General features: G+C 41.0%; 764 protein-coding genes, 1 tRNA gene, 1 other RNA gene, 4 pseudogenes and 1 riboswitch (2 of these 771 cut by a window edge). Of the genes and pseudogenes, 425 read left to right on the forward strand and 345 right to left on the reverse strand.

Annotation, left to right across the window (positions count from 1 at the left end):
• A protein-coding gene (locus L0657_RS01285; protein ID WP_235148546.1) for a PIG-L deacetylase family protein crosses the window boundary here: on the forward strand, nucleotides 1–523 show its 3' portion. It extends 221 nt beyond the left edge of the window; 523 of the gene's 744 nt are visible here — the last part of the coding sequence; its start codon lies beyond the left edge, outside the window; its stop codon occupies nucleotides 521–523.
• A gap of 6 nt (nucleotides 524–529) precedes the next feature.
• Nucleotides 530–1126 carry a class I SAM-dependent methyltransferase gene (locus L0657_RS01290; RefSeq protein ID WP_235148550.1) on the forward strand — a complete coding sequence of 199 codons (597 nt, stop codon included), beginning with the start codon at nucleotides 530–532 and terminating at the stop codon, nucleotides 1124–1126.
• Nucleotides 1127–1130: 4 nt separating this feature from the next.
• On the opposite strand, the gene L0657_RS01295 is transcribed toward L0657_RS01290, so the two are convergent.
• Nucleotides 1131–2309 (reverse strand): glycosyltransferase, encoded by a 1179-nt coding sequence (locus tag L0657_RS01295; RefSeq protein WP_235148552.1) that lies wholly within the window; start codon nucleotides 2307–2309, stop codon nucleotides 1131–1133.
• A gap of 199 nt (nucleotides 2310–2508) precedes the next feature.
• Between L0657_RS01295 and L0657_RS01300 the strand changes: the two genes are divergently transcribed.
• From L0657_RS01300 to L0657_RS01355, 12 genes are all read left to right on the forward strand, one after another.
• The gene (locus L0657_RS01300; protein ID WP_235148554.1) at nucleotides 2509–3231 is read left to right on the forward strand and encodes a DUF3891 family protein; all 723 of its coding nucleotides are present in this window, start codon (nucleotides 2509–2511) and stop codon (nucleotides 3229–3231) included.
• A 92-nt stretch (nucleotides 3232–3323) separates the two neighbouring features.
• On the forward strand, nucleotides 3324–3782 hold the full coding sequence (locus tag L0657_RS01305) for a DUF1569 domain-containing protein (protein WP_235148556.1): 459 nt from the start codon (nucleotides 3324–3326) through the stop codon (nucleotides 3780–3782).
• 111 nt (nucleotides 3783–3893) lie between these two features.
• A complete protein-coding gene (locus tag L0657_RS01310) occupies nucleotides 3894–4331 on the forward strand; it encodes an Rrf2 family transcriptional regulator (protein WP_235148558.1) in 438 nt (145 codons plus the stop codon).
• A 235-nt stretch (nucleotides 4332–4566) separates the two neighbouring features.
• Nucleotides 4567–4803: a hypothetical protein gene (locus L0657_RS01315; protein ID WP_235148559.1), complete on the forward strand. Its 237-nt coding sequence runs from the start codon at nucleotides 4567–4569 to the stop codon at nucleotides 4801–4803.
• A gap of 181 nt (nucleotides 4804–4984) precedes the next feature.
• The gene (locus L0657_RS01320; RefSeq protein WP_235148562.1) at nucleotides 4985–5314 is read left to right on the forward strand and encodes a helix-turn-helix transcriptional regulator; all 330 of its coding nucleotides are present in this window, start codon (nucleotides 4985–4987) and stop codon (nucleotides 5312–5314) included.
• Between the two features lie 48 nt (nucleotides 5315–5362).
• The gene (locus L0657_RS01325) at nucleotides 5363–5941 is read left to right on the forward strand and encodes a DUF6428 family protein (protein WP_235148566.1); all 579 of its coding nucleotides are present in this window, start codon (nucleotides 5363–5365) and stop codon (nucleotides 5939–5941) included.
• Nucleotides 5942–6003: 62 nt separating this feature from the next.
• The gene (locus L0657_RS01330) at nucleotides 6004–6501 is read left to right on the forward strand and encodes a GNAT family N-acetyltransferase (RefSeq protein WP_255717725.1); all 498 of its coding nucleotides are present in this window, start codon (nucleotides 6004–6006) and stop codon (nucleotides 6499–6501) included.
• Between the two features lie 182 nt (nucleotides 6502–6683).
• Nucleotides 6684–7097, forward strand: coding sequence for an arsenate reductase ArsC (locus tag L0657_RS01335; protein WP_235148567.1), 414 nt, complete (start codon nucleotides 6684–6686; stop codon nucleotides 7095–7097).
• A gap of 103 nt (nucleotides 7098–7200) precedes the next feature.
• Complete coding sequence (gene arsB, locus L0657_RS01340) at nucleotides 7201–8295, forward strand: ACR3 family arsenite efflux transporter (protein ID WP_235148568.1); 1095 nt, start codon at nucleotides 7201–7203, stop codon at nucleotides 8293–8295.
• Nucleotides 8282–9340 carry an ArsO family NAD(P)H-dependent flavin-containing monooxygenase gene (locus tag L0657_RS01345; RefSeq protein ID WP_235148572.1) on the forward strand — a complete coding sequence of 353 codons (1059 nt, stop codon included), beginning with the start codon at nucleotides 8282–8284 and terminating at the stop codon, nucleotides 9338–9340. The genes arsB and L0657_RS01345 overlap by 14 nt, the downstream gene beginning before the upstream one ends.
• The gene (locus L0657_RS01350) at nucleotides 9340–10116 is read left to right on the forward strand and encodes a metallophosphoesterase (protein ID WP_235148573.1); all 777 of its coding nucleotides are present in this window, start codon (nucleotides 9340–9342) and stop codon (nucleotides 10114–10116) included. Before L0657_RS01345 ends, L0657_RS01350 begins: the two co-directional genes overlap by 1 nt.
• Nucleotides 10113–10862: a metallophosphoesterase gene (locus tag L0657_RS01355; protein WP_235148574.1), complete on the forward strand. Its 750-nt coding sequence runs from the start codon at nucleotides 10113–10115 to the stop codon at nucleotides 10860–10862. The genes L0657_RS01350 and L0657_RS01355 overlap by 4 nt, the downstream gene beginning before the upstream one ends.
• Before the next feature lie 150 nt (nucleotides 10863–11012).
• Here L0657_RS01355 and L0657_RS01360 read toward each other — a convergent pair whose 3' ends face one another.
• The 5 genes from L0657_RS01360 to L0657_RS01380 form a co-directional block, all read right to left on the reverse strand.
• On the reverse strand, nucleotides 11013–11597 hold the full coding sequence (locus L0657_RS01360) for a sugar O-acetyltransferase (protein WP_235148576.1): 585 nt from the start codon (nucleotides 11595–11597) through the stop codon (nucleotides 11013–11015).
• A gap of 1 nt (nucleotide 11598) precedes the next feature.
• Complete coding sequence (locus L0657_RS01365; RefSeq protein WP_235148578.1) at nucleotides 11599–12096, reverse strand: cyclophilin-like fold protein; 498 nt, start codon at nucleotides 12094–12096, stop codon at nucleotides 11599–11601.
• A gap of 16 nt (nucleotides 12097–12112) precedes the next feature.
• Nucleotides 12113–13303 carry an NAD(P)-dependent alcohol dehydrogenase gene (locus tag L0657_RS01370; protein ID WP_235148579.1) on the reverse strand — a complete coding sequence of 397 codons (1191 nt, stop codon included), beginning with the start codon at nucleotides 13301–13303 and terminating at the stop codon, nucleotides 12113–12115.
• An 8-nt stretch (nucleotides 13304–13311) separates the two neighbouring features.
• Complete coding sequence (locus tag L0657_RS01375) at nucleotides 13312–13809, reverse strand: cupin domain-containing protein (protein ID WP_235148581.1); 498 nt, start codon at nucleotides 13807–13809, stop codon at nucleotides 13312–13314.
• Nucleotides 13810–13899: 90 nt separating this feature from the next.
• Nucleotides 13900–14778, reverse strand: a complete 879-nt coding sequence (locus tag L0657_RS01380) for an AraC family transcriptional regulator (protein WP_235148583.1) — start codon at nucleotides 14776–14778, stop codon at nucleotides 13900–13902.
• Between the two features lie 201 nt (nucleotides 14779–14979).
• On the opposite strand from L0657_RS01380, the gene L0657_RS01385 reads away from it, so the two are divergent.
• The gene (locus L0657_RS01385) at nucleotides 14980–15363 is read left to right on the forward strand and encodes a cupin domain-containing protein (protein WP_235148584.1); all 384 of its coding nucleotides are present in this window, start codon (nucleotides 14980–14982) and stop codon (nucleotides 15361–15363) included.
• A gap of 303 nt (nucleotides 15364–15666) precedes the next feature.
• Here the strand turns inward: L0657_RS01385 and L0657_RS01390 are convergent, their stop codons facing one another.
• The 5 genes from L0657_RS01390 to L0657_RS01410 all read right to left on the reverse strand — a co-directional run bounded on the left by L0657_RS01390 (nucleotide 15667) and on the right by L0657_RS01410 (nucleotide 23079).
• Nucleotides 15667–17013 (reverse strand): MFS transporter, encoded by a 1347-nt coding sequence (locus L0657_RS01390; protein WP_235148587.1) that lies wholly within the window; start codon nucleotides 17011–17013, stop codon nucleotides 15667–15669.
• A 27-nt stretch (nucleotides 17014–17040) separates the two neighbouring features.
• Nucleotides 17041–18468, reverse strand: a complete 1428-nt coding sequence (locus L0657_RS01395) for a SusD/RagB family nutrient-binding outer membrane lipoprotein (RefSeq protein WP_235148590.1) — start codon at nucleotides 18466–18468, stop codon at nucleotides 17041–17043.
• A 54-nt stretch (nucleotides 18469–18522) separates the two neighbouring features.
• Nucleotides 18523–21813: a SusC/RagA family TonB-linked outer membrane protein gene (locus tag L0657_RS01400; protein WP_235148596.1), complete on the reverse strand. Its 3291-nt coding sequence runs from the start codon at nucleotides 21811–21813 to the stop codon at nucleotides 18523–18525.
• Between the two features lie 359 nt (nucleotides 21814–22172).
• Entirely contained in the window at nucleotides 22173–22682 is a 510-nt protein-coding gene (locus L0657_RS01405; RefSeq protein ID WP_235148598.1) for an RES family NAD+ phosphorylase, read from the reverse strand.
• On the reverse strand, nucleotides 22675–23079 hold the full coding sequence (locus L0657_RS01410; protein WP_235148600.1) for an antitoxin Xre-like helix-turn-helix domain-containing protein: 405 nt from the start codon (nucleotides 23077–23079) through the stop codon (nucleotides 22675–22677). Before L0657_RS01410 ends, L0657_RS01405 begins: the two co-directional genes overlap by 8 nt.
• 34 nt (nucleotides 23080–23113) lie before the next feature.
• On the opposite strand from L0657_RS01410, the gene L0657_RS01415 reads away from it, so the two are divergent.
• On the forward strand, nucleotides 23114–23485 hold the full coding sequence (locus tag L0657_RS01415) for a DUF3253 domain-containing protein (RefSeq protein ID WP_235148603.1): 372 nt from the start codon (nucleotides 23114–23116) through the stop codon (nucleotides 23483–23485).
• Nucleotides 23486–23533: 48 nt separating this feature from the next.
• Here the strand turns inward: L0657_RS01415 and L0657_RS01420 are convergent, their stop codons facing one another.
• From L0657_RS01420 to L0657_RS01450, 7 genes are all read right to left on the reverse strand, one after another.
• A complete protein-coding gene (locus tag L0657_RS01420) occupies nucleotides 23534–24367 on the reverse strand; it encodes a glycosyltransferase family 2 protein (protein WP_235148605.1) in 834 nt (277 codons plus the stop codon).
• On the reverse strand, nucleotides 24360–25388 hold the full coding sequence (locus L0657_RS01425; RefSeq protein ID WP_235148607.1) for a glycosyltransferase: 1029 nt from the start codon (nucleotides 25386–25388) through the stop codon (nucleotides 24360–24362). The genes L0657_RS01420 and L0657_RS01425 overlap by 8 nt, the downstream gene beginning before the upstream one ends.
• Nucleotides 25385–26446 (reverse strand): glycosyltransferase, encoded by a 1062-nt coding sequence (locus L0657_RS01430; RefSeq protein WP_235148608.1) that lies wholly within the window; start codon nucleotides 26444–26446, stop codon nucleotides 25385–25387. The genes L0657_RS01425 and L0657_RS01430 overlap by 4 nt, the downstream gene beginning before the upstream one ends.
• Nucleotides 26443–27465, reverse strand: coding sequence for a glycosyltransferase (locus L0657_RS01435; RefSeq protein ID WP_235148611.1), 1023 nt, complete (start codon nucleotides 27463–27465; stop codon nucleotides 26443–26445). The genes L0657_RS01430 and L0657_RS01435 overlap by 4 nt, the downstream gene beginning before the upstream one ends.
• Nucleotides 27462–28520 (reverse strand): glycosyltransferase, encoded by a 1059-nt coding sequence (locus L0657_RS01440; protein WP_235148613.1) that lies wholly within the window; start codon nucleotides 28518–28520, stop codon nucleotides 27462–27464. The genes L0657_RS01435 and L0657_RS01440 overlap by 4 nt, the downstream gene beginning before the upstream one ends.
• A gap of 272 nt (nucleotides 28521–28792) precedes the next feature.
• Entirely contained in the window at nucleotides 28793–29116 is a 324-nt protein-coding gene (locus L0657_RS01445; RefSeq protein ID WP_235148615.1) for a nuclear transport factor 2 family protein, read from the reverse strand.
• Between the two features lie 21 nt (nucleotides 29117–29137).
• Nucleotides 29138–29929: an SDR family oxidoreductase gene (locus L0657_RS01450; RefSeq protein WP_235148617.1), complete on the reverse strand. Its 792-nt coding sequence runs from the start codon at nucleotides 29927–29929 to the stop codon at nucleotides 29138–29140.
• 142 nt (nucleotides 29930–30071) lie between these two features.
• Between L0657_RS01450 and L0657_RS01455 the strand changes: the two genes are divergently transcribed.
• From L0657_RS01455 to L0657_RS01465, 4 genes are all read left to right on the forward strand, one after another.
• Nucleotides 30072–30443, forward strand: a complete 372-nt coding sequence (locus tag L0657_RS01455; protein ID WP_235148620.1) for a helix-turn-helix domain-containing protein — start codon at nucleotides 30072–30074, stop codon at nucleotides 30441–30443.
• Nucleotides 30444–30957: 514 nt separating this feature from the next.
• Nucleotides 30958–31089, forward strand: coding sequence for a hypothetical protein (locus L0657_RS27815; RefSeq protein WP_255717726.1), 132 nt, complete (start codon nucleotides 30958–30960; stop codon nucleotides 31087–31089).
• An 81-nt stretch (nucleotides 31090–31170) separates the two neighbouring features.
• On the forward strand, nucleotides 31171–31413 hold the full coding sequence (locus L0657_RS01460; protein WP_235148621.1) for a hypothetical protein: 243 nt from the start codon (nucleotides 31171–31173) through the stop codon (nucleotides 31411–31413).
• Nucleotides 31414–31469: 56 nt separating this feature from the next.
• Complete coding sequence (locus L0657_RS01465; RefSeq protein ID WP_235148622.1) at nucleotides 31470–31664, forward strand: hypothetical protein; 195 nt, start codon at nucleotides 31470–31472, stop codon at nucleotides 31662–31664.
• A 132-nt stretch (nucleotides 31665–31796) separates the two neighbouring features.
• On the opposite strand, the gene L0657_RS01470 is transcribed toward L0657_RS01465, so the two are convergent.
• Nucleotides 31797–31870: transfer RNA gene (locus tag L0657_RS01470), tRNA-Ile, on the reverse strand.
• Nucleotides 31871–31993: 123 nt separating this feature from the next.
• Between L0657_RS01470 and L0657_RS01475 the strand changes: the two genes are divergently transcribed.
• The 4 genes from L0657_RS01475 to lpxA all read left to right on the forward strand — a co-directional run bounded on the left by L0657_RS01475 (nucleotide 31994) and on the right by lpxA (nucleotide 36645).
• On the forward strand, nucleotides 31994–33226 hold the full coding sequence (locus L0657_RS01475; RefSeq protein WP_235148624.1) for an HD domain-containing protein: 1233 nt from the start codon (nucleotides 31994–31996) through the stop codon (nucleotides 33224–33226).
• Between the two features lie 89 nt (nucleotides 33227–33315).
• Entirely contained in the window at nucleotides 33316–34353 is a 1038-nt protein-coding gene (gene lpxD, locus L0657_RS01480) for a UDP-3-O-(3-hydroxymyristoyl)glucosamine N-acyltransferase (protein ID WP_235148626.1), read from the forward strand.
• A 91-nt stretch (nucleotides 34354–34444) separates the two neighbouring features.
• Nucleotides 34445–35836, forward strand: a complete 1392-nt coding sequence (locus L0657_RS01485) for a bifunctional UDP-3-O-[3-hydroxymyristoyl] N-acetylglucosamine deacetylase/3-hydroxyacyl-ACP dehydratase (RefSeq protein ID WP_235148628.1) — start codon at nucleotides 34445–34447, stop codon at nucleotides 35834–35836.
• A complete protein-coding gene (gene lpxA, locus L0657_RS01490; RefSeq protein WP_235148629.1) occupies nucleotides 35833–36645 on the forward strand; it encodes an acyl-ACP--UDP-N-acetylglucosamine O-acyltransferase in 813 nt (270 codons plus the stop codon). The genes L0657_RS01485 and lpxA overlap by 4 nt, the downstream gene beginning before the upstream one ends.
• 62 nt (nucleotides 36646–36707) lie before the next feature.
• Here the strand turns inward: lpxA and L0657_RS01495 are convergent, their stop codons facing one another.
• Genes L0657_RS01495 through tsaD form a run of 3 tightly spaced genes read right to left on the reverse strand, consistent with a single transcriptional unit; the run spans nucleotide 36708 to nucleotide 39397 of the window.
• Nucleotides 36708–37571, reverse strand: coding sequence for a hypothetical protein (locus tag L0657_RS01495; RefSeq protein WP_235148630.1), 864 nt, complete (start codon nucleotides 37569–37571; stop codon nucleotides 36708–36710).
• A 9-nt stretch (nucleotides 37572–37580) separates the two neighbouring features.
• On the reverse strand, nucleotides 37581–38378 hold the full coding sequence (locus tag L0657_RS01500; RefSeq protein WP_235148631.1) for an MOSC domain-containing protein: 798 nt from the start codon (nucleotides 38376–38378) through the stop codon (nucleotides 37581–37583).
• A gap of 20 nt (nucleotides 38379–38398) precedes the next feature.
• Nucleotides 38399–39397, reverse strand: coding sequence for a tRNA (adenosine(37)-N6)-threonylcarbamoyltransferase complex transferase subunit TsaD (tsaD, locus tag L0657_RS01505; RefSeq protein ID WP_235148632.1), 999 nt, complete (start codon nucleotides 39395–39397; stop codon nucleotides 38399–38401).
• A gap of 72 nt (nucleotides 39398–39469) precedes the next feature.
• On the opposite strand from tsaD, the gene L0657_RS01510 reads away from it, so the two are divergent.
• On the forward strand, nucleotides 39470–44053 hold the full coding sequence (locus tag L0657_RS01510) for a translocation/assembly module TamB domain-containing protein (RefSeq protein WP_235148633.1): 4584 nt from the start codon (nucleotides 39470–39472) through the stop codon (nucleotides 44051–44053).
• Here the strand turns inward: L0657_RS01510 and L0657_RS01515 are convergent.
• Together L0657_RS01515 and L0657_RS01520 are read right to left on the reverse strand one after the other, a co-directional pair.
• Nucleotides 44043–44570 carry a thioesterase family protein gene (locus L0657_RS01515; protein ID WP_235148634.1) on the reverse strand — a complete coding sequence of 176 codons (528 nt, stop codon included), beginning with the start codon at nucleotides 44568–44570 and terminating at the stop codon, nucleotides 44043–44045. The genes L0657_RS01510 and L0657_RS01515 overlap by 11 nt on opposite strands.
• A 44-nt stretch (nucleotides 44571–44614) precedes the next feature.
• The gene (locus L0657_RS01520; RefSeq protein ID WP_235148635.1) at nucleotides 44615–45022 is read right to left on the reverse strand and encodes a hypothetical protein; all 408 of its coding nucleotides are present in this window, start codon (nucleotides 45020–45022) and stop codon (nucleotides 44615–44617) included.
• A gap of 413 nt (nucleotides 45023–45435) precedes the next feature.
• Here L0657_RS01520 and pafA point away from each other — a divergent pair, with 413 nt between their 5' ends.
• The 3 genes from pafA (at nucleotide 45436) to L0657_RS01535 (ending at nucleotide 47766) form a co-directional block, all read left to right on the forward strand.
• Complete coding sequence (pafA, locus tag L0657_RS01525) at nucleotides 45436–47094, forward strand: alkaline phosphatase PafA (RefSeq protein WP_310588251.1); 1659 nt, start codon at nucleotides 45436–45438, stop codon at nucleotides 47092–47094.
• 148 nt (nucleotides 47095–47242) lie between these two features.
• Nucleotides 47243–47503 carry a hypothetical protein gene (locus tag L0657_RS01530; RefSeq protein WP_235148636.1) on the forward strand — a complete coding sequence of 87 codons (261 nt, stop codon included), beginning with the start codon at nucleotides 47243–47245 and terminating at the stop codon, nucleotides 47501–47503.
• Complete coding sequence (locus L0657_RS01535; RefSeq protein WP_235148637.1) at nucleotides 47485–47766, forward strand: Txe/YoeB family addiction module toxin; 282 nt, start codon at nucleotides 47485–47487, stop codon at nucleotides 47764–47766. The genes L0657_RS01530 and L0657_RS01535 overlap by 19 nt, the downstream gene beginning before the upstream one ends.
• Before the next feature lies 1 nt (nucleotide 47767).
• Here the strand turns inward: L0657_RS01535 and L0657_RS01540 are convergent, their stop codons facing one another.
• The 3 genes from L0657_RS01540 to L0657_RS01550 all read right to left on the reverse strand — a co-directional run bounded on the left by L0657_RS01540 (nucleotide 47768) and on the right by L0657_RS01550 (nucleotide 50402).
• Complete coding sequence (locus L0657_RS01540; protein ID WP_235148638.1) at nucleotides 47768–48208, reverse strand: NfeD family protein; 441 nt, start codon at nucleotides 48206–48208, stop codon at nucleotides 47768–47770.
• A gap of 2 nt (nucleotides 48209–48210) precedes the next feature.
• Nucleotides 48211–49125 carry an SPFH domain-containing protein gene (locus L0657_RS01545; RefSeq protein ID WP_235148639.1) on the reverse strand — a complete coding sequence of 305 codons (915 nt, stop codon included), beginning with the start codon at nucleotides 49123–49125 and terminating at the stop codon, nucleotides 48211–48213.
• A 119-nt stretch (nucleotides 49126–49244) separates the two neighbouring features.
• On the reverse strand, nucleotides 49245–50402 hold the full coding sequence (locus tag L0657_RS01550; protein ID WP_235148640.1) for an acyl-CoA dehydrogenase family protein: 1158 nt from the start codon (nucleotides 50400–50402) through the stop codon (nucleotides 49245–49247).
• 214 nt (nucleotides 50403–50616) lie between these two features.
• Between L0657_RS01550 and L0657_RS01555 the strand changes: the two genes are divergently transcribed.
• Together L0657_RS01555 and L0657_RS01560 are read left to right on the forward strand one after the other, a co-directional pair.
• The gene (locus L0657_RS01555) at nucleotides 50617–51927 is read left to right on the forward strand and encodes a UDP-glucose/GDP-mannose dehydrogenase family protein (protein ID WP_235148641.1); all 1311 of its coding nucleotides are present in this window, start codon (nucleotides 50617–50619) and stop codon (nucleotides 51925–51927) included.
• A gap of 125 nt (nucleotides 51928–52052) precedes the next feature.
• Nucleotides 52053–53045, forward strand: a complete 993-nt coding sequence (locus L0657_RS01560; protein ID WP_235148642.1) for a UDP-glucuronic acid decarboxylase family protein — start codon at nucleotides 52053–52055, stop codon at nucleotides 53043–53045.
• Between the two features lie 147 nt (nucleotides 53046–53192).
• Here the strand turns inward: L0657_RS01560 and frr are convergent, their stop codons facing one another.
• From frr to dusB, 4 genes are all read right to left on the reverse strand, one after another.
• Entirely contained in the window at nucleotides 53193–53753 is a 561-nt protein-coding gene (gene frr / locus L0657_RS01565) for a ribosome recycling factor (RefSeq protein ID WP_235148643.1), read from the reverse strand.
• A gap of 24 nt (nucleotides 53754–53777) precedes the next feature.
• A complete protein-coding gene (pyrH, locus tag L0657_RS01570) occupies nucleotides 53778–54497 on the reverse strand; it encodes a UMP kinase (protein WP_235148644.1) in 720 nt (239 codons plus the stop codon).
• Between the two features lie 63 nt (nucleotides 54498–54560).
• Nucleotides 54561–55088: a biotin/lipoyl-containing protein gene (locus tag L0657_RS01575; RefSeq protein WP_235148645.1), complete on the reverse strand. Its 528-nt coding sequence runs from the start codon at nucleotides 55086–55088 to the stop codon at nucleotides 54561–54563.
• Nucleotides 55082–56071: a tRNA dihydrouridine synthase DusB gene (gene dusB / locus L0657_RS01580; RefSeq protein WP_235148646.1), complete on the reverse strand. Its 990-nt coding sequence runs from the start codon at nucleotides 56069–56071 to the stop codon at nucleotides 55082–55084. Before dusB ends, L0657_RS01575 begins: the two co-directional genes overlap by 7 nt.
• 121 nt (nucleotides 56072–56192) lie before the next feature.
• Between dusB and L0657_RS01585 the strand changes: the two genes are divergently transcribed.
• The 5 genes from L0657_RS01585 to L0657_RS01605 all read left to right on the forward strand — a co-directional run bounded on the left by L0657_RS01585 (nucleotide 56193) and on the right by L0657_RS01605 (nucleotide 60040).
• On the forward strand, nucleotides 56193–57146 hold the full coding sequence (locus L0657_RS01585) for a CPBP family intramembrane glutamic endopeptidase (protein ID WP_235148647.1): 954 nt from the start codon (nucleotides 56193–56195) through the stop codon (nucleotides 57144–57146).
• Between the two features lie 58 nt (nucleotides 57147–57204).
• On the forward strand, nucleotides 57205–57426 hold the full coding sequence (locus L0657_RS01590; protein ID WP_235148648.1) for a DUF2007 domain-containing protein: 222 nt from the start codon (nucleotides 57205–57207) through the stop codon (nucleotides 57424–57426).
• Complete coding sequence (locus L0657_RS01595; protein ID WP_090339491.1) at nucleotides 57398–58231, forward strand: phosphatidate cytidylyltransferase; 834 nt, start codon at nucleotides 57398–57400, stop codon at nucleotides 58229–58231. The genes L0657_RS01590 and L0657_RS01595 overlap by 29 nt, the downstream gene beginning before the upstream one ends.
• Before the next feature lie 183 nt (nucleotides 58232–58414).
• Entirely contained in the window at nucleotides 58415–59164 is a 750-nt protein-coding gene (locus L0657_RS01600; RefSeq protein ID WP_235148649.1) for a carboxypeptidase-like regulatory domain-containing protein, read from the forward strand.
• Nucleotides 59165–59308: 144 nt separating this feature from the next.
• Nucleotides 59309–60040, forward strand: coding sequence for a carboxypeptidase-like regulatory domain-containing protein (locus L0657_RS01605; protein ID WP_235148650.1), 732 nt, complete (start codon nucleotides 59309–59311; stop codon nucleotides 60038–60040).
• A 9-nt stretch (nucleotides 60041–60049) separates the two neighbouring features.
• Here L0657_RS01605 and L0657_RS01610 read toward each other — a convergent pair whose 3' ends face one another.
• Nucleotides 60050–60859, reverse strand: coding sequence for a UDP-2,3-diacylglucosamine diphosphatase (locus L0657_RS01610; protein ID WP_235148651.1), 810 nt, complete (start codon nucleotides 60857–60859; stop codon nucleotides 60050–60052).
• 167 nt (nucleotides 60860–61026) lie between these two features.
• On the opposite strand from L0657_RS01610, the gene L0657_RS01615 reads away from it, so the two are divergent.
• Together L0657_RS01615 and L0657_RS01620 are read left to right on the forward strand one after the other, a co-directional pair.
• On the forward strand, nucleotides 61027–62397 hold the full coding sequence (locus L0657_RS01615; protein ID WP_235148652.1) for an OmpA family protein: 1371 nt from the start codon (nucleotides 61027–61029) through the stop codon (nucleotides 62395–62397).
• Between the two features lie 57 nt (nucleotides 62398–62454).
• Nucleotides 62455–63189 carry a hypothetical protein gene (locus L0657_RS01620; protein ID WP_235148653.1) on the forward strand — a complete coding sequence of 245 codons (735 nt, stop codon included), beginning with the start codon at nucleotides 62455–62457 and terminating at the stop codon, nucleotides 63187–63189.
• Nucleotides 63190–63201: 12 nt separating this feature from the next.
• On the opposite strand, the gene L0657_RS01625 is transcribed toward L0657_RS01620, so the two are convergent.
• On the reverse strand, nucleotides 63202–63702 hold the full coding sequence (locus L0657_RS01625) for a DUF4494 domain-containing protein (protein ID WP_235150412.1): 501 nt from the start codon (nucleotides 63700–63702) through the stop codon (nucleotides 63202–63204).
• Nucleotides 63703–64078: 376 nt separating this feature from the next.
• On the opposite strand from L0657_RS01625, the gene L0657_RS01630 reads away from it, so the two are divergent.
• The 7 genes from L0657_RS01630 (at nucleotide 64079) to L0657_RS01660 (ending at nucleotide 70678) form a co-directional block, all read left to right on the forward strand.
• Nucleotides 64079–64720, forward strand: coding sequence for a hypothetical protein (locus tag L0657_RS01630; protein WP_235148654.1), 642 nt, complete (start codon nucleotides 64079–64081; stop codon nucleotides 64718–64720).
• A gap of 5 nt (nucleotides 64721–64725) precedes the next feature.
• On the forward strand, nucleotides 64726–65490 hold the full coding sequence (locus L0657_RS01635; RefSeq protein ID WP_235148655.1) for an exodeoxyribonuclease III: 765 nt from the start codon (nucleotides 64726–64728) through the stop codon (nucleotides 65488–65490).
• Nucleotides 65483–65659 (forward strand): hypothetical protein, encoded by a 177-nt coding sequence (locus tag L0657_RS01640; RefSeq protein ID WP_235148656.1) that lies wholly within the window; start codon nucleotides 65483–65485, stop codon nucleotides 65657–65659. Before L0657_RS01635 ends, L0657_RS01640 begins: the two co-directional genes overlap by 8 nt.
• A 53-nt stretch (nucleotides 65660–65712) precedes the next feature.
• Nucleotides 65713–66084, forward strand: coding sequence for a Uma2 family endonuclease (locus L0657_RS01645; protein ID WP_310588270.1), 372 nt, complete (start codon nucleotides 65713–65715; stop codon nucleotides 66082–66084).
• Between the two features lie 36 nt (nucleotides 66085–66120).
• A complete protein-coding gene (locus L0657_RS01650; RefSeq protein WP_255717727.1) occupies nucleotides 66121–66717 on the forward strand; it encodes a pseudouridine synthase in 597 nt (198 codons plus the stop codon).
• Nucleotides 66718–66812: 95 nt separating this feature from the next.
• Nucleotides 66813–69434 (forward strand): DNA mismatch repair protein MutS, encoded by a 2622-nt coding sequence (gene mutS / locus L0657_RS01655; RefSeq protein ID WP_235148659.1) that lies wholly within the window; start codon nucleotides 66813–66815, stop codon nucleotides 69432–69434.
• Nucleotides 69435–69487: 53 nt separating this feature from the next.
• Nucleotides 69488–70678 carry a nucleoside permease gene (locus L0657_RS01660; protein WP_235148660.1) on the forward strand — a complete coding sequence of 397 codons (1191 nt, stop codon included), beginning with the start codon at nucleotides 69488–69490 and terminating at the stop codon, nucleotides 70676–70678.
• Nucleotides 70679–70872: 194 nt separating this feature from the next.
• On the opposite strand, the gene L0657_RS01665 is transcribed toward L0657_RS01660, so the two are convergent.
• The 5 genes from L0657_RS01665 to L0657_RS01685 form a co-directional block, all read right to left on the reverse strand.
• The gene (locus L0657_RS01665) at nucleotides 70873–71394 is read right to left on the reverse strand and encodes an RNA-binding protein (RefSeq protein WP_235148661.1); all 522 of its coding nucleotides are present in this window, start codon (nucleotides 71392–71394) and stop codon (nucleotides 70873–70875) included.
• A gap of 45 nt (nucleotides 71395–71439) precedes the next feature.
• On the reverse strand, nucleotides 71440–72267 hold the full coding sequence (locus L0657_RS01670; RefSeq protein ID WP_235148662.1) for an ATP/GTP-binding protein: 828 nt from the start codon (nucleotides 72265–72267) through the stop codon (nucleotides 71440–71442).
• Nucleotides 72268–72412: 145 nt separating this feature from the next.
• Complete coding sequence (locus tag L0657_RS01675) at nucleotides 72413–75859, reverse strand: DUF1080 domain-containing protein (RefSeq protein WP_235148663.1); 3447 nt, start codon at nucleotides 75857–75859, stop codon at nucleotides 72413–72415.
• 63 nt (nucleotides 75860–75922) lie between these two features.
• A complete protein-coding gene (locus L0657_RS01680; protein WP_235148664.1) occupies nucleotides 75923–77197 on the reverse strand; it encodes a Gfo/Idh/MocA family oxidoreductase in 1275 nt (424 codons plus the stop codon).
• A gap of 271 nt (nucleotides 77198–77468) precedes the next feature.
• Complete coding sequence (locus L0657_RS01685) at nucleotides 77469–79079, reverse strand: aminopeptidase P family protein (RefSeq protein WP_235148665.1); 1611 nt, start codon at nucleotides 79077–79079, stop codon at nucleotides 77469–77471.
• A gap of 188 nt (nucleotides 79080–79267) precedes the next feature.
• Between L0657_RS01685 and L0657_RS01690 the strand changes: the two genes are divergently transcribed.
• Nucleotides 79268–81088, forward strand: coding sequence for an alpha-amylase family glycosyl hydrolase (locus tag L0657_RS01690; RefSeq protein WP_235148666.1), 1821 nt, complete (start codon nucleotides 79268–79270; stop codon nucleotides 81086–81088).
• A gap of 11 nt (nucleotides 81089–81099) precedes the next feature.
• Here the strand turns inward: L0657_RS01690 and L0657_RS01695 are convergent, their stop codons facing one another.
• From L0657_RS01695 to L0657_RS01710, 4 genes are all read right to left on the reverse strand, one after another.
• Nucleotides 81100–82446, reverse strand: a complete 1347-nt coding sequence (locus tag L0657_RS01695; protein ID WP_235148667.1) for a DUF418 domain-containing protein — start codon at nucleotides 82444–82446, stop codon at nucleotides 81100–81102.
• A 288-nt stretch (nucleotides 82447–82734) separates the two neighbouring features.
• Complete coding sequence (locus L0657_RS01700; protein WP_235148668.1) at nucleotides 82735–83733, reverse strand: ScyD/ScyE family protein; 999 nt, start codon at nucleotides 83731–83733, stop codon at nucleotides 82735–82737.
• Nucleotides 83734–83832: 99 nt separating this feature from the next.
• The gene (locus L0657_RS01705; RefSeq protein ID WP_235148669.1) at nucleotides 83833–84705 is read right to left on the reverse strand and encodes a cytochrome c; all 873 of its coding nucleotides are present in this window, start codon (nucleotides 84703–84705) and stop codon (nucleotides 83833–83835) included.
• Between the two features lie 270 nt (nucleotides 84706–84975).
• A complete protein-coding gene (locus L0657_RS01710; RefSeq protein ID WP_235148670.1) occupies nucleotides 84976–86535 on the reverse strand; it encodes an acyl-CoA carboxylase subunit beta in 1560 nt (519 codons plus the stop codon).
• A gap of 34 nt (nucleotides 86536–86569) precedes the next feature.
• Here L0657_RS01710 and porQ point away from each other — a divergent pair, with 34 nt between their 5' ends.
• Complete coding sequence (porQ, locus tag L0657_RS01715) at nucleotides 86570–87670, forward strand: type IX secretion system protein PorQ (RefSeq protein WP_235148671.1); 1101 nt, start codon at nucleotides 86570–86572, stop codon at nucleotides 87668–87670.
• Between the two features lie 4 nt (nucleotides 87671–87674).
• Here the strand turns inward: porQ and L0657_RS01720 are convergent, their stop codons facing one another.
• A complete protein-coding gene (locus L0657_RS01720; RefSeq protein WP_235148672.1) occupies nucleotides 87675–88202 on the reverse strand; it encodes a dihydrofolate reductase family protein in 528 nt (175 codons plus the stop codon).
• Between the two features lie 231 nt (nucleotides 88203–88433).
• Here L0657_RS01720 and L0657_RS01725 point away from each other — a divergent pair, with 231 nt between their 5' ends.
• Both L0657_RS01725 and L0657_RS01730 read left to right on the forward strand, forming a co-directional pair.
• A complete protein-coding gene (locus L0657_RS01725; RefSeq protein WP_235148673.1) occupies nucleotides 88434–89903 on the forward strand; it encodes a hypothetical protein in 1470 nt (489 codons plus the stop codon).
• Nucleotides 89904–89967: 64 nt separating this feature from the next.
• The gene (locus L0657_RS01730; protein ID WP_235148674.1) at nucleotides 89968–91749 is read left to right on the forward strand and encodes a cytochrome-c peroxidase; all 1782 of its coding nucleotides are present in this window, start codon (nucleotides 89968–89970) and stop codon (nucleotides 91747–91749) included.
• A 41-nt stretch (nucleotides 91750–91790) separates the two neighbouring features.
• On the opposite strand, the gene L0657_RS01735 is transcribed toward L0657_RS01730, so the two are convergent.
• The 5 genes from L0657_RS01735 to clpB form a co-directional block, all read right to left on the reverse strand.
• Entirely contained in the window at nucleotides 91791–92093 is a 303-nt protein-coding gene (locus tag L0657_RS01735; RefSeq protein ID WP_235148675.1) for a helix-turn-helix domain-containing protein, read from the reverse strand.
• Nucleotides 92077–92424, reverse strand: coding sequence for a type II toxin-antitoxin system RelE/ParE family toxin (locus L0657_RS01740; RefSeq protein WP_235148676.1), 348 nt, complete (start codon nucleotides 92422–92424; stop codon nucleotides 92077–92079). Before L0657_RS01740 ends, L0657_RS01735 begins: the two co-directional genes overlap by 17 nt.
• A 111-nt stretch (nucleotides 92425–92535) precedes the next feature.
• Complete coding sequence (locus L0657_RS01745) at nucleotides 92536–94038, reverse strand: ATP-binding cassette domain-containing protein (RefSeq protein WP_235148677.1); 1503 nt, start codon at nucleotides 94036–94038, stop codon at nucleotides 92536–92538.
• A gap of 183 nt (nucleotides 94039–94221) precedes the next feature.
• The gene (locus tag L0657_RS01750) at nucleotides 94222–94773 is read right to left on the reverse strand and encodes a type 1 glutamine amidotransferase domain-containing protein (protein ID WP_235148678.1); all 552 of its coding nucleotides are present in this window, start codon (nucleotides 94771–94773) and stop codon (nucleotides 94222–94224) included.
• Nucleotides 94774–95007: 234 nt separating this feature from the next.
• Nucleotides 95008–97614 (reverse strand): ATP-dependent chaperone ClpB, encoded by a 2607-nt coding sequence (gene clpB, locus L0657_RS01755; RefSeq protein WP_235148679.1) that lies wholly within the window; start codon nucleotides 97612–97614, stop codon nucleotides 95008–95010.
• A 228-nt stretch (nucleotides 97615–97842) separates the two neighbouring features.
• Here clpB and L0657_RS01760 point away from each other — a divergent pair, with 228 nt between their 5' ends.
• From L0657_RS01760 to L0657_RS01775, 4 genes are all read left to right on the forward strand, one after another.
• The gene (locus L0657_RS01760) at nucleotides 97843–98550 is read left to right on the forward strand and encodes a glutamine amidotransferase-related protein (RefSeq protein ID WP_235148680.1); all 708 of its coding nucleotides are present in this window, start codon (nucleotides 97843–97845) and stop codon (nucleotides 98548–98550) included.
• An 82-nt stretch (nucleotides 98551–98632) separates the two neighbouring features.
• Nucleotides 98633–99154 carry a phosphoribosyltransferase family protein gene (locus L0657_RS01765; RefSeq protein WP_235148681.1) on the forward strand — a complete coding sequence of 174 codons (522 nt, stop codon included), beginning with the start codon at nucleotides 98633–98635 and terminating at the stop codon, nucleotides 99152–99154.
• Nucleotides 99155–99197: 43 nt separating this feature from the next.
• A complete protein-coding gene (locus tag L0657_RS01770) occupies nucleotides 99198–99431 on the forward strand; it encodes a hypothetical protein (RefSeq protein WP_235148682.1) in 234 nt (77 codons plus the stop codon).
• Nucleotides 99421–99747: a type II toxin-antitoxin system RelE/ParE family toxin gene (locus L0657_RS01775; protein WP_235148683.1), complete on the forward strand. Its 327-nt coding sequence runs from the start codon at nucleotides 99421–99423 to the stop codon at nucleotides 99745–99747. Before L0657_RS01770 ends, L0657_RS01775 begins: the two co-directional genes overlap by 11 nt.
• Before the next feature lie 51 nt (nucleotides 99748–99798).
• On the opposite strand, the gene L0657_RS01780 is transcribed toward L0657_RS01775, so the two are convergent.
• The 3 genes from L0657_RS01780 to L0657_RS01790 all read right to left on the reverse strand — a co-directional run bounded on the left by L0657_RS01780 (nucleotide 99799) and on the right by L0657_RS01790 (nucleotide 105491).
• Nucleotides 99799–102000 (reverse strand): alpha-galactosidase, encoded by a 2202-nt coding sequence (locus tag L0657_RS01780; RefSeq protein ID WP_310588252.1) that lies wholly within the window; start codon nucleotides 101998–102000, stop codon nucleotides 99799–99801.
• Nucleotides 102001–102102: 102 nt separating this feature from the next.
• On the reverse strand, nucleotides 102103–104046 hold the full coding sequence (locus L0657_RS01785; RefSeq protein ID WP_235148684.1) for a KUP/HAK/KT family potassium transporter: 1944 nt from the start codon (nucleotides 104044–104046) through the stop codon (nucleotides 102103–102105).
• 95 nt (nucleotides 104047–104141) lie between these two features.
• Entirely contained in the window at nucleotides 104142–105491 is a 1350-nt protein-coding gene (locus L0657_RS01790) for an Nramp family divalent metal transporter (RefSeq protein ID WP_235148685.1), read from the reverse strand.
• A 149-nt stretch (nucleotides 105492–105640) separates the two neighbouring features.
• Between L0657_RS01790 and L0657_RS01795 the strand changes: the two genes are divergently transcribed.
• From L0657_RS01795 to L0657_RS01845, 11 genes are all read left to right on the forward strand, one after another.
• Nucleotides 105641–106303: a metal-dependent transcriptional regulator gene (locus tag L0657_RS01795; RefSeq protein ID WP_235150414.1), complete on the forward strand. Its 663-nt coding sequence runs from the start codon at nucleotides 105641–105643 to the stop codon at nucleotides 106301–106303.
• 19 nt (nucleotides 106304–106322) lie between these two features.
• Nucleotides 106323–107399, forward strand: coding sequence for an LptF/LptG family permease (locus L0657_RS01800; protein WP_235150415.1), 1077 nt, complete (start codon nucleotides 106323–106325; stop codon nucleotides 107397–107399).
• A gap of 115 nt (nucleotides 107400–107514) precedes the next feature.
• Nucleotides 107515–108465 (forward strand): glycosyltransferase family 2 protein, encoded by a 951-nt coding sequence (locus L0657_RS01805; protein ID WP_235148686.1) that lies wholly within the window; start codon nucleotides 107515–107517, stop codon nucleotides 108463–108465.
• Nucleotides 108458–109873, forward strand: coding sequence for a DUF6056 family protein (locus L0657_RS01810; RefSeq protein ID WP_235148687.1), 1416 nt, complete (start codon nucleotides 108458–108460; stop codon nucleotides 109871–109873). Before L0657_RS01805 ends, L0657_RS01810 begins: the two co-directional genes overlap by 8 nt.
• Nucleotides 109866–111569 carry a hypothetical protein gene (locus tag L0657_RS01815; protein WP_235148688.1) on the forward strand — a complete coding sequence of 568 codons (1704 nt, stop codon included), beginning with the start codon at nucleotides 109866–109868 and terminating at the stop codon, nucleotides 111567–111569. Before L0657_RS01810 ends, L0657_RS01815 begins: the two co-directional genes overlap by 8 nt.
• Nucleotides 111570–111590: 21 nt before the next feature.
• The gene (locus tag L0657_RS01820; RefSeq protein ID WP_235148689.1) at nucleotides 111591–113051 is read left to right on the forward strand and encodes an MBOAT family protein; all 1461 of its coding nucleotides are present in this window, start codon (nucleotides 111591–111593) and stop codon (nucleotides 113049–113051) included.
• A 158-nt stretch (nucleotides 113052–113209) separates the two neighbouring features.
• A complete protein-coding gene (locus tag L0657_RS01825; protein WP_235148690.1) occupies nucleotides 113210–113590 on the forward strand; it encodes a co-chaperone GroES family protein in 381 nt (126 codons plus the stop codon).
• Nucleotides 113591–113662: 72 nt separating this feature from the next.
• Nucleotides 113663–114685 carry an aldo/keto reductase gene (locus tag L0657_RS01830; protein WP_235148691.1) on the forward strand — a complete coding sequence of 341 codons (1023 nt, stop codon included), beginning with the start codon at nucleotides 113663–113665 and terminating at the stop codon, nucleotides 114683–114685.
• Nucleotides 114686–114696: 11 nt separating this feature from the next.
• The gene (locus tag L0657_RS01835) at nucleotides 114697–114852 is read left to right on the forward strand and encodes a hypothetical protein (RefSeq protein ID WP_235148692.1); all 156 of its coding nucleotides are present in this window, start codon (nucleotides 114697–114699) and stop codon (nucleotides 114850–114852) included.
• A gap of 4 nt (nucleotides 114853–114856) precedes the next feature.
• Nucleotides 114857–115243, forward strand: coding sequence for a hypothetical protein (locus tag L0657_RS01840; protein WP_235148693.1), 387 nt, complete (start codon nucleotides 114857–114859; stop codon nucleotides 115241–115243).
• Nucleotides 115244–115288: 45 nt separating this feature from the next.
• Nucleotides 115289–116611: a DEAD/DEAH box helicase gene (locus L0657_RS01845; protein ID WP_235148694.1), complete on the forward strand. Its 1323-nt coding sequence runs from the start codon at nucleotides 115289–115291 to the stop codon at nucleotides 116609–116611.
• A gap of 166 nt (nucleotides 116612–116777) precedes the next feature.
• Here the strand turns inward: L0657_RS01845 and L0657_RS01850 are convergent, their stop codons facing one another.
• Nucleotides 116778–116969: a cold-shock protein gene (locus L0657_RS01850; RefSeq protein WP_090339609.1), complete on the reverse strand. Its 192-nt coding sequence runs from the start codon at nucleotides 116967–116969 to the stop codon at nucleotides 116778–116780.
• A gap of 249 nt (nucleotides 116970–117218) precedes the next feature.
• Between L0657_RS01850 and L0657_RS01855 the strand changes: the two genes are divergently transcribed.
• The 4 genes from L0657_RS01855 (at nucleotide 117219) to L0657_RS01870 (ending at nucleotide 123210) form a co-directional block, all read left to right on the forward strand.
• The gene (locus tag L0657_RS01855; RefSeq protein ID WP_235148695.1) at nucleotides 117219–118208 is read left to right on the forward strand and encodes a YheT family hydrolase; all 990 of its coding nucleotides are present in this window, start codon (nucleotides 117219–117221) and stop codon (nucleotides 118206–118208) included.
• Nucleotides 118209–118493: 285 nt separating this feature from the next.
• A complete protein-coding gene (gene serA, locus L0657_RS01860) occupies nucleotides 118494–120398 on the forward strand; it encodes a phosphoglycerate dehydrogenase (protein WP_235148696.1) in 1905 nt (634 codons plus the stop codon).
• A 134-nt stretch (nucleotides 120399–120532) separates the two neighbouring features.
• A complete protein-coding gene (locus tag L0657_RS01865; RefSeq protein WP_235148697.1) occupies nucleotides 120533–121606 on the forward strand; it encodes an aminotransferase class V-fold PLP-dependent enzyme in 1074 nt (357 codons plus the stop codon).
• Between the two features lie 155 nt (nucleotides 121607–121761).
• Nucleotides 121762–123210, forward strand: coding sequence for a Gfo/Idh/MocA family protein (locus L0657_RS01870; RefSeq protein ID WP_235150416.1), 1449 nt, complete (start codon nucleotides 121762–121764; stop codon nucleotides 123208–123210).
• A 59-nt stretch (nucleotides 123211–123269) separates the two neighbouring features.
• Here L0657_RS01870 and L0657_RS01875 read toward each other — a convergent pair whose 3' ends face one another.
• Nucleotides 123270–123677 (reverse strand): putative toxin-antitoxin system toxin component, PIN family, encoded by a 408-nt coding sequence (locus L0657_RS01875; RefSeq protein ID WP_235148698.1) that lies wholly within the window; start codon nucleotides 123675–123677, stop codon nucleotides 123270–123272.
• Nucleotides 123667–123891, reverse strand: a complete 225-nt coding sequence (locus tag L0657_RS01880; protein WP_235148699.1) for a hypothetical protein — start codon at nucleotides 123889–123891, stop codon at nucleotides 123667–123669. The genes L0657_RS01875 and L0657_RS01880 overlap by 11 nt, the downstream gene beginning before the upstream one ends.
• A gap of 388 nt (nucleotides 123892–124279) precedes the next feature.
• Between L0657_RS01880 and L0657_RS01885 the strand changes: the two genes are divergently transcribed.
• From L0657_RS01885 to L0657_RS01960, 16 genes are all read left to right on the forward strand, one after another.
• Entirely contained in the window at nucleotides 124280–125353 is a 1074-nt protein-coding gene (locus L0657_RS01885; RefSeq protein WP_235148700.1) for a family 43 glycosylhydrolase, read from the forward strand.
• A 123-nt stretch (nucleotides 125354–125476) separates the two neighbouring features.
• Entirely contained in the window at nucleotides 125477–126640 is a 1164-nt protein-coding gene (locus tag L0657_RS01890) for a cellulase family glycosylhydrolase (protein WP_235148701.1), read from the forward strand.
• A gap of 157 nt (nucleotides 126641–126797) precedes the next feature.
• Nucleotides 126798–128360 (forward strand): arylsulfatase, encoded by a 1563-nt coding sequence (locus L0657_RS01895; protein ID WP_235148702.1) that lies wholly within the window; start codon nucleotides 126798–126800, stop codon nucleotides 128358–128360.
• Nucleotides 128361–128756: 396 nt separating this feature from the next.
• Nucleotides 128757–130163, forward strand: coding sequence for a hypothetical protein (locus tag L0657_RS01900; RefSeq protein WP_235148703.1), 1407 nt, complete (start codon nucleotides 128757–128759; stop codon nucleotides 130161–130163).
• 600 nt (nucleotides 130164–130763) lie between these two features.
• Nucleotides 130764–131468, forward strand: a complete 705-nt coding sequence (locus tag L0657_RS01905; protein ID WP_235148704.1) for a hypothetical protein — start codon at nucleotides 130764–130766, stop codon at nucleotides 131466–131468.
• 58 nt (nucleotides 131469–131526) lie between these two features.
• Nucleotides 131527–132624: an Ig-like domain-containing protein gene (locus L0657_RS01910; RefSeq protein WP_235148705.1), complete on the forward strand. Its 1098-nt coding sequence runs from the start codon at nucleotides 131527–131529 to the stop codon at nucleotides 132622–132624.
• Nucleotides 132625–132764: 140 nt separating this feature from the next.
• Nucleotides 132765–134069: a T9SS type A sorting domain-containing protein gene (locus L0657_RS01915; protein WP_235148706.1), complete on the forward strand. Its 1305-nt coding sequence runs from the start codon at nucleotides 132765–132767 to the stop codon at nucleotides 134067–134069.
• 87 nt (nucleotides 134070–134156) lie between these two features.
• The gene (locus tag L0657_RS01920) at nucleotides 134157–134765 is read left to right on the forward strand and encodes an RNA polymerase sigma factor (RefSeq protein WP_235148707.1); all 609 of its coding nucleotides are present in this window, start codon (nucleotides 134157–134159) and stop codon (nucleotides 134763–134765) included.
• Nucleotides 134766–134945: 180 nt separating this feature from the next.
• A complete protein-coding gene (locus tag L0657_RS01925; RefSeq protein WP_235148708.1) occupies nucleotides 134946–136073 on the forward strand; it encodes a FecR family protein in 1128 nt (375 codons plus the stop codon).
• A gap of 207 nt (nucleotides 136074–136280) precedes the next feature.
• Nucleotides 136281–139607 carry a TonB-dependent receptor gene (locus L0657_RS01930; RefSeq protein ID WP_235148709.1) on the forward strand — a complete coding sequence of 1109 codons (3327 nt, stop codon included), beginning with the start codon at nucleotides 136281–136283 and terminating at the stop codon, nucleotides 139605–139607.
• A 24-nt stretch (nucleotides 139608–139631) separates the two neighbouring features.
• Nucleotides 139632–141068: a RagB/SusD family nutrient uptake outer membrane protein gene (locus L0657_RS01935; protein WP_235148710.1), complete on the forward strand. Its 1437-nt coding sequence runs from the start codon at nucleotides 139632–139634 to the stop codon at nucleotides 141066–141068.
• A 181-nt stretch (nucleotides 141069–141249) separates the two neighbouring features.
• Entirely contained in the window at nucleotides 141250–142935 is a 1686-nt protein-coding gene (locus L0657_RS01940) for an FAD-dependent oxidoreductase (RefSeq protein ID WP_235148711.1), read from the forward strand.
• A 173-nt stretch (nucleotides 142936–143108) separates the two neighbouring features.
• Nucleotides 143109–144350, forward strand: a complete 1242-nt coding sequence (locus L0657_RS01945; RefSeq protein WP_235148712.1) for an MFS transporter — start codon at nucleotides 143109–143111, stop codon at nucleotides 144348–144350.
• A gap of 54 nt (nucleotides 144351–144404) precedes the next feature.
• Complete coding sequence (locus L0657_RS01950; protein ID WP_235148713.1) at nucleotides 144405–144941, forward strand: gluconate 2-dehydrogenase subunit 3 family protein; 537 nt, start codon at nucleotides 144405–144407, stop codon at nucleotides 144939–144941.
• 50 nt (nucleotides 144942–144991) lie between these two features.
• Nucleotides 144992–146704, forward strand: coding sequence for a GMC oxidoreductase (locus L0657_RS01955; RefSeq protein ID WP_235148714.1), 1713 nt, complete (start codon nucleotides 144992–144994; stop codon nucleotides 146702–146704).
• A 97-nt stretch (nucleotides 146705–146801) separates the two neighbouring features.
• Nucleotides 146802–147743 (forward strand): Rpn family recombination-promoting nuclease/putative transposase, encoded by a 942-nt coding sequence (locus L0657_RS01960; protein WP_235148715.1) that lies wholly within the window; start codon nucleotides 146802–146804, stop codon nucleotides 147741–147743.
• A 63-nt stretch (nucleotides 147744–147806) separates the two neighbouring features.
• On the opposite strand, the gene L0657_RS01965 is transcribed toward L0657_RS01960, so the two are convergent.
• Nucleotides 147807–147995 carry a hypothetical protein gene (locus L0657_RS01965; protein ID WP_235148716.1) on the reverse strand — a complete coding sequence of 63 codons (189 nt, stop codon included), beginning with the start codon at nucleotides 147993–147995 and terminating at the stop codon, nucleotides 147807–147809.
• A 193-nt stretch (nucleotides 147996–148188) separates the two neighbouring features.
• Between L0657_RS01965 and L0657_RS01970 the strand changes: the two genes are divergently transcribed.
• The 4 genes from L0657_RS01970 to L0657_RS01985 are packed head-to-tail and all read left to right on the forward strand — an operon-like array spanning nucleotide 148189 to nucleotide 154931.
• Complete coding sequence (locus tag L0657_RS01970; RefSeq protein ID WP_235148717.1) at nucleotides 148189–148860, forward strand: RNA polymerase sigma-70 factor; 672 nt, start codon at nucleotides 148189–148191, stop codon at nucleotides 148858–148860.
• A gap of 41 nt (nucleotides 148861–148901) precedes the next feature.
• Complete coding sequence (locus L0657_RS01975) at nucleotides 148902–149909, forward strand: FecR family protein (RefSeq protein WP_235148718.1); 1008 nt, start codon at nucleotides 148902–148904, stop codon at nucleotides 149907–149909.
• Between the two features lie 24 nt (nucleotides 149910–149933).
• Entirely contained in the window at nucleotides 149934–153398 is a 3465-nt protein-coding gene (locus L0657_RS01980; RefSeq protein WP_235148719.1) for a SusC/RagA family TonB-linked outer membrane protein, read from the forward strand.
• Nucleotides 153399–153428: 30 nt separating this feature from the next.
• Nucleotides 153429–154931 (forward strand): RagB/SusD family nutrient uptake outer membrane protein, encoded by a 1503-nt coding sequence (locus L0657_RS01985; RefSeq protein ID WP_235148720.1) that lies wholly within the window; start codon nucleotides 153429–153431, stop codon nucleotides 154929–154931.
• Between the two features lie 79 nt (nucleotides 154932–155010).
• Here the strand turns inward: L0657_RS01985 and xylA are convergent, their stop codons facing one another.
• The 3 genes from xylA to L0657_RS02000 form a co-directional block, all read right to left on the reverse strand.
• Nucleotides 155011–156339 (reverse strand): xylose isomerase, encoded by a 1329-nt coding sequence (gene xylA, locus L0657_RS01990; RefSeq protein ID WP_235148721.1) that lies wholly within the window; start codon nucleotides 156337–156339, stop codon nucleotides 155011–155013.
• A gap of 242 nt (nucleotides 156340–156581) precedes the next feature.
• Nucleotides 156582–158699, reverse strand: a complete 2118-nt coding sequence (locus L0657_RS01995; protein WP_235148722.1) for a SurA N-terminal domain-containing protein — start codon at nucleotides 158697–158699, stop codon at nucleotides 156582–156584.
• 122 nt (nucleotides 158700–158821) lie between these two features.
• A complete protein-coding gene (locus L0657_RS02000; protein WP_235148723.1) occupies nucleotides 158822–159304 on the reverse strand; it encodes a hypothetical protein in 483 nt (160 codons plus the stop codon).
• A 167-nt stretch (nucleotides 159305–159471) separates the two neighbouring features.
• Between L0657_RS02000 and L0657_RS02005 the strand changes: the two genes are divergently transcribed.
• Nucleotides 159472–159774 (forward strand): SCP2 sterol-binding domain-containing protein, encoded by a 303-nt coding sequence (locus tag L0657_RS02005; protein WP_235148724.1) that lies wholly within the window; start codon nucleotides 159472–159474, stop codon nucleotides 159772–159774.
• 87 nt (nucleotides 159775–159861) lie between these two features.
• On the opposite strand, the gene L0657_RS02010 is transcribed toward L0657_RS02005, so the two are convergent.
• Entirely contained in the window at nucleotides 159862–160581 is a 720-nt protein-coding gene (locus L0657_RS02010; RefSeq protein ID WP_235148725.1) for a pyridoxine 5'-phosphate synthase, read from the reverse strand.
• A gap of 233 nt (nucleotides 160582–160814) precedes the next feature.
• Between L0657_RS02010 and L0657_RS02015 the strand changes: the two genes are divergently transcribed.
• From L0657_RS02015 to nadB, 6 genes are all read left to right on the forward strand, one after another.
• Nucleotides 160815–161264: a GatB/YqeY domain-containing protein gene (locus L0657_RS02015; RefSeq protein ID WP_235148726.1), complete on the forward strand. Its 450-nt coding sequence runs from the start codon at nucleotides 160815–160817 to the stop codon at nucleotides 161262–161264.
• Nucleotides 161261–161884, forward strand: a complete 624-nt coding sequence (locus tag L0657_RS02020) for a CvpA family protein (protein ID WP_310588253.1) — start codon at nucleotides 161261–161263, stop codon at nucleotides 161882–161884. The genes L0657_RS02015 and L0657_RS02020 overlap by 4 nt, the downstream gene beginning before the upstream one ends.
• 176 nt (nucleotides 161885–162060) lie before the next feature.
• The gene (gene rlmN / locus L0657_RS02025) at nucleotides 162061–163113 is read left to right on the forward strand and encodes a 23S rRNA (adenine(2503)-C(2))-methyltransferase RlmN (protein ID WP_235148727.1); all 1053 of its coding nucleotides are present in this window, start codon (nucleotides 162061–162063) and stop codon (nucleotides 163111–163113) included.
• 252 nt (nucleotides 163114–163365) lie between these two features.
• Entirely contained in the window at nucleotides 163366–164787 is a 1422-nt protein-coding gene (locus tag L0657_RS02030) for an inorganic phosphate transporter (protein ID WP_235148728.1), read from the forward strand.
• A 309-nt stretch (nucleotides 164788–165096) separates the two neighbouring features.
• Nucleotides 165097–166092 (forward strand): quinolinate synthase NadA, encoded by a 996-nt coding sequence (gene nadA, locus L0657_RS02035; RefSeq protein ID WP_235148729.1) that lies wholly within the window; start codon nucleotides 165097–165099, stop codon nucleotides 166090–166092.
• Nucleotides 166093–166146: 54 nt separating this feature from the next.
• Nucleotides 166147–167727, forward strand: coding sequence for an L-aspartate oxidase (nadB, locus tag L0657_RS02040; protein ID WP_235148730.1), 1581 nt, complete (start codon nucleotides 166147–166149; stop codon nucleotides 167725–167727).
• Nucleotides 167728–167918: 191 nt separating this feature from the next.
• Here nadB and L0657_RS02045 read toward each other — a convergent pair whose 3' ends face one another.
• Nucleotides 167919–169280 (reverse strand): vanadium-dependent haloperoxidase, encoded by a 1362-nt coding sequence (locus L0657_RS02045; protein ID WP_235148731.1) that lies wholly within the window; start codon nucleotides 169278–169280, stop codon nucleotides 167919–167921.
• Between the two features lie 695 nt (nucleotides 169281–169975).
• Between L0657_RS02045 and L0657_RS02050 the strand changes: the two genes are divergently transcribed.
• From L0657_RS02050 to L0657_RS02065, 4 genes are all read left to right on the forward strand, one after another.
• Nucleotides 169976–173200 carry a TonB-dependent receptor gene (locus L0657_RS02050; RefSeq protein WP_235148732.1) on the forward strand — a complete coding sequence of 1075 codons (3225 nt, stop codon included), beginning with the start codon at nucleotides 169976–169978 and terminating at the stop codon, nucleotides 173198–173200.
• A gap of 11 nt (nucleotides 173201–173211) precedes the next feature.
• Nucleotides 173212–175092 carry a RagB/SusD family nutrient uptake outer membrane protein gene (locus L0657_RS02055; protein ID WP_235148733.1) on the forward strand — a complete coding sequence of 627 codons (1881 nt, stop codon included), beginning with the start codon at nucleotides 173212–173214 and terminating at the stop codon, nucleotides 175090–175092.
• A 95-nt stretch (nucleotides 175093–175187) separates the two neighbouring features.
• Complete coding sequence (locus L0657_RS02060) at nucleotides 175188–178586, forward strand: VCBS repeat-containing protein (RefSeq protein ID WP_235148734.1); 3399 nt, start codon at nucleotides 175188–175190, stop codon at nucleotides 178584–178586.
• On the forward strand, nucleotides 178583–179974 hold the full coding sequence (locus L0657_RS02065; RefSeq protein ID WP_235148735.1) for a vanadium-dependent haloperoxidase: 1392 nt from the start codon (nucleotides 178583–178585) through the stop codon (nucleotides 179972–179974). Before L0657_RS02060 ends, L0657_RS02065 begins: the two co-directional genes overlap by 4 nt.
• 87 nt (nucleotides 179975–180061) lie before the next feature.
• Here L0657_RS02065 and L0657_RS02070 read toward each other — a convergent pair whose 3' ends face one another.
• Complete coding sequence (locus tag L0657_RS02070) at nucleotides 180062–180820, reverse strand: patatin-like phospholipase family protein (protein WP_235148736.1); 759 nt, start codon at nucleotides 180818–180820, stop codon at nucleotides 180062–180064.
• A gap of 94 nt (nucleotides 180821–180914) precedes the next feature.
• Between L0657_RS02070 and L0657_RS02075 the strand changes: the two genes are divergently transcribed.
• The gene (locus L0657_RS02075) at nucleotides 180915–181169 is read left to right on the forward strand and encodes a type II toxin-antitoxin system HicA family toxin (protein WP_235148737.1); all 255 of its coding nucleotides are present in this window, start codon (nucleotides 180915–180917) and stop codon (nucleotides 181167–181169) included.
• Nucleotides 181166–181378, forward strand: coding sequence for a type II toxin-antitoxin system HicB family antitoxin (locus tag L0657_RS02080; RefSeq protein ID WP_235148738.1), 213 nt, complete (start codon nucleotides 181166–181168; stop codon nucleotides 181376–181378). The genes L0657_RS02075 and L0657_RS02080 overlap by 4 nt, the downstream gene beginning before the upstream one ends.
• Here the strand turns inward: L0657_RS02080 and L0657_RS02085 are convergent, their stop codons facing one another.
• Nucleotides 181379–182221, reverse strand: a complete 843-nt coding sequence (locus tag L0657_RS02085) for an MBL fold metallo-hydrolase (protein ID WP_235148739.1) — start codon at nucleotides 182219–182221, stop codon at nucleotides 181379–181381.
• A gap of 132 nt (nucleotides 182222–182353) precedes the next feature.
• Here L0657_RS02085 and L0657_RS02090 point away from each other — a divergent pair, with 132 nt between their 5' ends.
• The 4 genes from L0657_RS02090 (at nucleotide 182354) to L0657_RS02105 (ending at nucleotide 188840) form a co-directional block, all read left to right on the forward strand.
• The gene (locus L0657_RS02090) at nucleotides 182354–184678 is read left to right on the forward strand and encodes a GH92 family glycosyl hydrolase (RefSeq protein WP_235148740.1); all 2325 of its coding nucleotides are present in this window, start codon (nucleotides 182354–182356) and stop codon (nucleotides 184676–184678) included.
• A gap of 179 nt (nucleotides 184679–184857) precedes the next feature.
• Nucleotides 184858–186006: an FAD-dependent oxidoreductase gene (locus L0657_RS02095; protein WP_235148741.1), complete on the forward strand. Its 1149-nt coding sequence runs from the start codon at nucleotides 184858–184860 to the stop codon at nucleotides 186004–186006.
• A gap of 1028 nt (nucleotides 186007–187034) precedes the next feature.
• Nucleotides 187035–188051: a low specificity L-threonine aldolase gene (locus L0657_RS02100; protein ID WP_235148742.1), complete on the forward strand. Its 1017-nt coding sequence runs from the start codon at nucleotides 187035–187037 to the stop codon at nucleotides 188049–188051.
• Between the two features lie 198 nt (nucleotides 188052–188249).
• The gene (locus tag L0657_RS02105) at nucleotides 188250–188840 is read left to right on the forward strand and encodes a hypothetical protein (protein WP_235148743.1); all 591 of its coding nucleotides are present in this window, start codon (nucleotides 188250–188252) and stop codon (nucleotides 188838–188840) included.
• Nucleotides 188841–188907: 67 nt separating this feature from the next.
• On the opposite strand, the gene L0657_RS02110 is transcribed toward L0657_RS02105, so the two are convergent.
• The 10 genes from L0657_RS02110 to L0657_RS02155 all read right to left on the reverse strand — a co-directional run bounded on the left by L0657_RS02110 (nucleotide 188908) and on the right by L0657_RS02155 (nucleotide 201171).
• A complete protein-coding gene (locus tag L0657_RS02110; RefSeq protein ID WP_235148744.1) occupies nucleotides 188908–189600 on the reverse strand; it encodes a DUF421 domain-containing protein in 693 nt (230 codons plus the stop codon).
• 33 nt (nucleotides 189601–189633) lie between these two features.
• Entirely contained in the window at nucleotides 189634–190392 is a 759-nt protein-coding gene (locus L0657_RS02115) for a hypothetical protein (protein WP_235148745.1), read from the reverse strand.
• Nucleotides 190393–190651: 259 nt separating this feature from the next.
• Nucleotides 190652–191212: a TetR/AcrR family transcriptional regulator gene (locus L0657_RS02120; protein WP_235148746.1), complete on the reverse strand. Its 561-nt coding sequence runs from the start codon at nucleotides 191210–191212 to the stop codon at nucleotides 190652–190654.
• Between the two features lie 107 nt (nucleotides 191213–191319).
• A complete protein-coding gene (locus L0657_RS02125; protein ID WP_235148747.1) occupies nucleotides 191320–192267 on the reverse strand; it encodes a DUF4249 domain-containing protein in 948 nt (315 codons plus the stop codon).
• 2 nt (nucleotides 192268–192269) lie between these two features.
• Entirely contained in the window at nucleotides 192270–194672 is a 2403-nt protein-coding gene (locus L0657_RS02130; protein ID WP_235148748.1) for a TonB-dependent receptor, read from the reverse strand.
• Nucleotides 194673–194922: 250 nt separating this feature from the next.
• Nucleotides 194923–197007, reverse strand: coding sequence for a M3 family metallopeptidase (locus L0657_RS02135; RefSeq protein WP_235148749.1), 2085 nt, complete (start codon nucleotides 197005–197007; stop codon nucleotides 194923–194925).
• A gap of 36 nt (nucleotides 197008–197043) precedes the next feature.
• Nucleotides 197044–197883: an SMP-30/gluconolactonase/LRE family protein gene (locus tag L0657_RS02140; protein ID WP_235148750.1), complete on the reverse strand. Its 840-nt coding sequence runs from the start codon at nucleotides 197881–197883 to the stop codon at nucleotides 197044–197046.
• A 183-nt stretch (nucleotides 197884–198066) separates the two neighbouring features.
• A complete protein-coding gene (rlmF, locus tag L0657_RS02145; RefSeq protein WP_235148751.1) occupies nucleotides 198067–199035 on the reverse strand; it encodes a 23S rRNA (adenine(1618)-N(6))-methyltransferase RlmF in 969 nt (322 codons plus the stop codon).
• Between the two features lie 14 nt (nucleotides 199036–199049).
• Entirely contained in the window at nucleotides 199050–199838 is a 789-nt protein-coding gene (locus L0657_RS02150; protein ID WP_235148752.1) for a DUF3050 domain-containing protein, read from the reverse strand.
• 217 nt (nucleotides 199839–200055) lie between these two features.
• Nucleotides 200056–201171 (reverse strand): Gfo/Idh/MocA family protein, encoded by a 1116-nt coding sequence (locus L0657_RS02155; protein ID WP_235148753.1) that lies wholly within the window; start codon nucleotides 201169–201171, stop codon nucleotides 200056–200058.
• A gap of 189 nt (nucleotides 201172–201360) precedes the next feature.
• Between L0657_RS02155 and L0657_RS02160 the strand changes: the two genes are divergently transcribed.
• Nucleotides 201361–202305 carry a ring-cleaving dioxygenase gene (locus L0657_RS02160; protein ID WP_235148754.1) on the forward strand — a complete coding sequence of 315 codons (945 nt, stop codon included), beginning with the start codon at nucleotides 201361–201363 and terminating at the stop codon, nucleotides 202303–202305.
• A gap of 68 nt (nucleotides 202306–202373) precedes the next feature.
• Here the strand turns inward: L0657_RS02160 and L0657_RS02165 are convergent, their stop codons facing one another.
• The 12 genes from L0657_RS02165 to L0657_RS02220 form a co-directional block, all read right to left on the reverse strand.
• Nucleotides 202374–202754 (reverse strand): hypothetical protein, encoded by a 381-nt coding sequence (locus L0657_RS02165; protein ID WP_235148755.1) that lies wholly within the window; start codon nucleotides 202752–202754, stop codon nucleotides 202374–202376.
• Nucleotides 202755–202978: 224 nt separating this feature from the next.
• Nucleotides 202979–203362: a hypothetical protein gene (locus tag L0657_RS02170; RefSeq protein WP_235148756.1), complete on the reverse strand. Its 384-nt coding sequence runs from the start codon at nucleotides 203360–203362 to the stop codon at nucleotides 202979–202981.
• A 49-nt stretch (nucleotides 203363–203411) separates the two neighbouring features.
• Entirely contained in the window at nucleotides 203412–203795 is a 384-nt protein-coding gene (locus L0657_RS02175) for a hypothetical protein (protein ID WP_235148757.1), read from the reverse strand.
• A 273-nt stretch (nucleotides 203796–204068) separates the two neighbouring features.
• Nucleotides 204069–204452: a hypothetical protein gene (locus L0657_RS02180; RefSeq protein WP_235148758.1), complete on the reverse strand. Its 384-nt coding sequence runs from the start codon at nucleotides 204450–204452 to the stop codon at nucleotides 204069–204071.
• Nucleotides 204453–204502: 50 nt separating this feature from the next.
• Nucleotides 204503–204886: a hypothetical protein gene (locus L0657_RS02185; protein WP_235148759.1), complete on the reverse strand. Its 384-nt coding sequence runs from the start codon at nucleotides 204884–204886 to the stop codon at nucleotides 204503–204505.
• Nucleotides 204887–205239: 353 nt separating this feature from the next.
• On the reverse strand, nucleotides 205240–206481 hold the full coding sequence (locus L0657_RS02190) for an MFS transporter (protein ID WP_235148760.1): 1242 nt from the start codon (nucleotides 206479–206481) through the stop codon (nucleotides 205240–205242).
• 154 nt (nucleotides 206482–206635) lie between these two features.
• Nucleotides 206636–207406, reverse strand: coding sequence for a 3-ketoacyl-ACP reductase (locus L0657_RS02195; protein ID WP_235148761.1), 771 nt, complete (start codon nucleotides 207404–207406; stop codon nucleotides 206636–206638).
• Between the two features lie 25 nt (nucleotides 207407–207431).
• The gene (locus tag L0657_RS02200) at nucleotides 207432–208577 is read right to left on the reverse strand and encodes a Gfo/Idh/MocA family protein (protein WP_235148762.1); all 1146 of its coding nucleotides are present in this window, start codon (nucleotides 208575–208577) and stop codon (nucleotides 207432–207434) included.
• Nucleotides 208578–208651: 74 nt separating this feature from the next.
• Nucleotides 208652–209470: a sugar phosphate isomerase/epimerase gene (locus L0657_RS02205; RefSeq protein ID WP_235148763.1), complete on the reverse strand. Its 819-nt coding sequence runs from the start codon at nucleotides 209468–209470 to the stop codon at nucleotides 208652–208654.
• Between the two features lie 264 nt (nucleotides 209471–209734).
• Nucleotides 209735–211120, reverse strand: a complete 1386-nt coding sequence (locus tag L0657_RS02210) for a glycoside hydrolase family 88 protein (protein WP_235148764.1) — start codon at nucleotides 211118–211120, stop codon at nucleotides 209735–209737.
• A gap of 92 nt (nucleotides 211121–211212) precedes the next feature.
• Entirely contained in the window at nucleotides 211213–212124 is a 912-nt protein-coding gene (locus L0657_RS02215) for an AraC family transcriptional regulator (protein WP_235148765.1), read from the reverse strand.
• Between the two features lie 9 nt (nucleotides 212125–212133).
• Nucleotides 212134–212691 (reverse strand): DUF4126 domain-containing protein, encoded by a 558-nt coding sequence (locus tag L0657_RS02220; protein ID WP_235148766.1) that lies wholly within the window; start codon nucleotides 212689–212691, stop codon nucleotides 212134–212136.
• 182 nt (nucleotides 212692–212873) lie between these two features.
• Between L0657_RS02220 and L0657_RS02225 the strand changes: the two genes are divergently transcribed.
• The 3 genes from L0657_RS02225 to L0657_RS02235 all read left to right on the forward strand — a co-directional run bounded on the left by L0657_RS02225 (nucleotide 212874) and on the right by L0657_RS02235 (nucleotide 215707).
• Entirely contained in the window at nucleotides 212874–214643 is a 1770-nt protein-coding gene (locus L0657_RS02225) for an ABC transporter ATP-binding protein (RefSeq protein ID WP_235148767.1), read from the forward strand.
• 272 nt (nucleotides 214644–214915) lie between these two features.
• A complete protein-coding gene (locus tag L0657_RS02230; RefSeq protein WP_235148768.1) occupies nucleotides 214916–215107 on the forward strand; it encodes a hypothetical protein in 192 nt (63 codons plus the stop codon).
• Between the two features lie 399 nt (nucleotides 215108–215506).
• The gene (locus tag L0657_RS02235) at nucleotides 215507–215707 is read left to right on the forward strand and encodes a hypothetical protein (RefSeq protein ID WP_235148769.1); all 201 of its coding nucleotides are present in this window, start codon (nucleotides 215507–215509) and stop codon (nucleotides 215705–215707) included.
• Nucleotides 215708–216007: 300 nt separating this feature from the next.
• Here the strand turns inward: L0657_RS02235 and L0657_RS02240 are convergent, their stop codons facing one another.
• The 3 genes from L0657_RS02240 to L0657_RS02250 all read right to left on the reverse strand — a co-directional run bounded on the left by L0657_RS02240 (nucleotide 216008) and on the right by L0657_RS02250 (nucleotide 220674).
• Nucleotides 216008–218527 carry a penicillin-binding protein 1A gene (locus L0657_RS02240; protein ID WP_235148770.1) on the reverse strand — a complete coding sequence of 840 codons (2520 nt, stop codon included), beginning with the start codon at nucleotides 218525–218527 and terminating at the stop codon, nucleotides 216008–216010.
• 121 nt (nucleotides 218528–218648) lie between these two features.
• Nucleotides 218649–219044 (reverse strand): peptide-methionine (R)-S-oxide reductase MsrB, encoded by a 396-nt coding sequence (gene msrB / locus L0657_RS02245; protein ID WP_310588254.1) that lies wholly within the window; start codon nucleotides 219042–219044, stop codon nucleotides 218649–218651.
• 73 nt (nucleotides 219045–219117) lie between these two features.
• Nucleotides 219118–220674, reverse strand: a complete 1557-nt coding sequence (locus L0657_RS02250; protein WP_235148771.1) for a DUF5723 family protein — start codon at nucleotides 220672–220674, stop codon at nucleotides 219118–219120.
• 354 nt (nucleotides 220675–221028) lie between these two features.
• On the opposite strand from L0657_RS02250, the gene L0657_RS02255 reads away from it, so the two are divergent.
• Nucleotides 221029–222459, forward strand: coding sequence for a circularly permuted type 2 ATP-grasp protein (locus L0657_RS02255; RefSeq protein WP_235148772.1), 1431 nt, complete (start codon nucleotides 221029–221031; stop codon nucleotides 222457–222459).
• Between the two features lie 142 nt (nucleotides 222460–222601).
• Nucleotides 222602–223333 carry an esterase family protein gene (locus L0657_RS02260; RefSeq protein ID WP_235148773.1) on the forward strand — a complete coding sequence of 244 codons (732 nt, stop codon included), beginning with the start codon at nucleotides 222602–222604 and terminating at the stop codon, nucleotides 223331–223333.
• A gap of 88 nt (nucleotides 223334–223421) precedes the next feature.
• Here L0657_RS02260 and pheS read toward each other — a convergent pair whose 3' ends face one another.
• Nucleotides 223422–224462 carry a phenylalanine--tRNA ligase subunit alpha gene (pheS, locus tag L0657_RS02265; protein WP_255717729.1) on the reverse strand — a complete coding sequence of 347 codons (1041 nt, stop codon included), beginning with the start codon at nucleotides 224460–224462 and terminating at the stop codon, nucleotides 223422–223424.
• Between the two features lie 399 nt (nucleotides 224463–224861).
• Between pheS and L0657_RS02270 the strand changes: the two genes are divergently transcribed.
• Nucleotides 224862–225260, forward strand: coding sequence for a LytTR family DNA-binding domain-containing protein (locus tag L0657_RS02270; protein WP_235148774.1), 399 nt, complete (start codon nucleotides 224862–224864; stop codon nucleotides 225258–225260).
• 105 nt (nucleotides 225261–225365) lie between these two features.
• Here L0657_RS02270 and L0657_RS02275 read toward each other — a convergent pair whose 3' ends face one another.
• On the reverse strand, nucleotides 225366–226079 hold the full coding sequence (locus tag L0657_RS02275) for a porin family protein (protein WP_235148775.1): 714 nt from the start codon (nucleotides 226077–226079) through the stop codon (nucleotides 225366–225368).
• Nucleotides 226080–226246: 167 nt separating this feature from the next.
• Here L0657_RS02275 and radA point away from each other — a divergent pair, with 167 nt between their 5' ends.
• The gene (gene radA / locus L0657_RS02280; RefSeq protein WP_235150419.1) at nucleotides 226247–227620 is read left to right on the forward strand and encodes a DNA repair protein RadA; all 1374 of its coding nucleotides are present in this window, start codon (nucleotides 226247–226249) and stop codon (nucleotides 227618–227620) included.
• Nucleotides 227621–228008: 388 nt separating this feature from the next.
• Complete coding sequence (locus L0657_RS02285) at nucleotides 228009–228824, forward strand: glycosyltransferase family 2 protein (protein ID WP_235148776.1); 816 nt, start codon at nucleotides 228009–228011, stop codon at nucleotides 228822–228824.
• Here the strand turns inward: L0657_RS02285 and L0657_RS02290 are convergent.
• Genes L0657_RS02290 through L0657_RS02300 form a run of 3 tightly spaced genes read right to left on the reverse strand, consistent with a single transcriptional unit; the run spans nucleotide 228763 to nucleotide 231342 of the window.
• A complete protein-coding gene (locus L0657_RS02290) occupies nucleotides 228763–229908 on the reverse strand; it encodes a hypothetical protein (protein ID WP_235148777.1) in 1146 nt (381 codons plus the stop codon). The two genes, L0657_RS02285 and L0657_RS02290, sit on opposite strands and share 62 nt — an antisense overlap.
• 51 nt (nucleotides 229909–229959) lie before the next feature.
• Nucleotides 229960–230874 (reverse strand): DUF58 domain-containing protein, encoded by a 915-nt coding sequence (locus L0657_RS02295; RefSeq protein ID WP_235148778.1) that lies wholly within the window; start codon nucleotides 230872–230874, stop codon nucleotides 229960–229962.
• Nucleotides 230875–230889: 15 nt separating this feature from the next.
• Entirely contained in the window at nucleotides 230890–231342 is a 453-nt protein-coding gene (locus tag L0657_RS02300; protein ID WP_235148779.1) for a septal ring lytic transglycosylase RlpA family protein, read from the reverse strand.
• Nucleotides 231343–231611: 269 nt separating this feature from the next.
• On the opposite strand from L0657_RS02300, the gene L0657_RS02305 reads away from it, so the two are divergent.
• Both L0657_RS02305 and ychF read left to right on the forward strand, forming a co-directional pair.
• Nucleotides 231612–231932 (forward strand): DUF3276 family protein, encoded by a 321-nt coding sequence (locus L0657_RS02305; protein WP_090335433.1) that lies wholly within the window; start codon nucleotides 231612–231614, stop codon nucleotides 231930–231932.
• Nucleotides 231933–232118: 186 nt separating this feature from the next.
• Nucleotides 232119–233222 carry a redox-regulated ATPase YchF gene (ychF, locus tag L0657_RS02310; protein WP_234648538.1) on the forward strand — a complete coding sequence of 368 codons (1104 nt, stop codon included), beginning with the start codon at nucleotides 232119–232121 and terminating at the stop codon, nucleotides 233220–233222.
• Between the two features lie 74 nt (nucleotides 233223–233296).
• On the opposite strand, the gene L0657_RS02315 is transcribed toward ychF, so the two are convergent.
• Together L0657_RS02315 and L0657_RS02320 are read right to left on the reverse strand one after the other, a co-directional pair.
• Entirely contained in the window at nucleotides 233297–233689 is a 393-nt protein-coding gene (locus L0657_RS02315) for a hypothetical protein (RefSeq protein ID WP_235148780.1), read from the reverse strand.
• Between the two features lie 75 nt (nucleotides 233690–233764).
• Nucleotides 233765–235120 (reverse strand): DUF5103 domain-containing protein, encoded by a 1356-nt coding sequence (locus tag L0657_RS02320; RefSeq protein WP_235148781.1) that lies wholly within the window; start codon nucleotides 235118–235120, stop codon nucleotides 233765–233767.
• Nucleotides 235121–235153: 33 nt separating this feature from the next.
• On the opposite strand from L0657_RS02320, the gene L0657_RS02325 reads away from it, so the two are divergent.
• Entirely contained in the window at nucleotides 235154–235741 is a 588-nt protein-coding gene (locus tag L0657_RS02325; protein WP_235148782.1) for a Uma2 family endonuclease, read from the forward strand.
• Between the two features lie 65 nt (nucleotides 235742–235806).
• Here L0657_RS02325 and L0657_RS02330 read toward each other — a convergent pair whose 3' ends face one another.
• Nucleotides 235807–237756, reverse strand: coding sequence for an ABC-F family ATP-binding cassette domain-containing protein (locus L0657_RS02330; RefSeq protein ID WP_235148783.1), 1950 nt, complete (start codon nucleotides 237754–237756; stop codon nucleotides 235807–235809).
• 234 nt (nucleotides 237757–237990) lie between these two features.
• Here L0657_RS02330 and L0657_RS02335 point away from each other — a divergent pair, with 234 nt between their 5' ends.
• Complete coding sequence (locus tag L0657_RS02335) at nucleotides 237991–238575, forward strand: bifunctional precorrin-2 dehydrogenase/sirohydrochlorin ferrochelatase (protein WP_235148784.1); 585 nt, start codon at nucleotides 237991–237993, stop codon at nucleotides 238573–238575.
• Nucleotides 238576–238584: 9 nt separating this feature from the next.
• Here L0657_RS02335 and L0657_RS02340 read toward each other — a convergent pair whose 3' ends face one another.
• The 6 genes from L0657_RS02340 to cobA form a co-directional block, all read right to left on the reverse strand.
• Nucleotides 238585–239058: a nitrate reductase associated protein gene (locus tag L0657_RS02340; protein WP_235148785.1), complete on the reverse strand. Its 474-nt coding sequence runs from the start codon at nucleotides 239056–239058 to the stop codon at nucleotides 238585–238587.
• Between the two features lie 6 nt (nucleotides 239059–239064).
• A complete protein-coding gene (locus L0657_RS02345) occupies nucleotides 239065–240525 on the reverse strand; it encodes a rubredoxin (RefSeq protein WP_235148786.1) in 1461 nt (486 codons plus the stop codon).
• Nucleotides 240526–240768: 243 nt separating this feature from the next.
• Nucleotides 240769–244326: a nitrate reductase gene (locus tag L0657_RS02350; RefSeq protein WP_235148787.1), complete on the reverse strand. Its 3558-nt coding sequence runs from the start codon at nucleotides 244324–244326 to the stop codon at nucleotides 240769–240771.
• A 24-nt stretch (nucleotides 244327–244350) separates the two neighbouring features.
• Nucleotides 244351–245664 (reverse strand): NarK family nitrate/nitrite MFS transporter, encoded by a 1314-nt coding sequence (locus L0657_RS02355; RefSeq protein ID WP_235148788.1) that lies wholly within the window; start codon nucleotides 245662–245664, stop codon nucleotides 244351–244353.
• A 67-nt stretch (nucleotides 245665–245731) separates the two neighbouring features.
• Nucleotides 245732–247093: an alginate export family protein gene (locus L0657_RS02360; protein WP_235148789.1), complete on the reverse strand. Its 1362-nt coding sequence runs from the start codon at nucleotides 247091–247093 to the stop codon at nucleotides 245732–245734.
• Nucleotides 247094–247324: 231 nt separating this feature from the next.
• Entirely contained in the window at nucleotides 247325–248083 is a 759-nt protein-coding gene (gene cobA, locus L0657_RS02365; protein ID WP_235148790.1) for a uroporphyrinogen-III C-methyltransferase, read from the reverse strand.
• 277 nt (nucleotides 248084–248360) lie between these two features.
• Between cobA and nirB the strand changes: the two genes are divergently transcribed.
• The 9 genes from nirB to L0657_RS02410 all read left to right on the forward strand — a co-directional run bounded on the left by nirB (nucleotide 248361) and on the right by L0657_RS02410 (nucleotide 261317).
• Nucleotides 248361–250877 carry a nitrite reductase large subunit NirB gene (gene nirB, locus L0657_RS02370; RefSeq protein ID WP_235148791.1) on the forward strand — a complete coding sequence of 839 codons (2517 nt, stop codon included), beginning with the start codon at nucleotides 248361–248363 and terminating at the stop codon, nucleotides 250875–250877.
• A 100-nt stretch (nucleotides 250878–250977) separates the two neighbouring features.
• Nucleotides 250978–251331 (forward strand): nitrite reductase small subunit NirD, encoded by a 354-nt coding sequence (gene nirD, locus L0657_RS02375; protein ID WP_235148792.1) that lies wholly within the window; start codon nucleotides 250978–250980, stop codon nucleotides 251329–251331.
• Between the two features lie 6 nt (nucleotides 251332–251337).
• Nucleotides 251338–252765 carry an ATP-binding protein gene (locus L0657_RS02380; protein WP_235148793.1) on the forward strand — a complete coding sequence of 476 codons (1428 nt, stop codon included), beginning with the start codon at nucleotides 251338–251340 and terminating at the stop codon, nucleotides 252763–252765.
• 17 nt (nucleotides 252766–252782) lie between these two features.
• Complete coding sequence (locus L0657_RS02385; RefSeq protein WP_235148794.1) at nucleotides 252783–253460, forward strand: response regulator transcription factor; 678 nt, start codon at nucleotides 252783–252785, stop codon at nucleotides 253458–253460.
• A 282-nt stretch (nucleotides 253461–253742) separates the two neighbouring features.
• The gene (locus L0657_RS02390; protein WP_235148795.1) at nucleotides 253743–257114 is read left to right on the forward strand and encodes a SusC/RagA family TonB-linked outer membrane protein; all 3372 of its coding nucleotides are present in this window, start codon (nucleotides 253743–253745) and stop codon (nucleotides 257112–257114) included.
• A 13-nt stretch (nucleotides 257115–257127) separates the two neighbouring features.
• Nucleotides 257128–258609 (forward strand): RagB/SusD family nutrient uptake outer membrane protein, encoded by a 1482-nt coding sequence (locus L0657_RS02395; protein WP_235148796.1) that lies wholly within the window; start codon nucleotides 257128–257130, stop codon nucleotides 258607–258609.
• Nucleotides 258610–258669: 60 nt separating this feature from the next.
• Nucleotides 258670–259593 (forward strand): putative zinc-binding metallopeptidase, encoded by a 924-nt coding sequence (locus tag L0657_RS02400; RefSeq protein ID WP_235148797.1) that lies wholly within the window; start codon nucleotides 258670–258672, stop codon nucleotides 259591–259593.
• Nucleotides 259594–259619: 26 nt separating this feature from the next.
• On the forward strand, nucleotides 259620–260936 hold the full coding sequence (locus L0657_RS02405) for a DUF4302 domain-containing protein (RefSeq protein ID WP_235148798.1): 1317 nt from the start codon (nucleotides 259620–259622) through the stop codon (nucleotides 260934–260936).
• A 123-nt stretch (nucleotides 260937–261059) separates the two neighbouring features.
• Nucleotides 261060–261317 carry a hypothetical protein gene (locus L0657_RS02410; RefSeq protein ID WP_235148799.1) on the forward strand — a complete coding sequence of 86 codons (258 nt, stop codon included), beginning with the start codon at nucleotides 261060–261062 and terminating at the stop codon, nucleotides 261315–261317.
• Between the two features lie 262 nt (nucleotides 261318–261579).
• On the opposite strand, the gene L0657_RS02415 is transcribed toward L0657_RS02410, so the two are convergent.
• The 5 genes and pseudogenes from L0657_RS02415 to L0657_RS02435 all read right to left on the reverse strand — a co-directional run bounded on the left by L0657_RS02415 (nucleotide 261580) and on the right by L0657_RS02435 (nucleotide 266362).
• Nucleotides 261580–262347, reverse strand: coding sequence for a glycosyltransferase (locus L0657_RS02415; protein WP_235148800.1), 768 nt, complete (start codon nucleotides 262345–262347; stop codon nucleotides 261580–261582).
• A gap of 28 nt (nucleotides 262348–262375) precedes the next feature.
• On the reverse strand, nucleotides 262376–263680 hold the full coding sequence (locus tag L0657_RS02420) for an RNA-binding domain-containing protein (RefSeq protein WP_235148801.1): 1305 nt from the start codon (nucleotides 263678–263680) through the stop codon (nucleotides 262376–262378).
• Between the two features lie 26 nt (nucleotides 263681–263706).
• Nucleotides 263707–264978 carry a glycosyltransferase family 4 protein gene (locus L0657_RS02425; protein WP_235148802.1) on the reverse strand — a complete coding sequence of 424 codons (1272 nt, stop codon included), beginning with the start codon at nucleotides 264976–264978 and terminating at the stop codon, nucleotides 263707–263709.
• Nucleotides 264975–265718 carry a methyltransferase domain-containing protein gene (locus tag L0657_RS02430; protein ID WP_235148803.1) on the reverse strand — a complete coding sequence of 248 codons (744 nt, stop codon included), beginning with the start codon at nucleotides 265716–265718 and terminating at the stop codon, nucleotides 264975–264977. Before L0657_RS02430 ends, L0657_RS02425 begins: the two co-directional genes overlap by 4 nt.
• A 137-nt stretch (nucleotides 265719–265855) precedes the next feature.
• A pseudogene (locus L0657_RS02435) lies at nucleotides 265856–266362 on the reverse strand (ORF6N domain-containing protein).
• A gap of 206 nt (nucleotides 266363–266568) precedes the next feature.
• On the opposite strand from L0657_RS02435, the gene L0657_RS02440 reads away from it, so the two are divergent.
• From L0657_RS02440 to L0657_RS28005, 4 genes are all read left to right on the forward strand, one after another.
• On the forward strand, nucleotides 266569–267837 hold the full coding sequence (locus tag L0657_RS02440) for a nucleotide sugar dehydrogenase (RefSeq protein WP_235148804.1): 1269 nt from the start codon (nucleotides 266569–266571) through the stop codon (nucleotides 267835–267837).
• 180 nt (nucleotides 267838–268017) lie between these two features.
• Nucleotides 268018–269229 carry a glycosyltransferase family 4 protein gene (locus tag L0657_RS02445; protein ID WP_235148805.1) on the forward strand — a complete coding sequence of 404 codons (1212 nt, stop codon included), beginning with the start codon at nucleotides 268018–268020 and terminating at the stop codon, nucleotides 269227–269229.
• 27 nt (nucleotides 269230–269256) lie between these two features.
• Nucleotides 269257–270357: a non-hydrolyzing UDP-N-acetylglucosamine 2-epimerase gene (gene wecB / locus L0657_RS02450; RefSeq protein ID WP_235148806.1), complete on the forward strand. Its 1101-nt coding sequence runs from the start codon at nucleotides 269257–269259 to the stop codon at nucleotides 270355–270357.
• 9 nt (nucleotides 270358–270366) lie between these two features.
• Entirely contained in the window at nucleotides 270367–271866 is a 1500-nt protein-coding gene (locus L0657_RS28005) for a lipopolysaccharide biosynthesis protein (RefSeq protein ID WP_235148807.1), read from the forward strand.
• Nucleotides 271867–271869: 3 nt separating this feature from the next.
• On the opposite strand, the gene L0657_RS02460 is transcribed toward L0657_RS28005, so the two are convergent.
• On the reverse strand, nucleotides 271870–272751 hold the full coding sequence (locus tag L0657_RS02460; RefSeq protein WP_235148808.1) for an FkbM family methyltransferase: 882 nt from the start codon (nucleotides 272749–272751) through the stop codon (nucleotides 271870–271872).
• A 174-nt stretch (nucleotides 272752–272925) separates the two neighbouring features.
• Here L0657_RS02460 and L0657_RS02465 point away from each other — a divergent pair, with 174 nt between their 5' ends.
• Nucleotides 272926–273570: an FkbM family methyltransferase gene (locus tag L0657_RS02465; RefSeq protein ID WP_235148809.1), complete on the forward strand. Its 645-nt coding sequence runs from the start codon at nucleotides 272926–272928 to the stop codon at nucleotides 273568–273570.
• Here L0657_RS02465 and L0657_RS02470 read toward each other — a convergent pair.
• Complete coding sequence (locus tag L0657_RS02470; RefSeq protein WP_235148810.1) at nucleotides 273567–274550, reverse strand: GNAT family N-acetyltransferase; 984 nt, start codon at nucleotides 274548–274550, stop codon at nucleotides 273567–273569. The two genes, L0657_RS02465 and L0657_RS02470, sit on opposite strands and share 4 nt — an antisense overlap.
• 631 nt (nucleotides 274551–275181) lie before the next feature.
• Here L0657_RS02470 and L0657_RS02475 point away from each other — a divergent pair.
• A complete protein-coding gene (locus tag L0657_RS02475; protein WP_235148811.1) occupies nucleotides 275182–275814 on the forward strand; it encodes a response regulator transcription factor in 633 nt (210 codons plus the stop codon).
• A gap of 193 nt (nucleotides 275815–276007) precedes the next feature.
• Nucleotides 276008–276655 (forward strand): response regulator transcription factor, encoded by a 648-nt coding sequence (locus L0657_RS02480; RefSeq protein WP_235148812.1) that lies wholly within the window; start codon nucleotides 276008–276010, stop codon nucleotides 276653–276655.
• Nucleotides 276656–276658: 3 nt separating this feature from the next.
• Here L0657_RS02480 and L0657_RS28010 read toward each other — a convergent pair whose 3' ends face one another.
• Entirely contained in the window at nucleotides 276659–279829 is a 3171-nt protein-coding gene (locus L0657_RS28010) for a HAMP domain-containing sensor histidine kinase (protein WP_235148813.1), read from the reverse strand.
• A 294-nt stretch (nucleotides 279830–280123) separates the two neighbouring features.
• Here L0657_RS28010 and L0657_RS02490 point away from each other — a divergent pair, with 294 nt between their 5' ends.
• From L0657_RS02490 to L0657_RS02500, 3 genes are all read left to right on the forward strand, one after another.
• The gene (locus L0657_RS02490; protein WP_235148814.1) at nucleotides 280124–280654 is read left to right on the forward strand and encodes an RNA methyltransferase; all 531 of its coding nucleotides are present in this window, start codon (nucleotides 280124–280126) and stop codon (nucleotides 280652–280654) included.
• A 150-nt stretch (nucleotides 280655–280804) separates the two neighbouring features.
• Complete coding sequence (locus L0657_RS02495) at nucleotides 280805–281227, forward strand: histone H1/H5 family protein, HCT subfamily (RefSeq protein ID WP_235150442.1); 423 nt, start codon at nucleotides 280805–280807, stop codon at nucleotides 281225–281227.
• Nucleotides 281228–281380: 153 nt separating this feature from the next.
• Nucleotides 281381–283069: a lamin tail domain-containing protein gene (locus L0657_RS02500; protein WP_235148815.1), complete on the forward strand. Its 1689-nt coding sequence runs from the start codon at nucleotides 281381–281383 to the stop codon at nucleotides 283067–283069.
• A gap of 4 nt (nucleotides 283070–283073) precedes the next feature.
• Here the strand turns inward: L0657_RS02500 and pgeF are convergent, their stop codons facing one another.
• Both pgeF and L0657_RS02510 read right to left on the reverse strand, forming a co-directional pair.
• Nucleotides 283074–283853: a peptidoglycan editing factor PgeF gene (pgeF, locus tag L0657_RS02505; protein WP_235148816.1), complete on the reverse strand. Its 780-nt coding sequence runs from the start codon at nucleotides 283851–283853 to the stop codon at nucleotides 283074–283076.
• 101 nt (nucleotides 283854–283954) lie between these two features.
• Nucleotides 283955–284470 carry a DinB family protein gene (locus L0657_RS02510; RefSeq protein ID WP_235148817.1) on the reverse strand — a complete coding sequence of 172 codons (516 nt, stop codon included), beginning with the start codon at nucleotides 284468–284470 and terminating at the stop codon, nucleotides 283955–283957.
• 173 nt (nucleotides 284471–284643) lie between these two features.
• On the opposite strand from L0657_RS02510, the gene L0657_RS02515 reads away from it, so the two are divergent.
• Nucleotides 284644–285876 carry a metallophosphoesterase gene (locus tag L0657_RS02515; protein ID WP_235148818.1) on the forward strand — a complete coding sequence of 411 codons (1233 nt, stop codon included), beginning with the start codon at nucleotides 284644–284646 and terminating at the stop codon, nucleotides 285874–285876.
• Between the two features lie 43 nt (nucleotides 285877–285919).
• Here the strand turns inward: L0657_RS02515 and L0657_RS02520 are convergent, their stop codons facing one another.
• Nucleotides 285920–286108 (reverse strand): hypothetical protein, encoded by a 189-nt coding sequence (locus tag L0657_RS02520; protein ID WP_235148819.1) that lies wholly within the window; start codon nucleotides 286106–286108, stop codon nucleotides 285920–285922.
• Nucleotides 286109–286334: 226 nt separating this feature from the next.
• On the opposite strand from L0657_RS02520, the gene L0657_RS02525 reads away from it, so the two are divergent.
• Nucleotides 286335–287798, forward strand: a complete 1464-nt coding sequence (locus L0657_RS02525) for a gluconokinase (RefSeq protein ID WP_235148820.1) — start codon at nucleotides 286335–286337, stop codon at nucleotides 287796–287798.
• Between the two features lie 69 nt (nucleotides 287799–287867).
• On the opposite strand, the gene L0657_RS02530 is transcribed toward L0657_RS02525, so the two are convergent.
• Nucleotides 287868–288293 (reverse strand): DoxX family protein, encoded by a 426-nt coding sequence (locus L0657_RS02530; RefSeq protein ID WP_235148821.1) that lies wholly within the window; start codon nucleotides 288291–288293, stop codon nucleotides 287868–287870.
• A 76-nt stretch (nucleotides 288294–288369) separates the two neighbouring features.
• The gene (locus L0657_RS02535) at nucleotides 288370–290748 is read right to left on the reverse strand and encodes a TonB-dependent receptor (protein WP_235148822.1); all 2379 of its coding nucleotides are present in this window, start codon (nucleotides 290746–290748) and stop codon (nucleotides 288370–288372) included.
• Between the two features lie 277 nt (nucleotides 290749–291025).
• On the opposite strand from L0657_RS02535, the gene L0657_RS02540 reads away from it, so the two are divergent.
• On the forward strand, nucleotides 291026–291589 hold the full coding sequence (locus tag L0657_RS02540) for a hypothetical protein (RefSeq protein WP_235148823.1): 564 nt from the start codon (nucleotides 291026–291028) through the stop codon (nucleotides 291587–291589).
• Nucleotides 291590–291660: 71 nt separating this feature from the next.
• Here L0657_RS02540 and L0657_RS02545 read toward each other — a convergent pair whose 3' ends face one another.
• From L0657_RS02545 to L0657_RS02560, 4 genes are all read right to left on the reverse strand, one after another.
• The gene (locus tag L0657_RS02545; protein ID WP_235148824.1) at nucleotides 291661–292068 is read right to left on the reverse strand and encodes a cytochrome c; all 408 of its coding nucleotides are present in this window, start codon (nucleotides 292066–292068) and stop codon (nucleotides 291661–291663) included.
• Nucleotides 292069–292142: 74 nt separating this feature from the next.
• Nucleotides 292143–293324: a PQQ-dependent sugar dehydrogenase gene (locus tag L0657_RS02550; protein WP_235148825.1), complete on the reverse strand. Its 1182-nt coding sequence runs from the start codon at nucleotides 293322–293324 to the stop codon at nucleotides 292143–292145.
• 68 nt (nucleotides 293325–293392) lie between these two features.
• Entirely contained in the window at nucleotides 293393–294388 is a 996-nt protein-coding gene (locus L0657_RS02555; RefSeq protein WP_235148826.1) for an aldo/keto reductase, read from the reverse strand.
• Nucleotides 294389–294557: 169 nt separating this feature from the next.
• Nucleotides 294558–296843 carry a GH92 family glycosyl hydrolase gene (locus L0657_RS02560; RefSeq protein ID WP_235148827.1) on the reverse strand — a complete coding sequence of 762 codons (2286 nt, stop codon included), beginning with the start codon at nucleotides 296841–296843 and terminating at the stop codon, nucleotides 294558–294560.
• Nucleotides 296844–297207: 364 nt separating this feature from the next.
• Here L0657_RS02560 and hslU point away from each other — a divergent pair, with 364 nt between their 5' ends.
• Nucleotides 297208–298605, forward strand: a complete 1398-nt coding sequence (gene hslU, locus L0657_RS02565; protein ID WP_235148828.1) for an ATP-dependent protease ATPase subunit HslU — start codon at nucleotides 297208–297210, stop codon at nucleotides 298603–298605.
• 78 nt (nucleotides 298606–298683) lie between these two features.
• Here the strand turns inward: hslU and L0657_RS02570 are convergent, their stop codons facing one another.
• The 3 genes from L0657_RS02570 to fmt all read right to left on the reverse strand — a co-directional run bounded on the left by L0657_RS02570 (nucleotide 298684) and on the right by fmt (nucleotide 301799).
• Complete coding sequence (locus L0657_RS02570) at nucleotides 298684–299661, reverse strand: alpha/beta hydrolase (protein ID WP_235148829.1); 978 nt, start codon at nucleotides 299659–299661, stop codon at nucleotides 298684–298686.
• 351 nt (nucleotides 299662–300012) lie between these two features.
• The gene (locus L0657_RS02575; RefSeq protein ID WP_235148830.1) at nucleotides 300013–300531 is read right to left on the reverse strand and encodes a dihydrofolate reductase; all 519 of its coding nucleotides are present in this window, start codon (nucleotides 300529–300531) and stop codon (nucleotides 300013–300015) included.
• A 347-nt stretch (nucleotides 300532–300878) separates the two neighbouring features.
• The gene (gene fmt, locus L0657_RS02580) at nucleotides 300879–301799 is read right to left on the reverse strand and encodes a methionyl-tRNA formyltransferase (protein WP_235148831.1); all 921 of its coding nucleotides are present in this window, start codon (nucleotides 301797–301799) and stop codon (nucleotides 300879–300881) included.
• Between the two features lie 236 nt (nucleotides 301800–302035).
• Between fmt and greA the strand changes: the two genes are divergently transcribed.
• The 5 genes from greA (at nucleotide 302036) to L0657_RS02605 (ending at nucleotide 306545) form a co-directional block, all read left to right on the forward strand.
• A complete protein-coding gene (greA, locus tag L0657_RS02585; RefSeq protein WP_235148832.1) occupies nucleotides 302036–302518 on the forward strand; it encodes a transcription elongation factor GreA in 483 nt (160 codons plus the stop codon).
• Nucleotides 302519–302652: 134 nt separating this feature from the next.
• Nucleotides 302653–302976: a hypothetical protein gene (locus L0657_RS02590; protein WP_235148833.1), complete on the forward strand. Its 324-nt coding sequence runs from the start codon at nucleotides 302653–302655 to the stop codon at nucleotides 302974–302976.
• Between the two features lie 49 nt (nucleotides 302977–303025).
• Complete coding sequence (locus L0657_RS02595; protein ID WP_235148834.1) at nucleotides 303026–304096, forward strand: M42 family metallopeptidase; 1071 nt, start codon at nucleotides 303026–303028, stop codon at nucleotides 304094–304096.
• A gap of 81 nt (nucleotides 304097–304177) precedes the next feature.
• Nucleotides 304178–305230, forward strand: a complete 1053-nt coding sequence (locus tag L0657_RS02600) for a PA0069 family radical SAM protein (RefSeq protein WP_235148835.1) — start codon at nucleotides 304178–304180, stop codon at nucleotides 305228–305230.
• 49 nt (nucleotides 305231–305279) lie between these two features.
• On the forward strand, nucleotides 305280–306545 hold the full coding sequence (locus L0657_RS02605) for an exo-beta-N-acetylmuramidase NamZ domain-containing protein (RefSeq protein WP_235148836.1): 1266 nt from the start codon (nucleotides 305280–305282) through the stop codon (nucleotides 306543–306545).
• 257 nt (nucleotides 306546–306802) lie between these two features.
• Here the strand turns inward: L0657_RS02605 and L0657_RS02610 are convergent, their stop codons facing one another.
• Nucleotides 306803–307303: a hypothetical protein gene (locus tag L0657_RS02610; protein WP_235148837.1), complete on the reverse strand. Its 501-nt coding sequence runs from the start codon at nucleotides 307301–307303 to the stop codon at nucleotides 306803–306805.
• Nucleotides 307304–307941: 638 nt separating this feature from the next.
• Nucleotides 307942–308286, reverse strand: coding sequence for a hypothetical protein (locus L0657_RS02615; protein ID WP_235148838.1), 345 nt, complete (start codon nucleotides 308284–308286; stop codon nucleotides 307942–307944).
• 222 nt (nucleotides 308287–308508) lie between these two features.
• On the opposite strand from L0657_RS02615, the gene L0657_RS02620 reads away from it, so the two are divergent.
• The 4 genes from L0657_RS02620 to L0657_RS02635 all read left to right on the forward strand — a co-directional run bounded on the left by L0657_RS02620 (nucleotide 308509) and on the right by L0657_RS02635 (nucleotide 313264).
• A complete protein-coding gene (locus L0657_RS02620; protein WP_235148839.1) occupies nucleotides 308509–310662 on the forward strand; it encodes a TonB-dependent receptor in 2154 nt (717 codons plus the stop codon).
• Nucleotides 310663–310703: 41 nt separating this feature from the next.
• Nucleotides 310704–311357, forward strand: coding sequence for a hypothetical protein (locus tag L0657_RS02625; protein WP_235148840.1), 654 nt, complete (start codon nucleotides 310704–310706; stop codon nucleotides 311355–311357).
• Between the two features lie 69 nt (nucleotides 311358–311426).
• Complete coding sequence (locus L0657_RS02630) at nucleotides 311427–312494, forward strand: sensor histidine kinase (protein ID WP_235148841.1); 1068 nt, start codon at nucleotides 311427–311429, stop codon at nucleotides 312492–312494.
• Between the two features lie 14 nt (nucleotides 312495–312508).
• A complete protein-coding gene (locus tag L0657_RS02635) occupies nucleotides 312509–313264 on the forward strand; it encodes a LytTR family DNA-binding domain-containing protein (protein WP_235148842.1) in 756 nt (251 codons plus the stop codon).
• Nucleotides 313265–313269: 5 nt separating this feature from the next.
• Here L0657_RS02635 and L0657_RS02640 read toward each other — a convergent pair whose 3' ends face one another.
• Both L0657_RS02640 and L0657_RS02645 read right to left on the reverse strand, forming a co-directional pair.
• Nucleotides 313270–313644, reverse strand: a complete 375-nt coding sequence (locus L0657_RS02640; protein WP_235148843.1) for a VOC family protein — start codon at nucleotides 313642–313644, stop codon at nucleotides 313270–313272.
• Between the two features lie 156 nt (nucleotides 313645–313800).
• On the reverse strand, nucleotides 313801–314616 hold the full coding sequence (locus L0657_RS02645; protein WP_235148844.1) for a helix-turn-helix domain-containing protein: 816 nt from the start codon (nucleotides 314614–314616) through the stop codon (nucleotides 313801–313803).
• Nucleotides 314617–314819: 203 nt separating this feature from the next.
• Here L0657_RS02645 and acnA point away from each other — a divergent pair, with 203 nt between their 5' ends.
• From acnA to L0657_RS02685, 8 genes are all read left to right on the forward strand, one after another.
• Nucleotides 314820–317573, forward strand: a complete 2754-nt coding sequence (acnA, locus tag L0657_RS02650) for an aconitate hydratase AcnA (RefSeq protein ID WP_235148845.1) — start codon at nucleotides 314820–314822, stop codon at nucleotides 317571–317573.
• A gap of 181 nt (nucleotides 317574–317754) precedes the next feature.
• Entirely contained in the window at nucleotides 317755–318441 is a 687-nt protein-coding gene (gene rpiA / locus L0657_RS02655; protein ID WP_235148846.1) for a ribose-5-phosphate isomerase RpiA, read from the forward strand.
• Between the two features lie 173 nt (nucleotides 318442–318614).
• Entirely contained in the window at nucleotides 318615–319199 is a 585-nt protein-coding gene (locus tag L0657_RS02660; RefSeq protein ID WP_235148847.1) for an RNA polymerase sigma factor, read from the forward strand.
• A gap of 71 nt (nucleotides 319200–319270) precedes the next feature.
• Nucleotides 319271–320290, forward strand: a complete 1020-nt coding sequence (locus L0657_RS02665; RefSeq protein WP_235148848.1) for a FecR family protein — start codon at nucleotides 319271–319273, stop codon at nucleotides 320288–320290.
• Nucleotides 320291–320476: 186 nt separating this feature from the next.
• Nucleotides 320477–324076: a TonB-dependent receptor gene (locus tag L0657_RS02670; RefSeq protein WP_235148849.1), complete on the forward strand. Its 3600-nt coding sequence runs from the start codon at nucleotides 320477–320479 to the stop codon at nucleotides 324074–324076.
• Nucleotides 324077–324100: 24 nt separating this feature from the next.
• Nucleotides 324101–325828, forward strand: a complete 1728-nt coding sequence (locus tag L0657_RS02675) for a RagB/SusD family nutrient uptake outer membrane protein (RefSeq protein WP_235148850.1) — start codon at nucleotides 324101–324103, stop codon at nucleotides 325826–325828.
• 120 nt (nucleotides 325829–325948) lie between these two features.
• Nucleotides 325949–327160, forward strand: a complete 1212-nt coding sequence (locus L0657_RS02680; protein ID WP_235148851.1) for a metallophosphoesterase — start codon at nucleotides 325949–325951, stop codon at nucleotides 327158–327160.
• A gap of 24 nt (nucleotides 327161–327184) precedes the next feature.
• Nucleotides 327185–327985, forward strand: a complete 801-nt coding sequence (locus L0657_RS02685) for an endonuclease/exonuclease/phosphatase family protein (RefSeq protein ID WP_235148852.1) — start codon at nucleotides 327185–327187, stop codon at nucleotides 327983–327985.
• Between the two features lie 92 nt (nucleotides 327986–328077).
• Here the strand turns inward: L0657_RS02685 and L0657_RS02690 are convergent, their stop codons facing one another.
• Nucleotides 328078–328956 (reverse strand): response regulator, encoded by an 879-nt coding sequence (locus tag L0657_RS02690; protein WP_235148853.1) that lies wholly within the window; start codon nucleotides 328954–328956, stop codon nucleotides 328078–328080.
• Between the two features lie 630 nt (nucleotides 328957–329586).
• On the opposite strand from L0657_RS02690, the gene L0657_RS02695 reads away from it, so the two are divergent.
• Nucleotides 329587–329826 carry a hypothetical protein gene (locus tag L0657_RS02695; protein ID WP_235148854.1) on the forward strand — a complete coding sequence of 80 codons (240 nt, stop codon included), beginning with the start codon at nucleotides 329587–329589 and terminating at the stop codon, nucleotides 329824–329826.
• 77 nt (nucleotides 329827–329903) lie between these two features.
• Here L0657_RS02695 and eat read toward each other — a convergent pair whose 3' ends face one another.
• Both eat and L0657_RS02705 read right to left on the reverse strand, forming a co-directional pair.
• The gene (eat, locus tag L0657_RS02700; protein ID WP_235148855.1) at nucleotides 329904–331217 is read right to left on the reverse strand and encodes an ethanolamine permease; all 1314 of its coding nucleotides are present in this window, start codon (nucleotides 331215–331217) and stop codon (nucleotides 329904–329906) included.
• A gap of 76 nt (nucleotides 331218–331293) precedes the next feature.
• Nucleotides 331294–332043 (reverse strand): alkaline phosphatase, encoded by a 750-nt coding sequence (locus tag L0657_RS02705; protein ID WP_235148856.1) that lies wholly within the window; start codon nucleotides 332041–332043, stop codon nucleotides 331294–331296.
• Between the two features lie 307 nt (nucleotides 332044–332350).
• On the opposite strand from L0657_RS02705, the gene L0657_RS02710 reads away from it, so the two are divergent.
• Nucleotides 332351–334048: an amino acid permease gene (locus L0657_RS02710; RefSeq protein WP_235148857.1), complete on the forward strand. Its 1698-nt coding sequence runs from the start codon at nucleotides 332351–332353 to the stop codon at nucleotides 334046–334048.
• Between the two features lie 155 nt (nucleotides 334049–334203).
• Here L0657_RS02710 and L0657_RS02715 read toward each other — a convergent pair whose 3' ends face one another.
• Entirely contained in the window at nucleotides 334204–334632 is a 429-nt protein-coding gene (locus tag L0657_RS02715) for a hypothetical protein (RefSeq protein WP_235148858.1), read from the reverse strand.
• 249 nt (nucleotides 334633–334881) lie between these two features.
• Between L0657_RS02715 and L0657_RS02720 the strand changes: the two genes are divergently transcribed.
• Together L0657_RS02720 and L0657_RS02725 are read left to right on the forward strand one after the other, a co-directional pair.
• Nucleotides 334882–336288, forward strand: coding sequence for a DUF1800 family protein (locus L0657_RS02720; protein ID WP_235148859.1), 1407 nt, complete (start codon nucleotides 334882–334884; stop codon nucleotides 336286–336288).
• Between the two features lie 24 nt (nucleotides 336289–336312).
• A complete protein-coding gene (locus L0657_RS02725) occupies nucleotides 336313–337518 on the forward strand; it encodes a DUF1501 domain-containing protein (RefSeq protein WP_235148860.1) in 1206 nt (401 codons plus the stop codon).
• A 28-nt stretch (nucleotides 337519–337546) separates the two neighbouring features.
• On the opposite strand, the gene L0657_RS02730 is transcribed toward L0657_RS02725, so the two are convergent.
• Nucleotides 337547–338887 carry a PAS domain-containing sensor histidine kinase gene (locus tag L0657_RS02730; RefSeq protein ID WP_235148861.1) on the reverse strand — a complete coding sequence of 447 codons (1341 nt, stop codon included), beginning with the start codon at nucleotides 338885–338887 and terminating at the stop codon, nucleotides 337547–337549.
• A gap of 47 nt (nucleotides 338888–338934) precedes the next feature.
• Entirely contained in the window at nucleotides 338935–339585 is a 651-nt protein-coding gene (hxpB, locus tag L0657_RS02735; RefSeq protein ID WP_235148862.1) for a hexitol phosphatase HxpB, read from the reverse strand.
• Nucleotides 339586–339693: 108 nt separating this feature from the next.
• Nucleotides 339694–339786: riboswitch (TPP riboswitch) on the forward strand.
• Nucleotides 339787–339864: 78 nt separating this feature from the next.
• On the opposite strand from hxpB, the gene thiM reads away from it, so the two are divergent.
• The 5 genes from thiM to L0657_RS02760 all read left to right on the forward strand — a co-directional run bounded on the left by thiM (nucleotide 339865) and on the right by L0657_RS02760 (nucleotide 344326).
• Entirely contained in the window at nucleotides 339865–340656 is a 792-nt protein-coding gene (gene thiM, locus L0657_RS02740; RefSeq protein ID WP_235148863.1) for a hydroxyethylthiazole kinase, read from the forward strand.
• Nucleotides 340657–341587: 931 nt separating this feature from the next.
• Nucleotides 341588–342199 (forward strand): thiamine phosphate synthase, encoded by a 612-nt coding sequence (gene thiE / locus L0657_RS02745; RefSeq protein ID WP_235148864.1) that lies wholly within the window; start codon nucleotides 341588–341590, stop codon nucleotides 342197–342199.
• Nucleotides 342200–343024, forward strand: coding sequence for a bifunctional hydroxymethylpyrimidine kinase/phosphomethylpyrimidine kinase (gene thiD / locus L0657_RS02750; RefSeq protein WP_235148865.1), 825 nt, complete (start codon nucleotides 342200–342202; stop codon nucleotides 343022–343024).
• A 24-nt stretch (nucleotides 343025–343048) separates the two neighbouring features.
• Nucleotides 343049–343699 carry a thiaminase II gene (gene tenA, locus L0657_RS02755; protein ID WP_235148866.1) on the forward strand — a complete coding sequence of 217 codons (651 nt, stop codon included), beginning with the start codon at nucleotides 343049–343051 and terminating at the stop codon, nucleotides 343697–343699.
• Between the two features lie 126 nt (nucleotides 343700–343825).
• The gene (locus L0657_RS02760; RefSeq protein WP_235148867.1) at nucleotides 343826–344326 is read left to right on the forward strand and encodes a pyridoxamine 5'-phosphate oxidase family protein; all 501 of its coding nucleotides are present in this window, start codon (nucleotides 343826–343828) and stop codon (nucleotides 344324–344326) included.
• Nucleotides 344327–344487: 161 nt separating this feature from the next.
• Here L0657_RS02760 and L0657_RS02765 read toward each other — a convergent pair whose 3' ends face one another.
• From L0657_RS02765 to L0657_RS02775, 3 genes are all read right to left on the reverse strand, one after another.
• Entirely contained in the window at nucleotides 344488–345027 is a 540-nt protein-coding gene (locus L0657_RS02765) for a ferritin-like domain-containing protein (protein WP_235148868.1), read from the reverse strand.
• 312 nt (nucleotides 345028–345339) lie between these two features.
• Nucleotides 345340–347289 (reverse strand): glycoside hydrolase family 127 protein, encoded by a 1950-nt coding sequence (locus L0657_RS02770; protein WP_235148869.1) that lies wholly within the window; start codon nucleotides 347287–347289, stop codon nucleotides 345340–345342.
• A gap of 174 nt (nucleotides 347290–347463) precedes the next feature.
• On the reverse strand, nucleotides 347464–348828 hold the full coding sequence (locus tag L0657_RS02775; protein ID WP_235148870.1) for a sigma-54 dependent transcriptional regulator: 1365 nt from the start codon (nucleotides 348826–348828) through the stop codon (nucleotides 347464–347466).
• Nucleotides 348829–349310: 482 nt separating this feature from the next.
• Between L0657_RS02775 and L0657_RS02780 the strand changes: the two genes are divergently transcribed.
• The 12 genes from L0657_RS02780 (at nucleotide 349311) to L0657_RS02835 (ending at nucleotide 367151) form a co-directional block, all read left to right on the forward strand.
• Entirely contained in the window at nucleotides 349311–350561 is a 1251-nt protein-coding gene (locus L0657_RS02780) for an efflux RND transporter periplasmic adaptor subunit (protein ID WP_235150420.1), read from the forward strand.
• 207 nt (nucleotides 350562–350768) lie between these two features.
• Nucleotides 350769–351446, forward strand: coding sequence for an ABC transporter ATP-binding protein (locus L0657_RS02785; RefSeq protein WP_235148871.1), 678 nt, complete (start codon nucleotides 350769–350771; stop codon nucleotides 351444–351446).
• A gap of 191 nt (nucleotides 351447–351637) precedes the next feature.
• A complete protein-coding gene (locus tag L0657_RS02790) occupies nucleotides 351638–354046 on the forward strand; it encodes an ABC transporter permease (RefSeq protein ID WP_235148872.1) in 2409 nt (802 codons plus the stop codon).
• A 176-nt stretch (nucleotides 354047–354222) separates the two neighbouring features.
• Nucleotides 354223–354456 (forward strand): hypothetical protein, encoded by a 234-nt coding sequence (locus L0657_RS02795; RefSeq protein ID WP_235148873.1) that lies wholly within the window; start codon nucleotides 354223–354225, stop codon nucleotides 354454–354456.
• Complete coding sequence (locus L0657_RS02800) at nucleotides 354450–354758, forward strand: type II toxin-antitoxin system RelE/ParE family toxin (RefSeq protein WP_235148874.1); 309 nt, start codon at nucleotides 354450–354452, stop codon at nucleotides 354756–354758. The genes L0657_RS02795 and L0657_RS02800 overlap by 7 nt, the downstream gene beginning before the upstream one ends.
• A 214-nt stretch (nucleotides 354759–354972) precedes the next feature.
• Nucleotides 354973–357354, forward strand: coding sequence for an ABC transporter permease (locus tag L0657_RS02805; protein ID WP_235148875.1), 2382 nt, complete (start codon nucleotides 354973–354975; stop codon nucleotides 357352–357354).
• 11 nt (nucleotides 357355–357365) lie between these two features.
• Nucleotides 357366–357932 carry a hypothetical protein gene (locus L0657_RS02810; protein ID WP_235148876.1) on the forward strand — a complete coding sequence of 189 codons (567 nt, stop codon included), beginning with the start codon at nucleotides 357366–357368 and terminating at the stop codon, nucleotides 357930–357932.
• Between the two features lie 12 nt (nucleotides 357933–357944).
• Nucleotides 357945–360365, forward strand: coding sequence for an ABC transporter permease (locus tag L0657_RS02815; protein WP_235148877.1), 2421 nt, complete (start codon nucleotides 357945–357947; stop codon nucleotides 360363–360365).
• A gap of 61 nt (nucleotides 360366–360426) precedes the next feature.
• Nucleotides 360427–362895, forward strand: coding sequence for an ABC transporter permease (locus L0657_RS02820; protein ID WP_235148878.1), 2469 nt, complete (start codon nucleotides 360427–360429; stop codon nucleotides 362893–362895).
• Between the two features lie 15 nt (nucleotides 362896–362910).
• A complete protein-coding gene (locus tag L0657_RS02825; protein ID WP_235148879.1) occupies nucleotides 362911–365283 on the forward strand; it encodes an ABC transporter permease in 2373 nt (790 codons plus the stop codon).
• A 23-nt stretch (nucleotides 365284–365306) separates the two neighbouring features.
• Complete coding sequence (locus L0657_RS02830) at nucleotides 365307–365600, forward strand: hypothetical protein (RefSeq protein ID WP_235148880.1); 294 nt, start codon at nucleotides 365307–365309, stop codon at nucleotides 365598–365600.
• A 342-nt stretch (nucleotides 365601–365942) separates the two neighbouring features.
• On the forward strand, nucleotides 365943–367151 hold the full coding sequence (locus L0657_RS02835; RefSeq protein WP_235148881.1) for a YncE family protein: 1209 nt from the start codon (nucleotides 365943–365945) through the stop codon (nucleotides 367149–367151).
• Nucleotides 367152–367212: 61 nt separating this feature from the next.
• On the opposite strand, the gene L0657_RS02840 is transcribed toward L0657_RS02835, so the two are convergent.
• The gene (locus tag L0657_RS02840; protein WP_235148882.1) at nucleotides 367213–368139 is read right to left on the reverse strand and encodes a serine hydrolase; all 927 of its coding nucleotides are present in this window, start codon (nucleotides 368137–368139) and stop codon (nucleotides 367213–367215) included.
• A gap of 256 nt (nucleotides 368140–368395) precedes the next feature.
• Here L0657_RS02840 and L0657_RS02845 point away from each other — a divergent pair, with 256 nt between their 5' ends.
• The 12 genes from L0657_RS02845 (at nucleotide 368396) to L0657_RS02900 (ending at nucleotide 389178) form a co-directional block, all read left to right on the forward strand.
• The gene (locus L0657_RS02845) at nucleotides 368396–368965 is read left to right on the forward strand and encodes an RNA polymerase sigma factor (RefSeq protein WP_235148883.1); all 570 of its coding nucleotides are present in this window, start codon (nucleotides 368396–368398) and stop codon (nucleotides 368963–368965) included.
• A gap of 1359 nt (nucleotides 368966–370324) precedes the next feature.
• Entirely contained in the window at nucleotides 370325–372343 is a 2019-nt protein-coding gene (locus L0657_RS02850) for a T9SS type A sorting domain-containing protein (RefSeq protein ID WP_235148884.1), read from the forward strand.
• Nucleotides 372344–372626: 283 nt separating this feature from the next.
• Nucleotides 372627–373967 (forward strand): GH1 family beta-glucosidase, encoded by a 1341-nt coding sequence (locus L0657_RS02855; protein WP_235150421.1) that lies wholly within the window; start codon nucleotides 372627–372629, stop codon nucleotides 373965–373967.
• Between the two features lie 86 nt (nucleotides 373968–374053).
• Nucleotides 374054–374269 (forward strand): Kazal-type serine protease inhibitor, encoded by a 216-nt coding sequence (locus L0657_RS02860; RefSeq protein ID WP_235148885.1) that lies wholly within the window; start codon nucleotides 374054–374056, stop codon nucleotides 374267–374269.
• Between the two features lie 24 nt (nucleotides 374270–374293).
• The gene (locus L0657_RS02865; protein ID WP_235148886.1) at nucleotides 374294–374653 is read left to right on the forward strand and encodes a hypothetical protein; all 360 of its coding nucleotides are present in this window, start codon (nucleotides 374294–374296) and stop codon (nucleotides 374651–374653) included.
• Between the two features lie 211 nt (nucleotides 374654–374864).
• The gene (locus L0657_RS02870; RefSeq protein ID WP_235148887.1) at nucleotides 374865–375902 is read left to right on the forward strand and encodes a hypothetical protein; all 1038 of its coding nucleotides are present in this window, start codon (nucleotides 374865–374867) and stop codon (nucleotides 375900–375902) included.
• Between the two features lie 205 nt (nucleotides 375903–376107).
• Nucleotides 376108–378516 carry an ABC transporter permease gene (locus L0657_RS02875; protein ID WP_235148888.1) on the forward strand — a complete coding sequence of 803 codons (2409 nt, stop codon included), beginning with the start codon at nucleotides 376108–376110 and terminating at the stop codon, nucleotides 378514–378516.
• 213 nt (nucleotides 378517–378729) lie between these two features.
• Complete coding sequence (locus L0657_RS02880) at nucleotides 378730–381183, forward strand: ABC transporter permease (RefSeq protein ID WP_235148889.1); 2454 nt, start codon at nucleotides 378730–378732, stop codon at nucleotides 381181–381183.
• Between the two features lie 36 nt (nucleotides 381184–381219).
• Nucleotides 381220–383646, forward strand: coding sequence for an ABC transporter permease (locus tag L0657_RS02885; RefSeq protein ID WP_235148890.1), 2427 nt, complete (start codon nucleotides 381220–381222; stop codon nucleotides 383644–383646).
• Between the two features lie 10 nt (nucleotides 383647–383656).
• A complete protein-coding gene (locus tag L0657_RS02890; protein ID WP_235148891.1) occupies nucleotides 383657–384328 on the forward strand; it encodes a hypothetical protein in 672 nt (223 codons plus the stop codon).
• Between the two features lie 33 nt (nucleotides 384329–384361).
• Nucleotides 384362–386752 (forward strand): ABC transporter permease, encoded by a 2391-nt coding sequence (locus L0657_RS02895; protein ID WP_235148892.1) that lies wholly within the window; start codon nucleotides 384362–384364, stop codon nucleotides 386750–386752.
• 50 nt (nucleotides 386753–386802) lie between these two features.
• Nucleotides 386803–389178: an ABC transporter permease gene (locus L0657_RS02900; protein WP_235148893.1), complete on the forward strand. Its 2376-nt coding sequence runs from the start codon at nucleotides 386803–386805 to the stop codon at nucleotides 389176–389178.
• Nucleotides 389179–389609: 431 nt separating this feature from the next.
• On the opposite strand, the gene L0657_RS02905 is transcribed toward L0657_RS02900, so the two are convergent.
• Together L0657_RS02905 and L0657_RS02910 are read right to left on the reverse strand one after the other, a co-directional pair.
• Nucleotides 389610–390890 carry a RagB/SusD family nutrient uptake outer membrane protein gene (locus tag L0657_RS02905; protein ID WP_235148894.1) on the reverse strand — a complete coding sequence of 427 codons (1281 nt, stop codon included), beginning with the start codon at nucleotides 390888–390890 and terminating at the stop codon, nucleotides 389610–389612.
• Between the two features lie 23 nt (nucleotides 390891–390913).
• The gene (locus L0657_RS02910) at nucleotides 390914–394087 is read right to left on the reverse strand and encodes a SusC/RagA family TonB-linked outer membrane protein (protein ID WP_235148895.1); all 3174 of its coding nucleotides are present in this window, start codon (nucleotides 394085–394087) and stop codon (nucleotides 390914–390916) included.
• 231 nt (nucleotides 394088–394318) lie between these two features.
• Between L0657_RS02910 and L0657_RS02915 the strand changes: the two genes are divergently transcribed.
• On the forward strand, nucleotides 394319–395065 hold the full coding sequence (locus L0657_RS02915) for a DeoR/GlpR family DNA-binding transcription regulator (protein ID WP_235148896.1): 747 nt from the start codon (nucleotides 394319–394321) through the stop codon (nucleotides 395063–395065).
• A 407-nt stretch (nucleotides 395066–395472) separates the two neighbouring features.
• On the opposite strand, the gene L0657_RS02920 is transcribed toward L0657_RS02915, so the two are convergent.
• Nucleotides 395473–397584 (reverse strand): PQQ-binding-like beta-propeller repeat protein, encoded by a 2112-nt coding sequence (locus tag L0657_RS02920; protein WP_235148897.1) that lies wholly within the window; start codon nucleotides 397582–397584, stop codon nucleotides 395473–395475.
• Nucleotides 397585–397839: 255 nt separating this feature from the next.
• On the opposite strand from L0657_RS02920, the gene L0657_RS02925 reads away from it, so the two are divergent.
• The 9 genes and pseudogenes from L0657_RS02925 (at nucleotide 397840) to L0657_RS02965 (ending at nucleotide 406072) form a co-directional block, all read left to right on the forward strand.
• Nucleotides 397840–399261 (forward strand): alkaline phosphatase, encoded by a 1422-nt coding sequence (locus L0657_RS02925; RefSeq protein WP_235148898.1) that lies wholly within the window; start codon nucleotides 397840–397842, stop codon nucleotides 399259–399261.
• A gap of 215 nt (nucleotides 399262–399476) precedes the next feature.
• Complete coding sequence (locus tag L0657_RS02930) at nucleotides 399477–400139, forward strand: ABC transporter ATP-binding protein (RefSeq protein ID WP_235148899.1); 663 nt, start codon at nucleotides 399477–399479, stop codon at nucleotides 400137–400139.
• A 36-nt stretch (nucleotides 400140–400175) separates the two neighbouring features.
• The gene (locus tag L0657_RS02935) at nucleotides 400176–401486 is read left to right on the forward strand and encodes a TolC family protein (protein ID WP_235148900.1); all 1311 of its coding nucleotides are present in this window, start codon (nucleotides 400176–400178) and stop codon (nucleotides 401484–401486) included.
• 198 nt (nucleotides 401487–401684) lie between these two features.
• Nucleotides 401685–402332: an outer membrane beta-barrel protein gene (locus L0657_RS02940; RefSeq protein ID WP_235148901.1), complete on the forward strand. Its 648-nt coding sequence runs from the start codon at nucleotides 401685–401687 to the stop codon at nucleotides 402330–402332.
• Between the two features lie 9 nt (nucleotides 402333–402341).
• On the forward strand, nucleotides 402342–403031 hold the full coding sequence (locus L0657_RS02945; RefSeq protein WP_235148902.1) for a hypothetical protein: 690 nt from the start codon (nucleotides 402342–402344) through the stop codon (nucleotides 403029–403031).
• 76 nt (nucleotides 403032–403107) lie between these two features.
• Nucleotides 403108–403803, forward strand: coding sequence for a GDSL-type esterase/lipase family protein (locus L0657_RS02950; RefSeq protein WP_235148903.1), 696 nt, complete (start codon nucleotides 403108–403110; stop codon nucleotides 403801–403803).
• 146 nt (nucleotides 403804–403949) lie between these two features.
• A complete protein-coding gene (locus L0657_RS02955; RefSeq protein ID WP_235148904.1) occupies nucleotides 403950–405293 on the forward strand; it encodes an FGGY-family carbohydrate kinase in 1344 nt (447 codons plus the stop codon).
• Nucleotides 405294–405506: 213 nt separating this feature from the next.
• A pseudogene (locus L0657_RS02960) lies at nucleotides 405507–405716 on the forward strand (type II toxin-antitoxin system RelE/ParE family toxin); the annotation flags it as partial.
• 11 nt (nucleotides 405717–405727) lie between these two features.
• Nucleotides 405728–406072 (forward strand): HigA family addiction module antitoxin, encoded by a 345-nt coding sequence (locus L0657_RS02965; protein ID WP_235148906.1) that lies wholly within the window; start codon nucleotides 405728–405730, stop codon nucleotides 406070–406072.
• On the opposite strand, the gene recG is transcribed toward L0657_RS02965, so the two are convergent.
• Nucleotides 406065–408185, reverse strand: a complete 2121-nt coding sequence (recG, locus tag L0657_RS02970) for an ATP-dependent DNA helicase RecG (RefSeq protein ID WP_235148907.1) — start codon at nucleotides 408183–408185, stop codon at nucleotides 406065–406067. The genes L0657_RS02965 and recG overlap by 8 nt on opposite strands.
• A 99-nt stretch (nucleotides 408186–408284) precedes the next feature.
• Here recG and L0657_RS02975 point away from each other — a divergent pair, with 99 nt between their 5' ends.
• On the forward strand, nucleotides 408285–408797 hold the full coding sequence (locus L0657_RS02975) for a DUF2911 domain-containing protein (RefSeq protein ID WP_235148908.1): 513 nt from the start codon (nucleotides 408285–408287) through the stop codon (nucleotides 408795–408797).
• 73 nt (nucleotides 408798–408870) lie between these two features.
• On the opposite strand, the gene L0657_RS02980 is transcribed toward L0657_RS02975, so the two are convergent.
• From L0657_RS02980 to L0657_RS03005, 6 genes are all read right to left on the reverse strand, one after another.
• Entirely contained in the window at nucleotides 408871–409167 is a 297-nt protein-coding gene (locus tag L0657_RS02980) for a transcriptional regulator (RefSeq protein WP_235148909.1), read from the reverse strand.
• Nucleotides 409168–409198: 31 nt separating this feature from the next.
• Complete coding sequence (locus L0657_RS28015) at nucleotides 409199–410326, reverse strand: hypothetical protein (protein WP_310588255.1); 1128 nt, start codon at nucleotides 410324–410326, stop codon at nucleotides 409199–409201.
• Between the two features lie 28 nt (nucleotides 410327–410354).
• Complete coding sequence (locus tag L0657_RS02990; protein ID WP_235148910.1) at nucleotides 410355–410732, reverse strand: diacylglycerol kinase family protein; 378 nt, start codon at nucleotides 410730–410732, stop codon at nucleotides 410355–410357.
• Nucleotides 410707–411390, reverse strand: a complete 684-nt coding sequence (locus L0657_RS02995) for a DUF1361 domain-containing protein (RefSeq protein WP_235148911.1) — start codon at nucleotides 411388–411390, stop codon at nucleotides 410707–410709. The genes L0657_RS02990 and L0657_RS02995 overlap by 26 nt, the downstream gene beginning before the upstream one ends.
• Nucleotides 411391–411579: 189 nt before the next feature.
• Nucleotides 411580–412482 carry an SMP-30/gluconolactonase/LRE family protein gene (locus L0657_RS03000; protein ID WP_235148912.1) on the reverse strand — a complete coding sequence of 301 codons (903 nt, stop codon included), beginning with the start codon at nucleotides 412480–412482 and terminating at the stop codon, nucleotides 411580–411582.
• Nucleotides 412483–412530: 48 nt separating this feature from the next.
• Entirely contained in the window at nucleotides 412531–413181 is a 651-nt protein-coding gene (locus L0657_RS03005) for a thioredoxin family protein (RefSeq protein ID WP_235148913.1), read from the reverse strand.
• Nucleotides 413182–413519: 338 nt separating this feature from the next.
• On the opposite strand from L0657_RS03005, the gene rplU reads away from it, so the two are divergent.
• The 6 genes from rplU (at nucleotide 413520) to L0657_RS03035 (ending at nucleotide 418823) form a co-directional block, all read left to right on the forward strand.
• Nucleotides 413520–413831: a 50S ribosomal protein L21 gene (rplU, locus tag L0657_RS03010; RefSeq protein ID WP_235148914.1), complete on the forward strand. Its 312-nt coding sequence runs from the start codon at nucleotides 413520–413522 to the stop codon at nucleotides 413829–413831.
• Nucleotides 413832–413916: 85 nt separating this feature from the next.
• Nucleotides 413917–414210: a 50S ribosomal protein L27 gene (gene rpmA, locus L0657_RS03015; RefSeq protein ID WP_137340813.1), complete on the forward strand. Its 294-nt coding sequence runs from the start codon at nucleotides 413917–413919 to the stop codon at nucleotides 414208–414210.
• Between the two features lie 161 nt (nucleotides 414211–414371).
• Nucleotides 414372–414968 carry a NifU family protein gene (locus L0657_RS03020; protein WP_235148915.1) on the forward strand — a complete coding sequence of 199 codons (597 nt, stop codon included), beginning with the start codon at nucleotides 414372–414374 and terminating at the stop codon, nucleotides 414966–414968.
• A gap of 208 nt (nucleotides 414969–415176) precedes the next feature.
• Nucleotides 415177–416253, forward strand: a complete 1077-nt coding sequence (locus tag L0657_RS03025; RefSeq protein ID WP_235148916.1) for a hypothetical protein — start codon at nucleotides 415177–415179, stop codon at nucleotides 416251–416253.
• Complete coding sequence (locus L0657_RS03030) at nucleotides 416238–417290, forward strand: ferredoxin--NADP reductase (RefSeq protein WP_235148917.1); 1053 nt, start codon at nucleotides 416238–416240, stop codon at nucleotides 417288–417290. The genes L0657_RS03025 and L0657_RS03030 overlap by 16 nt, the downstream gene beginning before the upstream one ends.
• A gap of 465 nt (nucleotides 417291–417755) precedes the next feature.
• Nucleotides 417756–418823, forward strand: a complete 1068-nt coding sequence (locus L0657_RS03035; RefSeq protein WP_235148918.1) for a substrate-binding domain-containing protein — start codon at nucleotides 417756–417758, stop codon at nucleotides 418821–418823.
• A gap of 69 nt (nucleotides 418824–418892) precedes the next feature.
• Here L0657_RS03035 and L0657_RS03040 read toward each other — a convergent pair whose 3' ends face one another.
• The 3 genes from L0657_RS03040 to rbfA all read right to left on the reverse strand — a co-directional run bounded on the left by L0657_RS03040 (nucleotide 418893) and on the right by rbfA (nucleotide 423207).
• On the reverse strand, nucleotides 418893–421514 hold the full coding sequence (locus L0657_RS03040) for a M1 family aminopeptidase (RefSeq protein ID WP_235148919.1): 2622 nt from the start codon (nucleotides 421512–421514) through the stop codon (nucleotides 418893–418895).
• 61 nt (nucleotides 421515–421575) lie between these two features.
• Nucleotides 421576–422802 (reverse strand): FtsX-like permease family protein, encoded by a 1227-nt coding sequence (locus L0657_RS03045; protein ID WP_235148920.1) that lies wholly within the window; start codon nucleotides 422800–422802, stop codon nucleotides 421576–421578.
• Between the two features lie 18 nt (nucleotides 422803–422820).
• Nucleotides 422821–423207, reverse strand: a complete 387-nt coding sequence (rbfA, locus tag L0657_RS03050; protein ID WP_235148921.1) for a 30S ribosome-binding factor RbfA — start codon at nucleotides 423205–423207, stop codon at nucleotides 422821–422823.
• 188 nt (nucleotides 423208–423395) lie between these two features.
• Between rbfA and L0657_RS03055 the strand changes: the two genes are divergently transcribed.
• The gene (locus L0657_RS03055) at nucleotides 423396–424805 is read left to right on the forward strand and encodes a hypothetical protein (protein ID WP_235148922.1); all 1410 of its coding nucleotides are present in this window, start codon (nucleotides 423396–423398) and stop codon (nucleotides 424803–424805) included.
• Between the two features lie 63 nt (nucleotides 424806–424868).
• Here L0657_RS03055 and rpiB read toward each other — a convergent pair whose 3' ends face one another.
• The gene (rpiB, locus tag L0657_RS03060; RefSeq protein WP_235148923.1) at nucleotides 424869–425300 is read right to left on the reverse strand and encodes a ribose 5-phosphate isomerase B; all 432 of its coding nucleotides are present in this window, start codon (nucleotides 425298–425300) and stop codon (nucleotides 424869–424871) included.
• Between the two features lie 126 nt (nucleotides 425301–425426).
• On the opposite strand from rpiB, the gene L0657_RS03065 reads away from it, so the two are divergent.
• From L0657_RS03065 to L0657_RS03080, 4 genes are all read left to right on the forward strand, one after another.
• A complete protein-coding gene (locus tag L0657_RS03065) occupies nucleotides 425427–426197 on the forward strand; it encodes a TIGR00730 family Rossman fold protein (protein WP_235148924.1) in 771 nt (256 codons plus the stop codon).
• Nucleotides 426197–426760, forward strand: coding sequence for a Crp/Fnr family transcriptional regulator (locus L0657_RS03070; protein ID WP_235148925.1), 564 nt, complete (start codon nucleotides 426197–426199; stop codon nucleotides 426758–426760). The genes L0657_RS03065 and L0657_RS03070 overlap by 1 nt, the downstream gene beginning before the upstream one ends.
• A 165-nt stretch (nucleotides 426761–426925) precedes the next feature.
• Entirely contained in the window at nucleotides 426926–427210 is a 285-nt protein-coding gene (locus L0657_RS03075; RefSeq protein ID WP_235148926.1) for a hypothetical protein, read from the forward strand.
• Nucleotides 427211–427236: 26 nt separating this feature from the next.
• Nucleotides 427237–427956: a sterol desaturase family protein gene (locus L0657_RS03080; protein WP_235148927.1), complete on the forward strand. Its 720-nt coding sequence runs from the start codon at nucleotides 427237–427239 to the stop codon at nucleotides 427954–427956.
• A 418-nt stretch (nucleotides 427957–428374) separates the two neighbouring features.
• Here L0657_RS03080 and L0657_RS03085 read toward each other — a convergent pair whose 3' ends face one another.
• The 3 genes from L0657_RS03085 to L0657_RS03090 are packed head-to-tail and all read right to left on the reverse strand — an operon-like array spanning nucleotide 428375 to nucleotide 429992.
• The gene (locus tag L0657_RS03085; protein WP_235148928.1) at nucleotides 428375–429349 is read right to left on the reverse strand and encodes a helix-hairpin-helix domain-containing protein; all 975 of its coding nucleotides are present in this window, start codon (nucleotides 429347–429349) and stop codon (nucleotides 428375–428377) included.
• A 51-nt stretch (nucleotides 429350–429400) separates the two neighbouring features.
• Nucleotides 429401–429802: a PIN domain nuclease gene (locus L0657_RS28100; protein WP_409014960.1), complete on the reverse strand. Its 402-nt coding sequence runs from the start codon at nucleotides 429800–429802 to the stop codon at nucleotides 429401–429403.
• Complete coding sequence (locus L0657_RS03090) at nucleotides 429786–429992, reverse strand: type II toxin-antitoxin system VapB family antitoxin (protein WP_235148929.1); 207 nt, start codon at nucleotides 429990–429992, stop codon at nucleotides 429786–429788. The genes L0657_RS28100 and L0657_RS03090 overlap by 17 nt, the downstream gene beginning before the upstream one ends.
• 154 nt (nucleotides 429993–430146) lie before the next feature.
• Here L0657_RS03090 and L0657_RS03095 point away from each other — a divergent pair, with 154 nt between their 5' ends.
• Nucleotides 430147–431631, forward strand: coding sequence for a glycine--tRNA ligase (locus L0657_RS03095; RefSeq protein ID WP_235148930.1), 1485 nt, complete (start codon nucleotides 430147–430149; stop codon nucleotides 431629–431631).
• Between the two features lie 78 nt (nucleotides 431632–431709).
• Here L0657_RS03095 and L0657_RS03100 read toward each other — a convergent pair whose 3' ends face one another.
• On the reverse strand, nucleotides 431710–431901 hold the full coding sequence (locus tag L0657_RS03100; protein ID WP_090335282.1) for a cold-shock protein: 192 nt from the start codon (nucleotides 431899–431901) through the stop codon (nucleotides 431710–431712).
• Between the two features lie 191 nt (nucleotides 431902–432092).
• Between L0657_RS03100 and guaA the strand changes: the two genes are divergently transcribed.
• Nucleotides 432093–433622 carry a glutamine-hydrolyzing GMP synthase gene (gene guaA, locus L0657_RS03105; RefSeq protein WP_235148931.1) on the forward strand — a complete coding sequence of 510 codons (1530 nt, stop codon included), beginning with the start codon at nucleotides 432093–432095 and terminating at the stop codon, nucleotides 433620–433622.
• Nucleotides 433623–433710: 88 nt separating this feature from the next.
• Here guaA and L0657_RS03110 read toward each other — a convergent pair whose 3' ends face one another.
• Complete coding sequence (locus tag L0657_RS03110) at nucleotides 433711–433875, reverse strand: DUF1328 family protein (protein WP_138477434.1); 165 nt, start codon at nucleotides 433873–433875, stop codon at nucleotides 433711–433713.
• 319 nt (nucleotides 433876–434194) lie between these two features.
• Between L0657_RS03110 and L0657_RS03115 the strand changes: the two genes are divergently transcribed.
• On the forward strand, nucleotides 434195–436051 hold the full coding sequence (locus L0657_RS03115) for a M1 family metallopeptidase (RefSeq protein WP_235148932.1): 1857 nt from the start codon (nucleotides 434195–434197) through the stop codon (nucleotides 436049–436051).
• Nucleotides 436052–436139: 88 nt separating this feature from the next.
• Here the strand turns inward: L0657_RS03115 and L0657_RS03120 are convergent, their stop codons facing one another.
• The 4 genes from L0657_RS03120 to L0657_RS03135 form a co-directional block, all read right to left on the reverse strand.
• Entirely contained in the window at nucleotides 436140–438713 is a 2574-nt protein-coding gene (locus L0657_RS03120; protein ID WP_235148933.1) for a DUF5686 and carboxypeptidase regulatory-like domain-containing protein, read from the reverse strand.
• A 47-nt stretch (nucleotides 438714–438760) separates the two neighbouring features.
• Nucleotides 438761–439582: an ion transporter gene (locus L0657_RS03125; RefSeq protein WP_235148934.1), complete on the reverse strand. Its 822-nt coding sequence runs from the start codon at nucleotides 439580–439582 to the stop codon at nucleotides 438761–438763.
• 99 nt (nucleotides 439583–439681) lie between these two features.
• Nucleotides 439682–440386: a DsbA family oxidoreductase gene (locus tag L0657_RS03130; RefSeq protein ID WP_235148935.1), complete on the reverse strand. Its 705-nt coding sequence runs from the start codon at nucleotides 440384–440386 to the stop codon at nucleotides 439682–439684.
• Between the two features lie 41 nt (nucleotides 440387–440427).
• Nucleotides 440428–441060, reverse strand: a complete 633-nt coding sequence (locus L0657_RS03135; protein ID WP_235148936.1) for an NAD(P)H-dependent oxidoreductase — start codon at nucleotides 441058–441060, stop codon at nucleotides 440428–440430.
• A 102-nt stretch (nucleotides 441061–441162) separates the two neighbouring features.
• Here L0657_RS03135 and L0657_RS03140 point away from each other — a divergent pair, with 102 nt between their 5' ends.
• On the forward strand, nucleotides 441163–441564 hold the full coding sequence (locus L0657_RS03140) for a helix-turn-helix domain-containing protein (RefSeq protein WP_235148937.1): 402 nt from the start codon (nucleotides 441163–441165) through the stop codon (nucleotides 441562–441564).
• Between the two features lie 91 nt (nucleotides 441565–441655).
• Here L0657_RS03140 and fbaA read toward each other — a convergent pair whose 3' ends face one another.
• Nucleotides 441656–442735 (reverse strand): class II fructose-bisphosphate aldolase, encoded by a 1080-nt coding sequence (gene fbaA, locus L0657_RS03145; protein ID WP_235148938.1) that lies wholly within the window; start codon nucleotides 442733–442735, stop codon nucleotides 441656–441658.
• A 441-nt stretch (nucleotides 442736–443176) separates the two neighbouring features.
• Here fbaA and L0657_RS03150 point away from each other — a divergent pair, with 441 nt between their 5' ends.
• From L0657_RS03150 to L0657_RS03175, 6 genes are all read left to right on the forward strand, one after another.
• Nucleotides 443177–444397 carry a hemolysin family protein gene (locus tag L0657_RS03150; protein WP_235148939.1) on the forward strand — a complete coding sequence of 407 codons (1221 nt, stop codon included), beginning with the start codon at nucleotides 443177–443179 and terminating at the stop codon, nucleotides 444395–444397.
• Between the two features lie 27 nt (nucleotides 444398–444424).
• Nucleotides 444425–445342, forward strand: a complete 918-nt coding sequence (gene bla / locus L0657_RS03155; protein WP_235148940.1) for a class A beta-lactamase, subclass A2 — start codon at nucleotides 444425–444427, stop codon at nucleotides 445340–445342.
• 43 nt (nucleotides 445343–445385) lie between these two features.
• On the forward strand, nucleotides 445386–446006 hold the full coding sequence (locus L0657_RS03160; protein ID WP_235148941.1) for an ABC transporter ATP-binding protein: 621 nt from the start codon (nucleotides 445386–445388) through the stop codon (nucleotides 446004–446006).
• 20 nt (nucleotides 446007–446026) lie between these two features.
• Nucleotides 446027–449482: a gliding motility-associated C-terminal domain-containing protein gene (locus L0657_RS03165; RefSeq protein ID WP_235148942.1), complete on the forward strand. Its 3456-nt coding sequence runs from the start codon at nucleotides 446027–446029 to the stop codon at nucleotides 449480–449482.
• Nucleotides 449483–449568: 86 nt separating this feature from the next.
• The gene (locus tag L0657_RS03170) at nucleotides 449569–450018 is read left to right on the forward strand and encodes a DUF4920 domain-containing protein (protein WP_235148943.1); all 450 of its coding nucleotides are present in this window, start codon (nucleotides 449569–449571) and stop codon (nucleotides 450016–450018) included.
• A gap of 88 nt (nucleotides 450019–450106) precedes the next feature.
• A complete protein-coding gene (locus L0657_RS03175; RefSeq protein ID WP_235148944.1) occupies nucleotides 450107–451876 on the forward strand; it encodes an SGNH/GDSL hydrolase family protein in 1770 nt (589 codons plus the stop codon).
• Between the two features lie 17 nt (nucleotides 451877–451893).
• Here the strand turns inward: L0657_RS03175 and L0657_RS03180 are convergent, their stop codons facing one another.
• The 4 genes from L0657_RS03180 to argS all read right to left on the reverse strand — a co-directional run bounded on the left by L0657_RS03180 (nucleotide 451894) and on the right by argS (nucleotide 455679).
• Complete coding sequence (locus L0657_RS03180; RefSeq protein WP_235148945.1) at nucleotides 451894–452787, reverse strand: 1,4-dihydroxy-2-naphthoate polyprenyltransferase; 894 nt, start codon at nucleotides 452785–452787, stop codon at nucleotides 451894–451896.
• Nucleotides 452788–452804: 17 nt separating this feature from the next.
• Nucleotides 452805–453179 (reverse strand): DUF5618 family protein, encoded by a 375-nt coding sequence (locus tag L0657_RS03185; RefSeq protein WP_235148946.1) that lies wholly within the window; start codon nucleotides 453177–453179, stop codon nucleotides 452805–452807.
• A gap of 34 nt (nucleotides 453180–453213) precedes the next feature.
• Entirely contained in the window at nucleotides 453214–453771 is a 558-nt protein-coding gene (locus tag L0657_RS03190) for a glutathione peroxidase (RefSeq protein WP_235148947.1), read from the reverse strand.
• Between the two features lie 129 nt (nucleotides 453772–453900).
• Nucleotides 453901–455679, reverse strand: coding sequence for an arginine--tRNA ligase (argS, locus tag L0657_RS03195; RefSeq protein ID WP_235148948.1), 1779 nt, complete (start codon nucleotides 455677–455679; stop codon nucleotides 453901–453903).
• Between the two features lie 319 nt (nucleotides 455680–455998).
• Here argS and L0657_RS03200 point away from each other — a divergent pair, with 319 nt between their 5' ends.
• Nucleotides 455999–457555 carry a hypothetical protein gene (locus tag L0657_RS03200; RefSeq protein ID WP_235148949.1) on the forward strand — a complete coding sequence of 519 codons (1557 nt, stop codon included), beginning with the start codon at nucleotides 455999–456001 and terminating at the stop codon, nucleotides 457553–457555.
• A 265-nt stretch (nucleotides 457556–457820) separates the two neighbouring features.
• Here the strand turns inward: L0657_RS03200 and pyrR are convergent, their stop codons facing one another.
• Nucleotides 457821–458360 carry a bifunctional pyr operon transcriptional regulator/uracil phosphoribosyltransferase PyrR gene (gene pyrR, locus L0657_RS03205; RefSeq protein ID WP_235148950.1) on the reverse strand — a complete coding sequence of 180 codons (540 nt, stop codon included), beginning with the start codon at nucleotides 458358–458360 and terminating at the stop codon, nucleotides 457821–457823.
• 260 nt (nucleotides 458361–458620) lie between these two features.
• Between pyrR and pth the strand changes: the two genes are divergently transcribed.
• A complete protein-coding gene (gene pth / locus L0657_RS03210) occupies nucleotides 458621–459181 on the forward strand; it encodes an aminoacyl-tRNA hydrolase (protein ID WP_235148951.1) in 561 nt (186 codons plus the stop codon).
• A gap of 651 nt (nucleotides 459182–459832) precedes the next feature.
• Here the strand turns inward: pth and L0657_RS03215 are convergent.
• A complete protein-coding gene (locus tag L0657_RS03215) occupies nucleotides 459833–461239 on the reverse strand; it encodes an OmpA family protein (protein WP_235148952.1) in 1407 nt (468 codons plus the stop codon).
• Between the two features lie 73 nt (nucleotides 461240–461312).
• Here L0657_RS03215 and L0657_RS03220 point away from each other — a divergent pair, with 73 nt between their 5' ends.
• A complete protein-coding gene (locus L0657_RS03220; protein WP_235148953.1) occupies nucleotides 461313–462203 on the forward strand; it encodes a DMT family transporter in 891 nt (296 codons plus the stop codon).
• Nucleotides 462204–462259: 56 nt separating this feature from the next.
• Here L0657_RS03220 and L0657_RS03225 read toward each other — a convergent pair whose 3' ends face one another.
• The 6 genes from L0657_RS03225 to L0657_RS03250 all read right to left on the reverse strand — a co-directional run bounded on the left by L0657_RS03225 (nucleotide 462260) and on the right by L0657_RS03250 (nucleotide 471211).
• Nucleotides 462260–463048 carry a PhzF family phenazine biosynthesis protein gene (locus tag L0657_RS03225; protein WP_235148954.1) on the reverse strand — a complete coding sequence of 263 codons (789 nt, stop codon included), beginning with the start codon at nucleotides 463046–463048 and terminating at the stop codon, nucleotides 462260–462262.
• A 237-nt stretch (nucleotides 463049–463285) separates the two neighbouring features.
• The gene (gene treA / locus L0657_RS03230; protein WP_235148955.1) at nucleotides 463286–464836 is read right to left on the reverse strand and encodes an alpha,alpha-trehalase TreA; all 1551 of its coding nucleotides are present in this window, start codon (nucleotides 464834–464836) and stop codon (nucleotides 463286–463288) included.
• Between the two features lie 117 nt (nucleotides 464837–464953).
• The gene (locus L0657_RS03235; protein WP_235148956.1) at nucleotides 464954–465895 is read right to left on the reverse strand and encodes a M20/M25/M40 family metallo-hydrolase; all 942 of its coding nucleotides are present in this window, start codon (nucleotides 465893–465895) and stop codon (nucleotides 464954–464956) included.
• Between the two features lie 89 nt (nucleotides 465896–465984).
• Nucleotides 465985–468957 carry a glycoside hydrolase family 3 N-terminal domain-containing protein gene (locus tag L0657_RS03240; protein WP_235148957.1) on the reverse strand — a complete coding sequence of 991 codons (2973 nt, stop codon included), beginning with the start codon at nucleotides 468955–468957 and terminating at the stop codon, nucleotides 465985–465987.
• Nucleotides 468958–469054: 97 nt separating this feature from the next.
• Nucleotides 469055–470242 (reverse strand): chromate efflux transporter, encoded by a 1188-nt coding sequence (gene chrA, locus L0657_RS03245; RefSeq protein ID WP_235148958.1) that lies wholly within the window; start codon nucleotides 470240–470242, stop codon nucleotides 469055–469057.
• 12 nt (nucleotides 470243–470254) lie between these two features.
• On the reverse strand, nucleotides 470255–471211 hold the full coding sequence (locus tag L0657_RS03250; protein ID WP_235148959.1) for an isopenicillin N synthase family oxygenase: 957 nt from the start codon (nucleotides 471209–471211) through the stop codon (nucleotides 470255–470257).
• A 276-nt stretch (nucleotides 471212–471487) separates the two neighbouring features.
• Here L0657_RS03250 and L0657_RS03255 point away from each other — a divergent pair, with 276 nt between their 5' ends.
• From L0657_RS03255 to L0657_RS03265, 3 genes are all read left to right on the forward strand, one after another.
• Nucleotides 471488–472915, forward strand: coding sequence for an MBOAT family protein (locus L0657_RS03255; RefSeq protein WP_235148960.1), 1428 nt, complete (start codon nucleotides 471488–471490; stop codon nucleotides 472913–472915).
• 12 nt (nucleotides 472916–472927) lie between these two features.
• Nucleotides 472928–473962 carry a hypothetical protein gene (locus L0657_RS03260; protein WP_235148961.1) on the forward strand — a complete coding sequence of 345 codons (1035 nt, stop codon included), beginning with the start codon at nucleotides 472928–472930 and terminating at the stop codon, nucleotides 473960–473962.
• A gap of 111 nt (nucleotides 473963–474073) precedes the next feature.
• A complete protein-coding gene (locus L0657_RS03265; protein ID WP_235148962.1) occupies nucleotides 474074–474460 on the forward strand; it encodes a GxxExxY protein in 387 nt (128 codons plus the stop codon).
• A gap of 135 nt (nucleotides 474461–474595) precedes the next feature.
• Here L0657_RS03265 and L0657_RS03270 read toward each other — a convergent pair whose 3' ends face one another.
• The 3 genes from L0657_RS03270 to L0657_RS03280 form a co-directional block, all read right to left on the reverse strand.
• On the reverse strand, nucleotides 474596–475459 hold the full coding sequence (locus L0657_RS03270) for a sugar phosphate isomerase/epimerase (protein ID WP_235148963.1): 864 nt from the start codon (nucleotides 475457–475459) through the stop codon (nucleotides 474596–474598).
• A gap of 110 nt (nucleotides 475460–475569) precedes the next feature.
• Complete coding sequence (locus L0657_RS03275; protein ID WP_235148964.1) at nucleotides 475570–476946, reverse strand: pitrilysin family protein; 1377 nt, start codon at nucleotides 476944–476946, stop codon at nucleotides 475570–475572.
• Between the two features lie 38 nt (nucleotides 476947–476984).
• Nucleotides 476985–478307 (reverse strand): pitrilysin family protein, encoded by a 1323-nt coding sequence (locus tag L0657_RS03280; protein WP_235148965.1) that lies wholly within the window; start codon nucleotides 478305–478307, stop codon nucleotides 476985–476987.
• Between the two features lie 278 nt (nucleotides 478308–478585).
• Here L0657_RS03280 and L0657_RS03285 point away from each other — a divergent pair, with 278 nt between their 5' ends.
• Nucleotides 478586–480205, forward strand: coding sequence for a hypothetical protein (locus L0657_RS03285; protein ID WP_235148966.1), 1620 nt, complete (start codon nucleotides 478586–478588; stop codon nucleotides 480203–480205).
• 59 nt (nucleotides 480206–480264) lie between these two features.
• Here the strand turns inward: L0657_RS03285 and L0657_RS03290 are convergent, their stop codons facing one another.
• Complete coding sequence (locus L0657_RS03290; protein WP_235148967.1) at nucleotides 480265–481953, reverse strand: VRR-NUC domain-containing protein; 1689 nt, start codon at nucleotides 481951–481953, stop codon at nucleotides 480265–480267.
• Between the two features lie 300 nt (nucleotides 481954–482253).
• Between L0657_RS03290 and L0657_RS03295 the strand changes: the two genes are divergently transcribed.
• Nucleotides 482254–483444: a phosphoglycerate kinase gene (locus tag L0657_RS03295; RefSeq protein ID WP_235148968.1), complete on the forward strand. Its 1191-nt coding sequence runs from the start codon at nucleotides 482254–482256 to the stop codon at nucleotides 483442–483444.
• Nucleotides 483445–483705: 261 nt separating this feature from the next.
• Here L0657_RS03295 and L0657_RS03300 read toward each other — a convergent pair whose 3' ends face one another.
• The 3 genes from L0657_RS03300 to L0657_RS03310 all read right to left on the reverse strand — a co-directional run bounded on the left by L0657_RS03300 (nucleotide 483706) and on the right by L0657_RS03310 (nucleotide 488794).
• Nucleotides 483706–486153 carry a TonB-dependent receptor domain-containing protein gene (locus L0657_RS03300; protein WP_235148969.1) on the reverse strand — a complete coding sequence of 816 codons (2448 nt, stop codon included), beginning with the start codon at nucleotides 486151–486153 and terminating at the stop codon, nucleotides 483706–483708.
• A gap of 355 nt (nucleotides 486154–486508) precedes the next feature.
• Nucleotides 486509–486793 carry a helix-turn-helix domain-containing protein gene (locus L0657_RS03305; RefSeq protein WP_235148970.1) on the reverse strand — a complete coding sequence of 95 codons (285 nt, stop codon included), beginning with the start codon at nucleotides 486791–486793 and terminating at the stop codon, nucleotides 486509–486511.
• A 141-nt stretch (nucleotides 486794–486934) separates the two neighbouring features.
• A complete protein-coding gene (locus tag L0657_RS03310; protein WP_235148971.1) occupies nucleotides 486935–488794 on the reverse strand; it encodes a MutS-related protein in 1860 nt (619 codons plus the stop codon).
• 237 nt (nucleotides 488795–489031) lie between these two features.
• Here L0657_RS03310 and L0657_RS03315 point away from each other — a divergent pair, with 237 nt between their 5' ends.
• From L0657_RS03315 to tnpA, 3 genes are all read left to right on the forward strand, one after another.
• Entirely contained in the window at nucleotides 489032–490495 is a 1464-nt protein-coding gene (locus L0657_RS03315; protein WP_235148972.1) for a nicotinate phosphoribosyltransferase, read from the forward strand.
• A gap of 17 nt (nucleotides 490496–490512) precedes the next feature.
• Nucleotides 490513–490758, forward strand: a complete 246-nt coding sequence (locus tag L0657_RS03320) for a DUF3820 family protein (protein ID WP_235148973.1) — start codon at nucleotides 490513–490515, stop codon at nucleotides 490756–490758.
• A gap of 313 nt (nucleotides 490759–491071) precedes the next feature.
• Entirely contained in the window at nucleotides 491072–491509 is a 438-nt protein-coding gene (gene tnpA, locus L0657_RS03325; RefSeq protein WP_235148974.1) for an IS200/IS605 family transposase, read from the forward strand.
• Nucleotides 491510–491867: 358 nt separating this feature from the next.
• Here tnpA and L0657_RS03330 read toward each other — a convergent pair whose 3' ends face one another.
• The 6 genes from L0657_RS03330 to L0657_RS03355 all read right to left on the reverse strand — a co-directional run bounded on the left by L0657_RS03330 (nucleotide 491868) and on the right by L0657_RS03355 (nucleotide 501244).
• Nucleotides 491868–494678 carry a pitrilysin family protein gene (locus L0657_RS03330; RefSeq protein WP_235148975.1) on the reverse strand — a complete coding sequence of 937 codons (2811 nt, stop codon included), beginning with the start codon at nucleotides 494676–494678 and terminating at the stop codon, nucleotides 491868–491870.
• A gap of 174 nt (nucleotides 494679–494852) precedes the next feature.
• Nucleotides 494853–495713 carry a sugar phosphate isomerase/epimerase gene (locus tag L0657_RS03335; protein ID WP_235148976.1) on the reverse strand — a complete coding sequence of 287 codons (861 nt, stop codon included), beginning with the start codon at nucleotides 495711–495713 and terminating at the stop codon, nucleotides 494853–494855.
• A gap of 62 nt (nucleotides 495714–495775) precedes the next feature.
• A complete protein-coding gene (locus L0657_RS03340; protein WP_235148977.1) occupies nucleotides 495776–496489 on the reverse strand; it encodes a lipocalin family protein in 714 nt (237 codons plus the stop codon).
• 188 nt (nucleotides 496490–496677) lie between these two features.
• Complete coding sequence (gene lgt, locus L0657_RS03345; protein ID WP_235148978.1) at nucleotides 496678–497508, reverse strand: prolipoprotein diacylglyceryl transferase; 831 nt, start codon at nucleotides 497506–497508, stop codon at nucleotides 496678–496680.
• A 196-nt stretch (nucleotides 497509–497704) separates the two neighbouring features.
• Nucleotides 497705–498244 carry an RNA polymerase sigma factor gene (locus L0657_RS03350; RefSeq protein ID WP_235148979.1) on the reverse strand — a complete coding sequence of 180 codons (540 nt, stop codon included), beginning with the start codon at nucleotides 498242–498244 and terminating at the stop codon, nucleotides 497705–497707.
• Nucleotides 498245–498280: 36 nt separating this feature from the next.
• On the reverse strand, nucleotides 498281–501244 hold the full coding sequence (locus tag L0657_RS03355) for a DNA polymerase III subunit alpha (protein ID WP_235148980.1): 2964 nt from the start codon (nucleotides 501242–501244) through the stop codon (nucleotides 498281–498283).
• 57 nt (nucleotides 501245–501301) lie between these two features.
• Here L0657_RS03355 and L0657_RS03360 point away from each other — a divergent pair, with 57 nt between their 5' ends.
• From L0657_RS03360 to L0657_RS03370, 3 genes are all read left to right on the forward strand, one after another.
• Nucleotides 501302–501586 (forward strand): type II toxin-antitoxin system RelE/ParE family toxin, encoded by a 285-nt coding sequence (locus L0657_RS03360; protein ID WP_235148981.1) that lies wholly within the window; start codon nucleotides 501302–501304, stop codon nucleotides 501584–501586.
• A 7-nt stretch (nucleotides 501587–501593) separates the two neighbouring features.
• Nucleotides 501594–501893 carry a HigA family addiction module antitoxin gene (locus L0657_RS03365; RefSeq protein ID WP_235148982.1) on the forward strand — a complete coding sequence of 100 codons (300 nt, stop codon included), beginning with the start codon at nucleotides 501594–501596 and terminating at the stop codon, nucleotides 501891–501893.
• A 276-nt stretch (nucleotides 501894–502169) separates the two neighbouring features.
• Complete coding sequence (locus L0657_RS03370) at nucleotides 502170–502397, forward strand: DUF2281 domain-containing protein (RefSeq protein ID WP_235148983.1); 228 nt, start codon at nucleotides 502170–502172, stop codon at nucleotides 502395–502397.
• A gap of 149 nt (nucleotides 502398–502546) precedes the next feature.
• Here L0657_RS03370 and dinB read toward each other — a convergent pair whose 3' ends face one another.
• Nucleotides 502547–503779, reverse strand: a complete 1233-nt coding sequence (gene dinB, locus L0657_RS03375; protein ID WP_235148984.1) for a DNA polymerase IV — start codon at nucleotides 503777–503779, stop codon at nucleotides 502547–502549.
• Nucleotides 503780–503898: 119 nt separating this feature from the next.
• Between dinB and L0657_RS03380 the strand changes: the two genes are divergently transcribed.
• Nucleotides 503899–504675 (forward strand): LexA family transcriptional regulator, encoded by a 777-nt coding sequence (locus L0657_RS03380; RefSeq protein ID WP_235148985.1) that lies wholly within the window; start codon nucleotides 503899–503901, stop codon nucleotides 504673–504675.
• 90 nt (nucleotides 504676–504765) lie between these two features.
• On the opposite strand, the gene L0657_RS03385 is transcribed toward L0657_RS03380, so the two are convergent.
• Entirely contained in the window at nucleotides 504766–506547 is a 1782-nt protein-coding gene (locus L0657_RS03385) for an ABC transporter ATP-binding protein (RefSeq protein WP_235148986.1), read from the reverse strand.
• Nucleotides 506548–506909: 362 nt separating this feature from the next.
• Here L0657_RS03385 and nusB point away from each other — a divergent pair, with 362 nt between their 5' ends.
• The 6 genes from nusB to coaE all read left to right on the forward strand — a co-directional run bounded on the left by nusB (nucleotide 506910) and on the right by coaE (nucleotide 510917).
• Nucleotides 506910–508076: a transcription antitermination factor NusB gene (nusB, locus tag L0657_RS03390; RefSeq protein WP_235148987.1), complete on the forward strand. Its 1167-nt coding sequence runs from the start codon at nucleotides 506910–506912 to the stop codon at nucleotides 508074–508076.
• A gap of 113 nt (nucleotides 508077–508189) precedes the next feature.
• On the forward strand, nucleotides 508190–508492 hold the full coding sequence (locus L0657_RS03395) for a YtxH domain-containing protein (RefSeq protein WP_235148988.1): 303 nt from the start codon (nucleotides 508190–508192) through the stop codon (nucleotides 508490–508492).
• A 14-nt stretch (nucleotides 508493–508506) separates the two neighbouring features.
• On the forward strand, nucleotides 508507–508950 hold the full coding sequence (locus L0657_RS03400) for a DUF1573 domain-containing protein (protein WP_235148989.1): 444 nt from the start codon (nucleotides 508507–508509) through the stop codon (nucleotides 508948–508950).
• Between the two features lie 64 nt (nucleotides 508951–509014).
• Nucleotides 509015–509314: a preprotein translocase subunit YajC gene (gene yajC / locus L0657_RS03405; protein WP_235148990.1), complete on the forward strand. Its 300-nt coding sequence runs from the start codon at nucleotides 509015–509017 to the stop codon at nucleotides 509312–509314.
• Between the two features lie 159 nt (nucleotides 509315–509473).
• Complete coding sequence (locus L0657_RS03410) at nucleotides 509474–510160, forward strand: hypothetical protein (RefSeq protein WP_235148991.1); 687 nt, start codon at nucleotides 509474–509476, stop codon at nucleotides 510158–510160.
• Nucleotides 510161–510320: 160 nt separating this feature from the next.
• A complete protein-coding gene (gene coaE / locus L0657_RS03415) occupies nucleotides 510321–510917 on the forward strand; it encodes a dephospho-CoA kinase (RefSeq protein WP_235148992.1) in 597 nt (198 codons plus the stop codon).
• Between the two features lies 1 nt (nucleotide 510918).
• Here the strand turns inward: coaE and L0657_RS03420 are convergent, their stop codons facing one another.
• From L0657_RS03420 to L0657_RS03430, 3 genes are all read right to left on the reverse strand, one after another.
• Nucleotides 510919–512682, reverse strand: coding sequence for a DNA polymerase III subunit gamma/tau (locus tag L0657_RS03420; RefSeq protein ID WP_235148993.1), 1764 nt, complete (start codon nucleotides 512680–512682; stop codon nucleotides 510919–510921).
• Nucleotides 512683–512717: 35 nt separating this feature from the next.
• Entirely contained in the window at nucleotides 512718–513572 is an 855-nt protein-coding gene (locus L0657_RS03425; RefSeq protein ID WP_235148994.1) for a family 16 glycosylhydrolase, read from the reverse strand.
• A 144-nt stretch (nucleotides 513573–513716) separates the two neighbouring features.
• A complete protein-coding gene (locus tag L0657_RS03430) occupies nucleotides 513717–513857 on the reverse strand; it encodes a hypothetical protein (RefSeq protein ID WP_235148995.1) in 141 nt (46 codons plus the stop codon).
• Between the two features lie 480 nt (nucleotides 513858–514337).
• On the opposite strand from L0657_RS03430, the gene L0657_RS03435 reads away from it, so the two are divergent.
• The 7 genes from L0657_RS03435 to L0657_RS03465 all read left to right on the forward strand — a co-directional run bounded on the left by L0657_RS03435 (nucleotide 514338) and on the right by L0657_RS03465 (nucleotide 524894).
• Nucleotides 514338–515339, forward strand: a complete 1002-nt coding sequence (locus L0657_RS03435; protein WP_235148996.1) for a GSCFA domain-containing protein — start codon at nucleotides 514338–514340, stop codon at nucleotides 515337–515339.
• Between the two features lie 122 nt (nucleotides 515340–515461).
• The gene (locus L0657_RS03440) at nucleotides 515462–516571 is read left to right on the forward strand and encodes an Mrp/NBP35 family ATP-binding protein (protein ID WP_235148997.1); all 1110 of its coding nucleotides are present in this window, start codon (nucleotides 515462–515464) and stop codon (nucleotides 516569–516571) included.
• Nucleotides 516572–516636: 65 nt separating this feature from the next.
• Nucleotides 516637–516894, forward strand: coding sequence for a NifU family protein (locus L0657_RS03445; protein ID WP_235148998.1), 258 nt, complete (start codon nucleotides 516637–516639; stop codon nucleotides 516892–516894).
• A gap of 152 nt (nucleotides 516895–517046) precedes the next feature.
• Nucleotides 517047–518789, forward strand: coding sequence for a D-alanine--D-alanine ligase (locus L0657_RS03450; RefSeq protein ID WP_235148999.1), 1743 nt, complete (start codon nucleotides 517047–517049; stop codon nucleotides 518787–518789).
• A 158-nt stretch (nucleotides 518790–518947) separates the two neighbouring features.
• On the forward strand, nucleotides 518948–521638 hold the full coding sequence (locus tag L0657_RS03455) for an MGH1-like glycoside hydrolase domain-containing protein (protein WP_235149000.1): 2691 nt from the start codon (nucleotides 518948–518950) through the stop codon (nucleotides 521636–521638).
• 152 nt (nucleotides 521639–521790) lie between these two features.
• The gene (locus tag L0657_RS03460) at nucleotides 521791–523554 is read left to right on the forward strand and encodes a phospho-sugar mutase (RefSeq protein WP_235149001.1); all 1764 of its coding nucleotides are present in this window, start codon (nucleotides 521791–521793) and stop codon (nucleotides 523552–523554) included.
• A gap of 242 nt (nucleotides 523555–523796) precedes the next feature.
• Nucleotides 523797–524894 (forward strand): carboxypeptidase-like regulatory domain-containing protein, encoded by a 1098-nt coding sequence (locus L0657_RS03465; protein WP_235149002.1) that lies wholly within the window; start codon nucleotides 523797–523799, stop codon nucleotides 524892–524894.
• Nucleotides 524895–525046: 152 nt separating this feature from the next.
• Here the strand turns inward: L0657_RS03465 and L0657_RS03470 are convergent, their stop codons facing one another.
• From L0657_RS03470 to L0657_RS03495, 6 genes are all read right to left on the reverse strand, one after another.
• Nucleotides 525047–526567: a VCBS repeat-containing protein gene (locus L0657_RS03470; protein ID WP_235149003.1), complete on the reverse strand. Its 1521-nt coding sequence runs from the start codon at nucleotides 526565–526567 to the stop codon at nucleotides 525047–525049.
• Nucleotides 526568–526642: 75 nt separating this feature from the next.
• Nucleotides 526643–528421: a RagB/SusD family nutrient uptake outer membrane protein gene (locus tag L0657_RS03475; protein WP_235149004.1), complete on the reverse strand. Its 1779-nt coding sequence runs from the start codon at nucleotides 528419–528421 to the stop codon at nucleotides 526643–526645.
• A 26-nt stretch (nucleotides 528422–528447) separates the two neighbouring features.
• Complete coding sequence (locus L0657_RS03480; RefSeq protein ID WP_235149005.1) at nucleotides 528448–532017, reverse strand: TonB-dependent receptor; 3570 nt, start codon at nucleotides 532015–532017, stop codon at nucleotides 528448–528450.
• Nucleotides 532018–532233: 216 nt separating this feature from the next.
• Nucleotides 532234–533340 carry a FecR family protein gene (locus L0657_RS03485; protein ID WP_235149006.1) on the reverse strand — a complete coding sequence of 369 codons (1107 nt, stop codon included), beginning with the start codon at nucleotides 533338–533340 and terminating at the stop codon, nucleotides 532234–532236.
• A gap of 94 nt (nucleotides 533341–533434) precedes the next feature.
• Nucleotides 533435–534028 carry an RNA polymerase sigma factor gene (locus L0657_RS03490; RefSeq protein WP_235149007.1) on the reverse strand — a complete coding sequence of 198 codons (594 nt, stop codon included), beginning with the start codon at nucleotides 534026–534028 and terminating at the stop codon, nucleotides 533435–533437.
• A 221-nt stretch (nucleotides 534029–534249) separates the two neighbouring features.
• Nucleotides 534250–535785, reverse strand: a complete 1536-nt coding sequence (locus tag L0657_RS03495; protein WP_235149008.1) for a VCBS repeat-containing protein — start codon at nucleotides 535783–535785, stop codon at nucleotides 534250–534252.
• Between the two features lie 214 nt (nucleotides 535786–535999).
• Between L0657_RS03495 and L0657_RS03500 the strand changes: the two genes are divergently transcribed.
• The 5 genes from L0657_RS03500 (at nucleotide 536000) to L0657_RS03520 (ending at nucleotide 546624) form a co-directional block, all read left to right on the forward strand.
• Nucleotides 536000–539257 carry a SusC/RagA family TonB-linked outer membrane protein gene (locus tag L0657_RS03500; protein ID WP_409014965.1) on the forward strand — a complete coding sequence of 1086 codons (3258 nt, stop codon included), beginning with the start codon at nucleotides 536000–536002 and terminating at the stop codon, nucleotides 539255–539257.
• Between the two features lie 67 nt (nucleotides 539258–539324).
• Nucleotides 539325–541067, forward strand: coding sequence for a RagB/SusD family nutrient uptake outer membrane protein (locus L0657_RS03505; RefSeq protein WP_235149009.1), 1743 nt, complete (start codon nucleotides 539325–539327; stop codon nucleotides 541065–541067).
• 94 nt (nucleotides 541068–541161) lie between these two features.
• On the forward strand, nucleotides 541162–544746 hold the full coding sequence (locus tag L0657_RS03510) for a VCBS repeat-containing protein (RefSeq protein WP_235149010.1): 3585 nt from the start codon (nucleotides 541162–541164) through the stop codon (nucleotides 544744–544746).
• Between the two features lie 729 nt (nucleotides 544747–545475).
• On the forward strand, nucleotides 545476–545841 hold the full coding sequence (locus L0657_RS03515; RefSeq protein ID WP_235149011.1) for a DUF3244 domain-containing protein: 366 nt from the start codon (nucleotides 545476–545478) through the stop codon (nucleotides 545839–545841).
• A gap of 261 nt (nucleotides 545842–546102) precedes the next feature.
• Nucleotides 546103–546624 carry a GNAT family N-acetyltransferase gene (locus L0657_RS03520; RefSeq protein WP_235149012.1) on the forward strand — a complete coding sequence of 174 codons (522 nt, stop codon included), beginning with the start codon at nucleotides 546103–546105 and terminating at the stop codon, nucleotides 546622–546624.
• Nucleotides 546625–546712: 88 nt separating this feature from the next.
• Here the strand turns inward: L0657_RS03520 and L0657_RS03525 are convergent, their stop codons facing one another.
• Nucleotides 546713–547750: a Gfo/Idh/MocA family oxidoreductase gene (locus L0657_RS03525; protein WP_235149013.1), complete on the reverse strand. Its 1038-nt coding sequence runs from the start codon at nucleotides 547748–547750 to the stop codon at nucleotides 546713–546715.
• A gap of 145 nt (nucleotides 547751–547895) precedes the next feature.
• Nucleotides 547896–548852, reverse strand: a complete 957-nt coding sequence (locus L0657_RS03530) for a sugar phosphate isomerase/epimerase family protein (protein ID WP_310588256.1) — start codon at nucleotides 548850–548852, stop codon at nucleotides 547896–547898.
• A 257-nt stretch (nucleotides 548853–549109) separates the two neighbouring features.
• Between L0657_RS03530 and tsaE the strand changes: the two genes are divergently transcribed.
• The 12 genes from tsaE to ppk1 all read left to right on the forward strand — a co-directional run bounded on the left by tsaE (nucleotide 549110) and on the right by ppk1 (nucleotide 571283).
• The gene (tsaE, locus tag L0657_RS03535; protein ID WP_235149014.1) at nucleotides 549110–549547 is read left to right on the forward strand and encodes a tRNA (adenosine(37)-N6)-threonylcarbamoyltransferase complex ATPase subunit type 1 TsaE; all 438 of its coding nucleotides are present in this window, start codon (nucleotides 549110–549112) and stop codon (nucleotides 549545–549547) included.
• A gap of 60 nt (nucleotides 549548–549607) precedes the next feature.
• The gene (locus tag L0657_RS03540; RefSeq protein ID WP_235149015.1) at nucleotides 549608–550834 is read left to right on the forward strand and encodes an alanine dehydrogenase; all 1227 of its coding nucleotides are present in this window, start codon (nucleotides 549608–549610) and stop codon (nucleotides 550832–550834) included.
• A 78-nt stretch (nucleotides 550835–550912) separates the two neighbouring features.
• Nucleotides 550913–551320 carry a hypothetical protein gene (locus L0657_RS03545; protein ID WP_235149016.1) on the forward strand — a complete coding sequence of 136 codons (408 nt, stop codon included), beginning with the start codon at nucleotides 550913–550915 and terminating at the stop codon, nucleotides 551318–551320.
• Between the two features lie 323 nt (nucleotides 551321–551643).
• Nucleotides 551644–554739, forward strand: coding sequence for a SusC/RagA family TonB-linked outer membrane protein (locus L0657_RS03550; RefSeq protein ID WP_235149017.1), 3096 nt, complete (start codon nucleotides 551644–551646; stop codon nucleotides 554737–554739).
• Nucleotides 554740–554747: 8 nt separating this feature from the next.
• A complete protein-coding gene (locus L0657_RS03555) occupies nucleotides 554748–556352 on the forward strand; it encodes a SusD/RagB family nutrient-binding outer membrane lipoprotein (RefSeq protein ID WP_235149018.1) in 1605 nt (534 codons plus the stop codon).
• Nucleotides 556353–556484: 132 nt separating this feature from the next.
• Complete coding sequence (locus tag L0657_RS03560) at nucleotides 556485–559820, forward strand: VCBS repeat-containing protein (RefSeq protein ID WP_235149019.1); 3336 nt, start codon at nucleotides 556485–556487, stop codon at nucleotides 559818–559820.
• The gene (locus tag L0657_RS03565) at nucleotides 559820–561142 is read left to right on the forward strand and encodes a vanadium-dependent haloperoxidase (protein WP_235149020.1); all 1323 of its coding nucleotides are present in this window, start codon (nucleotides 559820–559822) and stop codon (nucleotides 561140–561142) included. The genes L0657_RS03560 and L0657_RS03565 overlap by 1 nt, the downstream gene beginning before the upstream one ends.
• A gap of 176 nt (nucleotides 561143–561318) precedes the next feature.
• Nucleotides 561319–562059, forward strand: coding sequence for a porin family protein (locus tag L0657_RS03570; protein ID WP_235149021.1), 741 nt, complete (start codon nucleotides 561319–561321; stop codon nucleotides 562057–562059).
• Between the two features lie 197 nt (nucleotides 562060–562256).
• Nucleotides 562257–563135, forward strand: coding sequence for a ThuA domain-containing protein (locus tag L0657_RS03575; protein ID WP_409015024.1), 879 nt, complete (start codon nucleotides 562257–562259; stop codon nucleotides 563133–563135).
• A gap of 62 nt (nucleotides 563136–563197) precedes the next feature.
• The gene (locus L0657_RS03580) at nucleotides 563198–566368 is read left to right on the forward strand and encodes a PVC-type heme-binding CxxCH protein (RefSeq protein ID WP_235149023.1); all 3171 of its coding nucleotides are present in this window, start codon (nucleotides 563198–563200) and stop codon (nucleotides 566366–566368) included.
• Between the two features lie 480 nt (nucleotides 566369–566848).
• Entirely contained in the window at nucleotides 566849–568804 is a 1956-nt protein-coding gene (gyrB, locus tag L0657_RS03585; RefSeq protein ID WP_235149024.1) for a DNA topoisomerase (ATP-hydrolyzing) subunit B, read from the forward strand.
• A 172-nt stretch (nucleotides 568805–568976) separates the two neighbouring features.
• A complete protein-coding gene (ppk1, locus tag L0657_RS03590) occupies nucleotides 568977–571283 on the forward strand; it encodes a polyphosphate kinase 1 (protein ID WP_235149025.1) in 2307 nt (768 codons plus the stop codon).
• 60 nt (nucleotides 571284–571343) lie between these two features.
• Here the strand turns inward: ppk1 and L0657_RS03595 are convergent, their stop codons facing one another.
• The 5 genes from L0657_RS03595 to queG form a co-directional block, all read right to left on the reverse strand.
• On the reverse strand, nucleotides 571344–573815 hold the full coding sequence (locus tag L0657_RS03595; protein ID WP_235149026.1) for a bifunctional UDP-N-acetylmuramoyl-tripeptide:D-alanyl-D-alanine ligase/alanine racemase: 2472 nt from the start codon (nucleotides 573813–573815) through the stop codon (nucleotides 571344–571346).
• 104 nt (nucleotides 573816–573919) lie between these two features.
• Nucleotides 573920–574999 (reverse strand): magnesium/cobalt transporter CorA, encoded by a 1080-nt coding sequence (corA, locus tag L0657_RS03600; protein WP_235149027.1) that lies wholly within the window; start codon nucleotides 574997–574999, stop codon nucleotides 573920–573922.
• Between the two features lie 57 nt (nucleotides 575000–575056).
• On the reverse strand, nucleotides 575057–575911 hold the full coding sequence (locus L0657_RS03605) for a universal stress protein (RefSeq protein ID WP_235149028.1): 855 nt from the start codon (nucleotides 575909–575911) through the stop codon (nucleotides 575057–575059).
• Between the two features lie 114 nt (nucleotides 575912–576025).
• A complete protein-coding gene (locus L0657_RS03610; RefSeq protein WP_235149029.1) occupies nucleotides 576026–576439 on the reverse strand; it encodes a DUF1761 domain-containing protein in 414 nt (137 codons plus the stop codon).
• A gap of 73 nt (nucleotides 576440–576512) precedes the next feature.
• Nucleotides 576513–577460 carry a tRNA epoxyqueuosine(34) reductase QueG gene (gene queG, locus L0657_RS03615; protein WP_235149030.1) on the reverse strand — a complete coding sequence of 316 codons (948 nt, stop codon included), beginning with the start codon at nucleotides 577458–577460 and terminating at the stop codon, nucleotides 576513–576515.
• Between the two features lie 148 nt (nucleotides 577461–577608).
• Here queG and L0657_RS03620 point away from each other — a divergent pair, with 148 nt between their 5' ends.
• The 3 genes from L0657_RS03620 (at nucleotide 577609) to L0657_RS03630 (ending at nucleotide 580797) form a co-directional block, all read left to right on the forward strand.
• The gene (locus L0657_RS03620) at nucleotides 577609–578190 is read left to right on the forward strand and encodes a nucleotide exchange factor GrpE (RefSeq protein ID WP_235149031.1); all 582 of its coding nucleotides are present in this window, start codon (nucleotides 577609–577611) and stop codon (nucleotides 578188–578190) included.
• Between the two features lie 100 nt (nucleotides 578191–578290).
• Nucleotides 578291–579463, forward strand: a complete 1173-nt coding sequence (gene dnaJ, locus L0657_RS03625) for a molecular chaperone DnaJ (protein WP_235149032.1) — start codon at nucleotides 578291–578293, stop codon at nucleotides 579461–579463.
• A 140-nt stretch (nucleotides 579464–579603) separates the two neighbouring features.
• The gene (locus tag L0657_RS03630) at nucleotides 579604–580797 is read left to right on the forward strand and encodes an endonuclease/exonuclease/phosphatase family protein (RefSeq protein WP_235149033.1); all 1194 of its coding nucleotides are present in this window, start codon (nucleotides 579604–579606) and stop codon (nucleotides 580795–580797) included.
• Between the two features lie 44 nt (nucleotides 580798–580841).
• Here L0657_RS03630 and L0657_RS03635 read toward each other — a convergent pair whose 3' ends face one another.
• The 6 genes from L0657_RS03635 to L0657_RS03660 form a co-directional block, all read right to left on the reverse strand.
• Nucleotides 580842–581273: a hypothetical protein gene (locus tag L0657_RS03635; RefSeq protein ID WP_235149034.1), complete on the reverse strand. Its 432-nt coding sequence runs from the start codon at nucleotides 581271–581273 to the stop codon at nucleotides 580842–580844.
• Nucleotides 581274–581423: 150 nt separating this feature from the next.
• A complete protein-coding gene (locus L0657_RS03640; RefSeq protein WP_235149035.1) occupies nucleotides 581424–582017 on the reverse strand; it encodes a Crp/Fnr family transcriptional regulator in 594 nt (197 codons plus the stop codon).
• 161 nt (nucleotides 582018–582178) lie between these two features.
• On the reverse strand, nucleotides 582179–585157 hold the full coding sequence (locus L0657_RS03645) for a DUF2723 domain-containing protein (protein WP_235149036.1): 2979 nt from the start codon (nucleotides 585155–585157) through the stop codon (nucleotides 582179–582181).
• Between the two features lie 242 nt (nucleotides 585158–585399).
• Nucleotides 585400–586728, reverse strand: a complete 1329-nt coding sequence (locus L0657_RS03650) for an ABC transporter permease (protein WP_235149037.1) — start codon at nucleotides 586726–586728, stop codon at nucleotides 585400–585402.
• 44 nt (nucleotides 586729–586772) lie between these two features.
• Nucleotides 586773–587687 carry an ABC transporter ATP-binding protein gene (locus L0657_RS03655; protein ID WP_235150424.1) on the reverse strand — a complete coding sequence of 305 codons (915 nt, stop codon included), beginning with the start codon at nucleotides 587685–587687 and terminating at the stop codon, nucleotides 586773–586775.
• A 207-nt stretch (nucleotides 587688–587894) separates the two neighbouring features.
• Nucleotides 587895–588332: a hypothetical protein gene (locus tag L0657_RS03660; protein ID WP_235149038.1), complete on the reverse strand. Its 438-nt coding sequence runs from the start codon at nucleotides 588330–588332 to the stop codon at nucleotides 587895–587897.
• A 205-nt stretch (nucleotides 588333–588537) separates the two neighbouring features.
• On the opposite strand from L0657_RS03660, the gene L0657_RS03665 reads away from it, so the two are divergent.
• The 3 genes from L0657_RS03665 to L0657_RS03675 all read left to right on the forward strand — a co-directional run bounded on the left by L0657_RS03665 (nucleotide 588538) and on the right by L0657_RS03675 (nucleotide 591146).
• Nucleotides 588538–589935 (forward strand): dicarboxylate/amino acid:cation symporter, encoded by a 1398-nt coding sequence (locus L0657_RS03665; protein WP_235149039.1) that lies wholly within the window; start codon nucleotides 588538–588540, stop codon nucleotides 589933–589935.
• A 29-nt stretch (nucleotides 589936–589964) separates the two neighbouring features.
• Entirely contained in the window at nucleotides 589965–590318 is a 354-nt protein-coding gene (locus L0657_RS03670; RefSeq protein ID WP_235149040.1) for an ArsC family reductase, read from the forward strand.
• A 147-nt stretch (nucleotides 590319–590465) separates the two neighbouring features.
• Nucleotides 590466–591146 carry a helix-turn-helix transcriptional regulator gene (locus tag L0657_RS03675; RefSeq protein ID WP_235149041.1) on the forward strand — a complete coding sequence of 227 codons (681 nt, stop codon included), beginning with the start codon at nucleotides 590466–590468 and terminating at the stop codon, nucleotides 591144–591146.
• A 65-nt stretch (nucleotides 591147–591211) separates the two neighbouring features.
• Here the strand turns inward: L0657_RS03675 and L0657_RS03680 are convergent, their stop codons facing one another.
• Complete coding sequence (locus L0657_RS03680; RefSeq protein WP_235149042.1) at nucleotides 591212–591850, reverse strand: hypothetical protein; 639 nt, start codon at nucleotides 591848–591850, stop codon at nucleotides 591212–591214.
• Between the two features lie 37 nt (nucleotides 591851–591887).
• Entirely contained in the window at nucleotides 591888–593108 is a 1221-nt protein-coding gene (locus tag L0657_RS03685) for a THUMP-like domain-containing protein (protein WP_235149043.1), read from the reverse strand.
• Nucleotides 593109–593355: 247 nt separating this feature from the next.
• On the opposite strand from L0657_RS03685, the gene acs reads away from it, so the two are divergent.
• Entirely contained in the window at nucleotides 593356–595245 is a 1890-nt protein-coding gene (gene acs, locus L0657_RS03690) for an acetate--CoA ligase (protein ID WP_235149044.1), read from the forward strand.
• Between the two features lie 52 nt (nucleotides 595246–595297).
• On the opposite strand, the gene L0657_RS03695 is transcribed toward acs, so the two are convergent.
• The 7 genes from L0657_RS03695 to L0657_RS03725 all read right to left on the reverse strand — a co-directional run bounded on the left by L0657_RS03695 (nucleotide 595298) and on the right by L0657_RS03725 (nucleotide 599588).
• Nucleotides 595298–595435 carry a FeoB-associated Cys-rich membrane protein gene (locus L0657_RS03695; protein WP_235149045.1) on the reverse strand — a complete coding sequence of 46 codons (138 nt, stop codon included), beginning with the start codon at nucleotides 595433–595435 and terminating at the stop codon, nucleotides 595298–595300.
• Nucleotides 595436–595452: 17 nt separating this feature from the next.
• A complete protein-coding gene (locus L0657_RS03700; RefSeq protein ID WP_235149046.1) occupies nucleotides 595453–595989 on the reverse strand; it encodes a YfiT family bacillithiol transferase in 537 nt (178 codons plus the stop codon).
• A gap of 63 nt (nucleotides 595990–596052) precedes the next feature.
• Nucleotides 596053–596844, reverse strand: coding sequence for an inositol monophosphatase family protein (locus L0657_RS03705; RefSeq protein WP_235149047.1), 792 nt, complete (start codon nucleotides 596842–596844; stop codon nucleotides 596053–596055).
• Nucleotides 596845–596851: 7 nt separating this feature from the next.
• Nucleotides 596852–598063: a DUF4105 domain-containing protein gene (locus L0657_RS03710; RefSeq protein WP_235149048.1), complete on the reverse strand. Its 1212-nt coding sequence runs from the start codon at nucleotides 598061–598063 to the stop codon at nucleotides 596852–596854.
• 40 nt (nucleotides 598064–598103) lie between these two features.
• Nucleotides 598104–598811, reverse strand: a complete 708-nt coding sequence (gene rsmI, locus L0657_RS03715; protein WP_235149049.1) for a 16S rRNA (cytidine(1402)-2'-O)-methyltransferase — start codon at nucleotides 598809–598811, stop codon at nucleotides 598104–598106.
• A 75-nt stretch (nucleotides 598812–598886) separates the two neighbouring features.
• A complete protein-coding gene (locus L0657_RS03720) occupies nucleotides 598887–599129 on the reverse strand; it encodes a 4a-hydroxytetrahydrobiopterin dehydratase (protein WP_235149050.1) in 243 nt (80 codons plus the stop codon).
• A 27-nt stretch (nucleotides 599130–599156) separates the two neighbouring features.
• On the reverse strand, nucleotides 599157–599588 hold the full coding sequence (locus tag L0657_RS03725) for a hypothetical protein (RefSeq protein WP_235149051.1): 432 nt from the start codon (nucleotides 599586–599588) through the stop codon (nucleotides 599157–599159).
• Nucleotides 599589–599757: 169 nt separating this feature from the next.
• On the opposite strand from L0657_RS03725, the gene L0657_RS03730 reads away from it, so the two are divergent.
• Genes L0657_RS03730 through L0657_RS03740 form a run of 3 tightly spaced genes read left to right on the forward strand, consistent with a single transcriptional unit; the run spans nucleotide 599758 to nucleotide 601680 of the window.
• The gene (locus L0657_RS03730; protein ID WP_235149052.1) at nucleotides 599758–600186 is read left to right on the forward strand and encodes an OsmC family protein; all 429 of its coding nucleotides are present in this window, start codon (nucleotides 599758–599760) and stop codon (nucleotides 600184–600186) included.
• Between the two features lie 49 nt (nucleotides 600187–600235).
• Entirely contained in the window at nucleotides 600236–601057 is an 822-nt protein-coding gene (locus L0657_RS03735) for a thymidylate synthase (RefSeq protein WP_235149053.1), read from the forward strand.
• Nucleotides 601058–601068: 11 nt separating this feature from the next.
• Nucleotides 601069–601680 (forward strand): trimeric intracellular cation channel family protein, encoded by a 612-nt coding sequence (locus L0657_RS03740; RefSeq protein ID WP_235149054.1) that lies wholly within the window; start codon nucleotides 601069–601071, stop codon nucleotides 601678–601680.
• A 73-nt stretch (nucleotides 601681–601753) separates the two neighbouring features.
• On the opposite strand, the gene L0657_RS03745 is transcribed toward L0657_RS03740, so the two are convergent.
• Nucleotides 601754–602650 carry a DUF2911 domain-containing protein gene (locus L0657_RS03745; RefSeq protein ID WP_235149055.1) on the reverse strand — a complete coding sequence of 299 codons (897 nt, stop codon included), beginning with the start codon at nucleotides 602648–602650 and terminating at the stop codon, nucleotides 601754–601756.
• Between the two features lie 75 nt (nucleotides 602651–602725).
• On the opposite strand from L0657_RS03745, the gene L0657_RS03750 reads away from it, so the two are divergent.
• The gene (locus L0657_RS03750) at nucleotides 602726–603271 is read left to right on the forward strand and encodes an NUDIX hydrolase (RefSeq protein WP_235149056.1); all 546 of its coding nucleotides are present in this window, start codon (nucleotides 602726–602728) and stop codon (nucleotides 603269–603271) included.
• A gap of 867 nt (nucleotides 603272–604138) precedes the next feature.
• On the opposite strand, the gene L0657_RS03755 is transcribed toward L0657_RS03750, so the two are convergent.
• The 5 genes from L0657_RS03755 to L0657_RS03775 all read right to left on the reverse strand — a co-directional run bounded on the left by L0657_RS03755 (nucleotide 604139) and on the right by L0657_RS03775 (nucleotide 610183).
• Nucleotides 604139–605803, reverse strand: coding sequence for a S8 family serine peptidase (locus L0657_RS03755; protein ID WP_235149057.1), 1665 nt, complete (start codon nucleotides 605801–605803; stop codon nucleotides 604139–604141).
• A gap of 74 nt (nucleotides 605804–605877) precedes the next feature.
• On the reverse strand, nucleotides 605878–607467 hold the full coding sequence (locus tag L0657_RS03760; protein WP_235149058.1) for an FMN-binding glutamate synthase family protein: 1590 nt from the start codon (nucleotides 607465–607467) through the stop codon (nucleotides 605878–605880).
• 77 nt (nucleotides 607468–607544) lie between these two features.
• Nucleotides 607545–608789 carry a 3-phosphoshikimate 1-carboxyvinyltransferase gene (locus L0657_RS03765; protein WP_235149059.1) on the reverse strand — a complete coding sequence of 415 codons (1245 nt, stop codon included), beginning with the start codon at nucleotides 608787–608789 and terminating at the stop codon, nucleotides 607545–607547.
• Between the two features lie 66 nt (nucleotides 608790–608855).
• Nucleotides 608856–609470 carry a hypothetical protein gene (locus L0657_RS03770; RefSeq protein ID WP_235149060.1) on the reverse strand — a complete coding sequence of 205 codons (615 nt, stop codon included), beginning with the start codon at nucleotides 609468–609470 and terminating at the stop codon, nucleotides 608856–608858.
• 86 nt (nucleotides 609471–609556) lie between these two features.
• Complete coding sequence (locus L0657_RS03775) at nucleotides 609557–610183, reverse strand: DUF502 domain-containing protein (protein WP_235149061.1); 627 nt, start codon at nucleotides 610181–610183, stop codon at nucleotides 609557–609559.
• 265 nt (nucleotides 610184–610448) lie between these two features.
• Here L0657_RS03775 and L0657_RS03780 point away from each other — a divergent pair, with 265 nt between their 5' ends.
• The 11 genes from L0657_RS03780 to L0657_RS03830 all read left to right on the forward strand — a co-directional run bounded on the left by L0657_RS03780 (nucleotide 610449) and on the right by L0657_RS03830 (nucleotide 623469).
• Entirely contained in the window at nucleotides 610449–611531 is a 1083-nt protein-coding gene (locus L0657_RS03780) for an Ldh family oxidoreductase (RefSeq protein ID WP_235149062.1), read from the forward strand.
• A gap of 73 nt (nucleotides 611532–611604) precedes the next feature.
• Complete coding sequence (mltG, locus tag L0657_RS03785) at nucleotides 611605–612642, forward strand: endolytic transglycosylase MltG (protein WP_235149063.1); 1038 nt, start codon at nucleotides 611605–611607, stop codon at nucleotides 612640–612642.
• 30 nt (nucleotides 612643–612672) lie between these two features.
• A complete protein-coding gene (locus L0657_RS03790) occupies nucleotides 612673–613089 on the forward strand; it encodes a thioesterase family protein (RefSeq protein WP_235149064.1) in 417 nt (138 codons plus the stop codon).
• An 11-nt stretch (nucleotides 613090–613100) separates the two neighbouring features.
• A complete protein-coding gene (locus L0657_RS03795) occupies nucleotides 613101–614024 on the forward strand; it encodes a YihY/virulence factor BrkB family protein (protein WP_235149065.1) in 924 nt (307 codons plus the stop codon).
• A gap of 124 nt (nucleotides 614025–614148) precedes the next feature.
• Nucleotides 614149–615144 (forward strand): glycosyltransferase, encoded by a 996-nt coding sequence (locus L0657_RS03800; RefSeq protein ID WP_235149066.1) that lies wholly within the window; start codon nucleotides 614149–614151, stop codon nucleotides 615142–615144.
• Between the two features lie 28 nt (nucleotides 615145–615172).
• Nucleotides 615173–615799 carry an L-threonylcarbamoyladenylate synthase gene (locus L0657_RS03805; protein ID WP_235149067.1) on the forward strand — a complete coding sequence of 209 codons (627 nt, stop codon included), beginning with the start codon at nucleotides 615173–615175 and terminating at the stop codon, nucleotides 615797–615799.
• 99 nt (nucleotides 615800–615898) lie between these two features.
• Nucleotides 615899–616558 (forward strand): WbqC family protein, encoded by a 660-nt coding sequence (locus L0657_RS03810; RefSeq protein ID WP_235149068.1) that lies wholly within the window; start codon nucleotides 615899–615901, stop codon nucleotides 616556–616558.
• 69 nt (nucleotides 616559–616627) lie between these two features.
• A complete protein-coding gene (locus L0657_RS03815; protein WP_235149069.1) occupies nucleotides 616628–619171 on the forward strand; it encodes an ATP-dependent Clp protease ATP-binding subunit in 2544 nt (847 codons plus the stop codon).
• A gap of 308 nt (nucleotides 619172–619479) precedes the next feature.
• On the forward strand, nucleotides 619480–620709 hold the full coding sequence (locus tag L0657_RS03820; protein WP_235149070.1) for an OmpA family protein: 1230 nt from the start codon (nucleotides 619480–619482) through the stop codon (nucleotides 620707–620709).
• Nucleotides 620710–620866: 157 nt separating this feature from the next.
• The gene (locus L0657_RS03825) at nucleotides 620867–622546 is read left to right on the forward strand and encodes an alpha/beta hydrolase-fold protein (protein ID WP_235149071.1); all 1680 of its coding nucleotides are present in this window, start codon (nucleotides 620867–620869) and stop codon (nucleotides 622544–622546) included.
• Nucleotides 622547–622578: 32 nt separating this feature from the next.
• The gene (locus L0657_RS03830; protein WP_235149072.1) at nucleotides 622579–623469 is read left to right on the forward strand and encodes a sugar phosphate isomerase/epimerase; all 891 of its coding nucleotides are present in this window, start codon (nucleotides 622579–622581) and stop codon (nucleotides 623467–623469) included.
• 79 nt (nucleotides 623470–623548) lie between these two features.
• Here the strand turns inward: L0657_RS03830 and atpH are convergent, their stop codons facing one another.
• The 5 genes from atpH to L0657_RS03855 all read right to left on the reverse strand — a co-directional run bounded on the left by atpH (nucleotide 623549) and on the right by L0657_RS03855 (nucleotide 626983).
• Nucleotides 623549–624085, reverse strand: a complete 537-nt coding sequence (gene atpH, locus L0657_RS03835) for an ATP synthase F1 subunit delta (RefSeq protein ID WP_235149073.1) — start codon at nucleotides 624083–624085, stop codon at nucleotides 623549–623551.
• Nucleotides 624086–624135: 50 nt separating this feature from the next.
• Nucleotides 624136–624630: a F0F1 ATP synthase subunit B gene (atpF, locus tag L0657_RS03840; RefSeq protein WP_235149074.1), complete on the reverse strand. Its 495-nt coding sequence runs from the start codon at nucleotides 624628–624630 to the stop codon at nucleotides 624136–624138.
• A gap of 186 nt (nucleotides 624631–624816) precedes the next feature.
• On the reverse strand, nucleotides 624817–625080 hold the full coding sequence (gene atpE / locus L0657_RS03845; protein WP_090335138.1) for an ATP synthase F0 subunit C: 264 nt from the start codon (nucleotides 625078–625080) through the stop codon (nucleotides 624817–624819).
• 46 nt (nucleotides 625081–625126) lie between these two features.
• The gene (gene atpB, locus L0657_RS03850; protein WP_235149075.1) at nucleotides 625127–626221 is read right to left on the reverse strand and encodes a F0F1 ATP synthase subunit A; all 1095 of its coding nucleotides are present in this window, start codon (nucleotides 626219–626221) and stop codon (nucleotides 625127–625129) included.
• A gap of 441 nt (nucleotides 626222–626662) precedes the next feature.
• Nucleotides 626663–626983, reverse strand: a complete 321-nt coding sequence (locus L0657_RS03855) for an AtpZ/AtpI family protein (RefSeq protein WP_235149076.1) — start codon at nucleotides 626981–626983, stop codon at nucleotides 626663–626665.
• An 81-nt stretch (nucleotides 626984–627064) separates the two neighbouring features.
• On the opposite strand from L0657_RS03855, the gene L0657_RS03860 reads away from it, so the two are divergent.
• The 5 genes from L0657_RS03860 to uvrC all read left to right on the forward strand — a co-directional run bounded on the left by L0657_RS03860 (nucleotide 627065) and on the right by uvrC (nucleotide 637056).
• On the forward strand, nucleotides 627065–629269 hold the full coding sequence (locus L0657_RS03860; protein ID WP_235149077.1) for a tetratricopeptide repeat protein: 2205 nt from the start codon (nucleotides 627065–627067) through the stop codon (nucleotides 629267–629269).
• 74 nt (nucleotides 629270–629343) lie between these two features.
• Nucleotides 629344–631641, forward strand: a complete 2298-nt coding sequence (locus L0657_RS03865) for a transglycosylase domain-containing protein (protein WP_235149078.1) — start codon at nucleotides 629344–629346, stop codon at nucleotides 631639–631641.
• A gap of 27 nt (nucleotides 631642–631668) precedes the next feature.
• Nucleotides 631669–633945: a penicillin-binding protein 1A gene (locus tag L0657_RS03870; protein WP_235149079.1), complete on the forward strand. Its 2277-nt coding sequence runs from the start codon at nucleotides 631669–631671 to the stop codon at nucleotides 633943–633945.
• A 110-nt stretch (nucleotides 633946–634055) separates the two neighbouring features.
• The gene (locus L0657_RS03875) at nucleotides 634056–635195 is read left to right on the forward strand and encodes a glycerate kinase (protein ID WP_235149080.1); all 1140 of its coding nucleotides are present in this window, start codon (nucleotides 634056–634058) and stop codon (nucleotides 635193–635195) included.
• Nucleotides 635196–635241: 46 nt separating this feature from the next.
• Nucleotides 635242–637056: an excinuclease ABC subunit UvrC gene (uvrC, locus tag L0657_RS03880; RefSeq protein ID WP_235149081.1), complete on the forward strand. Its 1815-nt coding sequence runs from the start codon at nucleotides 635242–635244 to the stop codon at nucleotides 637054–637056.
• A gap of 70 nt (nucleotides 637057–637126) precedes the next feature.
• Here the strand turns inward: uvrC and L0657_RS03885 are convergent, their stop codons facing one another.
• Nucleotides 637127–638353 carry an NAD(P)/FAD-dependent oxidoreductase gene (locus L0657_RS03885; protein WP_235149082.1) on the reverse strand — a complete coding sequence of 409 codons (1227 nt, stop codon included), beginning with the start codon at nucleotides 638351–638353 and terminating at the stop codon, nucleotides 637127–637129.
• Between the two features lie 127 nt (nucleotides 638354–638480).
• Here L0657_RS03885 and L0657_RS03890 point away from each other — a divergent pair, with 127 nt between their 5' ends.
• The 6 genes from L0657_RS03890 (at nucleotide 638481) to L0657_RS03915 (ending at nucleotide 643949) form a co-directional block, all read left to right on the forward strand.
• Entirely contained in the window at nucleotides 638481–639533 is a 1053-nt protein-coding gene (locus tag L0657_RS03890; protein ID WP_235149083.1) for a saccharopine dehydrogenase C-terminal domain-containing protein, read from the forward strand.
• Between the two features lie 19 nt (nucleotides 639534–639552).
• Complete coding sequence (locus L0657_RS03895; RefSeq protein WP_235149084.1) at nucleotides 639553–641091, forward strand: aldehyde dehydrogenase family protein; 1539 nt, start codon at nucleotides 639553–639555, stop codon at nucleotides 641089–641091.
• A 66-nt stretch (nucleotides 641092–641157) separates the two neighbouring features.
• The gene (locus tag L0657_RS03900) at nucleotides 641158–641424 is read left to right on the forward strand and encodes a PqqD family protein (RefSeq protein ID WP_235149085.1); all 267 of its coding nucleotides are present in this window, start codon (nucleotides 641158–641160) and stop codon (nucleotides 641422–641424) included.
• Nucleotides 641425–641431: 7 nt separating this feature from the next.
• Complete coding sequence (locus tag L0657_RS03905; protein ID WP_235149086.1) at nucleotides 641432–641869, forward strand: lasso peptide biosynthesis B2 protein; 438 nt, start codon at nucleotides 641432–641434, stop codon at nucleotides 641867–641869.
• Between the two features lie 18 nt (nucleotides 641870–641887).
• Nucleotides 641888–642817 (forward strand): serine kinase, encoded by a 930-nt coding sequence (locus L0657_RS03910; RefSeq protein WP_235149087.1) that lies wholly within the window; start codon nucleotides 641888–641890, stop codon nucleotides 642815–642817.
• On the forward strand, nucleotides 642807–643949 hold the full coding sequence (locus L0657_RS03915) for a nucleotidyltransferase family protein (protein ID WP_235149088.1): 1143 nt from the start codon (nucleotides 642807–642809) through the stop codon (nucleotides 643947–643949). Before L0657_RS03910 ends, L0657_RS03915 begins: the two co-directional genes overlap by 11 nt.
• On the opposite strand, the gene L0657_RS03920 is transcribed toward L0657_RS03915, so the two are convergent.
• The 3 genes from L0657_RS03920 to rsfS all read right to left on the reverse strand — a co-directional run bounded on the left by L0657_RS03920 (nucleotide 643946) and on the right by rsfS (nucleotide 647505).
• Nucleotides 643946–644887 (reverse strand): aldose 1-epimerase, encoded by a 942-nt coding sequence (locus tag L0657_RS03920; protein WP_235149089.1) that lies wholly within the window; start codon nucleotides 644885–644887, stop codon nucleotides 643946–643948. The two genes, L0657_RS03915 and L0657_RS03920, sit on opposite strands and share 4 nt — an antisense overlap.
• Nucleotides 644888–644994: 107 nt before the next feature.
• On the reverse strand, nucleotides 644995–647049 hold the full coding sequence (gene ftsH / locus L0657_RS03925) for an ATP-dependent zinc metalloprotease FtsH (RefSeq protein WP_235149090.1): 2055 nt from the start codon (nucleotides 647047–647049) through the stop codon (nucleotides 644995–644997).
• 72 nt (nucleotides 647050–647121) lie between these two features.
• On the reverse strand, nucleotides 647122–647505 hold the full coding sequence (gene rsfS, locus L0657_RS03930) for a ribosome silencing factor (RefSeq protein ID WP_235149091.1): 384 nt from the start codon (nucleotides 647503–647505) through the stop codon (nucleotides 647122–647124).
• Between the two features lie 47 nt (nucleotides 647506–647552).
• Between rsfS and L0657_RS03935 the strand changes: the two genes are divergently transcribed.
• The gene (locus L0657_RS03935) at nucleotides 647553–648320 is read left to right on the forward strand and encodes a biotin--[acetyl-CoA-carboxylase] ligase (RefSeq protein ID WP_235149092.1); all 768 of its coding nucleotides are present in this window, start codon (nucleotides 647553–647555) and stop codon (nucleotides 648318–648320) included.
• Here L0657_RS03935 and L0657_RS03940 read toward each other — a convergent pair.
• Together L0657_RS03940 and L0657_RS03945 are read right to left on the reverse strand one after the other, a co-directional pair.
• Nucleotides 648317–648664 (reverse strand): transmembrane 220 family protein, encoded by a 348-nt coding sequence (locus tag L0657_RS03940; RefSeq protein WP_235149093.1) that lies wholly within the window; start codon nucleotides 648662–648664, stop codon nucleotides 648317–648319. The two genes, L0657_RS03935 and L0657_RS03940, sit on opposite strands and share 4 nt — an antisense overlap.
• 79 nt (nucleotides 648665–648743) lie before the next feature.
• Nucleotides 648744–649445: a tetratricopeptide repeat protein gene (locus L0657_RS03945; RefSeq protein ID WP_235149094.1), complete on the reverse strand. Its 702-nt coding sequence runs from the start codon at nucleotides 649443–649445 to the stop codon at nucleotides 648744–648746.
• A 281-nt stretch (nucleotides 649446–649726) separates the two neighbouring features.
• Here L0657_RS03945 and fsa point away from each other — a divergent pair, with 281 nt between their 5' ends.
• Both fsa and L0657_RS03955 read left to right on the forward strand, forming a co-directional pair.
• Nucleotides 649727–650383, forward strand: a complete 657-nt coding sequence (fsa, locus tag L0657_RS03950) for a fructose-6-phosphate aldolase (RefSeq protein WP_235149095.1) — start codon at nucleotides 649727–649729, stop codon at nucleotides 650381–650383.
• A gap of 92 nt (nucleotides 650384–650475) precedes the next feature.
• Complete coding sequence (locus L0657_RS03955) at nucleotides 650476–651153, forward strand: cell division ATP-binding protein FtsE (protein ID WP_235149096.1); 678 nt, start codon at nucleotides 650476–650478, stop codon at nucleotides 651151–651153.
• A 78-nt stretch (nucleotides 651154–651231) separates the two neighbouring features.
• Here L0657_RS03955 and L0657_RS03960 read toward each other — a convergent pair whose 3' ends face one another.
• Both L0657_RS03960 and kdsB read right to left on the reverse strand, forming a co-directional pair.
• Complete coding sequence (locus L0657_RS03960) at nucleotides 651232–652797, reverse strand: bifunctional response regulator/alkaline phosphatase family protein (protein ID WP_235149097.1); 1566 nt, start codon at nucleotides 652795–652797, stop codon at nucleotides 651232–651234.
• Between the two features lie 159 nt (nucleotides 652798–652956).
• A complete protein-coding gene (kdsB, locus tag L0657_RS03965; RefSeq protein ID WP_235149098.1) occupies nucleotides 652957–653697 on the reverse strand; it encodes a 3-deoxy-manno-octulosonate cytidylyltransferase in 741 nt (246 codons plus the stop codon).
• 56 nt (nucleotides 653698–653753) lie between these two features.
• On the opposite strand from kdsB, the gene L0657_RS03970 reads away from it, so the two are divergent.
• The 3 genes from L0657_RS03970 (at nucleotide 653754) to L0657_RS03980 (ending at nucleotide 656626) form a co-directional block, all read left to right on the forward strand.
• A complete protein-coding gene (locus L0657_RS03970; protein ID WP_235149099.1) occupies nucleotides 653754–654545 on the forward strand; it encodes a DUF4905 domain-containing protein in 792 nt (263 codons plus the stop codon).
• On the forward strand, nucleotides 654546–655517 hold the full coding sequence (locus tag L0657_RS03975; RefSeq protein ID WP_235149100.1) for a LysM peptidoglycan-binding domain-containing protein: 972 nt from the start codon (nucleotides 654546–654548) through the stop codon (nucleotides 655515–655517). It begins immediately after the preceding gene.
• A 290-nt stretch (nucleotides 655518–655807) separates the two neighbouring features.
• A complete protein-coding gene (locus L0657_RS03980; RefSeq protein WP_235149101.1) occupies nucleotides 655808–656626 on the forward strand; it encodes a TIGR02757 family protein in 819 nt (272 codons plus the stop codon).
• Nucleotides 656627–658500: 1874 nt separating this feature from the next.
• On the opposite strand, the gene L0657_RS03985 is transcribed toward L0657_RS03980, so the two are convergent.
• The 4 genes from L0657_RS03985 to L0657_RS04000 form a co-directional block, all read right to left on the reverse strand.
• A complete protein-coding gene (locus L0657_RS03985) occupies nucleotides 658501–661872 on the reverse strand; it encodes a ThuA domain-containing protein (protein WP_235149102.1) in 3372 nt (1123 codons plus the stop codon).
• A gap of 194 nt (nucleotides 661873–662066) precedes the next feature.
• Nucleotides 662067–663119 (reverse strand): sugar phosphate isomerase/epimerase, encoded by a 1053-nt coding sequence (locus tag L0657_RS03990; protein WP_235149103.1) that lies wholly within the window; start codon nucleotides 663117–663119, stop codon nucleotides 662067–662069.
• A gap of 89 nt (nucleotides 663120–663208) precedes the next feature.
• Nucleotides 663209–664354 carry a Gfo/Idh/MocA family protein gene (locus tag L0657_RS03995; protein WP_235149104.1) on the reverse strand — a complete coding sequence of 382 codons (1146 nt, stop codon included), beginning with the start codon at nucleotides 664352–664354 and terminating at the stop codon, nucleotides 663209–663211.
• Between the two features lie 110 nt (nucleotides 664355–664464).
• Complete coding sequence (locus L0657_RS04000; RefSeq protein WP_235150425.1) at nucleotides 664465–665595, reverse strand: Gfo/Idh/MocA family protein; 1131 nt, start codon at nucleotides 665593–665595, stop codon at nucleotides 664465–664467.
• A gap of 243 nt (nucleotides 665596–665838) precedes the next feature.
• Here L0657_RS04000 and L0657_RS04005 point away from each other — a divergent pair, with 243 nt between their 5' ends.
• Entirely contained in the window at nucleotides 665839–667092 is a 1254-nt protein-coding gene (locus L0657_RS04005; protein WP_235149105.1) for a sugar MFS transporter, read from the forward strand.
• A 108-nt stretch (nucleotides 667093–667200) separates the two neighbouring features.
• Here L0657_RS04005 and L0657_RS04010 read toward each other — a convergent pair whose 3' ends face one another.
• Together L0657_RS04010 and L0657_RS04015 are read right to left on the reverse strand one after the other, a co-directional pair.
• Nucleotides 667201–669609, reverse strand: coding sequence for an endonuclease MutS2 (locus tag L0657_RS04010; protein ID WP_235149106.1), 2409 nt, complete (start codon nucleotides 669607–669609; stop codon nucleotides 667201–667203).
• A gap of 65 nt (nucleotides 669610–669674) precedes the next feature.
• Nucleotides 669675–670196 carry a hypothetical protein gene (locus L0657_RS04015; RefSeq protein ID WP_235149107.1) on the reverse strand — a complete coding sequence of 174 codons (522 nt, stop codon included), beginning with the start codon at nucleotides 670194–670196 and terminating at the stop codon, nucleotides 669675–669677.
• Nucleotides 670197–670432: 236 nt separating this feature from the next.
• On the opposite strand from L0657_RS04015, the gene L0657_RS04020 reads away from it, so the two are divergent.
• Nucleotides 670433–670729 (forward strand): iron-sulfur cluster assembly accessory protein, encoded by a 297-nt coding sequence (locus L0657_RS04020; protein ID WP_235149108.1) that lies wholly within the window; start codon nucleotides 670433–670435, stop codon nucleotides 670727–670729.
• Between the two features lie 25 nt (nucleotides 670730–670754).
• On the opposite strand, the gene L0657_RS04025 is transcribed toward L0657_RS04020, so the two are convergent.
• Nucleotides 670755–671327 carry an HNH endonuclease gene (locus L0657_RS04025; protein WP_235149109.1) on the reverse strand — a complete coding sequence of 191 codons (573 nt, stop codon included), beginning with the start codon at nucleotides 671325–671327 and terminating at the stop codon, nucleotides 670755–670757.
• A 142-nt stretch (nucleotides 671328–671469) separates the two neighbouring features.
• Here L0657_RS04025 and L0657_RS04030 point away from each other — a divergent pair, with 142 nt between their 5' ends.
• Nucleotides 671470–671829 carry a CoA-binding protein gene (locus L0657_RS04030; protein ID WP_235149110.1) on the forward strand — a complete coding sequence of 120 codons (360 nt, stop codon included), beginning with the start codon at nucleotides 671470–671472 and terminating at the stop codon, nucleotides 671827–671829.
• Between the two features lie 125 nt (nucleotides 671830–671954).
• Here L0657_RS04030 and L0657_RS04035 read toward each other — a convergent pair whose 3' ends face one another.
• The 7 genes from L0657_RS04035 to L0657_RS04065 form a co-directional block, all read right to left on the reverse strand.
• On the reverse strand, nucleotides 671955–672956 hold the full coding sequence (locus L0657_RS04035; RefSeq protein ID WP_235149111.1) for a 3-oxoacyl-ACP synthase III family protein: 1002 nt from the start codon (nucleotides 672954–672956) through the stop codon (nucleotides 671955–671957).
• A gap of 149 nt (nucleotides 672957–673105) precedes the next feature.
• The gene (pssA, locus tag L0657_RS04040) at nucleotides 673106–673810 is read right to left on the reverse strand and encodes a CDP-diacylglycerol--serine O-phosphatidyltransferase (RefSeq protein WP_235149112.1); all 705 of its coding nucleotides are present in this window, start codon (nucleotides 673808–673810) and stop codon (nucleotides 673106–673108) included.
• 84 nt (nucleotides 673811–673894) lie between these two features.
• The gene (locus tag L0657_RS04045; RefSeq protein ID WP_235149113.1) at nucleotides 673895–674533 is read right to left on the reverse strand and encodes an MBL fold metallo-hydrolase; all 639 of its coding nucleotides are present in this window, start codon (nucleotides 674531–674533) and stop codon (nucleotides 673895–673897) included.
• Nucleotides 674534–674610: 77 nt separating this feature from the next.
• On the reverse strand, nucleotides 674611–675309 hold the full coding sequence (locus tag L0657_RS04050) for a hypothetical protein (protein ID WP_235149114.1): 699 nt from the start codon (nucleotides 675307–675309) through the stop codon (nucleotides 674611–674613).
• A 24-nt stretch (nucleotides 675310–675333) separates the two neighbouring features.
• On the reverse strand, nucleotides 675334–676029 hold the full coding sequence (locus L0657_RS04055) for a hypothetical protein (protein WP_235149115.1): 696 nt from the start codon (nucleotides 676027–676029) through the stop codon (nucleotides 675334–675336).
• Between the two features lie 53 nt (nucleotides 676030–676082).
• Nucleotides 676083–676799, reverse strand: coding sequence for a hypothetical protein (locus L0657_RS04060; protein WP_235149116.1), 717 nt, complete (start codon nucleotides 676797–676799; stop codon nucleotides 676083–676085).
• Nucleotides 676800–676942: 143 nt separating this feature from the next.
• A complete protein-coding gene (locus L0657_RS04065; RefSeq protein WP_235149117.1) occupies nucleotides 676943–677647 on the reverse strand; it encodes an SAM-dependent methyltransferase in 705 nt (234 codons plus the stop codon).
• 205 nt (nucleotides 677648–677852) lie between these two features.
• Between L0657_RS04065 and L0657_RS04070 the strand changes: the two genes are divergently transcribed.
• The gene (locus L0657_RS04070) at nucleotides 677853–678281 is read left to right on the forward strand and encodes a hypothetical protein (RefSeq protein ID WP_235149118.1); all 429 of its coding nucleotides are present in this window, start codon (nucleotides 677853–677855) and stop codon (nucleotides 678279–678281) included.
• Nucleotides 678282–678409: 128 nt separating this feature from the next.
• Here L0657_RS04070 and L0657_RS04075 read toward each other — a convergent pair whose 3' ends face one another.
• Nucleotides 678410–679180 (reverse strand): alpha/beta fold hydrolase, encoded by a 771-nt coding sequence (locus L0657_RS04075; RefSeq protein ID WP_235149119.1) that lies wholly within the window; start codon nucleotides 679178–679180, stop codon nucleotides 678410–678412.
• Nucleotides 679181–679557: 377 nt separating this feature from the next.
• Here L0657_RS04075 and L0657_RS04080 point away from each other — a divergent pair, with 377 nt between their 5' ends.
• Entirely contained in the window at nucleotides 679558–682842 is a 3285-nt protein-coding gene (locus L0657_RS04080) for a carboxypeptidase regulatory-like domain-containing protein (protein ID WP_235149120.1), read from the forward strand.
• A 320-nt stretch (nucleotides 682843–683162) separates the two neighbouring features.
• Complete coding sequence (locus L0657_RS04085) at nucleotides 683163–686516, forward strand: carboxypeptidase regulatory-like domain-containing protein (RefSeq protein ID WP_235149121.1); 3354 nt, start codon at nucleotides 683163–683165, stop codon at nucleotides 686514–686516.
• Nucleotides 686517–686592: 76 nt separating this feature from the next.
• On the opposite strand, the gene L0657_RS04090 is transcribed toward L0657_RS04085, so the two are convergent.
• Both L0657_RS04090 and L0657_RS04095 read right to left on the reverse strand, forming a co-directional pair.
• Nucleotides 686593–687492: a glycerophosphodiester phosphodiesterase family protein gene (locus L0657_RS04090; protein WP_235149122.1), complete on the reverse strand. Its 900-nt coding sequence runs from the start codon at nucleotides 687490–687492 to the stop codon at nucleotides 686593–686595.
• Nucleotides 687493–687520: 28 nt separating this feature from the next.
• Nucleotides 687521–688429: a patatin-like phospholipase family protein gene (locus L0657_RS04095; protein ID WP_235149123.1), complete on the reverse strand. Its 909-nt coding sequence runs from the start codon at nucleotides 688427–688429 to the stop codon at nucleotides 687521–687523.
• A gap of 325 nt (nucleotides 688430–688754) precedes the next feature.
• On the opposite strand from L0657_RS04095, the gene L0657_RS04100 reads away from it, so the two are divergent.
• Nucleotides 688755–689729, forward strand: a complete 975-nt coding sequence (locus L0657_RS04100) for a polyprenyl synthetase family protein (RefSeq protein ID WP_235149124.1) — start codon at nucleotides 688755–688757, stop codon at nucleotides 689727–689729.
• A gap of 175 nt (nucleotides 689730–689904) precedes the next feature.
• Nucleotides 689905–691284 carry a leucine-rich repeat domain-containing protein gene (locus tag L0657_RS04105; protein WP_235149125.1) on the forward strand — a complete coding sequence of 460 codons (1380 nt, stop codon included), beginning with the start codon at nucleotides 689905–689907 and terminating at the stop codon, nucleotides 691282–691284.
• Nucleotides 691285–691389: 105 nt separating this feature from the next.
• Here the strand turns inward: L0657_RS04105 and L0657_RS04110 are convergent, their stop codons facing one another.
• Complete coding sequence (locus L0657_RS04110) at nucleotides 691390–693507, reverse strand: DUF5916 domain-containing protein (protein WP_235149126.1); 2118 nt, start codon at nucleotides 693505–693507, stop codon at nucleotides 691390–691392.
• Between the two features lie 95 nt (nucleotides 693508–693602).
• On the reverse strand, nucleotides 693603–693920 hold the full coding sequence (locus L0657_RS04115) for a DUF3817 domain-containing protein (protein WP_235149127.1): 318 nt from the start codon (nucleotides 693918–693920) through the stop codon (nucleotides 693603–693605).
• Nucleotides 693921–694166: 246 nt separating this feature from the next.
• Here L0657_RS04115 and L0657_RS04120 point away from each other — a divergent pair, with 246 nt between their 5' ends.
• Nucleotides 694167–696764, forward strand: a complete 2598-nt coding sequence (locus L0657_RS04120) for a TonB-dependent receptor domain-containing protein (protein ID WP_235149128.1) — start codon at nucleotides 694167–694169, stop codon at nucleotides 696762–696764.
• A 3-nt stretch (nucleotides 696765–696767) separates the two neighbouring features.
• Complete coding sequence (locus L0657_RS04125; RefSeq protein WP_235149129.1) at nucleotides 696768–697184, forward strand: hypothetical protein; 417 nt, start codon at nucleotides 696768–696770, stop codon at nucleotides 697182–697184.
• A gap of 71 nt (nucleotides 697185–697255) precedes the next feature.
• Here the strand turns inward: L0657_RS04125 and ccsA (L0657_RS04130) are convergent, their stop codons facing one another.
• The 6 genes from ccsA (L0657_RS04130) to L0657_RS04155 all read right to left on the reverse strand — a co-directional run bounded on the left by ccsA (L0657_RS04130) (nucleotide 697256) and on the right by L0657_RS04155 (nucleotide 702143).
• Entirely contained in the window at nucleotides 697256–699850 is a 2595-nt protein-coding gene (gene ccsA / locus L0657_RS04130) for a cytochrome c biogenesis protein CcsA (protein WP_235149130.1), read from the reverse strand.
• Nucleotides 699847–700281: a cytochrome c maturation protein CcmE gene (locus tag L0657_RS04135; RefSeq protein WP_235149131.1), complete on the reverse strand. Its 435-nt coding sequence runs from the start codon at nucleotides 700279–700281 to the stop codon at nucleotides 699847–699849. Before L0657_RS04135 ends, ccsA (L0657_RS04130) begins: the two co-directional genes overlap by 4 nt.
• A gap of 5 nt (nucleotides 700282–700286) precedes the next feature.
• Nucleotides 700287–700484, reverse strand: coding sequence for a CcmD family protein (locus tag L0657_RS04140; RefSeq protein WP_255717736.1), 198 nt, complete (start codon nucleotides 700482–700484; stop codon nucleotides 700287–700289).
• Between the two features lie 59 nt (nucleotides 700485–700543).
• Nucleotides 700544–701242, reverse strand: a complete 699-nt coding sequence (ccsA, locus tag L0657_RS04145) for a cytochrome c biogenesis protein CcsA (RefSeq protein ID WP_235149133.1) — start codon at nucleotides 701240–701242, stop codon at nucleotides 700544–700546.
• A 95-nt stretch (nucleotides 701243–701337) separates the two neighbouring features.
• A complete protein-coding gene (locus tag L0657_RS04150; protein ID WP_235149134.1) occupies nucleotides 701338–702000 on the reverse strand; it encodes a heme exporter protein CcmB in 663 nt (220 codons plus the stop codon).
• Nucleotides 701997–702143, reverse strand: a complete 147-nt coding sequence (locus L0657_RS04155; protein WP_235149135.1) for a hypothetical protein — start codon at nucleotides 702141–702143, stop codon at nucleotides 701997–701999. Before L0657_RS04155 ends, L0657_RS04150 begins: the two co-directional genes overlap by 4 nt.
• A gap of 101 nt (nucleotides 702144–702244) precedes the next feature.
• On the opposite strand from L0657_RS04155, the gene L0657_RS04160 reads away from it, so the two are divergent.
• The gene (locus L0657_RS04160) at nucleotides 702245–702472 is read left to right on the forward strand and encodes a FeoA family protein (protein ID WP_090335077.1); all 228 of its coding nucleotides are present in this window, start codon (nucleotides 702245–702247) and stop codon (nucleotides 702470–702472) included.
• Nucleotides 702473–702502: 30 nt separating this feature from the next.
• On the forward strand, nucleotides 702503–704635 hold the full coding sequence (gene feoB, locus L0657_RS04165) for a ferrous iron transport protein B (RefSeq protein WP_235149136.1): 2133 nt from the start codon (nucleotides 702503–702505) through the stop codon (nucleotides 704633–704635).
• A 149-nt stretch (nucleotides 704636–704784) separates the two neighbouring features.
• On the opposite strand, the gene L0657_RS04170 is transcribed toward feoB, so the two are convergent.
• On the reverse strand, nucleotides 704785–706266 hold the full coding sequence (locus tag L0657_RS04170; protein WP_235149137.1) for an NAD(P)H-hydrate dehydratase: 1482 nt from the start codon (nucleotides 706264–706266) through the stop codon (nucleotides 704785–704787).
• A gap of 238 nt (nucleotides 706267–706504) precedes the next feature.
• Between L0657_RS04170 and rplS the strand changes: the two genes are divergently transcribed.
• Together rplS and dapF are read left to right on the forward strand one after the other, a co-directional pair.
• Nucleotides 706505–706870 carry a 50S ribosomal protein L19 gene (gene rplS, locus L0657_RS04175; protein ID WP_137340618.1) on the forward strand — a complete coding sequence of 122 codons (366 nt, stop codon included), beginning with the start codon at nucleotides 706505–706507 and terminating at the stop codon, nucleotides 706868–706870.
• 170 nt (nucleotides 706871–707040) lie between these two features.
• Nucleotides 707041–707820, forward strand: coding sequence for a diaminopimelate epimerase (gene dapF / locus L0657_RS04180; protein WP_235149138.1), 780 nt, complete (start codon nucleotides 707041–707043; stop codon nucleotides 707818–707820).
• An 8-nt stretch (nucleotides 707821–707828) separates the two neighbouring features.
• Here dapF and L0657_RS04185 read toward each other — a convergent pair whose 3' ends face one another.
• From L0657_RS04185 to L0657_RS04195, 3 genes are all read right to left on the reverse strand, one after another.
• Entirely contained in the window at nucleotides 707829–708134 is a 306-nt protein-coding gene (locus L0657_RS04185) for a rhodanese-like domain-containing protein (RefSeq protein ID WP_235149139.1), read from the reverse strand.
• Nucleotides 708135–708152: 18 nt separating this feature from the next.
• Nucleotides 708153–709295: a DEAD/DEAH box helicase gene (locus L0657_RS04190; RefSeq protein WP_310588258.1), complete on the reverse strand. Its 1143-nt coding sequence runs from the start codon at nucleotides 709293–709295 to the stop codon at nucleotides 708153–708155.
• A gap of 219 nt (nucleotides 709296–709514) precedes the next feature.
• The gene (locus L0657_RS04195; protein WP_235149140.1) at nucleotides 709515–709967 is read right to left on the reverse strand and encodes a cupin domain-containing protein; all 453 of its coding nucleotides are present in this window, start codon (nucleotides 709965–709967) and stop codon (nucleotides 709515–709517) included.
• A 114-nt stretch (nucleotides 709968–710081) separates the two neighbouring features.
• Between L0657_RS04195 and L0657_RS04200 the strand changes: the two genes are divergently transcribed.
• The 3 genes from L0657_RS04200 (at nucleotide 710082) to L0657_RS04210 (ending at nucleotide 713171) form a co-directional block, all read left to right on the forward strand.
• Complete coding sequence (locus L0657_RS04200; RefSeq protein ID WP_235149141.1) at nucleotides 710082–710624, forward strand: DUF1697 domain-containing protein; 543 nt, start codon at nucleotides 710082–710084, stop codon at nucleotides 710622–710624.
• Nucleotides 710625–710745: 121 nt separating this feature from the next.
• Nucleotides 710746–711156, forward strand: a complete 411-nt coding sequence (locus L0657_RS04205) for a Dabb family protein (protein WP_235149142.1) — start codon at nucleotides 710746–710748, stop codon at nucleotides 711154–711156.
• A 326-nt stretch (nucleotides 711157–711482) separates the two neighbouring features.
• Entirely contained in the window at nucleotides 711483–713171 is a 1689-nt protein-coding gene (locus tag L0657_RS04210; RefSeq protein WP_235150426.1) for a glycoside hydrolase family 9 protein, read from the forward strand.
• Nucleotides 713172–713247: 76 nt separating this feature from the next.
• On the opposite strand, the gene L0657_RS04215 is transcribed toward L0657_RS04210, so the two are convergent.
• The gene (locus tag L0657_RS04215; protein ID WP_235149143.1) at nucleotides 713248–713451 is read right to left on the reverse strand and encodes a hypothetical protein; all 204 of its coding nucleotides are present in this window, start codon (nucleotides 713449–713451) and stop codon (nucleotides 713248–713250) included.
• 255 nt (nucleotides 713452–713706) lie between these two features.
• Between L0657_RS04215 and L0657_RS04220 the strand changes: the two genes are divergently transcribed.
• From L0657_RS04220 to L0657_RS04235, 4 genes are all read left to right on the forward strand, one after another.
• A complete protein-coding gene (locus L0657_RS04220) occupies nucleotides 713707–715065 on the forward strand; it encodes an acyl-CoA dehydrogenase family protein (protein WP_235149144.1) in 1359 nt (452 codons plus the stop codon).
• 74 nt (nucleotides 715066–715139) lie between these two features.
• A complete protein-coding gene (locus L0657_RS04225; RefSeq protein WP_235149145.1) occupies nucleotides 715140–715526 on the forward strand; it encodes a hypothetical protein in 387 nt (128 codons plus the stop codon).
• A 119-nt stretch (nucleotides 715527–715645) separates the two neighbouring features.
• Nucleotides 715646–716305: an oxidoreductase gene (locus L0657_RS04230; RefSeq protein WP_235149146.1), complete on the forward strand. Its 660-nt coding sequence runs from the start codon at nucleotides 715646–715648 to the stop codon at nucleotides 716303–716305.
• A 10-nt stretch (nucleotides 716306–716315) separates the two neighbouring features.
• Nucleotides 716316–716756, forward strand: coding sequence for a GNAT family N-acetyltransferase (locus tag L0657_RS04235; RefSeq protein ID WP_235149147.1), 441 nt, complete (start codon nucleotides 716316–716318; stop codon nucleotides 716754–716756).
• 75 nt (nucleotides 716757–716831) lie between these two features.
• Here the strand turns inward: L0657_RS04235 and L0657_RS04240 are convergent, their stop codons facing one another.
• Nucleotides 716832–717230, reverse strand: coding sequence for a hypothetical protein (locus tag L0657_RS04240; RefSeq protein WP_235149148.1), 399 nt, complete (start codon nucleotides 717228–717230; stop codon nucleotides 716832–716834).
• A gap of 306 nt (nucleotides 717231–717536) precedes the next feature.
• Nucleotides 717537–718268 (reverse strand): 1-acyl-sn-glycerol-3-phosphate acyltransferase, encoded by a 732-nt coding sequence (locus L0657_RS04245; RefSeq protein WP_235149149.1) that lies wholly within the window; start codon nucleotides 718266–718268, stop codon nucleotides 717537–717539.
• A gap of 139 nt (nucleotides 718269–718407) precedes the next feature.
• Here L0657_RS04245 and L0657_RS04250 point away from each other — a divergent pair, with 139 nt between their 5' ends.
• Nucleotides 718408–719394 carry an acyl-ACP desaturase gene (locus L0657_RS04250; RefSeq protein WP_235149150.1) on the forward strand — a complete coding sequence of 329 codons (987 nt, stop codon included), beginning with the start codon at nucleotides 718408–718410 and terminating at the stop codon, nucleotides 719392–719394.
• Between the two features lie 65 nt (nucleotides 719395–719459).
• Here the strand turns inward: L0657_RS04250 and L0657_RS04255 are convergent, their stop codons facing one another.
• The 3 genes from L0657_RS04255 to L0657_RS04265 all read right to left on the reverse strand — a co-directional run bounded on the left by L0657_RS04255 (nucleotide 719460) and on the right by L0657_RS04265 (nucleotide 723077).
• A complete protein-coding gene (locus tag L0657_RS04255) occupies nucleotides 719460–720224 on the reverse strand; it encodes an SGNH/GDSL hydrolase family protein (protein WP_235149151.1) in 765 nt (254 codons plus the stop codon).
• An 85-nt stretch (nucleotides 720225–720309) separates the two neighbouring features.
• Nucleotides 720310–721152: an endonuclease/exonuclease/phosphatase family protein gene (locus tag L0657_RS04260; protein ID WP_235149152.1), complete on the reverse strand. Its 843-nt coding sequence runs from the start codon at nucleotides 721150–721152 to the stop codon at nucleotides 720310–720312.
• 86 nt (nucleotides 721153–721238) lie between these two features.
• Entirely contained in the window at nucleotides 721239–723077 is a 1839-nt protein-coding gene (locus L0657_RS04265) for an alkaline phosphatase (protein ID WP_235149153.1), read from the reverse strand.
• A 246-nt stretch (nucleotides 723078–723323) separates the two neighbouring features.
• On the opposite strand from L0657_RS04265, the gene L0657_RS04270 reads away from it, so the two are divergent.
• The 4 genes from L0657_RS04270 to L0657_RS04285 all read left to right on the forward strand — a co-directional run bounded on the left by L0657_RS04270 (nucleotide 723324) and on the right by L0657_RS04285 (nucleotide 728202).
• Nucleotides 723324–724034, forward strand: coding sequence for an NrtR DNA-binding winged helix domain-containing protein (locus tag L0657_RS04270; protein ID WP_235149154.1), 711 nt, complete (start codon nucleotides 723324–723326; stop codon nucleotides 724032–724034).
• 243 nt (nucleotides 724035–724277) lie between these two features.
• Nucleotides 724278–725948: a ribulokinase gene (locus L0657_RS04275; protein WP_235149155.1), complete on the forward strand. Its 1671-nt coding sequence runs from the start codon at nucleotides 724278–724280 to the stop codon at nucleotides 725946–725948.
• A 40-nt stretch (nucleotides 725949–725988) separates the two neighbouring features.
• Complete coding sequence (gene araA, locus L0657_RS04280) at nucleotides 725989–727479, forward strand: L-arabinose isomerase (protein ID WP_235149156.1); 1491 nt, start codon at nucleotides 725989–725991, stop codon at nucleotides 727477–727479.
• A 24-nt stretch (nucleotides 727480–727503) separates the two neighbouring features.
• A complete protein-coding gene (locus tag L0657_RS04285) occupies nucleotides 727504–728202 on the forward strand; it encodes an L-ribulose-5-phosphate 4-epimerase (protein WP_235149157.1) in 699 nt (232 codons plus the stop codon).
• Between the two features lie 83 nt (nucleotides 728203–728285).
• Here the strand turns inward: L0657_RS04285 and L0657_RS27835 are convergent, their stop codons facing one another.
• From L0657_RS27835 to L0657_RS04315, 7 genes are all read right to left on the reverse strand, one after another.
• Nucleotides 728286–728420, reverse strand: coding sequence for a hypothetical protein (locus tag L0657_RS27835; protein WP_255717737.1), 135 nt, complete (start codon nucleotides 728418–728420; stop codon nucleotides 728286–728288).
• A 158-nt stretch (nucleotides 728421–728578) separates the two neighbouring features.
• On the reverse strand, nucleotides 728579–728782 hold the full coding sequence (locus L0657_RS04290) for a hypothetical protein (protein WP_235149158.1): 204 nt from the start codon (nucleotides 728780–728782) through the stop codon (nucleotides 728579–728581).
• A 277-nt stretch (nucleotides 728783–729059) separates the two neighbouring features.
• Nucleotides 729060–729449, reverse strand: coding sequence for a two-component system response regulator (locus L0657_RS04295; RefSeq protein ID WP_235149159.1), 390 nt, complete (start codon nucleotides 729447–729449; stop codon nucleotides 729060–729062).
• Nucleotides 729450–729454: 5 nt separating this feature from the next.
• Nucleotides 729455–730546, reverse strand: a complete 1092-nt coding sequence (locus tag L0657_RS04300) for a hybrid sensor histidine kinase/response regulator (protein WP_235149160.1) — start codon at nucleotides 730544–730546, stop codon at nucleotides 729455–729457.
• 3 nt (nucleotides 730547–730549) lie between these two features.
• Nucleotides 730550–732706: a 7TM diverse intracellular signaling domain-containing protein gene (locus tag L0657_RS04305; protein WP_235149161.1), complete on the reverse strand. Its 2157-nt coding sequence runs from the start codon at nucleotides 732704–732706 to the stop codon at nucleotides 730550–730552.
• A gap of 11 nt (nucleotides 732707–732717) precedes the next feature.
• A complete protein-coding gene (locus L0657_RS04310; protein WP_235149162.1) occupies nucleotides 732718–733404 on the reverse strand; it encodes a hypothetical protein in 687 nt (228 codons plus the stop codon).
• On the reverse strand, nucleotides 733404–735701 hold the full coding sequence (locus L0657_RS04315; protein ID WP_235149163.1) for an Rv1355c family protein: 2298 nt from the start codon (nucleotides 735699–735701) through the stop codon (nucleotides 733404–733406). The genes L0657_RS04310 and L0657_RS04315 overlap by 1 nt, the downstream gene beginning before the upstream one ends.
• A 377-nt stretch (nucleotides 735702–736078) precedes the next feature.
• Here L0657_RS04315 and L0657_RS04320 point away from each other — a divergent pair, with 377 nt between their 5' ends.
• Nucleotides 736079–736546: a response regulator gene (locus tag L0657_RS04320; protein WP_235149164.1), complete on the forward strand. Its 468-nt coding sequence runs from the start codon at nucleotides 736079–736081 to the stop codon at nucleotides 736544–736546.
• Nucleotides 736547–736592: 46 nt separating this feature from the next.
• Here L0657_RS04320 and L0657_RS04325 read toward each other — a convergent pair whose 3' ends face one another.
• Nucleotides 736593–736760, reverse strand: a complete 168-nt coding sequence (locus L0657_RS04325; RefSeq protein ID WP_235149165.1) for a hypothetical protein — start codon at nucleotides 736758–736760, stop codon at nucleotides 736593–736595.
• A 93-nt stretch (nucleotides 736761–736853) separates the two neighbouring features.
• Here L0657_RS04325 and L0657_RS04330 point away from each other — a divergent pair, with 93 nt between their 5' ends.
• Entirely contained in the window at nucleotides 736854–737132 is a 279-nt protein-coding gene (locus L0657_RS04330) for a hypothetical protein (protein ID WP_235149166.1), read from the forward strand.
• A gap of 62 nt (nucleotides 737133–737194) precedes the next feature.
• On the opposite strand, the gene namA is transcribed toward L0657_RS04330, so the two are convergent.
• Complete coding sequence (gene namA, locus L0657_RS04335; RefSeq protein ID WP_235149167.1) at nucleotides 737195–738259, reverse strand: NADPH dehydrogenase NamA; 1065 nt, start codon at nucleotides 738257–738259, stop codon at nucleotides 737195–737197.
• 177 nt (nucleotides 738260–738436) lie between these two features.
• Between namA and L0657_RS04340 the strand changes: the two genes are divergently transcribed.
• Entirely contained in the window at nucleotides 738437–740578 is a 2142-nt protein-coding gene (locus tag L0657_RS04340; protein ID WP_235149168.1) for a right-handed parallel beta-helix repeat-containing protein, read from the forward strand.
• Between the two features lie 64 nt (nucleotides 740579–740642).
• On the opposite strand, the gene L0657_RS04345 is transcribed toward L0657_RS04340, so the two are convergent.
• Both L0657_RS04345 and L0657_RS04350 read right to left on the reverse strand, forming a co-directional pair.
• Entirely contained in the window at nucleotides 740643–741500 is an 858-nt protein-coding gene (locus tag L0657_RS04345) for a dienelactone hydrolase family protein (protein WP_235149169.1), read from the reverse strand.
• Nucleotides 741501–741546: 46 nt separating this feature from the next.
• Complete coding sequence (locus L0657_RS04350; RefSeq protein ID WP_235149170.1) at nucleotides 741547–743820, reverse strand: cation:proton antiporter; 2274 nt, start codon at nucleotides 743818–743820, stop codon at nucleotides 741547–741549.
• A 343-nt stretch (nucleotides 743821–744163) separates the two neighbouring features.
• Here L0657_RS04350 and L0657_RS04355 point away from each other — a divergent pair, with 343 nt between their 5' ends.
• Both L0657_RS04355 and L0657_RS04360 read left to right on the forward strand, forming a co-directional pair.
• Nucleotides 744164–744781: a biliverdin-producing heme oxygenase gene (locus L0657_RS04355; protein WP_235149171.1), complete on the forward strand. Its 618-nt coding sequence runs from the start codon at nucleotides 744164–744166 to the stop codon at nucleotides 744779–744781.
• Between the two features lies 1 nt (nucleotide 744782).
• A complete protein-coding gene (locus L0657_RS04360) occupies nucleotides 744783–747083 on the forward strand; it encodes an ATP-binding protein (RefSeq protein WP_235149172.1) in 2301 nt (766 codons plus the stop codon).
• Between the two features lie 10 nt (nucleotides 747084–747093).
• Here L0657_RS04360 and L0657_RS04365 read toward each other — a convergent pair whose 3' ends face one another.
• Genes L0657_RS04365 through L0657_RS04375 form a run of 3 tightly spaced genes read right to left on the reverse strand, consistent with a single transcriptional unit; the run spans nucleotide 747094 to nucleotide 749154 of the window.
• Complete coding sequence (locus L0657_RS04365; protein WP_235149173.1) at nucleotides 747094–747816, reverse strand: LytTR family DNA-binding domain-containing protein; 723 nt, start codon at nucleotides 747814–747816, stop codon at nucleotides 747094–747096.
• Nucleotides 747782–748552, reverse strand: a complete 771-nt coding sequence (locus L0657_RS04370) for a sensor histidine kinase (protein ID WP_235149174.1) — start codon at nucleotides 748550–748552, stop codon at nucleotides 747782–747784. The genes L0657_RS04365 and L0657_RS04370 overlap by 35 nt, the downstream gene beginning before the upstream one ends.
• Nucleotides 748553–748566: 14 nt before the next feature.
• Entirely contained in the window at nucleotides 748567–749154 is a 588-nt protein-coding gene (locus L0657_RS04375; RefSeq protein WP_235149175.1) for a hypothetical protein, read from the reverse strand.
• A gap of 169 nt (nucleotides 749155–749323) precedes the next feature.
• Here L0657_RS04375 and L0657_RS04380 point away from each other — a divergent pair, with 169 nt between their 5' ends.
• Together L0657_RS04380 and L0657_RS04385 are read left to right on the forward strand one after the other, a co-directional pair.
• On the forward strand, nucleotides 749324–749656 hold the full coding sequence (locus L0657_RS04380; RefSeq protein ID WP_235149176.1) for a MerR family transcriptional regulator: 333 nt from the start codon (nucleotides 749324–749326) through the stop codon (nucleotides 749654–749656).
• A gap of 13 nt (nucleotides 749657–749669) precedes the next feature.
• The gene (locus tag L0657_RS04385) at nucleotides 749670–750899 is read left to right on the forward strand and encodes a M20/M25/M40 family metallo-hydrolase (RefSeq protein WP_235149177.1); all 1230 of its coding nucleotides are present in this window, start codon (nucleotides 749670–749672) and stop codon (nucleotides 750897–750899) included.
• A 108-nt stretch (nucleotides 750900–751007) separates the two neighbouring features.
• Here the strand turns inward: L0657_RS04385 and L0657_RS04390 are convergent, their stop codons facing one another.
• A complete protein-coding gene (locus L0657_RS04390; RefSeq protein WP_235149178.1) occupies nucleotides 751008–751520 on the reverse strand; it encodes a metallophosphoesterase in 513 nt (170 codons plus the stop codon).
• Nucleotides 751521–751857: 337 nt separating this feature from the next.
• On the opposite strand from L0657_RS04390, the gene L0657_RS04395 reads away from it, so the two are divergent.
• The 12 genes from L0657_RS04395 to L0657_RS04450 all read left to right on the forward strand — a co-directional run bounded on the left by L0657_RS04395 (nucleotide 751858) and on the right by L0657_RS04450 (nucleotide 766117).
• Complete coding sequence (locus L0657_RS04395) at nucleotides 751858–754662, forward strand: outer membrane beta-barrel family protein (RefSeq protein WP_310588259.1); 2805 nt, start codon at nucleotides 751858–751860, stop codon at nucleotides 754660–754662.
• A gap of 45 nt (nucleotides 754663–754707) precedes the next feature.
• Nucleotides 754708–755442, forward strand: a complete 735-nt coding sequence (locus L0657_RS04400; protein ID WP_235149179.1) for a GLPGLI family protein — start codon at nucleotides 754708–754710, stop codon at nucleotides 755440–755442.
• Nucleotides 755443–755749: 307 nt separating this feature from the next.
• Nucleotides 755750–756637 carry an OmpA family protein gene (locus L0657_RS04405; protein ID WP_235149180.1) on the forward strand — a complete coding sequence of 296 codons (888 nt, stop codon included), beginning with the start codon at nucleotides 755750–755752 and terminating at the stop codon, nucleotides 756635–756637.
• Between the two features lie 115 nt (nucleotides 756638–756752).
• Entirely contained in the window at nucleotides 756753–758048 is a 1296-nt protein-coding gene (locus L0657_RS04410; RefSeq protein WP_235149181.1) for a serine hydrolase, read from the forward strand.
• Nucleotides 758049–758088: 40 nt separating this feature from the next.
• Nucleotides 758089–759042, forward strand: a complete 954-nt coding sequence (locus L0657_RS04415) for a threonine/serine dehydratase (RefSeq protein WP_235149182.1) — start codon at nucleotides 758089–758091, stop codon at nucleotides 759040–759042.
• Nucleotides 759043–759184: 142 nt separating this feature from the next.
• Nucleotides 759185–759661 (forward strand): hypothetical protein, encoded by a 477-nt coding sequence (locus tag L0657_RS04420; protein WP_235149183.1) that lies wholly within the window; start codon nucleotides 759185–759187, stop codon nucleotides 759659–759661.
• A 99-nt stretch (nucleotides 759662–759760) separates the two neighbouring features.
• A complete protein-coding gene (locus L0657_RS04425; protein ID WP_235149184.1) occupies nucleotides 759761–760105 on the forward strand; it encodes a DUF4174 domain-containing protein in 345 nt (114 codons plus the stop codon).
• A 131-nt stretch (nucleotides 760106–760236) separates the two neighbouring features.
• Nucleotides 760237–763809 carry a histidine kinase gene (locus L0657_RS04430; protein ID WP_235149185.1) on the forward strand — a complete coding sequence of 1191 codons (3573 nt, stop codon included), beginning with the start codon at nucleotides 760237–760239 and terminating at the stop codon, nucleotides 763807–763809.
• Nucleotides 763810–763820: 11 nt separating this feature from the next.
• Nucleotides 763821–764570, forward strand: a complete 750-nt coding sequence (locus tag L0657_RS04435) for a LytTR family DNA-binding domain-containing protein (RefSeq protein ID WP_235149186.1) — start codon at nucleotides 763821–763823, stop codon at nucleotides 764568–764570.
• A 95-nt stretch (nucleotides 764571–764665) separates the two neighbouring features.
• Nucleotides 764666–765037, forward strand: coding sequence for a DUF3592 domain-containing protein (locus L0657_RS04440; protein ID WP_235149187.1), 372 nt, complete (start codon nucleotides 764666–764668; stop codon nucleotides 765035–765037).
• 120 nt (nucleotides 765038–765157) lie between these two features.
• Nucleotides 765158–765895 (forward strand): glycosyltransferase family 2 protein, encoded by a 738-nt coding sequence (locus tag L0657_RS04445; protein ID WP_235149188.1) that lies wholly within the window; start codon nucleotides 765158–765160, stop codon nucleotides 765893–765895.
• Nucleotides 765896–765919: 24 nt separating this feature from the next.
• Nucleotides 765920–766117, forward strand: coding sequence for a hypothetical protein (locus L0657_RS04450; RefSeq protein ID WP_235149189.1), 198 nt, complete (start codon nucleotides 765920–765922; stop codon nucleotides 766115–766117).
• A 4-nt stretch (nucleotides 766118–766121) separates the two neighbouring features.
• Here the strand turns inward: L0657_RS04450 and L0657_RS04455 are convergent, their stop codons facing one another.
• The 3 genes from L0657_RS04455 to lpxK all read right to left on the reverse strand — a co-directional run bounded on the left by L0657_RS04455 (nucleotide 766122) and on the right by lpxK (nucleotide 772216).
• Nucleotides 766122–769034: a PD-(D/E)XK nuclease family protein gene (locus L0657_RS04455; protein WP_235149190.1), complete on the reverse strand. Its 2913-nt coding sequence runs from the start codon at nucleotides 769032–769034 to the stop codon at nucleotides 766122–766124.
• Between the two features lie 149 nt (nucleotides 769035–769183).
• Nucleotides 769184–771082, reverse strand: coding sequence for a putative porin (locus tag L0657_RS04460; protein ID WP_235149191.1), 1899 nt, complete (start codon nucleotides 771080–771082; stop codon nucleotides 769184–769186).
• Between the two features lie 90 nt (nucleotides 771083–771172).
• Nucleotides 771173–772216 (reverse strand): tetraacyldisaccharide 4'-kinase, encoded by a 1044-nt coding sequence (gene lpxK / locus L0657_RS04465; protein WP_235149192.1) that lies wholly within the window; start codon nucleotides 772214–772216, stop codon nucleotides 771173–771175.
• Between the two features lie 67 nt (nucleotides 772217–772283).
• Here lpxK and menC point away from each other — a divergent pair, with 67 nt between their 5' ends.
• Nucleotides 772284–773381 carry an o-succinylbenzoate synthase gene (gene menC / locus L0657_RS04470; RefSeq protein WP_235149193.1) on the forward strand — a complete coding sequence of 366 codons (1098 nt, stop codon included), beginning with the start codon at nucleotides 772284–772286 and terminating at the stop codon, nucleotides 773379–773381.
• A gap of 6 nt (nucleotides 773382–773387) precedes the next feature.
• On the opposite strand, the gene hemF is transcribed toward menC, so the two are convergent.
• Together hemF and L0657_RS04480 are read right to left on the reverse strand one after the other, a co-directional pair.
• Nucleotides 773388–774305: an oxygen-dependent coproporphyrinogen oxidase gene (gene hemF / locus L0657_RS04475; RefSeq protein ID WP_235149194.1), complete on the reverse strand. Its 918-nt coding sequence runs from the start codon at nucleotides 774303–774305 to the stop codon at nucleotides 773388–773390.
• A 104-nt stretch (nucleotides 774306–774409) separates the two neighbouring features.
• On the reverse strand, nucleotides 774410–775567 hold the full coding sequence (locus tag L0657_RS04480) for a C40 family peptidase (RefSeq protein ID WP_235149195.1): 1158 nt from the start codon (nucleotides 775565–775567) through the stop codon (nucleotides 774410–774412).
• Between the two features lie 376 nt (nucleotides 775568–775943).
• Here L0657_RS04480 and ssrA point away from each other — a divergent pair.
• Nucleotides 775944–776316: a transfer-messenger RNA gene (ssrA, locus tag L0657_RS04485) on the forward strand.
• A 244-nt stretch (nucleotides 776317–776560) separates the two neighbouring features.
• Nucleotides 776561–777784 (forward strand): site-specific integrase, encoded by a 1224-nt coding sequence (locus L0657_RS04490; RefSeq protein ID WP_235149196.1) that lies wholly within the window; start codon nucleotides 776561–776563, stop codon nucleotides 777782–777784.
• Between the two features lie 932 nt (nucleotides 777785–778716).
• On the opposite strand, the gene L0657_RS04495 is transcribed toward L0657_RS04490, so the two are convergent.
• A complete protein-coding gene (locus tag L0657_RS04495; RefSeq protein WP_235149197.1) occupies nucleotides 778717–779079 on the reverse strand; it encodes a hypothetical protein in 363 nt (120 codons plus the stop codon).
• A gap of 618 nt (nucleotides 779080–779697) precedes the next feature.
• Between L0657_RS04495 and L0657_RS04500 the strand changes: the two genes are divergently transcribed.
• From L0657_RS04500 to L0657_RS04510, 4 genes are read left to right on the forward strand one after another with little or no spacing between them, the layout of a single operon-like run.
• A complete protein-coding gene (locus L0657_RS04500) occupies nucleotides 779698–782046 on the forward strand; it encodes a TonB-dependent receptor (protein ID WP_235149198.1) in 2349 nt (782 codons plus the stop codon).
• A gap of 5 nt (nucleotides 782047–782051) precedes the next feature.
• Nucleotides 782052–782180, forward strand: a complete 129-nt coding sequence (locus tag L0657_RS28105; RefSeq protein ID WP_409014983.1) for a PepSY domain-containing protein — start codon at nucleotides 782052–782054, stop codon at nucleotides 782178–782180.
• A 45-nt stretch (nucleotides 782181–782225) separates the two neighbouring features.
• A complete protein-coding gene (locus L0657_RS04505; protein ID WP_235149199.1) occupies nucleotides 782226–782588 on the forward strand; it encodes a PepSY domain-containing protein in 363 nt (120 codons plus the stop codon).
• The gene (locus L0657_RS04510) at nucleotides 782569–783204 is read left to right on the forward strand and encodes a PepSY domain-containing protein (RefSeq protein WP_235149200.1); all 636 of its coding nucleotides are present in this window, start codon (nucleotides 782569–782571) and stop codon (nucleotides 783202–783204) included. The genes L0657_RS04505 and L0657_RS04510 overlap by 20 nt, the downstream gene beginning before the upstream one ends.
• Before the next feature lie 115 nt (nucleotides 783205–783319).
• Here the strand turns inward: L0657_RS04510 and L0657_RS04515 are convergent, their stop codons facing one another.
• From L0657_RS04515 to L0657_RS04560, 11 genes and pseudogenes are all read right to left on the reverse strand, one after another.
• Complete coding sequence (locus L0657_RS04515) at nucleotides 783320–784015, reverse strand: hypothetical protein (protein ID WP_235149201.1); 696 nt, start codon at nucleotides 784013–784015, stop codon at nucleotides 783320–783322.
• Between the two features lie 171 nt (nucleotides 784016–784186).
• Nucleotides 784187–784843 (reverse strand): hypothetical protein, encoded by a 657-nt coding sequence (locus tag L0657_RS04520; RefSeq protein ID WP_235149202.1) that lies wholly within the window; start codon nucleotides 784841–784843, stop codon nucleotides 784187–784189.
• 81 nt (nucleotides 784844–784924) lie between these two features.
• Nucleotides 784925–785470 carry a Crp/Fnr family transcriptional regulator gene (locus L0657_RS04525; protein WP_235149203.1) on the reverse strand — a complete coding sequence of 182 codons (546 nt, stop codon included), beginning with the start codon at nucleotides 785468–785470 and terminating at the stop codon, nucleotides 784925–784927.
• A gap of 71 nt (nucleotides 785471–785541) precedes the next feature.
• Complete coding sequence (locus tag L0657_RS04530; protein WP_235149204.1) at nucleotides 785542–785910, reverse strand: glyoxalase; 369 nt, start codon at nucleotides 785908–785910, stop codon at nucleotides 785542–785544.
• Between the two features lie 185 nt (nucleotides 785911–786095).
• Nucleotides 786096–786377, reverse strand: a complete 282-nt coding sequence (locus L0657_RS28110) for a DNA alkylation repair protein (RefSeq protein WP_409014984.1) — start codon at nucleotides 786375–786377, stop codon at nucleotides 786096–786098.
• A complete protein-coding gene (locus L0657_RS04535; RefSeq protein WP_235149205.1) occupies nucleotides 786332–786475 on the reverse strand; it encodes a hypothetical protein in 144 nt (47 codons plus the stop codon). The genes L0657_RS28110 and L0657_RS04535 overlap by 46 nt, the downstream gene beginning before the upstream one ends.
• A 249-nt stretch (nucleotides 786476–786724) precedes the next feature.
• Nucleotides 786725–787636, reverse strand: coding sequence for an AraC family transcriptional regulator (locus L0657_RS04540; protein WP_235149206.1), 912 nt, complete (start codon nucleotides 787634–787636; stop codon nucleotides 786725–786727).
• Nucleotides 787637–787650: 14 nt separating this feature from the next.
• Nucleotides 787651–788457 (reverse strand): annotated as a pseudogene (locus L0657_RS04545) (SDR family NAD(P)-dependent oxidoreductase).
• 246 nt (nucleotides 788458–788703) lie between these two features.
• On the reverse strand, nucleotides 788704–789219 hold the full coding sequence (locus tag L0657_RS04550; protein ID WP_235149207.1) for a hypothetical protein: 516 nt from the start codon (nucleotides 789217–789219) through the stop codon (nucleotides 788704–788706).
• Complete coding sequence (locus L0657_RS04555; RefSeq protein ID WP_235149208.1) at nucleotides 789216–789695, reverse strand: RNA polymerase sigma factor; 480 nt, start codon at nucleotides 789693–789695, stop codon at nucleotides 789216–789218. Before L0657_RS04555 ends, L0657_RS04550 begins: the two co-directional genes overlap by 4 nt.
• A gap of 1 nt (nucleotide 789696) precedes the next feature.
• Nucleotides 789697–791091, reverse strand: coding sequence for a serine hydrolase (locus tag L0657_RS04560; protein WP_235149209.1), 1395 nt, complete (start codon nucleotides 791089–791091; stop codon nucleotides 789697–789699).
• 222 nt (nucleotides 791092–791313) lie between these two features.
• Here L0657_RS04560 and L0657_RS04565 point away from each other — a divergent pair, with 222 nt between their 5' ends.
• Entirely contained in the window at nucleotides 791314–791490 is a 177-nt protein-coding gene (locus L0657_RS04565) for a hypothetical protein (RefSeq protein ID WP_235149210.1), read from the forward strand.
• Nucleotides 791491–791707: 217 nt separating this feature from the next.
• On the opposite strand, the gene L0657_RS04570 is transcribed toward L0657_RS04565, so the two are convergent.
• The 6 genes from L0657_RS04570 to L0657_RS04590 all read right to left on the reverse strand — a co-directional run bounded on the left by L0657_RS04570 (nucleotide 791708) and on the right by L0657_RS04590 (nucleotide 797155).
• Entirely contained in the window at nucleotides 791708–792502 is a 795-nt protein-coding gene (locus tag L0657_RS04570) for an MFS transporter (RefSeq protein WP_255717739.1), read from the reverse strand.
• Between the two features lie 32 nt (nucleotides 792503–792534).
• Entirely contained in the window at nucleotides 792535–792918 is a 384-nt protein-coding gene (locus tag L0657_RS27840; RefSeq protein ID WP_255717740.1) for an MFS transporter, read from the reverse strand.
• A 65-nt stretch (nucleotides 792919–792983) separates the two neighbouring features.
• A complete protein-coding gene (locus L0657_RS04575; protein WP_235149211.1) occupies nucleotides 792984–793508 on the reverse strand; it encodes a DinB family protein in 525 nt (174 codons plus the stop codon).
• Between the two features lie 159 nt (nucleotides 793509–793667).
• Nucleotides 793668–794771 carry an acyltransferase gene (locus L0657_RS04580; RefSeq protein WP_310588271.1) on the reverse strand — a complete coding sequence of 368 codons (1104 nt, stop codon included), beginning with the start codon at nucleotides 794769–794771 and terminating at the stop codon, nucleotides 793668–793670.
• 224 nt (nucleotides 794772–794995) lie between these two features.
• A complete protein-coding gene (locus L0657_RS04585; RefSeq protein ID WP_235149213.1) occupies nucleotides 794996–796165 on the reverse strand; it encodes a sensor histidine kinase in 1170 nt (389 codons plus the stop codon).
• Nucleotides 796166–796390: 225 nt separating this feature from the next.
• On the reverse strand, nucleotides 796391–797155 hold the full coding sequence (locus L0657_RS04590; RefSeq protein WP_235149214.1) for a LytTR family DNA-binding domain-containing protein: 765 nt from the start codon (nucleotides 797153–797155) through the stop codon (nucleotides 796391–796393).
• A gap of 110 nt (nucleotides 797156–797265) precedes the next feature.
• Here L0657_RS04590 and L0657_RS04595 point away from each other — a divergent pair, with 110 nt between their 5' ends.
• Nucleotides 797266–798381, forward strand: a complete 1116-nt coding sequence (locus tag L0657_RS04595) for a S41 family peptidase (RefSeq protein WP_235149215.1) — start codon at nucleotides 797266–797268, stop codon at nucleotides 798379–798381.
• A 183-nt stretch (nucleotides 798382–798564) separates the two neighbouring features.
• Entirely contained in the window at nucleotides 798565–799698 is a 1134-nt protein-coding gene (locus tag L0657_RS04600; RefSeq protein WP_235149216.1) for an amidohydrolase family protein, read from the forward strand.
• Between the two features lie 183 nt (nucleotides 799699–799881).
• Here L0657_RS04600 and L0657_RS04605 read toward each other — a convergent pair whose 3' ends face one another.
• Nucleotides 799882–800157, reverse strand: coding sequence for a hypothetical protein (locus L0657_RS04605; protein WP_235149217.1), 276 nt, complete (start codon nucleotides 800155–800157; stop codon nucleotides 799882–799884).
• Between the two features lie 646 nt (nucleotides 800158–800803).
• Nucleotides 800804–801397 (reverse strand): Crp/Fnr family transcriptional regulator, encoded by a 594-nt coding sequence (locus tag L0657_RS04610; protein WP_235149218.1) that lies wholly within the window; start codon nucleotides 801395–801397, stop codon nucleotides 800804–800806.
• Between the two features lie 390 nt (nucleotides 801398–801787).
• Here L0657_RS04610 and L0657_RS04615 point away from each other — a divergent pair, with 390 nt between their 5' ends.
• Genes L0657_RS04615 through L0657_RS04630 form a run of 4 tightly spaced genes read left to right on the forward strand, consistent with a single transcriptional unit; the run spans nucleotide 801788 to nucleotide 806834 of the window.
• Nucleotides 801788–802795, forward strand: coding sequence for a T9SS type A sorting domain-containing protein (locus L0657_RS04615; RefSeq protein ID WP_235149219.1), 1008 nt, complete (start codon nucleotides 801788–801790; stop codon nucleotides 802793–802795).
• A 4-nt stretch (nucleotides 802796–802799) separates the two neighbouring features.
• Nucleotides 802800–804203, forward strand: coding sequence for a triacylglycerol lipase (locus tag L0657_RS04620; protein WP_235149220.1), 1404 nt, complete (start codon nucleotides 802800–802802; stop codon nucleotides 804201–804203).
• 8 nt (nucleotides 804204–804211) lie between these two features.
• A complete protein-coding gene (locus L0657_RS04625; RefSeq protein WP_235149221.1) occupies nucleotides 804212–805492 on the forward strand; it encodes a PQQ-binding-like beta-propeller repeat protein in 1281 nt (426 codons plus the stop codon).
• A 37-nt stretch (nucleotides 805493–805529) separates the two neighbouring features.
• Nucleotides 805530–806834 (forward strand): PQQ-binding-like beta-propeller repeat protein, encoded by a 1305-nt coding sequence (locus tag L0657_RS04630; protein WP_235149222.1) that lies wholly within the window; start codon nucleotides 805530–805532, stop codon nucleotides 806832–806834.
• 433 nt (nucleotides 806835–807267) lie between these two features.
• On the opposite strand, the gene L0657_RS04635 is transcribed toward L0657_RS04630, so the two are convergent.
• Entirely contained in the window at nucleotides 807268–807963 is a 696-nt protein-coding gene (locus tag L0657_RS04635) for a hypothetical protein (protein WP_235149223.1), read from the reverse strand.
• A 294-nt stretch (nucleotides 807964–808257) separates the two neighbouring features.
• Between L0657_RS04635 and L0657_RS28115 the strand changes: the two genes are divergently transcribed.
• The 4 genes and pseudogenes from L0657_RS28115 to L0657_RS28125 form a co-directional block, all read left to right on the forward strand.
• Nucleotides 808258–808413, forward strand: a complete 156-nt coding sequence (locus L0657_RS28115) for a DUF4928 family protein (protein WP_409014985.1) — start codon at nucleotides 808258–808260, stop codon at nucleotides 808411–808413.
• Nucleotides 808388–808756 (forward strand): IS3 family transposase, encoded by a 369-nt coding sequence (locus L0657_RS04640; protein WP_409014987.1) that lies wholly within the window; start codon nucleotides 808388–808390, stop codon nucleotides 808754–808756. Before L0657_RS28115 ends, L0657_RS04640 begins: the two co-directional genes overlap by 26 nt.
• A gap of 77 nt (nucleotides 808757–808833) precedes the next feature.
• A complete protein-coding gene (locus tag L0657_RS28120; protein WP_409014988.1) occupies nucleotides 808834–809052 on the forward strand; it encodes a DDE-type integrase/transposase/recombinase in 219 nt (72 codons plus the stop codon).
• Between the two features lie 36 nt (nucleotides 809053–809088).
• Nucleotides 809089–809229: pseudogene (locus L0657_RS28125) on the forward strand (integrase core domain-containing protein); the annotation flags it as partial.
• 67 nt (nucleotides 809230–809296) lie between these two features.
• Here the strand turns inward: L0657_RS28125 and L0657_RS04645 are convergent.
• From L0657_RS04645 to L0657_RS04670, 6 genes are read right to left on the reverse strand one after another with little or no spacing between them, the layout of a single operon-like run.
• Complete coding sequence (locus L0657_RS04645; protein ID WP_235149225.1) at nucleotides 809297–810079, reverse strand: DNA-formamidopyrimidine glycosylase family protein; 783 nt, start codon at nucleotides 810077–810079, stop codon at nucleotides 809297–809299.
• Nucleotides 810072–810506, reverse strand: a complete 435-nt coding sequence (locus L0657_RS04650) for a hypothetical protein (RefSeq protein WP_235149226.1) — start codon at nucleotides 810504–810506, stop codon at nucleotides 810072–810074. Before L0657_RS04650 ends, L0657_RS04645 begins: the two co-directional genes overlap by 8 nt.
• Nucleotides 810478–810936 carry a hypothetical protein gene (locus L0657_RS04655; protein ID WP_235149227.1) on the reverse strand — a complete coding sequence of 153 codons (459 nt, stop codon included), beginning with the start codon at nucleotides 810934–810936 and terminating at the stop codon, nucleotides 810478–810480. The genes L0657_RS04650 and L0657_RS04655 overlap by 29 nt, the downstream gene beginning before the upstream one ends.
• A 2-nt stretch (nucleotides 810937–810938) precedes the next feature.
• Nucleotides 810939–811676 carry an SOS response-associated peptidase gene (locus L0657_RS04660; protein WP_235149228.1) on the reverse strand — a complete coding sequence of 246 codons (738 nt, stop codon included), beginning with the start codon at nucleotides 811674–811676 and terminating at the stop codon, nucleotides 810939–810941.
• Nucleotide 811677: 1 nt separating this feature from the next.
• Nucleotides 811678–812940 carry a Y-family DNA polymerase gene (locus tag L0657_RS04665; protein WP_235149229.1) on the reverse strand — a complete coding sequence of 421 codons (1263 nt, stop codon included), beginning with the start codon at nucleotides 812938–812940 and terminating at the stop codon, nucleotides 811678–811680.
• A gap of 1 nt (nucleotide 812941) precedes the next feature.
• The gene (locus L0657_RS04670) at nucleotides 812942–813388 is read right to left on the reverse strand and encodes a LexA family transcriptional regulator (protein ID WP_235149230.1); all 447 of its coding nucleotides are present in this window, start codon (nucleotides 813386–813388) and stop codon (nucleotides 812942–812944) included.
• A gap of 300 nt (nucleotides 813389–813688) precedes the next feature.
• On the opposite strand from L0657_RS04670, the gene L0657_RS28130 reads away from it, so the two are divergent.
• The 22 genes from L0657_RS28130 to L0657_RS04775 all read left to right on the forward strand — a co-directional run bounded on the left by L0657_RS28130 (nucleotide 813689) and on the right by L0657_RS04775 (nucleotide 845972).
• On the forward strand, nucleotides 813689–813919 hold the full coding sequence (locus tag L0657_RS28130) for a DUF6965 family protein (RefSeq protein ID WP_409014989.1): 231 nt from the start codon (nucleotides 813689–813691) through the stop codon (nucleotides 813917–813919).
• Between the two features lie 209 nt (nucleotides 813920–814128).
• Nucleotides 814129–814530 carry a hypothetical protein gene (locus tag L0657_RS04675; RefSeq protein ID WP_235149231.1) on the forward strand — a complete coding sequence of 134 codons (402 nt, stop codon included), beginning with the start codon at nucleotides 814129–814131 and terminating at the stop codon, nucleotides 814528–814530.
• A gap of 1174 nt (nucleotides 814531–815704) precedes the next feature.
• Nucleotides 815705–816097, forward strand: a complete 393-nt coding sequence (locus L0657_RS04680) for a plasmid mobilization protein (RefSeq protein WP_235149232.1) — start codon at nucleotides 815705–815707, stop codon at nucleotides 816095–816097.
• Nucleotides 816082–817380 (forward strand): relaxase/mobilization nuclease domain-containing protein, encoded by a 1299-nt coding sequence (locus L0657_RS04685; protein WP_235149233.1) that lies wholly within the window; start codon nucleotides 816082–816084, stop codon nucleotides 817378–817380. Before L0657_RS04680 ends, L0657_RS04685 begins: the two co-directional genes overlap by 16 nt.
• Before the next feature lie 13 nt (nucleotides 817381–817393).
• Nucleotides 817394–819382: a conjugal transfer protein MobC gene (gene mobC, locus L0657_RS04690; protein WP_235149234.1), complete on the forward strand. Its 1989-nt coding sequence runs from the start codon at nucleotides 817394–817396 to the stop codon at nucleotides 819380–819382.
• Nucleotides 819383–820406: 1024 nt separating this feature from the next.
• On the forward strand, nucleotides 820407–820985 hold the full coding sequence (locus tag L0657_RS04695) for an RNA polymerase sigma factor (RefSeq protein ID WP_235149236.1): 579 nt from the start codon (nucleotides 820407–820409) through the stop codon (nucleotides 820983–820985).
• 135 nt (nucleotides 820986–821120) lie between these two features.
• The gene (locus L0657_RS04700; RefSeq protein WP_235149237.1) at nucleotides 821121–822206 is read left to right on the forward strand and encodes a FecR family protein; all 1086 of its coding nucleotides are present in this window, start codon (nucleotides 821121–821123) and stop codon (nucleotides 822204–822206) included.
• A 168-nt stretch (nucleotides 822207–822374) separates the two neighbouring features.
• Nucleotides 822375–825986: a TonB-dependent receptor gene (locus L0657_RS04705; RefSeq protein WP_235149238.1), complete on the forward strand. Its 3612-nt coding sequence runs from the start codon at nucleotides 822375–822377 to the stop codon at nucleotides 825984–825986.
• Nucleotides 825987–826008: 22 nt separating this feature from the next.
• A complete protein-coding gene (locus tag L0657_RS04710) occupies nucleotides 826009–827721 on the forward strand; it encodes a RagB/SusD family nutrient uptake outer membrane protein (protein ID WP_235149239.1) in 1713 nt (570 codons plus the stop codon).
• A gap of 287 nt (nucleotides 827722–828008) precedes the next feature.
• Nucleotides 828009–829958 (forward strand): glycoside hydrolase family 97 protein, encoded by a 1950-nt coding sequence (locus L0657_RS04715; protein WP_235149241.1) that lies wholly within the window; start codon nucleotides 828009–828011, stop codon nucleotides 829956–829958.
• A gap of 60 nt (nucleotides 829959–830018) precedes the next feature.
• Nucleotides 830019–831215, forward strand: coding sequence for a glycoside hydrolase family 88 protein (locus L0657_RS04720; RefSeq protein WP_235149243.1), 1197 nt, complete (start codon nucleotides 830019–830021; stop codon nucleotides 831213–831215).
• A 69-nt stretch (nucleotides 831216–831284) separates the two neighbouring features.
• The gene (locus tag L0657_RS04725) at nucleotides 831285–834047 is read left to right on the forward strand and encodes a heparinase II/III-family protein (protein ID WP_235149247.1); all 2763 of its coding nucleotides are present in this window, start codon (nucleotides 831285–831287) and stop codon (nucleotides 834045–834047) included.
• A 67-nt stretch (nucleotides 834048–834114) separates the two neighbouring features.
• On the forward strand, nucleotides 834115–835716 hold the full coding sequence (locus tag L0657_RS04730; RefSeq protein ID WP_235149249.1) for a hypothetical protein: 1602 nt from the start codon (nucleotides 834115–834117) through the stop codon (nucleotides 835714–835716).
• Entirely contained in the window at nucleotides 835713–836771 is a 1059-nt protein-coding gene (locus tag L0657_RS04735; RefSeq protein WP_235149250.1) for a serine hydrolase, read from the forward strand. Before L0657_RS04730 ends, L0657_RS04735 begins: the two co-directional genes overlap by 4 nt.
• 1033 nt (nucleotides 836772–837804) lie before the next feature.
• Nucleotides 837805–838788 (forward strand): AraC family transcriptional regulator, encoded by a 984-nt coding sequence (locus tag L0657_RS04740; RefSeq protein WP_235149252.1) that lies wholly within the window; start codon nucleotides 837805–837807, stop codon nucleotides 838786–838788.
• Between the two features lie 118 nt (nucleotides 838789–838906).
• Nucleotides 838907–839926, forward strand: coding sequence for an alkene reductase (locus tag L0657_RS04745; protein WP_235149254.1), 1020 nt, complete (start codon nucleotides 838907–838909; stop codon nucleotides 839924–839926).
• A 53-nt stretch (nucleotides 839927–839979) separates the two neighbouring features.
• Nucleotides 839980–840903: an NADP-dependent oxidoreductase gene (locus tag L0657_RS04750; protein WP_235149258.1), complete on the forward strand. Its 924-nt coding sequence runs from the start codon at nucleotides 839980–839982 to the stop codon at nucleotides 840901–840903.
• Nucleotides 840904–840931: 28 nt separating this feature from the next.
• The gene (locus tag L0657_RS04755; protein WP_235149260.1) at nucleotides 840932–841849 is read left to right on the forward strand and encodes an NAD(P)H-binding protein; all 918 of its coding nucleotides are present in this window, start codon (nucleotides 840932–840934) and stop codon (nucleotides 841847–841849) included.
• A gap of 63 nt (nucleotides 841850–841912) precedes the next feature.
• Nucleotides 841913–842992 carry an alkene reductase gene (locus tag L0657_RS04760; RefSeq protein WP_235149261.1) on the forward strand — a complete coding sequence of 360 codons (1080 nt, stop codon included), beginning with the start codon at nucleotides 841913–841915 and terminating at the stop codon, nucleotides 842990–842992.
• Between the two features lie 139 nt (nucleotides 842993–843131).
• Entirely contained in the window at nucleotides 843132–843488 is a 357-nt protein-coding gene (locus tag L0657_RS04765; RefSeq protein ID WP_235149262.1) for an MmcQ/YjbR family DNA-binding protein, read from the forward strand.
• 1073 nt (nucleotides 843489–844561) lie between these two features.
• Entirely contained in the window at nucleotides 844562–845146 is a 585-nt protein-coding gene (locus L0657_RS04770) for a TetR/AcrR family transcriptional regulator (protein WP_235149263.1), read from the forward strand.
• Between the two features lie 85 nt (nucleotides 845147–845231).
• The gene (locus L0657_RS04775; RefSeq protein WP_235149266.1) at nucleotides 845232–845972 is read left to right on the forward strand and encodes a 3-oxoacyl-ACP reductase family protein; all 741 of its coding nucleotides are present in this window, start codon (nucleotides 845232–845234) and stop codon (nucleotides 845970–845972) included.
• Between the two features lie 264 nt (nucleotides 845973–846236).
• On the opposite strand, the gene L0657_RS04780 is transcribed toward L0657_RS04775, so the two are convergent.
• Both L0657_RS04780 and L0657_RS04785 read right to left on the reverse strand, forming a co-directional pair.
• Entirely contained in the window at nucleotides 846237–846995 is a 759-nt protein-coding gene (locus tag L0657_RS04780; RefSeq protein ID WP_235149268.1) for a carboxymuconolactone decarboxylase family protein, read from the reverse strand.
• A 111-nt stretch (nucleotides 846996–847106) separates the two neighbouring features.
• Nucleotides 847107–848006, reverse strand: coding sequence for an AraC family transcriptional regulator (locus L0657_RS04785; RefSeq protein ID WP_235149270.1), 900 nt, complete (start codon nucleotides 848004–848006; stop codon nucleotides 847107–847109).
• Nucleotides 848007–848166: 160 nt separating this feature from the next.
• On the opposite strand from L0657_RS04785, the gene L0657_RS04790 reads away from it, so the two are divergent.
• The 6 genes from L0657_RS04790 (at nucleotide 848167) to L0657_RS04815 (ending at nucleotide 855914) form a co-directional block, all read left to right on the forward strand.
• The gene (locus tag L0657_RS04790) at nucleotides 848167–849069 is read left to right on the forward strand and encodes an MBL fold metallo-hydrolase (RefSeq protein ID WP_235149272.1); all 903 of its coding nucleotides are present in this window, start codon (nucleotides 848167–848169) and stop codon (nucleotides 849067–849069) included.
• Nucleotides 849070–849103: 34 nt separating this feature from the next.
• The gene (paoA, locus tag L0657_RS04795; RefSeq protein ID WP_409014991.1) at nucleotides 849104–849757 is read left to right on the forward strand and encodes an aldehyde dehydrogenase iron-sulfur subunit PaoA; all 654 of its coding nucleotides are present in this window, start codon (nucleotides 849104–849106) and stop codon (nucleotides 849755–849757) included.
• 46 nt (nucleotides 849758–849803) lie between these two features.
• Nucleotides 849804–850751: a xanthine dehydrogenase family protein subunit M gene (locus L0657_RS04800; RefSeq protein WP_235149274.1), complete on the forward strand. Its 948-nt coding sequence runs from the start codon at nucleotides 849804–849806 to the stop codon at nucleotides 850749–850751.
• Between the two features lies 1 nt (nucleotide 850752).
• Nucleotides 850753–852954 carry an aldehyde oxidoreductase molybdenum-binding subunit PaoC gene (gene paoC / locus L0657_RS04805; RefSeq protein WP_235149275.1) on the forward strand — a complete coding sequence of 734 codons (2202 nt, stop codon included), beginning with the start codon at nucleotides 850753–850755 and terminating at the stop codon, nucleotides 852952–852954.
• Nucleotides 852955–853051: 97 nt separating this feature from the next.
• On the forward strand, nucleotides 853052–854935 hold the full coding sequence (locus tag L0657_RS04810) for a pyrroloquinoline quinone-dependent dehydrogenase (protein ID WP_235149276.1): 1884 nt from the start codon (nucleotides 853052–853054) through the stop codon (nucleotides 854933–854935).
• Nucleotides 854936–854969: 34 nt separating this feature from the next.
• Nucleotides 854970–855914 carry an SMP-30/gluconolactonase/LRE family protein gene (locus tag L0657_RS04815; protein WP_235149277.1) on the forward strand — a complete coding sequence of 315 codons (945 nt, stop codon included), beginning with the start codon at nucleotides 854970–854972 and terminating at the stop codon, nucleotides 855912–855914.
• Nucleotides 855915–856155: 241 nt separating this feature from the next.
• On the opposite strand, the gene L0657_RS04820 is transcribed toward L0657_RS04815, so the two are convergent.
• From L0657_RS04820 to L0657_RS04830, 3 genes are all read right to left on the reverse strand, one after another.
• Complete coding sequence (locus tag L0657_RS04820) at nucleotides 856156–856476, reverse strand: 2Fe-2S iron-sulfur cluster-binding protein (protein WP_235149278.1); 321 nt, start codon at nucleotides 856474–856476, stop codon at nucleotides 856156–856158.
• Between the two features lies 1 nt (nucleotide 856477).
• The gene (locus L0657_RS04825) at nucleotides 856478–857482 is read right to left on the reverse strand and encodes an NAD(P)/FAD-dependent oxidoreductase (protein ID WP_235149279.1); all 1005 of its coding nucleotides are present in this window, start codon (nucleotides 857480–857482) and stop codon (nucleotides 856478–856480) included.
• An 88-nt stretch (nucleotides 857483–857570) separates the two neighbouring features.
• The gene (locus L0657_RS04830; RefSeq protein WP_235149280.1) at nucleotides 857571–858479 is read right to left on the reverse strand and encodes a LysR substrate-binding domain-containing protein; all 909 of its coding nucleotides are present in this window, start codon (nucleotides 858477–858479) and stop codon (nucleotides 857571–857573) included.
• A 1054-nt stretch (nucleotides 858480–859533) separates the two neighbouring features.
• Between L0657_RS04830 and L0657_RS04835 the strand changes: the two genes are divergently transcribed.
• From L0657_RS04835 to L0657_RS04850, 4 genes are all read left to right on the forward strand, one after another.
• Nucleotides 859534–860763 (forward strand): site-specific integrase, encoded by a 1230-nt coding sequence (locus tag L0657_RS04835; protein WP_255717741.1) that lies wholly within the window; start codon nucleotides 859534–859536, stop codon nucleotides 860761–860763.
• Between the two features lie 491 nt (nucleotides 860764–861254).
• The gene (locus L0657_RS04840; protein WP_235149282.1) at nucleotides 861255–861458 is read left to right on the forward strand and encodes a hypothetical protein; all 204 of its coding nucleotides are present in this window, start codon (nucleotides 861255–861257) and stop codon (nucleotides 861456–861458) included.
• 689 nt (nucleotides 861459–862147) lie between these two features.
• On the forward strand, nucleotides 862148–862588 hold the full coding sequence (locus L0657_RS04845) for a hypothetical protein (protein ID WP_235149283.1): 441 nt from the start codon (nucleotides 862148–862150) through the stop codon (nucleotides 862586–862588).
• Between the two features lie 175 nt (nucleotides 862589–862763).
• Nucleotides 862764–863093, forward strand: a complete 330-nt coding sequence (locus L0657_RS04850) for a YegP family protein (RefSeq protein WP_235149284.1) — start codon at nucleotides 862764–862766, stop codon at nucleotides 863091–863093.
• Nucleotides 863094–863445: 352 nt separating this feature from the next.
• Here L0657_RS04850 and L0657_RS04855 read toward each other — a convergent pair whose 3' ends face one another.
• Nucleotides 863446–864141, reverse strand: a complete 696-nt coding sequence (locus L0657_RS04855; protein ID WP_235149285.1) for a hypothetical protein — start codon at nucleotides 864139–864141, stop codon at nucleotides 863446–863448.
• 165 nt (nucleotides 864142–864306) lie between these two features.
• On the opposite strand from L0657_RS04855, the gene L0657_RS04860 reads away from it, so the two are divergent.
• On the forward strand, nucleotides 864307–864660 hold the full coding sequence (locus tag L0657_RS04860) for a hypothetical protein (RefSeq protein ID WP_235149286.1): 354 nt from the start codon (nucleotides 864307–864309) through the stop codon (nucleotides 864658–864660).
• 340 nt (nucleotides 864661–865000) lie between these two features.
• On the opposite strand, the gene L0657_RS04865 is transcribed toward L0657_RS04860, so the two are convergent.
• Genes L0657_RS04865 through L0657_RS04875 form a run of 3 tightly spaced genes read right to left on the reverse strand, consistent with a single transcriptional unit; the run spans nucleotide 865001 to nucleotide 866329 of the window.
• Nucleotides 865001–865243 (reverse strand): DUF6965 family protein, encoded by a 243-nt coding sequence (locus L0657_RS04865; RefSeq protein ID WP_235149287.1) that lies wholly within the window; start codon nucleotides 865241–865243, stop codon nucleotides 865001–865003.
• A 21-nt stretch (nucleotides 865244–865264) separates the two neighbouring features.
• On the reverse strand, nucleotides 865265–865513 hold the full coding sequence (locus L0657_RS04870) for a hypothetical protein (RefSeq protein ID WP_235149288.1): 249 nt from the start codon (nucleotides 865511–865513) through the stop codon (nucleotides 865265–865267).
• 12 nt (nucleotides 865514–865525) lie between these two features.
• Nucleotides 865526–866329 (reverse strand): helix-turn-helix domain-containing protein, encoded by an 804-nt coding sequence (locus L0657_RS04875; RefSeq protein ID WP_235149289.1) that lies wholly within the window; start codon nucleotides 866327–866329, stop codon nucleotides 865526–865528.
• Between the two features lie 94 nt (nucleotides 866330–866423).
• Here L0657_RS04875 and L0657_RS04880 point away from each other — a divergent pair, with 94 nt between their 5' ends.
• The 5 genes from L0657_RS04880 to L0657_RS04900 all read left to right on the forward strand — a co-directional run bounded on the left by L0657_RS04880 (nucleotide 866424) and on the right by L0657_RS04900 (nucleotide 874544).
• Nucleotides 866424–869378: a PHP domain-containing protein gene (locus L0657_RS04880; RefSeq protein WP_235149290.1), complete on the forward strand. Its 2955-nt coding sequence runs from the start codon at nucleotides 866424–866426 to the stop codon at nucleotides 869376–869378.
• A gap of 433 nt (nucleotides 869379–869811) precedes the next feature.
• Nucleotides 869812–872613: an ATP-binding protein gene (locus L0657_RS04885; protein WP_235149291.1), complete on the forward strand. Its 2802-nt coding sequence runs from the start codon at nucleotides 869812–869814 to the stop codon at nucleotides 872611–872613.
• A gap of 129 nt (nucleotides 872614–872742) precedes the next feature.
• Complete coding sequence (locus L0657_RS04890) at nucleotides 872743–873126, forward strand: hypothetical protein (RefSeq protein ID WP_235149292.1); 384 nt, start codon at nucleotides 872743–872745, stop codon at nucleotides 873124–873126.
• A gap of 16 nt (nucleotides 873127–873142) precedes the next feature.
• Complete coding sequence (locus L0657_RS04895; protein WP_235149293.1) at nucleotides 873143–874084, forward strand: cytochrome-c peroxidase; 942 nt, start codon at nucleotides 873143–873145, stop codon at nucleotides 874082–874084.
• A gap of 94 nt (nucleotides 874085–874178) precedes the next feature.
• Complete coding sequence (locus L0657_RS04900; protein WP_235149294.1) at nucleotides 874179–874544, forward strand: hypothetical protein; 366 nt, start codon at nucleotides 874179–874181, stop codon at nucleotides 874542–874544.
• A gap of 194 nt (nucleotides 874545–874738) precedes the next feature.
• On the opposite strand, the gene L0657_RS04905 is transcribed toward L0657_RS04900, so the two are convergent.
• The gene (locus L0657_RS04905; RefSeq protein ID WP_235149295.1) at nucleotides 874739–875008 is read right to left on the reverse strand and encodes a hypothetical protein; all 270 of its coding nucleotides are present in this window, start codon (nucleotides 875006–875008) and stop codon (nucleotides 874739–874741) included.
• 54 nt (nucleotides 875009–875062) lie between these two features.
• Here L0657_RS04905 and L0657_RS04910 point away from each other — a divergent pair, with 54 nt between their 5' ends.
• The 5 genes from L0657_RS04910 (at nucleotide 875063) to L0657_RS04930 (ending at nucleotide 880883) form a co-directional block, all read left to right on the forward strand.
• Complete coding sequence (locus tag L0657_RS04910) at nucleotides 875063–877471, forward strand: T9SS type A sorting domain-containing protein (protein ID WP_235149296.1); 2409 nt, start codon at nucleotides 875063–875065, stop codon at nucleotides 877469–877471.
• A gap of 459 nt (nucleotides 877472–877930) precedes the next feature.
• Nucleotides 877931–878758 (forward strand): helix-turn-helix domain-containing protein, encoded by an 828-nt coding sequence (locus L0657_RS04915; protein WP_235149297.1) that lies wholly within the window; start codon nucleotides 877931–877933, stop codon nucleotides 878756–878758.
• A 64-nt stretch (nucleotides 878759–878822) separates the two neighbouring features.
• Nucleotides 878823–879734: a hypothetical protein gene (locus L0657_RS04920; RefSeq protein ID WP_235149298.1), complete on the forward strand. Its 912-nt coding sequence runs from the start codon at nucleotides 878823–878825 to the stop codon at nucleotides 879732–879734.
• 163 nt (nucleotides 879735–879897) lie between these two features.
• Nucleotides 879898–880317, forward strand: coding sequence for a VOC family protein (locus L0657_RS04925; RefSeq protein WP_235149299.1), 420 nt, complete (start codon nucleotides 879898–879900; stop codon nucleotides 880315–880317).
• 104 nt (nucleotides 880318–880421) lie between these two features.
• Nucleotides 880422–880883, forward strand: a complete 462-nt coding sequence (locus tag L0657_RS04930) for a VOC family protein (protein ID WP_235149300.1) — start codon at nucleotides 880422–880424, stop codon at nucleotides 880881–880883.
• A gap of 169 nt (nucleotides 880884–881052) precedes the next feature.
• Here L0657_RS04930 and L0657_RS04935 read toward each other — a convergent pair whose 3' ends face one another.
• Both L0657_RS04935 and L0657_RS04940 read right to left on the reverse strand, forming a co-directional pair.
• The gene (locus L0657_RS04935) at nucleotides 881053–881973 is read right to left on the reverse strand and encodes an AraC family transcriptional regulator (RefSeq protein WP_235149301.1); all 921 of its coding nucleotides are present in this window, start codon (nucleotides 881971–881973) and stop codon (nucleotides 881053–881055) included.
• A 69-nt stretch (nucleotides 881974–882042) separates the two neighbouring features.
• Entirely contained in the window at nucleotides 882043–882894 is an 852-nt protein-coding gene (locus L0657_RS04940) for an SDR family NAD(P)-dependent oxidoreductase (RefSeq protein WP_235149302.1), read from the reverse strand.
• 1415 nt (nucleotides 882895–884309) lie between these two features.
• Here L0657_RS04940 and L0657_RS04945 point away from each other — a divergent pair.
• Nucleotides 884310–884714, forward strand: coding sequence for a single-stranded DNA-binding protein (locus tag L0657_RS04945; protein ID WP_235149303.1), 405 nt, complete (start codon nucleotides 884310–884312; stop codon nucleotides 884712–884714).
• A gap of 36 nt (nucleotides 884715–884750) precedes the next feature.
• Nucleotides 884751–885818: a DUF932 domain-containing protein gene (locus L0657_RS04950; protein ID WP_235149304.1), complete on the forward strand. Its 1068-nt coding sequence runs from the start codon at nucleotides 884751–884753 to the stop codon at nucleotides 885816–885818.
• 596 nt (nucleotides 885819–886414) lie between these two features.
• On the opposite strand, the gene L0657_RS04955 is transcribed toward L0657_RS04950, so the two are convergent.
• Nucleotides 886415–887185, reverse strand: a complete 771-nt coding sequence (locus L0657_RS04955) for a LytTR family DNA-binding domain-containing protein (protein WP_235149305.1) — start codon at nucleotides 887183–887185, stop codon at nucleotides 886415–886417.
• An 86-nt stretch (nucleotides 887186–887271) separates the two neighbouring features.
• Nucleotides 887272–890394 carry a lantibiotic dehydratase gene (locus tag L0657_RS04960; protein ID WP_235149306.1) on the reverse strand — a complete coding sequence of 1041 codons (3123 nt, stop codon included), beginning with the start codon at nucleotides 890392–890394 and terminating at the stop codon, nucleotides 887272–887274.
• A 352-nt stretch (nucleotides 890395–890746) separates the two neighbouring features.
• Between L0657_RS04960 and L0657_RS04965 the strand changes: the two genes are divergently transcribed.
• Complete coding sequence (locus L0657_RS04965; RefSeq protein ID WP_235149307.1) at nucleotides 890747–891220, forward strand: JAB domain-containing protein; 474 nt, start codon at nucleotides 890747–890749, stop codon at nucleotides 891218–891220.
• Between the two features lie 75 nt (nucleotides 891221–891295).
• On the opposite strand, the gene L0657_RS04970 is transcribed toward L0657_RS04965, so the two are convergent.
• Complete coding sequence (locus L0657_RS04970; RefSeq protein ID WP_235149308.1) at nucleotides 891296–891583, reverse strand: hypothetical protein; 288 nt, start codon at nucleotides 891581–891583, stop codon at nucleotides 891296–891298.
• 467 nt (nucleotides 891584–892050) lie between these two features.
• Here L0657_RS04970 and L0657_RS04975 point away from each other — a divergent pair, with 467 nt between their 5' ends.
• Genes L0657_RS04975 through mobC (L0657_RS04985) form a run of 3 tightly spaced genes read left to right on the forward strand, consistent with a single transcriptional unit; the run spans nucleotide 892051 to nucleotide 895728 of the window.
• Complete coding sequence (locus L0657_RS04975) at nucleotides 892051–892443, forward strand: plasmid mobilization protein (RefSeq protein WP_235149309.1); 393 nt, start codon at nucleotides 892051–892053, stop codon at nucleotides 892441–892443.
• Entirely contained in the window at nucleotides 892428–893726 is a 1299-nt protein-coding gene (locus L0657_RS04980; RefSeq protein ID WP_235149310.1) for a relaxase/mobilization nuclease domain-containing protein, read from the forward strand. Before L0657_RS04975 ends, L0657_RS04980 begins: the two co-directional genes overlap by 16 nt.
• 13 nt (nucleotides 893727–893739) lie before the next feature.
• Nucleotides 893740–895728 carry a conjugal transfer protein MobC gene (gene mobC, locus L0657_RS04985; RefSeq protein WP_235149311.1) on the forward strand — a complete coding sequence of 663 codons (1989 nt, stop codon included), beginning with the start codon at nucleotides 893740–893742 and terminating at the stop codon, nucleotides 895726–895728.
• Between the two features lie 1112 nt (nucleotides 895729–896840).
• Here the strand turns inward: mobC (L0657_RS04985) and L0657_RS04990 are convergent.
• From L0657_RS04990 to L0657_RS05010, 5 genes are all read right to left on the reverse strand, one after another.
• A complete protein-coding gene (locus L0657_RS04990; protein WP_235149312.1) occupies nucleotides 896841–897263 on the reverse strand; it encodes a response regulator in 423 nt (140 codons plus the stop codon).
• 613 nt (nucleotides 897264–897876) lie between these two features.
• The gene (locus L0657_RS04995) at nucleotides 897877–898458 is read right to left on the reverse strand and encodes a hypothetical protein (protein WP_235149313.1); all 582 of its coding nucleotides are present in this window, start codon (nucleotides 898456–898458) and stop codon (nucleotides 897877–897879) included.
• 240 nt (nucleotides 898459–898698) lie between these two features.
• The gene (locus tag L0657_RS05000; protein ID WP_235149314.1) at nucleotides 898699–898917 is read right to left on the reverse strand and encodes a hypothetical protein; all 219 of its coding nucleotides are present in this window, start codon (nucleotides 898915–898917) and stop codon (nucleotides 898699–898701) included.
• Nucleotides 898904–899080: a hypothetical protein gene (locus tag L0657_RS05005; RefSeq protein ID WP_235149315.1), complete on the reverse strand. Its 177-nt coding sequence runs from the start codon at nucleotides 899078–899080 to the stop codon at nucleotides 898904–898906. The genes L0657_RS05000 and L0657_RS05005 overlap by 14 nt, the downstream gene beginning before the upstream one ends.
• An 82-nt stretch (nucleotides 899081–899162) precedes the next feature.
• Nucleotides 899163–899405 (reverse strand): hypothetical protein, encoded by a 243-nt coding sequence (locus L0657_RS05010; protein ID WP_235149316.1) that lies wholly within the window; start codon nucleotides 899403–899405, stop codon nucleotides 899163–899165.
• Nucleotides 899406–899552: 147 nt separating this feature from the next.
• Here L0657_RS05010 and L0657_RS05015 point away from each other — a divergent pair, with 147 nt between their 5' ends.
• The 4 genes from L0657_RS05015 to L0657_RS05030 all read left to right on the forward strand — a co-directional run bounded on the left by L0657_RS05015 (nucleotide 899553) and on the right by L0657_RS05030 (nucleotide 902777).
• Complete coding sequence (locus tag L0657_RS05015; RefSeq protein WP_310588273.1) at nucleotides 899553–899813, forward strand: recombinase family protein; 261 nt, start codon at nucleotides 899553–899555, stop codon at nucleotides 899811–899813.
• A gap of 892 nt (nucleotides 899814–900705) precedes the next feature.
• Entirely contained in the window at nucleotides 900706–900990 is a 285-nt protein-coding gene (locus tag L0657_RS05020) for a hypothetical protein (RefSeq protein WP_235149318.1), read from the forward strand.
• A 63-nt stretch (nucleotides 900991–901053) separates the two neighbouring features.
• The gene (locus tag L0657_RS28020) at nucleotides 901054–901839 is read left to right on the forward strand and encodes an AraC family transcriptional regulator (RefSeq protein ID WP_235149319.1); all 786 of its coding nucleotides are present in this window, start codon (nucleotides 901054–901056) and stop codon (nucleotides 901837–901839) included.
• 101 nt (nucleotides 901840–901940) lie between these two features.
• On the forward strand, nucleotides 901941–902777 hold the full coding sequence (locus tag L0657_RS05030; protein ID WP_235149320.1) for an acyl-CoA thioester hydrolase/BAAT C-terminal domain-containing protein: 837 nt from the start codon (nucleotides 901941–901943) through the stop codon (nucleotides 902775–902777).
• Nucleotides 902778–903154: 377 nt separating this feature from the next.
• Here the strand turns inward: L0657_RS05030 and L0657_RS05035 are convergent, their stop codons facing one another.
• From L0657_RS05035 to L0657_RS05065, 7 genes are all read right to left on the reverse strand, one after another.
• Nucleotides 903155–904486, reverse strand: a complete 1332-nt coding sequence (locus tag L0657_RS05035; RefSeq protein ID WP_235149321.1) for a hypothetical protein — start codon at nucleotides 904484–904486, stop codon at nucleotides 903155–903157.
• Nucleotides 904487–904553: 67 nt separating this feature from the next.
• A complete protein-coding gene (locus L0657_RS05040; protein ID WP_235149322.1) occupies nucleotides 904554–906587 on the reverse strand; it encodes a fibronectin type III domain-containing protein in 2034 nt (677 codons plus the stop codon).
• A gap of 1 nt (nucleotide 906588) precedes the next feature.
• A complete protein-coding gene (locus tag L0657_RS05045) occupies nucleotides 906589–912453 on the reverse strand; it encodes a carboxypeptidase regulatory-like domain-containing protein (RefSeq protein WP_235149323.1) in 5865 nt (1954 codons plus the stop codon).
• Nucleotides 912454–912457: 4 nt separating this feature from the next.
• Complete coding sequence (locus L0657_RS05050) at nucleotides 912458–914143, reverse strand: hypothetical protein (protein WP_235149324.1); 1686 nt, start codon at nucleotides 914141–914143, stop codon at nucleotides 912458–912460.
• Nucleotides 914144–915546: 1403 nt separating this feature from the next.
• Nucleotides 915547–916272 (reverse strand): LytTR family DNA-binding domain-containing protein, encoded by a 726-nt coding sequence (locus L0657_RS05055; protein ID WP_235149325.1) that lies wholly within the window; start codon nucleotides 916270–916272, stop codon nucleotides 915547–915549.
• Nucleotides 916273–916342: 70 nt separating this feature from the next.
• On the reverse strand, nucleotides 916343–916903 hold the full coding sequence (locus tag L0657_RS05060) for a cupin domain-containing protein (RefSeq protein ID WP_235149326.1): 561 nt from the start codon (nucleotides 916901–916903) through the stop codon (nucleotides 916343–916345).
• A gap of 74 nt (nucleotides 916904–916977) precedes the next feature.
• Nucleotides 916978–917646, reverse strand: coding sequence for a hypothetical protein (locus L0657_RS05065; protein WP_235149327.1), 669 nt, complete (start codon nucleotides 917644–917646; stop codon nucleotides 916978–916980).
• Between the two features lie 420 nt (nucleotides 917647–918066).
• Here L0657_RS05065 and L0657_RS05070 point away from each other — a divergent pair, with 420 nt between their 5' ends.
• The 3 genes from L0657_RS05070 to L0657_RS05080 form a co-directional block, all read left to right on the forward strand.
• Entirely contained in the window at nucleotides 918067–920256 is a 2190-nt protein-coding gene (locus L0657_RS05070) for a tetratricopeptide repeat protein (protein ID WP_235149328.1), read from the forward strand.
• 1016 nt (nucleotides 920257–921272) lie between these two features.
• Complete coding sequence (locus L0657_RS05075) at nucleotides 921273–922079, forward strand: helix-turn-helix domain-containing protein (protein WP_235149329.1); 807 nt, start codon at nucleotides 921273–921275, stop codon at nucleotides 922077–922079.
• Between the two features lie 214 nt (nucleotides 922080–922293).
• On the forward strand, nucleotides 922294–922746 hold the 5' portion of the coding sequence (locus L0657_RS05080; RefSeq protein ID WP_235149330.1) for a hypothetical protein. The gene runs 309 nt beyond the window's last position; only the first 453 of its 762 coding nucleotides appear in the window; it begins with the start codon at nucleotides 922294–922296; the stop codon falls past the right edge of the window.

A 922746-nucleotide genomic window follows, 5' to 3' on the forward strand; every position in this document is an offset into this window, starting at 1 on the left:
ATCAAAGCTGAGAGAATTACGTGAAAAGGAAGCTGAAAATGCAGTTCTAACACTTGGCGGGGATAAGGAATGTATCGAATTTTTAAGAATAAAGGATCGGAGCGTTCCTTATCCTGACGATGCCGGTTTCGCGGAAATTGTAGAAAAACTTGTAAAAATTATTACTGATATAAAGCCTGAAACGATTTTTATTCCGTGGCAAAACGATCCTCATCCGGATCATAAAGCAACCTGGGAAATTATTTCAGAAGTAAAAAAACATTTGAAATTCAACCGTAGAATTCTGGAATATCCAATATGGCTGTGGGAGCTGGGAAATCCGGAAGATGTAGCGGTGATTGATCGGATGCGAAAATTTGCGGTTAATATTGAGGAAACGTTACCATTAAAAATTCAGGCGCTTCTGGCCCATGAATCTCAGGTAACACGGCTGATTGATGATGATCCGGAAGGTTTTATGCTATCACCGGAAGTGATCGCTCACTTTAATATACCAACAGAAGTATTTTTTGAATCAAAATAAGCAACTATGAATAAGCAAGGGAAATCTCTTGATGCTGAGTTTTTTAATAAAATGTACGAACAAAATCAAGATCCCTGGGATTTTGAGAATAGTCCATATGAAAGGGAAAAATACCAGGCAACGCTGGATGCTATTCCGAAAGATAAATATAATAACGTTTTTGAAATTGGCTGTTCCAACGGCATTCTGAGTGAGAAGCTTGCGAAATTCTGTAAGAATTTGTTGGCTGTTGATGCGAGTTCAATAGCTGTTAAAAATGCGCAAGAACGTTTGGCGGATTACGAGTTTGTGAAAGTTCAGGAAATGACAGTTCCTGAAAATTTTCCCCAGGAAAAGTTCGATTTGATACTTTTTTCTGAAATTGGTTATTTTCTGGGTATGGAAGATTTGATCGAAACCAAAGATAAAATGATTGATGCACTATTACCAAATGGTCATTTACTCATTGTTCACTGGACTCCGTTTGTTGAGGAATTTCCACTGACCGGCGATGAAGTCCATGATCTATTTATGGAATCTGTCGGATCCGAATCTGGTACTTTGCGACATCTTCATGGGAGATTTGAAAGCCAGTATCGTCTGGATTTATTTGAAAAGAATTGATCTTTCAATTCTTTTCAAATTCCAGAATTTTGGCCTTTAATTGTGGAATAACTTCAACGACGTCCATTTTTTGCCATTTTTCTGACCATACGCCATGGGTCAGCTCGTCTTCAAGAGTTTCCCAGAACATACCAAAATAATTCGTTTCCGCTACAAGATGAGCTAACCAATGCTGATCCAATTCAAGGATTTCAGATGCGGTTGAAAGTAGGGGAGATGCTTTTTTTTGCTCATCATCCTGTAACCAGTACTGACGTAAAAGTTTTCGTGCTTCAAGTTTTCTGAACAAGGCTTCGGCCGGCTCGACTAAAACCGGGTCATGGGCTTCATTCATTTCACCCCATTGCTTCAATTGTATAGAAAAACCAAAATCTACCCGTCCCTGAATTCGTGTTGAAGTGATCACTTTGACTAAAGGACTCAAACGGATCTTCGCATCGATACATTTCAAGGCTTTATGAAACGCCATATCTTCCAAAAATGGAATCACGGGGAGTCTTCCTGAAAGATCGTATATTGAACATGTAACGGCAAAACTTGCTCCGAAACATTGATAGTGCCTCGGCCAGGGATCATTATCCTGAGGATCAAGAAGCGTTTCAATCCGCGAAACCAGATGTTTATAGGTAACGTCTCTTAAATAATAAACTCTGGCAACAGTGTTTTCCGGGCGGGTAAGAATCCTGCCGCCTACCACATCGTTCCCTTTTTTTATTTCTTCAATTGTATTGAATACCCAGTTCTTATCCACTTCTGTATCACCATCCGTGCTGGCGATAATTCCGTCGGGCTTGCCCAGTTCTTCAAAGCGATTATAAGCAGCATCCATTAAAAGTCTGCGTACAGTGCCTATATGCGCGACGTCCCGGGCAAGCTTAATTTCTTCTATAAACAAATTAAAATTAGGATATCTTTTTTTATACCTGCGTGCATAATCAGCTGACGCGTCAGAGCAATTATTAGCAAGCAGCAAAACTTCATATTGGTCATAAGAAATCTTCTTACCCATATTATCGTGTTGCTTGCGCAACGCGTCCAGCGTTTTTGGTAAGTTGTCCAGTTCGTTCCTCACAGGAAGAATGACCGACAATTTCAGATTGGGTGCAGGTGATATGGCATTGAATAAATCAGAAGCCGAAACTTGAACAACCTCGGCAGTTTCTTCCAAAGAAGTTTGTACCATCTTTATTTGAACAATTAAATGAAATGCAGCATTTTACATACCGCAGTGATGAGCAATGCAATTAAAAACTGTGCCAAATGAACATATTTCGGAGTCAATATCGAATTCATTTTAAGGATCATCAGTTTGCTATCGAACGGAGATTGAAAGGGCATACTTTTTGTTCCTGAGTGTTCTGATTTTAAAATTTCTTCATAACATGATTGTTAATTACAAAGAAGACGGCTGGCAAATTATTTCTCAAAGAGCGCACGGATTATTGGCTGGTGAGATTTGCTTTAACTGGAAGAGAAAGGCACGTCCAGAACGCTGGTTCGAAACGATTATCGCTGCAACGGAACATGACGATGTTTTTAACGAATTTGAAGATGGCGAAGTGGTATTGAATGAAAACGGTGGCCCTGTCAATTTTAAAATGAGATCGTTCGAAAAGGACAAATGTGATCGTCTGGTCCGTCAGGCTCTGTCGAAAAGTCGATTTATTGCCTTACTCATTTCCCATCATATTCAATTTTTGCACGCGGATTCAGAGGATAGAGATGCTGTAAAATATTGCAGGAATTTACTTAAATCAGATAAGGTTTGGCGTGATGAGATCGTTGTAACAGAAGAGGAAATTCAAAAGGCATATGCTATCATTGAATGGTGCGACGCATTTTCACTTTTGATCTGTCAGCAATTAATTCAGCCTGAAAATAGGAAAATAGAGATCAGTAGAGGTCCTGACGACCTTTGTTATCAGCTTCATGCTCGACAGGAAAATGTGCTTTGCGTTGATCCATGGCCGTTCGAGACGAGTCAGTTCGAAGTCCATTATGAGTCGCGGACGCTCAGACAATTGAAATTTGAAAGTGATCAGGAGTTCAGAGAAATTTTAATGAAAACACCAGTTGAAATAAATACCTTTCAATTGATCAAATAAGAAAATTAGGTTATTTTTGGTTAAGTGTATGAAGTTATTTTTTAGCAATATTTTTTGACTAAATTGTATTTTCAACTAAATCAAAGCTAAGTATGCCTCTCCCTGATATTTTCTGTAAAGCCGTTTCCCGCGAAGTGATTAACCGGATTGAGAAGTTAGATAGTCAGCGGCAACCACTCTGGGGAAAAATGAATGCTGCTCAAATGCTCGCCCATTGCTGTGTTTCATATGAATATGTTTATGAAGATAAACACAAACCACCCGGGCTGGTGATGAAACTTATTCTCAAAATGTTTGTAAAGAATCAGGTTGTAAGCGAAAAGCCGTATTCCAAAAACACAAGAACCGCACCTGATTTCATTATTTCTGATGAGCGGGATTTTCAAAACGAAAAACAAAGGCTGATCGGATATATCTTAAAAACCCAGGAATTGGGGAAAATGCATTTTAAAGGAAAAGAATCCCATTCTTTCGGGAAGCTGAGCTGCACTGAATGGAATAACATGTTTTACAAACATCTTGATCACCATCTTACTCAGTTTGGGGTATAGGCAGCTGATTTCCGAGAATATGTAATCCTAAAAAAGCCTGATTAGATAAAAGATAAAAAACTCTTTATTTTAAGTTTGGAATAACTAATTTTGTATCTAAATAAATACAGAATGGTTTTTTCGAAGACATGTGAATACGCGATCAGGGCGGTGATCTACATCGCTCAGAAATCCGAGGATGGGACTAAAGTTGGTATCAAAGAGATTTCAGCTGGTATTGATTCGCCTGTGCATTTTATTGCGAAAATTTTACAGGATCTGAGCAAAAGGGAAATCGTGCAATCTTCAAAGGGACCTAATGGAGGATTTTACATAGACAAAAATTCGAGAAAAAAAACGCTCGGAGATGTTGTAACAGCCATTGATGGCGATAAGTTATTCATCGGTTGCGGTCTTGGACTGAAAAATTGTTCAGAAACGAAACCTTGCCCACTTCACACTGAGTTCAAAAATATCCGTGAAAAAATTAAAGTAACACTCCATTCTGCTGCCATAGGAGATTTTAATGAAAGCCTGAATGCGGGTTTAAGTTTTATTAAGGAGAGGTAATGTTGAGCCAGAAATACGAGAATTTTTTCTGATCATCAGGCAATAGGTTAATAATCAAATTTCACACCGTCTGTCTTGAATTTCGATAAATATCTTTTCGCAATCGGAAATAATTTAACTAAATTATGTAGATTGAAAGAAATTTTTGGATATTTATACCATATAGATTGGCTTAATTAACGATCAATCTCATAAAATATCATTTCAACATTTACCAGAAAATAATCTTAAACTTATGGGGAAAGGCAAGGATTTATTCGGAAAATACAACGATTTAGGAAAAGAAAAAGGAGTTGGAAGTGAAGAATATAATTACTCCTGTGTTCTGTTTCAGGCACTATTGATGCTGGGTGAAAGAAAAGTTTTTGAACTCCTGGAAGAGGCAGATGCAACCGGCAAAAAATTATCTTTGGAATATGAAGCCCAGACAAGCGACGGTGAAGTGATGCCGAGTGAGGTGATCCTGGTTTGAGAAAGATTTTTAATGAAGTATTACTTATGCACTGCTTTTTTATGTAAATCCAGCATCCTTCATTTATAGTCCACAATTCATTCGTCAACTCCATTTCTTCGGAAGTTTTCAGAAGCATATTTTTTTTATTTAATATCTATCGTATTATTGCAATAAGAAAATAAGGTTTTACCTTTGAATTATGGGAGTTACAAAGACACAGGTTTTCACGGATAAACAAAACCGCATCGCTGATTTAGCAAAAGCGCTTGCACATCCTGCGCGCATCGCGATCATTCAGCATTTATTGAAAGAGAAATCATGTGTTTGTGGTGATCTGGTGGAGGTCTTGCCGCTCGCACAGGCGACAGTTTCACAACATTTGAAGGAACTCAAAAATATTGGTATCCTTCATGGTGAGATCAATCCTCCTCGGGTTTGTTATTGTATCAATGAAACGGTCTGGCAGGAAGCTAAGGCAATTTTTGGAGAGATTTTCGAATCGGAAGTCGCACCGAATTGTTGCAATTAATTAGATTTTGGAATAAATTTTTTATATTATATTTATCGTAACATAGCAATGAATAATTTGAGTCCATTGAACTGGCAGGCATTTAAAAATATGCTTTTAGAAAATGCTGAGCAGGTACTTCAATTCGAGTATGCTGAGGGGATATTTGTGGATGCTTCGTATCACATTACCGAAATCAAGCAGGCACCTATTGTTTCGGTGGATTGTGGCGGGGTAATGAATAGCTGGACAGAAATTATCGTACAACTTTGGGAGCCGTCCGTGTCGGAGAAAGACCGCGCGATGAAGGTCAGCAAAGCACTATCCATTGTGAATCTGGTTGAAAAATCACTTCCACTTAATCCTCTTGGCATAGTTAAAATCGAATTTGGTAATTCCAAGTTTGATACCCGCCAGATGTACCCGTCAGAATTTGTTTCAGAAGGTGACAGCTTCACCGTGAGACTGGCGGCGGACTATACACAATGCAAAGCCATTACAAGAGGAGAAAGTTGCGGAACGACGCCAACGGGTGAAGCGTGCTGCACGCCTGCTGAAAATACAGTCGCACCAGTAAAACAAACGCTTGTATTGGAAACCATTGGTGCAGAAAATCAAAGCTGTACACCCGGCGGTGGTTGTTGTTAATAGCTTTTAGCAATTAGCTAATCAATAGTAGTCATAGATGAGATCTTCAAATACTTATTTTTATGATATCAATACGCAGTCTGGAGGCTGATGATTGGGCCGCAGTCCGTGAGATTTATGCAGAAGGTATTGCTACGGGACAGGCTACTTTGGAAACAAGTCCTCCGGAATGGGACGTTTGGGACAAATCTCATACACGGGAATTACGGTATGTCGCACTGAATGACGATAATGAAGTTATTGGCTGGACCGCCCTTACGCCTGTTTCCGGCAGATGCGTTTATGCAGGTGTAGCCGAAGTAAGTGTATATGTAGGAAGCAGATTCAGAGGACAAAAGATTGGTGATATGCTTTTGAAACACTTAATCAGACAAAGCGAAATGACTGGTTACTGGACTTTACAGGCTGGAATATTCCCGGAAAACCTGGCGAGTATGAGTCTTCATACCCGGAACGGTTTCAGGCTCATCGGATTTCGGGAAAACATTGGAAAAATGAACGGAGTCTGGCGAAGTGTTAATCTTCTGGAAAGAAGAAGCAAGGTTGTGGGAATGGATTGAGTACGGTGTAGGTTACACGGAGGACCATAGAGTCAAAAAGGAGATTCACAGAGTTTTAAGAAGAATGGATGCCGGTTCGTACAAAGATTTATGGGAGTTAGACGAGGTTACTAGAGATAAAAAACTCTGTGTAACTCTTTTTATCCTCTGTAAGGCTCTGTGTAACCAATTAACCAAAAACTATGAAAAAAATATTAGTGCTCTGCACCGGCAATAGCTGCCGCAGCCAGATAGCAGAAGGATATCTCGGAAAATTTGCCGGCGATAAAGCCGTTGTTTATAGTGCGGGGGTTGAAACACATGGTGTCAATCCGAAAGCCATAACAATCATGGCTGAGGACGGGATTGACATTTCGAATCATTCTTCAAACAATATAGAAGAATACACAGATATCGACTTTGATTTTGTGATCACCGTTTGTGACAATGCCAAAGAGCGCTGTCCGTATTTTCCTACGAATGCAAAGAAATTCCATCACAATTTCCCGGATCCAGCCAAAGCTGTCGGTAGCGATGAAGAGGTTGAAGAGGAATTTCGGGCTGTCAGGGAAATGATTAAGGAATATAGTGAAGATTTTGTGAAGACAAATCTTTAATAATTCTGCGTCTGGGCTGGATGTTATTTAAATCGAATTTATGAAAAACTGCGGATATCGACCAGCCAGCGAGCTATCCGCGAAAAGCTAATAGCTTAAACTTATGTCTGCTACAAATTGTGCCCCAGCGGCCAACCGAAAGAAACTCAGCTTTCTGGACCGCTATTTAACTTTATGGATTTTCATCGCCATGGCCATTGGTGTGGGACTTGGCAATTTTGTGCCATCGATACCTGCTTACATCAATACTTTTTCAAGTGGTACGACAAACATACCGCTGGCGATCGGGCTGATCTTAATGATGTATCCGCCACTTGCCAAAGTGAAGTACAATAAAATGGGCGAGGTGTTCCGCAATACAAAAGTGATGACGGTTTCGCTGATGCTGAACTGGATTATCGGGCCAGTGCTGATGTTTATTCTCGCTATTATATTTCTTCCAAACCATCCTGAATACATGATCGGGCTTATCCTGATTGGCCTTGCCCGCTGTATCGCCATGGTGCTGGTGTGGAATGAGCTTGCAGAAGGAAGTCGGGAGTATGCTGCCGGACTGGTGGCGTTAAACAGTGTTTTCCAGGTTTTGTTGTATAGTTTTTATGCTTACTTTTTCATAACTGTCCTTCCTCCTTTGGTTGGTTTGAAAGGTCTGGATGTGGATATAACCATCGCTGAAATTGCAGTGAGTGTTGGTATTTATCTGGGTATTCCATTCGCTGCCGGCGTGCTGAGCCGCGTTGGGCTGACAGCACTAAAAGGTGAGCAGTGGTATGAACAAAAATTTATTCCTTTCATCTCACCAATTACGTTGGTGGCGTTGTTATCAACAATTATTTTAATGTTTTCACTGAAAGGTGAGCTCATAATACAATTGCCCGGCGACGTGCTTCTGATCGCAATTCCGCTTGTGATCTATTTTGTTATCATGTTTCTGGTCAGCTTTTTTGTGGCAAAAGCGCAGGGAGCTGATTATTCACAAAACGCATCCATTGCCTTTACAGCATCGGGTAACAATTTTGAGCTGGCGATCGCGGTTGCGATTGGCGTGTTTGGTATCAATTCAGGCCAGGCTTTTGTGGGTGTGATCGGGCCACTCGTGGAAGTACCTGCTTTGATTGCACTCGTTAACGTAGCATTTTGGTTACGCGACAAATACTATAAGACTGACACTGTTCCTGCACAACATGGAAATGTATGATCTGATTGTGATCGGAGGCGGGCAGAGTGCTTTGGCCTGCGCATACTTCCTCCGCCGTGCCGGTTTGAAATATATTATCCTTGATGACCAGCCGCAGGGCGGTGGAGCCTGGCAGCACACATGGGATTCGCTGACCTTGTTTTCGCCAGCCGAGTACAGCTCGCTGCCTGGCTGGATGATGCCCAAGTCTGAAAACGAATTTCCTTCAAAACTGGAAGTCCTGGATTATCTAAGTGCCTATCAGGAACGTTATCAAATCCGGATACAACATGGTGTGAAAGTGACAGACGTTCAAAAAAACGGAACTGTTTTCACGGTGATTTCTGACCAGGGCGAATATCAGAGTCGGGCTGTGATTTCGGCAACCGGCACTTTTCAAAATCTGTTCATACCTGAAGTGCCAGGAAAAGATCTTTTCAAAGGACATCAGCTGCACTCTGCACAGTACAAAAACGCGGAGCCTTTTAAAGATAAAAATGTACTCATTGTGGGCGCAGGAAACTCCGGCGCGCAGATACTGGCAGAAGTTTCCAAAGTGGCTAAAACAGTCTGGGCGGCACAAAATACTCCGGAATATTTGCCTGATGATGTGGATGGCCGAGTACTTTTTGATGTAGCATCCGCCAAATACAATGCGATGAAGGAAGGTAAGGAGTTTGTCCCTTCACAATACAATATAGGAAACGTGGTCATGGTGCCGACCGTGAAAGAAGCCCGCTCACGTGGTGTTCTCGAAACCCGGGAAACTTTTAAGGAGATTTATGAAAATGGGGTTGTTTGGCAGGACGACAGCCGACAGCCTTTTGATGCGATAATCTGGTGTACGGGATTTGGGTTCGCAACCGGTCATCTGAGAGGCCTGGGTATTTTGCAGGAAAAGGGAAAAACGGATTGCGAAGGCACCAGGTCCGTAGATGTAGAAGGTCTCTGGCTTGTAGGTTACGGAAGTTTTACCGGCTTTGCGTCGGCTACTTTAATCGGTGTCGGCCGTTCTGCACGTCAGACGGTCAGTGAAATAGTTGAATATTTAAAAATACAGAAATAATGAAAATTGCTTTATTTTCAGACATTCATGCCAATTTGCCTGCCTTAGAGGCCTTTTTTAAAGATGTTGAAAGCCGTGACACCGACGCGATTTATTGTCTGGGTGACCTGGTGGGTTACAACATCTGGCCTAACGAGGTTGTTGATGAGATCAGAAAACGGGGTATACCGACCATTGCCGGAAACTACGATTTTGGTATTGGCCGAAGCAGCGATGACTGCGGATGTGCTTATAAGACGGACGACGAAAAGGCAAATGGCAAGGTTTCAATTTCCTTCACCAACGAGATTATGAAGGAGGAGCAAAGAGCCTACCTGCTGACCTTGCCTGCTCATATTCGTTTGGAATTTCAATTGAATGATCAACCGCTTTCTGTGCTTCTCGTACATGGCAGCCCGCGCCGGATCAATGAATATTTGTTCGAAGATCGTGATGAAAAAAGTATGCTGCGGATCATGGAGCAGGCTAATGCCGATGTGATGCTGTTTGGCCATACACACAAACCCTATCTCCGGATTCTGGATTCTGTGCAAGACGACGGCAGTAATCATTTCCGTCATGCGATCAATATTGGTTCGGTTGGTAAACCAAAAGACGGGGATCCGCGAGGCGGATATGTGATTTTGCATATCAATCAGGATGCATCCGTTTCAGATAAAGAAAGTATCGCGGTAGAATTTGTCCGGTTTGAATATGATGTTGAAAAGGCAGCCAAAGCGGTGGAGGATTGTATTCTTCCCAATGCCTACGCCGAATCCTTACGTATCGCCAAATGAGAATAGCACTGTTATCTGATATCCACGCCAATCTGCCTGCTTTCGAAGCTGTGCTCGAAGATTTGGAAAAACAAAAACCAGATGCCGTTTATTGCCTGGGTGATCTTGTGGGTTATAATGTCTGGCCCAACCAGGTGATCGGTCTGATCCGCAGCCATGGCATTGCTACCATTGCCGGAAATCATGATCTGAAAGTGGCAAAAATACTTCCTTCACAGGATGAATGCAGCACTGAAAAAAGCAGTGAATACGCTTACAAGCTCGTGGGCAATAAAGAGCGGGAATATCTTTTGACGCTGCCGAGACATTTAAAACTTGAATTTCAGTTAAATGACGATTCACTGAATATGCTATTGGTGCATGGCAGTCCGCGCAGTATCAATGAATACCTGCTGGAAGAATTGCCAGAGGACTATATGTCTGAAATGCTTAAAGAATTTAAAACTGATATTTTGTGTTTCGGTCATTCGCATAAACCGTATCACCGCATTATTAATTCTGGTGAAAACGGGGCAGATCATTTCCATCATTTGATCAATACAGGTTCGGTTGGAAAGCCAAAAGACGGTGATGTAAGGGCATGTTACGTAATACTGACGATCGATGCTTCGGCAAGTACGAAAACCAGGTATGGCATTCAGGTGGACTTCATCCGGGTAAAATACGATGTGGAAAAAGCAGCGCAGGCGGTGGAACTAAGCTTATTACCTTATGCTTTTGCAGATAATTTAAGAGGAGCATACTGATTAGGGCAGTCTGGAATTTTGTAAGAATCTAATTTACCGGCGCAATCTGTTTTAATTTTCAATTTGACAGACGCCAGTCCAATTATTTAAATGACGCTATTTCGAAACTTTTAATAACGTTGTGAGAGAGGGGGTTCACGTATGTCTTGATCAATAATCAAAGTTGGTTTTTATCACTTTGGCAGGTATACCTGCCACAATCGTATTTGCCGGCACATCGCGGCTGACTACTGCGCCCGCAGCAACTACCCCATTTTCGCCGATCGTTACACCAGGCAAAATCGTTGCCCCTGCGCCGATCCACGCATTTTGTCTTATAATAACGGGTTTTAAAATAAGCGCTTTTCTATCTGCCGTATCAGTCGGATGGTTCTCGGAAGTAATATTTACCCGCGGGCCGATCTGCACGTCGTCTTCAATATAGATTCCACCGATGTCCAGAAAGGAACATGCATGATTTATAAACACGTTTTTGCCCAAACGGATAAACCGGCCAAAGTTTGTATGAAAAGGAGGGAAAATGGTCGTTGACTGATCAATGGGAATGCCAATAATTTCACTCAATCTTTGCCGCATGTCGTCCATATCTGTCGCATTCGCATTCATCTCTACACAAAGCTGAATGGTCTTTGCAACTGCCTTTGTAAAGTCTTCATAGCCTTGATCGTCCTTTCGAATCACCTCGCCTGATCGCATCCTTTTAAAAATGGCTGGCTCTTTTTCCTGATCATTCATATCAATTTGTTTTATCCAAAGAAAACAACACAGTAACGTTTCCAGAGCCAAGCGCTGCTTTTAACCCGGAAACGTCGTCGATTTTTGCAATACGTGTGTAGGTATAAGATGTAGAAAATGTCTCATAGAACAGCACCAGCGTGTTTGAAGTGTAGAGTATGATATCGCCATTTTCGATTCTGCCCGGATTTGAAGGATTGCTGGGAAGGTTACCGGAAAATCGGTAGTATTTTTCATTTGCATTCAGTTCATCCATGGAAATGGTCAGCGGCAATCTTGCCTTGAATGCAGTAACTGTCGCGTTGTTTGCCAGTGTCGCAGAAAACGTTTTTTCGCCGATCTGTAAAATCAAGCGATTAACTGTGGTATCTGGCGTTTTAATATCTTCCTGTGCTCTACTTTTTATTGTCTCTACCGTTTCCATATCATCGTTTTTACATGCCATAAAGGCAACAACTACGAGTGTAAGTTGTATTAAAATGATCCATGTATTTTTCATCACATTTGATTGTTTATCAGATCGTAGCAGCATCGATTACAAATCTGTAACGCGCCTTTTTGTCGATTACTTTTTTCCAGGCTTCATTCACGTCAGCCGCTTTAATAATCTGAATTTGAGGAAATATTTTGTGATCGGCGCAATACTGTACAACTTCCTGGGTCTGTGGAATACCGCCAATGAGTGAAGCATTAAAATTGACGCGGGTATTGGCCAGGCCGATGTTGCTTAACGTAAGATTGAATCCTTCTGGCATTCCGACTTGCGTATAAAAACCATTGATTTTCACAACCGAAGCATAAGAAGCAACATCGTACTGTACCGGAATCGTAGCGATCATGTAATCAAGCAAGCCTTTGTATGTTTTTAATTTAGCCAGATCGTCAACCACAATCACTTCTTTTGCACCAAAAGAAAGTATTTCCTTCACTTTGTCCGGAGAAGTTGTAAAGGCATATACTTCGGCGCCTTTGGATACAGCCAGCTTCACAGCCAAATGTCCGAGCCCGCCGATACCTGCAACACCAAATTTGTCCCCCTTTTTTATTGACGCTTTCATCAAAGGAGAATAAGTCGTAATGCCCGCACATAACAAAGGTGCAGCCTGTTCCAGGCTGATATGGTCAGGAATATGAATAGCAAAATGCTCCCTGACCACAATATTATTAGAATAACCTCCCTGTGTTATGCCCGTCGGAGCAGATTTTTCAGGGTTTCCGTAGGTGAACAGCGTTTTACCATTGTCGCAAAACTGCTCGTCGCCTTTTTTGCAGCTCTCGCAGTCCATGCAGCTGTCTACCATACAACCAACACCGGCCCGATCACCAACTTTAAATTTGGTAACATTTTTTCCAATGGCAGTAACGATCCCGGCAATTTCGTGGCCTGGTACCTGCGGATATATTTGTTTGCCCCAGTCACCTTTCATTTGATGAATATCCGAATGACAAATGCTGGCAAATTTGATATCAATCAGAATATCGTCATCACCAACTGGCCTGCGTTCAAATTCCCAGAGACTCAATTTTCCTGACGCGTCCTTGGCCGCATATCCTTTTGACTTGATATTATTAGCTGCTGAACTTTTGAACGTTTGAGAAAAAAGCCTGGTTTGCGCAGCCATCGTCAAACCACCGCCGGCCATTACTGTTTGCAAAATAAATTTTCTTCTGGATTGACCTGATTTGTTATGATTATATTTTTCCATATCAATGTTTAGTTTTGATTATTATATTCCTCTTCGGTCACAGGTTGCAACCATTTTACGATTCCTTTTTCTGTGTTGGGGAGAATATAAAGCTGCTGCATGCCGGTCTTCGGACTGGCACCATGCCAATGGACGACATTGGGTGGGCAAGTGACAACGTCACCTTTTTTGAGGTCTCTCCTTGGTTCACCCTTAATCTGGTGATAGCCGATGCCGTCTGTGATCACTAAAATTTGCCCGGCCGGGTGCGAATGCCAGTTGCTCCTTGCTTTTGGTTCAAAGTATACATTGCCAATCACCGTGGAAAGCGTTGTATCACTGGGTACCATATCATAATTCCAGGCTTTGCCAGTGAAATGGTCAGCAGGACCAAGTTTGCCTTTGGGGAAAATGCCGAGACTTACATCAGGATTCGTTTCGCTTTTTTGAGCGATTCCGGGAGCTGCGATTGACACCAGTACAGCGATCAAAAGTGCATGTGTCAGGTAATTGTTAAAACTTTTCATTAGCATAAATATTTTAATAAAATCCTATGACAAAATTACCCGTCCGAAAGGCCGGACGGGTAATGACAATCAAACCAATAGTTAAGAATTTCAAACTTCCTGGATACGCAATGCTTTGGGATTCGTCCCGGTTATCCTCTTAAAAAAATTATTGAAGTAAGTGGGATATTCAAATCCTAACGCATAAGCAATTTCGGAAATGTTCCAATCCGTATGTTGCAGCAGTGCCTTGGCTTCTGTGATAATGCGCTCTGTGATATGAGTTGTTGTCGGTTTTCCTGTAATTTGTTTTACAGCCCGGTTGAGATAATTAATATGCAGGTTCAAGTTTAGGGCATAGTCCTGGGCAGTTTTGAGCTGCAAGGGACGGTCGGCGCTTTCGATTGGGAACTGCCTTTCCAAAAGTTCTAAAAATACAGACGTGATACGCGCGGCAGCATTTTTTTGCTCATTGTAATTTTGGGAAGGTTGCAGCTTTAATGCTTCGTGTATGATCAGGTTAATGTAGTTGCGCATCAGGTCGTCCTTAAAGTTGTAATCCTGTTTTTGCTCTTCTATCATCCTCTGAAACAGCGTATTTAGAAAATTTCGCTGCTGCTCAGATATTTGCAGAATAGGCGTTCCGCCAATTTTAAATAATGGAGATTGTTGCAAGCTTTCACTGCGCTCAGCGATGTTTAAGAATTCTTCGGAAAACAGGCAGGTGTATCCGACGTAGCTGGTGGACAGCGTTTCCCAGGAATAAGGAATATGCGGATTTCCAAAAAACAAAACAGTACCTTCGGTTTCAAAACTTCTGTCTGAATAATGGATTTTACTATTTCCTGTCGTCAGGCAGATCTTATAAAAATCCTTCCGGCTATAAATGCGGGTCGCGTTGCCATCCTGTTCAATTTGGAACACATTGAATCCCTTCAACTTCAAATCGTTGTTGAAATCAGAAACCGGGCGTTGTTTTATATTTTCCATTGTACAAATTAAGAATTCTACAACATTTCGAAATAATATAGTCTAAGATAACTATTTGAAACAAAGTACGCTAAACTCATTCTTTTAGTAGTTAGTTAGTTTGAAATTCTTAACAGATGGTTTGAAAATCTTTACTTTTAGGCTTTTTTCAGTCTGATCTTTGTTGTGTTTATTCTAACTTTAAAACCAATCATTAAAATTATGCATATTACAAAAATAGGAAGCCAACCATCAGCCAAAGGGCCGGAAGACTGGTTTACAGGAGAAGTGAGAATTGATCCTCTTTTCAATGCAAACGAGGCCAGACGCGGTGCCGCATCCCTCGTCACATTCGAACCTGGGGCAAGGACAGCGTGGCATACACACCCACTTGGTCAAACACTGATCGTGACGGCAGGTTCCGGCTGGGTTCAGCGATGGGGCGGCGAAATTGAAAATATTTTTCCAGGTGACGTGATATGGTTTGAACCTAACGAGAAACACTGGCACGGCGCAACTTCAACAAACGGCATGTCGCACATCGTGATTCATGAAAACCTGGACGGAAAAGTTGTGGATTGGATGGAAAAGGTTACCGACTTGTAGTGAAGCATGGCTAATATGGTATTTTTGAAACCGGGCTTTGGAAATATTCGAATAGATTTTAAAAGCAGTTAGTTTAAGTCATCATATATTAATCCATTCTTTTCCCAATATCACCAACGGCTCGTCGAAAGTAACTGTTTAAGCATCAATCCGGTGTGGTCCGCCCTGAAATTTAAGCATCTAAAAAAAAGAAAGACTTATAACAACAGCTATGCACAGTTGAAATCACGGACCACGGAACTTTGGCACATGGCGACGCTGGAAGCATAATCCTTAAATTCGTCAGCCTGTGCTCAGTCCTTTTCAAAAATTGGGTAACAGGCTATTCATTTTATCTGCGGGCTCCACTTCTTCAAAATTTGTAATTTGGGTTGTCAGTTTTTGAATATTAATAACATACATAATCAGCCATGCAAAGGCAAGAAGGACCACAAAAAGAAAAAACGTCAAATCCCAACTAAAATTTTCCTTCATAGGTCCGATCAGTGTCGCGCCTGCCATCGAGCCCAGCGAGCCGAGTGTCATGTAAAAAGTAAACTGACTGGCGGATACTTTTTTCGAGCAGCATTGCATGGCGATGGCGTAGACACCAATCTTTGCAAATGCATTCAGCCATCTGTAAGTAATTATAAATCCGTATAGAAACGTGCTGTTTTCCCACAATGTTTTCGATAAAATCAGGGTGCTGGTTATTACCATAATCAAGAAAAAATAAATTCCGATCATGCGCTTTTTCCCAAACCTTTCAATTAAATAACCGCCTATTAACAGTCCTGCAATGCCACCGATCAAATCTGCTGTGGCAAATGCCTGTGAATATAATGTGTTTGTCCAACCAGTAATTTTTACAGCAAAAAGTGGAAGCAGTGTTTCAAAATAATTGTAAGAACCCATGGAAACAAACATTAATGCGGCAACCAGCATGGAATCCCTTAACCGAAAAAGACTATATAGAGATTTTAAAATGATTGACCAGTTCGTCACCTGCAACGTCTGATTTTGAATCGAAGCATTTCCCGCAGTCCACGGCAGGATTTTCTCTTCCGGCTGTTCCCTTAACAAAATCGGTACAAACGTCATTAACCCAATCATGGCAGAAATGGCGAGAATGGCTGCCGTAAAACCATGCACATTCAATATCCAGCTTCCAATAGCGAGGGCCAGCGAACTTCCAATCATTCTGGCTCCACCCATGAATCCGTTTGCGCGAGCCTGCTGATGATCTTCCAGCACATCCACAGCCATACCGTCGGTGGCCGCATCCTGCAAAGCGCCGCAAAAAGAAGCTACAAATGCTGCTATATTTAATATGTCCAGGTTTTGAAGCGGCTCTGGCACAAAGGCTAATGCAACAAAGCTCGCAGTTAGGCCCAGCTGCGCACCTATGACCCACGGTCGCTTTCTGCCCATGGGTAAATAAGCGTAACGATCCATCAATGGCGCTGCCACAAACTTGAATGTCCACGGAAGCGAACACGCTACAGCAAAAGCACCAATCTCTGTCGGCGTTTTTCCTTGCATGGCCAGCCAGGCCGGAATGCCTACGAAAAGCATACCCATATGCAGGCCTTCTGCAAAATACAAAGCAATAAAATTGGCATATCGCAAATTTGTATTTTCAGACAGCGCTGGAATTTTGGTGCTATTCATAGGGCGTGAATCGAATTGCCAATCATTTTAAAAAATAGGAACATTGGTAAATTGGTCGGGTAGGGGAGCAGGGACATTCGGGTTCGTGGCAATTTCACTTTGCGGGTAAATAAATCTTTGCGGTTTGCGGTTACCTACATATAGCGGAATAGGTAATTGCACAACAGGAATTGCTTTTGCGAGGCGACGGTAATCGTTAAATGCTTCATATTGCATTAAAAAAATGATGTAGCGCTGGGCGATGATTTCATAGAGCATTGCCTCTTGAATTGTCGCTTTTCTGGTCGGGTTAGCAATTCCTGTTGCTGCAAAATCACTTAATGAATAAGGCTCGTATTTTCGTCCGGCAGTTGGCAATGTTGCGCCGTGAAAATAACCACTTGCAAGCGCAACCCGGACTGCATTCAATGAAATAAGTGCCTCGTTTGTAACATTCTTCCTAGCTTGTGCTTCTGCAATGATAAGCTCATTTTCATAGTAAGTCAAAATCGGATGGAATGCATTAGCCATAAATGCGCCGTCGGTTGTATTCGCGTCCAGACTTCCCGTAGCGACGATTCCCGTTTTGAAATAATGATTATATAGTGCAGTTTCATCCGTTTTGCTGTTGGGCGACGCAATACGTGATTGCATGAGTTTGGGCAAATAAGCGCCGTCAAAACCAGTGTCACCAGCCCGGTTCACCCGGAAAAAATCATAGTTCTGATTTTGGTCAACGCCCAGGCTAGTGCCATGAGGGATCAGCATATCTGCCGTTTGCGTTTTGATGCCTTTCGCTGCGCTGGCAATGGCATTGTCATATTCCGCAGTGTGCAAATACAATCTGGCTTTCAATGTATTGGCGGCTGCTTTCCATTTGTTGACATCGCCTTTATATAGAAAATCCTGCTGCGTAAACGCGAGCCCGGCCGGGGCAGAGAGGTTCAGGATCCCATTGTCCAATGTTACTTGAAGCGCTTTGTAAACGTCGGCTTGTTTGTCAAAAACCGGCGTAGGGAAATTTGTTTCATCAAATGCCTGGCTGTACGGGACGTCTCCATATAAAGAAGTCGCTTTTGCGATCACCAAGGCTTCCAAAACCTGACCGACGCCTTTGGTCCATTTATCCCCAACCGCATCTGCTTTCACCTGGATCAGTCTGGCCTGACTGGCGACCGGATACAGCACATTCCAGCTGAAACTCTGGGAAGAGACAATATATTGACCAAAACCCTGATGTGCCCTGGACAGCCCAGCCAGCTCGCCAGCCCACATGGAAGCAATGCGCACATCCGTATCTTCGTGCAGCATCGACACGCCCAGCATCGTACCGGCCAGCAGCGTGGGGATGTTGACATCTGTCACTGCATTAGGATTACTCTGAATGTCCGGCTGGTCAAAACTTTGCTCGCAGCTTATCAAAAACTGCATCGTCAATAGTGCAATCCCAATCTTTTTTGAAAATATATTTTTCATTTTGATTTCTAAATTTTTGATTCTCAATCTGTCTTTTGAATGTTGAGAAACTTTTTAATATATGACCCGCACGCTGAAAAGTATCGACTTTGTGTTTGGATTCGTAAACCAATCCTGCCCGCGCGACAAGCCCGCTCCGGAAATATTCACTTCCGGATCGGTGCCAGTATATTTCGTCCAGAGTACCAGATTGCGGCCGGTAATGCTAAAATCAACGTTCGATAGATGTGTCAATCGGCGGAATGCTGGACTTTTCAAACTATACGAAAGCGTTATTTCCCGCAGACGCGACACGCTGCCATCTTCTACAAACTGCTTGTAAGAAGCAGAGGTAGAAGCCGTTCCGCGACCTTGCCACCAAGCTTGATTTATCGCAACGGGGCCGCCTCCAAAATCTTTAATTTGGCCCTGAAAGGCAGTTCCTTCTGCAATGGTGTTTCCATTCACGTCTTTGAGACCGCCAGCAGGAGCGACCACCGTGTGTCCCTGGTCGGCGTGTGTGCCAAAGTTGTAAAGCGATCCGCGCGTCCCGTTAAAGAAATCGTTTCCTGCAACGCGGTCGAACAATACGAAAAGGGATAAATTTTTGTATGCAAATGTGCTTCCCAAGCCGCCGCGCCATTTTGGATTAGGGTCGCCAATGATCTCGTTCTGAGTGCCAGCCTGCGGGAAACCATTTGCATCAAGTGCATAGGATCCGGATTCATTTTTCAGAAAATCAGTGGAGTAAAATATGCCGAATGGCTGACCAGGAATCAGCGAAGAATTCTGCATATAACTGTCCGGCAATGTGTAAACAGAAGCGCCAGCGAGCGAAACCACATTGCTGCGGTTTAATGAAAAATTAGCTGACAAATTCCAGTTAAAATCACCTTTTGAAATGACATTGGCACTTGCGTCCAGTTCAAGTCCTTTGTTGGAAAGCTCGGCTGCATTCACATTTCGAATGGTGTAGCCGGTACCGCTGGGAACATTTAATGCGAGGATCACATCCTTCGTACGGTTGCTATAACCTGTGGCTGAAAATGTGATTTTATTGTTTAAAAAGCGCAAATCTACACCAATTTCAGACTCCGATTTCCGTTCCGGGCTGAGGAAATTGTTTCCTGCGCTGGTGCTTCGAACATAGCCCCCGCCATACAAAGCGCTGGCTGAGTTTAGTCCGCGCGTGAATGTATCTCCGTAAGATGCTGGCCCAAAGGTTGTGAAGTTTTGATAAGGCTGCGGCTGGATTCCAACTTGTCCCCATGTTAAGCGCAGTTTACCAAAGCTTAAAACATCACTATTCTCCAATGGACCTAACCTGGAAAACTGCCACGCTAATGCGGCTGAGGGAAAAAAGAAGCTGTTTTTTGTTCTGGAACCAAATGTAGAAGCGCTTTCATTCCGGCCAGTTAATGTCAGGAAAAACATATTATATGCCTGCAATTCGGCTTGTGCGTAGTAGGCATAAGTGCGGATCAAGGAATTATAGTTGTTGGCTGTCAGGTTGGAATTTTGTGCATTAGTCAGGATATCCGGCGCCGTAGGAACGATGAGGTTGCTGATAGCACCAGCAAGTGTGGCGCGTCTGCGGCTGTTATAATTGACTCCAAGCAAAAAGGAACCACTAAACCGGTTATTGAATGTGGTGTTCGCAACAGCAAAAACATCGGTATTAAACTGCTTTTCAGAGATCCAGTTTTTAGATAAAAAACCATTTGGATAAAGTGCTGAATTTCTGCTGAAACGCTCCAAACGGTTATCCGTAAAATTGTCGACGCCCGTTCTCCCCGTAATATTCAGCCAGGAAACAGGGGTAATGTCCAATTGCAAAGTCCCGATCAGCCGGTCTACATCGCTGGTGTTTTTATTATTGCTAATGTTCCAAAGTGGGTTTGAATAAATCGTGCTCAGATCTTTGCCCAGTGGATTTCGGTAAGAAACATGCGCGTCATTGAAAACCTGTCCTGCCGGATTAGTGAATGTTCCTGTGGATTTGCTGTTGTCAAAATCAGGCGGCGTACGAAGTCCGCCCAGCATAATACCATCTACATTATCACCTTCCTGAACCCTGGAAGACTGTACTTTGGTATAACCCACATTGGCAGAAGCCCGCAGCCACGTTGTAAACTGACTCCCCACATTCACCCGCGCAGTATTGCGTTTGTAGTTGCTGAAAGCCTTAATAACCCCGTCCTGATTCAGATTGGAATAACTCACCAGAAATGTTGATTTGTTATCACCGCCACTAATATTTAAACTGTTATCAGTGAAATGTCCGGTTTGAAATACATCCTTGGTATGATCAAAAGTACTCTGATCATTCTTGCCGCCATGCGGGTTGGATGCCGTTCCGGGTGCAATAGCGTAGCGATTGCTGCCGTCAGGAAACATTACAACGCCCTGATAACCTGCCGCAGCGGGATCGGTAATGTAAGTGTCCTGTCCACCGGAGCGATCCGAAATAAGGTCGCCAAAACTGTTCCTGTTTCCCTGCTGATAAAGTCCGCCTAGACCCTGTCCGTAAGTACGCTGCAATGCAGGCATTTTATTTACACGATCAAAGGACACCGTGGATTTGAAGGTAATATTAACTTTCCCATTCGTGTTCTGACCTTTTTTAGTTGTGATCACGATCACACCGTTCGCAGCACGTGTTCCCCACAAGGCGGCAGCCGAAGCCCCTTTCAAAACTTCCATCCGCTCAATGTCCTCGGGGTTAATGTCGTTGATCCGCGATTGCTGGATGATCCCATTGTTAGCGGCCGTTCCTGCATTGTCGCTCGAATTGCTAACAGGCACGCCATCAATGATAAAAAGCGGTTGCGCATTGCCATTAATTGTGTTCTGTCCCCGGATTTGAATGTAAGCACCAGCACCAGGATCTCCACCGTTGCGGGTAATCAACAAGCCGGAAGTTTTACCGCTTAGTCCTGTCAGTAAGCTCGTTTCTCCACTTCTTACGATCGCTTTTCCTTCCAAGGTCGATACAGAAGAAGCAAATTTGTCGCGTTCTCCTTTGATACCCAAAGCAGTGATGATCACTTCATTCAATTCCTCAGAATTTGTACTTAATGAAATGTTAATGATACTGCGGCCAGAGATCGGCTCTTCCACAGTTTGCATACCGATTGCAGAAAAGACAAGCGTGGTTGCGTTAGAGGGGACACTAATTTTAAATGACCCATCTGCATCGGAAATGGTTCCTATAGTAGTTCCTTTTACTTGAATGGTAACTCCGGGTAGTGTTTCATTCGATTCGCCTGTCTTAACTGTGCCACTTAACAGGCTGTTTTTCTGCGCTTGAAGCGGAAGGTTGAAACAAAGTAATAGCTGGAAAAAAATGAGTAATTTTCTATTCATAAAATTGAGTGAACCAGTAACAGATAAGTAAGAAGTGCAGTTGAAATAGTGGTATGGGAAGAACCAGGTTGTGTTTTTACACAATTGACAAAATTCCATAACATGTTTAAATGTTAAAAAACTATGCCTGAAAAGCAGGAAAAGAAATAAATAAAAAATATTTAATGTGGTGGGAATGGCTGATTCAGATCACGCCGGATTTAAATCACAAAAGGACAGAAAAGTAAATTATGATTGGATAACTTGCCAAGTTTTATTTGCTATTCAATTATTTCATTACGTGCGCCCAGCAGTGAACGTTGGAACAACTGCGGAATTAAAATATACTTCGAAGCCTGGTTAAAATAATTCAATTGTTCTTATGCATTTCTGACGTTCCATAGTCGGAGATCTATATTAAAAGCGTTGGTGCTCAAAATTTCGATTTCTGAATAGTCTTTATGAAGGGGATGAAGCAGAAAATTATATGACTCGGCAACTACGGCTGATGGTACCATGAGTGCCATTACATCCGGATCTCTAAGCCATTTTTCCAGTAGCTGATGATTTTCATAATAAGTAGCTGGGTCCCGCCACTTAGGTGATAATTTTTCAACCGATTTTGGTACGGATGGAAAAGTCAATGTGATTAAAAATAGCCTGGGAAGGTCTTGGTATGGCAGGGCAGGTAAGTGTACCAGTTGTTCCAGCAATGCTAATTCAGGACTTGCAGAGGTATAAAGAATGCCAATGCCGGCAGGGTTCCACCGGCCACCATATCGGCGTGCTCCTTCGGTCGATAAGGGTGTATCCAGGAAGCGCTCTTTTACCAAACGATAGGCTATCGTTTTTTTAGCAGCCGTCGGATGTGAAACAACATGCTCAGGCATAAATGCCGTGTTCAATACGCCCTAAAACATTATGCACCATTCCAAAGCCGGTTGTGGTATCCAGCAGAGTAAGCGGAGCTTGTTGATGCAGTTCTGATAAAGGTATCCTTAGCCAGCGTCCAAGTACATCAGCCCGCCCGTCGAATACATCCAGTCCATGAACCAAAAGTTGTTCCAGCAGCAGCAGCCGTTCAGACGAATTATTGTCTAACAGCGCATCGGGACGAAGACGGTGCAGAGTCCTTTCTGACAAATTAAGGATAGGGGCCATTTCTTTGTCGGTTAAGCCTATTTTACCAGCAACTTCATCCGCTTTGCCGCGTTCAACACCGGATCTCGCTTGCTGTATGACTTCGAAGCTGTCTCGTGAAAAACCCGTTTCTAAGATTAAATCCATGTCCTTAACGTTTTGTCATAAATATAACTGTCATTTGGCACTGATACAAACAATGAGGGTATATATTTTTTTGACGCTTGTATTCGTAGATGGATTAATTTTAGCAGTAGATTTCGATATTGTTTTAGCATTTCCTCCACCCTATTCAGTTAGAATACACATGGAACATTATGAGAAAATAGCAACAACCATCCTGGCTACTGTCACTGATCGTGGCGCTGAGAAAAGTGCCTGTCCTTCTGAAATTGCACGCATGCTATTTCCTGACGACTGGCGTGCACATATGAAAGATGTACGCGAGGTAGCAATTGATTTGCATAACCAAGGTAGCGTAGTAATAACACAAAAAGGAACTCCTGTTGATGTTAAGGATATAAAAGGGCCCGTCCGTATTAAGATTATCTAATAATAGCAGTATGTATATCTGGCGGCATATCACAGACAGTCATACAAATCAATACGGATAGGGCGAAACACTGTTTTTTATCTGGCTATCCGTAGGTTTTTGAATGACGGAGATGTTGTATGCCTGATCAATATTTATTAAGCCGAGTTCTGCAAATGCTTTCAACCAGCGCTGCATGGGCAAAACACCCCATTTCTGATGATACCTCGTCGCGTTCTCAATAATCGAAAGAAAGTGGTTTACCGGCGGATCGTACTTATCGTGATATTGGTGTAATACGTGGTCGTTTATAAACATCAGCTTCACGGCCGCCTTATGAAACATCATTGCAAAATCTGTATCCTCTGCTCCATACCCTATAAAGGATTCATCAAAGCCTCCAATTTTTTCAAACGTTTGCTTTTGAATAGCAAATATTAAAGACCAGAAAAGCAAATGTTCTACCGGCTGGCCGGCTGGTATGCGCTTCCGGGATGGGTGAGTCACTGCTTTATGTTTAAGATCACCATAATTTCCTGCTTCTGGCAATACCGGCAGATACAAAGGATAAGCAGTAATTATATTGGCCGAGTCCAAAACCATCAGCAAATTTGCAAACAGGGTCGGTGATACAATGCAGTCAACATCTATAAATATGACATTGTCTGTTTTTGCAGCGGCTATCCCCAGATTCCGCGCCGCCGCCAATGGAAGCTCATGAATTTCATTAATTAAATGGGTATTCACATTCAAACCATCAGGTGTTGTAAGTCCGTTCAGGTTGTCCATACAAACAACTTGAATATCGTAGGGATGAATCGTCGATGCTTTTACAGACTCAAGAAGATTGGCTAATTGCTTCCGCCTTCCCTTAATAATCGTTACAATACTGAATTCAGACATACCAGTTTTTCATTTTTTGAGCTATTTCTTCAGGTGCGGACGCATTCACCAGATTTTTGTAAGAAGGAGTAAATATCTTCGCTTTTTGCAGAACATTTTGCCACTGCTCAGCGCTGAAAGTTTCCTGCGCCAGCAGCGCAATATTTTGATTACCTAACACATTTGCATGTACTACTTGCTCATCATATGGCCTGGGTTCCGGAAGCAGGATCAATCGTTTATTAAGCGACAAAAGTTCCGCAATCGTATTTTGACCAGCTGCGGAAATGACCACTTCTCCAACAATAGCTTCCCTGATGTCTTTAACCGGGCCGAGCAGTTTGCAGTTTTTATTTAAATCATAATTTCGCTTATTACCGATAATGGTAAACTGTATATTTTGATCTTGCGTGATATTTTTAAGTACCGCTTCATCGATGTTATCATAGCCTAATATGATGGTTACATTGTCAATATCTGAAAGGTTGTTGGGGTTAAACACCTCCCAGGCATACTGTGACAAATATCCGCTGTAATATGTTTTGGATGCAAACCGGTAGTTGGCCTGTTCCAGGGTAGAAGGAAAATGAGCTACGATATGATCCGCCAGTTCATGCGCGAAGACCTGTGTCGGATCGTTCATCACATTCCCGGGCAGGTGGACCAAGACGACCGGGACGCCCATGCCCCGAACCATGATGGCCAGCTCAGGAACGCCATCGCAGTAGAACGCTTTTGGTTTATAGCACGCTATTGCCTCAGCCAGCGCTTTCGCTCTCCCTGCTGGCTCGACGGCATACGGAGTAACTTCAAAAGCTTTTGAAAACGTATGCTCCGGTATCTCGTAGTCAACCGGATATTTTGGAGGCAGTTCCAGCACCTGAACGTCGTGCTTTTTATGCAGATACCTGGTTATTTCGTTATTTGTAGTTACCGCGATAACCTCAAAAAACACTGATAATGCCGGGTACAACATATTGAATGTTGCTCTATGGCCATTTCCGTGCGCATGAACAAAATAGAATATTGCTGGCTTCATCATCTCCTAAGATCTTTCGTTATGCGTTCATAGACGTTTACGTAAGCCGCGGAAGTTTTTGTCATATCAAATGTTGCTGCAAAGTCTCTGCATGCTGCCGGATCCGATTTTTTAGAGATTTCTAGCGGCTTTATAAGATCGCGCCAGTCATGGGAATCAACTGCTATGGATACTTTTTCATTTCGCAGCTCCGGAGGTATGGCGGTATTAAAACCTACAACGGATAAACCACTTGCAAGCATTTCCACAGTACTCAGCCCGAAAGGCTCTTCCCAGGTAGCAGTTGCCAAATACGCCGAAGCGCCTGACACAAGTTTACTTAATTGCTGCTGCGTGGCATGGGAAAAGTATTCAATACGTTCGTTTAGCTGAGGCTGAACATGGTCACGGAAGTATGCCTTGTCAAATATGGGGCCGACAATTTTGAGTGGCTGTTTTAAATGATTGGCCAAATTTATAGCGGCTTCAACGTTTTTTTCTTTTGCTATACGCCCGCTCCACAGTAAATATCCGCCTGCATTTCGGACATGCAACTTCCACTTATCAAGTACAATTCCATTTAAAATTACCTCAACATCTTTGCCGAGTGATACCTTCCATTGTTCGCTCATTCGTTTGGAAATACCGACAGGTAATACAGGCGCATGTTTGAGAAAAAATTTATACATCAGTACAAACTTTTCTGTTGGCGGCAGATGCAAGGTAAGTACGCCCGGAATTTTATGCAGCGCGCCGACTGTGTAGATTTCGGGTATAAACGAATTATAGTGGATGACGTCGTAGCGACTCACGTCAAACATTCCGTACTGTAGCGTCTGATAGTGTTGCTGTCCGAGTGGTTCCGGACATGCCCGGTACGAATCATCTTTCATGCTAAGCGGGCTCTCATGAAACTCAATTACCTGAAACAGATTCGTTTCATCCGCGTCTTTTGCGATCACATCGACTGTATGCCCCAGGCGAACCAGTGCATTTGCGTGCTCAACGATGAACGCTTCCGTGCCTCCATTGTATGGCTCACGCAGCGAGATGAATGGTCCGGCAACAATGAGTACGTTCATAGTACTTCCTGGAAATAATTTATATAACGCTCAGCCATCGTTCTCAAAGAAAATATTTCTGCATGACGCCTTACTTTGTCGCTCTCAAGTGGTATCGCTGCTTCGATTGCTTTTGCAAGAGATTTCACGTTTTTTTGCTCAGCAACAACTCCGCTCTCCCTATTGATTATTTCCAGAAAAGCACCACGGTCGAATCCGGCTATCGGCACGCCCGATGACATGGCTTCAATATTGGTGAGGCCGAAGGGCTCTTCCCAGCGAACTGCGTTTACTACCGCGGCTGCTCCTGTCATATGTAACTGTATATCAGTCTGTTTTAAATGACCAAGGTATCTGTCGTTTTCCGTCATGCGGGGGTTGATTTGTTCATCAAAATACCTTTGATCGTCGAGCGGTCCGGCAAACTTTAATGACATATTCATTTCGTGGGCTGCGTCTATCACAATATCCAAACCTTTGGAGTGAACAATTCTTCCAAACCAAAACAGATAGTCCCGACTTGTGCGTACGAGCGGCCACTTATCCAGGTCAACACCGTTATGAATGACAATTGAACCGTTATTCAAATAGGGCCGCCACGTAGCTTCAAATGATTTTGAGGGCGTAATGAAATGAAGATTTTCAGAACCCGAGCAAATCTTAATGACTGCTTTTAATTTGCTGATTGGTGGTGTATGTATTGTCGTCACGACCGGAATCGGAGCTTTTACACCCCATAGTATCGGTAACTCATGCGTCGAATTGTTATGAACAATATCGAAATCATTTTGTTCTATATCTTTAAGGATCGAAAGGTATTCATCGTTTTCATAAATTTCGAAGTATTTGTTTTCCCGATGTTCATCACGGTAGAACCCTTTGACATTTAGTTCGGGATCGCTACCCGCATGTGCATACAAAGTGATATCGTGCCCGAGACGTTTGTACTCTCCACATAATCCGTGGGTAAACGCTTCCAGGCCTCCCCGAAATGGCTCAACAATCGGCAGTCTGGTTTTGGCAATAACAGCAATCTTCATATTGCGGATATAGCTTCCTTACCAATACCTTCTTTCAACAATACTTTTCTATATAGCTTTACGTAGTTCGCAGTCATATTTTGTATGTTCATATTCGAGGCAAAATTTTTACATGTATCTGGCCTGATATCACTACTCATTTTGACCAAATCTACCAAATCCTGCCAACGGAGAGATGCTGTTGTTAATACGCTTTCATGCTCCCAATCCGGCGGAACAGCGGTATTAAAGCCAACGACTGGCACGCCGCTTGCCAGCATCTCAAGGACAGCCAACCCAAACGGCTCCTGCCATGTTGCTGTTGCAAGATATGCAGACGCTTTTTTCGCCAAGCTATTCAGTTCGCGCTGTGTCACGTGGCCGATATACTGAATTTGGTTGTTGAGATGCGGTTTGACCTGTTCATCAAAATAATGTTGGTCAACAATCCTGCCAGCGATCTTCAGTGGCAGCTGCATATGTTTTGCCACTGAAATGGCAGCAGCAACATTTTTTTCTTCGTTGATTCGTGCCGACCACAGCAGATACTCACGGTCACTGGAGCTTTTTGTGGGCCAAAGATTCATGTTTATGCCATTGTTTATGAGCGGTATATCCATATCAAGTGCCTGGTCGTATTGAAGTTTGACCCTTTCCGAAATCGCTACGAATGTAAGATCGCCTTGCTTCGAAAGCTTTTTATATGCTGATATTCGTTTGCTGTCAGCCGGTGAATGTAGGGTCAAAAACGATGTTTTGTTGAAATGAAATCCTTCATTTAGCAGATGCGGGTAAAACATGTTGTAGTGAATGACATCATATGAATCAACATTCAGATTTTTGAACTGACGCTTTTCTTTAAAACGTTTAAAAAAGTTTGTCTTTTCCGAAGAGGATTCAGCAAAGGGGTTTACGAGCATAAATTTAGCGCTCTCTTCCGCCTCATCCGCAACAACATCCACAGCATGCCCTTCATCAACAAGTTGGTTGGCAAAAGAAACTATAAACGCTTCTATACCGCTGTTAAAAGGCTCCTTGAGTGATATACCAGGACCTGACACAAGTAAAATATTCATAAAAAACGGCACAATTCTAAATTACTAAAAATCAATCTTTCATAAAAGCCGACATATAGAAGCTCAATAAGCGTAATGTGTATGGCTTTTAAGTATCATTGACTTATAGCGTATATAAAATGCATGCCGTAATCTATAATCTGCCTTTAAATTTGGTTTTTTGATAGAATATAATGCTTGCACAAGGAAGGGCGCGTATTGCACATAAAATTGAATTTTACCGTCATTGCTGTTATGAGCTAAAAAAACCGGCTAAAATTAGCCATTCTCCCTTATCCTGTGACTTTCAATGACTGTATTAATTCATCTGCAATTTTCATATGATAGGTCAATACAATCGGGCTCCCTTCAAAATTACCCGAAGTTTCTGCTTTTAAAAGGCTTTCATTTTCTTTTTCTTCAAAGCCGACAGGCTTTATGGTAGCACTGTATCGCTCGTTAGAATCCGCTATCCAACGCTCTATTTCTTTTTTCCCGGTGTGCGTTTTTCCTTCATCGAAAACTACGGCTGTTTCAGAAAAACAATTGGCGTATGCAACGCTATCAAAGTTGTTTTGTGTTTCTACTAATTCGGCTACTACCTTCGGTAAGTTCATTTTTTTCGCTTTTTAAGGTGATTAAATAGTTGGTACAGTTCCCCCGTCAATGACATATTCTGTCCCTGTGAGATAGCTCGCTCTTGGCGAAACCAAAAAGCCGACAAATTCAGCCACTTCTTCTGGTTGGGCAGGTCTTCCGAACGGTATTCCACCCAATGCATCCATTACACTTTGTTGCGCTTCTTCCACCGTACTGTTCGCGTTTCTTGCAAGTTCGCCCAGCCAGGCCTCTGATGCTGTGGTATTAATCCAGCCTGGCGAAACAGCCAGGACGCGAACACCCGAAGACGCAACCCCGTTGGATAAGCTTTTACTGTAATTTCTTAGTGCTGCTTTTGCAGCTGCGTAAGGCAAAGTTGAATCGTACAAAGGGAGCTTACCCTGTATTGAAGCTATGTGAATGATCACACCGCTTTTTCGATCAACCATCTGTGGTAAAAATCCTCTGTCCAGCCGAACTGGGGCAAGCAAATTGGCCTGTAGCGTTGATTCCCAATCTTCATCACTCAATACAGCAAATCCACCGGCAGGCGTTGATGACGATCCAAGATTGTTTACCAGAATATCTAGCCGCCCATATGTCGATAGCACTTCACTGACTACTTTTTGTGATCCTTCTGCCTTACTTAAATCGGAAGGAATGAAATGCAATTTGTTGTTTTCTTTTTCTGGTGCGTTTCTTGCGGTAACAATAACCGTTGCACCAGCTTGTAAAAGCCTTTCTGCAATTGCCCTTCCTGCTCCTTTTGTACCTCCTGTTACCAAGGCAATTTTGCCTGATAACTCATTGTTGAAATTAAACTGTTCCATTTTTATTGTCCGACTTTTTAAAATTAACTATAGGACAAAATTGGAGCATAAAAGAAGTTTAGACAAGTACGGTATTACGATTCATATAGGGATAAATTAATCCCCTATTGTGCAAATCGGAACATAGGTTTAATTTTGCAATATGTATGAGAGAAAGATAATACCGAACCTGAATTGTGGACTTGACCTGATCGGTGAAGTACTCTACGGCAAATGGAAAATCCGTTTGCTGTGGTTTATCCACATAGGTCATAAACGCCCAAGCGAATTACAGCGCAAAATCCCGGATGCTTCACGCAGGGTTTTGAATATTCAGCTAAAAGAGTTGGAAGAACACGAACTGGTTACAAGGAAAATTTATCCCGTTGTACCGCCAAAAGTAGAATACAGCCTTACCGAATTTGGTAAGACAGTAATCCCCGTGATTGCCGCATTAGGGCAATGGGGCGATGAACACGAAGACCGTTTGAGGGATGTGATTTTGAAACAAGTTGTTCCATCCTTAAACGAGTGATGACCGAATTCTTTTGGGTAAATATGTATTCGTCATCCGCTTACACGGAATTTCGCCCCCACCAAAGCATTTTAATGGAACAAATGAGGTAAACTGAAATGCCAGAACATAGCAACGGAATGACAACTGTTCGGCTGTTTTATCCCTGCTGATATTGCTTAAAGCATCTGCCAGACGTCCGGGTAATGTGGTATGCCCATTTTTCAAAAGAAATGTTTTTCCTGAGTTAAATAAGAATTGGCTGATTTTGGGAGAAGGAGATATGTTGAATTCTAAGCCACTGCAAAATAATAATGATGTTAAAGAAGGAAATAATATTACGAATGGAGTATAGGTTGTTACCTACGGAAATTTTGTCGTCGTGAAAAGGATAAAGAATAGTCCGGTCGAGGGAGTGGTTGTACTTCATTCCGATAATACAGAAACAGGCGGCAATCTGGATGTGTATTTGCAAGATGTTAGGGAGATTTGGAAAGTTATGAGAATTGTTGAATCACCCGTTAGATAATTTCAAATGAAAAAGATTCTACTCATCAGTGTTTTTGCCTTTATTTTTCAAAGCTGCGCTTCGCCAACGATACTGATTGATAAGTCTGCTTTGGATAGAATACCAAAAGGATCTACGCGTGTTGTGGTGCGAAGCTAACATACGCCGGCAGAAGTATTTTCTATTGTTGCAAAAGATATGGCAAAAAATGGATGCCCAGTAAAATCTGACAAGGAATCAATGCAGATTATTTGCGATGGAAAATCCGTTGAGGGAGGAACGCAATTAAAAGCCATGGCATTTACTGAAGAGGAGGGAGACAGTAGCAAGGTTACTTTCTCGGGCAAATGGGGTTTGGATGCTACCGGCCAAATAGGAATGATGGCATTTAGCGGTATGGGTGGATTGTCCGGACGTAATAAAATAGTTTGGGAGGGCGTCAAAGGAACTAAGAATTGTATCGCGTTTCAGCATTTGGTTTAAGGGCAGAGGCTATACCTGGGGCATGGATTAAATTCACTAAATAAACTTACATGAAAATGGCAGAGGAAATCAAAGAGTTACATGAAGGGATTAATAAGCTCGAAGAAATTATTTTAAATGGTGGTTTCACTATTGACGATCGATTAAAAAAATTAGAGTTTGATCAAAAATACTTCGTGAAGAGACGGGATTTGCAGGGAGAATTGGACAGTCAAGTCATTATTAAGAGCAAAAGGATTGTAGCTTATTAGCCCGAAATTAGTTTCGGGCTTTTCTTTTTTAAAGTCCATATATACTCCTTTGTCATTCCTCAACTACCGGAATCATTGTTAGTTAAAGAAAAAGGACTTAGAAATTTCTTTCTAAGTCCTTGATTTTCAATGTGGGCCCACCTGGAATCGAACCAGGCACCTACTGATTATGAGTCAGTTGCTCTAACCGAATGAGCTATAGGCCCCGCTCTATAAAAGAGTTTGGAGTGCAAAATTAGTCAAAGAGATTAATTCTCCAAATGATTATCATAAGATTTCATTCTTTTCTGCGTTCGTAGTTTACTATTTTTGCAAAAAAAAAGTACGTTTTGAACAAAAGAAAAATAATCAACGACCCGGTTTACGGCTTTATCACGATCTCTTCAGATTTACTTTTCGATCTGGTTGAGCATCCTTACTTCCAACGTTTACGTAGAATAAAACAATTGGGATTAGCTGATCTGGTTTATCCGGGGGCGCTTCATACCCGTTTTCATCACGCGTTGGGTGCTATGCATTTGATGAGCCAGGCTCTTCGCACTTTGCAGGAAAAAGGTCATCTGATATGGGAGCCGGAAATGGAAGCAGCGCAGGCAGCCATTCTCCTGCATGATCTTGGGCACGGTCCCTTTTCCCACGTTTTAGAAAAGGAACTGATGCCGGGCGTGGCACATGAGTCAATCACGCTGGAAATGATGAAACAATTAAACCGTGAAATGGGCGGACGACTGGATATTGCCATTCAAATGTTTGAAGGTGTTTACCCACGGAAATTTTTTCATCAGATGATTTCCAGTCAACTCGATATGGACCGGATGGATTATCTCAACCGCGACAGCTTTTACACAGGCGTGATCGAAGGTTCCATCGGCGCTGACCGTTTGATAAAAATGTTTGAGATTAGTCACGACCAGCTTGTGATTGAAGAGAAAGGATTGCTAAGTATCGAAAATTTTCTTCATGCGCGCAGACTGATGTATTGGCAGGTGTATTTACACAAAACTTTGTTAAGCGCACAGGCAATGCTGACACAAATATTAAAACGCGCAAGAGAGTTATCCGCTCAGGGAGAAAATTTGTTTGCTACACCAGACTTTTCTTTGTTTTTGAAAAATAAATTTTCGCTTTCGGATTTTGAGCAAAACCCCGATTTGTTAAAATCTTTCAACAATCTGGATGATAATGACGTATGGGCTTCTGTTAAGGGATGGACGAAACATCCGGATATCGTACTTTCAACACTATGCAAAGGTTTGCTCGATAGAAATTTATTCAAAATCAGCTTTTTTGATACTGCCCCGGGAGACCAGATTTTGAATCCGCTAAAAGAAAAACTTTTATCGGAAGGGATAAAGGAAAGTGAGTTGTCATACTTTTTAGTAACTGGCGAAACAACGAATTGGGCATATGAAACGGAACAGGATCCCATAAAGGTCAAAATGAAAGGGGGGGCTTTGCTGGATATTGCAGATGCTTCTGATATTCCTACGATCGAAGCACTCACGAAGATTGTCCGCAAGTATTATGTATGTTGGGGTAAAAATGTATCTTTGCGTGGTTAGTTAGGATGTGAATTCTTTCACCTGCAAAGAAGCCTTATCTTGAATTCGCTTTATTATTTACAGAGACGTTACCAGAAATTAGCCGAAATATGAAATTTACTGTCAGCGAGATTGCAAAGATGCTTGATGGAACCACCGTTGGTGATGATACAGTTACAATTGATTCGGCTGCAAAAATTGAAGAAGGGCGGCCTGGTTGTATATCATTTCTGGCCAACAGTAAATACGAATCCTATATCTATACCACACAGTCTTCGGCAGTTATAGTTAACAAAGACTTCACGCCAAAACAAGATATCAGTGCTACATTAATCTATGTAGAAAATGCTTACACGGCCTTTACGATACTTCTTGAAGAATATCAGAAACGTATTGCGACGGGAAAGAGTGGCATAGAGCAACCCAGTTTTATTGGCGAAAATAGTGTGATGGGCGACAACGGTTACCGTGGCGCTTTTTCATACATTGGTCGCAATTGTAAGATTGGAAGTGGTGTTAAGATTTATCCCAACACATACCTTGGTGATTTTGTCGAAATTGGAGATAATACAATAATCCATCCTGGCGTGAGGATTTACGATAAGACCGTTATCGGAGAAAACTGCTGCATTTTTGCCAATACTGTCATCGGTAGTGACGGATTCGGCTTTGCTCCGCAGACAGACGGTTCTTATAAAACGATTCCGCAGCTCGGTAATGTCGTTATAGAAGATAATGTCAGCATTGGATCCAATACTACAATCGACTGTGCGACAATGGGTTCTACAATAATCCGGAAAGGAGTTAAAATTGATAACCTGGTCCAGATTGCTCATAATGTTGAAATTGGACAGAACACCGTAATTGCAGCACAAGCCGGAGTTTCTGGCTCTTCACGTATTGGAGAACAGTGTGTCATAGCGGGCCAGGTAGGCATTTCAGGACATATCTTTTTAGCCAATAATACCAAGATCGGTGCACAGTCAGGTATTGGAAAGTCTATCAAAAAAGAAGGACTTTCTCTTTCAGGCTCACCGGCGAGAGATTTAACAGAACATTTGAGGGCAATGGCTCTTACAAGACGACTGCCTGAACTGGAAGAACGTCTGAAAGAACTTGAACGCAAACGTGAAGTTTCTGAACATTAATTAGAAGAAATTATATAAGTTGAGCGAAAAGCTCATTATTTTGGCGAACAATGCGACGCCCCGCAGCCGTTTAGTAGATTAGGAGAATATAATGAACGAAAAACAACAAACCATAAAGAAGTCCGTATCAGTTACGGGAGTAGGTTTACACACAGGTGTGGTAGCAACGATGACATTCGTTCCTGCTGCGGCCAATCACGGTTACAAGTTTCAACGTGTCGATTTACCAAATCAGCCGATTGTTGATGCAGATGTGGACAATGTTGTAGATCTGTCACGCGGTACAACCATTGAGCAAAACGGAGCACGAATTCATACCGTTGAGCATACTTTGGCTGCGCTGGTTGGATTGCAGATTGATAATGTTCTGATCCAGCTGGATGGGCCTGAGCCGCCGATTATGGATGGAAGCTCAATCAAATTTATCGATGCATTGATAGATGCCGGTATTGAGGAGCAAAATGCTTACCGTAATTATTTCGAAGTTCCGGAATATGTTCATTATAAAAATAAGGAAAATGATATCGAAATGGCCGCTTTGCCATTATCTGATTATCGTTTGACTGTGATGGTTGATTACAATTCAAAGGTGATCAGCAGCCAACACGCTTCTCTTAATGATATTACGCTGTTTAAGGACGATATTGCGAAATGCCGTACATTCGTTTTTCTTCATGAATTGGAATCTTTGTTTAAACAAAATCTGATCAAGGGCGGAGACCTTACAAATGCGATTGTGATCGTAGACCGTGAGGTGAAAGACGGAGAACTGGATCATCTTTCGCAGTTGTTGAATCAACCGAAAGTTAGTGTAGACAAATCAAACGGTATACTGAATAACGTTGATCTGCATTATCCAAACGAGATGGCAAGACATAAACTTCTTGACCTGATCGGTGATCTGGCCCTAATCGGTAGACCTATAAAAGCACAGATTCTTGCGGCCCGCCCGGGGCATGCAGCAAATGTTGCGCTTGCTAAAAAGATTAAGAAACTGATCAAATCGGGTAAGGGAGATATACCCCAATATGACCCAAATAAGGCACCGGTTCTTGACATCAATCAAATCGGGCAACTGCTTTCGCACCGCTATCCTTTCCAGATGATTGATAAAATTATTGCACTGGATGAAAATAGTGTTGTTGGGATTAAGAACGTGACAATCAACGAAGAATATTTTGTTGGTCATTTTCCGGGAAATCCTGTAATGCCTGGTGTTTTACAGCTTGAAGCGATGGCTCAAACGGGTGGTATACTTGTTTTGAGCAGTGTTCCGGATCCTGACAACTACTGGCCATACCTGATCGGTATTGACGCCTGCCGTTTCCGTAAAAATGTTTTCCCTGGCGATACTGTTATTTTCAAATGTGTTTTTACTTCTCCAATGAAACGTGGAATTGTAAAAATGAGCGGTCGTGGATACGTATCCGGGCAGCTGGTGTGTGAAGCAGATATGATCGCAAGTCTAGTAAAGAAAAAATGACACAACAGTTAGCATATATCCATTCTGACGCTAAGATTGCTCCGAATGTAGAAATTGAACCATTCGCCATGATACATGCAGATGTGGAAATAGGCGAAGGAACCTGGATTGGGTCTCATGCAGTAATTAACGCGGGAGCTCGTATCGGCAAAAACTGCCGTATTTTCTCCGGTGCCGTTATTTCCTCAACGCCACAGGATCTTAAATACAACAATGAATACACACTAACAATTATTGGCGACAATACTACGGTTCGGGAATATGCTACGATTAGTCGCGGAACCGAAGAGCATTGGAAAACGGTGGTTGGGTCAGGTTGTCTGATCATGGCTTACGCGCACGTCGCGCATGACTGTCGTGTCGGTAACAATTGCATTATCGGTAACAATGTGCAAATGGCTGGCCACGTTCATGTAGACGACTGGGCTATCGTTAGCGCAATGAGTGCTGTTCATCAATTTGTTAAAATTGGGGCGCATTCCTTTGTGTCCGGCGCTTCTTTGGTTCGTAAGGATGTTCCTCCTTTCACAAAAGCAGCTCGTGAACCGATTTCTTATGCGGGGATCAATTCGGTAGGTTTGCGCCGCCGTGGATACAGCAATGAAAAAATTGTTGATATCCAGAATATTTACCGCTATATATACATGAGAGGCCTTAACAATGCTGAGGCTTTGCAGAAAATTGAATTAGAATTGCCGCCATCCAACGAACGCGATGAGGTTGTCAATTTTATTCGTAATTCAGAAAGAGGAATTATGAAAAGTCCTTTCCAGACCTATGGCACGGGAGATCCTGAAGCTCAGGCTTAAAGGACTATAATATAAAAAGTCAAGGCTTATCTTTTTCTCGCGAAAGGTAAGCCTTTTTCTTGTTACAGCACCAAAAATGGAAGCACCAATATCAGCGTGATCAGAAGCCCTTTGTATTTTTTAGAATTTAAAAATTTCGCTTTTTTAAGAATAAGTGAATGTAAAGCAGACATTCCCAGGAGGATAATAATTAGTCGCTGGGTATATCGGAATTCAGTTTTAAGGCAAATAATTACGCAACCGACGATCACGAGTAACGTAATCCCGTGTAAGATCTGTCTGGTTAGTACAGAGCCCGACCTCGCCGCCAGATTGGATATGTTTGGAGAAGTCATTGCTGTAAAATAAGATGACAATAACAAATTCTGAATGACTATCAGAATAAAAATAACACCCGTATACCTGTGCTCCTTAACCAGGTGTTGATTCTGGAAAAATGTGTTTCCGATTATTGCTGCCGTTAGAATAATGGCGGATAGGGGCTCTCTTAAAATATGAAGCGGACTTCTTTCAGGTAATTTTGAAAAGAGAAAAGTACCAGCTGCCGAAGTCATCATTAGGAAAAGTGCAAGTTTCCACATTTCTCCAGGCAAAAAAAACGCAGTAATACATGCGACAACCAGCGCTCCGACTGTTATTTTAAAAAAAGATATCCGTTCCTTTTGATTGGAAAGAAATTTTTTTGATTCCGCCTTTGCGGGTTTTCGGTTATCCAGAAGTCTGTTTAACGAAGCGATAATAAATACGCCAAGCGCCAGAACGAGTGAAGTTTTTGTATTGAAACTGGCTTTTCCAATAGGTAGTCTACTGAATGCTGCCTGCGAAATTACGGCACCGGCGACCAGGTCTAAGTTGAGCCAATGTATATGGCCCAAACTAAATTTTTTAATTGTTTTGATGATGAAGTTGAGTAAATTTCCTTTCACAAAAAGCTTTTATTCGGTCAATAAGATTTCGTCTCCCTGTTTCACAAGGCCATGATTTTTGGTTACTAAGTTTTGTCCAAAAAGAATTTTATTATTTACTCTGCGATAAGTCGCCAGTGTTTTTAGCGGCTCTTTTCCTTTCACACCCGTTTCCGGATCAATTGTCGTCAACACACAACGTGCGCAAGGTTTTACAATATCAAAAGACAAATCACCGATCTGAAACGACTTCCAGTAATCTTCTGCGAAGGCGCTCGTTCCGGTTACCACGAAGTTTGGGCGAAATCGTTGCATGACGATGGGCTCTTCCAGGCGTGAATTCAGGTCGTCTAGCGATGCCTGAGAAATTAACAGAAACGGGAATCCGTCAGCAAAACTCACATTTTCATTATTTTTTGCATATTTTGGATCAGCTTTACGCTCAGTTTTTTCAGGCATCATGACCAGGCGGACATCCAGTTCAAGTTGTTCACTAAGCCATTTGTCGACATCATCACTAACTGTAACTGCGTCCACAGTATCATCCCAGACTGTCACGGCAATCGGAATTGCACTGACCGGTTCAAATGGAACGCTAATTCTGTTATCAGGTATGAGTTTATTGGAAATCAACAGCGAATTTTCTTCAACAGAAACTTCCAGCATAGCCATTTTCGGAAATTCTCTTTGGGTTATAAAACGGCCAAAAGGATCCGTAATCATCCAGCGACGATCATGTTGGAGACCTTTTTCCTGCACCTGCGCTTCTGAAAGACGAATACCTGCCAAAGATTTTACCGGATAAATCCAGATTTCTGAAAGAACCATTTTTTTGAATTTTTTATATTTTAAAACTCCATTCTTGCCATCGGACTAACTGTCTGGTCGCAGAAATCGTTTTCGAGAAATTTGTAATGAGCGGCCATGGCGATCATCGCCGCATTATCGGTGCAATATTCAAATTCAGGAATATAAACTTTCCAACCCATTTTTTCTCCCAGTTCAATAAGTGAAGTCCGCAATCCAGAATTCGCAGAAACTCCACCTGCAATAGCGATTTCCTTTATACCAGTTTCTTTCGCAGCCTTTTTTAACTTTTTCAAAAGAATATTTACTAGAGTATATTGGATACTAGCACAGATATCTGCAATATTTTCCTGAATAAAATTTGGATTTTCCCGGACCTGTTTCTGTAAAAAATACATGAACGAAGTTTTAATTCCACTAAATGAAAAATCGAGTTCTGGCATTTCCGGCAGCGGAAAACTGTATGCAAGAGGATTTCCGTTTTTGGCGTATTGATCAATAAGCGGTCCGCCCGGATAAGGCAAATCAAGAAGTTTGGCAGTTTTATCAAAAGCTTCACCCACAGCATCGTCTCTGGTCTGACCGATTATCTGCATATCCAGCGGACTATTTATTTTGACGATTTGCGTGTGACCGCCGCTTACTGTTAGGCATAGAAATGGGAATTCAGGTTTTGGATCCTGTATAAAATGAGCAAGTACATGCGCCTGCATATGATTAACTTCGATCAGTGGCAGCCCAAGTCCCAGCGCCATTGATTTTGCAAAGGAAGTGCCAACTAATAAAGCACCTAATAATCCGGGTCCTTTGGTAAAAGCGATGGCATGCAGGTCTTTTTTTGTTACTTTTGCATCTTTCAATGCTTTATCTACCACGGGCAGAATGTGTTGCTGATGCGCTCTTGATGCCAGTTCAGGAACAACACCGCCATATTGTGTGTGAATGAGCTGCGTGGCAACAACATTGGAGTAAATTTTGCCGTTAGATAAAACAGCGGCCGAGGTTTCGTCGCAAGACGACTCTATCGCGAGAATGTTCATGAATTTTGAATAATATTCGCAAAAATAAGCAATTAACAATAAGATACGCAGGAATTTGCTGCGAAGCGATATATGTTAAAATCCCTGAAGGCGATTATCAATGTTCTGGTTGTGCTAATGATTTTCGCGCTTTTAGCGTTGGGGATCGTAACCATTGCTGTTCAATTCCCTTCGGTTCAAACATTTCTGGTTCAATCCGCTACCGCCAGAATTTCAGAGAAAATGGGTTATCCCATTGAGATAACACGGGTTAATATCAAATGGTTTGATGTGGTTTCTCTGGAAGGTGTTTCGGTAAAAGATACAAGCCAGCAGGAAATGATCGACGTTGGGCGGATTGACGTTAACCTGAATATGCAGAATATTATCCAAAATTCTGCAAAGGAGATTCACCTTGACGAAGTTACGCTATATCAACCCGACGTGCATCTGGTTGTTGCTCCTAAAACCGGAGACTTGAACATTGACGGATTTATCAACCGTATCGTCGAACTGACATCCTCCAACAAGCCTCGTCCAGCTAATGCACCTGAAAATAATACACCTTTTACGATTGGTAAGTCGAAAATTGTTGACGGGACTTTCCGTTACGACGACCCGAGACAACTACAGTATAAAAGCCCTAGAGTTTTTGACTATTCACACTTCGAACTGAATAAACTTAATGCAGAACTGAAAGATTTTCTCGCTCAGGGTGATACAATTTCATTTCTAGCCCGCAACATGAAAACTGTCGATAAACAGACGGGTTTGAAAATGCATGATATGGATACCCGGTTTTTGTTCTGCCAAAAGAAAATGGAGTTGAAAGAGCTGAGTGCGAAAATTGGTAATTCTTTCATCAGTGACGACATCACTTTTCATTACAATCGCTCGGGCGACCTTGGCGATTTCAATCATAAAGTTTTTCTCAGAGGCCATTTTACGGATACCCGTATCAACTCCGCAGATCTTGGTTTATTTTCAGAATATGTTGACAAGCTCAACGAAACCTGGAAAGTTTCAGGAAATTTTAACGGTCGCGTAGACGATTTTGAGCTCGCAGGTGCTGATATCAGGTTTGGTCAGGGAAGTCGTTTAATAGGCGATTTAGGTTTTAAAGGATTGCCGGATAATGATCCGCTGATGGATATCAAATTGTCGCTATCCAAAATTTTACCACTGGATCTCGTGCAATATTATCCGGAATGGAAATCGCATGAAACTTTACAGAAGTTCGGAACAACTTTGCTGGATGGCACTTTTAAGGGAACGATTGAAGATTTTGATGTAAAAGCATCTGTCTCTTCCGAACTTGGAAAAGCGGCTGGGGACCTTGTATTCCATATTTCTGACGAAAAAACGACAACGTATTCCGGCGATATTGAGACAACAGATTTTGAAATCGGCAAATTAATCGATCAGCCCGAAACGTGGCAGCGACTTGATTTTTCAGGAACTATTCACGGAAAAGGACTAGACCTCGCGTATGCGTCGACGAATATGGATGCGGTTGTTAGTCGTGTTGGTTTCAAAAATTATGATTACAGGAATATTGCTTTAAAAGGAAATTTGCAGAACCAGTATTTCAATGGATTGGTAAGCTCAAAAGATTCAAATCTGGTAGTTAACCTGGAAGGTGAATTCGATTTATCGAAGCCGAAAAATTCATTTGATCTGCAAGGAATTATTGAAAGAGCAAATCTTCTTCCCTTAGGTTTTACCAAGGAAGCGATCACGCTTCGAACGGAGCTGGATGTAAAGGTTATGGGCAACACAGTTGATGAGCTGGTGGGCGATGCCAAGCTTTTAAATACCTATCTGATCACGTCCAACAAGGAGCGAAATCTGGTGATTGATACATTGCTATTTTCCTCCCGACAAAAACTTGAAAAACGTATTTTAAATCTGGAAAGTGAATTTTTGACTGCAAAAGTTGAAGGTGATTTTGTCCCGACGCAAGCCTGGAAGGATATTAATCAGGTTTTATCTGAGTATCAGCTTTACTTTTTCGAGAACGAATCTGACCGTAATGCTTATTATGTCAAAAAAGAACAAAAGGCGTTGTTGAGAAAATATGAGATTGATTATGAAGTAGAAACAAAAAATATAGGTCAGTTTCTGGCATTTTTAAGTCCGGATGTTTACGTTTCGCATGGCTCGAAAGCGGAGGGGCAATTCAAAATGGACAACACGGCTTTTATCACGCTAACTGCCATTGCTGACACAGCGCGTTACGGAAATAACCAGTTTATAAAATCAGAAGTAGACGTTACCACTTCAAAATTTGTGAATAGTGCAGAAGTACTTGCATCCGTTTTGGTGACTTCCAGTAAGCAGCAAATGAGTGCGCTCGTTCCAACGGAAAAGCTCGAATTGGAAGGTACGTGGGACGTGGACCATATCGATTTTAATGGAGGTATTCGTCAGGTGAGCAGTACCAATCTTGCCAATCTTGCAGGCGAAATTCGCTTTTTACCCGCTGGACTTGATATAAGTTTTAAAAACTCAAAACTGAATTTGCTGGATGAAGAATGGAACATGCCTGTAAATAGTTTGATTTCCATCGTTGGCCGGGATATCACATTCAGTAATCTGGGATTAATTAACGGCAAACAGCGCTTGGCGGTTAATGGCACATTGTCTTCAAATCCGGATCGGACTTTACTTTTTGACATTAAAAACTTCAAATTAGGAACACTGAATCCTGTTTTTAATACCAAGCTTGCAGGAATTATGGATGGTTCGGCAAAAATGCGCGATGCCTATAACAGTGTTGTTTTAGATGCTGATTTCAATATTGAGAGTCTTGGATATGCAAATTACGAGTTTGGCAATTTTGCAGGAACCGGCGAATGGGACCAGTTTGATAGTCAGTTGAAAATTGATGCTGAGTTGAATAAGGATGCCAAAAGGATTTTTAGTTTGGTAGGGTCTTACCGGCCGAAGTTAACGGCAAATACCTTAAATCTGAAAGCGATTTTTAATGATATGGATTTTAAGGCTTTGGAGCCGTTTTCCGAAGAGTTGGTGTCAGATGTGAGTGGAAAAGCACAGGGAACTGTTCAGATAAAAGGTACCTTGAACGCACCTGTTCTCGACGGTTCAATCATGGTAGAGAAAGGCCGGATGAAATTCGATTATCTGCAATCGGTATTTACATTTAGTGATAAAATCAATTTTTCGGAAAGTGAGATAACGGTTAATAATATCACTTTAACAGATCCGGATGGCAATACAGCTTCACTTCGGGGCGGGGTTTTTCATGATGGATTTAAATATTTCAGTTTGGGTTTCAATGCTGATCTCAGGAATTTTAAAATTCTGAATACTGCTTCCAAAGACAACGATATGTTTTACGGAACTGCGTATGTTACCGGCCCGGTCAATGTCTACGGGCCAATTGACAATATGAATATCGAAGCGAATGTGACGAGTAATAAAAATACCAGAATTTATATCCCTTTGGATGGTGCTACAGAAGTTGCTACCCAGGATTATATTCAGTTTGTTAGTCAAATACCAAAAAGGGATAGCACCTCTTCTGATACAGATTCCCAGCAAAGCAAAGTGGCTGGCGGGATTAAAATGAACTTCAACTTCAATCTGACGCCTGACGCAACTTGCGAAATAATTTTCGATCGCCAGACCGGCGATATTATCCGCGCAAACGGAAGCGGGCGATTAAATTTGAATATCGATACCAAAGGCGATTTTACGATGGCCGGGACATATGAAATTGAGAAAGGAGACTACAATTTCACTTTACAAAATATCATTAACAAGAAATTTACCATCAAACCAGGTAGTCGTATTGTTTGGTCTGGAGATCCTTATGGTGCCCAGTTGGATGTTAAAACCGGTTACAGGCAATTGGTTTCGCTTGCAGGTGTACTTCCAAATACTTCAAGTCTGAATAATTCAGAAGCGGCAACCTTATCCCGTCGTTATCCCGTAGAAGTAACGATCGCGCTGTCCGACAGGCTGATGTCGCCACAGATCAAATATGACCTGGAAATACTTGATAATCCTTCATTGAGTAATTTGCGTGGACAGCTTGAAGCGTTCCAAACTAAATTGAAATCAGATGAGCAGGAGCTGAGCCGGCAGGTGAGCAGTTTACTGGTTGTTAATCAATTATTGCCGGAAGCAAATACAACAACAAACCAGAATTTTGTAGGAAATAGTATCAGCGAACTTGTATCTAATCAGATTAGCCGATGGGCATCAACAATTAATGAAAATCTGGAAGTAGGTGTCAGCGGACTTTCATTGGATCAGAATGCATTGAACAACTTGCAGCTGAGATTTTCATACCGATTTCTTAATGACCGTTTCCGTATCACGCGGGATGGCCGGATAAGTTCCGGTGTCACGGGAGCCAACCAGTATGATGCCACCAGTATTTTGGGAGAATGGACGCTGGAATATTGGCTTACGCCAAATGGTTCCGTCCGGGCAAAAGCCTACAACCGAAATATTCAGAATTCGCTTTATTTAAATAGTACGTTGACGACAGGTGGCGTGAGTATGCAGTTCACTCACAGTTTTAACCGATTCAAGGCAATGCCGAAGCCGGTTGAACTGCAAGTGCCGTATGTCATTCCGGTTCCTGATTCTACGCAAAGTGATACCAGTAATAACAAGTTGATTTCAAGAAAAGAACTTATGCGTTAGCTCCTGCCGAAAGCTCATGTTTAATCTGATGAATGCGGTTGTTGAATTCCAGATTCAGAAAATCAATATTAGGAACACAAGTCGCTGCAAGATAATCCGTTACCTCCTGATGATGCGGCACTCTCTTCCCAGTCACAATGCTGATATGTTTTGAAGTTGTCCATAACAGCGTTTTCAGCTCGGTGCGCTGATCGTTCGTCATAAAATATTCCGTGACCATTGTATCCTCATTATAGTGAATAACCCGGGAAGTAATACGCGTCCATTCGCTGATAAGGGCCGGACGGACGTAGGCGATCTGATGTTGGTATACCACCCAACTCGTTTTCAGTTCCCGAAACATGGCTTCAAAACTAAAACCATAAAGCTTTGAAACCTGATCTTCACGGGCATTGAAAAAATATTCGAAATATTTGGAATTGTTCAGGTGCATCAGCGGGTCGCAGTCCTGAAAACGAACAATAACCCGCGATTCAGCCTCAACAGGCATGTTTGAAAGATCGGCAGTAAAAAGCATAAATGTTTGAATATTAAACTTTAAATTGAAAGGTCTATACCAGGTTATTCGCCCCGGTATCTTACTGCCAAACCTTTCATGATATAACCTTCTTTTTTTACTGACGTGTAATATTTATACTGCACATTAATAAGTGCACTAGCCCCGATTTTTTGTGCTTTCATAACAAGTCTTGCTGCAAGAAGTTCTTTTGTATCTGCGTCATTTCCACGATACATCATTTTTTTGTCTTGTGTCTGTCGCGGTGTCAGGGAATCTTCACTACTGATTTCCACCCAGCCAATTTCTGAGTAAGGGCGATCAAGCGATTCATTTTCATACAATACTTCAATAGGATATTTCTTACTTGTTGATATGGGAATACCCGAACTGCAAGAAGCAAGGAATCCGGCAAAAAGAACTAAAATCAGGCTTACTTTCGCACGGGGCGACATTAAAATATTTTTGATCATAATAACAAAACTGAGAATCTTATTTCTGAATTCCCATTAGTTTAAAAAATAATTGAAGATAGCTGTTTCGATTCAATTAACATATACAGAAGTAGACATGATAAATGTGGCAGCCAGTCATTAAATTTCGGTCAATGATTTATCAGCCATTTCATTTTCCCGATTTTAGATCATGAAACTAAATTCGGGTACGGCGAAAAAGGTAATTATTTGTTAAAGCAAATTAGTCCTGAACGACGCTTTGGAAGTATATCTTTGGAAGAATAATGCCGCTGAGATTTTCAAAGGAAATCCGGCAGTAGAATACATTTATGGAAATAATCGAGACTGCGCATCTTAAAATAGCATTAAGACTATGCCCTTTTTTAAATTTTAGTCTACTTTTGACATCAATTAATCAATATTCCTGAAACGTGAAAAAATTAACTTTCTGGGTAATCGGTGTTCTTGCTACATGTTCTGTTGCTGCCCAGACACCAAAAAAAACAGCCACTCTGAATCCGAAAACGATTGCAAGACCGAAATTAGTTGTAGGTATTGTGGTTGACCAAATGCGTTATGATTATCTATATCGCTATTATGATAAATATGTAGAAGGCGGAATCAAGCGGTTTTTGAATGAAGGATTTAATTGCCGGAATAATCATTACAGTTACGCATTAACGGTTACAGCAGCGGGCCACGCTTCGATATATACCGGCTCTATACCTGCAATTAATGGGATTATCGGTAATGAGTGGTACGATCAGATTAATTCCAAAGGTGTTTATTGTGTAGAGGACAGCACGGTGAAAACGGTAGGGAGCAACAATGTAAGCGTAGGGAAAATGTCTCCGCGAAATCTTCTGACAAGCACAGTTACTGATCAATTAAGAATTGCCACCAATTTTCGCTCAAAAACAATCGGTGTCGCAATTAAAGACCGCGGTTCTATTTTGCCAGCCGGACATACCGCCAATGCTTCATACTGGTTTGATTCAAATACAGGAAACTGGGTAACCAGTACTTTCTATATGCAGGAATTGCCGCAGTGGGCAAAGGACTATAATGCAAAGAAAATGCCATCTGAATATATGAAAAAAGGCTGGCAAACATTGAATCCGATTGAAACGTATACACAGAGTACAGCGGACGATATGGCTTGGGAAGGAGTGCTTCCAGGTGTAAAAAAACCTGTTTTCCCTTTTGAACTGGCTGGTTTCGCTGGTGATGCTTTTGGAAGCGTTACGAGTACACCCTGGGGGAACACAATTACGAAGGAAATAGCAATTGAAGCAATCAAAGGCGAAAAGTTAGGAAAGGGTAGCGATACAGATTTTCTTGCGATCAGTTTCTCTTCTCCTGATAAGATCGGGCATATGGCAGGTCCTAACTCAATTGAGCAGGAAGATGATTATTTAAAGCTGGATCGTGATTTTGCAGAACTATTTACATTTCTTGATAGCTGGACAGGGAAAGGGAATTATACCGTTTTTCTAACTGCTGACCACGGTGTGGTGGACGTTCCGGGTTTTGCAAAAGCGCATAACTTACCAGCAGGACTTGCTAACAGAACTGTTTTAGGAGATATCTTAAAGAAGGATTTAAACGAAGCTTTCGGAGAGGGTGTTTATATAGCGAGCTCTGAAAACAATCAATTATATCTTAATCACGCGTTGCTGAAAAAGAAAAAACTTTCCATAAGTCAGGTTTTTGATGTGGTAAGAGAGTCACTTTTACCGGTAGAAGGGATCGCAGATATTATCAATTTGACGGATATGGGCAGGACGCCGTTAAACACTTATCAGCTGGAACTTTACAAAAATAACGTCAATGCGAAGCGGAGCGGGGATATTCAAATTATCACACAGCCGGGATGGTTTTATGGCAGTGCCACAGGAACTTCTCATGGAACGCCTTACAACTACGACACCCACGTTCCATTCGCTATGTTTGGTTGGGGCATTAATAAAGGAGAAACTTTAAGACGTACTTCTGTTTCAGATATTGCATCTACAATCGCTTCCTTGCTGCATATTTTACCTCCAAGCGGAAATGTTGGAAATCCCGTCGAGGAGGCATTGAAGAAATAAATAATCCGTTTTCATAGCAAAGGGCGATTTCGAAATTTTTGAAATCGCCCTTTTGTTATAAAAAATAGTCAATAGGTTTTGACTGTCAATAATTGTTAAAATTGAAGTAAATTTTGTCGTATATTTGTGTACATAAAAAAGTACACAAATGCGTGTTATAACAGCCAGAGAGTTTCGCGAGAAGCAAAAAGATTATCTAAATTTAGCCGAAACTGAAAGGGTTATTATTCATCGAGGCAAAAAAAGAAAATCTGTCCTTCTTATCCCAATCGACGAGGGGACGGAAACAGACATTTTTTTCTCTGACCCTAATATCCTAAATTCTATCAAGGAAGGAATTGAGGATGTCAAAGCGGGAAAGGTTACTACGATCCGTGACCTTAAAAATATATGGGCAGATATTCTATAATTGTGTCTGACAACGCAAAGAAAGATTTAACACTACTTCATAGGTCTGGAAACAAATCACTTGTAAGCCGTATAGAAAGAATATTTGAGGAGCTTGGAGAAAATCCTTTCGAAGGAATCGGAAAACCTGAACAGCTCAAACATAATCTCAACGGATTTTGGTCAAGGAGGCTTGATAAAAAACATAGGTTGGTTTACCAGATTAATAACGAGTCCATAACGGTCATTATCATTGCCGCAAAGGGTCACTATTCAGATAAATAGTCTAAGACTCTTCCACCACTAAAGTAATACCTTCCGTCCGCTGGATTACTACCTTACTTCCAGCTTCAATTGCGTGATGATCAGCGGAAGTTGCACTCCATTCTGCTCCCCGATAGTAAATTTTACCCGAGCCATTTGAAGGTATATCTCTGATAACCATAGCGGTTTCTCCAACAAATTCAGTGTATTCCTGATGTTTACCTCGCCGGGTTTCCATCAGATTTTTTGCATGTCTTCGGAAAATGATAAGTGTCAGTATTGAGATCAGCGAAAAAGCAATAATTTGGTATTCAAGAGTGGGCAACAAGCCAATGGCTGCCAGAAGGGCAGTTATTAAGCCCCCAACTGCGAAAAATACAAAAACCAATGCAACACTTACCAGCTCTGCAACCAGCATCAGCAGTCCGATAATCATCCATATTTGTGGCAACGATAAATCCATAATTATTTCTTTGGTTCGGAAGATTTAACAATAGCCATGGCAGAGGCAACCATTGAGCCCATGTCGGCCAGGTTAGCGGGAAGGATTAAAGTGTTCCCAGCCTTTGCCAGCTTTCCAAATTGTTCAACAAAATTATCTGCCACTTTCAGTTGCACGGCTTCCATGCCACCCTCGTTCTGAATAGCCGCGGCAACCAGCCGGATACTTTCAGCCGTAGCCTCTGCGACCGATCTTAAAGCAGCAGCCTCACCCTCAGCTTCATTGATCTGACGGAGACGCACGCCCTCGGATTCAAGAACTGCTTTCTGTTTCTGACCTTCCGCCACATTAATTGCAGCTTGTTTTTCACCATCAGACTGTAAAATCACCGACCGGCGTTCACGTTCAGCCTGCATTTGTTTTTCCATCGCGATCAATACACTTTGCGGAGGTGTTATATTTTTTATTTCATAACGCAGCACTTTTACACCCCAGCCAATCGCAGCATCATCAATGGACTGAACTACTGCGCGGTTAATGATCATTCGTTCTTCAAAAGTTTTGTCCAGATCAAGTTTACCAATCTCACTACGCATGGTCGTTTGCGCCAATTGAATTACTGCAAAGGTATAATCAGCAATGCCGTAAGCTGCTTTTTTAGGATCAATCACCTGAATGAAGATTACACCATCCATCCGGACCTGCACGTTATCACGGGTGATACAGATTTGTTCCGGAATATCTATTGCAGATTCTTTAAGCGTGTATTTGTAGGCAATGCGATCGAAGAAGGGGATAATGAAATTTATACCAGGTTGTAAAACCCCATAAAACTTGCCAAGTCGTTCCAATATATAAGCAGTCTGCTGAGGCACAACTTTGACCGTCATCAGAATGGTGAGTATTACAAGAACCAACAACACTAACAAAGGAGTCATAAAGGGTTTGATTTTGGTGTAGTACGAAAATAACCCTGTACGTGCGAGATTCCTAAAGATGTATTACCAACGAACAATTAATAAGTCCGTCGGTAATTTTACCTGATGGATGGCACTTCCTAATCTCTTAAAATTTCTTTTGAAATGACCATTTTCTGGATCTCGCTAGTTCCCTCCCCAATCGTACAAAGTTTACTATCGCGGTAAAATTTTTCTACGGGGTAATCTTTAACAAAACCATATCCCCCAAATATCTGAACAGCTTCATTTGCAACTCTGACGGCTGTCTCTGATGAATGGTATTTTGCAACAGAACTTGCCAGCGTCACCTTTTCCCCGCGGTCTTTCATCGATGCGGCATGATAAGTCAATAATGATGATGCCTGGATATCCGTGTACATATCGGCCAATTTAAAAGCGATCGCCTGGAAATCGGAAATAGATTTTCCAAATTGTTTCCGTTCTTTTGAATATGCCAATGCGGCTTCGTATGCTCCAATCGCCGTTCCTACACCGAGAGCCGCGATGGAAATTCTGCCGCCATCCAACACTTTTAAAGATTGAATAAAGCCTTCACCGACATCACCGATCCTAAAACTGTCAGGGATATGGCAGTCCTGAAAAATCAATTCAACAGTTTCAGAAGCCCGCATGCCGAGTTTATTTTCTTTTCGGCCAGCCGTAAACCCAGGAGTTCCTTGTGGTATAATAAATGCGGTTGCGCCATGTTTATCACCTGGCTCACCCGTTCTGGCAATCAGCACAGTTACATCTCCGCTTTTACCATTGGTGATAAAATTTTTCGATCCGTTTATTTTCCATCCGTCTCCATCGATAATGGCGACAGTTTGCATGTTACCTGCGTCAGAACCTGTATTGTGTTCGGTCAGGCCCCATGCGCCTAGCCATTCGCCGGACGCTAATCGGGGTAAATATTCTTTCTTTTGCTCGTCACTGCCGAACATTAAAATATGATTTGTACAGAGAGAATTATGAGCCGCCATGGACAGACCGATAGAAGGATCAACCTTTGAAAGTTCAATGATTGCGGTAACATATTCATCATAACCCAGCCCGGCGCCTCCTAATTCTTCCGGTACCAACATACCCATCAAACCAAGTTCTCCTAGTTTACGAAAGACATCTTTTGGAAAGAATTGCTCTTCATCCCATAAGCTGATATTAGGTTTGATCTCCCGGGCAGCAAAGTCCCGAACAGATTGTTCGATCATTAAGCGGGTATCAGATATTGAATTTTCGACCGGTTGTGTGTTCATGATAGTATTTTGTTGATGAAAGATTTGTTTTGTTCAATTATAAGATGAAATGAACATATTTAATTTACCGATTAAAAACAAATGATCCTAATAAGAGGAGGGATTCATTTAAAAAAATTACTTTTGTTACTGTTGGGGTCCGCCCAGCTTAATAAAGTGCAATTTTCAATTGCTGAAATCTTTTTCATCGCAGCTATATTATTATTAAATTTTTATGAAAATAGCAGTAGTAGGAACCGGTTATGTAGGTTTGGTAACAGGGACTTGTTTTGCCGAAACAGGGAATCAGGTATTTTGTGTGGATATCGACGCTAAGAAAGTTGAGCGTATGTTGAACGGTGATATTCCAATTTACGAGCCAGGACTGGATGTACTTTTTGACCGTAACGTAGCAGAAGGCCGCTTACAATTTACAACAAATCTTGCCGAAGGTATTAAGGATGCAGAAGTTATCTTTTTGGCACTTCCGACACCTCCGGGCGAAGACGGGTCTGCTGATTTGAAATACATCCTGAAAGTGGCTGATGATCTGGGTCACATATTAGAAAAATACGCCGTTATTATTGATAAAAGTACTGTTCCGGTTGGGACTGCTGAGAAAGTACATGCTGCCATTGCTAAAAATGCAAAAGTTGAATTTGATGTAGTTTCAAATCCAGAATTTTTACGTGAAGGTGTTGCCGTTGAAGATTTCATGAAGCCTGATCGCGTTGTGGTTGGAACGACTTCTGAAAAAGCCAAAAAGGTAATGGAAAAACTTTATGCGCCATTGGTGCGTCAGGGGAATCCGGTTATTTTTATGGACGAGCGTTCTGCGGAAATGACTAAATATGCTGCCAACTCTTTCCTTGCCATGAAAATTACTTTCATGAACGAGATCGCAAACCTTTGCGAAAAAGTGGGTGCCAATGTTGATGATATTCGTCGTGGTATAGGAACAGACAGCCGTATTGGCAAGCGTTTCCTATTTGCCGGTATCGGTTATGGTGGAAGCTGTTTCCCGAAAGATGTACAGGCTTTGGCAAAAACGTCGGCAGATTACGACTACGATTTCAGAATTTTGAAGTCTGTTATGGAAGTAAATTACGATCAGAAGAAAAAACTTTTACCGATGGTAAATAATTTCTTTGATAACGATTTAAAAGGAAAAACGATCGCAGTTTGGGGCTTGGCTTTCAAACCTTATACAGATGATATTCGCGAGGCTCCGGCTTTGGAAAATATAGAAGCTTTGCTTGAAGCGGGCGCAATTGTTACCGTTTATGATCCGGAAGCTATGGAAAATGTAAAGGGTGTTCTGGGTGATAAAGTTACTTTCTGTCACACACCTTATGCAGCTTTGGATGATGCAGATGCATTGATGATCTTCACAGAATGGCCGCAGTTCCGTACGCCTGAATTTGAGAAGATGGGAAAATTGTTGAAAAACAAAGTAATTTTCGACGGACGTAACCTTTATGAGCTAAGCACAATGCGCGAAATGGGTTATACTTATTTCAGCATTGGTAGAGAAAAAGTATCATAATTTAAGATTTCGAGATAGAGATTCCGTGAATTAGGTTATGTTTGATACATAAATTGATTCAGGAATCTCAATTTTTTAATATCTCAAATCTCGCAGTATAATCTCAAAATCTAATAATATAATTCATGAAGCGTGTATTAATAACCGGAGCGGCAGGTTTTTTGGGGTCGCATCTTTGTGAGCGATTCTTAAAGGAAGGCATGTATGTTATCGCGATGGACAACCTGATCACAGGTGACTTGCGTAATATTGAGCATCTGATGCCTAATCCTAATTTCGAGTTTAATCATCACGATGTTACAAAATACGTGCATATTCCAGGAGAACTGGATTATATCATGCACTTTGCTTCGCCAGCCAGCCCGATCGATTATTTGAAAATTCCTATCCAGACTTTGAAAGTTGGTGCGATGGGAACTCATAATTTGTTAGGACTTGCTCTCGCTAAAAAAGCACGTTTTATCATCGCTTCTACTTCTGAGGTTTACGGTGACCCGTTGGTTCATCCGCAGACAGAAGAGTATTGGGGACACGTTAACCCGATCGGACCGAGAGGTTGTTATGATGAAGCAAAACGTTACCAGGAAGCGATCACGATGGCTTACCACCGTTATCACGAGGTGGAAACGCGTATCGTTCGTATCTTCAATACTTACGGACCTAGAATGCGATTGAACGACGGACGTGTGTTGCCGGCATTCATCGGACAGGCGTTACGTGGAGAGGATATTACAATCTTTGGAGACGGTTCTCAGACACGGGCATTCTGTTATGTAGATGATCTAGTTGAAGGTATCTACCGCCTGCTTTTGAGCGACTATACTTTGCCAGTGAATATTGGAAATCCTTCGGAAATTACAATTAAAGAGTTTGCAGAGGAAATTATTGCATTAACCGGAACTGATCAAAAAGTAGTTTATAAAGATCTTCCACAAGACGATCCGAAACAACGACAGCCGGATATTACCAAAGCAAGAGAAATTCTTGGATGGGAGCCAAAAGTGTCCCGTGAAGAAGGTTTGAGAATTACTTATGATTATTTCCGCAGCCTGCCGAAAGAAAGATTATATGAAGAATCAAACCACAGAGGTTTCGAAACTTTTAAGAAGGAAGAGTAGGTTTTTGGCTGTCGGCCATCAGTAATCGGCTCTCGGCTAGACGCAGTTAAATAGTTTTATCAGTAATAACAAAAAATCCTGCAGATACTTCTACGGGATTTTTTGTTGTCAAGTTGAAAGCCGACCGCCGAAAGCCGATAGCCAAAATTAGACTTCCATAATCTCCTTTTCCTTGGCAGCCAGTATTTGTTCAACTTTTGATACAAAACTATTTGTAAGCTGCTGAACACGGTCTTCACTTACTTTCACCAAATCCTCGGCCACACCTTCTTTTGTCAATTTCCGAAGCGAATTATTTGCATCCTGACGAATGTTACGGATGTTGATCTTTGCCGTTTCAACCTCGTTTTTCGCGCGTTTTGCAAGCTCACGGCGGCGTTCTTCGTTAAGAGGCGGAACAGAGATGCGGATCATTTCACCATCGTTAGAAGGCGCAAATCCCAGATTCCCGTTACGGATTGCTTTTTCAATATCGTTAATCGTTTTCTTCTCAAAGGGTCTGATCGCGATGGTTCTTGCATCCGGCGTATTGATCGTTGCCACGTTTGACAAAGGTGTCATTGAACCGTAGTATTCGATCTGGAGGCCATCCAGCATTTGAGGAGATGCTTTTCCGGCACGTATTTTTCCTAATTCAATAATTAAGTGCTTGATAGCACCTTCCATTGTGTCCTTGGCGTCTTCCAGATATAATTCTATTTCTTCCATGATTACTTGATGGTATTATTTCTATTAATTTGATATCAAAGTCCCAACTTGCTCACCCATAACAAGATCGTAAAGGTTGCCTGGTTTGTTCATATCAAAAACGATGATCGGGACATTGTTTTCTTTACAAAGCGTAAATGCGGTAAGGTCCATGATTTTAAGATTTTTTGACAAAGCTTCGTCAAAGCTAAGTTGGGTATACTTTGTCGCCAGGGGATCTTTTTCAGGGTCGGCTGTGTAAACCCCATCAACGCGTGTTCCTTTTAAAACAACCTCTGATTCTGATTCAATCGCGCGAAGTCCGGCTGTTGTATCTGTTGTGAAATAGGGATTACCTGTTCCTGCTCCGAAAATTACGATACGTCCTTTTTCAAGGTGACGGACTGCACGGCGACGAATAAGCGGTTCGCAAACCTGCTCCATTTTTATTGCTGACATCAATCTCGTACGCATACCATGTTTTTCAAGAGAACTCTGGATAGCCATTCCGTTGATTACAGTGGCTAACATGCCCATATGGTCGCCTTGAACTCTATCAATACCAGATTTTTCTACTGACGCCCCACGGAAAATATTTCCCCCTCCAATTACGATTGCGATTTGCACACCTGCATCTGCAATTCTTTTGATTTCACTTGAATAGCTATCAAGGATGTTGAAGTCGATAACCTGTGTTTTATCTCCACCGTTGAGCGCTTCTCCGCTAAGTTTGAGAAGGATACGTTTGTATTTTGGTTCGGGCATGATATGTTTGTTGGTGTTTTTTTCTGTAAAAATAAGCGTAGGCGATTCAGATTACCAAGGATTTTATTGAAACTCTATCAATACCTGGTTTTTTTCAACAATTTCCCCTGGAATGATCTTTAAAGTTTTCACAACGCCGTCACCGGAAGACTTGATAATATTCTCCATTTTCATCGCTACCAAAACCAGTAAGGTTTCGCCTTTTCGTACTTCCTGGCCAGGCTCCACAGCAATAGACTGGATAAGTCCGGGCATTGGTGCTCTGAGGTTGTTTATTTTTTTGACGGCCGTAGCCTGCATACCTAGTCCTTCAAGCAGCAGATCAAACTGATCTTTGACAGAGGTTTCGTAAGGCTGCCCGTTGATCAGGAGTTTAAAAGTTTTTTCAGCAACATTTGATTCTACAACTTCAACGTTGAAAGAGCGGTTTTTCCAGATTACGTGATATAAATTTTCGGTAATCCTGACCACATCGCCGTCAAAGATATTATCGCCGATTATCAATTGATCTGCTTTTTGTTTTATTTCAAAAGAGACCCGGTCTGAGACCCTGTCATCATTGGTTTTGCCGCCTACTTTAACTTTTAGCATACTACTTCGCTGAATTCATGAACAACTTCATTTAGTATCTGATCAAGTTCTTCGAAAGTCATACCTTGAACCAGCCGCATGCGAAAGGGTTTAAAATGTTCAAGTCCTTTAAAATAGTTGGTATAGTGCCGTCTCATCTCGAACACGCCTGCAATCGGGCCTTTCCAGCGGATTGAAAATTCTAAATGTCGGCGGCAAACGGCAACGCGCTCCGAAAGGGTAGGAGGGGCAAGTTTCTCTCCGGTTTTAACAAAATGTTTTATTTCGTTAAAAATCCAAGGATTCCCGATTGTCGCTCTTCCGATCATAATTCCATCTACGCCAAAACGGTTTTTATATTCAACCGCTTTTTCCGGAGTATCGACATCGCCGTTTCCAAATATAGGAATGGTGATTCTGGGATTGTCTTTGATTTTAGCAATTAATGTCCAGTCGGCTTCGCCCTTATACATTTGCACACGCGTTCTCCCGTGCACAGAAAGGGCCTGAATGCCAATGTCCTGTAACCTTTCAGCCACTTCCTGAACATTTTTAGTACTCTCATCCCAACCCAGACGGGTTTTTACAGTAACTGGCAAATGTGTTGATTTTACAACCGCATCCGTCATCCGAACCATTTTCGGGATATCTTGCAGCAAAGCAGCTCCCGCACCACGACAGGCAACCTGTTTTACAGGACAACCATAATTTATATCAATCAGATCGGGATTGACTCTCGATGCGATTTCTGAACAGGAGCCCATCGTTTCTACATCACTGCCAAAAAGCTGGATTCCGACTGGTCTTTCATATTCGAAAATATCCAGTTTCTGAACACTTTTAGCTGCATCCCGGATCAATCCCTCGGACGAGACAAATTCGGTATACATCAGATCCGCGCCATTTTCCTTGCAAACAGCCCGAAATGGCGGATCGCTTACGTCCTCCATCGGAGCAAGCAGAAGCGGGAAATCGCCAAGTTCTATTTTGCCTATTTTTACCATTTATTATGGGCCAAGTTTCGATTGGGAACAGATTTTTAAACGTCGTTATTAAACGATTCTTATCTCTCAACAGTCACTCGTTATTTTTAAATTCATAATTAGCTGTAAATTTACACCAATTATGCTTAAAAGTTATTCAAATTTGGTACATACACGAGTGCCCGGTACGTTGGGAGGTTTATTGGTGTTGATTGGTTTCGTGCTTATTGGGATGGCAGTCGGGAATGTACTGGCAATTCTGATCCTTGCTTTGATAACTGGTTCTGATGCTGGAAGTATTACCGGACTGTTAACGACGCTGTTTGCGGAGCCGGAAAATGTTCCGAATGGATGGATCTCGATGATGGTTTTGCAGGGAACTGTTCACTTCTTCTCCTACCTTTTTCCTTCGCTTCTGTATTGGTTTTATATGGAACGAAAAGATCTCGAAGATTTTAATTTCAGACGAAAGCCGGCGCCGACCGTATGGTTTCTGGCGGCAGTCGTCGTTCTGGCTTTTATACCCATCAACAGCCAGTTCATAGAATGGAATTCCAATATGGTTTTTCCCGAATCGTGGTCGGGGCTGGAACAATGGATGCGGGAAAAGGAAGATCAGAATGCGATGCTCACGCAATTTATGACCAACTATCAGGAAATCTGGCAGCTGATTGTTGCCCTCACTGTCGTTGTACTTCTACCTGCTTTGGGTGAAGAGGTGTTGTTTCGTGGGATTATACAACGTAAACTTGCACAGCATTGGGCTAATGTTCATATTGCAATCTGGGTTTCGGCTGCGATTTTCAGTGCCATTCACTTTCAGTTTTACGGGTTTTTGCCACGTATGATACTGGGGGCGCTATTTGGCTATTTATATTATTGGTCAGGACGGCTTTCAGTGGCGATTTTAGCACATTTTGTAAACAACGGATTTGTTCTGGTTATGATGTTTTTATATAACATCAAAGTTTTGGATACCAATATTGAAGAAGTTAAGGTAATGCCGATGACGGCGATTTTAGCTTCTATTGTCCTGACAACTGCTATTCTATTCGAAATCAGAAAATCGGGATCCAAAGAAAAATCTTTGGTTTAAATTTATCACAATTAATCAATACACAGGCGAAGGCATAGAACTTGCAGGGAATAACTTTATGGACGAAAATTGGGGAAAGGTATATACTACCAGACAGATGATCCGGGCGGAAATTGCCAGAGAAATATTGGAGCAAAACGGAATTGCTGCTGTCATTGTCAACAAGCAGGATAGCAGTTATCCGATTTTTGGAGCATGCGAGGTACATGTTCCCATGACAGATTTTGTTCAGGCTCAAACCATCTTAGCGAATGAAGACTCCCTTACAGAATCTGAGTAATCTACAACAGCGGACAATCACCGGGCTCATTGGATTTGTAATAATTCTTGGCTGTATCCTTTACAGTGAGTGGAGTTTTTTATTGTTGTTTTGTACAATCAGTTCGCTGACCCAGCTTGAATTTTACAAGTTATTAGGTCTCGACGGAAACCAGCCTTTGACATATTATGGTACCTTCTGTGGCACAGTTATGATGTTATTGGCGTACCTTATTGAACAGGACCTAGTTTCGTTTGAAAATTATTTCATTATCAGTCCTTTACTGTCGATGATCTTTTTTATTAAACTTTACAAAAAGAATGATCTGAAACCCTTTACAAATATTGGTTTTACTTTTTTAGGGATAATTTACGTTGCGCTGCCTTTTTCATTAATCATAGTAATGGCCATGCGTGGCGGTGTTTACAATTATGAGATTGTATTGGGTAGTTTGCTTTTACTTTGGGCCTCAGACATCGGTGGTTATTTTGCCGGTACTAAATTTGGGAAAAGGAAACTGTTTGAGCGAATTTCTCCCAAAAAATCATGGGAAGGCGCTATGGGAAGCGCGGCATTTGCGGCGGTAATCGCATTTGTCCTGGGGCATTATTTCCGTACCTTCGAACCATGGAAGTGGTATTGTATCGGTGCCATTATTGTCGTGGTTGGTACCTACGGCGACCTGGTCGAATCGCTTTTTAAGCGGAGTATCGCTATTAAAGATTCTGGAAACAGTATTCCCGGGCATGGTGGATTTTTGGACCGTTTCGACGGATTGTTGCTATCAGCGCCTTTTATCGTAACGTTTTTAAAATTGTTTTCCTAAGTCTGAGATAAATCTGAATTGAAGCAATGCTTTCTGTTTTCATACGTTTTTGACTTGGGGGTACGCTTTTTTACAGATTTAGTTGTACGGAATTTTATAAATATTTTGAAGTTGATTTAATCAATACTAACCCTTTGCAGCATTTTAATTTTAGAGTTTAGTGCTGACTAACGATTTGAAAGAATGAAGAAAAGATTTTTAATATATTTTGCGATCCTGGCAAGCGTGCTCTTTGGACAAGAACTTTATGCGCAGGGAGAGCAAAAAGCGATCATTTTTAATGGTACCGTAGTAGGGAGTAAGAGTACAGAAAGATTGCCCGGTGCTTATATTTTTATCCCTAAGGCTGGAAAAGGTACTTTGGCGGATGGTAGAGGCGATTTTACGATTCCTGTATTCCCCGGTGATAGTATAGTATATAGTTACGTAGGTTATAAGAAGCAGTATCATGTAATTCCGAGAAATTATAATGCGGATACGTACTCTGCCATCGTGGCCATGCGTGAGGATGTGACAATGCTTTCAGAAGTTAAAATTTATCCCTACGCAACTGAAGAAGATTTCAAGAAAGCCTTTTTAGCACTTAAACTTCCTGATCAGGCAGATCGTGATGCCTTGGCCCGAAGTACCGATCCAGACTATATCAATCGTATGGCGGCTCAGGTTCCTAATAATGCACAAACGAATTATCGTTATACGATGGATCAGCAGCTTTTTGGCCGTGAATCAGCCGCTGGAAAAGGGTTTGCAACTACATTTCCATTCCTGAATCCATTTGCCTGGGCGAATTTTATCAAGTCGGTTAAAAATGGTGATTTAAAACAAAAAGATTGGCGTAAGGAATTGAACAATGCGCCCCGGGAAAGTATTACCCGTCAGGATATTTTGAAGAAAAATGAAGAATTTGAAAACCCGAAGAAGGAAGAGAAATAATTCTGAAATTTGTTAAAAAAATCTTAAAATCCATCCTTGGCAGGGCTGGATTTTTTTGTTATCGGTTTTTCGAATATAGATTGATTAAGTTTGAAGAAAAGTCCTGTCTACCGAAAATCAGATTATAACCAGCAAACAGAAAAAATGAAAAACTGGGTCTTAAAATATTTCTTCATTTTAATCTGTGTTGTGGCTGCGCACAATCTGTACGCGCAGGGAGAGCAAAAAGCTATTGTTTTTACAGGTGTTGTGGTAGGAGAAAAAACGACGGTCCGCTTGCCGGGAGCTTATATATTTATTCCCAAAGCCGGAACAGGCAGGTTAGCCGGAAATGACGGTTCGTTTACGATCAATGTATTTCCCGGCGATAGTATTGTGTATAGTTATGTTGGCTATAAAAAACAATATCAGGTAATTCCAAGAAGCTACAACGCGGGGACTTACTCCGCCATTATTTCTTTGCACGAAGATGTAATGATGCTTTCTGAAGTTAAAATCTATCCTTATTCATCAGAAGAAGATTTTAAAAGAGCACTTTTAGCCATGAAATTGCCAGATCAGGCAGACCGGGATGCGCTGGCAAAAAGTACCGATGCTGAATATATTAAAAAGATGGCAGCACAGGTTCCTAATAATGCGCAGACTAATTACCGTAATACGATGGATCAGCAGCTGTTTGGACGGGAGTCGGCTGCTGGAAAAAACTTTGCGCCGACCTTTCAATTCCTGAATCCTTTTGCCTGGGCAAAATTTATTAAGTCAGTCAAAAACGGTGATTTAAAACCAAAAGAATGGCGAAAAGAACTGAATGATTCTCCGATGGAAAGCATCAACAAACAGGATGTGTTCAAAAATGATGCGTTCGGAAAACCTTAAAGTTAGGGTCTATTTAAATTGATTCAATTCCATAATTTTACCGTCAAAAGCGGCATAAGCCTGATGCGCTTGCTTAGTCACCCACTCCCCTAAATTAATATATCTGCTCCCCTCGTTTACAGTAAGATCCAGCATCAGATGGCGGTGCCCGAAAATGTAATAATCATGATGTTGCTCTTTTTCCACTTCTTTGCAATACACGAGCAACCATTCGTAATCCTCGCCCATAAACTTTTCCTCACCCTTATTAATATTCGCGATTCTGCTTCGTTTTGACCATTCGTTGGCAATCCAGATACCTACATCCGGATGAACGAACCTAAATACGCCCTGGAAAAATTTATTCTCAAATATTCGTTTCAGGATTTTGTACACATGGTCGCCGGGCCCCAAACCATCGCCATGTCCAACCAGAACTGATTTTTTGTTCCCATAATAATCAGTGATTTCAAAATTGACAGGATTACGGTAGATTGTTGCACCAATTTCATCTTTCAGATACCCAAACATCCACATATCATGGTTACCGGTGAAAAGAATCAACTCAATGCCGCGATCTGATAATTGTGCAAGTTTTCCCAAAAGTCTGGTAAAACCTTTTGGAACCACATGCCCGTATTCAAACCAAAAATCGAAAATGTCGCCAACGAGGAAGATGATCTGAGCATCGTGTTCGATAGATTCAAGCCATTTTACAATTAATCTTTCCCGGTCTCTGCTCTTTTCGACAGAAGGAACGCCAAGGTGGAAATCTGACGAAAAATAGATACGATGGCCCTCGCGTAAGGAGACAGATTTGGTTTCGAAATTGAAATTCATGCGACGTTTAAAAATGCGCTGCAATTTACAATCTTCCGCGTAAATGGCACGACAGATCACTTGGGAATATGGATATACCGATAACTCATTTCGTCTAGAATTAAACAGAGATATTTTGTAATTTTCAAAGTAAAGATTTGCGCCTCAATTTTAAACTGTTGAATATCATGTATAAAAAAATATCAATTTTGGTTGTTTTGACTTGTTGTGCATTGATATCAAAATCACAGATTCGTATCAACCAGCCTTCAAGAGTAGTTGAAAGACAAGCCGAGAACCGTGCAAACCGGAAAGTAGATCAGGCAGTCGACAAAGGATTTGATAAAGTTGAAGAAGGAATTGGAAGTCTATTTAAGAAAAAGGATAAAAAGGCAAATGAGGAGACAAATTCTAAAAAAGTGGAGTCTGCTGATAAAACAAAAACCAGCGATGCTGACAATACCCCGTCGGAATCCAATAGTAACACGTCAGTTACCTCAGGAAAACCTACACTAATATCATACAGTAAATTCGATTTTATTCCAGGAGAAAAAGTGGTTGCAGTGGAAGATTTTTCGCAGGATGCAATTGGTGATTTTCCTGCAAAGTGGAATACCAATTCGTCAGGAGAAGTTGTGACAATTGCCGGGACAGAAGGAAAATGGTTGATGCTTGGTCCTGAGGGTGTATTTTATCCCGAATTTGTAAAGCAGTTGCCTGAAAATTTTACACTGGAATTTAACCTTGCAACCACTTCCGAGTTTAGTTTTTATTCAGGATCGCTTCGAACCGTCATTGCTGAACTGGCTGATCCTGCTAAAACTTTTTCGAACTGGAAATGGTATGATGGAAACAAAGCAAAAGGTCTAGAATTGGGCCTTCATCCGAGTGGGGCGGGCGGTAACCAGGGTTCTGCTTCGTTTGATATTTTTGAAAATCAGGCGGAATCCATCATGAAAAATGACAAAAATATTCCTGCGTTTCGTATTCCTGATCACAATGTTGTAAAGGTTTCCATCTGGCGTCAGAAAACAAGGTTACGTTTATATGTTGATGATTTCAAAGTTTGGGATCTGCCAAGAGCATTCAATCCTGCGACGAATTACAACTTTATTGCTTTCAGTAATCAGGGATATCACAGGGAAGAAGACCGGTTTTACATTTCAAATTTAAGACTGGCAGTTGGAGCGCCAGATACACGAAGCAAACTGATTACCGAAGGGAAATTTTCAACAACCGGGATATTGTTTGATGTAAATTCAGCAACGATCAAGCCGGAATCTTTCGGGGTGCTAAAAGATATTTCAAACGTATTGACTGAAAATTCTGCCGTCAAAGTAAAAATTATAGGTCATACTGACGCAGATGGTGATGACGTTGCCAATTTGTCTTTATCTCAAAAACGCTCGGAATCTGTAAAAGAGGCACTATCGAAAGATTTCGGAATTGATAAATCACGTTTGGAAACAGACGGAAAAGGCGAAAGCCAGCCTGCTACTCCAAATACAACGCCGGAAGGGAAGGCTAATAACCGCCGTGTGGAGTTTGTCAAATTGTAAAGGGATTATGTTTTTCGGCAGTCTCTTTTTAGATTGCAGGCATTAATAATAATTGTTATGCTTAGAAAAATATCCTTATATCTGATTTTTGCTTTTTTGTGCACGGGAAGTCTTGCAATGGCACAAGCGCCTAAAAAACCGGCATTGTCCAGGGCTTCACAATGGAAACCGGAAAAAGGCCAGTACTATTTTACGCACGCCTTGACCTATTCTTACAAGAATAAGGCGGAAAAGAAAGAAGGTGAAGTTGTGATTTACATTGATCCGGTAACCGGGACCATGTGTTTTAAAAAAGAAAACAGTTATGGCGAAACCGGTAAAAACTTCGATTTTATTATCGCTTTCCAGGATGGGAAATACATTTATTGTGGAAGTGATGAAGCCGGGAAGAAGATGAAGATCGTTGAAAAAGTGGAGGAAGTCAAGCCAGATGCAGAGACGGTTACCCAGCAAAAGGAAGATTTCAATACGTATTGTCTGCCGACAGGAAATAAGAGAAAAGATTTCGGCTGGGAGAGCACAGAATATGAATTGTCTTATGCCAGGTCGGAAGAAAAAGATAAACTGTGGCTGACGACAACGCCGTTTGGAATTTATCCTTTATATGGTTTTGAACTGATCGAAAACATTGCCAGCTTACCAGTATCATTCGACTTTACCCACATTTTTGGAGCTCGTCAGTTACTGACTGAAATGAATTCAAAAGATGTTGAGCTCAAACTGAAAAGTTATGAGCCTAATCCTTTTCTGGCAGTTACCCGCGGTTATCCGGAGGTAAAAGTAGGGGATTAGGCTCATTGAAGACTATTGTACCGCCTCTCTTTCCGCCATTACTTCGGAAAGGGGGCGTAAATTTGCAGGGATTTCAACTTCTTCCTCTTCTGCCTGATAGGGGAATACATCAAGAATTGGTGTCAGATTTATGTCTGTTGTTTCGTAAGGGATAAGCATTGTGCGCAAACTTTCTGTAATACGCTGCAACGCCTGATCAATTCCATCTGCGTTGACCAGCATATAATTCACCACCTTTTTCTCTTTTCCACTTTTTTCGTCTACTGAAAAGTAAACCACTTTGGCTTTAAACCACTTTTCTCCGTCTTCATAAGAAAACAAATCTGCCAGACGCATTTTCGAAATAGCCATTACGCTGAAATCACTGGCGCCGGTAACGATCTGTTTGTAAAGCCTGGCTTCCGATTCTGTGTAGGATACCGCATCGACCAGATATGTTTCATTTATTGTTTTAAGACTTCCTGCTTCGTCTTCCTTTTGGTAACGTATTTTGCCTAAATACCAGCTTGCCATTGTAGTCTGTTTTGAATAAAAGTAGTTGTAAAAGTTTGCAAAGGTATGCGCTTGAACCAAGGCATGCAACAAGATTTTTCTCAAAAGTATAATGGGTTGGTGCTGGTATGGTTGCGATTGGTTCTGCGTTTGAGTTGTGTTTTTTATCCGTCCGACGGTAGAAAAAACCGTCGGACGGAGCCGCCGGTCTGATGGCTTTTTCGCCATCTGACGGGTAAGGAAGGTTTCAAGATTTATTAGCTTGTCAGCAGTTTATCAGTCGAAAATCCCTGAATAAGCATTTAATCAAAAAAGTCGTAACAAAAGAATAATGCAGCGCAGGTATGCGCGTTGTAGTTGCTACTGTTTATCTTGCAAGAAAAATTTTAAACACACAATGAAAAAACAAATTTGGGTTATCGCGATTTTGGCTACGGTTGGACTGTTCACGAGCTGTGGTGTAAGTCGTCAGGTTTCTGAGGCGAAAGCTTTTGGAGATTGTAAATACAAAATTGCGTCTGCGGATAGCGTATATCTTGCTGGAATCGACGTTCGTGAATTTAAAAATATTAAAAGTATGGGCGATTTGGATATGGCCCGCTACCCACGACTTGGACTTGCACTTTTGCGGAAAGATGTGCCGCTTGATCTGCGTGTCAATCTGGATATCAATAATCCGACCCGCAAAAAAGCTGCTATTAATCAGATGGAGTACAAAGTTTTGCTTACGGACACAGAAATTTTTAACGGATTTTTAAATCAGAAAATTGAAGTTTATCCGGGTTCAGGAAGTACTCGCGTGCCGGTGAAGTTAAGCGCCAATGTTTATAAGTTGTTGACGAATGATGCAACCAGAGACGAATTTATCAATATGATTTTAGCATTATCAGGCAAATCAGGATCCAAACCGACAAAACTTACTTTGAAAGTAAAACCAACTTTGGACCTGGCCGGAAAACAAATCAATTATCCAGGTTACATAACTTTTGACCAGGATGTTACAAGTGATATGATTTTGGGCATCAATAAAGAAAAATAACAGGCATGCAAATTCTCACTTACAACCTTAACGGAATTCGGGCGGCCTTGAAAAATGGCTTGTTGGAATGGCTGAAAGACAAATCGTTTGATATACTTTGTTTTCAGGAAGTGAAGGCTACGCCTGACGTTGTTGACCTTTCAGGATTCACTGCGTTGGGTTACGAGCTGATTGGTTGGCATGCTGCTGAGAAAAAAGGATATAGTGGTGTCGCAATATTTTCCAAAATCAAACCGGATCTGGTATCTGTTGGTCTAAACTTACCGGTTTATGATAATGAAGGAAGAATTATCCGCGCGGATTTCGGGAACATTACTTTGCTTAACTGTTATTTTCCATCAGGAACCAGCGGAGAAATTCGTCAGGGCGTAAAAATGAGTTTTCTTGAAGATTTTAATAATTGGGTTGATATGCTACGTATTGCCAGACCCAATCTGATAATCTGCGGCGACTATAATATTGCGCATACAGAAAATGACATTCATGATCCGAAGGGAAATAAAAAATCGTCAGGTTTCTTGCCGGAAGAAAGAGAATGGATGACGAAATGGTTTGGCAGCGGATACACTGATGCATTCAGATTCAAAAATCCGGATCTGAAAGAATATTCCTGGTGGACGTATCGCTCAGGAGCACGAGCCAATAACAAAGGCTGGCGCATCGACTATATTTCCGTCGCGGACACACTCAAAGACAGGATCGTCGGGAGCCGGCAGTTTAATGATGCTGTGCATTCAGATCATTGTCCGGTTTGGCTGGAAATTGAATAAGATAAGAGAAATGGATATTTCAACGCCGTTTATTCTCAAAATGGGAAGTTTGATGGATGAAGACAAGTTCTTCACGTTCTGCCAAATTAATGACGCGTTGGAATTAGAGAGAAATTCTGAGGGAGATATTGTTTTTCTCCTTTCCGGGGTTCTTATTTTGGTTGGTTAAATGCTGATATAAGTGCAAAGTTAGCAGCGTAAAATAATCGAACCAGAAAAGGGATTCTTTTCGGATCGTCAACGGGTTTTACGTTACCGAATAAATCTGTGCGCTCTCCCGACATTTCCTGGATTCAAAACGAAAGATGGCAAGCGCTTAATAACGATGAAAAGGAGGTGTTTGCACCAATTTGTCCAGACTTTATTCTAGAAATTCTTTCATTGCCAGAGGAGGCTGCTTATGTTCACGAAAAGATGAAAGAGTATATCGAATGTGGTGCTCAGTTGGGATGGCTGATTGATTATATAAATTCATCGGTTTATATTTATAATTCAGACGGAGGTGTCACTTTTATAGATTCTCTCAAAGTAAAACTATCAGGCGACCCAGTACTGCCGGGTTTTGTACTCGACCTTGAATCGCTTATCAATTAAAATTTGGACAGATATTGTTCGTAATTATCAGAAAATTTGTTTCGTTACTTCCTCATTTACAAACCGTTCGGAATGCTTTCACAGTTTAGTCGTGAAGGCGAACATGCCACATTAGCCGATCTGGATTTTATTTTTCCAAAAGATATTTATCCGGTTGGGCGTCTGGATGCTGACAGTGAAGGTCTGCTTTTACTGACCAATGATAATTACCTCAAAACAAAATTGCTTGAACCAAGAAATCGCCACAAACGGACTTATTATGTTCAGGTGGAAGGTGAGATAACAGAAAATGCTTGTTTAGAATTAGCAGACGGAGTAAAAATTTCGATCAATGGGAAGTCTTATCTGACTTTGCCTGCATCCGCTTCACCCGTTGATGAACCAACTTTGCCTGAGCGTAATCCACCCATTCGTTTTAGAAAGAACATTCCAACTTCCTGGGTATCCATTACGCTGCATGAAGGTAAAAATCGTCAGGTTCGCCGGATGACGGCTGCTGTCGGATTTCCAACTTTACGTCTAGTCCGCTGGGCAATCGGGAAAATTTCATTAGCAGATTTTGAAGGTGGAGGAGCTAAACCAGGGGACGTATGGGAAGTTACGGAAAAGGAAGTCCGGGCCCTCACACTTTGAGCTGAAAACTTACTTGATAAAACAACTATCGGGACTTGCCAAACCGGATAGAAGGGTTAATTTTGTAGTTATCCTGTTTTCAAAATCATTATTAGTTGGCAAAGGAACAAAAAGAAACTCCGCTTAACAAACAGTATAATCAGATAAAAGCCAAGTATCCCGGCGCATTACTTCTGTTTCGGGTTGGCGATTTTTACGAAACATTCGGAGAAGATGCAATTCGTGCATCCAAAATTCTTGGCATCGTATTGACGCGCCGAAATAACGGTGGAGCGCATGAAGAACTTGCTGGTTTTCCACATCATTCGTTAGATAATTATCTTCCAAAACTGGTTCGGGCTGGAGAGCGTGTTGCCATTTGCGACCAGCTTGAAGATCCTTCAACAGCTAAGGGAATTGTAAAACGCGGCGTTACCGAATTGGTTACGCCTGGTGTTTCCATGAATGATAATGTACTGGATACACGCAGAAATAATTATCTGGCTGCCGTTCATGTGGGTTCTGACGATTCGTATGGAATTGCTTTCCTGGATATTTCCACCGGAGAATTTATGACTGCACAAGGCAATGCTGCCTATGTGGACAAAATGCTGCAAGGTTTTACGCCGTCTGAGGTTTTGTTTTGTAAGAAACATAAACAGGAATTTAACCAGCTTTTCGGTGGTAAATTTCATACTTTCCAACTGGAAGACTGGTGTTTTGGATATGATTACGGCTATGAACAGCTAACCACGCATTTCAATACAACGACCTTGAAAGGTTATGGTATTGAAAACCTGACACTCGGTATCATTGCAGCCGGCGTAATTCTTCACTATTTAAAAGAAACAGAGCATAAGGAAGTAAGCCATATTAGCCGTGTGACCAGGCTGGAAGAGGAAAAATATGTCTGGCTTGATCGTTTCACAGTCAGGAATCTTGAACTTGTTTTTCCGCAGCAGGAAGGCGGCGTTCCGTTGATTCAGATTCTGGATCAGACGGTTACACCAATGGGGGCGAGGTTGCTAAGGCGTTGGGTTGTTTTACCATTAAAAGAAAAATTGCCAATCGATGAGCGACTTGATACGGTTGAGTTTTTTCTTCAAAACGACGAATTGCATGAGTCTATAACACAGCATCTCAAACAGATCGGAGATCTGGAACGATTGATTTCAAAGGTGGCGGTTCGGCGGATTAGTCCTCGCGAGATGGTTCAGCTGAAAAAATCATTGAAACAAATTGGTCCGATCAAAGAAATATTGGGTAAAATTGCTTCGACCCATACCAGTTATGCCGTGTTGAGCAAGTATGCAGATCAGCTAAATCTTTGCACGTTTTTGATTGATAAAATTGAAAAGGAGTTGAGAGAAGATGCGCCGCTGCTGATCAACCAGGGTGGAATGATTAAAAGTGGTATTGATGCTGAACTGGATGAATTACACGCAATTTCCCGTGAAGGAAAAGGTTTCCTTTTGAAACTTCAAAATGAGGAAATGGAGCGTACTGGAATTCCGTCTTTGAAAATCGCGTATAACCGGGTTTTTGGCTATTATCTCGAAGTTACCAATTCACATAAAAATAAAGTTCCCGAAGAATGGATACGCAAGCAGACGCTTGTTAACTGTGAACGTTATATCACGCCGGAATTAAAGGAATATGAAGAGAAAATTCTTAACGCTGAGGACAAAATTTCAGCCATTGAATTTCGGATTTTCTCAGCTTTGATTTTAACTGCTGCTGAATATGTTGGCACAATTCAGCAAAATGCTATCGTCATTTCCTCCCTTGATGCACTTGGCTCTTTCGCTTCAATTGCGAAGAAGAATAATTATGTAAAACCGGTTATTAATGACGAAAAAATCCTGGAAATAAAAGACGGCCGTCATGCGGTAATCGAACAGCAATTGCCTTTGGGTGAGAGTTACGTCCCAAATGATGTGTATCTGGATAATGAAACGCAGCAGATTATTATCATTACTGGCCCTAACATGGCAGGTAAATCGGCCTTGCTTCGTCAAACTGCTTTAATCGTTCTGATGGCGCAAATGGGCTGTTATGTTCCTGCGAAAGCGGCAACGATCGGCATTGTTGACAAAATATTCACGAGGGTAGGAGCCAGCGATAACCTGAGCCGTGGAGAAAGTACATTCATGGTCGAAATGACGGAAACAGCTAGTATCCTGAATAATTTAAGTGACCGGAGTCTTGTACTTATGGACGAGATTGGTAGGGGTACGAGCACTTATGACGGCGTTTCCATAGCCTGGGCAATTACGGAATATTTGCATAACCAGCCTTTGGTAAAACCTAAAACACTTTTTGCAACACATTATCACGAATTAAATCAGCTCGCTGACGATTTTCCGCGCATCAAAAACTTCAATGTTGCCGTAAAGGAAGTTGATAACAAAGTGATTTTTCTTCGCAAGTTAAAACCCGGAGGCAGCGCACATAGTTTTGGTATCCATGTGGCACAGATTGCCGGAATGCCTCAGCCGATAGTGTTACGCGCAAGTGAGATTATGCATCACCTTGAAAAAGATCATGTAGCCGAAAAGCACACCAAAAAGATCAAGGAGATGCCAAAAAATAATTTCCAGTTAAGCATTTTTGAACCGACAGATCCAAGGCTCGAACAACTAAAAGAAAGCTTGTCTCTGATCGATGTGAATACGTTATCACCGATTGAAGCGCTTCTGAAATTAAATGAGTTTCAGAAAATGATTCAGAAAAAATAGTACAGGCGGCGTAAGCTGCGACCTTTTTATTTAATAAACTCCTAATCTTTTTTATGAAAAATTTGACGCGTTATCAATTGATGGCCATGATGTTCCTGCTCTATTTTATATGGGGCTCGTGGTATGGCCAGATGAGTAAGTACATGTTTAATGAGTTGGGTGCGACGGGCGTACAAGTGGGTGGAGCATATGCCGCTTTTTCAATTGCGATGATCATTGCCCCATTTTTTGTCGGCATGATTGCGGATCGTTATTTCGCTGCACAGAAAGTTCTCGGTATTTTAAGCCTGGCGGGTGCAGCGTTATTGTACGTGATTACAGGAATTAAGGACGCAGATACATTTTTTTGGGTGATTTTGGCATATTGTGTCACATTTGCTCCAACGATGGCTTTGACAACTTCAATCGCCATGCAACATGTTCAGGATACTGAAAAAGATTTCCCAACCATTCGTGTTATGGGAACGGTTGCCTGGATCGTTGTTTCAAATATTATCGGATATTACGGGTTTGGAGACAGCGTTATGATTTTCAAAATCTCGATGGTGGCTTCGGCAGTGCTTGGTGTTTATTCTTTTTTCCTTCCAAACACGCCTCCAAAACCGAACACAAGCACGTCATTTTCTGATATTTTAGGCCTTGATGCTTTCAAACTTTTCAAGGACCGTTCTTTCGCCATTTTCTTTGTTTCTTCTTTGTTGATCTGTATTCCATTGTCATTTTATTATGCCATGGCAAACCCGTCTTTGACTGATTCAGGTATGACAAATGTTGAAAACAAAATGTCGCTCGGACAGGCTTCGGAAGTAGTTTTCATGTTGCTTATTCCCCTGGCTTTCCGCAAGTTTGGTGTTAAATGGATGTTGGTCGTTGGACTAATTGCCTGGATCGTCCGTTTCATCGGATTTGGTTATGGTGACGCGAGCAGTGAATGGTTACTTTACATGGCCATTATTCTTCATGGTGTTTGTTATGACTTTTTCTTCGTAACTGGTCAGATTTATACGGATAGCAAAGCAGGGGAAAAATATCGTTCGTCGGCTCAGGGACTTATTACCATCGCGACTTATGGTATTGGTATGGGCATTGGTTCATGGATCGCGGGTATTGTCGCAGATACTTACACGGTAAATGGTGTTAAAGACTGGACAAGCATCTGGATGGTTCCGGCAGGTATTGCTGCAGTGGTTCTCGTTTTATTTGTCTTGTTCTTTAAGGATAATAAGGTGAAGGCTGAGAGTTGATTTCAGGTTTTACGCAAAGCAGAAAAGTTTAAAAAGTGAAGGTCGCAAAGTTTTATTTGCGGCCTTTTTGTCTGTTCCGAATTGATTGCTCTAATTTAATTTGTAGTTTTTACAACAAAAAAGTCATCAAGTTGGAAACCTGATGACTTTTTTCGATTATTTATATTTTTCGTCAATTTTAAATCAACAATTTCTTACCAATCGTCTCTGTCTCTCGAATCACCTCTTTTCGATCCGCCACCTTTTTTATAGTCTCCGTCTCTTCCGCCACGCCCGTAGTCAGATTTTGGTTTTCCACCATATCCGCCGCTTCCTCCTCCGTAACCACCACCGCTGTTTCCACCACCGCTATAACCTCCACCGGCTGGCTTGTTTCTTCCGAAATTTGCACTTCTGTCACTTCCACTTGTGCTGCCGCCGCCGCTGCTTCCACTTCCACCACTACTTGGTCTTGGCTGATCTCCCGGGGTTCTTTCTTTTTTCTGCGATTCGTTAACTACTAATGGTCTGCCGTACATTTCGACCCCATTCAACTCACTTATGGCTAGTTTAGCCTGTTCCTCATCAGGCATTTCTACAAACCCAAACCCCTTGCTTTGACGTGTAATTTTGTCAATAATAATTTTTGCGGAGCTTACTTCACCAAATTTCTCAAAAGCTTCACGCAACTCGCTTTCTTTTAACTTAAAAGAAAGACTCCCAACAAAAATGTCCATAGAAATGCCTGTTTTTTTAATTTTGTTTTGTTCTGTTAAATATATTTATTTTAACTGATATGCTACTACACTATTTTTGAAAAATGTTGGGACATAGACAATCTTTTTAACCAAATCGTATCCAATATCTGCTGTATTGCTGGTTTGAGGTCTTGTATCAAGAATCAATTCTTTCGATCCTTCTTTAACATAATAGACTGCACCAGCCCAGCAAGACACGATGTATTCTCCCGGTTTTACCTGTTCAATGCCGTCCGTACTTTTTTCCAGTCCGTCAACTATGGTTGTTGGTTTTTTGTTAGCGTCCAGTCTGATCAGCGCGCCGCTATCCAAAATCAGCAAGTCTGAACCAACTGCAAGCAAACCATTCGGACGGGTCAGTGTTTCATAGTAAGTAGAAACAACTCCGTCTTTCAACAAATGCACTTTATGCAGATCTGAATCTGACACGTAAATATTTCCTTTGGAATCAATTGTCAGATCATTCAGGAATTTTGATCCTTCTACCGGATATTTTTTTAAGATTTTACCAGTTTTAAAATCAATTTCGACGATGTCAGTCACGTCGGCCACATAAAATTTTGAACCGAGTTTGCCCATCCCTTTGGGCGCATGCAGACCTGTCACCCAATTCAAATTGACTATTTTTCCATCAAGTCCAACTTTTCCAATCGCACCTTTGCCATCTTTCTCACCAGCTTTTCCATCAATTTGAGCCACATACAACATTTTGTCACTGGCACTATAAAATACAGATTCTGGAACCGGAATTGTTGCTTCCGTTGCCCAGATTTCTGTTAACGAGCTTTGCCCCTGAGTAGCCAATGCGGTGGCAGATAATACTGCTGCGAATAGAATGTTCTTGGTTTTCATATACTTTTGCAGAATTTGCTTTTTATTTAAATTAAGGATTGATACCAGTATATCATAAAATTGTTATACCAAAACTAAATAAAAAAACAATAAAAAAGTCCGGACGGAAGCGACCGGACTTTTTTAAATTTTCTTCAAAAGTATATCACTTTTTCTTTTTTGCTTTTTTCTTACCTGCAACAGGCTCTTCGGCAGTTTTTGCTAAATCTTTGATACGGATGTTTCTGAACTTAACAGGAGAACCGTGCCCAAGAAATCCGATATAACCCGAAGTGTTTTTTAGTCCCGGATGATCACGGTGGTCGGCGGTACCATTTTTACTGGCTTCCGCAAGGTCACCCTCAGTGATAACTGTTCCGTTTAAAGTCACTTTAATTTTCGAGCCTTTTAAATAAATTTCTTCGTAATTCCATTCACCAAGCGGTTTCAGGTAACCACGTTTTGCAGGAATAATTCCGTAAGCCGAACCATGATACTGATACTCTTTCAGATTTTTATAGATGTCTGCATCATTATCCAAAATCTGGATTTCCGTACCGACATAGGCAGCATCACCTTCCATCGGTGTACGAATTCCCAACCCGTTGTTTGCACCCGGCGTAAGCTGGAACTCGAAACGGAAAATGAAGTCGCTGTATTGATCTTTTGAATACAAATTACCCTTTCCACCACCTTTTGGATCCAAAACCATTTCCCCGTTTTGGCTGGTGTAATCCGTGGTATTTCCAGTCCATTCGTGCATATTGGTACCATCAAACAAAACTTTGTAACCTTCTTTCTTCTCTTCATCGGAAAGTACAAAAGGTTCAGGACGAGGTATTTCACGAACAAAAATATCGCGGTAATAAACAATGTTTCCGTGCGCCTGTAATTCCAGTTGTTCTTTTACAAAAATCGGTAAGTTACGATCCCAGTAATTTTCAAGAATTACATTATCAACCACGCGTTCGCCGTTCAACTCAACAGTTACTCTGTCGCCAATCATGGTAATGTGAAAATTATTCCAGTCACCAATCGCGTTATCTGCCAGTTTGGTTGGGTTTTTAGGATTTTTTGCGTTGTTATACAAACCGCCCGAACCTACCTGCGCGCCAACTTCTACACGTGAAGTATCCCAGATTTGAACCTGAGGAGTTCCGCGAAGATAAATTCCCGCATCACCTTTCGACTCAATTTTCCAATCTACATACATTTCAAAATCACCGTATTGTTTTACCGTACACAGGTTATCGCCATGACCAGAAAATACAAGTTCCCCGTTTTTCGCTGCCCAACCGGTTTTCATCACTTCATCTGCTTTTTTCTGTTTGAAAGCCAGAGAATCAGCACTCATTTTTCCACGAGCGATCGGATTTTCCACCAAACCTTTCCAGCCCGTCAAGTCTTTTCCATTGAAAAGGGATACGAAACCCTCACCGGCAGGCATTTCAGCTAAGTGCTTACGGATCGATTCTTTTTGGTATTCAGCATCCTGTCCTTTCAGTACCGAAGATGTTTTTGTCAACAAAGAACGAACGTCTTCCCCTGTGAAATTTTTATTTGCCAGGGCGATATTCATGACGGCCATCGCAGATGCCTGTTGGACAGCACCTGATTCGTCCAGATATTTTCCGGCGAGAAGCAGCGCATTAAAAGTTTTATACCTTACGAGCTCTTTCAAGATCAATTCTTTTTGAGCATCCGTTTTTGCAATGTCCATGGCATTGTGAAGCATCAGAACTTTGTTAACCGGTGTTTTTGTCGATTTGGAAACACCTGCAACGTAACCCGTCAGCGCAAGATTGAAATCTTCCGCATCAGCTGACTTTTTAGCTATGGCCAAAAGTTCATTGGCCGCACTGGCATCTGTCCAGTTTGAAAGCGCGGATATGGCTGCCTTTTTCGAAACAGCATCCCCTGAATTATAAGAGGAAACAACAGAACTTAAAGCCTTATTTCCACCAATACTTACTAGTACTGCAAGATATCGCGATTGTTTGTCAGCAGGAGAAGCGGTTATTTGTTTTAGTATAACATCACTTTGTGCCATTGCATTTCCAGAACCTTTAACGCCTGTAATAATCCCTTTCTGAACCGCTGCAATTTCTTCCGTACTGTTTACAGAATTTAAAAATGTAAATAAGAGAGGAAGATCGTTAGATGTCGCCAATGATTTCAAGGCATTGAATGCTGCTGTGTTGACTTGCGGATTAGCATTGTTCAGGAGCGCAGTGACTACATTCATTTTTGAACTTGCCGCTCTAGCCGCCAATACATCAATGACAGCTGGCTGCGCCGTGACCGGCAAAGCTGGCAATGCCGTAGCAAGCTGATCAACAACAGTATTTCCCTTTAAAGTAAGAAGCGTATTTTTTACAGCCTGGATTTCGGCAGCGGTACCTTTTTTCAAGATCGGAATCAGAGCAGGCAGGCTGCTTTCCCCACCAATTTTTCCGGCAGACCAGATTGCAGCCATTTTCACTTTTGCATCTTTCGAAGCCAGTGATTTGGTAATGGCTGGCAACGCATCTTTGGATTCAGCACGGCCGAGCATATAAATAATTTCAGCCTGAACTTCCGGTTTCGCTTTTTTCATCGCATTAAGCCAGGGCGTTGTTCCATCCGCCATGGTATATTTCTGACCAAGTTTCAAAGCTGCTGCACGATATTCCGGATCGGTACTTTCCATAGCCTTCACCAACACCGGAACACTTTCACGTTTTTTGCTGTCTGCATAAATTTTCAAAGCAGCAGAACGGGTATTGGTTTGTTTAATATCAACCAATGAATTGATAAGCGAAAGCGCGGCCTTGTCAGCAATCGGTGCATTGCCTGTTAAAGACAAACGTGACAAATAGTTTAGATACACAGCGGTCGAGTTAGCTTCATCGTACAAGTAATTTGCCTTGTTTGCCGCAGCTGCCAAAATCGCCTCCGATGAAGGAACACCGATTTCAGAAAGTGCAAACAAACTTACTTTACGAAGATTTAAATCATCACTAACCGCCGTTTTTTCAATCGCCGGGGCAGCTTCCTCGTAGAGACTTCCACCCAATGCCTCGGTAATTGAAATCTGAGGATTACCTTTTGCGCTGGCTAAACTTTGCAGCAACGCTTTTCCAGCTGTTTCTGATCCTATTCTTGCCAGCGTTCTTGCCGCCGGTCCTGATAATTTTTCGTCAGTCAGGAAAGTTGCCAGCGTAGGCACTGCTTCATCTTTACCAATTGTCTGCAACTGATAAATTAGAAATTGCTTGCTTTCCGGCGCCTCTACTTTTGACAGTGCTTCCACATAGGCATCAGCCGCTGTTTTGCGCAAGGCCTCTTTTCCAGCCTGGGCAGAATAATAAGTAAAACCACCCAAAGCATACTGCACTTTGCTGTCGTCACCTTTTCCTGGCGCGGCAAGCATCGTCGCGATTTGGACCAAACCTGGTTTTCCAAGTTCAGCCAGTTCGTCCATGCTTTTCTTCAATTGTAAAGCATTATCAGCCGGAAGTTGCGCTAATAAATCTGCAATCCGGGTTGATGTTGTTCTGTTTTTATCAAGCTGAGCCATTGCACCCGTATTCAACATACCGGTTGCGAGCAGCGCATATATAATTTTTTTCATGATTTATTTTAAATGAATGAAACGCTGTAATTTTCTTGTTTTGAGATATTTACAGCCAGATATTTACATAGTCCAAGGACCGCGCATCGGTTGGTCGATCAAACGGTTTGCGCCTTCATCGTCAATAAATTCCTGTTTTACAGGATCGAATTTCAATGACCGGCCCAAACGAAGTGCGATTAAACCCATGTTGACCAACGTACATGAACGGTGTCCGTTTTCTTCATTTAACGCAAATTTCTGACGATTTTTAACCGCTTCGACAAAGTCGGTAACCTGTGGTTCAGGATCAGGGAAAGCAGCTAGTTTCTTTTCAAGATCAGGAATATCTGACCGGAAATTTGGATATAGTTTTCCTTTTGGCCCTTCGATATAAGCTACATTTTCATCTTTTGCTTCGCCGTCCAGTACAATCTGACAGCCATCTGCGTAGGTATAGGTAATGCGTCTCCAGGTTCCTACCGCTTCGGTATGCTGCTGTGGAGCATCCACTTCCACGCTTACCGGGCTTGTATCATCTTTGCCGAGGACATATTGGATCGGGTCAATATAATGTTGTCCCATATCACCCAATCCGCCGCCATCATAATCCCAGTAACCACGGAAAGTCTGGTGGACACGGTGTGCGCTGTACGGCTTGTAAGGCGCAGGCCCTAGCCACATTTCGTAGTCAAGCTCCGCAGGCACGGGCTGAGGTTCGTTGACGGTTTTTCCTACCCAGTAAAATTTCCAGTCAAAACCGGTATGCTTGCTCACCGTTACTTTTAACGGCCAGCCCAGCATACCACTCTGAACTAATTTTTTTATAGGTTTCACGGTTGTCTTCATACCATAAAAATTATCCTCAAAACGGAACCAGGTATTAAGTCTGAAAATTCTTCCGTGTTGCTGAACTGCTTCCACCAAACGTTTTCCCTCACCGATGGTACGGGTCATTGGTTTTTCGCACCATACATCCTTTCCGGCACGTGCTGCATCTGCCGCAATGATCCCGTGCCAATGAGGCGGTGTTGCCACGTGCACAATATCAACTTCCGGCAATTGGATTAATTCACGGTAGTCAGAGAAGGTTTTTACACCTTTTTCCACCATTCCGGCGGCTTTTTCCAAATGGGTTTTATCAACATCACAAAGTGCTACAACCTTTGTTCCGGCATAGGGAATGTGGCCACGGCCCATGGAACCTACCCCCACGATGGCTTTGGTAAGCTGGTCACTTGGAGCAATAAAACCTTTGCCCAGTACGTGGCGGGGTACAATGGAAAATGTGGCGAGCGTCGCCAGTGAACCTTTAATAAAGTTACGCCTGGACGAAGAGGAGCCTATCTTTTCTTTCATTAGTTAAGGGGTAATTTAGGAAATGTAACAGTTTAGGATCGTAAATAAATTTATTAAATACGCGTGAAATTATAACATTATTTAGAATGGAGCAAAACGCAAACAGGTTATTGTAGATAATATTTTAAACATACACGAAATCCGGCAATTCTTTCGCGAAAATGTTTAGCTATTGTTTTTCAGCATCTTAAACCTGGATATGGCAGAATATTATAAAAGCTGCAATCGGTTACGATTACAGCTTTTAGATGATTTTTATCAATATTGATAATTACTTCTCCATATCAATCTTCAACGCATCGGTGAAACTTTTTTGTGCCGACATCTTTTCAATATCTTCTGATCTTCTCGGCGCCTGGACCGACAGATTCTCAAAACCATCTTTTTTGATCAACACATCATCCTCGATCCGCACTGCAATTCCCCACCACTTTTTGTCGCAATCGCTGTTTTCAGGAATATAAATACCAGGCTCAACGGTGATGATCATATTTTCAAAAAGCTTATTGTATATACCCTTGTCATGCACATCCAGGCCGAGAAAATGGGAACAGCCATGCGGATAATAAAGGCGGTTCTGTTTTTCGTCCTTCAAAATGCCAAGTTTTACCAATCCATTAGTCACAACATCACGTGCGGTTTTTTCAATTTCCTGGAAAGTTGTTCCTTCTCTGCAAATTTTGAAAACGGCCTCCTGGGCTTCATAAACAATATCATAGATCTGTTTTTGTTCAGCAGTAAATTTTCCGTTCGCTGGAAAAGTTCTGGTCACGTCAGCAGAATAGCCGTGATATTCAGCACCCACATCCATCAAAACCATTTTATTTCCCAGATTTGTTGCGTTGTTTTCAATGTAATGAAGGACGCAGCCATTCGCCCCCGCACCCACAATCGAAGGATACCCGACATATTCCGCGCCCAATTTTTTATGAATAAATTCCTGAACGCCCTGCAATTCCAGTTCAGACATACCAGGCTTCACAGCCTTCATTGCTTCATTATGTGCCAGTGCAGAAATTGTGATCGATTTTCGCATAAGCGCGAGTTCCTCCGCTGTCTTAATCTGCCTCAGCTGTTTGGTATATAAAGCAAACAATGCAGGATCCCATTTTGAAGCGCCCATTTCTTTTAAAAGTGCTATGGCTTCGGTCGAATCTTTCAGAGCGACTACTTTTTTTATGAATGGATTATTTCTGTATTGCTCACTTCCGTCCGACAAATTTTTATAATACTGCGTTAACCTTGGAATAGAATTGAGCAGCATTGGATATTGTGAAACTGACATGATATCTGCCATCACCTCACCGTCAAAATCTTCCGGCATCGCTGATTTTTTCTTAAAAATTTTTACAAGATCATGAATATCATCTGTCTGTGTTATTTTGTCAGAAATGTCCTGAGGAAATTCGAAAATGACTTTGTCAAATTTTGAAAGGTCCGGGACATACCGCTCAAAATCTTCTGAATTGTATACATGAGAAAATCCCATCGCTTTGACGCCCTCAATACCCAATCGTTTGCCGGTCCATTGCTCCCGTTGCGCATTTTTCTTTTGGACAAAAAATAATTCGTTGTAAGATTGATTGGCAGAATCTTTCTGTGCGTCTTTAAAAATCAACATGACAGAACTAGGTTCAGTATATCCGCTGAAATAATAGAGATCCGGATTTGCGTGGTATTTGTAATCTACGTCATTGGAAAAATTCCGGGTTGGAAAGGCAAAAACGGCCATGACCGAATTCTCAGGAAGCATTTTTCTTAGCGCGTCGCGGCGTCCTTTATGAAATTCTTTGCTCAGGTAGTCAGTTGGTACGTGCAACTGCGCTAAACAGTTCGCTGCGACGATACAAAAAAGTGATAATGAAAGTAATGCTTTTGTCATGATTTTTCTGGCTGATACTTATCTGAATTTTTTCGGTAAAGTAAGTGTAATCAATTGTTTTACAAAATGTTGTAATTTTAGTTTGCCTGAATTTATTGCATTCTAAATGTAGAATCCGAAAGTAGTCAAATGTTTTCTTTTTTCCTTTTTTAACGACTAAATGACTGCACTTAAAAAGTTACAGGAACATGGGAAATTTTAAATCTTTACAGGAAATCGATTTTAAAAATCTTATTCGGCCAGCCTATTTTCCTTCTCCGCAGGCCTGGGAAGATCAGGTATTGTATTTCTTGCTCCTGGACCGGTTTTCGGACGGAAAGGAAAAAGATTTTATTGACAACGATGGCACTATTTTTCCATCGGGTACTACGCCGTCATATCTTCCGGAACATTTCGAGAATGCGGTTAGAACAGACGAAGAAGCGAAAAAATGGAATGAGGCAGGGAATAAATTTGTTGGCGGTACTTTAAAAGGTTTGGAAAGTAAAATCGGATATCTGAAACGGCTTGGGATCTCTGCAATCTGGATAAGTCCGGTTTTCAAACAGGTTAAGTCACAGGAAACTTTTCACGGATACGGCATACAGGATTTTCTGGAAATTGAGCCTCGTTTTGGCACTACTCAGGATTTGATTGATGTTGTCAAAACGGCTCACGAAAATGGGATTTACGTGATTCTGGATATTATTTTAAATCATTCCGGTGATGTTTTTGGCTATGTGAATGGTCAGCCAAATTATGAAAATGGAAGAATTTTTCCAGTTCAGGGTTTTCGTGACGCTGCAGGTACTGCAAATCTTCCGTTTTCGGTTTTGGATGAAGATCAATTTCCTGATGCAGGTATATGGCCTTTGGAGCTTCAAACGACCGAGACTTTTACCAAAAAGGGAAAAATAATTCATTGGGACGACAGCCCGGAATTTCTGGAAGGTGATTTTGAATCATTGAAAGATATTCACCAGGGAAAAGGTAACACGGATGACTTCCGTCCTTCCCCGGCATTGATCGCCATCACGAAAGCATACAAATACTGGATTGCCGTCGTCGATATTGACGGGTTCAGGATTGATACGGTAAAACACATGGAAACCGGCGCGACACGTTATTTTGCTTCGGTGATCAAAGAATTTACAATGGCTATCGGAAAGGAAAATTTTTATCTGATCGGAGAAATAACCGGAGGGAGGACTCGTGCTTTTGATACGTTGGAAATAACAGGTTTGGACGCGGCTCTGGGCATCGACGATATACCCGACAAGATGGAATATATGGTGAAAGGTTATCGAAATCCATCTGAATATTTTGGCTTGTTCAGGAATTCGGAGCTCGTGCACAAAGAGTCGCATATCTGGTTTCGAAATAAGGTCGTCACTCTTTTTGATGATCATGATCAGGTTCGAAAGGGTAATAATAAAGCGCGATATTGTGCGAATGACGCCGGCTCGGATTCTCTGATCGCTGTAATCGGATTAAATCTCACTTCGCTCGGAATTCCATGTCTATATTATGGGACTGAACAAGCTTTTGATGGCGAAGGCGGAAATGACCGTTATATCCGTGAAACGATGTTTGGTGGAGACTTTGGCGCTTTTAGAAGTAAAAGCGTACATTTTTTCAAGGAAAATAATAAGTGGTTTCCGGAAATTTCGAAGATTATCAAGGTAAGAAACCAGCACATTCCTTTGCGAAGAGGTCGTCAGTATTTAAGGCAAATATCAGGAAATGGTACCGAATTTGGTTTTCCGGGTTTATTTGGCGGCAGAATGAAATCAATCGTTGCTTGGTCAAGGATTTTCAATGATCAGGAAATTCTCTGTGCGTTTAATACAGATCCGGAACATGAAACGGTCGCATATGTAACCATTGACAACACGCTGCACGTCATTGATACGAAATTGAATTGTTTATATGCATCCGGTCCAAGTCCTTCTGTGATAAATGTTGAAGCGAGAAATGGCAAAGCAGTCCGCCTTACCATTCCTCCCTCAGGCTTTGTAATTTATGGATAGGATGAGCCGGTTTAGACCGGCTTTTTCATAGGTTGTAATTTCCAGTAGGTAAGGCTTCTCCATAACCATTCCAGCGGGCCAAAATAAAAATTTCGTAACCATATCGGGCTGATAATTAATTGGAAAATCCAGATTGCGAAGACTACAAAAAATATCTGATAATATTCGAAAGTCGCAAATTTGTTTAACCCATAACCGTAGAAAAACAGCGTGCAAATCAAGGAATGCGTAATGTAATTGGTAAAAGCCATCTGACCGACGGCTGCCAGTCGGTTAAGGAAACTTTTAATATATCCGGATTTGTATAAAATCAGAATAACTGAAACGTGGGCCATGACCAGAAATATTCGCTGCGCAGGATAAATCAGGTCGATCCACACAATCGGATGACTGTCCATATGCGCCAGACTTGTAGCCATGTTTGGGAAGTTATAAAACGCATAGTATGAGTCATACAAAACCAGCGGCAACCCGATGCCATAACCAACAAGTGCAACTTTTAAATACTGTTTTCGAGACCATTTACATGTCAGGAAACCCCATTTGAACAAGGCAATTCCCAACAGCATAAGTGCAAGCGGATCGGAAATCTGGTATAAAAAATACGTGGTCTGTCCTTTCCAAGCCTCTTTTCGAATTTTGGCTGCAACGGTTTTATAATCCGATTTCATGATCCGGGTGTTTTCTGCTGCATCCTGTTTGTTTGGAATAAATTCTTTTTCTATTTCCCGCCAATCTGTCAAGACTTTTTGCTGAGCCGCTGTCAGTGTTTTTCCCGCTTTTTTATCGGCGGTCACTGCAATATAATCCAGCCGTTTTGTCCTTATTTCCTGATAAAACTGCGTACTTGTGAAAAAGCCGATAATTGCCACGATCGGAACGCCCCAAACAAGATATTTGGGCGCAGCATTCCTGAAAAGAAACGCGATCATACCAATTAGACCATAAGAGTATAAGATGTCTCCGTCCCAAAGAATAATGTGCGCATGAATTAATCCAAAAATGACCAGCCACGCCATTCTCCTGTAAAAAAGCAAGGTAGCTGACGTTCCGGTTTTTTCCTTTTTTGAAATAAACAGAAGAATGCCTGCACCGAAAACCATAGAAAATAACGCTCTCATTTTTCCCTCAAAAAAGACAATAATCACTGTTCTGACCCAGAAGTTGATATCTTCCGGATTGCTTCTGAAAGTCTCTGAATAATAATTTGGCATTGAGAAACCCGGAATATTCATCAGTAGAATCCCAAGAAGCGCTATACCTCTCAAAACATCGACTGACTGAATGCGGTCAGTTTCGGAAACAGGCGCCAGTATAGGAGCGGAATTCGTAACCTCAGCAGTAGTAGTACTTTCCATTTTGTCAAAATTTAGGCTGAAAATGAAAAACTATAAGGAATGGCTAATGAATTTAGTGATATAAGACATTAAATGTCAGTTATTTAAGCTCATTTTATTTAGCGGTAACGAACAGTTTGGCGTATTGTCCAACAGAAAATTTCGGATGAGACTCTTGAAAATGAAATCAAGTAATATTTAAAGGAGCTGGTGGCGAGCAGGATTAACGAATCAACATATACGTAACTTAAAATAGCAAAGCGAAGCTTGGAAGACTTCGCTTTGTTGTTGACCATATGAAAAGAAATTTTAATATGACAGTTTGTAGACTTTTCCTAATGCCGTCGATACAGCAACATAAGATTTGTCTCCAATTCTTTCCAGATCAGTCGGCATCATTAGTCCGTCCAGAATAGTTCCGCCGTTTGCGTTTGAAATTTTACCTGAAAATGGTGTAAAACCGCCGGGCAGTGCGAATTTGGCCAAAGAAAGAACCAGAGGCTGATAGGAGGCAGTCAAAACAATGTCGACAACAGTTGTGAATCCGCCTTTGTAAACTGAAATATTTCCTGCTTTGTCAATCTGTTGAATGGTCGAAATGCCTTCAATAAAAGGAAATCCGCTTAAAGATGAAACAAGAAATTTATTTCCATCATACACGATACTCGTTGGTACAAAGTCAATTGGGCCGTTTGGTCCGGTATATGGAGGTAATTCTGCAAAAATGCTGAGCGCTTTATTGGTGTTTCTCCTTACGATTGCATTTGCTGCTGCATCTGTCATATACAGATCGCCGTTTGGCCCCCAGGTCAGGTTATAAATATTGGATTCGTGTTTGTGAATTTTGAAACTGGAACCTAAAACAAACAAATTAATTGTTTCGTAAGGTAAAGTTGCAGCAAGTATCGGATCGGTAACACCAGGTTTGAAGTTGGATATATCAGCAATAAAAAGTTTCCCCAGAACGCCATGCAGAATGTAAAGTTTTCCATCTTTATAAGTCAGGTGCGTAAGTCCGCTTGGTGTACCTTCGGGGTTGATAACCGAAAGAAATCCTGTAATGGCAGGCCATACTTTTCCGTCAGGGGTAATCACCGAAACTCTACCCGTATTTCCATCCCCATCTCCTTGCTCAGTCACCCAGAGATAGCCGTTAGAACTTTGTGTAATCCCGATCGGTGCTATCAGCCCACTGGCAAATTCTTCCGATTTAAAACTCTGCGGATCCTCGATGATATCGTGGTCTACACAACCAGCTGTAAAAACCAATAATAGAAGCGCAATTCTTAATAGAAATGAAGTTTTCATAATGTTGAATTTTAAACGGTGTTGATATGGAGATTATTATGCGATATTAATGAACTGCAAGGTTGGATTATAGGAATATTTAATATTGTTATTATTCGGTTAAGGTAATCCATGGAGGTATGAATAAATGGCATTTAATTCCTGATCGGTGTAGGTTAAATGTCTCCAAGGCATCGCGTCACTCAGCATTTTTCCTTCGGGAGTTTTTCCGGTTCGGATGGTTGTCGCAAATGCATCGGGCGTCCATTTTCCGAGATTTCCAGTTGAACTAATATCAGGTACCGGAGGCTCGTTTGGTCCATGCGGAGCTGCTCCTTTTAGTGTCGGGCTGTGGCAACCGGTACAGGTTATTGCCAGATATTCGCCATATTCAGGTGTTGCAGATGGAGCCACATCGTCGACATAAACAGCATTGTGGTTAATTTTTTCTGCCGGAAATAATGGAAATTCATCAAGAAATGTCAGCACACGACCTAACGGTTTTAATGATTTTTCATGGCCCACTTTGTCAACCGGAGGCTTCGATTTTACGAAGCTGATCAAAGAAGCCATGTCCTTATTCGATATGTGATATATTTCATGAGAAGGCATAAACCAGAGCGATCTGCCGTCTTTTCCCAGGCCATGGCGAAGTGCCCGGATCCAGTCTTTTTCGGTATAATCAATGCCGCCTTTTCCGGAAGTGATATTGGAACTATATAAAATTCCGATAGGAGAATTTTCGTCAGCAAATGCCATCCCGCCCGACAAATCTTCGCCATGGCAGCCGATGCAGCCACGAATTTCAGCAATGTGTTTTCCTTTGATAATCGAAGAACTATCGTTGGGAACGGCTATATTTTGAAGTTTTACATCATAGATTTTAGCCGCTCGAGATTCTGTGTTGAAATAGACATAGGCGTAGAAGGCGGACAGAATCAACGCTAAACTCCCCACGACAATTCCAGTCCATTTAAGAATTTTACTTAACATATAGAAAAAATTACTGGTGAATATTCGGGCAAAAGACTACCACTCCATTCTCGATGGATTATCTGAATGGTCGACGCTGGGAAGCATGTTGATGATATGACGCAAAACTAACAGCTCTGCAATAATCAGACAAGGAATACTGATTTAATGGAAGCTTGTTTTTAGTTAACGGTTACAAAAGTGGATTTGTGGGCAAGTTTGACACAAAGATGCTCAGGTAAGGCTGAGAGCAGCCCTACCCGGAATCGTGAAGATATTGACAATCAATGCTTAGAGCGGAATGTTTCCGTGCTTTTTCCTTGGAAGTGTTGCTACTTTATTTTCCAGCATACTGAAAGTACGTATCAGTTTTTCCCGCGTTTGTTCAGGATAAATCACTTCGTCGACGTAGCCGCGGTGCGCTGCCCGGTATGGATTTGCAAATTTTTTAGTATACTCATCTACTTTTTCTGCGAGCTTTTCTGCCGGATTTTCGGCCTCCGCAATTTCTCTTTTGAAGATGATCTCAGCCGCTCCGCTAGCGCCCATCACCGCGATTTCAGCAGTGGGCCATGCGAAATTCATATCGGCACCGATGTGTTTTGAGTTCATCACGTCATAAGCGCCGCCGTATGCTTTTCGGGTAATAACGGTGACGCGGGGAACGGTTGCTTCGCAAAACGCATATAACAATTTTGCACCATTCGTGATAATGCCATTCCATTCCTGATCTGTTCCAGGCAAAAATCCCGGGACATCTTCAAGCACCAGCAGCGGAATATTGAAACAATCACAAAAGCGAACAAATCGCGCAGCTTTTTGACTCGCGTTTATATCCAGCACTCCCGCCAGAACAGCCGGTTGGTTAGCAACAATGCCAATACTTCTTCCAGCAATTCTTGCAAAACCAACGACAATATTTTCTGCGAAGTTTTTATGTACTTCGAAAAAAGTATCCGTATCTGTAATTTCTTCTACCACCTCACGAATGTCATAAGGCTGATTCGGGTTTTCCGGAATGATCGTATTTAAAGCTGGACGCGATTCGCTGGCTGGCTGGTAGGGAAGTCGCGGTGCATCATCTTCGCAGTTTTGCGGGAGATAACTCAGTAGTTTTTTGATATATAATATACATTCAACTTCATTTGCAGCGACGAAATGGGTCACCCCGGATTTTGTCGCATGCGTCATTGCTCCTCCTAATTCTTCGGAAGTCACGTCTTCATGCGTTACAGTTTTAACCACATTGGGACCGGTGACAAACATATAACTGCTGTTTTCCACCATCAAAATAAAATCCGTAATGGCAGGAGAATAAACAGCACCGCCAGCACATGGGCCCATAACGGCCGAGATCTGAGGGATAACTCCGGATGCCAGCGTGTTTTTATAAAAAATATCAGCATAACCTGCCAGAGAAAGGACCCCTTCCTGAATTCTGGCTCCTCCTGAATCATTCAACCCGATAACCGGCGCTCCGTTTTTCATCGCAAGATCCATGATTTTACAGATTTTTTCAGCATGTGTTTCAGAAAGGGAGCCACCAAAAACCGTGAAATCCTGAGCAAAAACATAAACCAATCTGCCATTCAATGTACCATATCCGGTCACCACGCCATCGCCGAGATAATGTTCTTTATCCATGCCGAAATCACGGCTTCTGTGCATTACAAACTTTCCGATCTCCTCAAAAGAATTTTCGTCCAGCAGGATAGAAACCCTTTCTCTCGCTGTAAGTTTTCCTTTGGCATGTTGGGTTGCAATCCGTTTTTCTCCGCCTCCAAGGTCAGCTTCTGCATTTTTTTTATCTAAAAGGTCTTTTTTCGAAGTCGCTGCGAATCTTGATTCCATATAATACGGACGATATGGTTACATTTGTTTTAAAATGATTCCTAAATATAATGTCATTTTAACAGATTCAGGAAATTTTTGCATTTCTATGAGGCAGATCGGTACCGGCTTTATTTTTTTGACCCTTTTTATTTTTCTTTTTAAAGGAGAAATAAAAGCGCAAACGACCGGTGGAAGAAGCGGCCTTAATTTTTTACAGCTGCCTGCACAGGCAAAAAGTACAGCACTGGGCGCAAATCACATGACCATCGCCGGGAACGATCCTGCTTTATTTTTACAAAATCCAGCCTTACTGGATTCGACAAAAGAAGATCAGGTTTCATTGAATCTGATGCCTTATCTGGCTGATACTAAATTTATAAACCTGGCGTATGCCAACGCTTTAAAACGCACAAACGGAACCTGGGCGGTCGGTTTGCAATATCTCAACTATGGAAATATTACCGAGACGGATGCGGCCGGCAATATTATTGGAGAATTCAGGGCAGCAGATTATGGCGTGTCAGCCGGATATGGCCAGACAATCGGAGCATTTACGTTGGGAGCTAGCGTGAAATTTGTCGGTTCTTCAATTGATTCCTACCATGTCCGGGGAATGGCTTTTGACTGGGGCGGCGTTTTTAAACATCCGCGGGAGGATTTTACAGTAGGTTTTGTAGCCAAAAACTTCGGTTTTTTGAAGCAAAATTTTAACGGCGCCAATACGCCGATTTTACCATTGGATCTGAGAGTAGGATTGACGTTTAAGCCGAAATATATGCCGATCAGGTTTTCCGGAACCATTCACCATTTGAACCGTTTTGATATGGTTTACAATGACCCGAACCTGTTTTTTACTTACGATATCAACGGTTTGAGAATTCCCCGGAAAGTGGGTGTTGCTGAAAAACTGGCCCGTCACGTTTCGCTAGGAGCTGAATTGTTACTGCATAAGAATTTTAGAATACTATTAGGTTACGATCACCTTCGCCGGCAGGAATTACGGCTGAACGAGGCAGGCGGACTTGCCGGATTTTCCTTCGGAGTATGGCTGCGCGTTAAACGGTTCGAGATCAGTTATGGCCGGGCGCAATACACGCCCGGTTTTGGAAGCAGTTCTTTGTCTCTTGTTATGAATTTGAAAAAGCAGGATTAAAAATTTAAGCCTTTTGATACCAAACCTGAATAAGTCCCGACTTAAAAGTTTCAGATCTGACAAATTTCAACGGTAATTCAGGACGATTATCTTGAAATAGCCTGATACCATCGCCAAGTAAAACAGGGATAATGGAGATACAAAATTCGTCAATCAAATTATCTTTAAGAAGCAGATTGACAACTTCCGCGCCACCGTCAACAAAGATATTTTTGCCTTGCTGTTCTTTTAATTTCAGGACCAGGGTTTTCACGTCTTCTGTATAAAACTGAATATTTCCTATTGCAGGTTTCGGTGTTCTGGTGATAATGTAACTTTCTTTATCGCTGTGCGGAAAATCAAATCCCATCGACAATACTTTGTCATAAGTTTTTCGTCCAACAATAACGGTATCAACTGTTTCAATAAATTGAGCATAACCATAATCTTCACCTTCCTGTTCAACCACAGAAAGAAAATCAAGATTGTCGTCTGGCGATGCGATATAGCCGTCGAGGCTGGTTGCGATGTATAATATTACTTTTCTTTCCATGCTAATTATATTAATTGAATGACAAAATAAGTCACTGGACTTTTAAACCAAAAAGCTGAATTTAGTTTTTGAACAAAACAGTTATTAAACGAAACTTCCCAGGGGGAAGCTTTGAGCAGGAGCAAATTTAGAATAGATTGATTATCAATAGCCTTGTTCACAATTGCTTAATACTCAGGTAAAACTGGCATAATGACAAAGGGGTAGTTTTGTTCAAAAAAACTGCTCACCATGAACAACAATTACCTTTTCAACAGAAAAGCGGCTTTGGCTGTTTTTTTAAGTGGTGCCATGGCACTGAATGCATGTACGGATCACAATCAGGAGCCGGATAATACTGCGAAATTGGTTGACAGGTCTGTCAATCCTTCACTTGTAAAAGCGCTTCCGGGTTTTGAAAATCTGAAAATCACGACGTTGATTAGTTCGGACGACGTTCTTCCAGAATCTCCCGGTTTTATTTATGGTGCTCAGCCAGATGGTGGTGCATTCGTGAAAAACCCAAATGGCGAAGGATTTATTATGATCAACAATCATGAAATTCATCAGTCAGTTTCACGTGTATTTCTTGATAAGGATATCAAACCTGTGAAAGGGGAGTATATCGTTGATTACGAAGGCGGACAGTGGCGCTTGTGTTCTGCAACTTTGGCTACACCACAAGAACATGGATTTGGTCCTTTGTTTTTGACTGCTGGTGAGAGTGGTGCAGAATCTATGACACATGCGATCGACATATTCGCTCCTGCGGATAAAAAGAATAAATCAAGAACAGTAAGTGCTTTCGGAAAATGGAGTGCTGAAAATGCAGTTCCGCTTCCAAAGGATGCGTTTCCTGGAAAAACTGTGATTATCATTGGTGAAGATGATACAAATGGTCAGTTGGTAGCCTATGTTACTGAAACGGTAGGAGATTTGTTGACAGGTAAATTATATGCGCTTCGTCGTGCTGGAAACAACCCAAGTCCTGTTGAGACAGATATGACAAAAGGTATAAGCTACGATGTTGAATTTGTACCATTTGATGATGTAAAAACGAGTACTGGCGCTCAATTGCAAGCACAAACGGTTGCAAAAAAGATGATCCAGTTTGCCCGTGTTGAAGATATCGATTACCGCAAAGGCGGAAACGGTGTTGGGAGAGAAATTTATTTCACTGCAACAGGTGTGAGCGAAGCGGATAAGGTGACGCCGGTAACTGGTAAAAATATGTGGGGACGCGTTTATCAATTGAAATTTGATGCGGCTGATCCATTGAAAGGGAAATTGGAAATCGTTATGGATGGAGCAGATCGTCCGGGAAATTTCATTGTAAATCCTGATAACATCTGTGTGACAAAAGACTACGTTTATGTGCAGGAAGATGGTGATTCATTCTACAAAATGAACGATCACGATGGTACGATCTGGCAGTACAACATCCTGACGAAGGAAAGCAAAGCGATGCTTCAGATGGATCACCGCAGATCTGATGCAACTTTCAATGCAAAATACAATTCAGTTAATAGTAATTCATTGAGCTCTTGGGAGTACGGTGCTATGATCGATATTTCTGACGTAGTAGGAATTCCTGAAACTTTCATGATCAACCTTCACCCGCATACATGGCAGGATGCAAAATATCTTAGCGCTGACGGAAGCGGGTTATCATCTAACAGAGAAGGTGGACAAACCGTAATCGTTAGAGGTATTAAGCAATAATTTTTTTTGAAAATAATGTGTAGAAGGTCTTTTTCGAAAGGCCTTCTACACTTTTTATATCACTATGAACAAAATATTTCCTTCCGTTATCATCCTGTTTTTTGCGGTAATTATTTTTTCATGTCAGCCAGATAAAACGCCGACAGAAAAAGTATACCAGTATTTCAAATCCGATGTTGAAGAATTCGTGAAGCTGAATGATCATTTTTTGAATTCAGTGAAAGAAAAAAAGAGTAAGGAAGTTTTGCAAAAAGAGTTTTTGAGACTTCGGTTACAATTCAAAAAAGCCGAAGCGTTTGCAGAATATTTTACGCCTTCAACCGTCAGACTTGTGAATGGTGCGCCGCTGGATGAAATCGAAGAAGAGGAAAATGCTGTTTTTGAACCTGGTGGATTACAGGTAATTGAAGAATTAATTTATACGGACGAAACCCTGGATGAAGAAGAATTAATCAGGCAGGTCCGTAAAATGCAAATGAATGCCAAGCGTATTCTTTCGCTTTGGACAGACATTCAGATAACTGATTCTCATGTGTTTGATGCCTTGCGTCTGGAATTATTTCGCATGATTACGTTAGGTATTTCAGGATTTGACACGCCCGGGTCTGGCAATGCATTATCGGAAAGTGAAGAGGTTTTGGTTTCTTTTCAAAAATATATCAAAGCATACAAAGCGCTTTTGCCTGAGTATGCTTCGTTGTATAATGGTGCTGAATCAGCAATTGTTTTTATTAGAAAAAATAAGGATTTTAATAAATTTGACCGCGCTGCTTTTATCGTTGATTATATAAATCCATTGACAAAATCTCTGAAAATAAATCAGGATCTGGCTTCAATTCCTTTTATCAATGACCGCAGATTATTGCGGTCCGATATCGCAACTTTGTTTGATGCAAAGGCTTTTGATGCAGATGCACTCTTGTCCAATACTGATTTTAATTCTACGGTAGACAGAGTTGCCCTCGGGGAAAAGCTTTTCTATGATGGCCGGATTTCCGGAAATGGAAAAACCAACTGTGGTAGTTGTCATCAGCCTGCTCTTGCTTATACCGATGGGCTAAAAACAAGTCGGGGTATACAAAAATCAATAGCCCGAAATGCTCCGACGATTACTTATGCAGCATTGCAACAGGCATTTTTTTATGATTTGAGATCTCCCTCTCTAGAAGATCAGGCAGTGGATGTGATTCACAACAAAGAAGAAATGCACGGGTCATTACAATCCGTTTCAAAACTGGTTGGGTCTGATGAAGATTATCAGCGTTTATTTAAAAAAGCATATCCGGAATTGGATAGCATTCAACCTGTTTACATCCAGAATGCGTTAGCTACGTTTGTACGTTCACTGAGTCCTTTTTCTTCACCTTTTGACCAATATATGCGAGGTGATAAAAAAGCGTTAACGGATAATCAGGTTGCAGGTTTTAATATATTCATGGGAAAAGCAAAGTGCGGAACCTGTCATTTTATGCCATTATTTAACGGAACCGTACCTCCGGGATATCAAAAAACGGAATCAGAGGTACTGGGTGTAACGGTCAACGCGGATTGGAAACAGGCAAAACTCGACAATGATAAAGGAAGAGGAATTCACGATCAGTTTCCACAATGGAAAAATTCTTTCAAGACCAGTTCGTTGAGAAACATCGCAAAAACGGCACCATATATGCATAACGGTGTTTACACAAGTTTGCAGGAAGTGGTGGAATTTTACAACGAAGGAGGCGGTGCAGGTCTCGGACTGGATGTTCCAAATCAAACGCTGGCTCCGGATAAATTAAATTTATCTCAGCAGGAAATTGAGCTGGTTATTGATTTTATGGAAGGGTTGACGGATGGGAAGTAGTGTCAATACAAACTTAGGTTAAAATATTGAAAAACAAATCATTAAAGCTTGATCGATAGTTGTAACGAGCCGCCAAGCCCAACTTCAATGATTTTTTGCAAGGTTGAAATTCTAACCTCCTTTACATTGTTTTCAATTTTGGAAATATACGATTTTGTCGTACCAACTTTTTCGGCAAGTTGTTCCTGTGTCATACCTTTTTCCAGGCGTGCTTCTTGAATCAATACACCAACTTTAAATGCCTCGTAACCAGATTCTAAATTATCTCTTTTAGGAGTACCGGATTTCCCGTAGTGCTGATCTTTAAATTGGTCCAGCGTCGAAAGGTTATTTTTCGTTTTCATATTCCTGTTTGATTTTTAAAGCCTTTAATATTTCTCCTTTGGGCGTTTTTTGTGTCTTTTTCTGGAAACCATTGGCTAGAACAATCAATTTGCCGCGGTCGAAAAAGCAGAAAATTCTAAAAATATCGTTGGATTGCTGAACCCTGACTTCGAATAATCCATCTGTATTTTCAAAATGCTTTAAATTAGTCTTAGGAATAGTATGAAGTTCTTCAATCAAGTTTAAGGTCCAGATAATTTTATCCTGAACTTTCGTATTTTGTTTTAGAAAGAATGCCCGGAAATGATCCTTGTAAAATACAACGGTACGACGTTTTTGTTTTTCTGCCACAACAAAGATAGAAAAAGTTGCCCGAAAGTGAAACAATCTACCAATAATAAATTGGCAGGCTATCTCTATGACTCTCAGCTTTCCTTAAAGTAACTTCTTACAGATCAGTATTTAACTATCCTCCAAAACCTCACCTTTTTCCAACTTCAAAAACCTGGTAACGCAAGATGGAATCTCGTTCAAATAATGCGAAACGTAGATTAAAGTTCTTTCCTGTGTCTTGCAAATGGCATCAACAACGGATTTGAAATATTCGATTGAAACGGTATCCAGTCCCTGGCAAGGTTCGTCAAGGATTAAAAGCGGAGGATTTTTGACTAAGGCTCTGGCTAGTAAAACCAGACGCTGCTCTCCTTTGGAAAGCTGAGAAAAATCCTTTTCAATAAGTGGATGCACGTGTAATAACTCAGCAACTTCATGTACACGAGCTATCTGAATATAAGTCAGTTTTTTGAAAAATATTCCTGTCGCGTCAAAAAAGCCTGATGCGATGGTTTTGAAAACTGTGGTGTTTTTCGGGAAGTATAAGTGTAACTCGGGAGAAACATGCCCGATTTTTTGTTTGATATCCCAAATAGAAGCGCCAATTCCGCCGCGTTTTTTATCAAACAAATCAAAGTCATTAGCAAAACGCTGCGGATTATCTGCGGTAATAATACTCAATAAAGTTGATTTTCCAGAACCATTCGCGCCCGACAAAGCCCACTTTTCACCTTTACGGATTTTCCAACTAATGCCTTTTAATATTTGGTCCTTATTGTATTTTACTTTGATGTTCCGAAGATCAATGGCTGTCTCAAAATCAACAAAATTTGGTAAACCAAAGCTTTCGAGTTTTTCGGGATCAGGTTGGGGAAAGGCCTCGATATCTGGAGTTCCGATTTTAAAAGAACCAATTGATGATATTTTTTCAATACTGCCGTGGCTCATTTCCAGCACTTGCGTCACGCATGGAGGGATTTGTGTCGCAATTGTTGCGATGATTATTGTTACGCCGGATTTAGCCAGTTCGTCTAAGGCGCTTCTTAAAACTTCCCGTGAAAGAACGTCCAGACCAGCAAAAGGATTATCCAGAATCAATATTTCCGGATGTTTCAACAGCGATTTTGCCAACAGCATTCTCCGGGTTTCACCATTTGAAAGTGTGACAAAAGGATGGTCAAGCAGATTTTTAATGGACAACAATTCACTCACTTTTTCCAGTTGTACATTATCAATTTTTGATGGTTCCAGATGGACAGAATTCTCATTAACCGTCCCGACCGGTTTTAGTTGATCTGTCAAAATTGCTCTGACACTTGGCGCGCGTTCGGCTTCGTAAGAATGAAAACGTTGCTGGTAGTATTCCGCTCCCGCGCTGACAATCCGGTTAAATGAATAATCGTTCGGAACAAACTCGATCGCGTCGCGTATCGGTTTATCAAATCCATACTGCAACTTTCCTTTCCAGACCGGCCATTTTCCAGCAATGACATCAAGCAAAGTTGTTTTTCCGGAGCCGTTAGGACCAATAATTGCCCACTGCTCTCCTTTTTGTATTTCCCAGCTAATTCCGTTTAATACAGTCGTATCATATTTTCTAACAGAAACATCATCAAGTTTTATCAAAGCCATATCAAATTACGCAGTCATTACCATTCAAAACGAAGCCACCGGCTGATTGAAATTACATCCGGCAAAGATTGTTAAGTTTGATCGGAATCAAAAGGCGATTTGGGTATAAAAAAACTGCGCATGAAACTCAATCGAAATTGAATATCATGCGCAGTGGCAATATGTTTTGCCTTATTATTAGTTTTATTGATGAAGTTCAAGATTGAATTCTTTCATCATCTGTTTGATAAAAGAAGGAAGGTCATCTGTTTTTCTGCTTGTTATCAGACCATTATCTGTTACCACAACTTTGTCAATCCAAATTGCTCCTGAATTTTCCAGATCAATTCTAATGGCTGAATTGGAAGTTAAAGTTCTTCCCAGCACGACATCAGCATCAATCAGGATCTGAGGACCGTGACAAATGGCTGCAACCGGTTTGTGGTTTTTGAAAAATGAACGGACAAACTGAACCGCTTTTGGGTTTGTACGAAGTGCATCTAGATTCATAACGCCACCAGGCAAAACCAGCGCATCGTAATAATCTGCCCTGGCAATATCCAAAGGAACATCCACTTTATGAATTTCTCCCCAATCTACATGATTCCAACCTTTAACCGTATCCTTGTTTGGAGAGATGATATGGGTTGTCGCACCATTGTTTTTCAATGTCTCACGTGGGCAGGTCATTTGTACCTGCTCAAATCCGTCCGCTACTAAAATAGCAACCTTCATTACATTTGATGTCGAGTCCATACTGGGGATTATTTTGAATTATAACTGGAAATTTTTTAACTAAAATAATAATTACAAAAAATATGCCAACTGAAAAACAAATTCGAGAGAAATAGAAAAGCTAGTCTTTGGAGGCGAGTTAACTACATGATTATAACGTGATTTTGTATGTTTAAATTACAAATAATTTGTGGTAAAAAAAATGGGTAAGCAGAAATTTTTCTGCTTACCCATCCGTACTAATTTTACTATTAACTAAATCTCTACGCTTCCAACATTTTCAAAAATCAAATCGCCATCTGCATTCAGCTCCATCATAATGACAGAATCTTTCGCCACCTGACCACTTAAAATACCTTTTGAAAGCTCGTTAAGTATTTTTCTCTGCAATACCCGTTTCAAAGGACGAGCACCGAATGCCGGATCAAATCCTTCCTCACCGAGTTTTGTCAATGCCTCGTCTGTGGAGTCCAGTGTCACGCCTTGTTCCATAAGCATTTTCTGGATTCCTTTGAACTGGATATCCACGATTTTACGGATATTTTTCATTGAAAGTGGTTCAAACAATACGATCTCGTCAATCCTGTTCAAAAATTCCGGGCGAACTGATGCTTTCAACAAATCCAAAACTTCCTTCTTCGCTTCTTCAACGATCAAGGTATGATTCCATCCTTCGTCTTCCGCAAATTTCTCTTGAATAATATGGCTTCCGATGTTAGAAGTCATGATGATGATCGTGTTTTTGAAATTCGCCACACGGCCTTTATTATCAGTCAAACGACCTTCATCCAGTACCTGCAAAAGTATATTCCAGACGTCTGGATGCGCTTTTTCGATCTCATCCAATAAAATTACGCTGTAAGGTTTGCGACGAACGGCTTCTGTTAGTTGCCCACCCTCATCATAACCAACATAACCCGGAGGCGCTCCAACCAGACGACTTACGGCATGACGTTCCTGATATTCGCTCATATCAATCCGGACCATCGAATTTTCATCGTTGAATAAATATTCAGCCAGGGTTTTTGCCAGCTCAGTCTTACCAACTCCCGTCGGTCCAAGGAATAGAAAACTTCCAAGTGGACGCTTTGAATCCTGTAAGCCCGCGCGGCTACGGCGCACTGCATCCGAAACCAGCGTGATCGCTTCTTCCTGACCAGCGACACGTTGGTGCAGATGAGCTTCCAGATTCAACAATTTCTCCTTATCACTTTGCAGCATTTTGCTGACAGGAATTCCGGTCCATTTCGCCACAACTTCTGCAATTTCTTCCGGTGTCACTTCTTCCTGCATCAGGCTTTCGGCATTTTCGGATGCCTGCAATTCTTCCAGGCGCTTGTTCACTTCCGGAATCCGGCCATATCTGATTTCAGCAACTTTTCCAAAGTCCCCGGAACGTTCTGCCTGCTCAGCTTCCAAACGCAGCTGTTCAGTTTGCTCTTTCAAAGAACGTACTTCATTCACTTTGCCTTTTTCATTTTCCCAAAGCGCTTTCAGACTATTGCGTTTTTCACTCAGGTCGGCAATTTCTTTGTTTAAAATCGTTTCTTTTTCTTTGTTATTTTCACGGCGAATGGCTTCACGCTCGATTTCCAGCTGCATCACTTTGCGATTCAACTCATCCAATTCTTCAGGAACGCTATCCATTTCCAGACGAAGTTTTGAAGCAGCTTCGTCCATTAAGTCGATTGCTTTATCAGGAAGAAAACGGTCGCTGATATAACGCGTCGATAGCTCAACGGCAGCAATAACAGCATCATCCTGGATTCTGACACCATGGTGCAATTCATATTTTTCTTTGATACCACGCAAAATACTGATGGCGTCAGGAATGGTAGGCTCATCCACCATTACAGCCTGGAAACGACGTTCCAGCGCCTTATCCTTTTCCATATATTTCTGATATTCTTTCAGCGTCGTTGCACCGATCGCATGCAGCTCTCCGCGGGCAAGTGCCGGTTTTAGCAAGTTTGCAGCATCCATAGCACCTTCACCGCCTCCACCTGCACCGATCAAAGTGTGAATCTCGTCAATAAACAATACGATTTCACCCTCAGAATCAGTCACTTCTTTGATCACCGCTTTCAGGCGTTCTTCAAATTCACCTTTATATTTTGCACCTGCGATCAGCAAGCCCATATCAAGAGATGCGATAATTTTAGATTTCAGGTTTTCCGGAACATCGCCCTGCACAATTCTCTGCGCAAGTCCTTCTACTATTGCTGTTTTACCAACGCCTGGTTCTCCCAGAAGAATCGGATTGTTTTTGGTACGGCGGCTTAATATCTGTAAAACCCGTCTGATTTCTTCATCTCTGCCAATTACAGGATCGATTTTTCCTGCTTTGGCGAGCTCATTCAGGTTTTTGCTGTATCGTTCCAGAGAACGATATTTTGCTTCTGCGTTTTGATCTTTCACGGGATTATTTTTACCTCTAAGTTCTTTGATGGCGTTAATAAGCTCTTTTTCCTTAAACCCAACTTCTTTCATCATGGTTGCTGTGGAATCTTTTCCACTCAAAATCCCTAACAAAAGAAGCTCTATACTAATAAATTCGTCTCCGAATTCTTTCAGATAATTCTGCGCTTTGGCAGTGGCAACGGCCAGGTCATTTCCCAAAAATGACTGGCTCGATCCGGTCACTTTCGGATAACTGTCAAGTATTTTTTGCAGACGGTTATTTAAAACATCTGCACTTATATTTAGTTGATTCAGAATAAACTGCGACGTATTTGGATCCTCTTCCAAGATGGATTTCACCACATGCCCCGTTTCAATAGCCTGTTGCTGATTGCCCTGGGCCATTTGCGCTGCATGTTGGATAATCTCCTGCGCCTTGATGGTATATTGGTTAAAGTTCATGGCGGTGTTTAGTTGAATTAAGTGATATACTCTTTTTCTCAAACAGTGTGCCGGAGCAACAAATCGGAAATTATGGCGTGTTTTTGTTTGAATTGAATGGATATACGTCAAAACGTCAGGTATTTAAGGGTTAAGTTTGAATATGCGGCGGTAAAAAATTTCAGTTCATATTATTTTGATGAAAAGGTTACTGTTTTAGATATTGCGTTAAATTTCAAGCAGGATTAAATGAAAATCGGCCTTTTAGAATGTGACCACGTGCGGGAAGAATTACTCCCGATTGCGGGAGATTACCGGCAAATGTTTCCGGCTTTGTTTGCATCCGCAGCACCTGATTGGGAGTTTATCTTTTTCGATGTCTGCAATGGTCATTTTCCTAATTCCGTCGATGCCTGTGATGCTTACATCTGTACAGGATCTAAGTCATCGGTATATGATAATGATCCCTGGATTCACCAGTTAAAAACTTTTGTACAGAATTTATATCAGTCTGATAAAACTTTTATAGGTATTTGTTTTGGACATCAGATGCTGGGCGAGGCGCTTGGCGGAAAGGTTCAGAAATCTGATGTTGGCTGGTGTGTCGGCGTTCATCCTTTTGAAATGCTAGCTTTTGAAAGCTGGATGAATCCGCCGCTATCTAATTTTAATCTGTTGATGATGTGCCAGGATCAGGTTTTGGCACTTCCATCCAACAGTACTTTATTAGGACAAACTCCGGATTGTCCTGTTGCCATGTTCAGGGTGGGGGATAAGATGCTGGGTATCCAGGCGCATCCGGAATTTCCCAAATTGTATAACAAAGCGTTAATGGAATTGCGCGTGGAACGGATAGGTGAGCGTAAAGTCGAGTTCGGAATTATGAGCCTGGAACTGCCAACTGCCGAAAAAAGCATTGCAGAATGGATCGTTAATTTTGTCCGGGCAAATAAATAATGGTAAAACATCCAAATTTCTTTTGTTGTCTTCCAGGATTGTAGGATTTTTACAAAAGAATAAGTTTTGAACCGATAGTCACATGACAGATAATAATATAACCACACACCGTCAAATATTGACTTCGCTGCAAACGCGGCAGAAAATTCGCCGGATTGCATTTGAAATATACGAGCAGAATTTCGAAGAAAAGGAGATTATTCTGGCGGGAATAGTGGGTGAAGGGTATGAATTTGCCAAAGTGCTGACGCAGGAATTAAAATCGATTTCTCCGCTGGAAGTCAAATTGATCGAATTGCGGTTTGATAAAACGACTAATCAGCAAAGTGAAATTCATTTTGACGATGAATCTGTGCAGGTCGAAAATCAGGTTGTTGTAGTCGTAGATGACGTTTTAAATACGGGTCGGACACTCGCTTTTGCACTTGAACCATTTCTAAAAGTTCAGATGAAGAAGGTTCAGGTCGCTGTGATCGTGGACAGGGAGCATCACAAATTTCCTATTTCTGCTGATTATGTAGGGTATTCATTAAGTACCACGATCAGTGAAAGGGTAGAAGTGATTTTGAGCCGCAGTGCGGATGAAGGGGTTTACTTAAAGTAGGTGTCGCTTTTAGTTAGAGTTTATATACTTAGCTGATTAAATTATGAGAGTTCAGGTGATACAGGACAGTAAAGGAAAAGCGACTGGGGTTTTTATTCCAATTAATGAATGGGATAAGTTGAAAAAGCAATATGAAGAGCTGGCCAATATGGAGGATGAAGAACTGTCAAAAATGCAGCTTTTGGAAGAAATTAAGCAGGCCTTGATCGAGCTGAAATTAGTAGGACAAGGAAAAGTTAAGGCCCGTCCCATACAAGCCCTGCTAGATGAGTTATAAAATATTTTCAATTTCACTTTTTGATAAGCAAGCAAAGAGACTTGCAAAAAAATATCCTTCGCTAAAACAAGACTTGTCAGACTTAATATTGGAACTTGCAGAAAAACCCAATATAGGTAAACCGCTGGGAAATAATTTTTATAAAGTCCGGTTGGCAATAAATTCAAAGGGAAAGGGTAAATCTGGCGGAGCAAGGGTCATCACATATATCCAAATAGTCGACTCAACTATCTTTCTTACCTCAATATATGACAAGTCGGAAAAGAGTAGTATTACCAGCAAAGAACTGGATCAAATTTTTAAATTGTTAAATTAAGCGTCTACTTTTTCAATCACTTAATTGTAGACGCTTAAAGTATTAACGGCACTACTCGACCGCCTTAATTTCAACAATCACACTCGTTCTTCTGGCATTTACAGTGGGGTTAAAACCGACAGTCATCAAATATTCTCCTGAATAAATCTGTTCTTCATTCAACGAAGTTTTGGTTTCAGGATATAAATTTAGCTCCTTCACTTTATATTTTTTCGCCGGATCCAGGCCTTGCAATCTAAATGGAGTGTCAGAACCAGCGCCATAACGGTTACTTACCAGGTAAGAGAAAAGAATTGCCCTATCCTTCTTTTTTGTGTTAAACATCAATGCAGAATACTCATTTTTCTTTGGATCAACCAAACGGTATAAGTCGCCATGCCAGACAACATCTTTAATGGCATTATAAGTGGCAACCGACTGCTGACTGAATTTTAGGTCTTTCTCATTCAAATGGCTTACCACAATATCATAACCCAATTTTCCCATCATGGCCACGTCCGTGCGAAATTTTAACGGCTGTTTCCCCCAATCCGTAACATGAGCACTTTGCGTGAGAGCAGGGAAAAAATAAGAATATTCCCATTGCATGAAAATTCTTTCCATTGGATCGGTATTATCACTTGGCCAGAATTCTGTAAAATATTTAAGCGCTTCATAATCGACGCGACCGCCGCCGCCGGAGCATAACATCATTGGGATTTTGGGATATTTAGCCCGCATTTTTTCCAAAACTTTGTAGAGCCCTTTCACATAATCAACATAAAGCTGAGATTGTTTTTGTTTGCTTTTTTCAAGGTAAGCGGAGTAAGCATTATAGGTGATCGCATTACAGTCCCATTTTATATAAGCAATATCCGGGTTTTCTGTAAAAAGTTTATCAAGAACGCCGTAAACAAAATCCTGAACTTCGGGGTTGGAAAGATCCAGCGGCAGCTGGTTTCGCATGTAATGCTCCGGTCTTTGCGGCTGTTTGATCACCCAATCCGGATGTTTTTCGTATAACTCACTCTTAGGATTGACCATTTCCGGCTCAACCCAAATCCCGAATTTTATTCCGGTTTTTTGCGCCTCTTTCACCAAATAACCAATTCCATGAGGAAGTTTTTTGACGTTTTCCTGCCAGTCGCCTAAGCCGGTTTTGTCGTTGTTGCGTGGATATTTGTTAGCAAACCAGCCATCATCCAATAAAAACAGATCAACACCCAGTTTTTTTCCATCTTTGAAAAGTTCTGAAATCTTTTCTTCGTTAAAATCAAAATATGTGGCTTCCCAGTTGTTTAGCAGTGTCAATCTTGAACCTTCGCCATCCAGAATTCTATATTTTCTAGCCCAGTTATGCAGATTTCTGCTCGCTTCACCTTTTCCATTTTCTGAAAAAGTATAAATGAAAGACGGCGTTTTAAATTCTTGTTTTGAAGTCAGCGGATATTCGGACGCGAAAGAATTTATTCCTGCGATAAGGCGGAGGTTATGGTGCGAGTCCACTTCGAAATCCATCCGGAAATTCCCCGACCAGGCTAGTGTACCCAGCAACACTTTTCCTTCGGTTTCCGTAGCAGGTTTGTCGAATGATAAGGAGAAACTTGGCGGCTGAAACAGGTTCGCGCGTGTCCCTAGTTTTGAATCAAGCACACGGATTCCGGCAGTTAGCAATTCTTCTTCCGGGTTCATTTCTTTCGCCCAGCTTCCGTTGTAATGTGTCAGATAATAATCTTTGGCAACAAAATACAGATTTGCAGAAGCATATTTTTGAAGTAGTACCGGGTTCTTTTCCTGGCTTTTAATGACACTCCACTGCTCGACTACGTTTTCAGAGGCGTAAATTTTGTAAAATAACGTTACCTCAACAGGATAGACCGGATCTTTTAAAACGATGCTGGTAACGCTGACATTGCTGTCCTGCTTTGTCGTAGTATGACTTACGTAAACCAAATCCAGAGACCTGTTCCCATCTCCGTGCGTTAGCTGCAAAGCAGGTTCCGACACACTCCAACTTCCAGATGGTGTATATGCTGAATTGTAAATACCGGCATTCTCATCACGTTGACGGCTTTGCAATGGGATGGCTTTATATTCAGAAGACTGACTCAGTTTTTTACCGAAATAGATTATTTCCAGATGATTTTCATAATCAGTTTGAAGTATGAGTGCATTCTGGTTTGTTTCTATTGGGATAATTACCGGTGCGATTTGAGCAAAAGCTCCGATTCCTGAGATTGAGAAAAGCAGGCAGAGGAAAATATTTTTAAACACAATTTTTGAAGATTAGTAATGGAAACACATGAAAAAATAAAAGGATCAATAACCGCTTTCATACTGAGCGATATTGATCCTTTTCAATGTTTTATATTTAATCTAGCTGTAAACCCTTCTCAGTTTTACATTTTCAACCGGGCGAATGATCAGCGGTACTTTTTCTATTTTAACAGAACTACTGTCAAGACCGAACCATTTATCTTCCGGCGTGGTAAAATCTTTCACGAAGAAATACGCTTTCATAATCATTTGCTCGAAAAAAGGCAGATCATTTTCGAAAGAAAGAAAGCGTTCAAGTACTACGAAACGGAAATCACCCGTCACATTCTGGCGGCTTAATGATTCGTATCGACTGGTTATATCCACTTCTTTATTCATTACCATATCTTCAACCACTTTTCGGAAAAAGAGGTTAATGCGCTGTTCCACGCGGAATCCAAGTTTGAAATTTACCTTGATCACCGTTTCATCGTCGTCAATGGTGTTCACCTTGTATTCCATTGTGTACGGATCATCAGTAGTATCCACGTGTATAAACCAGTAAATATCAGCACGTTTTGGCCGTTTCTGAAAGATCGAATAAATTACTTTCGTCTCAATCTCTGAAACACGTGAAGCATTGGTCATGAAAACCAGATGAGTCGTGTATTTTGGAATACTAATATCCCGGCTCAACTCGCGCAATGCCGGCAGGTATGATGCCAGTTTTGTGTATTCTGTCAAACGTAATTTGATATAAAAAGCTCTTAACCAAACGGTCATTAACCCTGCGACCAAAACCCCAATCATAATCGTAAACCAGCCACCGTGTGTAAATTTCAAAAGATTGGCGCCCAGGAAAAGTCCTTCTATTGACAAGTACAGAAGCATGAATCCTATAACAATCCAGAGATTTACCCTTTTAAGATAAAGGTAATAAGAGAAAAGAATTGTTGTCATGATCATGGTCAGTGTGATCGCCAAACCATAGGCAGCTTCCATGTGTGAGGATTCTTTGAAATAAAACACAACCACCATACAGCCAAGCCATAACAGCCAGTTTACGCTTGGAACGTACAGCTGTCCCTTTTGATCACTTGGATAAACCAACCTTACTTTTGGCCAGAAATTCAAACGGATTGCTTCAGAAATTAGGGTAAAAGATCCTGATATCAACGCCTGGCTGGCAATAATGGCGGCCGATGTGGCGATGGTAATCCCTGGTAAAAGCCACCAATCAGGCATTACCTCATAAAATGGTTTACGATCCTGAAGCATATTACCGATTTCAGAAAGTAACCAGGCACCTTGTCCAAAATAATTCAGAACAAGACAGATTTTCACAAAGATCCAGCTGATGCGGATATTTGCGCGACCGCAGTGTCCAAGATCTGTATAAAGTGCTTCTGCTCCCGTAGTACAAAGAAAAACGGCTCCCAGCATCCAGAATCCACCCGGATGTTTGGTTAGCAGTTCGTATCCATAGACAGGATTTAATGCTTTGAAAATTTCCGGATGCTCCAAAATCTGGTATAATCCAAGAACACCTAGCATCGAAAACCAGGTAATCATAATCGGCCCGAAAGCACGTCCAACTATTTTTGTACCGAAGGCCTGGATCAGGAAAATCAGTGTCAGGATCGCGATAACGATCGGGATTGTCTGGATATTTGGATAAAGTATCCGAAGGCCTTCAACAGCTGACGAAACTGAAATGGGCGGAGTAATAATTCCATCCGCGAGCAGCGTACTTCCACCAATAATGGCCGGAACTGTGAGCCAGCGTGCGTGTTTTCTCACCAAAGCATAAAGTGCAAATATTCCGCCTTCACCCCGGTTATCAGCTCTCAGGATTAAAATCACATATTTTACAGTCGTTTGTAGTGTTAATGTCCAAACGATACAGGAGAGTGAACCGTAGACGATTTCTTCGGTAATTACCTCTTTGCCAATGATTGCCTGCATTACATAAAGCGGCGATGTACCTATGTCTCCATAAATAATTCCGAACGCAATAAGAATACCGGCAGCAGAGATTTTGTCAAAATTGTGTTTGGATTCCATTCATTTCTTTTCTTAAAATCGGCGAAAGTTAGGAAACCGCAGGCAAAGTAGGTACTTGTATACTGAAAATTTAATTTATGATTAGTTACCTATGCTTAAAAAAGTGTTCTGATTAGCAGGTAACCGTTTAATAATATGATAATTAGCGTTACAATCCAGCTGATTATGGTGACTGCTTTTGAATTAGCAAAATTTCCCATAATGGATTTGTTTGCAGTAAAAAACACAAGTGGGACAACCGCGAAACTTAATTGAAGCGACAAAATAACCTGGCTGAAAACCAGTAGTTCTGCCGTTCCTTTTTCACCATAAAGTGTAGCTACGATCAATGCAGGGACAATCGCAATTCCTCGGGTAATCATCCTCCGAAGCCAAGGTTTCAAACGAATATTCAAAAATCCTTCCATAACAATTTGCCCGGCGAGCGTCCCTGTTAGTGTTGAACTTTGGCCTGAAGCAAGTAATGCCAAGGCAAAGAAAACACCGGCCAGACTTACACCAAGTACAGGATCTAGCAAATGGTAAGCATCTGTAATATCGGCAACTTCCCGATGTCCGTTATTATGAAAGGCAGCAGCAGCAAGAATTAAAATTGATGCATTGATAAAAAATGCCAGTCCAAGAGAAAGAGTTGAATCAATGGTAGCAAATTTTATGGCACTGCGTTTTCCAGCATCGTCACGTTTGAAATTACGGGTTTGCACAATACTGGAATGAAGGTAAAGGTTATGCGGCATTACCGTTGCGCCAAGAATCCCGATGGCGATGTATAACATGCCCGGGTTAGTAACGATTTCCATTTTTGGTAACAATCCGCCAACAATGCCTGCAACCGAAGGCTGGGAAACGATCATTTCATACATGAAACTTACCAAAATAACGCCCATTAATCCTCCGACAATACTCTCAATAATGCGGAAACCCCTTTTTTGAAAGTATAGAACAAGTAAGACATCAAGTGCGGTTAATAAAATCCCGACCGGCAAAGGCAACCCGAACAATAAATTTAATGCAATGGCTGACCCAATTACTTCCGCAAGGTCGGTAGCTGCGATGGCGATTTCCGAAAGGAACCACAATACCATAGACACGGGTTTTGAATAATAATCCCGGCAGGCTTGTGCGAGATCCCGACCGGCTGCAATGCCCAGTTTTAGCGACAAATGCTGTAACAACATCGCAAACAAATTGGAAATCAAAATGACGGTAAGTAAGGTGTAACCAAAACGGGAGCCGCCTTCAATATCCGTCGCCCAGTTGCCCGGATCGATATATCCAACCGCAACCATAAGCCCGGGACCAGTAAAAGCCAATAACTTTTTCCAGAAACCTGCGTCCTCTGGCACGTTTATAGAAGAGTGGACTTCCGATAAAGAAGCAAGTTTATCGGTATCGTCCGTTATATTTTTAAGCAAGGAATCTTTCGCAATTAGATTGTCAAACATTTTTCGAATGTCTAAAATAAACAATTTGGTTTATTGAAAACAAAGATATTGAAAACTTTAAATAATTTTTAGATCAATCTAAATTTTTTTAAATCCGATTAGTAAATTGTACTTTTGCTGATATATTGAGGTTTTGGAATAAATTGATGATGCAGAACTCCTTCACAGAAGAAAATTATTTGAAGATTATTCATGCTCTTTCAGGGCGTGAGGGGCTGGAAGTGAGCACAAACGCTTTGGCTGAAAGCACTTCTACGCGTGCTGCATCCGTGACTGATATGTTGCGGAAGCTGGCTGAGAAAGGATTGATACATTATAAAAAGTATCAGGGTGTGAGATTGACGGAAGCCGGCGAGAAAGTGGCTATCAATGTGATAAGAAAACACAGATTGTGGGAAGTTTTTCTTGTTGAAAAACTGGGGTTTGGCTGGGATGAAGTGCATGATATCGCCGAAGAGCTTGAACATATTCCTTCCGATCATTTGGTGGAACGTTTGGACGCATTCTTAGGTCATCCGCGTTTCGATCCGCATGGTGACCCGATTCCGGATGCGAAAGGGAATTTAACAGAACCTGATTATCTGGTTTTGACTGACGTCCAGATTGGAGAGAAAGTGCGAATGATGGGCGTACTCGATCATGCTCCTTCGTTTCTTCAGCATTTGGACCGGGCCGGAATTACGCTGGGTTCGGTAATAGAAATAACAGAAATTAACGAATATGATAAGTCTGCATCTGTACAGATTAATGAAAACCATACGTTGTTTATAAGTCTTGAGGTTTCCAAAAATTTATTAGTACAACGCCGATGAGACTTGCCAAGCCATGAGATTGAAAATATTAGATCGTTACCTGATCAAGAATTTCCTGATTACTTATTTTTTCGTTGCTTTTGTGATCGTGCTGATCATTTGTATGATCGACTATACCGAAAAGGTTGACGATTTTCTTGAAAAAAAGGCGCCTTTAAACGAAATTCTGGTTGATTACTATCTCAATCTGATACCTTACTGGATAAATTATATCAGCCCGCTGATGGTATTTATCGCAACCGTTTTCTTCACTTCGCGGATTGCAGCAAGGACTGAAATTGTAGCAATGCTGAGCAGCGGTATAAGTTTCGGAAGAATTCTTCTCCCGTACCTTGTCGGTGCGACGATCCTCGGTTGTGTTACTTTTGTTCAGGTTGGATGGATTTTACCCAAGGCGAATAAGATCAGAAACACTTTCGAAAAAACGTATGTGAAAGCTGAATTCACGTTTGGAGGCCGTAACGTGCATATTACCATTGCACCTGATGTTTACGCATATCTGGAAAGTTATAACAACGCCACGAAGACAGGGAATAAATTCACCATGGAAACAATCAAGGGTAATCAGCTTATCCAGAAACTTTCCGCAGATAAGATTGTTTGGCAACCCAAAAAGCAAAAGTGGGCGTTGCAGAATATTCAGGTACGCACAATTGACAGTTTGAGTGAAAAACTGAGTTACCCAAAAGATATTGATACTACAATCAATCTTTTTCCAAAGGATTTTGAAAGTAATTATAACCTTTACGAAACGTTCACGCTTCCGGAACTTAACACCTATATTGACCTCCTGAAAAGCCGTGGCGCCGATGGTTTGGAAGTTTACATGATCGAAAAATATGTACGTTTCACGCAGCCTTTCGCCATTTTAATCCTTACTTCTATCGGTGTAATCGTTTCAGCAAGAAAAAGCAGACGCGGTGTCGGATGGCAAATTGCCCTTGGGTTTATGCTTGCCTTTATATATATCCTGTTTTTTCTTTTGTCAAAAGGAGTCGCAGAGGCGGGGACGGTTAGTACGCTGTTTGCGGTATGGTTGCCCAATATGGTTTTCTCTTTTATCGGGTTACTGCTTTACAAAACATTGCCGCGCTAACGTATCCCAATTGTAAATTTTGGCCGTGGAATCCAGAAAGAATTCTCAAAAATGGCCGGAAACTATTTAATTAACATATTACGACTAATTTTGTCGCGTCAACAAAACACTTAACATGAATCCATCTCGTCTGCTTTTAGTAGTACCATGTTACAACGAGGAAGCGATTTTGAATCTTACCTATTCAACGCTGAAAACCTATTATGCTGGTATTAAAAAACGGGGACTTATTGCTGCGGATAGCAAAATCTGTTTTGTAAATGATGGCAGCCGGGATAAAACCTGGGATATTATTGAAGATTTATGCCAGCAGGACGACACGATTATCGGCGTAAAATTGTCGAGAAATTTCGGCCACCAAAGTGCGATTATGGCTGGCCTTGAAAAACATATAGATAATTTTGATTGCTTCATTACAATTGATGCGGATTTGCAGGATGATATCAATGCAATAACTTCCATGATCGAAAAACACCGCGAAGGAGCCATGGTCGTTTATGGAGTGCGCGGCGACAGAAGTTCAGATAGTTGGTTTAAGCGGTTTTCAGCCGAAGGTTTTTATGTATTGATGCAGAAAATGGGTGTTCCGGTAGTTTTCAATCATGCAGATTTCCGTCTGATGGACCGCCGCGTTCTTCAGGAACTTGGCAATTTTAAGGAGATTAATATGTTTCTGCGGGGCATTGTTCCACTTGTCGGTTTCCGGAACGATAAGGTGATTTACAATCGTCTGGAACGTGTGGCCGGCGAAACTAAATATCCATTAAATAAAATGCTGCTTTTCGCCTGGAATGGGATTACTTCTTTCTCAACTTTCCCGATGCGACTAGTGCTTTATTTTGGCTTTTTCAATTTCATGGTCGCGATGGTGATCGTGGCTTACATATTTTTTTCATTTTTAATTGGACATACCGTTCCGGGTTGGACGTCAACGATGCTTCCGCTTACTTTTTTCAGTGGATCCAATATGATGGCGCTGGGACTGATCGGCGAGTATATCGGTAAAATTTACGAAGAGGTAAAGGGCCGTCCACGTTACATTATTGAAAAAACAGTTAATGAATAGATTTTATAAGAAATACCGCACCGTTGGCAATTCTATAAACATGCTGCTTTTATTAAGCGTGCTCTTGCCTTTGCTTGCACTTTCCTATTTCAACCATCCTTCGCCGGCCGACGATTATTGTTATATTGATACGGTCTTCAAGTATAGCTGGCTGGAAGCTATGAATTTTTACTATTCAGGTTGGACGGGACGCTATTTTGGAATTTTTCTCAACCATTCCAATCCACTTTTATTTCATTCCATTATTGGCTTTAAGGTATTGCCGGTTATATTATTTGCCGGTTTAATTTTTGCATTGTATAATTTATTCAGGCATCTCACACCCACACTTTCCCGCGCCGCCCACCTCGGATTTGCAGGGATCGTCTTTTTTCTTTACATCTTGAAAATGGCGAGTATTGTGGAAGGTTTCTACTGGATGGCATCGTTCGTAACTTACACGGTTCCCAACATCATGACGCTTTTGTGGGTTTCCGTAGTTTTAGACTGGTATCGTCAAGATACGAAAAAAACGCTGCTCGCTGTTTTAGCAAATTTTTTCGTGTTTGCCGTTATCGGATGCAGTGAAACCAACCTGCTCATCATGATTGTGCTGATAGCTGCATTATGCTTTTACCGACTTGTTTTCCATAGGAAGATTGACGGTTTGATGATCAGTATGCTCGTCGTGGCTGCAATATCCTGTTATTTCTTTTTTATGGCGCCCGGCAATCAGGCGCGTCTGGACGGAAATCCGTTAAGCCGGAATTTTACATTTTCGCTGATCTCATCGTTCAAATATCTCGCCGTTTCAAGTTTTAGCTGGATTTTTAAAACGCCACTTCTGATTTTTTCACTGGCCTGGTTAATTGTACTTTCCAAAATATCTGTCGGCGCAAGGAAATATTTTTCAATGCCCGTCTGGTTTGCTGTTTTACTTTATATCGGTGTATTGTCAGCCCAGATTTTTCCATCTTATTATGGAATCGGAATTGATCCTTCGGCCCGGGCAATTAACTGTGTTTATCTTTTTTTTCTGATAGGCTGGTTTTATGTGGTAGGAGTGATTTTTCATTATTGCAACAGAAAATACTCGGGTCAGTTTCCGCTGTCATTTCTTCGATATGGTGTTTTGTATTCGCTGTTAGTCGTATCTATTGCGTTTTCTTTCTTCCGAAGTGCCAATGTGAAAATGATCTATACCGATCTACTGAAAGGAAAGGCTGCTGCATTTAGCAGGGAGACGGAGGAACGGTATGCGCTGATCAAGAATTCAAAAGACGCCATCGTGTATTTGCCACCGATAAAAACACGTCCATTATCACTTTATTTTGACGATATTCAGGAAAACAAGCAGTTTTTGTGGAATAAATGTATGGCGGGATATTTTGGAAAAGAAGCTATAATTATGGTTGATAAACATGAATAATAGTCTCGAAAAAGAAATTCCGCTTCCGGTTCGATATCTTCTCGGTTTATTGCCGTTGGGTGTTATTGTGATATTTTATTATCTCTGCATCCGGTACAGTATCAATATTCCCTGGTTTGATGATATAGAAAACATTCCTTATTTCCTTGTCAACTGGATCGAGGCGCCTTCGCTGATCGAAAAATGGCAGACAATTATTTTTCCAAATAACGAACATCGAGTACTTGCAGCCCGTCTGATTGTTTTAGGACAATATCTGGTCACCAATAAACTGAATTTTAAAAATCTTGCATTTTGCGGAAATCTAAGTGTTCTCGTTTTGTTCGGATTCATCACGTACAGTTATCTGCGGCAAAGCGGAAAATGGTTTCTGGCAGTTCCAATCGCTTTTTTTATTTTCAACTTCCAATCCTACGCAGGTACCTTCATGACAATCATGTCATTGCAGTACCAAATGGTAATTTTGCTTTCCGTTGCGAGTTTATATTTTCTTGCTAAAAGAAGGACGTGGCCATTTTTTCTTGCTATTTTCCTGGCTTATGTCGATACGTTCAGTATGGGAAACGGGATGATGGTATGGCCATCGGGTTTGGTACTTTTATTGTTCCAGGCACGTTGGCGTGACACTTTTATATGGTCAGTTTCCGGTGTGGCTGCTATTTATCTGTATTTCCATGGTTATGATTTTGTTCAGGGAAATGATAAGGCTTTCGATTATATTCTTCAATATCCTTTCCGCACATTCATTGCGTTTTTCACCATGCTCGGCGGAGATTTTGATGTAATTGCCAATGCTGGTTTTTCAAAAAGAATGATCATCCCGACGCTGGCTGGATTTGGTTTATTTACGGTTTTTGTAATCTGGCTCATCGGGATATTGTCCACTTCGCCGTTCTGGGGAAGGTGGATTCCTGAAAATCTCGCGAAACGGTTTAATAACTTACCAAAACTGCAAAACGATAACAACCGCTGGAATGCTTTCTGGCTGGGAACTTTGGTATATGTCCTGATCAGCATGATTCTCGTAGTTGTTTTTCGGACACGTTTTGATCCACATATCATTTTATGGAGCACTTACAAAATGTATCCGGCCGTAATGACCTCGGTAATTTATATTTTGGTTATTCAGTCTTTTACAGGCAGAATAAAACTTCTCGCTTTCGGTTCCTCCCTGGTTGTTTCGATAATTGTCTGGGCTTCAACGCTTTTTAATTATATTCCGATTGTTGAAGAAACTGCTGTGGCAAGAACTGCTTTTGCATTTAATCAAAAAAGAAATGGAATCGGACTGGGAGCTACGAAGAATAATCCTTTTGAAACGATGCTTGCGACGACTTTGCTGAAAGTTGATAAAATGAGAATTTATTCGCTCCCAAAGCCATTGATCCATGCCGATGAAGATAAATTAACGCTGAAAGATTCTGCTTTAACTGCTTCGACCAAGGTTACAGTAAATGAACTGTCTCCCGACGTTTTGAGCATAACGCAGGAAAAATCAGCCGCTGCCGGCGAAAGAAATTATGCAATTCTGGAATCAAAAGATAATCTGTATCTCTTTTCATTTCCATTGAACAACTCCGGAGCGATTGGCCCGAAAGGAACAATCCGGGCCGGAGAATATGAGGTCGGTGTCTGGACCGTATCGAAAGAAGGTACGAAGATTTTTAAAACCGATCAGAAAGTAATTATTCAATAACACTATGCGCGTTCGTTACTGATGCTTTTTAATTCTATACAGTTTCTTGTCTTTTTTATTGTCGTCACGCTGGCTTATTTCAGCCTTTCCTGGCGTGGGCGATGGATTCTTCTGCTTGCAGCGAGCTGTTATTTTTACATGGTTTTCAAACCGGTCTTTATTCTGATCCTGTTTGGAACCATTGTGATCGATTATTATGCCGGAATCTGGATTGCGCAGACACAGGACCAGAAAAGAAAAAAGCTGTTACTGATCATCAGTCTCATTTCAAACGTTGGGATTCTGTGCTTTTTTAAATATTACAATTTCCTCGAAGATTCTGTAAACCAAGTCCTGCAAAGTATAGGTTTCAGGCCAATGGTTCCACATTTGGAAAGGGTTATCCCTCAGCCCATATTGGTGTGGATGGTCGATAAGGCTAATCATATTTTGTTGCCGATCGGATTGTCGTTTCATACTTTTCAGGCGATGAGTTATACCATCGAAGTCTATCGTGGAAATCAGAAACCGGAGAGGCATTTCGGGATTTACGCGCTGTATGTCATGTTTTATCCGCAGCTTGTTGCAGGTCCTATCGAACGTCCGCAAAATATGCTTTTCCAGTTTCATTCTTATTTCAAGTATGATTTTGAAAATGTGAAATCCGGATTGATGCAAATGGCTTTTGGTTTTTTTAAGAAAATCGTCATTTCTGACCGTTTGTCGCAAGTTGTTGATCATGCCTACCTAGTGCCCTCGGAACAGAACGGATTGACGTTGGTTACGGCCATGGTTTTTTATTCTTTTCAGATTTACTGCGATTTTTCCGGTTATTCAGATATCGCGATAGGAGCAGCGCGTGTCATGGGTTTTACTTTGATGGATAATTTCCGTTCACCGTATGAGTCAAAATCTGTGGCTGAATTCTGGGGCAGATGGCATATTTCATTGTCAACCTGGTTTCGGGATTACCTCTATATTCCTCTGGGTGGTAACCGCAAAGGAGAACTGAAAAGATATCGAAACCAGTTTATTGTTTTTCTGGTCAGCGGTTTGTGGCATGGGGCGTCTTGGCAGTTTGTAATTTGGGGCGGTCTGCATGGTTCTTACCAGGTTACAGCAGCGCTGCGGGATAAGTGGTTGAAAAAAGCAGGGATTGTAATTCCTGATAATGCCATAATTCGACTGTTTAATATTCTGGCCACTTTCAGCCTTGTAACCTTGGCCTGGGTATTTTTCAGAAATAATATTACTAAGTCGGTAACGATTCTGAAAAAACTGCCAACTATATCGCTGAGCGATAAAATAAACACGCCGCTGAATCAAGTCGAAATGTGGTTTTGCGTTTTTCTGATCGCTTTTTTATTGATTAAGGAACGTTATTACCAAAACATTCCAACAAAAAATACAGCTGCCTTTTTTGTTCTTTTTATCACCATTGCATTCGCGACATACTTTTTGGGTGTATTTATAACCAATCAGTTTATCTACTTCCAGTTCTGATTCCGGTGATTAAAATGTTTTATTTCCAAAATTAACTTTGGATATAAAACTTGTCGTAAATCAGTTCTGCCATCCTGACAGAAAAATCTGCAAGCACTATTTTTTTAGATATTCTATTACAAAATCAACCATAACGTCGCATCGCGACAGCTTTATATATGTACGAAGTTACATCTGACAACAGATTAAGAAAACTGATTATTGTAGGAGACCGGGTTCTTATCAAACCAAAAAGTCCTACCGATCGAACAAACAGCGGTTTATACCTGCCGCCGACAGTTACTGAAAAAGAACAGGTTCAAAGTGGCTATGTTATCAAAGTTGGTCCTGGTTATCCAATTCCTTCCGCTTCGGAAGATGAGCCATGGAAAGAATCAGAAGAAAAGCTGAAATATATGCCTTTGCAGGCCAAAGAAGGAGATATTGCCATCTATCTGCAACGCAATGCGATTGATCTTGAATATGATGGAGAAAAATATGTCATCGTGCCGCAGGCTTCTATTCTGATGCTTGACCGTTCCGAAGATTTGTTTGAATAATAATTTCCGCCTGCTGAAATAAACCTTAAATTTAAGGATGATTATAGTATTCATTCAAAAACAAACTATTGTATGAAGTATAAGTTTTTAGGAAATACCGGCGTCCTCGTTTCAGAGCTTTGCTTTGGGACAATGACTTTCGGTGGAGATGGATACTGGGAGGCAATCGGAAAGCTTCAGCAGGAAGAAGGAAATGCTTTGGTAAAGACGGCTTTTGACAGCGGCATAAATTTCTTTGATACAGCAAATGTTTATTCGTATGGTAAATCGGAAGAGATACTCGGGAAAGCATTTAAAGATTTGGGTATAAGCAGGAGTGAGGTCGTTGTGGCTACAAAAGCGAGAGGTAGAATGGCTCCTGGTGCAAATCAGATCGGTCTTTCGAGATTGCATATTATGGATTCGGTTGAGGATAGTTTGCGCAGGTTGGGAACGGACCATATCGATTTATTTTATATCCACGGCGTGGACGCTCACACTTCGCTTGAAGAAACCATGCGTGGTTTGGAAGACATTGTGCGTTCAGGAAAAGTCCGGTATCTGGGTGTAAGCAATCACGCAGCCTGGCAGATTATGAAAGCGAATGGAATTGCTGAGAAAAATGGCTGGACGAAATTTGTTGCCTGTCAGCATTATTATTCAATCGCCGGGCGCGATCTGGAACGCGAATTAATCCCCATGATGGAAGACCAGAATCTTGCATTAATGCCATGGAGCCCCTTGGCGGGAGGATTTCTTTCTGGAAAATATACACGGAATAACGAAACTTCTGGTGATAATCGCAGAGACAATTTTGATTTCCCACCCATTGATAAGGAAAAAGCTTACGATATCATCGAAGTAATTCAGCCCATTGCAGAAGCGCACGGCGTGTCTGTTGCGCAAATTGCATTGGCTTGGTTGCTGAATCAGAAAAGTGTGACGAGTGTGATCATTGGAGCTAAAAAGCCAGAGCAATTAAAGGATAATATTGCTGCAACATCAGTCTCCTTATCGCAATCCGATCTTGCGCAGCTTTATGAGATCAGTTTGTTGAATACGGAATATCCGCAATGGATGTTTGAGCGTCAGGGAAGAGACAGAGTTCCGCAATAAATAATAGAATTATGAAAAGTGAAAGCAGCTGGCAATCTGGCTGCTTTCACTTTTTTATCACCACCAAATCCATCAATAATGATTTATTTTTTATGGTCGCTCCTGAATTTGGGAGCACTTATCTGGTTCCTTTTTATATCGTTCAGCGTTTTAAAGACCGTCCGTGAAAATATGGGAATCCTATCAGCGGTGATTTTTATAGTTTGCTGTTTGTCGTTTATTAAGTTCTCAGTGTCGAATAAGCAATCTGAAATGGCAAAAGATCCTGAGGCAAAGGATCAGGTGATCGTAATGCAAAACTTAAAAAATGAGATGTTTTTTAATCTGGATCTGCTGTATGATAATAGCAATGATACTTTGAAAACGGATGGCTCGTACGGCACAACAATAAAATCAGGTTTTGTGATCGGACACGAATGGTTTCCGACACGTACAAAAGTTTTTCTTAAAGATGGATCCAAACACTTCGAGGCTGATGGAATACACGAATGGAGATTTTTAGGACTTACCTTACACAGTGCACCCGAAACCTACACGGGAACGATTGATATCAAATAATTTCTTCTGCACGGAATTGGTCGCGGAACCGAGTACCTTTGTGTTATGTCAAATCAAGAAAATTTAGAAGCCACGCTTTCGGCCTTAGGAATTGCTGCGTTGAATGAAATGCAGCTGGAAGCAAACACCGCCATTCAGGAGAACACGGAAATATTGTTATTATCACCAACAGGTTCAGGCAAAACACTTGCGTTTTTGTTGCCTTTACTATCGATTTTTCAAAAAGATGTAGAGGAAGTACAGGCCATCATCATTGTCCCGACACGTGAATTAGCTTTGCAAATTGAAACGGTCTGGAGGAAAATGTCAACAGGGTGGAAGGTAACATGCTGTTATGGCGGGCACGATATGCAAACGGAGATCAGAAGTTTGAGTGAAGCTCCGGCGCTGATCGTCGGCACGCCTGGCCGACTTATGGATCACATTTTCCGCAAGACTTTTACAACCAGAAAAATTGCCACGCTTATTCTTGACGAATTTGATAAGTCGCTTGAGCTGGGTTTTCAGGACGAGATGACCGAGATCATGGGTAACCTGCGAGGTCTCAAAAAGACGATTCTTGTTTCCGCCACTGCCGGGACAAAAGTGCCGGCTTTCACCCGTGTAAAAAATCCTGTCGAGCTGGATTATATAGAAGATAAAAAGCAAAATAGCAGATTATCGGTTAAACTTGTTTTATCAGAAAAAAAGGACAAAACCGAGAAACTGGTTCAACTTCTGAGTTTTCTGGGTTCGGAATCCACGTTGATTTTCTGTAACCAAAGAGAAAGTGTTGAGAAAATAAGCGCAATCCTGAAAGAGGAAGGTATTGACTGCGCATACTTCCATGGCAAGCTGGAACAGGAACAAAGAGAACGCACACTAATTCGGTTTAGGAATGGTTCTGTCTTGTATCTTGCTGCGACGGATTTGGCTGCCAGAGGTCTTGATATACCTGATATGAAGCATGTTATACATTTTGAACTGCCTATGCGCGGTGATGAGTTTACACATCGCAATGGCCGGACAGCCCGGATGTTATCAGAAGGAACAGCCTATATTTTGTTAAACGCTGACGAGGTTTTGCCAAATTATATCGAGCGAAAACCACCTGTTCTTGATCTTCCTGCTAAATTATCTTTGCCAGCTCCATCGGATTGGACGACGATTTATATCAGTGGAGGTAAAAAGAATAAATTAAACAAAATGGATATTGTTGGTTTTCTTTTGCAAAAAGGGAAACTAGAAAAACAGGATCTTGGTCTAATTGAAGTAAAGGATAATATTTCTTTTGCAGCTGTGAGAAAAACTCAGGTCAAGTCGATGCTTGGACTTATTTCGGACGAAAAAATGAAAGGAAAGAAATTTAAGATTGAGGTTGCGAGATAAAATATAGCAATTATAAAAAAAGCGGCTAATATCCATTCGAGGATGTTAGCCGCTTTTTCGAGTAAATAAATCTGAATTTATCATAGAGATAATAACCAGAGATACCAATGCACAAAAAAAGCCTGCTACTCGGTAACAGGCTTTCCAAATGATATTATGATTAAACTTAGATAACTTTAACGTTAACCGCGTTTAGACCTTTTTTGCCATTTTCTACTTCGTAAGACACTTTGTCATTTTCACGGATATCGTCTTGAAGACCTGAAACGTGAACGAAAATGTCTTGGTCTCCATTAGATGGAGAAATGAAACCAAATCCTTTGGAATCATTGAAAAATTTTACTGTACCTTCTGCCATTAGTATTGTTCTTATATATTTTGAAGACCAAATATACGAACGTCTTTTGGATATGCAAGAATAATGGTGCTAATAATTTAGAAAAATTAAGGACTAATTATCTTGCAAAGAATTTGGTAAGGTGCCAAAACAGTCTCCAAACACAAATAAAGCTCGGTTTTACATAGATTTTTGACAGAAAATATTTTTTCAGTTCTGTAAACATTTCTTCTGTTTCTTTGTTTTCTTTTTGAGTTATCCATCACATGCATGCCCGTTTTAAACAGTAATTCTTACAGTCCTCCGTTTTGGCTTCCCAATGGCCATTTACAAACCATATATCCTGCGCTGTTCAGAATTATAAATGAAGTAAAGTATCAACGTGAACGTATAATAACACCAGATGATGATTTTATTGATCTCGATTGGTCCTTGTCAGACGCAGCTATATATAATAAGGAAGAGAAAAATAAATTGGTAATTCTCTCCCATGGATTGGAGGGTGATACGTCTCGACAGTATATATTGGGAATGGTACGTTTGTTAAATGCGGAAGGGTATGATTGTCTTGCCTGGAATTTTCGCAGTTGCAGTGGTGAAATGAATCAGACGTCAAGATTTTATCACAGTGGCGCTACGGAAGATCTGGATATGGTTGTGCAGCGGGCAATTCGTAAAGGATATAATAATATTCAGCTTGTCGGGTTTAGTCTTGGTGGAAATCTTACGCTGAAATATTTGGGCGAGCAGGGAAATGATATAAATGAAAAAATAAAAAAATCAGTCGTTTTTAGTGTTCCGATGAATTTGAAGGCATGCAGTCTTGCAATAATTAAATCTGAAAACAGAATTTATCAGTCACGGTTTCTTAAAACTTTAAAGCCAAAAGTTGATCTAAAAGCAGTCACTTTTCCAAAAGAGATCAACCCGGCTGATTTCAAATTTGTCAATACCTTATATGATTTCGACCATATATTTACGGCACCGCTGCATGGATTTAATAGTGCTGACCACTATTATGAATCGTGCAGTTCGATGTTTTTTGTGAAGGACATTGCGATTCCTACATTAATCGTAAATGCAGCAAATGATCCGATCGTACCGATTGACAGTCTGCCGGTTGATGTTATTGACAAACTTGATAATGTATTGTTGGAGATAACTTCTTCGGGCGGGCATTGCGGTTTTCGGCCAGCAAAACTTTCCAATGGTATTTACTGGTCAGAATCCAGAGCTCTGGAATTTCTTAGTTTCAAATAGATGTAAATGAATAAATTATGTTAATTCAGCGTTCCTGAAAATACCGATTTTTAACATTGACATAAGGTTTTTATTCCGACCTTTGCCGCGAATTTTAATTGATGATTTTCGGTTTAATAGATCAAACACACATAAAAAAAATATTAAAAAGCGTCAGATGAACATTTTTTTAGGGTCATAGAAAACAGATTCGTAATTTTGTGCAAAAATTGGGATTCAACCAAAAAATATACCGTCTGAACGTTTACATTTTAATTTGATACTTATCCAGTTATCTCCCGCTTCATGCCGACATTAACACTCAATCCCCCGCATATCATTATCGATTTCGACAGTACGTTTACGAAAGTAGAAGGACTTGACGAACTGGCTGCCATCGCTTTAACCGGGCATCCGCAACGCGAAAGAATTGTTCAGGAAATCGTTGACCTGACGAACAAGGGAATGAATGGCGACATGTCTTTTGCAGAAGGACTTCGTCAGCGTATTGACCTTTTGAAAGCCAGCCGCGCCAACATTGAAGAACTGGTTTCTTTCTTGAAAACCAAGGTTTCGGATTCTTTTAAAAGAAACAAACAGTTTTTAACTGAAAATGCGGATCATATTTTTATCGTTTCCAGTGGATTTAAGGAGTTTATCGTTCCCGTTGTAACCGACTTTGGTCTTCGTGCTGATCATGTTTATGCGAATGAATTCCGTTTTGATGAAGAAGGAAATATTATTGGTATCGATGAAGAAAATGTGTTATCGACCGACGGAGGAAAAATTAAATTGCTCGCTTCGCTGAAACTTGAAGGTGATGTGTATGCCATAGGTGACGGGTATACGGATTACCAGATCAAGGAAGCTGGTTTTGCAAACCGTTTCTATGCTTTTACTGAAAATGTTGAGCGTGCGAAAGTTGTTGCTGTGGCCGACCACATTGCTACTTCTTTCGACGACTTTTTATATGATAATAAATTAAGCCGAAGCCAGTCATATCCAAAAAGCAGAATCAAAGTTCTTCTATTGGAAAATGTCCATCCAGTTGCTTTGCGTGCTTTTGAAGAGCAGGGTTTTAATGTTGAATTTGTAAAAGGTGCGCTTGACGAAGATGAACTTTGCGAGCGTATTAAAGACGTATCGATTATAGGTATCCGTTCAAAAACCAACATAACGAAACGTGTTCTTGAAAATGCCAATCGTCTGATGGCAATCGGTGCTTTTTGTATTGGAACAAACCAGATTGATTTGGAAGCTGCTGCTGAGCGCGGAATCGCCGTTTTCAATGCGCCTTACAGTAATACCCGTTCTGTTGTAGAACTTGCTATTGGTGAAATGATTGTTTTGATCCGTAATGTTGTTACGAAAAGCAACCAAATGCATCAGGGAATCTGGGATAAATCTGCGAATGGAAGTTTTGAAGTTCGTGGTAAAAAATTAGGGATGGTAGGTTACGGAAGTATCGGAACTCAGCTTTCTGTTGTGGCTGAGGCTTTGGGTATGGAAGTATATTTTTATGATGGTATCGAAAAACTTTCATTAGGAAATGCACGTAAAGCAAACTCTCTGGAAGAACTTCTTTCGATTGCTGATGTGGTTAGTATGCACGTAGATGGCCGGAAGGAAAATACAAACCTGATCGGAAAACGTGAATTTGATTTGATGAAGGATGGTGTCATTTTTATGAACCTTTCCCGCGGACATGTTGTCGATATCGAAGCTTTGGCTGATGCTGTGAAAAGCGGAAAAGTAGCCGGCGCAAGCGTTGACGTTTTTCCGAAAGAACCAAAAACAAACGATGAGTCTTTTGAAAGTGCATTGCGTGGTTTGCCTAATGTGATCCTGACTCCGCATATTGGAGGAAGCACAGAAGAGGCCCAGGAAAATATCGGGCATTTTGTCCCTTCCAAATTATTGGAATATATGAATAATGGTAGTTCTTATGGAAGCGTTAACTTCCCTGAGGTGCAGTTGCCAAAACTGAAAGACTCTCACCGTTTGTTGCATATTCACGCAAACGTGCCTGGTGTTCTTGCGAAACTGAACAATATCTTCGCGAAAAATAATATCAATATCACAGGGCAGTATTTAAAAACCAGTGAGAAAATTGGTTACGTAATCGTTGATATCGCCAAAGGATATACAGAGGAATTTATTCAGGAAGTGAAAGAAGTGGAAGGTACGATTCGTTTCAGAATGTTGTACTAGGGAAGTGTCAGGGATTGTCAATTATAGTTAGCGCTCGGCGATAATTGACAACCTCTGACAACACCTGACCACAAATGACCATCCCTGACAACGCCTTTCAAGATTAACTGTCCCCATTTATAGCTATATAAAAAATGTCACTAACTTTTTTTACACCAGGCCCGGCACAGCTTTATCCGACATTTGAACAGTATTTGCAGACTTTCGTAAGCGGGCAGTTGGGGTCGATTTCGCATCGGAGCCAGCAATACCGTGACCTGCATAAATTTACAGTGCAGCAGGTTCGGACACTTTTGAATGTTCCGGAAACGCATGCTATTTTGTTCCTTGGATCTGCCTCAGAAGCTTGGGAACGCATTTTATTCAGCTGCGTGGAACTGGAAAGTTTCCATCTTGTGAATGGCTCGTTCTCAAAAAAATTCCATGATTATTCCCAGGGTTTGTGCAAATATGCGCATGTTCAGGAAAAACCTATGGGTGAAGGTTTCAGTGCTTCGGAGGTAATTGTGCCCGAGTATGCTGAGCTGATCTGTGCAACACATAATGAAACAAGTTCAGGCGTTCAAATGCCTGTTTCGGAAATTCATAAGCTGAAACAAAAGTATCCGGACAAGTTAATTGCGGTTGATATTGTGTCTTCAGCGCCTTATCCTGAATTGGATTTTAACCTGATTGATACTGCTTTCTTTTCGGTTCAGAAAGCTTTTGGTCTTCCGGCTGGGCTAGGCGTTTGGATTGTGAATGAAAAATGTCTTCAAAAGGCAGAATATATTCGTCACCAGTATTCCATCGGCGCGCATAACGATTTGCCAACACTTTGGAAGAATGCTCTGAATAATGAAACACCTGCGACTCCGAACGTGATGGGTATTTATTTATTGGGAAAAATTGCCGAAGATTTTAATAAGATCGGTGTAAAAGTAATGCGTAAGGAAACGGAGCAAAAAGCAGAACTTATTTATAAATTCATTGAAAGTACAAGCGGATTTTCTCCTTTTGTTACTGAGAAAAAGTATCGCTCACAAACTGTTGTCGTGGCAAATACAGAGGCTCCATCCGCTGAAATTATCAAGGCCATCAAAGAAAAAGGCATGGTTATTGGCAGCGGTTATGGTAAATATAAAGAATCACAATTACGTATTGCCAATTTCCCGGCGACCTCTTTGGAACAAGTCCAGTCGTTACTTCACGAATTGAAGGCGCTTTAAAAAATTTCTATAACCTATTGCAGGCACGAAATCGATCATCGGTTTTGTGCCTTTTTATTTATTGTTAACAAAAGATAATGGTACTATTTATGTGATGAACAGTATACAAAAGGTCAATACGTACTTTCCTTAACCGAACCTTTAATTTTCACATGATGAAAGATCAGCAAAAAACGCCTGAAGACTCTTCTCGACGGGAATTTATCAAAACATCTTCATTGGCAGCTTCTGCCTTTTTTATTGTGCCGAGGCATGTATTGGGAAAAGGCTTTGTCGCTCCAAGTGACAAGCTGAATATCGCAGGAATAGGTGTAGGAGGGAAAGGAAAAAGCGATCTGGCAAATTTCGCTAAAAGCCCGAACGTTAATATTGTTGCGCTTTGTGACGTTGATGATCGCCAGGCGGTCGTATCAAGAACCAACTTTCCAAACGCCAAATATTATAAGGATTTCAGGGATATGCTGAAAAAAGAAGACAAAGGTATCGACGCCGTCTCAATTTCTACTCCGGATAACACACACGCGGTGGCGACTTTGGCTGCTATGCAGATGGGAAAACACGTTTACACACAAAAACCACTGACCCATGACATTTATGAAGCCCGGATTTTAGGTCAGGCTGCAAAAAAATATAAAGTAATAACCCAGATGGGAAATCAAGGCGGCTCCGGAAACGGTGTGCGCCGGATGAAGGAAATTTATGACTCTGGGGTTATCGGTAAGGTGGACCGGGTTATTTGCTGGACGAACAGACCGGTTTGGCCGCAAGCTGTTCCGACAGACAATGTTGATCCGATTCCAAAGGAACTTGACTTTGATCTGTGGCTTGGTCCCTCGCCAAAAGTAGGTTATAATAAAGCATATCTTCCCTGGAACTGGCGCGGCTGGTGGCCTTATGGAACCGGGGCACTAGGTGATATGGCCTGTCATATTATGGATCCTGTTTACAGAATTCTGCCAATTTTATATCCTGTTTCTGTTGAATGCAGCGTTGCCAATACCTGGACTTTTACGTTGCGGGAAAAAGATCATAACCCGGATTGGACACCTTTTTCGACATCAATTCACCTGGATTATCCAAGAAATGACGGGAAAGGAAATATTAAAGTGAGCTGGTATGACGGAGGTATTTTACCTGAACTTCCTGCTGAATTACAACCGGGAGAAATGTTTGGGAACTCGGATGGCGGCGTTCTTTTTATTGGTAAAAAAGGAAAACTGATGGCCGATTGTTATGGCGCAAATCCGAGATTATTGCCTTTGAAGAAAAACGAGACGCTGAAAGTAAAGGAGACGATCAAACGGGTGCCGAATGAAGATCATTATCTGAACTGGGTCGATGCGTGCATAGCAGGGTATGGAAAAGGTGAAACAAGTTCGCCATTTGAGTATGCTGCTCCATTTACAGAAAGTATACTGATCGGAAATCTGGCGCTGAGAAGTTGGATGTTACGCGACAATCCAACGGCTCTGAAAACAGTTGACAAATATAATGGCCGGAAAAAACTGGAATGGGATGCCGTAAATATGAAAGTAACAAACTACGATCTGGCGAATCAGTTTGTAAAAAGAGAATATAGAGAAGGCTGGGAATTGGTGTTGTAAAAAGTAGAATTTTTTTGATCCGGGAAATCTCAATGGTTGGGGTTTTCCGGATTTTTTGGTTAGAACTTTTCTAAAAATACAGATGCATTAAAAATCGGTATATTCCGGAATGGATGGAGTGAAAGCAGATCAGAATCACCAGTAATAATACAAGCTGCATGACAGGATATGGCTAGTTCCAAAAATATATCATCCTTTGGATCTCGGCATTCTCTAATTACGGTGTCGATCGTTACTTTTTTAAAGCGATTCAGAAAACGTTCCGCAATAATCTCCCGCGTGGAAACAGATATGTATTTATCAAATTTTGGCCTAAAAAGCACATGCTGAAATTCCTGCCATGTGAATTCTGAATATACAATTATTCCTAAACCCTCAGCTTTGATAATTGCTTCGGCATTTTTTGAAAAAGGAGATAATGCTGCGCTGATTAGGGTGTTCGTATCGAATACAAAGTTATCCCTCATTCAGTATTTGTTCTAATATTTCGTCACTGAAACCTTTCTGCTCAGCCTCTAACCTTACTTTTTTTAACAATGGCCATAGAGTGTCTTCTTCTTTTTCAAGAATTATCTTTAACAATTCGTCTACTTCCTTCTCAATGCGCTGTTTAATTTCAGGGTTGGTATAACGCCATTTTTTTGCGGTGTCGTCGTTAACTTCAAATTCTATCCTTTCCATGTGAAAGTCAATTAATTGTGGTTTTAGACAAATATACAAAAAATGGCTCTTTATTTGTTTTCCTGATGGATGTCGTTTTCTAAATCAGCTCAAATTTCTAATTACGAAAATGGAATCTCAATTCATTGCATTATATATAATTCCCACAATGAGTATTGTTTCAAGTATAACTAGCTTTATTCTTATTAAAGGAAAAAAGCCGCAATGAGATCAGTTTTAATATCTTCATTATGGACTAGCGGTTCTGCAAATTACAACACACTTTTAACTTTCCGTTTCCAACAATAAGCTTAAAACGGGAAGTAGGTACAGGTGGAAGTTTGGGACATAGCCGCCCACGGGGAATTTTCAAAATTACCTGGCAGGATTATTATTAGAAGAGGAATTTATGAAAAGATTACAAATAAAAGTACTGACTTTATTCATAGTCATTTCCGGAAATGTTTCTGCGCAAACTGTTGACTTAAAAGAAAAGACGGAAAACGCAAAGACGAGTGTTATCACATATCGTAACCCTGTTTTTGAGCCAATTCTTGCTGACCCGACAGTTGTAAAATCTGATGACGGCTGGTTTTATGCATACGGAACACAAGACAATTGGGGTGATGGGAATCCCGCTCATTTGGTCGCCATCGTTCGTTCCAAAAATCTGGTAGACTGGTCTAACGTAAAAGATGCATTTCTTTCCAAGCCAAACTGGAAGGATAAAGGCGGAATTTGGGCGCCAGATGTAGTAAGAGTAAATGAGAAATACTATATGTATTACGCGTTTTCAACTTGGGGAGATCCTGATCCGGGAATCGGACTCGCAATTGCAGACGGACCAGCCGGGCCTTTTATCGATCAGGGGAAGCTGTTTTCAAGTAAAGAAATAAATGTACCCAATTCTATTGATCCGTTTTATTTTGAAGTTCAGGGTAAAAAATATCTTTTCTGGGGAAGTTTCAGCGATGCGGAGACACAGGGAACTTATGGCATTGAATTATCGAATGACGGAAAATCTGTACCGGATCTGAGCAAAAAAATAAAAATAGCAGCCGGAGATTTCGAAGCGGTTATGATCCATAAACGAGAGGGTTACTACTACTTTTTTGGGTCAAAGGAAAGTTGCTGTGAAGCGGCCGACAGCAAGTACAATGTCCGTGTCGGAAGATCAAAAAATCTTTTTGGGCCTTATATTGATAGAGATGGAAAAGATCTGCGGGAAAGAAAGGCGGGTTCAGTACTTATTCACCGCACTGAAAAAATCGCGGGGCCAGGGCATAATTCCAGATTGATAACAGATTCAAAAGGAAACGACTGGATGTTGTATCACGCAATAGATGTCAAAAATCCAAAGGTGTCTACCGGAGCAAACCGGAGATTTTTAATGCTGGATAAAGTCGGCTGGAAAGATGGATGGCCGGAAATTTTGAATGCAGAACCAAGTATGGATGAGCAGGAAGCTCCTTTTTTCAAATAACACAAGTTTCACGCAAAGTAGGGAAGTTAATATTTAGTTCGCAAAGACAAAACTTAGCGTTCTTTGCACTTGTCTTCCCTTCTTTGCGTGAAAAAAACAAAGCTTAACTTTAAATCTTAATTAATGAAATATTTAAAAACGACAGTCTGGGCCTTACTTATCGGCCTTTCCTTCCAAAACTGCGCAAAAAAAGCTGAGGACAAAAAGGAAGAAACAAGCACAGAAGAGAAAACAGCAGCCAGAGAAATCTGGACGAAAGAGCAGGCGAAAGATTGGTATGGTAAACAGGAATGGATCGTGGGTGCCGATTTTTTACCGAGCACCGCCATCAACCAGCTTGAAATGTTTCAGGAGGCCTCGTTTGACACCGCTACCATAAATAAAGAATTAGGCTGGGCCGAAGGTATCGGGATGAACACGATGCGCGTATACCTGCATGATCTTTTATGGCAGCAGGACTCAACAGGATTCTTAAAGCGTCTGGATACTTTCCTTGCCATTGCCGACAAGCACAAAATTAAACCTGTTTTAGTACTTTTTGATTCTTGCTGGGATCCTTTTCCAAAATTAGGAACGCAGCGCGCACCAAAACCAGGCGTTCATAATTCGGGTTGGGTACAAAGTCCGGGCTACGATGCCTTGAAGGACAGTACGCAGTATCCGCGCCTGGAACGTTATGTAAAAGGAGTTGTTAGAAAATTCGCCGATGATGATCGCGTACTTGCATGGGATATCTGGAATGAACCTGATAATACGAATAACAGTTCTTACGGAAAAGTGGAGCTTCCAAATAAGGTTGATTATGTGTTGCCTTTGATGAAAAAATCTTTTGCCTGGGCAAGAACTGAAAATCCTGAACAGCCTCTGACTGCCGGAATCTGGGCGGGAGACTGGACCTCATACGAAACGTTGAAACCAATTGAAAAGGCAAGTATCGACGAGTCGGATGTGATCTCGTTCCATAATTATGACAGCGCGCAGGAATTTGAAAAACGTATCAAGCAATTGCAGCAATATGATCGTCCGATGATTTGTACGGAGTATATGTCGCGTGGAAACGGAAGTTTTTTTGAAGGATCTTTGCCGATTGCGAAAAAATATAATGTTGGAGCGATCAACTGGGGATTAGTGGATGGGAAATCACAGACGATTTATCCGTGGGACAGCTGGAAGAAAACCTATACCAGCGAACCGTCACTTTGGTTTCATGACATCTTCAGAAAAGACGGAACGCCATACAAACAGGCAGAAGTTGATCTGATTAAAAAACTGACGGCACGTAAGTAATTGATTGGAAAAATAGTCCCGGAACGGTTTCTTAACTGTTCCGGGATTTTTTGTAGAAGATATAAAAGATTTTCCCGCACAGTTTACTATTATATTTGAGAAGAAAAATTAATAGTATACAACAAGAACCCGCGATCAGAAAATAATCCGAAAATTTATGCGTCTCTTTAAAATTAAAATCTATACCCATTCCACAAAATTATTTTTAGCAATAATTATCTTGTTCATTACTTCTCAAATCGCTGTCGGACAAAAGAAAACTTCAAGACCCAACGTAATTTTTATCTATGCTGATGATTTGGGATATGGAGATTTGAGTGCTTATGGTGCAACTAAAATCAGTACTCCAAATATCGACAGACTTGCGAAAGAAGGTTTGAAATTTACCAATGCCCATGCGACTTCCGCCACGTGCACACCTTCCCGGTATGCACTGATGACGGGAAATTACCCCTGGCGAAAAAAAGGAACGGGAGTTTTGCCGGGAAACGCCTCATTGATTGTGCCAACAGATAAAATTACTTTACCTCTGGTTTTTCAAAATGCGGGTTACAAAACCGGTATTGTCGGAAAATGGCATCTGGGTTTGGGAAGTCCCGGGAGAGATATTAATTGGAACAAGCCGTTAAAAGTCGGTCCAAACGAAGTTGGATTTGACTATGCTTATTTCTTTCCGGCAACTTCCGACCGCGTGCCGACAATTTTTATTGAAAATAACGATATTGTCGGTTATGAAAAAGAAGATCCCATTGAAGTCAATTATGTTGAGAAAATAGGGAAGGAACCAACAGGCAAGGAAAATCCAGAGTTATTGAAACTGCAAGCCTCACCGGATCACGGGCATAACAATACGATCGTGAATGGTATTGGAAGGATCGGCTGGATGAGCGGCGGAAAACGAACGCGTTGGGCAGACGAGGAAATTGCGCATGTATTTTTGAGCAAGGCTGAACAGTTTATTGAAGAAAATCAAAAGAACCCGTTCTTCCTTTATTTCTCTTTGAACGACATCCACGTTCCCCGTATGCCAAGTACAGAATTCAAAGGAAAAAGCAAAATGGGGCTTCGAGGTGATGTGATCCTGCAAATGGATTGGACGGTAGGTGAAATTCTTAAAAAACTGGAAGCATTAGGTATGGAAGAAAATACGATGGTCATCTTTTCAAGCGATAATGGTCCTGTGTTGGATGATGGTTATGCCGACAAAGCAGTTGAATTATCAGAAGGACACAAACCAGCCGGCGTACTACGAGGCGGAAAATATAGCTCTTTTGAAGGAGGAAGCCGTGTCCCTTGGCTTGTTCGCTGGGCTGGAACCATTAGGCCAGCTACGGTTTCCAATGCTCTGATTTGCCAGGTTGACTTATTATCATCCTTTGCCCAATTTTTCCAGCAAAAAATTGAGGACACAGAAGCTACCGATAGTTTTGCGATTATGGATGCGCTGATTGGAAAAACCAAGATCGGTCGTGAAAGTATTGTGAAGCAAGGCGGCGCATTATCCTATACAAAAGGAAACTGGAAATACATTGAGCCGAATACAAATCAACCAGTTGATAAATTAACCGGTACTGAGCTAGGCAATAATCCAAAACCTCAGCTTTATGACCTGAGTAAAGACCTCGGTGAAAAAAACAATCTCGCATCTCAATATCCCAATAAGGTAAAGTTAATGGCCGAAGAATTAGAGAGAATAAAAGATGCAGGTGGTAGCAGGTGAATATTAATAAGAAAATAAATCAGATTATAGCCCTGGTAATCGAATAGAAACTATTCTATGTGATGTCTATAATTATCTCAAAACTGAATGTTATTTACGAATTATGTCTATAATTTAATTAGATAGATAAAATATATTTTGTAGTATTGTGTATTTCGTATACTGCTTTTAAATAAAATTTTATCCTAAGAAATTGCATAATTACCTGTAATGTTCAATGAAAGATCGCTTTTAGCTCTGATAAGTGTATTTTTTTGTTTTAACACTTTTGTAGTCGTTTTCATTTTTTCTGTTACGAAAAATTTTTATCGAAATTATTTGCAGCGTAGTAAATTTTCTATAATATTGTAATGAAATAGAAATAGTTCTACTCTTGTAGAAAGTTTGCATTCGCCTATGAAAAAAGCGTTTTACTTAAATTTCTTAGTCTTAGTAATTGGTACACTCCTAAACGTTGCGGTTGCGCAACCTGGTGATGCTGTATATGCAAGTTCTGCGACTGGTGGTGGAGTGGCTCCTGGTCCTGCCATTTTACCAACAGGAACATTTTTGTCGGACAGTGTAAATAACGCAGCGAATGTTGCGGGTAATGTTAAGCCAAATTCCAAAGCTGCTCATTTGTCGGTGAGAAGTACGGCGGGTGTCGCAAGTGCATGGATACAACTTGCCTTTGCCTCGCAGGTGCCTGCAAATTCGACGAGCTATATTAAGATCTCGAACTATACTGGGACCGGAACGATATCGGTTCAGACATATACAAGTGTGTCAGGCACGGGAAGCCCGGTTTCTCCGACACCTGCGGCATACAAGACATACTTTACCAGTGACGGGAATCAATATTTAGCTATTACCCCCAGTGTGGGATATCGGTCAGTGCGGGTTACGCTGGCCTCGGGCACTTTGCTTTCAACAAGTAATGTCGATGTTTATTATGCTTTTTACGGTCCGACTGCTGTAAACGACAGTAATCCATTTCCGTTCAACGTTGCCGATTGCGGCTCTGCAAATGTCAGCACCGTAGGGATTTCCGGATTGTCGGTTGGTTCATTTGGCGTGGCTAATCCTGGAAGTGCGATTGATGGAGACGCAACTGGTTCTGGTTCTTCATTTTATGCAACTGGCTTAACTTTGCTCTCAGGTCATATTTTTCAAACTTTTTATTTTAATGGCCCATCTAATGCCGCTGATGCAGTAAGAATTATATTTTCGAAAAATGGCGCTTTTCTGGCAGCATCATTAGCTTCAAGTGTGAAAATTCAGGGATATAATGGGGCAGATGCAGTCGGGAGCTCCCAACCATTCAGCGCTTTGCTGGACGTAAGTTTATTATCTTCCTTGAATACAAATAACAATAAGGTAACAGCCTATTTCGCTCCCAAGGACGCATCCGGGACTTCGGTAATATTTGACAGAGTTACTGTGGATCTTGATATCGGCTTACTCGGATTGACGCTGGGTGCCAGTGGTTTAAATATTTTCGATGTCCGCCGAGTACCCGATGTACCGGTGACATCAGATAAAACAGTCTGCTCAAATGTTGGTATCGTATCATTATCTGCTCTCGCGAGCCAGACAAATTTGGGATTAGGTTTTATTTACAAATGGTATGATGCAATTCGGGACGGAAGTTTGCTGCAAGAAGCTCAAAACTATACAGTTAGCGGATTGACAACTGCTGGCCAGAATAGAAGTTATTTCGTAGATATTCAAAAAAGCGGGTGTCCAGTTACATCAGCAAGAAATATAGTGAACGTCACGGTCACGGAGGCGCCCATTACACCGCCCATTGCGCTCACCCCCTGACACTGGGATTCTAACAATTAAATTATAAAGCTCTTTAAATAAATATTTCTCACCACTTAATTAATCAATATGAAAAAAGTATACTCCCCAACAGACTAACTGGTCGGTTTGAAATGTCGCCTCAGTGCGCCTGTACCGACATTAGTAAATCCCCAAAGCTTAGAGTGCAAATGTTTTGCTCACCCTATTTTCAAGTGAACTTTTCTATTTTTTGAAGTGAACGTGATTTCAAAAAAGTTAGAACAGGAAAGGTATATCCTGTTTTTTATAGAAGAGAATTAATTAAAGAGCATTTAAATCTTGCTGACGTTTATAGTTGAGCGTTTGAGTTTAATTATGTAATTGTTAGTTTGAAAAGCGTTTTAAACCCTAATGAATCGTCAATTCCTCTAATTAATCAGTGTACAACGTTATGAAAAACAAGTTAAGCTCGGTCTGTCCGGATTTGCCGGATATTGCCTGACTCTAATTCTGCAAATAAAGTGAATATACTGTCACACTGTCGAGCCAATATTGGTTCCGGGAGAGGTATGTTCGCTGATTAAAAAAAACAAACTTCTAGCATCAAAAAATCTAAAAAAAATTTAACACAATCTTTTTATGAAAAAGGTCATTGCTTCTCTTTGCCTAAGCTTCATGTTTGTTGTTGCAGCTTTTTCTGCTTCAAGTGCGGCTGTTATTCCCGGTGGAACATATTATGTGGTTGCCGGAGAATCTTTTTCTCTTACGCCTGGTACCGGATCTGTATACGAATTCAAATGGCTGTTGAATCCTGGCAGTGGCCAGATTCCAATTGATTTGTTAGGGACCACAGGTGGTGCTTTTGTAAGAACTTTCGGTACTGCTACGGATACGCAAGTTGTAAAAAATGTATTACAATTAAGCGTTTTAAGTGAAGCTGCTGGCTGTTTGTCTGACATCATTGAACACACCATTATCGTATTGCCAAAAATTACTATTTCACTGACTGTGCCGCAGGGACAAGATAATTTCTGTTTGAATCAGGTAGTTAATACCAACCTCACCGCCTCCATAACAGCAGTTACCGGCCTTGGCGATTACGGAGTAACTATTTCTTCTGCATTTCTATGGAAAAATGGGGAAACGACGATACCCGGAGAAACTGGAAGTATCTTGGCAGTTACGTCTGCTGGTACTTACAGCGCATTAACAAGTTACATACTCCCAACATCCGGAACCTGGCAAGCAACTGCTTCAAAATTGGTAAACAGCGTCAATTCGCTTTCAAAAGAGATCAGAAACAACCTTCCTGTTCCAACGCTTCCATCGATTACGCTTAACTAATGTGCTTTTTGTTCAATTTGTTTTATTTAGACAGAAAGGATACTTCCTTGTTCTATCCATGAAAATCGTAACCTTACTCATATCAGTTATGCTTGTTTTGCCCATCCTTGCCTTTGCGCAAGGTGGTGCAAAACTGGTATCGATATGTAAGGGAACAACATTGAGGTTAAAAGCGGAATCTTCGGGCGCTTTTAGTTATGAGTGGCTGAAAGATGGAATCATTGTGCCGGGTGAATCAAGTAGCCAGATTGTCGCTTCGGAGGCGGGAAATTATTCAGTCTTTGCGCTAAATGCTGCGGGTTGCAGTTCTGAAATTTCGATAGTGATCCAGCTTTCTTATCATGTGCCCACAGCGGTAGATGACCAAATGTCTGGCAAGACAAATGAGCTTCTGCTTTTGGATGTATTAAAAAACGATCAATCATTATGCGCAGAACTTGATACTGCGACCATCAACGTGAACAGTACTGCTGCCCATGGTGTAATATTTAAAAAGGAAGGTAAGTTTTTGTTCAAACCTGAACGTGATTTTGAAGGCACAGATTCTTTCACTTATGCTGTCAGAGATAAAAGTGGTCAGATTACCAATATTGCTACGGTCACAATCGACCTGTCAGCTTCTCCGCTGCCGGTCCAGTTGATCAGCTTTAATGCTGTAAAAAAAGAGATGACTTCATTTCTTACCTGGGCTACTTCTATGGAAATGAACAGTGATCGGTTTGAAATTGAGCGAAGTCCGGATGCCAGGTCCTGGAATAAACTTGGAGAGGTTTTGGCTGTTTTCGAAAGCAACACAGAGCATAGTTATGACTTCACCGATGAAAATCCGGAATCAGGCTTGAATTATTACCGGCTGAAAATGATTGATCGTGACGGCACTTTTGCTTACAGCCATATCAAATCGGTTTACTTTCCTGAATTTACCTGGGCAAAACTTTTTCCAAACCCGGTTAATGATGTCCTGAATGTAATTTTTAATAATAGAAGAGTAAGAAAAATCCGTTTGATCGATTCTTTCGGCCGCGTAGTGTACGATGGAAAGATTAATTCCAATACTTTAAAATTAGCGATGAAATCGTACGTTCATGGAGTATACTTCATTCACCTTGAACAGGACGATGGAATGGTAAGAGTTTTCAAGATAATGCATGAATAATAGTGAGGATTTGTTTTTATTAATCCCTTTTCGAGTTGGTCTCGGAAAGGGATTTTTGTTTAATAGTAATTTGAATATGTATGTGACGAGTATGTAAATAGCCGTCTTATATGAAGTTGTTACACTATAACATATTGATTATGAACAGAAATTTATTTTTTAGATCAATATGTATCCTTTTGGGTTTCAGTTTGCCAGGGCATCTGCTTCTAGCCCAGACCAACTATATGGAGCAGAATTTTTCTGGCGGCGGTCCGTTTGTCAATGCTAATCCGGATGCCGGCCAGTTTAGCCATCTGATTACTACGAACGCAGCTTCATCAAAATTTGAGTTTGGGCCGGGATATATGGATATGACCAGATTAGTCGCAACCAATGGCGGACTTGTACGGGCGGTTAGGGCGGTCCCATTTTCGCCCAATCCGGAAACTTTATATATCCAGATCACTTTTAGTGTTATGGAAATAAGCGTGGCAGATTTGAATGCTGTTTACTTTTATTCCGGTGAAAATTTTTCAGGAACCAACAGCACTTTTCCTCCTAACACAAATCTGTTCAGCAGATTTACAATCGATTTTTTAGCGTCTTCTTTTGTCGTGCATGACATTCAAACGAACAAGAAAAGCAGTCCTTTACCACTGCAAACGCCTGTGACAATTACCTGGGTTCTCAACAATTCTTCGGACGGACACATTTATCGAAAGCCTGAAAGTTCTGCCAATCCGGATTATAAAGTGATGCCTAAAAAATATGATCTCTGGGTGAATGAGACGTTACTGGTCGATGAGGCTGATGCATATCCGGGAAGTTCTGCCTATTCGATTAACAAGCTTTCGAATTTTGAAATCAGATTCTGGACCGGTGTGGGAAGAGTTCGTTTTGGTAGTCTGAGGATACGGGATATCACGGGAATTCTCCCGTTGCGTCTTGTTTATTTAGATGTTAAAAGGGATAACGGAAAAGCTATGATATCATGGCAAACTGAGCGGCAAAACGGGACTGATTTGTTTGTCGTCAAGAAAAGCAAAAACAAGATGTTTTATGAGATAATAGATTCAGTAAGCGCCGAAACCGGAGGTGATCATATATATTCAATTTATGATCATGAACCTTTTTATGGTACGAATTACTATAAAGTTGAGCAGGTTGATCAGTATGGAAATTTGATTGATTCGAAGGAATTTATTTTTTCATTGGAAACTGAAACCGAACCATTTATATTCCCAAACCCATCTTCGCGTCATCTTATTAGAATCAACACCGGTGGGACAAGTTTCGATTTCCTGAAAATATATGATATTCATGGGCAAGAGATTGACTTCAAAGCTGACTTAAATAATGATATGATTGAAATTAAACCATGCAAGACCATGTTGAGTGAGATATATATTCTTTCTTTTGTTCAAAATGGCAAAGTTGCGTTTCTACGATTTCTCGTCGAATAAGGATAGCTTAGTAGAAATAAATTTATAAAATCTATTGTGATTTGTAGGGTCTATTGTGTTAATTTGGCATCTACATTTTAAATAGCCATGCGCACAATCCCTCATCTACAAGAAATTCCCGATGATAAAGTCATTTGGCAGCGTTTTCTTGCCGGTGAAGCGGATGCTTTTGAGCGTTTGATGACGCTTCATTTTCGTACCTTGTTTCATTATGGAAGCAAATTCTCCAAAGACAAAGAATTTGTGAAGGATAACATTCAGGACTTGTTTCTGGTTTTGTGGGAACGCCGTCAAAATCTTAGCAGCGATATCGTTGTAAAACCTTACATGATGGCCTCTTTGCGTCGTTTGATGCATCGTAATGCAAAGTCAAAGCCGTTGCTGTCGGATTACCCGTTTGAAGATTATAATGGAGATTTTGAAATTGAATTTTCTGTCGAGGAAGAATATATTGAAAATGAGTCCAGTCTGGTCCTTACACAAAAACTTAAAAGGCTTTTAGATGAACTTCCTGAAAGACAAAAGGAAGTGATTTATTTGAAGTTTTTCCAGGAGATGGATCGTGGTCAGATCTCAGAGATTATGAATATCTCTCCGCAAACGGTTTCAAATCTTCTTCAAATTGCAATTAAACAGCTTAAAAGGTATTGGAAAGTTGAGTTTCTAACGCTTCTATTAATTCATTTTTTTGTTTGAGCTTAGTTTATAACCTTGTTCTCTTCCAGTTCCTCATTTTTTACACGCGTTTTAAGTTATTAAAACCGCAGTCAGACATCTCCGAATATTCGATCTATCAACTTTTTTATAAATACTTTAAATTTTAATGGTATCTGATGATTGTTTCTGTCTATCGTATGATAGAAGCATGAAGATTATATGAACCATTATAAAAAATACGGGACTGAAGATTTTGTCTGGGATTCATTTTTCCGCCAGTGGGTACTCGCACCGACCAGAGAAATGGATTTTGCCTGGAGAAATTGGCTTGTTGAAAATCCTGATATGTCTGAAAAAATAAGTCAGGCAAAAATAATTGTGCAGTCTTTACAAGTAAGAGAACAGGAAATATCAAACCTCGAAATTTCCCGGATCGTAAAAGAAACTATTGCCAAAACAAATCCCCTGACTCCTGAATATGCTGAGCTGAAAAACGATCATTTCAGACCTTTTTATAAAAAAATCTGGTTCAAATTTGCTGCTTCCTTTGCTGTTATAATGTTCGTCGGGCTGCTTGCAAAGTCTAGATTAGAAGATGGAAAACCAACTAGCCTTTCAGGAAATTTTACCAAAACGGTTTCGGACAAAGATTTGCTGATTGAAAAAGTCAATAACACGACTTCGCCCTTAATCATCCTGTTGCAAGATAGCAGCAGGATCACGCTAGCTCCTGAGAGTAAGCTTCGTTATGCTGAAAAGTTCTCTGCAACAAAACGAGAAGTGTATCTGACAGGCGAGGCATTTTTTGATATCAGCAAAGATGCCAATCGCCCGTTTTTTGTATATGCAAATGAGTTAGTGACCAAAGTATTAGGTACCAGCTTCACAATCAGAGCTTACAAAACGTCAAAGGAAGTAACGGTGGAAGTGAAAACCGGGAGGGTTTCAGTTTTCACGCAGTTGGATCCGTATAAAAAATCGAAGGAGTCCAATAATGAACTGGACGGTATCGTGCTTTCTCCAAATCAGAAAATTATTTACGCCAGAGACCAGGTCCGCATGGTCAAGACACTTGTGGAAAAACCTGAAATAGTTGTTTCAAAAGCACAAACCCCACAATTTATCTTCGAAGATGTGCCTGCCACAGTGGCTTTCGACTCTATTGGAAAAGCATATGGAATTGACATTTTGTATGACGAAGACATTTTGCGGGATTGCCCGTTAACGGCAATTCTGGAAAATCAGACTTTGCATGAAAAGCTGACCATTATTTGCAAAGCCATTGAGGCCAATTACGAAATACTGGATGGGCAAATTGTGATTCATGGCAAAGGGTGTAAGAATTAAAATCTGAATAGGAAATATCTATCTTCTAACCCTAAAATTCATACCATTTGACATTATCCTGAACCACTATTACCAAATAAAAAAGAGCCGGTAATGTTCCCGCATTACCGGCTCATGAAATCCCCCAAGGTTGTCGCCAGGATACCTCCAAACGGAGGCGGGGATCGTTTTGCCAAAATTTTCAAGCTTAACAAAACAATCAAATCTATGAAAAAACCAGTACAATACCAGCAGGTATTACTTTGGACTATGCGAATAACGGCTACTCAACTCCTCTTTGCCCTGATTTTTATTGGCTCCGGATATGCCTACGAAAGTAGTGGCCAGTCGCTGCTGAGCCAGAAAATTTCTATCAATGCCAGCGGAAGCGAAGTGAAAAAAGTTTTGAATCAATTGGAAAAGCAGGCGGACGTTCGCTTTGTGTTTAGTTCTAAGCTGATCCAATCCGGCAGAAAAGTGAGCGTTAATGCGCAAAATAAACCACTTTATGAAGTTCTTGACGACATTCTTACACCGCTTGGGCTTCAATACGAAATTTCGGGAAAAATAATAATTTTAAAGCGTAATGAGAGTATGCCGGAAACTGCGCCTCCCGTTAAAAACAATGCCCCAAAAAAAAATGTTACTGGAAAAGTACTGGATGAAAGTGGTGCCGGATTGCCGGGTGTGAGTGTTGTTCTGAAAGGCACGCAATCTGGGACCACTACAGATACCAACGGCCAGTTTCAGTTAGAGATAGGTGATGATATAGCATCGAAAGCAGTGCTGGTTTTTAGTTTTGTTGGATTCAAAACACAGGAAATTGTTTTAGGAAACCAGGCGTCGCTGACGATTAATCTCGCTCTGGAAGATAAGTCTTTACAGGAACTGGTAGTTATCGGATACGGGCAGGTTAAGAAAAGTGATCTTACCGGTTCGGTGGCTTCGATCAAGTCGGCTGACCTAAATGCATACCCGGCAACTTCCATGGTGCAATCTCTGGCAGGTAGAGCCGCAGGTGTATATGTTTCTCAAAACACAGGCGCGCCAGGAAGTGCTATCAGCGTTCGGGTGAGAGGTACAAACTCAATTCAGGGTAGTAATGAGCCATTATATGTAGTTGATGGATTTCCTTATTCCGGCAATCCTACTTTATTGAATAATGCAGATATCGAATCTGTGGAAGTGCTTAAAGATGCTTCGGCAACGGCTATCTACGGTTCAAGAGGAGCGAATGGGGTGGTTTTGATAACAACCAAAAGAGGTAAGACAGGAAGGATTAATGTTGAGTATGACGGTTATTATGGTGTTCAGAAAATTCGAAAAAAGCTGGATTTGATGGATGCGACCCAATATGCCCAATTTTATAATGAACAAGCAAGTAACGACGGTCTTGCACCTCACTTCACGCAGGATCAGATTAATGGTTTTGGAAAAGGTACCGATTGGCAGGATCAGGTTTTGCAGACAGCACCTGTACAAAATCACTCTGTCTCGGTGAACGGCGGAAGCGAGAAAACCCGATTCTCGATTTCGGGAAGTAATTTTAATCAGGACGGTATAATTATCGGAAGTAATTACAAACGAAATTCCCTCCGTTTTAATCTGAATTCTGATCTGGGGAAAAGGTTTAAAGTTGATATTAATTCCGTTTTAAGCCGGATTGATTCTGATCGTAAAAATTCTGAAAAAGGTAACCGGGGCGGATCACTTATTTCAGCCATGTTATCGGGTTATCCGACTATTTCTCCTTTAAAAGAAGATGGAACGCTCTCAAATCTTGGTGAGGCCTATTCTTGGGGTTCCAATGCAATTATCAATCCGTTAAACTTTATTAAAGAGCAAACTGAGCATATTCAGTCCAATAAGGTACTTGCAAATGGGGCGATTACTTTTGAGCCAATTCCTGGTCTGGTCTTTAAAACGCTGGGTGGGATTGAAAGTACAGACGACCGTACCAATGGTTACACCACAACCCGTTTTGTGAATTCCAAAGGTTCCGCTTTTATTAACACAACGCGTGTAAGCAGTCTTTTGAGTGAGAACACAGTGAGTTATAACAAAGAGTTGGGAAAACACAACCTTTCAGCGGTTGCAGGATTTACTTATCAGGACTTTACTTCTACTAAGCTAAATACATCCGGAAGCGGTTTTATCAGCAATACGCAGGAAAGTTACGATATAGGCGCCGCAGCTACACAAGGCGTTCCGTTTTCGAATTATGAAAAATGGAGTTTGATGTCATATCTGGGAAGGGTTAATTATACATTTAATAACAGGATTCTTGCTACAATTAGCTTCCGGGCTGATGGTTCCTCGCGTTATAGTGAGGGACAAAAATGGGGTTATTTTCCATCTGCTGCGCTTGCATGGAGATTAGCAGAAGAAGACTTTATTAAGAAAATCCCTTTTATCTCAGACTTGAAAATAAGAGCAGGTTATGGTCGGACCGGGAATACCGCAATTAACCCTTATTTTACTTTGAACCAGCTTGCTTCAAGTCAGGTAGTTTTTGGTGATGCCCTGACGATCGCTTATTCACCTTCTGCAAGACTCGCAGCACCATTAAAATGGGAAACAACCGCACAGACAGATGTGGGAATTGATTTAAGTATTTTAAATAACAGGTTTAGTTTCTCGGCGGATTATTACGTTAAAAACACAAAAGATCTTTTAAATAATGTACAGCTGCCATCCTCACTGGGATATACTTATACAATTCAAAATATTGGTAAAATACAAAACAAGGGATTCGAGTTTTCAGCCAATGCAAAGGTTCTGGAAGGAGCGTTTAAATGGGATTTGTCGGGTAATATTTCCTTTAATAAAAACAAGGTTATAAAGCTTTATGGCGGAAATGATATTTTGGGCGACGCCATTAATATCTCGGTTATTAATGACAATATCAACATTCTTCGTGAAGGGGAAAGCCTTGGCGCTTTTTACGGTTATGTCTCGAAAGGATATGATGACAAGGGACTGGTTGTCTATGAAGACTTTAACAGCAATGGAGTCCGGGATGCCGGTGATAAGAAGATAATTGGAAATCCAAATCCGGATTTCACCTACGGGCTTAATTCAAGTATGAGTTATAAAAACTTCGACTTAGCCATCTTTGTTCAGGGTAGTCAGGGAAATGACATTTTTAATTTGAGCGCGGTTAATCAGACCAATGATTTTGGTCAGGCACTCAATATGCCCAAGGAGGTTTTTGAAAATCATTGGACACCTGAAAATCCTAATGCGAAATATCCTGTTATCAAAACCTCTTCCCAGCCCCAGGTTTCGGATCGTTTCGTTGAAAATGGCTCATTTTTGAGATTCAAGAATATCCAGCTTAGCTATAATGTGCCTGTTTCCAAATTGAATATAAAGTGGATGACACATGCACAAGTTTACGTCAGCACTCAAAATCTATTCACAATTACAAAATATTCCTGGTACGATCCGGAGATTAATTCTTACGGAGGCAGTAATTCGATCTTGCAGGGCATCGATCATTACGTTTATCCGGTAGCAAAAACGACGACCGTAGGAATCAGAGTTGGATTTTAATTTTTACAAGAAAAAGTTAATGATATGAATAAGCTATTGATCTATATATTTTCAGGCTGCCTCATGGTTTCCTGTACCGATTCGCTGGTAGAAAAACCGAAGTCGCTTTCGGCAGAGAATTTTTATAATACCGCTGCCGAAGTGGAGTCTGCTGTAAACGCTATCTACGGCCCTATGCGTGTGGAAAACGGACTTTCTATAAATTATCCTTCTCAGTTGGAAGGACTTGCGGACTATGGAAATTCCCGAGGAAGCCAAACACCTGTGAGTCTTTATCAGGGATTGGACAATACCAATATTAATCGCGTTGGCGTCATCTGGGACAATTTTTATCAGTCTATTCGTAATGCCAATCTTGTGATTGCCAATACGCCGAATGGAACGAGTATCTCCGACACAGACAAAGTAAAATATATTGCTGAGGCGAAATATTTACGCTCGCTATTATACTTTGCGCTTGTCCGGAACTGGTCAGGGGTACCGATCCGGACAGAAGCAAACATGACAGTTGCTGATGTCAAACGTTCCAGTGTTGCCGAAGTTTATGACCTCATTTTAGCAGACGCTTTGGAAGCTGAAAAAGGTCTTCCAGACGTTCCTTCTGCTGTTGGAAAACCTTCAAAATGGGCAGCCAAAACTTTGTTGGCCGAAATTTACATGTATAAGGAAGACTGGAAATCGTCCAGCGCCAAAGCGAAGGAAGTTATCGATTCAGGGAAATTTTCTCTTGTAGCAGTATCGCAGGCAGAGGATTTTCAGAAAATCTACGGACCGGAAGTTGTCAATACGCCTGAGGAAATATTTTATTTTAAATATAACCGTCAGCAAGGTTTTGGTTTAGTAGCCTACGCCCATCGAAAAACCGCAGCATATAACTATTACGGTCCGGGCGGAGTTTATGCGCAATACACGGATTCTGTGTCAAATCCGATTATCAAAAAATGGGATATAAAGGATTTGAGAAAACCGCATATTCTCTACAATGTAGACATTGGTTTGGGACCAAACTCTTGTCTGTTTAGAAAATTCCGTGATCCCAATGCAACCAACGGCGGCGGGAATGATTATCCATGGTATCGCTATGCAGATTTGCTACTGTTTCATGCTGAAAACGATGCCCGCGCCAATGCTGCTCCGACGGCTGAGGCTTTGGAAAGTTTAAATAAGGTTCATCGCAGAGCTTATGGGTATCCCGCACAAACTTCTTCTCCGGTCGACTTTAAATTGGCTGACTTTACATTGACAACTTTTATCGATAAAGTTGTTGAAGAGCGTGGTTTTGAAACCATGTATGAAGGCAAACGGTGGCTGGACTTGAAAAGACTTGGTATCGCAAAGCAAAGAATAAAGGAAGTTAAAAATATAGTTGTAGCGGATAAACACATGTTATGGCCTATTCCTAACTCAGAATTGCTGTATAATAAGGCACTTACTGCGACCGATCAAAATCCGGGATATTAAGCATTATCTAATACATTAAGCCAATTTTGAAAATTGAACTTGCTTTTTGCAGATGTATTTTTAGTTGTTTTATCCTGTTACCGGCTAATAGTTAGGTGCTGACAATACCATAGTTTTTAGCCGGTTGCTGCTATCTTAATTATAATTGATTTTTTTAAATTAAAACCTAATCCCAAGAGTAATGAAACAAATTTTCAGGTTGTTCTTTATAGGTATTTTTGCACTATGTATTTCCTCATTTTCCGGTGGTAAGAAATCGGGCGATACTAATAATAGCGATACAAATAGTCAAAAGTCATACGATGCGGACGTCATCGTTTATGGTGGTACTTCTGCGGCTGTGACAGCTGCCGTTCAAATTCTAAAAGAAGGTAAAACTGTTTTAGTGGTATCGCCTGATAAACATCTGGGCGGTCTTTCTTCTGGCGGACTAGGTTTTACTGATACAGGAAACAAATCGGTGATCGGCGGATTGGCCCGCGAGTTTTACCATCGTGTTTATATGTATTACGACAAGCCGGAAACATGGAAATGGCAAAAGAAAAACGAATATGGAAATAAAGGACAGGGAACACCCGCAATGGATGGAGCCGACAGAACCATGTGGATTTTTGAGCCGCACATCGCAGAACAGGTTTTTGAAGATTTTGTAAAAGAAAACAAAATCAAGATATACAGAGACGAATGGCTGGACCGTAAAAAGGGCGTAGTGAAAAAGGATGGCAAAATAGTTTCTATTAAAACGCTTTCGGGAAAAACATTTACCGGCAAAATGTTCATTGATGCTACTTACGAAGGTGACTTAATGGCTGCTGCGGGCGTTAAATATCATGTTGGCCGCGAAGCCAATAGTGTTTATAACGAAGAGTGGAACGGGATTCAGGCAGGCGTTTTTCAACATGGACATTATTTCAAAAAAAATATAAGTCCGTATAAAATTGAGGGTGACCCAAAAAGCGGATTGCTTCCTTATGTGAATAATGAAAAAGTAGGAAAAAATGGCGAGGGCGACAATAAAATCCAGGCTTATTGTTTCCGTATGTGTTTGTCCGAAAATCCTGATAACCGAATTCCATTTGAAAAACCGGCTGGGTATGATCCATCGAAATATGAATTGTTAGCGCGAGTTTACAAAGCAGGATGGACGGAAACGTTTGACAAATATGATCCGATTCCGAACAAAAAAACAGATACCAATAATCACGGACCATTCAGTACGGATTATATCGGGATGAATTATGACTACCCGGAAGCATCTTACGAAAGGAGAAAAGAGATTATCAAAGATCATGAACTGTATCAGAAAGGTTTGATGTATTATCTTTCCAATGACACCAATGTGCCGACGGAAGTAAGAACAGAAATGCAAAAGTGGGGTTTGCCGAAAGATGAATTTAAGGATAACGGCGGATGGCCACATCAGATTTATGTTAGAGAAGCACGAAGAATGATCGGTCGGGGCGTGATGACAGAAAATGAAACACTTGGTAAAAAAGCAGTTTCCGAATCTGTTGGTATGGGTTCATACTCATTAGACTCACACAATACCCAACGTTACGTAAGAGAAGATGGATTTGTACAAAATGAAGGTGATATTGGTGTTCATGCGAAAACACCGTACAGTATTTCATATTCTTCCATTATTCCTAAAAAGGAAGATTGTCAGAATTTGTTGGTACCGGTATGTATGTCCAGTTCGCATATCGCTTATGGCTCGATCCGGATGGAGCCGGTTTTCATGATTCTTGGGCAAAGCGCAGCGTCAGCGGCGGTACAGGCTATTGATAGAAAAGTGAGTGTCCAGGATGTAAGTTATGAAAAATTAAAAGAGCAATTGTTGAAAGATAAACAGCGGCTGGAATTGTAAAATTTTGCCACAGCGGCAAACTTGCCGTCTTTGGCAAATCAAAAAGTAATGCTTATTTATCAAAACATGATTCTAAGTTTACTTTTGTATCAATTTTACCCTATATAGCCGGATAATAGTCCGGCTATTTTATATAATATTGCAAATAATCCTGAAAATCCTTAAATAACAGAATGGATACCCTGGTTAAAGCCCGTTCAAATTTTTCACATCTTTTCAGCGCACCAGTCATTGTCGCAGCACTCGGATACTTTGTTGACATATATGATTTACTTCTTTTTGGAATTGTTCGTTTACCAAGTCTTGCGTCATTAGGACTTTCCGAAGCGGAGATTTCTTCGACCGGTGCAAGTATCCTGAACTGGCAAATGGCTGGATTATTATTGGGAGGGATTTTATGGGGGATTTTAGGAGATAAAAAGGGAAGATTGTCGGTTCTATTTGGTTCCATTATTACTTATTCACTTGCAAATATCGCCTGTGGGTTTGTCCAGGACCCAACGACCTATAAAATTTTACGGTTCGTTGCAGGCGTTGGTCTGGCGGGGGAACTTGGAGCGGGAATTACTTTGGTATCAGAAATTTTACCAAAACATTTACGTGCCATCGGAACTTCCCTGGTCGCAGGAATAGGGTTGCTTGGAGCTATTGTAGGTTATTTTACAGTTGAATTCTTTGATTGGAGAAATGCTTATTTTATCGGTGGAGGTTTAGGTATTTCCTTGCTTTTGCTTCGCATAGGTGTTTTCGAATCAGGGATTTTTGAGGGTGTGAAAAATCAGAAACATGTAACAAAAGGTAACTTTTTCGCATTGTTTACCAATAAGGACAGATTTTTCAGATATCTGAAATGCATCGGAATCGGGCTGCCAACTTGGTTTGTTATCGGTATTTTAGCAACATTCAGTAATGAATTTGGTAAGGCGCTTGGGATACAAGAATCGATCAGCCCGGGACTTTCCATTATGTGGTGTTACGTAGGACTGTCAGCCGGCGATTTTTTAAGTGGGTTTTTAAGCCACTGGCTGGAATCACGCAAGAAAGCTGTATTTATTATGATGGCTTTTACGTTAATATGCAGCGGAATTTATTTGTATACCGGAATAAAAACGGCCACTTCTTTATATACCGTCGCCACCTTACTCGGATTCGGAATTGGATACTGGGCAATGTTCGTAACGATAGGAGCAGAACAATTTGGTACGAATCTTCGTGCAACGGCGGCGACAACCGTTCCCAATATGGTTCGCGGGATGGTGATTGTTATGACGACATTATTTGCCAGCTTCAAAGATTCATTTTCAGTCATTGATTCCGGGGCGTTGGTAGGCCTAATCTGTTTCGTGATCGGATTTTATTCAATCCTGACAATCCCGGAAACACATGGAAGAGATCTTGATTTTCTGGAAGAGTAGAAAGTTGATCAGCAATAACTTATAGATAATATTAATCGTTGAAAAATAATAAAAATGGAAAGACGGATAGCGCTTAAAAACATGGCTGCGGCGATGGGAGCGATGGTAAGTTTGCCAACTTGGGCCTCGGGATGGAGCAATGTTTCGCTCGGTAAAGCTCAATATACCACAGTTGGACAAGCGGAGGTTTTGAAAGCTATTGTGGAATCAATAATTCCTAAAACGGATACGCCGGGAGCTGGTGAGCTTGGAGTAGCGACTTTTGTGCAGAGAATGATAACGGATTGTTATGATAAAAAAGCACAGGATACTTTCTCGAAGGGAATAGACGCGGTTGAAGCGCAGAGCACCAAAAGTTTCTCGAAATCATTTGCTGACGCCAGCAAAGAGCAGCAGTTGCAGATTTTGAGAGAAATGGAAAAAAGCAGTGACGCTGACCAGAAAGGATTTTTTGGAATGGTGAAAAACCTGACAATCCAGGGTTATATGTCGTCGGAATATGTCATGACTAATCTGACACATTTCGAATTTATACCGGCAAGATATCACGGCTGCGTTCCTGTGAAAAAAGGAATGAGTACAGACAATTAATAGCTGAATTTTTGGCTGACAAGAAGAAATTGAAATAGAAAATACCCAAAATGGCGAATTTTAATATTGATAGTGAGAAAGCCCGTACCTACGATGCCATTGTTATTGGCTCAGGAATCAGCGGAGGATGGTCGGCAAAGGAGCTGACGGAGAGAGGATTGAAAACTTTGGTGTTGGAACGTGGCCGTGATGTGCAGCATATCAAGGATTATCCAACAACCAATATGCAGCCTTGGGAGTTCGATCACAGAGAAAGATTGCCAAAGGCAGTAACGGATGCAAATCCAATTGCAAGCAGATGTTATAATTTCAAGGAATCGTCTCAGCATTTTTTTGTAAAAGATAACGAGCATCCATACATTCAGGAAAAGCCGTTTGACTGGCTTCGCGGTTATCAGGTTGGAGGGAAATCTTTGCTTTGGGCAAGGCAGACACAGCGTTGGAGCCAGTTTGATTTTGATGGACCGGCGAGAGATAAATTTGCTGTTGAATGGCCGATCGGATATAATGATATCGCCCCCTGGTATAGTCACGTCGAAAAATTTGCGGGTATCACCGGAAATAAAGATGGAATTGATACTTTGCCAGATGGCGAATTTCTGAAACCACACGATTTGAATTGTGTGGAAAAATATTTTAAAGAAACGGTTGCAAAACAGTATAAAGACCGCCACATCATCATTGGCCGCGCTGCGCATCTTACGGATCCAAAGCAAATTCATTTGGATCAGGGACGTGCGCAATGCCAGCATCGTGCGATTTGTGAAAGAGGATGTCCGTTTGGAGGATATTTCAGTAGCAATGCGTCAACAATTCCATGGGCGATGAAAACCGGAAATATGACGCTTCGTCCACATTCGGTAGTTCATTCGGTTATTTACGACGACAAAAAGCAAAAGGTAACGGGCGTTCGCGTGATTGACGCTAATACGAAAGAAATGATGGAGTTTTATGCCAACATTATTTTCGTAAATGCCGCGGCCTTAAACACTAATCTCATTCTGATGAACTCGATTTCATCGCGTTTCCCTAATGGTTTGGGAAATGATAGCGGTGTGCTAGGTAAGTATGTTGCTTTCCATAATTATCGCGCCTCTGTTTCTGGTGAATACGAAGGATTTTTAGATTCTACAACTGACGGAAAACGTCCGAATAGCGGATATATCCCTCGTTTTAGAAATGTATATAAGCAGGAAACGGATTTTCTTAGAGGTTACGCCGCAGGTTTTGGCGCAAACCGGATGACCTATTCTGATCGTGGTGATATCGGTGAATCTTTAAAGGCTAGTTTGCTTGATACGAAATATGGCAACTGGAGTGTTGGTTCTCACATGATGGGAGAGACGATTCCGAAAGAAAGCAGTTATGTTGCTTTGGATAAAGAGTTGAAAGATGCGTATGGAATGCCGCTGCTGAAAATCAATGTCGGTTATGATGACAATGATGAAAAGATGATCAAGGATTATATTGAGCAGGTAACAGAAATGTTCACCAATGCAGGTTTCAAAAATATCCGCTCGCATGATGGACACCGTAATCCTGGAAACGATATTCACGAAATGGGCGGTGCTCGTATGGGCAAGGATCCAAAAACTTCTGTCCTCAATAAGTGGAACCAAATGCATGCCGCTAAGAACGTGTTTGTAACGGACGGAGCTTCAATGACCTCAACATCGACACAAAACCCGTCATTGACATACATGGCATTTTCTGCCCGCTCTGTTGACTATGCAGTGAAACAGATGAAAGCCAAGAATTTGTAAAAACTCACAATGGCGGAAATAGGAAGGAAGTCGGGTCTCAAAAACCTGGCTTCCTTTTTTTGTATATTTACAACTCAATCACACACACGAATTTGATATGAGTATTTTTCTAACCGGTCGATTTATCGACCCTTTTACAGACTTTGGCTTTAAGAGATTGTTTGGTTCAGAACCGAACAAGGATTTATTGATTCATTTTTTAAATCAATTGATAGGCGAGGAAAGGCAAATCGTTGATCTGACCTATAATAAAACAGAATATTCGGGGCATTTTCTGGATAGTAGAAAGTCCGTCTTTGATCTGTTATGTACAGGACAAAACGGCGAGCAATTCATTATCGAAATGCAGCGGGTTAAGCAGGAATACTTTAAAGACCGATGTCTTTACTACACCTCAACATTAATCAACGAACAAGCGCCGAAGGGAGCTCCGAAATGGGATTATCAGTTAAAGCCCGTATACCTGATTGGCATTATGGACTTTGCTTTTGACGACTCCACTCCGGATATGTACGTCCATCGCGTTCAGCTCATGAATACCGATTCAAAAGAAATATTCTATGATAAATTGACTTATGTCTATGCGGAAGTTCCCAAATTCTTAAAGCTGGAAGAAGAGCTTACTTCTGAATTAGAAAACTGGTTGTTTCTATTAAAGAATATGAGCAAATTAGATAAAATTCCAGTAATTTTACGAAAACCGATATTTAGCAAATTGTTCGATATTGCAGAAATTAGCAATCTAACCGGAAAAGAAAAAATGGCTTACGATGCGAGTTTAAAGGAAAAATGGGATAATTACAGCACAATGACTTATGCCATCAGTGAGGGTAGGAAAGAAGGTTTGAAGGAAGGTTTGAAAGAGGGAATAAAAGAGGGAATAAAAGAAGGGATTAGGGAAGGTATGAAAGAGGGCGAGAAACATGGTAAACTAGCAGGTCAGAAAGAAATCGCAATGGCGATGAAAAAGAAAGGGATGGAAACGTCGCTTATTCAAGAATTAACCAGCTTGTCAGTAGAAGAAATTGAAAAATTATAATTTGATTTGAAATCATAAAAAAGGAGCTGAATTTTTAAACTCGGCTCCTTTTTTATGTTATTTCTAAATTTCAGAAAGCCATTTTTCCTGTTTTATAAAAAGAAGTAGTATAATAATATCAATAGAAACTCCGGTTAGAGCCAGAACGGCTCCCAGATTTTTGGTCGAAGCAGAATCAAGAATTAGATTCAATCCTGCCAAAATCAATAGTGCTCCCATTAGCAACACAACAATTTTATTTTTCAGTTTCATATCATATTCTGGTTAGATATTTTTTTTGAATTAGACTTTTTGAAAGTGAAAAGTCACTGCGAACTGAATATATTTTTTAACTGTAAACGAATCAATACTCAATTAATATAAATTTTTCCAATTATTTTTCAATTTGACTAAGGGAATAAGAGTGCAATAAAGTCTTTTAATTATTATATAAAGAAAAGACTCAATGCGCGATCCTTTGCTACATGAAGAACCCAAGGCAGGAATCCCTTTTCTGTCACCTTCGATGGACGAAAAACCTCGCTCTCAGGAGGTTGATTCTGCACTATTTTTGAAAGCTACCTTCGAAGAAAATCCGTCAAAAGGGCTGGAACTTCTTTTTCGTAGGTTCTACAAACCTTTATGCAGCCATGCGGTTCGTTTTGTATATTCAAAACAAATTGCAGAAGACCTTGTAAGCGAAGTTTTCTTTCAGTTTTATAGGACAAAGTCTTATCAGAATATTAACTCGTCCTACACCAGTTATCTTTTCCGGGCGGTGCGTAATGAATGTTTTACCTATCTGCGCAGAGAATTTGGCAAAACCGATACGATAGAACTTACCACAGAAAATACTATTTCCGTCTATCAGCAGCAACCTGACGCAGAAATTCATTATAACCATCTTTTTTTGAAAGTTAATGAGGCAATTGGAGAGCTCCCAATGCAATGTCGCCGTGTATTTCTGATGAGTCGTTTTGAGAGCAAGAAGTATCATGAAATTGCCGACGAGCTAAATATTTCGCCTAAAACGGTAGAGGTTCATATCTCAAAAGCATTAAAACACCTTCGGATCGCACTCAACGGGGAATGGATGATGCCTTGCCTTATTTTAGTTCTTAACACCTTCGATTTATAGGGAGATTTTAAACCCGTCTCCTGACTAAAAATTACAACAACATGGATGCACGTATATTGAAAAGTATACTTTTTGAGTATTTGTCGGGAAGGGCAAATCCACTTGAACGGAAGCTTGCAGAAGATTGGATAAAAGATCCTGAAAATTCAGAGACTTTTAATCACTGGCTTTATGAATGGGAGATCCGGTCTCCTCAATTTAATCCGGATCAGGAGCAGGCAATTGCCCGGCTTATGGAAAGAATTCATAATGAAGGTGAACCAGACACAGAGGAATCAGAGCAGAAATCTTTTTCTGAAAATGCGTGGAACCTATTACAAATTAAGCGTTTTGGACTCATAGCCGCTTCAGTTATATTATTGGTTTGCTTTGGCTGGTTTTCGAGAGATACCATTCAATACAAAACTTACGAAACCGGCTATGGCCAAACAACCAGACTTTATTTGGAAGATGGGAGCAGAGTTGCACTAAATGCAAATTCCAGATTGAAGATTCCAAGATTTGGTTTTTATGGGGATGTCAGAACAGTGTCTCTGGATGGAGAAGCAGAATTTTCAATCAGTCATACAATAGATCATAAACGATTTGTCGTAAAAACTTCTGACACTTTTCAAGTCGAAGTGCTTGGTACTCAATTTTCAGTATTTGCCCGGCCAAGGGGAACTAAAGTAGCGCTGAACCATGGAAAAATACGTATCGATTATTCGCAGGGAGAAAATCAGCAACACTTGTTAATGAAGCCAGGCGATTTGGCGACACTTCAAGAAACAGGTGCTGTGCAGCTCATTAGCAATGTTGATACGAAAAGTCTGAGTGCATGGAAAGAACAGCGTTTTGTATTCAATGCTACCTCACTATTAGAAATCCGCAGTTTGATAGAAGAAAACTTTGGAAAAAAAATCAGGATAGCTAATGATCATATTGCCCGTCGGACAATTACCGGAAATTTTAAAACGGAAAATGCAGAAGATCTCCTTAAAACGATTTCCGAGGTTTTGGACCTTGATATCGAGAAACAAGGTGATTCCATTTTGATTACAGATAACTAACTATTTCTAAACTCCCTTTCATTTATGCAATTAACACTATCACGTAAGCACTGGGTGGGAATTGGACTTGCCTTTGCGACACAATTTTCGCAGGCAGCCCAATCTCAGACCATCGCGTTTGTCTCCAAGCTTGAACGTCAGCCGCATGCGGTCAGGCAGGAAATGAAGCTAAAAAATGCGCTGCTGGACCTTCAACGCCATTATGGTGTGGAGATTGTTTTTGAAGATCGGGTTGTGGGGGCGTTGAATATAATTTCTGGCTCGATCGATTTTAACAAAACGTTGGAAAAAAACCTGGAAGTGATTCTTGGTCAGAAAGGATTAAAATACAAAAAAACGCGCAAAAATACTTATGTCATTCTTGAAGAAAAGGAAGCCGTAAAGACCAGCGTGGTAGTGCCTGACGCTAAGTTAGAATCAAGCGCAATCGCCGAAAACACCATCGTCGCATCTAATAATGTGTCAACGAAACACATGGTTACTATTGATAAAGCAATCACCGGTAAAGTTACCGATGAGGGTGGGAGTGGTCTGCCTGGTGTCAGTGTTGTGGTAAAAGGAACGCAGCGTGGAACATCTACAAATGGGGAGGGGGATTTTCAAATTGAAGTTCCTGATGATAATGCAGTTTTGGTATTTAGTTTTGTAGGATACAAAACACAGGAACTGACCGCGGGAGGGCAGTCAAAACTGGCAATTAAACTTTTACCAGACGAAAATGCGCTGGAAGAAGTAGTCGTTGTGGGTTATGGTTCTGTTAGAAAATCAGATTTAACAGGCGCCGTCGGTACCGTTAAAGCAGATGTTTTACAGGAACGCCCGGCTGCGTCACTTAATCAGGGATTGTCCGGAAGAATAACCGGTGTAAATGTTTCGTCAAACTCTGGAAGGCCGGGAGGTAGGGCGAATATCAGGATCAGGGGAGCCAGCTCCATCAGTGTTTCAAATAATCCTCTTTACGTTATTGACGGTGTTATTTTAAATTCTGTTGATCTCCAAAACGGAAGTACACCAATTGATTACATCAACCCAAATGATATCGCTTCCATTGAAGTGCTGAAAGACGCTTCTTCAACAGCGATCTATGGTGCTCGTGGGGCTAATGGCGTTATTTTGGTTACAACAAAACGTGGAACTGCGGATGGTGGCAGAGTAACTTACGATACTGATTTTAGTATCGGTATTGCACCTAAAAAACTGGCAGTGCTTAATTCAAGAGAATTTCTTGCCGTTGAAGATCTTGCCTATGCCAATGCTGCAAAATATGATCCTGTTGGCTGGGCTACTGGTACCAAGTACGTTGACCCGAAAACAAAGCGTACAAACCCTAATTTATTTGATGCGCAAGGAAACCCTCTGTATGACACGGACTGGCAGGATGAGACATTTCAGAAAGCCTTTACCCAAAATCATCAGCTGGGATTTACAGGTGGTAACGAAAAAGGAACTTACGGTGCTTTTGTAAATTATCGTAATGAAAATGGAGTTGTTCGGGATTCATGGCAAAAACGATACTCAGGTCGTTTTGTGTTTGATACGCAGATTAAAAGCTGGCTGAAAGTCGGAGGATCGCTTGGATATACGGATCAGAATGAAAAACAGGTTGATCAGCTTGACGGTGGTGGTATTACTGTTATGCGTCAGGTTCTGGAAGCTTTGCCAATTATTCCTGTCAGATATGCCAATGGAAACTGGGCGAGTAACCGCGATTATCCTGGTATGGAAGGGGGAGACAGTCCTTTAAGAGTTGCGGCGGAAAGGTTGTTCTATTTGAGAACACAGACAATGCTTGGCAACATGTATGCAACAATTCGTCTGGCGGAAGGTCTGGAATTGAAGTCAACAATTGGGACCAATGTGATCAATCAGAGAAGGGATTATTTCGCAGCAAAAGGCTTGCAGTATATTTCGAACAATGGTGACGCATCGGTTATTAACAACAGATACAATTCCTGGCAGTTTGAAAATTACCTGACTTATCACAAAGAATTCAAGACGATACATTCCCTGAACGCAATGGCTGGTTTGTCATGGCAGCACGTTGATCGCTTTGAAAACCAGGCTACGACACAGGGGTTTGATGACACTTATTTTGAGTTTAATAATCTTGGAGCAGGTGCAAGTCCACAGGCACCTTCATCGTTTGGTTCCGCATACGGGTTAAACTCATACTTTGCCCGTTTGAATTATGGCTTAATGAATAAATATCTGGTAACCTTCACCGGACGTCTGGATGGTTCTTCAAAATTTGGTGAGGCCAATCGTTTTGCATTCTTCCCATCGGCAGCTGTGGCATGGCGGGTGACGGAAGAGCAGTTTATGCAGAACATTCCTGCTGTATCAAATCTAAAAATCCGGGCGAGTTATGGTGCAACAGGTAACTCTGAGATTCCTGCATACCGCGCGCTCGCAGGTATGACAAACTACAATGTTATTTTTAACGGAATTCGTAACATTGGAACCGGTATAAGCCGAATGGCCAATCCTAACCTTCAATGGGAAAAAACGCAGCAGGTCGATTTTGGTATTGAGTTAGGATTATTCTCAAACAGAATAAATTTTGAACTTGATCTGTATCGTAGAAAAGTTAACGACATGTTATTGGACGCTCCTCTTCCGCTCAGCAGCGGATATGGCAGTATTTATTCCAATGTTGGAAGTATGCAAAACAAGGGGATAGAATTTGCAATTAATTCTACTAATCTTAAAATTGGAGATTTTGCATGGAATACTACATTCAACATTTCTATAAATAAAAATGAAGTGTTGGCGCTTTCAGGAGGCAGTGATATTTTCTCCGGAAATGGTGTCATTCGCGTTGGAGAACCTGTGGGCTCTTTCTTTGGAAGAAAACATTTAGGAACCTGGAGTACTAACGAAGCTGAGCAGGCAAAAAAATATAATATGCTTCCAGGCGATGTTAAATATCTTGATTTAAATAATGATGGTACGATCAACGATAACGACAGAACGATTATTGGGCAGGGAATTGCTGATGGATTTGGTACTTTCCTGAACACGTTCCAGTTTAAAGGCTGGTCATTAACTGTTGATCTTCAGTACATGTATGGAAATGATGTGCTTGACAGAAGTATCCACTCTGCCGAGGACAGACAGGGTATAGCGAATAGTTATAAAACTGTTATAAATGCCTGGACGGAAACCAATCAAAATACGCCAATTGCGCAGATTCGTCCAATCAACGCCTATTACACGACTAACAATGACAGCCATAAGGTTACGGATGCATCTTTTATAAGAGGACGTAATTTGTTGCTTGCTTACACATTTCCATCGGCGGTTACATCGAAGCTTAAACTCGACCGCCTTAGGGTCTACGGATCGGTTCAGAATTTTTTTGTAGCTACAAAATATTATGGATTTGATCCTGAGGTATCCAATTCGTCATCACCTTTCGATCAGGGGTTAGCGCTTTATGATTATCCAAAACCAAGGATATTTATGCTGGGTCTCAATATTGGTCTGTAATCAACTGTTGACATTTTAACTTAAAAAGTGATGAACCGAATTTCCAAAAAATATAAACTTCTGCTATTGTTAGCAGGTACCATGTACTTCACCAGTTGCTCGGATTTTTTGAATGAATCGGATCCCAGCAGTTTTACGGTAGAGAATTATTTTACTAAGCCGGAGCATGCCCGGAGTTCTGTTAATGCAATTTACGCAAGTATGCGTGACCCCCTTGGCAGCGGTTTTGGCGGCGGGCCATGGATGATGACTGAGTTTGCGACAGGGTTAGCTGCTACGGATTTAGGACAGGCTGTTAATAGTTACTTTATTAAAGATTTAAGAAATACTTCTGATAATAGCTATGGTCAAAACTATTGGGCTTCATACTACCGGGGAATTGGTAACGCTAATCTTTCCATTTCCAAAGTTCCGACCATTTCCATGGACGCTGTGGAATCTAAGAAGCTGATGGGTGAGGCCTATTTCCTGAGAGCTTTTTACTATTTTAACCTGGTTCAGATGTTTGGTAACATACCTTTGATTACTGAACCAACTTCGCTTCAATCGGAGCAATTAAGACCGGCCGCGGCGCCCGTGGAAGATGTTTATAACTTTATTGTGGAAGATCTTAAATTGGCAGAAGCCGCCGGATTGCCATGGACGGACGCAACTGGAAAAGTTAGTACCGGTGCTGTCAAGTCTTTACTTGCAAAGGTTTATCTTACTATGGCAGGTTATCCCTTACAGAAAGGTGCTGAATATTACACTTTGGCAGCTCAGAAAGCGGGAGAGGTGATTGATTCTAAACAATTCCGGTTGTTCACAACATACGACGATCTGCATAACCCTGCCAAGAAAAATGTTGATGAGAATATTTTTATGATCCAATTCCGGACACAAATTCTTCCATCTAACTGGCAGGTGTCCATTATTCCCTACAACAAAAATATCTCCCAGTATTCAGATGAAACGGGAGGGATTTATGCAACAGCAGATTTTGTGAAATCATACGATCCCGCTGACCTTCGTGTAAAAGAAAAACAATTCTTTTTTACAAAATTCACCAACGAAACCAATCGGAATCAGGAAGTGGATTTAGGCGGCTACTTTATCTACAAGCATTTTGACAACGTAGCGCAGACAAGTACTGCAAACAGTGATTTGAACTGGCCAGTGATCCGTTATGCTGATGTTTTGCTGATGTATGCAGAGGCGTCCAATGAGGTAAGCGGACCAACTGCAAAAGCTTATGAGGCAGTGAATGCAACCAGGACGAGAGCACAATTGCCCAACCTTGCCGGCTTGTCAAAAGATCAGTTGCGTGAGGCTGTCTGGAAAGAAAGATGGTATGAACTGTGTTTTGAAAATATCACCTGGTTTGACATGGTTCGGCTTCGCAAAGCTTTTAATGTAACCACAAAACAATTTGATGATTACGTGGGACACAAATTCACCTACGGTCCGGTCGTTACAGCAAGAGAACTTTTGTTTCCCTTACCAACAAGTGAGGTCAGAAATAATACAAATCTGAAACAGAATACAGGATACTAAAAATACTTTTATAACCAAAAAAGCCATTGATTTCGGTCAATGGCTTTTTTGGTTATTTACCTTATTGAGATAACAAGTTCTAGATAAAACGGTTAATCAGATTTTCAAGATATTCTTGTTTTCCTGAAATTATAGCTGGTTCGCCTTTTGCTGCTGCCAGTTCAAAAAGATCTGCCAGACCAAGTTTACCAGTTTCAAATTCAGCACCTTTTCCTGAATCAAAACTTGCATAACGGTCCGTGCGGATTTTGTCATATTCACCATTCTGGATAATATTGTCAGCAATAACCAGAGCTCTTGCAACCACATCAATACCACCGATATGTGCATGGAAAACGTCCGCAACATCCGTTGAGTTACGACGACGTTTTGCATCGAAGTTAATACCACCGCCTTGCAATCCGCCAGCCTGCAAAATTACTAACAATGCTTTTGTCCACTCAGCGATATCGTTAGGGAACTGATCTGTATCCCAACCATTTTGGTAGTCTCCACGGTTCGCATCGATTGAACCCAAAAGTCCTGCATCCGCTGCAACCTGCAACTCATGTTCGAACGTATGTCCTGCCAACGTAGCGTGATTCACTTCAAGGTTCAGGGAGAAATCTGCAAGAAGATCATGCTGGCGAAGGAATCCAATTACCGTTGCAGCATCGTAATCATACTGATGTTTCGTTGGCTCGCAAGGTTTTGGTTCGATAAAGAATTTACCTTTGAAGCCATTTGAACGTGCATACGCCACAGACATTTTAAGCATCTGAGCAAAATGCTCCTGCTCGCGTTTCATGTCTGTATTAAGGAGCGTCATATAACCTTCACGACCTCCCCAGAACACGTAATTTTCTCCGCCCAAAGCGATCGTTGCGTCCAAAGCAATTTTGATCTGTGCCGCAGCGTGAGAAACCACGTCAAAATCCGGGTTGGTTGAGGCACCATTCATATAACGATGGTGACTGAACAAGTTAGCTGTTCCCCAAAGTAATTTAACACCTGAATCTTTTTGCTTTTGCGCAAGATATTGTGTCAAAGTCTGAAGACGTTTTTCATTGCTGCGAACGTCGTCAGTATAATCTACTACGTCAACATCATGGAAACAGTAATAAGGCAATCCAAGTTTTGTGATCAATTCAAATGCAGCATCTGCTTTGTCTTTTGCGCGGTCAACAGCATCTGCTTTTTTATCCCATGGGTAAAATAATGTTTGTCCTCCGAAAGGATCACCACCATTTCCACAGAACGTATGCCAGTAAGCAACAGCAAAACGAAGATGCTCTTTCATGCTTTTACCAGCAACGATACGATTTTCGTCATACCAGCGGTATGCTAACGGGTTTGTCGATTCCGGTCCTTCGTAAGCGATTTTCCCGATTCCTTTAAAATACTCCTCTTCTCCAAGTAGTATGCTCATTGCGGTTTGTGTTAATGGTTTTTAAATGATAAGGTCTAGGTAAAGGGTGTTTACAGATCACAAATTATAAAGCTATTGTTCTCCGGATCATACTTTTTACTGCCTCTTTTTTATTAAGTGTACTATTGACAATTTTTACTGCAATACTATCACTTTTTTTTGAAAAAATTGAAAGCATAATGAAAAAAGGGTTGCGAAATATTTTCGCAACCCTTTTCATGTATTCTGAACGGCTTTTTCTCTTAGAAGAATTTAGCGCGACGATCAACTATTTTAGCATTCTCACGAATTGCTTCGTTCACAAGGTAAGAAGAACGGCTTTCCAACGATTGGGTAAGCTGCGTTTTATTCTGAGTGAAATCGGCAATTTTTGGAGCATCCGTTTTGTTGATCAGCTCCATGATGAACACACCGTTTTCGCCGGTAAATACACCTGTTTTCTGACCAGCTTTCAGGCCAAATACCTTACCTAATGCGATTGGATCAAAACCTGCGCTGGTTAAGAAACCTGTTGCAAGAGAAATATCATTTGCAGTTTCAATCAAAGCACCTGCACCGTATTTTTTAGCTATCGTTTCAAGATCGCCTGTTGCTCCTTTAAGTTTTGCAGTGATCTGCTCAGCTTTCAATTCGTTGCGAACTTTGGTTGTAAGCTCGTCACGGAAGTCGTCCACTTTAACGTTTTCCTGATCTGATTTTCCTGTAAGTACAGCAACGATATATTGTTCCTCTGTTTCAAAAACCTGAGAAACGTTATTGATCTTCGTGTCTTCTTTAAATGCCCAGCGAACAATTTCGCGGCCATTTTGTATCGCATTGATATTCGTAGCGCTTTCAGGAACACGGTTAGCTGTTGCTACAACAAGTCCTTTATTCTTTTTAACAGCTTCGTTAAACTGTTCTTTTGTTTTTACCGAATTAGCAAACTCGTCGGCTTTGCGGTATGCTTCGTCACGTGTAGCCTGGCTTGGAGCAATTGTTTTTCCAATCGCAGCGATACGGTACAACGTATTATTTTTAGTTGCTGTTACCTTGATAATATGGAAGCCAAACTGGCTTTCGATTAATCTCGGGATCAAGCCAGGAGCACTTGCAGAGAAAACCGCATCTTCAAATGGTTTAACCATTGCGCCATTGTTCTGAAAATATCCTAAGTCACCACCACGTTGCGCTGAACCCGGGTCTGCACTTGACGTTGCTGCCAAAGCTTCGAAATTAGCACCAGAACGAATCTGGGCAAGAATTCCTTCTGCACGAACACGAGCCGCAGCCTTAGCTGTGTCTGACTGATTTTCTGCTCTGATAAGAATATGACTTGCTTTTGCAGAAGATACAGTATCCGTACGAGTTCCATCATATTTATAGATGAAGTAAGTATTTCCTTCGCGGTATGGACCGTAAACGCCACCAGGTACGAATGATTTTACAGCTTCTTTTAACTGATCAGACATGTTGGCTAATGACATATTCATCGGCAACGGAATGTCTGAATTCATTTTTGCGTAAGAAGAATCATTTTGTGCCGTAGCAAGTCCACGAGCCAATTCTTTAATTTCATTGTAAAGTGCGGTACTATCGTCTTTCGCTGGCTGAACCGGAAAGCTGACATATTCGATTGAACGTGTATCGGTTCCTTTATATTCTGAGCGGTGAGCACTTAAATAAGTTTCAAGCTGAGAATCAGTTACTTTAATCGTAGTGTCTACGATTGAGAAATAAGGAACATATAAATAACGTGTCGTTGCTTTTGTGTTTTGCGCAACATATTCTTTTTCAGCTTGCGCCTTAGTTATGTAGGTAGACAGCTTCAAAAGGTTTTCGTATTTGCTGCGAATGCGCTCTTCACGAAGACTCGTTTCAAAACTAGTCCATGATTTTTGTTGCTCAACAGGTAACGTCTTTAAGTTTTTCAGGTAGTTAATAACAGCGGATTTATCAAAACGACCAGATGTTGGATCAGAAAACGCCTGAAGAATTGAAGGGCTGATGTGATTTCCCTGCACCATATCCACTAATTCTTCATCTGTAACCGCTAGCCCAAGCTCGTCAAATTGTTTTTTGTAAGCAATGTCAACAATGAATTGATTCCATGCCTGGTCGCGTAATGAAGCTAGTTCATTTTCATTCAAACTGCGGCCCGACTGCGCCTCATAGTTCTGACGAAACCCATCGACCCTGGTCTGAAAGTCTTTGATATTGATTTCTTTACCAGCAATCTCACCAACAGTTTGGTTGTTATTTCCTCCTAAGAAAGAGTTTGGGCCTAAAAGGTCACCACCCACCATAAATAAGATCAAACTGATTGCGATTACTGTGACAGCAACTCCGGATTTCTCTCTGATTTTGTTAATTAAAGCCATTTCTATTTTTGAATTAGACCCGCAAAATAAAATCTTTTCTGCGTGGAATGCAAGAGGGATTTATAATTGATAATTGATATTTGCAAACGAATCACCGAAATATTTGCTGGATTTCCACTATTTTATTCTAAATACTTCAAATTGAAGGCATAAATTATGCACATGATCGAGCTGAAAAATATTCCTGCCAATCCGGTTACTACGCCTAACCAGCCACCAATAACAAGTACCGATCCCAGAAAAGCAACAACCATTCCACCCAGATAGAGGTAAAATCCCAGCTTTTTCAAGTTCCACATTAAATAGGCAGCATATAAAGTAAGTGATTCAAAAATAAGCATGATGACAGCACTTTTCCTGATCATGTCTGGCGTTGTCCGTTGAATTACGGATTCTAGTAAACGATCAACCGTTTTGGTATCTGCTTGTGATGGTTGTTCTTCAAGTTTTTCACGGGCACTTTGAAAAAGCTCGCGCGTCTTGTCGGCCACCACACCCGGATTCCAAAGTCGTTCAGATTGTGTCCATAAGCCGGAAATAGAACTTAAAAAAGTAAGTATGCAAAGCACAGTAAGCACTGTTGGGCGTGGAGTTGGAGCATTCATTGGGCAATAATAAAAATAATGTAATGACAGTTGTCAATATCGGGATGTAAAATTTGTGGATTTCGATGAAAACACCAAAAGCATTTGAATATTCTTATAAGTGAACATACTTTTACAATTATAATTTCAAAATATCAATTTTACATCTAACGGGAGCCTGGTAAATTATGAGCCTACAAATTCTGACTGAACGCGTTACCAGCATGCTGGGCACGGATAGCGGCCTTGACGCAACAGTTAAATTCAAAACAGACGAAGGAAATGTTTTCATAAATAGCAAAGTTGTGCCGAATACTGTGTCTAACGAAGACCTGGATGCAGACTGCACATTTGAAATTTCTACAAAAAATGCTTTGAAATTATTGGACGGCGACCTGAATGCGATGATGGCCTATATGATGGGCAAGCTCAAAATCGACGGAGATATGGGTGTCGCGATGAAAATCGCTGAAACTTTTGGGGGTAAGTAATATCCCGGAAAATGTTTTCGTGAAAAAGGAGTCTGGATTCGAGCGGTAATTCCGCTTGAATCCAGACTCCTTTTTTTATCGCCCAAGTTAAAGCTCCAATTCCCGAAGATACATCTGGATCGTATTTTCTAAACCTAAATATAAGGCATCGGAAATTAATGCATGGCCGATGGAAACTTCATCCATCCAAGGAATACATTGTTTCAGGAAGTGCAGGTTGTCCAGACTTAGGTCATGTCCAGCGTTTAAGCCCAAACCAACTTCTTTTGCTTTCTCTGCCGCCAGAACAAATGGTATAACGGCCTTTTGCCTGTTCTCGAAATAATGCGCTGCGTAAGGTTCTGTATATAATTCAACGCGGTCAGCTCCGCAGATCTTTGCGCCTTCAACCATATCCGGATCAGGATCGACAAATACTGAAACGCGTATGTTTTCTTTCTTAAATTCCTGAATCAGCTCAGTTAAAAGATTTCGGTTTGTGATAGTATCCCAGCCAGCGTTGGAAGTTATCGCGCCAAGAGCGTCCGGCACGAGTGTTACCTGGTCAGGTTTTGTGGCAAGTACCAGATCTATAAATTTTCGCTCCGAGGGATTTCCTTCGATATTGAATTCTGTTGTTACAACTTCTTTTAAATCGTAAACATCCTGATAACGAATATGCCGCTCATCCGGGCGGGGGTGCACAGTAATGCCTTGCGCGCCAAAACGCTCACAATCCAGAGCCACTTTCAGGACATTGGGATTGTCGCCTCCGCGAGAATTCCGAAGTGTAGCTATTTTGTTAATGTTGACGCTGAGACGAGTCATGTTGAAGTTTTTAATGATAGATTGATAGAATGATTGAATTTTGAATGGTAGAATTTTGAATGATAGAATGTGATGCAAAACCCTTGGTTATTCATTCTATCATTCACTCATTCAAAATTCTATCATTGATTCGTGTAACTTTGCGCCTTTAATGACAAATTTAACATTGCTCATTCTAAATTAACTCATTTATTCATTAATATTCTCACATTCAAAATTCATTCATTAAACATATGTCACTAAAAATTCAGGTTGAATCAGGTATTAAAGATGCCATGAGGGCAAAAGATCAGGACACTTTGCGCGCTTTACGTGCAATCAAATCATTGATTTTGCTGGAAGAAACAAAAGGCGGTGCATCAGGAGAATTAACTGCTGACGACGAATTGAAGTTGCTTACAAAAGCTGCAAAACAACGCAGAGAATCAGCAGATATTTACAAAACACAAAATCGCCCCGACCTTTTGGAAAAGGAAGAAGCTGAGCTCGCGATCATCGAGCAGTTTTTGCCAAAACAATTATCAGAAGAAGAAGTTACGGCCAAACTAAAAGAAATTATTTCTCGCGTTGGCGCAACGGGCCCTTCGGATATGGGTAAGGTAATGGGTGCAGCAACGAAGGAACTTGCCGGCCAGGCTGACGGTCGTGTTGTTTCGGCATTAGTAAAGAGTTTGCTCGCATGAAGTTATTGGATATTCTTATCCTGATTCCATTACTTTGGGGAGCTTTACATGGTTACCGTAAGGGTTTGCTTATCGAAATTATCGGCATAGCGGGCCTTGTGGTAGCCATGATCCTCGGTTTTAAATTTCTGGGCCTGGGAATGGAAGTTCTCACGCCTTATTTCAGTGACGGTACCGCAAGAAAAATCCTTCCATATATAGGTTTTTCAGCCGTATTTTTTCCAACCATATTTTTGCTGAACCAATTCGGTTACCGAATCCGGCGTTCGTTGCGTTACTCAATTCTGGGAACCTTCGACAGTTTCGCCGGCGCAATGGTTGGTATTTTTACCTGGGTTTTCGGGATCAGTGTATTTTTCTGGCTTGTCAATACCATCGGTGTGAAAATTCCTGAACACCGTACAAATGATACCTGGCTTTATCCGCTTGTCATTCCGGTCGCTCCCAATGTGATTACAAAAGCACTTACTTTAATGCCGGAAGGCAGTGAACTGATTAAGGACTGGAAATCAGAATATTTGGATGATGAGAAAAAGGATAAAGAAAGTGAAGATGAATATTCTGATGATGAAGGTGAATCAGATAACAAAAAAGATAATTCTGAACGCATAGACGAATGATTTTTCGTAAAACGGTGTTTCTTTTCGATTAACAAATCTTTCATTAACTGGATAAAATAATCGTATGCGGAACATCAATCTGAGGCCGGATAATTCTTTTAAAGATTGATATTCAGTACCTTTGCAGTAAATACGGTTACCTTCAAAATAAGCGGTGACCAATAGTTATAAAAATAATGGTTGAAGTACAAGAAAAGCAGGATATAAGGAAGTTAAGTGTTGATCAGTTGAAAAACTGGATGGCAGAACATGGAGAAAAGGCTTTCCGTGCGAAACAGATCTATGAGTGGATATGGAAAAAATCGGCATCATCTTTTGCTCAAATGACAAACCTGTCCCTGGCAACCAGACAACTCATCGACGAACACTTTGTAATCAATGCGATGACTGTTGCCAAACAACAGCAAAGTAATGATGGTACTGTAAAATCTGCTTTTAAATTATTCGACGGCCATTTGGTGGAAGGTGTTTTAATACCTGCCTCTGACCGTATGACAGCATGCGTGAGCAGCCAGGTGGGTTGTTCACTGACCTGCAAATTCTGCGCGACTGGCTATATGGAGCGTAAGAGAAATCTTGACGCCGCTGAAATTTATGATCAGGTTGTAGCCATTGCACGCCAGGCAGAAGCGAGTTTCAAGGCTCCCCTTACTAATATCGTGTATATGGGTATGGGTGAGCCGCTATTAAACTATACGGCTGTTCTAAAATCAATTGAACATATTACCTCGCCGGAAGGCCTTAATATGTCGCCAAGGCGCATCACAGTTTCGACAGCCGGGATCGCCAAAATGATTAAAAAACTGGGCGACGATGAAGTTCGTTTCCGTCTTGCGCTTTCTTTGCATGCGGCAAATGACGAAAAACGTAACCGTATCATGCCAATTAACGAATCTAATTCGCTTGATAATCTGGCTGAGGCACTTAATTATTTTTATAAGAAAACAGGGAACCGGATTACTTTCGAATATATTGTTTTCAATAACTTCAATGATACTTTGCAGGATGCAAAAGAGCTTTGGGAGTTTACCAAACGTGTACCGGCACGCGTAAACATCATCGAATACAACCCGATCGCCGAAGCAGATTTTACGAATACCGGTGCTGATCGTCTGGATCAATTTGCTGCTTTTCTGGAAGAAAAAGGTGTTTCTGTTCATGTGCGCAGAAGCCGTGGGAAAGACATTGACGCAGCCTGCGGACAGCTTGCCAATAAAGAAGGAAATTGAACATTACACTTTTTCTTGTTAAAATCTGATTTAGTCACCCGATGGTTTTATCAATTAAAACATTGGCTGAATAGAAGCACTTTATTAACGCAAATATGAATTTACTTAACAATTTCTTAACATTGCACTTGTAAAGAATCAGTAGTTTTGCCTCGAAATCATGTTCTTACCTAACCGGAATGCTTGCCGAAACATATCACTTCTGCAACGACCATTAAAGTGAGTTTTATAAAGTAAACTTATACGCTACCTATGTTTGGTCTTGAAACCGACATTTTTCTCCTTCTCGCTTTTAGTCTTTTAGCGGCTTGTGCATTTGAATTTGTAAACGGTTTCCACGATACGGCCAATGCCGTCGCTACCGTAATTTATACGAATTCCCTGAAACCAAATATCGCAGTAATGTGGTCCGGTTTCTGTAACTTTTTAGGTGTTTTTTTTGGTGGAATTGCAGTTGCAATGGGTATTGTAAACCTGCTGCCAGTCGAATTACTGATTGATCAGAATGTCTATCATAGCGTTGCTATGGTTTTTTCTTTGCTTTTCAGTGCGATTATCTGGAACCTTGGAACATGGTGGTTTGGACTTCCGAGTTCCAGTTCACATACTTTGATAGGCTCCATTCTTGGTGTTGGTCTTGCGTTTACGTTTATGCCCGAAAATACACACGGTGCCGGTGTAAACTGGTCAAAAGCACAAGAACTTTTTACCTCTCTTTTAACTTCTCCGATCTTCGGTTTTGCCCTTGCGATCATCATTATGTTCATCCTTCGCCGGGCGCTTTCGAAACCTCTTCGTGACGTTGTGTTCAGTGAACCTCAAAAAAATACGCCGCCGCCGATCTGGATTCGCGCCATTTTGGTTACTACCTGTACCCTTGTAAGTTTCTTTCACGGATCTAATGATGGTCAAAAAGGAGTGGGCCTTGTAATGTTGATCCTGATTGGAATTGTTCCTGCACATTTTGCTCTGGATAACAGTATTAATCCGGTTGAAATGAAAACTGAGCTTGCCAGAATTGACGAGACAATCGGACGTATCGACACCGTCGGACTATCTGCGTCAGATCGTGAACATTGGCATACAATTAAGTCAGAAATCGCTTTACTAACTATCCAGCTGAACAAACCTATGGTTGACAATAAGTTGCCGAAGGAAGTGCGAATGAACGCACGGAAATCGTTGCTTCTGATCAGCCGTAATACGAAAACAATCCTTGAAAACGGAGATGCAAATCTTAATTCTGCTGATACTGAGTTTTTGAAAGGACAGGCAGGAGGCGAAAAAGGGATCAGAAGATTTACAGATTACGCACCTGACTGGGTTATTTTAATGATCTCGCTTTCCCTTGGTTTGGGAACAATGGTAGGTTGGAAAAGAATTGTGGTAACCATCGGTGAGAAAATCGGTAAGCAGCATTTGACTTATGCACAGGGTGCATCTGCTGAATTAGTTGCTGCAAGTACCATTGGTGTCTCATCCTATCTTGGACTTCCGGTGAGTACAACACACGTACTCTCATCCGGTATCGCCGGTTCGATGGTGGCAAGTAAAGGGGTTAAAAACTTACAAGCTGGAACGATCCGGAATATTGTAATCGCCTGGATATTGACGTTGCCTGTGACTATGTTTTTGTCCGGTACGTTATACGCCTTCTTCCGCTGGATACTTTAATGGCTGTTGGCTATTAGGTTTTAGCAATTAGTTTGGTTGATTAACATTTAAATTATCCATCCTAAAATATACTGAAACCGTCTTGTGTTTATTCACGAGACGGTTTCTTCGTTTCTTGTAAATCAGAGTTAAATAGTGAGCAAGTACAACGGGAGAAGTTTTTTATTTTGCCTTAAACCAGATTAAAGAAAATCGTGTTTCTATTTTGGACATAAATCCGGTCAGCTGGATTCTTTGGTTTTGAAAAGTATATTCTCGTAATTCGGACTGGATTTTTATCAATCAACAAAAAGCCAATTATTCACCATAATGACAACCATTGAAGAGCAAGTAGCGCGTTACGGTTTTGTTACTGAAGCGATCGCAGAAGATATTGATTTGATTGCTGAAATTAACCGATTGAAAAAGGAGAAAAATGCGGTCATTCTTGCACATTATTACGTAGATGCAGAAATTCAGGATTTGGCAGATTATATCGGTGACAGTTTAGGTTTATCACAACAGGCTGCCGCAACAGAAGCGGATATGATCATTTTCTGTGGCGTACACTTCATGGGTGAAACCGCCAAAATATTGAGTCCGAACAAAAAAGTAGTTATCCCGGACCTAAATGCTGGTTGTTCGCTCGCTGACTCAGCTCCTGCTGATAAGTTCGCTGAATTTAAAGCACAATATCCTGATCATATCGTAATCAGTTATATCAACTGTTCTGCTGAAATCAAGGCCCTTACTGATATTGTTTGTACTTCGTCCAATGCTTTACAAATTGTAAACAGCCTGCCAAAAGACCAGAAAATTATTTTTGCCCCTGATGCAAATCTTGGAAGATATGTTTCTCAAAAAACAGGCCGGGATATGGTTTTGTGGGATGGCGCATGTATTGTCCACATTGATATTTCCCGTGAAAAACTGGCTGAGCTTCGAAAAGAAAATCCGGATGCTTTGCTGATTGCTCATCCGGAATGTAAGGAAGATATTTTGTTGCAATCAGACTTTGTAAGTTCCACAACAGGGCTTTTGAAGTTTGTTCAGGAATCTGATCATGATAAATTTATTGTGGCAACGGAAGCTGGGATTTTGCATAAAATGAAACAGGCCGTTCCGCATAAAAAACTGATCCCAGCACCTGGCTCCGATAACAATACCTGCGCTTGTTCAGAGTGTCCTTACATGAAAATGAATACGCTGGAAAAAGTTTACAACGCTTTGTATTACGAACAGCCGGAAATTTTTGTTCCTGAAGATATTCGTTTGAAAGCGTTTGAATCGGTGAACAGAATGCTGGAACTAAGTAAAGGAATCTGATTTCTTGCTTATACCTTTTCATTTAAATTAGTGAAATACGTTTATTAATAACTTATGCCTCAGTTTGATTTCCTGATCGTCGGTTCCGGTATTGCCGGACTCAGTTATGCTGCAAAACTGGCACGACACTTTGAAAATACCCAGGAACCTGTTTCCATTGCAGTAATTACGAAAGTGCAAGCCGACGAAACCAACACGAAATATGCACAGGGTGGGATAGCCGTCGTTTGGGATAAATCAGATTCTTTTGAAAAACATATTCATGATACCATGGATGCGGGAGACGGTATCAATAAACCGGATATTGTTGAAATTGTTGTCAAAGAAGCACCTGAGCGTATTCAGGAGTTAATTGACTATGGAACCCGTTTTGACAAAGAACCGGAAGGGAACTATGATCTTGCCAAAGAAGGCGGCCATTCGGATAACCGCATTTTGCATTTCAAAGATATTACCGGGGCAGAAATAGAGCGGGCTTTACTGGAAGAAGTAAAACGGCATAAGAACATTGAAATTTTCACGCATTATTATGCCGTTGAACTTATCACACAGCATCATTTGGGTGAAACTGTTTACCGCTATCGGGAAGATATCAAATGTTTTGGAGCTTATGTTCTGAACCGTGTTTCAGGAAAGGTTGAGAAGTTTCTCGCGAAAACAACAATGCTGGCAACGGGCGGAATTGGTAATATTTATCAAAGCACCACCAATCCAACGATTGCGACCGGCGACGGCATCGCGATGGCCTATCGTGCCAAGGGAATTTGTGATAATATGGAATTTATCCAGTTTCATCCGACAAGTTTTTACCTTCCCGGGAAAAAACCTTCGTTCCTTATTTCTGAGGCAGTTCGCGGTTTTGGAGGTATTTTGAAACGTGCGGACGGAAGTACGTTCATGGAACTCTATGACGACCGGCTTTCACTCGCGCCGCGTGATATTGTCGCGCGAGCCATTGACTCGGAAATGAAGAAGAATGGCGTTGATCACGTTTATCTGGATGTGCGCCATTGCGACTATGAAAAATTCCTTGAACATTTTCCGAATATAACGCAGTATTGCCTCGACGCAGGTGTTGATGTGAGAACGCAAATGATACCTGTTGTCCCGGCCCAGCATTATATGTGTGGTGGAATTCGTGTGAGCGAGTGGGGGAGAACAAATATTAATTTTCTGTATGCAGTTGGAGAATGTGCCTGTACAGGTTTACACGGAGCAAATCGTCTGGCGTCAAATTCTTTGTTAGAGGCAGTCGTATTTGGGCATAGAGCCTATGAAAGTACGCTGGAAGGTTTTGACAAGGCGGTCATCCCGGACAATATTCCCGAGTGGGATGATTCAGGTACGACACATCCGGAAGAAAATGTTTTGGTGACGGAAATGACTCGTGAGTTAAACAGTATTATGTCGAATTACGTGGGTATCGTTCGTACAGACCGCCGTATGAAACGTGCTTACGATCGCTTGGAATTGCTGCATGATGAGCATGAAGAACTATACCGCCAGTCGAAGGTATCCGTTGCCATTTGTGAACTTAGGAATATGATTTCTGTTTCTTATCTGATCATCAAAATGGCGATGGCAAGACGAGAAAATATTGGATTGCATTTTAATGCGGATCATGTGAAAGGTTGATTTGGTGAAATTTGCCAAAAAAAGGCGAAGACTTTCATCGACTAATAATAGTAACCTGTCGTTTCTACCTTCGTTTTTCTTGATCAACCAAATTAGTAACCCAAGGTTTCAACCTTGGGTTTTTTCATGCCGAAATTTGTCAGTCGTTGGCCGTCGCGTATTATTCCGATCAAAGCAATAAACTGAATATATTATTTCGCAGCCGCCGCGACAGCTTTACCCGATTTCCTTGTAATCACCTTATTCAAAACATTTGCCCCGATTTTCTCTCCTAGATGCGTTCCTTCTTCAACGCCATCACGGTAATGAATTCCACCGTATACGCGGCTGATGGATGCATCCCAATACGCATCTTTAAACGACTTGAACGATTTTACACCATGTCCGTATTTTTTTTCAGTCGTATCAGTGAACGCGACATTATCACCAATCAGCTTTGTCAACACAGTTCCGCAAGCAGCTGAAATCGTGCTGTGTCCGCTAACATATTCCGGGAAGGCAGGCGTTTCAAGGAACGGACGCCAGTTTGGATCCCAATTGTTGTTGATTACAGTTTCAGGACGAATCCGTACGGTTCGGTATTTTTCATCCCAGCAAGATACGAAAGCGTCAAACAAGGATAACGCCCCCAAAGTATACACTTCATTGACTTCCATCAGGTTCAGTTTTTTTTCAGAAGTAACATTTTTGATAATCGCGAGCCAATGGCCGGCTGGTGTCATCTTTTTGTTTGCAAACATGGCATGGCCAACCACGTTGGTTACAAATGCATTATCATCCCAAAAGTATGCAGTAGCTTTCTGTTCCTCGGTGAGATTTTTACCCATCTCATACACTTCCATCGTCAGTTTCATAAACGGACTATTCTTGTTTAAATCATATTTTGCCGGAGGGGGACATCTGAACTGCGTCACGGAATCCAGAGAGAAAGTCCTGACCGTATTCCACATCGGTTCACATGCGTCTGCATATGCGGGCGGCGTAGGGACCCATGTGCCTGGTTCATTTGTAACTGTATACCTAAATCCGCGTATTTCTTTATAATGATCCTTCGATGCATGCGCCAGAACATGTTTAGCGACGGTGTCACCATAGGCTATCGATCGTTCATAAACGTCGTCCGGAATACCCATCTCTTCATACTTTTTAAACAGATTTTTCTCATAGCCATCCCACAGATCGCCAGAAAATGTCAGTGTTCGGCCAACCACAGTAAACGCCTTTATACTGGCAAGCGGGAAACAATATTCCACGCCGGTATCTGGTTTTGGAGGAAGCGTGAACTTGTTTATCTGGCCTGCCAGTGATTGAAAATCCTTATGTCCTGGTACCATTGCTTCGTATGCAGCTAGAAAAGAGTAACTGTAAATTCTCGCAGCAACAGGCGGTTTGAATATATCGTGGATAATCACATCCGTCAACTGCGTAGTTGTTTCATGAAAGAGTTTTGGATCCGATGCTTTTGCATTATATTCTTCCGGAGACGACGTTTTCTGGCAGGAAAGGAATGAAGCAAATAATAATATTGGCAGACTTGATTTTATGAATTTCATTTTATTTATAGTAGGGAAAGCAAATTTCTCTGGCGTGTTTAGCGTGTTAAATAGAAGCCTATATTTTGCACGAATATAGCTAAGATATCTTCAAAAATATTTAATAGTTTAGAGAATAAAGATAATAAATGATTGGAATTATATTATATTCTTTTTCGCTGATTTTGAATAGCAACTGTTCTTCTGCTCGCTCCGGGATATAGAACTCGTCAGATATCCCTCTAATTATTCTAAGTTTTATTTGATCTGTTTAGTCAAAAATCACAACATTATTGCAAAAATACAGCTGATATTTTTGTTATTTTTTAAGAATGCATATTGATATAAGAAGAACGCTTTTTTTTGTGAAGTATTTAATATCTTTTTGTACATCCTTATGAGTAGAAGCGGTCATTTGGTACTTATTTTATATGATAATGTAGTTTGTGAATTTAATTGTGTTTCAATAACACAACAAACCCTAGCGACCTTAAAGTTATTGTTAATTTATTTGCACGTATAATTACATTCTTAACCAAAAACAACGATGAATTTGGAACATAAATTTACTTATCTGTAAGACGCAATCTATTTGCTTCGTAGGTCAGGCTCTCGGTAGCGAGACTTTCATAACGCCTCCGTTACGTGTTCAAGCACGGAAGTTCGGTTCTAACTTTTTACCTATTTTTTATTTATCAATTTCTATTTATTAATCTATGAGAATTTCTACTCGATGGACATGTCGTGAAACAGCGCGGTATGCTCTTTCTCTCTTTCTGATTCTCGTTACAGTGGTAGGTGCTTTTGCCCAAAATACTGTAAAGGGTAGTGTAAAGGACGAACAGGGCCAGGGATTACCTGGCGTAAGCGTGGTTGTAAAAGGCACAACCGCTGGAACGGTTACAGACAATGATGGTGCTTACACCGTAAATACACCATCGAACGCGACTTTGGTATTTTCATTTATTGGCTATCTGACGCAGGAAACTGAGGTAGGCAATAAGTCAAATATTGACATTACCTTGAAGAATGATACTAAGGCTTTGGAAGAAGTTGTAGTAGTTGGTTACGGTACTGCCAAAAAAGCAACATTAACAGGTTCGGTCGTTGCTGTTAAAGGTACGGAACTAGAAAAAGCTCCTTCCGCTAACCTTTCCAACACTTTGGGCGGACGACTGCCTGGTGTTTCAACTGTTCAGGCAAGTGGTGAGCCTGGTTATGACGGTTCTGCTATTCGTATTCGTGGTACCAACTCTTTGGGTAACAGTAATGCTTTGATCGTTGTGGATGGTGTACCTAACCGTAGCGGTGGTTTGGATCGTTTGAATCCTGCAGATATCGAAAGTATTTCAGTTTTGAAAGATGCTGCCGCAGCGATCTATGGATCTCGTGCAGGTAATGGTGTAATTTTGATTACTACAAAACGTGGTAAATCAGGTAAACCGCAGTTGTCTTATGATATGAACATTGGTATGGGGCAGCCTGCTATTTTACCAAAGATGTCTAGCGCAGCCGAGTACGCAACAATCCGTAATGAACTTCAAATTTATGATAACCTGCCTTCCGGACAGTGGAATGGGGCTTTGCAAGGTTTCAATACAGCTGGTAACTATACAAGAACTGACACGAAGGATGTTTTAACTGCAACTTTTCAGCCTGATGATATTCAAAAATTCCGTGATGGGAGCGACCCGTTACTCCACCCGAACACCGATTGGTATGGAGAAGTAATCCGTAAATGGTCTCCTCAACAGCGCCATAACGTTCAGTTGATGGGAGGTAGTGAAAATATTAATTACCTGGCTTCACTTGGTTACATTAACCAGGATGGGAACTATGTTAATTCGGCAACGGGATACAAGCAATATGATATGCGTCTCAATCTGGATACAAAAATTAACAAGTATCTAAAAGCCAAAATTGGCATGGCATTGCGCGAAGAGTTCCGTCAGTTCCCTAACGGTGGTGGTGCAGGTGATATTTTTCGTATGCTAATGCGTGGAAAACCTACTGAGATTGCTGTTTGGCCTGACGGAAGACCTGGTCCTGATATTGAAAATGGACAAAATCCTGCTCTTATTACAACTAACCAAACAGGATATAACAATGACAAACGTGACTACATTCAAACGAATGGTACCCTTGAATTTGACGTTCCTGGCGTACCTGGTCTGAAAGTGGTTGGTATGGCGGCGATAGATAAAATGATGCGTCGTCAGAAATCATTTCAAAAGCCTTGGACACTTTATTATTGGGATAAAAAAACATTTGAACCAGATGGTAGTCCATTCTTGACTGGGGCGGTACGTTCAACTTTTAGTGATCCACGTTTGACTGAAAGCTCCTCGCAGGAATTGTCTGTTCAGTTAACTGGACAGGTTTCTTATGAAAAATCTATCGGAGCACATAATTTTAATGTAATGGGAGGTATCCAGCGGGAGAAGGTTGATGCAGATGGATTCTTCGCTTATCGCAGATACTTTATTTCACCGGTAGTAGATCAGCTTTTTGCCGGTGGTACCCCTGAGCAAAACATTGACAACTTTGACCTTTACACCAGGGCTCGACTAAGTTATTTTGGACGTGCAGGTTACAACTATAAAGAGAAATATCTTGCCGAATTTTTGTGGCGTGTAGATGGCTCTTATATTTTTCCTAAACAAGGGCGTTTCGGCTTTTTTCCAGGTGTGTCAGCAGGATGGCGTATCTCTGAGGAAGGTTTCTGGAAAGATAAAATTACTTTCTTGAACAATGTAAAACTTCGCGGATCATGGGGACAAATGGGTGCTGAGCCTTATTTCCTTGGAACTGAAACATTGGCGGAATATCAGTACCTTTCAACAATGGGCTTTGGCCAATATGTTATCAGTGATCAGGTTGTGAAAACATTGTCAGAAACACGTGTTGCCAATGGAGAGTTTACCTGGGAAGTGGCTAACAACTCGAACTTTGGTATTGAAGGAACACTTTTGAATGATAAACTGGCTTTTGAATTTGATTATTTTGTTAATAACCGTTCAAGAATCTTGATTCCAAAAATTGGTTCTACACCTTCAAGCGCAGGTATAGATGGCAAGTTACCACCTCAAAACTTAGGTAAACTACAAAACAAAGGATGGGAATTTAAGGTAAGCTATGATGGTAACATCAATGACCTTACTTACTCTGTTAGTGTAAATGGAGGGTATGCTAAAAACCAGATTAAGTATTGGGATGAAACACCAGGGGCTCCTTCTTATCAGAGAACAACTGGTATGCCATATCAATCATTCCTGGTTTATCAATTTGACGGTTCGTTCAAGGATCAGGCAGAGATCGATGCAAACCCTATTGACTACAGTGAAATTGCAGGAACGCTTTTGCCAGGAGATATGAAATTCAAAGATGTTGGTGGGCCTGAAGGAATTCCAGATGGTAAAATTACTGCTGATGATAGATTGAGGACTGAAAAAGTTCAGCGTCCGTGGTTTACGGGTGGTGCTTCAATTAATTTAGGCTACAAGGCATTTGACTTGTCTATTTTAATGCAAGGTGCAGCTGGTGGTCTTCAGTTAGTTGGCCTAACAGAATCGGGTGACATTGGTAACTATCTTAAATATGATTTTGATCATCGCTGGACGATCGACAATCCTGATACAAGATATCCTCGTTTGACTAATAGAGGCAACAGGTATTATACTAACACAGGGCAGGCTGGCTTCAACAATTATTTCCTTAAAAGCAACAATTACTTGCGTGTTAAGAATATTGAGTTGGGTTACAATCTTCCTTCCGAAGTGGGTTCTAAACTTGGATTAAGCAAGTTCAGACTTTACGTTAACGCGCTGAACCTTATGACATTCTCGAAAATTAAAATTTGGGATCCGGAATCGACAAGTACAAGTGGACAGTACTATCCACAATCTAGAATTATCAATGCAGGTTTACGTGTAGCTTTTTAATGAAAATTAATATGAAATTCAATTATAAAAATCTAGTTGTCATTGCGTTACTGGCTGCCGGCGGAGTGTCATCGTGTAAGACTGACTTCCTGGACGTAGAGCCAATAACTGAAATTGCGAGTGATCGGGTCTGGGAAGACGGAGCTCTTTCTGAGGCATTTGTTACCGGCATTTACGCAGGCCTTCAGCAGGGAGGATTTGCCGAGCAAATGTTAGCTTCCCTTACAGATGAAGCAGTATTTACTCATACCGGGCGTAACATCAATACGATTAATGAGGGGAGTTTAAGTCCTTCAAATCTGGGCTGGGAAGACAATACCTATGCCTGGAGCCCTATGTATACACGTATTCGCGCTACTAATCTTGCGATCGAAAAGTTGGCGACAGCAACGTTTACTAATGAAACGCTTAAAAGCCGTTTACAAGGGGAAGCATACTTTTTGAGAGCATATTACTACCAGCAATTGGTTCGTTATTACGGTGCAGTACCATTGATCAAAAAGACTTACGCGCTGAACGAAGATTATTCTGTGTCTCGTAATACTTATGAGGAATGCGTTAACTCTATTGTTAATGATTTGGACAGCGCAGCTTTGCTTTTGGACGGACAGGCGACTATAACTGGTCGTGCATCATTGACAGCTGCACTTGCTTTAAAATCACGAGTTTTGACCTATGCAGCAAGTGATTTGCATGATGTGCCGACTGCAAAAGCGAAATCTACATTGCTTGCAAGTTATCCAAATCCTGAATTTACAGGATATATTTCTGGTGATCGGACAGCTCGGTGGACTGCTGCGTTAAATGCCTCAAAAGCGGCATTGGATGCCAGCTCTGGAGGTTATAAATTGAATCTTACTGAGCCAGTATCAGCTACGGAAGGGGAAGCGAACTACGTTGCGATGGCTATGGCAGGAGGCAGCGGAGACAAAAACATAGATCCGACAGCATCGACTGAGCTTATTTTTGGTCGTTATTTTACTCCGAGTTTAGCAGAAGGTGCACGTCAGACTGGGTTGAACAATGGCCCGAACGGATACCACAACTGGGCTGGTAATACGCCTATTGGTAATCTTGTTGATGATTATGAAATGATGGACGGTACTAAATTTTCATGGACTAATCCAGTACATAAAGCTGCGCCATATACAAACCGCGATCCACGTTTTTATGCTACCGTATTATATGATGGAGCTGACTGGAAACCTCGCCCTTCTGATGTTATCGATCCTGCAAACCAAATTCAAACAGGTGCTTATGACCTTTTGGATGATAAGAATGCTTTGTTTAACCGTAAGGGACTTGACACCAGAAGCAGTACTGTGGAAGACTGGAATGGTAGTCGTTCAGGATATTATATGCGTAAGTTCATTGATCCGAACCCGGCATTATATGATAATTCGGATCGTCAGAATATCCCATGGCCTTTTATTCGTGTAACCGAGGTTGTTTTCAACTACGTGGAAGCTAACATTGAATTAGGTAAAGAAGCCGAAGCACTTCTTTGGTTAAATAGAATCCGTTTCCGTGCTGGTATGCCTGCTTTAAAAGTAACAGGTGCTGCTTTGAAAGAGGCTTATCGTATGGAACGCCGAATCGAAATGGTATATGAAGAACAACGTTACCATGATGCACGTCGTTGGATGATTGCACCAACTACACTGGGTGAAACCTTAATGTATATTAACGTTGTAGGTACTTTTAAACCCGGTCAGTCGATGAAGGAACCATATCGTTACAATCCTACGGTTTACAATTATACTTATACCCCTGTTGAGGAAAAATCTCACGAGAACCGTACTTGGGTAGATAAAATGTATTTCCGTCCATTTGGTCGTGATGAGATCAACAGAAATGCAAAACTTGTTCAGAACCCTGGTTATGAAAAATAGTTAAGCATTGTTTATATTTATTACCTGAAACTATGCCTGCAATTTACGCAGGCATAGTTTCTTTTTTTAATACATTCAAATTATCTGTTTCTATCATGAAACTAAAAAACGGCTTTCACCCGGCCACCCTTCTTTTCGTTATCATTATAACTATTGCCGGTTGCAGTAAATCAGAAAAATCTGACGAGAAAAAAACAACTGAAACCGGCCCTCAGCTTTTTACTTTGCTTTCAGCGGAAAAAACTAAAATTGATTTCAGTAATACGCTGACTGAGGGTTTAAACACCAACGTCCTGATGTATGAGTATTTTTACAATGGTGGCGGTGTGGCTGTTGGCGATTTAAATGGCGACGGGCTGGATGATATTTATTTTACCGGAAATATGGTTTCAAATAAGCTGTATCTCAATAAGGGAAACATGCAGTTTGAAGATATTACGACAGCTTCCAACGCGGCTGGTCGAGAAGGTCCATGGAAAACCGGCGTTACCATGGCAGACGTTAACGGCGACGGTTTACTGGATATCTACGTTTGTTATTCAGGAAGTTTATCTCCTGAAAAGTTGAAAAATCAGCTTTTCATTAATAAAGGACCAAACGGTTCAGGTGTTCCGCAATTTGAAGAAAAGGCAGAACAATACGGCCTGGCAAATTCGTCTACGAGCACACAGGCAGCTTTTTTTGATTATGACAGAGACGGCGATCTTGATATGTTTTTGTTAAATCATAATCCAAAAGCACTACCAATTTTAGATGAATCATCAACCGCAGAATTTCTTAAAAAGGAAGATTCTTCGGCAGGTGCGCGGCTTTACCGAAATAATATGAAGGGTAATGCGGAGCCGGTTTTTGAAGATGTTACGAAGAAAGCTGGAATCCATAGTTCGGCATTAAGTTATGGATTAGGTATCGGCATTTCGGATGTTAACATGGATGGCTGGCCTGATCTTTACATTTCGAATGATTATTCAGTACCTGATTTTTTATATATCAACAACAAAAACGGAACCTTTACAGATGTGACTGATGCCGGTATCGGGCATACTTCACATTCTTCGATGGGCAACGAAATTGCCGATTTTAACAATGATGGTTTGCCGGACATTTTCACACTTGACATGTTGCCCGAAGACAACCGCAGACAAAAACTTCAGGTTGGACTGGACAATTATGAATTGTTTGATTTCAATGTGAAAGTTGGTTTCCGTTATCAGTATATGCGGAACATGCTTCAATTAAATGAAGGATTGACAGGCGGATCAGTCGGGAAATCGGTTACGCCGATGTTTTCTGAAATCGGTCAAATGTCCGGGGTTTCTAATACGGACTGGAGTTGGGCACCTTTGTTTGCTGACTACGATAATGATGGCTGGAAGGATTTGTTTATAACGAACGGTTATTTGAGGGATTACACTAATATGGATTTCCTGAAATACATGGGCGATCATTTAAAAAGGAAAGAGGGGCAGGTGAGAAGGGAAGACGTATTGGAATTGGTAAATCAAATTCCTTCTTCGAACATTCAGAATTATCTTTTTAGAAATAACAAAGATTTAACTTTTAAAAACGTTGCCGCAGATTGGGGTTTGGGACAGGTTTCTAACAGCGGAGGCGCTGCTTATGCAGATCTGGATAATGACGGTGACCTTGATCTGGTTGTCAATAATATTAACATCTCGGCTTTTATATATCAGAATGAAGGAAGCAAACAATTGAAAAATCATTATCTGAAGCTGAAATTGAAGGGTGAAGGTAAGAACACGATCGGGACGGGCGCAAAAATCACCATTTACCAAAAAGGCGGAAAACAATATCTGGAACAAATGCCGACACGCGGATATCAATCAAGCGTTTCGCCGGTTCTTCATTTTGGTTTGGGTAATTCGGCGATTATAGATTCGTTAAAAATTATATGGCCAGGTGGAAAGCAGGAGAAAATTATCACACCAAAAGCAGATCAGCTGCTTATTTTATTAGAAAAAAATGCAACAGGGAAACAGGTGATACCAACCCCGCATGCGCCATTGGTAAATCTGGTCACATCACCGATAACATATAAAAATCCTGCAAATAAAATCAACGACTTTAAACGCCAGCCGTTGATGGTAAATGCCGTTTCTTTCTCAAATCCAAATCTGACAAAGGGCGACGTGAATGGTGACAAGCTGGAAGATATATATATCGGCGGAGGTTATGGAGAAGCGGGAAAATTATTCTTGCAGCAAAAAAACGGATCATTTATAACCAAACCTGTTACAGCTTTTGAAGCCGACAAACAAAGCGAAGATACCGATGCAGCATTTTTTGACGCCAATGGTGACGGTTTTGTAGATATTTACGTGGCAAGCGGAGGATATGCTAATTTTCTGCCGGAAGATCCATTGTTGCAGGATCGTTTGTATATCAATGATGGCAAAGGAAATTTTACAAAAGCGGCAGATGCTTTACCCAAAATGCTTTTCAGTAAAAGTTGTGTTCGGGTTGCAGATCTGAATGGAGATGGGAAACCTGACCTTTTTGTTGGCGGCAGAGTTATTCCCGGCAGGTATCCCGAAGCGCCAAGAAGTTATATTTTGATCAATAACGGACAAGGCAAATTTACTGACCAGACTGCCTCAATTTGTCCTGAGTTGGAGAAAATTGGTATGGTAACGGATGCTGCCTGGGCAGATATGAACGGCGATAAAAAACCGGATCTGGTTTTGGCAGGAGAATGGATGCCAATAACAGTTTTGGTAAATAGTGCTGGAAAACTGACAAACAAAACGTCCGATTATTTTGATAAGTCATACAGCGGCTGGTGGAATAAAATTCTTGTGGATGATATCAATAGTGATGGGAAACCGGATATTGTTGCCGGCAATATGGGCTTAAATACGCAATGCAAAGCCAGCGACGAAGAGCCGGTTGAGATGGTTTATAAAGATTTTGACGACAACGGTTCAGTTGATCCGATCCTATCATTTTATATTCAGGGAAAGAGCTACCCCTATGTCACACGCGATGAAATGCTCGACCAGATGAGTATCATGAGAACTCGTTTTCAGGATTATAAAAGTTACGCAGATGCGACACTTACAGATATTTTTACCAAAGAGGAGCTGGAAGGTGCTTCCTATTTGAAATCAAATTTTCTGAAAACAGCTTATTTTGAAAGTAATACGGCGGGTAAGTTAAAAGAAAAACAATTACCGCTGGCAGTTCAGTCTTCACCGGTTTATACGATCACAACATACGATTTCGACCAGGACGGCAAGGAGGATTTATTGTTCTGTGGAAACAGCAATCGGGCCCGTCTTCGTTTCGGGAAATATGATGCTAATTACGGCGTTTTATTGAAAGGTGATGGCAAGGGGAATTTTGAATACATACCTCAAAATAAATCTGGTTTTGCATTAAAAGGAGATGTTCGGAGTGTTTTGCCGATTGGAAATACGTTGTTGTTTGGGATCAATCAGCAGGAGCTTAAAGCATATAAAGTGACTAAGAAATGAGAATCCGTTTATACCTCCCCATTTTAATTATTGCATTTTTAATAAGCTGTAACAGGAAAGGTGAAAAATCTCCCGAACTGGATCCAGCGATTATTGGTCAGGTTACCAGGGAAATGACGGATGTTATGGTACACGATGTTACCAATCCGCCATTGGCTGCCCGTTTTTATTCCTATGCATGTCTGGCCGGCTATGAGATAGTTGCGCAAAATGATTCAGCTTATAAAACAATGCACGGGGTTTTAAATGATTTTCCCGTGATCGTGAAACCGGAAGGGCTGACTGAATACTCATACCAATTAAGCGCGGTTTTGGCGATGTTGGAAACTGCAAAAAAAATGCAGCCTTCGGGTGGTTTGATGCTGCAAAAATATCAGGACCGATTGCTGGACTCTTGTAAAACTTTGGGTTTTAGCGAAGAAGTTATTGCTGGTTCCGCGGCTTATGGATTAGGCATCAGCAAGCAAATTTTAAAATATGCGAAAGCTGATAAATACAACCAGATTAGTAATTTTCCGCGTTATGCCCCCACAGAGGTGAAGGGCAGCTGGTATCCGACGCCTCCGGGATATTTTCCTCCCGTTGAACCATATTTTAAAACGGTACGCCCTTTCACGCTCGATTCTTCTTCGCAATTTAAACCAGCTGCGCCTGCACCATTTTCAGAAGATAAAAATTCCGAATTTTATAAAATGATGCTCTCCAATTATCAAACAAAGATAGAAGGAGAAGCAAAGGTCACAGCCGCATTTTGGGATTGCAATCCGTTTGCGCTGGAGAATAAAGGGCACTTACTGGTTGGGATGAAAAAGATTTCCCCGGGAGCGCATTGGATTGGGATAACCGATATTGCCTGCAAACAATCAAAAGCTGATTTATCAAAAACTTTGCTGGTGACTACGTCGGTCGCGATTGGTTTAATGGATGGATTTATGGCCTGCTGGGATGAAAAGTACAGAAGTAACCGGATTCGCCCGGAAACAGTGATTAGAAAATACATCGATCCGAACTGGAAACCATTTTTACAGACACCTCCATTTCCTGAATATCTTAGCGGACATTCGGTAGTTTCATCAGCAGCAGCCATCATTCTGACCCATTATTTTGGTGAAAATTTTGCTTACACAGACACAGTAGAAGAGCGATTTGGGCTGAAAGCGAGAAAGTTTGCATCCTTTAACCATGCTGCAAAAGAGTCAGGCATGTCAAGATTTTATGGAGGAATTCACTTCATGGACGCCGTAGAAAATGGCTGGACACAGGGTGAGCATGTCGGGAACTGGGTAGTAAGTCGGCTGTCGGCTGTCGATAGGCTGTCGACTGTCAATAAGCAGTCGGCTGTCAGCAATCGGCCGTCAGTTTTGGGCAAATCTACTGCAAGTCGATGATTGGTAAATTGTGATAAAAGAAGATAATTATAAGGCTATTAATCTGATTGCTCATCCAGTGAAAGCCGATGGCCGACTGCCGACAGCCTAAAATATAATTTCTTTTTCAGCCAGCAATTTGCGTGTGTATTCGTATCCAATATCGTAAAGCTTTTGTGCTTTTCGGAAATCGAAAGTATTAAAAGTACTTAATTCAGGAGCTTCAATAAGCAGATCGCAGCGGTCGAGGCTGGCCTTGGCTTTGTGCCGCATTGCCATTCGTATACTTCGATATGTAATTTGGTGCATATGCGACGACGGTTTTGAAAAAAGCAGCGGATTACAATGAATACCAATGATGTAATCCGCTTCTTTTTCGACCGGCGCAACAGGCAGATTATTGAAAATTGCACCATCAATTAAGTCACGCCCTTCCCAATGAAGCGGTTTGAATATTCCTGGTAAACAGCACGAGGCCAGCACAACTTTCCCCAATTCTCCTTTTTGAAACGTCACTTCTTCACCAGCGTGAAGATCGGTCGCGGTCACTATTAAAGGTATTTTTAAAGCTTCAAAAGTATTTTCGGGAATGTATTTTTTCAGGATTTCTTCTATTCTGTCAATCTTTAAAAGGCCTCCTGAACTGAACCCAAATCTTAAATAGGAACTGAATCTCGTTTTGAGGATAATTTCAAATATTTCGTCGGCGGTATATCCATAAGCGATCAGCGCACCTACAAATGCGCCGGCACTGGTACCGCTAATGATAGCCGGTTTGACGCCATATTCTTCAAGTGCCTTGATTGCTCCGATATGGGAAATTCCGCGAGCGCCGCCACCTGATAGTACTAGTGCAATTTTTTTCATTTTGTTTGAACTTATAAATTAGTACATGGAGTGGTAAAACTGTTGCATTTCGTTAAATTTGGGACTCACACACTACTTTTTAAAACGTATTTAAATGAGTAAATTTGAAAAGGTTTTACTTAAAATACTATCCGGTTCTTCGGATAATAATTTTAGTTACTTAGAGTTGAGACTTATTTTACTCAATCTTGGATTCACGGAGAGAAGCTCAGGAGGAAGTCATCGAATATTTTTCAGAAACGATATTACTGAAATTTTAAATATTCAACCTAATGGAAGTAAAGCTAAACCTTACCAAGTAAAACAAGTTCGGAATATTATTTTAAAATATAACCTTTCAAAATTATGAACACCAAATACGAATTGATAATGTATTGGAGCGAGGTGGATAATGCTTTTATTGTCGAAGTACCTGAGTTGCCAGGATGCATGGCGGACGGAAATACTCAAATTGAAGCATTGGAAAATGTGCAAATCATAATAGACCAATGGATAGAAACTGCACTGGAATTAGGTAGAGAAGTTCCAATTCCCAAGGGTAAACTGACGTTAGCTTGATTATATAAAATTTACCAAATTCCCTCTTTCCAAAATCTTTACACCTTTCTCAGTTTGTTCAACGATCGCGGCTTCGTATGTTGGGTCGTGTTCAAAAAGTAAAATACATTTCTCTTCAACAGCTTTTTTCAATACATTTTCTTTTTCCTGCATCGTCAATAATGGGCGCACATCATAGCTCATGACCCATGGAAGTGGAAGGTGAAATGAGGATGGTATCAAATCTGCGACATATATTATCTTCTGATTTTTGTAGGAAATAACAGGAAGCATCATTTGTTCCGTATGCCCATCCACATGAATAAATTCAATATTTTCGAAGGGTGAAATACCTTTTTCAATAAATTTCAACTGGCCGGATTCCTGAAGAGGAAGAATATTTTCTTTCAGAAATGAAGCCTTTTCGCGCGGGTTCGGATTGGTTGCCCATTCCCAATGAGATTCATTTGACCAGTAAGTGGCGTTGGAGAAAGTTGGTAAAAGAACAGATCTGTCTGTATTATATTTCACTGCACCACCAACATGGTCGAAGTGCAAATGTGTCAGTAAAACATCCGTAATATCTTCCGGCTTGAAACCAGCATTTTTTATCGACTGGATCAAAGTAGCGTTGCCATGTAAATCATAAAAGCCAAAGAACTTTTCGTCCTGTTTATCACCCAATCCTGTGTCGATGAGTATAAGTTTGTCACCATCTTCAATAAGCAAACACCGCATCGCCCAGGTGCAAAGATTTTTTTCATCCGCCGGATTATGTCTGTTCCATAATGTTTTTGGAACTACGCCAAACATAGCGCCGCCATCAAGTTTGAAATAACCGGTATCGATCGTGTGAAGATTCATAAGGGAAAGAAGATATTTATTCGTCTGACAAGTAGCTTTAAACGTAAAGTTAGTTATTAATGGAGAAGTTAATAATTTCGGCTTCGGATCCATTCCAATAACCCGGCTAATATCAAACATTTGAATTTTATTATGTATTCCAATTCCCGTTTTCTAAAATTATCGGTTGGCTTCCTGACTGGATTTATGATGATTGTTCATTTTTCCATTGCGCAGAAACTACCCATTCAGTATGTGGAAACAAGAATCGGAACCGCGCCTGCCGCGACTGAAAGTGCCAAAATGCATAGTGAGGCGGGAAGTGAATTGAAAGGACAGACGATGCCAGCTGTTGGAACGCCATACGGAATGACGCAATGGACGCCGCAGACGAGGTCAACGGAAACAAAATGTATTGCTCCGTATTATTATGCAGATACGCTTTTTCAGGGTTTTCGGGGAACGCACTGGCTCAACGGTTCCTGTGTTCAGGATTATGGAACTTTGACGGTCATGCCACTTTCAGGTGAGCTTATCGTGAATCCTGAAAAACGAGCATCCAAATTCCGGCATGAAACGGAGATCGCAACACCTGCATATTACAGCGTAACTTTGGACGATTATCAAATCAACGCGGAAGTGACTTCTATGGCCCGCTCGGCGATTTTACGCTTTACCTATCAGGCTGGAAAGGAAAATTTTATCGTGATCGAACCGAATAGCGATGAGGGAGAAGGTTTTGTTGAAGTTTTTCCTGAAAGAGGAGAAATTGTTGGTTATAATCCGGTTCATAGAATTTATCAGGGATCCGGGCAGTCGGCAGGTTTCAGCGGATATTTTGTTTTAAAATTTGATACGCCGTTTACGCAGTATGGTGTGTGGGAGTCTGATACAATTGTGCCGATGGGCAGAACCAGAGCAGGAAAGGGAAAACTTGAAAAATTAGGTGCTTATGTTGGTTTTGGCATCAAAGGAGGCGCTGTCGTTGTTCAAATTGGTACGTCTTTTACAAGTCTGGAAGGCGCGAGAGCCAACCTCAAAAAAGAACAGGCGGGAAAAAGTTTTGATGCCGTACGCCTTTCCACTGAAAATCAATGGAATGAAGCGCTTGGCAAGATAAAAGTTACAGGCAGTGAAAACGATAAAATGCTTTTTTATAGCGCACTTTACCGGACAAAATTATCACCCAGATTATATTCTGATGCAGACGGGCAGTATCCTTCCTTCGCAGGTGGAACGCCTTTGCAAAAATCGGAAGGTTTTGACTACTATTGTGATTACAGCATGTGGGATACCTTTCGTGCGTCCATGCCTTTGAACGTTCTTTTGGAACCGAAAAAATCTGGCGATATGATGCAGTCGCTCGTAAAAAAAGCGGAACAGGGTGGATGGATGCCTATTTTTCCCTGCTGGAATAGTTATACAGCTGCCATGGTCGGTGATCATGTTATGTCGGTTATGGCTGATGCGTATGTTAAAAATGTGAGGAATTTTGATGTAAAATCAGGATACCAGTATTTGCGGAAAAACGCTTTCGACCCTAATGCGGATATCAAAAGTTACGAAGCGGGAAAGGGGAGGAGAGCATTAAGTTCCTATTTGAAATACAACTATATCCCGCTGGAAGATAGCGTATGGCAGGCTTTTCACAAACGCGAACAGGTATCGCGCACATTGGAATATGCCTACGACGACTTTTGTCTTTTTGTTTTGGCGGAAGAATTAGGACATAATGAAGATGCGGCTGTTTTGAGAAAACGCTCGTTGAATTATCAGCACGTAATTGATCCACAAACGGGTTATGCGCGGGGCAGGTATGAAAATGGGAGCTGGATCAGACCATTTGATCCGTTTGAAAAGCGTTCAAGTTTTATTACGGAAGGCTCGCCGGCTCAGTATACCTGGTTTGTGCCACAGGACATTGCTGGTTTGAAAAAGGCTGTTGGCGGAGAAAAGGCGTTTATCAATAAATTAGATACACTTTTTCAGCAGGGATATTATTGGCACGGAAACGAGCCGAATCATCAGATTTCTTATTTATATAATTATGTCGGACAGCCCTGGAAAACGCAGAATCAAGTCCGAAAGATAATCCGGGAAGAATATGATGTTACTCCAGGAGGATTAAGCGGCAACGAGGACGGAGGCCAGATGTCTGCCTGGCTGGCTTTTAGCATGGCCGGACTATATCCTGTGACGCCCGGAACGCCATATTATGTACTTGGTACACCACTTTTCGAAGAAGTTTCTTTTCAGTTTTCAAAAAACAAAAAATTTAAAATCAAGGCGAATGGCGTTTCTGAGCAGGCTAAATATATACAATCGGCCAAATTGAATGGTAAAACTTTCACAAAAACCTATTTGTCACACCAGGAAATAACAGATGGCGGAGAGTTAATTTTAGAAATGGGAACAAAACCGAATGAAAAATGGGGAATCGCGACAACTGATGCGCCTCCATCTTTGACAAAGCAGTAATGATATTGAATTCGTGATGTAATCTATTGCAAAACTGGTATTAAACGATGTTATTATTGTATTAAACAAAATATGATTTTAATTAAATTCTGAAAATTTTCTTTTCTGCCATATAAAATTTGTAATCGAGTGAGGGGTTGATTAATTTTCGTTTGAAATGTCCTATTACTCCCTTTCAAATGAATCGTAGAAACTTTTTTCAAAAAGCTGTTCCCGCCAGTTTGGCTCTTGGTGCCGTTTCAACTTCCTGTGCGCCTAAAACACAACTCACTTATCCCGACAAACATTTCCACATCAGCCGCGGTTACCATCAGATTCCAAAGTTGCGCCTTTCGATGGACCGCATTGTGAAGGAAACGGTAGGTTTGCGGCCTTTTCGGCCTTCCGGACCACGTATTGAATCGGAGCAGTTAGGAAGTAAAACTATTGTGCATAATTACGGTCACGGTGGAAGCGGGTGGTCGCTGTCATGGGGAACTGGAAATATGGCAAGGAAACTGGTATTGGCGACTAACGAGAAAAAAGTTGCGCTGCTTGGTTGCGGAACTGTAGGCATTGCCACGGCCCGTTTGTTACAGGAAAGCGGCTGCGAAGTTACGATCTACACGAAGGATGTTCCGCCAAATATTACCAGTAATCTCGCCACAGGAACCTGGTCGCCGGCTTCGCGCGTTTGCGATGTAAAAGTGGCAAAACCGGAGTTTAAAGCCATCTGGGAAGATGCGACACGCTTTTCTTTCAGACGCTTTCAATTCTTTTTAGGCATGGACGATATTGCTTGCTGGGCGGAAGAATATGGTGTTTTCAAAAAGGAGCCGGTCTATACTCCGGGAGCCGGCGGAGAGGATTTTGAAATTCATGGTTTAATCCCTGAACGTGTAAAATTAACTGCAAAAGAACATCCGTTCAATGCTGATCACGTGACGCGGAGGACGAACCTGATGTTTAATATTCCAACATATTTACGCCATCAATTAACAGATTTCGTCATGTTTGGAGGTAAAGTTAAAATCCAGGAAATCAAATCGCTGGAAGATATCGACGCACTGCCTGAAAAGGTGGTGGTTAATTGCATGGGTTTAGGGGCAAAGCCAGTTTTCAACGATCAGGAACTGACCCCGGTATCCGGACAACTTTCCTGCCTGATTCCGCAAAGTGATGTCAACTACAAACTATATACACAAGGTGCCAATTTTATTTCCAGAAAAGATGGAATTTACATCGGCAGCAACGGTATTGTTGGCAATTGGGATACAACCCCGAGCAAAGAACAAACCGAAAAAACCGTCGGCATCATCCAGAAATTAATGGAAGAAATGCGAGGATAACAACAAAACAAACAACACCCTGAAAGGGTTATTATCTTAGCCCCGGGCATCGCCCGGGGTTTTGGTGTTAACGGGATCGTTAAAATATGCCAAATTCCATTAAAAATGTTGAATGTGATATTTTCATTGTCGCCTACCATTTTTTACTCTCTCAGTCATACATGCAATTTCTCTCTTTAATACATACAATACATTAGCCGTAACAGTATTTTATAACTTCATGAGGCAACTTTGTTTATAGCTAATTTGGTTGCTGATTTCGCGCAAAACGCAAAGGTAAATGCATGCCGCTGAAATTATTCGCGATCTAATTTTAGTTGTCTTGGTGTTAACTTATTTGATGAGTGGGTCACTCTTAGATCTAAAATAAATAGTTATTAAAGCCATTAATTCCAGTATTTTGGTATAAATACAATCATTAAGCCTAGTAATGAATAGATTAAAAACTCCATATAACCGAATCCGCTAAATATTCCGTTAAACCCGGAATAACTATTTGTATTATAGAATCCATTTACATCTGGCTCGCCAAAGATTTCAGATCTATCTTGAAACTCGTTACTAAATGGCCAAAAGCCAAATTCAGATGCACTAGTATTCGCAAATATATTTACGTAGTACCCCTGTTTATTGTCTATTAATTCTCCCTCGATAGGGCCTATATTGCACAATAGGGCGAAAAAACATACGCTAAACCAAATAATTAAAAATCGTCTACTTTTTTTAGAAATCATCTTGTTGTTATGTTGAAAATTGAGATATATACTAGATAATACTGCAAAATTTATAGACTTCGAATGGAAATTCTGGATAGCTTGTTTTATAGAAGTTAAGATAATCCATGCTAACACATAAAAGTTAAAAAAGGTATAGTTCATTCTAACAAAAAAGAAATAGCTCCAAAGATATTTCTTTTCAAAAATATTCAACCTTTCATTCCGACTTGGCTAACTTTAAAATCCAAGTGACAGAAGCTTATAAGATTCTCAATATTTTAATGCTAAATCTTTCTTTAATATTTATTTTCAATGACAATAGATCTTCGAAGCGATACTGTTACCAGGCCGACGAAAGAAATGCAGGAAGTAATGTGGGCCGCGCCGCTAGGTGATGACGTGATGGGCGACGATCCGACGGTAAATGCTTTGCAGGAAAAGGTTGCGAGTTTGTTTGGTATGGAAGCAGCTTTGTTTTGTCCATCGGGAACGATGACGAACCAGCTTGCAATTCGCGTGCATACCCAGCCGGGAAGTGACGTGATCTGCGATAAAAATTCGCATATTTATCTTTACGAAGGTGGAGGGATTATGTTGAATTCCTTCTCTTCCGTGAAATTGTTAGATGGCGACAGAGGAAGAATTAACGCCTCGCAAGTTGCCGACGCGATAAGTCCCGAAGGCGATATTCACGCTACTGTCAGTCGTATGGTGTCGCTGGAAAACACGATGAACAAAGGTGGAGGAAGTTACTATGATTTTAACGAAATACTGCAAATACGCAAAGTTTGCGATCAAAATAACCTTGCATTTCACCTTGATGGTGCCCGTCTTTTCAACGCATTGGTAGAAACCGGAGAATCAACAACCCAGTTCGGTGAAGTGTTTGACAGTATAAGTATTTGTTTATCAAAAGGTTTGGGTTGTCCGATAGGTTCTTTGTTGTTGGGGACAAAAGAATTAATCACAAAAGCAAAACGTTTCCGCAAAGTAATGGGTGGTGGCTGGCGACAAGCAGGATTTCTGGCAGCCGCAGGTATTTACGCTTTGGACAATCATGTCGAACGGCTAAAAGAAGATCACCAGCGGGCTCGCATAATCGCGGATATTTTCCTTCAAAAATCAGAAGTGGAAGAAATTTATCCGGTTGATACAAACATCGTCATTATACGTATTTCATCAGAAATTTCTGCTCCGGAATATGTACGCAATCTGGCTGAGAAAGGAATTTTAGCAGTTACATTTGGGAAAAATCTGGTGCGTTTTGTTACACACCACGATTTTAATGACGATCATTTACAAGAGTTAAGAAATAGATTGTTAAGATAATCTGCAAAAAAGTAGTCGCTCAGGAACTGTGTGCGACTACTTTTTTGCAGCAGATTTTCCGCAATAAATACCACGGCAATATACTTTTATCCTTCCCTGTCTAAAATTTAATTTTCATTTCTGATCAAAGTTTTCTCCAAAGAAGTGGCATTTAGCATGTTCCTGCGTCTATAATGCATCACATTAAAATGACATGTTATGAAAAATTACATTCTAAATTTAGCAGCCACATTATTCATGATTGGAATGGCTCAACTTTCTTTTGCTCAGGATATGTCGGCGGAAAGTTTACTTGATAAGGCAGTATTGGCATCTGAAAAGGGCGATACAACTGCCACAGTCGAGGCATTAACCCAAGGAGCGGCAGCAGTGGAAAATGAAGCAAAAAGCTCTACCGGAAGTTTGAAAGACAAATTATTGACCAAAGCAGGCGATTTGAAATCATTGATTCCGCTAGCGTCTGGTGGCAAACTTCAATCAGGTGTATTAGGAAAGGCCGTTAGCGCAGTGAAAATGTTGATTGGCGCAAACAGGATTAGTAGTTTACTTGGAAAAGGTGAATCCGGATTATTGGGAAATGCATCAAGCCTGACAAGCAATCTTGGTCTTATAAAAGCCGGCTCATCAATCCTTGGGTCAGATTCGCAAAGTAAGCTTGGCGGACTGATTGGCGAAGCGACAAAATCAGTCGGGGCATTGAATAAAAAAGGTGTTGCGGGAAAATTGGCCGCAACTACATCAAATAAATCGCTGAGTAGCATCGTCAGCCTCGTAGGTTCTGCGTTTTAGATAAAATTGATTTTTTTGTATAAACCAAGAGCTGCTTCTCAGGAGCGGCTCTTGATTTATATGACATTTATGCTATTCTTATCGTTTTGATGGACGGGACCCACTCTTCTCTTCCGCATGTATAACAAACCGCAATCCCGGGTTTTTGTTCTGTCGTATTTCCGCAGAAAGAACATGAATGCAAACCTTTTTCTTTTATCGTTTTATCCTTTTTATTGAACGGCTCCGGCAAAATCGGCAGTCCTGGCTTTACCTCATCATCTTCATAATAAAAAATACTTACCTCGCCCGACGATTCCAAATAAGCCTTCCGGACTTGACCAAGATGCTCCACGCTTTTTAATCTGAGCTCAGAAAAAAATTCGTCCTGAGCAAGACTCTCTTTCTTAAATTGTGTGACTGAAAACATACCTTCGTCGATCAGACAAACTGTTTCTCCTTCAATAAACTTTTCGAATTTCTTGTATTTTCCTGTTAGCCAGGTGACCAGCCGATATAGTAAAATGACAGTTAGAAAGACAGTGATTGCAGGAAAAAGGCCTACATCTTCATAAAACATTGGATCCCCTGCCGCTGAACCTAAGGAAATAACGATTACCGTTTCAAAAATAGATAGTTGTTTGACTCCTCGTTTTCCGGCCACCCTGAGAACCAGGAGCAATAGGATGAACATTACAGCCGATCGAAATACTACTTCAAAAAGAAATATACCCGGTAGTTCATTTAGAAGCATGCGCTCCCACTCAAATATTTCTTTCATTTATCTTTGTTTGCCAGTTCTATTTCTGAATAATTATTGTCTCAAATCAAAGGCAACGCCCTTGACTGCTCTTTCTCCTTTAATATCTCTTATCGGCGCCTCAATGTGATATATTTCAAGCGATTTCTTAATTTTATCAATCTTGAAAGCATACATCACTTTTTCAGTTTTTTCGTTACTAAATGTGATACTGTTTGAAATTGGATAAATCTCGCTCACACAGTCGCCGCTGTAACAAAGTGTGTAATTGGTAAACTTTTCCAGCCCGCTTATAGTGCCATCTGCGTTTAAAGTAACATTTTGTGGAGTCTGCTTGTCATCTTTAAAAATTTTGTATTCGCCTGCGATAATCCGCTCATTCAGAGCCGTCACGAAATTGCTTTTAGATTTTTTAAATGTCGAATTTTTAGTTGTTCCGTTCCATGCACTGTCTATCAACGTGATACCTTCATCCTCATTTAAAACGAAAATCATGTCCTCGTCTTTCAGTGCATTAATTATTTTATATTTATTACCTGTTTTTTGGTAGGCAAGTTTGGTTTGCTCAAATCCGTAAAGAACATCCACACTATCAGTCCCATTAAAATCTAATTGGTAACAATAAACCGGAATCAAACCTGGAATTGAATCTGATACTTTGCTGAGGAATGTTCCATTGACGAACTTACCGGTAAGCTTCTGGTTTTCATCCTCTGAATTTCGGTTACATCCCGCCATAAAAAGTGCTGCGAAAGCCGTCAGAGCAGTAAGGAATTTCAAAATATGGGAAGTATTGACCTGTATTTTTTTCATCGTATTGGTTTGAATGGAAGGATTTTAGTGATTGGTAGTCAAGTGTTGAAACGGTCAAATTCTATTTTAAACGTTATAACAATCCACCAAAGTCGTTTCTTAATCAGTCAGATGGATAAAAAAAAAGGACGTTACCTAAAATATAAAGGTAACATCCATGTCATATGATGAAGTGTAATTTTATCTTAAAACTATACTTAAAAATCTGTGCCTCCCTGAAAATATTGCGAGTGTAATTCAATTACCAACCTTCTGCTGTCTATTTGATATATTTCAACTTGAATAAATCCGAAACGACTTGTTTTGCTTTTTCAACCGGCCATTGGTCTTTAAAAAGCTGGCTCTCAGTCATAGCACTTTCAAACAACAGATAAATAATATCGGTATGATCAGCTTTTTCTTCCATTAAAATTTCCTGGAAAAATTCCCGTAGTTGTATTTTATGTTGCTGAATCGACGCCAACAATTTGTTATCGTCAGGTTGGATCTCAGAAAGCATATTAAGAAAACTACATCCTCTGAAATTTTCCTTTTCATTCATAAAAACGAGGAAATCGAAAGCTGCAAGAATTTTCTTTTTTGGCTTTTTTGATTCATCTGTAAAAAGTTTCAGCTGTGAAAACCAGACGTCCTGGCGTGCATTCAGATATTCAATGCCCAGTTCTTCCTTGGATTTATAGTGAAAATATAAACTTGCCTTCGCAACTCCTGCATCGCTTATGATCTGGTTGATGCCCGTTGCACGGTAACCTTGCTTATGAAACAAATGAAGTGCAGTTTCTAATATTCGTTCTTTTGGAAGTATCGGATTGTGTTTCATAGTCATGGGAATTGAATAAACAAACAGACTTGTCTATCTACTTCATAAATTAAGTAATAATATTTGATAATTTATTCTCATAGCTTTTTTTGTTTAATAACGAACATTTAAGGTCGATAAATAACCTGTCGGTTATTGTAAGCTGCAAAACATCCCAAACCTCCCTCTATATTATTGTAAACCAAAACGGGCTCAGCAAAAGGATTGTCGTCTTCGTTCTGTTCCAGCGTTTTATGATAATCGTAATATGATTTTTCAGTATTATTCACCTCAATGATCAAAGCAATTAATTTAGGTTTTTGCTTGGCATAATAGCGGGTTCCGTCGCTTGCAATATACATCAGCGTAGAAGGTAAAAATCCGCGGCCTAGCGGAGAGGTGAAGGAAGTTCCATCAAGATTGATGTCGTTTTGGAAATCGCTCCTTCCATTATCATCGTCCCAACGAAAACTGAAACGTGTTCTTACACGTTTTTCCTCAAAATTCTCCGGTGAGTTTCCTTCAAGGACAGAAAATTCCACATCCATGTTCGCCCTGACCCGGTAATAATTTGTTTCCCCCGAAATATCCTGCCAGGTCATCCGGACAGTTAATGCAGTGTCAAGACCATTACTCCTGTTAATATAAGCTGTGTCGATAACATAAGATTTGATTGTTGCCTGGTTGGCCGGCACCGTACAACTTGCAGTGACAGAGCGCTGTGCATCTGAAACAGACAACTTGTATGTTTCGGATGCAACAATCGCAAATTTTGCCTTGTCAATGCTGTAAAGCTGACTGGTAGAATCGTAAGGGATAACAACTTCTTTTCCGCCACCCGAAATTTTAACAATTGCATTTTTGACAACTGAGTTTCCAGAGCTAGACTCGCCAAAGAGAGGTATTGATTCTGTAACGACCACATTGATCCGTGCAGCCTGGGGTGAAATAAAGGACTGAACAACAAGTTTCGAAGTTGAGCCGGGTAAATCATCAGGCGAAATTTCCGTAACGAGCGTATCGCAGGATGAAAGACCGCTAAGTATCAGAAGAAAAAAGAGAATGTTGTTTTTCATGACTAGAACTTGAAATTATAACTGACCGAGGGCAAAACCGGGAATAAAGAATACCGTTTCAGCGTCGTTTTGGTATTTCCATTCGCTAATTCTTCCTCGGAAATATCGTAGAAAAATGGGTTTCGCCGGTTGTAAGCATTGTACAGACCGATTTCCCAGGTACGCTCATACCTTTTTTTCTTTTTGTGCAGCTGAACGGCCAGGTCGAGTCTGTGAAAGGGTTCGGCACGAAAGCTGTTTTTATCGCCATATTCCGTAACCTGATTGCCGTTCCATGAGGTCGCTGACCTGTTTCCCATGGAAGAAAAACGTGTGAAAAAATTATCGGTAACGCCTGTAAAACTCGCTCTCGGCAAGGTCAGAGCATTTCCTGTTCCATATACCCAGGTCGCAGAAACGGTAATTCGTTTACTGATTTCATAAATGCCAACCACGGATAAATCATGGCGGCGGTCATAACGTGGATAAAAAGTCCGCCCAAAATTCAGCTCGGGAAATTGCCATTTTGTCCAGGAAAGCGTATAACCGATCCATCCGGAAAAACGTCCTGTTTTTTTATGAACCAAAAACTCAGCCCCATAAGACCAGCCTTTTCCGGCAGTAACGTTATCCTCCCAACTTAATTCATTGGCATTTTCTCCACTGATACTCAAAAAAGATGCACCTTCCTTATAATTTAAAATGTTGCCCATTTTCTTGTAATAACCTTCCAAGGTCAACGTCAATGCCGGTTTTTCAAGATCTTTTGCCAGACCGATCGCCACTTGTTTTGATTGCTGCGGGGCAACTTTATCTGTCGTTGGAACCCACAAGTCTGTTGGAAGGCCGAGTCCGGTATTGGAAAGTAAATGGACATACTGGTTCATTTGCGCATAGGAAGCTTTAAATGAAAAATCCCGGGCAAGACGTAAGGCGGCGGAAAAACGAGGTTCGGGTCTGATATAGGTTTTGGTTTCTGTCTGGAAAGAGCTGAGGCGAAATCCCGCGTTCATTTTCAAAGCATCAAAAGGCTGCCAGGTATCTTCTACATAAATTCCGCCCTCTACGGTATTGATCGGAGTAACTGATCTCTCGATAGATTCGTCAATCAAAGAACCTTGCAGCGCCAGAGCTGAGGGAACAAACTTGTGAAATGTAGCTAGCGCTCCAAATTTCACGGTATGTTTTGGAGAAGGATAAAAATCAAGATCCGTCTTCACGCCCCAGTCGCGTATAGTGGAGGTATACTGCAAACTGAATTCATCACGAACGCTTCCATCGGCATTAATATCTTTATTATTGTTGGAAACACCGAAGTCAAAATTGCTGTAAATAAAGGAAGTATTAACAAACAACTTTTGGCTCAACAAATGGTTCCAGCGTAAAGTAGCCGTTTTGTTTCCCCAGTCCAGGCCAGCCCTGGATTCGCCGGTAGGGCTTGTTTCGTTAGCATAAAACTTGTCACGACCGAAGTAGCCACTTAAATATATTTTATCTTTTGCTCCCAGATCGTAATTAATCTTTGCATTGATATCATAAAAATAATAACCCGGCTTGACCTGCTCAACAGCATCGCGCTGATCTCTCGCAATAAGCGGAGCGGCCAAAATATCGATATAAGTTCGCCGGGCCGAAACCAGAAATGAAGATTTTCTTTTAGAAATCGGGCCTTCTAAGGTCAGACGGGAAGAGATAATTCCAATGCCGCCTTCACCATGCAAAGCTTCCTTATTTCCTTCTTTCATATTCATTTCGAGCACGGACGAAAGTCGTCCGCCATAACGTGCAGGAAATCCCCCTTTTGTTAGTTCGACGCTTTTCAGGGCATCACTGTTGAAGATTGAAAAAAAACCAAAAAGGTGATTGGCATTGTAAACCACGGCATCATCCAATATGATCAGATTTTGATCCGGACCGCCGCCTCGAACATATAGTCCGGTTTGCCCCTCTGTTCCTTTTTGCACGCCAGGCATAAGCTGCAAAACCTTCAAAACGTCTTTTTCCCCGAAAAAAGCAGGTAATTTTTTAATCTGCGAGATTGGAATTTCAATCTGGCTCATTTGCGCCGAACGACTGACGTAATCCTCCTGCCGACGGGAAGATATCGTTACTTCATCCAATTGATTGATCGTAGTTAATAAAATGTCCAGCGCAGTATTTTTATTTAAGCTGATTTTTTGCTGTGCTGTTTCGTAGCCTACAAACGAATAAACGACCAGCGCAGAATCGACGGCTGGCAATGTGAGTGAATAAAAACCGTAGGTATTGGTGACGGCGCCGTAGGGAGTGTCGGGAATATAGACATTCACGCCCGGTAATTGTTCGTGACTTCCTTTTTCCCGGACGAAACCACTGATGGTAATACGTTCCTGGGCACTAACTATGGTGAAAGATATTAACAAAAGAAGAGTAAAGATTACACGCATAGTTAGTATTCTGGTTGACTTTTGTAACGCCTTAACGATGAATATAGTATAATAAGATGCAGTGCTATCGGCTATCAGATTATCGCTGTGAATGACATTTTGGACGACCGATAATTAGTGGAGGTAGAGGGTAAAACCGCTTTCCAATATAATTCATGATAGGGTTAAATCAATGCTGGTATCCATCAAAAAAGGTAGCTGCCGGAATAATTCCAACAACTACCTGCAATAATATCATGGTTCCAAAAACTTAAACAGCCTTATCCAAACCCCGGTTTTCAAGCAAATATTTCACTTCCGGTTCCCTTCCGCGGAAGGCTTTGTATAAAGTCATCGGTTCCTCCGTTCCTCCTTTGGAAAGAATATTTGTTCTGAATGATTTGGCGATAATGGGATCGAAAATATTTCCGGCTTCCTTAAATGCTGCAAATGCGTCACTATCCAAAACTTCGGACCAGATGTAACTATAATAACCAGCCGAATATCCACCCGAAAAAATGTGCTGAAAATAAGTACTCCGATACCGGGGAGGAATCTGCGCTATCAGTTCCAACGCTTCCATTTTTTCTTTTTCAAAAGTCGTCGTTTCAACTTTTTGGCCTGCTTGAATCGTGTGATAACTCATATCGAGGAAAGAAGCAGCCAGATATTCTACCGTACCAAATCCCTGGTTGAATTTCGAGGCGTTTTTCATCTTCTCCACCAGCTCGGTTGGTATAACTTCACCGGTTTCGTAATGTTTTGCATAAAATTTCAAAACCTCAGGTTCAAAAGCCCAATGCTCCATTATCTGCGAAGGAAGTTCTACAAAGTCGCGCGGAACGGATGTGCCGGATAACGTTTCATAATGCACTTTTGACAGAAGACCATGAAGCGCATGACCAAATTCGTGGAAAAAAGTTTCAACCTCATCGGCTGTCAGCAAAGCTGGTTGATCATCGGCTGGCTTGGCAAAATTGCAGACATTTGCCACGATCGGAGAGATCTGCTGATCACTTCTAACAGATTGTTTACGATAAGACGTCATCCATGCTCCCCCTCTCTTGGAAGTACGGGAATGAAAATCCATGTAGAAAATTCCGGTATGCGTTCCGTCAGCTTCTTTCACTTCATAAGCGATCACGTCAGGATGATATTTTGGAATATCTTTAATTTCTGAAAAAGTCAGACCGTAAAGTTTTTGAACAACCTGAAAAATTCCGTCCCTGACATTTTCCAGTTTAAAATACGGACGAAGTTCTTCGGCATCGTAGTTATACTTTTCCTTGCGGACTTTATCCGCATAATAAGACCAGTCCCAACCTTCAAGTTTTTCACCTTTTCCTTCCTTATCCATCATCTTTTGCATTTCTTCTGCTTCCAGTTTTGCAACCGGCAAAGCAGCTTTCCAAAGTCGATTCAATAAGTCATAGGCCTGATCCGGCGTTTTGGCCATACTTTCTTCAAGTACAAAATCAGCGTGTGTTTTGTAGCCAAGCAGTTGCGCCCGTTCCGAACGCAAAGTGGCTATGCGGGAAACGATTTCTTTATTATCCCTTTCGTCATCGTTATTACATCGATTGATATAACCTTTGAACATTTTCTCACGTAAAACCCGGTTTTCAGCATATTGCAGGAATGGCATCACACTCGGATTATGCAGTGTAAATTTCCATTTCCCTTCATGTCCTGAATCTTTTGCGGCGTTTGCAGCAGAGGCGATAACCGAAGATGGCAAGCCGGACAAGTCTGTCTGATCTTCAACGATCAGTTCAAAAAGATTGGTTTCGGCAAGCAGATTTTGTCCAAACTGAACCGCCAATACAGAAAGTTCTTTATTTATTTCACGCATTTTCACCTGCTGTTCAGCGTTCAGATTTGCTCCGCTTCTAACAAATGCCTTGTAGGTTTTTTCAAGTAAACGCTTTTGTTCGTGTGATAAATTCAGGCTCTCTTGCTGATCGTTGATTATTTTAATTTTTTCAAATAAATCAGCATTCAGATAAATATCATCTCCATGACCGGATAATTTCGGCGCGATGACTTGTGAAAGTTTCTCGATTTCCGGAGAAGTATTGGCAGACGCCAGGTTGAAAAATACAGAACAAACTCTTGTCAATAAGTCGCCGCTTGTCTCCAAAGCTTCGACCGTATTTTGAAAAGTAGGCGCGTCCTCTCCCGAACAGATTACTGCAATAGCATTTTCCTGCTGCTTCATACCTTCCTCAACCGCCGGCAAAAAATGTTCCGTTTTAATTTTGTCGAAAGGCGGAACCTGAAAAGGTGTTGTATATTCTAAAAAAAACGGATTGATATCAGTTGATGTCAATCCGTCTTCATGTGCTTTTGAAATCATATTGAGGTTAAATGAAAATGTTACTGGTTTCGTTTTTTACTTAACACCTTTCACCCTCATTTTTATTCCATAAACAGCGGTTTCAGATGTAATAAATAGCAGATCGCGGTTTTTGCCACCAAAACAAAGATTGGCAGTCCAGCCTTTACTAATTGGGAAATGCGCGATTTTTTCTCCCAATTTGTCAAAAACAGTAACGCCGTCTCCTGTGAGATATAAATTCCCCTCTTCATCCAGTATCATACCATCCGATCCTTTTGAGACAAAAAGTGTCTTATTGCTCAAAGATCCGTCTTTGTCGATGTCATAAACATAAGTTTTGTCTGCGCCGATATCCGCAACGAAAAGCTTTTTGCCGTCGGCCGTTCCGATAATTCCATTTGGCTTTTTAAGTTTTTCATCAACCCGCGTCAATTTTTTTCCATCTGGCGTCCGATAATAAACATGTTCACCATCCTGCTGCATTTTAGGATCACGTTTCCAATAATCTCTTGGATAAAGCGGATCTGTCAGGTATATGCCGCCTTTTGGATCAATCCATAAGTCGTTCGGGCCGTTCAAAAGTTTGCCATCATAATCCTTCACCAACACGGTCGGATTTCCCTTTTTATCAAAAGACCAAACCTGATTGTCTTCATCAGAGCAGGCAACGAGATTTCCTTTTTTGTCAAAATACATCCCGTTAGCGCGGCCGGCTTTGTCGGAAAAAACACTGAATTTTCCGCTTTCGGCGTCCCAGCGAATTATTTTGTTATTTGGCTGATCTGTGAAAAAGACATTTCCGTCGGTATCAGCAACAGGTCCTTCTGTGAATTTATAGCCATCACCCAGTTTTTCAACCTGAGCTCCGTCCGCAGCGATTGAGTTTTTATCCATGATTTGAGCAGAAACTGTAATTGAAAATAAAATTGAAAAAGTAGCCGTAGCAGCTAAGTTTAAAAAAGCGAGTCGTTTCATGGAATCAGGTGTAAAATTTTGTACCAAATGGTTATGGAATATGATGATAAGCATGAAATCATTGAAATTTAATGATTCCGGGGAATAATTTATCGGTGCCGACTAACGATCAAAGCGCTGTTCTTTCCATTCGGTTTGTCGCGTCTTATCTAAAAAAGTCCAGGCAACGAATCTGCTTATTTTTTGCCCCTGCGACATTTCGACTGTTTTTACATCAACCGCTTTTACGTTTTTCAGTGTAGAATAAACGCCTGGTAACGTTGTTTTTTTGGAAATCAGCGAAGTGAACCACAGGCATTGATCCTGAAATTGAACACTTTCAGATATCATTCTTTTGACAAAATCTTCTTCACCGCCTTCACACCACAGTTCTGCACGCTGCCCTCCAAAATTTAGTATTGGGTTGTTACTTTTCTTCAATCCGAGATTATTATTTTTTCTTTTCGTACCAGCCTGCGCTTCCGCTGCCGAAGCGTGAAATGGCGGATTACACATCGTCAGATCAAATTTTTCGTCTTTTTCGATAATACCATGAAAAATATTTTTGGAAGAAGTTTGCTCCCGGCATTCTATGGCACCTTGGAGTGAAGGGTTATTTTCAATAATTTTTTTGGCAGATTGGACAGAAACCGGATCTATATCAGAACCTACGAAACTCCATCCATATTCTCTGTGACCTATAATTGGATAAACACAATTCGCACCTGTCCCGATATCCAAAACCCTGACAGATTTTCCAACCGGGAATTTCCCTGAATTTACAGAACCCAGCAAATCGGCAAGATAATGAATATAATCTGCCCGTCCGGGTATGGGCGGGCAGAGATAATTGGCAGGGATATCCCAATAAGAAACACCATAAAAATGTTTCAAAAGTGCCTTATTAAGCATTTTTACAGCATCAGGATTCGCAAAATCAATCGATTCGTCTCCATAAGGATTGACGGAAACAAAGCTTGAAAGTTCTGGCAACGCCTGAATCAGCTGTTTGAAATCATATCGGTCTCGATGCAGGTTTCGCTCATGCAGGCTCGTTTTTTCGGTATGGATTTTCTTAGATTTTTGCGCCAATGAAATTTTTCAGATTATTGTAAAACTGATTTTCTACTTTCAATTGCTTCATAAACAGCATCCCAGAGGTCAATTCTTTTTTGCAGGGACTCAATGGTGGCGTCCTGTGCTTCTTTCCAGAAAGTTTCGTTGTCGCCACAAAGATTTGAGGTCATCTGCAAAGCAAGGTTACTGTGATGATCACCGTCAACTTCGATATGTCTTTCGAGATAATATTTGAAAATCGAAACTTCGTTCGGGAAAGTTTTACTGATATCACTGACAATCGAGTGGAACATGTTCGGGATCAGATCCTCCCGCCCAAATGTAAAAGTTGCTGCCTGTAAATAATCTTTGTTGCTACCAATAACTTCAAAAGTAAAATTTACGAAATCCCGCGTCGCTTTTGGAGCGTTTGAACTCTCAAAAGCTTTGTTTAAATCACCATTGGATTGTAATTCAGAAACAAATTTCCGGATCTGGCTGACATCAGCACCGCTTTGCTCCATCGCTTCCAGATACAATTCAAAGTGGCTTTTCAAATCACCGTTCTGATCTATATCAGATTCTTCGCCCAGCACTATTTCATTGATCAAATGCCTTGTTACTGCCGAACCTTTTGGAAACCAAGGCACAGTTGTGCAAGTAAGATTATTTTGTAGTGCTTTTAATAGTGACATGAAATCCCAAACCGCGAAGATGTGAAACTGCATAAACAGACGAAGATCTTCCAGTTCTGTGATTGCCGGATAAACTTTATGGTTTATTATTTGCTGTCTGAGCGGCTCAATGGCCTGTTGTAATTTATTGATATGATCGGACATATGACGAATTGAAATGTAACTTTTTAAGATTAAAAAATAATCGGCAAAGGTACACTATGGCAATTTCCTATCATATATTTTAATGGTTTTATAACACTAACAAGATAGCTGTTCCATATTTGGGAGTAATTTTCAGGCGTTTTTATAATTTCCTCTTTTGCTTTAATTCTCGTAAAAACAAGAAATGCCTGACACTATTGAGTCAGGCATTTCTTAATTATGCTTTATTAATAAAAACTTTCTGACCTCCTTTTCGTATGGATTCATAAACGGCGTCCACAACGATCATGTCTTTCAGCCCTTCCTGCCCGGTCACGTTTGGGTCCGGTTTGTTGTTTAAAATTATATCTGCAATACCATCCATTTGTAAGGTCTGATGCGTTACCACAGGCTGGTTCATCGGTCCAAGATGCGTCCTTCCTTTTATTGGTCCATAACTGAAAGCCGGGCTTAGTTCCACAAAACCCTTATCCCCAATAACATATAACTTTTCGAAATTATTGAAATTGTAGGTTGTGCCGCAGTTTGCAATGACTCCGCTTGGAAAGCCCATTTGAAAAGTGATTGTTTCGTCTACCTCCTTAAATTTGACAGGATCGGTTTTGCTTTCCTGAGCGGTTACCCAAATCGGTTCTTCTCCAGTTGCATAACGTGCGCCGTTAAGCGCATATATGCCAACGTCCATCATTGCACCGCCGCCAGCCAGTGCTTTTTTGAGCCTCCATTGGTTTGGATCGCCACTTTTAAAGCCCATATAATTGTTGACGTGCATAATTTTTCCAAGTTCTCCTGCTTCCCGCATACGGATAAGTTCACAGGTATGCGGCTCAAAGTGCATGCGGTAACCGATGTAAAACTTAACACCCGCTTTTTCACAGGCTGCGATCATTTCACGGGTTTGTTTTGCATTATCGGCGACAGGTTTTTCACAAAGTACATGTTTACCTGCTGCGGCGATTTGTAAAACATGCTTATGATGGAGCGAATTTGGGGTGGTGATATATACAAGGTCAATGTCAGGATTGTTTTTTATATCCGCGACATTTTCATAATTGTAAGTGTTTTTGGCCGGAATATTATATTTCTGTTTCCAGGTATCAATTTTGGAAGGAGTGCCTGAAACTACGCCGACAAGTGTAGCCATTTTGCAGCTTTGCATTGCTTCGGCCACACGGGTTGCATAACTGCCAAGACCCATAAGCGCGACACGCAGCTGTTTTTCTGGACGTACGAACGGTTCCGGAATCACGTTTGCCGCGGCCGGAAGACCGGAAAGTGCTGTCACTCCTAAACCCAGAGAAACCGTTTGAAGAAAATCACGACGAGAATTCATACGAAAACGAAGATTGGTGAAATGTATTAAAAGATATTAAATCAGTGACTTACACTAAAAGTAGAGATTTTACCTGATCTCCTTATGTATCGTAATGAATGTTTTTTATAATATTTTTCGAAAAGGTGAACTAAACTCAATAATTACATGTATATACATTAAATGTAACAACATATAAAATTAAAGATCATGAATAATCTAATCAACGGCTTACACCATATCACTGCGCTTGCCAGTGACGCACAAAGAAATGTGGATTTTTATGTAGGGATTTTAGGGTTGAGGATGGTGAAAAAAACGGTGAACTTTGATGCGCCGGATGTATATCATTTATATTATGGAGATGAAACGGGTACACCAGGCTCCATTGTTACATTTTTTCCTTATGCAGGTCTGGTGCGCGGGCGCAAAGGAGGTGGGCAGCTTACCTATTCCGCATTCTCCATTCCAACAGCTTCGTTAAGTTACTGGATGGATCGTCTGGTTCAGTTTGGCATTCCTTATGCAGGACCTTACAGAAAATTTAACGAAACGTATCTTCGTTTTGAAGATTTCGACGGAATGGGCGTGGAGCTTGTTGCGAATGATCTTGATAAACGTCCGGGTTGGGACAACGGAAAAATTCCAAAAGAATTTTCTATCCGCGGAACCTATACCGTTTCACTGAATGAATTTAAGATTGATCGCACGGTTTCTTTGTTGACCAACGTGATGCAGCACAAACTGGTTGCCGAGGAATCAGGAATATATCGGTTTGAAAGTGGTACTGGCGGACCTGGTTCTTATGTTGATGTACTTGAATCGCCAAAAGATATCCGCGCTTTACAAGGTGCTGGTTCTGTACATCATCTGGCTTTTGCAACAGAAAGTGATGAAACTCAACTGGAAATCCGTGAGCAGTTATTATCAGGAAGTTTTAATCCGACAGAAGTGCTAAACCGGAATTATTTTCATAGCATTTATTACCGTGAACCAGGCGGAATATTATTTGAAATTGCGACAAATCCTCCCGGATTTTCTGTTGATGAAAGTGTTGCAGAATTAGGCTCATCGCTCAAATTACCAGAATGGTTTGAGCCAAGAAGGGAAAAAATAGAGTCTGAGTTACCAGCGATTGTGGCTGAAAGTAAATAACTATTATTTGAAAATGAAAATGGCTTCCAGATCTCAAGAAGCCATTTTTCATTTATGGCTAATAAATATTATTCGATTGTCACCAATCGGTCTCTTTTTTGTTCGGTCAATTTGAATGAGCTTGTTTGCGTGGCGTCTTTTACAATAACTTTGATCTGATATGTTCCAGGTGTAAGCGCATCAACGTTTAGTTGCCGCCCAAATTTTTGACTATCTTTTTCAATGATTTCGCGGTATATCACTTCTCCTGTTTCATTTTTTAAAAGTATGGTAGTTGGAAAGTCAGAACCGGCTTTTTCAACATAAACGTTTATTTTTCCTTTTTTGGTAGAATAAATGCCCGTGCCGAATTGGGTTGATTTTTTGCTTCCGTTTTTATCTACCGCTACGGACGATAAAGGAATTATTAACGCCAGGGCGCATAGAATAAATTGTATTGAAGTTTTCATGAGCTATATTGTTTAACTGGTTGGTAAATAATGAATGGTTGTTTTCTTATAGAAGCTTCAAAAAATTAGTCGTAGCTCTTCCTATCGATGGAAACATTATTCTATTAATTCGTAAATTTTATTTACGATAAGCTTTAAAACCGGAAAGGGCTCCCAAAAACTGGGAGCCCTTTCTTTATCAATATGTCTATTAAAATCTGTTTCTGAAAAAACAGAACCGTATTTTAATTAATCGTCAAAACGCGTTCGGTTTTTTGTTCAAGCAATTTGAAAGTTTTCGATTGTGTTTCGCCATTACTGATGATGTTGATCTCGTAATTACCAGCTTCCAGTTCTTCAAGGTTTAAAATACGTCCGAATTTCTGGTTGGTTTTTTCAATTACTTCCCGGTATACAATTTCACCTTTTTCGTTTTTTAAAAGCAACGTTGTGTTTGCCTCTGCATTTACTTTGTCGACCAGGACGTTGATTTTTCCGGCTTTGCTGGTATAAATTCCGGTACCAAAGCCGGTCGATTTTTTGGTTCCTTTGTCTTCTGCGGAAGCGCTGAAAGCGAAAGAAGTAACAAGTGCAAAGGCACAGATGAAGGTTTTGATTGAATTTTTCATGGTTTATTTATTTAATTTTTATGGCTAATATTTTACTTAAAAAAGGCTGTTACTTGATCTGGATATTACGTTCTGTTTTTTGTTCTGACAATTGGAACGACTTGGTCTGTGTTTCGTTTTTGCTCACGACATTGATTTCATATTGACCGGCGTCCAGTTTTTCAACGTTCAACACACGGCCAAATTTTTGGTTGTCTTTTTGAATCACTTCTCTGTAAACGACATCACCTTTTTCATTTTTGATAAGCAGCGTGGTGTTAGCTTCGGCATCTTGTTTGTCAACAAGGACGTTGATTTTACCTCCCTTATTGATATAGATACCAGTCCCAAAACTGGATGCTTTTTTAACTTCTGTTTCTTTTGCCGAAGCAGCAAATCCGAGAGTAGTAACAAATGCTAAATCGTATGCGAAGGTTTTGATTGAATTTTTCATGGCTAAATATATTTTGTGTTGTTGTTAACTGTTAGTCTTAAATTATGTGTCAAATGTAAGGTGATGGCAGGTACTATGTAATACAAAGTACACGAATGGATGGTTTTTGGTGATAAGGGGTTACCGGGATAAATAATTGAACGGTAATTGGAAGTCTGGTTTTGCTTAAATTTTGTTTTCCTAATAGCAGCAAAAAGGCTTCTGAGATATGCTCAGAAGCCTTTTATTTAAGTTATGGCTAATAGATGAGTTCTGAAAAGACAGAACCGTATTTTAATTAATCGTCAAAACGCGTTCGGTTTTTTGTTCAAGCAATTTGAAAGTTTTCGATTGCGTTTCGCCGTTACTGATGATGTTGATCTCGTAATTACCAGCTTCCAGTTCTTGAAGGTTTAAAACACGTCCGAATTTCTGGTTGGTTTTTTCAATTACTTCCCGGTATACGACTTCACCATTTTCATTTTTTAACAGCAAAGTTGTATTTGCCTCTGCATTTACTTTGTCGACCAGGACATTAATTTTTCCGGCTTTGCTGGTATAAATTCCGGTACCAAATCCGGTAGATTTTTTAGTTCCTTTGTCTTCTGCGGAAGCGTTGAAAGCGAAAGAAGTAACAAGCGCAAAGGCACAGATGAAGGTTTTGATTGAATTTTTCATGGCTTATTTATTTTAATTTTTCTGGCTAATATTTTACTTAAAAAAGGCTGTTACTTGATCTGGATATTACGTTCTGTTTTTTGTTCTGACAATTGGAACGACTTGGTCTGTATTTCGTTTTTGCTCACGACATTGATTTCATATTGACCGGCGTCCAGTTTTTCAACGTTCAACACACGGCCAAATTTTTGGTTGTCTTTTTGAATCACTTCTCTGTAAACAACATCTCCTTTTTCATTTTTGATAAGCAGCGTCGTGTTGGCTTCGGCATCTTGTTTTTCGACAAGGACGTTGATTTTACCTCCTTTATTGATGTAGATTCCTGTTCCAAAACTGGATGCTTTTTTAACTTCTGTTTCTTTTGCAGAAGCAGCAAATCCGAAAGAAGTAACGAATGCTAATGCGTATGCGAAGGTTTTGATTGAATTTTTCATGGCTAAATATATTTTGTGTTATTGTTATCTGTTAGTCTTAAAGTATGTGTCAAATGTAAGGTGATGGCAGGTACTATGTATTACAAAGTACACGAATGGATGGTTTTTGGTGATAAGTGGCAAGAGGATTAAATGAATAAATCAGTACCTAAAAATGTTGCTTTTGAAATTTATCTAACAGATGTTGAATCCGGGAAAAACGTTGCACGTACGTCGCCGTTTTTTCTTAAAAGAATACTTATGGGCGGATTTCCAAAAGTAAAAAGTCACTCAACCGAATGCTTAAAAACAAAAAGCAGTTTCCCGAATTCTCGAAAAACTGCTTTCTTGTTTTATTTGAATATCAATCCTGACTAATCTTTCTCAACGAAATTCATATCCTTTGTGAAGGTTTCTTCTAAAAAGTATAAGGCGATCAGAGCGACTATGCTGGTGCATATCCCCAGCATTAGTCCACTGTTGATAACACCAAGATCCGGTTTAAATTGAACAAATAAGGCTGCAAGCGGGATTGTCGCGCCGCGTACAAAATTTGGGACAGTAGTTGCTACCGTGGCGCGGAGATTTGTGCCGAAAAGTTCTGCGGCGATGGTGATAAATAAAGTCCAATAACCGTTGCAGAAACCCAGGAAGGCGCAAACGATATAAAATGAGAATGCATCTTTTAAAGGAATGAGTAAATAAACAGCCATCATGCAGACTGACAACAAGATAAATAACCCAATAACCTTTTTTCTGCTCTGTAAATACTGGCTCAATAAACCGCTCGCAATATCACCAAAAACCTGTCCTGAAAAAGCAAGCATAACTGCCTTGCCGGCATTCACACCGACAACGCCTTTTGCAGTTCCGAATTCAGGAGAAAATGTGATCAGGATACCCACGACAAACCATATCGGCAGCCCGACTAGAATAGCCATCAGGTATTTTCCGAAGCGTTTACCATTGCCGAGAATCAGCATGATATTTCCCTTGTCGACACTTTTCTCTTTAATTTTTTCGAACATACCTGACTCAAAAACATTGAACCGAAGCACGAGAAGCAATAAACCCATACCGCCTCCTACAAAATAGGAGATCCGCCAGGCAAAAAGATCGGCTACAAAATAAGCAAGAATTGCGCCGAGAACTCCTAAAGTCGCCACCAGGGTCGTTCCATATCCGCGAACTTCCTTTGGCAGAACTTCGGTAACAAGCGTAATTCCCGCGCCTAGCTCGCCTGCTAAACCAACACCTGCGATAAAACGGAGTATAGCATATTGATCTACGGATGTAACAAATCCGTTACCAATATTGGCAAGGGAATACATGATAATTGACCCGAAAAGCACAGAAAGACGTCCCTTTTTATCGGCAATAATTCCCCACAAAACACCGCCGATCAGCATACCTGCCATCTGGTAATTCAGTAACCTTATACCTTGTGTTAAAAGCTGATCATCGACAACATTTAAAGCTTTCAAACTGGGAACCCGAACGACGCTGAACAAAAAAAGATCATACATATCCACCAGATAACCAAGTGCAGCAACGATGACCGGCACCTGCATGAGCTGCGATAACAAAGACGGACGGGATTCTGGAATGACGGACATGGCGGTTTAGGTTTTAGCGTTTAGGCATTAGCTGTTAGCTCGGATCAACGGAATATTTCTATTTCAAAAACATTTTTAAAAGTGATCTGGTAATTCCAAAAGTGTTTAGAGGGGAAGAATGCTAAAAGCTAACCGCTCGTAGCCAACAGCTAAGTCAAAGTCTGTCAATCAGCATTCCGCCATCAACACCGATTACCTGACCGGTCGAGTAGGGGAAATCTCCCCGCGTTAGTGATGCAACAGCTTTTCCCACATCTTCCGGCGTACCCCAGCGTGGTTGCAACGCCATCCCGTTTTCAAAAAGTGTATTGTATTTTTCCTGTACTTTGGAAGTCATATCCGTAGCGATGACGCCCGGTCGGATTTCAAATACCGGGATATTGTATTCAGCCAAACGCACAGCAAATAAAGCACTGGTCATTGCCAGGCCAGCTTTGGAAACACAATACTCGCCGCGGTTAATAGATACGACGGTGGCAGAAATAGATGTTACAAAAATGATCGTTGCTTCAAAAGCATAATTGTTCTGTTTTGTATGTGCCATTTTCTTCGCAACACTTTGCGTAAAGAAAAATGGCCCTTCCAGATTTGTCGTTAATATTTCCTGATAATTTTCCAGCGTCGTTTCCAACAGATCCAAACGGACCCTTGGAGCGATACCGGCATTATTTACGAGTAAATTAATCTGTCCAAAATGGCTATACGCTTTTTCAATAATCGATTCCCGATTCTCAGCTATGGCAATACTTCCCTGACAATAAAGCACTTCTGCGCCTAATCCACGAAGTTCATTTAGCGGTTCAATGACAAATTCTTCGTCACGAACACCGTTTATGGCAAGATTATAACCTTCTTTGCCAAGGGCTTTCGCGATACCAAAACCTATTCCACGGCTTCCGCCAGTAATTAATGCTGTCTTTTTCATGAAAAGCGATATTTGGAAAAGACTTCTATAAATCTTCAATCGTAACCCACTGACGTTTTTCCCAGCTTTCAATTCCTTTTTCAGCCAACTGAACACCACGCGCGCCGGCTTTCAAATCCCAGGGGAAAGGCGTATCGATCACCACGTGTTTCAGGAATAATTCCCATTGTGTTTTGAAGGCATTATCGAAATTTTCCTGTTCCGGTACTTTTGACCAGCCTTCAAAAAATGGAATTGGCTGCGCGATATCGGGATTCCAGACAGGTTTTGGTGTATTTCCATAATGCTGTGTGTAACATTCACGCAAACCGGCAACCGCAGAGCCCTTAGTTCCGTCTACTTGCAAAGTGAGCAGATCGTCACGTCGCACACGAACGGTCCAGGAAGAATTGAACTGAGCGATGACATTATCTTCCAATTCAAACGTGGCATAACACGCATCGTCTGCGGTACATTTATATGGTTTCCCGTTTTCATCAATTCTTTCAGGAATATGGGTCGCACCCAGACAAGAAACTGCTTTTACTTTACCAAAAAGATTGTCCAGCACATACCGCCAGTGGCAAAGCATATCGACAATAATTCCACCGTCATCTTCCTTGCGGTAGTTCCAGGAAGGGCGCTGAGCCGGAACGGTATGCCCTTCAAAAACCCAGTATCCGAATTCGCCACGGACTGAAAGTATTTTTCCGAAAAAGCCATTTTCCATTAATCGCATCAATTTCAGCATACCTGGAAGCCATAATTTATCCTGAACAACACCATTTTTAAGTCCGGCAGCTGTTGCCAGTTCGTATAGTTCCAGTGCTTCTTCTGTGGTGGTTCCTGTCGGTTTTTCGCAATAAATATGTTTCCCTGCCAAAATTGCCTTTTTTACCGCAGGCGCGCGGCGGCCGGTAACCTGTGCGTCAAAATAAATCTGGAAATGCGGATCTGCTAAAACAGAATCCAGGTCTGTTGTAAATTTGTTAATGCCCGATTGTTTTCCAAGTGCTTCCAGCTTTGATGCATTTCTTCCAACCAGGATTGGATCAGGCATAATAACCTCATCGGCTGATATTTTCACACCACCTTGATCGATAATGGCTTTAATCGAACGAAGTAAATGCTGGTTTGTTCCCATCCGGCCAGTTACGCCGTTCATGATAATGCCAATAGTATGAGTTTTCATTTTTTGTAGGTTTTGGCGGTTAGCTTTTGGCAAAATGTAGTTTTTGTATTTTGAGTCAATTATGATAAGCAAGCCTACACGTGTTGTATAAAGGCGTCTGTTATTTCTTTGAGAAAAATATTCTGATCTTTTGCCCAGTGGATATTAGAAAATATCTCGACCTCACAAAAACCATCAAATCCCGTCGCCTCAACCCAACTTCGTATTTTTTTCAGGTTTATACAGCCTTCTCCCATCAATCCACGGTCATTCAAAAGGTCGATTGTATTTACTTTCCAATCGCAAACATGGTAAGCGAAAAGATTTCCATTGGCTCCGCAGCGTGCAATTTCTTTTTCTAAATCCTGGTCCCACCACAAATGATATACATCCACAGCTACACCGACATAGGCAGATTTGAATAATTCCGCCATATCATTAGCCTGCCCGAGCGTGTTGATCGCAGAACGGTCTGCGGCATACATGGGATGTAAAGGTTCGATGGCAAGTTTTACATTAAGCTTTTCTGCCAGCGGCAAAATCGCTTCGATACCTTCGCGTATCTGATTTCTTGAAATGTCCAGAGATTGGTCAGGCGAGGCGCCACAAACCAGCACGATCATCGGAGCTCCCAAAGTTGCGGCTTCTTCGAGCAGTTTTTTATTATGATCAATCGCCTGCGCTCGTCCGGCGCTGCTGGTATGTGGAAAAAAGCCACCCCTGACATAAGAAACAATTTCCAAACCGGCACTGCGAATAATTTCTCCGGCGTGTTTGGGCCCTATACCTTCCGTAGCATTTTGCCAGACACTAATTCCCTTGATTCCCGCAGCCGCATATTTTTCAACCGCCACAGGAAGAGCCCACGGTTTTGTAGTAATGGTATGGATGCAGCAACGATCAAGAGAAAGCATGTTGTTTTAATGTTTAATTGTTAAGGGTTAATTGTTAATGGTTAAGGGTTAATTGTTAATGATTAATTGTTAAGGGTTAATGGGTAACTTTTAGGGATTAATTGTTAATGATCGGGTTGGTAAAGTGTTCATTATGTGGGTTAAGTGTTGATTATTGGAGCTTTGAGAGGGTTTTAACCCTAAGAATTTTTGTTCTTAAAGACAAAGTGTCGCTACTATCATCAATCTTCGAGTCTCCAAACATTAATCCTTAACCATTAACAATTAACCATTGATTGCTCCCAAATACGTATAATAGGGCAGATCCTTATTAATCCTGTGAACATAAAGTGCCACTTCCCGCGCATGATAGTCGCCCCACATACATGATTCGCCGTTTGGCACTTTCTGACCGGCGGGGATATTGTCCCAGCCATTTGGACGGTGATAAACCGAGTGCAGAATTAATCCCTGGTGGGTTGGATCGGTCGATAAATAGGGCTCGTCAAACAAAGTATTTAAGGTGGTCAACCCGGCTTGCCAGTACTTATCGCCTTGTTCAGCCTCATTTTTGTCCTTTAAGTATTTTCCCAATCGGAAAAGTCCCTGCGCCCCGATGGCGGCTGCTGAGCTGTCGATTGGTTCAAAATCGTTATAAGGATCAGAAGTTCGGGTGGTATAATCGCCTAATTTGTAAAGTTCCGGAGCTCCGGTATCCCAGTAAGGAATTCCATCAGAAGCTGTGTTTTCGATATAAAAATCACAGGTAGCTTTGGCTGCCTTCAAGTAAATGTTTTCAATTGTTTCTCGACCGCCGAGCGGTGCCAGTTCTTCATCTGAAAAGTAAGGCAGTGATTCCAGCTGTTCCGCAAAACCCGCCATTGCCCAGGCAAGTCCGCGGGTCCAGGTTGTAAATCCTGAAAAACCCTGCTGTGAATTTGGACAACGGAAATTGCCATCGTTTGTGTTAAACACACTTTCGTGTGCAGTTCGGCCCCACAGATCATAACTATCGCGGCCTTCTCCATAAAAAACAGAATATTTTGCAGTAGCCAGCGAATGATACGTTCCTCGTTCCAGTAAACTGGTTTTTACATCATTTTCGCCCATCAATCCGTGTCCCATCAAATGAGATACCATTAAGGCGCGCACCGAACGAATGGTATCAACAAAAAGCGAATGAGGGCCATTGAAAGAATGGATATAACCCTGTCCGTCCCTGGTTTTCGTCCAGCGTTTTGCTTGAACCGCTCCGGAAATTTTTAAAGCCAGTTCGTAGAAGTCACGCTCCCATTTGTTTTCTTCAATTCTTCCCTCATTCATCAAACGAAGCAAGTTTCCATAAGTACTGACATTGTTAAACCCATGGTCATGAACACCAAAATGATCCACGTGCGAGGACATATAGTCCACCGTGTTTTTTTTTGCTTTTGCCAAAAAGGAATCATCACCGGTCGCATCAAATTGCAAAACCTCTGCGCCATACTGAAAACCCTGCGTCCATTCTGTCCAGCCGCGGGTTGTATATTTTCCGTTAACAGTGAAAACAGGAGAGCCCTTCGTTGTATCGTATTCCTCAGAAATCAGATTAATTTTTTCGGCTGAAAGTTGCCACAACCGGTCAATTTTTGGTTGAAGTGAAGCCGCGGTCAGGTCGTTGCGAATTTCCATGAATAAATATCAAAGTATTGTTTAGCCTTTTTATTTTAGGATAATACAAAGATATATTTCTGAAAATATGTTGACAAGGTACATTTTTGCTATTAAATGGTACTTTTCCGAACATGTTCCCGATATTCATTAGGCGTTAGTCCGGACTTGCGTTTGAAAATTCTTCCAAAATAGGAAGGGTCGTCTATATGGATGTGGTAAGCAATTTCCTTACTGCTGAGATTGGTAAAAACCAGAAGCCTCTTGGCCTCTAAAAGCAGTTTGTCGAGGATATATTCCTGCGTTTGCACGCCCAGAAATCGTTTCACAGTTTTACCTAAATAGTCCGGCGAAACATTCAGTATCGTTGCATACTGCTGGACTTCATGCATTTCCCTGAAATTTTTTTCAACCAACTCTTGAAATCTCCCGACTATTTCGGGTACAGATGAAGCTGATTGTAAGTGTGCATGGGAGACTTTTTGGTTAATAATGGCACATTTCTGTAATAACAGACCCAGATACTGACCAAGCATGTTTTGATCTGGTTCGTTACCCAAATGATCCTCAACCATATTTTCCAGAATGTTATGAAAATAATGTCGTTCCGCCGGCGATAGTTTTAACACTGGCTGGCGTTTGTTAACCTGGAAAAAAGGAAAATTCGACAAAGACGGACTTCCCGGATTGTAAAACGTATAAAAATCTTCTGAAAAAGCGACTATAAACCCCTGGCAAGGGGCGGCAAAAGTAAGCAGGTGAACTTGTCCGGGTGTGACAAAATGCATCCCCGTTCCCTGCATCGTGTAGGAGTGGAAATCAATTTCATGAAAGCCCTGGCCTTCTTCAATAAATAAAATCTCGTAATAAGTATGACGGTGTGGCGTATCGGTGGGAAGCGGAGTGATTGGCAGCGCCTCAGGTATTTGAGACGGAACATCACTGTTTTTAAACCGATAAATTTTAAGTGCCGGAACCTGGCTCTGCGACTTTGGAAGCGAATGAACGGGTATGGCATCGGGCATGAAAGTACGCTATTTTGATTTTTTTAAACTGGCAATCCTTTTGAAAAGCCACAAAACGAGCAGAACTACCAGGACCATTGCAATCAATGGCAAAAAAATAGCCAGACCGGATAAGCTGAACGAAGCAATATTTTCAGCGGTAGATACCACCGGATTTCCCAGTCCTGCTGTTGTCTTGGACGAAAGTAAACGGAGCAGACCCGTACCGACCTGGACAAGTCCGGCTGTTCCGCCACCAACAATAAGCCCCAAACCCCAATGCAACACTGGATTGTCGATCTGGATAAAGGAGGTAGATAGTAATGTTCCGGCAATAACGGCCGCCGGTGTTGCAATGGTGTCGAGCAGATTATCAATAAAAGGGATGTAATAACCGCCAATTTCCGCAATCGATGCTGTAAGTAACAGGAAGAAAGCCGGCCAGGTTGAGAGCCACGCAAAACTCTCGCCCGGCGTTACCCAGCCGCTCATGGCTGCAATATTGGCGACCAGCATAGGCAGGAAAACCCGAAAACCGCTGCTGGCGCTCAAACCCAGTCCAAGACATATACTAAGAAATATTTCCATGATTTTAAGCGTCTAGCGGTGTGAGCTGAATGTCCGGCAGATAAGAAAGTTAGGCAAAAATTTGATTTCTTCGTTTCTTTGGTGACGAATTTAACTTTTTCGTTGTTGATTATTTGTGATACAAAAAAGCCCGTGGAAGTTTATCAACCAATGGCTAATAATTAGAAAACAACCACCAGTCTGTGAACCAGGAAACCAAAAGCGGTCAGATATTTGATCTCCCCACACTTAAACGTTTATACACGTTCGTTCGGCCATACCAGGGTAAGTTTTATTTACTCATCGCGATCATTATGATCAACGCTGTGCTGGCTCCTCTAACGCCGTTATTGATAAAATACACGATTGACAAACCCATTGCGGAAGGAAATTATAATCAGCTGGCGTTAATGTTGGCCGTCATGGTTGTGGTTTTGATCGTTCAGGGTTTTGTGCAGTTCTGGAATACCTACATGGCAGGCTGGCTTGGACAATATATTATCCGTGATATCCGCGTTCAGTTGTATGAAAAGATTATTGGGTTAAGACTTAAATTTTTTGATAACACACCCATCGGACGTTTGGTGACCAGAACGATTTCTGACGTGGAAACGCTTTCCAATGTATTCAGTGATGGTATGGCGGCAATTGCGGGCGACATTTTGCAGCTGGTTCTGATCATCGGAGTAATGTTTTATACCGATTGGAAATTGTCGTTAATCAGTCTTTCGATGATTCCGTTGATGCTGTTTTGTACTTATGTCTTCAAGGAAAAAATCAAAGATGCCTTTAATGAAGTGCGTGCGGCGGTTTCCAATCTGAATTCTTTTGTTCAGGAGCATATTACCGGCATGAGCATCGTGCAGATTTTTAGCAGTGAAGATATTGAGTATAAAAAGTTTGAAGAAATTAATAAGGTGCATCGGGATGCTAACATTCGTTCTATTTTATACTATTCGATTTACTTTCCTGTTGCTGATGTAATTTCTGCGGCGGGTACCGGTCTGGTGGTTTGGTATGGTTCCAAACAGATATTGAATGCAGAAGTTACTTTTGGTACGGTGACAGCATTTGTCATGTTTATTAACCTGTTTTTCAGGCCGATTCGTCAACTTGCTGACCGTTTCAATACTTTGCAAATGGGGATTGTTAGTACCGACAGGATCCTGACGCTTTTGGATAGCAATGAATATACCGCCAATGACGGTGATTTTATACCCGAAAAATTGCGCGGGGAAGTAGAATTTAAAGAGGTCTGGTTTGCTTACAACGATGAAGATTATGTTTTAAAAAATATTAATTTCAAAGTAAATGAGGGCGAGACCATTGCTTTTGTGGGAGCGACTGGCGCAGGAAAATCGTCCATTATCAATTTGCTGAGTCGTTTTTATGATATTAACAAAGGGCAAATTTTCATCGATGGCCGGGAAGTACATGAATTTGAACTGACCGCTTTAAGAAGAAATATAGGTGTTGTTTTGCAGGATGTATTTCTGTTTTCTGATACAATTGAAAACAATATTCGTCTGGGCGATGATACCATCACCCACGAAAAAATTGTGGAAGCGGCCAGGCTGGTCGGCGTTCACGATTTTATCGAACGATTACCTGGTGGGTATACCTACAATGTTATGGAGCGGGGCGCCACATTATCAGTCGGGCAGCGCCAGTTGATTTCATTTGTACGCGCTATGGTTCACGATCCAAAGATTATTGTGTTGGACGAAGCCACGTCATCTGTCGACAGCGAAACCGAGGAACTTATTCAGAAAGCAATTGAAAAATTAATGAAGGGTAGAACGGCGATCGTTATTGCGCACCGTCTGTCCACCATTCAGGAAGCAAATAAAATTATCGTAGTAGATAAAGGTGAAATCAAAGAGGAAGGTACGCACGAGCAACTGCTTGAAAAAGAGGGTTTTTACGCAAATCTGTACCGGATGCAGTATAAGGAGGTTTTGAAGATTGGCTAGGTAATCTCTTTAAAAATAGTAATTGAAACCAACTTGTTTTTGATGTAGAATAAGTTGGTTTTTTGTTGCTAAACTATTTTAATCGAAGTTGGAATAAAGTTTTTTGGAATGTAATTATTTATTTAAAATTGCTTACGCACTGCAAATTGATAGATGCTTGATGTTTTAAAGTTTACGCTATGAGATTGTAATTTGTCAATGAGCAATTTTTGTCTGATACAGATTAGGAGAAAAATCAGGGTCTAATATCCAACAAATGAATTTGAGCAGATATGAGATTTTTAAAATCCAATTTTGGTATTATCGCAATTACCTGTTTAATGGGTTGGATGGCTTTTAGGGAATATAAATTACCAAAAGAGCCAGGTGAAAATCTGTACATATTTTATTTATCAACCGGAGTAATTTTGATTGTCTTGCTCGTGATGATTTATTTCAAACATTACCGTGGAAAAGCAAATTAGCTAATTCATTTTCACAATTATACGAAGAGCTTATGGTTACTAAACCCGCAATCAAAATAATTTCCATATGCCTCTCAGCAGAATCATTTTACCTTTTGTATAAATTACTCTATTTAAATGAAAGTCTTACAAGGCAAGATATTTGCTTGCTGGTAATTATTCATTTTTGGTTTTTAGTTATTACTTTTTTTAAAAAGCAGAAGAGTCATTGAGTGGAGAGGGGGCGAAATAGGTATTGCTCGTTATTTGCTATTTACGAAATAAAACACTCAGATTTATTTTAATCAAAGTTGGAATAAAGTTTTTAAGTATCTGATTATTAGTCGATATTGTTATAATTCTTCAACGTTGTGAATTGCTTAGGATCTTAATCTATTCTAACCTTTTACACACTATCAAATGGGAGTTATTACTGGTAAATTGATTGTCATCATTCTGGTGATTTGTGGTTTTTATTTGTTGTTAGCGGGTCAATCACTATCTGAATTTAGTAAAGCTTTTCACGGCTCTCATCTGGAAGAAGTTGCTCTTGGATTTATTGGCGGACTGGTTACCATTTTTTTGCTTAAAAGAAAACCGCAGCGTAAGGTTGGTAAGTAATGTTTAATTTCAATAATCGTTACTATTCACGGAGCCATCTAACCGCCTCCTTGCAATTTAGCGCTTTTTTATTGTCACAACATTTGCCTTATTCAGGACTATTATAAAGTCGGTTTTCCGATTAGCTGGACTTTGTTTTCTAAAAAGCCTCTGTTTTTCTATGTTTCAATGTCAATCTGTTTTGCAATAGAAGGATGTAAAAAAACATTTCTGATTTTTAAAAGAACTAGATAGTCTACATTATTTCTATAAAACAATAACGGCGAAAAGGATTTCCTTTTCGCCGTTATTGTTTTAAATCTAATTTCGTCTTCCGCCCGTGTCCAATGGTATTGGAGGAGGACCGATCAAAAAGTCGTCATCCGCATTCCTCGTACCTGAGCTGTCACCTTCTATATCCAGAGAATCGCTCCGGCTTGGCTCGTAGTAGGTTGGGCAATTATATTCTTTGTTGATCTTGAAACTCGGTTTCGGGAATGGGCCTGGTTCTATACCAATCGATTTATCCCGGTAAACTTTTTCCAGAAAACTACCTACAATAGGAAGGGCTGTTTTTGCACCTTCTCCAAGATTCGTTGTCCGGAAGTGGATACTGCGATCATCGCCTCCAACCCACGCACCAATAACCAAATCACGCGTGATACACATAAACCAGCCATCCGAATTATTTGAAGTGGTTCCTGTTTTACCGCCGATCTCATTATTATTTTTAGCAACATCGTATCTCCATCTTATAGAACTCGAAGTTCCTCCCGATTCTTCGACACCGCCTTTAAGCATGTGAACCATCAAAAAGGCAGATTCTTCACTAATCGCACGGCGGGATTCTGAGACAAATTCCTCAATAATCTTACCATTACGGTCTTCAATTTTGGTGACCAGAATGGGCTGAGTATAGTTTCCGTTATTGACAAATACGCTGTAAGCCGCTACCATATCATACAAGGAAACGTCAAACGGGCCCAGACCAATAGATGGAACAGGTTTTAAGGGCGTGGTTATCCCCATTTTCTTAGCATAGCGAACAACGTCCGCAGCACCAACGTCTTCCGTTAATTGTGCTGTAACTGAATTGACAGACTGTGCCAGAGCGCGACGAAGCGTCATATTGGAATAGGTAAAATAACCAGTAGAGTTTCTCGGTTTCCATTCTTTTTCAACACCATCTTCCATATATGTTTTTTGGAAAGGTTTGTCCTCAATCTGATCACACGGTGTCATATTGAAACTGGAATCATCGATTGCCGTGGTGTAAACAAACGGTTTAAATGTTGACCCAGGTTGGCGACGGCCCTGTTTTACGTGGTCATATTTAAAGAAATTGTAATCCAGTCCGCCAACCCATGCTTTAATTTGTCCGTTATGCGGATCCATAGCCATCATCCCCGCACGTAAAATACGTTTGTAATAATCAAGTGAATCCATCGAACTCCAGTATTTTTTAATCTGGCCGCTCGTTTTCCAATCATAGACAGTCATCGTGTCTTTTTTAGCCAGATAGTAAGAAACGCTATCCGGATTATTCGGAAATTTCGCCGTCAAGGATTTGTAACGGCTTGTTCTTTTTACGACCGTTTCCAGAAAATTCGGAATTTCTTTGCCTGTCTCATCAATCCATGGATTTTGTTTTCCCCAATGGTCTTCAAAAACACGTTGTAATTGTTTCATACGCTGGGTCATTGCTTCCTCTGCCTTTTCCTGCATACGGGAATCAATGGTCGTATAAATTTTCAAACCGTCCGTATACAGATCGTAGCCATTCTCATCACCCCATTTTTTTACATAATCTACCACCGCATTTTTGAAATAATTGGCATTCCCGTCGTACGGCGTTTCGAACTTAGTTTTCAATTCTATTGGCAACGCACTGATCGAGTCCGCTTGTTTGGCAGTAAGATAGCCATATTTCGCCATCTGGCTGATAACCACATTGCGTCGCTCTGTGGAGCGTTTAATATTTCTTACAGGGTTATAGGTTGTTGTCGCTTTTTGTAAACCAACCAAAACCGCTGCTTCCTGCACATTCAAACTATCCGGCGTTTTGCTGAAATAAGATTTGGCCGCAGTATTGATACCAAAAGTATTGTTACCAAAATCGACGGTATTGAAATACATGGTAAGAATTTCCTGTTTGGTAAAATTTCTTTCCAGTTTAATTGCCGTCAACCATTCCTTCGTTTTATAAATTAAAGTGCTCAGTCCCGGTATTGATCCCAACAATCCGCGCGCATCTCTTTTTCTGGTTTTGAAAAGTTTTTTCGCAAGCTGTTGCGTTACCGTACTTCCACCTCCACGATCCGTCTCACCACTTGCAATCCCAACAGCTACACCCGCCATGGCACGGTAGTCAATTCCTGAGTGCTCATAGAAACGAACGTCTTCAGTGGCGATAAGTGCTTTAACAAGATTTGGCGATATTTTTTCGTAGGGAACAGGTGTTCTGTTTTCTGTATAAAACTTTCCGATCATTAATCCGTCGGAAGTATAAATTTCAGACGACTGGGAAACTTTGGGGTTCTGAAGATCTTCCACACTTGGCATACTTCCCATTAACCAAAGGAAATTGGTTTCTACGCAAAAGATGTAAAAGAAAAATCCTAGAAAACCATATAAAAATAATTTCCAGGTGAACACAACTGGCTTGTAAAAGGCGGAGTTTTTATCCATCCTTTTGTCCCACCAAGCATGGTAAGCTGCCCGTTTTTGGCGAACAGAGTCGAAGTATTGATCCGTTTTTGCTTTACCGACAAAAAAGCCGAAAAGTTTATAGATAATGCTTTTTATAATTGCTTTCAGCTGTGTTCCAATGAATTGAAACATGGCTTTGATTTTATTGTAGAAGGTTTTGATAACTTCCATCAAACGTTAAGGTTCATAAGGGTGTCAAAGATAAGAAAAGCCGGACATATCTTGGTATGTCCGGCTTTATCCGCAGCTAAGGCTATGCCGCTTTGATAAATTTTAGTGCAACGCCATTCATGCAGTAGCGCAGTCCGGTTGGCTTTGGCCCGTCGTTGAAAACGTGGCCCAGATGACCTCCGCATGTCCGGCATACTACTTCGGTGCGGCTCATTCCGTGGCTGTTGTCGACAATTTCTTCCACACTTTGTTCGCCGATCGGAGTGAAGAAACTTGGCCATCCAGATCCTGATTCATATTTTGTTTCAGAGCTGAATAATGGTGTGTCACATGCTGCACATACGTAAGTTCCTTCTTCTTTGTTATCATTTAATGGGCTGGTGAATGGCCTTTCTGTTCCTTTTTCACGCAAAACGAAACATTGCATCCCAGTCAACTCTTTTTGCCACTCTTCTTCTGATTTCGCTATTTCTCTCATTTTTTTAGATTTGAAGTTGAAGCACCGGTTAATTTATAAAAAATAACTGTACTTGCATTAAATGCTGTTAATATTAGAACGAATCGCGTCTACTGAAAATTCGCCTCAACCACGATTTTTCCGCTGGCCAGCATTTATTAGCCAATTCAGGAGGGCGGCGGAACAAACCTGCTGATATGCCAAAATATAAATTAAACGATTTCGGATTGCCAATATTTAGCAGTCCTGTAAGATGGTCAGTACCTAGCCAAAGAGGCCCAGCGCGCATTGCCAGCCCGATGGCAGGAGAGCTATATCTGTTCATGATAGAAACAGGTACCGAAATTTCATACCACTTGTGTTCATAACGTGGCGTTACAGATAACATGGATTCGGCTTTCATTCCCATAGCACCCTGTGGTACCAAATTCTGAACCCATAACGCATTGACATAAACTTTCGGTTGAATGTTGTAATCCACACTTGCCTGAAAAGCCATAGGCAATGTGGAATGGAAATCTGCTGTTTGAGAGCCGGTTACGCCAAAAGCACTGTTAACTGCGTTGAATGCGCCCTCGGAGCCCTGAAGTCTTTGGAAATCATCGTAACGTAAAATACTTCCTGATGTATTAACCTCCTGTTGCAACAGGTAAGTCGGATTGTTAAAATGAACTCTTCCAACATCTGTTAGGGAAACAGCTACCCGATATAAGTATTTATTCTTACTTGCATCATGCATCCGTACGCCTTTTTCAGTGTACGAGTATTTGTTAATATCCGGACGATATTCATAAACTGCTCCAACATCAATTCCCCATCCTCTGCCTGCGGCCATATTCCCTAGTAACCATGAAACATTCGGCCTGAAATTCTGAAAGGCTTCGTCTTTCGTAATTCCGTATTTAACATTGATCTGGTCGCCAACGATTAAATGACGCCGGTTTGCCCAGGCTGGATCAGGTTCAATTGAATAGCTCGAATTTCTCACTTCGGCATTGGCGTTATACAATCCTATAAGTCTCTTGATGGTTATACCAACTTTCAGGAAGTCTGTTTCATTATCTATTACCACTCCACCGACAGTCATTGCCAGTTCTCCCAACGCGTTGACATTAAGTTTTCCGGATTGGTCTGTAAATGTTCCACCTTGTAAACCTGGTTCCCTGGTAGTTTTGCTCAAAAGTCTGGCAAGATTCTCAGTTATTCCCGAACCATTTACATAATACCTGACCCGTGTGGACAATCCCACACCGATCCTATTTTTGAAAAGTCCAAACATGATCGACGGCAATCGTGTATCGCCGCCGGCATTCAGCCACTTATCCCGTCCATTAAGTCGTTCTTTAAGATAGGCTCTGGGGAATAGCACGGCGCCTTTTTCATTTCTATGTTCAGAAGAAACCTGGTTAGTGATCAGACTAAGAAAGGAATATGGTGCATTATACCGAACACCACTGTTTGCAGTGTAAAGTTGTGTTCCAACAACATTGACGTAAACGCTATAACGTGAATCGGCGACAAATGCGGGATTGTGATACAAGGCCTGTGTTCCCGAATAATTGCCCATCGCTATTCCCTGTAGGTGTTGTGAAAAAGCACTATTCGATATTCCCAGTATTATTCCACCAATAAGCAACAAGTTTTTAGACATGTGGTTAAAACGGGAAACCTTGTGTTTCATTATTCCCTCCGCAAAGAAAACATGAAGAGGCCTGACATACAACGATTGTTTATCCAAGGGCAAATAATAATGATGTGTTAATAAACGGGATACATTTTGATGAATAAAATCCATACCCGGAAATCTTATTATCCGTGAAATTTGTATTATTCTTTTTTGTAAGCATTTAAAAATTAAACTATTGACGACTTAAAAGGTTGTATTTTAGAAGAGAAAAAATATGATTTTGCTGATTATCGTGATCGAAACATTTTGCAAATAGAAACATATGCCATATATTGTTCTGTTAATAGTAGAAGTATACTTATTCAAATTTTGTATTGTATGAATTTTTCATTTTCTGGTTACCAAAACGAGGATTTCTTCGATGAGATGTTTACTCCCGATGGACAAATCCGTCCGGGATATGAACACCTAAAAAATAAATTTGAAAACTTAACCAACGAGGACCTCACCAACAGGCAGTTAGCTACTGAGCGTGCATTGCTTTCGATGGGGATAACTTTCAATGTGTATTCGGAAGGTGAAGGAACGGAGCGGATTATGCCGATTGATATCATACCGCGTGTATTGCCGAATGCAGAATGGGAATGGTTGGAAAAAGGATTAAAACAGCGAATTAAAGCGCTGAATATGTTCATTCATGATGTTTATAATGAACAGAATATATTGAACGACGGGGTTGTTCCAAGAGACCTTATTGAATCCAGTAAATGTTTTTTGAAACCCTGCATCGGACTGAATCCTCCCAAAGGGATCTGGTGTCATATTACAGGGACAGATTTAATTAAAGGAGACGACGGGACGTTTATGGTACTCGAAGACAATTTACGTTGTCCGTCAGGAGTTTCTTATATGATCGAAAACAGGGAATTGTCAAAACAAATTTTCCCTGATGTGCTGGCGCGTACCGGTGTGCGTCCTGTATCAGATTATCCGACAAGGCTTTTGCAAATGTTGCAGCATCTTGCAGACCGCCCTAATCCAACCGTTGCGGTTTTGACGCCCGGGATCTATAATTCTGCTTATTTTGAACATTCTTATCTTGCCCAGCAAATGGGTGTGGAGTTGGTAGATGCGCGTGATCTTGTCGTTTCTGACGGTTATGTTAAAATGCGCACAACCAGCGGACTGCAAATTGTTGATGTTATTTACCGTCGTATTGACGATACGTTCCTTGATCCGGAAGCATTTAATCTTGATTCATTAATTGGTATTCCCGGTATTTTTGAGGTTTACAAAAAGGGTCGTGTTGCTTTGGCAAATGCGCCAGGAACAGGTGTTGCGGATGACAAAGTTGTTTATGCTTATGTGCCGCGTATCATTGAATATTACCTGAAAGAGGAAGCGATAATTCCAAATGTAAAAACATATATCTGCCGGGAGCCGGATGATTTCGAATATGTGCTGGCCAACATTCATGATCTTGTAGTAAAAGAAGCGAATGAAGCAGGTGGTTACGGTATGATGATCGGGCCAAAAGCAACAGAGGAAGAACACGAAATTTTCAGACAAAAAATTCGGGATAATCCTCGGAATTACGTTGCCCAGCCAACAATTTCTCTTTCACGGGTACCTTGTATGGTTGATGGACATGCGGAAGGACGCCACGTTGATCTTCGTCCGTATATTTTATATGGTGACGATATTAGTGTTATTCCAGGTGGGCTGACCCGCGTAGCCCTAAGAAAAGGTTCGCTGGTTGTCAATTCTTCGCAAGGCGGCGGAGGTAAGGATACCTGGGTTTTGTACTAAATTTAGAAATAAAAGTTTTAAGTAAAGAATTTCAAAGAAAATAATGCCAGTGTCGGGTTTCCGGGCACTGGCATTAATTTTTTAACGTTGCCATCTTAACAGAACATGTTTCTAACACTCTATCAACTTAAACGGAAACGAAATGCAACGTGAAGTAACTAGCTGGTACAGTCCGTCTCTGAATAAACAAATGGATATTGCCGTGTATGGCCACTATGGATTTGCTTTATTACTAATTCCCACAGCAGCCTCGGATTACCTTGAATATGAGCAGAATGGATTAATAGAGAGTATTGCACCGTACATAAATTCTGGCAAGGTAAAAGTGTATTGCATCAATAGTATCAATGGAGAAAGTTGGTTGAATCCACACATGCATGGTTATGATAAAGCGGTTCGTCATCAGCATTTTAATGACTATGTGATCAGAGAAGTTATACCTTATATTAAAGATACGACGAGTCAGAAAAACGAGATTATAACAGCTGGCGCCTCACTCGGTGCTTTTCATGCTGCCAATTTATTTTTTCGTTATCCCGATTTTATTCACGGTGTAATCGGCATGAGCGGGTGTTATGATCTAAGTGCGTATACAAGTGGTTATTATGATGACAACGTGTATTTTAATTCTCCGATTCATTATCTCTCACAGCTGAAAGCTGAATGGCAATTATCACTATACCGTGAAAGCAGGCATATTCATTTTGTCACGGGATCCGGAGCTTATGAATATCCTGAATGCTCCCGCCAGATTTCTGCTATTTTAAATTCTAAAAATGTTCCTCATGAGCTTGATATCTGGGGAGCAGACATTCCACATGAATGGTCGACTTGGAAGAAAATGTTGCCCTATTATTTGGAAACTCGATTCTAAAAAAATAATTCCGATTTCCGTGCTGCCCAGTAAGTCTGGATATCACCTGGAAATCGGAATTATTTTTTCAATTAATCTATAAGAAGTATTAGGCCCCTTCAAATTGTCTTAAAAAACGGACGTCGTTTTCAGTGAATAATCTTAAATCGCTGATTCCGTAACGTAACATCGTGATACGTTCGATCCCCATACCAAATGCAAATCCTGTAAATTCTTCACTATCAATTCCTGCATTTTCGAGAACGGCCGGATCGACCATACCAGAACCTGCGATTTCTACCCAACCGGTATGTTTGCAAATATTACAACCGACTCCTTTACAAATAAAACAGGTCACATCAATTTCTGCACTTGGTTCTGTAAACGGGAAATATGACGGGCGCAAACGGATCTGAGAATCCTTTCCAAACATTTCCTTTGAGAAATGAAGAAGCGTGTCTTTCAGATCTTTAAAACTTACGTTACGATCGACATACAAACCTTCAACCTGGTGAAATACGCAATGTGCGCGCGCAGAAATTGCTTCATTACGAAATACGCGGCCAGGCATAATTGAGCGGATCGGTGGTTTTTGTCTTTCCATCAAGCGAATCTGCACGTTTGATGTATGTGTTCTTAACAATACGTCATCTTTCACAGCACCTTCTCCTTTTGAAATAAAGAAAGTGTCCTGCATTTCACGCGCAGGGTGATTATCTGCAAAATTTAATGCGCCGAAATTATACCAGTCTGTTTCAATTTCCGGTCCGTAAGAAACATTGAATCCCATCCGTTCGAAAATTTCGATAATCCGACGACGAACAATTGTCAAAGGATGGATGCTTCCCTGAAGATTTGGCGCAACCGGAAGTGTCAGGTCTATCTGGCTTCCTTCATTATTTTCAGTAGCCGTTTCAAGAATCGCAGTAAAATCCTGAAAACGAGTTTGAGCCAGATTTTTTAACGTATTTAATTCCTGACCAACGACGCGGCGGTCTTCTTGTGGAATATTTTTAAGCCCGTCAAACAGTTCGGTAACAACGCCTTTTTTGCTTATATACCGTAAACGAAATGCTTCAAGTTGTTCTTTATTTTCAACCTTGCATAATTCAATTTCTTGGAGTAATTCCTTTACCCGATCAGTAATCATAAATTTTATTGGTTGTAAAGAAACGTAATCAGAATCCAGATTGCTGGCTGCCAACTGCCGTATTCCAGTATTTTCTATTTATTCTAAACCGGCTGTCAAGCGGGTTGGTTCCGGTTGGAAATCTTCTGCAAAGATAGATAAAGTTACGAGGCGTTGCAGGACATTTTTCCAGCTTCGGAAATTTATCCCTGAAAAGAGTCCAAAATAGCCCTTTCGGGTACCAAGTAAAATTACGTGTTTTGGTAAGTTCAGTTACGTCATTTGATGGAGCGGTGCTTTGGTAACCTCTTGTATAACAGAAAATTAGATAAAAATACCCATTTGTGGGTACTTTACTTGTCCAAATATTCCAGTTAAATTTGATTCATAAACAACGTCAGAAAAACCAGCCCCAGCATTATGAAAACATTAGGAACTTTTACTCATCAAACATTATCGGACAACGCCTCCGCCGAAAGGACAGTTAACATTTCTGTTCAGTCTATGGGCAGAACGATTTTTCTCACTCCTGACATTATTACGTTTCTGGAAGGAGAGGGGAATTACACGTTTATCTACACCAATGCAGGTAAGAGATATCTGGTTTCCAAAACTTTAAAATCCCTCGCTGAAATTTTGGCTAACAACTTTATACGCGTTCACAAATCGTACCTGGTTAATTCAAATTTCGTTGTAGAGCGTATGGAAGATGATCGCATGTTGAAAATGTCCTGCGGGAAAGAGGTGATCGTGTCACGGAGAAAAATTAAAGAGATCAGCAACATACTAAATCATACTAACCGTCGCATCAGCGCATAATCCAGCATTCTATTGATAAAAACTTTACTCTATAAATTAGTGGGTTATTCATAAGGACAGCAGCCATCGCAAGATCGATGGCTGCATGTTTTGTTGTGACGCGGCTTACAATAATTTTAGTCCAAGTGTGACCTGCCACGAAGTTATTTTTTGGCGAACCGTTGCATTGCTGCCTTCGATTGGCCGTCCGTTGAGTTTAAAAGTTGCAAGGTCTGTAAACGTTCCTTCTTTCCGGACATCCAGACTAAAGCTTCCCAAATCAAGACCTGCACCAAACTGATATCCTACGACAGCATTAGATAAAGATTTATCCCGGTTTGAAGAATATTGTTTGAAAGCATCGCTGAGTTTCTGATTGTCTCCAACGCGGAAGGAGAATAACGGACCGGCTAAAATACGGATGGGCCCGCCCTTCAAGCCGATCAGGATCGGAACATCGATATTGCTGTATTTAATCTTAACATTCTGCGCTGTTGTTGAGCCGTCAGGAATAATCTGGAATGATCCCCCTTTTGTAGAAACCAGAACTTCGGGTTGCACAAAAATTGTTTTCCCAAAACGCATGTAAACCCCGCCAACCCAGCCGGTCTTGGTATCAAAACTTTGTTTGATATTGTCCTTCACCTCGGAACCGTCATACTTTAAAAATGCATTTCCATTGTCATCGTAACGTGTCGTGAACACATTACCCATTGTCAGTCTTGACAAATTAACCCCTCCCTTCAAACCTATAACAAATCCTTTTGACTGCGCCTGAGCAGAAACTACGGCGGCCAGGAATAAAAGGCTGGTATAAATTGTTGTCTTAATAACGTTCATATTTAAAAATTGTTGATGACGAAAACCGATTGATAACGTCAGGAAATAAAATTCGGTACGTAAACCTACTGTTTTTTGATTTAACGGAAAAAAGGTTTGCATATTTGGCAAATTATAAGAGTGATTTTGTAACCAATCATACGACAACAAACAAAGAAAGAATCCCTATGGCCAAAGCCAAAACAGCATATTTTTGTCAGGAATGCGGATATAATTCTCCCAAGTGGGTGGGCCGGTGTCCTTCCTGCGGCGAGTGGAATACGATGGTGCAGGAAGTGATTGAAAAAGAGGATAAAAAAGCTACCGTCACCTGGAAGTCTGTAAATCTTGCCAGTAAACCCAAGGCGATTGCAGAAATTGAATATGCCAATGAACCGCGAATCGTAACTGACGATGGTGAACTAAATCGGGTTCTTGGTGGAGGGATTGTTAAAGGTTCTCTGGTTTTGATCGGTGGGGAGCCAGGGATTGGTAAGTCAACCTTGATGCTTCAGATCGCATTGACGTTAACCAAGAAAAAAGTTTTATACGTTTCAGGAGAAGAATCGGAGCAGCAGATTAAGATGCGGGCGGAGAGAATGTCTTCGAAAAGCGATAACTGTTTTATTCTTACCGAAACCCATACCGCCAATATTTTCAGGCAAATTGAGGATTTTCAACCTGAGATATTGATTATAGATTCGATTCAAACGATGCACTCGGCCTACATTGAATCAGGAGCGGGAAGTGTTTCGCAGGTGCGGGAATGTACGGCTGAGTTTATGAAGTATGCAAAGGAAACAGGAGTTCCCGTTTTCTTGATTGGGCATATTACCAAAGATGGTTCTCTGGCTGGGCCGAAGGTTTTGGAACATATGGTCGATACGGTCTTGCAATTTGAAGGAGACCGCCATACCACATACCGGATTCTAAGAACTGTCAAAAATCGTTTTGGAAGTACATCTGAGCTAGGGATTTATGAAATGCACGCCGCCGGTTTGAGGCAGGTTAGTAATCCTTCTGAAATTCTTATTTCCCAGCGCGACGAACCAATTAGCGGAATTTCCATTGGATCCATGATGGAAGGAAATCGTCCTCTTTTGATCGAAATTCAATCTTTGGTAAGTGTTTCAACGTATGGAACTCCGCAGCGAAGCGGAACCGGATTTGATGCTAAAAGATTACAAATGCTCCTGGCTGTTTTAGAAAAACGCGGAGGTTTTAGATTAGGTGTTCAGGACGTATTTTTAAATGTAGCCGGCGGATTGCGTGTTGAAGATCCTGCAATTGATCTTTCAGTGGTTGCTTCAATTGTGTCCTCTTATGAAGATTCATTTATAGCACCCTCTGTATGTTTTGCTGCCGAAGTTGGTTTGGGAGGCGAAGTGAGGGCTGTAAACAGAATCGAAAGCAGGATTTCCGAAGCTGCAAAGCTTGGTTTTAAGAAAATTTATATTTCGAAGTATAATGGAAAGGGTTTGGATTTTAAGGATGCTAACATCGAAGTTGTGACGGTAGCTCATTTGGATCAGCTCTTTATGGAATTGTTTTTAAATAAATAAATCTAAAATCTGAAACATTAACAATATTCCAGCGTATACTATTTATGGAGTGTGAAGAGCGTTTATGAGTATCAAGTCGACTACAATTTTTTATAGAGAAAATTGTATTTTAATAAATTTCGATTCGTGATTAATTTACATAAAAGTAGAAATAGTTACTCTTGTGGGGCTAAAAGTCGTATATTGCATATGTGTGATTCAGTATACGTATTACTTGTTAACAACAAAATGGACGCAATTATTTTTAGTAGAGAATTAACGTCCGTTCTTATTTGCAATGTCTAAATGAAAATTAATAGCTGGTAACAGCAAACAAATTTTTGTCTAAACTCAACTCATTGGTGGTTTGAAGTTTCATGCACTGGTGTTAAATAAATTAATCTAAAGTATGGTTTCAATTATAATGCCTTGTTACAATTCACAAAAGTATATTTCGGCTAGTATCGAGTCTGTGTTAGCACAAACGATGGCAGAATGGGAACTTATAATTGTTAACGATGCATCAACAGATGGAACCGAAGAGATAATTGATCATTACTCCGAGCGCGATTCACGAATTAAAGTTTTTCACTTAAAGAAGAATAGCAGTGCTGCTGGTGCAAGAAACATTGGGATTGATAATGCGAAATATTCACATATTGCCTTCCTAGATAGCGATGATCTTTGGCTTCCCGAAAAGTTAAGAAAACAGGTTTCTACAATGGAGGAAAAGAATATGATGTTCTCATTCAGCTCGTATTATGTAATTAATAACGATGGTAAAGTGATGGAATTTCGTAAAGCACCTAATTTTATTACATACGAAAAACTATTGAATCATGGGAACGAGATTGGCTGCCTGACGGTAATGTACAATCGGGAGATGTTTAAAAATTATCGATTTAATGAAAAAATTCGTATTCATGAAGACTATAAAATGTGGCTGGATATGTTTGAAAATATAGATAGAGCCTATGCCATTGAGGAGCCGTTGGCTTTTTACCGTGTTCATGCAGGATCAAAGAATCTTAATAAAATCAGATCGTTTAAGTGGAACTGGCTTTTATGGCGGACATATCAGAAGCAAAGCATACTCTCTTCACTAATGATTTCGTTCAGATGGATAAGTAATAAAATTTTTCAGAAACTTACTGCGAAGAATTTCAATACTTCGAATAATAGTCCATTAACCTATCCGTCAGTCGATCAAAAATCGGTTTACTAAACTCTGCGAATAGCTGTTGAGCATCAGGAGGAAGTAATTCCTGACTTTTACACATTCTTATTTGAAAAGGCGATAGCGCACGCTCGTCGCCATTGAAGCTTGCCCATTCGCAAACCCAATCATATTCCCCGCTGAATTTCTCCTGATTAATCTGTCGCTTTGTGTTAAAATCTACTACACGCATATCAAGCAATCCACTGGAATGTATTGTTTTTCGGGTCTTTGTAAGTTTTGCACTTACCTTATCGTAAAAAGTAATTTTATTTCTATTAACGACTTTTTCACCAATTTTCACACTGTCTTTGCTAACCACCGTTTCCGTATTTTTTTCAATCAACGTTTGTCCCACAACAAAATCATCGAATTGAAGGGTAATAACATGATCTGGTGTCAGTTTGTTATTGGTGGCTTCGTCAGGTGTATAAAACCGGACAAATTTGTTTAGTCTATGGTTGTCTTTCAAAAAGTCATCTATGCGATCCTGAAAATTGGCGTTGCTTAGCTGGTAAGCTTTGGAAGTAACCGCAACCTGCTCTACTACAACCTTGAAAGAGGCAATGCTGTAAGAAGTTTCCAGCCGTTTTTCAATATCATTATAATTGGGATTCAGTTCCTGCACTCTTTCAAAATGCTCATAGGCAATTCTGGCAGCAGAACGTTCACCCTTTGCTAATAATTTGGCTCCTTCCGAATAATGTACTTCTACCAATTTTTGACGCGAATTTCTTTCTTCTTCAAAATAATTTTTTGCGCTTACCAAATACACGCAGGGAGCACATAAATTTACTGCATTATATAATTTATTCAGCTTTTGGTATGAGGACAATAATAGCTCCCATTTTGGCAATTCTGGTTCAGAATCATTTTTAGAAATGTCATCTAAATGTTGAGCTACCGCGCTTGGGAAAGCCTGTTTGAGAATTTCCATGGAAGCGCTGTGCGCAGGGTTACTTTTTAACTTATCAGCAGCTCGAAAAACGGAGTCATCGTAATCACCTCGTTTGAGAGATTTTTTTGCGGAATGACATCCGCTGACCACTGCAAAAAAAGCAAGAAGAATACATAGAGAGGAAAGCTTATTCATAAAAGGGTATGCAAATTGGCTATAAATTCGCACACCAAATTTCAGTAAAAATTATCTCATTTTCGAATGCTTCACTAAATAGGCCATCAAAACCGGATCAAACCCTTTTGCAATATCAGCTTCTATAAAGTCAATTTTATACTGACCGCATTTTAACTTCAATTTTTGATAAAAATCACCGACAAATTTTTGATACGATTCTCTGACCTGATCAGGTTGTACCTTAATTTTTTCCCCGGATTCCAGATCAATAAATTCATAAGGACGGTTTTCAAAATCAAATGATTCTTCCGTTTTTTTATCGGTAACATGAAAAAGAAGTACCTCATGTAAATTGTGCCTTAAATGCTGTAAAGCAGAAAATATCAGATCAGCTTCTTCAATGTTGTCAAACATATCGCTGAAAATGACGACGAGGGAACGTTTGTGAATTTTTTCGGCCAATTGGTGGAGAACCGTGGCAACAGAAGTTTTTTGTAAGGGTCGTGTTTTTTGTAAAAGTCCGTTTAATTCCTGCATGATCTTATGCACATGCGAAGGAGTCGACTTCACTGCCGTCTGTATTTCAATTACATCTGAAAATGTACACAGGCTTACGGCGTCTTTTTGTCTTTGTAATAAATAGGTCAGACTTGCAGCGGCCATCAGGCTAAAAGTCATTTTGCCGTAGTTTTCTTCCGGATAATACATGGAAGAGGAAGTGTCAAGAAGAATATGGCAGCGAAGATTTGTTTCTTCTTCGTAACGTTTGACATACAACCTGTCAGATTTGGCAAAAACTTTCCAGTCAATATTTCTGGTTGATTCGCCGGTGTTATACAACTGATGTTCAGCAAATTCCACAGAAAAACCATGGAAGGGAGATTTGTGAAGTCCGGTAATGAAACCTTCAACCAACTGCTTGGCCAGAAATTCCAGGTTGCCAAACTCTCTAATTTTTGCTAAATCCAGTTGCCTGTTATTCATACAATAAAAAACGAATTAATCTTTTGTACGCATGGAGATAATCTTACCTGCTTTATGATCAACTTCTTCATTGGAATCCAGCATAACCATTCCTTCCATACCAACAATCCGCATAGAAACGCTGGCAACACCACTGGAAATGATTCCTATTAAGCGCGCAGCTTCTTTACTAATATCAACCATCCTGTTTTTGGAATAAGGGCCGCGATCGTTTACCCGCACTATAACTCTCTGATTTGTAGCTGGATTTGTGATTTCCAACATCGTATTAATCGGTAATGTGCGGTGCGCGGCGGAGAGTTCGGTACTATTGTGAATCTCTCCTGATGAGGTTTTTCGCCCGTGAAAGCGTGATGAATAGAATGAAGCGCGACCAACTTCAGTTTTGCCAAGGCTTATCTGTGCTTCTGCATCAGGGAGTGCCGCCAGGGACAAAAATAATAGAATCAGAATCCGAGGATAAGTCATATCTGAGCGTTTAGGTGGAACATAAACAAGGCTCAGAGAGCCTTATCTTTTACCATAATAGCGAGGCAGCTTTGAGCCGCAATCCTGCATATTATTCAAATGTAACGGAATAACCGTAGAAAAGCTTGTGTTGTGTTGATAAAGTGCAACAGAAATCCTAAAAGTTTTAATTTTTCATGGCAAGGTTATTGCTAATATGTGCCCGTTTTTTTGTTCGCAGCAATAAACTTTCTATTTTAGCGTTTGCAAACCTATTAAAACTAAACATAGTGGAAGACAGAGAGCAAATCTACTCCAAAAGGGTCAGGGCGGGAAAACGGACTTACTTCTTCGATGTTCGCTCTACGCGATCCAACGACTATTACCTAACCATTACTGAAAGTCGCCGTCATCCTCAGGGAGAAGGCTTTACGTATGAGAAACATAAGATGTTTTTGTACAAAGAGGACTTTGATAAGTTTGTAGAGGCTTTGAAGGATGCGGTAGATCACGTGAAAACGGAATTGATGCCAGAAGTTGATTTTTCTCAGTATGAGGCCAAAGCGGATGAAGTAGACGCAATCGGCGAGTCAGATTTGAAGTGGGAATAAAAAAAACTTTACTTTTTTAGAAGAGCCTTCGCAAATCATTGACGAAGGCTTTTAGTTTTTCTGTCAGGTAATTGGTAATTTTGCATGAAATTATCAAGGCTTGCTATTTAAGTATGGCCATTTACCATTTTAATATGATGAGCGTAATGGCTTAAAGGCCTTCTCATCTCATTCGTCTTAGTTTTTATGAGCCTTCAATGTGGAATTGTTGGATTACCGAACGTTGGGAAATCCACTTTATTTAATGCTATTTCTACCGGTAAAGCCGAAGCAGCCAACTATCCTTTCTGTACTATCGAACCAAATGTCGGCGTTGTAACGGTGCCGGATGAACGAATTGATGTATTGATCGGATTGGTTAAACCTCAAAAAGTGATACCAACAATCATGGAATTTGTTGATATCGCCGGATTGGTAAAAGGCGCAAGTCAGGGAGCTGGTTTGGGAAATAAATTTCTTGCCAACATCCGTGAAGTTGATGCTATCGTTCACGTGGTTCGTTGTTTTCAGGATGAAAACGTTGTTCACGTTGAAGGAAAGGTGGATCCTGTTTTTGATAAAGAAATCATCGATATCGAATTGCAGTTGAAAGATCTTGAATCGATCGAGAAAAAAATTCAGAAAACTGAAAAAGGTGCAAGAGCGGGTGACGCAAAGGCAAAGGCTGAGCTTGAACTTTTAAAAAAATATAAAGAAACACTGGAAGCCGGTAAAAATGCGCGCAGTCTTGTTGTTTCTGATGCAGATTTGAAAGAAGCTGCCGTTGGTGATTTGAAATTGCTTACCGACAAGCCCGTGCTTTACGTTGCAAACGTGGATGAAGATTCGATGCTTTCGGGTAATGAATATTCTGAAAAATTGAGAGAAGCCGTTGCGCATGAAGGTGCGGATGTGATTATTCTCTGTGCTGCTATCGAATCTCAAATTTCAGAAATCGAAGATGAAGAGGAGCACGAAATGTTCCTTGGAGAATATGGTTTAAAAGAGTCGGGACTTAGTAAATTGATCAAAGCATCTTATGCGCTTTTAAATCTGATTACTTATTTTACTGCTGGTGTGAAAGAAGTGCGTGCCTGGACAATCGTGAAAGGCTGGAAGGCGCCACAAGCTGCCGGTGTAATTCACAGTGATTTTGAAAAAGGATTTATTCGTGCCGAGGTTATTAAACTAGCTGATTATGAGCTGTATAAATCTGAGGCTGGCGTGAAAGAAGTTGGTAAAATGGCAGTGGAAGGAAAAGAATATGTTGTGGCGGACGGTGATATTATGCACTTCCGGTTCAACGTTTAGTTGATATTAAAAAATAAAAAGATCGGGCAGTGTTTCTTAGAAATGCTGCCCGATCTTTTTATTTTGGACCAATTTTATTCGAAAATATTTGATTCATCTTTATGTATCATAGCACGAAATGTATTCGACATATAAATAATGTTATCAATCTGATTTTGTGCTTTGCTTAAAATATGAACACTTAATCCATCATTGATGAGCTTTCCGAACAATTGATAAAGTATGATCAAATCTTCAACATTAACTGAAAAATCTCTCACAATATACATTTGAAACCCCCTGTCTTCTTTCTCAGAAAAATATAAGACCAAGTGAAAATCATTGTCATTGTAAAATGATATTACATGATTCTCCTCAAATTTAACAGGCATTTCCCGGTGATCTACCAGGCAATCAATTATTTCAACTTCATTTTTTGTTAGAAATAGATTAGGGGTTAATGCCCAATCTGACGTAAATTCTTTCATACGTTCAGTTTAGTTAAGTTATCTGGCTGGATTACTGCTTCAATATAAAACTATTTCTACAATAATCGAGCCAACTTATCTTCTTCTATTCCATTCTATTGTTTTATATCCCACCAAAAGATCAGAGCGGCTTGTGGGCGGACGGTGATAAATAAGGATGTCGTAATCATTTTCTGTTGTTCCATAGTTCCCTTCAACGTAGCCATCGTCGACCTTCGGAGGATTTCCTTTAACCACTGTATACTCATAATTAATCACACCCTGTTTGATCAAAATATCTGCCTGATAAGCCTGAGTATCCTGATTGTATTCCATTCGGTTGCGGTCATTGAGCTGCCATAAATTGAAAGCACCATTAACATAAATAGTAGCATCAGGATCTTCAGGAATTTTTAATGTAAAAAGTACAGGCGTATAATCCGCCTCGACACTTCCACGCCCTGATTCTTTTTGATCAACAATATACTGGCCATTTAAATCCTCAATTTGAATGTAACCGTTATCAGCTCGCGACCTGTCTGGTGTGATAGTCAAGCTGGTGTTTTCGCCGGAACGCTCCAAGGCATAAACGCCATAACCTCGTCCTGATAAAGTTCGGCTGTCAAAATATCGAAATTCATTTCCACCCGGAAAAGTATTTTCCAGATCGAAAAAAGTGTATTCCAATATCGAATCAAATGGCCTCACATTGGTTGGTTTAAAACCTGATTTGGCCTGATCAAAACGTAAATTTTTACGGAGAACTACTTTAAGATCCTGTTGGGGCGCAATCAGATTGTAACCTTTGTAATCTATACTAAAATCAATCTGCTGATCCGTGAATTGTTGCGTCACTCCCTGCGAAAAACGTGCCTCGGCTGTGATAGCAACCTTTGCTTCGTAAATCATAAATCTTCTGGTCAGCAGCGTTTTTCTTCCTCTGTCCGATGAAACGACTAGGACATAATTTCCGGATAATTTCAATTTAGGTACTTCGAAACGATAATGCGTATAGGCGACCTTGGTACTGAATGATTGCTCGTAATTGGTCAGAGGATAATCGTTATACTCGTAAGTAAATTCGATATCGTTGAGGTTTGATTTGGTCCAATCAGCGTTGCAATGAATTATTTTAGCACGAAGTCCGGTCATACTGGTAGTCATATCATCAAATTCCAGGACCAACGGAAAGCTGTTCTGAATAGGAATAATTGGTGGGGATATCAACCGTGTTGGGTTTTCTCTATCTTCGGTCCCAGGATAAAGTAATACTGTTTTAATTTCATCTGTGTAGATATAATCTTCCAGACGAACATCAGAACTTTGAGCCTGAGCTTGTAAAAATGAAAAAATGAAAAGTGTAAAAAGTATATAACGCATAAAACGGTTTGAGACAAAAATGTAACTTTTAAACAAAGACAACGTATTAAGGACAACGATGTTTTTTGACATAATTAACTATTTTTGTTGTAGAACCGAAACAATATGACAGCACAACCTCAAAAATATTATTCAGAAGAAGAATATCTGGATATAGAACGCGACGCCGATTATAAAAGTGAATATTATAAAGGTGAGATTTTCGCGATGGGCGGAGCTGGTCATAATCATAACCGGATTGTAGAAAACTTAACGGGTGAATGTTACATTGCCTTTAAAGGAAAGGAATGTCGCACTTATTCCAGCGACCAACGTATTCATATTCCGGAAACGGGACTTTATACTTATCCGGATTTGCTGATCGTTTGTGATAAAAATCAATATCTGGACGATAAAAAAGACACGATACTAAATCCCACGGTCATTATAGAAGTACTTTCTGAAAGTACCGAAGCTTATGATCGCGGACAGAAATTTCATTTTTATCGGAGCATACCTTCTTTGCAGGAGTATGTCCTGATCAATTCCCGGTCATTTGCGGCAGAGGTTTTCCGCAAAAATGAAGACGGCCTTTGGGTTTTGGCTTCGGAAGCTTATCAATTAAAAGATCAGTTGGAGTTTGCCAGTGTTGGCCTGACACTTTCAATGGAAGATATTTATGCGCAGACAGAAGATTTATTAAAGTCGGCTTAAAAGTAAAAGGTCATTTTCGCGCGAAGCTGAAAATGACCTTTAAGATTTTATCAAAGCGAAATTAATTATCCTAATTCTTCAACTTCCATCATGGCATTTTCCCATGATTCGGTTGCTTCATCAAGCTTTTTCTTTACGTCAGCGTAAAACTTGTTCAATTCCGCCAGCTTGGCAGAGTCATTATAAATCGAAGGCTGAGCCAATTTTGTTTCAGTTTCTGACTTTTTGGTTTCAAGATTGCTAATCGTAGCTTCCAGCTCTTCAACCTGTTTCTTCGCCTTTTTTAGCTTTTGTACATCTTCCGGAGAAGTTGATTTATTGTTATTCGGTTTCTGCGTATTTCCATTAACCGCCTGATTGCTCTTCACTTGTGGAGGCGCACTGCTAACCGTTGCTTTTTCACTCACAGCTGACTGCAACCCGCGTTCTTCAATCCATCTTTCATACTCTACATATGTTCCAGGATATTCCTTAATCTGATGATCTTCGATATACCAGATTTTATTGGCAATCGATTCAACGAAATATCTATCGTGAGAAACTACGATGTAACTTCCCTCATATTGCTGCAAAGCCTGGATCAAAATATTGACCGACTGCATGTCCAAATGGTTGGTAGGCTCATCGAGTAACAGGAAATTTGCTTGGGAAAGCAAAACTTTCGCTAGTGCCACACGTGATTTTTCACCCCCTGAAAGTACCTTAATCTTTTTAAATACATCATCACCCGAGAAAAGGAAACAGCCCAAAACCGTACGTAATTCCGTTTCAGTTTTGGTCGAGTTTGCGTATTTAAGTTCTTCTAAAAGATTATGATTAATGTTCAGAGATTCCAGCTGATGCTGTGCGTAGAACGTAAACATAACGTTATGCCCCAATCTTCTTTTTCCATCAATCGGCTCTGTACCCGCAACAACACGCAAAGCCGTAGATTTACCACGACCATTCGCTCCGATCAAAGCAATTTTATCTCCGCGTTCCATCGTGATACTGGTATGGTCCAGAATCACTTTGTCGCCATACGCTTTTGAAGCATCTTCCAGCTGGAAAACATGACGGCCTGGTTGGGTAGTGAACTGGAAACGGAAATGAACTTTTGCATTTTCGTCAACAACCGCATCCACGACATCCATTCTGTCAAGTGCCTTAACACGACTTTGTACTTGCTTGGATTTTGTTGCTTTGGCTTTAAAACGTTCAATGAAACGTTCTGTCTGCTTTATTTTTGCCTGCTGATTTTCAAAAGCCCCGCGCTGAATATCATTACGCAATGCTTTTTCTTCCAGATAATATGAATAATTTCCGGAATATAAATTCAATTTTCCTCCTGAAACCTCAACAATTGTATCAACGGTATTGTCAAGAAATGCCCGGTCGTGAGAAACCACGATCACGGCACCTTCATAACTCTGAACATATTTTTCAACCCACTGAATAGACGGTAAGTCCAAGTGGTTGGTAGGTTCATCGAGCATCAAAAGAGACGGTTTTTGCAAAAGAAGTTTTGCAAGCATTACCCGCATTCTCCATCCCCCTGAAAATAATCTTAAAGGTCTGTGAAGATCATCCGTTACAAAACCAAGTCCTTCCAGAATTGCTTCTGCTTTGGATTGAATGGTATAACCGTCCAATGCATCAAATTCGTCCTGAACTTTCGCAAGTTTGTCTACAAGTTCATCGCGGTAGTTATGCTCCATATCATGCAGGATTTTATCAATCTGCACCTGAAGCTGATTCTGGCGTTCAAATGCCTGCATGGCAACGGCCAAAATTGATTCATCACTTTGGTATGAAAGCAAATCCTGATTCAGGAAACCAATCGTGCAATCTCCTGATTTAGAGATGCGTCCTTCATCCGGCTGGTATTCCCCATCGATCATCCGAAGCAGGGTAGACTTCCCTGTTCCGTTCAACCCGATAAGGCCAATTTTCATTTTTGGCTTAATATGAAGCGACGCGCCATCGTAAAGTGCGCGGTCGCCAAGAAAATAACTGAGGTTCGTAATCGCGATCATGCCGCAAAGGTACGGATAAGATAGAGATTGTAAAAATGCAACTTGTTGGAATAGTTATAAAATCAAATAGTTAATCCGAAATATGACATTATTCTTGTAAATTTGTGTTGGTAAGTTACACAGAGATTCACAGAGGTTAGAAGAGAGCCACAGAGTTTTCTCTTCACAAATAAAAACTCTGTGGCTCTCTTTTTAACTCCGTGGTTCTCTGTGTAATCTTTAACAATCCAGATTTTGAATAACCTATTCCCAATATTCCTGAAACTTGAAAACCTCCATACACTGATTGTTGGTGGGGGATATGTTGGTCTGGAAAAAATTACTGCGGTTTTAGATAATTCGCCAGAAGCAACGGTTACTTTGGTTTCTCCGGAAATAAGGCAGGAAATTCGTGAGATCGCAATTAATAACGAAAGGATTTCCTTGATAGAAAGAAAGTTCGAAGATGGTGATTTGTCGGAAAAAGATCTGGTCATTGTGGCGACGAATGACAAAGAAGAAAATAAGCGAATTAAATCCGTCGCCCGTGCAAGACATATGCTTTGCAACGTCGCCGATACTCCTCCACTTTGTGATTTTTATCTTTCTTCCGTGGTTAAAAAAGGTAGTTTGAAAGTTGCGATTTCAACCAATGGCATGTCGCCAACGCTGGCAAAAAGGCTTAAAGAAGTGTTGACAGAGGCCTTGCCGGATAATCTTGAAACGGCCATGGAGCAATTGAAAGCGGTCAGGGATATGCTAAAAGGCGATTTTGCTTACAAAGTGGATGAGTTGAACCGGATTACTTCTGTATTGGTGGAAAAGTCTGAGATTAAGTAGTAAGGTCGCTTAATGATTCAGTCCAAACTCTTGCATCGCCCTCGGGAAATTCTTTCCTTCATGCCCGGATCTGCTTAATTTTACCAGGGCAAATCTCTGAAGTGTATCAAGTTCAACCCACTGTTTTTGTATCAATCCATGACAATTCCATTCCGCTGCTTTTGTCTGTACTTCTTCCGGAACTTCGTTCAGAATATTCCAGCTATCGTCCACCGAAGCCAGTAAACCTGCTTCATGACCCGTATATTTCCAAACCAGTTTATTTACAAAGTCGCCGTATTGATCAATTTCTGAATTGAGACAACAAGGTAAATACGCCAGTTGTGTTTTTTCTTCAACACTGATCTTTACCCATTCCGGGAGTTTTAATTTAATACCGCAGGTATCGAGTTTGTATCGGACAATCATTGGGATACAACGCAGCGATTCAACAAAATCACTTTCAAATTCGAAGAAAAATGGAGTAATGATTTCAGTTTTCATTTTGATTTAGATCAGGTTAATTGCAGGAAGCTCAATTTCAACGAATTCATCTTTTTCACTACCGCAGGTTGGGCAGGAATATTCTTCCGATAAAGATTCAAAGGCTGTATCTGGTAAGATGTTATTAAGCTCGTCGCCATAGGCGGGATGATAAATCGTCAAGCAATTCAGGCATTGATAGACCAAAACCGTTGCCGATAATTCATCTTTTACTTCATCTTCAACATGAATTATTTCAGCATTTTCGAAGGTCCGGCGATTATTGAATTGTCGGCACAAGCGTTCCAGTTGCCATGGCAGGTGAATCTTGAACAATCCTTTTTGAAACAGGACATGTTTTCTGCTATTGGGATTGAAATTTTCAGTATGATAAATATCGTAAACACTTAGTAAAGAGAGTTGTGAAACGCTGATCACCGATCTTTTTCGTACCAACACAGAGCCAAAAACCTCGGATTTTTTTCGTGTCTGAATCCCGAAGCAAAGTCCAAAAGTTCTCGTGTCATTTTTTTCAATATATCTTATCAAATAATCTTTGAGCCGGGTACCATCAACGGTGTGGTCTTCTGTTTGCCAGGCTAATTCGTTTGCTGCATGGCGGACATTGATATTGTGTTTACCAAGAATATTGCTCCATGAAGCACGGTGTGAATCTTCAATCCCTTTGATAATCAACGATCTCCAAGGTGTTACGCAGATTTCACCAACACGGGTTTTCAGGCATAACAAACACAGGTCAATCAGAAACTCAACCTGAAACAGTTCATCGCGGCGGTATAATCCCAGCCAGGTTCTTGATTCATACCGGTTAAATCCCTCATAGTAAGGAAGTGAAAAAGATGGCAATTCAAGTTCTAGAGTGGCTGGAATTGATATATAATTTGTTTCATTTCTCACCGCTTCATACAAACTTTCCAGGTTCTGGCATCCCTGATGAAGCATGCATTTTTCCAGGATTTTTGCGATCCGTCCAATTTCATTGGTATAAATTAATTCCGGCCAGCGAAAGAGATTGTTGCTTTGTTTTAATCTGATATATAGATACCAGTATTGTGGCTCTGGTGATGAAACAAAGTTTAGATTTCCGGTGAAAAAGGGCGTGAAACTTTGGTTTGAGTCGGAAATATTTATTTTTAACTCAGGCTGATAATCAAAACTGTCCAGAACGGAATGATATTCATTGTTGCCGAGCCATTGTCCGGTTCTGAAAACTTCTTCGCCGCAATAGGAGCTGATGATATTTGGGTGTTTCTCTGTATTGAGTTCGTAGCTGATATTTAATTTTTGAAGATCTTTTTCAATAAAGCGCACCACCTCGTAGTGAACGGTCAATAACAATTGCTGACGCGCTCCAAATCTGACTTTCCGGATACCGGATGACCACGCGACCGTAAGAATATCTTTGAGATATCCTGGCGATACGATGCCTCCGGGGAGATTGATTTTTATGGTGTAATAATCGCGCATGGTTGTTTTGATTTTTAATATTAATTCGATTTGGAATCATGCATCAATTTGTTTTTACGATTAATGACACATCCCGGTTTTGATAGGGCGATGCCCCATCCTAAAATATGTCGCCCTTTCAGGGCTGTGGAATGTTGACCATTATAGCCCTGAAAGGGCGTCATATTTTAGCGTTGGGCGACGCCCATCGGATTTGGGTATGGTCCGCGCTCATCGGATTTACGCGCCGCAACGTCTCGATAATTAAACCGAAACCATCTCCATCCGCTTCAAAATTGCCCGAACCTCAGGCCGGCATGACCCGCAACCCGTTCCGGCGCCTGTTTTCTGACAAAGGTTTTGGAAATCATTACATCCATCACGAATTGCTTTTTCCAGATTTCCTTGTCCGACACTGTTGCAAGAGCAAACCAATTTCCCCTCCATTGGATCCACGCTCTGACTAGCTCTTAACAATTGAAGCCGTTTTTCAGAAAGTTCAGTGCCCTTTGCGATCAAATCCCTGAATTCCAGGAATTCATTTTTGTCACCAATTAAGATAGCACCGACCAACCTGTCCTGATGAACGATACACTTTTTATAATACCTTTTTGATTTATCAATAAAAACAATCTCTTCGTAAGTCGGGTCGTTGGCTGGTGCTTCCGTCATGCCTATACTGCTCATGTGCAGGCCTTCCATTTTCAGGATATTCATGGAAACGCTGCCCTGATAAGGCTGAGAAATATCTCCTGCAATAAAATGAGCGGCGACTTCCGCCTGCTGTTCCGCTGCTAGCGTTATCCCCCACATTTGTCCCCGCCACTCAGCAATTTCTCCTGCCGTAAATATGGATTCGTCCGAGGTTTGCATATAGTCGTTGACAAGAATTCCTCGTTTATTTTCGATTCCTGCCTCACGGGCAAGTTCAATGGTTGGTACCGTTCCAATGGCCAGGACAACCACCTGACACGCTATTTTTCTTCCTGATTTTAATAGTATTCCTTCAACCGTTGTATTTCCGTTATAGGTTGAGACTTCATCGTTAAAGAAAATTTCAATACCGCGGTCTGTCAAATCCTGATATAATAACTCACTCGCCAGAGGGTCCAGCTGTCTTTCCATCAATCGTCCGCTTCTCTGGATAACTGTTACCCGAATGTTCATTTTACGAAAGGAAGCAGCCAGTTCCAGTCCCAAAATCCCGCCACCGACAATCACTGCATGAGCGTCAGACTGATTAACAAAAGGCAAAAGTTTGTCCGCGTCCATCCGCGAACGCATATTGAAAATACCTGGTAATTCCGGAACACCTTTTGGCATAAAAGATCTGCTGCCCATGCCCAGAATCAGTTTGTCGTAGGTATGCTCATTGCCTTCACTATCAGTCAGGATTTTATTTTTCCGGTCAATATGGACAATACTGATTCCTTTGTGAACAACAATATTAGCATTAGAAAACTGATCCTCCCGCAACTTTACAAGCTGCTCCCAGCTTTGTTCACCGCTGATATAATCAGGGAGCAATACCCGGTTATAAAACGGATAAATTTCTTTTGAAAAAACATGGATTTCATCGTCCTGATTCAGCGTGCGATAGGTATTAACAAAACCCAAACCGGCAGAACCTGCACCGATGATAATAATTTTTTCGAAAGGTTTTTTGTATAATATAACTTCAATTGCTGAAAATTTAAAATCCGGCTCCTTCGAACGAGGATCAACCAGCGAATTTGTAAGATTATTAGTCCGCCCTAAATTACTTCCCAGGATTTTTCCCCAGTGCATCGGCAGGAAACATAATCCTTGACGCACGTCTTCGGTTAATTGTGCTTTCACGCGAACTTCTCCGCGACGGCCCTGCACCACGACCAAATTTCCCTCAGTTATATTTCTCGCTTTTGCATCCTTCGGATGAATCTGCAAAAATGGTTGAGGAATATGTTGTTTAAGTTTTGTTACCCGGCCGGTTTTCGTCATCGTATGCCACTGGTCACGGATGCGGCCGGTTGTCAGTACCAGAGGGAAATTATCATCTATTGGTTCAGAAGTATTTTCGTCCGCAATGGCGAAAATTTGAGCTCTTTTGTTAGGGGTGTAGAAATTGTGATCTGTAAAAAGTCGTTTCGTTCCGATTGTTGACGAATCGGTTATTTTGTGATTAATTGTCGTCTCGTTATCAGCTGATTTTTTTGCCGCCAACGGCCACTGAACACTCCGTTTATTTTTGAGCAGATCATAACTTACGCCCGTCACATCAATATTCGTATTCGTAGTAATTTTGACATACTCATCATAAACTTTAGACGAGTTTTTATAATCAAATGCCTCGGAAAAACCCATTTTTTGTGCAAACTTCCAGATGATTTCAGCGTCTGGCAAAGCTTCTCCAGGCGCTTCAAGTGCTTTCGGCAGATAAGTAATCCGCCTTTCCGCATTGGTCATGGTTCCTTCTTTTTCCAGCCAGGCAGCTGCCGGCAAAACCACATCAGCAAAGTGAACGGTATCGGCCAGGCTGGAAACATCCTGAACAACCACAAACCGTGAATTTTTCAACGCTTTTTCCGCCATATTAAGATCCGGCATACTCACGAGTGGATTGGTATTGATAATCCAGATCGCCTTTAACCTATCGTCAGCCAAAGCTTCAAACATTTCCGTGGCAGTAAATCCAGGTTTGTGCGCAATCTTGACCGGACTATCCCAAAATGCCTCCATTTCTTCCCGGTGTATAGCATTGGTCACATCACGATGTGCGGGAAGAATATTGGCCAGTCCGCCCGTTTCGCGGCCGCCCATGGCGTTTGGTTGTCCTGTTAAAGAAAATGGACCGTTACCGGGAGAGCCGATTTTCCCTGTTATTAAGTGCAGATTGATCAGCGAAAGATTTTTATTTACCCCAATCACCGATTGATTTAACCCCATTGTCCATAATGAAAGAAAGCCTTTCGATTCACCAATCCATTCAGAAGCCTGGTAAATATCTTTTGCATCAATTCCGCATATTTCAGCAGCTTCCTCAATTGTTCTTTCAAAAACCTTTTCCTGAAAATTTGAAAATCCGTCGGTGTGATTTTCTATAAAATCCTGGTTGATATATTTTTTTTCAATAAGAATCCGTCCGATAGCATTATTTAAAACGATATCAGTTCCGGGAATTATTCCCAAATGAAGGTCCGACGAGCGGGCTGTATCTGTTTTACGCGGATCTACACAGATGATTTTTACATTCGGATTAGCCGCTTTATGCGCTTCAATTCTTCTCCATAAAATCGGGTGGCACCAGGCCGGATTTGCACCTGTTACATAAAAAACATCTGCTTCTTCAATATCATCATAACAAACCGGAACACAATCTTCGCCCAGTGAAAGTTTATAGCCAACCACCGCAGAACTCATGCAAAGCCGGGAATTGGTATCAATATTATTAGAACCTATAAATCCTTTGATCAGCTTATTGACCAGATAATATTCTTCTGTCAGGCATTGTCCGGAAACATAAAAAGCAACAGAATCAGGGCCAAATTTTTTAATCAGTGTTTTGAAAACAGCCGCAGTTCTGTCCAGCGCTTCGTCCCAGGTAACCCGTTGTAAAGGCATCGAGCGGTTCAGCCGCATTTGCGGATACAGCAACCGGTCCGACTGATCCATCACGGTGTAATGCAAATTCATTCCTTTTGAACAAAGCATACCTTTGCTGGAGGGATGTTCTTTATCTCCCTCCAGGCTCAGTTGGCCGTTAGTTTCCTTTGTCACAACTACGCCGCAACCCACGCCGCAATAGCAACAGGTAGATTTGAAGGTATCAGACGAATTTTTCATAACAGCCAGTTTATTTTTTAGTATCTAAGAATTCGCAGTTTCCAGCGTATTAGATTCGGGTACGGTTGTTCTTATTTTATCAAAATTGACCAAAGCGACAATCGCTGCCACGCAAGCAATCGCAACACCGATGTAGACAAAAGCCTGAGCGTAAGAGATTGAGCTGGACTTGAACAAGAATCCCGCCAATACTGCCCCCACATTTCCGCCTGCGCCCACAATTCCGCTTACTGAGCCGATTGCTTTTTGATTAACAAACGGAACAATGGCATAAGTAACGCCATTCGCCATTTTCAAAAACATAGCGAAACATAACATACTGATTACTGCGATCGTTAAGGTTGAACTTTGCGCGAAAAGTGCGATACCAATTCCTTCCAACGCTAGCAGAAGTGCTAATAAACGTCCCTTACCAAGCATACCATATTTTAAACCCACTTTATCAGCCACAATTCCACCCAAAGCGCGGGCGAATAAATTCATAAAACCGAAGGTTCCGGCAAGGATTCCGGCCACTGCCAGCGTTGCGTTAAAATTTTCAAAAAAGTATAAAGCAGCGATGTTATCAAACGTAATTTCAATACCGAAACAAGCTCCGTATGCAAGGAAAAGTGCCCAGGTTCGTGGGTCTTTCATCGCCATTGTCATGGTACCTTTCACTTTAACGGTCGAGTTTTGAGTCGATTCCGGCAGTTCGTCAAAGTTTCCGGCTGGCGTATCTTTAGTGTAGAAATAATAAACAAAAGCAAAAATAAATAAAGCAATACCCGGTACGATCATCGCCAGACGCCATGCCGATTCAGGTAGATAACCTGCGCCGATAAAACCTGCGAAGATCAAAGGCATAACCATATTGGTAACACCGCCGCCTAAATTTCCCCAGCCCCCAGCCACCGCATTGGCCGTTCCTACAATTTTTTTGTCAAACATGACAGACGTGTGATATTGGGTAACTACAAACGATGCACCGATCACTCCAATTGCTAATCTGAAAAGTAAAAATCCTTCATAGGAGTGAACCAGGCCGACAGTCATAACCGGTATGGAACAGATACCTAACAGTGCAGTGTACGTTTTTCTTGGTCCCCAGGAATCACAAAGTTTTCCAACAGCGATACGGGCAATGATGGTTGCGGCTACGGAAGCAATGATGATATTACCGATTTGTCCTTTGGTTAAACCTAAATCCGTTTTTACAACGGTCATCAGCGGAGCCAGTCCGAACCAGCCGAAAAAGCAAAGGAAAAAAGCCATCCAGGTCAGGTGGAAAGTGCGCATTTGTACGCCTTTCGCGCTGAAAATATTTAATTTTTGTAACGGTTTATTCGACATTTCCATAGTTCAATACGTTTTAAACTTTTGATAATAAGAGTGATGTAGAATTTGAATTTTATATGATAAGAAGTTATTTCAGGAAGTCAGGCTTGATGCTGATCATAAGATATGCCCAATTGGCCATTTTCTTTGGATCGGTTACTCCCTTTACCTGAGCCAGTGAGTTTGTTGGCAAAAAGGTGCAGTATCCTCCCTGAAAACTGATCGTTTTGGTTAAGTTATAGCTTGCGATAATATCCAGTTCTTCTCCAAAATTGCTGCTCAGTTTTTCATCTTTGGCGTCGTTAATCTGCGCAGCACTTGAAAATTGATGCAGATCTGCCTGGATAGAAAGTTTTGGAGATGCTTTGATCGTGCTGGTCAGGTATAGGTCTGAAAGTCCACCCTTCCCGAATCCGTTTGCAGCATAGAAATAATCCATTTGTCCCCAAAACTTATGCGGTGTGCCGTAAAGCGGGTCGAAACTTCTGTTTTTATTACTGCGAGAACCACTGCCGGAAGTATAATCAAATCCTGGTCCCAAACTGATAAACCTGTTCACGTCGTAAATTGCTCTCACCGAATACATATAAGACGATAATCGGACGCCATCTTTATCTTTTCCTTGCTGCAAATAACCGCTGGCTGTAAAATTCCAGTTTTTCCCTAGTTTCGTTTGAATATATGGCCCCAACGTTACCCGGCTGTTTACGCCTTTTTCAAGTGTTTTTGTGCCTGTTGCAGTCAAAGTATATTTCTGAAAATCGTCTTTTAAAATCAAAAATGAGACATTCCCCTGACTTAGCTTTTTACCCAAATAAACGAACTGCATCGACTTATACATCGTGCCTATTCCATTAGTTCCGGCGGCATAACCATTGGGTACGCCATTGTATAAAGTGCCTGTTTTTAACTCACTGTTCTGGTTATACGCAAAGCCTAAATGAGCGGCAAAACCTTTGTTGCCATACTTGATTAATGCCGCATCGTGACGCCGTGCCTGTTGCAGCCAGTCAAGGTTTCCAAGCAACCGGCTGTCGTCATAAAGCAATTCCTGGCGACCGATCTTGATTGAAAACTCTTTTCCAAGTTTGGTCTGATTGGTGTCCACTAAACTAATTTCTCCCCAGGCCTCATGTAACATAAAACCATTTAAATTGGCATTTACGATGCGGTTATTGGTTGAAGCATCCTGTCCCCAAACCCGCACATCCTGTGCAGATATATAAAAATTTGTTCGATAACCTTTGTATCCAACATTCAACCGCGTGCGTTGCGAAGTAAAAAATGCCGGTTTGCTTCCTTTGGAAAGGGGAGAACCCTGACCATCCAAAAGCTCAGAACGTGTGCGAAGCTGACCTGAAATGCTCAACTGAGCCTTTGATTGTGAAGGTAGCAGAAAAGACATGACTAGCGCAACTCCTGTAATCAGGAGGTAGATTTTTGTTTTCATTTGAATCTGTGATAAAATGAAAAAAAGTAACTGTTGCCATGACTATGGCAGAATTCGGTCACAGAGGCAACACCGTACGCTCCGGATACTCAGGAATTTGCTTTATGTTCTTTTTTCCATTTTATTTGGTGCGTTTGTGTGATACATAAACAACATCCCTAGGTTTGAATAGCCCTGTTGGGATAGTACATAAGCCGATTTTGGTGTCCCCACACCGGATCGGCTTTTATTTTAAGAGGCCAGATTGGCGCTCTGCAAATATTCCATCGCATAGGATGGATGCAACCCAACAACCTCCCCAAGCACGATGATTGCCGGCGTGCCCAGTTTATTTTCTTTCACTAATCGTGGCATTTCCCAAACCTGCCCGATCACACTTTTTTCGTCCGCACGCGTTCCGTTCTGGATCACCGCCATCGGTAAATGTCCGCGGCCAAAATATTTATATAAATCACAAATTTCATTCAGTTTATTCATGCCCATCAACACAACAATGGTGGCTTTGGACTGTGCCGCCAACCGCATGTCGTCCGATAGTTCTCCATTTCTGGTCGTTCCGGTAATGACCCAGAAACTTTCACTTACACCGCGACGGGTCACCGGAATCTCCAGGGAAGCCGGAACAGCTATACAGCTTGAAACACCCGGAATTACTTCGCAGATAATATCATGGTCGCGGGCATATTCCATTTCCTCATGACCACGCCCAAATACGAAAGAATCACCGCCTTTCAAACGAACTACATGTCCGCGTTTCCGGGCAAGCTTTACAATCAGTCCATTGATTTCATCCTGAGAAAAAGAGGCTTCACCCACTTTTTTTCCAACATATATTTTCATTGCTGCTTCCGGTGCAAAATCAAGAATTTCAGTGCTGACCAGTTCGTCGTATAAAACGACATCGGCTGTTCTTAAAACTTTGATTCCTTTTAAAGTAATCAGCTCTCCGTTTCCAGGACCTGCTCCCACGAGTGTAAGTTTCGCATCCATCTCTTTTATATATGTCTGGTGAATATTAGAAATATACTATGTATAGTAAATAGTAACTATCGCTATTGTTGGTTCAAAATTAGCATCAATATTTTATAAAACAACACTTTTGCCAAAAATTAAGCATCAATTTTAACTTAAATTAGAATTAAACGTTAGGATTTGTGAAAAACACGCTTTAATTTTGACATGTACTATTAGGTAGGTGAAATAGTTAAATATTTAAAAAGTGCAATAAAACAACAGGGTTATTCAAAATTAATAGTTACTTATAACTATGAAAGCAAACACAAACACGCATATTGTTATCATTGGTAATGGTATGGTTGGCTACAAATTCTGCGAGAAATTGCTGGCCAAGAAAAAAAATGATCAGGAATTCATGCTGACGGTTTTTGGGGAAGAACCTCGTGTGGCTTATGATCGTGTGCATTTGAGTGAATATTTTGCTGGTAAATCTGCGGACGATCTTACGATGGCGAGTAAAGAATGGTATGAAGAAAATAACATCAGACTATTTCTTTCGGACCCGGTGGTTGATATCGACAGAGAAGAAAAATTGGTAAGGTCACATCATGGTCATGTAGTACATTACGACTATCTGATCATGGCAACCGGCTCCGGCGCGTTTGTTCCATCTATTCCCGGTGTGGAAAAAGACGGTGTTTTTGTTTACAGAACAATTGAAGATTTAGAGCTTATCCAGGCATATGCCCGTAAGGCAAAAAGAGGCGCCGTTTTGGGTGGAGGTTTGCTAGGTCTGGAAGCGGCCAAAGCGTTGCTTGATCTTGGTCTTGAAGAGGCGCATGTCGTAGAATTTGCTTCACGCCTGATGCCCAGACAAATTGATGATGCCGGTTCTAAAATCTTGCAAAATCAGCTGGAATCTCTTGGTTTGAATATCCATCTTGCAAAAAGTACGCAGGAAATTGTGGGTAACGATTGTATCAAAGGCATGCAGTTTGTTGATAATACTTTCCTGGATGTGGATATGCTCGTAATTTCTGCCGGTATCCGTCCGCGCGATGAACTCGCAAAAATTGCAGGTTTGGAAACACACCCTCGCGGCGGGATCATTGTCGACAACGGATTAAGAACTTCTGATCCCTATATTTTTGCCATAGGGGAATGTGCTTTGGCGCATCATATGATCTACGGACTTATTGCGCCGGGTTATGAAATGGCAGATGTAGTTGCCAGTGCTTTGACGGGTGTAGACAAAGCGTTTTTGCCTTATGATATGTCTACAAAACTGAAACTTATCGGGACGGATGTAGCAAGTTTTGGAGATCCTTTTATTGAGGAACCAGCCTGTAAAACAATCCGCTACGAAAATAAAGCAAAAGGTATATATAAAAGAATCAACGTTTCGCCGGATGGTAAAGAATTACTGGGTGGAATTCTGGTAGGTGATGCGGAGCAATACAATATGCTTTTACAAACCTGTAAAAATAAAACAATTCTTCCACCAGATTCGGAAGATCTTATTTTAGGTTTGCGAGGCGGAGAAGAGGCAGGTGCCGGGGTGATGAGTTTGCCTGATGACGCCCTGATTTGTTCCTGCGAAGCGATTACAAAAGGAATGCTTTGCCATGAAATTGGTGAAAAAGGCAATAATACGATAGATCTGCTGAAAAAATCCTGCAAAGCCGGTACCGGCTGTGGTGGCTGTGTTCCGCTGGTGAAAGATATTATCCAGGGTGTGATGAAGCAAAATGGGCAGTATATCAAAACAGTTATTTGTGAACATTTTGATCATTCCCGCCAGGAATTATTGGATCTGGTGAAAATGAATGGGTTGAAAACCTATGGTGAAGTATTGAATGAGTTTGGACATGGTGATGGCTGTGAAGTTTGCAAGCCGGTAGTGGCGTCGGTATTAGCCAGTCTTTGGAATGAAAATGTTCTGACAAAAGACCGTGCGCCTATTCAGGATTCCAATGACCGGTATCTGGCTAATATCCAAAAAGGAGGAACCTATTCAGTTGTTCCGAGAATTCCGGGTGGAGAAATTACACCAGATAAATTGATTGTGATCGGACAGGTTGCCAAAAAATATAATTTGTATACGAAAATTACCGGAGGACAAAGGATAGATCTTTTTGGTGCCCACGTCAATGACCTGCCTTTGATCTGGGAAGAATTGATTGATGCTGGTTTTGAAAGCGGTCATGCGTACGGGAAAGCATTAAGAACTGTAAAAAGTTGTGTAGGATCAACCTGGTGCCGATTTGGGGTGCAGGATTCTGTTTCTTTTGCTATTGAAATTGAAGACAGATATAAAGGAATTCGTGCTCCGCATAAATTCAAATCTGCTGTTTCTGGATGTATCCGTGAATGTGCTGAGGCGCAGAGTAAGGATTTTGGCATCATCGCTACTGAAAAAGGATGGAATTTATATGTCTGCGGAAATGGTGGTTCAAAACCCCAGCACGCGCAATTGCTGGCCTCCGATGTTGACAAAGAAACCTGTATAAAACTGATCGATAGATTCCTCATGTTTTATATCAAAACGGCCGATCCATTGACTAGAACAGCCACCTGGCTGAACAAAATGGAAGGTGGATTATCTTACTTAAAAGCAGTTATTGTGGATGACCTTCTGGGATTATCCTTAGCATTTGAAGAAGAAATGCAGACTTTGATCAATAACTACAAATGTGAATGGAAAGAAGTTGTTAACAGTCCGGAATTAAGAAAACGCTACAATCATTTTGTAAACGTCCCTGAAAAAGATCCAACCATAACATTCGAAGAAATGCGCACCCAAAAACGAGCCAAAGAATGGGTCTAGCCAAAAAGGCCTGTAAGGCCGACATATCTTAGCATCGGGCACCGCCCGATGGCGCCGGGGCGTGGATGTTATCAATAAATCATTCCAATAAAAAATCACCATGGAACCAACACATAACACAAAAGACAGAATAATCTGGCACCTTGCCTGCAACGTCAGCGATATCCCCGAAGACGGCGGAGGCTGCGCCTTAATCGAAGGAAAACAAATTGCTATTTTCAACTTTGCCAGAAGAGGCGAGTGGTATGCTACTGACAACCAATGTCCACACCGCCAGCAAATGGCCATAGGCCGCGGAATGATCGGAAGTCAGGGAGATGAGCCCAAGGTTGCCTGCCCGTTTCACAAAAAAACTTTCTCTTTAAAAAGCGGACAATGCCTGACCGATGACGAATATAAAATCAATACCTTTCCCGTGATCGTCAAGGAAAATCAGGTTTATATTGGGTTGTAAATAAAAATGGAAAAACTCGAAAGTCAGGTTGCGGATCGTTTGACAAGATATTACATCGTCGCGCTGACTTTGGTCGCCGTGCTGACAGTCAGCGGACTTTTTTTAGTCAGAAGGACGATCAATAACTTAAATCATGACAGTCGGGTAGTTAATGTGGCCGGTCGCCAGCGCATGTTAAGTCAGCGTTTGACAAAGCTTGCTATTTTACAAACCGAAAAAATTCCAACAAAGGATTCTGTCAAAATCGACTCACTGCTTCATGTCTGGAAAGTAAGCCACGAACAATTGCTTCGCGGACGGATCAAGATGGAAAGTGAATTTGTGGTTTTGAAAAGCGATTCGATCAAAAAAATGTATAAAGATCTGGAACCGGTTTTTCAGACAATGTATAAGAATTTTCTGATTATCGACAGTCAGATAGTTTCGGAAGAGGAAAAGAAAATGGCACTTCAAACGATTCTTTCAACCGAGCCAATATTTCTCAGTCAAATGGAAGCTATTGTTTTTCAGTTTGATAAAGAAAGTTATGGAAGGATCAGGATTTTGGAGCAGATAGAATGGATTCTTGATGTGCTCACTTTACTGGTCCTTCTGGCAGAAGGTATTTTGATTTTCAGGCCCGTTGTAAACACCACACGACGGGTCGTTCGTTTGCTGGCAGCATCGGAAGATGCTGTGCGCGTGGCAAATAAAAAACTGAAAGTAGTTAATAGTCAGCTTATTCGGGCACAGGACGATCTGGTAAGAAGCGAAGAAGAAAAGTATCAGCTGCAACTGGCGGAAGACCGGGTTAGAGCAGCGGCAATAATCGAAGGGCAGGAAGAAGAACGAAAACGTTTCGCACTGGAATTGCACGACGGTATCGGACAAATGCTGACCGGACTGAAACTCCAGGCCGAAAAACTCAAACAAATGCAGTTTGATGATGAGAAACAAAGGCTTCGTTTTGACAAACTTGTAACGTTGATCCAGGATACAATTCACACAACCCGCCAGGTTTCTTTCAATCTTATGCCTTCCGTTTTGAGTGATTTTGGTTTGAGTGCAGCGTTGAATCTGCTTTGCGCGCAAACCTCGGAATTGTCAGGAATAAAAATAAAATATGAGGGTATAAAGGATCGTATCGCACTGGCCCGACCTATGGAAATCGGACTGTATAGAATCGCCCAGGAAGCTTTGAATAACGCGGTTAAACATGCTGAATCGGACAATATAAAGATAAAATTAGAACAAAAAGAGAATCAGATAGTTTTGGAGATTGAGGATGATGGGAAAGGATTTTTAATTAGTAATTTGAAAAATAAAAACGGATCTTTTTTGACACAAAACGGAATTGAAAATATCCGAACGCGTACGCAATTGCTCAACGGTAAAATGGAAATTATATCAAAAGTGGACTCCGGAACCAAACTGGTAATTAATCTTCATGTGTAAATCATAATCCTGGCGAGATGGCAATACGTATACTGGTTGTTGATGATCATTCGGTTGTAAGACAAGGTATTATCACTTTGTTGGAGGACGAGGAAGATATTTTGATAGTCGGCGAGGCATCCGACGGCGATGAAGTGCTGGATAGTGTGGAGGCTTTAAGTCCTGATGTCATTCTGCTGGATCTTACGATGCCCAGAATGTCGGGAATTGAAGCCATCAAAGCACTAGTTCCAGTTTATCCGGAAGTAAAAGTTCTTGTATTCAGTATGCATAACAATCCTGATTACATCTTATCAGCTGTGAAAAGTGGGGCTGCCGGCTACTTGTTAAAAGATACAGGACGTGAAGAAATTCTTAAAGCGGTTCGCAGTGTGGCGGCCGGTGAATTGTATTATCCTCCCAATGCCTCCTCCATCATTATCCGAAATCTTATCACTTCACAAAGAGAACCGGTGGAAGAACCTGAAAATAAACCAATGACCGGTGGGAATTCGGTCTGGAACAAAATGACGCCCCGTGAGCAGCAAATTTTACAATGTCTGACAGAAGGCATGAGCAGTAAAGATATTGCCGAGCATTTTGCAATCAGTTCAAACACTGTGGCGAATCAGCGCGCTAGTATTATGCGGAAGGCGAATGTTAAAAATACCGCTGAATTAATTGGAATGGCTTTGAGAGACCGCCAAAAGGTATAAGTCACTTAAATAAATTAAATATACAGTTATTGTAAATATTTATTTTTTTTACTAAATTTAAGTGTTGCCACCCCTACATATGCTGAATTTGTGTAAGTAAGTCCTTTATTTCGTACAAATTTGGTATTTTGATCGATAAGAAAAATTTTATTGGTCAAAATTATATTATCGGTTTAAAGATACTCCGCCGAAAAATTTCTCGTTTATTATTTTGTTTAGTTGTATAATTGGATTCATTAAAGTCAAGACCTATTTAATAAAGAACTTTACTTTCATTCACGTATGAGGATTTTTTATCGGATCAATGGCTTCCGGCCATTCTTTGCGTTCTTATTAAGTACTTTTTTTTGTGCAGTTTTTACCATCATCTCAACGCAGGTCTCAGCTGCAAATATTGAAGTACGTGGGGTAGTGAAGAGTAAATCCGGCGAACTCCTTATCGGTGCTACGATTCGGGTTAAGGGCGTGGCAAAAGGCACTGTAAGTAACGAACGAGGCGAATTTGTGCTGCCAGATGTCAACGAAACCGCTACGCTGGTCGTGACCATGATCGGTTTTCTTCCGGCAGAAGTACCGGCTGCCAGATCTGTCAGCATAGAGCTTTCCGAAGATGCAGTAGGCCTTCAGGATGTCGTTATCACAGGTTTTCAGCAAATTGACAAAGATAAGTTTACCGGTTCTGCCGTAACTTTAAAAACCGAAGATATTCGTATCGACGGATTGCCGGACGTGAGCCGTATGCTTGAAGGACGTGCTGCCGGGGTTTCTATCCAAAATGTTTCAGGAACATTCGGTGCTGCGCCGAAAATCCGTATCCGTGGCGCCACTTCTCTTAATGGTGATAATAAGCCACTTTGGGTTGTTGACGGAGTTGTTTTAGAAGACATTGTCAATATTTCCAACGATCAGCTATCCAGCGGTGACCCTACAACTTTGCTTGGTTCTGCTGTTGCGGGACTTAACCCAAATGATATCGAATCTTTTGATATCCTGAAAGACGCCGCAGCCGCAGCGTTGTACGGTGCGCGTGCAATGAACGGCGTAATTGTGATCACCACGAAAAAGGGAAAGTCAGGGAAACCTGTTATCAGTTATTCAGGAAATTTCAGTACCCAGCTGAAACCTTCTTACCGGAATTTTAATATTATGAATTCTGCTGAACAGATGTCTGTTTTAGGCGAGTTGGAAAGAAAAGGATATCTGAATTCCAATGTTCTGGATAATCCTGATTATGGAGTTTATGGCAAATATTATAGTTTATTAAACGCAACGGACGACGGTTCTTTTGGTATACCTAATACGCCGCAGGCAAAAAAAGATTTCCTGCTGCGTTATGCAGGTGCCAATACGGACTGGTTTGATGTATTATTCAAAAATAATTTTGTGCAGGAACATTCGCTGAGTGTCTCCTTCGGAACAGATAAATCCCAATCCTATTTTTCTACAAGTTTTCTGAATGACAACGGCTGGACTGTCGTTGATAAGGTGAAACGTTACACGCTTAATTTCAGGAATACCTACAATTTGTCTGACAAACTTACCCTCGGTTTTTCAACGTTGTCGTCGGTCCGTAATCAGCGCGCCCCGGGCTCTCTGACCCGCCAGGCCAATCCGGTTGATGGAACTTATGGCCGAGATTTTGATATTAACCCTTTCAGTTATGCACTAAATACCAGCCGGACGCTTACCGCTTTCGACGAGAATGGCAACCGCGAGTTTTTTAGAAGAAACTTTGCACCATTCAACATACTTTCAGAACTTGAAAATAATTACATAGATCTGGATCTGGTTGATATCCGCTTACAGGCCGATCTGGGTTACAAAATTACGCCTCATATTTCATACGATTTTGTTGGTGCCCTCAGGTATATTAAGACTGGCCAGGAACATCAGATCACCGAGAATTCCAACATGGCCAACGCTTACCGCGCGGCGGGAAATTCTACCATCGCGCTTAAAAATAAATTTTTATACAGAGACCCGGACGATCCTGATGCATATCCGGTGGTCGTTTTGCCAAGAGGTGGTTTTTATAACCGCAATGAGGATGAAATGAGTTTTTACAACGTAAGAAATAATCTGCGTTACAACAAAACTTTTTCAGAAAGACATGCCATTAATGCGCTGGTTGGTCAGGAAATTAAATTTACAAATAGACAAAACGCGAACAATACCGGTTACGGGTATCAATATGACCAGGGCGGAACTCCATTCGTTGATTACCGTATTTTAAAACAAACCATTGAAAGTAATTTTCAGTACTTTGAAATGGAAAAAACGTTCGACCGTTTCGCCGCATTTTATGCGAGTTTAGGTTATACGCTGGATGAAAAATACAACTTCACTGCTTATGCGCGCTATGACGGTTCCAATCGTTTCGGTAAATCTGCCATTGGTCGCTGGTTGCCGACGTGGACAGTAGCCGGTTCGTGGAACCTTGACCGAGAAGAATTTATCAAAAATCTGACATGGGTCAGTTATGCAAAACTTCGGGGAAGTTACGGTCTGACTGCCAGTACCGGCCCTGCAACCAATTCGGCAGTTTTGCTTAAAAGTTTAGTTACAAATCGCCCTTACACGGATGAAAAGGAATCTGCGATCGACCTGGCTTCTCTGGCCAATCTTGAACTTACCTGGGAGAAATTATATAGTGGAAATATCGGTCTGGATCTTGGACTTTTAGGAAATCGATTCAACATTACGGCCGACGTTTATTTGCGAAATAGTTTTGATTTGATTGACAGAATTAAAACTTCCGGCATCGGTGGGCAGACTTATAAAATTGCCAATTATGCGGATATGCAGTCAAAGGGAATTGACCTTTCACTTGAAGCTGTGATTTCTAAAACAAAGGACTGGTCTTGGCGGTCGCGTTTTACAGCGGGGTATGCGCATACAAAAATCACCAGTGTAGATAACCTTCCAACCATTTTTGATATGGTGAAAGCAGAGGGGGCTAATATTCAGGGTTATCCAGTCAGAGGTTTGTTCTCTGTGGATTATCGCGGTCTGAACCCTACAACAGGCGTTCCAACGTTTTTGAATGAAGAAGGAGAAGTTAGCTCAGATGTATATCTTCAGGATTTAAATACAGCTAATTTAAAATATGAAGGACCTGTGGATCCTCCGCTCACAGGAGGTTTGAATAATACTTTCACCTATCGTGAATTTACCTTGAACGTATTTTTAACAGGACAAGCTGGAAATAAAATCCGGCTTAACCCGCTTTACAAAGGGACAGATAACTCTCGCCCATCTTTCAGTGATCTTGATGCCTCTCCGAAAGAATTTAACGACCGATGGGAAATGCCGGGAGATGAAAAAATTACCAATATTCCATCCATTCCTGACATTTTACAGAATCAGTATCTTGCTGGTATTTATCCTTACACAACCTACAATTATTCCAGTCAGCGTGTTGCGAGCGGGAATTTCGTTCGGTTAAAATCTGTGTCGCTTGCTTACCGTTTCCCTTTGACAACAATTCAGAGATTGGGTATGACAGCGGCTTCTATCCAGATTTCGACGATCAATCCGTGGCTTATTTATGCCGATAAAAAGCTGAAAGGGCAGGATCCTGAATTTTTCAATACCGGCGGTGTGGCGCAGCCTATTCAAAAGCAGTTTACGGTAGCGCTTAAATTTACTTTATAACAGATGATCAGATATGAAAACGAAATATATAAATCGAATTTTCTTATTGACACCGTTGCTGGCCTTGCTTGGTTGTAATGATTTTTTATCAACGGAACCAGACAGCACCCGCGCCACGCTTAAAACCCCTGAACAGGTTTCTCAATTACTGACCACAGCTTATCCACAGGGCGGTTATTTAGCTTTCAGTGAAGCCATGAGCGACAATTCTGATGATAAAGGAGTAGGAGAGGACGACCGGGTCAATCGTGGTTCTTATCTTTTTGAGGTAGTTGATGCGCCGGTAGATATTCCGGATTCCCCTGACATGTATTGGGCGAAAGCTTACAAAGCTATTGCAGCGGCAAATCTTGCGTTGCAGGTAATCAGTGAAGCACCCGATCCATCGATTTTTTCAGCGCAAAAGGGAGAAGCGTTGGTTGCAAGAGCCTATGCGCATTTTATGCTTGTGAGCTTTTTTTCGAAATTTTATGATCCTGAAACAGCTTCAACCGATCCGGGAATACCTTATGTGACTGTTCCGGAAGATGTGGTAATCAAGCAATATGAAAGAAGAACGGTTGCCTACGTTTATGAAATGATTGAGAAGGATTTGGTAGAGGGACTGCCCTTGATCAAAGATTTCTCCTACACAGTTCCTAAATACCATTTTAATATTGCCGCAGCCAATGCTTTTGCTTCGCGTTTTTATTTGGTAAAACGTGATTATGCCAAGACGCTTTCTTATGCAAACAGTGTTTATCCATCGGGAGATATTGCTGCAAATTTAAGGCCTTGGAATACTGATTATTTGTCATTAACGCCCGATGGGTTATTTAATCGATACTCGCGAGCGAGCGAACCTGCGAATTTACTACTTGTAGAAACCAGCTCAGTATATGGTCGTTACGTGGCCCAATATCGTTATGGCTTAACTAATGCGAAGTGGAATGAGATCAGCCAGGTCTCTGGATTGACCGGAACTAATGCCAGCTGGGCATATCCAGTATATACGCAGGGAGAAGGCAATTTATTGATTCCAAAATTCACTGAATATTTTGTTAAACAATCGGTCAACGCCGAAATCGGTGATCCTTATGTGATGGTGCCTTTGTTTACAGCCGAGGAAGTTTTGTTCAATCGTGCTGAGGCTAACTTGTATCTGGGAAATGGTACTGCCGCATTGGCAGATATCAATTTATTTATGAGCAAACGTTTGAGAAATTATGATGCCGGTACTCAGGCCGTGACACTTCAAAAAATCCGTAGTTATTATGGTTTGAGTAATTCAACACAGAACAATTCTCTTGGATTGTTAATCTCTATTGCTGATTTACGCCGAATCGAATTTACGCAGGAAGGTATGCGTTGGTTTGATATGCTTCGTTATGGAATTGGTGTTACACATGCAACCCGCAACGGACAGGTGATTACGGTAGATATCGACGATCCTAAAAGATTGCTGCAATTGCCACAGTCGGTTGTTCAGTCGGGTATACAGTTAAATCCAAGATAGATATTTATCAAAATGTTCAAATTCCCCAGGGCTTTTGAACTTGATCTAAATTGAAGAAAAATGAAGATAAAAATAACATTTAGTCCTTTTCTTGCAGCGCTTGCATTGACCTTGCTGTTAGGTTCATGCAAAGAAGATAAGCTTGAAAATGTGGAAGAGATTTCCGGCTTAGGAGGTGAGGTAATCCCGCCAACTGCGATTGATAAATACATCACCGATAGCCTGACAACACCGTATAACATCATTATGAAATACAGGTGGGATCAGTTCGAATTCGGAGATGTCACCAAAACACTCGTTCCTCCAAAAGAGGAGCAGATAGTTCCGGTTACAAGGGCCGTCTTGAATACCTGGATCAAGCCTTATATTGCCCAGGCGGGGAGCGTATTTTTTAATAAATACTCGCCAAAAACATTTATCATGTCAGGCAGCGTACAATACTTGTCAGATGGATCGGTGGTTTTGGGACAGGCGGAAGGAGGAAGGAAAATTGTTTTGTTTGACGTGAATAATTTCCGGGTAAGAGGAATGAGCGGTTATATAGCAGCGCGGGATTCTGCCAATGTAAAACAATCAACCCATACTCTACAGCACGAGTTCGCGCACATTCTACATCAAACGATCCTGTATCCGGTTGAATTTAAGGAGATCGGCAGAGGTTTGTATCAGGGCCAAAACTGGATCAATGTCTCTGATGCTGAGGCGCGCCGGGACGGCTTTATTACGTCCTATGCAAGTTCGGCTTTTGATGAAGATTTTGTAGAGACTGTTGCGACAATGCTTGTTGAAGGCAGGTCCGGATGGGATAAAATGATCAATTCTATTCCGGCCGGTTTTAGTGTGAATGGAACAAGCCAGGCAGATGCTCAGGCAAAATTGAGGCGTAAGGAAGCTCTCGTTGTAAATTATTACAAAACGGCGTGGAATATTGACTTTTATGAATTACAAAAGAAAACCCGTGCTGCTCTGATTCCGTTGTTATAATCACTGTTCGTTCAAAGAAAATCACGATGAAAAATAAATATCTTTCCTATCTGTTATTGGTTTTCATTGCAGGGCTTTGGTCTTGCAGTGATGATAATGATGTTTTTGAACAGACGGCAGACCAGCGCATTAATGAAACAGTTACGGCGTATCAGCAGGAATTAGTAGCAGCGCAATATGGCTGGAAGGCTATCATTTATCCGGCTGGCGGAGGCGTATATAGTTTTTATTTCAAATTCAATGATCAGAACCGGGTAGTGATGTATTCCGATTTCGCCTCCGAATCTGCGGTTACGTCCAAGGAAAGCAGTTACAGGCTCAAAGCGATGCAAACACCTTCGCTGATATTTGACACCTATTCATATCTGCATGTATTGGCCGATCCGGACGGTGATGTGAATGGCGGATTGGATGGCGATGGATTAAGGTCCGATTATGAATTTTCGTTTAATACTGATTCCTTAAATACCGAAAATATAACTTTAACAGGGACAAAGAACCAGAGTAAGCTAATTCTGATAAAAGCGACGCAGGAAGAAGCTGCGGCTTACGGAAACGGCGGTTTGGCGAAAAGCCTTCTATTTTCCAATATTTCGAAGTATTTAACCTACTTCAAACGTGTAACCATCGGTGGCGTTGTTTATGAAATTGCAGTGAATCAGTCGGCGAGGACTGTTACTTTGAACTGGCTTGTCGGAACTACTGTCAATTCATTTACTACCGATTACTATTACAGTTCGACAGGCGTTTCCTTTATCACCCCATTTGTGAACGGTTCACAAACCATTACAGGATTTACGGACCTTACCTGGGATGAGTCAAGGTTATCTCTCGGAATGACTGCCGCCGGGAGTAAAGTAACGGTTGTTGAAGCCGCAAAACCTCTAAAAGTGGATGTTGCAGCGGCAAGGAGATGGTACCAGGCTGCTGCCGATGAGGGTGGATATTGGTTTTCTTGGGATGGTTTTCACGTGAATGGCGTGGACGATGCGTTTAAAGTCAATACCCTGAATTATAATGGAACATCTCCGTATTACTACTATTTTTACTGGCCTCAATTTGGCTCCGGTTACGATGCTTATGGACCAGCGTTTGTAACCGATAATGCGCTTTCACTTTATTATGCAGATGCTCCGAGGACACCGACTTTCGCAACGGACGGAAGGATAATTTTTGTATCCAGCGGTTTATTGGGTGAAGCCTATCCCACAAGCGGACCTGCGGTGGATTCAAAAAATTATCTGTATGATACGAACGGCTTTTACATTATTCAATTGTCTGATAATGCTTACGATATGGTAAGTGCAAAAGATGGTAAAGGTTGGGTTAGCTGGATCAAGTAGTTTTTATTCTTTACATAAAACAGAAAAGATCTTTTGGACTCCAAAAGATCTTTTCTGTTTTATGTGACTTTTTAATGAATTTAGAGTATACAAGGTAATTCTGGTACAATAAATCCCGCTATCATGACAATACGAAATAATCTTGTCTTCTATGGATTGATCTTTCTCCCACTTGCGGCGATGATCACAGCTGCAAAATTTGGCTTTATCACTTCGAATATCTTCGGAGTGTATCTCGCAGTTTATGTATTTCTTTATCATCCCTATATAAGCGGTCTGAGACTTATTTATTTGGATAAACTGACGAGGACGGATTTTTGGAAGATGTTTATTCCGTTTTGGGGAACAAGGTATTTTAAAGTCCTATTTTTGGATTTTTAATGGGTTGAAATTTTAATAAAACGATTCCGACCATAAAAATCTGGCAGTATATGAATTCTGTAAACAAGTTCTTTCAGTATTTAATTTTTACTTCAATTATTATTAAAACGGTGATAGGCTTTTGCGATATTGATAAGGGAATAAATAATTTAATAAATTTCTATTACCGTTTTTGGCTTATCGGGCTCGGGATATCTTTTATAATATGGAATATCTATTTGTGGAAGGTTAAAAAGTAAATAATTTGAAAATCATCTTTTTCCTACCAATATTTTCCATTCTTCCTCGCAAACCAAAATCCCCGCCAGAAAATAATTCCATGATTCCAAAGTGCCGGCACTAATCCAAAGTGTTTCCGAAGTACTGAGAATCGATTGAAAAGTGATTTTTTGTGATTTTGAATGGATAATCCACCCATCAAATACCGGCAAAGGACAAAGTCGAGATATTGCGTTTTCTTAGAATTTTTGAGGCATGAAATTTCCCAGTCAATGTCGGCGCTGAGATTGGTATAATCATATTGCGGGGCAATTTCCTTTTTTGCTATAAAGGATTGGTGACAAACTTTCATCCCCAGTGCAAAATCTTTCCATGTCAGATTTTTGGGTAAATCGTGAGGTGTAAATTTACTTCTCAATCCGACTTCGCTGCCATCTTCACGGACCAGCAAAGCATCGCTGTAATAAATGTCAGCGTTATTTTGAAAAGCAGCAATTAGCTGGCCTAAAATATTTTCATCCTGAACTTCATCACCAGCATTTAAAAACCATAAATATTTGCCTCTCGCGAGATTTAAGCCCTTATTCATTGCATCATAAAGGCCGCGGTCTGGCTCAGAAATCACTTTTGAAATGAAGTCAAACTGACTGGCAATATTTAAAGTTTTGTCTTTTGATCCGCCATCAATGATCAGGTATTCAACCACGGTTTTATCCGCCAGTTTTGCCAGTGCTTTTTCAGCACTTTTGAGCGTTCTGGGCAGGTAGCGTTCCGCGTTGTATGTAATGGTGACGATTGTGAGTAAAGGCATTCGTTTATATTTTTGAATGAGGTCTGAATCATTCGTCTTTTATGATTTCCCAGTAACCACCTTTATCTGGCCCGATCCGGTTTATTATTTTTTGTTCTTTTAATTTTTGTATTTGCCATTCAATACCTCGTCTGCTTAATCCGGTAATTTGTTGAATCGCTTTTGTGGTGATGCGGGAATCGGATTGAATCAAATTAAGAATGATTTCATCGGTTTTCTCCACAGTTTTCTCCACAGTTTGTGTAGAAACAAAAACTCGAAAACCGTGTTGAAAATTTTCAAAAACGGGAGCTTCCAGGCCATAACTCAGAAAAGCGTTTTGAATTCTTTTAATACCTGAACCATATTTTTCAATAACACCTGCTTCTTTAAAAATCGAAGATACCTTTTTATTTCTTGCCTGCGAAGTGTAATCGCCACTGAGTAATTGTTCAATGGAAATTGACTGTGGTAATGGACCTGGATTAAAAAACTCAATATAATTGTCAAAAACTTTAACAGATGAATCACCATAATGCATATAGTCCCGGTGAACGATCATGTTGATAATGATCTCGCGAATTGCATTCAAAGGATATTCCCAACGTTCCTCCCGTTGAGGATTTCCGGTAATGATATATTCTTTATTGATATGTTTTTTAATAAAAGTCAGGACGTCTTCAATCTGAGAAAATAAATCGATTCTGAGTGTTAAGCCGTCTTTTATAAGTGTCGGGGCAGAAAGTCTTCCCAACTCAATAGTCGCTAAGAACACATCATTTTGCGCAAATAATAAATGACAGGCGTTGACAATTTTTGATTCTTTGATCAGTTCAAACTTATACAGAACAGTAAGAGGATCATCCTGCAACGGGCTTTCTTTAAGTAAGTTTGATTTGTCAATAAAAGAGCTTACTTTTTCCAGCGAAATATCGTCCAGTTTATAATCGTTCGTTGCATAACTATCCCAACTCGTATTGAAAGTTTTGAGATGCATATCCGAAATCTCCCCCAAATTTAATTGATGATTGGAATTCTGGACGCGTTTGAAATAACTCCCGCGAAAAGAGACTGTTTTAACAGGAAATTCTTTAATCGAAAGTACGACAAATTCATTTCCATCTATTTCAACTGTTTCAGAATCCGGAATGACAGACGGCTGGGTTTTGTGTTTTATTTCATTGAGCCATTGCTGAACAGTTTCTTCCCGGATCACAAAATTCTTGACGGGTAAACCGTTGTCGTTCAGGCCAGTGAAAATTTGTCCGCCCTTGGTATTGGCAAAGGCTACCAACGTTTCAATTACAGTGTCACTGAAACTGCTTTTATATTCGGTATTTGAGTTTTCAGGCATAGGTAAAAGATATGAAAACTGCATTATCACTTGTTCTTCAACAGTGATTTGTACAGTGTTTCATATTGAGACGCGACAATATTTTCCGCGTAACTTTCCATAACCTTTTCCCGCGCTTTTTGTGAAATCTCGCCATTAGTATTATTCTCTAAAACCCAACGAATTCCCGACGCCAGTGATTCAACAGATTTATATTCAGAAAGATATCCATTGTGTTGATGATCAATCATTTCAGGAATCCCACCTACACTGAAACCAACAGCAGGCGTTCCGCAGGCAAAGGATTCCATAATCGTATTCGGTAAATTTTCTTCCAAGGAAGGCGTAACAAAAACAGAAGCGGCATTGTAAGACAAAACGATCTGTTTTACATCGGACAAATGTCCAAGTTTATGTATCTTAAATGGTAATTGATTTAATACATCATCTTCCGCCTGACCGAAAACTAAAAGCTCAATATTTTCTGAAAAATCAGGGTGTTTGACTTTCAAAAGATTTAAAGCTTCCTGAAAATATGAAAAACCTTTCATTGGCGCATTGACACGCATAGCCGCGAAAAGGATCAAATGTTTATCAGTATGCAAATTTAATTGCTGCCTTGCATCTGTTTTTGATATGGGAGAAAATACGGTGATGTCAATCGGATTGGGGATCGATTCAATTTTAAATCCATTGAGCAAACTGCTGTTTCTGGCTCTTTTTGATAACCACTGACTACAACCAACAGCAGTAAACTGATTTGGCTGATAAGCTGATTTTTTAGAAAGCCAGTCTTTCCTTGAAATATCATTTCCACCCGGATTTTTCAAAAACTTACAGTTTCCGCATTCAATCTGATAGTTTTCGCATTCACCACTATGATGACAGCCACCCGTAAATGGCCACATATCATGGAAAGTCCAGACGACTGGTTTTCCAAGAGCTAATAATTTTCTAATTGAACCAGTTGACAGGAAGCCAAAGTTAACCCAATGTAAATGAATGATATCTGCATTTTGAACAAGCGGATGATCGCTAATGTCAACGCCAACAATGCCCCGATTAAAAAGAAAACGAATTTCTTTGGACCGCTCGTAGGGTAAAAATAAAAGACGTTCAGCGATAAATCTCGCCCAGACAAATTGTTTTTTTAAAGAAGTATTGGCGATCGTTGTAACAGCCGGATTTTCTGTTTTTTTTTCCTGAACCAGAATATCGCCCTTGACAGACGAATGTTTTTCCAACGCCTTTTGAAGTCGGGAACAGGCAATGGCCGCGCCGCCGCTACTGTCGCTGGTATTGATGAAAACTACGTTCATGCACGGGCTGTAATGACGATGTAAGGTGACAAGGCCTTTGTTTCAAAAGGGAAAAATTTGGAAAAAACTTTCAGTATAAACCACGTCGATTTGCGGAAAACACGAACCCAGGCAGGCTGTTTACCCTCGTTTTCAAGCCAAAGCATGAAACGGCCTGAATAATAAACTTCGACATCCTTTAATCCCAGATTTTGACAAATATTCCGAAGATAGACAAGATCCATACTTTCGATGTAATGTTTGTCGTAATTATCGCGGTCAAATGTCTTCTGAAACCAACCGTTTAATCCTTTGAAATTTGGTAATGAAATAAAAAGGATACCGTTTTCGGAAAGGAACTGAGTATGTTTTTGGATAATTTCCGTAGTGTTTTGGAAATGTTCAATCAGGCCGTTTGACATAACCAAATCATATTTTCCAACGGGAGTATAATTGAATAAATCCGCTTCTATCGTCCCGACAGAGCCTTCCTGAATTTGATTGGCTTTTTCAAGATCATGCAGAATTTTCGGATGTATCACAAAATCCAGCAGATCCGTTTTTATTTTTATATTCTTAAACGCCCAAACAGAATAGTAACCAGGAAATCCACCGATTTCAAGCAGGTTTCTGACCCGATTCGTTGTTATCAGTTTTTTCAAAAGAGACAGGAACGGATAATTATCGGGGATGCTAAAAACGAGTCCGGTTTTACTTTCCCAATAGTTCAACCAAAATTCTTTATCCGTCAGGCCATTCATATATTTTAAAAACAGATTATACTTATTCGCAACTTTGCAGAAAGATCAAAGTTACAATTTCATAATTAAGATGTCTTTAAAAATATGACCGAAATAGATTTCTTCAATCTTGAGGTCACAGTTTGTGATCTCAAGATTTATTCATGGCTATTTTTAAATCCTATAGCTTTGCGTTCAGGATTAGGCGGATTTAATAGGAAATTCAATGCTTCATAAATGTCTTTAAATTTCACCTGCATCTCATTTTCCAGGTTTTCAATTCGCTGTTTCAATTCTGTTGAATCCGAATAATATTGCCTGATCATGACAAAGGCTCGCATAATGGTGATGTTTACTTGAAGTGCTTTCTTACTTTTCAGTATGGTTGAAAGCATTGCAACACCTTGCTCTGTAAATGCAAAAGGTAAATATTTGCTGTGTTCTCCTTTACCATTCTCTAAGGTCACAAATTGTGACCTTAGAGAATTATATTCCGCTCTTGTAACTTCGAACATAAAGTCGTCGGGAAATCTATCTCTATTTCTACGGACAGCTTATTTTAAAACTTTCGTTTCAACTTCATACATTTCAGCCAAATCGAAATCCAGCATAACTTTCTGTCCACGAAGCGTGAACACTTTATTTTGTATAGCGATCAGTTCCATAGATTCAGTGTTTGGATTATATTGAATACTGAAAATTGGTTATTAAGTCGCAGCTATTCCCCCATTCTCTAAGATCACAAATTGTGACCTTAGAGAATTTCGGTTCTGCTCATAATTTCACGAACCAAACTTCATAGATTTCCCCAAAATTTCCTGATCATAATTAATATGGCTAGTTTTATGTCCTCGTTTTAAATTTTACCAGAATGTTGTCAGAAATTGCTGCAAGTAAAATTGCAATTATTGGTCTTGGTTATGTTGGTCTGCCGTTGGCGGTGGAATTCAGCCGGAAATATTCAGTGCTTGGTTTTGATATCAATAAGGAACGTGTTGCTGAATTGAAACGCGGATATGACCGAACGCAGGAGATTTCTTCGGAAGATTTACAACGTGTTCAGGATCTGCAATTTTCTGATGAGTTATCTGCATTGGCGACTTGCAATATATTTATCGTGACGGTTCCGACGCCCATTGATAACTACAAAAAGCCAGATCTCGGCCCACTTTTGAAAGCCAGTGATACCGTTGGTAAAGTGTTAAAAAAAGGTGATATCGTCATTTACGAATCCACAGTTTATCCGGGTTGTACAGAAGAAGATTGCGTACCGGTTCTGGAAAAAGTAAGTGGATTGACATTCAATGTTGATTTCTTCTGCGGATATTCTCCAGAACGTATCAATCCGGGCGATAAGGTGAATACACTAACCAAAATCAAAAAAGTTACTTCGGGTTCAACACCGGAAATCGGTGAATTCGTCAATACTTTATACGGAACCATTATCACAGCCGGAACGCATTTGGCATCAAGCATTAAAGTTGCAGAAGCTTCAAAAGCCATCGAAAATGCTCAGCGAGATGTGAATATCTCTTTTGTGAATGAACTCGCGTTGATCTTTGACCGGATGGGAATTGATACTACGGAAGTTCTGGAAGCTGCCGGAACAAAGTGGAATTTCCTGAAATATAAACCCGGTTTGGTAGGCGGACATTGTATTGGTGTTGATCCTTATTATCTGGCTTACAAAGCTGAATCTTTGGGTTATTATCCACAGGTAATTCTTTCCGGACGCCGTGTAAATGATACGATGGGTGTTTTTGTCGCCAACAAACTGGTCAAACTTTTGATCAAAAAAGGACATAAAATTGAAGGCAGCCGTGTTTTGATTTTGGGAATAACATTTAAAGAAAACTGCCCGGATATCAGAAATACGCGTGTTGTCGATGTTTATAAAGAATTAAAAGATTTTGGTATGGAGGTTGATGTGTATGATTCCTGGGCGTCTGCGGAAGAGGTCAAACATGAATATGATATCGCACTTTCAGAAAAGCCAACAGGGAAATATGAAGCGGTTGTACTGGCCGTTGCCCACGATACTTTCAAAGAATTAAATCTCGCAGATTTTACAAATACTAATTCAGTGCTTTTTGATCTGAAATCAACTTTGCCAAAAGATTCGGTTGATTCAAGACTATAATTTAATCCATAACCGGAATCAATTTTGAAGTGATTCCGGTTATTTTGCTTCTCCAATAATTTCAAATTTCCGTCTTTGGCGTTAGCTCAATTGCATTTAAGTAAGCGAAACATTTCTTCCCCTCTTAAAATTGTCTGCGAATGTGTACTTTTGCAGGAATTACCACAAGATTTCTGACGCATGCGTGTTTGTTTTGTTATGGCGGGGTTGCCGCATTATTTTGCCTTGATATTGAATAAAATGGTTTCCGACTACGGAATCGAAGTTATTCTCGTCAAACCAACTCAACAAAGCAAAGCACTAGGTGCCGGCGTGAAGGAAGATAAGTCTGCGGCAAACTTTCAGTTGGTAGAACTTCCCGAGTTTACAACCTGGTATGGAAAGTCATTTTTTGAAAATCTTATCCCGACTTTGCAGGAGATAAAACCGGACATTATCGTGATGTCGTCCTGGCCTTATTTTCTTCAATTGGTACTGAATCCCCCTTTTTATTTCAAACTTAAAAAAATCGGTGCAAAATTAATTTGCCGGGATATTCCGTTTAATACTGCGTATTGGGGGAAAAGTCAGGAGTATTATTATTCAGGTCAAAACATTACCGAAGATCTGGACGCAAATAAAAAGAACTGGAAGGGTGCACTTTATTTCCGGGCTATTACCTGGCTACGAAAATTATATCTTCCGCTGGCCGACGCGCATATCAATTATTATGATGAAGGCCGCGATATCATCGGAAGTTATGGCGTGCCCAAAGAGAAAATATTTATTGCTGCAAATTCTCCGGATACAGATGAATTGCTGGCGGCTTACGAAGAAGTTTTAAGGCAACCTGAAATTTTGCCTGCGAATCCGCATCGTGTTATCCACGTAGGAAGGTTGGTAAAATGGAAGCGCGTCGATATGCTGATCCAGTCGGTTAAAGATCTGAAACGGTTTTTCCCGGATATTGAACTGGTGGTTGTAGGTTTCGGTCCGGAAGAAGAAAATCTTAAAAAGTTGGCTGAAAAACTTGGTGTTTCTGACAATGTAAAATTTGTCGGTGGCGTATATGACGCACTCACGCTGGGTAAATATCTGCATGTTTCGTCAATCTATATGTTAGGCGGAATGGGTGGATTATCCATCAATGATGCCATGTGTTTTGCCAAACCGGTTATCTGTTCGGTTGCGGATGGAACGGAAAGACGTTTGGTGAGAGAAGGATACAATGGTTTTTATTTTGAAAATGGAAATCAGGAAAGTCTGAACCTGAAAATGAAAACGTTGCTTCAGGATCCCGAAAAAATCAGCACCTTTGGTGCAAATTCGTTACGCATAATAAAAGAAGAAATCAATATACACAGTGTGCTGAAAGAATATATGGTTGCTTTCAATTATGTATTGGCGCACTGATCTGTTTAAATTCTGGTTGATTAAAAAATGAAAATCCTGAGTATTGTTGGTGCCCGTCCGAACTTCATGAAAGTGGCTCCGTTGCACCGTGCTTTTTTACAACATCCTGAAATCGAGTCAAAAATCATTCATACCGGTCAGCATTACGATGCCCGTATGTCGGATGTGTTTTTTAATCAGCTGGAATTACCGAAACCGGATTATTTCTTGGGTATCGGTGGCGGTTCGCATACGCAGCAAACGGCCAGGATCATGATCGAGTTTGAGCAGGTAATGCTGGCCGAAAAACCGGATGTTGTGTTAGTTGTTGGTGATGTTAATTCAACAATTGCCTGTGCGATGGTAGCTGTAAAAGAGCATATTCCTGTTGTTCACGTGGAAGCAGGTTTGAGAAGCGGCGACCGTGGAATGCCGGAAGAAATTAACCGGATTATGACGGATTGCATCGCTGACGATCTTTTTGTTACAGAACAGGCAGGTATTGACAACCTCAAAAGAGAAAGCATTCCCAATGAAAAAGTACATTTTGTCGGCAATGTGATGATCGATTCTTTGGTATACTATCGCCAGAAAGCTTTGACTTTGACGCTTGTGCAAGATCTTGGTTTGGAGCCAAAATCTTATGTTTTGATGACAATGCACCGTCCAAGCAATGTGGATTTTCAGGAAGGACTAACCAATATTTTAACAATCATCAAAGAAACTTCAAAAAGTAAAACCGTACTTTTCCCCGTTCATCCTAGAACGCTGAAAAATATGGAAACCTGGGGTTTGCTGGATGAATTGCAAAGTCTTGAAAATGTGATTTTGATGGAACCGCAGGGTTATCTTGAATTTTTACATTTGATGGAAAATGCTGCTTTGATTATCACGGATTCAGGTGGAATTCAGGAAGAAACTACTTATCTGCAAGTGCCTTGTCTGACTTTCCGGGCAAGTACAGAACGCCCGGTAACCGTGGAATTGGGAACTAACATTTTATTAAGTGATCTGGACCCGGTTTCGGTTTCTGAAAAAGTGCAGGATATCCTGGCAGGAAGAGTGAAAGAGGGCGTAATTCCTCCATTCTGGGATGGACATGCCGCTGAACGTATCGCTGAAATATTGATACAAAAATACGCTAAATAGACTTTCAGAGTGGGAATCGTTGTTCGTCAAAGTCTTAAAGCTGGTCTTGGATCGTACATTGGGGTAGGGATTGGTATCGTCAATCAGATGTATGTTTCTACGAAATTTCTTTCCGTAGAGCAGCTTGGACTTTCCCGTTTGCTTTTAGAAAACAGTTTACTTTTTGCGGCTTTTGCTCATTTGGGAACTCCGTTTATTGCCGACAAATTTTTCAGCCTTTTCCGCGACGACGAAGAAGGACATAACGGGATTCTACCATTTTTGCTTTTTCTTCCTTTCATTGGTGGGATTATTTTCGGAATATTTTACCTGATTTTCACACCGGCGATTCATGCATATTTTGCGGAGAATTCGCCGATGCTTTTGAAGTACCATTTTCTGGTAATCCCATTAACGACATTCTGGATTTATATCACAGTTCTGGAAGCCTATTGCCGGAATAATTCAAGGATAGCCGTCCCTAACTTTATTCGGGAAGTTTATCTTAAAATCGCCAATGTACTGCTAATTCTAATGTTTGGTTTTGGCTGGCTGAGTTTTGAAGTGATGCTCTACTTATACGTCGCTTCGTATGGCTTGGCGATTATCATTCTCTTTGGTTATATCAAACAAATCGGGAAACTATACTGGCGTCGTCCAAATAGGAAAATATTGACCAAAAAGCTGGTTCGCCAGATGCTTGGATATGGAAGTTTTACACTTTTAGGTGGACTTGGCGTTAGTCTAATGCTTTTCATCGACAGAACAATGGTTGCTGGTGAAAAAGGTCTGATCAGTGCCGGAATTTTTATCATTGCAACGTATCTGGCTGGAATTATTGAAATTCCGAGAAAAGCGATTGCACAGATTTCTATACCATTAATTTCTGCTGCACTCGTGCAGGGAGATTATGCGCACGTTCGCACGATGAATCAGAAATCAGCATTAAATCAGCTCATTGCTGGCGGTGTGGTATTTTTACTGATCTGGTCAAATATTGATGATATTTTCTTCCTGATACCAAAAGGAGCGACCTATGGAACGGGCAAATATGTGGTCCTTTTTCTTTCTTTAGTCAAGGTTTTTGATATTGCCACGGGCTTGAATACGGAGATAATCATGTATTCGAAGTTTTTCAAATTTTCAACATTATTCATCATTGTATCCGCTGTTATCGGACTTCTGCTGAATATCTGGCTAATACCAATTTATGGAATTCTTGGCGCAGCGATTGCTACTGCTTTGACCACTTTTGTTTATTCAATGGCGCGGATGACCTTTGTTTGGCACAAATTTGGCGTGCTGCCATTTACCAACAAAACGATTCAGGTAGCAATCATTCTTGTTATACTGTACGGTTTGACCTTACTGACGCCGGAGTATCATAAAACCATTCTGTCATCCATGTTCATGATGGCTCTGCGTTCTTCCATTATTCTTTTGCTTTTTATTGTTCTTATTGTCCGATTTAAAATTTCAGAAGAAATAAACGATCTCGTAACCGGTTTGCAGAAAAGGTTTTTGAAATAATTTCTAAATCAAATCATCCCCCAATTTGATTTTTCTTGACGTCTTGATACGATTTTCAACGAAAGCCAGATCACGGATATAAATCGTGTTTTCCGGGTTCGTAGCGGTTATTTTAGTCAGTTTTCTTTCAACAGGGAAATAATTATAAGGTACGAAGCCGAGGCTCAAAAGTTTGTCGTGAATGTAATTCTGGCCGAATTCATATTGATCGGAAAGTCCGTTGGTTTCCATGATAATGATTTTCAGCTCAGGTCTTTCCAGCGTTTTTAAGGCTCCGTTGATGACATTGGCTTCAAAACCTTCCACATCGATTTTTAGTAAATTGATGTTTTTATCAAACAGTAAATTATCCAGCGAATTCACAGGAACTTCCGTAACCGGACCGCCAAAAGTATTATCGTTGATTACATGATTAATAGCATCCAGGGAATTTGAAAAAATCAGTGTTTCTTCTTTATCCCCAACGCCCAGATTATAAAGCTCAGATCTGTCTTGCAGATTATTGTAATTAATATTGCGTTTCAAGTTTGCAAACGTGGATGGAATCGGTTCAAACGACAAAGATTTTGCGCCGGTTATCCCTGATGCCAGAACAGAATAAACACCGATATTGGCTCCCACATCCACAAATGTATCTTCCGGACGCAGGTAATGCATCACAAAAAGCATTTCATTGGTGTCGTATAAGCCAGTGTAAATTTGCAGTTCCGCGCTCGACATTCCCTTATCAACAACCAGCGAAACATGCTCGACAAACGGATAAATCATGGGATGTTTGTGCAGGCGAATGACCAGGCCTCTTTTGAAGAGTGTCATCAATGCTTTTACCTTTCTGTCTTTGTTTAAAGGGTGGCCCAGAACCGTCTTTATCGTTTTTAATTTCATTCTAAAACTGAGGGATTTTGAAATTATTCCCGCTATCAATGCAAATATTAAAATTGAGTGCTAATGTAGTATATTTGCAGCCCCTGTGCAAAATAGAGGTTTCGTAGCAAAGCCGTAAATCTTAATATTTCAGGGTAATAATTGTTATAAATATCTTTCGGAATAAGCGGATACATGGTTAAGTTTTTAAAAAAGCAAAGTTGGGGACTTCTAAATTCAGTTGGTTTTGGCGGAGCCGTTCAGCTATATTTAAAAAGTGCGTTGAAAGAATATGGTTGGTTCAGAAGTTTTCACTCCAAACAATCCGTTGACGCTGCCGGAAATCCGCTTCCCTGGTATACTTATTCATTTATCTTTTTCCTTGAACCAAGAATTAAACCGCATTTTGAAGTTTTCGAGTATGGCTCGGGAAACTCAACACGCTGGTATGGAGCCCGTGTAAAACATATCGCTGCCGTTGAACATGATGCGCAGTGGATCGAGATGATCAAACCAAAACTTCCTGCAAATTCCATCGTTTATTCCCGTCCGCAAGGTGATAGTTATGTAGAAGCGGTTAAAAATGAAGGCAAAAAATACAATATTATCGTTGTTGATGGTCGTAACCGTGTAAAATGTACTGCATTCGCTGCGCAGTATTTAACAGAAGATGGAGTCTTGATTCTGGATAATTCGGAACGTGACTGGTACCAGCCAGCGAAAGATTTTATGACCAATAAAGGTTATAAAAGTATTGATTTCCGTGGAATGCTTCCGATCGTTGGACACGAAAGCTGCTCGACTGTTTTCTATAAGGATGGCAATTGCTTGGGGATTTAATTGTTGAGAACCATGTTATAAGTTATTTTCAACGATTCCTTTCCGCCCATATTTTTCTTAAAACGGATTAACTCCGGCTTTTCATCTCCATGGTTATCTACTGAAATCCCTTGATCCAGTATTGTTATCTGTTCCTTCTGGCAATAATTATAAAGTTCTTCATATAACATCACACCCGGACTGAAACTTCTGTATGACATGAGGTCAGCCATAAGGAAAATATACAATACGCTGCGATTAATCCGAACTGCAACACTTACGGCAACTAGCCGACGCTGATCTCGAACAGTGAATAGTAAAAATTCATTTGGGAATTTTGTAAATAACGTAAGCAAATGACTCTCTGAAATAGATAACGGATAGTTCTTCTCATTAAAAGAATTTTGAATAAAGTTATACAGAGTTACGTGAGGAACATTTTCTTCCTTCATAGCAAAAAATCCCGCTTTTTTGCACTTATTAAGTCTTCGCGATTCCTGCCCTGAAATTGTTTGCGGAAAAAGAGAAGGGCCAACTTCGATGTGTAAATTTCGCTGCATTTTAAAATGCCCGAAACCGGCTGTTATATAAATTTTATTCAAACGCTCGTGAAGCTTTGTATTGTAACACGATGGCCAGTTTGTAATGGTAATGAACTTCTGGTCCTCAACCATTGCCGTGTTTATGACGCATGACAGCAAAAAGTAAAGCGCTTCGTCAGGACAATTTTCATGGCAGTTTATTCCGCCAAAAGATGCCCGGATCGGTGATAAAAATTCGGGCTTATCAGTTCTTTTAAAAAAATGAATTACAGCAAGAATTTCAGGCGTGTCCTTTCGATATAGATGAAAAGAGAATGCCTCTTCCCCTTGCGTTTCAAGATGCCTGGAAGTGTTAAACAGATCAGGCTGAAAAGTATAAAACTCATCAACCGGTAGTTGGGGTAAATAGCGTTTGACCTCAAACAGACCTTCTATCCAGGTATAATACAGGTTTTTCAATTTGAAGTGTGGGTAAGTAATCGTAACAATTTAACTTATCTGACATTGATTTTCACTTACCATTAGATAATATTCTTTGAATTTTTTTGTGACAAAATTCCATCTGTACAGTCAAATAGTTAATGGTTTTCTATTTTAGCATGTAAAACTACTATCAATATTTAATGTAAACTCTTGTATTTTAGTTATTTAAAACAAGTTGGCAAATAGATAAGCAATCTTTCTACCTTATTGTAGATTGAAATTCAAATTTATGTAGGAGTAGCATGATTTTTTTTATCGAATTATCTTTGTAATTTAAAAGTTGAAAAAAATCTTAGGCAAAAAACGATTATCAACACTTTAATCAGCTGTTTTCTAACTAAAATATCTAACTTGTACCTCTAATATAAAATGACGCGGGTTTAATCTTTAGATAGGGATATGTTTTGCCATCAAAATGGCAAACGCAATCTTGAATTCAAGGGTATTTTTATTATAATTTAATTATCTTTTCACAATCTATTAGGAAGTATTTACACCTATTTACCAAGTATTTAGAATTATAGTGACAATTTCGTGTTTTGATTCATAATTAATTCTAACTTTGGCGTAATACTATTTCTAGTGTCATCTAGTATATAAACTTTTCATGAAGCACATACTTATTGCCGAGGATCACGCAGTTGTACGAATCGGAACAAAACACCTCCTAAAATCTCTGATACCGGAATCTCAAATTACGGGCGTCGATACATTTCAGAAAGTGCTTCTGGAATTAGGTAGTCAAAACTTTGACCTACTTATTTTGGATATCAACATCCCAGGCGGGAATAACACGAAAATGATTGAGACAATAAGGATCAAGCGTCCTGAAATTCGCATTCTTATGTTTTCAAGTTATGACGAACAATTATATGGTTTGTTATATCTCCAGGCGGGTGCGGATGGGTATCTTTCAAAAGACGCAGCTGAGGATGAGTTTAAAACTGCTGTTTTAAGCGTACTCGATAACAAAAAGTATATGAGTGCGGATATGCAACAGATCAACATCAACAGGCTTATCAATCCAAAAGAGTTTCTTCCCGATCCAATCGTAAGTCTTTCTCCAAGAGAAAAAGATGTTATGAATCTATTGAAGGAAGGTTTTGGAACTGCAAAAATTGCAGAGAAGCTTAGCTTGCAATTGTCCACGGTGAGTACTTATAAAGCCCGGATCTTCGAAAAGATGGGCGTCAAAAACATTGTTGAATTGATTACTAAGATCAAACTTATCGATAGTTAATATTAATATTATCTGGATTTAGAGGCAGATGCCAGGGTGTTCCTGGCATCTGTTTTTTTTTGCAGATATGTAATAAATTAAGACAATTTATGTAGATATAGTTCTACTTTTTGGTAGAAAATTTTTTAGAACAAGATTAACAACTATTCTGTAATTTTGTTTTCTTCCCGTTTTCAGTAGCGCATAGTATAAAATGAATAGAATCTTAATTGTCGAGGATCATGCGATTGTCCGCATGGGTATTGATTTCTTAATAACAGATATGTTTGCCAGAGTTGAAGTTCAGCAAGCCTCGACTTTTAGCGCCACGCTCGAAATCCTTTCGAAAACAAACTTTGATATGGTTATGCTCGACATAAATATTCCGGGCGGTGAGAATAACCGGATGATTCAGATTGTTCGTAAAATTCAACCAGCAATAAAAATTTTGATTTTTTCCGGATTAGACGAAGAGATTTACGCACTGCACTATCTGAATGCCGGAGCTAATGGCTATCTGTCAAAAGGCGCCTCGGAAGATGATTATAAGGTGGCAATAATGTCTGTCCTGAATGATGGGAAATATGTCAGCAATAAAGTTCAGAGGTTAATGGTTAAGAATATTCTTGATAACAAATACGGTAGCTATAATCCGCTTGAAGATCTTTCCAAACGTGAGCTGGAAGTTATGTATCTTTTGGCGCAGGGGAAATGGACAAAGGAAATTGCCACTATTCTGAATTTAAAAGAGACTACAATAAGTACCTATAAATCCCGCATTTTTGAGAAAATGGAGGTGAGTAACGTTATTGAAATGTTTAGGAAACTGGAATTGTACAAAACGGAAGCACAGGAAAATTAGAGATTACTTTTCTTCCGGGAATATGAGATGAATAAGTGTACCATTTTCGTTCTCAACTAAAATCCTAATGCCCAGCATCATACAGATCTCTTTAACGATCGTTAAACCAAGTCCGCCATACGATTTTGATAACACTTTCGACTTTTCATAAGAGTCTGATTTTGACTCATTATTAAGCCATTGCAAGATTTCATCGGGCATCCCTGGCCCGGAATCAGAAATGATCAGATGCGTATAATCTTGTCGTTTTTCGGTATGCATTTTTATAAAACCTCCCTGGCAGAATTTATTGGCATTATCGACCAGGTTATGAACAATAATACCTAACAGCTGCGGACTCGTATTAACTGTGATACTGCCGTCCACTTCGTTGATAAATTTATTAGAATGCTCATTCAATACACCTTTGAATATTTCCAAGTTTTCACTGAGTGAATGTTTCAGATTCGTTTCTTCCAACAAAATATTGCTGCCATAAACCTGTGTCTTAACATATCCAATCAGATTTTCAAGTAGATGGTGCATATGATCAGCCGTAAATTCAATTGTTTTTCCAAGCTCTGATACGGATTCAAATCTTTCGTTTTTTACCATGAGGTCAATACGTCCCGCAGATTTGGATACAAATTTTAAAGGCGTTTTAATGTCATGTGACATTGAAGCAATTAGCCGGGTTTGGATGTGCATTTGACGCTGCAGCTCTTGTTCAGACTTTTCCAGTGCGCCAAGTGTATGCTCCAATTTTCTGGTGCGTCGTGCAATTTTCAATTCAAGCAGTTGATTTTCCTTTTTGATAATTCTAAGCCTTATTTTTAAAAATATATAAATACCCAAAATTACCAGTAGCAAACAGACAAGCTTAAACCATATCGTTTCATACCATGATGGAGGCACAATAATCGTAATTTTTTTGATCGAATAATTTTCGGCTCCGAAACCGTTTATCTTTTTAATATAAAGTGAATAATTGCCCGTTCCCAAGGAACCCAGGGAAATCGTTGTTTCACTTCCGTCTAGATTTAGCCAATCTGCTTCAATCGGGCTTCTGTTCGTGTTTTTAAGGATGGCATAAGAAATATCAAGATTAGAAAGATCGCCAAAATAAGCCATGGCCAGTTGAATCTTGATCTGTTGAGGATCGACTGGAAAATTTAAGGTGTCATTGGAAATAAAGGTACGAGTCCCCCTAAGTTCGTATCGGTCCAGCAGAATTTTGTTTGTCGGTAATTCCTGACGCGTTTCCTCAGGAATATACCAAACCAAACCATCCAGTGAGGGGAGCGATACATATTTATTGGCCAATCTTATCGCACAGGGCTGACATCCTCCATTGAACTCGTTCGTATAAAATCCCTGTTCCTTGGTATATCGCAAATAGAAAACATCCGCAGCCTGACCCATTTTAGATTTCATAGCGTAATTGAGCAGATCCGTCCTTGCCACTTTAAACAGACCTTTGTTTGTAGTAATCCAAAAGAAATTATTCTTGTCGGCAAAAATACAGTGAGCTCCGGACAGATATTTATTTTTATCAAGCGGAAATTTGGTTAAACCATTTTCACCGTATAAAAATATCCCATCCTCGTAGGTTGAAATCCAAATGTTTTTTTGATTTTTCTTGCCAGGGGATGCATCGATGTATAAGCTCCTGACATAGAGTTTGCCGGTTCCTCTAATTACATCCGTTTTTTTGGATAATATGTCTAAGAGGAAAACACCATGATCGGTCCCTACAACCAATGTTTGTGAATTTTTTTCTAACAAAAACGAAATTCTTGTTAAATCTCCCTTTACAAATAGCTGGGGTTCTGGTCTGGGGTCGGAGAGATTAATCCTGAATAAACCGGATTCACGGGTACCAATCCAGATTGTACCGTCATTTCCTTCATATATGTGATTTATCTCGGTTCCGACGTTCCAGGATCTAACTAATTTGTTTTCTTTGATACGGTAGCAGTAGATGATACCTCCGGATTTACGCCAGACATTTCCTTGTTTATCGGTGAGTATCCCGTAACTATCCGCGGCGTTTTTTTCAGAACTTATGACCGATATTTCTTTGTTGATCGTAGCTGTACCATGTCGGCTCCTACTTAATAAAAATCCTCTTGGAGTTAATACGCTATTGGAATCATAGGCAGTTTGTCCATAAAAAACATTGTCGAGATTGCTTCCAGTAGTTCGTAACGTAATGAAATCTTTGCGCTTTAAAATGAATAATCCTTTGGTGACGCTTCCTAAAAAAAAACGTTGGTTTTGGCTGTCAAAATGAATTGAAGAAATGTTCCTTTCTCCAAAATCGAAGTTTTCGAGCACTAGAACGGTGCTTAATTTATTTTCGGGGGATTCCTTTATTTTATAAAGATTTTTATTAAAATAGACAAAAACCTGGTCTGAAATGTTATTCCAATAAATCTCCGGTTGGTGTTTTTGATCGCTATAAGTCTTGTCTTTTAAAATGTCACCAGTCAATGCAAACTTAATCAATCCGGTACCCGTTATTTTGGTAAGGCTGCGTTCTCCTGTAAAGTGATAGAGATTTTTACCAATCGTAAAGCAGTCCCAATATCTTAGATTTACAAAAGGCAGTTCGAAGTTTTTTTTCCAGTTCGAGTAATATTCAATTTTTTGGTGATGACATATAAAGAAGTTGCCTTTTCCCGACCCTATCGGAATTATGTAATTGTCAGGGTCAGCCCACTCCCGCATATAGTTAGGAGCTCCGTTGGCTAATATGGAGGTTTTTCTTGGATTTCGCATAAAGGGAATCCTGAGAATACTGTTGTTGTAATACTCAGAATCTACCTGAGCTTTTCCGGATTCAATTCGTATAAATTCATAGTTTTCAGCAACAGCATAAAATCTTTTTACTCCACGGGTTTCAGAAATATCCGGCTGCAACATCGAAAACCTGTTATTTGAAATAGGTAGGTTGGATTTAGTAAAGAGATAGAAATTACGCCCGTCAAACCGTACCAATCCGGTTTCAGAAACGATCCATATAAAACCCTCGGAATCTGCACTTATGTTTTTTACAGTGTTTTGCGGCAAGCCATTTTCTTCGGTATAATGCGAAATAGAAAAGTTTGCATCATTTTCAGGCCGCTGACCCAGAGCCAGGCTGGCACATACCAAAAGAAAGTAAGCAACACCAAACGGGATTAAATTTTTCACGACGTAGGGCTTAGAATTTTTAACAGTCAAGTATTCTATACCTAGACGCCAGAATGTTAAATAGGTAACAGGATAGATTAAAAAAATTCTATGTTTATTAAACAAATTCTATTTTAAAAGTAGTAAAAATTTTATCGACAATATTTAATTAATATGATACTCTGACTTTGAATTTTGATATGAGCCCAACACAGCCTGAATTAAGCTGAGCAGCTGGTGAAATTCATTTCAATGTCATAGTAAATCGTCGTACGTTTGTTAGAAACGAATTGTAGAAATTAGAGACAAATATCTATGCGCAAACTTCTTATTGAGGAAATGAACCGGTTGTCGGTAGACGAGTTCAAGGAGTCAGATAAATTTCCATTTGTTATCGTGTTGGATAACATCAGAAGTCTTAATAATGTCGGGTCTTTTTTTAGAACCGCAGATGCATTTCGCGCCAGAAAATTGATCCTATGCGGATATACGCAAAATCCACCACACCGGGAAATCACCAAAAGTGCATTGGGTGCAGAAAATTCAGTAATCTGGGAGAAGGAGGAAAGTACTTTGTTAGCTGTAAAAAAACTCAGAAACGAAGGATATAGAATTTTGTCTGTTGAACAAGCAGAAGGAAGTACATTGCTGCAGAATTTTGAACCAGAGCAAAATGTTCCTTACGCTTTTATATTTGGGAACGAAGTTGAAGGGGTGGCTGACGAAGTAATTGAAGTATCAGACGGGTGCGTTGAGATTCCACAATTTGGCACAAAACATTCTTTTAATGTGTCAGTTTCGGCTGGAATTGTTTTGTGGACCTTTGTAAGTAAAAATTTAACATAAATATAACACCATTTATTTGTTCGTGTCGAATTAATAGACGGTATTTGCAGGTTAAACGATAAGAGCGTATTTTGCTTAATAAAGGTCTGACATCAAGAAAATTAGCGGCTTAGTTCTTCTTATCTTAATTATTTAAATAATTTTCATTATATGAAATCCGCAACAAAAAAACTTAGTTCCGAAATCGCAGAAACATTGGTTGTTAAGCTAGACTCCGTATCGGCCGATTCAAAAAAAATAAAGAAATCGATTGAAAAAGCTGCTGCTAAATTGGCAAAAAAAGTTTCTAAATTCGTAAAAGACGAAGAAAAGAGAAAAATAAAGGAAGCTAAGAGCGCAGAGAAAAAGGCAAAATCTCCTAAGAAGGAGTCGAAAAAAGAGAAAAAGCAGGCTGACAAAAGCGCGAAACTTGCTAATCTTGTAGCTTCGGCCGCTTCTAAGCCTGCTGCGACTCCTCCTGTGAAATCAGCTGCTCCAAAGACTGCGCCTGCGGCAAAAACGCCAGCGAAACCAGCCGTTGCTGCACCGAAAGCAGCCGTTGAAGGTGTTGCTGGAACAGAGGAAAGCAAATAATAAATATTCAGGACACCAATTGTCAGGAAATTAATTCAACTCTTATCGGGGTTGAATTTTTTGTTTTTATCCCTAATAAAAAACCAAAATATCTGGTTACCCACATCAGCTTTTTCCGTATCACCTTTTTAATTACTGAAAAATGATACGGTGATGAGCTCATTCAGGTTGTTATTTTTGGTTACTCTTGCGATGCTTCAAACAATATGTCATGGAAAGAATTATAATGACATCGTTATTAGCGAAATCATGTCTGATCCGAGTCCGGTGGTTGGGTTGCCAGAGATTGAATATATAGAGCTTTACAACCGCTCTGAAAAACCGGTAAACCTTAAAAACTGGACTTTAATTGTTGGCAACAGATCTGCAACATTTCCTGATTCCGTTATCCTGCCAGGTATATTTTACATCGTTTGCGGCCAGGCAGGTTATAAAAGTATAAAAAATTACGACCATGTAATTCCGGTAAGTTCTCTTGCGCTGCCAAATGAAACTGCGACGCTATCTCTATTTAACCGGAGCAAAACTTTAATTTTTTCTATCACTTATAACCTGAAATGGTGGGACGCGGATAAGAGAAATGGAGGTTATGCCATCGAAATGATTGATCTTCAAAATCCTTGTGGAGAAGATGATAATTGGAAAACTTCAATAGATATAAGTGGCGGTACCCCAGGGAAACTAAACAGTGTGAGAGGTAATACCTATGATAACTCTCCTCCCGAAATTGAAAGAATCGATATCATTTCACCAAAAGAGTTGAAGATGGTTTTTAGTGAACAATTAGACAGTATGAATGCTGTTTCCGGTGCGCGGATTGAGGTGGACGGGAGAAGCATTTTGTCTAGAAAACTGGAATTGCCAACATTTAAAAATCTCGTTCTAACACTGGATTCTCCACTTATCGCCGGCATTATCTATTCTGTGTCGATCAGTAATCTGGCGGATTGTTCCGGGAATATTTTAAGAAAAACCGACTTCACCATTGGCCTTCCCAGTAAGGCAGATTCTGGTGACGTGGTATTAAATGAAATTCTGTTTAATCCACCAGAGAATGGCGTTGATTTTGTTGAAATTTATAATACTTCGAACAAATTTATCAGTTTGAAAAACTGGTCGATTGGAAATACAAAAGGTGGGCAGCCTGATGTTTTCAGGACTATCACCACCGAAAATTTTATTCTGGCACCTCTTACTTATCTTGCAATAAATACAGATACGCCACAGACGAAAAATACATATACGTCTGATAAATCCAGAAATTTCTTTGAAATTGATGCATTACCCTCTTTTTCAAATACCTCCGGTGGAGTGATCCTGCGTGATAGTTCAAATGCAATTTTTGATCGTTTTGATTATTCAGAAACGATGCACGATCCGCTCATCAGTGACCCAAAAGGGGTGTCATTGGAAAAAAAAGATATGCTCTTTTCTTCCCAACTGCCGGATAATTGGCATTCGGCAGCTTCGACGTCGGGAAACGCAACACCAGGTTATGCTAATTCGCAAATGAAACCGGAAACTAATGAAAGTATATTTCTTGTGGAGCCGGAAGCATTTATCCCCGGAAATAATGGTGTTAATGATTTTGCCAAAATAGTTTACAAACTGACCACCACGGGCGAAACAGCTACCATAAGGATTTATGATACCGCTGGTCGTTTGATTAAAAATCTTGTGAGAAATCAGCTCATCGGTACTTCTGGTGAAATCCGTTGGGGTGGCACTAATGAAAATGGTAACCTTGTAGATACCGGATATTACCTGATTCTAGTCGATTCTTTTAACGGCAACGGACAAACCAGTCAGTTTAAACTAAAAGTTGTCGTTTTGAAAAAGTAAAATTTTAAGATTGGGTAGACATACCAATTGTAGCCAACAGGCGTCCTGTTAAACCTTTTTCCTTTCTGTAAGAAAAATAATCTTCATTGTTCAATACGGTGGAATAAGGTGAAATCTCTATATTTTCTGATTTCAAGCCAGCTTCAATAAGCTGATCACGATTTGCAGATTTTAAATCGACGAAGAATTTATTTTTCTGGTCATCCCAGCGTTTATAGACTGACTGAAAATTACCTGCGACGTCTTCATCAACCTCAAAGGAACATTCATCAATACAGGTGCCTACAAAAGCCAGACAATCAAATGGATTTGTACCGTACTCCTGTTTAAATAATTCAAGCGTTTTCAAAACAATTTGCAAAACAGTACCTTTCCAGCCGGCATGTATGGCTGCAACAGCCTTTTTTACAGGATCATAGACTAAAATGGGTGTGCAATCTGCAATGGTAACCGACAGCTGAACATCCGGAATATTTGTAATTAAAGCGTCATAACCTTCGAATCGTCCAGGTTCGGTGACGACGAGAATTTCAGCTCCATGCACCTGATGAGACTTGGCGACCTGACGAAGTTCTATCCCGAGAGCCTCAAAAAAGCGCTTATTATTTTCCGCAATATTCTCAGGATTATCGGCAGTCGAGCCGCCAAGATTTAACGAATTATATGGCGAAAGGCTGACGCCGCCATGACGAGTACTTTCTCCAAAAACAAGATTGGGTATACCAGCAAAAATATTGGGAACACGATACAACGGCTTTTTATCTGAATTTGGCTGGTCCTTCACGCTAGAATTTTTAAAAATTACGCTTACTTGTTGAGCTCAAAAATAAAACAACTCCACCATGAATGAACACAGTGGAGTTGTTTTTATTGTTCTTGAAATTTTTAGAACAACATTTCCTGCGGCGGTTTTACGCCTTTCATACGGATATAAACCGTTGTCTGACCGCGGTGATGTGTCTGATGTTCAAAAGCTTTTTCGAACGCAGTACCTGTCTTGGCAGCCTGGCCAAATACTTTGATATCCTTTCCAAGATCTGCGTCCTTGGTGGCTTTTAATGAGCTGATGACAAAATCATAACTCTCCAAAGTTGCTTTCTCAATAGCTGCTTTGGATTGGTCAGCCATTTTCTCAACAGAGCCGGTAAATGGACTTGCTTTGCCCGTTGCAGCTGCTGCAAAAGCAAAGTTTGCGTCGGCAATATGACCCATTTGCTGAGCGAAAGAGCGAATTTCAGGGTTAGGCTTGTAAGCATACCCATCCTCTGGCATCGCATCAAGATAAGCCTTGGTATAGAGTTTTGCTCTTTCCCAGTCAGTAATCATTTTTTCAGTTGTAACCTGAGCGAACAACGCCTGTGTTGTCAGCAACATCAGGGCGGAAAGTAGTAATTTTTTCATCTTGGGCTGGTTTTAAATTAGTTATCAGATTGGAAATTACGGTATACTTAACTTGATTTCAAAATTATAACTGCCAATTTATCCAACGGAACAAAAATGTTGCAGCAGTCAGGCGTATATTGGTCTGATTATTTTGAGAAGTTTTTATTTTAAGAACAAACAGAATAGTATAAATGAAGGAATCAGCCGAAGAGCGAGCAAAAAAATATTTAACCCTCGGGCACAGCGAAGCAGAAAATCATGCCAAAACGCAGCTTGAACTTTACGAAAAACATGTTCAGGATAAGTCGTCAGTCACGCGTGTCATTTCTGAATTTTTCAAAAGAAACCTTATCGGTTTTGCCTGGCATTATCTCAAAAGCCGCTTCGGCAAAAGACATCCTTATCAGGCTTATCCAAGAAATGGCGACAGCGGTGTTTATCCTTTGCAATCTTCCGTTCCAAGCAGAGAAGAGATTACAATTGCTTTGCTTTCAGACTGGGCCAGCGATACCGAAGAATCTGACCGAGTTGCGCATTTGACTGCCCGATATGCGCCTGATTACACAATCCACATGGGTGATATCTATTTTGTAGGTACCCCGAAAGAAATTGAAGAAAACTTCACAGCGCCTTATTCATCCTGGTATTATGGCGCGTCAGGTAGTCTCGCTTTGTCCGGGAATCATGAAATGTACTCAAATGGCAATGCTTATTTCCAACATTTGTTGCCGGCAATGTATGCCCAGGTAGGAGAAACCAGAAAAACGCAACAGGCTGGATTTTTCTGTCTTGAAAATGAACATTGGAGAATAATTGGCATTGATACCGGCTACACTTCCGTGAGCCGTCCGTTTTTAGAAATTATTTCACCACCAGATTGTCATCTACGAAAAGAGCAGGTTGACTGGTTACGGGACGTGGTCAAGCTTGGAGACCCTGCCGACAAAAGAGGGTTGGTTTTCGTCAGTCATCATCCTTATATTTCGGCTTTTCGCGAAGAATATAGCAAGCCTGGTGAACAGATTCGTGAAATTTTGGGTGAGTCTGATCGGCCGGTTATTTGGTTTTGGGGACATGATCACCGTCTGGTAGTTTATAATAAGGCAGTAAACGGAAAAGGACCCGAAGTTTATGGACGTTGCCTTGGACATGGCGGTCTGCCGGTAGAATTAAAAATGCCGGACAGCGTTCAGGATCTTGAAAAAATTCATCTGTATGACAGAAGAGTCAGAACGGAATTGGCTGGTCATCAATTGGGTTATAACGGATTTGTGATGTTGAAACTCAATGAAGATAGACTTGTTGCTGAATATCGGGACCTGGAAGATACCTGTGTCTTGCAGGAGGCGTGGAGCGTAAATAAACAAAATGGCCAACTCGACTGGAACATCGTGAATGTCCTGCCCGAATTGGCCGTTCGTTGATGCTATATTTTTATTCTCAGTTAGCTGAAAATGCTGGCAAAAATCAATGTCCGTCTGCTGAATGATCCGTGTAAAATGCAGCAAAAGTTATTATCAGACCAATAAGTCCAAGAATAAATACGAAAAGATCTCCAAATACCGCAAGGATGATTACCAAAAATATAAATATGGCGATAGAAACTGCAAGAGAAGCTCCTTCTGGTTTGCTATGTACGTGTACGTCGTCAGTCATGGTTTAATGGAAATTTGAAAAGTATTATTTTACTGATGCGAAAATAATAAAAAATAACGAATGGTAGTACGGATTGCCCCAAGAAGCATCGGATTTTTCAAATCATTTAATTACTGATTGCTTTTTGAAAAGAGTATATTGAACATTGTAATGAATAATTTATAGTGTGTAAGACATAATATGATACATTTGTCAGTTAATAAAGTTCAATTCATGCCCCTTCGAAATGTCTTTTATAATCGGATGTGATATAGGTACTACCAATGTTAAAATCACTGCTTTTGACCCGGATTCCGCAAGTATCCTTACTTCGCACAGTGAAGGTTATCAGATGATTCATCCTGAGCCGGACTGGAGTGAGCAGGATCCGGACGAGATTTACGAAGCAGTTTGTAATGCGATCCGCGAAGTCAGCAAGTCTTGCGAATTGCATGGACAGCCCCTGGGAATCTGTTTCAGTTCAGCGATGCATAGTATTTTATGTATTGACAAAAACGGAAAAAACCTGTCTAATCTGATCATTTGGGCCGATAACAGAAGTGCTGACATTGCTGAGAAATTGAAAGCATCTGCCGCCGGAAAAAAGATGTATCAGCATAATGGAACGCCGATTCATGCGATGACGCCATCCTGCAAATTGATCTGGCTAAAAGAAAATCAGAAAGATATTTTTGATAAAACAGACAAGTTTGTCGGTATCAAGGAATATATTATTTTCAAATTAACGGGTCGGTTTGTTATTGATTATTCCATTGCGTCTGCTACCGGACTGTTCAATATCACAGAGAAAAAGTGGGACGAGTGGACTTTGAAGAAAATTGGAATTGATGAGAATAAACTGTCAAAAGCAGTTTCCCCGTATCATATTGAAAAACTACCCGGAAAAAACGACTTTAAACTACCAGCTGGAACTCCTCTGATTATGGGCGCCAGTGACGGCTGTCTGGCGAATTTAGGGAGCGGTGCTATTTCAAAAGGCACAATGGCAATAACCATTGGAACCAGCGGCGCAGCAAGAACCTGCTCTGACGGGCCTATTTTAGATGAAAAGATGCGCACATTTTGCTACATTCTCGACGAGGATACTTATGTTGTAGGAGGGCCGTCCAACAGCGGAGCCGTGGTGTTCGAGTGGATGAAAGATAATTTTTACCCGGAAAGTGACTACAATGAAATATTTGATGCTGCTTCAAAAATAGACCCCGGATCTGATGGACTTTTATTTTTCCCATATCTTTTGGGAGAACGTGCGCCGCTTTGGAGTTCTGCGGTTCGGGGCGGATTTCTAGGTTTGGATATTCAACATACCAAGTCACATTTTGCCAGAGCGGTTATGGAAGGCATCCATCTCAATCTTTATAGTATCGGAAAAATACTGCTTGAAAAACAAAAGGTCAAAAGGATTTTTGCTAACGGAGGTTTTGCGCAAAGCCAGGTTTGGGTTCAGATGCTGGCAGATATTTTTGGGATAGAAGTGGCGCTAAACGATACGGTGGATACAGGAACGGTTGGTGCCGCTATGATGGGATTAAAGGCATTAGGTTTCGCGAAGGAATTATCTGACCTGGATTATTTCACCCCGGTAAGTACAGTTTTTAAACCTGATAAAGAAGTTCACAAACAATATATCGAAGTTTACAATAAGTTTTATACTTCGGTTGAGGGGATTATTATTCACGCAGAAAAATAGTGCGCGACCGTTGCGCACTATTCCTGCATAATGATAAAATCTCCCGATACTGTTACCTGAATAAGTACCTCAAAATCTTTGTTTGGATGAAATAGCGGCATCAAGACTGAATTTTCCAGGCCCAACTAAAAGAATAACGATGTATACCAGTAAGTAAGAAAACCCTCCATAACCTTTGCCAAATACATCACCGTCATGCGCGAGGAAGGTAATCACCATTGCCGTAATAATAAGTGGAATAGTTGCGGCGCGGGTGAAGAGACCAAGAACCAGCAAGGCGGAACAAATCATCTCTGCAAAAATTGCCAATACCAATGAAGTGGCCGGACCAAGTCCCATAAAGTCCATGAAGTCATTCTGTTTTTCACCGAAGGAAACAAACTTCGCATATCCATGTGGAATCATCAAAATCCCAAAACCAAGACGAAGTATAAGCATTGAAATATCGAAGGAGCTTTTTTTGTAAGAAATGTCGAATAGTGGTAAAAATCGCATGAAAGTGGGTTGTTAAATGAATTTTTGTGATTAACCGGGCCGTATTGTTGATCGAATCAATACGGCCCGGTAATGGTTAAAATCTGTACGCAATGCTTAATCTGTAATTTCTTGGCGCCTCAACCTGCCAGCTGTAAGCGGGAATATAGTCATAATATCCACCACTATATAAATACTTGTCGAGAACATTAAATACATTGACAGTAAGCTTGATTTTGTCTTTTTCCCAGAATACGCCACCGTCTAGTTTAAAGTAATCAGGAAGATTAGTGTTCGGATTTGTGACGCTCCAATTTGAGGTTGCTCTGTCGATAAGGTAAGTAAAACCGCCTGAAAATCCTGTCCCTTTTAAAGCGCCATTTTGTATTTTATAAGTTAACCAGCTGTTTGCAGTATGCTTTGCAAAGCCAGGTACCACGTCTCCTTCTGTAATTGAAGTCACACCTTCGGTAACTTTTGTCACCTTTGAATCAGTATAAGCATAATTAGCGACAAGATTTAATCCGGGAAGAATTGTACCCCTCAAATCAAACTCAACTCCCTGCGCTCTTTTTTGTCCCAGAACAACACTCAGGCCGGAATTTGGCGGACTATTTGGATCAGTTGTCAACTCATTATTTTTCAATATCCGATAGAACGAAACCGTAGTGTTCCAGCCTCCGTTTCCCCAATCTTTTTTAATACCAAATTCTGTATTATTTCCGGTTATCGGTTTAACGCTTCCACTTGCCAGACGGCCGGATTGGGGTAAAAATGCCTGGTCGTAAAGTGCATAAATCGAAGTTTGCTTATCAATGGAAGCACTTAACCCGATACGAGGCGAGAAATGTTTTGCCGTTTCCGGCGCACCGCCCCAGGCCGACATGCTTACATAAGTGTAGCGGCCGGCAAGTGTCAGTCTGATTTTATTATCTAAAAATGATATTTCGTCCTGCGCATAGATCCCAGTGTATTTTTGGCTCATATTTCCACCTGCTATTACCGATCTTGCTTCCAGGCTGGTCGTTCTGTCAAATGAAGGGTAGCCGTTTACCGGAATTCCATAGTTAGGAGCGGCAGGATTGAACGCTGCTCCCGTGGTATCCAACGCATGCGATTGGCCCCAATCAGCCATGTAGTCCTTATCGCCAATGTCAATTCCTCCAAGAATTTTATGTTTGATAGCACCGGTGGTGATATTTCCATTTACAAAAGCCTGAGCCAGTGTCATCTCACTTTTCGCATCCCAGATTCCCACTGAACGAATAAGTGTTCCATCCGGATTGACACGCGAAGGCCACAAACTGGATCCGCGCTGTCCATAATTAAAATAGGCTGCCTGGACAGTAAGTTTCCAATCCTCATTAAGCTGGTGCTGCAAGTTTAAAAGTAAACTCTGATCTTTGATTTTAGTAGGTTCGAGTCCGGGAGCCATTGTGGTAAAATCTCGTGGCAACGTGGCATAACCGTTTGGTGAAAAAATGTAGTACGATCCAACATCCGACATCTTGGCATACTGCATGGTATACTCAGCAGTCAGTTTCGTTTTTTCATCTATTTGATAGGAAATAACCGGCGCGACGCTGTAACGGTCATTGAACTCATACGGACGGAAGGAGCCTTTATTTTGCCCGGCCAGATTTAATCTATATAGGAATTTTCCATCCTTGCTCAGTTTTCCATCTAAATCCAGTGTCGCACGGTATAGACCATAACTGCCCATTGTGAAACCTGCTTCTCCCTTTGTTTGTCCGGTCGGCTTTTTAGTGACAACATTATATAAACCGCTAGGATCGCCATTGGCAAGCATAAATCCTGCCGGCCCTTTTACAAATTCGATATGGTCGACAAAACTCATATCTTCGGTCAGCGGCCCCCAGAAAGAGCTTACGACGTTGAACCCGTTTCTGAACGCCTGAATTTGTGAGCCGCGCATGGTGATATTCGCATACAAATCTCCCCAGTGCTCCACCCGTGCAGCGCCGCTGACATTCCGGATGAGTCCGTCGCTCATACTAATGATCTGTTGATCGGAGATTGCTTTGGAAGTGACAACCTGAATATTCTGCGGTGTTTCCTGAATCGGCGTCATCAATCGAAGGCTTGATGAAACTTCGTTCGTTTTGTATTGACTGGCGTCTTTGATAACAACTTCCGACAGCTGATTTGCCGTTTCACTCAAAGTGAAGTTTATTTCAGAAGTCTGTCCTTCAATTACTTCAACTTCTTTTTCCAATGTTTCAAGTCCAACATAACTTGCCAAAACAGTATATGTGCCGACTTTCACTTTATTAATTTCAAAGTTTCCGTTTTCATTGGAAATAGCACCAATCTTAATGCCTCTAATTCCAATGGAAACGTGTTGCGCCGGTTTTCCGTCTGAGGTGTTGACTTGCCCTTTTATACTTCCGGTTTGAGCATGTGAGATACTTGCCGCCAAAAGCACAAAACACGCGATAAAATAAATTCTCTTCATTTCTATTCAATTAACTAATTTGAGTGTAAAATCGCTGATCCAAATAATTCAAATTCGAAAACTGATCACAGTTGAAACTTATCTGATAACCGTTATTATGAATATTATTATTTAGACTTATTGTAAGTAGTGGCAAAAGTAGACATGGATTTCAAAAGGCGCAAGTATTTATTTAGATTGTTTAAAAATAAATACTGCAACATAAATTTGTACCAAATTGAAGGTGACTTGCTACTTAACGTTGAATAAAATGATGTATAAACGAAGATTGGTAAACATGAAGGATAAAAGCGGGAACAGTGTATTTCGATCGGTTTTCACGTTAGTTGTATTGATTTTGATGTTTCTAAGTCTGCCGGCGCACGCACAGAGTTTTGATTTTAACAATGTCGTGTTAATCAAAACCGGTATTTCATCCAGAGGCCTGAAATGGGGAGATGGTACTGTTCGAGACTGTCAGAAAATATTCGGTAAGCCGTCTTCGGTCGAAAATTTTTATTCTGAAATTGACGAGGATACTTTGCAGTTATTGAATTACGGGAAGAATAAGCTGTATTTTGACAAAGGTATTTTTCGGACCTTTGATCTGGTAGACGCTTTCATGAGCGTTGGAGATTCAAAAGGGAACATTTTTAAGATAGGAGATAAGATGAAAACGAAGAATGGTGTCAAAACTTTCTTTGATTTCAAGTTAAACGAAACGCCTGGAAATAGTTGGAATCTGGATTTTGAAACTTCTGCCAATGCCTATTTAAAAAGAAATGGTTTGGTTATGGATTCAGGAATTGGCCTTCTCTTTGATAAGAACGACACACTTTTTTACATTGGAATTTGGGATTAAATTTTGTCTATAACATCAAAAAATCCAGACAATCGTCTGGATTTTTTGATGTTATATGCGTTAGAAATTTCTTATTTTTCCTTAATCGCCTCCACCATCTTTTCCGTTACCATTTTCTTTTCCGAAGAATTGCCCCACGCATTTGAGATGTAATTCATCACGTCCGCAATTTCGTCATTATCTAAGCCGGGCGAAGGCATTTGATTATCGAACGCAACGCCGTTTACAAGAATTTTTCCCTGCAAACCAAACTTGACCGCATGTATCGCCTTTTCAGGTGTTTTGGTTAAATAGTCGGCTTTGGCCAGAGGTGGAAACGTTTCTGGAACACCTTCTCCCGCACCCATGTGACAGGTTATACAGTTTTCAGCGTAAATTCCTTTTCCTCTGGCAATGCTTTTTTCCAGCTCATCATCTTGCTTTGGAAAAACGGCTGAACAGAAAATAACTCCTGAAAGGAGCAGTATTGATGATTTCATGGTGAATAATTGCCTTGATAATAATGAATAAAGGCCATACCAATCAGATTGACAAAGCCTTTAAAATGTTTTAGTTATGCCTTTGGACTAATACGAACGATCTTGCCAGAGTTTTCAAGAACGACATAGATATTTCCGTCCGGTCCCTGACGAACATCACGAACGCGGCCAAGTTTCTCGAAAATAATCTCTCTGCTTAAAACCTTATTACCTTTTACTTTCAGATGCTGCAGGTAAGCAAATTTCAGAGAACCAACGATCAAGTCACCGTTCCAATCTTTAAATTTCGGGTTGGTTACGAAAGTAATTCCACATGGAGCGATTGACGGACGCCAGTAAAGTACAGGTTGTTCTAGTCCTGCACGTGCAGTGTCTTTTGAAATAACACTGTTGTCATAATCAATACCAAAAGTGATTAACGGCCAACCGTAATTTTTTCCTTTTTCAACAATATTCAATTCATCTCCGCCTTGTGGGCCATGCTCGTGTTCCCAGATAACGCCTGTTGTCGGGTGAATAACCATTCCCTGCGGATTGCGGTGTCCGTATGTCCAGATTTCAGGTCTTGCGCCTTCTGTTTTTACAAATGGATTGTCGGTAGGAATTTTTCCGTCTTCATGCAAACGAACCACTTTCCCCTGGTCTTTGCTCAGGTTTTGAGAATTTTCCTTCTGACCACGTTCGCCAAGAGAAAGAAATACATATCCTTTTTTGTCAAAAACAATACGGCCGCCGAAGTGAACATTTGCCTTCACATTTGGTATCGCCTTGAATAATGGCTGAATATCAGTTAATGCGTGGTCTTTTAGTTTCGCGCGGAAAAGTGCGGTGTTAGCTCCACCTTCGTCACCTTCTTCGCCAGCCTGTTTCGGAGAGGAATAACTGATATAAATCCAGCCGTTTTTTGCATAATCAGGATGAAGCACTACGTCAAGCAAACCGCCCTGGCCTTTATACATTACTTCCGGAACACCGGAAATCGGAGTTGGGTCCAAAACGCCATTTTTTACAAGACGTAATTTTCCGCCACGCTCTGTAACCAAAAGCTCACCAGTCGGTAAAAATGCAGTAGCCCAAGGCATTGTCAGGCCTGTGGCAACAGTATCAACTTTTAAATCTGATTCAGCAAAACCGGCTTTTTTCTCTTCGCCAGATACGGAGAAATTATAACTGGAAAGACCGAGAGAAGCGAGTAAAATCAGACTTCCCAGTACCAGCGGGATATTCTTTTTCAATGATAAAAAATTCGTTTTCATAAGTTCAGGATGAGAGACAATTTATTGAATTGGATAATGATCAAAGATAAGCATAACAAATCTGATTTTTATTTTACCAGTTCAAGTGCATCTAACTCTGTTGAAATAAATTTTAATTCTTCCGTAGTCAAATTAATATCCATGGCCTTGGCATTCTGAACAGCCTGTTCAGCATCACGCGCACCGACAAGCGCAATTGTAATTCCCGGTTGCTCAACCGTCCAGCGAATAACGAGCTGTCCCAATGTTGCATTTTTCTCATCGGCCAGTGGCTTGATTTTGTCAAGAAATTCATTGACACGTTTCAGGTTCTCATCCTTATAGAATGAAATATCAGCACGGTGATCATCAGCTCCGAATTTATAACCTGGTTTCATTTTTCCTGTCAGCAATCCACGCTCCAATGGGCTATATGCCAGAATTGATTTGTTGTGTTCGAGGCAATAAGGAACCGCGTCTTTTTCAATATCACGCTTTACCATACTGTAAGGAACCTGGTCTGAAACCAGATTGATGTAGTTGGAAGCCTCGCGCATCAGATTGGCATCATAATTACAAACGCCGGCATGACGAACTTTCCCTTGTTTAATCAACTGAGAGACAGCTTCCATTGTTTCTGCGATCGGCGTTGTTTTATCATTCCAGTGAATTTGGTAAAGATCAATATAGTCTGTACCAAGTCGTCGCAGGCTATCTTCACATTCTTTGACAATGCTGTCTTTGGCAGCATATTTATAAATGTCAATATCCTTTCCGTTGTTGTCTTTGCTATGCATGGCCAGGTCTCCTTTTGCCAAATCCCAGCGCATGCCGAATTTGGTGAGGATTTGAACCTTATCGCGCGGAATATCCTTGATTGCTTCGCCTACAATTTCCTCACTTAATCCCTGTCCGTATATCGGCGCAGTATCGATGGAAGTTACACCCACATCATACGAAGATCGAATCGCTTTAACTGCCTCGCTGCGTTCTGTGCCGCCCCACATCCATCCGCCAGCTGCCCAGGCGCCAAAAGTAACTACCGAAATTTCAAGATCAGAATGTCCAAGTTTTTTATAAAGCATAAAATTAAGTTTTCGTTATATAATCGTTCTAAAACAACTATTCCACAGTGGAGGTTACACAGAGAACCACAGAGCTAGAAAGAGGTACACAGAGTTTTATTTAAAACAATCTCTGCGTACCTCTTCATTTTCTCTGTGGTTCTCTGTGTAACCCCTACCTACCCTAAAACTATTTAGTTAGTGAGAACGGCACAACTTCCGGTTTCACTCCCCAGTCTTTCGACGGTTTGTCGGTCATATCGAATTGAAGCGTTCCGCCGTTTTGGATATCCTTATGTTCAAGATAAACGTTTTGGTAAGATTTGCCATTCATCGTTGCGCCATCCACGTACATGTTTGCAGCACTTGTTTTTGGTGATTCGATTGTGAATTTTTTCCCGTCTTCCATCGTAATTGTTGCCTTTTTGAAAAGCGGAGATCCAATGACATACTGCGTCGTTCCTGGCGTTACAGGATAAAAACCAAGGGAAGAAAATACGTACCAGGCAGACGTTTGTCCGTTGTCCTCGTCGCCGCAGTATCCGTCAGGTGTTGGCTGATATAATTTTTTCATCACCTGACGCAGCCAATATTGCGCTTTTGACGGTGCTCCTGCGTAGTTATACAGGTAAATCATGTGCTGGATCGGCTGGTTACCGTGCGCATAATTACCCATGTTCATGATCTGCATTTCGCGAATTTCATGGATCGGGAAACCATAATAGCTGTCGTCAAAAATCGGAGGCATTGTGAAAACTGAATCCAGTTTCTGAACAAAAGCTTCTCTGCCACCCATCAAACCAACCAGACCTTTTACGTCCTGAAAAACAGACCAGGTGTAATGAATGCTGTTTCCTTCTGTAAACGCGTCTCCCCATTTGAACGGATTGAAAGGTGTCTGGAATTTTCCGTCCTCATTTTTACCACGCATCCATTTTGTTTTCGGATCAAAAAGATTTCTGTAATTCTGGCTTCTTTTCAGATAAAGATCTATTTCAGTCTGAGGTTTTTTCAATTCTTTTGCCAATTGAGAAATGCAAAAATCAGCATAAGCATATTCCAAAGTACGGGCTGCGTTTTCGTTGATTTTAACATCGTAAGGAACGTAACCTAGTTTGTTGTAATAATCATGTCCAAAACGGCCAACTGAACTTACAGGGCCAGCGTTTTCTGTATTTTTAATAATTGCGGAATATAATTTTTCAATATCATAACCACGGATACCTTTTACGTAAGAATCGGTGATCAGCGATGCAGAATTGGAGCCGATCATACAGTCGCGGTGGCCAGGACTTGCCCATTCAGGTAAAAATCCGCTTTCGTCATACGCATTTGCCAAACCTTCCATAATGTGTGCATTCAGCGTCGGATACATTAATGTGAAGTATGGGAAAACCGCACGGAATGTATCCCAGAACCCATTATCCGTAAACATATACCCAGGACGAACCTCGCCATTGTAAGGACTGTAATGAACCACTTTTCCTTTTGCATCATATTCGTAGAACTTTCTTGGGAACAACAACACGCGGTAGAGGCAGGAATAAAAAGTACGGATTTCGTCGATGTTATCGCCTTCAACCGTAATTCTTGAAAGCTCCTGGTTCCAGACCTTACGGCCTTTTTCCTGCGTTTCGTCAAATGTGTCTTTGCCGAGTTCAGTAGTCAGGTTTCTTTCTGCTTGTTCATAACTTATAAAAGAAGACGCCACTTTTAGCCCGATTTTTTCACCCATTTTTGTTTCAAAACGTACCACAGCACCTACGTGGTTCGCATTGATTTCAAGCGTATCTTTTGTGATTTTATACTTGCTCCATGCGGATGAGAATTTGAAAGCTTTGTCAAAAACCAGCACGAAATAATTCTTGAAATTGGCAGGCACACCGCCGCTGTTTTTGGTCGTGTAACCAATGATTTTACGTTCCGAAGGAATCACTTTTACATAAGAACCTCTGTCGAAAGCATCCAGCAAAACGTAAGAACTGTCTGATTTGGGAAACGTAAAACGAAACTGGGCGGCACGTTCAGTCGGTGCAATTTCTGTCGTTACATCATAGTCAGCCAGGTATACTTTGTAATAATTTGGCTTAACAACTTCTGCTTTGTGTGAAAACCAGCTCGCACGGGCGTTTTCTTCAATTTTCAAACTGGTCATGGGCATGATCGAAAACTGTCCGTAATCGTTGATCCAGGGACTTGGCTGGTGGGTTTGTTTGAAACCGCGGATTTTTTCGGCGTCATACATATAACTCCATCCGTCTCCCATTTTTCCGGTTTGCGGCATCCAGAAATTCATGCCCCAGGGCAATGCGATCGCAGGGTAGGTGTTGCCGGATGATAAACTGAACTTGGATTGTGTTCCCATCAGCGGATTAACATAATCAACCAGATTGGTCGTTGTCGGCACAGTTTGAGCGAACAAATTCGCATGTGTCAGCAGGGTAAAAAAAGCGATACAGGAGATAATTTTTTTCATGTCAAGGGAAAATCCTTTTGAGTTTATGGTAGCAAAAAAGCAATAAACACGAGCCGACGCTAAATCCTTTTAGTTTTATTTAAAGTAAGAATTAGTCGTTCTGATTTATTACAAGCTGCCTTTTTCGGACGGCAATTTACTAAAAAGATTTACTCGCGATCATCGTCATGCGTTATTTCCTGTTGGTATCATTTTTTTAACCTTTGGATTGCAGGAAATCTAATTCCGGAAAGAATTTTATAAGCGAAGTTTTAAACTGAAATGTTTAAGCTAATATGGAATATATTAGCAAGAAAACGCTTTTTCCTTCGTTCCAAGCAGATGTTTTGAAATTTATAGTTTAAAGTACCTTGATAATTCCATTATGACCGAACACTTAAATCGCCTTACTCCACGACAAATTGTCTTTGAACTGGATCAGTATATAATCGGACAAAATGACGCAAAACGTAATGTCGCCATTGCTTTGCGGAACAGATGGAGGCGAATGAATAGTCCTGAGGATATTCAAAAAGAAATTATTCCAAACAATATTCTGATGATCGGGGCAACAGGTGTGGGTAAAACTGAAATTGCCCGTCGCCTCGCAAAAATTGCAGATGCTCCATTTGTGAAAGTAGAAGCTTCAAAGTTTACTGAAGTGGGGTATGTAGGCCGAGACGTAGAAAGTATGGTACGCGACCTTGTCGAACAAGCCGTTGGGATGGTGCGTACCCAGAAAAAAGAAGAAGTAAAAATCAAGGCTGAGCAGGCTGTTGAAGATATTATTCTTGATGCGCTTATACCGCCTATCCACGGAAATAATGTTGTGAAACCGCGCCCTGAAAACGCTGAATCGAACGGAGCAATTCCGGAAGATGATAACGAGCTGAACCAGCGTACGCGTGAACGTTTCCGCGATAAAATTCGCAACGGCGATCTGGATGACAGGAAAATTGAAATTGAGGTTCAACAAAACCAGTCACCGAGTGTCGGAATGATTGGTGGCGCTATGGACGATATTTCGATGATGAACATTCAGGAAATGATTGGAAACATGGTTCCCCGTCGTGGCAAAAAGCGGAAAGTAACCGTGGGAGAAGCCAAAAAGCTTTTGCTCGATGAAGAAGCTGGAAAGTTGATCGATATGGATGAGGTGAAGCTGGAAGCGATTCAGAAGGCTGAGAATCTTGGTATTATCTTCATCGATGAAATTGATAAAGTTGCTTCAAGCCGTTCGGGTGGGAGTGGGCCTGACGTAAGCCGTGAAGGTGTGCAGCGCGATTTGCTTCCGATTGTGGAAGGAAGTGCGGTGAACACAAAACACGGTGTCATCAACACAGACCATATTTTATTTATCGCTGCCGGCGCATTTCACGTAGCGAAGCCATCGGATTTGATTCCTGAACTACAGGGACGTTTTCCAATCCGCGTTGAGCTGAACAGTCTGACGGAAAGTGATTTCTACCAGATTTTGAAAACACCAAAAAACGCTTTGACAAAACAGTATGAAGCGATGATGGAAGCAGAGGGTGTTGACCTTCAATTTGAGGATGGCGCTCTTCGTGAAATGGCGCGTATTGCTTTTGAGGTGAATAGCGAAGTTGAAAATATCGGTGCACGTCGTTTGCAAACGGTAATGAGTTTGTTACTCAACGATTTTATGTTTGATATCCCGGACGTAATCGGACCGGATTCCAATATTGTCGTAACGGCTGATATGGTTAATGAAAAATTGGCGCATTTGATCAAAAACAGAGATTTAAGCCAGTTTATTCTGTAAAAAATCTTCGTTCAATAAGAAAATCCCAAACATAATGGCTTGCGTTATGTTTGGGATTTTCTACGTCACGGCATTAAATTATTCTCCCGAGTATAACCATTTCAATGCTTTTGGAAATTCTTTGCCCCAGCATTCTTCGGAATGTTTTCCTGCCGGATTCAAGGATGCTTTGATTTTAACACGACTATATCCGAATCCCTGATTTTTTAACGTTTCCTGCAATTTTTCAATGTTAGGAATCATTTCAGCACCTTCCTGTCCGCCGCCGTACAAATAAATCCGTGTTTCGAAGGGCTCAAAAAAGTGGATTGCATCAAAATATATTTTGCGGGATATCCATAACGATGGTGAGAAAATCATCAGGCGGCCAAAGATATCCGGATACATCAAAGCGGCATACATACTTAATAGACCGCCGACGGAACTGCCACCAATACCTGTATTCAACCGATCCGGAAGTGTCCGGTATGTTGTATCAATATGTTTTTTTAATGTTTCCGTAACGAATTTTAAGAATAAGTTACCAAAGCCTTTTCCCAGGTTTGGATTGTCGTAAGGCGAGAATTCCTGAACCCTTTCATCACCACCATGGTCTATCGCCACGATAATAACGTTGGCTTTGTCTTCGCCCGCCAAAGAGGCCAGGCTTCGGTCAATTTCCCAACTTCCATATCGCGAACCTTCGCCAAAAAGATTTTGCGCGTCAGTCATATACAAAACCGGGTAATGGCGATCTGGTTGGGCATAGTAATCATGCGGTAAAAGAACGTGAACCCGGCGTTCTTTTTTCAATTGAGGTATCTCGAAAGTTTCTGATAAAATCTCAATGATTGGCATTAAATCCAACTTGGTCAATTTATCAAGCTGCCAGCGCGTTACGAAATCTGAGATATTTCCGCTGTTCTTGTCAATATATCGATTGCCGTAAGGCCTGCCATGTCGGTCAAGTTCTACCTGATCCCAGCCTCCCCGGGTATACTTATATTCCAGAGGAAATGGAAATCCAAAATCTGATGGAAACTGGAAAGTGTATTGTCCGGGACCAACCTTTTTCATTTGATAATGAGGAAGGTCTGGCAGCCATTTACAGAAATTTCCCGTTAAAAATATAGGACGGTTATCGGAGTCTGATGTTGTTAACGTTATTGTAAGTATTTCTTGTAACGTATCTATTTCGTTGAGCATTCTAAGAATAACACTTGGGTCGTTATGAAGCGCAAATTTACGATAAATTTGTAACGAGTAATAGCGGAATGAATAGTTTAACGATCATTTGCCGTCGATTCTTGACCAAGTTATATTGAATGGTCAAAACATGCCATGAATGCTGAAAATAATAAACATTTTTTGGCTAGATTATTGAAAATCTGAGGGTTCGGAATAAATTTGAAACGGTTTTTCCCTTTTTTATGCCTTGAAATTACTACCAAAATTTGACTTTTTAGACATATCTACAAAGTCAAAAGAGAAGTCATGTTTTTCGTCTGCTTCATGGTGTATCCGCTCAGATTCCTGCCATAATTCCGGATTTTCTATTTGAAAAAAAGTATCTCCATTCGATTGGGTATGTACCTCTGTGATATGCAATTTGTCACAAATATCCTGAACCTGGCGGTAGATATCTCCTCCGCCAATAACAAATGCCTCCTCAGTTTCAGTTTTTTTTGCCGCCTCAATGGCATCTGCTAAACTATTAACGACGACTGTTCCTTCAAAAGAAAAATTTTTGTCCCGGGTAATAATAATGGATTGTCTTCCCGGAAGCGGTTTCCCAATGGATTCAAAGGTTTTCCGCCCCATGATGATTGGATGGCCAAGGGTAAGTTGTTTGAAGCGTTTCAGATCGTCCGGCAAACGCCAGATAAGCTGATTATTTAAGCCTATAACACCGTTTTCAGAAACAGCGACAATGATTGAAAGAAGCATTTATTGATATTGTTATAACAAAGTTCGTTGGATAAGGTAAGTATTCCGGTGCTCTGCACCTTGAATTCGGGATTGGTTTAAATTGGTTTCTACAAATATTTCGGTGCTCTGCACCTTGGGTTTTTGATTGGTTCAAATTGATTTCTAAAAATACTCCGGTACTCTACGTGTTAGATCAAGGGTTTGGTTGCAATCGTATTCCTGCAAATGTTCTGGTGTTATTCACTTTCGGGGTTAATGGTGCAGAGCACCTAAATATTTGTAGAAACCGGATATATCACAATATTTAAAAGGTGCAGCGCACCCTAATTAATTTCTGCCACTAAACGCAATTCATCATTCGATGACTACAATTTTGCCCCACGCAAAAAATCACCGACCGCCATTTTCTTTTTCCCTTCCAATTGTAAAACTTCAACGGCAATCCAAAAATCTCCTGCCCTGAATTGTAAAAATGTTTTATTATCCGTCCTGAATTCTCCGGGATTTCCCGCTTCGGAATCATCCGTGATACTTGTTTTGAATATTTTGCATGAGAGCCCGTTCAAAGTCGTCCATGCGGCTGGGTATGGTGAAAGTCCCCTCACAAAATTGTGGATTTTTTCAGCTGGTTGCGTCCAATCGATCTCGCAGGTTTCGCGGAAAATTTTGGGTGCCAGTTTTATTTCTTTTGACTCGTCCTGCGCTTCTTGCGGATAATTTCCTTCCTCAATGGCCTGAACAGTTTTTAGCACGAGCTTTCCGCCGAGCTCCATTAATCTTTCATAAACCGAGCCTGCATCGTCTTCCGGAGAAATCGGATCTTTTTCCTGAAAAATTATTTTTCCTGTATCAATTTCTTTTTCAATGAAGAAAGTTGTGACCCCTGATTCTGTCTCACCGTTGATCACCGCCCAGTTAATCGGCGCTGCACCCCGGTATTGAGGCAATAGTGAACCATGCAAATTGAATGTGCCATATTTCGGCATACTCCAGACAATTTCCGGCAACATTCTAAATGCAACTACCACTTGCAAATCTGCATTTAAAGCTTTTAATTGAGCAATAAACTCAGGATTTTTGAGTTTTTCTGGTTGAAGAACCGGGATTCCCTGTTCTTCTGCATATATTTTTACAGGGGAAGACATTTGCTTTTGACCACGTCCGGCAGGTTTATCTGGCACGGTAATTACGGCAATTACATTAGAATTGCTCTCTACCAGACTTCTTAAACTTGGAACAGCAAATTCTGGTGTTCCCATGAAAATGATTCGTAACTTTTCAGGCATGGATTGTGTTGTCTTTTGACTATTTGGCTTGTAACCATTTACAAATATTGCTATTTTTGTCGTTCATATTTAAAACAATGGAAAAGATAAAAAGATATCGCTGTCGAAAAACTCAGGTTTTCTAGTCTTCTACTACGGGTTGAAACGAACTCTTGTAGAACGGTCCTGGAACCGTTCTTTTTTTTTTGCCCAGGCACCAATTTTTATAATCGAAAATATTTAAACATAACTAAGCAATGGCTAAAATTTCATACTATACCGAGGAAGGATTAAATAAGCTGAAACAAGAATTGAATGACATGAAAACCAAAGGCCGTACTGCCATTGCTGCACAAATTGCAGAGGCTCGGGACAAAGGTGATCTAAGTGAAAATGCTGAATATGACGCTGCAAAAGATGCGCAGGGAATGCATGAAATGAAGATTGCCAAGTTGGAGGAAATCATGTCTACGGCTCGTGTTATCGATGAATCATCAATCGATAATTCTCAGGTAGCTATCCTCTCCAAAGTCAGGATCAAAAACCGTAAAAACGGTATGGAAGTGACATATACACTCGTTTCAGAAGAAGAAGCGGATTTGAAAACAGGGAAAATTTCTATTGGCTCACCGATAGGAAAAGGGCTGTTGGGTAAGAAATTAGGTGAAACTGCGGAAATTAAAGTACCGGCAGGAATGATGGAATTCGAGGTTTTGGATATCAGCCGGTTTAGCGAATAGGTTTTGTAATAGCTGAGCTTATTCCTGAAAAAATGAATCAGCTTCGATAAGAAAATGTTGAATTGCTGTATGATTTTTCATATCGCATTTCAACATTTTTTGTTTAACATTGGGTTGGTTTAAGACAAGCGCAAATGAAATTCAAGGGATATTTGATGACATTTTCATTCCTGTGGGTGGAAGGTATGGCGATTTTTCCTTTTGTTTTTTCCAAAACGAAATCACCTGGGAAAGTTCTTATTCACCACGAAATGATTCATTTGCGTCAGCAGCTGGAACTTGGCTTGTTACCTTTTTATATCTGGTATTTTATCGAATACCTGATCCGGCTGCTCCAATATAGGAAACATCACCAGGCTTATTTAAATATTTCTTTTGAGCGAGAAGCTTATGCAAATGAGCGTGATTTTGAATATCTTGAGAATCGAAAATTCTGGGGGTTTCTAAAATATTTATGACAACAAAATTTCCAGTGACAGAGTAATTACACAATTCAATTAAAAAAGTATGACCGAAGAAAGTAAATCGTTTTTATACAAGTATTTAAACAACGCTTCCCCGACAGGTTTTGAAGTATCAGGACAGAAGATCTGGCTGGACTATATCAAACCATATATCGACGAAGAAATTATTGATGTTTATGGAACAGCCGTCGGTGTGATCGGCGGCGGTCAGGATTACAAAGTAGTTATTGAAGCACATTCAGACGAAATTTCTTGGTTTGTAAATTACATTACGGACGACGGATTTATTCACGTTCGTCGCAACGGAGGTTCTGATGCGGCCATTGCTCCGTCCATGCGCGTCAATTTACATACTGCAAAAGGTATCGTAAAAGGCGTTTTTGGCTGGCCTGCCATTCACGTTCGTGAAACCTCAAAGGACCAGGTTCCAAAAGTTCATGACCTTTTTATCGACGTTGGTGCTGCCAAAAAAGAGGAAGTTCTTGAAATGGGAATTCACGTAGGTACAGTGGCTACGTTTGTTGACGGACTGGACGAGTTGAACGAAAAATTCTACGTTGGACGGGCATTGGATAACCGGATGGGCGGTTTTATGATTGCGGAGGTTGCCAGAATGCTGCATGAGAATAATGTTAATCTGCCATTTACGCTCTACATCGTAAACGCTGTTCAAGAAGAAATTGGTTTGCGCGGAGCAGAAATGATTTCCCGTAGATTGAAGCCGGATCTCGCAATTTGTACAGATGTCACGCACGATACGCAGTCGCCGATGTATAACAAAAAAGAGCAGGGAGATTTAAAATGTGGAAACGGGCCTGTGATATGTTACGGGCCGGCAGTGCAAAACAATGTACGTGATTTGTTGATCAATGTCGCGGAGGAGAAAAGTATACCTTTCCAGCGTCAGGCCGTAAGCCGCTCAACTGGGACAGATACGGATGCTTTCGCTTATTCCACAGAAGGAATTGCCTCTGCACTGATTTCTCTGCCTTTGAAATACATGCATACAACGGTTGAAATGGTACATAAAGATGATGTTCAAAACGTGATTCAGCTGATGTACGACGTACTTCTTTCTCTGAAAGGAAATGAAGATTTCAGGTATATAAAGTAGAAACGAGGGACTGACAGGGGCATGGAGACGTCTTATCCATGCCCTTTCATTTGCCCTGCAAACAAAAAAACACTTCATCAAATGGATAACAGGGCGAGAGGCAGAGGAGCGGGAATTAATACAGACAACAAATTTCGAAAGCAGGAAATTGAATATACTTCCGAAGATTGGATGCAATGGGAAGAGCCGGCAACCAATCCTAAAACGCTTTTTATTGAAGAAATTTCTAAATCAATTCTGAGCAAATCTGATAGTCCGGATCTGCGGCACTTCAATTCGATAAATCCTTATCGCGGATGTGAACATGGCTGCATTTACTGTTATGCCAGAAATTCTCATGAGTATTGGGGTTTTTCGGCTGGGCTTGATTTTGAGACAAAAATTGTTGTCAAGAAAAATGCGCCGCAACTTCTCGAAAAACTCTTAAATTCAAAAAGCTGGGAACCACAGACTATTTTCTTTTCAGGAAACACGGATTGTTATCAGCCCGCAGAAAAGATATATCAGTTGACGAGGCAAATGCTGGAAATTTGTCTCAAATACAGAAATCCGGTCAGTGTTCTTACCAAAAATGCACTTATACTGCGCGATCTTGATATCCTTGAAAAACTGGCAAAGCTTAATCTCGTTCATGGCGCAGTGTCAATTACTTCGTTAAATGAAGATTTACGAGGGAAATTAGAACCAAGAACGGTTACGGGAATGCGGCGTTTACAGGTTATAAAAACACTGCACGAGGCTGGCGTAGAAATGGGCGTGATGACCGCGCCTATCATCCCGGGATTGAATGATCATGAAATTCCTTCCATTATTCAGGCGGCAGCAGAAGCGGGGGCAATTTGGGCTGGTTATACGGTTGTCAGGCTCAACGGGGCGATCGGGGAAATATTTAATGAGTGGGTCAACCATCATTTCCCTGACAAGGCGTCGAAGGTTTTAAGCCAGATCAAAGAATGTCACGGCGGGCAGGTAAACGATTCCCGTTTTGGGCTTCGCATGAGTGGTGAAGGTAAATATGCCGAGCATATCAAACAGCTTCACGCACTTGCATGTAGGAAGTATTTTGGTGATAAGGAACGCACAGAATTGGATACATCACTATTTATAAAAGGGGGACAAATGAAATTATTCTAAACAGGATAATTATTTGCCGGACCATCACAATTTCTAAACCTATTAATTCATGAAAAAAACAATTCTTGCTCTGAGCTTTTTTGCCTGCGTTGGTTTAATTACCAATAGTTGTGCAAGCTCTTCAGGAAATAAAAGTCCCTTTTTGGCGACTTCTGATTCGTTAGAAAACAATACTTACCCTGTTGCCAAAACAGTGATTACAGGCGCCGACCAGACTGCTGAATACTTGAAGTATCTGAAAGGTAAGAGGGTCGCAATGGTTGTTAATCAGACATCGATTATTGGGAAAACGCCCAGCGTTGACAGTTTATTGGCTTTGGGAGTGAACATTGTAAAAATATTTGGTCCTGAACATGGTTTCCGCGGAAACGCCAGCAACGGAGCAAAAGTGAGCGACGAAAAAGATCCTAAAACCGGAATTTCTGTCATATCGCTTTATGGAAAATTGAAAAAACCAAGCAAGGAACATTTGGCTGATGTCGATCTGGTAATATTTGATATTCAGGATGTTGGATGTCGTTTTTACACCTATATCAATACGTTGGACCATGTGATGGAATCATGCGCAGAAAATAACAAAGAGCTGATGATTCTTGATCGCCCCAATCCGAATGGTTATGTCATTGACGGTCCGATTCTGGAAGATCATCTTTATTCAGGTATCGGTATGCACAAGATTCCGATTACCCACGGCATGACAATGGGTGAGTTTGCGCAGATGTTGAATGGAGAAAAATGGCTGCCGGGACAGTTGCAATGTAAGCTGAAAATCATCAAAGTGGCTAACTATACACATGATACGCCTTATGAATTACCGGTTTTTCCTTCACCGAACCTGAATAGCCAGCAATCGATTTTGTTATATCCAAGTATTTGCCCTTTTGAAGGAACCATAGTTAGTCAGGGCAGAGGTACTTATATGCCTTTTACGGTTTTGGGTGCTCCATTGTTAAAAGGGAAATACGAGTTTTCATTCATGCCAAAAAGTATCCAGGGTATGAGCGAAACGCCGCTGCATCAAAACCAGGATTGTTATGGCCTGGATTTGCGTAAATATGACGTTTCGTCTTTAAGAAAAAGCAAGCAGATTAATTTAAAATGGCTTATCGAAATGTATAACGCCTATCCGGATAAAGCGCGATTCTTCGATATGTCGCAAAGCAAACAAATGGGAAATTTTGATAAACTGGCTGGAACTGAGAATTTAAAGAAACAGATTATTGCAGGAGTTTCTGAGGAGGAAATCAGGAAAAGCTGGGAGCCAGGTTTGACTGACTACAAAAACATGCGCAAGAAATATCTTTTATATCAGTAAAAAAGCTGATTTATCTTGAAAAACGAAACACCCCTGAGGCACTGTCCCAGGGGTGTTTAACTTTTACTCAACGAGATAAAATATATTACTTACACAATTTCAACCGAAAATTAATTTCTTTTTTAGCATATACGTTTAAGGCGGATTGATTAGATCGATCCGCCTTAAAAAATATTAAAAAGATTTTTGATTCTAATTTATTTGCTGATTATCAGCTTTATATAAATTCAGGTCGTTCGAATTCGTTTTGGCAGATTTTAAAATTTTGCAGTCAGCACTTTGGGATCGCAGCCCACCGCAGCATTATTTACAAAGCCCACACTGACATTTGTAATTTTTGTGGACTTACCTGGCGGTAAATCCTTTTTAATTGTAATTGTCTTGGTCGTCAGCGCTTCCTGAATATCGGAAAGATACTTAAATTCTACGTCCACACTTTTTGCAGCGCGATTTGTTTTATTTTCAATCTCCATGTTATGGATCGCAATTCCACCCACAAGATGCCATTCGTTTTCAATAATTTTAAATTCTTCCTGGAACTTGGTTTTCTCTATTACCTGAGCCAGTTTTGCCGAATCTTTTTCATCTAATACCGTTGTGACGGAACTAACCTCTTTGTCTTTTTTTAAAAAATCAAGCTGATTGTAATAGTAGAGGATATAAATAAATACCAGGACAGGAACAATTGCACTAATCCATTTAAGCCACTCGATTGCTATCTTCTTGAACTTCGAATTTTTACGTTTTCTTGACGGCATTTGTTTTCAATTACGTTGAGAATTGCAAATAAAAGCATCCTTCGTAGTAAGAATACTATAAATCCAGAAAATTTACGCAAAAATTTTTGCAGAGCTATTTTTATTCAGCAAGGAAGCTCTCGCTGAGGGTTACCAGAATTGAAATAAATAATTTCTAGTCTGGCAAGTATCGGAAAATTCGACGAGGATAAGCGACTCAAATTATCAACATGCTAAGCCTACCACCACACATATTCCATGAGGTTATATAGTATGATAAGCAGCAACAATAATCCAAATAAAGAAACAGCAAATCCTTTTTTTTCATCGAACACAGACTGATTTTTCTGTGACTCCTTCATGGTAAACAAAATTGTAGAGGTAATGCTCCAAAGCTATTTTTTCAGAGACTTTTGACTGGTAATCAAAACTAATAATTCGCCGCTACGATTCAGGAAATGTGTGTATCAATGTTGTCTAATGGTGACACAAGGTTAGGTTTTTCTACACAAGGTTACAAACCGTTAACTAAATTAACACAAACAATCTCACGTTGTTGAATAACTTCTAATCTATTGTTATGATGGTGATAGAATTTGGTGTAGTGATATTTCATTTATATCACTACTTAACCTTAATCTGCAAATTCCCTATCCTCTTCACGGCTTCGAATTTTTTCTGGCAGTATCAGGATAGACAACTCCACCGGTCGTTATTGTTCTTTTTCTTTTGCGGACGTAACTTGCCGTAGTATCAATACCAGGTCTTCCCGTACTGCTTCTGCTGCCATCCACAGATCCATTAGAATTCACATTTCCGTTGTCGTTCAAAACCGGAGCATTTTCCTTAACTACGGGATCTTTTTGCAGATCAACACGTTTGGAAGTGTCCATGACCGTAGTTCTTTTTGAGGTTTTCTTTTTGTAAGAATCGCTGGTCTGAGCAAAGGTTATCATTGGCGCGATTATCAATGCGACGGTAAATATCAATCGGGACTTTCTCATAGTTTGCTCGTTTTTGAAATGCAGGACAAGATGAATTCATTGTAGATGTAAATCACTAAAAATATTATTCCATGATTGTTAAAGCAGAGTCGAGAAGTATGTCAAATAATTCAGTAGCCGAATTCTCAACTTCGGCGAAATAAATTTAAACTTCGGTAAGGTCGGATTGTTCTCTGTCGGCGTAATCTTCAAATTTGATCATAATCTAAACAGAAGATCAGAATGAAAACGCTGCTCGTTTCACTAACGCTACTTTTTGTATGTTGCTCCGTTTTTGGTCAAACTACCATATCCGGGAAAATTTCTGATCAAAAAGGCACTGGTATTCCGGGTGCAAATGTTTTTATAAAAGGGACTTATGACGGGGTATCTTCGGATGAAAACGGAAAATTTAATTTTGAAACTGCCGCTGCCAATAAGCAAATAATAACCGTTCAGGCGTTAGGTTTTAAGACGCAGGAAATAGAAATTATTTGCTCGGGCAAGCCGTTAAGTATTCAAATTTCTCTTACTGAAAGTATAGACTTACTTACTGCGGTAACAATCAGTGCAGGCGCCATGGAGGCCAGCGATGTGAAGAAATCTGTGGTTTTAAAGCCAATTGATATTGTTACAACATCAGGAGCGATGGGTGACATCACGGCTGCATTACTTACCCTTCCTGGAACTTCCACAGTTGGAAATGACGGCAGGTTGTTTGTAAGAGGCGGCGACGCTTCCGAAACTTCCATTTTCATTGATGGGCTCCAAGTCGGAAATGCCTATGGCAGCACTGCCGCAAATGTTCCCACTCGGAATCGTTTTAGTCCCAATTTATTCAAGGGTTCCTTTTTTAGTACAGGCGGTTATTCCGTAGAATATGGGCAGGCACTTTCTTCGGCGCTTGCTTTAAATACATTGGATATGCCCCTGAGAAGTCAGGGTGATCTCAGTATTATGTCTTTGGGTGGAGGTTATACACAAACTTTTGTCGGAAAGGAAAATGCTGTTACTGCATCAGCAAATTACTACAATCTTGCACCATACCAATCTCTCATCAGTCAGAAATTTGATTGGGAAAAAAGCCCCGCCAGTTGGGATACAGAGATTGCCATGAAACAAAAATGGGGGAAATCGGGATTTATTAAGGCGTATGCGCACACCGAGGGAAGCTCAATGACGATTTGGCAACCGGTTCCAGGTGAGCCAGGCAGGGGAGATCGAGTTCGGATCAACAATCGATATTCTTACGGAAACCTTTCATTTCGCCAGACTGGAAAAAATGATTGGTCTTTTTACGGGGGGCTGGCATATTCCCATAACCGGGATCTGATCAATTTAAACTATGAGCCAATTCGCCAGATTAACCAGGTGGGACATGCGAAAGTAGTTGCGACAAAAGATTTTAACCCACAGTTTTCACTAAAAAATGGCGTTGAATGGTATCTGAAATCTTTTTCAGAAGAACGGATTGATGACAAGCTAAAACGTGGTTTGCATGATCATCAGCTCAATCATTTTCTCGAAACAGATTATTATTTCAGCAACAGGCTGGTTTTCAGAGGAGGTTTACGCAGCGGATTCAGCACCGTTGCAAAACATTACTGGCTTGATCCTCGCGCATCTCTTGCATATAAGCTTAATAATCAGGGGCAGTTTTCCATTGCCGCCGGTAAGTTCCACCAGCTTCCGGATGAAAAATTGAGAGTGTTGCAAAACGATTTGCAGAATGCAGAAGCAAGTCATTACATAGTTAATTACTTCATTGTCAACAATAACAGGACTTTACGTGCGGAGGCTTTTTATAAAACCTACGAAAATCTGGCTACTTACAGCGGCACTGATCAGGCTCCTGTCAGAATCGCGCAGACTGGTTCCGGTTATGCCAGAGGCGCGGATGTCTTTTACCGGGACAAAAAAACAGTCAGGAATACAGACTTTTGGGTGACTTACAGTTTTGTTGACAGTAAGCGAAAATATTCTGTTTACGAATCGAAAGTGCAGCCATCTTTCGCCCCAAAACACAACGGATCTGTTGTTTTAAAACATTTCGTAAGTCGCCTGAAATCACAGCTTGGAACTTCCTGGTCGTGGAACAGTGGCTACACTTTCAACGATCCCAATCTTCCAGGTGAAATGCAAAGCAAAACAAAGGCGTATAGCGATTTGAGTATCAGCTGGAGTTATTTGCCGAAGCCAAATATGATCCTGCATCTGGCTTGTTCCAACGTGCTGGGAAGAAACAATGTGTTTGGCTACAAATATGCCAGCCAGCCCGATGAAACAGGCTTTTTTGAGAGAACTCAGATAGGACAGGGAGCAACGAGAATGATCTTCGCCGGACTTTTTATTACACTTTCAAAGGATAAAACTGCAAATCAGCTGAATAATCTTTAATGTCAATTTTTTCTTTTTATTAATCTTAATTTCCAGAAATCATGAAAAAATCACTGTTAACAATCATCTTAATCTTTGCCGTTATGGTGTCTGTTTTTGCGCAGGAAACTTCTTACCAAAACGTTATGAAAACTGAAATTGCTAAACTGGATCATGCAGATTCGCTCAATAGATTCCAGCAATCTGCTAATGCATTTTCAAGAATCAGTCAGCTGAATCCGAAGGAATGGCAGCCGTATTACTATGGCGCTCTGGCATACATTTACCAGGGACTAGATGGTGCTTCGTCATTGGAGAAACGCGACGAAGCGTTGGCTAAGGCGGAAGAATTGATCAAAAAAGCCGAGGTAATTTCTCCGGACAACGCTGAGATTATCGCTTTGGAAGGCTTTAAAGTAATGGCAGAAGTAAGTGCGGATCCGGCAAGCAGAGGGCAAACTTTATCGGGAAAGGTAATGCACAATTTCAGTAAAGCCCTGAAAATTGATCCAAAAAATCCGAGAGCGGCTGTATTAATGGCGCAAATGGAGTTTGGTATGGCGAGATTTTTCAATTCCGGAACAGAGAAAGCCTGCGATCTGGTCAAACTAAGTCAGCGTTCTTTTGAAGCTCAAAATGAAGAAACATTAAAAGCTGCCTTGCTGCCAACCTGGGGAAAAAATCTTGCCGATAAATTGTCAAAAGTATGTCAGTGATTCCGGTGAACGTATGATTGATTGGAATTAATCTCTAAAATTACATACTTTAAAAAACAGACGAACAGTATGTCACCTTCTACAAAAGGCTCTAAAAAATTCTGGAATTTTTCTCCTTCCTTTTTCGGAGTGAATATAATTATTGCCGCCGCAATTACTTTCAGTTTCTGTCCGTCTTGTCTTTTGAGTAAGGAAGGTTTGATTCGTTCGATCGATAATTTTGCCAGCTCTTTTTTAGTATCATGCGTTTTAAGTTATGGTGGTTTTCTATTCGAATACTACTTCGACCGAAAAATGCCCTGGATAAAGTATCCCGTTCAGAGATTAATTCTGGAGACTTCCGGATACTTGTTATATGTTTTTATTGCCAGTATCATTTTGTCTTTTCTCTTCGGAACCTTTGTATATGATTCAATTGATCTGAAAAATATTCCCTGGGACGAGCTTATTTCCGACACCATCATACCCTTGAAAATCTCGATTGTAATTTCGGTCATACTTATCAGTCGTTCATTTTTGCTGGAATGGCGGAAGTCGGCGATTGAAGCTGAACAATTGAAAACGCAACAATATGCCCAGCAATATCAAACGTTGAAGGACCAGTTGAATCCACATTTTCTATTTAATTCCCTAAATGTTCTGAGTAATCTGGTATATGAAAATCCGGATACGGCTGTTAAATTTATTCGTCAGCTTTCTAAAATTTATCGATATGTTTTAGAAGTTCAGCAAGAAAAACTAGTCGAACTTTCCGGTGAACTGGAATTTGCTGAAAACTTTCTTTCGCTTCAAAAAATACGTTTTGAAGAAGGCTTGTTATATCGGATCAATCTCGGCGAACAATTAGACTTTTTCCTGCCGCCGCTTTCTTTACAAATGCTTTTAGAAAACGCGATAAAACATAATATCGCCTCGCAGGCAAATCCACTGATTATCGACATATTAATGGAAGAAAATAAATTGGTCGTGAAAAATAATCTGCAATTGAAAAGCAGTTTATCGGAAGAGTCAACGGGAATTGGCCTCTCGAATATTCGCAAAAGATATGAATTGATGAGTAGTAAGCCAATTGAAATAGAAGAATCGCTCACTTCATTTGTGGTAAGATTACCTTTGTTAACTGCAAAGGAATTATAAAAACTGATTTTCAAATGACAAAAATACTGATCATCGAAGACGAAAATCTTGCGGCGAAACGGCTGGTAAAATTGGTAGAAGAAATATTACCAGAATGTGAAATTTTTGGAAATCTTGATACGATCACTTCCGCTGTTGAGTGGCTTAAAAATAATGTTCAGCCAGACCTGATTTTTCTGGATATTCAACTGGCCGACGGGATAAGTTTTGAGATTTTTGAACATGTCAAGGTTACGTCTCCAATCATTTTCTGCACTGCATACGATCAATACGCGATCAAAGCCTTTAAGCTCAACAGCATAGATTATTTATTAAAACCTGTTGATCCTGAGGAATTAAAAAATGCCTTGCATAAATTTCAATCCGGGAGAAAAGCACCCGAGATAACCCTTGATCAAATTAAAACTTTGCTTCAACCTGTTCAGAAAGTATATAAAAACCGTTTTCTTGTAAAAATCGGTGAGCGAATCCAAACCATTGCGATCGAAGAAATTTGCTACTTTTATAGCGAAGACAAGGTCACTTTTTTGATGACAACACAAGGGAAAAAGTTTATTGTCGACTATACGCTGGACGAAGTTGAGACGATGCTGAACCCGGAAAGTTTTTTTAGGTTAAACAGAAAATACATCAGCGCTGTCGACGCGATCAAGGGAGTTTTTACTTACTCAAACAGCCGGCTGAAAATTCAGCTGGATCAGTGTGCTGATCATGATATTCTGATAAGCCGCGAAAAAATGCAGTCTTTCAAAAATTGGTTGGGACAATGACCTTTTTACTGAGGCGAGTATCTGACAATATCAATGCCAATTCCGTTTGGATCTTCAATGGCAAAATGGCGGTCTCCCCACGGCTCATCGCGCAAATCGATCTTTATTTCAATACCCTTCTTTTTAATGTCCGCATAAATCTTGTCCACTTCTTCAACCTCGATCGTGAGATACATGCCTTGACCCTGAAATGGTTTATGGAAAAAATCCTGTTGCGAAGGATGATTTGGAAGTAGAAAACTGATCTCCGAATTGCGATCTGGTGTGTGTAGAAGGAGGTAAAATTCATTTTCAAAGGTTATTCCGAAATTTAAGATCTCTGTATAAAAAGTCTTGCTTTCTTTGAGTTTTTGTGTGATAACACCAGCGTTCAGTTTCATCTTTTTTTGATTTTTAGTGATAGAATTTGTTTGGGAATATGCATTTGCGTAGAAACAAAGGCATAGAGCAGCAGCGAGTATCTGTTTCATTTTATTTGAATTAATAAAACAAAGTTCGCACTTCCAACACGTTGAACATTGTAAAAATCGGACAAGTTATTTCAGGAATGCCTGGCTGGGCGTGATTCCGTAAAAAGTTTTGAAGTCTTTGATAAAATGTGCCTGATCAAAATAACCCATGTCAAAAAAGAGCTTTTCCTGACGTATGGACTGCGCTGTTGGACGGGAATTTAAAAGGCTTTGGAAACGGACAATTTTACTGAATGTTTTGGCAGAGTCGCCGATGTAGAATTCAAAAAGTCGCCGGAGCTGGCGCGGACTCAAACCGGTGTCCAGATCTTTTTCAATGGTTATCGAACCGGAATTTTTAATGATCAAATTAATTGCCCGAAAAAGTCTGTGATCCGCAATTAATTGGCTCTGCGTTTGGATTTTAAGAAAATGCTGATCAAGCTGGTTTTTGATATCCAGTGCATTATTTACAGAATAAAATTTTTGCCGGATGAAAAGGGAGGTGCCGGGTACAATAAGATCTAAATTTTCGAAACGGTCGCTTATTTCCGATGCGTCAATTTTAAATAATTGTGGAAATGCGGCTGGTAAAAAGCGTATCCCAAAATAATTAAATGAGTTTCCAAGCGGAAATTCAGTGAATTTTTTTGAGAATCCCATTACGAAACTCTCCTGTGGGTTATTTAGCTCAAAGAAAATGTCAATGCATCCGTCCGCAACAACCCTGTAATTAAACGGCTCCGAAAGTGCTTGGGTACTTTTTAGATGCCAGTAACAATAAATAAAATTTTGCAATCCGGCTGCCGGTAGAAATTCCTGATACGTGATATTGTCAGCCGATTTTGCAATGGACGGCTGCAAAGGTGTATAAAGATTTCGGATCGATGTCTCGGTTTTCATGATTTCAATTTATGATAAAATGACTGAATTACAATTTTGTTGCGATGATAATGTGTTCATTTTAACCTCTATATACTGAAAATATACATTGACATTGATGATAACTTTTATGTAGATTGCGAAGTAACATCTGAGATCGATAACCTACAATGGTATAGTTATTGGGTCAATTTACATTTTGCATAAATTAAACTTTTTTCACCATGCGTCAGGATTTTCTGGATATAAAAAGATCACTCAATTTAAAAGATAAGTGCCTCGATTTTTACAGTTTGAAAGCGTTGGAGCAGAAGGGAACAAATGTTTCGGCTTTGCCTTTTTGCATACGCGTTTTGCTTGAAAATGTTTTAAGAAATTTCGACGGCAAAGTAATTACTAGGGAACATGTGGAAACGCTGATGAATTGGACACCGGAGCCCAATGATAAAGAGGTTCCGTTTATGCCTGCCAGAGTGTTGATGCAGGATTTTACAGGCGTTCCGGCTATTGTCGACATTGCGTCATTAAGAGCAGAAATGGAAAGGCAGGGAAAGGATTCGTCGAGAATTAATCCGCTGATTCCGGTCGATCTGGTGATTGACCATTCGGTTCAGGTCGATTATTTTGGAAATAAAGATGCTTATGAGAAGAATGTTGAAAAAGAATATGAGCGAAACAGCGAACGTTACCGGTTTTTAAAATGGGCGCAAAAAGCGTTTGATAATTTTTCAGTAGTGCCTCCGGGAATGGGAATTTGCCATCAGGTAAATCTTGAATATCTCTCGCAATGTGTGGTTGAGCGGGACGGTCTGGCTTTTCCGGATTCGCTCGTCGGAACGGATTCACACACGCCTATGGTGAACGGACTTGGCATTGTGGCCTATGGTGTCGGTGGTATCGAGGCGGAAGCGGCGATGCTTGGACAACCCCAGTTTTTTGCCGTTCCGGAAGTGATAGGTTTGAAATTGTCCGGCAAACTACCAGTTGGAACAACTGCTACGGATATGGTTTTGACCATAACCGAACTGCTAAGAAGAACGAAAGTGGTTGGTAAATTCGTCGAGGTTTTTGGAGATGGATTAAGCTCCTTATCGGTTCCTGATCGGGCAACGATTGGAAATATGTCACCGGAATTTGGCTGTACAATCACATTTTTCCCAATTGATGAAAAGACGATCCAGTACCTGGAAAAAAGCAATCGTCCGAAGGAAGTGATTGAGTTAACAGAATTATATGCGAAGGAAAATTTGCTTTGGCGGGAAAATGAAGACGCCATAAATTACAGTCAGGTTGTCGAACTTGATCTGAATTCAATTGTTCCTACGATTTCCGGACCAAGCAGGCCGCAGGATAAGATATTGCTTTCTCAGGCAAAAGATGTGATTACTGATATTTTAGAACAAAAATATTCAAGAAAATATATTCGCTTCGAAGACAGGCCATTAAGTACCTGGGCAGACGAAGGAGGGAACGTTGAGCCAGCTCAGGTCTTGGAAAATGATCAATCGGAAATGCGTTTTGCGGAGGTGGGTTATAATGGAGAAAGATTTTACCTTAATGATGGTCATGTTGTCGTAGCTGCAATTACCAGTTGTACCAATACATCCAATCCCGATGTGATGATCGGCGCTGGTTTACTTGCTAAAAAGGCATTGGCGCGAGGCCTCAATGTGAAGCCCTGGGTTAAAACGAGTCTGGCGCCGGGTTCCAAAGTAGTTACCGATTATCTCAAAGAATCTGGATTGCTGGAAAGTCTGGAAGAGATGAAATTCAATGTTGTTGGTTATGGCTGCACATCCTGCATCGGCAATTCCGGGCCATTGCCGGATCCGATATCCAATGCCATTGTAGACAAAGATCTGATCGTGGCGGCGGCACTTTCCGGCAACAGAAATTTTGAAGCGCGGATACATCCGCAGATAAAAATGAATTTCCTGATGTCGCCATTACTGGTAATCGCTTATGCAATAACCGGCAGGATGGATATAGATATGGAGGAAGAACCTCTTGGATTTGACCAAAGCGGCGAGCCGGTATACTTAAAAGATGTCTGGCCGTCGCAGGAAGAAATTGCTGAGGTTGTTGACCATGTTGTCAAAAGGGAATTTTATCAGAAAAGTTACAGTGAAATTTTTGATGGAAATGATCTTTGGAAAAATTTGTCAGTACCTCAGGATAAGGCATATCAATGGGATCCGGAGTCGACTTATGTTAAGGAAGCTCCGTTTTTTGTAAATATTTCTGCTGAACCGGATATTATTCAACCCATTGCCGATGCCCGCGTACTGCTTATGCTGGGCGATTCTGTAACAACGGACCATATTTCCCCGGCAGGATCATTCAGTAAAATTTCTCCCGCCGGCAAGTATCTGCTTAGCCGCGATATTCCCTATGAAGCGTTTAATTCTTATGGATCGAGAAGAGGGAATGATGAAGTGATGGTGCGTGGTACATTTGCCAATGTCAGAATAAAAAATAAACTGGCTTCGAAGGAAGGCGGATTTACTACCTATTTCCCGACTGGTGAGGAAACGACTGTTTATGACGCTTCTCTTGAATATAAAGCCAACGGAACGCCACTGATTGTCATTGCGGGTAAGGAATACGGGAGCGGTTCATCCCGCGACTGGGCTGCGAAAGGGACGTATTTGCTTGGTATAAAAGCCGTTATCGCAGAAAGTTTTGAACGCATCCACAGAAGTAACCTCGTTGGAATGGGCGTTGTTCCTCTCCAATTTTTTGATGGAGAAACCGCACAGACTATCGGTCTGGATGGCACTGAAAAATTTACGATCAAAGGTTTTAATGATTCCATAAAACCAAATCAGCATCTGGTTGTTTCTGCGGTGGATAAGGGTGGAAACTACAAAACTTTCAGTGTTCGATGCAGGCTGGAAAGCAGAATGGAAATTGACTATTACCGCAACGGAGGTATTCTTCAATATATGCTGAGGCAATTCATAAAAAGTGAAGAATGAGAACGCCCTGAACGTGCGTATATAGCTAGTAGTTTATATTTAAGAATAAGTGACTGGCGTAAATTGCCATCCAGTCAGTCTCAAAAAATCCGGAAGATGAAATTATTATTATGCGTAATAGTTTCATCTTCATTTTTTTAGTTGCCATATTTACGGGCCTCATTTTATACGAAAATTGAAAATGAAAGATTTAGATAATGAAAAGAAACTGGCGGCAAAAGAAGCTGTCAAATATCTTAAAGATAATCAGATTGTTGGCTTAGGATCAGGTTCTTCCGCGACATTCGCTATATTTGAAATAGGGGAGCTTGTAAAAAATGGGTTGAAAATTACGGGCGTTTCGACATCATCAAAATCAGAAGAACTGGCTAATTCGCTTGGTATTCCAACAGTTGATATTTCCTCAGTAAGTTATATTGACGTAACGATTGACGGTGCCGATGAATTTACTTACGATCTTTATTTGATTAAAGGCGGTGGCGCTGCGCTGCTGAAAGAGAAGGTTGTAGCTTCTCTAACGAAAGAGGAAATCATTATAGCGGATTCATCGAAAAAAGTTGAGCTTCTTGGAAAATTTACAATTCCGGTTGAGGTAATCAGGTATGCCGCGAAATATGTGATGAGCCAAATCATTCTGCTTGGAGGAAAAGGAGAAGTCCGGCTTGTTGAAGGAGAAGCGCTTCTGACGGAAGAAGGAAATTATATTATTGATGCAGATTTCGGATTGATCGCTGATCCTGCTTATCTGGCCACGAAGCTTAGTGAAATTGCTGGCGTTGTCGAACATGGACTATTTATAAACCTGGCTTCCAGAGTGATTATGGGAAATAATGACTCGACTGTAACTTTTTCAAAATCTGAGATCTGAAGAAGAACGGGAACATTTAAGGTTTTTCCGGCTTAAATTCTTAATTAAATTTATGTTAAGAAAGTAAAAAAAATAGAAACATTACTTAATCTGAAAACTGATGGGCAGCAATAATATTGACCGAACTTTGCGAAAAAAAGTATAGTAAATCAAAGGACACAGGAATTCAGGTTATGGCAACAGTAAATTTTACCTATTCCGACGAACAACTTCTTTCGCTCATTCAGGAGAATAACGATGAGTCAGCATTCACTATGCTGTATGATCGTTATTTTCGTATTTTATTTAATTATACATACAGCAAAGTCAACGATCAGTTTGCAGCTCAGGAAATTGTCCAGGAATTATTTGTCAGTATCTGGCAGCAAAGCAACAGGAGCAAGGTCAATTCGGGGCGCTCTTATTTGTTTTCTTCGGTTAAAAATCTTATAATATCCTATTACAGAAAGGAATATACCCGGAAATTTCATTATGATCGCTGGCAGATCCAAAGTGAAGATTCAGTCAATCTGACCGATCAGGATATCCTCACTTCTGATCTTCAAATCCGGTACGAAGAAGGACTTCATCTGCTGCCTCCAAAATGCAAGGAAGTTTTTATTCTTAGCAGAAAGGGGAATTCCAATAAGGAAATTGCACTTCAATTATCAATATCTGAAAAAACCGTTGAGCAGCATATCACTAAGGCGCTCAGGGTTTTAAAGGAATATCTGAAAGAGCATTTCGCCTACGCGCTCATTCTCATCAGTTTTTATTAAAATATTTTTTATTATCGACTAAGGGTTGATCTGTCGGCACACGACTTAGGAATTGTAACATTCACTAAGACATGACGCCGGATAATATCTCCCCCCAACTTCTTGACAAATACCTTAACAATCAGTGCACGGACGACGAGCGCGAGCTGGTCGAAAAATGGTTTGCTTCCCTGCGCGGAGAGTCCGATTTTCTGGGTTCGTTACCGGAGAATGAACAACTTCAATTGCAGAACGACACCTTCACTAAAATTCAAAATCAGTTAAACCTGGGTAATGAGCCGGAAGTCAGGAAATTTCCGTTGAGCTGGATCACTTGGCTTGCAGCATCCGTTTTGCTGGTTTTAGGGATTTATTTTACTTATAATCTTAGTAATAAAAAAGAAGTTTCCATCGCAAAACAAATTGAGCGGAAAGGAGCTGAAAATATCATTGAATTTATAAATAGTGAACCCAGGGTTGTCAAACACCAGCTTCCTGACGGCAGTTCTGTCTGGATGCATACAAATTCTGCTATTCGATATCCGAAAGAATTTGATCTGGATAAACGCCTTGTTACATTTTCAGGAGAAGGTTTTTTTGATATTTCCAAAGATAAATCACGTCCTTTTTCCATTCAAAGCGGTGAGATGGTGATCAGGGTTTTGGGTACGAGTTTCAATGTGAAAGCGCCGTCTGAACAAAAGATTTTCCAGATTTCCGTAGTCACTGGCAGAGTTGAAGTATCAGCTCCGGATAAGGAACAAAAGCAGCAATTGGTCGTATTGACACCAAAGCAGGAAGCATTTTTCGAAACCGGATCCAAGCGGTTGGTATTTGTCGCCATGGCTCCACAGATGAAAAAGGAGATTTATGAGCCAGTTACCGTTGTTTTCAACCAAACTCCTTTAAATCAGGTTGTTGACCAACTTGAAAAACGTTTTGATATCAAAATTAAGTTAGCGAATCCTGGCTTGTCATCCTGTCGGGTCAGCGGAGATTTTGAAAAACAATCATTGCCAGGTATTATGGAAATGCTTTGTACCACCCTTGAAGCAAATTACACGATGTCCGGGAAAATAATAACGATCGACGGCTTGCCGTGCAACGAGTGATAAATAAAGAAGTTAACCACAACTAATCCATGAAAGACTGCTACCTGATCCCGCCGTGAAATAACAAAAAACCGGGAGTGTACCACCACCCCCGGCGCAAGCTTATGGCCTATGTTGAATCGTACCACCGAAACAAAAGGCTCATGTATCCAAACAGTGCTTAAACCATCAAGACAAATCAAAATTATGCAAAATTCAGTACGTAACAAGCCCATTAACTGGCAAAAAATAATGCGCATCGGATTGCTACAATGGATATTGGCCGTTTTACTCGCAAATATTAGTTATGCAAGTAAGCTTTCGGCGCAATCAATTTTAAGTAAAGACGTGACGCTTCGGATCAGTAATGTCAGGCTGAATGAAGCCCTGGAACAGATTCAGGCGAAAACAAATACGAAATTTGTATACAGCAGCCGGGTTTCTTTGAAAGAGTTTGTAACAATTGATGTAAAAAATCAGAAACTTTCCAAAGTTTTGGATCAGCTGCTTATGCCGCGTGGGATTCATTACAAGGTGATTAATGAACAAATTGTGCTTGCACGAGAACGTGCGCCGAAAGAAGAAACGGTTATTGAATCTCTTGAAAACAAGTTACAGGTTTATATGACGAATCGGGAAATCCGTATCAAAGGGACGGTGAAATCCGGAGATGATAACGGAACTTTGCCCGGCGTGAGCGTCATCGTCAAAGGCGGAGCTAGCGGGACGACAACCGATAACGACGGCGGTTTCGAACTGACGGTTCCAACAACCGAAAGTATCCTGGTTTTCAGCTTCGTCGGGTACGTATCTCAGGAAGTAACCGTTGGTGGCAGATCAGTCGTGGATGTGACGCTGGCCCCTGATACCAAAGCATTGAACGAACTTGTTGTAGTCGGTTACGGTGTACAAAAAAAGGTTAACCTGACTGGAGCCGTGAGTCAGATTCAGGCGAAAGATCTGGAAAACCGTCCGTTGAACAACATGTCTCAGATACTTCAGGGCATGATCCCAAATCTAAATATAACGTTTTCCACCGGTCGTCCGGGACAGGGCGGGAATTTGAATGTCCGTGGAGAAACCTCCATCAACGGCGGCGGGCCGCTGGTTTTAATCGATGGTATACCTGGCGATATCAACCGTATCAATCCGGGTGATGTGGAATCTGTATCTGTCTTGAAAGATGCTGCTGCATCTGCAATTTACGGAGCGCGTGGTGCTTTTGGCGTAATTCTCGTAACTACGAAAACGGCAAAAAGCGGTAAAACAAGTATTTCATACAGCAATAATTTCGGCTGGTCAACACCAACGGTGAGTACAGATTTTCTTACCAATGGTTATGATTACACGATGCTGAATGACGAAGCTTTCAAAAGAGCGACAGGAAATACCTATACGCGTTATTCTGATGAAGATTATAAAGAGTTGGAAGCGCGCCGTTATGACAAAACCGAGAATCCGGCGCGCCCTTGGACGGTGGTTAAAAATGTGAATGGTAAGGACATTTACAATTATTATGGAAGTTACAATTGGTGGGATACCATGTTCACCATGACAGAGCCATCTCAGCAGCATAATCTGAATTTGTCGGGCGGAACAGAAAAAATCAATTATTTCCTTTCCGGATCTGCTTTTTCGAAAGAGGGGATTATGAAGATTAATACGGATAAATTTAATTCCTATACCTTACGCACAAAGGTGAATGCCCAGCTGACTCCGTGGTTAAAAGTAAGCAACAACACCCAATACTTCGATTCAAAATATAAGTATCCTGGTCTGGAAGGTGGGGCAAATGAAAATTTTGTGGGCATCACGGTACATGCACTGCCTATTTACGCACCGCGAAATCCGGATGGAACGGCGACTTATAATACTTTGAAAAATAATTATTCGATTGGTGATGGGTTGTTCGCCAATCTTTTGAAAGGCGTGGCAGGCGGAGAGAAAAAAGTGCATGAGCTGACAACTATCAACTCTTTGACGATTGATTTTTCCAAAACATGGAATCTTGTTGCCAATCATTCCTATTCCTTTTACATCGCCGACGACTGGTATCGTTCTGCGGTTGCGCAATATTCTATTCAGCCTGGAATTTTGGCCACCGTTCCAAATTATAATACTGACCAGCTCAGAAAAACATTCTGGTTTGATCCGACAAATGTTGTCAATGTATTTTCTTCCTTCAACCAAAGTTTAGGTAAACATTATATCGGAGCAACCGCCGGGATCAACTACGAAACGAAAAAACATCAGCGACTTTTTGGCGCCAGAAAAAATTTGCTCTCTGAAAGCCTGAACGACCTGGACCTTGGAACAGGCGAGCAGCTGGCGACGGGAGATTCTTACCAATATGAATTGTTTGGTGCGTTCTTCCGCCTCAATTATGATTATTTGGGGAAATATCTTTTGGAGGTCAATGGCCGTTATGACGGAACTTCAAGATTTGGAGCTGGTAAAAGGTATGGTTTTTTCCCGTCGATCTCTGCGGGATGGCGCGTTAGCGAGGAGAAATTTTTCGAACCGATCCATGATGTTGTGAATAATTTAAAAATCCGCGCTTCCTATGGAACGCTCGGAAATCAGCTGCCATCCAACACAAACTCTGCCAGTTTTTATCCCTACATCTCAATTATGCCAACCGCTCAGTCGAGCTGGATTAATAATGGACAAAAGCTTTCTTATGTAAATAATCCCAATCCAATTTCGCCTAACCTAACCTGGGAAAAGGCGACTACGTCGAATATTGGTCTGGATATTGATTTGTTGAAAAACCGGTTGAATCTTGCATTTGATGGTTATATCCGTAAAACAACCGATATGCTGATTCCTGGAAAAGTTTTCCCGGCTGTTTACGGAGCCCCGGTTCCTACCCAAAATGCAGGTGATTTGCAGACAAAAGGTTTTGAGCTTTCGATCGCCTGGCACGACCAGGTGAAAGTCGGAAGAAAAGTATTGGCTTACAATGCATCATTCATCGTTTCCGATACCAAATCAAAAATTACCAAATATGACAATCCAAACAAGATTTTGTCCAGCTATTATGAAGGACAAACCATTGGAGATATGTGGGGATATTCGTTGGACGGTTATTTCAAAACAAATGAAGAGGCGCAGGCTTACACTGTTGACCAGTCGCTTGTGAACAAACAACGATTGAGCGCCCCGGGAGACTGGAGTAAATTACAGGCTGGTGATATCAAGTTTGTTGATTCTGACGGAAACGGGAAAATTGACCAGGGCGCAAATACACTTTCGGATCATGGAGATTTAAAAATCATTGGTAATAACAGGGCATGTTTCCGTTATGGACTAAATCTGGGTGCTTCCTGGAATGGCTTCGATTTGTCAACGCTGACACAAGGAATTCTTCGCAGAAACTGGTATCCGGGAAATAACGCAGATAAATTCTGGGGCCCATATTCTCGTCCGTATTATTCTTTTATACCAAAGGACTTCGAAAAAGATGTCTGGACGCCTGAAAATACTAACGCATATTTTCCGGTGCTCAGAGGATATACCGCGCTAAACGGAGGCGGCGATCTGAATGCTCCTAACGATAAATATATCCAAAACGTAGGTTACCTGCGTCTGAAAAACGTCGTGATCGGTTATACTTTCCCGGAAACACTTACAAGAAAAATTAAAATTCCGAAAGCCAGAATTTATGTAAGCGGCGAAAATTTACTGACTTACACGCCACTCAGATCGAAATACATAGATCCTGAACAATTTGATGGAGACGGGACCAATGGCAGAACCTATCCGCTATCTAAAACTTTTTCAGTCGGTCTGAATCTCAATTTCTAAATCGGGAATTAATAAGATATCATTATGAAAAAAATAATTTTAATCATTGCCGTTACCTTCGGTTTGGTAGCGTGTGACCTGGATCAGCTTCCGATGGACGCTATTTCTCCGGAAACATTTTTTAATACCGAAAATGATTTGCTGCTCTATACCAATTCTTTTTACAACGCACTTCCATCAGCAGAAGATGTGTATAATGAAGATGTTGATAATGTGGTAAAAAATAGTCTTCGCGATGAGTTACAAGGAACGCGGGTGGTCCCGACAAGCGGGGGAGGATGGAGCTGGACGACTTTGCGGAATATCAACTATTTCCTGGCCAATTCCGGAAAATGCCCTGACCCGAAAGCGGTGGCAAAATACAATGGTCTTGCCCGCTTTTTCCGCGCCTATTTTTATTTTGGAATGGTAAAACGTTACGGCGACGTTCCCTGGTATTCACAGCCAATTGAAGAAAAAGATGAGGCATCGCTGACCAAAGCGCGGGATCCGCGTGCGATGGTTATGGATTCTGTAATGGCTGATCTGGATTATGCAATTGCCAATCTTGACGCATCCCGTCAGGTAAGTACAATTACAAAATATACGGCACTTGCCTTGAAATCACGGATTGGGTTGTATGAAGGAACATTCCGGAAATATCATCCAGAATTTAAACTTTCAGGATCGGATAAATTCTTGGATGCAGCTATTTCAGCTTCCGAAGATCTGATGAAAAACAGTGGATATACCATTTACAAGGCCACACCTTCAACGGCGTATCTGAAGTTCTTTTCTTCGGATAATGCGATTGTCGATGAAGTGATTCTCGCCAGGGATTTCAGTGATGAATTGCAGGTTTATCATAACCTGAATTATTACACGATGACTGCTTCTTATGGAAAACCAGGTTTGGAAAAAAAACTTGTGAATAGTTATCTGATGGCGGATGGATCCCGGTTTACGGATGTGAAGGGTTACGAAACGATGCAATTTTTTGACGAGGTACAAAACCGTGACCCGCGTTTATCTCAAACAATCCGGACGCCGGGTTATACACGTATCGGCGAAACAGCGCAGCTTGTTCCGGAGTTCGGCGCGACAGTGACTGGTTATCAGCTTATCAAATTTGTATCAACTCCAAAGTGGGACACATTTGGCAAAGACATAACTGATATGCCAATTTTCCGGTATGCCGAAGTTTTATTGAACTATGCAGAAGCGAAAGCAGAAAAAGGAACTTTGACGCAGGATGATCTGGATAAATCGATCAAACTGATTCGCGACCGGGTTGGTATGCCGAATATCAATTTAATAGAAGCAAACAAAAATCCTGATCCTTACCAGGCGCAGCAATATTCGCAGCTTAGCGGCAGTAACGTTGGCGTAATTCTCGAAATCCGCCGCGAGAGAAGAGTGGAACTTGTGATGGAAAATTTCTTCCGTTGGGACGATATTATTCGTTGGAAAGAAGGACAACTATTGACTAAAACCTATAAAGGTATGTATTTTCCAGGCGCAGGAAGTTATGATCTGGACAGAAACGGAAAGGTCGATCTGATCATTTATGAAGGTGAAAAACCATCAGCAACCGGCGCGCAGATACTGAAACTGGGCAGTGAGATATTACTTGAAAATGGAAACAAGGGAGGTAATATTGTTGTCAATGGCCACATCAATAAAAAGTTTAACGAGGCGCGGGATTATCTGTACCCGATCGCAACACAGGAGCTTTTACTAAACCCAAATCTGGTTCAAAATCCTAACTGGTAACGTAGAAAAAGTGAATACCTGGATTTTGAAAAAAATGAAATTCAGGTGTTCACTTAAATAAATTCGATACTTGCCGCTTTTAAATTATACAGAACTGTTATTCCTAAACCCAAAAATATAATGCTTTCAGACAGACGATCATTTTTAGAAAAAATGTCTCAGATCGGGGCGCTTAGTATACTGCCGGGAGCTTCTGCTTTGGCTGCGAATACAGAAGAAAAAAATCATTTTATGGCTGGTCCGTATCTCCAGAATATGGGTTTGGAGGAGGTCACGGTCATGTGGGTAACGAGCAAAAATTGTTTCAGTTGGGTGGAATATGGAGAAGGGAATTATGCGATCAACAAAGCTTTTGCTTACAATAATGGATTAATCGAAGCGAATAACCGGATACATAAAATAACGCTACCCAATCTGAAACCGGGCGTTGGCCATAAGTACAAAATTGTTTCTACGGAAATAACAGGCTTCAAAGGCTCCAAAGTTGAATTTGGAGAAACAATAACCAGCACGATGCTCGGTTTCAAAACTCCTGCGGCTAATGAAGAAGAAGTGAAGTTTGTGGTGTTTAATGACATTCACGATCGTCCGCAAATTATTCCGCAATTGTTGTATCGGCACGGTTACACAGGAAATGTTCGTGATTATGATTTTGTAGTTTTCAACGGAGATTGTTTCGACTGGGTTACGGAAGAGCAGCAATTGATTGATCATCTGATAAAACCGACCACCTATATTTTCTCGAATGAATTTCCTTTTATTCTTACGCAGGGAAATCATGAATGCCGGGGAAGTTTCTCGCGCCATATACCAGCGTATTTTGCTTATCCTGACAATAAATTTTATTATGCTTTCTCGCGTGGCCCTGTCAGATTTGTAATTCTGGATTCTGGTGAGGATAAAAAGGACGACAGTGTTGAATATGGAGGTCTCGCCGCCTTTGACCGTTACCGGGAGATTCAGGCAAAATGGCTTGAAAAGGAAATTGCAAGTGACGAATTTAAAAAGGCAGATTTCCGGGTTGTGCTTATTCATATTTCTCCATACCATTCCGGCGACTGGCATGGTACGCTGCACTGCCAGAAAGTTTTTGGTCCGATCCTGAATAAGGCCAAAATTGATATTCAGATTTCTGGTCATACGCACCGTTACATGACACACCAACCTGATGCGACACATAATTATCCGATCGTTATTGGAGGTGGTCCTATCGAAGGCAACCGGACTTTAATTAAGGTTCGTGCTACGAAAAAGGAGCTAAATCTTAAAATGATCCGCGATGATGGTGAAGTTGTTGGGAAATTTCAACTGGCAAGAAAGACAAGAAATTAATTAAACGAGGATAAATCTGGTATTATGAAAATAGTAATTCAAATTGTGTTTTTTTGTTGGTGCGCGGCTGCTTTCGCGAAAGAGTCTGAAATGACGCCGGATCGCAAAGTCAAGACTCTGAAAGTGATGACTTATAACATCCATCATTGCAATCCACCTTCGGCGGGAGATAAAATTGACGTTGCGGCTATTGCGAAAGTGATCACAACTGAAAAACCTGATTTTGTAGCGCTGCAGGAAGTGGATGTGAACACGGAACGTTCGGGTAAAGGAATTAATCAGGCAAAAGAATTGGCCAGGCTGACTGGTATGAACTACTTCTTCTCAAAGGCAATCGATCACCAGGGTGGAGATTACGGCGTTGCTGTACTATCGCGGTTTCCTATCCTTGATTCAACAAGGTTTATTTTACCAATCGACCCGGTTATCAAAGGTGAAACCAGAACAATTGCTGCAATCACCGTGGAGATTTCAAAAGGGAAAAAGATTATTTTTGCCAGCACTCATCTGGATTTAAAAGAGCAAAACCGTTTAACTCAGGCAGAGCTTATCGTAAACCATTTTGAAAAATCGAAATTGCCGGTGATTTTGGGAGGTGATTTCAATGCACTACCGGATAGTAAAGTAATTCAGTATTTTGATAAGACTTTTACAAGAAGTTGCCAGGAATGTGCATTCACCATCCCCGTTGAAGTGCCAAACCGTACAATTGATTTTATCATGTACAAATCGAACGGACCGTTTGAAAGTTTATCAACCAGGGTTATTGATGAAAAATATGCTTCAGATCATCTTCCGGTTGTGGTTCAATTGAAAGTAAAATAAATGGACTAAGTTAAAATGAAAGGGTTGCAGGAAATTTCCTGACAACCCTTTTTATTGGTAAAGTACCAGTGTCATCTACAACATCAAAACAACTAGGTTGATTTTGGTACCGAGATCATATTGCACCAAAAGTGACAAAGTTTTTTCAGATAGGACATTGATCCATTATAATCTCTGGATTTAGTAAGAAATGCATTAGCGTTGTGTTCATAACATACTTTGATATCGTCAGAACGATCGGAACTGCTGAGTATGATGATGGGCACAGCCGGAAGGTTGTGAAACAAGAAAAAATATCGGATAGAATCAAGCAGGCCGAGGCCTTCATGGCGAGTGGGCAGGTACACATCAAAAATAATTAGTGCCGGAGGTTTTGCGAGATCAAACCATTCTTCTGTCAAAAAATTTAGAGTATCGGTTCTGGTGCAGGTTCGGATAATTTTCAGATCCTGTAAATAAATATTAAAGGCCTGATCCATTGACCTCCACTTTTCATCATCACACTCAACGACCAGTATACTCTTATTTTTAAAGTTGTCCGAAACCGGACTATCATCCCGATCGGAAAAGCTGTTCAAAAAACAAACGTTAATAGCTTCCGCCATTGTTTTGTACTCTGGTTGTGACAATGTTTTTGTAATAAAAGCACTTACACCCTCGTCATACGCTCCCCGGATCAGATGATTGTCGTTACAGGTTGATACCATAACAACAGGAATATTATGTGTTTTGGGATTGGCCTTTAAACTGGAAACAGCTTCGATTCCTCTCGTGCACTGCATACTCATGTCAAATAAAATCAGCGAAGGATTCAGTTTTTCTTCCTGTTTTTCTATAAGATTCAATAACGTTTTGCAGTCAGTAGTTTCGGTAATTCGGATGCCCGGAATGACACTTTCGAATGCTTGTCTTAAAAGAAATAGTTCGTCTTTGTCATCGTCCACAAGATAAATGGTTTTCTCTGTTTCCATGTCAGTGTCAGGTTATGTGTCGGGGTGATTTTGCATCGTAAAATTTATTTGTTCATAACTCAATAGTACGCATTGTAATTCGCATAAAGAGCGTTGCGACCCGCAATTTTCATCAAAACTTATTGAAGTGATTTATTATTAAAAAGTTAAATTTTCTTGACAGCGGTCGGATTTCAAAATAGTCGTACCCGTAACAACTTTTTTTGTGGTAATCGTCAGATTTTTTTTATAACTATCTGATTTTCAATTATTAATTTTATGGTTGAATTTCAAATTATTGTATTTCTTCTCTGATCTAAAATACCATCATACCATAGCTTTGCTGATCTCGTTCAAGCTTCGCGGCAGGCATGAAAACCTTCCAAGCCAAGGCGAAAATCTGATCGCCATTATTTTTATGCTGAAAAAATAATCAGATAATTCATACATAATTTCAGTCGCGATTCTGCATGACTAGTTCGGCTACAACATTGTCCACTTCGCCTACTTTATGATGGGTCAGCACCACGTTCGCTGTTACTTTGACACAATAATTAGCAAAATTCAGACAATGAAAACGAAACTGAACATTTTGATGGGTAAGCTATTGATGGGTATTCAACTGTCCCGGAACATCAGGAACCGGCACCAATGCTGAACAACTTTTTGCCACCGGCTGGTCGGACTAAATTTCCTGCGGAAGCCGCAATCGACGCCGAAGTAGATCTGCTTCAGAAAGGTGAAAAATATTTTTTGCAGGCGCGCCTGAATATCAGCTTGCCAGGTTTGGATCTTGATCAGACTATTGAACTTACAAATAGAGCTTACCAAACCTGCCCTTATTCAAAAGCAACAAGAAGCAATATCGACGTTGAAATTAACGTCATTTGAGAGGAAATTGCATAATTAAAAAGCTACAATGCTGTGATAGGTATGGTGGCTTTTTTATGGTTACGTTTTTTCTAAGATCAATTATTTCGCGTCAAACTATTATGTTTTCCGCTCAAAACAAATATGCCGATTAACACCAAGAGCCCCGCAAAGAACCAAAAACTTAGTACAAGATTATACCAAACAATGGCAACAAGACAGACAACTGATAATATCAAAGCCACCAGCGGAAAATAAGGATAGGCAGGGACGATGAAAGGTCGTTCGAGATTGGGCTCTTTTTTTCGCAAAACAAAAAGAGCTGCCATACTGATGATGTACATCACGACCGCTCCGAGAGCCGCCAAAATGATAACCTGATCTGTCGTTCCCAAACTTAAAGCTACGCAGCCAATAAATCCTCCCGTCAGTAAAGCCCAGTGCGGCGTTTGAAAACGAGAATTTACCTGCCCTAAAAATGTTGGGAGATAACCACTTCTGGAAAGGGCAAAAATTTGCCTTGAATATCCGATAATCGTTCCGTGAAAAGAAGCGATCAATCCAAACAAACCAAGGCTGGCGAACAACTGAGTCCAGCTGTTATCTCTTCCCAAAACAATTCCCAGTGCTGCCGGAAGTGGATAATCAATTGTGCTCAAAACTTTCCAGTGCGCGATTCCACCGGTGAAAATCATTACTGCCAGGGCAAGAATGACCAGCGTCAGAATTCCCAGAATATAACCTTTTGAAATCGTGCGTTTCGGATCTTCCACTTCTTCGGCTACCATTGCAACACCTTCTATCGCCAGATAAAACCAGATTGCGAATGGAAGTGCAGCAAAAACGCCAGACCAACCAAAGGGCATAGGATCAGTGACGAAAGTTTCATAAGAAAAGCTAGGGGCAATAATTCCGACATAAATTAGCAATTCTCCTACGGCAAGCAAAGTGACAACCAATGAAAACAAGGCAGATTCCTTTATGCCCAGCATATTAATTCCGATGAAAATCACATAACATGCAAAAGCGGTTTGCAGGACCGTGATGGATGGATAAAGAAAATGCGTATAACTTCCCAATGCAAAAGCGATGGCGGGAGGTGCTATAAGAAATTCGACTAGCGTTGCGTAACCGGCAATTAACCCGCCCCACCATCCGAATGCGCGATGTGCATAAGCAAAAGGGCCGCCTGCTTGCGGAATCGATGTTGTTAATTCTGTAAAACTGAAAATAAAAGTCACATACATGACTGTCACGAGCAGCGTGGCGATCAAAAATCCTATGGTTCCGGATACGCCCCAGCCGTAATTCCAACCAAAATATTCACCGGAGATAACCAGTCCTACTGCAATTGCCCAAAGATGGATGGGCTTCAAAACTTTTTTAAGAGCAACAACCTGGTCAGTCGACATGCAAGAATGAGTTAAGTAGAATTTTGAATAGTAAGGGCAAAATCTTTAATCAGTCTGTTGCAGCAGGATTTATTTATCAGCGTGGTGCGGTACGAAGATAATCTCCCATTTGAATTACTTTCCCTGTGTCCAGATAATCAACCTGAAGGGCCATCATCGTTTTCCAGGTATTGATGTTGTCAGGAGCGTCCCGGAAGCGAATTTTTTTTCCAAGTCCGTGTGCTTTCTGAACAACTCTTGAAATTGATTTTCTGTCGTTTTTCGGTAACGGACCCTCGCCATTCCAGCCCGTATATTTTTGTAAGGATTGTCCGATGAGTGCTACACGTTCCAGCTGTTCAGGCGTGTAGGCAATATCAGGACTTCCTTCAAATTTGACATAAGAAGGATACTTATCAAATAATTCGGGAGCAGGAATATTTCCGGTAATCACAATTTTAACCGTACAATTTGATTCAGTGAGATTTTTATATTTTTCCAATACTTTAATCAACGCGGGCAGTGTTTCAGAGGCTGGTGTGATCAGGTCAAAAACCAGTTGTAAATAAACATCGTTCTCAACGTAGATCAGACCGCTATTTTTTTCCATTTGTTCAGAAATCGGTTTCAGATACAATTTCTCCAAGGTTCTGCTATCGGAAGCATCTACCTCGTGGTTAACCGCATAAAGCGTTCCGTCTTTCAAAAGCACATCTGTTTCAATAGATCCAAATTGTTGATCAAAAGCTTCGGCAAAAGGACGCAGCTGCCTGCTGTCATTATGCGAATGTGCCTGTGCAGTAGAATAGAATTCAGTCGTTTGCGCCAGCGAATTGTGGAGAAACATGGAAAATACAATGGGCGAAATCAGAGCGCATTTCATAACGAATATATCTTCATGGCCAGAAAGTAGTATGCGTAAATATAAAATAAATTGTGATTAAGAGAACAAGTTAACAATCGGATTTATAGCATTAACGAAGAATCCGGGCGAAATAGGCTGAGTTAGATTGAAGAATATGTAAAAAACAGGAATTATTCCTGAAAATAGGATGATTAAATCAACAAATTTTGGGGATTTAACCTGATGATATGGGAATATCCTTATTTTCGCTCCTACGAACCAAAAAACTCGCAATAATCTCAATAACCGAATGAAAAAAAACGCTTCGCTATTTCGTAAAAAAACAGTCGACCAGATCCTGATGGATGCACATGCGAACGAAAGTGGCGGTTTGGCCAAAATATTAGGCGTGCGCGACTTGGTTTCCCTGGGAATAGCGGCAATTGTTGGGGCCGGAATTTTCAGTACCATTGGTCTGGCGAGTTTCAATGGCGGACCGGCAGTATCACTTTTATTTGTCTTCACAGCTATCGCCTGCGTTTTTACAGCACTTTCTTATGCTCAGTTTGCCAGTACGGTTCCTGTTTCTGGCAGCGCTTACACTTACGCATATGTAGCTTTCGGTGAGTTGTTTGCCTGGATTATTGGCTGGGCATTAATTCTGGAATATGCCGTTTCCAATATGGTTGTTGCCATTTCCTGGTCGAAATATTTTGTCAGTATGCTGGAAGGTTTCGGGATAGTCATTCCCGGTTATCTAACCATTGACCCAGGTTCTGCCGCGGATGCTTTTGCCAAACTTCAGACAAGCGGAATTGCATCTCTGAGTTCAGCTGAAAAACTGGCTGCTCATGCCTATGAAATAGCGCCTGTTGTCGGTGGTTTTCATTTAATTCTTGATCTTCCGGCTGGGCTCATTACCGCGCTGGTAACCAGTCTGGTATACATCGGTATTCGAGAATCTAGAACGGCCAGTAATATTATGGTGGTACTAAAAATCGGCGTGGTGTTGCTTGTCATTTTTGCCGGTGCATTTTATGTGAAACCGGAAAACTGGACCCCGTTTGCTCCAAATGGTGTAAAAGGTGTTTTGAGTGGAGTGGCGGCTGTGTTTTTTGCTTTCATCGGTTTTGACTCGATTTCTACAACGGCGGAAGAGTGTAAAGATCCGCAGCGCGATATGCCGAAAGCGATGATTTATTGCCTGATGATCTGCACCGTTCTATATGTTTTGATTACGCTTGTGTTAACAGGTATGGTCAATTACAAAGAATTAAACGTAAGTGATCCGCTCGCTTTCGTATTCCAAAGAATTGGGCTGGACTTTATGGCAGGTTTAATTTCGGTAAGTTCTGTTATTGCCATCACCAGTGCGTTGCTGGTATACCAATTAGGCCAGCCGAGGATATGGATGACTATGAGCCGTGATGGTTTACTTTGGAAACGTTTTTCGAAAATTCACCCAAAATATCAGACGCCTTCCTTCGCGACCATTGTGACGGGTTTGGTTGTAGGAATTCCTGCTTTGTTTTTCAAGATGGATTTCTTTGTGGACTTAACCAGCGTTGGTACTTTTTTCGCATTTATTCTGGTTTGCGGTGGTGTTCTTTATCTTGATCATTCCGGGATTTCTGCGAGGTCCAAGTTTAAAGTGCCTTATATTAATGGTAAGTTTTTGGTAGGTTTTGGTCTTCTGGCCGCAATTTTGGGGCTGGCTTTCTACGGAGAAGGTGTTATTGACGAGTGGAAAGCACTAACGATGGCTGACGTTTTTGAACACAAACTTTTGACAGTCATTTTCTGGATTGCCTGGATCGTGCTTTCGTTTATGAGTTTTAAATACAATTTCTCAGTTCTTCCTGTAGCCGGTATTCTGACCAATTTATACCTTATGACTGAACTGGGGGCATCCAACTGGTTTATATTTGTAGTCTGGCTGGCAATCGGACTTGTGATATATTTTAGTTACGGTTACAGAAAAAGCAAGTTGGCTGGCAATGAAGATTAACCAGAACGGTTGAAATAAGACTAAAAGTATTAATTAGCAATCTGGCGTTATTGGTGTTCATGAACATCAATAACGCCATTTGTTTAATGAATTGTTCTGAAATGCAAGTCTGTTGTTTATAAATTCGTAATACAAAATGGTTGAGTCTTTAAGACCTAATTATTCTTGATTTCAAGCACCATTGTATAATCCGTTTTAACTTGCTCTGTATCGTTTTTTGGAACCGGTGTTACAGACTTTAAAATGAACTGATAATCATTTCCTGCAAACTTTTCATTGACCGTATCAGCCAGAAAAGCAGAACAATCACCCAGGCACATTTTTATTTTTTTTGATATGCGTCCCTCCGTTGATACGCCTTCCAATAAAAGATCCACAGCTGCATTCCCGGCCACAATACATTGAGCTCCCTCCGGACAACGGCTATCAGACACATCGAAAAAGGTGAGTGTAGATCTTGGCACGTCATTAATCACTATGGTTTCCTTATAACGAATAATTCCTTCCTCTTTTTTGTCAATAGCCGACTTTTGACAAGCAAATGATACAAGACCTGCAAAGAACATGAGGTAAATTTTTTTCATAATATTCCCGATTTTTATTGAAGACTCAGAAAGTATTGTTTGGGTTGTAAAAACGGATTGAAAAAATCTTCGAATCATTTGATCTACGGCTCGCTTTTTAACGATGTTTTTTATTGAAATATTATTACTTAAATACCAAGTCATGATTTAAGCACAATTTGTTACCTGAATTTGAAAGAAATTTTTAACCAGATCGTTTCCATTAAACTTTCGTAAGATCTTCAAGTCTAATAAGAAAATTCGTTTGCTATGAAAGACGCCGTCATCAATAACAGCTTGCTACATCTTTACCGCAGGGCCGGATTTGGGAGTATACCCGAAAAGGACATATCTATTAAGAAGGCAGTGTCAAGACTTTTTCAGGAAAGCGAAACATTTGCACCGATCAAAATTGTGCGTTCTGAATCAGAAAAAACTGAAATGTCTGATGTTATGATACCCGTGAGTGCGGTGGATATGAGAAAAGACAGGATGAGAAAAAATCGTGAAGAAATTCGTGATCTGAATGCAACCTGGATGTCTAAAATGGCCCAAGGAGAAAATGTGTTAAGAGAACAGATGTCTCTTTTCTGGCATGGCCATTTCGCTTGCCGCTCCGCGGATTCAGCCGCAGTAGAAAGTTATCTGAATACGATCAGAAAGAATGCGCTTGGTAATTTTGGAACATTATTGCTGGAAGTTTCCAAAGAGCCCGCTATGCTTCAATTTCTCAACAATCAACAAAACAGAAAAAATAAACCAAATGAAAATTTTGCCCGGGAGGTGATGGAATTGTTCACTTTGGGGAGAGGGAATTATACTGAAATGGATGTGAAAGAAGGAGCCAGAGCTTTCACCGGTTGGGGTTTTGACGGTAAGGGCGAATTTCAGTTCAGAGAAAACCTCCATGATAATAAAACAAAGAAGTTTCTGGGCAAAGAGGGGGATTTTCGGGGAGAAGATATCATAAAAATCTTACTGGAACAGAAACAGACAGCCCGGTTTGTTACTGGAAAAATTTACAGGAGTTTTGTCAGTGAAGTTCCCGATAATCAGCGGATCAATGCACTTGCCGAAGGTTTTTACAAATCCAATTATGATATCAGCCAACTGATGCGTACGATTTTCAGCGCAGATTGGTATTATGAAAATGTATCAAAAGCGATGCTCATAAAGTCTCCGGTTGAGCTGGTTGTCGGGATTCAAAGGACTTTGGGAGGTGCTGAATTCGCGGATAAAGAGCACGTGTTATATATTCAAAAAGTACTTGGCCAGGTATTATTTTATCCGCCAAATGTTGCCGGTTGGCCAGGTGGGCGAAACTGGATTGATAGTTCCAGTTTACTTTTCAGGATGCAGCTGCCATACCTTATGGCCGGCGTGGCTACCCCAAAAGTTAAGGCGAAGGAGAGTGGTGATGTAAATGACCAGACTGTGAAGAAGAAAGGTGAAAATGCAAAAATAAAAGTGGACTGGTCTAAATGGGCAAGCCGGTTTGGGAAAATCTCAGATGAAAAATTGCTCCCTTTTTTATCAGCAGAACTGCTTGCTGTTCAGCCAAAGCCATCGGTCATGACATTAATTAGCGATAAAAATAAAGACATTCCGGATAGAACGGAACGTATCAGAAGGCTCACACTCTCCATCATGAGCTTACCAGAATATCAAATCAGTTAATTCTCTTTTAAGATACTCAACGATATGAAAAGACGTGATTTTATTAAGACATCGGTTTTTGCTACGGCTGGAACCATGTTGATCCCACAATTTTTAAAAGCTCATCAATCAGGAATTGCCAAAGATGCAAACGGAAAAATTCTCGTTGTGATTCAGCTGTCGGGTGGAAACGATGGTTTAAACACTGTAATTCCATATCGAAATGATATATACTACAAGGAGCGGCCGCAAATAGCGATTGAAAAGCAGAAAATTTTAACGCTTAATGACGAGATTGGATTAAATCCTGCCCTGGAATCTTTGCGTAGGTTGTATGACGACGGGAGAGTCAGGATTTTGAATAATGTCGGATATCCCAATCCGGACCGTTCGCATTTTCGATCAATGGATATCTGGCAAACGGCGAGTAATGCAGATGAGTATTTAAGTGCTGGTTGGTTAGGGCGGTACCTCGACGCTTCTTGTTCCGGATGCGATATTAAGCCACATCACATGCTGGAAATTGATGATACGCTGAGTTTGGCCATGAAAGGTGAAAAGGCAAACGGCTTGGCCATGCTTGATCCTCGAAAACTTTACCAGCAAACCAGAAATGGCGTGGCAGGCAGTCTCGCCAAAACCTTTAAGGATCATGCAGATGAGCATAATCAGGTAAGTTATTTATACAAAACATTGGCTGATACGGAATCTAGTGCTGATTATTTATTTGAAAAGGGAAATTTAAAAGGCAGTCAGACTGAATATCCGAATACGGAACTTGGGAAGGGGCTGAAAACAATAGCAGGACTTATTACTTCCGGGGTCGATACGCAGGTTTATTATGTATCGCTTTCCGGGTTTGATACGCACATAGGGCAACGGAACCAGCAAGATCGCTTATTAAAACAATATGCAGATGCCGTCGGTGTTTTTGTTGAAGACATGAAAAAACAAGGGCAGCTGGACAGGACAATGGTGCTGACTTTCAGTGAGTTTGGCCGGCGTGTGAAACAAAATGGAAGTAACGGTACAGATCACGGAACTGCTAACAACGTTTTTTTGATCGGTGGCCCGGCTAGAAGCTCTGTTGTTTATAACGAAGCTCCTAATCTGACGGATCTTGATGGCGGCGATCTAAAATATTCTCTGGACTTCCGGGATTTATATTCTTCCTTACTGAAAGACTGGCTTGGCGCAGATGACGAAGCTATTTTAGGAAAATCGTTTGCAGGTTTGAAAGGTATTGTATAGATAAATTTTAAACAGTGATTCGTCAAAATTATATAACCAAAGAAAAAACGGTTCCTTTTCCTACATCGGAACGGACATTTAGTTGTCCTCCGTGCTGTTGGAGTATTTGGCGGGAAAGGCTTAATCCGATACCTGATCCAGTTTTTTTGGTAGTATAAAAAGGGATGAAAATATTGTCAAGCGCCTCTGGTTCAATACCATCACCATTGTCTTCCACTTCGATAATTGTGAGGCTATCAGTGACATAAGCATTAATGGAAATCATTCGGCTGGCCTGCATCGAGAAAGATTCCGAGGCGTTTTTGATAAGATTAATCAAAACCTGCTGGATTTGGCCGCTGTCTGCTTTTATGGTTAAGGTTTCGGGCTTCACATTCACCTGCCACAAAACACCAACGGCAGTGAGGTCTGTTTGCATCAGTTGAATTACCTCATGCAATAACTCTTTCACATTTAAACTGGCAAAATTAGGTTTAGGCAACGTGGTAAAGTCTCGGTATGCATTCACGAACTGCATCATACCTTTGCTTCTTTTTTCCAACGTTTGCAGTGCTTCCTTCAAATCCCCGACAGCTTCCTGATTGGTTGTGCTTTTTTCTATATCTTCATTGACAATCAGGCGCATAGTCCCGACTAAGGAAACGATCGGTGTCATGGAATTCATGATCTCATGCCGCAAAACACGTGTCAGATTTTGCCAGGATTCAACTTCCTGCTGTTGAAGTTCTGTTTGGATATTTTGTAAAACCACAATGCGAACCCATTTTCCATGCATCTGAATGGCAGCACCTTGCAGCGCAAGCGGCTGGTCGGATGGTGTGCGGTATAATTCACGGACCCCGGAATTCAGATCGGCTAAAAGTTCGTATAATCTCGGATGTTTTTCTTCAAGTTCACTTAAATTGTGAAGACGATAAATCCCCAGCATCCTAAGTGCGGCACTGTTGATAATATTAACCTGTCCTGTTCCATCGAAAGTAATAAGTCCAGTCCCGATATGCTGGACAATCGTATTCAAATATTGCAGACTTGCTTCTTTCTCTGCCCGTGCCTGCCGGAAAGCCTGTAAAACTTCGTTGAACTGCTGGTTAAGTTCCCGAAAGGTTGCGCCCATAGTATTGTCTGCGCGAAAATTGATCGTGAAATCAGAATATCGAACAGATTCCAGAAAATAGATAAGTTTTCTGTTAACCTTGGTGACGTAATTATATAGTGAAGCAGCCTGGGCGAAGACAATAATGGAGCCGAGAATGCATATTAAACCAACATTGGTATGGTAGTTCGTGAGCCAGAACAGACCGATAATCGTGAGGATAATAATGGTTATCCTCACGGCGATCATGATACTGAAATGGCGTAAACCGGTCATTTTGGAAGGTTTTAGGGAAAATTAATTTAGCAAGATCGTTTTTATTATTAAACACCAACAGACAGAATATTAAATTCTTCGAGCGACCTGAGTTTGTAATGCGCAAGATCAAATTTCGGATCATCGTAAACCTCGGCATTCGGAACGCAGATGGTAATCATTTTAGCCGCATGTGCAGAACGTAAACCGGTGAAAGAATCTTCAAAAGCGATACATTCATGTGGTGGAATTCCAAGTTTGGCAGCTGTGGTGATATAAACGGCCGGATGGGGCTTAGTGTGCTGTTCAAGCTCGCCTGAATGCCAGGTTTCAAAATAATCTACAATTTCCAGACGTCTTAAAACCGCCTCTATCAACTCCATTGGAGAGGCCGAGGCAACTGCAAGTTTCAATTTCTGATCATGAAGACTTTTTACCAGCGCCAGCGCGCCTGGCATCGGCTGAGCTTGGGCGATAATATTTCTGGTCGCAATTGTTAAAATTTCCTGCTCTAATTCATCGCGGCTGGGCGTGTTCCAGGGTTGGATACGATAACAGAATTCGAGAAATAATTTTATGGATAAGCCTGTGGTTTGAAGTTTCAGATCATGGGTTAGTTGGAAGTTTACCTTTTGCATCACTTCTGTGGCTGCCTCTGTCCAGATCGGTTCTGAATCAATAAGCAATCCGTCCATGTCAAATATTGCCGCTTTAATCATTTTAAAGAAATAGAAATTGTAAATGTGAGTTAGTAAGATCGAAGAAAGTAGCTAAGAAAAGGACTTTCTGTTTTTAATCATAATCAAAACTACTACATTCGTAATTAAGAATGGCTTTAGGGGTGTCCCAATTTGGACTGAGAAATACCCTTTGAACCTGAAACAGTTCATACTGTCGTAGGAAAAAGCGTTTATACAGAAATTTCCTTTCTGTTATCTCTTTTCGGGAACCCTCTACCTGGCGCCAATTCGGTTTGTTTATTTTCAAATCCCGATAAGATGAATTCCAAAATAGCATCAAATTTGACAGAACTCAGAGCGATATCGCCTCTTGTTCATAACATCACCAATTTTGTCGTGATGAATTTTACTGCCAACGCACTTCTGGCTGTGGGTGCCTCGCCGGTTATGGCGCATGCGGTTGAAGAAGTTGAAGATATGGTTTCGATCGCAGGTGCTTTGGTCGTGAATATTGGGACACTTTCGCCGCTATGGGTGGAAGGAATGAAGAAGGCCATGATTGCTGCCAAAAAATCAGGAAAACCAATAATTCTGGATCCGGTTGGTGCAGGCGCGACACCTTACCGAAATTCCGTTTTATCTGAATTGTTAAACCTGGTGTCACCCACATTGATCCGTGGAAATGGCTCGGAAATTCTCGCTCTCGAAGGAGCCAATGTTCAGACAAAAGGCGTTGACAGTACATCAAGTTCAACGGACAGTCTGGAGGCCGCAAGATCATTAAGTAAAAAATTCGGGTGTGTGGTCAGTGTATCCGGTGCCACAGATATTATCGTCAGCGGAGAAAAAGTAGCCTTTGTAGAAAATGGTGTGCCTCTAATGACCCGGGTTACTGGCATGGGTTGTTCAGCTTCGGCTATCTCTGGTGCCTTTTGTGCCATTCAACCAGATGTCTTTGAAGCGGCTATTTCGGCGGCTGTGACCATGGGCGTTTGCGGTGAAAAAGCATTTGAGAAATCACAGCGGCCTGGTTCGTTCCAGATCGCGTTTTTGGATGCATTGGCAGCAGTTTCGGCAGAGGAAATAGCTCGTTTGGCGGTTGTTAAGTGATTAATTGACGTTTTTCGCAAAGGTTCTGTCACCCCTTCGGGATTTTGTTTTTCGCCTATCCTTCCTTTGTTATAATAATGTCATCCTTTCGGGATTGTTATTGAGTCGAAAATTTCAGGAAGTCAGTGCGTTAAATCAAAAACGAGAATTTGAAACGTGACCTAGATATGTGTCCAAAGATATTCGTAAATGTTCTGTTACCCCGTCGGGGTTTTGTTTTTCGCCTATCCTTCCTTTGTTATAATAATGTCATTCTTTCGGGATTGTTATTGAGTCGAAAATTTCAGGAAGTCAGCGCGTTAAATTAAAAACGGGGTATTTAAAGTTAACTTAGATATGTGTCCAAAGATGTTTCTTAACAATCCAGAAGGGATGAAATTATTATAGAAACCAGGATGACGGTTTTAAGCGAAACCCCGAAGGGGTGACAGAACTCATCCATGTCAATTGGATAATTACCAACATTTATAACAATCCCGAAGTGTGAAATTATTAAAAGAGACCAGAATGACGTTTAAAAAATCGCAGCTCCCGAGTTTGTTTTAGGTGCGTTTTTTGATGCGCAAGCTGCGATCACGATAGAAGAAGTAGTGGATTTGGCGGTTGTTAAGTGATTATGAAATTTTTTCGTAAAAGCTCTGTCACCCCTTCGGGGTTTTTGGTTTCGGTTAAATATGCATTTGCTATAATAATGTCAGCCCTTTGGGATTGTTATCAGCTCGAAAATTTTAGGAAGTCAGCTCGGGAAAACAAAAACGAGAATTTTAAAATATATCGCATAAGTGCGGCAAAGCAAATTTCCTAACAATCCCGAAGGGATGAAATTATTATAGAAACCAGGACGATGATTCTTGACCAAACCCCGAAGGGGTGACAGAACTTTATAAATATCAATCGAATAACGACCAACAATTATTCAAAAAAAGAAAAAATGCAACTATACCTTGTAACGGATGAATCTGCTTGTTTGGGAAGAGATATTTTCTGGGTTGTTGAAGAAGCTGTGAAAGGCGGCGTCACCATTGTCCAGCTCCGTGAAAAATCTTTGGGAACAAGAGCGTTTATCGACAGAGCCAGGCGAATGAAAGAATTACTAGCCCCTTATAATGTGCCTTTGATCATTAATGATCGTATTGATGTCGCGCTTGCCTCAGATGCGGATGGCGTTCATGTTGGGCAAAGTGATATGCCTTATGCCACACTTAAAAACCTTATACCGCAAGGAAAAATCATCGGACTTTCTGCGGAAAAAAGGGAGGATGTTTTCGAAGCGGAAACGATGGAACTTACCTATCTCGCAGTAAGTCCATTGTTTGCAACAGATTCAAAATCAGATCATTCTGAGCCCTGGGGTATGGATGGTTTGAAATGGGTTAAAGCAAATAGTAAACATCCGCTTGTCGTAATTGGCGGATTGAATCCAACAAATACGACCGAAGTTATAAAATACGGAGCCGAAGGTATTGCAGTGATTTCAGCCATTTGCAGTGCTGAATCACCTTTCGAAGCGGCAAAATACTTAAAGTCTTTAATTATCAGGTAAATGAAAAGATATCCAACCGTGTTAACCATCGCCGGATCCGACAGTGGTGGAGGTGCAGGAATTCAGGCAGATTTGAAAACGATTGCTGCTTTGGGCGCTTATGGTACCTCGGCGATCACCGCGCTTACGGCGCAAAATACATTGGGCGTGCGTGGGATTCATGCTGTTCCTTCTGCTTTCTTGAAAAGCCAGTTGGAAGCAGTTTTTGAAGATATAAAAGTCGACGCAGTGAAAATTGGTATGATCAATACCATCGAAGCAGCCCGGATAATCGCAGAAGTACTTGATCGTTTTCAACCAGAATTTGTCGTTTTTGATCCTGTAATGGTTTCCACAAGTGGAGCAAAATTGATTCAGGATGAAACGATAGAGGTGCTTTGGGAGGAATTATTTCCACGCGCTACGATCGTTACGCCAAATCTGGATGAAGCGCAGATTCTTGTAGGTCATAAAATCACAAACGTGGATAAAATGATTGAGGCATCTAAGGAAATGGTCAACCGCGGTTGCCAGGGCGTTCTTTTAAAAGGCGGACATTTGATTGCTCCCAAACTTTTTGATGTATTCCTGCAAAAAAAAGGTGATCCCCGGATTTTTGAAAGTGAATATATTGAAAGTAAAAACGTCCATGGAACAGGTTGTACACTTTCTTCTGCGATCGCTACGTACGCTGCGCTTGGCAATACTTTGTCTGATTCTATTCTGTTGGCAAAGCAATATGTCGCTGGTGCGATTGAAGCTGGGAAAAATATAACGACAGGTTCCGGTTCCGGACCATTAAATCATTCATTTTCGGCACAGGTTATGCACGTCATTTCTATGTGATCGAATACCTTTTCTACTTAATTTATGAAATTCACAGACCATCTTTGGAACGCGGCATTGCCGGTTTTTGATAAAATAATAACACATCCTTTCAATCAGGAAATGATGTCGGGGACATTGCCAGAAGAAAAATTCAAGTTTTATATTTATCAGGATTCACTATATCTGGCCGACTTTGCGAAGGCATTGGCAACTGCGGGAACAAAGGCAAATACCAGTGAGCAATTACTTAAATTTCTGTTATTTGCCCAAAATGCGATCATTGTTGAGCGCGTGCTCCACGAAAGTTACTTTCAGGAATATGCTATCAATATTGATGGCGGAAAAGCGCCGGGATGTTTTGCCTATACGAATTATTTATTGGCTGTCAGTGCTTATGAATCATTCGAAGTGGCGGTGGCTGCATTGCTACCTTGTTTCTGGATTTATAAAAAGGTGGGTGACCATATTTTTGCAAATCAATCGACGCCAAATCCATATCAAAACTGGATTGATGCCTACGCTGGTGAAGAATTTGCAGTATCTGTGAATAACGCGCTGGATATTTGTAATATGCTGGCCGAGCAGGCTTCTGAAACAACCAGGCAAAAAATGACCGAAGCATATATCACAGCTTCCCGCCTGGAATTTGTATTTTGGGATAGTGCATACCGGCTTGAATCGTGGGACGTGTAAATCAATTAACATCTGGTAAAATCTTCCACGTGGAGAATTCTTCAATAGAATCAATATCACTTTTGGAACGGTTATTTTAATTAGGTCAATGAAAAACTATTCATAACAGACTAAATTGAAATAATCATGGAAAAGGATCTTGGCAATAATGAAGCTATAAAAAAACTAAAATCACTGGTTGAAGATATTCGTTTTTGTATGTACACAACTTATGAAAATGGGAAAATCGAGTCCCGACCAATGACAACGCTGGACGTGGATAGTGAAGGTAATGCCTGGTTTTTTACGAGCCGCCAAACTGAGATTGGAAGAGAGACGGACAATGGGGAGTCGGTTACGCTAATTTATTCTCATCCCGGCGATAATACTTATCTAAGTGTTTCAGGAACAGCGTCAATCGTTCACGATGAAGCAAAAAAGGAAGAATTGTGGAGCCCGCTTTCCAAGGCGTGGTTTCCCGAAGGCAAAAATGATCCGAACCTGGTTGTATTGAAGGTTACAACAGATGAGGCGGCATATTGGGACAGCCCATCATCAAAAATGGTTGTTTTCTTTTCAATGGTAAAAGCAGCTGTTACCGGACATCAAACCGATCCGGGAGATCATGGAAAATTGAATCTTGCATAAGTCTATGACTGGAAGTAAGTTGTGAAACATTAAACCGCCATCACTATTCTGTTTGAGAATATTGATGGCGGTTTACTTTTAACAACTTTTAGGCTCAACATAAAAAAACCGCTGATCGTAAATTCTACGATCAGCGGTTTTCTTATGGCCAGGATTCAGAATTATTCCTGGCTAGCTTCTTCGTTGACATAAGCCTCAGCTAAATCTGTCAATTTATGATCTGTGGCTCCCTCTTCGTCCAGTGTGGTTTGAAGGATTTTAGCAACTTCTTCATGACCAAGTGTTCTTGCGATGTTACGAAGTGTACCGTATGATGCAATCTCATAATGCTCTACCTTCTGAGCAGCCATGATCAAACCACAGTCGCGAACCATCGTTCCCTTGTCTGTACTTTCTATAATTTCTTCTCCTTCTTCAAGCAAACCTTCCATTGCAGCACATTTTTTCGCCTGCGCTTTCTCGCCAATCAGACCAAAAATTTCTTCCAGACGTGCTGCATGTTCTGCGGTTTCAGTAGTATGCATTTCAAACGCAGCTTTCAATTCATCCGAAGTTGCCGCTTTTGCCATTTTAGGTAAAGCCTTTGCCAGATGTTTTTCAGCCCAATAAATATCTTTCAATCCGTCAACAAAAAGTTCTGTCAGTTTTTCCTGATCAGCTTCATTAATTTTTTTTGTGGATTTGCTTTTTGCAGTTTTCATAATTGTAATGATTTAATTACTAGTTAATTGTAAGTAGTTGAAGTGTCCAATAATACTGGTAATGTATAAATATCTGTACCAGTAGCAGGATAATTAGGAGAGCTGAATTAGGCTACTTTAATGAAGAGATATATCCCCAATTTTTCAAATATTTTACAGAAAGCGCAACAATGTGCTCATTATCTGACGGCGATTCGGAGGTCAGATATAGTTGGGCATTATAGAATATAAAACAAAGAAAGGCCACAGAATATCAATTCTCTGTGGCCTTTCAAGCTCAATCATTCTATCATTCACTCATTCAAAATTCCATCATTTGTTTTCAAACCAGATGGTCATTTCATTGGCGCCACGGTTTGCCCAGGCGTAGTAAGGAATGAGTGTGGCAGATTTATTTCCAATGGATTTTAAAACGGTTAAACCGCCTAAAAAATCTTTCTGGTATTCTGCGTTAAAATTCTGATCATTGCTGATTGCTATGGAAAGTGCTTTTCCGTCGTTGTCTTTCCCCTCCGCACAATATAGAACCGGACCGCGTTCAATTGCTATTTTACCATTGTTGTTCTTAATTTTTTCATTCGCAAGCACTTTCCTGACTGGCATATCCAATGCAACTGTGACTACATCTCCCGATTTCCACGTACGAGATAATTTTAAATATCCGTTTTCAACAGTAACAGGTGTATTTTTTCCATTGATGGTAACCTGAACCGCCTTGGTTTCCTTATTTTGATAAGTGTACAAATCGCCGGGAATCGCCTGTGCATTTGCCCAGCCAGGAATCCTGATCGATAACGGAAATGCGGAAGTTTGGGAGGGAGTGACAGTGATTTTCACATTTCCATCCCAGGGATAATTTGTCTTCTGGTTGATTTTAACGGATGCATTGTCAAGTTTCAGCTCCGACTCGCTGTCCATAAATAAATTGACGAACACCTCGTTTGCTTTTGTTGCATAGACATAACCAGGAAGTGAAGGCAAAAAGCGGGTAACATTTGTAGGGCAACATGCGCAGCCAAACCACTCATGGCGCGTTGCACCTGTTCCTCTCCCGAAGTCATTAATTCCATTGGAAGCCATGGGATTGACATAGAAAAACTGGTTTCCTGAAATAGACATTCCACCTAAAAATCCGTTATAAAGAACGCGTTCAAAAACATCCATATATTTGGATTCTCCGGTATAAAGGAACATTTTGTGGTTCCAGATCAGGTTGGCAACGGCAGCACAAGTTTCTGCATAGGCGTTATCATTAGGCAAAACATACGCCGCGTCAAAAGCCTCGCCATCCTCTCTTGCACCTACGCCACCTGTAACATATTGTTTTTTGGTAGTCGCGTCTTCCCAGATTTTATGAATTGCATTACTGTAAGAAGGATTGTCTTCAATCGTCAGCATATCCGTGATCGCAGCGTATAAATATTGGGCACGCACGGCATGGCCAACTGCCTCACTTTGTTTTACAACAGGTTTTTGATCCTGAAAATAGGAGGGGCCGAGACGATGTTCATCCAAAAATAAAGGTCGCTTGTCTGAACGCCCACGCATGTCGACAAAGAAATGTGCGAGATCCAGATACTCTTTTTTATTTGTTGTCCGGTATAATTTAAGTAAGGCTATTTCAATTTCTTCATGCCCTGGCACGACGATCATTTGTCCTGGTTTTGGACCAATGGTGCGTACCAAATGATCTGCATTTTTAGTCGCAACATCCAATAACGACTTTTTTCCTGTCGCCTGATAATGTGCAACGGCGGCTTCATAAAGATGCCCCACATTGTAGAGCTCATGGCTGCCGTTCTCGAAAGAGTATCGGGTTGGTCCGGCGATCCAGTCATAAGAACCGGTTGTATCTTTGTTAATTGTCCGGATCGTATACATATATCCATCCGGTTCCTGAGCAGCTGCAAAAAGTGTGATCAGACTATCCAGATATTTATCCAGCTTCGGATCGTAATGATTTTGCAAAGAATATGCAGCGCCTTCGACAACCTTAAAAACATCAGAATCATCAAATCGTGTACCTTGGAAAACGCCTTTTTGTAATCCTCCGGCAACGGCGAAATTATCAATCCGGCCAGTTTCTTCGCATTGATGAAACACATGAGGCAGCATTACATTACGTCCCGTTTCAAGTCTCTCATGCCAGAAACCCTGGCTTAGTTTAACATTTTTTAATGGTACGGATTGGATTGATTTATTTTGGGCAACACTAATTTGCGTTATAAAAAGAAGAAAAATCAGCTGGCAATTCTTTATCATTATTTATGGATTGAAATGAGAAGTTGTTTCTAATAACGATAACAGGGCGTAAAAAATATGCCAGAGGGGGCTTTCGGCTTTCGGCGGTCGGCTTTCAGATCCGGATAGTTAACCTTTGTTATCCCTTACTGATAATCAAACTTGCTCTGGCAGATTGACGACTTTTCTTAATGTTTACAATCCATATTTTTCCATACGTCTATACAAGGCCGCGCGGCTCAATCCTAATTCCCTTGCTGCATCGGTAATATTTCCATTGAAACGTTTCAGCGCCTGAACGATCATATTTTTTTCCATATCTTCCAGATCAAAACCTGTGGCAGTCGTTGGCTGTCCTCCCGAACTTTTCAGGAAAAGATCATCGGGTTGTAAGGTTTTTTCCTGGGATAAAATCACAGCTCTCTCAATCGCATGCTGCAACTCGCGAATATTCCCTGGCCAGTTATATTGCTGCATTTTTTTAATTAATGCGCTGCTGATATCAGTAACCGGGCGGTTGTATTTTTTTCGAAATTGTTTAAGATAAAATTCAGCAAGCGGCGCGATATCTTCCGGACGATCTCGAAGCGGAGGCAGATCAAGCTCAATGGTATTGATCCGGTAAAATAAATCCTGACGAAAGCTTTTGTCGCCCACCATACTTTCAATATTCATATTGGTAGCACAGATAAGCCGCACATCCAGCGGAATTGACTTGTTGGAACCTACACGCGTTACTTTTCTTTCCTGCAAAACCGTTAGTAATTTAGCTTGAAGCGAAAGTGTCAGGTTCCCGATTTCATCCAAAAATATGGTTCCTCCTTTGGCCTCTTCGAAACGGCCGGCGCGATCTTCTTTTGCGTCGGTAAAAGCACCTTTTACATGTCCGAATAGCTCGCTTTCAAAAAGTGAATCACTTAACGCACCCAAATCCACAACGACAAACGGTTTTTCTGAGCGAAGAGAATGTTGATGTAAATGACGCGCCAATTGCGTTTTTCCGGTACCATTTTCGCCTAAAATCAAAACATTAGCATCCGTTGCAGCAACACGTTCAGAAGTTTTTAAAACATGCTGCATCGCTTCACTTTGACCAATAATGGCATCAGATGACGATTTTTCTTTTTTGCTATCCGTTTTTTCTTCTGTTGCGGAAGCTAATTTTTCGCCCTTTTTCTCTTTCAAAACATCCTCGATCGTCGCAACGAGTTTGTCATTTTCCCATGGTTTTAAAACAAAATCAGTAGCTCCTGATTTAATCGCGCGAATGGCCATTTCAATATCGCCATAAGCGGTGATCATGATCACTTTTATAGTTGGATTAATATCCAGAATTCTGTCCAACCAATGAAAACCTTCACGGCCACTATTCACATCACGCGTGAAATTCATGTCCAGAAGAATCAGATCATAGGTATTATTAGTTACCAAAAAAGGAAGTTTTTGCGGATTTTTCTCAATGTCAACCAGTTTTGCGTGGCGTTTTAAAAGAAGTTTTGCTGCACTTAGAACGTCAACATCGTCGTCAATGATCAGTATTTTGGCTTCGGAGAGGAGCATATGAGTAGACTTGGCTAAATAAATTATGGCTAATGTTTTTGCAGCTGAACCGCAACGATAATTAAATCATTAAGCAATATTGCCTATTTTTTGTGTAAATTTTAAGTTTGGAATGCAGGAATTATAATCTTTCAGGTCGATAAACGAGAAGGATATGCAATGAGCGGTCGGCTTTCGGCAATCGGCTGTCAGATTATGGATTTCAGAATTGACCCAAATTGGCTCATTATCCTCATTAATACCTGTTTTTCTGCTTGTCCGAAGCCGAACAAAAGTGTCCGATAACGAACAGGTACGCATATATAAGAAGATTTATTTTTATTGATTATCAGTGAGTTGTGATGTTTTGAAGCTCCTGGCATAAGGATTGGATATAAAAGGGAAACGAGATATTCAAAGATAAAAAATAGCCTGACAATATAATGGAAGTTAAAACACCAGTTTCCGGAAGTAATGGATCAAATTTCACAGGAGGTTCAACGATGGACAGACAGAAACCAAAGAAATTCTGGAACAGCCGCCGTATTGGCATCATCGCAGGAAGCGTTTTGTTGGTTAGTTTTTTGGTATACCAATTTTTCTTTGCGGATACAAGAAGTAAGCTGAACGTTCAGCAGGATAAGCTTACTGTCTCAACTGTGAAACAGGGTGAATTTGATGAATTTATTGTTGTTACCGGCGTTGTACAGCCATTAAAAACAATTCAGCTTGATGCGATCGAAGGTGGTTACGTTACTCAGAAACTTATTGAAGGCGGTAACATGGTAAAGCAGGGCGACGTACTTCTGAAACTGGAAAACCAGAGCTTGAAACTTAGTTTCCTTCAATCTGAAACGGAAGCCAGCCGACTGGTAAATGATCTTCAAAATACACGTCAGCGTTTAAGAGTTGAGCGTTTTTCATTACAGAAAAGTCTGAGTGAGCTGGATTTTCAAATCGATCAGGCCAAAGATGCGCATGACCGTAACATCAAATTATACAAAGACAAGGTTATTCCTGACGCGGAATTTCTCAAAACAAAACGCGAGCTGGAACGTCTGACAAAACAACGTGAAATCGAGATTGAATCGCAGAAATATCAGGAGGAAAATGCTAAAATGCAGATTACCCAGTTGGAAGGAACACTTTCCAATACCAAGAAAAACGTAGATCTGTGGAGACAAACACTTGATAATCTGGTTGTGAAAGCACCGGTTTCAGGTATGCTTTCATCCATGAATGTGGAAGTTGGTTCGAATATTAATCAGGGTCAGAACATTGGACAAATTGATGATTTGAATGGGTTCAAAATGCGTGTGAGCGTTGATGAACATTATATTTCCAGGATCTTCGCCGGATTGCAGGGAAGTATGGATTTCAATGGAAAAGCTTATAATCTGAAAATTATCAAAATATATCCGGAAGTATTGAGCGGGCGATTTGAAGTGGACATGGAGTTTGAAAAAGGCGGGGCTCCCGAATTGATCAAACGCGGACAGTCAGCACCTATACGATTGCAACTTGGACAACCTTCAAAAGCAACCTTACTGCCAGTCGGTGGATTCTTCTCTGAAACTGGTGGAAACTGGGTGTATGTTGTAGGTTCGGACGGTAAACGTGCAGCCAAACGCAAAATCACACTTGGTCGTAAAAATCCTGAATATTTCGAAGTACTTGAAGGATTGCAGCCAGGTGAAAAAGTAATCACAAGTTCGTACGAAAACTTTGGAGACAATGAAGTACTGGAATTTTAGTGTAGCAGTTGGCTTTTAGGGATTAGCTTTTAAGGTTGATAATTGAAACCAGACGCCAGCTCAAACTGATTTTAAAAGATCTCAAAATTCCAAACAGAAAGTCATCAGATTCAAAGATAGTCACGAAATAAATTAACAAGCCAACACGTAAGAAATACCCATAACCAAGCTAAAAGCCAAAAGCTAATAGCAAACAGCCAAAAAAATATGATCAAAATTGACAACTTACAGAAAGTTTTTTCTACGGAAGAAGTAGAAACTACCGCCTTAAACGGTATCGATCTGGAAATTAAAGACGGAGAATTTGTCGCTATCATGGGACCGTCCGGATGCGGAAAATCTACGCTTCTGAATATACTTGGCTTGTTGGATAATCCAAGTGACGGATCGTATGAATTCTATGGCACAGAGGTTGGGAAAATGTCTGAACGCCAGCGTGCTCAGATTCGTAAGGGAAACATCGGTTTTGTATTTCAAAGCTTTAACCTCATTGATGAACTTACGGTTTATGAAAATGTTGAACTTCCTCTGTTATATCTAAAAACACCTCCTGCGGAACGGAAAGAAAAAGTGGAAGCCTCCCTTACCCGCATGAATATGATGCACCGTCGCAACCACTTTCCACAGCAGCTTTCAGGTGGACAGCAGCAACGTACAGCCATAGCCCGTGCAGTAGTAGCCACGCCGAAAACAATACTTGCGGATGAACCGACAGGTAACCTTGACTCAAAAAATGGTGAAGAGGTGATGGCTTTACTAAGTCAGTTAAATGCGGCGGGGACCACAATCATCATGGTGACTCACTCTCCGTATGACGCTGGTTTTGCACATCGTATCGTGAATCTGTTTGATGGTAAGGTAGTTACTGAAAAAATTCACGTTTAGTTAAATAAGAAAATATTTACCGTTTTTCTCCTTCATAAATATGTTTAGTATTTTAATCTTCTGAAATACTAAACACCATTTATAATCATTAGCTGGTAAAAATTTTGATCTGAAAAAGGATTTTCATCTTTCAGATCAAAAATTTTACTTGAAGTGTTTGACGTCCAATCGTTGAAAGCCATACTACTAACATGATCAAGAACTACCTCAAAATCGCCTGGAGAAATCTTTGGAAACATAAGGTTTATTCATTGTTGAATATTCTCGGTCTAGCGACCGGGATAACGGCTTGTATCATCATCATGCTTTTTGTTTTTTATGAAAAAAGCTTTGATGTTATGCACAGCAAGAATATCTACCGGTTGGATGAAGTTCAGAAATATGAGGGAATGGTTGCCCCGCAGAATGTGGCCTTGTCAATGTACCCCATGGGGCCAACGCTTAAAAGTGATTATCCGGAAATCCTGAATTATGCGCGGATAAGTACAATGGGGAAAGTTAAGGTTTGGTATAACGATAAAAGACAGATCTTGAATTCGGGCTATTATGTTGATTCTACATTTTTGCAGATGTTTGATTTTCATTTGTTAAAAGGAGACAAGAATCTGGTATTGCAGAAGCCGAACAGCGTTGTGCTAACAGAAGAAAATGCGCTCAAAATTTTTGGAAAGGAGGATCCTATCGGTAGAAATGTTACGGTTTACGGTGGCGATACCACGACGTTTGTGGTTACAGGTGTGCTCGCAAATGTTCCCAAAACATCACATTTACAGTTTGACGGCTTGTTTTCTTTAAGCACTTTTGCCAAACCTGATCTGATGAATAACTGGGGAGGAAACTGGATGGTAACTTACCTCGAATTGTCAAAAGATGCTGACGTCGCCTCGCTTGAAAAACGTTTCCCTGATTTTTTGAAAAGGAACATGAAAGAAGGCGGCTGGAAGTTTTATGAGCTTTTCCTGCAACCGCTGAGGGAAGTCCATTCCAATTCAACCAACATCACCCACGACTATCAGAATTACCAGAAATTTGATCAGAATTACACCTACGTGTTTTCAGTCATTGCGTTCATCGTTTTGCTGATTGCTTGTATTAATTTTATGAATCTTTCGACGGCACGTTCGGCTGGAAGAGCCAAGGAAATTGGTATCAGAAAAGCAAGCGGATCCGGGCGTTTCCAACTGGGTTTGCAGTTTCTCGGCGAATCTGTTATGTTATGTTTTTTTGCATTGCTGGTCGCTATTCCCTTTGTGTATTTATTGCTGCCATATATAAATGAACTAAGTCAAAGGAAACTGGAATTCTCCATTTTTAGTCAGCCATTATTACTGATCTCATTGCTGGGCGGTGCAATTGTTGTCGGTATCATTTCCGGACTTTATCCCGCGGCTTATCTTTCTTCATTTAACGCTGCAACTGTTTTAAAAGGAACCATGCAGACGGCTGGTAAGAAATTATCATTTCGAAATGTGTTGGTAGTCGGACAGTTTGCCGGTGCTATATTTCTGATGATCGCAACAGTTCTGACGGTCCGCCAGCTGAATTATATGCAAAAGGCGAACATTGGATTCGACCGTGAGCAGGTTGTCACGATTCCGCTAGGTATGGAAGGGAATAAAAACTATCAGGCGTTGAAAGATGCCTTACTGTCAAAAGCTAATATCGTTGCAGTGACCGCTTCCCGACAAAAATTGGGAAATAATATGCACCAGACCGGCGTGAGATTCCATGGAGATGGGCCAGTCCGTGAAATGGCGTCATCCCAGGTTGTTGTTGACAAAGACTATCTGACTTTATATAAAATCCCTCTGGTCGCTGGCCGGAATTTCGCGAAGGAAGGTGATTCCGATAATGGAAAAGCATATATCGTCAATGAAACCATGGCCAAAGAATTGTTGAAGGAAACGCCGGGCAAATCGCTCGATTATTTGATCGGTAAAAATTTCGGTTTTGGCGGAATGGATTCTGTCGGTGTTCTGATAGGTGTTGCCAAAGATTTCAATTTTAATTCGCTTCATCACAAGATAGAAACGCTGTGTATTTTAAATAATAATGATTGGGGATTTGGTGAAATGTCTGTGAAGGTAAACAGCAGCAAGGCTAAGGAAGCCATTGCAGATATCCAGTCAACCTGGAAAGAAATTGCTCCGAACGACGATTTTGAATATGAATTTCTGGACGATCACTTTGCTGAATTATATCGTGCGGACAATACATTAAGCGAAATTGTGGGAATACTGGCCATGCTGGCGATCCTGATTTCCTGTTTAGGATTATTTGGTCTGGCATCCTTTTCAGTGGAGCAGCGTGTGAAAGAAATTGGCGTCCGCAAAGTGTTAGGCGCTAGTGTCGTTCAAATTGTTAACCTGATCTCTCAGGATTTTCTTCGGTTGGTCATCATTGCTTTTGTCATCGCGGCACCGCTGGCCTGGTTCGGAATGAGTAAATGGCTTGAAGATTATGCATACCGGATCGATATTTCCTGGTGGGTTTTCGCGCTCGCCGGCGTTCTTGCCGTTGCTATTGCACTCATGACTGTCAGTTTCCAATCGATAAAAGCTGCCTTGAAAAATCCGGTAAAGTCGCTGCGTAGCGAGTAGGTTGTAGTGGTTAGACGGTTAGCCACTGCTGGCGATTTTCGTAGCTATTTTAACGATAGGTTTTCAAAGCGTAAAACCGCAATGCCGGCTCCGGTGAAGAGTTTGAAGTCTGAGTAGAAAATGTTAAATTCACTAATATTTTGTAAATTTAGTGTTGGAGCTTTAAAATAATCGCGATGCAAACCAAGACAATTGATAACGAAATTGCCCTGTATCTTACATTTCTCGACAAAGACGAAAAGGAATCGATTCTTGGAGTAATCAAATCGTTTCTGAAATCAAAAAATAAGGAAAACGATAGGGTCTCAATTGAGCAATACAACAATGAGCTGGATGAGGCGGTTGAGAGGATTAAAAATGGGGTTCATTTGACTCAAGAGGAGGTTGAAAATCAATCGGGTAAATGGTAGATCATTATAGTGTTGTATGGGATAAAAATGCCTTGGAACATTTATCAGAAATATATCATCACATTTTAAAAGACTCTTATCAAAATGCTCAAAAAGTAAGATTGAAAATTTTGGAACAAACAGCACAGCTAAAAGAGGAGCCGTGGCGTCATAATGCAGATAAACTTAGATTGGATAAGAATCCAGCTTTTCGCGCATTCGAAATATACAGATTTAGGATTACTTATTACATTAATAAAGATGCCAAATCGGTGAGCATATTAAGAGTGCGTAGTACCTGGCAAGAACCGTTGTTGTATTAGTTTTTCAAGTTACATAAAAAAGTACGCAAATGAACAAGGTGTCCGATTTCGGACACCTTGTTTTGGTTTTAACTGAGTTAATAATTTGATTATTAGTATGTTATGCTGAATGATTGGATGTGGTATAATAATTTAATATTTACATTGGACTATTCCCACTTATGTGAAATTACAACAGTATGCGTTGTCATCAATCCCATGAAAGGCTGTAATCATGTTCAAAAACTACATTAAAATTGCTTTTCGCTCACTTTGGAAAAACCGGCTGTTTACCGGGATAAATCTTCTTGGACTTTCTCTTGGGCTGGCAAGCGCGGTAGTCCTAATTTTATTCATCCAAAGAGGATTGACGTTCGATACGTTCCATCAAGAAAGCGACCAGATTTACTTTATCCAGACAGAAGATAAAGACAGCCGATATAACCAGACTGTTTATCCGATTTTAGACCAGTTGCTGAAGACTTATCCTGAAATTAAAAAAGGAACACACATTCAGGGTTGGGGAAATGCATGGATTAACTATAAAGGCAAGGATATCCAAGGAAGTACAAAATATGTCGACAGCTCTTTTTTTGATATTTTTTCTTTTAAGCTCAAATACGGTAACACCGCAACTGCTTTAAAAAACAGGCAATCAATTCTTATCAACAATGATATCGCCATATCGCTTTTTGGTGATATAAACCCGGTCGGACAAATTGTTTCTGTAAATGATACCTTGAATTTCACTGTAACGGGTGTTTTACAAAATTTACCTGATAATTCTTCTATCCAGTTCGACGTATTAATGCCTATCGCAAATCTGGAATCAGACAAGAATTTTCAGGAAAACGCAGACTGGTACAATACCTTCGCAACGGTTTATATCAAACTTGATAAGGGTGCATCGGTCAGTAAGCTTGAAGCAAAATTTCCCGGATTTGTTAAAACGCATTTCGCTGAAGGGGGTAAGGATCGAAAAATTCGTATTGGACCGATAAAAGATTTTATCCATTATCAGAATCCCTTTTTCAAAAATATGATCTATGGAGCAATGACCATCGCTGGTTTCATTTTGCTCATTATTAGTATCAATCTTATCAATTTAAATACGGCAATCGCTTTTACAAGGGCGAAGGAAGTGGCAGTTAGAAAAGTAACAGGTTCTAATCTGCGGCAAATCTTAACCCAGTTCTGGTTTGAATCCGGGATTGTTCTGGTTTCGGCTTTAATACTGTCGATATTTTTTGCAGTTTCTTATCTAATCCCTCAGTTCAACGAGTATCGGCAGGGGCGTATGCAGCTGATGTTGAATTGGGAGCAGGAAAAAGTTACGATTCTGACCCTACTGCTGATTATTGGAATTATAGCTTTTATAGCAGGCACTTATCCTGCCGTTTATCTGAATAAGCTTGATATCCGGGACACTATAAAAGGAAAAATCACAAAGAAAACACAGTCGAGAAGCTGGACCAGGGAGAGTTTGATTGTAATCCAGTTTGCACTTACGATTATTCTTATTTTAGGTGCAATCAGCGTTCGAATGCAGATTGGTTTCATGAGGGGGGCAAACGTCGGTTTTGATAAAGAAAATATCGTCGTCGTCCAGTCGGATATGCAGTATAAAGATGAGAATGCGGCGATGGGGCAGTTTACGGGAATTCTGGATGATTTGAAACAAAATCCTCATATTAAAAGTATAGCGACTTCCGGTGTCGTTCCGACAAAATACTGGAACAATTACAACGTCTACTTTTCCGAATCTGAGCCTGACAAAGAAATTAGGTTAAGACAGGCTGGAACAAGCTCGTCCTATACTAAAACCTACAATATCAGGATGTTGGAAGGCCGGGATTTTTCTGAGGAACTTGATAAAAACGGAGAAAATAATCCGGTTGTTATCAATGAATCCGCCATGAAAGCGCTTGGTTGGAAATCGGCAGTTGGAAAGCGTCTCCGGCCAAAAAGCAATCAAAAAGTATATACCATTGTGGGCGTGATGAAGGATTTTAATTATCAGGAATTAAAAGAACGGATTGAGCCCCTGATTCACTGGTATGAAGGGAAAACAGCCTTGAACAGTTATCTGACAATTAAATTTGATGACAGTAAAAATGCGGCGACGGTACTTGCGGCGCTGGAATCAAAAATGAAAAAGATTCCGGCTAAAAAACCGTTCAAGTTTTTCTATTTATCTGATGAGATCAGCAGGCAGTATAACGATCTGGACGGTATCTGGAAAATGGTGAATTTTGTGACCATTCTTTCGATTGTCATTGCGCTCGCCGGTATTTTTGGACTCATCACATTGGCTGCAAATCAACGCATCAAGGAAGTAGGAATTCGTAAAGTTCTCGGGGCAAGTGTCCGGGAAATCACCATACTGTTGTCACGCGATTTTATCGCCCTTGTTACAATTTCTATTGCGATCGGACTTCCGCTTGCTTATAGTTTTGTTAAAAGTTTTCTACAACGTTATCAGTATCACGTCGATCTCAAATGGTATGTATTCGCTCAGGTTGGTGTTTTCCTACTGTTTCTCACCATACTCACCGTCGGTTTTCAAAGTATCAAAGCAGCGATGATGGATCCGGTAAAATCTTTAAAATCTGAATAACCAATTTAGTCATGAAAAAATATATATTTCTCTTTTTTGCCGTAAGTAACTCTGTTGCATTCGAACAGTCAAAAACAGTTTGTCGGAGTGTTACCAACGATGGAAACGCGCTTTCTATTCACATGAGCGGCAATATCGATGGTGAGGACTTCAATTTTGATCACACTTTTGATATCTCTTCGCTGGATAAAATTGCCAGGCTTGTGTTTAAGGATAAAATTTTGGATTCACTAGACGTGTTCATTGCCGAAATTCCGGAAAAACCTACGTTCCCCAAAGTTTCCAAAGCAGCAAAACCTTCCAAAGCGGATAAATCTGAGGTAGTTGTCAACATGGAAGAAACTGCGACTTCTGATAATCAAATTAAAAATCTTTCGTCAGCTACACAAAAATCTTTTTCGAAAGAGGTTAGATATAATTCTGAATGCGGCGAATTATTTCTGCGGTATAAGTACGAAAAGGGCGGTGAAGAGTATGAATACGAGCGTACAATCAACGCCAAAAATAAATCAAAAAGTGAGCGTATGCACATCATTGAAGAAACAGAAAGAGAGTTAGGTTTGACAACAATACAATAACCAGATTTAGCCATGATACGTAATTATTTCAAAATTGCTTTTCGTAATATCTGGAAGAGCAAAGGTTATGCGGCAATCAATATCGTCGGTCTTTCCGTCGCGTTTTGCATCAGCATTTTTTTGTTTATGACAGTTTATTTCCAGCTGTCTTTCGATAACTTTCACGAAGATGGGGACAGGATTTTCCAAACATATCTGTTTTCGAACGATCCGGGAAAACCGGAACGTTCAGGATCTATGCCAATACCGTTTACCCCGGCCTTGAAAGCGGAGTATCCGGAAATTGAAGCAGCAACAAGATTCATGAACGGAAGTAGTTTGATTGAATACAACGGAAAATATTTCGACAAACAAGTTCAACTCGTTGATGCGGATTTTTTTAAGGTTTTCTCTTTTCCATTATTAGATGGAAACCGGAATTCGGCTTTCAACGGATTGAGCGATATTGTCATTAGTGAAAATATGGCAAAAGCTGTTTTTGGTTCTGAAAATCCAATCGGTAAACAACTTTTGCTTGGAGGAGATGAAAATAAAAAGCCTTACCTGGTGACAGGTATTCTTAAAGATTTTCCTGACAATTCTACGCTCCGGTTTGACGCTTTCATCCGAATAGAAAATCATGAAGGTTATTATCGGGAAGCAAAACGGTGGGACAATATGTCGCATCGGGCTTTTATCAAACTTAAACCTAACACGGACCAGCTGGCTTTTGAAAATCGCATGAAATCTTTCGCGGCTAAATACTTTGCTGGTAATATTGATAAGTTGAAAAAGAAAGGTGCAGAAGCAGATAGTCGCGGTGATCTTTTTGCTATTCGTTTGCAGAAACTTGAGAATCTTCATTTCGATAAGGATATCACTGGCGGTAGTGGTTCGTCCGTTGCAGTTGTATATGCGTTGTTAGGTATTGCATTCTTTATCCTCCTGATTGCCTGTATCAATTTTATAAATCTGACCGTCGCCAGATCGTTCACCCGGGCACGAGAAGTGGGTGTTCGCAAATCTCTCGGCGCGTTGAAAAATCAGCTTTTTGTTCAGATTTGGGGAGAAGCTGCGATGATCTGTTTCGGAGGTTTCATGGCTGGAATATTATTGGCATATCTGCTCCTGCCACAATTTAACGCGACTTTCCAGGGCAAACTTTCGATGGAATACATTTTCCAGCCGGACAGGTTAGCCATTATTGTTACTCTTTTTTTATTGGTAACATTAATTGCCGGAGGTTATCCCGCCTGGCAAATGTCAAAATTTAATGCCGTTGAAGTTCTTAAAGGAAAGATAACGCTGACGCGTCCTGGTATACTAAGGAATTCACTTATCGTAACACAATTTACATTATCAAGTTTATTGATCTGCTGTACGATTATCGCCATTCAGCAGGTTGATCACCTCCGTGCTCAGCCGTTAGGATTTACAAAAGAGCAGGTCATTAGTATTCCGGTTGGGAATAAAGTAAATGGTCAGCAGGTTTTAAAACGTATGCGGAATCTGCTTAACGGAGATCCTAATATTGTCTCTCTATCCGGAAGCACGGTCAATCTGGGCGTTGGAAAAGACAGGAGTACATCGCGTAGTGTTCTTGGATTTACCTATAAAGACCAGGAAATTTCATCTGACTGGCTGCATATCGACTACGATTATCTGAAAACGTTGGGGATAAAGTTATTGGATGGGCGTGAGTTTGATCCTGCTTATCAAACAGACTCCGTCAATCGGGTGATCATCACGGAAAGTATGGCGAAAATGATCGGGGAGAAGGATCCGGTTGGGAAATTTTTCGAAACAGATACGGCCGGAGCAAAATACCAGATTATAGGCCTGGTGCCCGATTTCAACCTTTATTCGTCTAAAAATGACAAAAAACCGGTCACGATGTATCTCTCAAATAATGAACCGATCAGTTATATTTTCGTCCGCGTTACGCCGGCAAGTCTGGTTGGCGCTATGGACAAAATTTCGAGTGTCTGGAAAGAAGTGGCGCCTCAGTCGGAATTTACGGGTACTTTTTTAGATGAAAACACAGATGCCTGGTATAAAGACGAAGAGAAATTTTCTCAGATGTTTAGTTTGGCATCAGGAATAGCCGTTTTGCTTTCCTGTCTCGGTTTGTTTGCAGTTGCTTTAATGGTTATTGAGCAGCGTACAAAAGAAATTGGCGTAAGAAAGGTGCTCGGGGCAAGTATCACCAACATTGTTTACACGCTCTCGCGGGATTTTGTCAAAATGGTTATTTTATCGATCGCCATCGCAACGCCGCTGGCATGGTATGCCATGCAGCAATGGCTGGATAATTATTCCTATCGAATAGAAATAAGTGTTTGGATTTTCATTCTTGTGGGTCTTGCGGCAGTGTTTATTGCATTGGTGACTGTGAGTTTTCAAAGTATAAAAGCTGCGTTGATGAACCCGGTAAAATCTTTAAAATCGGAATAAAGTTACTTGGTTGAATTCTTTTTTTGTGCGGTCTCTTGCCTAACTTCTTAAAGATAAAACGATGATAAGCAATCACATTAAGATAGCAATCCGGAATTTTCGCCGGCAGACTTTTTTCTCGCTTGTGAATGTGACCGGCCTCGGTGTCGGCTTGGCGGCGTGCTGGCTTATTGGGATCTATGTTTATTATGAAAGAAGTTTTGATGAATTTTTGCCTGATGCGGACCGGATATTTTCGGTAACGTTGGATTTTAAAATGGGCGGTGAGGAAGGAAAAACGACAAACACACCGCCACCGCTTGGGCCACGACTGGCAGCCGACTATCCGGAAATCGAGATGACGGCCAGGACATTTAGCCTCGGGAGTGCAATCGTTCGACGCAGCATTTCGGGCAATGAACCGCTGCAATATAATGAAACTACGGCCATCGCGGCGGATACTTCATTTTTGAAATTATTTGCTTTCCCGATGAAGGAAGGTAATTTTTCAGCACTGGATAAGTCCGGCAGTTTGGTATTGACAGAAAAAACTGCTGAAAAATATTTTGGCTCTGTATCACCAATTGGACAAGCTCTTGAAATCAATGGAAACATTTATGCGGTTACGGGCATACTAAAAGATCTTCCCGCAACATCCTCCGTTCAATTTGACTTTTTATTGCCAATGCAAAATTTTCATGTTGTCGAAAATTTTGCCTGGAGCTGGATCTGGCTGCAAGTTGATACCTGGGCTAAATTCCGTGAAAAACCAACGCCGGAAACCCTGGCGGCGCTCGAAGCGAAATTTCCGGATATGGTAAAACGGTATGCCCCGGCGGCATACGAACGGGTAGGACAAGATTTTCTGAAACAGTTGCAAAATGGCGACAGGTTGGATGTCAAGTTAATTCCTCTGAAATCTTTGCACCTGAATGCAGCAGGTTTTTATTCCCGGCTGTCAACGCTTGGAGATAAACAGCAGGTGAATATTTTCGCCATTGTCGGCGGTTTGATACTTCTGCTTGCCTGCGTCAACTTCATGAATCTGTCGACAGCCAGGTCGATCAAACGTACCAGAGAGGTTGGGATCCGGCGTGCATTGGGTTCAAACAAGAATGTTCTGGTCGGGCAGTTTTTGACTGAATCGATTTTGTTTAGTCTGATCGCGATGATTCTGGCTGCCGTATTAACGTCAATAACTTTACCTTTTTTTAATAAACTTACAGGATTAAGATTGGAACTTGAAGATCTTTATTCTTTCAAAATATTGCCTTTTGTTTTACTGCTGCCACTTTTAACTGGTTTGGCCTGCGGTTTATATCCTGCTTTTTATTTTTCAAAATCCAAAACGGTTGATATTTCGAAGATGTCTGGTACCGCCGCTACCGGAGGTCACATGTTTTTGCGTAATGGTTTGGTTGTTTTTCAATTTTCGGTATCTATCGTGCTGATGTTGGGTGCTTTTGTGGTATACCAGCAATTACATTTTGCAACAAAAATTTCTCCCGGTTTGCAGCGTGAAAATGTTTTGATCATAAAAAACGCACGGCATCTGGGAAACACTTTTGGCAAAGAAACTTTTCGTCAGCAATTGTCGCAGATTCCTGCTGTTGTCAGTACTACTTATGCCACTTACCTGCCTTCTCTGGGAAGTTTTGCAGATTATTATGAGCCGGAACAAGGAGATCAAAAACATGCCGTTGTAAAAAGTCTGCTCCTGAGTTCATTTATGACGGACATGAATTTTATTCCGACATTAGGAATAGAAATTATTGCCGGACGCAATTTCTTATCCAATACCAAAAGCGATTCTTCCAGCGTAATTTTGAATGAAGCGGCTGTAAAAGCCATGGGCTGGGAAAATGCTGTTGGGAAATGGATGCGGTATCCGGGGAATAGAAACCAGCGTTTTCAGGTAATTGGTGTGATGAAAAATTTCTATAACGGATCCGTTAAACTGGACATAGAACCGGTTGCGATCTTTAACGAATCTTCCAAAAGTTATCAGACCTGGGATTCAAACGTAGCCATAAGATTATCTCCGGGTTCAGAAAAGTCCGTGATTCAGAAAGTGGAAAAGCTCTGGAAAGCTTCGGTTCCCCAGGCACCTTTTGAACATGATTTTCTGGATTCTTCCTTTTCCCGTCTTTACGTTTCGGAAGCAAAAACGAGTACTGTTCTGGGTGTTTTTACAATCCTTGCCTTGTTTATTGGCTGTCTGGGATTATTCGCCTTGGCCGCGTTTACAGCTGAACAACGCACCAAGGAAATCGGGATACGGAAAGTATTGGGCGCTTCCGTCTTTGGTCTGGTGGGTTTGTTGTCCAGAGATTTTCTCAAACTTGTATTTATCGCCATTATCTTATCAACGCCCCTGGCGTGGTATGCGATGGATAAATGGCTGCAAAATTACGCTTATCGTGTCGATAATTCCTGGAAGATTTTCGCCATTGCAGCGGTAACAGCCATTGTCATTTCTTTGATCACCATAAGTTTTCAAAGTATAAAAGCGGCCCTGGCCAATCCTGTAAAATCCCTTCGTTCAGAATAATAAACCTGACTTCTCATGTTCAAAAACTACCTGAAAATCGCTGCCAGGAATATTTGGAAGCATAAGGATTATTCCTTCATCAACATTGTTGGGCTGGCCATTGGGATGGCAGTTTCGATGCTGATCCTGGTGTTTGTGGTGCATGAATATAGTTTTGACAAGTTTCATGAGAAAGGCATTCGGATATACCGGATTCTTGCCAGGATAGATATGGATGGCAGGCAGATGCAAACGATTAATTTCAATGCGAAACTGGCGCCATACTTAAAGGAATCTTCACCGCAAATAGAAAGTTATGTACGGTTAAAAACACCATATAATAAGGTTACGATCAAAAATCCTGAGAAGCCGGAAAATCTATTTTTTGAACAGAACTTCGTTTTTGCAGACGATGCTTTTTTTAAGGTTTTTTCATTCAAACTGAAAGAACAAAACGGTCATGATTATCTGGTTAAACCTTACACGATGGTCATATCCGAACGGGCCGCCTTGAAATATTTCGGAGCTGAAAATCCAATTGGAAAGACTTTATTATATGAAGGAAAACATTTGTTTGAAATTACCGGTGTTGCGTATAATCCGCCATCCAATTCCACTATAAATTTCGATTTTGTTGCTTCTGTCAATACAATTCCTCAACTGGACGAAAATCAAAAATCCATGTGGGAACACGCCGGGGCCTTTAATACCTACTTGTTACTGGATTCTGAAAACTCGGTTCCACTGGTTGAAAAAAATATAGTTGCAGCCGGAAACAGAACAGGCGCGTTTGACGAACAGTCCGTTTATTCTCTTGAAAAGTTTTCAAACATACATCTTCAAAACGATTTTACGAATACTGGTAACGTACGTTTGATCAACATTTTTGCCGGTATCGCCGCGCTGATTCTCTGCCTGGCACTTTTCAATTACATGAATTTGACCACTGCACGTTCTACGCTTAGAGCCAAAGAAGTTGGTGTTCGGAAAGTCGCAGGAGCGGGGAGGAGCAGTCTCATTAAACAATTTTATACCGAATCAATTCTGGTTTGCTGCCTGGCTTTTTTGCTATCTTTTCTGTTGTTGGAAATGATGCGGCAGCCATTTTATGATTTACTGGACCTGAGAATTGATGCGTCTTTCCTCGTTTCGCCAGGTTTTATTCTTATTCTCTCGGGCGTACTGTTTTTTTGTGCATTTGTTGCAGGAAGTTATCCAGCCTTGGTTTTGTCAGGGTTTTCGCCGATTACAGTTTTGAAAGGTAGGTTCGCGAGTCAGCAAAAAGGAGGCTCACTACGAAAATTCTTTATGGTTTTCCAGTTTTCAGTAACGATCGCATTGATTGTTTGCAGCTTCATTGTTCAACATCAGTTAAGCTTTATGCAAAACAAAAAGCTGGGATTTAATAAAGATCAAATACTTGGAATAACGTTGGGCGGGTCAATAGGAGGAAAATACTTTTCTTTCAAAAACGAGATTGAGGCTTTGGCAGGAGTTGAGGAAGTGGCCGTTTCCAATACAGGTTTGTTCAAAGGGTACAATATGTTTTTTGAGAAAAATGCGGATACTAAAAAAGATATAAGCGTCATTTATTCAGAAGTTGACCCCAACTTTATCAAGACTTTTGGTCTTGCATGGAAGATAAAACCGGAAGGAGTTTCGTGGAAGAATGGACAATCGGTGATATTAAATGAAGTCGCAGTGAGTGAACTCGGGATAAAGGGGAATCCGGTGGGGCAGAAAGTTTTCAACCGGAATGTTGCCGGCATTCTTAAAAACTTTCACTTTACGAATGTACAGGAAAATGTCAAATCCACCGGGCTTTTTATCGTTAATGATACCACAAATCTTTTGGCTGAACCTCAGTCGTCGGCAGTTTTGTTTACGAAGATGGATACCAAAACGAACATCAAAGACAAGGTTGAATCCATAGAAAAAATCTACAAAAAATACGCTGCCGATAAACCTTTCGAATATTATTTCCTGGATGACGCGTTTAATGAGACATTTAAAACCGAAATCAGAATGTCGCGAATGTTTACGGTTTTCACGTCTTTCGCAATTTTTATTGCGTGCATGGGTCTCTTCGGACTTGTCACATTTACGGCAGAAACACGAACCAAAGAAATCGGTATCAGAAAAGTTTTGGGCGCCAGTATCACCAGTGTTGTCGCTTTGATATCAAAAGAATTCTTCAAACTTGTATTCATTTCCATCGTCATTTCAACGCCCGTGGCCTGGTATGCAATGGATAAATGGTTACAGGATTTTGCATACAGGATCAATATTCCCTGGTGGGCCTTTGCGTCAGCGGGAATCTTGATTCTGCTCATCACTTTTGTGACGGTCGGGTTTCAGTCGATCAGAGCTGCAATGATGAATCCTGTTGAGTCACTTAAATCAGACTAGAAACAATTTAAACATCCAATCATATGAGCCATATAGCTATACCGATCCCAACTATTCCAGGAAGACATGAGATCGAAATCGAAGTAACGGTTAATGGATTAAAAGAACAACTTCATTATCGGGTCGAGCTGTTTTATTGGGACAATTGCTCAAATCCAGCGGGGCATCGTGCAGATTGTATCAGCGAAATGCTTGCGCACCAGGATCCTGAATGGGCCGTATATTATATCGGCGCACCAAACGACGAGTATGTCCCGATCACTTTTGTAAAAAAAGAAAGTAGAAGATTTTTGCAGCATAGCAGAGCGATTGCGTAACGGATTGTTATTTTTGGTCAGGGGTTGTAAGGGGTAGTCATTTGTTGTCAGGAATTGTCATTTGTTGTTATGAAAGTGGTCGGGGGTTGTTGGTTTATGCCACAACTTTTGACCACTTTCTATTTTTATCACCCGCTTTCTTACAACTTTTAATTTTTGCCCTGTGCTTCCCACTTACACCCAAAGGTAATTTCCGATTGACAAAGACAATCTCCTGGTAATTTATCATTCTTTTTGAAAGATAATTCCTGATCAAAATTTGAAAATTTTTTCTTGCATCATTGTTGCATATACTTATTGTTGGTATATATTTGCATCATTGTTGCATTTAAAATAATCAGTATGAAAAGGAATTTATTCAAAACGCTGTTAGCCATTTTTATTATTTCTGCTTTCTCTTCCTGTGAAAAAGATGAGGAAGAGGTCGTTGATCCTGTTGAAGAAACTGAATACAAGTTTGTTCGTATTCTTGTCAATGATGAAACGACCAAAGAACTTTCTCTGGTTGATCCGGTGAAACTTACCGTTGAATCCTTTCAGGCTCAATATGCGAAAGCTGCCTTGTATCCAACGCAGGCAGGACGTTTTGGGGCGGTGGTCAGTACTGCCAACAATCTTGTCCAATTATTTGATACAGGTTTCGAAGGGCATGGAGATCATGTGGACATGAAAGGAACTCCGAAGTTTGGCGCTTTAATCGGTGATGGTAACAAGCCAACGCATTTTAAAAGTAAGGGTGACGAAATCATCACGTTCAACGACGGAGACGGAACATTGAGTATCGCCAAAGAGGCTGATTTTCATGTGAATGGAGCGAAAATGAAAACGGTCAATGCAGGCAATGTTGCCCATCATGGGGCGATGACGAAGTTTGACAACGGTACTTATGCAATCACGGTGAAAGACGGTTCAGTTGCCGGGTCGTTGCCAGAACGTGTGAAAATTATTGACGGATCAGGAAAGACACTTTTCGAATCGACTGTCCAGACCAAAGGTATCCATGGAAATGCGAGTGATGGAAAAGTGTCGCTTTTTGGATCTTCCAGCGGCATATTGGTCGTAGAATCAACAGGAAAACAGCATTTGATCGCACATCCTGCCAGTTTCGGGACGGCGTGGTTCGGATCTGTTTTTGAAGCAAAAGGTGCGGGCAAATTTATCGGATATACCGCAGCCGTGGGGGCATACCTGATTGACCCAACAATAGATAAGGTTACACCTGTCATCGAAAGCACGGATTTAATCCAGGTAAAAATGGACTACGCCGGCAATAAGCTGATCGCACTTTTACACAGTGGCGAAGTAAAGGTTTATGATCTGAAAACAAATACCGTGCTGAAAAGCGGAAACATTATACCAGCGACCGTTAAGGATGAAACGCAAAAGCCGCAGATCGAAGCGACTTCAAAGTATCTCTATGTGACGCAGCCAAAAAGTGGTGAGTTATTAAAAATAGACATTAATGACTTTTCGAAAATCGATCGAATTAAAGTCTCAGCTACTCCGTATCGTCTGACAATCTTGGGTATTGAATCCAGTGAGGCTCACTGATTTGATACGGTTTAATAGTTTGAATCCCTGGTTATAAAATTTTGTAATCAGGGATTTTGTATTAAAACCACCATTTTTCATAGTTTTCAACTGGCTTCCATTTGCTTTTTGGCTCAAAGTGATTCCATATTATTTCAGACACTTTTCTGATTAATACATAACCCTCATTACTTCTTTCCCAACGCTCATCCAGCTGATTTTTCGTTGTGATACAAAATACATAATCCCCATGTGGCGCGTGTACCATCACGACCTCAGATTTGGCCTGGTTAACAGCACCACTTTTTGCGCTGGTTTTTATGTTGGATGGGATTTGAGAAAGTGCCTCCCCATCCCAGAACTGCATACCCAGATACCGGTACATCCGCTCACTGGCATCCGCGCTGATTGCCTTTCCTTCCCGGATCATCACCATCAGTTCCGCCATTTCCCTGGGCGTCGTTTGTCCCCATCCATAAGTTGCCTGCGCTTGCTTTCTGCCTGGGGTGCGCGAATTTACACGTGTGTATTCGAATCCATTATTATCCATCCATTGATTAATGGCCGCCCCGCCTCCTGCCAACGCCTGGAGCCATAAACTTCCGGTATTATCGCTAAGGGAAATCATGAGATGGACCACTTTGGGCATCGGAATTTTTGTGCTGTCTTTTAGTGAACCAACAATCCCGTCATCGTATTTTAACGAATCCCGATAAATTAGTGTCTGATCGAATTTTATTTCCCCTTTTTGTATTTTATCAAACAAGCCGACCATAATCGGTATTTTAACCATACTTGCCGTTGGAAATATGGAATCCTGATTGACTGATGCGGTTTTGTTGGTTTTCAGATTCCGAACATATACACCGACATTTCCCTTGAAACCAGCTGTTGCCTTTTCCAGCTTAGCTACAAGCTGACGATCGGTTTTATGAGATGAGTTTGAAAAAGGCTGAGCAAAAATTTGTGCATTAAGGCAAAGGAGTGTGATGATGATAAGTTTTTTCATAGTATTTGGTTCAAGCTGTCAATGTTTCAATTTCTTGTAAATAACAGTAAGCTAGTGAATTAAAAAGGCTTTTTAACTGTGGGCAAGTTTATACATCACTTAGAGATGGTGGTTGTAAGGTTAATTATTTACACAATTAAGTGGGAAATAATTACCCATTATTCAACACTTTTTTTCAGGGAACGTAATTTTTACAAGCGATGCAGTTCGCAGACGCTACCTTACTTTCCACAAAGATTGTTAACGATATCAAAAGATGACAAGGAAATTTACCTATACTGAAAAAGAATTAATTAATTCTTTAAAAAGTAATAATAGAGATGCGTTCGAGTATTTATACGATCACTATGCTCCTGCACTTTACGGGATTATTATGAAAATCGTAAAAGACGAAGAAAAAGCGGCCGATGTCATGCAGGATTCCTTTTTGAAGATTTGGAAAAACATCAGCGCATATAATGTTGATAAAGGTACGCTGTTTACCTGGCTTTTGAATATAGCGCGAAATACCGCAATTGACCGTTTAAGGTTGGATGTAAAGCTTTCCAAAGGCATTAACTGGGAGCAGGTGAAGGAGGCCGATCTTACTAGTGCAGTTATTTTTAATCCGATTCCAGCCACGATTGATATCCGGGCCATTGTTGAAAGATTGCTGCCAGAGAAGAGTATCCTTATCGATCTGGTTTATTTTCAGGGTTATACGCATGAAGAAGTAGCGGCAAAACTCATGCTTCCTCTCGGAACTGTAAAATCAAGAATCCGCAAAGCACTCACAGAGTTGCGGGAGATTTTTGGTGCGAAAGAATATGTTTTAGGAGCTGCCTAAGTTATACCTTATTTTAAAGAATAATTTAATTTCCATAAGTGTAGAATTAGCTAGGTAATCTGCTAGTTGCACAACTTCTTTTTTATCTCCTCACCGGCAAACTATTCCCCCATTCAGCAGCGATCATGTCCCGAAAATACTGGCTAATTTCCGATGTATTAAATTTTTAATTCTTCCGGATTTTTCTTTTTTTGATTGCTGTTCGCTGAATAGTTATTCTTTCTCCAAAAAAATTATAATTTTCGGGCTTATAACTTATCTTTCAGAACATAAAATCGCCTTGTAGTAGTAAATTTTTTTTTTTACAGGTTAAATAGTCACTAATAAGTCGTCCGAAAGTCAGCTAGTTTCTCAGCTATTTTTATAATAAGAAACTATACAATGACTTCTACGACAAGGCGCGAAGATATGGATGATATTTTTCATATCTTCTATGAACCTAAAAATTAACTTTCTTGAAGTATTTAAATTTTTTCGCAATTTTCAATTGATTCGGGAGCATAAAATTTAGCCAGCTGTTAATACTAAAAATCTTCATCTTTCCATTCCTTCCTTAATTTTTTAAAACCACAAGTTTTAATTAACATCTATTTTGAGTGAATAACGTATACTTACTAAGGTTCCATATCCGGATTACCATAGCATGATAAGTCTTCTTAGCTTTCGTGTATACGTTGGATCATTCCAATTGAATAATGTTAAGGCGCCCTTTTTGCATTATTCCGACAATATTTTCCAAGAGCAATCACCAATTTCTATATTTTGTGCGAATTAATTTACTGCATGGCAGGGCAAACGGCATCTAATGTGTGCTGCATATGACTTCTTCGAATTTTTTTGTATTGAACTCTTGTTAGTATAATCTCCGCTATATTGAAATAATGATATTTTTGATAATTGGTTTGATGCCGGTGCTCAGATGTGCAAAGGTATGGTTTCTACATTCCTTTGCTACTATATGTCTATTTTAGGGTGAATTAAAGTGTAGATGTACTTAAAATATTTACGTAGAAGTACTTTAACTTAGGTAGTAGACTTCCTTTTTGGATTTGTACAATATCAATTTAATTATATATTCGGTTTGATATTTAGATAGAAATGTTTTTACATTTGCATCTCTAATAGTCTCATTTTCATCATTCGGAAAGTTAATATCGGTCTTTATAAAGTGTTTTAGATGTCGCTATTTTGGTCCTGGATATCTGAAAATATCAAAGTTATTCGATCAAGTTCGACTCAATAAACGAGCTTAAATGTAGTCGGTTATATAGAACTTTTTTGATGCTGTAAAATGATTCTCTTATTATTCCATTTCAATAATTTTAACTAATTCCTTATTGTTTAAAACTATACAACTACATGAAAACCTTTAAAAACATTGCTGCCTTGTGCATGGCATTGCTATGCACTTCGGGAGCCAGTTCCTTCGCAAATAAAGCGGTAACGAACGCTCATGCTCCGACCACAGATAATTGCAATTGTGATAATAACGTCCTGAAAAACCCAAGTTTTGAAGATAGTAAAACCTTTGATGGCTGGAAGGGTGATGGCGAATGGCAAGTAAGCACGACTTATGATGTATGCGGAAACAGGGCTGTCGCGCTGGATGGTAAAGGGAAAATCTATCAGGATGTGCCTGTTGCTCCTGGGACTAAGGTTGATTTTTCTGTCTATGGTGGAGTTCATGTCAATAAAGATCAGGAGTTCAGATTATTATTTTACAATTCATCAAATGAGAGTCTGGCTGGCGCTGATGGAGAAAATATTGATTTTACTGTTGGGAATGGATCCAGTTTAAGGAAATACTTCCTTAGCGCTGTGGCGCCTGCAGGAACAGCTTACGCACGAGTTGAAGCACGTTCTGTCAAAGGCGGTGATTGGATTAAAATGGACGGAGCTTGCGTTCAACTGACGATACCTGCTCCTGTATGTTGTACGGTAAACAAGTTATCCAACGGAAGTTTTGAAGAATACAAATTGGTAGGAGACAGGAAAGTGCCAAAAGATTGGAACTATTCCAACAATTCAAATTTTTCCTGGGATGGCGCGTTTGCAGTTTGTGGGAAGCAAAGTGGTCTCTTAACTGGTGCTGGTAGCTTTTGGCAAGATGTGGCTATAACAGCAGGTAGTTCTGCAACATTGTCTATCTGGGGTGGTTACCACGAAAAGAATTCGCAAGTATTTAAATTACAGTTCGTTTTATCCAACGGAGATGTTGTAGAAGGTGATTCAAAAGCGCTTACAAAGTCTGTAAGTGATTTGCCAAAAACAAGTAATGTTGGTTTAACGCAATATGATTTGTCAGCAATCGCACCATCAGGAGCTAAATATGTCAGAGTATTTGGAAGTTCTAATGGAAATTATTTGAAGGTTGACGCAGCCTGTTTGACTATATCCGTTCCGGTTTGTGAAACATGTAACGACAACAAAATGACTGACCCGAGTTTTGAAGCTGGAACCAGCGAATGGACTAAAGCTGGCGGTACTTTTGAAACTTCAAATGATTACGTCGTTTGTGGCACTAAATCAGGAAAATTAACTGGTAAATCGACCCTTTCGTTAGAAAAATCAGCTGATCCAGCTGCAACTGTAACTTTCTCTATCTATGCTGGTGTGAGTTCAGTGAACGGACAAAAACTTAGACTGAGATTCTTGAATGCTGATCGTGGAGAGATTTCGAGCAAAGAAACTCCGGTAACGAAAATCTATTCTGCTCCTGCAGTTGGACTGCAAAAGTTCACCGTTTCTGAAAGAGCTCCACAAAATACCAGATTTGTTTCTGTTGAACTTGTGTCAAATGGAGAAACTTTCATCTTTGATCTTGGATGTCTTTCAATTGCGGGTGGAACACCACTTCCGGTTACACTTACCGAATTTGGCGTGAAAAAAGAAGGCATCTCCGCTTCTTTGGTGTGGAAAACTACAATGGAAACAAATTCAAAAGAATTTGAAGTACAGCACAGCTCAAATGGCAAACAGTGGGAAATATTGGGTGTTGTTGCTGCGCAGGGAGAAAGCAGTGTCACAAAATCATATAATTTTTTACACACAACCCCGGCAAATGGAAACAATCTATATCGTTTACGAATGATTGACCAGGATTTGACTTTCGCTTACAGTCGTATCGTTAATGAGAATTTTGTGACGGAAGAATCGGCAGTTCTATATCCGAATCCAAGTTCGAACTTTATGAAATTAAAAACGGTAGAAAAAATTGCGAGCATTCAGATATATGATGTGAAAGGTATCAAAGTAAAAGACTTTTCTCCAAGCGGAACTGACATTGATATCAGCAGTCTGGCCCAGGGAACTTACATCGTAACATTCAAACAGACAAGTGGTCTGGTTACCAAACAAAGAATTCAGGTTGTAAGATAATTGAATAGCGTTATTAGTTTCGAATTCCTTCATCTGTTCTGTACAGGTGAAGGATTTTTTTGTTTAAAATGGTTTCAGAAAATTGCAATTGCATCACGAACCGCATACTTCCAATGTTAAGTTTTTCATAAGATTAACAGATTGTTACCTTTTAGGAAATTATTCGGTTTAGTTTTACGTTGCTAACTTCCTGTATGAATTGTAATTAGTGTGAGTTTTGAAAGAAGTTGATTTTGATAATTTAGATATACTGTCTGATCAGTCCGCCGTTTTCGATGTGAAAATGGATACAATCACGGCCAGTGATTTTGGGGCAGATTTCAGGTGGGGAACGGCAACGGCGGCATTTCAAATCGAAGGCGCAGTGGCTGTGGATGGGCGCGGACCATCTATTTGGGATAAGTTTACCAAACAAAATGGTAAAATCAAAGGCGGTCATCATGCTGAGATTGCATGTGATTTCTATAACCGTTATGAGGACGATCTTGAACTTGTGAAGGAACTTGGTTTTAAAGAATTCAGGTTTTCACTTTCCTGGTCCAGAATTTTGCCTACCGGTACGGGAGAAGTCAATCAAAAAGGAATAGATTTTTACAATCGCGTGATTGACAAGTGCCTTGATCTGGGAATTGAGCCGTGGATTACCCTATATCATTGGGATTTGCCTCAGGCCCTGGAAGACCGAGGAGGTTGGAAAAATCGGGAGATTATCGATTGGTTTTCGGAATATGTAAGACTTTGCGCGACGGAATTTGGTGACAAAGTAAAAAACTGGATTGTTTTAAATGAGCCAACCGCCGTGGCCGGACTGGGGTATACAACCGGAATGCACGCACCTGGAAAAAAAGGTATATTCAATTTTCTGCCGGTTGTGCATCATTTAGCATTATGCAATGCGGAGGGAGGTAGGATTATCCGTAATCTCGTGCATGATGCATATATCGGTACTGCACTTTCCTGTTCTCATGTACAGGCTTTCACCGACAAACCAAAGGACGTACGGGCAGCGCAACGTGCGGATGCCATCATGAACCGTCTGTTTGTCGAACCGGCATTGGGGCTGGGATACCCGACTGACGTTTTCCCGTTTTTAAACAATATCAAAAGATTTACAAAGCCCGGTGATGAAGAAAAACTGGCTTTTGATTTTGATTTTATAGGTCTCCAAAATTATTTTCGGATCATTGTCAAACATTCCTACTTTGCACCGGTATTATGGCTGGAAGAAATTCCTGCAAAAAAAAGAAATGTTCCTTTGACTGTTATGGGCTGGGAAGTCGCACCCGATGGTATGTATGATATTCTCAGGCAGTTTAGCAATTATTCTGGCGTCAAAGAGATTATTATTTCGGAAAATGGAGCGGCATTTGAAGATAATCCGGAAAACGGAAAAGTGGTGGATGAAAGGAGAATCCAGTATTTTGAAGATTACTTGAAGAGCATTCTGAAAGCAAAAAATGAGGGTGTGAAAGTGGCAGGATACCTCGCTTGGTCTTTGCTTGATAATTTTGAATGGGCGGAAGGGTACCATCCAAGATTCGGATTAGTTTATGTCAATTACGAGACCCAGGAAAGAATTGTTAAAGAATCGGGGAAATGGTTTGCGTCATTTTTTAAAAACTAGATTTTTATAAATTTTTTAAGATTAAAAGGTTGGTTTCCAACCTTTTTTTGTTTGGATGCGTCTTGTCTGAAATTAAATTTCCATTTATGAAAAAGATTATCATGTGCTTTTTCTTACTGTCTTTTGGGAGTTGTAATGAAAAAGACGAACTACCGGGATCTGATTGCGTCGGCGAAAAAAAAGATATTGCCTGTTATCAAGTATATATGCCTGTTTGTGGTTGCAATGGCCAGACTTATGGAAACGACTGCGAAGCTAGTGCTGCCGGCGTTAAAAAATATACGGCTGGCGCCTGCAACTAGAATAAATTCTAAACTGCGAAGATTATGAAAATCGGTATCATTTTATTTGGACTATTTGCCTGGATTAGCTGCAATGATGAAAAAGTTGTTCAGAAAGAGGTAGAAGTTATCGAAAGCGAAGGTCAGTGGATCAATATGCTCGCAACAGATGGTTGTGCATGGCATTTTGAAATTCCTTCGGGAGATTCGACGCTTTATTTTTTGCCAAGTGAAAACGGACTTAAAGAGGTTGAAAAGGTGCTGGGTAAGATCGAAAGCAGTTATTCGTTTACGAAAGTTCATATTCGTTACAGTCTGACAGGAAGGAAGCGTGAGGTGCAATGTGGTTGGGGCGCAACTAATTTTTACAATGAGATAGATATATACGAAATTAAGAAAAATTGAAAGTAAGGGTTTTCAATAGTTCAAAAAAAGTGTCCGCTCCTGGACACTTTTTTGTTTTTTAGGATCACTTAAATATTTGATAATAAGCTATTTGTGGAAGTCGAACTATTTTCCAGATACTTAGGATAAAACAATTGAAAAAAAAGATTTAACCTTCACGCAACTTCTATTTATAAAAAAACATCCTGTATCAAACGAACCTTATTAGATCATGAAAAAGACACAATTACTCCCCCTTTTGTTTGCATTATTTATCGCTTTTACTTCCTGTGCACAAAACTCAGACGAGAAACCATACGTCAGCAAAAATTTCTCAGCAGCGGTGTCCAACCTTGTGGTAGAAACTTCGGGCGGATCTATTGAAGTGGCCGGAACACAGGCTAGCGGCGTAAAAGTTGAAATGTATGTGCGTCCAAATAACTGGAACGGGAAAGTAAATCTTAGTAAAGATGAAATAGAAGACAGACTGGAAGATTTCGATATTTTTATTGGTAGCGAAGGAAATAGTATAAAGGCAACGGCTCAGCGTAAAAATAAAACTGGCTGGGATAAAAACAGTGTGTCAATCTCGTTCAAAGTTTATACGCCACGCAGCATTTCAACAAATCTGAGAACAAGCGGAGGAAGTATCCGGATTTCTTCACTCACGGGAGAACAAAATTTCAGGACCAGTGGTGGAAGTCTAAAAGTTTCTGATCTGGTTGGAACGGTCAACGGACAAACTTCGGGCGGAAGCATTGACGTAGAAAAATGCAAGCAGGATATTACCTTACAAACTTCTGGCGGAAGTATCAAAGCCAGTGAATTGAACGGAAAAATAAATCTTCAGACTTCCGGCGGGAGTTTGAGTTTAAATGGCCTGGATGGTGATATTCTTGCGCATACGAGTGGTGGAAGTATCAAAGGTGACGGTATTAAAGGGTCGCTGGATGCTGGAACTTCGGGTGGTTCTGTTCGTTTAGCAGGTCTTTCGGGAAGCGTAAAAGCGCATACCAGCGGCGGAAGCATGGAAGTTGAAATCACGCAAGTGGGCAAGTTTGTCGATCTTTCAACCTCAGCTGGAAGTCTGCGGGTTAATATGCCGATGGACAAAGGAATGGATCTTGATTTGAAGGGGAATAAGGTTACCGTAAGCCTGAAAAACTTTGACGGTCAGGTTGAAAAGGATCGTGTACAAGGAAAAATGAATGGTGGCGGAATTCCTGTAAATCTGCATGCAAGCGGTGGATCTGTAAGTATCAATCAATAAAATATCTTCGTAATCCTCTTGTTATATAAGGCGTTCGTCCTTGAACAAAAGTGTTCGTTATCGGACACTTTTGTTGTTTTAAGGCTATCTAATGATTTGATTATCAGTATGATATTATTTTGGCATAAAATTTACCTTACCAATCTATAGAAGCAACCTGAGGCATTCCCGTGCAGAATTCCTTCACTCCCTAATTCAGTTGGCCATGTTTAACAACTACTTCACAATTGCCTGGCGAAATCTCACGCGTAACAGCTTGTATGCATTTTTGAATGTGGCAGGATTGTCAATCGGGCTTGCTTGTGCTTTGATCGTTTTCTGGTTCATTCGTTTCCAGACTTCATTTGACCATGCTCACAAAAATATCGATCGTATTTACCAGATCACCACGGAATTTCTAACTGACGGGAAAAACTACTCCCGCGGCGTTCCTGCACCGATGTGGAAAGCGTTGGAAGCAGAATTCCCGCAGTACACAGCGAGTATGTGTTTTGAAAAATATAATTCACTTCTTGCTGCGCTGGATAACAATGGGAAAGCAGTCAAAAAGTTTAAAGAGGAGGGGCCGTCACTGGCGTTTGTTCAGCCGGAATATTTCTCAATTTTTGATTCAAACTGGCAGGTTGGTAATCCCAAAAATGCACTTTCAAAACCAAACACCATTGTATTGAGCGAAAAAATGGCTCAAAAATATTTTGGAACTGAAAATCCGATTGGGAAAAGTATCAGGCTCGAAAACGAACTTAACCTGGAAGTGACAGGCATAATCGACAACGTTTCTGAAAATACTGATCTGCCGTATGAATTCTTTGTTTCGTTTCAAACACTCACAGCTAATCCAAAATTCGAATATGGCGGCAGCGGATTGGATAATTGGAGCGGAGTAAATTCTAATACCTATTGTTATCTATTATTGCCGGAAAACGTAAATATTAAAGGTGTTGAAAAGCAAATGTCAGCACTGAACAAAAAATATCACGGAAAAGACTATAAGTTTTATTCCCACCCGCTTATTGCCTTTTCAGAGATGCACCACTCCGAAAATTACAACGGAGCGATGCCGATGAAATGGATCTGGATTATGAGCATAATCGGAATTTTCTTAATTGTTACTGCGTGTTTTAATTTCATAAATATGGCTACGGCGCAGGCATTGCGACGTTCAAAAGAAGTCGGTGTCCGGAAAGCTGTGGGCGGGACCAGAAGCCAGGTTTTTATTCAGTTTATGACGGAAACAGCATTAATTACCTTTGCGGCTCTGGTAATCGGTTTTGTGCTCGCCCTTCTCGTTGTTCCCAATATCAATAACTGGCTTGATCAGCCGGGAACTTGGCCCGTAAATATTAACTGGGCCGACAGTTTCTTATGGATTTTTCTGGCGTCGCTTTTTGTCGGTGTGGTACTTTTAGCAGGATCGTATCCAGGTGGGATTCTCGCAGGCTTTCGGCCGGTACTTGCGTTGAAAGGAAGCATATCCACCCGGGAAATCGGCGGGATTTCTTTACGCCGTGGACTGATTGTATTTCAGTTTGTATTGATTCAGCTTTTGGTGATCTGTACGCTGGTTGTCAACAATCAGGTCGATTTTATGCTTTCTAAATCGGTGGGTTATGAGACAAAAGGGATTGCTGAGGTTACCATTCCCACACCAGCAAAAGTGGACCAGAACACATTTCGTCAGCGTTTAATGGAAATTCCTGGGATTTCGGACGCTTCGTTTTGCTTATTTCTTCCCACTACCAATTCGAATAATAGCACCAATGTTAGGTTTGATACGCGTCAGAAAGATGAATTATGGACCATCAATACCAAAGTAGCGGACAATAACTATGTAAAAACTTTCGGGCTTCAATATGTTGCGGGTGGAAATATTCCTAAGAGTGATACTATACGCGGTTATTTAATTAACGAAAAAGCCGTTGAGCGTTTCGGGTTAAAAAATCCTGCTGATGCAATTGGTAAAAATATTGAAATCGAAGACGTAACAGCTCCCGTTTATGGTGTGCTTAAAAATTGGAATAATACCTCTTTTAAAAATGATGTAAACCCTATTGTAGTTTTTAGCTACAATATTTACAATTATTCTTGCGCCATTAAATTAAACACTGCTAATCTTCACCAGACCATGAAAAGTGTGGAGAAATTATGGAATGAATACTTTCCGGATTACCTCTACGAGCAATCCTTTCTGGATGAAAACATCGCTAAAAATTATGCACTTGAAAACATGATGCTGAAACTAATCAGGATCTTTTCTTTCATAGCAATTTTTATCGGCTGTCTGGGATTATATGGTTTGGTGAAATTTATGGCTTCTCAGAAAACGAAGGAAATTGGCGTTCGCAAAGTTTTAGGGGCAAGTGTTTTTAGCATTATCGGACTTTTCGGAAAAGAAATAACATTGTTGATCGGTGTTGCTTTTGTGATTGCTGCGCCAATTGGCTGGTATGTGATGCATGGCTGGCTTGAAGATTACGAATACCGCATTCCGATCGGCGCCGAAATTATGATTCTTGCCATCACCATTACATTTATTGTGGCAGCAATTACGGCTGGATACGAGTCAATAAAAGCGGCATTGATAAATCCGGTCAAATCGCTAAAATCAGAATAAGCCAGTTCGCAGCGACCCCGTCCGACGGCTTTTTCGCCGTCGGACGGGTAATAAAAGAGGAACTCGCCGTCGGACGGGTAATTAAAGAGAAACTCGCCGTCGCATGAGTAATAAAAGAGCAACTCGCTGTCGAACAGGTAATAAAAGATAAATCTAAAAAAAGCCAGAGTCCCAAATCCTTAAAATCAACTAGCCAGAAAAATCTCAAATAATATGTTTAAAAATTATCTCAAAATAGCCTGGCGGAACCTGCTTTCTAGTAAGCTTTTTTCTGCTATTAACGTATTTGGCCTATCCGTTGGAATGACATGCTGTATGTTGCTTTTGTTGTATATCCTGAGCGAAACATCGTTCGATAAACATCAGGAACATGCCGATGATTTATACCTTCTGCGTAGTGAGAACATCCAGTCGAATGGCGAAAAAATGGATAACCCCAGAGCTCCGGCGCCTTATGCACAGGCTGTGAAGGCAGAATTTCCTGAGGTAGTACAGGTCACCCGGCTTTGGCAGAATTTTCTTGAAAACAAAACCTTACTAAAAACCTCCCAGCCGGGAAAACAGGAAAGGTCGTTTTACGAAACGAAAGGCATTCATGTGGATTCCACTTTCTTCGATGTTTTTACCTATAAGTTCATAGAGGGCGATGCCCAAACTTCGCTGAACGATCCGCATTCCGTGGTTTTATCCGAAGAAGTTGCTCACAAATTATTTGGTGATGAGCCGGCTTTGAACAAAACCATCAGGATTGGTGGCAGATCAGGAAATAATGAAAACTTTAAAGTGACTGGCGTATACCATAACGAAGCTGCCCGCTCTCATATCGACGCAAATTATTTCGTTTCCATTCACTCGGGTTGGGTTGGCGATTATCTGAGACAGTCAGATATCGATTTTACGAACAATAATATGTTCTACACCTATCTCCGACTTAAACCCGGAACCAACGCAGAGAAATTCAGTGCAAAACTCCCTTCTTTCATTGAGAAATATGCCCGAAAAGATTTGAAAATTGCTGGTTTTGAGAAAAAGTTGTTTCTGTTGCCAGTAAAAGATATTCACCTTTTCAGCCTGATCGACCGAATTGTCGGGCCGACAACGAGTACCACTTACCTTTATGTGTTGGCATCGATCGCTTTGTTTACTTTGTTGATTGCCTGCATCAACTTTATGAATCTTGCAACAGCACGTTCCGCAAAACGCGCCGCGGAAGTTGGTATCCGTAAAGTTATGGGAGCCGGAAGAGGCGGTTTAGTCGGTCAATTCCTTGCAGAATCGATGGTTTTAACTTTTCTGGCACTCATTCTCGCCATTGTTTCGGTTGCCATCTTGCTGCCATTTTTTAACCAGCTATCTGACAAATCGCTGAATATTTCTGAGTTGTTCAAGCCCGAAATTGCGGTGGCTTTTATTGCGCTCGCTCTTGTAACGGGACTTTTGTCGGGAAGTTATCCTGCATTTTACCTGTCAGTTTTTAATCCGCTTGATGTCATTAAAGGAAAGTTCGTCAATTCAGTTTCCGCCACTACCTTACGTCGTGGACTGGTCGTTTTTCAATTTGTCATTTCGATAGGCCTGGTTGTGGCGACGATGGTTATTCAGGGACAAATCAAATTTATGAAGGATCAACCCCTTGGTTTTGCGAAGGATCAGCAAATTGTCATTCCTCTCCGCAGCGCCGAAGCAAGAAAGGCATACACGGCTTTAAGAAACGAAATTCTTCAAAACAGCCAGATCTCAGCCGCTTCCGGCACGTCTTATTATCCGGGAATTCTTAATCCAAGTGATATGTCCGTGTTTTTGCCCGGGCAAAGTGTCAATGACGACGGTTTGATAAAAACCAATGGCGTCGCAGCTGATTTCATGAAAACCATGGATTTCAAGCTGGCTGCTGGGAGAATGTTTTCTGCTGATTTTCCCGCAGATACTAATCTTAAAATCGTCGTGAATGAAGCCACGCTTAGGAAGTTTGGTATTCCGTTGGAAAAATCGGTTGGGCAAAAGTTGAATTTTAATATGAATGAAAGCACAATCGGGTCATTGGAAATCATCGGTGTTGTCAAGGATTTTCATTTTGAGGATTTGCACAAGGTCATTCAGCCCTATGCGTTTTTCCTGAATGCTGACAATTTTAATTACATGGTAACGCATGTCAATACCAAAGATGTGGGCAACGTTTTGCCATTCATGGAAGCCAAATGGAAAGAGCTGGTACCGGACGAGCCATTTTCTTACAGTTTTCTGAACGATGATTTTCAAAGCAATTATTCAGCCGACGCACGCACCTCCCGGATCGTCAATTCTTTCACCATTATCTCCATTCTGATTTCTTGTCTGGGATTGTTTGGACTTGCAGCTTTTGCTGCGCAGCAGAGAATTAAGGAGATAGGCGTCCGGAAAGTTTTGGGCGCTTCTGTTACAAGTATTGTCGCTCTGCTTTCCGGCGATTTTATGAAACTGGTAATTATTTCGTTAGTCATCGCAACGCCGCTGACCTGGTATGTGATGTCAAAATGGTTGCAGGATTTCGCTTATAGCATTTCCATCGAATGGTGGATGTTCGCTATCGCCGGGGTCCTTGCCATAGCCATCGCACTGTTAACCGTAAGCTCGCAAGCGATAAAAGCCGCGCTGACTAATCCGGTAAAATCATTGAAATCAGAATAAAAAAATGTGTCTTCTCCCGACTTAACCTAACAGATCATGATCAGGAATTATTTAAAAATTGCTTTCCGGAATTTGTTTCGGAACAAGGTATACAGCTTTATCAACATTGCCGGCCTGGCGATGGGCATTGCGGCGTTTTTGCTAATTCTTGAATATGTAAGTTTTGAAAAAAGTGTAAATCAATTCCATAAGAATCTGCCGGAAATGTACCGTCTGATCAATCTGGATAATAAGGGGAACACCTGGGCGGAAGTGGAACCTGCCTGGGCAACAAAGGCGAAACAGAATTTTAGTGAGATTAAGGATTATTGCCGTTTTGCAGATGACATCGCCAAAGGGATTGTTAAAACAGAAGGTAACAAAGCAGAATCTTTCCGGGAAAATAACATTGGATATGCTGATGGGAATTTCTTCGACTTTTTCAGTTTTCCTGTTTTAAAAGGGGATAAAAAATCACTGAATCAACCTAAAATCGTATTTATTACAAATAAAATTGCGGATAAATATTTTGGCAAAACAGATCCGATTGGCAAAGTACTGACACTTTCCAATCAGTTTGGTACTTTATCCTATTCGGTTGAAGGTGTTTACGAATCGCCCGAGAATTCGGATATTAATCTGGATATGGTATTTTCGTTGAAAACGCTTGAAAATCCGGCAAATCTCAATGGAAATGACTGGGCGAATTTGAATAGCGATGACAATCAGTATATTAACACTTTTCTTTTATTAGATAAAGGAGCAGATTACAAGTCGCTGGAACAAAAACTTTCCAGATTCAGGGAGGAAAATCAGACGGATAAAGACGGCATTCAATTCCGCTTGCAGCCAGCCGCCAATATTCATTTAGCTGAAAATTTAAGTGATACCTATCAAACCTCAGGAAATATCAAATATGTCTACACCCTGGGCGCGATTGCGTTTTTGATTTTATTGATTGCCTGGTTCAATTATATCAATTTATCCACAGCAAATTCGCTGAAACGTGCCAGTGAAGTGGGTGTAAGAAAGGTAATAGGAGCCACGCCGTGGAATCTGGTTGGTCAATTTTTAGGTGAGTCAGCTTTGGTGAATTTTTTGAGTTTCACCGTTGCTATTTTGCTTGTCTATTTACTTCAACCCTTTTTCAATCAATTGATTGGAAAAAATCTTTCACTTCAAGTTCTGGGATATTCGCCGGTTTGGATTATTGGTTTGGGTGTTTTTCTGATCGGAATGCTGGCGTCGGGAGTTTACACGGCTTATGCTCTATCCAATTTTAATCCGGTGAAGGTCCTGAAAGGGAAATTAACAAAAACCTCACAAGGAGCTTTTTTAAGGAAATCGCTTGTTGTTTCTCAATTCAGTATTTCCATTGCTTTGATGCTGGTCACCATCGTGATTTACAGTCAGCTGAAATTTATGCAAAATGAAAATCTGGGGGTGAAAACAAGCCAGCTGCTCGTGATCCGCGGACCGGAGATTGGGAAAGATAGTACATTTAAAGTTCGTAAAGCTGCGTTTTGGAATGAGATCAGTTCGCAAAGTTTTGTAAAAGATTATGCGCTCTCGGGAAGTGTACCTGGCAGCTTTTACAATTTCAATACCTCCGGATTTACGCAGCCTGGCTCCAAAGCCGGTGACGAACTGGCTTCATATGCGTTCACAATCATCGGTGACCGTTATCTGAATGTTTATGATCTGAAACTGAAAGCTGGAAGAAATTTTACGCCGGAGGAAACCAACATAGAATGGAATAAAAACTCAAAGGTGATCATGAATGAAAAAGCCATTCAGCAGCTTGGATTTGAGTCGGCGGAAGATGCTTTGAAAACCAAAATCAAATGGGATGAGCGTTTTCTTGAAATCATTGGTGTCGTGAAAGATTACCATCATACAGGCCTGCAAAAAGCGATTGATCCAATCATTTTTTACCCTCAAAATAGCAGCCAGTATATCACAATCAGTCTGACTGCGGATAATATGCAGGAAAAAATAGCCAGGCTTGAAAAGATCTATAAAAACTATTTTGCAGAAAATCCATTCGAATACTTTTTCGTTGACGAAAACTTCAATAAACAATATACTTCCGAAAAACAGTACAGCCAGATTTTTACAACTGCATCGGTCTGGGCACTTGTGATCGCCTGTCTCGGTTTGTTTGGACTCGCTACATTTACGGTTGAAAATCGTAACAAGGAAATTGGTATCAGAAAAGTGCTTGGCGCCTCAGTCGCCAGTATTATCGCCTTGTTGTCAAAAGATTTTCTGTTGCTGATAATCATCGCAATTCTGATTGCAAGTCCGGTTACTTATTATTTCATGAAAATCTGGTTAAGCGATTTTGCCTACCGGATTGATATTTCCTGGTGGATTTTCGCTGTTGCAGGAGGCATATCCATCTTGATTGCTTTATTTACCATTGTATTTCAGGGGATCAAAGCAGCGCTTGCGAATCCCGTTAAATCTTTAAAGTCCGATTAAAAACCATTGTATGAAAGATTCAAATTTTGTTAAACAATTATCACTTCTCATTTTCTTACATGCCGGATTTGCCCTTCACGCGCAGACCATTTTGAAACCTGACCTGGCCAAACTTTTTAAGTCCGGGTCAATAAAAACCTTTAACCGAACAACATCTTTAACAGAATCAGGAAAAAGGAAAAATGTCATTCATCTGGATGAAAAGCCGGATGCTGGTATCGCCTGGCTGGATGGAATAGCATTTTCAGAAGGAACAATCGAATTTGATTTGAAAGGCAGAAATGTCATGCAGAAAAGTTTTGTTGGTATTGCTTTTCACGGTAATGATGATAAAAGGTATGACGCCATTTATTTCCGGCCATTTAATTTTAAATCGACTGAGACAGAGCGGAAAAATCATTCGGTTCAATACATTTCATTACCGGAAAATGATTGGCCGAAACTAAGAAAAGAACATCCGAACCAATATGAAAAACCGGTAAATCCTGTACCGGAACCTGATGAGTGGTTTCATGTGAAAATTGTGATTGAAAAAAAAGAAGTGAAAGTTTTTGTCGAACAGTCCGAGGAGCCAAGTTTGGTTGTCAGGCAGTTGAGTAACCAGGGAAATGGAAAAATCGGATTTTGGGTTGGAGATCAAGCAAGTGGCGATTTTGCCGATCTCAAAATCAATAAAAAATAAAAGTGTCCTGAAACTTCAAATGATTAGAAAGTCATGCTGAAAAATTATTTCAAAATCGCATATCGAAACTTGCAGCGCAGCAAGGCTTATACCTTCATAAATGTTTGCGGATTGGCGTTGGGGATAACCTGCGCTATTCTGATTTTTATGCTTGTTCGATATCATTTAAGTTTTGATAATTTTCACGCGAAAAGCGACAGGATCTACCGGCTGATCACAGAATTCCATGAGGAAACAATTGTCCAGGAAAATGGTGTCCCGTCTCCGCTTGGAAAAGCTTTTCGAAATGATTTTGCATTTGCGGAGAAAACAGCGAGAGTTGTATCGTATGGCCGACAACTCATTTCGCTGCCGAATTCAAAAGATAATTTAAAATTTGAAGAGAAAGAGGGGTTGGCCTATGCGGAGCCCGGGTTTTTTGACATTATGAATTTTCCTCTTTTGGAAGGTGATAAGAAAACTGTTTTGGCAAACCCGAATTCAGCGATCATTACAGAAAAACTTGCGATTAAATATTTCGGGAAGCCGAACGCCATCGGTAAGACGATCAGGGTCAATAATGGTACGAATTATAAGATCACGGGAATTTTAAAAGATCTTCCTGTTATTACCGACCGTCGGCAGGAAATTTACCTTTCGTATGAAAATCTTAAAGACGAAAATGCCTGGCTCGCCGGGGATAGTTGGGGAGGGGTTTATTCCGGCTCACAATGTTTTGTCTTATTAAAAGAAGGAATCTCACAGAAGATTGTCGAGAAAGCGCTTCCGGCGATTTCTAAAAAATATTACAGTCCCAAAGATGCAGGTACTTTTCAGTTTAAACTGCAACCGTTGTCCGACATTCACTTTAATTCGGAGCTGGGAGGTTATATGGAAAAGAAAAATCTGTGGGCGCTGGCGTTCATTGGTATTTTCTTAATTGTCACCGCCTGTGTAAACTTCATTAATCTTGCCACTGCCCAGGCCCTGAGCCGATCGAAGGAAATCGGGGTGAGAAAGGTTTTAGGTAGCCGGAAATCGCAGCTTTTCTGGCAATTTATTGCTGAAACAGCGGTTATCACAGGCTTTGCTGTGGGCATCGCCCTGATCCTGTGTTACGCCATTTTGCCTTATGTCAATACGCTATTTGAGTCGCAACTGACTATTTCTGTCCTATCAGATATTTCCTTGTTGGCATTTTTGGCTGGCCTGGCGTTAATCGTTACATTCTGTTCTGGTTCATATCCTGGTTTGATCCTGGCAGGTTTTCAGCCAATAGCAGCTTTGAAAGGAAAGCTTTCACAAAAAAATGTCGGAGGTTTTACACTGAGAAGAGGACTGGTGGTGGCGCAGTTTGCCATATCACAAATCCTGATCATTGGGACAATAGTGATCGCAAACCAGATGCGTTTTTCTCAAAAGACGGATCTTGGTTTTAAGAAAGATGCAATCATTATGTTGCCTGTTCCTGATAATAACATTTCAAAAATGAGCACGTTGAGATCAAGAATTTCGCAGCTTCCGGGGGTGGAAAACACGACATTCTGTTTAGCTGGTCCGGCATCAGAGTCAGAAAACAATTCCAAAGTAAAGTTCGACTCGCGACAGGAGGAAGAGTTGTTCTCAATCAATCTGAAATATGCCGATGACCAATATGTTCCGACATTTGGATTGAAAATTGTTGCCGGCCGCAACATTGTTCCGTCGGATACTGTACGGGAATTTCTGGTGAATGAGATGATGGTTAAAAAGCTGAAACTAAAATCATTAGAAGATATCATCGGTAAAAAGCTTAGTGTAGATGGTGGAAAACGATTTGTGACAATTGTTGGTGTGGTCAAAGACTTTCATATCAGTTCGTTCCGTCAGAGCATTGTGCCTGTTGGTATTGTTTCGCGCTATCAGGATTATCAGAATTTTGCGGTGAACATCAATGCGCAAAGCATAAAACCGACACTGGAATCCATTGAGAAGCTTTGGAGCGATACTTACCCGGAATATGTTTATAAATCCGAATTTCTGGATGACCGTATTGCTAAGTTTTATCAGCTGGATAACCTTATGCTGCAATTGATCCAGACTTTTGCCGCCATCGCGATTTTTATTGGTTGTCTGGGATTATATGGTTTGGTCTCGTTCATGGCCACTCAAAAAACGAAAGAAATTGGCGTAAGAAAAGTGCTGGGCGCGAGCATCGGAAACATTATCTGGATTTTTGGAAAGGAATTTGTGCGGTTATTATTGATTGCTTTTGTTGTTGCTTCCCCGTTAGCCTGGTGGGTGATGCGTGGATGGTTGCAGGAGTTTCAGTATAAAGCTGAGTTTGGAATAGGGATTTTTCTCGCTGCTTTGGCAGTGACTCTTTTCATTGCATTGGTAACTGTCGGTTATAGGTCTGTCTCTGCTGCTTTGAGAAATCCTGTGAAGTCGTTAAAATCTGAATAGAGACACCCACTAATTAATTTTCCCATTTATTTAAACAATTTGAAAGCATCATGCTTCGGAATTACTTTATCACTGCTTTCAGATATCTGTGGAAACAAAAGAGCTTTTCATTGATCAATCTTATCGGGCTGACTGCTGGTTTGAGTGTCTGTTATTTTGCTTTATCGTTCGTTGCCTTTGAGCTGAGGCACGACCGTCATCATGAAAATGCCGATCGCATATACCGTTTGGTGACTGACGTGAAAACGCCAAATGGCATTGATTATCTGAGCACGACAGCCCCGATTGCGCCAGCATTGCGGTCTGCTTTTCCGGAAGTGGAAGCAGCCACTCGAATTTTTCTTGACCATTTGATTATTCAAAAAGATAACGAGCAATACGCTGATGAAAAAATTGCATATGCTGATTCGTCGCTGTTTTCTGTCTTCACTTTTCCCCTGATCAGCGGTAACCCTGATAACATTTTGAAAGCTCCTTATTCGATTGTTTTATCAGAAACGAGTGCACATAAATATTTTGGGAATAAAAACCCAGTCGGAGAAACGCTGCTGGTGAATGGAAAAGACCGCGCGGAAATAACTGGTGTGATGAAAGACATGCCTCAAAGTTCACATTTCAAAGTTGATATGCTGGTTTCTTTGTCGACGCTGGGCGAAGAATGGCTGCGAAATTCGAAGCGTTTTTTCTTTTACACTTATATACTTTTACCCAGAAACTATGACGCCTCGAAGCTCGCTGCAAAATTACCGAATTTTGTAAAAACACATATTGATCAGAAACTTGGTGATTATTCGTTGACGATTGAACCTTTGAAAAGTGTATATCTCGACGGGAAACCAAGAGGCTCAAAAGCGGGGACTTCGGTTAGCGGAAACCGGAGCCATATTTATATTTTCTCGTTTGTTGCCGCTTTCGTGCTGTTTATTGCCTGTTTCAATTTTATCAATCTGACCACCGCATTATCAATGCAACGGGCGAAGGAAATTGGCGTGAGGAAAGTTTTAGGTACAACCCGAAAATCACTTATTTTTCAGTTTTTAGTTGAAGCGGTTTCGCTGACAATAACTGCTTTTTTTGCTTCGATGCTGGTTTGCAGTTTGCTGATTCCATTTTTTAATGATCTGACTGGCAAAATCATTAATTCTGGGATTTTTGAAAATCTAAACTATCTCCTTATTCTTTTCACGGCCGCCATTGTTATAGGTTTGCTTTCAGGAATCTATCCTGCATTTTTCCTGTCACGTTTTCAACCGGTAAGCACGCTGAAAGGAGGTTATGTTACGTCCTTAAAAGGTGTGGCTTTTAGAAAGGTGCTGGTAACGACTCAATTTTCAATTTCAATAATTCTGATCGTAGCGACAATCGTGGTTTACCGGCAGCTTCATTTTATGCAAAATCAAGCCCTGGGATTCAAAAAGGATCATAATCTGGTAATCGATTTCCAGTATGACGATAAGGTAATAAGTCATCAGGAGTCAATCAAGGAAAAACTGACAAGAATTCCCGGTGTAACCACGGCCAGTATTTCTTCAAGCATTCCTGGCCGGGCCAACCATCTTTTTCCGACAAAAATTGAAAATGCAGCGAATGAGATCCAGGAATTTCAGTCTGATACTTATTTCGTTGATTATGATTTTATAAAACAATATGGAATTTCAATATTAGCCGGCCGGTCGTTTTTAAAAGCGTTCAGTACAGATTTAAAAGAGGCAATTCTTATCAACGAAACTGCTGTAAAAAGCCTGGGTTTTTCAAATCCAAAAGATGTTTTGGGTAAGAGGTTTTCACAGTTAAACGCTAACGGATTGGTAATCGGCATCATTAAAGATTTTCATTTTCGCTCGTTTCAGGAGAAGGTTCAACCGCTGACCTTGCGTGTCGCGCCTGGGTTTTTTACTTACCTGACCCTGAATATTTCAGGCGAGAATATTCCTGAAAGTATTACCAAACTTGAAAATTCCTGGAAAGGACTGATGCCAGATCTGCCCTTAATATACTTTTTTGCAGATGAGGCCTACAACAATCAATATCGCGATGAGGAACGATTTGGGAAGCTTTTTATATGTTTTGCCACTTTCGCGATCATTATTTCCTGCCTTGGTCTGTTAGGATTATCTGCATTCAGTATCGCCCAACGTACCCGGGAAGTTGGCATCCGGAAGGTTATGGGAGCTTCTACTAGTGGTATCGTTGGATTACTTTCAATAGATTTTATAAAACTCGTCTTCTACGCTATTTTAATTGCAATTCCGGTCGCCTGGTTTCTGATGGAGAAATGGCTTCGGGATTTTGCTTACCGTATCGAAATTCCGTGGTGGGGATTTGTCATTGCGGCATTCATGGCAATAACTATTGCAATACTCACTGTTAGTTTTCAGGCAATTAAAGCTGCTACAATGAACCCCGTCAAGTCATTAAATAATTGATCGCAAAAATATTATATCGGATTCATTATTTGTAGTCAATCTTAGCAAACCGGTTTTCTCTGCATGCGAAACCGAACACAAATGTTCAATATCGCACAGTTTTTGTTATTTATTTATCTTAATAATCTCAAATTCAGATATTTATATCCTGGCATCGGTTTTTTAGGTTTAGAAGTCCATTAGATTTCATTTACGAATCATACTGGATAGGTTGCTAGGTAATTCAATCGTGGTCCGGATAATTATCTGGACCACGATTTCCACCAACGACAACCCATAATCTATTAGCTATGAAAATAAAATTACCTGCGTTTAACGGTCCAAGAAATTAGTAAACCGTCTTAAATCAAAACTGGCGTAAGTCAGAAACAAAAAAAGGCAGAAACGGAAAAGAATTCCGGCTTCTGCCTTTTTTACTTACCACTTAACTTTTAATTGGCTGGATCATCCGGAGTACTGGAGTTGTTCTGGCGTTCATTCGTTGGATAAGGATACCAGTCTCTATTGCGTTCCGATGCCGGACGGCCGAATCGGCGGCTGTCGTCAAGTTTTAAACCTGACATAAACAACTCAATTCCCCGGTTTTTATAAATTTCGGTAAGAACAGAAGTTGCGTCTCTCGCACCTGAATATGCAGGCAATGCCGCTCCGATTCCCCAGACGTCTGTCGTTTTTGTCCTTACCTTATCAAGCTCAGTAACAGCCGCGTCGATTGATCCTTGTCTGGCTAATATTTCAGCCTTGATCAATGTGATCTCACCCGGAAGATAGACCGGAATCTGAGCCGTGTTGGAAGTGAAAAAGCCGGTTCCAAGATTTCTTGTCGGAGCGGCGGTTTGCGTGTAGAAATTAACGCGTTTGTCGCCCGCTTCCGGTTTCAGCGCATCAGGCATTCCCAAAGCCGTATTCACAGGTTCAGTAACATTTCTGTTGCCAAATGAACTGAAGAAAATCGGATTCTGACTAACATCGTCAAAGTTAAACGCCGACTTTTTAGTCAGATCAACCTTGTTGGCCGCGGCAAGTGATTTATCATAATCACCCAGCATCAGGCTGTAACGAGCAATTAAAGCCTGAATCGTATTGGGCATATCGATGCTGTTCGCAACGCGGGTTGTGAAATCGGCAGAAGGTGCGGTTGCAGCAACGGCTGTCGCTGCGGTTTCTAATGTCGCTACGGCTTCTTTTAAAACCTCTTCACGCGTGTTGAAGGCAATGTTGTTCGCAGTTCCGATAGGTGCCTGTTGCCAGAATTCACCTAACGCACCCAAAGACAATGCACGAAAAATAGAGGCGTAAGCCGTTAATCCGCTTCTTAAAGCAGGATCGGCGGCAACCTCAATATTTTTTAGAATAATGTCAGCATTTGATTTTGTCAAATGACTTTGCGCCCACAAATTCGAAATGATCGCATTATTTCCCTGTACATTTCCAGATCCTTTTCCCAATAAGTCCAAATCGGTATTTCCTGCATTCAGTACCAAAAGCTCTTTGGTTGTAAGTCCGTTTGCAGAAATCATGGAATAAGTTACCCCGGCAGGACCTGCCGAATAGCGGTATTGTAAACCGTTGGCCAAAGAAATTAGTCCGTAGACATCGGTTACTACCTGCGTTTCGCTAGCTGAACTTGGGTTAAGAAATTCCTTTTGTTCGCAGGAAGAAACCGTCAGCATCCCGGCTGCAAGCATTGAATATATAAGTGTTTTTTTCATGTCGAAAATTGAATAGAGTGGGATTAGAAACTAGCCGATATTTTAACCTGATAAGTACGAGGAATTGGTACATTACCAAAATCCACACCACGTAATAAATCGCTGTTACCACCTGCGTTTGTCTCAGGATCAAAGCCGTCATAATTGTCCCATGATATCAGGTTACGGCCGGAAAGTGCAACGTTGATGTTACGTACATTTTTGATCACATTTGGCAGCGTGTAAGAAAGGCTGATCTCACGAAGTTTTACAAAAGAAGCGTCATCGATTCTCCATTCCTCCGTATTGTAAATCGAATAAACGTAACCGCGCTGCAATTCTCCTGTTAATTCTCTTTCAGCATAATCCCCGATTCCAACGCCCTGACGTGTCCGGCGATCCGCATTGAATACGTCAACACCCTGAACAGCATCCAGTAAAAAGCGGAATCCGAAGCGTTTGTAAGTCAGATTACTCACAAATGAACCCGTCCATTTTGGGTTAGGATTTCCAATTACTTTTCTAACGGTTGTATTGGTTGAGAATTGTCCGTCATTATTTTTTGGAGAAGCAGTATAGGCAAGCGGATCGGTCGTCGACTGCACACCTTTTTGAGATTGCGGCAAACCTTGCGCTGTCAAAAATTGAGATCCATCTTCATTACGTGCGAAGAAAGTTCCGTAAAATACGCTGGCAGCCTGTCCTTGAACAAGGTAGGATGGAGCGCCGGTTACAGAGTTCAATGCCACAAGCGGACTTCCCAGCTGTGTGATTTTATTACGGTTCTGGCTATAAATTATACTGACATCCCAGGTAAGATCTTTTGTCTGGATTGGCGTATATCCAAGGCTCACTTCGTAACCTTTGTTCTCCATTTCTCCCACATTGTTGATAATGCTCGTTCCGCCAGACGACGGAGCCAATACACGGTTCACAACCAGATCCGTGATTTTTTGAGTATAAGCTGTAAGTCCCAGCGTCAGTTTATTTTTCAGGAAAGTAAAGTCAATACCTCCTTCATTTTCTGTCATAAATTCTGGTCTTACGCGTTCGTTCGCCAGTGTTGAACTTGGCAAAATGGTGTTCTGTCCAAGAAAGGGAACAGAATTAAATTGCCAGAAACGGTCGTAAGTACCAATACCCGTCATGTTCCCCGATTTCCCCCAGGAGTAGCGAAGTTTGGCGGAGTTGATCACTTTTCCAATACCCTTTTCTTCCCAGAAACCTAAGTCGGAAGGGATAAAACTTGCACTGAATTTAGGATAAACCTGATTGGCTTCCGAAGAAGAAAACTTGGAAGAACGATCGCTTCTGACAGCTCCGGTAATAAATGCGAGGTTTTTGTATCCAAAAGTTGCCTGTCCGAATACCCCAAACAAATCCCACTGATCAAGTCCGTAGGTTGCTTTCACGGTCGTGCTCGCCGCTCCGTTCACTGTTTCAAACGAAGGAGCAAGATTTTGTCCGTTGGAAGCTGAAATGTCTGTTTTGCTGTTTTGATAACTTGTACCAGCCGCAACGTTCAGTTTAAAATCTGGTGAAAGTTCGCGCTCGTAGGAAATGTTGATATCGTTGTTGTACAAGAAAGTATTTGCATTCACATTCGCTGCAAAACCTTTCGGGTAACGTTCAGCCGGTAAGCCTGATGAAGTTCCATAAGGATACGGAGGAATCAGGTTTTTTCCCAATTGAGAAAATACGTCGATACCAAAAACCCAGTCAATGTTCAGGCCTTTCAGCGGCGTCAGATTTAGTTGAATATCATTTACCGTCCTGTTAACCGCCTGCGTAAATTTCATTTCTTCGATCGTAGTTAGCGGATTGACACGCGTCGGTTCCACGCCTAACAGATTTCCCTGTGCATCACGTTGTGTGATATCGTAAATATTGTTGGTAATATTAATCGAGTTGATCGGACTGTAAAAAACGTTTCCGTTCGGTTTTTCATTTGAAAAACTATTGTTGTAAGTAAGCCCGGCAGAAAGTTTCGCCCAGCTCGCCAGCCTTTGTTCCAAACGAACACGAAGTCCATAACGCTGAAAGTCGGTTCCTTCGATTATACCCTGATTTTTCATGTACGAAAGCGAAGCATAATATTGCGTTTTCTCATTTCCACCGCTAATCGAAAGCGCGTTATCCGTTCCGTAACCAGTCCTGAAAATCTCATCCTGATAATCATAACGATTTACATCCACAAGATTTGTTGCAAGATTTGCCGTCACACCATCACGGGTAACCGGCGTAGTTGTTACACCTGGATTCGCCGAAATCTGTGCCGCGCTTAATCCTGTGATCGTGCCAAGTCTAAGAGAAGCAAATCCGAATTGTTTTCCATAAGTGCTGATTTTTAATTTCTTACGAAGTTCGTTTACATTTACACTTGTCGAGAAATTGATCTGTGGCGCTCCGCTTTTTCCGCGTTTCGTTGTTATCAAAACTACACCATTGGATGCTCTGGAACCATATTGAGCCGCCGCAGCCGCACCGTTGATAATATTCATCGATTCAATATCTGCCGGGTTGATATCCGACATACGGTTACTTCCAACTACCGCAGATCCAACCTGGTCAGATAAAGCATACTGCGAAACATTGATGGAAGCGTTACTTAAAATGACCCCATCAATAACATACAGTGGATCAGAATTTCCTTGTAATGACTTGATACCGCGTAAACGAATAGTCATCCCGCCGGAAGGATCGCCCGAGTTTTGCGTGATCTGTGCACCTGGGACTTTTCCTTGCAGCGCAGAAAATAAATTGGCAGATCCTGAGTTAGCCAGTTCCTTGGAGCTGATAGAATTGATGGCGTTACCAAGTTGTCTCCGTGTTGTTTTTATGGTTGAACCGGTTACTACAACTTCATCCAGCTGCGCGATTGCCTCTTTAACAGTGACATCAACAACTACCGAAGTCTGATTTCCCAGCGTCACTGCCTGACTTACCGGAGCATAACCGATGGATGAAAAATCCAGCGAATAATTTCCAGGTTTCAAATCAGAATTTAGGGAATAGGTGCCTTCCACGTCCGTGACCGTTCCGACAACTGTGCCTTTAATCAAAACAGATACGCCGGGTACACCCTGGCCGCTTCCGTCAGAAACCTTTCCTTTGATAGCATAGGATTGAGCAAAAGCTTCGAAGGAAATTAACAGTACCACTGCCATTGCGGATACGCACCGCAGGAAGTGTATAGGTAAATAAATCTTTTTTCTCATAAGTGACTTTTTTAGAGGATGACAGAAAAGCTCATAAAAACGCAATGGTCTCGACAAATATCTGCATATGCTTTTCAATTATCAATATGTGGTTTAAATTTTTTTGATAAATTTTTGTTAAAATGCCGTAGATAATTTTTAAAATATACTTTTGTTTAAAATTTTAGACTGCGAATGTCTTTAATTGTAGAATTTATTCTGAAAATACATATGATACAATCTTTGACCTCCATGATGAAGAAAGAGCGGCAGATGCTTATTATGAAGGAGATAAACCTGCATAACCGTGCACTTTCGTCCGATCTAAGTGTTTCTTTGAATGTTTCTGAGGATACGATTCGAAGAGATTTAAACGAGCTGGCGGAGGCGGGTAAACTTGTTAAAGTTCACGGGGGTGCATTATCCAAGTCATACCAGTTTAATTATCCGACTGTTGAGGCATATGCTTCTTCCGCCAAACAGGTCATTGCTCAAAAAGCATCTCAGTTGATCAAAAACGATATGTTTGTAGTGATTGGTGGTGGGACAACTGTCAGCGAACTGATCCGGCATATTCCTCTGGATACTACTGCTACTTTTTTTACAGTCAGTTTGTTAACTGCTTTGCAGTTATGTGATCACTCAAAAGCGACCGTTATATTCATCGGCGGGACCATTGCAAAAACTTCACAAATTAGTTCAGGGGGAGAGGTTATCAGTCGTTTTGCCGATATTCATGCGGATTTGTGCGTGTTAGGTGCAAACGGTATCAGTTTCAATGAAGGAATTACGGACTCAGATATGGAAACGGTACAGGTGAAACGCGCGATGATGAAAGCTTCTAAACAGACGGCAATACTGACCATTTCCGAAAAACTGGATTCAGTTCAGCGCTTAAGAGTTTGCGACCTTGATGAAATAAATTATCTGATAACGGAATTGGCGGCTGATAGCGGAGCGTTGAAAGCTTACAAGCGCGAAAGGTTGACAATTATTTAAAATTTCGTCCATATCAAAATTATTAAATAATAGTTATTGTCGCCCCGATGGGGCTGGTCTGTTCTGAGGCTACTCAAATTTCTACAATACTTTCATCCCTTCTGGATTGTTTCCTGGCAAACGTGGGTTCGTTGATAATTCGCTAGTATTGTCAACGAAAATTACATCAAATACAGGATTGTTCCGGTTGAAACCACGATTAAAAAATCCCGGAGTTATTAAAGGATTATAGAAAACACGATCAGTTGATCTGACCGAAAACCTCGTCGGAATTATTCTGGCTGAATCCACGATTAAAAAATCCCAACGGGATGAAAGTATTATAGCTAATAAGATGAATTGGTCCATCAAAACCCTGAAAGGGTGACATAATACTATTCGGGGATTAAAATCAATTAATAACTAAATCAAGGCAATGCGAATGCCACATAACTATCGCCCTTTTTCGTGCCTAATTTTGTTCCGCCACAGGCAACAACCACGAACTGTTTCCCATTAACTTCATAGGTGCTGGGCGTTGCGAATCCTGCCGCTGGCAACTCCGTTTGCCATAAAAGCTTGCCCGTTTTCTTGTCAAAAGCACGGAACATACCATCTTTTGTCGCAGCTATAAATAATACTCCGCCGGCTGTAACAACCGGTCCGCCATAATTTTCCGTACCTGTCGGAGCTATTCCCTTCGCCGTTAATTCTTTAAATTCTCCCAACGTTTTTTGCCAGACATGTTTTCCGGTGTTAAGATCAATGGCAGTCAAAGTACCCCATGGAGGGCTAATTGCAGGATATCCTTTACTGTCTAGAAATTTATTGTAACCATTGAATTTGTACGGCACCACAGGTGCTTTTTTTCCTTTTTTACTGGTGGCAACTTCCACTTTTTCATCTCCAAAAAGAAAATTTACCAGCGCCTGCTTTTCTTCTCCGGTTATGCTGGTGAAACCAGGCATCATACCCTTTCCACTCGTTATCAGCTTTGAAACAAAATCACGGTCGCGGCGCTGTCCGATGTCAACAAGAGACGGATAACCACTTTTCGGGTTTCCCTTTCTTTCAGGTCCGTGGCATACAACGCAGTTTAAGGTATAAACACGTTGACCGGGACTCAAATGGGAAAGTTCATCTTCTTTTGGTGTAGGGCTCAGACTGGCGAGCCATGGCATCTCATTCGCATTAACATACATAATTCCGTCCGGATCCACAGCAGCGCCGCCCCATTCCGCTCCTCCGTCAAAGCCAGGAAGCAAGAGGGTTGGTGTTTCTCCAAATGGTTGATAAAGTCCTTTTTTTGCTTTACGAAGTATGGATAATAAAGAATCCCGGTTTTCTGCGTGTGGATTTATATCGGTATCGGTCACAGTTTGTCGGGCATAAGGTGCTGGCAAAGTGGGTATCGGCTGCGTTGGCCAGACAATCTCCCCCGGCACATCACTTTTTGGAACAGGAATTTCTTTAATTGGATAAACAGGAATTCCCGTCACCCGGTCAAAAACATAAACGTAACCCAGCTTTGTCACCTGCGCAACGGCATCGATGATCTTATTGTCTTTTTTTATCGTTACAAGATTTGGCGGCGCCGGAATATCTCGGTCCCAAATATCGTGATGAACAAACTGGAAATGCCAGATCCGCTTACCTGTTTTTGCGTTTAATGCTACCAAACTATTTGCAAATAGGTTCTGCCCTGCTCGGTTTCCTCCATAAAAATCAAAGCCAGCCGAACCTGTCGGAACGTAAATGATACCTCGTTTCTTATCGATAGCCATGCCTGCCCAGTTGTTCGCGGCGCCGACTTCTGTATTTTTGTAAACATCTTTTGGCCAGGTATTATATCCAAATTCTCCCGGGTGAGGGATCGTATGAAATGCCCAGGCAAGCTCGCCGGTGATCACATTAAATGCCTGAACATTTCCCGGCGCGGCATCCGGCCCTTCCGAAAGCCGAAGCGGCATCACGATCAGATCGCCATACAAAGCTCCGGGCGTATTGGAAATCACAAATTTATCCTGCGCTGTTGGCCCCAATCCTTTTTTCAAACTGACGCGGCCATCTTCTCCAAAAGATTTGATGGGTTGTCCGGTTAGTGCGTCAAGTGCATACAGCCATGAATCGTATGCGAACATAATCCTGGATTCGTTTCCGCCGCTCCAATAGGTAACGCCTCGATTTGTATTCAATCCGCCACCTTTTCCAACTTTAAATCTCCATTTTTCTTTTCCTGTTGCGGCATCCAGCGCAAAAACCTGATTTGTAGCCGTAACTCCATACAATATTCCTTTGATGATAATCGGGTTACACTGCACCTGTCCGGAATCGAGGGAGTGGAATTCCCAGGCTTTTGTAAGCTGCCCAACATTTGTCGTATTGATCTGATTCAGCGTTGAATAATGATTTCTATCAGCGCCGCCGAGATATTCAGGCCATTCAACATCGGGAGCTTTTTGATTATTTGTGTATGTAAGTTTTGCAGAAATAGAAAATGCCGCGAGTAGTGCAATGGCAGGAATAAATATTTTTTTCATTGAAGAGTTCAGGTGTTATGTTGGAAGTGAAGTTAAGTGAAATGTCTCAAATATGGTAAAATTCAAATAAATTATTGGGTGATAGGTTTAGGCAGTCGTGGGCGCTTAACTTCAACATTTTTACAATTTAATTACATTAAACGGTAAAATTTAACCTAAATACCTAATTTAGCTAATCCTCAATTCATAGTTGAATCTGTATTTTGTGAGTTATAGAAAACCGTAAAATCCGGTTAAAACAGATCAGAAATTGAAATGAAAAGAAGAGATTTTTTTAGAAATTCCTCCCTCACGGTAGTAGCAGGTTCGTTGTTTTCGCCATTTGGTGTTTTTGCCGGAACCGAAGAGTCGAAAATTATCAGAAAAAGCGGTACAACGGCCAAAAATATTATTTTCATGGTCAGCGACGGTATGAGCACCGGCACCTTGAATATGGCCAGCCTTTTGTTACAAAGAAAAGAAGGTCGTCAGAGTCACTGGATGCAAATGTATCTTGATAATAAAGCAAAACGGGCTTTGATGGATACCGCTTCTGCAAATTCTTTTGTTACGGATTCAGCGGCATCTAGTTCTGCCTGGGGCGGGGGCGTTCGTGTTAACAATGGCTCGTTGAACGCAAACCCGGACGGAAGTTTTAACAAACCTATTTTACAAAAATTTAAAGAGGCTGGTAAATCCGTTGGATGCGTAACTTCTGTTCCGATCACGCACGCAACACCTGCCGGCTTTTGTATCAATAACAAATCACGTGGGGATCAGAATGATATCGCGCTGCAGTATCTACCGTTGAAATTCGACGTGATGATGGGTGGGGGACAAGATTATTTCGATCCTGCAAAACGGAAAGACAAGGACGATGTTTATAAAAAGTTTGATGAAGCAGGTTATGTGACTGTAAAAACCAAGAAAGAGTTATTCAATCTTTCTGCTTCGGAAACGAAACCTTTGTTAGGTGTTTTTGCAGATAATGGCTTGCCCTTCGCAGTTGATCACCAGAGCGATGCAACATTGCAGGAGCAAGTTCCGACTTTGGCGGAAATGACGAAACATGCGATTGACAAATTAAAGAAAAATAAAAAAGGCTTCGTGATGCAGGTTGAAGGCGGAAAGGTGGACTGGGCTGCTCATTCCAACGATTCTGCGGGTCTGTTATATGATCAGATCGCTTTTGACGATGCCATTAAAGTTGCTATGGACTTTGCTGAGCAGGATAAGGAAACGCTTGTAATTATTACGACGGATCACGGTAATGCCAATCCAGGATTATTTTCCGGATCTATGACCGAGAAAAATTTCGATTATATACACCATTTTAAACACAGCAACGACTGGGTTTTGAATGGAATAAACAGAAATTCTACTGTTAATCAGGTTATTGAAAGATTAGAGGAGGCGCAGGGATATGCGATCAAACAAGCCGAAGCGGAAAGTTTGTTGAAACATTACACGGTTTTGAATGAGGAAGGTCTTTACAATCCTAAAAAACTTCCGTTCAAAGAACTGGGTCAGATTCAGACCGCCTATACTTCGATTGGCTGGGCTGGTATGGACCACTCCGGAGATTATGTAGAGCTGGCAATGTTCGGTCCGGGAAGTGAGTGGTTGAAACCGTTTGTGAAAAATACCGATCTGCATAATTTTATGCTGGAAGTATCTGAGGTAAAACAAAGGATCTAAAAAACGTTTAGCAAGAAATTACTGACCGTCCGAAACCGTACACTTTTGTACGATTTCGGACGGTTTTTTATTTAGAATATTGCGTAACATATTGATTCACAGAAATAAATATTTCTGGCAAGGCTTTTTGAAAACTAAATAAACAAAAGAGGTTTAGAAACACAGTTCAAATGTCTTTATTCTTGTGAATCAAAACTCTCAAACCAAAATTCATAATGATCAAATTAGAAAAAATATCTAAGCACTATCCGGCTGGTTTCGGCAAAACATACGTGTTGCGCCATATTGATCTTAATATTAAGGAAGGTGAATTCGTCTCCATTATGGGGCCATCAGGATCCGGGAAATCAACTTTGTTGCACATTCTGGGATTGCTGGAAGAACCTTCGGAAGGAGAATATTTATTTCTTGATGAGCCGGTTCAAAAACTGACTGAAAAAAAACGTACAGAATTGCACAGACATCATATTGGATTTGTGTTTCAGGCCTATCACCTGATCGACGAGCTGACTGTTTATGAAAACATCGAAACGCCGTTGCTTTACAAAGGTGTTTCGGGTTCTGAGCGGAAAAGCCGCGTTGCCGAATTGCTTGACCGTTTTAATATGGTGGCAAAAAAGGATCTGTTCCCACATCAGCTTTCTGGCGGACAGCAACAGTTGGTAGGAGTTGCACGTGCCATTGTTCATAATCCAAAGGTCATTTTCGCAGATGAGCCAACCGGGAATCTCCACTCCGAACAAGCGGTCGAGATCATGGAATTGTTTCAAAAACTCAATCAGGAAGATAAAGTAACTATTGTTCAGGTAACACATTCGGAAGCCAACGCGACATATGGAAACCGTGTGGTGCGGCTGAAAGATGGCTGGCTCGCATAAGGTAAGTCACCGTCCTCTATCAATTATCTATTAGCCATGAAAAAAATATTATTATTCCTTTGTCTGCTTCCCGGATTATTGCAAGCGCAAAAAGTGCTGACACTGGCTGAATGTGTCGAACTTTTGTCAAAAAACAATTTGACATACCGGGCTGGAAATCTTCAGGCAGAGGCGGCTCAGGCACAATTAAGACAAACCAAGTCTCAGATTTTCCCTCAGATAAGTCTGGGAGCGAATCATAGCTTGAATTTGGGCCGGAGTATTGACCAGTATACCAATGCGTATATTGATGAGCTTTATAACTATAATTCGATCGGCGCAGGTTTTCAAATGCCTATTTTTCAGGGATTTAAAATTCAGAATCAGATTCGGCAAAATCAGCTTTTGAAAGAATCTGCGATGGAAAATCGTACGGCTGTTTTGAATGCGCAGACAATTCTTCTCTTGCAGGGTTACGTAAATGTGCTAGCTACTAGGGCGTTATATGAATCATTCGTTCAGCAAGTTGAGTCGTCCTTGCAGCAAGTCGACCGGGTTGAAAAGCAGCTGAATGCCGGTGTGGCGGCGCAAAGCACGTTATTTGAAATCAAGGCGCAGCTGGCCAACGACAGATTTGATATGGTTACGGCTTTGAATAATTATAAAACGGCTCGTCTGGCATTATTTCAAAGAATGAATATTGAGCCGGATGATTCGGTTGACTTTGCGGCATTGGATCCAATGGAGATGCCAGCCGATTCGAAAAATGCAGAAGCGGTTTATCAGGATGCTTTGAAACAATTTCCGGAAATAAAGGCTGCGGAATTGAGCAGGAAAAGTTTTACCTATTTGGTGAAATCAATTAAAGCAGACAATTTTCCATCACTTACTTTGGGTGCCAATATCGGTGCATTTTATGCTTCTACAAACCGTAACCTTGATTATTTCAATCAGCTGAATGCGACAAGAAATGGCTCATTAAGTCTTGGTTTGAACATTCCGATTATGGGCCGCTGGGTTACCCGGCCGCGTGTTGAATTTGCAAAAGTTCAGGAGCGTCAGGCGCAAAACCAGTTTGACATTGCCAAACAAATGTTACGTCAATCTGTTGAATTAGCCGTTTTGGATGTAAATAGTACAGCAGACCGTTTTGCCGCTGCGCAGGGACAATCGGAATCTTTGACTGCAAGTTTTGCGGTTGTTGAAAGTAAATTAAATGCCGGTACTGCCAATATTTTTGAATATGCGCTGGCAAAAGCAAATCTTGGAAAAGCCCAGGCGAATGCGATTCAGGCGAGATATGAATACATGATGAAACAGCGTTTATTGCAATTTTACCGCCAGGGTACCTGGATAGGAATTTATTAAACAGAAGAAAATTATCAGCAGGGATTGTGTGAATTAATCCTCTTTAAGAAAGTTAGTTAGGTGAATTTTGGTACGGTAGTATTTAGAGGCGACGTCGTGTTCGCCTCTTTTTTTTACATTTTTTGTTAAAAAAACTAAATAGTTACATCGGTTACTTAATCTTGATTATCTTGTCCGCTGAACCAACTATTTAACGTCATGAAAAAAACTCTTCTTTTCGGAATTGTCAGTTTGCTATGGCTGTCAATTCCTGTCAAAGCACAACTTGAAAAGGGTACGAAGTATCTTGGAGGTACGGTTAATCTTACGGGTGTTCATGGAAAATCATCGGTATCCACTACTACCAAATCAAATCAAGTTAATATCAGTCCTGAGATTCAGCTAGGGAAATTTATTAAAGACAACAGACTGGTAGGCTTGGGTGTCGGTGCAAATCTTAACCTCATTTGGTTTAAAGATAACTCCAACACGGATGACTATAAAAATAAAACAAATTATAACCAGTTCTTCCTGTCGCCATACATACGGCATTATAAATCACTGAATTCAAAGTTTGCCATTTTTCTTAATTCATCAGTTGATCTGTCGTATCTCAGCATAAAATCCCAAACTGATTTTTTAAGCAGTTCAGAAAACGGGTATGGTATTGCATTAAATATTGTCCCGGGTATCTCGTATTGGATTACACCGAGATTTGCATTAGAGTCTGATATTAATCTGCTCAACTTAGGTGTTGGGTATCAGGATTTCCTGAATACAAAAACGGTCTCCTTCAATTCGGCTGTGACAAGTAGCATTCCGAGTTACTTTTCAGTAAGAGCATCCTGGTATTTATCAAAAAAATAAAATACAGCTATGAAAAATATTTTCTATTTAGCGTTTCTGCTAGCTATCGGATTATCGCAATCTGTTCAGGCACAATATACTGGCAAACGATTTCTTACCGGAACTGCCGGAATAAACTTCAATAATACGAACCCTGCGAATGTTCAGGCTACCGCCGGTTATGGGTATAATTTTAGCTTTCAGAAAGGTAAATTCCATAGTGAAACCAAAGCATCGGGGTGGTCTTTATCCAGTAGCATGACTGGCGAAAACAGGGTGTATGAGATATATCGTGGGACGGCTTATAATAGATATGAAAAAAAAGGTATTGATAATATCGAAATTTCTGTCGGCCGCTTCTGGCAATATTATAAACATTTTACCGATAAGTTTGGCATATATGCAGGCCCGAATGTGTCACTTTCTTATGGGCAAAGCCATAAATATGAATTCCTGGGGCAGGATTTACAAGACCGGCATACCAATACTATCAGAGCGGCTTTTGGACTTGGAGCAGGAATCTATTACAGTTTTTCTGAGCGTTGGTGGATTCAAGGTAGTCTTGCATTTTCGAGGCCGATTTACGCAGAATATTCTTTCGGTAACGCCCGGAGCTTAGAGTTTGGAACGCGAAGTGAATCTACTACACTTAGTTACTCAGTCACGCCATCATTTAACTTTCCAAATGTTGGCCTCGGTTTACGATATTTTCTGAAGTAGAATATTTAAATCTTACTATTTACATTAAAATCTTAGTGGATATGCCTTATAAGGTATGTCCACTATTTTGTTTACAATGAAAAAGTATGTTTTTATTTTAGGGTTTTTCTCCATTATTGCGTGCCACAAACCTAATTTTAATGCACTTGACAAACCCTGGGAGCCTGATTATTCGGTCACACGCTCCGAAAGTGCCATTAAAGAATTTGAGAAACAGGATGCGGATAAGATGCCTGCACCGGGAGGGATCGTGCTGGCAGGAAGTTCAACATTTACCAAATGGACGAATGCTGATAAGGATCTTGCTCCTTTACCCATTATAAATCGCGGTTTCGGTGGCTCAACTTTGCCGGAAGTGATTCATTATTCCGATCAGACGATACTTAAATATCACCCTAAAACAGTAGTCATTTATTGTGAAAATGACATGTTTGGCAGCAAACCTAAATCTCCCGAACAGGTGCGCGATGCTTACGTAACACTTACCAAAATGATTCACGACAAAGAGCCGGATGCAAAAATTTATGGTGTATCATTGAAGCCGTCACCATCCCGTTGGAATAAGCGAGAGGATGTAGTGAAGGCAAATAAGCTGATTCAGGATTTTATAAAAAGCGACCGTAATCATGAATATATTGATGTTTGGCCCGTTATGATGAAAAACGGAAGACCGGATGGTACAATATTTTTAGGAGACAGCCTGCATATGAACGAAGAGGGATATCGTCGTTGGACAACAGTTTTAAAGCCGATTCTGGAAAAATCCATGTAGAAAACCGAACTTCCGACATTAAGCTATTCGTTGAATAAGTAAGATTTTAAAAAGTCGGGGTAGGGGTATAGCTTTTAAAGTAAAGTCACTATATTAACCGAAAAAATAGATTTCCGTAGATTAAAAGTGATAGCGCATTTAAAATAATGAAAGTAACGGCGGTTTTTGATATTGGCAGGACCAATAAAAAGTATGTACTTTTTGATGAAAAGTATCAGATTATAGAAGAAGTTACAGAATCACTTCCGGAAACGACGGATGAGGATGGATTTCCAACAGAGAACATTGAACTCCTTACTGAATGGGTTCAGGAACGCTGGGCTGATCTGAAAAATAATCCTAAATATCAAATTCAGGCTGTGAACGCGGCTGCCTATGGCGCAAGCTTGGTGCATTTGGATGCCAGTAACAAACCGGTCACACCGTTATATTCTTATTTAAAACCGCTTCCTGAGTCTTTATTAAATCAATTTTACAGTACTCATGGCGACCCGATGAGAATTGCTCTTCAAACGGGTTCACCACCAATGGGCATGTTAAATTCAGGTATGCAGCTCTACTGGCTGAAATATACCAAACCGGAAGTTTATGCCAAGATTGTTTCTTCACTACATTTGCCGCAATATATTCTGTATCTACTGACTGGCAGAAAAGCAAGTGATTACACGTCAATAGGTTGTCACACAGCACTTTGGAGTTTTGAAATGTGGGATTATCATGACTGGGTGAAGAATGAAGCGATTCAGAAAAAACTTCCTCCTGTGCTTGCATCATCTTCGTTTATTTATCGTGATGGTGAAAAAGCGATTCAGTCAGGATTTGGTTTGCATGATAGCTCTTCTGCATTGGTACCATACCGCATGGCTGTAAAAAAGCCGTTTGTGTTATTATCGACGGGAACTTGGTGTATCAATTTTAATCCGTTTTATTCTAAACCGTTAACTTCTCAGCAGCTCGACCGTGATTGTATGAACTACCTGACTCCGGAAGGAAGCGGGGTAACTACTTCCCGTCTTTTCATGGGCAGAGAACATGATTTTCAGGTAAAACGAATTGCTGAATACTTCCATGTTGATGGTGACTTCTACAAAAAAGTAGCTTTTAACGAAGAAATTTTAAAAGCAGACACGCCGAAATTTTATGCAGCTTGCATGACTGGCAACGGGCCGTTCCCCGAAGCAAATACGATGGAGTGGCAGGTAAGTGCTTTTGCATCTCCGGAAGCGGCATATCACCATTTGTTGAAAGGACTTACAGATATGCTGAGCGTTTCGTTGAACCTGATTGGTATCAACGAAGTACAAGCGATTTATATTGACGGTGGATTTTCGAAAAATGAGATCTTTACCAGACTTGTAGCACGCAATTTCCCTGAGCATAAAGTATATGCAACTGATTTGCCTTACGCCACTTCACTTGGTGCGGCGCTTCATGTTACTCGTCCTCAGTCATTTGAGTTTATAAATGAGATACTGGAAGTTGTAGCTTAGATATTTTTTGTTTTTTTAGGAAGCCTTGGAAGTTTATGACTTTTAAGGCTTTTTATTTTGCATTAAGACAAGAATACTAAACCTACTCTTTTCACCGTATTATCTTATTATGGTGCATTACTTATTGGCTGATTGATCGTCTTAATCTTCAAGAGTTTAGTTGATGATTATTACGCCCCATGATAGAAAGTATTCAGCACATCTAAGCTTTCTCCGAACCTTGTTGAACGTATTAGAGAAATATTATCTTTGTTAGATACAGCGGAAACTGTTGAAGAGCTGGATATTCCGGGATATCGCTTACATAAACTAACAGGAAATCTTAAGGATTTCCATTCTTTAAAGGTAAATGCCAATTACCGGATTATTTTTCGCTTTTTTGAAGGGAATTCTTACGATATTGACTTTATTGATTACCATTAAATACTATCAACATGTTGAAAAGTGGGATGAGTCCTGCACATCCGGGTGCAGTTTTAGGAGGCTTGATTGAAGGCCTAAGAGAGGAGACTGGTAACGCTTATACTATCACTGAAATTGCAGTCGGACTAGGTATAAGTAGAAGAAAACTTGCGCAACTTCTCAACAAAAAATCTAGTATAAGCCCCGAGATTGCAGTTAAGCTGTCGGAGGCATTTGGAACGAGTGCTGACTTATGGATGAATTTACAGAAAAAGTATGATCTGTGGTATGCAGAAAAGAGCGTAAGCAGAGAGGCGGTAAGACATTTTGTTAATATTGATGCGAAAAATCTGCAATCCGCCAAATCAATCAACTAATCCGACTCCAGTTCGTTTCCTCTTTCCGCATGTTATTAATGTGATTCCGAATCGGTGCATTTTCAGGAGATAGTAAATCAGGATCCGTATTTAAAATAGCTTCTGCTGAAATTCTTGCGGCCTTCAAAATTTCCCCATCCTGCGCGAGATTAGCAATCAATAAATCCATCAGTCCGCTTTGCTGCGTTCCGGAAATATCTCCCGGCCCACGAAGCTGCAAATCAACTTCTGCGATTTCAAAGCCATCGTTTGTTCTGCACATGGTTTCGAGCCTGAGTTTTGTTTCCTTACTAATTTTATAATCCGTTATTAAAATACAGTAGGACTGCTCAGCGCCCCGGCCAACACGCCCACGCAGCTGATGAAGCTGTGATAAACCAAAACGTTCAGCATTTTCAACAACCATAACAGAGGCGTTTGGTACATTTACACCCACTTCAATAACTGTGGTTGCCACCATAATTTTTGTTTCGCCTTTTACAAAACGAGCCATTTCAAAATCTTTGTCTTTGGGCTTCATTTTGCCATGCAGTATGCTTAATGGAACATCTGGAAAAGCACGGGAAACACTTTCGTAACCATCCATGAGATCTTTTAAATCCAGTTTTTCGGATTCTTCGATCAGCGGATAAACCATATAAACCTGCCGTCCTTTCGCGATTTCATCTTTCAGAAAACCGAAAACAGACAGGCGGTGCGCGTCATATCGGTGAACGGTTTTAATCGGTTTTCTTCCAGCCGGTAATTCATTGATGGCAGAAATATCAAGATCTCCATAAAGCGTCATCGCAAGCGTTCGCGGTATCGGCGTTGCCGTCATCACCAGCATGTGCGGATTTGTGGATTTATTTTTCGCCCATAATTTGCTTCGTTGCGCCACGCCAAACCTGTGTTGTTCGTCAATAACACAAAGACCAAGATTTTTAAACTGGACAATATCTTCAATCAACGCATGCGTTCCAACGATGATCTGCATGGAGCCGTCCAGGAGCTGTTCATGAATTACTTCCCGGTCTTTCTTTTTTGTTGAACCTGTGAGTTTGCCGATATTCACGCCCAGCAAGTCTGCAAATTGTTTTAAACCCTGGTAATGCTGATCCGTCAGGATTTCCGTCGGCGCCATTAAACAGGCTTGGGCATCATTATCTAATGCCAAAAGCATTGTGATGAAAGCAACAATTGTTTTTCCGGAACCTACATCGCCCTGCAACAGGCGGTTCATTTGCTTGCCCGTTTTTAGATCTTCCCGAATTTCATGCAACACGCGGACCTGCGCTCCCGTTAATTCAAAAGGCAAATGGTTATCATAAAATTCTTTCAGTAATTCCGTTTTGGTAAAAACCAGTCCGGGAAATTCTGTTTTATGAAGAAGCTTGTTTTTGATCAGCCTGAACTGATTGTAAAACAATTCTTCAAATTTTAGTCGTCGCTGAGACTGGTGAAGCCAGGCCTGACTTTGCGGATTATGTAAATTCCACAACGCATCGGCTTTCGTAACCATCCGATATTTCTGGACCAGATTTTCCGGTAAAGTTTCCCGAATATGCGGTCTGGCAATTTCCAGAAGATTGATGATCATTTTGCTGATCGCCTTACTATCAACAAATTTCCTGCGAAGTTTTTCGGTAAGCGGATAAACAGGTTGCCAGTAACCGCCTTTTTCATTGTCCGGCGTCAATAATTCGATCTCCGGATGTGTAATACTCCATTTAGACCCAAACATTACGGGTTTTCCATACACGATATATTCTCCGTTTGGACGAAGATATTTTTCGAAATAATTTATGCTTTGAAACCAAACAAGGTCCATCGTTCCGGTACCGTCAGTAAATTGCCCGACCAGACGTTTTTTGCCTCCTTCACCAACAATTGCCCATTCTCGCAGCCTGCCTTTGATTTGGGCAGCTGGCATAATCTCTGTTAACTGGCTGATCCGATGAAAGATGGTTCTGTCTTCATGACGAAATGGATAATGCTGAAGCAAATCGCCATAATTGAAAATTCCTAATTCCTGATTGAGCAATGCCGCTCTTTGCGGGCCAACGCCTTTGAGGAATTCGATTTTAGTGTCGAAAAAATTGTTACGTACTGGTATTTGTGCTCCGGAACTCATTTTTCAAAAGTACGAAATTTGAACTAAATCGCTTGATTAACAACTTTTGAATTGCGTATTTCGTTAGTCAAAATAACAACCATCATCTTAACCAAATTTATGAAAGCAACATTTTTCACTTTATTCTTAGCATTAGTAGGATTTACGTTTGCATCGGCACAAAAAGCGCCTGACAGTCCAAGAATTACAGCAGAAAGCCAGAATGTTTCTGTTGCTTACGGACAGCCATCAAAACGCGGACGCGTTGTTTTTGGAAAAGAAGGTTCTGAGGGATTAGAAAAATATGGTAAAGTTTGGAGAATCGGAGCGAACAACGCAACCGAGATCACTTTCAAGAAAGACGGAACATTTGCTGGTAAACCTGTAAAAGCTGGTACTTATTCTTTGTTTGCTATTCCTACTGAAAAAGAATGGACGCTTATTCTGAACAGCGAATTAAAGCAATGGGGTGCGTATAAGTATGAAGAAATTAAAGGAAAAGATGTATTGAAAGTTACTGTTCCTGCAAAGACATATCCAACTTCTCAGGAAAAACTTACTTTCACAGTTACAGACAGCAAACTTGATTTTCAATGGGATAAAGCTGGATTCTCAGTTCCGATGAAATTCTAAGCAAGCCATATAAGATAAAAAGCAGAGCCCTCACGCTCTGCTTTTTTTTATGGGTAAACTATGGAATGATCACTCACATATTGGAGCGAATCATATTTTCCAATACTTGCAGGTGATCTGTGAAAGCTTTCTGACCGGCTTCTGTGGCTTTGTACGTGGTATTCGGCTTTCTTCCCAAAAACTGTTTCTGAACAAGAATGTATTCTATTTCTTCCAGGGCTTTCAGGTGAGAAGCGAGGTTTCCATCGGTAAGCTGAAGCAATTCTTTCAATTCATTAAAACTTACCGCATCATTAACCACGAGGACAGACATCAGTCCCAGACGAATTTTGCTTTCAAAAACTTTATTAAATTTCTCTAACCATTCCATCCTGCCTGCAAGTTATGAAGTCATTTTTAAACTACTTGTTGACTTCCATAAAAAGTAGTGCGTCGCGATTTCTTAGCCATACGGCCTGATCACGCTCATTGTTGGCCTGTGCGGTGATGATCGTAGAGGCCAGGCCCGTTCCCAAAGAAACCCAGAAAAACTTTCTTAAAGCATCCCGGTTGCCTGTTATCAAAGAAGCAATTGAACCTGCCGAACCCGCCAGGGATATCACCAACGCAATATTTCTTTTCTTTCTTGAACTTAGATACAATTGCATACCACCCGGAGAAATCATGAACTCTCTTTTGATAGCACTTTGTCCTTTATAAACAATGTTATTTTTGATGAAACTGTTACTACCCTGCAGATAAATAGTTTCTTTGTCATACCACTTTCTAGCCGTACTATCAATCGGAATTGCGATTGGAGTGGAGATCTGCGCCTGGCAAAATGATACTCCGAAAAGAATAAAGAGAATCGTTACGACGCCACCTTTTTTTGATGAATTGACCGCTTTTTCTCCTTCACGGTCGTATTTGTTATACATGGCAAAACCATAAACGATGTGTAATACTCCGAAACCAATTGCCCAGAAAAGCAATGAAAACCCTGTAAAGAAAAGGGCGAGGCAACCGATAATAATTTCAAAAATTCCCATGTAGAAAACTTCCGGCCAGGTGTAGCGGCTTGCGTTAACCAAAGCAAGACCATAAAAAATCAGTGTTGCCGGCAAGACGAGCCAGATATAACCATAGGAAAGCATCGCCAGACAAAATACTCCACCTGTCACCAGTGGGATCAACATACTCAAAACCAACCGGCGGGAGTTTTTATTCCAGACCTGAAAACCTTTTTTCTGGCTTTTTCGAATGGTTAGAAATATACCAAAAGCCAAAGAAAGGAATAAAACAAGGAATCCGTCAAGAAGCAAAAAGCGTATAACCTCACTTTGACTGAGTGCATTGATGTTGTCGTAAGAAGAAAAACTTTGCGTAAACCAGTCCGTCTTTAAACGTACGTAAGCAACCGCTGCACCGATGAGAGCAAAGGCCCCGGCGAATACACCACTTAATCCGCTTAATGACAAAAATTTATTTGACCGCTCCATCAGGTCGCGGATTTCATTCAAGGTATGTAAAGACTCCTGATTTGATGACATGTTTAAATCTGGTTCGGACAGTAAAATATTAATTCAGGCACATCCAAATTTTAGGGAAAAAGATAATAGCTGCTACGATAACTGCTGAAATAGCCAAGATCAAAACACCAGCCGCAGCTACATCCTTGACAATTTTGATAGAAGGGTGGTAATCCGAAGTCACCGTATCAGCAAGTTTTTCAATGGCCGTATTAAATGCTTCTGCCGACCACACCAGGGCGACCTGGATAATGATAATGCACCATTCTGTTACGGAAAGATTAAACCAGAAACCTGCAATAACAATCAGGGCGGCAGCAATTAAATGGATCTTGGCATTGTTTTCCTGTCGGAACAGATCGTACATGCCGACGCCGGCATACCGGAAACTTTTAAGCGCTTTACGAATATTTATGGGTTGACTCATTTCTGTTAAGTTCTGCGAAAATATGGAACGCAAAGTACAACAACATCAGCACGAACGAAAACGTGAAGGTATGTTTTATGGCAAAAGGGTCTTTCATGCTATACAAAATACCACGCGCCAGAGACATAGGTTGCGTAATTATATCCCAACTGTTCCACCGCCCATATCTTCCCAGAAAAACACCAAAGCCACTCAGAAACATAGATCCTGCAACGAAAAACCAGGCAGCTTGTTGATTGAAACGAGAAGTGATTAGCCGGTGTACGATCCTGATTGAGTACAGTCCGGTCAGAAATCCTGAAACAGCAAAAGTGAAAATCATTAATGCGTCGAACCAGATCATATAATCGGGCGTCGCTTTGAGATGTAACAGGTCGGTGATGATATAGGGTGCATTTGGAAAAAATAACAACCAGATACTTAGGTGTATGGCCAGTAGCCAGACGGGTTGAGGTTTTGACAATTCTTTTTGCCAAACCCATTTCATATAGAATAGCGGAATCCAGGCGAGAAATAAATTCCAGGGAAGAAAAGCGAATCCCAAATGTCGTGTCGTCAAAATTCTGAAAAACAGAAGTATCAACGAAGAGGCGGAAACCAGCGCCAGAAGCGCAATCTTGTGATTTCCTTTGAAATAGCGAAGTAGTGTTTCTAGCATCTTAGTTTTATGTAAAGTACTTTGTATTGCAAAGTAAATAGATAAATGTTGACTTACTCACATCTTTAAAGATTATTTATTTTCAACGCCAGTATTTTATCCAAATCCTGATATTGGTAAAAGCGTTAAAACAATAACCCGACCAGGGAAAATATCCTGATCGGGTCATAAAATTAAAAGGCGAAAAAATTATTTTTTAGCTGAAAACTCCTCCATCATCTGCCATTCTCTGCCAGCCGTTGGTGCTTTAAATGTTTCAAGACAGCCGCGGTCTTGTAATGTGATGTAGCAAGTTTTTCCATTTTTCCCTCCGAAACATATATTGGAAACCTTTTTGCCAATAGTAGTAATCGTGTGAAGAATTTTTCCTTCCGGAGACAACACGGCAACCTCGCCTTTTCCATGACGGGCAATGTATAAATTGCCCAGAACATCGCAGCGCATACCGTCCATTCCGCCATCCGCAAAAGTATGGATCAGGCGTTTGTTTGATAATGTTCCGTCCGTTGCCAGATCAAACGCCCAGACATTTCGCTGAACACTTTCATTGACGTACAGAGTTTTTTCATCAGGACTAATATCAATACCATTTGTGGTGCCCATTTTTTCGGCGACAAGCCTGGTTTTTCCTTGTGGAGATACGTGCCAGATTTGTCCTGTTCCTTCTTTCCAGTTCGGGTCCGAGCAGAAAATATTTCCGCTTTTTGTTATGGCCAGGTCATTCGGCTGATTCATACGGGGCTCATTAGCGAAAACCGTAATATTTTTGGTGATAATGTCAACCTTCAAAATATTGTGACCCGTAAAATCCGCTACAAAAAATGTATTCTTATCTGCAAAACGAATGCCGTTTCCGGTGCTTCCTTTTGGTAAGGTCACGAAGAACCCAGATTTCCCTCTTTTGTTCATTTGAGCAATCGTACCATCCCTGGCGAAATTTACAGCATAAACATTTCCTTCGGAGTCAACGGCTGGTCCTTCGCAATTGGCAGTGAATTCGCCTTCCGCCGAAAACTTTTTGCTGTTTTGGGCAAACGAAATAATGCTTAAAAAAAGCAGTAACAGGGATAGGGGATAGGAGAGGTTTTTCATGTGCTAAAACTAAAAAATTACCTGGCTAATGATTCGAATAAATGAAATTTAATTTTTCCATTTAATCGCACATCCAATAGGTTTGGTGGACATGGTCACGACCGGTTTCCCGGAAATCAAATTGCTGACCGCTTCATCCACATAAAATTTACTTGCACCAGCCGGGTCCTGTGGATTATCATCAAGCATACCCATATAACGCACAGTGAACTTGCCATTGCTTTTTGACAAGACATACACCTGCGGCGTACGCGCTGCGCCGAAAGCCTTCGCAATAGCCTGCGATTCATCTGCCAGGTATGGAAAATTATATCCCTTCGAAGATGCACGCTCTTTCATTTTTTCAAATGAGTCGTCCATATGCGTTCCCGGATCGCTGGGATTAATCGCAACAACCGGAAATCCCTGAGACGCATATTTATTATTTAGCGCAATAATGCGATCTTCATAAGCTTTGGCAAAAGGGCAATGATTGCTCGTGAAAACGACAATAATTCCTTTGGAAGCATTGAAATCCGAAAGCGAGATCATTCTCCCATCAACATTTTTCAGGCTAAAATTTCCAACAACATCGCCGATCTGATATCCGCCCGCTTGCAAAATTTCACTTTTACCATCCTTTTTTGAAGGAAGGTGGATAGATGCAAATGAGGCAACGCCTGTAACGGCAATAAGTGAAATCCACAAAATGAGTTTCATCTTTATAAATTTAGTATTCATTCAATGCTCATGACGTTAGAAAATGTAAAAGTAACCGAATGAAATGTTATCTATTGTTAATGAAAATAAAACTATCCCCATCAGTCCTATTCAACGTATTTACGACCTGAAAAGGGTGTAAGATCGAACTACTTCTAGAACGTACGAATTTACCTAATTATTCGGGTTTCCAATAAGCTGCTGTTCTAAATGGGAATACGAAGTCATTTATTTTTCAACAGGACGAAGGAAATTTACTTTAAAGCATTGTGATTCTGTGGATATCTGCATATCTTTACACCTCGTTTTTGAATATCAGTTTATCATAAATTATTATCATGTACGCAATCGTAGAAATCGCAGGTCAGCAATTTAAAGTTGAAAAGGGTCGCGAAATCTTCACGCATAGGCTTGAAGGTGACGTGAACGCTGCTCTTGTGTTTGAAAAAGTCCTACTCGTTGACAACGAAGGCACAGTACAAGTAGGTGTTCCTACAGTAGCAGGTGCTTCTGTAAAAGTTACGATACTTGAACACCTAAAAGGTGAAAAAGTGATCGTCTTCAAAAAGAAGAGACGTAAGGGTTACAAAGTTAAGAATGGTCACCGTCAGTATTTGACTAAGATCAGCATTGACGAAATCGTAGCTTAATTAAAGGCGGTATTCCGCTGCGGCTGGGATTTTAAGGAATTACAGCTTATTCACAATCATCGAAAAAACAAAAAAGTAAGATATCATGGCACATAAGAAAGGTGTAGGTAGCTCAAGAAACGGACGTGAATCAGAAAGCAAGCGTCTTGGTGTTAAATTGTTCGGCGGTGAGCACGCGAAAGCAGGAAATATTCTTGTTCGTCAACGCGGAACAAAACACAATCCAGGTAATAACGTAGGTATCGGTCGTGACCATACTTTGTTTGCTTTGGTTGAAGGACATGTTGTTTTCCGTAAAACACGTCTTAACAAATCTTTCGTTCATATCGAACCTATCGCGGTTGCAGCTGCTCCGGTTGAAGTTGTTGCAGAAGCATAGTATAAAGATTTTCGGCTAAGTCCGTAAGAGATTTCAAAAACCCGCTGGATCAGTCCGGCGGGTTTTTGTTTTTATTCGTATTGGATTAAACCAAAATGTTAAAACCGATGTTCTAAGCACGGATCGAAAGAATTGTCCTATACCAGATATTATTGAATACCATGTTAAAACGTCCCGTATTTGTATATACAGAATTAAGCCCAAACCCCAATTCTATGAAATTCGTTCTGAATTTCGAATTGGTTCCTGAAGGGCTTTCATTTGATTATCCTTCGCTTGCATCGACCATGGAAGAGGGTAGTGGTTCTCCTTTGGCGGGAGATCTTTTTCAGTTTCCTCATGTTAGAAGGGTTTTTATTGCGAGTAATTTCATTACGATTTCAAAAAGCGAGGATATTGAGTGGGAAGAAGTTCTGCGAGATACCAAGCAATTTATAAAAATATATTTTGAAGAAAATCATCCTGTATTTTTCGAAAAAACCATTGAGAAAAATACACTGATCGTTGATTCAAGAGATTCGGATACAATTCAGAAAATTAAAGCCGCACTGGATCAATACGTTCGTCCGGCTGTGGAGTCTGATGGAGGCGCGATCAATTTCCACTCTTTCAACGAAGATACCGGAACAGTTAAGGTTTTGCTTCAGGGATCTTGCAGCGGATGCCCATCTTCTACGCTGACCTTGAAAGCAGGAATCGAAAACCTCTTGACACGCATGGTGCCTGACGTAAAAGAGGTTGTTGCTGAAGGAGTTTAATTATGGCGGTCAGCTGCCAGCAGTCGACTTTTGGCAATAGCACTGATGATATATAGTTGTCAATTGTAAGCAGTTAGCTTTTGCCTACGAGTATCAATGATTTATTTTTTGCCGACAGCCGATGGCTGATGGCCGAAAGCCTTAAAGAAACCCTAGCCAAAACCGGCAGGGTTTTCTTTTTTTGCGACAATTTGTTAGCTTTCCATCAATGACAAACACATTAACGCATTTTATTGGGAAGATTGAAAGTCTGCAATCCAAAGGAGATAAGTACTTTCCCGAAGGTATATTTCCTGCATACCGCGATAACAGGATGATTGGTTATAACCGTCCGGATACGACCATATTTTTCTCTTCAATCATCGCTTTTACTTTACAGTCAATTTCGGGTAAAGCAGACATTGAAACCAGAGAAAAAATTAATACTATTTGTTCAAAAGTTATCCAAAACTATCCAGATTTTCAGAACAAAGATGGTTTAAAAACTTATAACTTTTGGAAAACCAAGCCCTCGAAACATTTTCCCAACGGCCACATTTTTGGTCATTTTGAACATTTCCGGATTCCCGACGATGTTGATGATACGTCTTTCGTATATCTGACATCTAATCCAAATGATGAGGAAATAGTCTGGCTTCATGAAAAACTGAAATTACACGCGAACGGAACAAAACAATGGATCCGGAACACCTATCCAGAGTATAAGCGTTTGCGAGCCTATTCCACATGGTTTGGGAAAAATATGTATATCGAATTCGATGTCTGTGTTTTGACAAACCTTTTATTTTTTGTTTTTAAAAATAAATTGCCGCTGAATCAGCATGATCTGGATAGTTTGATTTACATCAAATCTGTCGTTGAAACCAACCGATACATAGATGTGCCATTTCGCTGTGCGCACCAGTATCCGAGGACGCCACTAATTATTTACCATGTCAGCCGGTTGATCTCGGCTTTTGATCCTGAACAATTAAAATCAATAAAAGAAAAACTGATTTCTGATACGCAGAATTTGTTGTTGACAACTACGAGTCCAATGGACCGGGTTCTGCTATCCATTTCTCTAATCCGCTTAGGAGAAAAAACCGAACGAATCAGTGTGGAAGAATATAGCACGGATGATTTCAAAGGATTTTATTTTTTCATCGCTGGGCTAATGACTGCTTACGAGAACAAATTGCTTTATAAAATTTCCAGCCATCCGATATTTCACATGCAGTGGCTTTGTGAGGCGCATAACTGGACTTTATTGGCAGAATACGAAACTTTATGGATGAGATTATAGACGCAGCAATTTTACTTCGCGTACGTCAGATCGTGGTGGAGGCAAGCGATACCAGAACTTTCGTTTTTGAGAAAACAGATGGTAGCACGTTGCGTTACGAAGCCGGGCAGTTTCTTACTTTTCTGATTGATATGCATGGGCACGAGGTAAGGCGTTCCTATTCGATGAGCTCGGCGCCGGCCGTGGATGATTATCCTGCAATTACGATAAAACGTATCGCAAATGGTGAGATTTCCCGCTTCTGGATTGACTTTGTGCACGAGGGAGATATTTTTACTGCCTTGCCACCCTCGGGACGTTTCACGCTGGAAAAATCAGATGATGCCAGAGACATTGTGTTGATAGGAGCCGGTAGCGGTATCACGCCCTTATTTTCAACTTTAAAACAAACACTGTCAGTTGAATCGAAAAGTCAGGTTACGCTGATATATGCAAACCGCAATGAGCGGTCTACGCTTTTTATGCAGGGAATTTCTGAATGGCAAAGGCAGTTTCCTGACAGACTTCAAGTTATCCATATTCACAGCCAGCCGTCGGACGAATGGAACGGAGTCCGCGGCAGGATCAATAATACCCGTCTTGAACAAATGATCGGCAAGTCGCTGGTTCATGACAGGAAGAAAGCGAAATTTTTTATATGCGGGCCTTTTGAGCTGATGCGCTCTGTCGAAATCACGCTGCACTATATGCATTTTCAAAAAGATCAGATTCGCAGGGAAAATTTTGTGATCCGAAATCCTCCTTCGGAGCCAAGAGTAGAAATTGCACAGGATGTGCGATTAATTTTTAAAGGTAAAAGATATGATTTGCATGTTCCAGGGGATAAAACCATTCTTCAAGCTGCGCTCGATTTCGGGATTCATCTGCCATTTAGCTGCAAAGGTGGGATCTGTGCAACATGTGCTGGAATTTGCAGATCTGGACATGTGCATATGACAATCAACGATGTTTTGACGGAAACAGATCTGAACCAGGGATGGATTCTGACCTGCACAGCTTACCCGCAAGATGAAAATGTGCTGATTGAAATGCTATGATATAAACAAAAACGTGCAGAAGTTGCCTTCTGCACGTCAGGTTCAAGAGTCTAGAACTAGTGGGTATTTTTATAAGAGTTTAGGAATAGTAATACAATCAGAAAATATGTGGTTGAAATAACGTAGTCGTTTCAATTGAACAAATTTTCTTTTTATATTTTTATCTAATGCAAAATTACTTGTAATACGTTACCAAGCAAGAAATTTTCAATAAAAGTGTTCGAACACGCATGATTTTTTCTGGGATGTGTTCGTGCACATACGTTTTTTAAGCATTAGTGGTTAGATTTGTAAATCTAATTAGGAATTATTGAAGACTAAATAATTATTTAAATATTTGTTGAAATTTTATTGTTTTACCAATTGGTAAACCTTTAACTAAGATTTTGACTGGTGATATATTGATTGTATTATTTTTATACAAATGAAAAACCGGGTATATTCCCGTTCGTTAGCGTTGAAACAGTGAAAAAAAAGATTGTTCGAATAAAAGATATTGCCGAACGGGCCGAGACATCCAAAGGAACGGTAGACAGGGTTTTGCATAACCGGGGAAGGGTTGCGGAAGATGTGCGTGAAAGAGTATTAAAGATTATTAAGGAAATGAATTATGAGCCGAATTTTCTGGCTCAATCGTTGAAAACACAACGCACTTATAGTTTTATCGCACTGGTACCCGACCCTAAATCGGATCCATACTGGGAGGCACCGGAACACGGAATTGCGAAGGCAGAAAAAGAACTGAGGCAATATGGTATTTCGATTACGCGCTTTACGTTCGATCCGCATGATGTTAATTCCTTCATAGAAAAAGCGAAACTCGCTAGTAAAGAACATCCAGACGGACTTTTGATTGCTCCTCTTTTTTACAAAGAAGTCCTGCCGTTTTTCAAAGAGTGGGAAGCGTTGAAGATTCCCTATGTGCTCTTCAATACCCAGATCTCAAACATTAATCCACTTTGTTATATCGGTCAGGATTCATATCAGAGCGGATTTCTAGCGGCTAAAATTTTAAGCTTTGGTTTGCCTGAAAAGTGTTCGATGGTAGTTTTACATATCGATGAGGATTTGCCAAACTCTGCTCACCTGATCACGAAGGAACAAGGGTTCAAGGACTATTTTGTCAAGAAGAATCTGACTGATAAATACAGGGTAATTGGCGCGGAGCTGGATTTTGCAGAGAATGATAAATTTGATCAGAACATGGATCAATTATTGCGCAAAGAGCAAAATCTGAGAGCAATTTATGTAACCAATTCCAAAGCTTTTGCGATAGCGCAGTATCTTGAAAAGAAAAAAATAGATCATATAAAACTGGTTGGTTACGATTTGATTCCTCAAAATCTGAACTATTTAAATCTCGAATTGATAGATTTTTTGATCAACCAAAATCCGCTGGGACAAGGATACTGGGGTATTTATCAACTGGCAAATCACCTCGTTTTCAAAAAGGACATTCTGCCGATCAAGTTTTTACCGCTCGATATTATTACCCAGGAAAACCTGGAATATTACCTCGATCCGGAAAAATAATATCGGCTATAAACGAAAAACAGGAACCTGATTGTCAGATTCCCGTTTTTCGTTTACAAAATTTTCGAATCAAAACTCGCCGAATTGCGTATACATTTCTTTAAGCTTAGGCTCCGTTTCTTTCGCACGAATATCTTTTCTGATCGCAGGTACACCTTGAATGTCTGTCAGCAAACCAAGTGCCTGATAAGCTCCAAAACGAACGAAATAAGATGGACTGTTCCTGGCCATTCCTTCAAGCACCGGAATGCTTTGGCGTTGAACATCCTGTTTCGACTTTATCAGATATTTTCCAAAAACCTGCAAGAAATTGTATTTCTCACTCGGCTTCATACGCTTCATTTTTTCTAAAAACCAATCATAACGCTCAGGTTGAGCGAGTCCTGCGTAATAATTCCCAACGGAAGTTACGATGGCGTCATTCGGCGAATCTTCAAATTGCGCGGCCACATCATTTGCGTCAGCAGGCTGCCCGACAAGATATTTATCTAGCGCCACAGAAACAACCTGATAAGAACTATCACTTAATGCCTCACGAAAAACCGGATCATTGTTATTATCTCCAAAAGAAGCCAATGTAATAATTGCTTCCGCTCGCACCTGTGGATGGCGGTCAGAGCGTGCACGGCTTTGAATAATTTTTTCTATATCTGCAAAACCTTCCCCATCATATTCAGCAAAGTTTGAAATAGCCATCTGACGCAATTTCCAGAACGGATCGGTCATCGCTTTTATCAGCACATTCCGGGCTGTTGAATCCTGAAGTTTTCCTTCAAGGGCCGCAAGCGCTTCATATTTTGGTAAAAACTGTTGCGAGTGGTTGTATTGATAAACCAGTTCAGGACGGTCTTTGTCTTGTTCAATGTTGGCCAAAAGCTGAGATTCTGCATCAAAAATAACCAGATCGGGTTTTTTGGCAGATGGAAATTCCAGCGTTTGATTCACTTTGTCAATTACAACATCATAACGGTTTCTTTTACCGCCAGTCCAAACATCTACTTTTAAGGGTAATCTGTAAACCGTAGTTGCCAGCGTGTCCTGTGCCTGCGTCACTTTTAGCTGTACTTTATTTGTCGCAGTAGAATAATCCTGTTTGATTTTCAAGATCGGATGACCCGGGCGTAAGAACCATTGGTCAAAAAACCAGTTTAAATCTTCACCAGTTACTTTTTCAAAAGACATACGCAGATCATTGATTTCTGCCGTGCCCAAAGCATGTGTTTTTAAATAATTTTGGAGAGATTTAAAGAATGCCTCATCTCCGACATATTTCCGCAGCATATGCAAAATTCGGCCTCCTTTCGCATAGGAGTGACTATCGAACATATTCTCTGCGTCTTTATAAAAATACCTGATCAGCGGTACCTGTTTTGTTTCAGCCTCTGTCAGATATTGTTTCAATTCCTGCAAATTCTGCCAGTCTGCTTCATTTTTCCCGATATAATATTCGCTCCACAGATATTCGGAATAATTGGCAAAAGATTCATTCAAAGGAAGTTGTCCCCATTCCTCGGCTGTTACATAATCTCCAAACCAGTGGTGAGCCAGCTCATGAGCAATAACGGCGTCTGAATTTCCGTCCAGTATCGAACGGGCATCTGTTTGAACCCCTTCCTCATGTACCGTAGCCGTTGTGTTTTCCATTGCACCAGCAACAAAATCACGAACTACAATTTGTGCATACTTTTCCCAGGGATATTCCACGCCAAAAATATTGGAAAAAAATGCCATCATTTCGGGAGTTCTGCCAAAAATCGCATGCGCATCTCCGCCGTATTTTGGCTCAACATAATAGCTAAGTTCAAGTCCGTTCGGCATCATATCCGTAGCAATCGCATAGTCGCCGACAGCGAGCATGGCCAGATATGGCGCATGAGGAATTGTTTGTTTCCAATGGTCAGTACGCTGTCCGCTTTGATCAGGTTCCTGAGAAATCAGCAAACCGTTTGACAATGTTTTATAGGTGCTGTCAACCGTGATATAAACATCCTGCGTAAATTTTACATTTGGAGAATCAATTGTCGGAAACCAGCATGAACTTCCTGCGGTTTCACCCTGCGTCCAGATTTGCTTTGGCTTACCTTCTTCCTGCCCGTCTGCGTTGATAAAATACAAACCTTTATCATTTGGATTATCATCCGGCTGGTCTCTTGGTAAGTCGTTTGGCTTCGCAACGTAATCTATTTTTATGTAGAGCGTATCTTTTGAAGTATATTCTTTACCAAGCTTGATCGTTATTTTACGTTTATCGTAAGTGTAATCAAGCTTTTTTAACGTCCGTTTGGTGATATCCTTCGTTGAAGCAGATCCAAAATCATGTAAAGTATCCAGCTGAGAAATTCCTTTTATATCAAATCCCTTCGCATCCAGTTCGATCGTATTTTGTGGATAAAAATGGGGCTTGAACGAAATTACAGCAGAGCCATGAACCTGTTGGCGTAACCAGTCAAACTCAACGTCGAGCCGTGTATGGATAAGGTCATGTTTCAAAGTCCGGGCGGGACGATATGGGCCTTGTTTTGAAATCACGCCGGGATTTCTTCTATACAGCGTATCTATTTGACTATGATGATCTTTTGCATCTACGCTGAAAGCGGCAAACAACAGTGCTATTCCAAAAAATTTGCAGAAACCGTTACGCATCGATACGTTCATTTTCTTTCCGGTCATTCCTGCTTGTGGTTTGGACATAAAATTGAATTTAGTCAAGTGTTTGGTATTAAATCGGATTATTTATTTATGGGCTGTTTTGTTAGACGGCGGATCTCTGGCCAGACAAAGCTGCCCGGCGAGCCGGTATGTACGAAACGGCCAGGGTTATGATAACGATGATGACACCGGTAAAGAATATATCCTGCCATATTAATTTCACAGGATAAGCATCTACCAGTGCTGTCGTCATGCCCATAGACACAAATCCGTAACTTATCTGGAGCCAGCAAATTAGAACTCCAAAAATGATTCCAACAATCGCGCCAGAAAGTGCTACAATCGCTCCTTCGGCAAGAAATATTTTTCTAATTAAAGAAGGCGTTGCACCAAGTGCATAAAGCATCGACACATCTTTCTTCTTTTCAATTGCCAGCATACTAAGTGAAAAGAAGATATTGATGGCTGCTACTAAAATAATAAACGAAAGCGTAACAGATACAAACAACTTTTCAACCCGGATCGCACGAAGGAGATCTGCGTTCATAGCATCCCGGTCGCGAACTGTAAATTTGTTGCCCAGTTTTTCCCTAAGCTCTTTGGCAACCTGTTTTTCCGTAAAACCCGGTGCTGTTTTTATTTCAAGGGAAGAGCGTTGTCCATTGTATTGCAAAAGTGCTTCAACGATCGGAAGCGGAGCAATGACATAATCATCATACCTGCTTTCAATAAAAAAAACGCCGCCCGGACGAATAACTGTTTGGTTAAAAGCTTCCGTGGAGGTAAGGTTCAACGTTTTGGTTCCTGTTCTCGGATACCACAGTTCAAGTGGCGTCAAAATATCTTCAAGAGATATTGTAAGCGCATTTCTGACGCCTTCCGAAATCACGGCAAAAGGTGTTCCGTTGCCTCCGTATAGGTTTAGAGAGCCTTCAATTAATGCAGTGTCCAGCTGGCCTCGTCGGGAGAAAGTACTGTCAACACCTTTGAGTTTAACAATCGTTTGTTGATTTCTGTAACGTGCCAGCGCATTGTCTTCAATTACCTGTGTAATTAATTGAACACCATCCACCGATTTAACCATTTTTAAAACCGAATCTGAAACAGTAAAACGTTTACCTTCCGATGGCGTAACGGTTACGTCAGCATCAAAAGTTTTGAACATTTTACGGTTAAGCTCTTCCATGCCATTAAAGACAGAAAGAACAACGACCATCGCCATCGTTCCTACTGCAACGCCGGCCATAGCAATACGTGCAATCACACTTATGAAACTACGCTTGTTACGGGAAAAAAAATAGCGAATGGCAATTCTATACGAAAGATTCATTGTCAGTTACGCTTGGGATCAGTTCTTCTCTTCTTCTTCGTCGTCCGGTTGTGCAGGCGGAATGACCAAATCTGCAAAAAGAAGATCCATTTTTGCTGCGTATTCAGCAGTATCATCGATATAGAACTGTAAATGAGGTACAATACGCAACTGGTGACGAACGCGTTCAGCCAGTTTTTGTCTGATGAATTTTGTATTTTCCTTAATTGTTTCGAGTAAAAAACCTTTATTTTTATCCGGTAAAAAGCTCAGGTATGCCCGCGCAATCCCTAAATCCGGGGAAACGCGAACTGCCGTAATCGTAACGAACGAGCCGTTTACCAAATGTTGTGCATCTTGTTGAAAAATTTCACCTAAATCCTTCTGGATTTGTCTCCCTACCTTTTGTTGTCTCTTCGATTCCATCTTTTTCTGATTGCAGACTTTGGACGTTTGATTATTTTCAATGAAATATTCAAGCCTTCCGCTATCCTCCTTAACTTCTGCTAACTACTATATTTAATACAAATATCCATACTTATTTTGTTTTTGTAGACCCCTCGGTTGTAATTTCGTGAAAGTATTCATGTCGTCCTATCTAACCATCCAGTTTCTTGCTTAGTTTTTTTCGGGTTAATGCGGCTTATCAGATGATCAGTGTAGTAGTTTTTTTTCTACTGCTGAGGTTGCCGTTCTTTTTTGGAGGAATACCATTATTAATACCGGAATTGAGCTGGATGCTCGTGGGAGAGCAAATGAACCATGGTTTTATGCTTTATCGCGATGTTTGGGACAACGTCAGTCCGTTTTCCGGACTTGCTTACTGGCTCATCGATTCTGTCTTTGGCAGGTCGCAAGGGGTATATCAGCTCATCGCGGCCGGACTTGGAATTATTCAAATTTTGTACTTCAATTACGTTATATTTTCACGGGAAGTTTTTCCGGAACGCACCTACATTCCGGGTGCACTCTACGCTATTTTTCTGAATATCTCATTTGACCTCGGCACACTTTCTCCGATGTTAATGGCCAATACTTTTTTACTATTCGCCTTCGGTTTGATTGTGAAAATTCTGGTTCGAAGGGAAGCAACAAATCAGGTTTTCGAAATGGGACTGTACATTGGCATAGCAACGCTGTTTTATTTGCCAGCTTCTTTGTTCATGGTCTGGGCATTTCTGGCGTTGCTTTTTTATACCGGCGCAACGATACGCCATCATTTATTAGGACTTTTTGGTTCACTTTTTCCTTTGCTGATGGTATTGTTGTTTTTTTATATGAATGATGGAATTGAAAGTTTAAACCGCAACTTGCTGACCTCAGTTTTTCAGGTAAAACAATATAATCTTACCGATTTTTCATCACTTTTAGCCTCTTTGCTCTTGCCGCTCGGTTTTGGGATTTTAGGCTTTATGCGGATTTTTACGACTTTGCGATTCGTGAATTATCAGACGAGGATTCAGCAGGTGATGGCATTGTGGTTTATCGTTTCTGTTTTCACGATTCCTTTGATGCAGTATCTGGCCCCGATGCAGTTTGTCATTTTCATTCCGCCGGCGGCTTTTTTTGCGACGCATTATTTCCAAAGTTTTAAGCGGAAAAGTTTCGGAGATGAATTTCAGTTTATGCTGATGACTGCGGTTATTGTGTTTATCCAGTATCAGGGGACACGTGGAATTTTGCCGGGAATTTCAATGGGGAAACTCGAAAATCTTCGGTCAAAGTCGGCTTCGTTACCGGCAGAAATCAAAAATAAAAGAATACTGGTTTTGGGGCAGCATGCCGGGGAGTATATGGAAAATTATTCTGCAACGCCATATCTGAACTGGGATCTGTCAAGTTACGACCTAAGAAATCTGGACAATTTTGACAGCGTAATCCACGTCTATGATAATTTTAGGAAGGATCCGCCGGATTATGTGATTGATAAGGTCAACATTATGCCCAAACTTCTATCGCGGGTTCCTGCGCTTCAAAGCCAATATAAGCTGAGCCAGTGGAAAGGGATTTATCAAAAAAATTAATAGTAAAAAATAAGACCGGCCATCATCGATGACCGGTCTTATTTTTTGATAGAAACTTATATATTAACAAGCGATTTTGTTCACGCGTGTTTGGTGTCTTCCTCCTTCAAAATCAGTATTTAAAAATGCCTCGATACTCGCGATGGCAGTTTCCAGCGTTATAAACCTGACAGGAATACAGATCACATTGGCATCATTATGCTGACGGGACAATGCCGCAAGTTCGAGATCCCATACCAAAGCGGCACGAATTCCCTGATGTTTGTTTGCGGTGATACACACGCCCTGACCGCTGCCGCAAAGCAGTATCCCTTTTTCAAATTCTTTGTTCTCCACACCGATTGCAACGGGATGCGCAAAATCAGCATAATCGGCAGAATCCGGGCTGTATGTTCCAAAATCCTTCACTTCATAACCATTATTGGTTAGCCAGTTGGTAATTGGTTCTTTGTAAGGGAAACCAGCATGGTCGGAACCGATCGCAATTTTTTTCATTACTTTTTTGTTAATTGTGTCCAGGTGAATAACAATTACGTCTAAGGAATTATTAAATTTTCCAGATTTGTGAGACTGGAAAACAAAGGTAACAGCAAATCAATGAACTAAAATAATTTTAAGAATATGAATGATGAATTAAAGAATGAAAATTCGAAATTAATAGATGTATCGCTTCTTAATGCGGCTGTGCCGGAGGATGAAATTCAGATAAAAGCGGCTTTTGAAGATCGGAACTGGAGTGAAATAAAAAGTGCAGATTCCTGGGTTATATTTAAGGTAATGGCGGAGTTTGTCGAAGGTTTTGATAAGCTCGCGAAAATCGGTCCGTGTGTAACTATTTTTGGCTCGGCCCGCACGAAACCTGATAATCCTTATTATAAAGTGACGGAAGATATAGCAGCGAAACTGGTAAGGCACGGATATGGCGTCGTTACAGGTGGTGGGCCTGGTATTATGGAGGCGGGTAATAAAGGTGCCTTTGAGCAGGGAGGGAAATCGGTCGGTCTGAATATTAAATTGCCTTTTGAGCAACATAGCAATCCTTACATTGACCACGATAAAAATATAAATTTCGACTTTTTCTTTGTCCGAAAAGTAATGTTCGTGAAGTACTCGCAGGGCTTCATCGTCATGCCAGGTGGATTCGGAACTTTGGATGAGCTTTTCGAGGCGATGACCTTAATTCAGACTAAAAAGATCGGACGTTTTCCAATAGTTTTGTTTGGAAGCAGTTATTGGTCAGGTTTACTGGATTGGATCAAAAGCACGATGCTGACCGAAGGAAATATAAATCCTGAGGATATGAAACTTATCAGTGTTGTGGATACGCCGGATGAAGCGGTACATGTGATAGACGAATTCTATTCCAAGTACTTGCTGAAGCCAAACTTCTGATGAATTATTTTATTGATTATCTAAATAAAATAGTCCCGTTGCCGCCAGAAAGCGCGGCGGCAATCAATGCCATAACATTTCATAAACAACTTTCTAAACATACATCGCTCCTTCAAAACGGCGATGTATGCAAAGAATTTTACTTTATTGAAAAGGGCATTGCACGTGTCTTCTATTATAAAGACGGAAAGGAAGTGACTGCATGGTTCGCAGGCGAAAACCAGATTGTCAGCGCGATTGACAGTTTGTTTACCGGAAATGCTTCTTCGTATAACATCGAGGTATTAGAAGATTCTTCGATATGGAGCCTTCAATATAATAAGATCGAACCGGTGTTTGAAAAACATCCGATTGTTGAAAGGCTTGGCCGGTTGCTGATCACTCATAATTATCTTCTGCTTGATGAGCGTATGAAGCTCTTTGCTTTTTGTACTGCTGAGGAGCGGTACGAACGCTTACTGCAACAAATTCCTGATATTCTTCAAAGAGTCAAACTTGGACAGATTGCTTCCTATCTGGGTATTTCACAGGAGCATCTGAGCCGGATTCGGAGGAGGAAGTAGGGGTTGGCTGTTAGGAGTTAGCGTTTAGGCGTTAGTTATTGTGGCCTGTTCTCGAAATTGATCAGGCTTTTTTTGTTTGTTATACGATTTTGATAATTGTCAAAGGAATCTGTTGTGACAATGAGGAAGTTTGAATTGTAAATCTCACAATTCAAACTTCTAAATATGGATACCTCGCTTAGAATTTTTCTGCACATTATTTATTTGATTGCAGGAACCGTGATTGCATACTTTGCAACGCTGTTTATCTCAAATCTTTTATTCCCAGAAACCGGATGTATATCCCTTAAAGGTATTTTCTGGGCAATAATTTATATCGCATTCTTCATCACAACCGGAGCTCAAATTATTTCAGGGAAAGTGGTTACTAGCAAAATGGTTGCTAAAAATTTACTAATCTGCGCTGTTACGCCCTATGCTTTATTGGCGGTTCTATCTGTTTTTAGTTAATCAAGTCACATCTAAAAATTGGAATTATGCTAACGATCATATTCATAGTTTTTGGCCTTTGTTTTATCCTGGAACGAATAATTCCGGGATGGAAGTTGCCGGAAGTGCCGACGTGGACAATCAGAGTTCTGGCCATAAATTTTGTTCAACTGGGCGTTGTTACGCTGGCAGGTTTTACCTGGGAGAAGTGGTTTTCTTCGGTAAGTATTTTCAAATTGTCAAATCATGTCAATGATGTTGCCGGAGGAATGATTGCCTATTTTATCGCAACTTTTATTTTTTACTGGTGGCATAGATGGCGGCATACGATTGATTTTTTATGGACTCATTTTCACCAGATTCATCATAGCCCCCAACGTTTGGAAGTTATCACTTCCTTTTACAAACATCCGTTAGAAATGACGGTTAATTCTCTGATTGGAAGTTTGCTGGTATACACCTTATTAGGATTAAATGTTGAGGCAGGTGGAATTTATACGCTTTGTACCGCGCTAGGTGAATTTTTCTATCATACCAACGTAAAAACGCCTCAATGGGTCGGTTACATTTTCCAACGTCCTGAAATGCACCGAATTCATCATGAATATGAAAAACATACGAATAATTATGGTGATATTGTGTGGTGGGATATGCTGTTCGGTACCTACGAAAACCCGAAAGAGTTTAGAAGTTCCTGCGGTTTTGATAATGAAAAGGAGCAGCGCTTAACAGATATGCTAAAATTTAAAGATGTTCATAAAGAATAATTTCACACACTTTATCCTGAAAAATGATGAATACTTTCGCGCGGATTTGTCTCCTTGTAAGTAATTTGGCTTATCCATTTGTTTCGAGCATCGGTATCAAATTAGTACTACCCAATTTATTTTTTCTACCTGTATGTCTGGTTGAATGCTCGCTGGATGGCAAAATTCTTAGTTTCTTACTTCTTATCACTTGGTGTTATTCTTGGGTGCTGTTGTTAAAAAAGCATGATAAATTATTGCCTGTCTTAATCTGCCAGAGCATATTCATGGTTCATATTACTATTCTGGCTTACAGTGCTATTGTTGCGAGGAGCATTTCTGTTTTGCTAACGGTTAATATGCTTCCAAGTTATATTGTACTCTTCTGCTATCTAGTCGTCAGTTACGAATATTACATATTCAGATTTAAACCCACCTTTCAAAACTCCAAATAGGGCCCGATCTTCTCTATCAATTTTTCATCCAAAACCCGAACTTTTCTCAGGTCATCAATCGATTGGTAAGGTCCGTGCTGGGCTCTGTAATTTATTATGACAGCATTTATTTTCTTATTTCGTAAATACGAGTGTTGCCCCAATTCCTCGGCCGTCGCGGTGTTTATATTGATTTTCTTAACGCCGCTTCGAACTTTTGCATATTTGGTCAGCTCCGATAATGCCAGAGAATCGAGTCCAAAAATTTCAGAGAACTGGCTTGTGGAATGGAAACCGCCAAGACCATCCCTGAATTTTAAAATACGGACGGACAACTTACTGCCGATTCCTTTCAATCTGATAAGCTGTGTGGTATCCGTTATGTTTATATCGAAAGGGGCGATAACAGCTTTTGTGAAAACCCTGGCGTCTTTTGGTAAGGGGTAGTTTTTATAAGATTTGTCAGCATATTTCGGAGGGTAAGGTTTTGTTTCAAACGCCGGAAGTTTGATGTAAGATTCCAGGTTTTTATAAACATCAGAGGGGAAATCATAAATGTGCAGCAGATCTTCTTTTTTTCTGAATTTTCCGCCTTTGGATCTGTATTTATCAATTCTTTTGGCAATGAAGTTTGGTATACCTAGTTCTTGAAGTTGTTCAATTGAAGCCGTATTTGGATCAAAAGAAAATAGACGAACAGGGCGTTCTGGTATTTTATTATATTCCTTTTTTGAATAACTATTTTCTTTTTCAGCTTCACCCGCAACAGCGTCTATCTTTAACTGCGAAACAATGCTGTCCAATTTTTGTGTGTTAACAGGTTCGGATGACACTGGGAAATGCGGTAATATCCATCGTCTGAAAACAAACGGCGTCCAGATCAGGACGAATGACAAGAGTATCAGCAGGAAACCCGCGCGAGCCTGCTTTCTGGATATACCGAAATAATCTTCCAGCTGATCGATGATGCGTCTGAACATAAGTCAAAAGTTTAGGACGTAATTATTAGTCCTGCTTTTGACGCTGAAATATTAAATTGGTTTCCAAATTTTTAACGGGCAGGTCGTCGCGATTTTATCAAAATCTACGTCGTTGTGACATAGTTCGATATCAAAATAGATACAGTATTGAGCAATTAAGCAATCATTCGGTTTGCGAATTGTGATTCCTTGTTTTCGTAAAAGTCTGTATAATTGGGCTGCGCCGGTATATAATTCGAATGTGGGTGCAGGTAATGAGGGTAAATTCTTGAAATGACTTTCTAAAGAATAATATTTCGAATCAATTTTGACTCCTTGAAGTACTTCTTGTACAATCACTCCAATTGTACAAACCTGATCATATTCCAGTGAATAATGAAGAAAATTAGTTCTGAAATCATCAATACCATTGAAATAGGCGATCCAAACAGACGTGTCAAATACTCTGTACATCTTGTATTCTCATGTCATCCAAATTCCCTTCCCATTCAACTTTTCCCCGTAAAGACATTAACTGTTTACGGTGAGTTGCTGCAATGAATTCTTTTAACGCAGATTCGATGATCTGTTTTTTTGTTTTGATTTGAGTAAGCTGCATTGCTTCTTCCATTAAGGAATCATCAATCTCGACATTTGTTCTCATAATTTTCAATTTCGAATACACACAAATATACAAATTTTATACACATGGTTATGCTTTGCCATCAAATTCCCTAATTTTGCCAACTGATTGTAAAAAACGGTAAAAAATACAGTCTGAAAACCTTACGTTTATTAATCAATTGTCTGAATCAATAATGAGCCAATCACCTGCTACCTCTTTACAAGACATTGTAGGGCATGCCAAAGAATACGGATTTGTGTTCCCTTCTTCCGAAATATATGATGGATTACAAGCTGTTTATGACTACGGTCAGAATGGTGTGGAACTGAAAAATAACCTGAAAGCCGTGTGGTGGAAGGCCATGACGCAGCTCAATGATAATATCGTTGGTATCGATGCTTCCATTTTTATGCATCCGCTGACCTGGAAAGCTTCCGGACACGTGGACGGTTTCAGCGATCCGATGATTGACAACAAGGATTCAAAAAAACGATATCGTGCCGATCAGCTTTTGGAGGCAAAAGCGGAACAATATGAAGCAGATGGACAGCCGGAAAAGGCGCAGGCGTTGCTTGCTGAAATGGGACGCTTGCTGAGCGCCGAAAATCTTGAAGCGGTTCGTGAATTGATTATCGCAGAAAATATAAAATGTGCAGTCTCCGGAACTGCTAACTGGACTGAAGTTCGTCAGTTCAATCTGATGTTCAGTACTCAGGTAGGTTCGGTAGCGGAGGATTCAAGTTTGATATATCTTCGTCCGGAAACTGCTCAGGGGATTTTTGTAAATTTCCTGAATGTCCAGAAAAGCGGACGGATGAAGGTTCCTTTTGGAATCGCACAGATTGGAAAGGCGTTCCGTAACGAAATCGTTGCGCGCCAGTTTACTTTCCGTATGCGCGAATTTGAGCAAATGGAAATGCAATTTTTCATTCGCCCTGGTACTGAAATGGATTGGTATAATAAGTGGAAAGAGGCGCGTATGAAATTTCATATTGCAATCGGCTTACCGGCTGACAGCTTGAAATTTCATGACCATGAGAAACTTGCGCATTACGCAAATGCGGCCGTAGATATCGAATACAAATTCCCTTTCGGGTTCCGCGAAATGGAAGGAATTCACTCACGTACTGATTTTGACCTTCGTAACCATCAGGAATTGTCAAGGAAAAAGCTTCAATATTTTGATGCAGATCTTGACGAAAATGGGAAACCATACGGAAATTATATTCCTTACGTTGTAGAAACCTCAGTAGGTGCTGACCGTCTGTTCCTTGCGACATTCTGCAATGCTTATACCAAGGAAACGGTAGGTGAGGGAGATTCTGAAAAAGAACGTACTTATCTGAAACTGCATCCGGCATTGGCTCCTTTCAAAGTTGCTGTTTTGCCTTTGGTTAAGAAAGATGGACTGGCTGAAAAAGCGCAGGCGATCACAAATTCTTTGAAATCTGCTTTCCGTACTACGTATGACGACGGTGCGGCCATTGGAAAACGTTATACCCGTCAGGATTTGATTGGTACTCCATTCTGTGTGGTGGTTGATTATCAGACGATGGAGGATGATACTGTGACAATCCGTCACCGTGATTCGATGGAACAGGAGCGTGTTGCGATCAGCGAGTTGAAAGAGAAAATCGGATATCAGGTTTCAATTGAAAGAATTCTGGAAGCGATCTAATTATTTCACCAGTATTTATAAAATCAAAAAAGGGTTTTCGTTATCGAAAACCCTTTTTTGGTTGATATTAAGTCCTGATTATGCAAGCTTAACATTGACGGCGTTTAGCCCTTTGCGACCCTCCTGAAGATCATAAGTAACTTCGTCGTTTTCGCGTACTTCGTCAACAAGACCTGAGATATGTACGAAATAATCCTGTCCTGTTTCTGCGTCTTTAACAAATCCGTAACCTTTTTCGTCGTTAAAGAATTTAATTGTTCCTTGATTCATAAAAATATTATATTGAAATTATTTTAAACAAATATAATAAGAAGCGTAACTTATTTACAAGAGTTAATAATAAAATAATGAAGTATTTTCTTCGCTAAGCCATAGAGATTTATAATATTTCAACAGTTTTTTTGATATTTTTCTTTCTATCATTGTAAAACTGTACCTTTGCGGTTTATATCGCATTTTCTATGACTGAACAGATTCTTATTCTAGATTTTGGCTCACAATACACGCAATTAATTGCGCGTCGGGTTCGGGAACTCAATGTTTATTGTGAAATCCATCCATACAATAACTTCCCGGAGCTCACTCCGAATATCAAAGGTGTCATCCTTTCAGGTAGCCCCTGTTCCGTAAGAGACGAAAATGCTCCTTATGTAGATCTTGATAAATTCAGAAAAGTGGTTCCTGTTCTTGGCGTATGTTACGGTGCCCAGCTTATGGCGCAATTGATGGGTGGCGAGGTGAGAGCTTCCCAACATCGTGAATATGGAAGAGCTCGTTTGGAAATAGATGATGAAGATTCGTCGCTACTTGCCGGACTTTCTGCAACTTCTCAGGTTTGGATGTCACATGGTGATACGATCGTAACAATTCCTGATAATTTCAATATCATCGCTTCCACTGAATCTGTGAAAGTGGCTGCTTTTAAAATTGCGGAAGAACTTACCTACGGAATCCAGTTTCATCCGGAAGTTACGCACTCAACTGAAGGTAAACAGTTGATGTACAATTTTGTCGCAAAAATTTGCGGTTGTAAGCAGGATTGGACTTCGGAATCATTTGTTGAGCAGACTATCGCAAGCCTGCGTACCAAATTGGGAAATGATCGCGTGGTTATGGCGCTTTCAGGTGGTGTTGATTCAACCGTTGCTGCGACCTTGGTTCACCAGGCAATTGGCGCAAATTTATTCTGCATTTTTGTCGATAACGGATTGTTGAGAAAAGATGAGTATCAGCAGGTACTTGATTCTTATCTCCACATGGGATTGAATATCAAAGGTGTAGATGCAAAAGATCTTTTCTACGGCGCTCTCGAAGGATTATCAGATCCGGAAGCAAAAAGAAAAGCGATCGGTAAAGCATTTATTGATGTTTTTGATCAGGAATCACATTTAATTGAGGATGTTAAATGGCTTGGTCAGGGAACAATTTATCCGGATGTTATCGAATCAGTTTCGGTAAAAGGGCCATCGGCGACAATAAAATCACACCATAATGTGGGTGGTTTGCCTGATTTTATGAAGCTTAAAGTTGTTGAACCGCTGAATACTTTGTTCAAAGATGAAGTACGGGCGGTTGGAAAAAATTTGGGTATCGATCCTGCCATTTTAGGCCGTCACCCATTCCCGGGTCCTGGTCTGGCTATTCGTATTTTGGGAGATATTACACCTGAAAAAGTAGCGATTTTGCAGGAAGTTGATGCCATTTTTATTGGAGGACTGAGAAAATGGAATTTATATAATGAAGTTTGGCAGGCAGGCGTTATGCTCTTACCTGTTAAGAGTGTGGGCGTAATGGGTGATGAGCGCACCTATGAAAGTGTTGTCGCTTTGAGAGCTGTAACTTCAGTGGATGGTATGACGGCTGACTGGGCTCATTTACCTTATGATTTTCTTGCAGAAGTTTCGAACGACATTATCAATAAAGTTAAAGGCGTTAACCGAGTCGTTTATGATATTTCCTCGAAGCCGCCAGCAACTATTGAGTGGGAATAAAGGAAATTTATCGTACGTATATAATAAGTAAAAGCGGGCTGGTTTAGCTCGCTTTTGCTTTTGTATTTTTTCTGATATTTATTATGAATCAGGAACGTCCGACCCCGCGGCTTATCAAACTCAGTACGAATAAAACCAAAAATACAAAGAAAAGTATCTTAGCTATACCAGCAGCACCTGCTGCAATTCCACCAAATCCAAGTACCCCGGCAATGATGGCAACGATCAGAAATATAACTGTCCATTTAAGCATGATTGACAAATAGTTAGTTGATAATAAAGTATAATCTCATTATTACTATTTATATGCCAGGATGTGAATTTCTGAAAATAAAGCACTCAGAGCCTTGAATCGATTTAAATCGGTGTAAAATGTAGATTTAATGTAGAGATTGCTTCCCAATTTTATTCGATAATGGAATGAAAAGTTACATCAATTCCGGTCAAAGGCTAAATTTGACTTATTTAAAGTTAAAATATAAGTTTTAGGCTGATTTGATAAATTAATAAGGCATACTAACGTGTTTGCCTTAATTTGCGTAATATTTAATATGTAATTTTAGTTTTTACGAATGAATAAACTGCTTTTCCTTGTTCTGGCTGCTTTTAGTTGTACAGCCGCATTTGCTCAGTCAGATCGCTGGCAGCAACGTGCTAAATATCAAATGAATGTCGATTTTGATGTAACAACACATCAATACAAAGGCGTACAGAAACTTGTTTACACTAACAATTCTCCTGACACGCTCACCAAAGTATTTTACCATCTTTACTTGAATGCTTTTCAGCCGGGAAGTCAAATGGATGTGCGTTCAAGGACGATCAGTGATCCGGATCCGCGTGTGAAAGACCGTATTTCAAAACTCTCGCCAAGCGAAATTGGCTATGAAAAAATTCTATCCTTAAAGCACAATGGAAAACCGTTGAAGTACGAAGTTGTCGGGACGATACTTGAAGTAACGCTTAACGAAAAAATTCTACCCAAAACGCAGCATACTTTTGATCTGGAATTTGAAGCACAAATGCCAATTCAAATTCGTCGCAATGGACGGAACAACAGCGAGGGCATCGATTATTCCGTCGCGCAATGGTATCCTAAAATGTGTGAATATGATTATGAGGGCTGGCATGCAAATCCTTATATCGCCCGTGAGTTTTATGGTGTCTGGGGAGACTTTGACGTAAAAATTACGCTCGATGCTTCTTACGTGGTTGCTGCAACGGGTTACCTTCAAAACGCTGACAAGATCGGTTACGGTTATTCCAAAAAGGAGGTAAAACACAAGGCAGGTGAAAAATTAACCTGGCATTTCATCGCACCAGAAGTTCACGATTTTATGTGGGCAGCCGATCGTGATTACCAACATGATGTCATTAAAGTGGATGATAATCTCGATCTGCATTTTTTCTATCAAACAGATACTTTGGCAAATGTCTGGAAAGAAATGGAGCCTCTCGCGGTTCGGGCTTTCAAGATCATGAATGACAAATTTGGTCGTTACCCCTACAAACAATATTCGATTATTCAAGGTGGTGATGGCGGTATGGAATACCCAATGGCAACGCTGATTACCGGGCGTCAAAACTTACCTGGTTTATTAGGTGTTGCAGTGCATGAATCAATCCACAGCTGGTTCCAGATGATTTTGGGTACAAATGAATCCAAATATTCGTGGATGGACGAGGGCTTCACAACGTATGCGCAGAATATTGTAATGTCAGAATTATTTCAGTCAAAAACCGATCCACAGCGCGCGACGACGAACAGTTACAGAAATCTTGTAAAATCAGGATTGGAAGAACCTTTGACAACACATGCTGATCATTATAATACAAATCGCGCTTACAGCATCGCCAGTTATTCCAAGGGAGCCGTTTTCTTAAATCAGCTTGGTTACATTATCGGACAGGATAAGCTGGAATCAGGCATGAAACGTTATTTCAATGAGTGGAAATACAAACATCCAAATCCGACGGATCTGAAACGGATAATGGAAAAAGAATCAGGTTTGGAATTGGACTGGTATTGGGAGGATTTTGTCGGAACAACAAAAACTATTGATTATGGAATTAAGGAAATCGTTCCGATTGTTGGGAAAACGGATGTAGTGATCGAGAAAATAGGACAAATGCCGATGCCTCTGGATGTGGTTGTTAGTTACAAGGATGGTACTCAGGAGAATTTCTATATTCCATTGGAAATGATGCGCGGCGAAAAGGCTGAGAAAATGTATTCTAAAACCACATTGTTGTCAGATTGGGGCTGGACATATCCCGAATATACTTTTACAATCGATCGCGTATCTACCGAAATTGACCGCATTGTAATTGATCCAAGCCAGCGTATGGCAGACATTAATCCTGAAAATAATAGTTATCCCTCGTTGCCAAAAGTTGCGCCAAGATTTAAGGGGACAAAAGTTAGATAATTACATCGGCTATCAGCAGTCGGCTTACAGATTCGTGACACTTAGTGCTTACAACATAGAAAGCCGACTGCCGATGGCCGATGTAATTTTATTTTAAATCTGCAAGACTAAATGTCGTTCCAAGCCGGAATTCGACTTTATTAATTTTGTAGCTGTCAAATTGTACAACGGTTTCAATTCTGAAAAAACGCAGGATATGATCTACCCCGTAAACCAATTCACCATAATGGCGGGACGTTGGCGAAAATAAATAATGAAGCTGAACAGTTTCTTTCAGTCCCCTTAGACGAAAAACGGGTAACTGCGTAATCAGAAATCGCTGCATCGACCATAATGCGTGCCCTTCTACAAACCATTGCTGTGTGCTGTGTTCGTAATAAGGCAAACTTCTAAATTGGGTAAGCGGATCTCCCAAACGGAAGAAAGATTCATTTCCCAGGAAATGTCTGAAATCCGGGAAATACATTTCTTTATTACTCAAAAAGCCTCCGCCTTTTACAGAATAACTAACCGTATTTCTGGGGCCAAGATCAATACTTTGTCGAATACCTCCCTGTAAAAAGTCGTAATCAACATCGCCTCCAAAACCTAATCCGGATTTGTAAAGAACACTGAACGACGGTTTTTTACTTCTCAAATATCGCTTCTCACCATTACGCACCAAATACCTGCGCCATGGCCGGATATCGGCGCTTATCTGAAATACCAGCGCATCATGATTCGGAAAACCGGTACTTTCTAACTCATCATTTATTGGCCTGTTTGGTATAAAATTTCTTTCAGGCCAGTTAATTAACGACTTAATATTTTCCATATCAAACAATTCCTGGCGCTGTTCGTATTCCAGGCTGGTATTAAAACTAAAAACATCAAAAATATTGCTGATCGAATACTCTGTTTTTAGAAATTTTGATTGATAAAGTTTCGCCCGGTTTCGTTCGAAAATCAATGTGGAAATGGTGTTTCCAAAAGGTGTGATCGGGTTGTCACGATTGATTTGATTGACCATTTCACCACCAGTGATCATAAAATTAGAGTTCTTATTACCAATATTGGCTTGCAGATTTCCATTAAAACGGTCGCGGCCGGAGGTATATCGCCCGTAAGGCCGAATTGTGAAATAGCTGGATTTACCCCAGCGTTTCTGATATTCCGCAGCAAGATTCAAGGCATAACCTTCAACGGTGTTGTAATAAAAAGCAAGGAAAGGACTTTCTATCCGTAAAAAATTCTGCTTTTTGAATGAATAAGTATTTCCGACCAGAATGTGCTGTATTTTAAAGTTCGTAGAGTCCGGGCGACTATTAAATTTATGGGCATCCTTAATCACTCTGATACTATCCTGCATAGCATAACTCTGAACTTCGGAATTTGTCAACGGAATCGGGCGCAGATTTTCCCAGTAGGTAGTATCTCTTTTATTCGCCATCGTGTCAACGACGATAGAATCTTCACGTACAATTCTGGTGTCTTCGCCCTTATTTTTCCTTTCCTTTTTCAGCTCCTTATCATATTCTTTCGTAAACTTTCGAAGGTTTTTGGTCGAAAACGCTTTCTGTTCCTGAATCATCTTTTCGAGATTCTTCTTACGGTTTTTTTCAGAAACTTCCTCGTCGACCTTTGGATCATTTACAACGATATCTTCTTTCAATCCCGGGTCAACATCCATTTTCTGATAGGTCAGCGAAACCAGATATTTAAATTCTCCCGCGAAACCCAGATAACTTCCTTTAATTCTGAATTGCTGGTTGACAGGAAGCCACACATTTTGGATCGGGTTGAAGATTTGCTTGGCAGATATGTCCAGACCACTATTCGTTGTTTCAAGATCATAACTATGTATTGCCCAGCGTTCGTCGATTATGTACAAGCTGCCGCGAAAAACGCCCTCTCCGTAAGCTCTGGGAATTACTTTTATTTTATTGATAATCTGTCCGCGATCCTCAAAATAGCCTTCGTATTCAAATTTGTAATAGGCAAAAGATTTTGGTGAAAGCGGAGAAATCGTACCCGCAATTTCAGGGCTATACAAGCTGGCTAATATATATTCGTTCGGTGATGGTATACTATTGTCCAGACTATTCCGGGTGGAAATAATATGCTGTTTAAAATTGTTTGGTCGGCGGTATTGAATTTCCGCAACGCTTTCGTTAATGATGGCTTTTCCTTCCTGTACACCCTCTTTTCTAAGTCTTCTCTCAACCAAATACGGGATTTTTGTCGGGAGTGCCGTACTTCTTGAATAAACTTTGGCAGTATATGCCCGAACCTGAAGCTGATGAAATCGCGCTTTCGCAATCGCTTTCCGCATAATTGTATAAGCAGGATCCTCTCTTTTATTGTCAACTTTTACCTCATTAAGATTCAGTGCTTGCTCTTCCAGAACTATATTTAATTCCTGAAATTCATTGCCGACAACAACAGATTTTGTAAGTGTTTTAAAACCAAGGTATTGGAAAATGATCTCGTAAGTTCCTGCTGGTAAGGCAAATTCGTATAATCCTTCATCATTTGCAATTGTTCCTTCGCCGCTTGTTTTCACAACAATCCCGGCATAGGGCAGAGCTTCGCCTGTTTTATTCGAAATACGCCCTTTTATTCCTCCTGCCATTGACGCGGAAATAATGAAAAGTATGAAAAGTGAGCAAAGAATAAGGCGCATAACGTTGATATAGGATACTAGGTTTAAATCAGAATGTAAATCTGGCGTTATTCCTTTAGAGAATGACCACAATTACTGCAAAAATTGGCGTTGGACGGCATTTGTTTCCCACAAGACATACATTCTAACTGGCCAACAGACTTTGCAACTGGCAAAGATCTTGACATCTCAACTGTTACAATGCCTGTTGGAACTGCGATAATTGCATAGCCCATAATCATCACAAGAGACGAAATAACTTGTCCGAGTGGTGTTTGTGGTGTCAGATCACCGTAACCAACGGTCGTGATTGTCACAATTGCCCAGTAGATACTTTGTGGAATGCTGGTAAAACCATTTTCTTCACCTTCCACTACATACATAATCGTGCCTATGATCAAAACCAAGGCGACGATAAATAACATAAACACAGTGATTTTTTGCAAACTGGCAGCCAGCGCACCCTTCAAAACCTGTGCATGATGTACAAAACTACTTAATTTGAGAATCCTGAAAACTCTAAGCAGGCGCAATATCCGGATGGTGATCAGATAATGGCCGGAAGGCATGAAATAGGTGAGGTAAAATGGAATGATCGACAGCAAATCGATGATTCCATAAAAACTTAGCAGGTATTTGAGAGGCTTGGGGTGGCTGTAAATTCGCAGGAAATATTCTATCGTGAAAACGACAGTAAAAAATGTTTCCAGATAAAAAAATTCTGATTCGTAGTTATTACGGATTTTAGGAACACTTTCCAGGCAAACGATCAAAATACTAATCAGGATGAAATAGAGCAGAAAAACGTCAAACAGTCGTCCCCTTCTGGTATTTGCTCCAAAAATAATGATGAAAAGTTTTCCTCGTAAAGAACTACGATTGATGGCCATAACCTACATTTGATATGTAAGCCGGCAATGTAAGAAAAGCCCGGGGATTGCACAAAATACAATGTCCCGGGCTATTATTTATATCATCAGAAATTTGATCTAGCAAACTCCGTCAGTTGTACAACTGTCGCCTTCTGCATAGGTTTGAATAGGGGCCGGATTTTCCTTTTCCCATTCCTGAAAAGACTTTTGAAGGGCTCCCAGAAATGTTTCTGACTGCTGAGCGCCTGATACTGCATACTTTCTGTCTAAAACAAAAAATGGAACACCTCTTGCACCTACCTGCTGCGCCTCATATACATCCTTACGGACTTCCTCGGCAAATTGGTTACTCTCCAAAACACTTTTAACCGCACCGGCATCCAGCCCGATTTTCACACCAAGATCAACAAGTGTATCATGGTCAGCGGTATTTTTTCCTTCCGTGAAATAGGCGTGGAACAATTGTTCTTCTGCCTCATCACCCTTTTTGTTTTTCTTGGCAAACTGGATAAACCGGTGGCTATCGAAGGAATTTGCCAGAACCGCTTTGTCCATGTGATATTCCAGCCCAACTTCCGCAGCAACATTAGTCACGTTGTCAAGCATCTGCGTGGCGTGATCAGTGGTTATGCCTTTTGCTTCAACCAAATATTCGATGATATTCTTGCTCGGATCTGTTTCCATATCAGGATTCAATTGAAAACTTTTCCATTCCACTTCGATTCTGTCTTTCTGTGGAAATTGTTCCAGCGCTTTTTCAAATTTCCTTTTTCCGATGTAACACCAAGGGCACATTACATCACTCCATATTTCAACTTTCATCGTCTTTTAGTTTAGTTTTTGAGGTATGTCACTATCTGATTTTAGATAGTAACAAAAAGCTCTTCTTTTGGTCTTCTTACTTTTTTGGCTTTTGCCAACACGTCATTTTCATCATCACGATAACCTAACGTCATGATAAGAACACTACGCAAATCTTTTTCGTTTAATCCCAAAATTTCATCCAGGCTGTCTGCGTCAAAACCTTCCATCGGTGTGGCATCAATTTGTTCAGAAGCGGCTGCAACGAGTGCATTTCCCAATGCGATATAGGCTTGTCGCGCCGCCCATTGCGCGTTCACTTCTTCGCTGCGTATAAGAATTCCATTTGTCAGTGACGTTTTAAATCCTTCAAGAGAATCTGTGGTAATGCCTCGGGTTTCAGCAATCAGCTTCATATAGTCATCAAGATGCGCGGCGGTAATCTTTTTCCAGGATGCAAAAACAATCAGATGCGAAGCTTCAACAATTTGCGGTTGCATAAATGCGGCTTTCTGGATTTTTTTCTTCATTTCATCATCCTCGATGACGAAGACAGTATAGGGCTGCAAACCGGCAGAAGATGGAGAAAGCTGGATTGCTTTCAAAATCACATCCAGTTTTTCGGCAGGAATTTTTCCGCCTTTCATTCTTTTGGCGGCATAACGCCAATTTAATGTTTCTATGAGGTTATTCATTATAGTCTAAAATTAATTTAATTTGATGATGCAAACTTAAATAAATAAACTATACATTTGTAAGTACTATACAATAGGATAGTGATAAATGTAGAAGGATCGATGGAAGCGAAGCAAGAATGTTTTGTCGAAAAATTAAATCATAGCGATTGTGCAAAAAGTCTATTGCCGGTTCGGGACGCCCTGGACGCGCTCAATGGAAAATGGAAACTTCAGATCGTTATTTCTCTGATGTTTGGAAATAAGCGTTTCACGCAAATTGCGAAGGAGATTCCCAATATTACGGACAAGATGTTATCGAAAGAATTGCGGGATCTGGAAGCACATCAGTTGGTGAAGCGTACTGTCTATGATTCTATCCCGGTAGTAGTGGAATATACATTGACCGAACATGGGAGGTCTTTACGCGATTTGATCGATGTGTTGCGTAGTTGGGGAATCAAGCACAGAAATCAGGTAATGGGGAAGGTCGAGGCCAGCGAGGCCGAAGAAGTTGAAGCTTAAAATATTGATGTCAGTAAAAATAGAAAGAGAGGTTTTGAAGGAGCGATACCCCTTCAAAACCTCTCTTTTTTTGCAACGTAGCAAAATTTAATTATGCCAGACGGTTGATGCAGTTCAAGTCTTCGAAAGCAACTTTCAATCGAGCGATCATGCTTTCTTCTCCTTTACGTAACCATACACGTGGATCGTAATATTTCTTGTTAGGAGAATCAGCGCTTTCAGGATTTCCTAATTGAGACTGAAGATATCCTTCTTTGTCTTTGTAATATTTAAGAATTCCTTCCCAGGTTGACCACTGAACGTCTGTATCGATGTTCATTTTGATCGCACCATATTCGATTGCTTCACGGATTTCTTCACGTGAAGAACCTGATCCACCATGGAATACGAAATTTACAGGAAGGTCACCTGTTCCGAATTTCTCTTTGATAAAGTTCTGAGAATTAAGAAGAATTTTAGGTTCCAATTTCACATTACCTGGTTTGTAAACACCATGTACGTTTCCGAAAGCAGCAGCGATCGTGAAGTTAGGAGAGATTTTACTCAATTCTTCGTAGGCATAAGCAACTTCGTCAGGCTGCGTGTAAAGTTTAGAGCTGTCAACATCGCTGTTATCAACGCCATCTTCTTCTCCACCCGTAACACCTAATTCAATTTCAAGGGTCATGCCAATTTTAGCCATACGCTCGAAATATTTGCTGCATATCTCGATATTTTCTTCGATCGGTTCTTCAGACAAATCAAGCATATGCGAACTGTATAAAGGCTTGCCATATTGGTCAAAGTGACGTTCGCCAGCTTCCAAAAGACCGTCGATCCAGGGAAGAAGTTTTTTTGCGCAATGGTCTGTATGTAAAATTACAGGAATGCCATAGGCTTCAGACATAAGGTGTACGTGCTGAGCGCCTGAGATGCTTCCTGCAATTGCAGCTTTCTGATCTGTATTTGAAAGGCTCTTTCCTGCGTAAAAAATTCCGCCACCATTCGAAAATTGAATAATAACAGGACTGTTTACTGCCGCAGCCGTTTCTAAAACTGCATTCACTGAGTTAGTGCCTACAACGTTAACAGCCGGAAGGGCATAATTATTTTCGTTGGCATGACGGAAAATTTCGCTGATACCTTCACCCGTAATTACACCGGCAGGAAAGCGTTTTGTGGTTTCGCTCATAGTAAAGTAAGATATTTTATCAAGAATAAATTTTACAATTCGGGCATTGCGGCCCGATTGTATAGGAATTCCCGCAAGTTAACGATTTTACAGAAAATGGGCGAGATATGTAATGGATATTATAAGGCAAAAAGACGATTTTTGTCAGTAATCATTTTGAATCATTCTGTGTATATTTGAAAAAAGAATAGAAAATTAATATTGCATGTCTCCAAAATTAACCCGAACCATTCTTCTTGCCGGCACGCTCGGTTTTTTAATTGTATGGGTTCTTGAATTCCGCCGCACCACATTATTTGAAAGTTACTGGCTTTTATTATTAAGTATTACCTGCCTTTTATTTTTTCAATTCAGCCGGTTGAAATCGTCACTCGAAGCCAAAAGGAAATTGGAGAATGAAGAAAATGCTAGAATTTCGAAAACCACCAAAACGATAAAGAAATGAATGTTCTGCTAGTCGGTTTTGCTGTTTTCTTTTTCATTCTTGCCGGTTATTACGGAGCGGTTCGGGCCGTGTTGCTCGACGTTTCCATCGACCGATATTCACTGAGGCATGAAAACGCTGCGGAAATTTTTCAGACGCTTTACTGGCGACGTCTGTTGAGGATGATTCGTCTGGCCGTGGTGGCATTTGGCTGTTTCTATGCAGTCGCATTCGTATTTCCGATTTTACATGATTATCTGGGTTTGGCAGAAGGTTTTACCTTCGCTGTTCTTTTTATATTTCTGGCGGTTTTATGGATTCTTTGTTATACAACATGGGTCCGGATTGGACGTAGCTTTCCGAAAGTTATTGATTTAAATGCTTTTCCTGTACGTTTTGCTGAGTGGGTCATGACGCCGCTTTACTGGTTGGTTGAGCCATTTGTGAAAGAACATGCTTTGTCATATTACCTGCGGGATGAGGCTGCGTCTGCCGATGATCCGGATTTTGACGATCATAGTATCGAAGAACGAATGTTTATCAATGCGCTTGATTTCAAGGATTTACGCATTCGGGATTGTATGATTCCGCGCACAGAAATTTCTGCCGTGAATGTCAATGATACCATTGATGATCTGAAAAAGACTTTTTTAACAAGTGGGCACTCGAAAATTATCGTCTACCGAGAATCGGTCGACGACGTACTTGGTTATTGCCACGCCTTATCACTATTTCGGAAACCGAAAGAAATCAGCAGTATCGTCACACCGATTTTGATTGTTCCGGAAGCGATGCCAGCCAGCGATCTTATGCTTCGTTTTTTGGAAGAAAGAAGAAGTCTTGCTCTGGTAGTTGATGAATTTGGTGGAACTTCCGGATTGGTAAGCGTCGAGGATGTCGTGGAACAGATTTTCGGAGAAATTCAGGATGAATACGATTCAACAGAAGACTGGACGGAGCGAAAAGTTGATGATAATACCTACCTCCTGAGTGCTCGTCACGAAGTTGATTATCTGAACGAAAAATATGGTTGGGAACTTCCCGAAGGTGATTACGATACACTTGCCGGTATGCTCATTCAGTTGCACGGGGATTTACCCGAAGTGAACGATGAAATAGATATGCCTCCATATTCGTTTCAAATAATTTCTATGCAGGATACCCGAATTGAGCTGGTGAAATTGACAAGGATAAGAAATGGAAGTACTCAAACCATAAATGAAACGAGTGAAAATTAACCTATACAACCCTTATTAATTATTCCAATGAATTGCCGTATCCATCTCAAAGTATTTCCATTATTCTTGATGGCCTTGTTTTTGTTGGCGAACAGCCATGTGAGTGCGCAAAAACAGCATGAGATCTTTCGTCAGAAAATAGAAAAAATTCTCCCTCAGGCGAAAGGAACGGTTGGTGTCGCCATCATGGGTTTGGAAGATAGGGAAACTTTTTTGTTCAATGAAGGGCTGAAATATCCGATGCAAAGCGTATATAAATTCCCGCTTGCGATGGCAGTTCTGGATCAGGTTGATAAGGGGAAATTGTCGTTGAATCAGAAAATCCGCATTACGCCAAAGGATCTATTACCCAATACTTGGAGCCCGATCAAGGAAAAATATCCGAAAGGAAATGTTGATCTGAAACTGTCAGAGATTTTGACTTATACGGTTTCTCAAAGTGACAATAACGGCTGTGATATTTTATTCCGGCTGCTGGGAGGAACGAAAAAAGTGGATGCTTATGTCCAAAGTCTCGGCGTGAAAAGTATTGCTATTGCAGCAACAGAAGAAGAAATGCATAAAAATTGGAATGCGCAGTTTACCAACTGGTGTAAGCCAAGGGCGATGTTGCGTTTGCTCGATATCTTTTACAAAGGCAAAGCATTGTCCAAAACGAGCAACGATTTTCTGTGGAAAATCATGACTGAAACAACTTCGGGTCCTAATAAAATCAAAGGAATGTTGCCAAAAAACGCAGTTGTTGCGCATAAAACGGGTTTGTCGGATAGTAAAGATGGGATTATGGCAGCAACAAACGATGCCGGAATTATGACGCTTCCAAATGGTGAGCATGTGGCCATCGTAGTTTTTGTTTCAAATACTCCGGTTGATGAAAAAACTCGGGATGGTGTAATTGCTCAGATCTCCAAGGCAGCCTGGGATTATTATTTAGCAAAAAAATAAAAGGATGAAGTATCATCTTCAATCCTGAATCGAACAGTAAATTGTGCAGATAAAAGTAGAGAATATAGGTAAAAAATTCATTCAGGAATGGATTATCCGGAAGGCAAGTTTTGTACTGGAAGAAGGACAGAAATACGTTTTTGTCGGACCAAACGGAAGTGGTAAATCGACACTTTTACAGTTGATCACCGGTATGACTCCTGCAACAGAAGGTACAATCCTATATATCACCAAAGAAGGGAAAAGTATTGATGTGGACGACTGGTATAAACATCTGGTTATTGCAGCACCGTACCTTGAATTAATCGAAGAATTTACCCTGAGAGAGCTGGTCGATTTTCACAAACAATTCAAACCGCTTAAAAATAATATTTCCAGCTCCGATTTCGAAGATTTTATCCACTTATCGCACGCACGTGGAAAAGTAATCCGCCATTTTTCATCAGGAATGAAACAGCGGGTCAAACTTGGACTGGCATTTATGTCCGATGTTCCAATTATTTTTCTTGATGAACCCACAACAAATTTGGATGTAACCGGTATAAACTGGTATCTTGACAACGTTACAAAAGCGACTGAAAACCAACTTGTTTTGCTAGGTTCAAATGTGAAGCAGGAATATGAATTTTGTGAAAATATCATATCGGTTTCTGCGTTCAAATAAAAACGTATTATCGGCGGGTTATGACAAAAACTATACAATGTCTTTTGATTTTGGTACTGGTTTTTTTGGGATCGATCGTAGAGTCGTCCGGCGCCGGAATGTATTTTGTTCAAAATAAGGGTCAGTGGGATTCAGATATTTTGTTCCGAACCGAAATCCCCGGAGGCTTTTTGTTCCTGAAAAATAATTCGCTGGTCTATTCACTTTATGACGCTTCCCAGGTATCGTCTGCGCATACGAAAGCAACTCCCGCATCTCCTAATGCGAAATTCTCACCGGCGAAGCCAAAAATAATCAATGCCCACGGCGTTGAAGTTTTGTTTGAAAACAGCAATAGCCAAATCAAATACACAACAAAATATCCTGTAAAAACGCGCTTCAATTATTTTTTTGGTGGTTCTGAAACCGCACGTGTTGGCGACGTTGGTGCTTTTCAGGAAGTTATTTACGAAGGAGTATACCAGGGAATTGATCTTCGTATCTACATTTACGATAATACCCTTAAATATGAATTTATTGTTCATCCGCAGGCTGATGCTTCCCAGATCAGGCTGAGGTATGAAGGAGCTAGCAGTGTGGCTGTGAATGAATCTGGACAAACGATCGTGAAAACTTCGGTTGGACAGTTTAAGGAAGCGCAACCTTATTCTTTTCAGGAAATTAACAAAAGAACACAAGATGTTGCTTCCAAAGTCGTCCTGACGGAAAACAACCAGATTGAATTTTCTTTTCCAAAAGGGTATTCCAAATCCGAAACTTTGACGATTGACCCGGAATTAATATTTTCTACCTATTCGGGATCTACGGCTGATAACTGGGGGCACACCGCAACGTATGATGCCGAAGGAAATTTGTATTCGGGCGGAACAGTTTTCGGAGTCGGGTTTCCAGCAACGGTGGGTGCTTACCAGGTTAGATTTTCAGCGCTTGTTGATGTGGGAATTTTAAAATTCAGTCCCGATGGAAGCCAGCTTTTATATGCGACCTATCTCGGAGGAAATAATACAGATGTACCTAATAGTCTGATTGTAAATAGTAAAAATGAATTGTTGATTTTTGGGACAACTTCTTCAAGTAATTTCCCAACCGGTTCAAATGCATTTCAAAAAGTGTTTGGTGGCGGTATTGCTATTGAACCGGTTGGCGGACTGGAACTTTTTAATGGCAGTGATATTTTTGTGTCAAAACTTAGCGGCGACGGAAAACAATTACTCGCCTCAACCTTGGTAGGTGGAAAAGGTAACGACGGAATCAGCGATATTGGACCGGCCACGATAAGAAATTATGGCGATAGTTTTCGGGGTGAAATCGAGCTGGATGATCAGGATAATGTTTTTGTAGTGTCGTCAACGAATTCAGATAATTTTCCGCTTCAAAATGCTGCTCAAAGCCAGCTTGCCGGAATTCAGGATGGTGTTTTGATTAAACTTTCGGCTGATTTGAATGTTTTGCTTTGGGGTACCTATGTCGGCGGGAATGGTTTTGATGCCGCTTTTTCGATAAAATCTGCGAAAAATGGGGATGCTTATGTGACGGGAATTACGCAAAGCTCAAATCTTGCAACAAACAGCACATCGTATCAACCAAAAATAAACGGAACGGAAGACGCTTTTGTAGCGATTTATTCCAACGGCAAATTAAAAATTGCAACTTATTTAGGTACTCCCGCAGCCGATGGAGCTTATCTGCTTGATTTTGACCCAAATGAAAATGTCTTTGTATATGGTTTGACGACTGGTGAATATCCGGTGACCAGGGGTCTGTATAGCAACGCAAAAAGCAACCAGTTTATCCACGCGCTGGACCATAATTTGACCCAATCAATTTTCTCTACAACAATCGGATCAGGGAGAGGGACGCCTGATATCTCTCCGACTGCGTTTCTGGTCAGCGAATGTGGAAATATCTATATCGCGGGCTGGGGTGGCGATGTAAATATACGGACTTCCAGCAATACGGCGAGTAGTACTACACGGCTTCCTGTTACAGAAAATGCCATTCAAACGGTGACGACGGGAAATAATTTCTATATCGCCATCTTAGAAGAAGGAGCGAAGTCGCTTTTGTATGCTACGTATTTTGGGAGTGAAAACCGCCAAGCCGAAGGCGACCATGTTGATGGCGGAACGAGTCGTTTTGATAAAAATGGCGTGATTTATCACGCAACATGTTCGTGCGGAGGAAGTAATTTTCCGGTTACACCACAAGCCTGGTCCAAAACGAACCGGAATGCAAATTGTAATAATGCGGCGTTCAAAATCGATATCGATTTGCTACGGGCAGATTTCGATGTTTATCAGGGCGAAAATAAAAATGTACTGCAAGGTTGCGCGCCGCTTACGCTGGATTTTATCAATGCCAGTGAAGGCGGAGTGGAATATTTCTGGGAGATAAACGGGAATGGGATTTCACGGGAGGAGGATGGTGGAAGTTATACATTTTCTGAGGCTGGTGAATACAAGGTTACATTGAAAGCATATAACAAGTTAAGCTGCAAGCGAATGGATATGGCTGAGAAAATTATCAAGGTAGAAAGTGTTAACGCACAGGTAATCAGCGACACAATTGTATGCGAGAATAAAACGATCAGCCTCTTCGCCAGTGGCGGTACAAAATACAAATGGTCACCGGCTACTGGTTTGGATAATGCCAATATTGCGAATCCAAAAGTCACCATCGATAAGTCTACCGAGTATACCGTTGAGATCAGTACAGAAAGTGGCTGTGCTGTTACAAGGAAAGTGAACGTAAGGGTTGAGGAAAACGCAGATTTTACAGCGATGCAGAATGTTACTTCTTGTGCAGGAAATCTAGTTACTTTAACGGTATCGGGTGAAGCCACAGCATACAACTGGACAGGAGATTCAACGATGAGCGCAACCACTGGGGAATCTATCACCGCAAGTCCATCTCATACGACCATTTATACGATCGAAGGAATGTATGGAAATGGGTGTCGTCCGAGACGACAGATAACTGTGATTATTGATAAAGCGCACGAACCTGCGTTCGAAATTGTAAGATCGGGGGGCGAATGTAACAAACCGGTTAAATATTCGATGTTGAACAAAACCTCTAATGCAGAACGATATGAGTGGAATCTCGGAACGGTTAATGGTTTGAATACGGCAAATGTTGAAGATTACAGTTTTGAAACGCCGGGGAAATATGTTGTGACGCTTACTTCTTATAACGCGGCCGGTTGCGCACTTTCCACGGCAAAAGAATTAAGTGCCGAGCCTCCGCTTATTTTAGCAAACGTGATCACGCCCAACGGCGATGGAAAAAATGACAATTTTGTAGTTCCGGTTTCCGGATCGACGTTGGAAATTTATAATCGTTGGGGGAAAAGTGTTTTCAAATCGGCCAATTACAAAGATGATTGGGGAAAAGGTGTAGCAAATGGGACTTATTTTTATGTTGTCGATACGCCTGGCGGCAATCATTGTAAAGGATGGCTGGAAGTTTTGGAATAATTGGCCTGTTGTGAAATCGGTATTTTGGATCAAATTAATTAGCTTTAATTATAATTAAGGATTTCAATAACTTAACATTTGACACGATGAAGAAATTATTCATATTGATCTTCGCATTGGCATTTTCGTCAGCTTCTTATGCACAGACTACCGCTTATTTTGGAAAAGAAATCAATGATAAGAAAGCGATTGATGCGAAAGTTTTGCCTGAGAAAATGGCGGGAAAAGAAGAATACGCTACAAAGGTTACGGGAACGGTAGAATCTGTTTGTCAGGTAAAAGGCTGCTGGATGAAGGTGAAAATGGATAACGGCGAAACGATGCGTGTGATGTTCAGAGATTATGCGTTTTTTGTTCCAAAGGATATTGCCGGAAAAACCGTTGTTTTTGAAGGTGATGCTCAGTTTAAAACGGTACCTGTTGAACATTTGCAGCATTATGCCAAAGATGCCGGAAAAAGCGATGAGGAAATTGCTAAGATAACTGAACCAAAAAAGGAAATGACGTTTATTGCAGACGGGGTTTTGGTCAAGTAATTGCAAACAAGATTCTCCGAAAGGACTCGATAAGTAAGAACTATATCAATGGACACTTTTGTATCAATACAAAAAGTGTCCATTTTTTATGAAAGCCAGATTTCTATTTTTTATTCTTCTTGTTCTTAATAATTCATATTCTTTCGCCCAGAATACACAATTCACGTGGTGGAATCCGGCAAGCAGCAAATTTCCGGTTATTGAAGGACAGGCCTGGCCCGATGAGGTGAAAAATCGCTATGACCGGTTGCCTGCCCGGGCTGAAAAATTGGTTAGAGAACAGGTTTGGGATCTTTCAAGGCAATCCGCGGGGCTCATGATTCGGTTCAGGGCTAATTCGGGTGAAATCAAAATCAGGTATCAGGTTGGAGGGAAACTGTCACTTCCACATATGCCTTCTACGGGAGTAAGCGGGGTGGATGTATATGCCATTTCAAACGACGGTGAATGGCGTTGGTGCGCCGCTAAATATGCCTTTGGCGACACAATAACTTATAATTTCAAGAACATAGACCCTGTCGATCAGAATCATAAACTGGGCAGAGAATACCGGTTGTTTTTACCTCTATATAACAATATGCAATGGCTGGAAATCGGCGTTCCGGATGGTACCAGATTTGAAGCTTTACCAGTTCGACCGGACAAACCTATTGTGGTATACGGCACTTCCATCGCGCAGGGAGCCTGTGCTTCCCGACCGGGAATGGCGTGGACGTCGATCTTATCAAGAAAAATGGATGATCCTTTAATTAATCTTGGCTTTTCGGGAAACGGTCGTCTGGAAAAAGAAGTGGTTGATATGGTTTCTGAAATCGACGCGAAAATATTCGTTCTGGATTGTCTTCCGAATCTCGTTGCCAGTGTGAAAATTAGTTTGGACGAAGTGAAGGCCAGGATTTTAAATGCTGTACGCGATTTAAGAAAAAAACACAACTTGACTCCGATTTTATTGGCAGAACACGACGGTTATACGGACGAGGCGATCAATTCCGTCAGCCGCAAAAATTATCAGGAAGTTAATGCGGTAATGAAGGAAGCATTTGCGCAGTTGAAATCAGAAGGTATCACAGGCATTTACCTGATTCCCAAAGAAGATTTCAAGCAGGATATTGAAACAACGGTAGATGGCACACACCCAACTGACCTGGGAATGATGCGCTATGCAGAGGCGTATGAGAAACACATCCGGAATATTTTACATGAGCCGACAGGCACTGTCTCGACAACGAAGCCGTGCACGCAACTTCGTGAATTGAATAATTACGACTGGGAGACTCGCCACAGGGAGATATTATCATTAGATAAGACAGAAAAGCCACAAATCGTTGTTATCGGAAATTCTATCACACATTTCTGGGGAGGTATGCCAAAAGGGCCGCGTGCTACCGGCGAGGATTCCTGGAATAAGACCTTTGGGATGACGGGCGTACGTAATATGGGTTATGGCTGGGATCGAATTGAAAACGTGCTTTGGCGGGTATATCACGGGGAACTTGACGGGTACAGTGCCAAAAAGATCTTTGTAAATAGTGGCACAAATAATCTTCAATGGAACAAAGACGGAGAAATTCTTGAAGGATGGAAATTGTTGATCGAAGCGATCAAATTCAGGCAACCTGATGCTGATCTGATGATGGTTGGGATTTATCCGAGAAGGGAACAGGAAGACCGCGTCAGAAAATTAAATGTTGAATTAAAACAGCTGGCAAAAACGATGAATGTAAATTTCGTTGATCCGGGTCTGGTGCTGGCAGCTAAGAATGGAAAAATTGATGAAACGCTGTTTTCAGACGGTTTGCATCCGAATGCGAAGGGATACTTGATTTTAGGAAAAGCTTTTGAACCGTTTGTGAAATAAACGGTTCAAAATTTAACTCATAATATTACGCCAATACCAAAAAGAATGACGAACAATAAAGTTGAAAGCGCCATTTGTTTCAGATAAGGATCAAGTTCACTGGCTTTTTTCAGGCGGGAAACAGCCAGACCATTTTTAATAAATAGCGGAAAACTGAGCAGGAATATCAGACTGGTATAACCCGAGAAGTTCTGGACTGTATAGATCAATATACAGGACATTCCGATTAATAAAATAGCCCAGTGATAAAGCACCGCTTTCTCTCTTCCTAGGCGCACAGGAATAGAATTTTTGCCAGTTGCCCTGTCAGATTCGATATCCCGAATGTTGTTGATATTTAGCACTGCCACGGCAAATAAACCGCAGCTTGTAGCCGGTAACAACAAATCCCAATTCCAGACATGCGTATGCAAATAACTGCTTCCAAGAACGCCAACCCAGCCGAAGAAAATCAGCACTGACAAATCCCCCAGACCAACATATCCGTAAGGACGTTTCCCGGCAGTGTAAGTAATGGCGGCGATGATACAGGCGATCCCTATGCCTAAAAACACCCAGAATGTATTTGCAGGAGCATCTTTCAAAGCGATATACAGCAGCGAAATTCCTGAAATTAATGACAAAATGGAAAATAAAATAATGGCTTTCAACATCGTTGAAGCCGGAATACTTCCTGAATGAACTGCTCTGCGCGGACCTTCCCGAAGTTCGGTATCTTTCCCGTTTACAGCATCGCCATAATCATTAGCAAAGTTGGAAAGTACTTGTAAAAGCGTTGTTGTGAGTATGCTCAACAAAGCAACGGGCCAGCTGAACTGACCCGTTGATGCCGCTAAAAAGCAGCCCATTAATATGCAGGAAAGTGCCAGGGGTAACGTACGTGGCCGGGCAGCTTCTATCCAAGATTTCATTTTACTATCACTTAATATTAAGCCTGGGCTCTTTGTTCAACCCAGGCAATTATTTTTTCTGCATCTTTCAGACCAGCGACTGCTACTTCGGCACTAAGATTTCCATCGTAACTCATCGCCAAGTGTAAAGTGTCATAAGCAGCGAGAAAGGCGGAAAGGATCTTTTTATCCATTTTTGCCAATTCTTCTTTATACCATTCCACACTTTTACGGCCTTTTTTCTTATCACCTAAAATTGAATCCAATGCTACCAATACGCCGGCATAAGCCGTATGGCCAGCCATTTTTACATACTTCCGATCCTGATAATAACCATTTTCTTTTTTGGCTTTTTCGCTCAGGAGATCTTTGGCATTGGTGATATGTCTTTTAGCTTCCAATAACTCTTTCATATAATGTGCGTGATGAAGTTTGTGAACTGATTGATCAGATACCAACAGCTTTCAAAAACTCAGGATCTGTCGGCAAGATTTTTGAAGCGAAGAAATTTGTCAATTCGCCTTTTTCGTTTACTACATATTTGCAGAAATTCCATGTAGGCACCTTGTCATTCCAGCCATTTAATTCTTTGGTAGAAAGCCATTTGTAAATTGGAGCCTGGTCGTCGCCAACAACTGAAACTTTCTCAAACATCGGGAAAGAAACGCCATAAGTTTTTGAACAGAATGTAGCGATTTCTTCACTTGTACCTGGTTCCTGTCCACCAAAGTTGTTAGCAGGGAAACCCAAAACGACCACTTTATCGCCATGCTCTTTATTGAATTTTTCCCAGTCAGCATACTGTTTTGTGTATCCGCATTTCGAGGCTACATTCAGGATAACTACTTTCTTTCCTTTGTACTGGCTCAAATCAACCGTTTTTTCGCCAACAAGTGATTTAACTTTAAAGTCGTACAAAGTTTGTTTTGCAACAATATGTTCGGCCGGTTTCTGCGCAATTTCACTTTTATCAGCAAAAATGCCTGAAATAAGAGAAGTGATCATAATAAAAATTGATTTTAACAAGTTCATAACAAATCGATTTGGTTAAGTAATAGGTTGGAAATTTGATTTACGAAAACTGGCTTTCAAACGATTGAAATTCAGGTATAAAATTAATGTAAAAAAATGCTTTTACATTCTTTCAGGTACATTTATTCCTAATAACCCCAAGCCCTTCTGAATTGTTTCTGCTACGACTTTTGACAACGCCACACGGAAGCTTACAGCGATCGGATCCGGGTCAGCAAAAATGGACACTTCCGCGTAAAACTGGTTATAAACTTTCGCAAGTTCGTACGTATAAAACGAGACAACCGAAGGCGCGAATTCAATCCCTGCCGCCTGCACACGCATCGGGAATTGTGATAAAGTGAAAATTAATTCCCGCTCAACCTGATGCAGCTCGTAATTCGCAGGAGGTAATTTTATCTCAATACCGGATTGTTCTGCTTTTCTCAGAATGGACCGCATCCGGGTATAAGTATACTGAATGAAAGGTCCTGTATGTCCCTGGAAATCAATTGATTCTTCCGGATTGAACAACATTCTCTTCTTTGGGTCAACTTTTAAAAGATAATATTTCAACGCGCCAAGTGCCAAAGTATCATAAAGCTGTGTAGCTTCTTCACTCTCAAAATCATCGATTTTTCCAAGCTCTTGTGTTCTTGCTGCGGCCGTATCGATCATCTGCCTAACAAGGTCATCAGCATCAACAACGGTGCCTTCGCGAGACTTCATTTTTCCCGAAGGCAGATCAACCATTCCATAACTTATGTGATAACAACCGTCGGCATACGAGCGTCCCAGACGTTTTAAAATCGCAAAAAGTACATTAAAATGATAATCCTGCTCATTTCCTACAACCCATAAATAGCGGTCGTTATGGAAATCGCCGTATTTCAATTCAGTAGTACCTAAATCCTGCGTGATGTATACTGAAGTCCCGTCGCCGCGAAGAACCAGTTTCTCATCCAGCCCTTCCTCCGTCAGATTTATCCAAACAGAATTATCTTCTTTTTTGAAGAAAACACCTTTCTGTAAACCTTCTTCAATGATATCTTTTCCGAGCAAATAAGTATTGGATTCATAGTAGGTTTTGTCAAAACTCACACCAATCTGGTTGTAAGTCTGGTTAAATCCTGCGTAAACCCAGGTATTCATTTTTTGCCAAAGTGCCACCGTGTCCGCGTCTCCCTGTTCCCATAACAAAAGAAGTTTTTGAGCTTCAAGAATCCATGGGGCTTTTTTCGCCGCTTCTTCCGCTGTCAACCCGCTTGCTACCAGCTCGTTAATTTGCTTTTTATACTCGATATCAAACTTTACATAATATTTTCCAGCCAGATGATCACCTTTGATACCGGATGATTCAGGCGTTTCTCCGTTCCCCAATTCGCGATATGCCAACATGGATTTACAGATATGAATTCCCCGGTCGTTGACCAGACATGTTTTTACAACATCATATCCGTTAGCCTTTAAAATTCTCGAAAGCGAGTCGCCCAGAAAATTATTTCGTAAATGACCAAGGTGAAGCGGCTTGTTGGTGTTAGGAGACGAGAATTCTACCATTACCGATTTGCCGTTCGCAGGTAATGTTCCAAAATCAGCGTCGGAAGAAATATTTCCAAACAAATTCAGCCAGGTTGTGTCTTTAAGGCTGATATTTAAAAATCCCTGAACAACATTACAGCGGTCAACCACCGTAGAATTTGCTTCAAGATCAGCACCAATAATCTGTCCGATTTCTGCCGGGGCGCGTCTTGTTGCTTTGGTTAATGCGAATGTAACAAACGTGTAAAATCCTTCAAATTCCTTCTTGGTGGGTTGCAGTAATATGTCTTCAACGGTGATGTCAAAATTTTTGTGGACCGCTTTTTGAATGTCTGCTTTCAGTATTGCTTCAATCGTCATGAATATTGTTTTTATTGAATTTCGGAAGTATCAATCAAAAATTAAATAACATTCCTCTAAGTTTTTATTTGATTAAAAATATTTTTACATTAATAGACATTATCAAAAATGCAATTGTAATACCGTTAGTTAATCGCATTCCAGTACCAGCCGGTCATTTATAGTTATATTTTTTCTATAAATGCACGGACTAAAAATTACAGACAATAGCTAATAAGCATGTTATGGAAATCGTGGTAAGCTTTGCTGATTATGTTTTTCTTTTAAATACAAAATTAGGGTAAATATTGAACAGACTTACACCCCGCGACAAGAACTTATGAAGAACCGTTTACTATTTGTGATACAAAGTTGTCTGATCATACAATTTTGCTTCTTTGGACCTTCAAAGGTTCATGCACAATTAGAGCAATCTGATCGTTTGGAAATTCCTACAAATTCGTCTCGCTCTGAGATGTTTGAAGTGTTTACGCTGGGCAACGGCGGACTTTTGGCGCTCGTTCGCGGTGATGCCAGTTTTGGAAATAGAAATGAAAGTTGGGACTTTACGCGTTATGACACGTCGCTAAACCCGGTCTGGCGAGTGAATTACAAGCTAGACTATCGCTATATCCCGGTTATGGCCTATCAGGGAGAGCATTTTGGATACTGGTTATTTGCTCAGCCTGACACGGATCATTTCCTTTTTTTGCAGATGAATTATAACGACGGCGTTATCGAAAGCTATAAAGGGAATTTGCTTTCCGGGATAGACGTACAGCAATTTAAAGTAATTGGAAGCAAAGCAATTGTAGCCGGATACCATCGGTCACGACCTGTCGTTGTCGTTCATTCCTTTTTTGATCAGTCGTCGAAAGTTTTGCCTGGACTGTATGAAAAGAATACGGAACTGAATAATGTCGATATTAATGAACAGGATGGAATAATTAATGTGATCACGTATGCTTACAGAAAGAAAAACTGCGTATTTGAAATCAAGACTTATTCTTATGAAGGCAAATTTCTGAAAAAGACTGCGTTAAGTGATCCACGAAATAGTTTGATCTCAGGTCAAATTGTACCGCTGAACGCTGATGATTCGTACCTAATTGGGAATTATTCTGTTGGCTGCACTCCTTATTCACAGGGTTTGTACATAACCCATATCGCTGATAATGAACCGGAAAAGCCTGAATTTATCGAGTTTTCTGAGTTGCAGAATTTCTTCAATTATATGAAGCCAAAACGTCGCCAGCGGATGATGGACCGGATTGGTAAACGGAAAAGTCTAGGGAAGGAAAACAGATTTAGGTATCGTCTGCTTGTTCATGAACTAATTCAGACTGAAGACGAAATTGTGCTGGTTGCCGAAGTTTATTATCCAAATCAGCGTGCAGGATCCCCGATGATGGTCACAAATGGGGTCACTCGGCCATATAATGCACGTTCATTGGAAGGATTCCGCTATACACATGCGATTGTTTGCGGCTTCGACCGTAATGGAAAGTTCAAGTGGGATAATTGTATTCCGATTAAAGACCTTACAAGTTTTGAATTGCAGGAAATGGTGCAGTTAACGCCCGTCAACGATTATTTTATTCTTGCATATCCGCAGGAAGGTACAATTCACACCGAGGTGATCAACCGGGATAAGGTTGTCGTTGAAACTGAAAAATTCAAGATCAGCGCAAAATCTGAATCGGATAAGGTTATCAATAATGAAAACGCATATCTGGCACCGTGGTATGGGCAATATTTTCTTGCTTACGGGATGCAGCGCGTTGGTCCGTCTTCGATCGGGCAGGGCAGGGATGTTTTTTACATCAACAAACTAACTTACAAAACGGAAAGTATCAATAAGGCAGAAAACAGACAGGGAATGAATGTGCCGCGATGAAGTTAATTGTTAATGGTTAAGGGTTAATTATTAATGGTTAAGGGTTAATTATTAATTATTAATGGTTAATGTGTTTGCGCTGGTAGGGCTCTGAATTAAACTTAATGATTCTTTTAAGTTAATTTAAGTCTCAATTCTTTTCAAAAGAAAGTGAAGATATTGGTTCAGAGTTGCAACTACTCTAATCATTAACCCTGAACAATTAACCCTTGAACATTAACCCTTAACCATTAACCCTTAACCATTAATAATTAACCATTAATAATCAATCTACCATCCAAATATGGTCGGCTTCGAAGCCTTGTTCTTTCCACTCAACCAGAACGCGCTGGCTTTCGAGGGTATTTACTTTCATTCCGAAATAATCCGGTTCGATCGGCAGTTCCCGGTTGTAGCGCCGATCAATTAATACCATAAGTTCAACCATTTTCGGTCGGCCAAAGGCTGTCATAGCATCCAGCGCAGCGCGAACCATTCGGCCACTGGCCAATACGTCGTCAATAAGTATAACCCGCTTTCCTTCGATCAGAAACGGGACATTTGTTTTATTTGGTAATAAGGGAGAATCTCTGCGACGAAAATCGTCACGGTAGAAGGTTGCATCAAGATGTCCTAATGGAATGTTCCTTCCGGTCCTTTCACGCAATTCAGCAACAACACGCTCTGCAAAAAAAATACCCCTGGGCTGCAATCCCATAATCACAGTATTGTCAAAGTCCTGATGATTTTCAATAAGTTCCTGACATAACCTGCTGGTCATAATCTCTAACAGAGGGCTGCTTAAAATAAGTCGTTTGATAGACATGGTAATAATTCGCTGAATTTTAGCCTAAATTAAGCTCACATTTACGAAATCAAAAACTTTTCATATTAATAAGTAGAATATTTGCTGGAAAGAAGATGGCTGGAAGATATCTAATTTCATGATTCGAAAGCTTTAATCTAATTTTGAGCTATAATTATGACAATCCTGTGTTTGACAAAGTAAATGCTGAACACAGGCAATAGTTTTTTCACCCAGGTGAGCCAAAAAAATGTGGTTCATTCAAAATTGAACAAGTAGTAATGAAATATCTGATCGCGGGACTAGGAAATATAGGCCCGGAATATGCATTTACAAGGCACAATATCGGCTTCATGGTTCTGGACAGACTTGCAGCTCAAAACGATTTTAAATTCACTTTCGAAAAATTGGCGTTTGTGGCGGAGTGGAAATATAAAGGCCGTCAATTCTATTTTATTAAGCCAACCACTTTTATGAATTTGAGTGGAAAAGCCATCCGCTATTACATGGATCAGTATAAAATCCCCAAAGAAAACTTGCTGGTTATTGTTGACGAATTGCAATTGCCGTTTGGCACTCTAAGGATTAAGCCGAAAGGAAGCCATGGCGGACACAACGGATTGAGAAATATTGAAGAAATGTTAGGCACATCGGAATATCCCAGACTGCGCTTTGGAATAGGGAATAATTTTTCTCGTGGAAGGCAAGTAGATTACGTCTTAAAACCTTTTTCCAATGAAGAAATGTCAGAAATACAAATATTTTTGGACACAGCCGGAGATATGGTAACGGCGTTTTGTACTTTGGGAATACAATATGCTATGAATAATTACAATCAATGATTGTATTTTTTGAAGAATATATAAATATTTCAAGAATGTAGTTTATTTGGTTAATTTAATTATCGTAAAATATTATTTTTATTGAAATATGATAATCAGTTGTTAATTGTAAATTTTATTAAAAACATTTGCATTTATTCCAAACAATATTCTGTTTTGATCATTATCAATAATTTGTAATATCAAAATTTATGATGACATTTGTATATCAAAACAAGGCAATAAGAATTGAATAAATCCATGAAGCTGAATTAAATATGTATTATATTTGTATTCATATTACGGAGAGAAGATTTTGCCAATGTCTGTTGAAATATTCAATTTGAAACTCTTTTATTCCTGATTGATCTGAAATATAGATTTAATCGTATGTTGGATAAGAAATTTCAATTTGGTGAAACGAAAAAATTGAAGTATTATTGACACTAGTGTGACTTTGTTAAATAAAATGAGTCCAAAGTAGGTAATTCAAACAAGGGACGATTTATAAAAGAAATATTTTTGACCTGAATGGTCTAACACCTGATTATTAGTGATTATTGAAAATAACAAAAGATCATCTACTATCAGTCTGTAATTCAGTCAAATAAAGATAAGAAAAGGTTAAGGGTTTAGGAATAGTCAGTATAAAGCCGTCTTCATGAGATGGCTTTATCTTTTTATAGGCTCAGCCCAAACTTCAACGCGACGGTTTAACCTCCGTAACTCTTCTGATAAATTTTTTTGATTAGGCCGGGTAGAACCATAGCCGACTCCTTGAATACGATCGTCACTTATTCCTTTTCCTCTTAGATAATCTCGCACAACATTGACGCGCTGGTTGGATAAGAGTAAGTTTTTATCAAAATCACCGATGTTATCCGTATGCCCTTTAAGCATAATTTTTAAATCTGTACGTGTTTGAAAATAGGAAATCATAGAATCCAGTTGCGCCTTTGCGGGTAATTCCAGCGTATCATTACTTTGATTAAAAAGTAATGTTAACAAAGGACTATCAAATGTTTCAGGTTTTAGGCTGATCAGTGATTTCACTTCTGTAGACTGCGCAGTAGTTCTTACGGGAATACTTCTGGTTTGAAATCCCGGTGCGTTTACAGATATTTTATATGATTCGTGCGGTTTTAATTGAAAAGTATATCCACCATTTTTCACATTGGTTTTGGCCACAAGAGAATCATTGACTGATTTTCTTACCGATACTTCGGCATTTTCAACTGCATTCAGGTTTTTTCCTTCAAAAACTTTCCCTGATACCCGGACCAATCTGGTATCTAAAACAGGTATTTTTTCATCTTCTACTTTGCTTTCCTCTTTCACCTTTTCAATTTCGGCAACGATCTCTTTTGGAGCGCGGCTTATCGTCTGATAACTTCTGCGTATAAAAACAGGAGTCATAACCCGGTCATATACACGTATCAACGCAACGGAGCCGGCACTTGCTTCATGATTCGCAACCAAGTCATCCTGAAATAAATTCAGAACCTGCTCATTATCAAGAACTCCTTCCGTACCCGGATCTTTAAATTCTACCTTCGACAAACCGTTCACATACATTTTTATGACCTTGGTTTCAAAGTCTCTAGAATAAACGTAGTGAATGTATTGGTTAGCCCTAACCGGTGCTTTTTCACCAATAGCGAAATCGTAGAAGTTCAATTTTCCATCATAAATGTAACTTCCATAATCACTTTTGCGGTTCTTGAAATCAAGTACGCGTTTCCAGCTATCGAGCTCATTCAATTTAAAATAAATCTCCACGGTAAAAGATTTATTTAAAAAACCGTTTGCCTCCTTATTGTTAAATTGTAATCCTGAATTTTTTTCAAACTGATAGACCGTTCTGATGATCTCCGGAACGCCGTTTTCACCACTTCCAGGAACCTTCTCTTTTATAAACTGGCCCGCTTGTCCCAACTGATGTAACGCTGGCCCACCTTTTTCAATAGGCAGCAAGCCATTATTGAAATCATATGTCCACTGGCTTTGCGAAAAAACTGAAAAATAGGAGTGGCTTAGAAGAAGAGCAAAAAGCCACTTTACATTTTTTTTACTAATCATCTTCAAAAATATAAAAAAGACAGGTTGAAGCCGAAACGGTTCTTGTATTTTTGAAACATAATTACTTTTAAGCGTGAAAAATATTTTAATAGGTCTCGTTTTTTCCATTCTATGGGCCTCTGCTTCCGTAGCAACCAAATTTGGAGTCCAGTCTGCATCTCCTTTGATATTAGCAAACGTTCGTTTTTTTATCGCAGGTATACTGCTGTTAGGTTTTTCTTACATTTTTAGCAAAGATGAGGCTTATAAACTTCCAAACCGAAAGGAATTTATGCAGCTTGGTTTATTCGGTTTTTTAAATACAACGCTGTATCTCGGTTTGTATGTAATGGCGATGAAATTTACCGCCGCCGGTATTGGCAGCCTGGCTGTTTCGATAAATCCCTTAATGATTGTTTTATTGTCGGCATGGTGGCTTAGCCGGCGTCCACGGATTGGTGAGTGGATCGGTATTATTTTAGGCATGTTGGGCGTAGGCATTGCAACCTATCCGCTTCTGGACGGAGCAACTACCAAAATTGAAGGTATATTGATACTGCTTGTTAGCATGATTGCCGTTTCGGCGGCCAGTGTATATTATGCGACAATCGAATGGAAATTGCCGAATCTGCTGATCAATGGCTGGCAGGTTACGCTGGGAGGTATATTTTTGCTTCCGTTCACATTAATTTTCGGAGATTTCTCTGTGACAACCTGGGATTTTAGATTCTGGGGATCTGTATTGTGGCTGAGTCTGGCTGTTTCAATAGCCGGATTAATTTGTTGGTTTTATTTGTTAAGAATCGATCCAGTTCGCGCTTCATTATGGCTTTTCCTTTGTCCATTATTTGGCTTCTTTTTCGCCTGGCGGCTCATGGACGAGCAGGTTACCATTTACACCGTCGCCGGAACACTGTTTGTTATTGTCGGATTATATTTTGGACAAAAAGCAAAAATCAGTAGCGGTGTGGCTATAAAAAAATAGTCATTCTCAGGTTTTTAACTCTGAAAATGACTACCCTTTTTATGAAGTTTTAACAATTAATCAGTTTCAATTTGTCCACTTAAATATAAACGCGCCTGGCCTCCGATATTAACGCGTTCACCGTCAATATCACATTTTAGAAAGCCACCACGTTTCGAAAGTTGTTTTGCAGTAAGGTTTGTTTTTTCAAGTTTTTCAGACCAATAAGGAATTAATGTTGTATGTGCCGAACCTGTTACCGGATCCTCATCAACACCTGACTGCGGGGCAAAGAACCGAGATACGAAATCAACATCGTCGCCAGGTGCGGTGACGATAATCCCTCTTGCAGGGATCGTCGAAAGGACGATTATATCAAAATCAAGATCTCGAACTTCCGCTTCTGTATCTAAAACGACCATGTAGTCTGTTTTGCCTTTGTATACTTCCAATATTACCGCATCCCGTAATCCTTCCATCAAGGCCGGAGGCGGCACTGCGATGTGGTACTGGTCAACAGGAAAATTTAATGTCAACCAATTATCCTTGCAAAGTACGGTCAATTCGCCACTCAGAGATTCAAATTTAATAAGATCACCTTCATAACCCTGAATATTGAAAATGACGTAGGCAGAAGCGAGCGTAGCATGTCCGCAAAGCTCGACTTCCAGAAAAGGTGTGAACCATCGAATGTGATACCCATTTTCTGTTGGGACGTAAAATGCGGTTTCTGCAAGATTGTTTTCCGCAGCAATATCTTGCAATGTTTCATTCGGCAACCAATTTTCTAGAGGAACAACCGCAGCTGGGTTGCCAGCAAAAAGCTGATCGGTAAATGCGTCTATTTGATATATATTTAGTTTCATCTATTTTGGGCCAGGGTGTTAATTTATTCCAAGGTATTAATTTTTTTTTCTATAAAACGTAGTCGTGAATGGAATTTTTCAAGAAATTTATTAAAATCTGATTAGGTTCTGATATTATCAATCCAACCATGATCATTTCAGGAATGTCAATTAGTATACGTTTAATTCTATTTCAATAAGCCAAGCCACACTTAAACGAATCTTTTCTCACGAATTGTTCAACAACTTAAATAAACTTTAACGTCTCCTGTTTTTCATACGTAAATAAACGCCGTTGGTCCAGCCAAAGCCCTCCTGGATGTCGTATTCTCCGCCACCAGCTTCAAGGTTCGTATCAGAAACGTTATATTTTTCCATCATTTTTCCCGTTCTCTTGAATTCTTTTTCATTCAAAGACAACCATTCGTCGCTCAGTTCATTGGCAGTTTTATGGAAATTATAATTCCTAAGTCCCTTATAAGTGATCCATTGTAAAGGTGCCCAGCCATTTGGCGCATCCCATTGCTGTCCGGATTTGACCGCAGTGGTTAGCAAACCTCCGGAACGCATGAATTGCAACCTTATGTATTTTCTGACATAATGCGACTGTTGTTTTTTTGCCAGTTTAAAAAACAACGGAAAAGTCCCTGCCAATGTAACAGCTTTTGTAAAATCCATTTTTACGAAATTGTAGTCCATATAATAATTGCGACTTTCGTCCCAAAAATATTTTTCCACCGCCTCGGATCTCATATTTGCTTTACTCTCATAAAGATTGAAATTTTCATAATCTTCATTGAGAAGGTATGCTTCCGCCAGCGTTTTCTCAAGATGATGCATAAGGCAGTTTAAATCGATCGGCAGAATATCCGTCGTCTGGATCGATGAAAAATCATTTTCATCCTGAAACCACCGGCTACTAAAATCCCATCCGGATTCTGCGGCAGCGCGAAGATGGCGATAGACAGATTCCGGAGAAACGTTATGACGCTCCACAGCCTCATCTGCCAATTCAATATCTTCCTTGTAGGCTTCCGGGCGAGGTGTTGATTTGTCATCCCAGTAACGATTTAATAAAACGCCATTTGGCAATCGAACCACGCGGCGATATGCGGTAAAATCTTCCTTTGAAGAGTTCCCTTCATCCATCCAGTAATCATACTCACGCTGCATCTGAGGAAGATATTTTTTTAAAATTTTCTTTCCTTCCATTTCGCTGTAAAGTCGCACCATTAGTGAAAAGAATGGCGGCTGAGAGCGGCTTAAATAATAAGTACGGTTTCCAGTCGGGACATGGCCGAACTCATTGATCAGATATGAAAAGTTGTTGACCATATTTTCGATCAGATCAACCCTGCCGCATTCTTTCAGCCCAAGCATAGTAAAATAACTATCCCAGTAATATATTTCCCGGAATCGTCCACCTGGAACCACGTATGGATGTGGCAAAGGGATCAGCGAGCCTCCTCGCTCCTGGCTTTCCGGCTGACGGGTAAGGTAGGGCCAAAGTTTTCTGATATGCTGTTCGGTTGTTAAATCCGTATCGGGCGTATACTCCACCTTAATTTCAGCTGGAATTTTGAAATGATCATGCACGAATTTATCCAGATTAAATTCAGGATCGTTTTTTTCGTGGTGATACTTTTCTATAATTAAAACAGGATCTTCCAAAGGGATACAATCCGCAAAGGTTTTCGAATCTTTGAAAATATGACTATTTTGAACATCACTAAAAAAGTTGCCAAACAACTCTTCCGGAGATGTGAGAGACTGACCAAATGTAACCGTAGAGGCAATGAATCCGAACAAATCTTATGGAATTTTAAAGTTCAAATTTTATTTAAATCAACGGATGACCGCATATGATAAAGGTACCAATTTACAGTCAAAATAATCGGATCGAATTTATTTCTAAACTTTTTATAATCAGTTTTTTACTTCGGTAAACTTTAATTTTGGCAACATCATTGCACTTTGGATGATCTGAAATTCAATATTTAAAATTCCAGCTTCTGCCTTAAAATCAACCTTTTCAGCGTCGTCAGTTGGTTTGTGATAGTCATCATGCCCTCCGGTATGGAAAAATAAAACCGGAATTTGTTTGGCATAAAATGAGCCGTGATCTGAACCTCCGCTGCCGGCTGCGTCTGTAAAAAATTTAATATCACTTTTTACAGGTTTGAAAATTTCCGGCCACTGATCACTCGTTCCAAAACCACCGATTCCGACACCTCGGTCGGGGTTATATCTGCCGATCATATCCATGTTACACATAAAGCTGATTTTGCTTAACGGCAGGGTGGGATTGTTCACAAAATGTTTCGATCCTAAAAGTCCCAACTCTTCCGCACCGAATGCTATGAAAAGAAAGTTGTAGGGTTCCTTGGTATCGTTACCCGAAAAATAACGTGCCAATTCCAGCAAACCCGCAACGCCAGAAGCATTGTCGTCTGCCCCATTGTGTATTTTTCCCTCAGGATGGTCATCTTTTGAACTTCCCTGGTTTCCTAGTCCCAGATGATCAAAATGCGCACCGATTACAATTGTGAATTCTGCGCCGTTATCCAAGAAGCCGATCACATTCTGAGTTTTGCGTAAACTATCCGGAACAACAACACGCCGGACTTTTGCAATAAATTCCTGCCTGAAACCATCCGTGCCCAAAGGCTTTAATTTATATTTTTTAAATTCTTTTTCGACGTAAGACGCCGCTTTTGCATTTTCCTTACCTCCTGTCCCGCGGCCTTTCATTTTGTCGGAAGCAAGTTTGTATATATGTTTTGAAATAATTTCAGGTGAAGGAGAAATCGTTTGCGCCGAGACATTAATAATCGAGAATAAAAAAAGAGTCGAAAAAAGGTATTTCATTAGCAGTAAAATTGAAGGATGATCAGGCAATGGTAAAATAGAGAGGGAGGCCCCGCAGAACCTCCCTGATTATTTGATTAATAGAAAAATTACTTCTTAATTTTTCTTAGCTCATCGTAAATAACGTCCATGATAGCTGTACGAGTATTAAGCGACGAGACTTTTGGGTTATCTCTTGTCGGATAAACCCGGTTGGAAAGAAAAACATAATTCAGATTTACCGAGGGATCAGCCCATACCATTATACCCGTAAAACCGGTATGACCGAAACTCACCGGGTGTGCATACTTTGGCGCGTTCCCTGTGAATTTAAAAGAAGGCTTATCAAATCCTAAACCGCGGCGACTTCCCATTTCAGGGTATTGATAACGGGTGAATTCGAATAGGGCATCTTTGCTTAACAATTGTTTTCCTCCATAATAACCTTTCTGTAAATACATCTGCCAAACTTTCATGACGTCATTAGCATCTCCAAAAAGTCCTGCATGGCCACTTAATCCACCTAGCAAAGCAGCTGCTTCATCATGAACTTGTCCATGAATTAATGTTTGACGGAAGAAGGTATCACGCTCAGTAGGAACGATCTGATCCAGATTATAAAAACGTCTCGGATTAAAAGTAAGTGAGGTAGCACCCAATTTTTTATAGAAATTGTTTTTAAGATAATCCTCAAATTCTACGCCGGTCAGACTTTTTACGATTTGTGGATAAAGTATGAAGGACAAATCACTATAAACATAACCTTCCTCAGGATTTAATGGTGACTCAGCAATCTCTTTATATAATTTTTTGCCATAATTTTTACGAAGAAAAAGACTGTCGCCTACGACCGAAGTCGGATATTTTGCTGACTGCTTCGTGCTGAAAAGTTTCTTTTTCAAAGTTCCATCCGGATTTTTAACTTCTTTCCAGAACATAATATAAGATTTCAAACGCGCACTATGGGTCAGAATACGTCGCCATGACAAATCTGCTTTGTTTGATTTTTTGAAATCAGGCAGATAATCCTTCATCGTGGCATCCAGGTCAAACTTCTTTTGATCATACAAACTCATCAAGGCAAGGGTTGAAGCTGTAATTTTGGTGACGGACGCCAGGTCATATAAATCGGTCAGTTTCACCGTCGCTAAACCTTCGTAAGTATGTTTTCCATAAGCTTTTCTGAAAAACACTTTTCCATCTTTCGCAAGTTGTACTACACAGCCAGGCGTTGCTTTGGCCGTAATGGCCAGATTTGCAATAGAATCAATCTTGAAAGTTATCAATTTTGAATCCATACCAAGCTCTTCAGGAATGGTATATTTCAAGCGTTCCAAAGCAGGCGTATCGATACCCAGCGCATACGGAAATTTCGCATTGACTGTAACCGGCAGTTTCCCTCTTGCCGGGATTGCTCCAAATATTAATTGCGCAGAAAGATCCTGTGTGAAAGGTGTCAGCTGATAGGCCATAACCAGTGCTTTTGCAGCTTCCGGCGTTGTAATTTTATTTAAAACATAAGGATTTCCAAACACAGAAACGACTGCCTTTTTCGTTGCCATAAGCTCCTGTAACATGGCGCTCATCTGCTCCGTCAATCCATAATTAACGCGCGGCGAAATACTGCTTAAATGCAAACCAACCAATAAAAGGTTATAGTCTTTCACTTTCGCACGAACGGCTTCAATTTGTTGAGGAGTCGCTTTGGCAGGAATGACAAAATGGTCTACTTTGGTATATAACCCGAGTGTGTTTTGGAAAGTTGTTATCGAATCAGCGCCCAGAGATATTGATGCAATTTTTAGCGTATCAAGTTCACGCAGCGGAAGTATGTTGCCATCATTTTTCAAAACGGTCAACGCTTTTTCAGTTAACAACCGGTTTGTTAATTCTGCCGATTTTGGGTTCAGATCTTCATAAAGGTTTGTCAGATCGACAGGTTTGTAATGATTCAAACCAACCCAGGCTTTGGCTTCCAGAACTTTCTTGCAACGAAAATCTATTTCGGCCTGCGAAATCCGGCCTTCCGAGATACTTTTTTTGATTTCTGCAACGGCCTTGGAAACGTCTTCTGTAAATTCCAGAATATCCATTCCTGCTTCCAGTCCCATTGCATCCGCCTTTCCATCTGCAAAATATTTTGTAACGCCCTTCATGTTCATCGCATCAGAATAAATCAAACCCTGATATCCCAGTTTGTTACGAAGAAGGTCTGTAACAATCGGCTTGGATAATGTAGAAGGCAGATTCGGTGTGTTATCCAACGCAGGAATGCTCAAATGCGCGATCATCATTCCCGATAAGCCATTGTTCATAAGGACTTTGAAAGGATACAATTCCAAAGTGTCCAATCTGGTAATATTATGATTGATCAGTGGAAGATCGTAATGAGAATCAACACCTGTATCACCATGTCCCGGGAAATGTTTTGCGCTGGTTAACAGACCGTTATCCTGCATTCCTTTCATATAAGCAACGGCCTTTTCAGCAACTTTATATTTATTTTCTCCAAAAGAACGGAAGCTGATCACCGGATTGTTGGGGTTGTTATTGATATCCGCTACCGGTGCAAAATTGATATGCATTCCAAGCCTTTTGGCTTGCTGCGCCAGCTCTTTTCCCATCTGGTAAATCAAGTCATCATTTCCCTGAATGGCACCCAAAGTCATCTGATATGGATAACGAACCGTGCTGTCGATGCGCATCGCAAGACCGAATTCAGCGTCCATTGCCACTAATAGAGGCACTTTGGAAATTGACTGGTAATAATTTGTAAGCTTTGCCTGAGGTACGGGTCCGCCCTGGAAAAATACTACTCCGCCAATTCTATTTTCTTTGATCAGTTTTTCGATCACGGCGGGATTGCTCGTTTTAGGATCAATTACGGCCCGCTTCACATCCGAAACCGCGGCTACCATAATTAATTGAGAAATCCGCTCGTCGGGAGTTAAGGTGGCAAAAACAGAATCAACCCATTGTCGATTTTTATTTAAAAATTGAGGAGGCGTTGTAGTTTGTGCCTGAACCGTGTGAATCGCAAACAGTAAAAATTGAAATACGAAGAAAATTATAGCTTTTTTCATGAATCGGAATAGAAATAGTATCGAGTTTCCAAAGTTTGGAAAAAAACGGACTTAAACAAAGCTTACTATTTTTAGATGTTCGCTAAGTTTAAACTATTCAGGCGAATGCAAGGCCAAGAAGAAGACCGGCGAGAATTAAAATATAGGATGGGAATTTTGTAAAAAACAGTATAAGTAATGTGCCGGCGACGGTGAGTACAGATTGCCAGTTAGTCGCCATCGGTTCGAACATGGATACCGCGGCAGCTATCGTAAGTCCGCAGCTTGTGGCATGAATTCCATTAAGAGAAGCACGAATCCCACGAAATTTTTTCAGTTGGTCCCAGATCGGATAAGCGAAAAATATGAAGAATGTGCCCGGCAGGAAAATTCCGGCTGTGGCAACAAAGCCGCCAATGATTTGGCCGGTGATACCAAATTCCTGCATCGATAAACTGCCAACATAGGTTGCTATTGAAAAAACAGGTCCGGGAACAACTTGCGTCAGAGCCATTCCGGAAAGGAATTCCTGGTCGGTCAAATAATGTTTAAATTCTACAAATTCGTTATAAAGGATTGGAATTAAAACTTGTCCGCCTCCGAAAACCAGGCTTCCGTTACGATAAAAATTTTCAAACAAACGGACGGGTAGTGATTTTGTGACTGTACCAATTCCCGCAGCTACGATTAAAACAGATATCCAGAAAATAATCGGTCGCCAGGTGATCCGTATCGGCCCACGCTCCATTTTTTCATGCTTTCTGAAATTCAGCGAAGCCGCCACTCCGCCGGAAATAATCAGCAGTGGCGTCATATATGGCGATGGAAATAAATAAGCGAGGATCGTAGAAATGATCAAAAAAGACCAGCCTTGAAAATTATGAATTACTTTACGGGCAATTGCGTAGCCGCCGTGCATCAGAAATGCAACAGCCATTGGCCCTACGAATTTGGTAAAAGACAACGATATTTGCTTCTGTTCAAGCATATGAATACCAATGGCCGCCAGGGTCATCAGCAGCATAGCTGGTAAGGACCACACAAGCAAAGTCAGATAGGCGAGGGGCTGCCCGCCGATTTTCAGACCAATTGCAGTAACAGTTTGTGTCGAACTTGGGCCCGGTAATACCTGGCATAGCGCCTGTAATTCCAGCAATTCCTCTTCTGTGATATATCTGCGCTTTTTTACGAGCCGCTCGATCATCATCATAAGGTGAACCTGTGGACCTCCAAATGCTGTGAACGACAGCAAAAGGATGTCCAGTAGGTAAATGATGTATCGAAATCGCCGAATCGGATGGTTCAAGAGCGTGGGTGATTATTTTTTTAATCCCAATTCACGTAAACGCTCATCCAGAAATTCTCCGGCAGTCATATTTACATACATTTTAGGAAATTCAGTGCTCACGCAGCTTTCCAGACTCGCCAGATTCATATCTGCGCGGGGGTGCATGAAAAATGGAATTGAAAAACGCGAAGTACCCATTTTTTCACGCGGCGGATTGACAACCCGATGAATAGTTGATTTTAATTTATGGTTCGTCAGGCGGTCAAGCATATCGCCAACATTAACGACAATCTGATCAGGAAGCGCTGTAATTGCAATCCACTTACCGTCGCGTCGCAAAACTTCCAGACCTTCCGCACTTGCACCCATGAGTAATGTGATCAGATTGATATCACCATGCGCCGCAGCTCTAACCGCGCCATCAGGTACTAAATCAGGATTTTCAATAGGGAAATAATGAAGCGCACGAAGGATGCTGTCGCCATTTTTTACTTTATCTTCAAAATAATCTTCGGAAAGGCCGAGGTAAACAGCAATAGCGCGAAGCAACGTTTTGCCGGCATTTTCAAAAGTTTTATACACTTCAACAGTATATTGCTCAAATTCAGGAAGCTCTGTCGGAAATACGTTTTTCGCCATATCACCAATCGGTTCAGGCTGACCTACGTGGTAGAATTCCTTTAAATCTGCGACTTTAAAACCTTTGGCAGTTTCCTTTCCTTTTCCAATATAACCCCGTTGTCCAAACAATTCCGGAAACTCGTATTTCTTTTTTTCCGGCTCAGAAAAGGAGAAAAAACGCTGTACGATATCGTAGAGTTTTATTCTTAAATCATCGCTAAGTCCATGATTCTTAATCGCAACAAATCCTATATTGGTAAATGCAGAACCAAGGTCCGCAACAAATTTTGCTTTTTTTTGCGCATCTCCTGAGGTAAAATCTGACAGGTCCAGGGACGGCACTTCTTCTAATAATGCAGGTTCCATAATTCTTTTTTATGCAAAGTATAAAACAATCTGTTGTTCATGCAACTAAATTTCCTGAACATTCAATCCCCTCATACGCTTGACGACCGTAGTTTGTTGAGTATAAATTTATGTCAGGTATGTAAATTCTGGTATTGATAATAGAAATTGTGTTGTTACAAAATGAACGAAGTTCGATTATTTAAGGGATAGCTCTATATTTACGCCTGATTTAATACCGATTTGAGGTCTGATATTCAAATTTGGATTAAACAACAACGTATACTTTAAAAGCAAATGCTCTTTAATTCATTACATTTCTTACTATTTTTTATTTTTGTAACAACCTTTTATTATACCCTTCCCTACAAATTCCGGTGGGTACTCTTGCTCGCAGCGAGTGCCTATTTTTACGCTTCGTTTATTCCGGTTTATCTTGTAATTCTGGGTGTTGTTATTGTCATAGATTATTTCGCGGGAATCTGGATAGAAAATGCCCAAGGTCGAAAGCGGCTGTTTATTTTGATATTAAGTCTCGTTGCGAACGTTGGATTTCTCGCTTTTTTCAAATATTTCGATTTCCTCAACAACAACATTACTTACGCGCTGCAACTTATTGGGCAGAAAAATGAAATGCCGCCTTTAAGAGAAATGTTTCCCGCGCTTATACTGCCGATCGGACTGTCATTTCACACGTTTCAGTCCATGAGTTATACCATTGAAGTCTACCGGGGAAACCAGAAAGCTGAATATAACTTCGGAATTTATTCATTATACGTACTTTTTTACCCGCAACTCGTAGCAGGGCCGATCGAACGTCCTCAAAACGTGTTATGGCAGTTTCGGGAAAAATTCGCTTATGACTGGGAAAATGTTAGAACCGGGCTCACGCTGATTGCCTGGGGAATGTTCAAAAAGGTTGTGATAGCTGACCGACTTGCGCTCGTAACGGATCCAGCCTATGCAGATGTTAAAAATCAAGGTCCGGCGGCTTTGTTGATAGCAACATTTTTCTATTGTTTTCAAATTTACTGTGATTTCTCAGGTTACTCCGACATCGCGATCGGAACGGCGAGAGTTATGGGTTTCAAACTTATGACAAACTTTAATGCACCGTATTTCGCAGAATCCATTTCAGAATTCTGGAAACGGTGGCATATCTCGCTCTCAACGTGGTTTCGTGATTACGTATACATTCCTCTCGGCGGAAATAGAAGATCCAAAAGCAGAGTTTATTTTAACACGATGACTATCTTTCTGCTTAGCGGTTTGTGGCACGGTGCCGACTGGAAATTTATAATCTGGGGTTGTATTCATGGAGTATATCTGATCCTGGCACAAATTTTCAATACGCATGCGATTTTCCGCCCTGATCATGCCGGAAAGGGCGGGCCTCTGCCAGTCAGGATATTTCATATTATCTGGACATTTTTGCTTGTCGCGCTGGCGTGGATATTTTTTCGGGCAAATAGTGTTTCAGAGGCCTTTCAGATCATTGAAAAAATATTCACCTTCTCTGCTTACGAAATCCCTGAACTTGCCATGAACAGCGGCGAATTTATTTTCTCCCTGGCTCTATTGATTCTGCTGATGGTTAAGGATAAATTTTTTGCCAAATATGTTCCGGATACAAAAATGTTCTGGATCTTATTCACTATCACTTGCCTCTGCTGTTATCTGTTTGGGGTTTTTACAAGCAATCAGTTTATCTATTTCCAATTTTAGGCTATGGGATATATGAATAGTTTAGTCCGATATGTCGCACTGTTTGTGTCCGGGATTATTTTCGTGATCAGTTTGTCGCCGGTTTTACAAAGAAAAATCGCTGCCAAAGGCTGGATTCCTGACCAATATCGATTTGGTGATCTGTACAATACTTCAAATCTGAGAAAGTTTAAGGAGCTTGATTATAAAAAAAATGCAACGCTTTTACCGTCGGATAAACCAAAAGTAAAATCGCAGAATGTTGATCTCTATACGATTGGAGATAGTTTCACACCGATGGATACAAGCTTTTACGCAGGACGTAAAAACTTTCACATCTGGTTGGGTGCCTATATTGATACTGTAAAACTCGACACATCAAAAAAGTCAATTCTGGTTATTGAGGTGATTGAAAGAACAATTCAGGAGCGATTGCGAAGTGACTATAAAGCATTGTATTTTGATAAGGGATTTCAGATTGAGGGAAAATTGAGGCCAAAAGCTCCTGAGGAAGCAGCGGAGGAACCGTCGTTCTGGTGGGATAAATTTGGCGATCAGATCAATCAGCGAATAGAATTTTTGCTATTTAATTATGACCCATTCCTGAAATTAAAAGAGTTGAAATCAAAAATCATGTTATCCTGGTTTGACAGGACACATACCGGAGCGATCATTTCCAGAAATCATGAATATCTATTTTACAATATCGAAGCGGACAGGAAAAATGGATTGTCTCCTTTTTATAATATTTCACCCGGATCGGTTGATACGATTGTAAATAACATGAACAACATTCGCGATTATTATAAAGGAGCGGGATTTGATGAGGTGTATTTTTGTTTCGTTCCAAACAAAGTAACGGTTTGCGAAAATGACCGCTTTCCATATAACAACCAAATTTCGAGGATAGAAACACATCCGAAACTTCGAACGCCGATTCTTTCGATACAGGATACAATCCGCAGTCACCCGGAATGGTATCATTTAGGAGACGGGCACTGGACAATAAAAGGTCAGCGTTACTGGTTGAAAACAGTTAACCAGTTGGTAAGGGAGTGGGAGGATTAAAAAGCAGCTACTGACTTATAGAAAAAACTGGAATTTGTTACCATATCAACTGACGCAAGTCTAAACCATTAAAACTTAGTTAAATCTGGGATGTTTTAAATGGTAGCGATTATGGTAACGAAAAAATATCTGGATGATCTGGAATACCAAATTACTGGCGCTTGTATTGATGTCCACAAACATCTTGGTCCTGGGCTTTTGGAAAGTGTATATCAAGAATGTCTTGCGCATGAACTACGTTTAAGACAAATCCTTTTCTCGCCGGAGCATACCATTGATGTTGTCTACAAAGGCTTTCATCTGGATACAGCCCTGCGTGTCGATTTTTTAATTAATAATTGTCTGGTAATGGAAATCAAGGCAGTAGATTCAATCCTGCCGATACACGAAGCACAATTGCTGACTTATATGAAGTTGCTAAAAACTCCGAAAGGACTTTTAATCAATTTCAATTGCACCAACATCATTCAAAATGGCAAAAAACCATACGTAAACTAATTCTACCGTAACCTGCTTTGAATATTTTAGCTTTTTATCTACCGCCTAAGACATTTAAGGAAAGCTAAGAGAAATGGAAAACAAACTTAGATGAAACCTTATATGTCTCAGGTGGTAGAAAAATAGAATGGTAATTTATTCTTTTAAACTTTTGATGTAAGCGATGGTTTGGGGCACTTGTTTCATAAATGATGGGCTTTCATCTTCTATGAAGTAATGTTTGATTCCGGCTTTTTTGGCGGCTTTCAGTACACCGGGGATATCGATTTGACCTGTTCCTAAGGCCACATCATTTTCGACCGGAGTTCCTCCCGACAAGTCTCCTTTAACGCCTTTTCGTAAATCTTTTAGGTGCATCAACTTCCAGCGACTACCGTATTTATCGAGTAGTTTGACAGGATCCTGACCCGGAAAGACAGTCCACAACACATCCATTTCGAAGGATACGTATTCGGGATTAGTGTTTTTGACGATATAATCGAACAGAGTTCCGTCTTCATAAGGGACGAACTCATATCCATGATTATGGTAACAAAGTGTTATACCGTTTTCTTTCAAAATTTTTCCTGCTTTATTAAAATCTGAGACAGCTTTCTTTGCTGTTTCCAAGTTAAAATTTCCTTTTTCATGAGGAATCCAGGCAACCATCACAAAGTTTGCTCCAAGGATTTTCGCGTTGTCGATAGTCTCCTGCGGATTGCTCACCAGCGATTCATATCCCGCGCCAATGGACGGCATTTTGATATTTCTTTTATCCAGTTGCTTTCTCAATTCAGCCGTAGTCATTCCCTTTTGCGGTCCGCCTTCAAGTTCTGTTATACCGAAAGCCTGAATTGAATCAAGTGTAGCTTCAATGCCTTTTGGAAAACTCGAACGGAAAGTATAGGCCTGAGCACCTATTGGTTTGGTATAAAGTGGCTCACCGGATTGTGCGTAGCTGCTGCTTTGAAAGAGTACGAAGGCAATCAGGATATTAGAAAAATTTACGATTTTACTCATATGGTTGAAGTAAGTAGATTAAAATATGACATGTGTTTTGTGCCAGAACGAAAAGAAGCTTTGGCAACAGAAATACTGTATAAAATTGACATTCCTGGTATAGATGCAATTTAATACCCGTCTGCCTTAATTTCCTTTTCAGTTATTTCTCCATATTTTTTCACCTGCTCCTTTATTTCGGAAGCTTTACCCACCATTACAAATTGCAGATTATTTTTCGGGAAATATTGCTGAATGATACTTTTGGCCTGCGCAGTTGTCAAACCATCCACTTTTGCCTGGAAAGTATTGATAAAGTTTTCATCGAAATTATAAATGAACATATCCGTCAATAATCCTGCAAGTGCTCCGGCAGATTCATAATTTGGCGGAAAATCTCCTTTCACATACGATTTTGCGGAGGCTAGCACTTGCTCATCAATACCGGTTTTATGAAGGCTATCAAGAACGCACAGCGCCATATCAATTGCCGGAACCGTTGATGCGTTTTTTGTAAAAGTGCTAACCACAAACGTTCCTGCCATTTTATACCTGCTAAAACGGCTGCTTGCACCATAGGTGAGTCCTGAATTAACACGAAGTGCATCATTAAGCCAAGAGGTAAATCGACCTCCCAAAACGGTGTTCACAACCAAAACAGGAATGTAATCAGGCGAACTATATGGAATTCCTTTTCCGCCAATATAAAATGTGGTCTCGCGGGCATCGTCCTTGTTCACCAGAAGTACGCGGCTTTTTTCAAAATTCATATCTGGCACGGCGCGTTTGATCATTCTCGCTTCTGCTGTTTTCCATCCTCCAAAAAGGGTGCTGATACGCTTCTTCATATCAGCAGTTTTAAAATCACCGACAATTGCAATGGCACCTTTTCCTGTTGTATAATTGGTCTCGTAAAATTTCTTTACATCCTCAACCGAAGTTTTCTCAACAGTCGATTTTGTGCCAGTCGTTGGATTTGCGTATGGATGTTTATCAAAAATAAAACCATTGAAATAATTCCCAATCACGCTGCGAGGGCTTTCCTTTATCTGAGATAATTCCAGCAATGAACGTTGTTTATGCTTCTCAAATTCTGTCGGATCAAAAACAGGATGCATGATTACCTGCTGTAAAACATCAAATAATTTGTCCTGATCTTTTACTGCAAAAGACGAATAAACGCTCGCACCTTCTTTACCCGCAGCCGTCGATAAATTTGCCCCGACAAAATCCGTTATTTCTTCAATCTGAGACTTTGTGTATTTTTTTGTGCCAAACACCAAAGCGTCAGCGGTAAGACTTGCAAGACCATATTGATCGCCGTCGTTTATTGAACCGGCATCAAAAACCGCAGAAAAATTTACCATCGGAACTTCATGTTGTTCCATGAGATAGACAGTAAGTCCATTTTTGAGTTGAAATTTTTCGTATTTCGGTACTTTAAAACTACCCTGCGCAGATGCGGAAAGCGTTGTCAATGCCAGAAGAAAGAATAGTATATTTTTCATGCTTAATTTTTAAAAATCGAAGTTTATAAAAAGAAATTTCAGGCTTTCTTGTCTGGTAAGAGATATCCAACCGTTCTGTTCCTTTCTGTAAAATATTTTGTTGCAACCCTCTTGATATCGTCAATGGTTACCTTCTCGTATAGTTTTGGCGCGTCATACATTTTTTTAAAATCACCAAAGAAAACTTCATAAGTTCCCATGCTGTTTGCCTTCCCGTTAATGGTTTCCATATTCCTGTAAAACTCCATCAGTTTCTGGTTTTTTACTTTTTGCAGCTCATTTTCAGTAACGCCATTTTTAATAACATTATCGATTTGTGCTAGAATCGATTTTTCCAGATCACCTGCTGAGATACTATCTCCTGCAATCGCATACACATTGAATAATCCAGGATCGAAATTTTCACTCATAAAGGTATAAACCTGCGAGGCGATCGTGGTATCCATGACCAGCGATTTTACCAAACGGGAGGAATTGCCTGACGTCAGCAAACTGCTGAACAGATCCAGAGCGTAATAATCCTCGTGACCGGTTTGCGGTGTATGGTAAGACAAAAGGACGTTTGGTGTCGTAATATCTTTATACGTAGTTACGCGACGCTCACCATTTTGTTCAGGTTCAACAGTGCGAATTTTAGGGGGTAAACCTCTCGCGGCAATGGGCGCCATATATTGATCTGCCAGCTTACGGACCTGATCGACCGTAATATCGCCGACCACTACCACCGTCGCATTGTTAGGTGAATAATAGGTTTTAAAATAATTTTCAAGATCGCTTTGCGTCCAGCTTTTGATATCTGATTCAAATCCAATCACAGGAAACATATAGGGATGCTCTTGGAATGCAACTGATTGGACAAGCTCACCCAATAACTGATAATTGCTGTTTTCCAGGCCTGTACTTCTTTCCGATAACACAACGCCGCGCTCGCTTTCCACCATTTTTGGATCGATTGTCAGGTCCGATATTCTGTCTGATTCCAATTTAAAAATTGTCTCCAAAGCATCTTTCTGAAACCAGTCGGTATATACTGTCACGTTCTCGCTCGTGTAAGCATTATTGGAACCACCGCTGGCCTCCATCACGCGGTCAAATTGTTTGGGGCCGTAATTTTTGGAACCATTGAACATCATATGTTCGAAGAAATGAGACAAGCCCGTGATGCCATGCACCTCATTTCTCGAACCAACCTTCCAAAACAAATACATATTGGCATTTGGTATGGAGTGGTCTTCCAGAACCAGGAATTTCATGCCGTTGGCAAGGGTGAATGTTTTAACATCCTCGGATTTGCTTTGCGCATTGGCCATACCAATACCAGCCATCATCGCTGCTCCGAGCAATAGTTTACGTAGCCTCATATAGAAATTTCAAAATTTGTTTTGTAATAATAATCAAAAAACTCAAATGGTAAACTGCAATTTGATGAATGGTAAAGTTTGACTCATTCTGAACTGAGCTTTTGGTAGTTATTTGCAAGTCACTGATAGTTAGTTTTTTATGCAATTTAGTACGTTAAATAAGTTGCAAAAAATAAACTGCGCCAAGATTGTTACTATCACTGTATTTTGACGTCATTAGTGTTAATATACTGACCGACAACAAATATTACTTCCACTTACTCATTAATTATTACTTTATGAAAAAACTATTTTTACTTAAAATGCTCTCCTTCGTGGTCTGCATCCTGATGCATTCCCTGGCTTTCGGTCAAAATAATGCAAACGTAAATTGTCCAAATCCTGCCGGTGGATGTGACACGATTGCGATTGAGCAAAAAATAAGTCCTTGGCGCGTTGGCGGATTTATTGGGCCCGCCGTAGCGTTTTGCGGCAGATGGTCGAGTACCTTTAATTCGGATAAATACAGAGATAAATCTTTGTTCAATGGAATTGGGTTTCACGCAGGTTTGAATGCGGATTATTTCTTCAAAGCAAAAGAAAAGAAACAACTAAAATTTGGCGTAGGTGCGGTTGCCGGTTTGCAAATGTTTTTTTTAAGAAACGACCTGGATGATTTCCTGGGTCGGATCGTTGCGGAATCGGGTTCTACTGGCGCAGTGATAAAAAAAGGTTCTTCCGAGGATAATTATCTGGCAGTCGGTCCTGTTCTGAGTTATGCATTTGGCAAGAAAACGAGATCACCTTTTATCGAAGCATCTGTCCGTGGCGGTCTTTTCAGGACAACGCCTGCGGCGATTTTTGTCTATGACGAGGCGACATCCAATAATATTTATTCTGTCACTGCAACGGATAAGCGCTATCATGCCGGATTTTTGGCTACGTTAGGTCTGTTTTTCCCAAGTAAAAAAGGGCTTTGGTCCTGGGGGGTAGAAGCAGCGGGATTTAGAACGAAAGTTAATTACATATTCCCTGGCGCGACCATTTACAGTTACCAACGTAAACATGGCGGTTTCACAGCCGGACTTGCGTTCCGTCGTAATTTTGTACGTGATATTCCTGTTCCAAAAGCCCCAACTCCACCATTAATTTGCGAAGTACCTGATCTGGAATTAATGATCAATGGTAAGTCAATTAAAGGTATGATTTTCAGTACACTTGATTCTACAAAAGCAGATAGTATCAACATCAGTTGGAAAAGCCGCACGATTTTGGATAGTACAAAAAGTGAAACTTTTACAGCTCGTCTGCATCAGCTAAATGGCGGAATGGATACGGTCATCGCGCAAGTTGTTTGCCAGAAAGAAACAAAGATGGCTTGGCCGGCAGCTTACGTAAATCCGGTTACAGGCCGTCCGGTTGAAGGTCAGTATTATGTTACCGTGCAAAGTCAGCAAATTTCTACCTGCGCATCTTGTATCAGTGAACCTAGCACAACGGGTTTTGCGGTTCAAAGTCCTGACACGGTTAAAATCAAAGTTCCGAGTTGCTTCAAACAATGCTTCCTGGAAGTTTATGCTTATAAAAAGGTTAAAGTTAAACGCGTTAAATACGGTAAATCGCCAACATCTTGCGTAGGCTGTATCTGTCCGGTTGACACGGTTTCGAAAACAATTTCGCAATACCATTTGTTAGGAACTGTTAAAAGAGATGATTGCGACGCATCAAAACTTGATTTGAACAGTGAAATCTCAAACATCAAAATACCAAACTGGGCGACCACGGTATATACTTCGGTTGAAACTGTTGTAGCAGGTGATTGTGAGGGATTAGTGCAAGGCAAAAATAAAATCAATTATTCTGCTCCGGTGAAGAAAGGCAAAGTGAGAATATTCAAAAGAGCGTATCAGAAGAAGTAAAGTTTCTGGGCTAGTAAATAATAAAGGGCTTCGCAAAATCTTGCGAAGCCCTTTATTATTTACTCTTCTTTGATCCATTTCACACGAACTACCCTGCTTTTTATATCGTGGTTGGCAAAAAAATGCAGCCAGTGAAGTTGTCTGGAAGACAAATGATCGGTCGGGGATTTTATTTCAATAAATGAATATTCATTTTCGTCCCAGACTAGCAAATCCGGAAAACCGCGTGTGTTTTCACGAAGATTGTATGCAATTTCCAGCATGACAGCATGAATTTGCTCGGGTGTCAAAAGCGAAATTAACCGAAGCACAGTTTCAAGCATATCCGGATACCAGCTGACCAGCACATTCGTCATCCCAAATTTTTCCTGAAATGTTCTTTCCACAATATTTGAAATGGCTTCCCTCGAATCAGCATCTTGCATTCTCGCCAAAAGCTGCTTTGATCTTTTGAAATAGAAATCCGGAAGGAAAAAATCTGACGGTACCCGTTGCAAGGGATTGTGTATCGCCTTCACGTTTGTGTCGTAAATAATATCCCAGAATAGAAGTCCAAAAAGCGATCGCCACGGCTCATTTTCACTGAAAACTGCTTCGGAACCAAGTTCTTGGTAATATTCAATTGCACCTCTTTCAACTCTGAAACGGTAAGAAATTGGAATGTCGATGCTGCTTGCGTCTTTCAAAGCTTGGGTTGTCCGTTTGACAGCACGTTTCTTTTTATTAACTATTTTTTCGTGAAAATCCTGTGAAAAATAACGTTCATCGGCATTCTGCGGACTCTCGGCAATTTCCTCACAAAGTGCCAGAGCCTCTTCAATTTCTCCAAGGTTGTACAAAAGCCGTACACGCCTTTCGCGCGCTGGTGCATCGTTTGTCAGCTGATAGATCGTCAAAGCCTGTGAAAACATTTTTTTTCGTTCAAGCCAGGCGCTGACACGAAGTATAAAAAGATGGTAGGAGGGGAGTGCTTTTTTGCTCAGGTTTCCGGATACTCCGGTTTGCCAATTCATGAACCAGTCAAAAATTTCTTCGGGAGGCACTGCATTTTTCAATACATCGAAGGTCTCTTTCATCAAAGAAATCATCAGCGTATCGTCGACGTCTTTCCGGGTATCAAATTGAATTGCTAAATGCTCTTCATCAAAAGACTGGAAGCGGACATGTCCCAGGTCCCGCACAACAAATTCAGTCATGTCGGCATACCTGTTTCCAAAAAACAGAAATTTCATCATCATCACTTCCGCCTCAAAACTGACCTTAACAATCGGCTCTGTTTCCTGGATGATCTCACAAATTGCGTCAAACTCATATTCATGCAAAAGCCACCGGATGAGATCTGCCTTACGAATTGATTTCGACGGCATTATTTCCGGTTCCAGAATTTTTGTAAATGCCAGATGTTCAGGTTTTGTGAAAAGATTCATTACCTCTTCAAACCGGTCTTCATGAAGTTCGCAGAGCGCCTGAATAAATTCCCTTTCATGCAGCTCGTTTAGCGCCGCCGATATATCGGTAATTTCGGAGTATTTGAGATTATTAACCCTGAAAAAAGACTTACTTCTGTTGCTGAACCGAATGAACAAACATTGGGCGTCTTCCGAAAGAGAATTGTAGTTATTTAAAAATGCGAGCTCGTTTTCATTTAAAATGGATTCGTACATTTTCCGCACAAATTCCAGTACATAACCGAAGTAATCATGGTAATATTTTGGTGGAAGATCCTTTGGGAATTCGTTAATCTGCACAGTTGTCAATGAAGTATGTTAAGGCTGATCGCCAGTAAACTTTATCCAAATATAACGAGACAACGAATCAAATATTTGTCTGGTCCAATCTTTTCTCAAACGGTTTCGGATTAATGCTCATATTTAATAAAATACACTATAAGAAGGCATAGTTTTTATGTTTTAAATGTCAATTTATGGAAACATAAATAGTATAAATAGGATTTTGACAATACAAACATTGCCCAATTTCGATTAACGTAGTATTTTATATAGAATTGAATTACATTTGTTTCCAATGGAAAATAACTTTTAGAGCCCATGACAACATTAGATTCGTACAATTTTTCCGGCAAAAAAGCCTTGGTTCGTGTTGATTTTAACGTACCGCTTAATGACAAGTTTGAGATCACGGATGATACCCGTATCCGTGCGACCATACCTACCATCAACAAGATTCTTAGTGAAGGAGGATCTGTAATTTTGATGTCCCACCTTGGGCGTCCGAAAGATGGGCCAACGGAAAAATATTCTTTAAAACATTTGGTTAACCCTCTGTCGTTAATTTTAGGAAAAACAGTAAAGTTTGCTGATGATTGTATCGGAGCAAGCGCAACCGAGCTGGCGAAGGATTTACAGCCAGGCGAAGTTTTGCTTTTGGAAAACCTTCGTTTTTACAAAGAAGAAGAAAAAGGAAATGAAGAATTTGCTGAGAAATTGTCTAAACTAGGAGATGTTTGGGTAATGGATGCGTTCGGAACGGCTCACCGTGCGCACGCTTCTACGGCGGTTATCGGTAAGTTTTTCGCTGATAAAGTTTGTGGATATGTAATGCAAGCTGAATTGGATAATGCTGAGCGATTGCTTGAACATTCGGAGCGCCCTTTCACGGCGATCATGGGTGGAGCTAAAATTTCTGATAAAATTTTGATCATCGAGCGTTTGTTGGATAAGGTTGATAATCTGATTATCGGCGGTGGAATGTCATATACATTTACAAAAGCATTAGGTGGAAATATAGGAAAATCACTACTCGAAGCAGATAAGATGGATTTAACACTTGAATTACTTGAAAAAGCAAAACAAAAAGGTGTTAATATATTGTTGCCTATTGATACGGTTATCGCTGATAAATTCAGTAACGACGCAGAGCGTCAAACAGTACCAGCTGCTGAGATTCCGGCAGAATGGGAAGGTTTGGATATCGGTCCTGAATCGATCGAATTGTTTAAGGGCATTATCGCTTCCTCAAAAACAGTTCTTTGGAACGGCCCAATGGGTGTTTTTGAATTCCCGAATTTTGCAATCGGTACCAATGCAATCGCTGAGGCGGTAGTTGCTGCAACAGAAGAAAATGATGCTTTTTCGTTAATCGGTGGTGGTGATTCAGCTTCTGCTGTGAACAATGCAGGTTACGGAGATCGCGTTAGTTACGTTTCGACTGGTGGTGGTGCTTTGCTTGAATATATGGAAGGAAAAGTTTTACCTGGCGTTGCTGCTTTGGAAAAATAAAATATAATAATGGTTAATTGTTAAGGATTAATTGTTAATGATGAAAAAAATGAGAATTAGGTGCTTGTCGCCTGGTTCTCTTTTTTTTGTGTAGGGTGTATGCGTTTTACGTATGCATGGAGTCATCCGCAGTCTGAAAGCTGATAGCCGACTGCCGAAAGCAAAAAAAAGAAATCCATCCCTCAAATGAAGAATGGATTGTCTGAATTATTAACCTAACTAATTTATAAATAAAGTCACGACCTGACCTGTATTTTCTTCTTAACTTCCGCTTTTCACGCGCGACTGGATATCGTCAGAACCGGTGTTGCGTTGTCTTGTTTTCACGTTTTGGTTCCCAAAGCGATAAGTGAATGTAATGCGTGCCTGACGACTCGGCCATGTGCTGTTTACTCTCAAATCAATATCTTCAAACTTAGTTGTACCTCTGAATTTGTTGGTCCAAAATGGATCCTGAACGCTCAAACGAATCGTTGCTTTTTTATCCATTAAGGATTTTTGTAACCCAAGACTAATTGCTCCCTGAGATTTCGATGAAAGAAGTCCGTAAATCGCAGGGCTGTTATACCAGCCTGAAAGTTCTGCTGTCCAGTTTTTAGGTAGCGTAAAAGTGTTATTAACGAATGCGTTGTACGTGAAAATTTTCATATCAAATGGCGCATTCCGGTAAAATGTCTGATAGTGATTATAAGCAGCCGTTACGTTAGTCTGAATATTCCACCATTTTTTGACCGGGATCGGCGCGGAAATTGTCAGACTTATATAGTTCTGATTATCAAGATTTTCTGTTGTCACGTAAGTCTGGTTTTTTTCAGGAACCAGCATGGGAACTTCGTCAGCGATCATGTCTTTTACACGACTGTATGCCAGGGTTGTATTCAAGAAACTTTTGTAAACATGAACCAACTGAAACGAATGCGTATACTGCGGGCGAAGGTTTGGATTCCCTTTCTGGAAAGTGTACGGATCAAGATAATATTCAAACGGGTTAAGCGATTGGTAATTCGGACGGTCGATCCGGTAGCTGTATGACAGGTTTAAGACGTTACTGCTGTCCAGATTTCTTGATACAAAAACACTTGGGAATATGTTCAGATAATTGCGGTCTCTGATACTGTTCAGCGTAACCGAATTCCCGATAGCATGCGTGTGTTCTGCGCGAAGACCAAGCTGGAATTTCGTTTTTGAATTAAACTGTCCGTTATAGTTGGCATATCCTGCGTTAATATTTTCAGTATATTTAAACTGGTTGGTACGCGAAGGATCCAGTTGCCATACATCTCCAAAAGTTTCAAAAATCATATTGTTGTCAGATTTTACATAACTTGATTTCAAACCTGCCTCAAATTTCCCTTTGCCAATTGGCTGCATATAGTCAAGTTTGGCCACGCCGATATTTATCAAAGCGGGCATGTTGTTGCGGACGATATCTGTTTCTCCTGTCGGCGTGCCATTCGGATTGAAATATCTGGTATCCAGAAAATTGTATCCTTTGCTATCGTATTGCACATAATCCACATCAAATGTCAGCTCTTTGCCTTTGTCGTTAAACTGATGTTTAAGGTTAACATTGGCACTGATATTATTCATGTGATTATTTGCGTTCATATCGGTATGATACGTTTGCTGTAAACTCAGGTCATCATTTAATATTTCAGCGTCAGTGGCACGGATCGGGTTTTTCCAGGCATTATAAAATCCTGAAAACAATACTCCGATCGTTGTTTTATCCGTTGCGAAATAATCCATTCCTACACGATAGTTATAATTTCTTGCGCGCCAATCACTTTTTGAGTCCATATTGAATGTCGTCGTTTTTCCTTCATAGGGAATGGCGCGATAAATTACCTGTCTGTTAAAACCTTCTCCTTCAAAAGCGCTTGCTGTTCCAAAAAGACTTACTTTTCCCTTTCTGTTATTTAGTGCAAGCGACCCATTGCCACGTCCGTAACCAGGTGAAGCGATACCGCCGCCGATTGAAAAATTACCGTTTGTTCCGAAGTTTTTATTTTTCTTGAACTTGATATTAATAATACCTGAATTTCCTGCTGCGTCATACTTTGCAGATGGATTAGTGATCAGCTCGATTTTTTCAATGTTATCACTCGGGGTGTTTCGTAATAAATTCACTAATTCAGCCTGAGACAGATATGTTTGCTTGCCATCGATCTGCACAATGACACCATCTTTTCCGCGAAGTTGCAGCTTATCATTTTGTTGATCCACGGTTACACCTGGTGATCGTTCCAAAACTTCGAGCGCAGTGGCACCAGCTGAGACAATGCTGTTTTCAACGTTGATAATCGTCCTGTCTATTTCCTGTTCAATAAAGGGCTTTTTAGCCGTAACAGTCACTTCATTGAGTGCTTGCGACTCGGGTTGTAGCGTGAATGTTGGAAGGTTTATCAATTTGTCAGAAACGGAAAACTTTTTACTGTAAGATTTTTGATAACCGACCATTGAAATCAAGGTCAGATACTCTCCTGCATCAACCTCATCAAAAAGAAATTTTCCGGTTTCGTCAGCAGCAAGTCCCTTGGAGAGCGTGGAGTCTTTTGCTTTGAGAAGCAAAACATTTACAAAAGGAAAGGGCTGGGATTTTTCGTCCAGAATAATACCAGACACTTTTCCTTTTGATGCAGGGGTTTGAGCGAGCACAAAGCTACCGCTCAGTAGCAACGCTACTGTTAGATTAATGAAGAATTTCATGGCTAATAGATGTTATTTTTTCAACGATATCAATCTGGTTTTCAGGAGGTTTATATCCTGTTGCTCACGCTTGAATATCGACTACAATGCAAAGATAAGTACTTGGTATAACATAGAACCTTAGATTACATAAATGGTTGTTTTGGTATATGAACGGAAACCAAGTGACCGGCTTACTTTTCATAGATACAAATAGAAGCAAGAATGTTGCACGAGGAAAGAAAAAAAGTTTAAATGGTAAGAAAGGCAGGATGAAACGGGAGGAAAGGCGTGTAAATCGAAAAAAAAAAGCAGGAAACTTTCTTTTAAGAAAACTTTCCTGCTTTTTGCAATACCAACCACTTATCTCAAATAATCAATTCCTAATCAATTCTCTGTTCGAACTGGCAGAGGTATTTAGTTTTAAAAGATCTTCGCTGGTGCTATTTATAAGTGTTATTACATCAATTTCTAAAATTCCAGCAATCTGGATTAGTCTTTCCAGGGTGATTCTAGTGTAGGCAAGTTCGATTTTGCTATATGCATTTTGAGAAATCCCAAGTTTCATCGCCATGTAATCCTGGGTGTAATCTCTGTATTCTCTTACTTTCCTAATATTTGCTGCCACCGTTTTTATTTTCGTTTCCACCGCAACATCCATAAAGTATCAAAGGTTAATTAAACATCATCACGTATTCTTTTCATATACGGTTTTTAGATGGTGTTCGGATTTATTTCTTTGAATAATATTTAGAAATTATTATGTGATTTGTGTCAGGGAAAAATGGGGCTGTGGAAATATTCAGTCTGGATAAGTTGAATTGATATCTGAAATAATTTTGATACCACATTTTTTCATTAATTCGCTGGCATTAAAGTCTGTACAAATTCCTTTGGTGAGCCGGTAATTAAAGTGGATTTCGTCGTCGGTTATTTCGCTGTTGAAACTGAAATTCTCAACCGCTGGATTGTTTTCTGTCAGATGGGCCAGTTCCAAGTCATGTGTTGATATGATGCCAAATGCGTTCATTTCACTTAGCTGTTTTATCAGAGAAGCACCACCTTTGTATCGATCCTTTGAATTTGTCCCTTTAAACATCTCGTCCAACAGAAAAAATATGGGCTCCTGGCTTTCTATTAGTTTCAGTAATTGCTCGATTCTTTTCAACTCAGCGTAGAATGACGAAATTCCTTCCTCCAAATTATCCTGGGTTCGCATGCTTGTAAAAATCTTCATGTTTGAAACACGTGCCGACCTGGCGCAACAGGGAGCACCCATCAGAGCCAGAACAAGGTTTAATCCGACAGTTCGAAGAAAAGTACTTTTTCCAGCCATATTGGAACCGGTGATCATCGCGAGTTCTCCACGTCCAGCCAAATTGAAATTGTTGCAAATTCTTTTTTCAGTTGCAATCAACGGATGTCCCATTTCAGTAAAGCTGATTGTATACGGTTCATCTTCTATCTCAGGAAAGCAAAAAGATGGATTTGAATAAGCAAAACCAGCTATACTGCAAAGTACCTCAAACTCGCTGACAGCAGTTGCCCAATATTTCAGGTAGCCGCTATTTTTTAGTTTCCATTTTTCAGTCAGGAGAATCCAGCGGATATCCAGCAACCACAAATTGTTGAAAATCGTGTAAAATTCATTCCTGCCAATAGATCGTTTCGTTCCTCGGTTCTGGAAAACTTCAAGGATCTTTTTTAGTTTTTCAATTTCATCGGCAGCCGAATAATTATTCTGAGCAAAGGTGGATTGAACTTCTCTTAAATATTCAGACTCAAACTTTTCTGTCTCAACCTGTGTAATCAGTGAATGGTATCCGCTCAGGATTTGGAGATTCTGGTGTGTACTATCAATAATCTCTTCCGCGATTTTATTAACCTTTTTTAAAAACCGAGCGTTAACAAATAAGCTTACCACGAGTGGAATTACAAATCTGGTCAAGAAATCTTCAAGAAAATACATAAGTCCGTAGATGAAGTAGCCTGCCGAAATGGTTGACAAAATTGACATCACGATACTTGTCCAACGGTATTTCGATTCTTTGTCCAGCAAATCACCTGGTTTCTCTACCCATTCCAAAAGCTTATTATAGTCGCTTTTTGAATTTTCATAGCGCATACCGGCAACTTGAAAATCCTGTCGCCAGTTTAATTTATGAGCAAGTTCTTTGATCGCGCCCTGCCTTTTTAATATAACAGATTTCGTCGCAGGCCGGGATAGCCAATCTGCCAGAAGCTGACGTCCTGATTCGGTTGTTGTTCTATTGATAAGTTGAAAGAGCGAATGAGTCCCAAAAACATCGAAATCTGATGCATACGCATGATCGAGGGAAACGAAGGATTCTCCCATTGGAAGATTTTCGAATTTGTTCGTTAATCTTGCAACCTCGGTTTCATTTATTTTTTTGAGGAAACCTGCTCTCTGTCTCTGTTTATGCAACTTATTGTAATGAGTAATGAGCAATCCAAAACCGATAAAGCACAAAGGAATTACAAAAAAGAGAGGTACCAGGAATCGCTCATTTGCGAGAAAAATTATAGCAATAACAGAACAAACGAAAGCGGCCAACCTGAATGTGGAAAGTCGATTTATCGATTGACTCAGGCTGGTAAGCGTCGAGTCCAGTTCGCGAATGTTTGTTTTGTATGTATTCATTCGAGTTGTATTTTTTTAATTGGAGGTTTACATATCTAAGTCTGGCTGCAATATAATCAAATGTAACTGTGCGGAATATGTGAATTATTGTCGGTTGAATTTTCGCGAGGATGATAAAGTTTGCAGAGAATGTGTGTGTCAATAGTGCTTGCGGCCATAATCATGTGAGCATAGAATTAAGTATTTCCATAATTTTTCAGTAAATAGTCTTTTCTTAGAATAATAAAAAGGCAAGAAATGATCAATCGTTTATATGACACTTCGTTAAGTTTACTGACGGACCTATATCAGCTGACCATGGCCTATGGTTATTGGAAATCCGGGAAAGCAGAACAGGAAGCAGTTTTTAATTTATATTTTAGAAAACATCCTTTTCACGGAGGTTTTACCATTGCCTGCGGGTTGAGCAGTGTGATTGATTATTTGAATGAATACCGGATTGACGAAGAAGATCTTGATTATATCGGATCTCTGTTGGGAAGTGATGGGAAACCTCTTTTTGAAGAAGGGTTTCTGGATTATTTGCGTGACATGGAATTCAAATGCAGTGTTGATGCGATTCCTGAAGGGACAGTTGTTTTTCCAAATGAGCCGCTGTTACGCATTCAGGGTCCCGTTTTGCAATGTCAATTATTGGAAACACCTCTTTTAAACCTAATCAATTTCCAATCACTGATTGCCACAAAGGCTGCCAGAATGCGGTTGGTAGCAAATGATGACGCTCTTCTGGAATTTGGATTAAGGCGCGCGCAAGGTCCGGATGGGGGAATGACAGCAAGTCGCGCAGCCTATATCGGTGGGTTTGATGCGACATCTAATGTCCTCGCAGGTAAACTTTACGGAATTCCGGTGAAGGGTACGCACGCTCATAGTTGGGTGATGTCTTTTGAAAGTGAGCTGGAATCTTTTGAGACTTATGCCTTACACATGCCAAATAACGTCACCTTACTAGTCGATACTTACAATTCGATCCAGGGCGTTGAAAATGCAATTAAAGTTGGAAAACAGCTTCGGGAAAGGGGATATGAGCTTGGAGGAATACGACTGGATTCTGGTGATTTGGCGTATTTGAGTATTGAAGCAAGAAAACTTCTTGACGATGCCGGCTTTGAAAAAACCAATATCGTCGCCAGTAATGATCTGGATGAATATATTATGGATAGTTTAAAAATTCAGGGTGCTAAGATTAATGTTTGGGGAATCGGTACAAAACTGGTAACCGCATTTGATCAGCCCGCACTTGGAGGAGTTTTTAAATTGGCAGCGATCAAAAATGATTCGGGGGAGTGGGATTATAAATTGAAACTTTCCGAACAGGCAATTAAAGTTTCAACTCCCGGAATTCAACAGGTTCGGCGTTTCAGAGACGCAAAAGGGTTTATCTCGGATATGATCTTTAATATTGAAACGCCGCTGATCGGAAAATCTACAATGGTTGATCCTTATGATTTCACCAAAACAAGATCTTTTTCCGATACAATCCAATTCGAAGATCTGCTGGTACCAATTTTTGCAAAAGGCATTTTGATCTATGATTTACCGTCGATTCACGAAACGAAACAGCGCGTGGAACAGCAACTGGAACATTTTCACAGTGGGATCAAACGGTTTGTAAATCCACATACCTATCCCGTTGGTTTAGAACAAGAATTGTTCGATTTAAAAACGGAATTGATAGTGAAATTACGATCAGCGAAGTAATAATAAATCCAGGAAAAATGAGTGATGAAATCCCACAACCCAATACTGAAATTTTGAAAGAATTGATAGTATACCGGATGCCTTTCGGAAAATATAAAAACTGGCTGATTACTGATCTGCCAGTTTCGTATCTGGAATGGTTTGAACGGGAAGGGTTTCCGGCAGGAAAACTCGGTATGTTACTCAGCACAATGTATGAAATCCGGCTGAACGATCTTATGTTTCTGATTGATGGTTTGAAGAAGATGTATCGGAGGGAGTAGGTAGGGATTGACTGAGGAAAGGTATACTCTAAAGCCTCATAGTCATGGATTCGGAATTTTGCTCGTAAAAGTTTATTTTCTAGATCGGCAGGTATACCCAGGGCTTCAGGTTTGGGATCCAAAACTCGTTTTTCAAAAGATTTCTTTTATGTTAGGAAGCTCACTTAACCCGAGGCTTTAGCCTTGGGGGGAGCCTCCACAGATTCTCCGGCTTTAGCCATTTCCATTATTAAATATTTCGTTTTGAAAGAGAAACTTTGAAAGATAAATCCCGTTTAAGCCATAGTGAAATCATCATCAAAACTGCTCAGATATGTCTTATGTCAAAATCTGGATTCACGCTGTTTGGGGAACAAAAAATAGAGAGGCTATTTTAAAGCCTGCCATTTTAAAAAGCATTTGCACTCACATCATCGCAAACGCAAAAGAAAAGGGGATTGTCATAGACAGGATCAATGGACATGACGACCATATTCATGTTTTAATGTTGCTAAATTCTGATCTTGGCATCTCAAAACAAATGCAGTTTCTAAAAGGCGAAAGCTCCAACTGGGCTAACAAAATACGGCTGACCAAGGATAGGCTGTACTGGGCAGACAAATATTTCGCAGCTTCGGTAAGTAATGACAAAGTTGGTATCGTCAGAAAATATATCGACAATCAACAATTGCATCATCAAAAACAGACTTTTGCGGATGAATATCGAATTTTCTTGAATAGCCAGGGATTTTTTGATGAGGACTTTGGCTAAAGCCGGAGATTTATGGAGCCTCCCCCCAAGGCTGAAGCCTTGGGGGGAAACCGCTTACCGATATTAGGATAAGAATTCTTCTTCGCAATAGGCTCTGAATCTTACGCCGAATTCTGTACTTAACAGAGTTAAACCAGCTTACTTTCTTACAAAACTTTTTCGGCCAAGCAATACTTCAAAGTGAAAAAGAGACCAGACGAAGGGATCAATCCTTCTTTCTGGCCTCCTTACTCCATGAGTTTCTACGGCGGTCTCTATATTCCAAGAGTTCGGGATGATCCATCACTAACCCAAGGCTTCAGCCTTGTTTGCAAGAGTCAGCTTCAAAACACTAACCGGGCTTTAGCCCGGCGATTCCTTATTTTTTCTCAGGCATCAAAACCACCTTGATGAAGTTTTCATCATTAAAATACTTACTTGCGGCCGCCTTTGTACTGGCAACTGTTATGGATTTCAAGAGTTTATCTTCCTGAAGAATTTCTTCCAGATTATCATCCTGAAAAGTATTCTCGTCAATGTAGTTAACCCAGAAGTTATTTGTTTTCAGCGCCACTTCCGTTTTACGTCTGGTTTCAGCAACAAACTTTTCAATATCTTTTTGATCCGCACCGTTTTCTTTAATTTTTTTCATTTCGGCAATGCTGCGTGTGACCAACTTGTCGACATTTTCCGGTGCACAGCCAAAACTGATTACGAAACTGTAATGTCCGGTTGGATATTTGTCGACGTCTTCGGAAACCCTCACCCCATAAACTCCACTTTCTTCTTCCCGAAGCGCTTCAATCAATTTGATCTGTAACACCTCCTGCAAAGCTTCGATCTGGATATTGTTTTCAGGACTGTAATCATATTCGCCGCTCGTTACCAAAGTGACCTTGCTTTTAGGTTCAAGACCTTTGTAAATTGTTTTTTCAATTATTCCTTTTGGAGGAAAAATATTAGGGTGCTTGTAGGTATCATCCCGGTCAGTAGACGGTAACCCACCAATATATTTTTCCAGTAGCGGTTTGATTGCATCAACTTTAAATGCTCCCACAAAGGTGAAAACAAAGTCAGAAGCATCAGCAAATCGATTTTTATAAATCTCCACCGCCCGATCAAGGCTAACTTTATCAATACTTTCCGGTGTCAATGGACGACGATCAGGATTATTGCTGGTCAAAACTGCATTCAAAGAATCAGAATACACTTTATCCGGAGTCAAGGTTTTTTGCATATTTTCCAGATATGATTTCTGATTGCTCAGCATTCCGCCTACAACCTCTTTATCCTTACGAGGCTCGGTAAAATAGGCATACATAAGCTGCAAGGTTGTTTCCAGATCCTTGGGGCTGGTACTACCCTCAACACCTTCTTTCAATTCAGTGACATAAGGGCCGCCGCTTACCGTCTTTCCGGCTAAAAACTTTTGAAGTTGCGTCTGGTTATATGGGCCAACGCCACCCGACTGAATCATATAACTAGTGAAAACGCCTGTTTCTCTTTCTCCGGGAAACAATGAAAATCCACCTTTACCTGTTGCTTGAATCAAAATTTCATCGTTCTTAAAATCCGTTGGTTTAAGTAAAACCTTTACACCATTGGATAATATTAACTCCGTGATGCCTAATTTTTCATTTGTTTTTTCAGCGGTGATTTTTCCTGCTTTCGGTTCCGTAACGAGAAGAGGAGAGTCAAGAACGTCATCAACATAAGCAGTTACATTTTTACCAGTTTCTGCAAGCATTGCCCTGATTCTGGCTTCTGTTGGTAAAGCGTCTTTCGCTTTTTCCGGACCCATGATTACCACTGCCCGGTTCTTATCAGTAATGTATTTTTTTGCCAGTCCGTTGACTTCTTCCAGTTTTACACCGTCAATATGTTTTTGTAAAAAGGCATAATATGCCTCAATGCCCATGTAAGGTTTTTGGTGTAAAAAATGATCAAGATATTCGCCAACATAATTTGCGGACTTAGTTTTGTCTTTTTCTTTATACGCCTGCTCGATCGAATTCATGAAATCTTTCTTCGCGCGATCAAGTTCCGGAGCCGTAAATCCGAATTTTTGAACCCGTGCATTTTCTTCAAGGAGAGCGGTTAGAGCAGTTTCAATTGAAGACGGATCTTTTGCAAGTGCAATCGAAGTATATGAATCCAGATTTCCCAAAAAATCACCATAATTACTTGACCCAAACAGGAATGGAGGATTCGCCTTTTGGGTAAGCTCTTGCATACGCTGACCCATCATCGCATTGTACAAGGCCTGGGCAATATTATTACGAACATCCTGTAACGATTTCTCTTTTGAATTTGGCTGTTTGTAAATCAGCTGAATTACGTTTTGCGGATATTCGGGATCGGTTACAATGGCGACATTCGTATTGCCATCCAGAGGAATGTTGTATTCCACTCGTTTTTTAGGATTTGGAGAAACAGGAATTCCTCCAAATTTTTGAGATATCATCGCTTCCACTTTTGCAACGTCAAAATCTCCAACAGCAACAACTGCCATCAAGTCAGGACGGTACCAATCTTTGTAAAAAGATTTGATTGTCTCAGGCTTGAAGGATTTGAGAACACTATCTTTTCCAATCGGCAAACGTTCCGCATAACGGGAATTGTTCAGGATCATTTTCAGATATTTGTCACGCATACGCTGCTGAGCGCCACGCCCCATTCTTGATTCTTCCAAAACAACACCTCTTTCCTTCTCGATTTCAGCCGGATCCAAAAGCGCTCCATGTGCCCAATCATCCAGAACCTGAAGCCCTTTTTCCAGTAAGCCTGCTGAATCTGTCGGGATCGGAAGCATGTATACGGTCTCGTCGAAACCGGTGTAAGCGTTTAAATCTGCACCGAAGCGTACACCGGTTTTCTGAAGAAAATTGACGAGTTCATTTTTTGGGAAATTTGTCGTACCGTTAAAATTCATGTGTTCCATGAAATGGGCCAATCCTTGCTGAGCATCTGTTTCCAACACAGAACCGGCCTTTACAATCAGTCTAAGTTCAGCACGATTTTTCGGCTCAACATTTTTCTTGATATAATAGGTAATGCCATTTTTAAGTTTTCCGGTCTTCACTGATGGATCTAACGGAACTTTCTGCGTGCTTAGACCTTGTGCAGAAGCTGATATGGATGTCGCGGACAGCATACCAAATGCACACAAAATCACGAGGGATTTTTTCATTTTACTTGTATAAAGTTGATAAAATGTATGAGAAACGAAAGATATAGTTATTACCTGCGATTGCAAAGTGCCGCTGGTAAAATATTTTATTCTCAAAAGTGCTCAGGAAAAGAGCAGGGACTGAGAAATGAATAACAATGTAGCGAGCAGTGTCACCGCTCGCTACATTGTAAATTATTGTTGCTGATTATACTTCTCAACCATTTTTTTCATAAAAGCTAAACTTCCCTTCGCCAGATCTTCTGCGTTGTATTTTGAAGGTCTCCACAATGAAGTCGGTCCGACCAGTTCTTTAATTTCCGAGGAGAAATTTTCCAGAACCAGCGCGCCTGAATAATTGATTTTGGCTAAACCTTTAAACAATTCATCCCAATGAACATTGCCTTCGCCCAACATTCCGCGATCACTTTCTGTCATATGCACATGAAAAAGTTTCTGTCCTGCCTGAACAACAGGATCGTAAAAATTTGCTTCCTCAATATTCATGTGGAAGGTATCAAGGTGCAGGCCTATATTTTCGGAGTTGGATTTTTTAATCAATGCAAGTGTTTCGCTGGCGGCTGTGCAGATATAACTTTCATATCGGTTAACTGGCTCGATTCCGATTTTTATCCCAAGCGCTTTTGCATAAGCAGCCACTTCCGTCCAAACCTGACACATGATCACTTCTTCTTCTTTTGTTCTTGGCAAACCGGTAAAAACACCAATTCCGGAATGCAAAACGCCACCTAAAAATTTTACTTCAAGTTCAGCAGTTTTATCCAGTGCGGCCTTTATGAGCGTCGTTGCTTCAAGTGGATGGAAAGGGATATGGCAGCTTTTAGGTAAATTTATGGAGCAAAGCGCTTCAATGTTATGGTCCTTCAACTGCTTTTTTACAGTTGAAGCGTCGAAATCCATAGTAACCGGAAGTAGAATTTCTAATATATCAAATCCGGTTTCTGCGGTTTTTTTTATAGCATAGAGCCCGGAATCCGGTGTCCAGACAGGTGGGATCCAGGATAAAATTGAAGCTCCGAATTTTGGATTTAACATTTGATTTATAATTTTTTTACTTTGTTTTTTACTTTTTACAAATTACCATACCTGGCAATCCGTCACGGGCAATTTACTTTTTTAAATGTAAGTCCTTTCTTAAATTTAAGTTTTGAACGATTGGTGAATTTCATTTTCCCATCGACCTCTTCCACGTCTCCAAATCCTTCAATCAGGTCATTACCTTTTTTTATCATGACAATTTCACGAACTGAATTTTGACCTTCGGAAGCAAAAGTGTAATCTGCAAGGAGCGTGTCACCGATCATTTTACCTTTTACCGTCCCTTTATTTCGATCTTTTTCGAAAAATTGATATTCAAGATTGCCGGTTACAATGCCGTTTGCGGTGTTGATATGGAGGAAAGCTGTATCTTTTTTTCCGGCATAAGAATAACAATCGAAATTTTCAAAATCACTGACTAATTTATCCGGCGTAACAGTCTTTTTGTATGTGGTTTCCTTGCCATTTGTGGCTTTCAAAACCATCAAACTGTCATTTACAGACACAATCTTTAAAGTATCAGTGAATTTATCTGCATCGCGGTTTTTCCCGAAGAGAATCAGGCGGTCACCAAATTTCTCCCACTTTTCATAAGCCTTGTCGGTTAGATTAATTGACGTTGCTGTTCCTTCATCTTTTAGTGTAAAACCGTTTTGATGTTGGGGCTGATCTTCAATCGGTGTCGTCCAGCTTCCCGAGATTGAGCCGGATTCTTTGTTGCATGAAATAAACAGGACGTTTAGGAGAAGTAAACCTGAAAATATCTTTTTCATGAAATTTGTTGATACGTTTTTTTCGGAAAAACTGTTTTGAGTTAACCTTTAACGTTCCAAGTTATAATTCCATTTTGAAGAAGTGATATTAATATTAAATTTTATTTTAAAAAATTTCCATTTATTGTTAAAGCCAGATATGGCATGTTATGAGACAAAATCCTTGTGTGAATCGTTGAAATTTCGAATCAATTTTGAGGGACGATACGTTTGTCCGTGCCGTTTCTAATTGATCTGGAAATTAGCATAAGTCCGAACAGGATAAACGGAATACTTAAAATTTGTCCCATATTAATTGGAAGTGTGCTTTCAAATGTTTCCTGATCAATCTTTAAGAACTCATCAAAAAAACGGAAACAGAAAAGTGATACCAGGAAAATTCCCAGCAACAGTCCATCAGGAATATTGCAAGCCTTTCGTTTCCATATTGAAAACAGCAGGGCGAAAAGTAACAGACAGAATATCGATTCGTAAAGCTGTGCCGGATGTCTCGGAATATTGTCGACGGAAGAAAATATAAATGCCCACGGAACTTCGGTCGGGATACCGATCATTTCCGAGTTCATTAGGTTACCAAATCGAATAAATGCCCCAGCCAGGGCAGCCGTTATTGCCATTCGATCGAGAATGTGCAGGTAGTTTTCCTTGTATTTTTTAGCATAAAAATAGATCGACAGAAAAATCCCGATTCCGCCTCCATGACTTGCCAAACCGGCCAATCCGGTAAATTCAAAATGAGGCGACAAACGAATAGGAAGAATTTCGATCGGATGATGGAAATAATATATCGGGTCGTAAAAAATGATATGTCCAAGCCTGGCACCAGCCAGTGTTCCGATGATGACGTAGGTAGCGAGCTTGTCGAGCTGGATTAAAGTTTTCCCCTCTTTCTTGTATATGTAAAACATAACCTGATATCCGAGAAATACTCCCACGGCCCAACATACTCCATACCATTTCGGGATTTCCAGATCAGGGAAAACGTTGGATCTTACATTCCAAAGTATAAACGATAACATTTATATAGAGCAATTTTGGCAAAACGCGATGATGAAGGAAAAGATTGCAGCATTACGCATTATACGGTCAGTCGCAGAAAACATCGACTTTTTATGGATTTCTATAACATCAAGTATCTCGTTTTCGCAGATTTGGTCTGCGTCGTTCTGCGCTTTAAATTTTTCCCAGGAAGACTGGAAGTTATCTGATTTCATTTTAAAAGACTTTGAAGGTTTCTTTAAGTTTGGTTTTTATCCGATTCATTCGTGTGCTGATATTGGTCGGACTAAGCTTTAATGTTTCAGCGATCTCTTTGTTACTATAACCTTCGAAATGAAGGATCATAATTCCTTTGTCAGTGGCTTCGAGTTGATTGACCAGAAATAATAATTGTTGAATGTCATCACGCTCTTCGGAGTGAAGCACCGCATTATTGTTCAAGTGAATGTCGGAGAGTGACTCATTGACATTATTTTTTCTTTCACTTTTAACTTTTGAGATAATGGTATTTAGGGCAACTCTGTAAATCCATGTACTTATCTTAGATTCACCTCTGAACGTTGGGGATGATTTCCAGAGCTGTAAAATGATATCCTGACGGGCATCTTTTACGTCTTCGTCATCAATATAGTAGAATCTGCAAATGCTGTTGATGATTCCCTGATGCCGCTGAATGACTTGTACAAAGTCGGATTTATTTGTAGAGCTCATCGCTGCTGATTTATTTACAAAACCATTAGTAGAAATTTTAAGCATGAATGTCACAAACACTACGAAAAAAAACTGTTTCTGTTATCGCAAAGCCAGATCCATTCTTAGAATTTGAGTTACTTCTACACTAAGAAACCCAAACTCGTCAATCACTTTCCCGTATATTTTATAAACACCTTTGTTTGAGAAATTGTATTTCGCTGCAACTTCCGGGAAATGAACCGTGTCAATAAAATTCCCTTCCTGATCCAGAAAAGTGCCAAATTGCATCCGTTCACCTTTTGAGGTTCTCGTATTTTTTACTGAAACGAGGTATCCATATTGGATGATATCCTGATTGATATATTGATGCAAATCCCTGGACATGACACTTCTCGACATCGGATTCTTCACCAGGTCAAACGGGCTGCATAGTGGAAAACCTAATAGTTCAATCTGATCATAAGCATCGTCGGTAGGAGAAGTTTCGAATACGGGCAGATCAAAATCCTTTATTTCAATCTGAAACAATTGTTTTTGCGGGACTTTATTGGTCGCCTTATTCATACGAAAATGAGCTTTCCACAAAAGAGTTTTCTTATCAATTTTTGTAAAACGAAAAGCATTGATACGGATCAGGATCGTCAGCTGCTCGATAGAAATGGCAACGCGGTCAAGAAAATTATTCAACGAAGTAAACGGTCCTTCGGCCTGACGTGCTTCCAGGACTTTAACAATTGTTTTTTCTTCAATTTCATTTAAAGACTGCATACCGAGATAAATATCTTTTCCCTCAATCACAGCCTGGGCATAACTGTGATTTACGCAGGGCGCCAGTACCGTTGCACCCATCATTCTCGCTTCATGCACATATAATTCAGGTGCATAAAATCCTCCGCCGTTATTCAAAACCGCAACCATAAATTCCAGTGGATAGTATGCTTTCAGAAATAATGTCTGATAACTTTCCACTGCGTAAGAAGCTGAATGCCCTTTTGCAAAAGCATACCCGGCAAAACTTGCGATCTGCGCCCAGATTTCTTCAGTGATTTTCGGATTATATTTTCTGTCTTTACAATTTTTAAAAAATTTTGATTTCACCTGTTCAAACTCATCCCGGCCACGAAATTTTCCGCTCATACCTCTGCGGATTACATCGGCTTCTCCGAGCGTTAATCCTGCAAAATAGTGCGCAACTTTGATCACGTCTTCCTGATAAACCATGATTCCATAAGTTTCCGGCATCAGGTCAAGCAAAACCGGATGGGCATCTTTGGTCCGATCGTTGTCTTTATGCCGTAAAATATATTCGCGCATCATACCACTTTTGGCAACGCCTGGCCGGATAATCGAACTTGCGGCTACAAGTCCCAGATAATTATCAACTTCGAGCTTTTTCAAAAGCATTCGCATCGCAGGCGACTCCACATAAAAGCAGCCGATGCATTGGGCCTGTTTGATCAGGTCATTAATTTTAGGGTCCTGTTTAAATTTCTTAACGTCGTCAATATCAATTTCCGGAGCATCAGGACGGTTATATTTAATAATTTCCAGCGTTTCCTTGATCTTGGCCAGGCCGCGTTGGCTGAGAATGTCATATTTATTCAGGCCAACATCTTCCGCGATGACCATATCAAACTGTGTCGTCGGGAAACCTTTTGGAGGCAGATCTGTTGCTGAAAAATAATTTATAGGTCGCTGGGAAATCAGAATTCCTCCTGCATGGATACTAAGGTGATTGGGCTGATTATTTTCCTGAAAATATCGTGCGTACTTAATGACAAGCGCAGAAAGCTGATCCAGCTTTTTCGGGTCATACTTCCCATCGCTAAGCGCGTCAATTTCATAAGTTGGCAAGCCGAAAACTTTGCCTAGTTCCCGCACGGCGGCACTATGCTGAAAGGTGCTGTAAGTGCCCAAAAGTGCAGCTTGCCCTTTGGATCCAAACTTTTTAAAAATATAATCGGTAATATCCTCCCGGTCTTTCCAAGAAAAGTCAAGGTCAAAATCGGGAGGATTTTTTCTATGAATGTTGATGAAGCGTTCAAAATAAAGATCAAGTTCGATCGGATCGACGTTGGTGATGCTTAATAGATAAGCGACAATGCTGTTTGCCCCACTTCCGCGGCCGACGTAATAATATCCTTTCTGTCTTGCATAACTCACGATATCATGGTTGACAAGAAAGAAAGGGATGAAATTCTGTTTCTGGATTAAGTCCAGCTCCATAGAAATCCGGTCAAAAATGGGATCATTAACATCGGTCCCGTAGCGATAGCCGAGTGCGTTGTATGTCAGTGAGCGCAGCCTATTGTAATCATCCGCTTCGCTTTCGCCGTAAACTTTCAAATTCTGATGCTGTCTGTCATCACCGAATGTAAAATGGATTTGACATTGGTCCATTAATTTTTCAGTGTTGTATACGATCGAGTCAAAGTTCTTATAGTGGTATTTAAGTGTGGCTGCGGGTATAAATTGTTCCGTCTCGTCCGCCGTTCCAAAGGTTGAGATTTTACTCAGTAATGTATTTTCATCAATCGATCTCAGCAACCGGTGTGCACTGAAATCTTTTTTGTGACGAAAACTAACCGGATGCAGGATGACAAATTTATCTTCCAGATTTGCCAGATGCGAAAACCTGACGCGATTTAGATCTTTAATGGTTATACCAATATATTCGTCTGCCGAAAATTCCGATTTATTTGTTTTAACCAGTTGCTCAAAAGGATAAATAAAAGCAACATTTTCAAGTGGTGGGGCCTGATCCGGGAAGTCCAGCTTTTCGTGCGAATGTTTCGACAAATATGAATTCAGGTTTTGAAACCCGATATTGTTTTTTGCCAAACCAATAAATTGCTGCTGTATTCCATTCCTGAAATCAATTCCCACGATTGGTTTGACATCATACTTCGCAGCAGTACGGATAAAGTTCAGACAGCCGGATGTGTTATTAATATCCGTCAGGGCAATCGAATTATAATTATTTAGCACACACAGTTTGAGCAATTCCTCTTCCGGAATCATTCCGTAGCGAAGGCTGAAATAGGAGTGACAGTTGAGCAACATGGTGTTTTGGGAAATTAAACTTTATACTTACTTTTAACGTTACTAACGCGGATCGATATGATTATTAGTTTTTCTTCAAAAGACACTGAAAAAATATGGCTCGGGGAAAGGGTTGGTAAGCTGTCTCCAGAAATCCAATCAATAGGGAGAAGAAAACTTAGGATGTTGAACAACTCACAAAATTTAAACGATCTCCGTATCCCGCCTTCCAATCTCCTTGAAAAACTATCCGACAATTTGAAAGATTTTTACAGTATCAGGATAAATGATCAATGGCGAATTATTTTTAAATGGCTGGATGGCAATGCATCTGACGTAAGTATTCTGGATTATCATAAATAAAACTGTTATGGAAAAATTAAATAACATTCACCCGGGTGAAATTCTTATGGAAGAATTTCTAAATCCTATGGGAATCACAGCCTACAAACTGGCCAAAGACACGGCTATTCCTCAGACCCGGGTTAGTGAAATCATCAAGGGGCGCAGGAGAATTACGGCTGATACGGCGTTAAGGTTTAGTAAATATTTTGGTACGACGGCTAAGTTTTGGCTTGGTTTGCAAGATGATTTCGATTTAGAAGCGGAGCAACATTTAATTTTTAGTGAGCTAAATAGTATAAAAACTTTGCAAATCAGTGAGGTTTAGTGCTGTTGAAAACTAAGCATTCCTGTGCGCCGGAATAATTGGCGGCTCGCCATTGAATGGTGATGCTGTCTGTCATCACCGAGAATAAAATGAATATGATATTTGTCCATTAATTTTTCAGTATTGTAAACGATCGATCCAAAATTCTTATAGTGGTATTTAAAGGCTGAAATAGAAGTGACAGTTGAGTAACATGGTGTTTTGGGAAATTATACTTTAGTCTTACTTTTAATACTAATGAGCAATAAGGTTATTTCATTTTAAAAATCGATCGCTATGTCAAGAGAAACATTAATAAAAAATACATTGGATAATTTGTCAAAACTGCCGGATCAAAAGATCCGAGAAGTGCCGGATTTTGCAGAATTTCTGTTGAAAAAATCTGATGATCAGCTTTTGACGGAAAGCATTCAACAATTGGCTGGCGAATCCAGGTCTTTTGAGTTTTTAAAAGATGAAGAAGACCTTTATTCGCTTGATGATTTAAAAGAAATCTATAAATGAAAAAGGGCGACATCGTTTTTTGCCATTTCCATTTACCAATCGTTCAGATATAAAAAATAGGCCTGCACTTATTTTAGTTTCTACGGATTTCGATGTTACGGTTGCTTTCATCACTACCCAGACCAAATGGCAGGAGGACAGTGAACAAATCAGGCATTCCTGTGCGCCGGAATAATTGGCGGCTCGCCATTGAATGGATTTCCCATACTTGATATATTCGCAATGCCCAGGGTTGTTCCCCAACTGATGATTGAATTTCCTCGTTTATCAGTTCCATACCGGTTTCTCAAAGAATCCATTGCCTGGTAGAGATTTAATTTTTCTTCTGAATCGTCAAATATATTGATCTGGTAATTGCCTCCTGCCAGATCGCTGAACGTAACACCAACAAGCCTGACCATCATCCTGCGGTTATACAACTGATCAAACAGTTTTTCAACGTTTGGTATCAGCAGGTGATCGGCAGAGGTGTATGGAATTTTCAGTTGTCTTGAAAATGTATTAAAATCCGAGTAACGTATTTTTACAGATACACAGGAGGTCAACTTATCGCCATTCCTGAGCTGATAAGCCAGGTTTTCAGCCATTGCCCTGATCATTTCCCTCATTCTTTTCACGTCCCCCGTATCTTTTCCAAAGGTTCGTTCGTTGGAAATTGACTTACGTTCGTGAAAAGGAATAATCGGTGTTTCATCTCTTCCGTTGGCACGGTTCCAAAGTACTACACCATTTTTTCCAAGCACTTTACTCATCATTTCCATCGGCATTTCCTGAATTGTTCTTACATGTTTGATACCCAGGTTATAAAGTATCTGATTAGTTTTTTCGCCTACCATCGGAATTTTTTTGACGAGCATGGGTGCTAAAAAGCTTTTTTCTGTCCCGAATTCAATTTTTCTCTCATTATCAGGTTTGGCAGTACCGGTGGCTACTTTTGAAACCAGTTTGTTAGCAGAGAGCCCAAACGAAATTGGAAGTCCAGCTTCTTTTTTAATTCGCATGCGCAGTTCCTGCGCCATCTTGTAGGATGATCCTTGAAATCTGTCCATACCGGATAAATCTGCGTAAAATTCATCAATACTTGCTTTCTCAAAAATGGGAACAGCCTCCCGAATAATCTCAGTAACCTCCTTTGAATGCTTGGAGTAAACACCTCCTTCGCCGCGAATCACGGTAGCTTCCGGACAAAGATTTCTGGCCATTTTCATTGGCATTCCTGAATGTACGCCAAAGGCTCGTGTTTCATAACTGCAAGCCGCAACCACACCACGGTCTCCGATTCCACCTACCAGAATCGGTTTTCCTTCCAGACGACTATCAATCTTCCGCTCAACGGAAACAAAAAATGTGTCAAGATCCATATGTAGGATAGTTCGCTCCATATCAATTTGGAATTTTTACTTGTTAATGGATTATTTCCAAAATTATGGATTTAATCCTGAAATAACAATGGAAATATTCCAAAAAATTTATATATTTGGGAAGATTTATAGTTAATCACATGTTTATCAGACATATGCCCATCGAAGAGGAAAGCAGACGTTTCAAACAAATAAGGGAAGAATTAAATCTGACGCAAGCCGCTTTTGCAGAGCAGCTTGGGATAAATGTTACGACGGCCGATATCGAAAGAGGCCGGACAAGAATACCGGGTCAGGTTGTAAAAGAGCTTTTAAAACTTCATCATATCAACCCGCTTTGGCTGTTTGGCGAAAGTCCGCAGAAATACCTGCGTATCGGCGAACCTGTCATGAGCCCGAAAATTATTACAGTTGATAATAGCGGGAAGGAAAATATTATTTTGGTTAGTGCCAAGGCAGCTGCCGGTTATCCGCATAACATTGGTGATGCGAACTGGTTTGAAAGTTTACCGGCTTTCAGTATCCCGTTACCGGAATTTCGGAATGCTTCATTCAGAGGTTTTCAGGTTGATGGGGATAGTATGACGCCGGTTTTACAATCGGATGAATGGATTGTTGGGAAAGCGGTGGAGGGTTGGGATACGATCAAAAACAATCGGATGTATGTCGTGGTCACTGCTGAAAGTATTCTTGTTAAAAAGATTCAGAAGGATGATAAATCTACAATCTTAAATCTGATTTCTATCAATCCAGAATACAATCCGATTCTCGTGGACAGAAGTGAAGTTCGCGAAATTTGGCAGGTCCATAGCAAGTTGACCTTTGATATGGATACCAATTCCAATACCGTCAGTTTGTTTAATCTTCACCAGGAAATGAAGGAACTGAAAGAAGAAGTGAGGAGACTTGTGAAGTAATATTTAAAAACTTTCTATAAAGAGTCAGGGCCGGAGAGAATTATCTCATGGCCCTGTATTTGTAATTATGCTTTGAATTCAGAACAATCTTTAAACTTCTTCTGCCATCAATTGTTTTTCATACAATTCTTTATAAGCACCATTTTTCGCCATCAGTTCTGTATGCGTACCTTGTTCAACGATTTTACCTTCATCGAGAACCACAATTTTATCAGCCAGTTTCGCAGAAGACACCCGGTGAGAAATAATAATGGAAGTGCGCTCATCCATGATCCGTTTCAGGTTTGTGAGAATGATGTTCTCCGTGTTCGTATCAACGGCAGAAAGGCAATCGTCCAGAATTAGAATTTTTGGATCTCGGGCGATTGCGCGGGCAATGGAAAGTCTCTGTTTTTGACCGCCGGATAAAGTGATTCCTCTTTCTCCCAGTCGCGTATTAAAACCTTCCGGGAAATCCTGAATATTACGAAGCAGGTCTGCATCTTTCACTGCAAGCTCAATTCGTTCCTGAGACATATCAATACTCCCAAAACGAACATTATTCGCGATCGAATCAGAAAACAAGAATACATCCTGCGGCACATAACCTAACTGGCGGCGATATTCATGAACGTTGTAATCTTTCAGCGGAATTCCGTCAACCAAAATTTCACCTTCTGTCGGATCATAGAGGCGGCAAAGCAAATGCGCCAGCGTACTTTTTCCCGAACCTGTCGTCCCTAAAATTGCTACACTTTCTCCATGATTAATTTCCAGGTTAAAGTTGTGAATCGCCTGAATTCCCGAGTCAGGATAAATGAAGCCAACGTTCTTAAAGGTAATGATACCGTCAAGTTGCTTCTCAATTTTTTTATCAGAAACGAGCGTATTTTTCACTTCCAGAAATTCGTTAATCCGATTTTGTGAGGAAGCTGCGCGCTGAATCTGACTTGTAGTCCAGCCGAGAGCCATAACGGGCCAGGTCAGCATATTGACATACAGAATGAACTCAGTGATGTTCCCCGGCGTCAGGTTTCCATTTATTATTTCCTTACCTCCCACGAAAATGACCAGAATATTACTAATTCCGATCAGCAAAACGATTACCGGATAAAAGAAAGCGTCTACCTTGGCAAGGCGAAGCGATTTATTTTTAAAATCCTCTGCCTCAGTTTTAAAATTTGTAAAAGAATGTTTTTCCTGAACAAAAGATTTAATCACGCGAATACCCGAAAATGCCTCCTGAACATAAGTTGAAAGTGCCGAAAGCTGTTTCTGGATTTCCTGTGACCGTTTCATCATGATACTGTTCACGATGTAAATACTGACCGAAAGAAGCGGTAGCGGCAAAAGGACATATAACGTGAGTTTTGCATTAACTGTCACCATGTAAGAAATAACCAGAATGAAAAGCACGATCAGGTTGATTCCATACATCAAAGCTGGTCCGACATACATACGGACGTTACTGACATCCTCGGAAATCCGGGCCATTAAATCTCCCGTGTTGTGCGTTCTGAAAAAGCTTGTTGGTAAAGTCTGGTAGTGATTATAAACATCATTTTTTAGCTCATACTCAATATGGCGGGACATCACAATGATGGTCTGTCTGACCAGAAAAAGGAAAATTCCTTTCAGGAGTGCCATCGCCAGAATCATCAAACCGTAAAGCAAAATGGTAAAGGCAAAAGTGTCGTAAAGCTCGGATTGTAAGGTAGAACCGTCAAACAGATAATAGACGTCAAGGGTTTCGCCTACTAAATCGAGGGCATAACGAACCAGCTGCGCCGGAATAATTCCAAAAAGATTAGAAATTATTGTAAAAATTGTTCCTAAAATAAGATACCATTTATACTTCAAGAGGTACTTATTGAGGTACTTAAGTGCTTTCACGTGTTGCTCTGTTTGATTTGGTCTTTACGTTAATCCTCAGTGTTTTATTTGGCTGTTACCCATTTCACACTAAATCGGTTGTCTGCAAAGAAGAAATTACTTTAACTAAATATTTTTCGGAGCTCGTCGTTGACCTGACTTTTACCCGATTTATGTGTGTTTAAATACCAACAGCCAAACGTTTTAAAACGTTGCAAAATTAAAAAGCCTGAGTTTGATTTTTCTATTTCTAAACAAAATAGTCTATTTTTGCGGTCAATTTTAAATATAAACGCGGGGTATTGTAAAAATAAAAACCTTGCTTAACACGCAGATACGTTCTTTGATTTACTGTACCTTTTATCCAATTAGTGTTCCGGCTTATGCTGAATAGAAGATTATTACGAACAAAAGCTGTTCAAGCTCTTTATGCGCGCAAATTAACTGCTGATGCCAACAGATTACTCGCCCTGGATCAGATTGAAGAAGCTTTTGCCCCTGATTTAAATTCCATGGAATTTCAGGATAAGCAAAAATTGACAAACAATAAACATTCAGCGGGAGCGGCGTTAGACGAACTTATCAAAAACGGCGAACTTAAAGAAAACGAAGCATTTAATTCGGATGTAGTAAGAGTTGCCAACAGCGCTTACAAAGCATATAAAAGCCAAACGTTGACGGACGGAGAGAAGATGGTCCGCCGGGTTTTAAATGAAACGGAATCAATTTACGTTGATTTTATCCGGGTTTTGTCCATGTTACTTGAACTTGCCTATCAGGCAAAACTGGATCGTGAACGAAAATATGATGATCCGGAAGCACCTTTTTCTAAAAACGGAGGACTGAATACAAACCGTGTGATTTTGGTTCTTCAGGAAGATAAAACTTTGGAGGAAGAAATAATCAGAAATGGCATCAATTGGAGTAACGACATGAACATGATACGTAAAACCTATCGTGAAGCATTACGCAAGGATGCGACGTATGAAGAATATTGCAATAAAACGGAACATACGCCGGAAGAAGATCAGCTGCTTGTTCAATATATTCTACGCCAGGTAATTCTGAAACACGAAGTTCCCTTGGAATTTCTTGAACAACGTGATCTTTATTGGGTTGACCATAGCGAGCTGATTCGTGGTTTGGCGATCAAAACGCTTAAATCAGCGGATAGTGCGGAGACTTTCGTTTTGTCACCTTTGACAAAAGACTGGGAAGAAGATCGTTTCTTTGTTGAAGAATTGTTCAAACTTGTGATTGAGGAAGGTGATCAGTATGACGGCTATCTCGACGAGCAGCTGAAAAACTGGGAGCTTGACCGTATCGCATTAGTGGACATGATCATTTTGAAAACTGCATTGGCAGAGTTGATCCATTTTCCAGGTATTCCGGTGAAAGTAACAATCAACGAATTTATTGAAATTGCAAAAAGGTACAGCACGCCCAAAAGCGGCAAATTTATTAACGGTGTACTTGACGTACTATCTGTAAAATTGGCTGCACAGGGAATAATCAGAAAGAGTGGACGCGGGTTGATCGATAATAAATAGGCATAGAATTTTTAGGTTGAAGGATAGAGGGGTAACCCGAAAATTTGTTTATTGTAAAAAATTTGACAGCTAACCACCAACAATAGCGGATTAACCGCTAAAACTATAAAGCCATGAGTAAATCCAGCCGTAGTTTAATAGCATTTTTGACAGGGTGCGTAACAGGAGCAGCATTGGGTATCCTGTACGCTCCGGATAAAGGTAATGTTCTTCGCACACAGCTTACTTACCGTTTGTCTAAATACCGTGAAAAATTGCAAGCCGTAATCGAAGATCTGATTGACGGAAAGAACCAGCCTGACAGCTACGCGAGAGCTGAGGGTGAACGTGTAGTAAATGATGCACGTGAAAAAGCAGAGAAACTTCTCGAAGATGTTGATCGTCTGATGGCACAAATTAAAGGTCAGACAAACTGATTTTGACTTAACGTATGAAAAAACTTCTTGCATTCGCATTTCTTTCGGGAGTTGCATTAATGCTTATAAATTGTTCAGGATCTGAAAAGAAAAGTGAAGCGAAAACGGGAGATATTAAACTTCCCGTTTTTGCTTTGACAGACAGTTCGTCTTACGATTTTGGTACGATTCAGGAAGGAGAGGTTGTTGAGCATACATTTAACTTTAAAAATGATGGCCCATATCCGCTGATTCTGAATAACATCACTTCGTCATGCGGATGTACAACGCCGGAATGGCCGCGTGAGCCGATTGCCCCCAATGCAGCTTCAAGTATCAAAGTTCGCTTTAACAGCAAGGGGAAATCGGGGCCACAGGTAAAAACGGTAACAGTTTATGCAAACACAGAGCCTGCTTATTCGGAATTGCGTTTGAGAGGAATTGTTAATGCAGCGCCAAAGGCAGAACCAGCGAAGTGAAAATCTTCAAAGTATCCGGCGGCAATCAGATCTCATTTAATTTTCTAATAACCCTAATTCAATAATGACATTTTCAATTTTATTACAAGCAGCAGGTGGCTCACAGGCCATGATTTATCAGGTCGTAATGTGGGTTGGTATTATAGGGGTATTTTATTTCTTCATGATCCGTCCGCAGCAAAAGAAACAAAAAGATCTTAAAAACCTTTTGAATGCAATTAAAAAGGGTGATCAGGTTGTGACAATTGGTGGAATCCATGCAAGGGTTTATAACGTAGAAGAAACTTTGATCACGCTTGAACTTGATAAAGGCGTAAAGTTAACTGTGGACAAGGCGGCAATTGCCCGTACGATAGCAGAATAATAAATAACATAAGATCGTTATCTATTTGGAAGAATAGTTTACGGTGGTGTCAGGGGTGGCCTAAATATTTAATATTCAGGTTTATACATCAAGCCTGACACCGCTTTTTTTGTTTAAGTACCAACTGTATTTTTAAATATACAATTACAATTACCAGCTGTGAGTAACATTCCATCAGGTCGGAATAAGATAAAAACTTTTTTAGGGTGTCTTCTGGCAGCTACATTTTTCTGGTTGATGAATGTGCTGAACAAGGATGATTATTCCATCAGGCTCAGCTATCCGTTAACAGTAGAGTATGACGCGGCCGCATTCATTCCATTGCAGCCTTTACCAAAAAGAATTTCAGTTAATGTAACAGGTGATGGCTGGAATTTGCTTAGGAAATCCTGGTTGAATTTCAACGCTGCGCCGGTAGTTTACAAAGTTTTGAATCCGACCAAAGCGAGTTTTATTAACTCTACTTCGCTGACAGACCAGATCACTGAGCGTTTTCCGGATGTGAAAGTTAATTATGTAGTTTCCGATACGTTCGAGCTGAGTTTTGAACGGAAAATCAGAAAGATCATTCCGATCAGAATCGACAGTGCCGGAATTGATATGCGCGAGGGTTATGTGATTTCCAGTATCATCAACGTTTCGCCTTCCCTTATTTCCGTTGATGGACCGGTTTCGCTGATCAGAGATTATCCGGATACTATCAAGATCGCCATTCCGACAAGAAAAATACAAAATAATATTGACGAAAGTTTACCCATACCATTGCCAAACACACCCTTGATTGAAGTCAGCCACCGGGATGTGTACGTGAGTTTTGAAGTCGCGCAAATGCTTAATAATGATTAATTGTTAATGATTAAGGGTTAATGTTTGGCGTTTAAATTTCTTGTACAGAAATGTAGATTGATAATCACCGTTATAATCTGATTATTATCCTAATCCTCATTAACAATTAACCCTTAACAATTAACCATTAAAAATTAACCCTTAATCATTAACCATTAAAATGAGAGTTGGCGTTACAGGCGGTATTGGTTCAGGCAAAAGTATTGTTTGCAAATTGTTTGCTTGTCTGGATATACCGGTTTATGACGCTGATACCCGCGCGAAATGGCTTACCAATCATGATACGGAAATTCGTGAAGCAGTGATCCAATTGCTTGGCAGTGAATCTTACACTGAAAATGGAGAATACAATCGTCCCTTTGTTTCTTCACAAGTTTTCAAAAATCCCGATCTTCTAAAAAAACTCAATGAAATAATTCATCCGGCAGTTGGCAGAGATACTGACGAATGGATGAAAATGCATGCAGACGCGCCTTATGTCATTAAGGAAGCGGCAATTATGAACAAGGCTGGAAATAATAACAATCTTGACTTTGTGATTGTGGTGAAAGCATCTGTTGAGCTTCGCCTGAAACGGATTAAAAATCGTGATAGAAGCCGCTCGGAGGAAGAGATTCTTGCCATTATTGAAAGGCAGGTTTCAGACGAAGAACGTGATGCAATTGCAGATTTTACAATCGATAACAATGAAAACGCTGCGCTGATCCCTCAGGTATTAAAGTTGCATCAATTGTTTTTAGAGAAAACTGCGAAATAGCTTAGAAGTCGACGTCCAGTCCCAGTGCTTGTTTCAACTGCAATAGGTAAGGATTTTTCTCTGCCAGATAGTTGAATTTTTCAGCAGGCGTATAGGGTAAACGCTGGACTTCATGTGGCGCGACGCGCGGATTAATTTCTAATCTCGGTGCATTGAAACGGCTTTTCAAAAATCCTAACAATTCATAACGCATTCCCTGGATGGCATCCATTTGCGGATCATTGTCCAGCGCAATCTGAATGGTAAAATCAACCAGTTCAATGGCCCGGTTTAGTGCTATTCCTTCTGTTGTTGAATCTTTTGTCTTTCTTCTGTTTTCAGCAAATTCATGCCAAACCTGCTGCAAGTTTTCTAGCGTTAAATCAAGTATGGCTGCCTTTTGGATTTCCGGTGCAGGCTCATTTTTGACAGTAACCTGTTCCGTTGCATTTCCGTTCTTTTGATCGGGAGTGGGTGGGACCAGCTGAGTTGTACTTCTCAGTTTTGAAGCAGGCCTTGCCGTAACCGGTGCAATTTGCGGAGCAATATTCGGCGCAAATTGGCTGGCTGGCTCCTTTACAGCATTCTCCTGAACCGGTACTTTTGGCTCATTTATTACTGGCTCTGGTTGAGGCTCAACTTTTTTTTTTGCCGTTTCATCAACGGCTGTAAGAGAATTAAGTTGAAGAATATTGGGCAGATTTGCGAGTTTCATGAGGCATAACTCCACATGCAAGCGCTGGTTTTTTGCCGCTTTATAATTGATATCACATTGACTGGCAACGCTTAACGCAGAAAGTAAAAAGCTCATATCTGCATTTCTCGACTGATCGACATATTTTTTTTCTGCCGATTCGGAAACCTGCAAGAGGGAAACCGTGGCTGCATCTTTACAAACCAGAAGATTCCGGAAATGTTCGAGCAAGCCGACGACAAATAAATGTCCGTCAAATCCTTTCCTTAAAATTTCGTCAAATAATACCAGAGAACGCGCCACGCTGGCGGCGGTTAAAGCATCCGTAATTTTGAAATAATAATCATAATCCAGAATATGCAGATTCTCTAAAACAGCTGCATAGGTCAGATGATTATCCGTAGAAAACGTAACATTTAAATCAAACATCGAAAGCGCGTCCCGCAAGCCTCCATCAGCTTTCTGACCGATCAGTTCGAGTGCTTCTTTTTCCGTTTCGATCCCTTCTTTTTTTGCGATATCAGCGAGGTGATATGCAATGTCTTTTGGCTGGATACGGTTGAAATCAAAAATCTGGCAACGGGATAAAATTGTTGGGAGGATTTTATGTTTTTCAGTTGTTGCCAAAATGAAAATGGCATATCCAGGCGGTTCTTCGAGTGTTTTCAAAAAGGCATTAAAGGCAGCCTGAGAAAGCATGTGAACCTCATCAATAATATAGATTTTATATTTCCCGGTCTGAGGCGGATAACGAACCTGGTCGATCAGGTTACGGATATCTTCGACAGAGTTATTAGAAGCAGCATCCAGTTCGTGGACGTTGAAAGAGGCATTATTCTGGAAACTGGCACAGGATTCACATTCGCCGCAGGCTTCTACGTCGTCGCCAAGATTCTGACAATTGATTGTTTTTGCAAGAATACGGGCACAGGTAGTCTTCCCAACACCCCGCGGGCCGCAAAACAGAAAAGCCTGCGCCAGGTGATTGGTACGAATTGCGTTTTTAAGCGTAGTAGTAATATGTGATTGGCCAACTACCGAGTCGAATGTGACCGGGCGATACTTTCTGGCCGAAACAACGAAATGATCCATGTGTGCAAGTTAGCTCCGTGAGCCGGAATTTCAAATTACTTTTTCTCGATCAACGGGTAAACACGGACATAATCAACCTCCAATTTTTGCGGGAAAATGCTGTCATCCACGCCTTTCTGTCCTCCCCAATCACCGCCGACTGCCATATTTAAAATTAGATGAAAAGATTTATCGAAGGGCCATTGTTCCCAGGAATAGCCGGATTCTTTGTTGAACCTGAAATATTCTTTGCCGTCAATACCGACTGACACATAGGCGGGTGTCCATTCGCAAGTGTAGATATGAAAAGCGGTTGAAGCGTCCGTTAGTAAGGTATCGCCGCCTTTGTTTGTTTTCAGGACGTGATTAAATGCTTTCGTGTGTATATTTCCATGAATATGATTCTGGTCAAAACCGACATGCTCCATAATATCAATTTCGCCATTATCCGGCCAGCCTTTATTGCCGTAGTTTTTTTCAGAATTGAGCATCCAAATTGCAGGCCAGGTACCGCGTCCTTGCGGAAGTTTGGCACGGATTTCAAATTTCCCGTAGAGAAAATCTCCTTTTCCTTTCGTGACTAATCTTGCTGAACTATAATTCTGCTTTCCCGATGGTTCTTTTCTGGCCTCGATAATTAAGTTACCATTTTCAACACGTGCATTTTCTGGTTTGTCAGTATAGTTTTCCAGTTCATGATTTCCCCAGCCGTCCCCGCCAAAATCATAACTCCAGTTTTTCGCATCAGGTTTTCCTGAATAATTAAATTCATCCTGCCAGATTGGTGTTGTTGCAAATTCGTATTTCGCCTGGGAAGTTTGTGAGGGCAGAGTTTGGGATTGAGAACAATCAGCAAGACCTATTAGGCAAACTGAGAGAAAACTTAGTTTTAGGAAAAGGATTTTTTGCATAGTTAGGCTTTGTTTTCAGGACGTTTGTTTATCAGCTTCGATAAATCCATTCTCTTCAGAACCGCGTTGACATCATCCAGTTTCTTTTAAACAATCTGTTCTCCGGTAAGTTTCTGTGTAGGTTCGCTTTTCTTAGCTTCCGTATCAGTCCTGATTTGCACTGGGCCTTTTTGGTAATTTTGAAAGATCTATACCTTTTAACATTTCATTCATTCCTTTTAATTTTTTATTAACGATTTGCTCACCGGTTAATTTGACCGGAATATTTCTTTTAATTTTTGCCATGCTTAACAGATTAAATAAAACATTGAAATGAGAATCAGAATAAATAGCTCCTGTGGAGCTTCCTGTTTATAGCAACATAGTTTAAGATTTATTTTTCTTGCTCCATAGGAGCCGCCTAAGATTTCCAGGAAACTCTTAAGGAGTTAGGGAGTTGCTGGAAATTAATATTTTTCTATAATCAGGATGCTCCGAAGGAGCGCGTTGAGGTCGTAAAACAAAATCTTCATAAGCAAATTTACCGATTTATTCAATTGCGATAAATTTAACAATGTATTCATCGCCGATAGCGGGGTTTCTATTCAGGAAAGCCCACATTCAATCATGCTCTCATTCACCAATTCAATCATTATTTTTCAAGCGTGCGTGTATATTTCCCAAATTTAACGTTTATATATCAATTATTGATACCCTCTTCCTCAGCGTGTTTGTGCCGGACTGGCCAATTCTTATTATTTTTGCACGCCCCATAATAAAGATCGAATGAAGCAATTAAAACTAACCACAGAACTCAACGTTACACCCTCGGATTGGAAAATAAATCATCATACAAAGATATTGACTATCGGCTCCTGTTTTGCCGATGTTCTTGGCAATCAGCTGGCTGAGAATAAATTCCAGGTGCTTAATAACCCTTTCGGAACCGTTTTTAACCCATTGTCTATTTCAAAACTGCTCGACTTATCACTGGACGGAAAACCGCCGCATCCGGCACTTTACCACCAGAACGCAGATAAGATCTGGCTTCATCACGACTTCCATTCTTCCTTATGGTCAGACAACCGGATCGATCTTGAAGGAAAACTCAAAGAAAAACAGCAGGTAGTAAATCAATTTCTGAGAGATGCAGATGTACTCGTTATTACGCTTGGAACCGCCTTCGCTCACCGCCACCGGGCAACTAATCTGCTGGTCGGGAATTGTCATAAAGTTCCTTCTGATCAATTTTTGAAAGAACTATTGCATCTTGATCAGATCAATATCGGTTTGGAACATTTGATTTTTAAACTGCAATCAATAAAACGGGATCTTCGGATTATTTTTACTGTTAGTCCGGTGCGGCATACAAAAGATACGCTGACACTAAACCAGGTGAGTAAATCAACTTTGCGATTGGTCTGTCACCGTCTATCTGAAAAATTCCGTCAGGTTGAATATTTCCCGTCTTACGAAATTATGGTGGATGAGCTGCGGGATTATCGCTACTACAAACCCGATCTTATTCATCCAAACAGCGTAGCAGAAGAATATATCTTTACTACTTTTGCAAACGCTTTTATGGACAAGCCTGCTTTGGATTTTATTAAAGACTGGGATAGTGTTCAAAAAATGATGAATCATTTTTCTCATTATGGCTTCACGGCAAGTCAGCTTGCTTTGCTGCAAACACTTCAAAAGAGACTCAGCGAGTTATCGAAGTATGTGGATTTATCAGATGAATTGGCAGAAATAAACCGAAGAATCGATGGATTTCCGGTCATTTGATAAACTCATTGGCTAGAAATCTTGTTGTCTTTAATTAGGAATAATAAATAGAATCAGACGATTTCGGAGCGATCTGAAGTCATATCCAGTAAGTCTCGAAATTCTCGGGCGAAATAGCAACAATGGGCGAATTTACAATAAATAAAGAAAAAGTATTACAGGCTTTGAGCACAGTTCAGGAGCCGGATCTTAAACAGGATCTGGTAACGCTGAACATGATTCAGGATATTGAAATTGGTGTAAATCAGGTGAAGTTTACAGTTGTCTTAACGACACCCGCCTGCCCGTTAAAGGAGTTGATTCGCCGGATGTGCGTTGAAGCGATCCATACGCATCTGAGTCCTGATGTAGAAGTGATTGTTAACCTGACTGCAAATGTGACAAGTATAAGACCGCTCGGAGCTGCGTTAATTCCCGGCGTGAAAAATGTGATTGCTATTTCCTCGGGAAAAGGTGGGGTAGGGAAATCAACGGTTACTGCTAATCTTGCGATGGCTTTGCATCGTTCGGGAGCGTCTGTTGGGATTATTGACGCAGATATTTCCGGTCCGTCCATTCCTTTAATGTTCGGCGCAGAAAATATGCAGCCAACGATTACGCCGAAAAATGGTAAAAACTATATCAATCCGATTCGTCAGTATGGAATTAAAATGATTTCCATCGGATTTTTGACACCGCCGGATAGTGCAGTAGTTTGGCGCGGACCAATGGCAAGCCAGGCGCTAAAACAATTTTTTGGAGATACAGATTGGGGTGATCTTGATTATTTGCTGATTGACCTTCCTCCGGGAACGAGTGATATTCACCTGACTTTGGTTCAAACCGTTCCGGTAACTGGCGCGATCATCGTTACGACACCGCAAAAAGTGGCGTTAGCTGATGCTGTTAAAGGAATGTCGATGTTCAGGCAGCCACAGATCAATGTTCCAATTCTGGGTGTGATAGAAAATATGGCATGGTTTACACCGGAAGAACTTCCTGAAAGTAAATATCATATTTTTGGACAAGGTGGCGGACAATCCTTAGCTGACAAATTTGATGTACCTTTGTTAGGACAAATACCTTTGGTACAAGGCATTCGTGAAGCAGGAGATGAAGGTCGCCCGGCGGTTATGAATGTAAATCCGATTGTAAATGAGGCATTTCGCACAGCCGCAGAAGGATTGGCGCAACAGGTTGCTATCCGTAATGCAACAAAAGAGAAGACACAAATGGTAGAGATCCAGGCATAATCAGCCGCGTTGGATTTGACTTTATCAATAAATTCTTGCATATTACCGAATAGACTTTTTAAATAATGGATTCAAGAGAAAAAACATTAGAATTAATTGAACAGGCGCTGGAAACTGTCCGTCCGTATTTGCATGCAGACGGCGGTGATGTGAAGTTGGTAGAATTAACAGACGATCTTACGGTAAGACTTGAATTAATGGGCTCATGCCAAAGCTGCCCGATGAGTGCAATGACTTTCCGTGCCGGTCTTGAAGAATCGATCCGTAAGGCTGTTCCGCATATCAACCGCGTTGTTGCATCTAACGTGCCGTCATTGGCCTAATCGGCGATTATTTGCCCGAAAATGATATTCAATTTGGCTGGAAACAGCCAAATTGAAATAAATATTTCCTATGCACCATTGGTTGCAATTGATTCATTTTAAATACTCCCTATATTGCAGGTACGTTTTAAAATGCATTAATCAGCGATAATATGCGCATAGGAGTTTTTTTTGGAGGTCCCTCCCGTGAAAGGGAAATTTCGTTTGCAGGTGGGAAAACCGCTTTTGAGTATCTGGATAAATCACTTTTCGAGCCGGTACCTATTTTCGTCGACAGCTTCGGTCGATTTATAAAACTTGAACATTCTTTGATGTATTCGAAGGAAATCAGAGATTTTTATCCTTCAAAAAATAATCACACTGATGACTTCAGTACTTATATAGAGTCTTTTCCACATTTGGCAAAGGAGCCGGTTTCATCAGAGATCGGTTTACTTTTATCGCCAGACCAGTTCAAAGATCATTTTGAGTTTGCATTTCTTGCCATGCATGGTCCGGATTGTGAGGATGGTGCGATCCAGGGTTTGCTGGAATGGTTTAAAATTCCTTACAGTGGTCCGGGATTAATGGGTTCTGCTGTTGGTATTGATAAAATTCTGCAAAATGATATGATCGCGCTGGTCAATAATCAGCAGAAAAAAAGTTGGACACTTCGTTATGAACAATGGATTCCACGCGAATATTCCATACTATTTACAGTTCTGAAAAAACACCTTGGCCTTCCGTTGGTTATCAAAGCACCGCATCAGGGCTCTTCCATCGGCGTTGCGATTGTAAAAGAAGATTCTCTGGAGGCATTCGTGTCGGCGGTTAACCAGTGTTTTTTTCAGGTTGAGCTAGAAAGCAAAACGTGGAAAGCACTTGATGCTGCCGGAAAACATGCGTATGTTCAGCGCATAGCCAACCTGGACGAAGGGATCGGATTTCCACTGGTTGTTAATGCGGATAAAACTGTTTACCATCCGGCCGCCCTTTTAGAGTTACTTAACAATATGTTTGTCGTTCAGGATGATGTTATTGTTTTGAGCAGTGCAAATGCAGAAGATCAGGTTTTGCTCGAAGAGTTTATCGGAGGACAGGAATTTTCATGTGGCTGCATACAATTTGATAATGGCAAGCCGCTTGCATTGCCGCCGAGTGAGGTGATTAAAATGGTTGACGTTTTCGATTTTAATGCAAAATATAAACCGGGAGCTAGCCGTAAAAGAATTCCGGTCGATGCTTCTCTTGAAAAAAATCAGGAAATTCAGAAAGTTATAGCGGAGGTATTCCAGCAACTTGGCATCACCGTTTGCGTGCGTATTGACGGATTTTTGACGCCTGGCGGAACCATCGTCCTGCACGATCCGAACACAATTCCGGGTATGTCGCCAACTTCATTTATTTTTAAACAAATGGCTGAAATCGGTTTGAGTGTAACACAGGCTCTAACCTATTTTATCCGTCAATCCATTCGTGAGAGAATTCGTTTAGGAAAAGATACATGGACTCTGCGGCATTTGCTCGAAGGGCTCGATGCGAAAATTACCACAGCTAAAAATGTTGTGAAACCGGTCAAAGGAATATTATTTGATGCTTCCGACGAACATTATGCATTGGCCAGACAAACTTATGGTCGCCTGAACGCGGAGGGTATTTACAAGCCGGTTCCCGTTTTGCATGGCACCGACGGTAAGTATTATCAGTTGCCTAACCCGTTTATGTTCAAGGAATATATCGTCGATGTTGAAGGATTGATCACACAGGGCAGACATCCTTTATTGACTGAAACCGCAGAAAAAGCGAAGTCGATAACTGATTTTTTTGCTGGTGAAATTGATGCCGAAATACGTGTTTTTAATGACATAGAATCCATAGAATTAATTGAGGATTGGACGGTTATTAAAATCGATTAAGAATATTTTTCACATTTTTAAGGACAAAAAAGAGCTTGACACAAGCTCTTTTTTAGTAAATTTCAATTTCTACACATTTCCTATGCTTTAAAGAAGCTTATATTTAGGATTTGTGAATTTCATATTGAATTTTTTGACCCAGATAATTTGACAGACCAATGGCAAATGGCGCAGAGAAAGTAAGATTAAGCCTACAAAAAGAAAACAAAGGTTGGAAAAAATGGGGCCCATATCTGTCTGAGCGTCAGTGGGGTACTGTGCGTGAGGATTATAGCGGAAATGGTGATGCCTGGAATTATATAACCCACGAGATGGCTTTATCCAAAACATATCGCTGGGGAGAAGATGGAATTGGGGGCTTTTCCGATAACAAACAGCACATCTGTCTCTCCTTCGCATTCTGGAACCATAACGATAAATTTCTAAAAGAGCGGATTTTCGGATTAACAAACCGCGAGTCTAACCATGGCGAGGATGTGAAGGAAATGTACTACTATCTAGATAGTACGCCGACGCATTCGTATACCAAAATGCTCTACAAATATCCTCAGCAGCAATTTCCTTATGACAAACTTCGTCAGGAAAATGGCAAAAGAGGTAAAGAGGATCCGGAGTATGAAATTATGGACACGGGTGTGTTCGATAACAATGAATACTTCGACATTTTCATAGAGCACGCTAAGGCGGATGAGGAAGACATCATGATGAAAGTCACGATCCATAACCGCGGTCCGAAAGATGCACCGATCACCGTGCTGCCAACGATTATGTTCAGGAATACCTGGTCGTGGGGATATGAAGCGTTCAACTACAAACCGATGATGAACGGAATTTCAAACCGTCTGATTGAGGTTACGCATCGTAAACATGGAAAATATAATCTTTATCTGGACGGTGCAGATGAGCTCCTTTTCTGTGAGAACGAATCGAATCTGAAAAAGCTCTATGGAACAGCCAATAATACGGCCTATCCAAAAGACGGAATCAATGATTATATCGTCAGCGGAGGAAAATCTACGACTGTAAATCCGAATAATATTGGCACAAAGGCGTCCGGGAAATTTACAAGAACCATCAAAGCTGGTGAGAGTATCACGCTTCGGATGCGTTATGTAAATCACTCCATTTCCGAGCCTTTTGGTGGATTTGAAGACCTTTTCAGCAAAAGAATCCGTGAGGCAGATGATTTTTATGATGATATACAGAAAGATGTAGCCGATGCAGATCTGCGTTCCATTCAGCGTCAGGCCTATGCCGGGATGTTATGGAGTAAGCAGTTTTACTACTACAATGTGTATGAGTGGCTGAAAGGTGATCCTGCGCAACCGGAACCAAATCAGGGACGAAAGTGGGGACGAAATTCCGGTTGGAAACATTTGTATTCAGCAAACATTATCTCAATGCCGGATAAGTGGGAATATCCCTGGTTTGCTGCCTGGGACCTTGCTTTTCACTGCGTGCCACTTGCCCGGGTTGATGCCGATTTTGCCAAACGGCAACTTGAAATATTACTTCGAGAATATTACATGCACCCGAACGGCCAGATTCCGGCTTATGAATGGAACTTCTCAGACGTAAATCCACCGGTTCATGGCTGGGCAACCTGGAAAGTCTATGAGATTGACCGTGAACAAAATAACGGTGTCGGTGATATTGAATTCCTTGAAAAAATATTCCACAAACTTCTTCTGAACTTTACCTGGTGGGTAAATCAAAAGGATGATACCGGAAATAATATTTTCAGCGGAGGTTTCCTTGGACTTGATAATATTGGTGTATTTGACCGGTCAACACCGATGCCTTTTGGTGGGAAATTGCAGCAGGCTGATGCAACTGGCTGGATGGCGATGTATACGTTGAATATGCTCCGAATTTCAGTTGAAATCGCCTTGGCTCATCCCGTTTACCAGGATATGGCCTCGAAGTTTTTCGAACACTTTCTGCATATTGCCGGTGCGATGGAGTCTATTGGTGGTAAAAATTCGTCGATCAGTTTGTGGGATGAAGAGGATCAGTTTTATTACGACGTAATCCATATCCCGAACGGACAAAGCATATTGCTGAAAGTTCGCTCAATTGTAGGATTGATACCGCTTTTTGCAGTGGAAATTCTTGACCCGCAGAACCTTGACAAAATGCCGGTTTTCAAACGCCGCGTTGAGTGGGTTTTAGCCAACAGACCTGATCTTGCCCGTTTGATATCGCGTTGGTTTGAATCAGGAAAAGGAGAAAATAGATTGCTTTCGATCCTGCGTGGTCACCGGATGAAGATGATCATGAAACGAATGCTGGACGAAAATGAATTTTTGTCAGATTTCGGTGTTCGTGCGCTTTCTAAATATCATAAAGAAAATCCTTATAAATTTTATATCAACGGTGAAGTTTTGCAGGTAGATTATACGCCGGCAGAAGCTTTGACCGATATCATGGGCGGAAATTCCAACTGGCGTGGCCCGATCTGGTTCCCGTTGAATTATCTGATCTTTGATTCACTGATGAAATTTCACGCCTATTATGGTGAGGATTTCCAGATAGAATATCCGACAAATTCCGGAAATCTGGTTACTATTAAAGATGCAGCAATGGCCATTGCCAATCGGTTGATCAATATCTTTAAAAAGGACGCGGACGGAAGACGGGCATTCAACGGCAACGATGAAAAAAGTCAGACAGATCCACATTTCAGTGATCATATTTTATTTTATGAATATTTCCACGGAGACAACGGGAGAGGCTGTGGCGCCAATCATCAGACAGGTTGGACAGGTCTTGTAGCTGAGCTTATTTTGAAAACTTCGCAGGAAAAAATGAAGGAATTAGCAAAAGAAGAAGTGCCGCTAAGTAAGTAATTCCGGCATATTTTTACTTTTATGAGATAATACTCAACCGAGAACGATATTTTTAGTCTTTTTATAATCAAAACCAGTAATATGAGTTTTGATTATAAAAAGACTTATTTTTAAAAAATTAACTGTTTCAGAAAACAATCTTTTAATTAATTATGACCGCACAATTAGATCCTAATGTTTTGGCCAAAGTGAATACGTGGCTTAACGGCGATTACGATATCGACACAAAACAGTCGATTCAGCAATTGATTGACGAAGAGAATGATACTGAACTTACCGACGCATTTTATAAGGATCTTGAATTTGGAACTGGTGGTTTACGTGGATTAATTGGTGTAGGCTCAAACCGGATGAACCGGTATACGGTCGGAACTGCAACGCAGGGTCTGGCAAATTATCTTAACAAAGCTTTTCCAGATCAGGAAATTAAAGTGGCAATTGCCTACGACAGCCGTATAAAATCGGATGAGTTTTCTCAGATCATTGCGGATATATTTTCCGCTAGCGGGATAACAGTATACCTTTTTGAAGCGCTTCGCCCGACACCTGAACTTTCTTTCGCAATTCGTCAACTAGGTTGCCAGAGTGGAGTTGTGGTAACTGCTTCTCATAATCCAAAAGAATATAACGGGTATAAAGCTTACTGGAACGATGGTTCTCAGGTTGTTGCGCCGCATGACTCCAATATAATTGTCGAGGTTAACGCTATCAAATCGATTGACGATATCAAATTTGAAGGTGATCCTTCAAAAATTATCAAAATCGGAGCGGATATCGATGAAAAATATCTTGATCATATTCTTTCACTTTCGATCTCGAAAGATGCGATTGCACGTCAGAAAGATCTTAAAATTGTATATACTCCTTTGCACGGAACAGGCGTAACGCTAGTACCGCCGTTATTGGAGAAAATGGGTTTTGAGTCTGTAACAGTTATTGAAGAACAGGCTGAACCAAATGGTAACGGCCAGTTTCCAACGGTGGTTTACCCAAATCCTGAGGAAAGTGAAGCCATGTCTATGGCGGTAAACAAAGCGAAGGAAATCGATGCTGATCTTGTTTTAGGAACCGATCCTGATGCGGACAGAGTGGGTATCGCTGCGAAAAACCATCATGGGGAAATTCAGCTTTTGAATGGTAATCAGACTGCAAGTGTTTTAATTTATTATTTGCTGAATGCCTGGAAGGATGCTGGAAAATTGACTGGAACTCAGTTTGTCTGCAAGACAATTGTGACGACGGATCTTATCGATAAAATGGCCGCGTCCTACGACGTGAAATGTTATAATACCCTAACCGGTTTCAAATATATCGCTCAGGTAATTCGTGAAAAGGAAGGTATCGAGCAGTTTATTGGTGGTGGTGAGGAAAGTTATGGTTATCTGATCGGAGATGCTGTTCGTGATAAGGATGCAATTGCCTCCTGCGCCATGATCGCTGAGTTAACGGCTTATGCGAAAGACAAAGGTTTGAGCCTTTTTGATATGTTGATTGAAATTTACAAGAAGTTTGGATTCTATTATGAAGGACTTATTTCATTAACGAAAAAAGGTAAAACCGGTGCGGAGGAAATTCAGCAAATGATGGCAGACTTCCGTGCTAACCCGCCAAAAACATTGGCTGGTTCAGACGTTATCCGCATGGATGACTATAAAGCTTTGACCACAACTGATTTCACTACGGGAACTACGACTTCAATTCCTTCCGGGGAAATGGGTATCGAATCGTCAAACGTATTGCAATTCTTTACTGTTGACGGTACCAAATTCACTTGTCGTCCATCAGGAACTGAGCCGAAAATTAAATTCTACGTAGGCGTTCGTGCTGAGCTTGAAGGCAAAGACGAATTTGACAGCGTGTATGCAGGATTGAAAGACAAGGTAAAAGCAATTGGTGAAGAGTTAGGATTGAAATAATTCCTGAATAAGATTGGAATGGGAGCTGTCATTTTTGGCAGCTCTTTTTTATGGCTTATCGTTGATTTTTAAGATGGGTGAAAAAATTTTACGTGACATGAGATTGCAACATACTTCCAACATTATTGGTATCAGGGTGAAGATTCCAAACTCCTCATTTATCTTTGGGAATGAATGCCTCTAACCGCTTAGTTATCCGCGATATAATGTTTCTTAATCGATTTTTCTTCAAGAGGGTATTTTTGACCTTTTTTATTTTTATCTGTGCAGTATCCGTTTCTTTCTCTCAACAAGGCGGTGCAGTTATCCTTACAGGTAAAGTAACAGATGGGAAAACGGGAAGACCGCTTCCATTTGCCAATGTTTTCGTCAATAATTCGACTATCGGAACAAACGCTGACGAAAACGGGAATTATAAACTAACCGGACTTACCATTGGAAATATTGAAATGGCGGTGTCGTTTCTGGGTTATGAAACGATTAAGCAAACTTTAAGATTTGAGCAGCCGGGTATCAAAACCGTGCAATTCAAATTAATTGAAGGTATGCAGCTGACCGGTGTCACGATTTATTCCAAAAAGAATAAAAAGCGTGAAAAACATCTGGCAATCATTACCAGAGAATTGCTTGGAAAAACGCCTTTTGCAAAACAATGCAGAATACTCAATCCGGAAGTTTTGAGGATTTCTCTTGATGATAACCGGCATTTAAGTGCACAAACCACTGCTCCGCTAATCATTGAAAATAATGCATTGGGTTATAAAATTCACCAGGATCTCGACGATTTTGATTATTTCGAAGGACGGGTTTTATATGGCGGAAGCACCCGTTTTGAATTGCTTAAACCCAAAGACGAAGCACAGAAAAAATTGTGGCGTGAAAATCAGAAAATTGCCTACGCCGGTTCGCTGAAACATTTACTTGCCAGTATGGTTGCAGACAGTTTATGGGAGGAAGGATTTAGAGTATACCAGGAAATCCCGGATTCGATGCGCATGTTCAGATCGGTCAGAAGTGTAAACGGCTACAACACGATCGCCAATAATATTCACAACCGGATAGAGCCCATCTTAGGTAATCGATTGATCAAACCGGGAGAATTGATGACGGAACGATTGGTTGTTTCTAAGATGATGCTGGAAGTATTTTATACCAAAAAGAAAGGAAGTTCTCCGTATTCAGATATGCCTTATGCTTACACGCAAATCAAATTTCCTCAAGGATATTGTGTGATCACGCCGCAAGGCTGGGTGGTTATGCCAATGGGTTTCGAAATTGCGGGTTATCTGGGAAATGACCGATATTCAACCTTGCTTCCCGCGGACTGGAAACGAAATTAATGATCAATTGTTAATGATTAATTGTTAATTATCAATGTTGGCTGACTTAAAAGGTTGTTTCGATGTTAATTAACGGGAGTAATTGTCAATTAATCAATAATCATTAACAATTAATCACTAATAATTAACCATTAATAATTAACCATTAATAATTATTCCTTCACCAGTAAAACAAAGGGTAGATAGAGATTCCAGTTGGGTTTGAAATTGTCCTGATTTAAAAAACCTTTGGAATAATTTCCGAGGACGATATCCGTATCGCCATCTCCGTCAAAATCCTCCGCGTCCATACAAATCCAACGTCCGGAATTGCTGATCGGGAGCGCGTGTGGAATAAAATTCGGGAATTTAATCTTATTATTTTGTTCGAAATATAGAAAACTTCCGGATGGATTATGTTGAAAATCTGCAAAGAACGCAATAGTGGCCAGGTCAATATCGCCGTCCTGATCAAAATCTTTGGCAATTACTTTTGTCGCGCCATGAATAGGGTAGAAGTAGGCCTGTTCAAAATTCAACTTACCTCCTTTTAGATCACCTCTGTTAAGAAATATGTATAGTCCATGATATGGTTTTAGAATTCTCGAATAATCGCTGTTGTCGCCTGCGGTGTAAATAATATCCTGTTTTCCATCCTTATTGATGTCGGCTAATTGGAAGCTGCTGGAACCGTAAACAGGCGGAAACCTTAATATATTCTCTGAACTGAATCCACCCTTTTTATCATTTAAAAAAATCCATATCCCTTCGCCTGCATGCGCAAATAAGGCCATAATATCCGGCCAGCCATCTTCGTTAAAATCCCTTGTTATTGCCTGAGTCGCACCTGCAACCTCCCGGATCGGAATTTTCTCAAATGTTTTATCTGATAACTGTTTGACAAGATAAAGTCCGCCTTTGTTGTGTCCAAAGCCACAAACGACATAATCGGCTAATCCGTCTTTGTTAAAATCGGTACTTGTGGTGGAGATTGGGCGAATAAAACCGGAAGAAATGATTTCATCTCCGCCATTGCTATCGGTTTGAAATAAAGCACCGCTCGGAGAATCATAAGCCTTCATCTCACCAATCAGCGTTAAGACCTTATTATTTTCTGCAAAAGAAATATCAACAGCTGGGGAAGAAAGTTTGGTAGAAAAGGAAGATTTTAAATTCTTATCCCATCTTATCAGATCAGGATTTTCGGCGCTGCTTGTGTATATCGCATGCTCTGATTTGTTGATTGCAACCAAAGTTGTGGTCGCGAGTTTTGAAGTGTCTGAATTTGGTATTTTTAATGTAAATCCTGCCCAGTCGGATATCGCCGCAACAGGAGGTTTCACTTGCGAGACTGATACAGGAGCAAGGGAGTCATAAAAGGCAATGATTTTCAGCCAGTCACTGTGCGATATGGTAGATTTTTCATTTTGGAAATATTTGTTTCCCTGCCATACTTCCAGGCCCAATTGTTTCGCCATCGCGGGCAAAACCTGATTCTTCCATGTATCCTTATCAAGCAATTCCGGCTCGACAGGTAGGTGGCAGCTGCTGCAATATTTTTCTGCCAGTTTTTTACCTTCCAGCATTTCTCCGGTTAATTCACGTGCTCCCTTCTCACTTTTAGAATCGCAACCGACCAAAATACCACAAAAGAAGAATGTCAGGCAAGGAAAAAGCAGTAATCTCAGGCGCATTGGAAGAAATATTTTTTCAAGTATAAACAAAAAGAGGCAGTCGTGAAACCGCCCCTTCTTGATGATTAAAATTGGTTACTGATATCCTGGATTTTGTTTCAAAGACGAAACACCATTTCTGGTACTCAAATCGATCTGCGTTTGTGGGATCGGGAAATATTCATTTCTATTTTTAATGAATTTTCCACCACTCACATCCGGCGTGATTTTACTTTCGAAAGCTACATAAGCATTCAACGCTTGTTCCGCGATACCCCAACGTGACAGGTCAAAGAAGCGATGACCTTCCATGGCAAGCTCCACTTTGCGTTCAAAATAAATTGCTTTCAAAGCCCCATCTTTACCTTTTGCGGCAAAGGATCCCGCGGGATATTCAGCGATTTTATAATTACTAGCTGGCGTTGTTGTATAACCTCCCATCGGTTTTGTAGGATCTGCGTAGGTATAAACCCAACTCGCAGGCTTTGCTGCGCGCGCACGCACTTTATTCACATATTCCTGTGCCTTTTCCAAACTTCCGGCCTGCGCCTCAGCTTCCGCAGCCATTAGCAAAACATCAGCAAAACGGATAATTTGAACGTTGATGGCCGTTCCCGGAGCCCATGAATGCTGATCAGAATATTTATCCTGCGTCGCCTGGTAGTACATGTTTTTCTTCGGAGAATATGGGCCTGCATATCCCTGATCACGAATCCAGTCTTGTCCAGGGTGAGTTCCCCAGTCAAGGAAAGGAATGCCGCGACGACCAACTGTCCAGTCAATGCGTGGGTCCAGCGGAACAGAAGCGTCAGGAGTATAAGCTGCGTCAGATTTTACGCCCATGTCATTTTTCAACGTAGTATTATTGTAAGTATCTACCAAAGGAAGTCCGTTTGCATCTGTCTGGAATGAATTTGCCAGGTCAAGACTTGGCTGATAAAACCCACAGCAACGGAACGGAGAGTTGTATGGAAAATTAAGCATACCACCAGTATTTGCGTTATCAATGGTATTCGTTCCATCATTTGCTGCCATTTGAACCGCAAAAACTGATTCAGCAAGATTTTTCTGGGCGGCGTCAAAGTTATCCTGGAACTTTGGCAAAAGATCATATTTCAAACCATTGCTGGTGACGCCAGAACTAATTACCTGATCAAAAACCGTTTTTGCATCAGTAAATTTTTTCTCGTACAAATAAGTTTTCCCCAGATAAGCAGCAGCGGCCCACTTGTTGACGCGACCCACTTCTGACTGAGTTGCCGGAAGGTTATCCATAGCAAATTTGAAATCAGCTTCGATGTTCGGCCAAATGTCTGTATCATTTGTTACCATCGCAGGATCCACCGTTGTTTCATCAACCCATGGAACCATGTTAAACATTTTCTTCAGTTCAAAATAATAATGTCCGCGCAGGAAACGTGCCTGGGCAGTGAAACTTACTTTCTCAGCATCCGTCATACCGGAAGTCACGAGCGGGACAAATTTTAAAACTGTATTAGCCCGGTTAATTCCTTCATAAACAGCTTTCCATTTACTATTAAAAAAACCGTTACTTGGACCATGACTATAAATCATGATCGAGTTTATCCCAGGCTGATCGGCCCCGTCACTTCCCTTTTTTGCATCTCCACCGGCGATGCTACCATAAATCCAGTTGTCTGCCGCTGCATCCCATGCACTAGCTGCACCAACTCCATTTCCGTCGAGGGCGGCATAAGCACCTACCAAAAGGCCATCCACTCCCGCCTTTGTACTTAATTGAGCGTCACTCAAAGCCCCTAATGCTGGTTTATCAAGGAAACTGTCCTGGCAGGCATAGGACATTAATCCGAAGGCAACAACTAACGCTATTTTGGAAAATCTTAATTTTTTCATCTTTTTTCTGTTTAAGGATACAGTAATTAGAATGTCAGATTTAAACCTATCAGGAATTGACGTGTGTTAGGATAAACACCTTCGTCAAGACCAAAGGCAGTAGAACCAGCAACCTGGCTTTGTCCAACTTCCGGATCCGGACCTGAATATTTAGTGATCGTGAACAGATTTGCAGTTTGAACGTAAACACGAAGTCTTTCAATTTTCAGGCTTTGTGTCAAACTTTTAGGCAAGGTGTAACCCAGCTGAGCATTTTTAGCGCGCAGGTACGATCCGTTCTCCACATAGTAAGAGTTTGGAACGTTTGTAGTACTGAAAGAACCTGTGTTTTCCTGAATTGGCGCGGTTGCATTCATGTTCGTTGGAGTCCATGAATCATATAAAGCGGTATTGCTTTTCGCTCCCTGGAAATTGGTATAGAAGTCGTTCCACCATTTCAGGTTATTCCAGATTTCATTGCCTTGTACACCATAGAAGAAAATACCAAAATCAAAGTTTTTATAGTTTGCTCCGATATTTAAACCATAACTGAATTTAGGACTTGGGTTACCAAGGAAAGTACGGTCATCAGAAGTTATAATCCCATCTCCGTTGATATCTGCATAACGGAAACGACCGACTTTAACTTCGTTTTGATAAACTGCGTCAGCGTTCCCTGATATCTCAATAGCGCTGGCATTTGCCTGATCGATTTCCTGCTGAGTATTCCAGAAGCCATCGATCTGGTACCCGAAGAACTGACCGATTGAGTGCCCAACAGCATTACGAATAATGTTACTACCGTTGAACCGGCGACTTTCCTGATCAAAATATGTAGCTCCGTCTGTGATCTTTTTGATCTCGTTGTTATAAGTTGTCAACGTAACTGTCGCATTTAGCTTGAAATCTTTTGTGATATTCTTTTCAGCATAAATCGACATGTCAATTCCCTTATTTGCCATTTTACCAATGTTTACAGCTGGCGCAGTACCTTGTCCAACGGTACCGGCCAATTCAGGAGAGAACAGCAAATCATTGATATTTTTTTGGTAGTAGTCAATGGTTAGGTCCACTGCGCCGTTGAATAAAGTTGCATCGATACCAATGTTTGAGTTGATATTACTTTCCCATTTAGCATTTGGATTTCCAACGCGTGTTCTCTGGAAGCCTTGTACTGTGCTGTTTCCTGTTCCACGGATATCATAAAATGAATTGCTTCTGTTCAGTCCGTATGTTGTGAAAGCATTAGCAGGGTTAACATTGAACTGGTTACCCATAATACCATAACCTCCACGAATTTTAAGATCTGAGATCCAGTCAACACCTTTCATGAAAGCTTCTTCTTTCACTCTCCATCCGGCGCTTACGGCAGGGAACAAACCGAATTGGTTTGTGAAACGTGACGATCCATCACGACGGATTGTAGCGCTTAACAAATAACGATCTTTGAAATTGTAGTCGATCCGTCCGATATAAGAGAATAAGGCGTCCGAATATTTTGCGCTGTAGTTAGTCGGAGTTCCTGACCCGGTTGACAAAATTGTATAGTTTGGGTCAAAAGAAAAGTAGTTCTGAGAAGTACCACCCACTTCACGTCCAGTGCTTGTATAAGCCTCAGTTCCGGCTAACACTTTAATCGAATGAACGTCATTAAATGTATGTTCATAAGACAAAGTGTTTGTCCATGTCCAGTTGAAACCTGTATTTGTGTATTCAGTGTAGGCGTTTGTCGTTACGTTTTCAGCATTTTCCCACTCAGGATAAGCGAATGAATTTCCTCTCTCTGAATAATAATTACCACCGAAGCTTGAGCGGACGACAAAGTCTTTAAGGAAATCAACTTCGGCGAACATATTTCCGAATACACTATTGTTCAATCCAACGTTGTTACGTGCGCGGTCACGAATAGCGACAGGATTTTTCGCATTACCCAGACCACTTCCGAATGAGCCCGCATAATTTCCCTGAACATCATAAACCGGAATGATCGGTTGCATACGATAAGCCATACCAATCGCACCGCCTTCTTCAAGAATTGTAGATCTTGGATTGTTCACCAATGCCAATGCAATGTTTTCGCCAACACGAATGTGCTTGCTTACATTATATTGACTATTTGCACGAACCGTATATCTTTTCAAATAAGTGTTCGTCAGGTTTCCCTGTTGGTTAAAATGGTTGAACGAAAACATGTAACTTCCACCCGTTCCGCCGCCGCTCACCGACAAGTTATGGCTTTGGATCGGAGCATTTTTGAATATTTCGTGGAACCAGTCCGTACCTTGTTTGTTTGCTTTTACGATTCTGTAAAAAGAATCCATATCAGCTTTGTCCGTGTAGTTCGGGTTTACATAATATTTGGAAAGATCAACCGAACCTTCACTCATACCTGTCGGTACGATATAGTCGGGTAAAACCGGTGTTGCTCCGCTTCCGTATTGTGGATCATTAATCGCAACGCCTGAATTTTTTAGCGCCAGAAATTTAAGGTCAGCCATGCCCTGAGATGAAAGCGCGTCATAAACATTTCCTTTCTGAACTGTTTGTGATCCATAATACATGTCATAGCTAACTTTCACTTTTCCTGTACCACGTTTTGTTGTGATAACGACCACACCATTCGAGGCACGAGAACCATAGATAGAAGCAGAACCTGCATCTTTCAAAACCTGCATTGTAGCAACGTCATTCGGATTAAGGTTGTTGATATCCTGCGTTGGTACTCCATCCACAACATAAAGCGGCGTGTTGTTACCAAAGGAGTTGATACCACGGATACGAACCTGCGGAGCCTGGCCCGGCTGACCAGAAGTAAGTACCGTCACACCTGATGCACGTCCTTGCAACTGATTTGAAAGGTTTGAGTTAGCCTGTTCTGTAAGTTCAGCAACTTTTACAACCGAAACTGCACCAGTCAAATCCTTCTTTTTGGCAGTACCATAACCGACAACAACTACTTCGCTCAATAATTTTTCGTCTGTTGTAAGTATAACGTTTGCCGTAGTTTGGCTTGCCGAAACTTCAACATCCTTTGAACTGAAACCAACGAAACTGAATGTCAAAGTTACATTTCCGTCCGGCGCGTCAATCTTATAGGATCCCTCGCCGTCCGTATTTGTTCCTCGTGAGCTGCCTTTCACAATCACAGAAACACCTGGAAGGCCTGCACCGCTTCCATCAGTAACCATACCGGAAATTGATCTTTCAAGTGCCTGGCTTTTGAATTTTTGAGGCGTAAGATCTTCTGTCTGTAATTTAATACGTTTAAGAATAATCTGCTTTCCTGAAACCTCGTAAGATAAATTAAGCGGATTTAAAATCACCTTTAAAACCTCTCCCAGTTGCTGCTGCTGAAGATTTACAGAAATTTTTCTTTCTGCTTTAATCAGGCTTGAACTGTAAAGAAACTTCACTTTTACTTGTTCTTCTATCGTATTAAGCACCTTACGAACGTCCTGATTTTGCATCTGAAGCGTTACGCGGTTATTCAGGATTTCCTGGGCCTCGCTCACACGCGCCATGGAAATAGTCGACAGAAGTGCTGCAATGATGAGTTGAGTACAACTGAATCTCATAATGATCTGCCAATGAGCATAGTTAGGATACAATTTTTTCATAACTTTACTTAAGTTTTGTTTAAATGGAAAAAATGGGCAAAACAAATCCTCCATCCGTTTGGAGCGGATGTAAATCGTGTTGGGGATTAAATTGATCGGGTTGGTGATGGTGCAAACATCATCAACCTTTTTTTATTATTATTAATCAGGTCATAGTGAACAGGTTGGTTAGAAAGGTTAGGTTTAACTGGTAATTTATAGTTTGTGTAAAGTTTTTTATTCCTGATGACACCCTCTGCCGCTAATGACCACACGTGCGTCTACAATTTCAAAATTTGCTTCTATGCCTTTGCATATCAAATCAATTTTGTCGTAAAGGTTTTCATTGGTAAATGATGCAGTTAAAAGACAACTTCCAAAAAGTTCTTCATCATAAACAATATCAATTCCGTAGGTCTGTTCGAGGTTTGCAAAAATTTGTGAGACATTTTTATCCTGAAATTTTAACATAGGAGCTGGCAAAACTGAGGAAGCAATAATTTCAGGTGACTCTACCAATGATTTTTTAATTCTTATCTCTTCTCTGGAAAAAAGAACTTTTTGGTTAGGCGTAATAATGGTACCACCCAGTTCTGCATTAGATTGATTAAGCTTTGCATCCGGATCGTTTCTTGTGAAAACTGAAACTTTTCCGGTTTTAACCTCAACCTCTACTTGTTTTTCACAATCAAATGCCTTTACGATAAAACTTGTGCCTAATACTTTGGTTATCAATTCATTGGAATATACAAAAAATGGGCGGTCAGGGTTTTTGGTAACATCGAAAAATGCCTCTCCGGAAAGATAAATTTCTCTCTTGTTATTTTTTTCAAAATCTTCGCAATAGCTGATACACGACATGGGTTGAAGAACCACCGTGCTGGAATCTGGCAATGTAAAACTCAGGGGTTTGGATGAGTTGTTGGTTTTTTCATTTAGGGGTGATTCTGCAGACGATATTAATTCCTCGTAGGTGATTGATTTATCGTTGTCTGCTGGTTTGATAAGCCAGCCTAATAGCAAAATCAACATAGCAGCTGATGCAATTGATAATGCAGTAGAAGAAGAAAATATCTCGATAGAGAAGAAGCGTTTTTTATTTTTTACCGAGTTGATGTTGAATAATAAATCTTCAACCTTTTGATCAGTGGGAAATTGATTTTCAGAATCCTTTTTAAGTTCAAGCAAAATAGATTTAGCGTTTGAAATCATTTCCGATTTTTCCGGATAACGGATCAAAAAGTCTTTCCAATACAGATCCTTTTCAGGTGCCGGATCATAAATCCATGCCCTAAAATCATTATCTTCAAGAAAGTCAGTTACCTCGTAATGGTAATAACTCATATCGATTGAACTATTCTGTGAAAAAATAAAACTTGACCTCTACACTGAAAGAGAAGGTTAGCTAAATATTTAACTCACTTGAAGGAAGATATTTTTAAAAAAATAAAAATAAACCTGTAAAAAGTAGGGAGATTGTAAGCTGGCGCAGTTTTAGAACGGCACGTTGTAGCAGGTTTCGAACGGATTGTTCATTAATAGAGAGGATTTCGGCAATTTCCTCATGATTAAAATCCTGATAGAATTTTAGCATGAGCACTTCATATTGCCGAACCGGCAAATTTTTTAGCCAGAGATTAAGGTCGTCTTTTTGTTTTTGAAAACTTTCGGCTTCGATCATCTCATACTCTTTGGGAAATGAAACAGGATGGATGCCTTCCTCAACATTCTCCCAACATTGAATATTCTGGAGTTTCCCGGTTTGATGTTTGTGAATGCGGCGCCTAAGCGAACGGAATAGGTAAAACTTCGGAGATTCAACATCCGCAAGCCTAGCCCTGCTTTGCCAAAGGTCGATAAATAGGTCTTGCACCATATCTTCAACCGTCTCTTCGTCCGCGATTAGCTTTTTCCCATAAGCATATAGCACACGCACGTATCTTTGATAGAGTGTCGTAAACGCATCTTCATCACCTCGTTTGAAGGTCTGCCAAAGTAATTTGTCTTCTGTATGTATAGAGTTTGGCGTCAAAAAGTCAGTTAGATTAGATTTTCCAAAAGTATCAAAAATTATTAAAATAGAACAATTTTGGCAGCCCTACTTTGCGGATATTATCATTTTTTTATCGAATATTGATAATTTAATTTAAGTTACAAAATTTAAATAATAAATATAATTTTATATGGAAATTATTTATAAAAGTTATTTTTCGTAAACAGGATGATTGTTTATGGAAGACTATAATATTGGAATTATTTAATTTCATGAATAGTTTTTTTGATGTTATTTTCTAAAATGATGAAAGGCGTATGTGTATCCCAGGTCGGCGCTAAATCTGGTTGGTTCATAAATCCTTTTGAAAAATTTCCGAGAATAATATCCTTGTCGCCGTCGTTGTCGTAATCATTTACGTCCATTGAAATCCATCTGCCGTCTTTACTAACAGGTACCGTACCAGGCTTCAAAAACTGGGTCGATTTATCAGAATCAATGAAATTTTCAAAGTAAAGAAATTTTTGTTCCGGTTTGTTTTTGAAATCGGCAAAGAAAGAAATTGTTGCAATATCCATATCACCATCCAGATCAAAGTCTGCTGCCATTGCTTTGGTACAGCCATTGACAGGATAAAAGGCGGACTGTTCGAAACGCATATTTCCTTTATTCAGGAATATATACAAACCATGATACGGTTTCAGGATTCTTGAATAATCACTATTATCACCGGCGGTGTAAATGATGTCAGGCCTGCCGTCATTATTCATGTCGGCCAACTGAAAACTGCTCGAACCAAATACCGGCGGAAAGCGGATAAGGTTTTTTGTAGTAAACCCACCCTTCCTGTCATTCAGAAACAACCAGATTCCCTCGTCTCCATGTGCGAAAAGGGTGACAATGTCTTTCCACCCGTCACCATTGAAGTCTCCGGTTTCACTTTGTGTTGCTCCTGCTGACGCCCGGATTTCAATATTCTTGAATTTTCCGTTCGTGAGTTGCCTAAGCCAGAATAATCCTCCCCGTGTATGTCCGAAGCTGCAAATAATATAATCCATCAACCCATCACTATTCAAATCCACGGGCCTCGTCTGGATAGGACGTATATAGCTGTCAGATAATTGCCCGGAGGTGACTTTATCACGTTTGCGGTCGAAAATCAAAATTTGGCCAATTGTATTGTCGAGTGCACGCATACCTCCCATGCTGGTAACAATTTTTTGACGTTTGTCAAAAGCGATGTCCACAGCCGCTGTTTCGAGAGGCTCAGATGCAATTTTATCAAGCTTTTGATTCCATTGATACAAGGCAGGTTTATTAAGAGAACTCGTGTAAATATGCTGATCCTCAGGGTTTATTGCAGTCAGTGTCGTTGCCGAAACTTCGGATGAATCTCTTTTTGGTTTCTTAATATCAAAAATGGATATATCCCTGTTTACAGATGATAATTGATGATGCGGTTCCAGTTTTTCCGGCGCCAGTGTTTGATAATAACTGACTATTTTTTGCCAGTCACTACTTGATATTCTTGCCTGTTTTGTATGAAAATAAACGTTTCCCTGTAGCACCTCTATACCCAGCTGTTCAGCCATAGCCGGCAATACGCTTGTAACCCAGGTTGTCTTATCAAGCAAGGAAGGGGACGGCGCGAGATGACAGCCCGAGCAATGTAATTTTACGAGTGGTTTTGCATATTCACCCGGCCTCGCATGACGCGTGTTGCAGTTGAAAAATGTTATTAAAATAATAATAAACAGACAGTTACAAAACACATTCTGAAAAATATTCAGTCTCATGAAGATCGTTGGTTATAGGTACACCAGATTATTTCAAAGCTATAATTTTGTAACCCAAAGTTATATGTAACCTTAAATAGTACAAAAGGTTACACTATTTCGACTTACTATAATACAATTTATTATCTAAATAAAAATATTCCTCTCAATTGCACAATTATATGATTGAATAATAATACATTTGGATCGATATTAATTAACCTAACTAAATTTTATGAAACAAATCTACACGAGCTCCGTCAGGAGTTTAGTCTGCTGTTTCTTTTTATGCTTCTCGACTATGGTCACCATGGCTCAGGAACGGAAAGTAAGCGGCCGTATTACAGATATCGCCGGCTCTGGAATTCCAGGCGCGACAGTCGTAATCAAAGGCACCCAAATGGGAACCAACACCAACAGCGAAGGTCAGTATACTTTAAATGTCCGGTCAGCAACTGACGTACTCGTTATCAGTTTCGTTGGCTATGCAACCAAGGAAGTGCCTGTTGGGAACCAAAGTGTTGTCGATATTAAAATGGACGACGACGTGTCGGCCCTCGAAGAAGTGATCGTTACTGGATACACGGTTGATAGTCGCAGAGAGACCACCGGTGCGGTAGCAACAGTGAAGTCAAAGGATTTGACAGCTTCTCCTTCCGGAAACGTTGAACAACAACTTCAGGGACGTGTTGCCGGCGTAACTGTTATAACGAACGGTCAGCCGGGTACGACCAGCCAGATTCGTGTCCGCGGGTTTGGTGCGTTTGGTGGTAACGAACCTTTGTACATTGTTGACGGTATTCCGACAGGTTCGACGGATTTTTTAAATCCTGACGATATTGAATCTACTACGGTTCTTAAAGATGCAGCGGCTGCTTCTATCTATGGTGCGCGTGCAGCCAATGGGGTTATTGTTTATACCACTAAAAAAGGTACGAAAAAAGCTAAAAAGTTAAGTGTGACTTACGACGGGATGCTTGGATTTACCACGCCCGGAAAAGGACAAAGCATGCTTAATCCGCAGGAACAGGCAGACTGGACCTGGCAAGCGGAGAGAAATAATGCATTTCAAACAGGAGATGCTCCTAATTTTTCAAATATTGCCAGCGGCCAGTACGGCAGCGGTAATACGCCCGTGCTTCCTGATTACATCAACGTAGGAGGAAGAACCGGCGTAATCGGTACGTTAGATCTCGCTGCTGAAAGACTGAAATATAATGTTGACCCAACAAGAGGATCGATTTATCAGGTTGTAAAAGCAAACAAACAAGGAACAGACTGGTATGATGCGATTACCCGTGTAGCACCAATTCAAAGACATTCATTAGGCTTTTCGGGAGGTTCGGAAACGAGCAGGTATTATACAGGTTTCAGCGTTCAGGATCAGAAAGGGATACTTTTAAACAATAGTTTTAAAAGATATGCTTTCCGGGTTAATACAGAGTTTGACGTATTGAAAAATCTGAGGATCGGTCAGAATGCTCAGTTTACTTACCTACAGGTTTTAGGACAAGGCGGTGGAGGAGGTGGTCAGGGTGTAGCTGCTGACGAAAACGATATTCTTTCAGCTTTCCGGATGCCGTCAATTATTCCGGTTTATGATGAGTTTGGTGGATATGCAGGAACAGCAGCAAAAGGTTTTAATAACCCGCGTAACCCGGTAGCAGCCCGGGATGGTCAGGCGAATAACCGCGGGTTTGCCGGACAAGGTTTCGGTAACCTTTATGCTGAACTGGATATTATCCAAGGTTTGACTTTCCGCACAAGCATCGGTGCTCAGTATACCAGTTACAGCAACAGAGGATATAGCAGGCTGCAGTATGAAAACTCTGAAAATAACTCAGCTTTTGGATTCAACGAGGGTGCCGGACATCGTTTGGCATGGACATTGACCAATACTTTGAACTATAAAAAACAACTCGGGTTGCATACAATTGATGTGATCGTTGGTCAGGAAGCGTTGAACACAGGTGCTGGAAAAAATCAGTCATCGTCAGGTTTGAATCCTTTCTCAACGGATATCAATTATATCAATATGACAAACGTGAGCTCAAAAGTTGTTAACAGCGATTATTACAAAGGTGTTAACTTTTACTCACTTTTTGCCCGAGCCAACTATACCTTCAATGACAAATACATTGTTACAGGGGTTGTGCGTAGAGATGGTTCTTCAAGATTCGGTGCAAACAATCGTTATGGTGTATTCCCTGCATTTTCAGCGGCATGGCGTTTGTCTTCGGAAGAATTCATGAAATCAATTCCTTTCATTACAGAGCTTAAAATTCGTGGAGGTTACGGTTTGATGGGGAACTCGAACAACGTGGATCCAAACAACCAGTATAGTTTATACGGAGCGAATATCGCTGAATCTGCATACGATTTGAATGGCACAAATACCAGCGCAATGGAAGGTTATTACCGTACGCGTATCGGTAACGTGAATGCAAAATGGGAAACCAGCGTCACGCAGAATATTGGGATTGATGGAACATTTTTCAAAGGAAAGTTTGATGTGATCCTTGATCTGTGGCAAAAAGACACCAAGGATTTATTGTTCCAGGTGCCGGTTACCGCAACTGCTGGTTACAGAGCATCAGCTCCTTCGGTTAACGTAGCAAAAATGTCAAACAAAGGGATTGACTTGCAGATCATCAACCGTGGCAAACTAAACAAGGATCTGGGATATGAGCTTAACTTTACAGCAGGGGTGCTTAAGAATAATATAGAATCCCTTGCGCCAGGCATTGAATACATCTCTTCCGCAGCTGCTAACCCAGGTTTCAGGGGAATTAATCCAATCAGAAACCAGGTTGGTCAATCTATATCTTCCTTTTTCGGATACCAGGTGGTAGGGCTTTTTGCTGATAAGGCAGAAGTTGACGGAGCAGCTACACAGGACGGTGCGGCTCCGGGGCGCTTCAGATATGCAGATTTGAATAACGATGGTACAATTGATTCGGAGGATAGAACGTATTTGGGTAGTCCGGTACCAAAATTCACAGGCGGTATCAATATCTCATTGAACTATAAAGGCTTTGATGTGGCAACCTATATGTATACTTCTCTTGGAAACAAAATCTTTAACGTCTCCAAATGGTTTACAGATTTTTATCCATCCTTTACCGGTGCAGCTGTAAGTTCAAGAGTAAAAGATTCATGGCTTCCTGACAACAGAAATACGCAAACGCCAATTTTCGAATCAACTTCAAATTTCAGTACGAACACGCAATCAAATTCTTTCTATGTAGAAAATGGTTCTTTCTTTCGTATGCAGAATATTACATTGGGATACACACTTCCAAGCCGTCTTTTGAGCAAGATAAAAATGCAGAAACTTAGATTTTATGCTTCTACAAACAACTTGTTCACAGTCACAAAATACCAGGGACTTGATCCAGGCGTAGGAGGTAACGCAGATACTAACTTCGGTATTGACGTAGGAAATTATCCAATCACAAGAAGTTATACGTTTGGTGTTAATCTTGGATTTTGATAAAACTCAATCAAGACATTATTTCAAAAGTTGATATCAAATAATTGAAATCAAAAATATTATCAAAATGAAAAAAACTAAATCAAAGGGATTATTGCTGGTAGTTTTTGCAATAATGCTGATAGGGTATTCATGTAAGGAAAGTTTCCTGGAAGTACCAGCCACCGGGCAATTGGATGAAGCACAACTTTCCGATAAAAAAGGTTTGGAAGGTGTTTTAGTATCGGTATATGGACAACTAAATGGTCGTTCCAACCGTATGGCCAGCGCAAGTAACTGGGTTTGGGGAAGTATTCGCGGAGGTGATGCCAACAAAGGAACCGATCCTGGGGATTTCAGTGATATTAACCCGATTCAACGGTTTCAATATATTACTACGCAAGGTGTTATTGCTGACAAATGGACTGGTTTGTATGAAGGAGTTGCGCGTGCTAACCTGGTTATGAGATTGATAGGGGTTGCAAAAGAAGATGTGACTGACGCTGACAAATCAAGAATTTCAGCGGAAGCCAGATTTTTAAGAGGTCACTATTATTTTGAACTGAAAAGAGGCTTTAACAATACGCCATACGTAGATGAAACGGTAGATTATGGAACGGGTATCGAAAAAGTATCCAATGATAAGGATCTATGGCCTTTTATCGAGGCTGATCTAAAATTTGCTTACGACAATTTGCCTGAAACACAGGCAGCAGCTGGTCGGGTTAATAAATGGGCAGCCGGAGCTTACCTTGCAAAAGTCTACATGTATCAGAAAAAGTTTGCAGAAGCAAAGGTGCTTTATGATCTGATCATTGCTAACGGACAAACTACGAATGGCAAAAAGTATGCACTTGTTCCACGATTTCAGGATGCATTTAAAGCAAGCAATGACAATAATTCTGAATCAGTTTTTGCCATCCAGGCAGCAGCTAATACAGGTAGCGTAAACAACGCAAACCCGGAATTTGACCTTAACTGGCCATACAATACGGGTCCAAATGGTCCAGGGAACTGTTGTAGCTTTTTTGCTCCAAGTTTTGAATTGGGTAACTCTTTCCGGACGGACGCAACAGGTTTGCCACTTTTGGATGGAACGTACAACAGTGCGGCTAACGAATTGAAAACAGATATGGGACTAAAATCTTCGGACGCATTTACACCAGATGCAGGCCCTGTAGATCCTCGTCTTGATCATTCGATTGGACGTAGAGGAATTCCGTATCTTGACTGGATCGATCACCCAGGTAATGACTGGATTCGTAATCAGCCAAATGCAGGTCCATATACAACCAAAAAATATGCTTATTACAGAACTGATATCGGTAGTTTGCAGGATAACAGTTCATGGACTCCGGGATACACCGCGATCAACGTAAATATTATTCGTTATGCTGACGTATTATTGATGGCAGCTGAGGCAGAGGTTGAAGTTGGATCGCTGGAAAAAGCACGCGAATATGTTAATTTGGTGAGAGCACGCGCATCAAATCCTGCAAGTTTTGTAAAACGTGCATCGGGTGAAAACGCTGCAAATTATGTGATTGACACTTACAAAACAGCATGGGCAAGCAAAGACGCTGCTCGCACAGCAGTGCGTTTCGAAAGAAAGCTTGAACTTTCAGGAGAAGGACACCGGTTTTTTGACTTAGTAAGATGGGGAACAGCAGCCGCTGAAATTAATGCTTATCTGGCTTATGAAAGTAAGAAATTAAGTGGTGCTCTGGGCGGTTCTACATTTACAGCAAATAAGAATGAATATCTTCCTCTTCCACAGGATCAGGTTGACCTTATCGGCAAGGATATTCTTATTCAAAATCCGGGATATTAATTCAAAAGTCCTATCAATAAAATAAAGGAGATGGTGCGTAAGTACCATCTCCTTTTCTTAATTTCAGCTGGTGCTTACTCCGTAAATTTTCTCTATGTCCGTACGATATTTACTCTTGTTATTTTTAGTTATCCCGTTGCTGAATTCCTGTAAAAAAAAGCTGAAAACTTTTACCATGCTGGACAGTGAGGAAACGGGTATAAATTTTTCTAATCGTATCGCAGAAAATGATACGATGAACATTCTTGCCTTTGAATATGTGTACAATGGCGGCGGAGTGGCACTTGGAGATTTTAATAATGATAGCCTGCCAGATATTTACTTTACTGGAAATTCAGTAGATAATAAGCTCTATTTGAATAAAGGAGCCGATGACGACGGTGGTCTCCGGTTTGAAGATGTTACAAAAAAAGCAGGCGTGGCTGCTGAAAATAAATGGTCGTCAGGTGTGGCACTCATCGATATAAACAATGACGGACTATTGGACATTTATGTATGTTCGACAGTGCGTAAAGTTGCGAAAGAAAGAGAAAATCTGCTGTATGTCAACCAGGGAATGGGAGCCGATAAAGTTCCGGTATTCAAAGAAATGGGAAAAGAATATGGAGTTGCTGATACAACACACACGACAAACGCAGCATTTCTGGATTACGACAACGATGGAGATCTGGATTTGTTTCTGGTGGTCAATGAAATGGATGATAATAATTTTCCAAATAAGTTTCACGAAAAAATAATTGACGGATCTTCTAAAAGAACAGACAGACTTTATAGGAACGATTGGGACAAAACACTTGGACATCCGGTTTTTACTAATGTTTCAAAAGACGCAGGAATTCTTATTGAAGGTTATGGTTTGGGGGTAAATGTGACCGACGTTAACCAGGATGGTTGGAAAGATATTTATGTCACCAATGATTATCTGACGAACGATCTTTTGTATATCAATAATGGGAAAGATGCTGCCGGAAAACATCTCGGTTTTACGAATATGGCAGATGCGGCTTTCAAACATACCTCACATTCCGCAATGGGAAATGATGTTGCAGATATCAATAATGATGGCTTACCTGATATCGTAGCCCTGGATATGATGCCAGCGACAAATTTCAGGAAAAAGATGATGACTCCCGCAAGTAGTTATATCACTTACCAAAACTATGAACTGTATCATTACCAGTATCAGGTGGCAAGAAATACCCTTCAGTTGAATCTTGGCAAAACAAAAAAAACGAACAAGAGTCCTGTTTTTAGTGAAATAGGGCTGTTAAGTGGTATTGCTGAAACGGATTGGAGCTGGACGCCGATGGTGACAGATTTTGACAATGACGGTTTGCGTGATATTATTATCACCAATGGTTTTCCAAGAGATATTACCGACATGGATTTTATTGCTTACCGGAATGAGGTGGGGAACGTGATGACCAAAATGATGTTACTGGATTATGTCCCTTCGGTTAAAATAAAAAACTTTGCATATAAAAATAAAGGGAACCTGCGCTTCGAAGATGTTACGGACGACTGGGGTATCGAACTGCCAGGTTTTTCCAACGGAGCAGCGTATGCAGATCTTGATAATGACGGTGACCTCGATTATGTGGTCAATAACATTAATGATTCGGCCGCGGTCTACCGAAATAATTCAATACAATTAAAGCCCGAAGAAAGTAATTATCTGCGGATCAAATTTAAAGGTGAAGGTTACAATGGCAATGGCATAGGGGCTGTTGCGGGAATAAGCTATAATGGAAGTCACAAGCAGTATGCCGAAAATTCACCTTTCAGAGGTTATTTGTCAACTGTGGAACCTGTAACACATTTTGGTTTGGGTAAGGTAAAAACGATTGATAAACTTGTAGTCACCTGGACCGGGGGAAAAACTCAGACCCTCAGAAATGTAAAAGCGAATCAGGTTTTGACGGTTTATGAAAAAAATGCAAAAGAGGAAGCTGAACCTGCAAAAGCTGTTGAGGAGGCACTAATGCAGGATATCACTGAACTTTTAGACGTAAAATACCGACACGAAGAACAAGACAATATTGATTTTAATGTTCAGAAATTATTGCCGCATAAGTTGTCTCAATATGGTCCTGCACTCGCGGTTGGTGACGTAAATGGAGATAAACTTGACGACGTTTTCATTGGCGGGGCAATGTTTCATAAGGGAAGATTTTTATTGCAGCAACCCGACGGAAAATTTGTAAACACCGATTTACTTCCAGGAGCTGACGGCCCTTCGAAAAATGCTGAGGATATGGGCGTTTTGTTGTTTGATGCGGATCTGGACGAAGATCTGGATTTATATATCGTCAGCGGGAGTTATGAAATGCAGGCTAACAGCGACGCTTTGCAGGACAGGTTATATATCAATAATGGAAAGGGACAATTTTCTCAAAATGCCAGTGCCTTACCCAAATTCCTGAAAAGCGGGTCTTGTGTAAAAGCAGCGGACTATGACCGGGATGGCGATCTGGATCTTTTTATCGGTGGAAGGGTTGAGCCCGGGGCATATCCAAAGCCTGTTTCCAGCTATTTACTTCGTAATGATTCTGCTGGTGGACAGGTTAAGTTTACAGACGTTACGAAGTCAATTGCTCCGGAACTCATTAATATTGGTTTGGTCTGTGACGTTCTTTGGACGGACTTTGATAACGACGGCTGGGTCGATTTGCTTGCGGCAGGCGAATGGATGCCGCTGACTTTTTTTAAAAATGTAAAAGGCACATTCAAGAAACATAACTCCGGACTGGAGAACCAGAAAGGGCTTTGGGGAACGTTGGCCACCGGAGATTTTGACAATGATGGCGATATGGATTATCTGGCCGGTAACCTGGGACTTAACTCCTTGAACCGGGCAAGTGATAAGCAACCAATTGGCATTTATGCGAAGGATATAAACAAAGATGGTTTTTTTGACGCGATTCCAACCGTTTTTTATAAAGGGAAAGATGGCAGTTATAAAGAATTTCCATACAATACCCGTGATGAAATGGGCAAACAGATCATTCAGGTTAGGCAGCGTTTTCAGGAATACGGTAAATTTTCAGATGCAGGTATTAAGGATATTTTTAAACCGGATGAGCTGAAAGATGCTTTGATGTTGAAAGCGAACTGGTTAAAAAGCAGTTACGTTGAAAACCTGGGAGGAGGGAAGTTTAAAGTGCACGAATTACCTGTTGAGGCTCAGTTTGCACCGCTTTTTAGCATGGTGACTGAGGATATTGATGGCGATGGAAATCTCGATGTAATGTTATGCGGAAATGATTTTGGTTCCGATGTTTCTGTTGGTAGGTACGACGCGTTCAATGGCCTGATTTTGAAGGGGAATGGGAAAGGTGGGTTTGGTTCGCTTAGTTGTGAAAAAGGTGGGTATATGGTTACCGGTAATGCCAAAGCGATGGTGAAATTGTCTGCTGCCGATGGTAAGTTAATGACGATAACATCTCAGAATAAAGATTCCCTAAGATTTCATCAATCTCGCTCCATGATGAAATCAGTGCCATTACTTGCGACGGAAAATACGGCGATCCTTAAACTGAAAAACGGCAAAATTCGTCGTGAAGAAATAAATTACGGCTCTTCCTTTTTATCTCAATCTGCGCACAAATTACTTTTGCCCGACTACGTTTTGAGTGCAGAAATTATTGATGCAAAAGGTGAGGCGAGAATTGTCAAGTAAAATCTCTATCAAAACAATCAGGGAGATCCATTGATTTCTCTGATTGTTTAAATATATCGCTTCACCAGTTGTTAATCTGACCTAAGCCGATTTCTGATTCTAATCCAAAATTGCGCAGCAGTTCCGTGAGTTCCTACAAATTATTTTTTTTTCATTTCTATAAATCGCAGGGAGCACAACAAATTGCCTGTTTAACTTCCAATCAAATTCACTAAATCCTTGATTAAGGTTTGACATTCTGTCGCTATAAGTTCGCTTGTTCCGCGGATTGTAGGTAAACTTCTGCTTTGGTTTCGCGAAAACTCGCCAATAAGCAATTAAATCATTGGCTAATTAGGAGATATAGTTGCACAATTAAGAATTTAGGTAACTTTTACGTTTTTCCTAAAATAATTATATAAAGCCATAAATAGTACTATTTGTTGGAATAGTACAACATGAGTTAAAGTTGTACTAAAAATACTATTATCAAATATTAAACTACTTGTTGCACTTTTACTATAAGTATATGATTATTCTAATATTAACATAGGACTGTGATATGAACTTTTCAATGTGAAATCTTTCTTATTGACTTGTATTAAGATTGTTATCTACCTTTGACATATCGAAAGCAAGAAAAAAGCCGCTTTCAAAAGATTAGCTTAGAATTAGAATTTAAATTTAACAATATCTGTAAAGTACAATTCTTAACAGAAAGTTTAAACAACATAAAACATTAGAGACATCATGAAAAAAACAATCTTAGCAATCGCAGTTTTGGTGGGAGTATCAACTGCAAGTTTCTCATTCGCTGGTGAAAAAGTTAATAACACTGGTGCTGCTGCAATCGAATTGGTTTCTGCTGACAACCTTACTTTCAGACTGAAACTTGACAGTGTTAAAGAAAAATCTTCTGTAACGATTAAAGACGAAAACGGATCAGTGCTTTACAGCTCTTCAATTCCTAAGTCTGAAAATTATTCAAAAGTATTTGACCTGTCTAACCTTTTGGATGGTAACTACACTTTCATTGTAAACAATGGAACTGAAATCACTGAAAAACCTTTCGTAATTGCTACTGAAACAAAACGTTTAGTAACAGCAGTTAAATAATTCAGAGCTGATCTGATCAGCATAGGGTTATGAAAAATTTCAAAAAAGGAGGATAGCTGGCTATCCTCTTTTTTTGTTTAATAGCCGACAAATTGTTGATTAATGTACACCGGCTTTTGCGATAGAGTTGTAAAAAATAAAGAAGAATCACAATCTAATGCGGAAGGTCGCGACATCATGGATCGGACTACTTGTAATGTTAGAATTGGGCTATATGGATCAACGCACTAATTTGTAGATTTACGTTTTTAAACGTAAGAAATGCAACATTCCATAATAATCCGTCAAGCCTCCATTGCTGATCTGAAAACCGTTCAGATGATCGCCAAAGAAACCTTTTTCGAAACATTTGCAGAAGCAAATACTGAGGCAGATATGCAAATGTATCTGGATAAAAACTTTGGCGAGAACGCGATGAAAGAGGAATTGGATAATCCGTATTCTCTATTTTATATTGCCAGGGAAGGTGAAATACCTGTTGGGTATTTGAAGGTAAATTTAAACGAAGCTCAGACTGAGCTCAAAGACGAAAGCTCCCTCGAAATTGAACGCATCTACGTTAAAAGAGCTTACCACGGCAAAAAGGTGGGTCAGATTTTGTACGAAAAAGCGGTCGATACAGCTATGTTCTACAAGAAAAAATATCTATGGCTCGGCGTTTGGGAAGAAAATCAGAAAGCGATAAAATTTTATCAGAAGAATGGCTTTGTCGCTTTTGATAAGCATATTTTTAAATTCGGCGGGGATGAGCAAATCGATATTATGATGAAAAAAAGCTTGTAATTAACCTAAAAAAGTTGCCGTAGTAAATCAAATTCCCACGGCAACTTTTATAACTCTCTTATGAATTTTATTGAAAATTAATGGTCCGTTAGTACGTCATCACTTGTTTTTCCTGACTGCTACGGAATGCCAGATCGATCACGCGGCAAGTTCTCAGGATTTCTTCTGGTTTTACCGCCAATTCGGCACCTTCTACAATCGCTTCGTAAACATTATCATAAAACGGCATATAATTTCCGGCTTCACTTTCTATGATGCCTGTAAACTCAGGACTCGAAAGTTTTCCCCAGCGATCTTCCGGTTCAACGCCCCAAGGCTCCTGATTTGGCAGAATATTTTTACGTAATGTTTCTTCCTGCACATCAAGGCCACCTTTTATAAACGAACCATTTGTGCCGTGGATCGTGTAACGAAGTAGATTATCATAGACCATCAAGCTCGATTTGAGGATCACAAGTTTGTCCGAATAACCCAGACGAACATCAAAATAATCGTCAATTTCGCTATTAGGCCTAACGGAACTAACAGTTGCCGTAACCGTTTCTGGTGCCCCAAAAAGTACCAAAGCCTGATCCAGCAAATGTGGTCCAAGGTTATAAAGATTTCCGCCTACATCTACTTTTTTCTCTTTCCATGATTCCGTTGGCACCACCGGACGGAATCGGTCATATCGGCATTCGTATTCCACAACGTCGCCCAGTTTTCCTTCTGCAAGTATTTTTTTTATGGTCAGAAAATCAGAATCCCAACGGCGGTTTTGATATGCAGTCAGGATTAATCCTTTTTCCTTTGCAAGGTCGACAAGCTGTTTTGCTTCCTCTTCCGTAGCTGAAAAAGGTTTTTCAATTACTACGTGTTTCCCGTTTTCAAGGGCGTCCATGGCATATTGGAAGTGCGTATCATTGGGCGTACAAATGAACACGACGTCGATAGATTCGTCAGCCAGAAGTTCATCAATGGAACGTGCATTTTCGATCTCGGGATCAAATTCTTGCGCTTCATTTTTACTTCTTTCAACAGCAGTTTTTAGTTTAAAACGCGGGTTTATGGAAAGGAATGGTGCATGGAAATAGCGTCCGGAAAGTCCAAAACCAATAAGGCCGACGTTAAGAATTTTTGAAGACATATGTTAAGGAATAGATAAATGATGAATTTGGACAGGCCGTAAAATGGAGCCGGTTTCAAATTATTATATGTTTACAAAGTTAGCTTTTACCTATACAGAGACAAGAAATTTGGAAAATAACCGGATGTTAAAGTCAAGTTGGATGTCAGGCTTGCTGCCATAATTCCTTCACTTTTTGCAGGTCCCGCTTCATTGCATCAAAAACTACTTTTGGGGCAACCGTGATTTTATCGGCACCCTGATCAGCTCCACCCAGCGGATATTCGAGATGGAGACAAATGGGAGCCTGGATATTGTGGTCTTTCAATAATTTGAAATAGGTTTTAAAATCAACCATCCCTTCGCCAAACGGCATACTTTTCGGAGCCCATTTGCCGTTGCCTTTATCCCACATAAAATCTTTCAGCACAATGGTTTTGATACTTGGCTCGATCAGATTATAGCCCGTCTGCCAGGAAAGTCCGCCTTCTAATGTCGCGTGACGAATGTCGTATTGCGCACCCATGTGGTTAAGGTCAGCTTTTTTCAAAATTTCCCATATTTCAAAAAGCGATGCGCCCACCATTCTTCCTGCATGGTTTTGGTAACAACCCGTTATATTAAGTTTCTTGTTGAGCTGACTTAATCCTGCAATCTTTTCCCGGTATTCGTCCAGCGACTGCGGAATTGTTTTTTGATCATTATACTTATACCAGTTCATCCGGTAATATTTAATACCTTGTGAAGCGGCCGTTTCCAATACTTTTTTATCAATAGCATTATTGGAATCTTCTACCGCAGTCGCCATAAGCAAGGGCGAGAATCCTACTTTTTTCATAGCTTCAACAGCCATCGGTAAATCATTTTCCACACGCTCAGGCAAGACGTGACCTTTCGGACGAACCGTGAGGTCTATTCCATCAAATCCAATTTCTTTTGCCGCTTCCGCCATATCCTTATAATTGAGAAATTGCAGATGTTTAGAAAAAATATTGATTTTAGGAACATCGGCGTTGGCTGCTGATCGCTGCGCAAATCCTTTTTCAGCAACTAAGGGAAGTATGCTTCCTGCAAGCGCAGCATTGACCAGAAATTTTCTGCGGGAAAGTTCTTGTGACATCATTAACGGGTTTAGCAATATAATGAAAATGGTATTTTCGATACTTGCTTTGACGAGAAACGGGAGGCTTGACCCGCAAGTATAGTTATTATTTAAAGAAATAATATGGTAAAAATTAAGCCGCCACTGTCCGCCTGCAATTATAAACTGTTGTGAACAAAAACTTGGCGTTCGGGATTTACATCGCGTACTAAACCAAAATGAAGATTTGTCTTTCATAAATTGTGATTAGTGTATTTTAATTGTAGTATTTTTGTATCATGAATACATTGCCTGTTACAATCCGTTTTCAAGAATTATTCGAATTAGATACTGTTGCAGCTACTTTGCTGCGTATCGGGGAACACGTCCCTGTTTGGTTATTCAACGGTTCTATGGGTGTTGGGAAAACTACATTAATCAAAAAACTTTGTGAGCAGCTGGGCGTAAAGTCGATCGTGCAAAGCCCGACTTTTTCAATCGTTAATGAATACGTCACAGAAAAAGGCCAACCTGTATATCACTTTGATTTTTATCGTATCAAAACTGAATTTGAAGCGCTGGATATTGGCGTTGAAGAATATTTTGATTCAGGCGGATTTTGTTTTGTAGAATGGCCGGAAAAAATCGAATCACTCTGGCCTTATCCTCATATGTTGATCAACCTGAAACTGGACGAAGGCGGCGGGCGGATTTTAGAAATTCACGAAGAGAAATAGACAACAGAAACAGATTAGCACTACTCATTTAAATTGTAATTTAATTTTTTTACCCATTCCATGGCACAGCCTCAAATAACTGGTTTTGAAGAATTGGCGAAACAGTCGGCACTGTATCCGCAGGAGTCATTATTGGCGACCCGAAAAAATCAGAATTCTTTACTTATCGGTTTGCCCCGAGAAGTGTCTTTGCAGGAAAACAGGATCGCCCTCACGCCGGATGCAGTAAGTATACTTGTAAGAAACGGACATGAAGTTTGGGTGGAAAAAAATGCGGGAAAGGGTGCCAATTTTTCAGATCATGATTATAGTGAAGCAGGAGCAAGTATAGTTCCGGGTCCAAAAGAGGTATATCAGGCAAATCTGATACTCAAAGTGGAGCCGCTTGTTGAGGAAGAATTTGAGTATATTAAACCTGGGACAACACTCATTTCGGCGCTTAATTTGCCGACACTTGAAAAAAAATATTTTGAAAGACTCAATAACGCAAAAATAACCGGGATTGGATATGAGCTGATCGGTGATCAGGTTGGGGGGAAACCCATTATCCGGGCAATGGGAGAAATTGCCGGAAGTACCGTTTTGCTCATTGCAGCGGAATACCTCTCAAATCCAAGTGGTGGCAGAGGAATTATTTTAGGTGGAATTACCGGAGTGCCGCCGAGTAAAATTGTAATTCTTGGTGCCGGTACAGTTGCCGAATATGCAACCCGTGCCGCGATCGGTTTTGGAGCAGACGTCAAAATTTTTGACAAACATATTTATCGTTTACAAAGGTTAAAATATTCGATTGGGCAAAATCTTTACACTTCCATTATAGATTCTGATACTTTGGCGGAGGCGATCAGCCGCGCCGATGTGGTTATTGGAACAATGCGTGCCGACAATGGGATGAGTCCGATGGTGGTTACCAAAGAAATGGTTTCTCAAATGAAGCCCGGTTCCGTTATCATTGATGTCAGTATCGATCAGGGCGGGTCGTTTGAGACTTCGAGAATGACAACGCACAAAAACCCGACTTTCAAATATAATGACGTCATTCATTACTGTGTGCCCAATATTCCATCACGCGTGGCCAACACCGCAAGCACGGCTTTAAGTAACGTATTTTTGCCTTTTTTGCTCCAAACCGGAACAATTGGCGGCATCGAGGAAATGATTTATGCAAATCGTTGGTTTATGAAAGGAGTGTATTGCCACAAAGGAACGTTAACAAACTCACACATCGCCAGAAGTTTCAACATGCGTTACAAAGATCTGACGTTGTTGCTGGCAGCAAGAATGTGATTACAAGTAGAATATACAAATAAAATAAAGGTGGAAAGCCAATGCTGAAAGCTGATAGCCGACTGCCGATAGCCAATTATGATTAACAACAGTAATGAAAATTCCCTGATGGACGATGCCAACTCACCTGAGTTGAACCGGAAACTGATGGGGCAGGTATCCCAGGATTTTGTCCGGGTAGCTGATCAATTGAAAGATGCTTCTTACCAAATCAGAAAACGCGGATTTTCTGACAATCCGATATTTGTTATTACCAATGAAGAAGTTGACCTCGGTGTTTTGCTGATCGGCTCAACAGAATTGACGAATCGCTATAATTATCGTGCTTCTTACATGAATGAATTTGTTGAACGAAAGTTGATAGGTGAAGAGTCAGTCCTGCTGTTTCAGGAGAACTACAAAAATGCAGACGAGTACTGCTGTCTATTTGCATTAATCGGTGATTTCTCTGGTTTTATTTTTGTTCCTTATCCGGAGGATAATTAATTACAACAAGAATTTTTTAGAAAAATTTAGAAATTTTTTTGATCGGCCAACTTATCCTAATAAGTTGGCCGATTTTTTTATATCCTCAATTACAGCATCTTATCATATAAGAAGATTGTGCTAAACCGTTTTAAAAGGCCATTTGAGTTTTCAGTTTAGAAAGCCAGTCTTATTAAAATATAATAATAAGCCTTCTAACGAGTAATTAAAATTATTTAATTATTGAAAAAAGTAGGATATTTGTAGAATTACATGAATTGTATAATAAAGTTTTGCAATTCTTAACCGCAACCTATGTATAATACTTAACTAGTGAAGAATTTATGAAAGAAAAATTACTTAGGACCTCTTTAAGAATGTTTATTCTTTTAGGTTTATCCTTTACGTTATCGCCAGTTCTTGCACAGGACAGAACGGTGAAAGGTAAAGTGTTAGATGAAAACGATTCAGGATTGCCAGGTGCATCAGTAACAATTAAAGGTAGTACTGCTGGAACAAACGCTGATGCGAACGGAGATTTTACTTTATCTGGTGTCAGTAGCACTTCTGTGCTTGTTATCTCTTCTATTGGATATGTGAAACAGGAGATTCCTGTTGGAAACCAGACAGATTTTTCTGTGAAGATGGTGGCTGACGTCGCTAATTTACAGGAAGTTGTAGTTACTGCTCTTGGTATTTCAAAGGATGCCCGAAAATTGGGTTATTCCGTGACGACAATTGGCGGAGACCTGATGACTAAGGCCCGTGAAACGAACATTGCTAACTCACTTGCTGGTCGCGTTGCCGGTTTAAATGTTAAAGGAACAAGTGGCGGACCGGGTGGAACTGCGAAGATCCTTATGCGTGGTATGCCTAGTATGAACTCTGGTGGATCGCCATTGGTGGTTATCAATGGAGTACCGATGGACAACACGCAAAGAGGTTCTGCCGGTGAATGGGGTGGAGCTGATGGTGGTGATGGTATTGGTAACCTTAACCCTGACGACGTTGAGACAATGACAGTGCTTAAAGGCCAGGCAGCATCAGCTCTTTTTGGTGCACGCGCTTCAAATGGTGTCATTTTGATTAAAACGAAAGCTGGTAAAAAAGGCGACTTTTCAATTGATTACAACCTAAATTACTCAGCTGATACGCCAAGAGATATGACTGATTTTCAATATGAATACGGTCAGGGTATCGGCGGGCAAAAGCCTACAACGGCTGCTGCTGCGCAGGTTTCTGCAAGAAGAAGCTGGGGAGCAAGATTGGACGGATCACAAGTTATCCAGTTTGACGGAAACCAATATGCTTATTCTGCTCAGAAAGATAACGTAAAGAATTTTTACAGAACCGGCTCTAACTTTACAAACAGTTTATCTGTAACGAAGGGTGGAGAAAACGGATCTTTCCGTCTTTCTGTTGCTAATTTGGATACAAAATCGATTATCGAAAACAGTGGTTTGAAAAGAAAAACTTTCAACCTGACTGCCGATCAGAATATTACTAAAAAGTTGAGCGTGAACGTGATGGCTAACTACGTTATTGAAAACGTTAAAAATAAGCCAATCCTTAGTGACGGTCCGATGAACGCCAACAACGGTATGTTCCTTGCATCAAACATCGACCAGAGAATTCTTGCGCCTGGTTTCGATCCTGTGACTGGAAAAGAAATTGTTTTCAGTGATGACGAATATGTGACTAATCCATATTTTGTTACAAGCCAGTTCGTTAACGACGTAGATCGTAAAAGAATTATCTCTGCATTGTCTACAAAGTATCAGTTTACGAACTGGTTGTATGCTCAGGCACGTGTAGGTTATGATAACGCAAATGACCGTATTTTCAAGGTTACACCTTGGGGAACAGGTTTTTCTAATGCAGGTAGAGGTGGTCTTGACGAGTTGTCAAATGCGCAGCGTACTGAGTTAAACGTTGATGGATTGATTGGTTTTAACAAAACATTCAACAATGACGAGTTCACTGTGGACGCGGTTGCCGGAGCAAACCTAAGAAGAAACCGTTACGAAAAAGTTCAGATCGGTGGTTCTCCTTTTGTACTTCCTTACTTGTATAGCTTCAACAACGTAGTGAATTTCAACAGGGATTATGCTGTTTCAAATACAGAAGTTCAGTCGGCTTATTACAGTGTTGATTTAGGTTATAAAGGAATATTGAATTTGACGACAACTGGTCGTTATGACACTTATTCAACTTTGCCAAGTTCAGCACGTAGTATTTTCACGCCTTCTGTAACGGGTTCATTTATATTCAATGACATCGTCAATGTTCCGAATTTGAGTTTTGGTAAAGTGAGAGCATCGTATGCACGTACAAGTGGTGAGCCATCGACTGCGTATGGAACTGCCATTTACTATGGTGTTGGAAATTCATTTAACACAGTGCCAACAGGTAATTTCAGCGATCAGCTCCCTAACCTGTTCCTTAAACCTTTCACGAAAAGTGAAGTTGAGGTCGGTTTGGACTTGAAATTCTTCGGAAACCGTCTTGGTCTTGATCTTGCATATTACAGCCAGAAAACCAAGAATGAAATTATGCCTGCCAATTACAGTGCTGCAACAGGTTACGTAAAAGGTGTAGTTGGAACGGGTTCTGTGCAAAACCGCGGACTTGAAGTTTTAATAACAGGTACTCCTGTAAAAACATCAAAATTCGACTGGAATGTTTCATTTAACCTTACATCGGTTAGAAATAAAATCCTTCAGACTGACGCTGATAACAACCCTATCACGTTGGGTCAAAACAGAGCTACGCTGGGTAATGCTACAACTGCATTTGTTGTAGGTGAAGCAGGTCCTCAGATCAGAGCGTATGATTACAAATATGCTGCAAATGGTGAGATGATCGTAGATCAGTCAGGTTTGCCGGTAAGAGGAGATCTTATTGATCTTGGAACAGTACTTCCTACTTTATATGGTGGTATAAACAACGAATTTAATGTTGGTGCTTTGAATTTCTCATTCCTTGTTGATTATAACTTCGGAAACAAGATTCTTTCTGCAACTGAAAACTATGCGTACAGAAGAGGATTGCACAAAGCAACACTTGAAGGTCGCGATGGTATTACCACAGGTGTTTCAGAAAGCGGCGCTGCCAACACAGTTCAGGCTTCTGCAGAGGATTATTACACTGCTTTGGCTAACAACGTTACCAAGATCAGTGTTGTGGATGGAGATTATATCAAGCTTCGTCAGCTTACGCTTGGTTACACTATTCCTGCCCGCCTTATTGAAAAGTGGCCTTTGGTACGTGCAGTTAATATTTCATTGGTATCACGTAATCTTTTTTACTTTATGAAAAAGACGACAAACATCGATCCGGAAGCAACCTTCGGTGCCAACCTGACTTATTCAGGTATTGAAGGAACCAGCTTGCCATCGACACGTAATTATGGTATCAATGTGAACTTTAAGTTTAAATGAGACAAACTATGAAAAAGAAACTTTTAATATTATTGCTCCTCACAGGCATGATACCTATGTCATGTACTGATGATTTTGACGAACTAAATACAGATCCTACCAAGGCATCAGGTACTACGTTCGATCCTAATTTGTTATTGCCAAGTATTCAGTGGAAATACGTCAGCGCAACTGCCGGATACAACGGTGCTATTCTCTTCCAAAGCATGTGGGTGCAAATTCTTGCGTCGACATCTTCCGGAGCTGCAAACTATTATTCGAACGCAGACAAATATGTGATTTCTAGCAATACAAATGCGTACCTGGCGAACACCTGGAACACGGATTATAGTGCGGCAAGTTTTGCTTACGAAATGGAGCAGCTTACAAAAGATAAGCCTGCACTTTCAAATTTGATGAATACTGCGATTATCATGCAGGTTCAGTCACTTGCGACAATCTCTGATATCTACGGAGATTTGCCGTATACTGACGCCTTGAAGGCAAAAGATGCGATAACGCTTCCTACTTATGATACACAGGAAAGTACTTACAAGTCTCTATTAACTCGTCTGGATGCAGCAATTACTGGTCTTGATGCTTCAAAACCTTTGGTAACAAATGACGCTTTTGCAAACTACAAAGGTGATGTTGCAAAATGGAAAAAGTACGGTTACTCTCTTATGTTGAAGATGGCCATGCGTTTGGTTAAAGTGGACCTTGCTACGGCAAAGACATACGCTGAAAAGGCAGCTGCCGGTGGCACTTTCACAAGTGTGAGTGATGATGCCTATGTAGTATCTGACGATGCAAATGGTTATACGAACGGAAACGGAGCAGCACTATCAACACCTGCTGACGTGTATCAGGTGAGATGGAGTAAAACAATGATTGACTTTTTGAAGTCGACAAATGATCCTAGATTAGGCGTTGTTGCAGAAGTTCCTGTTGCTGGTTTAGCTGGTAGCCAAAACGTTGCAGCAGGAAGCTCAGATCCTTCAATTCAGATGGGATTGCCAAATGGTTATGACTTGAACGGTGGAGCGACAGACATTTCACGCTCTCCTGGCTACAACGGTGCCTCAGGTTCAGGCGCAGACGTAACCCCGATCGGAAAATATTCTCGCCCCACCGGTGTTTACAGAAGCAGAAGCGCTCCTTTGTTCGTTCAAACATATGCGGAAACTGAGTTGTTACTTGCGGAAGCTGTGACCCGCGGATTCTCTGTTGGTACCACCACGGCAGCTACGCATTATGCAAATGGCGTATCCGCTGGTATCCAGTCATTAGCTCGCTACGGTGCAACTGCTACGATCAGTGCAGCTGTTGCTGATGCTTATGCTGCTGCACATCCATTGGTTGCTGCGGACGCATTAAAACAAATCAACGAACAATACTGGGCTGTAAACGGAACACTATTTAACTTCGTTGAAGCATGGAACAACTGGAAAAGATCAGGTTATCCTGTGCTTACTCCTGTGAATTATGTAGGTAATTTCTCGGGAGGCGTCATTCCAAGAAGACAAGTTTATCCGACAACGGAGGCTACTTTAAATTCTGCTAATTATAATGCAGCTGTCGAAAGAATTCCAGGCGGTGATGTATGGTCTGCTAGAAACTGGTGGGATAAATAATCAAAAAAAACGGAGCAGAGGACTTTAACTCTGCTCCGTTTTTTTAAATAATCAATGCTAACTTCAACAATCTGTTGAAGTTTTTTTAGTTTTTATGATATATCTTTCGTTACATTTTTTACTTCCTTCTTCATGTTGACGAATAGAAAACGCAGTGTTAATATATTTCTTGCTTTATTATTGGGAGCTCATTTTTCCGTTGCACAGGTTCAACAGCCGCTTTTTCAGCTACTGGCTCCCAAGCAGACAAATGTTGATTTCAAGAATGACATCAATGAAGATGAGAGTATGAACGTTATGGCGTATGAGTACTTTTACAATGGTGGTGGCGTAGCAGTTGGAGATCTTAATAATGACGGGTTTGATGATTTGTTTTTTACGTCAAACATGAAATCTAATAAACTATATCTCAATATGACCGGCGAAAAAGGTTCGCCGATTAAATTTAAAGACATAACAAGCTCAGCCGGAAAAGGATTGGAAGGGCGAAAGGGCGGTTGGAAAACAGGCGCGACGATGGCCGATGTCAATGGTGACGGTCTTCTGGATATTCACGTCTGTTATTCGGGAAAGGTTGACGACGAAACGAGAAAAAATCAATTGTTCATCAATCAGGGTATCCAGAACGGAACCGTGAAATTTCTTGAACTGGCGAAAGAATATGGACTGGATAATGTCAGTTATAGCACACAGGCAACTTTTTTTGACTACGACAATGATGGCGATCTGGACATGTTCCTGCTGAATCATAGTGTCAAAAAAATTGATAACATGGAATTGGCCAAATTCAGAAAGGAAACTGATGAATTGGCTGGAAATAAACTTTTTGAAAATAGAAATAACAAGTTTGTTGAGGTAACCAAACAGGCTGGCATTTATCAATATCCATTAACTTTTGGTCTCGGCGTAGCCATTGCCGATATCAATCTGGATGGTTTGCAGGATATTTATGTGACCAACGATTACAACGAGCCGGATTATTTATACATAAACAACGGAAACGGTACTTTCAGCGAAGAAACCGAAATGTGTTTTCGCCATCTTGCCCAATTTTCCATGGGGCTTGATATCGCAGATTTCAACAATGATGGTTTGCCGGATATTATGTCGCTGGATATGTTGCCGGAAGATAACAAGCGTCAGAAATTGCTTCAATTGCAGGAAAATTATGAATCGTTTGAGCTAATGATGAAACAAAATCTGAACCGGCAGTATATGCGAAATATGCTTCAATTGAATAACGGAGACGGCACGTTCAGTGAAATCGCGCAGATTTCAGGCGTATCGAATACCGATTGGAGCTGGTGTCCGCTTCTGGCAGATTTTGATAATGACGGTTACAAAGACCTATTTGTCAGTAATGGTTATCTAAGAGATTATACAAATAAAGATTTTTTAAAATACTGGGGCGATTACAAAGTGCGGCAGGCTGTTAATAAGGAGCCTTTTTTATTGATGGACCTTATCAAGGCCATGCCATCAACAAAACTTGCAAACTACATTTTTAAAAATAACAAAGACCTGACATTTACAAAAATGCAGGATGTCTGGGGACTGAATAATCCGTCCATTTCCAGCGGTGCAGTATATGCCGATCTGGATAACGACGGCGACCTGGATCTGGTTGTTAGTAATATCAATGAGCCCGCCTTTATTTATCAGAATATGGGGCAGGAGCAGTCGAAGAGTAGTTATTTACAGGTTAAATTAATCCAGCCGGATGGGAATAAAAATGCGGTAGGGGCGAAAGTTTTTCTTTTTTCAAAAGGGAAACAGCAGTATCAGGAGGTTAATCCCAACAGGGGATATTTGTCATGCCTGCCATTAAAACTTAATTTTGGTTTAGATCAGGATAAACAGGTTGATACGGTAAAAATCGTCTGGCCGGATCAGAAGGAGCAGTGGCTCACCAACGTTTCAGCAAATCAGTTATTGCTTGTTGAAAAGCAATCGGGGAAATTGAAAAATGCAAAAACAGATCAGAAGAAGGTTAAGACAATATTAAGCAAAGCGCCAAGTCCATTGACGTATCAGCATGAGGGTTTCAACGAAAATGATTTCAAGCGCCAGCCGTTAATGCTTTCCATGTACTCGCAAACCGGACCAGTGGTGGCCAGCGGAGACGTAAACAAAGATGGTCTGGACGATATTTATATCAGTGGCGATCAGAACAAGCAGGGCAAAATTTGGTTGCAGGATAACAAGGGAGCTTTCTCCGAAATGCCTGGTTTTTCAATCGGGGATGAAAATGTTTCCGCTAATTCTGCCGCACTGTTTTTTGATGCAAATGGTGATGGTTTTGACGATCTATATATTGCAAAAGGAGGTTATTCACTTTTCGAGCCCAACACATTTTCTTTACAGGACGAAATTTATCTGAGCGATGGCAAGGGTAAACTGAATCTGGCGGTTTTATCTGTACCGAATATGAAAGCCAGCAGCAAATCCTGTGTACGCGCCTGTGATTATGACGGTGACGGTGATATGGATTTGTTTGTAGGTGGTCGCGTAATTCCAGGAAGATATCCGGAAACGCCGACTTCATTTTTGCTGACAAATAATGGAAAGGGAGAATTTTCCATCACCCAGGTTCCATTTTCGAAAGTCGGTATGGTGACCGATGCGCAGTGGGCCGATATGGATAATGATGGCAGAAAGGACCTGGTCATTTGTGGTGAATTTATGCCGGTAAAAATTTTCGGGAATACAAAAGAAGGTTTTGTTGATAAAACACTTCAATATTTTCCTGAGGAGGAATCAGGTTTTTGGTCGTCACTTTTGGTCGAGGATCTTGACGGCGATGGGAATAAGGATATTGTTGCCGGCAATTTCGGGACAAACTCACAGATCAAGGTTTCGCATACGGAGCCGGGTGAACTTTATTTTGCTGATTTTGATAACAACGGTTCGATTGACCCATTTTTCACTTTTTACGTTCAGGGAAAATCTTATCCATTCGTGAGTCGCGATGAGCTTAATGATCAGATTTATCCAATGCGGAAAAAATTTGCATTTTATAAAGATTACGCAAATGCGGGCATGACTGAAATTTTTGCGCCTGAGGTTTTGAATAAGTCAGAAAAACTTACTTTTAACGAAGCCCGTTCAGTCTGTTTTATGAATAAAAACGGAAAATTTGAAAAAGAGATCTTGCCAATTCAGGCTCAGTTTGCCCCGGTAACTTCGATCTCCTATCAGGATTTTGACCGCGATGGAAAGAAGGATCTAATACTTCTTGGTAACAAGTCTGATAATCGTTTGAAGCTTGGGAGTATGGATGCAAATTATGGCTGTTATTTGAAAGGAAATGGCAAAGGCCAGTTCACTTATGTAGGTCAGCCGCAGTCCGGATTGTCAGTGGTTGGTGATGTGAAATCGGTTATAGAAATTAAAATTAAAAAAGACCCATACCTCGTGATTGGAGCATTTAACAAACCGCTTCAATTTTATCAAATAGAAAAAAAGTAATGAAAAAATTTTTTCTGATAAGTTTATTTATAAGTCATTTAGTAACTGCTCAAAAATCAAAAAAGGAGCTGGATCGATTTTTACAGCCTGCTGTTTTCTCACTTACCATGGTTATGATCCACGACGTGGTAAACCCGCCTGCCGCTAGTCGATTTTATACTTATTGCTTACTTGGCGCACAGGAAATTGTTGCTCAAAACAATAAGGAAATTGTCTCGCCATCGGCTTATACGAAAGAGTTGGGGAAAATTGAAATTGAAACAAAAACAGGATACGATTACAAGATTGCCGCGTTATATTGTATCCTTGAAACCGGACGCATTATTTTGCCTTCGGGTTATATGCTTGAAGAGGATCAGAAAAAAATGCTGGCAGATTTAAAAAAAGAAGGTTATTCCGATCAGACAATCGGTCAATCTGTTGCCGTTGCACAGGATGTTGCGAAAAAAATAATCGCATTTTCAAGCAAGGATAATTATTCAACATTAAGTACCAGACTTCGTTACCGCCCTTTAAAAGGTGATGCATATTGGTTTCCGACGCCTCCCGGTTATATCGAAGGCATAGAGCCACATTGGAAAACAATCCGTCCGATGATGATTGATTCATGCGGACAGTTCAAGCCAAAACCTCCCGTTGCTTTTAGCAAGGACAGCACAAGCGAATTTTATAAACTGGCCTATGAGGTTTATGACGCAGGAAACAAATTAAATGAAGGCACACGCTTTATTGCTTCCTACTGGGATTGTAATCCCTTTGCGATAAATACCTCAGGGCACATGGCCATTGGTTTCAAAAAGATTAGTCCTGGCGGTCACTGGATGAATATTACCAGCATTGCGACAACAAAGGCGAAAGTAGATCTGGATCACGGAATTATGATTCATTCCATCGTTGCGGCTACGTTAATGGATGCGTTTATCAGTTGCTGGGATGAGAAATACAGAAGCAGTCGGATCAGGCCGGAGACGGTCATTAACCGCTATATTGATCCTCGCTGGCAGCCGCTTTTGCAAACGCCGCCCTTCCCGGAATATACCAGCGGGCATAGTGTGATTTCGACTGCGGTTGCTGAAACCCTCACGTATTTTCTTGGTGACAAATTTTCTTTTACTGACAATACCGAAGTTATTTTTGACTTGCCAACGAGAGATTTTCAATCATTCCGTCAGGCAGCAGAAGAAGCAGCGATTTCCAGATTATATGGTGGAATTCATTATCGTGACGCCATTGTCAATGGTCAGGAACAAGGGAAAAATATTGGTGAATTTATCGTGCAGAGGGTAAAATTAGCGGGTGTTAAACCTATGGTTTTAAGATAAATACTATGGCCAAGTATTTCAATTTGTCGGAAAGAATCATAGTTGGCTAAAAGAAAACTGAGAAACAGATATGATGTACAAAGATCGTCATAGAGTTTAAGTTGTATCTTTGAGGCCGCTTGGAATTGTCATAACTTTGCCGGAGGCGTTCGGATTACAATTGAGTTTTAATATCAATGAATAAGTTTTTAACGGTTAGCGTCTTTCTGGTTTTAATTGTTTCAGGTGTTTTGAGAGCACAGGATACCACTGGTGTCGCGACAGAAAATCCTGCGGTTACAACACAGAACTCACCTGTTTCTGAAAATGATTCTACTAAAATTAAAATTCGACTTGCTTTTAACAGAAAATGGGCTTTTGGATTTAATGGTGGATATAGTTATCGTTTGCCAAACAAAGGCGCCAGGACCAATCAGCCTTATTCAAAATATCTCCGGAATCTAAAATCCGGTTATTCGCTTGGTGCTGATTTTCATCGGTTTACTTGGCCGCAAGTCGGATTGGGTTTAAAATACAATATCTTCAAAAGCCAGGGAGATTTTGATAATAAAAATGGCGATGATATCACCATTCAGTTTGTTGGTCCTTCGGCCGTTTACCAATATCCTTTCAAAAACAATACGACTTCTGTCCTCGCGGGTTTTGCTTTGGGCTATCAATCGTATATCAACAAGGGCATTTCGGACGGAAATGATTTTACAAATAAAGCTAATGCCATGGGTTGGGCCGTATCAGTAGGTTTGGAACAAAAACTCAGCAATCATTTTGCTTTAAACATTTCCGGTGCCTGTTATCTCGGGACAGCATATAAATTCAAAAGAGAAGCTGGCGGAGTTACTGAAACCATAAACCTCTCCAAAGAGAAGTTTGAAGATTTATCGCGAGTTGAATTAACGCTCGGTCTCAAATTTTTCTAATAGATCATTCGTTTTGTTTTATGAAAAAGTAAGGGAAAAGTAGGATAATTTAGTCTTACTTTTGAAACCTTGGCGAAGGAAGTTAAAAACAGACTTTCAATCGGTAGATTGACCTGTGTCGCGACTTACCAAGCTAAGCCTTTTAAACTTTTCTTTCATAAGATTTCCATTTTTCAACAATGGATGCAAATCGCAAAATGATGTTAAAACCTAACCTGTTCCTATTCCTCTGTGCAGTATTTTGCTGCCTGCTAACTTCACCAACAACCATTTCTGCTCAGTCTGCGAAATCTAAAAAGCCACTGGTTGTGTTCGTAACGGGCGATCATGAGTACAGCGGCGAAGAGACGCTTGCAATAATCGCAGCCGAACTTGAAAAAAATTATGGTATGCGTACCATCGTTTTGAAAGCTTCTCCAGATTACAATTCCGAGAAAAATATTCCTGGCCTGGAAGCTTTGAAAGATGCCGACCTGGCTGTTTTTTATCTCCGTTGGCGGCAATTGCCCAAGGAACAGCTCGCTCATATTGATGCCTATCTTAAATCGGGAAAACCGGTAATGGGCTTCCGTACAACAACCCATGCCTTCAATTATCCAAAAGGAGACGAGAATGAAAAATGGAATGCTTTCGGAGAATTTGCTTTAAATTCTCCTCCCGGCTGGGGCGGAAAAGCGGCTCACACGCATTATGGACACAAAAGCAGCACTGATGTTTCTGTAATTCCTGAACAGTCAAAAAATCCTATACTCACGGGCGTTTCGCCAAAATTTCATGTTCGTTCATGGTTATACCGGGTTCTTCCGGATTATCCTACCAAAGGTTCGACTTGGTTGTTGATGGGCAAATCAGTTGATCCTGATAAACAGGACGTTGAAAATCCTGTTGCGTGGACGGGCACCAATTCCTTCGGCGGCAAAGTTTTCATGACCACCCTTGGGCATCCGGACGACTTTAAACTGGAACCTTTTCAGCGTCTGATTATCAATGCAATTCACTGGGAATTAGGACAGAAAGTACCTAAAACCTGGAAGGGCAAAATGGATATCCAGGTTCCTTACAGAGAGGCAAAATAAGCTGAGATACCACTTCAAGCCATAGTATATTCCTAAACCATGAATAAATTATCATTACGAAAATGACTAAACCCGCAAAAAGAGGCATCAATGGATTGTTTATCGTATTTGGATTAATTGTCATTGCTTTCAGTGCTTTTCAGTTCAGCGAGCCCGATTCGCTGAAACTCAAAAAAAACTCCCGAATTATCCTGCTGGGAGGAAACCTAGGGTCGAGGATGATGAACTACGGACATTTTGAAACTGAGATGCAGGTTCGATATCCCGACAGTCTGCTTTATATCAGAAATATGTGCGACGGTGGCGACACGCCTGGATTTCGTCCACATGCCAGCAGAAATTTACCCTGGGCATTTCCGGGAGCTGAAAAATTTCAGACAGAATATGCTAAAAATTCAAACAGTGAAGGTCATTTCGAATCTCCGGATGAATGGATTACGAGGCTGAAAACAGATATCATCATTGCCTTTTTTGGATATAGCGAATCGTTTCAGGGAAAAGAAGGATTGGCCAACTACAAAGCTGAGCTTGATGCATTTATCAAACATACGTTAAGTCAAAAGTACAATGGCGTCACGCCGCCTCAGTTAGCCATCGTTTCACCGATAGCGTTTGAAGATTTGTCAGCAAAATTTGATCTTCCAAACGGGAAGAAGGAAAACGAAAATCTTTCCCTCTATGCAAAGGCAATGAAGGAAGTTGCCGATCAAAATAAGGTGCTTTTCGTAGACGCATTTACGCCTTCACAGAAATGGTATGCTGAAAGTAAAGCTGATCTGACAATTGACGGATCGCAGCTAAATGAGGAAGGTTATAAAAAACTGGCTCTTTTACTTTCTGATAAGGTTTTTGGAAAAGCTTTGCCGAAAGCAGAGGCGAACCGAAACCTGGTTCACGATGCTGTTCTTGAAAAAAACTGGATGTGGCATAACGATTATAAAATTCCAAACGGTGTGCATGTTTACGGTCGCCGTTATAATCCGTTCGGACAGGATAATTATCCGGCGGAAATTAACAAAATCCGTGAGCTGACCGCCATTCGCGATCAGGCTGTCTGGCTTGCTGCTTCAAAAGGAGAAAAGCTGGATTTGGCTGCCGCTGATAAAAATACTTCGCCTTTGCCGCAGGTTAAAACGAATTATAATCCGGAGAAAAACGGAAGTCTGGAATATCTGTATGGCGAGGATGCATTGAAAAAACTGAAAGTGCCGGAAGGATATAAAATCGAGCTTTTTGCATCAGAAGAACAATTTCCTGATTTAGCAAAACCGATGCAAATGTCTTTTGATAACAAAGGAAGGCTTTGGGTTTCCACGATGCCTAGTTACCCGCATTACAAGCCGGGAGACTCAAAACCAAACGATAAAATTATCATTTTTGAAGATACAAACGGAGACGGAAAGGCAGATAAACAAACTGTTTTCGCTGACGGATTACATCTTCCATTGGGTTTTGAGATAGCAAAAGAAGGTGTTTACGTTTCCCAGGGAACCAATCTTAAAATCTTGATGGATACTAATGGTGATGGTAAGGCAGACAAAAGTGAAATTTTGTTAAGCGGTTTTGATGATCATGATACCCATCATAACAGCCATGCTTTTACGGTGGATCCGTCGGGTGCAATTTATTCTGGTGAAGGTGTTTTTCTTCATACGAATATTGAAACTTCGTACGGAACGGTGCGGGCAACAAACGGTGGATTTTACAGATATGCACCGCAGCTTAAAAAACTTGAACGCACGGCTCAGCTTTCCATCCCAAACCCCTGGGGTATAGCGTTCGATGATTGGGGGCAGCCATTTTTTGCAGAAACTTCCAGTCCGGATGTTCGTTGGATGATGCCGGGGTCTGTATTGCCTAGATATGGCGAATATACCCATAAGTCCGCGCAGCTGGTCGAAGAAGCACATCGCGTCCGCCCGACTTCCGGATTGGAATTTGTGTCAAGCCGCCATTTTCCGGATGATATTCAGGGAGATTTTCTGATCAATAATACCATTGGTTTTTTAGGTATGAAAGAACATACGCTGACAGATGACGGAACCGGATATGCAAGTAAACATCGTGCCGATCTTGTTGTCAGCGAAGACAGAAATTTCCGGCCTGTTGATATGGAATTCGCGCCAGACGGCTCTCTCTACCTGATCGACTGGCACAATATCCTGATCGGGCATATGCAGCATAACGCACGTGACCCTTTGAGGGATCATTCACACGGAAGAATCTACCGGATTACTTATCTTTCAAGGCCGTTGGTAAAACCCGCAAAAGTAGATGGGGCAAGTATCGAAGAACTTTTTGAAAATCTTAAATTGCCAGAGTATCGCACCCGATACAGAACACGTCGCGAGTTGCGGGGAAGGGATGTAAATCAGGTTTTAACAAAACTGAATACCTGGGTTGCCAGTCTGGATAAAAATGATCCGCGTTATGAGCATCATTTACTGGAAGGTTTGTGGGTGAGCTGGGGTATGGATAAAGTGGATCAAAAACTTTTGAAACAGGTACTTAAAGCAAAAGATTACCATGCGAGAGCGGCTGCGGTTAATGTAGTGCGTTACACGGGGCATCAGGTTCCCGATCAGGCAGCTTTGTTGATGCAGGCGGCGAAGGATGAAAACAGCCGTGTCAGGCTTGCGGCAATTGTGGCAGCGTCCTGGATCGGAAAGGAAAAAGGATTGCCGATTCTGGAGGAAGCTAAGAAAAAGCCATTGGACGACTGGTCTATTCACGCATACGAAACGGCAGTTGCACATTTAAATGGTGTCGGTGTAAAAAAGGAAAAAGAGGTGATTGTAAAATCGACACTTAAAGGAAAAGAACTCGAACTTTTTAATACAGGTAAAGGCATATATGCCAAGGAAGGTTACTGCACCACGTGCCATCAGCCTGACGGTAAGGGATTAACTGCTTCGGGTTTCCCTCCTTTAACTGCCAATAAGTGGGTTTTAGGTAGTGAAGATCGTCTGATAAAACTGGCTTTAAAAGGACTATTGGGACCGATCGAAGTAAGTGGCAAAAAGTATCCGGGACAAGTTCCGATGACACCATTTGGCGGACTTTTGAACGATGAGGAAATGGCAGCAGTGTTGACTTATGTCCGGAATTCCTTTGGAAATCAGGGCTCTGCAATTCTTCCGGAACGCGTTAAAAAGGTAAGAGCAGCAACGGAAAGTAAGCAGGATTTTTACTCTCCGGATCAATTGCTGAAAGAACATCCTATGGAAAAATAACAATATAGGTTTTATACAAAAAACGCGGTTGTCTGATCATTTCAGACAGCCGCGTTTTTTTGTATTTATCTGAATGTTATTCAAAAGCTATGGGATTAAATATATCTGGGGAATTTCGTAAATCAGCAATTCAAATCTCGACTTGTCCAAAGTCCAGGAATATCAGGCGACCGGTATGCAATTATAATTATTGATCTTATTTTATTCTTTTTCCCATGAAAAAGCCGGATTATGCCGATTGGAATAATAATTCAGTGTTGGAATGTTATTTTTAATTTTCATAAAAATGGGTGGTATTACAGAATTGGAAATCGACTGATTATTAGCTCTTTGTATATTAAAAATCAGATAATCAAAAAAGAGGTAAAGTACAGGAATCTATCTTCAAACGAAGTAGGAAAAAAGGCAGGAAAAGCGTATCTTTGTATGTTTAAAAAGCCCCTGGATGGGCACTTTTTATCGTAGAGTAAAACAATTAATATGGCAAACGAAACAGTGAGTGAAGTAAATAATTATTCAGCCGATAATATCCAGGTTCTTGAAGGTTTAGAGGCCGTACGTAAACGTCCGGCCATGTACATTGGTGATACTGGTTTTAAGGGGGTTCACCATTTAATTTGGGAAGTAGTTGATAACTCCATTGATGAGGCAATGGCCGGCTACTGTGACACCATCAACGTTACGATAGAAGAAGATAATTCCATTACCGTTCAGGATAATGGCCGGGGTATTCCTACCGGGCTCATGGCGAAAGAGAAAAAATCTGCACTTGAAGTCGTTTTGACTGTACTTCACGCGGGTGGTAAGTTTGATAAAGATACTTATAAAGTTTCTGGTGGTTTGCACGGTGTCGGGGTGTCCTGCGTTAATGCGCTTTCCATCCATTTACGCGTAGAAATTCACAGAGAAGGCAAAATATTCGAACAGGAATATAGCGAAGGGAAACCTTTGTATCCTGTACGTGTGATCGGTGATTCGGAAAAAACGGGAACGTTTATCCATTTTAAACCAGATGATACGATTTTTACGGTTACTGAATATAAATACGAGACTGTTGCGACACGTCTTCGCGAATTGTCCTTTTTGAATAAGGGTATTCGTATTACACTTGAAGATAAGCGTGAGCAGGATGAAAACGGCGTTAACCGTGGCGAAGAATTTCATTCAGAAATTGGTTTAAATGAGTTCGTTCTTTACCTGGAAGGAACACGTCAGGCATTGATTCCTGAGCCGATCTACATGGAAAATACCAAAGGAACGGTCCCGGTTGAAATTGCGATGATGTATAATACTTCATACGGTGAAAATGTTTTTTCTTATGTGAATAACATCAACACGGTTGAAGGTGGTACACACGTTCAGGGTTTCCGGGCAGCTTTGACCAGAACGTTGAAAAATTACGCCGACAAACAGGGTGTACTTGCCAAAGAGAAAATAGAGATTAGTGGTGATGACTTTCGTGAGGGACTAACTGCGGTTATTTCGGTGAAAGTGGCTGAACCTCAGTTCGAAGGACAGACAAAAACTAAATTAGGTAACTCTGAGGTAGTTAGTGTGGTTAGTCAGGTTGTGGCTGAAATGCTTGACACTTATCTTGCCGAGCATCCAAAGGAAGCAAGAACGATCATTGAAAAAGTAATTCTTGCCGCAAAAGCACGTATCGCTGCGAAGAAAGCACGTGAGTTGGTGCAGCGTAAGAATATTTTGACAGGTACAGGTTTGCCAGGTAAACTATCCGACTGTTCTGAGACTGATCCTGCGATTTGTGAATTGTATCTTGTCGAAGGAGACTCGGCTGGTGGAACTGCCAAGCAAGGCCGTAACCGCGCATTTCAGGCGATTTTGCCTTTGAGAGGTAAAATTCTTAATGTTGAAAAAGCACAGGAATATCGTATTTACGAAAACGAAGAGATCAAAAATATGTTCACCGCCATGGGTGTGCAGATCGGAAAAGATGGAGACGAAAGAGCGTTGAACATTGACAAACTTCGTTACCATAAGATCGTGATCATGACGGATGCGGATATTGACGGTAGTCACATTCGTACGCTGATCCTTACTTTCTTTTTCCGTTACATGAAGATTTTGATCGACAACGGTTATATCTACATTGCGCAGCCACCTTTGTATTTGGTTAAAAAGGGGAAAGAGGAAAGATATTGCTGGACGGAACAACAACGCGAAGAAGCTGTTAAGGCTGTTGGTAATGGCCGTGAGGATTTGGTGAATATCCAGCGTTATAAAGGTTTGGGAGAAATGAATGCCGAACAATTGTGGAGCACAACCATGAACCCGGACGGAAGAAGTTTGAAACAAGTATCGATAGAATCAGCAGCAGAGGCGGATCACTTATTTTCTATGTTGATGGGAGATGAAGTAGGACCTCGACGCGATTTCATCGAGAAGAATGCTAAATATGCTCGTGTAGACGTGTAACAGTCAGCTCTCGTCGCGAGTTAGAGAAAAACGGATGGCTGACTATGTTCAGTCGTCCGTTTTTTTTGAGAAAGAATTAACAAAAACTTCATCATACTAAAAACAATACATAATTAGATTCGTTGCATTTTGGGACACACGAATAGCGCGGATTGTTTAAATTCATTACCTTATGCCTGATCATACCGACCCGATAACCAATAGCGAAAAAAGAGGAAGACTTTCTGGTCTGTTTTCATTTTTTAAAAACCCAAAAGAAACAACCATGGACGACACAAAGCTTGTAAGTCCTACTGAAAAGGTGAATTCCCTGGTTCAGCAGAGCGATTTTATCAGTCGTGACCTTAGCTGGCTCAAATTCAACGACCGGGTATTGGATCAGGCGCAAAATGAGGAAAGAAATTTATTCGACCGATTAAAGTTTCTGGCAATAACCTCCTCTAATCTCGATGAGTTTTTGTCGATCCGTCTGGGTAGTTTGTATAACTATCTTGACTACGGAAAGGAGCGTGTAGATTATTCAGGATTGAGAGAAATTCCATTCAGGAAAATGCTCATGAAAGAGCTGCACGAATTTGTCCGTTTGCAGAACGCTTGTTATACCGATCAACTTCAACCTCTTTTCGCTCAACACGGTTTTCGTGTTGTTGGTATGGAGGATATGGTTGGAGAGGAGAAAGCGGAAATCGAGCAGTATTTTGAGCGAACGGTTTATCCGATGTTGACGCCTATGTTGTTCGACTATACACATGCTTTCCCTGTTTTGCTTGCGAAAGTTCTGGTGTTGGGCGTGATAACGCAGGTAAAGGGTACTTCCTCCGAAGAAGATAGGAAATTGTCTTTTGTTCAGCTTCCGCTTAATCTTCCTCGTTTTTATGTGATTGAGCGCGATAATGAGATTCTTTTTCTGCCTATTGAAAAAATAGTCAGAGCGCATATTTACAAATTATATCGCAACGTCGATATCGTCTCGACCAACCTATTCAGAATCATCAGAAACGGAGATTTTTCTCTGGAAGAAAGTGATGATATGGAATCTGATTTCATCGACGAGATTAAGCAGAAAATTAAGAACCGTCGCCTGGGTCGCGTCGTCAGCGTTGCAATTGAACCGGATACAAACCCCGATCTTTTTAATTTAATAAAAAAGAGATGGGAAATTGACGACTATAATGTTTTTAAAGTTGAAGGACTGATTGATTACACCTCGCTTTGGGCCATTGTCAAACATCCTGAATTTAAGGATCAGATTCCCCCGATACATCCGCCAGTACCACCGCTAGGATTGGAAAGAGAAAGAATTCCTGATGTTTTTGAGGCGATGAAAGAAAGAGATATTCTTTTACATCATCCATATAACAATTTTGAACCAGTGCTTCAGTTGCTGGAACAAGCCGCTGATGATCCGAAAGTACTCTCGATTAAGTTAACGATTTACCGTCTCGCGAAAAATTCCCGTGTTACAGATGCCTTGTTGCGTGCTGCCGAAAACGGGAAACACGTAGCAGTTCTGTTCGAAGTAAAGGCGAGATTCGATGAAGAAAATAACATTCGTGAAGCGCAGCGTCTGCAAAAAGCTGGCTGTTTTGTGATATACGGTATTGGTCAGTTGAAAACGCATACCAAGTTGCTGCTTATCGTTCGTAACGAAGGAAATCGCGTGTTACGTTATGCGCATTTATCAAGCGGTAACTACAATGAGGATACTTCGAGGTTATATACTGATACCGGTTTGCTGACTACAAACGAAGAATATACCCAGGATATTTCTGAGTTTTTCAATGTTATTACCGGTCATTCCAGCCCGACAGAGTATCAGAATCTGATCACAGCGCCGCGTTATATGCGGAATAAACTAATTGAGTTAATTCGTAAGGAGGCTGAAAATGCGAAAGCAGGCTTGCCTTGTGGAATTTGTATCAAAATAAATTCGCTGGAAGACAAGGAGACAATTCAGGAACTTTACACGGCTTCACAAGCTGGCGTGCCTGTTCGGCTGATCGTGCGTGGGATGTGTTGCCTGCGTCCTCGAAGAAAGGGGTTGAGCGAAAATATTTCAGTTCGTTCTTTGGTAGGAGATTTTCTTGAACACTCCAGAATATTCTATTTTCATCAGAACGGTGACCCGCTTGTTTACGGTGGCAGCGCAGATGCGATGGTTCGTAGTTTTGACCGTCGTATTGAATCGCTTTTCAAATTGGTTGATATTCGTGTCAAACAGGAGGCCATTCACATTTTGTATTTCAGTTTATTGGATAATGTGAATGCCTATGAAATGCAGGAAGATGGTACTTACATCAAATGCCTGGAACCAGATGAAGCGCCTTTGAATATCCACAAGGCATTTTTTGATGTGACGCTGGAAGATGTTTTGAAAGTAAAACTTTTTGTGCCGGATCAAAAGCCGGCTGATACGATTGTTGAGGATTTAGCAAGACAGCAACAGTCCGCAGAATCCGAACAGCAGATTTGTGAATAAAAAATATTGATATTAAACAAAAGCCGCTCAGATTTTAATTTGAGCGGCTTTTGTTTTTTATTATTCTTTAAAAAATACCCTTTTAACTCTTTCTCCGATACCTGTCAATATTTCATAAGGTATAGTTCCGATCCGACTTGACAGATCAGTGATTGGAACTTCATTGCCAAAGATAATCACTTCATCGCCTTCTTCTACTATTGCTCTGGTTACATCGATCATCGTCATGTCCATGCAGACATTACCAATCGTCGCACATAAAGTCCCGTTAACATAAACTTGGCCGATTCCGTTTCCTAATCCCCGGTCATATCCGTCTGCATAACCAATCGCCAATGTTGCGATGGCAGAATCATGACTAACCAAACCTCGTCTGCTGTAACCCACAGTTTCACCGGCGGAAAGATATTTTATCTGGGAAACAACCGTTTTTAATGTTCCTACGGGCTGTAAGAAATGTTGTTGTTGTCCTGTCGCCTCAACTCCATATAAGCCAATTCCCAGTCGAACCATATCCAGTTTAAAATCAGGGAAACGTACAATTCCGGCAGAATTTAAGATATGTTTAGTTACCTTATAACCCAAAGCCTCCTCAATTTTCGAAGCGCCTTTGATAAATCTTTCATATTGCAAAAGAGAGAAATTGTTGTGAATTCCCTCATCTGCGCCAACCAGATGACTAAAAACCGTGGAAACTTTTATAGAAGGATTAGAAGAAAGCTTCTGACATAACCAATCATAATCATCTTCGACAAATCCAAGTCTGTGCATGCCGGTGTCCAGTTTCAAATGAACAGGAGGAATCTCTGACGAATTATTTTTTCGATTGACAAACTCAATCCAATCTGTCAGTATTCGTTTGCTGTATATTTCCGGTTCAAGATGATATTGCAAAAGCGTATCGAATGTGGGTGCCGTAGAATTCATCACCATAATAGGTAACGTAATTCCGCTCTGCCGCAAAGAAACACCTTCATCCGCATAGGCAACGCCGAGATAATCAACACGATGATATTGCAGTAAATTGGCTACTTCTGAACTTCCGCTTCCATAGGCGAAAGCTTTAACCATCACCATTATCTTTGTATCCGAACCGATTTTCGACCGGTAAAAATTTAGGTTGTGGGTCAATGCGTCAAGATTTATTTCAAGAACTGTTCCGTGCAATTTTTGTTGAATACGATGGACGATTTTTTCAAATGAAAACGTCCTGGCACCTTTTACTAATACCAGACTATCGGTCAATGAGCTGAAGGGAAATGCTTTAAGAAAAGCATCGGTGTCTTTGTAAAACTTAGTTTCAGAAATATCAAATTGATTAACCTGCAGGCTGATTTCCGGGCCGATGCCAATAAGGCGGTCAATCTTTTTCTCTCGCAATAATTGGGCAATGATGCCATACAATTCTGCTGGTGCTTGTCCGGATTGTAATACGTCAGAAAGGATAACGGTTCTGTGACTACGCTGTTCCTGTTGTGATAAAAAGTTGAGCGCCATCGTTAATCCTTGCAGGTCATTGTTGTAGGTATCATCAATGACGTAACAATTATTAATTCCTTCTTTCAATTCCAAACGCATCGAGACGGGGCGCAATGTCAGTATCCTTTTTTGAATAACCGATGGCATCAGGCCGAAGTCGAGTAAAAAGACGATACAATGTGTCAGGTTCTCAAGAGAAGCGTCGTCCCGGAAAACGGTTTCAAATTGGAGGTTTCCAAAAATGCCATCGAGTTTTATGATGGTATTGTCCTTGTGAGATTCAAATGTAACGTTGATATCTGCGTCTGCCTGGCTTCCCCATGTAATTGTTTTCAGGAAGGGGTTAACCGGACGAAGGATTAATTGAATTTCTTCATCAACCTCCGTATAATCCTTGCAATAGATTAATGATTTGACTTTTGTAAAAAGACGAAGCTTTTCTGTAATTTTTTGTTTGCGGCTACGAAATCCATCATCATGCGCAGAACCGATATTTGTAAAAATTCCGACTGTCGGATTGATAACCGGCTGCAGATATTCCATCTCATGCGCACGGGAGACTCCTGCTTCAAAAATGGCAAACGTATGTTCTTTCTTCAAATTCCACACAGAAAGCGGAACACCGATTTGCGAATTATAACTTTTAGGACTTGCAACGACACGTTGGTCAGGTGCAATTAATTGCGCCAGCCATTCCTTCACAATCGTTTTCCCGTTACTTCCGACAATTCCCAAAACAGGTATTGAAAAATGGCTGCGATGCTCAGTACCGATTTTTTGCAGCGCACGAATGCTTGAAACGACAACCCAAACGGTCGCATTTTTCCAGGACTTGATATCTTTACGCAGCTTGTCATTCACCGAAGCTTCTTCTACAACAAATTCCCTTACTCCTTTTCGATAAAGCTCTTTTAAATACTGGTGACCATCGTGTCGCTCACCTTTGATGGCAAAGAATATGCTTTGTTCGGGGAAAGAAAGCTGGCGGCTATCAGTTAACAGGTAAGTCGCTGTTGTTTGTACGGATGTGGTGGTATTTTCAGTCAGAGTCATTCCAATGGTATTTGCAAAGCGCAAAGGTATTAAAGAATGATGTTTTTGTACGGTATTTTTATATAATTTGAGCGGCTGGTAAATTGATTAAGAACAGACCGGTTTTACATCCATTTTTTTGCCTTAAAATATAAAATCATACCTACGGTAACAATCGCCATTACGCCCCAGGTGTAATAGTATCCATTTGGATTTTTTAACTCTGGCATATTGTCAAAGTTCATTCCGTAAACACCAACGATGAAGGTTAAAGGCATGAAAATAGCCGAAAAAATGGTCAGCGTTTTCATCACAGCATTCATGCGGTTGCTGATTGTTGAAAGATGGACATCAGCCAAACTGGCCAGAAGTTCCCGGTAAGAATCCACCGTATCCAGCGCCTGCATGGTATGATCGTATAAATCACGATAGTATGGAACGACTTCCTTACTTATCAAAGAATTGTCTTCACGAATTAGTTGGTTAATCATATCACGAAGTGGCCAGATTGCCCTTCTCACGAAAGTGAGTTCTCTTTTTAAAGCATATAAGTCGTTCAGAGATTCTCTTTTTGAACCGCTGATGATACTTTCTTCGACCAGATCAAGCTTTTCTCCAAACTTTTCAAGCACAAGAAAATAGTTATCCACGATCACATCCATGAGTGCAAAAGCAAGATAATCTGTCCCATTTCGACGTGTTTTTCCGACAGATGCATTTAGACGATCAATTACCGGGCTGAAAATATCATTCGACCTTTCTTCCTGAAACGAGATAAGATAATTTTTCCCGGCAACGAAACTTACATGTTCAGAAGAAATCTCCAGAGGCTCTTCTGAATCTACATGAAGCATTTTTAGGGTCAAAAATATATAGCCAGTATCATAAACTTCCAGTTTCGGCTTATGTTCTGTATTGACAATGTCTTCAAGAATCAGTGGATGGAGGTTATATAAGTTTCCAATTTTGCCGACCAATGCCGTTTCATGAATTCCATCAACATCCAACCAGGTAATATGTGGTTCTATATTTGGATTCGCCGCACATTCTGCAAGACTCGTGACAGCTTCATTTTTATAGAATTTCTCACTGTATTGAATTTTTCGAATCTTGGTTTTTAACTCATTTTCAGGCCCGATGTATGTTAAAGTACCTGGTGACGTTAATAAATTCTCCCGTTTTGGACGATGCTTTCGTTTCGACATTCTGTTACAATGAGACGATATTACCTGGATGGATTGATAGTTTGGTCTTTGACCAGATTATTCGCGAAGGTGATAAATTAATAAAGGAACGTGGGTGTCCACAACCAGTTTTTTTGTCACACTTGGATTAATAAGAAATTCTTCAATGAATGAGCGTTCTCTCGTTGACATAATCAGCAGGTCTGCATTAACTTCGTCGCAATAATCTTCAATTCCGTCAAGCACACTGTCCGCCTTTCTATAAACAACTTCATCTTCGCCAATAATAAATTCTCCCTTAATATCATCAAGATACTGATTATCAGGTTGGATATCTGGCTGAGAATCTGCACTTACTTTCAGCAATGTTAGTTTGCTTCCCAAATGATTCATCAAAATAAATACTTCGCGGAGAATGTCATTTTCTGCATATTCAAATTGCGTTGCATAAACGACCTTGCTAAATCTTTTCGGTTCAGCCTGCGGAGGAATAATCATTACCGGGCAGGGAGAATGAAGCGCAATGTTGGTAGCAGAACTACCAATTAATTTATCCAGAAATCCACCTGTTCCTGTTCTTCCTGTTACAACCAAACTGGGTTTATATTCTTCAATTGCATCTTCCACCGCAGACTGAACGCCACCAACTGCCCAAATTCCTTCCGCTTTGTACCCTTCCGCTACAACATTAGCGACATATCCATCCAGCTGGTGACGGAAATTTGCTTCCAGGTCATCGCCTATGTAAGAATAATCCGGTGAACCGATTCCTGGTAAAACACTTCCAGGCATTACGCTAACATCCGGAATATATGGCTGATAGGCATGCAAGATCAACAGTTCAGTATTTTCTTTGTCCGCCATAATTTTTGCTGCGGCCAAAGCGCGTTCAGCATTTTCTGAAAAGTCGATGGGAATCAGGATCCGGTTCATAATAGTTTGGTTTCGTGGAGTATATAAGTTGAGTCCAATATACTTTAATTGTGATTATAACGTATTAAATAAACGTAAAGAATAGTGCCAGAGAAGTATGATCTTGCGTAACAACTATTCGTATTTACGCCAAAAACCCAGAATGAACCCTGTTGCGCTATACACAACTACACTTACCCCACCATCGATCAGCGACAGTTCAATAGGTCTCATCGAAAACATATCTTTAACAATAGTTTCGAAAAGGACAAATACGGTTCCGAAAAGCAAACCGATAAGAAATCCGATATAACCTGATTTAACGGGAATTTTCGTGAAAACCCAACCGACTGTATAAGCCATGAAGGAAGTCGAGACGATACTTGATAGGTATGGAATTGGGCTGACGGAAGATGGCATGGGTTGTTTGGCCAAACCATTTAATAAGGACCACTCCTCGGAAAAAATGTAATACCATAAAGCAGGAATGATTTGTCCAATTACCACACAAACCAACACAGCCCAAAGATTGACGGATTGTTTTCTCATATCAGAGTTGTTATTCAGTCATCAAACTGGAAATTTAAAGCCGCTGATTATTGGAGAAGAATCAGAAGCTCTCTTATTGTAACGGTTTAAGAAAGTCAATATTTCTTTTCAAACCGTCATACTTCGTTCGCTTGAGTGGCGAGCGCCTGAATAGTTCTCGGAAAACTTCTTCAGTTATTTCCTCCCAGTCATTCCTTTTGAAGCCGGCTAGTTCCTGAGGCAGAGCGAAGTCCGAAATTTTTGTAGGCTGGGAAAAACGGTTCCAGGGACAAACATCCTGGCAAATATCGCAGCCGAAAATCCAGTTATTAAATTTCCCTTTGGCCTCTTCCGGGATTGCATCTTTTAATTCGATTGTATAATAACTGATGCATTTACTTCCATCAACCACATACGGTTCAGTAATTGCATCGGTCGGGCAGGCGTCAATACAACGCGTACAAGTCCCGCAATAATCTTTAACGGCCCCATCGTATGCTAATTTTAAATCACAGATAATTTCTCCGATAAAGAAAAAACTACCCATATCCCGGTTGAGTAAATTGGAATGACGGCCGACCCATCCCAAACCACTTTTTGCCGCCCATGCTTTGTCCATCACAGGGGCCGAGTCAACAAAAATTCTACCGTTCACTTCGCCAATTTCTTCCTGAATCGCTTCCAGTAATAGTTGAAGTTTTTCTTTCAGCACGAAATGATAATCCTTTCCATAAGCATATTTGGAAAGTTTGAGGTCTTCGGCTTCTTCCGGAAGCCTTTCGGAAGGATAATAATTCAATAAAACGGAAATGACACATTCTGCACCGTCGACTAGTTTTCTTGGGTCGAGCCGTTTATCAAAATGGTTTGCCATATAACCCATCGCACCATGATGATTTTGGTTTAGCCAGTTTTCCAGTCTCGGAGCTTCCTTTTCAAGAAATTCAGCTTTGGATATACCACAATAATCGAAACCAATTTCAGCTGCTTTCGATTTAATAAACTGGCTCCTTTCCGCGCGTATGAGTTCTTCCGTAGTCATGTTGCAAAGTTACGAAATGCAGTCGGAATGTCATCTTGTCAGTTTTTTTCGTGCTGGCAAAGTAATTTAGTATACTTCGGTACATGAAATTTCATGAAAGTGCAGGAAAACTATGCCGAAAAATACAGAAGACAACATATAAAAGGACATGGAAAACCAAATAAATGAGGATGCCAATTCAGTAAATACTGACAATGTGGAAAACGAAGAAAAAAAAGTTGCAGAAAATGGCCTTCCAATGGACAATGCTGGCGAAGTAATCGGAGAAATTGAAGAAGTTGATCCGTCAGAAGCGCATAAAACGGAGGTTGCAGAGCTGAAAGATAAATATATGCGACTGTATGCTGATTTTGAAAATTTTCGCAGACGCACTGCAAAAGAAAAACTGGAAATGATCTCGGGTGCAAGTGCTGATCTTATAAAAGCAGTATTGCCAATCGTTGATGATTTCGAACGCGCAAAAGTTTCATTCGATTCTTCCACTGAAATCGAAGCTTTGAAAGAAGGTGTTGATTTGATCTATACCAAATTATACAAAACACTTGAATCAAAAGGATTGAAGCCCATGCAGTCAAAAGGTGAGGTTTTCGATGCAGAACTTCACGAATCCATCGCTCAGTTTCCTGCTCCTACGGAAGATTTGAAAGGAAAGGTAATTGACGAAATTGAAAAAGGATATTTTCTAAATGAAAAAGTGATTCGCTACGCCAAGGTAATTGTTGGCGCCTGATCATATCAAATAAATAATGGTAATGTATGCTCTAACTGACATCCATTATTGAATTTTTACTGCGGTAAAGACTGCATACATTACTCATTGAAAAATTAAAATGGCAAAGAAAAGAGATTTTTACGAAGTTCTCGGCGTTGATCGTGGCGCTTCTGCAGACGATATCAAGAAGGCTTATCGCAAGCTTGCGATTAAGTTTCATCCGGATAAAAACCCTGACGATCCAACGGCGGAAGATAAATTCAAAGAAGCTGCGGAGGCTTACAGCATTTTGAGCGACGAGAATAAGCGTCAGCGTTATGACCAGTTTGGTCATGCTGGTGTTGGCGGTGCCGCGGGCGGAGCTGGCGCAGGAGGTTTCGGCGGCGGCGGTTTTTCTATGGATGACATATTCTCGCAGTTCGGCGATATTTTCGGAGGCGGCGAAAGTCCTTTCGGTGATATTTTCGGCCGTGGCGGCGGTGGCGGTGGCCGTAGAGTACGTCGTGGTTCTGATTTGAGAATTAAGCTTAAACTTAATCTTGAAGAAGTCGCAAACGGTGTTGAGAAAAAAATTAAGGTAAAACGGCATGTCAGTTGTAACACTTGCGGAGGAAACGGCGCAAAACATGGTACAGCACTGACAACTTGTACGGGCTGTAACGGAACGGGGCAGGTGCGTAAAGTCGTAAGTACGATGTTGGGACAAATGGTTTCCACAACAACTTGCCCTACTTGTAACGGCGACGGAAAAATTATCAGCGAGCGTTGTGATGCGTGTGCGGGTGAGGGACGTTTATTACAAGATGATTTAATTACTTTGAATATTCCTGGCGGTGTTGCGGAAGGTATGCAGCTATCAATGTCAGGCAAAGGCAACGTGCCTTCACGAGGTGGCGTCGCCGGGGATTTGCTGATCGTGATCGAAGAGGAAGAAGATCTGAACCTGAAACGTGACGGAAACAATGTTGTATTTGATATGCACATGAGTTTTGTCGATGCAGCGTTAGGTACTTCGACTGAGATTCCTACAATTGACGGTAAGGCGAGAATAACCATTGAACCAGGTACGCAGGCAGGAAAAATTCTTCGTTTGAAAGGAAAAGGTATTAAAGATTTGAATGGTTACGGTAAAGGTGATCAGCTGGTGCATATCAGCGTGTGGACGCCTCAGCAGTTAACTTCTGATGAGCGCGAAACGCTTGAATCGCTTCGTAATTCTCCAAACTTTCAGCCAAAACCTGGTAAGAACGAAAAAGGATTTTTTGATAAAATGAAAGATTTCTTTCATTGATCTGTTTTGAAGGAAGAAATATAGAAACGAGCCGGTCAGTCATGATTCGGCTCGTTTTATTTTTAATGTAAATGTAACGTCACATTTGAAAAATAGTCACTATGTGATTTTACCTTTGCGGGTAGATTTAATTTAAAATTATGACTTATAAAACTTTAAAGGCAGCTGCGATATGTCTCGCTATGCTTTGTTCAGGAATGCAAACTGAGGCACAAAACAAACCAACGGAATTGACCTTCGCGACTTATAATGTGAGTATGGAGGCTGAGAATTATGTTAAAAAAGGGACAGCGGGAATTTCCGAGAAAGTCTTAATTGGTGAACTGGCATCAGGAAATAACACTCAGATAAAAAACATCGCCAAAATTATTCAGACGGTAAGGCCGGATGTGATTTTGCTGAATGAGTTTGATTATATCAAAGATCCAAAGCAGGGCGTTTTGCAATTTATTAAAGGATATCTTGAAAAAGGGCAGGGTGGAGCCAAGGGAATTGAGTATCCATACTATTATTATGGAACATCAAATACCGGACAGCCAAGTCCGTATGACCTGGATAACGATGGCGTAGCAAGTAAAACCGGTGCGGATGCCTGGGGATTTGGTTTATATCCGGGACAGTATGCTATGGTATTGATTTCAAGATATCCGATTGATCTGGCCAATGTCAGGACATTTCAGAATTTCAAATGGAAAGATATGCCGGGTGCTTTGAAAACAGTCAAGGCGGATGGAAGCGACTGGTATACTGCTGACGCCTGGGCTTCTTTTCCGCTCTCGTCAAAATCGCATTGGGATGTTCCGGTTAAAGTTGGTAATAAAACAATCCATTTTCTTGCAAGCCATCCGACGCCACCGTCATTTGATGGTGCCGAAGACCGCAATGGAAAAAGAAATCATGACGAGATCAGGTTCTGGAAAGACTATATCAGCGATGCAGGCAACGAATATATTTATGACGACAAGGGGAAAAAAGGAGGTTTGCCTGCCAATTCTTCTTTTGTAATTCTCGGCGACCAGAATGCTTCGCCTGTTGAAGGAAATGCGGTATCCGAAGGAATTAAAGCACTTCTGGCGAGTCCGAAAGTAAATAGTGAAAATGCTCCTGAAAGTAAAGGTGGAGCAGGGCATTCGCCAAATAACCCGTTTGCTAAAAATCATACGGCCTTCTGGCGAATGAGAGCTGACTATGTGCTGCCATCACGTTCAGGATTTAAGATTATGGATAGTGGCGTTTTCTGGCCTGCAAAAGGTGAGCCGATGGCTGAACTTGTTGAAAAAAGAGAATCCAGTTCGGACCACCGATTGGTATGGATCAAGGTTATGTTTGAATAAATTTAAATCTTAATAAAAAAGGAGAAGCGACCGCTTCTCCTTTTTTATTGAACGACAACGACCGAATCTTCTTTTATTTCGAGATTATAGATGTGGTCAGAATCTTCGTCTTTCGAGCTGCTAAATTTTCCGAAAGTCCTGTCCCATTTCTTCCTTGAACCAATGGCTACGAGCCGATACATTCCATTCGCAGCAGAATTTTTAGTAATGTCGTACGTCAGCCTGACCGCAAGATTTTCTGGAATATTGGTCAGGAAAACTGAATCAACAATTGTGCTCGAAGAAGTATCACCGTTTACAATAAATACAGTTAAGCGACTTATTTTATCTGTGGATTTATTGGTAACTAAATATTGTACGTCAGCTACGGCTGGCTCAGTTTCACTACAAGATTGAGACACAGTGAAAATAAATAAGAGCGTAAACAGACAATATAATTTTGGTAAAATATTTCCATTCTTGTTGGGGGTAATCATAACTTTAAGAGTAAGTTTTCAGTCGAACCCAAAGCTAGTAACAAGTTGTAGTATTTTATTATAGAATTTATTCTATAATATTAATTCTATTAAAATTTCAGGATAAAATTTTATTGATTGTTTTTTTATTACAAATATGATCAATAGATTTTACTGCATCACTTTCGTGCGTTTTTCGGAATCCACTTTTTTTCTGACTCTAAAAAAAGTCGCCAGGTTCATGCGCAAATAACTTGCTACATGCTGGTCTGCAATGAAGTTCTGAATGTGACTGTATTCCCGTTCAAATTTTTGGTATAATTCGTCTTCCGTGAGCATGTAAAGAGCCTGCATCCGTTTTTCCAGCCTGATAAGCCTTCTTTCCATAATCTCCTGATACACTTTTTCCATATCGGGATAATGAAGTATTAGTGATCTGAAATTCTTTTTAGATATACTGTACAAAACCACATTAGTGCATGTTTCAACGTAATCTATCGAAGGTTGATCGTAAATGAAATTTGAAGAAGTCATGATACAGTCGCCGATGGTATCGAAACCATTGGTCCATTCCTGTCCAATACGGCTGTAATAATTACGGGTGATACCTTCGCCAATAAAATGAACCATTTCCTGCGGCTTGTCAGGAGAGATTAATATAGTCTTGTCGGAATGTTCGGTGGTAATTAATTTTGAGAGAACAGCTTCATATGTTCGCTCACTTATGATGTTGTAGTTACAGAGTAACGAGAATATTTTGTGCATACGTCGGCCTGAAAATTAGCTTTTTCAAGAAATACCGATTACTGATTCTCATACCGTTGAGCCTAAAAGTAGTTATTTTTGCAGACAAAAAGTAGAAAAACTTTCGATTATAACAAAAGAGGGCTGATTTACAGCCCTCTTTTGTTATTCAGCGGTTATTTTTATTGGGCACCGTTCCCATACATGTTGAAAGCGGCAAGATGTTTCTGGAAAATTGCCTCGTATTTTTTCGCGGCAACTTCCTGCTTCGCTTCACGACATTCATGGACAATCGTTTGCAAAATGTAAAGATCAACCTGGCTGTCGCGACGTTTCGTCGTCGGATTTTCTTTGGACCATGTCAAGTTTTCATCTGAGCGGGAAGCCATCGTTTCAGCAATTTCAAGCGCTTTTTTGTTTTCTCCTAAATCGAATAATGTTCCGATAAAATTAGAAGAAATTTGATCATATGGAATACTCTTATCAGGCATCACGGCCAAAGCCCTATTCATTGCTTTTTTAGCTTCTTCAATTTTTCCATCGGCAATCAACTGACCAGTTAAACGAAGGAAAGCGATACGGGCAGTAAAAATCGGAGAACCAAGATAAGTGTTGTCGTAATAAGTATTCGGGTTATCCAGATCTCTCCAGAACATTTTAGTCATCAGATTATTATACATCACTGTGGAGTTGACATAACCATCCGTAGCACCTGGCACTTTTACAGGAAGCAAACGGTAGGCATATCCTTCCAGCTGCATATATTCTTTCAGGTTAAGGTAGCTTGAACCACCCAAAGTTGAAGAGAAATAGATCGGGCGCTTCCAGTCATTGGTTGCGATCATATCCAGCATCATCAGATCTGATTTGTACAAATCACCTTTACCAACCGTCCAGCTAATCGAATCGCTCAAATAAGGAAGAAGGTCGCTCTTGATAATGTTCATCTTTTTGATCGCTTCTGTATCAACAGGCAGGAATAAAACAGAAGATGGCAGGATAGAAGTCATGTCGCCGCTTGTCAACGGTACCTGAATCGCCTTATTTTCCTGCTTAACAAGACCCATATATTCCTTCAAATTAATTCCGTCCTTTACACTTGGAATTTCGTAGAAAGGAACAATATCATTTTTACCAAAAGCATAATTGTTTTTATCCAGTGAAATCGGAAGTGCTTCTGACAAATACGTTTTACGTTTCATCTGATCGATGTACCAGTCAGTACCAAGCAAGCTCAGGTTACAAACACGAACGTCAGTTCTGAATCCTTCCACTTCCTGAACATACCAGAGAGGGAATGTATCATTATCACCGCCTGTGAAAAGAATTGCATTCGGCGCGCAGGAATTAAGCAGGTTTTTAGCGAAATCCACTGAGTGATAACGATGATTTCTATTGTGATTGTCCCAGCCTTTCGCTCCCATGATAAGCGGAACAATCAAACTCAGACCTGTCGCAACGCCGGCACGTGTCACTGCACTTTTGACAAACTTATTCAAACCGTCAGCCAAAGCAATTACACCAAATCCGATCCACATACAGAAAATGTAAAACGATCCTACATAGATGTAATCACGCTCGCGAGGTTCGGTTGGTGGCGAATTAAGATAAATTACAAGGGCAACACCCGTAAGGAAGAACAGCAAGCCCAGGACCAGTAAGTCGCGCTGACGACGGAAATACATTACCACAATTCCAAAAAGACCCAAAATGAATGGGAGCATGAAAAAGTTGTCATGCGCTTTGTTATTTTCAATAATTGACGGGAATTTCGTAAACGCATCCCATGGAAGCAGGTTTCCTGCACCTTCTTCGTCACTTTCACGGCCAACGAAGTTCCAAAGGAAATAACGCCAGTACATATGCCCGATCTGATAGGAGAACATGAAATGCAGGTTATTACCCATCGTTGGTTTTTGGCCTTCTGCCAAACCTGTCATTTGCTGATAAAGCTGCGGATGGCCTCCCTGCGTACTGTACATACGAGGCAAAAGCATGCTGCTTCCCGGCTCATATTCATATTCCGGACGGTAATCATAAATTGTATATTTTCCATCCTGTTTGCGATACATCGGCGCACCACGTTTTTGATTGATCGGACGGGAAACGAAGGATGGACCAAAAAGCAAAGGACGGCTTCCGTATTGCTCTCTTTTTAGATAAGATACAAAACTTAAAACGTCGTTTGGATTATTTTCATTGATTGGAGGATTGTATTCGGCACGTACTAAAACCATCAGGTAACATGCATAACCAACCAAAATAAAGGCAAGAGAAAGGAGCCCTGTGTTCAAAAGAACCTTTGCTTTTTTCTGAGAATAAATAATTCCCCAGACCAACGAGCCGAGGAAAAGAATAATAAAAAATATTACACCGGATTTGAATGGAAGTCCAAGACTGTTGACAAAGAATATTTCAAACTTTCCTGCCATACTCGGCAAACCCGGAATAATACCCGAGTTGATAATCGCGAGAATTACAAGACCGCCAACAAAGGCGACAATACCTCCTAAGGCCGTTGGTTTTGGATATTTTTTGAAATAATAAACAAGAGCAAGCGCAGGTATCGTAACAAGGTTAAGCAAATGGACACCAATTGACAAACCTACCAGATAAGCCGTGAAAATCAACCAGCGGTTTTCGGCAGCAGGATCTTCGATTCTTTCCCATTTGAAAACAGCCCAGATAACGATCGCTGTAAAGAATGATGACATTCCATAAACCTCAGCCTCAACAGCTGAAAACCAGAATGAATCGGACCAGGTATAAGCCAGCGCGCCAACAACGCCTGAACCCATCAACAGGATAATGTCACCTTGGGTCAACTCTTCATCATTTTTGCCGATCAGTTTACGAGAAAGTAAAGTGATTGTCCAGAAAAGAAAAAGAATCGTAAATGCACTGCTTAAAACCGAAACCATATTCACCCAGTAGGCAACATTGGTAACATCGCCAAAAGCAAACATTGAGAATAATCTTCCGATCAAAAGGAAAAATGGAGCTCCCGGAGGGTGAGGTACCTGTAATTTAAATGCGCAGGCAATAAATTCGCCGCAATCCCAAAAGCTGGCCGTTCGTTCAACGGTGAGGGCGTATGTTAGAAATGCAATTGCGAAAACAATCCAACCCGTAAGGTTGTTGGAACGGTTGAAACGGGTCATTATAATAATTTATGGTTATAAGTTTACAGTAAGTTCCAAAAGTGAAGACGGACAAAAACGGCCGCAATACTCCAAAAAATAGCTGCATATTTAATCGGTGCCTCAAAATTAGCAAAATAACCTCAACGGCAAGGGTTAGGCACTCTTAAAAAGTGTTAAACAAAATACCTCCGACAGCTTTTGACCATAAAATTATAGCCGGTGCGTGTCGGAGGCATATGAATGGGGAAATTATTGTATTGTTAAACTTTATAAAATATCCATTTGGCGAGCTCTTTGTAAGTTACTTTTTTTCCATACATCAAAATTCCTACCCGATAAATTCTGGAAGCGACCCAGATTGTTCCGATAAAACCGAGCACTAGCAATACCATGGAAAGCGCGATCTGCCAGGCTGGTACACCAAAAGGAATTCGCACCATCATGATGATCGGCGAGGTAAACGGAATCATGGATGTCCAGAATGCCAGAGTTCCGTCAGGATCTCTAAGTACGAACTGTGCGAAAACAAAGGAGAAAATAATTGGTAGTGTGATGGGGAGCATAAATTGCTGGGTATCCGCATCATTATCCACAGCGGCGCCGACTGCTCCAAAAAGTGCGCTGTAAAATAAATATCCTCCCAGATAGTAAAACAAAAAACATCCAATAATGAGGGGAATGTTAAGACTATTAACTGCTCCCAGAACTTCCGCAACCGGATTATCCACGCTTCCGCCCGGCATATTAGATGCTGGCATACCATTCTGCATTTTGCTCATTTCATGCTGAATCTGCTGAGAGTCTTCCGGCATTTTCGACTTTAACACCGTAGTAGCAAGAGCTGTTAAAGACACGGTCAGGAAAATCCATAATACAAATTGCGTCAGACCAACCAGCGCGACGCCGATGATTTTGCCCATCATTAACTGATATGGTTTCACGGAAGAAATAATCACCTCGACAATCCGGCTCGTTTTTTCCTCAGTCACGCCACGCATTACCTGCGTTCCATAAATGAATACCGACATGTATATGAGAAATGCACAAATTCCGCCTATAATTGTTGCGGCTCCTGAACTGCTTGTTTTTTCACCTTCATCGCTAAGGCTGATGGTTTCTGAACTCACATTGACCCTGGAATCTTCCAGAATTTTGTGCGTTATGCCAGCCTGGGAAAGTTTAATATTTTCTATTTCTTTTTCAATGACCTTTTCAATTTCCGATTTCAGGTCCATGCTCACGTTTTTCGCAGCATAAATGCGAACGCTTTTTGGAGATGCAATCACATTCGCCGGAATATACACGAGCGCATTGGCCTGACCATCCTTAAACTGAGCTTTGGCGGAATCGATTGAGCCTTTTACGTAAGAAAATTTCAGTGATTCGGAATCTTTAAATTCATTGGTGAAAAGTCCGCTTTCATCAACAACCTGTACGGTTTTGCTGTCAACAGAACTGACAGCCATCCAGATAACCAAAGCGTAACCGCCCACAAAAAGCACGGGAGCAAGAATTGTCATAATTAAAAATGACTTTTTCTTAACCCTGACCATGTATTCTCTTTGAATTACAAGTAATATATTTCGCATGTTTTTAATTTTAGAGAGTAGTTGAAGTGGCGAACGTGGCCGGTTTAAGCTTCCGGAATTTCGTTAACCGCACGCATGAAGATGTCGCTCATGGTTGGAATGTTTTCGCCGAAAGCACGAATTTCTATTTTCGGTAAGAGATCAGTCAAAAGTTCGTTTGATGTCACCGAAGCTGGCAGATGAATATTAGTTCGCAGATAATCATTTTCCAGCAAAGTCGTATTTTCAAGCTGATACTTATGTTCAAACGTGTTTAGCTCACCGCGATATTCAACAAAAAATGTATTGGTCTTAAATTGTTCTTTAATAACTTGTTTAGGCCCGTCAAGTACTTTTTTAGCTCTGTGAATCAACGCGATGTTGTCGCAAAGTTCTTCAACAGTTTCCATTCTGTGCGTTGAAAAAATGATTGTGCTGCCTTTTTGTTTCAATTCCAAAATCTCATCACGAATCAGATTGGCGTTTATCGGGTCAAAACCAGAGAACGGTTCATCCAGAATGATCAGCGCTGGCTCATGCAGGACGGTTGAAACGAACTGCACCTTTTGCTGCATACCTTTTGAAAGATCCGAAACGCTTTTGTCCCACCAGGTTTTGATGTCAAATTTAACAAACCAGATTTTCAGTTTTTCCATCGCCTCGCTTTTGCTGAGGCCTTTCAGTTGTGCCAGATAAAGGAGCTGTTCGCCCACTTTCATCTTTTTGTACAATCCGCGTTCTTCGGGAAGATATCCGATTTTAGATATATGTTTCGGACCTAACGGTTCTCCATCAAAGAAAACCTGACCGGAATCGGGCCCGGTTATCTGGTTGATAATCCGGATCAAAGATGTTTTTCCCGCTCCGTTCGGGCCGAGAAGCCCGAAGATGCAGCCTTTTGGAATATTGATACTAACATCATCCAGAGCACGATGATTTGAGTAATCCTTCGTAATGTTTTGTACTTCAATAATATTCATTCTTGTATAGGGTAATGGCCTGAACTGCGAATTATCCGCAATTTCTGATGAAGATAGCCAGACTATTTTAATCTGCGTTCCAAAGATGCAAAGTATCGCAGCCTTTACAAAAGCAGAAACTGACAAATGTACGATTATGCGGATTAGTGGTAAAAAGAAAGAGTAAGCAGAATTTTCCGCTTACTCTTTAAACCTAAACAGGTGTTTTTACAAAATATATTTTTCCCTGATTTGAAATAAAACCCAAAATCCGATTAATCCGCTGATAATGGCGGAGAGAAGTGCAAGTTGGACAAGGCTGGATATCAAGCTTAACAGCAATGCGTAATACATAAGATTCCATCCGGCTTTTTTTCGTGCGCGAAGCGGGGTGAAAGCCATCAGATACATAACCGCTATGATAGTTGCAATAAATAATGAGATGTACATCATAAAACCACTGCCGTAAGCGACAACTCCGATACCGATAGCCGCAGTGCCGATACCAAAAGCGGTCAGAAGCCCGAATAACATAAAAATAGCTATAAAGAGTATCAGGTACGGGCCATATTTTACAAGAAATTCTTTAATGTCGTCTGGAAAAGGAGGGAATTTGCCTAGAAAGATTGGTTCTAATTCATTTTCGAGAATAAGTTTGGGACCCATTAAAAGAGGATGTTTAAGAAGTAGATAAACAATTGATTATTTTTAGAAAGCTAAAAAAAATAATACAAATATTCAATTAAATCGTCCAATGTATAGAATTAATTTTGCGAAATGATGAATTTGTAAACAACTTTAATGCTAGCGTTTATCCGAATTTAGCTAAGTTTACCAATCCAAACTGTTACGTCATCTCCAAAATTCTTTTATGAAGAACAAAATTACTATTGTAAATCTGGCTCTTATCACGATTGCTGCGCTTGCCACAGTACTTAATGCCTATCAGATTATTTCAATTTCAACAGACATTTTAGTAGGGCTTCGGTGGACAGCGATAGCAGGACTGATCGTTTTGGCAGTTATTAAAAGAAATTTAACGACTTCCATTCTTATTTCCATGGTTGTCGGAACAGAAATCGGATATGATTTTCCTGAAATTGGAACTGGTCTTCACTTTCTGAGACAAATTTTCCTGCAAATGATCAAAACGGTAATCGCGCCGCTCCTTTTTGCAACGCTGGTAACAGGTATTGCAGGTCATTCAGACTTGAAACAGGTGGGGCGAATGGGTTGGAAATCGCTCGTATATTTTGAAGTTGTCACCACATTTGCGCTTTTAATCGGTTTGTTTTTCGCTAACTGGTTCAAACCGGGTGCCGGAATTATTCCTCCTGCAAACCTGAACGCGGCCCTTCCAAAAGTTGCTGACCAAACCTGGCAAGACATTATTGTCCATTCATTTCCTGAAAATATAGCCAAATCCATTTACCACGGGGAAGTTCTTCAGGTAGTAGTTTTTAGTGTGCTTTTTGGAATAAGTTTGGCTTTGATTCCGGCTGTTAAGAAAGAGAAATTTGTTGCGGGAATCGAAACACTGGCGGAAGTGATGTTCAAATTCACAAAGATCATCATGCTTTTTGCTCCGATCGGTGTGGGTGCTGCTATTGCTGAGACAGTCGGCCACATGGGTATTGATGTATTAAGAAATCTGGCATTGATGCTTGCAACACTTTACTGTGCACTTGCTGCCTTTATCTTGTTGGTTTTCGTTCCGATCATGTTATTTGCCCGTATCCCGATTATTAAATTTGTTAAAAATATTTTTGAACCGGTTTCAATTGCTTTTGCCACGACGAGCTCGGAATCTGCTTTGCCGAAAGCAATGGAAAAAATGGAGAAATTTGGAGTGCCGCGTCAAATTGTTTCCTTCGTTATGCCGACCGGATATAGTTTCAATCTGGATGGATCCACGCTTTATCTTTCTTTGGCCACTGTATTCGTCGCGCAAGCTACCGGAACAGAAATGTCAGTAGGACAGCAGCTTTCCATGGTTTTCTTATTGATGTTAACCAGTAAAGGCGTAGCCGGTATCCCTCGTGCGACATTGGTAATCTTACTTGGAGCGATTGCAAATTTCGGAATGCCAGAGTGGCCGGTGTTGCTTTTGATGGGTATTGACGAGCTTATGGATATGGCGCGTACTTCTACGAACGTAACCGGAAATTGCCTTGCTACGGCTGTGATTGCGCGTTGGGAAGGCGAACTTGACGATGAGAAAATGCAGTTGTCAGATAAGGTGGTAGAAGAAGAAGTAATCGCTGCCTGATTTTGACTATTAACTGAACAAAAAAAAACATGTTTACCGTATACGGAATTCCAAACTGCAACACTGTTAAAAAAGCAAGAACCTGGCTTGACGAGAAGGGTATTTCTTATACCTTTCATGATTACAAAAAGAAAGGGATCAGTACTGAGAAGATCAACAGCTGGTTTCAAAATTATTCCTGGGAGAAACTGGTTAATAAGGCTGGAACTACCTGGAAACAATTGTCTGACGAAGAAAAGGCAGCTGTGATCGATGAAAAGTCAGCTGTGGATCTGATGATTACAAAAAATTCTGTGATCAAAAGACCTCTTGTTGAAGATGCTTCTGGTAAGGCAGTAGCGCTTGGTTTTTCAGAAAAAGAATATGAAGAAATTTTCTTATAGGTAACTAAAAGTTATAAAGTTATTGCTCTGGCGGACGGCATTATTGCTGTTCGCTAATTTTTTGCGATAAAATCATAAGGAGCTGAGGAAATGATAGTATAATTTGTAATATATTTCTTTACTATGTAACCTTAACCTCCCTAACAAATGCTGCTTGAAAATTCATTTGAACGCCTGATTGCAGAGCGTGTGAAAGCCATTGATGCAATAGCCTCCCAACTTCCGGTCATTGTTATCATTCAAAAAATTGCAGATTTTTCGGTATTGTATATGTCTCCGAAAGGGCTTGACTTACTTGGTATGACGCTGTTGGAGTTACAGGAAATAAAGGCAGAATATCAACATCGATTTTTCAATATAGAGGACTCAGAGGAGTACTGGCCAAAATTCAGGAGCTTATTGCTTGAAAATAATATGGATCAAAATCTTTCTTATTTACAGCAGGTAAAACATAAAGATCGTGTAGATTGGGCCTGGTATATCAGCGCTACAAGAATTTTCTTGCAAGACGAAACAGGAGCTCCGTTTTTAATGATTACAACGGCGACGGCAATTGATGACATGAAACACATGCCCTCCAAGGCTGAGCGGCTTTTGAAAGAAAATAATTTTCTCAGAAATAACTATCAAAAGTTTTCTATGCTGGGTAAAAGAGAAAAGGAAATTTTAAAAATGGTATCGCTGGGATATAGCTCTCCGGAAATTGGAGATAGATTACATATTGCCTCTGCAACAGTAGACGCTCACAGGAAAAATATTAAACGAAAACTGGCAATTAGTTCCTATTACGACTTTGCGGAATATGCCAGGGCTTTTGATCTGATATAGTTTTACAAGCCAAAAAATGAGTGAGCCCGTTGCCAGCCTCACTCTATAAAAGATGTCAGAGATATTTATTTAACACGGCTCCGCGCAGCTTCCAAAGTTTTTTGTTTATTCTGCAAGTCAATCAACGAATTATCAGCTTCCAGCTTTTTCTTTTCCAACTCAGCGCGCATTTCGATCAGTTTTCTTTCTGTTTTTTCTATTTCTTTTGCAGTGTTCTCGTTATCCTTGGTCTGTTTTTGATAATTTTTTTCGGACGATGTGAAAATTTCATCAGCCACACGTGCTTCTTCACGAACACCTGCATAATCCGAAAAATCTTTTAAAATACTTTCTGCATTTTTATAAGAATCATCCGAGGCATTAGTAACATATTGTCCATTGACGTAAAGAGCCAGAAATACCTGCGAAAGATCTTTTCCTGAATTAATCTGGCTTGTAAGCTGAACCGGCGCATTTGATACGGACGGAATGGATGCTTTTTCAATACTGTAAATTCCGCGTTTGCTCTTCACCTTACCAAATCTGTCGAGATAACTTTCCCAATACTTGCTGAGATATTTTTCAGGGATATTCTGGTTCAGATTTAAACCGAAATATTCCTGCTTATCAATCGTTTGTTTGCCCGGAGAAATGGTTTGGGCCCTTAATGAAATTGTTGTCAATAACAGCGCAACAGCCATGATTGAACGAATTCGAAGTTTCATTTTCTCAAAAATTTAAAGTCAAAAATTGAATGGACATTTATAGTTTTTTTGTTACAACTACTGTCTTTTTCTGATTAAAAAGTGTTGTAGCAAAGAGGTAGATATTACCACCTTCTTTAAGACGCCACTTTTTTCTCAGGTCATCAATTTTTGCAGGAAAATTTCTAAGGGTCAGATTTGCTTTATTGTCGGTAACATAAGTATTGATTTCTTTCGCGTCTGGTTTAGAAACGCCAATTATTTCAAATATCCGGCCGGGAAAATCGGAGACAAGTTTGTCGGAAGTATACAAATGGCTGTGAACCGCGAGTTTTTTTACCCCGAAAAGAGCACCGAGATACTTGAAAGCACCTGCTTTTAAAACAGCTGGATGAGGTTCATATAAATAGGCAAGCGGTTCGCAGAGCTCAATCTCTGCTTCCCGCTCCTGTTTTCTGGTAAAGGCAACGCTGCTAATAACCTTACCCTCAGCATTAATGATCTGTGATTTTATAACCAGGTCCTCTTGCCCGAAATTTTTATCAATATTGAATAGTAATTCTTTACACTCATGGTCGTAGCCCATGACATGTATCTCTTTCACAAATTTTAATTCCTGCGCCGCCAGGTCAATATCGAGCAGCGGTGAGGTTTTTAATAAAATGTTAGACGTATGCTCAAATAGAGTGGGTAAGTGAAATTTAATATCGGGCGTGCAGTCTGATAATAAAACCACCTTTTGTCTGTTGGCATCTCTGCGCGCCGGATCTGCGTAAATCCAGTCAACTTTATCGAATGTATTTGAAAGCGAAGCGATTGAGTCCTGATTATGGACTGAAATGCCTTTTGCATTTAGTAAATTAAAATTATAAAATGCTGTCTTCGCAACCTCTTCCTGCTGTTCGAAATAATGCGTTTCTTCGAAATTTTTGCTCAGATAAAAAGAATCAACGCCCATTCCGCCAGTGATATCAACAAGCGTTTTTCCGGAAATAATGGATGATTTATATTTGGCAGTTGCCTCCGAAGAGCATTGTTCAACGGATAATGCCGGCGGAAAAATCAGCTTGTCAACGGCTGACCATTCCGGTAATTTTTTAGAAGCTTTTTGGCGCGAGAGAATTTGGGCGGCTAGTTTTTTTACATCCAGTTCTTTAAACTGAGCTGATTTCAATACCAGTTTGGTTACGTCTTCATGCTTGTATTTTTGTATAAAATCAAGTTCAGCTTCACTGAAACCAATATTGGGTATGTTATTGTTCAATAAATTCTCGTCCATTAGCGCCTGCATTAACAGGTATTAAATCCTGTTTTAATACCGAAAGTACTCTTTTTTTATTTATAAAAATTCCTCTTGAAAGTTGTCATTACCCAGATTCCTTTGAACCAGAGGGATATATGCTGGTTCTACACTTTTCCATAAAAATCGGTCAAATGATTCAGTTTTGTTTTAAGTTGGACGAACCAAATGAAAATTATAAATTGTCGGTTATTATAGCAATTTCCTAAGTTAACCTTTTTAAATCATGAGAATTAAGACCTTTGAAGAGTATCAGGTTGCCTACCAGCAAAGTGTGGACGATCCCGAAGGTTATTGGGCCGAAGTCGGTCAGCAATTTCAATGGCGCAAACCTTGGAAAAAAGTTTTAAGCGGTGATTTCTCCGAAGCAAGCATAAAATGGTTTGAAGGCGGTGAGTTGAACATTACCGAAAATGCGCTGGATCGGCACCTTGCTGAGAAAGGCGATCAGCCTGCTATTATCTGGGAACCGAACGATCCGGATGATCAGGCTGTAACCATAACTTACCACGTTTTATATGACCGCGTCTGCCGTTTTGCCAATGTTTTAAAGAAACACGGGGTGAAAAAAGGTGACAGGGTATGTATCTATCTGCCAATGGTTCCGGAGCTTACCATTGCAGTTCTTGCGTGTGCACGTATCGGAGCGGTTCATTCAGTCGTTTTTGGTGGTTTTTCTGCAAAATCAATCGCAGATCGTATCAATGACGCAGAGTGTAAAATGGTTATTACATCAGACGGCGCTTTCCGCGGACCGAAGGTGATACCAATGAAAGAAACAGTGGACAATGCGCTTGATCTTTGTAAAACGGTGAAAAATGTGATCGTCATGACACGGACACGGACACCGGTTTCCATGCTGAAAGGACGCGATTTGTGGTGGGAAGAAGAGGAGAAAACGGTCGATTCGGTTTGTCCCGCTGAGCCGATGGATGCAGAGGATACACTTTTTATTTTATATACTTCCGGGTCTACCGGAAAACCAAAAGGGGTGGTACATACGATCGGTGGGTATATGGTTTTCGCAACTTATACTTTTGCTAATGTTTTCCAGTATGAGCCGGGAGAAATTCATTTTTGTACGGCCGACATTGGCTGGATTACCGGACATAGTTATATCGTTTACGGACCACTTTGTTATGGCGCCACATCTTTGATTTTTGAAGGTGTTCCAACTTATCCGGATGCTGGCCGTTTCTGGCAGATTGTTGCAAAACACAAAGTGAATATTTTATATACTGCTCCGACTGCGATTCGTTCGCTGATGAGTTTTGGATTATCTTACGTGAAAGATAATGATCTGTCATCCCTGAAAAAACTTGGATCTGTCGGGGAGCCGATTAACGAGGAGGCATGGCATTGGTTTAAAAATAATATTGGAAAAGGTCTCTGTCCGCTGGTGGATACCTGGTGGCAGACGGAAACTGGTGGGATTATGATCTCGTCAATGGCTGGTGTAACTCCCGAAAGACCTACATACGCGACTTTACCTTTACCAGGTATTCAGCCTGTTTTGGTTGATGAAAAGGGTGAAATTATTGAGGGTAACGATGTCAGCGGAAATCTTTGTATTAAATTCCCATGGCCGGGAATTATCAGAACTACCTACGGAGATCATGAGCGTTGCAAGCAGACATATTTTTCAACCTATCCCGGAATGTATTTTACGGGTGACGGATGTTTGCGCGATGAAAACGGAAATTACCGAATCACTGGCCGTGTGGATGACGTCATGAATGTTTCCGGACACCGGATTGGCACTGCGGAAGTTGAAAATGCCATCAATATGCACCTTGGTGTTGTTGAATCAGCCGTTGTTGGTTATCCGCATGAGATAAAAGGGCAGGGGATTTATGCATATATTATCACAGAAAACAGACCTGATGATCCTGAAATGATGCGCAAGGATATTGCTGCAACTGTGTCTAGATTGATTGGGCCAATCGCCAAACCGGATAAAATTCAGTTTGTTGCAGGTTTGCCAAAAACACGGTCCGGGAAAATTATGCGTCGTATTTTGAGAAAAGTTGCAGAAGGAGAAATGGGCAGTTTGGGAGATACTTCGACTTTACTGGATCCTAATGTTGTTGAAGAAATCAAAGCAGGCGCTTTGTAAACTATAAATGGCAGATTATTTGGGAGTTTTACTCTGAATAATCTGCCATACTTTAAGCTGTTTTTTTGTCGGTACTGCACCCGCAGCCTTTGCCGCATCCGTTGCTGCTATCGAACGATTTCCAGATTTTCCATCCTACATAGCCCGCTGCACCAAGAAAAAGTACGAAAATAATCAATTGCTGTATCATGTTTTAAAAACAGATATTTAGGACCAATTGTTCCGTGCCGCCAACTGGAAAGCATGCTGATAATGATGCTCGCTATGCCATGCGTAATTGGCAATAACCGCATCCAGGCGGTTAACGCTTTGGTTGGCCGGGTGCACGTAAGTCCGCGCAAGATCGTCATCACTTAATGAGTTCAGCAATAATACCCAGCGCAAATGAATATAGCGCATCAGCTGCAATGACAATTCCACAGGTGCCTCTTTTGCATCCGGCAGTTCAGCCCAAAGTGCTTCCTCATAGGGTTTAATTGTTGGATTGTCTTCCGTTAACGCCAGTCGAAATCTAGTATATGCGTTCATGTGGCTATCCGCAACATGATGGACGAGTTGACGAACGGTCCAGCCATCAGGCCGGTATGGCGTATTGTATTTATCATTGTCCCAACCGCCCAAAAGATTAATAAATTTTGATGGCAAAGCACTGATAATCTGGATATTAGTTTTTATTTCTGCTGGTGTATAGCTTTCCTTGGGTGTAAATCGGCCGATCGGAAAACGTAATTGTTCAAGTTCCATGGTTAATATCATTTTGTAGTAAAAACGAGCCTCGAAACTGGGCTCCTTAAAAATAAACACAAATTAGAAATTCTCTTTAATCGTGGCGACCAGCTCGGCGTGTCCGCCAGCTGCTGCAATAATGTCACCGCCAAAAAGATAATTGTCTCCTCCGTTAAAATCGGTTACTGTTCCGCCGGCTTCTTTGATCAGTAGAACACCTGCGGCCATATCCCAGGAATTGAGATTATATTCATAAAACCCGTCAAAACGTCCTGCCGCAACATACGCCAGATCTACCGCCGCGGCACCCATTCTTCTGATACCATGCGTTTTTTGCATAAGCAGTTCAAGAATGTACATATAGCGTTTTTGCTTTTCAAATTTATAATAAGGAAACCCGGTCGCGATCAGACTTTCCTGTAAAGATGCAACCTTTGAAACGTGTATTCTGGTGCCATTACACCAGGCACCACCGTCTTTCCATCCATAAAAAATTTCATCAAGGCTTGGTTCATGAATTACGCCAGCGAGCAATTCCTTGCCTTTTGCAAGTCCGACACTGACGCAGTATACCGGAATTCCATGAATGAAATTTGTGGTGCCATCCAGCGGGTCAATGATCCAGTTGAGCGCTTCCGGATCTGGTTCAATTCCGGTTGTTCCTTCCTCTGTGATAAAACTGGCTTCGGGTAATAACTTGCTTAATCCGGCAACCAGCATCCTTTCTGCTTCCTTATCCACGTAGGAAACAAGATTGTTTAATTCTTTATATTCAATTTTTTCTCGTGAAAAAGATTTGGCTTCACGTTGAATAAACGCGGACGCCTGTCTAACAATTTCAATGGTCTCTCTTGTGAGCAATTCCAGATCCATGCGTGTACTATCCTTTTTGCGGGATTTTAGAAAGTGAATTATTCATGTAATAAATCCTGATAATGATGATAAGCAATATCGGAATTACTACCAAATTATGTTTTACCAAATTAGCGGTCGCTGCCATAACCAGCACAGCATAAAAGATTAGCACAAACTGAAACCATGCTGGTTTTTTATTTTCTGAAATATACCAAATGAGCGGCAACCAAAACGGAAATGCCCAAAGTATGTCGTAATTCCAGGTTGTCACACCATGATTTGTCCCAAACCAAAGCAGTAAAATCAGCCAGCCGACCAAGCCAACAATAGTAAAAAGAATTTTATCGAATGTAAAGTTGACCTGTTCTTTTTTTGTCTGATAATAGGTATAAGCTAAAACCAATACAGCCAACGCCCAGAAGAAAACCATCGGCGTGAGCCATTCTTTCTCGGTCACTGGGGCGGCAACAAACAGATCTCTTGTCGAAGCTACAAGCGGCACGAGCTGATCGCCCACCTTTATTTTAGAATCGTCGAAAGCACTGCTCAAATTATCAGGCAAAAAAGTCGCTTGGGCTGGCGTGGCAATGTCGTCCGACGGTGCTCCGATTGCAAGGTCCATCCCAAAATCTGACCATGGTTTTTGCTTGTATGCATACTTGTCGATCCACTGGCGGAAGCTGAGTGTATCTTTGGTATATCCGGGAAATTGCAAACTATCGCCCACGGCAGCTTTCAGGACGTCAACCATCCTGGTTGAGCAATTGTCGTAGAAAAATTTGTATTGATATTTTCTGTTTTGCGGCAAATAATTTGTTTCAAGAACATTATATAATTTCTGTTTCTGACTCGGCGACAGATTTAAAACCTGCTCCTTGATCGAACGGTTTTCCTCCTGCCAATAGGGAGCCTGCTGTGTCAACGGAGCGACGGAAAGTGTATAGGGCAGAGTTCCTCTCAAAAATTTCACATAAAAATTTCCCTCCTTAAAACTGAAAGTTCCATAATTATATGCATTATCCAGGCCCGTGACAGGATCGTAAATCCATAATACGCTGTGGCCAAATCCTGAATACAATTCTTGCCCGGGACCGATCGTGACCAAGCTGATTTTAGCCTGAGGGCTCAGCGCACCAAATTGTGCAAAGGATTTTTCGCTCGAAAAAGTGAGCGCAAAAAAAAGTACAAGACAAAAGGCTGTCTTTTTTAACAAAGCAGCAGCGGAATGGAAGGTCATCCGATCGTAATTTTTAATAGAGGGTTTCAAATTTTCTATATTAGTTTTCATCGTCGTAATCGGAAGATTTTTTCTTCTCATCAGGTTTTCCACCGACAATAATCACAATTTCACCTTTCACTGTTTTTTCTGAAAAATAGGCTATTATTTCTTGAACCGTTCCTCTGACAGTTTCCTCATAAATCTTAGTAAGTTCGCGGCTTACACAGGCCTGTCTGTCGGGTCCGAAATATTCTGAAAACTGTTGCAAGGCTTTTAGCAAACGGTGCGGAGACTCGTAAAATATCATCGTCCTGTCTTCATTCACAAGATTTTGCAAACGTGTTTGTCTTCCTTTTTTATGTGGTAAAAATCCTTCAAAAGTAAACCGGTCGCTCGGTAATCCTGAATTAACCAAAGCCGGAACGAAAGCAGTCGGACCGGGTAAACACTCGACAGTGACACCATATTTGATACATTCCCTTACCAACAAAAAACCCGGATCAGATACCGCTGGCGTTCCCGCATCAGAAACAAGCGCCATCGTTTCACCTTTCAGCATTCTTTCGATGATTCGTGTAATACTTTGGTGCTCATTATGAATATGATAGCTGTGCATTGGCTTGCTGATGCCAAGATGTTTCAGCAAAGAACCAGAAGTTCTGGTATCTTCTGCCAATACGACATCAACACTTTTTAACACATTGATTGCACGAAGTGTAATATCTTCAAGGTTGCCAATTGGCGTAGGTACTATGTAAAGTTTCATTTAATGTTTTTTGTTATAATTCGACTGTGTCGACAGACTTTTCCATCCGACAGTCAGGGATCGGGACAAAAAGCTTTAAGCCATATCGGCGTAAATCGCATCTATTGATTCTGCCAGATGTTTGTCTTTATCCGTTACTTTATCTCCTGCATCATGCGTTGAAAGCTCAAATTCAACCTTATTATAAGCATTTGACCACCAGGGATGATGATCCAGACGATCTGCAACACCTGCTACTTTTGTCATGAATGCAAAAGCAGCGTTAAAATCTTTAAAAACGAAAGTACGTTTTAATTTATCATCTTCTTCTTTCCACATGGTTTAGTAGTTTGTTTCGATAAGTATTTACTTTTTAAAAACCCGGTATTCAACGTGCTCGTCAGGGAAATTCGCTTTTACGCAGTCAGTAGTTTCAATAAAATATAGGCTACGGTCCCTGAAATATCCATTCCCGGTCATTTTGGTAGCACCGCAGTCATCTTCGCCAGCTCCGCGGTCATAAGTAAAATTCAATCCGGTCAGATCTATACTGAAATAATGAGCAAAAGGACGGATTTCCGTCACTGTATATTTTGTTTCAGTATTTTTCTCAATATTAATTAATACCGAAACAGAATCGGTCAGAGATTTATTAAAGGTTTTATATCCTTCATAAGATCCTGTTAAACCATTATTTACCAGTCCATTATCAATTTCTGGTGCCGCCTGATCTTTATCACTTTTGCAGTTAAAAGCGAATAGTAAAACGAAAAGCAGAATAATATTTGTTCTATGCATGAGTAGTAAAATCATTAAGTGAACGAATATACTAGCTTAAATGCTCATTTTAAATTTTTGCAGGAAATAGCCGTTTCGGCTGCAATCAAGTATATTTGAACTTTTAAGTTGTAATATCCGTCAGATCAATATAATCTGATTAAGCAACAGAGAATCAATTAAAATTATTATGAAAGTAGAACTGGTTCGCGTGAATGATGCATTTCATTTTGAAGGCACAGGATCATCAGAAGTGAAAGTACATACCGATGGATCTCCTGAAATCGGAGGGCATAATCTGGGTGTAAGGCCGATGGAGTTGCTGCTCATGGGTTTGGCAAGCTGCAGCGCCATTGATGTCGTTTTGATTCTTAAAAAGCAGAAGCAGGACATCACTGATTTTCGCGTGACGGCAGAGGGCGATCGCGTGCAGGAGGAAGATACGAAGAGAAGTCCTTTCCGCAATATTCACCTCATTTTCAAATTTGCAGGAAACGATCTGGACGAGAAAAAGATTGACCGCGCTATCGCATTGTCTATGGAAAAGTACTGCTCAGCTACCGCACAGCTTGAACCGCTGGCAAAAATTACGCATAGCGTTGAAATTGCGACGGTATAATTAACAGATAAAAAACACCGGAAGGGTTTTTCCGGACAATATTTAAAACATGCAGCAATACCACGATTTACTTCGTCATATTCTTGAAAACGGAGTTCGTAAAACGGACCGCACCGGAACGGGCACGATCAGTGTCTTTGGTTATCAAATGCGCTTCAATCTGAAAGATGGTTTTCCGCTTGTTACTACCAAAAAAGTGCATACGAAGTCGATCATCTATGAACTGTTATGGTTTTTGAAAGGTGATACCAATATCAAATATTTGAAAGACAACGGTGTTTCTATCTGGGACGAATGGGCCGACGAGCGCGGTGATCTAGGTCCTGTTTATGGAAAACAATGGAGAAGCTGGGAAGGCGCGAACGGGAAATCTTTTGACCAATTGAAAGAAATCCTAAACCTTTTAAAAAACAGCCCTGATTCGCGTAGAATCATCGTTTCTGCCTGGAATCCTTCGGAGCTTTCGATGATGAAACTTCAACCTTGTCACGCCTTATTCCAGTTTTATGTAGCTCCTCCAGATTTGGAAGCAGGAGAAACAAAAGGGAAGTTGTCTTGTCAACTGTATCAGCGGAGTGCAGATGTATTTTTAGGCGTTCCGTTTAACATTGCAAGTTACGCGCTATTGACAATGATGATCGCACAGGAATGCGATCTTGATCTGGGCGATTTTGTCTGGACCGGAGGGGATACGCATATCTATGTGAACCATTTGGAACAGGTAGAATTGCAGCTCAGCCGCGAATTTCGCTCATTGCCTCAGATGGTGCTTAACCCTGAGGTAAAAAGTGTTTTTGATTTTGAATTTGAGGATTTCTCTCTGGAAAACTACAATCCATGGCCGGGTATCAAAGCACCTGTTGCCGTTTAAAGGATTAGAAAATGAGTATCCAGTATATTTTAGAGATCATCGGAACATTTGCATTTGCCATTTCCGGCGCTCTTTCAGTAAAAGATCAGCAGCACCAGGATTGGTTCGGAGCCAGTTTTACTGCGTTTCTGTGTTCCATTGGAGGAGGAACCATGCGTGACGTTTTGCTGGGAAGTTATCCTTTGGTCTGGATTAGTGATATAACCATTCTTTATGCCATTTTGGCAGGGGTCATTACCACATTTGTTTTTTACAAATACCTGATCGGACTACGCAGAACGCTTTTTTTATTCGATACTTTTGGAATTGCCCTTTTCACTATTGTCGGTACCGAAAAGGCATTGCATCTTGGTGTCCGACCTGAAATTGCGGCTATTATGGGGGTTTTTACAGCCATTATGGGCGGGGTTGTCAGGGATATGATGAATAATGAAATTCCTATTATTTACAGAAAAGAAGTTTACGCCACCGCCTGCCTGGCCGGCGCAATTTGTTATCTGGTCCTGGATAAAATAGGAGCGGAGCGGAACACAGCATTTATCGCAGCCTCTCTGGTCATTATCCTGATCAGGATTTTAGCAGTTCGTTATCAATGGTCGGTACCAAAATTCTTTCGTTCCTGAATTTTATTAAATAATACTAAAAAAAACGCTCGATTCCGAAAAGAACCGAGCGTTTTTGGTATTTAACTAAATCTTATTTTTTCTTCTTTTTTCCTTTGACTGCCGGCGTTGCAGGAAGTTTGCCCTGCATATCCGTTATGGCTTTCTCAATTTGGGTTCTATAAAAATTGTAAGCGCCATCTGGTGCTGCCGCACCAACTGTCAATGCTTTTTGAGCCAACGGCAAAGCCGCTGCTGTTCTTCCCAAGCGATCCAGGATTTGCGCTTTTGTCCAAAGATTTGACCAGGTTTCTTTAAACCCGATTGCTTTGTCTGTGAGAGCAAGTGCTTTTGGCAGATCCTGATTTTTAGATAACAAATAACCAGCCGCGCTTTGAAGTGTCTGAATATCTTCCGGTTTGTCCTGAACGGCTCTGTCTAACGAAGCCAAAGTTAATTGATGTGTGGAAACAGAAATTTTAACAGGCACTTTCACAGCCGCCCAATCGATGTTCAAAGTCGCTGAACTATCTGATAAATTGGAAAAATTAATTTCAAAAGATTCCTTAAACTCGCCGGCCAATGGGGAAACATCAACGCGTGCTACGTCTTCGCTTTCCTTGTATGTTTCTGAACTGCTGTTCACGTCTTTATTCAGGATAACTACCCATTTAGCTTTGTCAGGGATAGAATATAAGGCATATTTTCCAGCGGGTACCTTTTTATCACCAAACGTAAAATCAGTTGAAGATTCGAATGTCGTTGCTTGATTTGCACCAGTGCGCCAGATTTTTCCGGTCGGGGCAAGGGGGGAATTTTCTGCAAAAACGCTTCTTCCTTTGATACCGGGACGAGAATATTTAACTGTAAAATCAGTAATCCCAGTTGCCTGAACGATGCTTGCGCCGGGACTTGCCTGAGGTGTGCGTTGCGCCACGGATGCGGTTGCGACGATAACTGCAAACGAGAAGGATAATAAATACTTTTTCATTTTAATAATGCTCTTTGTTTATTGAACTGTTAAACTTGTGGTGAAATTAGAATGAAATAATCAGATAGCCTATTAATGAAACGAAGCAATTTACTTTCCCTATTAAACGCCTATACGCCAATCGATTCCGAAGAGCAGGAAATGTATCTGGAAACCCTGAAATTTGTGAACGCAAATCCGGATTGTTTCGAAAGAACCCTGCAAATTGGTCATGTCACAGCTTCCGGCTGGATTGTCTCGCCAGATAGAAATCAGGTTTTATTAATGCATCATCGCAAACTGGACCGCTGGTTTCAGCCAGGCGGCCATTGCGACGGAGATCCCGATGTGCTTCATGTAGCTTCGAAAGAAGTGGAAGAAGAGACTGGAGTTACCAAATTTACCCTGGCTCAGGAAGGGGTTTTTGATGTGGATGTTCATTTAATTCCGGCAAATTCAAAAGATCCGGCACACTACCATTACGATATCCGTTTCTTTTTTGAAGCTAATCCCGAAGATGAACTCGTCATTAATATTGAATCAAAAGATGTTCGCTGGATACCGATCGATGAGGTTGAAAAGTATAACAATTCAGAGTCGCTGATGCGAATGGTGAGGAAGACGGTTTCTGGAAAAGATTAATTTTAATATCACACTTCTTATGTTACTCATAGTTTTTCGGATCAGTAAAATTCACTCCGGTATGAAGATTCCAATCCGGTATGAAAATCCTGAAAGGATGACAGTATTATAGAAAATGGTGCGAAATTGACTAAGTCAAACCCTGAAAGGGTGACATCGTTTGTACGTTATACAAATCGCAAGTCTTTTTTATGGTACAATCAGTTTTTCAGACCAGTAAAATTCACTCCGGTATGACAATCTTAAACTGGTATGACAATCCTGAAAGGATGATAGTATTATAGAAAATGTTACAGGATTGACCAAATCAAACCCTGAAAGGGTGACATCCTTTGTACGTTAGGCAAATCACAATTCTTTTTTACCGCACAATCAGTTTTTCGAAATAGTAAATGTTCACTCTGGTATGACAATTCTAATCCGGTATGACAATCCTGAAAGGATGATAGTATTATAGAAAATGGCAGGAAATTGACTAAGTCAAACCCTGAAAGGGTGACATCGTTTGTACGTTAGGCAAATCACAATTCTTTTTTACCGCACAATCAGTTTTTCGAAATAGTAAATGTTCACTCTGGTATGACAATTCTAATCCGGTATGACAATCCTGAAAGGATGATAGTATTATAGAAAATGGCAGGAAATTGACTAAGTCAAACCCTGAAAGGGTGACATCGTTTGTACGTTAGGCAAATCACAATTCTTTTTTACCGCACAATCAGTTTTTCGAAATAGTAAATGTTCACTCTGGTATGACAATTCTAATCCGGTATGACAATCCTGAAAGGATGATAGTATTATAGAAAATGTTGCAAAATTGACTAAATTAAACCCTGAAAGGGTGACATCGTCGGCGCATTATGCAATTTACTGCTTAATAAATTTCAATGTCCGGCTTTGATTCAGTACATCAACTTTTATCAGATACAATCCTGCGTTCAAGCTACTTGTCTGAATCGGCTGGGTTTTACTCAAAATTACCTGATTTGTAGAGAAAGTTTTTCCGCTTTGTGAAATAATGCTGATTGTCGATTTTTTTCCTATCAGGGCAGGGGGGAAGGTTAGGGAAATATCCTGTTCAACCGGGTTCGGAGAAAGAACAACAGCATCGATTGCCTCCGGTTCTGTTCCCAGGACAACACCGTTTTTAAGTATTTCTTCCGCCATTGCGGCATTGGGAACACCATATCCCAGAAAGTTATCCGGATTTGCTGCCATATGTCCAGACTTTTTTAAAGCCTGGAATATTTCCTGAGCAGTAAGATTTGGAAAAGCCTGCCATAATATGGTAGCCAACCCTGCAATCAATGGAGCAGAATAGGAAGTTCCATTTCCGGTTGTTACGTTACCAGTTCCTGTGCTATTGCCTAACACCGTACCGGAACCTACGGCTGATACATCCGGTTTCTGCTGTCCAATCGCATTCGGTCCGATGGAGCTGAATGCAGCATAACTTTTATCTAATGTCGTAGCGCCAACGCTTAAAACAGAATCAACATCAGCAGGAGCAGAAATGTATTTCCAAGCCTTGTTTCCTTCGTTCCCGGCAGAGTTAACGACCAGCATCCCTTTTCTGGTTGCGATTCTGGCGGCACGAGAAATAATGGTGGTCTTTCCATCCATATTTTGATAGGTATAATTGTACGCTGATGTATTGAATTCTCCTTCGAAGGTATTGTAACCCAAAGAGGAATTGATCACATCCACTCCGACACTGTCTGCACGCTCAGCCGCCAGAAGCCAGGTTACCTCTTCATATGGCGTTTCCATGAAAACATTTTCCGTTCTGTATAAAACAAAATTTGCCTTAAAGGCGGCACCGATCATGGTGCCTGGCTGGTTCGCCGCGATGATCGACAGCACATTTAATCCATGTGAATCGTCATCGTAAACATTGCTGTTGCGGCTGATAAAATCATGAGTATCCAAAACCCTGTTTTCGTCAAAAAGCGGTTTTAAATATTCCAACTCATTTGCGCGGTTAAATCCTGCATCAAACACAGCGACCAGCATATTTTCTCCTTGAAAACCCTCCTGATGCAAATGTTCCGCGCCCATCAAAGTCAGCTGCTCGCGCATCCGTCCGTAATCCAGGTCGGCAGTTGTTCGTGTTGTGGCTTCGATATCGCCAATTCGTAATCCCGCAGAAGGCGTGGTAAGGTTGGCAAGTGCATGATTTTGCTCAATGCCTTTATAAAAAGCAAGATTTTGAATGGTGGCCAGTTGACTTGCAGATGCTTCGACCAACGTGCCGTTAAACCATCGGGATGAATAAATTACCGTAGCGCCGGTTTGTTTGATTGCTGTTACATAAGCCGGATTAACTGGAAAATCATTTTCTGTTACAGCAATGTTTTGCTTGTTCCGTCTTGCGATAGCTTTGGCAGAAAGAAACTCGGTTGGCCTGGTGATGGAATATGGGGAAGCAGTTTTATCCTTAAATAAAACCAGATATCTCGGATTGGTTTGCGCCTGACTGAATTCTGACAGGAGAAGTAATAAACAAGCAAACAGTAAAAATTTGATTTTCATTTTCCAAAGCTATTTATTGAGAAGCACCTCCTTCCCTAAAACATACGTTTAAAACAAGAAAAGCGTTGCCCAATTTAAGCAATAGTTTTTACCAGTTCATTCTTTCCTCCCAAATTAGAACAATCAAGCAGTTCCTGAATATTTTTGAAAGGGACAGGTGTTTTCAGATAACCGTAATTATCTGCCAACGCAAGAGTTCTGTTGTTATCACCCATAGAAATATCAATGTCGTTCATGCCAAACTGACAAGGATGTTCGTAACCGGCAGCATTTGTTATCTCAATAATTTCTTTGGCTAATGTTTTCATATAGTTATGAAAACGCTCACTTTTTAGTGCAGGATCAATCCCTGATTCCAGCCATTTATTATTGGTGGTAATTCCTGTTGGACAACGATTGGTATGGCAAATTTGGGCCTGAATGCAACCAATCGACATCATCGCTTCACGGGCTACGTTGATCACGTCTGCTCCCATGCAAAATGCCATAACAGCCTGAGCCGGAAGTCCCAGTTTTCCAGAGGCGATAAAAGTAATTTTATCTGTTAAATTCCTTTTCTGGAATATTTTGTAAATGGTGCTGAAACCATAAACCCAGGGCAGTGCCACATGATCAGCAAAAGACGGTGGAGCGGCACCGGTACCTCCTTCACCACCATCTACGGTTATGAAGTCAGGACCTTTTCCTGTTTCTACCATGATGTCCGCGAGTTGGTCCCACATATCCGTTTTCCCGATCGCAGCTTTTATACCAATAGGCAAACCAGTTGCTTCGGCCATTGCTTCAATAAAATCAACCATACTTTTTACATCAGAAAAAGCACTATGGTACGGTGGCGAAACGACATCTTCCCCCATTGGAACGTGGCGAATGGCAGCAATTTCGGCTGTTATTTTACTTCCCGGCAAAACACCGCCTTTTCCCGGCTTGGCTCCTTGCGAAAGTTTCAATTCGATCATTCTGACAAACGGATTTTCCTGTGTCATTCGGACAAGTTTTTCCATTACGAAATTTCCTTGTTCATCACGTACACCGAAATATGACGTACCCATATTGAAAACAATATCAGCGCCGAATTTGTGGTATGGTGAAAGCCCGCCTTCGCCGGTATTGTGGTAATTTCCGAATTGCAAAGAGCCCTTGTTCATCGATTCGATCGCTCTGGCCGACAATGATCCATAACTCATTGCACTAATATTGACCACCGAATGAGGCCGATATGGGCGTTTTCGTTTGTGATATGCACCGATAACTTTCGCACAGGGAATGGTATAATGATCCGGATCTTTTCCATTCATGGCATGATGAGGATGATCCAATGGCAACTGATGCGGCAACATGGCTGGTTTGATAAAGACAAAACCGGCTTCATTCATATCCTGATCCGAACCAAAACCCTGATAGTTATTTTCCTTTTTTGAAGAAGCGTAAATCCATGAACGCTGGCGGCGGTTAAATGGCAATTCTTCTCTGTTGTTCGCAACAATATACTGTCTCAATTCCGGTCCGATCTGCTCGATCATATACCGGAAATGTCCTAAGATGGGAAAGTTATGCTGGATTGTATGCTTTTTCTGAAGGATATCGCGAAGCGCAAAAATCAAAATAGCAACAACAATGTAAGCCCAGATGGGGATATTCGAAAGAAAAGCTAGAACAGTCATGTCAGGATAGTGTTGCGGATTAAGGGGGTGGGGACGTCAGCTGCAAAAGTTGACGCAGCTGAACGGCCCCTTCAAGGTCAGGATAGTTGCATTTCTTCCCAAGTGGTTACCGTTGCCAGATCTTTCCAGTATCCCGGATACGATTTGACAACTACGCCTGGTTCTTCAATAATAATGTCCTGAACCATTCCGACAGCTGCGAACGCAAGCGCCATACGGTGATCATCATAAGTAAAAATTGATGGAGTCGAAGTTGGTTCCCATTCAGCTTTACGAACTACTTCATATTTATGGTCCTTCTCAACTTCATTAAGTTCAGCACCCAGTTTTTTCAATTCTTCCTGAAGAGCAAAAACCCGGTCTGTTTCTTTTATTTTTAAACTTTCAATACCTGTTAAAGTCAGGTGAATATTTTTTACTGCACAACATACTGCAACCGTTTGAGCCAGATCGGGGCAGTCTGTGAAATCCCAGGCGATTGATTCCGCAGCAGGAATTTTTCTCAATAAAACACCACGTTCAGTATAAGTGCTTTCCACACCAAGCTGAGCCATGATATCCACAATTGCACTATCTCCTTGCAACGAGTTTTGTTTTAATCCAAGCAATTCTACTTCGGCATCAGCTGCCAGCGCAACAATGCTATACCAGTAACTGGCACCAGACCAGTCTGACTCGATGGCGTAGGGTTGGGGCTGATAAGCACTTGGTTCCACTTTTAATACATTCGCTTCCCAGTCAGCTGAATATTTGATACCAAAATGCTCCATTTGTTTTAACGTCATTTCAATATACGGACGGGATCCAACTTCTCCTTCAAGGTTAATTGTCAAACCTTCAGGAAGAGACGGAGCGATCAGAAGCAGTGCAGAAATATACTGACTGCTCACGTCGCCACGAATATTTAATTTATTTTCTCCTGAATAATTAAATCCTTTTAACTGCATCGGAGGATATCCCGTGACATTCTGATATTCAATTTCAGCGCCCAAAATATGCAAAGCATCAACCAGAATTCCAATCGGCCTTTCGCACATACGCGGCGTTCCGGTCATCAGTTTTTGCTGATTTGTTACCGTAAAGTAAGCAGTAAGAAAACGCATCGTCGTTCCCGCATCGATTACGTCTGCAACTGCATCTTCCGATTGTAGTAAACGAAGCATTGTTTGAGAATCACGTGCCTCAGAAATATTTGAAAGATCACACTGAAAACCTGTCAACGCATTGATGATCAGGGCACGATTGCATTCACTTTTTGATGCGGCCAACTTAATTTCGGCACGAATTGCTTTTTGGGGTGGATGTACTAAAATGGATTTCACAGTATCAATTATTTCAGAATTATATCTTTGAACAAGCAGAAGAAGACCTTGGAAATGCCTAAAAATTTAATAAGTTTCTAATACCTTCAATTTATTCTTTCCGTTTATTTTCAGCGACGAAAAAGTCATTTTGTAGCAGAAAAGTCCGGCGACCATAAAAGCTCCTCCAACAACAAAGGTAGAGGCGTCTGTTGTATATCGCTTATTATCAATGCCTCTATTGAAAAAATCGGCACCGATATAAATCAATCCTGCCAAAGGCAGCAAAGGTGCAGCCTGAGAAACAAAAGGAATTCGTCTGGTTGTCTTAATCAGTTTGATTTCTTTCAAAGGAATCTCCTGATACGTCATTTGGTTGAGCGCATCATTAATTACAGCTATCGCGAAAGAAGTATCGCTAATCGTTGCAATCGTTTCGTTGAATTTTATTGTCTCGTTTTTCATTCTGAATTTGATATTATCTCCCGGAAAAAAACGGTAACGGTGGAAACCACCGATGGTTGGAGAAGCGTCTAAAACGAGGTATTTCTGGCCCGGAGCGCCAACAACGCGGTTACCACTGCCTTGTTTGAGAAACAGTTCTTCACTTGTAAGTGCTTTTCTGGGATCGTAGTTGTCCTGAGCCCAGGCGGGAATGTTCCCCAAAATAAATAAAACTAATAATGTCAGAACTTGTCTCATAAAGAAAATAGAAAGGTTCAAAGATAGGGAATCATTCTTTAAACGGGTAATTCGATTGCATTGTTGTTCCTGAACCATAACCGGATTTATCCCTCCTCGGTTATTTCTTCGTGCGGCGGAACCTTTACAGAAACGCCCCCGGATACCACCATTTTCATGACATCCGTTGTGGTAGCTTCAAGTTTGATCACACTTTCAGTAGGTACTATAAAAAGCTCTCCAGACAAAGAGTAGGACAGTGGCATATAAACGGCGACATGATCCTGGATATGTAAATGGCTAAGGTCATTTTGTGTAATAAAACCTATTTTTTTGATACCGGTATCCTTATACATCGTCACCAAAACGGGCTGGTTAAATTTCTTTTTGTCTCCAACAAACGCTAAAACAAGGTCCTTGATAGAGTAATAAATAAGGCTGACAAGCGGAATCCGCCGCATGATACTTTCCGTGATCTGGAAAAATGACTGCGGAATGATGGTAGAAAATATAAATCCAAGCATAATAATGCCCGATACAATGATCAGGACGCCAAGGCCTGGAAGGTATAAAGTCTGGTTATTTGATATCGGAATGTTGATCGGGATAATATTGTCAAGAAACTCTACGCCGGTCCAGATAATGATGCCGGTAACGTAAAGCGGAGCGACTAAAACCAAGCCCCTTATGAAGTAGCTTAGCACCCGTTTGAGGAAAGTATTTTTTAATTCCATTGAATATTTATCAAAGTAGACCGTATTATTTTCCCAAAATCCAATCTTCCCAATACCTGTTGAAACTACGGTTTTTGGCCGTTTTAAGTTCAAAAAACGCGATTGCTTAGATTTTTTTTGATTTGAATTGTTTAATAAAATCCCTGATCAAGTTGAAAAGTATTGTAAGCTGGTTGTTGAATGCAGATATTTGCAGCCTCAGACGCCTCTAATTTTCTAGTTAGAGCGTTTTGGACAATCTTAGCAAATTATTTAGCAGACGTATATGTATCAGGCCGATTACTTAAAGCATTTCACTGAGGAGGTTTTTTTGTCCATCGGATGCTCGCCCGAAGAGGCTGCTTTGGCATCCACCGTTTTAATCAGTGCTGATTTAAGAGGAGTTGATTCTCACGGTATTGCGCGTCTGGCAGGCTATGTCCGCTTATACGACAACGGAAGGCTGAACCCTACGCCGGATGTAAAAGTTGTTTATGAAACACCAAGTACCGCAGTGGTTGACGGAGATCGTGGTCTCGGTTTAGTCGTAGCGCCGAAAGCCATGGAGGTCGCGATGGAAAAAGCTGAAAAAGTGGGTTCTGGCTGGGTATCGGTTCGGAATTCGAACCATTTCGGGATTGCCGGTTATCATGCCATGCTTGCTTTACAAAAAGATATGATCGGTTGGACAATGACGAATGCGGCTCCGCTCGTAGCACCAACATTTTCTCTTGATAAATTATTAGGGACAAATCCTGTCGCCGTTGCTGTTCCTGCATTTGAAGAACCTGCTTTTGTCGCAGATTTTGCTTCTACGGCCGTAGCGTATGGAAAGTTTGAAATCTTGCAGAGAAAAGGTCTTCCGGCACCGTTGGGCTGGGCGCAAGACGCAGAAGGCAATCCGACAACCGATTCCAATGCGGTGAAAAGTGGAGGAGGATTATTGCCGCTGGGTTCTGACCGTGAACATGGCAGTCATAAAGGATATGGCTTGGGTGCGATCGTGGATATTTTTTCAGGGGTCCTTTCGGGCGCAAATTTTGGTCCATGGGTTCCGCCTTTTGCGACCGCCGGGTTCATGTCAGCCAACGAAGGTGTAGGTTTGGGGACAGGACACTTTTTAGGCGCTATGCGAGTAGACGGATTTCGCCCGGCTGATGATTTTAAAAAGGATATGGACAAATGGATCCGTGCTTTCCGTGGCGCTCGTGCCGTGGAGGGAAAACACGTTGTTATTCCGGGAGACCCTGAGCGTGAAATGGAAGCTTTGAGAAGCATTGAAGGAATTTCTTTACTGGAGCCAGTGCAGGATTCTCTGGCGGAATTAGGAAAACGGTTCAACATTTCTTTTGAAAAAAGAGTCGATTAAAATACACATATAAACTGTTGACAACGAATTGTTGTTGAAACATTTAGAAACTAAAAAAACTTCACAGTACCATATGTCTCGCAATTTTAAAGTAGGATTGTTTTTAGTTATTGCAATTCTCACAACCACTTTTACATTTTATTTCTGGCAAATATTCAAAACGCCAAACCTTCAGGTCGATAAAAAGGAAAGCTTTGCATTGCTTATTCCGGAAGGGGCTACCTATCAGACCGTTCTTGATTCGCTTGACAAACATCAGGTGATCAACGACAATATTTCATTCCGGTTTTTGGCCAAGCTTTTAAAATATTCTGAAAAAGTAAAACCGGGACGTTATGTAATTAAACCTGAAACGAGTAATTATAAGGGTATAAAGAAACTTATCTCGGGTGATCAGGATGCTGTTAAACTGACTTTTAATAACATTCGCCTGAAAGAAGACTTGATTAAAAGAATAGGAAGTCGGTTTGAATTCGGAGAAACGAAATTCCGTGAGGCGCTTAACGATCAGAAAGTTTGTCAAAAATACGGTCTGGACACACTTACCATTGTTTCGATGTTTTTACCGAACACTTATGATATTTTCTGGACAACCGGAACAGAGAAATTTCTTGACAGGATGCATAGTGAGTACAAAAAATACTGGAATGCAGAGCGCGTAGAGAAAGCGAAATCCATAGGTCTGACACCTATCCAAGTATCGATTCTTGCATCCATTGTAGAAGAAGAACAAGCGCGAAAAGTGGATGAAAGACCGATGGTGGCCGGATTATACATCAACCGGCTGAATGCTTTAATGCCTTTACAGGCTGATCCGACGATCAAATTTGCATTGCAGGATTTTGCCATCAAAAGAATTCTGAATGAGCAGCTTCGTGTAAAATCTCCTTATAATACTTATGTAAATATCGGCTTGCCTCCCGGACCAATCCGCGTGGCTGATTTTAAATCTTTGGATGCCGTTTTAAATTACAACAAGCACGATTATTTATACATGTGTGCAAAAGCGGATCTTTCCGGATACCATGCTTTTGCCAAAACTTATCCTGACCATTTGAACAACGCGAGAATGTATCAGGCAGAATTGAACAGACTGAAAATCATGAAGTAGATTCAGATTGAAGTCTATAAATTGGTGAAAATGTTTATTTACGAAGTCAAAGGAATCAGAGTGAGATATGCGGACACGGACCAGATGGGGTACGTGTATTACGGGAATTACGCAAGATATTACGAAATCGGTCGCGTGGAAGCCTTGCGGAGCATCGGATTTAGTTATAAAGAGATGGAAGACGCGGGCGTGATGATGCCGGTTTACGAAAACCGGTCCAAGTATATCAGACCTGCGCGTTATGATGATGAACTTACGATTAAGGTCATACTGAAGAAAATTCCTGGAACACGTGTCGTTTTTGAATACGAGATCAGGAACCAGGATGATGTTTTACTGAATGTCGGGGAAACAACTTTGGTTTTTCAAAAACGTGATACGGTAAAATTATGCGTTGCTCCGGCACCGCTGATTCTTAAATTAAGTCCTTATTTTCAAACATTGTAATTTAAAATACCATGCTTGAAAAACTGTTAAAAAGCCGTCAGGTAAAGTTGTTGGTTTTGTGGCTGCAAAGAAATCTGCTTTTTCGCGGTACTGTCTCAATATATGATATTCTAATGAATATCAAACGCAGTAATCATAAATACGATATTGATCAACGTGCTTCGGCGGTTGCTTTCAGTCTTACACTTGCTTGTTTTCCAGCCATTATCTTTTTGTTTACGCTGGTTCCTTACATACCCATTGAGAATCTGGACGGCCAGATTATGGGTGTTTTGAAAGAATTAATGCCCCGTGGAATTTTTCAGGACGCGCAACAGACTATTTCTGATATTCTCAGCCGGCCACGAAGCAGCGTACTTTCCTTCGGTTTTATTTTTGCCATGATTGCTTCGACCAACGGGATGATGTCGCTGATGCGCTCGTTCGATATGGTATTTGAGGATTCTGAAACCAGAGGATTTTTGAAGCAAAGAGGTGTTGCGACGTTGCTGACAATGGTTTTGGTTGCCGTGATGATTTTGCTGATCGTTCTACTAATCATGGGTGACGCGTTAAAGGGAATCATTTCGGAATGGCAGATCATTAGGTATAGCTGGATCGTATCCTCTCTTAATTTTAGCAGATATCTCGTCAGTTTTGGAGCGCTGATGTTAGCGATTTCCATAATATATCGCTTCGCTCCATCCAGGATTAACCGGTATGCCTTTTTCAATCTTGGTTCTATTATTGCTTCCGTCCTGATTCTTGTTGCGACATACCTGTTCTCCTTTTATCTATCCCGATTTAGTTCCTACAACAAACTTTATGGTTCTATCGGCACAATGATTGCGCTGATGATCTGGTTTTATCTGTTGGCTTTATTACTAATTTTTGGTTTTGAAGTAAATGCTGGAATCGCTTCCGCACGTAAAAAAAACCGCTCAAAGGCCCGATAAATTACCGAAAACTAAGTACCCGTCAATATACTTTTTAATCCTTTTTAATTTCGTGACTTTTGATTGGAAGACACGTCCAAGAAGTCATTAAAGTTAAGGTGGAAAGTGAACAAACGGGTAATAGATGAGAGAGATTGAGAAACCTTTGGTGACTGTGGTTTTGACCGCTTACAATCATGAAAAATACATAGGTGAAACGCTTAGTTCCATCTTTGTTCAGACGTACTCAAATATTCAGGTTATCATAATTGACAACGCAAGTACTGACGGGACAGTAACGGTAATAGAAAAAATGCTTCCTGAGGGATCCAGTTTTATTCTGATCCGAAATCTGACAAATCTGGGTTTATGCCGGGCTTTCAACCAAGGACTTTCCTTGGCGAGAGGTAAGTATATTATTGATCTGGCGGCTGATGATATTATGCTGCCAAGTCGGGTTGAAAAGCAGGTAGAAGCTTTTGAAAAACTTGGAGAGGAGTATGGCGTCGTTTTCACCAATGCACGCTACATGGAGGCAGACGGGAAATTGCTTAATTTTCATTATCCTGTTAATCATGAAGAGAAGGCAAAACGGATAATTCCATCTGGTGATGTTTACAAAAGCGTGCTGGAAAATTATTTTATTTGTACGCCAACGATGATGATGCGCACGCAAATGCTCGCAAATATGAGTGGTTATGATGAATCATTATATTTTGAGGATTTTGATTTTTGGGTGAGATCTTCCGTACATTTCAAATATTTCTATCTCGACGAAGTGCTTACTTTCAAAAGAAATGTACCTGATTCTTTAAGCAAACAAGTATATAAAAAGGGAAATCATTTACTGGAAACCTGTTATATTGTTTGCAACAAGGCCTATGATCTAAATCGCGACCAGGAGGAATTTGATCTGCTTGCGGCACGAATTCGTACGTTTATCAGGAAATGTTTTTATGCAGAAGAATTTGAACTTGCAGTTCGGTTCCGGAGGCTGCTCAACTATATTGAGAATCCAGGGTTTGCAACGGAAATGATTGTTGCGATGTGCCGTTTACATCTTCCGGTCAATAGTTTGTATCGGTTTTATCTAAATAATTTACAAAAAAAGCCGTTCTACCGGAAGGATTTAGCCTTTTGAATTGTTAGTTCAGTAAATAGTACAAACTATGCCAGCTGAATTAATTCGAATATATCCTGAAAATCCTGACGAAAGAAGAATCCGTCAGGTCGTTGATTGCCTCCGTGACGGAGGTCTGGTGATTTATCCGACAGATACTGTTTACGGTTTGGGGTGCGATATTTTTAATACAAGAGCTGTTGAAAAAATAGCGAAGATCAAAGGCATCAAACCCCAGAAAAATGATTTTTCATTTATCTGTTATGATCTGAGCCACATTGCTGACTATGCAAGGGTAGGTAATTCAGCCTTTAAGTTAATGAAAAGAGTGCTTCCAGGACCTTATACCTTCATACTGGATGCTAATAATCAGGTCCCCAAGTTATTGAATACCAATAAGAAAACAGTCGGAATACGCGTTCCTGATAATTTGATACCTCGTTTGATCGTTAAAGAACTGGGCAATCCGATTGTAACAACCTCCATAAAAGATGATGACGAGATCATCGAATATTCAACTGACCCCGAATTGATTTTTGAAAAATTCCAACATCAGGTTGATATCATCGTCGATGGCGGATATGGCGGTAATATCGGTTCAACCATTGTGCTCGCTATCAATGATAAGTTTGAGGTTGTCAGAGAGGGGCTTGGGGATACAAGTCTTTTTATATAATTATTGTGATTATTTTAGTTTAGATTGTATTAAATAATTGTCATTAAATTATTATTATCATTTTTTTGATAATATCATCCGCCTTTCTCATATTTGATAGTGCCAGAATTTATTACAAATAATACGCCTGAAAAAATAGTAAGAATTGAATTACAGTATCTTCCATGTCTGGAATATTTTGCTTGCATTTTAAGTAACAACCTGATTTGGGTAGATATTGAGGAGAGATATGTGAAGCAGACATACCGGAATCGTTGTGATGTGATGACAACAAATAAAATCGACACTTTAACCGTTCCAGTCCAGTCCTACGCTCAGCAATCCCTTACAAAAGATATTAAAATAGATTACAGTCAGCATTGGATCAGGCGGCATTGGGGATGTTTCAGATCGGCTTATGGCAAATCTCCTTATTTCGAATTTTTCGCTGACGAGCTCGAAGCAGTTTATTTGAAAAAGCCACAATTTCTTACTGACCTAAATTATGATTTATTGACAATTTGTCTTAGATTGTTGGGCATAAGAAAAGAGATTAGGTACAATTTGTCAGTGCCATTTCAAGGCGATAGGGCGGTTATTGATGCCTTGTCCACTATTAATGACAAGAAAAATAGGAATATAAATAATTATTATCAGCCATTTACGTACTATCAGACCTTCGGGAATGATTTTGTAAGTAATTTAAGTATTGTCGATTTATTATTTAATATGGGGCCCGAGGCGAGAAGTATTTTGCTGAGATCTTGTAAGCAACAATAAATCTGCTACTTTGAACAAAGATTAAAAAAGTAGCGTTTAGAATATTAAGACACATTTTTATTGCTACACATGGAAGCAAAATTTTCAAATAGAGTAAAAGAAGTAATCTCTCTGAGTCGGGAAGAAGCTTTGCGACTTGGCCACGATTATATCGGTGCCGAACATCTGTTACTTGGAATGATTCGTGAGGGTGATGGTGTTGCTATTGGTTTACTTAAAAAGCTGGGCGTATCCCTTGATGATGTTCGACAGACGATCGAACAGGCAACAAAAGGTGCGGCGACTAATAATGTTAAAAATCTGCAGAATATCCCGCTCACAAGGCAGTCCGAAAAGGTGTTGAAAATAACATATCTTGAGGCCAAGATTTTTAAAAGCCCCTTGATAGGAACTGAGCATTTGTTACTTTCGATTTTACGCGATGAGGACAATGTTGGTACCCAGATCCTGCATAAATTTAATGTTAACTACGAAGTCATTAAAGAGATGTTAGAATATCAATCATCAGGAACGAAACCCCATATGGGTCCGGAAACCGAAGATGGCGACGATGAAGCCAGAGGCGGCATGTTCGGCGGCGGAGGCGGAGGAGCAGCTTCCGGAAAAGAATCAAAAGGTGCAGAAAAGTCACGTACTCCGGTACTTGACAATTTTGGACGTGATCTGACGAAAATGGCTGAGGTTGGAAAACTTGATCCAATCGTTGGACGTGAGAAAGAAATTGAGCGTGTTGCCCAGATTCTTAGCCGTCGTAAAAAGAATAACCCAATTCTTATCGGTGAGCCTGGGGTTGGTAAAACAGCCATTGCGGAAGGTCTTGCTTTAAGAATTGTTCAGAAAAAAGTATCGCGTGTTCTGTTTGGTAAAAGAGTAGTTACACTTGATCTTGCATCGCTTGTAGCCGGTACTAAATACCGTGGACAGTTTGAAGAAAGAATGAAGGCTGTAATGAATGAACTGGAAAAATCTCCGGATGTGATCCTTTTCATTGATGAGCTTCATACGATCGTAGGTGCTGGTGGCGCTTCCGGTTCTCTGGATGCTTCGAATATGTTCAAACCGGCATTATCACGTGGAGAAATCCAGTGTATCGGTGCAACCACGCTTGACGAATATCGTCAGTATATCGAGAAAGATGGAGCACTTGCACGTCGTTTCCAAATGGTAATGGTTGATGCGACTTCAATTGAAGAAACAATTCAGATCCTTGAAAACATCAAGGATAAATATGAAGATCATCACCACGTAAGTTATACGCCGGAATCGATCAGTACTGCTGTGAAATTGTCTGAACGTTATATAACAGACCGTTTCCTTCCGGATAAGGCGATCGACGTTTTGGATGAAGTTGGTGCACGTGTGCATATCAGCAACATCACTGTGCCTGAGGATATTCTTCATTTAGAAGAACAAATTGAGAATATCAAACAGGAAAAAAACAGAGTTGTTAAAAGTCAGAAATACGAAGAAGCAGCTCAGTTACGTGATCGTGAAAAGAAATTGATCGATCAGCTTGATCGTGCAAAACTTGCCTGGGAAGAAGAAACTAAGCAAAAAAGATACACTGTTACTGAGCATAATGTTGCTGAGGTAGTTGCAATGATGACCGGAATTCCTGTGACGAACGTCTCGATGGATGAAGGCAAGAAATTGCTTAACATGGCTGATGAACTTAAAGCAAAAGTAATAGGCCAGAATCCACCAATTGAGAAATTGGTAAAAGCAATTCAGCGTACACGTGTAGGTTTGAAAGATCCAAAGAAACCAATCGGTTCTTTTATCTTCCTTGGACCAACAGGTGTAGGTAAAACAGAATTAGCGAAAGTTCTTGCAACCTATTTGTTTGATAAAGACGATGCCCTTGTGCGTATTGACATGAGTGAGTACATGGAGAAATTCAGCGTATCTCGTTTGGTTGGAGCACCTCCGGGTTATGTTGGTTACGAAGAAGGTGGTCAGTTAACTGAAAAAATCCGTCGTAAACCATACAGTGTTGTTTTGCTTGATGAGATCGAAAAAGCGCACCCTGATGTTTTCAACATTCTTTTACAGGTGCTTGACGATGGTATTTTAACAGATGGTCTTGGCCGTCGTGTTGATTTCCGTAATACGATCATCATCATGACTTCAAACATTGGAGCGCGTGACTTGAAAGATTTTGGGTCAGGAATCGGTTTTTCAACAAAAGCAAAAACCGACAATCAGGATGAAATAATGAAAGGCACGATTCAAAGTGCACTTCGTAAAGCTTTCTCTCCTGAATTCTTGAACCGTCTGGATGATGTGATTGTGTTTAATTCACTTCAACGTGAAGATTTGCACCGTATCATTGATATCTCGCTTGGCAAATTGTTCAGCCGTGTGAAGGGCTTAGGTTACGAAATTGAATTAACTGTTCCTGCGAAAGACTTTTTGTCTGAAAAAGGATATGATCCTCAGTATGGTGCCCGTCCATTGAACAGAGCGATCCAGAAATATCTCGAAGATCCGGTTGCAGAAGAAATTCTTAAAGGAGATTTGAGAGAAGGTGATGTTCTTGTAGCAACACACGTTGAAAACAGTGAAGAGCTTACCATTACGGTTCGGAAAAAAGAAGAAGAAGTAGCTAATTGATTCATTAAGAATTAATTATATATTGCAAAATAAGCAAAGAGGCAGATCCTTGTGATTCTGCCTCTTTGTTTTTAAGCTCTAAAAATTTGAAAAGTCTAGACGTGGGATCATAGTTGCTTCCTTTTCGTGATAGTGGGCGTAGTATTATTTCGACCTTATTTTCACCGTTTAAAAACTTTCTTAGTAATTTTAATCCCGAATTGGTAAGAACTATTTGAATAGAATATTATTAATTTGCATATCCTCCATATAAAATATAAATATTAATTTGAAAACCACAAAAGATAAGGATACCAACCAATATGGCTGTGAATTTACTGGAGTTAACAAAAGGGTACATAACAAAGGAAGTAGGTCTTAGTATATCGATTTTGACCGAAGCGAGTGCGAGTGATGTTCAGGTTGCTTTATTAGGTGCCTTACCCGGTCTGATTGGCGGGACAATGAATACTGCCTCAACGTCAACCGGAGTATATCAGTTGATAGGCCTTATGAATCTGAATAATGAAAATTATGTATTAAACAATCTTCCTGAGATTCTTGGCGATCCTATTAAGTCGAAGGATTTTATAGCCAACGGTCTTTCCATGCTTCCGATGTTGCTGGATGTTGACCTGAAAGCGGTAATTGAATCTATATCGGCGTCAAGTGGCTTAAAAGCTAGTTCGGTATCAAATATCCTGAGTATCTCTGCGCCTATTGTGATAAGTGTAATCGCAAAGCAGGTAAAGGAAAAATCAATTGAACCATTGAAACTTACGACATTACTCGTGGGTCAAAAAGAATACATCCATAAATACCTGCCAAAGGATCTTACAGCAGTTTGGGATTTTAAAGGCCTTGAAGACTTAAACAAAAGTTTGCAGCGAAATCCGTTAAGTGAGCACCAGCTTGAAAACAAACCGGTTTCAGCGACTACAAAAATTATATATCTTGTTTTAGCGTTGTTACTTATTGGCGCAGCAGTCTGGGGCTTCAAAAAATTAAATAAAGAGGAGGAAACTATTGTTGTTGAGGATTTCCCTATTGACAGCAGTGGAATTAAAGTAAAAACAAAAGGTGCAGTTGAAAAAAATCCAGGTCAGCTTGTTACGATAAATCTTCCCAAAGAGATCACTCTTGAAATTCCGGAAAATGGAACAGAGGCAAAACTTATCAATTTCATTCAGGATTCCAGTGCGGTTGTAGATAAGAATTATTGGATCGATTTCGATAGGATAAACTTTCAACCGAATTTGGCTGAGTTAGATGAGGATTCTGAATCGCAGATTGAGAATATATCGAAGATTATGCGTGCCTATCCGATGGTTAATATTAAAATTGGTGGTTATACTGATAACACAGGTGATGCGACAACTAATCTGATGTTATCGAAAAGCCGCGCCGATGTAGTTAAAAAAGGTATTGCAAGAAACGATATCAAGATCACCCGAATCCAGTCCGAAGGTTATGGAATTGAACATCCCATTGCTCCGAATGACACCGAAGAGGGGCGAGCTCAGAATAGAAGGATTGCAATAAATGTAACCAGAAAATAAATTCCGAATATTTAAAGAGGCCAAATTTCAAATTTGGCCTCTTTTTTTGTACACGAAATTGTAATCTTTTATGAATCTGCCTATCTATTTTGCAAAAGCGAATGAAAACTTTATGATTTAGATTATATTTAAACTTTGTAAATTTTAATATTTGAATATGAGAGGAAAATCCTGGCTCACTTTAGTTGGCTTTCTGATTGTTTACGTGACAACTATGTCATTTTCAGGTGCTCAAAAGTTAGCAGAAGGTCCGCAGGTAATGACCTTCTTTTCAGCTGCCGACGATACGGAACAACCCTACGGATTATACATTCCTAAAAACTACGATCCAACGAAGAAATATCCACTGGTCATGATGCTCCATGGCGCAGGCTCTAACCATCGATTGGCATTGAAAAGAGTATTTGGCAAGACTAATCTTGAAGACGAGACTGATGTCGAAGCGTCAAGGTATTTTCAGGAATGGGAAGATGTAGACTTTATTGTAGCTTCTCCTTATGTGCGGGGAACTGCGGGATACCAGGGCATTCCTGAACAGGATGTTTATGACGTGCTTGCAGATGTGAAGAAGCGATTTAATATCGATGAAGACAGAACTTATCTGACGGGATTATCAATGGGCGGAGGAGGAACGTTGTGGATTGGACTGACCCGTCCGGATATCTGGGCTGCAATCGCACCGGTCTGCCCGGCGCCTCCTGCGGGTACGATTGACCTGGCTGCCAACGCAATTAATTTTCCTGTTCACTTTTTTCATGGCGACAAAGACCCAGTTGTTCCCGTTCAGTGGACGAGAGACTGGATGGAGAAAATGCAGAATATCGCGGTGGAAGTTACCTACAAGGAGTTTGTGGATGTAAAACATGACAGCTGGGTAAGTGCTTATGATGCAGGGTATATTTTCGGGTGGTTTAATCAGGTTAGAAATAAATACCCAAATGAAGTGAAATTTTCAAGTCGTGCCCTTAAATATAACAAAGCATATTGGGTGGAGTTTGATGGCATTACCAGCGGCGTATTGGCCGAAATTGATGCGAGTTTAAAGAAACCGAACTCAGTAGAAATTAAAACAAAAAATCTTGAAGCGTTTACTTTGAACTTGAAAGGCCATTCTAAATTTAATTCAGCTCAGCCATTAAATGTAATTATTGACGGAGCCAAGTTGACTGCAAAGGCGGACAGTACTATTTCATTTACTAAATTCGGCAACAGCTGGAAAATTGGTAAAGCGGTCACGGCGGACGCGCTTATTAAGAAAAAAGGAGCAGAAGGGCCAATCTTCGATGCATTTTCATCACGTCATGTTTATGTATACGGAACTGCCGATAATCCTTCGCCAGAAGAGTTGAAAAAACGTATAGATATTGCAAATGAGGCTGCGAATTGGTCAGCTTACCGCGGACCATTTTTAGGGAGAATGATGTTTTTTCCGAGAGTTCTTGCAGATAAGGAAGTAAGAAAAAGCGATTTTGAAAGTTCTAACCTGATACTATTTGGTAATAAAGAGAATAATGAAGTGATCAATAAATATGCTGACAAATTGCCTGTTCATTTAAATCCTGCCAATACAGATCACGGATTGTTATATGTCTTTCCCGTTGAAAATCATTATGTGACTGTCAGTTCCGGACTGCCGTGGTGGACAGGTGTTGTGGACCAGGGGCTTCCTTTTGTCCCGGTTGCACAAAGAAGTTTGCCGGAATTTAAAGATCTTTTGTTATTTAAAGGGACGGCAAAAAACATAATTGCGGATGGATATTTTTCGCAGGATTGGAAATTGCCTGCGACAATAATTACACCTTTAAATGCTTCCGGCGTTGTAACAATAAAAAAATAATCGTTTTAATTAATCCAAATTCTCCACTTCAAATGGACTTTAACCAAAAAATCTCCCGGGGATCTTTCATCCGCACCAGCGCGTTAGCATTGTCTATCCCATTGCTTTCTAAAATTCCTTCGATCGCAAAAGCGCCGTCAAAAATCGGTTTGCAACTTTACACTTTGAGAGATGCATTAGCTAAGGATCTTGAAGGTACGTTGAATCAGGTTGCTAAAATCGGTTATAAGGAAGTTGAAACTTTCGGTTATTCTGACGGTAAGTTTTTTGGGAAAACACCAAAAGAATTTAAATCTTTACTAAGTGGACTGGGCCTAAGTGCTGTGAGCGGTCACTATGGAGCAGGTATCGCAATGCCTGACAAAAAAGGTACTTTGTCGAATGACTGGAAACGGGCGGTTGATGATTCGGCTGAGCTTGGCCAGAAATATATGATGTGTGCTTACCTGACGCCGGATGAGCGGAAATCGATTGACGATTATAAAAAGTACGCGGTGCTTTTTAATAAGTGTGGAGAAACCTGCAAAGCAGCAGGTATTCAGTTTGGTTACCATAACCATGATTTTGAATTTCAAAAACTGGATGGAGAACTTCCTTATGATATAATTACAAAAGATACCGATGCAGCTTTGGTGAAACTGGAACTGGATTTGTATTGGGCTGTAAGAGCCGGATTAGATCCTGTGGAGCTATTCAAGCAACATCCTGGACGTTTCCCTCTTTGGCACGTAAAAGATATGGAGAAGAGCGCAGATAAAGCATTTGCAGAAGTAGGGACAGGCTCTATCGATTTTGCTAAAATCTTTGCAGCCAGAAAAACGGCTGGTATGACGCATTTCTTCGTTGAGCAGGATGTTTGCAAGAAACCCCCGCTTGAATCCATTGCGATAAGTTACGGAAATCTGGTAAAGTGGAAGGTTTAACCAGGACCAATAAGAAATAAAAAAGAAGACCCGGCCGCATAGCAGCCGGGTCTTTCCACATTATGCAGATAAAAAAATCTTAACTCGCAAGTTGTAATTTTAGTTCGTTCAGACGACTGCGCAATGATGCGTCGATCTGACGGTCGTTTACACGAAGTAAGTAACCTCCAATCAAATTCGGATCTACTTTCTCTTCCAATTCTACTGTTCTACCAGTAGCATCTGCAACAATTTGGTTAAATTGTTTGCGAAGATCTTCGGTCAATGGAGTCGTTGTAATTACAGTTGCTTTCTGAATACCACGATATTCGTCGTAAGTTTTTATGAACTCATCAGCAATCGCATAAAGGATCGATTCCCGGTTCTTTTTAGTAATGATCTCAAATATTGAATAGGAAACCGGATTTACTTTATCCTGAAAAATTGCTTTCAGGATCGCCAGTTTCTTCTCGTGACGTACCACAGGACTTTTCAGTGCCAGCATTAAGCCACGATTTTTGTCAGCAGTATCCTTGAATAATTTCATATCCTCAAATACAGCCTCAACTACATTTTTTTCTTTAGCCAGTTCGATAAGTGATTTCGCGTATCTGGCAGCAACTATACCTACTGACATAGGGAATTAATTAATTTTGAATGAATAGACTTCACAGCTTCGCAAACCAATTAGTTCATGCGGGCTGAAGAAGCAAGGTCTGCGATCAGTTTTTCCTGAGATTCTTTATCTTTCAATTCACGGTGCAATACCTGCTCTGCGATTTCAAGAGATAAAACAGCAACTTCCTTACGCATTTTAGCAATCGCAGCATGTTGTTCGTTACGGATGGTGTCACGAGCACTGTCGATCATTTTCTGACCTTCAACTGCTGCTCTGTCTTTCGACTCAGCGATCATGCGGTCAGAAGCATCTTTCGCATCACGAAGAATTCTGTCACGAACAGCGTTAGCCTCTATAATCAGTTTTTCGTTATCCGATTTCAACTTAACCATTTCCGCCTTTGTTCTTTCAGCAAGATCAAGTGCACCCTGGATTTCATTTTCACGATCTTTTAAGCCTTTAATGATTGGTTTCCAGGCAAATTTTGCAAGGATAAAAACAACCAGTAAAAATACCACCAGCATCCAGAAAATAAGACCTGGGTTAGGAGTAAGCAATGACATAATATCTGAGTTTTGTGAGTTGTAAAATCTTTAAATGCGAGTAGATTTTGTAAATGAATATACTCTCTGTACTCTCTTTTTTGTAAAATCCGTGGAAGCCTAATGCTTCCACGGTAAGTTTTTTGCCAATTCTCCACGCCTAATGCGAAAGAGGTCAAGCATGAGACCTAAATCTCAAATTCGTTACTAAAGCTTGAACGAGATAAGCAGACAGATAACCGCTGCGAATAGCGCTACCGCTTCGATAAGAGCAGCAATGATAAGCATTGCAGTTTGGATAGCACCAGCAGCTTCTGGCTGACGAGCGATACCTTCCATTGCAGAACCACCAATTTTACCGATACCAAGACCAGCACCGATAGCAGCAAGACCAGCACCGATAGCAGCACCGAAAACAGCTAGACCTGCACCACCTTGTTCTGTAGCCTGAAGCAAAATTTGAAGCAACATAATTGTGTTTGTTTTAAAATATAATTAATAAAAAAAGAGATTCAAATCAATGTCCGTGATCGGCATGTCCATGCTCTTCAATAGCACTGCCGATGTACATAGACGATAACAGGGTAAAAATAAATGCCTGGATAAACGCCACCATGATTTCGATGAAGTTAAGGAACAGTGCAAATAATGAGATCACCGGAGCAATGAACATGCTCTGGAAAATAAAGATCAAGCCAAAAAGACTTAGAAGGATAATGTGACCAGCTGTCATGTTTGCAAAAAGACGAACCATAAGAGAGAACGGCTTCATGAACACACCCACAACTTCAACAGGAATCATAATAAGCAACAATGGAGCAGGAACGCCCGGAGGGCTCACAAGGTGCTTGTAATAATTTTTGTTTGCATTGATGTGAACTATAATAAACGTGATCACTGCAAGCGTCATTGTAACAGCGATGTTACCTGTAACGTTTGCTGCACCAGGAAGAAGACCTAAAATATTATTGACAAGAATAAAGAAAAACAAAGTCAATAAATAGGGAAGGTATTTTTCGTAGTTAGGTCCAACGTTAGGCTTAACGACATCGTCGCGGATGAAAAGAATAACAATTTCCATCGCAGATTGAAACCCTTTCGGAGCTTTGCCCACATTGCGTTGGTAAGCTTTACCAATGCTTGTGAAGATAAGAACCAAAATGATTGCGCTAAGCATCATGGATGCCACGTTTTTTGTGATGGAAAAATCGTAAATCTTACGAGCTTCATCAACCGGTACAATCGTTTCGGAATCACCGTGCACCAAATGATAACCATTGTATTCATGGTGTTCATTATGGAAATTGCTTGAAGAGAAAACTTCTATACCGCGATCCTCTGAGTATAAAATAACTGGTAAGGGAATCGCGACACCGTGCGAGAACTCCCATTCATGAGAATCTGCAATGTGGTGCATGATCATTTGGCCGATATTGAATTTTTCCTCTGACTCTTCCAGATTATGTTCAATTTCGTGCTCGGCTTTATTTACACCTTCAGCAACCGTATCATGGTCGTTGTGACCTGATTCCTGGGCCGAAGCCGGAAGGGTAAAAAAGCAAGTTGCCGCAACAAGGGCAGTGGTTATAAACAGTCGTAAAGGCGTATACATAAATGCTTGAAATACTATGCTTTGTCAATCGCGGCGCAAGTTACAATACAAACCATATATTTCAAAGCATGTATAGAATAAATACAGAGCAAAAAAATTGAGAACAAATGTAAATGAATCAGTTAGCCCTGAATATAAAAATATTCCAATGAAAATAATGCTGAGAATCAATCGTCCGACAATGGTGGAAAGATAAAAGGTCACAAATTTTTCCCGGTTGTTTCTAAGTCCATATTCCATCAGGCGGTGAATCAAAAATGAGAGCATAACAAAGAACGCCAGGATATACCATATATAAGGATGTATCCAGGTTGGAGCAACAAACCGCTGGACTAGAAATAATACAATTGATAAAATAATAGACGCGATTATGGTTCGTAACATATAGAGGAAAAGTCGGTATCTGAGATTATACTTATTAAGATAAAATTGGTGACAAAATTACTTTATCTTCGGCATACTCCGGATTAACAGATATAAGGATGCAGCGATAGAAGTGAGTGAAAGAATAAGTGTCCAAACAGGTATTTTGTTTACTTGCCATTCGTCCAGTTTGTAGCCGGCATAAGTAAAAACCAGTATTGTACCGAGCATCTGCATAGCCATACCAGAATATCTGATAAAATTTGAAGGAGATTTTCCGGTGGTCCGATTCCCCGGGTAAGGCTCAAATTTGCCTTTTTGTAAGTCCTTATGATCCTCTTCCATTCCTGCGATTGTAGAATTTATAGGTAAAGTTGCTTCAAATTTTGCAAATGGCATTATCTTCGATACGTTATTAAGCAAAATACCGTTTTAGTTTCGCGATAAAAATAGATAAAACCACCCCAAAAAGTCTTTTTTGTGACTCATACACTTACCCGTTCGTTACACATATTATTTATTTGTCTTCTGTTGGGAGGCGTAATATTCGGCTGTTCACAATACAGCTCACGCCCGGCTGCGGTCAATTTTCATAATGTTTCTTCACACTACAACGCATACTTTATCGCAGAGCAGGATATTCAGGAGGCGGAGTTTACGATGCGTGCGTCTTATAAGGAAGATTATAACCAGTTAATTCCTATACTTCTCCCGTTTGACTCAATACTTGCGTTGCCCGTAAAACCGCAGTTGCTGGACGCTGTAAAAAAGTCATCGATTGTCGCAGAGAAACATCAGAATAGTAAATGGGTCGACAATAGTTATGTAATTCTTGGAAAATCACGTTTGTATCTTGGAGAGTGGGCCGATGGATTAGAAGCTTTGCGTTATGTGTATGCCAACGGTAAGGATGAAAGTGATAAAAACCAGGCATTGATCGTATTGATGCGTGCTTACATTAGTCGCAAAGATTTTTCAAATGCACTCGGTGTTGCTGAATATCTCAGCCAGCAAGCTTTGACCAAAGATGCTACCAAAGATTTTTATTTAACAAAAGCATATCTCCATCAGCAAAATGGAGAGTATCTTACTTCTGTTGCAATTCTGGAGGAAACATTTCCATTACTAAACAAATCCATCGAGACTGCCAGACTTCACTTTGCAGCGGCGCAAATGTATGATCGCCTGGGGCAGTTCGCCTTGGCCAACGAACATTATAAACGTGTCGCCAAAAATGAGCCCGATTATGACCTGGGTTTTTATTCTTCCATGAACTCTTTGCAAAACCAGGTAATCATAGATCCCAAAGCGGATATTTCCAGCGTAGGGTTTGACAGAATGCTTCGCGATCGAAAAAATAATGACCTGCGTGACCGGATTTACTTTACCATGGGATTACTGGCAGAACATAAAAAACAATTGCCGGAAGCGGTGGGATATTTGCAAAAATCTGCTTCTCTGGCGTCTGCAACCAACAATGTTCAGAAGGCTTATACGTACCTGCAATTGGCACGAATACATTATGACGCATTGGAAAAGTATGAACTTGCCAAATCGTACTACGACAGTGCGTTAATTATTTTGCCCAAAGACGCTGCGGAATATCGCATCGTTTCTGATCGTAAGACAGCACTTGATAATTTTGTTGGACAGCAAACAATCGTAAAAACGGAAGACAGTCTTCAGATTTTAGCAAAAATGAACCCGAAGGCGCTGGATGATAAAATTGATGCAATTATTGAAGAGCAAGAAAAAAAGAGATTGGAAGAAGAAAAAAAGCGGAAGGAGATACTTGCTGCGGCAATGAATCAGACAAATGTTAATGGATCGGTTCCTTCACTTTCCAGCATGACTGACCGTCGGTGGGAGTTATATGATCCTGCGATGATCAATCAGGGGAAAATTGAGTTCCGCAGAGTTTGGGGAAGCAGGATACTGGAAGACGACTGGCGTCGAAGTTCAAAGCAAAACAGAGCTTTAACTTCAACAAACACTATTGATACTACTTCTGCAAGTGCGGCTGTGCCAGTGGAAATTGCGATGACAAAAGAAAATCCAATTTGGCAGGCGAAACATGCTGCGATGAAAAAAAATGTTCCTTTGACAGATTCCACATTTGCATCTTCGCAGAAACGCAAAGAGGATGCCCTATACAATCTCGGGAAAATTTATCGCTTCGATTTGAAAGAGTCGGATCGCGCGATAGCCGCTTTTAACCGTGTTTTGGCAGAATATCCACAAACGCAATATCGTGAAGAAATATTTTATTTAATGTATCTGACGCTTGCGGAGAACGACCAGAACCGGGAAATTTGGAAGGGTAAATTAATATCTGAATTCCCAAATTCTACTTATGCGAGACTCGTCAATAAGTCTGCAACAGACGGCAGTACTGGTGACAGAAATAATCCTGTAAAAGCGTATGAGAGTGCTTATAAATTATACGCCGACGGAAACTTCGAGAAAGCGCTGGAAGATATCGAGGCTGATTTGCCAGCTTATAAGGGAAGTATGCTGGAAGATAAATTTGCGTTGCTCCGGGTATTTCTGGTAGGGAAAATCCGTGGAAGAGAGGCGTATCTTCAAGCCATTAATGAATTTGTTCGTTTGTATCCAAACAGTCAATATTTGCCGCGGCTGAAAGAAATGCAGGAATCTCGCGAAATTTCAGTGGGGAAAAGATAATTCATGGATGTTGTATCTTTGTCGAACTGAATAATACGTTTTCACACGATTCACCAATAAAAATACCCCCAAATATGATTGAATTGCAGCCAGGAAAATACCGTCGCAGCATTGTCCGAGTTTATCGGTATGCAGCAATTGGCCTGGGTCTTTTTATATTTTACATTTTCGCCGTAAGCATGAATATTTTCTGGCTTTTCGGTGGTATGCCTGATCTTAAAACCCTTGAAAATCCCAAAAGTGAACTTGCCTCGGAATTAATATCCGAAGATGGAAAGTCACTTGGTAAATATTTTTTTGAAAACCGCACGCCCATTGAATTCGACCAGATATCTCCGAATTTGATCGAAGCACTTGTGGCTACTGAGGATGCACGATTTGTAAATCATTCCGGTATAGATCCACGAAGTCTGGCGCGTGTGTTTAAAGGTGTAGTTTCCGGAAATTCAAGTTCAGGAGGGGGAAGTACGCTGACACAGCAGGTTGCCAAAAACCTTTTCCAGACACGCTCAGAAAAATATGAAGGATTGTTGGGCAAAATTCCGTTGGTAAGAACAGTTATTGCGAAAACAAAAGAGTGGATTCTTTCAGTCGTTTTGGAGCGGAAGTATACCAAACGGGAGATTATGATGATGTATCTCAACACGGTATCGTTTGGTAATAATACTTATGGGATTAAAGTAGCAGCCAAAACCTATTTTGATAAAGATGCCTGGGACCTTTCGGTAAGCGAAGCTGCGCTGTTGGTTGGAATGCTGCAAAATCCGACCTTATATAACCCATTAAGATTTCCGACAAATGCGTTTAACCGAAGAAATACGGTTTTGGCGCAAATGGTTAAATACAATTATCTGCCGTTGGATAAATTTGAAAGTCTGAAAGATAAATCTCTGGGAATGAGGTTCAATGTGGATGGGCATAATACAGGTCTTGCGCCTTATTTCCGGGAGTCGATGCGAGGTTATCTGAAGGCTTGGGTAAAGCGATATAATGAAGAAAACGGGATGGATCTGGATTTATATACCAGTGGCCTTCGGATTTACACGACGATCGATTCTCGCATGCAGCGTTATCAGGAAGATGCGCTTAATGAGCACATGCGGACCCAGCAAAAATTATTTGACGCACACTGGAAAGACAGAAATCCGTGGGCGACGCCTGACGGAAAAGAAATTCCCGGATTTATTGAAAAAGCCGTTCGTGCTCTTCCTTATTTCAACGTATTAAAGAAGGAAGTAGGAGAGAAAGAGGCGTGGAAGGTGATGCGCCGGCCGTATAAGATGAAAGTATTTTCTTATGACGGAGAGAAGGAAATGGTTATGAGTCCTATGGATTCGCTTCGTTACTATAAGCGTTTCTTGCACGCAGGAATGATGTCGATGGATCCTAGAAATGGCCAGATCAAGGCCTGGGTAGGTGGTATTAATTTTAAGTATTTCAAATATGATCACGTAAAACAGGGCGCTCGTCAGCCGGGTTCGACCTTTAAGCCATTCGTGTATCTTTCTGCTTTGGACAAAAGTTTTCTGACACCTTGCAGCAGGATTATGGATGCACCTGTTCATTTTGGCTTATCTGATGGTGTGCCAGGTGGCTGGACGCCTCACAATTCGGGGAACAAATTCTCATATCGACCGCTTTCATTAAGACAAGCTCTTGGAAAATCGGTCAACTCGGTAAGTGCAAATATTATCAAAATGGTGAAACCTAATACCGTTGTTGAATATGCGCATAAACTTGGTATAACGAGTCCATTAAATCCTAAACCGTCACTTTGTCTTGGAATTAGCTCAGTTACCGTTTTTGAAATGGTAAATGCCTATTGCGCATTTGCAAACGGCGGACACAGAACGGAAGCGATGACAATTTTGAGGATTGAAGACCGTTATGGTAATGTTCTTCAACAATTTTATCAGAAGCAAAACCAGGAATTAAGCGAAAATATGGCATATAGTATGTTGTATTTGATGCGTGGGGCTGTGGAAGATGGAGGAGGTACGGCAAGTCGTTTAAGGACTTATGGTGTGACAGAGGGGAACGAAATTGCAGCGAAGACAGGGACGTCTCAAAATTATTCAGATGGTTGGTTCATGGGAATGACGCAACATCTGGTATCCGGAATATGGGTTGGCGGTGAGGATATGTCAATACATTTTCGGACCATGCAGCTAGGACAAGGGGGACACGTGGCGATGCCGGCATGGGGTTTGTATATGAAAAAAGTATATGACGACCCAACTTTGGTCCAGTACAGGAAAGGACCGTTTAATAAACCTGAAAATTTTGCATTGGATTGTGGCGGTGTTGCCTCTGACAGCGCTGACACCTACATTCCGCCCTCCCGCTCTGATGACGAAGGAGCATTGTTTTAATTCAATAACTAAGGAAATCTTTTATTTATGATTGAACTGCAGCCAGGAAAATACCGCCGCAGCATTGTTCGCGTGTGGTTAGGTACCGCAATTATCCTGGGGTCATTTATACTTTACATAGTTGCCGTAAGTTTCAACTTTTTCTGGCTATTCGGTGGAATGCCAGATTTGATTACCCTTGAAAATCCGAAAAGTGAATTAGCTTCTGAGTTACTTTCGGAGGACGGAAAATCGCTCGGAAAATATTTCTTTGAAAACCGAACACCTGTGGAATTTGAACAGGTATCAAAAAATGTAACCGATGCTTTAGTAGCTACGGAAGATGCTCGTTTTGTTAATCATTCCGGCATTGATCCGCGGAGTATGCTTCGCGTGGCGAAAGGTATATTGTCAGGAAATTCCAGTTCAGGTGGCGGTAGTACGCTGACACAGCAGGTTGCGAAAAACCTTTTTGAAACCCGTTCAGAAAAGTATGAGGGTGTTCTTGGAAAAGTTCCGTTCGTGAGAACTGTCATTGCAAAAACCAAAGAATGGATTTTGTCAATTACTTTGGAGAGGAAGTATACCAAGACGGAGATCATGATGATGTACCTAAATACGGTTTCGTTTGGTAATAATTCCTTTGGGATAAAAACGGCTTCAAAAACCTATTTTGATAAAGAACCGGGTGATCTGGAAGTGAACGAAGCGGCGCTTCTGGTTGGAATGCTGCAAAATCCAACTTTATATAATCCATTAAGATTTCCAACCAATGCCTTAAACCGGAGAAATACGGTTTTAGCGCAAATGACAAAATATAATTATCTGCCAGAAGATCAGTTTGAAAATAACAAGGAAAAACCGCTCGATCTGAAATTTACAGTGGATGGTCATAACACCGGGCCGGCTCCTTATTTCCGTGAGTCTATGCGTGGATACATGAGAGCCTGGGTAAAACGATATAACGAGGACAACGGAACTGATTACGACCTGTATACAAGTGGATTGCGAATTTACACGACTATTGACTCCCGCTTGCAGCAGTATCAGGAAGAAGCTTTGAACGAACATATGCGCCAGCAGCAGAAGCTGTTCGATGCACATTGGAAAGGCAGAAATCCATGGGCTGATGAAAGTGGAACGGAAATACCGGGTTTTATTGAAAAAGCGGTTAGAGCATTACCCTATTTTAATATTTTAAAAAGAGAAGTAGGTGAAGATGAAGCCTGGAAAGTGATGCGCAGACCTTATAAAATGAAGGTTTTTTCATACGATGGCGAAAAAGAAATGACGATGAGTCCGATGGATTCGATTCGTTATTACAAAAGATTTTTACATGCCGGTATGATGTCGATGGACCCGAGAAGTGGGGAAATCAAGGCATGGGTTGGTGGTGTCAATTTTAAGTATTTTAAATATGACCACGTAAAACAGGGCACTCGCCAGCCGGGATCCACTTTTAAACCGTTTGTATATGTGGCGGCTCTTGACAAGAATTTTCTTACTCCTTGTGACAAGATTGTTGATGCTCCGGTTCCTGAAAATGAGTATAACCCAACAAATTCCAATGGTAAATATTCGGGGCAAGCACTAACATTGAGACAGGCACTGGGAAAATCTGTAAACTCAATAAGCGCTGCGATCATCCAGATGGTCAAGCCGGAGACAGTGGTTGAATATGCGCATAAACTTGGAATTACCAGTGAACTGGATCCTTATCCATCACTTGCTCTGGGCGTAAGTTCAGTTTCAGTTTATGAAATGGTAAATGCATATTCGGCTTTTGCCAATGGCGGATATAAAACTGAACCGATGACAATTTTAAGAATAGAAGACCGTCATGGTAATGTTTTGCAGGATTTTCATCAAAAGCAAAATCAGGAACTTAGCGCGACTGTTGCATACAATATGTTATATCTGATGCGCGGAGCGGTGGAAGATCCGGGAGGAACAGCTGGGAGGTTGCATTCTTATGGTGTCACGAGCGGCAATGAAATTGCAGCAAAAACCGGAACAACGAACAATCAGTCAGATAGCTGGTTTATGGGTATGACACAAAATCTTGTATCAGGAATTTGGGTTGGTGGTGAAGATATGACAATACATTTCAGAACCATTGATCTTGGTCAGGGTGGACGAGCGGCGATGCCTGCGTGGGGAATTTATATGAGAAAAGTATATAACGACCAGACACTCCTCCAATATCGCAGAGGTCCTTTTATAAAACCAGAAAACTACGTTCTTGATTGTGGCAGCGTAGTTCCTGATAGCTCAGACACATATATTCCACCATCCAAATCGGATGACGAGGGAGTATTATTCTAATTTATAAGATTGAATTATTTCTCCTGTTTCGTGATTCTCAAAATTCACAGAACAGGAGATTTTATTTATTACCTTCATTTTAAATTCGCTTATTTAGCTAAAAACTAGCCGTGTATATTCTCGTCGCCCCAGATAAGTTTCGTGGTTCGCTTGAAGCATCAGAAGTCTGCCAATCGATTTCAGATGGAATTCATCTGGCGTATCCGGATGCAGAAATTGTAAATATTCCACTCGCGGATGGAGGTGAGGGAACGACCAGAATTTTGACAGAGAGATCTAACGGCAAGTTTGTAACGGCCATCGTTCGGGATCCACTGGGAAGATATATTGAAGCGGAATATGGAATATCTGGCGACGGAGCGACTGCTTTTATAGAAATGGCAGCTGCGTCGGGACTTAATCTTTTAAAGCCGTTCGAACAAAATCCGCTATTAACCAGTACGATTGGAACCGGAGAATTAATTGTTCATGCAATTGAGGCTGGCGTCGAGGAAATTATCCTTGGAATTGGAGGAAGCGCAACGACCGACGCAGGAATAGGAATGGCATATGCATTGGGTTATGAATTTTTTGATGAGAATAATGAAGCGTTAGCTCCGATCGGTGGGAATCTGTCCCGGATAAAATTGATCAGTTCTGAAAAGGTTTATCATAGGTTGAAACCCATTCGTTTTACAGTTGCCTGCGACGTTACGAATCCGCTTTACGGCGAGTCGGGAGCGGCTTATGTATATGGACCACAGAAAGGAGCCAGCAAAACAATGGTTTCTCAGCTGGATCAGGGACTGCAAAATATTGCAGCAGTGGCGGCAGAAACTTTTGGTTATGATGTCTCAGAAAAACCCGGAACTGGTGCGGCAGGTGGTTTGGGAGCAGGTGTGTTATGGTTTCTAAATGCAGAGCTTCGTGAAGGTGTAGGTATTGTGATGGAACGATGTGATATCGAAAACCATGTAAAAAAGGCAGATCTCGTAATAACCGGTGAAGGAAAAGTTGATGAACAAACTTTGAGTGGAAAGGTTGTAAAAGGCCTGGCGGATCTTTGTCAGAAATATCAGGTTCCCCTGGCCGTAGTTTGCGGAACCTTGATGATCACATCAACTGAGACAAAAGGAGCGGGAATAACTTACGCAGTATCAGTTCTTAATCGTCCAATGACCCTGACACAGGCAGAGGATGAGGCATATTCACTGGTTCGTGACGCAACTTTTCAATTGGTACGGTTGTTTTTTCATAGCGGCCAAAAATGACTTTATTAATTACTTCGAATTCGCTTAAATAACGTACTGAAAATAAATGCCCGAATTTAATTACAAAGACGAGCTCTCCAAAATTCCCTTTGATCCGGGTGTCTATCGATATTTCGATGAAACCGGGGAGGTAATTTATGTTGGAAAAGCCAAAAGTCTTCGAAACAGGGTTTCAAGCTATTTCCTGAAATCGAATCAGCACGACCGGAAAACAAAACGTCTTGTCAGCCAGATTCGCAGGATAGAATATACCATAGTTCATACCGAGTGGGATGCTCTGTTGCTTGAAAATCAATTAATTAAGCAATTTCAGCCTAAGTTTAACATCCTATTAAAAGATGATAAAACATACCCGTTCATTTGCATCACGGATGAGCGTTTTCCAAGGGTTTATGTAACGAGGGAACTGGATAAAAAGAGAGGGACTTTTTATGGCCCTTTCGCAAATCTGCGATCGATGCATACGCTGCTCGATATGTTCAAATCGCTTTATACGATCAGGTCCTGCCACTTGCATTTATCCAAAGAAAATGTGGAGGCGGGGAAGTTTAAGGTCTGTCTGGAATATCATATCGGAAATTGCAAAGGGCCATGCGAGGCATTGCAGGAAGAGTCAGATTATAACGTCGAGATTGAACAGATTCACCATATGCTGAAAGGTAATCTCTCGTTGCCCCAACAATATTTCAAGGAAAAGATGCTTTCAGCCGCAGAACAAATGGCTTTTGAACAGGCACATTCCTGGAAAACGAAAATTGAGCATTTGTCTAATTTCCAGAGTAAGGCGACGGTTATAAATCCTAAAATTGGAAATGTTGATGTATTAACGATCGTTTCCGATGAAGAATCCGCCTATCTGAATTTTATGAAAATTACAGAAGGTTACATGATCGCCACGCAGACTTTCGAAGTGAAAAAGAAACTTGATGAAAGTGATGAAGATTTGCTGGCGATGATGATTGTTGAAATGCGTGATAAATATGGTACAGGAGCGAAGGAATTGATCAGTAATCTGAAACCGGATCTTGAATTGAAACTCGATCTTATCGTACCGCAGATCGGCGATAAAAAGAAACTGCTTGATATGTCCATGAAAAATGTGATGTATTTCCGTCGTGAAAAAGCTGAGCGCAGGGAAGTAGAAAATTCGGCGAGCTCTTCCAAAAAAGATCGCATATTGATCAAACTAAAAGCCGACCTACAAATAAAAACGCTTCCGAGGCATATCGAATGTTTTGATAACTCGAACATTCAGGGGACAAATCCGGTTGCTTCAATGGTGTGTTTCAAAGAAGGGAAAGCATCGAAAAAAGATTACAGACATTTCAATATTAAAACGGTTGTCGGGCCCAACGATTTTGCTTCCATGAACGAAATCGTCGGCAGGCGATATTTAAGACTAATCGCAGAAAACGAGCCGCTGCCGGATTTAATTATTGTCGATGGAGGTAAGGGACAGTTGAGCGCTGCCTGTGATGCTTTAAAAGGTCTTGGTATTTATGGGCAGGTTCCGATTATTGGTATAGCCAAACGTCTTGAAGAAATTTATTTCCCGGAGGATTCTCTTCCGCTCTATATTGACAAAAGATCAGAATCGCTGAAATTAATTCAGCAGATCCGGGATGAGGCGCACAGGTTCGCAATTACATTCCACCGAGATAAAAGAAGCAAGGGAAGTCTGGTTAGTGAGTTGGATGGAGTTGTTGGTGTCGGGAAGGTAACCGCAACGAAATTGTTGAAACATTTTGGTTCTATCCGGGCGATCCGGGAAAGTTCGGTCGAAACATTAACTGCGCTGATTGGCCTGGACAGGGCACAAAAGGTAAGGTCCTATTTTGATACAATGGCGCATCAGGATTAATATCTGCATATCGAAACGTTTAATTCCAGCAGACCTAACCAGGTTTTGCTGGAATTTTTTATTAATTAGCCTATCTCCCAATTTCTTTTCCTGCGACAAATCCGGTTGTCCATGCATTTTGAAAATTAAATCCGCCGGTAATTCCGTCCACGTCCAGTACCTCTCCTGCAAAATATAAGCCAGGCACTTTGTTACTTTCAAGTGTGTCCTGGTTGATATCAGAAAGAGAAATTCCACCGCAGGTTACAAATTCTTCTTTGTAGGTACTTTTACCTTTTACATCAAACTGACTATTTGTCAAAAGTTCGGCCATGCGGTTCAGCACTTTATTCGTTGCCTCCGACCAGCGTAATGCGTCATTGATTTCCGCTTTTTCTGTAAATGCCTTCCATAACCGTGATGGTAAACCAAACCTTGTGTGTGAATTAATCTGCTGTTTTGGCGTATTATTTTTCTCTGAGATCAAAAATTCTCTGACCTGTTGCTCATTCAGATCTGGCAGCCAATTAATTTTGAAAGTAAAATGATAGTTAAGTGCAGCAAGGTCGCGCGCGCCCCAGGCTGATAGTTTTAATATCGCTGGTCCGCTGAATCCCCAGTGTGTCAACATGACGGGCCCGCGCCATTCATGTTTTGTACCGATTATTTTAACATGTACATCCTGAACAGCAACACCAGATAAAGGAAGTAAGTATCCATCGGGAACATTAAATGTAAAAAGTGACGGCAGTGGTTCTACAATCGTGTGCTGATGTTCGCTGAGCCAGGAAAATCCGCTTACTTTGGGATAACCACCTGTCGCAATGACAAGCTTATCGGCTATCATGGATTCCCCGGAATCCAGGTTTATAGAAAACTTCGTCACGCCTGATTGATCAGTCCACCCGAAAGTTTTTACGCCCACGCTTGTCTGTACCTCAATGTTTAGATTTTTGGCAGTCTTAGTCAGGCATTCTATGATTGTAGTCGAAGAATCGGTAACTGGAAACATTCTGCCGTCTGCTTCCGTTTTTAGTTTTACCCCACGCTTTTCAAACCAGTTAACCGTGTCTTGCGCATCAAATTTTGCCAGAAGTTTTCGCAGGAATTTTTCACCGCGCGGGTAATTTTTTATGAAGAAGCGCAGGTCGGAAGGTTGGTGCGTGACGTTGCAACGACCGCCTCCGGAAATCCTGACTTTATTTAAGACTGTTTTATTTTTTTCCAGAATGACAATTTGAGCATCCGGATTTGTTTCTGCGGCGGTTATGGCGGCCATAAAGCCGGAAGCACCGCCGCCTATAATCACAATTTGCATGTTATGAACTGTTGAAAAGCCTACAAAAATGGATAGTAAGTTTTATAAAAACAGCAAATTCTTTTTCTATCTTTCAAAAGATATACTTAATCTGTAAATTTTACACTTCATCACAAATGACCGGATTATGGAAAATGTTGTTGTAATAGGTCTGGGAAAAGTTGGTTCGCTTGTAGCGACGTTGCTGAGCAAACGGTTTGCCGTTACGGGCGTTGACAAGGTAAAGCCTCCGATAACCGCTTCTTTTTCGTTTACCGCGGGCGATATTTCTGATACAGAATTTCTGGAAACAATTCTTTCCAATGCGGATGCCGTAGTTTCCTGCATGCCATATAACCTCAATTTACTTATCGCACAAGTTGCGAACCGGAAAGGTATCCATTATTTTGATCTGACGGAAGATGTGGGAACAACGGCTGCGATTCGCCAAATGGCCAGGGATAATAAGGGTGTGATGGCGCCGCAGTGTGGCTTAGCACCAGGATTCATTGGGATTGTTGGTGCAGATTTGGCAAAACGTTTTACAAAAATCCGGGATATTGAGTTACGTGTAGGCGCATTGCCGCGATATCCCAACGGCTTGATGGGTTACTCTTTCACCTGGTCGCCGGCTGGTGTTGTCAATGAATATATCAACGACGCCGAAGTCATTCACAATGGTGTAAGAAAAATGGTACCGTCATTAGAAGGGATTGAAATGATTAATATCGAAGGTCAGGAATTTGAAGCATTCAGCACTTCCGGCGGTTTGGGCACAATGTGTGAAACTTTCGAAGGAAAACTGGATACCCTCAATTATAAAACAATCCGATATCCGGGGCATTGCAGTTTAATGCGGTTTTTGCTTTATGAATTGATTTTGAAGGAAAAGCGTGAACTCGTTGAGCAGATTTTGACCGAAGCCAAACCGCCGGTCCAGCAGGATGTGGTATATGTTTATGCTGTCGTGGAAGGCTGGAAGGGAAACGTCCTGGAAAGAGAAGAATTTTACCGCGCCTATCATCCGATCGAAATCGACGGTCAGCATTGGCGCGCGATTTCCTGGACAACAGCAGCATCGATCGTTTCTGTTGTGGAAATGGTGGCGGACGGGACCTTGCCAGACCAGGGTTTTATCAAACAGGAAGACATCCAGCTGGACTTGTTCTTAGAGACAAGTAACGGCAAATTATTTTACTGACGATTTTTCTATTTGGTATATGATTGATATTAAAGAAACACTCAGCTCGCTGGGGATCAGTTCTGAAAATAATGGAATAAGTACAGGTCAAAAATCTTGGAAAGGTGGCGGAGAAATGCTTCATTCTTATTCTCCGGTTGACGGAAATTTAATAGGAAAAATCGGCTCAGCTTCAAACAATGACTATGAGCAGGTCGTCATGGTCTCAATGGCGGCATTCAAGATCTGGCGCTTGGTTCCGGCGCCGAAACGAGGAGAAATTGTTCGTCAGATGGGCGATCAGCTTAGAAGCAAAAAGCAGGCACTCGGAACCCTGGTAAGTTACGAAATGGGAAAAAGCTTACAGGAAGGATTGGGGGAGGTGCAGGAAATGATCGATATATGTGATTTTGCTGTCGGATTATCCCGCCAGCTGTACGGTCTGAGTATGCATAGCGAAAGGGAAAAACATCGGATGTACGAGCAATGGCATCCATTAGGAGTTGTTGGGATTATCTCAGCTTTTAATTTTCCGGTTGCCGTATGGTCCTGGAATGCAATGCTTGCCTGGGTTTGTGGAAATGTTTGTGTCTGGAAACCATCAGAGAAAACGCCGCTGACTGCAATTGCCTGCCAGAATATTATCCAATCAGTTTTGATCGAAAATGATCTGCCGGAAGGCATTTCCTCGATTGTGACAGGTGGAAGAGAAATTGGTCAGTATTTGGCAGAAGATAATCGGATTTCGTTAGTATCAGCAACAGGAAGTACCCGAATGGGAAGATCGGTGGGAGAATCGGTCGCGAAACGTTTAGGTAAAAGTTTGCTGGAACTGGGCGGAAACAACGCGATCATCGTTACGGATTCGGCTGATTTGAATATTGCTATTCCAGGAATTGTTTTCGGTGCGGTTGGCACGGCGGGACAGCGTTGTACATCAACCCGTAGGATCATTGTGCAGGAAAATGTTTATGACGAAGTGAAAAACCGGCTAATCAAAGCATATGGTCAGCTTAGAATAGGAAATCCGCTGGATGAAAATATTCATGTTGGGCCGCTTATCGACAAAGCTGCGGTTGAAAATTATTTGGACGCAGTTGAGAAAATTAAAGAAGAAGGCGGACGATTTATTGTCACTCCCAAAGTTTTAGAAGGGGAAAATTATCGATCAGGATGTTATGTTGCGCCTTGCATTGCAGAAGTAAATAATGACTACCCGATTGTACAGGCTGAAACTTTCGCGCCGATTCTCTATCTTATAAAGTACAGGACTTTGGATGAAGCGATAACACTTCAGAATGCTGTTCCGCAGGGTTTGTCCTCCTCAATTTTTACTTTAAATATGCGTGAGGCTGAGGAGTTCTTGTCGCAGTCAGGATCGGACTGTGGAATTGCAAATGTCAATATCGGAACTTCGGGAGCCGAGATTGGAGGAGCATTCGGAGGCGAGAAGGAAACTGGCGGAGGCAGAGAATCCGGTTCCGATGCGTGGAGAAACTATATGAGACGGCAAACAACTACAATAAATTACAGCGCGACGCTTCCACTTGCTCAGGGAATAAAATTTGAGTTTGAATAATTATTATTTCTAACTTTGTAGCTAACTTAGCAGACACACGCACATTTTCGGAACAAGTAGTTTGATATGAAATATAAATTAACATCCCAGCAGATCGCGTCTAATGTAGGAGGGGAAATTGTTATCCTCAATCATAATAAAGGTGAATATTACGGTCTTGATGAAGTTGGAGCATTAGTCTGGAATTCTTTGGAAGAAAAACCGCAGTCGTTGGACTCGCTTTGCGAAACGGTTTTGGAGGATTATGATATTGACAAACAGACATGTTTAGCAGATATTGAGTCATTGCTTAAAGATCTTATTTCCGAAAAGTTGGTAGAAGTAACCGAATAATCCGGTGATGAGGATTACAAATTATTGGTCAAAATGGAACGCATTAACGAACAGTACGAAAATTAAGTTTTTGTATGCTTCGGTCACACTTACTGTAATCAAAATAGGCTTGACGGTATTGCCTTTTAATCACTTTCGGAAATTGTTTCATTGGATCAGTTCTTCTGACAAAAAGAAAAATCTGAGAAAACAGGAAATTGATGAAATAGTCCGTGCCATTAATACATCAGCCAATATTTTACCATTTGAATTATTGTGTCTGCCACGCGCGTTGGCAGCAAAATTTCTACTTCGAAAAGTACCGTCTTTAAGTCTTGAAATAGGAATTGAAGTGAATAAAGACAAAGACTTTGAGGCGCACGCCTGGGTTGAAAAAGACGGAAATGTAATTATAGGCGACTGGTCTGAATCGATTTTCTATCAACGTTTATGGGTCTGGGAATGAATTTTATTGATCACACACATGCCTTTTTATAAAGCCTACGGGTTAAATATCTCCTCTGAAATTGAACTTCCTGAACTTAGCGTTGCAGAAAAAACTCCCAACATTGATCTTTATATCTCTTGTGGAAATATTGTTTTACGGGGATTGCGGAAGACACCCATTCACCGCAGAGGTATCCAGGCTTATCAGGCGATTGATAACGAAGGTAATTTAATTTTGCATTGGGATCAGGTTGCGAGCTTTAAAGCAATTCAAGGTAACCAATTAGTTGTAAGTCCTTTGACAAAAGATGCAAATTTATTAAGCCTCTTTACAATCAGCGAAGCCCTCGCCATGATTCTGTTTCAAAAAGGTTATTTTTTGCTGCATGCAAGTGCTGTAAAAGTTGGAAACAAAGCCTGGTGTTTTATGGGCGTCCCGGGCGCTGGTAAATCTACGACGGCAGCAGCGTTTGTCAAGGCAGGTTGTGCTTTATTAAGTGATGATTTGACGGCGATAAAATTTGATGAAACAGGAAAACCCTTTATCATTCCTGGATATCCGCAATTGAAAATCTGGGATAATTCTGTAAACGGCCTTGCTTATGACAGAGCTTCGTTACAACCCGTGAGTGAAGGCGTAAATAAATTCTCATTCCGGCCGCAAGGTGATTTTAATCTGGACCCGGTTGCTCTGGGAAATATTTTCTTTCTACATAGAGCAAAAAACCGGCCGGAACAGCAGGCGTTGAGTCCGCTCGATGTTCCTATCGAAACTTTAAAAAACTTTCCTTTACCGACTTCTTTTTTGAAAGGAAAATATTTGCAGGACCATTTTCAGCAAAGCTTTTTATGTGCCAAATCAGCTGGATTATGGCGCAGGAGGCGGCCAAATGGATTTGATCTGCTAGAAAAATGGGTGAGCGAGAGTATCTCTTCACAATCAGACATACTTTTGAATGCCATATAAAAAACTTTCTTCGCAGCTGCATTTTTTGACGCAGGCAAGCCTTGGAGGAAAGGTTGATGAAGCTATATGTCCGGAATCTGCGATAATACAGGATTGGGACGCAATTTATGAACTTTCCCAGTGGCATCAGATCGGCGCTTTGCTCTATCAACATTTTGAACGTACTGGTGCAAGTACCGGAACTTCCGAATGTTTTTATAAAGTAAAAGAACAAAGTCTGAACCAGGCGGTGTTTAATATGCTGTTTTTGAAGAAGTCCATTGCAATCAGCAGCGATCTGGCAAATCATAGCGTAGATTCATTTTTGATGAAAGGTGCCTTATGGGCCTGGCTTTTATATGAAAGTCCCGGCCTGAGAGAATTCGGCGATATTGACTTTTTTCTCCGGAAAGAAAGTATTAATGATGGGCTCAAAATCCTGGCCAGTCACAATTTTTTTCCTGATACTTACCGAAAGTATTTACTTGAAAATGAAAAAGTAGCAGCGTTATACTTCGAAACTGATTATCAATTGCCGCTCACACCAACAGGCAATGAAATAATCCAGTCTCTGGAAATACAGTGGAACACGACATATCCAAGGTATCACTACTCTTTTGGATGGAACGAATTGGCTAATAAAATGATGTCAGTCGAGGTTGCCAACACTACGCTTGAAGTTCCTTCAGAGGAAAATCAGTTTCTGATGATGATCGTGCATCATGCAGGTGTTGAGCAATGGGATAAGTTGAAATATATGGCTGACCTGGTCAGAATTCTTCGGAAGTTTGCCGGAGAAATGGATTGGACATATATCATTTCGGTGACGAAGCAGAAGGGATTTTATAAAATAATGCTTGAATCACTCGGTCTGGTAAATCTTTTGACCGGTGAAAATTACCTGGTTCATTGCGGTCAGGATCTTGAAAAGCAATATCCTTCAACTAAACTTTTTCAGAAGGTTGTACTTCACTGGGAGCATACCAGATTTAAACCAGTAACAAAATCATGGCAGATTTTTTACTTTAACATGATTTACCGAGACAGGCTACGTGATAAATTTTCTATTTTATTTAGTCACATAGCCTATCTTTTGGAATGGAGATTGATTATCCCCAAAGCGCGTTGGTATCGTAAAAAGCCTAACCCTTAGACCAGATTGATCTTAATCGTTCCTGAGACTGAATTTCCGGAAGTAAGTGTTGTCAGACCTTCACCATTGTTAAATGAATTTACATTTGCAGTTAATGGCTCAATTCCTACGCAGTCACGTGATGGCGGCGTATATACAACCAGATAATTAAACTTTCCTTCGCCGGTTTCCTGTTCAATTTGAAGTGTTACGTGCTGGTTTTCAGATATCAACTGCGTGATCGCTTTTCCTCCACCGCTTTTAACAATAAACGCATTATCCAGTGCCTTCTTAAATAAAGGCATTGAACCTTCAATAGGAAAAGGTGCTGTTTCAATTGGGCTCATCCGGTTATCAAAAACCACGATTGTATCTGATGGAATATTTATCTTCCAGGCATCAACAAGTTCATTTCCAAGCTGAAAATAGGGATGCCAGCCAAACATGGTAGGGCAGGGCTCCGTTCCAATATTTTTCGCTTCATAAGTAAGTGAAAATATTCCGTCAGCACTTAGTTTATATTTGACGGTAAAATCTACTGAAAATGGATAACCTTCGGGCTCTCTTATTTCGTAGGATAATTTGAGATAGGCGTGATCAGCTGCAACAACCTGTTCAACCAGAGTGAAATTATTTTTGCGGACTAATCCATGAATTGCATTATCATCGTTATTTAAAGGCAACTGATAGTGCTTTCCTAGAAATTTATATTTCCCATCTGGAATACGACTTGCGAATGGGAAAAGCAGTTCGCTCGCACTTTGCGTATCTTTTCTCAAAGCATTGGGTGTAGCAGGAGTTTTCAGCAGTGAGAAAAGTGTAACCCCTTTTCTTAGCGATAATTGGCGGATGATTCCCCCAAGCTCCGGCACGACAACACACCGGTTCGAAGTAGCAGTTTCCTGTATAACATATTCGGTCAGGTCGCCGTATTGTTGTTTTAATATCTCAAATGACATGGTGATAGGATTTAGGATTGCGGTCAAAGATTGTCGCAAAAGTAACTTAAAAATAAAAACCGGACAGTTTCGCTGCCCGGTTTTTAATAATTATTATCTATTCGAAATTAAACGGCCGAAGAATCTTTATCCTCTACAACCATTTCTCCCTTTTCTTTTTCTGTTTGTTTCACCGCTTCCTCATGGATTGCAGCTTCCTCATTAGAACGACGATTTATATAAGCCTGATAGCTGGTTTCCTTTTCGTAAGGGCGTTTGCCTATCAGTTTCTCCAAATCACTTTGGAACAAAATCTCTTTTTCTAACAATTCTTTCGCCAAAATTTCCAAGGCTCCACGTTTTTCATTCAGCATGTTTTTGACAAATTGATAAGCCTGATCAATCAGCTTACGAACTTCTTCATCAATGGCCTGCGAAGTAGACTCAGAGTAAGGTTTAGTGAACGAATAATCACTCTGTTTCGAATCGTAATAGGAAACATTTCCTATTCTTTCGTTCATTCCGTACATCGTTACCATACTGTATGCAACTTTCGTCACACGTTCAAGGTCACTCAATGCACCGGTTGAAATTTTACCAAAAATAACGTCTTCAGCAGCACGTCCGCCTAATGTCATACACATTTCGTCAAACAACTGCTCTGTTCGATACAAATACTGTTCTCTTGGCAAATACTGTGCATATCCCAAAGCTGCTACTCCACGAGGCACAATCGATACCTTAACCAAAGGATCTGCATGTTCCAGGAACCAACCTGCAACAGCATGGCCCGCTTCGTGATAAGCTACGATTTGTTTTTCCTCAGGCGAGATAAGTTTGTTTTTCTTTTCCAAACCACCGATTACGCGGTCCATCGCATCCTGGAAATCCTGCATCGTTACTTCCTCTCTGTCACGACGGGCGGCTATAAGCGCTGCTTCGTTACAAACATTGGCAATCTCAGCTCCAGCAAAACCAGGCGTTTGTGATGATAATTTCTGAATATCAACATCAACAGAAAGTTTCAAAGGTTTCAAATGAACTTTGAAAATTGCTTCACGACCAATAACGTCTGGTTTGTCGATCGAAATCTGTCTGTCGAAACGTCCCGGACGCAACAAAGCAGGATCCAAAACATCAGGACGGTTTGTTGCAGCTACGATAATGATACCTGAATCGGTAGCAAAACCATCCATTTCAACAAGTAGAGAGTTCAATGTATTTTCACGTTCGTCATTTGAACCAGGCATAGCACCGCGTCCACGAGAACGGCCAACAGCGTCAATTTCATCGATAAAGATGATACAAGGCGCTTTTTCTTTTGCTTGTTTGAAAAGGTCACGAACACGCGCGGCACCAACCCCAACAAACATTTCTACAAAGTCAGATCCTGAAAGTGAGAAGAAAGGAACACCTGCTTCACCGGCAACCGCTTTTGCAAGCAAAGTTTTACCAGTGCCCGGAGGGCCTACCAGAAGAGCACCTTTTGGAATTTTAGCACCCAATTTCTTGAACTTGTCAGGGAATTGAAGATATTCAACAATCTCCTTAATTTCTTCCTTAGCTTCGTCAAGACCTGCAACATCGTTAAAAGTGATTTTAACTTTATTTTCGGCGTCGAACAAAGTCGCCCGGGAACGGCCGATATTGAATATCTGACCACCAGGACCTACGCCACCCGACATTCTGCCGAGAATAAAATACATCACCAGAATCATAATGATGAAAAAGCCCCATGTTCCCAAAAAGCTTGTCCAATCATTTCGGGTATCGACGACGAGTTCTATTTTGTCGTCGTCCGGTATACCTTCCTGAATTTTGTCAAGATCCTTTTTAAACGTTTCTGCGGACGTTACCTGAAACTGATAATGAGAAACAGGTTCTCCGCCAAAATAATTGCCACCATTTTCAGATGTCAGAACCTTATATTTATCAAGTTTTAGCGCATCCGGCTTTAATGTTACTTCAACTGACTTATCATTAACTATCGTAACGCGAGCAACTTCCTTATCTGCAACCATTTTCTCGAAACGTTTTTGTGTCGTTTCGCGAATCGTGGATGTCCTGTTAAGGTAAGTTATCCCCAGGATAGTAGCAATCAAAGCAGCTATGATCCATCCCTGATATCCCTTCTGTGGACTTTTAGGATTTAGTGGACCTCTTTTGTTATCGTTCTCAGACATTCTTTATAATAATTAAGAGGAAATTTAATAAACAACATTTCGCATCCGATGAATGTTCACCTGCTACGATATTTACAGGACGGAATCTTCAAAGTGCGTTACAACCGCATCTCCCCAAAGCTCTTCCAAATCATAGTGCTTGCGACGATCTTTATTAAAAATGTGAGCCACTACATCCACATAATCAATCAATATCCACTCTCCGTTGGCTTTTCCTTCTTTTTGCCATGGGTCGGTCTTAGATATTTTATAAACTTCGTCTTCCACCGAATTGGCCAAAGCATCTATTTGAGTGTCGGAATTTCCCGAGCAAATTACAAAAAAATCTGTTATTGAATTTTTTACTTTCCTAAGGTCAAGGATTGTGATATCCTCACCTTTCTTTTCTGACATCCCTTTAGCAATAAGCTCGGATAAATCTTTTGATGATAGTTCTTTATTTTTGCGTTGTTTCATGCGTAGTTGATTCCCATTTCTATAAACCCTAAAATAAAGTAAAAAAATTGTACAACTCTATATATGATACCTTAATTATAGGTAAAAAAGTTATTTATCTGCCAAGTTGTCATTCAACAAACGACATAGCGGCTGAATTAGTACGCAGCGGATCGGGAATGGAAGGTGCGATTGTCATTACTGACGAACAAACAAAAGGCCGTGGACAAAGGGGGACGACCTGGATGTCGGAGCCGCGAAAGAACCTCACTATGTCGATTATTGTCACCCCGGCGTTTTTGCCAATTCCCGATCAGTTTCTGATAAGCCAAACTGTTGCTCTTGGGATAGCGGCCTACTTATCGGAGTATTCTGATCAGGTAAAAATTAAGTGGCCAAATGATATATATGTCGATAATAAAAAAATATGTGGAACGCTCATTGAAAATTCCATTCAGGGAACGCGGCTTTCCAGCTCAATTATCGGGATTGGATTAAATATTAATCAGAATAACTTCGAAAGTTCCCGTACTACTTCCGTGGCAATGATCACCGGGAAAAAACTTATAAACACAGAAGAGTTTTCCAAACTTGCCCATCACCTGGACGCCTGGTATCTGAAACTCAAATCAGGGAATCATCATGAAGAAATCAGGCAACACTATATCAGTCAGTTATTTGGATATAATCAGTTACGCCATTTTCGTTACAAGAATGAAATTGTTTCAGGAACGGTGACCGGCGTAACTGATTATGGAAAATTATGTATTTTTTTCTCTAATCAGCCTGATATTCAGGAAATTGATTTGAAAGAAATCGAATGGATATGGGATTAATCTTCAATTTTCGGTATTCCCCATTTCCCCAATATGACCATAGCAACGCAGCAAATCAATAGTCCAAGAGATTCTCGGGCTTCTTCGATATTGATGCTTCTCATCTGCGCTTCGCCGAAGAAGATACCTTCAAATTTCGGTGGCCACTGAAATACCGCTGCGACTAGATATCCGGCTGCAAGAGCGTAATAAACCCATGATGGCCAAAGGTTATTGACGCTCATGTAACAGGCGAGCGCGGCTGCGCTGTATGTAAAGATCCAAACAGTTGAATCAGGATCGTTGAACTGAAAATATGCAAAGAGCATAAATATCACTCCGAATATGATTTTGACGAATTTCATGTTTTTAATTTAGTGGGTTTGATGTTTATTATAAAGCTGATTTTAAGCTTTTATTACTATGCCAGCTATATATTTTTCGTCATTTGCAAAACTGACTTAAAGCAGTTGTTGCGTCATTATATCCAAGTTTTTCCGCTTGTTTTAAACTGGTGCAACCCAGATCTTTTTCTCCTTCGTTGTATTGGGACAGACCTAAGCCATAAAATGCTTTTCCATACTGCGAGTCCAATTTAATAGTCTGACGGAAAGCGAGTGTCGCTTTTTTGAAGTCCTGTGTACGGTAATAAGTATTTCCCAAATTATACCAGGCCTGTTTATTGTCCTGATTTAACTGTGTGGCTTTTTCAAAATCCATTATCGCGGGTTCAGTTTTATCTAACAACACATAAAGCTGCCCTCTGTTCAGGAAAACGTCGGATGTGTCCGGAGCGAGTTTGGCAGCTTGGTTGTAATCTGTAAGTGCTGAATCGAGATGATTATCGGCGGTATATAACAGAGCGCGGTTAAAATAAGGGCGATACGAGTTTGGCTGCAATTTTATTGCCTGATTGAAATCCATAAGCGCACTTGCGTACTCTTTCATTTCGTAATATGCCACGCCACGTGTATTTAGTGCTTCGGCGTTTGAAGTATTTTTTTCAATGGCTTTATTCAGGTATTCGATTGCTTCTTTGTTTTTGCCTTCACGCATCAAATCTTTCCCTTTTTGCAGGAAAGCGTCACTGGATTGAGAACAGGAATTAAGAAAAAGTAAAAAAAATAAAAAAAATATTCGGCACATAATCACGCATTTAGAGTTGTTTCGCACAAAAGTAAGACGAAACGTTAAATGAATGTTTTCTTTTTGTCAATAAAATGTCTTTATCTTTGCATCGGCAAATCGGAACTACCAGCTCCTTCCGAATCCCCCAGGTCCTGACGGAAGCAAGGGTAGGTGGTCGATGCGGTGAGATTCTCGGTTTGCCTTTTTTTATGCCCTTTCCATTCCATTCCACATCTTTTTTTTGCTTTTAGTCAGGGTTTTCTACTTTTGTGGAACAATTAAACTATTCAATTCTTGATATGAAATTTTTTATTGACACTGCTAATCTAAAAGAAATTAAAGAAGCACATGCCTTAGGCGTACTTGATGGCGTTACAACAAACCCATCGCTTATGGCAAAAGAAGGAATTACAGGGAAGGATAATATCATGAGACACTACAAAGCGATCTGTGATATTGTTGACGGAGATGTAAGTGCAGAGGTTATTTCGGTTGATTTAGAGGGAATGATTCGTGAAGGTGAAGAATTGATTGAGATTGATGATAAAATTGTTGTAAAAATTCCAATGACCAAGGAAGGCGTTAAAGCTTTGAAATATTTTTCAAACAAAGGCGTTCGCACCAACTGTACACTTATTTTCTCGGCAGGACAGGCATTAATCGCTGCAAAAGCTGGCGCAACTTATGTTTCTCCATTCATTGGCCGTCTGGACGATATTTCAACGGACGGTATTGGTCTGATCGAGCAAATCCTGACAATATATCGTAACTATGGTTATGAAACGCAGGTATTGGCAGCTTCTGTACGTCACCCAATGCACATTATCCAATGCGCAGAAGTTGGAGCGGACGTAATGACCGGACCTTTAAGCGCGATGGAAGCCTTGATGAAACATCCGCTTACTGATATCGGACTTGAAAAATTCCTTGCAGATTACGCCAAAGGAAACGCTTAACAAGAAATAGAACAAAATGAGAGGTTAGGTATTTTAGGAAACTAAATATCTAACCTCTTTTCTCAAAACCTGATTATTTTATTGATCAATTTATGACAGATTCAACAGAGCCTATTGTAAGACTGGAACGGGCAGATATCTACCAGGGTGACCGGCCTGTTTTAAATGATGTCCATTTTGAGATAAAAAATGGTGAGTTCGTATACCTGATCGGGCGTACGGGCAGCGGAAAAAGTTCGTTGATGAAGACACTTTATGGAGATTTGTGGTTACATACAGGCTCTGCAAAGGTGGTCGGGTATGAGCTCCATAACATCAAGCGTGTTGATATTCCTTTTTTAAGGCGCCGGATAGGTATCGTTTTTCAGGATTTTCAGTTACTTTCTGACCGTTCGGTTGAAGATAATTTGTCGTTTGTTTTGAGAGCAACGGGCTGGGAGCAGCAATCGAAAATTTCCAAACGTATTGCAGAAGTATTGATGCAGGTTGGTTTGGGGACTTCGCAAAAAAGAATGCCGCATCAGCTTTCAGGCGGTGAGCAGCAGCGTGTAGTGATTGCCCGTGCTATGCTTAATGAGCCAAGAATTCTGATTGCAGATGAACCTACGGGAAATCTTGATCCGGAAGTTGGTGATCAGATCATGCAGGTTTTCAGGACGATCAATAACGCAGGTACAGCCATTTTGATGGCGACACACAATTACGAGTTTCTAAAGAAATTTCCAGCGCGTACCATTAAATGTGAAAATGGAAGTGTAACCGAAGGATAAAAATATTTAAGATAACAATAAAAGCGACCTGGAATTTTACTTTCAGGTCGCTTTTTTGTGCCAAGATAAATTAAAATCTTATTTCGCTGTCAAATCAATAAACGGAATAATAACCTCTTCAAGTGAAACACCGCCATGCTGGAAGGTATCGCGGTAAAGGTTTACGTACTGGTTGTAGTTGTTCGGATACGCGAAGAAGTAATCTTCTTTTGTGAATACGTAAGAAGTCGAAACGTGCGGTTTTGGCAAGAAAATTCGCTCTGGCTTGCGGCATACCATTAAATGATTATCATCGAAGCCAAGGTTTTTTCCGTGTTTATAACGTAAGTTCGTATTGGTTTCGCGGTATCCGATAATTTTAACAGGCTTCTGAACACGAATCATACCATGGTCAGTAGTTAAAATTAGTCTGCACTTTTTCTCTGCCACTTTTTTGATAAAGTCCAAAAGTGGAGAATGCATCAACCAGGATTTAGTAATGGAACGATAAGCAGATTCATCCGGAGCCAGTTCTTTGATCATCTGCACATCCGTACGCGCATGAGAAAGCATATCAACAAAATTGTAAACTACCACATTTAACTGGTTGTTCAACAAATTGTTAAAGTTGTCGATAAGCGATTTTCCCTGGTTGGTATTCAGAATTTTATTGTAGGAAGACTTGATATTAAAATGGTTGGTCTCCAATTGTTTTTGAAGAAAATCAAACTCATGGTTGTTCAAGCCTTCTTCACCATCCGGCGTGTTTTCATCGCTTACCCACCATTGTGGATGTTTACGCTCCATCTCACTCGGCATCATACCTGAGAAAATAGCATTACGCGCATAACCCGTAGTCGTCGGTAGAATTGAGTAGTAAGAAGTTTCTTCCTCGACATTGAAATATTCCTGAATGATCGGCTGAATCACTTTCCATTGATCATAACGGAAATTATCGATCAGTAAAAAGAACACAGGCTCGGTTGATTGTTTCAGGTAAGGGAATACTTTCTGTTTCATCAATTGATGAGAAAGAATCGGACGGTCTGCTTTTGGATCGTTCAGCCAGCCTTCATATTCCTGTTCAATGAATTTACAGAAATTCGCATTAGCATCACTTTTCTGCATGCTGAAAACCTCCGACATTCCCTGATCGTCAGAATTTTCGAGTTCCAATTCCCAGTAGATCAGTTTTTTATAAATATCAGCCCATTCTTCATGCCCAATCCTGTCCTGATATTGCATCGCAAGATTTCTGAATTCCTGCTGATAACTTAATGTAGTCTTTTCAGTAACAAGTCTTTTGTTGTCCAGAATCTTTTTTACGGAAAGTAAAATCTGATTTGGGTTAAGGGGTTTTATCAAATAATCATCGATTTTTGAACCGATGGCATCTTCCATGATATGTTCTTCCTCACTTTTTGTAATCATCACGACTGGAAGCATTGGCTGCATTTGTTTGATTTGTGCAAGTGTTTCCAGTCCGGTCATACCCGGCATCATTTCATCTAAAAAAACAATATCAAACCGGTCATTTTCAATACGATCAAGGGCATCTGCTCCACTGTTTACAGGTGTAACATTATACCCTTTATTAGTCAAAAACATGATATGTGGTTTAAGAAGATCTATTTCATCATCAGCCCAAAGGATGTTATATTGCATAGGTTAGTTTTTCAATTAATAATAGTTAAACAAAGAAAATTAACGTGCCAAAGTATGATCTGGTATTATAAAAACGGGGTTTTAACATAAATTAAGACGAAAATAACAATTTTGGGCATGACTTTAATTCCCGGATTTATTACTTTTTCACCTACAAATTTATGATAAAAACCTGCGTGTCACGCGGTCAAGATCATCTGGTGTATCCACACCATGCGAATCGTCGGAGGTCACAACCGCCTTGATCGAATATCCGTTTTCGAGCCACCTGAGCTGCTCAAGGGCTTCTGCTTTTTCGAGCGCGGAAACTTCCAGTTTTGTTATTTCAGCAAGCACATCCACACGGTAAGCGTAAATGCCAATGTGCTTATAATAGGTATGCGTTTTAAGCCAATTCTCGGTCTCCACACCGCGTAAATAAGGAATTGTCTGCCTGCTAAAATATAAAACTTCCCCTCGCTTATTCAATACTGCTTTCGGAACATTTACGTTGAATAAAATATCTTCTGAATCAATAATTTTTACAAGCGTGGCCAGTTCTATCTCGCCATTCAATTCTTCGGCAAGGTTATTGATAGGCTCAGGACTAATAAATGGCTCGTCGCCCTGAATATTAATTACATAATCAAATTTTCCGTACGTTTTTGTCAAAGCCTCATAACATCTGTCTGTCCCGCTTTGATGATCAGTAGAAGTCATAACCGCTTTTCCGCCAAAATTTTCGACATGGTCAAAAATTCTTTCGTCGTCGGTTGCTACGATAACCTGACTGAGTTGTGTAGCTTTGGAAGATTGTTCATAGACGCGCTGAATCATCGATTTTCCCCCGATATCGACCAATGCTTTGGCGGGAAAACGGGTTGATGCGTAGCGCGCTGGTATTATACCTAGTATTTGCACGTGTTTATAGTTTGAATGATATTATTTCAAATTTTGTTTCAAAATAAAGCTAAAAATTGCAAAAAGTTTTCTCATATACGTTTTCACAAAATATCTGGCGGATACTCCCTCACCCGGATCCGGATATCAATGAATGGGCTATCGAATTGCGGGAAAGTTCGGAAAAGAAAGTGTCATTTGCGATAATTGATCTGTCTATTCCGGAATTACGCTGGCAAGTTACGCCAGAAGGCGCAGATTGGTGGACTTCGTTGACAGCATTTTCAAATCAACATTTATTTTTGCATAACTACCGATATCCGGATTTGCCACAGCCAACGGATCTGCTGTCGGTCTCTTCCAGGGATGGTAATTTACTCTGGGCATTGCCTAATTACGTACTGGTCCGGACGTTAGAAGGAAAAGAGGTGGAGGTGGCAACCCAGCGTGGAGATAAATTTCAATATGCGATCTGCGATGTTGATTCAGCCGAATTGTCGGAGCTTTCGGAGGACATGAAACAAATTTCCCGGCAAATAATTTTAAAACAACCTGTTCGTTACAAGGAAAAGGATGTCTATTTTGAACGTCTGTCGTCTTTTTTATCGGAAACTGTGGGTATTTCCAAACCCATTTGTATCGATTATCTGGACGAAAGGCCCTATATGATGTTTTCTTATTATATTTACGAGCAAGAAAAGATAGTACAATATCTTCTTATCGTGACAGATAAAAAGGAAATCGTATTTCAGGAGCGGTTATCTGAGGGGCGTGATGGCGTTGGCCAGTCGACCATGTTGCTGAAAAACGGTGTATTGGTATATCTAAAAAATAATAATGAATTTTCGAGTTTAACATTTTCTGACTGAATGAAATACATAGTGTACCTAGCCATTTTGGCAGGTTTTTTAACAAGAGCGGTGAATGCCCGTGCGAATGGTGTAAGTGCTGTTGATTCGATAGGGTTTGAGAAGGTAGGAGGTAAGATTTTTGTTTTGCATAAAGTCAATCAAGGTCAGACTATGTTTGCTGTCGTGAGGCAGTATGGTACAACCATTCAGGCACTTCGTGATGCAAATCCCGGCATTAGCGATGCTGTTCAGTTGGGTCAAACGTTGCGTGTTCCTTACACGCCGAGAGTGAGTAAAAAGGAAGCAAAAAAGGAGGAAGCTAAAAAAGAGGAAGTGAAACCTGCGGTAAAGGATGCAAAACCATTGCCTCCACCATCGACAGCTACGCCTACGGCTGATGCAAAGGTTGCTGTGGCTCCAAACGGAATTCACAAGGTTGAGGCGGGACAAACACTCTATCGTGTTGCTGTGAAATATGGTGTTTTGATGGCGGATCTCCGCAAATGGAATAATCTGAAAGATGATAATCTTACAGACGGTCAGGAATTAATTGTTAGTGAAAAAGGTGCAGAAAAGGCAAAACCAGTTCCTGTACCAGAGCCGAAAAAGGTTGTGACAAATGTGGTGAAGGATTCTGTGCGGGCCAAGGCAGCAGTTGCTGAAAAAGTGATGAAACCGGTTGAAGAGGTTGCGCCGCCAAAAGTTGTAACAGGAAAGCGCAAGTCAGAATCCGGGCTCGCAGAGGTTATCGAAACAGATGAAAGCACTAGTAAATTTCTTGCGCTCCACCGAAATGCCCCGATCGGCGCTTTGGTAGAAGTTTTGAATGAATACAATCAGGAAAAAATCATTGTGCGCGTGATCGGTAGAATTCCGGAAACCAGTGTGAATGATGATATTATTATCAAGTTATCGTCACGTGCCTTCGAAAAAGTTTCGCCGAATAGTAAGCGTTTCAGAGCGGTAATCAGCTATTTGGAAACCAATTAGCGAATCGAAGAAATTTAAATGAGACTGGATTGGTTTATTAATTAGATATCATAAGTCTCTCATCACAAATTAAATTCTGAAAATACACGTAATGAAACATTCACCCGAGTTCAGATCAAAAAGAGAAGAAGAACGAGCAGCACTAAAGAAAACTACCGGATATAAATTGTGGAGTGTTTTGTTTACGCTTATGTACCCGTTTATAGCTATTTTCACCTTCGTTTTTTCTTGCATCGTTATGTTCTTTTCCGGGATTTCGCGAGCTTTGGCTTACGTGTTAGGAAAAAGTCATGCTGAACATTGAAGTTGAATTAACACCCATATCACAATCCATCACCGATTTACTGGAATCAAAAGCTGAGGAATATAATCAGCCGGATTTTATTCGCCACGATCCAATCAGTATACCGCATCGTTTTTCCAAAAAGCAAGACAAAGAAATTATGGGATTCTGGGCAGCGGTGCTTGCCTGGGGACAGCGAAAAACGATTATAAACAAATGTCTGGAATTATCCGAATTGATGGATCACGCTCCTTATGACTTTGTTAAAAACCACCAGGATAGCGATCTTGAAAAATTTTTAAATTTTAAGCACCGGACGTTCAATGCTACGGACACGCTTTACTTTCTCCATTTTTTTCAAAATTTTTACAAACAGCATGACTCTCTGGAGTACGCTTTCAGCAGTCATATGACGGCAACTGATGTCACCATCGAAAATGGACTGATAGGTTTCCACGACCTCTTCAGCGACTCAGAAAACTTCCCAACCAGAACTAGAAAACATATAGCAACGCCGGTGCGTAAATCGTCTTGTAAGCGGTTAAATATGTTTTTGAGATGGATGGTGAGAAAAGATAAGAAAGGTGTTGATTTTGGGATATGGAATACAATTAAGCCATCGCAGCTGGTCTGCCCCTGTGATGTTCACGTTGATAGAATTGCGAGGAAATTGGGTTTGATTCAAAGACCAATAACGGATTGGAGAACAGCAATCGAATTGACAGCATCCTTGCGTATGTTAAATCCAAACGATCCGGTTTTATACGATTTTGCATTATTCGGTTTAGGGATTGAAGGGTTCGCTAAGGAAGAATTTTTAATTTGAAATTAGATTTTTGGTATTCATTATGTCACCCTTTCAGGGTTTTTGTAGTTGCTTGTTGCTCTTTTTTCTATAATACTTTCATCCCTCCGGGATTATAGAAAATTCTGATATATAAAAAATAAAAACAATAAATAATATTGTCAGAAAACAAACCCGAAGGGTTGATATTATTTTAGAGCATGGTAGAATGAGCCCAGATCCAAACCCCGAAGTGGGTGATATAACCTGCTCGTAAATTCGAATTGGCAACCTCAGAAAATTTTGTAAATTAATTATGTCACCCTTTCAGGGTTTTGATCGTTGCTTGCTACTCTTTTTCTACAATACTTTCGTCCCGTCGGGATTGTAGAAAATCCTGATATATCAAAAATAAAAACAATAAATAATATTGTCAGAAAACAAACCCGAAGGGTTGATATTATTAGAGAGCAAGGTAGAATGAGCCCAGATCCAAACCCCGAAGTGGGTGATATAACCTGCTAGTGAATTCGAATTGGCAACCTCAGAAAATTTTGTAAATTAATTCTGTCACTCTTTCGGGGTTTTGATCGTTGCTTGTTTCTATTTTTCTATAAAACTTTCATACCTCCGGGATTGTAGAAAATCCTGATATATCAAAAATAAAAACAATAAATAATATTGTCAGAAAACAAACCCGAAGGGTTGATATTATTATAGAGCATGGTAGAATGAGCCGAGATCCAAACCCCGAAGTGGGTGATATAACCTGCTAGTGAATTCGAATTGGCAACCTCAGAAAATTTTGTAAATTAATTCTGTCACTCTTTCGGGATTTTGATCGTTGCTTGTTTCTGTTTTTCTATAAAACTTTCATACCTCTGGGATTGTAGAAAATCCTGATATATCAAAAATAAAAACAATAAATAATGTTGTCAGAAAACAAACCCGAAGGGTTGATATTATTATAGAGCATCGTAGAATGAGCCCCAGATCCAGACCCCGAAGTGGGTGATATAACCTGCTAGTGAATTCGAGTTGGCAACCTCAGAAAATTTTGTAAATTAATTCTGTCACCCTTTCCAGGGTTTTGATCGTTGCTTGCTCCTCTTTTTCTACAATACTTTCATCCATTCGGGATTATGCAGATAAATCTGTCGATATCAAGGATTTCGCAAACAAATGTGCCATAATAATCAAGTAAACAAACCCGAAGGATTGACATTATTATAGAGTATGATAAAATGAGCCAGGATTCTAACCCCGAAGTGGGTGACATAATCTGCACTTGAAATCTTATTGACAGCCCTACAAGATTTTAAAATTAATTCTATCACCCTTTCAAATTTTAGATCGTTGGTTGTTTCTGTCTTTCTACAATACTTTCGTCCCTTCGGGATTATGCAGATAAATCTGTCGATATCAAGGATTTCGCAAACAAATGTGCCATAATAATCAAGTAAACAAACCCGAAGGGTTGACATTATTATAGAGCATGACAGAATGAGCCCAGATCCAAACCCCGAAGTGGGTGACATAACCCGTTCGAAAATTCGTATTGACAGCCTCACAAGATTTTTTAATTAATTCTGTCACCCTTCCAAAGTTTAGATCGTTGGTTGTTTCTGTTTTTCTATAATACTTTCATCCCTTTGGATTTTGCTAACAAAAGCGATATCTAAGAATCGAAAACAAAAGTGCCAGAACAATCGAAGGCTATTGACAATTTGGAATATAAACCCGAAGGGTTGATATTATTATAGAGCATGACAGAATGAGCCGCGATCGAAACCCCGAAGTGGGTGACATAACTTGCTCCCAAATTTTCTGAAATCTATTTGAATAGAGATCGAGCCAATAAAAAATCCCTATCAGCAAAATTGACAGGGATTTTTTATGAATGATTTAAACCAAAACTACATGGCGTTTTCTTTGAATTCAATGGAATCAATTGCGAAAAGCGGCTTTCCGTTTGCTTGCGGATTTTTATAAACAAAAACGACTTTGTGTTTTTTGTTATCCGCCTGAACTGTCGTAGCAAGATTAATCGTACCAGAGGTTTCAACTTTTGCCTCGCCAATTTTTAATCCTGATGGAGAATCCAGTCTTGCTTCCAAAGTTCCGCCTGCCGTTCTGTCTGAACTAACTACGGCAACGGACATGCTTGAAATTCCAGTAAGATCTATGTCGTCAAACGCGATAAAACTGCCATCCGCTGAACCCAATACAACTTCGGGGCCAGCAGGTGTTTTGAACTTCATAAAACCCTTACCGTCGTCCAGCGTATTTGCCTGGATTTTTGCAGGACGTAACGCTACGATTTTAGAGCCGGTTAATGGACCCATCGCGCCGTTGCCTTTGTCGGTATAACTTGCTGTGAATATATACGAGCCATCTTTTTTCTTGGCCTCTGTTACATAAGAACTTCTCAAAGGCTTCTTCTCAACAACCTGTTTTTTAGAGAGCGACAAAATGTATTTAACCATTTCCTCAACTTCTTCCGGTTTGTGTTGCGGATGGGCAGCCATAGCTTGCTCTCCCCAAACTCCGCCACCTCCTTTAATGACTTTGTCGGTCAGCGTTTTGAGCGAATTCCTTTCTTTTTCATATCTTTTTGCAACTTCAATATAGGCCGGTCCAATCGATTTTTTGTCTACCGAGTGGCATGCTTTACAGTCACTTAGTTCAATAAGACGCTTTCCGGTATCGAATCCGGTATTTGCCTGATGCCCTTGTGCAAGAACCGTTTTGTCATAACCTTCCAAATAGTTAATTGTTAGAGTTACTTCTTCTTCCGGAATCGATTTTTTTACCAGACTCCCGTCTTCTTTGTCAATAACCGCAACCTCATAATTAACCGGCTTATCGTTCCAATAGAAAGTTTTATTTCCCTTAATGGCTACATCAACCTGTGGAATTGCATTACCAGCCTTGATCATTACTTCTGAAGTATTGCTATTTCCTGCATTGTCTGTCACTTTTAAAATGGCAGTGTACTCACCAGCTTTGGTATATGTAAAAGTTGGATTTGGCAAAGCACTTTTTCCTAAACCTTTACCAAAAGACCATTCGTATTTTACAGGATCTCCGTCATAATCAATGGATCCTTTTGATGAAAACGTTACTTTTAGTGGAACGGCACCAGTCGTGTTTGTCGCTTTCGCAGCTGCGACCGGAACCCGGTTTCCTGCGTTATAAGTAATACGTGAAAGGCTAGCTTCGTCATTTTGTGCAAACCAATTTGGGCCATATTCCAATGTATATAGAGATCCATCGCTGGCGAACTGCATATCGATCGGATGACTAAATTTGCCATTTGGCATAAAACGCTCCATGTTCACCAAATTTCCTTCTTTATCCATCGTCACCACATTAATGTAGTCGCGGATCCAATCGTAAGCGAAGAACTTTCCGTTGTAATAATTAGGGAATTTGCTTTTACTTTCCTGATAATCATTAGAGTAAAAAACAGGTCCGGCCATGGCATTACGACCACCTTTTCCAACGATCGGACCAAATTCAGGCGAATCGGCGTATGGATAATAAATAAACGCAGGCTGTGCTGGTGGTAACTTTTTCAATCCTGTATTGTGTGGCGAATCGTTGATCGGTGCCGCCGGATCGAAAGGTTTACCGGAAGTGCTATCAGCGAAATTAAATTCGACATATGGTTTGTTGTCGGCGATAAATAGCGGATATCCAAAATAACCTGATTTTTTAGCCTGATTCACTTCATCATAACCGCGAGGTCCTCGCTTCGGATCATCGTTTGAAGCATCAGGCCCAACATCACCCCAATACACATAACCTGTGTGCTGATCAACCGAAATACGGTAAGGGTTACGCGTTCCCATTACATAAATCTCTGGTCGTGTTTTATCTGTACCTGCTGAAAATAGGTTTCCTTCAGGAATGTCATACAGATTAGTTCCGCCTGGCATATTCGCGCGACGATCGCCGTAACGAGGTTTGATACGCAAAATTTTTCCTCTCAATGAGTTGGTATTGGAAGAAGAATGGCGGCCATCCCAACCTTCCCGTCCCGGACGTCCATCAATTGGTCCATATCCGTTCGATTGGAAAGGATTTACATCATCGCCGGTTGACAGGTATAGATTTCCTTTCGCATCCCAGGCGATTGAACCTCCAGTATGGCAGCAATCTGTCCTTTTAACAGGTACCGTCAACAAAGTCTCTTCTGTCGACAAAAGCAATGTGTCCTTCACGTCATCATATTTGAATCGTGACAAGTGCTGTGCGGTATCTGCCTCACTGGATAGTGGGGAATAGTAGAGATAAACCAACTTATTCGTTTTGAAATTTGGGTCAATATTCAAACCCATCAAACCGTATTCCTGTTTAACGTAGACAGGAATTTCGGCGGCGATCTTCATTTTTCCTGTCTTAGGATTATACAGTTTCAGCTTTCCTTTTCTTTCCGCTACCAAAACGCGTTGATCATCCAGAACGACCAATTCCGTTGGTTCATCCAGTTTGCTTACCAATACTTTTTTTGTAAAACGGTTTTCTTCCGGGCGTGCTTTTGAATAGTCAAGCGTGGAAGCCATTACGTAATTTAAACCTCCGGTCAGGTGTTTTAAAAATACGGGATTCAAAAAGGTAGCGTCTTCGTGACCAAAATTGGTATAAAATGCTTTTCCTCCGTCATATTCATGGAACCATGACATGGGGTGGTTATCTCCCATTTTGCCATCTTTATATGATTTTTCATCAATGTTCACAAGAACTGTAACCTGCGGGTTGAAGGTTTTAAAATCATAAAATTCATCTTTTATTTTCCAGTGATCCGGAAAACCTTCCATAGATGGATGATTTTTATTTACAACAAATGCTTCGCCTTCCTGAACATTAGGATTTCCCGGGTGACTTGCGAAATAAGCGCCTGCCAGTTTGTTATACCACTGCCAGTCATATTCCGTATCAGTCGCCGCGTGGATTCCAAGATAACCGCCGCCAGCCTGAATATAATGTTCAAATGCTTCCTGCTGGGTATCGTTTAGAATATTTCCGGTTGTATTCAGAAATACAACCGCACTGTATTTTTTTAGGTTTTTTTCTGTGAAAACGGATGCGTTTTCAGTGGTATCTACACCGAAACCGTTTTCTTTACCTAACTTAACAAGTGCAACCCGGCCGGCCGGAATTGAGGTATGGCGGAAACCTGCGGTTTTGGAGAATACAAGTATACGTTTTTCAGAGGTGACTTTTTGAGCAATTGCGGCAAAACAAACACATGAGGCGAGAAAAAACGCGCTCAGGTAGTTCATTGGTTTTGAATAAAAATGAGATCTCATTATCGGTTAATTGGGTTTTTGTAACAAATCAGGGATAATTGTAAAGGCGAATTTTACTATTTAAAACTTTGTTTTCCCGGAAGGATACAAAGTATTAAATAAAAAAACCTATCCGTCATAAGAACGATAGGTTTTTATTATACTTGTTATTAAGACAATTATTTATTTTAAAGTCCTAAAATTCTGCGGTTAAAGGCTTCATCAGCACCTGTTCCGGCGAAATCGTCAAAGGCTTTTGTAGTTATTTCAATAATGTGGTTAGCAATAAAAGGAGCACCTTCCGCAGCACCTTGTTCCGGCGATTTAATACAGCATTCCCATTCCAAAACTGCCCAGCTGTCATAATCGTACTGCGAAAGTTTTGAGAAAATGCTCGGGAAATCTACCTGGCCATCACCTAAGGAACGGAAACGGCCAGCGCGGTCGGCCCAACCTGCAAAGCCGCTATATACACCTTGTTTTCCGGTTGGATTAAATTCAGCGTCCTTAACGTGGAATGCTTTGATACGGTCATGGTAAAGATCGATGAATTGCAGATAATTAAGCTGCTGCAATACGAAGTGGCTAGGGTCATAATTAATATTTGCTCTTGAATGACCGTCCAGATAATCGACGAACATTTCGAAAGTCGCACCATCAAAAAGATCTTCGCCAGGATGTAGTTCGTAACAAACATCGACACCATTTTCGTCATAAACATCTAAAATTGGTTTCCAGCGCGCTGCAAGTTCTTTGAACGCAGTTTCAACCAAACCAGCCGGACGCTGAGGCCAAGGGTATAGAAATGGCCATGCCAGAGCGCCGGAGAACGTAGCGCTTGCAGTAAGTCCAAGATTTTTACTGGCCACAGCCGTATATTTTAGCTGCTGAACAGCCCATTCAGCTCTTGCTTTTGGATTTTTACGTACTTCCGGAATTGCGAAGCCATCATACATATCGTCGTAAACAGGATGTGAAGCCACAAGCTGTCCGATGATATGCGACGCAAGTTCTGTAATTTCAAGACCTTTGTCTTTCAATTTTCCTTTCAGTTCATCTGCATAAGTCTGAGATTCTGCTGCAAGTTTTACATCAATAATTCTTGGGTCCCAAATCGGCAACTGAACGCCTTTATAGCCAAGATCGGCCATATAAGTCGTCAAACCGTCAAGCGTATTAAACGGAGCTTCATCACCCAAAAATTGAGCAAGGAAAATACCTGGTCCTTTTATAGTTTTCATAGTTCTGTTTTAGTGTTGAATGATAGAATGAGTGAATGATAGAATGGGGCTGAAATTATTCACTCATTCTATCATCCCGTCATTCAAAATTATACAGCTACCCAAGCCTGCTTTTTATTACTTTCCAGGATTCTCTCACAGATCAATAGCTCTCGGTATCCGTCTGCAAAGGTTGGGAAAGTTGGGTTTTCAGGTTGTTTGCCTTCTGCTATTGCGGCGTAAACTTCCTTGAACATTTGTTTTGATGTATCAGGGAAACCTTCGTTATGTCCGCCTGGGAATGTGATTAATGAACGGACATCATCGTTCACAAGCGAGGGATCACGCATTAATATTTCATTGCTCTTATCGCGGTTACCAATCCACATTTCGTTTGGCGCCTCAGAAGTCCAGTTGAATGTTTTTTTAGAACCTGAAATTTCCAAAGTCATACGGTTTTTACGACCGGCGGAAACCTGTGACACAGTGATTACCCCTTTACTTCCGTTATCAAAACGAAGAAGAACATTTGCGTGATCTTCCGTTGTGATCGGTACATCAGCATAGTCTTCCGGCTGAAGCATTTTGCCTGAATAAGTTTCCACCGCTTTCAACGGCTTCTTCCGTGTCTTGTGGATTGTATTGAAATCTGCAAGAACCTCTACTGTTTTTAAACCTGTGATATATTCCAGAATGTCCATTAAGTGCGATCCGATGTCTGCAATTGCGCGGGAATCACCTGATTTGTCTGGTTCAAGGCGCCAGTTATAGTCTGTTTCGTAGAATAACCAATCCTGAAGATACGAGCCGATGAAAGAATGAATTTCACCAAGTTCTCCACGCTCACGCATCGATTTCATCTGGCGCGCCAATGGATAATAACGCAGGTTAAAATGAACTGCATTTACCAAACCGGTCTTGGCAGCAAGCGCAACAAGTTCTTCCGCTTCAACAAGATCCTTAGCTAGCGGCTTTTCACAAATCACGTGTTTGCCAGCCAATAGAGCCGCCTTTGATTGAGAGAAGTGAAGGAAGTTGGGTGTACAAATATGGATCGCCTGAATATCGTCCTGTTTAAGCAACTCATCAAATGTATAAGAACGGGCAATTCCCAGTGCGTCTGCTTTTTCTTTGGCTGCCTCGGCAGTTACTTCACAGAGCGCGGCTACTTCTACATTAGGAAGTCGTCTTAGCGCTTCGATATGGGCAGGGCCGATAAAACCGGTACCAACTACACCAACTTTTATTTTAGTCATAAACAAGGAAAAAGGATTGTGAAAAATATTTTAAAGGTATGGGATATGCTCAAAATTCAAAAAGAAGACCAGAACAAGTTCCGATCTTCAAATATAGTTTCTTGCGACATCTACTCAAATGTTGTCCACTTTGTATCAGATTTATCAGAAGCGATGACAGTTTGCACGAATTTCATGCCACGTAAACCATCCTGAGCAGTTGGGAAATCATAAACCGGATCAACCTTTTTATCGTCCCAGTGCGCGCGGACATGCAGTGCAAAGTTGCGGTAAAGATTAGCAAAGGCTTCAAAATATCCTTCCGGGTGACCGGCCGGAATCCGGGTATGAACCTGGGCAGCTTTTGACAGATTACCAACTCCTGTGCGAATTAGTCTGACGCCTTGCTGAGTTTTATGGATCAGTGTATTAGGTTCCATCTGTCTCCATTGTAAACCTCCTGTTTCTCCATAAACACGAATATTCAGGTCGTTTTCCTCTCCATTAGCAATCTGGCTGTTTTGAAGAATACCTTTTGCACCATTGTCAAAACGAAGCAAAACATTGGCGTCATCATCAAGCTGGCGGCCTTCAACGAAAATTGTAAGATCTGCACAAAGTTGAGTAATTCTCAGTCCTGTGATATATTCAGCAAGATTTTCAGCATGCGTTCCAATGTCACCCAAGCCTCCACCCGCACCTGATTTGCTCGGGTCAGTTCTCCATGCAGCTTGTTTGTTTCCGGTTACTTCCACCAATGTAGACAGCCATCCCTGCGGATACTCTACAATAACTTTACGAACTTTTCCAATGGCACCCGAAGCAATCATTTCTTTTGCTTCTTTCACCATAGGATATCCAGTATAATTGTGGGTCAGGCAAAATACCAAACCGGATTTTTCCACCAGTTCAACAATTTCTTCTGCTTCCTCAACAGTTAGTGTTATGGGTTTATCACATACTACGTGAAAACCATTTTCAAGAGCCAGCTTTGTAGGGGCAGCGTGAACGTGATTAGGAGTTACTATGGAAACGAAATCCATGCGTTCACCTTCGGGAAGCTCTTTTTCTTTAAGGATCATCTCCTCAAAATTAGCATAAACGCGCTCATCGGGTAAATAAAGGGCTCTTCCAGTTTCTTTCGATTTCTCGGGAGACGAGCTAAAAGCACCGCAAACCAGTTCAATTTCTCCGTCCATGATAGCGGCACGACGGTGAACACCGCCGATAAAAGCGTCGAGTGTTCCGCCCACCATACCCATCCTTATCTTTCGTGACATTCCTCTGGGTTTAAAGTTTCTAAAAAGATTTTACATTAATAAGAGTAGTATCGGTCACTCTTACTTCTTACAAAGATATATTTAACATAGAAAAAATGTGTCTCAAAATGAAGATTGAGTAGTAGAATTAGCAATTATTTGTTTTTTTTGTGAAAATCTTACACAAAAATTATAACAATCCGTATTAACCTTTATTTCACTTAAATATTAAAACCTTTAGCTCACATGGCTCAAACTGTTAATCATTCCCGGCTGTTTCTCGCCAGTTGTCTTGCCATTATTACCACGGCCTTTTCCTTCAGTATCAGGGCAGGTATCCTTCCCCAGTTAGGAACAGAATTCGGCCTGTCAGCTGAGCAGTTAGGCTTTATCAACTCAATGTTCTTTTTCGGATTCCCGATTTCAATGGTTATTGGTGGTATTGTTTATCACTCCGTAGGACCTAAAATCATTATGCAGGTCGCAGTTGTAGCACATACTTTGGGTATCTTACTTACAATTTATGCAGGCGGTTACGCTGGTTTATTGGTTTCAACATTCTTTATCGGATTTGGAAACGGTTGTACAGAAGCAGCTTGTAACCCGATGATCGCAGATATGTATACCAGCAGCAAATTGAATAAAATGCTTGGACGGTTCCATATGTGGTTTCCGGGCGGTATCGTGATCGGTAGTTTGATCTCCAAATTTATGACAAGTGCAGGTTCATCATGGCAGACTCAGATTTGGATATTGATGCTTCCTACGGTTGTTTACGCATTCTTGTTCTTTGGTCAGGCGTTCCCTAAACCAAAAGTGGAAGGTGTAACTTCAATCGCGAAAAACTTCCAGGCGATGCTTACTCCGTTATATATTTTCATATTCTGCTGCATGGCCATGACTGCCATTACTGAGTTTGGTCCTAACCAGTGGGTTACAGTTGTTTTAAGCAGTAGTGGAGCAGATGCAATGTTAGTTTTGGCATTAACTTTCGGTGTGATGACACTGGGAAGACTTTTCACAGGACCAGTAGTATCCCGTCTGGGACAAACAGGCGTTTTGTTTGGCGGTTCAATTCTAGCGGCGATAGGAATTTATATGTTTAGTACCGTAACCGGCCCAATTGCATATCTCGCAGCTGTGATTTTCGGTCTTGGCGTATGTTTCAACTGGCCAATCATGATCGGTTTTGTTGCTCAGCGCGTGCCTTTGAGCGGTGCGTTGGGAATGTCAATTATCGGTGGTGTAGGGATGTTGTCAACTTCGATCTTTCAACCATTTATCGGTTCATGGATCGATGAGGCGCATGCTGAAAATGCTGCAAAAGGACTTACAGGACCGGCACTTGAACTTGCAGCTGGTCAGTCAACACTTGCAACTATGTTAACTTTCCCGCTGATATTGATCGTAGCGTTTATCATCTTATGGGCATGGAAAGGAAATCCAAAATCTGGTGGGCATGTGGACGAAGCGCAATTGGCGCAGCAGCCGCAGCTATAAATTCCTAGATTGCACAGAGGTAAAATGACTTTAAAAAAGAGGGCCACAGAGAAATTTAATTCTGTGGCCCTCTTTATTTGCTCTTTGACCTCTGTGTAATTATGAAAATTATTTTAGCTTAACAATTGTAACTCCGGCACCGCCGCGGTCCGGATGCTCGTCCTGCATACTTGAAACATGGGAATAGCCGCGCAAATGATTGCGTACCAGCGTCCGCAAAATTCCGTCTCCTTTTCCATGTACCACGCGAAGTTCGTCGTATCCGAGCATAATCGCGTTATCCATAAAAGAATCCAGCACACCCAGCGCCTCTTCCCCACGTTTTCCACGAATATCCAGATTAAAGCTGAAATTCATCATCCGCTCGTTCAGGTCAACGCCTTTTGAAGCGACTTTTAATTTCTTCTCACCTGTTGCAGCTTTGTAAGTTTTGTTGGAAACTTTTTCAAGACGGTTGAGTTTGATATTGGATTTCAGATCACCAATACGTATTTCCGCATCTTTTCCTTTCAGCGCCAATACCTCACCAATGGCAGTTTGTCCGGTAATTCTCACATAACTTCCGATCGTTATCGCTCCATCTTCCGGTTCGAAAACGCTATCCTCAGACGGAAGTTCTTCAACTTCTTCCAGAACAAGATTTTTCTTGCCAAACTTTTCCAGCTCTGTCCTGACAGTTTTGGTTTTTTCCTTCTCCGCCTTATTTTCCTTAATTTCCCGAATCGTATTTTCAATCAGCTGATTGGCATCTGCAATCAGATTTTTGGCTTTTTGTTTCGCGTCATTAACAAGTTTTTTCTCGTTGTTTTCAAGACTGGATTTTAGTTTGGTATATTCTGAAAGTTGCTGCGAAAGTTTTCTTTCCTTAATACCCACCTCAATATTTTTCTCTGCAAAAACCTTCCGTTCAATATCCAGCTCTTTCAACAGTTTTTCAAAACTGACCTGTTGTTTACCGAGTTTCTCTTTTGCACGATTTATCACCGTGTTTGGCAACCCGATTTTCGATGCAATTTCAAATGCAAATGAACTTCCCGGTCTTCCAATTTCAAGCTGATAAATTGGTTCCAGATGTTCTCCGTCAAATCGCATCGCACCATTTACCAGACCTTCCATTTTGTCTGCCAGAACCTTTAAATTTGTGTAATGCGTATTGATAACTCCATAGGCACCAGACTTGGTCAGATCTTCCAGAATTGCCTCTGCAATGGCACCGCCAAGTCCCGGCTCTGTTCCGGTTCCGAATTCATCAATCAAAAATAACGTCCTCTTATTTGCCAGCGTCAGAAAATAACGCATGTTGGTAAGATGTGAGCTGTATGTACTCAAATCATTTTCCAGTGATTGTTCATCACCGATATCAATAAAAATATTCTGGAAAAAACCGATCGAAGAACCGTCAGCCATGGGAACCAGCAACCCGCATTGATGCATATACTGGATTAAACCGACCGTTTTCAGCGAAACAGATTTTCCTCCGGCATTCGGTCCGGAAACGATTAATATGCGCTGTTTATCCTGTAATTCAATATTCAGCGGAACAACTTTTTTTCCTTGCTTTTGAAAGGATAAATGGAGTAGCGGATGCCGCGCATCTTTCCAGTCAATGAACTGTTTGTTCACAAAAGTCGGATTTGTTGCATTCATCTGAATGGCAATTTTCGCTTTTGCCCGAAGAAAATCCATCAATCCCAAAAATGCATATGCCTTTTGTAAGTCAGGGACGAAGGGCCGAAGCTGATCCGTAAGATGCATTAATATCCGGTTGATCTCCCGGCGCTCTTCATATTCAAGCTCACGAATTTCGTTGTTGGATTCAAAAACATCAGTCGGTTCTATAAAAACAGTTTGTCCTGTCGATGACTCATCGTGAATAAAACCTTTCAATTTACGCTTATGCTCGGCTGCAAGCGGTATAACCATCCGGCCGTTTCTTACAGTCAGCGAAACATCTTCGGTGATCCAGCCGCTGCTTTTAGCTGTGCGAAGCATCGTATCAAGTTTCTTTCTGATACCTGCTTGTTCTGATATCAATTTTTTTCTGATCCTTGCTAATTCGGGTGAAGCTGTGTCGCGTATCTGTCCGCGGTCGTCAATTATTTTATCAATAGAATCTGTAATCGCTCTGTCAACACGAACAGTTTTTGCGAATTCACTTAAAAGTGGAAATAATTCTGGTTCCTGATTTTCGAAAAAACGAAGACAAAGGCGAATGGTTTGCAGGGAAGCTTTCAAGTCTGAAAATTCTTCCAGTGTTAAAAGCATACCTTCAATGGCCGCACGTTTTAAAAAAGGCGTCGCGTCCAGATAATTTTGTGATGGGAAATCTTCACCGATTTCCATCACTTTTTTCATTTCGGCGGTTTGGCTGACCAGTTTTTCAACCATCCCGAAGTTGTCTGAAAAGCGTATTTTTTCAACATAACTGCGTCCAAGCGGACTTATACAAGCTTCTTTTAAAAGCTCACGCAGTTTATCGAAACCTAACTTTTGCTCAATAGTATTGGGGTATAACATTTCCTGTAATTCGAATTTTGGACGACCGGGATTTTATTGATGATGTTTTCAGCCGTGATAATTATTTACTTAAATACACCCTGAACTTCCTGTTTAAGAAAAGAAAGTGCATGGGTTGTAGGTTGCGTTTCTTTGGTAATAACCTGAGCGAAAATCTTTTTTGCCAGTTCGGAAGCCGCAGCCTCAGACTCCACTTCCGGTGCAGCCTGATTAATTACGGAAACAATCTCATTCATGGCGTTTACGATATGTCCCCAAGATTCTTCGCTGATGTAAATTTGCTGAGCAAGATTATGATTAAATTCTTCACGTATTTCATGTAGCAGAATGTGTTGTAATTCCAGTGCATTAGATGCGGATGGTACCAATCTTAGTAACAAATTATTGGGTGTGATTCGTTCTAAAAACAGACACATTCGTTCATAGGCTTGCAGGCGCAAAGGCAGCGTTATTTCTGTATTTTTATTATGTAAATCAAAACGCTGTTTCTGAAAAACTTTTTCAGCAACTTGTGTAATCGTCATGTATATTCCATAGGTGAAAATAGCACCAATGATCACGACACTTAGTAACAAATAAAATTCCATAGCCTGGTTAGCGGTAATTTAGTTTCGGGATGAAACGTAAAATTACAAGATAAACGAAAAAAGAAGGAAGAAAATAAATTAAAAGCGAATTGAAAGGTGTAGTTTGCTGTTAGCACTTAGGAAATCTTTACTCCAGCCATTTGTGAGGGTAGTCAAAGTTTTGCCGCTTTATAATGATGTCTTCAAAAATCGCAATGTAAATTCGTGATGCAGAAGAAATTTAATTAACCGAGTACATGGAAAACCCAATTCAGCTTACGAGTAAGGCCAAAACTGAAATAGTTACAACACTGCAGGCGAACAAAATTCCCGATACATATGGGCTGAGAGTAGGCATACGCGGCGGCGCTTGCAGTGGGACATTTTTACTCGGTTTCGATACAGCTTCTGACTTTGATCAAGTTTATAAAATAGATGATGTTAAAGTAATCATCGACAAAAGACATTTAATGTATGTGCTTGGCGTTCTGGTCGATTATGAAGAGGGTATGAACGGGAGCGGTTATACGGTTTCCACTCCCGAGAAGAAATGAAATACCAAGAAAAACTTAACCATTATTAGTCTTCAATAGTTACATGTTTCCAGTTTTCTCCTGAGCGTATTCTGTTCAATTGCGTATGTGTAATGCCAAACTGCTTTGCAATCATTTTCAAGCGGTTATTGTCATTTTTAAGCAACTTTTTAATAATCCGAACCTTGCTTTCCGTTAGTTTATAGTTCTTTGTTCTGCGCGGGATCACACGATTTATAAAGGCAGGGTTTTCACGATTGTGATCAATCATCTCTGTCTTCGTAACCCATCTTAGATTCTCGTAATAGTTGTTCTGTTTTTCAAAATCTGTATGAATTACAAAGGTATGCTCATCACTTGCTTTGTTCACAAAATGTTCTGCAACAAGCTTATGAACATATCTGTTGATCGTCTTACCTCCGGCAGCACGGATATTTAAAGAACGGTATCCTTGGATAACTGATCCTTTAATAATTGCGCCGTCCTTAGGATTATTTTGAAAGCTTTTCAATCTTCCATAGTTCGACACTTCATAATGAGGCGCATTTTCAATTTCGGCGAATATAATTTTAGCCCATTTCTCATTCCAAAAACTCCGGCTTATCGTTGGCTCATTCATTAGTTAACATTCGATTATTGTATTGGAAACTTTTTAAATATTAATGCAATCAAGTAATACTATATATTGAAGACTTAATACTAGTAATGAACGTTTTAAAAACAAAAGATTTACTTACTTCTTTCATATTTAAAAATTGACAATGAAACTTACACTCATCATCGGCGCGTCAACTAATCCATCGAGATACTCTTTTCTGGCAGCCCAAAAATTAAAAGCGATGGGAAATTCTGTTTTACTACTTGGCCGTAGAAAGGGGGAAGTAGCGGGGCAGGAAATCCATATTCAACCTTTACCCTGGGAAAATATTGACACTGTTACTTTATATATTAATCCGGGTATTCAAACTGCTTATTACGATTATATCGTCTCCCTGAATCCAGAACGGGTTATTTTTAATCCTGGTACAGAAAACCGCGAGTTTGAAGATATTCTAGTTTCTAAAAATATCATACCAGTCAGAGCGTGTACATTGGTGATGCTTTCAACAGGACAATACTGAAAATAAATTGGCGCCCGGTAACAGAAAAAATTTTCTTTAATACCGGTTACTTTTTAGTACAAATGGATTTTTTTATCAACAGAATTTGGTTAAAAAACACAACCTATACCTGCGTCAGTGGTTCTCTACCACCTGATTAGCGCTGATGCCCACGTAAACCCACTTCCAAAAGCTGCCAGACATACAAGATCGCCATCTTTTATCCTCCCGGCTTCCCACGCCTCCGCAAGTGCGATAGGAATGGAGGCGGCAGTTGTGTTACCGAAGCGCTGGATATTGTTGACTACCTGTTCCTCAGAAAGTCCCATCTGTTGCCTAACATACTCACTGATGCGAATATTTGCCTGATGAGGCACCAGCACGTTCACATCCGAAGATTTAAATCCGTTTGCATCCAGTGCTTCGTTGATCACTTCCCCGAACCTGACGATAGCATGTTTGAAAACGGTGTTTCCATTCATATGGACATTAAATCCTCCTTCGTCAATCATTTCAGTTGTGGCAGTTCTTCCCGGCCGGCTGCTTCCAGGTTCTTTCACGAAAAGATCCTCCGCGAACCTTCCATCAGCATGTAAATGTGTTGATAAAATTCGGTGATTTTCATCTGCGGTTGCTTGTAAAACCGCCGCGCCTGCACCATCACCAAAAATCACAGCTGTATTTCTGCCGGCAGTACTTTTGTCAATCCAGGAAGATTGGATTTCCGAGCCAATGACCAGCGCAGTTTTGTACATTCCTGATTTTATAAATTGGTCGGCAATTGAAAGCGCGTAAACAAACCCCGAACATTGCTGACGGATATCGATGACGGGTATACCATTCATGCCTAATTCTCTCTGCATCAAAAAGGCAGAGCCGGGGAAAAAATAATCCGGTGTGATGGTTGCGTAGACAATAACGTCAACCTGGCTCGCATCGATTCCTGCTCTTTCGAGTGCCTGCTTTGAGGCGGCCGCAGCCATACTGTAATTGGTATCTTTTCCGTATTCAAAATACCGACGCTCTTTTATGCCCGTCCTTTCCTGAATCCATTCATCGGACGTTTCCATCCATTTGGTCAGGTCTTCATTTGTAACAATGTTGTCAGGAACATAATAGCCAAGGCCGGTAATACGGGAAAATGTCATGCGGGATTTAATTTGTGTACTTAAAGCAATTCACTAAAATCAGACCATGGAAGTCAGTATTCCGATAGTTACACTTTACCTATCAGTGATTTAAATACGGATTTGTCCGGTCCAGCGCAAATTTGCAACAAAAAGTCTTTGTTACCAATTCAAGCGCTTTTTTTAGTAAGATTGGCTGTAACAGATAAAAGGATGTAGAATACTAAAATTAGCGGAACGGCAAGAATTTTTAAAAAGGCGAGAAGTAAAACGGTTAGTACAAGAAATGAATAGCGGAATTCATTTCCCTGCCAGCCGAATGATTTGAATTTTAAAGCAATAAGTTTTATCTCGGCAATAAGTAGATAAGACATGACAACTGTCAGAATCAGTAGATTGTTTGTATTGACAATCAGTGTTTTCCAGTATTCGTCCTGTGTCAGAACAATGACAGGAAGAGACGCGATCAACAAAGCATTTGCAGGAGTTGGTACGCCGATGAAGGAATCGCTCTGGCGTGGGTCATTGTTGAATTTAGCCAGACGGATAGCAGAAAAAATCGCAATTAAAAAAGCCGGATATGCTTTCCATATCCCCATCAGATCAGGAATACTTTGCATTAATAACTGGTAGATAATAATAGAAGGCAAAAGTCCGAATGTGACCATATCAGCGAGTGAGTCCAGGTCTCGGCCAATCGGTGAACTTACTTTAAGGATTCGTGCGACGAAGCCATCAAAAAAATCGAAAATGAGCGCCACTCCAATCAGACCGCAGGATATTACAATGTTATTATGAAACGCCTCGACCACACCGATACATCCGCAAAGCAGATTAAGACAAGTAAGTACGTTTGGAATATGACGAAGAAACATTTTATAATTTTCAGTACAGGGTTGAGGTGCGGGTCTTTGAAAAAAATTGTATTCGAAATAACTTTTAGTAATTTATCGCAAAAGTTACTTCAAAAACGGATTATTTTTCTTTTCAAATCCAATGGTCGTTGGCTCCATATGGCCCGCATAAACAGTGTAACCATCCGCTAGCATAAAAAGTTTGGATTTGATACTATCAATTAATGTATCAAAATCACCACCCGGAAGATCTGTCCGACCAATACTTTGTCTGAAAAGCACATCACCTCCAATTACAAATTGCTGCTCGTCATTTATAAAAGCCACGTGGCCGGGAGCATGACCGGGAACGAAGATCAGCCGAAGGGAAGAATTTCCAAAGGTTACGACATCGCCTTCATCAAAGTACGAATCAATTTCTGGTTCGTCAAATCCTGAAAAGCCATAATTGGATGCATAGGTTTTGACCGCTTTCAATAAAGGTTCATCGATTTTATGCAATGAAAACGGAATATCATATTTTGCTTTAACCGCAGCTACTCCCAGAACATGATCAATATGCGCGTGGGTATTGACAATTCTGACTGGTTTAAGCGCATTGTTTTCAATGAAATCGTAAAGTTGCTGATACTCAGCTTTGTCGTAACAGCCCGGATCGATAATTATTGCTTGGTTGGTTTCATCATACAATAAATACGTATTTTCCGAGAAAGGATTGAAAACAAAAGATTTAATCTGTATCATGATTTCAAACGTAAAAAAGTGGGAGAATTCCCGGCGGTATATCTGTGCGAAGTTACGAAACAGAATGTAAACAGCGCTTAGTAGTCGCGTTTTTCACTTACAGCTGCATAAATGCGGTCAAAAAATAGCAAAATTTTTCCTTTGTATTTGGTTTCAGTTCCCACACATAGCCAGATTTCTCCTGCCGCATTTGGTTTTACTTCCACGGCGAGATTTGCATTATCTCTCACAATGCTTCGGTAAGCAACAGAATCAATTCTGTTTCCTGCATTTCCCAGAACAAGCATTTCCTTTCCGTCTCTGCCAAATGTTCCCTTCAAAATAGATGTATTGTAGTAACCAGAAGACAATACTTTTTTCGGTTCTTCCGTCGAGGCACCGGCTTTAATATGGGTAAGTCTTCCGGAACTGCCTACGGTATCAGGATAGCTCGTTGATAAATTTATTCTATATGCAACTTTGTAAGTCAATGTAGGATCCAGGCCTGTTATTTTCCGTTTGATAAACCAGAAAAGGCTGTCACCTGTATTTGTTCCTTCGACGCGCAGGCCACGTAAAGTGCTGTCGGTTCTGAAAGGTATGTCGGCAAGAGAGATATTGAAATTTACTGCGGAATCTTGTCCGGATTCATAATAAGCAAAATCTCCGGTCCAATCATCTGTACCCTCCTGAAAGGTGCTGTCAAAGAAGGTGATAGGCAGCGGATCCGCAGCGTTATTACACGCAACAAAATAAATGGCCATAATCAAACCCATAAATACGATCCACTTTTTCATGCTTATCAATCTACTTTAATCCAATTATTGTTCCCGAACTGTAACTTTTATCATATCATAATAAAGAACGGTTCTACCTTTATAACGCGTATCTTCCCCGATGCAAACCCAGATTTTTCCATCGCTGCCTGGTTTTACAGAGATGTTTTTTGAACTGCTGTTACGATTGACCAGCTGATATACCGGTCTTGCAGAATTATTGATCAAATTACCAATAATAGACATTTCAGCACCATCCTGGTTCCATAATCCTTTTTTTATAGAAAGGTTATAATATCCGTTTGATAGTCTTTTCACCGGCTCCGAAGCTGAAGCGCCAGCTTTTAAATTAATTGTCGTGCCAACAGCACCAGGAAGGTCAGGGAAATTCGTAGCGAGGTTTATATCAAAAGATACGTCGTAAGTTTTTTCCGGATTAAGTCCGGCAATTTCTTTTTTGAGAAAGAGAAAAATGCTGTCGCCAACATTTGTTCCTTCTAATCTAAGACTCCATTTTAGTGAATCAATATCACTTGGCAGAGAATCGCGCTCCATGGCAAACGCCACTTCTGTCGTATCGGCCCGGTTGTAAAGGGCATAATCGCCGGTCCATCCCTCCACGCCCGACTGAAATTCCGAGGTCATGGTCCTGATTGGATCCACATTATTCCTTTCCTCACTGTTGCAGGCTGACAGGCTTAACAAAATTACTAGTTTTGCCCACGTCAAATATTTCTTCATCAAATTAATTTTCTTTGCGTAGACAAAACTAGTCGAATTATGGAGACGACGGACTAATTTATTACCTTTTCGGCAATCGTCGTTTTGATTTTGTCGTAGTATAATCTTGTTAAACCTTCATATCCCGAATCCGTTCCAACGCACAGCCAGATTTCTCCGTTGGCATTTGCTTTCACCTCAAAAGGTTTTGCCGCGTTGTCACGCATAACAATCTTATAATTCTCCTCATCCAGGCCGTTCGAAATGTTGCCAAGAATCAAAAAATCTTTTCCTTCCTCCGACTGTGCTCCTTTATCAAGATTAAAATGGTAAAAACCGTCTTCAAGTTTTTTCGCAGGTTCGATCGTCGACGCGCCTGCTTTCAAATAGACCGCGCCGCCTGGGGAACCACCGGCACCAATGCCGCTGGCAGGATAATTTGTTCCCAATTCAATATTGAATACAACCGTATAAGTCTGGTTGGCTTTCAAACCGTTTACTTTTCTTTTTAGAAACATAAACATATCGTCGCTCCTGTTGTGGCTTTGCAGCATAAATGCCGAACGCTTTTTGTCCAGGGGTTCCGGAAGCGGTGTTCTGCCTGACCTGAATTCAATGATCGATGTATCAGTTGCTGTGCTGTATTCTGTCAGATCAGCTTCCCAGTTATTTGTGTTTTGTTCAAAGTCAGACTCAATAATAATTCCTGAACGGATTATTTCCCCATTGTCATCACAGGCAGACATACTCACTGCCAAAGCCAAACCACCCAAAACAAACCATTTTTTCATAGCTTTAAATTGCATTTTGATAAATAAACTTAATTAACTGTCGCTAATCAGGATTCAAAATGCGGGCTATTGGTTGGAAAAATGACCGAAGATTTTTCTCTTCTCACGCTTTAACGCTGAGGCTAAGCGGGTTTGTATAAAAATTAACCGATCAAAAATATTGTTGGCTGCTTATGAAGATCCGGCTTGTTTTTTCTCCAGTATTTTATCGGGTGTGTTTCGATAAATTGTTCGTCCGACGTGATATTTGAAGCGATGCAAAGCAAGGTATCAATTTGGCAGGAATCCAGCAGTGCGTCCAGAAATGAATTATTACGGAACGGCGTTTCCATGAAAATCTGCGTCTGATTTTTTTCAAGGACATCATGTTCAAGCTGTTTGACCGCTTTTTTTCTTTCCGTTTTGTCAATCGGCAGATACCCGTGAAAAACAAAAGATTGTCCGCTCATACCCGACGCCATGAGTGCAAGTAATATGGATGATGGCCCGACAAGCGGCACAACCCTGATGCCAACCTGGTGCGCAAAGTCGACAGCGACAGAGCCAGGATCGGCCACACCTGGACAACCTGCTTCTGAAATAATTCCTGCGTTTTGGGTGAGACTCTTGATCTGGTCTCTCGTTTCCCCTCTTGGTGTATCTTTTGTCAATTCGAAAAATGTGATATTATCAATCACTTTTCCAAGTTTCAGGCTGCTGATAAAACGGCGGGCTGTCCGTATATCTTCAACAAAAAACACGTCGACGTTGGCAATCACATCTTTTATTTGGGGGCTTAATACATTATCGCTCGTTCCTTCTGCCAGAACGGTCGGGATTAAATATAAGGTTATTTCTGACTGACTCATTTTATGCTTTTTTGATTCTATCCGAATTCATTGTCCGGAATCTGAATCTGTAAATAAAATGCAAAGCTATGAAACGCCGCTTTACTTTGCGCTATTTCAAATTTTTCAATCGTGTTATCCAGGTAAATTCGCGTTTTTGAGTTGGTTTTTTGATTGAGTTCCAACCAATCAAGCCAAAAGTGCATCTTTAAGAAAAAAGTAACCTATGAAACGATTATTTTACATTCCTCTGTTTTTGATCATTGGCTTTGCGTGTGCCGACAATAAAGAGGCGATGGAGCCAGATTCTTTGGCATCAAATTCCGATAGTAAATGGCTTCTGACGGAAACTGAACAAACCGTTAATGGAAAAAAAGTCTGGACGCCAGTTAATACTTTACAACCCGAATATCTTATTTTTAGGTACGACGGCGTGATATTGAACGGTGATGGGAAAGCCAGCTGCTGTTCTCCGAAAAGTTTATTGATCAATAATAGGTCTTATGAGATCCAACCTCAGTCGGCCGTTGCTTATGTCAATGATTGCGCAACAGTCATTTGTGCGCCGTGCCCGGTTTGGGATATCGAAATGAATGGTGACGAAATGATCATTGCGCAATGCCAGAATCCACGGAACAAATACAGGAGGGAATAGATTGGAATAAAAAGCCGAAACTTTTGAAATGCTTTTGAAAAATACCCGGGCACTGCAGATTCAAAAGTCCCCGGGTATTTTAAGTATATTGGAAAAGCTCTGACTATGAAACGCAGTTTTCCGAAAGATTAGTTATTCAGGAAATTCAACAAATGTTCAACAAATATCTTGGGCTGTTCTGCCTGGACCCAGTGCCCTGCGTTTTCGATTGTTTCCAGTTGCGCGTTCGGGAAAATCTTCAATATATCTTCCCAATCTTCATCCAGAATATAATTTGATTTTGCCCCACGAATAAATAGTGCAGGCGTTTCCACTGGAGTTGAACTTATAATTTCTGCACCTACATTTGCCATATCGGTCGTCAAGACGGGCAGATTAAACCGCCAGTCGAAACCGCCTTCATCTTTTCTATAAAGATTTTTCAGTAGAAATTGTCTTACTGCCAGAATCGGTTCATAAGTACTTAAAAAATCATCAGCCTGCTGGCGGGTTTCAATTTCTTCGACCGGTATTGCATTTAAGCCTTCAAGTATTTTGGTATGGTGGATCGGATATTGCTTTGGTGCAATATCAACGACAACCAGCTTTTCGAAAGTTTCCGGATTGTTTACAGCATATTCCATGACCGTTTTGCCGCCCATGGAATGACCCATCAAAATCGGGTTATCAAGTTTTTGCTGACTAATAAATTCTTTTAAATCTGTGGCAAGGGTAGGGAAGTCAAGCGAACCTTCTTGTGGAGAACGCCCATGGTGTCGTTGATCAACCAGATAGACAATAAATCCCTGCTCCGAAATCGTCTTGCCGATGGTAAGCCAATTATCTAAAAAACCGAAAACACCATGAAGTATGATAAGTGTTTTTCCTGTATCACCTATTTTTTTGTAATTAAGCTCCATATTCTTTGCAAAAATTAAAAAAGTCTAGTTTTCAATAATAATGCCGAAGATAATAAATTCGTCCGCAAATGGCTTAGTAACCAAATGTGACATTTCAGCTGAAATGTGATTTGAATCGCAAAGATCGTCATGATTTTTATTAGAGAAAAAAAAGAAAGCTATAAAATGTTAACAAAAACTTAACATTGGAAATGTTTCATTTTTTAGTTGTTAACGTGCATGTTTTCAATGAATCAGGTAGTTGCGATTACAAGTATAGCATTTTAGTAGGATTAGGAATATTGTTTTACAATTATAAATACCATTATTTTGCACGCATTATCAGCTATCACTTTTTAGTGAACCTACTAATAATTCTCATCAAATCCCCAAATTCCATGAACAGGAAAAGTTTACTTTTCCGAGCAGCAAGTCTTTTGCTGTTCGTATTTTCATTGTCTTTCCTAAACGGAAAAGTACAAGCGCAGGTTACTTCATCAACGATCAGTGGATTCATTACTGACACAAAAGGTGAAACATTACCGGGTGCTACAATTAAAGCACTTCACGAACCAACGGGAACAGTTTACTCGACAATTTCTTCTGAAAAAGGTCAGTATACTTTACCAAACTTACGCGTTGGTGGACCTTACAAAATTACTGTAAGTTTCATCGGACTGATCACCAAAGAGCTTAGCGACGTAACGACTACTTTGGGAACTCCTGTTACAGTTAATGTTGCATTGGAAGATGGTACCCAAAACCTGAGTGAAGTCATCGTTTCTGGTGGTAAAGGAAATCTTATCAGTACTTCGCGTAATGGTACTTCCACTTTCATCTCATCGCGTTTGATGCAGAGTGTACCAACAATCAGCAGAAGTGTTAATGACTTTGCTCGTCTGACACCACAGGCGAATACGGCTGGAAGCGGTGTTTCATTCGGTGGACAAAATAACCGTTACAACCAGTTTACAATTGATGGTGCGAATGCAACGGATGGTTTCGGTCTTGGTGCAACCGGTACTAACGGTGGCCAGGCAAATGTTAACCCGATCTCTATCGAGACAATTCAGGAAATGCAGATTGTGTTGTCTCCTTATGACGTAACACAAGGTGGATTCACTGGTGGTGGTATTAATGCAGTTACGAAAAGCGGTGCAAACCAGTTTCACGGATCAGTTTACGGACAGTTCCAGAATGAAGGTTTTATCGGAAAAAGCCCTGGATATAATGAATCAGTTACAAGAAACAAGTATCCTGATTTCAGTAACAAAACTTTTGGTGCAAGTATCAGTGGCCCGATCATCAAGAATAAATTGTTTTTTTATGCCAATGCAGAAAGATTTGTAAAATCGACACCACTTGCTTTTGATCCAACAGTTGCTGGTTCAGGTTCAAATGCAAATGCAGATACTTTGGCAGCACTTAGAAGTTTCATTACAGAAACTTACGGTTACGATCCGGGTGGATACGGTGCAATCAACAACGAAAATAAATCGACTTCTTTGTTTGCCCGTCTGGACTGGAACATCAACGAAAAAAATACATTGACTTTGCGTCACAATTATGTTGACGGTAGCAATGACATCAGAAGCAGAAGTATTAATTCTGTTGTTTTTGAAAATGGCGGCTACAAGTTTTTAACGAAATCGAACTCAACGGTTTTAGAGTTGAACAGTAGTTTTTCCGCGAATGCATCCAATGTACTTCGTTTCACTTACAATACTGTTCGTGACAGCAGAGCAAGTAATGCCTTCCCGGGTTTGACAATCAATAACTATGACGTTGATAAGAAAGTAACGATTCAGTATAACATCGGATCAGATTTCTCTTCTCAGGTTAATGGTTTGAACCAGGATATTTTCACAGTGACGGATAACTTTACTTTGTATAAAGGAAAGCATACGCTCACTTTTGGAACAAACAATGAATTTTTCAGTAGTGAAAACTTGTTCCTTCAAGGCTTTTACGGAAGTTATGCATACGGAGCGGCAAACAATACGAACTCGAATAATATTGCCAATTTCAGAGCAAACAGAGGTTTAACTTCTTATCAGGTTGGATTCTCTAACAGCACAGATCCGAACGATAAAGCTCCTGCTGATTTGAGTGCAGCGCAATTCAGTGTGTATGGACAAGATGTCTGGTCTGTAAAGTCAAACTTTAAACTTACTTATGGTTTGAGAATTGATTTGCCGGTTTTCTTCAAGAAACCTGCTGAAAATGCAGCATTTAACGAAGACCAGACTTTTGCAGCATTCGACGTGAAAACGCAGCAAATGCCAAAAGCAACTCCTTTGTTCTCTCCTCGCGTAGGATTTAACTGGGACGTAAAAGGTGATGCACAGACACAGCTTCGCGGAGGTGCAGGTTTGTTCACAGGTCGTATTCCATTCGTATGGATTTCCAACCAGATGTCAAATACAGGTATTGCAGCTACTAATTATACGGCACCACAAGCTTCGTTAGGTACAATTTCTTTCAATTATGATCCGAATGATGCCCACTTAGGTGCTTTCATTCCAAGTTCTACAACAAGACCGGCTAACGTAATCAATGTTATTGATAAGAATTTCAAATTCCCTCAGGTTTTCCGTGCAAACTTAGCGGTCGATCAGAAACTGGGTGTTTGGGGATTGATTGGTAGCTTGGAAGGAGTTTTCACGAAAACCGTTAACAACGCTAATTACCAAAATATCAACATCAGTGAAAACGGTGAAGGAACAGTAACATTAGGACCAACAACCCGTCCGTTGTGGACAAAAAGAACAAGTTCTGGTTTTTCTGATGTTTTGCTTCTTACGAATACAAACAAAGGATATAGCTACAACCTGACAGCTCAGGTTCAGAAGCCACTTAGCAAAGGATGGTCTGGATTTGTGGCTTATACTTATGGCCGCTCGAAATCACTTACAGATTTGACAAGTTCGGTTGCACTTTCTAACTGGCGTTTCGCTTACACAACAAATGGTTTGAACCGTCTGGATGTTGCGAACTCGAATTTTGACATGGGTTCCCGTATCGTTGGAACAATCAGCAAAGAATTCAGATATTCAAAAAACCTGGCTACGAATTTCACATTGATCTACACAGGTCAGTCTGGTCAGAGAATGTCTTATTTGTATAGCAGAACCATTACCGGTGACGACATCGCAGGATCTGCGTCAGGAGCTGGAAACACATTGGTATATCTTCCTGCGACAGCAGCAGAAGCAAATTTTGTTGATATCAGAAGCGGGGCTACCGCTTCACAGCAGTGGGCAGATTTCCAGGCTTTTGCAAATGCAAACAAATACATTGGCGATAATTTGGGTAAAAATTCGAAACGTAACGAAGACAGACTTCCATTCGAACATCACTTTGATTTGAGAATTTCTCAGGATTTCATTCTAAACAAAAACAAATTGCAGATTTTCTTCGATGTGCTTAACATCGGAAATATGCTTAACAAGGACTGGGGTAGAAATTACACCGCCAGCAACCAGAGTGTAAACTTGTTTACTGTTGTTAACTCAGGCGCTCAGACACAGGATGGCAAAGCTTATACAGCGACAACAGCCGCTCCGGGTATGCAGTTTAACATTAACAACATGAATGATATCAATGGAACAAGAAGACCTTACTTCGTAAGCGATTTCACTTCCCGTTGGCAGTCACAACTTGGCGTGCGTTATTCATTCTAAGTTTCCAGATTTATTAGAAAATCACAAGAAAAGCCCGTTTCGAAAGACGCGGGCTTTTCTTGTGAAAAGGTATCGTTATTTTTTTAAATCAATTTCCAATCAAAATTAACACTGATTAAATAAATTTGGCCGTTTATATAATTATTAAAATTTAATTCTTAATTATTTAAATAAATTGATATGTTATATACGTAAGTATACAATTTAAGTAGGGAATTGTACATTGTTTTGTAATTAAAAAAACCATTATTTTGCGAAAACATTCATTCAAAAAAACTGAATGATGCATCTAACTCCATTACAAAAATCCCCGAAAATTTATGAATTTGAAAAGTCTACTTTTCAGAGCAGCGTGTTGTACGCTGTTCGCGATTTTATTGTCCTTAGTGAGCGGGCAGGTACAAGCTCAGGTAACGTCTTCTGCGATTAGCGGACAGATCACAGACAGCAAAGGGGAAATGCTTCCCGGCGCAACGGTTGTAGCCATTCACGTTCCATCAGGATCTCGATATGGTTCTATTACAAATGAAAAAGGTTTTTACACAATTCCATCTGTGCGAGTTGGTGGTCCTTACACTGTTGCGGTTTCTTTCATTGGTTTCAGCGATCAGACAAAAGAAAATATCTATGCAAACCTTGGAACAGTAGCCAACGCTGACTTCGTTTTGAACGACGGGGGGACGCAGCTGGAAGAAGTGGTGGTTTCAGGTTCTGGCAGCGACATTTTCAGCTCAGACAGGACTGGTGCCGCGACAACCTTTAACAAAGGGTTGATTACCAGCTTGCCAACGCTTGGCCGTACTTTGAATGACATCACAAAGTATAACGCTTACAGTAATGGTAGGTCTTTTGGAGGTCAGGACAGTCGTTACAACAACTTCACGATCGACGGATCTGTTTTTAATAATGGTTTTGGTTTGGGAAGCGAAGCTGCGGCAGGTGGCCGTACAGGCTCATCAGCAATTTCATTGGATGCGATTGAAGAGGTTCAGATCAATATTGCACCTTTCGATGTGCGCCAGTCAGGTTTCGCAGGTGCCGGTATCAATGCTGTTACGCGTTCTGGTACTAATGAATTGTCTGGTTCGGTATTTCACTTTTTCAAAAATAAAAGTCTGGCCGGCGATAAAGCAGACGGAAATAATCTTACGATTAACGAATTCAATGAAAGAACAACTGGATTCCGTCTTGGCGGTCCGCTGGTGAAAAATAAACTTTTCTTCTTCGTTAACGGAGAATTTGTAAAGCGTTCAAGCCCTGCGCTTGATTATCAATTAAACCGTGGACAGTCTGGCGGGAATAACGTTTCTCGTACGACAGCCGCAGATCTCGAAGATCTTGGATCTTTTATGCAGGAAAAATTTGGATACGATATAGGAGCTCTGGACGGTTTCAATAACGAAAACAAAAGCAATAAATTTCTTGGACGTATTGACTGGAACATCAATGATAGCCATAAGCTGACGGTTCGTTATTCTCATCACGACTCCGATTCGGACGTATTGATCAGCCAAAGCAATAGTAGTAATACCGCAGGATTTGGTAACCGTACGAACTCACTTCTGGCAATTTCTCCACAGAATACAGGTTATATTATTCAGGATAACACACGTTCCGCAGTTGTTGAATTAAACTCTAATTTTGGTGGTAAGTTTTCTAACGTTTTGATTGGAACATATAACAAGCAGATCGAAGACAGAAAATACAAGGCAGCTATCTTCCCGACAATTGAAATTCAGAAAGATGGATCAACATACACTTCGATTGGCTCAGATCCTTTTACGCCGAACAACCGTCTTGATTACGCAACATTAAATATTACGGATAACCTTACTTATTACGCCGGAAGACATACTTTGACGTTGGGCGCTTCATACGAACATTTCAAATCGAACAACTTGTTCTTCCCAACTTCAAACGGGGTTTATGTTTATAAATCGATCGAAGATTTTAAAACCGCAGCGCAGGCTTTTATTGATAATCCAAATGCTGCAACTTCACCAGTTGAAGCTGTTCGTTTCAACTATCGTTATTCATTACTTCCAGGTGGTGCCGCGCCTTGGCAAGTATTTAAAACACAAACAGCAAGTCTTTATGTTCAGGATGAATACCAGGCTACGAAAAATCTGAAAATTACTGCGGGCGTTCGTGCTGACTATATTACAATCCCCAACACTTCTAAGCAATATTATAACGCAGACGTTGCCGCTCTAACTTTTAAAGATAACAACGGTGCAGATTATAAGGTAAATACAGGAAATGTACCAAAGGGCCGTGTTTATTTCTCGCCAAGAATCGGATTTAACTGGGACGTAACTGGCGACAAAATGACGCAGGTTCGTGGTGGAACAGGACTTTTCTTGTCAAGAATTCCTTACGTTTTGATTTCAAATCAGTTGGGTAACAACGGTGTGAATTCTGCGACGATAGTTGGAAATAATACAACGGCTTTCCCATTCACAACAGACCCAACCCGTTTTATTCCTGCGACGACAGCATCCCTTTCCGGTTATCAGGTAAATGCTTCTGATGAAGATTTGAAATTCCCTCAGGTTTGGAAGAGTAATATCGGAATTGACCGTCAGATTGGCTGGGGTATTGTAGCGACTGTTGAAGGTATCCTGAACAAAAATTATAATGCACTTCGCTATATTGATGTAAACCTTAAAGACGCAACAGCAGATTTTACTGGCCCTGACACGCGTGATCGTTTTCCTGCTTCGGGTGTAACCGGAACAGCTGCAATTAATTCTGCGCGTTTAATTAATACGAAAGTTTCCAATGTCTATGTTTTAACCAACACAGATAAGGGATATTCTTATTCGTTGACTGGTAAACTTGAAAAACCTGCAATCAATGGTCTTGGTGGAATGTTAGGTTATACCTACGGAAAGGCGAGAGATATTGCTTCTGTTTCGAGTACAGTTGAAGGTAACGTTCCTGGTATCAATGGCTTAAATCATTTGGGTATGTCATATTCAGGAAATGATTTGCGTCATCGGTTTGTAGGTTATGTTACTTATCGTAAAGAATACGGCGGAACATTTGGCGGAGCGACAATGATTACGCTTGGCGGAGTTTCGGCGAGCGGCTCTAAATTGTCTTATATCAGTTCAACAGATTTTAACGGTGACGGTCAAAATAATGACCTTTTACGCGTTCCGAATAGTGCAGCCGAGTTGACTTTTGCTACGTTGACAACCACTGTGAATGGAAAAACTTATACTTTCTCTCCTGAGGAACAAACAGCTGCTTTCCAGAATTATATTGACAACAACCCTTATCTGTCAAAAAGAAAAGGTCAGTATACTGAACGTAACGGCGGAGCTTATCCTTGGTTAACTCGTTTCGATCTAACAATTGAGCAGGATTTCTATGTAAAAGTTGGCTCAAAAGGTAAAAAGAATATCATCCGTTTGCGAGCTGACGTTTTTAATATCGGTAACATGATCAATAACAAATGGGGTGTTTCAAACGTAGCAACGGCATCAAACGGTACTTTGGTTAGCCCATTGAACTTTGCCAGCGTATCAGCTGCTGGGCTTCCATCATACAGAATGGGGACACAAAATATCGACGGTGTACCTGTTTTGGTTAGAGATTCCTTCGTGAAGTCTCAAACAATCAATGACGTTTGGCAAGCGCAAATCGGTATCCGTTATATCTTTAACTAAACCAGATTTCAAGTTTAGAAAATAAAAAATCGCCGTGTCGGATTGTCGACACGGCGATTTTTTATTGGTTTCAAATTTATTTTTGAAACAAAGAATGCACAAATATGGGTTGATCAGTGCAGATAATGTCAGCGCCGCTTTCCCAGATCTTATTGTACATGGGCGCGGAAATTTCAGTATTTAAAGTATCAATATTTCCGTTAGTGCCCAGCGAAGTAACTATTTTCATAGAATGCACTTTCAAATAAAATTCCTCAGGTTGCAGTTCCCTGGGCGTCAGTGCAACAAGATTTTCTAACGGAAGCCCTGATTTCTCAACATTCGTAATATGCTCCCAGCTATTAAAACCAACGGCGAGCATCAGATTTGGTTCCAGTTCATGCACCTTTTTAGCTTCCTCCAGGGAATAACAGATCACCACTGATTTGTGTACCGCGTTGTTATCTTTCAACATTTTAATCGTTTTCACGATATCCGTTTCCGGCTTTTTGTCGACGATCAGAACCAGGTTTTTGTCTTTGCTCCAATCCAGCACTTCTTTGAAAGAGGGGATTTTATTTTTTGTCAAAAGTCCTTTTTCATCTTTTAAACGCAGGTTTTTAACATCTTTCCACTGCTGCTGATTTAATAATCCTGTTCCGTTTGTGCGTATGTTCAATTCATTGTCATGCGACAGAACAAGCTGGCTGTCGGCAGTCATTCTGATATCAAATTCCATCAATACACAAGGCACATTCTGGTATGTATTTTCAAAGGTCGCAATACAATTTCCCGGATATCCGTCTTCAATTCCGCCCTGATGTGCCATGATCATCGGAACAAACCGGTTGGACGGCTTCAGATGCGCTTTTAAACTTCCTGTCTTGCTAAAATTGCAGTTATAAGTAACTGACGAAAATTGGCGGGACGGAACACAGGATGTTATCAATATAAACAATAAAATAGGGTAAGGGTTTTTCAAACGTTGTGCTAACATTAGCTAAATTTTTTAATCAGGTTTTCGATCACTCTTTTACTTCTGCCATTTTATTCTGCGTCTCGACCGCCACCCGGTAACCTTCAATAATTAACCTTGAAATATCTTCTGAATTAAAATGCTGCATATCCAGAACAAGCGGCGAAGTTGGACGGATGACTGTCAGTTTCATAGGAACGCCCCTTAAAATGGAACGGTCAACATAAGATTCTGCCCAGATTATATTGCTGTTGGCATATTCGTTAACTGTTATGTCCCGAACCCGTTCCACAAGTGTTATCAGGTTTTGTGGGTTCATATCTTCCGGTTGGTACAAGTGCGGGGAGTGACAGGCAATGATCACAATTTCCGTTGCTCCGTCAGCAATCGCCTGTCGGATAGGCGCCACCTCGCGTAATCCGCCGTCCAGATACATCTTATTCCCAATTGCGATAGCTGGCATCAGCATCGGAATGGAGGAGCTTGCACGAACAAAATCAAGAAAATGCGGTTCTTGCGGCGTAACATATTTTATCTCGCCGCTCTGAACATTTACCGCTCCAACTTTAATTTTTACCGGCGTATGTTTCAAATATTTATCCTTCACATTTTTGCGTATCAGCAGATGTAAAGGTGCTGGATCAACCAATCCGTCGAACCTGCTCATTAACGTGTTCATACCTAACATAACGCGCGACCGAAGCGTAGAAATATCCTGAGGCTGCGTAATATTCTTGACCCAGAATTCCAGCAATTTTCTTCCTGCAAATGGCCAGGATATTTTTCCTTCTTCACTGTTTTGACGGCCGGTTTCATTGGCCAGAAAGGTAGCGTTGAGCGCTCCGACAGAAATTCCATAAACCATATCAGGTTCAAATCCATTTTCGAGTACTGACTGGATCGCTCCAACCTGAAACGCGCCTTTCATGGATCCGCCTCCAAGCACGAGTGCTTTCATAAATATTTGCTTTCGGCTGTCAGCTTTCGGCTTTCAGCTAGTGGTGATAAGATGCTTTTAAGTTTATTTACTTACAAATTCCTTACTTTTTAACCGGCCGTCTACATAACGGTTTTTCAACGAGGTTCTACTCAATCCTATAATCCGGTAATATCATAATTTTCAATTTTAAACATTTTCATTCTAAAATAGGTATAAAGAGAAGATTTTATTCCAAATTTGAAGATTAAAGTGCAGGAGTTGATAAATCGATTTTTTGTTGAACTAAACTGTTGCATATCGCCTTTTTATATCTGGAAGTAACGTAAGACTTCCTATAATTAATATGACCCTTTCAATAAAGGATATTCAAGCTCCTATTGCAGATGAAATGAAGGCTTTCGAGCACAAGTTTCGACAGTTTATGAAAAGTGATGTAATGCTGCTCGACCAGATTATGAATTACATCGTACGTCGTAAAGGAAAACAACTCAGGCCCATGTTTGTTTTTTTATCTGCCGGCGTTTGCGGTCCCATCACAGAATCCACTTACCGGGGAGCCTCTTTTATCGAACTTTTACATACTGCTACGCTTGTCCATGACGATGTTGTGGACGATTCTAACTACCGCCGCGGATTTTTCTCTGTTAACGCATTATGGAAAAATAAAATTGCCGTCCTCGTGGGTGATTATTTGCTGTCACGCGGACTTCTGCTTTCGGTTGAACATAATGAATTTGAGCTGCTGAAAATCGTTTCAACAGCTATGCGCGAGATTAGTGAAGGTGAATTATTACAAATCGAAAAAGCGCGCAGGCTGGATATCAACGAAGAGGTTTATTATGAAATTATCAGGCAGAAAACAGCTTCGTTAATCGCGTCCTGTTGCGCAGTCGGTGCTTGTTCGGTTGGATCCAACGCAGAGACGATCAAAAAAATGCACGCTTTTGGTGAGAAAGTTGGTATCGCTTTTCAAATCAAAGACGACCTTTTTGATTACGGCGAAGATGAAATTGGGAAACCTCTGGGCATTGATATTAAGGAAAAGAAAATGACACTTCCTTTGATCTACGCACTTAACAAAGCGTCGTGGCTCGAAAAACGCAAAATGATCAATATTATCCGCAACGAAAGTCATAAGCCAAACAAGGTGCTTGAAGTCATTGCTTTCGTAAAAGACTCGGGTGGTTTGAAATATGCGCAGCAAGTGATGGAGCGTTATGTGGAAGAGGCACGAACCCTGTTGCATGATTTTGCAGAGTCATCTCACCGGACAGCATTGGAACATCTGGTTCAGTATACCATTGAACGCAGTAAATAGTCTGTCTAACGCAGCAGACGAAACCCGCTAGGTTAATGATTTTCCGTCAAATATTTCCGGCACCGTCCGGCCAAAAAGCGCGCGCCATTCCGGTCGTGTATAAGAAAATTATATAAATTATTTTTCTTGACTAAGCTTTTAGTTATCTTTGATTCGTATATAAATCATAGCCGTCATGAAAATAATACTAATGATTATCCTTGGACTTCTGGTGAATGAAGTATTGGCACAGCCTAAAATTCTAACCAGGGAAGAAGCGACAAAAGAAAACTTCAAAGCGGACGATCTTCCGGTATCCTATTCGGAGGAATCTATCACCGGATCGATGCAGGATGTAATGAAATTGTTTGATGCAGCATTGGCAAAGGTTTTGCCTGAAAATCTCAATCCCGGAGTCGGTGTCGAAATGCAAGTTTTTGTTAATGCCAGTGGAAAAATTGATTATTTAATTTTTAACGTTGAGCACTCCCCAAAATACGATAATGACTCACTGAATCAAGTAATAAAAAAGGCATTTACAGCTTCTGCGGTGACTTGGGAAATGACAGTAAAGCCTTCAAAACCTGTTCGATTTATGGGATTCAGATATTTTGGAAAATTCATTGTAAAAAGAGAAGTAAGAAAAACAGACAGCTCTGTCGTAACGATTGAAGATGCTCTGGTATTCGTGGATACTCTTAAAATTAAACGAATTTTCTTCAATCAGTTGGATTTGAACTCGTTGCCAGAAGTGATTTACAGGTTTCCGAATCTTGAAGAGTTATACCTTAGCAATAATGGATTAGAAATGGTGCAGATTGACTTCACCAAATTACCACGATTAAAACAGCTCCATATACAAAACAATGTATTGACAAATGATGGACTTGTATTGTCTAAAAACAGTACGTTGGAAGTACTTAATATTAGGGAAAATAAATTTACAAATATTCCGGACGCCGCCCGAAACTGCAAAAAACTAGCAAGCTTATGGCTGGGTGGTAATTCATTATCGGCGTTATCAAACCGAAGTTTTAAAAAATTGAAACAAATTAGGGATCTTAATTTTTATAAATCTGAATTGGCAGTTTTGCCGAAAGGAATCAAAAAGATGAAAAATCTGGAAGTGCTGGATCTGTATTATAATCAATTTGAAAAGCTTCCAAATTCGTTGACCAAGCTGAAAAATATAACACATTTGGCGATCTCCCATAACCAGATTACAACATTACCACCCAAAATGAACCGCCTGAAAAAGGTGCATACTTTTTACGCACACCACAACAGGTTGAGCGCGCTTCCTGAAAGTATTTCGAAAATGAATAAAATTAATATTCTGGATCTGGGTTTTAACTGGTTTACAAATTTCCCTGCTGAGTTAGCTTCTTTGCAAGACTTGAAGGAACTGGATATTTCATCCAATAATTTTTCTGCATTTCCGGAAAAATTACTGGAAATTAAAAAGCTGGACAAGCTTTATTTACAAGGCAATCCGTTCGTTGGGAAGGACATGGACATTAAATACGAGCATCAGCTTGGGGTTTTAAAAAAGAACAATGTTGAGGTTTTTTATTGAAAAGTACTCCCGCCTGAAAGCTGAATAATTGATGGCTCTTTTTTTATAACTTCTGAAAAAGTAGTGCATCTACCTTTTCAGAAGTTAATTTTACAGAGGATTTTCTTACAAATTCCACCAATAGGTAAGCTTAAGAACAATGGCCCTGCTTTTGACCATAAAATTTTCTGGTAAATAGTTATCTGTATAAACGATAAACAAATCCGACGCCGGTTTGTATCGCCATTGCAGACGAGAGTTCAGGTTGATATTATCTGCCTGATTGTTGTATTGAGCGAAAGTTGTAAAATATAAATTATTACGGAAGGTCACGTCAATGCGCGGGCCGACAAGCCAAAGTTGCGTGCGGTTCCAGGGAGCGTTCAAATGAATGTCGTTATAATTTCCTGCGAGCGCAATGGCCACATAAGGCTGCACACGGTAACCGAGTTCTGTCCTTAAATTAGTTCGGGTTCCGTTGTTATAATATCCGCCAAAAAGTCCGGCGAATGTATAGGTAAATTGCTTCTGCGGGCCAGATATGATTTCAAATCCACCGGATGTCCAATTGTGTTCAGTACCTGTGGCGAGCCTTTCTTTTCCTAGATTGGTTGGATCAAAAGGACGAAGCAGTCGGGTGTAGTTACTTGTCAAATAAGCAGAAATTGTCGCTCGGGTGATGAAATTCAGGTTATAGGAGAAAGTTAATTCACGGTCGCTCAGCGACATCTGTTTGTCCCAATAAATATTGCTCACGAATTTTGGGCCGTGACTAATGATTTTTGGATTTTTTATAAAAAACAAATACCCTACCGTCGGACTAATCTTGTAATAACCATTTCGGGTTGCGTTGGGAACATAACCGACTTCTGCATTGTAATTTGCTCCGACATATTCATGCTGCCACTGCCAGAAAAAATTTGCCCTGCTGAATTTTAAATCCGCCGCATGAACAAAATCATCGCTTGATCTGCCAGGCGTGAAGGATTTTAAAAACATCACTTTTCCCGTCCACAAATTATTGACGCTCGCAAGATTATACTCCGCTCCGATGTTCCGGTTATATCGGTTTGTGTACTGATTTTTTTCCAGTGAATAATTTACAGCATCCCGGTTTATAAAAATAAAACGGACATTTGAGCGGGCAAAAACTTGTCTTTGCAAAGCGAAAACGGCATAATTATTTTTTGGAATAGTATCCTGCGAACCAGTCTGAACATCTAAAACGCCGATCCGCCAATTCTTGTTTAATTTACCGCTCATCCGCGCTCCAAATTGTATCGGAACGCCCAAACCGATGCGCCGTGAGAAAAATGGCCGAATGGTAGCGTACCCGAAGTTCGCGAACAAATCAGCGTTTTCCAGAAAAAACTGTCTTCGCTCAGGAAAGAATAATTCAAAACGGTTAAGATTGGTTTGCTGCACATCGACATCAACCTGCGAAAAATCAGGATTGACAGTCAGGTCAAGATTGAGGGAAGGAGACAAGCCGATTTTGACATCACCGCCAATATTGGTTTTGTATTTATTGGATTGATCGTTCTGGAAGTCTCTTGTTAGCCGCGTCGCGGCATACGGAATAACAGAAATATTTGGTCCCGGACTTGGTGGCGGCTGATCCCAGACCAGTACCCCTGTGTAGGCCAAAGCTGCCGAAGGAAACTGTCTGGGCACAGGAGCCCAGGCTGATTTTTCCGAAATCGTTAAATCCTGGCGGCTGAAATTGATACCCCAACGAGCAATTCCCGACTTATAACGAATACTTTTAAATGGGATGGAGGCCTCCCAAACCCACTTATCCGGATCGTTTTTCACCTCGCTTACCCAACGGTTATCCCAGCTGAGGTCAACCGTTCCGCCGTCACCCATCTGGCCGTCCCATGGAGCACCAGCGGCATTTGCACCAAAAGAAAATCCGTTGGTGCGGTCGTCGAAAGTATCCATGAAAAGTAAAAAGTTGTCATTTTTTCCAAAATTAAAATCACGTTTAAGTGATTCTACAATGATGGAATTTTTGACAGTTTTATAATTCACGACCAGGATATAGATATTATTCGCGTCATAAGACATTTTGACTGTCGTCTGCGCGCGCGAATAACTGGTATCCATCGGTGTGACCATGAAAAAATTTGTGGCCGTTTCAGCAGATTCCCAGGCGGGATCGTCTGGGTCACCGTCGACATTTACAGGCGAAGGGGCGGGGTGAATGTGGTATTGGAATTCTTCATTGGGTTTTTGCGCCATGCAATTTCCAATGAGAAAAAAACATAGCAATAATTTAATTAAAGATTTAGGTAGCACTTTTTCGTTATGGGTAGGAATATGAATTGATAAAAAATTTACAAGGAATCTTGATTGGGTTCTTTAAAAATTTTAGCATCAGCGTAGAATGTTCCGAATGGAATGACAGAGGCAAAAAGGCCCAAAAAAAACTTTTTCCAGCCCCAGCTATATTCAAACACCACCTGGACCAGCAGTACGACATATAGAATAAATAGTACGCCATGGGCCATACCAACAAAACGGACGGGTTGCGGGTAACCAGCCCAATATTTTAAGGGCATTGCAATACCCAGGAGAATCAATAATGAGGTACCTTCAAGAAATGCAATAAAACGTAGTCTGCCCAAAGCAGTTTTGAGTAAATTGGCTAACATGAATAATAAAGAGTAATTTAAAATGCATCGTTCAATTGTAAAGATAACATTTAAGCGGTTTACGGGAGCAGTCGAGCAGCATAAATGCCTCAGTGTGCGAGAAAAAAGAACGGAAACGTGGATATAGCTCAAACTTTCCTATTAATAATGTGAAAAAATTTTCCTGAATTTAAAACAAAGGTGGAACTTGCAAAGTTTTTACTTAATGGCACCAGCATTTCATCAACTTAACTAATCTCATAGACAGTGAGTAAATTATTTTTTTCCTTCTTCATGGTATTAATTGTCTCACCAGCAATTGCCCAGAAATACAAAGTAGCAGGAATTATTAAAAACGAAGAAGGAAAAGGAATAGGAGGGGTGTTGGTTCAGGAGTCAGGAACAAATGCCAACGCTACCACAAATCAATACGGTATCTATGAAATGCGAGTGCATTACGGAAATGCAACACTCATCGTGACGGCGGAAGGTTTTTACAAGGTTAAAAGAGACATAAAGGGAATTGGTACGCAAAATTTTGTTCTCAACGCTATATCGAAGTCCCGGCAAAAAGGTATCGTGGGTTCGCGTAATCTGAATAGTACGGAAGCAGATTTAGTATCACCTGTTGAAATTATTGATGTAAAAAAAATCGCTGGTCTGAATGGGCAGTTCGATCTTCCGCAGCTGCTCCAGTATGTTTCCGGATCATTTAACTCAAACAGACAACTTGGTGCGGATGGCACAGATCTGATAGACGCTTCTTCAATTCATGGTATGGGGCCGGATCAGATGTTGGTTCTGGTGAATGGAAAAAGGCGCCACCAATCCTCATTGATTAATTTGTCAGGAACACGAGGACGAGGCAATACAAGTTTTGATTTCAGTACAATTCCTGTTGCCTCTATCGACCGGATCGAAATTTTACGGGATGGCGCCGTTGCTCAGTACGGTTCGGATGCGGTTTCCGGTGTCATCAATATTGTTTTAAAAGAAAATACGGATGGATTTACGGCCAATGCAAATGGTGGAATCCGTATGGCAAAATTCAACCGTGATTCGAGCAGTTGGGATGGATTAAATTATAACGGAAATATTAATTATGGGACGAAAATCGCTAAGGCAGGTTTTCTGAATGTAACGGCCGACTATAATTTTTTGGACCATACCAATCGCGCCGATACACAGGATGATTCTTTGGTAAGAAAACAGTTTGGCGATCCGAGAATTTATAACGGAAGCCTAAGTTACAACACCGTAATTCCTGTCTACAGAAAAACCGAAATATATAGTTTCGGAACGGCCAGTTATCGACAGGGCGAAACTTATGGCTGGACACGCGGCGCAAAGGACTCGACTAATTTTATCAAGTTATATCCAAATGGTTTCGATCCGCTGGTATCCAGAGTCGTCGATGACAGATCGATTACGCTTGGCGTCAGGACAGTTTGGAATCGGTTCAATGTTGATCTGAGCCACACTTACGGTTTTAATAAGTTCAGCTACAAAGTGAAAAATTCTCTAAACAAATCCTTCGGAATGGATACAACGCGATCTGTTTTTGAAGCAGGAGGTTTTCAGACATCACAAAATGTGTCCAATCTTGATATCTCAACTTTTTATGATGATATCCTGAATGGCGTTCATTTGGCTTTTGGCGCGGAATACCGGTCGGATCGTTATAAGATTAATGTTGGAAATCCGCTTTCGTGGAGAACCTACAATCCTTTAAAATTTGGCGGTGCGCAGGGTTTTAAAGGATATGGAGATACGGAAGCAATTGACCAGAAAAGATATAATGCAGCAGGATACGTAGATATCGAAGCAAAATTTGACGAAAGTTTTTCGGTAAATGCAGCCGGTCGTTTTGATTATTACAACGATCTGGGAAGTGCTGTGAGCGGAAAAGCGGGTGTGCGGTACAAGATTACGGATGCGCTTAGTGTTCGGGGTGCATACGGACTGGGTTTCAGAGCGCCTTCATTGGCTCAGCAGCATTACAGTTATGATATTCTCATACCTTCTTTGGCAAACCTTGAATGGCCACAATCTAATGTCATCACAAGGTCTGGAAGTGAGGTTAGCAAAGCGATTGCAGCGCCAGACCTGAAAATGGAAATTTCACATAATGGAAGTGCCGGGATTATTTTCGCCTCTGATAAGAATTTTTCTGTTGCCCTGGACGGATATTATGTCAGAGTTCAGAACCGGATTATTTTAACAGGAGCCGTTGATGCAAATGACAGACAGATAGGAGCAGTACTAAAAAGGCTTAATGTTGCACAAGTCCGTTTTTTTACAAATTCGTTGACAACCTCAACGGCGGGTGCTGATCTGACTTTGAAATATATTTCTGAGCTTGGAACAGGGAAATTGACTACGATACTATCAGCGAACTATAACACGATGAGTATTGATACAATAAAAACGCATGAAAGACTGGACGGAAAACAGGCAAATTATCTTGACCGACGAGAACGTTATTTTATCCTGGCCTCTGCGCCTCCGATGAAGATTAATCTGACGTTGGATTACAATGTCGGCTCGCTTACACTTATGGTCCGTGGTACCTATTTTGACAAGATTCAATTAATCAACCGGAATTTCGGGGCAAGAGACAGAAGTGGAAAGCCATTTACCGAAAACGATTTTATTGATACTTATAAATCCATGATCCAGGCGGATGCGACATTGGGTTTAAAAGTAAATGAAAAATTATCGTTGGCGGTTGGTGGAAGTAATTTGCTAAATGCATATCCCACCATGTCAAGAGCAAACCGGACAGAATCCGGCGGTGCCTGGGATTCCGTGCAGGCCGGAAATAATGGTTCGTTTTTCTTTACCAAAATTTATTACCATTTCTGAGTCATGAAGTCGTATTTTATCAGTGCCTTTTTATTGTTTTCAACGATCAGTTATGCTCAGCCTTGTTCGTTACTGACGGACACATTCCGGGAAGCTGATAAACTCCGTAGCGAAAAGGAAGAATTTCAACGGTTTCGTTTCAGTGAAAACCAGCTTGATCAGGTCCAAGTATTGCCAGGTTTGGATAAGGGTATAACGAATATCAGAATTTTGCAGAAAGTTCTTGATCAGGATTTCGATTCATATACGAAAAACTTATTCTGGCAGCTGGATGAAAAACTGGCGACGCATCGCTTGGAAGAGGTGAAAAAAGAGTGTCCGGAAACCAGTTTTAAAGTTTATGAAGACGAAATTGTTTTTTATAAATCAAAATACAGAGCTTTTGATCCTGAGAAAGACAAACTAGTTAAACCAAATTGAAAAGTACTTTTAACTAAAAAAATAACCAACCGAATGTTCCGGCTGGTTATTTTTTTAGTGTTTATTGATACTTAAACCGCAGCAGCTTTTCTGTTTGTCTTTGGTTTTAAAACACCTGCATTTTCCTTATCGCGCATTTTTATGAAGTCTTTGAAGCGACGAACCGTTGCCATAATAAACCCGATAACCAGTACAAAAGTACCCAGCCAAAGGATATTGATCAAAGGCTTTTCAGTTGCTTTCATCACAATAAAGTCGCGTTGAGTCGTGTTCACGGCAAAAGTGAATTTTCCCGTTGAAGGATCGATTTCCTGGAACTGAACACGGAAACCAAGGTCTTTATTTACTTCCGGTTTGCGGGCAACCAAACGATCACGTATCACAAAAGAAGGCGTTATAACAAATTCCTGATCCTTATCAAGCACACGGATCATGGCTTTAACAGCAGCATCGCCTTCGCCAAGTTTCATTCCCTCAACTTCTTCCGTCCGTACCACGTTTTCCAGAATTGCAACATAGTCGTTTACAAAAAAGGTATCACGCATACTGATCGTGAAATTTTCAGTCGGGCTCCAAACTGGCTCTGCCGTCGGATTTGTCACCATCGAAACGTAGGTATACAAATCTTTATCCAGTTCGCGCTGAATGTCAGGAGACGAGACCAAACCCATTCTCGGATTGATCTGTGCACGAGGGAACAGGTTGAAAACACGTCCTGACGGTTCGCGGTACTCAATTTCGTAATAGAAATTCTCAGGAAAAACTTCAATCGTGTCGCCTTTTGAATTGTACTTTTTATCATTAACAACAATATCACGAAGTGCAACGGCATGGAAATCATTCTCGATCATATCCACCCAGCTTTTTGGAATATAACCAGGAATATGACGGGGTTCCACGCGGACATCGCGCCAGGTCAACATGTAGTCACCCATTTTTTCAGGCTTATTCAGCCACAGAGTTATGTTTTCCTTGTTTTCTTTATTATCGTTATTAGTAAATTCTGCGCTACGGGAAATCATCAAACCGGAATTGTTGATCGAAACCACCCTGGTATAGGCAGAAGAAAACAGAATTCCAAGAAGCATCAAAGCTACACCGATATGCGTAACTGCGCCGCCGGATAAGCTGTAATTCCCTTTAAGAATCTGAAAGAGAATAGCTCCATTGGAAACGATCGCGAAAATTGACGTAGTCAGAAGTACAATATACTGGATTTCTTTAATTCCCTGGTAAGTAATGACCGCCGCACTGATTATTAATGCTATAAGCAACGGATTGTATAAAACCTGCAATTTGTCTTTTCCCACACGTTTCCACCAGAAATACTGACCGATACCGGTAAGCACGATGATTAGTGAGAAAAACCACAACTGGAATTTATTGTAATGTGCAATCTGATCAGCTGGAAGCGCCATATTCAATACGCCTCCAAAAGCTTCTGCAATTTTATTATAAACCGGAATAGAAGTAGTCGCCAAGATCTGGAAACCGGAAAGACAGAGTAAAGTAGCACCGATAAAAATCCAGAATTCCTGAGAATAAGTAGAAACTTCTTCTTCGTCCGAAGGCAGGTCTTTCCAGCGATATATCAATAACGCAATGGCAACAACTGTGAAAGTCAGAAGGTAAATCAGCAACTGACCGGACAATCCCAAATCAGTAAATGAGTGGACCGACGCATTTCCTAAAACCCCGCTACGCGTCATAAACGTAGAATAAAGGATCAGGATAAAAGTTGCAATAGCGAGGATAAAGGACGTTTTAAGCGCAGTTGCATTTCTTCTTGCAATGATCATGGTGTGAATCGCCGCAATCAGGATCAGCCAGGGAACGATAGAAGAGTTTTCCACCGGATCCCAGTTCCAGTAACTGCCGAAATTAAGCGTTTCATAAGCCCAGTAAGCTCCCATCAAAATACCAACGCCCAGAACCAAAGCTGAGAACAAAGCCCATGGCAACGCAGGACGAACCCATTCATGTATTTTTTTAGTCCATAAACCAGCAATCGCGAAGGAGAATGGAATCAGTGTTGTAGCAAAACCAAGGAATAAAGTCGGCGGGTGGATAACCATCCAGTAATTCTGTAAAAGCGGATTTAAACCGTTGCCGTCTTTGGCGATAAAGTTAGGATCCATCTGGTATACAGGAAGATCCGGCATTACTTCCTTCATCAAAAGGAAAGGTGTTGAGCCAATTTTCAGATCAAGACCCGGAATTACGACACCCAGGATCATGGAAGTCAAAAACGCTTGAACCAATGCAAAAATGGTCATAACAGGAGCTTCCCATGAACGGTTCGAGAAAATCAGGATCGAGCCAAGTACGACATTCCAGAAAATCCAAAGTAAAAAACTACCTTCCTGATCCTGCCAGAAACTGGAAATCGTGTAACCGGTTGGTAAAGAAAGCGAGGAGTTTTTCCACGCATAGTGATACTCGAAATAGTGATTTCCGATAATCCAGTATAGCGAAAAAACAATTCCCAGAACACATAATGCGTGAATTGAGAATACAACTCTGGCATATTTTTTCCAGGACGAAACCTCGCCTAACGGAGTTCCGATAAGTCCTGCTTTGAAATAAGCGAAAACCGCCAGCAAAGCAGATGCAAATGCAATGATTGTGAGCAGGTGGCCTGCACTTCCGATGGTAGTATGAATCATGATTTAGATGCGGTTGCCTCAGTCGTTTCCATTTTACCGTTTTCATATTTCGAAGGACACTTCATCAGGATTTTCTCTGCTGCAAAGGTGCCATTCTCCATTTTTCCAACGACCACAACCTGTTCTGATTTGTCAAAGTCCTGCGGTTTTGTACTTCTGTAAACCACCTTTTGAACCATATTTTTATTATCGATCAAAGAAAATTCAAAATAATTGGGGTCAATCTCCGGATAGTACTGCATATCGACAATCTGTCCGGAAGCATTTTTCGGCAACTTCCCAACTACGTGAATACTTTCGTTATCACCGTCTTCCGCCATTTCTTTGGCTTTCCCGAAATCAACATAAGTACTTGCATCACCTGCGGTTGAAACGATAATTCCAATAGCAACGGCGATTATAATAAGACCTAATAATTGGATCTTTTTCATATTATTTACTTGATATTTAACTCTTTTTCAATTCTACTAACCTTGGAATCCACGCGAAACATATTGATCGCTATACCTGCCAGAACGATAGCCACAACAGCCACGACAACCCAAATCTTTCCATCTGCTCTCAGTTTGTCAGCCATTTCTACCTGATCGCCAGCTTGGGCAAGCAGGATTTGCGGCAAGGACAAGAGCGTCATTAAAAGGAGAATTATTTTTTTCATGATGATATAATCTTAACGAAATTAAACTTTGATTGTTATTGGTGCGCGCTGACGGCAGTATTCGTGTTCGCAATATTTTCGCGCAGGTATCTGTTAATTCTTTTCACTCTCACTCTAAGTTCAATCAGCCAAACGCCCATAAGGGTCCAGCCAATAATCGCAGGATAAAACACTTTACGCATTTCATTATTCATGTCATACGAGCTGAATGCCGGATTTCCACCGTTTCCAGGGTGTAGCGAGTCTGTTAATCTTGGCAGAATATAGATCAATGGAATGAAAACAGCGAAAGCCAAAATGTTATAAACAGATGAGATTCTTGCCTTGCGCTGCTCGTCTTCGAATGAACTTCTAAGCAACATATAAGCCAGGTACATCAACATCCCAACCGCCGCGCCGTTCAGTTTTGGATCATTAGGCCATGGATCGCCCCAGGTATAATTCGCCCAAACCGAACCCGTAAGACAACCCAAAATGCCGAAAAACAAACCTCCCTTTGCAAATTCACTCGCTTTGTCGTCATGATCCAGCGAACCGCTTCTTAAATATTTGAAAGCGAAAATCATGGATGTGAAAAGCATTATCGTCATGGACATCCACAAGGCGACATGAAAATACGTATTCCGGATACTTTCGTTTAATATAGGCTGATGTGGAACTGGTCCCATAAATCCTACGATAACAACGTAGAATAATATGAGTATACAAAGAATCTTCCACCAATATTTCTTCATAATATATTGATTATTAGGGTACTGATTTTGGTAAAAAAGCTGGTTGAGTTATAACAATATTTAGTTAAATCTCATTCCGGTTATTGGTAAATAAATTAGCTTCTCCATAAAAAGGGGAAAAGCAGGTAACTCAATGTGATAACAATTAAATCGATGGATAACAGCGTGGTGATTTCGTCAACGCTGACACTCCAGTCCAACCCATCCATTGCATTTTTTGCCAAACGTATGGTCATTAAAAGCATTGGCAGTATGATCGGAAAGCTTAAAACGGCCATTAGCGTTGCATTATTCTCTGCTTTCGAAGCTATTCCGGCTACCAACGTAAGTACCGAAGCGAAACCAATTGCAGACAATAAAATACATATCAGATACAACCCTACATCCTGAACCGGATTTCCCATTACAAATGCATAAAAGCCAAAACCGATTCCGGCAAGCAGCAGCATGATCAGGGAATTGTAAATAATTTTTGAAACAATGATGGCCTGCGGACTGCATAGATTGTAATAGTAAATCAAGCGCCCATAACGTTCCTGCGAAAAACTTTTTGCAATTGCATTCACGGCCGTAAACAAAATAATGATCCAGAAAAGTGTATTCCAAACAATAGGAGTGAGTTGGCCCCGGCGAAGATTAAAACTGAGGTAACATACGAATACTGTGGATACTACATAGAGTAACATACCACTCAACGCATATTTTTGTCGCCATTCCAGCGTCACTTCTTTCCAAATGAGGGTTTTTATCTCGCTCAATACTTTTTGCTATCGGCAGTCAGCTGTCGGCTTCCGGCGCGGTGATTATTTTTGTTACTCTTGCTTTCAGACATTGGCCTTTCGCGTTGCAAAAGTACGACACAAAACCCGAGCGTAATAATATAAACGGGATGTTTTTGCATGATTTATAGCAGGGTTTTGTTAAATGATCACGTAACTGTTTGAAATCCGGGCAGAGAATGCTTAATTTGCACTTACGTATATTTAATCTAAATAAGCTAATATGTCAGTTCGTACAGTTTCTCAGCTCCAAAAAGGGGAGAAGGCAGTCATCAGATCATTTTCCGATCGCCTGATGTCTTTGAAATTATTGGAAATGGGATGTGTGCCAGGTTGTGAGGTACGTCTGGATGCGGTTGCCCCTCTGGGCGACCCGATTTGTATAAATGTAGGTGGTTGTTATTCTTTATCTTTACGCTTAAACGAAGCTTCAACAATAGAAATTGAATAGCTCGTTTCTCGTTCTTTTTTGCTATTACCATTGAAACAAGAAAATATAAAAATTGCCCTCGTAGGAAACCCTAATGCCGGAAAATCAACATTATTTAATGCTTTAACAGGCTTACGACAAAAAACAGGGAATTTTCCGGGAGTTACGGTAGAGAAAAAATCAGGTACTTTCAGATTAGTTGGTGGGAGTGGACAACCGGACAGAGATGTAACTGTTGTGGATTTACCCGGGACATACAGCGTATATCCAAAGTCTGCGGATGAAGGCGTTGTGATGGATATTTTGGCAAACCCAAAACATCCGGACTATCCTGATGCTGTGATTGTGGTTGTAGATGCTTCGAATCTTCAAAGAAATCTTCTTCTTTTTACGGAAATAAATGATCTCGGTTTACCGACTATTCTGGCATTGAATATGCTGGATGTTGCGGCAAGTATGAAATTGACGGTCAACGCGGTTCAGCTGGCAATGCAGTTAAATGTGCCGGTGGTGAAAATAAATGCGCGCACAGGTGAGGGCGTTCCAATCTTGCAGCAGGCTGTCAGTACGCTGGTGGATAAAAAAGAAAAACCTTCAGTTAAGTATTTTTATGTTCCGAAGGGAAATGAGCCTGCATTGATTGAAGAGGTGAAATCGTTGCATCAGCTTGATAATGATTACGTTGCATTACAATATGTTTGTCAGCATGATAATTTTTCCTTTCTCGCACAGCCGGTAAGAGCAAAACTTGACGGCCTGATTGAGAAATATGAGTTTGATGAAACTGGTTTTCTTGCTGAGGAAACCATCGCGCGTTATAAAACGATCAAACCTATCGTTGATAAGGCGGTAAAGTCCGAAGGGATTTCTGAGCAGCCACTTTGGACGCGCAAACTCGACAAAATTTTACTACATCCATTCTGGGGTTATGTAACTTTCGCAATAATTCTGATGGTCATCTTTCAGGCCATTTTTGCCTGGGCGTCTTACCCTATGGACTGGATTGACGAAAATACCGCAGCTTTGATTGGTTGGACAAAAGAAGTACTTCCGGCAGGAGTTCTGAATGATTTGTTAACCGATGGTATCATGGCAGGAATTGGTGGGGTGATTATCTTTATTCCACAGATTGCAATTCTTTTCGGACTGGTTTCTTTGCTTGAAGAATCCGGTTATATGGCCAGGGTTATGGTGATTATGGATAAGGTAATGCGAAAATTCGGACTGAACGGGCGCAGTGTTGTTCCGCTTATTTCTGGTGTTGCATGCGCGGTGCCGGCTATTATGACTACCAGAAGTATCAGCAGTCGGCATGAGAGACTTTTGACTATTCTGGTAACGCCGATCATGAGCTGTTCCGCCCGACTTCCTATTTACAGTATCCTGATTGCTTTGATAATTCCTTCAACAAAAGTGTTGGGGATTTTTAATATGCAGGGTCTGGTCTTATTCGGTCTTTACTTTTTAGGTTTGGCCGGTGCGTTGGTCTCGGCCTGGATTTTGTCCTTGTTTATAAAAAGAACGGAGCCAGGTTATTTCATGCTCGAAATGCCTACTTATAAACTTCCGCGCTGGGGACATGTTGGTTTTATGATGTATGACAGCGTAAAATCTTTCGTGCTGGAAGCCGGTAAAATTATCCTTGCGATCTCCATAATCCTCTGGGTTTTATCATCATATGGTCCGAGTGATCATATGGAAGTTGCTGAGAAAAAAGTGGTGATGTCAATGTCCTCAGCCTCGGCTGAGGAAAGGGGTGCTGCCGTTGCGTCAGCCCGATTGGAAAACTCTTATGCAGGGAACTTCGGAAGGTTTATTGAGCCTGCTATTCGGCCGTTAGGTTATGATTGGAAAATAGGAATTGCCTTACTGGCCTCATTCGCCGCGCGCGAAGTTTTCGTTGGAACTATGGCGACTATTTACAGCATCAGCGGAGATTCGGAGGATGTTTTGACTGTAAAACAGAGACTTGTGCAGGAGAAAAATGATCAGGGCGGGCCTATGTATACTCCCGCGGTTTGCTATTCCTTGCTGATATTTTACGTTTTTGCGATGATGTGTATGAGCACAATCGCAGTTGTTTACCGCGAAACGCATGGCTGGAAATGGCCGTTAATTCAATTGGGATATCTGATGGTACTGGCTTATGTTTCGGCATTTGCTGTTTATCAGCTTATGAGCTAGTTATCCAGTTCTGCCGTTTTTTTTATTACAGATAATAGAAACTTTTATTACCCGTCGGATGGTCGAAAAAGCCATCCGACGGGATGCTCGAACCGTCCGACGGCTTTTTCTGCCGTCGGACGGGTAATAAACAAGTTCACAAAAACAATTTACCAGCCCAAAGTCTCCACAATATCCGACGCAATCATAGCCGTTTGGGTCTTCTTTTCTGCTGCTCTGTCGCCAGCCAATCCATGTTGGTATACGCCAAAAATGGCAGCCTGTTCAGGTGTATATTTTTGCGCCAGCAAAGCTGTTAAAACTCCTGTCAAAACATCTCCGCTGCCTCCCGTTGCCATACCCGCGTTTCCGGTTGAGTTAAAATGAACATCTCCGTTTGTAAGTATTACAGCAGTAAATGCTCCTTTCAGGATAATAATGACATTGTATTTTTTTGCAAAATTTCTCGCAAGTTCCAGTCTGTTAAATTCATTTGAAGATTCGCCGGCCAATCTTTGGAATTCTTTTGGGTGCGGTGATAAAATCGTTTTGGGAGGAAGTTTATCGAGCAGATCAGGATGTTTGGAAAGAATATTCAAAGCATCTGCATCCACAATTAGCGGAACTTTTATTTTGTCCAAAAGCTCATCCAGCATCCGGACTGTCAGCGGTTCCTGGCCAATGCCAGGCCCTATTCCTATTGCGGAATAAGAGTCCAGCTCAGGAAGGATTGTAATAATCCGCTGGTTACGATCCACAGAAAGCATCGCTTCGGGAAGTGAAATTTGTAAAATCTGATAGCCGCATTCCGGTACGTGAACTGTCAGTAAGCCGACGCCTGAATGGAGACAAGCTCTTGACGAAAGTACTGCCGCGCCCATTTTACCATAACTTCCTGCGAAAATCAGCGCATATCCAAAGGTGCCTTTATGCGAAAACTTTTCCCGTTTTTTAGTCAGTGCCTCGCCTGCCAATTTATCCGTATAATAATATGGAGTAAAAGTCTGCTCAATGAATTCTTTGTCTAAACCTATATCAACTACGTGCCAGTCACCGGTAAATTCAGCGTTTTGAGGCATCATAAACGCTAGTTTTGGTGACTGAAAAGTAACTGTATGATTCGGTTTGACAATCGTGTCGGATTTTTCCTTCGTTTGATCAACATACAAACCACTTGCAATATCAACTGATATAATGGTTCCCGAAGCTTGATTTATTGATTCAATAACCTCTTGTAATAAACCAGTTACCGGGCGGGAAAGTCCTGAGCCCAGCAATGCATCAATAACAATCTGATCGCTGTGCAATTCCGGCATCGCGTGTGATTCATAGATTGACTGAACCTGCAAATTTCCTTCCAGCCGTTCGAGATTCTGTTTAAAATCATCACTTCCATTTTCCGTATATTCTACCACAAAAATCCGAACATGAAATCCTTTTTCGCTTAGGAGTCTGGCAATGGCTAATCCGTCACCTCCATTATTCCCTTTTCCGCAAAAAACGGAAACGGATTTGCTGATATCAAAACAATTGATAAACCAGTTTACAAAGGCTAGCGAGGCCCGTTCCATAAGATCCAGCGATGAAATGGGTTCATTTTTTATTGTATGTGCGTCGAGTGCCCGAATCTGTTCTGCGTTTAATATTTTCATAACCAGTTATCCAAGTTGTGATGTCAAAGTTAAAATCCTGATAATGGATGCAATCACTAATATTATTCCATTGCAAAAATGGCATATTTTATCTGCAAAAAACTGTCGTAACGCTTTCACATATTAATAATTAATCTTAGCTTTGCACTCGTTTTCGCAATAGCTGTTTTGAATGAAGGGGCGTCACCCCATCCGCTGGAAGCAAGTTGCAATTTCAATTTCATTATAAAGCATCGTCATGAGCGAATTAATTAAACTTGTAGAAGCTACGATTGAAAATCGTACCTCCGAGTATCCTGTGTTTAAAGCAGGTGACACGATCAACGTACACGTTAAGATCAGAGAAGGTAACAAAGAACGTATTCAGCAGTTTCAAGGTACGGTAATGCAACGCCGTAATTTGAGCGGAAGTGGAGAAACTTTCACTGTGCGTAAAATTTCTAACGGAATTGCAGTTGAACGTATTTTCCCAATCCTTTCACCAAGTATCGCGAAAATCGAATTGATCCGTCGTGGTAAGGTGCGTCGTGCGCGTTTGTTCTTCTTACGCGGTCGTCAGGGTAAAGCTGCTCGTATTAAAGAGCTTAAAGTAGCGAAGGCATAAGATATTTTCTTCGAACGAAATTAAAAACCCTGCATCAGAATCTTTTCTTTGCAGGGTTTTGTTGTTTTACTTGAAAGTGGCCGCGGCGCGGTTGGTGATTAACTTCGCATTAGTTATAAATTTAGAAAAACCTTAAAACGATTGCCGAAAGCCGATCGCCGACAGCCAAAATGGAAATTCCTTTTTTTAAATACCAGGGTACGGGAAATGATTTTGTAATGATTGATAATCGTTCCGGATATTTTCCTTCATCGCAGAAATTAATCGAATCACTTTGTCACCGCCGCTTTGGAATCGGAGCGGATGGATTGATACTTCTGGAAAATGCGGAAGGATATGATTTCCGTATGGTTTATTTTAATGCCGACGGACGGGAAGGAAGTATGTGTGGAAATGGTGGCCGGTGCGCTGTTCGTTTTGCGCATGATCTTGGAATGTTTGATCAGGAAACTTCTTTCATAGCAGTTGATGGACCGCATGAAGGTGTCGCTACCAAAGAAATAATTCGTCTGAAAATGGGATCAGTAAACGGTGTGGAACGTCACGAAAAGTATGATTTTCTGAATACTGGTTCACCGCATTATGTGACTTATGTAGATGATATTCAGGAAACCGAAGTTGTCAGTATCGGAAAAGATATTCGATACGGTTCTGAATTTGGGCCTAAGGGAGGTACAAATGTTAATTTTGTTCAATTGCTTGGCGAAAATCACATCAGTGTCAGAACTTATGAGCGTGGGGTAGAAGACGAAACTTATTCTTGCGGAACTGGTGTAACGGCCTGTGTTTTATCTGCACACCTACGTGAAGGATGGAACGGGCTGGTTACGGTGGAGACTTTGGGTGGAACTTTACAAGTCGATTATTTGGAAAAAGACCGATCGAAATTTGATGATATCTATTTGATTGGACCTGCTGTGAGGGTTTTTGAAGGAAATGTAAATATCTGAGTCGAAAATCATTCTGCTTCCAGAATTCCTCCGTGTAAATGGAAAATCTTCTTGTCGTTCCATTCCGGAACACGACAAAAATCCAGGGCGGCTACTTTGCTTCTTACGCCATTTGTACACAAAACAACGATATATTGAAAATCCGACAGCAGATTTCTCTGCTGCCGGATTTCTGCCAAAGGGATGTTAATCCCACCTTCATTAAATTCTTCAAACTCCCAACTTTCACGAACATCAACAACCACGCAATCAGCTTGTTTTCGAAGCTCATTCATTTCTGATAGGTTGATATCGGTATATGTATTTTTGTACATAAGTCAATTCAACGGAAATTATCTGCCGTTTGAATAAGGGTGATCTTTAACAACCGGGATGTTCTTAGCAATCAATTTATGAATATCTCTCAGATATGTTTTTTCGTCTAAATCACAGAAAGAATATGCAGTTCCTTTTGCTCCTGCGCGACCGGTACGGCCAATACGGTGAACATAGGTTTCTGGAATATTCGGAATTTCGTAGTTGATCACGTGTGTCAGATCGTCCACGTCAATTCCTCTCGCTGCAATATCTGTGGCAACCAAAACGCGTGTTGTCTGGCTTTTGAAATTCTTCAAAGCATTCTGGCGCGCATTCTGGGATTTGTTACCATGAATCGCCTCAGAGGTAACGCCTGCTTTACGCAAAACTTTTACTACTTTATCTGCTCCATGTTTTGTTCTCGTAAAAACAAGCGCAGTAGCAATCGAATCGTCTTTCAGAATATGTAAAAGCAAACTGTTTTTGTCTGATTTATCGACGAAATAAACAGATTGCTTGATGGTATCTGCTGTTGAGGAAACGGGTGTTACTTCAACTTTGGCAGGATTCGAAAGGATCGTGTCGGCCAGCGTCATGATCACCGGCGGCATCGTAGCAGAGAAAAATAGCGACTGACGTTTTGCAGGTAACAGGCGCAAAATCTTTTTCACGTCATGTACAAAACCCATATCAAGCATACGGTCTGCTTCATCCAAAACAAAAATTTCCAGTTGTTTCAAATGTACAAAACCCTGGTTGATCAGGTCTAAAAGTCGCCCAGGCGTTGCGATCAAAATATCTACACCGCGTTTTAATGCGTCCGTTTGAGGCTTTTGACCAACACCTCCAAAAATTACAGTGTGTGTAATGTTCGTAAATCGTCCGTAAGCTGCAAAACTTTCTCCGATCTGGATTGCCAATTCACGCGTTGGCGTTAAAATAAGCGCTCTGATCGGTCCTTTATCATGTCGGTCTTTTTGCTTTTCTTCCAATATCTGAAGCATTGGAATTGCAAATGCTGCGGTTTTTCCAGTGCCCGTCTGCGCACAACCCAATAAATCTCTATGTTGTAATATTATAGGAATTGCTTTTGCCTGGATTGGAGTGGGAGTGGTGTATCCTTCTTCTGTCAGAGCCTTTTTAATTGGCTCAATGAGGTCTAAATCTTGAAATGTCATTTGGTTGTTTTAAGCTGCCCATGTGTATAGCTTTAAGTATAAACAGAGCCGAAATAGTATTATGAAACCTTTTCAGGTTTTACGGATAACAGCAATATGGTTTTTATCGTTCATTATACTTTACTTTCGATGTCACTGCGTAGATAATTTCTCAATATCGTAAATAGTAAAACGATAGACAGGGTAGTTTGCCATTAAATTCAGGGAAGATTTGGAGAATTATTTTACTGTATTTTTGTTCATCGTTCCCGGAGAATGCCAGCTGAAAACGTGATATGTAGCAGGAATTGTGCCCACATTACGAATCGAATGCATTTGATTGGATGCCTGGAAAACGACCGAACCCGGCCCGACTCTTTTCATAGTTCCGTTAACCAAAGCCTCCAGCGTCCCTTCTTTTATAATGATAACTTCCTCTTCCTGATGTTTATGCGGCGGATGAGAACTTTCATTCGGATTGAGCGTCGTTACGTGGCATTCCAGTTCATCCAGCGTGGCTGTTGGAGACCGAAAGAAAGTTCTTACAGATCCTGTTTTTGTTTCTTTTACTGCTATATCGTTCCAGTCAAAAATGGAAGAATCAAGTTTGTCAATTTTTGAACCCGCAAAGACAAACGTCATGGTAAGCCCGGCTGATACAGCTGCAACGGTAATTTCTCTTTTTGTCAACATGTTCTTCGGAGTGTTTTGTAAAGTATATTTAGAAGAAAAATCTTTTTCAATTATACTTTTCTATTAGATTGTTTAATTTAACAAAGAATACTATTAGCAAAATTTCAAAACCCGATGAAAACCTATGTAGCCATTTTAAGAGGAATCAATGTGAGTGGTCAGAAGCTGATCAAAATGGCTGAACTTAAAATGATGTTTGAGTCTCTGAACTTCGGCGAGGTGAAAACATATATTCAAAGTGGTAACATCGCATTTATGCCCAAACCGGGAAATGATAAAGATCTTCAATTTCAAATTCATGAAGCAATCCTGAAAACCTTTCATTTCGATGTTCCGGTGATCGTTCTAGATGAAACAGAAACGAAAGATATTCAGGAAAACAATCCATTTTTAACAAATAGAAATGAAGATGAATCCAAACTTCACGTAACATTTCTTTCCGAAAAGCCGCAAAGTGATCTGTTTGAAAAACTCACAGAAACCGCTCAGTTTTTACCAGACGAATGGATTTTAGCGGGACGCGCCATCTATATTTTTTGCCCGGAAGGTTATGGAAAAACAAAACTCAATAACAACTTTTTTGAGAAGAAACTGAAAGTTACGGCAACAACAAGGAATTGGAAAACTATAAATGAACTGGTGGCGATGGTTAGTTAATAGTCGTCAGTTTAGAAAAAATTGTAGATTTGTGTGAGGTTTATGGTTACATAGCCATAAATAAATAATATCGGGAAGCGAACAACTAACTGTAAGAATATAATTCACTTATACCCAAAATATGGAAGATTCATCAAGACGTAAATTTTTGCAAAACGCCGGATTGGCCTCATTGGTATCTATTTCGCCACTGGCTGCTGAGCCTGAAAGGACGAAGGAAGTTTTTATTCACCATGTTCTTTTCTATCTGAAAAACCCCAATAATGCTCAGGATGAGGCAAAACTCCTGGAAGGGTTGAAAAAATTAGCGAAAGTTCCACAAATCAAATATGTGAATATCGGAAAACCCGCGCCGACTGATCGTTCGGTGATTGTGAAGGATTACACATTTTCCTGGATGTGTTTTTTCGATAATATTATTGAAGAAGAATTATATCAAACGCACCCAATTCACGACGAATTCCGCAATAACTACGCACATCTTTGGGAAAAGGTAGTTATATATGATTCTGTTGGCCCTAAAAAGGTATAACATTAAAACAATCGGCAGCGCTCTTCCTGCCGATTGCTTATCTTCAAAATTTCGATTATAAATCCCGCTCCGGGGTTATTTATTAAGGTCACTGAGTATGGTTTACTTAGTGAATACTTTATTTGGCAAAGACCATATTTCCGCTGAGTGTTATCAGCATTGATCTTAAAACCAAATCTTGATAATCGGTGAGAAAATCCTTAACTATTTCGGCTGCTATTTGTCTGCTGGCCAGTTTTTCTTTCCAGGAAAGTTATGCTTCCGGAAGTGATCTCGGCAAAGCAACTTTATCCACTTTTGTTTCTTCTGGCGAAGATGAAAAACAATTGCAAAAGCCCTCTGAAAATATTCGTTTAAACCAGGTTGGGTTTTATCCAAATGCAGTGAAAAATGCATTCGTAGTGGGAATGGAGGGACAAGAGTTTTCGTTACGGGATGTCAAAACAAATCAGGTCGTTTTGAAAGGGAAACTTGGGCCGATTCTTACAAGTCCTTATTCCGGGAAAAAAAGTCGCGTCGCTGATTTCTCGTCCGTTCAAAAAGTTGGTAAGTTTGTACTGGAAGTACCTTCGGTAGGTGTTTCTTATCCTTTTGAGATAAAATCAGAAATACATAAAAATGTTACCACATCCGCGATCCGGGGATTTTATTATCAGAGGGCCTCTGTGGCGCTGCCGGAAAAATTTGCAGGGAAATGGGCGCGGCCGGCGGGACATCCTGACGACAATGTTTTAATTCACCCTTCTGCTGTTTCCGAGGGTCGTCCAGAGGGCTCAGCCATCAGTTCGCCTCGCGGTTGGTATGACGCCGGCGACTATAATAAATATATTGTCAATTCCGGGGTTACGATGGGGACATTACTCTCTGTTTATGAGGATTTCCCTGTTTATTTTAAAAACCTGAAAACCAATATTCCTGAAAGCCAGAATGCTGTTCCGGATTTGCTGGATGAGGTTTTATGGAATCTTCGCTGGATGCTTACCATGCAGGATCCAGCCGATGGTGGCGTTTATCACAAACTGACAAATCCTCGTTTCGATGGTATGATCATGCCTGATGCCTGCAAGAACCCCCGTTATGTTGTTCAAAAAAATACAATAGCCACACTGGATTTTGTGGCCGTTATGGCGCAGGCAAGTCGTGTCTTTAAAGCGTTTGAAAAACAATTGCCGGGATTATCAGATTCATGTAAAGTCGCTGCGACGAGAGGATGGAATTGGGCTCAGAAAAATCCTTCTATTCTATACAAACAAAATGAAATGAACGCGAAATTCGATCCCGACGTGGTTACTGGTGGGTATGAAGATAAAGACGGAAGTGACGAACGTATCTGGGCAGCGGCTGAAATGTATGTCACAACAAAAAATGAGGATTATCTGAAAAATATATCTTTTGAAACGGATAAACCGATGCCGCTCCCATCATGGAGCCAGGTAAAAGCGCTTGCCTATTATACAATGATTCGACACGAAAAGCAACTTGGGCCGGTTGATCAGCAGTATCTGAGATCGATCAAAAAGAGTGTCACCGATTTTTCCGATGATTTACTGAAAGATATGGAGCAACAGCCTTATCATACGGTTATGGGAAAAACAGCGAAAGATTTTGCATGGGGAAGTAGTGCAGTGGCTTCAAATCAGGGAATTGCTTTGATTCAGGCCTATAAGCTTACAAAAGATAAAAAATATCTGGACGCAGCTTTGGGGAATCTTGATTATATTCTGGGAAGAAACGCAACGGGTTATTCTTTCCTGACAGGTTTCGGCTCGAAACAAGTTATGCATCCGCATCATCGCCCTTCGATCGCTGACGGAATTGTTGAGCCTGTTCCCGGACTTTTATCAGGCGGACCGAATCCCGGGCAGCAGGATAAGTGTGAAGGATATCCAAATAAATTTGCCGATGAGTCATTTGCAGATGTGGACTGTTCGTATGCATCTAACGAAATCGCCATTAATTGGAATGCTCCTTTTGTTTATCTGGCTGCTGCTATGGAAGCACTTTCTTCGAAATAAATATTGTCGAATAAAAAAAATGACGCTCCAATGGGGCGTCATTTTCTGGTTATATATGGTCGAATTATAGTTATTACTATTTTGTACTTTCCACCGGGACGTTCGGGTCGGTCTCGTTATAACCTTCGTGGTCGTTCATATTTTCTTTTTCAGATTCATCGATAGCATCCTTCTTGATTTGCTTAGAAGGTTTTTTACTGTCATCTTCTTGTATAGTGCCACTGTCCGGGCCAGATTTCGAAGGCGACCCACCTTCAACGTTTTTGTTGTCCTTGTTCATGACTTTTTCTATTTTTTAAAACGTATGATCAAATTTTGTACCGTTAGTTTTTTAGACAAATAGAGTGCAGAAACTGCATCCGTTGTTCACAAAATTCTACATATTGGAAAAGGTTTTTAAATGTATTGGGCTGACCAGACAAGCCGGAATAAGTTAAACCAAATCCAATGCCCTTGATTGATTAAATTTCGGGAATAGATTTAGTACTGTTTTTGCTTTTTAAGAATATATTTTATCAACTCAAATTTCATTCCAATGAGCTTCTTCGAATCGTTTGCACAAATACGTGGCATTTTAAAAAGTATAGATTTAAATGCCGTGGGTAAATTAGCAAAACGTGTTGACCTGAATAAGCTCATTGGATTGGTGATGAAGATGAGTGATGCCGATCTCGCTAAGATGGTGCGGTTAATGCAGGCTGGTGAAGGAAAACAGAAAGAGGCTCCGGAGGTAAGCGGAGATTTTTACCAGCTGGATAATACGCTGACCGAGGAAGATCGGGAGATCCAGTTAAAAGTAAGGTCATTTATGGACAGCGAAATTCGTCCGATTGCCAATGAATATTGGAATAAGGCGCATTTTCCCATGCACATTATTCCACTGATGGCTAAACTAAATATTTGTGGATTGACCTATCAGGGATATGGATGTGCAGGAAAATCGGCTTTGTTGGAAGGCTTTATCGCCATGGAAATGGCACGCGTCGATTCATCGATTTCTACATTTTTCGGTGTTCATAGTGGGTTGGCCATGGGTTCCATTTATATGTGTGGTTCAGAGGAGCAGAAGGAATACTGGCTTCCGAAAATGCAGCGCATGGAAATGATCGGTGCTTTTGGTCTTACGGAGCCTGAGGTTGGTTCCGGGGTTGCAGGCGGACTGACAACAACCTGTAAAAAAGTGGGCGATGAATGGATCTTAAATGGGCAGAAAAAATGGATAGGTAATGCCACGTTTTCTGACATAACGATAATCTGGGCGCGGAATCTGGATGATAACCAGGTCAAGGGATTTATTGTCAAAAAAGATAATCCCGGATTTAAAGCTGAAAAGATGGAGGATAAAATGGCCCTGAGAATTGTTCAGAATGCCCTTATCACCTTAACAGACTGCAAAGTACCAGAAATGGATCGGTTGCAAAACGCTAATTCCTTTAAAGACACAGCCAATGTTTTGAGAATGACGAGAGCAGGTGTTGCATGGCAGGCAGTGGGCTGCGGTCGCGGTGCTTACGAACTCGCTTTAAATTATACACTTAAAAGAAAACAGTTTGGCCGCCCGATTGCTGGATTTCAGTTAGTGCAGGATCTTCTGGTGACCATGCTGGGCGATCTGACTGCCATGCAGACGATGGTTTATCGCCTGTCGCAATTACAGGATGGGGGAGACCTGGCGGATGAACATGCGTCTCTTGCCAAAGTTTTTTGCACACTGCGTATGCGTTCCATCGTAGATCATGCCCGCGAACTTTTTGGTGGAAATGGGATCTTGCTCGAATACGACATCGCCAGATTTGTTGCCGATGCAGAAGCAATTTATTCTTATGAAGGAACCAAGGAAATAAATTCGCTGATCGTGGGAAGGGCCATTACGGGAGAAAGTGCTTTTGTATAATCTTTCGTTTTCCGGATAATTCCAACTTTTTGAAAGTTATCGGTGTCATAGATGTGATTCTAAACGGAAAGTCTATGAAAATTTTTGTAATTTTTTTTCTTATGATTTTGTATTTTTCATGCAAAAAGTATGAGTTAGAAAAAGACACTACTGACGCGATAAAGGCGTCTGTTTGTGATATCAATTATCCTGTACGGGAATTACCTTGGTTACATAAATTAATTGAAGACGCGAAGGATGAAAAAGTAGATAAAATATTGACAATTAAGTTGGTTGAGGTTAATGGTAAACCAATATTTAACTATTATTTAAGCTATTCTTCCTGCATGGGATGTATAAATTATCAGTGTGACGGAAGTATGATAGATGTAAATAAATTGCCCGCAGCAGAAATTCAGGAATTTAAGGATAAAATAATCAGCGGTCAGGGCAAGGTGACAATTCTTTGGCCTGAAGAGTAAAATAGTTTAATTTTTAAGGATGCAGTTTGAAAAATGTGTGCGTTTAGTGTATACAATTTTTAATATACTTGTTAACATGACAGTATACTTTTTAAATTGCATTTTTTAAACGTTATGCTATGACTAACCCACGATATAAAACTGCATTATTAATAGGAGCTACCGGACTTGTTGGTAAACAAGTGCTACAAAATTTACTCAATTCAGAGGACTACGGTGAAGTCAAAATTCTGACGAGGCGTGATACCGGAGTCCGACATCAAAAACTGAACGAAATTTTCTTCAACTTCGACAATCCTGATGCGTCGCTGGTCAAAGCAGATGACATTTATTGTTGTTTAGGAACCACGATAAAGAAAGCCGGTTCAGAAGAGTCTTTCAAAAAAGTAGATTTTATTTATCCGCTGCAAATTGGCCGGCTTGCAAAGCTCAACGGTTCGACCAAGTATCTAATTATTTCTTCAATGGGCGCAGATGCAAAATCCATGATATTTTATAACCGAGTGAAAGGGGAAATTGAAAGAGAACTAACCGATCTTCATTTTGAAACACTGCACATTTTAAGGCCGTCATTATTACTGGGAGATCGCGGAGAAACCCGCACAGGAGAAAAGATCGGTGAAATATTATCAAAAATCTTAAATCCGGTGATGATTGGTCCGTTAAAAAAATATGCGGCTATAGAATCTTCCAAAGTGGCAACCGGGATGGTAAAACTGGGTCAGTTTCCAAATAAAGGAACTTTCATTCACGATTCTGCGGAACTACAACAGTATTAATTCGAGCTTAATGGTTTCATCTCAACTTCATATCCGATTGGCGACAGCGCTGGATGAAGATTCAGTTTATGACATGATTTGTGATCTGGAAAATAAGGTTTTAAACCGTGAGTCTTTTAATTTTGTTTTTCATCATAATCTGGCTCAGCGAAATATTTGTTATCTCATCGCTGAATTTGACGGAGCCCCGGTTGGTATGGGAAGTTGTCATGTTCAGCCATTGCTCCATCATGTTTGCATGGTGGCTGAGATTCAGGAAATGTTTGTGAAGGAAGCATATCGCTCAAAAGAAATCGGAAAGGCGATCATTGATTCGTTAGTTGTTTTTGCTAAAAGTAAATCCGCATTACAAATTGAAGTGACATCAAACAACCTCAGGGAAAACGCACATCGATTTTATCAAAAAGAAGGATTTAAAAAGTCGCATGTGAAAATGGTCCGGTATTTCTAAACATAAAAAAGGCATTTCCCAAACCGGGAAATGCCTTTTTACATTACCTAAACCTTCAACTGCTCTTAAATGTTCTTAGTATCTTCCTCTTGGACTTCTTGCCCAATTGTCGCCGCCGCGTCTGTTACTCATCTGGCGTGTTTCCGCCATCAGTCTTTCCAGGTCATTGGTTAATTTTCTTGATTCTTTTGGTGACAAACGGCCGTGAGAACTAAATCTCCGTTCGCGTTCCGCAATGCGGTCATATTCGTTCATCAAAATAGCTGCTTCGCGAGAGTTTAAAGTTCCGCGTTGAATGCCGGCAGCGATTTGCTGACGAGCTTCCCGCTGCAAAGAATTTACTCCGAAATCCCGATGTTCACGTGGGCTGTTGCGATATACATCTCCACGTCCGCGGTCATATCCGCCATATTGTGCAGATGCGTTAGTGAAACCAAAAGCTAAAATTGCGGCAACAAAAAGTATCTTTTTCATGGTAGTAATTTTTAAAGTTCGTCGGTTAGAGGCGCATTTATCACATAGGTTTAATCGTAGATTGTTAACGATTGTTAAGCTATTTAACAAAGATTAAATAGGAGTTTTTGATGTTTTGTAATTGGTTAATTATCAGGTGGGTGGACAAAAGAAGTATGAAGAAAAAAGCTGAGAGTTTTTTCTTGATTTCTAAATTAGCCTTTAAATGGCTGGTGAACGAGAAACCCAAAGGGCTGACAGTATTATAGAAAAGGATATAACTGATGAGTCAAACCCAGAATGGGTGACATTATCAAGGACTTCACACTAATTCAATTCCGCACGGATTGCTTCCTGAGCTTCCAGTAAAATATCCTCTATTTTTCTTCCCGTAGGCTCGATCGCTGGCAGTGTCGTCCATGATAATTTAGAGAAAGATTTTAACGGAAAAATTCCTTTTGGATTAAACGCGCCGGTTCCATTTACGGCAACAGGTATAATTAATGCTTCCGGCGATTTTTTCAATAAAGTTGCCACGCCTCCCGCAACAAACGGCTTCATAATTCCGCTAGCAGTGCGCGTTCCTTCAGGAAAAATAATGGCGGCTCCGGTTGTTTCTCTGATCAAATTTCCTAAACGCAAGATTTCACTAACTGCCTGTTTGCCATCTTTCCGATTGATCAACGCGGCACCGCTTTTTCTCAAATTATAAGATATACTTGGGATTCCTTTTGCCAGCTCAATTTTAGAAACAAACAAAGGGTGACGTTTCCTCAAAAACCAGATAAGCGCCGGAATGTCAAAAGTGCTCTGATGATTGGCGACAAAAATTATTGGGCGGTTATCAGGAATGACGGCCCTGTTTTTCAGCGTCACCGTCGAGCCGGTCAGATATAAGCCGTAGGTAAGAAAAAAGTTAAGGTAGTCGACAACTTTTTCATGTGCTTTTTTACCTAAAATATTAAGCGCTATAACCTGTAATACATGAAAAATTAGCAACGAAAGCCCGAAATGGATGAGATAGATAATGCTTAGGAGGTAGTCTATAATTTTTTTCATTCCTTTTTTACTCAATAATATCCCAAATGTACATCGATTGTGAAAATTTGTAAAGCATGAAATGAGATTTGTCATGTACAACTTACATTAAATTCACGTACTTTGTGAAATTATAATGTGAGTTAAAAACTAATCAACAATGGAAACCGAACTTTCAGCAGCACGACTTGAAGTCATGCAACATGTAGGAAAGGACCTCGATGCCCTGATGGCAGAATATCTGAAACCGATTGACCAAAACTGGCAGCCTACGGATTTTTTGCCGGATGCCAGCAAAGACAACTTTTTCAGCGAAGTGAAATTATTGCAGGAAAGTTGCAGGGATTTACCGTACGATTACATAGCGGTTTTGATCGGAGATACGATCACTGAGGAAGCACTTCCGACTTATGAGTCGTGGTTGATGGACGTTATTGGCGTAGATCAGGTTGATAATCCTTCTGGCTGGTCGAGATGGGTGAGAGCCTGGACGGCGGAAGAAAATCGCCACGGAGATTTGCTTAACAAGTATCTTTATCTGTCTGGCCGCGTGAATATGCGGGCAATGGAAGTGTCTACGCAATATTTGATCGCAGACGGATTTGATATCGGGACCGACCGTGACCCGTACCGTAACTTCATCTACACTTCGTTTCAGGAGCTCGCAACCAACGTATCACACCGTCGTACTGCGACGCTTTCGAAACAGTTTGGTAATCCGCACCTTTCAAAGATTTGCGGCGTAATTGCATCCGATGAACTTCGCCACGCAAAAGCCTACAAAGCATTTGTTAGCCGTATTCTGGCAGTCGATCCTTCTGAGCTGATGTTGGCTTTGGAAGACATGATGAGAAAGAAAATTGTAATGCCTGCTCATTTCCTTCGTGAGTCGGGTGTGAAAATGGGCGATACTTTCTCTCATTTCTCTGATGCTGCACAGCGTTTAGGTGTTTACACGACAATGGATTATATCGAAATTCTTGAATCTTTACTAGAAGAGTGGGAAATTGGAACGATCCGGGAACTTAATTCCGGTGCAGAAAAGGCACGTGATTATTTGATGGCATTGCCGGCTCGTTTGCGTCGCATTGCTGACCGTACACGTATCCCGGAGCTGGAATATGAATTCAGCTGGATAAGCAGATAGGCATTTTAAAAGTCTTGAAAACCAAAAGCCGGGCAATTTGTCCGGCTTTTCGTCTTCAAGACTTTTTACTTCACAAACTTTATCTTTTTCTGAACTTCGTTAAGCCAGAATCTTGCCATTAATTCATGTCCGGCGGGCATTGGGTGAATTCCATCCCAGATCCAGTAATCAGCCGCTGCTTTTTTAAGGGCCTTATCAAATTCAGACTGAAAATCGATTTCGATGGCATTAAATTCTTTTGCCAGCTTTCGAACAATTTCCTGTCTTGGCCTAAGCTCTTTTTCATAAACTTCGGGCTTATCTTTCACGCGGCCGACGGGAAAAAGAAAAGGGATACACAGGACCAACTGAACGTTCGGTAATTTTTCTTTTGTCGTTTGCAGGAGTTTTCGATAATCTGATTCAAATTGATCGGTTGTGTTTTCTTTACTTCCTTTGACAGCAGCTTCGGTATCGTTAACTCCCACCAGAATATTGATGAGATCAGGTTTTAAGTCAATCGTATCCATTTGCCATCTCTGGGCCAGATCGGTGATTTTATTTCCACTGACTCCTCGGTTGAAAAATTGAAATTTCTTTTCAGGATGATCAAACCATAACCGACTTGCAATCAGGTATGCAAATCCATGGCCCATGACATGGTTCCAATCTGAATTTCTTGTCCGGTTTCCATCGGTAATAGAATCACCCTGAAATAAAAAGGTATAGCCGGTCTCTTCTTTTTTCAGATCTATTTCAGAAAAAACTTCCGCCACGGAAATTGTCGGTGAAAATATGGAGGCAGCACTTCCCAAAACCGCCGTCTTTAAAAATTCTCTTCTTAATGACATGAAAAATCCTTGTGATGATTGAGATTTATTTCAATAACCACAAGGATTTTCTTCATCGTTCTACTGGTCAGTGCCAGGAATTCTGTTAATTAATTATAGCTTTTATGACCACTGGCTGGTGATCCGACGGATAACGTTGCTCTTTTGCATCTGTCAAAACGCCATACTTTAAAACTTTGATCGGTTTGCTTACAAAGATATAATCGATACGGTTTTCCATAGGAGCATCAAATTTAAAGCTGTTGAACGTTCCTTCCGGGCCGTATTTTGGCTGTTCCGTTACTTCGTGTGAATCGTTCAAAAGTGTCTGAATCGCTTTGATCTGCTCTGTTTCAGGTGTTGAATTAAAATCACCGGTTAATATCGTCGGGGAATTTCCAGCGATTTCTTTCATCTTTTTCACCATCAGAATACCTGACTGGCGGCGCGCTTCCACACCTTGATGATCAAAATGAACATTGAAAAAATAAAATTCCTTTTTAGTATTCAGATCCTGGAATTTAGCCCATGAACAGATACGGTTGCAGCAGGTCGCATCCCAGCCTTTTCCTGGTTTGTCAGGCGTTTCGCTCAACCAAAAATCGCCATTTTTTAAAACTTTGAAACGATCCTTTTTGTAAAAAATAGCAGAATGCTCACCGCCTTCTTTCCCATCATCACGGCCTTTTCCCAAAAACGCAAAATCCGTAAGCTCAGCCACATCACGCAACTGGTTGATCAGTACTTCCTGCGTTCCAAAAATGTCAAATTCATGAAAACGGATCAAACCCTTTACCATTTCCTTACGGTTTGGCCAGGCGTTGATTCCGTCGCCTTTATTATCGTACCGAAGGTTATATGAAGCAATGTTAATGGTTTCAGGCTTTTTCTGGGCAAACCCAGTTGTTGTCAATCCTAAGGCAAGCAATAAAAGAAATAAATTTTTCATTATTAAGAATTTAATTGTAAAATGGTAAAAGGTAAGGACACTGAGTAATTTAAAAATCTAACTACTCTTTATTGATACTGCAAAATTCACTTTTTGTTATATTTTGTAAAAATATTGAGCATTTTGTTAAAGATTTCCGTGTTCTCATAAATTCCTCTGAAATCCAGCGCGTGTGGGCCATAGGCAAAAACCGGCACCATAATCGCAGTATGATCATTGGTGCTGAAACTTCCGTCGACATAACCTTTTTTCAGATCACCATCTAGTAAAGTCAATCCACCCGTTTCGTGGTCGGCAGTTACGATCACCAGGGTCTCGCCGTTTGAATCTGCAAACTTTAAAGCTTCGCCGATAAGCTGGTCAAAATCCAGCATTTCTGTTACCACGTAAGGCACTTTGTTGGCATGCCCGCCGTAGTCAATCTGCGCACCTTCTGCCATAATAAAGAAACCTTTTCCGGATTTAGATAATGTTTGCTGTGTTTTAGCAAATGATTCAGTTAGAAAATTTCCACGGCCCGACAGCATAGAAACTGTTTTCGAATCATCTAAAAGTACAAATGGAGCCTTCAACGATGCAAGGTCTTTCCATTGATTTGAAACCTGAAAACCTTTTGTTCGAAGAGAATCGGAAACCTTATGTTTGTTAAAAACCATTGTCCCGCCACCAATCATAATATCCACTGTTGATTTTAAAAAATCGAGCGCGATCGTACTGTCCATACTTCGTTCAGGTTGATGCGCGTAAAATGCGGCTGGTGTTGCGTCTGTGATATTTCCGGCGGAGATCAGACCAGTTTTGATTCCTAACGGTTTGATAATGTCAGGGAGATTTTTTAATGGGATATTGTTCGTATCCACGCCAATGGCACGGTTTCTGGCTTTTTGTCCTGTCGCCATGGCCGTTGCACCCGCTGCGGAATCAGTGATATAACTATCGGCAGCTGCGGTTTTCGAAAAGCCAATATTCAAAAATTGAGACAAATTTAGCTCGCCGTGATTAGCCGTCAGCCCGGCATAGATCTGAGCCAAACCCATACCATCACCAATCAGTAAAATGATATTTTTGACTTTGGATAACTTGTCATTGTTTTTGTAAGTAGGCTTGTAAACCGCTTGTGGCTTCGGAGCGGTATACTCAGCGTTTGCGCGGTTTCTAAGATATGGTCCCAGTTCTTCGACTTTGTCCGTATTCAAATAATCTAAACCCATGTTCATCAGCATTTTCCATGCGTTAACTTCATCCGGCGTAGCCCAGAAACGGATTTTTTTGCCCTGCCCATGCACATGTTTGATCACCTCTTCAAGTGCTTCCTTTTCTTTTTTTACTAAAACTCCTTTGCCGTTCCATTTGGTATAATTTGTGAACGACTGGCTGATCAACCCGATTCGTTCCAGTTGTGCTTTGGTATACTGGATCTCCGGGCGGCCGTCGAAAAATATATAATCAGGATACTGGTTGAATTGGGCAGGAGGCGGCGTATTGCCACTCAAAACAATTTTCACCGAGCCTTTTGGCGCAAGGATGCTGGCATAAGGTTGCAGCTCTCTGACCAGCGCCGGAATCGTGGTGATGCCTGGTGTTTTAAGATCTATAAGTAATTGTAAACCAAGTGTTTTATCAGGATATATACTTCCGTTATTTTTCTCGATCTGAGCGAGAATCGGTTTTAAATAGAGATTGGAAAAAGTGTTTTTTGAAGTAATATATTTCTCGTCATGATCCACAAAAATACTGTCATTCCTTAGAAATATATCGGCTTCAATAGAGCCAAATTGCTGATAATAAGCACGCAAAAAGGGAATATTCTGCTCGTAATCGTTATGAGAGTGAGCTTGTCCAGTTGTATAACGATGGGGTGTTTGTGCATACAATGTAGTTTTTGAAAATACCACAAACAGAGAAATGAAAAGAATATACTTCATGATAAGCGTCAGAATGCGGCCAAAGAGGCTTAAATTCTGAATTATGAAAAATGGTTTTTACTTAAAAGGAAACTCCCACAAAAATCACTCTAAAAATTTACTTATATTTTATCTTAATGTTAAGTCGGCTTTTGATCTTACATCTTTCACTAACTTTCCTTTAATAAAACTAAATTTACTGAATTATGTAACTCAATAATTTACTGTTTAATTTGTCCGTACGTTTCTCGATTTACAAATTCTTCTATGTATAGTTATCCTCTTTCTTCCAGAATTCTGCTTGCCATTGACTGTATTATTTTTGGTTTTGACGGGAAAGATATCAAGCTGCTTTTGATTAAGAGAAATTTTGATCCGGAAAAAGGAAACTGGTCACTGATGGGCGGTTTCCTGAAAGAAGAAGAAGATCTGGAAGCAGGAGCAGGGCGTATACTTTACGACCTTACCGGACTGAAAAATGTATACGTTGAGCAGTTGGAAGTTTTTGGAAAAGTTAGTCGTGACCCGGCTGAGCGTACAGTTTCTGTCGTATTCTTCGCCTTAATCCAGATTGATGAACATGACGCGGAAGCTGTGAAAAGCCATAATGCAGCCTGGATAAGCCTGGACAAACGTCCTAAACTTATTTTTGACCATGATCAGATGGTTGACCGTGCCATTGAACATTTACGTTACAAAGCTGCTTTGCATCCAATCGGATTTGAGCTTTTGCCGGGAAATTTTACTATCCCACAGCTTCAAAAACTTTATGAAGCAATTTATAGCACGCCGCTCGATCGAAGAAATTTTAGCAGAAAACTGCTCTCAACAGGTCTTCTAATTGATACCGGATACAAAAACACGAACTCTGCCACTAAAAAAGCAGCTTTATACAAACTCGACACACTCCGGTATAAAGAGAAATTTCATGCGTTCTGGAATTTTATGCCAGATGCGATGAAAATGAAGCAGACATAATTACCACCGTTTATTCTAGTTTTAACGATAAATAATTTTACACAAAAATGAATAGAATTAATTGTGTCAAGAATACACCATAGATTAATTTTATTATATTTACAGGTCAATTATTTATAAAAAGAGTAGTTAGTCGCTGAAAGAAAGTGAGCGCTTTAATACTGCTTTTCGTTAGAATCTCTTGTAGTCAGCCTTATTATTTAAGATTCAATATAACATTATTCACCTGTTCCCCGGCTTTTTATGAATAACAAATATGTAATTGGAATTGATTATGGAACAGATTCCGTGAGAGCCTTGGTCGTTAATACGCATACTGGAGAAACGGCAGGAACTGCGGTTTTTGAATATCCGCGTTGGAAAGCAGGAAAATACTGTGATCCGTCCGTATCGCGTTTCAGGCAACATCCGCTTGACTATCTGGAAGGTTTGGAGTCGTCTGTGACCGGGGCATTAAAAGATGTCAGCGACGAGGTGAGGCAAAATATTACCGGAATTTCCATCGATACGACGGGTTCTACGCCTGTGGCTGTTGACAGAAATGGAACTCCGTTATCGCTTCTCCCCGAATTTGCAGAAAATCCGAATGGTATGTTTATCCTTTGGAAGGATCATACCGCCAATGCTGAAGCAGGAGAGATCAATGCACTTGCGCATAGTTGGGAGACTGATTATACTAAGTATGTTGGAGGTATTTATTCCTCAGAATGGTTTTGGGCAAAAATATTGAAAACCCTCCGGATCGATGAAAATGTTCGTGAAAAAGCTTTTTCATGGGTGGAGCACTGCGACTGGATATCGGCTGAGCTTACAGGAAATACAGATCCGTTAACTTTACACCGATCACGGTGTGCGGCTGGCCATAAAGCGTTGTGGCACAGTGAGTACGATGGATTACCAAAAGAGGATTTCTTCGTGGCACTTGATCCGCTTCTGGCGGGAATGCGTGACCGGTTATTCAGTAAAACCGAAACTTCCGATAAATCGATGGGGACCATTTCTGCTTCCTGGGCAGCAAAATTAGGGATTCCTGCTGACGTCGTGATCGGTGTCGGAGCGTTTGATTGTCATATGGGTGCCGTTGGCGCTTTGATCGAACCGTATTCGCTTTGCAAGGTAATCGGCACTTCAACCTGTGATATGCTCGTTGCACCGAACGAAGAAATTGGACATCTCCTGATCAATGGAATCTGCGGCCAGGTGGATGGGTCTATCGTTCCGGGAATGCTCGGTATGGAGGCTGGGCAATCCGGATTTGGCGATATCTATGCCTGGTTTGCCAAACTTATTACTACACCTGTTCGCGAACTGCTGGGAGAAGACGCTGGCAGGCAACTTTCAGAAAAACTGCTGCCTCACCTGGCAAAACAAGCCGCCCTTCTTCCAGTAACAGAAAATGATATTATCGCTATCGACTGGTGGAATGGAAGAAGAACGCCCGATGCAAACCATACTTTAAAAGGAGCAATTCTTGATTTGAACCTGGCTAGCGACAGCGTGCGCCTATTCAAGGCACTTGTGGAAGCGACGGCTTATGGTTCAAGAAATATAGCGGATCGTTTCAGATCCGAGGGCGTCCCAATTAACGAGGTAATCGCGATTGGAGGCGTTGCTAAAAAATCACCTTTCGTAATGCAAACCCTTTCAGATGTTTTGAATATGCCAATAAAGGTGGCCTCGTCAGATCAGGCTTGTGCGTTGGGTGCTGCAATGTTCGCGGCAGTGGCTTCGGGTGTTCATCCTACTTTGCAGGAAGCGCAGCAAGCTATGAATTCCGGATTCGACGCTGAGTATCATCCGAGACTAGAAGTTGTAGAAGTATATGAAAAATTATATGAAAAATATCTGAAAGCTGGTGGTTTTATCGAGCAAGAAACCAAGGCAAAAAGAAGTACAGACCTGAAAACAGTATAGGGGAAAATTATTCCGTCAAAATATTTATCATTTATTAACGATGTTGGATTTAAAACAATTTGAAATTTGGTTTGTCACTGGCAGCCAGGATCTGTACGGAGAAGAAACACTTCGTCAGGTTGATGAACATTCAAAAATTATCAGTCAGTTTTTTGACGAAAAATCAGAAATTCCGGTACGTGTTATTTTTAAACCGGTCGTTAAGTCTTCTGAAGAAATTTATAAAATATGTCAGGATGCAAATATTACTGAAAATTGTATAGGGATTGTGGCCTGGATGCATACGTTTTCGCCTGCGAAGATGTGGATTCGTGGTTTGCAAATTCTTCAAAAACCTTTGTTACATCTTCATACGCAATACAACCGCGATATTCCGTGGGCGATTATTGATATGGATTTTATGAACCTGAATCAATCTGCCCACGGCGACAGAGAGTTTGGTTTTATCATGACCCGAATGCGACTGAACAGAAAAGTAGTGGTAGGGCATTGGCAGCAAATTGATGTTATTACTTCTATCGCCGATTGGACACGGGTCGCTGCCGCACGACAAGATCTGAAAGGAGCAAAGTTTGCACGTTTTGGAGATAACATGCGCCAGGTTGCAGTGACGGACGGAGACAAAGTTGCAGCGGAAATGGCATTTGGATTTTCTGTCAATACTTATGCTGTTGGCGATCTTGTTTCTGTGATCAATCAGGTTTCCGACGACGCAGTCAACCAGTTGACGGAGGAATATGAAAATGCATATAGCCTTGTCTCTTCTCTTCGGAAAGGTGGCGACCAGTTTTATGCTTTGCAGGACGCTGCCCGTATAGAATTGGGGATGAAATATTTTCTTCAGGACGGCGGATTTAAAGGTTATACCAACACCTTTGAAGATCTATATGGCATGAAACAATTGCCAGGAATCGGATCTCAGCGTATGATGGCTGCGGGTTATGGCTATGCCGGAGAAGGCGATTGGAAAACTTCTGCAATGGTTCGTGCGCTCAAAGTAATGGGTAGCGGACTTCCTGGCGGCAGTTCTTTCATGGAGGACTATACGTATCATTTTAACCCTGCAAATAATCTGGTATTGGGCTCACACATGTTGGAAATCTGCCCAAGTATCGCCGAAGGAAAGCCGTCCTGTGAGATTCATCCGCTTGGAATAGGTGGAAAGGAGGATCCGGTTCGCCTTGTGTTTAATGCGCCAGCAGGTCCCGCAATCAACGTTTCACTGATCGATATGGGTAATCGGTTCAGACTTTTGGTGAACGAAGTGGAAGCCGTCGCAGTTGAAGAAGCACTGCCAAAACTACCAGTTGCCAGAGCACTTTGGAAACCCGCACCGGATATGAAAACAGGCTGTGCGGCCTGGATTTATGCCGGAGGAGCACATCATACAGTTTACAGCCAGAATCTGACAACGGATCATATTGAAACTTTTGCTGAAATGGTAGGGGTGGAGTTGGTTGTGATTGACAAGAATACCAATCTTCGCCAGTTCAAAAATGAGTTGCGTTGGAGCGAGGCTTCCTTTAAATAAATATCGTCATTTAAATATTTTGCAATGGCATATACGTATCTGAAAGAACTGGTCTATGAGGCCAATATGGAAATTCCAAAAGAAGAGCTGGCTATTGTCACTTTCGGAAATGTCAGTGGTGTCGACCGTGCTGCAGGCGTAGTGGCCATAAAGCCAAGCGGAGTTCCTTACCGAAAATTGAAAGTCGGGGACATCGTTATTGTTGATTTGGATAACGTGCTGGTTGAAGGTTCAATGAGGCCTTCTTCGGACACAAAAACTCATACACTTTTGTATAAGAATTTCCCTTCGATCGGCGGAGTTTGTCACACGCATTCAACATACGCAGTAGCATGGGCCCAGGCGAAACGTGCCATTCCCAATCTTGGAACAACACACGCCGATCACCTGGTTGCGCCAGTGCCGGTAACCGAAGTAATGTCAGATGAAATGATTCAAAATGATTACGAACATGAAACCGGGAATCAGATTCTGGATCTTTTTAGACAAGAAGGACTAAGTCCGGAAGAAGTGGAAATGGTACTGGTAGCTTGTCATGGACCGTTTACATGGGGCAAAGATCCGGCAAAAGCAGTTTACAATGCTGTTGTGCTTGAAGAAATCGCGAAAATGGCATTCCTGACGTTACAAATTAACCCGGGCTGTCCCACTATCAAACAATCCTTGATCGACAAACACTTTTTCAGAAAACATGGAAAAAATGCCTATTATGGACAGGAGTAATTGTTAATTATTAATTGTTAAGGGTTAATGTTTGCCTTCAGGCCATCATTAACCCTTAATCATTAACAATTAACCATTAATAACTATTTCTTCTTTGCCAATTCGCGCATCTGTTGGAATGCTTCCTGGCGTGTCATGCGTTTTTCGCTGGATTTCGCTGCCTGGATTGAATCTTTATCAAAACGTCCTTTCAAAAAGTTAAGCACTGCGAGTATCATGATTCTGGTATTAAAATTTCTTGTAATTATTATCGTAACTTATTTCAAAGCTAATTAAAGAAATTGAAAATATCTATTTACAAATGGTATTTTCAGGTGGTGCTTTTGTTACAAATTAATAAATACCAGCGAAATGAAACGTTTTATAAAAGTTGATCTTATGACTGCTCTACAGGCTGTGAAACAGGTTTTTTAAGTTTAGCGCCTGGTACAAAATCACCTCCTATCCATCTAACAAAATTTTTAGAGTGCGATTTGTAAATCTCCATAGAAAGAGGTTTTATTCCGCTAAATTCTACCTCTCTAACGTATTGGTCGTGAAGTTTTTTAATTTCTGTTAACGTTTGGCTGTCAGTTTTCATGCCGGGTTATGGAAGTTAAGGTTGATATATTTAAGCCATTTAGGACAAAAAACATACCTGTTTAGACAAATGAGTTATTTGTCACTTAATAATTACATTTTAAGTAGAAATTGTTATCGAAATTTTACGATTCAAGATATTTTCCTGGAACACACAGTATCCGAATTGTTGAATAAAGATACAGTTTGGGAATATCCCGGAATAGGAAAAATCTAAGATCAGAAGCTCGTGTCTTTGAAAGAGATAGTTGGCTGAAATTAAGAGGAAAAATTAAATTTCAATCTTTAAGAATAGCCTTCAAAGTTGTAATTTCCAAAGGTTTGGATAGCAATTCCAGAATGTGTATGCTTGCTTTTGCTTTTTCGATATCGCGTGTGTCAATAGTAGAGGACAACATATAGATCCTGATTTGACTTTTTAAAGTCTCTGGGAGCATATCAAACTGGTCTATAAACTCAAACCCGTTCATTCCGGGCATTTGCAAATCCAGTAAGATAATTGTTTTAGGCAATCTTTCGCCTTGGCCTGTCAGATATTCCAGCGCATCCTGAGCGGAATTGAAGGGGCGCACGGAATTACCAATACCGCTTTTTAATATTAATTTTTCATAAATAAATAAATCAAAAGCGCTATCATCAATTAAGATAAAATCAAATTGACTGGTCATAATTTCTATTTATTTACTGAAGGAATATTTATCTCAAAAATACTTCCTTCACCTACGGTCGAAGTGACATTAATTGTACCTTGTAGCTTCGTAATGGCTTCATGAACTATGTAAAGTCCTATCCCTGAACCACTATTTGTTGCGCCTGCACGATAAAACATTTTAAAAATCTTTTCTATATCGTCTTTTTTAATACCTAATCCGTTGTCCTCAAAAGTGATTTTCGTGTGCTGCGGCGTCGCGTAGATGTCCAGTTTAATAAAAGGGTTTTCTTTCCTGGCATCCTGAAACTTTACCGCGTTCGTAATCAAATTATTGAAGATGATCCGCAGTTTCATCGCATCTGAATAAAAAACTCCTGTCTGGTTAATATTGGTAATCATATTGATTTTACCAAATTCCGGCAGAAATTTAATCGCCTCCGTTACATCATTAACAAGCTGATTGAAATCAATTTCTGTGATTGCCTGAATTCCTCTCGCGTTTTTGTAATAATCAATGATGTTAATAATAAAAGTATCCAGTTTTTTGACGGATTGCTTGATCAGATCAAGGTATTCGTTTTGCGACTGAACATCTTCTTCCATCAGAGCCAGGTTCACTATTCCCAGCACAGACATTAAAGGAGCGCGTAAATCGTGCGATGCACTGTAAACAAATTTATCAAGCTCTTCATACGCCTTTTGCAAATCCAGATTTCTCTGTTTTAGCTCCGCACGGGTTTTATAGATATCAAATGCATGCGTGATAGCATTTTCAACGTAGGTATAGTCCCAGGGTTTGTCAATAAACCTGAAAACTTCACCTTTGTTAATCGCGTCAATCGCAGCGCTTATGTCCGTATGACCAGTAATTAAAATCCGGATCGATTCAGGAAATTTGCTTCTTATTTTCTCGAAAAACTGAACTCCGGTCATACCCGGCATTCTTTGGTCAGCAAGGATAACATGAAATTCTTCCTTTTCCATGATTTCTTCAGCCTCCACAACCGAAACAGTTGTAGTGATATCGTATTGTCTCCGGAATGATGCCTTAAACGATTGCAGATTATGTTCCTCGTCGTCTATGTATAAAATACGTATTTTGCTGTCACTCATTTATTATGAAAGGGCTAATTTCTTTGTTATAGGAAGCGTTATCACAAATTCAGTTCCCTTGTTGACTTCGGATATTACTTCAATTGTGCCGTAATGTACCTCAATAATTTTAAAAACTATAGATAATCCTAATCCGGTGCCTTCGCCAACATCTTTAGTGGTAAAAAACGGATCGTAAATTTTGGCTTTTACCTCCGGAGTCATACCAGTTCCATTATCTCTGATTGAAACAGTAACATGTTCACTGTCTTTTAAGAAGGTACGAACCCAGATAGTTGGTTTTCTATCTGGTAATTCATCTTTCTGGACCGCATAAATTGAATTGGTCAGAATGTTCATAAAAACCTGATTCATTTTACCGCCATAACACTCGACATTGGGGATACTTCCGAGGTCTTTGATCAGTTGAAGGTTTGTACCCATCTGATAATTTAAAATAACCAGCGTGGATTCAATGCCTTCGTTTATATTAACAAAGTTAAGATCGGATTCATCTACTCTTGAGAAAACTTTCAACCCCTTTACTATTTCCACTGTGCGGCGGGCACCGTCTTCCATTCCGGTTAGTAATAGCCCAAGCTCGGTTTTAATATAGTCCAGATCGAGGTGGTTTTTAAGCTTTTCTATTTCGACCATTTTTTTCTGAACCCCATCGAGAGAGTCTATCTGCCGGATCTCGTCGTAGGAATCAAGAATTTCTATTACATCGTCTATATCCCTTCTAAGCGGCCTGATATTTGAACTGACAAAGTTGATTGGATTATTGATTTCATGCGCTATACCCGCGGTTAGTTGACCCAGAGAAGCCATCTTCTCAGATTCGATAAGCTGCGACTGTGCATCTTTCAGTTTTGTCAGCGTGTCGTTCAGGTCAGTATTTGATTTTCTCAACTCAACGGTTCTTTCGTCAACCCGTTTTTCCAGAATTATATTTTGTTCTTTAACAATTTTTTGATTTTCCAACGAAATTCTGAGCGCTTGTTCCTGCGACAATTCCCGTTCTTTTTTCAGAATGTTGATTTTGTCAGCTAAGGCAAAAGACAGAAGAATTACTTCAATAGCAGTTCCAAACTGCATGGTATAGTTTGTGAAGACATTGTATTGCAGTAAGTTGAGATTCCGCATTACAAACAATATTAATCCCAACAAAAAGATAGACCAGGCCAGTAGGAAAAATTTGGCTGGCCGGTATCCAAGCAATGATAATTTAAGGGCAATTACAAAAGTGAGAATTGCACCTGTTAATCCGGCAAGATCTACGAAACGATAACTTAGCATACCATTGCCCGTAATAGCAAAAAATACGGCGACCAGATATATTCCTACGATCACATACAATAGCTTGCCCCAGATCGGCGCGCGTTCGGAAATGTGAAGAAATTCTTTGATGAAAAATATAGCAAATATCCCCGCCAGGGCAGAAAACCAGACAATCGCGGTGTTGTTAAAATAATGGGCTTGCGGCCACAGATATTTAAAGGTATATCCGTTTAAAGTGGTTTGCGCGAGGCCAATGAAAAAGATGTAGAGAACGTAGTAAAGGTAACTTTTGTCCCGTGTTGAAAAATAAATGAACAAATTGTAAAGAATCATAACCAAAATTATCCCGATAAACATTCCGGTAATAATTTCACTTAACAACGCTGATTGAAAAAAGCCGTTTTCGCTTCTCAGAATCAAAGGAAGTACAACTTGCCTGCCGCCCTTAACTTTGAGATAGAATGTTTTAGCCGTGTTTTTTTCAACAAGTAATTTAAAAACAATGCTTTGATGGTTTACTTCACGTTCACTGAAAGAATAAGTTTCGAGAATGGATCTGTTTTCAACTTTTCCTGAATCGAGAGAATATAACTCACATGAATGCAGCATAGGGTAAGCAAGTTCCAGAAATATCTTCGGTTCCTCGCTTAAATTCCGAACAGTAAATTTTATCCAATAGGTTGATTTGCTCAGTCCCAGATTCGGTGTCTCAACTTCACTTCTAACAAATTTTATTGATTTTGGAAAATTCGGGAATTTATAATTGTTATTCGTGTCTTCCGCCATTTCAAGATATTTGCCAATCAGAATATCTTTTCCGCTGAAATCTATTTCCTCAGCTTTCAAGGAAAAAGATAACAGGAGAAACAAGGGCAAAAAAACAAATCTGATGAAATTCATCGTTTCAATAATTACAATTTTGTATGATAGATAATATCCATTTCTCCCTTAGGACCCTTTTCAATCGCTTCCTGATTTGGCGTTTCGCGCAGATCAAAAATACGTTCTCTTTCTTCGGCATGTGCGCCGGGAAGATTAACAATATCTTTGATGATAAGGGCGGTTGCCACCAATCCTTCTTTTGGATAATAAAATGTACCGTTGTTTCCCAACTCTCTGATAATCTCAAATCCAACGCGGGCGCAATTTCTTAAAGTTGCAGGAGAACACAAAGCCATAAGATATTGAACGTTTACCTGCGTGGCAATGGCAACGCCGATTCTGCCAAGGAAAATGCTTCCGATCCCGTATCCGGCAACCTCTTTTGAATTAAAAAGGCCGCAAAACTCTCCAACGCTCTGGCTTCCGATATTGTCAACGTATTGATAAATTCCAGTATCAATTTTTGCAATTGCGTCTTCCATCGGCATTTTCATTTCGTGCGAACGGATCTGGATCCTGCCTCCTCCATATATTTTCTCCCCGTCTTCCGATTCGACAAGGACAACATAAGTCTGAGGGTCATGCAGCCAGTCTATGCTCGCTGATGTTACTTTTTTAACGCCATAGGACTCTAAAACTTTTCGATGTCCGTCTACATAACGCAGACTCGTTTCAACGTCATCCGGAGATTTGAATGCTCTGATTTTGGCTACCATTATAATGCTTTGTTGTCAATAAACAATATTTCGGATAAGGGTAGGCGTTTGGATTTAATGGCAGGCTTATCAGCCTTTGCGATCTTGAAGAGAAAAGTTTCAGCCACATTTTCATCGACCGGGATGATATCAATAAATTTGGCGCGCAATTGCCTGATAATCTCGACCTCGTCGTTATCCAATCCTTCGGTACCGTTGGCATTCAGTCGGGCAAATAAATAGAGTGGAGCATTCAGGGGATGAATCGCAAATCCCAGTTGTTCTGCTTTCAGCCAAAGTCTTTGCAAGGCGATTCCGCCAGCAAAATAATCAGCAGAACCTGTTCCTTTAACTGTTATCAAACCAATTCCGGATGCCAGGCTGGCTGTTCGCATGACACCATCTACAAGCGCATTTGCACCTCCGATTGTTTTTAAAACTTCTGCAATTTTCGGATCTTTAATAATGGAAAGAGCGGCAATTTGCGCAGGAATCATTCCCATTTCCCGAACATCAATACCGTCTCCTGACAGATCTGCATGGTCGGGAGTCCATCGGATATTCCTTTCATAAAAGTCCTTATGCCCTGCTTTATTGAGTAAAGTAATACGTTCACTTTCTCCAATAATTTTGCCAAGACTTAGAATTTTTTCCCTATCTGTTATAAAATAAATTTTTCCTCCCTGAACGCTTTCGACGGATTCTGCCAAACTTTTTATTTCATCCGGCGTCATTAAAACAGGCTGAGAAAGGCTGCGGTTAGAAGACCTGTTCTCAATAAACGCAACGGATTCCGGGTCGTAAATCGGCTCGAAGTCCGGATAATCGTCGTCCTTGTAAAAGTCTATGATAGCAATCAAACTTTTATCCTCAGGCAAAGGGAAAAGCTCACTTTTTACTTTCAGATTATGCTGATTTGTTTTTAGCAGAAGATTTTCATAGGCCGCTCCAAGTGAAACGTGGGCAGCAATATCTGAAAAGTTGGCAAATGAAAACGACCTTTTTTCGTCATGAAAAAGAAAAAGTCGTCCATTGCGGTAAAGCCACTTCCAGGGTTGGTCATTTGCGTTAGAAGGAGCCAGTCCGGCAGCTTCAACAATATCGGAAACCACCTGCAAATCAGGTTTGTATGAATCGTCAGCGCCCGGAAATGAATCAGCCTTTTTTATGGCATCTTCCAATGAAAACGGATTGAAAGGATTTTGGTCATCTAAGGACTTACCGGCAGCGTTTTTGTTGCCAATGATTTTTTCAAGATCTACATAATATCGTCCGGACTCGTTGTATTGGTCCAGAAGAATCCTGCGGCAAACATCTGTTACCACACCGCCTCCCAGCGTAACAGCGCTTGCCAGCTGTGGCCAGGTGCTAATCGATTGACCCACTTCAATGAGCGAAAGTTGCCCGCGCAAAGAGCTGTTTTTGGCATCGACTATTTTGAGTACAAGTGGCAACCGATCTTCCGGACTTATATTTTTCAATCTTTCAGGAGGTATGCCATCCAGAAATCCATGCAAAATGGACCGATCTGCTTCGAGGTCAAAACGCTCCACATCGAGCATACCTTTGTCGCTGGTTTCCATAACGACAGGAATCTGGTATTTCTTTGCCATCTGGCGGCAGGCGATCTTCATTTCAAGCCCGTCACACTCATCTACCAGAATGTCAAGTTTTCCTCCTTCAAGCAAAAAGGCTTCCAGATTTTCATCGGTAAGCCCTTCCTGATAACATTCAATATTTATGAACGGGTCGATTTCTGCAATTTCCCGCGCTGTAACAACACATTTATTGAGCCCGATATTTTGTATTCCGGTTTTTATCCGGTTGAGATTGCTTAGTTCGATGGTATCAAAATCCGCAAGTTTCAGAGTGCTGCAAATCCTTTCAGTTGCAATACTAAGCGCTACGGCGTGGCCTACTGACAGTCCAATGATCCCGATTTTTTTACTAAACAGACTGGTCTGTTCAGATGGAGTAATTTTAAACTTATTACGGCTGGTTCTTAATTCAATAAATTCCTCTTTATCAAGGATATGGATCATTTTATTAAGCCAGGGATAATAAACCCATATACCCTCATTTTCAGCGGATCTGTTTTCTATCCAGCTGTCATATATCGCATCGGTATCAGCCGGGGAAAGTCTTTGTTTGGGGCTCCGTATCTTAAAAAGCTCTTTTTTCTGGGAAGAAAATAAATCCAGAACTATTTTATCGGTTTTAACTGAAATAATATCGTTGAATTTTTGTCTGTCAGACTCCTTACTCAATTCAAATAAAACGGGTAAATAGATTTCATTTAATTCTAAATCTTGATACATCTTTAAGCTTGCGTTGAGCGGTTATTTTCCGGAAATTTTCATAAAACGTCGCATATCTCTGACAATCTAAACATAATTTTAGAAGAACAATAATTACATGTCCAAGTTATCCCAAAGTTCAGTCGGTGAGGTTACAGTTTATAAAGAAAACCGTGTTCTTAAAACAAGAATTAATGTAATAATGCTGTCGCTTAATTAACAATAACACCGCGGATTTGTTCTATTATTTTTATAGTATGTTAATTTCTGATCAAACATATATATTTGCAACGATACAATAAAATTACCGTAGAAATAATATTACCTAATTTGAAAATAATCTTGTATTTTTAGAAACATGAATTTATAAGTTTATTTCAGAGTTTACAACCCAAAAAATGGAAAGCCCCGAGAAAATTAGTATCCTCTATGTGGATGATGAAGTAAATAATTTGAATTCTTTTAAAGCGGCATTCAGAAGAGATTTTAACGTACTGACAGTAACCTCGGGCAAGGAGGGATTAGAGGTTTTAAAGTCAAATAGAGTCCATGTTATTATCACGGATCAACGGATGCCGGAGATGACAGGAGTTGATTTTTTGATAGAAGTATTGAAGGAATATACCGACCCAATACGAATATTGTTGACCGGTTATTCTGATATAACAGCTGTGATTGATGCAGTCAACAAGGGGCACATTTACTATTATTTGAATAAGCCTTGGGATGAGCAGCAGTTAAGGATCATTATCAAAAATGCCTACGAGATATTCAGTTTACGTGAAAAAAACAGAGATCTTCTCGAAAAACTGATTGATGCTAACAACCAACTGGAATTCTTACTGAGACAGAAACTAATCTCCTAATTTATTGTGATTCAAGGTTGTCTCCTCCTCACTTTTCGAATATTCTCTATCTTCTTCTGAAATTGATACCTTTTCTGATCAAAGGTGTCAATTTTATTTCTTTTACCATATACCCCAAAATGTAATAAACTGTGGTAAAAATCAGCGCTGTTAAAATTACAGTAGCGATCATAAGATTACCCAACACCTGCATAAAAGTGATCAAATCAGCCATAACGTTTGTTGATGAAGTGTTTTGTTATAAGTTCATCAGAGTATTTTAAAAAATTATTCCTGACTGACGCGGGCAGGCAATTCCCCAAAAACTATGTATCTGTCTGCTTTGCAGGTTGGTATCTTTTTTGTGTTTCGCCTGGTAGATAGATTAAATCAACAAACATATTTTACCATGAAAAACATTAAAACCACCCTGGTTCTTTCTTCTTTGTTGCTGACTAGTATGCTTTCATCCTGCTCACGGCAAACGGGCACAGATAATAAAAAAGTGCAAACGACTGAAAATAAGACAGAAGGCTACTTGTACCATCAAAATGATCACAATATGAAAGGTGACTCAACAACGGTTAAGAAAAGCGTAAATAATTAGCATAAAAAACATCCACAGATTGATGTCTCTGTGGATGTTTTTTTAGATCCTTAAAATAGATTTTACGGTTTAGATCTTTCGTACTGAATCGGCCACGCTGCCTCCTCGTGCAACTCTCGCGCAGCCTGTAATGGAAAGTAAGGATTACGAAGTATTTCGCGGGCCATAATGATCATATCTGCGTCCCCATTTACTAAAATTGTTTCGGATTGGACGGAATTAGTGATCAAACCTACGGTACCAATAAGTATACCAGTTTCTTTTTTTATTCTGGAAGCAAAAGGAAGTTGGTAGGCTGGTCCGACAGGAATTTTTTGATGAGTGACCAGACCACCCGTTGAGACGTCAATCAGATCAACTCCCTGATCTTTTAATTGTAGAGCTAGTTTTACAGATTCTTCCAAATTCCAGCCGCCATCAGCCCAGTCTGTTGCTGAAATTCTGACAAAAATCGGCAGATCACATGGCCATACAATCTTGATGCTGTCTACGATTTGTAATAAAAGCCGGATCCGGTTTTCAAAACTTCCACCGTAGTTGTCGGTTCGATGATTACTCAGCGGCGAAAGAAATTGGTGGACAAGATATCCATGTGCAGCATGAATTTCGATTACTTTAAATCCTGCATCGAGCGCTCGTTTTGCAGCATTGGTAAAATCCAAAATCACTTTGTCAATTCCCTCCTGATCCAGAGCAACAGGCATAGGATAAGTGTCAGAAAAAGCGATTGCCGAAGGTCCGACCGTCTGCCAGCCTCCGTCCTCCGGATTAACTTTTCCACGGCCAAGCCATGGGGTTGCGGTGCTCGCTTTCCGGCCGGCATGTCCGAGCTGGATTCCCGGGACTGACCCATGCTTGGAAAGGAAGGTAGTTATCTGCGCAAGCTTTTCAATGTGTTCATCTTTCCAGATACCTAAATCTTGTGGCGAAATCCGTCCTTCGGGAGAAACGGCAGTGGCCTCCGAAATGATCAGCCCCGCGCCACCCACTGCGCGGCTTCCAAGATGTACAAGGTGCCAATCGTTTGCAAAACCGTCTTCCGAAGAGTACTGGCACATTGGCGAAACTGTAATTCTGTTTTTTAGTTTGATGCTCTTGATTTCAAGAGGAGAAAAAAGCTTGGACATAGCTAAGGAACTTGATTTAAATTTTAAATACTGGTATCGATTAATTTTTCCTGACGTTATAATTATTGAGCCATTCAAGTGTTTTCTGCATAGTAAAGTTGCAGAAACGATTGATGTGGTCGAATTTTGTGTTTCAATTTCAGTCTCTAACAAGGTTTTAGTATAAAAAAGTCCTTTATGAATAGCAGTATCGGTAAACTTTTAAACAAGCTTTTCGCTCTTACATTATTCCTGATCATGAGCTCGGCATGTTGGGCCGCTGATACTTTTTTTGTTTCACTAAATGGTAATGACGCTAACGCAGGAACAAAAGAAAACCCGTTTGCAACAATTGATAGGGCGAAGGCTGCCGCCGGGAATAGTCGCTCTAAAATTGAACCTGTGACTATCTTCGTGAGAGGTGGTACTTATATTTTTCAAAAGACACTTCAATTTAACGAAAGTGATAGAAACATTCTGATTAAGCCCTGGGCAGGTGAGTCGGTAATTTTTACAGGCGGAGTTTCAATCAATCCGACAAAAGTGAGGCGGCTGAGTCTTACAGAATACAAAAATGAATTTCCTGAATTTGTGCAGGATAAAATTGGAGTACTGGATCTTCGGGAGTTGGGAATTTCGGATTATGGACAGTTGCGGAGCGTGGGTTTCGCAAGACCTTACGCACCATCCTGGCTGGAACTGTTTATAAATGAAAATCCTGGCCACCTGGCCCGCTGGCCCAACGATTCGACAATGGCGATGGGAAGAGTTATTGATAAAGGATCAGTTGTGCGGGACGGAGATCAGACGAATCGTGGTGGAAAATTTGCTTATGAAACTAATCGTCCATCCAGCTGGAAAAAAACAAAAGACATCTGGCTTTCAGGGTACTTTAATGTGGGTTATGCCGAAGATGCGGTAAAGCTTGCGAGCTTGGATACACTGGCAAAAACCTTCACCACTGCGCAGCCTCACATCTATGGATTCTTGTCTGGCAAAGCCTGGAACCGCTGGTATGCCTATAATATTCCTGAGGAAATCGATCAGAATGGAGAATATTATCTGGACCGGGAAAGGGGATTATTGTTCTTTTTCCTTCCAACGCTGATCTCCAAGCTGGATATTTCTATGCTCCAAACGCCGTTGGTTTCGATAGAAGGTTCAAAAAATATTACGTTCCAGGGTATTTCCTTTGAAGTTTCCCGTGGAATTGGCGTTTATCTGGAACGTTCTGAAAGTTGTGTTATAACAGATTGTGTTTTTAGAAATCTAGGTTCTGTTGCTGTTTCAATCGGAAAGGGAATCGCGCCATTTGAAGATCAGAAACATGAAGGAAGTGGAAAAGCCGCGTCTCAGTTAATCGGCAGCGTGGATCAGCATCTATATGAAAATCCAACTTTTGAACGGGAAGGTGGCAGGAATAACAGGATCGTAAATTGTCATATTTATCATACCGGGGCAGGAGGTATCAGGCTAAGCGGAGGCGACCGGATAAGTTTAACACCAGCAGGAAATAGTATTGAAAATTGCCGGATCCATGATTTTAACCGTATTGAAAAATCATATCGGCCAGGGATTGGAATCGATGGGGTAGGCAATAGTATATTAAACTGCGAAATATACAACGCGCCAAGTATGGCAATTTTGTTACATGGTAATGATCATGTTTTGGAATACAATAATATCTACGACGTATGCCGGGAAATTGATGACCAGGGAGCTTTTTATTACGGACGTGACCCATCTGAAAGAGGGCATAAGTTAAGATTTAACTATTTTCATCATTTTGGCAATAACCATCGCACGTCGGCCATTTATCACGATGACGGCGCGAGCGGAATGGAAGTGTTTGGAAATATCTTTTACAAAGCAGGCACGATTCCGGTGTTGATCGGAGGTGGTCAGGATATAAGTTATAAAAACAATTTGTTCATTGACAGCCCTTTGGGAATTCATGTCGACAACCGATTTCAAAACTGGTCGAAGGCGACGCTGGCGAAAGACGGCGTGATCGATAAACGTTTGAAAGCTGTAAAATTTGATCAGCCTCCGTACGCCGTAAAATATCCTGAACTGGTTAATTATTGGAAGCAGGATCCTTCGGTTCCGAAGCGTTTAATTTTTGATAACAATATTTTCGTCAAGGTGGCGACGACCAGGAAAGGTGAGGACCTGTGGTTTAATTGGTCAGAAAATAATCGGGTTATGGATACGTATCCATACAATTGGAAAATGATGGACAGCAGACATTTCATTCCGGATGATTCGCAGTTGATTACACCTTCCGGCTGGCAGACGTTACCGGTTGAAAAGATTGGAATTTTGAAAAATTATAAGTAGTACAAAAAGCTCCATTCAACTGTTGAAAGGAGCTTTTCGATTTATATTTGATAAAAAATAATGATCAGGCGATATGATCTTTAAACGCCTTCATTGTTCTTTCCCAGGCCAATTTTGCAGCTTCCGGATTATAACGTGTCGGAGCAGAATCATTCAGGAATGCGTGTTGAGCACCTTCGTAAACATAAACTTCATATTTCACTCCGGCAGCTTTCAGGGCTTCTTCATAAGCAGGAATACCGGCATTTATTCTTTCATCAAGTCCGCCGTAGTGCAGCTGAACAAACGCTTTTATTTTAGGAACATCTGAAACTTCCGGCTGACGACCATAGTAGGCTACCGCAGTTTTTAAGGTTGGGGAATGAACGGCTAGCTGGTTAGACAAAGCGCCACCCCAGCAAAATCCTACACAGGCTGTTTTTCCATTACTATCTGGTCTGGCTTTCAAATAATCAAGTCCTTTCAGGAAATTGTTTAGGTTTTTCGTAACATCAATTTTTGCAAAAAGTGCCCTGGCTTCATCTTCATTTGTTGGTGTTCCTCCAAAAGGAGCGAGCGCGTCCCCGGCAAGCGCAAGATAACCAGCCTTGGCAATGCGGCGGGCAATATCCTTGGTATGCGGATTCAGGCCACGATTTTCATGGATCACCAAAACTGAACCATATTTTCCCGGCTTTTTTGGTCTGGCCAGGTAACCGCCCATCGGCGATCCTTCGCCATCATATTTTATGTCCTCTGTAATAATATCATCGTCAGTTTCGGAAACTGTCGCTGCATTTGCATAATTCACTTCCAATAGCGGAAGCAATGCCAGAGCGGCCGTTGTTCCTCCGGCGAGATTTGCCAGTCGTTTCAAAAAAGTGTCGCGGCTTAACGGCTTATGCGTATACTCATCGAAAAGGTTAATGATTCGTTGATCCATGCTTTTTACGGGTTAGTGATAACAAGTAAATGTATCGAATTTTTCATTACGATCTGATCATCAGAACCGAAGGCGAATAGGATAACCATAAACTATGTGATTCCACTGCTTTTTTCCAGCTGTCGAGGCTGATCAGCATAAGATCCTGTTGTTCCAGAAATTCCTTTTCAATTTTCTTTTCGTTGTACAATGCGATATGGTTCGGTGCAATTTGCTCAATCGCAGAAATGGTTTCTTTCAATTCCGGGTTTTGACGAATGACCCCGCTCGCATCCAGAATGATCACACGGGCATCGCTGTGATGAATCAGTTTTTGAGCGAAAACCAGAAGGAAACTGTCGCTTAAAGAGAATATTGGAATAAAAATATTCTCAATTTTCGCCAGATTTTTTTCAACTAAAATCCCGACTGGTACTTTTACAGACTTGATAATATGTTTGGTGCGGTCGTCAAAAACGCTGTAATCGAAAAACTTTTCTTTACCTGTTATCGTGTCATAAATCCTTTCGGGGCTGATAATTTTTGTCGTAAAACCTAAAACTTTTCCAAGGATTGTACCTTCAAAAACATTGCGGCCAATACCAACTAGCAGCAGATCGAAGTTTCCCAGATTGGCCGTGTCGATAATATCCCTGTCAATGTCCTGCGACGGTTTAAACATCGTGATCATAGGAAGATTGAGCTGCTGCGCTTCCTGTCTGATCGGCTCAAAACTATCATGCTCATATTCGTCTGAATTAAACTGATTCAGGTCATTGCTAGGCGATAAGTGCAGCGCTGTGATACTGGCATTTGACGGAGCTTTCCGGATAAAACTATGCGCAAGACGCAACATGGATCTGCCACTTTGAGGACTTCCGAAGGATACAAGAATCGTGTATTTGCCTGTTTCAACAATCGAATCGGGCAAGTCAATATTTTTTTCCGGGAAAAACCGGTTTATCAGATCGAGTGCCGGGCCAGTCATACAAGTCGTGACAAGTGCCATGATCACCATCATTGCAAAAATCTCAGGAGTCAAAACGCCCAGGTCATAGCCGATGTTCAATACCACCAGCTCCATTAAACCTCTGGTGTTCATCAATGCGCCGAGAACAAGGCTGTCTCGCCAATCCTGGCCTACAAATTTTGCTGCAATGGTGCTTCCAGCAAATTTTCCTATCACCGCTGCTGTTACAATTAGTCCGGTAATTTGCCATAGATATGGATCGTTTAACAAACCGATTTGAGTTCTTAAACCTGTAAAAACGAAAAACAACGGAAGTAGTAAAACCAGGGCTACGTCTTCCACTTTTTCAATAAAGATATTTCTAAAAGTCTGGTTTGCAGGCATGATAACGCCGGCCATAAACGCACCGAAAAGAGCATGAATTCCAATGACTTCTGTCGCATAAGAGGAAACTAAAAGGGTAATAAAAAATACAGCGACCACCGGTTTTGTCAAACCTTCCTTGTAAGAATAAACGTCACCCAATTTTTTCAAGAATGGCTGAACGATCTTTAACATAATCAATACATAACTACCAGCCATCAAAATTGTATAAATCGCGCTGAAAACTGATCCGGCCTTGACGATCGCGATTACGGCGGCTAACAGACACCATGCTGTAATATCATCCGTTGCGGCACAGGTTATGGCGAGCGTTCCAAGTTTTGTTTTGGACAAACCACGCTCCTGAACGATGCGCGCAAGGACAGGAAAGGCTGTAATACTCAGGGCTATGCCGGTAAACAAAGCAAAGGACAAAAAGTTTACCTCGGCTGGTGCGAAACGTTCGTATATAACAAAGGCGAGACCAATGCCCAGAGCAAACGGAAAAATGATACTGGCATGGCTGACTACAATGGCTTCCTGTGCTTTGTTTTTTAATATTTTCAGATCGAGCTCCATACCGATCACAAACATGAAAAGTATCAGCCCGATCTGGCTAAGAAATTGAAGATTTCCCAGTGATTTTAATGGGAATAAAAAGCTGGAAAATTCCGGATAATACATACCGATAAAAGACGGTCCAAGGAAAATCCCGGCTGCAATTTCACCGATAACGGTTGGTTGCTTGATTTTTTTACACAGATAACCAAAAGCTCTGGCAACCACAATGATCGTGATGATCTGCAAAAGTAGAATGGCTAGCGGACTTGTAATATTTTGCTGATAGGTATCAATAAATTGTTGCCAGGAAGATGTTGAATTTGCAACTTTTTTAACAGTAACTTTTCCAATTTCCAGTGTTTCTCCATGTACAATGATAAAGTACATCAAACCAGAGAAAAGGCCGATTGTGAAGAGATAAAAGAGTAAATTTCTGATGTTCTTCATGTGTTAATTTTGTAATTGTAAATACGCCCGACGGAAGTGCCAGAGCCTGACGCGCCGGCAAATTTATCTTTTTAGCCAAGGTAATTGTCGTGTGAAGGCATGGAAATAACCTATTATGTAACAACGGAGAGGAATTTTGTAATAAAAATTTCAAATCATAATCATCGTATTGGGACAGGAGTTCGTAAATTTTAACAGGAATGATAAATTAGGAAAGGAATTTTTATAATTTCAACAAGCAGGTTTTCTAAAATTTACGTGCATCATCAGCCATTGGGCCTTTAACGCTCTGATGGAATAGTTTTTGTAGGGGGTTGGTTTTTGTAATTTCAAGTTCAGCAGCATGGAAGAATTAGTTATTTCTACGCAAAAGCAAGATCTGTTTTTGAAAGAATTAAGAGATAAAACAGGTGAAAGTCATAAACATTTAGAAGGAAATAATTTTTCAAGAGCAATCCTGAATCCGTCTGTAACGCTTGCTGACTATCAAACCTATATTGCCAAACTTTACGGTGTGACACGCGCGTGTGAGCGCGACGTTTTTCCGGAGGTGGCGTCTGTCCTTTACGATTTGGAATATCGTTACAGATCAGGGTTGATCGTTAAAGATCTGGCAAAAACCGGAATTGCAAGAATGGATATTGATAACATTCCAGTTTTTCAATTCACAACTTCCGGCATTGCAGAGGCTTTGGGCGTGATGTACGTGCTGGAAGGTTCTACGTTAGGAGGAAAATTTTTATACAGACATATCAATCAGATACTAGGAATTGACAACGAAACCGGGGTATCCTATTTCTGGGGTTACGGACCCAAAACCGGAGTGTTATGGAAAACACTCATTTCATCATTGTCAAATTTTGCAGTTGAAGAAAATTGTGAGGAAGAAATAATAGAAAGCGCGGTACAGACATTCGTCACAATCGATAAGTGGCTCAACGAAGCAGAAATAAATTTTTAGGATGAATATTACCGATATCGTTAACAGGGATGTTGTCAATCTGTCAAACTGCGAAAGCGAGCCGATCCATATTCCCGGAAGTATACAACCACACGGATTTTTGTTGGGGCTAAACTTTGACAGTCACCTGATTGGTTTTTGTAGTGCGAATAGTGACGATTTTATAAAACTTCCGCCCGAAAAGTTGCTGGGGAAATCATTGGCTGAAATTTTCGGCACAAATCAATACGACAGTTTTGTAAGTTATCTGAGGGACGAAAAAACAGATCAGGCAAGGCCTTTTGTTTTCATTTATGAAGAAATTTCTTACAACGCGTCCATTAACGTCAGCGGGGGAAATGTTATTCTGGAACTAGAACCGCTTCCTGACGAACAGCTGGATCTTCCAAATCTCTTTAGTCAGACAAAAAATTTCGTTTCTTTTATGGAACAGCATAGTTCTCTGCTTGAATTATGCAATGATATCGCAGTTGAAACGAGAAGAATTACGGGGTATGACCGTGTGATGATTTATCGTTTTGACGAAGAATATAACGGAGAGGTTGTGGCTGAAAATAAACGGGAAGATCTGGTATCGTTTGCACGGCAGAAATATCCACACACCGACATACCTGCGCAGGCAAGAGAACTTTATTTAAGAAGTCCTCTGAGGATGATCGCCGATGTGAATTACGAGCCTGTTCCGATTTTTACATTGAATGATAATGGAGAAAAAAGCAACAAATCGCTTGATTTAGGCTTATCGGGATTGCGGAGCGTTTCACCTATCCATATTGAATATCTCAAAAATATGGGTGTTGGGGCAACCTTGACAGTCTCGCTTATTAAGAATAAAAAATTGTGGGGGTTAATTGCATGTCATCACTATGGACCCAAAATAATTCCGCACTACACAAGGCTTGCTGCCTTGCTTCAAGGTCATTTTCTTACATCTCAAATCGCGGTACGGGAAGTTGCAGAGGAGTTCGAGATTGCCCAGGCGTCGGACAAGGCGCTTCTGAAGTCTCTGGCATTGCTTCATGAGAACGAGGACTTTATTGGGGAAAAACATACGTCAGAATCATTGTTGAACCTTGCAAATGCGCATGGTTTTGTGATATTCTCACAAGGGAAGTTTTATAAAAATGGGTTAGTACCGTCTGAGGAGGAGTTGACTCCTTTGATGATGTCTTTATCAGAAAAATATCCAAACGCTGGCTTTCACACGGATCAGCTAATCAACTATTTCCCGGAGTATGAAAAATTGTCAAAATATGCGGCCGGAATAATTTATCATTCACTCGCTGCCGGTACGCCGGATGGTGTTTTATGGTTGCGGGCAGAACGACCGGAGACAATTAACTGGGCTGGAAATCCTCACAAAGCCGTCTCTCTTGATGACGATGGAATTGTTCGTCTGTCTCCCAGAAAATCATTTGAATTGTGGTTGGAAGAGGTTAAAAATAAAAGTGCCAAGTGGAGAAAAGCAGAGATTAGTTCGTCGGCTGCCTTCACCTTTGCGCTTCAAAAACATATCAACTTCCACTACGTTCGAATGCAGGAAAATAAGAGCAGGATATTAAATGAGGAGTTGAAAGCAGCCAATAAAGAACTCGCTAATCTAAACTGGATCAGTACACATGACCTGAAAGAACCTCTTCGGAAAATTCAGATTTTTGCCTCCAAAGTGCTTGATAGGGAGAATCCTGATTTGTCTGTCCAGGTAAAAGATTCTGTGGAACGTATGCGTTTTGCAGCAGAAAAAATGCAGCTTTTGATCGAGGATATTTTGACCTATTCCAAGACTGGAAATACAGAGAAAGTTTTTGAAGAAGTAGATCTGAACGGGTTATTAAACAATGTGCTGGATGAATTGCGTGATAATATCGATGAGAAAAATGCATTTATTACAGCTACAGAGCTGCCAACCTTAAAAGTTATTCCCTTTCAGGTTCATCAGCTTTTCGTAAATCTTATTACGAATGCGTTGAAATTTGCAAAACACGATGCGCCGCCGGTTATTACTATTGGGCTCGAGGAAGTACAGGGTGACTCGATTCTCGCAGATAAGGTTCACAAAGCTGAGTCTTATTATGCCATTTCACTTGTCGACAACGGAATTGGATTTGAAAAGGAATATGAACAACGGATTTTTGATGTTTTCCAGCGATTGCACCCCGCACATAAATACCCCGGGACCGGTATAGGTCTGGCGATCTGCAAAAAAATTATGGAAAATCATAAGGGACATATTAAGGCAGATTCAGAATTGGGTATCGGGTCAAAGTTTACGATTTATTTTCCGGCCAAACCGGAACAGTAAATAAGCCTTGTCAGACGGAAACTTTTTCAAGAAAGTCTTTTCGGAAGTTTTCACCTAACGACAGGACTAGCTCTCTGTCGGAATTTTCGGATATGATATTGGTCGTGATCTCCTGATGCGTAAAATATTTCACAGCCTTCAGTGATAGAATATCTTTCTTACTGATCCTGCAAAAACGGTCAGGCGGGAGTAAAAGTAAAAGCTGCTCGAAGGAGATATTTTTCAGAGTGATTTCCTGGCCATTCTCCAGATAAGCGATCTTGTCACGTTTGTCTTTTTCCGCGGAACTGATTAATCGTAACTGCTCGAACGACACCAGAGCTTTTCCCTTGTTGGTATTCAGTTGCATAAATTGCTTTTCGGCTTTTCCTTTTTCAATCCATTTCGCAGCTTTTAATATTGCTTTTTCCAGTCGCTCTTTTTGTATCGGTTTTCGGATGTAATCCACAGCATCCAGATCAAAGGCTTCCGCAGCAAACTCTTTGTAAGCGGTTATGAAAATAATCGGTTTTCCTTTTAATAATTGTGCGACTTCCAGGCCATTAAGTCCCGGCATTTCGATATCGGTGATACACAGATCGAAATCCAGGTCGGCACTGGCCTGTATAAGTTTCAGCGGATCGTTGAATGCTTTGACTACTTCAAGTCCAGGGATTTGTTCGCAAAGCATCCGCAAATACGTTAGTCCGGGCAATTCGTCATCCAGCAGCAGACATTTGAGCTTTGTGTTCAAGCAGGTTAATTTTCAGATGAGCAATGTATACGTCATTTTCAATGGTGTGTTCCAGCATATAGTTTGAACGATAAACCAGATCAAGCCTCTTTCTCAGATTATCCTTTCCAAAACCGCTTTTTTCTTTTTGGAGTATAGGTTTGACGCTAATTTTGTTTGAAACAATTAACGAAAAAGCAGTTTTAGATAGATCAAAAACGATAGAAATGAACGCGTCAGCATTCTGGATGTCTGCGTGTTTAAAAGCATTTTCGATCAGGTCTATCGTGATTAAAGGCGCGATAATTTTTGCATTGATCAAGTGGCTGTTCGGATCTATCCTGTTTTTTATTCGCAAGTCGAATAGCGGACTTACCTTTAGACGATTAATTTCAATCAGGCTTAATGCAAAATCTGTCTCTTCTTTTAGAGAAACATACTCGCAATCACTTTCGTAGAGTATATAGTCCAATACACTTGAAAGTTTATCCAAAGCGTAATAACTCTGATAAGCATGTGACTGGATTGAATTCAGGACGTTTTTAAATAAATGCGGATTCAGCTTTGACTTGATTGTTTCAAGTTCGAAATTTCCTCTCCGAACATCTGCTTCATCCAGTTTTTCTTTATAAAATCTTTTTTGATGCGTCTCGTTTTTTAATCTGACGACAAGAAAGGTTATAAATAAAAAGCTTATAATCAGCAGCAGAACCAGTATATAGAGCAGAATGCCAGATATCGCAACAGTACTTTCCATTCTGCAAATTAAGCTCAAAAATGATATCCAACACCAAACCGTATGCCAGCTTCCAACAGCCGTTGTGGACTTCTCGCACTTTCGAAGGGGATAACTGCATGTTGCTGCAAACATGGATTTATTGAAAACGTAATCCGTTTGAAGTCGTATTTTCCTCCAATTCCTACTCCAAGGCCAATGCCCGATTGTCTGTCTACAACATCGGTTTTCTTTTTATTAATCTGAAAGTCTGCTATCAAACCGCCATTTATAAACATATATTTTGCAAAAGTAAAGTTGGCATAAATCGGAATGGATATTAATTCCAGGTTTTCTTTTATGGGCGAAATTTTAATATCCGGATAAGATGCGGGAGTTGTAGAAAATTTATATCTGGAATATTCCAAACCCGTTTCCAGCGCCACCTTTCCGTTTGCTCCGTGTATATACCTAAGTCCGGCAACATTTCCTCCTTTCCCGTCATGGCTTCCGGCGCCCTCCAGACGTTCTTGAATTAATACTTGGCTGGCGATGCCATAGTTGACAGTAAGTCGGTTAACATTCTGTCCGTAGGAACTAACAACTGAAAACAGAAGAAATAAAATAACGTAGTGATTTTTCATGTGATAAGTTATGGCTAATTTTAGAGAGTTACTTGGAAACTATTCAAGTTACATAATGCTTGTAAATTAAACGAAAAAGCTGCACGAATTAATAAATGCATGATTTATTGTTTAGAATAATTATAATTAACAGGTTTAGGTTAGTACATTTGCTGATACCCGGATTGATATGGAACCCAACACAAAACTTTATTATGACACAAATGAAGTAGCCGCCATCGTGGGCTGCGAGGCTTCTGCGTTACGTTTCTGGGAAAAGAAATTTCCGCAACTGGCTCCGAAAAGAGACTCAAGAAACCGCCGGAGATATACCGAACGCGACATTGAAGTGATCCGGAAAATCATGCACCAGAAGGATAAACAGGGGAGAACAATTAATGGAGCGAGGGAGCAGCTTCGGCGAAAAGAAGAATCTCAATTATTGATATACCGGCTGACCAGAGTCAGGCAGTTTCTTGCTGAATTTCGCGATGCACTGTCGACACCGGAAAAGCCGGATTAAGCTTTTATTTGAAATGAAAATAACATTTTTTTCCATCGCGCTGATATTCGCAGCAAATAATCTTGTTCAGGCGCAGAAAATTGCGGCGTCTGATATTAAAAAACATATTGATATTCTCGCATCGGATGCGTTTGAGGGCAGAGGAACTGCGACGCTGGGTGAAATTAAATCGGCAAATTATATAGCTGATCTGTTCAAAAAATCCGGTTTAAAACCTGCGGGGACAAATGACACCTATTTCCAGCCATTTCAACTCACAGCCGGAGTGGATGGCGTTGCCCACCAGATGACGGCCAGAAATGTGGTTGGATTTTTAGATAATGGTGCTAAAAAAACAATTGTAATTGGCGGTCATTTTGATCATTTGGGAAAAGGATATCAAAGTGGTTCTCTGTCGCCAGACAGTAGAAACTATATCCACAATGGCGCGGACGATAATGCTTCCGGCACTGCGGGTGTGATCGAACTGGCCAAATATTTTTCCTCAAATCAAACCAGGGAAAAGCATAATTTTCTGTTCATTGCTTTTTCGGCGGAGGAATTGGGACTTCTAGGTTCGAAAAATTACACAGAATCGCCGACCATTCCGCTAGCTTCTATTTCAGCCATGATCAATATGGACATGATCGGTAGATTAAGTGATGAGAAAGGTTTGATTATTTCCGGATGGGGGACGAGCCCTGCATGGGGGAAAATAGTTCCTGATCTTGCCAAAAAGCAAAATATGAAATTCACGATTGATTCTTCGGGTGTTGGTGCGTCTGATCATACGTCGTTTTACTTAAAAAATATCCCGGTACTTCAATTTTTCACCGGAACACACAGCGATTATCATAAAATCAGCGACGATGCTGAAAAAATCAATTCCGAAGGAGAAGCTAAAATTTTGAATCTTATTGCTGCTATCGTTGAGAATCTTGATAATGAGCAGACTGAGCCGGAATTTCTTACAGCCGGCAATCCGCACCAGGGCGCTACAACGTCCAATTTTAAAGTTACGCTGGGCGTTATGCCGGATTATAGTTTTTCCGGAAAAGGTCTAAAAGTAGATGCAGTATCCAAGGCCCGTCCTGCCGAAATTGCTGGAATTATGGCTGGGGATGTCATCACGAAGTTGGCAGGTAAAAACATTAATTCGATTTACGACTACATGGAAGTGCTTGGTGCCCATGAAAAAGGTCAGCAGGTAGAAGCTGAATTATTAAGAGGCACCGAAAAAAAAGTTGTCAAGGTTACTTTTTGAAAGTAAGTTTTTTTGAATAACAGAAGTCTGATAAGTAAAAATGAGAAGATCTGGTATCCGAGACCTGGTCTTTTTACTTTTTTACGGTTAAGCGTTCACAGTTTTTAATCAGGCTTCGATAGCGCCACGTTTTCCCAGCTCAATCACTTCCATCTGCGAGATCAAACCTTCGTGTAAATTGAAACGAAGAAGTGTCCGTATCTTATGAAAGCCTTCTCGCCCGGCAGCGCCCGGATTAATGTAAAGCATGTTTTTCAAATCTTTGTCACGGATAACACGCAAAATATGAGAATGTCCGCAGATGAAAATATCAGGCGTGTCGTTTTTCAATGTTGGCATAACAGCAGGGTTATAGCGCGGCGGAGCTCCGCCAATATGCGTCATCCAGATACGAAACCCTTCCAGTTCGAAAAACAAATTTTCCTGTGTTCGTACCTGTATTGACTTGTCGTCGATATTTCCGAAGACAATCCTGGTCGGCTTAAAAGCTTCCAATTGTTCAATTATTGCTAGTGAACCAATATCGCCTGCATGCCATACTTCGTCGCAGTTGGCAAAATATTCAAAAATGCGGGGATCAAGATATCCATGGGTGTCAGAAAGCAAACCTATACTTTTCATTTATGTCTTCGAACTATCTGTGTACTTGGTGTTTAGGCTTTAATAATTTAAATTATGCCGGTTACACATCAAAAAATGCAGAAAACGGTCACGTCATAAAGCCCCACAAATTAAGTAATTATTATTTTAATAATTTTAATGTCACCATTTGTTGCAAAAGTGTACATTTGTAAAATCTGCATGCCTTAATAAAAGTTAAAAGATTATTGAATGGTTACAAAAAATGTTAAAAACTAAATTTTTAGTTGTATTTAACATCTTGATTTTATAATATTGTGGAGTCCAATATTGATAAAAGTGCCCTCTTTACTTATTCACCTTAACTTATCTATTAGCCTTGAAAAAATCCTTACTTCTACTCTTTTGTAGTCTCATTTGCCTTGCCTCCTATGGTCAGAGCACGGGACGTTTTACCATGAAAGGAATTGTCGGCGACACCGCCGGGGTTGGTCTGCCCGAAGCTACCGTGATGCTTCTTCTTCCGAAAGATTCTTCTCTTGTCAATTTTGGTCGAACCGGCAAAGACGGTTCTTTTGAATTCAAAAATCTGCGAAGAATTTCTTATCTGCTTAAAGTTTCTTATGTAGGTTATCTTCCTTACCAGCAAAATGTTACGCCAAACGATGGAGATGTCACAAATGTTGGTAAGCTTGGGATGAAGTTCCTGAATCAGGATTTATACGAGGTGGTGATTAAGACGGCCCGGGCACCGTTAAGTATCCGCGGTGATACAGTTGAATACGATCCAAAAGCATTTAAAGTGCCGCCTGGATCTACCGTAGAGGACCTTATCAGGAAGCTTCCAGGTATGCAAGTAGATGCCGATGGAAACATCAAGGCACAAGGCGAAGAAGTCAAACGTGTGACGGTGGACGGTAAGCGCTTTTTTGGTGACGATCCTAAAATGGCAACAAAAAATCTTCCGGCAGAAGCAATTAATAAAGTACAAGTTTTTAATGGAAAGACAGAGCAGTCCAAAGTCACGGGTGTTGATGATGGAAAACGTGAAAAAACAGTCAATCTGGAATTAAAAGACAGCCACAAAAAGGGTGGTTTCGGAAAGGCGGTGGCGGGAGTCGGGACGGATTCCAGGGCAGAGGGCAAGGTCAGTTATAATCGGTTTGATGACAAACAGCAATTTTCGGTACTCGGTTTCGGGAACAATACCAATCAGTCGGGAATTGCAAGAAATGATTATCAGGATTTCAAAGGAAGTCAGTCCTTCAATTGGGGAGATGATGGGGATTTCGGATTTTCCGGCGGGATACGATATTTCGGAGGGGAGGGAGACGGTATTACCATTTCGCCGAGTTATGGCAGCGGTTCTCCCGGATTTACGAAGAACTGGGCTGGGGGAGCCAATTATAACTATGATACTAAAAAAACAAAAGTTAGCACGAGTTATTTTTACAATTCCACCGACGCAGTTATGGATGTGATGTCCAGTCGCGATAACTTTTTAAACAACAGTACCTTTAAGTCAACTGATAAAAATCTTACAAAAACGTTCAGCGGTAATCACAGGCCAAGTTTCCGTTTAGAGAAAGTTCTGGATTCGTTGAACACGATCATTTTGATCAGTAATTCGCGGATCAACAACGGTGATACCGACTACAATAGTTTTCAGCAATATCGTCGCGGTGGAGATACCTTATCGAACCAGTCAACGATTGACAACGCAAGTTTATATAATTCGTTTGCCATGTCGAACCTGCTTTTATACCGGCATAAGTTTAAAAAGAAGGGAAGGAATTTCGCGGCGAGCGTTGGGTACAATATCAATAATTCAGACGGAAGTTCACGTTTGAATTCCATCAATGAATTTTTCCTTGATCCTTCCAATAATAGTTCAATCAATCAGCAAAACGAGACGGAAAGCAAGCGAAATCAGTTTAAAGGAAGTTTGTCTTTTATTGAACCGTTTGCCAAAAAGTTTTACTGGGAAACGTTTTACAATTTTAGTTTACGGAAAGATGAGGTCGATCGGAATGTATTTGATGTGAAGGACAATGTTCTTCAGACTAATCAGTTTTTGACGCGTTATTATACAAATGATTTTACTTACAACCGAATCGGATCAAGTGTTCGTTATTCGAATAAGGGGTTGAATATTTCACTTGGCCTGGCAGCGCAGCAATTTGATTTAAAAGGAAAATTCGGACAGGATCAATCTTCAACCAGTTTCTCACATGTGGACAGATCGTTTTTCAAAGTGACTCCAAATGTGACGTTGAATTATGATTTAAAACAGAACCGCTATTTATTTATGGAATATGGTCTGTCTGTCCAGGAGCCTACAATCGCTGATCTCCAACCCGTGGTAGACAACAGCAATCCGTTGAATATTGTGGAAGGAAACCCGAATCTTATTCCACAATCTAACCATCACGTTTTTGCAGGTTATAATATGTTCAACCCTGCCAGTTTTACAAACATTTATGTTAACGTTAATTACAGCTATAATGTCGATCAGATTGTTTACAATAAAACGATTGACGAAAATCTGATCACGACAACCAAACCCATGAACATTTCAGGTGGGAAAAATTACGGAAGTTATGTTTATCTGGGTTTTCCGCTTAAAAAAACGAAGGTATCTATGAACGTAAATGCAGGGATTAATTTTAGCAATAATCCGATTTACATTAATAACGTTATTAATAAAACAAAAACGGATGCGTACAATTTTGGCGCCCGTCTGGATATAACGCCAAGTGATATTTTTACTCTGTATGCGAACGCCAACTGGAACATTGCGGATACCCGATATTCAATAAATACAAATCAGAATCAGAAGGTTGTTAACTCAACCTACGGTGCGGATATGAATGTTAAAATGCCAAAGGAGATTTATTTCAACGCCCGTTTTAATTACAATAGTTACGTCAATAATCAGTTTGGGTTTGATCAAAAACAGCCGATCCTTAACCTTGCAGTCTATAAGATTGTATTGAAAAACAAGCGTGGTGAGGTTCGTCTAACCGCATACGATGTATTTAAAAGAAACCTCGGGATTTCGCAATCGGCAACTTCCAACTATTATATGGAAACCAGGACGAAAACACTTTCGCGGTATTTTATGCTGAGTTTTACCTACAACATGAGGGGAATGTCAGCATCGGTAAAACGCAGCAATTATTAATCTGAAAAAAGGAACAGCTACATGAACTTTCCAAAATACAATCTGATGAGACTACTTGCTATCATGCTGTCTTTGTCATTTTCGACAGCTTTTGCACAGAAAATGGAGGGCGAAATTACTTATGAAAAGGTCACGGCATGGCCAAAACTTTATGGCACACTGACCTACATGAGCAATGAGGAAAGAGACCGTATCAAGCAGACCTGGGGAGACGATGAATCCAAGCAGGAGATGCGGCTTTTGTTCAATGGCCAGAAAAGTTTTTATACCAGCTCAAAACATTTGGATAATGATGCTGGCTGGTCCTGGAATGAGAAAGAGTACAAACTTTATCGTGATATGGAGACTGAAAAACGGACGGATATTATTGAAATGTTGGGCAAGATTTACATCGTTGAAGATTCTGTAAGAGCGCCTAAATGGAAGATTATGAATAAGATAAAAGAAATTGGGGGATATATGTGCATGATGGCTGTAACGGAAGATACTGTCAAAAAGCAAAAAATAACTGCATGGTTTGCCGATAATATTCCGCTAGGTGTTGGGCCGGATTTGTATGGGGGACTTCCGGGAATGATTCTCGAACTTGATATTAATGACGGTATCGTGGTAACAACGGCGAAGAAAATAGAGATGAAGCCGATTACGGATGATATTGAGGTGCCAAAGAAAATTAAAGGAAGAAAAATCAACGAACAGCAGTATAATACCTTAGTGGCAAACCATGTAAGAGACAGTTTTAAAGCGCGCCGGGCATTTTTCTGGACGATGCCATACTAGGGAAAGGTTTATACTATTATGATTTATTAACAAAAGAAAAAGTTTGGGCGTCTGAAATAAATCTTTGTTTTTGTACCTTTGCGGTCTGAAAGTGAAAGGTAACAGATTGCTTTACTAAGCATTATCTCATCTGACACTGAGGTAATGCTTATTTTTTTAGAGATTCGCAAGCCTGTTTTTGCATTCAAGTAATAATTGGATGCATTGTAATGAAAAGTTGTAATGGAGCTGGCACGGTTTTCTCCTTGTATTAACCTTAAACTATGTCGAACTTTAAATTGTATTATTTTTATAACCCTGAATAACTATGAAAAAAACGCTCTTAGCTATCGCTATGCTATTTGTACTAGGCTCATGTGCAAGCAAGAAGAAAATGACCGCGGCTGTTAACAAAGCAAATGAAATTCAAATCCAGTTAGACAAAGCGAGAGCAGATTTGAATGACTGTGACAGCAGAACTGCAAGTTTGAACAATGATATAAAGCTTAATAACGACGAGCTTACAGCAAAAACCAACAAAGTTAAAGAGTTGGAAGACCAGCTTGAGTTTTTGAAGAAAAACAACAACAGCCTTCTTGACCGTATGTCTGACCTGTCCGTAATCAGCAAAGAAGGTTCTGAAAGCATCAAGAAATCTCTTGAAATGATGAATGTTCAAGGTGGCCAGATTCGTGACCTTAACGCAAGCATTCAACGTAAAGATTCGTTAAACATGGCGCTTGTGTTGAATTTGAAACGTTCTTTGCAAGATGTTAGTGATGAAGACGTTCAGATTGAGGTTAAAAAAGGTGTGGTTTATGTATCACTCTCTGATAAAATGCTTTTCAAATCTGGTAGTTCTGTAATCAACACGCAAGCTGAATCTGTGTTGGCAAAAGTTGCGAAGATCCTGAACGATTACAAAGAAATTGAGATTTTGATCGAAGGTCACACGGATAATGTACCTATCGCAACTGATAAAGTTACTGACAACTGGGATTTGAGCGTTTTGCGTGCTACTTCGGTTGCCCGTACATTGCAAAAGAAATATGGTGTTGAGCCGGTTCGTTTGATCGCTGGTGGCCGTGGAGAATATCTTCCTAAGGTTGCTAATGATTCACCTGCAAACCGTAGCTTGAACCGTCGTACTGAAATTATCATTACGCCGAAATTGGATCAGTTCTTTAATCTGTATACTCCGAACGCTGGTAAATAAATATCAGCTGATTAAAAATTTAGCCCGTCAGATTTCTGACGGGCTTTTTTTGTATCTGATTCAGATTATTTATACTATTATGCCAATCTTTTAAACTCATAACCTGTCGACCTTTATGTCCCCTATTTTATCCTTTCTTAAACAGAATGCTGTTCAGGTTTTAATTGGATCTATCTTATTGTCGGGAAGTTTTTTAAATGCCCAGATTCTTGTGGAAGTCAAACCTGAAACCGTTGGCCTTAGTATTGAAAGATTGAAGAGAGTGGATAAGGTATTGCAGGAATATGTTGATAAACAGGAAGTTGCCGGCGCGGTGGCGCTCATTGTGAAAGATGGGAAAATTGTTTATCAGAAGGGATTTGGACTTGACGACGTAAGTTCGAAAACACCTTTAAAACAGGATGCAATTTTTAGGATAGCTTCGCAGACCAAAGCGATTACCAGTACAGCTGTCATGATTTTGTATGAAGAAGGGAAATTTCTGCTTGACGATCCGGTTTCGAAATATATTACCGAGTTTAAAAATCCGAAAATTTTGGACAAGTTCAACGAGACGGATTCGAGTTTTACTACCAAACCTGCTAAACGGGAAATCACGATTAGAGACCTGCTCACCCACACTTCCGGGATCAGTTATCCGCTTATAGGGTCCAAAGAAGCCAAGGCTATTTATGCCAAAAACAATATTCCCAGCGGTATCGGAACCCCGGACTATGTTCTGGCAGACGTTATAAAAAGGCTCGGGGGAATGCCTTTGATCCATGAGCCAGGCGAACGTTTTTCTTATGGTTTGAATACTGATGTGCTTGGTTATTTGGTGGAGGTGGTTTCAGGGAAGTCGCTTAATGACTTTTTTAAAGAGCGGATATTTGAGCCGCTTGGAATGAAGGACACGTATTTCTATTTACCTGAAAACAAAAAAAATCGTTTGGCAAAGCTATACACGGAAGATGATAACGGGAAAACGATTGTCCCGGAAAATAGTCCTGGATTCAATAACGATTATCCCAAAGTAAATGGAAAGTTTTATGCTGGTGGTGCCGGGCTTACATCTACCGCTTATGATTATGCAATCTTTTTGCAGACGATGTTAAATGGCGGCGAGTATAACGGCAAACGGATTTTAAGTCCGGCAGTTGTTAATTTGATGACGCGAAACCAGATTGGAGATTTGAATCAGGGAAGGAATAAATTTGGCCTGGGTTTCTCCATTGCGTCATCAAAAGAAGCAGCAAGAATTCCAATTCCTGAAAATACATTTGAATGGGGTGGTATTTTTGGGACAACGTATTGGGCTGATCCTAAAAACAAAATTGTCGGGTTACTAATGACGCAAGAGTATCCGAACAGCAGTTGGGGAGAAATGCAGGACAAGTTTAAGGTGCTTGTTTACCAGTCGCTTGTTAAATAAGTATCTAAATTGCAGTTTTTTATCTTACAATAACCATAACATGATCGAAAGTATTCCCGATAAATCCACTATTGAAAAGGCCCATAAACTGATTACTCCATTTATTCACAGAACGCCTGTCTTAACTTCGCAATATATTAATCAGTTAACCGGAGCAGAACTGTTTTTCAAATGTGAGAATTTTCAGAAGATCGGAGCTTTCAAAGCGAGAGGTGGTTTGAATGCGATATTATCCTTAACTGACGAACAATTGAAAAATGGTGTGACAACGCATTCTTCCGGAAACCATGCACAGGCGATTGCATTTGCAGCGGCGAAAGTGGGTGCAAAAGCCTTTATCGTTATGCCGGATAATTCTGCCGCAGTGAAAGTGAAGGCGGTAGAAGGTTATGGCGCACAGATTACTTTTTGCCCAAACACACCCGAAGACAGGCAGGGCGCGGTTGATAAAATTATAGAAGCAACAGGTGCAGCTTTTGTGCATCCGTTTAATAATTATGCAGTTATTGCCGGGCAAGGAACCGCCGCAAAAGAACTCATTGAAGATTTGGATTTTCATTTGGATGCGATCATTGCGCCTGTCGGCGGCGGCGGGTTGTTGAGTGGAACAGCCTTGTCAGCGCATTATTTTTCCCGCGGAACTGAGGTTTTTGCAGGAGAACCGGAAGGTGCAGCGGATGCGGTGTTGTCCTTCAAAAGTGGTAAAATTGAAAAAGCACCTTACGTCAAGACCATTGCTGACGGTTTGTTAACGCCCTTGGGCCCAAAAAATCTGGAAATAATTCGTAAATACGTTAGAGAAATTTTAACTGTTTCGGATGAAGAAATTATTGCGGCCATGCGGCTTATGTGGGAACGTATGAAAATCGTTGTCGAGCCTTCCGGTGCAGTTGTGCTGGCAGCAATATTAAAAAATAAAGAGGTTTTCAGAGGTAAAAAGGTTGGTATTATAATTTCCGGTGGAAATGTAGATCTTGGTAAATTGCCTTTTTAATCAGTTATTTACAAACTGAAATGCTTTATAAATATTAAAAAATTCAACATGTAATTATGCATATTTGATAATATTACCGTTATAACAGGAATATATTTAATGTGTAATTATTTTGCGTCATCAAACTACTTTAAATTTTAACATGAGAAAATTATTTGTTCTGTGCCTGATTGTTCTATTCACTTCTTGTAAGGATAAAGACGATAGTTCCACGCCCGAGCCAGATTATGCTCCTGAATTTGCTGGTAACTATTCTACAACAACAGTAGTTGGCAATGAGACAACCATTCAGGATTGGGTAATTACCAATACGGATAAAAACACTTTGGCTATTGACTACACAAAAAGTATTAGAGTAAGCACATCAGGTACGACATTGACAGCCGTTCAGATTCGTAAGTTGAAAGATGTTAAAGTAACAGCAGCAGATAGTTTTACGATCAATGAAGTAGTAGATGTTGAGCAGACTACTCCCGGGACTTTGACTCAGAAGCTTGAAGGAACTGCTTTGAAAGTTACAAACGGGACTGGCATGCCACAGCTCAACATAACCATTAAGTTTACAAATGCCGGTGGAGGAGCTCCGGTTGAAGAATATCTGGAATTCAAACAGAAATAAAAGTTTAAAAATTGATAAATAAACGGCTTGGTGAAAATCTTCATCAGGCCGTTTTTGTGTTTGGAATAATTTTTTAACAATTCTTAAAAACATTTAATTATGAAAATCTTACTGATTACCATGATGTTATTCCTCGCAGACCAGCCTCGAAAGGTATTGTTATTTTACAAAAATGATAAGAAAGAAACCTGGCATAAGCAAACTGCTGAACTGGAAGCAAACAAGGCTGGTGTTAAGGAGCGCGACATTAATATTGAATCGTATGAGTTTTCCAAAAATCCGGATCAATGGAAAAAGTGGAATATTGATACTTCGAAATCGTTTACATTTATTTTGATTGGTCGGGACGGCGGGGAAAAACACAGATCTGATAAAGTTGTTTCGCATCAGGAATTATTTGGTAAGATAGATGCCATGCCGATGCGGAAAAATGAGATCAGATAATTACGGAATTTATTGTACTATCGGATTAAATAATAACAACTTTTTTGTTTAAATTACTGGTAAGTCTAATTCCAAACTGGAATAATTTGGTATAAATCTGGTTGCAAGGCAAGTCTCACCAACTCAACAATATGTACAAAAGGATCTCTGCAATTCTATTGTTTTGGATTTTGCCTCTCTGTTCACCAGCCCAGACCATTTTCCAAAATCTAAAATGGCAGGATGGGTTAAGCGCCAAACAGGTTCGCGGACTTTATAAAGACAAAGAAGGATTCCTGTGGATTGGTACTACAAATGGTCTGAACCGCTACGATGGAGCCGTTATAAAACAGTATAAAAGCGGGAATGTTAAAAATTTGTATATCAATTCAGTGGAGCCTTTTGGAGATGACAGTCTGCTGATTGGGACGCGAAAAGGAATGTTTTTGTTTGACAAAAAATCCGGCCATTTCTTTAATGATGCCCGGTTTTCTGAGCTTGAAGATCAGGTTATTGTATGCATAAAAAGGGACGGCTACGGACGTATATGGATAGGAACGAGATACCTCACTTCTTCCAGAATTTATATTTATACTCAGAAAAAACTTTTACCGGTTGAAGCCGTTTATCCTGATGCAAAAGTCTTCAATAAACATGAATTCGCCTTGTCGATCATGGTTTATGATACTGTGAGACAGGGTTTTTGGATTGCGGCAAGTAAGCCATTTTTTATTGATTTTAGAAAAAAAACGGTTTATCATCGCGATTATAATCCGCTTCATTTTCCCATTCTTAAAGTTTATAATGTGCATGCAATTGCGGTTGATAGCAAGAGTAATGTGTGGTATGGATGCGATGATGATCCTTCCCTAAATTTCTGGGACTGGCGAAAAAATCTTATTGAAAAATATTTCCAGTTAGATGGAATTGCAATAAATGAGGGATGCAATCGCCTTTTTATTGACAGCAAAGACAGGTTATGGATTTCTACCTGGCTTTTTTCTGCCTTTATTAAGGAACAAGGAAAACCTATCAAAAAAATTCCATATAGTCAGAACGAAACATATACGATCGGCTATGGTCATTTTCGTGAAGCCATTGAGGATGAGGAAGGAAATATCTGGCTGGGGACGATCAACGGGGTCAGTAAAAGTCAGGATAACTATCCGATTCTGGCCATTTATCAGCTGCCAAGTTTTCGCTTTTTTTTGCAAACCGGCTTTGCTCAGGCGAATCATATTAGTGTTTCCGGTGACACAATCATGGCTAGCAAGGAAGAAGGAATTGTGGCATACAATTCCTCGGACGGAAGTTATAAAAGATATGTTGTGCCAAATTTACCAAGAAACCGCTTTTTGATGTCTGTCAGACAAAACGACACATGGTGGTTTGCTGGGGAAAATGGGTTGTATACGCTTAAAAATAGAAGTTCCCGACTTGAAAAGCTTTATTTACCGGGAAGAGGACAAACCAAAAGTTTTGCCAATTTCGTATTTGTCGATCATAGAAAAAACGTTTGGTTTCAGGTAATGGATGATGCGATTTACCGCTACAATCCTTTGACAAAAAAGATAAACCGTTACAATGGCAAAGACGGATCAAGCGGATCTTTTAAATTCAGCAACTGTCAGAGTTTTGTCCAACTTCGGAACAACACGATATTATTTGCTGTCAACGGAAAAGGGCTTTTAAAGTTTGATTATACCACTGAAAAATTCTCGGAACTTCCGGTATTCAACCCCCATGAATTTTATGTCAGTAAGCTGGTGGAAGACCGCGACGGCAATATCTGGGCTTCTGCCGCGGGAAGGGGAATTTTAAAAATGAATCAAAAAGGAGCAGTTTTAGATAGTATAGATACCAGCAATGGCCTTTTGTACGATCATGTTGCAAGCATTGGAATAGATGATCGTGGGGCGGTTTGGGCGGCAAGCAGGGAAGGTCTTATGTTTTTTAATCCCAAAACGAAGGCGGTGACCAAAGTGGAGATCGATCTTGGGAAAACCTTACAGGACTATTGGAATAATCTTACTATCGCAAATGGGAAAGTCTACGCAGTTATGCTGGATCACGTCGTGGTCATTGATCCGTTTCATTTCGCGATGATGCCTGTAAAAAAACCGCCTCAGATTACTTCTGTCAAAACATTTGGCGTTGAAAAGGCCTCCTTTTCAAATACTGGATTTATTGAGCTTGAACCGGCCGAAGATGATATAACATTTCAATTTGCCTCATTGAACCACCGCGACATTCCCTGGCTGCAATACAGCTTTCAGCTCGAAGGAATTGATAAAAACTGGGTAAAGGCAGGTCGCCGTCTTACCGCTTCATATACTAATTTAATGCCGGGGAGATATACCTTTAAAGTGCGTAGTACGGATGAAAAGGGGCGCTGGATGCAGGCCATTACGATTTTAAAAGTGCATATCAAACCGAACTGGTGGCAGACATGGTGGTTTACAACGATATGGCTATTGGTGGTGCTGCTTATTTCATATCTGTTTTACAGAGATGCAAATCTTAGGAAACAGAAGCGGCGGATTGATAAAACGATAGATTATTTTGCTAATTCGGTGTATGGAGAAAATTCGGTGAATGAGATTTGCTGGGACATCGCCCGTAATTGCATTTCACAGCTGCGCTTCGAAGATTGCGTCGTGTATCTGCTGGATGAAGAGAAAAACAAGCTGGTACAAAAAGCCGCCTACGGGCCAAAAAATCCAAAAGGTCATGAAATTATTAATCCAATTGAAATCGAGATTGGTAGTGGCATTGTCGGAGCCGCCGCCGCGAGGGGCAAAACGTTGATTGTTGGTGATACCGGAAAAGATGACCGTTATATTATTGACGACGAGGTGAGATTTTCCGAAATTGCTGTTCCCATACTTCACGACGGAAAAGTGATTGGGGTGATTGATTCAGAACACAGTAAGAAATATTTCTTCACGGAAGAACATGCCAAGGCGCTGACTACAATTGCTTCGATCAGTGCCAATAAAATTGCAGAAGCGCTTGCTGAAGGTCAGGCCCAGGAGAAGGAAATAATGCTGCTGGAAATTAATAAAATGCTCGCTGAAAGCCAGCTAATGGCATTACGTGCACAAATGAACCCACATTTTGTTTTCAACTGCCTGAATAGTATCCAGGAATGCATTGTGACGCATAAGTATGACGAAGCCAGTAAATACCTGAATAAATTCTCCAAACTTTTCCGGATGGTTTTAAATAATTCCGGTAAAAAACTGGTGACGGTAGAAGAGGAGCGGGGGGTACTGGAATTGTATCTGGAATTAGAGCGAATGCGGTTTGAGAATAGTTTTTGTTATAACATCATTGTGGATGAAACACTTGAAGAGGACCAGATTTCCCTGCCCTCGATGCTTGTGCAACCTTATGTAGAAAATGCACTTTGGCATGGATTGATGCACAAAAACGGTGAAAGAAAACTAACGATAGAATTTAAAAGAGTTGACGAGGAGATTTTTATATGCCGGATTGAGGATAATGGAATCGGTAGAAAAAAATCCTTCGAGCTCAAAGCGATAAATAGTAAGTCGAAGCGTCATGAATCCAAAGGGATGGGAATTTCTCAGGACAGAATTGATCTGTTGCAGCGCCAGGGAAATCATGCAAGTTTGACTATTACCGATAAATACGACACCCGCGGAGAGGCGATTGGTACGTTGGTGGAAATTGAACTGTCAACATATTTGAAAAATCTTTAACCAGCAACGCTATGATAAAGGCTTTAATTATCGACGATGAGGCGAAAGCCAGAAATGTGCTGAATCACTATTTGGTAAGTCTGGTACCAGAAATTTCAGAAATAAGGCAGGCGGATTCTACCGATTCTGCCTTGGAGTTGCTTAAATCGTTTCAACCAGGTATTGTTTTTCTGGATGTGGAAATGCCTCATAAAACTGGATTTGACTTTTTACTGGCACTTAAAGATCCGGCATTTGAAATCATTTTTACGACAGCTTATAACCAATATGCAATCCAGGCGATCAGGTTTAGCGCACTGGATTATCTGTTAAAGCCGGTCGATCCTGATGAACTCAGAAATGCTGTGAACAGATATATTGAGAAGCAAAAACCGGCAAGTCAAAAGAAAGAACTATTTAATAACCTTGTTCAGAATATTGGGAAAAAGGAAGTTAAAGACTTTCGTCTCGCAGTTCCGTCCAGCCAAGGTGTGTTCTTTTTTACATTGGATGAGATTCTACGCCTGGAAGCTGACAGAAACTATACCGTCATCCATCTTGTGGGAAAACGCCCGTTCGTGGCAAGTAAAACCCTTAAACACTTCGAAGAGATGCTGGAAGAATTCAGCTTTATCAGAACGCATAAATCCCATCTTGTCAACTCTTTACACATTGTGCGCCTAAGTAATGATCATGAATACGTATTACTTTCCGACGGCGCCAAAATTGAAATATCCCGGAGAAAGAAAGATGAGGTGCAGCAGCAATTGAATTTTCGATAGCTTTTACCATTCGTTTCCCCAATGCCCGCCGTTAAATTACTATTGTTGAACATCACGAAACCCGGTTGTTTCTTTGTATTGTCAAAGCGAATAACATGGAATTGATAACAATACAGATCGTGGGATTATTGGAGGGTGCAGCAATTGTATTGATGATTCTGGCTGCCTGGCGACTTGTTTTGGTACTGGCAAGACCTCGCAAAATGTCTATACAGGAGATCGAAAAAAATGGAACACTGGCAGAAGCTATCGTCTTGGATGTAAACGAAACAGGTATGTTTATCGATGATTTGCCGCAGGTAAAGTTGCAAATGCAGGTTTTGCCTGAGAAGGGAAGAAACTTTGTGGCAGAGGTTAAACAGGTTTTACCCAACTCACTAAAAAGCTTATTACGTTTAGGAAGTAAAATTTTGGTGAAATATGATCCCGGAAATCCGCGGGATGTTGTAGTTTTGCGAGCCTTATAGACATAGAATGTTTTACATTCGGTCATAATGTAACATCTCGAATTTATTCTATGACTTTTTCAGCCAAAATTACGATCTTCGTTCGTAACTCGGAAACGTTATGAATTTTAACTTTAGCAAATGATTAGTAATCCTTTTACCAAGCTTTCTATAATTATTCCCGCTTACAACGAAGCCAGAACGGTTCACTTTATTCTTGATAAGATTAAGGCAGTTAAGCTAAATCACAATATTGAAAAAGAGGTGATTATAGTCAATGATTGTTCGAGTGATGGGACTGAACAGGCGATTCTTAATTATAAGGCCAGTAATCCTGAATTAAATATCAGGTATCTCAAACACGAGATTAATAAAGGAAAAGGAGCTGCTTTGCATACCGGTATTCAACACGCAACAGGTGAATATCTGATCATTCAGGATGCTGATCTGGAATATGATCCCGAAGAATATAATATCCTTATTCAACCAATCTGGGACGGCCACGCTGACGTAGTTTTCGGTTCCAGATTTATTGGTGGAAAACCACATAGGATTTTGTTTTTCTGGCATACGATCGGTAACAAATTCGTACTTACTTTTCTGTCCAATATGGCGACGAATCTTAATCTGACTGATATGGAAACTTGTTATAAGTTGTTCCAAACCAGTGTAATACAGAAATTAAACCTGACTGAAACAAGATTTGGTTTTGAGCCGGAAGTTACGGCGAAAATAGCTCGCGTTCCCGGATTAAGAATTTACGAAGTAGGTATTTCCTACTACGGTCGTACCTATGCAGAAGGTAAAAAAATTAATTGGAAAGACGGTGTTCGCGCTATTTATTGTATCTTCAAATACGGCTTTTTTAACGCGAAATAAAGATTAGTAAATACAGCGCACAACATGGAATTTGAAGAATATCTGACCACTAAAAAAATAGATTACATTGCTTTTCAAAAAGCAGATCCTGGACGATTTGAAGAATGGAATCAGATCTTTCGGACCATGCATCCGGATAGTTTTACTGCGCAGAAAAAATTTCTTATCAATGATATCAGAAGGAGATATCACCTGAATGACAAGGTGATATCTGCATCCTGACTATTTATCTCCCGCAAATTCCGACAAAATCGCAATACGTGCAGACGTTAAGATCTTCTGTTTTTTTAAAAGGAATCTGAGGATTCAGAAGATCATCAAGTATTTCTGAAAGCAACCTTTCTGACCGCTGAATGAAATGTTCAGCGTCCAGTCCTTCGGTTAATTCCAAAGGATTGGCAATCAAATTTGTCGGGTCACGGAAGGAATAAAAGCCTGATTTAACGAGGTATTTGCCAAATTCATACGTTTTTCCACCAATATTCAGACCTTTTTCGTCCTGCATTTTTCGGTACATCAGGTATTCATAGAGCCACAACTGACGCACATAGCCCGCTTTCCTGTCCGGATCGGTTCTTATTATTTCCTCTTTTCTTGCCGGATCAGAAACTTTTTGTTTGCCTGTAAGCTCCACACTTCCCGTTTTGTAATCCATAACATACAAGGTGTGCTCGCCGCTTAATTCGATGCGGTCAATTTTTCCTCCAATATTTACGAGTGTTTCTTCATTTTGAAGAGTCAGCGTTAAGGACGTTCTCAGCGGTTGTTCGGCAGCCAGTATTTTCCGACGGTATTCCTGGCTGATCTGATGTTTTGTGAAAGCCAGGATCTGCTGTTCTCCAACATGAAAGTAGATTTTGTTTAGTCCGAGGTCGGTTATATAGCCTTCGAATAAATCATCAAATTCTTCCTTCAAAATGACCTTGATCTGCTCTTCTGTCGGATCTTTTTCATGCAGGAAAAAATCTTGGTCAAGTCTTTCCAGACAAGCATGGATCCACGTTCCGATTTTATCCATACCCAGTTCTTCTTCCACATCTTCTGCCTCTTTCACCCCGACAATATGTTTCAGGTAAAATTGCATGGAACAACGGATCAGCTCGTTCAGGTGTGTCGGGTATACTCCCTTCCCTGAAAGATATCGGCGAATGGCGGCAAGCATCGCGGCATCTTTCGGAACGTCTTCACTTAATTCCTGAGATGCTTTTTTAGAAAAAGATACGGTTTTGTTTTGGATTTTTATTTCTGGATTATATGAAGAAAGCTCATATTCCACCTGCTGAATAAACCGACTTTTTTCTCCACCGCCAGGCGCATCATTTGTGCTTGTGTAAAGCATATGAATTTCCGAAGCGCGCTGTAAAAGACGATAAAAATGATAAGACATCACCGCTTCCTGATGCTGATGGGTCGGTAACCCTACTGCTTGCGCGGCATCAAACGGGATAAGTGAATTCTGCCGTTTCGCCTGTGGAAGCGTGCCTTCGTTCAGAGATAAGATAATAATGCGGTCGAAATCGAGCGCACGCGTTTCCAACATACCCAAAATTTGCAAAGAACTGATCGGTTCTCCGCTGAATGGAATCCTGGTCTGTTTGATCAGTTCAAACATGAACGACCGTAGCGTTTTCAACGTGATTACCTCCGGCCTGTCTTCAAGTGTTTGTTCAAATTGTTTTAAAAGTGTATAAAACAAATATAAATATTCCGTTTCCAGCGCATTTTTATATTCTTTGTAAACATCACGAAGAATATCAATAAGTGTATAAAAAGTCTGGATAACACGTTTTGAATTATTCTTAGGCCAATGTGTAAACAACGTTTCGAATAACAGATTTCCCTGTCCGAGTTCCTGCATTTCATCCGCGCTCAAAAATACACGGTTCCCATCGGTAATCTGCCAAAGTGTTTCCTGAATAATCGTATTGGTTTCCGTCGTCGCCGGTCTTAAAACAGCGTGTTCGTAATGTCTGATAAACGGATGGTTCAGGACTTTACTAATCGATTTATGATTAAACTTCGGAACCCTAACATTTCGTCCGGACTTGTTTCTAAATTCAACGACGTTTTGCTGCAACTCGAAAACACTGTCGATTAATGTATAAAGCATCGAATTTCTGAGCGACAAGCCCATGGTGATATTAAAGTCTGTCACCTCTTCGTCGAGCGAATAGATCATCGGAAGCAGTAAATTTTCATCGGCCAAAACGATGGCTGTGGATATCGGCTCGTCAGGATTATCTCCTGCCCTCATCGCAGCATAAAGTTGTCCGGCAACTTTCGTTTGCAGTGTCGCATTCGGGACACCGTAAATTGTTATATCTTTTTTTGTTGTAAGAAGATTATTATCCGTCCAGTTCCAGTTGCTGAATATTTTCTGACCTTGATATTCACGCAGACTTTTCCCCGCTTCCACACCCGTATTTTCGTGCATGTAATAACGGTCTGTATCCCACAAAACTTCCGCCTTTCCGGCCTTGATCAGTGCTGTAATAATCTGTTTTTCAGACTCTGTGAAGGCGTTGAAGCCAGCAAAATAAATTTTGTCAGTATCACTTTTTTGCAGTAAAAGTTCTTCAACATTTTCAGCGAGTTGCCGGTAAGCCATACCACGGTATGCTTTCCCGTTTTTCATCAATCGGCTCCGAAATGTGCTGTAAACCTGTTTTATATTTTCAAAAAGCGTAAAATATTGTTTGGTGCCCGAGCTTTCTTTCAGCGTTTTCCCTTCCGGAAGATTTTCCTGCCAGCGGTTGATTGCTTTTGCCTCCGACAGATAGTCGAAGAGATAATCGGTTCGGACAAGGTATTGGTCAATTTTATCGAGGTCGCTTAGTAAAACAGAAGCCCAACCCATAAATCTGTCGAACTGAACATCTGGATCAATATCCTTAAATGTTTCATATAACTCGAAAAAGAGATGAACTGAATCTTCAATTTCAAGGGTGCAAATACTTTCCACAAAGTCATCAACCGCATCAATTTTTGGGCTCATCACTGCTTTCGTTGTGCTGTTCGCCAGTTCCTGCATCAGGAAAAAAGCCGCACGGCGCGTAGGTACAACAATTCTGACACGGTCAAGTTGTGTACCGTTTTGAGCAAGAATATGATTGGCAACCTGATTTAAGAATGAAGGCATAAGTGAGCGCAGTTAGCCAATAGCAATTTGCTTTTAATAAAAATAAGCTTTTGGTAAGGTAAAAAATTATTAATGGAGAAACTTTTAATCTGACTTTACACTTTCGCTAACAGCTAACAGCTAACAGCTAACAGCTAACAGCCAACAGCTCAATCAAACAGCGGCCAGTTTACTCCGAACGAAAATGCACGTCTAAGTCCAAGATAGCCCGGCGTTTGATAATAACCCGGTGCTCCAAATCCCTGATTGACATGCGCCATTTTGAAGGAAAGCCTGATCCGCTTGATGCGGACATTTGCAAAAACGTCGGCAACGGTATACTGATCCACCAAAAACGTATTCTGTAAATGAAATTGTTGTGTAATCGGCATGTAAGCATCCGCAAAATACGACGATCGATACATGGCGGAAACACCAACTTGGAGGAAAAGTACCTTCGCATATGTGAAATCATAAGTAACCTGCCCACTTGCAAAATACTTTGGCATTCTGATGACATCACTGTTCGAGTTTCCGGTATAGTAGCCCATCCCGGAAAACGTCCATTGTCCAAGAGGAATGTTGAAAGTTGCACCTATACGTAAAATACTGAACGCACCGCTGAATTGTCTAGGCAGCGAAGCCGTATCGTAATAAACATAATTGTCTACGAGATTGTACTGGACTTCAGGTGTGAAAAGGATTTTTCTTGCTCGAAGTGGTAAGAAGCCATAAATGGTATTCGTTCCGGTCAGTTTGAAATTATTCTGCCAATCGAAATGATTGCCGATATAATTTTGAGCGAGAAGATCAGGCGATGTAAAGATGGTTTGGTAACCTACTTTCGCCCATTTGGTATCAAGCTCTCCTTTTAACCTAAAATCCCTTCCCAGAATATGTTCTCCTTCGGCCGTCAGATGTTGTACCGAATCTTTCAAATAATAGCTAAGCCAAAGACCAACGATATTGTCGAATTTCAGTCCTGTTCTGTATGCTGTGCTGACTGTACCGACCGTGTTTGGCGATTGTGCGAAGGCTCTCATGCCATATAACCGCTGACGGATGTAAGCACGGTAATTAAAACCAGAAAAAGTACCTTTTATCCCAACCTTGTTATCAAATAATTTAAAAAAAATGTCCTGCCTGGTTGTGTCCGGATTATAACGTGGAGCGGGATAAATACCTTTTTCTACACCACGCTCAATTTGATAATCTGAATATCGGTTGATTGTACTTTGATAGTCTGTCTGGGCGAAAACCTGGAAGCCGTTAGCCAGCTTGTATTGTTGATAAATGTGAAAAGCATTTCTTCGTTCCCAGGAATTAGCGTCGTCGCTTATTCTTGCTGCGCCATCGTAACTCCAGATACCGTCACCATTCTCAAGAGTATCAGGGATAACTCCACCCTGCTCTCTGGCTTTTTGATTCAGATACCGGTAGTTGGCCAGGATTAGATATTTTTTATCCTTGGAAAAATAATGTCCTTGCAACAGGAATGTCCAGTTTTGCCCAAGCAATGCCTCTGAAACCACACCAGTATAAGCACCATATTGTTTATTGGAAGTAAGACGCGCGCCTCTGATACCGAAGTTGAAACGGGAATTGACGTTTTGGGAATAGCCAAAGCTGCCAAGTGTAGTTTTTCGTCCTCCCGACCTGAATGTCAGATCTGTATATTGCGATTTTGTATCTATATATTGAACATCTTCCAGCTGAATCGCATAAGGGTCGTACGCACGCATGCCTAACTGTGCACCGACATCCTGGCGCGGTGTAAAGAATAAATTTCTTGTCGCAGTTGCGGTATTTCCCAGATCAACAATTTTTCCATAGGAGCGGTCAACAGGTGTCCAGCGGTTAAAATCCGGTAACAAAGTATCTACGCGATAGCGAACCGAATCACGGTTATTGATAATATCACTCTCAAAAAAATGGAGTGTTGTTTTAGGGCCATAAATTGTTTTGGTACTATCGTCAAGTACAACTCCCCCGCCTTTTCCACCCTGAGCGCCGCCGCTACCTCCGCCAGTTGGCATTCTTACGCCGCCTGGAAGTTGGACTTGCGCCATAGCAGTATGTTGGAAGAGCAGGAAGCTACACGAAATCCAAAAAACAACAGCAAATATAATTCTCATAAACAATTCAATAATTCCACCGATTTAGGGAAAGGTCAAGGGGGTGTTTTTTAAAATCCATTGATCAAAAGCTTCGGAATCGGTCCCGAAATCCATTTCCATTGGTAAATATGCAAAACGATCTGCGACGCCTGACAAGGCAGTTAGTGGTTTCAATTTCACCATATCCTTTTCAGTTGTAACTACAAAAGTATCGTTTTTTATGTACTTAATAAGATGTTCCAGATCGGCAATGGTGTAATAATGATGATCTGCAAAAATTATTTCATCAATAACGTGATACTGGCTTCGAAGGTATGCAGTAAAGGGCAGGGGATTGGCTATGCCGGCAACGACTATAACATTTTTTAACACAATAGGCGAATTGTCGTATGCTACCGGAGCGGAATAGCGAATCGTTGTAAAAAAAACAGGAACACTTTTCTTGCTATATCTTCCAATTGATTTTCTGATTTCATTCTTTTTAACTTCCGGCAAATTCTCTGGTGTTTTTGTCACAATAATTATATCGGCTCTGTTTGCCCCGCTTCTCGTTTCCCGGAGACGGCCTGCCGGGAAAGGCAGGTCTTTATAAAAAGGCCTGTTAAAATCGTTCAATAAAATGTTGATCTGGCGGTGAATTCCACGATGCTGAAATGCGTCGTCGAGCAAGAGCATATCCCGGTCGGGATGCCTTTCCTGGATTGCAATGGCTCCTGTTATCCGCTTTTCGCAAACGGCAACAACAATTTTTTTTCCAAATTTTGAAAAATATTGCAAAGGCTCATCGCCGATATCTGAGGCCTGGGAAGATGTGGTAGCGAAAACCAGGCCTTTCGTTTTTCTGCCATAGCCGCGGCTCAGAATTGCAACCCTGTATTTTTTTGATAAAAGCTTTGTAAGGTATTCAACGACAGGCGTTTTTCCTGTTCCGCCTACGGTTAAATTTCCTACGGATATGGTGAATTGGGGAGCTTTTTCAGTGGATAAAATTTCCTTATCGTACAGGAAATTTCTGAGCAGGGTTACCAAACCATACACCCAGGAAAAGGGAGTTAATATTAATTTTATCCAATTATGTTCTGCCATATTATCTGCATAATTACATATTTTTTGGTTAATATTGTTCCCCGAAAAAAGCTGACACCGCAAAAATATGCCTTTAAGAATTGTGTTTCAACCCTATACACTCCATTTTCGAATGGAAGCTGGTACTTCACGTGGGGTGCTTACACAAAAAACTTCATGGATTTTAAGAATAACGGATGAGGAGCAGCCTGGCGTTGTCGGGTATGGTGAGTGCGGACCGCTTCCGGGGCTGAGCGTTGACGATATTCCTGATTTTGGAGCTCAGTTAGCTGAGGTTTGCGAAACATTTAACCAGCTCGACCTGGAGGTTTTTCCCTTCAATCTTTCCATTATTTTACAACAGGTTATCCCTGAGCATTTGCCGTCTGTGCGTTTTGGTATTGAAATGGCGTTGCTGGATTTCATGCATGGAGGGCAAAAAACGCAGTATAAAAATGCGTTTTCAAAAGGTGAAAAAGGAATTCCAATGAATGGGCTGATCTGGATGGGATCTTACGATCACATGGTTGGCCAGATTGAAGATAAGCTTGAACAGGGATATACCACACTAAAGATGAAGGTCGGTGCGATTGATTTTGATCAGGAGTGCCGTATTTTGCAATCCGTCCGGTCCAGGTTTTCTGCTTCACAAATTACGTTGCGGGTAGATGCCAACGGAGCTTTCAAACCAGAAGACGTTGAAAATAAGCTAAAACGTTTATCCCAATTTGATCTTCATTCCATTGAGCAGCCGATTCGTGCCGGACAAATTGATTTACTCACCGAGTTGTGTGTTTCGTCGCCCATACCGATCGCACTTGACGAAGAGTTAATCGGAATTTCGGATTATCGGAAAAAGTTTGCGCTTTTAAAGAAAGTACAACCGCCGTATATTATTTTAAAACCTACATTACTGGGCGGTTTTCAGCATTGCAAAGAATGGATCGAAATCGCCACGCGACTTTCCATAGGTTGGTGGATGACTTCTGCGCTTGAATCAAATATAGGTTTAAGTGCGATCGCGCAGTTCACAGCTGCTTTTGACAACCAAATGCCGCAAGGCTTGGGCACAGGGCAACTTTATCATAATAATTTTGCATCACCGCTAAAAACGGATCAAGGTTATTTGTTTTATGATAAACAACTAAACTGGGACCTTTCTTCGCTTGGTGATGCATGGAAATAGGTACTGCTAATTTGCCCAGTCTATTCCCTTTCTTAATAATGCCAGTGTTTTTGACTCAACGGAACCTTCCTCAGGAATAAAATTATATTCCCAATTGGCCTGCGGCGGCAAACTCATCAAAATAGATTCTGTCCGCCCGTTTGTCTCCAATCCGAATTTTGTCCCACGGTCCCAAACCAGATTAAATTCAACATAACGTCCGCGACGAAGATACTGCCACTGTTTTTGCTGCTCCGTGAACTGTTCGTCGCGATGCTTTTTCATGAGGGAAGTATAAACCGGCGCAAAACTTTCTCCGATTTCCTTCACAAAAGCAAACAGTTCTTCTTTTGACAAATTGCTTCCGTAACCCGCTTCATCAGGTTTCAGATAGTCAAAGAAAACTCCGCCAACCCCACGTGTTTCATTTCTGTGCTGAATAAAGAAATAATCGTCGGCCCAGGTTTTAAATTTTGGATAAAAATCGGGGTGATGTTTATCGCAGGCTGATTTTAATACGTTATGAAAGGTCGTCGCATCTTCCTCAATTACGTAATGAGGTGTCAGGTCAATTCCTCCGCCGAACCAGCAGGTCCCGTTACTAAGCTCAAAATATCGAACGTTCATGTGAATAATTGGCACGTGCGGATTTTTTGGATGCATCACAATCGAAACGCCAGTTGCGGTAAAGTGAAAGTCGTCGGTATCATTCAGCTGCATTTGTTGACGAAGTCTCGGATGAACCTCACCTTTCACACATGAGAAATTCACTCCGCCTTTTTCAATGATACTTCCGTTTTGAATAAGTCTCGTGCGTCCGCCGCCGCCGGAATGGTGCTCCCAAAGGTCTTCCTTGAATTTTCCCGCGCCGTCTTCATTTTCTATGGCTGCGCAAATATTATCCTGTAATTGTTTGAAAAAGCCTTCTATATCTTCAACTGTCATTGTAAATCCGAAATTGTGCGGGGCGAAATTACAATAAATTTGAAAGCGGGATTACCGGTTTTTAAAATTGACAGTTTAGGCCATGGCAAAATTTTAGCATGCGATTATTTTTCAATATAAGCCGGGTGCTGTGCAATGGGTTGGATTCCGGTAGTTCCAACATTTCCGAGATATCGCCGGGCTGCAACCACAGTACGGGTTTCAAAATCATCATAATTCGGCGCATCCGGTTTCATACTGCTAATTCTGACATTTCCGGATGCATGAATAAATTCACCATTCCCAAGATACAGGGCGACATGTGTAACACGTGCGTCGGGCGATTTATTTTTCCCGCTTGCGAAGAATATCAGATCACCGGATTTCAGGTTTTTCAGTGCTTCATCAAGATTAAATCCGTCATTATTTAATACAGTAATCTGCTCACCCACCATCACTTGCTGAGAAGCGTTACGCGGAATAATGACGCCGTTCATGAAAAACGCAGTTTTTGTGAATCCGCTGCAATCCACACCCTTCACAGAAGTGCCGCCCCATAAATAAGGGACACCGATCATCGTTTTAGCAATACCAATAATCTGTTCAGGGTTTGGTGAGGGCTTTTTTATCCATTCATTATAGTCACTCATTTGTTCCTGCGGGATAAAACCGATTCTGCCATCGGGATAAATAACTTTGTAGAATCCTTTCTGCTTCCCTTCGTTAACCAAAATGTCGCCCATTACCAGATCCGAAACTCGTTGGGATTTCCGGTCCGGATTAACAAATGCGTGACCGTAATCATCAATAAAAACAAGTTTCTTCTTTTGCTTCCAGCCTTCGATTTCAGCGGCCGTTTTTAGCGTAATGGCTCCTGCATCCAGCCATGAAATGTAACCATCAGGTGTTCGAACGAGATAATAATATCCATCCTTTTTTAAAATATCAAGAGGCGTACCAAGTAGAGATTGTGTGGCAAGTTCAGCCGCATTTTTTGGATTTGATCGGATGTTGACAACAGAAAGATTCACGAGCGCATAGATTTTATCACCCAAATTTTTTGCTGGCAATACATTAACCGGGATTTTAACTTTGACCCCCGCTTTTACAAGAGAGTCAGAAAACTTCTGCGCTGCTTTGAGCTCTGTGGTTTCAAAATAATTATCACCAACACTATCCGCCATGATTGTGAAAATAGCAGTCCTTTTATCAGGCGCATACTCTTTTTTAACAGCCTCTGCGATATCGAATATTTTCCTGACCGGAACAGAATCAGATGACATTTTTTGATTTTGCCCTTTTGAAATAAACGGTAATAGAAATGCGAAGCAAAAGAAGAATTTATAAGTGCTCATAAAATGTAATTAAAAAGTAAGCTAATACATACCGGAAAATAATGCAAGTATCAAGAATTCTGCCCGACAAAATGGTCAGAAATAGTTTTTGTATTTCTTCGATTTTTGAAAAATTATGTAAAAACATTTGAATAAGTTTTAGAATTAAGTACGTTGACAACAAGGGTTTTAAATTGATAAACGGAGATAGATTTAGTTTTAAGAAAATATTTTTAAAAAAATTACGGAACCATTGGATATAGATTTTTGTCTAATACCAGCAGCCAACCGCGTGATTAATCACCGGATATTTCTGCGCCGCTTTGGGGGCGACTGGAATTGACAGCGGGTTGGGATTCTGTGTGTAAGCATGTCGGGAGCTGGGGGTACCTCCCGTAAATAATACCTTTCAAACAATAACTGGCGAAAATACTTACGCCATGGCTGCCTAATCCGGAGGATTTAGCAAATGCCATCATCCCTCCAACCTACGCACTGATGGTTGGGCTCCGGGGTGTCGCAAATCAGTGCTGGTTGGAATAGTAATACGGAAATCCAACGAGACCCTAGTATTTAAGGCCAAAACGCGGGTCCGCCGTGAACCTTGTCTGGCTCGAAAATTCAATCGCGGATAAGCATGTAGAAGGCGCAGGGTTTCCCTGTTCTGGACGAGGGTTCGAATCCCTCCGTCTCCACTGAGTACGTTTTAAAAAGATAAAAAACCCTGTTTAAATCATTTAAACAGGGTTTTTTGTTTGAATCAACCGCTAAAAGATTCAAATATGCCCAAAAATAAGTCGCGTCATTCGTAGCGTCTTTTTATTTAAATAAAAGACGCGCTGAAAAGCTTGTAACTTATTTATGGATAACCTGTTAAAGAGATTTACATCTTGATTTTTAAGCTTGGCAATTCGAATTTTGTTCATCTTAAACAATTAAGTCATGTTAGAAAAGAGCTTTGGATTGTTTTTCTTTTTGAAAAAACCAAAAATTGAAAATCAGGATGGAACCCGCTATGTATATTTAAAGATTACAGTAGACGGAGATTCAAAAGAGATTTCAACGAAGAGACTGTGGCATCCTTCAAGATGGTCGAAAGAAGCGGGGAATGCAGCTGGAAAAAAGGAAGATTCTAAAATGTTAAACTCTTTTTTGGATACGTATAAGGAAAAAGCATATCAAGCAAAAAAGCTACTTCTCGATAATGATCGGGATATCACTGCTCAGGCTATGAAAGATATTTTGACTGGCAAAGGGGAAGAGCGTAAAATGATAATTGACTTATTTCAGTATCATAACGATCAAATGGAAGCACTTATCGGAAAGGAATTTGCCAAAGGAACGCATAAGAGGTATGAAACTTCCTTGATTCACACAAAATCTTTTATTAAATGGAAATACAAAATGGATGATCTTCCAATAAAGGATTTAGACTATGACTTTATTACTGAATACTCATTCTGGTTTAAATCGGTTAGAAATTGCAATCAAAATACTACGGCAAAATATTTAGGCAATTTTAAAAAGATAGTCTTGGAGTGCGTTAAGAAAAAATGGCTGAGAAGCGATCCATTCGCAGAATTTAAATTAACGAAAAAGGAGGTGCTACGCAGGCCTTTGACAGCGGGAGAATTAAGTGTAATTGAGGAAAAGTTAATAACGATCGAGAGAATAGCTCAGGTGAGGGACATTTTTCTTTTTAGTTGTTATACGGGCCTCGCATACATCGATGTTAAACAATTAACGCGTAGTCAGATTGCCAAGGGTATTGATAACGCCTATTGGATTTTTAGTAATAGGCAAAAAACGGAAACTGCAACTAATATTCCATTACTCCCGCAGGCAATTAAATTATTGGAGAAGTATAAAGATCATCCCCAATGTCTGGCAGAAAATAAGTTACTACCGGTTTTAAGTAACCAAAAAATGAATTCATATCTGAAAGAAATTGCCGACCTATGTGGGATCACCAAGATACTTACTTATCATATTGCAAGACATACGTTTGCTACAACCGTTACCTTGTCCAATAATGTCCCAATCGAGAGTGTGTCCAAAATGTTGGGACATAAGTCAATTAAGCAAACGCAGCAGTATGCCCAAGTGGTGGACATTAAGCTAAGTCAGGATATGCAAGTATTAAGAGACAAGTTATTGAAAAATTAGTTTAATTGAGATGGTTGGTTGAATAGCTATTTTTGGTTTAGCGCAGCAACTAATTTAAAATTTGTTATTTGTTTTTGAAGAACACCTTTCTAGCATGCTTTTACAAGCTGGTAATTAGTCGCAGGCGATAATACCGCTACTTAACAATAATTGCACTTAGGTTTGTTTTCTTAGTTATCTGGATATTCAAAATTATAAGTTATCCATGGGGTGAATTTCTAAAATCACACATTTGTTAAAAGTCAACATTATGCAATAAGTATAAAATCCTGTTAAAATTCAATTTAGCAGGATTTTAAGCGTTTTAGATCAGCAAACTTACAAGGAGCTCAAAATAGATATTCCTATGAATGGAGAGGATTATCCAATACATTCACTTTCATGAACTTGAAGGGTTTGTGTAAGGCTATTTCAGAGTAATGCAGTGTTTTGTATAACTAATTGATATGTGTTGAATAGCAGATACAGACCAAGCTCTGTTAACGCTGAGCGAAAGCCGTATGAACATATCCATTCCACTGTAATTACGACGACTAATTTAATGAGTGACATTGAAACTTAGCCGTCTTAGTGAATAAGATTTATGAAAGCGCGAGCTTAAGGGCTCTTTCTACCGGACTCGGGCCATTGATATGCAAGTCGTGCCGCAATAACAAAGGCGGTTGTGCCATAAACTTTGGATTCAGGCCCTAATGTGGCTGGGCTGCATGCACGAGAAATGGATGACATAGATACACCGTTCCGGCGTTGCCTGTTGCCAAAACCTCCTCACGGGCGGGAAGCTTTTCCAGCTCACCGGCCACTTCCATGAAGCTGAGACCTTCCTCGGGCTTTGGAAATAATAAACGCGTGATATCCAGGTGAGAGCCGACCCGGATACGGGTTGGTGCATCAAGCTCTCCCACATCCGAATACAGAAATAGCATGAGCAATCAACGCCCCTTAGAATTCACATTAATGCGCCATTCAAAGAAATTGTCAGGATCGCTGCCGGGAAAGCTTGCATCCACATGCCAGCCTGCGTCACCCGGATCTTCGTAAGAAGGAAAACGTATCGGAAAAGTGCCCATCGCGTAGCATGGGAGCCAATTATTTGCTCCAACAAGCTGATCATAAGCACCATGCAGCACGGCCGTGTTCGCAGATTCAACAAATGGCGGCTGGGAATACATGCCCAGCCGCACAACAGGCTTCTTCCAGCTTCCCGGATCGTTGGGATCCATGCCGAGATCCTTCCACAAAATGTCGCGGGCTGCGGCTGCAACTTCTTGTGAAAAAGCTTTTTCAATGCACATAAATCCCTTATTTATGAAATTTTCAATTTGTTTACTATTTAGTATTTCTTCCATAACATTGTTGATCTGGATCAAAGCAAGGCGTTCCGGCTAAGTCTGATCGTGTTTTTTACAAATAAAAAGGTAGAATGAAGCAGTCCCTTATCATCAGGGGAGCACGTCTGATGCGACGCGGAAAGAAATATTAGAGTGCTGGAGTCATCCCCGTAACTGCAAATCACAGGTTGAAATTCAGCAAGTGAAACCGATTCAAATCAGGCAGGTTGTTTGTTATTTTTTAAATTCACCAACTAATAGTTACCTGAAAAGTTTTCTGGCGGTGTCAGGGTAGGGAAAGAAAAGATAAACGAACCAACATTGACAGAAACATGAGTTAGAACTGGGATAAAAATCTCTTAATTCAAGTTCTTCTCTCACACGTTATCATTTGTGTACAACACTTTATAGGTACACCAAATTCTACACTTAAAATGCCACAAGACGCTATTTTTAATCCTAAGAAACAATCTCAGTTTCGTTACTATTCATATTTGAGCTCGGTCATCAAGAGAAAAATAATCTCTTTATTTTTAATTAGTATAAATAGTTTTATGTTTGTGCGAAAATAACATTCGCTTAATGAAAACAAGATTACAATTAATTCTATTCTTTGGCGCTTCCATTTGCTCCTTCAACCTTGCTAACGCCCAATCCGTTTCGGGAGTTGTTAGGGGTATGGTGATGGATAACAAAAATCAGCCTGTCCCGTTTGCTTCTGTGATTGTGAAGGGGACTAATATAGGTACTACTGCAAACGGTGATGGAAGTTATAGGCTTGGTAATTTGCCCAAAGGAAACATTTCAATCAGAGCTTCTTTTATTGGGTATACGATTCAGGATAAAAACATTACACTTGATGCAGATACTGAACAAAGCCTGGATTTTGAACTAAAAGAAAGTTCTTCCCAGCTCGACGAAGTCATTGTTTCCGCAGGACGCAGGGTAGAGTCGCTGGCTGAAACACCTTCATCTGTTACTGTTGTGAACGCAAAGGAAATTGCCGCGCTCTCTACCATAAGCCCTAATATCGCTAACATTCTTGCGTTTTCGGTTCCCGGTTTGGGAGCGTCTACCAATCAAACCGGTAATTCTGGACAAACATTGCGTGGTCGTAACCTGCTGGTTCTTATTGATGGCATACCGCAATCAACTCCGCTAAGAGCCGGAGGTCGGGATATTCGTACGATTGATCCGTCGGTGGTCGAGAGGGTGGAAGTCATTAAAGGCGCCACTGCAATCTACGGAAACGGCGCCGATGGCGGACTGATTAACTACATCACGAAAACGCCAAAAACAGACCAAACAATTGGTGGGTACAGCCAATTAAGCCTCACAGGCAATACCAGGGGAGATAGCACGCTGGGCTTCCGTGCCTCACAGCAGCTTTACGGACGTATAGCTAAACTCGATTATGTCGTAAGCGGCATGTACGAAAAAACCGGCGTATACCGGGATCCGGAAGGTTTGGTGATATCTCCTGACTACGGATTGGGAGAAACCAAAATATATAATGCTTTTGCGAAGGTGGGTTATAATTTTAGTGGTTCTCAGCACATTGAAGCTATGTATAACTATTACAGCTCCAATCAGCATTCGGCCTATGTCCCCAAAGCCGGTATTTATAGACAGTCTCCCGCAATAGGGGTCTGGGGAATTCGTAAAGGAATTGACGAGGGTACCCGCTACAATCACAATGCCAATATCCAGTACACCAACAAGAATATTTTTGGCCGGACGTCTTTGACTGCCAATGTGTATTTGCAGGATTTCTGGACTGTTTATTCAAATTCTGAGTCTTTTTTTGGCAGCGGACAATCGGCTATTATTTCAACCAAGAAAGGTTTCAGGCTCAATTTGAATACACCTTTTACCATATCATCCAAACTGTCGGGAGACGTCACTTATGGCGTGGATATATTAAACGATAAAACCGAGCAAAACTTAGTTGATGGCCGGTCCTGGGTGCCACGTATCAGTATGAACAACCTGGCGCCCTATGCACAGCTTACCACGCAGTGGTTTAATTACCTGAACCTGAAAACGGGGTTGCGCGCTGAAAATATCAAGATGGATATTGCCGATTATGCCACTTTGGCAACTGGCCCTGACGGTGCAGGAAGCATTGACGTAACAGGCGGAAAGCTGGATTACAATGCGTTTGTATTTAATGCAGGACTTCGATATTCAAAATTTAAGCGGTTCAATCCATTTGTCAGCTATTCACAATCATTTTCTATTTTCGATCTTGGGAGAATATTAAGAGCTGCGAACGAAGATACGGTGGCAGGTCTGCAAACAGAACCGATCATTGTAAACAATTATGAAGTTGGTTTCAGCAGTGCATTGGGGCCGTTGAGCGTGTCGGCTGCTTATTATTACAGTACATCGAAACTCGGTTCCAATTTACTTCTGGTGGATGGTAAATACGTTGCCGAAAGATTGCCGGAGCGCGTCTGGGGTTACGAAATCCAGCTTGACTATCAGGTAACTACCAGCTTTGTTTTGGGAGGTAATTATGCTTTTGTAGAAGGCAAAGGGGATAAGGACGGAGACGGAAATTTTAATGGTCCGACCGATAAATACCTGAATTCGAACCGTATTACGCCGGCGAAAATTGCCGCTTACGCCCGGTACAACAAGGCCAGGTTTAATGCAGACCTGAACTGGTTGTTTGTTGGAAAGAGGGACAGGTTTGCACCTAATGAAAAAGGCGTTTATCCAATCGGGGAGGGCCCAATCGACTCTTATAATACATTTAATTTGTCTTTGGGATACAAAATTACAGAAAACCTGAAAGCTGATTTGGGTATTGAAAACTTGCTTAACACGGTTTATTACCCGTCTATTGCCCAGTTTTATGGTACAGCCATCGATTACCGGAGAGGAAACGGGCGCAGATTTAATCTAACGGTAGGGTACCGCTTTTAGCAGCTATGAAATTTAAAAAAGTTGTCAGCTTTTTACACCTTTGGCTTGGACTTGTGTCCGGGCTTTTTGTGTTTTTGATCGCCGTCAGCGGCTGCCTCTATGTTTTTGTCGATGAGCTTAAACCCATCGTTTAACGTGAGCGCCTTTTTGTCACGCCTGAAAATAATGAAAAACTCCCTTTGACCCAACTGCTGAACATTGCCCAACATACACTTGGGGACAAGATCATCACGAGGTTAGAGATAGCCAATTCCCCGGACCGTTCCGTGACATTCAGGTCGCAAAAGAATAATCCAGATGGATTGACCCACTGGGACTATTTCGAATATTATTTCCGGGTATACATCAATCCATACTCGGGGAAGGTAACCTATGTGGAAAATTTTAAAAATGAGTTTTTTCAGCTTGTGCTTGCATTGCACATGCTTTTTGGAGAAAAAATAGGGCATTATATTGTCGGATATTCGGTGCTTAGTTTTGATTGTGTTGCTTTCTGGCTTTTTTCTGTGGTTTCCCAAGAAATTGACAGCCAAAAACATTAAGAATAATTTCACTATTAATTGGAGCGCAAAATGGAAAAAGCTTAACTATGACCTGCACCAGATACTTAGGCTTTACGCATTTTTTGTCCTGCTGCTGACCTCCCTGACAGGCCTTGTATGGGCATTTGACTGGATGCAGGACTCTGTACGTTTTGTTGCGAATGGCGGCAAAAATATAAAAAAGACTACCCTTTTGGTTTCAGATACATTGCAGCCACAAGCTGTTTCAGGGTTGGATCAGGCATTCACTACAACTGCCGCACGCTACCCTGATGCTTATGCGTACATGGTATTATTACCTGCCAAAGCTACGTCGACAATCAATACATTGGTTTATAAGAAAGACTTGAACCGCTTCGACCGCCTGCTTGTCGTATGCGACCGGTATTCAGGAAAACCGCTTTCCAACACTTCCTTTCAAAGCCTGAATAATGGCGATAAGGCCTATCAGCTCAATTTTGACCTGCATACGGGCGCATATATGGGTTTATTTAGTAAAATGCTCTCATTCTTTGCAGCCTTAGCTTGCTCCACATTACCTCTCACCGGGTTTTACATTTGGTGGGGCAAAAAGAAAAAGCAGGTCGCCCCTCCGAAGTTACGAAGTGGGCGATAATTCCTTTGGCATAAATTGTTAAAATTCAAATGTTGAACAGGATTTTAATTCATGCATCAGGCTACCGCTGAATGAAACCTGATGGAAAGCATGGAAATACTGGTTCCAGCCAGATCTAATATTGCTGAAAGCGATCTATCAGGATGCAGGCAACTTTTTTATCTTTAAAATAAACCCGTACCTGTTCTGTAATACCCTGCGTGCGAGTGTCATAAATAAATGCCCAGGGCAATTCTGCCTTCTTGGGATCATATAAGGCGTAATCATATTTTGCCCCCAATACAACGCGCTGGAATTTGTGTTTATAGTGCTGCGAGCTGCTTAGCACAATCAGTTTTTGATACAGGACTTCCAAGGCATCGTCAATCGCGATTGCCTCTTGTGGACCGGCTCCCTGTGGCCACTTACTTAGCTCTGTTCCGTTATTAAGACGAATGCTTTTGACCTTACCAGAAGCAAGCTGAAGCTGTACACCGGTTGGGGTATCAAATGTCTCGTCGAGCACCAGCCAGTCAAAAAGCCGCAGGCGCCCCTTCAGGTCTGTTACATCCGCAAAATAATTATTAACTGCACCGAGATAAAAAACAGTCTTATTTTTCCGGTATGCTTCCAGTATGTCGAAAGCCTCGTCTGTAGATGTATTGATGGCAATACCCCTGTAATCGCCCGTTGTAATGCTGTCCCTTCCTAAGTAATTAACGCGCGGCTCGGGCTCAGGCCCTACGATCGTCGGATCATCCTGATCCACCTTGCAGCTCATAAGATTAAGACCCAGTAGCAAAAAGACAGGTAAAAGTGAGGTAGCTCTCATAATAAAAAAGGTTTAGTTATCTTCCAGTGACGCATTTGGATGGAATTGGTTGGATTCACAGCAAATGTTTTCGGTAAAAGTGAATAATATAATTCTCACCATTTATCTTATGGAGGAGACAGATTTACTGTTTTAAGCTGCAAAAAATTCAATGTATTACAAGGTAGATATTTAACTGCCAGCGTATTTATTTTCTGATTTTTCTTTCATGATCATCCCGATACCTGTTGTTGTTAGCCATGTGGCCAGTCCGGCTACAAAACTTCTGAAACCATACAGATCGGTAAAGTTTGCCTTCAGCAGGAGACAAATAAAGCCAAAACCTAAAAGTGATAGACCAAGATATCCTGCCGCTTTGGGAAGCTTCTGTGTCTGGATGATCAGCACACACCAGATTGATATGGAGATACAGTTAGCAAAAATGAAAACATTCGCCATTGAAACATTGATGTGATGACCATAACGGACAATGGCATTGACTATAGACTCGTCCACGGGCCTGGCTGTCAGATCAGACAGAAATTGTGGCAGGATTAGCCCATTGACTGCTGCGGCTATCATGGCTGTAACCAAACCGAGACAAAATACAAACAGGGAAAGGAGGGAAGCTTTGTTGTTTGTTCGAAGAAGACAAGACAAGCCCCAGGCGCCAAAGCCCATAAAAGGAAGGCAAGCAATGCCCAGGGAATGGGGAAAGATAAGAATATGCCGGATTCTAAGGATGTGCTCAACACTTCCGCCAGCAGGATGAAGCGCCATGGTGACGACCGAAATAAGCGATCCAAAACACAGGCTGACCCCGGAAACTTTTGTAAATGACTTATGCATTTTGATACCAGTTAATTTGAAAACAAATATGGCTGGTCTGTTGCGCGCCGCAGCTTGATGCAAATCAAGATATTCCGGTTATTAAAAACAGCTTCTGACCCTGCTGAGTGTTTCCGGAGTCATATTCAGATACGATGCAATGAGTTTTAACGGGAACATCTGCAGAACCAACGGGCGGTTTTTAGTCAGATCGTTATATCTTTCTGAGGGCGACATGGAGTTGTCCAGATACTGTGTTCTGGTGGTTACTCCTTCCAGAATCTTTCCCAGCTGGAGAAATACAGGTGATTGAGCAATCAGTTCATGTATTGCCGTCACACTGAGCTCGAACGCAGTTGTTTCCGAGTTTGTTTTAATAATATTTTGAGAAGGAGCCTGTGAAATAAAACTCGCATAATTCAGACACCACTCGTTTTGAAGATGAAGATCTGTTACTTTTTCATCGATATCTTCATAGCGGAACTGATATGCAGATCCCGATGAAATAAAATACACAGCGCGGCAGATCTGACCCTGGTCGAGCAGTAGGTCGTTTTTTTCTAGTTGTCTTGGAACCAGGTATTTCGTTAGTCGTTCAAAATCAGACTGTGAAAATCTGCCGATTTTATCAAGGTCAGTTTTTAACATGTGGGCTCATTGGCTTACTAAAATCTTCGTAAGTATATGCCATTTGTCTGAAACCTGAAAGATGTTTAGACTCAGTTTGTCTGAAATTCACCGATGTGCCAAAGGATTCCGGAAGGATCATGCAGAAAACACTCTTTTCCCCAATCTTCAATCCGGACTGCAGATAATCTTACTCCTTCATATCTTTTGACCAGTTCCTTTGCTGATAATTCCAGGTGGTAACGGTCCACATTTTCTACTTCTAAAAAGATCATGGTATTGTCGATCCAGTCTTTTACATAAGCCCGCTGGAGATAAAAAGCCAACTGGTCAAACTTAAATACGGAAAGCTCCGGTGATAGCACAATTTCCTGAAATCCCCAATCCTGATAAAATCGCCTGGATAATTCAAAATCTTCGGCACCCAGGAATGGCCGGATTGATTTGGCTGTATGTTCCATAATTCTTATTTAGTAAAATTGATCAGTCGCCAAAAGTAAAAGATAGCGCTGATTTATTACCTTGATCGAAATCAATAATTGCTGTATCCGGAAAGAATTTCTGATAGCGCCATTTTAATTTTGCGTTGTACGCCCGGGCGCTGTTTTCAGCTGTTTGTTTGTATCGCTATATCATCGATCCTTAATCACAAGTTTATATGTAAATTGATTTTGGGATCCGTCAGATCCCAGCTTTTAATTTCGCTACTAATCAAAGCGGATTGCTTTTTACTTATGTCTCGCAAAGCATGGCCTACGGATCTTCTCAAATACTCGCTGGGGTCTGCTTTGTGCTGGCTGATGAGTCTGATAGCCAAGGCAGGATTGGTTTTGAAAAATGGTCTATTTGCCCATATACGGAGCCCTTCTATAACTGCTCTTTTTAGATTTGGATTGTTGTAAGCAAGCCATACTTCAACGACGGGCATTGCCTTTTCGTAGCCGATCGTCCCACAATAGTGATCAAATGCCTTGGCCAGCCGCGTTCTATTTTCTTGATCTCATCCAGCAGCACCTGTATTTCCATTTGCAGATTGTTTGAATTTTTACGCAGAATTGCAGACTTAGTATTATTGATGCCAAATTAGGAAAGTTCAATGTAATACGCATTGATTATCCAACCCCAAGCTGAGTTGAGTAGATGGGCCGATCTGAACATGATGGTGAGAGGTTTTTTCCAAAACGACCGGCGACTGGTGTAGCGAAGCAGGGCAGGGTACGGGAGTACATGAGAAGCTGCTTCCGGTGACAGCCAATTGAGGTAAAAGCGCACTACTCACTTATAGCCCGCCCTGAATTCCAACGGCGTTTGCCGGGTCTTCGTTTTGAAAAGCTTGCTAAACGATTGCGGATAATCGAAACCCAATTGATAGGCAATTTCGCTGGCTGACAACTGTGTCGTCGAAAGTCTTTCCTTGGCGCGATCAATTAATTTTTCGTGTATCAGTTGTTGCGTCGTGCTGCCTGTAAGCTGTTTGAGACAATCGCTCAGATACTTGGAAGATAAATGTAATTCTTCTGCAAGGAACTGCGCTGAGGGTAAACCATTGTCAGCCTGATCGGACTCAAAGTAATTGTTCAAAATCATTTCAACGCTGCTTAGAAGCTCATTGCTTACTGTTTTCCGCGTGATAAACTGCCTGTTGTAATAGCGATCGCAGTAAGTGAGCATCAGCTCAATATTCGCAATGCATACCTGCTGGCTGAAATTGTCAATGGGCAGTGATAACTCTTTCTGCAATTGGATGAAAATCGTTTCTATTGCCTGCTGTTCATCATCGGAGAGGATAAGCGCTTCATTGACAGCGTAATCAAAATATCCGTACGATTTCATCTTGCCGCCCAGAGATGAATTGCGCAGGAAATCAGGATGGATGGACAGCTGCCAGCCGGCTTTGGCAGGTACGAAATTCTTATCGATAAAACTGACCTGCCGTGGCGCAAAGCAGGACATTACGCCCTCGTCAAAATCAAAAATGCTTAGGCCGTATTGAATTTTGCACGGGCATTCTGTCTTCAGCGTCACCTGATAAAAATCGGTTAAGAGCCTTGTCCGCTGCTCAATTTTTATTTCGGGGAAATCCTCAAATCGGGTCAAGCTCACCATGGGATGCCTGGGCTTCGGGAGCTGCAAAAGCTGGTGCAGCTGGCTGATCGACTGAATGTGAACCGTTGTCGTTGTTTCCATGCCTGCGAAGTTAGCTAAATCAAACCTGTTTTTTTACGATACGAATTGGCCATGAATCTGGCGATCATTGCATTGGGTAATAAGGATGCCAAACGCGCGCCCATCCGGTTCCTGTTTCCGGATATCTGGAAATGTTTTTTTGCGTCCAAAGCTTTCAATAATTCGTCTGCCACTTCTTCCGGCGATTGGGTTGCAGCTGTTTGATAGTCTGAACTCAACCCAACCCCTTTTTCATTATTGATGCCAGCAGCTTCGTTAAAATTGGTTTTTGTCAGTCCCGGCGCAAACAACATAACCTGTATGTTATAAGGTTTACATTCCTCTGTTATCGCTTCGGTAAAGGATCGGACGAATACTTTGCTCGCTGCATAAGTTGCCATGTAGGGTACCGGAATGAAAGCTGCCATTGAGGCTACATTGATAATTTTACCGCTTTTTCGCTCACGCATCGGTTGCAGGAAAAGATGGGTCATCGCGACCAGGGATGCGTTATTAAGCTGCATCAGATCCAATTCGGATTGCAGATTCAATGCTGCAAACTCGCCACCTGAGCCGATTCCGGCATTGTTGACCAGCGTGTGTATCTCCCAATTTTCTTTTTGGGTCTTATCAAAAATTTGAAATGGAGTCCCCTGTTTAGTGAGGTCGGCAGCAATATAATTGGCCTACACTCCATATGTCTCCTGTAAATTGGTACATAGCCTGGCGAGTTTCTCTGCGTTGCGGGCGACGAGAATAATGTTATGCTTTTTTGCGCCCAGCTTCACTGCCAAAGCTTCACCAATCCCACCAGAAGCTCCTGTTATCAATGTAAAGTTCATTTTTTCTCTGTATTAAATGATCATACAAAGGACGTTCGCTTCAGCTGGATAACTTGTAATCAAAAGTCGGTTTGTTGTGTTCAATGTTCCATGCAGAGAGGAATTTCGCCGTATCAATAGTACCGTTCAGAAGGCAACTGCGCCGTACCTGCCAAGACAAGGACTTTAAACCGCCACGCCAGATGTTTCAGATGGTATTGCCTTCCTGCTTCTCCATTTATGATTGCCAATTTTCAATGCAATCACCTATTTTTTTATTCTTGCAGACCATATCTTATAATTTATATAAGCCTGGATGGCGACGATCAAGACTAAGCCAAAAAGCATCCGGTTTTTCTCAGCATTAAGCCCTATGGAAGAAACGAAGAAAATTAAAAGGCAAATCAATGAGACTGTCCGTGTCAGCAAAGAAACGACAGCGTATCCTTTGAGCTTTTTGTGATATATAGTCATCGACTGCAAAATATTTTCTCCGGATATGATGTTTTTTGCCGCCAGGTAGCCCGTCAAGCTATGGATGATCACCAGGAGAAAAGATCCGACAAGTAACAAATTGGCGTATAACGGCTTTCTATCCCCATCAAACATCGTATAGTAAACAGCCAGAAATAAGACATACGACACCATTTCTATCGCAAGCCGCAGTCTGATAGCTTTTAACTGGTTATTGCCTCTTCCTTTTGTTTGGAATGACTGCTCTTTCTTGCCGGTATTATCTGGCTGAAGGTTTTTCCAATCGTTTTTAAGGTCATCGATATTCATTTTGTCGGATTTATGATTTTTTTTAACCTGGATCTGATTCTTCCCATCTTGACGGCAACGAGGTTTTCGCTCAGTCCCGTAATTTCTGCGATTTCGCGGTAGTCGAAGTCTTCGAAATACAATGCTAATAAAGCTCTCTCTGCTTCATTTAGCTTTTTTAGTATCATAAACAGCTGCTCCTCTCTTTCCCGGTTTTCACAATCAATGCTGTTGTCTTCCTTATCTGGTAACCGCTCGGTAAAAGATAGAATGATACGCTTCTTTCGATAGCATGCCATTGCTGTGTTAAGGGCGATTCTATATATCCAGGTACTTTGTTTCGACATTCCCCTGAATTTTGGGAAAGACTGCCACAACTGTAAAACGATCTCTTGAAAAAGTCTTTCCCGGTCCTCAGGGCTGTCCCGGTAAAGTCGTGACACCTTGTGAATGGTGCCTTTATGCATGGCGATCATCTCCAAAAACTGTTTTTCCATGCTATTTGTTTTTGACAAAATGAATTGATTGCCCCTTAAGGTTGGCTTTGAGACCTTTAATGGTGTCATCTAAATCTCTTTCAAATTCAATCTGCACTGGTACCTTTTTGCCAAAAAAAACAGAGCTATCCGAGGGATACAACTCAAAGAATGGATTTTGGCCCATTTTCGCGTAGAGCTGAGCACCTTTTAGAAAAATCGCCAGCTGGTGACTATTGTTCTCAGTGTACGTTCCCTGGAATTTGTCAAGTTGTGATGCTTCCATTATTATAGGAGTACGAAACACCGGCATATCAAACCTGTCCCCGAAAATAATGCTTTCGATATTGGACTGCATTTCCCCGACAGGCAAAGTCGAAGCATTACTGAGAATAACCATAGAAATCTTTGCATTTGGATAGTATCCCGAAACAGCGGAACATCCAAAAGAACCCCCACCGGTAAAATTAAAATTCTTTTCCGGTTTTGAAGATCTCCTAAGAAACCAGCCATACCCATAAGATTCGCTACGTCCGTTAACCGGTTGTGAATTTTGAATGGTGAACAACTGGTCAGTGACCGTTTTGTTGAAATGGCCACTACCATTTAAGGCATTGTTCCATTTTGATAGATCGCCCGCTGTTGAATACACGTTGCCCGACCCCTTCATCAAAGCATAGTCCCGATGTGGGGCAGCGATCAGTCGATCTGCTAACTGATGATAAGGAGAAACCATGCCGTGGATAATTTCTGTTGCATTGCCTGATCCTGTGTGATCCATACGCAATGGAGCTGTAATTTTCTCCCTTAGTATGGTTTCATAATTTTTATGGTAAACTAATTCCAGAATACTAGACAGAATAAAGTATCCTGGACTGGAATATTGCGTCTTTGTCCCGGGGACAGACAATAGTTTTAGTTTGAATATCTCCTCGGTGGCCTGCCTGTCCGAGAGTGGAAGGAACGAAATTTTCTCCCAGTAATCTGCTATACCTTCGTTGTGTGGAAGGCCAGATGTGTGGGTAAGTAGTTGCCTGATCGTTATGTTACCCCAATCCGATTGGCCAAGTTCAGGGTAATAGTTCCTGAGTGGATCGCCCAGCGTTAACTTGTTCTCTCCGGCAGCCAACACAACCAACATAGCGGTAAACTGTTTGGTGATTGACGCTATTCGAAAAACAGGATCTGAGGAAAACTGAACGTCGAGCTCAAATGAAGCTTTTCCTACGGACCGTCGATAGATTATACTATCACCTTTGGCAATCACGACTGTACCGTTGAAGCCAATTAATTGCTGCTGTATGCTCAAATAACGGTTAATCAAGTCAGTTTGTTCATTTTGAATCTGGGCTTTGGATGTCATTGGAGAGCCTGATACACAAAAAAAGGCATATATAAAAATTTGTAATCTGTTCATCTTTTTTACAATTAGTATGAACCGTTAGTAGCGATTTGTTGAAAAAGATGACAGGTGATAAAAAAATATTTAATCACTGAATCCAAATATTCGTGGATTGGGCTAACCATTTACCATTGCAAATCAAGAAATTCAGGGTATTAAAAACAGCTTCTGAACTGCTGAGTGTTTCCGGGGTCATATTCGAAATATTCGGGCCCCAGGACTGGACTTACGCTGGAGATGTTCAAAGCAGCGGTGAAAGACATAGACAACTGGACACTTGAATCAACCGGCGGAGTTGTAGCCTATAATACGACAGGTTTTGCAACCGAGGCCGTATCCCTGAGCAAGGCGAGTCGGATCATGCCCTCGAATCAGCTTCCCAGGTTAGAATTTGACTTAATCATCCCAACTTAAAGAATGCATGCAAGAAGTGCAATTGAGGCCTGCATCGTCCATCCATGAATATGGAGAGGAGCAAGGAACTTATCACAAATCCGGATTTCTAAGAGTTACAGCATCTTCTGCTTAGATAACAGCATTGCGAAGCGTATTTTGTTTCTATTAAGAAAATATTGAAACATACTTTTTATCTCGGGCTTTTTGTCTTTAAGATAATAGATACAAGCCCAATTTATGCGGTACGAGATTCTGATTCTTGCGTACGGTATAAAAAGAAAATTACGATTGCCGAAAAAACAGTAAGTATCAGGTAACTAATACTGAGATTTGTCACGTCGACGGGTGGAACAAAAAGAACCATGGAGTATGTGAAAAAAGAAACCATGATGTATACGATCGCACCAGGCAAGCCTCCCGACATCGCTGCGTAGTCTGGAAAACGGCTCAGACAGTAAGTGAAATAATTGTTGTAGGTAAAAGCAGTATTCATTTGTATTAAGAACGCAAAAAATACCATTGTAGCCAGACTTGATGCTGCGCTGGCAAAGGTCAGCATCAGCAGTACAAGCAGTAACTGAATGGAAATGTTAATATTTATTTTCGCGTAAAACGGTCGTAAGATTGTTCTTTTGCTGATCAACCCACCAAATAGCCAGGCGAATCCAAGCGCCAGTGAGCAGTAACCCGATACGACGGAATTCGTGTGAAATTTATTTTCGATAATAAAGGGGCCGCTCATATTGTAAAGCATGACGATACTATATGTGAAGTTTAATATCAGAATTCCCGAAATGAAACTGCGTGTTTTAAGCATGGAGGTATAGATACCGGCCAGGTTCCGAAGATTGAATTGCGCGGATACTTTAATTGTTTCTGATCCAAAAATCCAGTCCAGGAATGCACAGGTCAGTACAAGTCCGCCCAGGAGTAAAAAATTTGACTGCCATCCAAAAAACTGATCAAGATATCCCCCCAGGAAAGCAGCAACAATGGGACCGACAGACCAAATGATGGTAAACAGGCTCATCAGATGCTTTAACTTACCGCCAGAGTAAACATCTACAAAATATGCCCGTTTGCTACAAAAATGGTCGCAGCGGATATCCCCTGGATAACACGCATCAATAAAATGACGTTGATACTGACGCTGAGGGCAATGACGAAACTGGCGAGACTAAAGATAACCATTGAAAAAAGACCTATTCGATACTGACCAAAACTGTCGAGTATACTTCCCATAAAAAGCTGAGACAATCCATAGCTCACTAGGAAAAAAGTCAAAGTAGATTGTACCTGAACCTCTTGTACTCCCAATTGATTTGCCATACCGGGCATGGATGGAACATAAATATCTGTTGCAAAGCCGGATAGGGGTAGAAGAGCAAATGCAATCCAGGTGGAAATACGTGTATCCGATTGTTTGGAAGGTCTATGATAATTCATTTATTATTTGATGCAGGGATTTATTACGGAAGGTATACGATCAGGTGAGCTGGATGTTCACTTGTTTATTTTGCTAGCCTTAGACCAAAATCATAACGCTGGTCAACAATTCGTCTAAGCATACCAATTTGTCCGCAGTGATACATGGTGTGCTTAATATTCCAGTCAATTGCTTCAAATTTTGTTGTTGCGATGGGATGGGGAGTTGGCGTGGGTTCCAGCGGACTGTTGAGTTCAGAATCGGATAGGGCTGCCAGAATGTCCATCGACTTTTGTTGCATAATTTTCAGATCCTGCAATAATTTCATTGAGTCTGTTTTTCCTACAGATAGGATCGGCGCCGACACCGTAAATAAGTCACTATAATCCTTGATGGGAAGTTTTTGCAGAATATCCATCTGATGTCCCCTGATTACCATAATAGAATGAAAGTAATGACTGATGATCAAATGGCCAACCTGCCAGTTGATACTGGATTCAATGGTACCGGGAATGATTTCCCATTTTTCGAGCGGAATCGTTTCGATAAGCTTATTTGTCCAATCATAAGCGTTTGAAGTCTGGCTGATCAAAATTTCTTTTTCTGTCATCGGTGATAATAGTTTTAATTAGGAATTTGATGGATTTAGCAGATGGATTCTAAATTAGGTAAGTTGGGTGGAAAATGCTGTAAATAGCCCACTTTCAAGTTGCACTTAACGATTAAGAAAGTACTAATACAGTCCCTATATAAACGAACAGCCGTCCTCCTAAACGACCCGATTAACGCCCGGGATTTTCACAACAACAAATCCTAGTAAGAAGCTGACTATAACGCCAAGCGGTGCCACAATTAAGAATTTAACAGCCGGATCTATTGCCCAGTTTTTGAGTAGAAGCGATAGCATCACCAGCACCAACGGATGCAGAATGTACACGGCAAAGGCACAGCGTGACATTTTATTCATGAAATTGGAATGCGTATTTAACTTGTTTTTTCCAAGCATGAGCAATGCAGCCATAATAGAAATGCCAATCATTTGTTCCCAGAAAGCATAGAGCAGTGCGGCTATATGCCATCCCCCGACAAACCATTCCAGCGGCTGTCCAAATACCATTTTGAGAGAAAAAATTACCGGAAAGCCAATGAAAATCATACAAATAATGAAAATGTTTAGCTTACGATAATGTTGCTGATCAATCTGCTGGATCCATTTGTTTTCTGCGGCAATTGATCCAAAGATAAACATGGAGATGTATTGCGGAAAATGCCCTAATTGAAAACCCAGCGGTTCTAAAACCCAACCTACCGCAAAAACAGTCCTGGTTAAAAAAGTAATGAGTCCAAGCACAGCAGCAAAAAGCAGAATTTGTTTAAGGTTTGGCAATGGCCAGTCTTTAAGATCAGGGTTAGCGATTTTGGTCCAAACGATGTAACACACCGTGAATAGGAGCAGAGCGAGCACAAACCAAAGCACGCCTACATTAATCCAGCCGTCGTAACCTGAGAGAAATTGTATAAAGGTAATGTCATGGTTTTCTGCATAGCGGTAAACGAGAAAATTCATGATAGTTGCCTGAATCAAGGAATAGTAAATTAAAGGGATTCCCAGTCTGAAAAATCTGTCTTTGATGAAAACCGCACTTCCTTTACGTTTTAGCGATCCCGGAATAAAGAGTGCAGAAAGAAAAAAGAAAAAGCCCATAAAAAAGGACTGGTTAACACTAACGGCCATCGTCATCGGAATGACGGCGCCTACCAATTCTGTTTTCTCAAAATAATACCAGCCGCCGGGGGCACCGTAAGTTACCAGGGCATGATGTATGATTACAAGGGCAGTCAGCAGCACTTTCAGATAATCAATAAAAACGATTTTACTTTTAGGGTCCTGCGGGACTGAAGTCTACTGAGTAAAGGAAGGAGGCATTTATTTCATGGTTATGGCTAGAAGTGCAAATTACAAAACGCCAGCCAATTTGGCTATGCCGCATGTATTTTCACAATGATCTAAAACTGTTTGTTAACTTCTTTGAAGTTTGGTCAGAACAAAGTTGATACAATCCCCGATATTTTCAATTTCCCGGCGCATGCTCACTTTTACCGGATACGATCCGCCTTAACTTCAAACACCCCGGCTTTCAAAGTAGGGGTGAGGATTTTGCTTTTGGACAAAGTAAGCGCCAACTTCATGGTATATTGCTGCGCATCATCCAGCACCTGTAACTGGTGATCGGGATAAAGCGCAGCCAATCTTTTGCGTACATTGACCAACCCTAAGCCTCCAACCGTTTTTTTGCCATTGACGGGTTTACTATTTACAATCGTAAGATGAAACACTTCGTCCCGCAATGTGAGATCGATTTTAACAAAGGACTTTTTGGTGGTACTTCCTACACCATGCTTAAAAGCATTTTCAATAAAAGTGATCAGGACAAATGGAGCAATGACCAGCGTCTCGTCCACAGGATTGGGGTAACTGGTTTCAAGGGTCAGTCTTTTTGAAGTTCTGAGTTGTTCCAGCTCCACATAGTTTCTGATAAACGATAGTTCTTTATACAGTGGTACCGTAACATCGGCGGTTTCATAAAGTGAATAGCGCATCATTCCGGATAACTGTTGTACAATTTTTGCCGCACGAGGGCTTTCTTCCTCCGTAAGCGCATAAATGCTGTTGAGGACATTGAACAAAAAATGCGGACTGATCTGGCTTTTCAGAAAATCAAGTTCCAGACGGTTGTAATCCTGTTGCAAATTGGCATTCCGTACCTGCCGCCTGTATATCTCAATCAGCAACTTCAGCGCCAGCGGATAAAAAGCCCGTTCTATAATGAACATCAAATGATAGAATGTTGCCGGATGAAACAATGCTTTCCAATAGGGTGTCCTGTCGAAATGGCTGATCGAGCCTGTGTAATCATCTGGTAAGCCGCAATAATGCTTAACAAGATAGGACGTGTAGTAATAGCATGTAAAAAGAATAAAATAGTAAACCCCCATCCCAATAACCAGAAACCAGGGTTTTCGGGCATAATGAGTGAATAGAAAGACAAGAAAATAATACTGAACAACCACACAAAAAGCGTCACGTATTATGGGGCCCGCATACGTTTTGAAGGGATAATCGAGCGGCGCCGATGGATACAAAAACCAGGGGATGTATGCAGAAAATATCAGCAGTAAAATACCCGATATCAGCAGGGCGTGAAAACCAACACGTGTCCAGCCGTGGTATTTTGTATTGTCAGCAACGATATCCAGTCTGATCATGATTATATTGGAGAAATCCTGAATCTTTTAAAAAGTTCTTCAAAGGAATCTGTTCAGGGAGTATTTCAGTTATTTTTTTCGACGAGAGCGGCAATTTATCCGATAAAAACCATTTTACATCTTCATCGGAAATAACATGGACTCCATCGAATTAATTAAGCTGAACATCCATGACCCGATACCTTTGCTTCCATAGTCGATGAAGGCTAAATCAAAACAGTGGTACTATGAAATCAGCCATTTTTTCAGAGCAAGTTTTACCTCCTCCCGATAGTTAGGGCCTATAATCAATTCCTGACCGGAAGTCGTGATCACCGTGTTTCCTTCCAGCGTTTTGATATATCGAAGTTGCACCAGACAGGATCGGTGAATACGTAGGAAACGATCAGCAGGAAGTGTCTCGCAGAGTTTTTTCATTGTGACAAGTGTAACAAGAAAACGGTCTGAAAGAAAAACTTTGATGTAGTCGCCAAGGGATTCCACGAAAACGATTTCGTCGAAATGAACCTGTTCCAGCTTTTTATCGGTCTTGAAAAATATAAAATCTGATGGTGTACCTTTTTCTGACAAAACCGGTAAGTTCTCAGCAGTGACAGCAGCAGAAACTGGCTGGGAAGTCCCGTTCACTTTTTCCCTGGCGCGGCCAACCGCTTTAAGGAAACGATCAAACGTAATTGGTTTCAGCAGATAGTCAGTAACACCCATATCGAAACCATCCAGGGCGTGATTTGGATTTGCCGTTGTTACAATTACCGCAGGATGTGGTGTAGGATAAGCCCGCAGGAATTCGATCCCCGTCATTTCCGGCATGTTAATATCCAGAAAAATAATGTCCGGACGCATAGCAGGCAGTTGATCATAAGCTACAATGGCATCATCGAATGTTGCGGCATGTTCCAGCGAAGAGACACGGCGGACATATTTTTCAAGGAGTTCCTGAGCCAGCGGCTCATCTTCTATAATTGCACAACGAAGCGTATTTGTCATCATCAGAAATAAAAATGCCGGGAGCTGACCAGCGGTATATCAAGACACATTACCATGAAAGTAACAAAGCTTTTTCTCTAAATCAAAAGCCATATATAAACCGAGCTCAGTCCATGAAAACGAAAATAATACCATTTCTTACGCTAATTTTTGCCCTCACATATACATTTGTCCAGGCGCAGGAAAGTTCCGGACAGAACGCTGTAAGTTCTGATGACTGTTCCTGCTCCCGGGCTTTGGAAGAAGTTATTGACAAAGTAACCCGGATTTATGCCGGATTTGACGACAAGGTTACCGCTAAAACACGACCGGCCTACGACAAATTAATCAAAAATCTGCGAAGCAAAGCATCCTCTGTTAATAGTCCTTTGGCATGCCAGACCGTCTTACAAACCTATACCGGCTTTTTTAAGGACAGCCATGTATCCTCGGTATGGATGAGAGGTACAAAACAGGCAGTATCAAACATGGAGGCGAATAAAAACAGGACAGATCTCGTGACTTTCATGAAACTAAACGACGATTTTCTATATGTGAAACTTGCCGTTTTCGACCAGAGGGAAGTGGGTAAAATGGATAGTATGTTGGCCGCAAACCGGGAATTGCTGGCCAAAACCCCGTATCTGATTATGGATTTAAGAGGAAACGGTGGCGGCAACACCAGCACTTCCGACGAAATGGCCAGACTCATTTATACCAATCCAATCGTGTATCCGGCATGGGATTATCGCAGCAGCGAAGAATTCATCAGATCCAAAGAACGGGAGTTAAAAGCTTATAAGGATACAACCGAGCCCTACAATAAACGTGTGGTGAATTTGCTTCATGCCGCAAAGGCGAACCCTGGCAAAATGGTGAAAGACTCCGGCGATCTGGTTCGCACCCTGGACGTAAATCCCCAAAGCTATCCCCGGCAAATTGCCTTTCTGATTGATAAGGGCAGTGGAAGTGCTACGGAATTCTACATATTCGAAGGTAAACAAAGTAAAAAAGTAACGCTTTTTGGCACAAACTCTTATGGTGTCATGGATTACGGAAGCGATCAGGATTTTAGAATCTGTGACGGGATATACAACTTAGCTACACCATGGGGACGCAATGGTTGGGTGAAGGATTTTCGGATTGACAACGTCGGCTTTAAACCCGATGTAAGCATACCGGAAGGAGAAAAAGATTGGATTGGCTTTGTTCAGAGGTATTACGCAAAAGGAAATACGGCAAAAAAATAAAGACTAAAAGCTTCCGAAATCGGCCATCTGCCGGATTTGTTCCAAACAAATTCAGTAGGTGGCTTTATCATCCGGCTTCTGTGTTAATATAGTTCAGTCTTTTAAGCGGGACGGCGGTTAACTGAATGCCGACATAACCTTTCGCTACACTGAAAAGTCATATTGGCAGATAAAAATCTAATTATGCAGTTATTCGGTCCTGGATTAAGCTTCGCTCAAATGTTTTTAAGGAAATCAGCAGGAACTATACTATGCTGTCTGGGTTGTACGGCTGTTTCCTTCGGACAGAGCCAACCGCTCACCTTTGAACAGTACAATCCGGTGTCTACACTGGTCGTTCCCGAACATCCGGTTACAGCTTCCAGATTTCCATTTATCGATATACACAATCATCAGCCGTACATGGAAAACCAGGATCTGAATAAGCTGGTGAACGCCATGGACGCAATGAACATGAAGGTGATGATCAACCTGAGTGGAAAAGGCGGCGATGCGCTCAAACAAATGAATGATAATGTAAAGAAGCATCAATACGCAGACCGGATAGTCATTTTCACCAATGTAAACTTTAAAGGGTTTGGTGCGTCCAGCTGGACTCGTACCACGCTACAACAACTGGAAAAGGATTTTAAGAACGGCGCAAAAGGGCTTAAAGTTTTTAAAGAACTGGGCCTTACCTACAAAGATGAAAAAGGGAATCGCATTGCGGTGGACGATCCCCGGCTGGATCCGATCTGGCAGAGGTGCGCCGAATACGGCTGGCCTGTACTCATTCATTCCGCGGCGCCAAAGTCGTTTTGGGATCCGATGGACGAGAAAAATGAACGCTGGCTTGAAATGTACAAACATGCCGACCGGCAGTATATGAACCTGGATGTATCGTGGCAGCAAATTATTGATGAGCAACACAGGATGTTTCGTAAACACCCGAAAACGAAATTTATCAATGCCCATTTTGGCTGGCTGGCCAACGACCTCTCAAAACTTTCCCAACTCATGGATGAGCTTCCCAATATGTACACCGAATTTGGAGCCGTTATAGCTGAACTTGGCAGACAGCCCGATATGGCCCGCCGTTATTTTGAAAAATATCAGGACAGGATTCTCTTTGGCAAAGACTCCTGGGTTCCTTCGGAGTATCATGCCTATTTTCGTGTGCTGGAAACCAATGACGAGTATTTCCCTTACCACAAAAAATACCACGCACACTGGAACATGTATGGCATGGGACTAAGCGACCAGATCCTAAAAAAGGTTTATTACAAAAATGCCCTTACATTACTTCCGGGTTTAAACAGGTCATTGTTTCCTGATTAATTTAAATTGGGCTTAGCCCAACACTCAGTTAAACCCATGGTTGACGGAAGGCTTTGTTTCCGCTGCTGCCATAGTTGTTACACGATGGGGCGTGTTTTTAGTTTTTTTATGGTCGTCTTTTGTGGTATTTGGTAATGGTGCTGTGAAGACACAAGCCACGGTTGAAAGTAAGTAGTGTGAAAGCTAATATCGTTCTAAAAATCTACTCTGTCTTTCCCAGTCTCCACTCTTTTTACAATGTTCAATTTGTTCGCTTAAGTATTTCTTAATTGGAATTAATTTTATTCCAACTGTTGACTTCTCAACTATTGAAAGAATATTTCTCCAGTCAGCCATTTCAATATCCGCAAGTATCACATTGCCAGAACCACTTGTTCCGTTTCCACGCCACCAAATTTTTGAGAAGATTTCTCTGTCCTGACTTAATGATAAAAACAACAACAAGATTTCGTCAAACATTTCCCTCATTGAATGTCTCATGTAGGTGTGCCCTGAAAACTGGGAAGAACTCAATAAAAAGCCGGGCGCGTTTAAGAAGATGATGGGGATGAAAAAGCTGATTATTGCAGAGTTTTAACGGGCAACCGACCATTGGGGCTGAGAAAGGTCATAAAGATTATAGACAAGTTTCCTCAATGATACAGGGTATCTATTTCACTACTGGCTCAGCTACACTTGGTCAACATCCCAAAAAACATGCATAGTAAATATGACTTTTGGTCTTGAAGCTTTTACAGCAATAGTCCGTATTATGCCCCTACATGCATATGTCAATGACCTCGATAGGTATAAGATGGCACAATTGGCTTACGATTGGCGGTCCGCTTAAATTGCTTTTCGTATTTTGCTCATAGATTATTATATTTTCAGTAGGAGGGTGAGACATATTCCACGACGTAGACTCTCCTCTCTTTTTGCTCCAAATATAATTATTCCTAGTTTACTCTCTTACTGCTATTAATCTAGCCGGACGCCAGCAAATTACTAATAGCAACTATATACTTAGACCAGTAATCTTGTTTCGATTTTTCATTGGTAGGGCTCGGGATTTTGTCTGTACAAATTGTTACCAGATCTGGACAAGTCAAATAGCAAAGAAAATAATTCACAATTTTTTGTCTCTCAATACCGACTTTAAACACCGGCTAAATGTTGCTGGTGTTGTCCCTAAATAGGTTGCGATGTAATGATCAGAAATCCGGCGAAAAAGTGATGATGGGTGATTAATATATGCTTCAATTCGTTGTTCCACAGTTAGAAATTTAAACAATTTCACTTTTTCACTAAAACTTATCAGCCTTAATTCAAGCATTTGAACTATCAGGTTAGATATGAGAACATCTTCTTTTGCCAAAGCTCGATATTCTTCATATGAAACGGAATAAAGCAGAGAATCTTCCAGCACTTCAATTGCTTCATCAGATTTTTTGCGTGTAAAGAAGCTCTCCGCTATACAGGCAATATCTCCTTCTCCAATAAGCCGTGATGTAATATCTTCATCGTTAATAATATAATATGACCGCATCACACCGGAATGAAGAAAATAAATATTATCGTTGACCTGTCCAATATTGACCAGGATTCTCCCTTTTCGGACCCGATAAGGAGTAGCCATGGAAGGAAAATGTTCCTTCAAATGTGCGAACGCAGATGAGCCCAATGTATCAGTTAATAATTGTAAAGGTTTGAAATTGTTCATCGTTGAGTTATGTCTATTTAAAATCGTCATTTTGTTGTCGTATGACAACATATTTTATTGTCCTACGACAACAAAAAGTATTGTCGTAGGACAAGCAAAAGTGATGTTTAATCACAAGATATAAATATAATAATAGTATTTAGATTTGTAACCGATCAGTATATATAAAATGTAGGTCCTCTAAAACCATCATAAATAACCTGGTTTCTAAATGTAATTATATACAAGTTATTTTATCTTTTTAGTAAAAAATAAGTTACAATAATACTACTATCATATTATGAAAACTGTAAACTGGCTCCCGCCCGCCCCTGGTAGTACTGTACTCATAAGTTCAGTACTATTCATTTTAGTTTTACCGGCACTTCCGGTAAATGCCCAAAAAAAACGATGTCTTATAAGGTAACCGAAGACACACAATATGAGGTAAGCAACAAAGACCTGTTCAAAAACGTGAATTCGCAGGATCTTATTGAAATGAGACCGCGAAGTGAGATGTACAAAATCACAAAAACAATAGAAGGAAATTACTTTCGTGAAACGAAAGAATACCTTGTGGCAAACTCAACTGAATCTTGGTACCCAGATTCCAAAAAAATTGTTACGGATAATGATGGTACCAAAATTTACAATTCTAAGGGTGAATTGATTTTTGAAAGGCAACACCCAGAAGAGACCAAGAAACAAATAGATCAAAATATCAGGAACAACGGAAATCAATTAGGTCTTTTGAATCTTCCTGACCCTGAGTTAATCAGCTTGGAAGCAAAAGTCCAAAATGCCTCTTTCAAGAAATTGCCAGATGGTACTGTTGCCATAAAAAGAGCAATCAAAACTAATGTAGACGGTACTTATCTGGATTTTGGAGCAACAGAGGAAACCGAAATTAGCAAAAACAATAGTATCATTAAAATAAGGGTAATTGACTCAAAAAATCATGAGATAAAAAGTGAGGATATTTATCTACGTCAAATAACCAAAAATGAACCAAAGGCATTGAAAATGTTCGAAAGGCTTAAAACAGAACATTCTTCATACGCCAATATTTATCTAACCAAGTACATCCGCTACGAGAATTATGAATTGGATGGCAAAAGAGTCTTTGAAGAAAACATAGCCAGCGAACCTGAAAAGCTTAATGATGGGGAGCCAACAGTCAAAGATTTGACTTTATACCCGAACCCAGGTGTTACCGAGATTACTGTACAATATGCTGGTAGCCTAAAAATTGGCGGTATCAATATCGTAAATTCTTTTGGTTTAAATGTATCCACTGTGATTTTGGGACAGGAGAACGGTGTCATAAAACTAGATATAAGTAAGTTGACTCCAGGAATCTATTCGGTGATTCTTAGTCATTCTACAGGTACTATTAGTCAACAATTTATTAAAAAATAAACTCATGAAAAATTCAATATACTTTGTCATATTTTTTTCAATTGCGGGATTTTCCACCAATGTGAATGCCCAGTATACCAAAAACCTGTATTTCGTCCATGGTTTAGGTGGTAATAGTTTTTCATTTACAGATTTTGCAGGTGCTATTAGTTATGGTGCAACGGATTATCCATCCCGAAAAGCCAATGTGTTCAGCGATATAATCTATTCGGATGGGCAGCAATATGGCTTGCAGGCATGTGCCGATCGCGTGAGAGAACAAATTTTCACAAAGCCAAACGCAGCTAGCTATGGAGCCAATAGCTTTATTATTGCACACAGCCAAGGAGGTATCGTTTCGAGGAAAGTAGATCAATTGATACAAAATAGTGGAAACTCTAGGACATTTGGCGGGATTGTTACCATTGGCTCGCCACACGGTGGAGCTCAAATTATTAACAACAGGGATTCCAAGCTTTTCCCTTTGGCAAATAGTACTTGCAATAAGCTCTTAAAAGTTGAAATTCAAGGTGTATTAGGACAAACACCGCTTTTAAAAGGATTACTATGGCCTATCGCAAAACGACTTAGCCAGAATTTTTCAAATTCACTTTGTAATTTTGTGGTACCCAATGACGCTGATCGTTTTAGTGTGGTGGACATCGTTGCAGGTCATTTCACATCTGCGGTTGCCGATTCCTATATGGTGGGTTCTTCTGAATTAAATAACTTAAACACATTTCATCAAAACAATACATCAAATATCCAAAAGGTTGCCTTTTACGGTGTTAAAGACCATAATGATGTGTTTTGGCGGGTGCTGCATTATTTCAGGAACGACCCAAATGCGGAATCGACATTTGGAGCATCCAATGATAATCAAGGTGTTACGGATGGACAAAACATCCTGATGGATTATCAGGCAGCACGCCAAAGTGAGATAAATGCACTTGGCAATCATTGCTCTTGGTACAATACATTCCCTTTTATCGGATGTATTGGGAGGCAGCCTTATCTGGATAGAATTGATGCATTGGAGGATGCTATAAATTTTCTTCAAAACATTAATAGCAAATGGCTGGAGGTTATCGGATCGGCTACCTATACCACAACTACTACCAACACCTGCTACTATACGCCTATTGGCAGTGGATATCCGCAAACTTCGACTGCTCAGCCGTGTCCTCAAATTTCGGGTTATACTTTAACCAACACCTACACTGTAACTACCACAGATAATCCCATAAAACCCTCCGATGGCGTAGTGTTGGTAGAATCACAAAAGGCTTTCCCTGGTGTTAGTCTAAACAATCAGGTAGAACTAACTAATAATTCACACATGCAGGAGAGGAATTCGCCGGAGTTAAAAACGCAATCCGATTTGTTGTTTAGAGGTACTTTTAGTCAATTTTTTGAAATTACTTATTAATCATGTGCATGCTATTGAAAATTGACCTTCTCATTATCATTGCAGCCGCTTTTACTGGCTGCAATGATGGTTATGATATTAAGCCTCTTCCACCTTATGAATGGTCAAAACCTGTATGTGACACTACTTTAAAGGTAGTATGGCAGAAAATAATTTCAAAAGACTCAAGTTATGGTGAGGCGCGTTTCTTATCTGACAATGGCCGGTACATTTACCAATATACTGGAGATTATGATAAGAAAATTAAAGGTGGTTTTTTTGAGTTTGATGATAACAACATTCGCGAACTCTGGAAGATAGAGCCAGATATTCCAAATGACAAACGGGTTTTTAAATTGTACTCATCATTTAGAGACTTTGTTCTTTTGCAAAATAAGTTCATTTATACAGACGTGGCAACGGTATATTGTTACTCGTTTCAAGGTGATTTGATTTGGAAAAACAAATTTGGTGGAGTTGAAAACAAAGGCAATGGTAACTCCTCTATAAGTGGCTTTGGAAATAAAGTGTATATGGCGTCAAAAAGGAATGGTTCTAATCATAAAAGATATTTGTTTGAGATTGATATCGAAACGGGGCTTGAAACATTGTTATATACAGAACCAATGGAGAATAATATGATTGGTACATTTGATCCACCGACTACGTATATAATAGAAAGTGATACCATCGCCACTTTTCAAATCAGAACTTACAGCCAGGTAGATGCACATAATAGATCAGATTTGGTGGCATTTAATATTTCTAAAAACAAAATTCTGTGGCGAAAAGATAGTCTGGACAGGTACGCTAGGGGTTCTGCCAACCCGATTCTGATCGAGAACAATAAAATGTATTATGCTGGAGCCTTTGATATTTACTGTCTTGATGCCGTCTCAGGAAAGCTGATCTGGAGGCAGGCTTTCGATAATTATCATTATGAATTTAATCATACAAGTATGTTGCTATTGGAAAACGGTTTAGTAACAAAGTCCGAACACGAGGAAATCGCCCTACTGGATAAGGAAACAGGTGCAATAATTTGGGAAAACAGAGGAGTTGGCACCGGTAGCTTGCAGATTGAGTTATATAAAGGTGACCTTATTATGTCAAGCTCTGGTAAAGGAACCCTTGAATGCCTCGACAGCCGTACTGGTTTTCTCAAATGGAAGGCCAAAGCTCCTAATCAATGTATAGACAACAGAGCGGGTTTTGGTTTATATAGTTTCGTAATTAATCCCAAAACCAATTTGCTCTACATCTGCGACAAGTTCTTTATCCAGTGCCTGAAGTTACCAGGGTATGATTAAGGCGGTTTGGCCAAAATTTTCAAATTACTAATTGATCATGTCGGCGCTATTAAAGTTAGACCTAATCATTATTATTGCAGCCACTTTTATTGGCTGCGATAAGGGATATGACCTTAAGCCTCTTCCGCCTTACGAATGGCCCAAACCAACTTGCGACACTACTTTAAAGTTGGTATGGCAGAAAATGATTGATCCTGATTCCGCTTATGGTATTGCAATTTTATTATCATCAAACGGTAAAAATATTTTTTGGATTGGATCAGATAATGGTAATATAGCAAGTAATACAGACCCGAAATTTGGCTATTTTGAATTTGACAATGATAATAAAATCAAAGAGGTATGGACCATATTTAAAGACCGTAACAATGAAACAAAAAAAATAAACATTCATTCCAATAGAGAATTAATTGTATATAACGGGAAATTGATCTATACTTCTTGGCATGACCTATTTTGTTTCAGCGAAACAGGCGAGTTATTATGGAAAAACGGTAAATTTTCAGGTAATGATGGGCAAGGTAGTGGTGGCCCCTTTATTAGCCGATATGGAAGTAAGGCGTATTTCCCGTCCGCTGGTAAGGAAGTTACGGATGAAAGCTATTTATATGAGGTGGAGATCGAAACAGGAAAAGAAAGATTACTGTTTACTGAGCCAGTAAAGGATAATTTAACGAGTCATTTAGATTGTCCCGTATTGTATACACTTAATAATGATACCATTGCAGCCTTTCAAAGTAGGAAATACAGCCAGGTAGATGCACATTATAGATCAGATTTGATAACATATAATATTTCTAAAAAGAAAATTCTATGGCGAAAGGACAGTCTGGACAGGTATGGTAGGGGTTCTGCCAACCCGATTCTGGTCGAGAACAATAAATTGTATTATGCTGGCGCCTTTGATATTTACTGTCTTGATGCCGTCTCAGGAAAGCTGATCTGGAGACAAGCTTTCGATAATTATCATTATGAATTTAACTTTGCAAGCTTGTTAATGTTGGAAAACGGCTTAGTAACAAAGTCCGAACACGAGGAAATCGCTTTACTTGATAAGGAAACGGGTGCAATAATCTGGGAAAACAGAGGGGTTGGAACTGGTAGTCATCAGATTGAGCTGTATAAAGGGGACCTTATTATGTCAAGCTCTGGTAAAGGAACCATTGAATGCCTCGATAGCCGCACTGGTTTTCTCAAATGGAAGGCCAAAGCTCCTAATCAATGTATAGACAGCAGAGCGGGTTTTGGTTTATATAGTTTCGTTATCAATCCCAAGACCAATTTGCTCTACATCTGCGACAAGTTCTTTATCCAGTGCCTGAAGCTACCAGGGTATGATTAAGGCAGTTTGGCCAAATTTTTCAAATTACTGTTTGATCATGTATGCACTATTAAAAGTTAACCTTCTCATTATCATTGGAGCCGCTTCTATTGGCTGCGATAAGGGTTATGATCTTAAGCCTCTTCCACCTTATGAATAGTCAGAACCCGTTTGTCAAATCCTCCGCTGTACATTGATTATCACTTTGTTTACAGCTGTATATGATTACAATGCGCATAGTGTTCTTAGGTGCCTCGCTGCTAAGCTGCGGATTGAACAGGGAAGAGTCAACCCTATCGGGGTTTTTTCAGTCATTATATGATCGGACTGAAAAGGCATACAGATAGCAATTAAATCCAAGGCAAGAAGACGTTAAACAAATTTTAATTCGGGCGTCAGGCTGCCGCTGAACGAAACCCTGATGCAAAGTATGGAAATACTGTGGCTCCCAGATTTAATATTGCTGAAAACGATCCACCAGGATGTAATGAACCTTTTTATCTTTAAAATAGATACGTACCTGTTCTGTAATGCCTTGCGACTGTGTGTCGTATATAAATGCCCAGGGCAACTCCGACTTCTTGGGATCATACAAGGAGTAATCATATTTAGCACCCAATACAATGCGCTGAAATTTGTGTTTGTAATCTTCCGAGTTGCTAAGTACAATCAATTTTTTATTCAGGACTTCCAACGGATCGTTAGTTGCAATTGCCTTTTGTAAATCGGCTGTTTGTGGCCACTGGCTTAACTGTGTTCCGTTGTTAAGACGAATGCTTTTGACCTTGCCAGAAGCAAGTTCAAATTGCACACCATTTGGGGTATCAAAGGTCTCGTCAAGGACCAACCAGTCGAAAAAATGCAGACGGTTCTTCAGGTCAGTGACATCAGCAAAATAATTGTTGACTGCACTAAGATAAACTGCAGTCTTATTCTTTCGATATGCTTCTAGTATTTCGAAAGCGTCGTCAGTGGATGTGTTAATGCCAATACCTCTATAATTTCCCGTTGTAATACTGTCCTTACCTAAATAATTGACGCGTGGCTCTGGCTCAGGTCCAACAATTGTCGGATCTTCCCGATACACTTGGCAGCTTGTAAGGTTAAGGCTGAGTAGCAAAAGGACAGGTAAAAATAAGGTAGCTCTCATAGGTTTTTAGGTTTAGTTACCTACAAGTGACACACCTGCTTTCCATTTAGTTGGATCGTTACATTAAATATATACCGTAACAATATTTTCATCTGGCTCAAAGCCCTGCATAGAGAGCCTTGTCAAACTGGGAGTGACTGAATGATAATAGAGAATGACAGATCTTTTTTCGTAATATTTCTCGGTATCTTTTGTGATAATAGAAAGTGCTATTTTTTTGACATTTCGGTCAGAGTGGAAAACAACTGGGAAGTAGGAGCTGGTACGGTGTGAATAGATTACCGCAAAGCTTTTTTGACACCGTCTAGCGGACTGTCTTTTGCGGCTCTTGATCAAGAAAATGGCCGAACGGGTGATTTCGATATTGGTGATGTTACCATTCACGTTACAACTCGACCATCGGAGGCACTTCTGTATAAGTGCCGTGAAAATTTGCTTGCCGCTGTGTGAAGTTGGTTCGGGCGATGTATTACTGAAGCACCATCGCTGCGACGACACATTACTAACAATGCGAATGAAAGAAATCGCAAATACCAGGGCTAGATACGGATTTCGCAGGATTTGTGTGCTGTTGAAAAGAGAAGGTTTCAGCGACAATCACAAACGAGTATACCGTATCTACAAAGCTTCTGGGCTTAATTTAAGGACAAAAAGGCCACGCAGAAGCCGTAGTGCGGAGCACCGTCTTGAACGTCTGGACACTCAAGCCATTAACAAGGTCTGGAGCGGACGCCGCGCGGCATGGATTTTGTTCAGGATGCGCTTTTCAATGGAGAACGATTCCGGGTCTTAACTGTAGCGGCAGCCGCGCGGTCGATAACTGCAGTAAAATTTGCCACGGTTTACTGGCTGGAAAATCTTTAAAAGGGATTGATCGGAGCGGCCTGTGCCGTTGTTACGGAATTAAGCCGAATCTGCCTGGTTGAAGGATGTTTTCCACAGCGAATTCAATGCGATAACGGTAGTGAATTTATTTCGAAGGAAATGGACTTATGGGCGTATTCGAATGACGTAACACTCGACTTCTCAAGACCAGGAAAACCAACTGACAACCCATATGTTGACCGGGTCGCCGGTGCGATCATTTAATGGAAAGTTCAGGGCGGCCGCCGCGCGGATGAATGCCTTTCGGTTAATTGGCTCTTATCTTTGGACGACGTCAGACGAAAAATCGATGACTTTCGGTGGGAATACAACCATTTCAGACCGCAAAGTACGCTTAACGATTTAACCGCAGCCGCGGACGGCTCCAAAAGAATTTGTTAATTTACATCACGAAACACCGGAAACTCTACCTTCAACCGTTTGAAAACCAGGGAGTACCTCACTCATGTTAATACTTGATTTGGCTTGCTGTGTGATAGGTCATGCGACCGTTTAGTTTTTCTCTTACAATTTCTTCACCTTCTTCCGTATGAGTGATTGTAGGATTATGAATCAATCGGTGACTCTTATCTTTCATTTTAAATGTTTCCTCAATCGAACCTGAACTCAGGAGTATGGATTCTTGAAAGTCCATAGTCCGCTGAATATTTTCATACAGCTCTTGAACTTTTTCAAGAGGAATATATTTACTTACCGATAATGGAGAAATACGAGAAGCATACAGTATTTCATCAACGCTCGCATTACCTAAGCCGACAACCCGTTTTTGATCAAGTAAAATTAATTTTATGACGGAAAATGAATCTTTTAATAAGCCCGTTAAGTATTCCATTGTGAAACTTTCGGTCAGAACTTCTGGCACATGGCTTTGTTTCGGATTAAGAGATAATTTTGCCTGACCAAAGCTGTCTCCCACAGAAATACCCTCATCATTATCGAACCATAGATCAAAAATTGAATATTTCGCTGGCTTATCGACCGGAAGAAGATCTATCGTTCCAATAATCATTAGATGGATAGATAAAACGTTTCTGTTTTTGAAATTTAGGCAGAGTTCCTTTCCCGCTCTTGAAACTGATTGCAAGACCTGGCCGGTAACTGCTGCTTGATATTCTTCTTTTGGAGCATTTAATTTCTTAACCCAGTTAATCTCTAACCTGTCGACTTTCTGCCCCCGAAATTTTCTTTCAATAATCTTAGCTAATACATTCAATTCAGGAATTTCAGGCATTGATGTAGGTTGTTAGGTCAAGATTAACTCGTAATGCTTTATATGGCTTCTTGGTGAATATTTTACATGTTAATTGCAGGTCCATCTCACTCTCAGCCGGGACATATTTAACTCTTGGTTCGCCAAATTCACCTTCATAATCTACCTGAAATATTGCGAACGGAGTTGGCCCAAGGAAAATTGGTATGTCTACTTCAATACAATAAATATCAAACTCAGTACTTAAATAAGCATTTTCAAGCGCTTGACCCCAGATAAGATCAGAATAAATTTTTAATTGACCATTATTATCTGAATAGGTGCCGTGGATAAATGATTTTCCGGCAAAAAATGTATCGGATGTTACATCCCATAAAGCATAGTATTCTATTTCTTTACCCGAATGTTGTGCTATAATTTCAGGATCGATATTGATAAAACCACTCATGATGATCGCTGTCGTATATGTGAGTAATTGAAGATTCTATAAATTCAGCAGTTTTGCCAACTTGGTTCCGACATGATTGTCTCAGTAGCTCGCTATCAGATGGCGACAGCATCATTTTTTCCAAAGGGTCGACGTTAGAGCTAACCGGACTAACCTTAATAATATTGATCGTAATTACAGGTTGATCAATCCAGTCTGTATCTGCTCTTTCTAAAATAACCGGATAGTTAATTTCTTTAAAAAACGAATCTTTAGGATCCTGAAACAGAAAAACAATTATAGGAACGAGATTGACAATTTTCAGAAGATATTTCGGCTCTTCGTTTTTAAGCAGACCACTTATTTCGGTTTTTACAACGACATTGAGCTCTTTGTCTGCTGGATGTATTTCAATAGTTTCGGACTGCGTTTCTGCTGGATTCTCATTCATGCCTAAAATAATGAAGTTTGCGTTCCAAGATCATTTTTGGTTGACTTAATTTGCTTTTTTAGTTTTTCTGCCTTCGGAGGAACACTAGCAAGTTCAGCCTTCAGTTGAATGTGCGATCTGTCCCAGAAAGCCATTGGAGGAATCTTTTGGTCAAGCCATGCATCTTGCTCATCCGGATTAAGAACTACTAACATGCGTTCGCCCTCATTCTTAATCTTCTTCATTAGTTCATTTCCCTCTGTCGTGCAGATTGTATAGCAATATGTAGTAGATCCTGTGACCGGATCTCGCCATTCGTTGAACAGACCTGCACAGCAAAAAACTGAGTCATCAGGCTTGGTTACCAAATATTTTGTTTTTTTGCACTTCGGATCATTCACGTCAGCCCATTGCCATTCGTACATGCCGTCCATAGGTATTAGGCACCTGTTTCCTATTTTATCTTTAAAACTTGATTTCTCTTCAAGAGATTCTATTTTCGCGTTCAAGCAGTTATTACGTGCTTTTTTTGCATCATTGTTATCCTTTGATTTTCCTTGCTTAGTTAAGTAATCAGCAAGCAATCCCCATTCATAATACTGAATAATTTTCGGCTCCGTTAAGATTACAATTGGGTAAGCCGGCGATTCAAATCCATTGATTTCGATCTGTGGTGTGTAGATATCTTTTTCCAAAAATTCTGCTTTAAGCGCCTTGGCGACCTCAACATCGCTCGCAGTCAGACGAGTATGATAACACATATCAGTTTGCGTTTATAGTAATAATTTCGTCAAATTTAGTGGTGTACCGTGGTGAAAGCCTTTCCTGTTTCATTTTCCAGGTTCTTCCAAGGTCTTGAGCCGCAAGTTTCACTTTCTGTTGTCCGTACGCTTTATTTAATTTGTCAACCACAGCAAAAAGCGGACCATGTGTTGAATTCGAATTATCAAATAGCATCCATTGCCCGTAATTCGCAGGGGTAAGCTCTAATGCCATTACGCCAGCTTTCTTGTATCCAAAGCCTAATTTAAATATTTTTTGCAGTCCTTTGGTCGCAAAACGGGCTAATTCTATCGAAGAATTTGTAGGATAAGGAAGCTGCATGACAATACTGCGATTATATTGTGGTTGGTCTTGCCGGAATGCATTGGTATGAACAAAAACCATAATCGCGTTGCAGCACGAGTCCTGCTTCCTTAGCCGCTCGGCACAAATAGCCGCAAACGTGACGACACGCTCCTTGACTTTTTCAAATTCTGTGTAGTTCTCATTGAAACTACGGGTAACGGCCATATTCTTTTTAGGCTTTACCTCTTCTAGTTCCAGTGTCCGGATGCCGGCCAGTTCCCGTTTTAACCTCAGCCCAACAATAGACATGTTATTTTTTACCCACTGATCAGGCATTAACGTGAAGTCGTAAGCTGTATTAACTCCCTGGGCAATTAATCGTTTCGCATGCTGCCTGCCAACTCCCCAGACATCACCAATCTGTAGCCACTTGATTGCTTTGTTGATTTTATCCTGACCGTCAATAATATATACTCCTGCGGTCGCATTTTGATATTTCTTTGCAATCCTGTTTGCAACTTTGGCGAGTGCTTTTGTAGGTGCAAATCCAATGCTTACAGGTATACCAGTACTTTTGGTAACAGTTCTACGCATTTCTTCGCCAAGAGCCTGTAAGTCAAAGTATCCGTAACCATCAAATTGAAGAAATGCCTCATCAATTGAGTAAACTTCAACGTCTGGACAATAGGTGCTGAGGATAGATACGACGCGGCTGCTCATATCTCCATACAGCGCGTAGTTACTGGAGAACACTTTTATTCCCTTTTCTTCAAAGTCTTTTTCAAATTGAAACGCTGGCGCTCCCATTTCTATCCCAAGCGACTTGGCTTCATTTGATCTTGCTATCACACAACCGTCGTTATTACTGAGAACTACAACCGGGACACCATTTAATTCAGGACGAAAGACCCGTTCACAACTCGCGTAAAAATTATTGCAATCAACAAGTGCGAACATGCTAGCAGGATTTAATTATGTATGTAACGATTCCCCATATAATGAATTCGCTTTCTGATGTGACTTTTATCGGTGGGTATTTCTCATTCGCTGGCAAAAGCCACAGCACGTCCTTTTCCAGCAGGATTCTCTTGACAGTAAACTCCTGATCAATGAAGCAGACCGCTATGCAGTTGTCTTTATAGGGGAGGCTTTTATCTACAATCAGTATATCTCCGTCATCAATACCGGCATCGATCATAGAATTACCTTTTACTCTGCCGAGGAATGTCGCGGGCTGATTTTTAATAAGTTCACGTTTAAGATCGATATCGACATCAATAAAATCGGCGGCAGGGCTGGGAAATCCAGCACTAATGCCTGGAATTAGGGGTAGCAGTGATTCGCCGATAAACTCAATGGCAAATAATTCCAAATTATCCGATGTTAAGATCGATATCGCTTCCATAGTTCACAAAGTTTTTAGCAAAGATCAGGAAACGGAAGCCATAATGTCAAGACAAAAATGGAATAAATCCAATAAAATGGAATAATTCCAAATTGATTAATTCACAGTTATGGTTTCGCGTTTTTTGCTTAATTTGGTCATATAATTAAAGGACAGGATCTCAACGACAGTACGGCGTGGTATGAATTCCGGATTGTATAAAGATTACATTGAAAAGGCGCGCATTTCAAATAAGGTCTTTTCTGACTACCATTGGTTAACAATCACTAGAGATTATTTATTAAATTCCGATATATCAGCATGAACGACCACGATCTTGAATTGCAAGAGCTGTTACACTACTTTAAAACCGCTAAATTTCCGGAAACACCATTCAAATTGAATAGATATATAACAATAGTCAGTGATCCGGATAAATTCATAAACTCAAAGGTCGCTGAGATTCGCAGATACAAAGGTTCAGTAGTTGTACTTGATTCGTTATTCAAACATTTGAGAGAATTGAAAATATTAACTTTAAATCTAACTTAGTTATCTCGGCACCTAGTAGAGAAATACTTATTAGATTTTTCAGGGAATCTGAATTATTTAATTGAATTGACGCGAATGCAGCTGTTGAGGAATTCCTGGATAAGATATATGCCAGTAAAACTCCTAGTTATATTTGGCTTGTCATTGATGGTAGTCTTGTGAAACCTGAGTTGATTGGAGCTTTCAGCGAATAAGAAGACGCGGAGAAGATGCATAGTTTATTGCCAAACAGCGGAGTGGATCATTTTATCCTCGACGAATATTGCGATGATATACATCAAAATCACAGCCTGTTTGAAGTAGAACTTGATACGTATGGCGAGCTCATATTCGTTGACAAAACGGTAAACTTTATTACAGGTAATAACGAGGATGATTCGGAAGAAGATGAAAACATTGTGACAGACGGGAGCTATATCTATAAATACAGGAAGCGGTCGTATTTTGCAGCTGATGAAAACGCCGCTGTATCTCTTGCTAAAATAGCCTATCAAAGTAATAAAGATTTTCAGGATCACGCGGATGATGGCGTAAGTAAAGCAATGGATGAATTTGAGCGGGAGCTTGCATTAGGGTTAGTTCGAGTGAACCGCGATAATTTCAGATTTTAACAGTCCAACGTCAGGGTATAAAGGAAGATACGATGATAGATACTGCGAAGTAGATCGAGCATTTTAAGAATTAGCGTTTAATTTAAAGAAGCTGACAAAGCTACTTGGAACTGTCATTGTTATTTGTCGCAGCATCTATCTCCTATAACAACTTGTAGAAACATCTTTAGAGTGATCTAAGCATACAGTTATCGGAAATGCGATTTAGTTATGTGAAAAATTTGACCTCTAAATGTTATACTTATGAGCGATTCTGGTCCGTATGTTTTAAACAAAAAGAGCCAGAGAATAAACGCTGACCCTTTTACAACACCCTCCTTTGTGGAGATTTATCTCCACACTAAATATTATACAAATGTTTAAATTTATTGCCAGATTTCCAAAATGAGGAAATCATCACATGACTTTGACCTCTCTAAGTGTTTCACATACCGAAGTTCAGAAGAGTTGAGACTCAAAAATTAGACTCAACAATCGTTCCCATCTCATTTCTGGTGCCATCTCCTTTATCAAGAAGGTGCTGAACTTTTTGAGTCTTTAAGCATGACAGGGATTTGCGAATACGGTATAATTTACCAATTATAAACCGCTATTGACCAAAAAAGCTAGTTCTGCACGTTTAACAGATTCTGACTAATTTTCTTTGAAATAGGAAAAGTTAGCAATGGCTTGCGGAGTCATCCGGATGTTTATCCTGAATATGGATGATTGGAATGGTAAGGTGCCCCCTTTGCTCTGTCAATAAAATAAAGTACAAATGCGCGTAATTAGCGTATAACCGGCTTTATATGCTCGCAAATTTCAAGGCGCTGTGTTTTTAGAAGAGATTCATATGAAGAATCATCAAAGGGAATGTTGATGTATTTTCCCCAATCACAAGTCAAAAAGAATAGCAAAACTAGCGTCCCGGGTTTTATAGCTTTTTAAAGGCGGCCAAAAGTGTTCGGCATAATGACGGTCCTCTCTATTCCTTTATCTTTTAAAATTTAGTACCGTCAACCCTTCAGGTATTTATTCCACTTCCTTTTGGCTATTAACCTGGCCGCTTACGTTGGGCTTTCTTTTTCGGTTGTTTAACAACCACCGAATTCTGGCCGCACCTATTCACTCCGAAGTCGTGGGTGGGGGAGTATAAAAAGTAAAAGTGTTTGAGATTGGGATAAGGAAAGTGAAGATGGGAAATCAAAAATCAAACAAAACAAGAATTGTCGCGCTCAGACTAAGCCCGCAGGAATTCACACTACTTGAGCGCAAATTCAAGGGTAGCACCTGCCGAAAGCTCAGTGAATATATCCGTAAAGTAATCCTTGAAAAACCGGTCGTAGTCTATTACCGAAACAGTTCACTTGATGACGCTGTCAAAGAAGTGGTCCGGCTCCGAAATGAGCTGAATAACATCGGAAATAACTTTAACCAGGCGGTCAAAAAGCTTCATACGCTCGATCAGATTACAGAGTTCAAGTCCTGGATTTTCAGCTACGAGCTTGATAAAAGAAGGCTGCTTTCACAGATCGATGAGATCAAAAAACAGATCGATAAAACAGCAGACCAATGGTTGCAATCATAAAGACCGGCCACTCAATTCAGCGCAGTTTTTATTATAACGAAAATAAAATCAGCCAGGGAGATGCGCAATGTATCATGGCCGCGAACTACCCGAAGGATCTTTCAGATCTTAACCAGATGCAGCGCCTAAATATGCTACTTAAAACGGCTGCGCTCAACGAAAATGTGAAAAGAAACAGCGTTCATATTTCACTGAACTTTGATCCCTCTGAGAAACTAAGCAAGGATCAACTGTCACAGATTGCAGGCGTCTATATGGACAAAATTGGCTTTAAAGATCAGCCTTTTTTAGTCTATGAACATTACGATGCTGGGCATCCGCACATCCACATCATGTCGGTAAAAGTCCGGCCCGACGGCAGCCGGATCGAGACCAATAACATCGGCAGGAATGAGTCTGAAAAAGCCAGAAAACAAATTGAAATTGACTTTGGGTTGATGAAAGCAGAAGCGCACAAACGTCAGTTTTTTGAGCTTAAACCAGTGAATATAACCAGGGCCCAATATGGAAAATCACAAACCAAGCATGCCATTAGTAACGTGCTAAATACGGTGCTTAATGCCTATAAATATACCTCTGTCGCAGAGCTTAACACGTTGCTTAGACAGTACAATGTGCTGGCGGACATTGGAAGTAAAGACTCAAGGATCAACAAAAATAAGGGGCTTGTCTACCGGATTTTAGATGAGAAAGGACAGCCGGTGGGCGTGCCGATCAAGGCCAGTGACTTTCATTTTAATCCAGGTCTCAAATATCTCGGTGAGCGTTTCATAGTTAATGAAAATGCGCGTCAACCGCATAAAGCCAGGGTGAAAAATGCCATCGACTTAGCATTGATGGGGACTTCAAAGCCGGATCTTCAAGGACTCGCTTCTGACCTTGACAAGCAGGGAATCAAGATGGTTTTAAGGCAAAATGACTCCGGAATAATCTACGGGATCACCTACGTGGATCACCGTACCAAATCGGTTTTTAACGGCAGTAGTCTTGGAAAACAGTACAGCGCAAATGCTATTCAAGAGCGGTGCAGGCCAGCGGTATTAACCCAAATTTCAAAGCAAGAGGGGCAAAAGAAGCAAGCCAATCGCAAGGTCAATCACGAAGGGGAACCTTTCAAAAACAAAGACCACGTAACAACTTTTAAAACCAATTCTGGCAGCAGCTATGAGCAAAACGAAATGCTGGATTCACTCCTTGACCCAGTAAAGGATGACAGTCCGCTTCCGTTCGGGCTGCGTAAAAAAAAGAAAAGAAAGCAGAAAAATATCAGTAACAGTCTTTAAACAAACATATATCATGGCTTCACAAACAGGAGAAAACCAGCAGGCGCTGCATAGGATTACCGACATGACAAGGCTAATCAGTATTCTTATTCTGGCCATTCATTTTTATTACTTCTTTTACAACGTTTTTTCGCATTGGGAACTGGTTTCTATAGTCAGTGACCGAATACTTTCCAATATTTACAGAACCGGACTCTTTAACGGGTTTAACAGGACTAAGTTTATCGCGCTGTCGTTTCTTTTGATTTCATTGATGGGAGCGAAGGGCAAAAAGGAGGAAAAGCTTAGCGTCAAAAAGGGAATCATAATCATCGGTATCGGAACGTTTCTGTTTTTTACATCGCAGCTTCTGATGCATTCCAGTGCCGATTTCATCGTGGTTTCACTCTTATATATGGTCATAACCACCAGCGGATTTTGCCTGGTACTGACAGGCGGGACGCTGCTATCGCGCGTGATTCATTTGAAGATTAACAGCAAAGATATTTTCAATAAGGAGAACGAAACGTTTCCTCAGGAGCAGCGGCTTTTAGATAACGAGTTTTCTATCAACCTTCCTGCACGCTACCATTTAAAAGACAAAGTTCAGCCAAGCTGGGTTAATATTATTAATCCGTTCCGTGGGATTCTGGTTCTTGGATCGCCAGGTGCGGGCAAGAGCTATTTCTTCATCCGACATAATATTACCCAGCACATAAAAAAAGGATTTTCCATGTTTGTCTATGATTTCAAGTTCGATGATCTTTCAGTTATCACATATAATACCTGGCTAAACAATCAGGATGCCTACAAGATTATTCCCAAGTTTTATGTGATCAATTTTGATGATCTGGCCCGAACGCACCGCTGTAATCCGCTGGACCCAGAGAGCCTCCTGGACATTACAGATGCGGCCGAATCTGCCCGTACCATTCTAATGGGACTCAACAGGGAGTGGATCAAAAGGCAGGGTGATTTTTTTGTGGAATCCCCAATCAATTTTCTTACAGCTATCATCTGGTTTTTACGAAGGTATCAGGACGGAGAATACTGTACGCTTCCACACGTGATCGAGCTGATGCAGGTTCCTTATGAGAAGCTTTTTACGATCCTTCGGGCCGAAAAAGAGATTGAGGTTTTAATCAATCCGTTCGTATCAGCTTATTTAAATGATGCGATGCAGCAATTGGAAGGCCAGATCGCATCAGCGCAGATTTCAATGGCCAGACTATCTTCTCCGCAGCTTTATTATGTCCTGTCGGGTAGTGATTTTACGCTGGATATAAACAATCCAAATGAACCCAAGATTGTCTGCATGGGAAATAATCCGCAAAAGATTTCGGTTTATGGCGCGGTGCTTTCGTTATACGTGACGCGCTTGATCAAGCTGGTCAATAAGAAAGGAAAACTTAAAAGCAGCCTAATCTTTGATGAGTTCCCGACCATTTATCTAAATAACATGGATAGTCTTATCGCTACTGCCAGGTCGAACAAGGTTTCAACGACACTCGGTGTTCAGGACTTCAGTCAGCTTAGAAAAGATTACGGAAAAGAGCAGGCGGATGTCATCATGAACATTACTGGGAATATCATTAGCGGGCAAGTAACAGGCGATACTGCGAAGCAATTATCGGAGCGTTTCGGTAAAATCATGCAGGACCGGACAAGCTTTTCTATTAATCGAATGGATACCTCGGTTAGCAAATCAAAGCAGCTGGATTCAGCTATTCCACCTTCGAAGATTTCTGCGCTTTCGTCGGGTGAGTTTGTTGGTCTGGTCGCTGATAATCCAGAGCAGAAGATTGATTTAAAAGCGTTTCATTGTGAGATTTTAAATGATCACCAGGCACTTAAAGTAGAGCAGGATAATTACCAGCCCATACCGGAAATCAGGAAAATTGATCAGTCAATGGTAATCCGAAATTATATGCAGGTTAAGCAGGATGTTCTTGATATCGTTGAATTTGAAATGGAAAACATAATGGAAGATCCTGCCAGTCGCCATCTTATTGTAAAAAAATGATGACGTGAATTAGTTTGGCTTACTGCCTGACGCGGACGGCACGACACACAAAAATTTCCCACGGCAAGGGGTACTTAAATCTTTGAAAAATGTTGGCTTGTTTTTGGAAGCCAACCCGTTTACCGAGTCGACGATTTCTATCAGGTTTGACTTGCCTTCACTCTAAAAAAGGCGGTTTTTTTAAGATGAATTGTTATAGGATGCTATTTTAAAAAACGACTGGTAATTAGGATCGTTCGACTAAAATTCGTCTTAGAGGGAAATATTAAACTATAATATTTAAAGGCTTGTCCTTTGTTCTTTAACCTTGCCCGGATTGTAAATTATTGTAAAATTTGAACATAGAGTATCTACGTGGCCCTCCTAATTTTTTTTGAGATTTAAGCCAGAAATCTATAACTATTGTTCTGAAATAACCTAGTGTATACGTCAGTACGTCTTCTGATGTTAAAATTAGGAAGGAATTTCGCACTTGTGTTGTTTTTGTGATGATACATTAAATCGGTACAGTTTTACTTATTTTGCCCAAACGTTCTCAAAAAAACGGATTATCAATGTCATAGTCGCTGCTCAATCAATATTGCCAAACTAGTGTTTAGCGATTATATTGACTTGCTGATAAGTTATATAAATTGACGGGTGGTTAAACCGGACTGTTACGATCTTTGAAGGTTATGGACTATTAGCAATTTAAGCGTTGATATTGTTTGGTGAACTGTTAAATAAACAACGTTAAATCGTGCTATTAAAACTTCGACAGAAATTGTTCAATCATTGACTTGAACGCGACGCATTTCTTTCATCAGGAACTGCTAAACGATATTTGTTAGGCGTAAATAATCCTCGATTGCCATCTGGTTTTAGATCCGAAAATTACATTTTGATTGAGGCATTCAGTCTCGTTAAAATAGTAAAATTGTAGAAAAATTCATTAATTCGGTAATATAATTGTAAAATTTGGGGAAAATTTTGATTAATTTATTGCTTATTTGTGAAAGCAATTTAGTAAGACATCTTAACAGTTATGCAGGGAACGTTGGTATCGGATAAGGAACTGGTAAATTCTATTTCAGAAGGCGACGAAAGTGCTTTCCAGGAAATTTACCGTCGGTACTGGTACAAGCTTTTCATGATGGCCAAGCGAAAACTGATCTTTGAAGAAGACGCTCAGGAAATAGTTCAGGATATTTTTGTAGACCTGTGGGAGCGGCGTTTTCAGGTGCAGATTGAAGAATTAAACAATTTTCTGGTTAGCGCAGTTAAATATCAGATACTAAACCATATCAGGGCTAGAATTGTCAGACAGCAATATTCAAATGATTCTTTTCACACTGTAGATCATAACGATAATGATACCGAAGATCAGCTGGCACTCACTGACCTGACTACCGCTATTGCTTCAGGACTTGCAACGTTACCACAGAAATCTCGGGAAATATTCACACTTAACAGGTTGGAAGGACTATCGGTTCGGGAAATTGCTGCCAGGCTGAATATACCCGAGCGCACTATCGAGTATCACATAACACAGTCGCTGCGTATGATGCGCCAGCATTTAAAGGATTTTGTCCTCATTATCACTGCAATTGTCTTCGCCAGCTAAGTCCTCCAAGTTTATAGTCTTGTAATTTTCTAAGAATAAATAAACTATACCCCATGTTTAATATAAACTTTTGGTTATTTAATAAAACTATTTGCGGCAATTTGATGGTATAGGGTACTTATCAATATACCGGGCTTGAAACGTATTATTCGTGTTAAAATGGAGAAGAAAACAAAAGGATTTTTAAGGATTTTACAAAGATACATGGACGGATCTTCCCGGAATGAGGAAAAACAAGTCATGGACATTTGGTATGGATCGATTGAGCGGGAAAATATATCGGATTTGGACTCAGAAGACAAAAATCAGTTGGAAGACAAAATCTGGGCCGGGATTCAAAAAGAGATATACTTTAAAAACGAACCAGAAGCGGTATCCAATAAATTGCGCTACATACCTTATTTAAAATTTGTCTCGGCGGCTTCTGTGCTTCTTGTCCTAGGTTTTCTCTACTTTATTTCGGATTTGAACCGGTCAAGAAGCTCGCTTTTTAAAAATATTTCAAGTCAGGAACAGGCTGCACTTTTAAAAATAGAAAATACTGGATCTTCCCAATCAGTTATCAGGCTTACTGACGGAAGTCATGTTACCCTTGAAAAAGGTGCTAAATTATATTACCCAAAACTTTTTAGTGCTACCAGCCGCAAGGTTTATTTAGAAGGAAATGCATTTTTTAACATATCGAAAAATCCGCAAAAGCCCTTCCTTGTTTTTTCCGGAGATATTGTAACAAAGGTTTTGGGTACAAGTTTTACCGTGCATACTAATATTAAATCCGGAAATATTGAAGTGGCGGTTTTAACAGGAAAGGTAATTGTAGAAAAAGCAGATAAAGTAAAGGAAACATTTGATGCAGGCACTGGCGGTGTCTTTTTAACACCTAATAAGAAAGTTATCTTTCTGCCCGAATCTGAAAAATATATTACCGGTATCGTTGACAAACCCGTGTTTGTAGAAAAGCCCGATGCTGGTGCATTCGTTTTTGAAGAGACATCCTTAATCGACGTGATTGAAAAACTGGAAAAAGCTTACGGAGTAGAGATTAAATTGGAAAACGGCAGCATTGCCCACTGCCCGATAACTGCTGATCTGTCAAACGAGTCTTTATTTGTCAAACTCGAGATTATAAATGCTTTGTTGAATACCAAGTCGCAAGTCAGAGATACCACCATTTTATTGACTGGCGGAGCATGCAATTCTTTTAAATCTAGTCAAACTTAATAAACAATAACATGTAAATAAAAATTACAACAAAAAGAAACCGAAGATGTTGAAGCATCTCCGGCTTGATTAAATCCCTGAAACTTGCGCTAACAAGGTGTCTTATTCTCGAAAAATAAGGCGGGGATTCTTTTGCCAAATCTGTCACGATCTAACAACTGCAAAACAATGAAAAAACGAAGACAAATCATAGCGCCAATAGGTACTATTATGAAAGTATCATGTATTCAAATCATTCTCGCAGTTCTCGCAATGACTTACACCTATGGTTATGAGGTAAGCGCGCAGGAACTATTATTAAGAAGAGTAGACTTGGCCGTAGAGCATAAAGAAATCAAAACCGTGCTTTCTCAGCTCGAAAAGAAGGTAAATCTTAAGTTCGTATATAGTTCCAAGTCACTGCCTGTACATCGCAAAATTTCGTTATCTGTTTCTAATAAAACTGTTTCCGAGGTACTGGATGCAATGTTTTTGCCAGACCGTGTTACTTATACAATTGTGAACGATAAAATTGTGCTTACCATAGTTGATTCGTCATCTTTGGAAGAAGACGAACAAAAAAGCCAACCGGATCAGGTAAATGCCAAAAGCTTTGAAAGGACAGTCACCGGTAAGGTTACGGATGAAAAACAGGAAGGGTTGCCGGGCGTAAATATTACAATCAAGGGCACAACAAAAGGCACGACATCGGATGTTGAAGGGAACTTCACTTTACAGGTGCCGGATCAGCCTGAGGTTCTGGTATTTTCATTTGTAGGATATTTACCTCAGGAAATTGCTGTCGGAAGTTTGATAAAGATTGATGTTTCCTTAAAGGTCGATACCAAATCACTGGAAGAGGTGGTTGTAGTGGGGTACGGTACGCAAAGCAAAGCTACCCTCACTGGCTCGATCTCAACTGTTAGTGCGCAGACATTCAAAGATCGCGGTCCGGTTTCCAGTCCGTTGGCAGCGTTGCAGGGGCAGGTGCCCGGCGTTACTGTGACAAGAAGTTCTTCCCAGCCGGGGCGCGAAGGATGGAATTTTCAGATCCGAGGGGCGGCTTCAATTAACAGTACGGAACCTTTGGTTATTGTCGACGGCCTTCCCGTGCCGGGCGTGAATGCGTTAAATACTTTTAATCCCAATGATATTGAAAATATCTCCTTTCTGAAAGATGCTGCAGCATCGATCTACGGATCCCGGGCAGCCGGAGGTGTTGTTTTAATTACAACAAAAAGAGCGAAAAACGGAAAGCCAAGAATTGAATACAACGCGAGTTTTTCGCAAAAAAACGTCGGACTACTTCCCAAGCTGGTTGACATGAATGATTGGGGGCCTTTGATCAAAGAAGCGCGTGAAACGGACGGATTTGCCGCGACGGATATCTGGCTTAATTATGCCAATGTAGCAATCGCAGCCAAGCAACAGGGCATTACTGTAATGAGCAAAGAGCAGTATCTGGCTGCCAGTGGTGCCGGAGCAGCAAACTTTGGAGATGTCAGGGACTTTACTTTTTTTGACGGAACGGAGCAGGATGTGCTCTGGGGTAGTGCTAAATCACAGGAACATCAGCTCAGCATTTCGGGAAGAACTGAAAAGCTTGGGTATAGGATTTCGGCGGGTTATTTAAAAGACGGAAGTCTTCTTCAGCCGGGAAACAATTCGAATTCCCGCTACAATGTAAGGTTTACGAATGATTACCAGTTTTCCAAAAAACTGGTAATGGAAAGTAACATATCCGTTGAGCGCAATGTGATCGTTCAGCCTACGCGGCTTGGAGACGTAATAAACAATGGAAACCAGCCTGGTAAGCCCTTGTCCGGCCTTGGTCTGACTGGCAAGCCGTATGTTTGGGGCTCCGGTATAGGGAATGCCTCTGTGAATGCGATTGCAAATTTTGGAGGAGATAATACCGAACGAAACACCAGGCTAAATGGCAATTTTAAATTGACGTACGACATTTTACCCAATATAAAAGCGGTTGCATCGACGGGATATTACCTGTTGGACACAGATTACAGAACTTTGGAGAACATCATAGCCTGGTATGATTATGCAGGAACATTTAATTCTTTCAACTCACCGAGCCGTACATCCTACCAGAGAGGTAATAAAACAGAGTCTAACTTTACAGCAAACGGCTACCTTCAGTATGACAAAGTCTTTGGTTCAGATCATACCGTACGTGCGGTGGTTGGATCGCAATACGAGCGTTTTGAGTATAACAGGTTTATTGCCAAAACATTCGATGTCGTACCTGGCGTGCCGCCTTCGTTGAGTTTGAGTACGGGTGACGGAACTTCCAAAACGGTTGCCGAAGCTCAGTATCATACAGCTATTGCAGGATATTTCGGAAGATTTAATTATTCTTTTAAAGACAAATATTTGCTGGAAGCCAATGTACGCTATGACGGGTCTTCGAAATTTCGTGAAGAGGATCGCTGGAAAATGTTTTATGGTGTTTCAGCAGGGTGGGTCTTGACAGAAGAGGCATTTTTGAAAAATAATGGGATTTTAGATGTACTTAAAATCAGGGCGTCCTACGGAAGTTTGGGAAATCAGAGCGGAATTGGTTCGTATGACTATATTCAGTTTCTTAACCTGAATTATTCTACAAGTCAGCAGTCTTCGGGTTTTCCTATTCTCGGGACAAGTCCAGCGGTGCGTATTTCACCTAGCGGAAGTTTGGTCGCCTTTGACAGAACATGGGAGAAAATTGAAACGCAGAATCTGGGGGTTGATGTTGCTGTACTTGATAACCGCCTATCAGGTAGTTTTGAATACTTTATAAAAAATAACCGAAATATGCTTTTGAACAGAACGTACTCTGCGGTTCTGGGAGCGAATGCGCCGCAAGGTAATAATGGTCATTTGAAAACATGGGGATGGGACCTGTCTTTGAACTGGCGCGGTCAGATAGGAAAACTAAACTATCGAATCGGTGGTAACATTTCTGACAATCAAAACAAACTGATCAACTTTGGAGGGCAAAATATTATTGGCACGGGTGTTCGGGGATATAATACTGCGGTCGAAGGATATGCAATTGGATCCTACTTTGGCTTGGTATATGCCGGGAAAATCCAGACTGCTGAACAGCTGGAATCGTACCGGAATCTGATCCCCGGCAATAATATTGGCATGCCGAGTGGCGCTGCAACCTCACAGGCTAACGGCAGACTTGCTCTGGGCGATAATATGTTTAAAGACGTAAATGGAGATGGGAAAATTACTTTTCCTGAGGATGCGAAGTATCTGGGCAGGGATGACCCACGTCTGACCTATTCTTTTAACGGAGGATTGGAATTCAAAGGGTTTGATTTAAATTTTATATTCCAGGGAATTGGTAAAAGAACCGTTATTCGGGACGGGAACTGGAGAATACCAGCAGCAGTAATTTTTCAGGCGCAAAATGAAGCTTTTGTCGGTAAATCGTGGACTCCGGAGCGCACAGATGCTGATTTGCCAAGAATTTCTACCACCGGTGTTATTAATAACTACAATTACTTTCCTTCCGACTGGGTAGCTGAAAACGCTTCTTATCTGCGTCTGAAAAATCTGGTAGTAGGTTATACAATTCCGGCAACTATTACTAAAAAGGCTAAGATTGAGCGTTTGCGTGTATATTTCTCCGGAAATGACCTTTGGGAGGCTACAAAAATAAAAGACGGTTGGGATCCGGAAGCTTCCCGGACCGTAGCTAACACAGGCGACAGTGAAAATAATAATATCGTCACTTTCAGCCAGCGTTACCCATTTTACCGCTACCTGACTTTTGGTTTAAACCTTACTTTCTAAGATCATTTTTAAATCGCAAATCATGAAACGAATAAATATTTTGGCCAAAGTCTGGATTGTTGTTGCTCTGCTTAACACCGGATGCAATAGTCTTATTGACATGAAGCCGCTCAATGAAATCTCCGACGCAAACTACTGGACTACTCCTGATCAGTTTAAGCTGGCAGCCAACGAGTTCTATACGTATTTACGTACATTTACTGACATCATGGCTGATGGGCCACACTCGGAGACCCGCGCTGATTTTACTTATCAGCGTGATGGAGCCAACTTGTTCAGCAATGGGAATAATACAGTTCCCTTAACAGATGGTAACTGGAATTATTCAAGAGTCCGGAATGTAAACTATTTGTTGGAAAAGGCAGGCAGTTATTCAGCGCCCGATGATATCAAAACTTACGTAGCCGAAGCCAGGTTTTTTAGGGCTTATCTCTACTTTGATCTGTTACAGCAGTTCGGTGGTGTACCCATCATTGAAAAGCCTTTAACTGTTAGTTCCGCTGAATTATCTGCACCACGCAATACCCGGGACCAGGTAGCTGATTTTATTCTCAGTGATCTTGATGCTGCGATTGCTGTTTTACCTGCTGAAAGTGCAATTGCTGCGGCAGATAAGGGAAGGATCAGCAAAGAAGCAGCCCAGTCATTTTTGTCAAGGGTAGCGCTTTATGAAGGTACCTGGCAGCAAAATAGAGGCAATAGTTCAAGAGCAAATACGCTGTTGGATAAGGCTATTGCAGCGAGTAGCGCAGTAATAACCGGAAATCAGTTTTCGCTCTTTGCTCCCGCGGCACTGGGTGATTCAGCCCAAAAATATCTGTTTATTCTGGAAGATCAGACATCCAATCCGGCTGGCATAACCAAATCTTCGAATAAGGAATATATTTTGAAAAACCGTTATGATTTTGCGCTGCGGCAAATTAGGTTCAATATTACCAAAACCGTGGTAGGTAACGTTTTTGTGGTAACCAAAAAACTAGCAGATTCCTATTTATCTCAGGATGGACTTCCAATTGAAAAGTCGCCTCTATTTAAGGGATATTCGGGCACAACCACAGAATTTCAAAACCGTGACAACCGGATGCGTTACAATTTGCTGCAAGACGGGCAAACTTTCTGGACCAACAATGCACCTCGTGTTTCGTGGAAAGGAGATGCAGCCGATATCGCGTCTGGTCAGAAGTGGAATGGGGCAACAGGCAGCGGATACGCCAATCAAAAATGGGGTACGGAAAGAAAATTGTCTGACCAGGAGGAAGCCTATGATTATCCGGTTATCCGTTATGCAGAAGTTTTGCTGAATTATGCTGAAGCGGTATATGAGAGAAATGGTTCGATTTCGAATGCGGATCTGGATAAGTCACTCAATCTGGTTCGAAACCGTGTAAATAAAACGATGCCAAAGTTAAGCAATGAACTCGTTGGTGCTAATGGACTGAACATGCGCACAGAGATCCGCAGAGAAAGAAATATTGAACTCTATTTTGAAGGATTCAGAAGAGACGATCTGATCCGTTGGAAAACAGCAGAAACTGAGATGAAGCAGGATATTTTGGGAATAACCTGGAAAGGTACCGCCTTTGAGACCCGTTGGCCAGGTATCGGTGCTCAGGTAGTAAATAATGTCTACCGGTTGGAAACAAATAGAAAGTGGGCTGACAAAAATTATCTGCTACCTATTCCTTCTCAGCAAATTCAGTTAAATCCGAATCTGGAGCAGAATCCTGGCTGGTAGTTGATGCGCATTTGTTATTGACTGAAACTTCTCCGGATTAATAACAAGTCAGGCGGGCAATCAGCACTTACGCTCCGGTCATAACGACACCCTCATAATGCCGGCCAGTTACAGTCGGCATTATAAGGGGTTTAGTTTTTCTGATCTTTTACAGCATTTCGAAATGCAATGATGTGTATTGCTAACATGAGTTGGAATAATCCATATCAGCACAACCGGTTTTGATAAAAGTCGATTTTAAAATCTGTTGATTAGGCGAATAGTTTTGTATTAAAAGTAATTGAATTATGTATCTTAAATTTAAAGTGCCTGCGTGTCTTCTGTTTCTGTTTATTGCATGCTGCTTCCGCTCCGTAGCACAGGACAGTACAGGTTATCAGCTTTTATCTCCTGATAAAAATTTCGTCATTACGGTCGCTCACAAGCAGCATGCCGGCAAAAAGCAGCTTGTTTATGGTGTGACCTATAAAGGTAAACCGATCATTCTGGAATCGGAGCTGGGCGTGAAGATCGAAAATAACCTTTTTGAATCGGCATTGGCGATAACCAATGATTCAAGTAAGGTTTGGTTTGATAATCTGGTTTTTACAGGTGTTCAGCGGTCGTCAAAAAACGAAAGCTGGAAGCCGCTTTATGGAGAACGCAGCCTTATTGAAGATCATTACAACGAAATGATGCTAAGCTTCGAGAAGAACGGACAGGACAATGGCCAGGCTGACGGGCATGCGGCCCCGGACTACGACCGGCGAAGTAGCTATCAGGTGCAACTAATCGTGCGAGCTTATGACAGCGGGGTGGCTTTTAAATACTTCTTTCCCGAAAACAAGAATGGCCTTTTCATGCACATCACCGGTGAGCAGACCGAGTTCACTTTACCGGAAGGCAGTATGGCCTATTTTGAAGGATGGGCACAGGGGGCGTATTCATTATTGCCGCTGGCAAACTGGCCAGGCGAAAGCGAAAGACCATTAACGCTGCACCTCAAAAATGGCTTATATGTAGCACTTCTTGAAGCACAGATGGTGGATTACGCACGAACAAAATTCAAGCTAAGCGAAACAAAAAGAAATACGTTGGAAGCATCTATCTACGGAGATGTTGATGCGATTACTCCGTTTGGCACATCCTGGCGTGTGATCATGGCTGCGGAAAAGCCCGGGCATCTGATTGAAAACAACGATTTGATTTTAAATCTGAACCCTGCCAGTAAGCTCTCAAATACAGCCTGGATTAAACCGGGAAAGGTGATACGCTCGGGATTGACGACCAAAGATGCCAAAGCATGCGTTGACTTTGCCGCAAAACATCATTTACAATATGTTCATTTAGATGCCGGATGGTACGGTCCTGAAATGAAAGTTTCTTCCGATGCTTCCGTAGTCTCCCCTGAAAAAGACCTGGCCATGCAGGAGCTGATCGCTTACGGGAGAAGCAAAGGCATTGGCATTTTGATCTATGTGAACCAAAGAGCGCTTTACAGTCAGATGGACAAACTTTTTCCGCTTTATCAGAAGTGGGGGATCAAGGGAATTAAATTCGGTTTTGTACAGATTGGATCAAACCGCTGGTCGCACTGGCTGCATGAAGCAGTGAAAAAAGCCGCCGAGTTCGAGTTGATGGTGGATATTCATGACGAGTACCGCCCGACGGGTTTCAGCCGTACGTATCCAAACCTCCTATCGCAGGAGGGCATTCGCGGGAATGAAGAATTTCCGGATGCTACCCACAACACCATATTGCCATTTACCAGGGGCCTTGCCGGCGCGGGTGATTATACGATCTGTTATTTTGATCCCCGGTTAAAAAACACGCATGCCCACCAGCTGGCACTTTCCGTAGTGATGTATAGTCCCTTTCAGTTTTTGTTTTGGTACGATAAACCATCCGCCTATCAAAATGAGCCAGAGATTGAATTTTTTGAGAAAGTCCCGACTGTCTGGGACCAGACTATCGTAACTGATGGTTCAATTGGAGAGTATATCACCACTGCAAGAAGATCAGGCCAGGATTGGTTTGTGGGGTCAATCACTAATAATGATGCCAGAACGCTGACCTTATCCCTGGATTTTTTGCAGGAAGGGAAAAAATATACGGCTTCTATTTATGCTGATGATCCTGCACTGAAAACGAGAACAAAGGTTTCCATTCAACGAAAAGTAGTGGATAACAACCAGACCCTGGAAATAAAAATGCCGGCAAAGGGCGGCCAGGCGATCTGGTTTACCCCAATAAAATAAATTTCTTTGCCTGTAAGCTTCAATCCTGCCTGTGCGTATTTTCTTATAAAAATGACAAAAATGAAAAAAATACCTGTTCTGATTATCTTTTTATGCTTGCTACATCCTGCCTATTCACAAAGTAAAAAAGCACTGGATGTTGACAAAGAGCTTTCTTACTGCCTGACGCAGGTGAAAAAAACACTGGCAGAAAAACAGCCATATAACAGACTCCCCAGAAGAATCTCAAAAGCGGACTCAAACTGGAATTATGTAGGTATTGAAGACTGGACAAGTGGTTTTTGGCCCGGAACGCTTTGGTATGCTTATGAATATTCAAAAGACAATACGATCAAAGATGCCGCGGCAGGTTATACGAATGCACTCACGCCGGTACTAGATGAAAAAGAGCACGATCATGACCTTGGTTTTATGTTCTATACCAGTGCGGGAAATGGTTACCGCCTGACCAGGGACTCCGTTTACAGGCAGACAATACTGCGCGCATCGGATTCTTTGGCGCTACTGTTTAACCCGAAGGTAGGTACGATACTTTCCTGGCCACGGATGATCAGCCAGATGGGCTGGCCGCACAATACGATCATGGATAACATGATCAATCTGGAAATGCTTTTTTGGGCTGCAAAAAATGGAGGTGATAAAAAACTGCGTGATATCGCTGAAAAACATGCTGAAACGACCATGAAAAATCATTTCCGCCCAGACTGGACTTCTTATCACGTAGCTGTATACGATGACAAATCGGGTGAATTTATTAAAGGAGTAACCCACCAGGGATATGCCGACAACAGCTTGTGGGCACGCGGGCAGGCGTGGGCCATCTACGGTTTTACAATGAGCGCACGCGAAACAGGAAGAAGGTATTTTTTGGAAACAGCACAGAAAACAGCTGATGTCTATATCAAGAATCTACCGGCAGGCCATGTCCCGTACTGGGATTTTAACGATCCGAAGATCCCAGATGCTCCAAAAGATGCGTCCGCTGCCGCTATTGTTGCGTCCGGACTTTTGGAACTATCCACTTTGGTAAAGGATAAAAAAGTGGCTCAGCATTACAGAGCCGAAGCAGAACGAATGCTCACGTCGCTGGCTTCGTCTGCATATAAAAGCGGAGACCAAAATCACGCTTTCCTGCTGCATTCGACAGGTCACCATCCCAACGGTACAGAAATCGACGTTTCGATCAACTATGCCGATTACTACTACATTGAGGCATTAACAAGGCTTAAAAAATTAAGGGCAGGTAAAAGCCTCTGAGGTAAAACGGAGCCACGATTGGAGCTGATTGGGGTGGGTAAGAATTATATTGAAAAGAAATTTTAAATTATGAATATTTCCAGGTTTGGTTTTTCACTGGTTTTGATACATCTTGTTTTGTATGCCCAGGCGCAGATAAAGCTTCCGACAAATTTTTCAACCGTTCATCCACGGATACACGATAAGCTGACAGAAAAGTCCCTGTTAAAATATAAAGCTGATGTAGATCCTTATGTGGAAAAATCTCAGACGGATTCCACCTGGATGTTATCCAGACTTCAGATGTACTGGAAAACGAAATCAACTGATGTCTTTATCAAAAGTGGAGTATACGACCACGCGGAAGGAACGGCACCGGTAGCCACGGTGAAGTTTCCGGGTGCAAGGGATAATACGACCATTTATGGCAGCTCAAAACTGGAAGATATCCAGCCCTATGAAGATGACCCGAGGGGTATTCAGATGATCAACCGCTCGAAAGCCGGTCAGCCATTGGAGTGGGCTGACATTGCTAAAACAGGTCGGAATATTGAAGCGATCAACACCAATATCATCAGACTTGCCGCAGAAGCAGGCTCACTTTACGTGGTTACAAAAAAGGATTCGTATGCAAAGTTTGCCTTCAATCTTTTTGATACCTATATGACTGGCATGTATTATCGGAAGGAACCTTATGACTTATCCCATGGCCATCATCAGACCATTACCGGACTTTCTACATATGAAGTGATTCAGGAGGTGGCTATGCTTAGTAATCTTACTTCACTGTATGATAACCTTTTTAATTACATACAAAAAAAAGCGCCCGATAAAAACAAGATTTATGTTGACACATTTAAGAAATGGGCCGATATACAGCTTAAAAATGGAGTGGCTTTCAATAACTGGAATCTGATGCAGGCGAAAAATGTGCTGATGATCGCGCACATTTTACAGCCGGATAGCAGCTACGCCGACAAGAAGGGTACGCAGTATTATCTTAATCAGGTGCTCAATGAGGATTCCGAAAGGCAGTGGTCAATTGTCAAAGTTATGAACGAAGGTTATGATCCAAAAACAGGTATATGGAACGAAAGTGCCGGGTATTCCAGCGGCGTTCTGCATGATTTTACAGGATACATTAACTGGTTTGACCAGAATTTTAATTACGACTTGCTTTCCCAAATGCCGGTTTTGGAAAAGGCTGTTCTGGCAGAAACCCAGTATATATTTCCTAATGGGTTCACCACCGGTTTTGGCGACTCGCATTATCATCAGCTGGAACCCAAGTCGGCCTGGCAACTTGTTGAAAATGCGAGAAAAAACGGTAAAACAGCACAGGAAGAAAAGTATACGAAGTTTATTAAAACGATCGATGCTTTTAACAGAAAATCTGAACCGGGATATCAGGATCAAACAGATGGTCTGATCAGTTCTGTACCTGCCGGTAAAATCGAGGACTATGTGAGCACGGTTTTCTCGGCGCCTAACGTTAGCTACTTCGCGCAGCGTAATGGTATGGATCCCAAAAATGGGCTGATGGTTGCTATGGCCGGCTCGAAGGGTAACCACATGCATGCGAACGGGATTTCTATGGAAATTTATGGAAAAGGGTTAATACTTGGACCTGACGGAGGGATTGGTACCAGCTATTTTCAGCAGGATTATGCCGAATATTATTCTCAGTTTCCGGCGCATAACACAGTAGCCGTAGACGGAATATCTGCCTATCCGGTTATGAAAAGCAACCACGGGTTTGATGTGCTGAGCTCCTATCCCCAATCGGACCAGAAGACAGGATATTTCCCCAAAGTAACCTTTGGTTCGCTTTACTTTCTTGAACCCGAAACCCAGTCTGATCAAAACCGGCTTACAAGTATCATCCGGACGGGTGATACAACAGGCTATTATGTCGATATTTTCAGGTCCAAAAGAAAGGATAATCAAGATAAAATGCACGATTATTTTTATCATAATTTGGGCGGAGAACTGACTTTAACAAATGAAGCAGGAAAACCGCTTGATCTGAAACCTACGGAAAAGTTATCCTTTGCGGGAGGGCACCTGTTTGCTTATGATTATTTCTTTGACAAAAAATCAATAGTGACCAATCAGGATTTTAATGCCACTTTTAAAGTTAATCTTCCGGGTAAAAATGCCGTTTTTATGAACCTGTGGATGAAAGGATCTGCTGACCGGGAAGTTTTCGCAGTGAAAGCCCCAATATCAAAGGAGTTTAGAAATAATCTGATGATACCGGATACCATTGCAGAACTTCCGCTTTCCACCATCGTAGCCAGACAAAACGGTCAAGCCTGGACGCGTCCTTTCGTAGCAGTTTATGAGCCGTCGAGCACTCAACTTGGCCGTTCTGTTGAGCGCATTGCAAGCTTTACTCCACCTGGTAGCTCGTCTGATTTTGTTGGATTAGAGGTGAAAAGCAAATCAGGGATTAAGGATTATATTTTCTCATCATCAAAAACGGAGCCCGTCAGCCATGACGGGATGAAAGCAGCAGCCAGCTATGCGGTTGTAAGTATGAGCGCAGAAAAGAAATTAAATTACTTGTTCATTGGGAAAGGGCTCACTACGTCATACGGGCAATTTGCCATTAGCCTCGATAGCGCCGCAAGTGCTGTATTGCAACTGGACGATGATACTCTGTACTATGGAGCAGATGCCGCTGCCGTGCTGGCACTGCCTGATTATGGAAAAGAAAAAAGACAGTTTACGCTATCATTTGAACAAAACGGAAAAATGTTTGCTGTCAAAGGTAAAAGAGTTAAGGGAATGCAAACCGTAAGCTATGCATTGCCTGCAATACCGTATCAAAAAATCGTAATAAGTAATTGATTTTTGGAAAGTTGTTATGTTGAAAACAACCAGATATATAAAGGGAAATTTCGCTAAAATATGCCTTGTGAGCTTTTTTGCACTTTTCTTGCCGGGTGCTGTGGCCCGTGCACAGCAGTGGCAATGGTCCGTTTCTGTCGATAGTATCATTTCAAAGGAAACCCAAAAGAGTCCTATTGCATACCTTTGGATACCTCCTGATTGCAAACGGGTGCGTGGCGTTGTAGTTGGGCAAAACAACATGATTGAGCAGGGAATCCTGGAAAATGAAGCGTTCAGGAAAACAATGGCTGAAATCGGCTTTGCACAGGTATGGGTGGATCCGGCTTTTGATCAGGTCTTTCAGTTTGATAAGGGAATTGGGACAAAATTTAATGCTATGATGAAGAAGCTCGGCAGTATTTCGGGGTATACCGAATTGGAGTTTGCTCCTGTCGTACCGATTGGCCATTCTGCGGCGGCTAGTTTTCCCTGGAACTTTGGCGCATGGAGCCCGGACCGTACCCTTGCGATGTTGTCCATTCACGGTGATGCTCCCCAGACGGATCTAACCGGAAGCGGACAGCCCAATCCGGATTGGGCAGGGCGGCAGATTGACGGCGTGCCGGGACTTATGGTCATGGGTGAATACGAATGGTGGGATGCCCGGCTGACACCAGCGCTGAAATTCCGCCAGCTTCATCCCGATGCTCCTGTATCGTTGCTGGCCGATGCTGGCAGGGGACATTTTGATTTTTCGGAAGACTTGATCGGTTATTTGGCGGTTTTTATAAAAAAAGCTGCGGCTTTAAGGTTGCCAAAGCATTTGCCTTTGAACCGTTACCCCAAACTCGATGCTGTGGCTGTAAAAAACGGGTGGCTGGCTGACCGTTGGCATCAGGATCGTTTTCCTGCTCAGCCGTCCGCACCGTATCATTCCTATCAGGGCAATCAAAATCAGGCTTTCTGGTACTTTGATAAGGAAATGGCGGAGTTGACAGAGAAATATTACGGAAAGGCTAGACAAAAGAAACAGCAGTATATTGGCTATTGCCAAAGCGGTGCACTATTGCCCTTCAATCAAAAGTCTCACGCAAGAATCCAGGCCAGATTCGTCCCGCTACATGACGGAGTGAGTTTTCATATTTCTGGTGTTTACACCGATTCGTTACGCTATAAGCTTGCAAGTGAACATGCAAAAAGCCAAATCGATATTACCAGAATAACCGGCCCGGTAAAAAAGGTCAACGATTCCACGTTTACGGTCAGTTTCAACAGGTCGGGCTTTGATAATCCCAAGCGTAGCAATGATATCTGGCTGATGGCTGCCAGTGATGGTGATCAGGATTACAAAAGTGCTGTGCAGCAATTAAATCTGAAAATTCCATTAAGAAACGATCGAGGCCTGAGTCAGACGATCCAGTTCTCCAAACTTAATGACTTATCAGAAAATAGTCCGCCAGTAGCGCTCGGGGGGAAGTCGGACAGAGATTTACCAGTACATTACTATGTTCAACAGGGGCCTGCGATAATCCGGGAAAGTCAACTTGTTCTAACCAAAATACCGCCCAGAACGAAATTTCCGGTAAAAGTTACTGTCGTAGCATGGCAGTACGGAACAAGTAAACAGCCTGAAATACAGTCTGCTGCACCTGTATCACAAACCTTTTACGTTCAAAAGAAAAAATGAAACGCGTAGCAATTTTAGTTTTTGTACTGGGTGTACATATTACGTCCCGGTCTCATGCGCAAAAGGCCTATGATTTTGCACCGGTAGATCAGAAGATCCAATGCTGGATTGATTCGGGCTATTACGACGGTGCATCCCTAATTGTTGGCCGTGTGGATACGATACTTCATAAAAAATATTACGGTACCTACAATTCTCAGACCGTGGTTCACATCGCCTCTGCTGGAAAGTGGCTGGCAGCAGCAGCTATTGCGGCAGTTGTGCAGGAAGGAAAACTAGGTTGGGATGACCCAGTTGAGCGCTGGATTCCTGAATTTACAGATCTGAAGGGTAAGGCGACACTTCGTCAATTGCTGTCGCACACAGCCGGGTTTCCTGATTATCAACCAAGAGGTGCAAGAGCAGATAATTATCAAAGTTTGCGGGAGTCCGTTGCCTATATTGTGAATCTTCCTGCGGATACCTTACCAGGAACAAAATTTTTATACGGGGGACTGGCGATGCAGGTAGCAGGCAGAATGGCAGAACTTGCCACCGGAAAGATATGGGAAGCAATATTTCAGGAGAAGATAGCAGGCCCGCTTGGGATGATCGGCACGCACTTTACACCCGTTGATCCTACACCTGGTCACAATCCCATGCTAGGTGGGGGAGCCAGGTGCCGGTTGGATGATTATGGTTGCTTTTTGGATATGATACTCAATGATGGGGTTTATAAAGGTAAGCAGGTTTTGTCTAAGGCATCAATCGTAGAGCTGGAAAGTAACCAGGTGAGAGATGCAATAGTTAGAGCAGGTGAGTATGTACAGGTTGTAAGAAAGGAAAGTCGAAACGATATTTACGGCCTGGGACAATGGCGGGAGAAAGTTGATCAGCGTGGCAACGCACTTGTAATCAGTAGCCCAAGCTGGGCAGGTGCTTATCCATGGATAGATAAAGAAAACGGAATCTATGGTTTTTTCTTGGCCAGAATCAGCAATGATAAAAATGGATTTTCTGGTTTCTATCAAAGCCCGGTTTTGTCAGAGATGGCAGGGAAATGCTACGGTAGGTAACTTGGGGAATTTTGTTCAGGTGAAATAAATTGGTTTAAGATGAATGTGCTATGCAGCCATCGGTCTCTATTATACCTTATTCTCTACCAGGATCCTATGATGAATTGCGTTATAAATTGGCGAAAAAATATTTAAGAAGAGCTCACAGTGGTGGACGCTTATTATTTGCTTTCGTTTTACATGGGCCTGTAAACGATGTTCCTAAGCTCTTGGTTTTAATTATTACCTGTCTTTTTTGGTCGAATTTGCATACAATGGCAGTACAGTGCCCATTTGATAGCAATTCTTGCTTATAAAATCAACCGGGTAAGTCTTTACAGAACTTTACTTGATCTTGATGATGCCGGGATTCTGTGCCGATTGATAGATTCGAGTGGTGCTGCGCAATATCATTATGTGGTAGAGAGGCCTATTTCTATTTCATTTTTTTGAGATTTATTCTTACATTCAGGTCAGCCTTATATCTGTTCTCGTTTTTTTTTGTGAAAATCTTCGTGCAGCTCATTATTTAGAATTCTTGAAAAAGAAACCAAAATAGGTTAAGGATTATCGCTTAGCTGTAAAAAAATTTATCTGGCCAACAATGTAATTTTATTGCCAAGTGGATACTGAATTAAAAAGCTGCTTCTTAGGAAGCAGCTTTTTCGCTACTAGGCTTACGTTTTGTGTAGGAACGTAATAATGAGATACGTTGAAGAGCGAGTATTCTGCGAATGATTATAGTAGATGAATGATCGAGAAAAACGGTGGTCTTAATGAAATATGTTGAAAACAAGATTTTATGAGGTAGCTGCAACCAGAATACCAATATAGTGCAGTTTAGTGTTTGTAGAACAAGTTAAACCGACCATGCCCATGTCGAGGTCTGGCTTATGTAGATTGTGTCGATGGCGAATCTCAGGGTAGGGCAGGTGCTGAGGCTATTCCGAATTATATGTAATATCTGGCTTATTAACTGAGAGGATATTGAAAAAGTGATTTAAATTTTTAGAAATTTACATAACCTTAGACGCATAACCATTTACCTCATGCTATGATTTTGGAATTTACAGCTGCCCCGGGTTTTGACTTTATAACCCGGTTTTCAAAACAAATCAACGCTGTTGTGCGAGACAATTTCCTGGAGATCCCAAAGGAAATGGGAGAGGGCTATGTGCGTAAAGTCGGGTTTGGAAACGATTTTAAATTAACAATTCATCGGTATACGTTAAAGGAAGATCTAATAATCAAGCGTAATCCGACCGCAACCTCTAATACCATAAGGACCATTTTCTTTTACAGCAATAAGGAAGATCTTGACGTCAGATACAATCACGAGGTAAATATACCATTCTCACAAAAAAATGATTCTTCGATACTGTTGTCCACCAATGATTTGCGCACAGAAATCCGTTTTCCTGCTGGCAGCAATATTCAATATGTAGTTGTTGGAATTACGGCCGACAGGTTACGCTCAGTTCTTTCTATCGAAAAACCAAATGGAACATTAGAGACGATCACAGCTGAAAACGCATCCTTTCTGTTTTTCGAAAGTCTGGATCCTGAAATGCAGTTGCTACTTAAAAATATTGTGTCCGTCGACATGAATAATTCCCTGAATAATTTCTATGTACAAATCAAGGTTCAGGAATTGATGTACCTGCTTTTTAGCAAGCTGTCAATCAGGGAAAGCACTCCTTTTAAAAGTATCAACAGTAACGATGCAGAAAAGCTTCTGGTCATTCGCAATGAATTATTAAGTGATCTTAGTACACCGCCCGTTTTAAGCGAATTGGCCGCCATAGCCTCTATGAGCGAGACGAAACTTAAACAGCTTTTTAAGCAGACATTTGGTGATACAATTTACAATTACTACCAAAAAGCCAGAATGGAAGAAGCTGCATTTTTGTTAAAGCAGGCTAAACAGTCCGTTTCTGAAGTTGGTTACGAGCTTGGATTTTCAAATCTTAGCCATTTCAGCAGAGTATTCGAAAAACAGTACGGTATTACACCAAAAAAATTCTCCTATACTTCATAAGATTTCATTATCTTGAATTGAAACATTGCTTGCCGGATAGGACTATTATTGTGTCTTTTTCGGTTATTTTACCCATTGGGTAACTTCTACATTTGTTCTGTAATTAAGCAGCAGCAAAATGAAGAAGTTATTCACGCCTTATGAGAAAGGCTTCTTAAAGTTAAAAAATCATTTGGTGATCGCGCCAATCACCCGCAGCAGGGCGATTGGAAATCTTCCTAATGTGCTGATGGCAAATTATTACGCCCAGCGGGCTGGGGCGGGATTGATTATTACAGAAGGGACCTCGCCAAGTCCCGAAGGTCTGGGATATCCACGCATTCCCGGAATCTATTGTGATAAGCAGGTAGAAGCATGGAAAAAGGTGACAGCGGCTGTTCATCAAAAGGGATCTAAAATATTTTTGCAGCTAATGCACACGGGTCGCATCGGTCACGTGGACAACATACCTGGCGGAATTCAGCCGGTAGGCCCTTCAAATATTAAGGCAGCGGGCGAAATCTCTACAGATTCACAAGGTATGCAGCAGCACTCTGTTCCGGTAGCCCTTTGCCTGGACGGTATAAACCGAGTTATTAAAGATTTTGTAAGGGCTTCAAAAAATGCAGTTCTGGCTGATTTTGATGGTGTCGAGCTCCATGGTGCCAATGGTTATTTGTTGGAACAATTCTTAAATCCGTATGTAAATAACAGAACGGACCAATATGGAGGGGACTTTGTAAACAGAAGCCGCCTGATTGTGGAGTTGACCCAAGCGATTGCTGGGGCTATTGGTCCGAAAAAAATAGGGATTCTTCTTTCGCCATTTTCTCAATTGTGCGACCAACGGCCATACTGTACGGATCATGTGCATCAAACATACGTCTATTTAGCTAGTGAACTGAACAGATTCGGCATCGCCTATACTCATCTGTCAATCAACCCGGAAATTCCTGAAAAGACGTATAAGGCGATTCGTTCGGAATTTAATAACACCATTATATTCTGTAACGGCTTAACGCGTCAGACAGCGGAACAAACACTGCAGGAGGGGCTGGCGGACCTGGTCTGCTTCAGGCGCGGATTCCTCGCAAATCCTGATTTTGTCAGCCGTATCGAAAAAAATGCCCAGCTCAATGCTGTTGACTTCTGCCCATAGCATGTTGTGGAGCAGCCATGATACACAAATCTTACACTTAATAATTTAAAATAATGAAAGCAATCCAATACAGAACTTATGGAAGTTCAGATGTGATTCAGGAGGTTGAAGTTCCAGTCCCATCGATCCAGAGTGAAAATGATGTCTTGATCCAGGTGAAGGCAGCAGGCGTAAATCCGATCGACATGAAAATCCGTATGGGATTGATGAAGGCGGCACGCCCTGTTCAAATGCCCTTTACACCAGGCGGAGAGGCCGCAGGAATAATTGTAGCCATTGGGTATGGCGTATCAAGAATTAAAGTGGGGGACCAGGTCATTGCCCTCACCAAGACAAACGGTTATGCTGAGTATGTGAAAGTAAACGAAGACTTTGCGCTGCCCATGCCGCAGGGTTTTTCATTTGAAGAAGCAGCATCTATTGGAGTCAATATCGGGACTGCACAATCGGTGCTTTTCACAGCTGGTCAGCTTCAAAAAGGGCAAAAAGTATTGATTCAAGGTGGAGCAGGTGCAGCCGGCGGCGCGATGGTGCAACTTGCCAAAGCCGCCGGTGCGTATGTGATTGCCACCGCATCCGGAAAAGGTTTGGAACTGGCAAAAAGTCTTGGTGCAGACCTGGTTATTGACTATAAATCACAGTGTGTGAGCGGTTTGTTCACGGGTGTTGATCTTGTGGCTGACACCGCAGGTGGTCAGGCACAGGAAAAGCTTTTTAAAGTTTTAAAGCCTGGCGGAAAACTTTTAAGTATAGTCGTGCCACCCTCACAGCAGCTGGCAGAACAATACAATGTAAAAGCCGGTTTTGTGGCCTCGGACATTTCCGCAAAAACTTTGCAGAATGGCTTAGCGCTGGTAAATGCGGGAAAATTTAAACCAGTTGTCTCCAAAATATTTAAGCTTGGCGAAGCAGCCCAAGCCCAGGATTTCTTAGCGGCCGGTGGCGTAAATGGTAAGGTAATCCTTACGGTTGATTAAAAAATATCATCATTTAAAAATCATAAAAATGAACAATAAGAAAGTTCTGGTGGCTGGTGCTACTGGTTACCTCGGAAATAAAATTGCCGCTGAACTACTTAAGCTCGGAGCACAGGTCACTGCAATGGTCAGGTCAAGCAGCGATAGAAGTAAGCTTTTGGAAATGGGTGTTAAAAACTTTGTTGTGGGTGATATGATGGATGCAGCTTCTTTAAGTAAGACCCTATCACCCTCACATGGATTTGACGCAATCGTGGCAAGTGCAGCGGGTTACACGAAAAGAACAAAGGGTGACAGCCCTGTAACCGATACGATCGGGTATCAGAATCTGGTGGATGCCACCAAGGCAGCCGGAATTCCCCGTTTTGTGTTGATATCCATTCTCGAATCCGACAAAGCCAAATCAGTGCCTCACTTTTATAATAAATATCTGATCGAAAAATATCTAGCAGAGAAAAAACAGCCTTTCATTGCCCTAAGACCGGGTGCCTTCCTAGATCAAACGCCGGATTTTATCATCGATAAAATTAAGAAAGGGGTACTACCTACATTCCTGACAGGAACTTACGGGATTATTTACACCTCACAACTGGCCAAATATGCTGCTATGGCAGCGGTTGTTTTGTCTGAGAAGGAGCTGAACACTTCCATAGATGTAGGCTGGGACAAACCCGTGAACGAGAAAATACTGTTAGCGGCATTTGCAAGTGTTCTTAAAAAGCCTGTTCAGGCTAAGCGGGTTATCCCTGCTTTCGTATTGAATTACATCCTGCCGATCGTAGCCAAATTCAGTGACAGCACCGATGACATGTATCAAATGATCAAATGGATCGATACGGGTGTGTACATCAGTAAAAATCCACAGCGGCAAAAAGAACTTTTTGGAGAGTTGCCAACGGCTCAGGAAAGTGTGAGACAGTACTGCCTTGACCGTGGGCTGATATAGGAGTTTTATTTTTCTGATTCAAATACTACCATTTACAGACATCACTCAAATAATATTAAAACAATGAAATTACTAGAAAAGGTAACGCTGGGAAAAGAAACAATAAAGAACGCGGTTGCAATGGCACCCATGACACGGAGCCGGGCGAACATTGAAGGCGTCGTATCAGATCTGACGACTTTGTATTATACCCAGCGTGCGAGTGCAGGGCTTCTGATCACAGAGGCGATCAATATCACTGAACTCGCGCTGGGCAGCCCGCTGACACCTGGCCTTTACAGCGATGAGCAAATTGAAGCATGGAAGAAAGTGACAAAATCTGTGCATGACCAGGGCGGAATAATCTATGCGCAGCTTTGGCATACTGGTCGTGTTGGGCATTCTGTAGATAGAAAGGGGCAACTTCCGGTAGCACCCTCGGCGATTGGAATCAAAGGACAGCAGCATTTCACCTCTCAGGGAATGAAAGAATATGAAACACCTCAGGAATTAACCACACAAGAAATCAAACAAATTGTGAAGGATTATGGCCACGCCGCCAGGAATGCTATCAAAGCCGGTTTTAACGGAGTTGAACTGCATGCAGCATTCGGATATTTACCTAACCAGTTTTTGTCGGAAAGCGCGAACCTGCGGACTGATGAGTACGGCGGTAGCGTCGAAAATAGGAACCGCTTTGTGCTGGAAGTAATGCAGGAACTGGTTGATGTGATGGGTATTGATAAAGTGGGTATTAAGTTATCGCCAACTGTCTATTACAACAATATAACAAACAGTGATCCGGTTGCGCAATTCTCAAGCCTAATCGAAGCCTTAAATGAATTACCATTAACCTACGTACATTTAATGAATGGCTTATTACCTTTGGATGATTTCCCAAATTATCCTAAGAATGCCATACAAACCTTTGGCAGTGTAAGTAAACACACTGTTATCGCAAATGCCGGGTTCAATAAAGAAAGTGGGGAAGCGGAACTCCAAAAGGGGATTGCCAAAATTATTTCTTACGGTGCACTGTTTCTGGCCAACCCTGATCTGCCAAAAAGGTTTGAATTGGATGCAGAGTTGAACCAACCGGACCACGCTACCATGTACGGTGGCGGTGAGCACGGATACACCGATTATCCGTTTTTGGAAGATTGATCCTGAAAACATATTTAACCGTGCCACTAAATGTCGATTTTGAAAGAAAATATCAGCGCATACTTATAGAATTTGGACCCACGTCTCAAATGGCGTGAGTCCTTTGTAGTTAAGTGTACTAAAAAACAAAAGTTTGATTATGAACTCAGAAGCTTTTAGAACTTATTGCCTTTCGTTAAACCAGACAAATGAAAAAATGCCATTTAATAAAGCGAAAGCACACTATGATAAAAACTTGTTGGTGTTCTCTGTATTTGACAAATGGTTCTGCTTCTTCAATGTTGATTCATTCGACTTTTGCGATATCAATTGCAGCCCGGAAGAATCACAGCAACTTCAAGATCAGTATGAAGGGATAAAACCTGGGTATCACATGAACAAGAAACATTGGATCAGTGTCTGTTTTAACCGGGATGTTCCAGACGCTAAAATTCTAGAACTCATTACCAAATCCTATGGCCTGATCGTATGTGGTCTAGCCAAAAAGCAGCGTTAGCAATTACAGAGCGTGGAATAAAACGACAGTTCACATTAACAAAAAGGACTATGACAATAAAAGAAGAACCTGCTTACAAGCATAATTACACAGCATCAGAACTTAAACTTGCTGAATAGAATTTTAGAAACGATTTGAGGCAAGTTGTTTGCCGATTCCTATCATTTTCTTATTCGCGTGTACAAATAGGTCAGGGCAGGGCTGTACTTACCTTTCAGGTTTTTTCCAAAAGTAGTCTTATAGATTTGGAATATTACTATGTAACTGCATCGAAGTGTATAAAATAAACAGGAAGCAGATGGACAGTGGCGGGTAATTTAGTCTACGTGCTCGTTTATCCGGCCAATGGATATGAAATTCGTGGACGAAAAAAGGGTTGTGTAAGTCCATCAATCTATAGTGGTCAGCACATACAGCTCCAAATGGATGATGGCTGTGGAAAAGTCTATTCTAATGTAACAAATTGGGGCGCTAGGCTTGGTTCCCTTTATGAATTTCGGTTTGGTAGCATTCGTACTGAGATAGTTAATTCATCAATTATAACTTTCATGAAGGTTATTAGGCAATGTTTTGGGAGTAATTTTTCGACCAGACAGACGTAATTTAAGGAAAATTTGGCCGAAGCCGTCACTGCCCGTTTCTTTCATCGGATTTATCTATATGTTCGAGGTAGATTCTAATCGCTTTTGAAGTGTAACGGAGATCAGATTGCAGTAGGTGATTCACGCTAATAATCAGTCACTTATAAATCCTATTTTGCGGTTTGAACTTGGTGCTCTGTGTTGATCTTATTAAGGGCTCTATCACAAATTTTTGCATACTTGATAAAAAAATCCGTTCAGTCTTGTTGTCCTAATAGCCTAAACGTCGTCATAAACCGCTTGCTAACATCCGTATTGTTTTGTTAACCTATTTTAAGGTTGTTTCAGTGCCAAACAGTATGTCTAATATATTTAAATGCAGCATCTAATAATATTGTATACTGGTAAATAGCCTACGAAAGTCTCTTAAAAAGCAATTGAAACGATTAGTCTAATTTCTATGTTACTGACAAAATAAACAACTAGGGATCTGTGGGAAAGCCTAAAGCATTTGATGAAGACGAAACTCTTGAAAAAGCTTTGAATTTGTTTTGGTGGAAAGGATATGAAGCAACTTCAATGCAAGATATTGTGGATACACTTGGCTTAAACCGTTCGAGTGTATATCATACGTATACCGATAAGCGTACTCTGTTCTTGCGTGCATTAAGCCGCTATCAACTGCAACAGGGAACTGCCCTTTCAAATTATCTAACTCAGGCACCAGCTACCCGGCAATCGCTGGAAGTGCTACTCTACCAAATCATTGATATAAGTTTAGCGGATGTAGATCGTAAAGGCTGTTTTACTGTGAACAGCACCATTGAATTAGCCAATCGAGACACCGACGTGCAGCGCATGGTAGCCAGCAATAATGATTTATTTGAGAGGGTATTCGCCCAGTTCCTAATCCGCATGCAGGATGAAAATTCGATAGCAGCACATGCTAATGTGAAGCAATTGGCACAGTTTATAGTTAGCTGCATGGGGGCCTTACGTGTTTCAGCGATCGCAAACCCGGATCGGTCAACTTTGACAGCAATTGCAGATGGCGTTCTTGCTGCGCTTCCAAAATAAATATTAATTTTATTGAACCAATCGTTTCAATAAAAAGTTCGACTAGTATTAAACCGATCGTTTCAATTAAAAATTTTAGACAAAAATGGATTCTATTAAAAACAAAGTTGCCTTTGTAACTGGCGGGAGTAGGGGTATTGGTCAGGCGATTGTTAGAAAACTAGTGTTAGAAGGTGCAAATGTCGCATTCACTTATACGAGTTCCGAGGCTTCTGCTAATGAATTGGTTAAAGAATTGTCAACAACAGAGGCAAAAGTAATTGCAATAAAAGCAGACAATGGCGATGCAGATTCTATTGTGTCTGCTATTCATACAACCAGTCAAACATTTGGAAATCTGGATATTTTAGTAAACAATGCGGGAATTGGAACAATTGCCACACTTTCTGATATATCCATTGATAATTTTGACCGTATAGTTGCAGTTAACATAAAAGGGGTCTTTGTGGCCATGCAGACAGGTGCAGCTTTAATGAATGACGGTGGACGAATCATCACCATAGGCAGTACAGCCGGAAGCAGAAGTGCATACCCAGGTACAACAGTATATGGGATGAGCAAGGCTGCGATCGCCGGTCTGACAAGAGGTGTTGCTCGCGATTTAGGGCCTCGTGGCATAACAGTTAATATTGTTCAGCCAGGTCCTATTGATACAGACATGAATCCGGCAGACTCTCAATTTGCCAATGTTTTAAGGAGTGCTATGGCATTAGGCCATTATGGCGAAACTTCTGACGTTGCAGATCTGGTGGCGTTCCTTGCAAGCCCCTCCGGAAAATTTATAACTGGTGCCAGTATAAATATTGACGGCGGATTGGAGGCTTGACAACTGTGGCTTCACTTTATTATGCGGCGTCAGTTAGTCACAGGCTATTTTAAATTATTATCTGTTCCTATGTGCAAGGTGATTTACCAAATCACCTTGCACATAGGAATATAGGTGCTTTATAACATGTTTTCTGTAACCGAATTATTATCATATAATTATTTAGGAGCTGTTCAATAACAGATTGGCTTGAAATTATCCAGTGTCTGTTTTACATTTGAGACAATCATTTTGTGGTATTATATGATTCAGGCTGTATAAGCTTTACAAATCTTTTGCCTCTCTTATAGTGTAAATTCCGTTGGCTGCCCGAGGGAAGCCGACGTAAGGGTACAACTGCACCATGGCAGATATGAGTGTTTCTTTATCATTACCAACTTTCATATTGCCCAAGACATGAGAAGCCATCTGTTTTTCTGTGCCGCCTAATGTAGCCAATGCGCAGAATATCATCAGTTCCCGGGTTTTAAGATTAAGCCCTTTTCGTGTGTAAAAATCCCCGAAACATGATTCTGTCAAAAGTTTAGGAATATCATTACCTAACTCCCCGGGCAAGTCCTGCATATTCTTTTTCATACCGTCACCATAAAGTGGGCCTTGTTTTTCCAGTCCCTTTTCAAGCCGGTCAGACTCAGTAACAGTTGCTTGGGCTTCCAAAGGAACCTTTATACCCCTTTGTTCAAAGACTTTGTTTATAACCTCCATTGCATTTAGAACCTTGGGAAACCCAATAAAAGGCGCACACTGGTAAATCACTTCGCGGATTTCGATGGGTGTAACTCCGACATTTAGTGCTGCATTGGTGTGCGGGGTAAGCTGTGGCAAGGTCTGGTTGGTTGCAAGGGCTGTAATGGTGATCAATTCACGTGTTTTGTCATCCAGGTTACCAATGAAAAAGACTTCCCCAAAAATCACACTTTGAAGAATAGTCAACAATTCGGGATCGGTTTTGCTGGCCGTGATATCCTGAGAAAAAAGCTCTTTATATTTCCCTTCTGCCCTGTGGGTTCTACTGTTTTCCATAGTCTTTTTGTTTTGTGATGATGCCGGGTTTTGTGCCAGGCAAGGGGGGAGGAATAGCGCGGTAAGCACGCATATTATAAGACAATTTTTCATTGCGGTTTTGGTTTGAGATTAATTACTGGATAGCCGGAAATCAACCGGTGATTTTCCTACCTGTTGTTTGAAGAGCCTCGTAAAATGGGAAGGATATTTGAAGCCAATTTCGTAAGCAATCTCACTGATGGTTCTGTTACTGCCCAGAACACGCTCTTTGGCCACGTTAATGAGCTTCTCCTGAATGTGATCATGGGCGGACTTCCCGGTTTCTTTCTTGACCAAATCCCCAAAATAGTTGGCCGACAAATTCAGCTTTTCTGCAAAAAAACGTACGGACGGTAGTCCCACGATTTGAGGGGCGTCCGAACCGAAAAAATCATTCAGTGCGCTTTCAAACCGGGTCAGGATATCCTTGTGAATGTTATCACGTGTGATAAACTGGCGGTCATAAAAGCGCATACAGTAGTTTAAAAACAGCTCAATGTTACTGATGACCAGTGTTTTGCTATGCTTGTCAATGGCTTGTTCCAATTCATACCTGATCTTCGAAAAGCTGTCTAAGATAACCTCCCGCTCGTGTTCTGAGAGGTGAAGGGCTTCATTGACATCATAGGAGAAAAACCCGTAGTCCTTTATCGAGCGGCCCAGCGAAGTGCCCCGTATCAGGTCAGGATGAAACACTAAGACCCAGCCAGTTGGCTGAAACATATTTTCATCATCGTCAAAACCGAAAACCTGCCCTGGCGCAATAAACAGCAATGTCCCATCCTGATAATCATAATGGCTACGGCCATATTTGAGCTCCTCGCACTTGACTTTTTTCAGGAAAATAATGTAAAGCTCCGAGACGAAACGTGCCCCTTGTATGGGCTTCGACTTGGATTGGTCCAGTACGCTCACTAGGGGATGCAGTGTGCGCTGGCCCCTTTGCGCATTGAATTGGGACACGCTTTCCAGCTTGAATATTTCACTCATTACTTTTTAGGTTTTGCTGCTCCAAAAGTAAGGAATGCATGCGATTTCAATTACATCCCAAGGTGCCGATCAGTAAAAGTGGTAAACATTCAAGTAATCCGTATAAGCCTTCATCCGGCAAATGGGCGGACATTTGCCTGACACTATTCCATGAGCGACCATGAGAGCAAAACAGCTTGCTATTTTATTGTTAATTACCATGCTGACCGAGACCGTGCTCGCGCAGCAGACAACGGATAGTTTGGCCAAAAAAACAGAAAAGAAATACCAGGCCAAACCACCGCAATCGCAGCCTTTTGGAAATGAAGCATTCGGTTCGTTTAAAACAACGACTCTCCGCTGGCTGGGTATGGCTGGGTTTCTGATTAATAGCAGGGGCACCAATTTGATGGTCGACCCGCTGCTGCAAGGTTTTGATATGCCCATCTTGATTGAATTTCCGATCAAAACCAAAGACGTGCCGCGCTTGGATGCCGTCCTGATAACCCATGCAGATAACGATCATTTTAGCATACCGACCAATAAAGAACTGGTGGGCGTTACCAAGGCGTTCCACTCTACGATCTACGTAGATTCGCTGATGAAAAATATGGCATGGCCATCGTTTGGGCATGATATAGGAGGCGAATTTAAAGTAGGCAATGTAAGCGTCAAGCTTACCCCGGCCGATCACGCCTACCAGAATTCCTATCCAAAGCCAGGTCAGCGCCATTTTAAAAATGAGGATGCGTGCGGGTTTATGATCCAGACTCCTGACGGTACGATCTGGGCACCAGGCGATTCCCGGTTGATGGATCTGCACCTAAATCTTCCTACACCGGACGCCATCCTTTTTGATTTCTCTGACAGTGAGTGGCATTTCACCCTGGCCGGCGCAATCAAGCTGGCCAATGCTTATCCGGATACCCCGCTGCTGCTCTCCCACTGGGGCTCAGTGGATGCGCCCGATTTTTCACCATTTAACGGCGACCCAAAAAGCCTGTATGACAGAGTAGTAAATCCAAAGCGTATTATCGTTTTGGCCCCCGGCCAGCCCTACACCTTGAAAAAGCTGGAAAGATAGAACTTAAATGACTGGTAATCATTCATAAAGCAATATGATGGAAAATGAAAATGGATCTGGCGCCATTACCCGGCGCGAAATGCTGGCCGGGACTGCCATTGCGGTTACTGCACTCGCAATGACCAAGGTAACAGGGTTGGAGGCCGTCCCATCCGCCCCGACTGTCACTCCGGTTGAATCAGAAGGGGTGTCTTTCAGTGTCAACGGAAAAGCGGTTAAGCTGGAAATGGATACCCGTACCACATTACTGGACGCGCTCAGGGAACATCTGCATTTAACAGGCACAAAAAAAGGCTGTGACCATGGACAATGCGGCGCATGCACAGTACTGGTAAACGGAAGGCGAATTAACTCCTGTCTCTCACTCGCATTGCAGCATCAGGACGATTCCATTACGACCATCGAAGGCATAGGCACACCTGAAAACCTTCATCCGATGCAATCTGCATTCATTAAACACGATGGTTTCCAATGCGGTTATTGCACGCCTGGGCAAATCTGCTCGGCGGTGGCGGTTCTGGAAGAAATAAAAGCCGGGATGCCCAGTCATGTGAGCGCTGAGCTGAAAGCGCCTGTGGCATTCAGTAATGCCGAGTTCCGCGAAAGAATGAGCGGCAACATCTGCCGCTGCGGCGCTTATTCCAACATTGCAGAAGCTGCAGCGGAAGTAGCTGGGGTACAAGGATGAGAGGCGCTTCCCGGCAAATCATTTTCACACTTGAACTGTATTCAACTTGAAATCATTCACATACGAACGCGCTGAAACTCCGGCCCAGGCTGCGGCAGCGGCAAGCAAACCAGGGGCTAAATTCCTGGCCGGGGGCACTAATTTGCTCGACCTGATGAAATTGCAGATCGAGACGCCCACCCACCTGATCGACATCGGAAGGATCGGGCTTGATAAAATAGAATCAATGTCCAATGGCGGGTTGCGCATTGGGGCACTGGTGCGTAATACAGATCTGGCAGCTGACCCACACGTGCGCGCTGATTATGGGATTTTGTCCCGGGCGCTGCTTGCCGGAGCGTCAGGGCAGCTTCGCAATAAAGCAACGACTGCGGGCAACCTTTTGCAACGCACGCGCTGCCCCTATTTTTACGATACCAACCAGCCCTGCAACAAACGCTCGCCGGGTAGTGGCTGTTCGGCCATTGCCGGTTTCAGCCGTCAGCTTGCCGTTATAGGCGGCAGCGATGCCTGCATTGCTACCCACCCAAGCGACATGGCTGTTGCCATGATGGCACTTGATGCCGTAATTGAAACGGTGAAACCCGATGGCAAGACCCGTCTGATTCCAATCTCGGAATTTTACCTGCTTCCCGGTAAAACGCCGCACTTGGAAACAAACCTTGAAAAAAATGAGCTGATCACCTTTGTCGTCTTGCCGGCACCTGTGGGTGGGACCCATGTCTATCATAAGGTACGCGACAGGGCTTCCTATGCTTTTGCACTTGTCTCGGTGGGGGCTATTCTATTCAAGGATGGCAGTGGAAAGATTGCCCTGGGCGGTGTTGCCCCCAAGCCATGGCGTAAACCTTCTGCGGAGAAATTCATCCAGTCCGGCGCAAAAGGATTCACAGCCAAGCTGCTGGAAGGTGCCAGGCCGACAAATGAAAATGCATTTAAACTCACACTCGTGCAGCGCACCATCGAAGGGATTTTAACAGAAAACAGAAGCTGATATGAAATTTGAAAAACCTGCGGGAATCAACCCCATTGACCAGCTCAAAGTCATTGGAAAACCGACGGACCGCATTGAGGGCCCTTTGAAAACAACGGGCACTGCAAAATATGCTTACGAATACAATGACCAGGTGGTAAGTCCCGCTTACGGATATATCCTGGGTTCGGCCATTGCCAAAGGTACTATTTCGCGCATTGATCAATCGGCAGCCAAGCGTTCAGCGGGCGTACTGGCCATTGTTACCGCTGAAAATGCCGGGCCGCTTCAACCAGGCAAGTTTTATGTCAGTCGGTTTTTGGCTGGGCCGCAGATCGACCATTACCATCAGGCGGTTGCGGTTGTGGTCGCAGAAACCTTTGAACAGGCGCGGGCTGCGGCTTCCCTGCTCAAAGTCGATTACAAAAAGTCAAAAGGTTCTTATGACCTTGAATCGGCCAGGGACTCTGCCCAGCAGCCAGCGCCAGCCGAGTTCGGCCCGCCGCCACAGACTCTGACTGGTGATTTTGAAGGGGCCTTCAAAACGGCACAGGTCAAACTCGATGAAACCTATACAACACCTGACCAGGCGCATGCGATGATGGAGCCGCACGCGACGATTGCCAAATGGGATGGGGATCGGTTGACCTGCTGGTGTTCGGTGCAGCAACTTAACTGGGGTGTACGGGACCTGGCCATTATCCTGGGAATACCCAAAGAGAACATAAGGTTAATTGCTTCCTATATCGGTGGTGGCTTTGGAGGAAAAGGTACCGTGCTGGCAGATCTGGTTGCAGCAAGCCTTGCCGCCCGGGCAGCAGGACGCCCTGTGAAACTTGCCTTGCAGCGTCCATTGATGTTCAATAACACCATTCACCGGCCTAAAACTATCCAAAGAATACGCATCGGTGCGGATCAGGACGGTAGGATTACCGCCATTGGCCATGAAAGCTGGTCGGGCAACTTGCAAGGAGGCAGGACAGAGCCGGCCACTGCTTCAACCAGAATCCTATATGCTGGTGCAAACCGTCTGACACGCTTAAAGCTGGCCGTCTTGGACCTTGCGGAAGGGAACGCTATGCGTGCTCCTGGTGAAGCACCTGGCATGATGGCGCTGGAAATTGCCATGGATGAAATGGCTGAGAAGCTCGGCATGGACCCGGTCGAATTCCGGATTAAGAACGATACGCAAGAAGACCCAGAGAAACCAGGGCGAAAATTCTCAACCCGTAAGCTTATAGAGTGTCTGCAAACAGGAGCAGAGAAATTTGGTTGGCAGAATAGAAGGGCCAAACCTGGCAGCATAAAAGAAGGACAATGGCTGATCGGCATGGGGGTTGCTTCGGCAGTCCGTGGAGCGCCGGTCACCAAATCGGCTGCGCGCGTCAGGCTTAATAGCAGTGGCATCATCACGGTGGAAACCGATATGACTGACTTGGGAACGGGCACTTATACTATTATAGCGCAGACAGCTGCCGAAATGATGGGCGTCGGGCTGGATAAGGTAATGGTAAAATTGGGCGATTCGTCATTCCCCGAATCAGCAGGCTCCGGCGGCCAGTGGGGCGCTGCGTCATCTACATCGGGTGTTTATGCAGCCTGCGAAAAGCTACGGGAAGCGGTTGCAAACGTTTTGGGTTTTGAGCCCACGAAAACACAGTTTTCAGATGGTAAGGTAATTTTTGGTGATCAAAGTGTCGATCTGGCAGGTGCCGCAAAAAGCGCTGAATTAGTTGCTCAGGATGAGATGACTTACGGAGGACTGTCAAAAGAGTATGCGCAGACCACCTTTGGTGCCCACTTTGTAGAAGTAGCAGTCAACGCATATACCTTTGAAATCAGGGTACGGCGCATGGTTGCCGTCTGCCATGCCGGACGGATATTGAATCCGAAAGCCGCTCGCAGTCAGGTAATTGGTGCGATGACCATGGGGGTTGGTGCAGCATTAATGGAGGAGATGGTGGTTGATAAAAATATAGGCTTCTTTGTCAACCACGATCTGGCCGGCTACGAAGTGCCAGTTCATGCAGATATTCCTTATCAGGAAGTGATCTTATTGGAAGATATCGACCCGACCATGTCTCCGATGAAAGCCAAAGGGATTGGTGAGCTGGGACTTTGCGGCGTGGCATCGGCAGTTGCCAATGCGGTTTACAATGCCACCGGGATAAGGGTGCGTGACTATCCGATCACACTGGATAAATTATTAAAAAACAATGTCTAAGCATATGAAAAAGTACAATTTATGTAGATTGAAAATCCAAGGTCGATTTTGCTACTTTTCAAAAAAAGCATATCGCACTCGGTTATGGCCTTTTGCTATGCTTGCATTGACATTGTTATCCTTTGTCAGCCCAGCACAGGATATTGTGCAGGGGTATGATAAATCCGGGTCAAAATATGCTGGTGTGGGCCAAATCAACAGTGAGAATTTCAGTACACTCAAAGTGGCCTGGACATGGAATTCTCCCGATGAGCAGATTACCTTAAAGGACCCAAAGTTAAAGACATGGGTATGGGAGTCCACCCCCGTCCTGGTTGATAGCGTGCTTTACATCAGTACCTCCATGTCGCAGGTGGCAGCCGTAAATGCCTTGACCGGTAAAAGCATCTGGGTTTATGACCCACAAACATGGAAAAACGGGATTCCTTCAAATAATGGCTTTGTGCACCGGGGGATTACTTACTGGTCTTCTGGCAATGATAAACGGATTATCCTGGCTACTGGCGATGGTTACCTGATTGCCCTGAATGCATTGGATGGAAAACCTGTTGAAAATTTTGGAAATAAAGGAAGGATTGATTTAACAACGGGGCTTGGCAGGACTGTGGACCGTAAGCTTTACGGAGTATCATCGCCGGCCATCATCAGTCGCGATGTAATAATTGTCGGTTCCAAAGTAAATGATGTCCCTTTGACAAAGCTGATGCCACCAGGAGATGTCAGAGGGTTTGATGTGCGGACCGGTAAGCAAAAATGGGTATTTCATGCAATACCGCAGAAAGGAGAATTTGGCAGCGAAACCTGGGAAGAAGGATCTGGTCTGGCAGACGGAGCGACCAATGTCTGGACTTTGATGAGCGCCGATGATTCGCTGGGTTACGTGTATCTCCCTTTCAGCACGCCATCCAATAATAATTATGGGGGGGAGCGCCCAGGCGACAACCTCTTTGGTGAAAGTCTGGTATGCCTTGACGTGTTGACAGGTAAGCGGGTCTGGCATTTTCAGATGGTGCATCACGGACTGTGGGATTATGACTTGCCAGCTGCTCCAAACCTGATCGATATCGTTGTGGATGGTAAGCCCATTAAGGCGGTTGCGCAAGTCAGTAAGCAAGGATTTACCTATGTTTTTGACCGGATAAATGGAAAGCCGGTTTGGCCGATACAGGAGCGAGCAGTTCCGCAGTCAACCGTTCCGGGGGAAAAATCTGCTGCCACCCAGCCATTTCCAACCAAGCCGTTACCCTTTGACCGGCAAGGCATGAGCACAGAAGACCTCATTGATTTTACGCCAAAATTAAAGGCGCAGGCATTAGGTGTATTCGCTAAGTACAACTCCGGGCCATTGTTTACCCCACCTGCACTTGACAAGCCAACTATCCAAATGCCGGGTATTGCAGGAGGGGCCAGCTGGTCCGGCGCTGCCTTTGACCCCAGCACACAAATCCTGTATATTCCGTCCAATACCATGCCTTACGCTGTGAAGCTGGTCAAATCCAAAGTTGATGGCTATCCATTGATCGGAGAAACCAAACCAGTTGAAAGCATAGATGAAATTCCCATATGGAAGCCTCCTTACGCCCGTATCACAGCAGTGGATATGCAAACTGGCCTTCATAAGTGGGTTTCGCCTGTGGGCGACATCGGAAAGGATAATGCTATACTAAAAACACTTAATCTTCCGCAGCTCGGCCGCGCAGCCAGAAACCATATACTGCTAACAGAAACACTTCTAATTGTCGGCCAGGAAGGGTCTACACAAAGAGAATCAGGCGATTCACCAACAGCGACATTTGCAATCAAGGATCCAAAACTACTGGCCTATGATAAGGGCAACGGTAAGGTTGTAGGTGAAGTGCCGCTGCCAAGAAATGTAACAGCTGCCCCAATGACTTATGTCCTGAATGGCAAGCAATATATTGCCATTACAACCGGTGGGGCAAACCTGACACCTGAGCTGATCATATTAACTCTTCCATAAACACTTAAGCAGTCAGTATATGAACTTGCATAACATGAGCATCGTAATCTTGGCACTGTTATTGACAAAAATACTAATGGGAAGTGTGTCTTTGGGTAGACCACAGCAACTGATCAAAATTCTGGAAAAGGCAGATATCGACTCGACCCTGTTTATAAACGGGCAGATGTCGCCCAGGTTGGTCTCTGGTAATTTTCTGACTACCGAAGGTCCTGCCGTAAGCCGAGATGGTAATATTTACTTTACCGACAAGCCAGCTGATCGGATTTACCGGTACGATTTAGAGGGAAAGCTCAGTATTTTTAAGGAAAGAGCTGGCCGGCCAAGTGGAATGTACATTGATGCTAGCGATAACCTGATTACGTGTTCGGGTAAAGAACATGAGATATGGTCGACAGATCTTCAAGGGAAGTCAAGTGTTTTGCTTAGCAGCCAGGATTTTGAACATTTGAATGGGCCAAATGATTTGTGGATCAATAAGAATGGTGATATATATTTCACTGATTCCTATTACCCGGCAAAGGAAAACCCGTCTGAAAAAATAAAGTCGGATACAACCAGGCAAAGGGTATTGCTCTCACCTGCACAGGACCGCAAAAATGTAAAAGTTGTTGATCAGGACCTTAAAAAACCAAATGGGATAGTGGGATCGGCAGACGGGAAAACGATGTATGTTGCTGACATTGCCGCTAATAAAACATACCGCTATTCGGTTGGAGCAGATGGCAGCTTACTGGATAAAACAGTCTTTATCGAAATAGGTGCGGATGGGATTATTTTGGACGAGAGGGGCAATCTCTATTTGACAGGAAATGAAATCACAATCGGAAATGCTTCTGGAAAGATAATTGGTCATATCACCACACCTTCCAAAAAAATTACAAATCTCTGTTTTGGTGGTAAGGAGCGGAATTTGCTTTTTATTACTGCCTTTAAGGAGATATATGTTTTAGCTATGAACGTTCGGGGAATAGAATAGGATTTGATTAATAGTGATGTAGTGCAAAGATGGTATAAGTAAAGTACTTGCAGATCTTCCACATTTGGCAGTGATGTTTAAAGGATAGCAAGTTACAACCATATAGGTACTTTCTTTTATAGACTTCCTAGAAACTAAACATGTTTTGCAATTCTTTATAAACCCGTTTATGTGGGATATCTATATAGAATTTGTTCGAAGGCTTTTCTCATAAGTCGCATGATATGATGCTATTGAATGGTTAATTAGAGTAATTTGTAAGCTGCAACAAAATGCCTTGTAAGCCTTGGTTTACCCTTAGCTGGCAAGCCAGTCGGCTATTATTTTGTGCGTCAGGACGGCTTTCTAGGGTCATTAATTCATCATCTTGTGGCTCGGCAAGTTGCTCCTGTCCTTTTAGGATCAGGCAGTGGCAATCGGCGCACAGAGCGAGCCCACCGCAGGTAGCGCGCATTTCATAATCATGGTTTTTCAATGTTTCCATGAGGTTAACGTCTTCATCTTCTACTAGTTGCAATTCATTTGTCTGCCCCTGGCGGTCAATTACTGTAAGCTGTATCATGTCAGAATGCATTTACACCATTTACGGTAGTGTACTTAAAGCTCAGTTTTTGTTCCGGATATACGTATTTAAATGCGCTTTGAGCCATTAAAGCTGCTTCGTGAAATCCAGATAGAATCAGTTTCAGTTTGCCTGTATAGCTATTTATATCACCAATTGCGAATATGCCCGGCGTGGAAGTAGAATAATCGTCTACATTCACCTCAATAGCTGATTTATTAAGTGCCAGTCCCCAGTCCGCGATTGGGCCTAGCTTTGGTGTCAATCCAAACAGGGGAATGAGGTGGTCGGCTTCAAGGTTAATTACACCATTATTCTTGGTAGAAATGGTGAGAGACTGCAAATGTCCGTTCCCTGCTACTTCGGTGATCTGTGATTCCAGTAGCAGGCGGATTTGTCCATTATGAGCCATTTCCACTACTTTATCCGCAGAGTCGGGGGCACCCCGGAATGTTTCGCCCCGGTGTACCAGTGTCAGTTCGGATGTGATTGGTGCCAGAAAAATTGCCCAGTCTAATGCTGAATCCCCGCCACCTGACAATACAACCCTGCGGTTCCGAAATATTTCAGGATTTTTGACAAAATAGGAAATGCCTTTTCCTTCAAATGCTTCCAAACCGATTATCACCGGCTTGCGTGGCTCAAAGCATCCCAAGCCGCCCGCAATCACGATCACTTTGCACTGAATGATGGTATCGTCATGGGTTTGTACCACAAAACCACCACCTTCCAGTTTATTTACTGAGTCGACACGCTCGCTCAAGGTAAAGCCAGGCTTGAACGGAGCTATCTGCTCCATCAAATTATCAATCAGCTGTTGCGCTTGAATGGACGGAAAACCAGGTATGTCATAGATGGGTTTTTGTGGATAAATCTCAGAAAGCTGGCCGCCAACCTGGGAGAGAGCGTCCACAAGATGGCATCGCATTTTTAACAATCCTGCTTCAAAAACGGCAAAGAGGCCTACGGGACCGGCTCCAATAATACAAATGTCAGTGGTAATCATCGTTAAGTGGCTAAATGCCTTTTTTAATACATACAAAGGTGCCACATTTCAATGCCAAAGGCGAATCACAAATTGTTATTCGATATAACTAAATGTTATAATGGCTTTTACAAAAACGCATGAATAGTTCGCTTAATGAAGATGTTTTTCCGTGTAGGTGTATAAACTGAAAGTCCCGGTAAATTTCCAAATTTTTGATATCAATAATCGTTAGTTCATTGTATTTCAATTCATTTACTACCGACTGAACAGAAAGGAAGGCGGCTGTCTGAGAATTTAACAGGTACTGTATGATGGCAATGCTGCTCTCAAGCTCGATCTCCACGGTAAGATCGGTGAATGAAAGTCCGGCTTTTGTTAATGCTTTTCGCAGCACGTCCAAAGTGCCCGAACCTGCCTCACGCAACACAAGTGGGATCGTGGTAAGTTGTTTCAAATTAATTTCTCCCCATTTCGCATATTTTCCTTTTGTTTGGCTAACTAGCACAATTTCATCTTTAACAAACGGCGTATAACTGATTTGCGCATAAAAGCCAGCACCTTCTACAATTGCGATATCGACAGTTTCGTCAAGTATGTGTTTGGTTATAAGGTCAGTGTTGCCCTGCACAAATGTAAATGAAAGATTAGGATAAGTCTTTTTAAAAAGTGCCAGCAACTTGGGCAGGATAGTCTGCGCCACAGTAGTACTCGCCCCAATGCGGATTGTCCCCCCGTGAGAATGCGCTATTTGCGCGATCTTCGATTCCATTTCGCGTGACAGCTGTATGATCTTGGCCGCATAACTAACAAACAAGGCACCTTCTGCAGTAAGCCCAATTGTATTCCCGTTCCTGGTAAAAAGCCGGCAATTCAGCTGCTGTTCCATTTCACGCACATGCTTAGTCACAGCGGGCTGGGTAATGTTCAGTTCAAGGGCAGCTTTGGTAAAGCTGAGCTTTTGTCCAACGGTGTAGACAACATGAAGCCGATAGTCTACGGTTCTTAGGATAATCATTTTTATATATTAAAAGCATTTTAATCCCTATGCCTAAGCTTCAACTTGGATGGATCATCAAATTATTCCTTTGCTGATCCGATGTAGTTTATAAAACAGGAGGAAATCCCAAACTAATCAATTTAAACTCCGAAACTCATTTGGAGTACTGGGTCTATTGTTTAAAATACGTGTAAAGTGTTGATAAATATTTAAAAACCAGAGGATAAGCAATTTCGCTTAATGATGTACCAGTATCAAAAATTTTCGCTTTGTTTTGCTCTATCGTTTTGGATTAGATTAAATCCAGAGCTGTATTCTGTTTCTTTTTTAATAATATCAAAATGTATGTTACAAATAATGTGATCATTACTAAATGATCGATATTTTGCTTGTTGTCAGTTATCTTGGATTTCCGCCCAGACCGAAGTTTTTCTAGTCAAAATCGGTCAGAAAATGCAAATAAAAATGATCATTAACAATAGCAACGCGATTGATACCTGAGCGAACTTTTTAGAATTAATTAACTCTATCAATTATTGAGTGATTTTTGATTTTTTTATGCGAGACTTTACTTTAAAGCAATCAATCTCTAACTATAAGCTAGCCTGAATATATCAAAGGATCTACTTACAATAACCATCGGACTTTTAATCCATTGTAATCACAACTTTGCTTTGACAAGTCTTCCATTTTTATTGTTTTTATCCTGGGTATTTGTAGTAAAAAAAACTTGGTGAGCAGATCAAGAGTTGAAATAAAATGCCGATGTAACATATTGAAAATTAAGTTGTTGCAAGAAAGGTTCAGTTCTCGTTGGGTGCACTGAATGACATAACAAAAATAATCAAAACCCTGCAAATCAATCATTTACAGGGTTTTTGTTTTTTAAAAACACGTCAAAATATGCAATAATTCGCAATAAGTTGGTGAGCAAATCGGGACTTAAGAATCCGAAAAAAAAGTGCTCACCAGAATCGTTGTAAGTATTTGTATATCAGCTTGTTTATTGCGTTAACATCTTGTTTTTTTTGTATTGCAAACCTACTTTTATTCACATAAAAAAGGGAGCGATATGCTTAGTAAAACATTCACATTATTATTCTACCTTAAGAAAAGGGGCAATTATTCAGGAGGGAAATTGCCTATTTACATGAGATTCACCATAGACGGCCATCGCATTGAGATGACAACTAAGCGTGAATGTGAACCCGATAGGTGGAGTATTTCGTCCGGTAGAAAGGTTGGGCAAAAGGAGGATGTTCGCTCGCTCAACGCCTACTTAGATTCCCTGCAAACAAAGGTTTACGAGGCACATCGTGCTCTCGTTGATTCAGGAAAGCCGGTCACAGCTAATGGAATCAAAGATATCCTGACTGGTGTTGCGGATAAACCTCGGATGATCATTGAAATTTTCAAAGAGCATAACGAGGAAATGTTAGCCTTGGTTGGAAAGGATTTTGCAAGGGGGACGTACAATCGCTATGAGGCTGCCCTGCGCAACGTTCAGGAATTTTTACTCTACAAGTATAAGGTAAAGGATATAAGTCTTGAAAAGCTTGATTATAGTTTAATTTCGGCTTATGCTTTTTATCTCAAGCATAAAAGAAACATATCACATAACACAACCATGAAATACCTGGTCTATTTTAAAAAGATTGTTTTGATTTGTGTGAAGAGCGGATGGATTATTCGAGATCCTTTCTTTGCGTTCAGTATGGCAAAGCAGGAGGTAGATCGCAGGCCCTTGGATGATACTGAATTAAAAGCGATAGAAACTAAAATACTCCCTAATGAAAGGCTGAGGAAGGTGCGAGACATCTTTTTATTCTGCTGTTATACCGGGCTTTCCTATGTAGATGTTCAGAAACTGAAAAGATCAGAGATGATTGACGGAGTCGACGGAAAAAAATGGTTATCGATCAAGAGGCAGAAAACGGATACCCCGTCAAAAATTCCCTTACTGCAAATACCTTTGAATATTCTGGATAGCTATGCGGATCATCTTCATTGTCAAGCGCAGGATAAGTTGCTTCCCGTTATGACCAATCAGCGCATGAACTCGTATCTTAAAGAGATTGCGGATGTATGTGGTATTGAAAGAAATATCACATTTCATTTAGCTCGTCATACCTTCGCAACCACTGTGACTCTTTCGAACAATGTACCAATCGAGAGCGTATCTAAAATGTTAGGTCATAAGGATCTGAGAACAACCCAACATTACGCAAAGATCGTGGATAAGAAGGTGGGTAATGATATGGAAGACCTACGAAGAAAACTGGAAATAAAATCTTCAATATGACCGGTAGTACGATTACCGCTGGCTCTACTGCTGATTGAAAGATTAAAATTTCTTAATAGCCCGTAAAATAAAGGTTTACGGGCTATTTCGTTTCTTTCTTGTACCATGATCGAAGTATCCATTTATTTTACATCATGCCGGAATTGAATATATTGAGCTGGTGAATCTTTTCGCGCAGCGCGGTATTTAACTTATTGAAGATGATGCATTGGGCGAACCTCGCTAGAAGGTTGGCGTTTCATCCAGCCAAAGCATATTCTAATTGCGACAATGTGATTTATTGCTCTTGCTTTTCAAAATCTCAGGCACTGGGTTTCCGGGTCTGGTGGGTGTCTGCCGATAAGCATCATGCTGTATTGGGAAAAATGAATTTCGTATCGAACATCTCTACTGACAGCGTGCTTTAAGATACAACTGACTCATACCTGGAAAGTGGCATCTAGAGCCACACGGGTACGATCTACTAGTGCAATATTTGTGCAACACTTTGCGTGGAAGAAAGCCAGGAAGATCTTTACTGGATATGTAATTCGGGTATTGAAATCATCACGCATCCGGACAGCATAATCGGCCTTGCCAGAAAACGTGACTGGATCATCAAGAATGTTGGCAGATGCTTTATGCTTGACGCTGATATAGACCACCTCACAAGAATTTATTCTGAGAGAGGTGAAGAAACACATGTGAATCCATAAACCGCCTTTGATATCGTTCAAATGACAGCTCGATCAGATGCTCAGGTAGGTGCTTTGCTGTTCGGGTTTAGCTCGTCACCTACACCGATCAGCTATAACAGCCTGAACGCTGTTCAAATGTCAGGTTAAATAACTGGCTGTGCTCATGGTGTCCTCTCAGGTTCTAAACTATGGTATAATCTGGAAATTATCTGCAATGAAGATTACTGGATATCGCTATTAAATGTGCTCTATCACCGCCTAATCTGGAAGGATACCCGGTATTACTAGGCGCAAAACAATACGTTTGTCAATCGCGGCGGATTGGCTGAGTTCAGGAATGTGAAGCAGAAAAGGATTTCAACCTTTTGAAAAAAGTGTTCGGTAATGTCATTGAGTTGCGACAATCTAATGGTATACATAACATGAAACATCCATTTCAAAAATCGCTCCATTTGCCATTTTAAGATAGTGCGAATATCTTCTACAAAACAAGTACGACCATACCTACACAAATAAAGCCAAATCTTACTACACAAATAAATATAATATTTTGTTTAAGTGAAAATAGCAAAATAATTTAGAACCCTGTAAAATTCAGCAAGACAGATTTGTAATAATTACAAATCTGTCATAAGGGAATTAAAAAAAATTATAAAAAAATGCTTAAAAAAAGTAAATAGCAGTTGCAAATATAATTTACAACTGCTATGTTTGATAAAAAAATCGAAATCATGAAACTAAACTTTGTTAAAGCGAGTGAGCTCGACGGTAATATAAAGGCTACGATTCATAAATCTGGTAAGTTAGGATTTAGTAGCGGAGCTCATAAAAAGCTTGAATTGGATAAAAACAGATTTATCAAAATCGCTTTTGGTGAAGACTATTCTGAAACCAAAATACTTTTTGCCATTTTGCATGAAGATGAAGATACTGATAGCTTTAATATTGCAAAGGCAGGAGATTATTATTATGGAAATACTAAGGCGTTATTCGATGAATTAGAAATAGACTACGAAACGCAGAAAGTAATATATGATATTAAAGAAACCCAATACGATGGTAAAAAAATTTTTAAACTTAAACCTAGAATTTTTGAGCGAGAGAAAAAATATGGAAACGAAAAGGACATTAATGAAGTAGAACAATAAAAAAACGAACATTTGTGGATTCCGAGGCCCAGTTAAATGTTCGTTTTGAGTTTTGCAATAAGAATGGTTAAAAACGAGACTAGCTCACTTCGTTCCAGACTTTCTGCAAAATTAGTAATTCTCGCCTATCTAGGCAACAACTCGAAAATTAATTTCACATTAAATTAAAAATCCCATGGGAACTTTTGAATTGTTTAGAGGTACTAATTATCAGTACTATTTTAATTTCACTGCTAGCAATGGTAGAATAATTATCGCATCAGAGGGATATACCACTGAACAAAATTGTTTAAATGGTATTGCTTCAGTTAGAAGTCACTCTCCTTATGACGGTTATTATCGTCGAATAGACGAGTTTAGAAACTATCGCTTTAACCTTGTAGCTTCAAATTATCAGATCATCGCGCGAAGTAGTGAGGGGTACACAGAACGGTCTAATCGAGAAAATGCTATTGAGCTTCTCAAACGAGAAGCACCAACGGCTAAAATTAATAACCGGAGTTAAGATTTTCTGCAATTAAACAAAAAAGGGCTTATTAAGCCCTTTTTTGTTTAATTGCAGAAAATCTTACTAACTATGATTAAGACGGCGATAATTATTGGTAAAGATAAGGACGGTTATGAAGTCTGGGGAAAACACTATGGTTTATCGGTAAATCATGAAGTCGCTGACTGGTGCTTCAGGCATTTCCTTAAAACAACAAATAGCCCATTTCCCATATTATTATATTCTGTGCAAAAAATTAATTGGGAAGATGCAGACTTGTATTTTCCGAGCTGTAATAAAGAATTTTGGATTCTCGGAGAAAAGATTATTTTAAATTGAAGTCACAAGAGCTTAGTTAATTATGTCAACATCATTCTTCGTCGAAGGAAATATATCGTATAAACTCTTTGCCCAACTCAGTTGTTCGTGAGGAAAAAACTCCGTCACCTGTCATTCCCGTCTTTAATGAACCTGACCTATGAAACCCAGCAGCACTAAGGTCAGACCATATTATTTCTAAGAGATCATCCTCGCCAGAAAACTCTGAATAAAGATTAATCAGAGCACTCAAAATACTTGCTGAGTAATAATTGGGAATTGGCATACCTGCGTCATCGTAAGCCTTCCTAGGATCATTTATGAAATATAACACTCTAAGATGCCAGCCAGTAAAGCCATCGACTATTTTGACAAAAATTCGCGCTTTTATTTCATCGGGGTTAAATCCCAAAGCCGTATTAGTAATAACATTTTTAAAAGCTAGGCGCTTTTCCTCTTCAGAAGTTTTTGTAGCATAAGAGGTTGCCTGAATTACAACATCAATAAAAAGATCATTACTCAAAAGACTCTCTAGTTGGACACGCTTATTTTCTTCAAGCCAAGCAACTCTATCATTTAGTTCAGAGATAAAATTGTTTATTCGTGTCTGTATTGGGTCACTAATTGCATACGAAAATAATTCGCTTAAAACTGGTCCTGCAACAGGCAGCATTCCAACCAACGTTTTTCCTCCCTTAAATAAAAAGTCTTCAACGCGTGGTTTATTTACTTCTTCAAAATTATCCATGTTCGCTTGTGTCGTTTTTAACAAATATATCTTTTCTCTTTTAGAAAAAATATATTTGTTATTTAATGAAAAATTTAATCAATTACGATTTTTATATCCGTTCTGCTGGGAGTATATTGCAGAAAAACTTAAATCAGTACCCTAAGTCCTCTATTTTTAACGCTAATGAAAAATGTGCTCATTTTTAATCGGATTACCTTGCTCTGGGATTTTCTTTTAGAAGTAGTTTCAGAAGTGTCAACTGAACCAGTGCAAGTTAAAAATGCTAATGAAATTTCATCTTTTGGATATGGGCGAAATTTGGATCTGGCTGTCATCAACGTGGATGATCCACTGTATGTTGATATAAAGATCATAGCGATGATCAGAAAACTTTCTCCCCTTGCCTTGATTGTTGTCTATGGTCAGTCTAAACATGAACGGTTTGTAAAAGAGGGCGCCCAAATGTTTTTTGATAATTTCGTAACAGTGGATGAAATGAAGCGACAATTAACGGCTCGTTTTGATAATCCGGTTTGAGGATATCATCTTAAATGTCTCAACTTTGAAAATTGTTCACGAGCTTTATTTTGGCAGAAGTTGAATCTTTAAAGCGCATCTAAAGCTGGTTCATGTAATGATTGGAGCTGTAAAGAGGTGATCCTTCCAAAATTTCTAACAGGTTGGTAAGGTTAACGTGATCTATATAAGTCATGCGTGATAGCCTACCTTTTGAAACATAATACAGCTTTGTTACTGCAGTGGCTTCATGAATCCGAATGGCGATTTCAATGATGTGGCTTCGGGAAGCATAACCACCTGTGATTTCAATATCAGCTTTCGCTTACACCACCAGCTGACTTTATTACTAATTTAATCATTATAATGCAGTTCCGTATTCCTTTTCCACAATCTCCTTCAACTCCCGCAAATGTTTCAGCAGCGAATCGTGAACGATTTCTGAGCCTTTGTGTTTCTGAACTTTCCGGGCAGACGATTCTATAAATTTGTGGACGTCGTTTACGACGACTATGTATTTATTAAGTTTAAACGGTACCTGCGGAAGTTTCGCAGGTTCAAAGAATGTGAGAAGTTCCTGTAATTCAGTAAGGGTTTTGCTCATGGCGCATTTTTAATTTTGGTTTCAATCTTCCATTCCTTTAAAAAACAGTTCTGCGGCTTCCCATGAATATACGGGATCGTAAAACAAACCGTAGTTCTGTTTCATCGAAGCTTCCATTTTTTCAAAAGCCCATATATTTGCTTCTACGAAATCGCGTGGTTTCATCCACTTTTCGTATTTCAATTTGTTTTTTGCCATGTGTACCATGCTGTGCAGGATATGAACCTGGGCTTTGTAAATTCTCTTGGGTTTTGGTTTTGGCGGTATCATAACGTATGATGTTTACAGGCCGGGTTTTAAAGTTATTTTATCTTCCAGTTTCCGAATTTCGCGGATTACCTGTGTAAGTTCCGTGAGTTCATCGGGCAGGTTTTTACTGTGAAAGCTGTAATATTCCCAAATCTCCAGTACGTCTGAAAACTCTACCAGATAGTCTTCGTAAAGTTTGTTCAGTGAATGAAGTAGCAACCCTTCGTCGGTAATGGTTACCTGCTTGAATACGAATTCCTGATCACCGATCAGGATTACAATACAAAGTGTGGCCGGTTTCAGGCTTAACCAGTCCTGCACGTAACGTGCAAGGATGTCGCTGCCTTCCGGTATCGGAAGCATGGAATCACCGGAGGTGGGAAACATCCGGTAGGTGTAGCCAGATGGTAAGTTTGGGATGTTGAATTTGGGTAGCGCAGCCAGATATTCAGGATCTGTATGTCCTGCGCGGTAACCGGCCTTTGCCTTGATCGGGACATATTCAACATTTTCTTTACTGTCCTGGGTTTGTGTGATCGCCAGAACCCGCAGATTTTTTCCGGTCAGATAGACGTCAGATCCGGATTCCAACTCGCGGAGTTTTAACTCCCCGAGTTTTGCCAGATTTACGGTAAGTAGGGTATCTGTTGCAAGTTTGAAATAACGCGCGATCAGGATAACGTCGGGAATCGAAGGATTCACGGTGGTTCCGGTTTCGATTGCCTTTAATTTAACTCGCGACATATCAAGAAGTTCCGCCAGAGCTTCCTGTGTCAGTTTCTTACGCTGCCGCAGAAACTTTAAATTTTCTTTTAGAAAAATTTCTTGCGCATCCATTTGTATTTTGGTATCATTAGAACCATTACTTTGGTCTTATTAAGACCAAATATAGGAAAATAAATTGAAAACCAATTCTTAATGATCCAAAATTATGCTTCTCAATGTTCACTCTTATTTCAGTTTGCGGTATGGTACAATTAGCGTCGACGATCTGACAAAGCTTCTTGTTGCAAAAGGACATCATACCGCGGTTTTAACCGATATCAATAATTCGTCCGCCGTGTTTCCATTCATTCAAAAGTGCCGCGAATGCGGCCTGAATGGATTGGTCGGTATGGAATATAGGAACGGCGATAAGCTGCTTTACATTGGGATCGCAAGAAATGAGATTGGTTTTGGTGAGCTGAACGAACACATGACAACCGGGAACCGGGCCAAAAAACCGCTGCCGGAAATCGCACCGTTTTTTAACCATGTTTTTGTAATCTATCCTTACAAAGCCAGGACAGTAAAAGAGCTACGTGAAAATGAATTTATCGGAATCAAGCCGTCTGACATCCCTAAAATCGTAAGGGAGCCAAAAGGCAATTTTGAAAAATACGTAATACTATGGCCGGTCACGGTAAAAAATCCGAAGGATTTTGTGTTGCATCAGCAGTTACGTGCTGTCGACCACAATCTTATATTTTCAAGACTTTCTCCGGAAATGCTGGCAAGACCGGATGAAGTGATCCCTACGATTGACCGATTACTCGATACATACCAGAATTTTCCGGAGATCATCAGGTCGACGGAAAAACTGCTTACCAGTTGCAGTTTCAGTTTTGATTTTACCATTGTCAGAAACAAGAAATATTTTACAGGGAACAAGTATGACGACAAACTTTTACTGGAAAAATTGGCCAAATCCGGCATGGTTCGTCGGTATGGCAAGAATAATAAGGAAGCGAAAGCGCGTGTCGAAAAGGAGCTGCGGATCATTGATGACCTGAATTTTGGTGCATACTTCCTGATCACGCATGATATCATACGATACGCAGTATCACGGGATTTTCACCATGTAGGGCGGGGGAGTGGAGCCAATTCGATTGTGGCGTTTTGCCTTGGTATTACTGATGTTTGCCCGATTGAACTGGATTTATACTTCGAGCGGTTTCTTAACCCGAAGAGAGCGACACCGCCAGATTTTGACATCGATTTTTCCTGGAAAGATCGTGACGAGATTTACGATTACATTTTTACCCGGTACCAAACCAAACATACTGCGCTCATGGGTGCCATGAGTACGTTTAAAGATCGCAGCATTATCCGTGAATTGGGAAAAGTATACGGGCTGCCCAAGTCTGAAATTGACGAGCTGATTAAAAATCCAAATTCAGTTTACAACTCGCAGGAAGCTGTTCAATTGATTAAAAGTTTGTATGGGCTGGTTGCTGATTTTCCAAATCAGCGGACAATACACGCTTGCGGGGTATTGATATCGGAGGACCCAATTACCAATTATACAGCACTGGATTTTCCACCAAAAGGACTTCCCACAGCACAATTTGATATGTACGTGGCCGAAGATATCAAATTTGAAAAATTTGATATTCTCTCGCAGCGCGGACTTGGGCACATTAAAGATTGTGTTCAATTGATCGAAGAGAATCAGGGACAAAAAGTGGATATCACAAATCCGAGACGGTTTTTTGAAGATCCAAAAATTAAGGAGCAGATCAGGTCTGCCAATACCATTGGCTGCTTTTATATTGAATCTCCTGCCATGCGGCAACTCATTACGAAGCTGAACTGCGATAACTATTTGACGCTGGTTGCTGCAAGTTCGGTGATCAGACCAGGCGTTGCAAGTTCGGGTATGATGAAGGCATTCATCGAAAGACACCGAAATCCGGAAACGACGGTTTACCTGCATCCGGTTATGGAAGAGCAGTTGCGGGAAACGTACGGAGTCATGGTATATCAGGAAGATGTAATCAAAGTGGGGCACCACTTTGGCGGTCTGGATTTGGCAGACGCGGACGTGTTGCGTCGGATGATGTCAGGCAAAAGCAGGAGCGCAGCGCATTTGAAGGAAATTGAAGGGCGATATTTTGAGAATTGCAAAAGGTTTGGCTATCCGGACGAAACGGCAAAAGAGGTTTGGAGGCAAATGGAGAGTTTTGCCGGGTATAGTTTCAGCAAAGCGCATTCTGCAAGTTTTGCCGTAGAAAGTTTCCAAAGCCTTTATCTGAAGACTTATTTTCCAATTGAATTTATGGTTTCAGTTTTGAATAACTATGGCGGGTTTTACGACCGTAGAACTTATATCAACGAGGCGCGAAAAGCGGGTGCGATAATCCATTTGCCATGTGTGAACAAAAGTTATATGACGACGACTTTATATGGAAAAGATATCTATCTGGGGTTTGATTACATTCTTGACTTGGAACAGAACACCATTGTCAAGCTGCTCAGGGAGCGCGCGGAAAGTGGGTCATATAAAGATCTGAAAGATTTTATTTTGAGGACTGGAATTTCTCAGACGCAAATGGCGATTCTAATACGCGCAGGAGCTTTTCAGTTTACTGGAAAAGTGAAGACCACGATGCAGTGGGAATCATTGTACATATGCAAAGAACTCGAAAATGTGGCGTTACCGTCGCAATTATTTGAACCTGAAATAAATATTCCTGAGCTGCCACAATTTGGCTACGAACAGGTGGAACACCTGTACGATGAAATCCGGCTTCTAGGTTTTCCAGTGTCGGGTAGTTGGTTTGATCTGTTGAAAACAGATTTTCGCGGCCAGATTCTGGCCCGCGACATGCCTGAGCATGTCGGCAAGGTTGTCCGGATGGTTGGTGAGTTTGTGACCTATAAGCCGGTCAGGACAAAACAACGTGAATGGATGATGTTTGGAAACTACTTTGATATCAATGGTGATTTTTTTGATACCGTCCACTTTCCAAATAGCATGGTCAATTATAAATTTCAAGGTCAGGGTGCTTACCTGATCGAAGGGAAAGTGACCATAGATTATGGCTGCCCAAGTATTACGGTCAGCCGCTGCGCTAAAATTCAGGTGAAACCTGACCCACGGATTCTGACAGAACATATAAAATGAACGACAGAGATCTAACAGCATTTGTCTTTTTTGAATTCGTAGCCGCAGTTATACGGAAGTGCAAGTCCGATCTTGTAAGATTAGACTCTTGTTACATATGGATGAAAAATAGCGGTTTGAAATTATTCCTTTTATGGGGCGCAGAATTAAGTGATCTTAATTTCTCTACCTATCTCAATTTAATTTATGTTGATCGTGACGGTTATTCTCCTTTTTTTTATATTTAATCCAAACAACTTCTTTGCTTTTGTCCCTGTCAATTAGTAAGTTGTAGTATCATTAATTCTGCCGGCCAGTGACCATCGTGTTAAGCAACATTTTTAAGAAACATATTTCTGTGTTGCTTTTTTGCTTAATCTCTTGCAGTGAAATCCGGGCTCAGTCTTCCGTTGTACATGTGTCGGCCGACAGCCTTTTTAACAGGGACAACTCCTTGTCTCTACAAAATTTCAAATGGAAGTTCCAGCCCGGAGATCGCCCGGAGTGGTCATCGGCCCTGTTTCAGGATAATAAATGGGTTGAGATAAGAAGCGTTTTCGGAGAAGAATCAGCACCTAAGGGTTGGATAGGCATTGGTTGGTTCAGATTACAGCTTATTATCGATTCCACGATCAATGCGCAAACTCTTGCGTTCCGGATCAATCACGACGGCGCGTCCGAGATTTACATCAATGGAATTAAAAAAGGCGGCTATGGCAAAATCGGACTGAATGCAAAGGAAACTGTTGCCGAACGCGCGCCGAAGTTGCTCATTCCGTTTGACGTGTATAAAGGAGATACGGTACTGATTGCGATTCGATATGTCAATTACGCGCCTCCATTTCCAGACTTTGTCGGGTTCGAATCATACATCGGCAATTACCAGAAATTGTCTTTCTCTTTAAGCTCAACCTCACCCACCAGCCGTAATCAAATGCTCTGTTTTGGGGCATTGTCAGCCTTCACGTTGCTTCATCTTCTTTTGTTTCTCTTTTATCCAAAAGAGAAAGTTAACCTGTACTACGCATTGTTTGTCGCATCAGCAGCCGGGACCTTGCTATTTCGCTACTTATATGCGGAAACTTCCATACCCAATTTTCAATTGCTCGGTTCGATCGCGTTTAACATTTCTAAAACCCTGGCCACCATATTTGGTGGTTTAATGCTTTACGAAATCGGGAAAATAAGTATTTCAGGAATACGACTTGCTCTGATCCTTCTCCCAGGGTGCTACTATTTAATTTTCTACGGTTTTTTTCCTTATGCTACCGGAAACCATCTTTTTAATCTTTATTTTCTTATCCTGATCAGCGACGGCCTTTGGGTAATATGGAAGCAGTTCCGGTCGGGAAGAAAAGGTATATGGCTGATCTGGACAGGAATGTTTATCACTGCCTTATTCTTCTTTTTTGTTGGTACTGATGCGTTTCATATCTGGGAAGGCCGTTATGAAGCTGCTGAAGCACTAATGGCGATTGGATTACTTGCTATGCCTTTGTGCTTTTCTATTTTCCTCGCTCTGGACTTTGCACGGACCAACAATGATCTGAATTTGCGGCTTGTTGAAATTGAAAAACTATCATTGGAAAACCTTCAGGTCGAAAGAGATAAAAGGCAATTGATCGAAAAGCAGGCGGAGACACTTGAAAAAACCGTAAAAGAAAGAACAGCCGAAGTACAGCAGCAAGCCGATAGACTCAGGGAACTGGACATTTTCAAATCGCGGTTTTTCATCAATTTGACACATGAATTTCGTACACCGCTCACGCTAATCCTCGGTCCGGCCGAAAGAATCCACACCCATAATCCAGATACTAAAACGCGAAGCGAAACGAGCCTGATCATCAAAAGTGGTAAAAGACTTTTGAAAATGATCAATCAGCTGCTTGATCTGAGCAAGCTGGAAGCGGGTAAAATGGAAGTGAACCAATCGCCCCAGGAATTAATCAGTTTGTTGAGAAGCATTTGTGGTTCTTTTGAGACATTGGCTAATGAAAAACATATAACACTTCATTTTTCATCGAACATTGAAAAATGTACTGCGAATGTGGATCGGGCCAAATTTGAGAATATTTTCTACAATCTGGTTTCCAATGCATTGAAATTCACCAAAAACGGCGGGAGCATTTCGGTAGACCTTATATTTTCAAATGACAATAATTTCAGCCAGCTTCAGGCCCGGGTGACAGATACCGGGATAGGTATTTCACCTGAAAAACTGCCCTTTATTTTCGACCGTTTTTTCCAGGTCGATTCGTCTGATAGCCGACCTCAGGAAGGAACGGGAATCGGGCTGGCGCTCACAAAAGAACTTATTGAGCTACTCGATGGATCCATCGTGGTAGAAAGTGGGGAAGGCGTCGGCACAACGGTTACTTTAAACCTTCCGATCAAAATTTTGCCTGAACAGCAATCACCGGAACCAGCGGTACCTGCAACCAACAAGGTGCCAAAGAAACAGGAAAGGAGAGCTGCGGAGATTCCATTTCTGCAATCGGCAGATTCAAACCTGATTCTGATCATCGAGGATAATGCAGATCTGAGGGCATTTATACGTTCGTCCCTGTCTGGCAATTATCGAGTTTTGGAAGCAGAAAACGGTGAAGATGGCATCACGCTGGCATTGGAGAATATCCCGGATTTGATTATCACTGATCTGATGATGCCGGGCAAAGATGGGTATGAGGTTTGTATGGCGATTAAAAGCAATGAAAAAACAAGCCACATTCCTGTCATTATTTTAACTGCAAAAGTAGATATCACCAGCAGGATCACAGGTTTACAAACAGGTGCAGATGCCTATTTGCGAAAACCGTTTTATGAACCGGAATTGATGGCGCAGATTGAAAACCTGATCAGCCTGCGCCAGTCCCTTCGTGCTAAGTACAACAGCAGGAACTTGTGGCTTGCCCAGACGTCAGAGCTGCCCTCAATGGAACAAGCTTTTCTAACCAAGGTACGCGATGCACTGGAAGCACATTTGTCCGATGAAACGTACAGTGCAGAACTGCTGGGAAGTGACGTCGGCCTGAGCAGAACGCAATTCCACAGAAAATTGAAAGCCCTTATTAATCAAACCCCGGGCGAACTGATCCGCACCGTGCGGATGGATAATGCAATGGAATTACTTCAAAAAAAAGCCGGATCAGTCGCTGAGGTCGGTTATATGGTAGGGTATGGCAACCCCGCCAATTTCTCCACCAGCTTTACACGCCACTTTGGATTTCCGCCGAGTGATGTTTTCAAAAATACCTGATATCTCGTCCTGGAAAAGCTTTTTTTCTGCAATTGGCACTTTTTCAAATGCATTTGCAACAAAAGCAAATTCCGTTTTAAATCGAATAGCCGTGTTTTGTGATATCTTTAATCACAACGTATGACGGTCATGAAAAATACATTGATTATACTTGGAAGTATTGCTATTCTTTCATTCACATTCTCCTTCACCGTTAGGGATAACCGGATCCTGGGACGCTGGAACAAGATCCAAAAAACGCCTGACGGGCCACTCGACTTGGTATTTATATTCCGGGCTGATAGCACATACGATGGTATCGTCAACGGGAAAGCATTTATCAATGGTAAGTATTTTATTAAAAACGATACCATAAGTGTTTCCGACAATAGCTGTAACATAGCTTATTACGGAACATATCGGATCAAATATTTCGCTCAGGATTCCTTATCATTTACAGCGATTTCCGACACCTGCAAGGAGCGCTACGAAGGTGCCCATGGTTTGAGAGTTAAAAAAATGCAGAAAAAGTAACCTGAGCGTCAGACTAGTGAAAGCAAGAATCTTCATTCTGATTTGCGTTATTCCGCTGCTTTTTATCGCCAGCGTCATGCATGAGTCTGAGCCAGCCAGCGCCATGGAATTGGGGAAATTGCTATTCTCTGACCCGATCCTATCTGGCAACCGTACGGTCAGCTGCGCTTCCTGCCACAAAGAAAATTTCGCCTTTGCGGACACGCTGGCGCTGAGCCCTGGCGTAAATGGTCGCCTGGGAACAAGGAATACACCTTCGGCCATGAACATGCGTTTACAAGAAAGTTTTTTCTGGGATGGCAGAGCTTCCACACTGGAAGAGCAGGCATTGATTCCGATCGAAAATCCGTTAGAAATGGATTTACCTGTCGACTCAGCCATTGCGAGGCTAAATAGCAATGCATTTTATCAACAGTCATTCCTGCGCATTTTCAAAGAAAATCCTTCCAAAAAGTCTTTGGCAAAAGCGCTTTCGGATTTCGAACGTTCGCTGGAAACTAATAACAGTCCTTTTGATGACTGGCGCGTCAATGATAATGAAGATGCGGTCAGCGCTTCTGCGAAACGAGGGTTCAAGCTTTTTAATACCAAAGCCAAATGCATTCAATGCCATTTTGGACCGGATTTTAATAATGTAGAATTCCGGAACATTGGGTTATTTGATGGTCGCATGCACGTTGACAGCGGTAGGTCAGCCATCACGCACAAGAAATCAGATCTTGGAAAATTCAAAATCGGTTCTTTACGAAACATAGCGGTCACAGCACCTTACATGCACAATGGAATGTTCAAATCGCTCAAAGAAGTGATCGACTATTACGATAACCCAGACCTGATTATTCCGAAAGCTATGAACCGGGACACGATACTAATCAGGCCATTGCAATTAACTGATACTGAAAAACTGGACCTGGAAAACTTTCTTATTTCACTTACGGACCGACGTTTTCTGAAATGAGAGTGAATGGTACATTTTTACGAGAACGTGTAGGATTGGCAGAAATTGAGAAATAAAAACAAAAGAACTATTTGAACTGATTAACCTACTAATCGTGAAAACACAAATTAAAAAAACAGCTATCCTTATTTGCTCGATCTTCTTAACCTTCGCCTGTAGTAATAAAGATGAAGAAGTTATCACTCGGGATTGCGAACAAAATGACTACGGCATTGTAACTATAAACTACAATTCTGGTTCGGTAAAGCATGCAATAGACATTACCACAAATGGTAGCGGGGTTGTTAGGACAAAAATAACTGCTGCGGGAGTACTAAAAGACACTTTGCACTTGAAAACGAATACTTATGCATTGTCAATAGCAAGTGTGAACAGTGCAGGTCTGGTGATAGATCAGTTTCCGGTAGTAAATGTTACGACATCGAAATGTAGTGAAAGGACAATTGACATAATTTTTTAAAAATAGTCACCGATAAGCATTGGCCTTTACTTCCTTAAACAGAAAAGCAATATCACTAATCCGCACCGCTTTCCCGCTGTCTGTAGTCACTTTGCTGATGATAACCTCTTTGATTTTGACATAGGGAAACTTTTTCCTATTGGAATGTCCGGTCATTTCGGAATTAAAATTGATGAAAAATTTGCAGGCCCGTGCTAGTTTTCCTGATGCTGGGAATCTTCTATGCGGAGATTTTCAATGGGAAGTTTTTCAGGCATATAGCAGCTATAACCGAAGTCATACTGGCCTGAATTCGACCTGCCGCTCAGCGAAGCACTGAATGGTTTGCTTTCTGCGGGCAGAAAGACACCATTGCGGATCGCCAGCGCTCCCTGCCTGGTAACACCGCAGTGGAAACATAGGTTAACAATATTTCTGACGTGAATGCTCGAATTTCCATTCAAAGCTATGGTCTTTATCACCATTTTTAAGTGCCTGATAATGAGTATACTTCATCCATTTAACTCAAATTTACAACTATGAGAGGACTCACTTCAATACGAATAGTAGTTAGCCTTGCCTGCCTGTTTGCATTTGCAACGCACTCGATAGCGCAACAACGACCGTATCCTGCGGGTGTTTCGTCGGGATTGAACTCCTGGTGGGAAGCAAAAGCATTTAACGAAACAGCGAATGTCTGGTATCCGAATTTTGGGAATGTGGCACTGCTCCCTTTCCTTTTTACTCCCGGACGCTCAAGTTTTAAAAAAACGGATGCCTACAACGGGCTAAACTTTAATCCGGTTTTAAAGATGACAACGGCCGGAATGTCGGCCGGTTTGGTATTAACCAATGATCCGTCGGCTTCATATACGGTAATTGCCGTCAGTCGGCCCGGTTCTTACACTGCCCCATTCAATCGGCTCTGGGGTTTTGGAGAGAACGCTGCACATCCCGGCTTCTCGCAATATACCAGATACGGATCTACTGCAAGGTTCAGTGCTGCCTACATCCTCAACTCTGAAAATAATGTCGACTGGTACTCTACATCACAAGACCAGCCAAGGGAGTTTAACATCTCCGGTGCCTCATTTTCCTATGGAGAGGCTAACCGTTATTTGGAAAAAATAATCTCCTTAGACGGGCAACGAAAAACCGTGCATGGGGGGGAAAGAGCAGATTTTAGCACCATGAACTTGTATCTGAATGCAGACCCCGCAGCAACCTTCACACAGCAAGAAACCGACTATGCGGAGTTAATCATCTATAGGCGACTGCTCACTGAAACTGAACTCAGCCGTTTACATACGTATCTGTCTATCAAATACAGTATTCCACTTCGTATCGACGTGCCCTCCTCGGTGAAATATACAATGGATGGCGTAACCGACCTGTGGACAAGCACCGCTGGTTTTAATTATCATATCACCGGAATCGGGCGCCACTCCTCCAGCGGCCTGGATCAGCGACTTTCCCTTCAGACCAGAGGAGGATTTTTACCGGTATCAACCCTTGGAGGGGGTAGTTCTGCTGCTGTACCGTTTTTGAATGATAATACCTATTTTCTGGTCGGGGATAATGACAAACCATTGGAACCCACAGTACAACTTCCCCTTCCCGGGGGTACCCGGCCCGAGCGAATATTTCGTGCGCAAAACACCGGGGTGACTGATTCGCTATGGCTGGGTGTTGCGCCGAACAGGTTTCCCGCAGAAACACCTTGCAATTCCAACTACCTGGTGATCAGCAATACGCCTGCCTTTGAAACATACTCATCTGTAAAACTAAGACCTGATGTAATCAACTCACCTACCAGCTTTTCGCGATATGCTGTTCATGCTGTATTTCCTCAGGGAGAATCGTATTTCACTTTTGCGACTCTCGAACATCAGGTAACTCCTGTTGTTACCGACGGAGATGTTGAGTCTCAAACATTTAGTAATTGCAAAGAAACAGACGGACTCAATTATTTTCTCGATGAACTCGGAAAGCCCATATTCTCGATCAGCGGGTTGAGTGAAACGCAACTGAATGCTCTTACTGTCCGTATTAAAAAGCAAACCGGGCCGGTTCAATTTGACAATTCTTCTTTCCGCTCCGCACTGATGGGAAGGCTGCTTACTTTAAATCTCAATGCTCCGGCTACCTTTAACGCTACGATACGCTTTTATTACCAACCTGGTGAACTAGACGCAACCAGGATTGCTGGCGGAACTGATTTTTGGTTTAAAAAGGAGGCAACAACTCAGCAAATACTGGATGATTTTACGCCGGACGGGACTCTCACACCCGGAAGCTATGCACAACTTGCTGGCACAGCAGGTATTCAAAACGGAATATCCTACATAGAGTTTCCCAACCTCACTTCCTTTTCAACCATCGGATTTATTTCCTCAAAATCAGTAGCTCTTCCTGTTAGACTTCTGGATTTTGATGTAACAAAGGAGAAAAATGTGTCAATGTTGACTTGGGTAACAAGCCAAGAGGTCAATGCAGAGCGATTTGATATACAGCGTAGTGCAGATGCCAAAAGCTGGGAAACGATTGGACATAAAGCTGCAACCGGCGAATCGGATGATAAAGTATACTACCAATTTACAGACTACCAACCTTTACCCCGGGACAATTATTACCGGTTGAAAATGATTGATCATGACGGAACATTTGCCTTAAGCAGGCTTAATTATATTGCTTTTGACAGCGATAACACATTAATCCTTTACCCCAATCCAGGTACAGATGTTGTCAAAATAAAAAAGGGCATTTTCAAACCAGGAACAATGGCTGACATCTCCATTTTCGACACGTTGGGTAAGAAGGTGTTTTCATTTAGCGGCGCCACGGATTCAGAATTCAATATCAGTTCATTACCAACCGGCATTTATCAGATGGTGGTAACGACAAAAACGGGAGATGTACGTCGTTCTAAGATATCGGTTATGCGTTGACGAAGATTTTATAAGGAGTCGGCATCGCGCTGGGTGGCATATCTGGTAGGGTGGAGAATTCGGAGCCACTGATCACCCGAATTCGAAAATTGAGGGCAGTCGTTGTAAGTTACCAATTAGATCTACCTGATCTGTCAGAATCCATTTCCCTGAATCGGTAACTACATCCCATGTAAGACCGAAATCTTTTCTGCTAATCTTGCGTCTTAATGTAAGGCCAGTTCGTCGTTTTTCGGTTGTATCTGACAAAAACGGGGAAATAAGCTTGAACAACAAATTAGGCTAATTTATCAATTGAAATGGATTAAGGCTCTGGATCATTTTGATATAAAAATAATATCAGAGGAAACTAAATGGCTTACAGCCATCTAGATGCAAGGGTGTTCGAAACCGTTTGTAAAACAGTTTTTTGTACCTTGTTAATACATCGTTCATTTTGATAGTTATACTATACATTAAATGGAAGTAAAAACACACATACTGCACCCGGCCCTGCAAGAATATGTGCTCAACATACTAACGGTAGATGTGACACTGACGGAGGGGATCAGTGAGGTGGTGACCCCCTTTCCCCCTTCGCCATTTCAATCATTAATGTTTTATTTTAACGATCCGGTATCCATGGGCCGTCCTGGGTCTGCAAACTTTGAAAAGCAGCCACTTATATTGCTTACCGGGCCTCAACTTTCACGTGTCAATGTCAAAGTGCACAAACGTCTCAGGTCGTTACGCGTTGACTTTCTGCCTGGTGCAATGCACCGCATCCTGAATGTTCCTATGCACGAGTTGGCTGATGGAGGATTTGATGCACTTGATTTTTTTGATGCCGAAATGAAAACTGTAAACGAACGATTACAGCATCTTGGCACTATGGAGGAAGGTAAAAATATCGTGGAAGAATTCCTTTTAAAAAAGGTAATCAATCTTGGGAAAATGTTGCCTTTTGATGCTGCCATGCGTGCGCTTTTAAACACCAATGGTGCGATGTCTATTGAAAAGACAGCATCACTTTCCTGTCTGAGCTTGAAACAATTTGAAAGGAAATGCAAGGACAGAATAGGCATGAACCCGAAATTTTATGCCCGGATTTTAAAGTTTTCCAAAGCATACAGATTGCGCGAAGATTTTCCCGGGCTCAGCTGGTTACAAATAGCGCACGAGGCAGGATACTTCGATCAGATGCATATGATCAGGGACTTCAAGGTTTTTTCCGGGGTAAATCCATCAGTTATAGAGCAAGAACTGCTTGCGACTCCGCTGCGTATGCAAAAGGACATGCGTTATTGAGATAATGTCGATTTTGTACTAGACACAAAGTCAACATGCAAGATATATTTGTGATAAAAAGATCATGAAGACATCTTATCTAAAATTACTAATCGCATGCTTTCTTATTATTTGCCAGCATTCAAATGCGCAGTCTTATCAAGGCTTGAACCACTTGAAGGGATATCAGACAGATACTTATTTCAGCAACGGTGCAGAAGCAAAAGCCCGGCGCATGGCTCAACAGCTTGACAGCGTTCTCGCATTTTACACTGAGCAGTTGCAATTTACGCCAACAGTTACCCTTCTTATACTCTCTCCGGGAGATTGGAAAAACTTCACCAATTTCCCTTTTTATGGTATGCCCCATTATACCAGCAATAAAACACTGATTGTAGCTTCCGAAAATAATGATCATTGGAAAAGTATGGTTCCTGCTACTGCTAAAATTCCGTCAGCATATGCCGGACTCGTTGAAGAAGCCTACTCAGATAAGAACGGCGGGCTAAATATGGAGCCATTCTTTGACTTGCTGGCGATTCATGAACTCGGTCATGCTTATCATAACCAGGGCGGTTTAGTAATGCAGCGCAGGTGGATGGGCGAGTTGTTTCCCAATATATTGCTCCATACTTATATCGCTGAAAAGGAACCCGAGCTTTTGAATGCCCTGACAACCTTCCCTAAAATGGCCGTTGAAACCACCGACAGGTCCACATTAAAATTTACCACACTTCAAGAACTCGAAAAGAATTACAATCAGATAGGGCCAAACTATCCTCAAAACTATGGTTGGTACCAATGCCGTTGGCATATTGCCGCAGGAGAAATATATGAAGCAGGCAAAGTTAAAAGCCTTAAAAATTTATGGAACACACTAAAAGCCCAAAGGGAGATTTTAGGTGACACCGAATTGGCTAAATTACTTAGTGACAAAGTGCATAAGAGCGTTGCAGATGTACAGCTAAATTGGAATAAAACGAATTCTAGACCCTAAATGACAGGCGGGTTTTATGCGAAAGCTGAAATGGGTTATCGAAGTTATTAGTGGTTATTTTTGTCCCAAATCCCCCTTATAAATGTCAGATACAAGGTAGGTCGAGGTAAAACGGTTCTTTTAATTTTGTATCAAACAAGGAAACGATATAACACTTAATTCAATGGCAAAGCAAGTTTTTATCAATCTGGCAGTAAAAGACATCAACAAATCGATGGAGTTTTATACAAAACTGGGATTCACCAATAACCCTCAGTTTTCTGACGACAGTGGGAAGGGAATGGTCTGGAGTGATGATATTCATGTGATGCTATTAACTCATGAAAAATTTGCATCCTTTACTGCGAAGCCCCTTGCGGATACCAAAACATATATCGCTGGATTATACTCGCTATCTGTGGATAGCCTTGATGAGGTAAACAGAATTACTCAAGCCGGTCTCGATGCCGGTGGGACTGAACCCAACGAATTAAGGGATTACGGATTCATGCAACAACGTACCATTGAAGATTTCTATGGGCATACCTGGGAAGTATTTTATATGGATATGTCAAAATTGCCAACTGAACAGCCCGCGGCATAAATCCAGCTGAATCAAAAAAGCCAGGATTGCTAGCATAGATTTGACTTGTATGCAGGCTTGCCGGTGTGTTTTCCAAAACAATAAAAAACTAAAGTACAAAACCTATGCAAAAGATAATCCCCAACCTCTGGTTTGAAGGCAACGCGCAAGAAGCTGCTGAATACTATCTCTCGATTTTTTCTGACGGGAAAATCATCAACACTACTTACTATCCTCTGACAGAAGCCGAAGGGCTTGCCGACTTTCAGAAACATCTTGCAGGCAAGGTGCTTACAGTTGAGCTTGAAATTTTGGGAATGCGGTTTATTGGTATCAATGCCGGTCCGGAATTTAAGTTCGACGAGGCTGTTTCGTTTATGATCCCTTGTAAAGACCAGACCGAAATCGATTACTACTGGAACACACTTACAGCCGATGGCGGTGAAGAGAGTGTCTGTGGGTGGCTGAAAGACAAGTATGGATTAAGCTGGCAGGTGTGCCCTGAAAACTGGGAAGAACTCAATAAAAAGCCGGGCGCGTTTAAGAAAATGATGGGGATGAAAAAGCTGATTATTGCAGAGTTTTAACGGGCAACCGACCATTGGGGCTAAGAAAGGTCATAAGATTATAGACAAGTTTCATCAATGATACAGGGTATCTATTTCATTAACGGCTCAGTTAAATGATTTTCTTAATTCCTTATCGCAGGAGTTCATAACATAAGCGCGAAAGATTTTAAGGAAGCAGCCGGATCCATCAATTAAAAGAAGCCCTGAACGATACCGGCGATTGTGATGTTTTGCTTTTAAATAGTTTACTGAACGACTGCGGATGTTCAAAGCCCAGTTCGTAGGCAATTTCGCTGATGGAAAGATTTGTAGTGGATAGTTTCTCCTTTGCTTTTTCTATTAGTTGTTGGTGGATGTGCTGCTGGGCGTTCTGTCCGGTGAGGGAACGAAGCATATCACTTAAATAACTTGGAGAGATATTCAGCAGTCCCGACAGATATTGCACCGTTGGTATGCCCTGGGATGCCGAACGATCGTTATTGAAATGATCTTCTAATATCTCTTCCAGCTTTTCCAACAGGTCACTACTATGAGATTTGCGCGTTATGAACTGACGCTTGTAAAAACGGTTGGCGTATGTCAACAGCAGCTCAATCTGGGAAATAACTACATCGTGGCTAAGCTCGTCAATCCTGCTGTTGAGCTCATCCTGTATGATTCTGAAAATAGAAATAACTGTTTCCTTTTCCTTGTCAGATAAATGGAGAGCCTCATTGGCCGAATAAGAAAAGAAGCCATACTGTTTAATTTTTTTGGCCAAAGGATAGGTCAGGAAAAAATCAGGGTGTATCAGTAGGGTATAAAACGAACATGCTCCCTGGTGCTCATCGTCAGCGCCTATTATTTGACCAGGAGCTGCAAACAACAAACCTCCTTCATCAAAATCATAATAATGTTGTCCGTACCTTGCCCTGCCGCTAAGCCTGGGTTTGTAGGAGATTTTGTAAAAATTAAGCACATGCGACTGCGGCATAAAATTCTCAAGAACCTGGTTACTTTCAGCACCCAGCATACAAATCAGCGGGTGTTGGGGACTTGGCAAGCCAAAGACCCTTGCTGCTTCCGACAGTGAATGAAAATTATACGGTGCATTTTCTTTCCTTTTCATGATCGAAAATTAATACAATAATAACCGGTATCCCATCTGAATGCCGGTTATTATTGATCTTTTAAAAACTTATTTCACATTACCTTGTGCCGAATTGGAAACGGATTCCCATTCCTCCCATGTTTCCATACGCTCCGCATAAGCTTTGCGGACCCATGGCAGATTATGACTCCCCAGGAAAAAACGCAACGGAGGGTTTTCGGCATCCACTATTTTAAACAATGCTTCCGGTGTGGCTTCCGGATCACCTCTTTCCATGCTTTGCAGGCCATCCGCAAACTTATTCTTAAAATCAGCATAAATATCCATCCCCGCCGCAAATTTCAGAGATTCCTGACTGCCAAACTCTGTTGCATAGGCACCCGGTTCAATAATCGTTACTTTAATACCGAAAGGCTTCACTTCTGATGCAAGGCTTTCGTGAATTGCCTCAAATGCCCACTTGGAAGAACAATAGTAACCAATCACCGGCAATGTAACATGACCAAGGTTGCTGGATGTTCCCATAATATGACCGCCACCTTGCTGACGCAAAAGTGGTAAAGCTGCCTGAATAACCGCCAGTGCACCGAAAATATTGGTATCATACATCGCCTTTACGTCTTCGGAGCTGGCTTCTTCAATCGTACCGACCAGGGAATAGCCGGCATTATTAAGTATGATATCGAGCCTTCCGAAATGAGCGTATGCCTGTGCTACTACTGTCTTGACCTGTTCCGAATTGGTTACATCCAGTTCAAGCGTTAACACATTTTCTCCGTACTTTTCTTTTAGATCCGCGATCCCTGAAAGCTTTCTTGCGGTAGCAGCCACCTTATCGCCACGCTTTAAAGCAGCATCCGCCCAAACTTTACCAAATCCACGGGATGCTCCTGTTATAAACCAAACCTTACTATTGGATTTTGCATTCTGTTGTTCCATAATTTTCATTTTGTTTTTGTTTAAACAAAAGTCGCAGATTGGCTTTGTGTATCCGTAGCCTAATTGAGGTTGTTCGTAGCCAAAATAAGAATGGACAAAAATTCGTATAGTTAAGGAATAAGATTAGCCGGTAAGGAGATGCAGCACTGATAAGACAGATACAAAAATCTATTATATATGTTTATATTCAGTCAGGAAGAGACGATACTGTTGAAGAATTTATACAGCGTGACCAACAGATTCCGTGGCAGATTGACTATCAAAAGATTATTTATCGCGATATATTAAATAGCTGACTATCAAAAATAGGCTGGTCCAAAGGAAACGGGATGTCCTTAATTTCCGAATTGTGGTGATTATGGGCTCGAATTCTTCAAATAGGAATTGAAATTAGGTTAATTTCAACCGAAAATATTATCTTGACATAATTATCGTTAATTTCTTTTATTTGCAGATATCTGGCTTTTTAGGGTCTCTGCATGTCCCTGATTTGTCCTTCGGTCATTATAAAATATTGATAATCAATATATTTTAAGTTTTGTTTGGGAATTTTAGATAAATACAAACTAGTTACTTAGTTATGTTGATTTTTTTATATGTTTAAATCTATCGCGTATAATGGTTCACGGTCTCTTCAACCTTTCCTTTAATTATTTACAGTATCCGCTTGGTCTGGTCGTACTGACTGGTAACTAATGGTTAACAAGGTGAGGGCAGTTGTAATTATCTACCCTGCAATCTACAATCTATAAACTTAGTTTACTGGCGTATCTTTTCGCCCATTTGTAACGAAAACCTATTATTGTTTTAAAACAAAAAGAGCCAGAGAGCAAACTCTGACCCTTTTACAACACCCTCCTCAGTGGCGATTATCGCGACACTCAATATTATACAAAGGTTTTAACATTTCTTTAGATTTCCAAATCAAGAAAGATCAAAGTCATAATCTGATCTTTCTAAGTACCACATAGGCTGAATATCAAAAGATCCCAGATTTAAAGATCAGACCCAATAATCGTTTTGGATATTTCTTAGCAAGAGATCCACGTATTCCGGTCTCTATATATTTAAAAGAGGTTCCGATAGAGCATCAAAGGGAATGCTGAAGTTTTTTCCCCAATCATCAAGTCAAAAAGAATAGCAAAACTAGCGTCCCGGGTTTTATAGCATTTTAAAAGCGGCCAAAAGTGTTCGGCATAATGACGGTCCTTTCTATTCCTTTATCTTTTAGAATTTAGTACCGTCAACCCTTCGGGTACTTATTCCACTTCCTTTTGGCTACTAACCAGGCCGCTGACGTTGGGCTTTCTTTTTTTCATGTTTTTTTCTTTGGGGAAAAACAATGTTGTTTTTCATAAGTCAGACACGAGGGAAAGAGAAAAGAAAATTATTTTTTCACTTTAATTCTTTCAATTATGGAAATCGTAGCGCGGCTTGTTTCGGATGCTAATGTATCACAAACAAAATCAGGCAGAAAAGTAGTCAAATTCACAGTGGCCATTAACGACTATTACAAACCTAAAAATGGAGAGGGCGTGCAGACAACGACTTATGTTGCCTGTAATTACTGGATCAGTGAGGCTATTGCCCCTCGACTTTTGAAAGGGGTTTTGGTCGAATTATCCGGACGTTTGGGTGTAGAAGCCTACATCAACAAATCTGGTGAGGCTGTCGGGGTCATCAATTTTCAAGTAAACCGGATTAAACTGCATTCGCCAAAGTCAAAGGGCGATACGGCGAGTGCAAGTACTGATTTGAAAAGCCGCTCAACCGCAACAAATACCTGCCCTGTGGGTAGTGATGACGACCTGCCGTTTTAATCATTCTATATTTTTTTCATCTAAACTTTTATTACCATGTCACATAACCTTCATTTAAACGAGCATACAAACAAGCACAGTTTCTTTTCAGTTAAAGAAAAGGCATGGCACGAATTGGGCCAGATACTTGACAAGCATCCCACGAGTGTGCAGGCAATCAAAGAGGCTGGACTGGACTACGAGGTTGCTAAAGCACCGCTTTTTATTCATGCTAATCCTGTGCGTATAGAGCAAGGCGTTGATTTAGTTACTCAGTGGGAGACTCCGGTTTCAGGGTATTTCGCAACCAAACGCACAGACACCGGCGTTCCGCTTGGCGTAGTGGGCAAAGACTACCAGATTGTTCAGAACAGCGATGCATTTTCTTTTCTTGATTCCATAGCAGGTTGTGGTCAGATCCACTACGAGACTGCCGGGGCACTGGGTCAGGGTGCGCGTATTTTTATTGCGGCCAAATTGCCAGGTCACATTAAAATAGGAAACGATGATCTGATTGAAAAGTATCTTTTTCTTACCAACTCTCATGACGGATCAGCCAGTATTACGGCAGCTTTTACACCGATCAGAATCGTTTGTCAAAATACACTGAACGCCGCTATGCGAAATATGACCAATGTTGTGCGCATCCGCCATACGTCTAGTGCCAAACTGCGTTTGCAGCAGGCGCATAAAGTAATGGGACTGGCAAATCTCATTTCCAGTGAGCTTGAACCAGTATTTAATCAATGGGCAAAGGTGCGCATTACTGATAAGGAGCTTAGAAGACTGATTCAGATGGCTATGGCACCTAACCGCGAAGTGCTGGGGAAACTGAAAGACAGCAAAATAGAAGAGCTCTCCTCGCATTATACCAATATGGTCGAAAGTGTGTATGAGTATGCACTGAGCAGTCCTACCCAGAATATGGAGACAACAGCTGGTACAGTATTCGGAGCCTACAACGCTGTAACGGGTTATTTTCAGAATGTTAGAAGCTACAAGGATCAGGAGGCCAAAGTCAAATCTTTGCTTTTGGGTGGGACCGCGCAGCAGCGCGGACAAACGGCTTATGACTTCTGTGATGAATTTAGCAGCTACGGATCTGATGTATTTAACATGAATTAATCCAATGGCCGTCGTTATTTCGGCGGCCATAAAGAGAACTCCCTTGAAAAAAGTTGAAATACCCAAGTTACTTCTAAGAGCAGCGTTCCAATAAAAGATAAAACTATGGAAAAGATAACCATCACACTTTTCAGGTTTGAAGCGTTACCCAAAACGGTACAAGAAAAGGCGGTAGAGAATTTATCGCATATTAATGTCGATGATTCTTTTTGGTATGAATATACCTATGAACATTTCACAAGGTTATGTGCAAAATTGGCAGTCGTTATTCAGCCAGGCAGTATACATTTTAGAGGATTTTATGCTCAGGGTGACGGGAGTAGTTTCCAGGCGGATGTAGATCTGCTAAAATTCATTGAAGCTATTAAAACCCTGAATTGGAAAGAAATTAATCCTTCCGCCGAGCTAGCTATATTGGCACCGGAAATTTCACCCCATATAATTTCACTTATCGAAAAAGGCTTTATTAAGGTTTTAGCGCATATTGATGCGCCGGGCAGGGGTGTTCATATATTAACCAATCTTGATTGGCAACATGATTCACCAAAAAATTTCCCAAATATTGATTATGCTTTTTCATCGATCGAAGACTGGTTTTACCAGGCGGCTGAAATGACACGGACGCGGAAGTCGTTTTTCATAATGATTTCGTTTCCGTCAAATTCTTTCACCTGCAAACGGTTCACGATAAACGAGCGGTTTGTGATGACAAAAAGTGCGCTTGGCAGGTTTCGCATCATCTCGGAGATTGGCATCCGGGTGTATGAAATGTGATCGCCCCGGTAGATTTTGACATAGTTTTTCGCGCCTTCCACAAAGGTGACATCGGTGTATTCCATTTGCAGAATCCGCTTTTCGACTTTAAGCCACATAGAATTCTTGTGGAAGGCGGGCAAAACGCCTTGATAATTTTCCTGGTTTTGATAATCATTATCATCTTGGATGACACGGTTATCGGTGGGAAATGTGTCTGCCGGCTTAGCGGCTTTGATCTGCTGATTTCTGGCAATCAGGACTGTTTCCAGAAACTTATCGAAGATGATAGGCTTTAAAAGGAAACCTGAAATGCTGTACCTATAGCCATCAATAGCAAAGTTTCCGTGGGCGGTGGTCAGGATAACTGCAGAGCTGTTCGTTTTTAATAATTCCAGCATTCTGAGCCCATTTAGATCGGGCATTTCTACATCCAAAAACAAAATGCCTGGATTTAGTATTGGGATTTTATCGAGCGCATCCAACGCCCTGTAAAATCCCTGGATGCTGTACAGCCAGGGAAGTTTTTCAATGTACTGACTCAGCAGATTATGTGCCGGCATTTCATCATCGACGATCATGCAGCTGATTGCGTTGGTGGGTTGTTCTTCCATGATTTTCTAAATTTACGTTGGTGGGTAAACCGTTTCATTAGAAGGAGGATAAGTACAATTTAGTGTCTGATCGGTGACTTGCAAAATCATGAAGAAGAAATTTTATCGTGTTCAATTAATTTCAACACTGTTTTATAATATTTCTGTAAAAAGTGATAAAGGACCCATTCTTGCCTTCTTTGCTGGGTATTAAACCACCGGTTCAAAAACAAATGAACCAGGTTCATGGCCAATTCTTTGATTTGTTCTTGTGGCAGTGAATCCACAGATTCCAGCGCCTGTTTCATACTACCTGATCTTTGAGTAAATAAACAGGTGAATTCAAGTATGCTATTTTGATGGTCGAACCCTGGATCCAAATATGAATGAATAAGGGTTCTATATTTCCGGTACTTTTTGTCCAGGGTAATCAGATCTTTATAGTCTTTCGAGAATTCTTTGGTAAACTGTGCATGAAGATCTTGGATCACCGCTAATTTTCCAGTGCCGTTAAGACCAAGATCATTCAGAAGCTGATCGCATCCCCTAAGCGCCAGAAGCCATTTCAGGTATGGATCAGCGTTTTCAGTCAATAACCTCAGACAATTACTGGTGCACTGGCTATCGGTATAAAAAATGGATTCAAGTTTTGAGTAGGGCAGAAATGGATACCGGGATATCTCGCGCTGATAATAATCTGTTTTTAAGGCCCAGATAAGACCAATATTTAAAAAAGGCGAGAGCAAAGAATGAAACTGGGATAGTAAACTGCTCCACTCCCTTAGTTTATCTGCAAGATTGAAACGGACCCTTAAATGTTCTTCAGGGTCGTAGTAGCGTATGTAGAACCATTTTTCAATAGTGCCCTGACCTAGTAAACTTTCACAGAATGGAGCAATGATATTGGTCAGAAGGTAATCAGACGCCTGAGCGCTGCAATAGATTTTTAGATAGAGCCACTCGCTTCCTGGATTGTAAATGACCGGCTCCTGGTTAGAACAATGTTGAATAACTTCTGTTTCTTCTCTCGATTCGCCTGTAAGAAAAGGAATAATAATTTCGTGTTCGATGCTTTTGCCATCTTCCGCGAGAAAACCCTGGCCAGTCGGATCAAGGTATTCGACCAATGTTAACTTCTTTGATTTTTTAAGGTAGGAGCAAAGTAGCTGCAAAGAAAATACGCATTGCCCGTCGATCAGCAGCTGGTTATCACCTTGCTGAATCTGAACGTAGCGGGGAATTTGAAACTGCTGACAGATGCTACTCCATGCGCTTAAAACCTGATCTCTGTTTCCGGTTAGTCTTTCATGAAGTTTACCATCAAGCTGCCAACTTGCTTTTTGCAGGATCAGGTGTTTAAAAGTGATTCTTGGAAAGAAAGGCTCATCAAGACTTTGGTGCCAATCCCAATTCAAGTAGGACGCGCCGGATTGCTGGGCAAGCTCGCAAAGAAAACGGTAAAAAGGCAGTCCGTTACTGTAATTATGAGCGCTGCTTAGCCGTGGGATGATCCTTTTACCAAGCCTTTGACAGGTAAGTATAATTTGCTTGCCGTCCGGGGATGATACGCAGATCTCACCAGGTTGAATCTGAAAGCCTGGTTCAACGCAGCTTGCCGATAGATATGGGATTTCATAGTCATATAAGCTTGGCCGCTTGATTACGTTTAAACTTCTGGCATCGGGGATGTGGCAGATCTCGGCAAAAATAACGCCCGGATTCCGGCTTTGCTCATATGCAGAGAAAGAGCGCAGCTTACTTTCTAAATCAGGACTGGCCTGTGTAAAACGGGTCATAAGACTAAGACAAGAGGGGCCTGCCATGGCCCTGAGATCGAATTTAAAATCGCCCTGGCTGGCGGCGCTTTCAGATTCAGCCAGGATACTGCCCAAAAGATAAAAGCTGACAGGTAGCTTACCTGATTTCACTTCACTATTCTCCTTTAAGTCATCAACGGTAAGCTCAACTGTTTTCAGTCCCTGATTTTTGGCTCTCTGCAAGATTTTTATCTTTATGGTGCTCAGGGCAGAATCACCCTTCTTTTCAGATTCGGATTTAATCTCATTGCCAAGCCCTTCGAGTATCGGAAGCTCATTGGCCCCAGCAGGATTAAGAGAGCCAAATCCGATTCCTGAAATTTCATCCAGGCATGTGAGCAGCAGCATCTGTCTGGAACCAAGTCTTTCAAAAAGTTTGCTGGCAAATTGTTTTAAATCCGGACTATCAGCCTGCTGAGCGAGTGGTATCAGCTGCTTGATATCGCTTTCGATAACATCAACTGTAACCTGGCTTATTTCACAGACGTCAGTATTAAAATAAAGATTACTTTGAATCAGGTGCCTGCTGTGATTCGCAGAGTTTTCAAAATTTAAAAGCGGGTGTAAGTTTTCATAGACGCTAACTGGATTTGAACCGGTTTTCAAAAGCATGTCGATTTTGCTGAAACGCGCTATTTCTGACTGAGCTCCACCCGCATCTTCAAGTGCTGAAATCATTCGCGTTAAATAGTCTTCTCCGGTAGCGTTCATTTCCAAGCTGCTGACAAGTACGCCCGCTTTAAGTAATGAACTGGTAAATTCAGTTGCTTGTTTCAGCGGAACATTTTCTCTCAGAAGCAGACCTATCAGCTCTTCGTACTGTAGGCCGTCCTTTGCGCTGGCTAAAACTAAATCCAGGATCTGCGTGGATTGTACAGCGGAAAGCTGGAAGCCAGATGCAGAATCTGAAAGCCGCTCGAAATAGCGGTAAGAATCCAGCGCCCGGTAAAGCGATGTATTGGGAAAAAACTTTGACTGATTTAAGACAGCATCGTTTTGTAGGATTTGTTTGCAGGTTTCCAACAGGCATTCCGAGTCCAGCCGGGTGTATAAATCAATAAAATCCCTGTTTTGAAATTTGATCTTATTTTGACCAGTGAGCGTTCCCACAGCGCAGCCGGCAAACAATCCAAAAGGGGTACAGCGCGTGCACATCCGGATCAGATACTTGTAAAGTGTTTGCAGTATCTTCTCTTTTCCATTTTGAAGCTCCCCGCTGATTAATCTGAGAAGTTGATCATAAAGCTCGGGTGAAGCCAGATGCACGGCCTGTTGAAGCCGGGCATCTGAATAGATGATCTTTAAATAATATTCAAATAAATCAGGCCGGTCAGCTACGGCTTTTTGAAAGCCAAATAAAATCTCTTTGGAAAGCAGCGGCCTTCTCAAAAGAAAGAATCCTTGTGTTTTCATAATATGCAATGATTGGTGTCAGTGATCCAATCAAATTCAGCACACTAGACTTCGAAGTAAAATTCAAGGGAGATAACCGTATAAATCAGGGTTGAAGCAGCCAGAAAACATTTCGTCCCTGATTGTACAGTAAACCATCTGCTACTTTGCCGCAAGGAGCAATCTGAAGAGTCCTGACTTAATTACGCTACAAAGTTAGGCTTTGGGAGCGCTGGAACCCTCATGAAATTCCGGCATAAACGCTGGGGGCCGACGCGGCAGGCTTTCCTTTATTCCGTTGCTTCATGATTGTTAGACTCCCTTAGCCAGAAAGAGCACCATAATAAATTCATAAACCTTAAATTCGATTATTATGGAAAGCGCAAACAATGTTTCAAATCTTTATCAATTTGCAGAAGTTGAATTGATCTACAAAAGCCATGTCAAAGCAAGTCAGCGTCCAAAAATTAGTGGCTATTATGATGTATACCGGATCTTGCTACAATCCTGGGACGAAAACAAAATAGGATTTGTCGAGCAGTTTAAAATACTTCTTTTGGACCGTGCCAACAAGGTGCTGGGTATCTATGAGGTTTGTCAGGGAGGAACCAGCGGTGTGGTAGTTGATGTAAAGCTTATTTTTGCAGCGGCTTTAAAGGCTAATGCGCACGGGATTATTTTAGCACACAATCACCCATCCGGAAATCTGACTGCAAGTGAAGCAGATAGGTTAATAACCAGACGATTGAAAAGTGCAGGTGAGATTATGGAAATCCCGGTATTGGATCATCTGATCATAACCAGTGAAGGGTACTATTCTTTCGTTGAACAGGGTGAATTGCCCTGATAAAAAAAGCGAATTACCGTAGGAGAATAACCTGGGGTAATTCGCTAATATAAATAATACGCTTCGCACCTTGTACTACGCGGGCGCCAAGGCTTTCAGCTTTTGGCTAAGAAGCTGCAAACCTGCCTTCTCAAGACAATCTTTGCAGATTGAAGAAAGAATCTCACGGAACTCGATCAAAATGTTTTCCGGTAGACTTGGCAGCCCGGCTTTTCCGGTATCATCTGAACCCTTCTCAATGGCGTGACAAAGAATCAGAACGGCCTTACGTGAAATTTTTAAATCGATCTTCACGATCTCATCCATACCAGGGCTGCATACAAGCGTGTCGTAGACCTTCGCTATCTCAATTTTTGAATCCATACATCTGTCATTTAAGTGAGCAATGTTACCGGCTGTAAAATTACAGCAAGACGCTCAATTGGGCCTAAGCAATAATCAGTCAGCATAGGCAAAACCAATAAGCTGTCTTTAAATTGCGATGGTATACCAAGGGACATTATAACGGTTAGAAAACAGAGTGAATTAAACGAATAGCCTTTACAGTGATGGTCATAACTTTTGAGTCATCCGGCCAATCGGTGTAATACATTAATCATTTTTTTACAATGGATAGGTTGATAAATAATATGGCAATTGATAGCCAGATACAATTGAATCAAGGACAAAGATTTTCAAAAGAATCTGGGGTAATGCCTGCTTTGCGGCAAACTGCCAGATGTCCGGTTGTTTAACAACCACCGAATTCTGGCCGCACCTATTCACTCCGAAGTCGTGGGCGGGGGAGTCTAAAAAGTAATAGTGTTTGAGATAGGGAAAGTAGAGAGAAGATGGGAAATCAGAAATCAAACAAAACAAGAATCGTTGCGCTAAGACTTAGCACGCAGGAGTTCACGCTGCTCGAGCGGAAATTCAAGGGTAGCACCTGCCGAAAGCTCAGTGAATATATCCGTAAAGTAATCCTTGAAAGGCCGGTCGTGGTCTATTACCGAAACAGTTCACTTGATGACGCTGTCAAAGAAGTGGTCCGGCTCCGAAATGAGCTGAATAACATCGGAAATAACTTTAACCAGGCGGTCAAAAAGCTTCATACGCTCGATCAGATTACAGAGTTCAAGTCCTGGATTTTCAGCTACGAGCTTGATAAAAGAAGGCTGCTTTCACAGATCGATGAGATCAAAAAACAGATCGATAAAACAGCAGACCAATGGTTGCAATCATAAAGACCGGCCACTCAATTCAGCGCAGTTTTTATTATAACGAAAATAAAATTAGCCAGGCAGATGCGCAGTGTATCATGGCCGCGAACTACCCGAAAGATCTTTCAGATCTTAACCAGATGCAGCGGCTAAATATGCTACTTAAAACGGCTGCGCTCAACGAAAATGTGAAAAGAAACAGCGTTCATATTTCACTGAACTTTGATCCGTCGGAGAAGCTAAGCAAGGATCAATTGACGGAGATTGCAGGTGTCTATATGGACAAAATTGGCTTTAAAGATCAGCCTTTTTTAGTCTATGAACATTATGATGCGGGGCATCCGCACATTCATATTGTCTCAGTAAAAATTCGTCCGGATGGCAGTAGAATAGAGACTAATAATATTGGCAGGAATGAGTCTGAAAAAGCCAGAAAACAAATTGAAATTGACTTTGGACTCGTGAAAGCGGAAGCGCACAAACGTCAGCTATTTGAGCTTAAACCAGTGAATGTAACTAAGGCCCAGTATGGAAAATCACAAACCAAGCAGGCCATTAGTAACGTGCTAAATACGGTGCTTAATGCCTACAAATATTCATCTGTCGCAGAGCTTAATGCGGTGCTAAAACAGTTCAATGTGCTGGCGGATGCCGGAAGTAAAGACTCACGGATCAACAAAAACAAGGGCCTTGTCTACCGGATTTTAGATGACAAAGGACAGCCGGTGGGCGTGCCGATCAAGGCCAGTGACTTTCATTTTAATCCAGGTCTCAAATATCTCGGTGAGCGTTTCGCTCTGAATGAAATTGCACGCCAACCACATAAAGCCAGGGTGAAGAATGCCATCGACTTAGCCTTGATGGGGACTTCAAAGCCGGATCTTCAAGGACTCGCTTCTGACCTTGACAAGCAGGGAATCAAGATGGTTTTAAGGCAAAATGACTCCGGAATAATCTACGGGATTACCTATGTGGATCACCGCAGTAAATCGGTTTTTAACGGCAGTAGTCTTGGAAAACAGTATAGCGCAAATGCTATTCAAGAGCGGTGCAGGCCAGACCTATTAAGCCAAACTTCAAAGCAAGAGGGGCAACAGGAGCAAGCCAATCGCAAGGTCAATCACGAAGGGGAACCTTTCAAAAACAAAGACCACATAACAACTTTTAAAACCAATTCTGACAGCAGTTATGGGCAAAACGAAATGCTGGATTCACTCCTAGACCCAGTAAAGGATGACAGTCCGCTTCCGTTTGGGCTGCGTAAAAAAAAGAAAAGAAGACAGAAAAATATCAGTAACGGTCTTTAAACAAACATATATCATGGCTTCACAAACAGGAGAAAATCAGCAGGCGCTACATAGGATTACCGACATGACAAGGCTTATCAGTATTCTTATTCTGGCCCTTCATTTTTATTACTTCTTCTACAATGTTTTTTCGCATTGGGAACTGGTTTCTATAGTCAGTGACCGAATACTTTCCAATATTTACAGGACCGGACTCTTTAACGGCTTTAACAGGACTAAGTTTATCGCGCTGTCTTTTCTTTTGATTTCATTGATGGGAGCGAAGGGCAAAAAAGAGGAAAAGCTTAGCGTCAAAAAGGGAATCATAATCATTGGTATCGGAACGTTTCTGTTTTTTATATCGCAGCTTCTGATGCAATCCAGTGGTGACTTCATCATGATTTCACTATTATATATGGTCATAACCACGAGCGGATTTTGCCTGGTACTGACAGGCGGAACGCTGATATCTCGCGTGATTCATTTGAAGATGAACAGCAAAGATATTTTCAATAAGGAGAACGAAACTTTTCCACAGGAGCAGCGGCTTTTAGATAATGAGTTTTCGATCAATCTTCCTGCCCGCTATCATTTAAAAGACAAAGTTCACCCAAGCTGGGTTAATATTATTAATCCGTTCCGTGGGATTTTGGTTCTGGGATCACCAGGTGCGGGCAAAAGTTATTTCTTCATCCGACATAATATTACTCAGCACATAAAAAAAGGATTTTCAATGTTTGTCTATGATTTTAAGTTCGATGATCTTTCAGTTATCACCTATAATACCTGGCTGAACAATCAGGATGCTTACAAGATTATTCCCAAGTTTTATGTGATCAATTTTGATGATCTTGCCCGCACGCACCGCTGTAATCCGCTGGATCCACAAAGTCTTTTGGACATTACAGACGCTGCCGAATCTGCCCGCACTATTCTTATGGGATTGAACCGGGAATGGATCAAAAGGCAGGGCGATTTTTTTGTTGAATCACCTATCAACTTTCTAACAGCGATTATCTGGTTTCTTCGTAGGTATCAGGACGGCGAGTACTGCACGCTTCCACATGTAATCGAGCTCATGCAGGTGCCATACGACAAACTTTTTACGATCCTTCGCGCTGAAAAAGAAATTGAGGTTTTAATCAATCCGTTCGTATCAGCTTATCTAAATGACGCGATGCAACAACTGGAAGGACAGATCGCCTCTGCGCAGATTTCAATGGCCAGACTATCTTCGCCGCAGCTTTATTATGTACTCTCAGGCAGTGATTTTACGCTCGATATCAATAACCCAGAAGAGCCCAAGATAGTTTGCATGGGGAATAATCCGCAGAAGATCTCGGTCTATGGCGCGGTGCTTTCGTTATATGTGACGCGCCTGATCAAGCTGGTCAATAAGAAAGGAAAACTTAAAAGCAGCCTGATCTTTGATGAGTTCCCGACCATTTATCTAAATAACATGGATAGTCTTATCGCTACTGCCAGGTCGAACAAGGTTTCAACGACACTCGGTGTTCAGGACTTCAGTCAGCTTAGAAAAGATTACGGAAAAGAGCAGGCGGATGTCATCATGAACATTACTGGGAATATCATTAGCGGGCAAGTAACAGGCGATACTGCGAAGCAATTATCGGAGCGTTTCGGTAAAATCATGCAGGACCGGACAAGCTTTTCTATTAATCGAATGGATACCTCGGTTAGCAAATCAAAGCAGCTGGATTCAGCTATTCCACCTTCGAAGATTTCTGCGCTTTCATCGGGTGAGTTTGTTGGTCTGGTCGCTGATAATCCAGAGCAGAAGATTGATTTAAAAGCGTTTCATTGTGAGATTTTAAATGATCACCAAGGGCTGAAAGAGGAGCAGGATAATTATCAGCCTATACCTGAAATTAGAAAAATTGATCAATCGATAGTACTTCGAAATTACATGCAGGTGAAACAGGACGTTCATGAAATGGTAGAATTTGAAATGGAGAAAATAATGGAAGATCCAGCGAATCAACACCTTATTGTAAAGAAATGACGACATATGTCTCAGGTAGCTAACAGAGAGAACGACACGGTAGAACTGGGATGAGAATTTCAAATAATAAGGAAATTACGCCGTGAAGGATATTTATCTATCTTACTAAGAAGAATAGAATTCATTAATCATGGAAAGACGGAAATTAAGAACATATTGGTTCAATCCGGATAGACCATTTCAAGGAATTGATTGAGAACAGAATAAGATAAGAAAGAAAAAGCGGTCGACTTAATCTTTTGTTAGTCTTATCGTTACGGGCTAAGCACATTTTTGATAGAATAGTTCAGTTAAACCATTGAATTATTTTCAATCTGTCGGCAACTTCTCAAATTTAGTAGTTCTATTTCAATGTCATAATGTTCTACAACATGAAAGGTTAGCCTGGGCAAATTTCAAAAATATCGTTTTATCTGGCATGATAGGACCTATTTATAGGGCAAAATAATATTAAAATTCATCTCAAATTTAACTCAAATGGCTTTTAAGCTAGTTATAAGAATTGCTGAAAAATGCCAGGTTCTACTGGACCAGTCAATTTGCTTATTATGACAATTGATTTGATAGGTGTTTTAACAAGACAAACCGCTTGGTTTAGGCGTAGTTCTTTTTGATAGAAAAGCGACCACCTCGGTAGTCACTTTTCATTTTTTTTAATTTTAACCGTTCAAGGCAGTGAGAAATGAGGATTTGCGACTATACTTATCTATCATCGCAATTTTAAAAAAATTATACCTAGGATTCGTTTCTCCTATGCAGAAGATATAATTTTTTTCTATTTTTTTTGTATCTCATTCCAAAAAAAAACAAATCTCCATTTGCGTATGAATGAGGATAATAGAGTCTCGCGAGTTGAATCAACTTAAACTCTGTTGTACTTCATTAAAGTTCCTTTGAACGGGCAAGTATTCGTGCTAGCAAAATGCATCTGGATCTTCAGAAGCGCAGCTATTAATTCATTTCAATGCAGCCACATTTCAATTTGCATTAAATGGAGAGGTTAGTGATTTCAAGTATTCCTTACTTCAGTAAATTATCATGTACCGAAGTTGCGCTACGCAAACCTGAAAACTGGAGATGGCAAAACCTGAAACGAAGTATGCTAGAAAATACTAGAAGTTATTGGGTGCAGCACATTTTTTCCAGTACTCCATAATTACCCTAAGGGAATCAACCAAATCTCCGAAAGAATTTTGCTTTACGAAGAATCCTTGAGCAGAACTACTGTAAGCATCTATCACCACTCTTTGATTTAAAGCAGTTGAGAAAAATAGATAGGGAATACACTTCAAAGCTAGCTCAGCATCATTAAACACTTTTTCCCTTAACTCAAACCCATTTAAAACAGGCATATTAATGTCCGACAGAATTAGGAAAGGTAAATCGTCTGTGGCACGTAAATAATTCAAGGCGCTAATACCATCAGTGAAATATTTTCTTTTATTACCGTAGCCTAATGATTCGAATGCTTGCTCCATTATGTATTGGTCATCCTCATCATCCTCAATCACAATAATATTTCCGTTCTTATTCATTGGCAAATTAACAAGTTATTTAATGTAAGTTGATAAATTAACAAGATTCCACACACAAATTTCTCAAGTTTGCATAGAGAGCATCTTAGGCGTTGAGGGCTCAGCAATTTTTTTAAGGAAACAGGTTAATTGATCGTTTTCCAGTATTTAATACCTGATTGCTAGTAAAAGTAATTCATAAGTTTATAAAATCCACTCTGTAAGATGTCTAAAGGGTAAATATTATGACGGTCTAGTATTGAATCTGATAGGCAAAAAGGAAGCTGGATTGTCGCGTAAAAACGGAAACTAATATCTTACGATGTTGAAGAAATGATTTAATGTCTTCCTGGTTCTTTAACTTTTGGTAAGTTCGTTCAATTTTTCTGATCAAGAAATCAATTAGATTATGGAGCCTAAACTCTTTGTAGGTGTCGATTTGTTTAAGGTGACAATTGATCTTGCCATTTTACATGAAATTAACCGGTTGTATCATTTAAAATAAATAATACAAAAGAAGCGATAAAAGATTTACTGAGAGAAATAAAAGTGGAATACGGCTTTAAAGGGAGCGAAATACTTTTTTGTGCCTTCGGACATGACATTGAAAATTTAGGGTTAATAATTATTAGACTTAAAAAATCAACGTGTTGGTTAAGTCATATTCTTGGGCTTTAATCCTTTGCCAAGTGATATCAATTAGAAAAGAACGGTAAGCACCCGGAACCCCTGCGGGCAATTGACGAAACCAGCTCATGATTGTGTACACGTAATTTCCTTTTCCGTATTTAGCAATCAAGATCCCGCCGTCCAGTTTCTCACAGCCCGGGTCGTTGCAGGAAATAACAGTTTCATATTTATATGACCAGTTTTCAGGCTGGTACAAGCTGCGCTCTTGAACCCCGCCTTCGAAATCCTTCTGTGTTATTTTATTTGGATAGTTTAAAACTTTGCAGTCTTTGTTAAGAATACGAACTTCGGACCCTTCCACAGTGACACGTTTGCTGGAAAACGTAAAAGGGTAGGCCCCAAAATACTTCATCAGTAATCCTTGATCGGAATTGTACTGGACGATTAGATTACCACCGTTTTCAACATATTTTAATAAAACTGGATTTATAACTTTCAGCAGCTCAACCAAATTGTATGCCCTCACGCCAACGATTACTGCATCATATTTTTGAATTTTCTCAATTGCAATATCTTCTTCTTGCAATAGTTTAACTTCATACCCGATCTGCTGCAAACTGGCTAGTTCGCTGCTCAGTTACTGAAATGAACAGGGAAGAGTCAGCCCGATCGGGGTTTTCAGTCGTTAGATACTCGAACTGGAAAGGCAGACGGATAGCAATTAAATCCTAGGCAAGAAGACGGTGAGCAGATTCCAATTCGAGGGTTCAGGCTGTCGCTGAACGAAATCCAGATGCAAAATATAGAAATACTGTGGCTCCTAGATTTAATATTGCTGAAAAAGATCTACCAAGATGGACTGAACCTTTTTATCTTTAAAATAGATATGTGCCTGTTCTGTAATGGCTTGCGACTGCGTGTCGTAGATAAATGCCCAGGGCAATTCCGACTTTTTGGGATCGCACAAGGCGTAATCATATTTAGCACCCAATACAATGCGCTGGAATTTGTGTTTGTAATCGTCCGAGTTGCTAAGTACAATCAATTTTTTTATACAGGACTTCCAACGGATCGTTAGTTGCTATTGCCTTTTGTAAATCGGCTGTTTGTGGCCACTGGCTTAACTGTGTTCCGTTGTTAAGACGAATGCTTTTGACCTTGCCAGAAGCAAGTTCAAATTGCACACCATTTGGGGTATCAGAGGTCATGAATGCGCGGATCATCTCTGAAGCGATCTGGATTGTTGGTAGGAATACCAGCAAAAGCTGAAAAAAGACAGGCCTGCATCTGCTAGGCATCGATTTGAGCATATATGACGTTGGTAGAACTCGTTAGCCAGCCCCAAACGGCTAGTTCGAGAAAGCTATCCAGCAATGTCAGTGGCGTGTGCATTGGCGTTTGCCCGTTCCAGCCCTCAAAATAATAAGCGCCATGTTTATGTTCAGTGGACCTTTGTTTTGGATTGACGGCAGGAAGTTTTCTGTGAATTGTGGCAGCGGCTACGGTTACCAGAGCTGGAGAATTCGGTGCCACTTATCAGCCTAATTCAGAAATTGAGGACAGTCTTTTTCGGGTGAAATTTTCCAGTGAAAGTAAATGATTGATAATTTTTGAGCGTAAGGTGAGTAATGGACTTGTGATGGTCGATCTGCTACGACATCATATGGTCAACGCGTCCGAATTCGCCTATCAGGTGCTTCATTGCAGAGGCGGGAATATTTAAGGATGAATTCGGAACTTCGAAAGGGGGGTGTCATTGTTGTCCGGAGAATTGAACGTATGGGCAGGACAACTTATGAGATGATCAAACTTATGGCGAAAAGGAAGGAGGTCTGCGTGGACTTCAGAAGTATTTCCGAAGGCATTAATACTTCTACCAAAATGGGCAGGCTCTGGTATATACTCAGTTCTGTTTTGCAGAAAATAAAAGAGATATTTTGATGGAACGAACATTGGTGGGATTTGAAGCGCCACGAGGCAGGCCAAAAGGGTTGATCAAGTAGATTTTATGGCAAGCTTAACATTTACAGGTGTTGTTGATATAGGGAAGTTCAACAATAATATCTCGCTCGCTCAATAATCACTTGATATATCTTTATTTGTATATAACAAATTATAATTCAAAAAGGTATGGTAGTTCATTAAAACTAGTACTTTTCCAGGTTAACTTCCCAGGTTTAGATTGTTCCGACCATAGGGAAAATCGAATGCTTTAAGTAATTTTTCTATTTCAAAATTGTATCAATTCCTGCATGGCTCAGGCGCCTCAAGCAGGCATCGACATCTGGTCGTGTATCCATAACAAGAAAATATGCAGAGTGACAAAGATTCGAAAACATGAATTGTTGTTCGCTCGCTCATTAAACTTCCCAAAATCAATAAATCATTAAAAACTTGCCATTTCAATAACCATTTGGTAAGTAACTTTTCCGATCTAGGTAACCTTTTATGTACCCCCAACTACTCCGCAAAATTTCCATAGCTTTGGAAAAATCGTTACATATAAATAAGGAACTGAGAAAAGTTTCCGACCTTGGAAGAGCCTGAAGTTGAAAACCTTTGGCAGTAAGCAAGTACTGAGTTAGCAGACAGGTTGCCGTCAAAATTGCTGGTTAATCCGTAAGACTGCACGAACAGAAAAAATAGCGACCTGTGCTATTTGATGATCTATTGTAGTTAGTTTGCCCAGCGCGATTGTTTTTTTCTTGCCTGGTAAGAGGTCTAAATCATAAAAGCATTACTTTAAATTTATTAACGCCAATAAATTGATAAATTGTAGCCTATAACGTTACCCATTATTTAAAGCCCGACATCATTCGGTACCGACGAATTTATGCTTTTTCTGATTTCTGCTGCATTGGTGTTGCTTATTCTTCTTTTGAGTATTATGCTTGCCAAGAAGAATAAACTTTTTGCAGATTGGTTTCTGATCCTGTACCTCTCATTTACAATATTAAGCCAGGTTTATCTTTGCATAGAACACTCTGGGCTGTTGCATGCAAGCTACTGGATGCTGCTTGGAAAAGGTGTGTACCTTTTACATGCACCTATTTTTTACCTCTATATCGTCTCGTTAACCGGGCTTAAAAAATTACAACTTAAAGATTATTTTATTTAGTTTTCCCCTTTTGTCGCATATATAGTTCATTTTTTTTACTACTATCTGTGGGTCTTTGACAAAGTGAGGCTTTCAATTAATAATGGTTTGCTGTACCTGGATGGTGAGCTATCCAGATCGTGGCTGGTCTTTGTGGTTCTATTTCTTGTTATTGAACCGGTCTGCCTGGTTCTTTTTTACCGCCTATTAAGGAGTTATAAGAAACGAATCTTCGACACGCTTTCCAACACAGACCGAATTAACCTCAGCTGGCTGTATGTGCTTTTTTTTCTTTGGTTGCTGATCTCACTTATTTTAGTACCTATCGGGACGCTTACCATAAGCCGAGGCTCGCTTTCAACCGGTATACTTGAATTACTGATAGAATCTGCTTCAATACTATTCTTCTTCTTGGTTGGGTTCTATGGAGTTCAACAAACGACTATTTTCAGCAACCTTGAATTACAAGAGATACCAATTCAGACTGCTACCCGAAATTATGAACGATCCGGTCTAAATCCACAACGGGCTAAAGAACTTCATGCTTTACTTTTAAAATTGATAACTGAGGAAAAACCATATCTTGATGGTGATTTAACAGCTGGCATACTTTCACAGATGCTAGGTATTTCCGTAAACCATCTCTCTCAGGTTCTCAACCAGCAGCAGAATCAAAATTTTTTCGATTTTATCAACAGTTACAGGGTTGAGGAAGTGATCCGGAGAATGAAGGATCCCCGCAATCGGCATCTGACGCTTCTCGCGCTTGCCTTAGACTCTGGTTTTAATTCAAAAACGTCCTTCAATACTATATTTAAGAAAGTCACCAAGCAGACGCCGTCTGAATTCTACAAATCGCTTCCAAAATAAAAATATTACTGTTTCAATGTTTCAAAGAGGCCCAACCGCCACGATGGAACGCTTGCCGGAATGTTTTAGAATAAGTTTGCATCTGTTATAATTCAGAAAATATGATGAAGAAAATAGTTGTCATTCTACTTATTGGACTGGTATCCGGCTGTGGCTATGAAAGCCCGAAAAATTCAAATAAGGTTGAAAGTAAGCTTTACCTTGGGAAAGCAGAATATCAGCCGTTGGTCGTCGGACTGGGGGGATCCGAGGGTGGCAACGCCTGGACAGGCGAGCGTTGGAAGAAAACACGTGACCGGTTTGTAAATCAGGGGTATGCCTTCCTTGCAATCGGCTACTTTGGAACAAAAGGAACACCGGAAGCACTCTACCGTATCTCGATTGATGCAGTTTACAAAGCCATAATGGAAGCGGCTGGTAACTCGCAGGTGGATGGTAAAAGAATTGCTGTAATCGGTGGATCAAAAGGGGCAGAATTGGCCTTGTTATTAGCTAGTCAATATAGTGATATCAAGTGCGTGATCGGACTTGTTCCAGCGCATTGTGCTTTTCCGGCGTTAACCTTCGGCGCATCTACTTCTTCATGGACTTATCATGGACAAGAGGTCCCTTATGTACCCATGCCGTGGGCTGCAGTGCCTTCGGCAATGAGACATGATTTTCGGTCCGCCTTTGAAATCATGCTGGAAGACAAAGAGGCTGTCGAAAAGGCCGTCATAAAAATCGAAGACATCAATGGCCCCATATTGCTTGTTTCTGCAAAAAAGGACGAATGGTGGCCCTCAACAGAAATGAGCAATTTTATGATGATACGGCTAAAAGAGAAGAAATTTATTTATCCGTACCAGCACATCGCCGTTGAAGGAGGGCATACCGATGTGCTTGATCATTTTGATGCTGTGTTCGCTTTTCTAAACAGTTATTTTCCTGCAAAGTAATTGAAGGGAAGACCGTCCCACATTTGTGCCCGAACGATGAAATCATCAATTTTAACAAACCAGTTCGGGCAGTTGGTGCCATGAATCCGCTAGCGTCAAAAGCCTTACAACCAACCTTAGGGCTCAACGATAGTACTTTCGTACTGGGTGGCGTCATTGTAGCCTTCGTCGGTGACTTCCGTTGATTTGCTGTTCATTATCGGACTACGTGCCATGAGGTATAACTTGGCCATTACAAGATGAGAGCGCTGCAATAGAGTCTTTCAGCCCAAAAGACATTTTTGTCTGTTAGATAGCCATTTCGAAGTATTTTAAGTCGTTAATACTCAAACCGCAAACTATGCTTTCTAATGGCAAAGCATGCTTTTAACCCACAATTAGTTCACATGTTTAGGGGTTTTAAACGTTTTGTTGGCACCATAGGTCGTAACTCCGTTCATGATCACGTATGCCCTGTAATTGTAGTCGGTTGCGTCTGAAAGGTTGGTGGCATTTACCTGAAAGCTTTTTGGAAATGAGGTAACGTTGCCATTGAATAACAGTTTACTATTACTGGTCGTCGGGTTAGCAGTTAATGACCAGCATATCCCATATTGTGAAATGGCGGCATCACCTGCTGCGGTAATGGATCCTGATAGGATCGCATTGTAGTCGCGGGGGTTGGCATCACCCGTCACGACCGTGGGCTGACGTTCCCCGGGAGTACGAAACGTCCGGTTTTCCCCGTAGCTGGTTACGCCGTTCATGGTTACGAATGCCCGGTAGAAATACGTTGTTGATGGCGCGAGGTTTTGCGCTTCTCCTGAATAAGATTTAGGAAACTCGTTAACAGCATCATTATAAATAAACTTGTTTTCCCCAACTGTTGGGTTTTGCTGGGTTGACCAGCAAATGCCGTATTGAGAGATCGGAGAGCTTCCTTTATTTGTGATTTGTGCAAATAATGCCGCCACCCGGGTTCCGACCTTGGCATCACCAGTCTGTACTTTCGGCTGAACTTCATCGGAGGTTACAAAACTTAAATCGGCTCCGTAGCCAGTAACACCATTGGAGATGACATAGGCCCTGTAATGATAGGTCGTGTTAGGTGACAGCCCCCGCGCTTCCGTTGAAAAAAAAGCCGGCACGTTCTCTACATCACTTTTAACCGAATATTTTGACGAAGACTCAGTTGTGGGATTATCGCTGCCACTCCATACGATCCCATACTCAGATATAGGATAACTTCCTTTTGCTGTAATACTTCCTCTGATCTGGGCTGAATTGTAAGTAACCGCATCGAAACCGTCCGTTCTTATACCAGGCTGCTGCACATTTGAAGTTTTGAATTTTGCAACTTCACTAAATATCGGTCCAGATTTCAGCATTACAAAAGCATGCAGGTAATATTCTGTTGCAGTTTGCAGATTGCTAAGCGAACCGGTAATTGCAATCGGTGTCGGTGTAGCCATGTCAATTGCACCTCTTTTGATACTGTTGTCATCTATGACGGGTGCGCCGTCTGATAATGATACTGTGAAGCCATGATCAAGGATTTCCTGGTTTCCTGATTTTGTGATGGCAGAGGAGAAACTGGCTGTGGTGACCCCAACTGAGGTGATACTGACATCCGAAAGGGTAGGCGGAGCGGGAGCCAGCGTTTCCTCACAAGCCAAAAGAAAACCCACGGAAAAAATTACTGATAGATATGTACGAATAAAGGGTTTCATATTGAGATGTCTCTTTAAATTTGTTGATACAAAAGGTAATTGTCCAAAAAAAATAGGAGTGTCCGTGTTAATCTATTCTAGCGCTTTTCTCCATTCCAAGCGGACTTTTAATTCCTTTCCTGCTAACCTGCATGGTATAAAAGTACTGCTGACCTGCTTTTGCGGCAGCATTGACAAACACCTCTTTTCCCGGCACTATTTCGGCCAATAGGGTGGGTTCCTTTTGGGTAGTAGTGCGGGTGAAAAGCAAATATTTGTCGACGCCAGGCACCAAGACATCGCTCCAGGTAATCTCAATTCCCTTGCTGGTTGGCCGGACATAAATTTCCGGTGCCCGTAAAGTGAACCGGGGAGTTTCCATTTTCTTTGCACCCAGGGCATTTCCTTCCACGCCCAGCTGATCGGTTGCAGTCACCGCGTAGGCATAACTGATTCCCGGCGTAGCTGTTTTATCAGCAAGCACTACTTCCTGTAATAATTCCTGATTGATCTTTCTAAATCCGTCTGCCAACAATGCCTGAGCCGAAAGCTCGGTTTCCCTTGGTTTGCTGCCGGCGCCTAATGTTTTCCGGTAAACCGTATATCCGCGGATGTATGCATCATAGGCCACCATGTCTTTCCAGCGCAGGGTAATTTTGCCTGGTTCGGCGTAGCCCTCAATGTCATAAGGGGTTTTGGGTAAAATGGCGGTTGCCGGACTGCCAAATACAACTTTGGAAAGCTCACTGGTGCGGTTTTCGTAATTCAGCGTTTTGATGGCATATTTATAAACCAGCCGGCTGTTAAAAACCGACGTATCGAGGAAAACTGAATCCTGCAAAAGATTGGAAACCTGTTCAAACTGCTCGTTTCCCTGCAAAGTCCGAAAAACCTGGTAGCCGCTCACTTCCGGTGATGGTACCGGTTTCCACGAAATGATCGCATTGCCTGTTTTGTTGTAAACAATTTTTACACCTTCCGGCGCTTCAATTGCTCTTTTTTTGACAAACATGCGGTGCGAAACATATGCCGAAGGTTCAGACAGACTTCCACGAATGCTAAGGATTTTAAAACGGTAATGGTATAGGGTATTGGACAAAACCCTTGCATCTGTATACGATGTGGCCGATGCCGGAATGGTATCAAGCAGGGCAAAACCTTCGGAAGGACGTTTGCTGCGCTCAATGACAATACCGCCCAGAAAGGAGATATCGCCTACTGTTTTCCAGGATATAAAAATACCATTGGAGGTATCTTTGGCAGAAGCAATGGGTATTTGTGCAAGGTTTCTGAAATTTCTTGAAATCAGAGAAACGGTGTCAGACAACGGACCGGGCAGATTTAAAAGTGTTTGCGGTTCCATATAAAGCCCGTAAGAAAGACCGGGCTTTACCTGCTGCTGCCAGGTGAAGGTAATATTCTGGTTCTTCTCATCACGGTTGGCAAAAGCGTAGCCAGTCTTTTTGAATGGTGCATTGGCTTTCTCACGTACCCAGATTTGCCCCAACATGGCATCGGGCGATGCCGCCTGGCTAAGCTTCCAGGTAACAATCATGGAAGAATCGTTTTCTACCACCGTTTGCAGTTCGGGTTTGGCAATGACGGGAGGCGTGCCTAATGTCAGACTTCCCTCTACGGTGCTGTTGCTTTTTGCGTCCAACCCGATGAATTCAGCTTTGTACCGGACATTTTTAACGCCCAGCTTTTTAACTTCTTCATCTTTATAAACTGCCCCCATCGCCACAGAAAAATCAGGGTTTAAAATGATCATCCCATAATCGGCCAGCATAGGATTTTTTTTAAGATATTCCCAGGCTTCCTGTTCAGATTTTAATTTTTTTAGTGTTTGAATATCCTTCAAAATACCTTCTCCGGCTACGCGTTTGAAGTCTTCCGGTGTAAGTGCCGGCTGAACCCGCCCAACTGGTTTGAAAGATTCATTACCGACAGCGCGCAGGATGTTGACAGCCGTAATGGATTGCATCGGCGTTTGAGCGGATAATCTTTGGTTGGACAGGTACACATATACAGCGTCTTTTCCTTCTTTGATACCGAGTTGACCAAAGCCAGGCAGGGCAGATGCTGTAAAACAGATCAGTAAGAGAATGTTTGTCAGTTTCATGTTATTTAGAAAGTCTTAGTGATATACCCAAACCATTTGATGAACTATAAGAAACGTCGGCTGCCGCGCTCGCACAAACTTTGAATCCGCAGGGAATCGGGCATATTTCACATCCCAGCACGCAGGCATTGAAACAACCACCCCAGGTAATAAAATTACATCCGCCGTCGCATCCGATATGTCCTCTCACACTTCCTGAAAGATAGCCTCGAATTCCCCAGTTGCTGCTGCTGTAATAACCTTCAACGCCTCCTGCAAACCTGACATCCGCATGTGCAATTGTACCCACACCGGTGATGGAAAGACTTGCTCCGGCATTCCATTCGGAGGCGAGTTTCAGCCCGAAGCTGCCGGATTTGAAATTGGCATATACCTCGCACATCCCGCTGTTTTTATACCATACCGAAGCAGTCGCCAATCCTGCAAAATCAATTGAGGGAGTTCCGATGTCAATCGAGGAATGGGTTCCGAAATAACCTCCGTATAATCGTCCGTTGGTTAGTACATAATCCGGAATGCCGCTTAATGAAGTGTGTGTGCTTTTCGGTACATTCCATCCGGCGGCTATGGTTACACCGGTGTCAAATATTCCTAAAATTCGTGTTCTGGAATATCCGGCAACAAACCAATAGTTACTTCCTGTACCGGTGTAAAGTTCCAGATGAACGCCGGATTTATTTTCGACGTCGATTCCTTTCATCAAACTAAATCCTGCACCAAACTCTCCGTCGATGAAAAACTGCTTGCGGTTGAAATCCAGTTTCATGGTGGCTGATCCCAGCGTCCAGGCATCGAGCACCTTCACGCCTGCATTGCCCTCGAATATCGGACCGCCTGGGGCGGAGGTAATTTTGATAGCAATCGGGTCCAGTGCGACTACGCCATAGGGGTCCGGTGCAACCGTAATCCGTCCACCTGCATTGATGCTATAAATATTCTCTGCGAAATCGAAATCAAAACCACCGGTTAAGCCGTCTAATTTTACCAAACCGATTGGAATCACCACTTTGGTCGCAAACTGTGCACCTACGCGGGGACCAGCATTCTTTTTTATATACCAAAATTCAAGTCCTACGCCAGGTATACCGGCGAGTTTCATTGCTCCCAGACCTCTGAATTCATTTTCATTGAATTTGAGCTTGGCTTCCAATGCGATTGCTGAGGCCAGATTGAAATTAACTCCCAGTTCATCAATTCGTGGTGCCTGACCCTTTCTGAAATAAAGCGTTCCATCCGCGCCAATGCCAAACATGGGGATATTCAGCCTGAATTTTCCTCCGACAGTGATTTGGGAAACATTGGATGCAAAGCCGAATTTGGTAATGCCCAGTTTGGCCATGCCTGCAAAATCCACTTCAACATCCGTTTCTGCAACAACTGAAAATTCGCCATTGGTCGCTATACTGAAATGATCGAGCGCGATACGCTGGTTGATCCATTTCGGCAGATCTATTGTTCCCGCGCCGATAAACCGATAATTTGTACTTCCGGCAATCTTCTGAATTGTAAAATCTTTTCCAGGGTTTGTTTTGAATTTTACCTGGCCGAAGATGTCCAAACCCGCCGAAGGAAGCAGAAACGTTCCGCCGGTGAGCTGCTCGCCATTGATCCCCAACTCCTTTACGGTGATTTTAGCCACGTCAGAAGATGGCACAGGAACTTCCAGTTCTCCATTCAGTTTCAGTCCGTATTGGTTGATGCTAACACCGCTCAGTTTCAGCTTCCAGGCAACAAGTGTCAGCGTTGGCTTCGGATCCAGACTAATGCTAACATCCTTGATCTCGCCGCGTTTATTGATTACAAACCGGTCGAGTTTCAATTCCTGGTTACTTAAAACGGGCACGTTTTCAATTTTAACCTTACCTTTCAGATTCAAACCATCTTTGTTAATTGTGCAGCCAGGCAGATCGGGGAGTACCTTGATCCCGTACAAACTCCATCCTTCCGCCGGGCCGGAAAGTCCGAGCGTTGTGAACGATGCGGTACCTGCGCTGTTGATGGGTGCAATGACGTTGTCTGTATTACCAATTTTGATTTTTACCGGCACATCCGGCAAAGTGATTCCTGAAAGAGAAGAGAAGGTTGCGCTCCAATCAATGTCCGCTTCGCCGGCGATCTCTCCCTGTGTGCGGCTGCCGGGTGAAGCGGGGCGTACGCGCAGTCCGGTTGTATTTTTTAGTTTAATAATCAGATAATCAAAGACTTTCAGTTTGATTTCTGATACATCAGTGATCAGCTCACCGCCTTTTGGGTAAATGCTGTTACCCTCTTTGATGATTATTTTATCTGTAAAACGAAGCGAAAGTGGAGTGTTGCCCGCTTTTTTGAAAATCGGGTTGTCGGGCAGGTCTTTTAATTCTCCTGAAATGACGAACTCATTGGCCGCTTCACCTGGTTTTGAGCGGTGCAATACGAGTTTAAAACCAAGCAGACTGGCTGCGCTGAATCCCGGATCTGTCAGTGTGAAATCAATCGGGTAGGTTTCATTTGCACTGAATTGCTGTGTTTTTTCTCCGGCGAGCATACCTTCTTTGCTGGCGATCAGGGTATATTCTCCGGCTGGTATTCCGGAAAGCGAATACTTGCCCTGCTGGTCGGTTTTGGCATTAATATGTTCGAATCCTTCTACGGCAACAACTGCATCGGCTACCGGCGCTCCGCCCTGTCTCACAATCCCGCTGGCTTTGGAACCTGCTTTCAAACTCACTTCCACTGAAAGTGTATCTTTTGAAGCATCTAAAATGACCTCGGCTTTTCTTGTCGCATAAAAGGAACCATCCGGTCCGCTTACAACAATGGCCGCATTGCCGCCCGGCACATCCTCGACGATGGCTATACCGGCCGCATTGGTCACCGCTATGCTGACTCCGCCTTCCGCTGACGCCTTCGCATTGGCAATGGGCTTTCCGGTAGCGGCATCTTTAACCAATGCTTTCACAAAAAACTTGCTCATGACGATCACATGTCCGGATGAAACAGACTGAGAAGCCATTCCGTCCGAAAATACATCAAAGTAATTTTGAGCAGCAGTTGTAAGAACGGCTGAGGCGCTGGTGGAAGTAATATTTCTTGGCTGATTTTGAATACCCGGTTTCGCAGGCGGCGGCGTCGCTTGTGGTTTTGGTGTAATTTTTTTACCGTTATAATTGCCAGTGTCGTTAAAATTCACCTGCGCTGTGCCTACCGACTGTGTCCATTTATTCACATTTGCGGTGATGGATGTTGCCGTGCTTGCCGATACTGCTGATCCTTTTTGCTTGGATTCTGCTTTCAGCTCAACCTGGTATTCGATATCACGAAAGCCGGGCTTACGAGCGATAAGCGTATGTTTGCCTTCAGTCTGACTGGCTGTGAAACTACCATCTTCTTCACTGTAAAACGCCTTGCCACCGCCTTTCCAGTTGAGTGAGGCATCCGCAAGCGGTTCTCCGTTTACATCCACTACTTTACCCACAACCGTGATCAGCTCGGCATTGATAAATAACGGATCTATGTTCTCACGCAATCCGCGCTGGGACAGATACAGATCTTTGTCATGAATTGTTTTTTTGCCTTTGAAATCAACCATTACTTCGGCGGCTTCTGAGCTCACAGGAATATTTTCGACCTTGAATTTTCCAAGACTATCTGTGACGGCTGACCGGTCGTTCAGGCTGAAAGTGATTCCGATCATGCCGTTAGACAATCGGGTCGACTCACCCGAAATACTTCCTTTTTTGCGTACCGTTACCACCGCACCTGCTACGGGTAATTCTCCGTTTTTTGTAAGCACACGGCCTTCCACCACAGGCAATGAAATATTGGCCACAAAACTTTTTTCAAGCAAAACAACCTGGTCGGCCTCGGAAAGATTACTACCCAGATTGGACAGATCGATCAGATTCAGGTTGTGAACGGTTTTTTTAATCCCTTCTCCTTCAATCACAACGGAGTAGGAGTCTGCGAATCCCCGGCTGTAAAATAATCTTGGCCAGAAAGAACCGCTTTTTCCCATGGCTACCACTTCCGCAGGATTTCCTGTGATGCTGTCCTTCATTACTTCGTGTAGAAGGTTCTGATTTGTGGTAGCGCTGCTGTAAAACCCGTTGGTTCTTTCAAGTCGCACCGTTGCCAGATCCAGTTCAGATCCTTCTTCGTTGACGACTTTCACTCTGATCCGGAAGGTCTTGGCAAGTCCTAGCAGCTCTCCGAAATCGTAAGTGCCATTTTGACCCGCTACGAGAGGAATGTCGTAATCTGCAAATTCAAAATACGGGTTATCGATTTTTAGATAGACATCATACCCATTCGGAATATCATCCATATAGTTGAGCTCAAACTCTCCGTCGCTGTTTGTATTGGTTTGTCCTAATAAAATCTCTTCTTTTGTTTCCTTTCCATCGACCCAGAAAATCATCGGAGCTGCCTGAGCGGGCTTTCCTGATACCGATTTTTTTCTCAGATAAACACTGACCTTTGTTTGCGATAACGGATAATGCTTTTCATCAGCAAGTGAAAGGATTTTCTCTTGCTGCCGCTGCCGTTTCGAAAGCAAATTTTGGGTATTGGCTGTGGCGCGATCCGAAAGAGGATTTGACAACACGCGCATGCGCGTATCTCCGCCTCCCAAAGCATATACGGCTCCTGAATTGTTGCCGGCAGCGCTGGCCGGCGTGTTATTTTTCTTGTCCGTTGCTTTAACAGTTGAGTTAGTGACTCTGCTCTGGACCGCGGATGTGAGTTCAAAGGCGCGGAAGTTTACATTGCCTATGCCTGCCCCGGAGGAATTTGGGAAATCGGGGTCCTTCACCGCAGCCGGTGGTGGCGCGGGAACAAAGCCTGATTCGGATTTTCTAAAAGCCCAGGTCAATTTTCCTTTGAACTTATTCAGCACAAGATCGCGAATCTGTGTATCTCTGGTAAACTTTACAGTGGATAAGGAAACTGCTTTGCCTTTCTTTAGTTTTTCCTGTTTGTGCACCGGTACTACTGCAATTTGTTCGGGTAAAAAAGCCTTGTACAAAAATGCCCTGACCTCGCTTCTGCCGTTGTTTCGGAATGCCGTTTTACTGTTTGGATCAACCGCAGCGACGGCCCAGGCGTAACGCCTGCCAGGAACAAGCGCATGATCCGACGGCCCATAAATGTAAGTGCTGCCTGCAATTTCCTGATCAAAAATAGGTGAGCCGGAAGCTTCATAGATTACGTTGGGGTCCATACGTCTGCCATCTCCCTCAAACATTTCCACAATTCGCAGCCTGTAACGCGTTCCCGGATCAGAGCCGGCGGGCTGGGCCCAGGAGAAAATGATGTTTTGCGGCTGAAACGCTTTTACTTCTGCATCCTGAAAAGGCTGGATAAGTATCGGCGGCTCAGTGTTTCGCATGAAAACCGTAGCGCAACCTGCCGGATTAGCCATCGATACCGGTACCTGGGTCCTTCCGGGCGTATGATCGTAAGCGCGTACGCAAATGGAATAAATGCCTTCGGGAACCCTGTCAGAGTTTTTGATCTGCCGCTGATCTGTGCCAATGTAAACCAGCCGGTTTGGATCATAAATCTCCATAATCTCAGAAGGGAAAAGCTGTCTGGTTTCAAACGGATTAAGTACAATCGGTGTGGGAGGTACGTAATCCGGACTGGTGAAAATCCGAACGCCGTTATCTTCGCCGCGTACTTCTGCACGGATGTAAATGCGTTGTTCAAGGGATCCCAGGTTTTGCACGGTGAGAATCATTTTCCCCGGTCCGGACGGTGAAGGCCGGTAGTCGGTCAAACTGGTTGAGTAGGGTGGGAGAATGTTCAAAGTCAGCCTCACCGAAGTGTTCTGGGCACCGGCAGACAGACTACCACAAACAAAAAAGAAAAATAGTATTAACCTTGCCATAATATCAGAAATTATAAGTGTAGCCTAATTCACCTGTCAACTCCGAATAATGCACAGGCTCATTGTCGGAATATGTCAAGCTGTTGTTCAGCGCATTTACCCGCAGGGCAAGCCGGTGCGTTTGAGCTAATCTATACGATACTTTCGCGCCCACATTCCATATTTTGCCCTCGCCTTGCAGCGGCTTGGTGATAATGAAGCTGTTACTGCTGCTGAAAGTGAGTTTGTTTTTTAAAAATGCTTTGGAAAAACCCAGACTAGCACTGTAATTTTTTACCTGGTTTGCAGCGAACTTATTGGAGGTATAATTCAAACCGGAGCTGATGGTGGCGCCCAGACTGTTTAGCGTAAGGCTATGATTGAGAAAAATGATCTGTGAGAGGATGTTGGCTTCCTGCAAAGTGTCCTTACTGAGATCTTTCAGGCTGCTCAAATTGTATGATAAGATTACAACCTGTGTCGTTGCTTTCCCTGGAACAATAAGTCTGGGCGTTACAGAAACGTTGCTGTTTGTTTGCGCCAGAAGGTACCGGTTGTTTACGATTGCCACGGTGGGTTCTGCATTGGTCGTGAAGTTGGCATAGTTGGCGTCCAGTCCGAGCCTGTCGGTGACGTCCCAGGAAAGGTTGGCCAGCCCGATCATACGACTGGTCGTCGCATTTTTTTGTTTTTTTACATTGTCTTTTTGAATTCCGAAGCTTCCGACAAAGCGTAGTTTTCCGTTTAGTGCATTAAATGAAGGGTTGATAGTCAGGTTGCTTAAATCATCCTGAAAGAAGTAAGCGCCCATCGACTGAAAGTTTGGATCAACATATTTATAGATTAATTTCAGTGAAAAATGTTTGCTCGTATAACCGGCTCCGGCATTGTAGGCTGTGTAATATTCGGTTGTAGAATTGACCTTTAAAATTTTCGAAATTCTTCTCAAAAACTTCTGTGAAGAATCAATTTCTACTTCCAGATCCGAGCCACTGTCGCGTGTGTACAGACTCAGCCCACCGTCACCAAATACCTGAAGGTTTTTTAGAAAACTGATTTTAAAACCAGTGCCCAAAACCGAGTTGGCCGCAGGTCTCAGGCGTGCAGAGTCGGGAGTAATGCCAAAGTCTTTTTCACGGTCCTTTGCCTGTAAAAAACTAAGATCGAAATAGTTGCGCTCTGTTCCGTAACCCGCTTTAAGAGCAGTTCCAAAACGTGAAAAGCTTTGGGGGCGAAGCACTCCGGTGGTTGTATCGACTGTTGTAGCACGGTTGAGCCTTCCGCTCATCAGACCGAAGCGTAATTTTCCAGGGTTCAGTTCAACGCCCGCACCCAGCATGGTATGCCCGGCGAGCGTATATGGAGAAAAGCTGACGTTCCGGTACCCGCCATGCACCGTAACCCATTTGTAAGTAGGGCTTAACCCGAACTGATTGAAAGGCTGGCTGAAAGACCGCTCCTGTTCGGTAAACATAAACGCGATTGGAATGCTGATTCCGTAGACAGAAACCGTTGGGCTTCCTGAAATGATCCATGAAAACGGGCTTCTTCTGGCGGCGATGCCCTTTGATTGGTAGCCAATTGCCCGCACATCAAGCGCACCGTTGATCGCAAAGGCTTTCTGGTTTGCAACCGTGGAGAGATCCTGGGCTGCGGCCGGAATCACCAAAATTGATAACCCAAAGAAAAGTAAACGTAAATGAAGTTTCATACTGACTCGTTTTTCCTGGTTGAATGATATTTTTTTGTTAACTATCCGGGTAAAACTATTAATTGCGATTACCGCTAAACCTTACAAATGATTCGTTTTAGCGTCGTAGGGAGGATCATTGAATCAAACTTATACTTCTTTAAGATGGGATTTTGGAGCAATGATTGAAGCAGGTATTTTAATTAGTGAATTGTGTGTTGATGTGAGGGAAGGGGGAAAGAGCATTGGAAAAGTGAACATTTAGTTAGGTACGGACAATGCAGCAGTTCTTGACCGGTTTGAAAAAGTAGCCTTTTGAGAATTAGTGTACCTATGTATGAATATCGAGTACAACCATTCATAGGAGAGCAATTGCCATAATGTTTATTATTAACATTAATCAGAATGTTAGCTAGAAAATATTGGTTGGTGTGATAATTGAATCTTGCCACTACATGGCTATCTTAGGAATTAAGTATCTTTTTTATAACGCCACATGTTTCTATGGAATTGGAAGGGATACCATTATGCGTTTTAATGCAAAACATATTATTGGTTTATTTTCGCAACAAGATCTTTCTTATGTTACAGTTGCAGAGACCAATTTTTCACTTTCCATTGAGCTGAACTTGAAGGCACTGTATTGGTTGAGCTAAGGGAAGTCCAACTATGGACATAAATTAACAAAACTATTTGACGATCTTAAACCCCAAATTAAATCAGAGATCCGTCAAATGTTTTAGATCAATGGGAAAATAGGAAAGAAGGGTTAGGAGATTTTATGGCAGAAACTATTAATAGTGATTGTTCAGGTTTAGAAGATAGAAAAAGATTTGTAACTCTTGATGAATTTACATGATATGGGATTCATCAACTGAAGATACATGCAAGAACAAAGTCAAGGCCAACTTGTTGCTGATTTTGATGGAATGCATTGCCTAATCCTGGTAGTAAAACAAATAATACTAGACAAAGCAGCTCAGGATAGCAGCGATTTAAACACGAGGACCAATATAAGATAATCGGCGAACAATTATTTGAACACTGCCGGACTTAGGCAAAAGAACCCTTTTATCAAGCATGTTATTTACACTAGCGTTCTCTTTCAATTTGTAATAATCAAGTGTGAATAGAAATTGTATTATTTTGCGTATCCAATCGGATTAACAATTACTCCACAAATCATAATTAATATAGAGAATGATCAAAAAGGCTTCCCAATAATCTTAGTTATCCTAGCTATTATTATAGGCAGCGCACTTTACAGAGAGTTCGACTTGAAAACTTTAAGGTTCGGGAAGGTAGGTTTGGGGATTGTGTATCTGATTTCATTTATAGGTGTGGTAAACGTTATAATTCGGAACAGGATAATAAATGGTATGCAATGATAGTTGTTTTTGGATGTATCTGGGATGTCTTTAACTTCAATACAACCACAACAACAAAGCCTCCTTTTTTTGTGGAGAAACCTCTATCTCAGATCCATCGGATAATTCTAAAGTGCCGCCATCACCTTTGCGGTATTTAACAACAAAATCGAGATTGACAATCACGGATCTATTGATTCTCATAAAGTTGACATCGTTTAAAGCGGGCTCAAATTCTTTTAAGGTTTTGGATACCACTATTTTTTTTGCGTCAGTAAGTAAAAAGACGCTGTAATTACTCATCGCTTCCACCCGGATAATATTGGCTTTATCTACAATGTATACTCCCTCGGCTGTCGGCAATGCAAGGCGATTACTTGGTTTTTTGTCCGGCTTAACAAGTTTATATTTTGCTTTTTCATTTACCCGCTTTTTTAAACGGGTGATCGCTGTTTGCAATTCCTCTTCGTCAATGGGTTTAAGCAAATAATCCACAGCACTTAATCGCAACGCCTCCAAAGTATAAGAATCATAGGCGGTGGTAAAAATGACCTCGAAGTCAAAGCTTCCAAGTTTTTCAAGAAATTGAAAGCCGTTCAAGACGGGCATTTCTACATCCAGAAAAATAACATCAATGTTAAGTGCTGCAACTGCATCTGCTGCCAGGGCTGGCTGGTTGAATACACCAACTACCTGCATCTCGCTTTCAAAGACGGCAAGCTTGTGGGCAAGCAACTTGGTTCCTCTGATTTCATCATCTAAAATTGCGGCTCTTAACATCATTGGCTGTTGTACTTCAATGTCATTAGTTGATTGTAAACATCTTTTTTTTAACCGATTGACCACAATACGATCAATTCAATTTGATTGGCGGTCCGACAATTGTAGGATCATTTTCCCAGGATTTGGGGAAGTTCCCGGATGCAATTGTTTTAAAATCTGCTTCCATTTGTTTGTTGCCGGGTTGAAAAATCGATATGAGCGTACCCGGGTTATTGACAACGGGATTTGCAAAAGTATGATGGGTACCCCTTGGTATAAAAGCCGCATCGCCGGTTTTGACTTTTATTATCTCTTCTCCGATCTGAATCAGGAATTCTCCTGATGCTACATATAAAATTTCGTCCTGGTGCTCGTGAAGATGTAGAGGTGGCCCACCTTTACCGATCAGTGATTTTGAAGTGGTAGTTCCAATCAGCAAACCGCCATCACTGTCTTCACAGGAAACGACACATCTTAAGCGGTCATGTTCTACTTTTTTCTGTTCTCCATGAAAGCGGCTTTCATCTGCGCGAATAATAAATCCTTTTTTTGCTCGGATTGCCGGCTTATCTTTTTTCAGGAAACGGAATCTGGCAAATGAAACGGCAGGAATTGCCATCAATGCGGACAGGATAAGATGTCGTCTTTTCATATCTTTTTGTTAGCTAATATAATGATAATTTGCGCATTAGGACATCATAAAATTCTGTTGTGTATCTAATCTTATTATTGCTTAATGGAGACAAGCACCTCGTCTTCGCTTTCCACAAGCATGACAGGGGAACTGATATTTTTCCAGCTAGGAACCACAGCACCGAAGAGCTGACCGTTGTTTGTCTTGAATCCGACATTTCCTAACATGTAGAAGGGATAAATGCCGTTGTCGAACCATTTTATTATGGACGCATTGCTTGTAATGTCCTTTCCAAATTTTATAGGAGACGAACCCGTCCGGAACTCATCGTTTTCGAAAGAAATTGCATCTGTTCGTTTTGCAATTGTTGCAAAGCTAAGTTCGTTAGCACCACCACTATAAGAATAACTGGATGATTTCAGTTTTAAGTTTCCGTTTGCGTCTCTTTCAAGCTCAAAGGTGTAAACAAACTTTCCGTCAGAGTCGAAATCAAAACTAAAAATTGAATTTTCTACATTAACTTCCTTGACTCTTAGTGCATATTGTAAATGTGAGGACGCAGTAACAGCATCTCCATCTTTTGTAAAGTAGAAAACTACTAACCTTTGGTTTGTGTTTGTACGTTCTGCTACGAGGTAATAGTCAGCGAGTTCGCTTGTGCTAATGACGGCGTTTTGCGGATCCGCTGACTTTTCTTTACAGCTGCCAAGTACCAATAACAATATAGGAAGCATTTTACAGATGTTGATTAGATTTTTCATGATTTTGCTTTTTTTGTTTGAGATTAAGATGCCCCAAACTTATAGTGGCTTTCAATCACATTTTAGGACAATGATTGAAACATGTCTTTTAGTTAGTAAACAGTAATTGAATGTGAGCGAAGTCAAAGGAGCATCCGGTAAATTTGTAGTTGGGATTTAGTTCGGAGTTTATTAAAAATACGGTAGATTGGCCAAATTGACTTTTGCTATAAGCTGGCTGCTTAAATGGTTTCAGCGCGAATTTTAGGCACCATCAAATCTCATTGAGCGAATGAGCGCTTTTAACCAGTGAAGAGTAATGATTGGCTAGTGAAGTCTTTATTAAACTTTGTTTATTATAGCTAACTTTAATGCGGGAGAAATCACGCAAATCGCTAGCCAAATAGATACAAGATGTTCAGTTTGAAATTTTTCTTGAGAATGGCCCTTTATGCCATGACAATACTGACTTTTATGGACTCGACGGATTGTTATGCGCAGAATGCCAAAACAGATTCGCTGTCAATACTTCTTAAAAGCCATCCTCAGCAAGACGACCGGCGCGCTGAGCTGCTGTTAAACCTGGCAAATGAGAGCATGAAGCTGACTCCTGAACAAGCGCTTAAATATCCGGATGAGGTTCTTTCTTTTCAGCATAGTATCAAAGACAAAAAGAATGTATCCGCTGCGCACAGAAATAGGGCTGCTATTATGATGTACCTTTCGAGACATTCTGAAGCTTTAGAATCATACAGTCAGGGTTTGGCTGTTGATAAAGCAATCAATCACGAGGTGGGTATTGCTGCGGGATTAGCTAACATTGGGTTGGTTTATATGACCCAGGCAAAGTTTGCGGAAGCTTTAAAATACTTTTTGCCGGCTTTAAAAATGCAGGAAAAGCTAAAAAATGAGATCAATGTCGGTATTATGCTGGTGAATACCGGAATTGTGTATACCGAAATGGGAAACTATGATCAGGCAATGAAGAATTACGAAAAGGCCTTGCCTATTTTTAGGAAATACAAGCATAACGGGGGGCAGTCGCATGTGTTGGGCAACATTGCTATCCTGCATAAAAAAAACAAAAATCTTTATGAGGCTGTAAAATACAGTAAACTAGCATTGCAAATTGCAGATTCAGTGAGCGATTTGCGGACAAGTGCACGTGAAAATGGTAATCTATCTGGTTATTATAGCGAATTGCGCCAACCTGATCTTGCCTTGAATTACGGCTCGAAGGCTATTGTTCTAAATGAAAAAATCAATAATAAAAAGAGCCTAGGATTTAACTTTCAAAATTTTTCTGACGCCTATTTTCAGAAGCATGACTATTTAAAAGCAAAATTCTATGCACTCAATGCGTTAAAAATTGCCCGGGAAGTGGATGTTTTAGATCTTCAAAGAGATGCCAGCCTGGGTTTAAGTGAAGTTTACACCGCCCTAAATATGCCGGATAGTGCATTTAGTTATTATAAAAAGTATAAGGAGTTTGGGGACAGTATCAGTAATGACCAAAAGAAAAATGAAATCACCCGAATGGGTTTGAAATATGAGTTCGATAAAACAGAAGCTGTTTATAGGGAAAAACAAATTTTGGCAGAGGGTCAGTTAAAGCAACAGCAATTGCAACTGGCTCTGAACCGTGCTGAATTGCAAAGAGGTTTGCAGCAGAGAGATTTACAGAAAGCACTTTTGGACAATGAGAAACTAAGCAGCGGAGAAAAACAAAAACAATTGCTTATCTCAAAAAATAACGAAAAGCTGCAGGCCAGTAAACTAAATGCACTGTCACAGGAGCAAAAACTAAGCAAGCTAGAGATCCGGCAGCTTTGGTTATATGGCATTCTGGCAATTGTCAGTCTGGCGTCTTTATTGATCTATATATTAAACCTTAACAGAATAAGAAGATTGAAATTTACGAACATTCTGGAACGTCAGCAAGCCGAGCAAAATACACTCAAATTAGAACATCAGTATCAGCTGTCGGAAAGTGAACTGAGCGCCATTCGTTCTCAGATGAATCCTCATTTTATTTTCAATGTACTCAACTCTATTGAATCCTATATCATGGACAGCGATAAAAGGACGGCTTCAAGACTGATACAAAAATTTGCTTCCTTGAGCAGGCTGATTCTGGAAAATTCTACCAGAAGTCTGGTTGCGGCGGATAAAGAATGGAAAGCACTGCAATTGTATACGGAATTGGAAGCGATGCGCTATGATAGTTCTTTTACATACAGTTTCGATCATGCCGACATCTCACTAAATACGATACTCCTGCCGCCGATGCTGATACAACCTTTAATAGAAAACGCCATCTTACATGGGATTGTTAGCTCAGCTGTAACGGATGCCCATATTGCAGTTAACATGCGACGATCCGATCAAACGATAGTAATTACAGTCCATGATAATGGTATTGGCTTGAATGCGAAAATAAGCAAAACTGTAATAAATGCCATAAAAGAAAAATCTATTGGATTGAAATCCATCAGAGAACGAATTAGGCTGATTAATTTACAATATCATGGTTCCGCAAGCTTCACAGTTGAAGAAGGCCCTGATCACAAAGGAACACTTGCCGTAATCTCCCTGCCGCTGCTCGGTGTAGATTCCATTGAAATTTACTAAGTGAAATGTATGCTGGCTCTCGAAATTTTGTTTCAAAACTCTTGTTTAGCTGACAGGTAGTTGTTAGAGAAATCATTTTTCATATCTGGCAGTACAGAATCTTTTTTAAATTTAGACCATTCATAATTGTAATATCTATATATGTGAAGGTACGTTTTCTCTTGGCCGAACGGTTGGCAATAAATTTGATTTGGCGTTTTGAGAATGGTCTTTGAAATACTTGAAAGTTGATTTTTTTAAAATAGCTCGTCTTGACGTCAAAATAGCTTATATAGTGGAGAATTCGGTGCCACTGATCGCCCCAATTCAGAAATTAAGGATAGGTCGTTTCGGTTGGAATTGAACAGTTTAAGTAAATGATGATAATTATTTAGCACACGATGAGTAATAGTCTGTTGATGGTCAATCTGCCAAGGAATCATATGGTCAAAGCGTCAGAATTCTCCACTATGGAATCCTTGGAAATGCTGGGAGCGATTTGTTGACAGCAATAGAAATTGGAATGGCTAAGGTTAGCCTTTCCTTGTTTACCCTGTAAATTTCAAGGACTGTATTAAGTCATTAATTATCACTAAATGATAGGTTAGGACAATTGGGCTTCCTTCAAAATTTCCCGAAGTTTCTGCGATCAAAAGGCTTTCCGTTTCGTTTTCTTCAAAGCCGACTGGTTTTATTGTCGCCTTGTATCAAAGTATAGACCCCGATAGAATCCGGACTTTAAGCCGGGCAATTGAAACTAAATTAACCATGGAGATCTGACATTGCTCGATCACTTCGCCAAAGGTATTGAGTTTACAAGACGATTACGATCATGAAAAATTGGATTCGAAGGGTATCATAACACGACAGGCTGATTTTCCTGATTTATCGGATTAAAGAAAAGAAACTACGTGGCATATAGCCATGTAGATGCAAGCGTGTCTGAATAGTTTGTTATATCTGTTTTTTGTATCTTGGTAACACAATTGTGATTGTTGATAGATAATACTTTTTAAATGGAAGTAAAAACACACCTATTGCACCCGGCTCTCCACGAATATGTACTTAACATACTAACGGTAGATGTGACGCTGATGGAGGAAAATAGTGAGGTTGTAACCCCATTTCCCCCTTCGCCATTTCAATCATTGATGTTTTATTGTAACGATCCAGTATCCATGGGCCGTCCTGGGTCAGCAAACTTTGAAAAGCAGCCACTTATATTGCTTACCGGGCCTCAGCTTTCACGTGTTAATGTCAAAGTCCACAAACGTCTAAGGTCTGTACGCGTTGACTTTCTGCCGGGCGCCATGTATCGCATCTTGAATGTTCCGATGACCCAATTAGCTGATGGCGGGTTTAATGCACTGGATTTTTTTGATGCCGAGATGCAAAGCGTGAATGAACGCTTACAAAATCTTTGCAACATCGAGGAAGGTAAAAATATAGTAGAAGAATTCCTTTTAAAAAGGGTAATCGGTCTCAGGAAAATGTTGCCTTTTGATGTGGCCATGCGTGCGCTTTTAAACACTAATGGTGCTATGTCTATCGAAAAAACAGCATCAATTTCTTGTCTGAGCTTGAAACAATTTGAAAGGACGTGCAAAGAAAGAATAGGCATGAACCCGAAATTTTATGCCCGCATTTTGAAGTTTTCCAAAGCATACAGACTGCGCGAGGATTTCCCACAACTCAGCTGGTTGCAAATAGCCCACGAGGCGGGATACTTCGATCAAATGCACATGATCAGGGATTTCAAGATTTTTGCCGGGGTAAACCCGTCTATCATAGAGCAAGAACTGCTTTCGACCCCACTGCGTATGCAAAAGGACATGCGGTATTAAGATAATGTCGATTTTGTATTAGGCACAGAGTCAACTTGTAAGATAGATTTGTGACAAAAAGATCATGAAGACATCTTATCCGAAATTACTAATCGCATGCTTTCTGCTCATTTGCCATCACTTAAATGCGCAAAGTTATTAAGGCCTGAAACATCTGAAGGGATATCAGACAGATACGTATTATAATAAAGGCGCAGAAGCGAAAGCCCGGCGCATGGCTCAGCAACTCGATGGCGTCCTGACATTCTACGCCAAACAGCTGGAATTTACGCCAACAGTAACCCTTCTCATACTCTCTCCGGGAGATTGGAAAAACTTCACCACATTTCCTTTTTACGGTATGCCCCATTATACCGGCAATAAAATACTGATTGTGGCTGCCGAGAATAATGATTATTGGAAAAGCATGGTTCCTGCGACTGAAAAAATTCCGGCAGCATATGCAGGGCTCGTTAAAGAAGCTTATTCAGATAAAAATGGAGGCTTGACTATGGAGCCCTTCTTTGACTTGCTGGCGATCCACGAATTGGGCCATGCCTATCATAATCAGGGCGGATTGGTGATGCAGCGTAAGTGGATGGGTGAGTTATTTCCTAATATATTGCTCCACGCTTACATTGCTGAAAAGGAACCTGAGCTCTTGAATGCCCTGACTACCTTCCCTAAA

This window comes from Dyadobacter sp. CY345 (assembly GCF_021502725.1).
In the GTDB taxonomy this organism is placed as follows: domain Bacteria; phylum Bacteroidota; class Bacteroidia; order Cytophagales; family Spirosomataceae; genus Dyadobacter.

What these genes read in the sequence shown, in the direction of transcription:
- L0657_RS02615 (WP_235148838.1), bottom strand. Translation starts at nt 308,286, where the DNA reads ATGAGAAAGTCCCGATTGATATTTACCGTCGCATTGATAATCGCGCCA.
- L0657_RS01550 (WP_235148640.1), bottom strand. Translation starts at nt 50,402, where the DNA reads ATGAACACACAACCGGTCGAAAATTCAATATCTGATACCCGCTTAATG.
- L0657_RS01845 (WP_235148694.1), top strand. Translation starts at nt 115,289, where the DNA reads ATGTCAAATCAAGAAAATTTAGAAGCCACGCTTTCGGCCTTAGGAATT.
- L0657_RS01515 (WP_235148634.1), bottom strand. Translation starts at nt 44,570, where the DNA reads ATGCTTTTTACTGCCGATCTTTCAAACATGCCTGTTGAGGCTGAATCG.
- L0657_RS04650 (WP_235149226.1), bottom strand. Translation starts at nt 810,506, where the DNA reads ATGAGTGGTTTTATCAATATCGATCCTGAAATTATAGCACAACATTCG.
- L0657_RS02815 (WP_235148877.1), top strand. Translation starts at nt 357,945, where the DNA reads ATGATACGTAATTATTTCAAAATTGCTTTTCGTAATATCTGGAAGAGC.
- L0657_RS03280 (WP_235148965.1), bottom strand. Translation starts at nt 478,307, where the DNA reads ATGAGGCTACGTAAACTATTGCTCGGAGCAGCGATGATGGCTGGTATT.
- L0657_RS04260 (WP_235149152.1), bottom strand. Translation starts at nt 721,152, where the DNA reads ATGAAAAATTTATTTCTTTTATTGCTTGCCTTAGGATTGACAACAACT.
- L0657_RS01575 (WP_235148645.1), bottom strand. Translation starts at nt 55,088, where the DNA reads ATGCTAAAAGTTAAAGTAGGCGGCAAAACCAATGATGACAGGGTCTCA.
- L0657_RS01825 (WP_235148690.1), top strand. Translation starts at nt 113,210, where the DNA reads ATGTACGAAGTTACATCTGACAACAGATTAAGAAAACTGATTATTGTA.
- L0657_RS03395 (WP_235148988.1), top strand. Translation starts at nt 508,190, where the DNA reads ATGAGTAAATCCAGCCGTAGTTTAATAGCATTTTTGACAGGGTGCGTA.
- L0657_RS01610 (WP_235148651.1), bottom strand. Translation starts at nt 60,859, where the DNA reads ATGAATTTCAATTTCGAAACCAAATCTGTCTCCTTACGCGAGGGCCAT.
- L0657_RS03915 (WP_235149088.1), top strand. Translation starts at nt 642,807, where the DNA reads ATGCCATATAAAAAACTTTCTTCGCAGCTGCATTTTTTGACGCAGGCA.
- L0657_RS01485 (WP_235148628.1), top strand. Translation starts at nt 34,445, where the DNA reads ATGAACGAAAAACAACAAACCATAAAGAAGTCCGTATCAGTTACGGGA.
- wecB (WP_235148806.1), top strand. Translation starts at nt 269,257, where the DNA reads ATGAAAATCCTGAGTATTGTTGGTGCCCGTCCGAACTTCATGAAAGTG.
- thiM (WP_235148863.1), top strand. Translation starts at nt 339,865, where the DNA reads ATGAATTCCAAAATAGCATCAAATTTGACAGAACTCAGAGCGATATCG.
- L0657_RS04200 (WP_235149141.1), top strand. Translation starts at nt 710,082, where the DNA reads ATGAAAACCTATGTAGCCATTTTAAGAGGAATCAATGTGAGTGGTCAG.
- L0657_RS01400 (WP_235148596.1), bottom strand. Translation starts at nt 21,813, where the DNA reads ATGAATAGAAAATTACTCATTTTTTTCCAGCTATTACTTTGTTTCAAC.
- thiD (WP_235148865.1), top strand. Translation starts at nt 342,200, where the DNA reads ATGAAAAGATATCCAACCGTGTTAACCATCGCCGGATCCGACAGTGGT.
- L0657_RS28015 (WP_310588255.1), bottom strand. Translation starts at nt 410,326, where the DNA reads ATGTCATCAAATCAGGAGTCTTTACATACCTTGAATGAAATCCGCGAC.
- L0657_RS04920 (WP_235149298.1), top strand. Translation starts at nt 878,823, where the DNA reads ATGAAGACATCTTATCTAAAATTACTAATCGCATGCTTTCTTATTATT.
- L0657_RS03825 (WP_235149071.1), top strand. Translation starts at nt 620,867, where the DNA reads ATGAGAGGAAAATCCTGGCTCACTTTAGTTGGCTTTCTGATTGTTTAC.
- L0657_RS04430 (WP_235149185.1), top strand. Translation starts at nt 760,237, where the DNA reads ATGTACAAAAGGATCTCTGCAATTCTATTGTTTTGGATTTTGCCTCTC.
- L0657_RS01615 (WP_235148652.1), top strand. Translation starts at nt 61,027, where the DNA reads ATGTATAAAAAAATATCAATTTTGGTTGTTTTGACTTGTTGTGCATTG.
- L0657_RS04355 (WP_235149171.1), top strand. Translation starts at nt 744,164, where the DNA reads ATGGAAGAATTAGTTATTTCTACGCAAAAGCAAGATCTGTTTTTGAAA.
- L0657_RS05020 (WP_235149318.1), top strand. Translation starts at nt 900,706, where the DNA reads ATGCTTTTTCTGATTTCTGCTGCATTGGTGTTGCTTATTCTTCTTTTG.
- L0657_RS03990 (WP_235149103.1), bottom strand. Translation starts at nt 663,119, where the DNA reads ATGAAAACTATAAAAGGACCAGGTATTTTCCTTGCTCAATTTTTGGGT.
- L0657_RS02260 (WP_235148773.1), top strand. Translation starts at nt 222,602, where the DNA reads ATGCAACGTGAAGTAACTAGCTGGTACAGTCCGTCTCTGAATAAACAA.
- L0657_RS03135 (WP_235148936.1), bottom strand. Translation starts at nt 441,060, where the DNA reads ATGAATAACCTCATAGAAACATTAAATTGGCGTTATGCCGCCAAAAGA.
- L0657_RS04955 (WP_235149305.1), bottom strand. Translation starts at nt 887,185, where the DNA reads ATGGAAGAACAACCCACCAACGCAATCAGCTGCATGATCGTCGATGAT.
- L0657_RS03130 (WP_235148935.1), bottom strand. Translation starts at nt 440,386, where the DNA reads ATGAAAGTTGAAATATGGAGTGATGTAATGTGCCCTTGGTGTTACATC.
- L0657_RS01940 (WP_235148711.1), top strand. Translation starts at nt 141,250, where the DNA reads ATGAAACAAATTTTCAGGTTGTTCTTTATAGGTATTTTTGCACTATGT.
- L0657_RS01690 (WP_235148666.1), top strand. Translation starts at nt 79,268, where the DNA reads ATGGGAAATTTTAAATCTTTACAGGAAATCGATTTTAAAAATCTTATT.
- L0657_RS03630 (WP_235149033.1), top strand. Translation starts at nt 579,604, where the DNA reads ATGACTTATAAAACTTTAAAGGCAGCTGCGATATGTCTCGCTATGCTT.
- L0657_RS04620 (WP_235149220.1), top strand. Translation starts at nt 802,800, where the DNA reads ATGAAAAATTCAATATACTTTGTCATATTTTTTTCAATTGCGGGATTT.
- L0657_RS02620 (WP_235148839.1), top strand. Translation starts at nt 308,509, where the DNA reads ATGAAAACGCTGCTCGTTTCACTAACGCTACTTTTTGTATGTTGCTCC.
- L0657_RS04830 (WP_235149280.1), bottom strand. Translation starts at nt 858,479, where the DNA reads ATGATTATCCTAAGAACCGTAGACTATCGGCTTCATGTTGTCTACACC.
- L0657_RS03830 (WP_235149072.1), top strand. Translation starts at nt 622,579, where the DNA reads ATGGACTTTAACCAAAAAATCTCCCGGGGATCTTTCATCCGCACCAGC.
- L0657_RS04520 (WP_235149202.1), bottom strand. Translation starts at nt 784,843, where the DNA reads ATGCATAAGTCATTTACAAAAGTTTCCGGGGTCAGCCTGTGTTTTGGA.
- L0657_RS02600 (WP_235148835.1), top strand. Translation starts at nt 304,178, where the DNA reads ATGGATAACAGGGCGAGAGGCAGAGGAGCGGGAATTAATACAGACAAC.
- L0657_RS04370 (WP_235149174.1), bottom strand. Translation starts at nt 748,552, where the DNA reads ATGGAAAGTACTGTTGCGATATCTGGCATTCTGCTCTATATACTGGTT.
- L0657_RS02555 (WP_235148826.1), bottom strand. Translation starts at nt 294,388, where the DNA reads ATGCTTTATAAAAAACTTGGACATTCTGATCTTGAAATTTCGGTAGTT.
- L0657_RS02320 (WP_235148781.1), bottom strand. Translation starts at nt 235,120, where the DNA reads ATGTCAAAAAACATCGTTGTCCTTAATACGTTGTCTTTGTTTAAAAGT.
- L0657_RS03995 (WP_235149104.1), bottom strand. Translation starts at nt 664,354, where the DNA reads ATGACTAAAATAAAAGTTGGTGTAGTTGGTACCGGTTTTATCGGCCCT.
- L0657_RS03975 (WP_235149100.1), top strand. Translation starts at nt 654,546, where the DNA reads ATGAAATACATAGTGTACCTAGCCATTTTGGCAGGTTTTTTAACAAGA.
- L0657_RS02000 (WP_235148723.1), bottom strand. Translation starts at nt 159,304, where the DNA reads ATGAATGCTCCAACTCCACGCCCAACAGTGCTTACTGTGCTTTGCATA.
- L0657_RS04115 (WP_235149127.1), bottom strand. Translation starts at nt 693,920, where the DNA reads ATGTTAGCCAATTTACTCAAAACTGCTTTGGGCAGACTACGTTTTATT.
- L0657_RS01880 (WP_235148699.1), bottom strand. Translation starts at nt 123,891, where the DNA reads ATGGAAAGGATAGAATTTGAAGTTAACGACGACACCGCAAAAAAATGG.
- L0657_RS03025 (WP_235148916.1), top strand. Translation starts at nt 415,177, where the DNA reads ATGACAAACACATTAACGCATTTTATTGGGAAGATTGAAAGTCTGCAA.
- L0657_RS03305 (WP_235148970.1), bottom strand. Translation starts at nt 486,793, where the DNA reads ATGGATGTTGCGGTGGAAACGAAAATAAAAACGGTGGCAGCAAATATT.
- L0657_RS02300 (WP_235148779.1), bottom strand. Translation starts at nt 231,342, where the DNA reads ATGACTTATCCTCGGATTCTGATTCTATTATTTTTGTCCCTGGCGGCA.
- L0657_RS02935 (WP_235148900.1), top strand. Translation starts at nt 400,176, where the DNA reads ATGAAAAAAATATTATTATTCCTTTGTCTGCTTCCCGGATTATTGCAA.
- L0657_RS01750 (WP_235148678.1), bottom strand. Translation starts at nt 94,773, where the DNA reads ATGGACTCGACATCAAATGTAATGAAGGTTGCTATTTTAGTAGCGGAC.
- L0657_RS03040 (WP_235148919.1), bottom strand. Translation starts at nt 421,514, where the DNA reads ATGTCCAAACCACAAGCAGGAATGACCGGAAAGAAAATGAACGTATCG.
- L0657_RS01460 (WP_235148621.1), top strand. Translation starts at nt 31,171, where the DNA reads ATGCAGATTATTTGCGATGGAAAATCCGTTGAGGGAGGAACGCAATTA.
- greA (WP_235148832.1), top strand. Translation starts at nt 302,036, where the DNA reads ATGGCTAAAATTTCATACTATACCGAGGAAGGATTAAATAAGCTGAAA.
- L0657_RS02910 (WP_235148895.1), bottom strand. Translation starts at nt 394,087, where the DNA reads ATGAGAAAAAAGATTTATTTACCTATACACTTCCTGCGGTGCGTATCC.
- L0657_RS05055 (WP_235149325.1), bottom strand. Translation starts at nt 916,272, where the DNA reads ATGATGTTAAGAGCCGCAATTTTAGATGATGAAATCAGAGGAACCAAG.
- L0657_RS04385 (WP_235149177.1), top strand. Translation starts at nt 749,670, where the DNA reads ATGAAAATAACATTTTTTTCCATCGCGCTGATATTCGCAGCAAATAAT.
- L0657_RS03170 (WP_235148943.1), top strand. Translation starts at nt 449,569, where the DNA reads ATGAAGAAATTATTCATATTGATCTTCGCATTGGCATTTTCGTCAGCT.
- L0657_RS02185 (WP_235148759.1), bottom strand. Translation starts at nt 204,886, where the DNA reads ATGAAAAATTCAATCAAAACCTTCGCATACGCATTAGCATTCGTTACT.
- L0657_RS01700 (WP_235148668.1), bottom strand. Translation starts at nt 83,733, where the DNA reads ATGAAAACTTCATTTCTATTAAGAATTGCGCTTCTATTATTGGTTTTT.
- L0657_RS02475 (WP_235148811.1), top strand. Translation starts at nt 275,182, where the DNA reads ATGAAGCACATACTTATTGCCGAGGATCACGCAGTTGTACGAATCGGA.
- L0657_RS02770 (WP_235148869.1), bottom strand. Translation starts at nt 347,289, where the DNA reads ATGATAAAGAATTGCCAGCTGATTTTTCTTCTTTTTATAACGCAAATT.
- xylA (WP_235148721.1), bottom strand. Translation starts at nt 156,339, where the DNA reads ATGAGCATACTACTTGGAGAAGAGGAGTATTTTAAAGGAATCGGGAAA.
- L0657_RS01410 (WP_235148600.1), bottom strand. Translation starts at nt 23,079, where the DNA reads ATGGATTTAATCTTAGAAACGGGTTTTTCACGAGACAGCTTCGAAGTC.
- L0657_RS04825 (WP_235149279.1), bottom strand. Translation starts at nt 857,482, where the DNA reads ATGATTACCACTGACATTTGTATTATTGGAGCCGGTCCCGTAGGCCTC.
- L0657_RS02155 (WP_235148753.1), bottom strand. Translation starts at nt 201,171, where the DNA reads ATGAATTCTCGTCGTGATTTTCTTCAAACGGTTTCTCTGGGTTTAGGA.
- L0657_RS03980 (WP_235149101.1), top strand. Translation starts at nt 655,808, where the DNA reads ATGCTGAACATTGAAGTTGAATTAACACCCATATCACAATCCATCACC.
- L0657_RS04005 (WP_235149105.1), top strand. Translation starts at nt 665,839, where the DNA reads ATGGCTCAAACTGTTAATCATTCCCGGCTGTTTCTCGCCAGTTGTCTT.
- L0657_RS01320 (WP_235148562.1), top strand. Translation starts at nt 4,985, where the DNA reads ATGGGAGTTACAAAGACACAGGTTTTCACGGATAAACAAAACCGCATC.
- L0657_RS03445 (WP_235148998.1), top strand. Translation starts at nt 516,637, where the DNA reads ATGGATTCAAGAGAAAAAACATTAGAATTAATTGAACAGGCGCTGGAA.
- L0657_RS03565 (WP_235149020.1), top strand. Translation starts at nt 559,820, where the DNA reads ATGAAAAAATTTTTTCTGATAAGTTTATTTATAAGTCATTTAGTAACT.
- L0657_RS02395 (WP_235148796.1), top strand. Translation starts at nt 257,128, where the DNA reads ATGAAAACGAAATATATAAATCGAATTTTCTTATTGACACCGTTGCTG.
- L0657_RS03150 (WP_235148939.1), top strand. Translation starts at nt 443,177, where the DNA reads ATGAATGTTCTGCTAGTCGGTTTTGCTGTTTTCTTTTTCATTCTTGCC.
- L0657_RS02520 (WP_235148819.1), bottom strand. Translation starts at nt 286,108, where the DNA reads ATGACTGACGACGTACACGTACATAGCAAACCAGAAGGAGCTTCTCTT.
- L0657_RS04935 (WP_235149301.1), bottom strand. Translation starts at nt 881,973, where the DNA reads ATGAAAAGGAAAGAAAATGCACCGTATAATTTTCATTCACTGTCGGAA.
- L0657_RS01905 (WP_235148704.1), top strand. Translation starts at nt 130,764, where the DNA reads ATGAAAAAGGTCATTGCTTCTCTTTGCCTAAGCTTCATGTTTGTTGTT.
- nadA (WP_235148729.1), top strand. Translation starts at nt 165,097, where the DNA reads ATGACAACCATTGAAGAGCAAGTAGCGCGTTACGGTTTTGTTACTGAA.
- L0657_RS04710 (WP_235149239.1), top strand. Translation starts at nt 826,009, where the DNA reads ATGAAACGAATAAATATTTTGGCCAAAGTCTGGATTGTTGTTGCTCTG.
- ftsH (WP_235149090.1), bottom strand. Translation starts at nt 647,049, where the DNA reads ATGTCTGAGAACGATAACAAAAGAGGTCCACTAAATCCTAAAAGTCCA.
- paoC (WP_235149275.1), top strand. Translation starts at nt 850,753, where the DNA reads ATGAAATTTGAAAAACCTGCGGGAATCAACCCCATTGACCAGCTCAAA.
- L0657_RS04065 (WP_235149117.1), bottom strand. Translation starts at nt 677,647, where the DNA reads ATGAGTCAGTCAGAAATAACCTTATATTTAATCCCGACCGTTCTGGCA.
- dnaJ (WP_235149032.1), top strand. Translation starts at nt 578,291, where the DNA reads ATGGCAAAGAAAAGAGATTTTTACGAAGTTCTCGGCGTTGATCGTGGC.
- L0657_RS02785 (WP_235148871.1), top strand. Translation starts at nt 350,769, where the DNA reads ATGATCAAAATTGACAACTTACAGAAAGTTTTTTCTACGGAAGAAGTA.
- L0657_RS03095 (WP_235148930.1), top strand. Translation starts at nt 430,147, where the DNA reads ATGAGCCAATCACCTGCTACCTCTTTACAAGACATTGTAGGGCATGCC.
- L0657_RS03200 (WP_235148949.1), top strand. Translation starts at nt 455,999, where the DNA reads ATGAAGAACCGTTTACTATTTGTGATACAAAGTTGTCTGATCATACAA.
- L0657_RS01295 (WP_235148552.1), bottom strand. Translation starts at nt 2,309, where the DNA reads ATGGTACAAACTTCTTTGGAAGAAACTGCCGAGGTTGTTCAAGTTTCG.
- L0657_RS04745 (WP_235149254.1), top strand. Translation starts at nt 838,907, where the DNA reads ATGAAGAAGTTATTCACGCCTTATGAGAAAGGCTTCTTAAAGTTAAAA.
- L0657_RS02685 (WP_235148852.1), top strand. Translation starts at nt 327,185, where the DNA reads ATGAAAATAGTAATTCAAATTGTGTTTTTTTGTTGGTGCGCGGCTGCT.
- L0657_RS01455 (WP_235148620.1), top strand. Translation starts at nt 30,072, where the DNA reads ATGTATGAGAGAAAGATAATACCGAACCTGAATTGTGGACTTGACCTG.
- L0657_RS02605 (WP_235148836.1), top strand. Translation starts at nt 305,280, where the DNA reads ATGAAAAAAACAATTCTTGCTCTGAGCTTTTTTGCCTGCGTTGGTTTA.
- L0657_RS01995 (WP_235148722.1), bottom strand. Translation starts at nt 158,699, where the DNA reads ATGGCTTTAATTAACAAAATCAGAGAGAAATCCGGAGTTGCTGTCACA.
- lpxA (WP_235148629.1), top strand. Translation starts at nt 35,833, where the DNA reads ATGACACAACAGTTAGCATATATCCATTCTGACGCTAAGATTGCTCCG.
- L0657_RS04290 (WP_235149158.1), bottom strand. Translation starts at nt 728,782, where the DNA reads ATGAAAACTGACAGCCAAACGTTAACAGAAATTAAAAAACTTCACGAC.
- atpB (WP_235149075.1), bottom strand. Translation starts at nt 626,221, where the DNA reads ATGTATACGCCTTTACGACTGTTTATAACCACTGCCCTTGTTGCGGCA.
- L0657_RS04735 (WP_235149250.1), top strand. Translation starts at nt 835,713, where the DNA reads ATGAAACGCGTAGCAATTTTAGTTTTTGTACTGGGTGTACATATTACG.
- atpF (WP_235149074.1), bottom strand. Translation starts at nt 624,630, where the DNA reads ATGTCATTGCTTACTCCTAACCCAGGTCTTATTTTCTGGATGCTGGTG.
- fmt (WP_235148831.1), bottom strand. Translation starts at nt 301,799, where the DNA reads ATGCCTGAAAAGTTACGAATCATTTTCATGGGAACACCAGAATTTGCT.
- L0657_RS02255 (WP_235148772.1), top strand. Translation starts at nt 221,029, where the DNA reads ATGAATTTTTCATTTTCTGGTTACCAAAACGAGGATTTCTTCGATGAG.
- L0657_RS01795 (WP_235150414.1), top strand. Translation starts at nt 105,641, where the DNA reads ATGCAGAACTCCTTCACAGAAGAAAATTATTTGAAGATTATTCATGCT.
- L0657_RS02855 (WP_235150421.1), top strand. Translation starts at nt 372,627, where the DNA reads ATGGATACAATCACGGCCAGTGATTTTGGGGCAGATTTCAGGTGGGGA.
- L0657_RS02465 (WP_235148809.1), top strand. Translation starts at nt 272,926, where the DNA reads ATGGTTAAGTTTTTAAAAAAGCAAAGTTGGGGACTTCTAAATTCAGTT.
- L0657_RS02200 (WP_235148762.1), bottom strand. Translation starts at nt 208,577, where the DNA reads ATGAAAACTCATACTATTGGCATTATCATGAACGGCGTAACTGGCCGG.
- porQ (WP_235148671.1), top strand. Translation starts at nt 86,570, where the DNA reads ATGATTCCTAAATATAATGTCATTTTAACAGATTCAGGAAATTTTTGC.
- L0657_RS01675 (WP_235148663.1), bottom strand. Translation starts at nt 75,859, where the DNA reads ATGAAAAAAATTATATATGCGCTGCTCGCAACCGGTATGTTGAATACG.
- L0657_RS02635 (WP_235148842.1), top strand. Translation starts at nt 312,509, where the DNA reads ATGACAAAAATACTGATCATCGAAGACGAAAATCTTGCGGCGAAACGG.
- L0657_RS01840 (WP_235148693.1), top strand. Translation starts at nt 114,857, where the DNA reads ATGGGAATCCTATCAGCGGTGATTTTTATAGTTTGCTGTTTGTCGTTT.
- L0657_RS02210 (WP_235148764.1), bottom strand. Translation starts at nt 211,120, where the DNA reads ATGGAAATTCGCAACGACCTGACCGCGGCTTCACTTCAACCAAAAATT.
- L0657_RS04110 (WP_235149126.1), bottom strand. Translation starts at nt 693,507, where the DNA reads ATGGCGCAAAAACCCAATGAAGAATTCCAATACCACATTCACCCCGCC.
- L0657_RS02240 (WP_235148770.1), bottom strand. Translation starts at nt 218,527, where the DNA reads ATGTTTCAATTCATTGGAACACAGCTGAAAGCAATTATAAAAAGCATT.
- L0657_RS03480 (WP_235149005.1), bottom strand. Translation starts at nt 532,017, where the DNA reads ATGAAAAAATTGTATCCTAACTATGCTCATTGGCAGATCATTATGAGA.
- L0657_RS04455 (WP_235149190.1), bottom strand. Translation starts at nt 769,034, where the DNA reads ATGCCTTCATTCTTAAATCAGGTTGCCAATCATATTCTTGCTCAAAAC.
- L0657_RS03945 (WP_235149094.1), bottom strand. Translation starts at nt 649,445, where the DNA reads ATGTGCCGAATATTTTTTTTATTTTTTTTACTTTTTCTTAATTCCTGT.
- L0657_RS03475 (WP_235149004.1), bottom strand. Translation starts at nt 528,421, where the DNA reads ATGAAAAAATTAAGATTTTCCAAAATAGCGTTAGTTGTTGCCTTCGGA.
- L0657_RS03730 (WP_235149052.1), top strand. Translation starts at nt 599,758, where the DNA reads ATGAAAGTAGAACTGGTTCGCGTGAATGATGCATTTCATTTTGAAGGC.
- L0657_RS04820 (WP_235149278.1), bottom strand. Translation starts at nt 856,476, where the DNA reads ATGATACAGCTTACAGTAATTGACCGCCAGGGGCAGACAAATGAATTG.
- L0657_RS02945 (WP_235148902.1), top strand. Translation starts at nt 402,342, where the DNA reads ATGAAAAATATTTTCTATTTAGCGTTTCTGCTAGCTATCGGATTATCG.
- L0657_RS03295 (WP_235148968.1), top strand. Translation starts at nt 482,254, where the DNA reads ATGACAACATTAGATTCGTACAATTTTTCCGGCAAAAAAGCCTTGGTT.
- L0657_RS04675 (WP_235149231.1), top strand. Translation starts at nt 814,129, where the DNA reads ATGCATAGTTTATTGCCAAACAGCGGAGTGGATCATTTTATCCTCGAC.
- L0657_RS04340 (WP_235149168.1), top strand. Translation starts at nt 738,437, where the DNA reads ATGAATAGCAGTATCGGTAAACTTTTAAACAAGCTTTTCGCTCTTACA.
- L0657_RS02630 (WP_235148841.1), top strand. Translation starts at nt 311,427, where the DNA reads ATGTCACCTTCTACAAAAGGCTCTAAAAAATTCTGGAATTTTTCTCCT.
- L0657_RS04350 (WP_235149170.1), bottom strand. Translation starts at nt 743,820, where the DNA reads ATGAAGAACATCAGAAATTTACTCTTTTATCTCTTCACAATCGGCCTT.
- L0657_RS03620 (WP_235149031.1), top strand. Translation starts at nt 577,609, where the DNA reads ATGGAAAACCAAATAAATGAGGATGCCAATTCAGTAAATACTGACAAT.
- L0657_RS04605 (WP_235149217.1), bottom strand. Translation starts at nt 800,157, where the DNA reads ATGTTTGACGAAATCTTGTTGTTGTTTTTATCATTAAGTCAGGACAGA.
- L0657_RS01985 (WP_235148720.1), top strand. Translation starts at nt 153,429, where the DNA reads ATGAACCGAATTTCCAAAAAATATAAACTTCTGCTATTGTTAGCAGGT.
- L0657_RS02540 (WP_235148823.1), top strand. Translation starts at nt 291,026, where the DNA reads ATGAAGGATAAAAGCGGGAACAGTGTATTTCGATCGGTTTTCACGTTA.
- L0657_RS04975 (WP_235149309.1), top strand. Translation starts at nt 892,051, where the DNA reads ATGGGAAATCAGAAATCAAACAAAACAAGAATCGTTGCGCTAAGACTT.
- L0657_RS01555 (WP_235148641.1), top strand. Translation starts at nt 50,617, where the DNA reads ATGAAAATAGCAGTAGTAGGAACCGGTTATGTAGGTTTGGTAACAGGG.
- L0657_RS02170 (WP_235148756.1), bottom strand. Translation starts at nt 203,362, where the DNA reads ATGAAAAATTCAATCAAAACCTTCATCTGTGCCTTTGCACTTGTTACT.
- L0657_RS01760 (WP_235148680.1), top strand. Translation starts at nt 97,843, where the DNA reads ATGAAAATCGGCCTTTTAGAATGTGACCACGTGCGGGAAGAATTACTC.
- L0657_RS04720 (WP_235149243.1), top strand. Translation starts at nt 830,019, where the DNA reads ATGAAAAAAATACCTGTTCTGATTATCTTTTTATGCTTGCTACATCCT.
- L0657_RS05005 (WP_235149315.1), bottom strand. Translation starts at nt 899,080, where the DNA reads ATGACCTCTGATACCCCAAATGGTGTGCAATTTGAACTTGCTTCTGGC.
- L0657_RS01885 (WP_235148700.1), top strand. Translation starts at nt 124,280, where the DNA reads ATGAAAAGATTACAAATAAAAGTACTGACTTTATTCATAGTCATTTCC.
- L0657_RS04405 (WP_235149180.1), top strand. Translation starts at nt 755,750, where the DNA reads ATGAAAAAAACGCTCTTAGCTATCGCTATGCTATTTGTACTAGGCTCA.
- L0657_RS01405 (WP_235148598.1), bottom strand. Translation starts at nt 22,682, where the DNA reads ATGCCTGAGCATGTTGTTTCACATCCGACGGCTGCTAAAAAAACGATA.
- L0657_RS03940 (WP_235149093.1), bottom strand. Translation starts at nt 648,664, where the DNA reads ATGAAATTCGTCAAAATCATATTCGGAGTGATATTTATGCTCTTTGCA.
- L0657_RS02100 (WP_235148742.1), top strand. Translation starts at nt 187,035, where the DNA reads ATGACAATAGATCTTCGAAGCGATACTGTTACCAGGCCGACGAAAGAA.
- L0657_RS01440 (WP_235148613.1), bottom strand. Translation starts at nt 28,520, where the DNA reads ATGAATATTTTACTTGTGTCAGGTCCTGGTATATCACTCAAGGAGCCT.
- atpH (WP_235149073.1), bottom strand. Translation starts at nt 624,085, where the DNA reads ATGTCAGTAGGTATAGTTGCTGCCAGATACGCGAAATCACTTATCGAA.
- L0657_RS01930 (WP_235148709.1), top strand. Translation starts at nt 136,281, where the DNA reads ATGAAAAAACCAGTACAATACCAGCAGGTATTACTTTGGACTATGCGA.
- L0657_RS05030 (WP_235149320.1), top strand. Translation starts at nt 901,941, where the DNA reads ATGATGAAGAAAATAGTTGTCATTCTACTTATTGGACTGGTATCCGGC.
- L0657_RS04685 (WP_235149233.1), top strand. Translation starts at nt 816,082, where the DNA reads ATGGTTGCAATCATAAAGACCGGCCACTCAATTCAGCGCAGTTTTTAT.
- L0657_RS27835 (WP_255717737.1), bottom strand. Translation starts at nt 728,420, where the DNA reads ATGATACTCGCAGTGCTTAACTTTTTGAAAGGACGTTTTGATAAAGAT.
- L0657_RS04595 (WP_235149215.1), top strand. Translation starts at nt 797,266, where the DNA reads ATGAAAACGAAAATAATACCATTTCTTACGCTAATTTTTGCCCTCACA.
- L0657_RS04535 (WP_235149205.1), bottom strand. Translation starts at nt 786,475, where the DNA reads ATGGAAATACAGGTGCTGCTGGATGAGATCAAGAAAATAGAACGCGGC.
- L0657_RS04660 (WP_235149228.1), bottom strand. Translation starts at nt 811,676, where the DNA reads ATGTGTTATCATACTCGTCTGACTGCGAGCGATGTTGAGGTCGCCAAG.
- L0657_RS01670 (WP_235148662.1), bottom strand. Translation starts at nt 72,267, where the DNA reads ATGAAAACCAAGAACATTCTATTCGCAGCAGTATTATCTGCCACCGCA.
- L0657_RS02275 (WP_235148775.1), bottom strand. Translation starts at nt 226,079, where the DNA reads ATGAACGTTATTAAGACAACAATTTATACCAGCCTTTTATTCCTGGCC.
- dapF (WP_235149138.1), top strand. Translation starts at nt 707,041, where the DNA reads ATGGAAATTCCTTTTTTTAAATACCAGGGTACGGGAAATGATTTTGTA.
- L0657_RS04000 (WP_235150425.1), bottom strand. Translation starts at nt 665,595, where the DNA reads ATGGGTATGGTGGGCGGAACACTCGACGCTTTTATCGGCGGTGTTCAC.
- L0657_RS03855 (WP_235149076.1), bottom strand. Translation starts at nt 626,983, where the DNA reads ATGCCATTTGCAAAATTTGAAGCAACTTTACCTATAAATTCTACAATC.
- L0657_RS03595 (WP_235149026.1), bottom strand. Translation starts at nt 573,815, where the DNA reads ATGACTCTGACTGAAAATACCACCACATCCGTACAAACAACAGCGACT.
- L0657_RS02905 (WP_235148894.1), bottom strand. Translation starts at nt 390,890, where the DNA reads ATGAAAAAAACACTTATATATTCAATGCTTGCAGCCGGGATGCTGACG.
- L0657_RS27840 (WP_255717740.1), bottom strand. Translation starts at nt 792,918, where the DNA reads ATGAATTATCATAGACCTTCCAAACAATCGGATACACGTATTTCCACC.
- L0657_RS02710 (WP_235148857.1), top strand. Translation starts at nt 332,351, where the DNA reads ATGAAAAAAAACGCTTCGCTATTTCGTAAAAAAACAGTCGACCAGATC.
- L0657_RS04270 (WP_235149154.1), top strand. Translation starts at nt 723,324, where the DNA reads ATGTATAGTTATCCTCTTTCTTCCAGAATTCTGCTTGCCATTGACTGT.
- L0657_RS05035 (WP_235149321.1), bottom strand. Translation starts at nt 904,486, where the DNA reads ATGAAACCCTTTATTCGTACATATCTATCAGTAATTTTTTCCGTGGGT.
- L0657_RS02715 (WP_235148858.1), bottom strand. Translation starts at nt 334,632, where the DNA reads ATGAAAAAAATTTACCTCATGTTCTTTGCAGGTCTTGTATCATTTGCT.
- L0657_RS02270 (WP_235148774.1), top strand. Translation starts at nt 224,862, where the DNA reads ATGAAAACATTAGGAACTTTTACTCATCAAACATTATCGGACAACGCC.
- L0657_RS03815 (WP_235149069.1), top strand. Translation starts at nt 616,628, where the DNA reads ATGGAAGCAAAATTTTCAAATAGAGTAAAAGAAGTAATCTCTCTGAGT.
- L0657_RS05050 (WP_235149324.1), bottom strand. Translation starts at nt 914,143, where the DNA reads ATGAAACTTCATTTACGTTTACTTTTCTTTGGGTTATCAATTTTGGTG.
- L0657_RS03185 (WP_235148946.1), bottom strand. Translation starts at nt 453,179, where the DNA reads ATGAAAGAGTTATTGGAAGCTAAAAGACATATCACCAATGCCAAAGAT.
- L0657_RS02570 (WP_235148829.1), bottom strand. Translation starts at nt 299,661, where the DNA reads ATGAAAAAGGTTGGTCCCGGACAATACACTTTCCAGTTTCCATCAGAT.
- L0657_RS02690 (WP_235148853.1), bottom strand. Translation starts at nt 328,956, where the DNA reads ATGGAAACAGAGAAAACCATTTATCTTGTGGACGATGACAAAGACGAA.
- L0657_RS01980 (WP_235148719.1), top strand. Translation starts at nt 149,934, where the DNA reads ATGCAATTAACACTATCACGTAAGCACTGGGTGGGAATTGGACTTGCC.
- arsB (WP_235148568.1), top strand. Translation starts at nt 7,201, where the DNA reads ATGTCTGCTACAAATTGTGCCCCAGCGGCCAACCGAAAGAAACTCAGC.
- L0657_RS02355 (WP_235148788.1), bottom strand. Translation starts at nt 245,664, where the DNA reads ATGGAAATGTCGAATAAACCGTTACAAAAATTAAATATTTTCAGCGCG.
- L0657_RS04555 (WP_235149208.1), bottom strand. Translation starts at nt 789,695, where the DNA reads ATGGAAAAACAGTTTTTGGAGATGATCGCCATGCATAAAGGCACCATT.
- L0657_RS03235 (WP_235148956.1), bottom strand. Translation starts at nt 465,895, where the DNA reads ATGAAATACCTTTTTTCGACTCTTTTTTTATTCTCGATTATTAATGTC.
- L0657_RS27815 (WP_255717726.1), top strand. Translation starts at nt 30,958, where the DNA reads ATGAAAAAGATTCTACTCATCAGTGTTTTTGCCTTTATTTTTCAAAGC.
- L0657_RS01345 (WP_235148572.1), top strand. Translation starts at nt 8,282, where the DNA reads ATGGAAATGTATGATCTGATTGTGATCGGAGGCGGGCAGAGTGCTTTG.
- L0657_RS04665 (WP_235149229.1), bottom strand. Translation starts at nt 812,940, where the DNA reads ATGTTCGCACTTGTTGATTGCAATAATTTTTACGCGAGTTGTGAACGG.
- L0657_RS01695 (WP_235148667.1), bottom strand. Translation starts at nt 82,446, where the DNA reads ATGGAAAGTACTACTACTGCTGAGGTTACGAATTCCGCTCCTATACTG.
- L0657_RS01950 (WP_235148713.1), top strand. Translation starts at nt 144,405, where the DNA reads ATGGAAAGACGGATAGCGCTTAAAAACATGGCTGCGGCGATGGGAGCG.
- L0657_RS04300 (WP_235149160.1), bottom strand. Translation starts at nt 730,546, where the DNA reads ATGAGTGACAGCAAAATACGTATTTTATACATAGACGACGAGGAACAT.
- L0657_RS01305 (WP_235148556.1), top strand. Translation starts at nt 3,324, where the DNA reads ATGCCTCTCCCTGATATTTTCTGTAAAGCCGTTTCCCGCGAAGTGATT.
- L0657_RS02250 (WP_235148771.1), bottom strand. Translation starts at nt 220,674, where the DNA reads ATGTCTAAAAACTTGTTGCTTATTGGTGGAATAATACTGGGAATATCG.
- L0657_RS04100 (WP_235149124.1), top strand. Translation starts at nt 688,755, where the DNA reads ATGACCCTTTCAATAAAGGATATTCAAGCTCCTATTGCAGATGAAATG.
- L0657_RS04285 (WP_235149157.1), top strand. Translation starts at nt 727,504, where the DNA reads ATGGCATATACGTATCTGAAAGAACTGGTCTATGAGGCCAATATGGAA.
- L0657_RS01620 (WP_235148653.1), top strand. Translation starts at nt 62,455, where the DNA reads ATGCTTAGAAAAATATCCTTATATCTGATTTTTGCTTTTTTGTGCACG.
- L0657_RS03005 (WP_235148913.1), bottom strand. Translation starts at nt 413,181, where the DNA reads ATGAAACTCATTTTGTGGATTTCACTTATTGCCGTTACAGGCGTTGCC.
- L0657_RS03605 (WP_235149028.1), bottom strand. Translation starts at nt 575,911, where the DNA reads ATGAACCGGATCCTGATTCCCATCGACTTTTCAGAAAATGCTGAACGC.
- L0657_RS28105 (WP_409014983.1), top strand. Translation starts at nt 782,052, where the DNA reads ATGAAATTTAAAAAAGTTGTCAGCTTTTTACACCTTTGGCTTGGACTT.
- L0657_RS03505 (WP_235149009.1), top strand. Translation starts at nt 539,325, where the DNA reads ATGAAAAAAACTAAATCAAAGGGATTATTGCTGGTAGTTTTTGCAATA.
- L0657_RS02885 (WP_235148890.1), top strand. Translation starts at nt 381,220, where the DNA reads ATGATCAGGAATTATTTAAAAATTGCTTTCCGGAATTTGTTTCGGAAC.
- L0657_RS04015 (WP_235149107.1), bottom strand. Translation starts at nt 670,196, where the DNA reads ATGGAATTTTATTTGTTACTAAGTGTCGTGATCATTGGTGCTATTTTC.
- L0657_RS03100 (WP_090335282.1), bottom strand. Translation starts at nt 431,901, where the DNA reads ATGAATCAAGGAACAATTAAATTCTTTAACGACGAAAAAGGTTACGGA.
- L0657_RS01395 (WP_235148590.1), bottom strand. Translation starts at nt 18,468, where the DNA reads ATGAAAAATATATTTTCAAAAAAGATTGGGATTGCACTATTGACGATG.
- L0657_RS03285 (WP_235148966.1), top strand. Translation starts at nt 478,586, where the DNA reads ATGAAAAAACTATTTTTACTTAAAATGCTCTCCTTCGTGGTCTGCATC.
- L0657_RS04250 (WP_235149150.1), top strand. Translation starts at nt 718,408, where the DNA reads ATGGAAACCGAACTTTCAGCAGCACGACTTGAAGTCATGCAACATGTA.
- L0657_RS03315 (WP_235148972.1), top strand. Translation starts at nt 489,032, where the DNA reads ATGATCAATCGTTTATATGACACTTCGTTAAGTTTACTGACGGACCTA.
- L0657_RS02670 (WP_235148849.1), top strand. Translation starts at nt 320,477, where the DNA reads ATGCAAAATTCAGTACGTAACAAGCCCATTAACTGGCAAAAAATAATG.
- L0657_RS03900 (WP_235149085.1), top strand. Translation starts at nt 641,158, where the DNA reads ATGAAATATAAATTAACATCCCAGCAGATCGCGTCTAATGTAGGAGGG.
- L0657_RS02180 (WP_235148758.1), bottom strand. Translation starts at nt 204,452, where the DNA reads ATGAAAAATTCAATCAAAACCTTCATCTGTGCCTTTGCGCTTGTTACT.
- ychF (WP_234648538.1), top strand. Translation starts at nt 232,119, where the DNA reads ATGAGCCTTCAATGTGGAATTGTTGGATTACCGAACGTTGGGAAATCC.
- L0657_RS02095 (WP_235148741.1), top strand. Translation starts at nt 184,858, where the DNA reads ATGAATCGTAGAAACTTTTTTCAAAAAGCTGTTCCCGCCAGTTTGGCT.
- L0657_RS03460 (WP_235149001.1), top strand. Translation starts at nt 521,791, where the DNA reads ATGACCGCACAATTAGATCCTAATGTTTTGGCCAAAGTGAATACGTGG.
- L0657_RS04400 (WP_235149179.1), top strand. Translation starts at nt 754,708, where the DNA reads ATGAGACTACTTGCTATCATGCTGTCTTTGTCATTTTCGACAGCTTTT.
- L0657_RS02330 (WP_235148783.1), bottom strand. Translation starts at nt 237,756, where the DNA reads ATGATCGCGATTACGAACCTCAGTTATTTTCTTGGCGACCGCGCACTT.
- L0657_RS02775 (WP_235148870.1), bottom strand. Translation starts at nt 348,828, where the DNA reads ATGCTCCTCTCCGAAGCCAAAATACTGATCATTGACGACGATGTTGAC.
- L0657_RS02515 (WP_235148818.1), top strand. Translation starts at nt 284,644, where the DNA reads ATGAAGGAATCAGCCGAAGAGCGAGCAAAAAAATATTTAACCCTCGGG.
- L0657_RS04380 (WP_235149176.1), top strand. Translation starts at nt 749,324, where the DNA reads ATGGAACCCAACACAAAACTTTATTATGACACAAATGAAGTAGCCGCC.
- L0657_RS01900 (WP_235148703.1), top strand. Translation starts at nt 128,757, where the DNA reads ATGAAAAAAGCGTTTTACTTAAATTTCTTAGTCTTAGTAATTGGTACA.
- L0657_RS02680 (WP_235148851.1), top strand. Translation starts at nt 325,949, where the DNA reads ATGCTTTCAGACAGACGATCATTTTTAGAAAAAATGTCTCAGATCGGG.
- L0657_RS03890 (WP_235149083.1), top strand. Translation starts at nt 638,481, where the DNA reads ATGGAAAATGTTGTTGTAATAGGTCTGGGAAAAGTTGGTTCGCTTGTA.
- clpB (WP_235148679.1), bottom strand. Translation starts at nt 97,614, where the DNA reads ATGAACTTTAACCAATATACCATCAAGGCGCAGGAGATTATCCAACAT.
- L0657_RS03400 (WP_235148989.1), top strand. Translation starts at nt 508,507, where the DNA reads ATGAAAAAACTTCTTGCATTCGCATTTCTTTCGGGAGTTGCATTAATG.
- L0657_RS02550 (WP_235148825.1), bottom strand. Translation starts at nt 293,324, where the DNA reads ATGAAAACGAATTTTTTATCATTGAAAAAGAATATCCCGCTGGTACTG.
- L0657_RS01870 (WP_235150416.1), top strand. Translation starts at nt 121,762, where the DNA reads ATGAAAGATCAGCAAAAAACGCCTGAAGACTCTTCTCGACGGGAATTT.
- L0657_RS04655 (WP_235149227.1), bottom strand. Translation starts at nt 810,936, where the DNA reads ATGAATGAGAATCCAGCAGAAACGCAGTCCGAAACTATTGAAATACAT.
- L0657_RS03770 (WP_235149060.1), bottom strand. Translation starts at nt 609,470, where the DNA reads ATGAGACAAGTTCTGACATTATTAGTTTTATTTATTTTGGGGAACATT.
- L0657_RS02695 (WP_235148854.1), top strand. Translation starts at nt 329,587, where the DNA reads ATGCTGAACAACTTTTTGCCACCGGCTGGTCGGACTAAATTTCCTGCG.
- L0657_RS04315 (WP_235149163.1), bottom strand. Translation starts at nt 735,701, where the DNA reads ATGTATCAAGATTTAGAATTAAATGAAATCTATTTACCCGTTTTATTT.
- L0657_RS04645 (WP_235149225.1), bottom strand. Translation starts at nt 810,079, where the DNA reads ATGCCTGAAATTCCTGAATTGAATGTATTAGCTAAGATTATTGAAAGA.
- lpxK (WP_235149192.1), bottom strand. Translation starts at nt 772,216, where the DNA reads ATGGCAGAACATAATTGGATAAAATTAATATTAACTCCCTTTTCCTGG.
- acs (WP_235149044.1), top strand. Translation starts at nt 593,356, where the DNA reads ATGAGAATTAAGACCTTTGAAGAGTATCAGGTTGCCTACCAGCAAAGT.
- L0657_RS01970 (WP_235148717.1), top strand. Translation starts at nt 148,189, where the DNA reads ATGCGCGATCCTTTGCTACATGAAGAACCCAAGGCAGGAATCCCTTTT.
- L0657_RS03635 (WP_235149034.1), bottom strand. Translation starts at nt 581,273, where the DNA reads ATGATTACCCCCAACAAGAATGGAAATATTTTACCAAAATTATATTGT.
- L0657_RS05070 (WP_235149328.1), top strand. Translation starts at nt 918,067, where the DNA reads ATGGCCCTTTATGCCATGACAATACTGACTTTTATGGACTCGACGGAT.
- L0657_RS03910 (WP_235149087.1), top strand. Translation starts at nt 641,888, where the DNA reads ATGCCTTTTTATAAAGCCTACGGGTTAAATATCTCCTCTGAAATTGAA.
- L0657_RS01805 (WP_235148686.1), top strand. Translation starts at nt 107,515, where the DNA reads ATGAATCCATCTCGTCTGCTTTTAGTAGTACCATGTTACAACGAGGAA.
- L0657_RS03275 (WP_235148964.1), bottom strand. Translation starts at nt 476,946, where the DNA reads ATGAAAAATATACTATTCTTTCTTCTGGCATTGACAACGCTTTCCGCA.
- L0657_RS03955 (WP_235149096.1), top strand. Translation starts at nt 650,476, where the DNA reads ATGACAGATTCAACAGAGCCTATTGTAAGACTGGAACGGGCAGATATC.
- L0657_RS05060 (WP_235149326.1), bottom strand. Translation starts at nt 916,903, where the DNA reads ATGAAAAGACGACATCTTATCCTGTCCGCATTGATGGCAATTCCTGCC.
- L0657_RS04950 (WP_235149304.1), top strand. Translation starts at nt 884,751, where the DNA reads ATGTCACATAACCTTCATTTAAACGAGCATACAAACAAGCACAGTTTC.
- L0657_RS01835 (WP_235148692.1), top strand. Translation starts at nt 114,697, where the DNA reads ATGAAAAGTGAAAGCAGCTGGCAATCTGGCTGCTTTCACTTTTTTATC.
- L0657_RS04945 (WP_235149303.1), top strand. Translation starts at nt 884,310, where the DNA reads ATGGAAATCGTAGCGCGGCTTGTTTCGGATGCTAATGTATCACAAACA.
- L0657_RS01955 (WP_235148714.1), top strand. Translation starts at nt 144,992, where the DNA reads ATGGCGAATTTTAATATTGATAGTGAGAAAGCCCGTACCTACGATGCC.
- L0657_RS04880 (WP_235149290.1), top strand. Translation starts at nt 866,424, where the DNA reads ATGCTTCTCAATGTTCACTCTTATTTCAGTTTGCGGTATGGTACAATT.
- L0657_RS02440 (WP_235148804.1), top strand. Translation starts at nt 266,569, where the DNA reads ATGTTGTCAGAAATTGCTGCAAGTAAAATTGCAATTATTGGTCTTGGT.
- L0657_RS02850 (WP_235148884.1), top strand. Translation starts at nt 370,325, where the DNA reads ATGAAAACCTTTAAAAACATTGCTGCCTTGTGCATGGCATTGCTATGC.
- L0657_RS01720 (WP_235148672.1), bottom strand. Translation starts at nt 88,202, where the DNA reads ATGGAAAGAAAAGTAATATTATACATCGCAACCAGCCTCGACGGCTAT.
- L0657_RS02800 (WP_235148874.1), top strand. Translation starts at nt 354,450, where the DNA reads ATGGTAGATCATTATAGTGTTGTATGGGATAAAAATGCCTTGGAACAT.
- tsaD (WP_235148632.1), bottom strand. Translation starts at nt 39,397, where the DNA reads ATGAACATTCTCGCGATAGAGTCGTCTTGCGACGAAACCTCGGCCGCT.
- L0657_RS04835 (WP_255717741.1), top strand. Translation starts at nt 859,534, where the DNA reads ATGCTTAGTAAAACATTCACATTATTATTCTACCTTAAGAAAAGGGGC.
- L0657_RS03470 (WP_235149003.1), bottom strand. Translation starts at nt 526,567, where the DNA reads ATGCGCCTGAGATTACTGCTTTTTCCTTGCCTGACATTCTTCTTTTGT.
- L0657_RS03985 (WP_235149102.1), bottom strand. Translation starts at nt 661,872, where the DNA reads ATGAACTACCTGAGCGCGTTTTTTCTCGCCTCATGTGTTTGTTTTGCC.
- L0657_RS04410 (WP_235149181.1), top strand. Translation starts at nt 756,753, where the DNA reads ATGTCCCCTATTTTATCCTTTCTTAAACAGAATGCTGTTCAGGTTTTA.
- rpmA (WP_137340813.1), top strand. Translation starts at nt 413,917, where the DNA reads ATGGCACATAAGAAAGGTGTAGGTAGCTCAAGAAACGGACGTGAATCA.
- L0657_RS01510 (WP_235148633.1), top strand. Translation starts at nt 39,470, where the DNA reads ATGTTAAAATCCCTGAAGGCGATTATCAATGTTCTGGTTGTGCTAATG.
- L0657_RS02950 (WP_235148903.1), top strand. Translation starts at nt 403,108, where the DNA reads ATGAAAAAGTATGTTTTTATTTTAGGGTTTTTCTCCATTATTGCGTGC.
- hxpB (WP_235148862.1), bottom strand. Translation starts at nt 339,585, where the DNA reads ATGATTAAAGCGGCAATATTTGACATGGACGGATTGCTTATTGATTCA.
- pyrR (WP_235148950.1), bottom strand. Translation starts at nt 458,360, where the DNA reads ATGTCTATCAAACGACTTATTTTAAGCAGCCCTCTGTTAGAGATTATG.
- L0657_RS03745 (WP_235149055.1), bottom strand. Translation starts at nt 602,650, where the DNA reads ATGAAAAAGTATTTATTATCCTTCTCGTTTGCAGTTATCGTCGCAACC.
- frr (WP_235148643.1), bottom strand. Translation starts at nt 53,753, where the DNA reads ATGGAAGAAATAGAATTATATCTGGAAGACGCCAAGGACACAATGGAA.
- L0657_RS01605 (WP_235148650.1), top strand. Translation starts at nt 59,309, where the DNA reads ATGAAAAACTGGGTCTTAAAATATTTCTTCATTTTAATCTGTGTTGTG.
- L0657_RS01730 (WP_235148674.1), top strand. Translation starts at nt 89,968, where the DNA reads ATGAACAAAATATTTCCTTCCGTTATCATCCTGTTTTTTGCGGTAATT.
- L0657_RS02070 (WP_235148736.1), bottom strand. Translation starts at nt 180,820, where the DNA reads ATGAAAAAAATTGCACTAGTACTATCAGGTGGCGGCGCTCGCGGAATT.
- L0657_RS03440 (WP_235148997.1), top strand. Translation starts at nt 515,462, where the DNA reads ATGGGCGAATTTACAATAAATAAAGAAAAAGTATTACAGGCTTTGAGC.
- L0657_RS04245 (WP_235149149.1), bottom strand. Translation starts at nt 718,268, where the DNA reads ATGAAAAAAATTATAGACTACCTCCTAAGCATTATCTATCTCATCCAT.
- L0657_RS01910 (WP_235148705.1), top strand. Translation starts at nt 131,527, where the DNA reads ATGAAAATCGTAACCTTACTCATATCAGTTATGCTTGTTTTGCCCATC.
- L0657_RS03960 (WP_235149097.1), bottom strand. Translation starts at nt 652,797, where the DNA reads ATGCAATATAACATCCTTTGGGCTGATGATGAAATAGATCTTCTTAAA.
- L0657_RS03215 (WP_235148952.1), bottom strand. Translation starts at nt 461,239, where the DNA reads ATGATTAGTAAAAAAAATGTAAAGTGGCTTTTTGCTCTTCTTCTAAGC.
- L0657_RS04185 (WP_235149139.1), bottom strand. Translation starts at nt 708,134, where the DNA reads ATGTACAAAAATACATATACCGATATCAACCTATCAGAAATGAATGAG.
- argS (WP_235148948.1), bottom strand. Translation starts at nt 455,679, where the DNA reads ATGACGATTGAAGCAATACTGAAAGCAGACATTCAAAAAGCGGTCCAC.
- L0657_RS28110 (WP_409014984.1), bottom strand. Translation starts at nt 786,377, where the DNA reads ATGCCCGTCGTTGAAGTATGGCTTGCTTACAACAATCCAAATCTAAAA.
- L0657_RS02955 (WP_235148904.1), top strand. Translation starts at nt 403,950, where the DNA reads ATGAAAGTAACGGCGGTTTTTGATATTGGCAGGACCAATAAAAAGTAT.
- L0657_RS01380 (WP_235148583.1), bottom strand. Translation starts at nt 14,778, where the DNA reads ATGGAAAATATAAAACAACGCCCGGTTTCTGATTTCAACAACGATTTG.
- L0657_RS03675 (WP_235149041.1), top strand. Translation starts at nt 590,466, where the DNA reads ATGCTGCTTGAAAATTCATTTGAACGCCTGATTGCAGAGCGTGTGAAA.
- L0657_RS04450 (WP_235149189.1), top strand. Translation starts at nt 765,920, where the DNA reads ATGGAATTTGAAGAATATCTGACCACTAAAAAAATAGATTACATTGCT.
- L0657_RS01895 (WP_235148702.1), top strand. Translation starts at nt 126,798, where the DNA reads ATGCGTCTCTTTAAAATTAAAATCTATACCCATTCCACAAAATTATTT.
- L0657_RS04635 (WP_235149223.1), bottom strand. Translation starts at nt 807,963, where the DNA reads ATGAGAGCTACCTTATTTTTACCTGTCCTTTTGCTACTCAGCCTTAAC.
- L0657_RS03775 (WP_235149061.1), bottom strand. Translation starts at nt 610,183, where the DNA reads ATGGAATTAAAAAATACTTTCCTCAAACGGGTGCTAAGCTACTTCATA.
- L0657_RS04930 (WP_235149300.1), top strand. Translation starts at nt 880,422, where the DNA reads ATGCAAAAGATAATCCCCAACCTCTGGTTTGAAGGCAACGCGCAAGAA.
- L0657_RS04875 (WP_235149289.1), bottom strand. Translation starts at nt 866,329, where the DNA reads ATGGATGCGCAAGAAATTTTTCTAAAAGAAAATTTAAAGTTTCTGCGG.
- L0657_RS01465 (WP_235148622.1), top strand. Translation starts at nt 31,470, where the DNA reads ATGGCAGAGGAAATCAAAGAGTTACATGAAGGGATTAATAAGCTCGAA.
- L0657_RS04990 (WP_235149312.1), bottom strand. Translation starts at nt 897,263, where the DNA reads ATGAATAAGAACGGAAATATTATTGTGATTGAGGATGATGAGGATGAC.
- L0657_RS04925 (WP_235149299.1), top strand. Translation starts at nt 879,898, where the DNA reads ATGGCAAAGCAAGTTTTTATCAATCTGGCAGTAAAAGACATCAACAAA.
- L0657_RS03905 (WP_235149086.1), top strand. Translation starts at nt 641,432, where the DNA reads ATGAGGATTACAAATTATTGGTCAAAATGGAACGCATTAACGAACAGT.
- L0657_RS03570 (WP_235149021.1), top strand. Translation starts at nt 561,319, where the DNA reads ATGAATAAGTTTTTAACGGTTAGCGTCTTTCTGGTTTTAATTGTTTCA.
- L0657_RS04860 (WP_235149286.1), top strand. Translation starts at nt 864,307, where the DNA reads ATGAAAAATGTGCTCATTTTTAATCGGATTACCTTGCTCTGGGATTTT.
- L0657_RS02445 (WP_235148805.1), top strand. Translation starts at nt 268,018, where the DNA reads ATGCGTGTTTGTTTTGTTATGGCGGGGTTGCCGCATTATTTTGCCTTG.
- L0657_RS02975 (WP_235148908.1), top strand. Translation starts at nt 408,285, where the DNA reads ATGAAAGCAACATTTTTCACTTTATTCTTAGCATTAGTAGGATTTACG.
- L0657_RS04320 (WP_235149164.1), top strand. Translation starts at nt 736,079, where the DNA reads ATGGAAAGCCCCGAGAAAATTAGTATCCTCTATGTGGATGATGAAGTA.
- L0657_RS04125 (WP_235149129.1), top strand. Translation starts at nt 696,768, where the DNA reads ATGAAGTCGTATTTTATCAGTGCCTTTTTATTGTTTTCAACGATCAGT.
- L0657_RS03720 (WP_235149050.1), bottom strand. Translation starts at nt 599,129, where the DNA reads ATGTGGAAAGAAGAAGATGATAAATTAAAACGTACTTTCGTTTTTAAA.
- L0657_RS03310 (WP_235148971.1), bottom strand. Translation starts at nt 488,794, where the DNA reads ATGAATACATACAAAACAAACATTCGCGAACTGGACTCGACGCTTACC.
- L0657_RS04330 (WP_235149166.1), top strand. Translation starts at nt 736,854, where the DNA reads ATGTATCTGTCTGCTTTGCAGGTTGGTATCTTTTTTGTGTTTCGCCTG.
- tnpA (WP_235148974.1), top strand. Translation starts at nt 491,072, where the DNA reads ATGTCTTATGTCAAAATCTGGATTCACGCTGTTTGGGGAACAAAAAAT.
- L0657_RS03495 (WP_235149008.1), bottom strand. Translation starts at nt 535,785, where the DNA reads ATGAGACTGAATATTTTTCAGAATGTGTTTTGTAACTGTCTGTTTATT.
- L0657_RS04890 (WP_235149292.1), top strand. Translation starts at nt 872,743, where the DNA reads ATGAAAAATACATTGATTATACTTGGAAGTATTGCTATTCTTTCATTC.
- L0657_RS04575 (WP_235149211.1), bottom strand. Translation starts at nt 793,508, where the DNA reads ATGACAGAAAAAGAAATTTTGATCAGCCAGACTTCAAACGCTTATGAT.
- L0657_RS01315 (WP_235148559.1), top strand. Translation starts at nt 4,567, where the DNA reads ATGGGGAAAGGCAAGGATTTATTCGGAAAATACAACGATTTAGGAAAA.
- L0657_RS02925 (WP_235148898.1), top strand. Translation starts at nt 397,840, where the DNA reads ATGAAAAGAAGAGATTTTTTTAGAAATTCCTCCCTCACGGTAGTAGCA.
- pheS (WP_255717729.1), bottom strand. Translation starts at nt 224,462, where the DNA reads ATGATTACTGATCGGGTAAAGGAATTACTCCAAGAAATTGAATTATGC.
- L0657_RS04855 (WP_235149285.1), bottom strand. Translation starts at nt 864,141, where the DNA reads ATGGATAATTTTGAAGAAGTAAATAAACCACGCGTTGAAGACTTTTTA.
- bla (WP_235148940.1), top strand. Translation starts at nt 444,425, where the DNA reads ATGAATTGCCGTATCCATCTCAAAGTATTTCCATTATTCTTGATGGCC.
- L0657_RS04940 (WP_235149302.1), bottom strand. Translation starts at nt 882,894, where the DNA reads ATGGAACAACAGAATGCAAAATCCAATAGTAAGGTTTGGTTTATAACA.
- L0657_RS04765 (WP_235149262.1), top strand. Translation starts at nt 843,132, where the DNA reads ATGAACTCAGAAGCTTTTAGAACTTATTGCCTTTCGTTAAACCAGACA.
- L0657_RS04080 (WP_235149120.1), top strand. Translation starts at nt 679,558, where the DNA reads ATGAACAGGAAAAGTTTACTTTTCCGAGCAGCAAGTCTTTTGCTGTTC.
- L0657_RS03760 (WP_235149058.1), bottom strand. Translation starts at nt 607,467, where the DNA reads ATGACTGTTCTAGCTTTTCTTTCGAATATCCCCATCTGGGCTTACATT.
- L0657_RS02295 (WP_235148778.1), bottom strand. Translation starts at nt 230,874, where the DNA reads ATGAATAACAGGCAACTGGATTTAGCAAAAATTAGAGAGTTTGGCAAC.
- radA (WP_235150419.1), top strand. Translation starts at nt 226,247, where the DNA reads ATGGCCAAAGCCAAAACAGCATATTTTTGTCAGGAATGCGGATATAAT.
- L0657_RS04095 (WP_235149123.1), bottom strand. Translation starts at nt 688,429, where the DNA reads ATGAAAGCACTCGTGCTTGGAGGCGGATCCATGAAAGGCGCGTTTCAG.
- L0657_RS01430 (WP_235148608.1), bottom strand. Translation starts at nt 26,446, where the DNA reads ATGAACGTACTCATTGTTGCCGGACCATTCATCTCGCTGCGTGAGCCA.
- L0657_RS03240 (WP_235148957.1), bottom strand. Translation starts at nt 468,957, where the DNA reads ATGAAAAAAGCTATAATTTTCTTCGTATTTCAATTTTTACTGTTTGCG.
- L0657_RS02060 (WP_235148734.1), top strand. Translation starts at nt 175,188, where the DNA reads ATGAAACTAAAAAACGGCTTTCACCCGGCCACCCTTCTTTTCGTTATC.
- queG (WP_235149030.1), bottom strand. Translation starts at nt 577,460, where the DNA reads ATGACTACGGAAGAACTCATACGCGCGGAAAGGAGCCAGTTTATTAAA.
- L0657_RS03710 (WP_235149048.1), bottom strand. Translation starts at nt 598,063, where the DNA reads ATGACCTTCCATTCCGCTGCTGCTTTGTTAAAAAAGACAGCCTTTTGT.
- rbfA (WP_235148921.1), bottom strand. Translation starts at nt 423,207, where the DNA reads ATGGAATCGAAGAGACAACAAAAGGTAGGGAGACAAATCCAGAAGGAT.
- L0657_RS03580 (WP_235149023.1), top strand. Translation starts at nt 563,198, where the DNA reads ATGACTAAACCCGCAAAAAGAGGCATCAATGGATTGTTTATCGTATTT.
- L0657_RS03020 (WP_235148915.1), top strand. Translation starts at nt 414,372, where the DNA reads ATGTTAAAACGTCCCGTATTTGTATATACAGAATTAAGCCCAAACCCC.
- L0657_RS05065 (WP_235149327.1), bottom strand. Translation starts at nt 917,646, where the DNA reads ATGAAAAATCTAATCAACATCTGTAAAATGCTTCCTATATTGTTATTG.
- L0657_RS03260 (WP_235148961.1), top strand. Translation starts at nt 472,928, where the DNA reads ATGAATAGTTTAGTCCGATATGTCGCACTGTTTGTGTCCGGGATTATT.
- ppk1 (WP_235149025.1), top strand. Translation starts at nt 568,977, where the DNA reads ATGCCTGATCATACCGACCCGATAACCAATAGCGAAAAAAGAGGAAGA.
- L0657_RS01770 (WP_235148682.1), top strand. Translation starts at nt 99,198, where the DNA reads ATGAGAGTTCAGGTGATACAGGACAGTAAAGGAAAAGCGACTGGGGTT.
- L0657_RS02190 (WP_235148760.1), bottom strand. Translation starts at nt 206,481, where the DNA reads ATGTCCGTCATTCCAGAATCCCGTCCGTCTTTGTTATCGCAGCTCATG.
- L0657_RS02130 (WP_235148748.1), bottom strand. Translation starts at nt 194,672, where the DNA reads ATGCGTGTAATCTTTACTCTTCTTTTGTTAATATCTTTCACCATAGTT.
- L0657_RS03560 (WP_235149019.1), top strand. Translation starts at nt 556,485, where the DNA reads ATGTTGACGAATAGAAAACGCAGTGTTAATATATTTCTTGCTTTATTA.
- L0657_RS04790 (WP_235149272.1), top strand. Translation starts at nt 848,167, where the DNA reads ATGAGAGCAAAACAGCTTGCTATTTTATTGTTAATTACCATGCTGACC.
- L0657_RS01420 (WP_235148605.1), bottom strand. Translation starts at nt 24,367, where the DNA reads ATGTCTGAATTCAGTATTGTAACGATTATTAAGGGAAGGCGGAAGCAA.
- L0657_RS04725 (WP_235149247.1), top strand. Translation starts at nt 831,285, where the DNA reads ATGAATATTTCCAGGTTTGGTTTTTCACTGGTTTTGATACATCTTGTT.
- thiE (WP_235148864.1), top strand. Translation starts at nt 341,588, where the DNA reads ATGCAACTATACCTTGTAACGGATGAATCTGCTTGTTTGGGAAGAGAT.
- L0657_RS01325 (WP_235148566.1), top strand. Translation starts at nt 5,363, where the DNA reads ATGAATAATTTGAGTCCATTGAACTGGCAGGCATTTAAAAATATGCTT.
- L0657_RS03670 (WP_235149040.1), top strand. Translation starts at nt 589,965, where the DNA reads ATGTTTACCGTATACGGAATTCCAAACTGCAACACTGTTAAAAAAGCA.
- L0657_RS03320 (WP_235148973.1), top strand. Translation starts at nt 490,513, where the DNA reads ATGAGTGATGAAATCCCACAACCCAATACTGAAATTTTGAAAGAATTG.
- L0657_RS03510 (WP_235149010.1), top strand. Translation starts at nt 541,162, where the DNA reads ATGTCCGTACGATATTTACTCTTGTTATTTTTAGTTATCCCGTTGCTG.
- gyrB (WP_235149024.1), top strand. Translation starts at nt 566,849, where the DNA reads ATGGCAAACGAAACAGTGAGTGAAGTAAATAATTATTCAGCCGATAAT.
- L0657_RS03740 (WP_235149054.1), top strand. Translation starts at nt 601,069, where the DNA reads ATGAGTATCCAGTATATTTTAGAGATCATCGGAACATTTGCATTTGCC.
- hemF (WP_235149194.1), bottom strand. Translation starts at nt 774,305, where the DNA reads ATGACAGTTGAAGATATAGAAGGCTTTTTCAAACAATTACAGGATAAT.
- L0657_RS01450 (WP_235148617.1), bottom strand. Translation starts at nt 29,929, where the DNA reads ATGGAACAGTTTAATTTCAACAATGAGTTATCAGGCAAAATTGCCTTG.
- lpxD (WP_235148626.1), top strand. Translation starts at nt 33,316, where the DNA reads ATGAAATTTACTGTCAGCGAGATTGCAAAGATGCTTGATGGAACCACC.
- L0657_RS03525 (WP_235149013.1), bottom strand. Translation starts at nt 547,750, where the DNA reads ATGTCTTCAAAAATTCTTAACGTCGGCCTTATTGGTTTTGGACTTTCC.
- L0657_RS01375 (WP_235148581.1), bottom strand. Translation starts at nt 13,809, where the DNA reads ATGAAAAGTTTTAACAATTACCTGACACATGCACTTTTGATCGCTGTA.
- L0657_RS02705 (WP_235148856.1), bottom strand. Translation starts at nt 332,043, where the DNA reads ATGTTTCTCCACAATTCGCTGGCGCAAACGACTGAATTCTATTCTACT.
- L0657_RS28130 (WP_409014989.1), top strand. Translation starts at nt 813,689, where the DNA reads ATGAACGACCACGATCTTGAATTGCAAGAGCTGTTACACTACTTTAAA.
- L0657_RS02965 (WP_235148906.1), top strand. Translation starts at nt 405,728, where the DNA reads ATGTTGAAAAGTGGGATGAGTCCTGCACATCCGGGTGCAGTTTTAGGA.
- L0657_RS04070 (WP_235149118.1), top strand. Translation starts at nt 677,853, where the DNA reads ATGAAACGATTATTTTACATTCCTCTGTTTTTGATCATTGGCTTTGCG.
- L0657_RS01810 (WP_235148687.1), top strand. Translation starts at nt 108,458, where the DNA reads ATGAATAGATTTTATAAGAAATACCGCACCGTTGGCAATTCTATAAAC.
- L0657_RS02015 (WP_235148726.1), top strand. Translation starts at nt 160,815, where the DNA reads ATGTCACTAAAAATTCAGGTTGAATCAGGTATTAAAGATGCCATGAGG.
- L0657_RS01350 (WP_235148573.1), top strand. Translation starts at nt 9,340, where the DNA reads ATGAAAATTGCTTTATTTTCAGACATTCATGCCAATTTGCCTGCCTTA.
- L0657_RS04375 (WP_235149175.1), bottom strand. Translation starts at nt 749,154, where the DNA reads ATGAAAAATCACTACGTTATTTTATTTCTTCTGTTTTCAGTTGTTAGT.
- L0657_RS02675 (WP_235148850.1), top strand. Translation starts at nt 324,101, where the DNA reads ATGAAAAAAATAATTTTAATCATTGCCGTTACCTTCGGTTTGGTAGCG.
- L0657_RS03885 (WP_235149082.1), bottom strand. Translation starts at nt 638,353, where the DNA reads ATGCAAATTGTGATTATAGGCGGCGGTGCTTCCGGCTTTATGGCCGCC.
- pyrH (WP_235148644.1), bottom strand. Translation starts at nt 54,497, where the DNA reads ATGCCCGAACCAAAATACAAACGTATCCTTCTCAAACTTAGCGGAGAA.
- L0657_RS28100 (WP_409014960.1), bottom strand. Translation starts at nt 429,802, where the DNA reads ATGTACAGAGTATTTGACACGTCTGTTTGGATCGCCTATTTCAATGGT.
- L0657_RS04980 (WP_235149310.1), top strand. Translation starts at nt 892,428, where the DNA reads ATGGTTGCAATCATAAAGACCGGCCACTCAATTCAGCGCAGTTTTTAT.
- L0657_RS01945 (WP_235148712.1), top strand. Translation starts at nt 143,109, where the DNA reads ATGGATACCCTGGTTAAAGCCCGTTCAAATTTTTCACATCTTTTCAGC.
- L0657_RS02390 (WP_235148795.1), top strand. Translation starts at nt 253,743, where the DNA reads ATGAGGATTTTTTATCGGATCAATGGCTTCCGGCCATTCTTTGCGTTC.
- L0657_RS03070 (WP_235148925.1), top strand. Translation starts at nt 426,197, where the DNA reads ATGAATTATTTTATTGATTATCTAAATAAAATAGTCCCGTTGCCGCCA.
- lgt (WP_235148978.1), bottom strand. Translation starts at nt 497,508, where the DNA reads ATGTTATCGTTTATACTTTGGAATGTAAGATCCAACGTTTTCCCTGAT.
- L0657_RS02480 (WP_235148812.1), top strand. Translation starts at nt 276,008, where the DNA reads ATGAATAGAATCTTAATTGTCGAGGATCATGCGATTGTCCGCATGGGT.
- fbaA (WP_235148938.1), bottom strand. Translation starts at nt 442,735, where the DNA reads ATGAGCGAAACCACAAAACGCTTTCCTGCCGGTGTAATTACGGGTGAA.
- L0657_RS04440 (WP_235149187.1), top strand. Translation starts at nt 764,666, where the DNA reads ATGGAATTGATAACAATACAGATCGTGGGATTATTGGAGGGTGCAGCA.
- L0657_RS03435 (WP_235148996.1), top strand. Translation starts at nt 514,338, where the DNA reads ATGAAGCAATTAAAACTAACCACAGAACTCAACGTTACACCCTCGGAT.
- L0657_RS02995 (WP_235148911.1), bottom strand. Translation starts at nt 411,390, where the DNA reads ATGCTAGAAACACTACTTCGCTATTTCAAAGGAAATCACAAGATTGCG.
- eat (WP_235148855.1), bottom strand. Translation starts at nt 331,217, where the DNA reads ATGTCGACTGACCAGGTTGTTGCTCTTAAAAAAGTTTTGAAGCCCATC.
- rpiA (WP_235148846.1), top strand. Translation starts at nt 317,755, where the DNA reads ATGAAAGATTTAGATAATGAAAAGAAACTGGCGGCAAAAGAAGCTGTC.
- L0657_RS03365 (WP_235148982.1), top strand. Translation starts at nt 501,594, where the DNA reads ATGGAAAAATTAAATAACATTCACCCGGGTGAAATTCTTATGGAAGAA.
- L0657_RS03920 (WP_235149089.1), bottom strand. Translation starts at nt 644,887, where the DNA reads ATGTCATTTGAGATATTAAAACAACAATACGGCGACCTGACCGAATAT.
- L0657_RS02560 (WP_235148827.1), bottom strand. Translation starts at nt 296,843, where the DNA reads ATGAAAAAAATTATCTCCTGTATCGCTTTTTTTACCCTGCTGACACAT.
- pth (WP_235148951.1), top strand. Translation starts at nt 458,621, where the DNA reads ATGAAATATCTGATCGCGGGACTAGGAAATATAGGCCCGGAATATGCA.
- L0657_RS02825 (WP_235148879.1), top strand. Translation starts at nt 362,911, where the DNA reads ATGTTCAAAAACTACCTGAAAATCGCTGCCAGGAATATTTGGAAGCAT.
- L0657_RS03530 (WP_310588256.1), bottom strand. Translation starts at nt 548,852, where the DNA reads ATGATGTCACAAGAACTTTCCCGCAGAAAATTTCTGGTCAATGCTGCG.
- L0657_RS04775 (WP_235149266.1), top strand. Translation starts at nt 845,232, where the DNA reads ATGGATTCTATTAAAAACAAAGTTGCCTTTGTAACTGGCGGGAGTAGG.
- L0657_RS04325 (WP_235149165.1), bottom strand. Translation starts at nt 736,760, where the DNA reads ATGGCTGATTTGATCACTTTTATGCAGGTGTTGGGTAATCTTATGATC.
- L0657_RS02425 (WP_235148802.1), bottom strand. Translation starts at nt 264,978, where the DNA reads ATGAACGTAGTTTTCATCAATACCAGCGACAGTAGCGGCGGCGCGGCC.
- L0657_RS02930 (WP_235148899.1), top strand. Translation starts at nt 399,477, where the DNA reads ATGATCAAATTAGAAAAAATATCTAAGCACTATCCGGCTGGTTTCGGC.
- L0657_RS03455 (WP_235149000.1), top strand. Translation starts at nt 518,948, where the DNA reads ATGGCAAATGGCGCAGAGAAAGTAAGATTAAGCCTACAAAAAGAAAAC.
- L0657_RS03115 (WP_235148932.1), top strand. Translation starts at nt 434,195, where the DNA reads ATGAATAAACTGCTTTTCCTTGTTCTGGCTGCTTTTAGTTGTACAGCC.
- L0657_RS04170 (WP_235149137.1), bottom strand. Translation starts at nt 706,266, where the DNA reads ATGAAAATATTAAACGCAGAACAGATTCGGGCACTCGACGCACATACA.
- L0657_RS02610 (WP_235148837.1), bottom strand. Translation starts at nt 307,303, where the DNA reads ATGCCGTCAAGAAAACGTAAAAATTCGAAGTTCAAGAAGATAGCAATC.
- L0657_RS02105 (WP_235148743.1), top strand. Translation starts at nt 188,250, where the DNA reads ATGAAAAATTACATTCTAAATTTAGCAGCCACATTATTCATGATTGGA.
- L0657_RS04090 (WP_235149122.1), bottom strand. Translation starts at nt 687,492, where the DNA reads ATGTTAGCACAACGTTTGAAAAACCCTTACCCTATTTTATTGTTTATA.
- L0657_RS01630 (WP_235148654.1), top strand. Translation starts at nt 64,079, where the DNA reads ATGAAAAAACAAATTTGGGTTATCGCGATTTTGGCTACGGTTGGACTG.
- L0657_RS04515 (WP_235149201.1), bottom strand. Translation starts at nt 784,015, where the DNA reads ATGAGAGCTACCTCACTTTTACCTGTCTTTTTGCTACTGGGTCTTAAT.
- L0657_RS01790 (WP_235148685.1), bottom strand. Translation starts at nt 105,491, where the DNA reads ATGTTTGACAATCTAATTGCGAAAGATTCCTTGCTTAAAAATATAACG.
- yajC (WP_235148990.1), top strand. Translation starts at nt 509,015, where the DNA reads ATGACATTTTCAATTTTATTACAAGCAGCAGGTGGCTCACAGGCCATG.
- L0657_RS04550 (WP_235149207.1), bottom strand. Translation starts at nt 789,219, where the DNA reads ATGAATATCGATGACCTTAAAAACGATTGGAAAAACCTTCAGCCAGAT.
- L0657_RS04850 (WP_235149284.1), top strand. Translation starts at nt 862,764, where the DNA reads ATGGGAACTTTTGAATTGTTTAGAGGTACTAATTATCAGTACTATTTT.
- L0657_RS04155 (WP_235149135.1), bottom strand. Translation starts at nt 702,143, where the DNA reads ATGCAAAAACATCCCGTTTATATTATTACGCTCGGGTTTTGTGTCGTA.
- L0657_RS03735 (WP_235149053.1), top strand. Translation starts at nt 600,236, where the DNA reads ATGCAGCAATACCACGATTTACTTCGTCATATTCTTGAAAACGGAGTT.
- L0657_RS01290 (WP_235148550.1), top strand. Translation starts at nt 530, where the DNA reads ATGAATAAGCAAGGGAAATCTCTTGATGCTGAGTTTTTTAATAAAATG.
- namA (WP_235149167.1), bottom strand. Translation starts at nt 738,259, where the DNA reads ATGTCCAAGCTTTTTTCTCCTCTTGAAATCAAGAGCATCAAACTAAAA.
- L0657_RS03255 (WP_235148960.1), top strand. Translation starts at nt 471,488, where the DNA reads ATGCTCTTTAATTCATTACATTTCTTACTATTTTTTATTTTTGTAACA.
- L0657_RS04105 (WP_235149125.1), top strand. Translation starts at nt 689,905, where the DNA reads ATGAAAATAATACTAATGATTATCCTTGGACTTCTGGTGAATGAAGTA.
- L0657_RS02410 (WP_235148799.1), top strand. Translation starts at nt 261,060, where the DNA reads ATGACAATACGAAATAATCTTGTCTTCTATGGATTGATCTTTCTCCCA.
- L0657_RS01625 (WP_235150412.1), bottom strand. Translation starts at nt 63,702, where the DNA reads ATGGCAAGCTGGTATTTAGGCAAAATACGTTACCAAAAGGAAGACGAA.
- L0657_RS04305 (WP_235149161.1), bottom strand. Translation starts at nt 732,706, where the DNA reads ATGAATTTCATCAGATTTGTTTTTTTGCCCTTGTTTCTCCTGTTATCT.
- L0657_RS01865 (WP_235148697.1), top strand. Translation starts at nt 120,533, where the DNA reads ATGTCACTAACTTTTTTTACACCAGGCCCGGCACAGCTTTATCCGACA.
- L0657_RS03650 (WP_235149037.1), bottom strand. Translation starts at nt 586,728, where the DNA reads ATGCGAAATATATTACTTGTAATTCAAAGAGAATACATGGTCAGGGTT.
- L0657_RS01500 (WP_235148631.1), bottom strand. Translation starts at nt 38,378, where the DNA reads ATGGTTCTTTCAGAAATCTGGATTTATCCGGTAAAATCTTTGGCAGGT.
- L0657_RS02720 (WP_235148859.1), top strand. Translation starts at nt 334,882, where the DNA reads ATGAAAGACGCCGTCATCAATAACAGCTTGCTACATCTTTACCGCAGG.
- L0657_RS03140 (WP_235148937.1), top strand. Translation starts at nt 441,163, where the DNA reads ATGGAAGCGAAGCAAGAATGTTTTGTCGAAAAATTAAATCATAGCGAT.
- rsmI (WP_235149049.1), bottom strand. Translation starts at nt 598,811, where the DNA reads ATGAAACTTTACATAGTACCTACGCCAATTGGCAACCTTGAAGATATT.
- L0657_RS01560 (WP_235148642.1), top strand. Translation starts at nt 52,053, where the DNA reads ATGAAGCGTGTATTAATAACCGGAGCGGCAGGTTTTTTGGGGTCGCAT.
- L0657_RS01385 (WP_235148584.1), top strand. Translation starts at nt 14,980, where the DNA reads ATGCATATTACAAAAATAGGAAGCCAACCATCAGCCAAAGGGCCGGAA.
- L0657_RS03550 (WP_235149017.1), top strand. Translation starts at nt 551,644, where the DNA reads ATGAAAGAAAAATTACTTAGGACCTCTTTAAGAATGTTTATTCTTTTA.
- L0657_RS02020 (WP_310588253.1), top strand. Translation starts at nt 161,261, where the DNA reads ATGAAGTTATTGGATATTCTTATCCTGATTCCATTACTTTGGGGAGCT.
- L0657_RS01600 (WP_235148649.1), top strand. Translation starts at nt 58,415, where the DNA reads ATGAAGAAAAGATTTTTAATATATTTTGCGATCCTGGCAAGCGTGCTC.
- L0657_RS02865 (WP_235148886.1), top strand. Translation starts at nt 374,294, where the DNA reads ATGAAAATCGGTATCATTTTATTTGGACTATTTGCCTGGATTAGCTGC.
- L0657_RS03300 (WP_235148969.1), bottom strand. Translation starts at nt 486,153, where the DNA reads ATGAAATTCTTCATTAATCTAACAGTAGCGTTGCTACTGAGCGGTAGC.
- L0657_RS01915 (WP_235148706.1), top strand. Translation starts at nt 132,765, where the DNA reads ATGAACAGAAATTTATTTTTTAGATCAATATGTATCCTTTTGGGTTTC.
- guaA (WP_235148931.1), top strand. Translation starts at nt 432,093, where the DNA reads ATGACTGAACAGATTCTTATTCTAGATTTTGGCTCACAATACACGCAA.
- hslU (WP_235148828.1), top strand. Translation starts at nt 297,208, where the DNA reads ATGACCGAACACTTAAATCGCCTTACTCCACGACAAATTGTCTTTGAA.
- L0657_RS03420 (WP_235148993.1), bottom strand. Translation starts at nt 512,682, where the DNA reads ATGGATCATTTCGTTGTTTCGGCCAGAAAGTATCGCCCGGTCACATTC.
- L0657_RS04230 (WP_235149146.1), top strand. Translation starts at nt 715,646, where the DNA reads ATGACTAACCCACGATATAAAACTGCATTATTAATAGGAGCTACCGGA.
- L0657_RS04715 (WP_235149241.1), top strand. Translation starts at nt 828,009, where the DNA reads ATGTATCTTAAATTTAAAGTGCCTGCGTGTCTTCTGTTTCTGTTTATT.
- L0657_RS02790 (WP_235148872.1), top strand. Translation starts at nt 351,638, where the DNA reads ATGATCAAGAACTACCTCAAAATCGCCTGGAGAAATCTTTGGAAACAT.
- paoA (WP_409014991.1), top strand. Translation starts at nt 849,104, where the DNA reads ATGATGGAAAATGAAAATGGATCTGGCGCCATTACCCGGCGCGAAATG.
- L0657_RS02400 (WP_235148797.1), top strand. Translation starts at nt 258,670, where the DNA reads ATGAAGATAAAAATAACATTTAGTCCTTTTCTTGCAGCGCTTGCATTG.
- L0657_RS01785 (WP_235148684.1), bottom strand. Translation starts at nt 104,046, where the DNA reads ATGGAATCCAAACACAATTTTGACAAAATCTCTGCTGCCGGTATTCTT.
- L0657_RS04425 (WP_235149184.1), top strand. Translation starts at nt 759,761, where the DNA reads ATGAAAATCTTACTGATTACCATGATGTTATTCCTCGCAGACCAGCCT.
- L0657_RS03575 (WP_409015024.1), top strand. Translation starts at nt 562,257, where the DNA reads ATGATGTTAAAACCTAACCTGTTCCTATTCCTCTGTGCAGTATTTTGC.
- L0657_RS04500 (WP_235149198.1), top strand. Translation starts at nt 779,698, where the DNA reads ATGAAAACAAGATTACAATTAATTCTATTCTTTGGCGCTTCCATTTGC.
- L0657_RS05040 (WP_235149322.1), bottom strand. Translation starts at nt 906,587, where the DNA reads ATGAAACTGACAAACATTCTCTTACTGATCTGTTTTACAGCATCTGCC.
- mltG (WP_235149063.1), top strand. Translation starts at nt 611,605, where the DNA reads ATGTCTCGCAATTTTAAAGTAGGATTGTTTTTAGTTATTGCAATTCTC.
- L0657_RS02730 (WP_235148861.1), bottom strand. Translation starts at nt 338,887, where the DNA reads ATGACCGGTTTACGCCATTTCAGTATCATGATCGCCGTGAGGATAACC.
- ccsA (WP_235149130.1), bottom strand. Translation starts at nt 699,850, where the DNA reads ATGATTCATACTACCATCGGAAGTGCAGGCCACCTGCTCACAATCATT.
- L0657_RS03695 (WP_235149045.1), bottom strand. Translation starts at nt 595,435, where the DNA reads ATGATACAGCAATTGATTATTTTCGTACTTTTTCTTGGTGCAGCGGGC.
- L0657_RS01935 (WP_235148710.1), top strand. Translation starts at nt 139,632, where the DNA reads ATGAATAAGCTATTGATCTATATATTTTCAGGCTGCCTCATGGTTTCC.
- L0657_RS04020 (WP_235149108.1), top strand. Translation starts at nt 670,433, where the DNA reads ATGGAAAACCCAATTCAGCTTACGAGTAAGGCCAAAACTGAAATAGTT.
- L0657_RS02810 (WP_235148876.1), top strand. Translation starts at nt 357,366, where the DNA reads ATGAAAAAATATATATTTCTCTTTTTTGCCGTAAGTAACTCTGTTGCA.
- L0657_RS02010 (WP_235148725.1), bottom strand. Translation starts at nt 160,581, where the DNA reads ATGACTCGTCTCAGCGTCAACATTAACAAAATAGCTACACTTCGGAAT.
- nusB (WP_235148987.1), top strand. Translation starts at nt 506,910, where the DNA reads ATGCTGAATAGAAGATTATTACGAACAAAAGCTGTTCAAGCTCTTTAT.
- L0657_RS02530 (WP_235148821.1), bottom strand. Translation starts at nt 288,293, where the DNA reads ATGCGATTTTTACCACTATTCGACATTTCTTACAAAAAAAGCTCCTTC.
- L0657_RS01520 (WP_235148635.1), bottom strand. Translation starts at nt 45,022, where the DNA reads ATGATCAAAAATATTTTAATGTCGCCCCGTGCGAAAGTAAGCCTGATT.
- L0657_RS04060 (WP_235149116.1), bottom strand. Translation starts at nt 676,799, where the DNA reads ATGAAAAAATGGTTTGTTTTGGGTGGTTTGGCTTTGGCAGTGAGTATG.
- L0657_RS04590 (WP_235149214.1), bottom strand. Translation starts at nt 797,155, where the DNA reads ATGATGACAAATACGCTTCGTTGTGCAATTATAGAAGATGAGCCGCTG.
- L0657_RS03610 (WP_235149029.1), bottom strand. Translation starts at nt 576,439, where the DNA reads ATGAGAAAACAATCCGTCAATCTTTGGGCTGTGTTGGTTTGTGTGGTA.
- L0657_RS03045 (WP_235148920.1), bottom strand. Translation starts at nt 422,802, where the DNA reads ATGAATCTTTCGTATAGAATTGCCATTCGCTATTTTTTTTCCCGTAAC.
- L0657_RS01725 (WP_235148673.1), top strand. Translation starts at nt 88,434, where the DNA reads ATGAACAACAATTACCTTTTCAACAGAAAAGCGGCTTTGGCTGTTTTT.
- L0657_RS04915 (WP_235149297.1), top strand. Translation starts at nt 877,931, where the DNA reads ATGGAAGTAAAAACACACATACTGCACCCGGCCCTGCAAGAATATGTG.
- rlmN (WP_235148727.1), top strand. Translation starts at nt 162,061, where the DNA reads ATGGTTGAAGTACAAGAAAAGCAGGATATAAGGAAGTTAAGTGTTGAT.
- rpiB (WP_235148923.1), bottom strand. Translation starts at nt 425,300, where the DNA reads ATGAAAAAAATTGCGATCGGTTCCGACCATGCTGGTTTCCCTTACAAA.
- L0657_RS02875 (WP_235148888.1), top strand. Translation starts at nt 376,108, where the DNA reads ATGTTTAACAACTACTTCACAATTGCCTGGCGAAATCTCACGCGTAAC.
- L0657_RS02500 (WP_235148815.1), top strand. Translation starts at nt 281,381, where the DNA reads ATGAGCTCATTCAGGTTGTTATTTTTGGTTACTCTTGCGATGCTTCAA.
- L0657_RS01830 (WP_235148691.1), top strand. Translation starts at nt 113,663, where the DNA reads ATGAAGTATAAGTTTTTAGGAAATACCGGCGTCCTCGTTTCAGAGCTT.
- L0657_RS01335 (WP_235148567.1), top strand. Translation starts at nt 6,684, where the DNA reads ATGAAAAAAATATTAGTGCTCTGCACCGGCAATAGCTGCCGCAGCCAG.
- L0657_RS02920 (WP_235148897.1), bottom strand. Translation starts at nt 397,584, where the DNA reads ATGAAAAAAATATTTATTCCTGCCATTGCACTACTCGCGGCATTTTCT.
- L0657_RS02430 (WP_235148803.1), bottom strand. Translation starts at nt 265,718, where the DNA reads ATGAATGGCCTGACGGATAAAGAATTTTGGTTGAACTATTGGGAAAGT.
- L0657_RS03340 (WP_235148977.1), bottom strand. Translation starts at nt 496,489, where the DNA reads ATGAAAAAGATATTTTCAGGTTTACTTCTCCTAAACGTCCTGTTTATT.
- L0657_RS04195 (WP_235149140.1), bottom strand. Translation starts at nt 709,967, where the DNA reads ATGTTGACAAAAAGAGAAATTACCGTTGCAGCTGTATCAGCCGGGCTT.
- L0657_RS03265 (WP_235148962.1), top strand. Translation starts at nt 474,074, where the DNA reads ATGGTAACGAAAAAATATCTGGATGATCTGGAATACCAAATTACTGGC.
- L0657_RS01310 (WP_235148558.1), top strand. Translation starts at nt 3,894, where the DNA reads ATGGTTTTTTCGAAGACATGTGAATACGCGATCAGGGCGGTGATCTAC.
- rplS (WP_137340618.1), top strand. Translation starts at nt 706,505, where the DNA reads ATGAGCGAATTAATTAAACTTGTAGAAGCTACGATTGAAAATCGTACC.
- L0657_RS04360 (WP_235149172.1), top strand. Translation starts at nt 744,783, where the DNA reads ATGAATATTACCGATATCGTTAACAGGGATGTTGTCAATCTGTCAAAC.
- L0657_RS03110 (WP_138477434.1), bottom strand. Translation starts at nt 433,875, where the DNA reads ATGCTTAAATGGACAGTTATATTTCTGATCGTTGCCATCATTGCCGGG.
- L0657_RS04345 (WP_235149169.1), bottom strand. Translation starts at nt 741,500, where the DNA reads ATGGATCAACGAATCATTAACCTTTTCGATGAGTATACGCATAAGCCG.
- L0657_RS04530 (WP_235149204.1), bottom strand. Translation starts at nt 785,910, where the DNA reads ATGGAACATACAGCCAAATCAATCCGGCCATTCCTGGGTGCCGAAGAT.
- recG (WP_235148907.1), bottom strand. Translation starts at nt 408,185, where the DNA reads ATGAGTTCCGGAGCACAAATACCAGTACGTAACAATTTTTTCGACACT.
- L0657_RS02845 (WP_235148883.1), top strand. Translation starts at nt 368,396, where the DNA reads ATGACAAGGAAATTTACCTATACTGAAAAAGAATTAATTAATTCTTTA.
- dinB (WP_235148984.1), bottom strand. Translation starts at nt 503,779, where the DNA reads ATGGAGCGAACTATCCTACATATGGATCTTGACACATTTTTTGTTTCC.
- L0657_RS02195 (WP_235148761.1), bottom strand. Translation starts at nt 207,406, where the DNA reads ATGAAAAAGACAGCATTAATTACTGGCGGAAGCCGTGGAATAGGTTTT.
- L0657_RS02765 (WP_235148868.1), bottom strand. Translation starts at nt 345,027, where the DNA reads ATGAAAACTGCAAAAAGCAAATCCACAAAAAAAATTAATGAAGCTGAT.
- L0657_RS02380 (WP_235148793.1), top strand. Translation starts at nt 251,338, where the DNA reads ATGGAAAAACTCGAAAGTCAGGTTGCGGATCGTTTGACAAGATATTAC.
- L0657_RS04540 (WP_235149206.1), bottom strand. Translation starts at nt 787,636, where the DNA reads ATGGAAACAACGACAACGGTTCACATTCAGTCGATCAGCCAGCTGCAC.
- L0657_RS02080 (WP_235148738.1), top strand. Translation starts at nt 181,166, where the DNA reads ATGAACACCAAATACGAATTGATAATGTATTGGAGCGAGGTGGATAAT.
- L0657_RS02085 (WP_235148739.1), bottom strand. Translation starts at nt 182,221, where the DNA reads ATGAATCTTCACACGATCGATACCGGTTATTTCAAACTTGATGGCGGC.
- L0657_RS03800 (WP_235149066.1), top strand. Translation starts at nt 614,149, where the DNA reads ATGAGAGAGATTGAGAAACCTTTGGTGACTGTGGTTTTGACCGCTTAC.
- L0657_RS01765 (WP_235148681.1), top strand. Translation starts at nt 98,633, where the DNA reads ATGACAGATAATAATATAACCACACACCGTCAAATATTGACTTCGCTG.
- L0657_RS03515 (WP_235149011.1), top strand. Translation starts at nt 545,476, where the DNA reads ATGAAAAAAACAATCTTAGCAATCGCAGTTTTGGTGGGAGTATCAACT.
- L0657_RS04050 (WP_235149114.1), bottom strand. Translation starts at nt 675,309, where the DNA reads ATGAAAAAGTGGATCGTATTTATGGGTTTGATTATGGCCATTTATTTT.
- L0657_RS02220 (WP_235148766.1), bottom strand. Translation starts at nt 212,691, where the DNA reads ATGGAAATATTTCTTAGTATATGTCTTGGACTGGGTTTGAGCGCCAGC.
- L0657_RS02495 (WP_235150442.1), top strand. Translation starts at nt 280,805, where the DNA reads ATGAAATCCGCAACAAAAAAACTTAGTTCCGAAATCGCAGAAACATTG.
- L0657_RS04390 (WP_235149178.1), bottom strand. Translation starts at nt 751,520, where the DNA reads ATGAAAAGTATAGGTTTGCTTTCTGACACCCATGGATATCTTGATCCC.
- L0657_RS03865 (WP_235149078.1), top strand. Translation starts at nt 629,344, where the DNA reads ATGATTGAATTGCAGCCAGGAAAATACCGTCGCAGCATTGTCCGAGTT.
- L0657_RS02150 (WP_235148752.1), bottom strand. Translation starts at nt 199,838, where the DNA reads ATGTCCGATCATATCAATAAATTACAACAGGCCATTGAGCCGCTCAGA.
- araA (WP_235149156.1), top strand. Translation starts at nt 725,989, where the DNA reads ATGTTGGATTTAAAACAATTTGAAATTTGGTTTGTCACTGGCAGCCAG.
- L0657_RS03755 (WP_235149057.1), bottom strand. Translation starts at nt 605,803, where the DNA reads ATGAAAATCAAATTTTTACTGTTTGCTTGTTTATTACTTCTCCTGTCA.
- L0657_RS02860 (WP_235148885.1), top strand. Translation starts at nt 374,054, where the DNA reads ATGAAAAAGATTATCATGTGCTTTTTCTTACTGTCTTTTGGGAGTTGT.
- L0657_RS03725 (WP_235149051.1), bottom strand. Translation starts at nt 599,588, where the DNA reads ATGCATAGAACAAATATTATTCTGCTTTTCGTTTTACTATTCGCTTTT.
- L0657_RS02640 (WP_235148843.1), bottom strand. Translation starts at nt 313,644, where the DNA reads ATGAAACTGAACGCTGGTGTTATCACACAAAAACTCAAAGAAAGCAAG.
- L0657_RS03360 (WP_235148981.1), top strand. Translation starts at nt 501,302, where the DNA reads ATGATTATTAGTTTTTCTTCAAAAGACACTGAAAAAATATGGCTCGGG.
- L0657_RS03085 (WP_235148928.1), bottom strand. Translation starts at nt 429,349, where the DNA reads ATGTTCAGACGCATCATCGATCAGCTGGAAGATTATTTCGGTATATCC.
- L0657_RS03450 (WP_235148999.1), top strand. Translation starts at nt 517,047, where the DNA reads ATGCGCATAGGAGTTTTTTTTGGAGGTCCCTCCCGTGAAAGGGAAATT.
- L0657_RS04045 (WP_235149113.1), bottom strand. Translation starts at nt 674,533, where the DNA reads ATGATACAGATTAAATCTTTTGTTTTCAATCCTTTCTCGGAAAATACG.
- L0657_RS04445 (WP_235149188.1), top strand. Translation starts at nt 765,158, where the DNA reads ATGATTAGTAATCCTTTTACCAAGCTTTCTATAATTATTCCCGCTTAC.
- L0657_RS02290 (WP_235148777.1), bottom strand. Translation starts at nt 229,908, where the DNA reads ATGAATAAGCTTTCCTCTCTATGTATTCTTCTTGCTTTTTTTGCAGTG.
- L0657_RS04910 (WP_235149296.1), top strand. Translation starts at nt 875,063, where the DNA reads ATGAGAGGACTCACTTCAATACGAATAGTAGTTAGCCTTGCCTGCCTG.
- L0657_RS02915 (WP_235148896.1), top strand. Translation starts at nt 394,319, where the DNA reads ATGATGAAGAAAGAGCGGCAGATGCTTATTATGAAGGAGATAAACCTG.
- L0657_RS04010 (WP_235149106.1), bottom strand. Translation starts at nt 669,609, where the DNA reads ATGTTATACCCCAATACTATTGAGCAAAAGTTAGGTTTCGATAAACTG.
- L0657_RS04695 (WP_235149236.1), top strand. Translation starts at nt 820,407, where the DNA reads ATGCAGGGAACGTTGGTATCGGATAAGGAACTGGTAAATTCTATTTCA.
- L0657_RS03645 (WP_235149036.1), bottom strand. Translation starts at nt 585,157, where the DNA reads ATGACCCGTTTCAACCGTTCCAACAACCTTACGGGTTGGATTGTTTTC.
- L0657_RS04755 (WP_235149260.1), top strand. Translation starts at nt 840,932, where the DNA reads ATGAACAATAAGAAAGTTCTGGTGGCTGGTGCTACTGGTTACCTCGGA.
- L0657_RS01680 (WP_235148664.1), bottom strand. Translation starts at nt 77,197, where the DNA reads ATGAAAGAAAAGATAGGCTCCTCTTCGTCCAGGCGTAACTTTATTAAA.
- L0657_RS03520 (WP_235149012.1), top strand. Translation starts at nt 546,103, where the DNA reads ATGCAACATTCCATAATAATCCGTCAAGCCTCCATTGCTGATCTGAAA.
- rsfS (WP_235149091.1), bottom strand. Translation starts at nt 647,505, where the DNA reads ATGAAACAACGCAAAAATAAAGAACTATCATCAAAAGATTTATCCGAG.
- L0657_RS04625 (WP_235149221.1), top strand. Translation starts at nt 804,212, where the DNA reads ATGCTATTGAAAATTGACCTTCTCATTATCATTGCAGCCGCTTTTACT.
- L0657_RS01545 (WP_235148639.1), bottom strand. Translation starts at nt 49,125, where the DNA reads ATGACTCCTTTGTTAGTGTTGTTGGTTCTTGTAATACTCACCATTCTG.
- L0657_RS04480 (WP_235149195.1), bottom strand. Translation starts at nt 775,567, where the DNA reads ATGTCATCTGATTCTGTTCCGGTCAGGAAAATATTCGATATCGCAGAG.
- L0657_RS03665 (WP_235149039.1), top strand. Translation starts at nt 588,538, where the DNA reads ATGAAGAACAAAATTACTATTGTAAATCTGGCTCTTATCACGATTGCT.
- L0657_RS04495 (WP_235149197.1), bottom strand. Translation starts at nt 779,079, where the DNA reads ATGTGCATTGAAAAAGCTTTTTCACAAGAAGTTGCAGCCGCAGCCCGC.
- L0657_RS04205 (WP_235149142.1), top strand. Translation starts at nt 710,746, where the DNA reads ATGGAAGATTCATCAAGACGTAAATTTTTGCAAAACGCCGGATTGGCC.
- L0657_RS02350 (WP_235148787.1), bottom strand. Translation starts at nt 244,326, where the DNA reads ATGAAAAATTCGTCTGATACCTTCAAATCTACCTGTTGCTATTGCGGC.
- L0657_RS04190 (WP_310588258.1), bottom strand. Translation starts at nt 709,295, where the DNA reads ATGACATTTCAAGATTTAGACCTCATTGAGCCAATTAAAAAGGCTCTG.
- nirB (WP_235148791.1), top strand. Translation starts at nt 248,361, where the DNA reads ATGAAAGCAAACACAAACACGCATATTGTTATCATTGGTAATGGTATG.
- L0657_RS04075 (WP_235149119.1), bottom strand. Translation starts at nt 679,180, where the DNA reads ATGGAGCTTAATTACAAAAAAATAGGTGATACAGGAAAAACACTTATC.
- msrB (WP_310588254.1), bottom strand. Translation starts at nt 219,044, where the DNA reads ATGAGAGAAATAGCGAAATCAGAAGAAGAGTGGCAAAAAGAGTTGACT.
- L0657_RS04740 (WP_235149252.1), top strand. Translation starts at nt 837,805, where the DNA reads ATGATTTTGGAATTTACAGCTGCCCCGGGTTTTGACTTTATAACCCGG.
- L0657_RS01685 (WP_235148665.1), bottom strand. Translation starts at nt 79,079, where the DNA reads ATGACAAAAGCATTACTTTCATTATCACTTTTTTGTATCGTCGCAGCG.
- L0657_RS01925 (WP_235148708.1), top strand. Translation starts at nt 134,946, where the DNA reads ATGAACCATTATAAAAAATACGGGACTGAAGATTTTGTCTGGGATTCA.
- L0657_RS03065 (WP_235148924.1), top strand. Translation starts at nt 425,427, where the DNA reads ATGAATGATGAATTAAAGAATGAAAATTCGAAATTAATAGATGTATCG.
- nadB (WP_235148730.1), top strand. Translation starts at nt 166,147, where the DNA reads ATGCCTCAGTTTGATTTCCTGATCGTCGGTTCCGGTATTGCCGGACTC.
- L0657_RS03545 (WP_235149016.1), top strand. Translation starts at nt 550,913, where the DNA reads ATGATTAACAACAGTAATGAAAATTCCCTGATGGACGATGCCAACTCA.
- L0657_RS02525 (WP_235148820.1), top strand. Translation starts at nt 286,335, where the DNA reads ATGTCTTTTATAATCGGATGTGATATAGGTACTACCAATGTTAAAATC.
- L0657_RS01360 (WP_235148576.1), bottom strand. Translation starts at nt 11,597, where the DNA reads ATGAATGATCAGGAAAAAGAGCCAGCCATTTTTAAAAGGATGCGATCA.
- L0657_RS02005 (WP_235148724.1), top strand. Translation starts at nt 159,472, where the DNA reads ATGAGCCTACAAATTCTGACTGAACGCGTTACCAGCATGCTGGGCACG.
- coaE (WP_235148992.1), top strand. Translation starts at nt 510,321, where the DNA reads ATGAGAGTTGGCGTTACAGGCGGTATTGGTTCAGGCAAAAGTATTGTT.
- L0657_RS02760 (WP_235148867.1), top strand. Translation starts at nt 343,826, where the DNA reads ATGGAAAAGGATCTTGGCAATAATGAAGCTATAAAAAAACTAAAATCA.
- L0657_RS04845 (WP_235149283.1), top strand. Translation starts at nt 862,148, where the DNA reads ATGTTTGATAAAAAAATCGAAATCATGAAACTAAACTTTGTTAAAGCG.
- L0657_RS03125 (WP_235148934.1), bottom strand. Translation starts at nt 439,582, where the DNA reads ATGGCCATCAATCGTAGTTCTTTACGAGGAAAACTTTTCATCATTATT.
- L0657_RS04030 (WP_235149110.1), top strand. Translation starts at nt 671,470, where the DNA reads ATGAAACTTACACTCATCATCGGCGCGTCAACTAATCCATCGAGATAC.
- L0657_RS02325 (WP_235148782.1), top strand. Translation starts at nt 235,154, where the DNA reads ATGACAGCACAACCTCAAAAATATTATTCAGAAGAAGAATATCTGGAT.
- L0657_RS04140 (WP_255717736.1), bottom strand. Translation starts at nt 700,484, where the DNA reads ATGACGCTCTTGTCCTTGCCGCAAATCCTGCTTGCCCAAGCTGGCGAT.
- L0657_RS01535 (WP_235148637.1), top strand. Translation starts at nt 47,485, where the DNA reads ATGGGCAGATATTCTATAATTGTGTCTGACAACGCAAAGAAAGATTTA.
- ccsA (WP_235149133.1), bottom strand. Translation starts at nt 701,242, where the DNA reads ATGAAGAAATATTGGTGGAAGATTCTTTGTATACTCATATTATTCTAC.
- L0657_RS02490 (WP_235148814.1), top strand. Translation starts at nt 280,124, where the DNA reads ATGCGCAAACTTCTTATTGAGGAAATGAACCGGTTGTCGGTAGACGAG.
- fsa (WP_235149095.1), top strand. Translation starts at nt 649,727, where the DNA reads ATGAAATTTTTTATTGACACTGCTAATCTAAAAGAAATTAAAGAAGCA.
- L0657_RS04750 (WP_235149258.1), top strand. Translation starts at nt 839,980, where the DNA reads ATGAAAGCAATCCAATACAGAACTTATGGAAGTTCAGATGTGATTCAG.
- pssA (WP_235149112.1), bottom strand. Translation starts at nt 673,810, where the DNA reads ATGTTTCTTCGTCATATTCCAAACGTACTTACTTGTCTTAATCTGCTT.
- L0657_RS03180 (WP_235148945.1), bottom strand. Translation starts at nt 452,787, where the DNA reads ATGAAATCTTGGATAGAAGCTGCCCGGCCACGTACGTTACCCCTGGCA.
- L0657_RS03655 (WP_235150424.1), bottom strand. Translation starts at nt 587,687, where the DNA reads ATGAATATTATTGAAGTACAAAACATTACGAAGGATTACTCAAATCAT.
- L0657_RS01585 (WP_235148647.1), top strand. Translation starts at nt 56,193, where the DNA reads ATGCTTAAAAGTTATTCAAATTTGGTACATACACGAGTGCCCGGTACG.
- L0657_RS01665 (WP_235148661.1), bottom strand. Translation starts at nt 71,394, where the DNA reads ATGGACATTTTTGTTGGGAGTCTTTCTTTTAAGTTAAAAGAAAGCGAG.
- L0657_RS03640 (WP_235149035.1), bottom strand. Translation starts at nt 582,017, where the DNA reads ATGCACAAAATATTCTCGTTACTCTGTAACTACAACATCATAAGTGAG.
- L0657_RS01710 (WP_235148670.1), bottom strand. Translation starts at nt 86,535, where the DNA reads ATGGAATCAAGATTCGCAGCGACTTCGAAAAAAGACCTTTTAGATAAA.
- L0657_RS02055 (WP_235148733.1), top strand. Translation starts at nt 173,212, where the DNA reads ATGAAATTCAATTATAAAAATCTAGTTGTCATTGCGTTACTGGCTGCC.
- L0657_RS02830 (WP_235148880.1), top strand. Translation starts at nt 365,307, where the DNA reads ATGAGCCATATAGCTATACCGATCCCAACTATTCCAGGAAGACATGAG.
- L0657_RS02645 (WP_235148844.1), bottom strand. Translation starts at nt 314,616, where the DNA reads ATGAAAACCGAGACATCGATCCGAAATCTTTATACACCTTTGCAGCCG.
- L0657_RS04600 (WP_235149216.1), top strand. Translation starts at nt 798,565, where the DNA reads ATGCAGTTATTCGGTCCTGGATTAAGCTTCGCTCAAATGTTTTTAAGG.
- L0657_RS04310 (WP_235149162.1), bottom strand. Translation starts at nt 733,404, where the DNA reads ATGGTAGCCAAAATCAGAGCATTCAAATCTCCGGATGACGTTGAAACG.
- rplU (WP_235148914.1), top strand. Translation starts at nt 413,520, where the DNA reads ATGTACGCAATCGTAGAAATCGCAGGTCAGCAATTTAAAGTTGAAAAG.
- L0657_RS02595 (WP_235148834.1), top strand. Translation starts at nt 303,026, where the DNA reads ATGACCGAAGAAAGTAAATCGTTTTTATACAAGTATTTAAACAACGCT.
- L0657_RS03430 (WP_235148995.1), bottom strand. Translation starts at nt 513,857, where the DNA reads ATGGCAAAAATTAAAAGAAATATTCCGGTCAAATTAACCGGTGAGCAA.
- L0657_RS02045 (WP_235148731.1), bottom strand. Translation starts at nt 169,280, where the DNA reads ATGAAATTCATAAAATCAAGTCTGCCAATATTATTATTTGCTTCATTC.
- L0657_RS03165 (WP_235148942.1), top strand. Translation starts at nt 446,027, where the DNA reads ATGACAAAAACTATACAATGTCTTTTGATTTTGGTACTGGTTTTTTTG.
- L0657_RS01530 (WP_235148636.1), top strand. Translation starts at nt 47,243, where the DNA reads ATGCGTGTTATAACAGCCAGAGAGTTTCGCGAGAAGCAAAAAGATTAT.
- L0657_RS04585 (WP_235149213.1), bottom strand. Translation starts at nt 796,165, where the DNA reads ATGATCAGACTGGATATCGTTGCTGACAATACAAAATACCACGGCTGG.
- L0657_RS03500 (WP_409014965.1), top strand. Translation starts at nt 536,000, where the DNA reads ATGAAACAAATCTACACGAGCTCCGTCAGGAGTTTAGTCTGCTGTTTC.
- L0657_RS02165 (WP_235148755.1), bottom strand. Translation starts at nt 202,754, where the DNA reads ATGAAAACTTCAATACAATTTATTCTATGCGCCCTGGCGTTAATAATT.
- L0657_RS01370 (WP_235148579.1), bottom strand. Translation starts at nt 13,303, where the DNA reads ATGGAAAAATATAATCATAACAAATCAGGTCAATCCAGAAGAAAATTT.
- L0657_RS02460 (WP_235148808.1), bottom strand. Translation starts at nt 272,751, where the DNA reads ATGAAATTAAAAACGATAAAGACGGTTCTGGGCCACCCTTTAAACAAA.
- L0657_RS02405 (WP_235148798.1), top strand. Translation starts at nt 259,620, where the DNA reads ATGAAAAATAAATATCTTTCCTATCTGTTATTGGTTTTCATTGCAGGG.
- L0657_RS02075 (WP_235148737.1), top strand. Translation starts at nt 180,915, where the DNA reads ATGAGTAAATTTGAAAAGGTTTTACTTAAAATACTATCCGGTTCTTCG.
- L0657_RS03335 (WP_235148976.1), bottom strand. Translation starts at nt 495,713, where the DNA reads ATGTTAAATCCAAAATTCGGAGCTTCAATTTTATCCTGGATCCCACCT.
- L0657_RS02115 (WP_235148745.1), bottom strand. Translation starts at nt 190,392, where the DNA reads ATGAAAAAAATACAGGTCAATACTTCCCATATTTTGAAATTCCTTACT.
- L0657_RS02345 (WP_235148786.1), bottom strand. Translation starts at nt 240,525, where the DNA reads ATGCGCGATTATTACACCATAAAAATCAATCTCCCCGGAGGCATCGTA.
- L0657_RS04135 (WP_235149131.1), bottom strand. Translation starts at nt 700,281, where the DNA reads ATGAAAAAGATCCAATTATTAGGTCTTATTATAATCGCCGTTGCTATT.
- L0657_RS01300 (WP_235148554.1), top strand. Translation starts at nt 2,509, where the DNA reads ATGATTGTTAATTACAAAGAAGACGGCTGGCAAATTATTTCTCAAAGA.
- L0657_RS02175 (WP_235148757.1), bottom strand. Translation starts at nt 203,795, where the DNA reads ATGAAAAATTCAATCAAAACCTTCGCATACGATTTAGCATTTGTTACT.
- L0657_RS02110 (WP_235148744.1), bottom strand. Translation starts at nt 189,600, where the DNA reads ATGAAAGAAATATTTGAGTGGGAGCGCATGCTTCTAAATGAACTACCG.
- L0657_RS02030 (WP_235148728.1), top strand. Translation starts at nt 163,366, where the DNA reads ATGTTTGGTCTTGAAACCGACATTTTTCTCCTTCTCGCTTTTAGTCTT.
- L0657_RS01330 (WP_255717725.1), top strand. Translation starts at nt 6,004, where the DNA reads ATGATATCAATACGCAGTCTGGAGGCTGATGATTGGGCCGCAGTCCGT.
- L0657_RS04965 (WP_235149307.1), top strand. Translation starts at nt 890,747, where the DNA reads ATGGAAAGCGCAAACAATGTTTCAAATCTTTATCAATTTGCAGAAGTT.
- L0657_RS04235 (WP_235149147.1), top strand. Translation starts at nt 716,316, where the DNA reads ATGGTTTCATCTCAACTTCATATCCGATTGGCGACAGCGCTGGATGAA.
- L0657_RS05045 (WP_235149323.1), bottom strand. Translation starts at nt 912,453, where the DNA reads ATGGCAAGGTTAATACTATTTTTCTTTTTTGTTTGTGGTAGTCTGTCT.
- L0657_RS04255 (WP_235149151.1), bottom strand. Translation starts at nt 720,224, where the DNA reads ATGTCATTAAGAAGAGAATTTTTAAAGACGGCGGTTTTGGGAAGTGCT.
- L0657_RS04560 (WP_235149209.1), bottom strand. Translation starts at nt 791,091, where the DNA reads ATGAACAGATTACAAATTTTTATATATGCCTTTTTTTGTGTATCAGGC.
- L0657_RS01965 (WP_235148716.1), bottom strand. Translation starts at nt 147,995, where the DNA reads ATGAAACTGAAAAATAAAATTGTTGTGTTGCTAATGGGAGCACTATTG.
- L0657_RS04295 (WP_235149159.1), bottom strand. Translation starts at nt 729,449, where the DNA reads ATGACCAGTCAATTTGATTTTATCTTAATTGATGATAGCGCTTTTGAT.
- L0657_RS04435 (WP_235149186.1), top strand. Translation starts at nt 763,821, where the DNA reads ATGATAAAGGCTTTAATTATCGACGATGAGGCGAAAGCCAGAAATGTG.
- L0657_RS04970 (WP_235149308.1), bottom strand. Translation starts at nt 891,583, where the DNA reads ATGGATTCAAAAATTGAGATAGCGAAGGTCTACGACACGCTTGTATGC.
- L0657_RS04785 (WP_235149270.1), bottom strand. Translation starts at nt 848,006, where the DNA reads ATGAGTGAAATATTCAAGCTGGAAAGCGTGTCCCAATTCAATGCGCAA.
- L0657_RS01660 (WP_235148660.1), top strand. Translation starts at nt 69,488, where the DNA reads ATGAAAAATTTGACGCGTTATCAATTGATGGCCATGATGTTCCTGCTC.
- L0657_RS01850 (WP_090339609.1), bottom strand. Translation starts at nt 116,969, where the DNA reads ATGGCAGAAGGTACAGTAAAATTTTTCAATGATTCCAAAGGATTTGGT.
- L0657_RS03225 (WP_235148954.1), bottom strand. Translation starts at nt 463,048, where the DNA reads ATGAAACTAAATATATATCAAATAGACGCATTTACCGATCAGCTTTTT.
- L0657_RS04610 (WP_235149218.1), bottom strand. Translation starts at nt 801,397, where the DNA reads ATGAACAATTTCAAACCTTTACAATTATTAACTGATACATTGGGCTCA.
- L0657_RS02135 (WP_235148749.1), bottom strand. Translation starts at nt 197,007, where the DNA reads ATGATTTCAAAAGCACATGAAGACGGATTGACATCAACTGATATCAAT.
- L0657_RS02590 (WP_235148833.1), top strand. Translation starts at nt 302,653, where the DNA reads ATGAAATTCAAGGGATATTTGATGACATTTTCATTCCTGTGGGTGGAA.
- L0657_RS03090 (WP_235148929.1), bottom strand. Translation starts at nt 429,992, where the DNA reads ATGAGAACAAATGTCGAGATTGATGATTCCTTAATGGAAGAAGCAATG.
- L0657_RS03350 (WP_235148979.1), bottom strand. Translation starts at nt 498,244, where the DNA reads ATGCTTAAAATTTCTACTAATGGTTTTGTAAATAAATCAGCAGCGATG.
- L0657_RS02385 (WP_235148794.1), top strand. Translation starts at nt 252,783, where the DNA reads ATGGCAATACGTATACTGGTTGTTGATGATCATTCGGTTGTAAGACAA.
- atpE (WP_090335138.1), bottom strand. Translation starts at nt 625,080, where the DNA reads ATGTTGCTTCAAATTTTGCTTCAGGCTACAGAACAAGGTGGTGCAGGT.
- L0657_RS04905 (WP_235149295.1), bottom strand. Translation starts at nt 875,008, where the DNA reads ATGGTGATAAAGACCATAGCTTTGAATGGAAATTCGAGCATTCACGTC.
- L0657_RS01705 (WP_235148669.1), bottom strand. Translation starts at nt 84,705, where the DNA reads ATGTTAAGTAAAATTCTTAAATGGACTGGAATTGTCGTGGGGAGTTTA.
- uvrC (WP_235149081.1), top strand. Translation starts at nt 635,242, where the DNA reads ATGCCCGAATTTAATTACAAAGACGAGCTCTCCAAAATTCCCTTTGAT.
- L0657_RS01355 (WP_235148574.1), top strand. Translation starts at nt 10,113, where the DNA reads ATGAGAATAGCACTGTTATCTGATATCCACGCCAATCTGCCTGCTTTC.
- L0657_RS02665 (WP_235148848.1), top strand. Translation starts at nt 319,271, where the DNA reads ATGACGCCGGATAATATCTCCCCCCAACTTCTTGACAAATACCTTAAC.
- L0657_RS03080 (WP_235148927.1), top strand. Translation starts at nt 427,237, where the DNA reads ATGCTAACGATCATATTCATAGTTTTTGGCCTTTGTTTTATCCTGGAA.
- L0657_RS01595 (WP_090339491.1), top strand. Translation starts at nt 57,398, where the DNA reads ATGAAGACTCCCTTACAGAATCTGAGTAATCTACAACAGCGGACAATC.
- L0657_RS04865 (WP_235149287.1), bottom strand. Translation starts at nt 865,243, where the DNA reads ATGAGCAAAACCCTTACTGAATTACAGGAACTTCTCACATTCTTTGAA.
- L0657_RS02050 (WP_235148732.1), top strand. Translation starts at nt 169,976, where the DNA reads ATGAGAATTTCTACTCGATGGACATGTCGTGAAACAGCGCGGTATGCT.
- L0657_RS01365 (WP_235148578.1), bottom strand. Translation starts at nt 12,096, where the DNA reads ATGAAAAATACATGGATCATTTTAATACAACTTACACTCGTAGTTGTT.
- L0657_RS01875 (WP_235148698.1), bottom strand. Translation starts at nt 123,677, where the DNA reads ATGAGGGATAACTTTGTATTCGATACGAACACCCTAATCAGCGCAGCA.
- L0657_RS04810 (WP_235149276.1), top strand. Translation starts at nt 853,052, where the DNA reads ATGCTTGCATTGACATTGTTATCCTTTGTCAGCCCAGCACAGGATATT.
- L0657_RS02895 (WP_235148892.1), top strand. Translation starts at nt 384,362, where the DNA reads ATGCTGAAAAATTATTTCAAAATCGCATATCGAAACTTGCAGCGCAGC.
- L0657_RS01425 (WP_235148607.1), bottom strand. Translation starts at nt 25,388, where the DNA reads ATGATGAAGCCAGCAATATTCTATTTTGTTCATGCGCACGGAAATGGC.
- L0657_RS01820 (WP_235148689.1), top strand. Translation starts at nt 111,591, where the DNA reads ATGCTTTTTAATTCTATACAGTTTCTTGTCTTTTTTATTGTCGTCACG.
- L0657_RS03685 (WP_235149043.1), bottom strand. Translation starts at nt 593,108, where the DNA reads ATGGACGAGAATTTATTGAACAATAACATACCCAATATTGGTTTCAGT.
- L0657_RS01920 (WP_235148707.1), top strand. Translation starts at nt 134,157, where the DNA reads ATGCGCACAATCCCTCATCTACAAGAAATTCCCGATGATAAAGTCATT.
- L0657_RS02160 (WP_235148754.1), top strand. Translation starts at nt 201,361, where the DNA reads ATGAATAATCTAATCAACGGCTTACACCATATCACTGCGCTTGCCAGT.
- L0657_RS04670 (WP_235149230.1), bottom strand. Translation starts at nt 813,388, where the DNA reads ATGGAAGCGATATCGATCTTAACATCGGATAATTTGGAATTATTTGCC.
- L0657_RS04760 (WP_235149261.1), top strand. Translation starts at nt 841,913, where the DNA reads ATGAAATTACTAGAAAAGGTAACGCTGGGAAAAGAAACAATAAAGAAC.
- L0657_RS01775 (WP_235148683.1), top strand. Translation starts at nt 99,421, where the DNA reads ATGAGTTATAAAATATTTTCAATTTCACTTTTTGATAAGCAAGCAAAG.
- L0657_RS04085 (WP_235149121.1), top strand. Translation starts at nt 683,163, where the DNA reads ATGAATTTGAAAAGTCTACTTTTCAGAGCAGCGTGTTGTACGCTGTTC.
- L0657_RS02215 (WP_235148765.1), bottom strand. Translation starts at nt 212,124, where the DNA reads ATGCCCGATGCCATACCCGTTCATTCGCTTCCAAAGTCGCAGAGCCAG.
- L0657_RS04225 (WP_235149145.1), top strand. Translation starts at nt 715,140, where the DNA reads ATGAAAATTTTTGTAATTTTTTTTCTTATGATTTTGTATTTTTCATGC.
- L0657_RS02285 (WP_235148776.1), top strand. Translation starts at nt 228,009, where the DNA reads ATGGTTTCAATTATAATGCCTTGTTACAATTCACAAAAGTATATTTCG.
- tsaE (WP_235149014.1), top strand. Translation starts at nt 549,110, where the DNA reads ATGAATACATTGCCTGTTACAATCCGTTTTCAAGAATTATTCGAATTA.
- L0657_RS01435 (WP_235148611.1), bottom strand. Translation starts at nt 27,465, where the DNA reads ATGAAGATTGCTGTTATTGCCAAAACCAGACTGCCGATTGTTGAGCCA.
- L0657_RS01445 (WP_235148615.1), bottom strand. Translation starts at nt 29,116, where the DNA reads ATGAACTTACCGAAGGTAGTAGCCGAATTAGTAGAAACACAAAACAAC.
- L0657_RS04780 (WP_235149268.1), bottom strand. Translation starts at nt 846,995, where the DNA reads ATGGAAAACAGTAGAACCCACAGGGCAGAAGGGAAATATAAAGAGCTT.
- L0657_RS02140 (WP_235148750.1), bottom strand. Translation starts at nt 197,883, where the DNA reads ATGGATAAAAACTCAATCGCTGCGGACGGAGCTCAGGTTGAAAAACTG.
- L0657_RS02235 (WP_235148769.1), top strand. Translation starts at nt 215,507, where the DNA reads ATGGGAGTTATTACTGGTAAATTGATTGTCATCATTCTGGTGATTTGT.
- L0657_RS03370 (WP_235148983.1), top strand. Translation starts at nt 502,170, where the DNA reads ATGTCAAGAGAAACATTAATAAAAAATACATTGGATAATTTGTCAAAA.
- L0657_RS02535 (WP_235148822.1), bottom strand. Translation starts at nt 290,748, where the DNA reads ATGAAGAGAATTTATTTTATCGCGTGTTTTGTGCTTTTGGCGGCAAGT.
- L0657_RS03780 (WP_235149062.1), top strand. Translation starts at nt 610,449, where the DNA reads ATGTATCAGGCCGATTACTTAAAGCATTTCACTGAGGAGGTTTTTTTG.
- L0657_RS01960 (WP_235148715.1), top strand. Translation starts at nt 146,802, where the DNA reads ATGAGTATTTTTCTAACCGGTCGATTTATCGACCCTTTTACAGACTTT.
- L0657_RS04055 (WP_235149115.1), bottom strand. Translation starts at nt 676,029, where the DNA reads ATGAAGAAATATTTGACGTGGGCAAAACTAGTAATTTTGTTAAGCCTG.
- L0657_RS02120 (WP_235148746.1), bottom strand. Translation starts at nt 191,212, where the DNA reads ATGAAACACAATCCGATACTTCCAAAAGAACGAATATTAGAAACTGCA.
- menC (WP_235149193.1), top strand. Translation starts at nt 772,284, where the DNA reads ATGCCTTTAAGAATTGTGTTTCAACCCTATACACTCCATTTTCGAATG.
- L0657_RS01390 (WP_235148587.1), bottom strand. Translation starts at nt 17,013, where the DNA reads ATGAATAGCACCAAAATTCCAGCGCTGTCTGAAAATACAAATTTGCGA.
- mobC (WP_235149311.1), top strand. Translation starts at nt 893,740, where the DNA reads ATGGCTTCACAAACAGGAGAAAATCAGCAGGCGCTACATAGGATTACC.
- L0657_RS02315 (WP_235148780.1), bottom strand. Translation starts at nt 233,689, where the DNA reads ATGAAAGAATTTACGTCAGATTGGGCATTAACCCCTAATCTATTTCTA.
- L0657_RS04815 (WP_235149277.1), top strand. Translation starts at nt 854,970, where the DNA reads ATGAGCATCGTAATCTTGGCACTGTTATTGACAAAAATACTAATGGGA.
- L0657_RS04490 (WP_235149196.1), top strand. Translation starts at nt 776,561, where the DNA reads ATGTTAGAAAAGAGCTTTGGATTGTTTTTCTTTTTGAAAAAACCAAAA.
- L0657_RS04240 (WP_235149148.1), bottom strand. Translation starts at nt 717,230, where the DNA reads ATGAAAAAGATACTTTTTGTTGCCGCAATTTTAGCTTTTGGTTTCACT.
- L0657_RS02780 (WP_235150420.1), top strand. Translation starts at nt 349,311, where the DNA reads ATGGACAGACAGAAACCAAAGAAATTCTGGAACAGCCGCCGTATTGGC.
- L0657_RS04705 (WP_235149238.1), top strand. Translation starts at nt 822,375, where the DNA reads ATGAAAAAACGAAGACAAATCATAGCGCCAATAGGTACTATTATGAAA.
- L0657_RS01855 (WP_235148695.1), top strand. Translation starts at nt 117,219, where the DNA reads ATGCCCGTTTTAAACAGTAATTCTTACAGTCCTCCGTTTTGGCTTCCC.
- L0657_RS03750 (WP_235149056.1), top strand. Translation starts at nt 602,726, where the DNA reads ATGAAACGAAGCAATTTACTTTCCCTATTAAACGCCTATACGCCAATC.
- L0657_RS02625 (WP_235148840.1), top strand. Translation starts at nt 310,704, where the DNA reads ATGAAAAAATCACTGTTAACAATCATCTTAATCTTTGCCGTTATGGTG.
- L0657_RS01635 (WP_235148655.1), top strand. Translation starts at nt 64,726, where the DNA reads ATGCAAATTCTCACTTACAACCTTAACGGAATTCGGGCGGCCTTGAAA.
- L0657_RS03175 (WP_235148944.1), top strand. Translation starts at nt 450,107, where the DNA reads ATGAAAGCCAGATTTCTATTTTTTATTCTTCTTGTTCTTAATAATTCA.
- L0657_RS02545 (WP_235148824.1), bottom strand. Translation starts at nt 292,068, where the DNA reads ATGAAATCATCAATACTGCTCCTTTCAGGAGTTATTTTCTGTTCAGCC.
- tenA (WP_235148866.1), top strand. Translation starts at nt 343,049, where the DNA reads ATGAAATTCACAGACCATCTTTGGAACGCGGCATTGCCGGTTTTTGAT.
- cobA (WP_235148790.1), bottom strand. Translation starts at nt 248,083, where the DNA reads ATGGATGCGAAACTTACACTCGTGGGAGCAGGTCCTGGAAACGGAGAG.
- L0657_RS04680 (WP_235149232.1), top strand. Translation starts at nt 815,705, where the DNA reads ATGGGAAATCAAAAATCAAACAAAACAAGAATTGTCGCGCTCAGACTA.
- L0657_RS01735 (WP_235148675.1), bottom strand. Translation starts at nt 92,093, where the DNA reads ATGAAAACGAAAAATAACCTTTCGACGCTGGACCAATTTAAAGATCAG.
- serA (WP_235148696.1), top strand. Translation starts at nt 118,494, where the DNA reads ATGCCGACATTAACACTCAATCCCCCGCATATCATTATCGATTTCGAC.
- L0657_RS02900 (WP_235148893.1), top strand. Translation starts at nt 386,803, where the DNA reads ATGCTTCGGAATTACTTTATCACTGCTTTCAGATATCTGTGGAAACAA.
- L0657_RS02990 (WP_235148910.1), bottom strand. Translation starts at nt 410,732, where the DNA reads ATGAGTCAACCCATAAATATTCGTAAAGCGCTTAAAAGTTTCCGGTAT.
- L0657_RS04420 (WP_235149183.1), top strand. Translation starts at nt 759,185, where the DNA reads ATGAGAAAATTATTTGTTCTGTGCCTGATTGTTCTATTCACTTCTTGT.
- L0657_RS02090 (WP_235148740.1), top strand. Translation starts at nt 182,354, where the DNA reads ATGTATTCCAATTCCCGTTTTCTAAAATTATCGGTTGGCTTCCTGACT.
- L0657_RS04615 (WP_235149219.1), top strand. Translation starts at nt 801,788, where the DNA reads ATGTCTTATAAGGTAACCGAAGACACACAATATGAGGTAAGCAACAAA.
- L0657_RS03000 (WP_235148912.1), bottom strand. Translation starts at nt 412,482, where the DNA reads ATGAAAAACCTCTCCTATCCCCTATCCCTGTTACTGCTTTTTTTAAGC.
- L0657_RS02415 (WP_235148800.1), bottom strand. Translation starts at nt 262,347, where the DNA reads ATGCCTTTACTCACAATCGTCACCATTACATACAACGCGGAACGCTAC.
- L0657_RS02575 (WP_235148830.1), bottom strand. Translation starts at nt 300,531, where the DNA reads ATGCTTCTTTCAATCATTGTCGCTGTTTCTGAAAACGGTGTTATAGGC.
- L0657_RS04870 (WP_235149288.1), bottom strand. Translation starts at nt 865,513, where the DNA reads ATGATACCGCCAAAACCAAAACCCAAGAGAATTTACAAAGCCCAGGTT.
- L0657_RS02980 (WP_235148909.1), bottom strand. Translation starts at nt 409,167, where the DNA reads ATGGAATGGTTAGAGAAATTTAATAAAGTTTTTGAAAGCAAAATTCGT.
- L0657_RS02835 (WP_235148881.1), top strand. Translation starts at nt 365,943, where the DNA reads ATGAAAAGGAATTTATTCAAAACGCTGTTAGCCATTTTTATTATTTCT.
- L0657_RS03075 (WP_235148926.1), top strand. Translation starts at nt 426,926, where the DNA reads ATGGATACCTCGCTTAGAATTTTTCTGCACATTATTTATTTGATTGCA.
- L0657_RS03680 (WP_235149042.1), bottom strand. Translation starts at nt 591,850, where the DNA reads ATGAAACTTCGAATTCGTTCAATCATGGCTGTTGCGCTGTTATTGACA.
- nirD (WP_235148792.1), top strand. Translation starts at nt 250,978, where the DNA reads ATGGAACCAACACATAACACAAAAGACAGAATAATCTGGCACCTTGCC.
- L0657_RS04570 (WP_255717739.1), bottom strand. Translation starts at nt 792,502, where the DNA reads ATGAGCCTGTTTACCATCATTTGGTCTGTCGGTCCCATTGTTGCTGCT.
- L0657_RS01890 (WP_235148701.1), top strand. Translation starts at nt 125,477, where the DNA reads ATGAAATATTTAAAAACGACAGTCTGGGCCTTACTTATCGGCCTTTCC.
- L0657_RS04160 (WP_090335077.1), top strand. Translation starts at nt 702,245, where the DNA reads ATGTCAGTTCGTACAGTTTCTCAGCTCCAAAAAGGGGAGAAGGCAGTC.
- L0657_RS04960 (WP_235149306.1), bottom strand. Translation starts at nt 890,394, where the DNA reads ATGAAAACACAAGGATTCTTTCTTTTGAGAAGGCCGCTGCTTTCCAAA.
- L0657_RS03790 (WP_235149064.1), top strand. Translation starts at nt 612,673, where the DNA reads ATGTTTATTTACGAAGTCAAAGGAATCAGAGTGAGATATGCGGACACG.
- L0657_RS02205 (WP_235148763.1), bottom strand. Translation starts at nt 209,470, where the DNA reads ATGCTTTCTCTTGATCGTTGCTGCATCCATACCATTACTACAAAACCG.
- L0657_RS03380 (WP_235148985.1), top strand. Translation starts at nt 503,899, where the DNA reads ATGTTTATCAGACATATGCCCATCGAAGAGGAAAGCAGACGTTTCAAA.
- L0657_RS03330 (WP_235148975.1), bottom strand. Translation starts at nt 494,678, where the DNA reads ATGAAAAAATCCCTCGTGATTTTGTGTGCATTTGGTATGCTGTCCGCG.
- L0657_RS04565 (WP_235149210.1), top strand. Translation starts at nt 791,314, where the DNA reads ATGTTCAAAGCAGCGGTGAAAGACATAGACAACTGGACACTTGAATCA.
- L0657_RS01540 (WP_235148638.1), bottom strand. Translation starts at nt 48,208, where the DNA reads ATGGATTTATCGTTGCCACAAATATGGATGATTATCGGACTGCTGATG.
- L0657_RS02125 (WP_235148747.1), bottom strand. Translation starts at nt 192,267, where the DNA reads ATGAAAAACAACATTCTCTTTTTTCTTCTGATACTTAGCGGTCTTTCA.
- L0657_RS02725 (WP_235148860.1), top strand. Translation starts at nt 336,313, where the DNA reads ATGAAAAGACGTGATTTTATTAAGACATCGGTTTTTGCTACGGCTGGA.
- L0657_RS02660 (WP_235148847.1), top strand. Translation starts at nt 318,615, where the DNA reads ATGGCAACAGTAAATTTTACCTATTCCGACGAACAACTTCTTTCGCTC.
- L0657_RS03355 (WP_235148980.1), bottom strand. Translation starts at nt 501,244, where the DNA reads ATGTTGCTCAACTGTCACTCCTATTTCAGCCTTCGCTACGGAATGATT.
- L0657_RS02795 (WP_235148873.1), top strand. Translation starts at nt 354,223, where the DNA reads ATGCAAACCAAGACAATTGATAACGAAATTGCCCTGTATCTTACATTT.
- L0657_RS03540 (WP_235149015.1), top strand. Translation starts at nt 549,608, where the DNA reads ATGGCACAGCCTCAAATAACTGGTTTTGAAGAATTGGCGAAACAGTCG.
- L0657_RS04220 (WP_235149144.1), top strand. Translation starts at nt 713,707, where the DNA reads ATGAGCTTCTTCGAATCGTTTGCACAAATACGTGGCATTTTAAAAAGT.
- mobC (WP_235149234.1), top strand. Translation starts at nt 817,394, where the DNA reads ATGGCTTCACAAACAGGAGAAAACCAGCAGGCGCTGCATAGGATTACC.
- L0657_RS03705 (WP_235149047.1), bottom strand. Translation starts at nt 596,844, where the DNA reads ATGGATCTGGAATTGCTCACAAGAGAGACCATTGAAATTGTTAGACAG.
- L0657_RS03700 (WP_235149046.1), bottom strand. Translation starts at nt 595,989, where the DNA reads ATGGAACTTGAACAATTACGTTTTCCGATCGGCCGATTTACACCCAAG.
- L0657_RS03120 (WP_235148933.1), bottom strand. Translation starts at nt 438,713, where the DNA reads ATGCGCCTTATTCTTTGCTCACTTTTCATACTTTTCATTATTTCCGCG.
- L0657_RS03555 (WP_235149018.1), top strand. Translation starts at nt 554,748, where the DNA reads ATGAAAAAGAAACTTTTAATATTATTGCTCCTCACAGGCATGATACCT.
- L0657_RS02230 (WP_235148768.1), top strand. Translation starts at nt 214,916, where the DNA reads ATGAGATTTTTAAAATCCAATTTTGGTATTATCGCAATTACCTGTTTA.
- acnA (WP_235148845.1), top strand. Translation starts at nt 314,820, where the DNA reads ATGCGTCAGGATTTTCTGGATATAAAAAGATCACTCAATTTAAAAGAT.
- L0657_RS03425 (WP_235148994.1), bottom strand. Translation starts at nt 513,572, where the DNA reads ATGCAAAAAATCCTTTTCCTAAAACTAAGTTTTCTCTCAGTTTGCCTA.
- L0657_RS03190 (WP_235148947.1), bottom strand. Translation starts at nt 453,771, where the DNA reads ATGATCACTTCTCTTATTTCAGGCATTTTTGCTGATAAAAGTGAAATT.
- L0657_RS02360 (WP_235148789.1), bottom strand. Translation starts at nt 247,093, where the DNA reads ATGAAAACAAAAATCTACCTCCTGATTACAGGAGTTGCGCTAGTCATG.
- L0657_RS03895 (WP_235149084.1), top strand. Translation starts at nt 639,553, where the DNA reads ATGATTGATATTAAAGAAACACTCAGCTCGCTGGGGATCAGTTCTGAA.
- L0657_RS04630 (WP_235149222.1), top strand. Translation starts at nt 805,530, where the DNA reads ATGTCGGCGCTATTAAAGTTAGACCTAATCATTATTATTGCAGCCACT.
- L0657_RS04215 (WP_235149143.1), bottom strand. Translation starts at nt 713,451, where the DNA reads ATGAACAAGGACAACAAAAACGTTGAAGGTGGGTCGCCTTCGAAATCT.
- L0657_RS03795 (WP_235149065.1), top strand. Translation starts at nt 613,101, where the DNA reads ATGCTTGAAAAACTGTTAAAAAGCCGTCAGGTAAAGTTGTTGGTTTTG.
- L0657_RS04525 (WP_235149203.1), bottom strand. Translation starts at nt 785,470, where the DNA reads ATGTTAAAAACTGACCTTGATAAAATCGGCAGATTTTCACAGTCTGAT.
- L0657_RS01815 (WP_235148688.1), top strand. Translation starts at nt 109,866, where the DNA reads ATGAATAATAGTCTCGAAAAAGAAATTCCGCTTCCGGTTCGATATCTT.
- L0657_RS02340 (WP_235148785.1), bottom strand. Translation starts at nt 239,058, where the DNA reads ATGAAAACTGAAATCATTACTCCATTTTTCTTCGAATTTGAAAGTGAT.
- L0657_RS04415 (WP_235149182.1), top strand. Translation starts at nt 758,089, where the DNA reads ATGATCGAAAGTATTCCCGATAAATCCACTATTGAAAAGGCCCATAAA.
- dusB (WP_235148646.1), bottom strand. Translation starts at nt 56,071, where the DNA reads ATGGTAAAAATAGGCAAAATAGAACTTGGCGATTTCCCGCTTCTGCTT.
- L0657_RS04025 (WP_235149109.1), bottom strand. Translation starts at nt 671,327, where the DNA reads ATGAATGAGCCAACGATAAGCCGGAGTTTTTGGAATGAGAAATGGGCT.
- L0657_RS03660 (WP_235149038.1), bottom strand. Translation starts at nt 588,332, where the DNA reads ATGGGTCCCAAACTTATTCTCGAAAATGAATTAGAACCAATCTTTCTA.
- L0657_RS02940 (WP_235148901.1), top strand. Translation starts at nt 401,685, where the DNA reads ATGAAAAAAACTCTTCTTTTCGGAATTGTCAGTTTGCTATGGCTGTCA.
- L0657_RS02890 (WP_235148891.1), top strand. Translation starts at nt 383,657, where the DNA reads ATGAAAGATTCAAATTTTGTTAAACAATTATCACTTCTCATTTTCTTA.
- L0657_RS03805 (WP_235149067.1), top strand. Translation starts at nt 615,173, where the DNA reads ATGCCAGCTGAATTAATTCGAATATATCCTGAAAATCCTGACGAAAGA.
- L0657_RS02820 (WP_235148878.1), top strand. Translation starts at nt 360,427, where the DNA reads ATGATAAGCAATCACATTAAGATAGCAATCCGGAATTTTCGCCGGCAG.
- corA (WP_235149027.1), bottom strand. Translation starts at nt 574,999, where the DNA reads ATGTCGAAACGAAAGCATCGTCCAAAACGGGAGAATTTATTAACGTCA.
- L0657_RS02880 (WP_235148889.1), top strand. Translation starts at nt 378,730, where the DNA reads ATGTTTAAAAATTATCTCAAAATAGCCTGGCGGAACCTGCTTTCTAGT.
- L0657_RS03870 (WP_235149079.1), top strand. Translation starts at nt 631,669, where the DNA reads ATGATTGAACTGCAGCCAGGAAAATACCGCCGCAGCATTGTTCGCGTG.
- L0657_RS03485 (WP_235149006.1), bottom strand. Translation starts at nt 533,340, where the DNA reads ATGAGTTATTACCATTACGAGGTAACTGACTTTCTTGAAGATAATGAT.
- L0657_RS04265 (WP_235149153.1), bottom strand. Translation starts at nt 723,077, where the DNA reads ATGAAGTATATTCTTTTCATTTCTCTGTTTGTGGTATTTTCAAAAACT.
- L0657_RS02065 (WP_235148735.1), top strand. Translation starts at nt 178,583, where the DNA reads ATGAGAATCCGTTTATACCTCCCCATTTTAATTATTGCATTTTTAATA.
- L0657_RS04275 (WP_235149155.1), top strand. Translation starts at nt 724,278, where the DNA reads ATGAATAACAAATATGTAATTGGAATTGATTATGGAACAGATTCCGTG.
- L0657_RS03250 (WP_235148959.1), bottom strand. Translation starts at nt 471,211, where the DNA reads ATGGAACCTGCATTATTAGAAGAAGTGCCGTCCCTGGACCTGTCAGAT.
- L0657_RS02805 (WP_235148875.1), top strand. Translation starts at nt 354,973, where the DNA reads ATGTTCAAAAACTACATTAAAATTGCTTTTCGCTCACTTTGGAAAAAC.
- L0657_RS04035 (WP_235149111.1), bottom strand. Translation starts at nt 672,956, where the DNA reads ATGACATTTTCCCGTATTACCGGCCTTGGCTATTATGTTCCTGACAAC.
- L0657_RS01590 (WP_235148648.1), top strand. Translation starts at nt 57,205, where the DNA reads ATGGACGAAAATTGGGGAAAGGTATATACTACCAGACAGATGATCCGG.
- L0657_RS03270 (WP_235148963.1), bottom strand. Translation starts at nt 475,459, where the DNA reads ATGAGTAAAATCGTAAATTTTTCTAATATCCTGATTGCCTTCGTACTC.
- L0657_RS02420 (WP_235148801.1), bottom strand. Translation starts at nt 263,680, where the DNA reads ATGCCTGAAAACTCAAATACCGAATATAAAAGCAGTTTCAGTGACACT.
- L0657_RS01745 (WP_235148677.1), bottom strand. Translation starts at nt 94,038, where the DNA reads ATGGCTTTGATAAAACTTGATGATGTTTCTGTTAGAAAATATGATACG.
- L0657_RS01975 (WP_235148718.1), top strand. Translation starts at nt 148,902, where the DNA reads ATGGATGCACGTATATTGAAAAGTATACTTTTTGAGTATTTGTCGGGA.
- L0657_RS03030 (WP_235148917.1), top strand. Translation starts at nt 416,238, where the DNA reads ATGGATGAGATTATAGACGCAGCAATTTTACTTCGCGTACGTCAGATC.
- L0657_RS02510 (WP_235148817.1), bottom strand. Translation starts at nt 284,470, where the DNA reads ATGAAAAAATTACTACTTTCCGCCCTGATGTTGCTGACAACACAGGCG.
- L0657_RS04460 (WP_235149191.1), bottom strand. Translation starts at nt 771,082, where the DNA reads ATGGCGCAAGTCCAACTTCCAGGCGGCGTAAGAATGCCAACTGGCGGA.
- L0657_RS02840 (WP_235148882.1), bottom strand. Translation starts at nt 368,139, where the DNA reads ATGAAAAAACTTATCATCATCACACTCCTTTGCCTTAATGCACAAATT.
- L0657_RS02870 (WP_235148887.1), top strand. Translation starts at nt 374,865, where the DNA reads ATGAAAAAGACACAATTACTCCCCCTTTTGTTTGCATTATTTATCGCT.